The following is an 806,561-nucleotide window of genomic DNA, read 5'->3' on the forward strand; positions in this document are numbered from 1 at the left end:
CTCGCGCTTCGCGCATGCGCTTCGAGCGCTGTTCGCGCGGCCGGGCCGCTGCGCCGCTTCGCGGCGGACCCTCCTCGAGGTCGGGTCGTGCGGGGCTGGGACTGCTGTCATGGCGGACTCGAGTGGTGCCACGTGGGCCGGGAGCGCGGTAGGCGGCCGACTCGGGCCGGTGCCACGTGGGCCGGGAGCGCGGTAGGCGGCCGACTCGGGCCGGTGCCACGTGGGCTGGGAGTGAGGTAGGCGGCCGACTCGGGCGGTGCAACGTGGGCCGGGGAGTGCGGTAGGCGGCAGACTCGGGCGGTGCAGTTTGGGATGGGGTGCGGTAGGTAGGGGCTCGTGTGGTGGTCGGGATTGTGTGTGTGGGTGACCGACTGAGTGGTGCAGTGTGGCTCGGGATTGTGGCGGGTGAACGGCTCGTATGGAGTCGTGTAGCGGACTGGGAATGTGGGGGCTGGGAATGTGGTTTCGGCGGGTTCGGGGTGGGGTGTTGGCGGTAGGTTGGGGGCAGGCTGACGTCTGGAGGTTGGTGTGCATCTGCGTGGTGTGGTTCTTCCCGGTGATCAGGAGCTCGACCTCTGGGTGGTCGACGGTGCGGTGACGTTCGAGCCGGTGGCGGGGGCCGAAACCCTCTGTCGCACAGGGTGGATCGTGCCGGGTCTGGTAGACGCCCACTGTCACGTCGGTATTCGCTACGGCGGTGGGGACGAGACGCGCGAGGGTGCTATCGAGCAGGCCGAGACCGAGCGTGACGCAGGTGCTCTGCTGCTGCGCGACGCAGGTTCGCCCATCGACACGCGGTTCATCGACGAGCACGCCGAACTGCCGCGAATCATCCGCGCGGGGCGCCACATCGCGCGGCCCAAGCGCTACATCCGTGAACTCGGCATCGAACTAGACGACGAACGCGACCTGCCGGAGATCGTCGCCGAACAGGCGCGCTTCGGCGACGGATGGGTCAAGATCGTCGGCGACTGGATCGACCGGTCGGTGGGGGATCTGCGTCCGCTGTGGAGCGACGACATCCTGAAACAGGCGATCGACGCCGCGCACGCCAACGGCGCCCGCGTCACCGCCCACGTGTTCGGCGAGGACGCCCTGCCCGGCCTCATCAACGCCGGCATCGACTGCCTCGAGCACGGCACCGGCCTCACCGACGACACCATCGAACTGATGCTGGCCAACGGCACCGCTCTGGTCCCCACCCTCATCAACATCGACACCTTCCCCGGCATCGCCGACTCGGCGACCAAATTCCCCGTCTACGCCGCCCACATGCGCGACCTGCACCGCCGCGTCCGCGACACCGTCGGCAAAGCCCACGAGGCGGGCGTCCCGATCTACGCGGGCACCGACGCGGGCGGCTCCATCCGCCACGGCCGCATCGCCGACGAGATCGCCGCCCTCACCGGCGCGGGCCTGTCCCCCCACGACGCCCTCGGCGCCGCCTCCTGGAACGCCCGCACCTGGCTCGGCCGCGAATCCATCACCGAAGGCGCCCCCGCCGACTTCGTCGTCTACGCCCACGACCCCCGCACCACCCCCACCGCCCTCACCGACCCCCTCTGGGTCGTCCTCCGCGGCATGGTCGTCAAAACCCCCAACCCGGTCACCGGCCACCGCTGATCGCGCCGTGCCCTCGTGCGGCCCCGGCAAGGGCTTCGCGATCGCACCGGGCGATTTCAGGCGGGCTCGACCTGTCTGGCACAATGGACCACCGTCCTCCCTGGACAGTGTCAGCCCGTCTCCGGTTACGTACCGCGCGGCGGTCACGCACTTCATGCGCGAAACCGGACCCGCAGACCATGTGGGTCGCCGAATCGCGTGGTGACCAAACTACTGAAAGAGGCAGATCAGCATGGCTGTTCGCATCAAGCTCACCCGTCTGGGCAAGATCCGCAACCCGCAGTACCGCGTCGTCGTCGCCGACGCCCGCACCCGTCGTGACGGCCGGGCCATCGAGTCGGTCGGCAAGTACCACCCGAAGGAAGAGCCCTCGCTGATCGAGATCGATTCCGAGCGCGTGCAGTACTGGCTGTCCGTCGGCGCGCAGCCGACCGAGTCCGTGCAGCGTCTGCTGGAGATCACCGGCGACTGGCAGAAGTTCAAGGGCCTGCCGGGCACCGAGGGCACCCTCAAGGTGAAGGCCGCCAAGCCGTCCAAGCTCGACCTGTTCAACGCCGCGCTGGCCGCCGCCGACAACGAGCCCGTCGCCGAGGCCGTCACCCCGAAGAAGAAGGCCGCCAAGAAGGAAGAGGCTGCCGCCGAGGAGACCCCGGCCACCGAGGCTGCCGAGTAATGACTGCCGTTGTTGCCGACGCCGTCGAACATCTGGTTCGTGGCATCGTCGCCAACCCGGACGACGTCCGCGTCGAGCTGCTCACCGGCCGTCGCGGACGCACCGTCGAGGTGCATGTCCATCCTGAAGATCTGGGCAAGGTGATCGGTCGCGGTGGTCGTACCGCGACCGCGCTGCGCACCCTGGTCGCCGGTATCGGTGGCCGGGGCATCCGGGTCGACGTGGTCGACACCGACGCCTAGATGGAACTCGTCGTAGGTCGGGTCGCCAAGTCGCACGGAGTGCGTGGTGAGCTCGTCGTAGAGGTGCGCACCGATGAGCCGGATGTCCGGTTCGCTCCCGGTGCCACCCTGCACGGCCGCATGCCGAAGTCGTCGGCGACCCGTGAGTTCACCGTGAAGTCGGCTCGAGAGCACTCGGGCCGGCTTCTGGTCTTCGTCGACGACGTCGACGACCGCACCGCCGCCGACGCACTGCGCGGCATGCTGTTCGTCGTCGACAGCGAGACACTGCCGCCGTCCGACGACGAAGACGCCTTCTACGACCACGAGCTCGAAGGTCTGCGCGTCGAACTCGAAGACGGCACCGTCGTCGGCAAGGTCACCGAGGTATTGCATTCCGCCGCAGGCGAATTGCTGTCGGTGCGCGCTGCGGACGACGGCCGCGAAATTCTGATTCCCTTTGTCACCGCCATCGTGCCGACCGTGTCGGTCACCGACGGTCTGGTGGTCATCACCCCGCCCGAGGGCCTGCTCGATCCGGAGTAATTCGTGCAACTCGATGTCGTCACGATCTTCCCGGAATATCTCGAGCCGCTGCGCACAGCGCTGCTCGGCAAGGCCGTCGACAAGGGCCTGATCTCGATCGGTGTGCACGATCTGCGTCGCTGGACCCACGACGTGCACAAGTCGGTCGACGATTCGCCCTACGGTGGCGGCCCCGGCATGGTCATGAAGCCCACCGTCTGGGGCGACGCGCTCGACGAGGTGTGCCCCGACGACGCTCTGCTCGTTGTCCCCACCCCGGCCGGTGTGCCCTTCACCCAGGAAACCGCCCAACGCTGGTCCACCGAAAAACACCTGGTATTCGCCTGCGGCCGCTACGAGGGCATCGACCAGCGCGTCTTCGACGATGCCGCCCGCCGCGTGCGCGTCGAAGAGGTGAGCATCGGTGACTACGTGCTCATCGGCGGCGAAGCGGCAGTACTGGTGATGACCGAGGCCGTGGTCCGCCTGATCCCCGGTGTACTCGGCAATCAGCAGTCACACCAAGAGGATTCGTTCTCCGACGGCCTCCTCGAGGGCCCCAGCTACACCCGCCCGGTGTCCTGGCGCGATCTCGAGGTGCCGCCGATCCTGCTGTCGGGCGACCACGCGAAGATCGCCGCCTGGCGTCGCGAGCAGTCGCTGCGGCGGACCCGCGAGCGCAGGCCCGACCTGCTGCCCGACTAGTTCGCCATCACCCGCGTGGTGATACAGAACGGATGTCCGGCCGGGTCCAGCAGTACCCGCCAGCGCGGATCCTGTTGTACCGGTGCGGGTGTGGCGCCCACCGCCAGCGCGTGCTGTTCACACAGATCCAGGTCGGCGTCGGCCGCGAGGTCCAGGTACACCGCGGGCGTGCCGGGCCATTGCGGCGGGTAGTAGCCCTCCACGTACTGTGCCGCGATCGTCAGTCCCGACGGTATGCGGATACCGACGCTGTGCTCGTCGTTCCACAGGACGCGGCCGCCGAGCAGCCCCAGGTAGAAACGGGCGAGAGACTCGGGGTCGGCGCAGTCGAGGGAGAGGCCGGCCAGCTGAAAAGGCTCCGTCATCGGATCGACGGTACCGGTCGGATTCCGCGCCGAGATTGTTTTGCGCTAAAGACATTTGGGTATCACTTGGGGTTGTTCGTTGTGTGATCGTCCAGAACGAGGATTGCTGGTTCCGTCCGGAAACAGGTGCGTGCCTCAGGGCAGCAGCCCGTACCGCCGCGCCGTCACCACAGCTTCCTGACGGGTGCCGGCGTCGAGCTTGTTCATCGCGTGCCGCAGATAGCTCTTCACCGTCTCCGCCCCGAGTGAGAGCCGAAGCGCCACTTCCTGATTCGTGCAGCCGAGGGCCACCTGGGCGAGCACGTCGATCTCGCGCCGCGACAGCCGAGGTGCTTCGTCGACGGGTGCCCCGGTCATCACGGCGGCCAGTCGTGCCGACACACCCGCCAGCCGATCACGCAGCGCGGCATCGTCGACGGCGGCCGACATGGCACGCAGTTCGGCGTGGATCTCGCGCAGCTCCTCGGTGGCCGGTGTCGCGGCGACCGGTTCCGCGAGCTCGAGCAACCGCACCCGTCGATCCACCTCGTCGCGCACGGCGATCTCGTTCGCCAGCCGCCTGCCCGCCGCCATGATCACGTCGGCGGTGCGATCACCGAGGGGGCTCGCGCCGCGGGTGGCCGCGTACAGCACCGCGCGCGGCCGGTCCCCGACCACGACCGGCACGGCGATCACCGAGCGCAGCCCTTCGCCCGAGACGGCCGCGTCGTAGTCGTGGGTGATGGTGGGCGCGCGGCGGTAGTCGGCCACGGCCGCCGGTCTCCGGTATTCCATCGCCTGCCCGCCGAGGCCGGAGGTGCGCAGCACCGACAGCCCGCGCAAACCGGTGGTGACGGTGCCGACGAACTCGGTGAGCAGCAAGGTGTCCTCGTCGACGGGGCCGCCGAACACCACCGGCACGTTCGCCCGGCGCGACACCCAGCGGATCTCGGCGCGCAGGGCGTCGCCGTCGCGGGGACGCAACAGGGAGCTCATGGATCACCCCTTTTCGGGGGTAGTGGCGAACGTGAGGTGTGCCACATTCTATGCGAGACCGGCACGGTGTTGAGGAGAACTGCGATGAGTACCGACCTGGACGCGCGGGTGCGCGACCTGCTCGACCGATACGACGGCCCCGGCGTGTGCGCGGCCGAGCTGCTGTGTGACGGGCATCCGGGCGATGCGATCGCGTTCACCGTTGTCGAGGCCGATCTGAGCTCCCACGACCTGACCTTCGGCGAGCTGCGCGAGCGTTCGGCCCGGTTCGCCGCCGTGCTGGCGGGCCGCGGTGTCGGCCCGGGCGACCGGGTGGCCACCCTGATGGCCAAGTCCGCCGACCTGGTGGTGGCGCTGCTGGGGATCTGGCGCCGTGGTGCGGTGCACGTGCCGTTGTTCACCGCCTTCGCGCCGCAGGCGATCCAGTTCCGGCTCGCGGCGGCCCAGGCGCGGATGGTGGTCGCCGACGCCGATCAGGTGCCGAAACTGTTTACCGCCGAAGGGGTTGCCTGTCGATCCCTCGTCGTCGTCGGTGACGAGGTGCCCGGCACGTTGTCGTTCCGGGAATTGCTGAAAGCACACGAGCCCGACGACCCGCGCGCCGCCGCGGTGGCGGTCGGTGGCGACGGTCTGCTGGTTCAACTGTTCACCAGCGGCACGACCGGAAATCCCAAGGGGGTGCCCATTCCGGTGCGGGCGCTGGCCTCCTTCCACGCCTATCAGGAGTTCGCGCTGGATGTGCGTGGTGACGACGTCTACTGGAATGCGGCCGATCCCGGCTGGGCTTACGGGCTGTACTACGCGATCCTGGCCCCGCTGGCCACCGGGGTGCGCAGCCTGTTGCTGCACGCGGGGTTCTCGGCGCAGCTGACCGGGGAGGTGCTGCGCCGGTTCGGTGTCACCAACTTCGCCGCCGCACCCACCGTCTACCGGGCGTTGCGTGCCGAGGGTGTGCGGGGGATCGCGCTGCGCCGCGCCTCCTCGGCGGGCGAGCCGCTCACCCCGGAGGTCGTCGCCTGGTCCCGCGAGGCGCTCGGTGTCGCGGTGCGCGATCACTACGGCCAGACCGAGCACGGCATGGTCATCTGCCACGCCTGGCACCCCGACCTCGACGTCGACGCCCCAGCCGGTTCGATGGGTATGCAGTTGCCGGGCTGGGCGTGCGCGGTGCTCGCCGAGGACAGCGACACCGAGGCCGCGCCCGGCGAGGTGGGCCGCGTCGCCATCGACACCGATCACAGTCCGCTGCTGTGGTTCCTGGGCTACCTCGACGATCCCGAACGCACCTCGGCACGGTTCACCACCGACGGCCGCTGGTACCTGACCGGCGACGTCGGTGCCCGCGATGCCGACGGATTCTTCCGTTTCAGCGCCCGCGACGACGATGTGATCATCATGGCCGGGTACCGGATCGGCCCGTTCGAGGTGGAAAGCGTGCTGGTGATGCACGCGCAGGTCGCCGAGGCCGCCGTCGTCGGCATGCCCGACGAGCTGCGTGGCGAGGTGCTCGAGGCGTTCGTGGTGCCGCGTGAGGGCGTCGCGGGCGACGACGAGCTGGTGGCCGAGTTGCAACAGCTGGTGAAGGACGAATTCGCGGCCCACGCCTATCCGCGACGGGTACATTTCGTCGCGAGTCTGCCCAAAACCCCCAGCGGGAAAGTGCAGCGGTTCCTGCTGCGCGGCAAGGAGATCCGGTGATGTCCGAACTCAGTTACGCCTGCGGTCCCGCGAGCACCCCGCTGCTCGGCGACACCATCGGCGCGAATCTCGACCGGACCATCGCGGCCTATCCCGATCACGAAGCCCTCGTCGACCGGACGACGGGCCGGCGCTGGACCTATCGCGAAGTAGGGGTCGCCGTCGACGCTGTCGCGACCGGACTCGCGGCCCGCGGCATCGAACGCGGTGACCGGGTGGGCATCTGGGCACCGAACTGCGCCGAGTGGTACCTGGTGCAGTACGCGACGGCCAGGCTGGGCGCGATCCTGGTGAACATCAACCCCGCTTACCGCAGCAGCGAACTCGAGTACGTCCTCGGGCAGGCCGGGGTGCGGGCACTGATCGCGGCCGCGGAGTTCAAGTCCTCGAACTACGTGGCGATGATCGAGCAGGCACGTCCGAATTGCCCTGCGCTGGAGCAGGTCCTGATCCTCGGCACACCCCAGTGGCAGGAAGTGGCCGAGACGGCACCGGACCCGCAGCGCTTGGCCGCCATCGCGGCGACCTTGTCGGCCGACGACCCGATCAACATCCAATACACCTCGGGCACAACAGGTTTCCCCAAGGGCGCGACCCTGAGCCACCACAACATCCTCAACAACGGCTTCTTCGTCGGCGAACTCTGCGGGTACACCAGCGCCGACCGGATCTGTGTGCCGGTTCCCTACTATCACTGCTTCGGCATGGTCATGGGCAACCTCGCGGCCACCTCACACGGTGCGACGGTGGTGATTCCGGCGCCGTCGTTCGATCCGGCCGCCACGCTGGCCGCTGTCGCCGCCGAACGATGCACCTCGCTCTACGGTGTGCCGACCATGTTCATCGCCATGCTCGCCGAGCTCGACAACGGTGCGTCCCAAGATCTTTCGAGCCTACGCACCGGCATCATGGCCGGTTCACCGTGCCCGGTGGAGGTGATGAAGCGGGTGATCGACCGCATGGGGATGACCGAGGTATCGATTTGTTACGGCATGACCGAGACCAGCCCCGTGTCCACCCAGACCCGCCGCGACGACAGCATCGAACGCCGCACCGCCACCGTCGGCCGCGTCGGACCGCACCTCGAGGTGAAGGTGGTCGACCCCGACACCGGTCGCACGGTGTCGCGCGGCGAACCCGGCGAGCTGTGCACCCGCGGCTACTCGGTGATGCTCGGCTATTGGGACCAGCCCGACAAGACCGCCGAGGCGATCGACGCCGCCCGCTGGATGCACACCGGCGACATCGGCGTGATGGACGACGACGGCTACCTCTCGGTCACCGGCCGCATCAAGGACATGGTGATCCGCGGCGGCGAGAACATCTACCCCCGCGAAATCGAGGAATTCCTCTACACCCACCCCGACATCGTCGACGCCCAGGTGATCGGCGTCCCCGACGAGAAATACGGTGAGGAGCTGATGGTCTGGCTCCGTGTGCGCGAGGGCGCCGCCCCGCTCGACGCCGCCGCGATCCGCGACTTCTGCACTGGTCGCCTCGCCCACTACAAGATCCCGCGCTATGTGCACGTGGTCGACGAGTTCCCGATGACGGTGACCGGCAAGATCCGTAAGGCCGAAATGCGGGAGCTGGCCCTCGATCTCCTCCGCTGAGATCCGTCGCGGGCACGGCCGCCGTTTGCTACCGTGCTCGCGACGGTCGGGTGCTCGATGCCCGCCACCGAATGTGCTGGGGGACAGGATGATCCGTCGCGTATCGACTGTCATGACAGTGATGTGCGCGCTGGTGGCGGCGAGCGGAGCCACGGTCGAGGCAGGGCCGGGAGTCACTGTGCTGCCGCGCCCCACCGGTGAAATGCCGGTGGGAACGACGACGCTGCACCTGGTCGACGCCGCCACACCGGACCCGCTCGAAGCCGGCCGGACACGGGAACTGATGGTTTCGGTCTTCTACCCGGCCACCGACGTCGACCGATACCCGCGGGCACATTACGCGTCGACCGAGTTGATCCCCGGGCTCGAGAAGACGCTGGGTATCGAACTTCCCGGCGTACTGACCCACGCCCATCGTGACGCGCCCGCCCGCGCCGGAACGGCCTACCCGGTGGTGCTGTACACGCCCGGCGCCGGTGTTTCGCGTGTCCTCGGCACCGGATTGGCCGAAGATCTGGCCTCGCGTGGCTACGTGGTTGTGACCGTCGATCACACCTATGAGACGGGACCGGCCGTCGAGTTCCCCGGCGGGCGCCTTGTCTTCCCCACACCCGCACCGAAGGGTTTCGATACGACTATCCGCGAAAAGTACATTGCGGCAAGGCTGCTCGACTTCCGGTTCGTCCTCGACTCGCTGACCCGGCTGTCGCGTGGTGAGAATCCGGATTCCGAGCAGGACGCGCTACCCACCGATCTGGGGCGGGTACTCGATGTGGAACGGGTCGGTGCTGTCGGCCATTCCTCGGGTGGCTACACCGCGGTCGAAGCCATGCACGCCGACCGCCGCATCGACGCGGCGGTCGACATGGACGGCCAGATCGGTGTCGACGAAGCGTTCGGTCGCGCCGTCACCGAGGGCGTCGACAGGCCGACACTCGTGCTGACCAGCTCCCAGATCGAGCAGGTCGGTGACGGGAACCCGTCGTTCGACGCGTTCTGGGGTAAGGCCACCGGCTGGAAACGCCATCTGGCGATTGCGGATTCGGCGCACTACGACTTCACCGACATGCCCGCGTTCGTCCCCGCCGCTGCCAAGCCCGCTGCCGCGCAGTACATCGGCACCATCGATACCGAACGGATGGCGACGCTGGTGCGTTCCTACGTGGCCGCGATGTTCGACAAATTCCTGCGCGAGCGCACCGACACACTCCTGGATCGCCCGATCACCGAACCCGAGCTCACGACGGTGCGCTGACCTGGGATCGAGCCGGGTGTCGGCGGGGAGCTGTAGTCTCTGCGGCTGTGACGACAGCGCCCGAGATCGCCCGTTCGACGTCGAACGGCACTCCGACCGACAGCACGACCATCCTGGCCAGCGTGGGCAGGCGGATCGCCGACGAATTGGGGGTGCGTGAGACGCAGGTCCGCGCCGCCGTCGAACTGCTCGACGGTGGTTCGACGGTCCCGTTCATCGCGCGCTACCGCAAGGAGGTCACCGGCGGCCTCGACGATGCCCAGTTGCGTCAGCTCGAAGAACGGCTCGGCTACCTGCGCGAGCTCGACGAGCGACGCGGCGCCATCATCGAATCCATCCGCGGCCAGGGCAAACTCGACCCCGCCCTGCACGAGCAGATCATGCTCGCCGAGACCAAGGCCCGCCTCGAAGACATCTACCTGCCCTACAAGCCCAAGCGCCGCACCAAGGCCCAGATCGCGCGCGAGGCCGGGCACGAACCCGTGGCCGACGCGCTCATCACCGACCCGACCACCGACCCCGCGAACTACACCGCCGAGCAACTCGACGGCGCCCGCGCGATCCTGGTCGAACGCTTCGCCGAAGACGCCGACCTGGTCGGTGAGCTGCGCGAGATGATGTGGAACCGGGGCCAGGTCACCTCGACGGTGCGTGCGGGCAAGGAAGAGGCGGGCGCCAAGTTCGCCGACTATTTCGAGTTCAGCGAACCGTTCCACAAGCTGCCCTCGCACCGGATCCTCGCGCTGCTGCGCGGGGAGAAGGAAGAGGTGCTCACCCTGCACCTCGAACCCGACACCGAAGAACCCGAACCCGGGACGCGCACCATCTACGAGGGCCGCATCGCCAAGGCCTTCGGCATCGCCGACCAGGGCCGCCCCGCCGACACCTGGCTGCTCGACACCGTGCGCTGGGCCTGGCGAACCAAACTGCAGGTGAGCCTCGGTATCGACACCAGGATGCGGTTGCGTCAGGCCGCCGAGAAAGACGCCGTCGACGTCTTCGCCGCCAACCTGCGCGACCTGCTGCTCGCCGCGCCCGCGGGTACCCGCACCACGATGGGACTGGACCCGGGCTACCGCACCGGCGTGAAGGTCGCCGTCGTCGACGCCACCGGTAAGGCCGTCGCGACCGAGGTCATCTACCCGCACAAGCCGCAGGGGCAGACCGAGAAGTCCCTTGCCGTGCTCGCCGCGCTGGTCGCTCGATTCAACGTCGAGCTCATCGCCATCGGCAATGGCACCGCCTCCCGCGAAACCGATGCCCTTGCCACCGAACTGATTTCGCGTATCCCCGAGAACAAGCCGACCAAGATCGTTGTCTCGGAAGCGGGCGCGTCGGTGTACTCCGCGTCGGCCTACGCCTCCGCGGAACTGCCCGACATGGACGTGTCACTGCGCGGTGCGGTGTCGATCGCGCGCCGCCTCCAGGACCCGCTGGCCGAGCTGGTGAAGATCGATCCGAAGTCGATCGGTGTCGGCCAGTACCAGCACGACGTGTCCGAAACACTGCTGGCGCGCTCGCTGGGCGCCGTCGTCGAAGACGCGGTGAACGCGGTCGGTGTCGACGTGAACACCGCCTCGGTGCCGCTGCTGGCCCGCGTCTCCGGTGTGTCCTCTTCGGTCGCGGAAAGCATTGTGGCCCACCGTGATCAGAACGGCCCGTTCCGCAGCCGCACCGCGCTGCTCGAGGTTCCGAGGCTGGGGCCCAAGGCTTTCGAGCAGTGCGCGGGCTTCCTGCGGATCCGCGGGGGTGAGGACCCGCTCGACACCTCCGCGGTGCACCCCGAGGCCTACCCGGTGGTCCGCCGGATTCTCGAGCGAACCGGTAAGCCGATCGCCGAGGTCATCGGCAACACCTCGGTGCTGCGCTCGCTGCAGCCGGTCGAGTTCACCGACGAGAAGTTCGGTGTGCCGACCGTCAGCGACATCATCGCCGAACTCGAGAAGCCCGGCCGCGACCCGCGCCCGGAGTTCAAGACCGCCGAATTCGCCGCCGGGATCGAGAAAGTCGCCGATCTTAAGCCGGGCATGGTGCTCGAGGGCGTGGTCACCAACGTGGCCGCGTTCGGTGCGTTCGTCGATGTCGGTGTGCACCAGGACGGCCTCGTGCACGTCTCGGCGCTGTCGCACACTTTCGTCAAGGATCCGCGCGAAGTGGTCAAGTCCGGTGACGTGGTGAAGGTGAAGGTCCTCGAGGTCGATGTCGCACGTCAGCGCATCGGGCTCACCCTTCGGCTCGATGACGAACCGGGCAAGCCCGCCACGGGGGACAATCGTGGAGGCGGTGCGCCGCGCGGCCAAGGTCGCCCCCAGGGTGGTCGTGGCCAGGGCGGCGCCCGCGCGCAGGGCCGGGGTCAGGCGCAACCGCGCGGCGGCAATCAGCGCAAGCCTGCTGCCGAACCGACCGGTTCGATGGCCGAGGCACTGCGCCGGGCCGGTTTCGGCAAGTAGGTCGACGACAGGGCGGGCGGCATGCGACGGTGGCTCGAAGACGATGTGATAGCGCACGGCCGCCTGCCCCTGCTCTGTTTCCTGCTGGGGTTCATCCTCGGTTTCGTGGTGATCCGGGTCAGCGTGCGCCTGATCCGCGCGCAGGTGAAGTGGTGGCCGGGCAACCTCAAAGCCGGTGACACCCACATCCACCACATGGTGTTCGGCGTCATCACGGTGCTGCTGTCGGGCATCGGCCTGATCGCCACCGCCGAGGACTCCACCCAGGTCACCTCGAGCGTGCTCGCCGCCTTCTTCGGCATCGGCGCGGCGCTGGTGCTCGACGAGTTCGCGCTGATCTTCTACCTGCGCGACGTGTACTGGGAGGAGCAGGGCCGCACCTCGGTGGACGCGGTGTTCGTCGCGCTGGCCGTGACGGGGCTGCTGCTGCTCGGGGTGCAGCCGGCGACCTTCCTCGACTACGACGATTTCCGGGAGTCGGCCGGTGTGGGGGTGCGCGTCGGCATCGTCGTCACCGTGGCGATCAATCTCGTCCTGGCCGCCGTGGTGATCGCCAAGGGCAAGATCTGGACCGGGTTGTTCGGCATGTTCTTCACCCCGCTGCTGCTGGTGGGTGCGATCCGGCTGAGCCGCCCGGGAGCGCCGTGGGCGCGGTGGCGCTACGGGCACCGACCCAAGACGATGTCGCGCGCGATCGCCCGGGAGCGGCGCTACCGTCGTCCCGTGATCCGGGCCAAGATCTTCATCCAGGATCTGATCGCCGGGAAGCCCGACGTCGAACACGCGCGCACCGCCGCCGAGGTCGAGTTGCGGCGCAAGGTCGTCGCGGCCCCGCCCGCGCCGCCACCGCACCCGCACCTGCTGCCCCGTCGACGGGCCGAAGCCGGTCCCGGCAAGCCCGCCGACAAGTGACCGGCGCCGCCCGATTTCAGTCGTGACCACCCCGTCTGGCACAATGAACCGGTTGCCTTGGGCGAGTCATGTCCGGGAGCACCCCTGTACTGAGCACGAACCGGTCGAGCGCGAGCCGCCAGGTTCCTCTGTTCGCGCGAAGAATCCGAAAAGGTGGAAAATGAACACCCTTGATTTCGTCGACGAGAAGTCGCTGCGTAGCGATGTCCCCGACTTCCGTCCCGGTGACACCCTGAACGTGCACGTGAAGGTCATCGAAGGCTCGAAGGAGCGCATCCAGGTCTTCAAGGGCGTCGTGATCCGGCGTCAGGGCGGCGGCATCGGCGAGACCTTCACGGTCCGCAAGGTGTCCTTCGGTGTGGGTGTCGAGCGCACCTTCCCCGTGCACAGCCCCAACATCGACCACATCGATGTCGTGACCCGTGGTGACGTGCGTCGCGCCAAGCTGTACTACCTGCGCGACCTGCGCGGCAAGGCCGCCAAGATCAAGGAAAAGCGCTGATCTTCCGGTAGCTCTTTCCGGCACAGAATCTTTGACAGTAGCCCGGCACCCGACTCACGTCGGGGCGCCGGGCTACTCTGTTCGGCGTGGCAGACGAAAGTGGGTCGGTGTCGGTGTCCGATTCGGGTGACGAGGGCAAGCGGCGCAGGAAAAAGGCCGACGACAAGAAGCAACGGCCGTTCTGGCAGGAACTGCCGATACTGGTCGTGATCGCGGCGGTGATCGCCGCCCTGATGGTCACTTTCGTCGGGCGGCCCTACGTGATCCCGTCGCAGTCGATGGAGGACACGCTCCAGATCGGCGACCGCATCTACGTGCAGAAGATCAGTTACTACGGTTCCGAGCCGGGTCCGGGCGATGTGGTGGTGTTCGTCGGCCCCGAATCGTGGAACGGGCACTACAAGTCCATCCGCTCCGACAACGCGGCCATCCGCGGTGTGCAGAATTTCCTGTCCTACTTCGGCCTGGTTCCGCCCGACGAGAACGATCTCGTCAAGCGCGTGATCGCCGTCGGCGGGCAGACCGTGCAGTGCTGTGACCCGCAGGGCCGGGTGATGGTCGACGGGAAACCGCTCGACGAGCCCTACATCAAGAAGGACTACCCCTGGTTCACCGACCGTCCGAACGCCGTGTACCCGGCCGGGCGGATGTTCGGGCCGGTGAAGGTGCCCGAGGGGCATCTGTGGGTGATGGGTGACAATCGCAACGAGTCGGCCGATTCGCGCGCTCATGTGAGCGACGATCTGCAAGGCACCGTTCCGGTCGACAACGTGCGCGGCAAGACCGTGTTCAAGATCTGGCCGCCCGGCCGGATGGGCCCGGTGAGCTCGCAGAATCCGCAGGAAAACTAGACACGGGGACAATCGAACTGTGGGGCAGGATCGGACCAGCTGGCCGCCGCGGGTGGTGATGCGCCGGGCGGGTGGCTTACGCACGCTCGAGGCGGCGCTCATCCGCAGTGGCCTCGGCCCGGTGGCCGGTGTCGACGAGGCCGGGCGCGGGCCCTGCGCGGGGCCGCTGGTGGTCGCCGCGTGCCTGCTCGCGCCCAAGGCCTACGACAAGCTGGCGGGGCTCGACGACTCCAAGAAACTCACCGAGGCGGCCCGTGAGGAACTGTTCCCGGTGGTCAAGCGTCTCGCGCTGGCCTGGAGTGTGGTGGTGGTCCCCGCCTGGGAGATCGACGCCATCGGCATCCACGTCGCCAATATCGAGGGGATGCGTCGCGCGGTCGCCCACCTCGGCCGCACCCCCGGCTACATCCTGACCGACGGATTCAAGGTCCCCGGCCTACCCGCGCCCTCGCTGCCCGTGATCGGTGGCGACGCGTCCGCGGCGTGCATCGCGGCGGCCAGCATCCTGGCCAAGGTCACCAGGGACCGCATGATGGTCGAGCTCGACGCCGAGCTGCCCGGCTACGGTTTCGCCGCGCACAAGGGCTACAACACCCCCGAGCACACCGCGGCCCTGCGCGCGCTCGGTCCGAGCACCGAACACCGCCGATCTTGGCGGAATGTGCGCGAACTCGAGGTGCCGGACGGTAGCCGGGTGGCTACCCGCGCGGCTCATGCGCGATGATGTGATCAATGAACGCGGCGCTGCTAGCAGGAGGATGTCCCACCCGATGAGTGCTGAGGACCTCGAGAAGTACGAAACCGAGATGGAACTGTCGTTGTACCGCGAGTACAAGGACATCGTCGGCCAGTTCTCGTACGTGGTGGAGACAGAACGGCGCTTCTACCTGGCCAATTCCGTCGAGCTGCGGCCACAGAACGCCGACGGCGAGGTCTACTTCGAAGTGCGGATGAGCGATGCCTGGGTGTGGGACATGTACCGTCCCGCCCGCTTCGTCAAGCACGTTCGGGTGATCACGTTCAAGGACGTCAATATCGAGGAGCTGGAGAAGCCCGACCTCCGTTTGCCCGAATAAGGGGAGTTGTCCCCAGGGGGTGAGTTGTCCACAGGGTTTGTGTTTCCGCAGGTCGTGCTCCCGGCGTAGTTCAGCGCCGGGAGCACGCTTGCACCCGTGACGGACAAACAGGCGCTCGGCGCATACGGGGAGAAGCTGGCCGCGCAATATCTGTGCGAGGCCGGGATGCAGATCGTCGCCCGCAACTGGCGATGCCGGTACGGGGAGCTGGACCTGATCGTCCAGGACCCGTCGGTGACGGCGTTCGTGGAAGTGAAGACACGGTCCGGCCTCGGCTTCGGCAGCCCGGCCGAGTCGGTCACCTTCGGTAAACAGCAGCGGATCAGGCGATTGGCGTTGCTGTGGCTGGCCGAGCAGGACGGGCCGTGGCGGCGCATCCGGTTCGATGTGGTGTCGGTGCTCGTTCCGCGTGGCCGCAAACCGGTGATCGATCACCTGACGGGGGCCTTCTGATGGCCCTCGGGCGTGCGCTGTCGGTCGCGGTGACCGGTGTCGACGGCCAGCTGGTGGAAATCGAGGCGGATATCGGCCAGGGACTGCCGTCGGTGAATCTTGTCGGCCTGCCCGACACGGCCCTGCAGGAATCGCGCAACCGGGTGCGCTCCGCGGTGGCGAACACGGGGGAGAAGTGGCCCGACGGGCGGGTGATTCTGGCGCTGTCGCCCGCGACGCTACCGAAGGTCGGCTCGGTCTACGATCTGGCGCTCGCCGTGTCGGTGCTCGACGCCTCCGGTGCGGTGCCGGGCGACAAGCTCGTGAAAACCGTGCTGCTGGGCGAGCTAGCCCTCGACGGGCGGGTACGCCGGGTTCGCGGTGTGTTGCCCGCGGTGATCGCGGCACGCAATGCCGGCTGCCCGACCGTCGTGGTGCCCGCCGAGGCGGTGGCCGAAGCCGGTCTGGTCGAGGGCGTCGAGGTGCTCGGTGCGACGAGCCTGCGCGCTGTGGTCGCCTGGTTGCGCGGTGAAGGGACGCTGCTGGAACCCGACGGTGTGGTGCCCGGCATCCAGGTGCCGTGTGGGGACCTCAGCGATGTGGTCGGCCAGGACGAGGCGCGCTGGGCGCTGGAGGTGGCTGCGGCAGGTGGTCATCATCTGCTGCTCACTGGACCACCGGGAATCGGTAAAACTATGCTGGCGCAACGTCTCCCGGGGTTGCTGCCGCCGCTGTCGGAGGCCGAGTCGCTCGAAGTGACGGCAATCCATTCGATGGCGGGCTCGTTGACAGCCGAACAACCGTTGATGACGCTCGCGCCGTTCGTCGCGCCCCATCACTCGACTTCGGTGACCGCCATGATCGGTGGTGGTTCCGGTATGGCCCGGCCCGGTGCGGTCAGCCGGGCGCATCGGGGAGTGCTGTTCCTCGACGAATGCGCCGAGATCGGCACCAAAGTGCTGGAGGCACTGCGCACTCCGTTGGAAGAGGGCGAGGTGCGGATCGCCCGGCGTGACGGTGTGGCTCGCTATCCGGCGCGGTTCCAGCTGGTGCTCGCGGCGAATCCCTGTCCGTGTGCACCCGCCCGTGATGTCGACTGCATCTGCGCACCCCTCGCTCGTCGCCGGTACCTCGGCAAGCTGTCGGGTCCGCTGCTCGATCGCATCGACATCTGGGTGCAGATGCGTGGTCAGGCCGGGGCCGCCTTCGGCGACCAGCAGACCGAGACCAGTGCCGTCGTCGCCGCCCGGGTCGCCGAAGCTCGGGCACGCGCCGCGGAGCGGTGGAGCGCGGACGGTTGGGCGACCAATGCCGAAGTGCCGGGGCACATTCTGCGTCAGCGGTTCCGGTTGCCCGCCGACGCGATCGCGCCGATCGAGACCGCGCTGCGGTTGGGGCGAATGTCGGCGCGCGGTGCCGACCGGGCGGTTCGCGTGGCCTGGACGGTCTGCGATCTGCGCGGTGGGGAGCTGCCCAGCGTGCAGGATGTGCTGTCGTCGTTGAACTTCCGGCAGCGGGGTGGGCAATGACGGGGCAGAGCGCGATAGGCGCCGTCGACCTCGATGTCGATGAACGCAGGCTGGCCTGGGTGTACCTGTCTCGGGTGGTGCAGGGTCCGTGTGCGCCTTTGTCGGCGCTGATCGCCTCGGTCGGGGTCTGCGAGGCGGCGCGGGCGGTGCGCGAGCACGAGTTGCCTGCCGCATTGCGCGGTCCCACCGCCGCGCGACGTGAAATCGACTCGGCTGCCAGAGATCTCGAGGCCATACAGCGAATCGGTGGCCGGGTCATCACGCCCGATGACGACGAGTGGCCGGGCTGGCGAATGCTCGGTCTCGACCAGCTCGACACCGACCGTGACCGGGAAGCTGCCGTGCCGCTCGTGCTGTGGGCGCGCGGACCGCTGTCGTTGCGTGCCGCATCGGAACGCGCTGTCGCAGTAGTCGGCTCGCGATGCAGCAGCGGGTACGGGATGCAGGTGGCCAGCGAGATCGCCTGTGATCTCGCGGGGCGCGGCTGGACCATCGTGTCCGGTGCGGCCTTCGGTATCGACGCGGCCGCCCACCGGGCCGCACTCGCCGTCGGCGGGCCCACCGTCGCCGTCCTGGCCTGCGGCGTCGACCGCCCATACCCCGCACAGCACGACCGGTTGCTCGCCGCCATCGCCGACAGCGGTCTGGTCGTCAGCGAATACCCACCCGGCGTCGCCGCCCAGAAGCATCAGTTCCTGGCCCGCAACCGGCTCATCGCCACCCTGGGAGACGGCGTACTCGTGGTGGAAGCCGGATTGCGCAGCGGTGCAAGGAATACGGTGAAATGGGCGCGCCGCCTCGGTCGCCCGGCCATGGCGGTTCCCGGCCCGGTCGGGTCGGCGTCGTCGGTGGGATGCCATCGCATGATCCGCGAAGGCGAGGCGTTGCTGGTCACCCGCGCCGAAGACGTCGTCGAGGAAGCGGGCCCCCTGCGCCTCCCCGTCGGCGAAGGCGCGCCCACCGACCCCGCCCACCACCTGCGCGGCGCCGAAGCCGAGGTCTACGCCGCCCTCCCCGCCGTCGGCTCCCGCCAACCCCGCGACCTGGCCGACCAGTGCGGCCTCGACCTTGCCACCGTCCGCGCCGTCCTCCCCAGCCTGGAACTCGCCGACCTGGTCGGCTGCGATTCCGAGGGTTGGTTCCGCACCCGGCGCCCGGGTTGACCAGCTCGTCGAGCTCGGTCCGTGACGGCCAGCGAATGGCACTGCCCGCCGGAACAGGTGGGCAGTGTGGTTGCCCTTCCGGTGGCTGGTGCCAGGGGCGGTGTGGCCCTGGAGCGGGGAGTTGCAGGTCTTTTACCTGGATGGGTGGGAGCTCATCGACCCAGTGGTGTGCGGCGTGGTGGGTTGCGTGAAGGAGGGGGAGGGGCGACGGTGGGGGAATGGATGTGTTGCCCGAGGATCTGACTGCTTTGCTCGGGGAGTTCGGGCGGCATCTGCGGCTGGGGCGGAATCGGTCGGCGCATACGGTGCGGGCTTATGTGGGGGATGTGCGGTCTCTGCTCGAGCATCTGTACGCGCGGTCGGCGGATGCGGCTTTGCGGGAACTCGATCTGGGAGTGCTGCGGTCGTGGCTGGCCGAGCTGGCGGCGGGTGGGGCCGCGCGGACGACACTGTCGCGAAGAGCCTCGGCGGCACGGACTTTCACCGCGTGGCTGACCGAGACGGGGCGGCTGGATATCGATCCGGGGCTGCGGTTGCAGGCCCCCAAGGCGCACCGTGTGCTGCCTGCGGTGCTCGGTCGTGAGCAGGCGGCACAGGCGATGGGTGCGGCGGAATCCGGTGCCGCACAGCACGACCCGATGGCCTTGCGCGATCGGTTGATCGTGGAGCTGCTGTATGCCACCGGGATCCGGGTGAGCGAACTGTGCGGGCTGGACCTCGACGACATCGACCGTGAACGCCGACTCGTCCGGGTACTCGGCAAAGGCAACAAGGAGCGCTCGGTGCCCTTCGGTGCCCCGGCCGAGGCAGCTCTCGTCGCCTGGCTGCGTGCCGGCCGCCCCGCCCTGGCCAACGAGCGTTCCGGTCGCGCACTGCTCCTCGGCCAGCGTGGCCGCCGCCTCGACCAACGCCAGGCGCGGACCGTCGTCCACGAGGTTGTCGCAGCCATCCCCGGCGCCCCCGACATGGGCCCCCACGGCCTGCGCCACACCGCCGCCACCCACCTCCTCGAAGGCGGCGCCGACCTGCGCGTCGTCCAGGAACTCCTCGGCCACGCCAGCATGGCAACCACCCAGCTCTACACCCACGTCTCCGTCGAACGCCTCAAACGAGTCCACGACCAAGCCCATCCCCGCGCATGATCGCGACGCCGGCGCCGCATCCGCGCGATACCACGTCGAGGACGTGCAGCCCGTCAGGTCGCACTGATCGGCTTCACCGGGGAGATCTATCTCGACCGCTTGCCCCGCACCACCCGGGCACAGCACACCTCGACCCGCTCCGTCGGCCCCTCGAATACGCGAGGCTGTCGAGGTGACAGCGTGGACAATCCTCGTCGGCGAGTTGTGGGTCGACGCGGCGGTCGTATGAAGTTGATCGGGGATGGGCAGTGGGGGGCGCATGATGGGTGACGGAGGTGATGGGATGACGTTGCCCGAGGTCGGGGCCGAATCCGAGGACGGGGAGGGTGAGGTCGACTATCGGTTCACGCTCGCCAACGAGCGGACATTTCTGGCGTGGATCAGGACCGCACTCGGCCTGCTCGCCGGCGGCGTCGCGGTGCACACCCTTGTTCAGCCACCGCGATTGGCGGGATTCGCCGGTGTGATCACGCTGGCCTGTCTGGTGATGTCACTGGCCGTCGCGGTGGGCGCGTATCGGCACTGGCGTCAGGTGAATCGCGCGATGCGGGCCGGTGGGCCGTTGCCGGGCACGGTGCTGGTGCCGGTGTTGTCGGTCGGCGTCGCGGTGATCGCCGTACTCGTCTGTGTGGCGGTCGTGCTGTCGTGACCGCGCCGACCCTTGCCATGGAACGCACCGCGCTCGCGTGGCGGCGCACCGCCCTGGGCGCTGCTGTCTGTGGGCTGCTCTTCGCGCACGAGGCGACCACTCAGGACGGCATGTGGATCGTTTTTCCCTGCGCTGCCGCCACCGCGGCCGTGCTGCTCGCCGGTATGGGCTGGTATCGCGGTCGGTCGCTCGGCCGGGGCCGCTCGGCGGGCGGACATCGGCTGGTGTCGATCACCACCCTCGTGGTCACGCTGGTCGTCCTCATCGCCGTAGCCGAGGTCTTGCTCGGCAGCCGATTCGCATCATGACGCCGATCGAACAACCGCCGCGTCGGCCGCAGGAACTCGATCGACGGGTGCCGAGCAGGCAATTAGAGTCGACTCCCATGACCGCAGGATCACCGGACCAGCCCCTCACCGCGTTGCGGGATCGCCTGCGCACCGCACTGAAGCCCGCGATGAAAGCCAGGGATCGCAGCGCGGTCTCGGCGCTGCGATCAGCCCTGGCCGCGATCGACAATGCCGAGGCGGTCGACGTCGGCGACGCGAAAGCCGGTGCGCTGGAAGACAGTGCCGTCGGCCTCGGCGCCGCCGAAGCCCGCCGCCGGGAACTCACCGAGGACGACATCGTCGAGATCGTCCGCCACGAGATCAACGAAAGACGCATCACCGCAGGGGAATACGACCGCCTCGGTGCGGTGGACCAGCGCGACCAGGTGACCGCGGAAGCCGACGTTCTGAGCGCCTTCCTCTGACGACCGGCCCGCGTGGGTCAGCTTCCGGTATTGCTCGGCAATGTCCGGAGGTAGCGGTGGGCGAACCAGTGTTGCAGCAGGCGCGCGATCGGCCCGCCCAGGCGGGTGTACCACGCGGCGGGTGTCGAAAACGCGGTGACCAGCCCGTACACCGTGTCGTCGGCTGGGTCGTATTCGACCGCGAACAACTCCTCGCCCCGTTCGGGATGCCCGGGCAACGTGCCGTAGGCGAACCCGCGGCGGTTCGGTTCGTCGAGCACATAGACCACCCGGCACGGCGCATTGATGCCGAGCGGCCCGGCGCCGAGACGAACCGTCAATTCGGTCCCCTCCCTGGCTGTTTCGGAATCGGCGCGCCGAAAGATGCCGACTCCCTTCTGCATCCCGAAGGCGAGGATGTGAGTCCCGGCCCGATCGAACAGCTCGCGACCCCGCCCTATCGGTCGCCGGAGCCGGAACCGGTGGTAACCGGCAGGCAGTGTGGTCGCGCGGGTCGCGCCGACGTCGGGATAGGTGAAGGGCGTTGATTCTGCGGGCACAGTATCGATTGTGGCCGGTATTCCCTGCGGCTCCGTGCCGGGTCGTCGAGGTCACAGTGCCGGGTTCAAAGGTTTGAGGCGCACCGGGACTTCGTGCAGCAGACCCAAGGGGTCGATGTATTCGCGTCGGCTGTGGATGCTGGATTCGCGGCGGACACCCCAGTGCAGGCAGGCCCGTACCGGGCAGCCCTCGTGTCCGGCGACAAGGGCGCCGATCGGGGTGCCGCGACTTATCCGGGCTCCCACTTTGACCTGCGCCTGCACGGGTTCGTAGGTGGTGCGTAGGCCGCCCTCGTGGTCGATCGACACCACAGGTTTCCCGGCGACCGTGCCCGCGAAGACGACGATTCCGTCGCCCGCCGCCAAAACCGATTGACCTTCGGCGCCTGCCAGGTCGACCCCGCGATGACCCGGCAACCAATTGCGCTCCGGTTTGTCGAACCGCCGTTCCACCGTCGGTCGTGGACGCAGCGGCCAGCCGAACGGTCCGGTTTCCACCGCCCCGACCGGCGCCATCCCACCCGCGACCACCGTCAGCACGAGGACAGCACCCGAAATCCAGGCGTACGGACGAACCCGGCTCGCCATCGTCGAGCGCCTCAGCGATGGGGACGTGGCGCGGGCACGCGCTGAGGCACCAGCACGCGCACGAGCTCGCGCAACGCGGCAGGCAGGTCGGCCGCCGAACCGCTCCCGCCGCGCACCCGAATCTCGAGCTCGGGCGCGGAACCCCGATCCTTCTCCGGCCGGGCCCGCTGCTGGGCAGGCGCCGCCGATCCGAGATCGTGCACGGTCACCCGCACCGGAACCGGCGCCGGAACCAGCGACCCCTTCGGCATCTCCCCGGGGCGCAGAATCGGTGCCTTGCCACAGGAACCGGGTCGCCGCACCCGCTCGCCGCCGTCGACCGGACCTCGGTCACCGCCACACCCCGCCGGAACCCCGGCATCAATGCCTCCCTCAGTGCCCGCGGTCGTGCACGGCCTGCCGGCAGCGTCGACCCCGGTAGGCGGTGGCGTGATCGGTCCCGGCACCACGATCACAACGACGGGCCCAGGCGCCGCTCTCTCACTAGGCGGTGGCGGTGCGGCAGGCACCGAGCCCGGTGCCGCCGCCCGAGAGGGTGGGGAAACGACCTCCCCGTCACCTGGTGGCTGCGCGAGGGCCGCGCACACCGGGGCTGTATGACCGGCCGCCGGCGCCGCTACACCCACCGCGCAGAGGAGGGGAAAGGTGGTGATCAGGACACGCGTCAATGTGTTCATGGCACAACTGTCGACCCCGCGATCCCGGAGCGGGACAACGATTTCCCGATTGTGGACAACTTCGGCACATGTGGATATCGCGCACTTCACCACGGAAATGCCCGGTCGGCGAGCAGGGCCGATTTCGGCCCTGGCCCGTCGCCGCGTAGACTGAACGAGCGGTTTGTGCTCAGCAGCAACACGTGTGCTTGGCACGGACCGACTTCGCGCGCCACCCGTGCTCGTCCATCCGGTCGTCGCTCGCAACGCAGACGGTCCGCGAGGGCATGTCAGCGCGAGTTCTCCAGCGGATGAACAGTGAAATCGCCGGCTGGTCCCGATCACGTCGATCGGGTCCGGTGGTTTCGGTGGCGCCAGGGCAGTCGATCGCCGATCGATTGCGTCAACCGGCAACGAAAGAGGGTACGGGAGCTATGGCTGTCGTAACTATGAAGCAGCTGCTCGACAGCGGCGCGCACTTCGGGCACCAGACTCGTCGGTGGAACCCGAAGATGAAGCGGTTCATCTTCACCGACCGCAACGGCATCTACATCATCGACCTGCAGCAGACGCTGACCTACATCGACAAGGCCTACGAGTTCGTCAAGGAGACCGTCGCCCACGGTGGCACCGTTCTCTTCGTCGGCACCAAGAAGCAGGCCCAGGAGTCGATCGCGGCCGAGGCGACTCGCGTCGGTATGCCCTACGTCAACCAGCGCTGGCTGGGTGGCATGCTCACCAACTTCTCGACCGTCCACAAGCGCCTGCAGCGCCTGAAGGAGCTCGAGGCCATGGAGCAGACCGGTGGCTTCGAGGGTCGCACCAAGAAGGAAATCCTCATGCTCACGCGTGAGATGACCAAGCTGGATCGCACCCTCGGTGGTATCCGCGACATGGCCAAGGTGCCCTCGGCCATCTGGGTCGTCGACACCAACAAGGAGCACATCGCCGTCGGTGAGGCTCGCAAGCTGAACATCCCGGTCATCGCGATCCTGGACACCAACTGCGATCCCGACCTGGTCGACTACCCGATCCCGGGTAACGACGACGCGATCCGTTCCGCCGCTCTGCTCACCAAGGTCGTCGCCTCCGCGGTGGCCGAGGGCGTGCAGGCCCGCGCGGGCCGCGCTTCCGGCGATTCGAAGCCCGAAGCCGGCGCCGGTGAGCCCCTCGCCGAGTGGGAGCAGGAGCTGCTGGCTCAGGCGACCCCGGCCGCTGAAGCCCCCGCCGCCGAGGCCCCGGCCGCCGAGACCCCGGCCGAAGCCGCTGCCGAGGTGAAGGCCGACCCGGCCCAGCACACCCCGGCCGACTTCTGAGCTGATCGGTAGCTCTACGTTCACCTTGCCGGCCCTTCTGAGTTCAGAAGCGGTCGGCAAGGTGGTGTTAACACCCAAGCACCCCACACACGAGGAGGCTCGCCCCCGATGGCGAACTACACCGCTGCTGATGTGAAGCGGCTCCGGGAGCTCACCGGCTCCGGCATGATGGACTGCAAGAACGCGCTGGCCGAGTCCGACGGCGACTTCGACAAGGCCGTCGAGGTTCTGCGTATCAAGGGCGCCAAGGATGTCGGCAAGCGTGCCGAGCGCGCCACCGCCGAGGGTCTGGTCATCGCCAAGGACGGCGTCATGATCGAGATCAACTCCGAGACCGACTTCGTCGCCAAGAACGCCGAGTTCCAGGAGCTGGCCGACGCGATCGTCACCGCGGCCGCCGCTGCCAAGCCGGCCGATCTGGACGCCCTCAAGGCGCTGAAGCTGGACAACAGCACCGTCGACGAGGCAGTGCAGGCGCTGGCCGCCAAGATCGGCGAGAAGCTGGAACTGCGTCGCGTCGTGTCCTTCGACGGCCCGGTCGCCACCTACCTGCACAAGCGTGCATCGGACCTGCCGCCCGCCGTCGGCGTGCTGGTCGAGTACGAGGGTGAAGGCGACGCCGCCGCCGAGGCCGCTCGCGCCGCGGGCATGCAGGTCGCCGCGCTCAAGGCCAAGTACCTGACCCGCGACGAGGTGCCCGCCGAGACCGTCGAGAACGAGCGCCGCATCGCCGAGCAGACCGCGCGCGAAGAGGGCAAGCCCGACGCCGCACTGCCGAAGATCGTGGAAGGCCGCGTCAACGGCTTCTTCAAGGATGTCGTCCTGCTCGAGCAGGCCGCCGTCACCGACTCCAAGAAGACCGTCAAGGCCCTTCTGGAGGACGCAGGCGTGACCGTGAAGCGTTTCGCGCGCTTCGAGGTCGGCCAGGCCTGATCAGGCCAACCGACGCCCCCGATGCGCTCAGCATCGGGGGCGTTTTGCCGTGCGCCGCCGACGCGCGGACCGACCCGACGCGGCCCGCGCGCGAGGGGGTCTTGTGTGGTGGCGGTAACCGGATAAGGCAGGATGGATGCCGCTCTGCCTTGCTGTGCGGCCTGCTCCGCGCGCCCGCAGTTCGAACCGATCTCACCTCGCCGAAGGAGACGAACACCCATGACCGACCCGGGTAACGACCGCCCTGGATATCGCCGGGTGCTGCTGAAGCTGGGTGGGGAGATGTTCGGTGGCGGTGGTGTCGGGCTCGATCCCGATGTCGTGCAGACCGTGGCCGAACAGATCGCCGAGATCGTCGAGACCGGCGTCCAGGTGGCCGTGGTGATCGGTGGCGGCAACTTCTTCCGCGGCGCCGAGCTCGAGGAGCGCGGGATGGAACGCGCCCGCTCCGACTACATGGGCATGCTCGGCACCGTGATGAACAGCCTTGCGCTACAAGACTTCCTGCAGCAGCAGGGGGTGGATACGCGCGTGCAGACCGCCATCACGATGGGCCAGGTCGCCGAGCCGTACCTCCCGCTGCGCGCCAAGCGGCACCTGGAGAAGGGTCGCGTGGTGATCTTCGGTGCGGGCATGGGCATGCCCTACTTCTCCACCGACACGACCGCGGCCCAGCGTGCGCTCGAGATCGGCGCCGACGTGGTGCTGATGGCCAAGGCCGTCGACGGCGTGTTCGACGCCGACCCGCGCGTGGACGACAACGCCCAGATGTTCACCGAGATCACGCACAAGGAAGTGATCGAGAAGGACCTGAAGGTGGCCGATGCGACCGCCTTCAGTTTGTGCATGGACAACCAGATGCCGATTCTGGTGTTCAATTTGTTGACCAAGGGCAATATTGCCCGTGCGGTGGCCGGTGAACACATCGGCACCTTGGTTCGGTCCTGACCCCGCACTCGCGGACGATGACGATGACGACGCTGTGGAGGAACCGGTCGTGATTGATGAAGCGCTCTTCGATGCCGAGGAGAAAATGGAGAAGGCCGTCTCGGTAGCGAAGGACGATCTGGGCAGCATCCGCACCGGGCGCGCCAACCCGGGCATGTTCACCCGGGTCCTGGTCGACTACTACGGCACGCCGACGCCGATCACCCAGATGTCCAGCATCTCCGTGCCGGAGCCGCGCATGGTGGTGATCAAGCCCTACGAGCAGAGCCAGCTCGGTCCGATCGAGAACGCCATCCGCAACTCCGATCTCGGCGTGAACCCCACCAACAACGGTGACATCCTGCGCATCACGATCCCGCAGCTCACCGAGGAGCGGCGCCGCGAGATGGTCAAGATGGCCAAGGGCAAGGGCGAGGACGCCAAGGTCTCGATCCGCAACGTCCGTCGCAAGGCGATGGAAGAACTCGGCCGGATCCAGAAAGATGGTGAAGCGGGCGAGGACGAGGTCGGGCGCGCCGAGAAGGAGCTCGACAAGACCACCGCCAAGTACGTGGGCCAGATCGACGAGCTGGTCAAGCACAAGGAAGCCGAACTGCTCGAGGTCTGAGCGCAGATCTCGCCAGTCCCGCTCGTGCGGGGGATGAACGGAACGACGAGTTGAGCGACGGGACAATCGTGGCCGAAGACGCCGCCGCCACAGGTGCGGCACCGGAACCGGAATCGCCGCCGGGCACGGTCGAGCCGACCGGCGCGGCCGCGGCAGGGGACGAACCCGGCGCGGCCGTGCCGCAGGAACAGCCGAAGGCTCCGGCATCGCGGGCGGGCCGCAACCTGCCCGCGGCGCTGGCGGTCGGCTTGGGCCTCGGGTTGTCGCTGATCGCGATCCTGTTGTTCGTCCCAAAGGTGTTCATCGGTGTCGCCGGTGTCGGTGTCGGCGTGGCGATGTGGGAGGTCACCAAGCGGCTGCGCGAGGCCGACGTCCTGGTACCGCGCATCCCGTTGCTCGTCGGCGGGCAGGCGGTGTTCTGGCTCGGCTGGCCGTGGGGTGCGAGCGGGGTGCTCGGCGCGTTCGCCGCGACCGCGCTGACCTGCATGGTCTGGCGCCTGTTCGATCACGGCCTGAGTACCGCGCCACGGAACTTCCTGCGCGACACCGCGATCGCGATCTTCACGCTGTCCTGGATCCCGCTGCTCGCGGCGTTCTCGACGCTGCTGCTGCTCGAACCCGACGGCAACCTGCGGGTGCTCACGTTCATGATCCTCGTCGTCTGCTCCGATGTCGGCGGTTACGTCGCAGGCGTGCTGTTCGGCAGGCATCCGATGGTGCCCGCGATCAGCCCGAAGAAGTCGTGGGAAGGGTTCTGCGGTTCGCTGGTGTTCAGCGTGATCGGTGGTCTGCTCACCGTCACCCTGCTGCTCGAGGCCAACTCGATGATCGGCGTGGTGCTCGGCGTCGGCCTGGTGGTCGTGGCGACCCTGGGCGACCTGATCGAATCGCAGATCAAGCGCGAACTCGGCATCAAGGACATGGGCACGTTGCTGCCCGGGCACGGCGGGATCATGGACCGGCTCGACTCGATGCTGCCCTCGGCGTTCGTGTCGTGGCTGGTGCTCAGCGCGTTGGTCTGAGGTTCTCAGGGTTGCCGGGCGGCGTGGCGCAACTGCAGGATGCGGATGCCGCCGACCAGCCCCATCACCAGTGCGCCGAGGATCACCGACAGCAGCACCATGATTCCCAGCGGTAGCGAGAAGCTCCAGAACAGCAGCGTCACCTGCACCTTGTCGAGGTTCTGCAGGATGAAGATCAGCAGAATGATCCCGAAGATCGCGGCAGCGAGCAGCGCCATCCACGTGTAGCCGGTGCGAGACCGCACCAGCGCGTCCGGCTTCGGTCGCTTGACGGGTGCGTGCTTCGCAGGCGCGTGCTCGGGTTCTCGGCCGGCGGTGGGCTCGGCCTCAGGCTCGCGCGCCGGTGGCGTGCCTGATTCTGCGTTCGTGGACATACCTCGATCATGGCCGACCGCTATCACCGCTGCACGCATCTTCTCGATAACGGCGCCCGGCGTGGCGGCCCGGTCGCGGCGTTTGGGACAATGGAGGAATTATGGCCACCTCCCTGCCCCTCGTGTTCGATGCCCCGCGTCGCGGTATGCCGCCGCGCCACCTCGCCGACCTCGACGCGGACGAGCGCAAGGCCGCGGTGCAGGAGCTGGGCCTGCCGAAGTTCCGCGCCGATCAGCTGGCGCGCCAGTACTACGGCCGCCTGCAGTCCGATCCGGCGCAGATGACCGATCTGCCCGCCGACGTGCGCGAAAAGGTCGGCGAGACGCTGTTCCCGCCGCTGCTCGACGTGGTGCGCCACCTGGCCTGCGACGAGGGCGACACCCGCAAGACGCTCTGGCGAGCACACGACGGAACGCTGCTCGAGAGCGTGCTCATGCGCTACCCCGACCGCAATACGCTGTGCATCTCCAGCCAGGCGGGCTGCGGCATGGCGTGCCCGTTCTGTGCGACCGGGCAGGCGGGGCTCACCCGCAATCTGTCGACCGCCGAGATCGTCGACCAGGTGCGGGCCGCGGCCGCCGCCCTGCGCGACGGCGAGGTACACGGCGGGCCGGGCCGGTTGTCCAACATCGTGTTCATGGGTATGGGTGAGCCACTGGCCAACTACAAGCGGGTGGTGAACGCCGTACGCCGCATCACCTCGCCCGCACCCGACGGCCTCGGTATCTCGCAACGTTCGGTGACGGTGTCGACCGTCGGGCTGGCGCCCGCCATCCGCAAGCTGGCCGACGAGGACATGTCGGTGAGGCTCGCCGTCTCGCTGCACACCCCCGACGACGAACTGCGCGACACCCTGGTCCCGGTGAACAACCGCTGGCCCATCTCCGAGGTCCTCGACGCCGCCCGCTACTACGCCGACAAGTCGGGCCGCCGTGTCTCCATCGAATACGCCCTGATCCGCGACGTGAACGACCAGCCGTGGCGCGCCGACATGCTCGGCAAGAAACTGCACAAGGCCCTCGGCCCCCTGGTCCACGTGAACCTCATCCCGCTCAACCCGACCCCGGGCAGCGAGTGGGACGCCAGCCCGAAGCCGGTCGAGAAGGAGTTCGTGCGCCGCGTGATCGCCCAGGGCGTGTCCTGCACGGTGCGCGACACCCGCGGCCAGGAGATCGCCGCCGCCTGCGGTCAGCTCGCCGCCGAAGGCTGATCCTGAAACTGTTGCGGCCCAGGCGTTATCGTCGCGGGACCGCAATGATGCGCCGGTCCGAGATCGTTGACTATGGCGCGCGAAACAGCCTCTGTCACAGTCACTGTCGAGCTCGAGGCGGGTAATGCCTCGCTGATGACGCTCGGGAAGATGCTCGGGCCGACCGGTATCCCACCGTTCGAGGTCAAACGGAAATACGATGCGGCGACGGCGGATCGGGGCGGGGAGATCATCCCTGCCGTCATCACCATCGATGCCCGCAAACGGTGGACCATGCGGCTCAAGACGCCGCCGACCGCCTCTCTCATCCGGGCCGCGCTCCGGCGGGCGGGTTCGCCGCAACCGGGGCACAAGGCGGTCGGGGCGCTCAGTCGCGATCAGCTGCGCCGCATCGCGATTCGCAAGCTGCCGGACCTCAACACCACCGATGTCGAGGCGGCGATGCGCATCGTGGCGGGTACGGCTCGGTCGATGGGGGTGCGGGTCGAAGAGTGACCCGGACCCTGATGGTGTGGTGTGGCCTGCACTAAGTTGGACCGGTAATCGATCGGTTCGACAACGGGGGATCATGCTTGCGACGGGGGACGTTTTCGCCGGGTACGCGATCGAACGACAGCTCGGTCGTGGCGGGATGGGTTCGGTGTACCTGGCCAGGCATCCTCGGCTGCCGCGCCAGACCGCGCTCAAATTGCTGAATCCGGAATTGTTCTCGGACAACGAGATCCGGGCCAGGTTCGAGCGGGAGGCCGATCTGGCCGCGCAGCTCGAACATCCGAATATCGTTACCGTGTACGACCGGGGCGTCGACGACGGGCGGTTGTGGATCAGCATGCAATTCGTCGACGGTGTCGATGCCGCCGCCATCGAGCATCCTGTTCCCTCCGGCCGAGCCCTGCACATCATCGAGGGCACCGCCGCCGCACTCGACCACGCGCACGGCAACGGCGTGCTGCATCGCGACGTGAAACCGGCCAATATCCTGCTGGCCGCCGCGAACGGCCCGGAGCGCGTGCTGCTCACCGATTTCGGTATCGCCCGTCCCCGCGACGACGTCCATCACCTCACCCAGACCGGAACCTTCACCGCCACCTTGGCTTTCGCGTCTCCCGAACAGCTCACCGGCGCGCCGCTCGACCATCGCGCCGACCAGTACTCCCTCGCCTGCACGCTGTACTCGTTGCTCACAGGACAGGCTCCGTACGAGGCGGCGAATCCGGTGCTGGTCATTCAAGGTCATCTGCAATCCCCACCGCCCTCGGTACGCAGGTACCGCCCTGACCTCCCCGCCGCGTTGGACGCGGTCCTGGCGCGGGCGCTGGCCAAGCGCCCGGCAGACCGCTTCGATTCGTGTGCGGAATTCGCAGCCGCCGCCCGCCGTGCTCTCACCGGGACGGGCGGGCAGCCGACGGTATTCGCATCCCCTGTGCACCAGCAGTATTCACGCCCGTCGATGCCCGCGCCGCTGCCCCCGCGACCGGCGCCGGTTCATTCCGCTCGCCCCGTTCCGGCCCGGCGCGGGCGTGGCGTCGTTCCGCTGATTCTGCTGACGGTGTTCGCCACGATCGCAGGTGCGTCGTACTGGGTGTGGCAGGACGACAGCACCTGGGTGTCGCAGATTCTCAATCGTTCCCGTGCCCATCGCGACATCGCCGCGATGTCTGCGGCGTTCCCGCAGATGCTGCCGCCCGGTGAAGCCGATGGAACATCGCTGTCGAACCCCTACCTCACCGGAGTCGGTGCTGGTGGCCGCTCCTGTGAGGCCTATGTCAATACGACCACACGCGGCGAACTCCAGTGGGAACTGACATTTCAAGAGGCGCATGCCAAATGGTCCTGCAAACCCGCCGACATCAACGCGACCAGATTCGCCTTCTACGCATTCCCCTCCGAGGAGTCGGCGAAGACGGCGGTCGCCCGATTCGAGCGCGAGACCAAAGATGTGGGCAGCGGATCGTCCGGCACACGCACCGACGATCACCGGGCGCTCTTCTTCAAGGACCAGTACGGCAGAGACAGCTACAACATGACCGTGGTCGTCTCCACATTCAGTGACCCCGGCCGAGAACGCTGGGTATTCCTGTTCTCCCGGGATTCGGACGTGCTGGCCGAGGACCTGCCCGAACTGCTGAAAGAACTGACCACCTTCCCGATGAGCTAGCGGATGCCCGCGACGGCACGAACACCGTTTTGGTAGGGTCCAGCGCGTCGGACGACGAGCGAGATTCGGGGGTCAGAGTGGTTTCTGACGGGACGGTATTCGCCGGATACACGATCGACCGGCAGCTGGGTCGCGGCGGGATGGGTTCGGTGTACCTGGCCAGGCATCCTCGGCTGCCGAGGTGGACCGCGCTGAAACTGCTGAATCAGGAGCTGTTCTCCGACGCCGAGATCCGGGCCAGGTTCGAGCGGGAAGCCGATCTGGTCGCCCAGCTCGACCACCCCAATATCGTGACGGTGTTCGACCGCGGTGTGGAGAACGACCAGCTGTGGATCAGCATGCAATACGTCGACGGCATCGACGCGTCCATGCTCGATCCGGCGACGCTGCCACCGGATCGGGCGTTGCAGATCATCCGGGAGACCGCCGCCGCCCTGGACTTCGCGCACCGCGCGGGCGTGCTGCACCGCGACGTGAAACCGGCCAATATCCTGCTGGCCAGGTCCAACAGCCAGGAGCGGGTGTATCTCACCGACTTCGGCATCGCGCGCCTGCGCGACGACTCCGGTCACCTCACCGAGACCGGCTCGTTCACCGCGACCCTCGCCTACGCCGCACCCGAGCAGCTCACCGGTGTCCCGCTCGACCATCGCGCCGACCAGTACTCGCTGGCCTGCACGCTCTACACCCTGCTCACCGGCACCGCACCGTTCGAGGCGCCGAGCCCGGCCGCCGTCATCACCGGGCACCTGCAGTCGCCGCCACCGCCGGTGAGCCCGCGCCGGGCCGGGCTGCCGCCGAATCTGGACGCCGTGATGGCGCGGGCGCTGGCCAAGCGACCAGCCGACCGGTTCACCTCCTGCGAGGAGTTCGTCGAGGCCGCCCAGCGGGCCATGCGCACGGGGACCACCGGTGCCCGCCCGATCGCACGACCGCCGTCCGGGGCACACGCTCAGCCGTTCCTGGGGATGCAGCCGATGCGGCCGGTGAACACCTCCGGTGCCGCGATCCCGGTCGCACCGGTTCCGCCGATGGCGCCGCGACCGGCGACCCCCGCCGCCTGGGCCCAGCCCGCGATGCGCGCGCCCATGCCGCCACCACCGCCCGCGCGGGGCGGTTGGGGGTCGATGATCGGGGTGCTGCTGGTGGTGTTCGCCATCGTGATCGGCATCGCGGTGCTCATCGCCGTGCTGACGAACCTGTGATCGGCGCGCCGACCTGTTCGGCGCGTGCCATATTCTGATCCGAATGAGCGACTTCGACGTCACCGCCGCCGACTCCATCGACCTCGTCCGGCTGCGTCGGTTCGTCGCCGTGGCCGAGGAACTGCATTTCGCGCGCGCCGCGAAAGCGTTGCGGATTCCGCGTCAAGCATTGAGCGCCACCGTGATCGAGCTCGAGGGCGAACTCGGCACGCGGCTGTTCGTGCCCGGTGCGTCCCCGACCCAGCTGTCCGAGGACGGCGCGACCCTGCTCGAACACGCGCGCGAGCTGATCCGTGCCGACGAGCAGGCACAGCGGGAGCAGAAGCCGGACGGGCCCGCGAGCCTGCGCGTCGGTTTCGTGCCGGGGGTGACGGTGTCGAAGTGGGCGCGCGTGTGGGGCGAGCGGCTGCCCGACCATCCCCTCGAGGTGCTCGGTGTCCCGCAAGGCGAGCAGGAGAGCGCGCTGCGCGAGGGCCGGGTGGACCTGTGCTTCGTGCGCTTGCCGATGGACCGGTCCGGAATGAACGCGATCCCGCTGTGGGAGGAGACGCCGGTCGCGGTCGTCCAGAAGGACGACGCGCTGTCGCTGCTCGATGCGGTGAGCCCGGCCGATCTGGCCGATGAACAGCACCACGACAGCGGCGATCTGGATCAGGCAGCGGACGCCCTGGCGATGGTCGCCGCCGTCGGGGGAGTGACGATCGTGCCGCAGTCGATCGCCCGACTGCACCATCGGCGCGACCTGGTGTACCGCCCGATCAGCGACACCGAGTTCACCCGGATAGCGCTGGCCTGGCCCGCCGACGGTGATTCGGAACTGGTCGAGGAATTCGTCGGCATCGTGCGCGGCCGTTCGGCCAACAGTTCACGCGGCGCGGAACCGGCCAGGCCCGCGCCCGAGCGTGCGCCGAAGAAGCAGGCGCCGAAGAAGCAGGCCGCGCAACGCAAACCTGCCAAGACCGGCCGCAAGCCCGGCGCACGACGCGGCCGCTGACACGACGATGCCTGCGGCGCGATCGAATCGCGGCCGCAGGCATCGATGCGGGTGTCTACCTCGGGATGCGCTTGGTGAGCGAATCGACGACGAGGATCGCCGCGAGCAGACCGGCGAACCCGATGAGGAAAATGTCCTCGACGTGGCCCTGGTGGTTACCGATGGTCATGCCGAGCAGCGCGATCACGACGAACCAGCCGGCGATGCGGAAGGTCTTGGGCGACTCGCCGCTCCAGCCCCACGCTGCCGAGGGCACCTCGGCGGGGTCGACGCTGGTGGCGACGGCGCGCTCGGTGCTGGCTTTTTCGAGGTCCGTGGCGGCCACGATCGCTCCTTAGGGCTCGAGTTCTGGTTGGGCGAGTGTGCATATCGTGGCATACGACCGTTCGTCGTAGCCAGCAGCCCTGCCACAATGGGCCCGTGTCCCACCACGCACCCCGTGCCGCGCACGGCAATACGACGTCGACCGACCGGGTGAAGGTGCTGCTCCTGGGCAGTACCGGTTCGATCGGCACCCAGGCGCTCGAGGTGATCGCCGCCAACCCGGACCGCTTCGAGGTGGTCGGGTTGGCCGCGCGCGGCGGCAATCCCGCGCTGCTCGCCGAGCAGATGGCCGCCACCGGCACCCGCAATGTCGCCGTGGCCGATCCCGCCGCCGCCCGGCAACTCGATCTCGACCTCGGCGGGCCGGGCGCGGTGACCGAACTCGTGCGCCGCACCGAGGCCGACGTGGTGCTCAACGCCCTGGTCGGTTCGCTCGGCCTGGAACCGACGCTGGCCACCCTCGAGGCGGGCACCCGGTTGGCGCTGGCCAACAAGGAGTCCCTCGTCGCGGGCGGTTCGCTGGTGACCCGGGCGGCCGCACCCGGCCAGATCGTCCCCGTCGACTCCGAACACTCCGCCCTCGCCCAATGCCTGCGCGGCGGTCGCGCCGAGGAAGTCGACCGGTTGGTGCTCACCGCCTCCGGCGGCCCGTTCCGCGGCTGGACCACCGAGATGCTCGAATCGGTAAACCCCGACGAGGCGAAAACGCATCCCACCTGGTCGATGGGTCCGATGAACACACTGAACTCGGCTTCGCTGGTGAACAAGGGCCTGGAACTGATCGAGACCCACCTGCTGTTCGGGGTGCCCTACGACCGCATCGATGTCACCGTGCACCCGCAGTCGATCGTGCATTCGCTCGTCACGTTCACCGACGGTTCCACCCTGGCCCAGGCGAGCCCACCGGATATGAAGCTGCCCATCGCCTTGGCTCTCGGCTGGCCCGACCGTCTTCCCGGCGCGGCCACGCCCTGCGATTTCGGTACGGCGTCGACCTGGACGTTCGAGCCCGTCGACGACGCGGTCTTCCCCGCTGTTCGTCTGGCCAGACAAGCCGGGGAGGCGGGCGGCAGCGTCACCGCCGTCTACAACGCCGCCAACGAAGTCGCGGTCTCGGCCTTCCTGGACGGCGCGATCAGCTTCCCGGCCATCGTGCGCACCGTCACCCGCGCGGTCGAGGCCGCGGACCGCTGGCGTGCCGAACCCGATACCCTGGACGACGTCCTCGCGGCCGACCGCTGGGCCAGGGAGTTCGCCGCCGAGGTTATCGCCGAAGTGCCGACGCCCTGACCTGACCGACTCGACAGGACCCCCACCGCGGCGCCAGCCGCCGAGAACAGAGAAAGGGCCAGATGGTATTCGCGTTCGGGTTTGCCCTGTTCGCCGTCGGTATCACGATCTCGATCGCGTTGCACGAATGCGGGCACATGTGGGCCGCGCAGGCGACCGGCATGAAGGTGCGCCGCTACTTCATCGGTTTCGGGCCCCGTATCTTCTCGTTCCGTCGTGGTGAGACCGAATACGGCCTCAAGGCGCTGCCGCTCGGCGGTTTCTGCGATATCGCGGGCATGACGGCCCTGGACGAGCTGGAGCCCGAAGAGGTGGACCGGGCGATGTACCGCCAGTCCACCTGGAAGCGGCTGGTGGTGATGTTCGGTGGCATCGCCATGAACTTCCTGCTCGGCTTCATTCTTCTGGTCGTGCTCGCGGTGGGCTGGGGTCTGCCGCAGCTCGAGCAGCCGCCTGCCACCGCGCTCGGCACCATGAGCTGTGTCGCCCAGGAGACGCCGGACAAGAAGCTCGCTCCGTGCACGGGTGACGGTCCGGCTCAGCGCGCCGGTCTACAGCGTGGCGACGTGGTGAAGGCGGTCAACGGCGTCGAGGTGACCACCTGGGCGCAGTTCCAGGCCGAAACCCAGAAGCAGACCGGCACGTTCACCTACACCATCGAACGCGACGGCGACACCCTCACCGTGCCCGTGACCCCCGAGCGGGTGATGCGCTCGCCCAAGGAGGGTCCCGCCCGCGAGGTGTCCGCGGTCGGCGTGGGCCCCGATTACGCCGAACCGCAGCAGTACGGCGTGGTCGAGGCGATTCCGGCGACCATCGTGTTCACCGGCGACTTCTTCGTCGAGACGGTGAAGTCGCTGGCGAAGATGCCGCAGAAGGTGTCGGCGCTGTGGGAGGCCGTCACCGGTGGTGAGCGCGACCCGGAGACCCCGGTCAGCGTCTACGGCGCAAGCCGGATCGGTGGCGAGACCGCGGAGCGTGGTCTGTGGGGCATGTTCATCCTGGTACTGGCCAGCCTGAACTTCTTTCTCGGCGCGTTCAACCTGCTGCCGTTGCTCCCGCTCGACGGCGGGCACATCGCGGTGGTGCTCTACGAGAAGGTGCGCGATGTGGTGCGTTCCTGGCGTGGCAAGGCCCCCGCGGGCCCGGTCGACTATCTGAAACTGCTCCCCGTGACGTATGTGGCGGTTGTGATCGGCGGTGCGTTCATGCTGCTCACCCTCGCCGCCGACATCGTCAACCCGATCCGCCTACCGTAATATCGGCGGCTGGCGCCGCGGGTGTGCGGCCTGTTTCCTCGATCTTCCCTCCCGCCGGGCACTCCTTCGTCGCACCCTCTGGTCAGTCCAGATCGAGGCGGCCGCACACCGGCTCGTGTTATGCCCCTCACACGGCCGTGTCGAGGTGCGCGACTAAGCTCGGAAGCAATCAGCCCAGGTCGATTCGAGATCCGTAGGAAAGAAGGCAGCCGACCGTGACCAGCACTATCGGATTGGGGATGCCCGCCGCTCCCGCTGCTGTTCTCGCACCACGGCGCAAGACCCGTCAGCTCATGGTCGGCAATGTCGGCGTGGGCAGTGACCATCCCATCTCGGTGCAGTCGATGACGACCACCAAGACCCACGACGTGAACGCCACCCTCCAACAGATCGCCGAACTCACCGCCTCGGGCTGCGACATCGTGCGCGTGGCGTGTCCGAGGCAGGAAGACGCCGACGCCCTGGCGACCATCGCCAAGAAGTCGCAGATCCCGGTGATCGCTGACATACACTTCCAGCCCCGCTACATCTTCGCCGCCATCGACGCGGGCTGCGCCGCGGTGCGGGTGAACCCGGGCAACATCAAGGAATTCGACGGCCGCGTCGGCGAGGTCGCCAAAGCCGCTGGCGCGGCGGGCATCCCGATCCGCATCGGCGTGAACGCCGGATCGCTGGACAAGCGGATGATGGAGAAGTACGGCAAGGCCACCCCCGAGGCGCTGGTCGAGTCGGCGCTGTGGGAGGCGAGCCTGTTCGAGGACCACGGCTTCGGTGACATCAAGATCTCCGTCAAGCACAACGACCCGGTCGTGATGGTCGAGGCCTACCGTCAGCTCGCCGCGCGCAGCGACTACCCGCTGCACCTCGGCGTCACCGAGGCGGGCCCGGCGTTCCAGGGCACCATCAAGTCGGCGGTCGCGTTCGGCGCCCTGCTCAGCGAGGGCATCGGTGACACGATCCGCGTCTCGCTGTCGGCGCCGCCCGCCGAAGAGGTGAAGGTCGGCGGCCAGATCCTGCAGTCGCTGAACCTGCGTCCGCGCAAGCTCGAGATCGTGTCGTGCCCGTCGTGTGGACGCGCCCAGGTGGACGTGTACACGCTGGCCGACGCCGTCGCGGCCGGCCTCGACGGCCTCGAGGTGCCGCTGCGCGTGGCCGTGATGGGCTGCGTGGTGAACGGGCCGGGCGAGGCGCGCGAAGCCGATCTCGGAGTGGCCTCCGGCAACGGCAAGGGACAGATCTTCGTCAAGGGCGAGGTCATCAAGACCGTGCCGGAAGCGCAGATCGTGGAGACCCTGATCGAAGAGGCGATGCGGATCGCCGAGGAGATGGGCACCGAGCCGGGCGCGCAGCCGGTGGTCACCGCGGGCTGATCCCTCACGGTCCGGCGACGGATTCACCTCGACCCGTACCACTGCGCCCGCTTTCGTGGCAGGCTGGTGCCGTGCGGAGTCTGCTGGAGCCGACGCGACGGTCCAAGGCCACCCCCGCGCGTCCGGTGACCGTGCGGGACCTGGCCGAGGTGCTACGGGTCCTCGACGCCGATCCGGTCGCCTCGTGCATGATCGCGGCTCGAGTCCAGGAATTCGGGCTCGACACCCGCTCCGGCGTGGGGGAGTTGTGGAGTCGCGGCGGTCCGGCCGACTCCCTGTGCTTCTCCGGTGCGAACCTGGTTCCGCTGCGCGGCGATCAGCAGGCCCTTCGCGCGTTCGCCGATCGGGCGACCAGGTGGCCGCGCGTGTGTTCCTCAGTGGTCGGCAGGCAGGAGCTGGCGCTGCCGCTGTGGGAGATGCTGGCGCCGAGCTGGGGACCGGCCCGGGAGTTACGCGCCGACCAGCCGCTGCTCGCCCTGGCCCAACCTGCCCTCGCCCGCCCGGACAGCGCGGTGCGACGAGTGCGGCCCGACGAGATCGACCGCTACCTCACCGCCGCGATCTCCATGTTCATCGAGGAGGTCGGCGTCGACCCGCGCGCGGGCGACGGTGGTCGCGGTTACCGCCGCCGCATCAAGAGCCTCATCGAATCCGGCCGGGCCTGGGCACGTTTCGACGACGGCGAAGTGGTGTACAAGGCCGAGATCGGGTCGTTGTCCCGGCGCACCGGCCAGATCCAGGGCGTGTGGGTGCATCCCGAGCACCGTGGTGCCGGGGTGGGGACGGCGGGAACGGCCGCTGTAGCGAATGCCGTTGTGTCGACCGGCCGTACGGCCAGCCTGTACGTGAACGACTACAACCAGATCGCCCGACGTGCTTACAGCCGTGTGGGTTTCCGTCAGATCGCCACCTTCGCGACCGTCCTCGTCGATTAGTTTTCCGCCGCTGACCCGGCGTTGTTGCGTCGTCGGCGCTCGGTTCGCCGTTACCATCTGTGCCGATGAGGACTCGGATGTTCACCACCTGTGCGGTGCTCGCGCTCGCGCTCTCCTCGGGCGCGTGTTCGACGGGTCCGCAGGGACCGGTGCCCGCCGCCCAGGATTTCGCCGAGGCCCTCGCCGACCGCGATCTGGTCACCGCGGGTGGTCTCACGACCGCGCCCGAGAAGGCCACGGCCGCACTCACTTCCACCTGGGACGCCCTGCAGGCCGAGAAGCTCACCGTCCGCACCGGCGACGCGCGCGTGCAGGGCGACACCGCCACCGTCGACTACACCTACGAGTGGACATTGCCCAAGGGTCGGCAGTGGACCTATTCGGGTGAACTGCAGATGGGCCGCAGCGACGGCCGCTGGCTGGTGCGCTGGACCGCCACCGACATCCACCCCAAACTCGGCGACACCCAAAGCCTGGAGTTACGAACCCAACCCGCGCCGCGCGCGCGGGTCAACGAGTCGGCGGGCAGCGATGTGCTCGTGCCGGGCAAGGTGTCACGGGTGCAATTCACGGTCGCCGACGCGCCGGACCCCGACCGGGTCGCGGGTGCCCTGGCCGCTGCGCTGAGCCGCATCGATCCGGTGGCCTACACCCCGCAGGCCATTCTGTCGGCCGCGCGCAAAGTCGATGGGGCGTACACGGTCGTCCTGCTCAGCGAGTACGAGGCCGAGACGCTCGGTGGTCACCTGATCGGTCTGCCCGGGGTGACGCTCACCCAGGAGTGGGACATGGTGCCCACCGATCGCAAGTTCGCCCCCGACCTGCTCACCCAGGTGCGCAAGACCGTGATCGCCGAGGTCGACGGCAAGGCGGGCTGGAGCGTGGTCACCCGCAACGCCAACGGCGCGGATCTCGATGTGCTGCACGAGGTCCCGGCCCAGCCCGCACCGTCGTTCGCGCTCAGTATCGACCGTTTCGTGCAGAATTCGGCGCAGCACGCGGTCGACCTGCGCACCGAGCAGACGATGATGGTGGTGATCCGGCCCTCCACCGGCGCGATTCTCGCGGTGGCCCAGAACAAGGCCGCCGACCGCGACGGCCCCGTGGCCACGAGCGGTCAGTACCCGCCCGGCTCGATCTTCAAGACGGTCACGGCGTCGGCGGCGATGGCGGCGGGGATCGCGACGCCCGAGACGGTGCTGCCCTGCCCGAGCCGGACAACCATCGGCGAGCGGACAATTCCCAACTACAACCTTTTCACGGTGGGTGACGTGCCGATGGCCACCGCCTACGAACGCTCCTGCAACACCACCTTCGCGCGGCTGGCCAGCCGGCTCGAACCCGACGCGCTCACCGAGGCCGCCGCCCGCCTCGGCATCGGCCAGGACTACCGGGTGGCCGGGCTGCCGACGCTGTCGGGGTCGGTGCCGCCCGCCGACGGGCTGGTCCAGCGCGCCGAGGACGGCATCGGCCAGGGCCGGGTGGTGACGAGCCCGTTCGGGATGGCACTGATGGCCGCGGCGGTGGCGCACGGGTCGGCGCCGGTGCCGTATCTGATCGCGGGCAGGCCCACCGAGATCGTCGGTGAGCGGCCCGAACTCGCGCCCGAGGTGGTCGACGGGCTGCGAGCGATGATGCGGATGGTCGTCACCGGCGGCACCGCCGAACGCATCCGCGATCAGGGCGAGGTGTACGGCAAGACCGGTGAGGCGGAGGTCGACGGCGGATCGCACTCGTGGTTCGTCGGCTACCGCGGCGACATGGCCTTCGCGACATTGCTGGTCAAGGGTGGCAGTTCCGACAACGCGGTCGCCGTCACCCGTGACATGTTCGCGGCGCTGCCGCCCGGTTACTGAGCGCGATACGGCGGGACGACGTAGGCGTCTTTGTCGGTGTGCTCCACCGCGTCGCGATGGACCACTTCATAGCCGGGAGCCGGTTTGGGCGGCGCGGATTGGACTCGGGCGTCGAGCAGATCGATGGCCATGGCACCGCCGAGAATCATTCCGGCGGTGGTCAAAATCAGGGTGGAACGGCTCATATTCGTCTCCCTCGTCCAGGGTTTCGACGTGTTCCGAATGGGAGAACCGTAGAACGCGGAAGCGCTCGGCAACAGGCGGCGGCAGTAAGCGACACACAATTGTTGCCATATGTGCGGGCGTGTTCGAACGTAATCGCTATGCGACCGTGACGATCCGCCGTCGCGATCGAACGCGCTGCTCAGCGGGTACGTGCAAATGAAATTGCATTGTCACGCACGTTGCAGGGTCGCGCTCAGATGATGTTGCAGGGATTCGCCGACGGCGGCCATCCGCAGCGTGTACTCGATGGTGTCGCCGGTCACATGGAAGGAACGGCCTACCGCCGTCACCGATTTCGCCGACCCGCTCAACCCGATATTCGTCGAATTCAATTCGAGCCGAATTCCGTCGACGGTTTCGGTGAGTGTTCCCTCGCAGATCTCGGTGATTCCGGTGGGGTGGGCGAGCACCAGTTCGACCTTGCCGGGTGCGGGGGCGCGCAGATAGCCCGTCTCCGCGTGCAGCGGGCGGCCGTCGTCGGCGGCCTTGGTCCGCTGCCGGTAGGTGAGGAACGGGCGGCCCAGATGACCGAAGGTGATCTCCTCGACGTAGTCGAAGGGTTCGATGGTCGGGTACTCACCGTGACCTCGCCCGCGCCAGGTACCGAGCAGCGGTGCGAGGACGGAGACGGCGGGATGCGGGGCGATGGGCGCGCTTGGTTCGACCACGCGCGACAGCCTAGACCTGCCACCACAGCCATGTTCACGGCACACCGTCACACGGGTCGGGATAAGGTCAGCGTCGCCTGAACGCCGTCCGGCGGAGGTCGAAAGGAATGAACGTTGAACGGACATGTGAGGGGCACCCGCCGGGTGCTGTCCGGGCCGGTGCGCGGTGCGGTTCTCGGCGCGGTGCTCTTGGTCGCTGCCGCGTGCTCGGGCACCGATCCGGCGGGCGACGGTGTCGCCGCCCTCGACGGCAACCGGTACAGCCAAACCGATCTGGCCGCCAGCTCCGACTCCTATCACGCCCAATTCACCATCGCCGAGATGGTCGACGCCTGGGGTCTGGCGAATCGGCCCAAGGGCGCGGGCGGACATTTCTGGGTGGGCGCGGGTGGTAAGTCGTTCCAGTTCCTCGGTGATGTCAGCGAGTCGACGGATCCGGCCTTGCAGAAACTCACCAGGGACCAGTTCGAATCCGTCGCGATTCCCGGCACCGATGCCGATCCGTCCGACAAGTCGGTGGGCAAGACGACCGGTGTGGTGTTCAACCCGGCCCCGATCAATTCCGATCTGTTCGCGGTGCGCGACCAGTGGGTCGATCTGAACGGAATGCCGGTCCCGCTCGGTGGTTCGGCACGGTTCATCGTCGGTACCGATTCCGGCAGGATCAACGCGTGGACCGAGCAGGCGCCCGACGGAGCCGTCATCCGCCGCAACGGCGGTGCCAACCAGGTTTTCGACGGCTCGGCCCAGGGCATGTCTTTCCTCGGACTCGCGCTCGCGCCCTCCGGTGACAAACTGCTGGCCGCCGACTTCGGCGCCGACCCGCAGATCCGCACCTTCGACAAGTTCTGGCAGCCGGTGGCGACCACCGGCTTCGCCAACCCGTTCGCCACGGGCAAGCCCATCGACCCCGCCAGCCCGGAGAAGGGCAACAAGGCCGTTCCCGGCGACCCGGCACCGTTCAACATCACCACGGTCGGCAGCCGGGTGTTCGTCTCCTACGCCGTGACCAAGGCCGACAAGAAGGACCCCGAGGCCTTCGACAAGGGCGAGGAGGTCTCGCTCGACGCCAAGGCCGACGAAGCCGCCGACGGTACCCCGGACAAGGGCAAGGTCGCCGAATTCGACGCCGCGGGCAAGCTGGTGCGCATCATCGACGACGGCGGGCGCCTCAACGCACCGTGGGCGGTGACGATCGCGCCGTCGAATTTCGGTGCACTCTCGGGCAAGTTGCTGATCGGCAACTCCGGTGGCCTCGGCCGGGTCCTCGCCTTCGACGACACCACCGGGACCTTTGTCGACTACCTGCGTGACAGCGACGGCGAGCCGGTGCAGATCGAGGGGTTGTGGGCGTTGACGTTCGGCAACGGTGAGAGCGCGGGCGACGCCGACGCGCTGTACTTCACCGCGGGCCCACGTGAGGAGAAGGACGGCCTGTTCGGCAGTCTGCGCGCGCTGTAGCGCGGCGGGCACACGCCAGGCGAACAGGACAACCTGAATGTCCGCAGGCCTGTTCGCTTCCGTCTGGCATCGTGGTAGGGGACAGTGGTGGCGGAGTGTTTGCCGGGGTGGCCGAGCCGGAGGTGCCAGATGACGGTGATGCGCTGTGAGACGCGGTTTTCGGTCGACCGGACCAGGTTGCCCGGGCGTGAGCTGATGCTCGCCGCGTTCCGTGGACCGGCCGAGGACTACCACCCGGTGCTGCACGCGGCGGCCGAGCTCGCCGTGCTGCACCAGGTGCGCGACCGCACGCCTGCCTTCGAGGCGCCCGGCCTCGACCGTCGCCGGGCGCAGCTGATGCGCGCGATCGACCGCTGGGTGATCCTGGCCGCCCCGCTGCCCTCGGCTACCGCGGCCGAGCACTGCGAAACCCTCGGCATGCTCGTCGACCGGCTCGCCGCGCACAGCGCGCGGCTGTTCGTCACCATGGCCGACGCCACCGACGCGCAGTTCTACGACGAGTGGGCCCGGCTCGACGACCTCGCCGAGAGCTACCAGCGCCTGATCGACGATCTGTGGGCAGGTTCCCGCTGTCTTCCCTCGGTCGTCCACTGACCGATGCCCCCGGAATTGTTGGCTCGGTAGAACTTTCGTACGACGTACCATTTGTTGTGCGCACAGACGAGGAGCAGGCGCAGACCTGCGAGTGGTCCCGCGAGGTGTTCGCCGAACCGCGACCCGCTGCCGCGGTGTCGACCGTGCTGCCGATCCGTCCGCGCTCGGATTCGGTCGACGGCACACCGCTGTTCTGTCTCGCCGGTGAGGCGGGCCTGGCTTGGCCGTTCGCCTGCCTGCTCGCCCACCTCGAGCCGGAGGTACCCGTCTACGGGCTGCAGACGCTTGTCGACCTGCCGACGATCGGCGACTACGCGCAGCACTTCCTGACCGAGATCCGCCGGATCGCTTCGCAGGGTCCGTATCGGTTGCTCGGATGGTCGGCGGGCGGCCTCGTCGCTCAGGAGATGGCGGTGCGGCTGGGGGAGGACAACCAGGTTGTCCGGGTTGTCCTCCTTGGCACGGATGCAGGTGCCGCACTGCCCTCGCCGACGACGCCGGGCAGATTCGTCGAGCGGCTCATCGGCGTCGCGGACAACGAATCCCGTCCGCCCAACCCGGAAACGGGCATTGATACGTCAGCGGCCGAATTGACCGACAGGCTGGCGGGCACGATCGCCATAACGGGCGACGAATTGTTGCACCTGATCGATCACTCCGACGCGCTCGCACGCGCTGCGTCGACCCACCGCCCACAAAGCCTGCCCGGCGAACTCGTCCTGGTCGTCCCCGAGCGCGATCGACCCGATGCGGCTGCCGCGGTGGAGAACTGGCGACGCCTGATGACGGGCAACGTGACGGCCCATGCCGTCGACGCGACCCTGGACGACCTCCTCGCACCAGAGGTCCTCGCCCGGATCGCCGGCCTGTTCACCCCATGAGGCGCGGTTACCGCGCCCGATCCACCCCGGCCGCGATCTCGTCGCGTGCCCGCTGAATCAGCGCGGCGGAATCACGTGGGCTCAGCGCCATGGCCCGCAACTGGTCGAAGATCACGCCGAATCGGCGGATCTCCGAATGACCTTCGACCAGGTCGTGCACGGACATGCTCTCCACGTACACCAGTTCGGGGTCGACCGGATTGCGGAAGTCGAGCAGTGTGAACGACCCGGCCATGCCGGGATGCGCGCCCGCCTCGAACGGCAGGACCTGCAGGATCACGTTCTTGCGCTTGGTCTCCTCCAGCAGCCGGTCGAGCTGGCCGACCATGGTCACCGGTCCACCGACCACCCGGCGGATGGCGGCCTCGTCCATCACCACCCACAGCTCGAGCGGATCGTCCTTCGTCAGGTTGACCGCGCGGTCCATGCGCGCCTTGGCCCGGCTCTCCATCACGGCGGCATCGAGGCGCGGCATCGACGTATCGATCACCGCCGCCGCGTATTCGAAGGTCTGTAAAAGGCCGGGCACAGTGGAGGTCTGGTACTGGCGTGCCGAAAGTGCTTCCGCCTCGAAGTTGATGTAGGTGGCGTAGACATCGGACAACGCGCCTTCGTACGCATGTGACATACCCGGTTTGAGCGCGTCGCTGAGCAGGCTCATGGCCTCCTCGCGCATTTTCTCGCTCACCTGGTACAGGTCGAGCATCGCGCTGAGCGTGCGCCGCTGCGGGCGTGCCTGCGCCATTTCGATGCGGTACAGCGTCGTCACGTTGATGCCGGTGCGCGCGCTCACGTCCTCTTTGCTGAGCCCGGCGGATTCGCGCAGCTCACGGAGCATCGCGGCGAGCCTGCGAAGCCGGACGGTGAGTGTGGTTCGCTTGCCTGCCATGGGTGCCCCTTCGCCTGTGGCGCGTCACGTGAATCGCATTATTGCGCTGCTCGTCCATGCTGTCACGGGTTCGGGAAAGAATGCCGGTCGGCCTGTTCGTTGGTGGTCAAGTGACCCGCGGTTCTGTCAGGGCGGCTTTACTGCAGGAGTGACAACGCAATCTTGCGTTTCCCGTTGTGAGCGAGCATGATCCAGTTAGCCTGGTTGCGAGCAAGCCGAACAGAAGACCGGGATAACCGAATCGAGAGCCAATCATGTTGGTATACAAATCTTGGGTGTCGGGTGAATTCGGGGCGTTGCGATGAGCGCGCCGGTGATGAGTGGGGTACTGCCGACGGCGCCACAATTGTTGTGCGCCTTCCAGGGGCGGCGTTTCCAGGATCGCGAATTGCTGCGATCGGCACACGCGCTCGCTGAGCTGCACGAACGGCGGGCACAGGTGCGTGACGCCGCATTGATCGCCGAAATAGATTGCCGTCGAGGAGAACTCGTCGACGACATCAACGACTGGATTGTCGCCGAGATTCCGGTGAATCGGACGGGTGCCTCGCTGCACACCGAAAGTCTCGGCGCCGTCGTCGACCGGATGGCGCGAAGCTGGGTGGATGCCAACCAGGCCATCGATCTGGACGGCGCGCGAAGCGACAGCACGCACAAACATTGGTATCACCTGGCCGAACTGGTCGACGGCTACACCGACCTCGTCACCGATGTGATCGGTGGCAGGCGAAGGCTGCCCGAGCAGTAGGGGCTACGCGGGTTCAGGTGACAGCCTCGCCTCGAAGGCGACGCGGTCACCACGATAGAGCGAGCGCACCCGTTCGATGGGTGCGCCGTCCGCATCGACACTTCGCCTGTGCAGCAGCAACATCGGTAGTGCGGTCGTGCTTTCGAGCAGGCCCGCTTCCCGTGGCGAGGCGAGAACGGTCTCGATGCGTTCCCGCGCACCGGCAAAGCTCACGCCGGTGGCGCGGATCGCGGCGTAGAGCGACGTGGTCGGGTCGTAACTGCCACGAAGCCCGCCGAAGCGATGCAGTGGCAGATAGGTGCTTTCCAGGCCGATGCGTTCACCGTCGGCGAGCAGGACGCGTTCGAGGTGCATCACCGGCGTGCCGGGTTCCACCTCGAGATCGGTCGCGGTCTGCGCGTCGGCGGGAACGTCTTCCCAGGCCACGACTATGCGGCCGGGTACGCGGCCGAGGCTGATCGCGCCCTCGGTGTAGGAGCGCAGCGACAGCGGCTGGGTGAGCTTGGGCCGCGACACGACAGTTCCGCGTCCGCGCCGGCGAATCCTGCCCTCCACCAGCAGTTCCCGCAGCGCGTGGCGCACCGTCTCGCGCGCCACTCCGAAGCGGGTGGCGAGATCGCGTTCCGACGGCACCGGGTCGCCCTCGTCGAGTTCGGCGAGGATCGCGTCGATCTCGGTGCGGACGCGGAACACCTTCGGGACGCGCGTGGTGTGCGGTGAATCCATGCCGCTCAGCGTACCCGGATTGGTCTATACCAAAAGTTAACGCGGTGTTCGCCCTGGCCACACCTATCGGTCTAGACCATTTGCCACTATCGGTGCCATGCGATTGGTCATCATCGGTGGTGGGATTCTCGGCACGGCGCACGCCTGGGCCGCGATAGCCCGCGGCCACGAGGTCGTCCACCTGGAACGCGAGCGCGAGGCGCGTGGCGCGACGGTCCGCAACTTCGGCCTGGTCTGGGTATCCGGGCGGTCGGCGGGCGAACTGGAACTCACGCTGCGCTCGCGCGAGCTGTGGGAGGAGATCGGCGGTCGGGTCGCGGGCGTCGGTTTCCGGCCCGCCGGGTCCATCACCCTGGTCCGCACCCCCGCGGAGCTGGCCGTCGCCGAGGCCGCCGCGGCGGGGCCGACCGCGGCCGACCGCGGTTTCACCCTGCTCGAACCCGAGCAGGTGTTGGCGCGCAATCCGGCGCTGCGCGGCAAATACCTTGCCGGACTGCACTGTTCGACCGACGCGGCGGTGGAGTCGCGGCAGGCGTTGCCCGCGTTGCGCGCCCACATGGCCGCCAGTCGTCGCTACACCTTCCACGAGTCGACCGAGGCCCGGTCGGTCACCGATACGGGCGCCGGTGCGGTGGTGCTCGACGATCAGGGCCGCCGTCACGAGGCCGACCTGGTCGTGCACTGCCCCGGCGCGGCGCATTCCGGGCTAACCCGGGAACTGGCCGGTGTGCTGCCGGTGCGCCGGGTGCGGTTGCAGATGATGCAGACCGAGCCGCTCGGCGAAGAACTCACCACGGCGATCGCCGACGGCGACAGCTTCCGCTACTACCCGGGTTACGCGGGCCCACAAGTGGATTCGCTCGCACGCGAACAGTCGCAGACCGCCACCGCCGCCGAGCACAAGATGCAACTGCTGTGTGTGCAGCGGTTGCACGGCGGGCTGACCATCGGCGATACACACGAATACACCGAACCGTTCGCCTTCGACGTCGACGAAGCGCCCTACGACCACCTCACCGAGGTGACCGAGGAGCTGCTCGGCCGCAAGCTGCCGCGGGTGGTGCGCCGCTGGGCGGGTGTCTACAGCCAGAGCGTCGATCCGGACGCCATCGTCACCCGGGTGCGGGCCGACACCAACGTGTGGGTGGTGACCGGCCCCGGTGGTCGCGGAATGACGCTCGGCCCCGCGCTCGGCGAACAAACCGCAGACGAGATCGGACTGTGAGGATCACCATGCACCACAACAACATTCAGCTCGCCGTGCTCGACATGGCCGGTACAACCGTCGCCGACGGCGGATTGGTGCTTCGCGCCTTCGAGGAGGCGGCTACCGCGGTCGGGATCGAGTCCGACGGCCCACGTCGCGAGGCGGCCCGCCGATACGTGCTCGACACCATGGGGCAGTCCAAGATCGAGGTCTTCCGTGCGCTGCTCGGCGACGAGGACGCGGCCCAGGCAGGTAATCGCGCCTTCGAGGCGGTTTACGACGCGCTCGTCGGCGAGGCCGACATCGCGCCCGTACCCGGTGCGGTAGAGGCGATCACGGCCCTGCGCGACGCGGGTGTCCGGGTCGCGCTCACCACCGGGTTCAGCCGCGGCACCCAGGACAAGCTGCTGTCCGCGCTCGGTTGGGCCGAGCTGGCCGACCTCACCCTCGCCCCGTCCGACGCCGGTCGTGGGCGTCCCTACCCGGACATGGTGCTCACCGCGGCTCTGCGCCTGCGGGTCGACGCGGTCGACCGGATCGCCGTCCTCGGCGACACCACCAGCGATATCGCGACCGGTCTGGCGGCCGGGGCGCGCATCGTCGCGGGCACGCTGACCGGCGCGCACAGCGCGGCACAGCTGCGAGAGGCGGGCGCCACCCACGTCATCGACTCCGTCGCCGACTTCCCCGCCCTGCTCCTGGCCTGAACTTCCGTCGCGGCGACCGCCGCGACGAATGCACCTCCGTGAAACGAAAGTTGTTGTCATCGTGCGTACTTCCCTCACCAGACGCCGCCTCGCGCGCACCGCGTTGCTGCTGGCAGGCGTCACCGCCGTCGCGTTCTCCTCGGCGTGTGGCGGCACCGGAACCGAGTCGGCCGACGGCCGCACCGTCACCGTGTACTCCGCCGACGGCGTCGGTGGCTGGTACAAGAACCGCTTCGACGAGTTCACGAAGCAGACCGGGATCGCGGTGAACCTGGTCGAGGCCGGGTCGGGCGAGGTGGTCAACCGGGTCGACAAGGAACAGTCCAACCCACAGGCCGACATCGTGGTCACCCTGCCGCCGTTCATCCAGAAGGCCGAGCAGTCGGGTCTGCTGCAGCCCAGCGGTATCGACACCGCCGCGATCCCCGCCGCCGACAAGGATCCTGACGGCAACTACGTGACGATGGCCAACAACTTCCTGTGCTTCATCGCCAACCCGTCGGTCGATGCCGCCGCGCTCACCTGGGACGACCTGCTGAAGCCGGACTTCAAGGGCAAGCTGCAGTATTCGACGCCCGGCCAAGCCGGTGACGGCACGGCGGTGCTCGTGCTGCTGCAGCAGTTGCGCGGCAAGCAGGGTGCGCTGGACTACCTGGCGGCGTTGCAGGCCAACAATGTCGGCCCGTCGTCGTCGACCGGCAAGCTGCAGGCCAAGGTCGACAAGGGTGAGCTGCTCATCGCCAACGGCGACGTGCAGATGAACCTGACCACGGTGAAGGAGAAGGGTTCGAAGTTCAACGTCTTCTTTCCCGCTGCCGACGGTAAGCGCTCCACCGTGGCGGTGCCGTACATGATGGGTCTTGCCAAGGGCGCGCCGCACAAGGACGACGCCACCGAGCTGATGCGGTTCCTGATGGCGCCCGAGGCGCAGGCAGCGCTCGGACCCGAGGCGTTCGCGGTGTCGCCGCGTACCGATGTGCCCGCGCCCGCCGAGGGCGGTCCCGCCGCGGCGATGCGTGGTGTCGACGTGGTCCCGGTCGACTGGAACAAGGTGCTCACCGAGCTGGATGCCGATCTCGCGGCATACCAGAAGGCAACCGGCAGCTGAAATCCCCTGTAAAAGGAGTCGACAATGTCCGATGGTGACGTGCGCACGGGGTCCGTCGTTTCGGCCGGTGCAACCACGACCGAACCGGCGATCGTGTTCGACCGGGTCGGTGTCAGCTACGGCCGGGGCCGCAAGGCCGCTGTCGCGCTGGCCGACTTCAGCCTGCGCGTCGCCGTCGGTGAGACGGTGGCACTGCTCGGCCCGAGTGGGTCGGGCAAGTCGACAGCGCTCAAGGCGCTGGCCGGATTCGTCCGTCCCACTTCGGGTTCGGTGCGGTTGGCCGGACGCGATGTCACCGCGTTGTCGCCCGCCAAGCGGGGGATCGGCGTGGTCGTGCAGTCGTATGCGCTGTTCCCGCACATGAGCGTGCACAGCAATGTGGCGTTCGGGTTGAAGTCGCAGCGGGTGCCGCGCGCCGAGATCGGTCCGCGCGTCACCGAGGCCTTGGAGATGGTCGGCATGGGTGGCTATGCCGAGCGTCTGCCGCGGGAACTGTCGGGTGGTCAGCAGCAGCGGGTGGCGATCGCCCGGGCGCTGGCCATCCGGCCGAGGGTGCTGCTGCTCGACGAACCACTCACCGCCCTCGATGCGCAGTTGCGGCACTCGATGCTCGGTGAACTGCAGGAATTGCGGAAGGCATTGCCCGACACGGCGATGCTGTACGTCACCCACGATCAGGCCGAGGCGCTCGCCCTGGCCGACCGGATCGCGGTGATGCGTGACTCCCGCCTCGTCGACATCGACACCGCCGAAAACCTCTGGCAGCGACCGCCTTCCGATTTCACCGCCGGGTTCCTCGGCGGAGCGAACCTGGTGCCGTGCACGGTGAAGCACGTCACCGGCACCGCGGCACTGGTCACCGCGGGAACCTCGACACTGCGTGCCCAGGCGCCGGTGCCCGGTGTCGGGCAGGACGAGTGGAAGCCGGACGACGCCGCGCTGCTGTGCGTGCGCCCGCACACCATCACACTCGGCAAGACCTCGGATCGTGACGCGTTGCGCGCCACGGTGCGTAGCGCGGTGTGGCGTGGGGCGTCGACCCGGGTCGAGTTGGATGTCGACGGGTTGCCGTCCGTGCTCGCCGCCGACGTGCCCGGACATTTCACCGCTGCGGTGGGTTCGGTGGTCGGGGTCGTCTTGCCCGATCCCGCCGGTGTCCTGATCGCGAACACGATCGGCGCGAGTTCTCGCGGTGAGGGATCGGCATCATGATGTCAGTTGGATTCTCTGCGGTGATCGGACACGACTTCGGTCTGTGCAACGACGGCGAGGTGCGGTGATGAGTGCGCCGGTGCTGGATCCGCCTGGAGCCGTCGAGCCGGAAGCCGTTGGTACGCAGCGCTCATGGGTGCCCGTGCTCTGGGTTCTGCCGCCCGTGCTCATCGTGCTCGGCATCGCCGGCTATCCGATTCTCCGGGTCCTCACGGAGTCGACGCGCACGCCCACCGGACGCGGCACCGAGATGTGGTCGACGGTCCTCGGCTCGGCGGCGTTCCGGGATGCGTTGTGGCGCACCATCTCCATCGCCGTGTGCTCGACGCTCGGCTGCCTGGTGCTCGGCACGTTCCTGGCGGTCGTGCTCGCGTTCGTGCCGTTTGCCGGTTCGGGGGTGGTCGGCCGACTCATCGACACCATCCTCACGCTGCCGTCGTTCCTCATCACCCTGGCCTTCACCTTCCTCTACGGAACGGCGGGGGCGGTGAACGCGGTGATCGCCGAATTGACCGGAGCGACAACGCCGGTGATCGATTTCCTCACCACGCCGCTGGGTGTGATCCTCGCCGAGATCACCTTCTTCACCCCGTTCGTGGTGCGCCCCGTGCTCGCCGCGTTCGCGCAACTGCCACGCGAACAGCTCGATGTGGCGGCCAGTCTCGGTGCCTCGCCGTGGCGGGTGCTGCGCCAGGTGGTGCTGCCCGAAGCGTGGCCCGCGCTGGCGGCAGGCGGCAGCCTCGTGTTGCTGCTGACGCTCAACGAGTTCGGCATCGTGCTGTTCACCGGCGCCAAGGGTGTCATCACCCTGCCCGCGCTGATCTACACCCGCGGCATCGTCACCTTCGACCTGCCCGGCGCCGCCGTCCTCGCCACCGTGCAGGTGGTGTTGTCACTCACCCTGTACCTCACCTACCGGCTCGTGTTCGCCCGGTTCATCGCCCGTCCGAAGGAGGACTGATCGTGCTCGTCTGGACTCCGCGCGGGAAACTGTTGGTCCTCACCATCTTCGGGCTCGTGGTGACGGTGGTCTTCGTCGCCCCGATCGCGACGGTCGTCCTCGCCGCGCTCGCGGGCAGCTGGACCGGCCCGCTCCCGGCGGACCTCGGTTTCACCAATCTCGGCACCGCTGTGAGCGGTGAACAGGCCGCGAGCCTGTCGGTGAGCCTGCAGACCGCGCTGATCTCGGGCGCGGTCGCCCTGATCGTCGGCACCTGGGCCGCCCTCGCGGCCCGGGAAGCGCCCACCTGGTTGCGTCGCCTTACCGACGCCGTCTTCCACCTGCCGGTCGCGGTGCCCTCGGTGGCCATCGGTCTCGGCGTCCTCATCGCCTTCAATGAACGTCCGTTGCTGCTGGGCGGCACCAAGTGGATCGTCATCCTGGCCCATACCGTGCTGGTCCTCGCCTACGCCTTCAGCGCCATCTCCGCTGCCCTCGACCGCCTCGACCCCGCTTACCGCCAAGCCGCCGAATCCCTCGGTGCGGGCCCGGTCCGCGTCCTGACCCAGATCACCCTCCCCCTCCTGCTTCCCGCCCTCGGCGCCGCAGCGGGCCTCTCGATCGCCCTGTCCATGGGTGAACTCGGCGCCACCATCATGGTGTACCCCGCCACCTGGAAAACCCTGCCGGTCAGCATCTTCGCCCAAACCGACCGAGGAGAGGTCTTCGACGCCGCTGCCGCGACAACGATCCTCGTCACGGTGACCCTCGTGGTCTTGGTCGTCCTCGGCCGGTTGCGCGGCCGCGCCGCCGTGCGCTGAGGAATGCGTCGACGGCGCTGCTTCGGTCCCCGAAGCTAGAGCAGTGCGGCGGCGTCTACCGCAGTGAGGCCTCCGTCGATGCGCAGGTCGTGGCCGTTGATGTAGGAGGCCTCGGCCGAGGCCAGGAATGCGACGGCGGCGGCGATATCGTCCACGGTGCCGACGCGGCCGGCGGGGGAGAGGGCCGCGACCCCCGCCTGTGCCGACTCGGAGAGTTCGGCGCGGAAGGCCGGCGTGTCGATGTAGCCCGGGCTCACCGAATTGACCCGAATACGGCGTGGCGCCAATTCCGCCGCGAGCGTGCGCGTCAGATTGTGCACCGCCGCCTTGCTCGCCGAATACAACGCCGCGCCCGGCACGCCACGGTGCAGTCCGAACGACGCGTTGATGACGATGGCACCGTGGTCGACCAGCACCGGCAGCGCCTTCTGAATCGTGAAGAACGCCCCCTTGAAATTGCTGTCGATCACCTGCCCGAACAGCTCGTCGCTCACCTGCTCGATCGACTGGAACGACCCGATCCCCGCATTGGCGAACACCACATCGAGCCGCCCGAACCGCTCGGAGATCGCCGCCATCACAGCATCGAGATCGTCGAGATCAGCCATGTCGCCGGCGATCCCGACCGCCCCTTCCCCCAACACCTCGACCGCCGCATCCAGCCGCCCCTTGTCCCGGCCGGTCACCACAACCTGCCCACCTTCCTCGATCAATCGCCGAGCAGCAGCCAGCCCCATCCCACTGCTACCCCCGGTAACCAGAGCGATCTTGCCGTCGAACCGAAACCTGTTGTGCGTCATGCACTCACCTTGCGCCGCAGCCGAACAGACAAACAGTGCGCATTTATCAGGGGTGTGCCACCACCACCCTGACGGCACAGAACGGCGGATGCTCAGCGCGACAGGCGACGTCACCGCTGGTCTGGCTCAGGCGGATTCGGTGAGGTGGAGGTGGGGGAGGGTGGTCAGGCGGGCGTGGGTGGCTGTGCCTGGTCTCGGGTTGTAGAGGACCACGGACCAATTGGAGTTGTCGGCGACGGTGAGGGTTGTCGCGTCGAAGAACAGTTCGCCGGCTTCGGGGTGGAGTAGGGCGTTGACCGCTTGCGCTGGGACACCCACCTCGTGCCGGTCCCACAGTTCGGCGAATTCGGATGACGATGCCACGAGTTCTTTTGCCACACGGTCGAATTCCTCGTCGTGCGGGGCGAGCGCCGCGTCGGCACGGTAGGCCGCGACAACACCCGGCGCCGCAGCAGCCCAGATCTCGGGCAGACCACGATAGCGGGGACTGGTGAAGAAGGTGACGAGGCAGTTGTGCGGTTCCCCGTCGTCGCACCCGAAGATCCGACCGGCAAGAGTGTTGAACGCCAGGATGTTCCAGTAGCGGTCACGCACCACGGCGGGCCCACGCTCCCACCCGTCGAGAAGCGCCCGGATTTCCGCGGTCACCTCCGCCCCCGATCCATTCGCAGGCGGCGGGTTGAGTCCAGCGAGCAAATACAGGTGCGCGCGTTCGGACTCGTTCATTCGCAGAACCCCCGCGACGGCATCGAGAACATCACCGGAAACCGAAATGTCACGTCCTTGCTCGAGCCACGTATACCAAGACACCCCCACCCCCGCCAGCATCGCGACCTCCTCGCGCCGCAACCCGGGCGTCCGCCGCCGCCCACCCACGGGCAACCCCACCTCACCGGGAGAAATCCGCTCCCGACGGGCCCGCAGAAACTCGCGCAATTGTTCACGCCGCCGAACCGATGCCGCACCGCCCATCACTCCAACGTAGTCACCTGCGCCGGTGCCGCGGAGTGCGCCGCATCGACCGTGACTTCGCGGGTCGATGCGGTGCGGCACGCTCGGCAGGGGTCAATCGACGATTGCCGTTGCCTCGAGTTCCACCATCATGTCCGCTTCGAACAGGGCGTCCACGCCGATGAGTGAGGCGGGCGGCATCGGGTTCGGCAGGCCGATTTCCGTGGCGACGGATTCCACGCCGGACATGAAGGCGCCTGCCTGGTCGGGGGTCCAGCCCGTGACGTAGAAGGTCAGGCGGAGTACGTCGGCGAAGGTGGCGCCTGCTCCGGCCAGGCCGACGGCGGTGTTGCGGAGGGCTTGGGCGACCTGTCCGGCGAGGTCGCCCGGTGCGACGGGCGTTCCGTCGGCGAGGCGGGCGACCTGCCCGCTGATGTGCACGTGCCGCGATCCGGTGCCCACAGCCACGTGGTGGTAGGGCGCGGGCCGCAGCATTCCGGCGGGGGAGAAGTGCTCGACAGTCATGGTTCTTGCTCCGTTCGTTGTAAGTATCGCTAAGCTACCTAGTGCACAAAGGACACTTCAACGAAACCAGGTTTCAGCATGGATACCGCCGACGAGCTCCGCATCGACGCCGCGCACCGCGAGCTACTGGATCAGGTGCTCGACAAGTGGTCGCTCAGCGTTCTCAACGAACTCTGTGAGCGACCGACCCGGTTCAACGAACTGCGTCGCGCCATCCCCGCGGTGACGCAGAAGTCGCTCACCGCGACGCTGCGCAGACTCGAGCGCAACGGGGTGATCGAACGGCACGTGGTCGGCACCCGCCCGGTCGCGGTCGAGTACCGGATCACCCCGCTCGGCAAAACCCTGCGCCATCCGGTCGATGTCCTGCTGGCCTGGGCAGCTGAACAGATGCCCGCGATCCACCGCGCCCGGGATGCCTTCGACGAGCGCGAGGAAGCAGAACTGGATGCGCGGTGAATCCGGTGGGCCTCCGCTCATCCGGGAGAGCACGATGTCGACCGCTACGCCGTTGCCTGCGGGTCTGTGTCGGTGCCCGGGCTTAGGCTGACCACGTGTCGGTGCTGCCTCTGATCTTCACCGCTGGCTGGGCCAGTGGCATCAATGCGTACGCGGTGGTGTTCCTGCTCGGCCTGTTCGGGCGGATCGGCTGGACCGACGACGTGCCCGCCGGTTTGGAACGCACCGATGTGCTCGTCGCGGCGGGCGTGCTGTTCCTCATCGAAGCTGTCGCCGACAAGATCCCGTACCTGGATTCCTTCTGGGATGCGGTGCACACGGTCGTGCGTCCGGCCTCCGGTGCGGTGGTGTCGGCTCTGATTGCCGGACAAGACGATTCGCTGCCCACGCTGTTCGCCGCCGCCGTGGGCGGCACGACCGCGCTGGCCAGTCACATCGTCAAAGCCGGTACCCGGATGGCCATCAACACCTCACCGGAACCGGTCACCAATATCGCGATGAGTACCGCCGAGGACTTGAGCGTCGGCGGCATCATCACGCTCGCGGTGTTCTTCCCGGTCCTGGCGGCCGTCATCGCCGCGATCCTGCTGGCGATCGGGTTGTGGGTCGTGTACCTGTGCGCCAGCCGGATCCGCCGCTACCTGCGCCGAAGAAGAGAACGGCGCGAGACGCGGGCGGTCGACGCACTCGAGTAGATCACCGCACCTGCGGCGCCACCTTGGATCCGAGCAGATCGATGGTGTGCAGCACCTTCTCCGGCGGCAGTGTGCCCACGCTGGTGTGCAGCATGAACCGGTCCAGGCCGAGGGTGTCGCGGACGTCGGCGATCTTGGCGGCCACGTAGTCGGGGGTGCCGACGAACAACGACCCACTCTGGGAACGCAGCGCGTCGAACTGCTGGCGCGTCATCGGACCCCAACCACGCTCGCGTCCGATCACCGACATCGCCATCGCGTACGGCTCGTAGAAATCGGCGACCGCCTGCTCGTCGGTGTCGGCGATGTAGCCGTGCGCGTGCACCGCCACCGGCTGCTTCTCGTGCCCACCTTCGGCCAGCGCCCGGTGATACAGCTCCACCAGCGGCTTGAACCGCGCGGGCTGCCCGCCGATGATCGCGATCGCCAACGGCAGACCGAGCAGTCCGGCGCGGATGACCGATTCGGGGCTGCCGCCGACCGCGATCCACACCGGCAGCGGCCGGTCGTCGGTGCGCGGATAGACGGTGGCCTCGTGCAGCGGTGCGCGGAATCGGCCGGACCAGGTGACCGGCTCCTCCTCACGCAGCCGAAGCAGCAGGCCGAGTTTCTCCTCGAAGAGCGCGTCGTAGTCGCCCAGGTCGTAACCGAACAGCGGGAACGATTCGGTGAAAGACCCACGCCCGGCCATCAATTCGGCCCGCCCGTTCGACAGGCCGTCCAGGGTCGCGAAGTCCTGATACACGCGCACCGGGTCGTCGGAGCTGAGCACGGTCACCGCGCTGGTCAGCTGGATCCGTTCGGTGCGGGCCGCGGCCGCGGCCAGGACGACGGCGGGTGCGGAGGCGGCGAAATCCTGGCGGTGGTGCTCGCCGACGCCGTACACATCCAGGCCGGCGGCCTCGGTGGCCACGGCCTCGTCGACCACCTGACGCAGCCGCTCGGCCGCCGTCGGCGCGGGCCGATCGCTCGTGGGGTACCGCTCGGCGAAGGTGGTGAGCCCCAGTTCCATGTGAACCTCGTTTCCAGGTCGCGTTCTGTTCCCCAGTCTAAACGGACCGTGGTCCGATATCATTCCCGTTATGCTGGCCTCATGATCGAGGACCCCGCCGACGACCTGACGGTCACGCCACCGAAGCAGTGGGCGGTCGGTGTCCCCGCCGTGGTCAACGCGCTGAAGTACTCCCTGTCGCAGAGCACGCTGCCGCGCACCGCGCTCACCTTGCTGAACATCAATCAGACCGATGGTTTCGACTGTCCCGGTTGCGCGTGGCCGGAGCCGAAGCACCGGACCACCAACGAGTACTGCGAGAACGGCGCACGCCACATCGCCGACGAGTCGACCACGCGTCGCGTCACCGCCGATTTCTTCCGCGAGCATCCGATCGCCGAACTCGACACGATGTCGGACTACTGGCTCAACCAACAGGGCCGCCTCACCGAACCCATGGTCAAACGACCCGGCGCCACCCACTACGAACCCATCGGCTGGGACGACGCCCTCGACCTCGTCGCCACCACCCTGCGCGGCCTCGACTCGCCGGACGAAGCCGTGTTCTACACCTCGGGCAGACTCAGCAACGAGGCCGCGTTCCTGCTGCAACTGTTCGTGCGCGCCTACGGCACCAACAACCTGCCCGACTGCTCGAACATGTGCCACGAATCCAGCGGGTCGGCGCTCACCGAAACCCTCGGCGTGGGCAAGGGCAGCGTGTCGCTGGACGACATCTACCAGGCCGACCTGATCTTCGTCGTCGGCCAGAACCCCGGCACCAACCATCCGCGTATGCTCTCGGCGCTGGAGCAGACCAAACGCAACGGCGGCACCATCATCGCGGTCAACCCGCTGCCCGAGGCCGGGCTCATCCGGTTCAAGAATCCGCAGAAGCCGCGCGGCGTGCTCGGTCGCGGCACCGCCATCGCCGACCAGTTCCTCAAGATCCGCCCCGGCGGCGACCTCGCCCTGTTCCGCATGCTGAACCGGCTGCTGCTCGACGCCGAGGACGCCGCCCCCGGCACCGTGCTCGACCACGACTTCATCGCCGAGAACACCAGCGGTTTCGCCGAATTCGCGGAGCAGGCACGTGAAATCAGCTGGGACACCGCGCTCGCGGCCACCGGCCTCACGCGCGCGGAGATCGAGCAGGCGCACCAGCGCGTGCTGGCGAGCAAGAAGATCATCGTGTGCTGGGCGATGGGGCTTACCCAGCACAAACACGGCGTGCCGACCATCCGCGAGATCGTCGACTTCCTGTTGCTGCGCGGAAATATTGGCCGCCCCGGTGCGGGCGTATGCCCGGTGCGCGGGCACAGCAATGTCCAGGGCGACCGCACGATGGGCATCTGGGAACGGCCGCCGCAGGCGTTCCTCGACGCGCTGGAAAAGGAGTTCGCGTTCACTCCGCCCGCCGCGCACGGCCTGGATTCGGTCGACGCCATCCGCGCCATGCGCGACGGTAAGGCGAAGGTGTTCGTCGGTGTCGCAGGCAATTTCGTGCGCGCCACCCCCGACAGCGAGGTCACCGAGGCGGCATTGCGCCGCTGCGCGCTCACGGTGCAGATCTCCACCAAGCTCAATCGCTCGCACACGGTGTGCGGTGATACCGCGCTGATCCTGCCGACACTCGGCCGCAGCGACCGCGACATCCAGGCAGGCGGCGAACAGTTCGTCACCGTCGAGGACTCGATGAGTGAAGTGCACGCCTCGCGCGGGCGCCTCGACCCGGCCTCCCCGCACCTGCTCAGCGAGGTGGCCATCATCTCCCGGCTCGCGCGCCGCACGCTGGCAACCTCGGCGATTCCGTGGGAGGAGTTCGTTGCCGACTACGGGACCATCCGCGACCGCATCGCCCGGGTCGTGCCCGGTTTCGAGAACTTCAACGAGCGGGTGGCGCAGCCGGGTGGGTTGCGGTTGGTCAATCCGGTCAACGAGGGCGTCTTCCGAACCGCCACCGGCAAAGCGCGGTTCACCTGCAACGAGGTGACCTCGCTCGACGTGCCACCGGGTTACCTTGTGCTGCAATCACTTCGGTCCCACGACCAGTGGAACACCATTCCCTACGGCAGCGACGACCGCTATCGCGGCATCCACCACGCGCGCCGGGTGGTGCTGGTCAACCCCGACGACCTCGCCGAACGCGGACTGGCCGACGGCGACGCCGTCGACATCGTCAGCGTGTGGCACGACGGCAGTGAACGCCGCGCCGAGAAATTCGTCGTCGTCGCCTACCCGGCGAGCCGGGGTTCGGCGGCGGCCTACTACCCGGAGACCAATGTGCTGGTCCCGCTCGACAGCGTCGCCGACATCAGCAACACCCCGACCTCGAAGGGGATCGTCGTCCGCCTCGAACCCGTCACGACCGATCCCCAGGTCTGCTGAGAGGTCGCCAGGGAGCTCGTGTGGCAGCTCGGCTTTGCGCAATCAGGCACGTATGGGCCGCCAGCGGCTACAGCACCCTGATGGACCCGGTTGTTTGCTGTAGATGTGCTGTGCCACAATCGTTCGATCATGGTCCGCCACACCAGCTTCCGGTACCGACTCGACCCCACCGTCGAGCAGTCGGTAGTGCTCGCCCGCCACGCCGGAGCGGCCAGGTTTGCGTTCAATCGCAGCCTCGCCGCGGTGAAAGAAGCGCTCGCCCTCCGCAAGACCGATCCTGAACACCGGGTGCCCTGGTCGGGGTTCGACCTGATCAACGACTTCAACGCTTGGAAGAAGACCGAAGATGCGGGACGGGTCGTTGCCGTCGACTCGGGTGGGACCGCTCAGATAGTGGTGACCGGGTTGGTATGGCGAAACCAGTTGTGTCAGCAAGTATTCGAAGAAGCTGCTGTCGACTGCGGACGCGCGCTGGCGGCGTTCACCGATTCCCGCAGAGGCAAACGAGCGGGTCGGCGGGTCGGGTTTCCCCGGTTCAAGAAGAAGCACAAGACCACTCCCTCATTCCGGATCCGAAACAAGCACTCCAAGAATGGGCGGGCCGCGATCCGGGTCGGCGACAATGAGACTTCGTTCGGTGACGTTGCCGGGGATCGGTGCGATCAAGGTCCGGGCCGATATCCGACGCTTGCGGTGCATGCTCGCGAAGGGGCGGGCAAAGATCCTGTATGCCTCGGTCATCTTTCGGGCCCAGCGGTGGTAGATCAGCTTGACGTGCGAAGCGAGTGATCTGCACCACAAACACCACCACAAGCCGCGCAATCCCGGCGATCGGGGTGGCTGGGTAGGGATCGACCGCGGCTTGACCGTGCTTGCGGTGACAGCGACCGCCGAGGGTGCCGAGCTCGCACGGGTCGCCGTGCCTAAACCGCTGACAGCAGCCACCGGTACCCAACGTCGACTCGCGAAAGCGGTGTCACGCAAACTGCGCGGGTCGACCAAACACCGCCGAGCCGCCATGCGATTGGCGCGACATCATCACCGCGTCGGAAACATCCGTCGTCATTTCGCTCATGAGCTCACCAACGAGCTGGTCAAAAACCACGACCGGCTCGTCATCGAAGGCTTGAATGTGGCGGGAATGCTGGGCAACCACCATCTGGCTCGCGCGATCAGCGATGCTGGGTGGGCCGACCTCGCTCGGCTGTTGACGTACAAGCAACGATGGCGGGGCGGCGAGATCGCGGTCGCGGATCGATGGTTTCCGTCGAGTAAACGCTGCTGCGTCTGCACGAGGATCAACCCAGGTCTGCGGTTGGCTGATCGAGTTTTCGTGTGCGAATGCGGGCATCGTGGTGACCGGGACTACAACGCTGCGGTCAACCTCGCGCAATGGCCCACGATCGAGAAAGTCTTCTCACAATCCCCGGACCCCTGAGCAGGAGGCCGGGTTACCAAAGCTCGCTGACAGGTGGGCGCTGGCCGACACCCTCGCGGTGTTGGTGAAACCGACCTGGTCGACGCGAGAACCATCGCTCACTCCGCGGTTGTGGCGTGAAGTGACGGACGCCCGAGAAGGGCGGTGTCTGGATGCTGCAGAGTGTCGAGACACGCTGTAAGTACACTTCCGGTATGTCCGTGCGCACCCGTCAGCCACTCGTCCCCGGCACCCAGTCGCCGATCCGGGATGTCCCGCGTTCCATCGAGCGCCCCGAATACGTGTGGAAACCGACGGTCAACGAGGGCAAAGAGCCCTGGGTGCAGACGGCCGAGACCATCGAGAAGATGCGCATCGCGGGCAAGATCGCCGCCCAGGCACTCGAGGAGGCGGGTAAGGCGGTGGCGCCCGGCGTCACCACCGACGAACTCGACCGCATCGCCCACGAATACATGTGCGACCACGGCGCCTACCCCTCCACGCTGGGCTACAAGGGTTTCCCCAAGTCGTGCTGCACCTCGCTCAACGAGGTGATCTGCCACGGCATCCCCGACTCCACCGTGATCGAGGACGGTGACATCGTCAATATCGACGTCACCGCCTACATCCACGGCGTGCACGGCGACACCAACAAGACCTACCTCGCCGGCGATGTCGACGAGGAGGTGCGCCTGCTGGTCGAGCGCACCGAGGAGGCGACCAACCGGGCCATCAAGGCGGTCAAGCCGGGCCGCGCGCTCAATGTCATCGGCCGCGTCATCGAGGCCTACGCCAACCGCTTCGGCTACGGCGTTGTCCGCGACTTCACCGGTCACGGGGTCGGCCCCACCTTCCACAGCGGCCTGGTGATCCTGCATTACGACCAGCCCGACATCGACTCGGTCATCGAACCGGGCATGACCTTCACCATCGAGCCGATGATCAACCTCGGCGGCATCGACTACGACATCTGGGACGACGGCTGGACCGTGGTCACCAAGGACCGCAAGTGGACCGCGCAGTTCGAGCACACCCTGGTGGTCACCGAGACGGGCGCGGAAATCCTGACCCTGCCGTGAGCGGTGTGCTGCGCGGGGCACTGCTGATCGCCGGGACCACCTCCGACGCGGGCAAAAGCGTTGTGGTGGCGGGGATCTGCCGGATGCTGGCGCGGCGCGGGGTGCGGGTCGCGCCGTTCAAGGCGCAGAACATGTCGAACAATTCCGTCGTCACGCTCGACGGTGGGGAGATCGGGCGCGCCCAGGCTCTGCAGGCGCGCGCCTGTGGGCTCGAGCCGAGCGTGCGGTTCAACCCGGTGCTGTTGAAGCCCGGAAGTGATCGCCGTTCCCAATTGGTGGTGCGTGGGAAGGCGATCGGAACCGTCGGCGCGCGAGACTATTTCACGCGTCGTCAGCAGTTGCGTGAAGTGGTGGCGGACGAACTCGCCTCGCTGCGTGCGGAATTCGATGTGGTGATCTGTGAGGGCGCCGGGTCTCCTGCCGAGATCAACCTGCGCGCGACCGATCTGGCGAACATGGGGCTGGCGCGCGCGGCGGACCTCCCGGTTCTCGTCGTCGGCGATATCGACCGGGGTGGGGTGCTCGCCCATTTGTTCGGCACCGTCGCCGTCCTGGAACCCGAAGACCAGCAGCTCGTTTCGGGGTTCATCGTCAACAAGTTCCGCGGTGATGTGTCCCTGCTCCAACCCGGCCTCGACCAGCTCACGGCCCTCACCGGCCGCCCCACCCTCGGCGTCCTGCCCTTCGCCGAGGACCTCTGGCTCGACGCCGAAGACTCCCTCGGCACCATCGCGGGCACCCCCGTCGGCCGCCCCGCCCCGCCCCACGGCACCGACTGGCTCACCGTCGCCGCCATCCGCCTGCCCCGCATCTCCAACTCCACCGACATCGAAGCCCTGGCCTGCGAACCCGGCGTCTCGGTCCACTGGGCCGACAGTCCTCACCAACTGACCAACGCCGACCTCGTGGTGGTCCCCGGTTCCAAATCCACCGTCTCTGATCTGGAGTGGTTGCGAGCCAAGGGAATCGACGCGGCACTGCGCACACGTGCCGCCACCGGACGCCCCATCCTCGGCATCTGCGGCGGCTACCAAATGCTCGGCCGTCGCATCGTCGACGGGGTGGAATACGCGGGCGGAGACCGCCTCCTGTCGCCCACGGCTGCTGTTCCCGAGCGCGGCGCCGCCCCGGGAGGTGCGTCTGCAGGCGAGGGGATCCCGTCCGGGAGTCCATGGGTGGGCGACGGCCTCGGGCTGTTCGACTTGGACATCGAGTTCGCGGAGCCGAAGATCGCACAGCAGGTAGCCGGGACTGCCGTAGGCATCCCTGTCCACGGCTACGAGATCCACCACGGCCGGGTGCGACGCAGCGGCGATCCCACCTGGCTCACTATCGACGGCGCTCCGGAAGGCAGTGCGCGAGAATCGATCTGGGGCACGCATGTGCACGGCGTGCTCGAGTCCGACGAGTTCCGCCGCGCCTGGCTGACCGAAGTCGCCACTCGAGCGGGACGTACCGGCTTCACCGTCGCCCCCGACACGTCCGTCGCCGCCGTGCGGGAAGCCCAGCTCGACCTACTCGCCGACCTGATCGAGAAGCATGTCGACATCCCCGCCCTGGAAGAACTGATAGCGCGCGGCGCGAACGACCTCCCGATCATCCGAAGTGGAATCCTCGACGTACCCGGCGAGTAAAAGCGTTCACGCCGTGGGCTCGGCGGTGGTGCTGCCCGGTTTCGGTCGGCCACGGCTGAGCACGTACGCGGCGAAGCCGAACACGAGGGCCGGGGCGCCGAGTACGACGACGCCGAAGATCCAGATGTAGTCCTTGGCGGCGGCGGCGGCCGTGGTGTAGGCCTGGGTGTCTTTGCCGATGTCGATGAGAACCATTCGGGCGTCGACTGTTTCCCCTGCGGTGACGTCGAAGAGGCGGACCGTTCGCCCGTCCTCGAGGGTCGTTCCGATGCCCGCGTGGCCGCTGCTCATGCCCGAGGTGGAGCTTTCCTCGATCCGGACGGTGACCTTTTCACCGAAGCCGGCGAGGTAGGCGGTGGCGTTGAACAAATACACGACCCCCGTCAGCGCCCCCGCTCCGAAGACGACGGCGCCGACCGCGCACAGCACAGCCTGAATGATCCTTTTCACATGCCCCCCATTGTCGATAGAACTCGATGGCCATCCTATGGCGAGTGGCACGGCTGTGCCTCAGGTCGCGAGGCCGCGCGGGTGTGGGACCGCTCTCGTCCTCACCGGAAGGGGACTCCTCTTGTGACAGGTTTGGCAATTCGGCGGTTCCCGGCAGTGAAAGCCCAGTACACGGGCATCGGCCGGTCGGAGCACCGGGGCCGAACGACAGGTGGTGTTCAGGGTGGGCGTGTACCGTAAACCGGCATGAAATCTCGGCAGATCACGGTCGGTGACCAGGCCTGGACAGTGCGGGTCGACGGGCCCTCCTCGCGGCACAATGTGCTGCTGCTTCCTGATGCGGACGACCCTGCTGACGTGTTCGACAAGGTGTGCGCGCGGCTGCACGAATCCGATCTGCAGACCGTCGTCGTGGAATCTGTCGAAGGCCTCGAGCCGGCGGGGGTGCACGCCATTCTCGACGAACTCGAACTGCCCTATGTGAACGTGGCCGGACGCGGTGCGGGGGCGGCGCTCGCGTGGCGGGTGTGCGCGGGCCGCTTCGGCCGGTTCATGAGTCTCGTCGTCGCCGACCACGGCCACCCCGCCGTGCCGGGAGCCGACGGCACGATCCCCGACCCGGCCTGTCCGCCACTCGAACTCCCGGTGACGATGATGGTCACCAAGGGCCTCCCGCGCGCCACCGCGGACGCCTCCGGCCGCTTCGTCTACGGCGAATTCCGTGTCGTCCCTTTGGAAGTCGACAACATCGCCACCGAAGCGGGCCACGAACTCGCCACCGAGATCGTCCTGCGCACCAGCCTCTGGTGAATCGAGATCACCACGCTCCGGTGGCGTTCGGCTCTCGGGCGTTACTTACCCGAGAGCGTGGTGATCAAACGTCCAGGATCAGGACTTGCGGTAGGCGGCGAGCCAGTCGAGCCAGCTGTCGGTCTCGGCGAAGGCGACGGCGCGGACGGCCTCCGAGGACAGGAACACGTCGTGGCGGGCGCCGTCGATGGGCACGATGGTGGTGCGTTCGCCCAGGCAGCCGGCCCAGCGCTGGATCTGCTTGACGTCGAGCACGGCATCGGCCACGTCGACGGCGGCACTGTGCTGTCGCGCGAACTTGGTGACCCGCGAACGCAGGATCAGCGCGGGCACCCCGATGGTGAGCCCCTGCTGCAGCCGCGCCTGGCCCTGCCGGATCGCCCGCAACCAGCCCAGACGCACCGGTTCGCCGGTCAACGGCTTCCAGTCCAGGTTGTAGTCCCATTCACCCGAGCGGGTGTGGTGCAGGCTGTCGCCGTAGGCGGTGCTCACACCCATGCCCGGGATCTGCGCGAACGCCCGGAACCGGCCGACGGCGTTGATGATGGGCGTGCCGACGGTGCGGTAGTACGACGGTCCCTGCAGGTCGAACCAGGGGCTGTTGAGCACTACACCGGCCACACCCGCCGCCGCGCTGCCACCGGCGGCTTCGAGCCGGTCGAGCCACAGCGGCACGATGAGGCCACCGGTCGAATGCGCCACGACCAGCACGTCGTTGCCGGTCTCCTCGCGGGCGATCCGCAGCGCCTCGCTGAGTTCCGCGTCGTAGAGCGCCAGGTCGCTGACGTAGTGCGCGCTCTGCCCTTCGCGCCGCGAGCGTCCGCATTTGCGCAGGTCGAGCGCGTAGAAGCGGTGGCCGCGCGCGGCGAAATGCTCGGCCAGGTGCTCCTGGAAGAAGTAGTCGGTGAAGCCGTGCACGTAGAGCACGGTCGGCTCGTGTGCCGGGGCGGCGGCGTCGGGCAGGTAGCGAACCAGGGTGGCGACGATCTCGCCCTCGCCGTCGGGGTCGGTCCCGAGCGGCAGGGTTCGCTGCTGGTACGCCGTGCCGAGGATGTCGGCCTGCCACTGCTCGTCGGTCCGGTCGGCGATCCCTTGCGTTTCGTTCGTCACACCCGCCAATCTATCGCGGGGTCACGGCGACGTGCAGGGTTGGTTTACATCACATTCGGCAGGTCGGGTGCAGTGAGGCGATCTGCTGAGGTGCACAATTGAGTTCAGGTGAACGACGGGTAACCTACCCCCGGCGATTCACTGCGAGTCGCATCAACACTGCCAAGCGCCCGCGCCAAGCGAACTCACCCGCCGGTGGTTAGCTGAGAAGGACAAGGAAGTCGATCTACCCGTGCCGAACGCTGCGAAGATTGAAAAGACCGATGTAGTTCTCATCGGCGCAGGCATCATGAGTGCCACGCTGGGCGCGCTGCTGCGGCAGCTGCAGCCGGACTGGACGGTTTCGGTGTTCGAACGGCTCGACGCCGCCGCCGCCGAGAGCAGCGACCCGTGGAACAACGCGGGTACCGGTCACTCGGCGCTGTGCGAGCTGAACTACAGCCCGCAGAACGCCGACGGCTCGGTCGATGTCAGCAAGGCGATCGACATCAACGAACGCTTCCAGGTCTCGCGTCAGTTCTGGGCTTCCGCGGTCGACGCGGGCGTCCTCGGCGACCCGTCGCGCTTCATCAACCCCATCCCGCACGTCAGCTTCGTGCACGGTGCCGACAACGTCGAGTACCTGCGTAAGCGCTACGAGGCGCTGGCGCCGCACCCGCTGTTCCGCGGCATGGAGTTCATCGACAGCCCCGACGAGTTCGCCAAGCGGCTGCCGCTGATGGCCAAGGGCCGTGACTTCTCCGACCCCATCGCGCTGAACTGGACCGACGGCGGCACCGATATCGACTTCGGCGCGCTCACCAAGCAACTGCTGGCCTACGTCGGCTACTCCGGCGGCGAGATCGCCTTCGGTACCGAGGTCCGCGACCTCGACAAGCAGTCCGACGGCTCCTGGAACGTCACCGTGCGCAACCTGCGCACCTACCGGTCGCGCACGATCAACGCGAAGTTCGTGTTCGTCGGCGCCGGTGGTGGCGCGCTGCCGCTGCTGCAGAAGTCGGGTATCAAGGAGGCCAAGGGCTTCGGCGGGTTCCCGATCAGCGGCCAGTTCCTGCGCTCGACCAACCCTGATCTGATCGCCGCGCACGAGGCCAAGGTGTACGGCAAGGCCGCCGTCGGCGCGCCGCCGATGTCGGTGCCGCACTTGGACACTCGCGTCATCAACGGTAAGAAGGGCCTGCTGTTCGGCCCCTACGCCGGCTGGACCCCCAAGTTCCTCAAGGACGGCTCCAACGCCGACCTGTTCAAGTCGATCAAGCCGAACAACATCGGTTCGCTCGTCGGCGTGGGCCTCACCGAGATGGGTCTCACCAAGTACCTGATCAGCGAGCTGCTGAAGTCGCAGAACGGCAAGGTCGGTGTGCTCGAGGAGTTCCTGCCGCGGGCCGACGGCCGCGACTGGGAGCTCATCACCGCCGGTCAGCGCGTGCAGGTGATCCGGCGCAAGGGTGCCGGTGGCGTGCTCGAGTTCGGCACCGCGGTCATCTCCGCTCAGGACGGCAGCATCGCCGGTCTGCTCGGTGCCTCGCCCGGCGCGTCGACCTGTGTCACCGCGATGCTCGATGTGATGCAGCGTTGCTTCCCGCGTGAATACGCCGACTGGACCCCGCAGCTGCAGCAGATGATCCCCTCGCTCGGCCAGAAGCTGTCGGAGAACCAGGCCCTGTTCCAGGAAGTGTGGGACTGGACCAACAAGACGCTCAAGCTCGACGAGGTCAGCGCCACCACCCAGGAAGACGCGCTCGGCTTCGCCCAGGTGCGATAGCCCGCCGTGCCGGTCGTGCTGAAACGGTCGTGGGCGGCGGACCTCGACTCCGCCACCCTGTACCGGCTGCTGACATTGCGCGTCGACGTGTTCGTGGTGGAGCAGGAATGCGCCTACCCCGAACTGGACGGGCGTGACCTGCTTCCCGGTACGCGGCATCTGTGGATCGATGACGACGGCGAGATCGCCGCGACCCTGCGCCTGCTCGAGGAACCGGACGGGTTCCGTATCGGCCGCGTCTGCGTCGCGGCGGATGCTCGCAAGCGCGGCTACACGACCCGGCTGATGCAGGCCGCGCTGGCCGAAACCGGTTCGGCGACAGTGCGATTGGATGCCCAATCACATCTGGTCGACATGTACGCCAAGTTCGGCTTCACCGTCGACGGACCGGAATACGACGACGACGGCATCATGCACGTCCCGATGCGTCGCGGCTGACGTCGCGGCGCCGCCGACCCGGTCCCACCGGATCGCCGAGGCCGCGCATGCCGAGTTGCGCTGCCCGGTCTCGCCGCACCGCTGTGGGCGGACCAGTTAGCGCATTGTCGGCCCCTAGCCCCCGCCATCTCCTCCCGGTCCCCGTTGCGGGAGGTTGGCCGTTGCGGCGAGTCGTCGGCCGGTGACGCCCGGGGGTCGGGGGCGAACGGGGCGCGCATACAGTGGGGGCGTGCCTGGTTTTGCTGATGTTGCCGCTGGTCCGCACACCGCTGCGCGGGGAGTGGGTGAGGCGGGGTTCCCGTTCTCCGCTGTGGTGGGGCAGGAGCGGTTGCAGCTGGCGTTGATCTTGTCCGCGGTGCACCCGGGAATCGGCGGGGTGCTGGTGCGTGGCGAGAAGGGCACCGCGAAGTCGACCGTGGTGCGCGCGCTCGCGCAGTTGCTGCCGCCGGTGGTCGACGAGACCGGTGCGCGGCCGGCCCGGCTGGTCGAGTTGCCCGTCGGCGCCACCGAGGACCGCGTGGTCGGTTCGCTGGATCTCGAGCGGGTGCTGCGCGACGGGGAGCAGGCGTTCCGTCCCGGCCTGCTGGCCGCGGCCCATCACGGCGTGCTCTACGTCGACGAAGTCAACCTGCTGCACGACCACCTGGTCGACGTGCTGCTCGATGCCGCCGCCATGGGCCGCGTGCACGTGGAACGCGACGGGGTGTCGCATTCGCATCCGGCGCGGTTCGTGCTCGTCGGCACCATGAATCCCGAAGAGGGAGAACTGCGCCCGCAGTTGCTCGACCGGTTCGGCCTCACCGTCGACGTGGCGGCCTCGCGTGACGTGTCGACCCGGATGGCCGTCGTGCGCCGCCGCCTCGACTACGAAGCCGACCCCGCCGCCTTCGCCGCCCGCTACGCCGGCGCGGATCAGATTGTCGCCGAACGCATTCTGACCGCGCGCGACCGGTTGCCCGATGTCGTGCTCGACAATGCCGAGCTGCGCCGGATCGCGGCGCTGTGTGCGGCGTTCGATGTCGACGGGATGCGCGCGGACCTGGTCGTCGCCCGGACCGCGACCGCGCACGCGGCTTGGCGTGGCCGCGACCGGGTCACCGAGGACGATGTGCGGATCGCCGCCGAACTGGCCCTGCCGCATCGGCGGCGGCGCGATCCGTTCGACGAGCCGGGGATCAGTGAGGAACAGCTCGACGAGGCGATGCGGGCGGCGGCCGATGAGGTCGAAAACGCTTCCGGCGACGACGAATTCGACGGGTCGAGTGACCAGGCACTCGACGGGGAGAGTCCGGACGGCCGCAGCGACGAGCAGGCCGACGATGGTCGCGCGAGTGGCGAGTCGGATGCCTATCCGGGCAGCGCCGTCGGCGACGATTCCGAGGATCGGCTAGGGAGTGACAACGACCCGCGCGAGGGCGGCCTTGACGACAGCGACGGCCCGGATGACGACGGCCCGGACGGTGGGCCGAGCGGCCCGAACGACAGCGGTCCGGACGGTGGACCCGGTGGTGGCCCGAACGGCAACCGCCCCAACGGTGCCGGTTCGAACAGCAATGGCTCCGATGACAAGGGTTCTCGGCCGTCCGCCGAAAGCCTTTCCGGCACACCCGGTTCCACTTCCAAGCCTGCCCCCCGCTGGGAAGTCCCCGGTGTCGGTGAAGGCGCCCCCGGCCGCCGCTCCCGTGCCCAGACCCGCACCGGTCGCATGGTTCGCCCACACACCGACACCTCCACCGGTCTGCACCTGCTCGGCACCGTCTTCGCCGCCGCACCGAAACAGGTCGAGCGCGGCCGGTTCGCCGGACCGCTCGCCCTGGCGATCGAAGACCTGCGTGGCGCGTATCGCGAAGGGCGCGAAGGCAATCTGGTGGTCTTCGTCGTCGACACCTCCGGGTCGATGGCCGCCCGCGACCGGCTCACCGCCGTCACCGGCGCCGTCGTCACCCTGCTGCGCGACGCCTACCAGCGCCGCGACAAGGTGGCGGTGATCAGCGTGCGCGGCAGCGAGGCCGAGCTGGTCCTGCCGCCGACCTCCTCGGTCGACATCGCCGTACGCCGCCTGGCCGGCCTGCGCACCGGCGGGAAGACACCTCTCGCGGCCGGTTTGCTGAAGGCCCGCGAGGTTATCGCCCGCGAACACGTGCGCGACCCTCGCCGCCGCCCGATGCTCGTCCTGCTCACCGACGGCCGCGCCACCGGCGGCACCGACCCCCTCCCGCGCGCCCGCACCGCCGCCCGCATCCTCGCGGGCGAAGGCCACACCACGATGGTCATCGACTGCGAACGCGGCATGATCCGCCTCGGCCTGGCCGCCGAACTGGCCCGCGACCTGCGTGCCCGCTACCTGCGCCTCGACGAACTGACCGGCGAATCCGTCGCGGATGTGGTTCGTGCGTCCGGCTACCCGACGAACCGCGCGGCCTGAGCCTCAACCGAGCGTGAAGAGAAGGAGATTGCTGTGCCCAAGGGTGTTCCCGAGGTCGTCCCCGCGGACGGGCTGACCACGCGGCAGCGACGTAATCAACCCGTGCTCGCCGTGCACACCGGGCCGGGCAAGGGAAAGTCGACGGCGGCGTTCGGGATGGCGTTGCGGGCCTGGAATCAGGGTTTCGACGTGGCCGTGTTCCAGTTCGTGAAGAGCGCGAAGTGGAAGGTCGGCGAGGAAGCGGCGTTTCGGACCCTCGGCACCCTGCACGAGGAGACCGGCGCGGGCGGCGCGGTGGAGTGGCACAAGATGGGGGAGGGGTGGTCGTGGACCCGCAAACACGGGACCGAGGAAGACCACGCCGCCGCCGCACTCGCGGGCTGGCAGGAGATCGCACGGCGGCTCGCCGCCGAGCAGCACCGCTTCTACGTGCTCGACGAGTTCACCTACCCCTTGAAGTGGGGCTGGGTCGATATCGACGAGGTCGTCGAGACACTCACCAACCGGCCGGGTAACCAGCACGTCGTCATCACCGGACGCGACGCACCGCAGGCGCTCATCGATGTCGCCGACCTGGTCACCGAGATGACCAAGGTGAAGCACCCGATGGACGCGGGCCGCAAGGGTCAGCGCGGTATCGAATGGTGACTGGCTCCACAGCCGTGCGGAATCCAATGGTGACCGACCCGGCAGCTCTGGTAGATCGAACGGTGGCCGGGCCGCCAGCCGTGGCGGATCGAACAGCGGGCGGCATGGCGGCTGTGGTGGATCGAATGGTGGCTGGCTCGGTGGCTGTGGTGGATCGAATGGCAGCTGGCCCGGCGGCTGTGGGGGAACGAATGGTCGTTGGCTCGGCAGCCGTTGTGGAACGAACGGGGAGTGGAACGACGGTCGTGTGGGAGCGGCGACCGTGAGCGCGCCGGCGATCGTTATCGCGGCCCCGGCGTCGGGTAGCGGCAAGACGACGCTGGCCACCGGGCTCATCGGCGCGTTGCGGCGGGCTGGGCACCAGGTGGCGCCGTTCAAGGTCGGCCCGGACTACATCGACCCCGGGTATCACGGGCTCGCCGCGGGGCGCCCCGGCCGGAACCTCGATCCTGTTCTGGTAGGCGAGGATCGGGTGGTCCCGCTGTACCGCCACGGGGCGCAGGGGTGCGATATCGCGGTGGTCGAGGGCGTGATGGGCCTGTTCGACGGTCGTATCGACGAGCATCGGACGGAGGCGGTGGCCGAGGGTTCCACCGCGCAGGTGGCGAGCCTGCTCGGCGCACCGGTCGTACTGGTCGTCGACGCGCGCGGGCATTCGCAGAGTCTGGCCGCCCTGCTCCACGGATTCGCCACCTTCGACTCCTCGGTCCGTCTCGGTGGAGTGATCCTCAACCGCGTCGGCAGCGAACGCCACGAACAGGTCCTGCGCTCGGCGTGTGACCGCGTGGGCATCCCCGTCCTCGGCGTGCTACCCCGGATGACCGAATTGGAAGTCCCCTCACGCCATCTCGGCCTCATCCCCGCCGTCGAACACGGGACCGCCGCCACCCGCGCGGTCGACGCGATGACCACCCTGGTCGCCGCCCACGTCGACCTCCCGGCGATCGTCACCCTGGCCGGTGGATCAGTACAGGGCCCCGCCTGGGATCCGCTGACCGAACTGGCCGCCGACCGAGCCATACTGCCCGATCGAGAGCAGTCGTCGGGCGAGCTCGGCCGGTCGGCCGCTACCGCGCGAACTCCACACGATCCCGCCCCGGCGACATCGTCCGAGCGATCCCTACTGCCGACCACCACGATCACGGACGCGACCGCCGGCCACCGCCGCACCCGGATCGGGGGGCCGGTGATCGCGATAGCCGGCGGCGCTGCCTTCACCTTCGGCTACGCCGAGCACCGAGAGTTGCTCCTGGCAGCGGGTGCGCAGGTCGTGGTCTTCGATCCACTGACCGACGAATTGCCCGAGGACACAGCCGGTTTGGTGCTTCCGGGTGGCTTTCCCGAGGAGCACGCCGCGCAACTCTCGGCGAACGTACGCCTACGCAGCGCGATCGCCGACGGCGCCACCCACGGCCTCCCGATCCACGCGGAATGCGCCGGACTCCTCTACCTCACCCGCGCCCTCGACGGGCATCCCATGGCAGGCGTGATCGACGCCGACGCCGAATTCGGCCCTCGCCTCACCCTCGGTTACCGCGACGCCGTCGCCCTGCACGATTCGGTGCTGTGGCAGGCGGGTTCCCGAGTACGCGGCCACGAATTCCACCGCACCCGCCTGACCAAGGCGGGCACGGCGAACTCCGCATGGGGCTGGCGCACAACACAGTCCGTCTCCGAAGGTGCGGTGGTGGGCCAGGTCCATGCCTCCTACCTGCACACCCACCCTGCCGGTAATCCTGACGCCATCCGCCGATTCGTCGCCGCCGCAACGGGATTCGAATCTCGATGACGGGTCGTCGGTGACGGACGGTAGGGGGTCGCCGGACCGAGTCACGGTCGGCATCGGTCTGCGCCCCGGCACCACATCGGATCGCATCGTGCGAGCCGTCGAAGAGGTTGTCGGGCAGTACCGCATCGCCTGCCTGGCGACGCTCGACACCCGAGCCGCCGAGCCGGAAGTGCGGGCGGCCGCCGCGATACTCGGAGTCGCGCTGTTCGGATTCACCGCCGAGGAATTGTCCGCGGTCGAGGTTGCGCACAGCTCGCCACGCACCGAATCCGCGGTCGGTACTCCCAGCGTCGCGGAGGCCGCCGCACTACTCGCGGGGAATGGCGAATCAGTGTGCGGTCGAACAATTGTCGACGGAATCGTCGTGGCAGTGGCGTACGCCGACCCGATTTAATTCGCTGGGCAAGATCGGCCGCGCACAGTAACGTCTGTTCCAGCAGTCGTACGGCGGGCCGGCACTGATCGGTTACCTTTCATCCAAGCGGTCGCAGGTTCGAATCCTGTCCGCCACCGCGCGGTGGCGGTAGCTCAGCCTGGTAGAGCACTCGGCGCGTCCGGTCGGGACACACACGCCCGCCGTGCGATTGCGACGGAGTAGGGCGGGCCGGATTCGGTCGGTTATCTGGTGACCTCTCAAGTCGGGCGGGTTCGAACCCCGCGTCGGAAAGCAATTTCCGTCTCCGGCCGAAACACCACGCCTGCCCCACTCCGCATACATGCCCCGTCGGGTCCGGGGCCGAATATCGACGCCCACGGGCGTATCGGAGGGGAACAATGAATATTCTGTCGCGGTTCAACCGCCGCAGCACACCGCAGTCCGCACCGGCCGACAATCGTCAGGTCGTGAACAACGCCGGTGGCTACGTTTTCGAGATCACGCCGCAGGCGCGGGTGCGCCGCTTCCTCACGCTCGGCACCGAATCGGGAACGTACTACGTGAGCCCCGCCGCGCTGACCGCCGACAACGCCGAGTTCCTCGTCGAGTACGCGGCCGAGCACACCGCCGACCTGGTGCGCGAGATCGTGGAGATCTCCACCTCCGGTCGTGCGCCGCGGCAGAATCCCGCGCTCTTCGCGCTGGCCGCCGCCGCATCGGTCGGCGATGTCGACGGCCGTCGTGCCGCGCTGGCCGCGTTGCCGCAGGTCGCGCGGACCGGTACTCACCTGTTTCTGTTCGCCGGGTACATCGAGCAGTTCCGCGGCTGGGGTCGCGGGCTGCGCCGGGCAGTCGCGAACTGGTACCTGGACAAGCCGGTCGACGCGCTCGCCTTCCAGGCGGTCAAGTACCGGCAGCGTGAAGGCTGGACGCACCGCGACCTGCTTCGCCTGTCACACCCGGCGGCCACCGACGACGAACGACGCAGGCTGTTCGACTGGATCTGCGGTCGCGCAACGGAACTCGACGGCTTGGCCGTGGTCGAGGGCTTCCAGCGTGCGCAGACCGCCCCGGCCGATCGGGTGCCCGCGCTGGTTCGTGAGTACCGGCTCGGCTGGGAGATGCTGCCCGATGCCGCGCTGAACACACCCGAGGTGTGGGAGGCGCTGCTGGACAACGGTATTCCGCAGACGGCACTGCTGCGTCAGCTCCCGCGTCTCACCCGGCTCGGCCTGCTGGACCCGCTCGGATCGCGGACGGCCGCGATCTGCGCCCAGCTCACCGAGCCGGCGCGGTTGCGCGCGGCCCGGGTGCACCCCGTCTCGGTGCTGATCGCTCTGCGTACCTACGCTTCCGGGCGTTCGGCACGCGGTTCGGGCAGCTGGACGCCGACGGCTCCGGTGGTCGACGCACTCGATGCCGCGTTCTACGCGGCGTTCGAGTTGGTGAACCCGACCGGTCTGCGGCACCTGCTCGCGCTCGACGTGTCCGGCTCGATGACCGCCCGGATCGGTGGTCTGCCGCTGTCGGCACGCGAGGCTTCGGCCGCGCTCGCCCTGGTCACCGCCCGCACCGAACCCCGGCACCAGATCGTCGGGTTCACCAGTGGCGGTAAGGGGTGGTCGCAGTCGAACGCGCTGTCGGAGCTGGCGATCTCACCGCGTCAGCGCCTGGACGACGCCGTTCGCGCGGTGTCGGGACTGCCGTTCGGCGGAACCGACTGCGCGCTGCCGATCCTGCACGCGCTGGACAAGGGCATCGAGGTCGACGTGTTCTCGGTTTACACCGACAACGAGACATGGGCGGGTTCGATGCACCCGCACCAGGCGCTGGCCCGGTACCGCCGCGAGGTGAACCCGCGAGCCAAGCTGGTGGTGGTCGGTATGACCGCGACGAACTTCAGCATCGCCGATCCCGACGACGCGGGCATGCTCGATGTCGCCGGTTTCGACGCGGCCGTGCCGTCGCTGCTGGCCGACTTCGCCACGGCCGCATAGAAGTTCACACAGCACAGAAAACGGAGCCGCCGCGACCTCGTTGTCGCGGCGGCACCTTTTCTTCTCGCGCGGAAGTTCCTCACCCTCAGGGGGCGACCGAGGACCAATCGGCGAAACCGGTGGGGTCGTGGCGGCCCATGGAGGCGTGTTCGAACAGGCCCCAGCCCTCGGCGTCGCCACAGCGGGCGTGGCCGATGTGGTCGATCACGCCGTAGGGGACGCGAGCTCGGATGGCGGGATCGGTGAGGTCGTAGGTGCTCGACAGCGACCAGTCCTCACCCATCCAGCGGCCGTGGGTCCAGTCGGGGTCGGCGCCGTAGCCGCAGCCCACGTGCAGGGCGATGCCGGGGCGGGACTCGATCTCGACCTCGAGGGGCTTGCCGTCGGGGGTCGTCATGTCGAGGCGGACCGAGCGCGGGTGGCGGGTGCCGGGCTCGTAGACCCAGGTCATGCGCGGCCAGCCGAGTTGTTCCTTGCGGCCGTCGTTCCAGATGCGCACCGCGTTGTTGAGGGTGCGGGTGCCGTCGGGTTCCTCCTGCACGATCACCACGATGGCGAAATCGGGGAACCGCAGCGGCGCGTACAACCACCAGAAACCACCCATGCCCGTCGGCCTGCCCGCCGGGTCGGGTTCGCCGGAGGGACGGATGCCCCAGGAGCGGTCGCGGCTGCCGGTCCACACCGCCGGGTCGACGGAGTAGTCGCGCCCGTGCACCGCGAGAGTGCCCTCCCACGAACCCAATTGGGCGAAACGCGAGGCCTCGATGATGGGCCGCGTGCCGGACAGGATCAGGTGCGGTTGTTCCTGCACGGCCGGCTGCGCCCCGGTCCAGGTGAGGTCGAAACCGAGATCGTCGTGTTCGCACACCACGCGCAACTTCTGCAGCGGCTCGATCACCTCGATGCGGTAACCGCCGACGCGGGTGTCGAGATCACGCGAGGTGAGCGCGTCGGAGAACCGCACACTGTGCTGGGTGTCGCCCTGGCGTGCGCACGCGAACGCGTCGACCACACCCAGGTTCGGGTACACGCCGAACCCGGTGATGAGCATGGTGTCACCGGCGGGGTCGAAGGCGTTGAAGTAGTAGCGGTCGTAGAAATTCCGGTCGCTGGTCGCCACCCGGGCCAGCGACAGCGGCGTCTGATGGACCGGGTATTCGTCCAGGGGGACGGGCATGATCGCGTTCATCGTCAGTCCCATTCGTAGGTGCCGTCGAGCAGCGCTTCGAGTCCGCGCCGGTGCATGATGTAGTCGTCGCGTTCGTCGGGCACGGTGTCCTCGCCGAAATGGATCATCCGCCGCTTGATCCGCGCCATCACGATGGCGTGGCGCAGCGCCGCGTACACGATGTAGAAGTCCAGGTCGGTGACGGTGTGGCCGGTGAGCTTCTCGTACTCGGCGACCACGTCGTCGCGGCGCAGGAAGTCGGCGAGGCCGGGCTGGTCGAACCGGGTGGCGATGTCCTGGAAGAACCGGTGGATGAAGATCAGCCACCCCAGGTCGAGCTCGCGGGGGCCAAGAGTGGCCATCTCCCAGTCCAGCACCGCGGCCGGGGTGAAGCCGTCGAACAGGATGTTGCCGGGGCGCGCGTCACCCCAGTTGAGCACCTCGGCGCCGGTCTCGGCGGGCCAGTTCGCCTCCAGCCAGTCGAAGGCACGCTCGATGAGCGGGATCTCGACACCGTCGTCGGCCAGCGCCCACCGGTACCAGGCGCGCTGAGCCTCGAAATGCCTGCGCAGCGCGGACCCTTCGCCGTCGAGCGCCGGAAAGCACTGTGCGGCATCGTCGATCGCGTGCACCTGGGCGATCACCTTGACGGTCTCGGCGGTGATACCGGCGCGTTCGGCGGGGGTGGCGTCGAAAACCCAGCCGAAGAACACGTACGGCGGATTGTCGGCGACCACCTGGCCATCGATCTTGTCCATGACGAAAAACGGAGTACCGAACAGTGATTCGTCGGTCTCGAGCCAGCGCAGGGCGGGCACGGGAACCTCCGACGCCGCCGCGACACCCGACATCACCTGGTACTGCAACGGCAGGTCATAGGACTGGAACACCGGAAACGACGAGTCCTCGGGCGCCATCCGCGCGACGAACGAACCGCTCTCGGCGACCCCGTTCACCGACCATTCGGCATCGAACAGAACCGTGGTGCTCGACATGCCGCCGGTGGCGGGCTTGCTGAGGTTGCCGATCGTCGGCGGGGCGTCGGCGCCGACCTTGCCCGACAGCCACCCCGAGAGCCGCTCGCCGAATGCGTCGAGATCGAGCTCGGTGACGGTCAGCGACTGCTGCGCGGTGTGGTCCGTGTCCTCGGACATACGTGGGGTCCCCTGTCGGCGTGGTGAAACGTGTTCCGTACCGGCGTACCGGAAGACCGGCCGGAATGTAAGGCGGGCGTCGGTGAGCGGGATTCAGGGTTGACACCTCCAAGATCGGGGTTTCCCCCGATGCGCGCGCGAGTCGTCGTCGGTAAAGCTTGCCGGACAGCCGTTTTCGATAGGGAGGTACGTAGTGACCGCAGTCGCCGCGGAGCGCGCAGTGGAGGAGCCGGTGCGTGCACCGGAGCCCAGGTGGCACCCGCTCACCCTGATCGCGTTCCGGTTCTGCGTCGCGTACTTCGGCTTGTTCTGCCTGTGGATGGCTCAGATCACTTTCGTCTTCCTCGGCGTGATCGCGCTGAAGATGCCCGAGGACGCCGTCGCCTGGCAGCTGCTCACGCTGGCCCCGGTGAGCAGCTGGATCGGGGAGCACGTGTTCGGCGTGTACGCCGAGCTGGAGATGAACGGCAGCGGCGACCAGGCCGCCATCTGGATCCAGTGCGGGCTGGTGCTGATCGTCGCGATCCTGGTCACCGTGGTGTGGTCGATTCTCGACCGGCGCCGCCGCGCCTATCCGCGGGCGTCGAGCTGGTTCCTCGTCGCGCTACGACTGGCCGTGGGCGGGCAGATGCTGTTCTACGGCTTCGCGAAACTGGTCCCGACCCAGATGCCGGAACCGGCCCTGACCACGCTTCTCACCCGCGTTGGCGACCTGAGCCCGATGTCGATGCTGTGGACCCAGGTCGGCTCCGCGCCCGCCTACGAGATGGCGCTCGGTGCGGCCGAGGTGCTCGCCGGGCTGCTGCTGTTCTGGCCGCGCACCGCGACCCTCGGTGCCATGCTCAGCGTGATCAGCATGGCCCAGGTGTTCCTGCTGAACCTCACCTTCGACGTGCCGGTGAAGATGCTGTCGGGGCATCTGCTGCTGATGAGCCTGGTGCTGCTCGCCCCGCAGGCACGGCGGCTGCTGGATGTGCTTGTGCTGGAACGTGCGTCAGGTCCGATGGTGCAGCCCGCGTTGTTCCGGTCCGCGCGGGCGAACCGGTGGGCCACCGTGGCGCAGGTCGCGGCGGCGTTGTGGATCGTGGCCGGAATGATCGTGGTGACCACGGACTCGTGGCGCGAATACGGCGGGGGCGTACCGGAACCGGAGCTGTACGGCATCTGGGAGGTGTCGGAGTTCTCGATCGACCAGGTGCCGGTGGCACCGCTGACCACCGATCCCGTGCGCTGGCAGCGCCTCATCGTGGACAAGGGCTCGGCGGGCTATCAGCGCATGGACGACACGATCGTCCCGGTCATGGCCACCGTCGACCCCGCGGCCGCGAACCTCACGCTCGCAACCGCGCCGACCGCACCCGATCAGGCGCCGTCACCGTACGCGACCCTGGCCGTGGACCGCGCCGACGACCGGCTCACCCTGCGCGGAGAGATCGCGGGCAAGCAGGCCACCGTCGTCCTTACCCGCGTCGACCTCGACAGTTTCCCCTTGCGCGGCACCGGGTTCCGGTGGGTGCAGAACAATCCCTACCTGGGCTGAGCCGTGCACGGTGCGGCGGGGCGCGCGCGGAGCGGCGTCCATCGGGCCGACCGGCACGAGGCAGCGGGCCGATACCGCAACGGCCGGGTGGGTGCGGGGATCAGCACGTCAGGAACTAGGCTCGGACATTGTGCCGAACACGTCTGACACCGCATCGACCCAGCCCGCCGGGGACCCGAACTACCTGGTCGGGCTCGATCTGCGTGGACGCAGAGTCGTGGTCGTCGGCGGCGGCACCGTCGCCCAGCGTCGGCTCGGGCTGCTCGTGGCCGCCGGTGCGGACGTGCACGTGGTCAGCCGGGCCGTGACCCCGGCCGTGGAGGGCATGGCAACGGCCGGACAACTCACCGTCGAACTGCGCGACTATCGCGACGGCGACCTCGACGAGGCCTGGTACGCCATGGCCTGCACCGACGAACCAGAGACCAATGCCGCCGTGGTCGCCGAGGCCACCGCGAAACGGATCTTCTGCGTGCGGGCCGACATCGCCCGCGACGGCACCGCCGTCACCCCGGCGACCGCCCGCTACGACGGTCTCACCCTCGGCGTCCTCGCAGGCGGTGCGCACCGCCGCTCGGCCGCCGTCCGCAACGGTCTGCTCGAAGCACTGCAATCCGGTGTGGTGACCGATGATTCGGAACCCGTGACGCCCGGCGTCGCGCTCGTGGGTGGTGGCCCGGGAGACCCGGACCTCATCACCGTGCGCGGTCGTCGCCTGCTCGCCCGCGCCGACTTGGTTGTCGCCGACCGGCTCGCCCCGCCGGAACTGCTCGCCGAACTCGGCCCGCACGTCGAGGTCATCGACGCGGCGAAGATCCCCTACGGCCGGTCCATGGCGCAGGAGGCGATCAACCTCGCCCTCGTCGAGGGCGTGAAGGCGGGCAAGTTCGTCGTCCGGCTCAAGGGCGGCGACCCGTATGTCTTCGGGCGCGGGTACGAGGAGCTCGAGGCGTGCGCCGAGGCGGGCATCCCGGTGACGGTGGTGCCCGGCATCACCAGTCCCATCTCGGTGCCCGGTGCGGCGGGCATCCCGGTGACCCATCGCGGGGTGACCCACGAGTTCGTGGTCGTGAGCGGACACGTCGCCCCGGATCACCCGGACTCGCTGGTCGACTGGTCGGCGCTGGCCAAGCTGCGCGGCACCCTCGTGCTGATGATGGCCGTGGAACGAATCGACAAGTTCGCCGCCGCCCTGCTCGACGGCGGCAAGCCCGCCGACACCCCGGCCACCGTCATCCAGGAGGGCACCCTGCGCACCCAGCGGGTGGTGCGCGCCGACCTGGCCACCGTCGCCGAACGGGTCAAGCAGGAGGGCATCCGGCCGCCCGCGATCATCGTCATCGGGCCCACGGCGGCCTTCGGTGCCGAGGCCGCCGATCCCGCCTGAGGTCACGATCACGGCGGGTGGCGCCGACGGTGTCGTTTACAGTGGTCGACTGTGCTCGAAAACCCCGCTGCCTCGAAGCAGTCCCCGGTGAAGCAGTCGGCCTTCGGGCTCGCGATCATCGTTCTCAGCGGCCTGCAGTTCATGGTCGTGCTCGACGGCACCGTCGTGATCTTCGCGCTGCCCCGCCTGCAGGACGAACTCGGGCTGTCCAGCTCGGGCGGCGCGTGGACCGTCACCGCCTACGGCCTCACCTTCGCGGGCATGATGCTGCTCGGCGGCCGCCTCGGTGACGTCTTCGGCCGCAAACGCATGCTCATCACCGGTGTCGGCCTGTTCACCGCCGCCTCGCTGGCCTGCGGTCTCGCCCAGGGCGAGCTGGCCCTGCTGATCGCGCGCGCCTTCCAGGGTGCGGGCGCGGCGATCGCGGCACCGACCGCGTTCGCGCTGGTCGCCACCACGTTCGCGCCGGGTAAGGCGCGCAACCAGGCGGTGGCCGTCGTCGGATCGATGGCCGGGATCGGGTCGGTGAGCGGCCTGGTGATCGGTGGTCTGCTCACCGAGATGTCGTGGCGGATGATCTTCCTCATCAATGTGCCGATCGGCGCGCTGATCGTGGTCGGCGCGATGTACACGCTCTCCGACACCGCCCACCACCGCGCGCCCCTCGATGTGAAGGGCGCGGTGCTGGGCACTCTCGCCTGCGCACTGGTCGTGTTCGGCGCCACCGAGGGACCGTCGTGGGGGTGGGGCAGCCCGGTCATCCTCACCTCGCTGATCGTCGGTGTCGTGCTGCTCGTGGCGTTCGTGCTCATCGAACGCAACGAGGCCGACCCGCTGCTGCCGTGGTCGCTGTTCGACAGCCGCGACCGCAACTCGACCTTCCTGCTGATCTTCCTGGCGGGCGCGGTGCTCGGCGCGATGACCTTCTTCGTCGCCCAGATGCTGCAGAACTCGCTCGGCTACAGTCCGCTGCACGCCGGAATCGCCTGTATCCCGTTCACCATCGGCATCGGTGTCGGCGGCGCGCTGGCCTCCAAGGCGGCGTTGCTCGTGCCGCCGCGCTGGCTGCTGACCGGCGCTGCGCTCGTGCTGTCGGGGGCGCTGCTGTTCGGGTCGACACTGGACCGCCACATCGGCTACTTCACCACCCTGCTGCCGTTGCTCGTCGTCATCGGGTTCGGGGTGGGTGTGGCGATGGTGCTCGCACCGCTGTGCGTGCTGGTCGACGTGCCGCCGTCCGATATCGGTCCGCTCTCGGCGGTGGGGCAGATGTTCATGAACCTGGCGACGCCGATCGCGATCGGACTGCTCAGCCCGATCGCGGCCTCGCGCACCCTGTCGCTCGGCGGCAGCCCCGACACCAAGGTGTCGGCCATGACCGGACCCCAGCTCGACGCGCTCACCAGCGGCTACACCACGGTCCTGCTCGTCTGCTCGGGTCTGGCGCTGCTGGCCGCCGTGGTGGCGGTGACCTTGCGCTTCACGCCTGCTCAGCTGGCCCAGGCACAGCACGCCCAGGAGGAAGCCCAAAAGGCCTGAGGTCAGAGGCGGCCGGTCACTTTGTACGGCGTGATCCGTACCGTCACCCGTTCGGCGTCGTCCACCGAGGCCGGGTTGAACTCGGCGTAGGGCCGACCTGTGTACTTCAGGGACAACTCGTCGGGCAGCAGGCGATCAGGATCCGGGACGAGGGTGGCGGTGCCGCGGATGGCGGCGTAGACGAACGGGCGCTCGGGCGGGTTGACCATCACGGTGACGCGGGGGTCGCGGGCCAGGTTCTTGGCCTGCTGGCGGGCGACGGTGGTGGAGAAGAGCAGGTCGTCGCCGTCGCGTTTGATCCAGACAACAGTCAGGTGCGGATGCCCGTCGGGGCCGAGGGTGGCGACGGTGGCATACGCCTTCTCGTTGTCGATATAGGTGGACAACTCTTCCGACAGCGCGATGGTTCGGGTCATACCGGTACGAACGCGGCGGTCATGCCCGGCATTCCGGCCCGTTGTGGCAGAACGGTATTCGGGTTCTCGTGGCGAAGACGGGGTTGCCCGACAGTTGACGCGGCATGAGACTGGAGGGATGTCTGTGCTCGCGGAGAACCTGCTCGACCGGTGGATCGCCTTGGCCGGGACCGACTCCGAAGCCATCGGAATCGGCATCATCGGTCGCTACGCCGAACCACACCGCCACTATCACACCCTCACCCACCTGTCGGTGATGCTCGCCGCCGTCGACGAATTGGCCGACGCCGCAACCGATATCGACGCCGTGCGCTACGCGGCCTTCTTCCACGACGCGATCTACGCCGTCGACCGCGCCGACAACGAGGAACGCAGCGCCGACCTGGCTCGCGACGTGCTCGAATCACTCGGCGCCACACCCGAACTGGTGCACGAGGTGATGCGCCTGGTGATCCTCACCCGCGGTCACAACCCGGAAGCCGGCGACGCCAACGGCGCGGTGCTCTGCGACGCCGACCTGGTCGTGCTCGGTGGGACAGCGCAGGAGTACGCCGCCTACGCGGCCGCGATCCGCGAGGAATACCGCCACGTCCCCGACGACCTGTTCCGTGCCGGCCGTGCCTCGGTACTGCGCAATCTCGCCGAGCAACCGCGCCTGTTCCGCACGCCGCGGGCCTATCAGCGTTACGAGGGGCCCGCTCGCGCCAACCTGGCGGCCGAGCTCATCGGGTTGTCCGGCTAGTCCTTGCGTCCGGTCAGCGCGAGCGACGCGCCGAGGCCGATCATCACCAACCCGCCGGTCCCGCCGACCGCGGCCAGGCGTCGCGGTGACTGTGCGAACCAGGTTCTTGCCGACCCGGCCGCCAGCGCCCACAGTGAATCGAACACGAGGCCGAACACGGGGATGCACAGGCCGAGGATCAACATCTGCTGCGGTACGCCGCCGCGTGCGGGGTCGACGAACTGGGGGAGCAGGGCCGCGAAGAAGACGATGGTCTTCGGGTTCGCCAGGCCCACGATGAACCCGTCGCGCAATGCCGCGACCGCGTTGCCGTCGCGACCGTCGGGCCCGATCCGCATGGCATCGTGCAGTTGGGTGCGGTGCCGGAAGGCCTGAATGCCCAGGTACACAAGGTAACCCGCGCCGACGAGCTTGATCGCGGTGAACACCGTCGCCGACGCCATCACCACCGCCCCCACGCCACACGCGACGGCGACGACCTGGAGGTATACCCCGGCAGCGTTGCCGACCACGTTCAGCAACGCGGTCCGCCGACCGGCGGTGAGCGCCCGTCCGATGGTGAACAGCACGCTCGGACCCGGCACGAGCACGATCAGCAACGCCAGTCCGGCGAACGACGCCAGCGCACCCCAGGAGACCATGACCGCCACGGTATCCGGGCCGCGCTCAGCGCGCGAGCGCGTTGTTCGATTCGATCGCGGTCACGATGAGGTCGGCCACGCCGCGCTGTCCGGCCAGGGTCGGGTGATAGGGCAGCAGCGTGCGGTCGGCCAGGATCGGGTCGAACCAGCGCACCGACGGGTCGGCACACATCCCGAACTCGCGGGACGCGGCGACAGTGTCGACATAGATCGCACCGTGCGCGGCGGCCTCGCGCGCGACCACCGCGTTGAGCCGTTCGAACTTGGACTGGATGTGGGCGGCGTCGGCGTCGCGCAGTCCGGCCATCGCCGGGCAGCTGTGGTCGGTGAGGTAGGTCGGCCAGCCGTCGACGACGACGACGGCGTTCGGGGCGCGCCGGCTGATGTCGTCCAGTGCTGCCGCGTAACTCGGGGCGATCGCGTCGATCTTCTCGTCCCAGCCGTGGTCCGTCCCGCAACCGCCCAGGTGGCACCGCCCGAGGATGTACTGGGTCATGTCGGCGTCGTTGGCGCCGATGTGCAGTGTGACCAGCCGTGTCGCGGGCCCGAGCGCGTCCAGCTGCGGGGCGACACCCGGCCCCTGCTGCTGGGTCAGGTGCGGGATCTTCGCCGAACTGCAGGTGCGGTCGTCCAGGGTGAGGGCGAGCCGTCGCGCCACCAGTTTCGGTGCGTTGGCCGTCGAGCGAGCGCACTGCAGCGGAGCGGTGAGGTCGAGGTTCGCGGCACCGGTGGTCGCGGCACCGGAATCGCCGAGGGCCACATAGGCTGCTCCGCTCGCCGGTTCGGCGTGCGCTCCGGCCGAGAGCAGTGCGGACGCCGAAACGGTCAGCGCCGCAACGAGAGCGCGCATGCGGTTGGTCATCGAACATCCCTGGGGGTCGAGCGGTCGTCGGCGTCGGGTCGGTCGGCCGAGTTCAGGCTAGGCGGCGGCGCCCCCCGTTGTCTTTGTGCTGCGTCACGGTATCTGTTGGGCGATGCGATTGACAGGCAAGTAGCTACTTGCCTATGGTGGTTGCGGAAGAGACAAGGAGTGCTCGCCGTGAGCGATATCTTCACCGCCCTGGCGGACTCGACACGACGCGCGCTGCTCGACGAACTGGCCGATCGTGACGGTCAGACCCTGTTCGAACTGTGCGGCAGGCTCGTGACCAAGCACGGCATCAGCTCCTCGCGGCAGGCGATCACCCAGCATCTCGGGGTGCTCGAGGCAGCGGGCCTCGTCCGCACGAGGCGCGTCGGCCGCTACAAATTCCACTACCGCGACTTCACCCCGCTGCGCGAGCTGACGGCGCGGTGGCCCATTCCCCAGGAGGACACATGATCCGCATCGGCGTCACCAGCGTCTTCGTCGACGACCAGGACAAGGCCGAGAAGTTCTACACAGAGGTGCTCGGTTTCCAGGTGAAACACAAAGTGCCCCTCGGTGAGTACTCGTGGCTGACCGTGGTCTCGCCCGCCGACCCCGACGGCATCGAGTTGCTGCTCGAGCCCGACCAGCACCCTGCCGCGAAGGCCTACAAGACGGCCTTGAGCGCCGACGGTATTCCGATGATGATCTTCACCGTCGACGACATCGACGCCGAATACCGCCGCCTGACCGACCTGGGTGTCTTCTTCACCCAGCCGCCCCAGCCCATGGGCCAGGTGACCTCCGCCGTCTTCGACGACACCTGCGGCAATCTCATCTCCCTGAACTCGCCTGTCGGCGAATAGCGCACCGGGGCGTCGCCGGGTTTCCGCGGGGAACAATCGTGGCGCCCCATCGGTTGACCCGGCACATGACGACACTCGGATTGATCGGTAGCGGATTCATCGGTTCCACCCTGGCCCGGCTCGCGGTCGACGCGGGTCACGACGTGGTCCTCAGCAATTCGCGTGGCCCGGAAACCCTGGCGGACCTGGTGGCCGAACTCGGCCCTCGCGCCCGCGCGGCCACCCCCGCCGAAGCGGCCGAGGCGGGTGACTACGTGGTGGTCACCGTCCCGCTGAAGGCCTACCGCGAGATCCCCGTCGAGCCGCTGGCGGGCAAGGTGGTTTTCGACACCAACAACTACTATCCCGAGCGTGACGGCGCGTTCCCCGAACTCGACGCCGACGAGACCACCACCAGCGAACTCCTGCAAGCGCACCTGCCCGAGTCGAAGGTGGTCAAGGCGTTCAACAACATCGCCTACGCCAACCTCGCCGAACTCGCCCGTCCCGCGGGCGCCGCCGACCGCTCCGCGCTGCCCATCTTCGGCAACGACCCCGACGCCAAGAAGCTGGCCGCGGAGTTCATCGACAGCCTCGGCTACGACGTCGTCGACGGTGGTGACCTCCCGGAAAGCCGCCGCTCCCAACGGGATACGCCGGTCTACGTGCATCCGTACGCCGCCGACAGCAACTGGCCGCCCGCGTCGAAGCCCGCGAGTGCCGACGAGGTGCGCGCGGCCCTCGTGGCGGCGCGGATCTAACCCGTTCCCCACCTCCCCGCGGCCCGCAACCTGGCCAGCGTCGCCTGATCGGGGTGATGTTCGACCAGGAAGCGGGGCGGGAACAGGCCGGGCACGGCCCGCAATCCGACTTCGCGATCCAGCACCTCCCACGAAACACCGAACAGGGACGCGGTCGTCAGGTCGACCATGCTGACGACGTGGGCGCGCGGAAGCAGCGTGGCCACGGTGTCGGTCCACGCGGCCACCGTTTCCTCGATGCCGTTCTCGGCCCGTACGTGCAGCAGTTCGGCGACGAACAGATCCAGGCGGCCGGCTTCGGTATCGGCTTGCAAGCCCTGATACTGGGCGGCATGGACCGGTGCGGCGAGGGCGGCCTCGGCGGAACGGATCGCGGCCCAGGCGGGGTGGCCGAGAGGCACCGTGAACGGCGCGAGCCGACCCTGTTCGTCGACCGTGTAGGGAGCCGGTGAAACGGGCCGAACGGCATTGTCGAACATCTCCCGAGCGGCGGCGACCAGCTCGCAGACCCGCTCGGGAGAACTGGCCACGCCGGCGAGCACTCCGTAGCTGCCCGGCACGAAGAACAGCGGCTGCGCACCCGCCTTGTTGCCGAGCCCGGCCAGCCAGCCGTCGACCAGCGGCAGCGACCCCGCGTAGAGATCACCGTCGTCGTCCGGCAGGAACAGCACACCGTCCTCGGTGTCGAACAGCGACACGGTCTCCACCGCGAAGTCGATCATATTGGCGCGGGCGGTGGCGAAGACCGTATCGGCATCCACACCCCACTCGACCAGATCGTCCGGGGACACTGTGCGCATCGAGGTCGGCAGATCGATCACCACGCGTTCGGTGAGACAGGGCAGCAGCGGCCGCCACAGCATGTGGTCGCCGATCCGTTTCCCCTGGAACTCGAGGGTGAGGTCACCGGCCGGCCGCAGCACCGAGCGCAACGTCGGCGCCGCCGACACCCAGCCCGCTACGGGTTCGGTCATCACCGTTCGCGACGTCACCGCACGGCGCAGGTACTCGACGAGCAGCTGCACCGCTTCCTCACCGTCGAGGCCCTCGGCCAGCCGGAACGGCGTCTGCAGGCCGTACTGCTGAATCGCGCCGTCGGCGTAGACGACATCGACGTGGAACTCGGACGCATCGAACTCCGCCGAGACCACCTCGGGAAACGCCCGCAGGATGTCGACCGCCCACTTGCCGAAAATCGCGTCCCGCGAAGCAGATTCGCGACGCCGGAACAAACCCCTACCGAAACCCATTGAGCACTCTCTCGATCACGCATGTCCGGCCGGACGCGACCGAACCGCGGAACGTTACCGGTAACCGGACCGGCGCGCACCCCGAGTTCAGGTGATGATGAGAAGTTCTGTGGGCGAGGCGATTTCCGCGCGCAGACCGGCTTTGGTCGCGACACGGGCCACGCCGCGGATATCGGTGGGGTCGGCGCGGGTGAGGACGAGGGCGCGGGCGAGCAGCCCCTTGTGGTGTTTGTTGAAATGGCTCACCACGGTGCGGGAACCGTCGGGGTGCTCGGTGAGGACGTTGGCGGTGATCGCGTCGGGGACACGGCCGAGCTGCTGGTAGGTGCCCGAACGCAGGTCGATGACGAGCTCGCCCGCGGCCTCGGCGTAGAGGGCGTCGGGCAGGACGTCGCGCCACAGGGCCGACAGGGTGGGCAGGCCGGGGAGCTTCGTGCCGCCGGAGAGGCGGTAGGCGGGGATCGGGTCGCCGGCGCGGACGGCACCGAACAGGGCCGAACCGATGCCGAGCCGGGCATACGCCTTGGCCCGCTGCACTTTGGTGAACGATTTCGCGTCCAGCGCGTCGTAGAGCACGCCGGTGTAGCGCTCGAGCGCGGGCCGGGTGGGGGAGGTGCGCAGGGTCGCGTTGCGGGCGATCTCGGTGTCGGCGCCCTTGCCGAGCCCGAGCACGGCAGCCGAGGTTGCTGGATCGGCCGCCAACTGGACCACCTCGGTGATCAACTTGTCGCGCACCGCGCTCAGCTGCGGCATCGCCAGATCGTCGAGGTTCAGGGGCGCGCCCGAACCGCCGTCGGACTTGGTCTCGGAGGGAGGCAGCAGCACCAGCACGAGCGTCAACGGTAATCGCCGAGCTGATCACCGCAGCGCCCCACCCCGCCGCTCCCGGCAAAGCCGCGTCTTCGTGCTCGCCGACTACGGCATCCGAAGTCCAGGGTGCTCAGCGCACCGCTTCCAAGAACTTGCGCGTCCGCTCGTTGGTCGGCGCCTCGAAGATCTGCTCCGGCGGACCCTGCTCGACGATGCGCCCGGCATCGAACATCAGCACCCGGTCCGACACCTCGCGGGCGAAACGCATTTCGTGGGTGACGATCAGCATGGTGATGTCGGTGGTCTCGGCGATGGTGCGCAGCACGTCGAGCACGTCGCCGACCAGTTCCGGGTCGAGCGCGGAGGTCACCTCGTCGAGCAGCATCACCTTCGGGTCCATCGCGCAGCACCGCGCGATCGCCACCCGCTGCTGCTGACCACCCGAGAGCTGGGAGGGGTGCGCGTTCTCCTTGTCGGCCAGGCCGACCACATCCAGCAGATGCCGTGCCCGCTCGCGCGCTTCGTCTTTCGACTTGCCGAGCACGTGGATCGGCGCCTCGGTGATGTTCTCGAGCACCGTCATGTTCGGGAACAGATTGAACTGCTGGAACACCATGCCGATCTTGGTGCGCACCGCCCGCAGGTGCTTCTCCTTGGCGGGCATCAGTTTTCCGTTGCGTTCGGTGTGGGTGAGGGGTTCACCGTCGACCCAGATGACGCCCTCGCTCACGGTTTCCAGCGTCATCAACAGGCGCAGGATCGTGGTCTTGCCCGACCCCGACGGGCCGATCAACGTGACCTTCTCCCCACGCCCGACCGTGAAATCGAGGTGGTCGAGCACGGTGAGGTCGCCGAAGCGTTTGACCACCTGATCGAATCGAATCATCTCGTCAGTAGTAGGCAAGTCGCTTCTCCAGTCTTCTGATCAGCACGGAGGTCGGGTAGCTGGCGACGAGGAAGAACACGCCCGCCAGGGTGATGGCCTCCAGGTAGGCGAAGTTGCGGGCCCCGAATTGCTGTGCCGCGGTGACCAGTTCGACCACCGAGATGGCGAACAGGAACGGGGTGTCCTTGAACATCGACACCGCGTTGGTGCCGAGTGCGGGCAGCGACGCACGGATCGCCTGTGGGAGCACCACCGCCCGCCAGGTGCGTGTCGGCGGCAGCGACAACGCGCGCGCCGCCTCCCACTGTCCCTTCGGTACCGCCTCGATCCCGGCCCGGTACACCTCGGCGAGATAGCTCGAGTAATGGATACCGAGCACGGTGATGCCGATCTGCAGCGCCGAGAACTGGGTGAGCAGGGTGTAGGCGAACAGCAACTGCACGACCAGCGGAGTGAGCCGCACGAACTCGCTCACCGCGTGGACGGGTGCGGCGAGCGGGCGCGGCATCGACTGGCGGATGATCGCGATCACCAGCCCCAGCACGGCGGCGAGCGCGAAGCCGAGCGCGGTGGCGAGCAGGGTGATCTGGAAGCCGTCCCACAGCACCGGCAGGGCGTCGCGGGCGCGCTCCCAGCTCCATTGGGCGTTCATGCGGTCACCTTCGCGTCGTCAGGGGCGAGTCGCAGCACTTCCTTCAGCGACGCACCTCGGCCGAGCTTGGTCTTGGCGCGGGTTTCCAGGAGGTTCATGCCGAGGGTCAGCAGGTAGGCGAGGACGAAATAGATCACCAGGCCGACGCCGAAGGAGAACAGGGTGTCGCTGGTGGTCTTGCGGAGCTGGCCGATCTCGTAGGTCAGATCGTGCAGGGTGATGTACGACGCCAGCGCCGTGGCCTTGAGCAGGTGGACGAGCAGATTGGTCAGCGAGGGCAGCATGAGCGCCCACGCTTGCGGGAACAGCACCCGCCGCATCCGCTGCCACGGACTGAAATTCAGCGCCACCGCCGCCTCGAACTGGGCGCGCGGCACCGCGTTCAGCGCGCCGCGCACCACCTCGGCACCGTAGGCGCCGTAGTTGAGGCCGAGCGCGAGAATGCCGCAGAACACCGGGTCGAGCTTGTAGCCGAGCAACGGCAGCACATAGAACAGCCAGAAGATCTGCACCAACAGCGAAGTGCCACGGAAGAATTCGATGAGCACACGGGCACTGCCACGGATCGCGAGCGAGCGGAAACGTGCGGCGGTACCGAGCGCCAGGGCGAGGACGAACGCGAGCAGCGCACCGCCGATGGTCAGTTCCAGCGTGACGACGATGCCGTCCCACAGCGCGGGGAGGGCATCGCGTACCGCGTCGAGCTTGCTCACCGGCCGATCAGATCTCACCCTTGCAGAGTTTGGCCGTCGTGTACTTCGGGTCGGGCAGTTCGCGTTCGGTGAAGCCGAACTTGCCGACGATGGACAGGTACTTGTCCTTGTCGCCGGTGATCTTGGCGAGCTCGGTGTTGTAGGCGGCGAGCAGGTCCGGATCGGTGGTGCGGAAGACCGTGCCGCCCGCGCCGACCTGCGGCTTGCCGTCGATGACCGCCACGAACGACGGCGTCACATCGACCGGCGCGTCGGGAGTGTGGCTCTTCAGCCAGTTCAGCGAGATCGCGGTGAGCGCGAACACGTCGGCGCGGCCCGAGGTGACCGCGTCCATGCCGTCCTGCGGGGTGGCCACCTGGGTGGCGTCGATGCCGAGCGACGCGGCGTAATCGGATTCGATGGCACCCGTCATCGCGGCCATCTTCGCTCCGCTGGATTTGATCGACTGCATATCGCTGAGGTTCATCGGATTTCCCTTTTTCACCATCAGCGCGGTGGTGTACATGAATTCCGGCTCGCTGAACGCCGCCTGTTCGCAGCGTTTCGGCAAGATCGACATTCCGGCGCTCACCGCGTCGAATCGGTCGGCCTGCAACCCGGGGATGAGGGCGCCGAACTCGGTCTGCACACCGTCGACGGTCTTGATACCGAGGTTGGCGAAGATCTCCTTGTGCAGGGCCACGGTCGCGCCGGTGAGCTGACCGCCCTCCTCGAACGAATATGGCGCCTCACCGGCGAAACCCACGGTGATCGTGCCCTTGTCCTTCAGCGACTGCAGGAGTTGGCCGCTCTCGGTGGTCTCGGTCTTCGTGCACCCGGCGAGCACCGCCGCCGCGAGCGCGGCACCGGCGAACACTGCTGTACAGCGCTTAGGCAGGGAAATCGTGTCCGGCATGGTCGGCCTCTCGCAGGGGTAGCGCCGCAGAATGTGCAGGTTACCGAATCTTCTTTTGTCGTCGGGAAATTCACGTCTGTGAAAAACCTAATGCTTCGATATTTGCCGATCCGGGTTCCGTTATCGTTTTGTTATCTGCTGATTGGCACGCGACTTCGATGGGTAACCTGATATGCGATTTCCGGCGCGGACCGGCGACGAGACCTTCCCGCGCGCCCAGGTGGTAATCGGCTGTCGGCCCCACCGGACCAGGGACTACCCTGTGCATCCGTGATCACCCGCCTCTCCCGCCTGTTCCTGCGCACCCTGCGAGACGATCCCGCCGACGCCGAGGTGCCGAGCCACAAACTGCTGGTGCGTGCCGGCTACGTCCGCCGCGTCGCCCCGGGCGTGTACTCGTGGTTGCCGCTGGGTCTGCGCACGCTGCGCAAGATCGAGGACGTCGTGCGCCAGGAGATGGACGCCACCGGCGCCCAGGAGATCTCCCTGCCCGCGCTGCTGCCGCGCGAGCCCTACGAGACCACCAACCGGTGGACCGAATACGGCGACGCGCTGTTCCGCCTGCAGGACCGCAAGGGCGGCGACTACCTGCTCGGCCCCACCCACGAAGAGCTGTTCGCGCTCACCGTGAAGGGTGAGTACAACTCCTACAAGGACCTGCCGGTCACGCTGTACCAGATCCAGGCCAAGTACCGCGACGAGGAACGTCCCCGCGCCGGCATCCTGCGCGGCCGCGAGTTCATCATGAAGGACTCCTACTCCTTCGACCTCGACGACGACGGTCTCGCCGCCAGCTACGCCACCCACCGCGCCGCCTACCAGCGCATCTTCGACCGGCTCGGCGTGAAGTACGTGATCGTGGCCGCTACCTCCGGTGCCATGGGCGGTAGCGCGTCGGAGGAATTCCTCGCCGAGAGCCCCGTGGGTGAGGACACCTACGTGCGCTGCGTGGAGTCCGGGTACGCCGCCAACGTGGAAGCCGTGGTCACCCCCGCGCCCGCGCCGCTGCCGATCGACGGACTGCCCGCCGCCGTCGAGCACGACACCCCGAACACGCCGACCATCGCCACCCTGGTCGACTGGGCCAACGAGGCGAAGGTGCTCGATCGCGAAGTCACCGCGGCCGACACGTTGAAGAATGTGATGGTGAAGCTGCGTCACCCCGACGGCAAGTCCGAGATCGTCGGCATCGGCATCCCCGGGGACCGCGAGGTCGACGACAAGCGCCTCGAGGCCGCTGTCGAACCCGCGACGGTGGAACTGCTCACCGAGGCGGACTTCACCGCCAACCCATTCCTGGTGAAGGGCTACATCGGCCCGAAGGGTCTGCAGGCCAACGGTGTCCGCTACCTGGTCGATCCCCGCGTCGTCGACGGCACCTCCTGGATCACCGGTGCCGACCAGCAGGGCAGGCACGTCGTCGGCCTGGTCGCCGGACGTGACTTCACTCCCGACGGCACCATCGAGGCCGCCGAGGTCCGCGACGGCGACCCCTCGCCCGACGGCGCCGGTCCGCTGGTGTCTGCGCGTGGCATCGAGATCGGCCACATCTTCCAGCTCGGCCGCAAATACACCGACGCCTTCGACGTGGACGTGCTCGGTGAGAACGGCAAGCCCGTGCGCCTCACCATGGGCTCCTACGGCATCGGCATCTCCCGCATGGTCGCGGTGATCGCCGAACAGCAGCACGACGAGAAGGGCCTGCGCTGGCCCGCCGAGGTCGCCCCCTTCGACGTGCACGTGGTGATCGCCAACAAGGACGCCGCCGCCCGCGACGGCGCCGAACACGTGGTCGCCGGACTGAACGCCGAAGGCCTCGAGGTCCTCTTCGACGACCGCACCGCCTCACCCGGCGTGAAGTTCAAGGACGCCGAACTGCTCGGCATGCCCTGGATTCTGGTCATCGGCCGCGGCTGGGCCGAAGGCAAGGTGGAACTTCGCAACCGGTCGACCGGCGAAGCCGAGGAGATCCCGGCCGAAGACGCCGTCAGCGCGGTCACCGCGCGCGTGCGCGGCTGATCTGTCCGCAACGATCGCGCTGTCCCGCCGACCGGTGGGGCAGCGCGATCGGCGTATCCGGCGAACTTACGCCTACGTAGGGGAAACCTGCAGGTAGACGGCGTAGTTCGGGGTGGGGCGCTGATAAGTTGACGGGTATGACGAGTTCGCCCAGCCTGTTGTTCAACCCCGCCACCTACGACCCGCAGCATTTCGATGCGGAGACGCGGCGGCTGCTGAAAGCCACCATCGAGTGGTTCGAGTCCAAGGGCAAGGCGCAGTTGCTGGCCGACGACCGGGACGCGCTGTGGGTGCAGGACTTCCTGGACTTCGTGGCGAAGGAGAAGCTGTTCGCCACCTTCCTGACCCCCGCCGCCTACGCCGACGGTGACCCGAACAAGCGCTGGGACGCCGCGCGCAATGCGGCGCTGTCGGAGATCTTCGGCTTCTACGGGCTGGCCTACTGGTACGCCGAGCAGGTGACGATCCTCGGCCTCGGCCCGATCTGGCAGAGCGACAACGAGATCGCCAAGCGCAAGGCCGCCGCCGACCTCGCCGACGGGCAGGTCATGGCGTTCGCGCTGTCGGAGCGTGACCACGGCGCCGACATCTACAACACCGACCTCGTCCTGACCCCCACCGAGCCGGGCAGCGCCGACGCCGAAGCGGGCATCCTGTTCCGCGCCAACGGCGAGAAGTACTACATCGGCAACGGCAATGTCGCCTCGATGGTTTCGGTGTTCTCCCGCCGCGCCGACATCGAGGGCGCCGACGGCTACGTCTGGTTCGCCGCCGACTCCCGCCACGACAACTACCACCTGGTCGACAGTGTCATCCACGGTCAGATGTATGTGAGCCACTTCCGGCTGGAGAACTACCCGGTGACCGCCGCCGACGTGCTGCACGAAGGCCCCGAAGGGTTCTCGGCCGCGCTCAACACCGTCAACGTCGGCAAGTTCAACCTGTGCCACGGCAGCATCGGCATGGTGGAGCACTCGTTCTTCGAGGCCATCACCCACTCCAACAACCGCATCCTCTACGGCAAGCCGGTCACCGACTTCGCCCACGTGCGTGGCAATTTCGTCGACGCCTATGCCCGCCTGATCGCGATGAAGCTGTTCAGCGACCGGGCCGTCGACTACTTCCGCAGCGCCTCCCTCGAGGATCGCCGCTACCTGCTGTTCAACCCGATGACCAAGTCCAAGGTCACCTCCGAGGGCGAGGTCGCGATGACCCTGCTGCTGGATGTGCTGGCGGCCAAGGGTTTCGAGAAGAACACCTACTTCCACGAGGCCTCGCGCTACATCAACCACCTGCCCCGGCTCGAGGGCACGGTGCATGTGAACGTGGGCCAGATCCTCAAGTTCATGCCGAACTACCTGCTCAACCCGGCCGAGTACCCGGCGGTTCCCACCCGGCTCGAGGCGGGCGACGAGGAGTTCTTCTGGAAGCAGGGCCCGGCGCGCGGCGCGGGCAAGGTGCGCTTCGCCGACTGGACCCCGCCCTACGAGGCGGCCGCCGACGTGCCGAACGTGGGCCGCTTCTACGAGCAGGCCAAGGCGCTGCGTGAGCTGCTGCTCACCGCCGCACCGGACGAGGCGCAGCAGAAGGACCTGGACTTCATGCTCACCATCGGCCACCTGTTCTCCACGGTGGTCTACGGTCAGCTGATCCTTGAGCAGGCCGAACTCACCGGCCTCGACCGCGACGTGCTCGACCAGATCTTCGACTTCCAGATCCGCGACTTCAACACCCAGGCCACCGCGCTGCTCGGCAAGCCGTCGGTCACCGACGCGCAGCGGAACTGGGCCGTCGCCGCCCTGCGCACGCCGATCGCCGACGCCGAACGGTTCGACCGGGTGTGGCAGCAGGTGGAGTCCTACGACGGCGCCTACGCGATGCGCCCGTAGTCGACAGCGACGGTCCGGCCTGTTCCGTGGGCCGGACCGTCGCTGTGTCACACGGGGCGGCCATCGAGGCTCCCTCGACGGCTCGTCGCCCGCCGGCACTGCCAACGGGCGGGCATGGCGTTGCCGGGCGGGCGGCCTTCGGGCTATGTCCGTCCCGGGAAGCTGACGGTGACCGGGTTCGTGCCCAGGATCGCCTGCCACCGGGCTCGGCGCGCCGCCGCTTCGGTGAGCGCTTCGACGGCGCCGGCCCTGACGGCCTCCTCGGTGGCCTGTTCGACCACGGCGTACCACGCTGCGGCGCAATCGGATTCGACCGCTACGGCCAGATGTGCGGCCGGGATCGGGTCGTCGACCGGGAACGGCGGATTGTAGGCGGCATCGGGTGCCTCCGGCGCGGAGCCACCGGCTTCGAGCAGTTCGATCGTCGCGTCCCGGCGGGCGCGGTGCGCGGCACTGAACTCCGCGACCAGGCGCGACCGATCGCTGTTGGCGTAGGCGGCGATCAGGCCGTAGGAGTACACGGCCGCGTACTCGGTGTCGAGGGCGCGTTGCAGCGCTTCACGTTGACCGGTCATGACAGCAGAACTCCCGCCTCGGTGGCACAGGCCGCGCTGATCGAGGCCAGAAGCCCTGCGCGGTAACCGGATTCGGTGCGGGCCAGGGTCGCTGCGGCCTGCTGGGAATGCTGCAACCGAGCACGCAACTGTTCGACGCTGATCGGCTGCTGCGCCGCCGAGACCAGATCGGCGGCCGGCACCGGCGCACCGTCGGACCCCGGCACGGTGACGACGCCGGTGCGGTGCACAGGGGTGGTTCCGTCGCCGTAGACCCCGATCACCCGGTCGATCTCGGCGCGCAGTGCGTCGGCGTGGGCGGTGCGTTCGGTGGCGACGGTCGTCAGCGCGGCCTGCGCCTGCGGTGCCAGCGCGATCGCGGCCGTCGCGGCGGCGGCATCTGCTCGGGCCAGAACCTCGTGTGCGGCAAGGGAATCCGGCGCGTGCACGGTGTCGTCCTCGGCGCACGACGCCAGGACGGCGACCGCGGGCACCGTGACAGCGCCTGCTCCGACCAGCCTCAGCACCGTCCGCCGACGCCAGGTGCGCGCGGCACTTCCGGCGGCCGGTGCGGGTGAGAACTCCGTCGACTTCGCGTGCCTGGCACCCGGCGCGGCAACACACTCCGTCGACTTCGAGTGCGGTATAGCGGTGTTGGCGGTCGGCGACTTCGGGTGTTGGATAGCGTGCTCTGTCGACTTCGCGTGCGGCACGGCGACGTTGGCAGTCGGCGTGGCAGCGTGCTGTGCCGACTTCGCGTGCGGCACGGCGTCGGTGGTCGGCGACTGCGGGTGCTTGGCAGTCTGCGCGGCAGTGTGGGTGCTCGGCGCGACGGCGAATTCGGCAGTCGTCGCGACGGCCGAGGCGGTGGCCGACCGCACGACTTCACGCGCGAACCCGCTGGTCGGCGGGAGGGAATCGCGGTGGTCGTGGCGCATGCCGGAAGGTCGCCCGGCACTCGGCGGGACGGTATGGCGGTGATGCACGTGGACCATCGTGCCAGATCTCGCGGCGACGGTTCGCCACGCGGCGATCGCGCCTGGCACGCCGACACGGACCGGTGCGCGCCGCCCGGTGGCTGGTCCTTTACACTCTCGTGGCGCGTTACGCTAGACCTTCGGCGTAGAAATTTCCGATCGCGTCACAACTGAACCAGGAGCCGCCCATATGCCGATGCCCACCGAGGAAAGGGTGAGCCAGCTCGTCGCTGAGCTCGTCGCACGCCGGGGTTTCGACCTCGAGGGCGTCGCGATCGCGGCCGCGGGCAAGGACGAACTGGCTCCGGTTCGGGTGAAGGTCACCGTGGACAGCGACGGTCCCGCCGACCTCGACGCCATCGCCGACCTGAGCCGCGAGATGTCCGAGTCGCTCGACGCGGCAGGTGATTTCGGCGAATCCGCCTACCTGCTCGAAGTGACCACCCCCGGCGTCGACCGGCCGTTGACCACCGACCGGCACTGGCGCCGCGCCCAGGGCCGCAAGGTGAAGGTCGGCCTGACCGACGGCGCCGAACCCGTCGAGGGCAAGAAGAAGTTCGAGGCGCGCGTCGGTCGGCTCGCCGACGACGGCACCATCGCGCTCGTGCTCGGCGGCAGGAACAAGCCGCACCGGGTGCACGTGCCCCTCGCCGACATCGCCACCGCGGTCGTCCAGGTCGAATTCAACGCACCCGGCGCCGCCGAACTCGAACTCGCCGGTGGAATCGCCGCGGGCCGCCCCGTCCCGGGCGACGAACCCGCCGACCTCGCCGCAGCAGGCCAACACAGTGACACTCCCACCGAAGGGGTTGCGGAATGAACATCGAAATCGAAGCCTTGCGCGCGATCGTCGCCGACAAGGGCATCCCGATCGAGACCGTGATCTCGGCGATCGAGTCGGCGCTGCTCACCGCCTACCGGCACACCGAGGGGCACCAGCCCAACGCCTACATCGACATCAACCAGAAGACCGGCGTGGTCCGGGTGATGGCGCGCGAACTCGACGCCGACGGCAACCTCGTCTCCGAATGGGACGACACCCCTGAGGGTTTCGGCCGCATCGCCGCGACCACCGCCCGCCAGGTGGTGCTGCAGCGGCTGCGTGACGCCGAGAACGAGAAGTCCTTCGGCGAGTTCTCCACCCACGAGGGCGACATCGTCGGCGGCGTCGTCCAGCGCGACGCCAGGGCCAACGCGCGCGGCATCGTCGTGGTTCGCATCGGCAGCGAGGCCAACGGCGCCGAGGGCCTGATCCCGCCCGCCGAGCAGGTGCCCGGCGAGACCTACGAGCACGGCGACCGCATCAAGTGCTACGTCTACGGTGTGTCGCGTGGCCCGCGTGGTCCGCAGATCCAGCTCTCGCGCACCCACCCCAACCTGGTGCGGCGGCTGTTCTCGCTGGAGGTGCCCGAGATCGCCGACGGTTCCGTCGAGATCGTCGCGGTGGCCCGCGAGTCGGGACACCGCTCCAAGATCGCGGTCCGCTCGACCGTGCCCGGCGTGAACGCCAAGGGCGCCTGTATCGGCCCGATGGGGCAGCGCGTGCGCAACGTGATGAGCGAACTGGCGGGCGAGAAGATCGACATCATCGATTACGCCGAGGATCCGGCGACCTTCGTCGGTAATGCGCTCTCGCCGTCGAAAGTGGTATCGGTCACTGTCGTCGACCCCGAGGCGCGCGCCGCGCGGGTGATCGTGCCTGATTTCCAGCTCTCCCTCGCCATCGGCAAGGAGGGGCAGAATGCCCGCCTGGCTGCCCGCCTGACGGGCTGGCGCATCGATATCCGCAGCGACGCCGCGCCGGAGACCGACGACTCGGCACGGCCGCAGGCGCACCGTAGTTGACGCGGACACGTCGGAATATCGGCCGGCGGATGACAGGTTGATAACTTCGGAAGGGGAGGGGTTCGTCGTTATGACCGGGTCACCGGTAGAGTGGGTGAAGGACCGGCCCGCGCAATCCGTTCGAACCTGTATCGGATGCCGTCAGCGCGAGCCGTCTGCCGACCTGTTGCGGATCGTGACGCAGCCAAGGGAGGCGGGCAGTGCTACTGCCGCCGCCCCCGTGGTCATCGTTCCCGACCCGCGGCGCAGACTTCCCGGACGGGGTGCCTGGTTGCACCCCGTCTCAGCTTGTCTGCGTTCCGCAGAGCGGCGCCGAGCATTCGGCAGAGCCCTACGAGTGTCCGGAAATCTGGATATCTCAGCCCTGGAGCAGTACCTCGAGAACAGGCACGAGCACTCATGAGCACACCGTGAAGCACCAACGATGAACGTCCATCGGAGATAACCCGAGGTCGTGCGGGCCCGCCTTACCTAGGCGGCGTCACTGCTCGACCTCTCAGTGAGGAGAGCAGTGGCAGGCAAGGCCCGCGTGCACGAGTTGGCTAAGGAACTCGGTGTCACAAGCAAGGAACTACTCGCGAAGCTCAAGGAGCAAGGCGAGTTCGTGAAGTCGGCGTCCTCGACGGTGGAAGCACCCGTCGCACGTCGTCTGCGCGAATCACTCGCGTCGAAGTCCGCTCCGGCGGCCGACGCGAAGCCGGCGGCCCGTCCGGGTCCGTCGTCGGCGGCCCGTCCGGCCGCCAAGCCCACCCCCGGTGGTCCCCGTCCGGGCCCGCGTCCGGCTCCGGCGCCCGCCGCCGCCGCGACTCCCGCACCCGCTCCGGCTCCGGCGCCCGAGGTGAAGCCGGCTCCGGCCGCCAAGCCGACGCCCGCCGCCACGCAGAGCGCACCGGCCAAGCCGGCCAACGCACCGGCTCCCGGCCCGCGTCCGACCCCCGGCGCCCCGCGCCCGGGTCAGGCCGGTCAGGCGCCGCAGCAGCCGCGTCCCGGTACCCCCGCACCGGGTGCTCAGGCCCCGCGTCCGGCCGGTCCCGGCCCGAAGCCCGGCCCGAAGACCCCCCGGGTCGGCAACAACCCGTTCAGCTCCGCTCCCGATCGTGAGCGTCCGGCGCCGCGTCCCGCCCCGCAGGGCGGTCCTCGCCCGACGCCGGGTCAGGGCGGTCCCCGTCCGGCTCCCGGTCAGGGTGGCCCGCGTCCGGCTCCCGGTCAGGGTGGTCCCCGCCCCGGTCAGGGTCAGGGTGGTCCGCGTCCGGCCGCCGCGCAGGGCGGTGCCCCGCGTCCCGGTGGTCCGCGCCCCAACCCGGGCTCGATGCCGCCGCGTCCGAACCCCGGCGCCATGCCCGCTCGTTCCGCACGTCCCGGCCCCGCGGCCGGTGGCCGTCCGGGTCGTCCCGGCGGCGCCCCCGGTGGCGGCGCAGGCCGTCCCGGTGGTGGCGGCGGTGGCGGCTACCGCGGTGGCGGTGGCGGTGCCCCCGGCGCTCCCGGTGCCGGTGCACCCGCGGCCGGTGGTTTCCGTGGTCGCCCCGGTGGCGGCGGCGGTCGTCCCGGTGGTCCCGGTGGCCGTGGTGGTGCCGCAGGCGCCTTCGGTCGTCCCGGTGGCGCGGTTCGCCGTGGCCGCAAGTCGAAGCGGGCGAAGCGCGCCGAGTACGAGAACATGCAGGCTCCCGCCGTCGGCGGCGTGCGTCTGCCCCGTGGCAACGGCGAAATCATCCGTCTCGCTCGTGGCGCCTCGCTGTCGGACTTCGCCGAGAAGATCGACGCGAACCCGGCCGCTCTCGTGCAGGCCCTGTTCAACCTCGGCGAGATGGTCACCGCGACCCAGTCGGTGAACGACGAGACCCTCGAGCTGCTCGGCAGCGAGATGAACTACGTCGTCCACGTCGTCAGCCCCGAGGACGAGGATCGCGAGCTCCTCGAGTCGTTCGACCTCACCTACGGCGAGGACGCGGGCACCGAGGAAGACCTCGAGCAGCGTCCGCCGGTGGTGACCGTGATGGGTCACGTCGACCACGGTAAGACCCGACTGCTGGACACGATCCGTAAGGCCAACGTCCGTGAGGGCGAGGCCGGTGGCATCACCCAGCACATCGGTGCCTACCAGGTGCTGACGAACCTGAACGAGGAAGAGCGCCTCATCACCTTCATCGACACCCCGGGTCACGAGGCGTTCACCGCCATGCGTGCCCGTGGTGCGAAGGCCACCGACATCGCGATCCTCGTGGTCGCGGCCGACGACGGCGTCATGCCGCAGACGGTGGAAGCGATCAACCACGCCCAGGCGGCCGACGTGCCGATCGTCGTGGCGGTCAACAAGATCGACAAGGAAGGCGCGAACCCGGACAAGATCCGGCAGCAGCTGACCGAATACGGCCTGGTGACCGAGGAATACGGTGGCGACACCATGTTCGTCGACATCTCGGCCAAGCAGGGCACCAACATCGACGCGCTGCTCGAAGCGGTGCTGCTGACCGCGGATGCCTCGCTCGACCTGCGGGCCAACCCGGACATGGACGCTCAGGGTGTCGCCATCGAGGCGCACCTCGACCGCGGCCGTGGCCCGGTGGCCACCGTGCTCATCCAGCGCGGCACCCTGCGTGTCGGCGACTCGATCGTGGCGGGCGACGCCTACGGTCGCGTACGCCGCATGGTCGACGAGCACGGCGAGGACGTCCACGCGGCGCTCCCGTCGCGCCCGGTGCAGGTCATCGGTTTCACCTCGGTGCCCGGCGCCGGTGACAACCTGATCGTGGTCGAGGAAGACCGCATCGCCCGCCAGATCGCCGACCGCCGCAACGCACGCAAGCGCAACGCGCTCGCCGCACGCAGCCGCAAGCGGATCAGCCTGGAAGATCTGGATGCCGCCCTGAAGGAGACTTCGGAGCTCAACCTGATCCTCAAGGGCGACAACTCCGGTACCGTCGAGGCCCTCGAAGAGGCCCTGCTCGGTATCGAGATCGACGACGAGGTGCGCCTGCGCGTCATCGACCGCGGTGTCGGTGGCGTCACCGAGACCAACGTCAACCTGGCGTCGGCCTCGAACGCGATCATCATCGGCTTCAACGTCCGTGCGGAAGGCAAGGCCACCGAGCTGGCCAACCGCGAGGGCGTCGACATCCGGTACTACTCGGTGATCTACCAGGCCATCGACGAGATCGAGAAGGCCCTCAAGGGCATGCTCAAGCCGATCTACGAAGAGGTCGAGCTGGGCCGGGCGGAGATCCGCGCGATCTTCCGTTCGTCGAAGGTCGGCAACATCGCCGGCTGCATGGTCACCAGCGGTTCGGTCAAGCGCAACGCCAAGGCGCGCCTGATCCGTGACGGCCGGGTGATCGCCGAGACGATGACCATCTCCTCGCTCAAGCGGGAGAAGGACGACGCCACCGAGGTGCGCGAAGGTTTCGAGTGCGGTATGACCGTGACCTACAGCGACATCAAGGACGGCGACATCATCGAGGCGTACGAGCTGCGCGAGAAGCCGCGCGACTGATAACGCACACCGTTCCACACGCCGCATCCGAATCCTCGGGTGCGGCGTGTGGTCATGCGTGCAAACCATCTACCAGGAGGTGAGCACCGCTGTACATCGGTGCGCTCGAATTCGATCTACTGCTCGGTGACGTGCATTCGCTCAAGGAGAAGCGGTCGGTCATCCGGCCGATCCTCGCCGAGCTGCAGAAACGCTTCGCCGTGAATGCCGCCGAGGCCGGTGATCAGGACCTGCACCGCCGTGCGCTGCTCGGGGTGGCCATGGTCAGTGCGGAAACGGGACATCTCAACGAGGTGCTCGACAAATGTGAGCGGCACGTTGCCGCGCGTCCGGAGATAGAGTTGCTGGCAGTACGCCGCCGGATCTTCGGACCCGAAGACTGACAGGCGGGGCTCGGGTGTCACAGCCCGGTGCCTGCCTAGGAGAGGAGTGTCCCCATGGTGGATCAAGCCAGGGCTCGCCGACTCGCCAAGCGGATTTCCGCGATCGTGGCCACCGCGATCGAGTACGAGATCAAGGATCCGCGGCTGCGGTTCGTCACCGTCACCGACGCCAAGGTGACCGGCGACCTGCGCGAGGCGACGATTTACTACACGGTGATGGGCGAGACGCTCGACGCCGAACCCGATTACGCGGCGGCCGCCGCAGGTCTCGACGCGGCCAAGGGGGTACTGCGGTCCAAGGTCGGCGCGGGGACGGGCGTGAAGTTCACCCCGATCCTGGCGTTCAGCCTGGACAAGGTGCCCGACGCGGCGCGCGAGATGGAAGAGCTGCTGGCCAGGGCTCGCGCCATCGACGACGAGGTGGCCAAGGTGGCCGCCAACGCCAAGCACGCCGGTGACGCAGACCCGTACAAGTCCGAACGCGACGACGAGGACGAGTAGGGCACCCGCGTGACCAGTGTCCGGGACGGGACCGAACTGGGTGCCGCCGTCGCGTTGCTGGCGGCCGCCCGTTCGGTGACCGTCCTGTGCCATGTGCAGCCCGATGCCGACACGGTCGGCAGCGGGCTGGCCTTGGCGCTGGCTCTCGACCGCCGCGGCGTGCCGGTGTGCGTCTCGTTCGCCGAACCGGCCGAACTGCCCGCCTCGCTGCGTACCCTGCCCGGCGGGCAGCATCTCGTCGCGCCCGCGCAGGTTCCGCACGAGGTGGACCTGCTTGTAGTCGTCGACTGCGGTGCCCGCAGCCGCCTCGGTGCGCTCGCCGACCGATTATCCGGTGCGGCAAGGACTCTGGTGATCGACCATCACCGCGCCAACGACGGTTTCGGCACGGTGGATCTGATCGACGAGACGGCGGCCTCGACCACCGAGCTGGTCACCCGCCTGCTCGACGCGTGGGGCGTGCCGATCGACGCCGCCATCGCGCACTGCCTGTTCGCGGGCCTGGTCACCGACACCGGTTCGTTCCGCTGGGCCAGGCCGGGCAGCCACGCGTTGGCCGAGCGGCTGCTCGCCACCGGCATCGACGGTTCCGAAATCACCCGTTCCCTGCTCGATACCCACCCCTTCACGTGGTTACCGATGCTGTCGAAGGTGTTGTCCTCGGCGGTGGTCGTGCCCGGTGCGGCGGGCGTCGGGCTGGTGTACGCGCTGGTCCGGGCCGCCGACACGCACGAGGTGGGGCCCGAGGAAGTGGAGAGCGTCATCGACGTCATCCGCACGACCGCCGAAGCGGGGATCGCCGTGGTCTTCAAGGAGGCGCGCGGGCAGAACGATCGCTGGACGGTCTCGCTGCGCTCCCGCGACTCGGCCCCCGGTGTTTCCGACGGTGTCGACGTGGCCGCGATCGCGAGCCGGTTCGGCGGCGGGGGACATCGGTTCGCGGCCGGGTATACGACTTATGGGAGCGCCGAGTCCGTGGTGCGCGCGTTGGTGGACGAGCTCTCCTGACGCACTGGTGTTGTGGTCGACGGCGTCGAGGCTGTCGATTTCATGACGGGATCAGGCGGCCAGTCGCCGCGAGGGGCGGCCGGGATGGACGCACGAGCGGCCGGGTGCGCTGACGGGCGTTTCAGGACTCAGCCTCTGCGCGGCGGGCGGCTGCGCGCTCATCCGATTCGGTGATGGCGCCGATGAAAGGCGTGGGGATTCCGCCGGGCACAGCTCTGCGGTCGGGCTCGGCTGTTGTCCTGCCTGGCGGCTGCCGCCTCCAGCGGTCTCGACAGGCTCTCGGTGTCGCGCCGACTTGTCGGTGGTCTGTGCCAGTATCGGCGGATCGGATGCGGGTGGTGGGAGGTTGGTGTGGGGTCGATGGTGTCCAACGATGACGACGCGATGATCGAGAACGCCGGGCCCCGGCGGATTCTCGGCATAGCGGTGCCGACGCTCGGTGTGCTGGTCGCGGAACCCCTGTATCTGCTGTTCGATATCGCGGTGGTCGGGCGGCTCGGTGCACTGGCGTTGGCCGGGCTCGCCGTCGGCGGGGTGATCCTGGGGACGGTGAGCACGCAGTTGACGTTCCTGTCCTACGGGACGACGGCGCGGGCGGCTCGGCGCAACGGTGCAGGCGACCGCGCGGGGGCGGTCGAAGAGGGTGTGCAGGCCAGTTGGGTCGGCCTCGGGATCGGCATCGTGATCCTCGCGGTGATCCAGCTGTTCGCGGGCCCACTGTGTTCGGTGCTCGCCGGCGGTGGGGCAATCGCCGACGAAGCGCTCACCTGGGTGCGGATCGCGCTCTTCGGAGTGCCGTTGATCCTGCTGTCCATGGCGGGCAACGGGTGGATGCGTGGGGTGCAGGACGTTCGGCGTCCACTGCTGTATGTCGTTGCCGGCCTGGCTCTTTCAGCTGTGCTGTGTCCGGTTCTGGTGTACGGATTACTCGGCGCGCCACGGATGGAGCTGGCCGGATCGGCGGTGGCCAACCTCGTCGGCCAAACGGTCTCGGGTGCACTGTTCGGTTACGCCCTGCTGCGGGAACGGGTTTCGTTGCGACCACGCCCGTCGGTGATGCGCGCCCAACTGGTCCTCGGCCGCGACCTCATCGTGCGCAGTCTGTCGTTCCAGGTGTGTTTCGTCTCGGCCGCCGCCGTCGCGGCCCGCTTCGGCGCCGCCTCGGTCGCCGCCCACCAACTGGTGCTGCAACTGTGGAATTTCCTCGCACTGACGCTGGATTCGCTGGCCATCGCCGCCCAGACCCTGGTCGGTGCGGCGCTCGGCGCGGGCAACGCGCGGGGTGCGAAGGGCATCGCCCGGCGCGTCACCACCTGGTCGGGGATATTCGGACTGGTCCTCGCCGGAATCTTCGCCGCCGGTGCCGGCGTGCTGCCCCTGCTGTTCACCGACGACGCGGCAGTGCTCGACCGGACCCATGTGATCTGGTGGTTCTTCGTCGCCATGATCCCGGTCGCGGGCGTCGTCTTCGGCCTCGACGGTGTCCTCCTCGGCGCGGGCGACGCGGCCTTCCTGCGCACTGCCACCCTGGCGGCGGCCCTCGGCGGATTCCTGCCCCTGATCTGGTTGTCCCTGGTCTTCGACTGGGGCGTCGCGGGAATCTGGACCGGCTTGGTCGTCTTCATGCTCGCCCGGCTCCTCGCAGTCGTCGCCCGTGCCCGATCCGGACGCTGGGCCAAGGTCGGCGCCGAACTCCCACGCGAAGCCGCCTAGCTGTCCCATCAGTCGAGCCGGGTCGGGCGTTTCGAGCGGAATTCGGTTCGTCGGCGGAAATGTGGGTAGTGCCGGTTCGTCGCCGATGACCTACCGTCGGGTGGACGACCTGGACCAGACATGGAAGGCGAAACCGGAGTGCACGAGTGGATTTCGAAGACCGGGCGGGTGATCCTCGCGGTGGTCTTCGTACTGGTCGCGGTGGTCGTTGGGCTGCCCGCGACGGCACAGGCGGCACCCGAGACACCGGGTCGGCTGGTATCGCACACCGCTCAGCCCGCCGGGTGGGGCGAATGGTCGCGGGCCTCGATCGTCGAATACAGCACCGAGGCTGTCACCGGCGGCACCACGAATTCGGCAGGGCTGCTGTTGCTTCCGGACACACCCGCCCCGGATGGCGGATATCCGGTCGTCGCCTGGGACCACGGCACGAGTGGCCTCGCGCCGCACTGTGGGCTCACCACTTCCAAGGCGGCGCACGAGCATTCGCTGCTGCAGTCGTTCCTCGACCGTGGCTGGGCCGTGGTCGCTCCCGACTATCTGGGGCTTTCGGCCGGGGCCGACACCGTGCACCCCTACCTGCACACTCGCACCGAGGCGACCGCGACCATCGACCTGGTGCGCGCAGCCCAGGCAGCCGAGCCCGACCTGTCGCGCAGCTGGGCTGTGGTCGGTGGTTCCCAGGGCGGGCACGCCGCGCTGGCCACCGGCAACCTCGCCGCCGATTACGCCCCCGAACTCGACTTCCGGGGGACCGTGGCCTTGGCACCGGAATCCCATTTCGAAGAAATCCTGTCCCGGCTGGGCCCCGGCGTCCCGAACCTTCCGGTCGTCGACCGGCTGGTCGGCCCGTTCGCGGGCATGCTCGCCGGGTTGCGCGCCGCCCGCCCGGACCTCGACGTGAACGGCGCGCTCACCGAGCGAGGCCGCCAGGTGGTCGACGCGATCTCGACCAGCTGTGTGCGCGAGTTCGACCGTGCGGCGGGCACCGCCTCGCTCGGGTCGCTGCTGGCCCGGCCGATCACCGAGGGCGGCATCGGCGCGGCCCTGCGCGACTACATGGTGGTGCCGACCGTCGGTTACCGGCAGCCGATCCTCATCGCGCACGGTGCCACCGACACGGTCGTCCCGCTGCCGATGACCCTCGCACTGCTGTCGCGCATGCGGGCGGCGGGTACCGACGTGGAGTTCGCCCAGTACCCGGGCGGCCACGAGGAGATCGTCGTGGAATCGCGTGATCGTGTGCTCGACTTCGTCGACGAATTGCTGGCCTGACCGGTCCCGCCGGGTGAACCGGCGGGCCGCGAGAGCTAGTCGGGGTCTTTCATCAGTGAGCCCACGGCGATGGCGCCTCCGACCAGCGCGAGCGGGACCAAGCAGAGGAAGCCGAATATGTCGCCTCGCTCGTTGATGTCTTCCTGTTCGTCGCGGTTGTGGCGGGCCGAGTTGTTGGTGACGCAGATGTCGTCGGCGTCCATGACCTCGGTGCCGCAGCGGACGCCGGAATCGTCCTCGCTCATGCCCATGAAGGCGATACCGCCGAAGAACACCATGATCGCGATACCGATCACGAAACCCATCACCCGCATCGCCGGAGTCGATTTCTCGGCGGCGGCCGATGCACGAGCGGCCGGGACGGGCGGCATCGGGGGCATCGGCTCGGCCTGCGGTCTCGGCGGCATCGGCTCTGCCCGCGGCGTCGGCGTCAACGGATTCGCCTGCGGCGTCGGTGGTAGCTCGAGCCCGATGTCGCGCGCGAGACCGGTGATCCCGTCTGCGTAGCCGTCACCGAGGTGGCGAAGTTTCCACCGGCCCTGATGACGGTAGAGCTCCACCGTCCTGACCAGTGTCTCGGCCGTGAAGCCGCTGCTCACCGCGACGAACTCCTCGCCCTCGCCGCGCACGACGCTGCGCACCTGGCTGCCCGCGAACCCTTGCCTGCCCGTGGCCGCGGCGACGACGACCCGCGCGATACCGGCGTCGACCAAGGCGGGATCGATTCGCACCGACCCCTCCGTGACTTCGACGGCACCGTCAGCAGAAGGGTCCGCGCCAGGAACCACCAGGTCGCGGCCGTCGCGCAGGCGACCGTTGGCGTCGAGACCTACCGCCAGCACGCGCGGCGGCGGGCCGTCGACCACACCGACCCGGACCTCGACACGCCCGCCGGACAGCACACAGTTGCCCCCTTTTGCCAACAACACCAGATCCCCCGAAGCTCTTGTGGCACAACGCCATGTGCGAAAAGCCTAACCCTTGTGCGCGGCGTCGGCAGGCTGTGTTCCGAAGAACCCGGACGCCCGTGACCGACGGGGATGGGCCGGTCGAGGGCCGATGTGTCACTGTGGACAGGTGAATCCGAAGTTGTGGGCGGTCAGCGATGTGCACGTGGGGCACCAGGGCAACAAGCCGATCGTCGAGCAGATCCGGCCCGACTCGCCGGAGGACTGGCTGATCGTCGCCGGTGACGTGGGGGAGAAGGCCGAGGAGGTGCGGTGGGCGCTGGAGCTGCTGCGCGGCCGCTTCGCCAAGGTGATCTGGGTGCCGGGCAACCACGAACTGTGGACCACGCCCAAGGACCCGGTGCAGATGCACGGCGCCGCCCGCTACGACTACCTGGTGGCGATGTGCCGTGACCTCGATGTCCTCACCCCGGAGGACCCGTTCCCGGTGTGGAACGGGCCGGGTGCGGAGAAGTTCGGCGGCAGCGTCACGCTCGCCCCGATGTTCCTGCTCTACGACTACTCGTGGCGGCCCGCCGGAACCGGCACCAAGGCCGAGGCGCTCGCGGTGGCACGGGAACGCAATGTGGTCGCCACCGACGAATTCCTGCTCCACCCGGACCCGTACCTCACCCGCGACGCCTGGTGCCACGCCCGCGTGCAGTACACCCAGCGCCGCCTCGACGCCCTGGCGCCGGACACCCCGCTGGTGATGATCAACCACTTCCCGCTGGTCCGTCAGCCCACCGACATCCTCTTCTACCCCGAGTTCTCCCTGTGGTGCGGCACCGACCTCACCGCCGACTGGCACACCAGCTACAACGTGGTCTGCTCGGTGTACGGCCACCTCCACATCCCGCGCACCACCCATTACGACGGTGTCCGCTTCGAAGAGGTGTCGCTCGGCTACCCGCGCGAATGGAAGCGTCGCGGCATGCCCGACCCCCTGCTGCGCCAGATCCTGCCCGAACCGGTCTACGCCGAGGGCGACCTCAACGCGTGGGGTGGCCACTTCACCGTCACCCCGGAGATGGAAGCGGCGGCAGAGGAGATGCGTGCGAAGGCCGACCGCCGTCGGGGCATCTGAACCGGGGAGTTCGGATTTGCTTAGAAGGTCCGCCACTGATTTGGTGATGCACATGGGTAACTCATCGGGTACGGGCGCACTCGCCGCCTCCGTCCCGCCAGCCGCCGAACATGCCGGTCCACCACCCCGGTCTGGCCGTGAGACTCGGGGAGGCGGGCGTGCTTGAGAAACTGTTGCCGTGGGGGGTTGCTACCTCGGAACTGCTGGCGTACCCGGAGGACCTGAAGGCGCATCCCGCCGAAGAGCACCTCATCGCGAAGTCGGTGGAGAAGCGTCGTCGCGATTTCATCGGTGCCCGGCATTGCGCGCGAGTGGCGCTCGAGGAACTCGGTGAGCCGCCGGTCGCGATCGGCAAGGGTGAGCGCGGTATGCCGCTGTTCCCGCGCGGTGTCGTCGGCAGCCTCACCCATTGCGACGGGTACCGTGCCGCCGCGCTCGCGCATGCGCTGCGGTTCCGTTCGGTCGGTATCGACGCCGAGCCGCACGGTCCGCTGCCCGAGGGTGTGCTCGACTCGGTGAGCCTGCCCGCCGAACGCGAGTGGCTCGCGGGCACCCCCGATGACGGGCTGCACCTGGACCGGTTGCTGTTCTGTGCCAAGGAGGCGACCTACAAGGCCTGGTTCCCGCTGACCCTGCGCTGGCTCGGTTTCGAGGACGCCCACATCACCTTCGAGATCGATTCCCGCACAGCCGATTCCGCCACCGGGACGTTCCACACCAAGCTGCTCGTCCCCGGTCTCACCACCGACGGCGGAATCCCGCTGACCACGTTCGACGGACGTTGGATGATCGCCGACGGGCTGATCCTGACCGCGATCGCGCACGGCTGATGGCAGCGCGTACTCCGGCCGTCGACCCGCTCGGCGGGTTGGTGATCGTGGACAAGGACGGCGGCTGGACCAGTCACGACGTGGTGGCGCGCAGCCGGAAACTGTTGCGCACCAAGAAGGTCGGCCATGCCGGCACCCTCGATCCGATGGCGACCGGGGTGCTGGTGCTCGGCGTCGAGCGGGCGACGAAACTGCTCGGTCAGTTGATCCTCACCTCCAAGGCGTACACCGCGACGATCCGCCTCGGTCAGTCGACGATCACCGACGACGCCGAAGGCGAGGTGGCCTCGACGACACCCGCACTGCACGTCACCGACGCCGGCATCGCCGCCGGGGTCGCCGCGCTCACCGGCGACATCCAGCAGGTGCCGGCGACCGTCAGCGCCATCAAGATCGACGGCGAACGCGCCTACGCCCGCGCCCGTGCGGGCGAAGACGTACAACTGGCCGCCCGCCCGGTGACCGTCTCCCGCTTCGACGTCCTCGCCCGTCGTGAATCCGGCGACTTCGTCGACCTCGACGTGGAGGTCGACTGCTCCTCGGGCACCTACATCCGCGCCCTCGCCCGCGACCTCGGCGCCGCCCTCGGCGTCGGCGGCCACCTCACCGCGCTGCGCCGCACCAGGGTCGGCCCCTTCACCCTCGAACACGCCCGCACCCTGGACGAACTGGCCGCCGCGGCCGAAGCCGAGCAACCGCTGCTCAGCCTCGACATCGACACCGCCGTCCGCACCGCCTTCCCGCACCGCGACATCGACGAAGCCCAGGCGATCGACCTGCGCAACGGGCGCTGGCTCGAACCTGTCGGCATCAAGGGCGTCTACGCGGCCATCGACCCGACCGGCCGGGCCATCGCCCTCCTCGAGGAGAGCGGTAAACGCGCCGCCTCGGTCATGGTCGTCCGCCCCCAGGGCATCGGCGACTGATTTCGGCGCTGTTCGCGGAGAAGGGTCAGCGAACGGTCTCGCCGGTGGAGTCCAGGTCGATCCGGATGGTGAGCAGATTCGTACCGAGCAGGCGAACCATCGCACTGTTGATCCGGGGCAACTGCCGCAGCCGGGCGCGCGCGTCGTCGTCGGGGAGCGGTCGAGCTGTCCCGGTGTACCAGCGGGAACGTAGCTGGAGGCGTACACGGGGGTCGGCATCGATATTGCGGACGTAGGCCGAGTCGCGGCCGTGATCGCTGACCATCCAGAACGTCGAGCCGACGAGACGTCCACCGATCGGCGTGCGCCTGGCCAGTCCTGAGCGACGGCCGGTTGTCTCCAGTAGTGCGTTGCCCGGAATGCGGCCGACCAGTGGTTTCGCCAACGGGTTGGCGAGGTAGCGGTGAACCCATGTGACGATGCGTCGCTTGACCTGCGAATACGTCATGTTTGCCTACTTTGTCGAGACGGAATGTCTAGACAAGAGTGTTGTCGAGACTGTGCGTTCCGTCAACGGTAGAATCCTCGATGTGGTCTCGAAACCCTGTCGCGTGCACACCGGTCGCAAGCGCAATGACGCGGCGCGGCAGGCGATTCTGGATGCCGTGCCTGCTCTGCTTGCCGCCGCCGACGGCACCGACATCACGATGACCGAGATCGCCGCGGCGGCGGGTGTGGGCAAGCAGACGATCTACCGTTGGTGGCCCTCTCGCGGGGTGTTGCTGCTCGACGCACTGAGCGCGTGGGCGGGTGCCGAAGTTCCCGAACCGTCCGGTGCAACGCTCTCGGAGGACCTCGACACGTTTCTGCGCGCGACCTTCGCCGCCGCGTCGACGCCACCCGCTCACCATCTACTGTGTGCGATTCTTGCTGACGCACAACGTGATCCGGAGACGTCCCGGCTGCTCACCGACTTCGCCGAGACCCGCCGCGCCGCCTTGCGCCGCATCTTCGACCGTGCCCGCGTTCGCGGCGAACTCGCCGACGGTACCGATACGGAACTTCTGATCGATCAGGCATTCGGGGTGCTCTGGTATCGGTTGGGTGTGCGCCGCGCACCGCTGACCGCTGAACTGGCAGCCCAACTCGCTGCCACCTTGGCCGAATGCGCCGCTGATTAGTCACGCGTGCGCGGGATCGCACGGTCGTTCGACGCCCCGACCGGGTCACGGTCTTGCGCCGCAGGGCCCGGTGACTGATTTCGGCTGTGTCATGGCCTCTGGACGAGGGCTAACGGGTCGACGACCTTGCTCGATAGCCTCGGTATATAGCCGACGGCGTCGTAGAGGTGGACCATGGGTGCGGTACGGAAAGCCTTGATCGGCGTTGTCGCAGGGGCGGTGGTCCTGCTTGCCGGATGTGCGTCCGACGAGCCTCGGGTGGTGAACCCTTCGCGCGTGCCGTCCACTCTGGCTCAGCCTCCGGTGGCGACACCGCCCGATGCGGCGATCACTGTGGGTCCGGTCGAGGCGACCACGGGAGGGCCTGCCACGCGTACGACGGCGGCTCGGCCGAGTCCGCCGCCGACACCGGCGACGGGAACCATCGTGCTGCGCACCGAAACAGTGTCGGGTGTCGCGGTTCCTGATGTGCCGGTGCATCTTTCGCGTCAGGAACCGTGTGATCCGGCAGCCCACGACATCCCGGTGGGCGAGACCACCGAGACCCAGCGGCTCGACGCCGTGACCGACGGCGACGGCCGCGCCGTCTTCACCGTGCCGGTGGGCTGCTACTACTTCGGCATGACCGCCCCCGCCGGGACGAATCCTGTTCCGGAGGGCATGCATTCGGCCTTCCTCACCACCGCCGGATCAACCGTCGACGGCCTGCTGCGCTTCCAGGACACCGCGGGCCCCTGCCACCCCGACGGCATCTCCGCCGACCTCGGCATGCTCGACAACGCCGCCGTCATCGACTGCGACGGAACCTGGGCCGTCATCCGCTTCGCCACCCCGGGCGACAACCAGCGCATCATCCGCCGCGTCGACGGCACCTGGACCACCTACGTCCTGTTCCCCCACGAAACCTGCTGGGCCACCGCCGAATCCGACGGCGTCCCGGCCCGGCTCCGTCCCTACTTCACCTGCTGATCAGGCGGTCAGCCAGATGGCTTCGGCCGCGAGGGTGCCCAGTTCGGTGGGGGAGTCGGCGGTGGCGATGCGGACGGCGATGGTGCCGGCGAAGTCGCGGCGTTCGGCTACCTCGATGGGGGTGTCGAGGGCGATGCCGACGGAGTCGAAGTAGCGCAGCATCTCGGGGTCGGAGTCGGAGATGCGGGCGACGCGACCGGATTCGCCCGCGGCGAAGTCGCTGAGGCGGCGGGCCGGGGGTGTGGGGACGGCGCCGTCGACCGAGGGGATGGGGTCGCCGTGTGGATCACGGTCGGGGTGGCCGAGTTTCGCGTCGATGCGCGACACCAGCAGTTCCGACACCGCGTGCTCGAGGACCTCGGCCTCGTCGTGCACCTCGTCCCAGCCGTAGCCGAGTTCGTTCACCAGGAAGGTCTCGATGAGGCGGTGGCGGCGCACCATGGCCACGGCGGCGCGACGGCCGTGGTCGGTCAACGTGATCGCGCCGTAGCGGGCGTGCTCGACCAGGCCCTGGTCGGCGAGCTTGCGCACCGCCTCCGACACCGTCGAGGCCGACACGCCGATGCGCTCGGCGAGCAGCTTGGTGGACACCTTCTCCTGCGACCACTCCTGCGCGGTCCAGATGACCTTCAGATAGTCCTGTGCCACCGCCGACAGCTCGGGCGCGATCGTAGCGGTGACCTCGAGTCCGGCCTCTCGTTTACCTGGCACGTTGTCAATGTTAGGCATCCCTGGCCCGAATCACACATCGGCGAACCGGCCACGATCGCATCACACCGGAATTCTGTTCGCGCACCGCTTTGCGTAGGCTTCGCTCTGTGCAGAGATGGCGAAGTCTCGACGACGTGCCCGCGGACTGGGGACGTTGCGTCCTCACGATCGGCGTGTTCGACGGGGTACATCGTGGACACGCGCAGCTCATCAGCCGTGCGGTGGCCGCGGCGAAAAAGCGTGGCGTGCCCGCGGTCCTGATGACGTTCGACCCGCACCCGATGGAAGTGGTGCGCCCTGGTTCGCATCCGGCCCAGCTCACCACCCTCACCCGGCGGGCCGAACTGGCCGAGGAACTCGGCATCGACGTGTTCTGCGTGATGCCGTTCACCCAGGAATTCATGAAGCTCACCCCCGCCGGTTACGTGCACGACCTGCTCGTGGAGCGGTTGCACGTCACCGAGGTGGTGGTCGGCGACAACTTCACCTTCGGCAAGAAGGCCGCGGGCACCGTCGACACCATGCGTGAACTCGGTGCGCGTTTCGGTTTCGAGGTCGACGGGGTGACACTGCTCGGTGAGCACGCCGTCACCTTCTCGTCCACCTACATCCGCGCTTGCGTCGACGCGGGCGATATGGCCGCGGCCGCCGAGGCCCTCGGCCGCCCGCACCGCGTGGAGGGCGTGGTCGTGCACGGCGACGGTCGTGGACGTGGACTCGGTTTCCCGACCGCCAACGTCGCCCCGCCGATGCACGCCGCGATCCCCGCCGACGGCGTGTACGCGGGCTGGTTCACCGTGCTCGGCGCCGGTCCGACGATCGGCACGGTCGAGGCGGGCGAGCGGGCGATGGCGGCGATCTCGGTGGGCACCAACCCCACCTTCTCGGGACGGTCGCGCACGGTCGAGGCCTATGTCCTCGACGGTGAGGCCGATCTGTACGGCCAGCACGTGGCGGTCGACTTCGTCGAACAGTTGCGCGGGATGCGCAAGTTCGAGTCCATCGACGAGCTGGTCGAGGCCATGGGCCGCGACGTCGAGGCCGCCCGCAAGGTGCTCACCGCCGCCGAGGTCTGAGGCGGATTCAACCGCTCACCAGCGGCGGTGTAAGGTGGCTCCTCGGGTTTGCTGCGGTCCGCGGTGGCGCCCATCCCGGGTGACCGGACATTCGAGCGCGGAACTGAAAAATAGGAGTCGAGCCACATGGCGCTGACCACTGAGCAGAAGTCGGCCATCCTGGCCGAGTACGGCCTGCACGAGAAGGACACCGGTTCGCCGGAGGCGCAGATCGCGCTGCTGTCGAAGCGGATCTCGGACCTGACCGAGCACCTCAAGCAGCACAAGCACGATCACCACACCCGCCACGGCCTGCTGGCCCTGATCGGTCGTCGTCGTCGCCTGTCGAAGTACCTGCAGGCCAAGGACATCAACCGCTACCGTTCGCTCATCGAGCGTCTCGGCCTGCGCCGCTGATCTGCTACGACACGCCTCCACGCTGAGGCGGTCGGCGAGTAGCCAACAGGAAGAAGTACACTTCTTTCTGTTGGCTATTCGTGTATTCGGAGACCATGGGGTTTCCGGGTGCACTACAACATGTGACAGCCGTGTGCATCCGTCCACGTGGCGTCGGTCTTCGGTAGTGGCCTTTCGGCAGGCGATGTTCTACCGCCGTCGGGCTTCGATCGATGACCGCCACCGCGTCGCCGCTTCCAAGGGGATACGGCCGGGTGCTGCGCGTGACAGCCAGGAGGGTTGTCGCGTGTCCGTGTCCGGTACGGCTGACGAAAAGCTGGTTCGCGCCCATCAGGCGAGTACGCCTGGCATCGGCCGCGCGAATCGGCGAGACGAGAGGTCGAGAGAGAAATATGACGCAGACAACTGAACGTGCATCGACTGCGGTCGAGGTAGAGCCCGGTGTTTTCGAATCGGTCGCGCTGATCGACAACGGTAGCTTCGGCACCCGCACCATCCGCTTCGAGACCGGCCGTCTGGCCAAGCAGGCCGCCGGCTCCGTCGTCGCCTACCTGGACGACGAGACCATGCTGCTGTCGGCGACCACCGCCGGTAAGCACCCCAAGGACCAGTTCGACTTCTTCCCGCTGACGGTCGACGTCGAAGAGCGCATGTACGCCGCGGGCCGCATCCCCGGCTCGTTCTTCCGTCGCGAGGGCCGTCCCTCCACCGACGCGATCCTGACCTGCCGCCTGATCGACCGTCCGCTGCGCCCGACCTTCATCGACGGTCTGCGCAACGAGATCCAGGTCGTGGTCACCGTGCTGAGCCTCGACCCCCAGGATCTCTACGACGTGCTGGCCATCAACGGCGCCTCGGCGTCCACCCAGCTGTCGGGCATCCCGTTCTCGGGTCCGATCGGTGGCGTGCGTGTGGCCCTGATCAGCGGCCAGTGGGTCGCGTTCCCGACCGTCGAGCAGCTCGAGGGCGCCGTGTTCGACATGGTCGTCGCCGGTCGTGTCACCGAGACCGGTGACGTCGCCATCATGATGGTCGAGGCCGAGGCCACCGACAAGGTGATCGACCTGATCGCCGACGGTGCGCAGGCGCCGACCGAGGCCGTGGTCGCCGAGGGTCTGGAAGCCGCCAAGCCGTTCATCGCGCGCCTGGTCCGCGCCCAGGCCGACCTGGCCGCGCTGGCCGCCAAGCCCACCCAGGAGTTCCCGCTCTTCCCGCCGTACGGCCCCGACGTGTTCGAGGCTGTCGAGGGCACCTCGAAGATCGAGCTGAACCAGGCGCTGAGCATCGCCGACAAGCAGGCCCGCGAAGCCAAGATCGATGAGATCAAGGTCGAGGTGCTGTCGCGTCTGGGTGAGGACTTCGCCGGTCGTGAGAAGGAGCTGGGTGCCGCGTTCCGCTCGGTCACCAAGAAGCTGGTCCGCCAGCGCATCCTGACCGACGGCTTCCGCATCGACGGTCGCGGTCTGGCCGACATCCGTGAGCTGTCCGCCGAGGTCGACGTGATCCCGCGCGCCCACGGTTCGGCGCTGTTCGAGCGTGGCGAGACCCAGATCATGGGCGTCACCACCCTCGACATGGTGAAGATGGCCCAGCAGGTCGACTCGCTCGGCCCGGAGACCTCCAAGCGCTACATGCACCACTACAACTTCCCGCCGTTCTCCACCGGTGAGACCGGTCGCGTCGGTTCGCCGAAGCGTCGCGAGATCGGCCACGGCGCCCTGGCCGAGCGCGCGCTGATGCCGGTGCTGCCCTCGCAGGAGGAGTTCCCCTACGCCATCCGTCAGGTCTCGGAGGCGCTCGGCTCCAACGGCTCCACCTCGATGGGTTCGGTGTGTGCCTCGACCCTGTCGCTGCTCAACGCCGGTGTGCCGCTGAAGGCGCCCGTCGCGGGTATCGCCATGGGCCTGGTGTCGGACACCATCACCAACGACCAGGGTGTCGACGAGGTCCGCTACGTGGCCCTCACCGACATCCTCGGCGCCGAGGATGCCTTCGGCGACATGGACTTCAAGGTTGCCGGTACCCGTGACTTCGTCACCGCCCTGCAGCTGGACACCAAGCTCGACGGCATCCCCTCGCAGGTGCTGGCCGGTGCGCTGAACCAGGCGCACGACGCCCGCACCACCATCCTGGACGTGATGGCCGAGGCCATCGCCACCCCGGACGAGATGAGCCCGTACGCCCCGCGCGTCACCGCGATCAAGATCCCGGTCGACAAGATCGGTGAGGTCATCGGCCCCAAGGGCAAGATGATCAACCAGATCACCGAGGAAACCGGCGCCAACATCTCCATCGAGGACGACGGCACCGTGTTCGTCGGTGCGACCGACGGTCCGTCGGCCCAGGCCGCGATCGACATGATCAACGCCATCGCCAACCCGCAGCTGCCCAAGGTGGGCGAGCGCTTCCTCGGCACGGTCGTGAAGACCACCGCCTTCGGCGCGTTCGTCTCGCTGCTGCCGGGCCGCGACGGTCTGGTGCACATCTCCAAGCTGGGCAACGGCAAGCGCGTGGCCAAGGTCGAGGACGTGGTCAACGTCGGCGACAAGCTGCGTGTGGAGATCGCCGATATCGACAACCGCGGCAAGATCTCGCTGGTCCCGGTCGAGGACGAGGCCGCCGCGCCCGCCGAGTCGGCCGACTCCGAGGACTCCGCCGCCGAGTAACTCCACTCACCGCGTAAGCCCCCCGCCGAGCACGATGGCGGGGGGCTTCGTCGTGTTCGGGGTGTAGTGGCGTGAATCACTCGGATGCAACGGTGATGCAACGTTGGCTCACCTAGTGTGTCTTGACACAGTACGAATCTGTGGCGGCAGCAGTGACGTAGCCCGTGGGTGCACCGGGCAGTCGGCTGCCCGTTCGGCGTGTGCGGCCGGGTTGCCCGTCGCCGTCGCGTTCTGGTGAATTACTCCCGAGTACGAGATTTTGACGGAATCTGGTCCGGTTTATTATCGAAACGAATACGCTTCAGTCGTCTACGGGCGCGTGTGTCGGGTGTCGGGGTTGACGATGGAGGTCGGGAGATAACCGAGTCATTGCTGGTTGTGTGGCGACGAGCTGGAATGTCGCGATCGTGTCATAGCCGATCGCACTGAATTCCGGTGTGAGCGGGCGGATTTCGGGCAGGGTGCCCGGGGTTGGCCGTCCGCGCGCCGATCCCCGACCCGGTGTGAGCCGGGGGAGTTCCGAGAGTTTTTTCGCGGCTGCGTGGCGTTACCCGCGGCCGGTAGATGGAAGGCAGTGTTGCGATGACCAACCCCACTCCGGCGTGCGCGCAGATCGATCAGCTGGCGGCGCTGGTGGCGACGGTCGCGGCGATGGAACCGGCACGGACCGCCGTCGGATTCGACGGCACGTCGGTGTCCTACGCGGAGCTGGATACCCAGCTCACACTGATGGCGGAGCTCACCGGCGGGGCGCTCGATCCCGAGACGCTCGTCCAGGTCGTGCTCGCCGAGCTGTTCCCGGGAGTTGTCGACGCGGCCGAGGGCACCTTCGGACGGTTGCTGAACACGCTGGCCGCCGATGCGATGACCGTGCTCGGGATCGAGACGCCCGCCGCCGGGGCGACGCTGGTCGACCGGTTCGCCGAGCAACTGGCGCGCACTCCGGACCGGGTGGCGGTGCAGTTCGGTGACCAGACGCTGACCTATGCCGAATTCGATGCCAGGGTCCGGGTGCTGGCAGGTCGGTTGGCCGGGCTCGGCGTCGGCCCGGAGTCGCTGGTCGGGTTGGCGATGCGGCGCAGTGTCGAGTTGATCGTCGCCGTGCACGCGATCGTGCGGGCGGGCGGGGCGTACGTGCCGCTGGACCCGGATCATCCGGTGGACCGGCTGCACTATGTGCTCGAGGTGGCACGGCCCGTGGTGGTGGTGACGCGGGTGTGCGACGAACCGGATCTGGGTGGGGCGACGGTGTTGCGCACCGACGACATCGACTGGTCCGCGGTACCGGCCGAGCTCGCGGTGCATGCGCAGGCCGGAAACACGGCGTATGTCATCTTCACCTCCGGGTCGACCGGTCGGCCCAAGGGCGTCGCGGTGACCCACGGTGCGATCGTGGCGAACCTGGACTGGCGTCAGCGCAGCTATGCGATGACCGAAGACGACGTCGTGTTGCAGAAGACCCCGTACACCTTCGATGTGTCGGTGTGGGAGCTGTTCTGGCCCTTGCAGATCGGTGCCCGGCTGGTGGTCGCCGAGCCGGGCCGCCACGGTGACCCCGCCTACCTGGCCGACCTGATCGCCCGGCACAGCGTGACGGTGACCCACTTCGTGCCGTCCATGCTGGCCGCCTTCGTCGGTGAGCTCGCCGAGGCCGCGACGGTCGCGGATCTGTCGTCGTTGCGGATGGTGTTCGCCTCCGGTGAGGCATTGCCCGCCGCGACCGCCGCGCGCCTGCGCAAGCTCTCGGCGACGGCCCTGCACAACCTGTACGGGCCCACCGAGGCGGCGGTCGACGTCACCGCGCACGAGGTGACCGAGGCCGACGAGGTGTCGGTGCCGATCGGTGGGCCCGCGGACGATACCGGGTTGCTCGTGCTCGACGAGAACCTCGACCAGGTGCCCGCCGGGGTGGTCGGCGAGCTGTATCTGTCCGGTGTGCAGCTGGCCCGTGGCTACGTGGCCCGGCCCGGCCTGACTGCCGACCGGTTCGTCGCCAACCCCTACGGCGAGCCCGGTGAACGCATGTATCGCACGGGTGACCTCGTACGGCAGCTGCCCGGCGGTGCCGAGCTGGAATACCTGGGGCGCACGGACTTCCAGGTGAAGTTGCGTGGGTTGCGGATCGAACTCGGTGAGATCGAGGCCGTGCTCGCGGCGCACCCGCGCGTCGGCAATGCCGCGGTGGTGCTGCACCGGCACGCGGCCGGTGAGGCGCTGGTCGGGTATGTGGTGAGTGTCGACGGGGAGCCGCTCGACGAGGCCGAGCTGGTGGCGCATGCGAAGGCGTCGATGCCGGAATACATGGTGCCCTCGCTGCTGGTGCGGTTGCCCGCGATGCCGATCAATGCGAGCGGCAAGCTGGACCGGAAAGCATTGCCCGAGCCCGACTTCCGTGTGGCCGCTGCCGAGTTCCGTGCGCCTGTGACCGCGACCGAGCGGGCGGTGGCGGCGCTGTTCGCCGAACTGCTCGACGTGGAGTCCGTCGGGCTGGACGACGACTTCTTCCGGCTCGGTGGCAACTCACTGATCGCCACCCGCGCTATCGCCCGCCTGCACGCGAACCTCGGTGTGCGCGTGGATGTTCGCGACTTCTTCGACAGTCCCACTGTCGCGGTTCTCGCGTCGTTGATCGATGCGGGCTCTGCCGACGAGAGGCCGGCTCTAGTCGCGGGCCCTCGCCCCTCCGTGCTGCCCCTGTCGCCCGCGCAACAGCGCATGTGGTTCCTGAACCGCTTCGACCCGGCCACCGGCGCCTACAACATCCCGATCGCGGTCCGCCTCTCCGGTGCGCTCGACCATGTGGCCTTGCGTGCGGCCGTCCGCGACCTGATCGCCCGCCACGAAGTGCTGCGGACCGTCTACCCCGAGGTGGACGGGGTCGGGACGCAGCTGGTGCTCGATCCCGCCGAGGCTTACAAGCTGCTCGTCGCCGGGGACAGCGGGGGTGTCGGTGGCGAAGGTGTTGGTGCGGCGCTGTTGGAACCGATTGTTGTTGCGACGGACGAGCTGCGGGAGGTTATCGCCGGGGAAATCCTGCGCGGTTTCGATGTGACGGTGGCGCCGCCGGTTCGAGTGCGGTTGTTCGAGGTCGACGGGGATCACGTGCTGGTGCTCGTGGTGCACCACATCGCCGCCGACGGGTGGTCGGCGGGACCGCTCGTGCGAGACACGATGGCCGCGTATCACGCGCGGACCGGCGGGGCGGCGCCCGCGTGGGAACCGCTGGCGGTGCAGTACGCGGACTACACGCTGTGGCAGCGGGCGGTGCTGGGTGAGGAGGGCGATCCGGCTTCGCAGGCCGGGCGGGAGATCGCGTTCTGGCGGGCGGCGCTGGCCGGTCTGCCGGACGAGTCGGGGTTGCCGACGGATCGGCCGCGCCCGGCGACCGCCTCGATGCGTGGGCAGCGGGTCGAGTTCAGCCTCGACCCCGAGTTGGTCACGGCACTGAATTCTGTTGCCGCCGAACGCGGTGCGACGCTGTTCATGGTGCTGCACGCCGCGCTGTCGGTGCTCGTCGCCCGCCTGTCGGGTAACGCGGATGTGGCGATCGGCAGCCCGGTCGCCGGGCGCGGTGCCGCCGAACTCGACGATGTGATCGGCATGTTCGTCAACACCGCTGTGCTGCGCACCCAGGTGCGCGCCGGGGAACCGTTCACCGACCTGCTCGTCCGCGTCCGGGCCCACGACCTGGCTGCCTTCGAGCACACCACGCTTCCCTTCGAGCGGCTTGTCGAAGTGCTGGCGCCCGCTCGTTCGGCCGGTCGGCACCCTCTGTTCCAGGTGGCGTTGTCGCTGCAGAACCTGCCGGTGACCACCTTCGAACTGCCCGGCCTGCGGGCGAGCGCGGTCGACCTGCCCTACGACATCGAGAAGTTCGACCTGTCGGTGACATTGCGCGGCGCCGCAACCGATGGTCTGTCCGGCGAATTCTCCTACGCCACAGATCTGTTCGACGCGTCGACGGTCACCGCGATGGTGCGCCGTTTCATCGGTCTGCTCGCTGCGATCGCCGCCGCACCGCATACCTCGGTAGCAGATCTGCCGCTGCTGATCGATACCGAGCTCGCCGAACTCACCACCCGCAGCGGCGGTGTCGCCGAGCCCGCGCCCCTGTTGCCCGAAGTGCTGGCACGTGCCGCCGCCGACCCGGCCGCCGTCGCCATCCGTGACGGCGACCGCACTCTCACCTACGGCGAACTCGACGCCGCCTCCACCCGCATGGCCACCCGGCTGGCCGGCAACGGTGTTGGACCGGGTGATGTTGTCGCCGTGAGCATTCCGCGCTCGGCCGCGTCGGTGACCGCAGTGTGGGCCGTCATCAAGTCGGGCGCCGGCTTCCTCCCGGTCGACCCGAACTACCCGGCCGACCGCATCACCCACATGCTCGCCGACTCCGGCGCCGCCGCGGGCATCACCACCGACGAGCTCCGCGCCGACCTACCCGCCGCCGTGGACTGGCTGGTTGTCGACGTCGACGCCGTGCACACGGACACGCACACCGTTCCCGATGTCGCCGCGCCGGCCATCGACGGGCTCGGAGCGTCGGGTGATGCTCGTAGGCCGCATCCGCTCGACCCGGCCTATGTCATCTACACCTCCGGCACCACCGGTCTGCCCAAGGGCGTGGTGATTCCGCACGCGGCCGTCGCGGCCTACCTGCCGGTGCAGGCGGGACGGTATCGGGCTGCGGCGGACGCACGGGTCCTGCATGTGGCCTCGCCGTCGTTCGACATCTCGGTGGCCGAGCTGCTGCTCACCGTCAGCGCGGGGGCGACCATGGTCGTCGCGCCGAACGGGGTCTTCGGTGGGGCGGAGCTGGGTGAACTGTTGCGGATCGAGCGGGTGACCCATGTGGTCATCACGCCGTCGGCGCTCGCGACGGTCGATCCGGTGGGGCTCGACGATCTGCGGGTCGTCGTGGTGGGTGGAGAAGCATGTCCGGCGGAGCTGGTGGCACGGTGGACGGCGGCGATTCCGGGGCTGGAGTTCCGCAACGGGTACGGGCCGACCGAAACCACGATCGTCACCAATATCAGCGAACCACTCGGCGCCGCAACGCCGATCACCCTCGGCGAGCCCGTGGAGGGGACCACCGAATTGGTCCTCGACGAGCGGTTGCGCCCGGTGCCTGCCGGTGTCGTCGGTGAGCTCTACATCGCGGGCGCGCAGTTGGCGCGCGGCTACCATCGTCGACCCGCGTTGACGGCGAGCCGGTTCGTCACCAATCCGTACGGCGCGCCGGGGGAGCGGATGTACCGCACCGGTGACACCGTCCGCTGGGTGCGTCGCGGTGACTCCTACGATCTGGAATACCTGGGGCGCAACGACTTCCAGGTGAAGGTGCGTGGGTTCCGGATCGAACTCGGTGAGATCGACGCCGTCCTCGCCAAGCATCCGGCGGTGCGTTTCGCGGTCACGATCGGGCACCGCACCGAGGCTGGCGCGACCCTGCTGGTGTCCTATGTGGTGCCCGTCCCCGAGGCCGCCGTCGACACCTCGGAGTTGCTCGCGCATTCCGCCGCCCACCTGCCCGCGCACATGGTGCCCGCCACCATCATGACTCTGGACGAGGTGCCGCTGACCCCGGTCGGCAAACTGGATCGTTCGGCGCTGCCCGTCCCGGTATTCGAGGCCGCTGCCTACCGCGCGCCGACCACCCAGGCCGAACGGGTGGTCGCGGACGCGTTCGCCGAGGTCCTCGGCCTGGAACAGGTCGGTCGCGACGACGACTTCTTCGAGCTCGGCGGCAACTCGCTGCTCGCCACCCGCGTGATGGCCCGCATCGGCACCGACCTCGATATCCGCATCCCGGTGCGACAACTGTTCGACACCGCCTCCGTCCGCACCCTGGCCGACGCCGCCGACCGCCTGCGCGGCACCGGCGCAGGCCCGGCCCTCGTCGCGGGTGTGCGCCCCGACCCGCTGCCGCTGTCCCCGGCCCAGCAGCGCATGTGGTTCCTGAACCGCTTCGACCCCGGTTCCTCCGCCGACAACATCCCGATGGCCGTGCGCCTCACCGGCGAACTCGACGTGCCCGCCCTCCGCGCGGCCCTCATCGACGTTCTCGACCGACACGAGGTTCTGCGCACCCGCTACCCCGAACGCGACGGCCACGCGATCGCCGAAATCCTCCCCACCCCTGGCCTTCTCCCCGACATCCATCCTGAGGTCCTCCCCACCGACGACCTCCCCGACGCGATCCGCACCTTCGCCACGACCGGCTTCGACCTCACCACCGACGCCCCCCTCCGCATCGCCCTGTTCCGCGTGCGCGACACCGGGGAAGCACCGACCACCGGGCACGGTCCGATCGATACGTCAGCGCGCTCGGGCGAGGAACCGCTGCTTGTCGATCCCGCGAGTACCGGTGCGGCACTGCGAGTTACGGGTGTATCGACGGGCGTGCCTACGATGCTCGACGGGGACGCGCCCACCGACGACGGCGTGAGGTCCGGTGCGGCGCAGGGCGGTACGGTGGAGTTCACCGCGCAGGCGCTGCTTACTGCGCAGGAGCAGTTCGGCGGAGACGCATCGGCCGGTGTCGGTCGGATCCGCGGAGAAGCACGGGAAGCTGCTGTGTCGGTTGACGGTGCAGCGGAGTATGTGCTGGCTATCGTGCTGCATCACATTGCAGCGGACGGGTTCTCGTTCGGGCCGTTGATCCGCGATGTGCTCACCGCGTACGGGGCGCAGGCTGCAGGGGAGGCACCCGCGTGGGAGCCGCTGAGTGTGCAGTACGCCGACTACGCGGTGTGGCAGCATGCGGTGCTCGGCACCGCCGCCGACCCCGGATCGGTGGCTGCTCAGCAGCTTTCGTTCTGGCGTAAGACGCTGGACGGGCTGCCGGAGCAGTTGGAGTTGCCTGCCGACCGGCCGCGGCCTGCGGTCGCCTCGCGCAGGGGAGCGGTGCACACGGTCGAGTTCGAGGCCGAAACGCACCGTGCGTTGGCTGAATTCGCGCGGGCGCACGGGGTGACGGTGTTCATGGCCGTGCACGCGGTCTTCGCCGTGTTGTTGGCACGCTTGTCGGCGACCACCGATATCGCCATCGGTACGCCGGTGTCGGGACGTGGGCACCGCGCACTCGATGACCTGGTCGGCATGTTCGTCAACACCCTGGTGCTGCGCACCGAAGTGACCCCCGCGACGCCGTTCGCCGAGCTGGTCGCGCGGGTCCGTGACACCGATCTGGCGGCGTTCGGGCACGCCGATGTGCCGTTCGAGCGGCTCGTCGAGGCGCTCGATCCCGTGCGTTCCACGGCCCGCAACCCCCTGTTCCAGGTGATGCTGTCGCTGAACGAGGACACCACGCGCGAACTCGTCCTGCCCGGCCTGACGGTCGGTGGCGTCGACCTGCCGACCACCGTCGCCAAGTTCGACCTGGAACTCACCCTCACCGAACACCGCGACGAGAAGGGCGCTCCCACAGGACTTTCCGGTGCGTTCCTCTACGCCACCGATCTGTTCGACGCGGCAACCGTCGCCGGTTTCGCCACCCGCCTGCGTCGCGCTCTCACCAGCGCACTGACGGACCCCACGCGCCCGGTCGGCGACATCGACCTCCTCGACGACGCGGAACGCATGCAACTGCTCGCCACCGGGAACTGGGCTGCTGCGACCGGTTCGGCCCTGGTCACGCAGTCGACCGACCCGGCCGCGTGGGGCCCTGCCGCGGCCGACCCTGCCGCCCTGGCGGATTCCGATGCTGCTTCAGCCCTGGTAACGAATTTCGGCAACCACGCCGCCACCGGCCATGCCACCCCCGCGCCCGCCGCTACCGCCACCCTGGCATCGCTGTTCGCCGACCGGGTCGCCGCCTGTCCCGGCGCGACAGCTGTCATCGTCGATACCGAGCCAGTGGGAGTAGCACGTGGTGCGGATCATGCGGAGACAGCGGTGGCTCTCGATGAGCAGCCCGTCGCGCCGCGCAGCGTGAATCGCACTGCGACACCGAATGTTTCCGATGTCGGGCCCAGCCGGGTGGGCGGTGTGGAGACGTCGGACTTCCGCCACGTCGAGCGAGGTGGGGCAGAGTATGGCAGTGCTGGAACCGACAACGCTGTAGCGGTGAGCGGTCCGGTGTCGGTGCGGCTCACGTACGCCGAGTTCGGTGTGAGGGTCGCTCGGATGGCCCGGCACTTGATCGGCCTCGGTGCGGGGCCGGGTTCGCTGGTGGCGGTGGCGATGCGGCGTGGTGTCGATCAACTGGTCGCGGTGCACGCCGTGCTGGCGGCCGGGGCGGCGTATGTGCCGGTGGACCCGGATCATCCGGCTGACCGAACCGCGTATGTGCTCGCTCGGACGGCACCGGTGTGTGTGCTCACCGTCGCCGGAAGTGGTTTCGGCGTGGGTGATTCGGTGATCGAGGTGGACACTCTCGATCTGTCGGCACTGTCTGGCGATCCGATCGCCGACGAAGAGCGCTGTGCCCCACTGCGTCCCGAGAACCTCGCCTATGTGCTGTTCACCTCCGGCTCGACCGGTCGGCCCAAGGGTGTGGCGGTTCCGCACCGTGCGGTGGTCAACCAGCTGCGGTGGTTGCAGAGCGCCTATCCGCTCGGTGCCGACGACGTGGTGCTGCAGAAGACGCCGTTCACCTTCGACGCCTCCGTGTGGGAACTGTTGTGGCCCTTGCAAGTCGGTGCCCGACTGGTACTTGCCTCGCCCGACGGTCATCGCGATCCGGCGTACCTGGCCGCCGCAACTGCCCGGCACCGGGTGAGCGTGGTGCAGTACGTGCCGTCGGTGCTGACAGCTGTGATGGCGGAAACGGCCGGATCGGCAGGCGAACGGACAGCCCGCGCGCGCTCGGCGGTTTCCGGGTCGGCCGATCGGAGCAGCCATGTCACCGATGGGCAGCAGTCGCTGCGGTTGGTGTTCGCCGGTGGTGAGGCGCTGACCACCGAACTGGCGCGCACCGTCCGCGAACGCACCGGTGCCACTGTGGTGAACCTGTACGGGCCGACCGAAACCGCAATCCAGGTGACCACCCACCGGTTCGCCGACGATCAGGGTGCGACCGTGCCGATCGGTTCGCCTGTCGCCGAAACCTGCGTGTACGTGCTCGATTCACGCCTGCACCCGGTCCCGGCCGGTGTGCCCGGCGAACTGTACGTGGCCGGCGCCCAGCTCGCCGACGGCTACCACAGCCGCGCCGACCTCACCGCCGAGCGTTTCGTCGCGAACCCGTTCGGCACCGGCGAGCGCCTCTACCGCACCGGTGACCTCGTCACCTGGCGCACCACCTCCACCGGCCCTGCCCTGCACTACCTGGGCCGCACCGATTTCCAGGTGAAGCTGCGTGGCCTGCGTATCGAACCCGCCGAGATCGAAGCCGCCCTCACCACGGTCCCCGGCGTTCGCCGCGCGGTGGTCGTCGTCCGCTCGGACGACGGCAAGCCCGACCAGCTCGTCGCCTACATCGTCCGCGACAACACCGAAGCCGAACCCGTCGCGAATGCCCGACCAACCTCTGCGTCAGTCGGTGTCATCCCAGCCGGTGGTGCGCAATCGGCTTCCACCGCAGCCGGTGTCGTACCGGCCGGTGGTGCGCAATCGGCTTCGGCCGCAGGCGGCGCCGTGCCGACTGGCGGTGCGCAACCAGCCTCGACCGAGGCCGGTGTCGGTGGCACAGTCTCGGGCGCACCCAACCGTGACGCCTGCACTCCGGCGGATCTCGACGCCGCGGTCACCGCCACCCTGCCCGCCTACATGGTGCCCGGCGCCTACGTGTTCCTCGACGAATTGCCGCTCACCGCCTCCGGCAAGCTGGACCGCCGCGCACTGCCCGCCCCACAGGCGCGCCGCACCGGCTACCGGGAGCCCGCGACCACGACCGAACGCATCGTCGCCGCCACCTTCGCCGGCGTGCTCGAACTGGACCGGGTGGGCGCCGACGACGACTTCTTCCCGCTCGGCGGCAACTCCCTGCTGGCCACGCAGGTGGCGGCACGCCTCGGAGCCGCGCTCGACGCGCGTGTCGCGGTCCGTGAACTGTTCGAGGCGAGCACCGTCAGTGGCCTGGCGCAGCGGCTGGACACTCTGCGTGGCACCGGGACCAGGCGCGGACCGGTGGGTGGTACACGCCCGCAACGGATTCCGTTGTCACCCGCGCAGCAGCGGATGTGGTTCCTGCACCGCTTCGACCCGCACTCCGCCGCCTATCACATCCCCGTGGCCATCCGCCTCAGCGGCGAACTCGACGTCGCCGCCCTGCGCGGCGCCCTGGGCGACCTGGTCGCCCGCCACGAGACCCTGCGCACCACCTACCCCGAATTCGACGGTCAGGCAACGCAACTCGTGGGCGAACCGTTCGTTCCCGAGCTCACGGTCACCGACGTCACCGCCACCGACGTGCCCGGCGCCGTCGCGGAGGTGCTGTCGGGCGGTTTCGACATCACCGCCGAGGTGCCGGTGCGCGTCGCCCTGCTGCGCGCGGCGCCGACCGAGCACGTGCTGGTGCTCGTCGTGCACCACATCGCCGCCGACGGCTGGTCGATGGGCCCGCTCACCCGTGACCTGGTGGCCGCCTACGCCGCCCGCGCCACGGGCAGCGCACCGCAACTGCCGCCGCTCACCGTGCACTACGCCGATTACGCGCTGTGGCAGACCGAGGGGCTCGGCAGCGTCGACGACCCGGACGCACCGCTGGCCCGCCAGCTCGGCTACTGGCGGAACCGCCTGGCCGCGCTGCCCGATGTCCTCACCCTGCCGACGGACCGCCGCAGGCCGCTGATCGCGTCGAATCGCGGGGCCACCTTCGTCACCGCCTTCGACGCGCACCTGCACCGGGGGATCGAGGAATTGGCTCGGGCGCGCCGGGCGACCACGTTCATGGTGCTGCACGCGGGCCTCGCGGTGCTGTTGGCCAGGCTGTCGGCGGGGTCCGACATCGTGGTCGGCACCCCGGTGGCCGGGCGTGGTCATCGCGAACTCGACGACATCGTCGGCATGTTCGTCAACACGCTCGTCCTGCGCGCCGAGGTGCGCGGCGAAACCGGATTCGCCGACCTGCTCGACCAGATCCGCGCCGGTGACCTCGACGCCTTCGACAACGCCGACGTCCCGTTCGAAACCCTCGTCGACGCGGTGAACCCCGCACGCTCACAGGGCTATTCGCCGCTGTATCAGGTGTCGCTCGCCCTGCAGAATCAGCGGCGCGCCGCGTTCGAACTGCCCGGGCTCACCCTCTCGGGTCTCGAACTGCCGGACGCGCCGATCGAAGTCGACCTGGACTTCACCTTCGTCGACCGATTCGGCACCGACGGCGAGCCCGACGGTCTCGATCTCGAACTGCGCTATGCGACGGACCTTTTCGACGCCGACACCGTCGCGGCGATGGCCACCATGCTCGAGCTCGTGCTCCGCGCGGCCGTGCGGGCTCCGGCGACACCTGTCGGAGATCTGGAACTGCTCGCCGAACCCGCCCGCGCCGAGCTGGTGGCCGGCCCGCACGGTGAAGTGATTCCGCTCGACGAGAAACTGGCCGAGCTGGGCATCGGCGCGCCGCTGGCCGCCCGTCTGCTCGATGCGGCGGCCGCGCGCGATCCGCAGGCGATCGCCGCCGTTTTCGAGGGCACCGAGATCACCTACGGTGCGCTCGCGGCCAGAGCCAATCGGCTGGCGCGCAGACTGATCGGGTGCGGTGTCGGGCCGGAAACCCCGGTCGCCGTCGCTGTTCCGCGCGGGATCGAGCTGCTGGTCGTGCTGCACGGTGTGCTCGCCGCCGGCGGCGTGTACGTGCCGATCGACCCGGCCCAGCCCGCCGATCGCATCGGCCACGTACTGGCCACGGCGGCACCGCGATTGGTCGTCGCGGCCGAGGCGCGCGACCTCGATCACGTGGACGCGGGCATCCGGTCCGCCACCGCCTCGGTGCATTTCGCGGCCGCCTCGCGGTCCGGGTTCCCGGTGCTCACCGTCGCCCAGCTCGAGGACCCCGCACAGGTCCCGGTGCCCGACACCCCGGTCACCGATGCCGAACGCCTCGCACCGCTGCTGCCGGACCATCCGGCGTATGCCCTGTTCACCTCCGGTTCCACCGGTCTGCCCAAGGGTGTGCTCATCACCCACCGGGCAGTGGTGAACGAATTGTGCTGGCTGCGTGGCGAATACGCCTTGACCGCCGAGGATCGCCTGCTGCAGCGCGCCCCGCTCACCTTCGACGTGTCGCTGTGGGAACTGCTGGCCCCGGCGTTGCTCGGCGCCACCCTGGTGCTGCTGCGCCCCGGCGGTCACCTCGACCTCGCCTACCAGGCGCGGGTACTGCGCGAACAGCGCGTCACCGTGGTCGAGTTGGTGCCGTCGGTGCTGTCGGCGATGCTCGCCGAAGGGCTGGGCGATGCCCTGCGCGGCCTGCGCATGCTGCATGTGGGTGGTGAGGAACTGCCCGCCCCGCTCGCGGCGACGGTGCTGGCCACGCTGCCCGTCGAGCTGCACAACACCTACGGGCCGACCGAGGTGGCGATCACCAGCACCTTCCAGCAGATCACGGCACCGGTCGAACAGACCGAAATGCCCATCGGCAGGCCCACCTGGAATGTGCGCGCCTATGTCCTCGACGAGCGGCTGCACCCGGTGCCGACCGGTGTGACGGGTGAGCTGTACCTGGCGGGTGCCCAGCTGGCCCGTGGCTACCTGGGGCGGCCGGATCTGACCGCCGACCGTTTCGTCGCCGACCCGTTCGGCGCGCACGGTACCCGCATGTACCGCACCGGAGACCTGGTCCGCCGCGATCGCGACGGTGCCCTGATCTATCTGGGCCGCAACGACTTCCAGGTGAAGATCCGTGGTCTGCGGATCGAGCTGGGTGAGATCGAGGCGGCCCTCGGCGACGCACCCGGTGTCACGCATGCGACGGTTCTGCCCGCCACCGACGACGCGGGCCGTCAGTGCCTGGTCGGTTATGTGGCCGGTGCGGTCGACGCCGCGAATGTGCGCGATCATGTGGCGAGCCGGGTGCCCGCCTACATGGTTCCCACGCATTTCGTCGTGCTGGACACGGTGCCGCTGAACCCGGCGGGCAAGCTCGACCGTGCCGCGCTGCCCGCCGCCGATCTGTCGGTCACCACCGCCTACGTGGCGCCACGGCCCGGCACCCAGACCACGCTCGCCGAGGTGATCGCCGACCTGCTCGGAGTGGCCCGCATCGGTGCCGACGACGACTTCTTCGCCGTCGGCGGCAACTCGCTGCTGGCCATGCGGCTGGTCGCCCGCGCCAACGCGGCGCTCGGCAGCGCCCTCGACGTGCGCGACGTGTTCGAAGCACCGACCGTAGCCCGGCTGGCCGAACGCGCCACTACCGGCGAACAGCTGCCCCCGCTGGTTGCCGTGCACCCGCGCCCCGACCGAATCCCGTTGTCGCTGGCCCAGACTCGCCTCTGGCTGCTGAACCGCATCGACCCCGACTCGGCCGTCTACACCCTGCCCATCGCGCTGCGCCTCACCGGTGACCTCGACATCGCCGCCCTGTGGGCCGCCCTCGCCGACGTCCTCGCCCGCCACGAGTCCCTGCGCACCGTCTTCCCCGAAGACGCGGACGGCCCCACCCAGGTGGTCCTTCCGGTCGACCAGGCCCTGCCCGACGCGGTACTCGAAGAGGTCCCCGAGCCGGCCCTGACCGCCGCGGTCCGCGCCGTCGTCGGCGCAGGCTTCGACCTCACCACCCAGCCGCCTCTGCGCGCGGCACTCGTGCGCGTAGTCCACACACCGGCGAACGAACCGCCCGACCACGACCGTCTCGCCGGGCGGCCCGCTGATCGCTCTGGTGTCAGCCGCGGCGATGCCCTGCCGTATGGCGTCACCGATCATGGGGTCGCCGGGCAACCCGTTGGGGCGACCTCGACAGACGGTTCCGCGCGGGACCACGAGTATGTCTTCGTGCTGGCCGTGCACCACATCGCCGCCGACGGTGTGTCCATCACGCCGCTGGCGCGGGATCTGATCGCCGCGTATGCCGCGCGGACGGCGGGGGTCGCGCCGCGGTGGGAGCCGTTGCCGGTGCAGTACCCGGACTTCACGCTGTGGCAGCGTGAAGTCCTCGGTGAAGCCGAGGATCCGCAGTCGCGCCTGGCACGGCAGCTGGCGCACTGGCGTGACGAATTGGCCGGGCTGGCACCGGCTCTGGAGTTGGCGACGGATCGGCCGCGTCCCGCTGTGCGCGCCGGGGAGGGTGCCGCCGTCGGGTTCGATGTGCCCAGCGAGGTCGTCGCCGGGATCGAGGCACTGGCCCGCAGGCACAGGGTGTCTACGTTCATGGTGGTGCACGCGGCGTTCGCGGTGCTGCTGGCCCGGCACGGTGCGGGCGGCGATATCGCGATCGGCACTCCGGTCGCGGGACGGGCCGATGCGGCGCTCGACGACCTCGTCGGCATGTTCGTCAACACCCTGGTCCTGCGCACCCAGGTGGACGCGGGAGCGGCGTTCGCCGACCTGCTCGCCACCGTGCGTGCGACCGATCTGAGGGCCTTCGCGCACGCGGACCTGCCGTTCGAACGGCTCGTCGACGAACTCAACCCGGTGCGCTCCACCTCGTACGCCCCGATCGTGCAGGTGATGCTCGCCTTCGAGCACCGCGACGACACCACCGTCGAACTCCCGGGCCTGCGGATCGACGAATTCGCGCTGCCCGCCGCGACCACGCAGTTCGACCTGTCGCTCGCCGTCAACGAAATCGCCGGTGCCAGTGGTGAACCGGGGATGCGCGGGTGGCTGCGGTACGCCACCGACCTGTTCGACGCCGAGACCGTCGCCGCCTTCGGCGCGCGGTTCGTCCGGGTGCTGCGCGCCGTGGTCGCGGACGACACGGCGATCGTCGGTGAGATCGACCTGCTCGACGACACCGACCGGGCCCAGCTCGCGGCCTGGAACTCCACCCACGCACCTCTGGACACCGACGCCACGCTTGTATCGCTGTTCGCCGAACAGGCCCTTCGCACCCCGAATGCCATCGCCCTCGAATTCGAGGGGCAGCGAATCACCTACGGCGAGTTCGCTGGTCGTGTGGCCCGTCTCGCGCGCCGGCTGATCGCAGAGCGGGTGGGACCCGGCGCCATCGTGGGTGTGGGACTGCGGCGCGGAATCGATCTGCTCGTCGCGCTCTACGCGGTGCAGGCGGCGGGTGCGGCGTACCTGCCGCTCGACCCCGACCACCCGGCCGACCGGATCGCCGATGTGCTCGCCACCGCGGCACCGGTCTGCGTTCTGGCCGCATCCGGCTTCCCCGAAACCGGTACGCGCACCATCGATCCCGGCGGACTCGACCTCGACGGTTTCGACGCACATCCGGTGACCGATGCCGAGCGTCTCCGCCCGTTGCGCGGCGCCGATCTGGCGTACGTGCTGTTCACGTCCGGATCGACCGGGAAGCCGAAGGGTGTGGCGGTGAGCCACACCGCCATCGTCAACCGTCTGGTCTGGATGCAGAACACCTACGGGCTCACACCGGCCGACACCGTGTTGCAGAAGACGCCGATCACCTTCGACGTGTCGGTGTGGGAACTGTTCTGGCCCTTGCAGATCGGCGCCACCCTGGTGATCGCCCGCCCCGACGGGCACCGCGACCCCGTCTACCTGGCCGAGGTCATCACCCGCACCGGAGTGGGTGTGGCGCACTTCGTTCCGTCGATGCTGGCCGCGTTCCTCGCCGAACGCCGCTCCGCCGACTGCGCGTCGCTGCGCCAGGTCTTCGCCTCCGGTGAGGCACTGCCCGCCGCCGATGCGCAGCGCCTGCGCGCCCTGATTCCCGGTGTGGCCGTGCACAACCTGTACGGCCCGACCGAAGCCGCCGTCGACGTCACCTTCCACGAGGTCACCGACGCCGACACCGTGACCGTGCCGATCGGGGCACCTGTCGCCAACACCGCCCTGCACGTCCTCGACGCCCGCCTGCGCCCCGTGCCCGTCGGCACACCCGGCGAGCTCTACCTCGCCGGTGTGCAACTGGCCCGTGGCTACCTCGGCCGCCCGGACCTGTCGGCCGATCGCTTCGTCGCCAACCCCTACGGCGCACCCGGCGAACGCATGTACCGCACCGGCGACCTCGTCGTACGCACTCGCACGGGCGAACTGGAATACCTGGGCCGCACCGACTTCCAGGTGAAGCTGCGCGGTCTGCGCATCGAACTCGGCGAGATCGAGGCCGTGCTCGGCGGCATCGACACTGTCGACCGCGCTGTGGTGACCGTCCGGGACGACGGCACCGGCCCCTACCTCACCGCCTACCTGGTCCCGTCGCGCGAACAGCACCCGACGGCCTCGGCTGCAGCGCGCGGCCAGGAGGCGCCCGGACGGACGCCCCGCGCCGGCCTCGCCTACGCCGGTGCGGATAGGTCAGGGGACGCGAGTGGTGAGAGCGCAGGCATCGTCGCTGCGACCCGTGCCGGAAATTCGCCGGCAGGGGTGGGTGCGCAGGTTGGTTCGCGCCCTGCCGGTTCGTCCGGGAACACGTCGGCCGACGACGACATCGCTCCCGACATCGACCTCGCGGGCGTGAAAGCCCGGCTGCGGGAGTCGCTTCCGGCCTATATGGTGCCGAGCGCGTTCGTGATCCTTGAGTCACTGCCGGTGAACGCCTCAGGCAAGCTCGATCGCCGGGCGCTGCCCGCCCCCGAGCTGGCCGCGCGCGAGTTCCGTGCTCCCGCAACGGCAACGGAGGTGCTGGTGGCCGGGATCGTCCGGGAGGTACTCGGGATCGACAAGGTCGGTGCCGACGACGACTTCTTCGATCTCGGTGGCAACTCACTGATCGCCACCCGGGTCGCGGCGCGGCTCGGGGCAGCGCTGGACCGGCAGGTGCCGGTGGCCCGCATCTTCGAGGCGCCGGTCGTGGCCGCGCTGGCCACCGCGCTCGATACCGAGGCGGGCGCGGCCCGGCTCGCACTGACGGCGGGGGAGCGGCCCGCCGTGGTCCCGCTTTCGCCTGCCCAGCAGCGCATGTGGTTCCTCAACCGGTTCGACCCGGACTCGGTGGGCTACAACGTGCCCATCGCTGTCCGGCTGCGCGGCGTACTCGACACCGACGCGCTCGCGGCCGCCGTCGACGACCTTGTCGACCGGCACGAAGTGCTGCGCACCTACTACCCGGAGACCGCCGACGGCCCGGTGCAGCGCATCCTGTCGGCAGCCGAGGCCGGTGTCGCGCTGGAGATCCGCGACATCACCCCGGACGAGGTGGCCGGTGCGGTGACGATGCTGGCCGCGACCACCTTCGACGTGACCGCCGGGGTGCCGTGGCGGGTCGTGCTGTACCGCCTCGATGCCGACGACGCGGTGCTGGCCCTGGTCGTGCACCATATCAGCGCCGACGGGTCGTCGGTGCCGCCGCTGGTGCGCGACCTGATGACCGCTTACCTCGCCCGCCGCGACGGCACCGCCCCCGCGTGGGCGCCACTGCCGGTGCAGTACGCGGACTACGCGCTGTGGCAGCGGGCGGTGCTCGGCGACGAGACCGACCCCACCTCGGTGGCCGCCCGCCAGCTCGACTTCTGGCGCACCGAACTCGCCGGTGTGCTCGACGAACTCGCGCTGCCCCTCGACCGGCCACGCCCGGCCGTGCGAACCCTGACCGGTGGCACCGTGCCGGTCACCCTCGACGCCGCCACCCACGCCAGGCTCGCCGAACTGGCTCGCGAGTGCGGTGCGACGCTGTTCATGGTGGTGCACACCGCCTTCGCCGCTCTCCTCGGACGGCTGTCGAACAGCACCGACGTGACCGTCGGGACCCCGGTCGCCGGACGCGGTGAGGCCGCGCTCGAAGATCTCGTCGGCATGTTCGTGAACACACTGGTGTTCCGCACCCGGCTGCGGTCGGGAGAATCGTTCCGCCAGTTGCTGATCCGACAGCGCGCCACCGATCTAGCCGTATTCGCCAATGCCGATGTGCCGTTCGAACGGCTCGTGGAGGTGCTCGACCCGGCGCGTTCCACCGCCCGGCATCCCCTGTTCCAGGTGGGCTTCTCCTTCCAGAACTTCGAGCGCGCCGAACTCGAACTGCCCGGCATCACCGTGTCGGGCCTGGACACCGACGGGGAGCTGTCGCAGTTCGATCTGCACCTGATCGTCAGCGACGACTACACGAACGACGGCGCCGCAGCGGGTGTTTCGGGCGTACTCACCTACGCCACCGACGTGTTCGATGCCGAGACCGCCGCCGCCGTCGTCACCCGCCTGGAACGGCTGCTCACCGCCGTCGCTGCGGCACCGCAGACACCCGTGGACACCATCGACGTGCTCGATGCCGAGGAGCGCACCCGCATCCTCGACCACTGGAACGACACCGACCACGAGATCGACCGCACGGCAACCCTTCTCGCGCCGTACCGTCGCCGGGTCGCCGTGCGCCCCGACGCGACGGCCCTGATCTTCGAGGGCGAACACCTCACCTACGGCGAGCTCGACGCCCGCGTCAACCGCCTGGCCCGCCACCTCATCACCGACGGCGTCGGCCCCGACGCCCTGGTCGCCCTGGCCATGCGCCGCTCGGTCGACCTGGTCGTCGCCATGTACGCGGTCCTCACCGCAGGCGCCGCCTACGTCCCGATCGACCCCGACCACCCCACCGACCGCATCACCCAGATCCTCACCACCGCCCGTCCCCACATGGTCCTCACGACCAGCCGCGACCGCTTCGACATCGGCGCCATCGCCTCGGCGACGGAGCCGGCCTCGTCCGCGTCGCCCAGTTCGGGTGCCGTCGGTGCCGAGGCGAATTCGTCCGCCTCGGTGCAGGCGGGCGCTGCGCCGGCGAGGTCGTCGGATTCAGCGACGGTCGCGCCCTCGGGCGCAAACGCAGCCGAGACCGCCGCGCCTCTGGACGTGGCTATGGCGAGGGGAGCGATGTCGTCGGCAGGTGCGGCGGGGATTCCCATCGTTCGCATCGACCGGCTCAGCCTGGATCATTACCCGGCAAACACCGTCGGTGACGCGGAACGGCGTGCGCCGCTGCGGGATTCGAACCTGGCCTATGTCCTGTTCACCTCCGGCTCGACCGGTCGGCCCAAGGGTGTGGCGATGAGTCATGCCGGCGTACGCAATCAGGTGGCGTGGATGATCGAGCAGTACCGGCTCGGGGCAGGGGATGTGTACCTGCAGAAGTCGGCCGCGACCTTCGATCTGTCGGTGTGGGGCTACTTCGTGCCGCTCGCGGCGGGGGCAACGCTCGTGCTGGCCGCGCCCGACGGGCATCGTGACCCGCTGTATCTCGCGGAACTGGTCGCGCGGCAGCGCATCACGGTGGCGGACTTCGTGCCGTCGATGCTGAGTATGTTCGCCGCGCACGCGGAAGCCGAGCAGCTCAGGAGCTTGCGCCTGGTGCTCGCCATCGGTGAGGCGCTCACCCCGGATACGGTCGCCGCCTTCCGGGCGAAATCCGGTGCGGCACTGCACAACCTGTACGGACCGACCGAAGCGGCCGTTTCGGTGACCGCCTGGCCCGCCGACGACGCGACCGGGCCGACCGTGCCGATCGGGGTGCCCGAATGGAACACCCGCGTCTACGTGCTCGACGACCGGCTGCGCCCCGTCGCACCGGGTGTGGCGGGCGAGCTGTACCTCGCGGGCGACCAGCTGGCCCGCGGCTACCTCGGCCGCCCGGACCTGACCGCCGACCGGTTCGTCGCCGACCCGTTCACCGCGCCCGGCGAGCGCATGTACCGCACGGGCGACCTCGTGCGCTGGACCCGCGACGGTGTGCTCGTCTACCTCGACCGGCGCGACTTCCAGGTGAAATTCCGTGGTCAGCGCATCGAGCTCGGTGACATCGAAGCGGCGCTGCGGGCCGTGCCCGGCGTGCGTCAGGCCGCGGCCGTCGTGTCGCCGAGCCCGACGGGCGACCGCCTCGTCGGTTACGCGGTGCCGCAGCCGGGCGCCGAGCTGGACCCGGCGTTCCTGCGCACAGCCGTCGGGGGTGCCCTGCCGTCGTACATGGTTCCGTCGGTCGTCGTGGTGCTGGATGCCTTCCCGCTCAACACCTCCGGCAAGCTCGACCGGGCCGCCCTGCCGACACCGGAGTTCGTGGCCCGCCCGTTCCGCGCCCCGATCGCCCCGGTGCAGCGGGCCGTGGCCCAGGTGTTCGCCGAAGTGCTCGGCCGCGAGCAGGTTGGTCTCGACGACGACTTCTTCGAACTCGGCGGCAACTCGCTCGTCGCCACCCGCGTCGCCGCCCGCCTCGGCGCGGCACTGTCCACCCGGGTGCCGGTGCGCACCCTGTTCGAGGCGACCACCGTCGCCGCACTGGCCGAGCTGCTCGCCGGCCACGTGGGCAGCGGCGCGGGCACCGCACTGGTGGCCGCTCCACGCCCGCAACGGATCCCGCTGTCGGCCGCACAGCAACGCATGTGGCTGCTCAACCGCCTCGATCCGGAATCGGCCGCCTACAACATCCCGATCGCGGTGCGGCTCACCGGCAGCGTCGACGCCGACGCCCTGGCCGCCGCCGTCACCGATGTGCTCGAGCGGCACGAGGTGCTGCGCACCGCCTACCCGGCTGTCGACGGCATCGGCCATCAGGCGGTGTGGGAGTTCGTACCCGCCCCGGTGGTGGAAACCGTCGATCCGATCGCGGTGCCGTCGATCGTGGCCGCCGAGATCGGCAGGGGATTCGACGTCACCGTCGCCCCGCCCGTGCGGGTGCGCGTATTGCGCTGCGCCGCCGACGAAGTGGTGCTGGTCGTGGTGATCCACCACATCAGCGCCGACGGCTTCTCCGCCGGACCGCTGCTGCGCGACACCACCACCGCCTACCTGGCACGTCGCGTGGGCACCGCACCGGACTGGACACCGCTGGCGATCCAGTACGCCGACTACACCCTGTGGCAGCGCTCCGTGCTCGGCGACGAGCGCGACCCCGAATCCCTGGCCGCCCGTCAGGTGCGGTTCTGGCGCACCGAACTCGACGGGCTCGCACCGCTGCTCGAACTGCCTACCGACCGGCCCCGTCCCGCCGTTGCCTCCCAGCGCGGCGCCAGCGTGGAAACGGCTGTTCCGAAAGAAGTCTGGCAGCGTGTCACAACAGTGGCGCGGCGGGCGGACGCGAGTGAGTTCATGGTCGCGCACGCGGCCCTGGCCGTACTGCTGGCCAGGCTCAGCGGGTCGGCCGACATCGCCATCGGCACCCCCGTCGCCGGACGCGGTGCTGCCGCGCTCGACGACCTGGTCGGCATGTTCGTCAACACCCTCGTCCTGCGCACCGGTGTCGATCCGGCCGCCTCCTTCACCGCGCTGCTGAAGGACGCCAGGCGGGTCGACCTCGACGCGTTCGACAATGCCGATGTGCCCTTCGAACGCCTGGTCGACGTACTCGACCCGGTTCGTTCGGCCGGACACAGCCCCGTGTTCCAGGTGATGCTCGCCTTCCAGAACCTGGGAGCCACACCCACCGAGGTAGTGCTGCCGGATCTCACCGTCACCACCCTCGACGCCGACGCCGCGGTCGCCAAGTTCGACCTCGACCTCGTCCTGTCGGGCACCGACGACGGCCGCTGCTCGGTGCGGCTCACCTACGCCACCGACCTGTTCGACGCCACCACCGCGCACCGGATGGCCGAGGCGTACGTGCGGATCCTCGACGCTGTCACCACCGACCCGGACATCGCCGTCGGCGATATCGACCTGCTCACCGAGGCCGACCACCGAATGCTCGAAAGCTGGTGCGAAACCGATCATCCGCTCGCACCGGAGACGTTGGTCGACGGCTTCTACCGGCAGGTCGCCGCGACCCCCGCGGCCATCGCATTCGTCGACGACACGACCACCCTCACCTATGGCGAATTCGCGAACCGGGTGAACCGGCTCGCCCGGTACCTCCTCACGCTCGGCGTCAGCCCCGACACCGCCGTGGCGGTGGAGGCGCGCCGTTCGACGGACCTGCTGGTCGGGCTGTACGCGGTGATCGTCGCCGGTGGCACCTATGTGCCGATCGACCCCGACCATCCGGCCGAACGCATCGCCCGCGTCCTCGACATCGCCCGTCCCGCCTGCCTTCTCACCACCTCGCGCGACCGGGCCGACCTGCCGACCCCGCTGGGCCGGGGAATCGACGTGGTCGTGCTCGACGAGATCGAGACGGCAGAACTCTCCGGGCAACCCGTCGACGACGCCGAACGCACCCACCCGCTGCGCCCCGAACACACCGCGTACGTGATCTTCACCTCCGGATCCACCGGCCTGCCCAAGGGCGTCGGAGTGCCGCACCGCGCGATCGTCAACCAACTCGACTGGATGGCACAGGAATTCGGATTCACCGCCGATGACACGGTGCTGCACAAGACGCCGACCACCTTCGACGCCTCGATCTGGGAACTGTTCCTCGGCCCCCGCGTCGGCGCCCGCACCGTCATCGCCCGCCCCGGCGGCCACGGCGACCCGGCCTACCTGGCGGACCTCATCACCGAACACCGCATCGACACAGCGCAATTCGCGCCGACCCTGTTGGCCGCCTACCTCGCGCAGATCGACGGCGGAGTAGAGGTCGGCTCGCTGCGGCGGATCTTCGCCGGTGGTGAAGCGCTGCCCGCCGCACTCGCCCAGCAGGTGCGAGCGGTGACCGGGGCCGAGGTAGTGAACCTCTACGGGCCCACCGAGACCGCCGTGCAGGTGAGCACCCATGTCGTCACCGACGACGACACTGTCACGGTGCCGATCGGCACACCGGTGTGGAACACCGGGCTGTACGTACTCGATGCCCGACTGCGTCCGGTGCCGCCGGGGGTGGTCGGTGAGCTGTACGTCGGCGGCGCCCAACTCGCCCACGGCTACGTGGGGGCAGGCGCGCTGACGGCCGAACGGTTCGTTCCCGATCCGTTCGCACCGGCGGGTTCCCGCATGTACCGCACCGGTGACCTCGTTCGCTTGCGCGGCGAAAGGGCCGCATTGGAATACGTGGGTCGCTCCGACCTGCAGGTGAAGCTCAACGGCCAGCGCATCGAGCTCGGTGAGGTCGAAGCCGTGTTGGCACGGCAACCGGGTGTCGCGCAGGCCGCGGCTGCCGTGGTGCCGGGTACGGGCGCCGACCGGCTCGTCGGGTACGTCGTTCCCGCACGGGGGCGAAGCTCCGTCGGCTCGTCCGAGGACGTCACCACTCCCGGAACTATTGTCGTTCAGAGCGTCTCGGTGCTCGACACAGCGGCGCTCCGATCGGTGCTGGCCGACGAACTGCCCGGTTACCTCGTGCCGTCGGTAATCGTCGAACTCGACGAGTTCCCGGTGAACACCTCGGGCAAGCTCGATCGCGGCGCCCTACCGGTCCCGAGCCTGCGCCAGGCCACCTATCGGGCACCCGTGACCGAGACCGAACAGCGGGTCGCCGCCGAATTCGCCAGGGTCCTCGACCTGGACCGAATCGGCATGGACGACAACTTCTTCGACCTCGGCGGCAACTCCCTCACCGCAGTCCAGCTGGCCTCGCGTCTGAGCGAAACCCTCGGCACCCCGGTGCCGGTGGCCTGGTTCTTCACCGACCCGACCCCGGCCGTCGTCGTCGAACGCTTGCGCGGCGACGACGCGCAAGCCGACGCCTTCGCCGTCCTGCTGCCGCTGCGCACCGGCGGCACCGGGGCACCGCTGTTCTGCATCCATCCCGTCGGCGGCCTGTCCTGGTCGTTCGCCGGCCTGACCCGCCACCTCGACCCGCAACGCCCCGTCTACGGTCTGCAATCACCCGCGCTGACCGCCGACGAACCGCTGCCCGACAGCATCGACGCCTGGGCGCGCCGCTACATCGACGCCATCCGGTCGGTGCAGCCCGAAGGGCCGTACCACCTGCTCGGCTGGTCGCTCGGCGGTTTGCTCGCGCACGCGGTCGCCACCGGCCTGCGAGCCGAGGGCGAACAGGTCGCGCGACTGGCCATGATGGACAGCTGGCTCGGCGACGGACCCGAGCAGACCCCGGCCCCGACGGTCGGCGACCTGCTCGGCGGCCTGGCGGGCGAGGACCTCGACTTCGGCATCGACGGCCTCACCGCCGCCGCCGCGAACCTCGGCGGACCGCTCGCCGGACTCGACCGCGCCCGCATCGCCCGCATCATCGACGCCGCACAGGCCTCGATGAGCATGGTCGACGACTACCGTCCCCGCCGCTTCGACGGTGACCTCGTCTACTTCGCGGCCACCGTCGACGACCCGACCGGCACACACGGAGCGGCCACCTGGGCGCCGGTCGTCGACGGCGCCGTGATCTGTCACCGCATCGAGGCCACCCACTGGGCGATGGCGAACGAGCACGCGCTCGCCCGCATCGCGCAGGTCCTCGACGCACCCGGCCGTGGTGAACCGGCGCCGCGGCCACGGGCGACGACGAGGGTCGATGCACGCGCGGGGGCGGGCGGCGCATAGAATCGCTGAGCCGGCCGTCGTGCCTGCAGCCTGCTCCCCGCGGCAGGCATCCGCGCACGTCGCCAGCCCCCTGTTTTCGAGAGGTCGAGAAAAGCATGCCAGTACAGCCGTCCGGTGGGATCGGGTGACCGAGCGACAGTTGAGTGAACCCGGAACCGGCACCCCCCAGGACGTGACCACCGATGGTGGAGTGCGGCGCACCGTGCTGCCCGGTGGGCTGCGCGTGGTCACCGAACACGTGCCCGGCGTGCGCTCGGCCTCGGTCGGCGTGTGGGTCGGCGTCGGCTCGCGCGACGAAGGTCCGACCGTGGCCGGTGCGGCGCACTTCCTCGAACACCTGCTGTTCAAGGCGACCCCCACCCGCACCGCGCTCGACATAGCCCAGACCATGGACGCCGTCGGCGGCGAACTCAACGCCTTCACCGCCAAGGAGCAGACCTGCTACTACGCCCACGTCATCGACGAGGACCTGCCGCTGGCGGTCGAACTCGTCTCCGATGTGGTGCTCAACGGGCTGTGCCGGGCCGTCGACGTCGATGTGGAACGTCAGGTGGTGCTCGAGGAGATCGCCATGCGCGACGACGATCCCGAGGACCTCGTCGCCGACTGCTTCCTCACCGCCCTGTTCGGTGACCACCCCATCGGGCGTCCCGTGATCGGCACCGTCGAATCCATCGAAGGCATGCAGGCCGCCCAGCTGCGCGGCTTCCACCAGCGCCGCTACCGGCCCGAACGCATGGTCGTCGCGGTGGCGGGCAATGTCGAACACGAGCGGGTCGTCGAGCTGGTCCGCCACGCCTTCGGCCCGCACCTCGACCCCGCCGCCGAACCGGCGCCCCGTCGTGAGGGCAAGTTCCGCGCCCAGGGCGCACCGGGACTCGTGCGCATCAACCGTGACAGCGAACAGACCCACCTCACCTTCGGTGTGCGCGCGTTCGGCAGGCACGAGGGGCAGCAGCGCTGGCCGCTGTCGGTGCTCAACACCGTGATCGGCGGCGGACTGAGTTCGCGCCTGTTCCAGCGCATCCGGGAGGAACGCGGCCTGGCGTACTCGGTGTACTCGAGCGTCGACACCTTCGCCGACACCGGCGCGTTCTCCGTGTCACTCGGCTGCCAACCCGAAAACCTCGCCCAGGTGGCCACTTTGGCGCGTTCGGTGCTCGACGAGGTCGCCGCCGAGGGCATCACCGACGCCGAATGTGCCCGCGCCAAGGGCTCGTTGCGCGGTGGCCTGGTGCTCGGACTGGAGGACTCCGCATCGCGGATGAACCGCATCGGGCGCAGCGAACTCAGCTACGGCAACCACCGCAGTGTCTCGGCGACCCTGGCCCGCATCGACGCCGTCACCACCGACGAGGTCAACGCCATCGCCCGTACCCTGCTCGCCCGGCCCTACGGCGCCGCCGTCGCGGGCCCCTACCAGCGGACTCGCGATCTACCCGCTTCGGTCCGCAGACTCGTCGAGAACTGAGGGATCGGCTGCCCGCGAACGCGGCGGGCGGCCGGGCTGTCTCTTGCCCGCGTCGCTACGATCGCGGTGACGGTGGTCAGCGCGCGGCGTCGATACGCCCGTTGTGCAAGGGAAGTGACGCGGCGACAACGTACTTCGCGTCCCCTGCGCCTGCGCTGAATGTTCCGCCGAGCATCGTCGCGCGTTCGCGCATGCCGAGCAGTCCGTGGCCCGCACCGGCGGCAGGCACCGTCGCACACGGATTGGCGACACGGATGTCGATCGCCTTCTCGGCCACCACAACGGTGACCTCGACCGGTGCGCCCGGTGCGTGGCGGATCGCATTGCTCAGTGCTTCCTGCACGATCCGATAGGACGATAGACCAACGGCGTCAGGCACTTTCGACGTATCACCGGTCAGTGTCATCGTGATGTGCGTACCGCCCCCGCGCACCGTCTCCACCAGTGCGGTGAGGTCTCGCAGAGTGGGCTGCGGCAGGAGCGTGGCGTCACCACTGCGCAGCACTCCGAGGATGTGGCGCATCTCGGACAAGGCGACCGTCGCACTGTTGCGGATGGTGTCGAGCCGGGCGCTGGTGGCGGGCGCGAGATTCCGGTCGCTGTGCTGGGCAGCCTCGGCCTGGATCGCGATCACCGTCATGTGGTGGGCGACCACATCGTGCAGCTCACGGGCGATGCGGGCGCGTTCCTCCCACAGCGAGGTGAGCTGGCGTTGCCGCTCGGTGCTGTCGCGTTCGCGGCGCAGGCTGTTGCTGGTGACGCCGACCGTGCGCACCGCGATCACGGTCGAGAGCACCAGCCCCGACACCGCGCTCGCCCCGAGAATCCCGACCAGCCATTCGGCGGGCCGCAACCACAGCGCCAGACCGATCCCGGTCGCCACCGTCGCCGCCCAGGCCCCCGCCGCGGCGCGCGCGCCCGCCCGCACCGCCCCCACGCCCAGGACGATGAAGTAGCTGGTCAGCATCGGATCGACCCACAACTCCGCCTGCGGTCCGGTGAGCACGGACGCGGCGGCCAGCGCCGCGAGGCCCAGCGCCCACCCCGCCACCGGAGCCCACATGGCCAGCGAGACAGCGGTACCGATGCCGAGCGCGAGCGCGACGACCTGGACCACCGCAAGCTCGGTATCGGCCACCATGGTCGCCAGCACGGCGACGAACCCCACCACGCCCGCCGCGATGCTCAACGACACCTGTTGCCACCGGCCCAGCCGCGGCGGCCAGGACTCCAGCACGCGGGCGGCGATTGTCTCCATGCGCTCATCCTTGTCGATCGCGGGTGCGGACACCGTCAGACCAGGTCGCGGCGCCGGACGACGACAACCGCGCAGGCGAGGAAGACCACCGGGTACACCGCCAGCGCGACAACGGCTTGCGGCCAGTCGAGGAGGTCGAGCACCCCCGGCGTCGCCTCGCCCTGCAGTGTCCGTAGATCACCCGCCAGCGAACCCGCCACCGACCCGGGCAGGTAGTCCGTCACCGCACCGGCACTGCCGAGCATGTCGCCGAAGAAGCGAAGCACGTTCTCCAGCACCAGTACCCACACCAGGCCGAGCCCGACCGCGAGGGACGGCCCGCGCGCCAACAGGCCGATCAGCGCGCCGAGCAACGTCCACATGGTCAGAATCGCGATGCCACTGCCGATTCCGGCCAGCATCCGGCCCACCGACGGGAGCACGAGCGGCTGGGATTCGGCCGCGGCGATGACGCACGCGACACCCAGATCGAGCCCGAACGCCACGAGTACGGCCACAACCGCCACCGCGAGCAGCGCGAACACCGTGCCCAGCAGGGCCGTGACGCGCCCCGGTCCCTGGGTGAACACCGTCTTCCAGGTGCCCCAGCCGTACCCGCTGCCGGTGGCGAGCGCACCGAGGATCAACATCAGAGCACCACCGAAAAGCACGGTGCCGCCGACGAATTCCTCCGGCACGGCCGTGGGCATCATCTGCGCGAGCACGTACTCGCGCGGCTGCCCCTCGGTGGCATCGGCGGCGCTGCCCGAGCTGTAGCCGATGTAGTTGAGCAGGTACATGAAGGTGAGGTTCAACGTCAGCCAGACCGCGAGCAGGCTCCACAACACGGGCCAGCGGCGCAGCCGAAGCACTTCCGCGCGAATGCTGTCGATCATGCGACGTTCTCCACATCCGGTGCGGTCATCTCGAAGTACGCTTCTTCCAGGGAACGTTCCGTCGAACGCAATTCGTGTAGTTCGGCGCCCGCGTCGAGCACCGCGCGGGCGATGAGCGGTGCCGCGTCGGGGCCCGCTTCGACCCGGATGCCGGTCTGGGTCCGGGTGGCATCGCCGACAGCGACCCGGATCGCGTCGACGGCGGTCTGCACCGGTTGGGCCCGTACGAAAAGCGTGCTGCGTCCGCGCATTTCGGCGACGGTCGATTCGGCGATCAGTTTCCCGCCGTTGATCACCCCGACCCGGTCACAGATTTCCTGCACCTCGGCCAGCAGATGGCTCGACAGCAGAATCGTGTGCCCGTCGGCGGCGAGATCGGTGATGAGCGTGCGCATCTCGGCCATGCCGCCGGGGTCGAAACCGTTGGTGGGTTCGTCGAGAATCAGGAGTTCGGGGTTGCCGAGCAGGGCACAGCCGACGCCGAGCCGTTGTTTCATGCCCTGGGAGTAGGTGCGGAATCGGTCGTCACCCCGACCGGCGAGGCCGACGCGGGCCAGTGCCTCGTCGACAGCCGAATCCGGGATGCGCCGATAGCGTGCCATGACGCGCAGATTGTCGCGTCCGGACAGATACGGATAGAAGCCGGGACTTTCGATCAGGACCCCGATGTGCGCCAGCGCCTCCGGATCACCGGGTGCTTTTCCGAGTACCCGTGCGGTTCCGCTGGTCGGTTCTATGAGGCCGACCAGCATTCGCAGTGTCGTAGTTTTTCCCGCGCCGTTCGGGCCGAGGAAACCATAGATCTCCCCGGCCCGAACGGTGAGGCCGACCTTGTCGACAGCGACTTTGTCGTCGTATCTCTTGGTCAAATTCTCCGTGACCACAATCATGATCCAACCCTAGATTTCAGCTGGTCCCGGCACATCCCGCCGCAGAGTGATCACCGGTGGTAGCTCTCAGGAGTGACGGTCATTCCACCAGGTGGCCGAGCCGTGGCACGGCGACCTCGAATTCGGCGTGCATTTTGGCCACCTGCGTTTTGCCGACCACCGTCTTCATCATCAGATCGCGCACCTTGGTCGCCGCGAAACCGTCCCAGGACGAAATCGTGCCGATTTTCCAGGATGCTTTCTGCAATGCCTCCGCTTCGGGCCTGCGTGCCTTTTCGTACGACGACAGCGCCCGCGCCACCGCCGCGCCGTCACCGACATCGATGGAGCCGAGATGATTCGCCAGGGTGATCGCGTCGACGATGCCTTCGCTGGCGCCGCGGCCGAGATTGGGGGTCACCGCATGCGCCGCGTCGCCGAGGAAGACGATGCGGCCCGAACTCCACGCGGGCATCGGGCCGAGCGCGCGCACATTGTGGTGCAGCATGACCTCCGGTGGCGTGGCAGCGATCAGGTCGCGCACCGCGGCGGGGAACACCTCGAATCGGCGCAGCAGGTCGTCTTTGACCGTGCCGGTCGGTGTGTCGAGTTCCAGGGTCGGCCTGGCCAGACCCGCCACCCAGAAGACATTGTTGTTGCCGCAGTCCTTGATGGCGATGCGGTTGCCTCGCCCGAAGAGCAGCGTGAACATATTGCGCCCGAGCGGCGGTACGTGATCGGCCACCGCGTGGACTAAACGGTAACTGGCGGTGCGCAGTTCGACTTCGGGGAAGATCTGCTGCCGGGTCGCCGAGTTGATGCCGTCGGCGGCGACGAGCAGATCGGCCCGCTCCCGATGACCGTTGTCGAATGTCACGGTGACACCCGAATCGTCCTGCGTGATGTCGATCGCCTTGTGGTTGAAGTTGATCGCGCCGAGATCCGGTGAGCCGGCGAGCGTGTCGATCACCTCCGCGCGCCGGATCATCACCGGCATCGGCGCGTCGTAGCGCTGCGCCATCGCTGCCAGCGGCGCGTGGTAGAGCGGGGTGCCGTCCTGGTTGAAGAACTGCTGGCGGTGCACATCGGCCCCGCGCGCCCGGATCTGTTCGGCCAGACCGAGTTCGGCGAAGGCCTTCATGCCCTTCACCCAGATCTGCAACGACGCGCCGACGGTGCCGAACGCGGGCGCCTGCTCGAACAGGGGCGCGTCGATCCCTACCCGGCGTAACGCGATGCTGGTGCTGAGACCACCGATCCCGCCGCCGAGAATGATCACACGACCGTTCGCTGTACTCATGGGTGCTCCAACCGGGTGCGCTGGGTGGTGGCGACGAGATCGAGATCGAAATCGCCGGAACGGAATTCGGGTCGCGACAGGATGTCGGTGTGGAAGCTCGCGCTGGTGGTGAGGCCGTGGCCCTCCAGCACGAGCTCGTCGAGAGCGCGGATCATCCGGTCGATCGCGGCGGGTCGATCCGCGGCCCAGACGATGACCTTCGCCAGTAGTGCGTCGTAATACGGCGACACCGTCACCCCCGGCTCGAGGTGGCTGTCGACCCGCACCCAGGGCCCGGCAGGCGGGCGATAACGGGTGACCCGCCCGGTCGTCGGTGCGAAATCGCGCGCCGGATCCTCGGCGTTGATCCGGCATTCGATCGCGTGCCCACGTACGACGACGTCGGATTGCCCGAAGCTCAGGGGTTGTCCCTGGGCGATCTGCAGTTGCTCGGCGACCAGGTCGATCCCGCACACCATTTCGGTGACCGGATGCTCCACCTGCAGGCGCGCGTTCATTTCCATGAACCAGAAGCCACCGTCACGGTCGAGCAGGAACTCCATCGTCCCGGCCCCTTCGTACCCGACCGAGCGAGCGCCCGCGACGGCGGCGGCGCCGATCGCCGCCCGGGTGGCGTCGTCGAGTGCGGGCGACGGTGATTCCTCGAGCAACTTCTGATGCCGGCGCTGCACCGAGCAGTCCCGTTCCCCGAGATGCACGATATTGCCGTGGCGGTCGCCGAGGATCTGCACCTCGATATGGCGGGCGCCCTCGAGATAGCGCTCGATGTAGAGGCTGCCGTCACCGAAGGCGAGGGCGGCCTCGGTCTGGGTGCGGCGGTAGGCGTCCTCGATCTCGGCGCGCTCGCGGACCACCCGCATACCGCGGCCACCGCCACCGGCCGCCGCCTTGAGGATCACCGGGTAGCCGATCTCCTCGGCGACCCGTTCGGCCTCTTCGGCACCGGTCAGCACCGACGTGGTCCCCGGCAGCAGGGGCAGACCGGCCGCGCTCATCAACGCCCGCGTCACCGCCTTGTCGGCCAGCGCGGTCATCGTCTCCGGCGACGGCCCGACGAAGATCAGGTTCTCCTCGGCGCACACCGAGGCGAAATCCGCGTTCTCCGAGAGGAATCCGTAGCCGGGGTGGACCGCGTCGGCACCTGTGCGCAGAGCCGCGCCGATGACATTCGGGATGTTGAGGTAGCTGCGACCCGGCTCCGGCGGGCCGATGCACACCGCGTCGTCGGCCAGTTGCATGGCGATCGAATCGGCGTCGGCGGTCGAATACACCACCACGCTGCGCAATCCGAGTTCCCGGCAGGCCCGCACCACGCGCAGCGCGATCTCACCCCGGTTGGCGACCAGAACCGTCTTGATCGGCCGTTCGGGATCGGTCACCGGACTCATGACGCGATCTCCATCGGGGCCGACTCGTCGGGCTCGAGCAGGATCAGCTGCTGGCCGTACTCGACGACGTCACCGTCTTCGGGCAGGATCCGCACCACCCGTCCCGGACCGGGCGCGGTGATGCGGTTCATCAGCTTCATCGCCTCGACGATCGCGACCACCTGCCCCTCCGCCACGAAGTCGCCGGGGGAGACGAACGGGTCGGCTCCGGGCTCAGGGCTGCGGAAGAAGTGCCCGACCAGGGGCGACTCGATCGCCACGGCGCCGGATTCCGGCGCCGGGCTCACCGCTTCGACGGTGACGACCGGGACCGGCGCCGCGGTCACGCTCGCCGGACCGTCCGGCCATTCCATCTCCAGGTCGAATTCGCCCGCCCGCACGCGCAGCCGGCGCGGCCGGGGGTTCAGGTCGGCGACCAGGCCCCGCACCTCATCGATCATGTGGCTCAACGATTTGTCTGTGGTCATCGGTATGTCTCCCAGGTGTGTCACGAGCCGAACTTCCGGAACTTGCGGTACCTGGCCTCGATCAGGTCGGGGCCGGGCACGGTGGACAGCGCGGTGAGCGCGTTCGACAGGGCCGCGCGTAGATCGCTCGCCATCCGCACGATGTCGGGTCCGCCCTCGGCGTCCTCGGGGATGACCCCGTCGACCACGCCGAGCGACAGCAGATCCGCCGCCGTGAGTTTCAGCGCTTCGGCGGCCGTGCTCGCCGCCGCGCGGTCGCCCCAGAGGATCGCGGCACACCCCTCCGGGCTGATGACGGAGTAGTAGGAGTTCTCGAACATCAGCACGGTGTCGGCGACGCCGAGCGCCAGCGCCCCACCGCTGCCGCCCTCGCCGGTGACCACGGTGACGATCGGCACCGGGAGCCTGCTCGATTCCATGATGGCGCGCGCGATGGCGCCCGCCTGCCCGCGTTCCTCCGCACCGACGCCGGGATAGGCGCCCGGTGTATCGATCAGGGTGACGATCGGCATCCCGAATTTCGCCGCGTGACGCATCAGCCGCAACGCCTTGCGGTATCCCTCGGGTTCGGGCATACCGAAGTTCCTGGCGATGGATTCCCTGGTGTCGCTGCCCTTTTCGTGGCCGATCAGCATGACCGCGCGACCACCGAGGGTGGCGAGTCCGCCGACGAGAGCCGAGCTGTCGGCGAACATGCGATCACCGCGCAATTCGACGAAGGTGTCGAAGGCGACCGCCGCGAAACTCAGCGTGGTCGGGCGGGCCTGATCCCGCGCAACCTTCACCACTTTCGCCGCCGGGCGCGGGGACACCTGCGCGGGGTCGGTGACGGTGACCGGTGGGAGCAGCGGGCTCAGCGGAGTGTCGGGTGCGTGCGCGGCGAGGACCTTCGCCAGATACGCGCGCAGCTGCGCGCGCGGGACCACCGCGTCGATCAGCCCGTGTGCCAGGAGGAATTCGGCGGTCTGGAAGCCGGGCGGCAGATCCTCGCCGATGGTCTGGCTGATCACGCCCGGCCCGGCGAACCCGATCAGCGCGCCGGGCTCGGCGACGAGCACATCACCGAGCATGGCGAACGAGGCGGTGACACCGCCGAAGGTGGGGTCGGTGAGCAGGCACACCACGAGCAGCCCGGCCTCGTGCAGACGGCCGATCGCCTGGCTCGTCTTGGCCATCTGCATCAGCGACAGGCTGCCCTCCTGCATCCGCGCGCCACCCGAGGCGCAGCACAGCAGTAGCGGAAGCCGTTGGGCGAGTGCGAGTTCGGCGGCGCGGGTGATGACCTCGCCGACGGCCGAACCCATCGAGCCGCCCATGAAGCCGAACTCCATCGCCGCGACGACCAGCCGCCTGCCGTCGAGGGTGCCGATACCGAACACGGCGGCGTCGTATTCGCCGGTCTTGGCCCGGGCGTGGGCGAGCCGTTGCCGGTAGGACTTGTGGTCCCGGAAGTCGAGCACGTCGCGCGTTTCGATGTCGTCGTAACTGCCCGGGGTCCAGGAGTTCCCGTCGAGCAGCAGGGCCAGCCGCCGGTGCGCGCCGATGCGCAGATGGTGGCCGCAGCGGGTGCAGACCCGCAGGTTGCGTTCCAGCTGTGGTTTGTACTGGTATTCGGCGCAGGACGGGCATTTGGTCCAGGTGGTGTCCTGGTCGGTGCCCTGCCTGCCGATGGTGTCGATCACTTCGGTCATCGGAACTCTCCGTTCGGCTCTGACTTGTCGATCTGTTCGGCCAGGAACGCCCGCAGCGCGTCGGCGACGGTGCCGGGCGCTTCCGCGTGCACGGCATGGCCGGTACCGGGCACGAACACGTGCGAGCCGTCGGCAAGCAGCCCCAGCGCGCGCCGCACGTGTTCGTCGGTCATGAGCGCGCCGGTGCGCTCGTCGCCCTGGACGAGCAACACCGGACACCGCAGTCGCGACATCAGCTCGTCGGGGTCTTGTTCGCGCTGGTTGCGCCCCTCCACCCAGCGTTGATTCAGCTCCGGATCGGCCATGCGCAGCGACACCGCGATCGAACGCATCGCCTGGTTGGGGACCGCGTAGCCGAGCATCGCCGCGCGCTGGGACTCGGTGAGCCGGTACAGCGCCGAGTCGACGATCACCACCGCCCGCACCAGATCGGGGCGGGCGGCGGCGACCATGGCGGCGATCCAGCCGCCCATCGAATGCCCGAACAGCACCATCGGCGCGCCGATGCGCTCGGTGACGAACTGCTCGACATCGGCGGCGAAGTCGGCCAGCGCGTAATGACCTGCCACCCAGTCGGATCGGCCGTGTCCGCGCAGATCCGGTGCGTAGACGTCCCAACCGGGGCCGAGCGAGCGGACGAGCGGCCGGAAGGTCTGCCACCGTGCGCCCAACCCGTGCAGCATGCACAGCGACGGCCTGATGTCACCACTGACGTGGGCGTATTCGAGCGTCGCCGCACTCGTGCGAAACCGGCCCGTCTCGATCGGGCCCACGGCAGGGCGCATCCCTCAGCCCGCCCAGACCAGGGTCATCCCGGCGTACTTCCACTTGCTCGTCTCGATGGCAAGCAGCAAGACGTTGTCGCCCGTCCGCAACCGGCCCGCGCGCGCTGCCTCGTCCAGGGCGAGGGGAACAGCGGCCGAACCGGTGGCGCCGACCCGTTCGATGTTCTCGTAGATCTTGTCGCGCAGGGCCAGCCACTCGTCGGTGAGCAGACCGGCCGCCTCCAGCTCACTGGTCATGTAGCCGGCATTGCCCTCGGGGACGACCCACAGGGCGATGTCCTCGGCCTTCACTCCGCTGATCTCGAGCATCTCGCGCAGCGAGCGGGTGATCATGTGCGGGATGAACTTTCCCGACTCCACGACGTCGACCTTCAGCTCCATCAGGCGCTTGGCCAGCACCTGCTTGTGCAGTGGGGCGTGCGTCGACCCGCCGATCACCTGCATGCCCGGCTTCTTGGTGCCGCCCATCGTGACGATCGAGGAACCGAGCACCCCGGCCCGGGTCTGCGGGTCGGCCGGTTCGGCGCGCAGCACGAGCGCACCCGCACCGTCGCCGAAGGTGTAGGCCACCAGCCGATCCCGCATGCGGATCCGCTCCGGGTCGATGCCGCGATACATCGGGACGAGCAGGGGCGAGATGGCCTCGCTGCCGATCACCAGGGCGGTCCGGTGCGTGCCGCGCTCGAGATAGCCGCGCGCCACATCGGCGGCCTCGACGAAACCCGCACAGCCGGAACGGACTTCGATGGTGGTGCATTCGGCGATCCCGAGGTGTTCCTGTACGAACGTCACCGCGGGCGGCAGCAGGTATTCGGGGCTCGCCGTCGACATGACGATCAGATCCACCTCACCCGCCTCGATGCCCGCCCGCTCGAGCGCCGCGGTCGCGGCGCCCGCGGCCATCTGGGAGTTGGTCACCAGGTGTTCGCCGGTGTCGGGGTCGATCATCCAGTGCCGCTCCTTGACCTGGATGCCCTCGAGAATGTCTTCGGGTACGGGACCGAGCAGTGCTTCGATCTGCTTGTTGTCGATCGGGTCGCCGTGCAGGTAGCTGCCCGTGCCGACGACCTGGGCCGTGAATTCCGGTGTTGCCATAACGCTTGTCGTCCTTTGTGTTCGGATGCTCAGTCGGTCAGCGGCGCGAGCACGATGCTGATGTGGGTTCCGCCCAGTGAGGAGCTGTTCACCAGGGCCACGCCCCGATCGGGCCGGTCACAGGCGGCCAGTGCGGCGGCGAGCAGTCCGCCGGTGCCGAGTTGTTCGCCGAGCGCTCGTTTGGCGGCGATGCGCTGCGGGGCGTTGTCGCCGAAAAGCCGGTGCAGGGCCTGGTTCTCGGGCTCGTCGAAGGCGGGCAGCCCGACCTCGTTGGTCCACACCTCGGCGATATCGCCCGGTGTCAGACCCGCGGCGTCGAGTGCGGCGCGCATGGCGCGTTCCACTGCGGAGCCGGTCGGATCGGTGCGCCCCACACCGCGCGCGTCCGACGCGGTGGCATGCCCGAGTACCTCGGCGTACACGGTGGCGCCCCGGCGAACGGCGTTGTCGTACCGCTCGAGCATCACCGCGGCACCGCCCTCGGCGAGGGCGAACGTGTCGTGCGGGCCCATGGGCAGGCCGAGCCTGCGGTAGCCACGCACCACGAGCGGGGTGAGGGTGTCGGCGGCGGTGGCCAGGATCGCGGTCGCGCGGCCGAGCGAGACCATGTCGTAGCCGTAGCAGAGCGCGTTCGCGCCCGCCGCGTGTCCGGAAGTCACCGTCGAGGTGGGACCGAGCGCGCCGAGCAGCGTGGCGACACTGCCCGCCGCCGCGTTGTACACGGTGTTGGGGAACACGGCCGGGTTCGCCGCCGCCACCCCCTCCGCGCGCAGCGGCCGGACGAACTGTTCCATCGCCTCCATCGGACCGAGCCCGGTGCCGAAGACCACGCCGACCCGGTCGGGGTCGTCGGCGATCAGATCGGCGCCGGCCTCGGCCAGCGCCCGGCTCGCCGCGAAGGTCGACAGCAGGCCGAGCCGGTCCATCCGCCTGGCCTCCCGCCTGGTCAGATGGTCGCTGGGGTCGGTGTCGATGAGACCCAGCCGCACACCGTCGTCGACCTGGGTGCAGTCACGGCCTTCGGTGACCGCGCGCAAGGCCGCCCGCACATCGAGGCCTGCGGCACCGACGGCGCCCGTCCCCGTCACCACCACCCGCGAGCGCTCGACGCGGGTCGGCTCGGCGGCGCGTTCGGAGAACACCACACTCGCGTTGGCACCCGCGAAAGCGAAGTTGTTCGAGATCGCGTGGTCGATCTTGCCGAGCCGCGGTGACACCGGGATGTGGTCGAGCACGCATTCCGGGTCGGCCCGAACGAGATTGGCGGTCGGCGGCAGCACGCCGTTGCGCATCGCGCCGACGGTGATGATCGCCTCGACCGCACCCGCCGCGCCGAGCAGGTGCCCGATCATCGACTTGGAACTGCTCACCGGCACGGAATCGGCGGCGTCGCCGAGCGCGAGCCGGGTGGCCTTGGCCTCGGCGCTGTCGTTGCGTGGTGTGCCGGTGCCGTGGCTGTTGACGTAGCCGATGTCGCTGTCGCGCAACCCGGCCCATTCGATGGCCGAACGGATGGCCCGCGCGGCACCGGTGCCGTCGGGGCGCGGGGCGGTCGGGTGGTAGCCGTCGGCGGACAGTCCGTAGCCGCGGATCACGCACAGCGGCTCCACCTCGGCCGCGGCCGCCAGCTCGGCGCTGGTCAGGACGAGCATGCCGCTGCCCTCACCGAGCGAGAGCCCGGTTCGCTTGTCCTGGTACGGCGCCGCCGGTGTCGGCGACAGCGAACCGAGCGAGTTGAACCCCGCGTAGGCCACGTCGGACAGGGCGTCGGTGCCGCCGGCCAGCACCATGTCGGCCCGTCCGAGCGCGATCAGATCCGCGGCGTAGCCGATCGCGTTCGCCCCCGCCGCGCAGGCGGTGTTCACCGAGAACACCGGGCCGGCGCACTGGAAATGCGCAGCCAGCGATTCGGCGATGGCCTGCGGCGGCCCGAACATGGCGAGTTCGGGGGTGCCCGCGCCGACACCGTCGTCACCGAGCCACTCGAGGGTGCTGAGCAGACCCGCGTTGCAGGTGCCGAGCACGATGGCCCGGTCGTGCGGCGCCACCTCGGCGACCAGGGCGCCCGCCGCCTCCATCGCCTCGGTGGCGGCGGCGAACGCGAAATCGAAAGCGCGGTCCCGGAATCCGCCCACTTCGTCGGCGATCGGTGAGGGTGCGACGGGGGAGCGGACCTCACCGCCGATCCGGGTGTTGTAGTCCGACATGGGCAGGTGCTCGACCGGGTCGATCGCGACATGACCGGCGCGCACGCCGTCCCACAGCGCCTTGGCCGTATCGCCCTGCGAGGTGACGGCGCCGACAGCGACGACGACCACCGTTCGCAGGGACATGTGCTGGGTTTCTCTCGTCTTCACCGTGCACTCCTGTTCGTGGTTCCAGCGGGCTCTACAGGCGCCGCAGAGCCAGCGCCGCGGCCTGGCCCGACAGTCCCCGGCCCAGCGCGAGGCTGTAGTCCGCGCGCAGTTCGCGTGCCGTACCGGGCACCCAGTCCAGGTCGCACCGCGGCGCCGCGGCGGACAGATTCAAGGTCGGCGTCACGGTGGCCTCGCGCAGCGTCATCGCCGCCAGCGCCACATTCAGAGGACCTGCGGCGGAGAGCAGTTGGCCTAGCGCGGGCTGCACGCTGCTCGCCGCGACGGTGTCGGCCCCGGCGCCGAGCGCGGCTCGCAATGCCCGCGCCTCGGCCAGATCGGCCCGGATCACCGCCGCGCCGTCGGCGGCCACATAGCCGATATCGGTGCCGGCGACACCCGCCTCGCGCATGGCCGAGGCCATGGCGTTGCGCAGACCGGTACCGTCGCCCCAGATCTCGCCGGGTGTCACCGGATCCGAGCCACCGCCGAAACCGACGATCTCCGCGTACGGTTCGATCCCGCGGGCCACGGCGGTGTCGTAGTCCTCCAGCACGAGCATGCACGCACCCTCGCCGAGGACGGTTCCGGAGGCGTCGCGGTCGTACGGGCGCACCGCACCCGCCTCGTTGCGGCCGGTGAGCAGGTCGAGCCGGTCCAGTTTCGACATGCACCACCAGGAGACGCCGTCGTCGAAACCACCGGCGACGGCGACCGTGGTCTCGCCGCGTGCGACGGCCCGGTAGGCATTGCCGATCGCGCTGATGCCGGCGTCGCCCGCCCCGGAGAGGAACGCGCTCGGCCCGGCGAAGCCGAATTCCTCGGAGAGGAAGAACAATTCGGCCGAGGGCAGCCCTTCGACGAAGAACAGTGGGTACATCCGGGCCGCCTCGTGCCCCAACCGGGTCGGGTCGATCCGGCCGTCGGGCCCGCACGCCTCGACCGTCGCGTCGAGAATGTGCAGGGGGTCGGAGATCTGGTTCTCGCTGGCGAGGAAGACACCGACCGAATCGTTGCCCGAGGTGGCCGGGTCGATGCGCGCCTCCTCGGTGGCCAGCCGGACCGCGGCGTGCGCCAGCTGGTTGGCGCGGGTCATCAGCCGCAGCGATTTGCGGTTGCGGACAAAGGGTTTCGCGTCGAAGTCGGTTATCTCGGCGCCGAACCGGGTGCGCAGCGAGGAGGGGTCGTAGGCGGTGATCGGGCGCACCGCGCTGCGCCCGGCCACCAGTTCCTTCCAGGTCTGGGTGAATCCGGTACCCAGGGGCGACACCACACCGATGCCGCTGATGACAACGCGATTCATGAGATTTCCCTCTCTGGACCCGCGTCACGGGTCATGGTGAGCTCCCGCGCGAGGACGACCACCGCGTCGGCCCGGGTGATGCGCCCGCTGAGGCGCGCCACGGTGCCGTCGAGTTGGCGGACCTCGACCGCGACGTGCAGCTGGTCGCCGGGGCGCACATAGTGGCGGAACTGCACCCGCCGCGCGCCGGTGAGCCGCCACCGGCCACCGTCGCGGGCGAGCAACACGTCGGCCAGATTCGCCATGCCGTGCAGCATGAGCACCCCGGGCAGCACCGGGAACCGCTGGAAATGGGTGTCGAACACGGGCAGGGTGTTCGGCACGTTCGCGAGGGCACTGGCACCCGCACCGGGTCGCAACTCGACGACGCGGTCCAGGCGCAGGCCGCCGGCCACGGCCAGGGCGTCGGGCGGCACCGGCGACCGGGCGCCGACATCCGTGCTCGACACGGTCACCGCGGGGGTACTCATGGCGCCTGCACCACGAGTGAGGCGTTCGTGCCACCGAACGCGAACGAATTGACCAGCGCCACCGAGACATCGGCCTGTCTGGCCTGGTTCGGGACGTAGTCCAGGTCGAGCTTCGGGTCCGGGTGCGTGTAGTTGATGGTCGGCGAGACCAGCCCCTCGGTGATCCCTCCGAGCGCCGCGAGCACATTGAGCGCACCCGCCCCGGCGGTGAGGTGCCCGGTCATGGACTTCGGCGAGGTGACGAGCAATTCGTAGGCGTGCGCACCGAAAACCTGCTTGATGGCGGCGGTTTCGGAGACGTCGTTGCCCGGTGTGCTCGTCCCGTGCGCGTACACACAATCGACCTCGGTGCCCGCCACGCCCGCATCGGCCAGCGCGTCGGCCATGGCGGTGATCGACCCGCCACCGTCGGGCGGGGAATCGGTGATCCGGTACGCGTTCATCGTCGAGGCGTAACCGGTGAGCCGCGCCAGGATCCGGGCCCCGCGCGCCTCGGCGATCCGCCGCTCCTCCAGCACGAGCAGCACCGAACCCTCACCGAGCACGAAACCGTCGCGTTCGGCGTCGAACGGTTTCGAGGCCTTGGTCGGATTGTCGTTGTAGCGGGTGGTGAGCGCACCGAGCAGCGAGAAGCCGGCGACGTCGAGCCAGGTGGTGAGCGAGTCCTGGCCCCCGGCGACGGCCATGGTGATCTCGCCCGCCTGGATCCGGCGCATCGCCTCGCCCACGGCATGGGTCGCCGATGTGCACGCGGTGCTGATCCCGCTGATCGGCCCACGGCACCGGCCCACCTCGGCGATGGCCATCAGGTCGACACCCTGATCGCAGCGCCACGTGCTGTCGGTGCTGCGGCGATAGATCACCGCACCGTCGCTGGTGCGCCGGGTGAGCCCGATCTCGGCGAACTCCTGCGGCTCGGGCCTGCCGACGTGGCCACCGACGAAAACGCCACGGGCGGCCTCGTCGTGCGACCCGATATTGCCCGCCTGGGCCAGCGCCTGTGCCGCGGCGACGACACCGAAACCGCCGGACCGACTGAGCAGATCCCAGCGCTGGGTGGTCAAGAGCTCGGGCGCCGGGCTGAATCCACGCACCATCCCGGCGATCTGGACTTCGAAGGTGCTCGGATCGAACGTCTCGATCCGGCCCACTCCGCTGCGCCCGGCGGCCAGCGCCGACCACGTGTCCGGTGCGGTGTTTCCCACGGGGGTGACGGCCCCGATACCGGTGATGACGACCTCGTTGTTCATGATCGGACCCCGCTTCGCAGTAGTTCTTCGCGCATCCGCACCGACGCCGCGTCCTCGAGCATGTCGGCGTCGACCAGGCCGCACATGAGGTCGTCGACCTCGAAGACGACGCTCTGGCCTACGAGCAGCCGGCCCCCGGCCACGATGGTGTCGCCCCTGGACAGGATTTCGACGGAGGCGACGACGTCGTCGCCGGGCACGATGGCGGACCGGGTCGTCATGGCGCCGACCGACAGCAGCACCGCCCGCTGCCGCCGATCGGTGCTGAGATAGATCAGCCAGGCCAGACTCTGGGCGAGCACCTCCAGCTGGATCGACAGCGGCATCAGCGAGCCGAAAGCCGTTGTCGACCAATAACTCTCACTCGAACTCGTCCGCTTGACCGCCTCGACCCGCGCCCAGGGTTCGATGGTGTCGATGCGGTCGACGAGATGGAACCGCACGGGTCAACTCGCCGCGACGGTGTGTTTGGACACCATGTCCGCGAGATTGCGCACGGTGAACAGACCCATCACGTCCTCGGCGCCGAGCTTGCCGCTGAGTTCGGCCGGGTCGATCTGGGGCATCACCTTGTGCAACTGCTCGAGGCCGAGGTCGGAGACCATTCCGTCGTCGGTGCCGAATTGCTCGTCCGGGATGCCGCCCTGGATTCGCTCGCTCAGCTGGGTGGTCGTGATCTTGACGCCGAGGCGGCGTTCGATTCGGAAAAGAATGTCGAGCAGATCGATCGACTCGGCGCCGACCTCACCGAACAGGGTGGCATCGGCTTCGACCTCGTCGATGTCCAAAGCGACTGCCTCGGCGACGATTTCGCGGACGGTATCGATAACGCTGATTTCGGACATGTTGGTTTCCTCCATCTGGAAGTGGTCGGATCGGGGTGGAGCTGAGGTGCCGGTTAGCGGCGCGCGGTCTTCTTGAGCGGTTTGCCGGTCAGTAGCGTCCCGGCGACCATGCCGTCGACCGGGACGAGCGCGCCGGACAGATGCCGGTTGCCGGGCGCGGCGAGGTAGGAGACCAGGTCGGCCACCTCGTCGACGGTGGTCGCACCCGAAATGGGCACTTGCCCGATGACGGAGTCGCCACCGTCACCACTGAGAACGTCGGCGATCATCTCGGTCTCCACGAAGCCGGGCAGCACCGCGTTGACCCGGATGCCGAAGCGGGCGAACTCGAGCGCCGATGCCCGGGTGAAGGAGTTGATCGCCGCCTTGGACGCCGCGTAACTGGACGCGCCGAACCAGGCGCGTTCGCCCATCACCGAGGAGATGTTGACGATGGCCGCGCCGTCGCTCTGGGCGAGCGCGCCGCAGGCCGCCCGCGTGCCGTTGAACACGCCGCCGAAGTTGACCCGCATGACCTCGAGCCAATCGCTCTCCGACATTTTCATGATCAATTCGTTGCGCGTGATACCCGAATTGTTGACGAGGATATCGAGCTTCCCGGCGAATTCCAGCACCTGCTCGACAACCGACTCGGCAGCGCTGTAGGAGGAGATATCTCCCTGAATGGCAACGGCCTTTCCGCCGTTGTTCTCGATTTCGGTAACCACTTCCTGGGCCGCCTGCTCCCCGCGAAAGTAGTTCACGGCGACAATGGCGCCTTCCGCAGCGAGACGATGACAAACCGCGCGGCCTATTCCGCCTGATCCGCCGGTCACCAGTGCGACCCGGCCGGTGTGAATTGCTGACATCAAGTACCTCCCCAGGGGTCAGCATGAAAAGCGTGCGATGGTCCGGTTCGGACGATCTCATCCACACTTTCCGAAACCGATGATCCGGCAGTTAAACCCCAGGTGCAACCGGCATAGATGTGATTTGCACCATAATAGCTGACCGCTATTACTGAGTGGAAGGGCTCTTAGCACGTACTGTTGCAGCGCGCTAGCTAGTAATTCCAGGGGCCGCGAGAGGCTGATCTTCGCGCGGGAAAGAAGGAATAGATGTGGTGTTAACGCTGAATTCATCACGGCGTGCGACGACAACGAAAACCGACCGGTCGGAGATTCGGCCGAGATATGCTTCGCGGTATACCAAACAGGCAAGTCTTGAACTCCGGACCGCCTGCGAGCAGAATCGGGCAACGACGCTCGTCGTCGAGCGGAATTCCGTGTATCCGTACCGGCAGATTGTTTTTGACGCCTGTCCAGGTTGATACCCGTTCTATATTCAGGGGAAGAATCGCATGACATCCACCGCTTTCCTGTTTCCCGGTCAGGGTTCACAACGAGTCGGCATGGGCCACGACCTCGCCCAGGCCTACCCCGACCTCGTCGCACCGCTGTTCCGGACCGCCGACGAGGTGCTCGGCTTCGAGCTGTCCCAGCTGTGCTGGAACGGGCCGGAGGACCGGCTCGCACGCACCGACATCACCCAGCCCGCGATCTTCGTCGCCAGCCTGGCCGCCTACCGCGTGCTGTCCGAACTCGTTCCCGCACCGGTGGTTGTCGCCGGCCACAGCCTCGGCGAGTACACCGCCCTGGTCGCGGCGGGCGTACTCGAGTGGACCGACGCGTTGCGCCTGGTCCGGCGGCGCGGCGAACTCATGGCGCGGGTCAACGAATCGAATCCCGGTGCGATGGCGGCCGCTCTCGGGCTGTCGAGTGACACGGTCGAGCGCCTCTGTGCCGAGGTGCGCGAGCAGACAGGGGCCGTCGTCGAGGTCGCGAACTACAACGCCGAGGACCAGACGGTGGTGTCGGGCAGTGAGGCCGGTGTGACCGAATTCACCACCAGGGCAACGCGACTCGGCGTCGAGGGGGCGAAGGTGAAGCGGCTCGCGGTCGGCGCGCCCTTCCACAGCTCGATGATGGCTCCGGTCGAGGCGGAGTTCGCGGCCGATCTCGCCGGGGTCCGGTTCGCCGATCCGGTGATCCCGCTCGTCGCGAATGTCACCGCGGCGCGGGTGCATACGGGGGAGCAGGCGCGTGCGGGGCTACGGGCACAGCTCGCGGGATCGGTGCGCTGGAGTCAGAGTCTGCGCGCTGTGAGGGAATTCGGTGTCGAGGCGTTCGTCGAGGTCGGCCCGGGACGGGTGCTCACGGGATTGTGCAAACGCGCGTACCCCGAGGTGGCGAGCTATTCCGCGGGAGACCGGCGGCGCATCCGCGCGGTGGCCGACGAGGTGGGCGGTGTGTTCCCGGTCGAAGCCGTGGGCTGAACCGCCGCCCTGCGCTGTTCGATCTCACCCCAGAACTCGACGGACAGGGCTTCGTAGCGGATGCCGAACTCGAGCACGAGCAGCTCGTGGGAATCGCTGGCCGGATCGCCGGAGAGCGAATCATGGGCGGCCAGATAGCGATCGAGCCGTTTCTGATGCGCCTGCTTCTCCCCGGCGGCGACCTCGACCACGTCGTCGGGGGTGGACAGGCTGCCGAAGTACAGCTTGAGCAATCCGCTGTCGCGCAATTCGTGCGTGCGCTTGTCCTGCCCGGTGGTGAGCCAGTCCTCGAGTTCGGCGCGGCCCGCGTCGGTGATGGTGTAGATCCGGCGGCGGCGACCGGTGGTCTCCTGATAGCCGGACAGCAGCCCCTCTTCGACGAGGCGTTCCGGTTCGGCGTAGATCTGGGAATGGGGGAACGACCAGAAGAATCCGATCGAGCGATCGACCTGCTTCTTGATGTCGAACGGAGTGCAGGGTCCGGTGCGGGCGACCAAGCTGAGGACCAGATAGGACGTCGGGCTGAGCTTCCGGTCGGCCAAGCAGCTCACTCCTCTGGTATCGGGTGACAACATCCTGGGTGAGAAACAGGAATGTTTCATTATTGGGGCCGGATATCGCGATCCGCACTATACGTTTCGGACTATGGGCTGTCAAAGGCTGCTCGCAGTCGTCCGCCGTGTGACGACAGCGTCACACGGCGGACGAAGGCTCAGGCGACCAGCGGTTTCAGTGCCTCGCCTGCCATCTCGAGAACACCGGGATGGTGGCCGTTGGCAACCATATTGATGATGAGGCCGTCGACGCCGTGGACGAGCACGCGTTCGGAGATCTGTTCGGCGACCTGCTTCGGCGTTCCGACGAACAACTTGCCCGCCATCGAGGCGCGCACCCGCTCGACCTTCGCCCGTTCGCCCACGCGTGCGGCGAACATGTCGTCGATGAGCTGTTCGGCGCGGTCGGCGTTTTCGTCCATCACGACGAAGGCGAGGTAGCTGACGTCGAGCGTCGACCGGTCGCGCCCGGCCTCGGCGCAGCGCTGGTCGAGGGCGGCCATCTTGCGCGCCAGCTCGTCGGTCTCGCAGCCGATGCTGAGATGGTCGGCGTGCCGCGCCGCCAGGGCGAAGGTCTTCTTCTCGCCCGCACCGCCGAGCATGATCGGCACGTCGTCGCGCATGCGTGGTTCGTTGATGACGTTCGCGACGCGATACCAGGTGCCCTCGAAGCTCGGGCGTTGTCCGCGGAACATCGGTGCGATGATCTGCAGTGCCTCGTCCAGCTTGGTGAACCGGTCGGTGAAGGTGCCGAATTCGTAACCGTAGGCGAGGTGTTCGAGCTCGAACCAGCCCGCGCCGATACCGAGCATCGCCCGGCCCCGGCTGATCACGTCGAGCGTGGTGACGATCTTGGCGAGCAGCGCCGGATTGCGGTAGGTGTTGCCGGTGACCATGGTGGAGAGCCGGATGGTCTCGGTGACGGCGGCGATCGCGCCCAGCGTGGTGTAGGCCTCGAGCGTCGGGCCGTTCGGCGGGCCGAAGCGCTGATAGAAGTGGTCGGTCAGGAACAGGGTGTCGAATCCGGCCTTCTCCGCCGCCTGCGCCTGCGCGACGATGGCGGGGAAGAGTTCGTCGACCGGTGCGCCGAAGTTGAAGTCGGGCATCTGGAAACCGAGGCGGACAATGCCCCGGCCGGTGGGTACGGACATGTCAGACATCCCTTCGGAGCAGGGCGCGGCGGGCGAGGGCCGACACCCCGAGTGTCACGGTTGTCACGATCGCCAGCCGGGGCCAGCCGCCGAGCGCGCCGATGAGTTCGGCCGAGGCGTCGGCACTTTGGGAGAGCTTGCCGACCACGGCACTGGGTGCCTGAAGGGTCGCCAGCTTGTGCAGCTCGCCGAACGCTGTCGCCGACGCCGCCTCGGGCAGCACCACGTGCGCGGCGGCAGCGGCGACCGCCCCGGCAGAGCTGCGCATCAGGATGCCGAGCGCCGCCCCGAACAGGGCCACCGCCGGGAACACGCAGACGATGCCGAGCAAGCCCGGGAACGCGTCACCCGCGGCGTATTTCGAGCTGTCGATGGCGAAGACGCCGACCAGATAGGTGAGCGTGGTGGCCGCGATGCCAAGGGTCGTGCTCACCGCGGCGGCGGTGAGCATCTTCGCCCCGAACACGACATCGCGTTGCGGTGTCGCCGCCAGGACCGAGCGGATGGTCCCCGAGGTGTACTCGGTGGAGGTGACCAGCGCGCCCCAGGCGCCGATGAGCGCGATGGGCAGGGTCATGGCGGTGAAGGCGCCGCCGATCACGGTGTCGGTGGTCTCCAGGCTGTCGGACAGGCCGACCAGTGCCGCCGACACCGGGCCGATCAGCAGTGCCAGGATGGGCAGCAGGAACAGCGCCCTCGACGACCGGATCTTGATCAGCTCCGAGATCACCTGGTACCGCATCACCTCCCAGGGCGGCGCCGAGCGGTTCGGGGTGGCGGTGGTGCTGGTCACGATCGTGGTACTCATGCCGACTCCTGCAGTGTTTCGCTGTCCTGGAAGGTGTGCCGGCCGGAGACCAGCCGGGTGAAGACCTCTTCGACCGACGCGGTGACCGGCGTCAGCTCGTCGAGGACGATGTCGTGGGTCGCCGCGAGGCGCCAGATCTCGCGTGCGGTCACCCCGCGCACGGTGCCGGTGTCGCCCCGGATCTCGATGCGGTCGCCGAGCACGGCGGCCAGCCGGGTCAGCTCGTCCCCCCGCACCCGGACCCGGGGTTCGGCATTGGCGACGAAGTCGGCGGTCGGCTCGTCGGCGACGATCTTGCCCCGGCTGATCACCAGCAGGTGATCGGCGACCAGTTCGGTCTCGCTCATCATGTGGCTCGACAGCAGCACCGTGCGGCCCTCGTCGGCCATGGCCCGCAGGGTCTGGCGGATCCAGCGGATGCCCTCGGTGTCCAAACCGTTGACGGGTTCGTCGAGGATCAGCACGGCGGGGTCGCCGAGCAGGGCGGCCGCCACGCCGAGGCGCTGGCGCATGCCGAGCGAAAAGCCTTTCACCCGCATCCCGGCCACGTCGGCGAGCCCGACCCGCTCGAGCACCTCGTCGACCCGCGTGCGTGGGATGCCGTTGCTCGCCGCGAGAAAGGCCAGATGATAAGCGGCGGTGCGTGATCCGAGCACATCGCTCGCATCGAGCAGGGCGCCGACGGTGTGCAGCGGGAATCGTAGGTCGCGGTAGTCCTGGCCGAGCACCGTCGCCGTACCGGAGGTGGGCGTGTCGAGTCCGAGTATGCAGCGCATCGCGGTCGACTTGCCCGAACCGTTGGGGCCGAGGAACCCCGTGACCCGACCTGGTTCGACGGTGAAGCTCAGGTTGTCGATGGCGCGAGTCCTGCCGTAGAACTTGGTCAAGTTACGTGCTTGGATCATGCTTTCGAGCGTATTGAGCAGGCATTTCGGCCACATCCATCCCGGGAGCCAACTGCGCGGGTAGTCCTCGAGAGGGATGCGGCGCTGCTCGGTGCGTTCGCGCGGTGGCTATTACGCTGATGTCGCAGGGTGGTTCGGATCGGTTCGGCGCCTCCCGCGCCGTCCGCACAGAGGGGCGAATTCCGTTGTCGGACAATCACTATCAGGCGCACGATGCGGCGAAGGCGAACATCCGGGTGCTGATCGCCGACGACCAGGAGCTGGTGCGCGAGGGCTTGAGCGTGCTGCTGGACTCCCAGCCGGATATCGACGTCGTCGGCCAGGTCGCCGACGGCGAGCAGGCGGTGCGCGAGACCGAGCGGCTGGCCCCCGATGTGGTGCTGATGGACGTGCGGATGCCGGTGTGCGACGGGATCGAGGCCACCCGCCGCATCACCGCCGCCGGGCCTGCCAAGGTGATCGTGCTGACCACCTTCGACCTCGACGCCTACGTGTACTCGGCGCTGCGCGCGGGCGCCTCGGGGTTCCTGCTGAAGGAATCCTCGGCCCGTTCGCTCGGTGAGGCGGTACGCGTGGTCGCCACCGGTGAGGCGCTGCTCGCTCCTTCGGTCACCCGGCGCCTGCTGTCCGAGTTCGCCCGGCAGGGGCAGTCGGTGCGGTCGGCGGAGAAGGCGGCCGGGCTCACCGCGCGGGAGACCGAGGTGCTGGTACTCATCGCGCGGGGCTTGTCGAATGCCGAAATCGCCGGGGAGATGGTCATTTCCGAGCAGACGGTGAAAACGCATGTCGGCCGGATACTGGACAAACTGCAATTGCGCGACCGGACCCAGGCGGCGATCTACGCCTATGAGACCCGACTGGTGAGCCCGTTGTAACGCCGGTGGCGATGCGGGAGCGAACTGTCGTGGTCGCACCGTAACGTTGTGCGCGGTGGACGCCGGTCGCCGAGCGGTTCGCCGGCGACGTACCGATCACCGACAGCGTCGGCAGCACGCGGAGATTGGGCCACCGCCTTCGCGCACGGCGACATCGTCGTGCGGCTTTTCCCCGACGACGCGTCCTCATGGCTGCTGGTGGCCTGGTTGCGCGCGTTCGGGTCGCCCTGTGATGCGGGCCGGGCGCGCGCCGCGCTGTCCGAAGCCATCGCGCTGTCGCCGGAGGACGTCGAGGTGCATCGGTCCGCTGCCGCGATCTACGCGCGCCTGCTCGACCACGACGCGGCGCGGCGACACCGCGCGGCGGGCCTGGAGATCGACCCGACACAGCCGGAACTGCTGTACCTGCAAGCTCGCTCGGAATTCACCGGGCTCGGCGGAAGAACGGCCGCCGTCGCCACGCTACGGAGCCTGCTGGCGCAGACGCCGACCTACGACCTCGCGCGGCTGATGCTCGCCGAAATATGCTGGCGGGCCCTCATGCGATTGGCCGCATGGGTGTGGGTCTTCGCAGGATGTGTTGCGGCGATGGGTATCTGGGGAAGACCCTGGCTGCTGCGGTTGCTGACCGTCATATTCATCGCCGTCCTGGTCCGTGCGTGGACCGGGGTGTTCGGCGCGCTGCGTGACCAGCTTCCCCCGGACTATCTACGCGCCAGGACCAGCCGTCGTCCGGCGGTACTGCTCGCGCTGGTTCTGGCCGTCGCCGCCGGTGCGACCGTGGTCGTCGGAGCCGGGGCGATGTGGTCCGCCGACGCCGCCGTGGTCCGGTTCGGCTGCCGCCTGCTCGTGCTCGGCGCACTCGGGGCCGCGCTCGCCCATCTCCTGATCTTCGCGGCCTGGTTCCGGCGCGGACAGGGCGACGTTCCCCCGGAAGGCGGGTCCGGGTTCGCGGGCAGGCAACTGGTCGTGTCCACGATGGTCTTGGTTCCGGTAGCGGTGATCGTGTGGTTCGTGCGGGGCTGGACACGTCAGCCCGCAGTAGCGGGGGCGTTGTCGGCTGTGCTCGGCATCGCCTTGCTCACGTTCCTGATCGAATGGATTCGTGAGTTTCGGCCGCACGGGCCCGTACTGCGAAAGCCTCGGGTGTTCGTGCTGGTGCTGGTCCTCGTATCAGTGGCGGCCGCGACGACGGCGGCGGTGTGGTCGGGTGGTCGCGAAATCGACGACGGTGTACTGCGGAGCCGTGAGGTCGTGCGTGCACCTGCCCCGTTGCCGAGCACGGTCCCGGTGACACCCACACCGACCCTCGTCCGGCTGCCGACCGTGGCGCCTGTACCAGCGATGAGGACCCCACGCGTGTTACCGATGCCGACACTGTATGTGCCGAGCTACTTCCGGTTACCTGACGTCGGCCGGGCGCCGATTGTGACGCCTGATCGCTGATCACTCCGATGTTCTCGGCGTCCCGACCTGAGTCTTGATCGGCAGGCAGGGCGGCCTGAATACCGCGACGGCGGTAGTGTGCGCCGGAGGAATCCAGGGGAGGGGGCAGAGAGTCGTGCCGGTACAGGCGGCGCTCGAGCGGGCGCGGGTGGCTTTGGAGATCGGGCGGGCCGAGGAGGCTCGGGGGATTCTGGGGGCTGTGTTGGTGCAGGCGCCGGACGACCCGGAAGTGCTTGTGGCGCTGGGGAACACGGCCTTCGCGCTGGACGATCCACAAGAGGCGTTGCGGTGGGCGGGGCGCGCCATCGGTGCCGACCCGGAACTGCCCGAAGCGCAGATGCTGGCCGCCATGTGCGCGGCGATGCTGGGGGAGTGGGGGCGGGCACGCGAGCACAGCGAGACCGTCCTGCGGTTGCTGCCCCACGAACCCGCGTCGCTGTTGCTCGCGGCGTGGACGATCGCCTTCGGACCGGCAGGCGACAGCGACCGGGCCGCCGTGCTCGTCGGCAAGGCCGTCGAACTCGCGCCCGACGACGCCGGTGTGCACTGCTCCGCCGCCGAGATCTACGAGCGCCTCGGCGACTTCGACGGGACCCGGCGCCATGTCGGCGCGGGACTCCTGCTCGACCCGACCCACACAGACCTGCTCCGCATGCAGGCGCAGCTCGAGTTCGGCGGCGTCGAAGGCGGCAGGCAATCGGCAGTGGCGACGCTGCGCGGTGTCCTCGCCCAGGCGCCGACGGACAGCAAAGCGAAACGGCTGCTCGCCGAAGTGCACTGGCGAGCGCTGATGCGACTCGCCGCGTGGGTGTGGTTCTTCGCGGGTTGCTATGCGGCCGTGGCGATGTGGGCGCCGGCGATGCTGCTCCGAATCGTGTCGCCGGTGCTGCTGGCAGCGATTCCGCTCGCCTGGTTCGGGGTGTTCCACAAGCTGCGCAAGCTACTGCCCGACGGGTATCTGCGGGCTCGCGTACTGCGCCCGCGCGTGGTGTTCGCGCTGCTCGTGGTGGCCGGTTCGGCGTTCGGTGTGGTACTCGGCGCGGTGGCGATGCGGTCGGAGTACGTGGCGTTCATCCGGATCGGGAGCTGGCTGCTCGTGCTCGGCACGCTCGGGGCCGCGCTCGCGCATCTGCTGCTGTACACGGCGTGGTTGCGGCCGGGCCGCGACGACCCCGATCCCGAAGACGGCTTCGACTTCGCGGCCCTGCAGATCATGGTGCTCGGCATCTGCGTGGTGCCGCTGGTCGTCGTCGCCGGTCTCGCACGAGGATTCGCGCGTCAGCCTGCCGTATTCGGTGCGTTTCTCGCCGTGGTCGGTGCGGTGTTGTTCACCCTCGTCCTGGAAGCCGGAATCGGGATCTGGCGCGATCGAGCGGGATACCGCAGGCTGCCCGTGATCGCGGCGATCGTGTGTGCCTTGCTGGCCGGGGCGGGTGCGGCTGTGTGGTGGGGTGGCGGCGAGATCGTCGACGGTGAGATGCGCGGCCGCGAGTTCATGAATGTGCCCGCACCACCGACGATCTCACCGCGCGAGTTCCCGACGATCCCGACCCTGCGGGTTCCAACTCTCGTCGTACCGCCGACTGTCACGGGGGTACCGGCCATGACCCCGACCCGGTGACAGCGGCAGCCGGTCCGCAGGGCCACGTGGTCGCGCGAGCAACTGTCGGTTCCGGTGCCTGGCGACCGTAGGCTGCGGAGGGGTGGTGACATCGGCAACCGGTTCGCAGGGCCGCGGGCAGCAGGTGTCGACTCCAGAGCGTCGTGACCGTAGGCGCGAGGGCAGGACCGACGCTCGTCAGTCGTCGGCAGCGCTGTTGGCGGCGGCGACGACCGCGGGGAGCAATCCAGGGACCGCCGATTCGACGTCTTCGGTGCGCAGGCGCTGATAGGTCTGCCCGTCGAGGGTGAGGCGCTCGATGAGACCCGCTTCGCGCAGGATCTTGAAGTGGTGGGTCGCGGTGGACTTGTTGATCGCGTCGTAGAGCGCCGAGCAGCGCAGCGGGCCGCCCGCGTTGCTCAGGCGGCGCACCATTTCCAGGCGCACGGGATCGTGCAGCGCGCCGAGTACGGCGGGCAGTTCCGCCACGGGCAGGGTGGGCGCCGCGGGGAGATCTTTAGCCTGCGTCATGATCTACCTCACTCCCGGGTTTGATAGTCATCATACCCGGCGTAGGGTCGGGATCGTTCGATGGTTATCAAACTCACCTGATGGGGGCTGCGATGGCAGCGACAACGATGGTGCCGACCGAAACCGGTCAACGGTGGGCCTACGGGCTGGTGCTCGCCGCCACCGGCGTGGCACTCGGTGTCTCCGGGGCACCCGCCCCGCTGTACGGAATCTACGAAACCGAATGGCACCTGTCGCCGTTCACCACGACGATGGTCTTCGCCGTGTACGCCGTGGCCGCGCTCGGCGCGGTGCTGGTGTCGGGTCGCGTGTCCGACGTGGTCGGGCGCAAGCCGGTGATCGTCGGCGCGTTCGCCACCATGATCCTCGGGCTGGTGGCCTTCCTGCTCGCCGACTCGGTGCCGATGCTGCTGCTGGCGCGGGCTCTGCACGGCGCGGCGGTCGGGGCGACCGTGGTGGCTGGTGCCGCCGCGCTGCTGGATCTGCGACCCGAGCGGGGCGCGCGGTCCGGTCAGCTCAGCGGGGTGGCGTTCAATGTGGGCATCGCGATCGCGGTGCTCGGTACCGCTGTGCTCGCCCAGTACGCGCCGTCGCCGCTGCGCACGCCGTACGTGGTGATCGCGGTGATCTGTCTGGCCGCCGCGGCCGGGATCCTCGCGTTGCGCGAACCGCACGTCGCGCGTGTGAAGGGTCGCATCACGATCGCCAAACCCGCTGTCCCCCAGGAGATCAGGGCAGATTTCTGGTTCTCCGCGATCGGGGTGATGGCCGCCTGGTCGGTGCTCGGTGTGTTGCTGTCGCTGTATCCGTCGCTGGCTGCCGCGAAAACCGGCGTGCACAACCTGGTGTTCGGTGGGGCCGTGGTGGCCTCGACCGCCCTGGCCGGCGCGCTCGCGCAATTGTTCGCCACCCGCATTCCGGCGCGCAAGGCCGCGATCATCGGTGACCTCGGGATGGCCGCCGCGTTGCTTGCCACGATTCCGGCGCTGGCCACCAGGCAACCGGCGGCCGTGCTGATCGCGGGGCTGGTGCTCGGCGCGACGTTCGGGCTCGGCTTCGGTGGTTCGCTGCGCCATCTGTCGGAAGTGGTGCCGCCGCATCGGCGCGGAGAAACGATGTCGGCCTATTACCTGCTCGCCTATTCGGCAATGGCTTTGCCGACGCTCGCGGCGGGCTGGGCGGCGACCACCTGGGGAATCGCGACGGTATTCCCGTGGTTCATCGCGATCGTCGCCGTGGCCTGTGTGCTCGCCGCCCTGCTCGGACTGCGCGGCAGCCGGGCGAAAGGCTGAGGACGCACCCCGTCCGGCCGGGGTGAAACGGCCGGACGGGGTCGGGCAATTACGTGGGCCAACCGCCGTAGGGCACGGTGATCAGTTCTAGGAAATGGCCGTTGGGGTCGAGGAAATACACGCCTCGGCCCCCGTCGTTGTGATTGATCTCGTTGACGCCGTGCTGCTGCGGATCGGCCCAATGGTCCAGCTTGTAGCGCTGGATCTTGGCGTAGGCCGCGTCGAACTCGGCTTCGGAGACCAGGAACGCGTAGTGCTGCGGCTGGATCTCGGAAACGAACGGCGGCACCTTCGCGAAATCGAACGTGACACCGTTGTCGAGCGGGATGGGAATGAACGGACCCCACTCTTTTCCTATGTCCAACCCGAGGATGTCCGCCCAGAATTCGGCGGTTTCCCTATTGTCCCGACATCCGACAATGGTGTGATTGAACTGTACTGACAGGGGATTTCTCCTTGGTTCGTGACGGCGCCGACCCTGGGCTCGGTACAAGGCGGCCGACAGGAGCACCGTCACCGGAAACGAGATTAACGCCGAATCCCGGGTCCGGCAATGCCGATGGCGCGGTAGGTTCGCGCCATGAGGATTCGTGGAGCCGTTCTCGAACGTGTCGCCGATCCGGCACCGTTCGCGCAGTCGCGGCCGATCACCGTGTGCGAACTGGAGCTGGCCGAGCCGGGTGACGGCGAGTTGCTGGTGCGGATCGAGGCGGCCGGGTTGTGTCATTCGGACCTGTCGGTGGTCGACGGCAACCGGGTGCGCCCGGTGCCGATGCTGCTCGGCCACGAGGCGGCGGGCATCGTCGAAGCGATCGGCGCCGGTGTCGACGATGTGGCGGTGGGGCAGCGCGTGGTGATGACGTTCCTGCCGCGCTGCGGCGACTGCGCGGGCTGTGCCAGCAACGGCCGCACACCCTGCGGGCCCGGCAGTGTGGCCAACAATGCGGGCGAGCTGCTCGGTGGTGGGCGGCGGCTGCGTCGCGACGGCGAGGACGTGCACCATCACCTCGGGGTTTCCGGATTCGCCACGCACGCGGTGGTGGATCGGCGCTCGGTGGTCCCGGTGGAGGACGACGTGCCACCGGAGGTCGCCGCGGTCCTGGGCTGCGCGGTACTCACCGGCGGCGGCGCGCTGCTCAACGCCGCGAAACCCGGTGCGGGAGAACGGATCATGGTGGTCGGTCTCGGTGGCGTCGGGATGGCGGCGGTGCTGGTCGCGGTGTCGCTCGGGCTCGGCGAGGTGATCGCGGTCGACACCGTGTCCGAAAAGCTGGCGCTGGCACGGGAATTCGGTGCTACCGCCGCCTTCACGCCCGCCGAGATCGTCGACAAGGGGGTGAACGCCGACGTGGTGATCGAGGCGGCGGGCAATGTCCGTGCCTTCGAAACCGCCGTGGCCGCGACGGCTCCCGGTGGTGTCACCGTGACGGTCGGCCTGCCCGCACCCGAGGCCACCGCCACCATCTCCCCGCTCACCCTGGTCGCCCAGGGCCGGACCATCATCGGCAGCTATCTCGGCTCGGCCGTGCCCGCCCGCGACATCCCCGAATACGTGCGGATGTGGCGCGCCGGGAAACTGCCGCTGGAACGACTCGTGTCGGCGCGCATCGGGCTCGACGCGGTGAACGAGGCCATGGACGAACTCGCCGCGGGCGCCGCGCTGCGGCAGGTGATCGTTTTCGGCTGACCTCGGCGTCCCCGGCCGGTGCATGCTCGATAGGCTTGCGGACAAGCGGAAACGACGACGAGGAGATGCGGTGACCATTCGGGTCGGAGTGCTCGGAGCACGCGGCAAGGTCGGGCAGGCCATCTGCGCGGCGGCGGAGGCGGCTGCCGATCTGGAGCTGGTGGCCCAGGTCGACAAGGGTGACGCGCTGGAGGCGTTCACCGAGACCGGCACCCAGGTCGTCGTCGACTTCACCCACCCCGATGTGGTGATGGGCAACCTGAAGTTCCTGATCGAGAACGGCATCCACGCCGTGGTCGGCACCACCGGTTTCGACGAGTCGCGGCTGGCCGAGGTGCGCGGGTGGTTGGCGCAGCGTCCCGAGGTCGGGGTGCTGATCGCGCCGAACTTCGCCATCGGCGCGGTGCTGTCGATGCGGTTCGCCGAGCAGGCGGCCCGGTTCTTCGAGTCGGTCGAGGTCATCGAACTACACCACCCGAACAAGGCCGACGCGCCCTCGGGCACCGCCTACCGCACCGCCGCGCTCATCGCCGCCGCCCGCGACGAGGCGGGGGTCGGGCGCAGCCCCGACGCGACGACGGCGGAACTCGAGGGTGCGCGCGGCGCCGATGTCGACGGTGTACGCGTGCACTCGGTACGCCTGGCCGGGCTCGTCGCCCACCAGGAGGTGCTCTTCGGCACGCAGGGCGAAACGCTGACCATCCGTCACGACTCCATCGACCGCAGCTCCTTCGCCCCCGGCGTGCTGCTCGGGGTTCGAGAGATCGCCGGACGGCCGGGCCTGACCGTCGGGCTCGACCCGTTCCTCGACTTGTGAGCGCCGATCCGGTGACCCAGGCCGAGCCGAACCGTCAGGTCGTGAAAACCGTTGCGCTCGTTGCCTTCCTGGTGCTGGCGCTGGTGTTCTACTTCGTCCGCCTCGGTGGCCTTGCCATCGCCTACATCGCCGACGGCAAGCCGGCGGGCATCGCCATCGGCATCGGCATGCTCTTGCTGCCGATCGTCGGCGTGTGGATCGTGTGGACCACCCTGCAGGCCGCCCTCGATCATCAGCGCCTCGCCCGACGCATTCACGAGGAGGGCCGCGAGGTCGACACCTCGCACCTGGCGCGCCGCCCGTCGGGCCGCATCGAACGCGACGCGGCCGACGCCCTGTTCGCCGAGATCAAGGCCGAATGGGAAGCCGACCCTGACAACTGGCGAAGCTCCTACCGCCTGGCCCGCGCCTACGACTACGCCGGTGACCGCACCCGCGCTCGCGAGACCATGCGCCGCGCGGTGGCACTGGAGAAACTGGAACGCGACGGAAAGTAGCTCATGGCCCGGTTGCTCATCGTCCACCACACCCCCTCGCCGCACACGCAGGCGATGTTCGAAGCGGTCCTAGCCGGTGCGACCGACCCGGAGATCGAGGGCGTGGAAGTGGTGCGCCGAGCCGCGCTGGCCGTCACCGCCGTCGACGTGCTGGAGGCCGACGGCTACCTGCTCGGAACCCCGGCCAATCTCGGCTACATGAGCGGCGCCCTCAAGCACGCCTTCGACACCATCTACTACCCGTGCCTCGACTCCACCCGCGGCCGTCCCTACGGGCTGTACTTGCACGGCAACGAGGGCACCGAGGGCGCCGAGGCGAGCGTCGAGCGGATCACCACCGGGCTCGGGTGGACGCGGGCGGCCGCGCCGGTGGTGGTGTCGGGGCCGCCGGGCAAGGCCGAACTGGAGCGTTGCTGGGAGCTCGGCGCCACCATCGCCGCAGGTCTGATGGGGTAAAGGGGTCTCGCCCCGAATTCTGGTGGCTGACATCACGGCTGCCGATACGGTAGAACTCGACTCCGACGTGTTGCGGGCTGGCCGCGGATGGGTGTTCGAGATGGGGAGTGGTCGGTGACCGAGGTGCAGACGGTGCGACGGATCGGGTTGGTCGAGGACCACGAATCGGTGGCGATCGGGTTGGCCGCCATGCTCGGCCCCGAACCCGACCTGGAACTTGTCGCCACCGCCGAGACCGTCGCGGGCTTGCTCGCCGACGCCGACGACCTGGACCTGGTGGTGCTCGACCTGCGCCTGCCCGACGGATCGAGCCCCGAGGACAACGTCACCGCCCTGCGCGAGCGCGGCATCGAGGTGCTGGTGTTCACCGGCGCCGACAACGCCTTCCTCGTCCGCTCGGCCGCCAAGGCCGGCGTGCTGGGCGTGCTGCGCAAGTCCGAGGGCGCGGCCACCGTGGTCGATGCCGTCCGCCGCGCCGCCTCCGGCGAACAGGTGGTCACCACCGACTGGGCCGCCGCCATCGACGGTGATCCGCAACTGTCCGACGTGGGCCTGAGCCCGCGCCAAGAGGAAGTACTCATGCTCTACGCCTCGGGCGAGAAGGCCTCGCGCGTGGCACGCCTGACGGGGCTGTCGGAACAGACCGTCAACGACTACCTCGGCCGCATCCGGCAGAAATACGCCGACGCGGGCAGGCCCGCGCCCACCAAGACCGACCTGTACAAACGGGCCGTCGAGGACGGGTGGCTGCCCGTGCCGGAGAGGCAGCAGCGCACGTGAGCACCGCGGTCGCCGCCGCGCCCGCACCTGTCGCCGAGATCGACCTGTCGCACGCGGCGACCGATCAGATCCTGCGCAGGCTCGGAGTGGTCATCGGGATCGGTGCGCTGATCGTGATGATGCTCGAATTGCCCGCGGTGCTGGTGCAACCGGTCTACCTCGCCCGCTGGCCCGAGATCCACCTCGTGTCGGCCTATGTGCTGTTCGCGGTGCTGGCGATCGTGTCGGCGCGCGGCCCGGTGCGCGCCATCCGGCGTGCGGCCGGAGCCGCCGCGGTGGTCTATCTCGCGGCGGCGGCGGTGACGCCGCTGCTGTACTCGGTGACCTACATCGGCTCGTTCGCGTCATGGCCCTACCGGGGACTGGCTGTCGGTGCGCTGGCGGCCGGTCTGGCATGGCCACGTCGGGTGGCTGCGGTCTTCGTCGCGCTGCTGGCGACGGTGGCCGCGATATCGAATGTGCTGGTGATACCGGGCAGTTCGATGTGGACGCTGGTCGGGGACATCACCCGGGCGCTCGGTGTGGCCGCGCTGTTCCTGTGGTGTGTGGTGTACGCGCGGGCCGCCGCCGAACGAGTCGACCGGGAGGCCATCCGGCAGCGGGTGCGCGCCGCGACAGTCGCGGCGACCACCGCCCGCGAACGTGAAGGCGCCCGCTTCGCCGCACTCATCCACGACGCGGTGCTGTCGACCCTGCTCGAGGCCTCGCGCAGTGCCGGGTCGACGCCGGTGCTGCGCCGCCAGGCCGCGCGCACCCTCGAACAGCTCGAACAGTCACGCAACGCCCCCGAGATCGACCACTTCGACGCCGCCGCCACGGTCGAGTTCCTGCGCGACGCGGTGCGTGAAGTGGATCCCGAACTGCCCGTTCAGGTTTCCTCGCGCGGTGCCGACCTGCGGCTGCCGGTGGAATCGGCGCGGGTGCTCGGCGCGGCTCTCATGGAGGCGGTGCGCAACAGCCTGCGCCATGCGGGTACACCCGGTCGCACCGTCCGGCGCGGCTTGTCGGTGACGATCGCGACCGGCGGCATCCGGGTGGTGCTCACCGACGACGGCGTCGGCTTCGACCCGGCCCGCGTTCCGGCCGACCGGATGGGTATCACCGGCAGCATCCTCGGCCGCATGCGCACCCTCGCGGGCGGCGCGGCGTTCGTCGAGTCCTCGCCCGGGGCGGGCACCGTGGTCACCCTGGTGTGGGCCAGCGATGGCTGAGCGCGACCTGCCCTTCGGGATGCGCGACCTGTTCGGCCTCAGCGACGGAACCGCCTGGCTGTTCGTCGTCATCTTCGAAGCGACCATCGTGATGCACCTGCGGGTGAACTTCGGCATCGCCCCACTACTGCCCGCCACGGGCGCGCTGCTGCTGATGGCGGCGGCCGCGCTGGTGGTGCTGGTGTTCCCGATGGATCCGCTGCCCTGGCCGCCCACGGTGTTCGTCGCGGCCGCCGGGCCGATGGCGATGGCGCTGACCGTGCCGTGGGTGCAGAACCCCTCGGGCTTCTCCAACCAGTTGTGGACGGCCTATCCCACCTCGTACCTGCTGGCCATGCTCGTCCTGCGCGGGCGGGTCGGTGCGGCCTGGCTCGGTGTGGCCGCGGCCGCGTCGGTGCTCATGACACTCGGGGTGTTCACCGACTGGCACGCGGAAACCGTGGTGCGCGCGCTGACCCCGATCGCGACCGTCGGCGCGGTGACGGTGTTCATGGCCATCGTGCGGCCCACCCAGCGCTCGCTGCGTGAGCTGGGATCGCAGGCGAATCTGCGCGCCGCCACCGAGGCGGCCCTGCACGCGGCGACCGCCGAGCGGGACCGTCAGCTGGTCCGGCTCGACCAGGTGGCGGGCCCGATCCTGACCCGCATCGCCGAGGGCCGCGAACTCACCGACGACGAACGCGAACAGTGCAGATTGCTGGAAGCCGAACTGCGCGACGGGTTGCGCGCCCCCGAACTGGTCACCGAACGCCTCAGCGCCGCCGCCCGAGGGGCGCGGGCGCGCGGCGTTGAGGTGACACTGCTCGACGACGGCGGCTTCCGCGGCGTCCCGGAATGGGTGCGGCGCAATGTGATCGAGGCCGCCGTCGAAGCACTCGACACGGCCCGGGCGGGCACCGTCACCGTGCGGGTGCTGCCCATCGGCAGGCGCTGGGTGGCGACGGTGCTGGCCACCGGACCCGACGGTGACCGGCGCACCGAGATCGATACCGCCGGAGACGTGCGGGTTTCCACCTGACCCGAACCTGTCGTACCCCTGTGCCAGGGTGGTGGCATGCAGCGGATGAATGCGGCGGCGGCCCGGCGGATCGCGCTGGCCGCCCAGGGTTTCGGCAAACGCCGCCCGGCCAACCCCAAACGGCGGGCGATTCTCGATGTGGTGGCCAGAACCCGTCTGCTGCAACTGGATTCGGTCTCGGCGGTGGTACGCGCCCACTACGCGCCGGTGTTCAGCCGGATCGGCCCCTACGACCGCACCCTGCTCGACGGCGCCGCCTGGAGCGACAGCCCACGCGCCAGGCGCGGTCTCGTCGAGTACTGGGCACACGAGGCCGCGCTCATCCCCGTCGCCGACTGGCCGTTGATGCGGTGGCGCATGGCCGAATACGAACACGGCCGGTGGGCGGGCATGCGCAAGGCGGCCGAACGCAACCCGACGCTCGGCAAGGACATCCTCGACGTGGTCACCGAGGTCGGGGCCGCCAGCGCCCGCGAGATCGAACGGCACCTCGAACTCGACAAGCCACGCCCCAAGGGCACCTGGTGGAACCTGAGCGACACCAAACTGATCTGCGAACAGCTCTTCGCCGCGGGCGAGTTGTCCACCGCGCGCCGGGTCGGGTTCACCCGCCACTACGACCTCACCGAGCGCGTCGTCCCCGCCGACATCCGTGAGCGCGAGATCGCCGAAGCCGACGCGGTGCGGGAACTGGTGCGCCGCGCGAGCCGGGCGCTCGGCATCGCCACCGAACCCGACCTGCGCGACTACTACCGGCTGCACCGGCGCCAGAGTGCCCCGGCCATCGCCGAACTCGTCGACGCCGGCGAACTCGTGCCCGTCGATGTCGACGGCTGGGACGCACCGGCCTACCTGCACCCGGAGGCGAGTATCCCGCGCCGGATCACGGGTGCGGCCCTGCTGTGCCCGTTCGACCCGCTCATCTTCTTCCGACCGCGCACGCAGCGGATCTTCGACTTCCACTACCGCATCGAGATCTACACACCCGAACCCCAACGGGTGCACGGGTATTACGTCTTCCCGTTCCTGCTCGACGGCAAGCTCGTCGGCCGGGTCGACCTGCGCGCCGAACGTGCCTCCGGGCGATTGCTCGCGCCCGCCGCGTTCGCCGAGCCCGGCCACGCCACCGCGGAGACCGCGCACGCCCTTCGCGGCGCGCTGCGGGAGATGGCGGACTGGCTCGAACTCGACGAAGTGGTGATCGGCGAACGCGGCGATCTGGCCCCGCTGTTATGACCGGGTGCGCGTCACCACTTCTGTCCGCGCATCTGATCGCGCAACGCGCCGGTGACCGCACCCGAGAGCCACGAGTTCAGTGACTGACCGTTCTGCTGCGCGGCTTCCTCGGCGCGGGACTTGAGCTGTTCGACCAGACGCAGGGTGACACGGCTGATGTCACCGGTCATCTCCTCGAAGGTCGGGGGTTCGGCATCGTCGCCGGACGTGTTCTTGCGCACGTCGGCCACGACGTCGGTGCCGTCGAGACGCACGTGCACGGTGCGGTCACCGAGCTCGGTACTGATCTCGGCGGCCAGTTCCGACAGCGCCGACAGCAGCACCAGCCGGTGCGAGCTCTCCACCGCTGCGGCCAGTGCGGCGGCGGTGGCCTGCGTTTTCTCGTCGCCGAGAGCCGCGGCGGCGAGCAGTTCCTCGCGCAGCCGCGCGGTGTGAGCGTTCAGATCCATGACATCAGCATGACGTCACATATGACATCACGCAAGGAAGGCGACCCCTACCGGCCGCGACTTCGGCCGCTAGGGTGTCGAGGCTCTCGAGCCGACCGGGTAGCCTTTCTGACCATGACGAACGGTGAATCGACGCCCACGGAGCTGCACGCATCCGGCACGGTAGGTGTCGCGATGGTGACCCCCTTCAGCGCTGCGGGCAAGCTCGACGTGGACGCCGGGGTGGCACTGGCCGCTCGCCTGGTCGATCGCGGCGTCGATCTGCTCGTCGTCTCGGGCACCACCGGCGAGTCGCCGACCACCACCGAGTCGGAGAAGGTCGACCTGCTGCGTGCCGTCGTCGACGCCGTCGGCGACCGCGCCACCATCGTGGCCGGTGCCGGAACCTACGACACCGCGCATTCGATCGAGCTCTCGCGTGCCGCCGAGAACGCGGGCGCGCACGGTCTGCTCGTGGTGACCCCCTACTACTCCCGGCCGACGCAGGAGGGGCTGATCGCGCACTTCACCGCGGTCGCCGACGCCACATCGCTGCCGGTGACGCTCTACGACATTCCACCGCGGTCGGTGGTGCCGATCGCCATCGACACGATCCGATATCTGTCCGAGCATCCGAACATCGTCGCCGTGAAGGACGCCAAGGGCGACCTCGTCTCCGGTGCCGATCTCATCTCGAGCACCGGACTGGCGTTCTACTCCGGTGACGACGGGCTCAATCTGCCCTGGCTCTCGGTGGGTGCTGTCGGATTCATCAGTGTGATCGGGCATCTGGTGCCCGAACGCCTGCGCGAGATCCACCAGGCCTACGCGGCCGGTGAGGTGGCTCGGGCCAGGGAGCTCAACGCGACACTGCTGCCGCTGTACGCGGCCATGACCCGCCTGGGAGGTGTGGCGATGTGTAAGGGAGGACTTCAATTGCTTGGGATCGACGTGGGTGAACCACGGTTGCCCCAGCTGATGCCGACGCCGGCTCAGCTCGACGAGCTGGCGCTGGATCTGCAAGCCGCGGGGGTGACCGCATGACCGAACCCACTGGTCGTAAGCCCCGTCGCCGTGCGGCATCGCGCCCCGCCGGCGCGCCGGAACCCACCCCGGCCGAAACCGTGCGGGAGACCCAGCCGGTCGCCGCGCCGCCCGTGGCCGAGCAGCCCGTGGCCGCACCCGCCGCGGTCGAGCCGGTCGCCGAGATCGTCGCCGAGGCGGAACTGACGGCCGAGGCCGAGTCGGTACCCGAGGCGCTCGAGATCGCTCAGGAGCGCAGCCCCGCGAAGAAGACGACGTCGCGTCGCGCCAAGGCCAAGCCCGCCGAACAGGCCGCCGCCCAGCAGCCGAACCGTCGCGGTGGCGGCGGTGGCCGGGGTAGGCAGGGTGGCCGAGGTCGCGGTGACGCGCAGGCCGAGCCGCGCGAGAAGGCCGCACAGGACAAACTGGGTCTGCCACCCAAGCTGCCCAAGAACGGGCTGCGCGTGTTCGCGCTCGGCGGTATCGGCGAAATCGGCCGCAACATGACCGTTTTCGAATACAACGGCAAGCTGCTGATCGTCGACTGCGGTGTGCTGTTCCCCGAGGACCAGCAGCCGGGCGTCGACCTGATCCTGCCCGACTTCCGGCCCATCGAGGACCGGATGGACGACATCGAGGCGATCGTGCTCACGCACGGTCACGAGGACCACATCGGCGCGGTGCCGTTCCTGCTGCGCATGCGTCCCGACATCCCGGTGATCGGCGCCAAGTTCACCCTCGCCCTGGTCGCGGCCAAGGCCCGTGAGCACCGCCAGCAGCCCCGGCTGCGTGAGGTCGCCGAGGGCGAGACCACCGTGCACGGGCCGTTCGAGCTCGAGTACTTCGCGGTCAACCACTCCATCCCCGACGCGCTGGCGGTGGCCATCCGCACCCCGGCGGGCGTGGTGCTGCACACCGGCGACATCAAGCTCGACCAGCTGCCCCTGGACGGCCGCCTCACCGACCTGGCCGGGTTCTCCCGCCTGGGCGACGAGGGCGTCGACCTGTTCCTGGTCGACTCGACCAACGCCGAGGTCCCCGGCTTCGTCACTCCCGAACGCGAGATCGGCGGAGTGCTCGACAATGTGATCGGCAAGGCCCGCAACCGGGTGATCGTGGCGTCGTTCGCCAGTCACGTGCACCGCATCCAGCAGGTGGTCGACGTGGCCCAGAAGCACAACCGCAAGGTGTGTTTCGTCGGTCGTTCGATGGTGCGCAACATGCAGATCGCCCAGGACCTCGGTTACCTGTCGGTGCCCGACAACGTCGTGGTCGAAATGGATCAGGCGGCGACCCTGCCCGGCAACCGCCTGGTGCTGATCTCCACCGGTTCCCAGGGCGAACCGCTCTCGGCGCTGGCCCGGATGGCCCGCGGTGACCACCGCCAGATCAACATCCGCGCCGACGACCTGATCGTGCTGGCGTCCTCGCTGATCCCCGGCAACGAGAACTCGGTGTTCGCCGTGGTCAACGGCCTGGCCCGGCTCGGCGCCACGGTCATCACCCAGCAGAGCGCCAAGGTGCACGTCTCCGGGCACGCCTCGGCCGGTGAGCTGCTGTACCTGTACAACGCGGTGCGGCCGACCAACGCCATGCCCGTGCACGGCGAATGGCGGCACCTGCGCGCCAACGCCGCGCTCGCGGTGGCCACCGGTGTGCCGGAGGAGCGGGTCGTGCTCGCCGAGGACGGCGTCGTGGTCGACCTGGTCGACGGCATCGCCTCCATCGTCGGCCGGGTCCCGGTCGGGCACGTCTACGTCGACGGCCTCTCCGTCGGTGACGTCGGCGAGTCGACGCTGTCGGACCGCCTGGTCCTCGGTGAGGGTGGTTTCATCTCGATCGCCATCGTCATCGACGCCACCACCGGCAAGGCGGTGAGCACCCCCGAGATCAACGGGCGTGGCTTCTCCGACGACCCCACCGCCCTCGACGGTGCGAACGAGCTGGTCGAGGCGGAGCTGCTCCGCCTGGCGGGCGAGGGCATCACCGACACCCACCGCATCGCCCAGGGCGTGCGCCGGGTCGTCGGCCGCTGGGTCGCCGACACCTACCGTCGCCGCCCGATGATCGTGCCGACGGTCATCGGCGTCTGATCCACGAGATACGAAAACCGCCGGGTGACGTTGTCGCCCGGCGGTTTTCGCCGTTTCTCAGGCCTGGCAGGCCGCGGAGTCGAGCTTGGCCGACTTCACGATGTTGCAGGCGAAGGTGTGCGACACCTTCCACGACTCGTCCTCGGCGACGAAGTCGATGAAGGCGTCCTGCACGGGCTGGCCGTCGATGGTGACATCGGCGTCGGCCTTGAGCTTGCCGTCGGCGGGCTCGCCGACGTTGGTGATGGAGACCTTCACATTGTTCTTTTTCGCGGCGTCGACGAACTTGTCGACCAGCATCGGGTCCTGATCGGCGTCCTCGATGTAGGTCTTCTTCTCGTCGGCGGTGAGCTGGCCGCTCATCGCCTTGGTGAGCCGCGCGTTGAGTTCCTCGACGGTCGGCTTGGGCAGGTTCGGCGGAGTGGTCTCGGCGACGTCGCCGCCTTCTTCCTTGTCCTGCTTGGCCGTACCGGACTCGAAGGCGGCCGCGGTGGTGGTGGCGCCCGCGCCGCTCGTCTCGGTGTCCGAAGAACCGCACGCGCTCAGCCCCAGCGACGCGACGAGCGCGACGAGGACGGCGGCGGTCTTGATCGGTCGGTTGTTCACTACAACTCCCATGATGGTGGTCGAAACGGTCGGGCTAGAGCTGGTAACCGCTGGTGCAGTTCCAGTGCTTGATCGAGGCATTGCCCGGATTGCGGTTCAGCGCTTCGCGTTTGGCGCCACCGATGGTCGAGGCCGAGCCGTAGCTCCACCACCCACGGGAGATCGCGATGGCCCCGCACCCGTTGCGGTAGGAGACCTTCACGTCGCAACCGCCGCCGCCACCGCCGCGCCGGCAGGCGGCCATGGCGCCCGCTTCGGCGTCGGCGTAGCTGCCGTAATCGGTCGCGTACCCGTACACCCCCGAATTGACCGACGCCGCGATGGCGCCGTAGTAGCCCGACTGCGCCTGCGCCGGTGCGATGTGCCCCGCGAACATGGTCGCGACGGTGGCACCAAGCACGGCCGCGCTGGTGAGCATTCTCTTCACTTGTTCCCCTTCATACGCATGGGTCGACGACCCGATAGAGCGCAGTCAAAGTACCGAGCGGTGTGCTGCCCGCGCCACCGCTGGCAGCCCAGATCGGCCGAAATGCTGGAAATCGGCAAGGATTCGGTAAGCGACGGGCCGCGAAACGCCCTCGATCCGGGATTTCCGCGCGTTGACCGGCGGGCCCGCGACCTGCGAGTCCGGCGCGTATCGGCGGTCACATCACCCGTGGGACCAGTGTTGCGGATGGTCTCGATGGTGTGCGAGCGGCTAGCCTGATCGTCATGGCAGGTAAGTCCCGCAGCACCACGACCTCTCGTGCGCGGGCGGGATCGAGCAGGGGGCAGACGCCGTCGGCGCGGTCTCGTTCGACGACACCGCGAGCGTCGTCGGCCGCGCGTGGGCGAACCACCCCCGCCCGCAGACCCGTCAAACGCGCCTCGAACACCGCACCGCTGGCCGTCATCGGCCGGGGCGTCACCAGTGGCTGGACGATGCTCGCGCGCGGCCTCGGCGCCACCACCCGCACGCTGAGCCGCGCGGGCGAACTCGAGCACGGGCATCGTCGCGACGGGATCGGCTTGGCGCTCATCGCGTTGAGCGTGATCATCGCCGCCGCGGTGTGGTTGTCGGCCGGTGGTCCGGTGGGGCGTTTCCTCGAGGACATCGTGCGCGCGATCGCCGGGTCGGCGGCGGCGGTGGCGCCGCTGCTTTTCGTGGCGATCGCGGTGGTGCTGATGCGCACCGAACCGCATCCGGAGATCCGGCCACGGCTGGTCCTCGGCGGGCTGCTGGTGATCCTGCCGGCGCTCGGCATCTGGCATCTGGCGGCCGGGTCGCCCACCGACGCGCACGGACGTTCGCGTGCCGCGGGCGCGCTCGGCTACGCCATCGGCGGCCCGCTCGGCCAGGGGCTCACCCCGTGGCTGGCGATGCCGATCCTGTTGCTGGCCATGGTGTTCGGTGTGCTGTTGCTCACGGGGACCACGGTGCGTGAGGTGCCGTCGCGGCTGCGCGAATACTTCGGCCTCGGCGAATACGCCGACGACAGCGACCCTTACGACCCGGCCAACTACGACGCCGACGGATTCCCGGTGCACCGCAACCGGTCCCGTCGTGGCGCGGCTTCGGCGGCCGACGATTTCGCCGGGTCCGACGCGGTCACCGAGTCGCTGGGCGAGCCGCCGCTGCGCGATGCCAAACCCATCGTCGAGGAGCCGCCCGCCCCCGCGCCGAAACCGGCCCGCAAGCGCCCGGCTCCCGCACCCGTCGACCAGACACCGCCGCCACCACCGGAACCGGAGTTCGTCACCGACCGTGTGGTCGACGGCGACTACTCGCTGCCGCCGCTGAGCCTGCTGCTCGACGGCGACCCGCCCAAGAAGCGTTCGGCCGCCAACGAATCGATGATCGAGGCGATCACCGAGGTCCTGGTGCAGTTCAAGATCGACGCCGCGGTCACCGGATTCGTGCGCGGACCGACCGTCACCCGGTACGAGGTGGAGCTCGGTCCCGGCGTGAAGGTCGAGAAGATCACCGCCTTGGCCCGCAACCTCGCCTACGCCGTGGCGACGGAGAACGTGCGCCTGCTCGCACCCATCCCGGGCAAGTCGGCGGTGGGCATCGAGGTGCCCAATGCCGACCGCGAACTGGTCCGCCTGGCCGACGTGCTCAAGTCGCCGCACACCCGCAACGACCACCATCCGCTGGTGATCGGCCTCGGCAAGAACATCGAGGGCGAGTTCGTCTCGGCGAACCTGGCCAAGATGCCGCACCTGCTGGTTGCGGGTTCCACCGGTTCGGGTAAGTCCAGCTTCGTCAACTCGATGCTGATCTCCTTGCTGCACCGGGCCACCCCCGAGGAGGTCAGGATGATCCTGATCGACCCGAAGATGGTGGAACTCACGCCCTACGAGGGCATTCCGCACCTGATCACGCCCATCATCACCCAGCCCAAGAAGGCCGCCGCCGCGCTGGCCTGGCTGGTGGAGGAGATGGAACAGCGCTACCAGGACATGCAGGCCAACAAGGTCCGCCACATCGACGACTTCAACAAGAACGTGCGCTCGGGCAAGATCACCGCCCCGCTCGGCAGCGAACGCGTCTACCGGCCCTACCCGTACATCCTCGCAATCGTCGACGAGCTCGCCGACCTGATGATGACCGCCCCGCGTGACGTCGAGGACGCGATCGTGCGGATCACCCAGAAGGCGCGTGCGGCGGGCATCCACCTGGTGCTTGCCACCCAGCGGCCCTCGGTCGACGTGGTGACCGGCCTGATCAAGACCAACGTGCCCTCACGGCTGGCGTTCGCGACCTCCTCGCTCACCGACTCGCGCGTCATCCTCGATCAGCCGGGCGCGGAGAAGCTGATCGGCATGGGCGACGGCCTGTTCCTGCCGATGGGCGCCGGTAAGCCGACCCGTCTGCAGGGTGCCTTCATCTCCGACGAGGAGATCCAGGCGGTCGTCGAGTACAGCAAGACCCAGGCCGAACCGGAGTACCAGGAGGGCGTCACCGCCGCCAAGGCGGGCGAGACCAAAGACGTCGATCCCGACATCGGCGACGACATGGACGTGTTGCTGCAGGCGGTGGAACTGGTCGTCACCTCACAGTTCGGCTCCACCTCCATGCTGCAGCGCAAACTGCGTGTCGGTTTCGCCAAGGCCGGCCGGCTGATGGACCTCATGGAGACCCGAGGTGTCGTCGGTCCGAGCGAGGGCTCCAAGGCACGCGATGTGCTGGTGAAGCCCGACGAACTCGATGGTCTGCTGTGGTCGATCCGTGGCGGTGATCCGGCGGATTCCGGGGACGGCGAATAGCGCACTGCTGGTTTGCTCTGACCGTGCCGTCAGCGAGCGGCGACGAACGAGGAGGGACCGGGGCGCGGGGTGCCGATCGCGGTGAGCGGCCGGAGGCGGGCTCGGGTCAGCTGCCGATGCCCGCGCGCGACACGCGCTGCGGTCGCGCGGCATCCTCGGACAGCCGTGACATCGCGGCGAAATGGGCGTACTCGGCGGTCACGGCTGACTCCTCTCGCGGTGCCGGTGGTGGTCGATGTGTCGACGGTAGCAGCGGCCGTGACGAGGCGAAACGGGTTTTCGGCTCGGCTACCGGCCTGGGCGGGTTCGGACGGCTGTGTGTGGAATCATGGCGGGCAATCGCTCCGCAAAGTTGGCTGAAACGGACATATTGGACATGATGGACGGCATGAACCTCATCGATCGGACCACTTCATGGATGTGACCACGCTCGAATGGGTGATCACCGGCTTGGTGATCCTCGGACTGTTCGTCTTCGACTTCTTCGCCCACGTGCGCACGCCGCACGAACCGACCTTCAAGGAATCGGGCATCTGGTCGGCTGTCTACATCGGCCTCGCCCTGCTGTTCGGCGGGTACGTCGCCTGGAAGTGGGGCGGCACCTTCGCCGGGGAGTACTACGCCGGTTTCGTCACCGAGAAGGCGCTCTCGGTGGACAACCTGTTCATCTTCCTCATCATCATGACCACCTTCGCGGTGCCACGGATGTACCAGCAGAAGGTGCTGCTCATCGGCATCGTGCTCGCCCTGGTGATGCGCGGTGTGTTCATCGCGGTCGGCGCGGCCGCGATCAGCGCGTTCAGCTGGGTGTTCTACCTGTTCGGTGCGTTCCTGATCTACACCGCGATCAAACTGCTGCGCGAGAGCGGGCACGAGGCCGAGCACGAGGAGCAGCGCGACAGCCGCATCGTCGCGCTGGCCAAGCGGGTCCTGCCGACCACCGACCAGTACGACGGCGACAAGCTGATCACCAAGATCGACGGCAAACGAGTGGTCACCCCGCTGCTGCTGGCGCTGCTCGCCATCGGTTTCGCCGACCTGCTCTTCGCCCTCGACTCGATTCCGGCCATCTACGGCCTCACCGAGCAGCCGTACCTGGTGTTCACCGCCAACGCCTTCGCCCTGATGGGTCTGCGTCAGCTGTACTTCCTCATCGGTGGGCTGCTGGATCGGCTGGTGTACCTGTCCTACGGTCTGGCCGCCATCCTGGCGTTCATCGGTGTGAAGCTGGTGCTGCACGCGCTGCACGAGAACACTCTCGGCTTCATCAACGGCGGCGAGCACGTGAGCGTGCCGGAGATCTCCACGCCGGTGTCGCTGAGCGTGATCCTCGGGATCCTCGTGATCGCGACGGTGGCGAGCCTGCTGAAGACCCGCCGCACGTCTGTCTGACCGACGACGAACAGCCCGGAACCCGTGGGGGTTCCGGGCTGTTCGCGTGTGCGGGCTATTCGGAAAAGGCGCCCATCACGGGCAGCCACTCGACCACGCGAACGTCCTCGATCAGGCCGAGCTTCGCGAACGGGTCCTCGGTGAGCAGTTGCTCGAGCGAGTCCTTGTCCTCGGCCCGGAACAGCAGCAGAGCGCCCGATCCGTCCGCGTACGGGCCGCTGGTGAGCACGGTGCCCACGTCGACCAGGGCGTTGAGCCAGCCCCGGTGCTCGGGCCGATTGGTGGTCCGGTCGGCGGCGGTGGCCTCGGTGTAGGTGTAGTGGACGGCGAAGATCGGCACGTCGATCAACTTTCTCGCGGTGGGTATCTACAGGGTGAGCAGCATGCGGGTGTTGCCGAGGGTGTTCGGCTTCACGAAACTCAGGTCGAGGAACTCGGCGACACCGGTGTCGTAGGAACGGCACATCTCCGCGTACACCTCGGCGGTCACCGGCGTGCCGTCGATCTCGACGAAACCGTGCCTGCCGAAGAAGTCGACCTCGAAGGTGAGCACGAACACCCGCTGCAACTGCAGCTCCCGTGCCACCTCGACCAGCTGACGCACCACCGCGCCGCCCACCCCGCGACCCTTGACCACCGGATCGACCGCGACCGTGCGCACCTCGCCCAGATCGGCCCACAACACATGCAGCGCGCCGCACCCCACGACCCGGGCCTCGACCTCGGCAACCCAGAACTCCTGCACCGACTCGTACAGGGTGACCAGGTTCTTCTCCAGCAGGATCCGGCCGGCGTACTCGTCGACCAAACGTTTGATCTCGGGGACATCCGAGGTTCGCGCTCGTCGCACGGTGACGTCTCGAACTGGCGCCACGGTAGGCGCGGACGGGTGCGCGTCGCTGGTCGGACCACCTGCTGGTCCCCGTGAAGTCATGGGGTGCACAGTAGTCGGCCCGGTTACCGATAGTCTGAACATGTGCCGCACATCCTGTCGTTCCGCTCATCGCACCGCGCCGGGCTCGGCGACCGGGGAATACGGCACTGCACGCGTGAGCAAACATCGCGCGACACACCCGATATTCGGCGCAGTGCCGGTGAGTGCCGAGAGGGCGGGGGCATGAGAGGTCAGCGCCTGGCGGCGGAAGCGTGCGTGACCACGGAGGGCGCCCGACCATGCCGAGAAGACGCAGCATGAGCGTGCGACCCGAGGAGATCGAACGCGGGGCGGCTCGGCTACCGGGGGTGCCGGAACATCAGGTCCCGGTGGTCAATATCGCGAATGTGCTGACGGTGGCGCGCATCGTCCTGGTGCCGCTGTTCGTGCTCGCGCTGTTCGCCGACGGCGGGCACGACACCCGCTGGCGGGTGATCGCGGCGGCCGTCTTCGGCCTCGCCGCCATCACCGACCGGTTCGACGGGCAACTGGCCCGCAAATACGGTCTCGTCACCGATTTCGGCAAGCTCGCCGACCCCATCGCCGACAAGGCGCTGATCGGCGCCGCCCTGATCGGGCTCTCGATCCTCGGTGATCTGCCCTGGTGGATCACCCTGGTCATCTGCGGCCGCGAACTCGGCATCACCCTGCTGCGGCTGGTCGTGGTGCGGCGCGGGGTGATCCCGGCCGGGCGCGGCGGCAAACTCAAGACACTCGTGCAATCGGTGGCCATCGCCCTGCTGGTGCTGCCGCTGTCCGGTGCGTTCGCCACCGCGGGCATGGTGCTGATGTACCTGGCCGTGGCGCTCACCGTGATCACGGGCCTCGACTACGTCGGCCAGGCCGTGCGGCTATGGGTGGCGGGTGGTCGCGCGCGCAACGAGTCGCGCGGGTGAGCGACCCCCTGGTCGCCGATGCGCCGGTCGCCGAACTGGTCGCGGCGCTCACGGCGGCGGGCCAGACCGTCGCCACCGCCGAATCGCTCACCGCGGGACTGCTCGCCGCGACGATCGCCGGGGTGCCCGGCGCGAGTGTGGTGCTGCGCGGCGGGCTCATCGTGTACGCCACCGACCTGAAGCACCGGCTCGCGGGCGTGGACGAGGAGGTGCTGCGCGTGGAGGGCGCGGTCGCGGCGTCCACCGCCGAACAGCTCGCTGTGGGCGCGCGCGAACGCTGCGCGGCGGACTGGGGAATCGGCCTCACCGGGGTCGCTGGACCCGATTCCCAGGACGGGCATCCGGTCGGCACGGTATACCTCGGAGTAGCCGGACCCGATCACAGCGCGGTGAGCCGGTTGAAACTGCACGGTGACCGGTGGAACATCAGGATCGGTGCGGTGCACAACGCGATCGGGGAGTTATTGCGCTGTGTCGGTGGGTACGGCGATGTGACGACGGACTAGCCGCGTCCGGGAACCCTCGGTCGCTGCTCGACGTTGTGCCAGAAAGAGGTGAGCACCGCCCGAGGCGGTGACCCGAGGTGGAGGAGAACGAGATGACGCTGCTGCGGGAGGCAATCGGGGACAGTCTGCGGCGTGCGCGTCTGGCCCAGCATCGGACGCTGCGCGAGGTGTCGACCTCGGCGCGCGTGAGCCTCGGCTATCTGTCGGAAGTGGAGCGCGGCCGCAAGGAAGCCTCCAGTGAACTGCTCGCCGCCATCTGCGAGGCACTCGACGTGCCGTTGTCGCGGGTGCTGTGGGACGTGAGCACCATCATGGCCGGAGCCGACGGCTCCGCGCCCCGCGAACCCGCGCTCACCGAGCCCGTGGCCGAACCCGTCGCCGAACCGGTGCCCGCCGAGCCGTCGGCCACCGCGAGCGCGCAGGCCGACGTGGACGCGCGCATCGGGATCGCCGAGGACACCCGCATCGTCATCCCGGCCCCGCGGGCCGAGATGCTGGTATTGGTGAAAGGGATGTGACGCGGCGAACCCGCGTGACGCTGCGCACTACTGGTGAGAGCGGATAGATTCTCATCAGGCGTCGAGTGGGCCGGTCATATCGGTCCGGGTGCCGCATGGTGAAGGATAAGCACATATCTGGTGCGTGACGGTCGCGCACCACCAGTCGCACGAGCGACGCACAGATGGAGGCGGGATCAATCGATGGCTAATCCGTTCGTGAAGGCCTGGAAGTACATGATGGCCCTTTTCGACTCCAAGATCGAAGAGCATGCGGATCCGAAGGTCCAGATCCAGCAGGCGATCGAGGAGGCGCAGCGTCAGCATCAGGCGCTGTCGCAGCAGGCGGCGTCGGTGATCGGCAACCAGCGTCAGCTGGAGATGAAGCTGAACCGCCAGCTCGACGAGGTCGAAAAGCTCAACGCCAATGCCCGCCAGGCCGTCACCTTGGCCGATCAGGCACAGGCCGCGGGCGACACCGAGAAGGCGATCCAGTACACCAACGCCGCCGAGGCGTTCGCCGCCCAGCTGGTCACCGCCGAGCAGTCGGTGGAAGACCTCAAGGTTTTGCACGACCAGTCCCTGCAGGCCGCCGCACAGGCCAAGAAGGCGGTCGAGCAGAACGCGATGATGCTGCAGCAGAAGGTCGCCGAGCGCACCAAGCTGCTCAGCCAGCTCGAGCAGGCCAAGATGCAGGAGCAGGTCTCGGCCTCGCTGCAGCAGATGGACTCCACCCTGTCCGCGCCCGGTTCCACCCCCAGCCTCGACGCCGTGCGCGACAAGATCGAACGCCGCTACGCCAACGCCCTCGGCTCGGCTGAGCTGGCCCAGAACACGGTGCAGGGCCGGATGATGGAGGTGCAGCAGGCCAGCATCCAGATGGCCGGGCACAGCAAGCTCGAGCAGATCCGTGCCTCCATGCGCGGCGATGCCCTGCCCACCGGGAACAACGCGGCCATCGACCCGGCCAAGCAGCAGCCCGCGGCGCCGCAGATCAACAAGGGTGGCCAGGCGGCTCAGCAGTAACAGCCACGCCACCACGGGCCGCCGGTCCACGTTCGATCCTCGCGCTCGGCGCGGGTTTCGAACGCCGACCGGCGGCCCTTGCCCTGTTCTCAGGTGAGGTTGTCGGACCGGCGTGGCACTCTGGGGAGGTGGAAGGATCACGATGAGCGGGAGAATGCGGCGCGACCGGATCGAGGTCGCCGACCCGATGGCCGTTGTGCAGTCGACGATGAGCGGTGGCATGCCCGCGACTCTGCGCGGCGTGGGGGAGCAGGCGCTGGTCGCGGTGCGCCGCTGGGCCGATCCGCGCGAGCGGGAGTTGCGGCGCAGGCGACGCATGCGCAGGCGCAGCTTTCAGCTGGGCACAGCGTCGGGGATCACCACCGTCGGGGCTGTCGGCCTGGCCGTGGTGTCGGCGCCGGCGTGGGCGGTGGTCGTCATCGGCGGCGGCGCAGTGGCTTTCGTGACCGGCGCCGCGGTGAACGCGCGCCGCTATCTGCAGACCCGCCATCAGCCGTTGCCGCAGGCGACGTTCGTGCCGCGCAAGTCGCCGGGACTGCGCTCGGCGGCCCGCGCGCCGATTCAGCGATTGATCCGGGCCGAACGCGCGTTGCACGGGCTGGGCGCCCAGATCGCGCGCACCCGGCGGTTACCCGAGGACGAATTGCGTGACCTGCTCGCTACCGCGAGCTCCGGGGCGGCCGCGCTGCACGCCCTGGCCGCCGACGTGGTCGCCATGGAGCAGGCCGTCGACACGGTCGGCCGGGCGAACCCGGAAACGGTGTCGGCATTGAAGACCACGGTCACCGCCGTGCTCGCGCGCCTGGAAACCGGTGTCGTCGAATACGAACAGCTCGTCGCGGCCGCTGCTCGCATCCTGGCCGTCCCGGAGGACACCGTGCTGGCCTACCAGTTCAACGGCATCGTGGCCGATCTGCGTGAAGCCGCCGACCGTCTCGACGGCTGGGCTCAGGCCCTCACCGAGATGGCCGACGGACCCGGCTTGTCGTCGCCCGATCTTCCCCGCTGAAATCTCGCCCGCACGGATCCCATACGCGCAGCGGGTATCCCGGGTCGGGCGGCCCGACTCGACAGACCTGCTGAGCAGTCCGGTTCTCAGGAACGAATCGCCTGACGGAGGGCGGCTAACTCCTCGGCGCGCGGATTGTCGACCGTTGACGACGCGGGGTGGTCGAAGATGCGGACGTTCTTCGCTGCCGGAGTGAACGCCGGCCAGCCCGTGCTGCCATGTGTGGCGAAAGAGACCCAGGCTGCGTGGATTTCGTCGGCCAGCGGCTGCGGCGGGGTCGGCCCGGTGAGGGTGTGGGCGCTGTCCACGGCGTCGAAGACGAACGGGACTTCCAGCACATGGCAGGCGCCGAGGCCGGGCAGTGCTGTGGGCCAAGCGAACTCGTAGACGTAGGTCGCCGCGGTGGCGGCATTGGTTTCGGCGAGGTCCATGGTGCCCGCGCGGAAACACCAGTCGGTGAGGATCGCGTTGAAGATCTCGGCCGGTGTGGCGTCGGGGCGTTGCCGCGAATAGGTGTGTGCCACCGACGGATCGATGCCGTAGCGGGCCAGCACGAACGGCAAGCTGTCGGCATCGACGCCCGCGGTGATCCCGGTGGGCACCGTGAAGAAGCGGAATTCGTCGGCGGTGGTGCCCGCGACGAGCGGAACCCGGCGTTGCGGGTTGGCCGCGAGTACCTCGGTGGGGGTGCCCTCGACGACATCGCCGTCGACCACCGGGAACAGGCTCATGATGCCGAGGCCGCGCTCGACCACCGAGGTGCCCCACCGCTGGGGGTCGGGGTCGGTCATCAGCGCGAGCGCGACGGCGTTCTGCGCCGAGCACAGGTCGGCCGGACCGAGTGCACCGAAATCCGCCGCCGTGGGTGTGATTCCGAGGTGTTCGGCCAGTGCGGCCGTGACCAGACGTGCGTCGTCGGTCTCGGCGGCGACCGATCCGTTGCCGCTCTGCACGATCGCCCGGCGGAACAGTCCCGCCGACTGCGGCGCCGCCATCAGCGCGGCCACGCTCATACCGCCCGCGGACTCGCCGAAGATCGTCACATTGTCCGGGTCGCCACCGAACGCGGCGATGTTCTCCCGCACCCAGCGCAGCGCGCAGAGCTGGTCGTGCAGACCACGATTCGAGGGTGCGCCGTCGAGCACCGCGAACCCGGAGATCCCCAAGCGGTAGTTGATCGACACCATGACCACACCGTCGCGCGCGAACGCGGTGCCGTCGTAGATCCGGCGCGCGTTGGACCCGCGCACGAACGCCCCGCCATGAATCCACACCAGCACCGGCAGGCCCGCACCGCCCACATCGGGTGTCCAGACGTTCACATTGAGGTAGTCGTCGCCCGGGATGCCGTCGCTGCCGATCAGGGCGTGGATCGGCGCGGGATACGGCGACTGCGCGCACGTCGGGCCCATACTCGTCGCCTCGCGCACCCCCGCCCAGCGCTGCACCGGTTCGGGCAACCGGAACCGTCGCGCCCCCACCGGCGCCGCCGCGTACGGCACACCGAGGAACCGGGTGACGCCGCCTTCGGTCGTGCCCCGAATCGCGCCGCCGGTGATCGTGACGATCGGTTCCATCGGTCCTCCTCGCAGTCGAACCCGATTATGGACGCTTGTCCGGTTCGGTGGGGTGCTTATGGAACCAAGGGCCCGGCCAGGACGCGCAGCCCGGCGGCGCGATCGCCGTCCCAGCGCAGACCCTGGTCCTCGGGCGGGATGCGGGCCCACAGCGCGAGCAGCAGATCCGACGCCGTACCCGCCAGCTCGGCCACCGGTTCGCCGGGACCGTAGGTCCAGATGCGATCGGTGTCGGTGGTGCGAATACGCAGCGCCACCTCCGGTTCGGTCGCCAGGCCGCGGTGGATCATCCGGGGCGCGAACAGCTCGAAGACCTCATCGATGCCGTCGCAGGCGATCGCGCGCTCGAACGGCTCGGCCTTCCCGAGCGCGTGCTGACCGTCCCACCGGTGCATCAGCGTCTCGTGGGCGCGGCGACGCCGCCAGAAGCCGACCGTGCGCGGCATGGCACGGGTGAAGGTCCACGCTTCCTTTTCGGGATCGGCCGACAAAGTCGCGGCGAGGGCGTCGGCGGACTCGTCGTACCACTTGCGCAGCGTCGCGGGATCTTTCGGCGCGGGCCGGCCGTCGTCGTCGCCACGGAGCTCGGTGACGGCGGTGACCACCCACTGATTGCCCCGGCCCAGGTGATCGACCAGATCGTAGAAGGTCCAGTCGCCGCAGGTGGTGACGGGTGCGGCGAGATCGACGTCGTCGGTGATCAGCTCGCCGAACGTGGTGAGTTCGGTACGCAGCAGAGCCAGGTAGTTCATGGATTCACGGTAGATGCAGACGGCGCGAGTCTCGGGGTGAACCCTGATCTCTACCCGGATATCCGTGCTGACCTGGTGATTTACGCCCACGGCGGTGGCAGCATCGAAGGTGTCGATCGCGGCTGTGCGGTCGCTGACACCGAGGAGTCACATCATGGTTTTCAAGGTCATCGGCATCGTCGTCGTAGCGGTCATCGCGTTCTGGATCATCGGGGCGATCCTCGAGGCGGTGCTGCCGATTCTGGTGCTCGCCGCGATCGGCACCGGGCTGTACCTGCTGTACAAGGCGGTGACGGGGTCGGGCGACAAGACGCCGGTCAGCAAGATCTAGCCCTAGCATGGTCGGGGTGGAACAGCTACCCGAGGATTGGCAGCGCGGACTCGTGATCGTCGCGCATCCGGACGACATCGAATACGGTGCGGCGGCGGCCGTCGCGCGATGGACGAAGCAGGGCAAGGACATTCGCTATCTGCTCGTCACCCGAGGGGAGGCCGGGATCGCGGGCGTTCCCCCCGCGCAGGCCGCGCCGTTGCGGGAGGCCGAGGAGATCGCGGGCGCACGTGAAGTGGGCGTGCACACCGTCGAATTCCTCGACTACCCCGACGGGCGCATCGAGGAGGGCCTGCCGCTGCGGCGCGACCTGGCCGCCGCGATCCGCAGGCACCGCCCCGAGATGGTCGTGCTGTTCAATTTCGGCGACACCTGGGCGCCCGGCTTCGTGAACAGTGCCGATCACCGGGCCGTCGGCCGCTCGGCGATGGACGCGATCTCCGACGCGGGCAACGAATGGATCTTCCCCGAGCTCGCCGATCTGGCACCGTGGTCCGCGCGCTGGGCCGCCGTCGTCGGCCCGGTCGCCACCCACGCGGTGGACGTGAGTGACCAGCTGGACAAGGCACGGGCCAGCCTTGCCGCGCATCGGCGCTATCTGCAGGTGCTGAGCACCGTCCCCGTGGAAGAGCAGGTGGACGAGATCGTGGCGATGGCAACAGGTCCCAAAGACGGGTTCCCCGCCGCGCACGCGGTCGGTTTCGAGCTGTTCACCTTCGCAGGCTGAGCGCGCCGGAATCGGTGACGCGGCCCGAATGTCTTGGGCGCGTGGGCGGGTCGGCCCGGCTTCGGCCGATTCGGGCCGTGTCGACGGGGTCGCGACCGTACGTCCTGCGGATATGGCATGGTGAGGCGCATGCGAGTAGCTGTGGTAGCCGGGCCCGACCCAGGGCATGCGTTTCCCGCGATCGCGTTGTGTCTGCGGTTGCTGGACGCCGGAGACGAGCCGGTGCTGTTCACCGGTCCCCGGTGGCTCGACGCGGCGCGGGCCGCGGGCATCGGTGTGCGCAAACTCAAAGGGCTCGCGCCACGCCCGGCCGACGACGATACCGACGCCGGCGCCCGGATCCACGAACGCGCGGCCTACATCGCCACGGAGAACCTGCCCGAACTCGGTGCCATGCTGCCCGACCTGGTCGTCTCCGATGTGCTCACCGCCGGTGGCGGTCTCGCGGCCGAACGCCTCGGCGTGCCATGGGTGGAATTGTCACCGCACCCGCTGTACCTACCGTCGAAAGGGTTGCCCCCGATCGGGAGCGGCCTGGCAGCGGGGGAAGGGGTGCGCGGCCGGTTGCGCGACACCGTGTTGCGCACCATGACCGACCGCGCGGTGCGGGCCGGTGAGCGGCAGCGTTCGGCGGCACGGGTGAGCATCGGGCTGCCCGCCGAGGACCCCGGCCCCGCCGCCCGCCTCATCGCCACCCTGCCCGCCCTCGAGCTTCCTCGACCCGATTGGCCCGCCGACACCTACGTCGTCGGCCCGCTGCTCTGGGAACCCACCGATGCCGTGCTCGAACTGCCACCCGGCGACGAACCACTGGTGATGGTCGCCCCGTCCACCGCCCACACCGGGGTGGCGGGCATGGCCGAGACCGTGCTCGACGGCCTGTCCGGACTCGGTGTGCGCGCGGCGGTTTCGATGCTCGACACCCCACCGGCAGACCTACCCGCCTGGGCGACGGCAGGTCTGGGCCGCCAGGACGAACTGCTCACCCACGCCGCGGTGGTCGTCGGCGGGGGAGGGCACGGGTTGCTCGCGAAATCCCTCTCCGCCGGCGTCCCGGTGGTGACCGTGCCCGGCGGCGGCGACCAGTGGGAATTGGCCAATCGTGCGGTGCGCCAGGGCAGTTCGCTGCTGATCCGGCCGCTCACCCCGGACGCCGTCGCCGCGGCCGTGCGGCAGGTCCTCGACGACAAGGCGTTCGCCGCCGCCGCGCGCCGGGCCGCGGACGGCCTCGACGAGGTCACCGACCCGGTCGAGATCTGTCATCGCGTGGGGGCCACAGTCTGAGGTTGCCGGTCGGGCTCGCAACGGCCGCATCTTCGGTTGGCGTCGAAAGCAGCCGCACTGGACCGGCGTCCTGACGGGTGCGCGAGAGCGCGAGTATCTTGGGCAAGGTGCGGTTGACCGAATTCCAGGAGCTGATGCACACCGAGTTCGGCGTTGCGCGCGCCGACGCCATGCTGGCCGATCACGTCATTCCGGCCTTCGGGATGACCGGTGCGGCCGCGATCGACGCGGGAGTCGACCCGCGTGAGGTATGGCGGGCGTTGTGTGCCGACTTCGACGTCCCCAGAAACCGGTGGTGACCAGACTATGTCCGTGACAGCGCAGAACTCGTCGGCACGTCCCTACCGGTTCGACGAACGATTGCGGATGATCCCGGTCGACGCCGAATCCCTCGCCGCCCGTGTCGCCGCCGCCGACCCGCACGACTTCGGTGGGCTGCGCAGGCTCGGCATCGCGCTGATGCTGCTCGGGCGCCATGACGAGGCGCTCGACCGCCTGGACCAGGCCCTCGAACTGGCCGATACCGAGCGCCGCCGCATCACCGTGTGGATCAATCTGGCCGATGTGTACCGCTATCAGGGTGAGCCCGGCCGCGCCGAGATCCTGTACCGCCGCGCGCTGGACGCCAGCCGCGCCCTCGACCCCGAACTGGTCTCCTTCGCCGCCCACCACCTGGGCAAATCGCTGGCCGAACAGCATCGACCCGCCGAGGCGCGCGAGCTGCTCAACGAGGCGATGCGGTTGCGGGTGGCCGACGGTGACTCCGAGCTGATCGAGTCGACCAGGGCGGCGCTCGACCACCTCGACGAGCTGGCTCTGCCCTTGCCGCCCGAGGTGATCGCCTTGGTCGGACCGCTGGCCGATTGGTCCGATGAGCACGAGGGCCGCGGCGGCAATGTGCTGCGGGCGGGGGAGTACTGGATCAAGCGCGGCCCGCGCGCCGTCGCCGAACACGAGCGCCTGATCTGGTTGCGCGACAAGGGCATCGCCGTTCCCGAGGTGGCGGCGTTCGCCGAGGACGTGCTGGTTCTCGCGGACGTGGGCGGTGGTTCGGTGTCGTCGCAGGCACCCGAGCCGGCCGCCGCCGGCACGCTGCTCGGTTCGCGGTTGCGTGCCCTGCACGACTTGCCGGTGGCGGACTGCCCGTTCGGCGCCGGACTCGACGTCACCCTCGCACGGGCGCACCGCAACGTCGTCCAGGGATTCGTCGACGTCGAGGATTTCGACCCCGATCACCGCGATCGGACACCGGCCGAGCTGCTCGCGGAGTTGGTCCGCCGTCGTCCGGCGAGCGAGGACCTCGTCGTCGCGCACGGCGATTTGACCCCGGCCAATGTGCTGGCCGGTGGCGTGCTGATCGACGTCGCCGAGCTCGGCCGTGCCGATCGCTACCGCGACCTCGCCCTGGCCGAACGCGACCTCGGCGAGGATTTTGGTGCCGAAGCGGTGACGGCGTTCCGCGCGGCCTACGGCCTGACCGAACCCGATGCGGACAAACTCGACTACTACCGCCTGCTCGACGAATTGTTCTGAACGCTCACCCGCTCTTGGCGTAGTGGCGGGCGGCCTTGGCGCGGTTGCCACAGGTCGCCATGGAATGCCAGCGGCGGGTGCCGTTCTTGGACGTGTCGTAGAAGAAGAGCACGCAGTCGGGGTGGGCGCACTGGCGGATCCGTTGCGGCGCTTCGGCGATCAGCCGCAGCAGGTTGTCGGCGGCCAGCCAGCCGGGTAGCCAGGCGGGGTCGGCCACCTCCGGGATGTCGCGTGGGCCGTCGTCGGTGAGTTCGCGGCGGATGCGTCCCTGGTCGAGCACCCGGTTGAGTGCGGTGTGGTCGGCGCGGGTGACCGCGTCGTATACGGCGTCACGTGCGGTGTGCAGCGCGGTGAGGGTGTGCTCGTCGGCGGGCACCCGGTCGGTCAGGTCGAGCAGCGCCAGCCAGGTGCGCAACCCGTCGAGATCGCCCAGCAGATCGCCGGGTTCGGCGCCTGCCCATCGGGTGTTGAGCAGGTCGAGAGCAGGTGGTTCGCCGGTGTGCGGACGGGGATCGCGCATGTCTGAGGCTATCAACTCGCGCTCCTAACCATCAAAAAGTATTTCAAGGGTTGACGGCAGTGCTTCGTCGTCTTATGTTCTAACCATCAAAACAATCATCGATAGTTACACATTCCTGGAGGACTCATGACCGCCGTCACCGCTCCCGTGCTCACCACCGGCCACGTCGGGCTCAATGTCACCGACCTGGACCGCTCCGCGGAGTTCTATCGCCGTGGTCTCGGCTTCGAGGAACTCGGCAGCGGCGCCGACGGTGCGCGCCGCTGGGCCTTCCTCGGTATCGACGGGGTGCTGATGCTCACGCTGTGGCAGCAGAGCACCGGCGCATTCGCCACCGGCGCACCGGGGCTGCATCACCTCGCCTTCCAGGTCGCCGACCTCGACTCGGTGCGCGCCGTCGAGTCGGCGCTGCGGGAACTGGCCACCGAGTTCTTCCACGAAGGAGTGGTCGCCCACGGCGAGGGCGCGTCCTCGGGCGGGATCTTCTTCGCCGACCCCGACGGCATCCGGCTCGAGGTGTACGCCCCGGCCGGCGCCGAATCCGCGCCCGCCCCCGCTGGTAGCGCACCGACCTGTGGATTCTTCTGAGGAGTCGTCATGTTCCATCCGGGTGAGCTGGCCGTGCAGCAACGCCTCGGCCAGGCCGGGGTCGCCGATCGGGTCGGGCGTTCGATCCGCACCGGGATCCCGGCCGTCGCCGCGGACTTCCTCGCCGAACAGCCGATGGTCGTCCTCGCGGCGGCCGACGCGGCGGGACGGTTGTGGGCGAGCCCGCTCACCGGACCCGCCGGATTCGTCCACGCGGTCGACGACACCACCATCGACCTCGCCGCGCTACCCGGTGACGACGACCCCCTGTCCGACGCGCTGACCGGCGATATCGCGGTCGGGATGATCGCCGTGCAGGCGCAGCGGCGGCGCCGGATGCGCGTCAACGGGACCGCGCGGCCGCGGCCCGGTGGAGTGCGGATCACCACCGAACAGGTGTACGCGAACTGCCCGAAATACATCTCACGCCGAGAGATCCGCGCTGTGTCGACCGGACAGGCCGGTCCGGCGCGGCGCGGCACGGAACTCACCGCCGAGCAGGGCGCGATGATCGCCGCCGCCGACACCTTCTTCGTCGCGACCGCCGACGCCGACGGGCACGCCGACGCCTCCCATCGCGGCGGCAACCCCGGCTTCCTCGAGCAGCTGTCGCCGACCCGGCTGCGCTGGCCGGACTATCGCGGCAACTCGATGTTCATGACCCTCGGCAACCTCGCCGTGCACCCGCGGTGCGGATTGCTGATCGCCGACTGGTCGACCGGTACGCTGCTGCAGCTCACCGGTCGGGCCGAAATCATCTGGGAAACCGCCGATCTCACCACCGGTGCGCAATGCGCCGTCGACTACACCGTCGAGCGGGTGATCGAACGCCCCGGCGCGCTCCCGCTGCGCTTCGGCGCACCCGAACTGTCACCGCACAACCCATGAAAGGCGACACCGTGCGACCACCGCTTCCTCCCTTCGACCTCGACTCCGCCCGCGCCAAGGTACGAGCCGCCGAAAACGCCTGGAACACCCGGGATCCCGAGCGGGTCGCCGCCGCCTACACCGAGGATTCGGTGTGGCGCAACCGCGACGAGTTCTTCACCGGCCACGCCGCGATCGTCGAGTTCCTCACCCGCAAATGGGCCACCGAGAACGGCTACGCACTGCGCAAGGATCTGTGGGCCTTCCACGACAACCGCATCGCCGTGCGCTTCCAGTACGAATGGCACGACGACACCGGGCAGTGGTGGCGCAGCTACGGCAACGAACAGTGGGAGTTCGCGCCCGACGGGCGGATGGCCCGGCGTGAGGCGAGCATCAACGATGTGCGCATCGAACAGTCGCAACGGCGGATCCTCGGGCCGCGTGCCGAGGGCGACGAATCGGTGCTGCCACAGCACTGACGACGGTCGTGGCGTGTTTGCGGGCGCGTCGCTTGACTCGAAAGAGTGTTCGACTAATCTTGGCGACAGAACTTGTCGGTGCCGCCCTCTACTGTGGGCGCCAACCAGAGAGACACTCACCTCGAGAAGGGGACCACATCATGGCACCGCAGGCCTACGATCGCGACAAAGCGCTGGAACTGGCGCTGGCTCAGGTGGAGAAGAGCTTCGGCAAGGGCGCGGTCATGCGCCTGGGCGAAGAGGCCCGCCAGCCCATCTCCGTCATCCCGACCGGCTCCATCGCCCTCGACGTCGCGCTCGGCATCGGCGGGTTGCCGCGCGGTCGCGTCGTCGAGATCTACGGCCCGGAATCCTCGGGTAAGACCACCGTCGCGCTGCACGCGGTGGCCAATGCCCAGGCCGCGGGCGGTGTCGCTGCCTTCATCGACGCCGAGCACGCGCTCGATCCCGACTACGCCCGCAAGCTGGGCGTCGACACCGACGCACTGCTCGTCTCCCAGCCCGACACCGGTGAGCAGGCCCTCGAGATCGCCGACATGCTCGTGCGCTCGGGTGCCATCGACATCATCGTCATCGACTCGGTCGCGGCCCTGGTGCCGCGCGCCGAGATCGAGGGCGAGATGGGCGACAGCCACGTCGGTCTGCAGGCCCGCCTGATGAGCCAGGCGCTGCGCAAGATGACCGGCGCGCTGAGCACGTCGGGCACCACCGCCATCTTCATCAACCAGCTGCGCGAGAAGATCGGCGTGATGTTCGGTTCCCCCGAGACCACCACCGGTGGTAAGGCGCTCAAGTTCTACGCCTCGGTGCGCCTGGACGTGCGCCGCATCGAAACCCTCAAGGACGGCAGCGACGCGGTCGGTAACCGCACCCGCGTGAAGGTCGTCAAGAACAAGGTGAGCCCGCCGTTCAAGCAGGCCGAGTTCGACATCCTCTATGGGCACGGCATCTCCAAGGAGGGCTCGCTCATCGACATGGGTGTCGAGCACGGCTTCATCCGCAAGTCCGGCTCCTGGTACACCTACGAGGGCGACCAGCTGGGGCAGGGCAAGGAGAACGCCCGCAAGTTCCTGCTGGAGAACACCGATGTGCGCGACGAGATCGAGAAGAAGATCAAGGAAAAGCTCGGCATCGGCGCGGATCTGACCGCCGAGGCCGACGCACCCGCCGACTTCTGAGCCGATGCGCACGCCGAACCCCGGCCGCGCGCGCCGCGACCCGGCCGATCCGGTCGAGGACATGCGACGTCAGCTGGCTCGCCTCGGTATCGAGGTGCAACCGCAGTCGCTGACGTCCGAGGTGGCGCGCGAACCGGGGTCGGCAACCGAACTCGCCCCGGCGGCTCGTGCCGAACGAGCCGCCTCGGGCGCGAAGGGAATTCGGTCGGGTGCGGGCGATCCGCAGCGCGCGCACCCGACCGGATTCACCGATGAACACAATCGGACCGATTCCGCCCCACGAACCGGTGTTGATCATGAAGAGTGGGGGAGCGGGGCGGCGACGCCCCGCCGCGCCCGGCGTTCTCGCCGATCCACGCGGCGCGACACAGACTCCCTGTCGACCGTCGTCGGTGGTGACGACGGGCGGCAGGTGGATCCGGTGGCGGCCGGATCCCCACCGGGAGAGCCCGAGAGGCGAGCCGGCACACGCCGGCTCGCCCCGGGTGACCGGCCCGGAGCCACCGTGGAACAAGCCAAGGACGCCTGCCTGCGGTTGCTGGCCGTGCGGGCCCGCAGCCGCGCCGAACTGGAGAAACGGCTCGGCGAGAAGGGCTTCCGGCTCGAGGTCACCGCAGCGGCCATCGACCGGCTCACCGAAGTGGGCCTCGTCGACGACAGTTCCTTCGCCGAACAGTGGGTACACGCCCGTCACACCTATTCGGGCAAAGGGAAGAAAGCCCTGCAGCGCGAACTGCGCGACAAAGGAGTAGCCCCTATCGACGCCGAACAGGCACTCTCGATGGTCTCCGACGACGCCGAACGCGACCGCGCCACCGACCTGGTCCGCCGCAAACTGCGCACCCTGCCCCCAGATTTGGACCGAGACAAGGCGGTTCGCCGCCTCGTCGGCATGCTGGCCCGCCGAGGCTATGACCAGTCCACCGCCTTCGCTGTGGTCACCACGGAACTCGACGCCGCAGGTTTCGTCCGAACCTCGGCCACCGGTCCCGGTGCCGGCGCGGACCACGACGGCGCCGAGCAGCGCGACACCACCGCACCCGCACGCCGCACCCGCCCGGAGCCCGGCGACGACGAAGCAGCCGCCGACCTGGTCCGCCGCAAACTCCGCACCACACCACCCGACCTCGACCGAACCAAACTCACCCGCCGCCTCGTCGACATGCTCGCCCGCCGCGGCTACAACCCCTCCACCGCCTACGCCGTGGTGAAAGCGGAACTGGCCGAAGCGGGTCGGTGATTCGGTCGTCCTCATGATCCGGCGCCGGGGAGCCGGAACGGCCACGGGTGTCGGGGTGGGGCGTTAGCATGAGGCGCAAGTGAAACGCGGGTCCGCGCAGGTGGATTCGGGTGCTCGGTGGGCCGAGGGTGTGGGACGGGTTGTTTCGCCCGGGTTGTGGGTGGGCATCTTGGGGCAGGGCCCGTTGGGCCGCCGGACGATGGGGAGGTGGGGATCCTGGACGCACTGTGGTCGTTCGTGGTGAACCGGCGTGAGCAGTTGCTGGTCGATTCGTATCTGCATGTGTCGGCGGTGGTGCAATCCCTGCTGCTGGCGACGGTGATCGCTGTGCTCGTGGGCATCCTGGTCTACCGGAGTCCGCTCGGATCGGCGGCGGCGACCGCGACGGCGGGCGCGATTCTCACCGTGCCGTCGTTCGCGCTGCTCGGGCTGCTGATCCCGTTCCTCGGGCTCGGCGTGGCACCGACCATCGTCGCGTTGGTCCTCTACGCGCTGCTGCCGATTCTGCGCAACACCGTGCTCGGGTTGTCCACCGTTGACCCGGCCGCCATCGATGCCGCACGCGGCGTCGGAATGGGCCGGTGGCAGTTGCTCACCAGGATCGAACTGCCGTTGGCGTGGCCGTCGATCCTCACCGGCACGCGAGTGAGCGCCCAGATGATCATGGGCATCCTCGCGCTCGCGGCCTACGCGAAGGGTCCGGGGCTCGGCAACCTGATCTTCTCCGGGCTCGCGCGCCTCGGCAGTCCCAACGCGGTGCCGCAGGCGCTCACCGGCACCATCCTCATCGTCGTGCTCGCACTCGCGCTCGACGGCGTCCTGGTTCTGCTCGGACGGTTCACCATCTCGAGGGGTATTCGTGACTGACACCAGCACCGCCGAAACCGGCGCCGCCACCGCCGTTTCCGGGGTGGAGATCGTCCTGGACCGGGTGACCAAACGGTATCCGGAGCAGCCGGACCCCGCGGTCGAAGAGGTGAGCATGACGATTCCCGCCGGGGAGATCGTCGTCCTCGTCGGCCCGTCCGGCTGTGGCAAGACCACGACCATGCGGATGATCAACCGCCTCATCGAACCGACCTCGGGCACCATCACCATCGGCGGCCGCGACGCGCTCGCCATCGACACCGACGAATTGCGCCGTGGCATCGGCTATTCCATCCAGCAGGCCGGGCTGTTCCCGCACATGACGGTCGCCAAGAACATCGCCACGGTGCCGGGCCTGCTCGGCTGGGACCGGCGCCGCGTCGCCGCCCGCACCGACGAAATGCTCGATCTCGTAGGCCTCGATCCCGACACCTATCGCCATCGCTACCCGCGCCAGCTCTCCGGCGGCCAGCAGCAGCGCGTCGGAGTCGCACGGGCGTTGGCGGCCGACCCACCGGTACTGCTGATGGACGAACCGTTCGGCGCCGTCGACCCCATCACCCGCGCCCTGCTTCAAGACGAATTGCTGCGCCTGCAGGGCGAACTCGGCAAGACCATCGTGTTCGTCACCCACGATTTCGGTGAAGCGGTGAAACTGGGCGACCGCATCGCGGTCCTCGGCGACCGCTCCCGCATCCTGCAATACGACACCCCCGCCGCCATCCTGGCCGCCCCCGCCGACGACACCGTCGCCGGCTTCGTCGGCGCCACCGCGACCATCGACCGCCTCGGTCTCGCGGTCCTCGCCGACCTCGACCTCGACCAGGGCGTCGCCGTCACCGAGGACACCGACCCCGCGGCACTGGCCGCCGCGCTGCACGACGCGGATCGCACCTGGGGAATCGTCCTCGACCCTCAGCGTCGCCCACTGCGCCGGGTATCCAGAGACGAATCGGCACAAGCGGATTCGCTGACCACCGCGGGCACACCCATCGGCGCGACCCTGCCTGCCGACGCCACTCTCCAAGACGCCCTCGCCGCCCTGCTCACCGAACGCACCGCCTCGGCGATCGTCCTCGACGCGAACGGCGGGTACGCCGGGGTCGTCACCGTCGACACCCTCATCGACCACTTGGCCACCTCGGGGAAGGCGTCGTCATAATGCCTCTACCTCGGAATCACCGATCGCACTGGCGCACCCGAACTCTCGCCGCAGATCGGGTGGGCTCATGGTGACCACGACTTCCCCCACTCGTCCGGTCGTCGACCTGCCCGCCGCCGCCTCCGCACCCGCCACCCAGCGTCGCGCCGAAGTCCTGCGGTTGCTCGCCCAACCGGTGATCGTGCTGATCCTCACCGTCGGTGTGCTGGTGTGGGCGTTCCGGCGTGAGCTCACCACCATTCAGCAGGCCAGTATCAGTGCGGGCAATATCGCCGAGGTCACCTGGCAGCACGTGCTCATCACGGCGGCCGTGGTCGCGATCGTCGTCGTGATCGCGGTGCCGTTGGGCACGCTGCTCACCCGTCGCCGGTTCCGGCGTCTCGCACCGTTTTTCGTCGGGATCGCCAATATCGGGGCGGCGGCGCCCGCGATCGGGTTGATCGTGCTGTGCTATCTGCTCACCCGGACCACCGGGTTCTGGGTGGGTGTCGCGCCGATCGCGTTCTGTTCGCTGCTGCCGGTGTTGCGCAACACCATCCTCGGCTATCAGCAGGTGGACCCGGCTGTCATCGACGCCGGTCGCGGCCAGGGGATGTCGGCCGTACAGGTGTTGCGGCGCATCGAGTTCCCGCTCGCGATTCCCTACATCCTCGCCGGGTTGCGCACCTCGCTGGTGCTCGCCGTCGGTACCGCGACGCTGTCGTTCATGGTGAGTGCGGGCGGTCTCGGCATCCTCATCGACACCGGCTACAAACTGCGCGACACCGTCACCCTGACGGTCGGCGCGGTGCTCGCGGTGGCACTGGCCCTGTTAGTCGACTGGCTCGGCGCGCTGGCCGAACAGTTTCTCGGGCCGAGGGGGCTGCGGTGAGAAAGAGCCGATGGTTGATCCCGCTTGTCGCGGTGGTGCTCGCCGGGTGCGGTCTGCAATCGGGCGGTTCGGTGCCGCTGCCGGTGGGGCCGGGCAGTATCACCCCGGTCCCGGAACTCGACGGTGTCGCGGTGACGGTGGGGTCCAAGGACTTCACCGAGGCCAATATCCTCGGCTACCTCATCGAATTCGCCCTCACCGCCGCAGGCGCGAACGTGCGTGACCTGACCAATATCCAGGGTTCCAACAGTCTGCGCGACGCGCAACTCAACGGCCAGATCGATATCGCCTACGACTACACCGGCACCGGCTGGATCAATTACCTCGGCAACGAGACCCCCGAACCCGACGAACGCAAACAGTTCGACCTCGTCCGCGACGCCGACCGTGCCCAGCACGACATGGTGTGGGCGGCCATGGCACCGATGAACAACACCTACGCCCTGGTCACCAGCAGGCGCACCGCCGAGGAGACCGGGGTGCGCACCCTGTCGGACTACGCGAAGCTGCTCGCCGCCGACCCGGCCGCGGCAGCCACCTGCGTCGGCACCGAGTTCAATGTCCGCCCCGACGGCTACCCGGGCCTGGCGCAGAAATACGGCATCGACGCGGGCAGAGCGCAGAAGCAGATCGTGCAGGACGCCCTGGTCTACCAGGCCACCGCCGACGCGAAACAGTGCCGCTTCGGTTCCGTCGCCGCCACCGACGGTCGCATCCCGGCCCTCGACCTGGTGTTGCTCGAAGACGACAAGGGCTTCTTCCCGAAGTACAACGCGGCCCTGGTGATGCACGGTCCGTTCGCCGACGCCAACCCCCGCGTGGTCGACATCATGGCGCCGATCTCGGCCCGACTCACCAACGAGGTCATCACCGAACTCAACCGCCAGGTCGACATCGACGGTCGCGAACCCGCCGACGTCGCCCGAGACTGGATGATCGCCGAAGGCCTCGTCACAGCCGGCTGACCCGCCCCGGACCGCCTCCCCACGATGTCGACCAGCCGGGCCATGATGGATGGTGGCTACACACCGGCACACCGACATCGCTGGGAGGAACACGCATGACCATCGCATTCCGCAAGGTGACAGTTCTCGGAACCGGCGTCCTCGGTTCCCAGATCGCGTTCCAGACCGCGTTCCACGGCTTCGACGTGACGTCCTACGACATCGACGACAAGGCGATCGCCGCCGCCCGCACCCGGTTCGACGAACTCGCGAAGACCTACCAGGCCGAAGTGAACGGAGCCGACACCGCCAAGACCGAGGCGACGGCCGCGGGCATCACGCTGACCACCGACCTGGCCGCCGCGGTCGCCGACGCCGACCTCGTCGTCGAGGCGGTGCCGGAGGTGCTGTCCATCAAACGCGACCTGTACACGAAGCTGGGCACCCTCGCCCCGGAACGCACGGTCTTCGCGACGAACTCCTCGACGCTGTTGCCCAGCGACATGGCCGGTTTCACCGGGCGCGCCGACCGTTTCCTCGCCCTGCATTTCGCCAACCACGTGTGGAAGTTCAACACCGCCGAGGTGATGGGCACACCGGAGACCGACCCGGAGGTATTCGCCTCGGTCGTGAAGTTCGCCGCCGACATCGGCATGGTGCCCATCGAATTGCACAAGGAGAAGGCGGGTTACGTGCTCAACTCGCTGCTCGTCCCGTTCCTCAACGCCGGCATGGGGCTGGTCGCGGGCGGCTATGCCGAACCGAAGGCCGTCGACGAGACCTGGCGCATCGGGACCGGCGCACCGATGGGACCGATGCAGATCCTCGACATCGTCGGGCTCACCACGCCCTACAACATCCTCACCAACGGCGGCCCGGAGGAACAGAAGCTCGCCGACTGGCTGAAACAGAACTACATCGACAAGGGCAAGCTCGGCCTGTCGACCGGAGAGGGCTTCTACCGCTACGACAACTGACACGAACGGGGCCCGGTCCGACGTACGGACCGGGCCCCGACGGTCGGAACCTACTTCTTGGTGATGTCCACACCTGGTGCGGCATCGGTGACGATCGAGTCGGCGGCCAGCACCGCACCGCCGCCCTTCTTGCGCCGCGACCGCAGCCGCTTCTCCAACCGCGTCGCCAGGAACGACAGCGCGATATTGAGCGAGATCATGATGACCGCGATCACCATCAGGGCGGGAATCGTGTTCTGCTCCGCCGCACCGACCTGCTGACCCGAGCGCACCAGCTCCACATAGGTGATCTGGTAGCCGAGCGCGGTGTCCTTGAGCACCACCACCATCTGCGAGACCAGCGCGGGCAGCATCGCGGTGATCGCCTGCGGCAACAGCACCAGCCGCATGAGCTGGGTCTTGCGCATGCCGAGCGCGACGGCGGCCTCGCTCTGGCCCTTGGGCAGCGACCGGATACCCGCCCGCACGATCTCGGCGATGACGGAGGCGTTGTAGACGATCAGGGCGATGACCACCGCGGCCAGCGCGAGCTGATCGGACGGGAACACCTTGTAGTCGCCGAACACGGCGAACAGGAAGATCATCAGGATCAGAACCGGGATGGCCCGGGCCAGCTCGACGATCGCGCCCGCCACCCAGCGCACCCAGGTGTGATCCGAGAGGCGCAGGATGCCGAAGATCATGCCGAAGATCAGCGCACCGATGATCGAGAGCACCGCGGCCGTGAGCGTGCCTTCGAGACCGGGCAGCAGGTAGGTCTCCCAGACCTCGGCCTCGAGGAACGGCTTCCACTTCTCGGCGGTGAACTGGCCTTCGCGCTGGAAGGCCAGGAACATCCACACCGCGATCGCGACGAGCACCGCCGCTACCAGGACCGAGTAGATCCAGTGCCGCACCCGGGCCTTGGGGCCGGGAGCGTCGAACAGAACCGAAGCGCCTGAACTCACCGGATCACCTCGAATCGCTTGGCCAGCCAGCCGAAGAACAAGCCGGTCGGCAGGGTGAGCACGACGAAGCCGAGCGCGAAGATCGCACCGATGGCGAGCACCGCGGCCTCGTTCTCGTTCATCTCGCTCATCAGGAACGCGGCCTCACCGACGCCGATCACCGAGGCGATCGTCGAGTTCTTGGTCAGCGCGATCAGCACGCTGCCCAGCGGGGCGATGACGGCCCGGAAAGCCTGTGGCAGCACGATCAGGCGCAGATTCTGGGCGAACCCGAAGCCCAGCGAGCGGCCCGCCTCGGACTGCCCGATGTGGACGGTGTTGATGCCCGACCGCAGCGATTCGCACACGAAAGCCGCGGTGTAGACGCTCAATCCGATGATCGCCCACCAGTAGTTGTTGTCCTTGATCGAATCACCGGCCAGCTCCCACCGCAGCGTGCTGTAGAGGCCGAGCGAGCAGAACACGATGATCAGCGTGAGGGGGGTGTTGCGGAAGATCGACACGTAGGCGGTGCCGACCCAGCGCGCGACGGGGATGGGAGACACACGCATTCCGGCGACGATGGTGCCGAGGATCAGGGCGCCGATCGCCGAGAAGAACGTCAGCTTGATGGTCACCCAGAAGGCAGCGAGGATTCGGGAGTCATACTCCGAGATCAGGTCGAACACGGACGCGCGTCCTCCGATCGATGAGAAAGGCCAGCAGGACAAAGACCGTCGCGGTGGCACACGGCCACCGCGACGGTGTTCGGGATCAGTAGCGGTCGACCTTCGGCGGCTCCGGGACCTTGAAACCGGTGCCGGGGAAGGACTTCTCCAGCGCGGCCTTCCACGAACCGTCGGCGATCATCGCCTCGATCGCGTCGTTGATCTTGGTGCGCGCCTCGGTGTCGTCCTTCTTCACGCCGATGCCGTAGTTCTCGGTGGTGAAGGTCTTGCCCACCAGCTTGTAGGTGCCAGGCGCCTGCGCGGCGTAACCGGCCAGGATCACGTCGTCGGTGGTCATCGCGTCGATGGCACCGCCACGCAGGCCCTCGAGGCACAGCGAGTACGTGTCGTAGGTCTGCAGCTGGGCCTGCGGGTAGTTCTTCTCGATGTTCTGGGCCGGGGTGGAGCCCTTCACCGAGCAGACCTTCTTGCCCGCGAGCGAATCGGGGCCGGTGATGTCGGTGTTGTCGGCACGCACCAGCAGGTCCTGGCCCGCCACGTAGTACGGGCCGGCGAAATCGACCTTCTCCTTGCGCTTGTCGTTGATCGAGTAGGTGGCGACGATGAAGTCGACCTGACCGTTCTCGATCATCGTCTCGCGCTGCGCCGACGGGGTTTCCTTGAACGTGATGGCCTCGGGCTTCACCCCGAGCTTGTCGGCGACGTACTTGGCGACCTCGACATCGAAGCCGCTGTAGGTGCCGTCGGTGTTGCGCAGGCCGAGACCCGGCTGGTCGAACTTGATGCCGACGGTCAGCTTGCCTTCCTTGGCGTGGTCGAGCGCGCTGCCCTCGTCACCGCCGCCGCAGGCCGCCGTCACGGTGGCGGCCAGAGCCAGAGCCACAGCGCCGACGCCGACGCGCACCGCACGATTGATCCTCATCGAGTTTCCTTCTCCCTCTTGTGGTGTCGCTACAAGTCAGTGGCTGAGAATTTTGCCGAGGAAGTCCTTGGCACGGTCGGATCGCGGTGCGGTGAAGAACGTTTCGGGCTCCGCGTCCTCGACGACCTCGCCGTCGGCCATGAACAGCACCCGGTCGCCGGCACGGCGGGCGAAGCCCATCTCATGGGTGACCACGAGCATCGTCATGCCCTCCTTGGCGAGGGAGACCATCACCTCGAGCACCTCGTTGACCATCTCCGGGTCGAGCGCGGAGGTGGGCTCGTCGAACAGCATGACCTTCGGGTCCATCGCCAGCGACCGCGCGATCGCCACGCGCTGCTGCTGGCCGCCCGACAGCTGGGCGGGGTACTTGTCGGCCTGGTTGGCGATGCCGACCCGGTCGAGCAGGGCGAGCGCGTGCTTGCGGGCCTCGTCCTTCTTGATGCCGCGCACCTTCATCGGCGCGAGCATCACGTTCTCGAGAATTGTCTTGTGCGCGAACAAATTGAACGATTGGAAGACCATGCCCACCTCGGCGCGCAGCGCGGCGAGGGCCTTGCCTTCGGCGGGCAGATCCACCCCGTCGATGGCGATGCGGCCCGAGTCGATCGGCTCGAGCCGGTTGATGGTGCGGCACAGGGTGGACTTCCCCGAGCCCGAGGGGCCGAGGACGATCACGACCTGCCCGCGGGGCACTTCCAGGTTGATATTGCGCAGAACATGGAGCTCACCGAAGTGTTTGTCCACGTTGTGCATCGAGATCATCGGCGGCGCGCCTGCAGTGGCAGCGGCGTCGGCTTTCCCGGTCGCGGGTGCGGCGTCGTCGGTCATGCTCAGAAACCTTAGGCGTTCTTCGGAGATTTGCCCTGCTTTCCGTGACTCGCCGTCTCGGCTCGCCGAGAAGACACCTGCCGGTAACCGGGCGGCAGCCTCCTCGTCGCGGTCGGCCTGCCCGACCGCGACGCAGGTCACCGGGGCGGTGGCCGTACCCTGGACGGGTGGATTCGAACGGACAGAATGCGACGCACGGCTCGGTCACCGAGGCGCGCACCTACGAGGTCCGCACCTTCGGTTGCCAGATGAACGTCCATGATTCCGAACGCTTGTCCGGCCTGCTCGAAGACGCGGGTTATGTGAAGGCCGCGCCGAGCGACACCCCGGACCTGGTGGTGTTCAACACCTGCGCGGTGCGGGAGAACGCCGACAACAAGCTCTACGGCACCCTCGGACATCTCGCACCGGTGAAGCAGGGCAGGCCCGGCATGCAGATCGCCGTCGGCGGCTGCCTGGCGCAGAAGGACCGCGACACCGTGGTGCGCAAGGCGCCGTGGGTGGATGTGGTGTTCGGCACGCACAACATCGGTTCGCTGCCGGTGCTGCTCGAACGGGCACGGCACAACGAGCAGGCCCAGGTGGAGATCCTCGAATCACTCGAGGCCTTCCCGTCCACCCTGCCCGCCAAGCGTGAGTCGGCCTACGCGGGCTGGGTGTCGATCTCGGTGGGCTGCAACAACACCTGCACCTTCTGCATCGTGCCCGCGCTGCGCGGCAAAGAGGTGGATCGCCGCCCCGGTGACGTGCTCGCCGAGGTGCAGGCCCTGGTCGACCAGGGTGTGCTCGAGGTGACCCTGCTCGGCCAGAACGTGAACTCCTACGGCGTGAACTTCGTCGACCCCGAACAGCCGCGCGACCGCGGCGCCTTCGCCCAGTTGCTGCGCGCGACCGGGCGGATCGAGGGGCTCGAGCGGGTGCGGTTCACCTCGCCGCATCCGGCGGAGTTCACCGACGACGTCATCGAGGCGATGGCCGAGACACCCAATGTCTGCCCGCAGCTGCACATGCCGTTGCAGTCGGGTTCGGACCGGGTGCTCAAGGCGATGCGCCGCTCCTACCGCAAGGAACGCTTCCTCGGCATCATCGACAAGGTGCGCGCTGCGATGCCGCACGCCTCGATCACCACCGACATCATCGTCGGCTTCCCCGGCGAGACCGAGGAGGACTTCCAGGAGACCCTGGACGTGGTGCGCCGGGCCCGCTTCACCAGCGCCTACACCTTCCAGTACTCCAAGCGGCCAGGCACCCCGGCGGCCGAACTGGCCGACCAGGTGCCCAAGGCCGTGGTGCAGGAACGCTACGACCGCCTCATCGCCCTGCAGGAGCAGGTGTCGCTCGAGGAGAACCAGGCGCTGATCGGCACCGAGGTGGAATTGCTCGTCGCCGAGGGCGCGGGCAAGAAGAACGCCGCGACCGCGCGGATGAGCGGTCGCGCCCGCGACGGCAGACTGGTGCACTTCCGGCCCGGCGCCGACGCGGGGATCCGGCCCGGTGACCTCGTCGTCGTCGACATCACCGCCGCCGCACCGCACCACCTGATCGCCGACGGTGTCGTGAAATCGCATCGCCGCACGCGAGCGGGTGACGCGCACGAGCGAGGGGTCACGCCCAAGACCGCGCCGATCGGTGTCGGTCTCGGCCTGCCGCGCATCGGCGCCCCCGTGGTCGAGCCGGTGGACAGCGGTTGTTCGACCGGGTGCCCGGCGTGAACGCCGAGGATCCGGACTCTACTACCGGGCGTAGTGGGTCGGGTGCCGAGGACGGCGCGGGGGATGGCAGAGTGGAGCCCGGCGCACACGAGCCGAGTAACCCTGCGGACAGGAGCGACGTGAACCGGGTGGGCAACGATCAGGAATTCGAGCAGTTCCGCGGCGAGATCGACGCCGTCGAACGGCGGATCGCCGGTGAGATCGATCCCGGCGCACGGGCGATGGTGGTGGCGGGCGCGGTGTTCGCCCTGCTCGTCTCGCTGATCCTGCCGCATGCAGGTGCCGCGCGCGGCTTCGATGTGCTGCTGAGCACCGATGCGGCCCGGCTCGAACACATCGGGCTGCCCTCCCGCGTCTTCGTGTGGCTGGTCATCGTGTTCGGTGTCGGCTTCTCCCTGCTGGCCCTGACCACCCGGCGCTGGGTGCTGGCCTGGCTGGCCTGTGCCGGTTCGGCCGTGGCGAGTGTGTTCGGCGTGCTGTCGATCTGGCATCGCCAGACCCCCGGCCTGGGCAACTACGAGGGTGCCGGACCCGGCATCGGCCTGATCCTCGGCACCTTGGCCATCATGGTGCTCACCTTCCACTGGATCCGGGTGGTCTGGAGTCGCACCGCCGTGCAGCTTGCCGCGGAGGAACAGCGGCGCAATGCCGCCCGCGAAGCCGAGGAACGAGACCGCAAACGCCTGCTGGGCGAGGAGTAGATCCCGAAACGAAGAAAACCCCGACCGAAGGAGGTCGGGGTTTTCTTGTTCTCGTCAGAGATTGCTGACGGCGCCTTCGGCCGCTTCCGCCCATTCACGCCACTGCTTGGCCTGCTCGAGCGCCTTCTCCGCGTCCCGCTTCTTGCCCGCGGCCGCGGCCTTGGCGGCCTGCTCCTCGAACTGGGCGACGCGCTCGCGGAACTGCGCGGCCCGGGCCACAGCCTCCGGGTCGGAGCGGCGCCACTGCTGGTCGGCCGCGTCGCGCACCCGCTTCTCGATCGCGCGCAACCTACCTTCCAGCTCCTGCATCCGCTCGCGCGGGACCTTGCCGACGGCGTCCCACTTGTCCTGCAGTTCGCGCAGGGCGGCACGGGCGGCTTCGAGGCCGTTGGCCGGGTCGATGTGCTCGTAGGCGTCGAGCAGTTCCTGCTTGGCGACGGCGTTGTGCTCGAACTCCGCGTCACGTTCGGAGACCGCCGCGTTGCGGGCGGCGAAGAACACGTCCTGCGCGCTCTTGAACCGGCGCCACAGCGCCTCGTCGGCCTCGCGGGGCGCCCGGCCTGCCGCCTTCCACTCGGTGAGCAGATCGCGGAACACCGCGGCGGTGCCGGTCCAGTCGGTGGAGCCGGACAGCTCCTCGGCGCGCACGCACAGCTCTTCCTTGCGCGTCTTGGCCGTGGCGCGTTCGCGATCGAGCTCGGCGAAATGGGCGCCGCGACGGCGGTTGAACGCCTCACGCGCCTTGGAGTAGCGCTTCCACAGCGCGTCGTCGACCTTGCGATCGACACCGCGGATCGACTTCCACTCGTCGAGGATCTCGCGCAACCGGTCGCCCGCGGCCTTCCACTGGGTGGATTCGGCGGCGATCTGCTCGGCCTCGGCCGCCAGGGCTTCCTTGCGCTCGGTGTGCTCGTGGCGGGCGCGTTCCTTCTCCTCCTTGGCGTGCGCGGCGGCTTCCTCGGAGTGCTCGGTGATGGCCTGCAGGCGGGCGGCCAGACCGTCGATGTCACCGATGACGGCGGCGGTCGGCAGCGTCTCGGCAAGGGCGAGCGCGGCGGCCTTGGTCTTGCGGGCATCGGCGCCCGCGGCCAGGCGTGCCTCGAGCAACGCCACCTCGGTGGCCAGGTCGTCGAAGCGGCGGCCGAAGTGGGCAAGGCCCTCGGCGGCGTCACCGGCCTGCCAGGAGCCCACGACGCGTTCGCCGTCGGCGGTCTTCACCCAGGCGGTGCCGTCCTCGTCGACGCGACCCCATTTGCTCGGGTCGGTGGACGCGGGCACCACCACCGCGTGCGGGTGGGCCTGGTCGGGGCCGGGAGCGGGTTTCACGGCGTGCGGTTTGGGCGGACGCGCAGCCTTGCCGCCGGGCTTGGGGGTGCCGGAGGGTCGCGGGCCCGGACCTGGGGTGGGCTTCGCGGTTCCGTTGCTGTCGGTCATTGCTCTCCGTCCCTGCCGCGCGTCACGGCTGCCTGGTTACGCTCTAGCACATCCCATTGAACCCGCTTCGAGCCGAGGAAACCATCGATCCCGGGGATCGGATGCCGCGTTTCCTGGGATTTCGTCCCGGACGACGGGGGTGGTCGCATCAGAAAACACTAGCAATCTCGCGGGGCGTCACGGCGCCGGACACTCGCTGACCACGGTGCGCTCCTCCTGCGCCGGATGCGGGTGCGAGCCACCGGTGCGGCTACGGTTACGTCGTGTTCTCGATAGCGGCCCTGGTCCCGTCGCCGCCGATGCTGGTGCCACAACTGTGCGGACACCAGGTGGCCTCCGGCGATGCTCCCGACGAGCCGGCGGTGGTGTTGCGCGCCGCCGCGCTCGAGGCCGCCGCCACCCTCGCCGCCTATGCCGATCGCTGGGTGGTCGTCGGCGCAGGCGCGCGTGCCGAAACGTTCCATCCCGGTGTGCGGGGGACTTTCCGCGGCTTCGGCGCCGATGTCGTCGTCGGTCTCGGCCCGGGCGCGAACGCCGACGCACCGGCAGACCCCCAGCTTCCGCTGCCCGTCCTGATCGCCGCGTGGTTGCGGGAGCAGGCCGCGCCCGGCGTCTCCGTACGGGCGCGAGTGATCGCCGCCGACACAACACCGGGGGAGTGCGCCCGCTTCGGTGCCGAGCTGCGCGCCGAACTCGATGCCGATCCGGCGCCGTGGGCGGTGCTCGTCGTCGCCGACGGAGCCGCAACCCTCACCCTCAAATCCCCGGGCTACCTCGACGAGCGCGCCGAGCCGTTCCAAACGGACCTGGACGCTGCCCTGCGCGAGGGCTCCCGAGCCGGGCTCGCCGCACTCGATCCCGACCTGTGCGCACAACTGCGGGTCGACGGTCGCGCCGCCTACCAGGTGCTCGGCGGCCTGTTCGCCACCGATCCGGCCGACCCGTCGGTTCGCACCCTCTACCAGGGCGCACCATACGGCGTGGGCTACGACGTGAGCGTGTGGGAGGTCGGCCGATGACGAAGCGCCCCGTCGCGGTCGTCGGACCCACCGCGACCGGGAAGTCCGATCTGGCCCTCGACCTGGCCGAACGGCTCGACGGCGAGATCGTCAACATCGACGCGATGCAGCTGTACCGCGGCATGGACGTCGGTACCGCGAAACTGCCGCCCGCGCAGCGGCGCGGCATCCCACACCACCTCCTCGACGTTCTCGACGTCACCGAGACCGCCACGGTCGCCGCCTACCAGAGCGCGGCCGGCGACATCGTCGAGGACATCATGGCGCGCGGGCGTACTCCGGTGGTCGTCGGCGGCTCGATGATGTACGTGCAGGCGTTGCTCGACCAGTGGGACTTCCCGGCCACCGATCCCGAGGTGCGGGCCCGGTGGGAAGCGGTGCTGGCCGACGGCGGTGTCGCGGCCGTGCACGCGGCGCTGCGGGCGGCCGACCCGGTCGCGGCCGACACCATCCTGCCCACCGACGGGCGACGGATGGTCCGCGCACTGGAAGTCGTCGAACTCACCGGCAAACCGTTCGCCGCCTCGGCTCCGACCATCGGCGCGCCGCGCTGGGACACCGTCATCGTCGGTGTCGACCGGGAGACCGCCGCCCTCGACGCCCGCATCGAGGCCCGCACCGCGCACATGTTCGACTCGGGCCTGGTCGAGGAGGTCCGCACCCTGCTCGACGCCGGACTGCGCGAAGGCCAGACCGCGCGCCGCGCGATCGGGTACGCCCAGGTGCTGGCCTACCTCGACGGCGAATACGATCTCGCGCACGCCCGCGAACGCACCCTCATCGGCACCCGCCGCTATGTGCGACGGCAACGCTCGTGGTTCCGCCGCGACCCGAGGGTGACCTGGGTCGACGGCGCGGACCCCGACCTCGCCGCCACCACGCTCACCCTGCTCGACGAACAGACAGGACGGACCGCGCAGTGACCCGACGAGTGAGTACCCGCAACGCCTCGGTGCAGGTGTGGCAGGCCTACCTCAACAACCGGACCAAGCGTCATCGCGACGGCCGCTTCCTCGTGCAGGGCGTGCGCCCGATCACCCAGGCCCTGGCCAACGACTGGCCGCTGGAAACGCTGCTCTACCGGCTCGGCACGCCCGATCTGTCGAGCTGGGCGCGGGAACTGCTCGACACCACCGACATTCCGCAGGTGGGTCTGGTTCCCGAACTGATGGCCGAACTGGGGGAGAAGTCGGGCACGATTCCCGAGATCGTCGCGGTGGCCGAATCACGGCAGCCCGCTCTGGACCAGTACGAACCTGGTGAACCCGGCGAGGACTTCCCGGTCGTCGTCGTGTTCGACCGGCCCAACTCGCCGGGCAACCTCGGCACCCTCATCCGGTCTGCCGACGCCTTCGGCGCATCGGGCGTGATCGTCACCGGCCACGGTGCCGACCAGTTCGACCCGCAGGCCGTGCGCGCCTCCACCGGTTCGCTGTTCGCCGTGCCCGTCCTGCGCGCGTCGGGCCCCGCCCAGGTCGTGGAGTTCCGCGACCGCCAGGTGGCACGCGGAATCCCCACCCGCATCGTCGGCACCGACGAACACGCACCCTCGACCATCTACGACTACGACTTCTCCGAAGCCACCATCCTGGTGGTCGGCAACGAGACCACCGGCATGAGTTCGGCCTGGTCGCAGGCCTGCGACGACCTCGTGACCATCCCGATGGGCGGCACCGCGAGCTCGCTCGGCGCCCCCTCGGCCGGCGCGATCGGCCTGTACGAGATCGCCCGGCAGCGCCGCACCTTCGCCCGATGACGGGATCGCCACCGACACAGGGGACAATGGCGGACGTGTCCGACATCGAATTCAGCAAGGGCCACGGCACCCAGAACGACTTCGTGGTGCTGCCCGACCTCGAGGTGCGTCTCGACCTGAACGCCGACCGCGTCGCCGCCCTGTGCGACCGCCGCCGCGGCCTCGGCGCCGACGGTGTGCTGCGCGTCGCCAAGGCGGGCGCCCTGCGCGAGGCGGGTGTGCTCGACACCCTGCCCGACGGTGTCGCCGACGACGACTGGTTCATGGACTACCGCAACGCCGACGGGTCGATCGCCGAGATGTGCGGCAACGGCACCCGCGTGTTCGCCCACTACCTCAACGCCACCGGCCTGGAAACCCGCACCGAGTACGTCGTCGGCAGCCGCGCCGGTGGGCGACCGGTCGAGGTGCACGCCGCGGGCCCGGTCGACGGTGAGGTCACCGTCGACATGGGTGCCGTGCGAGAACTCGGCAGCTCCACCGCGACCCTGGCCGGCTGGGCACTGTCCGGAATCGGCATCGATGTGGGCAATCCCCACCTGGCCTGCGTCGACGAGAGCCTGACCGCCGACGCGCTGGCCAAGATCGATCTCAGCGTGTCGCCCGGCTTCGATCCCGACTTGTTCCCGCACGGCGTCAATGTCGAGATCCTCACCGCGCTCGGCCCCGACAACGCCGTCGACATGCGCGTCTACGAGCGCGGTGTCGGCGAGACCCGTTCCTGCGGAACCGGAACCGTCGCCGCCGCGGCCGCCGCGCTGACCGCCGCCGGTGTGCCGGTCGGGTCGGGACGGGGCGAGGTCACCGTGCGCGTACCGGGCGGGCAGGTGCGCGTCACCATCGACAACGGCCGCGCCTGGATGCGCGGACCCTCGGTGCTGCTCGCCGCTGGCACACTGTCGCGCGACTGGTGGAACGCGCAAGCCCAGGGATAACCGGATGCGCCGTGTCACTGTGACGTGGCAGCATGGAAGGCGTATGACGAAACCAGAAGTACCCTCAGACACCACATCGGACCGCGACACCACCGCGGCCGATGCCGACGTGGCCGCCGACCGCGGCGACGTCGACGACGCGCTGGCCCGCCACGCGGCGCGGATGCAGCGCCCGGGCTGGTCACCCGAACCGACCGTCGGTGAGATGCAGCTCGACGAACGCACCTCGCTGCGTCGCGTCGCGGGGCTGTCCACCGAGCTCACCGACATCACCGAGGTCGAATACCGCCAGCTGCGCCTGGAACGGGTCGTCCTCGTCGGCGTGTGGACCACCGGCAGCGCCGCGCAGGCCGAGGCGAGCATGGTCGAGCTGGCCGCTTTGGCCGAGACCGCGGGCTCGGAGGTCCTCGAAGGCCTCATCCAGCGCCGCGACAAGCCCGACCCGGCCACCTACATCGGCTCCGGCAAGGCCGAGGAACTGCGCACCGTCGTCCTCGACACCGGCGCCGACACCGTGATCTGCGACGGTGAACTCACCCCTGCCCAGCTCACCGCGCTGGAGAAGGTCGTGAAGGTGAAGGTCATCGACCGCACCGCGCTGATCCTCGACATCTTCGCCCAGCACGCCACCTCCCGCGAGGGCAAGGCCCAGGTCGCGCTCGCCCAGATGGAATACATGCTGCCGCGGCTGCGCGGTTGGGGTGAGTCGATGTCGCGGCAGGCCGGTGGTCGTGCCGGTTCCAACGGCGGTGTCGGTCTGCGTGGTCCCGGTGAGACCAAGATCGAAACCGACCGCCGCCGCATCCGTGAGCGAATGGCCAAGTTGCGCCGCGAGATTCGCGAGATGAAGACCGCACGCGACACCATGCGCGCGCGCCGCAGTGCCAGCGGGGTGCCGTCGGTGGCGATCGTCGGCTACACCAACGCGGGCAAGTCCAGCCTGATGAACTCCCTGACCGGCGCGGGTCTGCTGGTGCAGGACGCGCTGTTCGCCACCCTCGACCCGACCACCCGCCGGGCCGCGCTCGACGACGGTCGCGAGATGGTGTTCACCGACACCGTCGGCTTCGTGCGTCACCTGCCCACCCAGCTGGTCGAGGCGTTCCGGTCCACCCTGGAAGAGGTCACCGGCGCCGACCTGCTGCTGCACGTGGTCGACGGGTCCGACCCGTTGCCGCTCGAGCAGATCCGCGCGGTGCGCGAGGTCATCACCGACGTGATCAAGGAGCAGGGCACGGCGGCTCCGCCGGAACTGCTGGTGGTCAACAAGATCGACGCCGCCGACCCCGACGAGCTCACCCGCCTGCGCGGGCTGCTGCCGGGCGCCGCGTTCGTGTCGGCCCGCACCGGGGCAGGCATCGAGGAGCTGCGCGAACGCCTCTCCGAGGTGCTCGGCGGGCTCGATGTCGACATCAGTGTGCTGCTGCCCTACAGCAGGGGTGACCTGCTCGCCCGCATCCACGCCGACGGCCGGATCATCTCCTCCGATCACGAGGAGGGCGGCACCCGCGTGCGCGCTCGGGTGCCACACGCGCTGGCGGCGGCCCTGTCGGAATTCGCCCATTCCGGGCCTGCGGAGTCGGCTGGTCGATAGCCGGGTTGCCGCCCGTTTGCGGCCGACACCGATGCGACACAACCATATTCGCCGCGCTATGGTCGATTGTCGACAGCAGGAGGGTGTTATGTCGAACGACCAGAAGAACGAAGTCGAGCAGGGCGACCACGTTCTCAGCGATGGCGCGCCGTTGAATCCGGCGCCGAGTGAGTGGGAGATCCGGGCCTTCGAGGCGGTGTTCGCACCGGTGCGTGCCTGGGCCAGTCCGCGCTTCTACGGTTTGGAGAACATTCCGGCCGAGGGCCCGGTGCTGATCGTGGCCAACCACAACCTGCTCGGCGGGATCGATGCGCCGCTGCTGATGCCCGCCATCCTGCGGGAACGTGGGCGGTTGGTGCGTGGCCTGGCCGAGCATGTGCTGATGGTGCCGGGGGTGCGGGAGATCCTGCACCGTTTCGGTGCCGTGCGCGGTACCAGGTCGAACTGTCTCGCGCTGCTCGAGCGCGGCGAGGCGGTGGTGGTGTTTCCCGGCGGCGGTCGTGAGGCGATCCGCCGCAAGGGTGAGAAGTATGTGCTCAAGTGGGAGGGCCGCACCGGCTTCGCGCGGATGGCCATTCAGGCCGGCGTTCCCATCGTGCCGTTGGCGATGATCGGTATCGATGATGCCTTCGACATCGTCTTCGACGGCCAGCATCCGGTGATGTCGCCGCTGCGGTGGACGTGTGAACTGCTCGGCATCAATCCCGAGCTGAACCCGCCGCTGGTGAAGGGCATCGGACCGACCCCGATTCCGCGCCCGGAACGGTTCTACTATTCGGCGGGCGCCCCGATCGATCCCACCCCGTGGATCGGCACCGACGACATCGACAGCGCCGCCGCCGACCTGCGTGACGTGGTGCAGAAAAGCCTGGAGGAGGAACTGCAGTTCCTGTTCTCCGAACGCGAGCGCGATACCGGCCGCGGCCTTATCGGCCGATTGCGGAGCGCGCTGCCCTTCTGACCCGGCCGAGCGGTGGGTGTTCGCGGAATACCAGCCGCTCACCTCGCGTTACGCGCTATACGGACCAAGGTCCGAATAGTGAGAGGCGAGGTCGATGGCGGCACAGGTGCAGGTGATTCCGGGCGCGGACCGCAGGTACTGGCGCACCGAGTGGCTCGACTCGCGTCAGTCGTTCCCCGTGACCGGCAATTTCGTGCTCGAGGACTACGCGCACGGGCTGCTGCTGGTGCACAACGAGGACATCGTCGATCCCGGCGAGGGCTTCGACACGCATCAGCACCGTGACACCGAGATCTTGACCTGGGTGCTGGAAGGCACAGTGGTGCACCAGGATTCGGCGGGCAACTCGGGGCTGATCCGGCCCGGTCTCGCGCAACGGATGAGTGCGGGTACCGGCATCCTGCACTCCGAACGCAACGGTGCAGGCTGGGCCGAACGCGAACGGCTGCACGTGGTGCAGATGTGGATCCCACCGGACACCCTGGGTACTCCGCCGAGCTATCAGGAACTCGACGTCGACGGTGCGTTGCGACGCAACTCGCTGGTGCCGGTGGCCTCCGGCATGCCGAGATACCGAGACGACGCCGCGATCGGAATCGGCAACCGCCACGCAACGTTCCATGTCGCGCGGCTGGATCCGGGCCACAGCATCACCGTTCCCGACGCACCGTACGGTCACGTGTTCATCGCCCGGGGCAGCGTCGACTACGAGAACCACGGCGCACTCGGGCAGGGCGACGCCGTGCGGCTCACCGCGACGGGCGGCCACCGTGTGACAGCGACGACCCCCGCCGAGGTGCTGATCTGGGAGATGGACGCGGCGGCGAGCCGCTGACCTCACACCTTGCGGATGACGGTGACGACTTTCCCCAGAATTTGCGCGTCGTTTCCTGGGATCGGTTCGAAATGCGGGTTGTGTGGCATCAGCCACACGTCCTTGCCGGTGCGCTTGAAGGTCTTCACGGTCGCCTCGCCGTCGATCATGGCCGCGACGATGTCGCCGCCCTCGGCGACGTTCTGCTGACGCACGACCACCCAGTCGCCGTCGCAGATCGCGGCATCGACCATCGACTGGCCGACCACCTTGAGCAGGAACAGCGACCCGTCGCCGACGAGTTCGCGCGGCAGCGGGAACACTTCCTCCACCGCCTGCTCGGCCAGGATCGGCCCACCGGCGGCGATCCGGCCGAGGACCGGAACGAAGGTGGGGGTGGGGCGGCTCGGATCGGCCACGTCGTCCACGGGTTCGGCGGGCAGGGTGGTGACCGCGCGCACCGCTTCGTCGAGTCCGCGCACATTCACCGCGCGCGGCCGGTTCGGGTCGCGGCGCAGGTAGCCCTTGCGTTCCAGGGCGCGCAGCTGATGGGCCACCGAGGAGGTGGACGTGAGCCCGACCGCGTCGCCGATCTCGCGGATGCTCGGCGGGTAGCCGCGTTCGGTCACCGAGGAGCGGATGACCTCGAGGACCGTGCGCTGACGCACGGTGAGATCCGCGCCGGATCCCGATGTGACGGTGCCGGTAGCGCTTTCGTCACCCGTGTCGTCTGTGTGGGTCACCTGTCCCGCCCTTCCGCTTGTCGAATTCGCCTCTCTCACGCTAGTCGGGCCACGCCGAAGTATCAAACATCTGTTCGAGCATGTCGGGCGTTTCGTGCTGACATGTGCGCCGCCGCGTGGTAGAAATCGAACATCAGTTCGTCGCACAGGTGTTCGAACAGGTTCGGTCATCGTCGCCTCACCTGCCCTTTCATCCAGCGGAGCACACCACCCCGGAGGTTCTTCCGATGAGCACAGCGATCAGCGCCCTGCGTTCCTACGATCCCGCCGAAGTCCCCGAACCGGTGCTGCGTCGCCGCCGAACCGCCCGCGCTCCACGTCCTTTCGCGCTCGTGCGCGGACAGGGCCGCAACAGTGCGGCGCGGCGGGAAGTCGCCGCCCGCTTCATCCCGCATCCGCCGCAACCCTCGGCCGTGCCGGTCCGGCGCTCGCGCGAGGCCGAGGTGGTTCGTGGTGCCGAGCTCCGGGCCAGGGGTGCGCGAACCTTCGACATCACCGAGGCCGAGGTGGATCTCGCGTTCGCGACCGTGCCCCGCTGGGAGTCGACGCGATCGCGATCCGTGACCCGGGCGCTCGTCGGAGACCCGTCGCCGATCGAAGCGCCGACCCGGCGGGTGGCTGCGGGCGTTCGGGCGTCCGATCGTGGGCCGGAATTACGTGGGCCGCGGTCGGAGCAGGTGCTCTACGCGCGAGTGGTCGGTTCCGGTGCGCGCGGTGCCCATCCGATGGTGCGGGTGCGTCAGGCGCAGGCGGGCTTGGCGGCGCTGGCCCTCACGGCGCTGGTGACCGCATTGATCGTGGTGACATTCTTAGGGTTGGCGCATCTGCGGGCGGGCAGCTTCGGGGGGTGGACCGAGTCCTCGCCCGGAATCTCCCAGCCCGGTGACCACCCGCAGGTCGGCTTGTTCGAAACGCGACCCCAAAACTAGAACACGTTGCTACCGTGACGATTGTCCCTGCCGGGCGGGCCGGTCGGGGCACGGATGCGAGGTCACGTGCGCAGCTTTTGGATCGTTCTGCTCCTTTGTGTGCTGCCGGCCGTGGCGCCCGCGCCGCTCGTCCGAGCCGAACCCACCTACACGGCCTATCTGGACCTGCCCGCCATCAACGACGACGGTGAATTCGCCGGCGGTATCCATCCGGCGCTGCCCCTGAGCGCCGAGCCCCTGCGTGCGGCGCTCGACCAGGTCAGAGCCGACGGGATCGCACCGAGCCGGTATTCCACGCTGCTGCATCAGTATTGGCTCGTCGTCGCCACCGACAACGCGGGCATCGACCTCGCCGGCTGGGCGCCGGAGCGTGGCGTGGCAGCCAACACGGACACCTTCACCCGCGTGTACGTGAACTACTTCCGCATCGCCGCGGCCCACCCGGACTTCTACTGGGCCGGGTTGGCGGGCATCGCGGGCGGCTCGTTCGCATCGGGATTCTTCGACGTGGGCGATATCGGCGCTCTGCTGTCGGTGCGCGGAATCCACGAACTCGGTACGGCCGTCGCCGACCTGTTGCGCGCCACCCCACCGGAGCTTGTCGCCGCCGTACCGCCCGATATCGCCGCGCTCGCCCTGCTCGGCCCGCGCCTGACCGCCGATGACCTGGCGTGGTACCAGACCAGGCTGATCATCATGCAGCGCCACATCTTCACGGATCTGGTGCCGATGCACGAGGCCTACCTCGCCGACGGGATGGCCGCGATCGACGAGATGCACGCGGCGGGGCTGCTCGACGACGCCATGCGCGCGGCCTGGGCCGGAATCGACAACGGCACCGGCCTCGCCGCGGCGCTGGTGACCATGGCCGACCGCGAACAGAACCACATCGTCCCCGAACAATGGGACGCCACCGCCGCCGGACGCGCCGGCCTGGGCCGGGTGCTCACCTACGTCACCACGGTCGCGGGCAAACCCGCCCTGGCGGGCGCCCGGGCACCCGGTGTGTACGCGCCCGCCACCGTGCGCTCGCCGATCCCCGGCAGCGGGCTCGGCCTGCGGATGCCGCTGCCCGCGTTCAACTGGGCCGACCGCGACGACCGCTGGGCCTACCTCGCCGCCGACCTGGTGCCCCGCCACCTCGACCTGGCCACCGACCCCGCGCGGGCCGTGGCCGTGTACCGCGAGCCGTTTCCGGGCAAGCTCGACCGGGGCCGGTTGATCGCCCGGCTGCCGGACGCGATCGCGGACCTGACCACGCAGTGGCAGGTGACCCATACCTGAGCGGTATCCTGTCAAGAGTCATGGAGTAGCGAAGTGAACTGCGCACCGACGAAGGAACCCCTCGGATGCATTGCCCGTATTGCCGTCACCCCGACTCGCGTGTCGTCGACTCGCGGGAAGTCGAGGAGGGCACGGCGATTCGCCGCCGACGTTCCTGCCCGTCGTGCGGGCGCCGGTTCACCACCGTCGAGACGGCGGTGCTGTCGGTGGTCAAGCGCAGCGGCGTCACCGAACCGTTCAGCCGCGAGAAGGTGATCGTCGGCGTGCGACGCGCCTGCCAGGGCCGCGAGGTCGACGACGACGCCCTGAACCTGCTCGCCCAGCAGGTCGAGGACGCGGTGCGCGCCAAGGGATCTCCGGAAGTCCCCAGTCACGAGGTGGGTCTCGCCATTCTCGGCCCCCTGCGCGATCTCGACGAAGTGGCCTACCTGCGCTTCGCCTCGGTCTACCGATCCTTCACCAGCGCAGAAGATTTCGAACGCGAGATCACCGAGATGCGCGCCGCCCGCGCCGCTACCGCAGCCACCGACTGAGCCGCGTCGCCGCGCCCGTGCCGCCCCCGTGGGTCGGTTCGCCCACTTCTTCGCCGAACCTCTCCCGTCAACGCCGGATGGAGGCGATCGCCTTTTCGATGCGTTTGGTCGACACCGGGTACGGGGTCCCCAACTTCTGGGCGAACAAGCTGACGCGCAATTCCTCGATCATCCACCAGATCTCGGTGACATCGCGGGCGTTGCGGCGGTTGTCGGGAAGGCCGCGGACGAGTTTGTCGTAGGCGGCGAGCATCCGGTCGACCTCGATCATTCCCTGACGGTCGCGCACCGCCGAACCGGGTAACGATTCGAGGCGCTGGGCGGCGGCGAGCAGGTAGCGGGGCAGTTCGCGCAGGCGGGTGCGTCCCCATTCGGCGACGAAACCCGGGAACAGCAGGTCGTCGAGTTGGTGGCGCACGTCGTCGGCGATGTCGGTCTCGGCGGTGTCGGCCAGAGCCGCGCGGGCCTGATGCGCGGCCGACAGCACCGGCGCGACGAGGCGGATCAGTTCGCTGACCGTGCCCGCCAGTTTCGGGCGAACGGCGGCGACGAGCTTGTCGAATTCCTCCGGTGTGCGCACCGGACCACCGGCGCGGGCGATGAGTTCGTCGGCCGCGGCGACCCGGCAGTCGTCCACGAGCTTGTCCAGGGAACCGTCGGGGTTCTGGCTCAACGCCAACCGGTCGGCGGACGACAGTCCGGCGGTGACGGCACGGGTGGATGTCGGGACGGCGGCGAGCAGCAGGGTACGCACCCCCGCGCGCATGGCGGCGGCCTGTTCGGCGGGCGAACTCAGCACGCGCACGGCGACGCCTTCACCCTCGGGGACCAGGGCGGGGTAGCCGGTGACGGTCTGCCCGGCCACCTCGCGTCGCACCGTCGGCGCGACGGAACCGAGCGACTCGGAGGTCCACACGGTGGCGGGCGCGCGTTCGGCACCGGCGGTGGCACGCGCGACGGACGCCGAAACCTGTTCGGCCAGCTGGGTTTTCAGCTGTGCGAGGTTCTTGCTCTTGGCGAGCACCTGCCCGCTCTGATCGACGGCGGCGAAGGTCATCCGCAGGTGGTCCGGCAGGGCGGCGGGGGAGAGGTCGTCTGCGCTGATGGTCACCGACCCGAGCCGTGACAGCTCGCGCGCCAACCCGATCCGCAACGGTTCCGCGCGTGGCGTGAGCCCACGCAGGGCCGCCGACGCGAAGTCGGGCGCGGGAACCACCGCGCGGCGCAACGCCTTCGGCAGCGTCTTGATATAGGCGGACGCGAGTTCCTCCCGCATGCCGGGAACCAGCCAATCGAAGCCCACCGCGCGCACGTGCGCGAGCTGCTCGACGGGGATGCGGACGGTGACGCCGTCGTCGTCCTTGCCCGGTTCGAACTGATAAGTCAGCGGGAAGGAGAGCTCCCCCTGACGCCAGGCATCGGGGAAATCGGTGGGGTCGAGGGCGGCGGCACCGGCGTTGACCACGGTGTCGGTCGAGAAGTCCAGCAGCCCTGGGTCTTTGCGTTCGGCCTTGCGCCACCAGGAGTCGAAGTGACGCACCGACACGATGTCGGCGGGGATGCGCTGGTCGTAGAACTCGAACAGCACCTCGTCATCGACCAGGATGTCGCGTCGGCGCGCGCGGTGCTCGAGGTCGGCGACATCGTCGACGAGCCCGCGGTTGCGGGCGAAGAACCCGTGCCGGGTCTGCCATTCGCCCTGCACGAGGGCATGGCGGATGAACAGTTCACGCGACAGTTCCGGGTCGATGCGCCCGTAGTCGACGGGGCGGCCGGTCACCAGCGGCACACCGTAGAGTGTGGCCCGCTCGTAGGCGCGAGCCGCACCGCGCTTGGCCGACCAATGCGGTTCCGAATAGGTGCGTTTCACCAGGTCACCGGCGAGCCGCTCGGCCCACTCCGGTTCGATCCGCGCCGCGATGCGCCCCCACAGCCGCGAGGTCTCCACCAGTTCGGCCGCCATCACCCAGCGCGGCGGCTTCTTGGCCAGCGATGAGCCGGGGAAGATCATGAACTTGGCATTGCGTGCTCCGAGGAACTCCCGCGACTCCGCTTCCCGCACGCCGAGATGTGACAGCATCCCCGCCAGCAACGACTGGTGGATCTGCGCGCTCGGCCACGGCATCGCCGCCTCGGCCGCATCCGAATCGGTCGAGGCGGCTGCGCCTTTCGCGCCGGACCGATCCGAACGGCCGTCGGCTGACGGCTGTCCGGCGCCACGGCCACGCGCCTTCCGGCCGCCCCGCCGTGCTCGGTCGGCGGTGTCGGAACCCTCTCCGCCGCGGTTGCTCGCGGCGGTGGTGGAACCACTGCCTCGGCGACCGGCGTCGGTCCGCTCGGAATCCGTTGCGCGGGAACCGGGCCCGTCCGGTACGGATGACGCGTCCGGGACTCTGTTCTCGGCCGTTCCGGAACCGCCTGCGGGGTCGGTCGTCAAAGCATCGTCGGCACCCGTCGAAACCGGCTGGGCGCGCTGCGGTCTGCCACGTCCACGACGACCTCGGCCACCCTCCGACGCCGACTCGCCGTCCCCCGACGGCAGGTGACCCGTGCTGTCCCACCCGAGTCCACGGGTGATGGTGCGCAACTGGCCGTGCAGATCCTGCCACTCGCGGATCCGCAGGTAGTGCAGGAACTCGTCGCGGCACATGCGGCGGAACTGGTTGGACGACAACGACTTGCGCTGCTCGGTCAGGTAATCCCACAGGCGTAGGTAGGCCAGGAAGTCCGAACCCTCGACGGTGAAGCGGGCATGCTGGGTGTCGGCGGCCTGCTGATGCTCCACGGGCCGTTCCCGCACGTCCTGGATCGACAGCGCCGCGACGATCACCAGCACCTCGTCGAGGCAGCCGTTGCGGTTGGCCTCCACCAGCATGCGGGCCATGCGCGGGTCGACCGGCAGTTGCGCCATCTCTCGGCCGACCGGCGTCAGCGTGAGATGCCCACCCGACTCGTCTTCGCTACCAACAGTTTTGGAACTGCCGTGCGCCAGCGCGCCGAGTTCCTCGAGCAGGGCGATGCCGTCACGGATGGCGCGGCGGTCGGGGGCCTCCACGAACGGGAAGCTCTCGATGTCGCCGAGGCCGAGCGCGGACATCTGCAGGATGACCGCCGCCAGATTGGTGCGCAGGATCTCCGGTTCGGTGAACACGGGCCGCGACTCGAAATCGTCCTCGGAGTACAGACGGATGCAGATGCCGTCGGCGACACGACCACATCGACCCGAACGCTGCCGCGCCGAAGCCTGCGACACCGGTTCGATCGGCAGCCGCTGCACCTTGGTCCGCATCGAATAGCGGGAGATGCGCGCGGTACCCGGGTCGATGACGTACCGGATGCCCGGCACGGTCAGCGACGTCTCGGCCACGTTCGTGGCGAGCACCACCCGGCGACCCGTGTGCGGGGCGAACACCTTGTGCTGTTCGGCCGCCGACAGACGCGCGTAGAGGGGGACGATCTCGGTCCGCGGCAGTCTGAGGTCGCGCAGCGAGTCGGCGGTGTCGCGGATCTCGCGTTCGCCGGACAGGAACACCAGCACGTCACCGTCGCCCTCGGCGAACAGTTCGGTGACCGCGTCGCCGATGGCATCGGTGGGATCGCGGTCGACGACGCGGGTGTCGTCCTCGTCGTCGGTGCCAGGCAGTTCCAAAGACAAGGGGCGATAACGAAGTTCGACCGGATAGGACCGGCCCGACACCTCGACGATCGGGGCCGGGGTGCCGTCGGCGGCGGCGAAATGGCGGGCGAACAGGTCGGGATCGATGGTCGCCGAGGTGATGATCACCTTGAGATCGGGCCGCTTCGGCAGCAACTGCTTCAGGTAGCCGAGCAGGAAGTCGATATTGAGGCTGCGCTCGTGTGCCTCGTCGATGATGATCGTGTCGTAGCGGCGCAGCAACCGGTCGCGCTGGATCTCGGCGAGCAGGATGCCGTCGGTCATGAGCTTGACCAGCGTGCGATCCGAGGCCTGATCGGTGAAGCGCACCGTGTACCCGACCACGTCGCCGAGCTCGGTACCCAGCTCCTCGGCGATGCGTTCGGCGACCGTGCGCGCGGCCAGCCTGCGCGGCTGGGTGTGCCCGATGGTGCCGCGGATGCCGCGACCGAGTTCCAGGCAGATCTTGGGGATCTGAGTGGTCTTGCCCGAGCCGGTCTCACCGGCGACGATGACGACCTGATTGGCGGCGATGGCGGCGGCGATGTCGTCGCGGCGCGCCGAGACCGGCAGCTGTTCGGGGTAGGTGATCGACGGAACCGCCGCGCGGCGATTCGCCACGCGGGTCTCGGCGGTGGCGATCTCGGCTTCCAGCGCGGGCAGGTCGTCGGGGCGCGCCCGGTCCAGTTTGCGCCGGAGCCGATATTCGTCGCGCAGCGAGACCTCCGCCAGGCGGGTGCGCAGCGCGCGGGTTCCGGTGCTAGCTGTCCTGGTCATTGCGTCTACCAGCCTAGCGAAGCACGCCACCGGTTTTCCCGGCGCGCCCGTCGACGGCGGCGTGCTGCACCCGGATCACCGACATCTCATGCGAAGATGCGGCATGACCAAGCACCGGTCTCGGCGCGTCCCCGCCTCTGGACTGACCGGAGGGTGCGACGAAGGAGTGCCCGGAGGGAGGAGGGACTCGGTGCGTACGGCGTGGTGGATCAGGGCATACCGGATCGGCTTCGGAGTGCTCGGTCTCGTCGCCCTGCTGTGGATTCCCCTGCGCAACCTGGACTCGCCGACGTTCTCGATCGCGAACTACTTCAGTTACTTCACCATCGAGTCGAACATCCTGGCCGTGCTCGTGCTGCTCGTCGGTGGCCTGCTCGCGCCGCAGGGACCCGGCTGGCAGGTGGTGCGCGGCGCGGTGACGCTGTACATGCTCATCACGATGGTGGTCTACGCGGTCCTGCTCGCCAATATCGACGTGATGCTCACCGACAAGTGGATCAACGACATCATGCACCGGTACCTGCCGCTGGTCCTCGTCGCGGACTGGCTGCTGGTGGCCATGGCGCGCCGGCCGGCGGTGACACCGGAGCTGGTGGGGAAGTGGCTGATCTTCCCGCTGCTCTACGGTGCCTACACACTGATCCGGGGCCCGATCGTCGACTGGTACCCGTATCCGTTCATCGACCCACGCCACCAGGGCTACCTGTCGATGACGCTCGGCCTGATCGTGTTGAGCATCGTGTTCGCGGTGCTCGCGGTTGCCATGGCGTCGCTGGGTGACATGCCCGCGTGGTGGAGGGCCCGACGAGCGCGCGAGGGCGAGCCGGTGTAAGTGTGGAGCCATGAATGCGCTCTGGCATGGATTCGCCGATATGGGTGCCGTCACTCGTGACGGTGCGTTCGTCGTCGCTCGAGGCGACGGCGCCTACGTCTACGACACCGAGGGCAACCGGTACCTCGACGCCACCGCGGGTCTGTGGTTCGCCAATGTGGGACACGGTCGCGGGGAGATCGCCGACGCGGTCGCCGAGCAGTTGCGCACCATCGCCCACTACTCGAACTTCGGTGACCTCACCGAGCCCGCCACCCAGGAGCTCGCCGAGAAGCTGTCGGCCATCGCGCCTGTGCCCGGTAGCAAGATCTTCTTCACCTCCGGTGGTTCGGACTCGGTGGAGACCGCCGCGAAGCTGGCGCGGCGCTACTGGCACGAACAGGGCCGCGCCGACAAGAAGATCCTGGTCGGACGACGCCTGGCCTACCACGGCATGCACTATGCCTCCACCTCGCTCGGCGGTCTCACCCCGAACAAGGAGGGCTACGGCGTCCTGGTCGAGGACACCCGCACCGTCGAATGGAACGACGCCAAGGCGTTGCTCGCGCTGATCGAGGACGTCGGCGCGGAACGGATCGCGGCGTTCTTCTGCGAGCCGATCATCGGTGCCGGTGGGGTGTACCTGCCGCCCGAGGGATACCTGGCCGAGGTGCGCCAGATCTGCCGCGACCACGACATCCTGTTCGTCGCCGACGAGGTGGTCACCGGTTTCGGCCGGATCGGCGGCTCCTGGTTCGCCTCCACCCGCTTCGACCTGCGACCCGATCTGATGACCACCGCCAAGGGCCTCACCTCCGGCTACCTGCCGATGGGTGCGGTGTTCATCGCCCCGCACCTGGCCGAGCCGTTCTACGCGGGCGGTGTGTGGTTCCGGCACGGGTACACCTACGGCGGGCACGCCGGTGCGGCCGCGGCGGCGCTGGCCAACCTCGCCATCGTCGAACGTGAGGGTCTGCTCGAGGAAGCGGCCCGGCTCGAGACCACCCTGCACACCGCCCTGGCCCCGTTGGCCGATCACCCGCGCGTGGCGGAGGTCCGCAGCGGTCTCGGTGCGGTGGCGGCCGTCCAGCTGGCCGACCCTTCCGAAGGCCCAGGCTTGGTGAAAGCCCTTCGTGCCCAGGGGATCTCGGGTCGTGCTGCCGGTGCGGGCGCTATGCAGATCTCCCCGTCCTTCGTGATGACCGACGCCCAGGTGGCCGAACTGGCCGAAGGGTTTTCGCGCGCCCTGGGCTGATGCGCCGCACCGGTCCGTCGGCGAAACTCGCTGGCGGGCTGGGCGATCCGCCGGATACTCTCCTGCTCCGACGAAGACAGGGGAGGGAACCACGTTGCAGGCATCCGTCACGGTGACACCGGACCAGCTACCGGAGCTACTGTTGCATGTCGCCGTGGTGCGTCCCGTATTCCTCTGGGGCGCACCGGGAATCGGGAAGAGTTCGCTGGTGCGCACCTTCGCCGACTCGCTCGGCCTCGACTGTGTCACCCTGCTCGGTACCCAGCTCGCGCCCGAGGACCTCATCGGGGTGCCCCAGATCGTGGACGGCCGCAGCCGGTTCGCGCCGCCGGAGCTGATCGCCCGCGCCCAGCCCTACTGCCTGTTCCTCGACGAACTCAACGCCGCCTCGCCGGAGGTGCAGAAGTCGTTCTACACCCTGATCCTGGATCGGCGCATCGGCAGCTACGAACCGCCCGAGGGGTCGGTGGTGATCGGGGCGGGCAACCGGGCCACCGACAACGCGCTGGCCCGCCCGATGGCCTCGGCGCTGGTCAACCGCATGGTGCACCTGCATCTGCGCGCCGATGTGGACGACTGGCTGAAATGGGCGGCCGTCAACGACATCCATCCGTGGGTGATCCGCTACCTCACCCAGCGCCCGGACCACCTGTGGTCGGCACCGCCCAAAACCGAGGCGCCCTTCTCCACCCCACGTGGGTGGCACATGCTCTCCGACGCGCTGTACTCCTGCGGCGACGACATCGACGACACCACGCTGAATGTGCTGGCCACCGGCACCCTCACCCTCGGCCACGCCTCCGGCTTCCGCGCCTTCGTCAAGACCGTGCGCCACGCCTTCGACCTGGACGCCGTCTTCAAGGGCGATGCCGCCTGGCCGCGCGATCCGGCCGACCGCGACCTGCTGTACTTCCTGGCCGAGACGATGCGGGCCCGCCTCGTGAAGGAACTGCCCGGCGACCGCGAGCACACCTCCGCCTCGGTGCGCCGGTTCGTACTGCGCGCCAAGTCGCTGCTGGTGGAGCTGGCCGAGATCTCCGTGGAATGCGCGCAGTTGGTGATCGCCTCCGATGCCGAGGGCGTGCCGGTGCTGCCGTCGTGGTTCCTCATCGAGGTGTCGCGCGACCTGCCGCGACTGGCCGCGCGGCGCTGAGCATGGGTGCGCGAAAGAATCGCCGGATCGACCCGTGGTACCAGGCTGTTCAGGACGGGTGGGCGATCGTGCGCGCCCACCCGGCGTTGCGCCCGCTGGCCGGTCAGCTCTACCAGTCGGACAAGCGCGCACCGCGCGAGATGTGGGCACGGCTGGCGGGCGGCCGTCTCGAGTACCACCCGAATCGGCGTGCCACGGCGCAGGAATGGGCGTGGACCTTCGCGCATTGCCTGCTGCACGCCGGATTCGGGCACCTCGATCCGCGCAATACCGTGCCTACCAACATCATCGGGCTGACCAGCGACGACGCGTGGTTGTCCTCGCGGGTGCGCGCACCGCATCCGGTGTACCGCGCCGCGTGCTGCGCCGCTGTCGACACCTATCTGGCGACGATGAAGATCGGCACCCCACCCGATCCTGTGCCGCCCGCCTTGGCCGACGAGCACGCCGCCGCGGCGCGCTGGCACGACACCGCGGTGCCGGACGCGTTCGCGCGCACCGGACCTCCCGACTTCCTGCTCATCGACGCCGAGACGGCGGCCCGCGTCGACGCGCCCGCCCGGTTCGCGGCGGGGGTGTCCGACGCCGCCCGTGCCGCCCTGGCCACGGCCGGTGGCGACCACACACCCGACGGGAAGCGGCCACGCACCCAGTGGGACGCGGCCCTCGGCTGGTTCGTCTCGTCGTTCCCGCTACTCGGTGCGCTCGCCGCCGGGATGACCGTGGTCGCCGATGTGGAAGTCGTTCGGGCCGCGGATATCTCGATCGCCGCGGTGAACGCCGACGCCGCCGAGATCTATGTGAATCCCTATGCCGGGCTGAGTGAGGAGGAATGGCGGTTCGTGCTCGCGCACGAGATGCTGCACGCGGCCCTGCGCCACGGCGAACGGGCGGACTGGCGCGACCACTATCTGTTCAATGTCGCCTGCGATTACGTCGTCAACGGCTGGCTGGTGGAGATGAATGTCGGGCAGATGCCCGAAGGACTGCTCTATGACCCGGAACTGAAAGGGTGTTCGGCCGAGGAGATCTACGACCGCATCGCCGGCGATCTGCGCCGGTTACGCAAGCTCGCCACCCTGCGCGGTCGCGGACGCGGCGATGTACTCGGCGAACCCCTGCCGCATCCCGGCAGCGCGGGCCGCTATGTCGACCTCGACGAGTACTACCGCAACGCGTTGGTCACCGGACTGGCCTACCACACGAACAGCGGTCGCGGACACGTCCCGGCCGCGTTGGAGCAGGCCATTCGCGCGCTCGATCAGCCACCGCTGCCATGGGACGCGCGGCTGGCCCAGTGGTTCGACGAGCACATACCCACCGTCGACAAACGCCGCAGCTACGCTCGCGCCTCCCGCAGGCAGGCCGCCACCCCCGACATCCCGCGCCCGGCCTGGGTGCGGCCGGAGGAGAACGTGCGCCTGCCGACCTTCGGTGTGGTCCTCGACACCTCGCTGTCGATGAACGTCACCCTGCTCGGCAAGGGACTCGGCGCCATCGCCTCGTACGCGCTGGCCAGGGACGTGCCACGCGCCCGTGTCGTCTACTGCGACGCCGCACCCTACGACGCGGGATACGTCGCGGTGGAAGACATCGCCGCCGGAATGCGCGTGCGCGGCCGGGGCGGCACCGTGCTGCAACCCGCCGTCCGGCTCCTCGAACGCGCCGACGACTTTCCGGCCGACGGCCCGATTCTCGTCATCACCGACGGCGACTGCGACGCGTTACGCATCCGCGGCGAACACGCCTTCCTCATCCCCGCGGGCGCGTCCCTACCCTTCACCCCGAAAGGCCCGGTGTTCAGGATCCGGTGACGGGCAGTTCGAGGGTGAAGAACTGGCTGTACGGGTCGAGGGTGTAGTCGGCGAACGGCTCGCATTCGACGAAGCCGTGCCGCAGATACAGGCGCCGGGCCGGGGCGAAGAACTCGCTCGTCCCGGTCTCCAAGCTCAGGCGCCGGTATCCGCGCCGCTCGGCCTCCGCGATCAGATGGGCGAGCACTGCGGCGGCGACACCGCGACCGGTGAATCCGGCGGCGGTCCGCATGGACTTGATCTCGCCGTGCTCGGGATCCAGTTCCTTCAGGGCGCCGCAGCCGACAAGCACCGGCCCCGACCACGCGCTCCACACGGTGACCGCCGGATCGCGCAACCCGGTCAGGTCGAGGGCGTGCATGCTGCACGCGGGGGAGTTGCCCGCCATTTCGGTGTGGTGCTCGGTGAGCAGGGTGGTGATCTGCTCGCCGGTGAGGTCGTCGACGGCGAGGGTGAGCTGCTCCGCCCGGGTGGTGTCGTGCATCGGTCCATTGTGCCCGGGGCGGATGTGACGCGGGAAAACGGCACACGGCCGGGGCGGGCGATGCGACTATGAGGACGAGGGGCGAGCCGAAGGTGGTGGGGCGTGGCCGAATTCGTGGAGGACTATGCGGTTTTGCGGTGGGCCGTGGTGTCGGCGTTCGTGCTGGCGGCCGGGATCGTGGTCGTGCGGTTGAGCAGGCGCGCGGTCCGGGCCGACGCGGCGGCCGACGGTGCGCACCTGCTGATGTGCCTGGTGATGCTGGCCATGCTGGTGTTCCCGGCCGCCACCGACCCGCACGCGATGCGCGGTTTGCTGACCGCGCTCACGGTGGCCTTCGCGCTGCTGCTCACCGAGCGGGTCGTGCAGTGGCGCAACGGGGTGGTGCCGACGGCCGACGGGGTGCTCGCGCTGGGATATCACACGGTGGCGGCGGCGGTGATGCTCTACGCCATGGCCGGGCACGGATCCGGTCACACCGGAATCCCGCCGGGGCCCGCGCTGGTGCTGGCGGCGCTGTTCGTGCTCGACGCGCTCGTCGCGCTCGGCACCGTCGGTCACCGGCCGCGCTGGCACCGCTTCGCCCATCCGGCAGGCACACACCCTCTGACCTCGGCCTTGGTACCCCATGTGGTGATGGATATCGGGACGGCATTCATGTTGATCGCCGCTGTCGGCGGGTGAATACCGATCCACAACCGTCCGGGCTGCGAATCGCCTTTGTGCGGACAGGAATTCGACTATGAGTGGACAACGCGTTTCAGGCATGTCACCCGGGCGTCGGGGATTCGGTACGCCCCCACCGGAAATCCGGCCGGCCGCCGCCGACCGCGAGGTAGTGCGCGCGCTCTACCGCGACGCGGGCCCCGCCGCCTACGGACTCGCCCTGCGGATCCTGCGCAGGCGAGGATCGGCGGAAGAGGTTGTCCGCGAAGGCTTCCAGCGCATCGCCGCGAGTCCGTGGATCATCGAGGGCAACGGTCATGTCCCGGCCGGTGATTCGCGCCATGACCTCGCCACGCCGTGGGGCCGTTCGGCATTCGTCGCGAACGAACCACGCACCGACCTCGGGGGCCACCCCGATCGAGCCGGCGGCTTCGACCACGTGGACCACCCGGGTAACGCTGACCGCCGCGATGATGTCGGCCGGTGGGATCGCTCGACCGGACGAGATCATGCGGGAGGCTTGGACCGTTCGGGCGGATTCGGCAATTCGAACGGGTTCGACCGTTCGGATCTTCTCGGGCACTCGGAGGGGACGTCTCGTTCGGGCCGGCGCGACCACGAGGGCCGCGACGGCTGTTCAGGTCACCTCGGGGACATCGGCGGCCTCGGCCACGAGCCGGGGTTCGAGGGGCCGCACGACCGGGTGGGTCGGTTCGACGACGAAGGCCGACCGGATCGAGCGGGCCGCCGCGACCACGTCGGCCGATTCGACCACCCGGAGCGATTCGACCGCAGGGGTCGCCTCGATGACTCCGGTCGCCCCGACTACGCGGCGCTGCACGACCCACGGCTCGGTTTCGCACGCCGAGACGGCGAGGTAGACCCGCACAGCCGGGCAGGCCGAATGGAACGAGCCGGCCACGGAGACCACGCGGGCCGGCTGGAGGACCAAGGTCTGTCGGGCGACGCGGTCATGTTCGACGGTGTGGGTTCGATGGACGGTGTTGGCCTCCTCGATCGTTCCGGGCGTCTCGATTTCGCGGGTCACCCCGACGGCGCCGCGCCCTTCGAGGTCACCGACCCCCTCGCCGACCCGGCCCACTTCGACACACCCGACGCGACCGGCACCAGGTACACGCCGACCCTGCACACCAGACTCCTGGCCCAGGTGCACCGCCTCGCCATCCAGCGCCTGCGCCTGGACCGCAACGACCGCATCGACATCCCCTGGCTGGCCGCCTCGGCCCGACTCGGTTTCGACCCGCTCGACAGCCGCTGCGAAGTCTTCGTTCTCGCCTACTACGGTGGCCGCACCTACCGTTCGATAGCCCGCGAACTCGGCATGCGCGTCCCGGCCGTCACCCGTCTGCTGGCCGAGGGCATCGAACGCCTCGCCCACCAGCGCCTCGTCCGCGTCGCCGCGCGCCGCCCCTGGACCCCGCCCGGTTCGGTCCTCGCCCTCGCCGACGCCTACGCCCTCGACGCCGTCGCCGAACTCGAGCATCACCACATCGAGAACAAGCTGGCCACCACGACCACTACCGGCCTCGCCCAGTTCGACGCCAGAGTCGGCGGAGTGCACGAACTGCTGGCCCAACTGGCCGCCGACGATCGACAGCCCCCACCCCGCAATCTGGAACAGCGCATCCTGGCCGCGATCGACAGCCCGGGCAAACGCGGTGCCCGGACCGGGAGGCCGCCGTGGTTGCCCCGCTTCGGAAGTTAGCGGCGAACCGGGATCAGAGCACCACCACGTGGTCTTCGACGACCCGCCCGCCCAGGCGAACCCAACCGTCGGAATCCCACTCGGTGTAGAGCTGGGAACCCTGCCCCTGGGTGATGACGAGCCCGCGCCGCAGCTTGGCGGTGAGGGCGACGGCGGCCGCGCCGGTCGCCTCGTCCTCGGCGATGCCCATGGCGGGTGCGAACATCCGGGAGCGCACGGCACCGCGCGATTCGTCGGTCCACGTCCACACGTAGTGCTGGCCCTCGGTGTAGTCCGAGGAGCGGAGCATGGCCAGTTCGTCGAGTGAACCGGCCTGGTGGAAGGTGAAATCCGGTGCCCATTCGGCGCGGGCGGTGATCCAGGTGAGCCCGTCGGTCTCGGTCACCCGAACCGGGCCGGCCGGCACGTTCAGGGTGTGCACGGGGGTGCCGCGCGCGGCCATCCACCATCCGGTGCCCACGGTGGGGTGCCCGGCGAAGGGCAGCTCGACGGCCGGGGTGTAGATCCGGACGTCGGCGACACCGTCGACAGGTTCCCCGACCACCGTGGTCTCGCTGAAGCCCAGCCGCGCGGCGAGTTCCTGTTTGTCGAGCGCGACGACATCGCCCGCGCGGGCGATACCGAGCGCATTGCCGAGCCTGCCCGTCGGATCGGTGAACACGCGGACGACCTCGACCTGGACGTCAGGGGCTTCCGGCACATCGTGTGCGTTCATGCTCGCGAGCCTACCGCGCAAGATCAACACCGCCGTCCGGGCGGTTCTCGCGCCGCGTCACGCGCGCGAACGCGAACGACCCCGACCCGGCACGCGGATCGGGGTCGTGCGACGAGCGGATCAGACGGCGGCCGCGGCCAGCGCCTCGGTGGACGCGACGGCCTGGCCGACACCGGCCACGATCGCCGCCGCACGCAGCGACTCGAAGATCACCTCACGCGAGACACCGGCCTCACGCAGCGTCTTCTCGTGCGAATCGAGGCAGTGCGCGCAACCGTTGATGGAGGAGACCGCGAACGACCACAGTTCGAAATCGGCCTTCTCGACGCCCGGGTTGCCGATGATGTTCATCCGCAGGCCCGCGCGCAGATCGTCGTACTTGCCGTCCAGGAACGCCCTGCCCCGGTAGAACACATTGTTCATGCCCATGATCGACGCGGCACCCAGCGCGGCCTCGTAGGCCTCGGCGGACAGCACGTCGGCGGCTTCCTCGGCGATCTCGCGCAGCGTGGTGGCCGAACGGGTGGCGGCCGCGGACGCGAGCAGAGTGCCCCACAGCTGCTGTTCGTTCAGCACGGTGGTGCGCGAAATCGAGGACAAGTTGAGCTTGAGGTCCTTGGCGTACTCGGGAAGAGAGTTCTTCAGGTTCTCGATGCTCATGGAAAAGGCGCTCCTGTCAGGGGGATCGGGTGGAGAAGGGTGGATCAGACGCTGGCGGAGAGCAACTCGCCCGCGTTGATGGTCGGGTCGCCCTTCTTCCAGTTGCAGGCGCACAGCTCGTCGGACTGCAGGGCGTCGAGCACGCGCAGCACCTCGTCGACATTGCGGCCGACGGAACCGGCGGTCACCGAGACGAACTGGATCTCGTTGTTCGGGTCGACGATGAAGGTGGCGCGGTCGGCGACACCGTCGGCGTTGAGCACGCCGGTGGCGGTGGCCAGTTCACGCTTGAGGTCCGACAGCATCGGGAAGGGGAGGGTCTTGAGATCCTCGTGCTGCGCACGCCACTGGAAGTGCACGAACTCGTTGTCCACCGAGGCGCCGAGGACCTGGGTGTCGCGGTCGGCGAACTCGTCGTTCAGCTTGCCGAACGCCGCGATCTCGGTGGGGCAGACGAAGGTGAAGTCCTTGGGCCAGAAGAACACGACCCGCCACTTGCCCGCGTGGTCGTCGCTGGTGATCTGGGTGAAGTAATCGTCGGGCTGCTGCGCGTCGACCTTCGACAGGTCACCTCCGATGACGGCCTTGAGGTTGTATGCCGGGAACTGGTCGCCAATGGTCAGCAGAGCCATGCTCATCTCCTCGTTGATGGTGTGGTCGTGCTCGTCGTGTGAGCCCGCAAAGATCTTGCCCAAAGCCTACTGAAAGGTAAAGCCGATCGCTCGTTCTACACTGATAGGCGTGACTGATCAGACTTATCAGCCAACCCTCTCGCAGCTGCGTGCGTTCGTCGCCGTCGCCGAATACCGGCATTTCGGCACTGCCGCAGCGCGTTTGGCTGTGAGCCAACCCACGTTATCGCAGGCACTGGCATCACTGGAAAACGGCCTCGGCCTGCAGCTGATCGAGCGCAGCACGCGCCGGGTGCTGGTCACCGCGGCCGGGATGCGGCTGCTGCCGCAGGCGATGGCCACGCTCGAGGCGGCCGACCGTTTCGTCGCCTCGGCGACCGGCGACAGCCTCGGTGGCGTGCTGCGATTGGGCATCATCCCGACCGTCGCCCCGTATGTGCTGCCGGGTCTGCTGCCCGAGCTGCGCCGCAAACTGCCCAACCTGGTGCCCCAGGTCGTGGAGGACCAGACGGCCCGCCTGCTCGACGGTCTGCGCACCGGTGTGCTCGACGTGGCGGTGCTCGCCTTGCCGAGCGAGGCGCCCGGCCTGGTCGAAATCCCGCTCTACTCCGAGGAATTCGTGCTCGTGACGCCGCGCGGGCACGAGCTGGCCGGGCGCACCGATCTGGCCGCGCCGGTCCTGGCCGACCTGCCGCTGTTGTTGCTCGACGAGGGTCACTGTCTGCGCGACCAGACCCTCGAACTGTGCCGCACCGCCGAGGTGCATCCCGGTTCGGTCGGTGACACCCGCGCCGCCTCGCTGACCACCGTGGTGCAGTGCGTGGCGGGCGGGCTCGGGGTGACGCTCATTCCGGAGATGGCGGTACCGGCCGAAACCGCGCGCGGCACCCTCGAGACCGCACGGTTCGCCGATCCCGCGCCGGGCCGCACGATCGGCCTCGCCTACCGCGCGTCCTCGGCCCGGGCCGACGACTACGAGTACCTCGCGGCGGTGATCCGCTCGAAGCGGCCCTTCTGAGCCGCCCAGCTCGACTGCTATTTTGAACGTCGTTCAATTGCTTGTGCAAAGGAAGTCCGAACAGTGCCCGACCCTCAGAACGCCCCCACGCGCACCGGCCGCTTCGCCGCCCGGGACCTGGCGCAGATCGCGGTGTTCGCCGCGCTGATCGCCGCCCTCGGGCTGCCGGGCGCGATCACCGTCGGATTCAGCGGCGTTCCCATCACCTTGCAAACCCTCGGCGTCATCCTCACCGGCGCGATCCTCGGCGCGCGCAAAGGCGCCGCGGCGGTCGCCGTGTTCATCGCACTCACGCTGATCGGTCTGCCGCTGCTCTCGGGTGGGCGCACCGGCCTGACCGCGCTGGCCTCGCCGACCGCGGGCTATCTGATCGGGTGGATCCCGGCGACCCTGCTGATCGGCTGGCTCACCGCGCGCATCCTGCCGAAATATCCGCTCGTGCTCGGTCTGCTGATCAACGCACTCGGCGGCATCGTGGTCATCTACCTGTTCGGCACCGCGGGCCTGCTGGTCCGCACCGAACTGGGTCTGTGGGCCGTGATCTCGAGCAACTTCGCGTTCCTGCCCGGCGACCTGGCCAAGGTCGTCATCGCCACGGTGGTCGCCAAGGGTGTGCACCGGGCGTATCCGGGGCTGATCCGCGCGTGAGCCGATGAGTGAGATCGTCGTCGATTCGGTCGGCCACCGGTTCGGTGACCGCGTGGTGCTGCGCGATATCGACCTGACCATCACCGAACGCCGGGTCGGCTTCATCGGCGCCAACGGTTCCGGGAAGTCGACGCTGGCCCGCATGCTCAACGGCCTGTTGAAGCCGGCCACCGGCACCGTCACCGTCGACGGGATCGACGCCGCCCGCAAAGGCGCCCAGGTACGGCGCAAGGTCGGGTTCGTGTTCACCGATCCCGACACCCAGATCGTGATGCCGACGGTCGGTGAGGACCTGGCCTTCTCGTTGCGGCGCAGCGGGCTGAGCAGAACCGAGATCTCCGAACGGGTGCGGCGCATGCTCGACCGGTTCGGGCTCGCCGGGCACGCCGACCATCCCGCGCACCTGCTCTCCGGTGGGCAGAAGCAGTTGCTGGCGCTGGGCTCCGCGCTGATCCGCGAGCCCGAGGTGATCGTCGCCGACGAACCGACCACCCTGCTCGACCTGCGCAACGCCCGCCTCGTGTCCGAAGCCCTGAATTCCCTCGACCAGCAGGTGATCGTGGTGACCCACCAGCTCGCCCTGCTCGACGGTTTCGATCGAGTCGTAGTGCTGGACAACGGTTCTGTCGCCTTCGACGGTTCCCCGGCCGACGCCGTCGGCGCATACCGGCGCCTGGTCGAATGATCGGCCTGTACTGCCCCGGTGACTCGCTGGTGCACCGCCTGCCCGCGGGTCTCAAACTCCTCCTGCTGGTTCTCGCCATCGTCGCGATGACGATCTTCGCCCGCACGCCATTCACCGTGGCACTCGCCGCGGTGACGGTCGCCCTGCTGTTCGCCGTGGCGCGCATCTCCTGGCGAGTGGCCGTGGCCCAGATCCGCCCCGTGCTCTGGATGACGGTGATCATCGGCGTCTTCCAACTGCTCACCACCACTCCAGCCCGCGCGATCGCCGTCTGCGGCGTCCTGCTCGTCTCGGTAGCGCTCGCCGCCTTGGTCACCGTCACCACCCGCGTCACCGCGATGCTCGACGCGCTCGTCCGCGCCCTCGGCCCGCTGCGCCGGGTCGGCGTCGACCCCGAGCGCGTGAGTTTGCTGCTGGCCCTGGCGATCCGGTGCGTCCCGCTGCTGGCCGGCATCGTTCACGACGTCGCCCAGGCCCGGCGAGCGCGCGGCGTCTCCTGGTCGGCCACCGCCCTCGTGACACCGGTCGTGGTGCGTGCCCTGCGTACGGCAGACGCGATGGGCGACGCGCTGGCCGCTCGTGGGGTCGACGACTGAGAACGGTTGTGCTGCTGTGGGACAGGCGGCCGCCCGCGTGTGAGGCGGACGCTCGGTTGCATTAGTAGACGACCGGTCGTATATTCGTCGCATGGCACGACCCAGGCGCAGCGACGACACGCGAGCCCTCCTCATCGAGGAGGGTGCGGCCGATCTGCTGTCCAACGGCTACCACGGCACCGGCATCAAGCAGGTGCTCGACAAGGTCGGGGTCCCCAAGGGCTCGTTCTACAACTACTTCGACAGCAAGGAGAGCTTCGCGCACGCGGTGATCGAGCATCACTCGCTGTGCGTGCAGCGCAACCTGGCAGCCGCGTTCGCGGGCGCGCCCGACGCGCTCTCCGGTCTACGCCGGTTCTTCGCCACCCTCATCGACGATTTCGTCGCCGCCGAGTACACCGGTGGCTGCCTCATCGGCAATCTCGGCGGCGAGCTGGAAGGCAGTGAGGTGCTCCGCACGGCACTGTCTGCCGCCTGGGGGTCCTGGCGGGACGGGGTGGCCGACGCATTGCGGACGGCGCAGGCCGAGGGCACGGTCCGGGCCGATATCGACGCCGTCGACCTCGCCGACCTCCTGCTGGAATCCTGGGAGGGTGCGGTGATCCGGATGAAGATCGACCGCACGATCGAGCCGCTCGAGAAGTGCCTGCGGCGGCTGCTCGACGACTATTTCCGGCCGTGACCTCCTGAGTCGACCCCATTTCCGCAAGGCTTCTTCCGGTCGACCATTTAAAGACGACCGGTCGTATATCGAAAGGATCAGTAGATGACAGCCAAGACGGTCATTGTCACCGGCGCATCAAGTGGAATCGGGCGCGATGTCGCCCGCGCCTTCGTCGAACGCGGGGACGCGGTCGTGCTCGGCGGACGCGACGCGGCCAAGCTCGCCGACGTAGCCGCCGCCCTGGCCGCCCCCGACCGGGTCGCCACCGTGGTCGGCGATATCGGTTCGCCCGCAACGGGTGCGGCGTATGTGCGGACCGCGCTGGACCGCTTCGGCCGCGTCGATACGCTGATCAACAGCGCGGGCGTCTTCGGGACGACACCGTTCGTCGACGTCACCGAGGCCGACCTCGATCGCTATCTCGACGGCAACCTCAAAGGCACCTACCTCACCACGCAAGCCGTTGTGCGCCAACTGCTCGCCCAAGGCGGAGGCGGCAGCATCGTCAATATCGGCACGGTGCTCATCGACCACGCGATGACCGGACTACCGGCCTCGGCCGCACTGGTCAGCAAGGGCGGTGTACACGCGCTGACCACCAGCCTGGCCGCCGAACTCGCGCCCGCGGGCATCCGGGTGAACGCGGTGGCTCCCGGCATCATCCGCACGCCGCTCTTCGGTGACGGCGACGAGCGGGCCGCGGCCTCACTGGCGCTGCTCGACCGCATCGGTGAGGTCGCCGACACCACCGCGGCGGTGCTGTATCTGGCCGACGCCGAGTTCGTCACCGGTCATATCCTGCCGGTCGACGGCGGCTTCGTGGCCGGTCGGTCGGCCTGATCTCGCGGGATCGGCTCCACGGTCAGGCCGGACCGGCGAACGGCACCGAGGCGTCGAGTGCGAACCACCCCATCGGGATTCGCCGCGACCGAGTCGAGAAGTAGCTGGGGCCGAGCCACAGATCCGGCTCGATCTCGCGCAGTTCGTCGTAGATCCGCCGGGCGGGCCTGCGCGAACCCACGCGCGGGTCGTCGTAGTCGAACAGCACCGCCGACCGGCCGTCGAGCACGGAATCGCCCAGCGTCGCCACGAAATTCAGGGCCCGCAAGCCACCGAGCAGGCGAAAGACATTGTGTCCCAAGGCAACCCCGTCACCGACGTGCCGCAACGACTTGCCCACCCAGAAGTACGACGGCCGGGCCATCAGCGGAGCGAGCACCCGCTCACCGGACCCGGGAAACGACCGCATCGACACATCACCGTCGAGCCGTGCGAAATCCGCGGCCGTCGGCTCCGGCGCCTCGGCGAACCGCGCGCCGAACGTCGCGAGCCCCGCCGCGGACAACCGGTCGAGCCGGGGCCGGTGGTCGGCGGGCCTGCCCACCGGCATCAGACCGTTGGCGGACAGTGGTGTCGGTGTCATGGGCGGACTCGCTTCTCCCTCGGCGCTTCGCTCTTCGCATAGTGCCGACAACGGGCGCCCACCCGCACCGGAATCGCGGTATTCGCCGCGGTGGACAACGACGAAGGCGGTGACCCGGACGAACCGGATCACCGCCTGCGGTGTCTCGAGCCAGCTCAGCGACGCAAGGCGTACGGCTCGATCGCACCGCGCTCGAGGGCGCGGGCGTCGATGGTCTCGGCCTTGTAGGGGAGCAGGGCCAGGCGATCGGTCATGCCGCGCACCGGGTCCTCGATCTTCTCGTTCAGGCCGAACAGGAAGGTCCATTCGTGCTCGTCGCTACCGTAGGGCACCACGGTGGCGAACTGCTCGTGGAACCGTCCCCACGACCGCTTGAGGGTCTCGTTGCGCCACATGGTCGCGCAGCCGGCCTGGGCCGACAGCACACCGCCGGGTGCGAGCAGTGCCTTACATCGCGACAGGAACTCCGACTCGTAGAGGCGGTTGTGCTGGGCGTCCTCGACGCGCTCGTCGGGCAGGTCGATCACGATCACGTCGTAACGGGTTCCCGCCTCCTGCGCCTTGGCCAGGAAGTCCCAGCCGTCGGCGTAGTGCACGTGCACCGGGCCCTCGCCACGCACCGCGGCGGCCAGCTCCTCGGGGGTGTACCCGTAGGGCAGGTGGCGGGCGCACAGCTCGACCTCGCGCTGGTCGATGTCGACGTGGTCGACGAGGGTCGCCCCGGCCGCCACCGACATCTGCGAGGCCACACCCTCACCGGAACCGATGATGAGCACCCGGTCCAGCTTCTCGGCCAGCACGAACGCCGGGACCATCATGGCCTCGTGGTAGGTGACCTGGGAGAACTCGGTGGACTGGCGGTCGTCGTCGGAGAACAGGGAGATGCCCTGGTCGGTCCGCGCGATCACCATGTGCTGGTACGGGGTGTTGGTGTCGACGATCACCTCGTGCAGATCCCAGATCCGGGTCAGGCCGTCGCCCACCGGTTCGTAGATCTTCTCGGCACCGTGGCCACGCTGGACAACCTTCATCCGAACTTCCTTGGGAGACAACTTGTCTCGCAGAAGTTCCACGGCCTTCGTCGCGCCGGCACCGATGCTGCCGCAGGTGAAGACGTCGACGAAGATCTCGCCGGACTCCGGATAGGTGTGAATCGAGGCGTGGGACTCCGACAACAGCGCGAGGACGGTCACCCCCTGCGGTTCGAACTTTTTGTGAACGACATCGCAGATGGTGACGCCCGCCGCGATCAGAGACTCACGCAACGCCGATTCGAGTCGTTCGAGATCGTCACACAGGTCTGTGTCGACACCACCGAACTCGGCCAGCACATGCCAGCCGGTGAATTCCGCCGTCATGGGCAAACTCACTCTCGCTCAGCGCCCGAGACATGAACGGTCAAGGGCGGAAAACCATTGAAGGACACCGACGAATAACTCGCGGTATAGGCGCCGGTGTCGAGGATCTGGATCTGATCACCGGCTCGCAACGTGGTCGGCAGAAGGACCTTCGTGCGTTGATACAGTACATCGTCGCCGTCGCAGGTCGGACCCGCGACCACCGCCTCGCCCACCGGATCGCCGTCGCGATCGGTGACGAAACGGTAGGCGATGTACTCGTTCTCCGTCTCGGCCATACCGTTGTATCGGCCGATGTCGAGATACACCCAGCGCCGCCCGTCCGGCGCGAAACGCACGCCGACGACCTCGGCGTGGATGGTGCCCGCGTTGCCGACCAGGGCACGCCCCGGTTCCACGATCAGCTCGACCGACGCGGGCAGGAATTCGGCCGCGGCCTGCGCCGCGGCGGCCGCGATCGCGCCCGGTTCGGGCGCGGACTCGGCGTAGGAGATGGGCAGGCCGCCGCCGATGTTCACCGCGGCGACGTGAATGTCCTTGTCCGCCAAGGCCTTCACGATCTCACCTGCCTGCTCGATACCGATCCGCCAGGCGGCGGGATCGAGCTGCTGGGAGCCCACATGGAAGTACGGGCCACCGACACGCAGGCCCAGATCGCGCGCCCGCACCAGCAATCGCAGGGCCTCACCGGGCGCGCACCCGAACTTGGTGCCGAACGGGGTGCGCGACTCCGGTGCCGAGGACAGGAACCGGCACTCCACCTCCGCGCCGGGCGCGTGCTCGGCGATGCGCTCGAGATCGTCCTCGGTGTCGAAGGCGAACCGGCGCACACCGGCGGCGTGGGCGTAGGCGATGTGGGCGGCCTTCTTGATCGGATTGCCGTAGCAGAGCTTGTCCGCCGCGATACCGAGGCGCACGCACTGATCGATCTCACCGACACTGGCGACGTCGAACTCGGCGCCCTCGGCGTCGAGCAGGCTCAGCACCTCGTCGACGGGAGCCGCTTTCACCGCGTACCTGATCCGGGTGCCCTGCTCGCGCTGCGCCGAGACGGCGGCGGCGAGGGTTCGGTAGTTGGCACGTACCCGCTCGGGGTAGATGACAAGGTACGGGGATTCGGGCATAGTTGAACTTTCGGTCGGCGGCCGGGAGAGACTATCAGCGGCCACTACCCAACAACGAATCCGTCAAACATTCGTCACATACGTCATATCGATCGGGTATGACTCAGCCGGGCGCGACCGTGACCTCGTCGAACACCACCTCGCCCGCGGCATCGGACTCCTCGAGATCCACGATCGCCGTCAGCGCCCACCCGTGGTCGCCCGCCGGGTCGTCGATCACCTGGCGCACGTGCCAGAAACCGGGCCGCTGCTCCACCCTGAACAGCTGCGGGCCGCGCGCGTCGGGGCCCGTGCCGATGGACTCGTACTCCTCGAAATAGGGTGCGAACTCCTCGGCCCAGTCGGGGCCCGTCCCGAGCTGATCCAGCTCGTACCAGCGCTGTCGCGAGGCCAGCTCCATCCGGCGGAACATGGCGTTGCGCACCATGATCCGGAAGGCGCGTTCGTTGGCCGTGATCGGGCGCACCTGTTCGGCACCGAAGGCCACCTGATCGGTGTCGATCTCGGCGCCGGGGTTGGTGAGCTGTTCCCATTCGTCGAGCAGGCTCGAATCGACCTGGCGGATCAGTTCGCCGAGCCATTCGGTGAGGTCGTCGAGTTCCTCGGTGCGCGCCGCGTCGGGCACGGTGCGGCGCAGCGCACGGTAGGCGTCGGCCAGGTAGCGCAGCACCACGCCCTCGGAGCGGGTCAGCTCGTAGAAGGAGATGAGTTCGGCGAAGGTCATCGCGCGCTCGATCATGTCGCGCACCACCGACTTCGGCGACGGCGCGAACTCCGACACCCACGGGTGCCCGGCTTGGTAGGTCTCGAACGCGGGCTCGATCAGCTCGGCGAGCGGCTTGGGCCAGGTCACTTCCTCGAGCAGCTCCATGCGCTCCTCGTATTCGATGCCCTCGGCCTTCATCTCGGCCACGGCGGCGCCGCGCGCCTTGTGCTGCTGGGCCATCAGCAGCTGCCGCGGATCCTCGAGCGTCGCCTCGATCAGGGACACGACATCGAGTGTGTAGGTGGGGCTTTCGCGGTCGAGGAGCTCGAACGCGGCGAGCGCGAACGGCGACAGCGGCTGATCGAGCGCGAAGTCGCGTTGCAGGTCGACGGTGAGCCGCGCCATCCGGCCCTTGGCGTCGGGCTCGGAGAGTTGTTGCACCACACCGGCATCGCGCAGTGAACGGTAGAGGCGGATGGCGCGCAGGATGTGTTTGCGCTGGGCCGGGCGCGGTTCGTGATTGTCCTCGAGCAGGTGCCGCATGGCGTAGAAACAGTTGCCCGGCCGGGCGATGACATTGAGCAGCATCGAGTTGGTGACCGCGAAACGCGACACCATCGGTTCGGGTTGCGCGGCGACCAACCGGTCGAAGGTCTCCTCGCTCCACGACACGAACCCCTCGGGGGGCTTGCGGCGCTGCACCTTTCGCTGCTTCTTCGGGTCGTCGCCCGCCTTGGCGATCAGGCGGGCGTTCTCCACCTCGTGCTCGGGGGCCTGCACGACAACGGTGCCCATGGTGTCGAATCCGGCGCGTCCGGCGCGTCCGGCGATCTGATGGAACTCGCGGGCCTTGAGCCTGCGGGTGCGCACGCCGTCGTATTTGGTCAGTCCGGTCAGCAGCACGGTGCGGATCGGCACGTTGATCCCGACGCCGAGGGTGTCGGTGCCGCACACCACCTTCAGCAGGCCCTCCTGGGCGAGTTTCTCCACCAGCCTGCGGTATTTGGGCAGCATGCCCGCGTGGTGCACCCCGATACCGTGGCGGATCAGCCGCGAGAGGGTCTTGCCGAAACCGGACGCGAACCGGAACTCGCCGATCGCGGCGGCGATGGCGTCCTTCTCGGCGCGGGAGGCGAAGTTCACACTGGTCAGTGCCTGCGCGCGTTCCAGGGCGGCGGCCTGGGTGAAGTGCACTACGTACACCGGGGCCTGGTGGGTGGTGACCAGTTCCTCGAGGGTTTCGGTGATGGGGGTGCGCACGTAGGAGAACGTCAGCGGCACCGGGCGTTCGGTGCCCGCCACCACGGCCGTCAGCCTGCCGGTGCGCTGTTCGAGGTCGGTGGCGAAGAAGTCGACCTCGCCCAACGTGGCCGACATCAACAGGAATTGGGCGCGCGGCAGTTCGATGATCGGTACCTGCCAGGCCCAGCCACGGTCCGGGTCGGCGTAGAAATGGAACTCGTCCATCACCACCTGGCCCACCTCGGCGTCAGCGCCCTCGCGCAGCGCCAGATTCGCCAGGATCTCGGCGGTGGCGCAGATGATCGGCGCGTCGGCGTTCACAGCCGCGTCACCGGTGACCATGCCGACGTTCTCGGCGCCGAACACCTCGCACAGCGCGAAGAACTTCTCGCTCACCAGCGCCTTGATGGGTGCGGTGTAGTAGCTGCGCTGCCCGTTGGCCATGGCGAACAGGTGCGCGCCGACCGCGACCAGGGACTTACCGGAGCCGGTCGGGGTCGCCAGAATGACATTGCACCCCGACGCCAGCTCCATCAGCGCCTCGTCTTGCGCCGGATACAGGGTGGTGCCCTGCTCGGCGGCCCACAGCGCGAACGACTCGTAAAGCGCGTCGGCGTCGGTACCGGGAATTTCGAGCAGGTCGGTCAGATCCACTCCGACCACCCTAGTGGTCGGGTGCGGTGCGACCGTGCGTCAGTCCCGTCCGGTGTCGTCGTAGCCGCCCTGTTCGGCCAGGAAACGCTCGAACTCGGCGCCGAGCTCCTCGCCGCTCGGCAGCTCGCCGTCGCCGGCCAGCAGACTGGACTGGCCTTCCTGGGCGGTGACGAAGCTGTCGTACTGGCGTTCCAGCGCCGCGACGACCGTCTCGACCTCTTCGTTGCCCGCGATGTGCTCGGCGACCTGTTCGCGCACCCGCGCGGCCGCCTCGCCGAGTGCGGCGAGCGGCAGCTCGAGACCGGTGTTGTCGGCGACGCTCTCGAGCAGGGTCTGGGCGGCCTCGGGGTAGTCGGTCTGGGCGAGGTAGTGCGGCACGTGCACGGAGAACCCGAGCGATTCGTGGCCGTGCTGGGCCATCCGGAACTCGAGCAGCGACGACGCGCTGCCGGGCACCTGCAGCTCACCCGGCCAGCGCTGATGCTCACCGAGCAGCGACCGGTCCGAGGAATGCGCGGTGACACCGAGCGGGCGGGTGTGCGGGATCGCCATCGGGATCGCCGACAGGCCGATCGTGCGGCGCACACCGAGCTGTTCGGCCAGCAGCCGCACGGCGGTGGTGAACTTCTCCCAGCGCAGATCCGGCTCGAGACCGGCCAGCAGCAGGAACGGGGTACCCGCCGTGTCGCGCAACGCCCACAGGTTCAGTTCGGGCTCGGCGTAATCGGCGAAATGATCGGTCTTGAACGTCATCAGGGGACGGCGCGACCGGTAGTCGAGCAGCTCGTCCACGTCGAACGACGCGACCAGTTCCGATTCCAGGCTCTCGCGCAGGTGCGTCGTGGCCAGGCGCACCGCGTGGCCGGCGTCGGTGAAACCTTCCAGCCCGTGCACCAGCACGGGACCGGCGCCGTCGTCCGCGGACAACTGCGGTGCCGGAAACTCCAGTTCGTACATATGCGACTGGTCATCCATCGCGTTTCTCCTTCCTGCGCGGTCCACCAACGCTCGCGGCGGGGGAGGCTCGTCCATTGTCCCCCATGCGAGCACGACCGACGCACACGGCCGGAGGACGGCTCGTCCTGCTTCCAACAGCCGCACGCGCCCCGGCATTCCCTCCGGCGTGGCGCGCGGCGACCGCTCGGTCCGGTGGGGCACAGTGAAGGGTGTGAACGTGGCGCGCACCTCGCTCAACAGGGCCGTTCCGACGACGGCGGGTCGTCGGCGAGTCGCGGCCTGTGCCGTGCTGATGACGGGGGCGCTGACCGGGTGCGCCGAGGCGGTGAGCGGCATCCCGGTCGCCGAGAGCGCCACCTCCATGCACCATGTCGAGGCCGCGCCCGCCGATCTGCTGCCCGACCCGCACGAGTTCCCGGCTGCCTATCCGGCTGTCGTGCTCACGCCGCAGGCCGCCTCGGCCGCCGCGGAGGATCTGGACGGCGTCGGGATGGGTGCGACCGTGAGCCCGGTCGAATGCACACCGCCGGAGTCCGAGCCCGGTGCAGAGCCGCCGGCGGTGGCGGTGGGGACCGACGAGGTGAGCCGGGCCAGTCTCACCGTCGAACTGTCGCGGACCACCGAACTGCTCGCGCGGGTGCGTGACCGGTTGCGGGCCTGCGAACAGATCCGGGTGAGCCGGGCGGGGGCGGGGTCGACCGTCACCACCGAGGTCTCCGCGCATGTACCGGCCGGTGCCGACGAGGCGATGACCTTGCGGCGCAGCGTGATTCCGGATGTCGGTGGGGCCGGGTTGACGCAGACCATGTACACCTCGGTCGGGCGCGTCGGTGACATTCGGATCACCGTGACCTCGATGACCTTCGGTGCGGGCGAACCGGACAAAGCCGCCGTCGACGAGCTGTTCGCCACGGCCGTGCGCTCCGTGCGTACGCGCTGATCGGCCGCTACCACGCGGCACCGACATTTCCGGTGCGCCCGGACCCGCGCCCGCGGTGGTTGTGCACAGATTCGCCGCTGTGCACAGGGCGGCGATAAGCCCAGGTCGCGCCGGCGGTGCCGGGACGGCGGGCGAGGACGCTCGAGCCATGACATCTTCGACCAACCCGACCCGCCGGGCCAATCGCACCGCTCCCTTTCGCCGGGCGCTCACCTGTGCCGAGACAGGGCCCGGTTACCGGGATCTGCCTACCCCCGCTGTCCGCGTCGACGAGCCCGGCGATCTCATCGCCGCACTCCCGGCGATGCTCGGTTTCGTACCCGAACGCTCCCTCGTCGTCGCCGTCCTGCACCCGCATCCCACGGCCGCCGCCGCGATCGACGCGGTGGTGCGTTTCGACCTCGACGCCGTCACCGATCCCGACCACTACGAGCATTTCCTCGGGTGTCTCGGGTCGATCTGCCTGCGTGAACAGGCGAGTGGGGTATTCGCCGTCTTCATCGACGACCGCCGACGATCCTCCTCGGCCACCGCAGCGCGCGACCACGCGCTGCTCGCCGCGATCGGGACGCAGGGAATCGAGGTGCGTGGGGCCTGGGCGGTGCGTGCCGTCGCCGCGGGCGCGCGATACCGCAGTCTGCTCGGGACCGGTGGCGGGCTGGTCGCCGACCCGGACTCCTCGATGGTCTCGCTGTCACATGTGCTCGACGGCAGGCAGATCCGGCGCTCCCGCGGCGAACTCACCGCGCTCGTGGAACCCGACGAACAGTTGTGCGCGCGGGTTCGGCGCAAGCTCGGACCGGCCGTGGCCCGCTACCGTGGCGGGCTCGCGACGGCCGAACGCGTGGGGGAGGGCGCGGTGTTTCAGCGTCGCGCGCTCGAGTGGGTGCTGTGGCAGATCGCCGACGCCGCCTCCGGCTCTCCCCGCGCCGATCGCGAATTCGCCCGGCTGGCCGCCACTTTGCGTGATCGTGCGGTTCGGGACGCCCTCTACGGGCTGGCCGTCACCGACCACGCCGAAGCCGCCGAAGGGTTGTGGGCACAGCTGGCCAGGGCGACCCCGGCGGGCGATCGCGCCGAGGCCGCCGCACTGCTCGGCTTCAGTGCCTATGTGCGCGGCGACGGGCCGTTCGCGGGCATCGCGCTGGCCGCCGCCGTGGATGCCGACGGTGACCATCCGATGGCGGTACTGCTGGAAACGTCGCTGCAGTCGGGTCTTCGGCCCGAACGGTTGCGCACGCTGGCCGACTGCGGGCGCCAGATCGCCGCCGATCTCGGGGTCGACCTGGGGCCGGTGCGGCCGTGAGCGGGCCGCACCGGTCGGCCGGATCAGCGGGCGCTGTGCGCCTTGTCGCCGAGCGAACGCAGGAATTCCCAGGCGTCGGTGACGATCTCGTCGATGTCGTTGTGCTCGGGTGTCCAACCCAGTTCGGCGATCGCTTTCTCGCTCGAGGCGATCAGGACGGCCGGGTCGCCCGCGCGGCGGGGCGCGTCGATGGCTTCGATGGGCAGACCGGTCACCCGCTCGCACGCCGAGATCACCTCGCGCACCGAGAAACCGGTGCCGGAACCGAGGTTGAGAACGCGGTGACTGCCCGGCTGCGAGGACGACAGGGCGAGCAGATGCGCCTGCGCCAGATCACGGATGTGGATGTAGTCGCGCACACAGGTGCCGTCGGGGGTGGGCCAATCGGTGCCGTACACCGAGATCGCCTTGCGGTGACCGAGCGCCACCTGCAGCACGAGGGGGATCAGATGGGTTTCCACCACACGGTTTTCGCCGAGCCCGGCGTAGGCGCCCGCCACATTGAAGTAGCGCAGGCTCGTCGCGGCCAGCCCGTAGGCCACCGCGTAGGAGGTGATGGCGTGGTCGATCGCCAGTTTGCTCGCGCCGTAGGGGTTGGTCGGGCGGGTGGGCGAGTCCTCGGTGATCGGCACCTGTTCGGGCTCGCCGTAGACCGCGGCCGTCGAGGAGAACACCAGGCGCCCGGTGCCGGTCTCGCGCATCGCGTCGAGCAAAGTCAGCGTCTTGGCCACGTTGCCGTGCCAGTACTTGGCGGGCTGCTCCACCGACTCGCCCACCAGCGACTGCGCCGCGAAATGCAGGACACCGTCGAAGGATTCGGCGCGCAGCAGGGCCGGGGCGGCTTCGGCGATATCGCCTTCGACGAATCGCGCGCCCGCCGGGACACCGTCGGCGTTACCGGTCGACAGGTCGTCGACGACGACCACCTCGTTGCCCTGCTCGAGCAACACAGCGGCACACACGCCGCCCACATAGCCGGCGCCGCCGGTGACCAGAAGTTTCACGAATCAGACCAGCCTCACCTGGACGGCGTGCGCCATCTCCTCGGACAATTCGAAACCGTGGTGCCCCGGCACCGTGATCAGCACCGCACCCGGCTTGGTCTCCACGGTGACGCGCGCGTCGGGAACGACACCGGCCTCCCGCAACCGGCCGATGACCTCGGGGTCGGTCTGGATGTGCTCGGCCAGCCTGCGCACGACCACCGCGTGCAGCGCGCCGTTGGGCAGATCCGAGAGGCGGATGAGCTTCTCCTCCACCGGCGGCGGATCGGCGAGGCCGAGTTCGTCGAGGCCGGGGATGGGGTTGCCGTAGGGCGAGGTGGTCGGGTGGTTGAGCACCTCGATCAGGCGCCGCTCCACCTCCTCGCTCATCACGTGCTCCCAGCGACACGCCTCGGCGTGCACGTTCTGCCAGTCCAGCCCGATGATGTCGACCAGCAACCGCTCGGCGAGCCGGTGCTTACGCATCACCGCGACCGCCATCGAGCGACCCTTGTCGGTCAGCTCGAGATGGCGGTCACCCGCGACGAGCAGCAGGCCGTCGCGTTCCATCCGCGCGACAGTCTGGCTCACCGTCGGACCACTCTGCTCGAGCCGCTCGGCGATTCGTGCCCGCAAGGGCACCACGCCCTCTTCCTCGAGGTCGTAGATGGTACGGAGGTACATCTCCGTGGTGTCGACCAGATCTTTCACCTGATAACCCCTTCGTCGGCACGATTCTACCCACGGGCGAACGCCGGTCCGTGCGCTGGACCGGCGGCCCTATTTCTACTGCATGTCAACGTCTCACGGGGCCCGCTGCTTCCGGCTAGCGTGGCGAGCATGGTCACTGTGCCACCGAGCCGAGCGCCGGGAACCCTCGTATGGACCGAGCGATTCCTCGGCTACACCTGGAGCCCCGAGCATCCGATGAAACCGGCGCGCCTGCGGTTCACCATGTCGCTGGCCGAAAGTCTCGGCCTGCTCGACGGTATCGAACCACTCGCGCCTGCCGAGGCTACCCAGGGCGAGTTGATGCGGGTGCACAGCAATGCCTATATCCAGGCGGTTCGCCGAGCCGGTGCGGGACCTGCCACCCCGGAGGGCACCCTCTACGGCCTGGGCACCGCCGACAATCCGGTCTTCCCGCACATGCACGAGGCGGCGTCGGTGATCGTCGGCGGCACGCTGGCCGCGGCGCGGGAGATCGCGGCCGGGCGTACGCGGCGCGCGGTGAGCATCGGCGGGGGCATGCACCACGCCATGCCGGATTCGGCGGCGGGGTTCTGCATCTACAACGACGCCGCGATCGCGATCTCCTGGTTGCTGGACAACGGATTCGACCGGATCGCGTATGTGGATGTCGATGTCCATCACGGCGACGGCGTGCAGCGCGCCTTCTATGCCGATCCACGGGTCCTCACGGTGTCGCTGCACCAGCATCCGGCCACGCTGTGGCCCAATACCGGGTGGCCGGAGGAGACCGGGCTCGGTAGCGCCGAGGGCACCTCGATCAACCTGCCGTTGCTGCCCGGCACCCGGGACGCGCAGTGGCTGCGCGGTTTTCACGCGGTGGTGCCCGGTGCGATCGCCGCGTTCCGGCCGCAGATCATCGTGAGCCAGTGCGGGGTGGACACCCACCGCGAAGATCCGCTCGCTGATCTGGAACTGACCGTCGACGGTCAGCGCGCGGCCTTCCTCGCCATGCGTGAGCTGGCCGACCGCCACGCCGAGGGCAGATGGCTCGCGCTCGGTGGCGGCGGCTACGGGGTGGTGCGGGTGGTGCCACGGGCGTGGACGCACCTGCTCGCGGCCGCGCTGGATCGTCCCTTGGTGCCGGACACCCCGATTCCCGAGAGCTGGCGCGAGCAGGTACGCGCGTCGGCGCCGCGGATCACCCCGCCGACGACGATGAGCGACGGTGGCGACCCGACCTACCGTCCGTGGGACGGGCCGGGCGGCACCCCCGAGATCGGTGACGCCGACGAGGTCCGCGCCCAGCGCGCGGTCGACACCGCCATCTCGGCCACCCGACGGGCCAGTTTCTCGCTGCTCGGTCTCGACCCGGAGGATCCCCGTGACTGAACCACTGCTGCCCGACACCCCCGATACGCCCGCGAACCCGCCCGAGCCGCCGCCGCAGCTGTTCGGCGATGTGCTGGCGGCCGACGGCGGCGTGGTGCGGATCCGTCCGATCGTGCCCGCCGATGCCGACGCGCTGGCGGATTTCCACGCCCGGCTCTCGGACCGCACCCGCTACCTGCGCTATTTCGGTCCCTACCCGAGAATCTCGCCGAAGGACATGTACCGCACCACCCATGTCGACTATCACGACCGGGTGGGGTTGGTCGCGGTGCTCGGTACCGCGATCATCGCGGTGGCCCGCTACGAACTGCTCGACCGGCCGGGGCCGCGCGCGGCCGAGGTGGCGTTCGTCGTCGCCGACGAACACCAGGGGCGTGGACTCGGGTCGATCCTGCTCGAGCACCTCGCGGGTGCCGCCGCCGAGAACGAGGTGGAGACTTTCACCGCCGAGGTGCTGGCCGAGAACGAGGCCATGATCACGGTGTTCCGTGACGCCGGCTACCAGTTGCAGCGCAGCCGCGACGGCTCCGAGGTGCACCTGGAGTTCGCGATCGACCCCACCGAGGCCCTGCGCACCGTCCGGGACGCCAGGGAGGCGGCGTCGGAGGCACGCAGCGTGGGCAATCTGCTGGCACCCGGTTCGGTGGCGGTGATCGGCGCGTCGCCGGAGAGCACGCGGGTCGGCGGCGCCGTGCTGGCCAACCTGCTCGCCGGGGGATTCGCCGGGCCGGTGTTCCCGGTGAATCCGCATCGCCGGTCGGTGCGCGGGGTGCGCGCGTATGCCACCGTCCGTGAGATTCCCGACGAGGTGGACCTCGCCGTCGTCGCGGTGCCGCCCGCCGCGATCGGATCGGTGCTCGACGACTGCATGGCCAAGGGCGTCAAAGGCTTGATCGTGCTCACGGCCGGTTTCGGGGAGACCGGGCCCGCGGGGTTGGCCGCCGAACAGGACCTGGTCGCCGCCGCCCGGGGGCACGGGATGCGGGTTATCGGACCGAGCGCGCTCGGCATCGCCAACACCGACCCGGCCGTAGGGCTCAATGCCACCCTTGCCCCGGTCCTGCCGCAGCGTGGGCGGATCGGGTTCTTCTGCCAATCGGGCCCGCTCGGCGCCGCCATTCTCGCCGAGGCCGCCACCCGCAATCTCGGGGTGTCGACGTTCGTGTCGGCGGGCAACCGCGCCGATGTGTCGGGCAACGACCTGCTGCAGTACTGGGACACCGCCGCCGACACCGAGGTGATCCTGCTCTACCTGGAGAGTTTCGGTAATCCGCGCAAGTTCTCCCGGCTCGCGCGGCGGGTGGCGCGCGGCAAACCGATCGTGGCCGTGAGCAGCGGCAGGCTGGCCGCCGGCGCCGACATGGATCGCACTGTGGTGCGTGACCTGTTCGCCCAGGCCGGAATCATCCAGGTGGACTCCATCTCCGAACTGTTCGACTGCGCCGCACTGCTGGCGTGTCAGCCGTTGCCGCGCGGACCACGGGTTGCGGTGGTCGGCAACAGCGCTGCCCTGAACTGGCTGGCCATCGACGCGGCCACCAGCGAGGGCCTGCGGATCCATCGCCCGCCCACCGCCGTCGACCGCGGACCCGGAGCCCGGCCGACCGAACGCGGCCCGGGCGCTCCAGAAGGCGACGTCGGAGGAGTGGCGGCTGACGGGCCGGTGGATCTCGGGCCCGAGGCGACCCCTGCCGACTACCGGGAGGCCGTGCTGGCGGCTCTGCGCAGTGCGGAAGTCGATGCGGTGATCGTGGTTGTCGCGCCGCCGGTGCCGGTGCATATGGGCGGCTTCGCCGATGCCTTGCGCGCGGCTGCGGCCGCCGCACCCGACCGGGACAAACCGGTACTCACCACCTTTGTGGCGGAATCCGGAATTCCTGATCTGCTCGCTGTGCGGTCGACCGGTGGCGCGCCTGGGCGCGGGTCCATCCCGTCGTATCCCGATCCGGAACGTGCCGCCCGTGCGCTGGCCAGGGTCGATCGCTACGCGCGCTGGCGGGACAGGCCCGTCTCACCGGTGGTTCGTCCTCCCGGCATCGACACCGCCGCGGCGACAACGCTGGTGGAGCAGTGGTCGGAGGGGTCGACGGGGCGGTGGCTCACGGATGAGGAGGCGGTGCGGTTGCTCGAGTGCTACGGCATCGACATCGTCGACTTCCGGGCGGTGCGTGACGCGGAGCAGGCGGTGGCCGCAGCCGAGGAACTGGGTTATCCGGTCGCCGCGAAGGCCACCGGTGAGCTGTGGCGGCGCAGGCCGGACCTGATCGGGGTCCGGTTGGATCTGTGGGGGCCCGACGCGGTCCGTCAGGCGTACACCGATCTCGTCACGATCTGCGGTGATCCCCTGCTGCACGTGCAGAAGATGGCGACCAAGGGTGTCGGGTGCGTGTTGAGCGTCACCGACGACCCGTCGTTCGGCTCGGTCATCGAGTTCGGCCTGTCCGGGATGATCATGGACCTGCTCGGCGACCGTGCCTACCGCGCACTACCGCTGACCGCCGACGAGGCCGCCGCCCTGATCGACGCACCTCGCGCCGCACCACTGCTCTCGCCCGGCCCGGCGGGCCCGGGCGTGGACAAGGCGGCGCTCATCGAACTGGCTCAACGCATTTCGGCCCTCTTCGACGACATCCCCCAGATGCGCGAACTGTCCTGCGACCCCGTCCTGGCTTCCCCCGGCTCGGCCGAGATCATCTACGCCCGCGCCCGCATCGGCCCCCAACCCACCCGCTTCGACACCGGCCCCCGACGCCTGGCATGAACGACCACACGGCCGCGTCGGCGCACCTGGCACCCGCTCGGTGGCGGTCCATGCCACAGGCGGGGCGGTAGTGAACGGACAACGCCGACCGGTTCGCGACCCCGGAGGGGGATGGAGTCACGGACACCGGTCGGCGTTTCGGAAGACGACCCCTGAGGGCCGTCGAGTCTGGGTCAGCGCCGGCAAGTCACCGTCGACACGATGGCGGCGGATCAGCGCGGCGCTGACAAGGGATCAGCTCGCGTAGGCACGCAGACGGTCGGCGCGCTCACCCTTGCGCAGCTTCGACATGACCTCGCGCTCGATCTGGCGCACCCGCTCGCGGGACAGGCCGAACAGCTTGCCGATCTGGTCGAGGGTGCGGGGTTGCCCGTCGTCGAGGCCGAAGCGCAGGCGGATGACCTGCTGTTCGCGTTCGTCGAGGGTGGCCAGGACACTGCGGACGTCGTGGTGGAGCAGGCCCGCGATCACGGCGCTCTCGGCCGAGGTGGCCTCGGAGTCCTCGATGAAGTCGCCGAGCGGCGCTTCCTCGTCGTTACCGACGGGCATGTCGAGGCTCACCGGGTCGCGGCTGTGGTCGAGCAGGTCGGCGATCTTCTCCACCGGGATGCCCGACTCGTTGGCCAGTTCGGCATCGGTGGCCTCGCGACCGAGCTGCTGATGCAGTTCGCGCTTGATCCTGGCGAGCTTGTTCACCTGTTCGACCAGGTGCACGGGCAGCCGGATGGTGCGGCTCTGATCGGCCATACCCCTGGTGATGGCCTGGCGGATCCACCAGGTGGCGTAGGTGGAGAACTTGAAGCCCTTGGCGTAGTCGAACTTCTCCATCGCGCGGATGAGGCCGAGGTTGCCCTCCTGGATGAGATCGAGCAGCGGCATGCCGCGGCCGGTGTAGCGCTTGGCCAGCGAAACCACCAGACGCAGGTTGGCCTCGAGCAGGTGCGAGCGGGCGGCTTGCCCCTCGCGGACCAGAACGGCCAGGTCACGCTTGCGGGCCGCCGATAACCGCTTGCCGGTCTCGAGCAGGTGCTGGGCATACAGGCCCGCCTCGATACGCTTGGCCAGCTCGACCTCGTCGGCCGCCGTGAGCAGTGCCGTGCGACCGATCCCGTTCAGGTACACGCGTACCAGGTCGGCGGCGGGGCTCTGGGCGTCGATATCGGACTCGCTGGGGCGCACTCGAGTAGTGGCGGGGCTTGTCATGACTTGCCTCCTGTCGGTGGTGTCTCACTCCGATCAACGGACCCGACTTAGAGAAAGTTCCCGATCCCGTGCGTGATAAACCGCTCTGAGCTGCGGATTTATCCGTGCACGGCTGAGAAGTTCCTGAGAAGGACGCCGTCGTGGAACGCGTGCCCCGTCCGGCCCGGTCTACACCGGCCGTATCAATCCGTGGCGGACGAGACCGGCGACCACGCCGAGGGCCTGGGCCGCGAACTCGGGGGTCACCTGCTCGGCTCCGTCGGCGAGCGCGAGCAGTTCGATCAGTTCGTACAACGGCAGACCGTCGGCCCGCATTCCCGCGACGAGCGCGACGGTCGTCTCGTCGACCTCGTGCTGCCAGCGCGGACCGTCGCCGCGGTGCAACCGCGCCACCTGCTCGGCCCAGCCGTCCTCGCCGGGCAGGTACACCCGTTCCAGGGCAGTGGCCGGGCTCGGCGCGAAACGTGAACGCCACGCGAGGTTTTCGTCGGCGGCCACCGCTCGCAACCAGGCCGAACGGGCGAAATAGTCGCCCACTTCGGCCCCGAGCGGGTCGTCGAAGCCGTGTGTGAGGTCCTCGGCAAGCAGTTCGGTCGGCCCGTCGACGGCCCGCAGGTAGACGAAGCCGAAGCCGATGCCCGCCACGTCGGCGGCCTCGAAGGCATCGAGCCAGCGTGCCGCGCGTTCCTGCGCCTCCGGGTCGCGCGGGTCCAGGCCCGCGTCACGCAACCAGGTGCCCACATACAGTCCTGGATCGGCGACATCGCGCTGCACCACCCAGGCGTCGACGCCGTGCTCCGGCAACCACGACGACACCCGCTGCCGCCAGTCCTGCCCCTCGACATGCACCCAGGCGGCGAGCATGGCCGCGGTACCGCCGGGTGCCAGCAGCCCGGCGGCCTGCCCGATCACCAGCTCGCTGGCCCCGTCGAGCGCGAGCCCGGAGTCCCGGTAGGTGTGTTCGATGCGTGCGGGCCCCACGACGAAGGGCGGATTGGCGACGATCTGATCGAACCGCCTGCCCGCCACCGGCTCGAACCACGACCCTTCGAGCAGCTCGATCTCGAGTTCATTGAGCGCGGCGGTGGCCTGTGCCAGCCAGAGCGCGCGCGGATTCACATCGGTGGCGGTGATCTTGTCCGCGTAGGCGGCCGCGTGCACGGCCTGCACACCACAGCCGGTGCCGAGGTCGAGCACGGTGCCGACCGGTTCGGTCGGGGTGGCCCGCAGCAGCGAGAGCGAAGCATGGCCGACACCGAGGACGTGCTCCTCGGTGAGGGTTCGCCTGCGCATCGAGTCGTCGAGATCGGACAGGATCCAGCGATTCCCGTGGCCGGCATCGAGCGGGCGCAGGTCGAGTGCGGCGCTCACCTCGTCGCCGTCTCTGGTGAGCAGCCCGGCGGCCACGGCGTCGTCGACGCGGACCGGCGCCAGCGCGGTGGCGACCGCGGGCTCGGGCAGTGCGTCGCCGAGCAGCAGCAACCGGATGAGCGTGCCGAGCTCACCGGCGTCGCGCGCGGCACGACGCACCGGCACGGGCTCCGAACGACCGAGTGCCGCATGCACATCCGGGCCGAGTGCGTCGACCAGCCCGTCGGCGGTGTAGTCCACCCTGGTCAGCGCCGCGCGCAGATCCGGGCACAGTGCGGTGAGCAGGGAACCGGTGGTGGTGGGGTTCGTAGGCACCCGACCACTCTGCCAGCCTCGGTGAACCGCGCCTCGGCCAGCTCAGGAAGGCTTGCGGGAGGTCACGCAGTACGGGGTGCCACTGGGATCGGCGAGGACGATCCAGAACTCCTCGTCCACGAGACGGGTGGCGCCGAGGGATTCGTGCCAGCCGGCGACGGCGGACATGTCGGTGGCCGCGAAGTCGATGTGGGCGCCGGGGTGCCGGGGCTCGTCGAGGCGTTGCAGCAGGAACTGCAGTGGTTGCCCGGGATCGCGCAGGCGTCCGAACTCCGGGCGCCGGGTCGATTCGGGGGACCACCCGGTGAGCGCCTGCCAGAAGGAGGTGTCGGAGTCGAGGTCGGTCGGTGCGAGGTCGAGGCAGATCTGGTCGAGTACCGCGACATTTCCATCGGGCGCCGTGACCCGTGCCATCGCACCGGTAGCGGGGGACGGGCCCGCGTGAGTGAAGCAGAAGGTCTGTCCCGCAGGTGATTCCATCACTGTGTAATCGGGATCGACCAGGACGACCTGGGCCCCGAGTGCCGTCGCCTCGGCTACCGCGGCGGGGATGTCGTCGACATCCAGGTCGAGGTGTGTCCCGCCTGCGCCGCCCACTCGCTGCATCTTCAGCCACGCGGGCCCGGTCGACGGCAGCAACGTGACGAACTCACCGTGCGCTCCACGCGGCGGCGACACCGTCGACCCGGTCGCTTCTGCCCAGAACCGTACGCACGTGTCGAAAGTGGCCGCGGGCCGGTCGATGAACGCCCAGGTCCAACGAATCATAGTGTCTCCCTGGTAGATCGGAGGTTCGAGACACCGCCACGAAGAGCAAGGCCCGACCGTCACGAAACCGGCAGAGGCCGTGCGGCACGGGCATCGGCGGCTCCTTTCGCACGGTATGCCGCGCAAGCCGCGCTGTCGACCGAAATGCTCCCTCCGGTGCGGGCTCCGGTCGCCGCGACCCGGCAGGCCGATCGATTTGGCCGGATATCGACGAAACGTGTCACTCCGGCCACTCGTTCGAAACGGCAACATCCATCATGATCACCAGGGTGACCGACCTGCGCCCACTCACCCCGCCCGCCGGTGAAGTCCCGATCGAACCCGAACCAGCGGTAGCCGGCAGGCTCGTCGACGAGCCCCGCCGCGCCCTGCACCCCGCCTGGATCGTCGCGGGCGTCGGCTTCGTCGCGCTCCTCGGCGCGGCGGCGTTCCGTTCGGTCCCCAGCGTCCTGATCGAACCGTTGCACGACGAGTTCGGGTGGTCACACGCGACGATCTCGGCCGCCGTCTCCCTGAACATGCTGCTCTACGGCCTGATCTCGCCGTTCGCCGCGGCGCTGATGGACCGGTTCGGTATCCGCCGGGTGGTGTGCGCGGCGCTGGTGCTGATCGCCGCGGGCGCCGGGCTGACGGTGTTCATGAGCGAGTCCTGGCAGCTCCTGATGACCTGGGGTCTGCTGGTCGGTATCGGCGTCGGTTCGATGTCCATGCCGTTCGTCGCCACCATCACCGGTCGCTGGTTCGTCCGCAGCCGGGGCTTGGTGACGGGCATCCTGACGGCGGCGGGCGCGACGGGGCAACTGGTGTTCCTGCCGCTGGTCTCGATGCTCGCCCACGACCACGGCTGGCGCCTGCCGTCGGTAATCGTCGCGGCCGTTGCCCTGGCGGTAGTGCCGCTGGTGTGGTTGTTCGTGCGCGACTATCCGAGCGATGCGGGCGTGCGCGCCTACGGTGCCGAACCTGGTTCGGACGTCGGGGTGCGGCAGCCGGTCGCCGGGGGAGCGGGCCGGGCGTTGCGGGTGCTCGCCACCGCCGCTCGCAGGCCCGGATTCTGGTTGCTCGCAGGCGGTTTCGCGGTGTGCGGCGCATCGACCAACGGCCTGGTCGGTACCCATTTCGTCACCGCTGCGCACGACCACGGCATGCCACCGACCACGGCGGCCGGACTGCTGGCACTGATCGGGGTCTTCGATGTGGCGGGCACCATCGCCTCGGGATGGCTGTCGGACCGGGTGGACCCGCGCTATCTGCTGCTGGGCTACTACTCGCTGCGCGGACTGTCGCTGCTGATCCTGCCGTCGCTGCTCGGCCCGCACACCCAGCCGAGCATGTGGGTGTTCGTCATCTTCTACGGCCTGGACTGGATCGCGACGGTCCCGCCGACTGTGCTGCTGTGCCGGGAACTGTTCGGCGCCGACGGTCCGATCGCGTTCGGCTGGGTGTTCGCCGCCCACCAGGTGGGTGCGGCGATAGCGGCCACCGGCGCGGGCTTCATCCGCGACCTCAACGGTTCCTACGATCTGGCCTGGTACCTCGCGGGCGGGTTGTGCGGCGCGGCGGCGCTGATGTCGATCCTGATCAGGCGGCCGCGGCGCTCACTCGAGGGCTTTGCGTGAGCGCGCCTCGAGAGCGATCTCCTCGCGGCGCCCGTCCCAGCGGCTCGGTTCGTCCTTGGTGCGAGGCGGCCGGTCGTTGGCGATCAGCACCGCGATCCACGGCAGCGGTACCGACGCGGCGATGATGAGGATGGAGATGAGCGGGTTCTCGAACACGCTGTAGGCGATGGCCGCGAGGATCAGGCACGGGATACGGAAACCCATGATGATCATGTAGCGGCGTACCCGGGCGCGGTGCTGCTCGTCGAGCGAGGTCGCGGCCTCGGTGATGAGCACGGGATGCTCACCGGAGTCGCGGAAGAACCCCCGCGAGGCACCTTTGCCCGGCAGGTGCACTTCGGGTTCCGGGGTCGGATCGCCGGCGCCGGGGGACTCGCCGTTGGACTGCATGCTCCCGAGTCTTCCACTTGCCGCCGCCGGGCGCACACGCGGCTGGTCAGCGAGCCACCGCCCGGATGCGGCATCATGGAAGGCATGAGTACGGACACTCTGGTACGCCCGGAAACCACGACCGACGAGACGACCGGTGACGACGTCCCCAAGTTCTTCCACTACGTGAAGAAGGACCGGATCGCCGAAAGTGCCGTGATGGGCACCATGGTCGTCGCGCTGTGCGGTGAGGTGTTCCCGGTGACCCGGTCGCCCAAGCCCGGCTCACCGGTCTGCCCGGACTGCAAGAAGGTCTACGAGCGCTTGCGCAAGGGCGGCGACTGAGCCGGTTCCGCCGTCGGTGACGACGCCGGCGCCTCCGTCGAGGCGTCGGCGCTTTTGTCGTGTTCGCTGTCGGTTTCGTCGTCACCGAGCACCTGACTGGTGATCCATTCCTTCACCTGCTCGATGCGGGTCGCGCGTGCGGGCCAGAACTCCTGCACCGCCGCGTTGAACTCGGCGCCGAGGATCACCGCGAAGCCGAGGAAATAGGTGAACAGCAGGAACGCGATCGGGGTGGCGAGCGCGCCGTAGCTCACCCCGGTCTCGGTGATCCAGGACAGGTAGCGGCGCAGCAGGTCGCTGGCGGCCATGAAGAACACCCCCGCGACCAGTGCCCCGGCGAACAACCGGTGCCACGGCAGCGATTTGTGCAGCGCGAGCTTGTAGAGCGTGGTGAGTCCGACGATGAGCAACAACCCGACGATCGGGTAGTAGAACGTGTCGATCACCCGCAGCCCCGGTTCGCGCCAGGCGTCGGGCAGAACGCGCCCGATCCGGGTCGGCCCCAGCGCGATCATCGGCAGCAACAGCACCGCCGCGACCAGGAACTGCACGTACAGCAGCAACGCGAAGATCCGCTGCCACACCGGGTGGCGGGCGTCCTGCTGACCGTGTGCCTCGACGATCGCGTCGACGAAGGTCGCCATGGCCGAGGATCCGGCCCACAGCGACAGCACGAAACCGAACGACACCACCGCGCCACGGCCGCGGCCGAGCACATCGTCGACGGTGGGTTCGATCAGGTCCGACACCACCGACGGGCTGAAGAAGTCCCGGCTGAACGCGATGATCTTGGCTTCCACGATCTGCACGGTGTCGGGCCCGAACAGCCCACCCACGTAGCCGAGGCTGCCGAGCAGGCCGAGCAGCAGCGGCGCCAGCGACAGTGTCTGCCAGAACGCCGCCGCCGCCGACTTGGCGAAAATCGAGTTGTCCCAGCACTTGTGCGAGACCCGCACGATCAGCCGCCACGCCGTCCGCAACCAGGACAGCCACCGCGCGTGTTCGCGCGGATGTTGCCCGGCGGGCACGGGTACGGCCACCGCACCGCCGGGCCCAGGGGTGGGCGGCGGATACGCGGCATCGGTCGCGTGGGCCTCGTTGTTGCTCATGTCGTTGTCCAGCATCTCGCACCGATGGCGACCGTGGGGTGCGGGACGAGCATCGTGTCGGTGGGTAACAGGTAAATGGCCGGTGACCTCGGCCGGGATGTGACGCCCGTCGCGCACGCCGCGTCGGTGTTGGCGACACGCCGTATCGGGCGGCTAGGGTCGTCTGCGTGACTGGGTCGGGTGGCGTCGCTGCGGCGAGAGAAGCGGGTACACCGGTCGATTCGGCGGCAGGTGGTGCGTCGGGCGGTTCCCTGCGCGCCTGGCAGCGCCGCGCCCTGACGAAATACCTGGCCACCAAGCCACGTGACTTCCTCGCGGTCGCCACGCCCGGCGCCGGTAAGACCACCTTCGCGCTGCGGGTTGCCGCCGAGTTGCTGGCGGATCGGACGGTGGATCAGATCACCGTCGTCGCGCCGACCGAGCACCTCAAGCACCAGTGGGCCGCCTCCGCGGCACGCTCGGGTATCCAGCTCGACTCCCGCTTCTCCAACTCCACCGGCGGCACCTCCGGCGACTACCACGGTGTGGTCGTCACCTACGCCCAGGTCGCCGCACACCCCACCCGGCACCGGGTGCGCACCGAGAACCGCCGTACCCTGGTGATTCTCGACGAGATCCACCACGCGGGTGACGCGAAATCGTGGGGTGAGGCCACCGAGGAGGCCTTCGGTGACGCCACCCGCCGCCTCGCCCTCACCGGAACGCCGTTCCGCAGCGACGATTCCAAGATCCCGTTCGTCACCTACGAACCCGACGAGTCCGGTTTCCCGCGTTCGCGCGCCGACCACTCCTACGGGTACGCCGACGCCCTCGCCGACGGCGTCGTCCGTCCCGTGGTGTTCCTGGCCTACTCCGGCGACGCGCACTGGCGCGACAGCGCGGGCGAGGAACACACCGCCCGCCTCGGTGAACCCCTCAGCGCCGAACAGACCGCCCGCGCCTGGCGCACCGCGCTCGACCCCGCGGGCGACTGGATCTCGGCGGTGCTGCGCGCGGCCGACACCCGGCTGCGGCAGTTGCGGTCCTCCGGCATCCCGGACGCCGGTGGCCTGGTCATCGCCACCGATCAGGAACGCGCCCGCGACTACGCCGAACTGCTGGAACACATCTCGGGGGAGCGGCCCGCGCTGGTGCTCTCCGACGACCCGCAGTCCTCGCAGCGCATCGGCGAGTTCGCGAGCAGCACCCAGCCGTGGATGGTCGCGGTGCGCATGGTGTCCGAAGGTGTCGACGTGCCGCGCCTCGCGGTCGGCGTGTACGCCACCAGCGCGTCGACACCGCTGTACTTCGCCCAGGCCATCGGGCGTTTCGTGCGTGCCCGCAAGCCGGGGGAGACCGCGAGCGTGTTCCTGCCGTCGGTGCCGGTGCTGCTGGATCTGGCCGCACAGCTCGAGTTGCAACGCGACCACGTGATCGGCAAACCGCACCGCGAGAAGAACGCCCTCGACGACGAACTGCTCACCGAGGCGAACAAGACCAAGGACGAGCCGGGCGAGGAAGAGAAGTCCTTCGTCGCCCTGGCCGCCGACGCCGAGCTCGACCAGGTGATCTACGACGGATCCTCCTTCGGCACCGCCACGTTCGCGGGCAGCGACGAGGAAGCCGACTACCTCGGCATCCCCGGCCTGCTCGACGCCGATCAGATGCGGGCGCTGCTGCGCGACCGTCAGTCGCGTCAGCTGTCGGAGCGCAGCGCCGCCGTCGCCACACCCCAGCCCGCCGCCGTGGCCGAACGGGTCGCGACCTCGGACAAGCTGGGCGAACTGCGTCGCGAACTCAACAGCCTCGTCGCCATGCACCACCACCGCACCGGGAAACCACACGGTGTCATCCACGGCGAACTCCGCCGCGAATGCGGTGGTCCGCCAACCGCTTTGGCGACCGCCGATCAACTCACCGAACGAATTGCGGCGCTGCGCCGGCGATAGCTCGTGCGGACATGAGCGGGTAGTTGTCGCGGCGGCCGGGTGTTTGTGGATCGGCGGTAGCGATCTGCGCGGGCAGGTGATGCGCGCGCGAGGCATACACGGTTCGTCGATACGCGCGCGAACGCAGCTGTCGGCGAGGGGGTATGCGCGGTCCGGGCACGTCGGCAGGCGTGCGAGTGGCCTGCGGTGTGGCCGGTGCCGGCAGCTGCGTGCGCTGGGTCCGGGCTCGGTGAATCTAAGCGGTTCGGGCTCCGGCGAGAATCTGGAGCGCGGAGTCGGCGGCGGCGGTGAGTTCGGAGCGGCCCACGCAGTCTCGTGCCTGGACGGACAGCCCGTAGAGGACAGTGCTGAAGAAGGCGGCGAGCGCGGCGGTGTCGGTGCCGGGTTGCAGGTCGCCTTCGACGACGCCGCGCTCCAGCCGGGCCTGGATGTCGGCCGTGGTGCGGCGGCGTGCCTCGGTGAGGAACTCGCGCACCGAGGCGTTGCGGGTGGTGTACGTGGCGCCCGCGAGGACCACCATGCAGCCCTGGGGCAGGCCGGGGTCGGTGTACATGGCGATGTTGTCGTGCAGCATGGCCGCGATCGCGGCGTAGGCGGTGGGTTGCTCGCTCAGCGCTCGCGCGGTGCGTGATCCTTCGGCGCGGCCGTAGAGCGTCACGGCTTCCCGGAACAGGGATTCCTTGTCGCCGAAGGCCGCGTACAGGCTGGGTGAGTTGATGCCCATGGCGGTGGTGAGGTCGCTCATCGACGCGCCCTCGTAGCCGCGTTCCCAGAACACCTCCATGGCCCGGCGCAGGGCGACATCCCGGTCGAAGGCGCGGGGGCGACCACGTTCTGCCATGGGAAACCTTTCTGTGCCGATCGGTAAATATAGCGCGATCGCCGCAGCCCGGTATTTCTGTATCGAATGATAAGAAAAACCTTGACGCGAGCCGGTCGCATGCGCTTCTCTCTTTATGTATCGATCACTACAGAATCGGAGCAGCCTTTATGTCGCACAGCACCACCGTCGCCCTGGTGACCGGCGCCAGCCGGGGAATCGGCGCCGCCATCGCCCGGAAACTCGCTTCCACCGGCGCCGATGTGGCGTTCACCTATCAGCGCGACGAGGTCGCCGCGAAGTCCGTCGCCGCCGACATCGAGGCGCTCGGCAGGCGTGCGCTGCCGATACAGGCCGACAGCGCCGATGCCGCCGCCGTGGTCGCGGCCGTCGACCGGACCGCGCTCGAACTCGGCGGCCTCCACGTGCTGGTGAACAACGCGGGCATCTTCCCGGCCAAGCCCTACGAAGAGTTCACCCTCGCCGAGATCGATCGCGCGCTCGACATCCACGCCAGGGCACCGTTCGTCGCGGGCCAGGCCGCGCTGGCCCACCTCGGCGAAGGTGGACGCATCATCTCCATCGGCTCGAACCTCACCGACCGCGCCCTGTTCGGCGGCCTGGCCCTCTACAACCTGAGCAAGTCGGCCCTCAACGGCTACACCAAGGCGCTGGCCAGGGAACTCGGCCCACGGGGCATCACGGTCAACCTCGTGCAGCCCGGCCCCACCGACACGGACATGAACCCGGCGGCGGGCGAGCACGCACCCACTCAACGAGAGTTCAACGCGCTCGGCCGTTTCGGCACCCCCGACGACATCGCCGACCTGGTCGCCTTCCTCGCGGGCCCGTCGGCCCGCACGATCACCGGCGCAGTCGTCACCGTCGACGGCGGCACCAACGCCTGACCCAGCCGGTTCGAAATGCCGCCGACTATCAGGCGCCCATTCGGCACACGCCACGCGCAGCTGCCTGACACGCAGCTGACGCCACGCGGCACGGCCGACGTGGAGTCGAGTCGGACGGGTTCAGCCGGTGACGGAGAAGAAGCGGGCAGGGTCGAGGGTGTGGATGGGGGTCCAGGGTGACTCGGCGACGGGCGCTTCCGGGTCGTGGGCGGTGTCGAAGTAGCCCTGCAATTCCAGTGTGAGGCGGGGGTTTTCGTCCACCTGACGGGCGATCGCGTAGAGCACCGCGAGCACGTGGAGGCAGCGGGGTGTGCGGGCGGAGCAGGAGCAGTCCGTGCTCACCAGGGTCGGGGCGGGGGAGTGGCCCGCGTCGAGCAGGGCTCGGTGCATGTCGTCGGTGACGACGGTGGCGTCGGGAATCACCTGCTCGATCGCGGTCACCGCCGCGCGCGAGAGCGGCGCCACCTCCACGTGCGCGATCGAGGCCTGCCCGCCCCGGTGCAGGTGCGCGCGCACCGTGCGGCCCTCGATCTCGGTGCGCACCCCGTTGTTGCGGGCGACGCTGCGGGCGCGCGGCAGCAGCGGTTCGGGGCGGGTCTGGCGCAGCGGTTCGGCCAGCCGCACCCAGTCCTTACCCCACGGCGTGTACCCGAACTCGTTGTCTGCCATCAGTTCTCTCGCTTCCGTCGCAGGATGTCGACCAGGGCGTCGTCGTCGAGCCGGGCCAGTTCGGCGATGCCCGCGGCATCGGACAGGTCGGTGAGGGCCGACTTGCGGGTGTGCATGCCCGCGATGTGTTCCTCCACCGTGGTGGCGCTGGTGAGCGTGGTCACGGTGACCGTGCGCGTCTGCCCGATGCGGTGCGCCCGGTCCGAGGCCTGGGCCTCCACCGCCGGATTCCACCAGCGGTCGAAGTGGATCACGTCGGCGGCGCGGGTGAGGGTGAGACCGGTGCCCGCGGCCCGCAGGCTCAGGATGAGAACCGGTGGGCCGTCGGGCGATTGGAAGTCCCGAACGATGGCCGCGCGCTGGTCGGCGTCGAGCCCGCCGTGGAAGAACGGCGCCCGCACCCCGAACTGTTCGGCGAGGTGGCGCACGAGCAGTTCACCGGTCTGCCGGTACTGGGTGAAGATCAGCGTGGGATCACCGGTGTCGAGGTTGGTCGCCACGATGTCGGTGCACAGCTCGAGTTTGCCCGAACGCCCGGACAATTCGCCGAGGTCGCCGGTGACCAGTCCGGGGTGGTTGCACACCTGTTTGAGGTGCGTGAGCGCCGCGAGCACCCGGCCTTGTCGTTGCAGACCCGACCCGAAACCCTCGTCCAGGGCTGCGGCGAGCACCGTGTCGTAGGCCTTCTCCTGCTCGGGGGTGAGGTCGCACAGCAGGTCGCTGTGGATCTTGGCCGGCAGCGACGCCGCCACTTGGATCTTCTTGCGGCCGAGCAGCACCGGTTCCACCGCGTCACGCAACCGGGCGGCCGCATCGGCCGAACCGTCCTCGATCGGCCGCACGAATCGGCGCCGGAACTGCGTGCGGTGCGCGAACAACCGGGGCACGGTGAGGTTCAGCAGGGCGAACAGTTCGTCGAGATGGTTCTCCACCGGGGTGCCGGTGAGCGCGACCTTGGCGTCGGCGGGCACCGCACGAGCGGCCCGCGACACCTGGGTGCGCGGATTCTTCAACGCCTGCGCTTCATCGAAGACGACGGTGGCCCACTGCGTCTCGGTCAGGGCCGACCCGTGTAGACGCAGCGTCGGGTACCCGGTGACCACGACGGTCCCCGGGTCTGCGAGCACCGCACCGCCACGCCATGGCACCACCGTCAGCCCGGGGGCGAACCGGGCGATCTCGTGCACCCAGTTCCCGACCAACGAGGTCGGACACACCACCAGCTGCGGCCCCTCGGCCCGGCCCTGGAGGAACCCGATCGTCTGCACGGTCTTGCCGAGGCCCATCTCGTCGGCGAGCACCGCCCCGCCGTACGCGGCGACGGTCTCCCGCAACCACCCGACCCCACGCACCTGATACGGGCGAAGGGTCGCCTCGAGCGCCCCGGCGAGCTCCGCCGCCGCGGCTTCGGTCTCCCGCACCACCCGCACCGCCCGCTCGGCCGACACGACCGCCGTCCCCACAGCGTTGGGCACCGCGTGCGCCGCGATCGGCAGCTCGACCGGCGCATCGGCGGCCGCCCGTGCATTCGCGGTGGGCCGTGCCTTCGTGGCGGGCCGCTCGCCCGCGCCGAGGCCGGTCGAGGGCCGCCCGTCGCCCGCGTCCGCACGAGCTTCACCGGCGGTGGGCGCCTCCCGATGCCGACGGTCGACGTCCGTGCGGGCGTCCTCGAGGAGCATGCGCCAGGCCAGGGCCGACGGGCCCAGCTCGGCGACGGGCAACTCGAGCAACTCCGAACCGGTCACGACGGCAGCGGGTACCTCGACCGGCTCGAGCGCCCTGCGCTCACCGACCGGCAGCGCCAGCGTCAACGTCTCGGGGTCTCCGACGTCGCGTGGTGGGCGCCCGGCACCGAGTCCGCTCCAGGTCCACAGGGCGAACAGGTGACGATCGGGAAGATAGGTGGCCTGGATGGCGGGCAGAACATTCTCCTCTGATCGGGCAGCGCGAACAGCCTAATAACGTACACTGTACTGAATTTGTTCCCGACCGACCGGAAAGGGTTCCGCGCATGCCGACCGACGGCAGACCCACCGACCAGGCCGCCCAGCTCGTGCAACTGCTGTGGCGTCACGCTCTGCCGGCCAAGCCCGGCGCGCGCGGCCCCAAACCCGGCCTCACGGTCGACGCGGTCGTGGCGGCGGGCATCACCCTGGCCGATCGCGACGGCATCGGCAAGCTGACCATCCGCGCGGTGGCCGCCGCCCTCGACGTGCGTGCCATGAGTCTCTACACCTATGTGCCGAGCAAGGAGGCGCTGCTGGTGCTGATGGTCGACGCCGTGGCCGCCGAGGACGAGCCGATCCCCGCCGAGCTGCCGCTGCGCGAGCGCATGATCGCCGTCGCGGACCGGGTCCGCACCGAGCTCCTCGCCCACCCGTGGCTGCTCGAGGTGTCGCCGTGGCGCCAGGTCCTCGGCCCGGCGAGAATGCGCCGCTACGAGAACCAGCTGCGCGCCATCGACGGCGCGGGGCTGTCGGATCTGGCGATGGACCGCGCCATCGCGGTGCTCACCGATTTCGCCACCGGCAATGCCCGCCTCGCCGTCGCGGCGGCGGGCGCGGCCGACCAGCTCAGCGATGCCGATTGGTGGCGGGTACACGGCCCGCTGCTGGCCGAAGTGATGCCCGCCGACCAGTTCCCCCTCGCCGCGCGTGTGGGCGCCACGGTGGGCGAGCACTATCAGGCCCCCGCCGATCCGGACGGCGCCTACGCCTACGGTGTCGCGACCCTGGTCGACGGCATCCTCGCCGACACCGCCTGACCCCGGACACCACAACAGCGGGCGCCGGAATCCGGTCGCCCGCTGTCGGGGGTTTTCTATTGTCGGATGTTGTTGTGTTCGGACGCGAGAGGAGTGGTCAGAGAGCTGGAGCCGATTCCGTGTCGATCACGGCTTCGAGCTCGCGCAAACGGTCCATGTGTTCATTCGCGTGGTGCTGGCAGAAGAGCAACTCGCCACCCGCGGGAAGAACGGCACGCACTCGGGCAGCCGCCCCGCAACGATCGCAACGATCGACCGCGGTCAGTGGGGTGCTGGTCAGGGTTCCTGGCATGACTCCTCCGTCCCGGCTCCCGGCGCTGCGTGGCCGTTCGCCTAGGTGTGGGCCCCGTGGTCACTCCACGTGGCTCGCGTCCGCTACTTCCCAGCAGTGGTACGACTACTCTGTCAGACGTTCGGGGTTCAGGCTTTGTTCCCGGAAGTGAATCTTTGTGTTTTCGATAACACGACCTGCGGTTTCGCTGAAAGCGAACATGCGCTGGTCGTCGGTCTCGAGCACCCGCCGATCACCCGTGGCGCCGTTTCCCACCTCCTGTTCGATCCTGACACTCATCGACTGTGTCGCTCGCTGTGGTGTTGCTCGTTACGCCACGAGCTCGATCACCACCGTGCGGCCCCACCGCCCACCGTGTGACAGGGTCTTCACCGTCCGAACCTGTTGTCTACCCGGAGATTACCCGTGATATCCGACACTCACACGCTTGTTCACCTGTGTTCTTCCCAAGAGTGGCAACAATTTGCGCACGACGGGCAGCGCCGCCCGCCGTCGCTGGCCGAGAGCGGCTTCGTGCACCTGTCCACCCCCGAGCAGGTGCGGCTGCCCGCGAATCGCCTCTTCGCCGGTCGCACGGATCTGGTGCTGCTGTGGCTGGACCCGGCCCGGCTCGCGTCGCCGCTGAAGTGGGAACCGGGCGTGCCGGGCGACCCGGAGTCGATGCTGTTCCCGCACCTGTACGGGCCGCTGCCTGCCGCCGCGGTGCTCGATGTTTCGCCCTATCGACCGGGCTCGGACGGCGTGTTCCATGCCCCACGCCGACCGGGAGTGGCGCCGGACACAACCGGGCCCTGACGGGTCTATCGTGGATATGTGAATGTCGATGTCACAGCGCTACCGGGGATCGGAGTGCGCAAGGATTTCGAGGTCAGGTCGGGGCGCCGCGTCGGGGTGGTCGCCCATCGCGACGGTGACATCGATCTGATCGTGTCCAAGCCCGACGACGCTGACGCCATCGCCGCGCAGGTGCCGCTGTCGGTGGACGAGGCCTCGGTGCTCGCCAACCTCCTCGGCGCACCACAACTGGTGGCCAAGCTCAACGACGACCACCGCGATCTGCCCGGCATCACCACCCGTCAGCTCGTGCTGCTCGCCGAGTCACCGTACGCGGGACGCACACTCGGCGAGACCGGGATGCGGACCCGCACCAAGACCTCCATCGTGGCCGTGATGCGTGCCGGCCAGCTCCACCCCTCACCAGGTCCGGACTTCACCTTCACCGAGGGCGACCAGCTCGTGGTCGTCGGCACGCCGGAAGGCCTGGACGCAGCCGCGAAAATTCTCACGCACGGCTGACGGCCGTGACCGCGCAGGCCCTGGCGCTGCTCGAACTAGGCATGATCTTGTTCGCGCTGGGGATCTGCGGCCGGATCGCGGGCCGGTTCGGAATGTCACCGATCCCGCTGTACCTGCTGGGTGGGCTGGCGTTCGGGCGTGGCGGTTTCGTGGAACTGGAAGGCGCGACCGAATTCGGTCACGTCGCCAGCGAGATCGGCGTGGTACTGCTGCTGTTGCTGCTCGGGCTCGAATACACCGCACCCGAACTGATGACCGGGCTGCGCCGCTCCTGGACCGCCGGTGTGCTCGACCTGCTCGCCAACGCGCTGCCCGGCGCCGCCGTCGCCCTGATCCTGGGCTGGGGCATTCTCGGCGCCGTGGTGCTCGGCGGCGTCACCTACATCTCGTCCTCGGGGATCGTGGCCAAACTCCTCGACGACCTCGGCCGCCTCGGTAACCGCGAAACCCCGGTGGTGCTCTCGATCCTCGTGTTCGAGGACCTCGCGATGGCGGTGTATCTGCCCATCCTCACCATGATGCTGGCGGGCCTGAGCCTGCTCAGCGGGCTGGTGTCGCTGGCCGTCGCGCTGGCGACGATCACCGTGGTGCTCGTGGTGGCGTTGCGGTTCGGGCGGGTGGTCTCGGCGGTGCTCGACAGCACCGATCGCGAGGTGTTCCTGCTGCAGCTGATCGGCGCGGCGCTGCTGGTCGCCGGTGCCGCCTCGGCGCTGAACGTATCGGCGGCGGTCGGCGCCTTCCTGCTCGGCATCGCGATCTCGGGGTCGACCGCGCAGGAGGCGGCCAAGCTGCTCGAACCGCTGCGCGATCTGTTCGCGGCCATCTTCTTCGTGGCCTTCGGCCTGTCCATCGACCCGGCTGCCATTCCGCCGGTGCTCGCCTGGGCGGCGGGGCTCGCGGTGGTCACCACGGGCACCAAGATGGTCGTCGGCTGGTGGGCGGCGAGCAGGCAGGGCATCGCGCGGGCGGGCCGGGCGCGAGCGGGCGCGGCGCTCGTCGCCCGCGGCGAATTCTCCATCGTCATCGCCGGTTTGGCGGTGAGCTACGGCACCGCCGACCACCGCCTCGTCGCTCTCGCGTCGGCCTATGTGCTGTTGATGGCGGTGCTCGGTCCGGTCATCGCGCGCGTGATCGAACCCGTCGTCACTCGCGGTGGGCGCCGGAGCCTTTCGGCGACGTGACTAGTCGATGACCCGGCGCGGCCAGGCACCCGCCACGTCGTAGGCCAGTTCCTCCGTGCGGTATTCGATCGGCTCCTGCATCCGCACCGGCGCGGGCATCGCCGGCGGCGGTACGGCGCGCTTGCGCGGCTGGTGCCGGGAGGTGAGCCACATGCGCGGCAGCGCCTCCTCGTTCTCGATCTCGGTGAGGCTCACACTGATCAGCACCAGCATGGTGACGATGCTGCTCACCCCGATCAGCGGCGCGAGCAGTTCCATCGCCCCCGCACCCGCGGGTGGCCCGCCATGGTGGCCGGGGTGGGCCTGCATGGCCGCCATGCCGGTGTAGTGCATGCCGGTGACGGCCACACCCATGATCAGCGAGGCGCCGATGGTGGCCAGAAATCCCTTGACGCGCAAGGTGAACCACAGCGCGACGATCGAGGCGACCACCGCGATCACCAGCGACAGCGTGACGATCATCGCGTCGTAGGACACCGTTGCCGTCGACTTCATCGCATACATGCCCGCGTAGTGCATGGTGCCCACTCCGAGCCCGGCGATGGTGCCACCGCCCACGAGCGAGCGCAGCGTCGGCTGCGGTTTGTTCACCATGAACAGCCCGATCCCGACGACGACCATCGCCGTGACCGCGCTGAGCAGAGTCAGGGGGACGTCGTAGCGGATCTCCGCGCCCCGGATGCTGAAGCCGAGCATGGCGATGAAATGCATGACCCAGATACCGGTTCCGCCGATCGCGATGGCGGCGCCGACGAGCCAGCTCACCCGTCCCTCGGTGGCGTTGCGTCCACGCGCGGCGCACTGCAGTCCGAGCAGGCAACCGGTGACGGACATGAAATAGGCGAGAACAGGGGTGATCCAGCCGTAGCTGAAGTGATAGATGTCGAGCACGCCGCGCAAACCCTCAATGCCGGTACCGCTGACCGGTCGGCGGTAGAACGAAAAGCTGGACGTGACGATACGGCGAAAAATCCGAATTCGGTGCCATCACAGCGCAATCGGGGAGTGTGGGTTTGATCACGAAACGATTACCGCGAGTCTTTTGTGGTAAACAGACCGTTCGGAATTCGGCGAGGGACACAAGAAAAGGCCCGGACCCCTTGTCATAAGGTCCGGGCCTCGTCTCGCGAATGCCTAGTCGAGGTAGTCGCGCAGCACCTGCGAACGGCTCGGGTGACGCAGCTTGCTCATCGTCTTGGACTCGATCTGCCGGATGCGCTCACGCGTGACGCCGTAGACCTGACCGATCTCGTCGAGGGTGCGCGGCTGACCGTCGGTGAGGCCGAAGCGCAACCGCACCACGCCCGCCTCACGCTCGGACAGCGTCTCGAGCACCGACTGCAGCTGATCCTGCAGCAGGGTGAAGCTCACCGCGTCGACCGCGACGACCGCCTCGGAGTCCTCGATGAAATCGCCGAGCTGGCTGTCGCCTTCGTCGCCGATGGTCTGGTCGAGCGAGATGGGTTCACGCGCGTACTGCTGGATCTCGAGGACCTTCTCCGGCGTGATGTCCATTTCCTTGGCCAGCTCCTCCGGGGTGGGCTCACGGCCCAGATCCTGGAGCAGCTCGCGCTGGATGCGCCCGAGCTTGTTGATGACCTCGACCATGTGCACCGGAATACGGATGGTGCGTGCCTGGTCGGCCATGGCACGGGTGATGGCCTGACGGATCCACCACGTGGCGTACGTCGAGAACTTGTAACCCTTGGTGTAGTCGAACTTCTCGACCGCGCGGATCAGACCCAGGTTGCCCTCCTGGATCAGGTCCAGGAACGCCATGCCGCGACCGGTGTAGCGCTTGGCCAGCGACACCACCAGACGCAGGTTGGCCTCGAGCAGGTGGTTCTTGGCCCGGTTGCCGTCGCGCACGATCCAGTTGAAATCGCGGCGGGTGGTCACCGACAGCTTCTCGCCCGCCTCGGCGAACTCGCGCATCTTCTCCGCCGCGAACAGGCCGGCCTCGATCCGCTTGGCGAGTTCGACCTCCTCCTCGGCGTTGAGCAGCGCGACCTTGCCGATCTGCTTGAGGTAGGCGCGGACCGAGTCGGCGGAGGCGGTGAGTTCGGCATCCTTGCGCGCCTGACGCAGCGCCTCGGATTCCTCCTCGTCCCAGACGAAATCGCCGGAGGCCTTGTCCTTCTCGGTCGGCTCGGTGGTGTCGGCGGCATCGGCGGTGTCGTCGGCGACCTCCTCGACGATGACATCACCGTCGGTGAGTTCGTCCTCGGCGACCTCGAGATCACCGAGATCGTCGAGTTCGATCGACTCGTCGTCGAGTTGCTCCTCGCCCCCCTCGGCCGCGGTCGCCTTCTTGGCCGCGGTTTTCTTCGCCGGGGCCTTCTTGGCGGCAGCCTTCTTCGCCGGGGCCTTCTTGGCAGCGGCCTTCTTCGCCGGGGCCTTCTTGGCAGCGGCCTTCTTCGCCGGAGCCTTCTTGGCGGGAGTTACGGCGTCGTCGGCATCGGCGTCGGCCGAGTCGGCGGTCTGACGGGTATTCGTGGCTACCACGTACGCCCTTTCGTGACGGTCTCGTGCGGCGTCACGCCAGAGTGGTTTCCGGCGGAGCGGTCGGTCGGGTTGCACCGGCGGTGCGTCGGTCGGGTGCTCACCGGTTCGTTCACCGGCTTGCTCGCGACCGGCTGTGGCCGGAAGGTTTCACCGGCTCACCGCCGGACGTGTTCCATTGTAACGATCCAACCAGGGTACTCAGTGCCACGATGCCCTCCAGGCGTTGCGGCGTCGTCCTCGTGCGTTACGGCGCGATGCCCCCGGCGATAGCCATCGCCGCGCCGACGATACCCGCGGTGTTCTTCAACACGGCCGGAATCACCGGAGTTCGGTTGGTGAGCAACGGTATCCACTGCTCGTGATCGCGGCTGATGCCGCCGCCCGCCACGATCACCTTCGGCCAGAAGAGGTTCTCGATGTGGATCAGGGCCGTGCTCACCCGCTGCGCCCACTCCGGGTAGGTGAGGCCGTCGCGGTCCTTGATCGAGGCGGCGGCCATGTGCTCGGCCTCCACCCCCTCGACGACGAGGTGGCCGAGCTCGGAGTTGGGCACGAGGGTGCCGTTGTAGAGCAGCGCCGAGCCGATCCCGGTGCCGAAGGTGAGCAGCAGGGTGAGGCCGTTGAGGTCGCGGGCGGTGCCGTAGCTGTCCTCGGCGAGGCCCGCCGCGTCGGCATCGTTGAGCACCGTCACCGTCCGCCCGCCGAGCGCGGCCGAGAACAGGGCGCGCGCGTCGGTACCGATCCAGGCGGGGTCGATATTGGCGGCCGTGCGGGCGTGTCCGTCGAGCACCACGCACGGCAGCGTGATCCCCACCGGTCCCTCCCAGCCGGCCAGCGCGACGAGTTCGGCCACCGCCGCCGCCACCGCCTCGGGCGTGGCGGGTCGTGGGGTGGCGATCTTGAGCCGCTCGTGGGTGAGCAGACCGGTGTCGAGATCGACCACGGCCCCCTTCACGCCACTTCCCCCGATATCGATGCCGAATGCGTGCCCCCGAGCGGACATGGATGAACCCCTTGCCTGACGCGGTCGATGTGCCGGACAAAGAGTAGCGGTAGTCACCGCTCGCTCGGGCTCCCGCATATGATCCGATGGCGTGGTGCCTCAACACAGTTCCGTTGCCCCCGCCACGACCGCCGCCGACGAACGACTGCGCGAGCTCGCCGTCGAGCTCGCCGAAACCGCCGCCGCGCACGTGCGCGCCCGCCGACCCGAGGTGTTCGCCGACGGGGGACCCGTCGACGGTGCCGTGGCGACCAAGGGCCACGTCACCGACCCGGTCACCGTGGTCGACACCGAATCCGAACAGCTGATCCGCGACCTGCTCGCCCAGCGCCGCCCCGACGACGCGATCCTGGGCGAGGAGGGCGGCGGCGATGTCGGTGCCACCGCGCCGGGCGCCGTCACCTGGGTGGTCGACCCGATCGACGGGACCGTCAACTTCCTCTACGGCCTGCCCGGGTACGCGGTCTCGGTGGCAGCGGTGATCGACGGCGCCCCGGTGGCGGGCGCGGTGGCCGACGTGGCGACCGCGACCACCTACAGCGCCGTGCGCGGCGGCGGGGCGTTCGCCGTCACCGCCGACGGCACCCGCACGAAACTGTCCTGTACCCAAGAGGATTCGCTGTCGGTGGCACTGGTCGCCACCGGTTTCGCCTACGGCACCCGACGTCGCGCCGACCAGGCGAGGCTGCTCACCGAGATCCTGCCGCAGGTCCGCGACATCCGCCGCCTCGGCGCCGCGGCCATGGACCTGTGTCACGTCGCCTCGGGCCACCTCGACGCCTACTACGAGCACGGGCTCAACGCCTGGGACTGGGCGGCGGGCGCCCTCATCGCCGCCGAAGCGGGCGCGGTGGTGCACGTCCCGCCGGTCACCGTCGGCGGTGCCGCGGGCGAACTGACCTTTGTCGCCGCCCCCGGTATCGCCGAAGACTTCGCCGCCCTCCTCACCGAGACCGGCGCGACAACACCCCTACCCGACTGAGAAGCCTGACCCGCGGCGCCAGCCGCCGATGTCTCAGCACTTGACGGTGCGGGCGGCGTCGAGGAGGTCGGGGTCGATCGAGGACGAGCTGGCGCCGGGGGCCAGGTTCTTCAGTGCGCGCAGGACCGCTTCGGCGTCGGCGCTCGGGCGGAGCGACTCGCCGAAGGCCAGGCCGAGCACCAGGTCGACCGAGTCGTCGGTGCGCGGGTCCTCGATCAGTTCGGCACAGGGCGCGACCAGCTGCACCGAGGCGGCGGCGGGCCTGCCGTTCACGCCGTAGCGGATCTGGCCGGTGCAGTTGAGGTCACCGCTGACATAGACCGGATCGTTACCGACCTGTGTCCCCGGTGCGCTGGCGAAGCCGAGGTCACCGAGCGCGGAGGCGATGTTGCCCGCCTGTCCGCTCTTGCCGTTGGCGTTGAACACCCGCACCTTGGACTCCGACAGCGCCGCCGGGTCCACCTCGTCCAGGCGCGATGGCCCGACTCGGGTGCCGAGCGGTGCGGGCTTGGGCGCGTTGGTCGCGGTCGGTGTGCTCGGCGCGTTGCACGCCATCGGCTCGTTGTTGTCCTCGCGGGTGCGGAACGCCGCCACCCACACGAACAGGGCCACAAGAGCCAGCACGAGGACCATCGCGAGCCACAGCTCGGGGCGCCGTCGCGGAAAGGGTTTGCCGTCGCGATCGGTCGCGCTGCCTTCGGTGATCAGTGAAACCACGCGCTCACTCTACGAGTCCGCCGCCGATGCGCGAGTGCGGGAGGTCTCGGCGAGTTTCCCGGCAGGTGAAGATTCGTCGTCGGTTTCGTCGCGGCGGGGTTTTGATTGCGACATTTGTCGGTAGGTCCGCTATTGTCTGCCCGCCCAGATCGAATAATCACCCGTGAAACGGTGGTCGGTCGCGGGAACAACAAGGGCATGTCCTGCGTTAACCGAACGCTGTCGGAGTAGATCGAGCAACGATCCACCTGATAGTCGAGCGGTGTACGTGTGAGGTGCACCACCGGCGGGGCGGTCGAACGCCGTCTCCCTGCGGGGACTTGGCAATCGAACTGATCCGGTATTTACGGAGTAAGGACTGAGGGGAAGACGACATGGCAACCGACTATGACGCACCGCGGCGCACCGAATCCGACGAAGTGTCGGAGGATTCGCTCGAGGAGCTGAAGGCCCGCCGCAACGAGGCGCAGTCCGCCGTCGTGGACATCGACGAGACCGACACTGCGGAATCGTTCGAGCTTCCCGGCGCGGACCTGTCCGACGAGGTGCTCAGCGTTCGGGTGGTCCCGAAGCAGGCGGACGAGTTCACCTGCTCGAGCTGTTTCCTGGTGCACCACCGAAGCAGGCTGGCCAGCGAGAAGGGCGGCGAGATGATCTGCATGGACTGCGCCCTCTGACGCGTTCCACGGCGAGGTAGACGGGTCAGCCCGCGCTCGGGAGTCCGAGCGCGGCCAAGACCCGGTCGGGCCTGCGCGTGCTGATCAACCAGTACGGCGTCGGGTCGTCCGGGTCGTCGAGGACGAGCAATGCCATCGGCCCGATCCAGGGCCGGTGCTGGACATAGGCGGCGGGGTCGAGCTGACGACCCAGCGCCGCACTCTTGGCCGTCGGTGCGACGGCCGCGGCCCGCGCGACGAAGCTCACCGGCAGGTGGGCGCGGTCGACGCGCAATTCCGCCGTTCCCTCGGGGGTGACGGCCACTTCCAGCCGGTGACGGCTCATCCACAACAGAATCCACACGGGCACCGGTGCCATCAGCACATACGGCAACCAGGCCCGCAGCCCGGGCGCGCCCATGTGGAACTCGGCGGCGATCAGCCCGGCGATCGCGAAGCCCACCGGCCACCACCACAGTGGCACCCACAGGCGCTCCCGGTAGGGCGACGCGGTGGGCGCGGCGGCCGCGCGAGCGTCGGTGTCTGCGGCGTCGGTGGTCGGAGAATGGGACTGGTCGGGCACGGTTCAAGACTAGGCGATCGTGGCAGGGTCGTGACGCGCTGGTCCGGCTCCGAGCGCGTAGTCTCGACCGATGTGAACGCACTTGCACCGATTCCGCTGCGGCGGCTCGATCCCGGCATCCCTGTGCCGAAGCGTGCCCATCCGGGTGACGCGGGCGTCGACCTCTGTACCACCGAGGATGTGATCATCGAACCGGGTGAGCGGGTGCTTGTCGGCACCGGGATCGCGCTCGCGCTGCCGGTCGGCACGGTCGGCCTGATCCACCCCCGCTCGGGTCTGGCCGCGAAGGCGGGCCTGTCGGTGGTGAACACGCCGGGCACGATCGATGCGGGCTATCGGGGCGAGATCAAAGTGTGCCTGATCAATCACGACCCGCGCACCGCCGTCGAGCTGCGCCGCGGCGACCGCATCGCCCAGCTGCTCGTGCAGCGGGTGGAGCTGGTCGAGTTCGCCGAGGTCGACGACCTGGACGAAACCGTGCGTGGCGCGGGTGGTTACGGGTCGAGCGGCGGGCACGCGAGCCTGACCGGCAAGGAGGCGTAATGGGTCTGTTCGGTAAGAAGAAGCGCGCACCGCGCGAGGACGACGCGGTCTACGACGACGAGTACGGCGACGACTACGCCGCGGACGAGTACGACGATTTCGCCGATACCGACGACTACGACACCGACGAGTTCCGCCGCCCCGACTTCGCCCACCTCGATTTCGACGACGCCCCCACCGACGAGCGCATCTACGGCAACTTCGACCACGCCCCCGACGCCGCCGCCGGCCCGTACGACATCACCGAAGTGACCGACGACATGATCGCGCGCAGGCTCGATCTGGGGTCGGTGGTCATCCCGGTGCCCGAGGGTGGGCAGCTGCAGGTGGAGATGAGCCCCGACGGCACCCCGCAGGCGGTGCACCTGGCCACCCAGCACGGCAGGCTCACCGTTGCCGCGTACGCCGCGCCGAAGTCGGCCGGGCAGTGGCGGCTCGTCGCGGCCGATCTGGCCGAGTCGCTGCGCGGTGACGGTGCGAGCGTCGCCATCGAGAAGGGCCCGTGGGGTCGTGAGGTGAAGGCGGTCACCGAGGGCGCCGATCTGCGCTTCATCGGTGTCGACGGGCCGCGCTGGATGATCCGGCTGGTCGCGGCGGGACCCTCGGGCGCGGTCGACGATCGCAGTCCGCTCATCACCGCCGCGCGGGCCGTCCTGGCCGACGCGGTGGTGCGGCGCGGCTCCGAGCCGCTGCCGGTGCGTGACCCGCTGCCCGTGGTGCTGCCCCAGGAGCTGGCCGAACAGCTCGCCGCCGCCCATCAGCAGCAGGTGCTCGCCCAGCAGCAGGCCATGGCCGCGCAGGCCGCCGCCGCGCAGACCCCGCCCTCGGCGGTACCGCCGAAGCTGCCCGACGAACCGCGGCGCGGCGCCGACGGTTCGGCGATGCAGCAACTCGGCCTGAACTAGGTTGCGGCCGAGACCTTTTCGGTCGAGAGGCGGTCGAGTTCGGTGAACCCGGTGTGTCCGAGGACCGCCGGGTTCGCGCCGAGTTCGTCGAGGGTGATCCGGCGCAATCCGGCCGTCGGCAGCGTCGCGGCCCATTCTTCGGCGACGGCGATCGGATGCACCGGGTCGTCGCCCGCGCCGATCACCGCGACCGGGACGGGGCAGGCGGCCAGTTCCTCGACGGTCGGCCAGGAGTAGGCGGCCGCCTCGTCCAAAGCCTGCGGCAGGTCGGGCCACTGGCCGCGCCAGGACTGGGTGAGAGCCTCGGCCAGCCAGGCCGGGCTCGAGGCGCGCATACGGGCGATCACGGCGTCGAGACCGTCGGCGCGAAGTTGCCCGGCGGTTGCCGAGGCGCTCAGAGCCGCGGGGCACGTGGTGGTTTCCGGGCCCGTCCAGGCGGGTAATGCTGTGATGACACCGACAACCGCGTCGCGATGTCCGGTGGCCCACCGTAAGGCGATCGCGGCACCCAGCGAGATCCCGGCCGCCAGGACCGGTCCGCGCGCGGCGGCGGTGTGCAAAGCCGCGGTACAGCTCGCGATCACGGCCTTCGGGTCGGGTTCGACGGCAAGGAATTCCAGGCCGTGAGCGGCCGCGGCCGGTCCGAATGCACGGGCTGCGAAATCGGCGTCGGAGCCGGTTCCGGGCAGGGCGACCACGGTGACCTGGGGTGGGGTGCGCAACACGGACCGAGCGTAGCGGCCCGGCGTTTGCCCATCTACAGTGGCGTTGAAGGCCAACTAGCGGGAGAAGCGTGCCATGTCGTCATCCACGGGCTCACACAAGTCGGGATCGGGCCCGGACTCGGGATATTTTCGTCGACTCGGACGCCGCCTGACGGCCGATATCGATCAGCTCGACGCCGAGGAACTGGCCGAGACCGCCGACGCCTCGGGCGCCCGGCGAGCCAAGGACTGTTGCCGCGGCGAGGAAGCCACCATCGTCGGCAGGCTGCGCAGCGTGGAGGCCTGTCCGAAGGCGGCCGGTGCCACGGTGCAGGCCGAGTTCTTCGACGGCACCGACGCCATCACCCTGGTGTGGATCGGGCGCAGGCGCATCCCCGGCATCGAACCGGGCAGGCGCATCCTGGTGCGCGGCCGCGTCGGCGACCGCGACGGCCGCAAAGTGATCTTCAACCCCTACTACGAATTGCGCGGGAACAGCTGACGTATGCCCTCCAGCGACGAGTACCGCCCCATCGCGGACCCTGAAGCCACGGTCGCCCTGCCGGTGGTCACCGACCACCCCGTCGACCCCGACGTCGACAAGGAGACGGCCGAGGTCGAGCAGACCCTGCTCGAGCAGCTCGGCGGCATCAGCGGCCTGATCTACTCCACCCTGCCCGTGCTCGTGTTCGTTCCGGTGAACACCTTCGCCGGGCTCACCGCCGCCATCTGGGCCGCCCTCGGCGTGGCCGCGGGCGTGCTGATCTGGCGGCTCGTGCAACGCAGCCCCGTCCAGCCGGCCATCTCCGGCTTCCTCGGCGTCGGGCTGTGCGCGTTCATCGCCCACCGGGTGGGAGAGGCCAAGGGCTTCTTCCTGTTCGGCATCTACACCAGCCTCGTGTACGCGGGCGTGTTCGCCCTGTCGATCCTGTTCCGGTGGCCGCTGGTCGGGGTGATCTGGGGCGCGCTCAACGGCCACGGCACCGCATGGCGCAGCGATCCACGGGTGCGCAAGCTCTACGACCTGGCCACCGTCGTGTGGGTCGTCGTCTTCGGCGCCCGCTACCTGGTGCAGTCCCAGCTCTACGACACCGACCACACCACCTGGCTCGCCATCGCCCGTATCGCGATGGGCTGGCCGCTGACCGCTGTCGCCCTGGTGGTCACCGTGTGGGCGGTGCGTCGCGCGGGCCACCTGCCCGCCGACAAGTCCGCTGTCGGAAGGGATTCCGCTTCCGCCTGAGGGTGGGCAGGGGTACCGCCGGAGGTGGGGAACTACCCACCCTGGGGTACCTGGTTGCCGCCGCCTGTTCGTCGCACGATCAATGCATACCGAATTACGCAGTGATCGTGAGAGGACCGGCGACCATGATGGCAACCGAGCACCGTGCAAGCGCAGCTTCCAAGCCCGGCTCAGCCCAGTCGGAGAGCAGGCGCATCGGCGCCGAACTCGACGCCCTGATCGGTCCCGCCGCCCGCAACGACCGCGACGCGATCGCCGAGATCCTGCGTCTGGTCCACCCCCTCGTGCGCCGCTACTGCTCGGCGCGGATGGGTGCCACCGGCCACCTCACGGTCACCGCCGACGATGTCACCCAGGAAGTCCTGATCGCCACCGTCGCCGCGATCCCGCGCTACCGCGACCAGGGCAAGTCCTTCCTGGCCTTCGTGTACGGCATCGCCGCCAACAAGGTGTCCGACGCCTTCCGCCGGGGCAAGCACACCGCGTATCCGATGGCCGAGATGCCCGACACCGCCAGCGCCGAAGCGGGTCCGGAGGAGTGGGCGCTCGCCTTCGAACGGCGTGCCGCGACCCGCGAACTGATGCAGGTGCTGGCTCCGAATCACCGTGAGGTGCTGATGATGCGGATCGTGCTCGGCTGGAGCGCCGCGCAGACCGCCGAGGCCATCGGCACCAGCCCCGGCGTGGTCCGGGTGATGCAGCACCGCGCGCTCAACAAGCTGCGCGCCCAGCTCGCCGCCGCCTGAGGGCGGCTCAGGGCCGGATGCCGTGCCCGGCCAGGGTGAGCCGCAGGTCCTCCTCGGCCTCCACCGAGGTGACGAACAGCAGCTCGTCGTCGCCTTCGAAGGGGTCGTCGGCCTGGGGCACGATCACCCGGCCGCCCCGCAGGATCGTCACCAGAGCGGTGTCGCGCGGCAGGACCAGGCTGCGCACCGGCTTACCGGCCAGCTGGGTGTCGGCGGGCAGGGTGATCTCGACCAGGTTGGCTTGGCCCTGACGCAATGTCATGAGCCGAACCAGATCACCCACCGACACCGCCTCCTCGACCAGCGAGGCGAGCAGGCGCGGTGTCGACACCGCCACATCGACACCCCACGATTCGTCGAAGAGCCATTCGTTGCGCGGATCGTTCACCCGCGCCACCACCCGGCGCACCCCGAACTCGGTCTTGGCGAGCAGACTGTGGACCAGGTTGGTCTTGTCGTCGCCGGTGGCCGCGATCACCACCTCGTAGGTTTCCAGCCCGGCGTTCTCGAGCAGCGACAGCTCGCAGGCGTCGGCGTGCACCCAGACCGCGTCGGGGATGGCGGGCGGGTCGATGTGGTCGAGCTGACGTTCCAGCAGCATCACCCGATGCCCGCCGCGCAGCAGTTCCCTGGCGATCGAGCGCCCGACGGCGCCCGCCCCGGCAATGGCCACCTTCATGTTCAGTCCTCGCTCACGGGGGCCTTGGCCGCCAGCGCGACCACCTCACCGACACTGCCGGAGGTCGCCGCGACGTACACCACGTCGTCGGCCTGGACCACCGTCTTGGATTCGGGCAGCAGGCCCCGGCCGAAGCGCAGGATGAACGCCACCCGCACGCCGAGGTCGCGTTCGAGGTCGCGCACGGTGCGACCGAACCAGTCCTCGTGCAGCGTGAGCTGGGTGACGGCCACCGCGCCGGTGGGTTCGCGCCAGGTGGTCGTGGAGTTGTCACCGATCAGCGTGCGCAGGAAACGGTCGGTCGTCCACGGCACGGTGGCGATGGTCGGGATGCCGAGCCGTTCGTAGACCTCGGCGCGTTTGGCGTCGTAGATCCGGGCGACGACGCGTTCCACGCCGAACATCTCCCTGGCCACGCGCGCGGAGATGATGTTGGAGTTGTCGCCCGAGGACACGGCGGCGAAGGCGTCGGCACGTTCGATTCCCGCGCGGGTCAGCACATCACGGTCGAAGCCGACGCCGATCACTTCCTGCCCGGTGAAGCCCTCACCGAGCCTGCGGAAGGCGCTGGGATCACGGTCGATCACCGTGACCTCGTGACCCACCCGGGTCAAGGCGCGGGCCAGCGACGACCCGACGCGCCCACACCCCATGATCACTACGTACACCGTGCACCCTCGTTCCTTGCCGAACCCGTGGCGTCCGGCTTGGACCGTACCCGCCGGAGCTTCCCCCGCCCAGTTTCCCCCTGGCGAGGCGGTGCAAACAACCTCGACATCCCGGTCGGCGGCCAGGTCACGTGAGCGCGAACACATCGATGATCCCGTCTATGCTCAGCCCGGTGTCCAAGTTGACGACGGCGGCCAAACGCGTGCTGCTGGGCAGGCCCTTCCGCAGTGACTCGCTCGGCCATACCTTGTTGCCCAAACGGATCGCGCTTCCGGTGTTCGCCTCCGACGCGATGTCCTCGGTCGCCTACGCGCCGGAGGAGATCTTCCTGGTGCTGGCGGCGGCGGGCATCTCCGCGTACATGTACGCACCGTGGGTCGGTCTCGCCGTGGCGGTGGTGATGGCGGTGGTCGTCGCCAGTTACCGGCAGAACGTGCGCGCCTACCCGTCCGGCGGTGGCGACTACGAGGTCGCCACGGTGAATCTCGGCCCGACCGCCGGGCTCACGGTCGGTAGCGCCCTGCTCGTCGACTACGTGCTCACGGTGGCGGTGTCGATCTCGTCGGCCGCCTCGAACATCGGCTCGGCCATCCCGTTCGTCAACACACACAAGGTGCTGTTCGCGGTCGTCGCGATCGCGGTGCTCACGGCCATCAACCTGCGTGGTGTGCGCGAATCGGGCACGGCCTTCGCGATTCCCACCTACGCCTTCATCTTCGGCATGGTCGTGATGCTCGGCTGGGGCCTGTTCCGGACCTACGTGCTCGGTGACGACATCCAGGCCGTCTCTGCCGGATTCGGGCTCCAGGCCGAGGACGAACACCTCTACGGCCTGGCCTTCGCCTTCCTGATCGCGCGCGCGTTCTCCTCCGGCTGCGCGGCGCTGACCGGTGTCGAGGCGATCAGCAACGGCGTGCCCGCCTTCCGTAAACCCAAGTCGCGCAATGCCGCGACGACCCTGCTGATGCTGGGCACCATCGCCGTCGTGCTGCTGATGGGCATCATCATCCTGGCGCAGAAGATCGGGGTCGTCTACGCGCACGACACCTCGAACCTGGTCGGCGCGCCCGCCGATTATCACCAGAAGACGCTGATCGCCCAGATCGCCGAGACCGTCTTCCACGGCTTCCCCATCGGCTTCTTCTTCATCACCATCGTCACCGCCCTGATCCTGGTGCTGGCCGCCAACACCGCGTTCAACGGTTTCCCGGTGCTCGGTTCGATCCTCGCCCAGGACCGCTACCTGCCGCGTCAGCTGCACACCCGGGGCGACCGGCTGGCGTTCTCCAACGGCATCCTGTTCCTCTCCGGTGCCGCCATCGCGTTCGTGGTGTTGTTCGACGCCGAGGTCACCAAGCTGATCCAGCTCTACATCGTCGGTGTGTTCGTGTCCTTCGTGCTCAGCCAGACCGGCATGCTGCGGCACTGGACCCGCCTGCTGCGCAAGGAGACCGACCCGCAGGAGCGGTCGCGGATGAAGCGCTCGCGCGTCATCAACGCCATCGGCCTCACCCTCACCGGGACCGTGCTGGTGATCGTGCTCATCACCAAGTTCTTCGCGGGCGCCTACATCGCCATCATCACGATGGTCGCGATCTTCATCGTGATGAAGCTGATCCACAAACACTACGACTCGGTGGCCCGCGAACTCGACGAATCCGATTGGGACGGGGTGCTGCCCAGCCGCACCCACTCCATCGTGCTGGTGTCGAAACTGCATCTGCCGACGCGCCGGGCACTGGCCTACGCGCGGGCCACGCGCCCCGACACGCTCGAGGCGGTGACGGTGAACGTCGACGACGCCGACACCCGCAAGCTCGTGCGCGAATGGGAGAACAGCGAGATCAACGTGCCGCTCAAGGTGGTCGAGTCGCCGTATCGCGAGGTCACCAAACCGGTGCTCGAGTATGTGAAGCGGGTCCGCAAGGACGCGCCGCGCGACGTGGTCACCGTGTTCATCCCCGAGTACGTGGTCGGTCACTGGTGGGAGCAGGTGCTGCACAACCAGTCGGCGTTGCGGTTGAAGGGCCGGTTGCTGTTCGAACCGGGTGTGATGGTGACCAGTGTGCCGTGGCAGTTGTCGTCTTCGACGCGGGCCAAACAGGCGGCCGAGGTGAACGCACCGGGCTCGGTGCGTCGCGGGTTCGACCGGCCGGAGCGGCGCGAGTGAGCGTGCCCGGCCGACAACGGAAGTGGGTGTGGCTGTGAGTGATTGGCGCGGACAGGAATTCGAGGTGCGTCTCGGTGCGCCCGGGCACGGCGGGTTCTGCGTGGGCCGTCACGAGGGCCGGGTGGTCTTCGTGCGGCACGGACTGCCCGGTGAGCTGGTGCGCGCCCGGGTCACCGAGGATCGTGGTGGTTCGTTCTGCCGTGCCGACGCGGTGGAGATCATCGAGGCCTCCGCGGACCGGGTGCCCGCGACCTGTCCGGTCTCGGGGCCGGGCGGGGCCGGGTGCTGCGATTTCTCCTTCGCCACCCCCGCCGCGCAACGCGCGCTCAAGGCGACCGTGGTGGCCGAGCAGTTGCGCAGGCTGGCCGGGGTGGAGCGTGAGGTCGAGGTCGAAACGATCGGTGACGAGGTCGTCGGCGGCTGGCGCACCCGGGTGCGCCTGGTGGTCGACGCGGCCGGTCGCGCGGGCGTGCACCGGTACCGCAGCACCGAGGTGATCCCGGATCTGCGCTGCCCGCAGCCGGTGGCGGGCGCACTCGACGGTGTGGCCGAGCGGTCCTGGACGCCGGGTGCCGATCTGGTGGTCGCCGTGGACGGTGACGGCGTCCGTCATATCGTCGAACTGGCGCCTGCCGCCGAGGCGGACCGGGCGGGCACCCGGCCCGCCACCCCGCGAGGCGGCACCCGGGGGCGTGGGCAGCGACCCGCGCGGCACCGCGAATCGGGTCGCCCCGCCGCCGACGAACGCGGTGCGGTGCGCGACCGGGCCGCCGCCCGCAAGTCGGCGACCAACGCGCCGCGCGAGGAATGGGTGATGGCGGGCAGCGGCCGGGCCGTCGAGTATGTCGCGGGCCGTCGCTGGGAGCTGTCGGCCACCGGTTTCTGGCAGGCGCATCACGGTGCGGCGCAACGCTATTCGGATCTCGTCGCCGAATGGTCGGGGCTGGAACCTGGCGGTTCGGGCTGGGATCTCTACAGCGGTGTCGGTGTCTTCGCCGCGCGGCTGGGGGAGCAGACCGGGCAGACGGGTGCGGTGTCGGCCGTGGAATCGGCTCGGTCCGCCGTCGCCGACGGGACGGCCGCGCTGCGCGACCTGCCGTGGGTGCAATTGCACGCGGGCCGGGTCGAACGCTGGGCTCGCGAGGCCACGACCACCCCCGATGTGGTCGTCCTCGACCCGCCTCGTGCGGGCGCGGGCAAGGAGGTCGTGGCCGCCGTCACCGACGCCGACCCACGCCGGATCATCCACATCGGTTGCGACCCGGCCTCTTTCGCGCGCGACCTCGGTTTGTACCTCGACGCGGGCTACCACCTGGCCGAGTTGCGTGCCTTCGATGCCTTCCCGGTCACCCACCACGTGGAATGCGTCGCGCTGCTCGACCGCTGAGAACCCGGCGATCGCACCGACCCGGGTTCCACCGCGGCTATTCCAGCGCCCAGGTCACCCGCACATTCGCGCCGACCTCGGTCTCGCCGGGGACGACCGGCACCGGGGAACTGCTGCGCGCGAACATGATCGGTGAATCCATCTCGGCGCTCACGTCGTAGGCGCGGGGCGTGGGTGAGGTGTCCTCGGTGATCTGTAGCACCGCACCCAGGCGCACACCCGCGCGCGCCGCGTACTGCTCGGCCTTGGCGAGCGCGTCGTCGTAGGCGGCGTCGCGGGCCTGGACCAGCAGTGGGGCGGGGTCGGCGATGCCGCGGGTGAGTCCGCCGAGGCGCACGTCGTCGCCGCCCGCGTTCACCGCGGCGGCCACGGTCTCGGCGGGTTCGGTGCCGCTGCCCTCGCGCAGCGCGATGCTGAGTCCCGTGGACGCGAGGTAGCCGACGATCTCGTTGCGCCCGTTGTCGGTGTAGACGGTCTCGGTGCGCACACTGAGACCGCTGGTCGCCAGGTCGCTGTCGCGCACCCCGGCCGTGCGCAACGCCGCGACCACGGCGTTCACCCGCTGACCCGCCCGGTCGTAGGCGCCCGCCACCGTGGCGGCGCGCGATTCCACCGTCAGGGTGACGCGGATGAGGTCGGGGATCGCGCGCACCGTGCCGCGTCCGAAGGTGGTGGTGCTCGGCTGAGGGGATCGTTCGCTCACCGCTGCTCCTGTCGGTCGAGGGCTGTTGTGCAGCCCAACGTCTCGCATCGCCGGAGGGTTCCTTGTCCGGTCAGTGACTGCCGGAGATGGTGCGGACCGTGGCTTCCATCTGCGCGTACGCACCGGCCGCGAGTCGTTGCAGCAGGGCGAGTTTGAGTTTCGGATGCACCTCGGTGAGCGAGTCGAACACCGCCGGGCTCAGTACCGCCACCCGCACCTGGGTTTCGGCGATCACCGCGTTGACGAACGGTTTGCCGACCAGCATCGGTATCTCGCCGAACGACATCCCCGCCGACAAGGTCACCAGCCGGTGGGTTCGCCCTTCGGTGCCGGGGAAGGTGAGCCGCACCCGCCCGTCCAGGATCAGATACAGCCCCGAGCGCTGATCACCGCGTTCGGCGATCGTCTCGCCCCTGGCGAAGGTTCGCTCGCCGAAATCGGCGGCCAGTCGGGCGCGGTCGTCGGGATCGAGCTCGGCCAGCAGCGGGTGCTCGTCGAGGGTGATCGAGGTGGTCGGGTGTGTTCCGGGTGGACGGTGCCGGGCGAGCACGATGTCCTCGCACCATTCGGTGGCGGTATCGCGATCGATGAACACCCGCCCGCGCGGGTCGTCGGGCCGCAGGCTCGACACGTCGTGGCCGAGCTTGGCATCGGGATCGACCAGCGCCACCCGCACCCCGGCCGGTACGAGTTCGGCCTGCAGCGCGTCGAGCATCCCGCGTGCCACCACGCTCACCTCACCTACCCGGCGCAGGTCGATCGCCAGCGCGTCGAGCTCACCCGAGGCGGCCTCGATGGCCCGGACCGCCCGTTCGGCGCCGGAGAACAGCAGGTCGCCGTGCAGTTCGTAGACGCGGGCGCGGTCACCGTGCGCGGCGAGCACGGCGGCGTCGTCGGGGGAGCGGCGCATCCGCGACGGCAGCTCCGACACCGAGTGCTCGGCGCGGATGGCGGTGCGCGCGGACCGGGTCACGTGACAGAAGTGCAGTTCGAGCCGCCGCGACAGTTCCCGGCATGCCGCCACCCCGCGCACACTGTTGCCCTGACCGTCCAGGCGCGGCGAGTACACCGAGATGCCGAGCTGCCCCGGCAGCACCGCGATGATCCCGCCGCCCACCCCACTCTTGGCGGGCAGCCCCACCGTGGTCACCCAGTCGCCCGCCGCGTTGTACATGCCGCAGGTGGTCATCACACTCAGCACCCGTTCGGTGAGTGCCGTCGACAACGCCCGCTCGTGGGTGGCCGGGTTCACGCCGTTGTCGGCCAGCGTCGCCGCCATCACCGCCAGGTCGGCACAGGTCACCTCGATCGAGCACTGGCGGAAGTAGCGGTCGACGACGGCGTCGGGGTCCACGTCGATGACCCCCACCGAACGCAGCATGTACCCGATCGCCCGGTTGCGGTATCCGGTGCGCGATTCCGACTGGTACACAGCGTCGTTCACGCGCAGCTCGCGTCCGGCGAAGCGCGAGTAGCACTCCCGCACCCGCTCGAACTCGCCGGGACCCTTGATCAGCGAGGCGGCGGTGATCGCCCCGGAGTTGATCATCGGGTTGCTCGGGCGCTGGGTGTCGGGTTCGAGCGCGATCTCGTTGAACGGCTCACCCGACGGTTCCACATCGATGTGGCGGGCGACTTCGTCGAGCCCCCGCTCGGCCAGGGCGAGCGCGTAGGTGAACGGCTTGGAGATCGACTGGATGGTGAACCCGACATCGGTGTCGCCGACCCGGTAGACCAGCCCGTCGGCGGTGGCGAGGCACAGTCCGAACGAGTCCGGTGCGACGGCGGCGAGTTCGGGGATGTAGTCGGCGGGCGTGCCGGAGGTGTCGTCTCGGCAGGCCGCGTACACCTCGTCGAGAATGCCCGCGACCACCCCGGGATCGATCCTGTTCGGTTCGGCCACAGCGTCACTGTAGGGGGCATTGACAACGGTTCCCCGGCTGACGCGCGGGGAGATTGTGCTCACACGTCGCGCCCGTCAGCCGGGGGTGCGCCCGCTGGTCGGCGGGCCGTCCCGGCTACCGTCGGACAGTGCGCGACACCGGTCGGGGGCTTTCGCCCGCGGCCCGGCCAAATACACTGGGCGGATCAATCGGAAGTCCGGAGGGAGCGAGTTCAGGTGGGAGTGCTGTCGCGGGTGGATTCACCCGAAGATCTGCGCCGGCTGAGCGTGCCGCAGCTGCGGGAACTGGCGGACGAGATCCGCGAGTTCCTCGTGGCGAAGGTCGCCGCCACCGGTGGTCATCTCGGTCCCAACCTCGGTGTGGTCGAGCTGACCATCGCCCTGCACCGGATCTTCGATTCCCCGGCCGACCCGTTGATCTTCGACACCGGCCACCAGGCCTACGTGCACAAGATCCTCACCGGCCGCAAGGACCGCTTCGACACGCTGCGCATGCGCGACGGCCTGTCCGGCTACCCGAGCCGCGCCGAGAGCGAACACGACTGGGTGGAGTCTTCGCACGCCTCGGCCGCCCTGTCCTACGCCGACGGCCTGGCCAAGGCGTTCTCGCTCACCGACCGGAACCGCACCGTGGTCGCCGTCGTCGGCGACGGCGCGCTCACCGGCGGCATGTGCTGGGAGGCGCTCAACAACATCGCCGGTGCCGACCGCCCGGTGGTGGTCGTCGTCAACGACAACGGCCGCTCCTATGCCCCGACCATCGGTGGCCTCGCCGACCGGCTCACCGCCCTGCGCACCCAGCCGGCCTACGAGCATGCCCTCGACACCGGGAAACGTCTGCTGAAAAGCATTCCGGCCGTGGGGGATTCGGCCTACTCGATGGTGCACGCGCTCAAGGCCGGGATCAAAGACGCCGTGAGCCCGCAGGAACTGTTCGGCGACCTCGGCATGAAGTACGTCGGCCCCGTCGACGGCCACGACCTGGTCGCGCTCGAGGCGGCCATGCGCCGCGCCAAGGATTTCGGCGGCCCCGTCGTGGTCCACGCGGTGACTCGCAAGGGCAACGGCTACGAGCACGCCGAAAACCATGTCGCCGACCAGATGCACGCCTGCGACCCCATCGACCCGCTCACCGGCCGCCCCCTGGCGGGCAAGAAGGCCAAGGGTTGGACAGCGGTGTTCTCCGAGGAACTCATCGAGCACGCCGCGCGCCGCGACGACATCGTCGCCATCACCGCCGCCATGCCCGGCCCCACCGGTCTGGCCGCGTTCGGTGAACGCTTCCCCGAGCGCATGTTCGACGTCGGCATCGCCGAACAGCACGCGATGACCTCCGCCGCAGGCCTCGCACTCGGCGGCATGCACCCCGTGGTCGCCATCTACGCCACGTTCCTCAACCGCGCTTTCGACCAGCTGCTGATGGATGTGGCGCTGCTGAAACAGCCCGTCACCGTCGTTCTGGACCGGGCGGGCATCACCGGACCCGACGGCGCCAGCCACAACGGCATGTGGGACTTCTCGCTGCTCGGCATCATCCCCGGCATCCGCGTGGCCGCCCCCCGCGACGGCGCCACCCTGCGTGAGGAACTGGCCGAGGCGCTCGCCGTCACCGACGGCCCCACCGTGCTGCGTTTCCCCAAAGGCACTGTCGCCGAAGACATCACCGCTGTCGAACGCCTCGACGGCCTCGACGTCCTCCGCCTGGCCGTGCCCGGCGCGGGGACGGTGCAGACCCAGCACGGTGACGTCCTGCTCGTCGCCGTCGGCCCCTTCGCCGACACCGCCGTGCACGTCGCCGAACACCTTGCCCCCCAGGGCATCTCGGTGACCGTGGTCGACCCCCGCTGGGTCCTCCCGATCTCCGACACCCTGGTCAAACTCGCCGAGAACTACCGCCTGGTCGTCACTCTGGAAGACGGCGGCCTGCACGGCGGCATCGGCTCCACCCTCTCCGCTCGCCTGCGCGCCGCCGGCCTCGACGTCCCCACCCGCGACCTCGGCGTCCCCCAGCAGTTCCTCGACCATGCCTCCCGCCCCGAAATCCTCGAGGACCTGGGCCTCACCCCCGAAGCCATCACCCAGCGCATCACCGCCTGGCTCGGCGCCCACTAACCTCTCCGCCGGGCGACGACCGCGAAGTTCAACGGAATTCGCGGCCGTCCCGGTGGCAACATCCAACCTTGTTCGCAGGCAACGAGTTCCGGGAAGGCGGGCCAGTCCATATAGGGCAGCTCCCGCACCGCCTCGATCGCCAGTCCCGCGTCGAGCAGTGCTCCCACCACCTCACCGAGATCGTGTCGCCATTCGTGATTGGTGGTGTGGGTGATCTGCCCGGCGGAATCCTCGGTGTAAGTGCCCGAATCCGTGTACGTCCTCGTCCCGCCCCCGCCGAGGTAGTCGTCGGAGATCTCCCACGGCTCGAACCCCATCGCGCCGAGAATCGGATGATCGTCCCGGATCGAGAACACCCCACCCGGCTCCAGCAGATCGTGGATCGACCGCGCCCAACCCGAGAGCTCCGGCAACCACACAATGGTTCCCGCACTCGTCACCACGGTGTCGAAACGCCGCCCGACCAGCTCCGAAGCCCGCCGCGCATCCCCTTCGACCCAGGTGATGTCACACCCCGCGTCCCGCGCGATCCGCTCCGCGTGCCGCAACGAATTCGGCGACAGATCGAGCCCGTGCACATCCACCGCACCGAGCCGCACCCACGACAAGGTGTCGATCCCGATATGACACTGCAGATGCAACAACGACCGCCCCACGATCCCGGACTCCGGCAAGTGCGGCGCAAGCACCCCCAGGTCGTTGCGCACCACCGCCGAGATCCGCCCCGAATCCGCGACATACGCATCCACGTCATACATCCGCGACCGCACATGCACCTCGGCCCGCTCATCCCAATTCGCCCGATTGGCGGCGATCGCCTCTTCGAACACAACGCTTCCTCTCGACAGCCGACACCCGACACTAACCACGAACAAGCGCCCCGTCGATCCATTTTTCGCACAGTGCTTTACTTCTTGTCGAGAAATGAACAGAGAACGCCTACGGAATATTTGGCGCAACCTCGTTAGCAATGTCGGATGTCCGACGAGGAAGCGTCATGAGCAGTAAGAATCTAGGGGGCGAGGGACGTGGAAGAATTGGAATTTCCCGGAGTCGAGAATCGGGAACGGTTTGTGGAATTTGCGCTGAATCTGCGTACGCAGGTGATCAGCGACCCCGATGCTTTCGAGAATGCAACGATGCCGCGATTTCTGGAAGCTCTCGCGGCGTTCGTGGAAAACCGTCAAAGTATTCCTGTCGGAATCGATTGGAACTTCCTCGCGCTACTCTTGTATGCCGGACTGAACTATGAGTGAATCGCGGTCGAAAGACGAGATTCGGTGGATCGGACGCGAGCGCAGCTTGGTGGACTATCCCGTCACCCGAGGCTCGGGCGTTTCACGGCTGCGTCTGACGAATTGAGCTACTCGACCTTCGGCGTCAGCGCTTTGGTCAGCGCCGGGACGGCGAGGGTTCGTTGCCACGGTCGTGCCCCACCCGCACGCAGGAACTCCTCGATCGCGGCGGAGAGCTCTTCGGGGGTGCCGACGTTCTTGTAGTCGGGGAGCCCGTCCCAACACAGGCGACGCACCAGATCGGGGGAGAGGAGGTTCTCTACCGGGATGGAGTGTGCGGTGGAGAGTTCGCCCATGGCGTTGCGGGCGGTGGTGAGGCGGGCGGCGGCGATGGGGTCGCGGCGTTCCCAGCGGTTGACGGGGGGTGGGCCGTCGAAGGGGAGGGTGAGGGGTGGGAGTTGTTTGTCGGGGAGGGCGCGGGCGCGGTCTACGGCGGCGAGCCAGTCGCGGGAGTAGCGGCGTTGGCGGGGGCCGCCGAAGACGGGGAGGGTGCGCAGTTGGGCGATGGTGCGTGGGTCGTTGGTCGCGGCGGCGACGATGGCGGAGTCGGGGAGGATGCGGGAGGGGGCGACGTCGCGGGCGCGGGCCAGTTCGTCGCGGGTGGTCCACAGTTCGCGGACGACGGCGAGCTGGCGGGGGCGGCGCAGGGTGTGGATGCCGGAGGTGCGGCGCCAGCGGTCGGCCTTGGGGGCGGGCGGGTCCATGGTGCGGACGTGTTCGAATTCCTCTGCGGCCCAGTCCATTTTGCCCTGGGCGGCGAGGTCGTCGGCGACGGTGTCGCGCAGTTCCAGGAGGAGCTCCACGTCGAGGGCGGCGTAGTTGAGCCACTCGTCGGGCAGCGGGCGGGTGGACCAGTCGGCGGCGCCGTGGCCTTTGCGCAGGGAACGGCCGAGCAGGTTCTCCACCATGGCGGCCAGGCCGACGCGCTCGTAGCCGGCGAGGCGGCCGCCGAGTTCGGTGTCGAAGAGGCGGGCGGGGCGCAGGCCGAGTTCGGCGAGGCCGGGGAGGTCCTGGTCGGCGGAGTGCAGCACCCATTCGAGGTCGTTGATCGCCTCGGCCAGCGGGGTGAGCGCGTCGGTGACGGGGATCGGGTCGATCAGGAAGGTGCCGGCGCCTTCGCGGCGCAGCTGGATCAGGTAGGCGCGCGCGGAGTAGCGGAAACCGGACGCGCGTTCGGCGTCGACGGCGAGCGGGCCGGTGCCCGCGGCGATGGATTTGGCGGCCGCGGCGACCTCGTCGGGGGAGGCCAGCACGGGTGGAACCCCCTCGGCGGGGGCGAGCAGGGGCTCTGCTGCGGTTGGTTCCTCGGCGACCGACATAAACGTGAACTCTACGTGGCGATCACGGTCTGTCGGTGTGGGTATAGGAGTCCGGCCGTAAATGCGTGATTCCGGCGGGGGGTAATCCGGCGGCGAACGCGAGCACCTCGCAGAACGCCTCCACGTGACGGCGCATCTCGGTGTTCATCGCCGTCCACGAGGCGCGTAGCTCCAGCTGGTGGGCGCGTGGTGGGCCGGCGATGTCGCCGTACCGCACCGAACTGGTGGCGGTGACGGTGCCGCCGAGGGCGGTGAACGGTTCGCCACGTGACTCGAGGGAGTCGACCAGCCAGCTCCACGCGACCTCCGGGAGCAGCGGGTCGGCGGCGAGGGCGGCGTCGATGTCGGCCTGGATGTAGGCGACCAGCCGGAACACGCCGTGCCAGGCCTCGTCCCCGTCGGGGTCGTGGAGCAGGATCAGCCTGCCGAAGGCGTCGCCCTCGGAGTCGGTCGGCACGACCGGGGTGTCGGGGTGCACGACCTCCGCCCCGAGCGCATAGGAGAACGGCGCCAACCGCTGTGGGGGGCGGATAGGCGCCAGCTCGATTCGAGGGTGCACGGTTGCGGTGCCCATCGCATCGACCGCCGCCCGGAAAGAAGCAGGCTCGCGGGGCGTTCCCCCGGTCGGTGCGGCGCCGTCGCGGATGTCGAGCGGTGTCACGAGGGCAACCGTAGACGGTGGGTGTGCGGGGCGTGCGGAGGCGCGCCGCCTACGGCGGGCCGGTCGGGGGTGCGTTGCGGAGGGTGCATTTTCGAGCGCTTCGTGATGCGCGATGTGCGATAAGACGGGCGGTCGGTCGTATCGCGCTCGTCCGATCGAACGTTCCTCGTCGGAATGGCACCTCACCCCCTTCATCGGCGCGAGGCCGTCCGACACGTTGCCGCGTAGGAGCAGGTCGAAATCCGGTCGACGTGGTGGGGGAGCGTCGCCGGCTCGCAGCCGGGGACGGGTGAGCCAGAGGCCGCGCGACTCTACCCCCATGTGGGGGCGGAGTCGCCCACCTCGCCGCCTAGGATCATCGTGGTGAGCACCTACACCCGCCGCCGGTTGACCGATGCCCCTTTCCTGGCCGCCGCCACCGGCGCGACGCCGAGCAGGCGACCGGTCTGGTTCATGCGTCAGGCAGGCCGTTCGCTGCCCGAGTACCGGGAGCTGCGCAAGGGCATCGGCATGCTCGAGTCGTGCTTCGACCCGGAGCTGGTGTGTGAGATCACCATGCAGCCGATCCGCCGGCACGGTGTGGACGCGGCAATCCTGTTCTCCGACATCGTCGTTCCGCTCAAGGCGGCAGGCATCGATCTCGACATCGTGCCCGGTGTCGGCCCGGTGATCGCCTCGCCGGTGCGCACCGAGGCCGATGTGCGCGCCCTGCCGAGGTTGCGTCCGGAAGAGGTCGGCGCGGTCACCGCGGGCGTGCGGCTGCTCACCGACGCGCTCGGTAACACCCCGCTCATCGGTTTCGCCGGTGCCCCGTTCACGCTGGCCTCCTACCTGGTGGAGGGTGGGCCGAGCAAGCAGCACGAGCGAACCAAGGCGATGATGCACGCCGACCCGAAGACCTGGCACGCGCTGCTCGGCACCCTCACCGACATCACCATCGCCTTCCTGCAGGCCCAGCTCGCCGCCGGAGTCGACGCGGTGCAGCTGTTCGATTCCTGGGCGGGCGCGCTGTCGCTTGCCGACTACCGCGAGTTCGTGCTGCCGCACTCTGAGCGCGTATTCGCCGAGATCGCCGACGCGGGCGTGCCGCGCATCCACTTCGGTGTGGGCACCGGCGAGCTGCTCGGCGCGATGGGTGAGGCCGGTGCCGATGTGGTCGGTGTCGACTGGCGGGTGCCGCTCACCGACGCCGTGCGCCGGGTCGGCGCCGGAAAGGGTCTGCAGGGCAACCTCGATCCGGCCATCCTGTTCGCCGGATTCGACGCGGTCGAGGCGGAAGCGCGGCGCATCGTCGCGGAGGCGGACGAGGCCATCACGCTCGGCGCGACCGGTCATATCTTCAACCTGGGGCACGGGGTGCTGCCGGACACCGATCCCGGCGTGCTGACGGCGCTGGTCGAGCTCGTGCATTCGCTCTGAGGCACCAGGCCGAGGCGGCCGTCTGACAATCCCCCCGCCGCCGCGCTCGATGGTCGTCGATCCGCGGGTGGGTAGTGGGCGTTCGCCGCCGATCACGATCCGCGCTCCGGAGCTCGACGTGACACTGCTGACACAGCGTGGGTGCGTCTTATCGGTGCGTCGGCCGCACGGCTACGGTCGGAGCATGCGGATCGCGGTTGTCGGGGGCGGAATCAGCGGGCTCGTCGCGGCGTACCGGCTGCGGCAGCACCTCGGTGAGAGCGCCGACATCGTCGTGCTCGAGCAGCGTGGGCGGGCCGGTGGGGTGCTGCACACCGGTGAATTGGCCGGGGAGCCAGTGGATCTCGGTGCTGAGGCGTTCGTCGGGCGCAGGCCCGAGGTGATCGAGTTGATGGGCGAACTCGGCCTCGACGATCAGCTGGTGCGACCCGCCGGGAAACGGCCACTGGTGTGGGCAGGGGGGAGTGCGCACCCGCTGCCGGGGCGGACCTTGATGGGCATTCCCTCCGATGCCGAATCGCTGCGCGGGCTCGTCGACGACGAAACCCTGCACCGGATGGCGACCGAACCGGAGCGGCCGCTGCGCTGGGAACCCGGTTCGGACGTGGACGTGCAGTCGCTGGTCGCCGAACGGTTCGGTCGGCAGGTCGTCGAGCGCAGTGTCGATCCGCTGCTCGGCGGGGTGTACGCGGGGATCAGCGCGTCGATCGGCATCCGTGCGGCCCTGCCGACGCTGGCCGCTGCCCTCGATCAAGGCGCACCGAGTCTCACCGACGCGGTTCGGAAAGCGATGCCCGCCCCCAGCTCCGCGCCGGTCTTCGGTGGACTCCGCGACGGATACGGTGCCCTGCTCGCCGCGCTGATCGAGGCGTCGCGGGCCCGCTTGGTGACCGATCTGTCCGCGACGCGGCTGGCTCGGTCACCGCAGGGTTGGGTGGTCGACCCGCTGGGCGTTGTCGACGCGGTCGTCCTCGCGACACCCGCGCCGGTCACCGCCCGGCTGTTGCACTACGTCGCCCCCGAAGCTGCCGTCCTGGCCGAGGGCATCGAACTGTCGTCGTCGGCGCTCGTCGCGATGGCACTGCCGAAAGACACCGCCCTGCCGGACAATTCAGGCATCCTCGTCGCCACCGGAGAGCCCTTGCGCGCCAAGGCTTTCACCCTGTCCAGCCGCAAATGGCCGCACCTGGCCGCCCGCGACGTCGCCCTCGTGCGCGCCTCGTTCGGCCGCTTCGGCGACGAGAAACCCCTCACCTGGACCGACGACGAACTCATCGCCGCCGCCGTCGAAGACCTGAGCACCGTCACCGGAGCCACGATCACCCCGCACGCCGCCGTCGTCCAGCGTTGGCCCGGCGGCCTGCCCCAATACGCACCCGGCCACACCGAACGAATCGACGCCATCGAAGCCGCGATCGCCCCGCTCGAAGGACTCGCCGTCGCAGGCGCCTACCTGCGCGGAGTCGGAGTTCCGGCGTGCGTCGCCGCAGGCACCGCCGCCGCGGAACGGGTCGCACACAGCCTTCACCACTGACACGGCTGCGGATTGCGGCGGCACGCGGCGGTCACCACGACCGCACCAGCTTCAGCGAATCAAGATCATCACGCTCTGGTGGCGTTCGCCTCTCGCGTGTTACTTACCTGAGAGCGTGGTGATCAATCGTCCAGGTTCACGACGCCCGCGGCTAGTGGTGTTGGGCGATGTTGATGACGTTCCCGTCGGGTGCGCGGACGAAGAATCGCGTGATTCCCCAGGGTTCGGTGGTGAGGGGGTGGACGATCTCGAAGCCGCGCCGCTGCGCCTCGGCCAGCGCGGCCTCGACATCGTCGACTTTGACCGTGACGACCGGATTCTCCGGTGCGCTCGCGTCGCGCGTGACGACCTGCAGGTGCGCACCCGTCTCGGGCGAGGTGAACCGCGCCACCCAGCCGAGGTTGAACTCCTCGTCGCTGAGACCGAGGTAGTCCGCGTAGAAGCTTCTGGCGGCGTCGATATCGCCGACGGCAAGATCGGCGACCACACTGATGACGCGCATGAGATCCTCCTGTGCAGAGTTGTCGGTGTCAGCGCGACCGTACGCGTCCCGAAGACTCCGGTCGACGCGAACCGCGAACTGCGCCCGCTGCGTCCGGGCCCGCGCTCCACTGGCCCGACGCGAACGCAGGCCGAAGCCGACCCGGGTCGCAGTGCACATACCCGATTGCGGCGTGGCTACCACCATCGGTGATAGCGCTCGTGCATGATCGCCCGCTGTGACCAGTCCCGCTGACCGACCGACCCTGATCCTCGACCCCGATCTCGGTCCCGTCGAACTACACGCGGGGGAGGCGACCACCGTGACCGCCGTCTTCCGCGCCGACGAAAACTCGCCGTGGCGTGCGGTCGAGCACCACCTGGACTGATCCCGGGCGCCGCGCGAAATCCGCGCAGTGGCACCATGGATTCATGGCGCGACTCGACTACCAGGCCCTCAATTCCACCATCCGGTACCTGATGTTCTCGGTGTTCCAGGTACAGCCGGGCGTGCTCGGTGACGACCGGGCGGCGGCGATCAAGGAGGCGCAGACCTTCTTCGACGGGCTGGCCGACAAGGGTGTGGTGTTGCGCGGCATCTACGACGTGGCCGGGTTGCGTGCCGACGCCGATTTCATGCTGTGGACTCACGCCGAACGGGTCGAGGACCTGCAGGCCGCCTACGCCGATTTCCGGCGCACCACCGAGCTGGGCAAGGCCAGCGCCCCGGTGTGGAGCAATGTGGCCGTGCACCGCCCGGCGGAGTTCAACAAGAGCCACATCCCGGCGTTCCTCGCCGGTGAGGACCCGGGCAACTACATCTGCGTGTACCCGTTCGTGCGGTCCTACGAGTGGTACCTGCTGCCCGACGAGGAACGTCGCAAGATGCTCGCCGACCACGGCAAGGCCGCCCGCGGCTACCCGGATGTGCGGGCCAACACGGTGAGCTCGATGGCGCTCGGCGACTACGAGTGGATCCTCGCCTTCGAGGCCCCCGAACTGCACCGCATCGTCGACCTCATGCGCGACCTGCGCGCCACCGAGGCCCGCCTGCACGTCCGCGAGGAGATCCCGTTCTTCACCGGCCCCCGCGTGGAGGTCGAGCAGCTGATCAACGCCCTGCCGTAAGACCTACTCTTTCGGCTCCAATTTGAGCGCGATCGAGTTGATGCAGTAGCGCTGGTCGGTGGGGGTGGGGTAGCCCTCGCCCTCGAAGACGTGGCCGAGGTGGCTGTGGCAGTTCGCGCACAGCACCTCGACCCGGCGCATGCCGAGCGAGTCGTCCGGACGCAGGATCACCGCGTCGGAATCGGCGGGGTCGAAGAACGACGGCCACCCGCAGTGCGAGTCGAATTTCTCTGTGCTGCGGAACAATTCGGCACCGCAGGCGCGGCAGGTGTAGACGCCGTCGGTCTTGGTGTCGGTGTATTCGCCGACGAAAGGTCGCTCGGTGGCGGCCTCACGCAGCACGGCGTATTCCTCGGGGTTCAGTTTGGCCCGCCACTCCTGCGGCGTCAGCTGGATGCGCGGCGCGGGCAACGAGGTATCGGAACTCATCACTCCACGCTAATGGTTTCGCGCCGCGCGCGCCGAAACGCTACTTCAGGGCGGGTTCGCGTTCCTCGACCGGTGCCACCGGATCGTCGCGGTCAGGCGCCGGTGCGGGCGCCGGTTTCTCCTCGACGCCGTCGCGCGAGTCGGGCGCGTTCGCCATCCAGGCCGGGTCGATGCCGAACTCCAGCCTGCCTTCGCGGCGGGCGGCCAGGTAGCGGTCGCCCAGCACACAGAACACCACGATGAGCAGCAGTCCCCAGCCGAAGGTGACGCGCAGGTATTCGAGCGTGCGCCCGATGTCCTGCCAGCGGTCCGACAACCACTTGTCGTAGGTCATGAATCCGAAGATCGCCAGCCAGGCCGGCCAGTTGCGCAGCACGGAATTGCGCAGCACCACCGTCATCAGGAACGGGAACAGCATCATCGAGTAGTACATCTGGCCCAGCGAGGGCAGCAGGAAGTACGCGGTGAGCAGCACACCGGAGAACGTGGTCACGAAGAACAGCTCGTCGTGGCGGTAGTAGCGCCACAGCAACCACAGCGACACCGCGACGACCGCGCCCATCGTCACCTGCACCAGCAGGATCAGCCAGTGCGGCAGCCCGAAGTAGGCACCGTTGCCACCGACCGAACTGTTGAAGTAGTCGCGGGTCTTGGCCAGATACGGCAGCACATGGGTGAAGAACCGTTCGGGGTCCTTCGACAGCGGCCAGGCCAACGCGGTGAGCCCGACGGGCACACCGATGGCGGTGATGAGCACCTTCCATTGGCCGCGCACGACCGCGACCAGCAACAACGGCGCAAGCGTCGGTTTCACCGCGATACTGAGGCCGAGAATGGCACCGGCCCACAGATCACGCCGCCGCAGCAGCAGATGGATGAACGCCAGCTCGGCCAGCAGCAGACACCCGTTGACATTGGTGAACACCAACGTGTTGATGACCGTCTCGGAGGCGAACATCGCCAGCAGCAGCGCGGGCGCGGCCACCGAACCGATGCCGAACTTGAACAACCGCAGCAGCAGGTACCAGGCGAGCAGGATCGCCGCGGCGTTCAAGGCGATGAACAGCCACCGCGACAGCTCGTACTCGATGACCGCGACCGGCGCGATCACCAGGGTTCCGCTGGGCGGGTACAGGTAATGGGGGTCGACCGAGTCGAAGTTGGCCGTGTACACGGGCCTGCCGTTCAAGAACTCGAACGAGGCGTTGTACACCGGGCGATAGTCGTCGGTGACGAAACCGTTGATCGCCTTGATGAAGACACGGTTCAGCACCGTCATGACCGCGAACGGCCACAATGCGAACTTCATCACCTCGGCGGCGGTGCGAGCGGTGCGGGGCTCGAGCTGTCGGAACAACACTGGGGCACGGTACACCGGATCGGGTTGCGATGGTGTCGCCGGACCCGTCCGACGCGCCGCGACGCGCCGGTCGGATGCCGATCAGGCGGGGCAGGCGCCACCGTCGGCGGGCAGTTTCCCATCCGCGAGGTAGGCGTTGACGGCCTGCTGCGCGCACCCCGAATGCGCGACCACGGGATGCCCCCAGCCCTGCCAGGTCATGGTGGCGTGCCGGGCACCCGCGGCGCCGAGCGCGCCGGTGACCGAGGCCGCGGCACCGCCGACGACGGGGTCGGCGGCACCGGCGAACACCAGCACGGGCAGCGACAGGTCATCGGGCAGCGGCGGGGCGGTGGAGACGGGCCAGGCCGAGCACACCATCAGCCCGATCGCGGCGGTGCGACCGAAAACCGGATATTTGCCCGCCCAGGTGTCGGCCAGTTCGCGGGCCCGATCGGGGGTGGGCGGTTGCTGGCTGTCGGTGCACCGGTTCACGAACTCGCCGTCGGACGAGATCGCCGCCGCCTCACGCCCGACCAGTGCGATCAGCGGCCCCCGATCGCCGCGGTCGGCCGCGGCGAGGATGTCGGCCAGGGCGGTGACCCGGGTGTTCTGGTCCCCACGCGGGCTCGACAGGAAACCGGTGAGCGCGGTCGCCAGGTCGGCGGCCGTCACCTCGCCCAGTCCGCCGGACGTCGCCTTGTTCATCAACCCGACGACCGCCGCGCGCGGATCGGGTCCGAGGGCGCAATTGGCCGCCTTGCAGCGCTGTGCGAACGCGGTGAGCGCGGCCTCGGCGCCGGTGACGCGCGCCTCGGCCATGGTCGCGGCGTCGGCGCCGACCGGTTCCGGTGCGTCGAGGACGAGCCGGGCCAGGTGGTCGCCGTAGCGGCGTGCGTAGCTGAGCGCGACCTTGCCGCCGTTGCCCGCGCCGAGCAGGTTGATCTTCTCGACCTGCCACTGCTTGCGCAGCTGTTCGATGTCGTCGGCGGCGTGCGGCGCGTCGAAGGTGCCCTCGTAGGGCTGCAGGAAGTCGCGACAGGCGATGGTCGCATCCTGGCTGAAACCGGCGACGGCACCGACCTGGTCGGCGTTGCCCACCCCGGTCTGCCCCAGATCGGTCAGTACCGCGCGCAATTGGGCAGGGATGCAGTCGATGGGCTGGGAGGCGCCGATGCCGCGCCGATCCACCGCCACGATCGGCTGCGCGGTGAGCAGCGCCCGGTTGGGGCCGATGGCCAGACCGGCGAGGGTGGAGGCCGAGGACCGGTCGGCGCCGGAGGTCAGCACCAGCGGGGCCACATCGGTGGGGGTCTCGGGCAGCCGGGCACGCAGGGCGCCCGCACGGAAGGTGCCGAGCACGGTGCCCGCGGTGTCGATGGGCGTCGAGAAATCGGCGCACTCGAGCACGAGTCCGGCGGGCACGTCACCGAAGGCCAGCGAGCTGATGGTCGACTCGGTGCAGTCACGCCAGGTGAGATCCGATTTGGGGACCTCGGCCGTGCCGAGATCCGCCGTTGTCACCTCCTGGGTCGCCACTCCACCGGCGCCCGGACGTTCCACCGCGACGACGGGCCGATCCGACGGTCCCGCCCCGCAGCCCGCGAGCATGATCGACAGTGTCGCGGCCGTTACCGCGGCCCGAGTCAAGCGCATGGCTACACCCTGCCAGGTTCGGCGCCGGGTTTCATCGACGGGCCCAGCGGGCCAGCACGGTGCCGTCGTCGTCGAGCACCAACTGCTTACGTGTCATCGAGGTACCGAATTGCTTCGCCGACAGCGAGATTCGCCCGCCCGCCCCGCCGACCAGCAGCGGCGCCGTGGTGAGGCACAGTTCGTCGACCAGGTCGGCCTCGGCCAGCTGACCGAACAGGTGCGGTCCGCCCTCGCACAGCACCCGCGGCAATCCGCGCTCGGTGAGCACCCGCAGCAGCGCGGCGGGCGTGATCGCGAACTCCGCCGCGACCACCACCTCGGCGCCCGCGTCCTCGAGCGCCGCGACGCGGTCCTTGTCGGCCTGGGCGGTGGTGAGGATCAGCGGCGGGGTCCGCGCGTCGGTGAACAGCCGCGCCGCCGGATCGAGATTCGCGCTGCCCGACACCACGGCGATCGGCGGTGGGCTGCCGTCCTCGCTGCCGCCGATCCCGTGCCGGAAATGCGCCCGCCGGTGGTCGTCGTCGGTGCGGGCGCCGCCGTAGTTCTCGGTGCGCACGGTGCCCGCGCCGACCAGGATCACGTCGGCGAGCTCACGCAGCAGCTTGAACACCAGCTTGTCGGCCGGGGTGGCCAGTCCCTTCGTCACGCCGTCGACGGCGAGCGCGCCGTCGATGCTGCTGACGAAGTTGGCCCGCACCCAGGGCCGCTCGAGGTGCCTCGGGTACGCATAGCTCCTGGCCAGTGCGTCGGCGTCGAGATCTGCGAGCTGGGTCACATTAGGGATACGCTGCATAGGTACCGATGCAACCACGTCCGTACGATTCGCACATGCAAGAACGCCTCGTCGATCGCCACCCGGAGGTCCCGGCCGACCAGCTCGTCGCCCAGATGGTGCCCCCGCCCATGTTCGACGAGGTCAGCTTCGCTTCCTACATTCCCGACCCCAAGGAACCCAGCCAGGCGGCCGCGGTCCGCAAGGCCGAGGAATTCGCCGGTCAGGTCGCCAAGATCCACAAGGCCGCGTCGAAGAAGAGCCTCTTCGGCAAGAAGAAGGCAGTCACCGGCGCGGGCCTGTACCTCGACGGTGGTTTCGGTGTGGGCAAGACCCACCTGCTCGCCTCGATCTTCCACAGCGCTCCCGCGCCGAAGTCGTTCGGCACCTTCGGCGAGCTGACCAACCTGGTCGGCGCCCTCGGTTTCGTCAACGCGGTGGAACGGCTCTCCGCCAACAGCCTGCTGTGCATCGACGAATTCGAACTCGACGACCCGGGCGACACCACGATGGTCTCGCGCCTGCTCACCGAGCTGTCCGCCGCGGGCGTCTCGATCGCGGCCACGTCCAACACCCTGCCGAGCCAGCTCGGCGAGGGCCGTTTCGCCGCACAGGACTTCCTGCGCGAGATCAAGAAGCTGGGCGCCATCTTCGAGCCGGTGCGCGTCGACGGTCCCGACTACCGCCACCGCGACCTGCCGCCCGCTCCCGAGCCCACCTCGCCCGAGGTGCTGGCCGAACGGGCTGCCGCCACACCGGGTTCCACCCTCGACGACTACGACGCTCTGCTGAAGCACCTGAGCACGCTGCACCCCTCGAAGTACGGCGCCCTCATCAACGGCGTCACCTCGGTGTTCGTTTCCGGTGTGCACCCGGTGACCGATCAGGCCGTCGCGCTGCGCATCGTCGTCCTCGCCGACCGCCTCTACGACGCGAGCATCCCGGTCACCGTGTCCGGCGCCAAGCTCGACGAGATCTTCTCCCAGGAGATGCTCGACGGCGGGTACCGCAAGAAGTACCTGCGCGCCATCTCGCGTCTGCTCGCGCTGTCGCGGTTCGAGGCCGCTACCGCATAGGGATCACAGCTTCCGTTCGAAGACGAAATCGTCGTGCACCTGGTTGCCGACGGTCATCGTCTTGGTGCCCACCCGCACGAACCCGTGCTTGCCGTAGAAACGTTGCGCGCGTTCGTTGTCCTGGTTGACCCCGAGCCACACCGCGTCGGCGCCCGAGTCGCGCGCGGCGTCGACCGCGGCGTCCATGAGCGCGGCGGACACCCCGGTGCCGTGGTGTCCGGGCAGCACGTACATCTTGCTGAGTTCGACCACCGACCCAGGGCTGACCTGTGCGTCGATAGCCGGATCGGTCGGCCTGCCCGCGATCAACATGGCGTAGCCGACGATCTGGTCACCGTCGACGGCCTTGAGGACCGTGCGATCCGGGTCGGACAGGTACTCGCCGAAACGGTCGCCCGAGAGCATCTGGGTCAGGAAGATCTCGATGTCGGCCGGGTCGGCCTGCGGGGGACAGGCCAGCGGGAACGTCGCGGTCGCCACATCGCTGAGGGCTTCGGCGTCCCAGAGTCCGGCCCGGTCGACGACGACGGAGCTGTTGGTCATCGTTCCAGTACAGCACGGGCGTGGCGGTGGTAGACAGCACTGTGGGCATCGCGGCGGTGGCACCGTGACGGCGGTCCCGAGTACTCTCCTGCCCATGACTAGCGGTAGCCGCATCGGGATCGTCGGTGCGGGAGTTGCGGGATTGGCTTGCGCGAAGGTGTTGAGTCAGGCCGGGTTCCCGGTCGAAGTCTTCGATCGAGCCCCTGACGTGGGCGGTGTGTGGAGCGTCACCCGCCGCTACCCGGGCCTGCGTTCACAGAACAGCAAGCACACCAACCACTTCAGCGACCACCCGATGCCGGAGGACTACCCGCGCTGGCCCGATGGTCAGCAGATGCAGGCCTACCTCGCCGGGTACGCGCAGAAGTTCGGTCTCACCGGGAATCTGCGGCTCGGCACCGAGGTGGTCGCTGCCGACCCGGTCGACAGCGGCTGGTTGCTCGAGATCCGCGACGGGATGGGGGTGCACCGCAGCACCTGCGATCACCTGATCGTCGCCAACGGTGTGTACAGCGACCCGGTGCTGCCGGACCTGCCCGGTGCGGCCGCCTTCCGTGCGGCGGGTGGGCTGCTGTGTCATGTCTCGCAGTTCCACGACGCCGAACTGGCGCGCGACCGTTCGGTGGTCGTCGTCGGGTACGGCAAGTCGGCCTGTGATGTGGCCGAGGCGGTGAGTCATCTCGCCGACGAGACCAGCGTGGTCGCCCGCAGGCTCACCTGGAAAATGCCGCGCAAGTTCGGATTCGGCACCGACTACGAACGATTGCTCCTCACCCGCGCGGGCGAGGCGCATTTCCCGTCCCGGTTCGGCCACCGCGCCGAACGCCTGCTCGACCGGCTAGCCCTGCGTGAGGCGAACCTCGACCTGCTGCAGGAACGGGTGACGCGCAAGCTGCGGCTGCGCGAGCTCGGCCTGGTCCCCGACGGTCCACTGGCCGACATGGCGACCAGCAGCGCCGCGCTGGCCACCGACGGGTTCTTCGATCAGATCGAGGCGGGCCGCATCGCCGTGCACCGCGACGCCGAGATCGTCGAACTCATCGGCGGGCAGCACGGGCCCGCGGTCCGGTTGTCCGACGGGACGCTGAAACTGGCCGAGATCGTGGTGTGCGCCACCGGATATCGGCAGGAAGTACCGTTCCTCACCCCGTTCGTGCGCCGCTCGCTCACCGACGAGGCGGGCGACTTCCGGCTCTACCGCCACATCCTGCCCGTCGAGGTGCCCAACCTCAGTTTCGCCGGCTACAACAGCTCCAATGTGAGCGCCCTGAGCGCCGAGGTCGGCGCGCACTGGATCGCGGGGCTGCTCACCGGCGCGTTCGTGCCGCCGGTCGCCGAACTGATGAACAACGACATCGACGAACGCCTCGCCTGGTCGCGGGCCCGCAGCAACGGTGCGCACGCGCACGGTGCGTCGGTGATCCCGTTCTCGCTGGGCAATATCGACGAGATGCTCGACGACCTGGGCACCCCGCTGCCGCTGTCGGCCCGGCTCGGGCAGTGGGTGCGCCCGGTGCGCCCCGCGACCTACCGCAGCGTGCTGCGCAACCGCAACGCCGCCCCGGCGCCGACACCGGTCGCGGTGGTCGAGGGATAACCGACACGCGGTGCGGCCGCTTGGTGGCGAACCGGGCGTTGGTGATAATCCTCGCGTGGAAGCGCTGGATCTCAACCTGTTGCCCGCCTTGGACGCGCTGCTGGACACCAACAGCGTCACCGAGGCGGCCCGGCGTCTGCACACCTCCACCTCGGCGATGAGCCGCACCCTCACCCGGTTGCGTGAGGTGTTCGGTGACCCGCTGCTCGTGCGTTCCGGCAGGCATCTGGTGCCCACCCCGCGCGCCCTGGAACTACGCCAGGACGTGGCGGCGCTGGTCGAGGCGAGCCGGGTGCTGCTCACCTCACACGAGGGCGGCGGTGTTCGCAGGCAGCGGGACTTCGTGGTCCGCGTGGGCGATGCGGTGGCAGCACGGCTCGCGGGACCGCTGCTCGGCGCGGTCGGGGCGCAGTTGCCCGGCGTGACCGTTCGGCTGCTGGCCGCGGACCCCGCCGACAGCGCGGTGGCCCTGCGCGACGGACAGGTCGACATCGAAGTGGGCGTGCTCGGCCGCACCGACCCCGAAACCGTTGTGCAGCGGCTGTTCAGCGACCGCTGGGTCGGTGTCGCGGCCGCCGACCATCCCTTCGCCGCCGACCGCCCCACCGTCGCCGCCTATGCCTCCGCGCGCCACCTCGAGGTGTCACCCACCGGCCGCACCCACAGTCCCATCGACGACCGTCTCGCCCTGCACGGCCGCACCCGCCGCGTCGTCGCGACCGTCGCCGACCTGGCGACCGCGTTGTTCACCGTGGCGACCACCGAGCTGATCTGCCCCGCCCCTGCGGCGTTGTCCCGCCCGGCCTGTCAGGCGCTCGGCCTGGCGACCTTCGAGATCCCCCTGCCGTTGCCCGCCCCCGTCGTCGCCATGGCCTGGCATCCGCGCAATACCGCCGACGCGGGTCATCGCGCCGTGCGCGAACTCGTCGCGACGGTACTGCGCGACGCACCGGAGGCGCCCGATGTGCGCTCGGTGGGAGTCGCCGTCTAGCCGAGGTCCTGGGTCGGTGGGCCGAAGACGTCGCGGCGGCCGGGTGGCAGGCCCGCGGAGCGCTTGAGCTCGTCGAGCATGGCCTGCAATTTGTCCACGTGGGCGGCGGATTCGAGGTCGAAGGCGCGATAGGTGCCGGTCACCGTGATGCCTGCCGGGTCGGTGGCCGTGGGGATGGGGGCAGGGCCGAGGTTGTCGTCGGCGCTCGACGAGGTGTGGGTGGCGGGCAGGTCGACCGCCGGGGCGGGTCGGCCGTGCCGGGTCCCGGTGTCGTTGTCGGAGTTGGTGAATCGCGCGGTGCTGTGAGCCGCCTGGGCCGCGAACGGACCTGTGTTCGCGTCCTGTCCGAACGTGCGGCCGGTCTCCTCGGCGCTGTGACCGGGCGGTCGGCTGGATTGCTCGTATCGGCTGTTCGCCGCTTCGTCGGACGGGCCGGGTCGAACGCCCTGGGTGATGCGGTCGGCCTGCTGGTGCGTCCGGCCGGGATCGCCCGTTGCCTGGGTGGAGTGGCCCTGGTTCGGGTAGTCCGTCGGCAGGGCTGCTCCGCCGGACCGGTCGACGGATTCCGTCGCCGGGCTGGTTCGGTAGTCGGGTGCGCCGGCCGACGGCTCGGACCGAGATGCCTGGTCGAGGTGCTCCGACGGCGCGGTGGCTCGGCCCGCCACGTGCCCGGCTTCGACCTGGTGGGTCGAATCAGCCGGTGGCGGGGCGACCAAACGGGCAGGGGCTGCCGGTTTCTCGGTGTTGGTCGAGTTGCGCGGCGTGAAGTCGGCGAAGACGGACTCGCCGCGGGAGTCCGTGGTGAAGCCGTTGCGGGCGTGCCCGTTTCGCGGCGGGGTGGGAAGGGTCGTCTCCACGTCGTCGTCGAAGGACCACTGGATCCCGTTGACACTGCCGTTCTTCGGCCCGGAACCCGACCGATCGGCGAACCCGTTGAAGGTCGTCCCGTTCGTCACGACCCTGGCTTCGGCCGCGTGAGCATCTTCGGCCGGGATGATTCCGGCACGTTCTTGCTCACCCGGACCCGAGTGCCCACCCGTACCGGCCAACGGTCCGCGCACCGAGCTCGCCTGCTGGTCGTCGACGTGACCCGACGCATGTGCGGCGCGGCGCGCATCGCCGGAATCGCCGACCCGCTCGCCCGCCGTGCCAGCGTCGAACGAGCTGTGCCGCACGTCTTCCGATCCGCCTGCGTGTTCGACGGGGGCGCGTTGGTCGGTTGCCCGGTGGGGGCCGGATCCGTTGCGCTGAGCCTGCGGATCGACTCCGTTGGGCGACCAGGTCACATTGCCGGAAGTGGTGTGGCGTTCGGTGCCACGGGTCTCGGTGGGAACCTTGCCGACCGGCCGGGCGCGTTCGACGTTCGCGGACCCGCCCGAAACGGCAGCGGCCTCCTCATCGTGGCGGCCGAGCTCATCGGTCGAATCCGGCAGCGGAACAGCACGATTCGCGGCGAGACCGACCCCTTGCGCCGCGATGTCGTCGGCCACTCCACGCGCCGGTGCCTCCCGATCCGGCTGCGCGGGCAGCCGGCCGTTCACACGCTGCGCATTCGGGACGGCTTCCCGCACAGGCGCTTCCGGCACATGCGCACCGTTCACCTTCGGTCGCTGTGCGGAGTTACCGCGCGCACCGCGGGCCGCCTGGGGTTCAGGATCGCCGAGTCCCGACGACTGGACGGCGTACGCGGCGGTACGAGGCTCACCCTCCTCGTGCGACGCGGCCCGACCACGTTCGCCCGCAACGACACCGCTCTGCGGTTCGGTCGTCGCGCGGGGAACCGGGGGAGCGGTGATGGGCCAGGTGGGATCCCCGAGGTGGTCGGGGACCGAGCGGCTCGACTGACGGCGCTCCAGCGGCGGCTTGGTGGCTTCCTCGTGGGCGGCGGCCCGCTCGGCGGCCTCGCGGACTTCTCGTCTGCTGCGCCCACGGGCGGGTGGTGGGGCCGGATCGTCGCCGCCGTCGAGCGCGTCGAGCCGGGCACTGAGCCGGGAAATGTCCTGTGACGCATGGAAAGCCCAGGCTTCGAGGCGGCGGATGCGAAGCTGGTCGGGCACGTCCTCGTCGTCACCGGGGAAGCCGGGGACCTCCTGGGCGACGCGCGCGGCGACGACATCGAGCTTCTCGCTGACCTCACGCAGCGCCGCGGCGATATTCGCCAGCATCGACCCGATGGTTTCGTCGTGCTCAGCGTGGTTCATGCACACCCTACTTCCGGTGGACGGCGAGCGTGCCCGCCTCGGCCGCCTGCGATCATATCCACCGGTGCCCGCCGACGCGTTGTAGTGATCCTCGGCCGGTGCGCCAGGCGACGCGCCGAACCTTTTCGTAATCGGGACGAAAAGGACCGGCAACCCGGGTGGTCTGTGTATCGAAATGATCAAGATCTTCGCCGGTCCGTGCGACGTTGGCACAATGAAAGGGCTTGATATACAAGCAATGTCGTCGTTGTGATCTCGATCACCACGCGGCGACGCACCCGAGTGCGGGTCAAGGGGGCTGGCGGCGTGTCGGCGGCTGCGGGAACCTGAGTGCAGGTCGTGGGCGCGGCGCGTACGGCAGGCCCTGGTGAGGGAGTGATGGTGTGAGGACGAAGCGGCGAAGCGACACCCAGGTGGTGTGCGGACGGCGGGCGCTGCTCGACGAACTCGGGATCTCCGAGGGCGGTCGTCGCGCGGCGCCCGAACGCACCGGATACGGCTGTGGTTGCCCCGATTGCGTTGCGAAGCAATGGAATACCCAGCGGCTCGAACATTGGATCTGTGGCAGGCTGACGGCGGCGGGCGCCGACGAGGCGCAGGTGGACGCCCGGGTGGGCGATATCCCCGTCGACATCTACTGGCGCCGTGGCGAGCGGCGCGGCGTGGTCGAGGTGCGCAGCGGCCCCCTCGACATCACCGCCGCCCGCGCGCACCGCGAACGCCTGCGCGAAGCGGGCATCGACGACGTGCTGTGGGTGGTCCCGCGCGGGTACTGGGTGCCGCTGGTGCCCGCGGTCGGTATCGCCGACTTCGCGCCCGCCGGTGCCGAATACCGTATCGATCAGGGCATGCTCACCGCCGGTGAGTCGGGTTTCGCCGCACCGGTGCGGGCGGGCTGGGCGCTGCGGGAGTTCCTCGAGGGCTGGGTGGCGGACGACATCGCCTGGGGTCATGTGGATGTGATGAACGGAGGGTGGGCCGAGATGGGCACCTGGGAAAAGCACACGGCGGCGCAGGCCGCGATGATCGAACGTCAGCGCAATCAATTGCGCGACCAGCGAGTGGAACTGGCGGTGTCGCGGCAGGCCGTGCGCGACAAGCAGCGGTTGGTGACCAGGCTGCATCACCGCATCGAACGCGCGGCCGCAGCCGCCGACGCCCATGCCATCACCCTGGCCGGCTTGCGCAGCGAGCTGGTCGCCCAGCAGCGGACCGCGGCGGGCCTGCGCGCCACCATCACCCGGATGGATCGCACCCTCGATCAGTGGCAGTGGCTCACCTGCTGCGCGATGCTGCTGGTTGTCGCGGTGCTCGCCGGGGCGATGGTGATGCGCTGAGCCGCATCGGCAACCGGTCGAACTGCCAGTCGTTGCGCAGTACGAGGGTGGCCAGGTCGAGTAGGTCGAGGCCCGTCTCGGTGAGCACGGCGGCGAGGGCGACCCGGTCGTAGGGGCCGGTGGCCAGATCGGCGGCGATGCGCTGTTCGGCGGCCGCGTCGACCGGGCGGGTGCGTAGTTGTGCGGTGCCGATCGCGCTGCCGGTCCAGGTGAGCGCACCCCAGCCGCGTTCGTGGGCGTGGGCGCGCACCAGTTCGGCCTGAAGCCTGTTGTGGTGGAACATGGTCCGGCCCAGCGGTACCACATCGATCAGCACCGTTCGGCCGTCGCTGAGCCGGGCGGCGACCGAGGGGTAGTGCACGTGGTTCTCACCCGCGAACGTGTAGGTGAGGGCGGCGGGTTCCTCCTGGAATGCCGCGACGGCCGGGCTGGCGTCGAGCGTGCGCAGCAGGCGGGCGACCAGCGCCGAGTCGTAGGCGACATCGCGTCCGGCCTTGGCCAGGTAGAACCGGCCGCGCCCGTCGTCGTCGGCATCGGCCACCCGCGCCGAGACGGTGGGTAACGGGGCAGGGGAGCCGTCCGGCCAGTCGGTACCCGCCAGCACGGCGTCCAGGTCGTCGATGTCGTCGTCCGGGGCGTGCAGTTTGGCGAGGATGCTCGCGGTCTTCTTCTGCCAGCCCAGGATTCGCTGCATGACATAACCGGCGACCCGCCGCGCGTCGGTCTGGTCGTGTCCGGCCAGGCGCAACTTCAGATACGACCACTCCATGGCGACCAGGTCGGTGTCGGTCGCGTAGGTCTCGGTGAGCAGGGTGCGCACCAGGCGCAGATCGCCCGCCTCACGCGGATATCGGTGGGCGAACACCTCGGCGGAGCGGTGTCCGGATCGGGTGGCCTCGCGCAGGATGCGCCCGATCGCCTTGGTGTAGAGCTGACGGGCCCGGTCGCGGGCGAGGTCGTAGCGGGCGCCGACGCGGGTAAGGGTTTCCGGGCGCTGCCCGCCGATGCCCAGGCGCAGCCCGACCACCCGCGCCTCGCGTGCCGCGCGTTCGGCGTGGTCGACGAGCAGTTCGCCGACCAGCTCGTCGAGCTCCTCGAGCTCGAACGAGACGTCGGCGGCGATGTCGTGGCCCGGTTCTCTCATGATCGCGTCAGCGTAGCGGCGAACACCGACAATGTTGTGTCACAGCGACGTCAGGTACTCGCTGTAGAACAGGCACAGCCCCGTCGCCGAGGCGATGCCCGCCAGCACCCAGAACCGGATGATGACCGTCGTCTCCGGCCAGTTGTCGAGTTCGAAATGGTGGTGGAACGGTGCCATCCGGAACAGCCGGGTGTGGGTGGTGCGGAAGACGACGATCTGCAGCACCACCGACATGATCTCGGCGACGAACAGTCCACCGAGCACCACCGCGAGCAGTTCGGTGTGGCTGGTGATCGACAGCCCGGCCAGCAGACCGCCGAGGCCGAGGGATCCCGTGTCGCCCATGAAGATCTTGGCGGGCGCGGCGTTCCACCACAGGAACCCGACACAGGCCGCGGCTCCGGCCGCGCTCACCATCGCCAGGTCCAGCGGGTCGCGGACGGTGTAGCAGGCGCGGCCGGGGGTGATCTCGCAGGAGTGGTCGTACTGCCACAGCGTGATCACCACGTAGGCGCCGAGGGTCAGGGTCATCGACCCGGCGGCCAGGCCGTCGAGCCCGTCGGTGATGTTCACCGCGTTCGACCAGGCGACCACCAGCAGCACCACGAACAGCACGAAGAACAGCGACGCGAAGGTGATGGTCGGGATGTCACGCACATACGACAGGTTGCGGCCCGCCGGAGTGAGTCCGGTGGCGCCGGGGAATCGCAGCACCAGCACCGCGAACACGACCGCCGCCGAGATCTGCCCCAGATATTTGCCCGCCGCGGTGAGCCCGAGATTGCGGTGTTTGCGCAGTTTGATCGAGTCGTCGAGAAAACCGACCACGCCGAGCGCCGAGGCGAGCAGCAGCACCAGAACGCCCGACGCGCTGGGACCCGGTGCGACCCACAGTGTTCCGATCAGGTGCGAGCCCAGGTAGCCGCCCCACACGCCAGCACCGATGGCGAGACCACCCATCGTCGGTGTGCCGCGTTTGGTGTGGTGGCTGGCGGGCCCGTCGATCCGGATCTCCTGCCCGAAACCGCGCCGCGCGAACACCCGGATGAGCACCGGGGTGAGCGTGATGGTGATGAACAGGGCGATGCCCGCCGACAACAGGATCTGTCTCACATTGCCCCTCCGTCCCGCCTGTCCCGCCATCCGCTGCGGCCCCGGCGGCGCCGTGCCGATCCTAGGGGAGGCCGCCGGGTTGCGGCGCGGGAGTGATCGGGGTTACAGGCTCTTCGGTCGCACGGTCATGGTCAGCACCTCCGGGACCGCATCGAGGGCGCGGCGTACTTCGGTGGCCAATCCTTCGGCGGTGCGGTCGTCGTGGGCGGTCCACGCGCCGAGCGCGCAATGGAACGCGGCGACCAGGATGTCGACGGCGAGGCGTAGATGCAGGGTGCGGTCCTCGCCCACTTCCAGTTGGCGGTGCAGCAGGGTGACTGCCGCGCCGCTCGTCCGATCGCAGAATTGCAGATTGTGCCCGGCCATCGACGGGGTGACGCCCACGAGGCGATGGCTCAGCGCCGCGCGCCGTGGCCAGTCGCCGACGGCGACGCGGTCGACGGCGGCCAGTAGCGCGTCCCGGAGCACGCGCAGGAGCTCGGTTTCGCGTGGCTCGCCGCGTTCCAGCTCTTCCAGGAAGGCGAGCCAGATGTCCTGCAGTGGCGCCATCGCCACGTCTTCCTTGCCTGCAAAGGTGCGGAAGAACGTGCGCTTGGAAATCTCGACGGACTCGCACAGCTCGTCCAGGGTGACGGCATCGAACCCGCGCTCGGTGAACAGCCGGAGAGCGGAGTCGATCAACGCGTGCCGGGTTCGCAGCTTTTTCCGTTCGCGCAGCGGCAACTCGTCTATCGCTACGTCCATCGTCTCAGCGTAGCGATGACCGACAGCGAATGCCACTTGACAGCAATTGCCACTCAGTGGCATTTTTGCTGCGCGGCTGATCTGCCGTGTTGTCACAAGAGAAGGCCTTGGATATGCGAGCACTGCTGGTCGACCGTTCCGCGCCCGCCGGACTCCGCCTCGGATCGGTCCCGGACCCCGATCCGGCCCCGAATCAGGTGTTGGTGCGGGTTGCCGCGACTTCGTTGAACCACGGCGAGGTGACCCATCTCGTTCCCGGCGCCGACGCGGGCACGGTTCTGGGTTGGGATGCGTCGGGGGTGGTCGAGCGTGCGGCTGCCGACGGTTCCGGACCGGCTGTGGGCACGCCGGTGGTCACGCTCGGACCGGCCGGTGCTTGGGCCGAATTGCGGACTGTGGATACCGAATTCGTCGGAGTAGCACCGGTAGGTGCCGACCTCTCAGCCCTCAGTACAGTGCCGGTGGCGGGCGCGTCGGCGTTGCGCGCATTGCACCGGCTCGGCCCGTTGCTGGGGCGCAGGATTCTCGTCACCGGTTCGTCCGGTGCGGTCGGCCGTTACGCGGTGCAGCTGGCACGCCTGGGTGGTGCGGAGGTCGTCGCGGTGACCTCGAATCCGGATGTGTATGGCGACAGCATGCGGGAGCTCGGTGCCGGACAGGTGATAGCGGACCCGACGGAACTCGATGGCCGCGTCGACGGTGTGATCGACCTCGTCGGGGGATCGCAGATGGTTGCCGCCTTCGAGTCGCTCGCGGAGGGCGGGACGCTCGTCTCGGTCGGGCATGCTTCGGGTGCGCCGGAGCAGTTCCCGTTCGGCACCTTCTTCGGCGATGCGGGCAGGCACGACCGATCGATCGTCACGTTCTTCCTGCTCGGCTGCCGCGATCTCGGCCGTGATCTCACCTGGCTCGCCGACCGGGTCGCCGCGGGCGTTCTCGACCCGCAGGTGGTCTGGCGAGGCGACTGGTCCGCCGCGGATGAGGCGGTCACGGCGTTGCGGGACCGCCGGCTGCACGGCAAGGCCGTCCTCGAGCTGGGCTGACCGGTCCGCGACGCAAACAAGTCAGGCCCCCTCGAAAGGGGGCCTGACTTGTGGTGCGCGATACTGGGATTGAACCAGTGACCTCTTCCGTGTCAGGGAAGCGCTCTCCCGCTGAGCTAATCGCGCGAGGTGGAGACGGGAATCGAACCCGTGTGCACGGCTTTGCAGGCCGTTGCCTCACCACTCGGCCACTCCACCGCGCAAAGGAGGATGGCATATTGCTAGTGCCTAACCTACCTCTCGAGCGGATGACGGGATTCGAACCCGCGACCCTCACCTTGGCAAGGTGATGCGCTACCACTGCGCTACATCCGCATTCACACTTCCAGAGGAGCTCGTCCCGGGGGCTTTGCTGCTCTCCGTGGTGCGATGAGAACATTAGCCGACGCGCGGCGAAGACTACAAATCGCCTGGTTAAACGGCATAAATGTGAATTACATGCGTGTTGTCCGGTGGCGCGGCGATGACGGGTGGCCGAACTTCGGGTACTGCGCCGCGCCCGCACGTTCCGGTCCCTCCCGTCTACCGGTCCCGTCGCCCCGAACTTCCCGTTCACAAGGCGATTTGGTGTCTCCCGGGTACCCCGTGCTAATGTTTCGTCTCGTTCGAGAGGCCGCACAAACAGCCCCTCGCAACCATCCCGGTCCTATAGCTCAGCGGGAGAGCGTCCGCCTCACACGCGGAAGGTCGCTGGTTCGAAACCAGCTAGGACCACAAAAGAAGCAGGTCAACACCTTTTCGGTGCGGGCCTGCTTTTTCGTATCCTGCGGGTGGCGGCTTACGATCGCAGCCCCGTCGCGATACGGACGAGGTCGGCGACAGCCTTGGATCTGCTGTGCGGCGGCCAGCAGATGACCGTCGTGACAGGCGGCGCATCCGACACCGGCACGACCGCGAGCGTGTCGCTCAGCTGAGCCCGAAGCGACTCGGGTACGACCGCGCAAGCCCGCCCGAGCGCGATCAGCTGCATCAGCTGGCTGTAATTGCGAACCTCAGGGCCGGGGCCGTCCGGGAAACTTCCATCGCGCCGAAGCCAGCGCGGTATGGGCAGATCCGACAGGGCACCGATCTCAGTCATCGACAGGTGGGATCGGCCGGCCGCAGAGTGCCCCGCGGGCAGCACAACGACCTGCGGCTCGGTATGCAGATCCTCGGTGTCGAACCCAGCCGTCGAGTCGTACGGCCGATGCAGCAGAGCGACATCGGCAGACCCGTTGCGCAACAGGGCTTCCGGTTCACCGGGCCCGCACAGCACCACCTCGACAGGCACAGCGCCGACCTCGGCGGCGTAAACGTCCAACAGCCTCGACAACAGTTCGCTCGACGCACCCGCCTTGGCGGCCAGCACCACACCCGGGCGGTCGGCAGCGGCCCGGCGAGTACGGCGCTCAGCGGCTTCGACCGCCTCGAGCGCGACCCTGGCCTCCCGTAGCAGCACCGATCCGGCCTCGGTCAACGCGACCGCGCGAGCGGAGCGCCGCAGCAGAACCGTTCCCAGTCGCCGTTCGAGCCGCTGGATCGCCCGCGACAGCGGTGGTTGCGCGATCGCGAGCCGCCGCGCCGCCCGCCCGAAGTGCAACTCCTCCGCGACGGCGACGAAGTAGCGCAACTCCCGGGTCTCCACCAGCGCATCGTAACCAGCCGCCACCACCGTCGATACCGCTGCGGTATCGCCGCCGACCCAGTCGGTATTGGTCACGCCGCCCGGCCGCGCCGCAGCATCGAGAGGCCGTCACTACCCATGACAGCCCTCGCTCGAACACAGGAGTACCGATGATCAACGTCGCAGTGATCTACTACAGCCGCACCGGGAGCATCAAGGAGCTGGCAGAAGCCGCGGCCGAGGGCGCCGCCGGTGCGGGCGCCCAGGTGCGCTTGCTCCCGGCGGACGCGGCAGGCAACGCCGACCTGGAATGGGCCGATGTCGTCCTGTTCGGGACACCCAGTCACTACGGCACGATCGCCGCCGGGCTCAAGACGTTCATCGACGGCACCGGCGACCTCTGGCGGACCGGCCGACTGGCCGACAAGGTGTACGGAGCCTTCGTCTCCAGCGCGAGCACGCACGGCGGCCAGGAGACCACTCTTGCCTCCTTCACGACGATCTTCACTCACTGGGGCGGGATCATCGTGCCGCCCGGCTTCACCGCGCCGGTGCCTGCCGCCGAACAGATGCGGTCCGGCAACCCCCACGGCGCCGGACACGTCGCCGGCTTCGGCGACCCGCCGACGGAGTTCGCACTGGCCGCAGCCCGCCATCAGGCGGGACGTGCGGTCGGGGTGGCTGCCCAACTGGCATCGGCCACCGCATCGGCTCGGTAGTGAACTCGCGGGTAGCCATCTCGATGCTGCCTCCTGGGCCGTGAACGTGCGTTACCCGGATTCGGACGTTCCACATTCTGGACCGCTATGTTTTCCGATGGGCGCGCGATGGGGGTCGGGTGACTGTGTGGGTCGGCGGTGAGGGCGGCGCGGTGCGATCAATGGGGCCGGTGGGCGCCGGATCACCCGCCTCACCAGGCGTCGCGGCGATCATGGGGAGCCCATGCCAGTTCGGTACGGAATGCCCGAATTCGGCCGAGGCGTGATCGCGCCATGCCGAGGGATCCGAGATGCGTTTGCTGAAAGTGTGCTGTAGGTATCCTTTGCGCGTCCTGATAGCCAGGGCCGATCGATATCCGTTCGGCCTCATGAGAATCGGAGGTCTGCGCGCACATGGTTCCGCAACGCTCGGTCCCGCGTCCGGCGGTACTCACGCCCGGCGCTGCGACATCGCAATTCCGTCCCGTACTGCTCGACGCGTCGAGCCGGGAAGGACTGCGTGACCTGGAAGCGCTGGCGGCATCGAGTGCTGTCGGCGCGGTGCACGACACGATCGAAGATCAGCTCGACGAACTGATTCGCAGCGAGGACCCCGCTGTCGCCCACTCGGCGGACTCGCTGGCGGCGGCGCGTCACCGGATCAGTGGCGAGACGCCGCTGTGGCGGTGGGGGACATGGGTGTTCTATCCGTGGAACGGCCGACTGGTGCATGTGTTGCCACGCGAGGATTTCCAGCGGCTGCGCACGGATCGCAACCGCGACAAGATCGACCGGGCACAGCAGCACGACCTGCGTGGACGGCGGATCGGTGTGGTCGGCCTTTCGGTGGGCAACAGCGCGGCCGTCACGCTGGCCATGGAAGGAGTCGGCGGGTCCTTCCGGCTGGCCGACTTCGACAGTCTCGGGCTGTCGAACCTGAACCGGCTGCGGGCCGGGGTGGGTGATCTCGGTGTTTCCAAAGCCGTGCTGGCGGCGCGCCAGATGTTCGAGATCGACCCCTATCTCGACATCGAGCTGTTCACCACCGGGCTGACCGAGGAATCGATCGGGCCGTTCTTCGACGGCGTCGACGGCACCGCTGCGCTGGATCTGCTGGTCGAGGAATGCGACACGGTGTGGGCGAAAGTCGCCGCTCGCGAATACGCGCGGCGCCGAGGGATTCCGGTCCTGATGGACGCCAACGATCGCGGACTGCTCGACGTGGAACGGTTCGATCTCGAACCCCACCGCCCGCTGTTCCACGGCCGGATCGGTGATTCCACCTCGTCCGATGTCGCGCGGATGGATCGCGGCGAACTGCTGTCGTTCCTGCTCACGGTGGTCGACGAAGCTCGGCTGAGCCCGGCGATGCGCGACGCCATCGGTGAGATCGGCCGCGGCCTGTCCAGCTGGCCCCAACTCGCCTCCGGCGTGATGCTCGGCGGTGCCCTGGTCGCCGACACGGCTCGACGCATCCTGCTCGGCGAGCTGATCCCCTCGGGGCGAACCTATATCGACCTCGACGAACTCATACCCGCGTTAGGACAGGGGATCTCGCCGGAATTCGTGCGGACGATGGAGGAAGTCCGATGACCATCGACCTGCGCAACGTGGAACTGATCGGCGCGCGGCTGCGACTGCGTGATCTGCGAGCCGACGACCTCGACGTCTACCAACGGATCTTCACCGACCCACAGCTGACCCGATACATGGGCACCGACAGCCTGAGCGTCCAGGCGGCCGCCGCGTCGTTCGACGCCGCCCTGCGCTCCCGGGGCGAAACTCCGCGGCGCAAGTACACATTGGCGATCACCGCGCCGGACGACGACACCATGGTCGGCACCATCGGCCTGCTGGTGGAGGACTTCGGCAGCAACGCGATGATCGGCGGTCTGGTCGTCGTTCCGGAAGGTTCGCTGCGCGCGGGCGGTATCGAGGCCGGACGGCTCATGGCGGCATTCGCCTTCGGGCCGCTCGGCATCCACCGGGTCTGGGCGGGCCATCGGCACGATCATCCCGTGATGGACACGGTGATGGCGGGAGTGGGCTTGACACCGGAGGCGCGGCTGCGGCAGCTGTATCGCACCCAGGGCCAGTGGCGCGATGTGTGCACCTATGCGGCGTTGCGACCGGAATGGGCTGCGACGGCGACCGCCGCCGAACGTCGAATCCTCGCATCGCGGCCCGCCGAGACAAGGGAACACGCCGCCGCCGGGCGCTGAAATCCCTTGCGCGACCCTGCCGAATCGGGCTCCGGACTCGCGTCGGCGCGATAACATCGCCGACTACAGGCCCCCGTGCAATCACCTTTGCCCGAATTGCCACCACCCGATGCGCGCAGCGGCCGGCGACGGGAGGGTCTCCACCGCCGGCGAGGATCCGAAGTGGAGATCACCGATGGCAGTGCTGATCGATTCCGACTACTTCACGCCGGCGGACCGGCGAGAGGCGGTCACCGCCATCCTGCAGGAAGCCGATATCGGGGCGAACCTGCGGATGTGGGATTCGCCCGCCGAAGTGGTCAGCAGGCACCAGGCCTGGATGCTCGGCCCGATCGCGCTCACCCGTTCGGAGGTATCCGGTCACCAGGTCTGGCGGACCAGGCGGCATGAGCGGACAACGCCGAGCGACACATTGACGGTCACCGTCCAGAACGGGCAGGTCCGCAGGCACGAACAATTCGGCGCGCAAACGCTGATCGAACCCGGCGCGTGCGAAGTGATCGACCTGGCGACCACCTTCGCCTCCGGCTGGCACGGCCTCGGCGGAACGCTGTGCCTGCAGCTGTCGAGAGAACGCCTCGGCATCTCCCCGGAAACGGTCGTCGCGGCCCACGGGCGGCTGGCGGCATCGCCGCTGTATCCCATGGTCACGGCACAGATCCAGCATCTCGTCCGGATCGCCGACCAGCTCGAAACCGATCCGGCCGCCGCCTCGGTGGGCGAGTCGTGCCTGGAAATGGTTCGGGCGCTGCTGATCTCGGCGGCCGGTCGCGGGCCGGGCGACGGTGCCGCCATCCCGGAGCAACTGCTGATCGAGCAGATCCTCGGGTATGTGCGGACACACCTGTCCGATTCGACCTTGAAGATCCCCGCGATCGCCGCCGCCAACAACATCTCCGTGCGGCATCTGTACAAGGTGTGCGCCCAGTCCGGGATCAGCCTCGAGCAGTGGATCATCGAGCAACGCCTGGTCCGGGCTCGTGACATGCTGGTCGACAGGGGCTACGCGCACCGGTCCATCGGTGCGGTGGCCGGGGCCGTCGGCTTCCGCGACGCCGCGCATTTCGCCCGGCGATTCCGCGAGGCGTTCGGCATGACACCACGAGACTGGCGCCGCAGCGCCACCGATCCGGACAACCCTCCGAAATAGCCGGATTCGGCGTCCGAATGCACGTACGTTTGTGCGTGCACAGTCAGTGGCCGTGCAGTCACAGACTCCTTCACAGGCCGATTCCCCGATACCTTTCGAATGTGGCTGCGCGAGACCGCATTAGGAGTTCGAGTGTTCGCCGATGGACACCCGTGCCGATGCGGTCCGTGCCGAGGGCATCGAGAGAGAGGGGAGACCATGTCGGCGATCGGCAAAGCGATTCGGGCGGCAAGGATGGCCTCCGGATTCACCCAGGCGGAGTTGGCCGACTGGATCGGAATTGCGGACGGAAACCAGATCAGCCGCTGGGAACGCGGTGTGGTGACACCCAGTGCCGACAATGTCTGCGAGTTGTCGAGGGTGCTCGGGGTGCGTCTCGACAGGTCTGTCGGAGACGCGGTGTCGTGCTGATCTGAATGCCGTTGCGCCGGCTCGAGGCAGGTCGGGTCGGCGCAACGGTCGGTGTTCGCCCCAGGCTACGAAACGACCTGTGAGCTCAGGTAGCTCAGGAGGACAGGGACGTCGTCGGCGTAGTCGATGTGGGCGCGGGAGGCGTAGAAGTTGGCCATGTCCACACCTTGGCGAGCCAGTTGGGCGAGTTCCTCGGTGGTGGCAGGGTCGGTGAGGCTCAGCAGGGTTCGGGTGGTCGCGTGCAGGTCGGCGCGGATGCCCGCGGCGACCGGGCCGAACACGGAGCCGGTGAGGTCGGCGCCGTCGGCGATCAAGGACGCCAGTTCGGCAGCGGCCCCGAGGTGGTCGTTGCGGTCGAGGGATTCGACCGCACGCCAGAGAGATTCTTGAGTTCGGCCCGCTCTGTCGGCAATACCGAGCAGGTCGATGTGCGCGAGGGCGTCGGCGATGACACCGACAGCCGCCGTCCGTCCGGTGGGGTCGACGGCGGCAGCCGCGCGGACCACCTCGGCGACCAGCACACGATCCACACCCGCGGCGGCCTGGACCAAGGGCGACAGGGCGGCGTTCAGGGCATCCGCGGCCCGGCGCGCGCTGCGGATATCGCCCGCCGCGATGAACTCCGGGAGGCGGGTCAGGTTGTCGGTGATGGTCGGCAGGTTCGCCGCGGTGGCAGTCCATCCGGCCCCCATCGTGACCGCTTGCGCGATCAGATTGTTCGGATCGACCGTAGGGGGAACGAGGTTCGCGATCGGCCCGGGATCGCCACTGAGTACGCGGCCGACCACGGCGAGGAACGGGGAGGTGGCCGAATCGAGGGCACAGTACAGATCGCCGTCCGCGCACAGAGTGCGAACCCGGTCTGTCAACGCGCCGAAATCGCGGTCCCGGGCCCCGGCGATACCGTAGCCGGGCTGCGGATCACCCAGGGAGAGCGTGGTATCCGGATCGCGATGTGGATCGGCGAGCAGCCCCACACCGACCACTCGATCGGCATCGATGGGACCGTCACCATGGCCGATCGCGGTCGCGAGATCACCGACACCGTCCGCGCCCTGGCTGTAACCGGCCAAGACGACCCTCGTCGAGTCGCACAGGCCGCGCAGCATACGGTCCAAACGGGATTCCAGGGTGCTCAGCGACTCCGCGTAGCTCAACCCCAGATCGAAAGCGCTTGCGGCATAAGGGACGTAGAGCACCGTGATGTCACGCCCGAACCGCTGTCGCAGGCCCTCGCCGACCGGCCGCAGCATCCCGACGGGCACCTCGGGATCGGCGTCCGGCGTCGTCTCCCAGGTCCCCGGCGCCAGAATCGCCGTATACGGGGTACAGGGCTGCGCGCCAGGCGTTTCCGCCCGCGCGACACCGACCGCCGCGGTCCCGACCGCGACAACCGCGACGGCCAGCACAACCACACTGAATCTCGACAACTTGTTCATCGACCAATTCCTCTGTTGCCGAAGGATATTCGCGACGCTGCCGAACCGTGCCGACCCGTCGTGACCAATTCTCGCCACCCGCCGCCGGTTACGTCGACACTTTCAGGCACAGTTTCATTTCAGATTTGATCCTGACAGCGGGCACGGTGCGACTGGTGTCGTCCATCAGAGGTCGAGTCGTGCACCGTCGGCACAGGTAGCGCGTACGGATCTCGCTGTGCGGCTCAGCCGATCGTGGAGAGTGCGGCGACGAGTTCGACCCGGCTGGCGATCCCCAGCCGTGGATAGATGCGGTAGAGATGCGAGCCCACCGTGCGGTGGGACAGGTAGAGTCGTTCCGCGATCTGACGGTTGGTGAGTCCCTCGGCCGCCAAGGTGGCGATCTGAAGTTCCTGGGCGGTGAGTTGATCGCGGGCGGAAGGGGAGCGGCGGGCGCTGGCCTCGCCCGCGGCGCGGAGTTCGGTGCGGGCTGCTTGTGCCCACGGGTCGGCGCCGAGGGCGTCGAAGGTGTCGCGTGCCTCGCGTAGCGGTTCACGGGCTTCGGCGGTGCGGCGTAGCCGGCGCAATCGGCGACCGTGATGGAGTTGCAGCCGGGCGCGGTACAGCGGCCACGTGCCCGCATGACCGTGGACAGCGGCGGTGTAGGCGGTGTCGGCATCGGCGTCGTCGGCGAGTACGGCGCGGCAGTACTCGTCGACGACAAGGAGCATCGAGGCGGGTACCCGCTGCGCGAGCCGCGGCAGATCGGCCAGTACCTCCCTCGCGAGACTGATGTTCCCGGAGGATACGGCGGCGTCGGCGAGTTCTGGGGCCACCCACCAACATTGCATGGGGTGACTCACCGGGTCGTTCGGATCGAAGACCCGGATCAGCGCCACGAACGCGTCCTCGGCTCGCCCGGACAACAGCAGCAGCACCGCGCGGGTCTGCTGCGCGACGATCTGGATACACCGCATTCCGGTGGACAACGGACTGGCGCCGACCGCGCGTAGATGCTCGGTGGCCAGTTCGGTTTCACCGCGCAACGCGGCGACCATGGCCAGATTGGCGCGACCGGTGGCGGCATAGAACTCCTGGCCGTTCTCCTCGGCGAACGTGCATGCCTCCTCGGATTCGGCACGGACCCTGTCCCATTCGCCGAGCCAGATACGAGTCCAATTCCCCGCGCCGAGAATGCCCGAGAGCAGCCCGAGTCGGCCCTGGTTGCGGCTGACCATAGCCGCATCATCGATGTAGGCCATGCCGCGGCGGAAATCGCCGAGGAACAGCGCGGTGAAGCCGAGCGAACGCAGAGCGTCCGCATCGGTGCGATCGGGGTCGAGCTGATCGAGGTGCGCGAGGATCCCCGCGCCGCGCTCCCACGGCATGCTGAGCGCGCCTACCGCGAGGACGCGGGGATCGTGTGCGGGCAAGCCGAGGGAATCCAATCGGTCGGCAATCCTTTTACGCGATACCTCGTCGGCGTCCTGGGACGAGCAGCGCGCGGCGGCACACCACAGGACCCCCGCTGCCAGATCGGTGTTTCCCGCCGCGTGCACGTCGGCGGCGATGCCGACGAGCTCCCGGATGCGGCGGTCGGAGTCGCCGTAGCGCTGGAATCTGACGACTTCCTCGACCGCCGCCAAGCGCCCCCTTTCGATCGGCCCGAGTGCGCTGAGGTCGGCCCGATCCAGCAGGTCTACGGCCTCGCGTCGGGCGCCGGTCTCGCTCGCGAGTTCCGCGGCCTGCAGGAGCAGGGCAGTCGTGCGTTCGGGGCGCTCGGCCATCTCCGCCGCACGGTCCAGGGCGGCGACCGCGGCCATGATCGCGCCGCGAGCTCGCGAACGCTGCGCATAGTCTTCGAGCTGCGCGGCGATAACGTCGTCGGTACCGAGGGTGGCGGCGGCACGATGCCAGAGCTGTCTGTCGGGGAAGTCCGAGAGCACCTCCGCCAGGATCGAGTGTGCGCCGAGCCGCTGCGTCAGCGGTGCCCGGACATAGGTCGCCGAACGCATCAGCGGATGCCGGAAACGCAGGAGCGGACCCGCCAGCTCGACCAGGCCGGCGTCGATGGTTTCTTGCAGGTGTCCCGGACCGACCGGGGCACCGAGGAGAGCGGTGGCCGCCCGCAACAGCCTGCCCGCGTCGCAGCCGACATCGGCGGCCAGGACGACGAGCAGGACCCGGGCAGGCTCGCTGAGTTCGGCCGACCGCGTGGCGAAGGCGGCTTCGAGGCGGGCGGTCAACGGGAAATCCTCGGTCAGCCGATCGGTGGTCTGACGCATCGCGCGGGGTAATTCGATGAGCGCCAACGGATTTCCGGCGGCTTGGCTGAGCAGCCGGTGGCGCACGGTGCTCGACAGCGTGGGCGCTTGCGCCTCGAGTAGAGCGGCGGCGGCCGGTTCGTCGAGCGGTTCGACCGTGATCTCCGGTAACCCTGCCAGGCGGACGGAATCCTCCGACCCGGTGCGGGCGGCGCCGAGTACGAGGACCGCGTCGCTGCCGATGCGGCGCGCGAGGAAGCTGAGTACATCGGCGCTGCAGCTGTCGAGCCACTGCAGGTCGTCGAGGATCAGGATCGTCGGATGAACCGCGGCGGCCTCACCGACCAGTTGCAGCGCGGCCAGCGCCACGGCATACAGGTCGGGGGATCCGTCTTCCAGGCCGAACGCCGCGCGCAGCGAGCGTTGATGAGACACGGGAAGCTTGGCCATCTGCGAGTGGAGGGGACGCAGCAGCTGGTGCAACGCCGCGAACGGCAGTCCCGCTTCGTTCTCGACACCGACCGCGGCGACGACAGTCAGGTGCTGGTCGGTAGCCACCTCCCGGATCCTGTTCAGCAGCGCCGACTTTCCGATACCGGCGGGCCCACGAAGGATCAGCGCCGAGCCTTTTCCGGCGACAGCTCGAGCCAGCAGATCTCCCAATACTGCCGAGTACCGGTCGCGGCCGATCAAAACCGACTGGGACATCTCACCGATCACTGCGAGATTCTGACAGAAACCGTACGGTTTCACAATGCGACGTCGCAGGCAGATGCAGTAATGCGGAGGACGACTGAGTCGTCGACCAGCTTCGAGACTCAGTCGTCGGTGCAGTCGTTCGACTGATTCGCCCAGGGTGGGTCTGCTCGTAATTTTTCTCCCATGACGAACACTTTCACCACTTCCGACGGCGCCGAGATCTTCTTCAAGGACTGGGGGACCGGCCGCCCGGTCGTCTTCAGCCACGGTTGGCCACTGAGTGCCGACGCCTGGGACGACCAGGCGCGATTGGTGGCCGAGCACGGCTACCGTGCCATCGCCCACGACCGCCGCGGCCACGGTCGATCGAGTCAGACCTGGGACGGCAACACCATGGACCGCTACGCCGACGATCTGGGCGAGCTGATGGAGCACCTGGACCTGAACGACGCGGTGCTGGTCGGCCACTCCACCGGTGGCGGCGAAGTCGTGCGGTATCTGGGCCGTCACGGTAGCGGCCGGGTTGCCAAGGCGGTGTTGCTCGGCGCCGTGCCCCCGGTGATGATCAAGTCCGAAACCAATCCCGACGGTATCGACCGGGGAGTCTTCGACGGTATCCGTGCCGGCGTCGCCGCCGATCGTTCGCAGTTCTACTGGGATCTGAGCGAAACCTTCTACGGCTTCGACCGGCCCGAGGCGATCGGTTCCGACGGTGCCCGCCATGCGTTCTGGCGGCTCGGCATGCAGGTGGGGGTCCGCGCCGCCTACGAGTGCGTCGCCCAGTTCTCCGAGACCGACTTCACCGACGATCTGCGGGGGATCGACGTGCCGGTGCTGGTGGCGCACGGGGACGACGACCAGATCGTCCCGCTGCACGCCTCGGCGATGCGATCTGCCGAACTGATCAAGAACGCGACGCTGCGCGTGTATCCGAATGCGCCGCATGGGCTTTACGGCGAATTTCGCACCGCGTTCGAAGCCGACCTGCTCGCTTTCCTCGCGCACTGAACCATCCGAGGGTTCGTCATCGACCGACCGCTCGCAGACAACATCCGCTCGTCCCGCACTGCTCTCCTCGAGGAATCGTTATGCGAATCACCACCGTCTTCAAACTCACCGCGGTCGCCTTGGGTCTCACCGTCGCCGGCGCCGGTTGCGCCGCCGCGGAGCCTGCCCCCGTCAAGCCGACCGTCGTCCTCGTCCATGGCGCCTTCGCCGAGTCCAGCAGCTGGAACGGCGTGATCGACACGCTCGATCAGCAGGGGCTCACCAGCATCGCCGCCGGTAACCCGCTACGCAGCGTTTCCGGTGACGCCGACACCGTTCGCAGTGTGGTGGCCTCGATCGACGGGCCGGTCGTGCTGGTCGGGCACTCCTACGGCGGCCAGGTCATCTCCCAGGTTCACGATCCCAAGATCAAGAGTCTGGTCTACGTCGCGGCTTTCGCTCCCGAGGAAGGAGAGACCATTGCGGAGTTGTCGGGCAGGTTTCCCGGCAGCACGCTCGGGGAAACGCTGAACAAGGTGGCGCTGCCCGACGGCAGCACGGACCTCTACATTCAGCCCGGCAAGTTCCATCACCAGTTCGCCGCCGATGTGCCCGCGGCCCAGGCCGCCCGTGACGCCGCCACCCAGCGGCCGCTCAACGACCGCGCGCTCAACGGGAAGTCCGGTTCGCCGAGTTGGAAGTCCGTGCCGTCCTGGTTCGTGTTCCCGGACGCCGACTACAACATCCCGGTCGCGGCGCACCGATTCATGGCCGAGCGCGCGAACGCCCGTGCGGTAGTCGAGATCCAGGGCGCCTCGCACGCGCTCGCCGTTTCTCAGCCCGCTGCGGTAGCGAAGGTCATCGTCGAGGCCGCGACCGCGGGCAACTGACCACTGGACTGCTGACTGCGCTGTGTGAACCGTTCACACGGCACGGTCAGCGCTCGGCCAATCCGAGCAGTGCCGCGCGCAGGTCGGGGCGGGGGGCGGTGGCGTCGAGTTCCAGGAGGGCGGTTTCGGCGATCGCGGCGATGAGGAGGACGGCGACGGGGTGGGGGTCGGGCCAGCCGATCGCGGTCAGGTCCTGGGTGGCGATGTCGGCGGCCAGGGCGTTGCGGTGGGCGACTTCGCTGCCCAGGCCCGCATCGGTACGCGCCTGGACCAGCAGGGCTTTGGTGGCCGGGTCGGCCAGGCAACCGTCCAGGTAGACATCGATGCCGGTGCGCAGGCGTTCGGCGCCGGGCGGGAGGTCGGCGATGGCGGCCCGGACACGGGCGAAGAGGGTGTCGTGGAACTCGCGGTGCAGGGCGAGGAGGTACTCCTCGCGGCTGGGCCAGTGCTGGTAGAAGCTGCCTTTGGCCATGCCTGCCCCGGCCGTGATGGCACTGACCGACACCTTGCTCAGGTTCTCGCTGCCGAGCAGGGCACGGCCCGCATCGAGCAGGGCGCGACGCCCGGGCTCCGGAGATCTCATCGGTTCACCTCGCTGTGCGCACACAGAAACGGTGTCACCGTATCGAGGAACAGCTGTGGCGCCTCACAGAAGGGTTCGTGCCGGGTGGGAAGGACCGCGACCTCGGCGTGCGGCAGAGCTGTCGCGAGACCGCGCCGGTTGAGCACCCACGGATTGATCGGATCATTGCGGCCCCACACCACCTGGACCGGGACCTGGATCGGCAGCGGTCCGTTCGCGGCCAGATCGAGATCGGGGTCGGCGATGGTCGCCCAGAGCCTGCGGTACACCGTCAGCCGCTGCGGGTCGTCGCGCACCCGGCGTGCGCGTTCGAGGACCGGGCGCACGGCGCCGCGACCGGGCGGCCCGAGGTAGAGGCGTGCGGCGGGCCCCACCGTGCGCGCGGCGACAGCGTGCGCCGACATGAACCGCGACGTCGCCCGCACAGCAAGGCCATGGGGCACGAATCCGGCCGGTTGCACGAGCACAGCGGCACGCACATGCTCGGGTTCGCGTTCGGCCAGCCGTGCGGCGGCGTACCCGCCGACACTGTTACCGAGCACGACCACGGACCCGAAACCGTGCTCGGCCCGCAGTACTTCGAGAACGCGGCTCGCGATCATCGGCAGCACCGGCGTTCGCAGTGCCGCAGGGTCGGACACCGTCGAATCACCGAATCCGGGCCAATCGAGCGCGGCCACCGGCCACTGCTCACCCAACGCAGGCACGACGGCGGCGAAATCACGATGACCACCCGGATTGGCATGCAGGAGAAGCAATCCCGTCCGCTCACCCGGCTCGCGCCCACTCAGATGCACGGCCACCGCGCCATATCTGGTCTCGACGGATACCCGCATGATCCCCTCCGATCGCTCGACACCAGCATAGGAATGACCGACCGGTCGGTCAAGGCCGATGTGTCAGTCGTGCAGGTATTTGTGGACCAGCATCACGGCCATGGAACCCTCGCCGACAGCGGCGGCTACCCGGTGGCCGGTGAAGGCGCGGACATCGCCTGCGGCGAAGACACCGGGGACGGTGGTTTCCAGGTGCAGGGGTGGGCGGGGGAGCGGCCAGGGGGAGGAATCGCCGACGACGGTGGCGATGTCGGGGCCGGTGAGGAGGTAGCCCTTGGCGTCGCGGGCGAAAGCCGGGCCGAGCCACTTGGTGGCGGGGTCGGCGCCGATGAAGGCGAACAGCCAGGTGGCGGGGACTTCTTCCAGTGCGCCGGTGCTGCGAGTGCGCAGAGTGAGGCGTTCGAGGTGGGTGTTGCCTGCGGCGGCCGCGATCTCGGTGTCGAGGCGGACCTCGATGCGTGGGTTCGCCTCGATCTGCTCGATGAGATAGGCCGACATCTCGGCGGCCGGCGACGAGCCGCGGATCAGCATGATCACCCGGGCCGCACTCTCGGCGAAGTAGATCGCCGCCTGCCCGGCCGAGTTCGCGCCGCCGACGATGTACACCACGGACCCCGCGCACAGCGGCGCCTCGGTGAGTGCCGAGAAGTAGTACACGCCGCGCCCGGCGAACCGGTCTATGCCGGGTGCGTCGAGGGTGCGGAAGGTGGCGCCGGTCGCGATGATCACCGATTTCGCCGACACCTCGAGGCCGCCCGTGCACCGCACGGTGAAGCCGTTCGGAGTGACGTCGAGTCGCTCGGCGCGGGAACTGATCACCAGCTCGGCGCCGAACTTGCCCGCCTGACGCCGTGCGCGGTCGGTGAGCTGGGCGCCGGAGATGCCGTCCGGGAAACCGAGATAGTTCTCGATCCGGGAGCTCAGCCCGGCCTGCCCACCGATCGCCCACTGCTCGAGCGCGACGGTGTGCAACCCTTCCGACGCGCCGTAGACGGCGGCCGCCATACCCGCCGGGCCGCCGCCGACGATCATCAGGTCGTAGTCGCCGGAGCTGGGTTCGGTGTGTAATCCGACCCATCGCGCCAGCTGTGCCTCGTCCGTCGGTCGCAGGGCCCGTCCGGCGGAGTCGATCAAGACGGGCGTGTCCTCGGCACCGAACCCGTGGTCGGCCAGCAGTCGCCGCGCCTCCGGGTCGGCGGGTTGTATCCAACGGCAAGCGATTTCGTTGCGGCTGAGGAATGTCCGGACCGCCGCACACGCTGGTGACCACAGGTCGCCGACGACGGTGAGCGTCGTGGATCCGTGCTCGTCGTGCGAGGTAGAGGCCATTTTTCGAGGGTAGTCCCGGCCGCTGCGACGTCCGGGGAAGCATGACGTCGAGCATGTCGGCGTGGGTGGTGCCGTCCCGGCCGATCACGGCGGTCGCCGAGAACTGGGATCGTCGCTGCCGCTTGTCGAGTGGCGGCCGATTGTGCATACTCGGCTGATGACGACAAGTGGAAAGGGCGTCCTCCGCCCGGGCCGTTGAGCCCCTCGCCGGTCCTGCAACCGGCTTCCTGTTCGCTCGATTCCCGCCTCGCCCTCTGGTCACGTGTGCGCGAGTTCGCCGTCCCACCGACGATGATCGATGCGGCCACCGCTCGGCGCGGTGTCGGTGATTGGGTGGGTGCCTGCGCCGCGGCGCACGTCGACGCCGATATCGATCTGCGTGCGCTGGCCCGGAAACACGGCCGCGAACTCGCCGCACGGGTGCGTACCGACCTGCGGTATCTTGCCCCGGATCTGCTGCGCTGGCACCTGCCGAGAGTCGCACCCGACGGATTGCTCCGGCCGGGCCTGACGCTGACATTGGCTCGATACGCGATCGAAACATCCAGTGGCCGAGACGGATTCGTGCACCTGGTGGTGCGGACGGCACCGGCGTGGGCCGATGCCGGACAGCGCATCAGCCTGGCCGTGTGGGACGGCTCGGACACCGCGCCGAGCCTGCACCCGCACCCGCGACCGAACCGGCGCTACCGACTCGACCTGCACCGCCACCTCTGGGACGCCCGCCGAGCCGGGGAACTGGCGATGCGGTGCGGGGCATCACCGGGTGATCCGGGTTTCGCGGCGAGATTCGTCGCCGGCGCGACCTCGCCCGCCGATCGAGGGCTGATCGAAACCGTGCCGACGAATTGCGCGGTCGAGCAGTGGGCCGCCGAGGCAGTCCGGCTGCTTCGCGCCGAGCAGTCGCCGATGGCATCGCACACCGAGAAGGCTTCGGCGCAGCCGGTTTCCGCGGGCGCGGCACGAGCGTCGTCCCAGCGGGTACTGGTCCGATTCGGTGCTCGACGGCATGTGGTGCTGGAGGTGGAACCCGCACCGGCAGCATCGGGAGAACCGGCGCCGGGGTGGGGTCCGGTCGTGCGAATCGTGACGGACCACCCGCGCGGCCGCCTGACTGCCTTGCCGATCCTGCCCGATGCCGCCACCTGGACACTTCCCGACCTGGACCTCCTGCGCGCCGGCGCCATCACAGCCGACCGGCTCCACCCGCTGGTCGCCGAGGCGCTCGTCCCGATGGCGGATAGATCCCCTACCCGAACGAGGACCTCGCCACCACGAACACACCTCGTCGAATGCCGAGGTGAGACGCATCGGATCGGCTTGGTGAACGGGGCGCTCAGCGCGCTCGACCACGACCCGGCCGAGGTCGAGCGGGAGGAACTCCTGGTGGCTTTGACCGGTGTCGCCCTGCCGTGCCTGCGCGTGATCGATGCGGCGCATCGCCGACCCGACTGGATCGACGGTGTCCGTGAACGTCTCGACCACGGTGACACCGCCGGAGCCCTGACCGTCGTCGAAGACCTGCTCGGCGCGGGTGCCGTGCTGCGGGACGGACCGTTGCGCGACGCCCTCGACCGGGCGGCACGCCGCCGGATCACCTACGGCCTGTATCGATCCGAGGTCTTTGCGGGTCTCGGCAAGGACGCCCCGCGCACCCTCGCCGACCGCCTGCAGCGAGCAGGGCTGCGCCACGGACGTGACCGCAAGCTCCTCCAGCGCCTGGCCCGCCACGACAACCGCCACGTCCTTTCCTGACCGTGCCGCCGGTCTCACCGCCGCGCGGTGAACCCATCAGGCACCCGAACTCTCAGACCCCCAAGGTGATTCATGACTGTGCACTTTTCCGATCTGCCCACGCAGTACGCCGCCACCTTCCCGGCCCCGATGCCTGCTCCGGCATCACCCGACCGCCGAGGTGAATCGACCGCACCCCGACCGCACACCGCCCAACTCGATGTCGCCGACGAACTCCTGAACCTGCTCGGCCGCACCACCATCGAACCACGCCGCAATCCGCAACTCGAGGCGCTCACCCTGGCCGTCGCCGCCGATCTGCCGGTGCTGCTGTGGGGTGAACCCGGGATCGGTAAGACCGCCGCGCTCACCCAGCTCGCCGAATCCCTCGACCTGCCACTCACCACCGTCATCGCGAGTGTGCACGAGCCTTCGGACTTCTCGGGTCTGCCGATCCCCGGCGCCGACCCGGCCGTCGACGGTGTCCCCATGGCACCGCCGGACTGGGCGGTGCAGCTGGCCCAGGCCGGTCGCGGGCTGCTGTTCCTGGACGAATTGTCCACCGCCCCACCGGCCGTGCAAGCGGCGCTGCTGCGGCTGGTGCTCGAACGGCGGGTCGGTGCGTTGCGGCTGCCTCCGGGAGTGCGCATCGTCGCGGCGGCGAACCCCCGGTCGTCCGCCGCCGACGGCTGGGAACTCAGCCCGCCACTGGCCAACCGTTTCGTACATCTGCACTGGACCCACGACCCGGAGGTGGTCGTACGCGGTCTCGGCGGCACCTGGCCGAAGGCGACGCTGCCGCGACTGGACTCCGAAAAGCTGCCGGAGGCAGTCGCTTTCGCGCGCCGATCGGTGTGTTCGCTCCTCACCGCACGCCCCGCGCTCACACATCAGCTGCCGACGACCGAAACGCGGCGGGGCGGGGCGTGGGCCTCACCGCGCAGCTGGGAGATGACGATGCGGCTCATAGCCTTCGCCACCGCATCGGGCGCCGACCGCGAGGTCCTCGCACAGCTGATCCGCGGCACCGTCGGTGACGGACCCGGATTCGAGCTGCTCACCAGCATGGACCGGATGGACCTGCCCGACCCGGAAACCCTGCTCGCCGACCCGGCGGCCGCCGACCTGCCCGAGCGAGGCGATCTGCGCCAGGTAGTCCTGGACGGCGTCGTCGCCGCCGTCCGCAACCACCCGAACCGGGCGCGATGGGACGCGGCCTGGGCACTGCTGGTGCGGGCCGTCCGGACGGGCGCCCCGGACCTGGTTGTCGTGCCCGCCACCACCTTGGCCACCCTGCGTCGCGACGACTGGGTGGTGCCCGCCGCGATCGAGGAACTCGCGGGTGTGGTGTCGATCTCGCAACGCGCGGACCGGGCGGCTGCCCGCGTCGCGGCGAAGGTGAGCCGATGAGCTTCGACATCGACAAGCTCTACGCCGCCCGCCTGCACGCGGTCCGGGCACGGCCCTACCTGGCGACCGCGCTGTTCGCCCTGCACCTCGTCGAATCGCGGCAGGTGCCGACGATGGGCGTCGACCGGTACTGGCGGTGTTATGTCGCACCGGGTTTCGTCGACCGCACACCGGTCGAGGAACTGGCCTCGGTGCTGGTTCACGAGGTCTCGCACCTGTTGCGCGAACACCACGAGCGCGGCGAGCGCTTCGCCCGAGCACACAATCTGGACGGACCGGCCGAGCAACTGCGCCGCAATATCGCCGCCGACGTCGAGATCAACGACGACGCCTTCGGTGACGGCCTCGTCGTGCCCGAGGGCGCGGTCACGCCCGCACGGTTGGGGTTGGCGCAGGGCGAACTGATGGAGGAATATCTGCGGCAGTTCCGCCTCGGTCGCCTTACCGAGGACATGGCCTGGCTCGACTGCGGCAGCGGTGCCGACGGAGCGGACCGCCCCTGGGATCTCGGCCCCGACGGCGCCGACGGGCTCGACACCCAGGAACGCGACGCGGTGCGCTTCCGCGTCGCCCAGGCCATCATCGGCCGACCAGGCGACGCACCCGCGGGCTGGCGGCGCTGGGCGAAGGACGCGCTGCACCCACCGCAGCCGTGGCGTGATCTGCTCGGCGCGGCCCTGCGCTCGGCGGCGACCGCGGCGGGCGCGGGTGCCGACTACCGGTACGGGCGACCAGCCAGGCGCGCGGCGAGCCTGCCCGGAGTGGTACTGCCGAGTCTGCGCCGGACACCACCACGGGTGGGGGTGATCATCGATACGTCGGGGTCGGTCAGTGACGACGAATTGGGCAGTGCCCTACTGGAAGTCGCCGCGATCACCCGCACCCTCGGCGGCCGCCACGACCTGCTCACCGTGTGGTCGTGCGACGCGGCCGCCCGCATCGCCGACCCGGTGTGCCGCGCCGAGGGAATCACCCTGATCGGAGGCGGCGGCACCGACCTGCGGACCGGATTCACCCGCGCCCTGCGCACCCGACCGGACGTCCTCGTCGCACTGACCGACGGCCAGACACCGTGGCCGTCGGCGCGCCCGTCCTGCCGAACCGTCGTCGGCCTGTTCCGCCGGGAACGCGCTGTGTCGGAGAACGATCCGTATTACGTGCCCGACCGCCCGCCCGCTTGGGCCAGAGTGGTCCAGATCGGCTGAGGTCATCGCTCGGTATCGCCGCCCGCCCGTCCATGACGAGTCCTCGATCAGGCGGTGCGGCGAGCCCGGATCGGCGAGACCAGCATGAACAGCCCGGTGAACAACAGGGTCGCGAGCGGTATCAGCGGGAGGTAGGAGACCCACACGATCGGATCGGGCAGTGACAGCGCCACGATCGTGGCGACCACGGCGAGCGTGAACACCACCCCCGACCAGCGATGCACCTGCCGCGCCCGCCCGATGACCGGGCGTCGCCGCCCGCGCACGTACATCCACGCACCGGAAACGAAGAGCCCGGCGAGCGGGACCAGCGGCAGGTAGGACACCCACTGCGGACCGCGCAAGGCAAGCACAAGCACGGTGACGACCAGCGTGGCGAGAAAAGTGACGGCGATCAGCCGGTGCGCCCGGCGAACCCTGGCGGTTGTGTTCATGGGGACGACATTTCCACGCCTGGATCACCTGAGCTTCTCGATTCCTGATCGCTTCGACACCCAGTGTCAGCTGTGGCGCACATCACAGTTGCGTAGCAATTCGGGTCAGAACCTTTTCGCGAGCTTGGGTAAGTCTTTACTATTGATCCCGGCCCGTTTCCGAGGGCTCTTCTCGCAGCTCAGTGTCTGTTGCCAGTGCATGTTCGACCGATGAACCGGACGCCTCACCGCTCCGGCGAAGGAGAATGATGGCTACCGTCAATGGTTCGGATGTTGTGAATTCTGCGCTGCCGCACACTGTTACGGCCATTCGGCGCGTCACGGCGGCGGGGCGGTGTGTCCCGGCTCACCGATAGCGAATTGCTGTGGGCCACAACACGATGGCGGCAAGATTATGGCCACTCCCACTGTTGTTGCGGCACACTGGTTTTGCCAAATCTTTACCAATAGATTGATCACCTATGCCATTCCTTCCCGGTTCGCCGTCGCACCGGGGTTCCCTGCGCGAAGGAGAGACATGTCCGTAGATCAAGATCTCGCTCCGCCCGAGCCCGAGGTCGCGCCGCTACCCGAAAACCCGTCCCGCCCACCGCGGTTGCAGAACATAGTGCGTCACGATCTGCCCGCCTCCATTGTCGTCTTCCTGGTCGCATTGCCGTTGTCGCTCGGCATCGCGGTCGCCTCCGGCGCGCCGGTCGCCGCCGGACTCGTTGCCGCCGTGATCGGCGGTATCGTCGCCGGTTCGCTCGGCGGTTCGGTCCTGCAGGTCAGTGGTCCCGCCGCCGGACTCACCGTCGTCGTTGCCGAATCTATTACCCAGTTCGGCTGGCGGACAACCTGTTTCATCGTCGCCGCCGCCGGTGTGCTGCAGATCCTGTTCGGGCTGAGCCGGATCGCGCGCGCCGCCCTCGCCGTGGCGCCCGTCGTGGTACACGCGATGCTCGCGGGCATCGGAATCACCATCGCGCTACAGCAGATCCACGTGCTGCTCGGCGGTTCCTCGCACAGCAGCGCATGGCGCAATCTCGTCGAACTGCCCGGTCAGCTGCTGTCCGTGCACGGCGGCGGCGCCCTCGTCGGCGCCGTGGTGATCGCGGTGATGCTCGGCTGGAAGTACGTCCCACCGGCCTTGCGCGCGGTGCCCGGCCCGCTCGTCGCGGTGGTCGTCGGCACACTGATCTCGTTCCTGTTCACCGACATCGACCGCATCGTCCTCGACGGCTCGATCTTCGACGCCCTGCAACTGCCGCAGCTGCCCTCGGGTAACTGGGCTGCCGTGGCCATGATGGTGCTCACCATCGCGCTCATCGCCAGCGTGGAGAGCCTGCTCTCGGCGGTCGCCGTCGACAAGATGCACACCGGTCCGCGCACCGATTTCGACCGTGAACTCGTCGGCCAGGGTTCGGCGAACGTGCTCTCGGGCCTGGTCGGCGGCCTGCCGATCACCGGTGTGATCGTGCGCAGTTCGGCCAATGTGGCCGCGGGCGCGCGCTCGCGTGCCTCGGCGATCATGCACGGTGTCTGGGTGCTGGTGTTCTCCGTGGCGCTGGTCGGGCTGGTCGAGCAGATCCCGATGGCCGCGCTGGCCGGTCTGCTCATCGTCATCGGCATCCAGCTGGTGAAGATCGCTCACATCCGGTCCGCCAAACGTACCGGCGACCTGCTGATCTACCTCGTCACGGTGCTCGGCGTCGTATTCCTGAACCTGCTGGAGGGCGTGCTGCTCGGGCTCGGGCTCGCCTTCGCACTGCTGCTGTGGCGGGTGGTGCGTGTGCAGGTGAGCGCGGTGCCGGTGGGGGCGCGCTGGCTGGTCCGCATCGACGGATCGTGCACCTTCCTCGCGCTGCCCAAGCTGTCCTCCGAACTGGCCAAGGTGCCCGCCGGTGCCGAGGTGACGGTGGAGATGACCGTCGACTTCCTCGACCACGCCGCCTTCGAGGCCATCGAGGACTGGCAGCGTCAGCTGGAAAGTTCCGGCGGCCGTGTCGATTTCGTGGAGATCGGCAGTGCGCGGATGGCCGGTGCCGACGCGGCGCCGCCCGCCCGCGGCTTCGGGCGGCAGGTGTGGGACGAGTTCCTCGGACCGTGGCGCCACCGCGCCTCCGGCGGCGACGCGCTGCGGGCCGGTGTGTCGGCCTTCCATCGCAGCCACGCCCACGTGGTGCGGCCGCACCTGGACGGGCTGCGCGACCGGCAGGACCCCGACTCGTTCTTCCTCACCTGCGCCGATTCACGGATCGTGCCCAACGTGATCACCTCGAGCGGTCCCGGTGACCTGTTCACCGTGCGCAATGTGGGCAATCTGGTGCCGATCACCGGCGATCACTCCGTCGAGGCGGCACTGGCGTTCGCGCTGGACGAACTCGCGGTGCGCTCGGTGGTGGTGTGCGGGCACTCCGCCTGCGGGGCGATGAAGGCGGTCTACACCGGCGCCGACGCCGAGGGTGGGCTCAGTTCCTGGCTCGCGCACGCCGAGGCCAGCCTGGAGCGGTTCCGTGCCGGTCACCCGGTGGTCCGGGCGGCCAGGGCGGCGGGCTTCGACGAGATCGACCAGCTCAGCATGGTGAACGTGGCCGTACAGGTCGAAACGCTGGGTCGACATCCCGCGGTGCGGCGTGCCGTCGAGGAGCGTGGGCTGGTCGTGTCGGGGCTGTTCTTCGACATCGCCGGTGCCCGGGTGCTCGAGGTGACCGCCGACGGCGTCCGAACCATCGACGGTGACCTCGGCGTCGGACTGTGACCGGCCGGCGGTCGGCTCGTTAGGCTGAGACAATGACCAGCGAGCCGACCGCCGACCGCGCCGAACCCGACACCGTGGCCACCGCCTCCGGCTCGCCCGGACGATGGGACGCGATCAAGGATCGCGGGCGCGCCTTCCGGGAAGGCATTGCCGCCCGCCCTATCCTGAACGCCGGCTACCGCGTCGCCGTCGGCGTGATCGGTGGGTTGGTGCTGATCGTCGGGATCATCACGATCCCGTACCCGGGACCTGGCTGGGCGCTCGTGTTCGCGGGCTTCGGCATCCTGGCCACCGAGTTCATGTGGGCGCACCACACCCTCACCTGGGTGCGTGGCAAGTACCGGATCGTCATGGACTGGTACACCTCACGCGGCTGGGTGATCAAGACACTCGGCGCGGTCGCCACCTTCGCCCTCGTCGTCGTGACGTTGTGGCTGCTCGGCACATACTCGATGGTCGGCGGGTGGATCGGAGTCGATTGGCCATGGTTGCGCAGTCCCCTGATGTCGTGAGCACGGCCCCCGGCCGGGCGCTCACCGACCCCGCCTGGCTATCGGCCAGGATCACCGAGATGAGCCGCTCGTGGGGCACCGAGACCCGGCGCGTCGGCGGCACCCTGTGGTGGTGCATGGTCGCCTCGGCGCTGGTCGCGCCCATCACCTCCGCCTACGCGAAGGGCTATCCCGCCCCGCTGGCCGCCCTCGACGAATTCGAGTGCGAGATCCGCCCGGACGGGGGAGTGGAGCGAGTGCGGTTCCGCGCCTTCGCTCCCGCCGCGTCGGGCGTGGCCTGCGAGGCCGTGCAACCTACATCCTCTGGCGACGCTGTTGTCGGTGCCGCCTTGCGCGAGACGCTGACAGTCGTGATCCCGCAGGTAGCGGCGGTTTCCGGGGCGGCGGTGCCTGCCCTGTGGGCGATCGTCACCGACGCCATCGGCAACCGGGCCCTCGACGCGGGCGCCCGGGCCGCGGGCGAACAGCTCGCGGCCGAGATCGGTTCCCGGCTACCCGCCCCACGCTTCGTCACCCTCGCCGACCGCACTTTCGTCAAGCGGATCTCGTGCTGCCTGGTCTACGAGGTCCCCACCTGCACCATGTGCACCAGTTGCCCCAAACGCCCACCCGCCGAGCGCACGGCCTTGCTGTCGCAAGCCTGATCCCCGGGATCCATCCCACCCCCAGTAGAGTTGGGCGCGGTGCGGGGATGGCCCGCACCGCTGTGGGGTCCGCCCCACAGAACGCGACGTCAAGGAGAGCATTCCCGTGACCACCTCTGCACCGATCAGCCCAGTCGCGCTCGTCACCGTGCCGGCCGGGACTACCGCGGGCGCGGCGGTGCGGGAAGCGGGTCTGCCGACCAAGGGCCCCGACACCGTCGTCGTCGTGCGCGACGCCGAGGGCGCCCTCAAGGACCTGTCCTGGGTTCCCGAGGAAGACGCCGAGGTCGAGCCCGTCGCCGCGAACACCGAGGACGGGCGCAGCGTGATCCGGCACTCGGCCGCGCATGTGCTCGCCCAGGCGGTGCAGCAGGAGTTCCCCGAGGCCAAGCTGGGCATCGGCCCGCCGATCAAGGACGGCTTCTACTACGACTTCCGCGTCGAGCGGCCGTTCACCCCCGAGGATCTGGCCAAGCTGGAATCCCGGATGAAGAAGATCATCAAAGGCGCGCAACGGTTTTCGCGCCGGGTGGTCGAGGTCGACGAGGCCCGCGTCGAGCTGGCCGGTGAGCCGTTCAAGCTCGAACTCATCAGCGACAAGTCCGGCATCGACGACCCGGAGATCATGGAGGTCGGCGGCAACGAGCTGACCATCTACGACAACCTCGACCCGCGCACCGGCGAGAAGCTGTGGGGCGACCTGTGCCGCGGCCCGCACATCCCCACCACCAAGTTCATCCCCGCCTTCAAGCTCACCCGCTCCTCGGCCGCGTACTGGCGCGGCGACCAGGACCGAGAGGACCTGCAGCGCATCTACGGCACCGCCTGGGAATCGACCGAGGCGATGGACGAGTACCTGCACCTGCTGGCCGAGGCCGAGCGCCGCGACCACCGCAAGCTGGGCCTGGAACTCGACCTGTTCTCCTTCCCCGACGAGCTCGGCTCGGGCCTGCCGGTGTTCCACCCCAAGGGCGGCATCATCCGCAAGGAGATGGAGGAGTACTCGCGGCAGCGCCACATCGACGCGGGCTACGAGTTCGTCAACACCCCGCACATCACCAAGGGCGCGCTGTTCGAGACCTCCGGCCACCTGGACTGGTACCGCGACGGCATGTTCCCGGCCATGCACCTGGACGCCGAACTCAACGACGACGGCACCGTGCGCAAGCCCGGCCAGGACTACTACGTCAAGCCGATGAACTGCCCGATGCACAACCTGATCTTCCGCGCGCGTGGCCGTTCCTACCGTGAACTGCCGTTGCGGATGTTCGAGTTCGGGTCGGTGTACCGCTACGAGAAGTCCGGCGTGATCCACGGCCTGACCCGCGTGCGCGGCATGACCCAGGACGACGCCCACATCTACTGCACCAAAGAGCAGATGCACGGCGAGCTCACCACCACCTTGAACTTCGTGCTGTCGCTGCTCAAGGACTACGGCCTCGACGACTTCTACCTGGAGCTGTCGACCAAGGACCCGAAGAAGTTCGTCGGCTCCGACGAGCTGTGGGAAGAGGCCACCGAAACCCTGTCGAAGGTGGCGTCGGCCTCGGGTCTCGAGCTGATCCCCGACCCGGGCGGCGCCGCGTTCTACGGCCCGAAGATCTCCGTGCAGGCCAAGGACGCGCTGGGCCGTACCTGGCAGATGTCGACCATCCAGCTCGACTTCAACCTGCCCGAACGGTTCAACCTCGAATACACCGCCTCCGACGGCACCAAGCAGCGTCCGGTGATGATCCACCGTGCCCTCTTCGGTTCCATCGAGCGGTTCTTCGGTGTGCTCACCGAGCACTACGCCGGTGCGTTCCCCGCGTGGCTGTCGCCCGTGCAGGTGGTCGGCATTCCCGTGGCGGAAAACTTTGTGCCCCACCTGGATTCGGTGATCGAGCGGCTGGCCGACGCCGGTGTGCGTGCGCAGGTCGACCGCAGCGACGACCGCATGCAGAAGAAGATCTTCAACCAGACCGCACAGAAGGTGCCGTTCATGCTGCTGGCCGGCGCCCGCGACGTGGAGTCCGGCGCGGTGAGCTTCCGGTTCCGCGACGGCACCCAGGTCAACGGCGTGCCTGTCGACGATGCGGTGGCCACCATCGTGGCCTGGGTCGGCAACCGGGAGAACGCCTCGCCGACCGCGGAGGGCTTCGAGATCGTCGAGGCGAGCTCATGAGCGAGCAGGCCGAGGCGTCGGCGGGCTCCATCGTCGACGCCGGGGCGGGCAGGCCCGACCGGTTGCAGCGGATCTGGACGCCGTATCGGATGTCCTACATCACCGGCGAGGTGAAGCCCAAGGACGCCACCGGGCACCCGTTCACCGACATCCCCAAGATGTCGGACGAGGACGGGCTCATCATCGCCCGCGGCGAGCAGGTGTACGCCGTGCTCAACTTGTACCCGTACAACCCAGGGCACATGATGGTGGTGCCGTACCGCCGGGTAGCCGACCTGGAGGACCTCACATCCGCCGAGAGCGCGGAACTGATGTCGTTCACCCAGCAGGCCATCCGCGTGATGAAACGGGTCTCCCGGCCCGCCGGATTCAACGTGGGCCTCAACCTGGGCGGAGTGGCCGGTGGTTCGCTCGCCGACCACTTGCACCAGCACATCGTTCCGCGCTGGGGCGGGGATGCGAACTTCATCACCGTGGTCGGCGGGGTGAAGGTGATGCCTCAGTTGTTGCGTGAGACGCGGCAATTGCTGGCGGAGGCATGGGAGGCGTAGATGTGTGATCATCGCGGAGCCGCGCACATCGCAGCCGATCGGGTGCGGGTGCCCCGCATGGCACAGGAGGAATAGGACACCGTGCTCAGCTTCTTCGGGCGGCAGACGTTTGCCAAAGCGACTGCGCCGCTGGGCAAAGCGCTCGTCAAGACCGGGCTCACCCCCGACACGATGACCCTCATCGGCACCGCCGCGACAATCGTCGCGGCGGTGACGCTGTTTCCCAGCGGTCACCTCTTCTGGGGAACGATGGTCATCTGGTTGTTCGTCATGTTCGACATGCTCGACGGTGCGATGGCGCGCGCCCGCGGCGGCGGCACGAAGTACGGCGCGGTCCTCGACGCCACCTGTGATCGGCTGGCCGACGGCGCGATCTTCGCCGGTCTGGCATGGTGGGCGGTCTACCACGAGCACAGCAAGCAGCTGTTCGTCGCCACGCTGATCGTGCTGGTCACCTCGCAGGTGATCTCGTACGCCAAGGCGCGGGCCGAGGCCAGTGGTCTGTCGGCCGACGGCGGGATCATCGAACGGCCCGACCGGCTGGTGATCGTGCTCGTCGGCGCCGGGCTCACCGGAATCGGCGGGCACTGGGGCATCGGCTGGCTCACCTGGGCGGTGTATGTGGCCATGTGGGTGCTGGCGGTGCTCAGCACCGTCACCGTGTTCCAGCGGGTGCTCGCGGTGCGCAACTCGCCGGGCGCGCGCACGGTGATCCCGCCCGCGCCGCGACAACAGGCAGGGGAGACGGCGTCGTGACCATCAGCGAACGGCTCAGCGACTGGGGCTACGCGGCGGGGTGGCGGCTGGTCCGTTCGGCGCCGGAACCCTTGGTGCGCAAGGCTTTCGACTTCGGTGCCGACCGGGCGACCAAGGACGGCGGACCGCGGCAGCTGCGCCGCAACCTGGCCCGCGTGCTCGGCGTAGCACCGGCCGAGGTTCCCGACGACCTGATGCGGGCGAGCATGCGTTCCTACGCCCGGTACTGGCGTGAGGCGTTCCGGCTGCCGAGCATGGACCACAGCACCATCGACTACTACGTCCACGGCCTGGAAAACGTCGACGCCGGCCTCGAAGCCGGGCGCGGCGTCATCTTCGTCCTGCCGCATTCCGGCAACTGGGACATGGCCGGGGTATGGCTGGTCCAGCACTACGACACCTTCACCACCGTCGCCGAACGGCTGAAGCCCGAATCGCTGTTCGAACGGTTCGTGGCCTACCGCGAGAGCCTCGGCTTCGAGGTGTTCCCGCTGACCGGCGGAGAACAGCCACCCTTCGTGCCGCTGACCGAACGGTTGCGGCAGAACCGGATCGTGTGCCTGATGGGGGAACGTGACCTCACCGGCCGCGGTGTGCCGGTGAACTTCTTCGGCGAACGCACCTGGATGCCCGCGGGTGCGGCCAAACTCGCCATCGAGACCGGCGCCGCGCTGATGCCGGTGCACGCCTGGTTCACCACCGAGGCCGACGGCACCGAGGGTTGGGGCTTGAAAGCCGGTGCGCCGCTGGATGTCTCGGGTGGTGTGGCCGCGACGACCCAGCTGCTCGCCGACGAATTCGCGGCGAACATCGCCCGCCACCCGGCCGACTGGCACATGCTCCAGCCCCTGTGGGAAGCCGATCTGTCGCCGGAACGACTGGCCCGGATCGCCGCGGCCAAGGCAGGTGACGTGCTGTGAAGATCGGCATGGTCTGCCCGTACTCCTTCGACGTGCCAGGCGGCGTGCAGGCGCACGTGGTCGAGCTGGCACGGGTGTTCATCGAGCGTGGGCACCGGGTGAGCGTGCTCGCGCCCGCATCCGACGACACGCCGTTGCCCGACTTCGTCGTCTCGGCCGGTCGTGCCGTCGCCATTCCCTACAACGGGTCGGTGGCGCGACTGTCGTTCGGGCCGATGGCCTACACGCGCATCCGCCGCTGGATCGACAGCAACGACTTCGACGTGCTGCACATCCACGAACCCAACGCGCCGAGCCTGTCGATGCTCGCGCTCAAGATCGCCGAGGGCCCCATCGTGGCGACCTTCCACACCTCGACCACGAAGTCGTTGGTGCTCAGCACTTTTCAGGGTGTGCTCCGCCCGTACCACGAGAAGATCAGCGGGCGGATCGCCGTGTCGGAGCTGGCCAGGCGCTGGCAGGTGGAGGCGCTCGGGTCGGATGCGGTGGAGATCCCCAACGGGGTCGATGTGTCGGCGTTCGCGCGCGGCCCACTGCTCGACGGCTACCCGCGCGCGGGCAAGACGGTGCTGTTCCTCGGCCGCTACGACGAACCGCGCAAGGGCATGGACGTGCTGCTCGCCGCCCTGCCCGCGCTCGTCGAACGACATCCCGACGTGGAGATCCTGATCGTCGGGCGCGGCGACGAGGACAGGCTGCGCCGCGAGGCGGGCCCCCACGCCGGGCACCTGCGCTTCCTCGGCCAGGTCTCCGACGCGGAGAAGGCCGCCGCGCTGCGCAGCGCCGACGTGTACGTGGCGCCGAACCTGGGCGGGGAGAGCTTCGGCATCATCCTCATCGAGGCCATGGCGGCGGGCACGCCGGTCGTGGCCAGCGAACTCGACGCCTTCCGCCGTGTACTGCGCGACGGCAGCGCCGGTCTGCTCACCCCCGTGGGTGACGCGGTGGCGCTGGCCGAGGCCATCGACACCCTGCTCACCGACGACGACACCCGCGACCGGTTGGTGCGCACCGCCACCCAGGTGGTCGCCGCCTACGACTGGCCGGTGGTCGCCGAACAGATCCTGCGCGTGTACGAGACCGTCACCGTCGGCGACAACGGGGTGCGGGCCGCCGGATGATCACCTTCTCAGCGACCGCGATTCTCGTTCTCGGCCTGGTCGCCCTGTTCGTGCTCGCGCTCGGTGTGTGGGCGGCGTCCACCGCCAACCGGCTCGACCGGCTGCACGTGCGCTCGGACCGGTCCTGGCAGGCCCTCGACGCGGCACTTGCCCGGCGCGCGGTGGTCGCGCGCGCGGTCGCCATGGCCATCGCGGGCCCGGCGAGTACCGACCCGCTGCGATCCGAGCGGGCCGGACAGCTCGCCGCCCTGGCCGACTGGGCCGAACGCGCCGATCGGGGCGATCGCGAGACCATCGAGAACCAGCTCTCGGCCGCGCTGTCGACGATCGACATCGGTCAGCTACGACCCCAGCTCGTCGCCGAACTCGCCGACGCCGAGGCGCGGGTGCTCATCGCGCGCCGATTCCACAACGACGCCGTACGCGACACCCTCGCCCTGCGCACCCGTCGGCCCGTGCGCTGGCTGCACCTCGGCGGTACCGCGCCGCTGCCGACCTATTTCGAGATCACCGAACGCGCGACACCGGCCGCGTCCACCGGGCTCGAGGTGCACACCACCCGCACCTCGGCGCGCGTGGTGCTGCTCGACGAACAGGACCGGGTGCTGCTGCTGCGCGGGCACGACCCGATGGTTCCCGAGGTGGCGTTCTGGTTCACCGTCGGCGGCGGCGTAGAGCCGGGGGAGACCCTGCGCGAAACGGCGGTGCGCGAGGTGTACGAGGAGACCGGGCAGCGGATCGACCCGGCCGCGTTGCGTGGTCCGCTGTGGCGGCGGGTCGCGGTGTTCCCGTTCAACGGTGAACTCATCCGCTCCGAAGAACTGTTCTTCGTCCTGCGCGCCCCCAGTTTCGCCTGGCGGCCCGCCGACCTCACCGCGCTGGAACGGCGCACCATCACCGACCACCGCTGGTGCACGCCCGCCGACATCCGCGCCCTCGACGCCACCGGCGAGGCGGTGTACCCGTACCACCTCGACGAGTTGCTCGCCGAGGCGATCGGCGCCGCCGCCGACGACACCGAACCGGTGGTCCGGTCCATTCGCTGATCCGGACCGTGTGTGTCGCCTCACGCCGCGCGGTCCGCAGCCGGTCCAGATGCGGCGGTCGACGGCATCGGCCCAGGTCGCGACCAGTCCAGTGGGCTCCGACTGGCTATGAACCCTGATTCGGCGGCCACCTAGAATCGCAGGAGACCACACAGTCTGCCCGTTAGGTGCACATGACCCAGGAGAATGCCGTGACTACGCCCGAGACCACATCAACCGTCGGCACCGCCCGCGTGAAGCGCGGCATGGCCGAGATGCTCAAGGGCGGTGTGATCATGGACGTGGTCACCCCGGAGCAGGCCAAGATCGCCGAGGACGCGGGCGCCGTCGCGGTCATGGCGCTCGAGCGGGTGCCCGCCGACATCCGCGCCCAGGGTGGCGTGTCGCGGATGAGCGACCCGGACATGATCGACGGCATCATCTCCGCGGTCTCCATCCCCGTGATGGCCAAGGCCCGCATCGGCCACTTCGTCGAGGCGCAGATCCTGCAGAGCCTGGGCGTGGACTACATCGACGAGTCCGAGGTCCTCACCCCCGCCGACTACGCCAACCACATCGACAAGTGGAACTTCACCGTCCCCTTCGTCTGTGGCGCCACCAACCTCGGTGAGGCCCTGCGCCGCATCACCGAGGGCGCGGCCATGATCCGCTCCAAGGGCGAGGCGGGCACCGGTGACGTCTCCAACGCCACCACCCACATGCGCACCATCCGCGCCGAGATCCGCCGCCTGACCTCCCTGTCCGAAGACGAGCTCTTCGTCGCGGCCAAGGAACTCCAGGCCCCCTACGAGCTGGTCCGCGAGGTCGCCAAGACCGGCAAGCTGCCCGTCGTCATGTTCACCGCGGGCGGCATCGCCACCCCCGCCGACGCCGCCATGATGATGCAGCTCGGCGCCGAGGGCGTCTTCGTCGGCTCCGGCATCTTCAAGTCCGGCAACCCCGAACAGCGCGCCGCCGCCATCGTCAAGGCCACCACCTTCTACGACGACCCCGACGTCCTGGCCAAGGTCTCCCGCGGCCTCGGCGAAGCCATGGTCGGCATCAACGTCGAAGAAATCCCCCAGCCCCACCGCCTCGCCGAGCGCGGCTGGTAATCCCTTCGGGACTCGCAGATTGCCACGGCGGGCGTCGCATCACGCGACGCCCGCCGTCCTGTAGTCATGACACCGCGTGAGCGTCGACCGTCCAATCGGGGCTGAGCGCCCGAAGTCGCCGGCTGTAACGACAGTTAGGATCGACGTGGGTCGGGCGTAAGAGATTCTGGCTCTGATGAATTCGGTCGGGAGGGGACCTTCGTGAGCCTGAAGGCCGGCAAGTCGCTGTTGCTGATCACCGATACGCTGTTGCTGCTCTATTGGGTTGCCGTCGCCGTGGAGGCGATCCCCGAGGAGTCGGCATTCCGCGACTACTCCGAGCCGATGATGCAGGCCTGGAACTGGTCCTTCCTTCCTCTCGACCTCGCCGCCGTGCTGTTCGGGTTCGCGGGTGTGTATCTGATGCGGGTCGGCCATCGCCACGGCTCGCTGGTGCTCACGATCGGGCTGACGCTCACATTCTGTGCCGGCTTCATGGCGCTCTCGTTCTGGGCGTTCTACGGAGATTTCAACCCAGGGTGGTGGATTTCCAACGCTGTGTTGATGGTCGTGCCCGTGATCGTCTTCGTGGCACTCGTCCTGGATCGCCCCGCTGGTGAGGGAACGGGCGCCTGACCCCGCTGCCCCTGAGGCACTGCCGAATGGGCGTACCGTACAGTCGGTCTGTGACCGTGCTCGACTTCTTCTTGCTGGTCGTCGCGGGATTCTTCACCGGGTTGATCGGGTTCGTCACCGGGATGGCGTCGATCGTTTCTTATCCGGCGTTGCTGGCTGTGGGGTTGCCGCCGGTGACGGCGAATGTGACCAATACCGTGGCGATGGTGGCCGTCGGGGTGGGGGCCACCGCCAATTCGGGGCGCGAACTCACGGGGCGGGGGCGCACGCTCGTGTGGTGGGCGGGGTTGTCGGCGCTGGGTGGGTTGCTCGGTGCGCTGGCGTTGCTGGTGGCGCCCGAGGGGACCTTCGAGGTGGTGGTGCCGTTCCTGGTGGCGGCGGCGTCGATCGCGTTGCTGGTGCAGCCGGTGGTTCGCAAGCATGTGGGGGAGCTCAGCGCGCCGTGGATCGTGCCGTTGGGGATCCTGCTGATCTCGGTGTACGGCGGGTACTTCGGGGCCGGTGCGGGTGTGATCTATCTGTCGATGATGCTGCTGTGCACCTCCGAATCCGTATGGAGCGCATCGGTTCTCAAGAGCTTCCTGCTCGGCATCGCCAATCTGGTCGCGGCTCTCGGCTTCGCGATGTTCGGGCCGGTGCACTGGTTCGCGGCGCTCGGGCTGGCGATGGGGGCGCTCGTCGGTGGGTGGTGCGGGCCGCCGGTGGTGAAGGTGATCCCGCCGAACCTGCTGCGGGTGACCGTCGGCGTACTCGGACTCGGGCTCGCGGTGTACCTGGCGCGCTGAACCCGCTCCGGGCGACACCGGACTCCGTAGCCTGAGAACGGTGCACCACTCCGATGTCGAAATCGCAATTCACGCAATAGAACTCGCGTCACAGGTGATCCGGTCGTCGTTCCACGCACCCGTCACCCGCTACGCCAAAGAGGGCGACGACTTCGCCACCCAGACCGACCTGGCCGCCGAACGCGCGATCCTCGAGGTCCTCACCGCAGCCCGTCCGCACGACCGGTTCGTCGCCGAGGAGTCCGGCACCACGGGGTCGCCGGGCGGCGACCGCACCTGGTTCGTCGACCCGCTCTGCGGCACAAGGAACTTCGCGGTCGGCACACAGCTCGTCGCGGTGAACGTCGCCTTGCGCATCAGGGACACCGTCCGCGCCGCCGCAGTCGGCGCCCCGTTCACCGGTGAGGTGTTCTGGACCTCGTGCGAGAACGCGTACCGCCGCCACGACGGCCACGACACCGTCCTGATCCCCGACGCGGGCAGCCGCCTGATCGACATCGACCTCGACAACCCGCTGCCCTGGTCCAGGCCCACCCGTCTGCTCGACAGCGTCGCCGCCGACTTCCACCCGCGCGTGCTGTCCACCTCGCTCGCCCTGGTCTGGGTCGCCGCGGGCAGGCGCGCCGCCTATGTCACCGGCGGCGACCTCCGCGACAATGTCCACTTCACCAGCGCGGTGGAAATCTGCCGCGCGGCGGGCTGCGTCGTCACTGGAATCGCAGGTCAACCACTATATTCCGCCCCGCACGGGCTCATCGCCGCCGCCGATGCCGACACCCACTCCCGCCTCGTCGACGCGATGCTCGCCCTACGCTGAAAGGGGCCTTCACAGGCGCGGTACCGGCACGTCTCAGACTTTCCTCAAAAACGCTGGGTAGCGTCCTGGCCGAGGCACCGTGGCCTGCGTCGTGTGGCGCCGGTACCGTGCCGTTGGCGCCCACAGGGCGAAAACCGTTGACCCGACGCAAAGGACGAGTGGATGAAGCTTCGTAGGACCGGACGTGTGGCGATCGCAGGCCTGGCCGTGGTCGCCGCACTGGGAATGAGTGCGTGCAGTGACGACAAGGGCGACAAGCCCGCCGCCAAGTCCACGACCAGTGCTCCGGCCACGACCACGGCCGCTGCCGCGGACCTGCCCCCCGTGCCGACGGTGGAGGAGCTCAACGCCCAGCTCAACACCGCGCTGGACCCCGAGGTGCCCAACGAGCAGAAGCTGGACTTCGTGCAGGGCGGCGAGGCCGATCCCGAGCTGCCGAACCGCCTGGCCGTCGCCGCCCGCGACGCCGGTGCGCAGGTGCAGGTCACCGAGGTGACCTCCTTCGGTGACAGCGTGAACGCCAAGGCGAACTTCACCGTCAACGGCCAGACCAATGTGGTCGACGTGCCGTTCGTCGCCGAGGACGGCAAGTGGAAGGTCCAGAAGTCGTGGGCCTGCACCATGCTCACAAACCTGGGCCAGCAGTCGGTCGCCTGCGCCTGATAGCGCCACGTGAAGCCCCGGTCGCGTTTGCGGCCGGGGCTTTCGCGTGTTTCAGTCGGTGCGCAGGGCCGCGCGATCCGGATGATCCCAGCGCACCGTCCAGGTAGCGGTCTCGGGATGTTCGGCGTCGTGGTCGCGCTGCGCGGGCAGGGTCCACTGGTGCTCGGGTGGGGTGCGGCGCAGTGCCGCCTGCGCGCTGAGCTCGAGCCGTACGGACAGGTCGACGTCGAGTCCGCGACCGAGCAGCATCGGCCCGGCCACGAACAGCACGAGATCGGCCGGAGCTGCCCGGATGCCCGCCCGCGCCGACCGGTCGCCTGCCTCGTCCCAGAGCGCGGGCAGCCAGCGCCCTGCGGTCCGCAGCGGAACCAGAATCTCCCGGCGTAGCGCGTCGTAGTCGAACCAGGCTGTGCGATAAGACCATTCGTCGGTTCGGCCGTACTCCATCCGCAGCGATGCGGGCCGGACGAAGGCGTGCAGTGACACCACCTCGGCAGACCGGCCCCGCCCGTTCAGGGTGTCGGCGACCAACTGGGCGAAGGCGACCGGTTCGGCGGCATCGGCCGCGTCGACCGCAACCACCCGGCGACCGGGCAGCTCGGAGACCCGCTCGGCGACCAGGCGGGCCAGGGTGGTGGGGGAGACGGGGGTGAACGACGGCACCACCCCATTTCAGCAAATTCCCGCTTCGCGCCGCCGAGCCGGACAAACCGCGCGGTCCGCCTAGCGATAATCTCGTCCGCATGGCGACAATCGAAGAGGCGCTCGAGGTCGAGCGGCTGGAACGCGACATCTTCCGTGGGGCGGCCACGGAATCCCAGCTGACGCGGACCTTCGGCGGTCAGGTCGCGGGCCGCGCGCTGGTCTCGGCGGTGCGCACGGTCGACCCCGCCTACCAGGTGCATTCGCTACACGGCTATTTCCTGCGCCCGGGCAACCCGGAAGCTCCCACCATCTACCAGGTGGAACGCATCCGCGACGGGCGCTCGTTCTGCACCCGCCGAGTCACCGGTGTGCAGGACGGCGAGGCGATCTTCACCATGGCCGCCTCCTTCCACCGCGGCGACGTCGGCCCGGAGCACCAGGACGTGATGCCGGTCATCGAGGGCCCGGAGAACCTGCCCGACGCCAAGACCACGCTGAGCCCGGAACGGTTGTGGGCCATGCGCGAATGGGAGCACTGGGACATCCGCACGGTCCCGCAGGATCAGGTCGCCCGCCGGGAAGGCACCGTCTCCCCGCAACAGGTGTGGTTCCGCTACCGGCACCCGTTGCCCGACGACCCGATGTTCCACGTCTGCACCCTCGCCTACATGAGCGATATGACGCTGCTCGGCTCGTCGAAGGTGACCCACCCCGGCGTGCCGACCCAGGACGCGTCCCTCGACCACGCCATGTGGTTCCTGCGCCCGTTCCGCGCCGACGAATGGCTGCTCTACGACCAGTCCTCGCCCTCGGCGGGCTTCGGCCGCGCCCTCACCGGCGGCCGGATCTGGGATCGCGAGGGCAACCTGGTCGCCGCCGTCGTGCAGGAAGGCCTCATCCGCACGCCGCGTGAGGCGTGAGCGCGCCCACACCGGCCGGGCTCGTAAGCTCAGCGGCTGTGAACGCAACATCCACGCCGACGATCGGTGTCCTCGCACTCCAGGGCGACGTGCGCGAACACGTTGCCGCGCTGCGCCACTGCGGCGCCGCACCGGTGCTGGTGCGCCGCGAGTCCGAGCTGGCCGCCGTCGACGGGCTGGTGCTGCCCGGTGGTGAGTCGACCGCCATCTCCAAGCTGCTGCAGGCCTTCGACCTGCTCGAACCGTTGCGTGCGCGGCTGCGCGAGGGGTTGCCCGCGTTCGGTTCGTGCGCGGGCATGATCCTGCTCGCCTCCGAGGTGCTCGACACCCGCCCCGACGCCCAGCACCTGTCCGGCATCGATATGACGGTGCGCCGCAACGCTTTCGGTCGCCAGGTCGACTCGTTCGAGACCGACCTCGACTTCAGCGGCCTCGACACGCCCGTGCGCGCGGTGTTCATCCGCGCGCCGTGGGTGGAACGGGTCGGTGACGGCGTCGAGGTGCTGGCGCGGGTGCCGCACGGCCCGGCGCAGGGCCGGATCGTGGCCGCCAGGCAGGGCAATGTCGTGGCGACCTCGTTCCATCCCGAGGTCACGGGTGATCTTCGGGTGCACGAGCTGTTCGTCGACCTCGTGCGCAAGGCAGGGTGAACCTCCGCGTCCACCGGCGTGGCGGGCACGAGTAGGCTGGTTCGAGCTTGTCCGCCCGGGCAGACGCGCAACCGACCTGAAGGAAGTAGGGCATGAGCGGCCACTCCAAATGGGCCACCACCAAGCACAAGAAGGCGGGAATCGACGCCAAGCGCGGCAAACTCTTCGCCAAGCTGATCAAGAACATCGAGGTGGCGGCTCGCACGGGTGGCAGTGACCCGGCGGGCAACCCGACGCTGTACGACGCCATCCAGAAGGCCAAGAAGTCGTCGGTCCCCAACGACAACATCGAGCGCGCCCGCAAGCGTGGCGGCGGCGAGGAAGCCGGCGGCGCCGACTGGCAGACCATCATGTACGAGGGCTACGGGCCCAACGGTGTCGCCGTGCTGATCGAGTGCCTCACCGACAACCGCAACCGCGCCGCCGGTGAGGTGCGCGTCGCGATGACCCGCAACGGCGGCAACATGGCCGACCCGGGTTCGGTGGCCTACCTGTTCGCCCGCAAGGGTGTGGTGACCCTCGAGAAGAACGGCCTCACCGAGGACGACGTCCTCGACGCGGTCCTCGACGCCGGCGCCGAAGAGGTCAACGACCACGGCGACGCCTTCGAGATCATCAGCGAGCCCGGCGATCTGATCGCGGTGCGAACCGCGCTGCAGGCCAAGGGCATCGACTACGACTCGGCCGAGTCCGGTTTCCAGGCTTCGGTGTCGGTGGCGGTCGACGCCGAGGGTGCCCGCAAGGTGCTCAAGCTGATCGACGCCCTCGAAGACAGCGACGACGTGCAGAACGTGTACACCAACGTCGACATCTCCGACGAGGTCGCCGCCGAGCTCGACGACGAGTAGACCTTCCCCCGTGCCGCCCCGGCCGTGAATTCGGCTGGGGCGGTTCGTGTCTCTACTCCCGGTAGTGGTCGGCCAGCGCCGGGTAGTAGTCGGCGAAGTCGGGTCGTTCGGTGTTGGTGCAGGCGGCGACGAACATGTCCGCGTAGTACTCCCAGCCCGGGCCGATCTGCGAGGTCTCGGCCAGCTGGTACTCCGAGGTGAGGTGGTGGACCAGCCGCACCTGGGTAGCGGTGCCGGTGTCGAGCAGGGTCACCTCCATGCGCCACAGCCCGATCTGATCGGCCGAGGACACGGCAAGACGCACCGGCGGGGTGCAGTCGTCGATGCGCATCTCGGTCCAGGGCTGCCCGTCCTCGAACCGCAACTGCACCTGGATCATGTTCCCGGCGCCGGGTTCCCCCTCCCAGGTGCCGTACCAGCCCGCGGTCAGGTCGGGATCGGTCAACCGTCCCCACACCTGTTCGATCGGTAAGGCCAGTGACCGGGTGATCACCAGGTCGCGCCCGTTTTCGGTCGGTACGATCTCGCCGGTCGGCATCGGCATGACGCGGTTCTCCCTCGCTCGAACGCCTCGGACAACAGGTCGACATCGACGGTACGCCGCCGGTAATCTCCGAGCGGGGATATTCGCGTGACCAGCACAATGTCGGTATGACTCGGATCGAGGCGGTACGCGCAGACATCACCGAACAGCACGTGGATGCGGTCGTGAACGCCGCGAACTCCTCACTGCTCGGCGGTGGGGGAGTCGATGGCGCCATCCACCGCAAAGGTGGCCCCCAGATCCTGTCCGAATGCCGCGACCTACGCGCCGCGAAATACGGGCGAGGGCTGCCGACCGGCCAGGCTGTCGCCACCACCGCGGGCAACCTTCCCGCCCGCTGGGTGATCCACACCGTCGGCCCGGTGTGGTCGGCGACCGAGGACCGCTCGGCCCTGCTGGCTTCCTGCTACCGCGAATCCTTACGGGTAGCAGACGAATTGGGCGCTCGCACGGTGGCGTTCCCGGCGATCTCCACCGGCATCTACGGCTGGCCGATGGACGACGGCGCCCGCATCGCCGTGGAAACGGTGCGCGCCACCGACACGGCCGTCGACGAGGTGCGGTTCGTGCTGTTCGACGACCGCGCCCTCACCGAATTCACCGCGGCCCTGTCGACCAGCTGAGTGCGGGCAGTTGAGCGGCTGCTACGGACGGCATCGGTGGGTACCGCCCGGGCTGTATCTGCGCCTGTCCGTGAAAACCTCTGTGCCGCAGGCAGGCTGGGCCTACTGCGTGACTCGACGTGATTCGAGGCCGTCGAGGATCAGGTCGAGGCCGAAATCGAACTCGGCGGTGTGGTCGTAGCCGGGTCGCAGGGCGTGGTCGACGATCATCTCGGTGAGGTAGGGCAGTTCCGCGGTCGGCAACTGGTCGAGGATGCCGCCCGCCACCTCCTCCAGGTCGTCGGGGGTGGTGATCGGCAGATTCGCCTCCTGCAGCACATACCCGTCGACGTAGCTGTCGATGAGCGAGATCGCGTGGGCCGCCATCGAGAGCGAGAAGCCCGCTCGCCGCAGGACACCGAGGACGGCGTCGTGGTGCCGCAGGGTCGCCGGGCCCGGGTTGCGCCGCGAATCCATGAGACCGAGTGCCCAGCTGTGCCGGGACAGCACCGCGCGAGCGGAATGCGCGCGCGAACGGATCGCCGCTCGCCAATCCTCGAAGTCCCCGGTCGGTAGTTCGATCTCGGCGAAGACGGCGTCGACCACGCCGTCGAGAACAGCGTCCTTGTTCGGCAGGTGGTGATACAGCGACATCGCCTCCACCCCGAGTTCCTGCGCGATCCGGCGCATGGTGATCGCCTCGACGCCGCCGCGATCGGCCACCCGGATCGCGCCTTCCAGTATCCGTTCGCGGCTCAGCGGTCGACGTGTCGAGGGAGTCGGCATATTGACAATCTTACAGTCGTAAGTCAGCCTTACATATGTAAGAACGAGCGAAGGAGGCCGCTGATGCCGATGCCGAGATGGTGGGGTCAGGTGAACAAGCGGGTGTTCAACCCGCGAGCCCTCGCGAGCGGCAAATGGCCGGTGCTCATCCACACCGGTCGCGTCTCCGGAGTCACCCACCACACCCCGCTGGACGCCCATCCGATCGAGGGCGGGTACCTGTTCGTCCTGGTCTACGGCTCCCGTTCGGACTGGGTCCGCAATGTCCTCGCCGCGGGCAGCGCTCGCCTGCGCGTCGACGGCACCGAAGTGGATCTCACCTCCCCACGCGTGATCGGCCGCGAGGAAGCCGCCCGCGTCCTGCCGACGGAGGTCACCCGACCGCCCGCCGTCCTGCGCATCACCGAATTCCTGCGGATGGACCGCGCGGGCTGACGACCGTGTCGGACCCCGCTGCCACACTGGCGCGCATGACGGAAAATGCGCTGCCGTTTCGGGTACGGATCCCGGTGCGAGTGTCCGATCTCGATCTGCAACAACACGTGACGGGAGCGGCCTATCAGCAGTTCGCCGACCACGCACGATTCGCGTGCGTGGGCGCGGCCGGTGTGTCGGTTGCCGACATGCTGGCCGACGGCATCGGGCCGGTGAACCTCGAACTCACCGTGCGCTACCTGCGCGAGCTGCGCGCCGGCGACACCGTCGAGGTCGACTGCCGCTGGGAGTGGGGGACCGGCAAGACCTACCGGGTCGAACACGAACTGCGCCGCGACGACGGCGAACTCGCCGCCACCGTGTCGTACCTGAGCGGCATGCTCGACCTGACCGAGCGCAAACTCCTGCACGAACCGAGACGCATCTGGGCCGAACGGGCGATCGAGCCCGCATTACTCGGTCTGCCCTGAGTGCGACGACCGCCTCGTGTCGCTGGTCGGGCGGTGTGCCGCAATGCTTTAGACTTTCGAACAACTGTTCGTGTCTTCGAAGGGGCTGCCGGTGCGGGTGATGGGCGTCGATCCCGGGCTCACCCGGTGCGGGCTCAGCATGGTGGACAGCGGTCCCGGCCGTAAGGTCGTCGCCCTCGACGTGGGCGTGGTGCGGACACCGCCGGAGGCCGAGCTGGCCCTGCGGTTGATGGCGGTGGCCGACGCCGCCGAGGAGTGGATGGACACCCATCGACCGGAGGCGGTGGCGATCGAGCGGGTGTTCGCGCAGCACAATGTGCGCACCGCGATGGGAACCGCGCAGGCCGGTGGGGTGATCGCGCTGGCGGCGGCCCGGCGGGGCATCCGGGTGGCGTTCCATACCCCCAGCGAAGTGAAAGCGGCTGTCACGGGCAATGGTTCGGCCGACAAGGCGCAGGTCACCGCCATGGTGACCAGAATCCTCGGCCTGCAGGTCGCACCGAAACCGGCCGATGCCGCCGATGCGCTCGCCCTGGCGATCTGTCATTGTTGGCGGGCGCCGCTGCTCGACCGGATGGCGGCCGCACAGGCGAAGGCCGACGAGGTGCGTCGCCGCTACGAACAACGGCTCGCCGAACAACGGAAGGTGGTACGCGGGTGATCGCGTCGGTACGCGGTGAGGTCCTCGAGATCGCGCTCGACCATGTGGTGATCGAGGCCGCGGGCGTCGGCTACCGCCTCAACGTCACCCCGGCCACCCTGGCCGGGCTCACCCGCGGCGAGGAAGCCCGCCTCTTCACGGCCATGATCGTGCGCGAGGACTCGATGACCCTGTTCGGGTTCGCCGACACCGAAGCCCGCGACCTGTTCGGCCTCCTACAAACCGTGTCCGGCGTCGGCCCGCGCCTCGCCATGGCGGTCCTGGCCGTCCTCGAACCCGAAGCACTGCGAAAAGCGTTGGCGGAGAGCAATGTCGCCGCCCTCACCCGGGTACCGGGCATCGGCAAACGCGGTGCCGAACGCATGGTCGTCGAACTGCGCGACAAGGTGAACCTGGTGCCCGTCCCGGCCGGACCGCCCGGCGCCGAAACCCCGGTCACCCCGGTACGCGAGCAGGTCGTCGAAGCGCTCATCGGCCTCGGCTTCCCGGCAAAGCAGGCCGAACAGGCCGTCGACACCGTCCTGGCCGACCAGCCCGCCGCCACCACCTCCGTGGCCCTGCGCGCCGCCCTCGGTCTGCTCGGCAAGAACAGGTAACCCATGGACGACGAGTTCGACACCGACGAATCCGCCCTCGCCGCCCGGTATCTCAGCACCGACGGCGACACCGAGACCGGCCTGCGCCCCACTTCGCTCGACGACTTCATCGGCCAGCCACGCGTGCGCGAACAGCTCGCCCTCGTCCTGCGCGGCGCCCGGCAACGCGGCGCCACCCCCGACCACGTCCTGCTGTCCGGCCCACCCGGTCTCGGCAAGACCAGCATGGCGATGATCATCGCAGGCGAACTCGGCACCGCCCTTCGCATCACCTCCGGGCCCGCCCTGGAGCGCGCGGGCGACCTGGCCGCCATGCTGTCGAACCTGGTCGAAGGCGATGTGCTGTTCATCGACGAGATCCACCGCATGGCGCGCCCCGCCGAGGAAATGCTGTACCTGGCCATGGAGGACTTCCGGGTCGACGTGGTGGTCGGCAAAGGCCCCGGCGCCACCTCCATCCCGCTCGACATCGCACCGTTCACCCTGGTCGGGGCGACCACCCGGTCGGGCGCGCTCACCGGCCCGCTGCGCGACCGGTTCGGCTTCACCGGCCACATGGACTTCTACGACACCGACGAACTGCTGCAGATCCTGCTGCGCTCGGCCCGCATCCTCGGCGTCCACATCGAACACGACGCCGCCGCCGAGGTCGCGGGCCGCTCCCGGGGCACGCCGCGCATCGCCAACCGGCTGCTGCGCCGAGTGCGCGACTTCGCCGAGGTCCGCGCCGACGGCCTCATCACCCGCGAGATCGCCCAGTCCGCGCTCGAGGTCTACGACGTCGACGTACTCGGCCTCGACCGGCTCGACCGGGCCGTGCTCGGCGCGCTGGTCCGCGGCTTCGGCGGCGGACCGGTCGGGGTGTCGACGCTGGCGGTCGCCGTCGGCGAGGAAGCCGCGACGGTGGAAGAGGTGTGCGAACCGTTCCTGGTGCGCGCCGGACTCGTCGCGCGCACCCCGCGCGGACGGGTCGCCACCGCCGCCGCGTGGGAGCATCTCGGCCTGGTGCCACCACCGGATCTGGTGTTCGGCGCCATCGAAGTGCGTGGGCGCGAACCACAGCCGAGCCTCGACCTGTTCGACCGGTAGCGGCGCCTGCCGGACGGGCGCGTCGTCGATACGTCGTCTAATGTCGGCTGGGTGGCAGTCCATGCGGTGGTCCAACGCGTCCCCGAACCGTTACGCTCCCTGTTGCTCCAGCACCGGGAGCTGCTGAAGTTCGCCATGGTCGGCGCCGTCACCTGGTTCATCGACACCGGCGTGGTCTACGCGGTGAAACTCACCGTGCTCGGCGACAAGCCGCTCACCGCGCGTCTGCTCGGCGCGTTGATCGCGACCATCGCCTCCTACATCCTCAACCGCGAATGGTCCTTCCGCACCCGTGGCGGCAGGCAGCGCAGCCACGAGGCGGCCCTGTTCTTCACGGTCAGCGCGCTGGGCATCGTGGTCACCATGATCCCGCAGGCGCTGTCGCTGTACGTGCTGAATCTGCGTGTGCCGCACGTGGATCCGATGGTGCAGATGGTCGCGAACTTCATCTCCGGCCAGATCCTCGGCGTGCTGCTGGCCATGGCGTTCCGCTTCTGGGCCTTCCGCCGCTACGTCTTCCCGGACGATCTGCGCGAAGCGGAACTGCACAGTATCCAGGGTTAATGTGACCGTTCGAGGTTTTCCAGGGCGGCGATGACGAGGTCGACGAAGGCGTCGACCTCTTCGCGGGAGTAACCACGCGTGCCGAGACGGCTGTCCGTGAAACGGACACCGCGCACGTCGGCGGCGGTGAGGCTGCCCGGGCCGTTGTGGGCCAGGGTGGCCGCGACCAGATCGAGGAAGGCGTCGACCTCCTCCTCGTGATAGCCGCGACGGCCGACCGCGGACTGGCTGAACCGCATGCGGTGCACGTCGTCGGGGGTGAGCATCGCGGCGATCTCCTCCCCGGGGCGGGGCGCGGGCACGGGGGAGGCGCCCTTCTGGCGGTGTTCCAGCTCGGTCCTGACCCGGTCGAGGAAATCGTCGACCTGGTCGGCCTGGTAACCGCGACCACCGAAACGGGGCGCGCCGAAGTGGACATGGCGGACGTCGTCGGCGGTGAGACCACCGTGTCCGTGCAGGGTCGCCGACACCTTCTCCAGGAAAGCGTCGACCTCGTCGGCGTGGTAGCCACGATGGCCGAGGGTGGGCATGGCGAAGTGGGTGCGGCTCACATCGTCGGGCGTCACAGCGGTCATTGTGTCAGGAGTGCCCTTCTATCCCAGAGGTTTTCGACGGCAGCGCATCGCGACTGTACACCGGCGCAGCGGCCGGTCGCGGGCCACAGAATTATGTGTCATGATGTAACACATACATCGGTGTGTGGAGGTTCGACGTGGCGCCTCAGCGGGATGCGGTCATCATCGGGGCGGGTTTCGGCGGCATGGGTGCCGCCATCGAACTCGACCGGCTCGGGCTGCGCGATTTCGTCGTTCTCGAACGCGAGGACGACCTCGGCGGCACCTGGCATGTGAACCGGTATCCGGGCCTCGCGGTGGACATCGCCTCGGTGACCTACTCCTATTCGTTCGAACCCAATCCGTACTGGAGCAGGTTGTTCGCGCCCGGCGCCGAGCTGAAGAAGTACGCCGAACACGTCGCCGACAAATACGGGCTGCGCGGGCGGATGCGGTTCGGCACCGAGGTGCGGAGCGCGCGCTGGGACGACGACAACGAACAATGGGTGGTGAGCATCGCGGGCGGCGAACCCCTCACCGCGCGGTACCTGATCACCGCCACCGGCTTCCTGTCCCAGCCCTACACGCCGCCGTTCCCCGGCATCGAGTCCTTCGCGGGCAAGATCATCCACTCCACCGACTGGGACGACGGCTACGATCTCACCGACCGCCGCGCCGCCGTGATCGGCACCGGTGCCACGGCGGTGCAGCTGGTCCCCGAGCTGGCCGCGAAGGTGGCGTCACTGACGGTTTTCCAGCGCACTCCCATCTGGGTAGTTCCCAAGATCGACGGCCCGATTCCCGCCGTGGTCCAGCGTGCGTTCGCGGCGGTCCCGCTCACCCAGAAGGCGGCGCGGCTGGCCAACACCGCCCTGCTCGAGGCGATCATGCTGGTGGGGGTGCTGCACTACAAGCAGGCCAAACCGCTCAACACCGCCGCCGCCCTGCTGGCCAAGGCGCACCTGTTCGCCCAGGTACGCGACGCGGACACCCGGGCCAAGCTCACCCCGCACTACGACTTCGGCTGCAAGCGGCCGACCTTCTCCAATGCCTACTTCGCGACCTTCAACCAGCCACACGTGCGCCTGGAAACCGAGTCGATCGACCACGTCGAACCCGACGGCATCGTCACCGCCGACGGGCACAAGACGGTTGTCGACACCTTGGTCCTGGCGACCGGCTTCAACCTGTGGGACGCGAACTTCCCCGCCATCGAGGTGATCGGGCGCGACGGGCGAAATCTCGGAAAGTTCTGGCGCGACAATCGCTTTCAGGCCTACGAGGGCATCACGGTGCCGAAGTTCCCGAACTTCCTTTCGCTGAACAGCCCCTATTCCTACAGTGGGCTGTCGTACTTCACCACCATCGAGACCCAGATGAAGCACATGGGCAGGCTGTTCACCGAGCTGTTCCGGCGCGGGGAACACACCTTCGAGGTCACCGAGGCGGCCAACGCCCGCTTCCTCGACCGGGTGACCGCCGACCTCGATTCGTCGGTGTTCTACGGCGGCGACTGCTCCGGTGCGCGCAGCTACTACTTCAACCAGCACGGTGAGGCCGCGCTGCTGCGCCCCACCAGCACGCTGTCGGCGCACCGCGAGGCGGTCGGTTTCCCGCTGGACGACTACACCTACGGGTGCGGTGCGTGACCGTGGTTTCGCCGCGCGCGGCGGTGTCCGGTGTGTCGGCGCGGCGGGGAACTGGCAGACTGTCAGGCGTACCTGCACCGTCCACCACTGACTAGGGACTGACTTCGACGATGGACTTCCTGTTTCCGCTGCTGATCCTGGCCCTGCTCGTGCCGATGTTCTTCGGTATCCGTAAACAGAAGCGGGAGGCCGAGAAGGTCGCGAGCATGCAGGAGAGCCTGAAGGTCGGTGACCAGGTGGTCACCACGTCGGGCCTGTACGGCACCGTCGTCGATATCGACGATTCGACGGTCGACCTGGAGATCGCCGAGGACGTCGTCACCACGTGGCTGCGTCAGGCCATCCGTGAGGTGCGCATCGAGGAGCCGGTGGCCGCCGAGGCCGCCGACGCGACCGACGCCCCCGTCGAAGAGGCCGTCGATCAGACCGAGACCCGGCTGACCAAGGACTCCTGAGCAGTTCCCTTCCCCCGCCGGGCGACGTACGAGCGCGCCCGGCCGGGCACTGTTGTGCCCACCGATTCGGCCTCGACTTCCGCCTAGGAGATGACCTGCTGTGCCACCTTCCCAAGGATCGGCGCATCCGTTCCGGTTGCTCGGCGTCTACGCCGCGCTGCTGGCCGTGATCTACGCGCTGGTGTTCTTCACCGGTGACCATTCGCCCAAGCCCAAGCTCGGTATCGACCTGCAGGGCGGCACCCGCGTCACGCTGACCGCGCGTACCCCCGACGGCAACGAACCGAGCCGCGAGAGCCTGCAGAAGGCGCAGGAGATCATCGAGAACCGTGTGAACGGTCTCGGCGTCTCGGGCTCCGAGGTGGTCATCGACGGCACCAACCTCGTGATCACGGTGCCGGGTGAGGAAAGCCAGCAGGCACGCGCCCTGGCCACCACCGCCAAGCTCTACATCCGTCCGGTGCTCGGTGCGACCCAGCCGCAGACCGGTGGAGCCGCACCGCAGCAGCCGGTGCCCGGTGCGCCGTCCGCCGACCCGAACGCGCCCGCACCTGGTCAGGCTCCCACGACCGGCGACCCGAACGCGCCCGCGACCGGCGATCCCGCGACCCCCGCGCCCGAGGCGACCACCCCGGCGCCGCAGTCGCGTGTGTTCCCGGCCCAGGCCCCGCCGACGCCGACCCCGCCGCCCGCCGATCTCACGCCCGCCCAGCAGCAGGCCAAGGAGATCGCCGACGCCAAGGCGCTGCGGCAGAGCACCGACCAGAACATGCAGCAGGTCGCGGTCATGAGCATGGACTGCACCAAGCCCGACCCGCTCGCGGGCAACGACGACCCGGCCCTGCCGCTGGTCACCTGCTCGCAGGACGGCACCGAGGTGTTCCTGCTCGGCCCGAGCCGCATCGACGGCCAGGAGATCGCCGACGCCACCTCGGGCTTCAACGCCCAGCAGGCCCGCCACGAGGTGAACCTCGAGTTCCGTTCCACCGGTACGGACGCCTGGGCCGCGCTCACCGGCGAGTACGTCAACAAGCGGGTCGCGTTCGTGCTCGACTCGAAGGTCGTGAGCGCCCCGCAGGTGCAGCAGGGCCCGCAGCTCGGCGGCAGCACCTCCATCTCGGGCAGCTTCACCGCCGACAGCGCGAGCGAGCTGGCCAACACTCTCAAGTACGGTTCGCTGCCGCTGTCGTTCACCACCTCCGAGGCGGAGACGGTGTCGGCCACGCTCGGCCTGGCCGCACTCAAGGCCGGTCTGCTCGCCGGTGCGGTCGGTCTGCTCGCGGTGCTGCTGTACTGCCTGTTCGTGTACCGGATGCTCGGCTTCCTCGCCGGGTTCTCGCTGATCGCCGCCGGTTTCGCCGTGTACGGCATCATCGTGCTGCTCGGGCGCTGGATCGGGTTCACCCTCGACCTGGCCGGTATCGCCGGTCTGATCATCGGTATCGGTCTGACGGCCGACTCGTTCGTCGTGTTCTTCGAACGCATCAAGGACGAGATGCGTGAGGGCCGCAGCTTCCGTTCGGCCGTGCCGCGCGGCTGGGCCCGCGCGCAGCGGACCAACCTCTCGGGTAAGACGGTCAGCCTGATCGCCTCGGTCGTGCTGTACCTGCTCGCCGCCGGTCAGGTGAAGGGCTTCGCGTTCACCCTCGGTGTCACCACCGTGCTCGACGTGATCGTGCTCTACCTGGTCACCGCCCCGCTGCTGATGCTCGCCGCGCGCTCGCCGTTCTGGGCGAAGCCGTCGGTGAACGGCTTGGGTTCGGTGCAGCAGATCGCCAGGGAACGTGGCGCGGGCCAGGTCCGGCCGAAGGAGATGTCACGATGAGAAATGCCGATCCGACGACTGAATCGCTGAACCTGGACAAGGCCGAGCCCACCGCGTCCCCGCAGCACGGGTTCTTCGAACGGCTCTACACCGGTACCGGTGGCTTCCCGATCGTCAGCAGGCGCAAGTTCTTCTACACGATGTCGGCGGTGCTGCTGCTGATCTCGCTGCTGAGCATCGCGGTGCGCGGGTTCACCCTCGGTATCGACTTCGAGGGCGGCTCGCGCATCCAGGTGCCGGCGCTCGCGAATGTCACCACCCAGGAGGTGGAGGACGTCTACGCCGAGACCCTCGGCCACGGCCCGGTGACGGTGCAGGAGGTCGGTTCCGGTTCCGCCGCGACCATCCAGGTGCGCTCGGAGACCCTCGACAAGGACCAGACCGACCAGCTGCAGGGCGCGTTGCGCGCGATGCTCGAGCAGGAGTCGGGCACCTCGGTCGGCCTGGAAGCCATCAGCATCGCCGAGATCAGCGAGACCTGGGGTGGCCAGATCACCCAGAAGGCGCTGATCGCGCTCGCGGTGTTCGTGGCGCTGACGATGATCTACATCGCGATCCGCTTCGAACGCGACATGTCGATCGCGGCGATCGTGTCGCTGTTCTTCAACCTCATCGTCACGGCGGGCATCTATTCGCTGGTCGGGTTCGAGGTGACCCCGGCCGCGGTGATCGGTCTGCTCACGATCCTCGGTTACGTGCTCTACGACAACGTGGTCGTCTTCGACAAGGTCGAGGAGAACACCCGCGGCGTCCTGCACCTGCACAAGCGCACCTACGCCGAACAGGCCAACCTGGCCGCCAACCAGACCCTGATGCGCTCGATCAGCACCACCGTCATCGGCATCCTGCCGATCATCGGCATGCTGGTGATCGCGGTGTGGATGCTCGGTGTCGGCACGCTGAAGGACCTCGCGCTGGTACAGCTGGTCGGCATGATCGTCGGCGCCTACTCCTCGATCTTCCTCGCCGTTCCGGTGCTGGTGTCGATCAAGGAACGCTGGGGCCCGATCGCCGCGCACACCAGGAAGGTGCTCGACAAGCGTGCCGGTGGCGGCACCACGCGTGTGCCGGTGACGGCGGGAGCCCGCGCGGCGCGCGGTCCCCGGCCCACCGACGCGGGTGCGCCCAGGCCCGGCGCGCGGCCGAGCGGAAAGCGGCACAAGGGCAGGCACTGACGGCACGAGCAGGGGTCTCATCATGCGACGCAGCACGATTCGGCTGATCACCGTCCTCGCCGCGGCAGGCGTCGGCGCCGGTCTGGTGACCGGGTGTTCGACCAAGAACCAGGTGCCCTCGATCGGTTACGCCGTCGACGCGGCGGTCGCCAGCTACAACGGCGGCAGCACCCTCGGCGCGAGCAGCGGCGCGGCGGCGGTGTTCGGCCGCGTGCTCACCGGGTTCTTCTACACCGGACCCGATGGTCAGCAGGTCGCCGACACCGACGCGGGCACCGCCAAGGAGGTGCCGGGCGAGACCCAGACCGTGCAGTACCGGCTCAATCCCGACGGGGTGTACTCCGACGGGGTCGCGACCTCCTGTGACGATCTGGTGCTCGCCTGGTCGGCCCGGTCGGGCCGGTTCACCCGGCCGGGTGATCGCGGCCAGGCACCGATGTTCGACGCCGCGAGCACCGACGGCTACGACGACATCGAGCGGGTGGACTGCCAGCCGGGGTCCAAGGACGCCACCGTGGTGTTCCGTCCCGGCAGGCACTACCTGCCGTGGCGCACCCTGTTCACCGCAGCCGAGCTGATGCCTGCCCACGTGGTGGCCCAGGCGGTCGGTGTACCGAACGTGGTCGACGCGTTGCAGTCCGGTGACGGCGCGGTGATCGGCCGGATCGCCGACTTCTGGAACTCGGGCTGGACCATGGCACCGGGCGAACTGGATCTCACCAAGTTCCCGTCGTCGGGTCCGTACCGCATCGAATCCTTCACCGCCGAAGACGGTTTGGTGCTCGTCGCCAACGAGAAGTGGTGGGGATCGCCGCCCGAGACCAGCCGCATCGTGGTCTGGCCCAGGGGCACCGACTACGCGGCCAAGGCCGCGGAGAACGCGCTCGGCGTGGTCGACCTCGGCGCGGGCTCGGTGACCGACCTGGCCCTGGAGGGATTCGACGAGCAGACCGTCCCCGGCCGCGGCGCCGAACAGCTCGTGCTCGGCACGGACGGGGTGTTCGCGCGGGTGGAGACGCGGCGTGCCTTCGCCCAGTGCGTCCCGCGCCAGGCCCTGTTCGACACCCTCGGCAAAGCCGGTGAGGTGCCCCCGAGCGGCCTCGGCTCGGGGACGTTGAATTCGCGGGTGGTGCAACAGGATTCGCTGTACTACGGCGCCGTGTCCGGGTCCGGCGACCGCTATCGCGGCACCGATATCCCCGGTGCCACAGCGACACTCGCCTCGGCGGGTACCGCCCAGCCGACCATCCGGATCGGCTACCTGACCCCCGATGCCCGCCGGGCGAAGACCGTGGCGATGATCGCGGAATCCTGCCGTGGGGCGGGCATCACCGTCGTCGACGCGGGCGCACCGGATTTCACGCCGGCCAAGCTCGGCGAGGGCGCGGTGGACGCGGTGCTCGGCAGTACGGCGGCGGTGCCGGGACCGGCCGGATCGGCGACCGGTGTCGCCGCGTTCGCCGCTTTGCGGGCGGGTAACGGGCTCGATGCGGGAGGTTTCGGGAACGCTCGCTACGATGCCATCACCGATCAGCTTGCGGGCGAGACCGATTCGACCGCGACGCTGAATCTGCTGACCGAGGCCGAGAACCTGCTGTGGGCGCAGCTGCCGAGCATCCCGTTGTTCGCCACTCCGCGCACCATCGCGTTCGGTAACGGCATGCAGAACGGGATCCCCGGGCCGACGCAGGCGGGCACCGGGTGGAATATGGACCGCTGGGTGTTGCAGCGGTGAGTCGTGGACGTGAGACAGAGGTGGCGATGAGTAAGCACGCGGTGGTCGAATCCGCCGATCAGGTCGGCGAGCGGACCGCCAAGGCCGCCGACGCGGTCGCCCGGCTCACCCGCTGGCACGACGACTTCCCCACTCCCGGCGTGCGTTTCGCCGATCTCACCCCCGTCTTCGCCGATGCCGAGGGCTTCCGCGCGGTCATCGACTGCTTCGCCGCCGTCGCCACCGACGTGGACCTGGTCGCCGGGGTGGACGCGCGCGGCTTCCTGCTCGGCGCCGGGGTGGCCGCCACCCTCGGCACCGGGGTGCTGGCCATCCGCAAGGGCGGCAAGCTGCCCCCGCCGGTCGTCTCGCGCGAGTACCAGCTCGAATACGGCAGTGCCGCACTGGAGATTCCCGCCGACGGGGTGGAGCTCGCGGGCAAGCGCATCCTGCTGCTCGACGACGTCCTCGCCACCGGCGGCACCCTCGCCGCGGCGGCGGGCCTGTTCACCGAGGTCGGTGCCGAGGTGGTCGCGGCGGCCGTCGTGCTGGAACTCGAATTCCTGAAGGGCCGCGAGCACCAGGGTGACTACCCGGTGACCTCGATCGTCAAGCTCTAGGTTCGCGCCACATCGGCCACACCGACGGCCCGTCGGGCAGGTGCAGTTCGCCGGTGACGACGAAGCCGAAACGTTCGTAGTAGGCGATGTTGTCGGCGTTGCTCGATTCGAGGTAGGCGGCGCTGCCCTCGGTGTCGCAGCGGTCCAGGCGTGAGCGCAGCAGCGCCCCGCCGTAGCCGCCGCCACGCACGTCGGGGGCGGTGCCGATCACCGACAGGTACCAGTGCGGTCGGCTCGGATGGTGCTTCTTCAGCAGGTCACCGACCGTTTTGCCCGCCAGGATCCGGCGGCCGAACGCCCGCCACAGCCCGGGCATGGCACGCAGGTCGGCGCCGAAGGAACCGTATGGTCCCGGCGGTGCCCACAGGGTCGCACCGCCGATGGTGCCGTCGGGTCGGGTCGCGAGTTCGCAGGCGCCGAGCGGAACGAAGTAGTGCCTGGCCATCGCACCGAAGAACCAGGGCAGGCCGGCGGCCCGGCGCTGCGGGTCCGGCAGGATCCAGCTCATCACCGGGTCGTGCTGGAACGCCGAGGCCAAGGTTTCGGCCAGCGCCCCCACGTCGGCCTGTTTCGCCGCGCGCACTGTGGTCAACACATCTGTCACCTTCCACTGACGGTGGGCGCTGCTCGCCCGCCGGTTGTCGATCGCCCGTCCGTGTTCACCATGTCCAGCTCGTCCGCAGCGGCCCGAGCTGCCCACCGCGCAGCGTCGCACGGCAGACCTGTTCCTTCAGCAGTGCGGCCGTGCGGCCGGTGAGGACCGCGGGGAGCGGGCGGTCGGTGAGGTCGGAGAACTGGATGAGCGCGTCGCGGCGCCCCAGGCTCACGGACTGGCCGATGTACTTGCGGCGCAAGGGTTTCGGCTCACGACCTGCGAGAACTCGCAGGACGGTCTCGGCGGCGTGCACGCCGCAGGGCACCGCGGCCTGACAGCTCATCCGCAGCGGGTTCGTGCCGAGGGCGACCGCGTCACCGGCGCCGACGATGTTCGGACTCGTTGTGCTGACCAGGGTGTCGTCGACGAGCATGGCCCCGGCCGCGTCCACTTCCAGCCCGCTCGACCTGGCCAGGTCCGAGGGCGCGAAGGCGGTGGTGGTGATCGCGAGGTCGGTGTCGAGGACCGTGCCGTCGACGAGGGTGATCTTGTCCTGGGCGATCGCCGTGACGGCCACCTGGTCGACCACTGTCACTCCTAGTGCCGTCAATGCGGTGCGCGCGCGGACACGCCCTCGCGCGGACAGGCTGTGGCCGAGTTCGCCGGTCACCAATCGCACTCGCACAGCACCGGTTTCGGCGAGTTCGGCGGCGGTTTCGATGCCGGTGAGGCCACCACCGATCACCGTCACCGTGGCGCCGGCGGGCAGGTCGGCCAGCCGCAGGCGGGCGCGGTCGGCTTCGGCGCGGGTGCCGACCGAGACGGCATGCTCGGCCGCACCCGCGATACCGGTGTCGTCGGTGTGGCTGCCCGGGGCGTAGACGAGGTGGTCGTAGCCGATCTCGTCGCCGGAATCGGTCCGCACGTGGTGGTGCCGGGCGTCGATGACCTGCGCGGTGGCGGTGACGATGCATACGGCGTCGGGCAGGACACTGCACAGCGGCCGATGGGCTCGGTGCGTGCCCGCGATGTACTGGTGCAACCGGATGCGTTCCACGAAGTCGGTGCCCGGATTCAGCAGCGTCACCTGGACGCCGGGATGGCGGGCCAGGCGCTTGGCGGCGCTGATCCCGGCGTACCCGCCACCGAGGACAACCACGTCGGCCTTCATCTACGACCCCCTCTGTCCACGTTCGTCTTTCACGATAGTGACCTGTCGCGCACCGAGGGTGTGCAGGTGAGCGGGCTCACGCGCGAAAAATAGGGTGGCGTGGTCCGGGGGACCGGTGTTATCAATGAAGGGTCTTGTTCCCGGCGATCGGAGTCATGCGTTGATTTCTTGAGGTAGCGCTTTCGGGCGGTCCGCACTGTGCGCACCGCGTATCCGTCGCACCTCGAGGTGGTCCGCATGTCTACGCTGTCTTTTTCCGATCTCACTTTCCACTGGCCCGACGGCACCGTCGTCTTCGACGGCCTCGATGCCACCATGGGGCCCGGCCAGATCGGTCTGGTCGGTGCCAACGGCGCCGGGAAGTCCACGCTGCTGCGGCTTATCGCCGGTGAACTGCGCCCGACGCGCGGATCGATCACCGTGCCGGGTGATCTCGGGTATCTGCGTCAGGATCTCGGCATGCGCACCGGTCAGCGCGTCGATGCCGTGCTCGGGATCGACACGCTCCGGGCGGCACTGCACCGTATCGAGAACGGCTCGGCCGATGCCGCCGACTTCGACACCGTCGGCAATCAGTGGCAGGTGGAGGACGAGGCTGTCGCGCTGCTCGGCAAACTCGGCCTCGACTACGTGGCCGGATCCGTCGCCGACCTCGACCGCACCCTCGACACCCTCTCCGGCGGGGAGACGGTGCTGCTCGGCCTGGTCGCCGAACTGCTGCGCGAACCGGATGTGCTGCTGCTCGACGAACCGACCAACAACCTCGACTCGGTCGCGCGGGCACGGCTCTACACGGTGATCCGCCAGTTCACCGGCACGGTGATCGTGGTCAGCCACGACCGCGAACTGCTCGACCGGATGGACGGTATCGCCGAACTCCGGGCGGGTGAAATCCGGTTGTTCGGCGGCAATTTCACCGACTACGAACGCGTCGTCGAGGCCGAACAGCAGGCCGCGCTCGCCGCCGTGCGCGACGCGCGCAGCGACGTCCGCAAACAGGCACGTGAACTGGAAGCGGCCAGGATCAAACTCGACCGCCGAAAGCGCTACGGGCAGAAGATGTTCGACACCAAGCGTGAGCCGAAGATCGTGATGGGCAACCGCAAGCGCAGTGCCGAGGTGTCGGCGGGCAAGCTGCGCAACTCCCACATCGACAAACTCGACACCGCTCGCGAAACCCTCGACCAGGCCGAGGAGTCGGTGCGCGCCGACCGGGAGATCCGGATCGAACTGCCCGGCACCCGGCTGTACCCGGGACAGGACGTGATCGCCCTCGACCAGGTGCGACTGGCCAACGGCCCCGTCGTCGACCTGCGGGTGAGCGGGCCGGAACGGATCGCGCTCACCGGACGCAACGGCGCGGGCAAGACCACCCTGCTGCGGCGGATCGTCGCGGAGGGCCCGAAGGTGGCGTGGCGGTTGCTGCCCCAGCGGCTCGACGTGTTCGACGACGCGCGATCGGTATTCGAGAACGTGGCCGATGCCGCACCGCACGCCTCGGCCGAGCAGATCCGGGGACAGCTGGCGCGCTTCCTGTTCCGCGGTGCCGACGCCGACATCCCGGCGTCGGCGCTGTCGGGCGGGGAACGGCTGCGGGCCGCGCTGGCGACGCTGCTGCTCGCCGAACCCGCGCCCAAGCTGCTGATGCTCGACGAACCGACCAACAATCTGGATCTGCCGAGCCTGGCGCATCTCACCCAGGCCCTGGCAAGCTTCGAGGGTGCGCTGATCGTGGTGAGCCACGATCAGCGGTTCCTGGACGACATCGGCGTCACCCGGACCCTCGAACTCACCCCCGACGGGCTGGTCGAGTAGGCAGGGGCATGATCGGGGACGACCGATACCCGCGGCGTTCGCCCGGGGACGACGAACAGATGGGGTGACGTGGAGCAGTCCGTTGTGTCGATCGACGTGGTGACGTTGCGATGCTGGGAGGGCGACACCGGCGTGCGCGTGGGCATCGCGGCCCGCGAATTCGAACCCTTCACCGGGCAGCTGGCCCTGCCGGGTGTCCTGCTGGGGCGGGGCGAGCGCCTGGTCGAGGCCGCCCGCCGCGCGGTCCTGGGCAAACTCGGCGTGCCCGACACCGCGATCGTCGCGGTCGGCCAGCTGCGCACCTTCGACGAACCACACCGCGACCCCCGTGGCCCCACCCTCGCGATCGCCATGTGGGCGGTTGTCGCCGAACACGAGGGCCCCGCCGAATGGGTCGATTTCGACGAGGTGCCCCCGCTGGCCTTCGACCACAACCACATCATCGACACCACCCGGCCCGCGCTCGCCGCCCTCCTCTGGAAAGACCCAGCCTTCACCCGCGCCCTGGCAGGCGCCGAATTCCCCGCCACCCGCGCCGTCGACCTCACCACCGCCCTGCACGGCACGCGCCCCGACCCCGCCAACCTCAACCGCACCCTCGCCACCATCCCCGGCCTGCACCGCACCGGCGAACGCCGCCGGGTCCGGGCCACCGGTCGCCCGGCTGTTGTCTGGGCCTTCGACGACTGATCCGCGTCATGGCGCCGAGCACGCGCGTATTCAGCCGGAAGATCGATTGCCGCCGGGCGCATACGTGCGTTCAGTCTCGGAGGGCAATGGCAGCCTGGTCGCAGAGCGCATGCTCGACGTTCGGTCGGATACGGCCGTCGCCGCCGACGCATGCGTGTGTTCAGCCGGAAGCGGCGGTGGTCGCCAAGTCGTAGAGCGCGTACGTGCGGCGCAGCACCGGATACGAAACGTTGTGCACCGCAATGTTTCCCGTGGTCCGGCCGTCTTCGGTGCCCGCGTGTGCGTGTCCGTGCAGCGCGAGCGTGGCGCCCGCGGCGTCGATCGCGTCGCCCAGCGCCTGACAACCGAGACCGGGATAGATCGAGACCGGTTCGCCTGCCAGGGTCTCGACGGTCGGGGAGAAGTGGGTGAGGGCGATCCGCGTCGGTGTGTCCAGCGCTTCGAGCGCCGACCGGAGCCGCCGCGCGTCGACGGCCCCACGTCGCATCAGGGTCCGGTGCTCCTCGCTGCCGGAGTCCGGGTCGCCGGGATACGCCGGGAAGCCGCCGGAGCCACCCATCACCCCGGCGATACCGATTCGGTGCCCGCGCACAGTGCGGACAATCGCCTCGCCGTCGAGCACCCGCACCCCGATGCCGGTGAGCATGCCAGCGATCACGTCGCCCGCGCCTGCGTCGTGATCGTGATTGCCGAGCACCGCCACGACCGGCACCGACAGCCCCGCGAGTTCGGCGCAGAGCAGCTCGGCCTCGGCCACGGTGCCACCGTCGGTGAGGTCACCGGCCAGCAACAGCAGATCGGCCTTGTTCCCCAGCTCGAGGAGGTCGGATCGGAACTTTCCCGCGACGGCCGGACGCATGTGCAGATCGGCGGTGGCGGCGATACGGACCGGTGCATTGTTCCCCACCCACCGAGATGGCCACAGCGGATCGCCGCTGTCAACAGCGCGGCGGATCACCCGTGGGAGGGCGCGTGGTGGGTGCTCGGATCGGTTCGTGTCGGAGCGTCGTACTACCGTCGCGTGTCTGTGACCCCGGGGAATCGAACACCAGGTCGGTGTGGGGACTAAAGTTGGTGGTCCGGGCGGTTGCAGCAGTCGGCTGAGAAGGTCGAATGCGGCGTGAGAGGTGGTGGCATGACTCGACAACTCGGCGAGGCGAAGGTTGGGCAGGGGTCCACCGACGCCGCGCCAACCGGTGGTGCCCAGGGCAAGCCCGAACCCGCGAAGCAGTCGCCCACCGCCTCGGTGCCCAGTTCGGCATCACGGCGCGTGCGTGCCCGGCTGGCCAGGCGGATGACCGGTCAGCGCGGGATCGCGGCGGTCAAGCCCGTGCTCGAACCCCTCGCGACGGTGCACCGGGAGCTGTACCCGAAGGCCAACCTCGCGCTGTTGCAGCGCGCCTTCGACGTGGCCGACGAACGCCATGCCAAGCAGTTCCGCAAGTCGGGCGACCCGTACATCACCCATCCGCTCGCGGTCGCCAACATCCTCGCCGAGCTCGGCATGGACACCACGACCCTGGTCGCGGCCCTGCTGCACGACACCGTCGAGGACACCGGCTATTCGCTGGACCAGCTCAAAGAGGAATTCGGCCAGGAAGTCGCCCATCTCGTCGACGGCGTGACCAAGCTCGACAAGGTCAACCTCGGCGCGGCCGCCGAGGCCGAGACCATCCGCAAGATGATCATCGCGATGGCCCGCGACCCGCGCGTGCTGGTGATCAAGGTGGCCGACCGCCTGCACAACATGCGGACCATGCGTTTCCTGCCGCCGGAGAAGCAGGCCAAGAAGGCCAAGGAAACCCTCGAAGTCATTGCGCCGCTGGCGCATCGGCTCGGGATGGCCACGGTCAAGTGGGAGCTCGAGGACCTCGCGTTCGCGATCCTGCACCCCAAGAAGTACGACGAGATCGTCCGCCTGGTCGCTGACCGTGCCCCGTCGCGCGACACCTACCTGGCGAAGGTGCGCGCCGAGATCGTCAACACTCTCGCCGCGTCGCGGATCAACGCCGTCGTCGAGGGACGGCCCAAGCACTACTGGTCGATCTATCAGAAGATGATCGTCAAGGGCAAAGACTTCGACGACATCCACGACCTGGTCGGCATGCGCATCCTGTGCGAGGAGGTCCGCGACTGCTACGCCGCCGTCGGCGTGGTGCACTCGCTGTGGCAGCCGATGGCGGGCCGGTTCAAGGACTACATCGCCCAACCGCGCTACGGCGTCTACCAGTCGCTGCACACCACCGTCGTCGGCCCCGACGGCAAGCCGCTCGAGGTGCAGATCCGCACCCACGACATGCACCGGACCGCCGAGTTCGGCATCGCCGCGCACTGGCGCTACAAGGAGACCAAGGGCAAGCACTCCGGTGACGCCGCCGAGGTCGACGACATGGCGTGGATGCGTCAGCTGCTCGACTGGCAGCGTGAGGCCGCCGACCCGGCCGAGTTCCTCGAGTCGTTGCGCTTCGACCTGAAGTCGCCGGAGATCTTCGTGTTCACCCCCAAGGGTGACGTGATCACGCTCCCGCAGAAGTCGACGCCGGTCGACTTCGCCTACGCGGTGCACACCGAGGTGGGCCACAAGTGCATCGGCGCACGCGTGAACGGCAGGCTCGTCGCGCTGGAACGTCAGCTCGAGAACGGCGAGGTCGTGGAGGTCTTCACCTCCAAGGCGCAGAACGCCGGCCCCAGCCGCGACTGGCAGAACTTCGTGGTCTCGCCCCGCGCGAAGGCGAAGATTCGCCAGTGGTTTGCCAAGGAACGGCGCGAGGAGGCGCTCGAGAGCGGCAAGGAGCAGATCTCCAAGGAGGTCCGCCGCGTCGGACTGCCGCTGCAACGGCTGATGAGCGTCGACGCGATGACCGCGGTGGCGCACGAACTGCACTACACCGACATCTCCACCCTCTACACCGCCGTCGGCGAACACCAGGTGTCGGCGCACCACGTGGTGCAGCGGCTCATGGCCCAGCTCGGTGGCATCGGCGATGTGGAGAACGAGCTGGCCGAACGGTCAACGCCGTCGACCACGCCGAGCAGACAGCGGGTCACCGGCGACGCGGGCGTACTCATCCCCGGCGCCCCCGGCACCGTCGCCAAGCTCGCGAAATGCTGCACGCCCGTACCAGGTGACGAGATCATGGGCTTCGTGACCCGTGGTGGTGCGGTGAGCGTGCACCGCACCGACTGCACCAACGCGGGCTCGCTGCAGTCGCAGTCCGAGCGGATCATCGACGTGGAGTGGGCGCCGTCGCCGTCGTCGGTGTTCCTCGTGGCGATCCAGATCGAGGCGCTGGATCGCACCCGGTTGCTCTCCGACGTCACCAAGGTGCTCGCCGACGAGAAGGTCAACATCCTGTCGGCGTCGGTGGCCACCCACGGCGACCGGGTGGCGATCAGCAAATTCACCTTCGAGATGGGTGACCCCAAGCACTTGGGTCATCTGCTCAATGTGGTGCGCAATGTCGAAGGGGTGTACGACGTCTACCGGGTAACCTCAGCCGCCTGACGCTGTCCCGCCTCCCCGCGACTTCTGGCCGGACTCAGGTGCGCCTGGCGTCGCGTCGGCGGCCAGACTCGGGTGCGTGAGGAATTGGCCCGTACCCGGTGAGTTACCCATGTGCTCGCGAGGTCACGGGTTACCGACATGGCCTGACCAGCTCATCGGCGGGGTCTCGCAGGCCGGATGGCTGAAGATTAGCTGGCGGGCGAGGGTTTGCTGGGGCAGCGGAAGGGCCTGTTTGGGCAGGGGTTCGGATACCCGGAATCTGTTACGGTTTACTGCGTTTCAACGTTCCACTGGTCAGCCGAAACGGACTGTGATGCGGATCGATATGGCTCGGTGCACGACACGACTCACGGTGACGATGATCGCGATCACCGTTGCCTCGGCGTCGGTGTCGGCGGGGGTGGCCGCCGCGGAAGAGGTCACCCCCGTCGCACCGTCGACACGCGTGGCCATCGATGCCTGTCCTGCGTTGTACGCCTTGGGAATTCAGGGCACGGGGGAGTCCTCGCCCGATGCCGCGCCGAGCACCGACACCGGCATGCTGAGCACCGTCTTCCGGCCGTTGTTCGCCGCGGCCGCCGAACCGGGACTCGTCGACCGCGCCTACGTCCCCTACGAGGCGGGCTTCGGCGGTGCCGTTCCCGGCGGAGCCGTGCCCTACACCGAATCGGTCGACGGCGGCCTCGAACGCTTGCGGTCGATGGCCACCCAGGTAGCTCAGCGGTGCCCGGACTCGCGCATCGCCGTGGTGGGGTATTCGCAAGGCGCCCATGTGGCTTCGCTGTTCGCGCAGGAGGTCGGTTCCGGCACCGGTGTGCTGCCCGCCGACAAGGTCGCCGCGGTCGCGCTGTTCGCCGATCCGACCCGGGGCGAGAACGCGCCGCTGTTCCCGGGCGCACCCGACCGCGCCACCCCGCTCGCCGCACCCGGTACTGAGGGCACCGCTGTCGCCGACCTCGGCGAGGTTCGTCAGGCCCCGGCCCCCGGCGGCGGGCTCGGTTCCCGCCACGACCGGGCGGGCGACTACGGCAAACTCACGGGTCGCGTCGCAAGCTTCTGTGCCACAGGCGATCTCGCGTGCGACGCACCGCAGAACGCGCCACTCATGCGGGCGGTCACCAGCCTGGTGAGTCAGGTGAAGCTGTCCGGCGGTGACCCCATCGGTTCGCTGGTCTCGATCGCGCAGGCGCTGGCCTTCACCTCGATAAAAACCGCCTCGACCGTGGTGAACGAGGACATCGCGGGCAGCACGCCGGCCGATGTCTCGCTCTCGCCGAAGAAGTCGATCTCCCAGCGTCTCGCCGACGCCGCCGACCCGCGCGCCGCCCTCGACGTGAACGCCGCGTTCCAGGCGCTGCTGAAGGTGGGCATGATCGGCCTCAACTCCGTCGCGACCGTGGTGAAGACCGTGCTCACGCCGGCGAGCATCGCCGAACTGGCCACGGCGGCATTGTCCAACCCGCTGGCCGGGCTCACGCTGCTCGGGACGAAGCTCGTCGGCGCCGTCGCGCAACTGATCCCGCCGACCACCGGTGTACGCCTGGTGAACGAGGCCTTCACGGCGGTGGCGCAGAACATCACCGACAACCGGGAACTGCTGGACGTGACCACCTGGGTGCGCTACTGGGACTCCATGCAGCGTCACGTCGCCTACTCCCAGATCGGGGTCGGTGCCCAGGGCGCGACGCCCACCCAGTACGTGGCCGACTGGTTCGCCGCGATCGCCCGCGACGCCGCGGCAACCTCCGGGCGCGGCGCGACACCGCTCGGTGGGCCCGACACGCCCGACCCCGGCCTGTTCACCAGCCGAACCGGCGAGCCTACGCCATCGAAACCCGGTCATGGGGGACAATTTCCGTTCGGGACAGGAGCCGATGGCGCCTCATCCGGCGGCGCGACGACTCCGCCTGCCGCGACACCCGAACCATCACCTACCAGCCTGTTCTCAGTGAACTGAGTACCGAGAGGTATCGATGCGAATCCATGTGCCCGGCGTAGCGGAAAGGGGGGAATGTTGAAGTCGTACAACGAACTGTCGCGCTGGTACTCGGCGCTGGAGCCGGAAACCGACACGGCCGACCCTGCGCGCCAGGACACCACCGAGCAGGTGGCGGGCGACGACGAGGCCCCCGCCCGATATTCGCAGCGCCCCGAGCGCATCCCGACGGCCGACCACCCGGCCACGCCCGTCGAGCGCTCCGGACAGCCCTGGACCAAGCCTGCCCCCGAAGTCGACGAAGCCTCCGCCGAGGACTTCGCCGACCGCGACTTCACCAAACCGGACCCGGGTGCCGATCCGGCGCCGCGCTCGGCAGAGCAGGAAACACCGGTGCGTGCCGAGGACCGCCGAGCCGGGTTCGACCCCACGCTCCGTACCGAGGACCGGCAGCAGGGGCACGATCCCGCTCCGGATCGGCACGCTGAGCACCATCCCGCCCCGATCGCCGAATTCCGGACGCGCGAGCGCGACTCGTTCGTCGTCGCCGATCGGGACCAGGCGCGCTTCGCCGAGGACGATTCCGAATCGCCCGTGGACGAAAGGACACCTCGCAGCGAACCGGCCGTCGACTACTACGCGGACGAGCGCGAGCCGGCGCCGATCATGGAAGCGCGGCCCTACATTCCCGAACCCGTGCCGCTGGCCGAACACGCCGCGCGGCGCAGCGAATTCACCGGCGGCTGGTCGGACTGGGTGGAACACGCACCGGGTCCCGACGACGACTACGACGCCGAACTCGTCCAGTTCCCGTGGGCCGACACCGCCGACGACTACGACGAAGCGCATGTGCTCGAACCCTCCGGCGCCCTGCGTGAACGCCGGGCCCGGCAGCGCAACCGCTCGTGGGTCGTGCTCGCGATCGCCGTGCTGGTGCTGGTGGTCGCCGCGACCGGTGTGATGTTCCTGCTGTTCGGACGCGGCAGCACCCACGCCGCGCAACCGGCCACCCCGCTGCACTTCACGGCGGGCAACCTCACCGCCGACGCCGGCGGCGCCTGCCCGACCGAGCGCACCGAACTCGTGGTCCGCAGCGCCGAACCCGGTGGCACGGGTTCCGGCCCCGACGCGGTGCTCGCCTTCCAGCACGCCTACTACGTGACCCGATCGGGTGCCGAGGCGCGCGCGGTGGTCACCCCCGACGCCGAGGTGTCCTCGGCCGCGGTGATCCAGCGCGGCATCGATTCCATTCCGGTCGGCACGACGCACTGCGTGCGGATCACCACCGTCGCCCCCGACCGGTACACCGTTGAGGTCACCGAATTCCGGCCCGCGGGGGCGCCGGCCACCTACACCAAGCAGTTGGTGCGAACGACGCGCGTCGGCGATCGCACGCTCATCGCGGGCATCGCGGCAGGGTAAGGAGCAAGGCGATGACAGACGACTGGAGCCGATGGCTCGACGAGGCCCCCGAGGGGGACCCGTCGGACGACCTCGCGCGTGATCCGGCTCCGGTGGTGCGATTGCGGCGCAGGGGCGGCGCACGTTCCGGCGGGGCACGCAGGCCGATCCTCGTCGTCGGCGGCTGCGGCGGCGCGGGCACCACGACAACCACTCTCGGCCTGGCCGCCGCCTCGGCGATCGACGGTGCGGTGACCGTCGCCGTCGACGCCACCGCCGCGGGCAGCGACCTCGCCCTGCGCGGCGCCGACAAACACCTGCACCCGGTGAACCTGCAGTCGTGGGTCTACGGGCGCGGCGACGACGAACCGGCCCCGATCGAGGACTGCCTGTCGCGGTCCACCTCCGGATTCGGGCTGCTCTGGCGCGACGCGACCCCGCTGCGGCGGCGCGCGACATATCTCACTGTCGCCAGGGCATTGGACGCCGGTGGCTACACCGCCGTCTACGACGGCGGCAACCCGATTGCCGGACGGCAACTGCGCCCCCTGCTCGACGACGCCGATATCGCGCTCGTCCTGACGATTCCGGCCCGGGTCGACGCCGCCAACCGGCTGCGGGTGACCCTGGAATGGCTCGACGACCACTACGGCGACGACGGCGCGGGCGTCGTGGCCGACACCACCATCGTTGTCTCCCACCAGTATTCGCAGGACGATTCGCGCGTTGCGGAGCATTTGCGCGAACACCTGTCGGGGTGGGTGCGTGAGGTCGTCGAGATCCCGTACGACCCGCATCTGGCGCGCGGCGAACTGGTTCGCCACAGCGAGCTCGCCGAGGCGACGCGTGCGGCATATGGGAGCTTGCTCGCGGGAGTGGCATCATGACGGCAGCTATGAATCTACGTCGTCGTCGTGAACCGGACGCGCCCGCCGGTGTCGTCGCGCCGCCTGAATCGTTGCGCGCCAAGATCTGGGAGCGCCCGGTCCCCGGGGTGGGACGGGCGCCGCTGGTCTGGCTGCTCGGCGTGCACGGCGGGGCAGGCGCCACCACGCTCGCGCATGTCCTCGCGCCCGCCGCGGACGCCCGAGGCCGCTGGCCGGGTGTCTTCGACCGGGAATCGCCCTATGTGGTGCTCGTTGCGCGCGAGACCATCTCGGGACTCACCCGTGCCCACGATCTGCTGCGCCAGCATCACGCGGGGCTGGCCGGACCGTCGCTGGTGCTCGGCTTGATCACCGTCGCCGCGCGGCCCGGGCGGATGCCCGCCGAGATCCGCCGCTACCGCGATGTGGTCGGTTCGCTGGCCGGGCACGTCTGGCAGGTGCCGTGGTTCGAGGAATGGACTCTCGTCGAATCCGAGGCGCTGCCGGTGTGGTCCCCGGGCGACGAGGTGGTGGCCCGCAAGCGCAGGCCGGACCCGCTCGAAGAGGTCCCGGTCGAGATCGGTGAGCTGGGAACCGATCTGGTCGCCGCCATCAGGACGAGCCTCGGTTCGCCGATCTCCTCGGCGGCGCAGCGGGGTCGATCATGACGGCCGGGCGCGTCGGCCGTCTGTGGTGTACAAACGTGTGTCGGCGTCGAAGTGTTTGTGGCACAACACCTTTACAGTGGGAGAAAGGCACCCGATGAGCATGCTCCTCCTCGCCGTGCAGGACACGTACGGCACCGTGCTTGCCCAGGTCGGTAACCCGACCCCGGAAGCTCCCCCCGGCTCGGAGAAAATCCTGCAGCTGGTGCGATACCTCACCTGGTTCGTGCTGCTGTCGGGTATCTGCGGCATCACCTACGCGGGCGGCAAGTTCGCGTGGGAGCGCTGGACCGGTGGCGGCCTCGAGTCGCCGAAGATGGTCGCGGGCGCGATGATCGGCGGTGTCGTCGCCACCAGCGCGGGCACGATCATGAATGCGGTCATCGGTTAGTGATCGCCGTGCTCGCCTACAAACAGATCCCGGCCGACGTGCTCGCGCCGCTGATGCAGTTGCTCAACTGGCTGCTGTGGTTCGTGCTGCTGTCGTGCCTGGCCTGGATGATCCTGTCGGCGGGTCGGCTGTGGATCGCGTTCCGCAGCGACCTCGCCGTCAACGACGCCTCACACGGTGTGCTCATGAGCCTGATCGGCGCCGCGGTCGCCAGCACCGCGTCGGCGATCGCGCTGGCATTCCTGCCGGCGTGAGGCAGCGGACGACGAAGGCACGACCATGAATTCCACAGTGACACGACCGGTGCTGGTCGGTATCGCCCTGCTCACCGCCGCAGCGGGTTGCGGTGAGCAGGACGCGGGCCCCGACCTGTCCTCGGCACCGACCGGCGTGCGCTGGCAGCACTACCAGGGCATCGCCCTGCCCCACGCCGATCAGGGGCCCGCCCGGCTACAGCAGGGCGCCGCAACCGGATTCGAGCACTCGCCGCGCGGGGCGGGGCTGGCCGCACTCACCCACACAATCCGGCTGTCGGTGGCACCCGACGACGACTGGGCCACCGTCGTCAACCAAGGCCTCGTCCCCGGACCGGCACGCGACGAGTGGGCGATCAACCGGGTGCAGCTGTCGATCACCGGGCCCGCCGCGCCCGAGTACGCGCCGAAATTGTTGGGTTACAAAATCACCGAATACCGTGACGAGCAAGCCCGTGTGGACGTCTACACCGAGTACTCGGACAGTTCCCGCGCGGTGAACCACACCGCGGTGAGCTGGTACGGACAAGACTGGCGACTGCGCTTACCCGACCCGGAGTCCACCACCCGACCCGTCGACGCGATCGACGAATTACCACCCGACATCGTGACATTGGAGGCACCGCAGTGAGCGAGAAGGAGGCGTCGACGCGCGACCGCGCGTCGTTCGGCATGATCGCCTCCGGTGCCCTGCTCGCCCTCATCCTGGTCGTCGGCGCGGTCGTGTACTTCACCAGCAGCGGCGAGGGGGAGATCGACGCCGGACCGCCGCCACCGCAGGCGGCGGGCGGCACGGGCTTCGCCGAACCGGAGGTCGACCTGTTCGGCAGGCGCGTCGACGTCCCCAACAACCCGGCCGGGCAACCGCTGGCCCAGGACCCGAGCACGCGGCGCACACCCGACGACCCGGACTGGCTCACCGCCGCCCCGGCGGGCACCACGAAACCGCACGGGTGGCAGCGGGTCTACGGCGCGTCGGTGCCGTTCTCCACCTCCGACGGACCGTCACGGATCGAGGCCGGACTTGCCGTCGGTTACGCGCACACCCCGCAGGGCGCCGCGCTGGCCGCCGCGCAGATCACCTACCGGCTCAACGCCAGGCCCGCCGATCGCGACCTGTACGTGACGCAGCTGCGGGTGAGCTCCACCCAGCTGGCCGCCTACGACTCGGCACTGGCCGCCGACAAACTGCCCGAGCAGCAGCCGGAGAAGGTGACGCGCTACTTCGTCGCCTCCGACGCCTTCCGCATCGATGACTACGCCGACGACATGGCGATCGTGCGACTGGCCTCGCGCGGTCCGGTGGTCGACGGTAAACAGCTGTACGCGGCCATGCGGCTGATCGTGGTGTGGGACGACGGTGATTGGCGGCTGAAACCGTCGACCACCACCAACAACCGGACCGAATACGTGGAATCGCTGGCGGGGTGGACGACATGGTGACCAACCATCGAGGGGTGCCGACAATGCTGAGGCGGATAGTCACAATATTCGCGGTGATCTTCACCGTGATGATCGCGACCCCGACCGTGGCCTACGGTCAGACCTACGGCTTCGACGAGGCGTGCAACGAGCTGCACGACACGCTCGACAGCGTTGCCATTCCCGGTGTCTCGCTGGGTGATGCCGCGTCGGCGGTCTGCAAGGCGGGCAATGCCGCCACGCACCCGGGCGATGCCGCGACGGCGGTCAAGGACAAGGCGTGGGACTCCACCTTCGGCAAGGTGGTCGACTCGCTGATGAAGGGTCTCGGTGAGGCGCTGATCCTGGCCCTGACCTTCTGGATGAAGGTGCCCAACGAGGCGGTGAGCGACTCGGGCGCGTTGTTCACCAAGATCAACGACTACACGTATCAGATCCAGATATTGCTGTTGATCGCCTCGGTCATCATCACCGGTGGCAGATTGGCCGAGGCCAGACGCGGGGCGGCCGTGAGCGAGGCCGCCGAGTCGTTCCGGCTGTTCGCCCGCGTGGTGTTCAGTTCGTGGATGCTCGGCGCGGTGATCGTGGCCGGTACGCGCGCCTCGGACAAGTTCTCCGAGTGGATCATCGCCGACGCCACCGGCGGCAACGCCAAGAACATGGCCGAGCTGATGGTGAAAACCTCGAAGCTGCAAGCGTTTTCGCCGGGTCTGGTGCTGATCATCGCGATCGTCGGCCTGCTCGGCGCGCTCGCCCAGATCGTGCTCGCCATCGTGCGTCAAGGTCTGCTCGTGGTCGCGGCGGGTGTGCTGCCGCTGGCCGCGGCGGCGTCGGCGACCAGTACCGGCAAGCAGTCGTATCAGAAACTGGTCGGCTGGATCATCGCGTTCATGCTGTTCAAACCGGTGGCGGCGATCGTGTACATGATCGCGTTCACCACGGCGGGGCATGCCGACGAGACCACCGCCTCGGGCGGGCTGCCCAGCGGTGAGGACGCCCAGCGGATGCTGGTCGCGCTGGTGCTGCTGTGCAGCGTGGCGTTCGTGCTGCCCGCGCTGATGCGTCTGGTCGCGCCCGCCGTGGCCACCGTCGGTACCGGCGGCTCGGGTCTGATCGCCACCGGCGGTGTGGCCCTCGGTGCGATGGCGCTCGGGGCCGTTGGCACCAAGGCCGTCGCCGCGCGGCCCGTCGCGGCGCCCGGCACGGCGGGCTATTTCGGCAACCAGGCGGGCGGCACCGGTGGCGCGGCGGCTCAGCGCGGCGGCGCGCCACGACCGACGCCACCGCCACGCGGCGGCGGTTCCGCACCGCCACCGGCCAGTTCGGGCTCGGTACCCTCGGGCGCGGCCCGCAACATGGCCGCCGCCCGGGCTGCGGCGGCCTCCACCGCCCGCGCCGACGAACGGGCGGGCGACGTGGCCGGTGACCGCTGGGCCAACCGTTCACCCGACCTCGGCAGGAGCACGATTCCGCGATGAGCACCTCCGCGACCGACACCTACGAGCGCCGCTCCTACGGCCTGTGGCAGAAACCGCGCAGCGCCGGTCTTTTCGGCCTGCGCTGGGAAGAGACCGTCATCGGTTTCGTCGTGGTGATCACGGCACTGGTCTGTGCGATGGTCGGCGGATTCAAATGGGGTTTCATCGTCGGCGGCCTCGGCGCGCTGGTGATGGTGCCGCTGGTGTGGCGGACGGGGGGCCGTTCGGGCTATGAGACGGGACTGATGATGTTCAACTGGATGCGCTCGCGCCGCAACGGCGAGCACGTGTACCGCGGTGGCCGGTTCTCCCGGATCCCCGGCGGCGTCACGAAATTACCGGGGCTGCTCGCCCCGTCGAAGCTCTACGAGGGCATCGACGCGGGCGGCTATCACTTCGGGATGATCCACCTGCCCGCGTTCGCGCAGTACACGGTGGTGCTGCGTGCCTGGCCGCAGGGCCACGAGGCCGTCGACCAGCCGGTGATCGACCGCTGGGTCGCCGCCTGGGGCACATTCCTGGCGTCGGTGGGCCAGACCAGCGACATCGTCGCGGTGGTCCCGGTGATCGACACCGTGCCCGAGACCGGTAACCGCCTGCTCAACGAGGTCTCCACGATCACTCGCCCCGAAGCGCCGGATCTTGCCCAGCAGGTGATGTACGAGCTGGCCACCGAATTGCCGCAGGAGCGTGTGCAATTGCTGCCGCGCGTGGCGATCACGTTCAAGGCGACCACGGCCGAACGCCGCAAGAACCCGGCCGAGGAGGCCGTGGAGATCGGGCGACGGCTACCCGGTATCTGCGCCGCGCTGGCCGAGGCGGGCGTGCGGGCACAGCCGATGTCGGCCGAGGAGGTCATCTCCTTCATCCGACGCAGCTACGACCCGGCATCCCAGGCCGACCTCGAGGTGGCCGCCGCCGATCCCGGCGGGCACGGCCTCGGCTGGGACGACGCGGGCCCGGTGTCCTACGACGAGAAGTGGGACCACTTCATCCACGACGGCGGCCGCTCGGTGACCTGGGAGATGGACGCCGCCCCGGAAGGCGCGGTGGACGAAAGGGTGCTGCAGCGGCTGCTCGCCCCGAATCCCGAAGTGCCACGCAAACGCATCGCGATCGTCTACCGGCCGCATTCGGCCGCCGACGCCGCCGAGATCGTCGACGACGACTTCAAGAACGCGCTCGTCGCCCAGCAGAGCGAACGCGGTGTGGTGTCGGCGGCGGCCACGCTGCGCGTCGGCGCGACTCAGCAGGCGCGCGAGGAACAGGCGCGCGGTCACGGTGTCACCCGTTTCGGCGCCCTGGTGACCATCACCGAACCGCTGCGCGGTGACCTGCCGCGCATCGAGGCCATCACGCGTGACCTGTCGACGCAGGCCCGCCTCAAGATCCGCCGGTGCTACCGGTACCAGTCCGCGGCGTTCGCGGCCTCTCTCGGTTGCGGTGTGATCCTGCCCGAACACGCGACCATTCCGAAGGCATTGGCGGGGTGAGGCGATCATGGGACGCGACTACGAACCCCCGGTGCGCGACCGCGACGACATCGCGTTGCGCCCGGTCCACCGGCCACCACGCATCCGCGGCGAACGCGAGCCACGCCCCGCGGGGAGCACGTCGCGCGTGAGCGACGACGTGCTCGGCCTCGACGAGCGCACCGACCGCGACGACCCGTCGCGGGGTTCCCGTACGGGTGAGGAACGTTCGGCGGGGGAGCGCAGGTCGCGCGAGGATCCGACACGATCGGACCGCGAACGAGCCCGTGGCGCGGATCAGCGCCGACAGCGCCCCGACGATGGGCGCGGGCGGCGCGATGACGAGATCCGTGGCCGCGGCGACGATGCCCGTGGGCGCGGGGACGACCCGCGTGGGCACGGTGCGGATCCGCGTGTGCGCGGTGACGAGGTGCGTATGCGTGAGGGCACGCGCGGCGGCGACCGGGATCGCGGCGAGCGGCGGCGCGGAGCGGGGGAACGGCGGGGCCGTGACCCGCGTCGCGACGCCGAGCGGCGTCGGATCAGCGGTCTGCGCGACGAGGACCACGGGCCTCGACTGGAACACGAACGCCCACAACCGGATTCGCCGCGAAAGGCGAAGCAGCCCCCGAAGCTGAAGAAACAGCGGCCTGCCAAGGTCGCGCGCCCCACCAAGGCAGCGCGCCCGATCCGCCCCGACGAGGCCGCCGACCGGGCTATGGGCGCGGGGCGTTCGGCGCGGTCGAAGGCCAAACCCGAACGCCGCCAAGGCCCCCCGCTGCTAGACGACGCCACCCGCGCCCGCTACGAGATGATCGCGCGCGAACAGTCCGGTCTGCGCGCGGCTTGGGCCACCTTCCGCATCCACACCGACGACCTGCGCCGCAACAATGCCCAGGCTCGCAACGAGGCCGTCGTCAAGGACGGATTCGATCGTACAACCGCCGAATTGACCGACCGGGGCTACTCGGGCGCGGGCGGCGGCAAGATGAACGTGGTCGGCCGCCCCGTGGAGTACCGGGCGACCACCGCGCAGGTCGCGGGTCTGTGGCCGTGGTCCGTCGGCGCGGGCGCACCGCTGATCGGCACCCCGCTCGGTTCGCATCTGCACACCGGCGCGCCGGTGTGCTTCGACCCGATGAACTGGTTCATGCGCGGCAGTTTCATCACCGCGCCGAGCCTTTTCGTCTTGGGACTCAACGGTTTCGGTAAGTCCTCGCTGGTGCGCCGGATCGTGCTCGGCGGCATCGCCCAGGGCATCACCCCGCTGATCCTGGCCGACGTGAAACCCGACTATCGCAAGATGGTCGAACTCGTCGGCGGTCAGGTCATCGACCTCGGCTACGGGCACGGCAAGCTCAACCCGCTCGCCGCCGGTGTGCTCGGCTCGGTGGTGCCACGGCTCGAGGAGTTCCCGGCGCTGCAACTGCAGGTGCTCCAGGATCTGCGCGCCCGGCAGGTCACCCTGATCGCGGGTCTCGTGGAACTGGTCCGCGGCGCCCGGGTGGCGGACTTCGAGGAAACGCTCATCGCCACCGCCCTGCGCATCCTGTACCAGCCGGGCAGCGGCTACGCCCCCGACAAACCGCCGATCATGGAGAACCTGCTCGAGGTGATCGTCGCGGGCGGACCGGAACTCATGCTCGACGCGGGCGCCGACGACGCGGACGAATACGCCCACGCCATCAAGCATCTGCGCCGCTCGCTGCGCGCGCTCACCCAGGGGCCCTTCGGCGCCATCTTCAACGGCCAGACCAGCGTGCCCATCGACACCGGCGCCGTCGCGGTGTGTATCGACGTGTCCCACATCCCGACCGGCGACAAGAAGCTCAAAGCCGCCGTGATGCTGGCCTGCTGGGCCGACGGATTCGCCTCGGTGGAGGCGGCGCACGTGCTCGCCGACGCGAAACTCGGCCCGCAGCGCTACTTCCAGGTGGTGATGGACGAGCTGTGGCAGGTGCTCGGGCTCGGCGACTTCATGGTCGACCGCGTCGACGAGCTGACCCGTCTGCAGCGTGGTCTGGCCACCGCGCTGATCATGATCAGCCACACCATCAAGGACCTGCAGGCGCTGGGTTCGGATGCCGCCATCGCCAAGGCCATCGGCTTCCTGGAACGCGCCCGCGCCAAGATCTTCGGCGCCCTGCCCGCCGAGGAGATCTCGCGACTGGATTCGACGGTGCCGTTCACGGCCGCCGAACAGGAGATGGTCACCGGATGGTCGGCGCCGCAGGCGCTCACCGGTGAGGCGCTCAAACCGGGCCAGCAGCGGCCGTCGCCGCCGGGTACCGGCAAGTTTCTGCTGAAGATCGGTGAGGATCGCCGTCCCGGCATCCCCTTCCACATGGAGTTCACGGTGTCGGAGAAAGAAAGCGGAATCCACGACACGAACCAGCGGTTCAGCGAGTTCGGCGACCACCCGAGAGGCCAGGCACCGGAGGAGGACCAGCCATGATGCCGCACCGGTCCTACCGCCGCGTCTCGCCCGAGGTGCGCAACGCCGCCGTCGAACAGGTCATCGCGCTCACCGACAAGCTGCGCAGCGAGTCCGAGGCGTGCCGGGTGGTCGCCGAACAGATCGGCGTGCACGCGAACTCGGTGCGCAACTGGGTGCGGGCGGCCGAGGGACCGAGCCTGGACCGGATGGACGCCACCGCGTTGCGCCGCAAAGTGGTGCTGCTGCAACAACAGCTGGCCGCGGCCGCCGAGATGAACCGCACCCTCGCCGACACGCTCAACGAAACCCGGCGCCGCACGTGAACACCGCCGCGGCGGACGAGCCTGTCCTCGCCGCCCGGCGCGCAACCCGGGGCGGTGGCCGATGAACGCCCGCTCGATGATCATCGGTGTCTTCGGCGCGGTCATCGGACTGGTGGCCATGGTGCTGGTGATCGTGTTGCCGTCCTCGGACGAGACCTGCGAGACCGGTGACGTGCTGGTCGGCTCCTCGGCGCCGACGCTGCCCGAACTCGGCGCCGACACCCGCGCGGGTGCCACCACCACGGCGACGACCACGAACGCGGCCGTCACCGGCACACCGTCGCTGGCCGCCGGGGTCGGACCGTTGCGGCGCACGCTGCCGATGGAGGTCGGCACCTTCACGATCTCCGATGTGTTCGGTTCGCGCGGCGGCGGGCACAAGGGCATCGACATGGCCGCCACCGACGGGACAACGATCTACTCGGTGTCCGACGGCCGCGTCGTCGCCGCCGGTCCCGCGTCGGGATTCGGCAACTGGATCGTCGTCGACTCGGTCGACTACAACGGGCGCGCCTACTCCGCGGTCTACGGCCACATGTGGGATCACGGCGTGAAGGTGCGCACCGGCGACACCGTCACCGCCGGTCAGCCCATCGGCATGGTCGGTTCGGCGGGCGAGTCGAGCGGTCCCCACCTGCATTTCGAGATCGTGCCCGGTGGTCGCTTCACCGGTGGCCGCCAGATCGACCCGATGCCGTGGCTCGACGGCGCGCCGACCCCCGATGTCGGTGGGGCACGCGCCTTTTCGAACGACCCGAGCTGTGTGCGTGGATTCGGCAGCGCGGGCGGTCTGCTCGCCGACGGGAAAGTTCCCGCCGAGCTGGAGATCTGGTACCGGCGCGCGGGCACCGTCTGCCCGGAGATCTCCTCCTCGCTGCTGGCCGCGCAGGCCAAGCAGGAGTCGGGCTTCCGGCGCGGGCTCACCTCACCGGCAGGCGCGCAGGGCCTGGCCCAGTTCCTGCCCGGCACGGCGGTGAGTATCAACCCCGACGACGGGCAGCCCTACATCATCGACGCCGACGGCAACGGCACCGCCAGCGTGTGGGACGACGGCGACGCCATCATCGGCCAGGCCCGCTACATGTGCGCCATCGCCCACAAGATCGCGGGCTGGATCGCGCAGGGCAAGGTCTCCGGCGACCTGGCCGCCCTCACCCTCGCCGGCTACAACGCCGGTGAGGGCGCGGTGCTGGCCTCGGGCGGCATGCCGAATCGGTACGCGGCGCATTACTCCGAGACCCGGCCGTACGTCACCAACATCCTGGCCATGGAACCGCAATACCGGGCACCGGGCGCGCAGGGCCGGTTCACCCGCGAACCCGGCGCCGAGGGACCGCAGATCGCCGAGGCCGCCCACGACTGGCTCGGAGTGCCGTACGTGTGGGGCGGTGGCGGTCCGCAGGGACCCAGCGGTGGTGGATTCGACGGTCCCGGTCTGACGGCCGCGGCGGTGTTCGCGGCGACGGCGGGCGAGGTGGATCTGCCGCGCACCGCCGAACAGCAGTGGGAGGCGGGCACGGAGGTACCGCTCGGGCGAATCTCGGTGGGCGACCTGGTGTTCAGTGATTTCGGCCCGCAGGGACCGGCGCAGGTGGGGATCTACGCCGGCAACGGCCAGGTGATCCAGGCGGTCGCTCCGAGCGGACGCAGTGGCGGCGGCGTCGTCGAGGTGGCGATGCCCGGTGACGCGCGGGCGAGGAGGGTTGTGTGACCACACGGGCGGCCCGACCAGGGATAACCTGGTGGAAGACAACACGAATCCGCACGACCCCGGCGGTGATGCTCGTGGCGTTTCTGAGTACGGCGCTCGTCGCCTGCGGTGGCGACGCCGATCCCGCGCGCCCGCAGGCGAGTTCGACCACCCGGCTGCTCGAGGCCGCGGCCACCGTCGACCCGACCACTCCCGACGGGGTAGCGGTGGTGGCGTTGCGCGAGGTGTACACCTGGCACCCGGTCACCGAGGAACCCGGTGATTCGCTGGCGCGCGCGCGAAAATGGCTGGGGCCGAGCATGTTACGTATGCTTGACGCGCCGACCGGCACGGCGGCTCCGAAACCGTCGCTGCAATGGGCCGATTGGGCGAAGGCGAAAGCGGAGGTGACGGCCTTCACCTTCGCCTCGGGGGAGAAGGCACCGCCGAGCGCCGACCCGGCCGTGACGCAGTTCAAGATCGGCATCGAGCAGACCGTCGTCTACCCGGACGGGCGCACCGAAGACCTACCGCCGAGCACGGTCATCGCGACCGTGGTGCAGACGCCGCAAGGCTGGCGCCTCGACGGGTTCCGCTGAGATCCATATCCGACAAGGTCCTCGAGGAGGCACACGTGGCGAAGAAAAAGGTGAAGGACCCGGCCGCGGTCGGGCCCGACACGACGCTCATCCTGATCGTGTTCGGCTTCGCGACGCTCGGCGTTCTCGCCGCCGCCCTGCACCTGGGCAACGCCCTGTCGGTGCAGCCGCAGAACGTGCCCGCCAACCCGATCGCGGTGGTGGCCGACCTCGCCCGGGGCAAACTGCACTGGCCGCGCGCGTCGACGGTGATCGTACTGCTGGTGATCGCGGCGATCTTCGCCTACTTCTACATCCGCAAGCAGATGAAGAAGCGGGCGGGCGCGGGACGGCTGGCGATCGACGACAAGGCCGACTACATGGGTAGTGGGAGTGCGATCGCCTCGATCACCGAGGAGGGGGTGCGGCAGAAGGCCAAGGACCTCGGTATGCGACTCGGCACCGAAGACGCGCCCGGTGTTCCGATCGGGATCGCCGTCGCCGACGGCACCCCGCTGTACGGCTCCTACGAGGATCTGCACCTCGACATCTGGGGACCGCGGCAGGGCAAGTCCACCTCCCGGGTGATCCCGGCGATCCTGTCCGCGATCGGGCCGGTGCTCGCCACCTCGAACAAACGAGACGTGGTCGACGCGACCCGCGATGTGCAGGAAGCCAAGGGCAGCAAGACCTTCGTCTTCGACCCGCAGGGTGTCGCGGGCGAACGGGCGACCTGGTACTGGGACCCGCTTTCGTGGGTCAACCCACGCACCGAAGGCTGCGAGATGCGTGCCGCGCGCCTGGCGGGCCATTTCGCCGACGCCGAGACCAGCTCCAGCTCCGACGACGGCGACAGCTACTTCGGCCCGGAGGCCGAAGATCTGCTCGCGGCGCTGTTTCTCGCCGCCGCGATCGCCGGGAAGCCGATCACGCAGGTGTGGGAATGGGTGACCAATCCCCAGGATCCCGAACCGATTCAGCATCTGCGCGATGTCGGCCAACACTTCATCGCCTCCGGCCTGGCGATGCAGTACAACGCCGAACAGCGAACCAAAGCAGGCATCTTCGGGTACGCCAAGAAGATGATCCGCTGCCTGCAGCTGTCCAACGTGCACGCCTGGGTTACGCCGGGCAGCGAGGCACGGCCGCAATTCGACGAGCTCGAGTTCATCGAACGCAACGGCACGCTGTACTGCCTGTCTCTGGAGGGACGCGGCTCGGCGGCCCCGCTGGTCAGTGCCCTCACCGAGGCGGTCGTCGATGTGGCGATGCGCAAGGCGTCGATGTCGTCCGGCGGCCGCTTGCCGATCCCGCTGCTCGCGGTGCTCGACGAGGCCGCCAACGTGGTGCGGTGGAAGGATCTGCCCAAGCAGTACAGCCACTTCGGTTCGCGCGGGATCGTCGTGATGACGGTGCTGCAGTCGTGGGCCCAGGGCGCGCGCTGCTGGGGTGAGGACGGGATGAACGCCCTGTGGTCGGCGGCCAACATCAAGGTGCTCGGCAGTGGCGTCGACGACATGGCCTTCCTGCGGGACCGTTCCGAGGCGATCGGTGAGTACGACTCGATCTCGGCGTCGGTGTCGCAGTCGGGAAACAGCAAGAGCTATTCCCGCTCACTCAGTTCGTCGGTGACGTTCACCCCGCAGGGGCTGGCGACCTTGCCGCGCGGTCGCGCCGTGGTGTTCACCTCGGGCCAGCCCGCCGTGCTCGTGCGCACGGTCCCGTGGTGGGAGTCCAAATACGCCGACGCGGTGAAGAGGTCGATCGAGAACAACGACCCCACCCGCAAGACGCGCATCGACGATCTGTTCGGGTCGCCTGCGCTGGCGAAGTCAGTTCCGCCGGATGAGATCGGTGAAGTCGAGGAGGTCAAGCCGCTGTGAGCGAAGATATTTCGAACGTGCAGGCGCAGGGAAGGGTCTACGCCGGGGTGACGGAATTCGTCGGCGAGTACCTGAGCAAGCTCTACCAACGTCAGGTCACCGATATCAGCGACACGGTGTGGTGCCCGGAATGGTGGCGCCACCCGGAGGCCGCGGTGCGTCTCGACGCGGTGTGGCAGGCGTGGGAGCACTTCCGGATGAAGGGCGGCCCCGGCATCAGCGTGTGGTTCCTCGAGCACGCCGACCCGCACATGACCAAGCTGTTCGACCCGCGTGGTCCGTTCAAATACTGCAGCGTCCGTAACGGGCACAAGGAAATGCTCTCCTCGTTGCCGCTGAAGAAGCCGGAAGAGGATCAGTGGTCCGAGCCCAACAACGGGCTCTGGAACAAGGGCAGCAACTACCCGGCCTGAGGGTGTCGCGGTGCCATGGTGCTCGATGGCACCGTGGCACCGTCCGGCTCAGCGTCCGCGTTCGATGCCGCGTTCGATGCCCAGCTCGAGCCCGCGTTCCAGGCCCCGTGCGCGCACCTGCGGTGTCCGTGCGGCCGCGTCGCGCAGCCGGATCGCCTCGTCCGGGGAGATACCGTGCCCCATTTCGACCAGCATGCGCACCTGACTCAATTCCGGTGCGACACCGGCACGTTGCAGATGCGCGGCGATCGCCGCTCGCCGTTCCGTCGAGTCGTAGTTCGGGGTGGCGCCCGCGAACGGTGAGGTGGCGTCCTTGACGAGGCTGACGCCGCGTGACTCCGTGGTCCGTGATTCGAGTCCGCGCGATTCGAGACCGCGGGTCTCCACCGAGCGCGCGCCGACCGTCATCATCTGCTTGAGCTCGATATTGCGCGGGTCCTTGGCCTTGAGATCGCGCGCCTCGCGAATCTGCAGTTCGCGCGCTTCCTTCATCTTCGCCTCGATCGCCTTGGCGCGGGACTCGGCCTCTTTCTGACCGTGTTCGCGCGACTTGAGGGCGACCAGGGTTGCCATCTGCAGCATGGTGCGCATCATCGCCGCCGTTTCGCTGCCGATGTCGTCGAGTTCCGCCATGACTGCTCCCCGATGCCGCTGTGGAAGTGGACATCTGAGCCTACCCTGAAAACGACGAACGGGCCGGACACGCGAGGCGTCCGGCCCGTGTCGTGGTAGCTGGGGTGTCAGCCCACCTTGACGGTGTTGAACGAGATCGGCATCGCCGGGCCGCCGTCCTGGGCGCCGCCCTCGACGCCCGCGCCAGCGACCTTGTCCAAGGTGGCCAGGCCCGCCTCGTCGATGGTGCCGAGAATGGTGTACTTCGGTGGCAGTTCGGTGTCGCCGAAGACGAGGAAGAACTGGCTGCCGTTGGTGCCCTTGCCCTCGGGGGAGATACCCGCGTTGGCCATGGCGATCACGCCGCGCTTGTAGTTCACCGGCTGGCTCAGCGCCGGGTCGCCGTTCGGGTACAGATCGGTGGGGTACTCGTTGTCGAAGCTGTAGCCGGGGCCGCCCGAGCCGGTGGCCGTCGGGTCACCGCACTGCAGGATGCCGAAACCGGGGCTGGCCACGATGCGGTGGCAGCTGGTCTTGTCGAAGTAGCCCTGCTGGGCCAGGCTCACGAGCGAGTTCACCGAGCACGGCGCCTGTGCGCTGTTCAGTGACAGGCCGATCGGGCCCTGGGTGGAGTCGATCGACAGTTTCACCTCGGGACCATCGGTGGCCACCGAGGTGACCGCGGGCGCCGTCACCGGCTTGGCGGGCGGCTCGGCGTCGGCCGGGTACGAGCAGTCGACCGTCGCCGGCTTGGGGGCGGGCGGCGGCGGTGCGGGTAGGTCGAGCGGCGTGTTGACGAACGTGGTCGTCGGCACCGCCGACGACGACTCGGCGTTCGCCGAGGGAGAGTCGTCGCCCTTGGTGAGGAAGTACACCCCGACGCCCGCGGCCGCGACCACGATCACGCCGAGCACCGACCCGGCGATCGTCAGGCGCTTACGCTTCTTCTCCTGCTCGGCCCGTCGTGCCAGCTGGCGCTCCAGCTTGCGCTTGGCCGCCGCCCGTCGCTGTTCGTTACTCGGCACTACCGCGTTCCTCCCGTGTCGTCAGGTTCGCCTAGAGGGTAACCGGTTGGACGTGGAGGGCGCCCGTGGGGAAAACTGGGTGATCGTGACCAAGACCAGCAGCTTCAGTGCCCCGAAGGGGGTTCCGGATTACGTGCCGCCCGGTTCGGCCGAGTTCGTCGCCGTGCGCGACGGGTTGGTCCATGCCGCCCGACTGGCCGGGTACGGGCACATCGAGCTGCCGATATTCGAGCTGACCGCCCTGTTCGCGCGGGGTGTCGGCGAGTCGACCGACGTGGTCAGCAAGGAGATGTGGACCTTCGCCGACCGCAAGGGGGAGAGCTTCACCCTGCGGCCCGAGGGCACCGCGGGCGTGATGCGGGCGGTGATCGAGCACGGGCTCGACAAGAGCGGTCAGCTGCCGATCAAGCTGTGCTACGCGGGACCGTTCTTCCGGTACGAGCGGCCGCAGGCCGGTCGGTACCGGCAGCTGCAGCAGGTGGGTATCGAGGCGATCGGCGTCGACGATCCGGCGCTCGACGCCGAGGTGATCGCCGTCGCCGACGCCGGTTTCCGGGCGCTCGGCCTGGACGGGTTCCGCCTGGAGATCACCTCCCTCGGCGACGAGACCTGCCGCCCGCAGTACCGGGAGTTGTTGCAGCAGTTCCTGTTCAACCTGCCGTTGGACGAGGAGACCCGCCGCCGCGCCGAGATCAACCCGCTGCGCGTGCTCGACGACAAGCGCCCGGAGGTCCGCGAACTCACCGCCGACGCGCCGCTGATGATCGACCACCTGTCGGAGTCGGCCAAGGCGCACTTCGAGCAGGTGCTCGCCCACCTCGACGCCCTCGGCGTGCCCTACGTGGTGAACCCGCGCATGGTCCGCGGCCTGGACTACTACACCAAGACCACCTTCGAGTTCGTGCACGACCAGCTCGGCGCCCAGTCGGGCATCGGTGGTGGCGGGCGCTACGACGGGCTGATGGCCGAGCTCGGCGGGCAGCCCCTGTCGGGTATCGGCTTCGGTATCGGTGTCGACCGGACCGTGCTCGCGCTGGCGGCCGAGGGCAAGTCGGCCGCCGATCCGGCGCGCTGCCAGGTCTACGGCGTCGCCCTCGGTGACGCGGCCAAGGCGCGGATGGTCACGCTGGCCGGTGAGCTGCGTGGCGCGGGCATCAGCGTCGACCTGGCCTACGGTGGGCGCGGCATGAAGGGCGCGATGAAGGGTGCCGACCGGTCCGGCGCGAAGTTCACGCTGGTCCTGGGCGACCGCGATCTCGAGAACAACGAGATCGGCGTCAAGGAGATGGCCACCGGCGACCAACGCCAGGTGCCGCTCGGCGAGGTCGTCGGGGTTCTGCGAGCGGGCCTCGGCCGCTAGCAGACGACGTGCACGGGGCGCGGTAATCTGACCGCGCCCCACGCCGGGCGGGCCGGCGGCGGTGAGAGGGACTGTGGTGAGCGGGGATTCCGGGCGACCGGCGACGGAACCGATCGGCATCGACCTGGTCGCACCCGAGGTTTTCGCCCCGATGTTGCGCAAACTCTCGCTCGGCGCGTTCGCCGTCGGCGTCGTGGTCATGCTGGTGACCTCGATCTGGTTGAGCTGGGCCTACGCCGTCCTGCTCGGCCTGATCGTCGCGGTCCCCACACTCGCGTACGCGATGGCGTTCAAGCGCAGGCGGATGTGGTTGGACGGCACCATGATCCACGCTCATCGCCTCGTCGGTGAGCGTCGGATCGACCTCGCCGACACCTCGGGTGCGCAACTGCTGGTGTTCCCCGGTCGGCTCAGCCGCATCGTGCTGCGCGTGACGGCGGGCCAGGAAACCCAGCTGGTGCCGCTGGCCATGTACACCGATGCGGGCAGCGGCCGCGAGCTGCACCTGCTCGGCCTGCGCAAACTGGCGGACGCGCTGGCCGCGGCGCCACTGGTGGCCGCGGTCGCCATCTCCGAAGTGCTGGTCGCCCAGTTGCGGGCCGAGGCACGCGACGCCGGGCTCGACGAACGACCGCTGTACCGCGGCGTCCGCCTGGTCCGCGCTCAGGATGCCGTGTCGCCGGTGGTGTTGTCGGATTCGCAAGTGGCCGAACTGGTCTGAGCCCTACGGCTCGAGCAGCGGGGCGACCCGCTCCCAGTAGGTGTGCATGTCCTGTTCCCAGTAACCCCAGGAATGCGTGCCCGCCGGACGGAAGTCGAAGTCGGCGGGGATGCCGAGCGCGGCGAGCCGGTCACGCAGCAGCTTGGTGCACACCACGGTGATCCCGTCGAGCACGCCGCCGATCACCAGCTGATCGATCAGTTTGAGCGGACTGTTCCCGATGCCAGGGCCGTCGAGGGTGTCCAGCGGGCCGGGCATGCCGTTGCCCGTGCTCACATACACCCCCACCCCGCGCAGCCGCTCGGCATTGAGTGCCACGTCGTTGGCGACCCAGGCCGGGTCGGTGGGCGGTCCCCACATGTTCAGCGGATTGCCGCGGCGCGCGGTGACGATCGAGGCGACCATCGCCTGACCTGCCGGATTGCTGGTCTGCACGCACCCGCTGAAGGAGCCGACCATCCGGAAACGTCGCGGGGCTTCCTGTGCCATCCGGAACACCGCCGAGCTGGCCATCGACAGCCCCGCGACGGCGTCGCGGCCGGTGCCGTGGAAGGCGGAGTCGATGATCGGTGGCAGTTCGGTGGTGAGGAAGGTGAGCCATCGGTTGCGTCCGGTGCCGGGGTCGTCGGACTGCCAGTCGGTGTAGAAGGTGCCCGCGCCGCCGATCGGCATCACGACGGTGGCCTGCTTGCCGACGAAGAAGTCCAGGGCATCGGTTTTGGTGAACCAGTTGCTGCCCTCGCGCCAGTCCGGGGTGTCGGTGCCGCCGTCGACACCGTTGATCAGATACAGCGCACCGGCGGGCGCTTCGGGATCGGTCGCCGGAATCACCGCGACGGTGACCGGGCGGTTCATGGCCGCCGAGTGCACCGTCAGGTCGATCACCCGGCCCGGGCCGTTCGCCGCGGCGGCCACCGCGAACGACCCGTTCGGGGCGGGGCGGGCCGCGTCCATGGCCCGGGCGGCCACGAGGTCCGGGGCCGCCTGCGCGGCCACGGCGACGGGGAGACCCGCGGCGGCCAGCACCACCGACAGGACGAGCCTTCGCAGCATCGAATGCAGCACTGTCATCGCTCCGTTCATCGCGCGTGTCTTGTCGTTCCGTCGACGAGGCGCAGCTCTTTGGCGTCTGGCCACAGCGCCGACCAGGCCCGGCTCGGTCCGGTGCACAACCACACCGCTACACCGCGGTTCACACCGGGAAAGCCCAGCGGTTCGTCGAGTCGGGCGAGTGGGACGGTGTGCGCGAAACCGGTGCGCAGACCCGCCTCCGGGCCGTCCACCCCGACGTACAGCACCGTGGTCGCGCTGTCCGGTGGTGCGCCGAAGTAGCCGTAGCCCCGATTGGGGCTGTACACCTCGGGCAGACCGGCCGCGGGGCCGTAGTGCTCGAGTGCCGCTGCCTGCCAATAGTTCTGGGTCACGATCACCAGCCCGGCGCGCTGCTGTGGCGTCAGTTGCTCATAGGTCCGCCGCACCGAGCCGACCAGGTCGTCCCACCCGCTCGGCCCGAACAGCACACTGCGCGAATGGATCTGGGCGTAGTCCTCGGTGGCCGTCCGCAGCGCCGATTCCGGTCGGGGCAGGGCGAGCACGAGTGCGACACAGATGGTCGTCGCCAGCCCGGCGACCGCACCGCCGAACACCAGTTCCCGGCGTGACAGCCCCCGGTCCGCCAGATATACCGCGCCCGCGGCGAAGAGACCGGGAAAGGCCCCGGCCACGAAGTAGGGCCGCAGACCCGCGAGCACCACCCCGCTCAGCCCGATCACGATCATCGGGATCAGAAACCGATACGGCCGGAATCGTGGCGAGCGCAGCCCCGTCCACATCCCCGCGAGCAGCAGCAACCCACCCGCCCCGGTGACCTGGATCATCGTCCAGGGCGCCGCGAGCACGTCGGCGGTGGCGAGCTGTTCGTCGCGCACGACCGCGCCCATGGCCAGCTGCGGCCAGCCGTTGCCGTACTGCCACCACAGAATCGGCACCGCCGAGCCGACCAACAGCGCCGAGCCGACCCAGTACGCGGGCCGCCGCAACATCTCGCGCGGACCGAACATCGCGACACCGAACGCGAGCACCGCCCAGATGATCGGAATCAGCCACTTCACCTGGAAGTCGAGCGCGGCCACGGCCCCCGCCGCGATCAACAGCCCGTCCGCGCGCGTGCGCACCCACCGGATCAGCAGCCACGCGAGCACCGCCGTGAGCGTGATGTCGAGGGCGAAGGTGCTCAGCATCGCCGACTGCATCACCGCCATCGGGGTGGTCGCGTAGGCCAGCGCGGCAACGGTCTGGGGGAGCCGTCCGCCACCGAACTCCCGGACCATCACCGCACTGAGGACGACGGCGGCCACCGTGAACAGCAACGCGGGCAAGCGCAATGCCACGACCGAACCCGGCGCCAGCTGATCCGACAGTGCGGCCAGCAACGGAACCAGCGGCCCCTGATCGGCATAACTCACCGACGGATGCCGCCCGGCCGCAAGGAAATACAGCTCGTCACCGCCGATGCCGTAGCGGTCGAGACGGATCAGGAACAGGGTCCCCGCCACGGCCGCGACCACCGACACCTCCCGCCAGGCGAAGGCAGGCAGTGCGCCGACGGTCGGCGCGGGTGCGTCGAGGCTGCGGAGGTTCATGTCAGTCCCGTTCGCGGACGACAACCGGTGCGGGAACGGATGTGGCGGAATCGGATTCGGGTAGGGGTCGGTGCCGGGTCAACCAGCGCGGCGCCCACCAACAGGCGTCACCGAGCAACCGCATGGACGCGGGTACCAGCACCAACCGCAGCACGGTCGCGTCGATCAGCAGCGCGGTGACCATCCCGAAGGCGATGTACTGCATCATCAGCAGTTCCGACAGCGCGAACGCGCCGGTCACCACCAGCAGGATCAGCGCGGCGGCGGTGATGATCCGCCCGGTTCCGGCGACCCCGGCCCGCACCGCCTCGGTGGTGGACGCGCCCGCCGCCCTGGCCTCGACGATGCGCGAGAGCAGGAACACCTCGTAATCGGTGGACAGGCCGTAGATCACCGACACGATGATCACCAGAACCAGCGCCATGACGGGTTGTGGCGTGAAACCGAACACCCCCGCACCGTGACCCTCGATGAACACCCAGGTGAGGACACCGAGGGTGGCACCGAGCCCGAGCAGGTTCAGCGCCGCGGCCTTCAACGGCAACACCACCGAGCCGAAAGTCAGCGCCAGCAGCAGCGTGCTGGCCAGGAAGACGAACGCGATCATCAGCGGCATCCGCGTCACCAGCGCGTCGATGCTGTCTTTCTCGACGGCGGGCTGACCACCGACCAGCAGCGTGGTGCCCGGCGGCAGCGGCATCGACCGCAGGTACTCGATCGTCGCCTCGGCGTCGGCGGCTTCGGCCAGCACGGTGCCGGTGGTGAGCACCTGGGGCTGGAACGGTGACCGCATCGGTTCGGCGAACGGCGCGGCCAGGCCGGGGGCCCGGTTCGCGTCGGCGCGCACGACATCGGCGGTTCCGGGATCGAAGGTGACGATGACCAGGTCGATCGGGTCGATCTGGCGCAGTGGGAACGATTCGTCGAAATGCTGCTGGGCCAGCCGGGTGGGATGGGTCGGTGGCAGGAACTTCTCGTTGATGGATCCGAAGGCCAGGTGCTGGATCGGGAAGATCAGCACCAGCAGGCCGAGACAGACCGGAACCGCCACCGCGAGCGGGCGCCTCATCACCGCGGCGGCCAGCCTGCCCCAGGCGTTGCCGGGGTCGCGGGCGACCGGCTTGCGGAACCAGTCGACACCGAACCGGTCGACCCGCCTGCCGAGCACGGCGAGCATCGCGGGCAGCAGCGAGATGGAGGTCAGCGCGGCCAGCGTGATGGTGATCATCGCGCCGTAGGCGAACGAGCGGAGCAGGCCCTGGGGGAACACCAGAATGCCCGCCGCCGCGACCACCACGATCAGCGCCGAGAACAGCACCGTGCGTCCCGCGGTGGACACACTGTTGCGCACCGCGTCCTCCACCGACCGGCCCTCGGCCAGTTCCTCCCGGAACCGGCTGAGCACGAACAGCCCGTAGTCGATGGCCAGTCCGAGCCCGATCATCGAGACCACCGGCGACACAAAGGAATTCACCTCGGTCACCGTGGTGAGCAGGCGCAGCAGACCCCAGGCGCCGAGCATGGTCAGCCCGCCGACGATCAGCGGCAGCGCGGCGGCGACCACACCACCGAACACGAAGAACAGCAGCACCGCCACGACGGGCACGGCGAACAGCTCCACCCGCCGCTGGTCTTCGACCATCGTGTCGTTCAACGCCGCGGCGACCGGCTGCCCGCCCGCCACCTCCATCCGGACCCCGGGAATCGTGAGCTCGTCGGCGATCTCCCGATAGTTGCGGCCCTGCTCGGTGGGGTTCAGGCCCTTGATCGCGATCGAGGCGAAGGCCTTGTCGCGCGCCGGCGAGCCGAACACCTCGGGCAACGCCATCCCGGTATCGGTCGGCCAGTACGCGCCGTTGACCCGGTCGATCCGGTCGGGGAACCGCTGCGGCAGGTCGTTGAGCCCCGCCACGACGGTGGCGGCGAAGGCGGGGTCGTCGATGGTCGTGCCGTCCGGTGCGCGGAACACCAGCAGCAGATCCGAGCTGTGATCGCGCCCGAAGGCGTTGTCGCGCACGTGCGCCGCGCGCACCGCCTCCGACGAAGGATCGTCGAAGCCGCTCGAGCTCAGGTCGGCGCCGAGGCCGAGACCGTAGGCTCCCAGCGCCAGCAATCCCGCGACCACCGTCACGATGACGGCGTACCTGCGCCGCACGACGGTATCGCCCCACTGCCTCAATTCGGCGTACACATCCGGCTCCCAACGACATTTCTCGATGGCGTCGAACTTGTCATTGTCGAGCGACTTTTCGGTCGTGAAACATCGATATTGCGGTCGGTCACAATCGATCCCGGAATTTCGCTGTGAGCCGTGACCTCGCCTGCTGGGGCAGATCACAGGAGTACGCGCGAGTGTCAGTCAGAAATGTCAGACGTCGGTTATCGAACGATCGGCGCGGTGCCGGGCTTCTACGTTGACATCAAACGGTCAGTTGCCACAGACCGGTCGAAACCGGAGGAAATTGCGTGTCGGATATTGCCATTGTCGGAATCGGTTGCCGGTTCGCGGGCGGAATCGATTCGCCGGAATCGTTCTGGGACTTCGTCGTCGACAAGCGTGACGGTGTGGTGGAGATGCCTGCCGATCGCTGGGACTGGCGCCGCTACTACGACCCCGAGCCACGCACGCCGGGGCGCAGCTACACCAAGCACGGCGCCTTCATGACCATCGATCCCTGGCAGTTCGATCCCGACTTCTTCGGGATCTCCCCGCGCGAGGCCACCGTGCTCGACCCGCAGCAGCGGTTGATGCTCGAGGTGACCTGGGAGGCGCTCGACGACGCGGGCATCGCCGGGCAGGTCGCCGGCGAGCGGGTCGGCGTGTACGTCGGCGGCTTCGTGGTCGACCAGTCGGTGATCGGCGTGGTCGGACCGGCGCTGTTCCACACCGACATGCACACCCCGGCCAGTGCCTCCTACACGATGCTGTCCAACCGCATCGCCTACGCGCTGAACCTGGTCGGCCCGGCGATCACGGTCGACACCGCGTGCTCGTCGTCGCTGGTCGCGCTGCACCTGGCCTGCCAGGCGCTCGACAACGACGACTGCCGGGTCGCCGTGGCGGGCGGGGTCAACGTGATGTTGCAGCCCGAGACCTTCGTCCTGATGTGCAAGGGCGGCTTCCTGGCCGCCGACGGCCGGTGCAAGTCCTTCGACGCCACCGCCGACGGCTACGGCCGAGGGGAGGGCGCGGGCATGGTGGTGCTCAAGAAGCTCGACGACGCCGTGCGCGACGGTGACCGCGTGTACGCGGTCATCAAGGCGACGGGCTCGAATCAGGACGGGCGGACCACCGCGATCACCGTGCCCAATGTCGACTCCCAGGAGGCGCTGGCGCGCACCGTGTGCGAGCGCTCGGGCATCGCCCCCGACCGGATCACCTATCTGGAGGCGCACGGCACCGGAACCCTCGTCGGCGACCCGGTCGAATTGCGTGCGCTGGGAAGGGTTTTCGGCGCACCTTCGGGCCGCTCGGGCACCATCGGTGTCGGTTCGGTGAAGGCGACGATCGGCCACACCGAGGCCGCCGCGGGCGTGGCCAGCGTGATCAAAGCGGCGCTGGCCCTTCGCCATCGCACGCTGCCGCCGCAGGGCTGGCTCGAGAACCCCAACCCCGACATCCCCTTCGACGAACTCGGCCTGCACGTACAGACCGAGGCACAGCCCCTGCCCGCCGACGGGGAACCGATGTCCGTGGCGGTCAACGGTTTCGGTTACGGCGGCACCAACGCGCACGCCATCCTGCAGGAGTTCCGCGCCCCGGCGCAGGCGCAGGCCGAACCGCCACGGCACCTCGGCATTCTGCCCATCTCGGCGCGCAGCACCGGCGCGGCGCGAGCCTTGGCCGGCCGGTTCGCCGACCTCATCACCTCGGGTGCCGACCCGCAGCGGCTGGCCGAGGCGGCCTGGACCCGCATGGCACAGCACCCCTTCCGCACCGGAGTGCTGCTCGACGGCGACACCGGCGAGCTGGTTCGCGAACTGCACGAATACGCCGCGGGCGGCGGCCGCGACGCGACCCGCACGGTGTCCTCGGCCGCCGCCGAACCGGTGTTCGTGTTCTCCGGCATGGGACCGCAGCACTGGAAGATGGCCCGCGAACTGCTCGCCGCCGGTGGTGTGTTCGCCGAAACCGCCCGCGAGATCGACGCCGAGTTCCGGGCACTGTCCGGATGGTCGATCATCGAGGAGCTGAACCGGCCCGAGGACGAGTCGCGCGTCACCCGCACCGAGGTCGCCCAGCCCGCGAACTTCCTCGTGCAGGTCGGTCTGGTGCGTGAGCTGGCCGAATACGGCATCACCCCGGCCGCCATCGTCGGACACAGTGTGGGCGAGGTGTCGGCGGCCTACGTCAGCGGCATGCTCTCGCTGAAAGACGCGGTGCGGGTGGCCTATCACCGCGCCCGTCTGCAGGCCACCACCGCGGGCACCGGCGGCATGCTGGCGGTCGGGATGAGCACCGACCAGGTGACCGCGCTGATCGGCGACGACCCGAGCGTCGACATCGCCGCGATCAACAGCCCCACCTCGCTCACCCTGTCCGGCGATGTCGACCGCCTCGACGAGATCGCCGAGAAACTCACCGAGGACGGGATCTTCGCCCGCAGGCTGCGGGTGGAGGTGCCCTACCACAGCCGCCTGATGGACTCGATCCACGACGAACTGTGCGAGGTACTCGCCGACCTGGCCCCGCAGGCGCCCACCGTGCCGCTGTACTCGTCGGTGACCGGCGAACTCGTCACCGAGGGCGCCTGGGACGCCGAGTACTGGTGGTCCAATGTCCGTGAGCCCGTGCGGTTCCACGCCGCGATCGGCACACTGCTCGCCGCGGGCAACCGGGTGTTCCTCGAGGTGGGCCCGCACCCGGTGCTGTCGGGCAATATCCGCGAGGCCATGGTCGACGCGGACGTCAACGGCACCACGGTACCGACCCTCGACCGCGAACAGTCCGACTCGCACAGCCTCCGGCGCACCCTCATCGGCCTGCACGCGGCCGGTGTCCTCGACCGCGAACGGCTGTTCCCGGCTGTTCCGACCGCGCACGTGCCGCTGCCGCGCTACCCGTGGCAGCGCACCCGCCTGCACTCGGCGCTGCCGCTGTTCGAACAGGCCCGCCTCGGCACGCCCGGCACGTACGCCATGCTCGGCGATCCCGACGTGGAGGGCCGCCCCGAATGGCTGCTCCAGGTCGGCACCCAGTTGCTGCCCTGGCTGGCCGACCACGTGGTCAACGGCGTCAAGATCATGCCGGGCGCGGCCTATCTCGATGCCGCGCTCAGTGCCACCGCGCAGCGGATCGGCAGCAAGCAGGTCGCGCTCGAAGGGGTCCGGTTCGTCGCGCCGCTCGTCATGGGCGCCCCCGATGTGCCGCTGGTCGCGATGAGTGTGGAGGAGGCCAGCGGCCGGTTCCTGATCCGCTCCCGCAGCGCCACCGGAACGGCCTGGACGGTGCACTCGACCGGGCGCACCCTGACCGGCGCGCACGAACAGACCGAGGTCGAACTGCCTTCGATCGACGTCGGCGTCGATGTCGACCCGGCCATGTTCTACGCGGGACTCGCCTCGGCGGGGCTGCAGTACGGTCCGTCCTTCCAGCGGGTGACCTCGGTGCGCGTCGGCCGCGATATCGTGCTGGCCACCGTCGACGGCAGCATCGCCGCCGACTCGGGGCACCTGGCGCATCCGGCCGTGGTCGATGCCGCCATGCAGTGTGCGGCCATGCTGTTCACCGACGAACGGATCAACGAGGGCGTCATGGTGCCCGTCGGAGTGACGGCGGTACGCCTGCTCGCGGACCTGCCCGCGCGGATCACCGTCATCGCCCGCCGCGACCCGAAGGCCCGGCTGCGTGCCGATGTCGACCTGCTCGATCAGGACCGGAAGCTGGTGGCGCGCTTGACCGGACTGCAGATCGGCGCGCTCAAACCCGGCGACGACCCACTGCACCGGATGGCCGACTTCTACTACACCGAGACCCTCGAGGAACGCGAGGCGCTCGACCCGGCGGCGCTGGCCGAAGCCGGATCGGTGTCGACGGTGATCGTCGGCCTCGGCGAGAGCCCGCGCACCGCGCGACTCGCCGCGGCCATCCCCGATTCGCACGTGTATGTCGTCGATCCGGCGAGCGAGCAGCTCGAAGCGGATCTGGTCGCGCTCCTGACCGCCGCCAAGGCCGAGGACAAGCAGCGCGTGCACGTCTGCGTCGTGGCCGGTGCGGGCACCGACGATGTCGCCGACCTGTGGACGCTCAAGCGCATCGCGGTCGCGATCTCGGAATACGTCACCCCCACCGTCGAAGGCGCCGCACCGCAGATCCATTTCGGCGACGGCACCGTCCACGCCACCTTGGTCACCGAATCCGCCTTCGCCACGCCCGGTAGCGACGTCGCGCCCGACCCGAGACAGGCCGCGTTCGCCGGTGCGCGACGCGTGCTGCTCAATGAGCAGACCCCGCTGCGCTGGCGCCTGATCGACACCGAACCGGGCACGCCGATCGCCGATCTGGTCACCGAACTCGGTGTGCCGGGGGCGTTCTCGCTCGACAACAGCGACGAGGTACTGCTGCGTGGCGGAGTCCGTCTCGCCCCGGTGGTGACCAAACCGCTGCCCGAGCGCATCGAGGAACTCGAGACAGCGCACCCGCTCACCGACCCGGAGGCCAACTTCGAACTGGACATGCCGCGCACCCGCCTGCTGTCGCAGGTGGCCTGGCGGCAGTGCCCACGCGTGGCTCCGGGTACCGGGGAGATCGAGGTCGCGATGGCGGTGATCGGGTTGAACTACAAGGACCCGCTCAAGATCATCGGTCTGCTCGGTGAGCGTGAACTCGCCCCGACCTATTTCGGCACCGTGCCCGGTATGGAGGGCATGGGTACCGTCGTGCGCGTCGGTGCGGGTGTCACCGATGTGGCGGTGGGCGACAAGGTCGCGGTGGCCTCCAAGGGCATGATGCGCCGGTTCGCCACGGTCGACCGGGAACTGGCCGTGGTGGTTCCCCCCGACACCGATCCCGCCTACTGCACCAGCACCATCGCCTTCGGCACGGCCGAATACGCCCTGCACGACCTGGCCAGGCTGGAGCCGGGGGAGACGGTGCTCATCCACGGCGCCGCGGGCGGTGTCGGCACCGCGGCCATCCAGGTGGCCAAGTCGATCGGCGCCCGCATCATCGGCACGGCGAGCTCGCCCGAGCGCCGTGAGCACGTGCTGGCGATGGGTGCCGACTTCGCGGTGAACTCGCGCTCGCTCAACTTCGTCGACGACGTGCTCGCCTTGACCGGCGGCGCGGGCGCCGACGTGATCATCAGCAGTGCCCCCGGCGAGATCCTGCGCCAGAACTTCAACGCCGCCGCCGAATTCGGCCGCATCGTCGAGGTCGGCAAGGCCGACATCTACACCGGTGGGCTGCTGGAACTGGCCAACTTCGACAAGAACCTCGCCTACTACTCGATGGACCTGGACCGCCTGGTCGCGGTGCGCCCGCAACGCCTGTCGCGGCTGCTGCAGCGGGTGTTCGAGAAGGTCACCGAGGGCGTGTACACCCCGCTGCCGTACCAGCTGTTCGAGACGCACGAAGTGAGCCAGGCCTTCGAGGAGACGCTGCGATCCTCGCGAGTCGGTCGCGTCGCGCTGCGCATGGACGACCCGCAACCACCTGTGCGCCCCTACCTGCCGCCCCTCGAAATCGACGGGGACGCCGGCTATCTCATCACCGGCGGGTTCGGTGGGTTCGGGATGGCGATCGGCCGGTGGCTGGCCATGCGCGGCGCGCGCCGCCTCGTGCTGGTCGGGCGTAGTGGTGCGAGCACCGACACCGCCAAGCGTCAGCTCGAGGTGTGGCGTTCGATCGGCATCGAGGTGGTGGAGGAACTCGCCGACGTCACCGACGCGGCCGCCGTCGCGGCGATCATCGCCCGCGCGCACAGCGACGAGCACCCGTTGCGCGGGGTGTTCCACGCGGCGGGAGCGGTGGCCGACAACCGGTTGGCCAAGATGGAACTGGCCGAACTCGACCGCGTCTACCGGCCCAAAGTCCAAGGCGCGCAGGTGATCCACCAGGCGGTCGCCGACGCGGGCATCACCCTGGACATGTTCGTGCTGTGCTCCTCGGGCGGTTCCATGTACGGGATCTACGGCCAGTACAACTACTGCGCCGCCAATGTGGCGGTGGAAACCCTGGCCCGGCGCTGGGCGGCGGCGGGGGAGCGGGCCCTGTGCATCGGCTGGGGCCACCTGTCCGGCGCCTCGGGCGGCATGGCGTCGGACGAGACCGCCGAAAAGTACCTGGACCTGGTCGGTTTCGGCCCGATCGACATGGCCGACGCCACCGCCTACCTCGAACAGACCTTGCGTCTGGGCGCGACCAACGCCGCGATCATCCCCACCGACTGGGTGAAGCTGACCGGCACCTTCCCCCAGCTCATCCGCACCGGCCGCACCGCCGGACTCGCGAAGTCCTCCGCCAAGGACACCTCCGAATTGGCCAGGCTGCGAGCCGAACTGGCCGCGATGGAGGAGGCCAAGCGTGGGCCCGCGATCGCCAGGAAGATGGCCGAGGAACTCGCGGTCGTCATGGGCGTGCCCGTGGAGTCGATCGACATGACCGTGCCGGTGCCCGAACTCGGGCTGGACTCGCTGATGGCGGTCGAGCTGGGCGCGCGCGTCACCAAGACGCTCGGCATCGACCTGATGTCGATGCAGATGGGCCGCTCGTTCAGCCTGGAACAGGCCGGACCGAAGGTCGCCGAGTTGATCCTGGCCTCGGAACCCGCCGCCACACCGCCACTTCCGGAGGTCGTGCCGGTACCAGGGGAGGACACCGCACCGACCGAGGTGCCGGAGCAGTGGACCGTCGACCGCGCCTCCGAGGTCTCGATGGCGGGATCGCACTGATGGTCGAGTTCGGTCTGATCGATGAGTGGCGGCCCGCGCCGGGACGGCTCGTGACCTGGTTCGCCTCGGCGGACTCGGTCGCGCGCGCGGCGCGGGCCCCGGCCCACCCGGCGCCGCCGTCGCTGCAACAGGAACAGTATCTGCGCCTGGCCGCCCGGCACGCGGGCGCGGACTTCCGTTTCTCGGGCCTGTGCCTGGTGACCGCGCGAATTCCCACCACCGAACTGGATCGCGACGCCATCACCCGGGCCATCCACAAGTTCCTGCTGCGCCACGACACGTTCCGCACCTGGTTCGCCGTCGAACCGGGTGGCACGGTGCGCCGCCACCTCGTTCCCGAGGCCGATGTGGAGTTCCTCCCGGTCGACTACGGCTACATCGACGACGCCGAGGCGATCTGCCGGCACGTCGAGAAGACCACACCCGGTCCGTTCCAATGGGATTGCTTCACCTTCGGCGCCATCGAGCACGAGGACTCGACCACCGTCTACCTGGCCGTGGACCACCTGCACACCGACGGTCTCGGCCAGTACCTCTCGGCCGCCGACTTCGCCCAGCTCTACGCCGCCGAACTGTGGCCCGACGCCGAACCGCTCGCCCGCGCGGCGAGCTACCTGGACTACTGCCGCAACGAACGGTTCCTCAGCGATCAGCAGACATTGGCCTCGGCCGGGGTGAAGAAGTGGCTGGCGTTGTTGCGCGGCAACGACAACCGGCTGCCGAGCTTCCCGCTCGACCTCGGCGAGAAGACCGACGGATACCACCGCAGCGCCCACCGCAGCATCGTGCTGCTCGACGAGGACCAGGGTGAGCGCTTCGAGGAGGTCTGCCGGGCCAACAGCGCCGATTTCGCCGGCGGCGTGTTCGCCGCGGCCGCGCTGGCCGAACGCGAACTGGTCGGGTCGGACTACTACTTCGGCATGACCCCGGTGAGCACCAGAACCTCGGCGGCGGAGAACAATTCGGTCGGCTGGTATGTGACGCTGGTTCCGGTCGCCTTCCCGCTCCCACAACGGCTGACGATCGGGCGCGCGATCAGGACCGCCCAGCGCGCCTACGACAGCGGACTCCTGTTGGCGCCCACGTCGTTTCATCGCGTCCTCGAACTGCTGCCCGCCGATTCGGAGATCAAGGCCGAACCCGGCTGGGTGACCCCGATGATCTCCTTCATCGACGCCAGGGACTTCCTCGGCAACGAGCTGTTCGACAGCCTGCACGCCGGTGTGTTCGCCAACCGCGCCGCATCGGAGGAAGCGCTGATCTGGATCAACCGGTTGCCGGGACAGACCTCGCTGAGCGTCATCTTCCCCGACACCGCGATCGCCCAGGAGAACGTGAGCCGCTACCTCGACACCATGAAGTCCGTGTTCGGAGCCATCATCGACAGCGCCGCGGAGATCCCGTGATCCGAGAAGAATTCGTCCCCTCCATCTTCCGTGACCCGTTCATCCCCGACGGCGAGAAGTCGACCTATCACGTCGGCATCACCGGTCAGCCCGGCGGGATGGAGGTATCCCAGGTGGTCGTGCACAACCGGGGCGGCTACCACACGACGCTGGAGGTCGGCCCCGCTCAGCGGCATCGTGACGGGCGCGAGCCGGTGATGACGATCGAGCAGCGCATCGGCCGCATCGATGGGCGCCTGCACGCGGAAACCTATCGCGCGCAGACCTTCTCGGGATCGACGCTGGTGTCGCGGGAGGAGGCGAACTTCGTCGACACCGTGCATCTGCAACCCGGTGGCCTGCCCGCGCCCTACCCGGCGAACGTGATGCCGATCGCCGCCGGGCTCACCCTGCTGCGCGGTCTGGAATTCGCCGAAGGGCTGATGGAGACCGTCGATGTGTGGCTGGCGTTCTCGGTGCACTGGCCACTGCTCGTGCGGGTGGAGAAACAGGTGGTGCTCACCGGGCCCGCCGGGGTGTTCTCCTGCTGGCAGGTGCGGTTGCGGCCGGGCTTCGAGCACGTGAACGGGATGCTCGACAAGATGGTCGGGTCCGTGGTGCCGCCGTTCCTCGCCCATTTCGAGGTGGCGGCGCCACACCGGCTGGTGCAGCTGAGTTTCCCGACGCAGATGTCGATGTCGGCTCCGCGCGCGACGATGGAGTTGGTGTCGTGACCGTCACCGAACAGTCGCGAACGCCGGAGCTCGGTGCCTGGCTGGCGTTCGGTGCCTGTCTGATCGCGGTGTTCATGCAGATGATCGACGTGACGATCGTGAACACCGCGCTGCCGAACCTGACCGCCGACCTCGGCGCGTCGCGTTCGGCGCAGCTGCTGGTGATCTCCGGGTACGCGCTGGCCTTCGCCTGCACCCTGCTCACCGCCGCCCGGATCGGTGCGATGGTCGGGCGGCGCACGATGTTCCTGGTGTCGGTCGCGGCCTTCACCGCGGCATCGGTCTGGTGCGGGTCGGCCGACGGTGCGACGGAATTGGTGATCGCACGAGTGGTGCAAGGCGCGGCCGGGGCGGGGATGGCCGCGCAGACCATCGCGATTCTCACCGCTGGATTCCCGCGCGAACGCCACCCGCTGGTCTTCGCGCTGTACGGGGGCGTCGCGGGATTCGCCGGGATGCTCGGTCCGATCGTCGGCGGTGTCCTGCTCACCCTCGACATCGGTGGCTGGGGCTGGCGGTCGGTGTTTCTGATCAACCTGCCGATCGGGCTGTTCGCGTTCGCGCTGGCCTGGAAGTTCCTGGACCGCAACAGACCCGAAGGGCGACACCGCCTCGACCTGGTCGGTGCCGGATTGTCCGGGCTCGGGCTGTTCGCCCTGATCGCGGGCATGGCGCAGATCCAGCAGCACGGCTGGCGCCTCGACCTGGTCGCGGTCGTCGGTGCCGGCCTGGCCCTCACGGCGGTGTTCCTCGCCCAGCAACGTCGACGGACCGCACGCGGTGCGTCACCACTCGTGCACCTGGAACTGTTCGGCAACAACGGTTTTCGGGTCGGCTCGGTGTTGGTCGGCGCCTTCTTCGGGCTGTTCACGGCGTTCGTGTTCGCCGCATCGATCACGATGCAGGACGTGCTCGGTTACTCGCCGCTGCTCACCGGCATGGTGATGACCCTGTTCGCCCTCGGTGCCGGTGCGGGTGCCATCGGTTCGCTGATCCTGGTGCCGCGCTTCGACATCTGGGCGCTCGCGGGTGGGATAGCGCTGTTCGGTGGATGCATCGGCGCGGGTGGGGTGTACCTGTACCTGGTCGACGGCGTGGCCAGTGCGCTGCTGTGCGCGGGACCGGTGTTCGCGGCCGGTTTCGGTGTGGGGGTGTTCGGCGTGCAGCTGCAACCGATGATGCTGTCGGGGTTGGACGCCGACCGGATGGCCGAGGCGTCCGGGGTGCTGCCGACCATCGAACAGGTCGGCAACGCGGTCGGATTGGCGGTGTTGACCACGGTGTTCTTCAGCTCACACAGCCTCGGCGGCGCCGTCATGATGATGGGTGCCATCTGCGGTGTCGCTTTGCTTCTCGCCGCGCTGACCTTGGCGATGCCGGGGCGAGAGCAGCGCGAGGCAGCCGCTGCCAGTGTTTCTCGCGAGGAGGTGCTCGACGGCGCCTGAACTCACGCCGCACGCTCAGCCGAACAAGGCGAGTTGCGGGTTCGTCGGCGCGGGCGCGACGGTCGGCGGAGTCGTCGGGCCCTGCTCGCGGCGGAGACCGTGAGCGGTGAGCAGGGGATTCACTCGGTCGCGCAACCAGTCGCGGTAGGTGGGGGTGACATTGGCGCCCCGGTTGTAGAGCTGGCGGTAGCGACGCATCAGGGCGGGGTGTTCGGTGTCGAGCCAGGCCAGGAACCAATCGCGGGTGGGGCCACGCAGGTGCATGGGGAAGGCCATGGCGCTGGTGGCGCCCGCGTCGGCGATCGCGGCGAACAGGGCGTCGAGGTGGGCGCGGCTGTCGGTGAGGCACGGAATGATCGGGGCCGCCATCACATGCACGGAGAAGCCCGCGTCGGCCAGCGCGCGCACCAGGTCCAGGCGGGCACGGGGCTCCGGGGTGCCCGGTTCGAGATTGTGATGCAGGTCGGGATCGAGAATCGCGATCGACACCGCCACACTCACCTCCACCCGCCGCGCCGCCTCGGTGAGCAGCGGCAGATCCCGGCGCAGCAGCGGACCCTTGGTGAGAATCGAGAACGGCGTCCCGGAATCGGTGAGCGCGCGAATGATCCCCGGCATCAACCGGTATCGCCCCTCGGCCCGCTGATACGGATCGGTATTGGTACCGAGCGCCACCGCCTCGCGCTGCCACGACCGGCGACCCAATTCCCGCCGCAACACCGCCGCCACATTGGTTTTCACCACGATCTCGGAATCGAAATCACGCCCGGCGTCCAACCCGAGATATTCGTGACTGCCGCGCGCGAAACAGTACCGGCACGCATGCGAACACCCGCGCATCGGATTGATAGTCCACCGGAACGGCAACGCGCTGCTCTCGGGCATCTTGTTCAGCGCGCTCTTGCACAACACCTCGTGAAAGGTGATGCCGTCGAACTCGGGCGTGCGGACGGTGCGAACGAGCCCCGCCCGGCTCAAACCGGGCAGGGCACCGTCATCGGCATCGAGGGTTTGGGACTGCCACCGCACCCTTTGAGTCGAACATGCGTTCGATCAGGTGTCAAGCGTGCTGCGGGGCGAGCGCGAAGTCGACGAGGTCGTGGATGCTCTGCTGGATCGGGCGCGGGTGGTAGCCCAGTTCGCGTTCGGCTTTGCCGTGGTCGACGACGGGGGCCGAGATGATCGCGCCGAGAGCGGCTTTGGAGAGCACGTCCGAACCGAGGCGCTTGCCGATCGGCTCGAGTACCGGCATGAGGGCGCCGATGAGACCCGCCGGGATGGCGAAACGCGGTCCGGTGGCACCCGCGTGCCGGGCGGCGATCCGGCACAACTCGAGCAGGGTGATCATGTGCCCGCCCAGCAGGTAGTTCTCGCCGGTGCGGCCCTTCTCGCCTGCCAGGATCAGGCCGTGCGCCACATCGCGGACATCGACCATGTCGAAGCCGCCGCCGATCATCACCGGGACGCGACCGCGCGCGCAGTCCACCGTGGTGCGGTTGACACGGGAGAGCTGGCGCAGGTTGTCGATCGGGCCGAAGACGCCGGTCGGGTTGACGATCACCGCGTCGAGACCCCGTTCGATGGCGGGCCGCAGCGAGAGCTCGCCGGTCCATTTGGAACGGTCGTACACGGGCAGTTCGGGATTGTCGGAGCGTTGGGAGTTCTCGTCGATGTGCCCACCCGCGCGGTACTGGTCGAAGGCGTGGATGGAACTGGTGTGCACGAACCGGCGCGCGCCTACCTCGAGCGCGGCCTCGGCCGTGACCCGCACGCCCTCGGTGTTCACCCGCCAGGCCAGATCGTTGTTCTTGGCCAGCGTGATGAGGGCGACCAGGTGGTACACCACCTCGGCGCCGTCCAGCGCCGTGCGCATCGACGCCGCGTCGAGCACGTCACCCTCGACCCAGGTGACGGCCGGGTCGGTGGTGGCGGGGACGACGCGGTCGATGGCAACCACCTCGTGTCCGCGCTCCACGAGCTGAGGGATCAGGTTGGAACCGAGGTAGCCGGCTGCGCCGGTCACTGCGACCTTCATGGGGCCGAGGATATAGAACATGTTCTAGTTTTGCCATCGAATGCCGCAGATCGGGTCCGTCGCGAGTCGAAACCGGTCGGGGTATTCGGCTATATTTGGCGCACTGCGCAATCGGGCGGTCGCGTCGGGAGTTGCGCGGCTACCCGATCGTGGTCTCCAGACCGACTTTTCACGACGAGTGGGGGATTCGCATGACCGATCTCTCGGTGCAAACCGAAGGTGTCAACGCGTTCGCGACGACCAATGCCGGGGTGGCGGGGCAGATCGCGGCGGCGGGCAATTTCGACCTGGTCGCCAATGTCTCCGCGATGACACCCGTGTTCGGGCTCATCGGCGCCGACTACCTGGCGATGTTCGCGGCCGCGCAGGTGTTGCAGGCCAAGGACATCAATGAGCTGTCCGCCAAGTTCGGGTCGCTGTCGGACGCGGCGTTCCGCTCGTCGGTGACCTTCGACGCCACCGACATCGACAACGCGGCGCAGATCGCGCGCCAGGCCGCCGGGATCGGGGGCGCGGCATGAAGCCGCTGAGCGCGGACACCGGCGTGATCAGCCCGGAAGCGTCGCTGGCCACCGCCGAGACCGAGACGCAGTCCGCGCTCGGCGCCGTGCCGCAGGAGCTGGCCGGTCAGGCCATTCTCGACGTGCCGCTGGTGCAGCTGCCCGAGGACGTCGAGGAACCGGTCTTCACCCTCGCCCAGAAGATCACCGAGGAAACCCAGCAGGTCGGCATGCCGACCGGACTGCCCGGCCTGTCCGGGCTCGGTGCGGGCACGGACGCCCAGGACATCCTGACCGGTATCTCGGACGACGCGTCCTCGGCGCTCACCGACGTGCAGGGCGCGCTGAGCCAGGCCACGATCGATCCGTTCGGCACCGCCGAGACCCTGATGAACCAGGCGAAGAGCGCCGTCACCGGGGCGACGGGCGGCGCGGGTGGTGCGGGCGGTGCCTCGAACACCGGGGCCGGTGGCAACTCGGCCGCCGCGACCACCCTCACCGAAGACCCGGTCGCGGCCTTGATGAACGGCCTGTCGCTGCCCGCGCTGCCCGGGATCGAGACGCTGTTCCAGCCGTTCCTCGACCTGCTCAGCAGCTTCGGTACCGGCGTGTTCGGCTCGCTCGACCCCACCTCCATCCTGAGCAACTCCTCGGCCGTCATCGAACAGGCCATGACCCTGGCTCAGGGCGGCGTGAAAACCGTGCAGCAACTGTGGGAGGGCCAGGCCGCCGACGCCGCGACCACCGCGAGCCAGCAGGCGCAGGCCCAGGGGCAGGAGACCAGTCAGCGCGGCATCGACATCTCCGCGCTCACCCAGCAGGCGGCCGCGGTCGTGCAGACGGGCAACGCCCAGCTCACCTCTATCGCCACCACCTTCGCCGCGCAGGCGACGGCGCTCGCCCCGACCATCATGCTGCCGCCCACCCAGGCCACACTCATCGGCCTGGCGACGACCCACCTGGGCGAGGCGGTCACGGTCGTCAACGCTACGCGCGGCCAATTGGCCGGGTACACCGGCGAACTCAGCGGTGTGGTCGGTCAGCTCGCGAGCCAGAGCGGACTGCCCTCGCCGGAAGAGGTGCTCTCCGCCGCGTCGGAGAACATCGGCGAACCGCTGCTCACCCAGGCCGAAGACGCGCTGAGCAGCGCCACCGAGACCAGTGCGGCCAGCACCGGCGGCACCGGCGGAACCACCACGTCCCCGGCGGGCACCAGCCCGGCGGGCACCGGTGGCACGGGCGGCGGCGGTGGCTCGAGTGCCGCGCTCGGCGCCCTCGGTACCGCGCGCGGTGGCGGCGGTGGCGGAGGCGGTGGCGGCAGCTCGAGCGGCACTCCGAGCACCGGCTCGCCGAAGTCGACGGCACTGCCCGGCTCCGCGATGCCCGCTGCCGGTCGCGTGATGGCGACGGGACTCGGCACCGGCATGGGTGGTGCGAGCACCACGCCCGCGAGCGCGGGGTCCGGGTTCATGGGCGGCAGCCCGGGTGCGGCGGGCGCGGGCCAGCGCGCCAACGACGAGGAACACGGCCGCACGGTGCAGCCCTACCAGAGCCGCACCGGCAACGAAGACCTCACCGGTCTCCTCGGCGAAGCCACGCCCGAGGTCATCGGCGCCGTCCACGAGGACGAACGCACCGCCGACGAAGACCGGTTCTGATCGAGGTTCGCCCGCGGCCCGGTGCCGCGGGCGAACCGTCGACTCACTTCTCGAAGGCGTCGACCAGCTTCTTGGTGAGGTCGGTGAAACGCTTACGCGCGGCCTGCTGCTCAGGGTTGAGGCCGTCGGCCGCGTCGGGGGAGTAGACCACCAGGTGGGCGTCCTCGGCCGGATCCTCGGTGAGCAGGTCGACGATCTGGGCGCCCTTGCCCTCACCGGCGGGGATGCCGAAGTCGATCTCCTGCAGCGCCTCGATCTCCTCGCGCGCGGCCGAGATCACGTCGGCGGCAACCTTTCCCCGCTCTTCCTTCGGCGCGGTTTCGGCCTTGCGGTCCTTGCTCACCGCGTCGGGCCGGTAGACGGCTGTACCGTCGTCGAACACCTGCAGCACCGGCCGCAGGTCCGTGCGCGTCGACCACCCGGCGGGGATGGTGGTGACACTGATCAGGGGTAGCGGCCCCGGTTCGGCATGGGCGAGCGCGCCCGCACCGGGCAGAGCGAGCGCGCAGACGAGCAGACCGATGATGGGCAGGCGCATGGTTTCCCCTCGATGAAAAACGCTGTGTCGGATCGGGTTCGAGGGTCAGCGTAACCCGGGGGGATTGTTCAGGTCGGTGGCGGAATAGGTATCGCAGGACTGCACCGAACCGCTGCGGTAACCGGCGAGGAACCACTTCTGCCGCTGATCCGATGACCCGTGCGTCCACGATTCCGGATTCACGCCACGGCCCGCGGCACGCTGGATGCGGTCGTCGCCCACGGCGTTGGCGGCCGACAGCGCGTCACGGATGTCGTTGTCCGACAGCGGCTTCAGGAACGGCTGCGTGCTGCCCGGCGCATTCTGCTTGTCGGCGAAATGCGCCCACATGCCCGCATAGCAGTCGGCCTGCAGTTCGGTACGCACCGCACCGGATTCGGGTCCGCGCGGATCCTGCTGCGCGCGGCCGATGTCGCCGAGCTGGTTCTGGATGTGATGGCCGACCTCGTGGGCGACCACGTACTCCTGGGCCAGCGGCCCGGCGCTCGCGCCGAACCGGTCGACGAGTTCCTGGAAGAAGCTGGTGTCGAAGTAGGCGGTGCGATCGGCGGGGCAGTAGAACGGGCCGACATCGCTGGTCGCGTTACCGCACCCGGTGTTCACCGCCCCCGTGAACAGGACGAGTTCGGGCCGCACGTACCGCTGACCGGTCTGCTTGGGCAGCTCCGCACCCCACACCGCGTCCAGGCTCTGCGCGGTGAGCACCACCCGGCAGTCGACGTACTTGTTCGCATCGGCACCGGTCTTGCAGTGTTCAGGCGTCCCGGCGGTGACATCGCCGCCCTGATACTGACCGCCGGACAGGCCGGTTCCGTTGCCGGACCCGGTCAGGTCGACGCCGAACAGCAGGCCGACCACCAGCAGGATCAGCCCACCCGCGCCACCACCGACGGCCAGCTTGCCGCCCATCCCCGGTCCGCCGCCCGAGGATGCCCGGCCCGGATCGATCTGCATACCCTCGTTGAAGGTCATCGCGGTACTCGCCTTCGCTCGGTTGTCCACTGCCCTGCAGCACCATTGGCCACCGCGCGCGCAGCCGTCGCGCAGGGCGCGCGACAAGCTTGACACGGCGCGGAAGATATCGGTTTTCCCTCGCCCATCGTGTCTCACTACGATGGGCGTGCGCCGGGTGTTCTCCACGGTGCGAAAAATCGTCGAAAGGAATACCGTGCTGCGCACCCACTTGGCTGGTTCGCTGCGAAGCGAGCACGCCGGTCAGACCGTCACCCTCACCGGCTGGGTGGCCCGGCGGCGTGACCACGGTGGCGTGATCTTCATCGATCTGCGTGACGCCTCGGGAGTCGCGCAGGCGGTGTTCCGCGAAGGCGAGGCGGCCGAGCAGGCCCACAAGCTGCGCGCGGAGTACTGCGTGCAGATCACCGGTGTGGTGGAGCAGCGTCCCGACGGCAACGAGAACCCCGAACTGCCGACCGGCCAGATCGAGGTCGACGTCCGCGAACTGGTCGTGCTCAACGAGAGCGCGCCGCTGCCGTTCCAGCTCGACGAGACCCCCGGCGACGAGGCCCGCCTCAAGTACCGCTACCTCGACCTGCGCCGCGAGGGCCCCGGCCGCGCCATCCGCCTGCGGTCCAAGGTCAACGCTGCCGCCCGCGAGGTGCTCGGCGCCCACGAGTTCATCGAGGTCGAGACCCCGACGCTCACCCGCTCCACCCCCGAAGGCGCCCGCGACTTCCTGGTCCCGGCCCGCCTGCAGCCGGGCAGTTTCTACGCACTGCCGCAGAGCCCGCAGCTGTTCAAGCAGCTGCTGATGGTCGGCGGTATCGAGCGCTACTACCAGATCGCGCGCTGCTACCGCGACGAGGACTTCCGCGCCGACCGTCAGCCGGAGTTCACCCAGCTCGACATCGAGATGAGCTTCGTGCGCCAGGAGGACGTGATCCTGCTGGCCGAGGACATCCTCACCGCGCTGTGGAAGCTGGTCGGCCACGACATCGTCACCCCGATCCCGCACATGACCTACGCGGAGGCGATGCGCCGCTTCGGTTCCGACAAGCCCGACCTGCGCTTCGGTGTGGAGATCACCGAGCTCACCGACTACTTCAAGGACACCCCGTTCCGGGTGTTCCAGTCCGAATACGTCGGTGCGGTCGTGATGCCCGGTGGCGCGAGCCAGCCGCGCCGTCAGCTCGACGCCTGGCAGGAGTGGGCCAAGCAGCGCGGCGCCAAGGGTCTCGCGTACATCCTGATCAACGAGGACGGCACCCTCGGCGGCCCGGTCGCCAAGAACCTGTCGGACGCCGAGCGCGAGGGGCTGGCCAAGCAGGTCGGCGCCGAGCCGGGCGACTGCGTGTTCTTCGCGGCGGGCGCGACCAAGTCCAGCCGTGCCCTGCTCGGTGCCGCGCGTGGCGAGATCGCCCGCAAGTGCGACCTCATCGACCCGAACGCCTGGGCTTTCGTGTGGATCGTCGACGCACCGATGTTCGAACCGGCCGCCGAGGCCACCGCGAGCGGCGACGTGGCCCTGGGCCACTCGTCCTGGACCGCGGTGCACCACGCCTTCACCTCGCCCAAGCCGGAGTCGATGGACACCTTCGACACCGACCCGGGTTCGGCGCTGGCCTACGCCTACGACATCGTCTGCAACGGCAACGAGATCGGTGGCGGTTCCATCCGTATCCACCGCCGTGACGTGCAGGAACGGGTGTTCGCGGTGATGGGCATCGACAACGAGGAAGCCCAGGAGAAGTTCGGCTTCCTGCTCGACGCCTTCTCCTACGGCGCCCCGCCCATGGGCGGAATCGCCTTCGGCTGGGACCGCATCACCGCCCTGCTGGCCGGCGAGGACTCGATCCGCGAGGTGATCGCGTTCCCGAAGACCGGTGGTGGCGTCGACCCGCTCACCGACGCGCCGGCGCCGATCACCGCCCAGCAGCGTAAGGAAGCGGGCATCGACGCCAAGCCCGAGGTCAAGGGCGGCGACGCGCCGAAAGCTGTTGCCGCGCAGAAGTAGCGACCGGATAGCAGCACCGGTAGCTTCTGGTGTGGTCCCGTGGGGGACCGGTGACCAGGAGGCTATCGGTGCTGCATCTGCGCATAATCAGTCCACCCGAGCAGACCGCTGAACTGGTCCGCCTCCTCGAAGCCGACGCGGGCGTCACCCATCTGACGGTGGCGCCCGGCATCGCGGTCGACCCCGGCGGCGACCTCGTCCAGGCCGACATCGCCCGCGAGGCGGCCAACAAGATCCTCGACGACGTGAAGTCGCTCGGACTGGTCCACACCGGTGGCATCACGCTGGGACCGGTGGAGGCGGTGCTCTCCGATGCCGCCGATCGTGCGGTGCGGGCGGCACCCGGCGATCCGAGCGACGCCGTGGTCTGGGAGCAACTGCTCGTGGAAACCCACGAGGAGTCCTCGCTCAACTCCACCTTCCTCGCGTTCTTGACCATCGCGTGCCTGCTCGCCTCGATCGGGGTGGCGACGAATTCGCCCGTCACCATCGTCGGCGCGATGGTGGTCGGCCCGGAGTTCGGGCCGCTGGCCGCGCTGTCGGTCGCGCTCGTTCGCCGCAATTGGCGGCTGGCCCGGCGGTCGATGATCGCGCTGGCCGTGGCGTTCCCCGTCGCGATGACGATCACGTTGTTCGCCACCATGCTGTGGGAGCGGATGGGCTGGATCACCGTCGAGGGCGTGATGGACGCGCACAATGTCGACTTCATCTACCAGGTCGGACCGTTCTCCCTGGTCGTGGCTCTGCTGGCCGGGGCGGCAGGCATGCTGTCGCTGGTCACCGCGAAATCGGCGGCCCTGATCGGGGTGTTCATCTCGGTGACCACCGTGCCCGCGGCAGGCTACGCGGTGGTGGCCGCGACGCTCGGTCAGTGGCATCGGGCGTTCGAATCGGCGGGGCAGCTCGCGGTGAACCTGATCGGCATCGTGGTGGCCGGTGTGCTCGTGCTGGAACTGCGGCCGCGCGCGGGCGACGAATCAGGCCCGATCGGCCGCTTCAAGCGGGCGATCGGCATGCGCACCCCGCTCGAGCACTAGACGCGGGCGACCGGTCCCGCGGTGAGCATCCGGTAGGCGTAGGTGACCGCGATGGCACACACCGGCCCCGCGACGAACAAGCCGATCCCGCAGGCGAGTACACCGACGAAGGTGACGAGCATGATGGTGAGGAACAGCAGTACGCAAGCCCACAGATTGGCCAGCACCAGCATGCCGCTCGCCTTGATCGCCTCGACCGGGCCGTAGTCCTGGTCGATCACGAAGTGCAGCGAGAACATGCACAGGAACCCGACGATCACCCCGGGCGCCAGGCACAGCGCGGACGCGAGCAGGGTCGCGCTGAACGCCAGCAGTGCGGTGAGCAACACGTTGCCCGCGTTCACGAAACGGAAGAACGACCCGAAAGCCGGTGGGTACCCGTCTGTTTCGTACAGCGCACCACGCACCATCGCCGCCTGCAGCAACCACAGCGCAACCAGCACGACCAGGAACAGGAACAGCACGCTCAACGGCGAGGTGGGGTTCACGATCTGGACGATCGCGAGCGCGCCGAGATAGATGAGCACACCCACGCCGATGATGCCGAGCCACGGTCCGGGATTGGTGCGGAAGCGTTCCACGCCGTAGCTCAGGGACTGCCCGATATCGAGCGCCTGTGCTCCCGAATGGAGGTAACCCGACGGCTGCCCGGGCTGTCCCGGCGACACGCCACCGGCGGGGGTCGTGGCGAAACCCGAAGTTTCCGGTTTCTCCTGTGGCACCGCATAACCCGGGCCGGTGCCCGGCTGACCGTAGTGCGGCGCGCCCGTTCCCGATCCGGCAACCGACGGCGGGGGCTCGACCGGCTCGCTGCCGTACTGGGCGGCCCCCGGCCCTTCGAACTGCGGATAGCCTGCGCCACCGGCCATTCCGTGCCTGCCCGTTCCGGAGCTCGGGGCGGCCGGGTGGCCGGGTCCTTCGTGGCGTCCGGTGCCGTGGGCGAATTGCCCGCTACCGCCGGGCGCAGGCGACCCACCCGGTGAATCGCTCGATGCGGCGGACGGTGTGTCGGTCACTGTGGTAGACCTTTCGACTCAACCGGTTTGCGGTGTGGCGCACTGCAGTTGACGTCGAGAAAACCCGACGAGCGACAGATGTGTCAAGCGAACAGGCACACTCGCGCAACCGCGGTGCCAACACGCCGGGCGACGCGGAAAGGTTGCGTAACCGCTCGCTAGAAGTGACCAGGTACGAGTAGCTTGAGAGGCGATGACCGCACTATTGGCCGAACGCGCCGCCGACGTCGTGTCCGCAGCACAACAGTTGCTCACAAAGCGAATGGGTGCTGCGGTGAAGCTGAGTGATCCAGTGGAGCTCAGTGGTAGTGGCAGGACCACTGTCCTGCGGGTGCGTGTCGCGGAGAACGCGTTCTCGCTTCCGCGCACGCTGATCGTGAAGCAGGTGCGTGGCTCCGCGCAGGACCGCGTCACCGGCGGCATGGCACCGGGTGTCGCCAGCATCGACGCGGCATTCCTGCGCGAGGCGGTGTCCTACCAGTTCACCACCGCCCTGAGCCGCGAACAGCGCCCCGGCGCCTACCTCATCGCGCACAGCGTGCCCGACCGCATCCTCGTGCTCTCGGACCTCGGCGACAACGCGCTGCTCACCTCGGTGCTCGCCGCGCGCGCCGAACCGGGCACCCGCAACGCGCTGATGGCGTTCGCGCAGGCACTCGGCCGCATGCACGCCGCGACCGTCGGCCGCGAACCCGACTTCATCGCGCTGATGCGCCGGGTCGACTCCGCACATCGCGTCGACGGCATCGCCCAGCAGGCGCAGGCCGCGATCGCGGAGGTGCCCGGTCTGCTCGAGGCGGAGCTCGGCATCGAGGTCCCGGGTGAGATCGCCGAACGCATCGTGCACGGCAACCGGTTGTTCACCGCGGGCCGCTACCGCGCGTTCAGCCCCTCGGACCTGTGCCCGGACAACGTCATCATGAACGACGAGGGCGCCCGGTTCCTCGACTACGAGTGGGGCGGTTTCCGCGACGCGACCCTCGACATCGCGTACGCGCTGGTGTCGTTCCCCGGGTGCCTGTGCGACTTCGAACTGTCGCGCGGCCGGGCCAAGGAGATGGTCGAGGCGTGGCGTTCGGCCGTGGTCGGCGTGTGGCCCTCGCTGGCCGACGACAGGGTGCTCGCCGAACGGATCCTCGAGGCCCGCCTGATCTGGGTGTGGCTGTCGACCTACTGGTTCCTGCCCGCCGACCACACCCGCATCGCCACGGCCCGCGAGCACGGTCTGTCCGTGCCGCGATCGGAAGCACTGATCAACCGCTGGTCGGCGCTGGCCGAGGACGCGCGCGTCACCGGCGACGACGCGGTCGGCGACTTCGCCGAACAGGTGTCGGCGATGCTCGAGGAACGCTGGTCGGAGTGAGAACGTAGCTCCCCACATGGTCCCCGACGCGGAGTAGCGTCGGCGGGGATCCGAGAGTTGGGAGCAGACGTGCCGCAGTCGATCACCGTCACCGTCGTCGGCAAACAGTGGCTGACACCGCACCTGGTGCGGGTCGTCGGCACTGTCGCCGACGGTGCGTTCACCCCGAACGCCTTCACCGACGCCTACGTGAAATTGATCTTCCCCGTGCCCGGCGTCGACTACCCCGAGCCGTTCGATCTGGACACGGTGCGCGAGACGATGGACGCCGCGAGCCAGCCCGTACTGCGCACCTACACCGTGCGCTCCTACGACGCGTCGCGCCGCGAGATCAGCATCGACTTCGTCGTGCACGGTGACGAGGGCATCGCGGGCCCCTGGGCGGCCGCGGTCGAACCGGGCGAGGAATTCCGCCTGTTCGGCCCCGGTGGTGCCTTCGCCCCCGACCCGGCCGCCGACTGGTATCTCCTGGTCGGCGACGAATCTGCGCTGCCCGCCATCGCCGCCGCCGTCGAGGCCTTGCCCGCGGGCGCACCGGCCCAGGTGTTCGTCGAGGTCGGCGGCGCCGAGGACGAGATCTCGCTGGCCTCGGCCGCCGACGTCCAGGTGCACTGGGTGCATCGCGGCGTGTCCTCGGACGCAGTGCCAGACGAGCTCGCCGGCGCGAACGCGCCGCTGGTCGCCGCGGTGCGCGCGGCCGACTGGCTACCCGGCCAGGTCCAGGCATTCGTGCACGGAGAGGCCGACGCCGTCATGCGCAACCTGCGCCCCTACCTGCGCAAGGAACGCGGCGTCGCACCGAAATGGTTGTCCGTCTCGGGCTACTGGCGACGCGGCCGCACCGAGGAGGGCTTCCGCGAATGGAAGCGCGAGCTCGCCGCCGAGAACGCCTGAGCGCGACCGCGCCTGCCGGAACCGAGACGGCGGTCGTCGCCTGACCAGCCGGTCCGTCACCCGGACAGAGCGGTCAGCTTGCCTCGAAGATGTGCGCGTTCCACCGCGTTGTCGGTGAGCAGCAGCGCGTCCTCGTAGGCGGCGACCGCCTCCTCGACCCGACCGAGCTCGGTGAGGAAGGCCGCCCGGGCGGCGTGCAGATAGCCGTATGTGGCCAGGGCCGGTTCCGCGCCGAGCGGACGCAGCAATTCCAGCGCCCGTGCCGGATCACCCGCCAAACCGACCGCGACGGCGTGATTGAGCTGGGCGACCGGTGACGGCCAGACCCGCAGCAACAACCGGTACAGGCCGATGATCTCGGGCCAATCGGTGTCGGCCCAGCTGGGCGCCTCGTCGTGGACGGCGGCGATCGCCGCCTGCAGGGTGTACCGATCGGTGTGTGGCAGAGCCTGTTTCACCAGGCTGATGCCCTCGGTGATCGCCGCGTGATCCCAGTGGGTGCGGTCCTGGTGTTCGAGCGTGCACAGCTCGCCCGCCGCGTCCACGCGGGCGGCTCGCCGTGCGTCGGTGAGCACGATGAGTGCCAGCAGGCCGGTCACCGACGGATCACCGGGTACCAGCGCGTGCATCATCCTGGCGAGCTGGAGCGCGCGGTCGACCAGATCCGCGCGGACGAGATCGTCACCGGCGGGTGCGGTGTGACCGGTGGTGAACAGCAGATGGATCACCGCGCAGATCGCGTCGAGCCGCTGCGGCAGCTCACGAATCGACGGCACCCGATACGGGATGCCCGCCACGGCGATCTTCTTCTTCGCCCGGGTGATGCGCGCCGCCATGGTCGACTCGCTCACCAGGAACGCCCGCGCCACCTCGGCGGTGGTGACTCCGCAGACCAACCGCAGGGTGAGGGCGACCTGTGCCTGCGGGGACAGCGCCGGATGGCAGCAGGTGCTGATCAGCCGGAGCCGGTCGTCCGGGATCACCGGATCGTCGCACTCGGCCAGGGCCAGGTCGGCGGTGTCGGGCACAGGTTCGTCGACGACCAACTCGGGCAGCGACCTGCGGAAAATGGTGTCGCGGCGCATCAGGTCGAGGCCGCGCCGCCTGGCGACGGTCGTCAGCCAGGCGCCCTGCCGCGCCGGGACACCATCGGCCGCCCACACGGTCAGCGCGGTCGCGTAGGCGTCCTGCACGCATTCCTCGGCCAGATCGAAATCCCGGACCAGCCGCACCGTCGCGGCGAGCACGAAAGCCCACTCGCGACGGTGCGCCTGCTCGACGGCCGCGGCCGCCGTCGTCACGGCTGCGGGAAGACCTTGATCGGGCGCACTTCCACCCCACCCGTCGGGGCAGGCACCTGCGCGGCGATCGCGATCGCGGCGTCGAGATCGGGCGCCTCGATCAGGTAGTAGCCGCCGAGCGCCTCCTTCGCCTCGGCGAACGGGCCGTCCGTCACCACCACCTCACCCGACGCGTCGTGGCGGATCGAGGTGGCGGTCGCGGTGGGCTGCAACGCGTGACCGCCGAGGTTGGCCGCGCCGGTGAGCTGCTGGAAGGTGCGATGCGCGGTGAGCATGTCGTCGAGTTCGGCGGGGGACATGGCGGCATAGGTCGCCTCGTCGCCGTAGATCAGGACCAGGTACTGGCTCATGGGGGGGCTCCTTCGGATCGTGGTCGCCCGTTCGTCGGGTGGCCGTACTGATCCGACGAACGACCGCGGTGGTGATCGACAGCCGCTGGTGAGAATTCTGCGCCGATTCCCGAGAAGCCGCGCCCGATCTAGTGCACCGGTGTGGTTCGGGGTTCGAGGCGGCCGCCGGAGCGCACGGCGAACGAGGTGCCGTGGCGGATTCCGGTGGCCGGGTCGGTGACGTCGAAGGCGTAGAACCAGTCCATCTGGGTTGCCTCGGGGGTCACGTCGAGGACGCCGAAACCGTGTGAGTCCAGTTCCACGTATCGCAGGTGGTGGTTGGCCGCCTTGATGGCTTCCTCGGCGGCGATCGAGGTGGTGCGCGGTGGGGTTTTCGTCATGTCGGTGACGCTGGCCGAGGTGACCGACGGGATGACGAACTCCGCGCCGACCGTCGGTCCGCCCGGGTAGTTCGCGGCGTTCAGTGGCAGGTCGGCGGCCCAGGAGGTGTGGATGTCGCCGGTCAGGAACACGACATCGCCGACCTGATCGCCCGCGATGGTCTCGAACAGGGTGTGGCGGTCGGCGGTGTAGCCGTCCCACTGGTCGCCGTTGACGGTGATGCCGCCCTGCGGGATGCCGAGGGCGGCGGTGATGGCCTCGGTGGTCGCCGGTTCCAGCGGCGGGAACACCACCGGCGCGATCATCACCGAATTGCCGACGAGCTTCCACTGGGTCGGCGACGAGACCAATCCCGCTGTGAGCCAATCCATCTGGGCCCGGCCGGTGATGGTGCGCGCCGGGTCGTCGGCGTGCCGCCAGCCCGCGACCGGTCCCGCCTCCTCGTCGCGGTAGCTGCGCAGGTCGAGCATCGACAGCTCGGCCAGGGTGCCGAACCGCAGCCGCCGGTAGATCTGTACCGCCCCGTCGGTCCGGGTGGCACGCACCGGCATCCACTCGAGGTAGGCCTTGGCCGAGGCCGCCCGACGGTCGGCCCAGGCGCCCTGGGTGGCTGGGTCGTGGTCCTCGGAGCCCTCGCGCCAGGAATTGTCGGCCGACTCGTGGTCGTCCCAGGTGCAGATGAAGGGCAGCACGGCGTGCAACGCCATCAGGTCCGGATCGGTCTTGTACTGGCCGTGACGGATCCGGTAGTCGGCGAGGGTGACGATCTCGTGCGCCGGATCGTGCGCGCGCACCGCTCCGGCGCGGCCGACGTACTCCCCGCGACCGTATTCGTAGATGTAGTCGCCGAGGTGGACGATGGCGTCGAGGTCGCCGCGCGCGGCCAGGTGCCGGTAGGCGCCGAACCAGCCCGCTTCCCAGTTCGAGCACGACACCAGGCCCAGGCGCAGCCGGTCGAGGGAGCTGTCGGCGGCCGGTGCGGTGCTGGTGCGTCCGATCGGGGAGGTCTGGCCGAGCGCGTGGAAGCGGTAGCAGTAGCCGGTGCCCGCCGACAGGCCTTTCGCGTCGATCTTGACGGTGTGGTCGGTGTCGGCGGTCGCTGTCACGGTGCCGGAGGCGGCCACCTGGGTGAAGGTCTCGTCGGTGGCGATCTCCCAGCGCACCGAGGTCGCGTCGCCGAGACCCGAGCCGGGGGTCGCGTCGTCGTCGACGCTCACGCGCGTCCACAGGATCACCGCGTCGGGCAGCGGATCGCCCGAGGCCACGCCGTGCCGGAACACCGCTCCGGTCGCGTGTGCCTGCGCCGAACCGATCAGCACCGCCGCCGCGGCCGCTGTGCTGCCTTTGAACAGGGTGCGGCGGGCGAACAGCCCCGCGGGCACGACCTCGGTGTTTTCGACCACGATCAGCGATCTCATCCCAGCGCGGCCCGGCGCGCAAGTCGGACACGCAGAATTTGGTCATCTGTTCAGGTTCGCGGCTCGGACCGGCCGATCGAGCGGATGTGTCCGAGGGTCTCGGTACCCTGCACGACGTGAGTGATCAGCTGTTCGACGTGCCGGGCGAACCCGCCGAGCCCGAGCGTGGACTCGACGCCGTGGTGCGGCGCGATCCCGGGGCGCCGCTGGCGGTCCGGATGCGGCCGCGCTCGCTGGACGAAGTGATCGGCCAGCAGCATCTACTCGGTCCAGGTTCGCCGCTGCGCAGGCTCGTCGAGGGGTCCGGCGCCGCATCGGTGCTGCTCTACGGCCCGCCCGGCACCGGCAAGACCACCCTCGCATCGTTGTTGTCGCAGGCCACCGGGCGCCGGTTCGAGGCGTTGTCGGCACTGTCGGCGGGTGTCAAGGAGGTGCGCGCGGTCATCGACCTCGCGCGCAAACGGCTGGCCGTGGGCGAACAGACCGTGCTCTTCATCGACGAGGTGCACCGGTTCTCCAAGACCCAGCAGGACGCGCTGCTCGCGGCCGTGGAGAACCGGATCGTGCTGCTCGTCGGCGCGACCACCGAGAATCCGTCGTTCTCGGTGGTGTCGCCCTTGCTGTCGCGCTCGCTGGTGCTGCAGTTGCAGTCGCTCACCACCGACGACATCCGGGCGGTGCTGGAACGCGCGATCGTCGACGAGCGGGGACTGGCGGGGGAGTACACCGTCACCGAGGAGGCGCTCGACCACATCGTGCGGGTCGCAGGCGGGGATGCGCGCCGGGCGCTCACCGCGCTCGAGGCCTCGGCCGAATCCTCGCTCGACGGCACCGTCGACCTCGAACTGGTCGAGGCGAGCGTCGACAAGGCCGCCGTGCGCTACGACCGCGCGGGCGACCAGCACTACGACGTCATCAGCGCCTTCATCAAATCCATCCGCGGCTCCGATGTGGACGCGGCCCTGCACTATCTGGCCCGCATGCTCACCGCGGGCGAGGACCCGCGCTTCATCGCCCGGCGCCTGATGATCCACGCCAGTGAGGATGTCGGCATGGCCGACCCGATGGCGCTGCAGACCGCGACCGCCGCCGCCCAGGTCGTGCAGCTCGTCGGCCTGCCCGAAGCGAAACTGGCGCTGGCGCAGGCGACCATCCACCTGGCCACCGCGCCGAAATCCGGTGCGGTCACGTCGGCGCTGGCCGCGGCCATGTCCGACATCACCGCGGGCAAGGCGGGCGCGGTGCCACCGCACCTACGCGACGGGCACTACGCGGGCGCCAAGGCCCTGGGCCATGCCAAGGGCTACAAATTTCCGCACAACCACCGCGGCGGTGTGGTCGCCCAGCAATACCCGCCCGACGAGATCGTCGGCACCGACTACTACGAACCGACCGACCACGGCTTCGAACGCGAGGTCGGTTCCCGGGTGAGCAAGTTGCGCCGCATCATCCGGGGCAACTGAGCAAGCCACGTCCGGATTGTCGCCGAGACCACCGACTCCGGCGGAAAACCGGTGGATCGCAGACGGTAGGCTGGTCAGCTGTGCAGACCCACGAGATTAGACGGCGTTTCCTGGACCATTTCGTCCGTGCCGGACACACCGAGGTACCCAGTGCCTCGCTGATCCTGGCCGACCCCAACCTGCTGTTCGTCAATGCGGGCATGGTCCAGTTCAAGCCGTATTTCCTGGGTCAGGAAGCGGCGCCGTACGCGCGAGCTACCAGCGTGCAGAAGTGCGTGCGCACCGGTGACATCGACGAGGTCGGCGTCACCACCCGGCACAACACCTTCTTCCAGATGGCGGGCAACTTCTCCTTCGGCGACTACTTCAAGGAAGGCGCCATCACCCTGGCCTGGGAGCTCATCTCCAAGTCCCAGGAGGACGGCGGTTTCGGTTTCGACCCCGAACGCATCTGGGTCACCGCCTACGAATCCGACCCGGAAGCCGCCGAGATCTGGCACCGCGTCGCCGGAATTCCCTACGAGCGCATCCAGTTCCGTGACGGCAAGGACAACTACTGGGACATGGGCGTGCCCGGCCCGGGTGGCCCCTGCTCGGAGATCTACTACGACCGCGGCCCCGCCTACGGCAAGGAAGGCGGCCCGGTCGCCGACGAGGACCGCTACCTCGAGATCTGGAACCTGGTGTTCATGCAGGACATCCGCGGTGAGGACAGCCCGAAGCTGGGCTTCCCGCCGGTCGGATCGTTGCCGCGCAAGAACATCGATACCGGCATGGGCGTCGAGCGCGTCGCCATGCTGCTCCAAGGCGTGGAGAACGTCTACGAGACCGACCTGCTGCGCCCCATCATCGACAAGGCCGAGCAGCTGACCGGCCGCTCCTACGGTGTCGAGCACGCCGACGACGTGCGCTTCCGCGTGATCGCCGATCACGTGCGCAGCTCGGCCATGCTCATCGCCGACGGGGTGAACCCCGGCAACGACGGCCGCGGCTACGTGCTGCGCCGCCTGCTGCGCCGCATTGTGCGCTCGGCCCGCCTGCTCGGCGCCGAGAAGCCGGTGATGGCCGAGCTGATGAAGGTCGTCTCCGACCTGATGTCGCCGTCCTACCCCGAGCTGGCCACCGACTTCTCCCGCATCGAGACCGTCGCGGTCGGCGAGGAAACGGCCTTCCTGAAGACCCTGAACACCGGCGAGACCCTGTTCGAGAACGCCGCGTCGGCGGTGAAGTCCAAGGGCGGCAAGCAGATCGCCGGTTCGGACGCCTTCGCCCTGCACGACACTTACGGTTTCCCGATCGACCTCACCCTCGAAATGGCCGCCGAGGCGGGCCTTTCCGTGGACGAGGCGGGGTTCCGTTCGCTGATGGCCGAGCAGCGTCAGCGCGCCAAGGACGACGCTCAGGCCCGCAAGCACGCCCACGCCGACCTGACCGTCTACAAGGAACTGGTCGACCGCGGCGCCACCGAGTTCACCGGTTTCGACGAACTCACCTCCGAGGCCAACGTGCTCGCCCTGATCTCCGGCGGTGTGCGGGTGCCCGCCGCCCAGGCCGGTGAGGACGTCGAGGTGATCCTCGATCGCAGCCCGATGTACGCCGAGTCGGGTGGTCAGATCGCCGACCGCGGCGCGATCACCGCCTCGGGGTTGAAGCTGCGCGTCAACGACGTGCAGAAGATCGCCAAGAAGCTGTGGGTGCACAAGGCCACCGTGAAGCAGGGCCAGATCACCGAGGGCGATGTGGTTCTCGCCCAGGCCGATCCGTCCTGGCGTCGCGGCGCCACCCAGGGCCACTCCGGCACGCACATGGTGCACGCCGCGCTGCGCCAGGTGCTCGGCCCCAACGCCGTGCAGGCCGGTTCGCTGAACAAGCCCGGCTACCTGCGCTTCGACTTCAACTGGCAGGGCGCGCTGTCCGAGCAGCAGAAGGCCGACATCGAGGCCGTGTCCAACGACGCGGTCGGTGCCGACTTCCCGGTGAACACCTTCGTCACCGACCTGCCCAAGGCCAAGGCCATGGGGGCGATGGCACTGTTCGGCGAGAACTACGGCGACGAGGTGCGTGTCGTCGAGATCGGCGGCCCGTTCTCGATGGAGCTGTGCGGTGGCACCCATGTGGAGCACTCCTCGCAGATCGGCCCGATCACCGTCCTCGGTGAGTCGTCGGTCGGTTCGGGTGTGCGGCGCGTCGAGGCGTTCGTCGGCCTGGATTCCTACAAGTACCTGGCCAAGGAACGTGCCCTGCTCGCCGGTGTCGCGTCGTCGCTGAAGGTGCCGTCGGAAGAGGTGCCCGGTCGCGTCGAGCAGCTCGTGGAGCGGCTCAAGGTGGCCGAGAAGGAACTCGAGCGCACCAAGATCGCCGCCGTGCTCGCCTCGGCGGGCACGTTCGCCGAGCAGGCCGAGCGCGTGGGTTCCGTGCGCCTGGTCGCCGCCGCCGCGCCCGAGGGTGCCTCGGCCGGTGACCTGCGCACCCTGGCCACCGATATCCGTGGCCGCCTCGGCACCGATCCGGCGATCGTCGTGCTGCTCGGCAACGTCGACGGCAAGGCGCCGTTCGTGGTGACCGTCAACAAGGCCGCCCAGGACCTCGGCTTCAAGGCGGGCGATCTCGTCGCCAGCTTCGGGCCGAGCATCGCCGGACGCGGCGGCGGCAAGCCGGAGATGGCGCAGGGCTCCGGCTCGGACCCGTCGGGTATCCCGAACGGTTTGACCTCGGTCCGCGCCCGGGTGGCCGAACTCGCCGGCTGATGAGCACCCCCGCCTCGGACGAGGCCCCGGCCGATCGACCCGATCCGGCGACCGACCCCGGTCGCGGCCGCCGGATCGCGGTCGATGTCGGCAGCGTCCGCATCGGTGTGGCGTCGTGTGACCCCGATGGGGTGCTCGCCACGCCGGTGGAGACCGTCGCGCGCGCCAAATCCAGCCGTCAGGGCGGTCCACCCGCCGACATCGCAAGAATTGCCGAGATTGTGCGGGAGTACGAGGCCGTCGAGGTGATCGTCGGCCTGCCCCGGACGCTGCGCGGCGAAAACGGCACCGCCGCGGGCATCGCCCGCAAGTTTGCCAAGCAGTTGCGCCGGGTGATCGACCCGATTCCGGTGCGCCTTTCCGACGAACGTTTGACTACGGTGTCTGCTGCACGTGCGTTGCGCGAGAGTGGAGTTCGCGCACGTGGCCAGCGGCAGATGATCGACCAGGCGGCAGCAGTGTCGATTCTGCAAGGATGGTTGGACGAGCGGAGTTCGATGGTGAAGGACGCAGCAGACACAGCGGTCGGAGATGATGCATGACCGACCGATGGACCAGGGCAGAGGAGCGGTACCGGGCGCGTGAGGCGGACCGGCGTTACCCGCGCCGCGACGACTGGGGTCTCGACCCCCGTGCGTCGCGCGAGGAGCCCGAGGTCCCCGAATGGGACGACTTCGACGACGACACGAACGTCATCCCGCGCTACGAGGACGAGTTCCCCGAACCGGAACCCGAACCGCCGCGCCGGGTGGGTCAGCGCCCACCGCGCGCCACACCCGCCGGACGCGGCCGCGCCAGATCCGGTGCGGGACGCGGTAAACGGTCGCGGATCGCCTCCCGCAAGGCGGCCGAACGCAAGCGCCGGCGCCGCAACATGTGGGTGGTGGCCGCCGTCTTCGCGCTGCTGTTCGTCTCGGCGGCGGGCTTCGCGGGCTACAAACTGATGGGAAGCCTCGCTCCCGCCGAGGATTTCGCGGGGCCCGCAGGCAAACCCGTTGTCGTCCAGGTGCATCCGGGCGACACCGCCACCCAGATCGCCGAAGCGATGCACGAGCGTGGCATCGTCGCCAGTTCCGAGGCCTTCTACGAGGCGGCCGTGCAGAACGCCGGGATGAACAGCGTGCAGCCCGGCTTCTACGCGATCGGTGAACGCAGCCCCGCCGCCGACGCCGTTGCCGCGCTGGTCGGTGGTAAGTCCCGCGTGGGCAATGTGGTCGTGTCCGAGGGCAGGCTGCTGCACGACAAGCACGACGTGAGCACCGGTGGCCGCTACGACGGCATCTACCGCAAGATCGCCGACGCCAGCTGCGTTGGTCCCGAACGCAAGTGCGTGACCTACGAGCAGCTCGACGCGGCGGGTGCGAGCCTCGACCTGGCCGCCCTCGGTGTCCCGCAGTGGGCGATGCAGGCGGTCAAGGACTGCCCCGACCGGGCCAGGCAGCTCGAAGGACTCATCGCGGCGGGCACCTGGGACTTCGATCCCAGCGGCACACCGCAGCAGATCTTGAAGCAACTGATCACCGCGAGCGTGCAGGCCTACGAGGCCACCGGACTGCTGCAGTCCGGGGCCGACACGAAACTGTCGCCCTACGAGATGTTGATCGCCGCGTCGCTGGTGGAACGCGAGGCCAAGCCCGAGGACATGGGCAAGGTAGCCCGGGTGATCGTGAACCGTCTCGAGGTCGGCCAGATGCTGCAGTTCGACTCCACGGTGAACTACACCCTCGAGACCACCGAGGTCGCCACGACCGACGCCGACCGCGCCGCCGTGACCGCCTGGAACACCTACGCGATGGAAGGCCTGCCCAAGACCCCGATCGCCGCACCGTCGGTGGCCGCGTTGCGAGCCGTCGAGAAGCCCGAGCCGGGACCGTGGCTGTACTTCGTGACCGTCGACAAGCAGGGCACCACGAAGTTCACCGACTCCTACCAGGAGCACCTGCGGCTGGTCACCCAGGCACAGCGCAGCGGCATTCTCGACAGCTCGCGGACCGGTGGCTGAGCCGCGCAAGGCGGCGGTGCTCGGGCAGCCGATCGGGCACTCACGATCGCCGCAACTGCACACGGCCGCCTACCGCGCGCTCGGCCTGCCCTGGACCTACGAACGCATCGAATGCTCCGCCGAGCAACTGCCCGGTCTGGTCGACGGACTCGGCCCCGAGTGGGTGGGACTGTCGGTGACGATGCCGGGCAAGGAAGCGGCGCTCGCGTACGCGGACCGGCGCACCGACCGGGCGGAACTGGTCGGCTCGGCCAACACCCTGCTCCGCACCGACGACGGCTGGCTGGCCGACTGCACCGACGTCGACGGCGTGTTCGGCGCGCTGCGCGACGGCGGTGTGGAACGGGTCGAGGAGGCGGTGGTGCTCGGCGCGGGCGGTACCGCGCGGCCCGCTCTGCTCGCGCTGTCGCAGCTCGGCGCTCGATCGGTGACGATCGTCGTCCGCGACGCGAGCCGGGCGCGTGGTGCGCTCGACCTGGCCGAGCGGCTCGGGATGTCGGCTGCCACCGCGTCGTTCGATGCCGAATCCCTCGCCGCGATCTGCGCGCGGGCCTCCGCGGTGGTCAGCACGGTGCCCGCGGAGGCGGCGGGCGCGGTCGCGGAATCGGTGGCGACGGCGCCGGTGGTGCTCGACGCGATCTACAACCCGTGGCCGACACCGCTGGCGACCGCCGTCGGCGCGGCCGGGCACACGGTGGTCAGCGGGCTGCGGATGCTGCTGAACCAGGCCTACGGTCAGGTCGAGCTGTTCACCGGGCAGCCCGCGCCCCGCGTGGCGATGGCGGCGGCGCTCGACCTCTGATCGATCCGTTGCCGCGCTGATCCTCGAATTGGTACCGGTTCTAGTTTTGTCCGATTAGGGTGATGCCCATGACCACTTGGCTGTTGCGTGCCATCGCACTCGGGGCGACAGTGGTCGCCCTGCGGGTTCTGCTCGGATTCGCCATGGCGGCCCTGCCGACCTACGGCATCCTCTGGCGGGCCGCCTGCCTGATCGTGATCGTCGGCGCCGCCATCGCCTGGGGCGCGCGCGACGCCCGTTCCGCCGACGGCACCGACCTCACCGTCCGCTGGCTGCTGGCGGGCATGGTCGCCGGGCTCGGCAGCGGCGCGGTGTGCTGGATCCTCGACCAGGTGCCCGGAATCGAACTCGGCGACGCGGGCGCGCTGTTCGAACTCACCTCCGCGGCGTCGTTCATCATGCTGCTGGTGTTCCTGCCCGCGATGATCGGCGTGGGCTACGGCCGTGCCCGGGCGCGCAGATCAGCCGCGAAGCCCCAAGCCGCCCCGGAGCCGGTCCCCGCTTACGCGGGATAGGCGGACGGCGAAGAGCTGGAGGTGTGGTCCAGCGGTCGACGCCGCCTGTGCGCTCTGGGCGGCTGCGTCGACTCGCCGCGTGGCGTGCCGCCTGCCTACGCGGGGTAGGCAGGCGGCGTCTCCGAGCGCGTCGCTCGTCCACACGTGGTGGAGGTGCGGCCCGTGCTCAGAGCAGGATCGCGCCGCTCGTCGGGGTTTCGCGAGCGATGGCCGAGTAGGCCGCCGCGAGCAGGCTCGGGTCCGGGCCTTCGAGGCGGCCGGGCTTGGCCAGGCCGTCGAGCACCACGAAGCGGAGCACGCCGGAGCGGGTCTTCTTGTCGGTCTGCATCGCGTCCATCAGCTGCGGCAGCGCGTCGGCGTCGTAGCTCACCGGCAGGCCGACGCTTTCCAGGATCGTGCGGTGACGGTCGGCGGTCGCGTCGTCCAGGCGGCCGGCGAGGCGGCCCAGCTCGGCGGCGAACACCAGGCCGACCGACACGGCCGCGCCGTGACGCCAGCGGTACCGCTCGCGCCGCTCCACCGCGTGGCCGAGGGTGTGGCCGTAGTTGAGGATCTCGCGCAGGCTCGATTCCTTGAGGTCGGCGGCGACCACGTCGGCCTTCACCTGGATGGCGCGGCGGACCAGTTCGGGCAGCACCTCACCGGTGGGGTCGAGCGCGGCCTCCGGATCGGCCTCGATGAGGTCGAGGATCACCGGGTCGGCGATGAAACCGGCCTTGATGATCTCGGCCATGCCCGCGACGATCTCGTTGCGCGGCACCGTTTCCAGGGTCACCAGGTCGACGAGGACGGCGCTCGGCTCGTGGAAACTGCCGACCAGGTTCTTGCCCGCCTCGGTGTTGATGCCGGTCTTGCCGCCGACCGCGGCGTCGACCATGGCCAGCAGCGTGGTCGGCACGTGCACGATGCGCACCCCGCGCATCCAGGTGGCCGCCACGAAGCCCGCGAGATCGGTGGCCGCGCCGCCGCCGAGGCTCACCACGGCGTCGTTGCGGGTGAGGCCGATGCGGCCGAGCACCTCCCAGCAGAACCCGGCCACGGCCAGGTCCTTGCCGTCCTCGGCATCGGGGATCTCGATGCGGTGCGCGTCGATCCCGGTGTCGGCCAGTGCCTTTCGCACCGCCTCGGCGGTCTCGGCCAGCGGCGGCTGGTGGAAGATCGCCACGGTCCGCACCGCATTGCCCGCGGTCACCGCCTCGACGAGGTCGCCGAGCAACCCGCGACCGATGATCACCGGGTAGGGATCGGCGGTACGGACCTGGATGGTGGTCGGCTCTGTCACGTGCGCTGCTCCGATTCTCTCGGGTCGTTGGTCATACGTCTTGTCGCTCGCCGTCGCGGCCGCGCCCGCCAGGAACCCGGCGCCGGTTCCCCCGGCCCTCGATCAGCGGGTTGCTGAGCCCCGCGCTGGTCGGTGGGGCCTGCGGGTGTTTCGGCACCGGGATCGGTGGCCGAACTCCGGCGTCCGCCCGCTGCTTGTTTCGCGCCACCACGCCTACCGCGGCTGCCACGTCTGCTGCGGTTGCCGGACGATTCCGTGCCGGATCTGCGACCGGTGGCCGTCGGGGAGTCGTCGGCGCTGTCGGCAGGGGAACCTTGGGCGGTGTCGGAACGGGTGCTCGGCTGGGACTTGCGGCCGCGTCGGTTCGGGCGGGTGGTCCTGGCGTTGTCGGTGGGTCCGGCCGGAGTTTCGGCGCGTGCTTCGTCGGCAGGTGAGGCCGCGGCGGCGGTGGGCTCGCCGGTCCGGGTGGAGTCGGTCGCGCGGCCGGCACGGGACCGGCTGCCGCGGCGGCGCAAGCGGTTGCGGCGCGAGCGCCTGCCCTCACCGGGCGGTGTTTCACCGGACGCGGATCGTCCCGGCGCGGGTCGTGCCGCGGCGGAAGTGGTTCCGTCGTTGTCGGCCTTGGCGGTGGGTGCGGGAAGGATCTCGCCGCGCCGGGCGGCTGCTGCCCTCGCGCGGGACCGTCTGCGCGCTTTGGAACGGTTGCTGCCGGAGCCCGGTGTGGAAGGTGAAGGGGGAGTGGGCTTCGTGGTGTCGGTGGTACGCACGATGTCGGTGCGCACCGATTCGAGTCCCAACCGTGCCAGGATCATCCGCACCACCCGGCCCGGACTGCGACCGTCGGTGCGCACGCGCACCGTGGCCACTTCTCGGTAGAGAGGGCGGCGCTGCTTCATCAGCTCGCGGTACTTCGCGGCGGGGTCGGCACCGTTCAGCAGGGGACGGGCATTGCTCGACCCGGTGCGCCGAAGTCCTTCGCCCACACTGATTTCCAGGTACACCACGGTGGCGCCGCGCAGCACCTCGCGCGTGCGCGCCGACAGCACCGATCCGCCGCCGAGCGACACCACGCCCTCGTGCTCGAGCACGGCCCGCCGCACCACCTGCTCCTCGATACGGCGAAACTCCGGCTCACCGTCTGCGGCGAAGATCTCGGGAATGCTCCGCCCGGTTTCCGCCTCGATCCCCGCATCGGTGTCGAACAGCTCGACACCCAGTTCCCTGGCCAGCTTGCGGCCGATCGTCGACTTCCCGGAACCGGGCGGACCGACCAGCACCACCTGAGCACGCGCGACGATCCCGTCCTCGCCGCCGTCCTCCGCACTCGGTGCCGTGCGCACATTGTCGCCGACCGTGTCCGCACCCGCTGCTGCGGGCGCGTTTTCGCCACCGGAGGGCGTACCCGGAGCAGGATGCGCAATGTTCCCCCCGGCCTTCGCGCTGGGGGGAGGGGCGAAGGCGTCGTCCCCGGCCTCCGGATCGGCTGCCGTGGTCGAGTCGGTGTCCCCCGTCCCTGCACCGTGGCCGGGTGCCGTGGCCGGATTGTCGTCCTCGGCCGCTGCGGCGAAAGCCGTGGCGTGGTCGGCTTCGATGTCCGCAGCGGGAGGCGTGGTCAGGGGCGCGTCCCCGGCGTCTGCTGTGGTCGGGTCATCCCCGCCTGCTGCGGTGGGGGCCGTGCTCGGGTTGTCGCCGCTGGTCTCCGTGCCGGGTGCGGCGGTCGTCGATGAGGGGCCCGCGTCGGTATGGCGCGCGGTCCCCTCCTGGCCCGGCGTGGTCACGACGTGCGGCTGTCCGCGGGCACGTGGGGACGGCTGCTGATCCGCTTGATGTAGCTGGTGATGTTGTCGACGGTCTCGGCCAGCGAATCGCCACCGAACTTCTCCAGCGCGGCCTGCGCCACTACCAGCGCCACCATCGATTCGGCGACGACGGCGGCGGCGGGCACCGCACACACATCGGAGCGCTGGTGGATGGCGACTGCCTCCTCGCCGGTGGACATGTCGACGGTCGACAGCGCACGCGGCACCGTCGAGATCGGCTTCATCGCCGCACGCACGCGCAGCGCCTCACCGTTGGTCATGCCGCCTTCCAGACCGCCCGCGCGATTGGTCGAGCGCAGCACACCGTCGGGACCGGGACGCATCTCGTCGTGGGCCTGGCTGCCGCGCCGGCGCGCGGTCTCGAAACCGTCGCCGACCTCGACACCCTTGATCGCCTGAATACCCATGAGCGCGGCGGCGAGTCGCGAGTCGAGCCGCTGCTCACCACTGGTGAACGAGCCGAGTCCGATGGGCAGCCCGTCGATGATCACCTCGACGACCCCACCGAGGGTGTCGCCGTCCTTCTTGGCCGCCTCGATCTCGGCGATCATCGCCGCCTCGGCTGCGGCGTCGAACGCGCGCACCGGGCTGGCGTCGACGGCATCGAGATCCTGGGGGCCGGGCACGACGCCGGTGGTGTTCGCGGCGGCACCGATCGACACGACGTGCGAGATCACCTCGACGCCGAAGGCCTGGCGCAGGAAGTTACGGGCAACGGTGCCCGCCGCCACGCGAGCGGCGGTCTCCCGGGCGCTGGCCCGCTCGAGCACCGGGCGCGCGTCGTCGAAGCCGTACTTGAGCATGCCGGAGTAGTCGGCGTGCCCGGGGCGCGGACGGGTGAGGGGGGCGTTGCGCGCCATGCCTTCCAGCGCTGCCGCGTCGACGGGATCGGCCGACATCACCTCGGTCCACTTGGGCCACTCGGAATTGGCGACCTCGATCGCGACCGGACCACCCATGGTCCGCCCGTGGCGCACGCCACCGACCAGGGTGACCTTGTCGGCCTCGAACTTCATCCGGGCGCCGCGCCCGTAGCCGAGCCGACGGCGCGCGAGCTGTGCGGAGACATCGTCCGATGTCACCTCGACTCCGGCGACCATCCCTTCCAGGAGGGCGACGAGAGCGGGACCATGGGATTCTCCGGCAGTTATCCAGCGCAACACGCCGACCATCTTCCCATGTCGGCGCCCGTGGTCGGGCACGTGGTCCGCAGTGACGAGCGGCACGTCGGCGGTGTGCCTGCTCGCACGCTCACCGGACCGTCGTGCCGGTGGCGCGCGGACGGTGCCGCGATTCGGCGCGTCGGCGTCGTTGTCATGCCAGTGCCATCGCCGTCACCGTGGCCAGACACATCGCCGGACCGTGGGGTATCACCCTGCGTGAAGTCACCTGCCGCGCGCTGTCGACGGCGCGTCCCGATACCGACCGCAACCAGTGCCTACCCAGCACAACAGCCGCCGCCACTGCCGTGAGCAGTGGCGCCGCGACGGCCGCCCACGTCCACGCGGGTGGGCCGGCCAGCGCGGCCGCCGCGCCGAGCGCGATCGCCAGCTTCACATCACCGGCGCCGAGCGCGGCGGGCGCGATCAGATGGGTGACCAGGTAAGGCATGGTCAGCAGGGCGGCGCCGATCAGTGCCGTGGTCAATTGCCCGGTGTACCAGGCGAATCCGAAGACGGCGACCGCACCCGCGCCGGTGAGCGCGTTGGGCAGGCGGCGGGCATGGACGTCGATCACGGCGAGGAGCAGACACCAGGCGATGAGCAGGCAGAACGCGGCAGTAGTCATGTGTCGATCGTGCTGGCCCGAGCGGCGGCGATCGAGGCCTCTGCACCGAATGTGGACAACTTTCGCACATGTGGACAGCCCGATCTCCAGAACTGCTGTCGCACACGGACTACGCCGAGGTCGGCGCAGGAAAATCCGGTGCCACGCCCGGAACCGAACATGGCGCACTCGATGCCCACGTGTCCGTGGTTCGGCGGTAGCGTTGACTCATGTGTGCTGACTACACGGGTCCCGACCACGCGGCACGGCGTGGCGCCCTGCGGAGCCTGCTGGTGGAGAACGGCGTCGACGCGCTGCTCGTGACCGATCTGGTCAATATCCGCTATCTCACCGGCTTCACCGGCTCCAACGCCGTCCTGCTCGTGCACTCGTGGGACATGCGTGGCGCCGAGGACCGCACCGTCATCGGCACCGACGGCCGCTACGCCGCCCAGGTGACCGAGCAGACCCCCGATCTCCGTGCCGAGATCTCACGCGCCACCACCCGGCGCATCCTCGAGCTGGCGGGCGAGTGGCAACTCGGCCGCGTCGGCTTCGAAAGCCACGTGGTGACCGTCGCCGAGCACGAGTCGTACGGGGAGCTGCGCACCGGGCTGCAGCTCGTGCCGACCTCCGGCCTGGTCGAGCAGCTGCGCATGGTCAAGGACGACTACGAGGTCGAGCAGTTGCGGGCCGCGTGCGCCGCCGCCGATGCCGGCCTTGCGTCCCTGCTCGAGCGTGGCCTGCTGCGACCCGGCCGCACCGAGCGTCAGGTGGCGAGAGATCTCGAATGGGCGATGTTCGAGCACGGCGCCGATGCCGTCTCGTTCGAGACCATCGTGGCCGCGGGCGTCAATTCGGCCGTGCCGCACCACCGGCCCACCGGCGCGGTCCTCGCCACGGGCGACTTCGTGAAACTCGACTTCGGCGCGGTCGTCGACGGCTACCACTCCGACATGACGCGCACGCTCGTCCTCGGTGAACCGGCCGGCTGGCAGCGCGAGATCTACGAGCTGGTCGCCCGCTCCCAGCAGGCGGGACGGGAAGCACTGAAACCCGGTGCCAAGACCGCCGAGGTCGATGCCGCCGCCCGCGTGGTCATCGAGGACGCGGGCTACGGCCCGCAGTTCGTACACGGCCTCGGACACGGCGTCGGGCTGCAGATCCACGAAGCGCCCGGAGTGGCCAAAACGAGTACCGGTACACTTCTGGCAGGCGTGGCGGTGACCGTCGAACCAGGTGTGTACCTTCCCGGCCGCGGCGGGGTCCGGATCGAGGACACGCTCGTGGTGCGCGAAGGGGGCCCGGAACTGCTCACCCTCACCAGCAAGAACCTGACCGTCGTCGAGTGACGACGGCGCCCCCAGAGACACGCAGTAACGAACGAGGAGATCCGAAGACAGTGGCGGACACCAGCGACTTCAAGAACGGCCTTGTGCTGAAGATCGACGGTCAGCTTCAGCAGATCGTCGAATTCCAGCACGTGAAGCCGGGTAAGGGCCCCGCCTTCGTGCGGACCAAGCTGAAGAACGTCGTGTCCGGCAAGGTCGTCGACAAGACCTTCAACGCGGGTGTCAAGGTCGAGACCGCCACCGTCGACCGTCGCGACATGACCTACCTGTACCACGACGGCTCCGACTACATCTTCATGGACGGCGAGACCTACGACCAGATCTCCATCCCGGAGGCCACCATCGGTCAGGGTGCGCGCTTCCTGCTGGAGAACATGGGCGTGCAGGTCGCCGTGCACGAGGACGCGCCGCTGTTCGTGGAGCTCCCGGTGACCATCGAGCTGCTGGTGCAGCACACCGACATCGGCCTGCAGGGTGACCGCTCCACCGGCGGCACCAAGCCCGCCACCCTGGAAACCGGCGCCGAGGTGCAGGTCCCGCTGTTCATCAACACCGGTGACAAGCTGAAAATCGACTCGCGCGACGGCAGCTACCTCGGCCGCGTCAACGCCTGATCGTGGCGGACTCCCCGGCAGACAAGAAGGGCTCGTACAAGAAGCTCGGTGCGCGCCACAAGGCGCGTCGCCGTGCCGTGGACATGCTGTTCGAGGCGGAGGCGCGTGACGTCGACGTCTCCGATCTGCTGGCCGAGCGAGCCGAGCTCGCGACCCGCGATCAGAGCGTGGCCCCTGTACACCCGTACACCAACACCCTCGTCGAGGGCGTCGCCGACGACCTCGACCGGGTGGACGGCACCATCGAGTCCTACCTGCAGGACTGGACCCTGACGCGGCTGCCCGCCGTGGACCGGGCCATCCTGCGGATCGCGGTGTGGGAGCTGTTCCACGCCACCGACGTGCCCCCGGTCGTCGCGGTCGACGAGGCGGTGGAGCTGGCCAAGGAGCTGTCCACCGACGATTCCCCGTCGTTCGTGAACGGTGTGCTCGGCCAGGTCGTGCAGGTGGCGCCGCAGGTGCGGGCCGCCGCGGCCGCGACACGGGCACCTCGGCAGGAACCGGAGGCCTGAGCGTGGCCAAGTACCTGGTGATGGCCCGGCGCACACCCGGGTTCGACGCCTCGGTCATCGAACCGCACCGCGAATTCCTGCGTGATCTGCTCGCGAAAGGGCAGCTGCAGGAGAGCGGTGGATTCAGCGACGGCACCGGCGGCGCCTATGTGGTGCTGGCCGAAAACCTCGACGCCGCAACAACAATCGTGCACTCCGATCCACTGCACACCATGGGTGCTTCGGAACTGACCGTTCACGAATGGACGATCACCGTCTCCGCGTGATCCCGTTCCGCCCACAGCCGCGCGCTCGAACGAGCGTGCGGCTGTTCGCCGTTCGGGCCGTGGTCCGACGGCCTCCGCCGGTGGGTGTACGAGGAAACCGGCGGAGGCGCGGCCGCGCCGGGTAGCGCGGTGTCGGGTGTGCGTGGGCACCCGATGATCCTGCAACCTCGAGTGGGCTCGAGGTCAAGAGGGTCAGCGGCGGGCGTGGACGAGGGGGGCGAGGAAGCTTTCGATCTGTGCGCCCGACGGTTGACCGAGACGCCTGCCCAGATAGTCCGGTGCGTCGCCTGCGGCACGGCAGCGGTCGGGGTCGGTGTTGGCCGGGTCGTTGGAGTAGCGCTCGCCGAGCATGGTCGCCTTGGCGACTTCGCGTCCGGTGCGCAGCTCGTAGACGGTCACCTCGTAGGTGGCGCGGAACAGGTTGACCGTGCGGCCCACCGGTGCGCCGGGCGAGGGCGCGTACTGGCAGGTCTGGACGAGGTCGCGCAGTTCCAGCTGCTTCATACAGGCGATGAGCTGTACCGATGACGGGTCGGTCGGGCGCCACGCGCTCGAATCCTCCGGTCGGACCATGCTGGTGAGATGGCCCGAGAGATAGATCGGCGCCACATCGCCGCGCTGGTAGGGGGCGGCGTTCGGGAACGGCTTCTTGTCCGGCCCGCACATGCGGTCGTAGTCCGACATCTCGAAGCGGCTCGCCTGTACCGCCGTGATGGCGAAGAAACCGGCCCCGAACAAGAAGATGAACAGGATCAAGCCGAGCCCCGCCCCGATCTTCGGCAGACTCCTGCCGCGTTCCGCACGCTCGCGGACAGGGCGGTTCTGCCAGCGCTCACGCAGCGACGGTCCGCTCGGCCCGGTGCGCTGGCGCGATCCGGTGCGCCGGAAGTCGCGCCGGCGACGGCGCAGCGACGGACGCCGCCCGGGTTGCTCGTGGCCGACCCAATCGGTCCAGCTACCTGAACTCGACGAGTGGCTATCAGTGCTCGACGGAGTGCTCCAAGAAGCGGCGGCCGCACCGGACGACAACCTTTCGCCGCGCGGCAGGTGGGAGTCGGCCGTGCGGGAATCATCGTGTCGCTCATCAGGTTCCACGGCCGTGCTCGAATCGTGCATCGGCTCGGGCGCGGGAGGAAGGCGCTCCGGTTCACCGCTGTCGCTCTTGCTCAGCGAGATGACGTCGCCGGACTCGCGATCGTCGACATCGTCTTCCCGCCGCCCGTCGGCAGGTTCCTCGGTTTCGCCGTGGAGTGGCGGTGCACTGGAGCGTGCCGTGGTGTGGTCCGGGGACACCGGATCAGCTGCTACCTCAGTCGAATTCGGCACCTGAGCGCTCGTCACCACGTCATCGGGTGGCCCCGCACCGACCGGTGCCGATTCCTTTTCGGCAGGGGTGGTCTCGGTCGCGGCGGAGGTCGATGCGGGCGCCGACCGATGCGGCCGGTTCGCCAGCCGGTCGATCGCCGCCAAGAACGCGGGCGTAGGCGACTGACCCGCCCCCACCGGATCATGACGAGTCGGCTCGGCCCTCTCGTCCTCGGAACGCGTTGCCGCCGAGGCGGACAGTGAACCGAGCTCCGCCGGAGACGCGGGCGCCGCGGGCCTGCTGGTGGCTGCCGCTTCGAGTTCGTCCGGGAACCCCTGCGCCGTCAGGTCGTCGGTCGAGGGCAGCAGGTGGCCGAGATTGAGGGCCGTGAAAACCCGCGCGACGTCCTCGACGCTGAGCCGAACGGTTCGCCCGATCTCGGCTTCGAAATAGTCGTGCAACGCGGTGAAGTCGTCGCGGTCGACGATCACCGCGCGGTACCCGTCGGCGATGCGTGTCTCTTCGATGGTGATCTGGGCGCCCGGCTGGGGGACCAGTGCGATGACCGCGTTCACCCAGCCGAAGATCCCGGACTGCTGCAGCAGGCTTTTCGCCGCGAAGACCTGCCTGCGCACCTGCACGAACGGATTCGGCACGCGCGCGGCGTGATACAGCGCCGCCGGGGCGCCGTCGATGGTCCACGGTCCGTTCGGTGGGGTGGCGAGGGTGCCTTCCTGGCGGGTGGTGAAACCCTTGACCTCCAGGATGGTCACGGTCTGCGGGGTGCACACCAGCGCGTCGACCTCGACCGATCCGCCCCGGTTCTCCGGCACATGGCAACGGAAGACCGCGACGCCACCGGCCCGGAATGCCTCGTCGCGGATCGCCGCACCGACTATCTGTTCCGCGCCTTCGAGTTCGGTCTCGTCCGCGACAACGACGATCACCACGACCCCCTGAGCACCCGACTGCGGACCCCTACCAGAATACGGCCTCCCCGTGCCGTTCCGAATCCTGTTGCCGAGCAACGAGTTCGGTAAGAATGATTACCCATTTCACCACGGCGCGCTTCCGGGTGGCCGTGGGTCGTCGCCCGCCGGACGTTCCCAGGTGAGTGGGGGTGTGGTGACCTGACCCGCGACGAGCACCAGCCCGGTCGGCCGATCGACGGCGAGGAATCCGAAGGGCCGATCGATATTCACCGAGGTGATGGTCGCCCAGTCCATCTGCGGCATCCAGCCGAGGGTCACGGCGGCAGCGGTGACCGCGGCCGCCTCGAAACCCGCGGCGTCGAACCGTGCGATCACATTCTGCGCCGCGGCTTCGACGGCGAGCGGGAACGAGCTGATGCCCGGGAAATGCCCTTGCGACGAGTCACGGGCGGCGGAGAGGCCGAACAGGGCGGCGTGGTCGAGAAGATTGTGGTGTGCGGCGATGTCGAAGGGCGGGAGCGTCAGGACGACGGAGTCGCCGTCGACGGTCTCACGCCGCTCGACGGTCAGACAGGGGGCAATCGTGCCCAGAGGTAGGTCGGACGTGACGGACAGGGTTCCGTCGAGTGCCGCGATTCCCGCCGCCACGGCACTGCGCGGGTCGCTACCGATCAGCAGGTGGACATCGAGCTCGCCACGACCGGCGACGATCACCCTGGTGACATCCGAACCGAGGACGGACACGCTTCCGTCGGGATAGGCGGTCCGGTACAAGCCGGTGCCGCGATGCCCCTGCCACGGCCCCGTTTCGGGCGTCCACCGGATCTCGTCGAACGGCATGACCCACTTCGTGCGCGCTAACAGCGCTGTGGCCAGGGCGAATACGGTCATCGGCGAGATCGGCACCGGAAATTTCTCGATCAGCCCGCCGGTCTGCTCCCGTGCCCAAGCATCCAGTGCCGCAGGATCACCCAGTTCGCCGACGGTTCCGGCGGGCATACTCGCGATCCATTCCGGGCGCAACGGCAGGCCTGCCTTCGCCCATGCGCCGATCGCGGTCGACACCTCCCGGGAATCGTCGAGGGATTTCAGCATCGCCAGCCCGGCCGCATGCGCCTCGTCGGCCGGAATTCCCAGGGCAGCGGCCAATTCGGTCCTGGCCGGTCCCTGCGCCGCACCCGCGAGTACGGCGAGCAACGGCCACAGCCCGGCCGCCGACACCGCCGTGTTCGCGCCCCCGAAGGTGGTGCACCACCGCGCCGTGAGCTCGTTGGCCGAGCGGACGTGTGGCATCAGCAAACTCCCCATGGGCGCCGATCTTACGACCAACCACCGACATCTCGCCGTCTTCCCACGGCGGCACAGCCGATCAGTCGCGCACGATCCCCAGCCAGACATAGTCCCTGGCCCGGGTCACCGCGACGAACTGCTGACGCATCAGCAGGTCGTAGCGTTCCTGCTCGGCATCGGTACGCGGTGGTGGGGTGGGTTGGGTGAACGGGTGGATCACCGCCTGGAAGTCCAGGCCCTTCGCCCGATACACGGTGCCCACCTTGACGCCGCTGTCGGTATCGGCGCAGCGGTAGTCGACGAGCTCCTGTGCCGCGATGCCCCATGCGCGCAGCGTCCGCAGGACGGCGTCGGCCTCTGCGTTGGTGATCGTGATGACGGCGGTGTCCGACAGCGAGATCCCCTCGGCAACAATGCGATCGAGCTGGCGCCGAAGGTGGACGGGCAGTTCGGCGCTGGTGCAGGTGATCTGTTCGGCGTATCCGTCGGGCAGGGCGGCATCGGTGAGGTCGAGGCTGTGCCGGTCCGGGGTATCGATATCGTCGACCGGGCAGGCACCGTCCAGGCTCGCGGCCAGTTTCAGAATCGCGTGCCGGTTGCGGTAGTTCTTGGTGAGCTTCTCGCTGCGACCGACGATATTGATGTCGGCATCGATGAAACGCCAGCCGCCCGCGTAGATCTGCTGCTGGCGGTCCCCGACGAACAGCAGCGAATTCGGTTCGTCGCCGGTGAGCGCGTGCACCAGGCGCACTCCCTGCAGGGTCATGTCCTGCATTTCGTCGACGACGACCATCGCGTACGGCCGCGGCAACGGGTTGGTGCGCAGTTCGTCGAGCGCGGCGGTGATGACGTCGTTGCCGTCGTAGCACTGGCGTTCGGTGCGGATCCGCTCGTATTCCACGTACAGATTCCACACGTGTACGCGCTGGCTGGTGCGCAACGCGACGCGCCTGCCCCGGCGGTCCAGCCCGTCGTAGGCGTCGAAACCCGCCTCGGTGGGTGGTAGGCCACGGCCTTTGATCACCCGATCGATCTCCTCGCGCCAGTAGCGGGGATCTGGAGCGGCGTTCGTGAGCGGGCTCGAGCGGCCGACCTTGGCCCACGCGCGATTGAACGCGGTCTCGGTGCGGCGCAGTTCCATCTTGCGGTGGATACCGCGTTCGGCGAGGAAGTCCTGCGCCCAGGAGTGCAGGTTGGTGAATTCCGCGCGGCCAACCGTCGGCAGCAGGCGGGCGAAGGCGGATTCCTGGCACGGCGGCAGGTTCTTGACCAGCGTGGTGAACAGCAGCGGTCCCGTGCTGCGGCGCGCCCGGTGCGCCATGCGGTGCAGCGCCAGCACTGTTTTGCCGGATCCGGCCGGGCCGACGATGCGGGCAGGCCCGTTGTGGTTGCGGGTCACCAGGGCGAGTTGGGCGGGATCGAGGAACGACAACCAGGTCGGGAACGGTTTGCGCAGCGCGCCGGTCAGATGGTCGGTGCGCAGCGACTCCACGTCGAGCAGGCCGTCGGACTCGGTGAGTGCCTGCTCCGGTTCCACGCGGGGCACCGCACGGTAGTCGGAGTTGCGTCGCGCGGTGTGTTCGGCGAGCGCACCGGCCAGCTGGGCGGGCATCACGGGCTTGCGACTCAGCAACGCTCGAACGGTGGCATCGGTGCACACCACGAACCGTCCGTCCGCGCCGGTGTGCCTGCCCGGTGGCAGCACGAACACCAATTCGACGGTCTCGCGCACGAATTCGTTGCCGTTCGGCCCGATCTTCACACCGGTGAACATCTGCTCGGCTTGTGCGCGCAACCGCCGGATCTGCGCCTCACCGGGCAGTTCGTCCACCACGTTGACCGCGAAAACCCCACCGGGACCGACGATCACCGCATCACAGCGCCCCGCGGGCGCGGGCTGCCGACGATGCAGCAGCAGCCGCCACCGCTGCCGTCCCGCCAGCAGCACCGACGTGTAGACGCCACGCGACCGCCCCGGCATTTCCTCGACGGTCTCGGCCAGCGCCTCCTCGGCCCGTACCCGCAGAACCTCATGATCATTACTGGAAACCATCACGCCACCCCACTGTTCCGCGCACTCCAACGCCCCTCCAGTATCGTCCGATACCCAAGCAACAGAACGCATTTCGGATCAACAGGGGACCGTGGGCCCACACCCGACCGGTCGGATTGCCGAGCGCTGATTCACGGACGCAACAACACACTGCCCATCGCGACACGATCCTCGAGCATCCGATGCGCCTTCGCGGCGTCGGCCATCGGGAGTACCGCGTCCACCACCGGAACCAGCCGCCCCTGCGCCGCGGCGTCCAGTGCCGCCGCGCCGTGTGCGGCCACCGTGCCCAACCACGCCGGACCCGCGCACCCGGTGAGCGTGAGCCCACGCAGTATCAGCTCCGCGGCCGTGACCTGCGCCGGGGCTCCGGCGAGCCACCCGTAGCTGAGGATTCGGCCGCGCAGCGGGGTGACGAAGTCGAGCACGGGTGTCAGCGAATCGCCGCCGATCGAATCGAAGACGACGCCGAGGGTGTCGTCGCCGAGCAGTGCCGGTAGTTGCCGCGCCCAGTCGGGTGCGTTGTGGTCGACGACCTCGTGCGCACCGTTGGCGCGGGCCAGTTCGGCTTTCGCGGGGCCGCCCGCGGTGGCGATCACCCGCAGTCGGGCCGCGGCGCACAATCGGGTGAGGCTCGCACCGACTCCGGTCGCCGCTGCCTCGACGAGCACGGTCTCACCTGCGCTCGGCGCCGCGGTGTCGAACAGCGCGGTCGCCACCGACCCGGCCATCAGGATCGCCGCGGCGGCGTCCGGATCGAGACCGGTCGGGACGGTGGTGACCGAATCCGCCGACACCGCGACAAATTCGGCATACGACCCGTATCCCGGTGTGGACAAGACGACCCGTGAGCCGAGGAGCCCTTGATCTACGTCGGCACCGACCTCGACCACGGTGCCCGCTGCTTGGAACCCGAACACCGCGGGAAGTCGCGCGGGAAACGGGAAGGCTCCCGACCGCATCAGGGTCTCCGGGTAGAGCACCGGGATGGCCTCGATCCGGACGAGTACCTCACCCGCCGCTGCTCGTGGGGTGTCGACTTCCTCGACGACCAGGACTTCGGGTGCGCCGACGGTGGTCATTACGATTGCTTGCAACGGAACTCCATAAGTTGACTGACGGTCCAGTTCTCTCGATGGGAGACGATATGGACCGTCGGTCAACTTTGTCAACGGATCGGCAGTGTGCCGAGGAAATGAGTGCGATGGGCGAGGGTCGTCGGGTCGAACGAGCCGATGCCGCGCGCAACCGGCGGGCAATTCTCGAGGCGACCATGGCGCTGCTCGACGAACACGGGGCCGCCGGGGTGACCATGGACCGGGTCGCGGCGGCGGCGGGGGTCGGGAAGGGCACCATCTTCCATCGCTTCGGCAGCCGCTCGGGCCTGCTCTACGAACTCATCGCGGAGGGGGCGACCGAGCTCATGACGCGAGTGCTCGACGGCCCGCCGCCGCTGGGACCCGGCGCACCCGCCGGTGACCGGTTGCTCGCGTTCTTCGATGCGATGACCTGCCTGGTCACCGACCATGTCGAGCTGATCGCCGCGTACCGCGCGATGCCGCCGCATCCGCGCACCGAGGAGTTCCACACCTTCTGGGCCGAGCACATCAGCACGCTCCTCCGGGAGGTAAGGCCTGATCTCGACGCCGAAACCGTTGGTGCACTGCTGCTTTCGTCGATCGGTGGCGATCTCGCCCAGCAGATGGCCAGGGCAGGGGAGGTCGCGCGGCTCCGGGCGGCCGTTCAGGACATGGCCCGCTCGGTGCTGAACACGCCACGGTGACGAGCCGTCGGCGGCGGTTCAGCGGACGCCGCGGGGGCGGAACTGGATGCTGATGCGTGGACCGACCGGACGTGCGGTCTTGGGGACGGCGTGTTCCCAGGTGCGCTGACAGGCGCCGCCCATGACGAGCAGATCGCCGTGACCTGCGGTGAAGCGGACGCTGGCGCCGCCACCTCGGGGCCGTAGGAGCAGGGCGCGCGGGGCGCCGACGGAGACGATCGCCACTATGGTGTCGTGGGTGGCGCCACGGCCGATGGTGTCGCCGTGCCAGGCGACACTGTCGCGACCGTCGCGGTAGAAGCACAGCCCCGCGGTCCGGAAGGGTTCGCCCAGTTCGGGCAGGTAGTGCTCGGTAAGGGCGTCGCGCGCCTCGACCAGCACCCGATCCGGCAGGGGATCGTGCTCCCCGAAGAAGGAGATCAGGCGCGGCACGTCGACCACCCGGTCGTACATCGGCCTGCGTTCGGCGTGCCAGGGCACCCGCTCGGCGAGTCGATCGAACACCTCGCTCGCCCCGCTCAGCCATCCGGGCGCGACATCGACCCAGGCGGTGGCGTCGAGCTGGGTCCGCCGGAGAGCGTCCAGCGAACCCAGCGCAATCGCCTCACCGTCGAACAGTGAACCTTGCAGGGGCATCGACATGACCGCCATTCTAGCGCGCATTCGAACGTATGTTCGTATTCCTGTGCTTATGTCCCGGCGAGCGCGGTGACCACCGGGGCGAACCGTTCGGCGACGTCGGCGCCGACGACGATGTAGGAGAAGCCGGCTTCCTCGCGGCGGCGCTGGATTTCGTCGATGGCGGCGGCGGGGTCGTCGGGGAGGACGCTGAGGGCGTCGGCGGCGCGGAGTGCGGCGGGATCGGTCGCGGGGTGGGCCATGTGCGGTGCGACGGTGTCGCCGATCACCGGGACGGCCAGGGCCAGCTCGGGGCCGTTGGCGGTGCGGAATTCGCGGGTCAGCTGCTCGACCTGGTTCCGGGGTCGATCGTCGAGCGGGAAGGTGACCGTGTCGGCGATCTCGGCCGCCAGGGCCCGCGCCTTGGGGCCGTACACCGCCATCGCCACCGGGGTGCGCCGGTCCGGGCCGTCGAGTTCGCGTAGCCGGTCGACGGTTTCCCGGATGTGGGCCAGTCGTTCGCCCGGCGGAACGATCGGCAGGCCCTTGTCCCGCAACTCGTCCTCGATACCGCCGCGTCCGGTGCCGATTCCCATCTCGAACCGCCCGTCCGTCAGGAGCGACAGCGAATGCGCTTCCCAGGCGGTCATCCACGGCGGGCGCAGGGGAGAGGCATACACCCAGGTCCCCACGCGCAGGTCCGTCAGTGCGGCAGCGGTGGCGAGCATGGGCGCCGGCGCCGGTTGCGTGAGCGGGAAATCCGGCACCAACAGGGTCGAATACCCGAGTCCGGCGATCCTCCGAACTCGCTCCCGCCAGACCTGCGCCTCACTCCTGAGTGGAGCGACAACCCCGAACCGAAACTTCCTGACCATCGGCGAACACCCTTCTGTCGACATGTGACGATGTTCCGACGACAACCCCGCCCGAAATTCATCGCCGACTCGCTCGTGCGACTGTCCGACCGGAGGCTTCGGTGCGCTCGCCGCGGCGGACTTGACCCTCACGTAACGTCAGGCTCGACGATCACTCGTATGAACTTTCCAGCTTTCGAGATGAGCCCGGTGCCCGTTCCCGGTCCCGATGCCGTGGCGCCGCAACTGTTCCGGGGTATCTACGGGATGCCGATGTTCGTGATCGTGCCGTGTGCCGATATCGCGAAGTCGGTGGAATTCTGGGTGGAGGGGCTCGGGTTCTTCGACTTCTTCACCGCGCCGGGGCAGGTGACGCACCTGCGGCGGTGGGCGTTTCAGGATGTGCTTCTCGTGCCGGGGGCGCGGGCGGAAGGACCGGGTGGGCTCACGGTGAGTTTCTCCTGCGTGCTCGATGAGATCGACGGCATCGCCGAAGCGTGCGAGCGGGCGGTGCCGGGGTGCACGGTCGGCCCACGGGTGATGCCGTGGAATTCGATGGAACTCGAGGTGGTGACTCCGGAGCACATGCGTGTGGTGATGACCGCCGCCCGCCCGTACGACCCGGACAGCCCGGCGGCCGAGCACCTGCGGTCGATGGGGATCGAGGGGCCATGACGGCACAATGGTGGTCGTGACCACCTCGCCACGCACCGTCGGCGCCACGGCGCGGCTGCTCGGTGTCACCACGCGCACCCTGCATCACTGGGATGCGATCGGGCTGGTCTGCCCGTCGGAGCGCAGCCCCGGCGGGTACCGGCTCTACAGCGCGGCCGAGGTGGCGCGCGCCCACCGTGTGCTGGTCTACCGCGAACTCGGCGTACCCCTCGACGACATCGCGGGCCTGCTGGACGCACCGACCGCCGACGCTCTCACCACCCTGCGCGAGCAGCGCGCCGAACTCGAGGCCCGCATCCATCGGCTACGCGGGATGGCCGACGCGGTGGATCGGCTGATCGAGGCACGGGAGTCGGGCATCCTGCTCCCCGCCGAGGATCAGGTCGCGATCTTCGGCGACGGATGGGAACCGGCGTGGGTCGAGCAGGCCCGCGAACGCTGGGGCGAGACCCCGCAGTGGGCGCAGTACGCCGAACGCGTCGCCAACCGTACGCCGGAGGACTGGCGAAAGACCTCCGACGACCTGTCCGCCCTGCACACCGACCTCGCCGCGGCCCTGCGCCACGGTGTCACACCGGGCAGTCCGGAAGCCGACACCCTCGCCGAACGCCACCGCGCCTCCCTCGGGGTCTATTTCGACTGCACCCACGCCATGCACGTCTGCCTGGCCCGCACCTACCGCACCGATCCCGGCTACACCGCCTTCTACGACTCCCTCGCGCCTGGCCTGACCCGCTGGCTGTGCGCCGTCATCGACGCCAACGCCCGAGCCAACGGCATCGACCCAGCCACTGCGACCTTGAGTTGACCGCCATCTTCACAGGGTGGGGCGTTCAACTCGCGAGGACGACCAGACCGGCGCCTATCAGCGCCACGAGTGCGATCACGTCGGCACGGGCCACCCGAAGGGTTCGAGCGTTGAGTTTGCCCGGCCCGATCACCGCGGTGAGTACGAGAAACGATGCGGTGCTGACGATTCCGGCCGTGAGCGTGACAGTTCTTGCGGCAGGAACCACCGCGCCGACGACCAACCCGAACCCCACCGTCGCGAGCAACACCGCGCGATGACGCAGGAGAAGTTCCAGATCCCTGTCCGTGACGTCGGTGCCATAGGCGGTGCTCGCCCGTCGCGGCGACAACGCGACCACACCGGGCACGATGTGCAGAATTCCGACGCCGATCAGCAGCGTCGCGACGATGCCTGCTCCCACCTTGCACTCCTCCGTTTTTCGTACCTGAAGTCGTGCAAGCATGTCCGGTGCAGGCGGGCGACCACTTCCGTAAACGTGTCGTATTCCGGCGGACGGCTTCGGCCTTGGCGCGCAGTTTCATCGAGAACGCGCGTCACGAGCCCTATGCGGTGGTCGCCCAGACCTGATAGCGACCGGAATCCCCGGGAGCCTCGGCCGCGCGCAGACCGGTCTCGACCAGGCGATAACCGAGCCTGCGAGGCACTGCCGCGCTGCGGACATTGGCAGCGTCGCAACGGATTTCGACGCGCTCGATGTGGGTGAGCGCTAGGGCGGCGGCGGTGAGCGCGCGCACCGCCCGGGTGATCACGCCGCGACCGGTATGGGCCACGTGACACCAATACCCGATTTCCAGCGCTCCGGCCGCCACGCGGTCGTGCAGCCCGGCCCCACCGGCGACTTCGCCTGCCGCAGTGAAGATTCCGTACAGGTACCCGCCGCCCGGAGTCGGCCACCGCGTGCTCGAGATCTCGATGGAAAGCCGCTGATCCTCGCGCGTGGGTGGTTCGGCCGCCCACGCCATCCACCGGTGCAGGTGCTCGTGCGAATCGACGAGCGCGGCCAACCGGCTGTCCACGTCCTCCAGGCGCCACCGGCGCACGACCAGGTCACCCAGGTCGATACGCTCCGGCGGCGTCGCCACGAAATCGATTCCCATAGTCGATGGTCACCGGCCCCGGAGCGCCACGTCAAAGCGTTTTCGCCGAGCGGTCAGGAGAGGCGGTCGAGAATTCCGAGAGCGATATCGGTTGCGGCATCGGCCATCTGGTCGTCGGGCAGTGCCAGATCACCCATCATCGACACACTCCAGCTGATCGCCAGGAGCGCCTGTCGGGCGTAGTAGACATCCAACGGTTCGCGATCGGGGTCGGTCATCAGGTCGGCGAGCACGCGGAATTGGTAGCGCAGGCCCGCGCCGAATCCGAGATCGCGGAACGCGGGCTGATTCTCGTGCCAGAACCGCACCATATCGCGCCCGAGGCTGTGCAGCAGGGCGCTGTAGCGGCGCAGAATCTGCTCGGCCCGGTCCTGGCCGGCCGGGGCTTGTTCAGCCCAGGTCACGATGTCGTCGATGCCGCGGCGCAAGTCGTCGGAGAGGCTGACGACGATGTCTTCCTTCGTCCGGAAGTGGTAATACAGTGCGGCTTTCGTGACACCGAGCCGCTCGGCGATCTCCCGCAGCGAGGTCTTCTCGTAGCCGCGCTCGGCGAACAACTCCATCGCCACAGCGCGGATGCGGTCCTTGGTGTCGCTACGACGTCCGTCCACGGAATTCCTTTGCTTGACGACCGGCTAGAAGGAGCCTACCGTCGCCACATATCGGCAATTACTAGCCGGGCGGCAAGTTAGTTCGAGGAGTAGTGCGATGAGTGAAGTGAACGCCCCCGTTGTCGGCGTGGCATTGAGTGCCCTCGGCGTAGCACTGATCCGGGAAATGGAGTCGCGCCGACCGGACCGGCTCTACGACGACCCGCTGGCCTCGGCTTTCGTAGCGGCAGCACGTGACGACTTCCGCGGCACCGATGGGGGTGCCGCGCGCTGGTCGCGGGTCGAGGCGCTGGCCGAGCAGTTCTTCCCGGGCCGCTCGGTAGGCGTGCGTCTCGTCGACGATCAGGTCGCCGACGCGGTCGCCGCCGGATGCCGCCAGCTCGTCCTGCTCGGCGCCGGTCTGGACACCCGGGCCTTTCGCCTGGGGCTGCCCGCCGATGTCACCGTGTACGAACTCGACCTTCCCGCGCTGTTCTCCTTCAAGGAACCTGTGTTGCGCGCGACGGGCGCCATACCGACGACCCGCCGTCGGATCCTCCCGATCGATCTACGCGAAGAGTGGGCATCACGGTTGCGGGACACCGGCTTTCGGCCCGACCAGCCGACAGTGTGGATCGATGAAGGCGCGCTTCCCTATCTTCCCGCGGCCGATCATCGGCGAGCCGTCGCCACGCTCACGGACCTCTCGGCACCGGGCAGCAGGTTCGGTCTCAGCCGATTCACCGTCGACGCCGACGCACCGCACTACGTCGAACTGCGCAGACTCGTTTCCGGTGACGAGGAAGCCGCAGCTCCGCTGTCCGACGGCGAGCGGCCCGGCCGGCAATGGCTCGTCGACCACGGATGGCGAACCGAGTTCCGTGCCTGGGACGACATGATCGCTCCGCTCGGGCGAGAGGTCGCGGTGCACGACCCACACGTCGGCGTCGTCCACGCCGTGCGTGAGTAGCGCTCCCGCGTGACACGGATAACGGGACCGGCACGCGCCCCGGCCGAACACCGCGAAACGCCCTCGCTCGCAGGGCTTTCGGCGCCGCTGTGATCGCCGGCGCAGCAGTGCGCCGCGGTGGCCGGTCGTGGCCGTGCTCACAGGCGGCCCTACCTGGTCAAAGGGCGCGGCGGGCGCTGATAAGCTGACGGGCGAGTGAGACATCCTTTAACGGACCGTCCGGTGAGGCGGGGAAGGAGGTCGGCATGGCTGTGCCCGAACGGGCGGCCAAAACCGGCGCGGGCGAAACATCCCAGCGGCACACCCCGGAGTGGGTGGCGGCCGGGCGGGAGCTGTTGTCGCCGTCGGATGTGCAACGCACCGTCGCGCGCATCGCGCACCAGATCATCGAGAAGACCGCCCTGGATTCCGGCGACGCCGACGCACCGCGGGTGGTTCTCATGGGAATCCCCACGCGCGGCACCACCCTGGCCAACCGGCTGGCGGACAAGATCGAGGAGTTCTCCGGCGTCCGGCCCGCGCTCGGCTCGCTCGACATCACCCTCTATCGCGACGACCTGCGCAGCCGTCCGCACCGTCCGCTGGAACGCACCTCGGTGCCCGACGGCGGCATCGAGAACTCCCTTGTCGTCCTTGTCGACGACGTGCTGTTCTCCGGACGCACCGTCCGCAGCGCCCTCGACGGCCTGCGCGACCTCGGCCGCCCCCGCGCCGTGCAACTGGCGGTCCTCGTCGACCGAGGCCACCGCGAACTGCCGATCCGCGCCGACTACGTGGGCAAGAACGTGCCGACCTCGCGCGCCGAGGACATCTCGGTACTGCTCACCGAACACGACGGCCACGACGGCGTCTACCTGCATCAGGAGGCGAAATGAAGCACCTGCTGACCGTCGCCGACCTGGATCGGGCCGCCGCAACCGAACTGCTCGACGAAGCCGAACGCTTTGAACAGGCCCTGCTCGGCCGCGAAGTGAAGAAGCTGCCGACCCTGCGCGGGCGCACCGTGATGACGGTGTTCTACGAGAACTCCACCCGCACCCGCGTCTCCTTCGAGGTCGCCGGTAAGTGGATGAGCGCCGACGTGATCAATGTGAGCGCGTCGAGTTCGTCGGTCTCCAAGGGCGAATCGCTGCGCGACACCGCGCTCACCCTGCACGCCGCGGGCGCCGACGCGCTGATCGTGCGCCACCCCGCCTCGGGCGCGGCGCACCAGATCGCGCGCTGGATGGAACAGTGGGCCCGCGAGGAGAACCGGCAGGCCCCGTCGATCATCAACGCGGGCGACGGCACCCACCAGCACCCCACCCAGGCCCTGCTCGACGCGCTGACCCTGCGTCAGCGCCTCGGCGACATCGAGGGCAAGCGGGTGGTGCTGGTCGGCGACATCCTGCACAGCCGGGTCGCCCGGTCCAACGTCGTGCTGCTCAACACCCTCGGCGCCGAAGTGGTGCTGGTCGCGCCGCGCACACTGCTGCCGGTCGGGGTCGACGCCTGGCCCTGCCGGGTCGCGACCTCCCTCGATGCCGAACTGCCCGGCGCCGACGCGGTGATGATGCTGCGCGTGCAGGCGGAGCGGATGAACGGCGGGTTCTTCCCGTCGGCCCGCGAATACTCGATCAACTACGGATTGTCCGAGCGCAGGCTCGCGCTGCTCGACGACGACGCGGTGGTGCTGCACCCCGGTCCGATGCTGCGCGGCATGGAAATCGCCTCGGCCGTCGCGGACTCACCGAAAGCCGCTGTGCTGCAGCAGGTTTCCAACGGTGTGCACATGCGGATGGCCGTGCTGTTCCGGCTGCTCGTCGGTCAGGAGGAAACGGTATGACAGAGCTGCTCATCAAGAACGTCAAGCCCTACGGTGAGGGCGAGCCGGTCGACGTGCTCGTGCGCGGCACCGTCATCGCCGAGATCGGTTCCGGTCTCACGGCCGCCGACGACGCCGAGATCATCGAGGGCAACGGCCAGATCCTGCTGCCCGGCTTCGTCGACCTGCACACCCACCTGCGCGAACCCGGCCGCGAAGACACCGAGACCATCGAAACCGGTTCCGCCGCGGCCGCTCTCGGCGGGTACACCGCTGTGTTCGCGATGGCCAACACCAGCCCGGTCGCCGACTCGCACGTCATCACCGATCATGTGTGGCGGCGCGGCCAGGAGGTCGGCCTGGTCGACGTGTTCCCCGTCGGCGCGGTGACGGTCGGCCTGGAAGGCAAGCAGCTCGCGGAGATGGGCACCATGGCCGCCGGTGTCGGCCAGGTCCGGATGTTCTCCGACGACGGGCACTGCGTCTACGACCCGCTCATCATGCGGCGCGCGCTCGAGTACGCGAACTCGCTCGGTGTCCTGATCGCCCAGCACGCGGAGGAGCCGCGCCTGACCAAGGGCGCCGTCGCGCACGAGGGTCCGAACGCCGCTCGGCTCGGTCTGGCCGGCTGGCCGCGGGCCGCCGAGGAGTCGATCGTCGCGCGCGACGCCCTGCTCGCCCGCGACGCCGGTGCCCGCGTGCACATCTGCCACGCGTCCACCGCGGGCACCGTCGAGCTGGTGAAATGGGCCAAGTCCCAGGGGATTTCGATCACCGCCGAGGTCACCCCGCACCACCTGCTGCTCGACGACTCGCGCCTCGAGACCTACGACGCGGTCAACAAGGTGAACCCGCCGCTGCGCGAGGCCTCCGACGCCGCCGCGCTGCGTCAGGCCCTGGCCGACGGGATCATCGACTGCGTCGCCACCGACCACGCTCCGCACGCCGAACAGGACAAGTGCTGCGAGTTCGCGGTGGCGCGCCCCGGCATGCTCGGCCTCGAGACGGCCCTGTCGATCATCGTGCAGACGATGGTGCAGCCGGGTCTGCTCGACTGGCGCGGTGTCGCGAAGGTGATGAGCGAGAAGCCCGCCGCGATCGTCGGACTCGACGACCACGGCCGCCCGATCGCCGTCGGCGAACCCGCCAACCTCACCCTCGTCGACCCCGACGCCGAGTGGACGGTGCGCGGCGCCGAACTGGCGAGCATCTCGAACAACACGCCGTTCGAGGACATGACGTTCCCGGCCGAGGTCACAGCCACCGTGCTGCGCGGCCGGGTAACTGCCCGCGAGGGCAAGGCGGTCGGGATCTAGGGAGGCCAGGACGTGGAGAGAACGCTGTGGGTAGTCGGGCTGCTGGCGGTATTCGTACTGTGCCTGTGGCTGATGTACCGGGCCTGGCAGAAGAAAGCCGCGAGCCAGCAGTCGCGGATCGGTGACCTGCCGACCGTGCCCGCCGAACTGGGTGCGCAACTGCTGGAGCCGACCACCGGTCTGTACCTGGGCAGCACCTTCGCACCCAGCTGGCAGAACCGGATCGCGGTCGGTGACCTGGGGTTCCGTGCGACCGCCGAACTGACGCGGTTCGAACGCGGGATCCTGCTCGAACGCGACGGGGCGACGCCGATCTGGATTCCCCAGGAATCCGTGACGGCCGTGCGCACCGAGCGCGGACACGCGGGCAAAGTGATGACGGACAATGGTGTGCTGGTAATTCGCTGGACACTGCCGACCGGAACCGAGATCGATACCGGATTCCGGGGCGACGACAAGACGGTGTACCCGGCATGGACCGCGGATGCGACCAGGGTGACGACGGGAGACGAGACGAATGACGAAAGTTAAGGCAGCCCTTGTGCTGGAGGACGGCCGCGTGTTCCGCGGTACCGCCTTCGGCGCCGAGGGGCAGACCCTGGGTGAAGCGGTGTTCTGCACCGCGATGACCGGGTACCAGGAGACCCTCACCGATCCCAGCTACGACCGCCAGATCGTGGTGGCCACCGCCCCGCAGATCGGCAACACCGGCTGGAACGACGAGGACGACGAGTCCGGCAAGATCTGGGTCGCCGGCTACGCCGTGCGCGACCCTTCGACGATCTCGTCGAACTGGCGCGCCACCGGCACGCTGCAGGATCAGCTCGACAAGCAGAACGTGGTCGGCATCGCCGGTATCGACACCCGCGCGGTCGTGCGCCACCTGCGCACCCGCGGGTCGATGAAGGCGGGCATCTTCTCCGGTGCCGCCCTCGCCGGCGACGAGGAACTGCTCGCCCGCGTGAACGGTCAGCCGTCCATGCTCGGCGCGGACCTGGCCGAAGAGGTCAGCACCGACGGCATGTACACCATCGAGCCGGTGGGCGATCACCGCTTCACCGTCGTCGCGGTCGACCTCGGCATCAAGACCAACACCCCGCGCATGTTCGCCGAACGCGGTGTGCGCACCCACGTGGTGCCGTCGAACACCTCCCTCGACGACATCCTGGCGCTGAACCCCAACGGTGTGTTCCTCTCGAACGGCCCCGGCGACCCGGCCACCCAGACCGGCGCGATCGCGCTCACCCAGGGTGTGCTCGAGCGCGGGATCCCGCTGTTCGGCATCTGCTTCGGCAACCAGATCCTGGGCCGGGCACTGGGCCGCGAGACCTACAAGATGAAGTTCGGCCACCGGGGGATCAACATCCCGGTCGTCGAAGCGGGCACCGGCCGCATCTCCATCACCGCGCAGAACCACGGCTTCGCCCTGGAGGGCGAGAAGGGCGAGCAATTCGACACGCCCTTCGGCAAGGCCGAGGTCTCCCACGTCTGCGCCAACGACGGCACCGTCGAGGGTGTGCGACTGATCGACGGTCGCGCCTTCTCGGTGCAGTACCACCCCGAGGCCGCCGCAGGCCCGCACGACGCCGCATATCTGTTCGACCGTTTCGCCGGTCTCATGGAAGGAGCCTGATGCCTCGCCGCGAGGATCTGAAGCACATCCTGGTGATCGGCTCTGGCCCGATCGTGATCGGCCAGGCGTGCGAATTCGACTACTCCGGTACCCAGGCGTGCCGGGTGCTGCGGTCGGAGGGACTGCGCGTGTCGCTGGTGAACTCCAACCCGGCGACCATCATGACCGACCCCGAGTTCGCCGACTCCACCTACGTGGAGCCGATCACCCCGGAATTCGTCGAGAAGGTCATCGAGAAGGAACGCCCCGATGCGATCCTGGCGACCCTCGGCGGGCAGACCGCGCTCAACACCGCGGTCGCGCTGCACGAGAACGGGGTGCTGGCCAAGTACAACGTCGAGCTGATCGGCGCCGACTTCGACGCCATCCAGCGCGGCGAGGACCGGCAGAAGTTCAAGGACATCGTCGCCAAGGTCGGCGGTGAGAGTGCCCGCAGCGCCGTCTGTTACACGATGGACGAGGTGCGCGCCACCGTCGCCGAACTCGGCTACCCCGTGGTCGTTCGCCCCTCCTTCACCATGGGTGGCCTCGGCTCGGGCATGGCCTACAACGAGGAAGACCTCGACCGCATCGCCGGTGGCGGCCTGTCGGCCTCGCCCACCGCGAACGTCCTGATCGAGGAGTCCATCCTCGGCTGGAAGGAATTCGAGCTCGAGCTCATGCGCGACGGCCGCGACAACGTGGTCATCGTCTGCTCCATCGAGAACGTCGACCCGATGGGCGTGCACACCGGCGACTCGATGACCGTCGCCCCCGCGATGACGCTCACCGACCGCGAGTACCAGAAGATGCGCGACCTGGGCATCGCCATCCTGCGCGAGGTCGGCGTCGACACCGGCGGCTGCAACATCCAGTTCGCGGTGGACCCGAAGGACGGTCGCCTGATCGTCATCGAGATGAACCCGCGCGTCTCGCGTTCCTCGGCGCTGGCGTCGAAGGCCACCGGCTTCCCGATCGCCAAGATCGCCGCCAAGCTTGCCATCGGCTACACCCTCGACGAGATCGTCAACGACATCACCGGCGAGACCCCGGCCTGCTTCGAGCCGACCCTGGACTACGTCGTCGTGAAGGCGCCGCGGTTCGCGTTCGAGAAGTTCCCCGGCGCCGACGCCACGCTGACCACCACCATGAAGTCGGTGGGTGAGGCGATGTCGATGGGCCGCAACTTCTCCGAGGCGCTCGGCAAGGTGCTGCGCTCGCTCGAGACCAAGGCGGCCAGCTTCTGGACGGCCGAGGACGGGCAGTGGGCGCCCAAGGATCCCAGCGATCCGGCCTCGGTGCGCGAGGCGATCGAGGCGATCCTCGCCGACCTGCGCGTGCCTACCGAAGGTCGCATCTACCAGGTGGAACGGGCCTTGCGCTACGGCGCCTCGATCGAGGAAGTCGCCGCCGCCTCCGGTGTGGACCCCTGGTTCGTCGCCGAGGTCGCCGCCCTGGTCGAGTTGCGCCAGGAGGTGCTCGACGCGCCTGTTCTCGACGAAGACCTGCTGCGTCAGGCCAAGCACTACGGCCTGTCGGACCGTCAGCTCGCCGCCCTGCGGCCCGAGCTCGCCGGTGAGGCGGGCGTGCGCTCGCTGCGTCACCGCCTGGGTGTGCGCCCGGTGTACAAGACCGTCGACACCTGCGCCGCCGAGTTCGAGGCCAAGACCCCGTACCACTACAGCTCCTACGAGCTGGATCCCGGCGCGGAGTCCGAGGTCGCGCCGCAGCGTGAGCGCGACAAGGTGATCATCCTCGGCTCCGGCCCGAACCGCATCGGTCAGGGCATCGAGTTCGACTACTCCTGTGTCCATGCGGCGCAGACGCTGTCGGACGCCGGGTACGAGACGGTGATGGTCAACTGCAACCCCGAGACCGTCTCCACCGACTACGACACCGCCGACCGCCTCTACTTCGAGCCGCTGACCTTCGAGGACGTGCTCGAGGTGTACCACGCGGAGTCGGAATCGGGCACCGTCGCCGGTGTCATCGTGCAGCTCGGCGGCCAGACCCCCCTCGGTCTGGCGCAGCGGCTCACCGACGCCGGTGTCCCGGTGGTCGGCACCTCCGCGGCCGCGATCGACCTGGCCGAGGACCGCGGCGAATTCGGTGACGTGCTCGTCGCCGCCGGACTGCCCGCCCCCAAGTACGGCACCGCCACCACGGTCGAGCAGGCCAAGAAGATCGCCGCCGAGATCGGCTACCCGGTGCTGGTCCGCCCGTCCTACGTGCTCGGCGGGCGCGGCATGGAGATCGTCTACGACGAGAAGTCGCTCGAGGGCTACATCTCCCGCGCCACCGAACTCAACCCGGACCACCCGGTGCTCGTCGACCGGTTCCTGGAAGACGCCATCGAGATCGACGTCGACGCCCTGTGCGACGGCGAGGAGGTCTACCTCGGCGGCGTGATGGAACACATCGAGGAGGCGGGCATCCACTCCGGTGACTCCGCCTGTGCGCTGCCCCCGATCACCTTGGGCCGCAGCGACATCGAGGCCGTGCGCCGCTCCACCATCGCGCTGGCCAAGGGCATCGGCGTGAAGGGCCTGCTCAACGTGCAGTACGCCCTCAAGGACGACGTGCTCTACGTCCTCGAGGCCAACCCGCGCGCCAGCCGGACGGTGCCGTTCGTGTCCAAGGCCACCGCGGTGCCGCTGGCCAAGGCGTGCGCTCGGGTGATGCTGGGCGCCACCATCGCCGAGCTGCGCAAGGAAGGCATGCTGCCGCCCGAGGGCGACGGCGGCCACGTGCCGCTCGACGCGCCGGTCGCGGTCAAGGAAGCCGTGCTGCCCTTCCACCGGTTCCGTCGTGCCGACGGCTCCGGTGTGGACTCGCTGCTCTCCCCGGAGATGAAGTCCACCGGCGAGGTCATGGGCATCGACGCCGACTTCGGCACCGCCTTCGCCAAGAGCCAGGCCGCCGCCTACGGCTCGCTGCCCACCCAGGGCACGGTGTTCGTGTCGGTCGCCAACCGCGACAAGCGCGCCATGGTGTTCCCGATCAAGCGCCTGCACGACCTCGGCTTCCGCATCCTCGCCACGGCGGGCACCGCTGAAACCCTGCGCCGCAACGGCATTCCGTGCGAACAGGTGCGCAAGCACTCCGACCCGGCGACCACCGATCCGGCCACCGGCATGCCGGAGGCCTCCATCGTGGAGCAGATCCGCGACGGCGAGATCGACATCGTGTTCAACACCCCCTACGGCAACTCGGGCCCCCGCGTGGACGGCTACGAGATCCGCACCGCCGCGGTGGGCGCGAACATCCCGTGCATCACCACCGTGCAGGGCGCGGCGGCCGCGGTGCAGGGCATCGAGGCGAGCATCAACGGTGGTCTCGGGGTGCGTTCGCTGCAGGAACTGCACTCGAAACTGCGTGGCTGACATGACATTCGGTCACCGGTTGCAGCACGCCATGCGGCAGTTCGGTCCGGTGTGCGTCGGCATCGACCCCCACCCCGCCCTGCTGCGGGCGTGGGGGCTCGGCGAAGACGTCGACGGGCTGGAGGCGTTCGCCGAGATCTGTGTCGAGGCCTTCGACGGTCGCGTCGCCCTGGTGAAGCCGCAGGTCGCGTTCTTCGAGACCTACGGCTCCGGCGGCATCGCGGTCCTGGAACGCACCATCTCGGTGCTGCGTGCCTCGGGCACCCTGGTGCTCGCCGACGCCAAGCGCGGCGACATCGGCTCGACCATGGACGCCTACGCGCACGCCTGGCTCGGTGACGGGCCGCTCGGTTCCGACGCCGTGACGGTCTCGCCGTACCTCGGTTTCGGGTCGCTCGACCCGGCACTGAGCCTGGCCGAGGCCAACAACCGTGGCGTGTTCGTCCTGGCGGCGACCTCCAATCCCGAAGGGGCGCAGCTCCAGCGGATCACGGCGGCCGACGGGCGAACGATCGCGCAGACGATGGTCGACGAGGCCGCCGCACGCAACACGGGCGACGGATTCGGCTCCGTCGGGGTGGTCGTCGGCGCGACGCTCACCGAGGCGCCCGACCTGTCGAAGCTCAACGGGCCCATCCTCATGCCGGGAGTGGGCGCCCAGGGCGGGGGAGCGGACTCGATCCGCGCGCTCGTCCCCGAGGCGAACCTGTCGGCGGTCGTCCCCAACGTGTCGCGCGAGGTGCTCAACGCGGGCCCGTCGGTGACGGCGCTGTGCGACAAGACCGCTCAGCTGCAGGAGGAGTTCGCCTTCCTGCGGGCCTGATATCTGATGTGACGGAGCCGGAGTGGCGTGCGAGCCGCTCCGGCTCCGTTGTCGTACCCCCGTAAGGGTGCTGAAATGGCCTCTGGCGCAATTGTTTTCGCGTTCCGGGCGGTCCGGGTGGATCGACGCGTTCAGGCGGCGACGAGGGCGTTCCTGGCCCGCCACCAACCGAACGCGCCTGCCCCCACCGGGACGAGCAAGGTGACGAACCCCGACAGCGGTTGGTAGATCAGCCCGCACGCAGTCACCAGCGCCAGCGTGCCGAGCACCGGCGCGGGCACGAACCCGCGCGCCCGTTCCAGGTCGATCATGGCCAACCCCAGGCCGACGCCGACCACGCCGAACAGGGTGAACCAGAACGACAGCTCCGTGTCCTGATCGCCTGCCGCCAGCAGTGCGATGCCCATGACCGTGTGCACGCTCGCGATGAAGATCAACGACGCCCCGGCGAGCGGAAAACGAGTTTTTGAATTCATATTCATAAACTGTGCCACTAGGCTGACGCGGTGGCAAGACCCCGTCTCTTCACCGACGATCAGGTGCTCGACGCCGCCCGTGACCTGCTCGCCGACCCGGCCGTCGCCAGGCCGTCGATCGCCGCCATCGGCAAAGCCGCGAGCGTGCACTCCGGCTCCATCTACGTGCGTTTCGCCTCACGTGACGAACTCCTCGCCCGGTTGTGGCTGCGTTCGATCCGGCGCTTCCACGAGGGTTTCGTCGCCGCGCTGCGCGGGCCGGAGCCGCTGCTGTCGGCGGCCGTCTTCCTGCCTCGCTACTGCCGTGAGCACCCCACCGAGGCCAGGGCGATGAAGATGTTCCATCGGGAACAATTGCTCGACGTCGGGCCCGAGGAGCTGCGCACCGCGATCGCGGGCGTCAACGACGAGATGCAGGCCGCGCTGCTGGCCGCCGTGTCGACCGAATTCGGGGTCGTGGACGACGAGTTTCTGGCGATCGCCGAGGCGGCGGTGAAGGCGATTCCGTACGGATTGGTTCGCGACTACATCGCCCGCGCCGCCCCGATTCCGGGCTGGATCGACGAGGTGACCGCGACCGCCGCGGGGGCCGTGCTCGACCGATTTCGGGCCCGCAAGTGACGACACGCGGTACGAAAACGTGCGACACGCGCATAAATTCGGGAAAGTCGCTGGTCGCGCCGCACCGGGTTTGCCGGACCGGCCGACCGTGCTCACGCTACCCGGTGGCTAACATCGCCCAAAACGGTATAACCGCAGGTCCAGGCATGTTTCCGAAATTCGGCGGTACGATCGGATGGCGGGAATCCGACCTCGCCGCATCATGCCCGCGCGCGCCATACGGCATCCGTAATCCGCCCCTGACCTGGGGGTCGGGTTCGCAATCGGCGGGCACCGTGGGTACGGTCGCACAGACCGTCCGGGTAACCGGCGGTAGATCTAGCAATGAACGATGAGACGGAGGAACCCGTGGCCCTTCCCCAGCTGACTGACGAGCAGCGCGCCGCTGCTCTGGAGAAGGCGGCTGCCGCTCGCCGCGCTCGGGCAGAGCTCAAGGAGCGCCTGAAGCGAGGCGGCACCAACCTGAAGCAGGTCCTCACCGACGCCGAATCCGACGAGATCCTCGGCAAGATGAAGGTGTCGGCGCTGCTCGAGGCTCTGCCGAAGGTGGGCAAGGTCAAGGCCGCCGAGATCATGACCGAGCTGGAGATCGCCCCCACCCGGCGTCTCCGTGGCCTGGGCGACCGTCAGCGCAAGGCGCTGCTGGCTCGCTTCGACTTCGACTCCTGATCCAGGTGGTCGAACAACACACGCGGAAGGGCCGACTGGTTGTACTGGTCGGCCCCTCGGCCGTCGGCAAGTCCACGGTCGTGCGGTGCGTGCGGGAACGTCTGCCCGAGCTGGTTTTCAGCGTCTCGGCCACCACCAGGGCCCCGCGCCCCGGCGAGGTCGACGGACGCGACTACCGCTTCGTTTCCCGAGCCGATTTCGACGCCATGATCGAGGCGGACGAACTGCTCGAATGGGCGGACATCCATGGGGGGTTGCAGCGATCGGGCACCCCCGCGGCGCCGGTGCGTGCGGCACTGGACGCCGGACGATCGGTACTGCTCGAAGTCGACCTGGCCGGTGCGCGGTCGGTCCGGCAGGCGATGCCGGAAGCGCTGCTGGTGTTTCTCGCCCCGCCGAGCTGGGAAGAACTGGTCTCGCGGCTGCGTTCACGCGGTACCGAGACCCCCGAGGTGATCGAGCGCAGGCTCGAGACCGCCCGGGTCGAATTGGCCGCACGTGACGAGTTCGACACGGTCATTGTGAACGCCGAGGTGACGACCGCCTGCGAGCAGTTGGTATCCTTGTTCGTTAGCACAAATTCGAGTTCTTGACCCACTAAACCGCAGGAGCCTCCCCTAGTGAGCACGGACATCACCGCTGCACCCGCGTACGACACTCCCATCGGCCTGACCAACCCGCCGATCGATGAGCTGCTCGAGCGCACCTCGTCCAAGTACGCCCTCGTGATCTACGCGGCCAAGCGCGCCCGGCAGATCAACGACTACTACAACCAGCTCGGTGACGGCATCCTCGAGTACGTCGGCCCGCTCGTCGAGCCGGGTCTGCAGGAGAAGCCGCTGTCGGTCGCCATGCGCGAAATCCACTCCGACCTGCTCGAACACACCGAGGGCGAGTGACAATCCCCAGCCGGGAGGCGTAAAGACCATGCGGATCGTCGTCGGGGTCGGCGGGGGCATCGCCGCTTACAAGGCGTGTGCCCTCGTTCGCCGTTTCACCGAGACCGGGCACCAGGTGAAGGTCATCCCCACCGAGGCCGCGCTGCAGTTCGTCGGCAAGGCGACCTTCGAGGCGCTGTCCGGTCAGCCGGTGCACACGGACGTGTTCACCGACGTGCCCGAGGTGCCGCATGTGCGGATCGGCCAAGAGGCCGATCTCGTCGTCATCGCCCCCGCCACCGCGGATCTGATGGCCCGCGCCGCCCAGGGGCGCGCCGACGATCTGCTCACCGCCACCTTGCTGACGGCCCGATGTCCGGTGTTGTTCGCGCCCGCGATGCACACCGAGATGTGGGAGCATCCGGCGACGGTGGCCAATGTCGCGACGCTGCGCGCGCACGGCGCCAACGTCATGGAACCCGCGTCGGGCCGGCTCACCGGTACCGACACGGGTCCGGGACGGCTGCCGGAACCGGAGGAGATCTTCGGTCTGGCCTCGCTGCTGCTCGAGCGCGCCGACGCACTGCCCCGCGACCTGACCGGTCGCCGCGTGGTGATCACCGCAGGTGGGACGAGGGAACCTCTCGACCCGGTGCGTTTCCTCGGCAACCGCAGCTCCGGTAAACAGGGTTACGCCCTGGCCAGGGTCGCCGCCCAGCGTGGCGCCCAGGTGACGCTGATCGCGGGCAACACCATCGAGCTCGCCCCGCCCGCCGCGGTCGAACTGGTCCACATCACCACCGCCGAACAGCTCAAGACGGCCGTCGACAAGCACGCCGTGGGCGCCGATGCGGTCGTCATGGCCGCCGCGGTCGCCGATTTCCGTCCGACCCACGTGGCGGCAGCGAAGATCAAGAAGGGCGCCGACGAACCCGACGTGATCCCGTTGACCAAGAACGCCGACATCCTCGCCGGTCTGGTCGACGCCCGCACCGAGGGCAGGCTCGACGGCACCGCGATCGTCGGTTTCGCCGCCGAGACCGGGGACGACAACGGTGACGTGCTCACCCACGCCCGCGCGAAACTGGCCCGCAAGGGCTGCGACCTGCTCGTGGTCAACGCGGTGGGTGAGGGCAAGGCGTTCGAGGTCGACACCAACGACGGGTGGCTGCTCGGGGCCGACGGCACCGAGGTGGCACTCGATCACGGCTCCAAGGCGCTGCTGGCGAGCAGGGTGCTCGACGCGCTCGTCCCGCTGCTGCGCTGACCGGGTAAAACCGCCGTTCGTGCGCGAAAACCGTTGCGCCGCAACGATCTCGCGCAGTGTACCGCGCACGGGTGTGTTCGTGGTGTGGCTTGTCCTAACCCGCCACCTTGTCGGTGGTTTGGAATAGTCTGAAGAGAAGTAACCCGTTGAGGGAGAGGGAATAACTGTGCGTACGACAGGTAGTCGGCTATTCACCAGTGAGTCTGTGACCGAGGGCCATCCGGACAAGATCTGTGACGCGATCAGCGATTCCATCCTCGACGCATTGCTCGCCGAGGATCCGGGCAGCCGCGTCGCGGTGGAAACCCTGGTCACCACCGGCCAGGTCCATGTCGCGGGCGAGGTGACCACGTCGGCCTACGCCGATATCCCGCGGATCGTGCGCGAGAAGGTCCTCGAGATCGGGTACGACTCCTCCGCAAAGGGTTTCGACGGCAACTCCTGCGGTGTCAACATCGCGATCGGCGCGCAGTCGCCCGATATCGCCCAGGGTGTCGACACCTCGCACGAGGCGCGCGTCGGCGGGTCCGACGACGAGATCGAACGCCAGGGCGCGGGCGACCAGGGCCTGATGTTCGGCTACGCCACCACCGACACCCCCGAGCTGATGCCGCTGCCGATCGCGCTCGCGCACCGGCTCTCGCGCAAGCTCACCGAGGTCCGCAAGTCCGGCGTGCTGCCCTACCTGCGTCCCGACGGCAAGACCCAGGTCACCATCGAATACGACGGTGACCGCCCGGTCCGCCTCGACACGGTTGTCATCTCCACCCAGCACGCCGCCGATATCGACCTGGACAACCTCCTGGCCCCCGATATCCGCGAGAAGGTCGTCGAGGCGGTCATCGCCGATCTGGAGATCCCGTCGCTCGACACCTCCGACATCCGCCTGCTGGTGAACCCGACCGGCAAGTTCGTGCTCGGTGGCCCGATGGGTGACGCCGGTCTGACCGGTCGCAAGATCATCGTCGACACCTACGGCGGCATGGCCCGCCACGGTGGTGGCGCGTTCTCCGGCAAGGACCCGTCGAAGGTCGACCGTTCGGCCGCCTACGCCATGCGCTGGGTCGCCAAGAACGTGGTGGCCGCCGGTCTGGCCGACCGCGTCGAGGTCCAGGTCGCCTACGCCATCGGCAAGGCGGCGCCGGTCGGTCTGTTCGTCGAGACCTTCGGCACCGAGAAGGTCGACCCCACCCGCATCTCGACCGCCATCTCCGAGGTGTTCGACCTGCGTCCGGGCGCGATTATCCGCGATCTGGATCTGCTGCGCCCGATCTACGCGCCGACCGCGGCCTACGGTCACTTCGGCCGCACCGATGTCGACCTGCCCTGGGAGCACACGGACCGCGCCGACAAGCTGCGCGCGGCCGTCGGCCTGTAGTACCCACGGCCCGCGTGACCGCGGACGAACCATCGACAGCATCGGGACACCCGATCGCCCGGGTGCTCCCGCTGCTGTCGCCCGCGCACCTCGACCGCGACTTCGACTACCTCGTCCCGCCCGAGCTGGACGAGATCGCCCAGCCCGGTGTGCGCGTGCGCGTCCGCTTCGCCGGCCGCCTCGTCGACGGCTATCTCCTGCAACGCCTTTCGTCCACCGAGCACACCGGAAAAATGGTGAAGCTCGAGCGCGTGGTCTCCCCGGAACGCGTCCTCACCCCGGAAATCCTGCGCCTGGCCACCACCGTCGCCGCCCGCTACGCGGGCACCCGCGCCGACGTCCTTCGCCTGGCCATCCCACCCCGCCACGCCCGCACCGAAGCGAGCGGTTCGACCACCACCCCGAAGAAGTCCGCCGCCCGCGTGGGAGAGACGCGCACTGAGGACGCGGACTCTTCTACAGCGTCCACGCGGTCTTCCCGCGTCACGGCCACATCACCCGACGAGACCGCCGCACCGCTGAGAGTCGATGGCACCGCGACCGGACTTTCCGAACCGGTAGCTGAATCTGGCACTACCGCAACGAAATCCAGCGCTGCGTCCGCTCGCCGGCCGGCTGCATCCAGCGCTACCGACCGCACCGGCGACTCGATCGGATCTGTCGACGGCCGACCCAGTTCTGCTGGTAGGGCTGACCGTACTGCTGAAACAGAGGCTTCCACCGGCGGCGTAGCTGATGCGGCCGCTGACCGCACCGGTCAGGCGGTGGTAGCTGTCCGCGGCGCTCCCGATTCCGCTGATGCGATCGGTACCGAGGCAGGTTTCGGCGGCGGGACGACTGGAGCTACGGCCAACGTGGCCGAATCCGATTCAGCCACAACGGAATCGGCACCGGATGTCGATGTGTCGGCCTGGGAGCGGTATCTGCACGGCGGGGCGTTCGTGGCGGCGTTGCGGCAGGGGAAGGGGCCGCGGGCGGCGTGGCAGGCGATGCCGGGGGAGGACTGGGCGGCTCGGTTGGCCGAGTTGGCGGCGACGGTGGTCGCGGCTGGGCGCGGGGTGGTGTTGATGGTGCCGGATCAGCGGGATCTGGATCGGCTGCTCGCGGAATGTGTTCGGCTGGTGGGGGATTCGGCGGTCGGGTTGTCCGCGGGGTTGGGCCCTGCGGCGCGGTACCGGCGATGGCTGTCGGTGTTGCGGGGGCAGGCGCGGATCGTGGTCGGCACGCGAGCCGCGGTGTTCGCGCCGGTGCGTGACCTCGGGTTGATCGCCATCTGGGACGACGGTGACGACACCTACGCCGAACCGCGCGCACCGTATCCGCACGCCCGTGAGGTCGCGATGCTGCGCGCCCACGAGACCGGCGCCGCCTTCGTGGCCGCCGGTTTCGCGCGCACCGCCGAGATCCAGGCGGTTGTCGAAACCGGTTGGGCCCACGACCTTCTCGCCGAACGCGCGACCCTGCGCGCGGTGATGCCCCGGATCAGCGCGCCCGGCGACAGCGATTTCGCCCTGGAACGCGACGCGCTGGCCAGAGCCGTGCGCATCCCCGGCGTGGCCTTCACCGCCGCCCGGGCCGCGATCAAGGAGAACGTCGCGGTTCTGGTTCAGGTGCCGCGGCGTGGATACGTGCCGTCGCTGGCGTGTGCCAAGTGTCGAACCCCCGCCCGGTGCCGGCATTGCAACGGCCCCTTGGCCTTACCGCATTCGAGCAATGGTGAAGCAGCCAGCCCGCACTGCAAATGGTGCGGCATCACGGAGGCGGCGTTCCGCTGCCAGGCGTGCGGGGCGCGCGCGCTACGGGCGATGGTGATCGGCGCGGCCCGCACCGCGGAGGAGCTGGGCCGGGCCTTCCCCGGTGTGCCGATCCGGACATCCGGGGGCGGCGACATGCTCGACACCGTGGAGCCGGGCGCCCAGGTCGTGGTCGCCACCGTCGGCGCCGAGCCCGTGGTGCGCGGCGGATACGGCGTGGCCCTGCTCCTCGACGGCTGGGCCCTGCTCGGTCGCGCCGACCTGCGTGCCGCCGAGGACACCCTGCGCCGCTGGATGGGCGCCGCCGCCATGGTCCGCCCCCGTGGCCAGGTGATCGTGATGGCCGAACCGTCCCTGCCCACCGTGCAGGCCCTGGTCCGCTGGGACCCGGTCAACCACGCCGCCGCCGAACTCGAGGCCCGCGCCGAGGTGGGCTTCCCCCCGGCCGTCCGCATGGCCGCCGTCGACGGAACCACCGAGTCGATCGCCGAACTGCTCGAGGCCGCCCAACTGCCCGACCAGGTGGAGATCCTCGGCCCCGTCCCCCTCCCACCCACGGCCCGCAAGCCGTTCTCCGGCGCCGACGAACCCGCCGAAGTGGAACGCATGCTCCTGCGCGCCCCCCGCTCCGTCGGAACCCCCCTGTCGCGCGCGCTCACCGCCGCCCAGGGCGTCCGCAGCTCCCACCGCTCCGACGCCCCACTCCGAGTCCAGATCGACCCGGTCGACATCGGCTGATCCGCCAGGCCCACTCCGGGTCCTCTCCCCGTCGGCCGAGTCGATGTGGTCCGCGGCCGCCGCGTCGAAATCGACACGCCCTCGGCGCCCCCGACAGGAAGTCAACTGGTTCCGCCCCGGCCGATTTCGGGCGTCGATCGCGTCGGCCGGGTCGACGTCTGCTGCGGTCAGGGCCGATTCCAGTGCCTTTCCATCTCGACGCGGAGGGGATCAGCTGGTCAGGTCCTGCTCCCTGCGCGCGGGGTTCAGCGGAACATCGCGGCGTGCCGCTGCGCCCACTGGGCGTAAGACGTGGCCGGGCGGCCGAGGACCCGTTCGATATCGGTGCTGACCTGCTGCTCCGCGGGGGTCGGTGTGCCGAGGATGGTGAGGGTGTGGTCGGCGACTGGTTCGGGCATGAAGTGCAGCATGTTCTGTTTCGCCTGGTCGGGTGTCAGTTCGACGAAGGTGATCGGCTCTTCGACCGCCGCGGCGAGGGCGGCCGCCTGTTCCCGTGGACTCACCACGGCGGGGCCGGTGAGCATGTAGGCGTGTCCGGCGTGGCCGTCCTCGCGCAGGGCCGCGGCCGCGACGGCGGCGATATCGGCGGGGTCGACCGAGGGCAGGCCGACATCGCCGAAGGGAGCCGCGACCGTGCGGGCGGTGCGGACGGATTCGAGCCAGGCGAAGGTGTTGGAGTTGAACGCGCCCGGTCGCAGCGCGGTCCATTCGAGGTCGGAGGCCGCGAGGGCCCGCTCGAAGGCGATCGTTCGCGCGTACCCGGCGGACTCGGGCCGGGTGACCGCGCCCTGGGAGGACACGAAAACCACCCGGCGCACACCGGCCGCCGACGCTGTTTTCAGCACCTGTTCCGGTTCGGGTCCGCCCATCAGCTGCGCGCCCGTGATGAGCAGGAACAGCGCGTCCGCGCCGGCGAGTGCAGGGGAGAGGCTGTCGAGGTCGCCCAGATCGGCGACGACGTGCTCGACGCCCGTGGGCAGGTCGACGGGCGAGGTGCCACGCGAGACCGCACGAACCGGCTCTCCCGCCTGGTGCAGTACCTCGACCAGCTGACGTCCGATATTGCCGGTCGCACCGGTGACAACGATCATGCTCACTCCTGAGTTAGTTGACTGACTAAACAGAACGTAGCACCAGAATCCGCACCCTGTCTATAGTTAGTTGCATGACTGACTCACAAACGCGGGTTGCGCCGAAAGCGGGGAAGCGGGAACGCCTCGTCGAGGCGGCCGCGCGGGTGTTCTACGAGCAGGGCATCGAGAAGACGACCATCGCCGATATCGCCACCGCGGCCGACGTCCCGGTCGGCAACGTCTACTACTACTTCAAGACGAAGGACCAGTTCGTCCACGCCGTCATCGAGACCCATGCGAGCACGCTGGCCGAGGTCGTCGCGAAGCTCGCGCCGTTGCCCGGACCGGCCGAGCGGTTGAAGGCGATGGTCGACTCGTGGGTGGACCAGCGTGACCTCGCCGCCCGTTTCGGTTGCCCGACCGGCTCACTCGCCGCCGAACTCGACAAGCGACCCGACGGTTTCGGGGGTGAACCGGCGCGGCTGATGAGCCTCCTGATCGACTGGGCGCGCGATCAATTCACCGAACTCGGCAGGCCCGACGCGGCGGAACTCGCGGTGGCCTTCGTCGCGGCCTATCAAGGAATTTCCTTGATCACCAACACATTTCGCGATCCTGACCTCATGGCTACCGAGGGCGACCGGCTCAAGCGGTGGATCGATGAGGTCGCCGGTCGGGACTGATCAGGCCCGGGCGCGGACCGGTCGTTTCTGTCCGGTTCGTGGCCACCGAGGTCGGGGGCGGCGACGGCGCTGTGGTATGACCGGATGACCCTGCCCGATGACGTGCGGCGGGCCTGCGGAGAGGACCGTGGTGGAGTTCTTCAGGATGTCCGACGGTGAGTTCGTGCCGACGGAAGTGGCGATCAGCCGCTGGTCGCCCAATCAGCTGCACGGTGTCGCGGTGTGCGGCCTGCTCGCGGTGGAGGCCGAGAAACACAGTCCTGGCGAAGGTTTCGTGCCGGCCAGGTTCACTGTCGACCTGTTCCAGCAGGTGACGACCGACCCGATCTCGCTGCACAGCGAAGTGGTGCGCGACGGCAACCGCATCAAGGTCGCCGATGTCCGGCTCGTGCAGCAGGGGCAGACGCGCTCGCGCGCCACCGTCACCTTCCTCGCGGCCACCGACGACCCGCCCGGCACCGTCTGGCAGCCCGATCTGGAACTACCCGTCCCCGAGCAGCGCATCGACGAGCCGGGCGGCGCCGCACCGCTGTTCAAATCCGGTGCGGGCGACTGGCTCACCGATTTCCGCACCACCCGCGACGCGGAACGCAAGGTCACCTGGAACAACCTGCCGACCCTCGTCGCGGGTCAGCCCTTCTCGCCCTTCCAGCGCGCCGCCGCCAGCGGCGACCTCACCAACCTCGTCTGCCACTGGGGTTCGCACGGTGTCGGCTACATCAACGCCGACATGACCCTCAGTCTCTCGCGCCTCCCCGAGGGGGTGGAGCTCGGTCTGCAAGCCCTCGATCACACCTCTCGGGCAGGCGTCGCGGTGAGCAGCGCCGTCCTCTACGACCGCCGGGGCAAACTCGGCACCGCCACGATCACCGCCATCAGCAACGACCGCCGACGCTCACCCTCGACCACGGAGAGCAAGCCGGTCGCGGTGGCCGCCGAGTAGCTCGCTCACCTTTCCGCAACCCCACCGCACTCGCGGGCAGGGGTGATCCGGTGCTGCCGTGAGGCGGCGCACAGCAAGAACACCCTTGCGCTAGATGCATTGCCGATATATCGTCGATAACGTCAACATGAAACGAACACGCCGAGGAGGCTGTTATGCACGACGATCGACAAAGAGAATTCGGACACTTCGAACGAGGACGCGGTCAGGGGCACCCGGAATTCGGGCCCGACCGCAGGCACTTCCGGCGCGGTGGCCGCCACGGTCACGGCCCGGAATTCGGACCCGGCTTCGGCCCGGGATTCGGTCCCGGTTTCGGCCCGGGCTTCGGCCGGGGGCGCGGTCGCGGCGGCCGTGGCAGGCGCGGTGACGTCCGCGCCGCGGTCCTGTTGCTGCTCGCCGAACGACCCATGCACGGCTACGAACTGATCCAGCAGATCCGCGAGCGCAGCGACGACATCTGGCGTCCGAGCCCGGGTTCCATCTACCCGGCATTGGCCCAGCTCGAGGACGAGGGACTGGTCCTCATCGAGAAGGTGGCCGGGCGCAAAACCGCGCAACTCACCGAGGCGGGCAAGGCCTATGTCGAGACCGAGCGTGACGAGCTCGGCGACCCCTGGGCCGAGGTCCGGCAGGACGTCGGCGCCCAGGCGCTCGATCTGCGTGGCCTCGTCGGCCAGGTGATGGGTGCGGTCGGTCAGGTCGCCCAGGTCGGTACCCCGGAACAAGCCGCGCGAGCGGCCGAGGTGCTCACCGAGACCCGCCGGGCGCTGTACCGGATCCTCGCCGAGGACGACATCGCCGCGACCGGTGACGCAACCCCCGATAAATGAGGGCGGCGTGAACCCCCCTTTCGAGGTGCGTTTGCCCAGGCAATGGAGTAAATCATTGGGGTATGGAACAACCGCGAGGTCTGTGGGGTTGGGGATCATCACAATGGGGAAGGGCGGTGTCGCGGACGGCGCTCGCCTGCGCGGCGGTGATCGGGGCGGCACTCGCCCCGGTCGCCACCGCGGAACCGCCGGGCTACCGTCCGGCAATCGTTCCAAGCCAGCCGGGTCCGGCACAGTCCGACCACCTGGCTGCCGCCCGCTACATCAGCGACCATCCCGACGCGGTTCCCCTGGGCGTCAACAACTTCGGCTGTGAGCCGAGTGCCGAGCGCCCGCGCCCGGTCGTGCTCGTCCACGGTACCGATTCGAGTGCCTACTCGGACTGGTCGGGTATCGGCCCGCAACTCGTGGCGGCAGGCTTCTGTGTGTTCGCGCTGAACTACGGTGGTGCGCCCGGCGCCGACACCTACGGCACCGAGGACATGCGCGTCAGCTTCGCCCAGCTCGCCGCCTTCGTCGAGCAGGTGCGCGCCGCTACCGGGGCGGCCGAGGTCGACCTCGTCGGCTTCTCGCAGGGGGCCAATGTCAGCCGGTACTACGTCAACAAGCTCGGCGGCGCCGAGGTGGTGAACACCTGGGTGGGGCTCGCCTCCCCGAGCTACGGCGGCGTCATGTACGGCCTCGTTCCGGTCGGTCAGGCGGTGCCGGGCATGATGGACGTGTACGCGAAGGTGACCTCCACCGCCGCCGTCCAACAGGCGCAGGGCGAGCCGATCATGGTCGAACTGAACGCGGGCGGCGACACCGTGCCCGGTGTCCGTTACGTCACTGTCGGCAGCCGAGTCGACGAGATGATCCAGCCGTTCGAGAACATCGCCCTGCGCGGGCCGGGCGCGGAGAACCTCGTCCTCCAGGACCTGTGCCCCGACGACCTGACCGGGCATTTCAACCTCGTCTACGACCCGTTCGTGCAGCAACTGCTGCTGCGGGTGCTCGACCCGACCCGGCCCGCGCCGGTCTGCACGCCGGTGCCGCTGGGGACGGGCATCCCGCAGGTCATCATCGCAGGCAACTCCTGACGGCCGCGCCGGTCGGAACCACCCCGGCGGGTCTCTAGAATGGGACGACCGCACATCGTCCAGCCGGGAGCCGCCGTGACCATTCAGCCTGTTCGCCTGTTCGGCGATCCCATCCTGCGCTCGCGTGCCGACGAGGTCACCGAGTTCGGCGCCGAGCTCGCACAGCTCGTCACCGATCTCACCGAGACCATGCACGACGACGGCGGCGTCGGGATGGCGGCGCCGCAGATCGGCGTGGGGCTGCGGGTCTTCGTCTACGACACCGGCGACGCCGCCGGGCACGTGGTGAACCCGGAGTGGACCGCGATCGGTGAGGACGAGCAGGTCGGGCCGGAGGGCTGCCTGTCGATCCCCGGCGTGCGCTACGACGTGCGCCGGGCGCTGCGGGTGCGCGTCACCGGGGTCGACAAGACCGGTGCGCCGGTCGAATTCGACGCCGACGGGCTGCTCGCGCGGTGCGTGCAGCACGAGCACGACCACCTCGACGGTGTGCTGTTCGTGAACCGGCTCGAGCCGGCCGACCGCAAGGAAGCGATGCGGACCATCCGCGAATCCGACTGGTTCCGTGCCGGTGTCACCGTGCGTGAATCCAGCGGTGTCGGCGGTGGCCGCTGATGCGTCTCGTCTTCGCGGGCACCCCCGAACCGGCTGTTCCCTCGCTGCGGCGGCTGCTCGACAGCGAGCGCCACGAGGTGGTCGCGGTGGTCACCCGGCCCGACGCGGTCGCCGGTCGCGGGCGCAAGATCATGCGCTCACCGGTCGGTCGGCTGGCCGACGAACACGGCATCCCGGTGCTCACTCCGGGCAAACCGTCGGAACCGGAGTTCGTCGAGGCGCTCACCGCGCTCGCCCCGGACTGCTGTCCGGTGGTGGCCTACGGTGCCCTGCTGCCCCAGCAGATCCTCGACATTCCCGCGCACGGCTGGATCAACCTGCACTTCTCGCTGCTGCCCGCGTGGCGTGGCGCGGCGCCGGTGCAGGCCGCCATCCTCGCCGGTGACGAGATCACCGGTGCCAGCACCTTCCAGATCGAGGCAGGGCTCGACACCGGGCCCGTCTACGGCGTGATGACCGAGAAGATCGGCCACACCGACACCTCGGGTGAGCTGCTCGCGCGGCTCGCCGAGGCAGGCGCGGTACTGCTCGAGAAGACCATGGACGGTGTGGAAGACGGGACGCTGCAAGCGATTCCGCAATCCAACGACGGCGTGTCCTACGCCCCGAAGGTGACCGTCGAAGCGAGCCGCATCCGGTTCGACGAGCCCGCCCTGGCGATCCACCGCCACATCCGCGCCGTCACCCCGGCGCCCGGCGCGTGGACCGAGGTGAACGGGCTGCGCCTCAAACTCGGCCCGGTGGAGCTGGTGGAGGAAACCTTGCCCGAAAGCGAGATCGAGGTGCGCAAATCCGGCGTCTTCGTCGGCACGTCGACCACCGCGGTCCGCCTCGGCCAGGTCCAACCACCCGGCAAGAAGATGATGAACGCCCTCGACTGGGCGCGCGGCGCCCGTCTCGCACCGGGCACGGTGATCGGATGAGCGAGCGCAGCGAGCGAACGATGAGCACAGCTGCCCAGGCAATCATGCCGGAGCCGAGCGTCAGCGAGGTGCGGCCATGAGTGCCTCCGACCGCAGGCGTCGGCGCGAAGCCGACCAGCGCAGCGGCGCCGCACCACGCGACGACCGCAAGATCACCGGCAAGAACGTCGACGGCGGCTGGGCCGCCCGCGCCGCCAAGGGCCGCGACAACAAGGCCCCCCGTGCCGAGGACGACCGTCGCCCGCGTCGTGGCGACAGCGACGCCCGAGGGTGGGACTACAACCGCCGCGGCCCCGAGCGCGGCGACGACACCCGCCGCCCGGCTGCCGGGCGCCGCCGGGACTCCGGCGCTGCCCGCGACGACCGTGGGCCGCATGATGCGGGTCCACGTGGTGTGGATGATCGCCCGCGGGGCCGCGACAAGGACTTCGGTCGCTCCGACGCCGCCGACCGATCCGGGCGGCGGGGAGACGGCGGTGCGGAACGGCGTGGTTCGGTCGCCGGAGCGGAGCGCTTCGGCGATGCGAGCCGTTCCGGTAGTGGGCGCGAAGGGGATTCGCGTGGAGCTCGGGGTGGGCAGGCAGCCGAGCGGGGCGGCGACGGCGGCCGTTTCAGCGATTCGCGCGCACCACAGGGTGGGAAGCGAAGCGACCGGACCGGTGGCGCACGGCAGGGTCAGGGTGGTGGCAAGCCGGCCGGGCAGCGGAGTGAGCGGCAGCGGGCCGATCGGCCGGATCCGAGTGTGCCGAGTCCGCGCAAGCGGCGCGGTGAGCCGGTGGACGTGGCGCGGGAGGTGGCCCTCGACGTGTTGCGGGCGGTGCGCGAACGCGACGCCTACGCCAACCTCGTGCTGCCGAAGTTGTTGCGGGAGCGCAGGATCAGCGGGCGTGATGCCGCGTTCGCGACCGAACTCACCTATGGTGCGTGCCGGTCGCAGGGGCAGCTCGATGCCGTGATCGCGGCGTGCGCGGGTCGTCCGGTCGGTGAGATCGACGGGCCGATCCTCGACATCCTCCGCCTCGGCGTCTACCAGCTGCTGCGCACGCGGACCAGCGCGCATGCCGCCGTCGACACCTCCGTCGATCTGGCCCGTGCCGAATTCGGCCAGGGCCGTGCCGGTTTCGTGAACGCGGTGCTGCGCCGGGCGGGGGAGAAGACCGCCGAGCAGTGGATCGCGGAGCTGGCACCGGCCGATCCGGTCGGCAAGCTCGCCTTCGAATACGCGCACCCCACCTGGATCGCCCAGTCCTTCGCCGACGCGCTCGGTGCGCAGGCGGGCGAACTGTCCGACCTGCTGGCCGCCGACGACGAACGTCCGGTGGTGCACCTGGTTGCGCGTCCCGGTGAGATCACGTCCGAGGAATTGGCGCTGGTCACCGGCGGCGAGGAAGGTCGCTGGTCGCCGTACGCGGTGTACCTCGACGGCGGCGATCCCGGTCAGCTCGAACCGGTGCGCGAGGGAATCGCCGCGGTACAGGACGAAGGTTCTCAGCTCGTCGCGCTGGCCTTGAGCCGGGCACCGCTGGAGGGTCCCGATCAGGGTCGCTGGCTCGACCTGTGCGCCGGACCCGGCGGTAAGGCGGCGCTGCTCGGCGCGCTCGCCGCGATCGACCTGTTCACCGTCGATGCGGTTGAGCCGTCGGAGCACCGCGCCGAACTGGTCCGCAAGTCCACCCGCGACCTGCCCGTCACGGTGCACGTGAAGGACGGCCGCGACACCGGTCTGGAACCCGGCTACGACCGCATCCTGGTCGACGCCCCGTGCACGGGCCTCGGCGCGCTGCGCCGCCGCCCCGAGTCCCGCTGGCGCCGCACCCCCGCCGACGTCCCGGAACTGGTCACCCTGCAGCGCGAACTCCTCACCGCCGCATGGGATCTCCTGCGCCCCGGCGGCGTGGTCGTGTACTCCACCTGCTCCCCGCACCTGTCCGAAACCGTCGCGGTGGTCGCCGATTTCGTCCGCCGCACCGGCGCCGAACAACTCGACACCCGCGAACTCCTTCCCGGCGTCACCGACCTCGGCGAAGGCCCCTCGGCCCAACTCTGGCCCCACCGCCACGGCACCGACGCGATGTTCCTGTCGGCCTTGCGCAAGAAGTAGACCCGAAACCACCGCATGCTGTGGCGGTGCGATCCGTCCTTGCTCGCACCTCCACAGCATCGGGCAGATCTCCGCACGAAGTAGCAGCGGGCACCGGCCACGTGATGCGGCGGTGCGATCCGAACCGGCTCGCACGGCCACAGCGTCGATCGGAATCCTCGGTGGTTCCCACAACTCGGCCGCGGCGGTGACATTCGTCCAAGGCGTGGTGTGTCTCGCCGGGGGAGAATTCGCGTATGGCGATGACATGGGAACAGGTGGTGGAGATCGCGACCGCGCTGCCGGGGGTGGCGGAGGGGACGTGGTGGCGCAGTCCGGGGCTGTCGGTCGGCGGGAAGAGCTTCGCGCGGCTGCGGTCGGAGGCCGAGGGCGGGCTGGTGCTCTTGTGCGAGCCGTCGGAGAAGGAGGCGCTACTCGCCTCGGGGGATCCGGCGTTCTATACGACGCCGCACTACGACGGGCACCCGTATGTGCTCATCGATCTGGAAGTGGTCGACCGGCGACAGCTCGCCGAGCTGATCGACAGCGCGTGGTGGTTGCGCGCACCTGCGAAACTGCGGCGCGAACGCGCGTAGGGGGACACCGTTGTCCCCGCGGTGGACTCAGTCCCGCTCGGACAGATCACGCAGGCGCGCAAGGGTTTTCGCGAGGATGCGCGAGACGTGCATCTGCGAGATGCCGAGCTGATTCGCGATCTGGGTCTGGGTCATCGACTCGAAGAAGCGCATCGTGAGGATCCGCCGCTCCCGTTCGGGCAGACCCGCCAGCAGCGGGCGAACCGCGATGTACTCCTCGACCCGGTCGAACTGCGACTCCTCCTCGCCGAGGGTGTCGAGCAGCGAGGCGTCGCTGTCGCGACCGACCGAGGCGGCATCGATCGAGGTGGGCTGGTAGGCGTTGCCCGCGATGACCGCCTGGGTCACCTCGTCGGGGTCGACATCGAGTTCGGCCGCGATCTCCTTGGCCGTCGGCGAACGACCCAACCGCTGGGAGAGCTGGTCCACGGCCGCACCGATACGCAGATGGGTTTCCTTCACCCGCCGCGGCACCCGCATGGCCCAGGTGTTGTCGCGGAAGTACCGCCGCACCTCGCCCATGATCGTCGGCACCGCGAACGACAGGAAGTTCGAGCCACGGCTCAGATCGAACCGGTCCACCGCGTGCACCAGGCCGACCCGCGCCACCTGCGACAGATCGTCGAACGGCTCACCGCGACCGCTGAACTTGCGGGCGATGTGGTCGGCCAGCGGGATGCAGCGGTTGATCAGCGCGTCCCTGGCCACGGCGTGCGCGGCGCTGCCGGGTTCGGTCGCCGCGAGCCGTTCGAACAGCGCGCTCACATCGTCGTACCCGGAGGGGGCGGCGGGCGCGGGCTCGGTCAGCTGCTCCTCGACGACCTGCTCCTCGATGACCGGCTCGTCGAGCACGGCTTCGGCGGGCTGTTCGAGAATTTCCGGATCGGGCTTGTGCTCTTCGTTGGTTTCGCCGTGCACTACGCCTTCCCCCGGACCCGACGGATACGGACACTCGTCGGATACCCGGACCTGGCGGCGTCGAATCCTTGCTGGTCGGCGTTCACCTCGTCGCTCAGCGTGCGCAGGACATGCCAGCCGAAGCTGCGCTGGTCGGGCAGGCCCTCCGCGGCCGCGACACCCTCCACCCGCACGACGAGTTCGGTGTCACCGACGACGAACTCGCAGGTGAGCTGCGAGCCGGGCGCGGCGATCGCGATAAGCGTGGAGCACACCTCGTCGACCGCCAGGCGCACGTCGGCCACCTCGTCGAGGGTGAAATCGCTGAGCAGGACCAGTGTTTCGGCCAATCCACGCAGGATCGGCAGCTGGGTCACCGACGCTGCCACGCGAATCTGCACCGGATCGCTGAACAGCTCTTGTTCCGCCGAAATGTTGGTCACGCTCTGTAGGCTACCCACAACCGGCCGCCGATCACCACGCGGTCGCTACACTTGCGCGCTGTGTCCACACCGACGTTCCACCGCCCGGCCGAGCCGATGATCGCCCCGTCCATCCTGTCCGCGGACTTCGCGAACCTGGCCGCCGAGGCCGCCGCTGTCGAAGGTTCCGACTGGCTGCATGTGGACGTGATGGACGCCCACTTCGTGCCGAACCTCACACTCGGCCTGCCGGTGGTGCAGAGCCTGCTGAAAGCCACCGACATCCCGTTCGACTGCCACCTGATGATCGAGGACCCGGGCCGCTGGGCGCCCGGCTACGCCGAGGCGGGCGCCTACAACGTCACCTTCCACGCCGAAGCCACCGACGACCCGATCGCCGTGGCGCGCGATATCCGCGCCGCGGGTGCCAAGGCCGGGCTGTCGGTGAAGCCGAACACGCCGATCGAGCCGTACCTGGAAATTCTGCGCGAATTCGACACCCTGCTGGTGATGAGCGTGGAACCCGGCTTCGGCGGACAGTCGTTCATTCCGGAGGTCCTGGAGAAGGCCCGGATCGTGCGCAATCTCGTGGACGCGGGCGAATTGCAGCTGCTCGTCGAAATCGACGGTGGCATCAATACCGACACCATCGAGCAGGCCGCCGCGGCGGGCATCGATTGTTTCGTTGCCGGGTCGGCGGTCTACAACACCGCCGACCCCGGCGCGGCCGTACAGAATCTGCGCAGTCTGGCGACCGCCGCCTGGTTGCCGTAACCCGGTTCGGTCAGTGCGGGTGCAGGGCGTGGCTGCCCAGCGCCCGCGCTGTCTCGATCACGGCCTCGAGCGGCGGCCGATTGTCGGCCGCCTCCGGTGCACGCACCCAGGTGCGGTAGCCGGTGCGTTCGTCGTCGGGGGAGGGCAGCACGATGTGGCTGCCCGCGCACGCGACGCTCGCGTACAGGCGGAACAGTTCGGCTTCGGCTGTCGGCGTGAGGGTGTCGAGGTGGCAGGGGCCGGTGAGGAAGGTCCAGCAATGGGCGCGCGGATGGTCGACGACCGGTCCGGCGATACCGTCGGCACGCAACTGCGCCTGTACCCGCTCGCCCAGGTCACCCGGCATGGTCACCGCACCGTAGTGGGTGCCGATCTGCAGGAGGATGCGCCGGGAGTCGGGGTCGACCGTCGCGGGCAGGTGTAGCTCCCGCCGGTAATGGACGCAGCGACTTTCCAGCGTGGAATCGAGCAGTGGGTAGCTCACAGTGTTGTCTCCCGGTATCGCATCGTTGAACGTCGGGAATCGTTGACGTAACAATATTGCGTCAGTGGCCAGGGCGTGGCAAGTCCGTGGATCTCCGTGTTTCTTCTTTCGGTGCTCGGGGTACAAAGCGGCGTGGTCGTGGCCGGAAAATTTATTGCACCGGCACACGGAGAAAATCGAACGAAGGATTGCCGCCGCATTCTCTTTCGGCGGTGATTCTTTATGTCCGGATTCTTTTCCCGCGATTTTCCGGCGCGGTTGCGGGTTTTGCGGTCTCCCGCTCAGCGCGCGGTCGGATTCCGCCCTCACCTGTGCCGCCACTAGGCTGTGCGTCGAGCGGGAATAGCGGTCGTCTACCCGCTGTTGGGCCCAACGGGTACGGATGACGCGACAAGGGAGTCAGACATGTTCACAGGGATCGTCGAGGAACTCGGCGAGGTCGTGGCCACCGAGCAGCTGGCCGACGCCGCCCGGTTGACGATCCGCGGCAAGCTGGTGACTTCCGATGCCGGACACGGCGATTCGATCGCGGTGAACGGCGTGTGTCTCACCGTCGTCGATGTGATCGACGGCGACAGCTTCACCGTCGACGTGATGGCCGAAACCCTCGACCGGTCGAGCATCGGTGCCCTCGTGCCCGGCTCCCGGGTGAACCTCGAACGCGCCGCCGCGATCAACAGCCGCCTCGGTGGGCATCTCGTCCAGGGCCACGTCGACGGAACCGGCACCGTGCTGGCCCGCACCCCGTCCGAGAACTGGGAGGTTGTCCGCATCTCCCTGCCCGACGCCATCGCCCGCTACGTCGTCCAGAAAGGCTCGATCACCGTCGACGGCGTCTCGCTCACCGTGTCGAACCTCGGCATCGAGGACGAACCCGCCGCCGACGGCAACCGCGACTGGTTCGAGGTCTCGCTGATCCCCACCACCCTCGCACTGACCGTACTCGGCACCGCGCCGGTCGGCACGACCGTGAACCTCGAGGTCGACGTCATCGCGAAGTACGTGGAGCGCCTGGCACAGCGAGGCTGACACACCCGGCGCGGGCACCCCGGAACCCTCTCGAAGCACGCCGTACTGTAGTAGTCATTGTCAGTTTCTCGGCCGCCTCGATCTGGACTGACCAGAGGGTGCGACGAAGGAGTGCCCGCCGGGAGGGAAGATCGAGGCCCCCAGGGCCGAGAAACACCGCGGCCCCGGCCGCCAAAATTACGGAGCAAGCAGACGTGACCAGGTTGGACAGCATCGAGCGCGCGATCGCCGATATCGCGGCCGGCAAGGCTGTTGTCGTCATCGACGACGAGGACCGTGAGAACGAGGGCGATCTCATCTTCGCGGCCGAGAAGGCCACCCCGGAGCTGGTCGCGTTCATGATCCGCTACACCTCCGGCTACATCTGTGTGCCGTTGACCGCCGACGACTGCGACCGCCTCGGTCTGCCGCCCGCGTACGCGATGAATCAGGACAAGCACGGCACCGCCTACACCGTGTCGGTCGACGCGCGCGAGGGCATCACCACCGGTATCTCCGGCGCCGACCGGGCCGTCACCATGCGGCTGCTGGCCAGCGCCGAGGCCAAGGCCGACGATTTCACCCGTCCGGGTCATGTGGTGCCGTTGCGCGCCAAGGACGGCGGGGTGTTGCGCAGGCCCGGTCATACCGAGGCCGCGGTGGATCTGGCCCGCATGGCCGGGTTGCGGCCGGCGGGCGTGATCTGCGAGATCGTCAGCCAGAAGGACGACGGGCACATGGCCCGCACCGACGAGCTGCGGGTGTTCGCCGACGAGCACGACCTGGCGATGATCTCGATCGCCGACATGATCGCCTGGCGGCGCAAGCACGAGAAGCACGTCGTCCGGGTCGCCGAGGCGCGCATCCCGACGGCGCACGGCGATTTCAAGGCCGTCGGCTACCAGAGCATCTTCGACGAGGCCGAGCACGTGGCGCTGGTGCGCGGCGACATCGGCGACGGCGAGGACGTGCTGGTCCGGGTGCACTCGGAGTGCCTGACCGGTGACGTGTTCGGTTCGCTGCGCTGCGATTGCGGCCCACAGCTCGACGCGGCACTGGAAATGGTCGACACAGAGGGTCGCGGCGTGGTGCTGTACATGCGCGGGCACGAGGGTCGTGGCATCGGCCTGATGCACAAGCTGCAGGCCTACCAGTTGCAGGACACCGGGCGCGACACCGTCGACGCCAACCTCGACCTCGGCCTGCCCGCCGACGCCCGCGACTACGGCACGGGCGCGCAGATCCTGGTGGATCTCGGCATCCGGTCGATGCGGCTGCTGACGAACAACCCGGCCAAGCGGGTGGGTCTCGACGGGTACGGGCTGCGGATCACCGAGCGGGTGCCGATGCCGTTGCGCGCCAACGCCGAGAACCTGCACTATCTGCGGACCAAGCGCGATCGCATGGGCCACGACCTGGTCGGTCTCGACGACCTGGATCTCGGCGAAACCGCGCAGTAACTCTCCCGAAAGGCAGCATCAGACGATGAGCGGCACCGGCGTACCGGAATTCGCGCTGGCCAAGGCCACCGACCTCAAGCTCGCCATTGTGGCGTCGCGCTGGCACACCGAGATCTGCGACACCCTGGTCGCGAACGCGGAGCGCGTCGCGAAGGAGGCCGGGGTCGAGCACGTCACCGTCGTGCGCTGCGCCGGGGCGATGGAATTGCCCGTCGTCGCACAGGAATTGGCACGCAGTCATGACGCCGTTGTCGCGCTCGGTGTCGTGATCCGTGGTGGCACACCGCATTTCGAGTACGTGTGTGATGCGGTGACGGCCGGGCTCACCCGGGTGTCGCTGGACGAGTCGACCCCGGTCACCAACGGCGTACTCACCACCAACACCGAGGAGCAGGCGCGTGACCGTGCGGGCCTGCCCGGTTCGGCCGAGGACAAGGGCGAGCAGGCCTGCGCCGCCGCGCTGGACGCCGCGCTCACCCTGCGCGCGCTGCGATCGGCGTGACCGTGCCCGTGGAACAGCACGCGGAGTGGGAGCTCGAGGTGCGCCCTCGGCGCGCGACCCGGACCGCCGTCGTGGCCGCGGTACTCGTGCTCGCGTTCTTCACCGCGGGCGGGTTGCTGCTGCGCACCGGGTCGACCGGGGTGAACTTCCGGGTCGCCGACCAGGTCGCGATGATCCTGATCGGCGTCCTCGGCGCGGGAGCGGTGCTGCTGCTCACCCGGCCACGGGTACGTGCCGGTGCGCGCGGGGTGGCCGTGCGCAATATCCTCGGCTACCGCGAATACCCGTGGGACGTCATCCGCGGCGCCGCCTTCCCCGATCGCAAGGCGTGGGCGCGGCTCGAACTCGTCGACGACGACTACGTGCCGATGCTGGCCATCCGGTCCAACGACAAGACCTACGCCGCCGACGCCATCGAGCGGCTGCGCGAACTCGGCGCCCGCTACACCGCCTGAATTCGCACCACCGGAGCTCGCGGGGACCGAGCTGGACACCTGATCACCACGCTGTGGTGGCGTTCGGCTCTCGCCCGATGCCGCCACCCCAGCGTGGTCGCTGCGGTCAGCGGGTGTCGCCGAGTACCGCACCTTCGCGGCGGGGGTCGGCCCCACCGATCCAGCCGTCCTTCCCGTCGCGCTGCAATGCGCTGAGGCCGCTGGACTGCGGTGCCACCGTCACCTGATGACCCATCTCGCGCAGCTTGCGCACGAGGGGGTCGTTGTCACCGTTGGCGGTGGCGTCGATCGCCGGATGCTCACCGCCGATACCCGTGCTCGGCGAATTGCCCGCCCCGAAGGACACCCCGGACACCGCCTGCTGCGGATCCAGACCCCAATCGAGCGCTCCGACAAGGGTTTTCACCACGAACTGGATGATCACCGAGCCGCCGGGAGAGCCGGTGACCAGGGCGAGCTCGCCACGGTTGCCCTTGTCGTCGCGATCGAACACCAGGGTCGGGCTCATCGAGCTGCGCGGCCGCTTACCCGGCTGCAGGCGGTTGGCGACGGGGATGCCGTCGGGGTCGAGCGGGTCGGCGGCGAAGTCGGTGAGCTGGTTGTTCAGCAGGAACCCGTCGACGAAATGGAACGAACCGAAGGCTGATTCGACCGTGGTCGTCATCGCGGCCGCGTTGCCGTACTTGTCGACCACCGAGATGTGGCTGGTGCCGTGCTCGGGCGGCTGCGGGCCGTTGCCCAGCGGCACCGGGCCGAGATTGCCCGGCTGGGCAGTACCCATGCTGCGGTCCGGATCGATGAGCGTGGAGCGTTCCTTCAGGTACTGCGGGTGGACCAGCGACAGCGCCGAATTACCCGGCAGCGGAATGAAATCCGGGTCGGCGACGTACTTGTTGCGGTCGGCGTAGGCCAGGCGCTCGGCCTCGGAGATCAGGTGCACGGCGCGGGCATCGGGCTTGCCGCCGTTGCGGTTCACGTCCTGTGGGCCGAGGGTGGCCAGATCGAAATTGGCGAGGATGCCCATCGTTGCCGCCACGGTGCTGCCGCCCGAGGACGGCGCGGGCATGCCGCACAACTCGTACTTGCGGTACCCGGTGCACAGCGCGGTGCGCTTCTTCGGTTCGTAGTTCGCGAGGTCGGTGGTGGTGAGCAGGCTCGGTGTGCGCCCACCCGCCGTGCTGCCGGCCGCCTCGACGATGTCCTGGGCGATGGGGCCGCTGTAGAGGGCTTCGGCGCCGTCGGTGGCCAGGGCCGACAGGGTTTTCGAATAGGCCGGGTTGGTGAGCACGGTGCCGCTGCGTTTCGGCGAGCCGTCCGGTTCCAGGAAGTAGGCGCGCGCGCCCTCGTCGGTCGCGAGGTCCTTGGCTGATTCGGCGATCTGGCCCGCCAGCCGCGGGCTGATCTCGAAACCGCTGTCGGCCAGTTCGATCGCGGGATCGAACAGTTCCTTCCAAGCGGTCATGCCGTGCTCGCGGTGCGCGAGCTCCAGCATCCGCACCACACCGGGCACCCCGATCGAGCGGCCGCTGGCGCGGGTGTTCGGCGCCGGTTCGGTGCGGTCGGTGTCGCTCACCCAGCGCAGGTAGTTCTCGGTGGCGGCGGCGGGTGCGGTCTCGCGGCCGTCGTAGGCCTCGACCGTGCGGGACTTCGCGTCGTAGTGCACGAGGAACGCGCCGCCGCCGATGCCGGAGGCCTGCGGTTCCACCAGGCCGAGCACCGCCTGTGCGGTGACCAGGGCATCCGTGGCGGTGCCGCCCGCGCGCAGCACCCGGCAGGCGGCCTCGGTGGCGATGGGGTTCGCCGTCGACACCGCGTAGGTGCTGGTGCGGACCGGTGACATGTCGCCGCGGTAGCCCGAGGCGATCTCGGGGTTGGTGCTCAGATTCTGGGTGGTCGGGCCCGTCGCGGTCGCGGGCGCCGCCGTGATCGGGGTGCCGTTGGGCGGGCTGGTGCACTCCGCCGCCTCGGTGTCGTCTGTCGAACAACCGGCCAGCAGCCCCACCGTGAGCACTGCGGCCGTCGTGGCCCCGATCCACGTCCGTCGCCTTGGCGTCATCGTGGCAGCGTAACCCCGAACCGTCGTCGCGCACAGGGATTTCCGGCCGGGCGCGGCAGCGTTACCCTGGCTGACATGGCGATCGATGCGGTGCTGTTCGATTTCTCCGGCACGGTGTTCCGGTTGGAGGACGACCCGAGCTGGGCCGACGTCCTCGTCGGCGACGACGGCACCCCGTTCGACGTGGCGGCCAAGGCCGAGGTCCTGCGGCGCATGACGGCACCGGTCGAACAGTTCATGACCTTCGACCCGCCCGGCCAGCACGCCTGGGACAACCGCGACCTCGATCCCGCCCTGCACCGCCAGGCCTATCTCGAGGTGCTACGCGGTTCGGGCGTACCCGAGGCGCAGGCAGCCGACCTGTACGGACGGCTCATCGACCCGCTGGCCTGGACGCCGTACCCCGACACCGGAACCGTGCTGAAAGCCCTTGCCGCCCAGGGCATCCCCGTGGGTGTGGTGAGCAATATCGCCTTCGACATCCGGCCCGCGTTCGCCACCCGGGGCTGGGACACACTGGTCGGCGCGATGACCCTGTCCTACGAGGTCGGCGCCATCAAACCCGACGCACGGATATTCCAGGACGCGATCGACCGCCTCGGCGTCGACCCGAACCGTGTCCTGATGGTCGGTGACAGCGCCGAGGCAGACGGCGGGGCCACCGCCCTCGGCGCCCGGTTCGCCCTCGTCGACCCGCTCCCGATCGCAGATCGTCCACGCGCGCTCATCGACGCCCTGGCACTCCACGGGATCGCCACCCAGTAGAGGTCCGGTACGGTCGCGCTGCCGATCAGCGGCCTGCCTTCAGCGCTGGCGGGTGAACCAGGTCTTGGCCGACGGGCGCATCAGCAGGACGGCGACCGCGCCCGAGGCGACGATGCCCACCGCGCCCGGCGGAAGGCCGGTGAGGATGCCGGTGCAGGAGGTGAGTGCGCCGACGGCCGCCAGGGTCACCGCGGCGACGCGCACGCGGTCGCCCGCCCGGCCGAAGAGCACGACCAGTGGAACCAGGGCGAAGGTCGGGAGGTAGCCGACCACCACGCCGAGTGGGCTCTGCTTGCCCAGTGCGGCGCCGATCACGATCAGCACCACGCCGACCGCCGCGGAGACCAGGGCGATCAAGCGCGCGCCGCGCACCGTGGCGGGCATCAGCCACGACGGGGTCGCCTCGTCGTCCAGGTCGTCGTAGGGGTGCAGGGCGGGGGCGTCGGTCATCGGGGGTCCTTTCCGGCGGCAAGCCGAACATCAACGCTACACACCGGCCTCCGGCGCCGGACCCGACGGTTCGCCCGTGCGTCCCACCCAGCACGGGCGGCGGGATTGTCGGTACGCCTCGCTACCCTGGATACGTGGCAGATCCCGCGACATACCGGCCGGCGCCGGGCACGATTCCCGTCGAACCCGGTGTGTACAAATTCCGGGACGCCTACGGGCGGGTGATCTATGTCGGTAAGGCCAAGAGCCTGCGCAGCCGGTTGAACTCCTACTTCGCCGACGTGGCGTCACTGCATCCGCGCACCAGGCAGATGGTGACTACGGCCGCGAGCGTGGAGTGGACGGTGGTGTCCACCGAGGTCGAGGCGCTACAGCTCGAATACAACTGGATCAAGGAATTCGATCCGCGCTTCAATGTGCGCTACCGCGACGACAAGTCCTACCCGGTGCTCGCGGTGACCCTCAACGAGGAATATCCGCGGCTTTTCGTCTACCGGGGCGCCCGCAAGAAGGGTGTGCGCTACTTCGGCCCGTACGCCCACGCCTGGGCCATCCGCGAAACTCTCGACCTGCTGCTGCGGGTGTTTCCCGCGCGCACCTGTTCCAACGGAGTCTTCAAGCGGCACAACCAGATCGGGCGCCCCTGCCTGCTCGGCTACATCGACAAGTGCTCGGCGCCGTGCGTCGGCCGGGTCAGCGCCGACGAGCACCGCCACATCGTCGACGACTTCTGCGACTTCCTGTCCGGCAAGACCGACAAGATGGTCCGTGCCATCGAACGCCGCATGCACGAGGCCGCCGACGACCTCGACTTCGAGACCGCCGCCCGCCTGCGCGACGACGTGCAGGCCCTGCGTCGAGCACTCGAGAAGCAGGCGGTGGTGCTCGGCACCGGTACCGACGCCGATGTGATCGCCTTCGCCACCGACGAACTCGAGGCCGCTGTGCAAATCTTCCACGTGCGCGACGGGCGCGTGCGTGGTCAGCGCGGCTGGGTGGTCGACAAATCCGGCGACGCGCTCGACATCGCCGAATCCGGCACCGAACTGGCCGCCCTCGTCGAACAGTTCCTCACCCAGTTCTACGGCGAACAGGCCGCCATGGCCGACCAGACTGTGGAACCCGAAGCGGCGAACGTCGTCCCGCGCGAGGTGCTCGTGCCCGTGCTGCCCGCCGACGCACCCGAGATCCAGGCGTGGTTGAGCAAACTGCGCGGTTCGGCGGTGTCGCTGCGCATCCCGCAGCGCGGTGACAAGAAGGCGCTCGCCGAAACCGTGCAGCGCAACGCGGGTGAGGCGCTGGCCCAGCACAAGCTCAAGCGCGCGGGCGACCTCACGTCGAGATCGCAAGCGCTGCAAGACATTCAGGACGCACTCGAACTCGACAGTGCCCCGCTGCGCATCGAATGCGTCGATATCAGCCATGTGCAGGGCACCGACGTGGTCGCCTCGCTGGTGGTGTTCGAGGACGGCCTGGCCCGCAAATCCGAGTACCGCCACTTCGCGATCAAGGAGGCCGCGGGCGGCGGCCGCTCCGACGACGTCGCCAGCATCGCCGAGGTCACCCGTCGCCGCTTCGCCCGGCTGGCGCGGGAACGCCAGCAGCCCGTCGACCTGCCGGCGGAACTCGCCGCCGACGACACCGACGAGCCCGGCTCACGCCCCGGCATCGATCCCACGACCGGCAAACCGCGCCGCTTCGCCTACCCGCCCAACCTCTACGTCGTCGACGGCGGCGCACCGCAGGTCGCCGCCGCCGCGGAGGTGCTCGACGAACTCGGCATCACCGATGTGGCGGTGATCGGCCTGGCCAAACGCCTGGAAGAGGTCTGGGTCCCCGGCGAACCGGATCCGGTCATCATGCCGAGGACGAGCGAGGCGCTCTTCCTGCTGCAGCGTGTGCGCGACGAGGCGCACCGCTTCGCCATCAACTTCCACCGCAGCAAGCGCTCCCGCCGGATGACGGCGTCGGCGCTCGACTCGGTGCGCGGGCTCGGCGAGACGCGACGCGCCGCGCTGGTCACTCATTTCGGTTCGGTCGCGCGGATCAAGGACGCGACGGTCGACGAGATCACCGCAGTGCCCGGTATCGGCGTTTCCACGGCCAAAGCGGTACTCGAGGCACTCAACAGCACGTAGCGATCAGCGAGACGCAACATTGCGAGTGCCGTACGTTGTGTCTGCGCCCGATACCCGAACCGGTGCGGGATGATCGAAAGGCACCCAGAAACGGATCCGGTAGGACATGACAAGCGTCGAATCGAACAACAAGGCGGGGGCGGAACCGGACAACGCCGGGACAGTCACCGACACACAGCAGCCAGTAGAAGTGGTCATCGTTACCGGCTTGTCCGGCGCGGGCCGCGGCACTGCCGCGCGCGTCCTGGAGGATCTGGGCTGGTACGTCACCGACAATCTGCCACCGGAACTGATCGGCCGCATGGTCGAACTCGGTGCCGCCGCCGACCCGCCGATCCGGCGGCTCGCGCTGGTCATGGACGTGCGGAGCCGGTTCTTCACCGGTGACCTCTCCGGTGTGACCGAACAGTTGCGCGCGGCGGGCATCCGCACGCGGGTGCTGTTCCTCGAGGCCTCCGACGACGTGCTCATCCGGCGTTTCGGGTTCGCCAGGCGCAGGCATCCGCTGCAGAGCGACAGCCCCGACGGCACCCTCTCGGCGGGCATCACCGCCGAACGGGTGCGGCTGTCGGCCGTGAAGGCCGCCGCCGATGTCGTCATCGACACCACCGAGCTGTCGATCCACCAGCTGCACCGCAAGCTGGAAGAGGTGTACGGCGCGGGCGTGCCCGCCGCGCTGCAGCTCACTGTGCAGTCCTTCGGTTTCAAGTACGGTGTTCCACTCGACGCCGACACGGTGTTGGATGTGCGTTTCCTGCCGAATCCGCATTGGATTCCCGAATTGCGGGAACACACGGGCCAGGAGTCGGTGGTCAGCGACTATGTGTTGTCGCAGCCGGGTGCGCAGGACTACCTGCGCACCTGCCACCACCTGGTCGACCTGACCACGACCGGATACCGGCAAGAGGGGAAGCGATACATGACGGTGGCAGTGGGGTGCACCGGCGGGAAACACCGCAGCGTCGCGATCGCCGAGGCGCTCGGCGAACGCATCGGTGCCGACACCGGCCCCGCGGCGGTCGACGTCGTGCGCGTGGTGCATCGGGACCTGGGGCGCGAATGAGTGGATGGGAAGCCGACCCAGCCGTCGTCGCGCTGGGCGGTGGTCACGGCCTGTACGCGACACTCACCGCGGTGCGCAGGCTGACCAGACGGATCACCGCGGTGGTGACGGTCGCCGACGACGGCGGGTCGTCCGGACGCCTGCGTGCCGAACTCGGCATGCTCCCGCCCGGTGACCTGCGGATGGCGCTCGCCGCGCTGGCCGAGGACGCCGACGGAATCTGGGCAACCACCGTGCAGCACCGCTTCGGCGGTTCCGGCGCGCTCGCCGGGCACTCGCTCGGCAACCTGCTGCTCGCCGGGCTCACCGACATCCTCGGCGACCCGGTCGCGGCGCTCGACGAGGTGGGCAGGCTGCTGCGCATCACGGGCCGGGTGCTGCCGATGTCGCCGATCCCGCTCGACATCGAGGCGGAAGTATCGGGGCTGGAAGCGGATCCGCGAGTGGGCCGATGTGTACGCGGTCAGGTCGCGGTGGCGACCACACCGGGTAAGGTCCGCCGGGTGCGGCTGATTCCCTCGGATCCGCCTGCCGGCCCGGCGGCCGTCTCGGCGATCGAACACGCGGATGTCGTTGTGCTCGGGCCGGGTTCGTGGTTCACCAGTGTGATCCCGCACGTGCTCGTCCCCGGTCTGCGCGACGCGCTGGTCCGCACCAGGGCGCGTAAGGTACTGGTGCTGAATCTGGCTGCGGAGCCGGGGGAGACGGCCGGCTTTTCCGCCGAGCGCCATCTCCATGTATTGTCCCAGCACGCACCGGGTTTCGCGGTCGACGATGTGCTCGTCGACTCGGCGTCGGTGCCCGAGGGGCGGCAGCGGGAACATGTGTCAAGAGCCGCCGAACAGTTGCGCGCACGGGTAACGTTCTGCGATGTGGCCGAGCCGGGAACGGATCGGCATCATCCCGGAAAACTAGCCGCCGCACTGGATCAGCTGATTCGGTCGCCGCGGTCGCAACTGGCTGGGCTTCGAGTCGAGAGACAGCACAGTGCCACGGATGTGCACAGTGTTGCAGATGAGCGTTCGGGGTCGGTGGGAAAGGAGCGCGTCTCGTGGCGATGACAGCCGAGGTGAAGGACGAGCTGAGCAGGCTCGTGGTGTCGCAGGTCAGCTCACGCAAGGCGGAATTGTCGGCATTGCTGCGGTTCGCGGGCGGTCTGCACATCGTCGGGGGTCGGGTGATCGTGGAAGCCGAGGTGGACATGGGGTCCATCGCCCGCAGGCTGCGCCGCGAGATCTTCGAGTTGTACGGCTACGGCTCCGATGTGCACGTGCTCGGCGCGGGTGGCTTACGCAAGACCTCCCGCTACGTGGTCCGGGTGTCCAAGGAGGGTGAGGCGCTGGCCCGCCAGACCGGGCTGCTCGACGTGCGCGGCAGGCCGGTGCGCGGATTGCCCGCCCAGGTGGTCGGCGGCAGCATCGGTGACGCCGAAGCCGCCTGGCGTGGTGCTTTTCTCGCGCACGGTTCGCTCACCGAGCCGGGGCGCTCCTCCGCGCTCGAGGTGAGCTGCCCCGGCCCGGAGGCGGCGCTGGCGCTGGTCGGCGCGGCCCGTCGGCTCGGGATCACCGCCAAGGCCCGTGAGGTGCGCGGCACCGACCGGGTGGTGGTGCGCGACGGCGAGGCGATCGGCGCGCTGCTCACCCGCATGGGCGCCCAAGACACCAGGCTCACCTGGGAGGAGCGCCGCATGCGCCGCGAGGTGCGCGCGACGGCCAACCGGCTGGCCAACTTCGACGACGCCAACCTGCGCCGTTCGGCCCGCGCGGCCGTCGCGGCGGCGGCCAGGGTGGAGCGCGCGCTCGAGATCCTCGCCGACGACGTGCCCGACCACTTGGCCGCCGCGGGCAAGCTGCGCGTGCAGCACCGGCAGGCCTCGCTCGAGGAACTGGGTCAGCTCGCCGAGCCGCCGATGACGAAAGACGCTGTCGCGGGCCGTATCCGGCGCCTGCTGTCGATGGCCGACCGGCGCGCCAAGGACCTCGGTATCCCCGATACCGAGTCGGCGGTGACGGCCGAACTTCTCGACGACGCCTGAGGATTCGCGCCACCCGGTTGTGGCGTATCCGACGTTTAGGGCATAGCGGTCATGTGCGATCGCTATGCCCTTTAGTCTGTGCATTCCGGGTGCTCAGGGGCGCGCGACTCACAAACCGCAGGTGGCTGTCGGTGGGGTTGGGTCGGCTACTACTGTGGTCATCGTCGGAATGAATCCGCTTGAAAGCTGAGGAGCGATAACGTGACTGTCCGGGTAGGTATCAACGGCTTCGGTCGTATCGGACGTAACTTCTTCCGTGCGGTGGAGGCGCTGAAGGCTGTCGGCAAGACCGATATCGAGATCGTCGCGGTCAACGACCTCACCGACATCAACACTCTTGCGACGCTCCTGAAGTACGACTCGATCCTGGGTCGCCTGCCGCAGGACGTGTCCGTCGACGGTGACACCATCGTCGTCGGCGAGCAGCGCATCAAGGCGCTCGCCATCAAGGAAGGCCCGTCGGCGCTGCCGTGGGGCGACCTGGGCGTCGACATCGTCGTCGAGTCGACCGGTATCTTCACCGACGCCGCCAAGGCCAAGGGTCACCTGTCCGCGGGTGCGAAGAAGGTCATCATCTCCGCGCCGGCCTCCGGCGAGGACATCACCATCGTGATGGGCGTCAACGACGACAAGTACGACGGCAGCCAGAACATCATCTCCAACGCCTCGTGCACCACGAACTGCCTCGGCCCCATCGCCAAGGTGCTCAACGACGAGTTCGGCATCGTCCAGGGCCTGATGACCACCATCCACGCGTACACCCAGGACCAGAACCTGCAGGACGCGCCGCACAAGGACCTGCGTCGCGCCCGCGCCGCGGCCCTGAACATCGTGCCCACCGGCACCGGTGCGGCCAAGGCCATCGGCCTGGTGCTGCCCGAGCTGCAGGGCAAGCTCGACGGCTACGCGCTGCGCGTTCCGGTCCCGACCGGCTCGGTCACCGACCTGACCGCCACGCTGGCCAAGTCCGCCACCATCGACGAGATCAACGCCGCGATGAAGGCCGCCGCCGAGGGCCCGCTGAAGGGCATCCTCAAGTACAACGTGGACCCGATCGTGTCGAGCGACATCGTCACCGACCCGCACTCCTCGATCTACGACGCCCCGCTGACCAAGGTCATCGGCAACGAGGTCAAGGTCGTGTCCTGGTACGACAACGAGTGGGGCTACTCCAACCGCCTCGCCGACCTCATCGGTCTCGTCGGCAAGTCGCTCTGAACGCGATGACGGTCAAGACACTCCAGGATCTCCTGGCCGAGGGTGTCGAGGGTCGGGGCGTGCTCGTGCGCTCCGACCTGAACGTCCCCCTCGACGACAACGGCCGGATCACCGACCCGGGCCGCATCATCGCCTCGGTGCCGACGATCCAGGCGCTGGTCGAAGCGGGCGCCAAGGTCGTCGTGATGGCGCACCTCGGCCGCCCGAAGGGCGAGCCGGACCCGAAGTTCTCGCTGGCCCCCGTGGCCGCGAAGCTGGCCGAGCTGCTGGGCCGCAATGTCCAGCTGGCCGGTGACGTGGTCGGCTACGACGCGCTCTCGCGCTCGGAGGGCCTCACCGACGGCGACGTGCTGCTGCTCGAGAACGTGCGTTTCGACGCGCGCGAGACCAGCAAGGACGACGCCGAGCGGGCCAAGCTGGCGGCGGCGTACGTGGAGCTGGTCGGCGACGACGGCGCGTTCGTGTCCGACGGTTTCGGTGTGGTGCACCGCAAGCAGGCCTCGGTCTACGACGTGGCCCAGGTGCTCCCGCACTACGCGGGCACGCTGGTCGCCGCCGAGGTCGAGGTGCTGCAGAAGCTCACCCAGGACCCGGCCCGCCCGTACGCGGTGGTGCTCGGTGGTTCCAAGGTCTCCGACAAGCTCGCGGTGATCGAGGCGCTGGCCCCCAAGGTCGACACCCTGGTGATCGGCGGCGGCATGTGCTTCACCTTCCTTGCCGCACAGGGCATTTCGGTCGGCAGTTCGCTGCTGCAGGAAGAGATGATCGACACCTGCAAGAGCCTGCTCGAGCGCTTCGGCGACGTGCTGCACCTGCCGGTCGACATCGTGGCGGCCGACAAGTTCGCCGCCGACGCCGACAGCAAGACCGTCGCGTCGACCGAGATCCCCGACGGGTGGATGGGCCTGGACATCGGCCCGGAGTCGGTGTCGCGGTTCGCCGCGTTGCTCACCGAGGCCGAGACGGTGTTCTGGAACGGCCCGATGGGCGTGTTCGAGTTCGAGAAGTTCGCCGCGGGCACCCGTGGTGTCGCCGAAGCCATCGTGACCGCCACCGGCAAGGGTGCGTTCACGGTCGTCGGCGGCGGTGACTCGGCCGCGGCCGTGCGCACCCTCGGCCTGCCCGACGACGGCTTCTCGCACATCTCCACCGGTGGTGGCGCGTCCCTGGAGTACCTGGAAGGCAAAGAGCTGCCCGGTATTTCGGTGCTGGAGGGCTGAGCGATGGCAGCACGTAAGCCGCTCATCGCGGGCAACTGGAAGATGAACCTCAACCACCTCGAGGCCATCGCACTGGTGCAGAAGGTGGCGTTCGCGCTGCCGGAGAAGTACTTCGCGAAGGTCGACGTGGCGGTCATCCCGCCGTTCACCGACATCCGCAGCGTGCAGTCGATCGTCGACGGCGACAAGCTGCTGCTCACCTATGGTGCTCAGGACGTGTCGGTGCACGATTCGGGTGCCTACACCGGTGAGATCAGCGGGTCCATGCTGGCCAAGCTGGGCTGCACCTTCGTGGTGGTCGGGCATTCGGAGCGGCGCCAGTACCACACCGAGGACGACGCCACTGTGCTGGCCAAGGCCAAGCAGGCGCTGAAGAACGACCTCACCCCGATCGTCTGCATCGGCGAGGGGCTCGGTGTTCGCGAGGCGGGCACGCACGTCGAGTTCAACCTCGAACAGCTGCGTGGTTCGCTGAAAGGCCTGACGGCCGAGGAGATCTCGAAGGTCGTCATCGCCTACGAACCGGTGTGGGCCATCGGCACCGGCAAGGTGGCCTCGGCGGCCGACGCGCAGGAAGTGTGCGGTGCGATCCGCGGCGAGCTGGAGAAGCTGGCCTCCCCGGAGGTCGCCGCCGGTGTCCGTGTGCTCTACGGCGGGTCGGTGAACGCCAAGAACATCGGCGAACTGATCGGTCAGCCGGATATCGACGGCGCGCTCGTCGGCGGTGCCTCGCTCAAGGGTGACGAGTTCGCCACCCTGTCCGCGATCGCCGCCGGTGGTCCGCTGCCCTGACCTGTTCTGCTGTGCCGAAGGGCCGGAATCCGTGCAAACGGGTTCCGGCCCTTTCGTCTACTGCTGGGCGCGCAGTTCCAGGCCCGTGCCGTTGGCGTTGCGCAGGGTGAGAATGTCGGCATCGATGGTGGCCTCGGTGTGACCGTCGAGGACGCCGAGGACGTGCCGTTCGACCTCCATCACCTCCGGCGGGCACATCATCTTCGTGGTGGCGACCTCGAAGCTCACCTCGTCGCCGGGGCTGAGCTGCGCGGTGCCGGTCAGGCGATTGCATCCGGCGGTGCCGCTGACCTGGCCGTCGGCGGTGATCACGAGGGTGGGTCGGGCCTCGTCGAGCGCGGCCGAACGGATCTTGGCATCCGGGGTGAGCAGGGTGGTCGCGATCCAGGTGGTCCCGGTCAGCGGTTTGTCCGGGGTGACGATCTTCTTGTCGGTGAGGTGGACGGTGACGTCCTTGCCGGTGAGGGTCAGATCGTCGCCGTCGAGTCGCCAGGTGGGGCTCGCCTCGAGGAACGAGTTCTGCCAGGCGTCGGCCTGGCCGCGTTCGCCGGGACAGCCCATCAGGGTGCCGGCGAGCCGGGAGGTGCGCAGCACGTTGTCGCTCAGGTCGACGGTGCCGCTGCTGGTATTGCACCCGGAGTTCGCGGTGATCCGCCCGTTGTCGAAGGTGAGCGTCATCGGACCGCCGCCGGGGATCGCCCCGCCCTCCACCCGCGTCGACAGGTAGGTGTGTCCCATCGGCGTCGGCTTCGGTGGCGCGTCACCGGAGTCACCGGACGAACAGGCGCCTGCCGCGACGGCGAGCGCACAGAGAGCGGCGAGGCGGAGCGGGAATCCCGGCATCGGCCCATCGTACGTCCGCCCGGCGACAGCCGATCAAGATCACCACGCGCTGGTGGGGCCGATGCCGCCACCACAGCGTGGTGAGCGTGCGTCCGGCTGGGGGACCGGGGATATGCTCGGGAATGTGACGGGTGTGGCGGGTGAGCGGGTGTCGACCTGGGCTCCGCTGCGGTCGCCGGTGTTCCGGGCGTTGTGGATCGCGCAGCTCGTGTCGAATCTGGGCACCTGGATGCAGACCGTCGGCGCACAGTGGATTCTCGTCGACCAACCCAATGCCGCGGTGCTTGTCTCGTTCGTGCAGACCGCGATCACGCTGCCGGTGATGTTGCTGTCCATTCCGTCCGGGGTGCTGGCCGATCTGCTCGATCGGCGCCGGTTGCTGATCGGTGCGCAGGCAGGCATGGCGGTGGCCTCGCTGACACTGACCGTCTTCACCGCGACCGGCCACACCACGCCCGCGGTGCTGCTCACGCTGTTGTTCCTGCTCGGCTGCGGGCAGGCGCTCACCGCACCCGCGTGGCAGGCGATCCAGCCCGAACTCGTGCCGCGCGACCAGATCACCTCGGTGGCGGCGCTGGGCAGTATGAGCGTGAACATCGGTCGCGCGGTCGGCCCCGCGGTGGCGGGTGTGCTGGTTTCGGTGGCCGGGCCGACGGTGGTGTTCGGGTTCAACACGCTCTCGTTCGTCGGCATCGTGGCGGTGTTGCTGGTGTCGAAATGGCCGGTCCGGGTTCGCTCGCTGCCGAGCGAACGCCCGCTGGCCGCGTTGCAGGCGGGCACCCGGTTCATCCGGGCCGCGCCCGCCATTCGGCGGGTGTTGTTCCGCTCCATTCTGTTCATCGCGCCCGCCAGCGCGGTGTGGTCGTTGCTCCCGGTGATAGCGCACGACCGGCTCGGGCTGGCCTCCGACGGGTACGGCTTGCTGCTCGGTGCGCTCGGGCTCGGTGCGGTGTGCGGCGCGCTCGGGTTGTCACGCCTGCGGCTGCTGTTCACCCCGACCCAGCGGTTGGCGCTGGCCGCGGTGCTGTTCGGGATCGGCGCGGTGGCGACCGCGCTGGTGCACAGTGTCGTGCTGGTGCTCGTGCTGCTCGTCGGCGCCGGGCTGGCCTGGCTGCTCGCCATGTCGACACTGAACTCGACCATGCAGCTGCTGCTGCCCGCCTGGGTGCGGGCGCGCGGGCTGTCGGTGTACATGCTGGTGTTCATGGGCGGGCAGGCCATCGGCTCGCTGCTGTGGGGTCTGGTCGCCGGGGCCTACGGCGCCGTCACCGCGTTGCTGATCGCGGCGGTGCTGCTCGGGGCGTGCGCGGTGAGCACGGTGTGGTGGCCGATCCGGCACAACGTCGAGGAGATCGACCTCTCGCCGGCCGCGTACTGGCCCGAACCGCAGCTCGTCGTCGAGCCAGACCCGGCCGACGGGCCAGTACTCGTGCTGCGCGGTTACGACGTGCCGCCGGAGGACGTGGCGGCCTTCACCGACGCGATGGCGCTGGTCGGACGGTCGCGGCAGCGCACGGGGGCGATGGAGTGGCGGCTGTATCGCGACGTCGGGACCGTCGACCGGTTCGTCGAGGCGTTCGTCGTCCGCTCGTGGGCCGAGCACATGCATCAGCATCAGGTGCGGCTCACCGCGCGTGATCGGGAGATCGAACAGGCCGTGGCGCACTACGCGGCGGGGCCCGAGACCGTCTCGCATCTGGTCGCGGTCGAGCCTGGTTAGACCGGGCGCCCGCCCAGCACCTAGGATGGTCGCCATGTCGCTGTTCCTCGATATCCTCCTTGTGATCACCAGCGTGCTGTTGGTGCTGCTGGTGCTGCTGCACCGCGCCAAGGGCGGCGGCCTGTCCAGCCTCTTCGGTGGCGGCGTGCAGTCGAGCCTGTCGGGTTCCACCGTCGTCGAGAAGAACCTCGACCGCGTCACCATCTTCGTCGGCATCGTCTGGTTGATCGCCATCCTCGGCATCGGCCTGGAGATCAAGTTCTCCTGATTCCCCTGCGTGGACCCGTCACGTACGGTGACGGACATGAACTCTGGGGGAGTCGTGCGGTCACGTCGGTCGACGCCGACCTGGTGGACCGTCGTCATGTGCTGCATCGCGGTCGCGACCGCACTGAGCTGTTGTGCCCTGCTCTGGCAGAACACGATCGATGGGCCGATCGAACGCCTGCTGGTCGCCTTCGTGGCACTCGGTGCGGTCGGTGTGCTGTGGCTAGCCTTCGGGATCGTCGGGCTGGTGGCGTTCCGTGGGACCTGGCTCACCGTGGTCGCACCGTTGATCGTGGTGCTCACCGCGGTGCTGGGCGGGACAGGCACCGCGCAGCGATTCGGTTGGTCGCTGTCCAAACCCGACTTCGAACGAGCCGCGCAGACATGTGAGCCGTCCACCGCCGACCAGCGCATCGGATTGTTCACCGTCACCGAGGTTCACCAGGAAGACGGCGGATGCCTCTTCCGAACACCCGGCGGCTTCATCGGCAGTGTCGGCTACGCCTATCTGCCCGGCGGCGCACCCGAGCCGACGGGGGAGTACGACGAGACCTACCGGCCGTATGACGGTGTGTGGTACCGGTTTTCGGGGTGGTGATCACCACGGTTCCTCGGCTGCGGTAGTCGCGAGCACCGGTTCGGAAGGTTCTTCCACCCGGTCGAGGTGACGAGCGAGCAATGGACCGATGTGGGCGAAGACCGAGGTGTTGGTGAGCTGGGCGTGGGTGGCCTCGACCGGATGTTCGATGACCTCGCCGGTGACGAACGGTTGCCACATGTCGCCGTCGAACATCGCCGTGATGCCGCGCGTCGCCGAGAAATACAGCAGGTCACCGTCGAAGCGGGCGGGGCGGTAGGTGTGCGACAACCGCACGCCCGCGATGTAGCCCCGGTGCAGGCGTTCGAGCTGGCTGGCCGAAAGCCCGGTGCCGAACGAGGTTTTCGTGCTCGCGAGGATCGCGGCCGCCTCGGCGGCGGTGACATCCGGGGCGGCGTCGGCGTCTTCGGGTTCGTCACCGAGCAGATGGGTCAGCAGGTCGCGCATGCGCGGTGTCGGTGGTTCCTCCGGGGTGTAGACGACGCTGTCGAGCATGGTCAGCACACCGACCCGGGCGCCGGTGTCGCGCAGGCGGACGGCGAGGGCGTGGGCGATCTGGCCGCCGAGCGACCAGCCGAGCAGGTGGTACGGGCCGTGGGGTTGCAGTTCGAGGACGGCGGCGAGGTAGTGCTCGACCAGGTCGTCGATTGTCGGGGTGCCCGTGAGTTCGGTGGCTTGCAGGCCGTACACGGGGCGGCCGGGGAGGTAACCGGTCAGGCCGGCATAGCACCAGGCCAGCGGAACCGCCGAGTGCACGCAGAACAGGGGTGGGCGAGAACCCTTGTGGCGCAGGACGAGAACTGTGCCGAGTGCGTCGTCGTCGCCGCTGTGGCCGTCGAAGCCGGCGATGCGTTCGGCCAGCGCCGCCACCGTCGGTGTGGTGTAGAGCCAGCGCACGGTGACGGGGACGCCGGTCGCGGCGGCGATGTCGGACGAAACCAGCACGCCGAGAAGGGAATTGCCGCCGAGTTCGAAGAAGTCGTCGTCGAGGCCGACGGGGGTGCCGAGCGTCGCGGTGATGCGGTCGGCGATGAGGCGTTGGAGCTCGGTGGCCGGTGGGCGGGCGGGGTTCGCGGTGATCGTCGGTGCGGGGAGGGCCGAGCGGACGACTTTCCCGTTGCCGCCCAAGGGAAGTCGGTCGAGTTCGATCAGGGTGGTCGGGACGAGGGCTTGCGGCAGTGTGGCACGCAACCGGGCCAGGACGGCGGCGGTGTCGACGTGCCTTCGCGGTACGGGAACCACGTAGCCGATCAGACGCGCGCCCGGTGTGCCCGCATCGGCGGCGGTGACCACGGCGTAGGCGATCTCGGGCTCGGTGAGCAGCGCCGCCTCGATCTCCGCGGGTTCGATACGCCTGCCGTGGACCTCGAGCTGGGCGTCGAGCCTGCCGAAGAATTCGAACTCCCCGTCGGGGCGGGCACAGACCAGATCGCCGGTGCGGTACAGGCGGGTACCGTCACCGAACGGGTCCGCGACGAAACGTGACGCGGTGGTGGCCGGGTCGTTCAGATAGCCGTCGGCAACGCACGCGCCACCCACGTAGAGCTCACCCCGCGCGGTGACCGGCGCCTGCCGCAGGCGCGTATCGAGGACCCACGCGGACACGCCCGGCAGGGGATGGCCGACCGTCACCGCACCGTCGGGGTGCATGGCATCCGTCTCGGTCACCATGATGGTGGTCTCGGTCGGCCCGTACCCGTTGAACAACCGCACCCGGGGCGCCCACTCGGCCATCAGTGCCGCCGGGCACGCCTCGCCGCCGATCGCGACGACCTCGACGGTCGGAAGCTGCTGGGGTGACAGTGTGGCGAGCACGGCGGGCGCGGTCTGGAAAACGGTGCAGCCGGTGGTGCGGATCAGCTCGGCCATCTCCTGACCGGCCACGACCGTCGGCGGGGCGACCACCACCCGCGCGCCTGCCGCGAAACCGGCGAGCAGCTCGAGCAGGTGCGCATCGTAGGTGGCGCTGTGCGAGTGCAGAAGAACCGAATCACGGTTCAGCTCATATTGTTTCAACAGGTAGTCGGTAAGTTTGCCCAGTGCGTGGTGGGCGACGACGACACCTTTGGGCGTGCCGGTGGTGCCCGAGGTGTGGATCACGTATGCCGGATCTCCCGGCAGCAGCGGGCGAGGGCGATCGTGGTCATCGACCGGGGTACCCGGATAGCGGTTCGCCTCGGCCGGATCGTCGATGGCGAGCCAGGTGATCGCATCGCAGCCGACGCTCAGCCGCGAAACCGTCACCCCGAGCGGCGCCCCACAGCGCGCGATGATGGTGGACAACCGGTTCGCGGGTTCGTCCGGATCGACGGGGACGACGCAGGCCCCCGTCTTCGCCACCGCCCACAACGCCACCACCGATTCCAGCGAACGCGGAATCACGACGACGACGAAGGTCCCGGGCCCGGCGCCGCGCGCGAGGAGTGCCCGAGCCCAGCGCGACGAGATCTCGTCCAGCTCCGAGTAGGTGAGGGTACGGTCCCGGTCTTGCAGTGCCACTGAGGAATACGTCGCCTCGCAGGTTGCGTCGGCGCCCGCCGTGTCCTGCCGGGTCGGCTGAGTCGGTGGTGAAGCGACGGCCTGCGGTGCTGGTAGCAGTGTGTCGACACTGGGTGGGGTGACCTGGGTCGTCAGTGGCGGGCAGTCGGGCTGGGGCGTCGACGGCTTGCTACCGATCAGAGGGTTTGGTGGGCTGAGTGGCACGCAGTCGGGTGTCGAGAGGGCTGAGCGCAAGAGCTCGGACAGAGTTCGCGTAGGTGCCTTAGGTCGTATTGGATCGGGGGACAACGGGTTCCGTGACTGGAGGGAATTGGCGGCCGCGGCGTGCATGGTGATGGGGTCGTGCGGATGGGCGGTGAGGAAGTGGGTGAAGTAGGTGAGGAACGTGCGGTGGTGGGTGAGGACGGCGTCGTGGGAGTAGCGGGCGGGGTTGGCCTGGAAGTCGATGGAGACCTCGTCCGGGCCGATCTGGTAGCCGTTGACATGCAGATCCGTGACCGGACCCAGGGCGAGCAAACGCACCTGACCCGACAGCGGGCCCAGATGTAAGGGTTCGGTGAAGGCGAGGGTGTTGACCACCGGACCGAACCCCTCCCGCAGGGCGGGGTGGTCGCCGCGGATGTCCTCGTGCCGGTGCCGTTGATGACGCAACGCCCCGATCACCGCCGCCCGCACCTGCGCGATGACAGCGCCGGCCGTGATGTCGTCCAACCCGGACAGCCGCAGCGGAACCACATTCGACATCGAACCCGCCGAACGACGCAGCACAGCGGTCGGTCGCGCGGTGACCGGAATGGTCAGGGTCACCTCCGCGCTCCCGGTCATCCGCGCCAGATACGACCCGAATGCGGCGATGATCAGCTCCGGGAATGTCGCGCCGTGCCGGGCTTTGGCGTCCGCGAGCTGCCGCACGGTTCCGGCATCGAGGGTGGTGCTCACCTGATGCGGGCGGGGCGCGGGTGCCGCCGCCCGCCTGGCCAAGCTCACCGGCTCACCGACCTGGGTCAACTGCTGCCACCAGTAGGCGCGGTCGGCTTCGGCGCGAGAGGATGCCCGATAGGCGCGGTCCTCGTCCAGCAGTTGCGCGACCGACAACGGTCTCCGGTCGGACCTGGCCGCCCTGCTCGTCGATCCGACGACGGCGCTCGTCTCGCGAAGGGCGGTGCGGTAGAGGTCGCCCGTTCGCGTGAGGAGGGCGGCGGCGCCCATACCGTCGAGGACGATGTGGTGGCTGCGCAGGTACAGCAGGTGGCGGGTGGGGGTGATGGTGAAGATCGAGGCGACGGTCAGGTCGGGGGCGAGCGGGTCGAGAGGGGCGCTGTGGTCGCGTTCCATATGGTCGAGGGCCACCGCGACGGCGTCTGGGGCTGCCGTCAGATCGACGATGTCGAAGGCCATCGGAGCCGCGGAGTCGACGAATTGGTTCGGGATGCCGTCCACGAGAATGAGCCGCACCTGCGGGGATTCGAATTCGGCGGCGGCCTGCCGGGTGCAGCGGGCGAGCAGGTCGAGGTCGGCCTCGCCCGCCAGATCCAGGTACATCGCCACGGTGGCGGGGACGTCGGGGTGCAATTGCTGGGCGAGCCACCAGCTCCATTGCGCTTGGGACAGTGGGCAGGTGACCCCGACATCCGACCGCACCGTGAACACGCCTCCATGGGTTGACACCGCACCGCTGAAATGTTCCCGGCAAACCTACGGCACATCGCGTGCCCGCGGCCCGTTTTCGGCGGCGGGTGTGTCCCCGGCGGGGAGCCGAGGCGGCGGACGCACGCCCCGGCGAGAGGGGTCGGGTCAGCTGATGTCGATCGTTCCGTTGAACATCAGCGGCGTCGGGCCGGGCAGACAGTCGGTGAACGAGCTGGTCGGCATCGGCACCCCGTAGCCGATCATGTTGGGCGCACCGTTCTCGCCCTTGGCCACCGTGATCTGGATGGCCATCGAATCCGGGGCGAACACCATCACCGGTTCGGCGGTGGTGATCGGATACACCAGCGACACCTTGTTGCCCTGAACTCGCAGGCAGGTGACCGGCCCGGTGACCTTCACCGGCAACGGCATGTTCCCGAACTGCCCGGTGGCGACGTAGGTTCCCGTGGCGGGCCCGTCACCCTGCCCTTGCGCGTCGACGTGCAGGATGTTCAACCCGAGTACCTGCATACTGCCGTCGATCGACACCGTCGCCGGCGCCGCCGCGGCCTGCCCCGCACCCGCGGCGACCGCCGCTGCCGCCACCGTCGCGATGCCGAAACGTGTAAGCCCTGTCCTCATGACGAAATCCTCCGAGTAGACGAGTGTGTGCGGCGTGTACCCGGCGCGCGGTCACCAAACCGCGCCGATCACATACTTCTCGACAGGATTCGGCGAATTCTTCGCAAAGCGGACCGAATTCAGGGCAGGAGGGCCAGCGCCGCCTTCTCGATGTCCGTTTCGCTCAGCAGTACGGTGTCCGCGGCGGGGCCGAGCGGCACGAAACTGTCGATGCTGGTGACGCGGGCGAGCGCGCCACGATATCCCGCGTCGAGGAGCACGGCGAAGACCGATTCGGACACACCGCCGCTGTGGCGGGTCTCGTCGGCCACCAGCACCCGGCCTGTCGCGACGGCCTGCTCGAGCAGATCCGCGCCCGGCAACGGGTTCAGCCACCGCAGATCGAGGACGCGGGCATGCACGCCTCTGTCGGCGAGGCGATCGGCGACGCGCAGACTCATCGGAACACCGTTGCCGAAGGTGACGATGGTGAGATCGGTGCCGTCGCCGTAGACGCGGGCGCTCCCGATCGGGACGTGTTCGGTGGCGGGCGAGGCGAGCCATCCATCGTCGCCGGGATGCAGGTCGCGCGTGTGATACAGGGCGATCGGTTCGACGAACACGCAGACCCGGCCGTCCACCCGCGCCGCCGAAACACACGTGCGCAACAGCGCGGCGGCATCGTCGGCGCGGGCCGGGACGGCCACCACCACACCGGGGATATCCCGCAGTGCCGCAAGGGAATTGTCGTTGTGGAAGTGCCCGCCGAAACCCTTCTGGTAGGCCAGTCCCGCGACGCGGACCACCATCGGGTTGCGGTACTGGCCGGCGGAGAAGAACTGCAGCGTCGCCGCTTCGCCCCGGATCTGGTCGGCGGCATTGTGCACATACGCCAGGTACTGGATCTCCGGAATCGGCACGAACCCGGCCAATGCGGTGCCGAGCGCGGTACCGAGCACGGCCTGCTCGTCGAGCAGGGTGTCGAACACCCGCCGCGCCCCGAATCGCTTCCGCAGACCCTTCGTCACCCCGTACACCCCGCCCTTGCGGCCCACGTCCTCACCGAAGACCAGCACGTCGGGGTCGCGGGTGAGGAGTTCGTCGAGGGTGTGGTTGATCGCCTGGGCGAGGGTCATCCTGGGGCCGACAGACAGGCCCTTGCTCGGGGAGTCGGTGGTGGTCGCGGAGCGGAGGACGTCTGCGCGGACGGTCGACGGATGGGAGGGGGCGAGGGGAGCGATGACGGCCGACGCGGAATCCAGCCTCGCCTCGCGCACCACCTCGTCGCTGACCTCGCGCACCCGGTCGGCGATGCGGTCGTAGCGGGCGAGCAGGTCGGACGTGTCGGTGACGCCGGTGGCGAGCAGGTAGCGGGCGGTGCCGAGGAGGGGATCGCGGGCCAGGTCGGCGGCGATATCGGCCGGGCCACGGTAGCCCGCTTCCACATCCGAACCCGCATGGCCGCCGAGGCGGACCGTGCGCATGTGCAGGAAGACCGGGACCCGCCAGGTGCGGGCCAGATACACCGCGTCCTCGGCGGCACCGAGGACATCGGGCAGGTCGCATCCGTCGGCGGCGAGATAGGTCAGGCCGGGGCGTGGACCGTAGGCGCGCTCGATCCAGTCGGCCGGTGTCGGGACGCTGATCCCGATTCCGTTGTCCTCGCAGACGAACACGATGGGCATCGGCACACCCTGGTGGGAGGCGTGGACGGCGGCATTGATCGCACCGGTCGCGGTGGAGTGGTTGGCCGAGGCGTCACCGAAACTGCACACCACCACCGCGTCTCGTGGCCACGGGCACGAAATGCCTTGGCGGGCAGCCCTTTCGATCGCGAACGCGAGGCCGACGGCACGGGGTAGATGCGAGGCGATGGTCGAGGTCTGCGGAATGATCGACGCGGCAGCGCTACCGAACACCTTGTGCCGCCCACCGGAGATCGGATCGCTCGCCGCCGCGACCACCCCGAGCAGCACGTCCCGGATCGGATCCAGGGCGGGCACCCGTTTGCACCGCTGCACGAAGAACGCCCCGGACCGATAGTGCAGCAAGGCCGGATCATCCACCCGCAAGGCCGCCGCCACCGCCGCATTCCCCTCGTGCCCCGACGACCCGATGCTGTAGAACCCCCGCCGAGCAGCCCCCAGCCGCCGCGCCGCCAGATCGAGATGCCTACTCGCCACCTGCGATTCGAACAACTCCAACCCGAACGCCGCATCGATCCCCGCCCTGCCATCGACCGCCCCCGCCGCGAGCCCCACCACAGCAGTCCGGAAAGCCGCATCCAGATCAACCGACCCTCTGCCCACCTCGCCCATTGCCCACTCCTCGCCCGCAGCCGAGCCGACGCCGATCGCCATGCCGAGAGCCCCGATGCTAACGCCGCGACCACCGGTCCACGGCCGACTCGGCTACCGCTGAATCGCGACCGGGCCGAATGAAGTGCCTACGAGAGCATTAATGTATGCGATTCGCATATAATTCTGGATATGGATTCGAGCCTGCGAGCAGCGATAGAGGAGTGGCACGCGAGCGTCGACTCCGGCGACCTCGAGCGGTCTGCGAGGGCCGTCGGAGATCCGGTCGTGGTCCTGGGTCCGAAGGGCGCGGGCTCGATCACGCCCGCGCAGTTCGCGGAGTGGGTCCAGCGCTCGGGAATCACCCTGGTCCCTCGGTCCTGGCACGCGGTCAGCGAGCATCTGGCGGTGGTGGAGCAGGACGCGACTTGGCCGGAGAGCACGGAGCCCATGCGAGTGGCCACGGTCTTCCGCGCCGCAGGCGGTAAGGTCACCGCCGCGTTGCGGATGCCGGACCTCGATGCCGCCCTCGAACTGGCGCACATCTGCCGCGAGATGGCGGCATCCGAGTGAGCGAACAGGGACCGGGGCAGGTTCTGTTCCACTTCGTCCGGCACTGGGCACGTCGGCCGGTTTCGGCGGACATCGAGGGTGATCAGGGGCGCATCGTGGTGGTGTGCGAGGCGGTCCATGCGCTCGGGCAGCGGGGAACCCGGGCGACGGTCACGGCGATCGCGGACGAGATAGGGATCGATCAGAGCGGCGCTTCTCGGTTGATCAAGAGCGCCGCATCAGCGGGCTACCTTGATATGACTACGTCCGCCGGCGATGGTCGACGACGCGAAGCATCGCTCACTCCTGCGGGCCGGTCCCTGCTGGAGCAGGCACATCGCTGGCAGGAAGCCGTCTTCGCTCAGCTGACGACAGGCTGGAGTGAGAAGAAGCGCCGCGACTTCCAGCACGCGATGACCGACCTGATGGACAGCTCGTACGCGGTGGAGGTCCGAGCCGTCGAGCAAGGCTGACGGTGCCGATCATGTCGAACCTGTCGGCACCGTCAGCCGCGCGTCACTCTTCTTCGTCGTCGATATCGACCAGCAGGTCCGTCGCGGCGGCTTCGTCGATGACCCAGGTGGTGGATTCGATGCCGACCGCGCCCGCGGAGGGGACGTCGTCGGGGGAGGCGCCGTTGACGGCGGCGGCTACCGCGGCGGCCTTGCCTTCACCGCTGACCACCAGCATCACGTGGCGGGAGCGGTGCACGGCGGGGAGGGTGAGGGAGACGCGGGTGGGTGGGGGCTTGGGGCAATCGTGGACCGCCACAACGTAATCCGTCTGCTCGCGGACGGCGGGGGAGTGCGGGAAGATCGAGTCGATGTGTCCTTCGGGGCCCATGCCGAGCACCGTCAGGTCGATGTCGCCGCGCTCGTCGAGTTCGGTGTGCAGCAGCTGGGCGTAGGCGGCCGCGGCTTCCTCGGGCGAACCGTACGGGCCGTCGGAGGCGGCGATCGGGAACACCTTCGCCGGATCGAGCGGGACGAAGTCGAGCAGCGCCTCGCGCGCCTGCAGTTCGTTGCGGTCCGGATCGCCCGACGGGACGAAACGCTCGTCGCCCCAGTAGACGTACAGGTTCGACCAGTCGATGTCGCCGGGCGCCTGGCGCACCTTCTCGAGCAGGCGGATGCCGTCGCTGCCACCGGTGAGCGACACCGACGCGTTGCCGCGCTCGGCCTGAGCCGCGACGATCACGGCGACGAAACGTTCGGCGGCGGCGTCGGCGAGCAGTTCCTTGTCGTCGTGCACCTCGACGGTGTTGGCGGGGAATTCCTCGCCGAGCTCGTCGTGCAGTTCGATACGGTCACTCATAGGTCACCTTTTCGATTCCGGCGAGCGCCTCGGCGTAGATCTCGTCGGCGTCGAGCCGGCGCAGTTCCTCGGCGAGACAATCGCGAGTTTCCCGGCGCGCCAGCGCGATTCGCTGGTCGGGGGCACCGGTGCGGGTCAGCGTTGCCGTCCTGCCCAATTGCGGTCGAGCGATGGCGATCGAATCGGTGGCCCGGCGGATCTCCACCCGCAGCTCACCGGTCCGGCGGACGACCGGGCAGTCCAGCCGCGCGGCCAACCACCCCGCCAGCGTATCCAGCGCGGGCTCACTGGCCAGCCCGGACACGCTCACCGACAGCACCGGTTCGAACGGCGGCTCGTCCAGTGCGGCGGCGAGCAGCGCCCGCCAGTAGGTGATGCGGCTCCACGACAGGTCGGTGTCGCCGGGCGCGTAGGAGGCGCAGCGTTTGCCGAGCGCGGCCTGCGGGTCGGGCGCGAACGTGGCGTCGGTGATGCGCCGCTTGGCCAGCTTGCCCACCGAGTCCTGGGACGGAAAGTCCGGCGCCCCACGCGGCCACCACGCCACCACCGGGGTGTCGGGCAGCAGGAACGGCGTCACCACGCTGCTCTCGTGGTTCACCAGCGGACCCTGCAACCGCAGCACGATCACCTCGGCCGCCCCGGCGTCACCGCCCACCCGGATCTGGGCGTCGAGCCGGGTCTCGGCGTCGCGGTCGCCACGGGCGAGCACGATCACGCGACAGGGGTGTTCGCGGCTGGCGTCGTTGGCGGCGTCGATGGCGTCCTCGGCCTCGGACGAATCGAGGGTGCACACGACAAGCGTGAGCACCCGGCCCTGGGTGATGACACCGTTGGACTCGCGCAGCTGCACCATCCGCTTGGCGACCTCGACGGTGTTGGTGTCGGGCATGTCGACGATCACGGGCGCCGCCATTCGCGCCCGCTGCGCGCGAGCATCTCGTCGGCCGAGGTCGGCCCCCAGGTGCCTGCCTCGTAGGGTTCGGGTTTGCCCTCGGCGGCCCAGTGCGCGATCACCGGATCGAGGATGCGCCAGGACAATTCGACCTCCGCGTTGACAGGGAACAGGGACGGCACGCCGAGCAGCACGTCGAGGATCAGGCGTTCGTAGGCCTCGGGGGAGGACTCGGTGAACGCCTCGCCGTAGCTGAAGTCCATGTTCACATCGCGCACCTCCATTCCCGAGCCGGGCACCTTGGAACCGAAACGCAGGGTGATGCCCTCGTCCGGCTGCACCCGGATGACCAGGGCGTTCTGGCCGAGCTCCTCGGTCATGGTCTGGTCGAAGGGCAGGTGCGGCGCGCGTTTGAACACCACCGCGATCTCGGTCACCCTGCGGCCCAGGCGTTTTCCGGTGCGCAGGTAGAACGGCACCCCGGCCCAGCGCCGGTTCTCCACGTGCAGGGTGATCGCGGCGTAGGTCTCGGTGCGCGACTGCGGGTCGAACCCCTCCTCCTGGTGCAGGCCGACCACGTGTTCGCTGCCCTGCCAGCCCTCGGTGTACTGGCCGCGGGCGGTGGTCTCGTCGAGTGGTTCGACGAGTTTGGTCGCCGAGAGCGCCTTGATCTTCTCGGTGGTGAGCTGCATCGGTTCGAAGGAGGTCGGTTCCTCCATGGCGGTCAGCGCCAGCAGTTGCAGCAGGTGGTTCTGGATGACGTCGCGCGCGGCGCCGATGCCGTCGTAATAGCCCGCGCGCCCGCCCAAGCCGATGTCCTCGGCCATGGTGATCTGCACGCTGTCGACGAAATTGGCGTTCCAGATCGGTTCGTAGAGTTCGTTGGCGAAGCGCAACGCCAGGATGTTCTGCACCGTCTCCTTACCGAGATAGTGGTCGATGCGGAACACCTGCTCCTCCGGGAACACCCGGTTGACCAGGGCGTTGAGTTCCTGGGCGCTGGCCAGGTCGTGCCCGAAGGGCTTCTCGATCACCACCCGCCGCCACGGGGTGTAGCCCTCGGGGCGCGGGGCAGCCTTGGCCAGTTCGTGTTCGGAGAGCTGGTCGAGGACCACCGGGAACATATTCGGTGGAATCGACAGGTAGAAGGCGTAATTGCCGCCGGTGCCGCGGGTGGCGTCGAGGTCTTTCAAGGTGGTGGCGAGGGTGGCGAATGCGGTGTCGTCGTCGAAACTGCCCTGCACGAAACGCAGCCCTTCGGCCAGGTGGTCCCAGACCTCCTGGCGAAACGGGGTGCGCGCGTGCTGCTTCACCGCGCTCAGCACCACCGCGGCGAAATCCTCGTCGGCGTAATTGCGCCGGGCGAAACCGACCAGGGCGAAACCAGGGGGCAACAGCCCCTGGTTCGCCAGGTCGTAGATGGCCGGCATCAGCTTCTTACGGGACAGATCCCCGGTGACACCGAAGATCACCATGCAGCAGGGCCCCGCGATGAAAGGCACCCGTTTGTCGCGTTCGTCGCGCAGCGGGTTGTGCCACAGCCCCGCCTTGTCCGTCGTTGCTGCGCCGGCCATCAGATCAGTTGCCCCCTGCCGCCGCGGTGCGCAGTTCCTCGGTGGTGGCGTCGATCAGCTCGCCCCAGGAGGCCTCGAACTTGTCGACACCCTCGCGCTCGAGCACCTCGAACACGTCGGCCAGGTCGACGCCCGCGGCCTCGAGATCGCCGAACACCTGCGCGGCTTCGACGGCCTTCCCGCTGAGCGTGTCGCCCCGCACCTCGCCGTGATCGGCGAAAGCCTGCAGCGTCTTCTCCGGCAGCGTGTTGACCGTGTTCGGGCCGACCAGCTCGGTGACGTACAGGGTGTCGGGGTAGTCCGGGTTCTTCACACCGGTGGAGGCCCACAGCGGCCGCTGCCGGTTGGCGCCCTGGGAGGCCAGGTGGTTGTAGGTGGAGGTGTGCGCCCCACCGTCGAACACGTCCTGGTACTCGGCGTAGGCCAGCCGGGCGTTGGCCACGCCCGCCTTGCCGCGCAGCGCGAGCGCTTCGGGGGTGCCGATCGCCTCGAGCCGCTTGTCGATCTCGGTGTCCACACGGGAGACGAAGAACGACGCGACCGAGTGGATCTTGGCCAGATCGTGGCCCGCGACCTTGGCCTGCCGCAGACCGTCGAGGTAGGCGCCCATCACCGCGCGGTAGCGCGGCACGGAGAAGATCAGCGTGACGTTCACGCTGATGCCCTCGGCGATCACCGAGGTGATCGCGGGCAGGCCAGCCTCGGTGGCCGGGATCTTGATGAAGAGATTCTTGCGGTCGACGATCTTCCACAGCTCGATCGCCTGGGCGACCGTCTTGTCGGCGTCGAAGGCGAAACGCGGGTCGACCTCGATCGACACCCGGCCGTCGACACCGCCCGTCGACTCGAACACCGGGGCGAGCACGTCGCAGGCGGCGCGCACATCGTCGGTGGTGATGGTGCGGATCGCCGCATCGGCGTCGGCGCCTTGGGCCGCAAGGTCTTTCACCTGCGCGTCGTAGGCGTGACCGACACTGAGCGCGGCCTGGAAGATGGACGGGTTCGTGGTGACACCGACGACGCCCCTGGTCGCGATCAGGTCGGCGAGGTTGCCGGACTTGATGCGGTCACGGGACAGATCGTCGAGCCACACCGAGACCCCCGCTGCCGCGAGTGCGGCGAGATTCTCGTTCTGTGCCATGGTTTTACCCCTTCACCTTGTCGAGCGTGCGCTGCGCGGCGGCGACGACGGCATCGGCGGTGATACCGAATTCGCTGTAGAGCTTCTTGAAGTTCGCGGACGCGCCGAAGTGCTCGATCGACACGATCTCGCCCGCGTCACCGACGAGCCGGTACCACGGCATCGCGATGCCGGCCTCGACGACGACCCTGGCGCGGACCGCGGGCGGGAACACCTCGTCGCGGTAGGCCTGGTCCTGTGCGTCGAACCATTCCACACACGGCATCGAGACCACGCGGGTCGGAATGCCCTGTGCCTCCAGGGTAGTGCGTGCCTCGACGGCCAGCTGCAGCTCCGAACCGGTGCCGACGAGGATCAGCTCCGGGGTGCCGGTGGACGCCTCGGCCAGCACGTAGCCGCCCTTGCGCACGCCCTCGTAGCTGGTGCCCTCGAGGGTCGGCACGTCCTGGCGGGTGAGCGCCAGCGCGGACGGGCCGTCTTGGTGGGGAGCGTCGTAGGTGTGGAAGTGCGAGGCGTGCTCGTCGGAGTCGCGCTCGAGGATGGTCCGCCAGGCGTAGGCGGTCTCGTTGGCGTCGCCGGGGCGGACCACGTTGAGGCCGGGGATGGCGCGCAGCGCGGCCAGGTGCTCGATCGGCTGGTGCGTCGGGCCGTCCTCGCCGAGGCCGATGGAGTCGTGGGTCCACACGTAGATCGCGGGCACCCGCATCAGCGCGGCCAGGCGAACCGCCGGGCGCATGTAGTCGGAGAACACCAGGAAGGTGCCACCGTAGGGGCGGGTCGGGCCGTGCAGGGCGATGCCGTTGAGGATCGAGCCCATGGCGTGCTCACGGATACCGAAGTGCAGGGTGCGGCCGTAGGGCTGCGCCTTCCACATGCCGGTGGAGATCGCCTCGGGACCGAAGCTCGGCTGACCGGGCATGGTGGTGTTGTTCGACTCGGCCAGGTCGGCCGAACCGCCCCACAGCTCGGGCAGCACGTCGGCGAGCGAGGCCAGCACCTTGCCGGAGGCCTTGCGGGTGGCCATGCCCTTCGGGTCGGGCTCGAAGGTGGGCAGGTGCTCGGTCCAGCCCTTGGGCAGCGAGCGGGTGAGCAGGCGGTCGAACAGTTCCTTGTTCGACGGGTTCGCCGCGGCCCAGGCGTCGTAGTCGGCCTGCCAGGCCTGCTGGGCCGCCGCGCCGCGCTCGAGCGCCTTGCGGGTGTGCTCGATGACGGCCGGGTCGACGTCGAAGGACTTGTCCGGGTCGAAGCCGAGCGCCTTCTTCACCGCGGCGACCTCGTCGGGGCCGAGCGCCGCGCCGTGCACGCCACCGGTGTTCATCTTGGAGGGGGCCGGGAAGCCGATGATGGTGCGCAGGATGATGATCGACGGCTTGTCGGTCACCGCCTTGGCCGCCTCGATGGCCGCCTCGATCGCCACCACGTCCTCGCCGCCCATGACGGTCTGCACGTGCCAGCCGTAGGCCTCGTAGCGCGCGGCCACGTCCTCGGTGAAGGCGATGTCGGTGTTGTCCTCGATGGAGATCTCGTTGTCGTCGTAGATCAGCACGAGGTTGCCCAGCTGCTGGGTACCCGCGATCGAGGACGCCTCGGCCGTGACACCTTCCTGCATGTCACCGTCGGAGGCGATGACAAAGATGTGGTGGTCGAACGGGCTGGCGCCTTCCGGGGCGTCGGGGTCGAACAGGCCGCGCTCGCGGCGGGCCGCCATCGCCATGCCGACCGCGGAGGCCAGACCCTGGCCGAGCGGGCCGGTGGTGATCTCGACACCGTCGGTGTGGCGGAACTCGGGGTGGCCCGGGGTCAGCGAATCCCACTGGCGCAGCTGCTCGAGGTCGGACAGCTCGAGGCCGAAACCGGCCAGGTACAGCTGGATGTAGAGGGTGAGGCTGGAATGCCCACACGAGAGCACGAAGCGGTCGCGGCCGGACCAGCTCGGGTCGGCCGGGTTGTGGCGCATGACGCGCTGGAAGAGGCTGTAGGCGACGGGGGCGAGGCTCATCGCGGTGCCCGGGTGACCGTTGCCCGCCTTCTGCACCGCATCGGCGGCGAGAACACGGGCGGTATCGACGGCCTTGGTGTCCAGGTCCGTCCAGTCGCTGGGATAGTTCCGCTGAGTGAGGGCGCGAATGTCGTCTGTGACTGACACGACCGTGGTTCTCCTGACCTAGGTTTCGTCGACGGCGAGTAGATGGCAGCGGCGATGGTGTCGTACTGGACCGCACGCGGCCGGGGGTGCGTACCGATGTACAGGAATACCCTAGAGGTGCTGTTCCACCTGATCGGCGCGAACCCTGAGTGTGAGTCTAGTTGCCCATCCCGCGATCACGCCCGGGGTCGCCCCCGGGAATCGGCGCGGCGCGCGGCACGTCGTTCACCTGCGCGTCGGGGTCGGTTCACCGCCGGACGGGCCGCGCGACCCGGGTGACGGCGCCCACGGTGACAGGGGCCTGGCGTGGAGCGGCACCGTCACCCGTCTACCATCGTCTGTAGTAGTGGCCGCGCCGCAGCCGCGCGCTGCTCGTTCCAATGCCGGATGCGAAGCACAGCGTGCGAGGAGAAACAGTGCGGATCGGTAACCAGCCGGGTAGTAGCGGTGCGCACGATTCCTCGACGGCTCTCGCCGATCGTCTGGCGGGCGACAGCGTGTTCGCCCGGGTCGTGCGTAAGCCGCTGGCCTACATCGCGCTCACCAAACCGCGAGTCATCGAGCTCCTGCTCGTCGCGACCATCCCGACCATGCTCCTGGCCGATCGTGGCAATGTCGACATCCGGCTGATCCTGGTCACTCTGTTCGGTGGCTGGATGGGCGCGGCCAGCGCCAACACCCTCAACTGTGTGGTCGACGCCGACATCGACAAGGTGATGAAGCGGACCGCGCGCCGTCCGCTGGCCCGCGACGCGGTGCCCACCTCGCACGCGCTGGTCTTCGGCCTGGCGCTCGGCGCGATCTCCTTCGCCTGGCTGTGGTGGCAGGCCAACCTGCTCAGCGGCGTGCTCGTGGTCGCGACCATCCTGTTCTACGTTTTCGTCTACACCAAGGGCCTCAAGCGCCGGACCTCACAGAACGTGGTGTGGGGCGGCGCGGCCGGCTGTATGCCCGCCCTCGTCGGCTGGTCGGCGGTCACCGGGAACGTCGGCTGGCCCGCGATCGTGCTGTTCGCGGTCATCTTCTTCTGGACGCCGCCGCACACCTGGGCGCTGGCCATGCGCTACAAGGAGGACTACCGGGCGGCGGGCGTGCCGATGCTGCCGGTGGTCGCCACCGAGCAGGTCGTCACCAAGCAGATCGTCATCTACACCTGGCTGACCGTGCTGGCTACCCTCGCCCTCGTCCCGGCGACCGGTGTGATCTACGCGGCCGTCGCGTTGGTCGCGGGTGCCTGGTTCCTGCTCATGGCGCACCAGCTGTACGCGGGTGTGCGCCGGGGTGAATCGGTGAAGCCGCTGCGACTGTTCCTGCAGTCCAACAACTATCTGGCCGTGGTGTTCTGCGGTCTGGCCGTCGACTCGGTGCTCGGCTGGACCACGCTGGGCAGCATCGTCGGTCTGTAATTCTCGCGCACTCGAACCGGCGGCCGGGCAGTGATTGCCCGGCCGCCGGTTTCGCGTCTACGGCAGCAGGACGATCGAACCGGTGGTCTTGCGGGCGGCGAGGTCGCGGTGGGCCTCGGTGGCGTCGGCGAGCGGATAGGTGGCGCCGATGCGCAGTTTCAGCGTGCCCGCCGCGATCGCGTCGAAGATATCCGTTGCGCGCCAGAGGAATTCGGCACGATCGCGGGTGTAGGCACCCAGCGACGGGCGCGTCAGCCACAGCGAACCTGCCGGATTGAGGCGCTGCGGATCGAACGGCGGTACCGGACCGCTGGCCGCACCGAACAGGGCGAGGGTGCCGCGCACTCGCAATGAGGCGAGGCTCGCTTCGAAGGTGCTCGCGCCGACGCCGTCGTAGACGGCAGCGACGCCCTGGCCGTCGGTGAGTTCGCGGACCCGGGCGGCAAGGTCGTCGTCGTAGCGCAGGACCTCGGCGGCACCCGCTTCGCGGGAGAGCTTCTCCTTGGCATCGGTCGAGACCGTGGTGATGACGCGCGCGCCCTTGGCGGCGGCCAGCTGAGTGAGCAGCAGACCGACCCCGCCCGCGCCCGCGTGGACGAGGACCGGGTCGCCGGGTTCGGGGGTGAAGACCGATTCGACCAGGTAGTGCGCGGTCATGCCCTGCAGCAGGGCCGCCGCGGCGACGGCCGGTTCCACGCCCTCGGGCACCTTCACGGCCACCGCCTCGTCGACGGCCACCTTCTCGGCGTAGCTGCCCGGCGCGGCCGCCCACGCCACCCGGTCGCCGACGGCGAACTCGGTGACCTCGGCGCCGACCTCGGCGACCACGCCGGTGCCCTCGGAGCCGGGGATATAGGGCGTGGCCTGCGGATACAGGCCGGTGCGGAAGTAGATGTCGATGTAGTTGACACCCACACCCTTGGTGTCGACCAGCAGTTGTTTCGGGCCGATCCGCGGGTCGTCCACCTCCACCGACCGCAGAACCTCGGGACCACCGTGCTCGGAAACCTGAATCGCGCGCATGAGTCCCCTTTGTACACCCCGTGTTCGGTGTCACTCGGGGGTGGACGCGAAACTACCGACCGGTAAACTCTCGCCCATGAGTACAACCGCCGCGCCCGAGGCCGTGAAGGTGCCCGCCGAGGTCGAGAAGTCCATCGCGAAGTTCGTCGCCGAGCACGGCGGTTCGGGCACGGCCGTGCTGCAGTACCTGGGCGAGCAGGGGGTGCGCATCACCCTCGTCGGCGAGGACGGCGTCCTCGGCGACCGTGTGGTGGCCGATCTGGCGACCGCCAAGGCCGTCGTCGAGCGCGTCGACGGGCTCACCGAGACGGAAGAGTGGGACCGCGAGCTGGTCTCCAAGGTCACCCCGGCCAAGGGGCACTGGGCGAAGATGGCGGGCTGGGTCGCTCGCTCGACCAAGTTCCCCAAGGCCCGCAACGCGAACGTCTTCCCCGGAGCCTGATCCTGGACCGCCGCGATCCAAGCTTTCAGCCGGTCGCCGCAGCACTCACGATGTGAGGCTGCGGCGACCGCGTGCTTTTCGTACCCGGAAGTCGGGAGCCGGTGGTCAGTGCGTCGCCGCGGCGGACACAGCGGGGGCGTCGACGGTCTCTCTGGTGCGCAGGGATGCCCACAGCGCAGCGGTGGCAGCGGTGCAAGCCGCGGCGCCGCCGACGTGGATGGCGACCAGGGCGGCGGGGACGTCGGTGAAGTACTGGACGACACCGACCAGTGCCTGGGACAGGACGATCCCGAGCAGCACGAACAGCCGCTTGCGGATGGCGGGGGTGATGCCGACGGCGTAGAGGCCGAAGGCCAGGCCGATGAGCAGGGCGAGATAGCCGATGAGCAGCTGCGAGTGCAGGTGCACCAGGGTGACGATCTCGACCTCGAGGCGTGCCACCGGGCGGTCGATGCTCTTGTCACCGGCGTGCGGTCCGGCGGCGGTGACCAGCGTGCCCGCGATCAGCACACCAGCCAGCGCCACGCCGCTCAGCGCGGTGAGCCAGCGCAGGGGAGCGGGTACCTGCACGGTGTCGATACCGTCGTCGGGCTGACCGATCTTCGCGTACAGCACCACCGCCAGCCACACCATCACCATCGAGGCGAGCAGGTGCACGGCCACGGTCCACCACAGCAGGCCGGTGCGCACGGTGATGCCGCCGATGATCGCCTGCACGACGGTGCCGCCGGGCATCAGCCAGGCGTAGACGAGGACTTCCTTGCGACGGCGAGCCCGGACGACGGCCAGCACGATCAGCGCCGCGCACAGCGTCACCACGAAGGCGAGCAGCCGGTTGCCGAATTCGACGGTCTGGTGCAGCACCGGCACCTCCGACACCCCGACGGGGGTGAAGCTGCCGGGGAAGCACTGCGGCCAGGTGGGGCAGCCGAGACCGGACGCGGTGACGCGCACGATCGCGCCGGTCACCGAGATCCCGGCCTGGCTCAGAATCACCGCGAGGGCGATGAGCCGCTGGGTCCGCAGCGAGGGGAGTGGCAGCCGGTCGACGAGGCCGATGAAGGCGCGATACAGCACGTCACGATGGTACTGGCAGCCGACTCCCGCTCGATACCCGGGCTACTACAGTGCGTCGTTGGTCACGTCAGTTGAAGCGGAACAGCCGGGTGGCCAGTGCCCCGCACACCACGCCCCATATCGCGAGTACCGCGACGCCGAACCAGTCGATCGACCCGGCCAGCGCCGCTTCCAGGGCGTAGGCCAGCGCGCCGGAGGGAACCAGGCGCGCGATCACCGTCAGCGCGGCGGGCACCGTGTCGACCAGGACGAGACTGGCGATACCGAGCATGACGAACCACAGGATATTGGCCAGGGCGAGCACGATCTCGGCCTTGAGCGTGCCGCCGAGCAGCAGACCCATCGCCGCGAAGGTCGCCGTGCCGAGTGCGATCACCAGCGCGCCGAGGGCCAGCCCGCCCGCACCGGGACGCCACCCGAGCGCCATCCCGATCGCCCCGAGCAGCACCGCCTGCAGCACCACCACGATCAGCACGGCGGCACACTTGCCCGCGATCACACCCCAGCGCGGCAGCGGGGTGGCGCCGAGCCGTTTGAGGGCGCCGTAGCGGCGGTCGAAGCCCACCGCGATGGCCTGACCGGTGAACGCGGTCGACATCACCGCCGTCATCATCACCATCGGCACGACCCGGTTCACGCGGTCGGCACCCAGATCGCCGAACGGCAGCAGGGTGAGCCCGATCAGCAGGGTGATCGGGATGAACATGGTGAGCAGCAGCTGTTCGCCGTTGCGCAGCAACAGTTTCAGCTCGAGCGTGGTCTGCGCGACGAGCATCGCGGCGCGCGAGGCGGGGCGTGGGTCGGGGGTGAAGGTGCCGGGCTGGAACCGGCTCACGGTCTCGGTCATCCGCGCAGGTCCCGTCCGGTGAGTTCGAGGAAGACGTCCTCGAGGCGTCGCTGATCGATGCGGATGTCGGTGGCGAGCACGTCCATCCGCGCGCACCAGGCGGTGACCGTCGCCAGGACCTGCGGGGTGATCTCGCCTTCGACCAGGTAGGTGCCCGGCGTGGTCTCGTGCGGCGAGAACCCCTCGGGCAGAGCCGATTTCAGCAGTTCGATGTCGAGTTTCGGTGGCGCGCAGAACCGCAGCTGGCCGGCGGCGCCGTGCGCGGTGACCTCGGCGGGGGTGCCCTGGGCGACGATCTCACCGTGGTCGATGATGACGAGCTGGTCGGCGAGCTGTTCGGCCTCGTCCATCATGTGCGTGGTGAGCACGACGCTCACCCCGTCGCGGCGCAGGGCATCGATCAGTTCCCACACGATCAGCCGGGCCTGGGCGTCCAGGCCGGCCGTCGGTTCGTCGAGGAACACGATCTCCGGCCTGCCGACCAGGGCGCAGGCGAGGGCGAGGCGCTGCTGCTGACCGCCCGAGAGGCGCCGGTAGGGGGTGCGCCGGTTGTCCTGCAGGCCGAGGGTGCGCAGCAGCCAGTCGGGGTCGATGGGGTCGGCGGAATAGGCCGCGACCAGGTCGAGCATCTCGCCCGCGCGGGCGCCGGGGTAGGCGCCGCCGCCCTGCAACATCACCCCGATGCGTGGCCGCAGCTGTTCGGAGTCGGCGATCGGGTCGAGACCGAGCACGCGGACCGTGCCCGCGTCGGGGCGCACGAAGCCCTCGCACATCTCGACGGTGGTGGTCTTGCCCGCGCCGTTGGGGCCGAGCAGCGCGAAAACCTGCGCCTGCTCCACGTCGAAACGCAGGCCGTCGACCGCGGTGGTGTCGCCGTAGCGCTTGACCACGCCGTCGACGCTAACGGCGGGTCCCGGGCTTCTCGTCACGATGTGACACGGTAAGCCGTGGCCTCCTGTGACGGAGCCGACACCCCCGCCTGGGCCCGCCACGGCAGGGTGTGCCGGGTGAGGACGTAGAACAGCGCGAAGCACACCGCGGCGGCCAGGGCGGCGCCGATGATCTGGAAGACCTGGAATTCGGCACCACGCGGCATGACGAGCATCGACACCACCGCCGAGAACGCCACGGCGGGCACGCGGAACACCGGTTGTGTGGCCCAGGCGGCGAGCGGGACGATCGCCCACAGCAAGTACCACGGCTGGACCACCGGGAACAGCAGCACGATCGCGCCGAGCGACACACCGAGCGCGCCCACCGGATGCAGACGGCCGGTGCCGGTGGCCACCAGCATCCGCACCGTCACATAGCCCGCGACGAGCCCCGCGATGGGCCGGGTGATCGACAGCAGTGCCGTGGTGTGGTCGCCGAGCCCGAGCAGCACGCCGCCGAAACCGGTGATGACACCGATCACCGTCGGCAACGACATCCAGCTGCGCACCGCGTTGGCGACGCTGAGGGTGAACACCCACCCGAAGCCGAGCCCGCTGGCCCAGCTCACGAAAAGCGTTGTCGCCCCGGCGATCACCCCGAGCAGAGCGGCGGCCTTGACGACGGCGAGCAGGCTGCCGCCCCAGCGCCGGGCCAGCGCCATCCCGACGAAGCCGAGCGCGATGATGGAGGTGAACTTGATCGACGACGACAGCGTGATCACCACCGCGCCGCCGATCAGCAGGGCGTAGCCGCGGGCGTCCAGTGGTGGCATGGCGCCGTTGAGGCTGTCGCGCCGTCCCCCGTCGCCGTAGATGGCACGCAGCGTGAGCTCCATGCCCGCCAGCATCAGACCGATCATCAGCGCGTCGTTGTGCACGCCGCCGACCAGGTGGAACAGCACGAGCGGGTTGGCCGCGCCGAGCCACAGCGCGCTCACCGGCGCCACCCCGCAGCGCACCGAGAGCCGGGGCAGTGCCCACACGATCAAGGCGACGCCCGCGAGCGCGAGCAACCGGTGCACCCAGACGCCCGCGATGATGTTGTCGCCGGTCAGCTCGGCGATACCGCGCCCGATCCACAGGAAGAGCGGGCCGTAGGGCGCCGGTGTGTCACGCCAGATGGTGGGCACGTTGTTGGTGAGGACGTTGTCGATCCCGAGCCCGGCGACGGGCCCCTCCGCGTACGGGTCGATGCCGCGCGCGGCGATCTCGCTCTGGGCCAGGTAGGAGTAGACGTCGTTGCTGAACATCGGCGGCGCCACCGACAGCGGGATGATCCACAGCAGCAGTGTCCGGTCGAGCTGGGACCGGGTGAGCCGGTGCAGTGGCGATCCGGCCAGGCCGCCGATCGCGAAGCGCCCCAACAGCAACCAGGCCCCGATCACCAGCACGGTGCCGAACATGCACATCGCCAGCGACCCCGTGTGCGCGCGAGCGAAGATGCCGAGCACCCGTACACCGGAGACCGGATTCTGGTGCACGGGCTGTGCGCCGATGCCGAGCGCGGCGATGGCCATCAGCACTGCGCCGGTGGCACCCATCAAGCGGATGCGGTCCAGCTGGGCGCGTTCGCGTTTGTCGAGGCCGGGGACCTCGGTCTCGTCGCGGTGCAGGGCCGCGACGGTGTGATCGGGCGCGGGCACGTCGAACCCGAGGGCTCGCCGCCCGAACGCCAGTGTCTTGCGCGCCGCGCCCTCCAGTACCGCCACGGGGTCGAAGCCTAGTGCGCCCGGCCGCGATCGTTGTGGCACCGGTCGGCGTCGCCGCCCCGACCTGCGCGAATCAGGCGGGACCGACGAACACCGGGTCGGTGCGTACCCAGAGCGCGGCCGCGACGATGACGACCAGACAGATCACCGCGACCAGGCCCATCGCCACCCAGCCGATGCGCTGCGCCGACCGCAGATCCCGCGCCGACAGCCAGCCGGGGACGAACAGGATGCCCAGCGCGCTGAGCGTGCCCGCCGCCAGTCCACCGAGGTGCCCCCACAGCGAGATCCCCGGCAGCGAGAAACTGATCAGCACGTTGACGCCGATGACGACCAGCATCGGGGTCGGGCTCTGCCGCAACCGGATCAGCGTCACCGTCACGGCGCCGAACAGGCCGTAGACGGCGCCTGAAGCACCGGCGGTCATGGTGTACGGATCCGACAGCGCCATCACCGCCGCCGAACCGCCGAGCAGCGAGACCAGATAGAGGCATCCGTAGGTGACCCGGCCGAGCACCTGCTCGAGATCGCGGCCGACGACGTAGAGCGCGAACATGTTGACCAGCAGATGGATCGCGCCGTAGTGCAGGAACCCGGAACCGAGCACCCGCCACCACTCACCGTCGGCGACCAGCAGCGGCACCAGCACGAACTCGCCGAACACCGACGAACCCCGATGGTTCTGCATCGGGTTGCCCGCCTGCGCGGCGGTCACCAGGTAGACCAGGACATTGATCGCGATCAGCCCGTAGGTCACCATCGGCACCGGCGACGCGCCTGCCCGCGCGCCCGCGACGGTGCGCACCGGCCGCACGTCGCGCTGTCCCTGCCGGACGCAGTCCACACAGTGCTGGCCGACGGCGGCCGGCCGCAGGCATTCGGGGCAGGCGGGGCGGCCGCAGCGAGTACACGCGAGGCCGGTCGGCCGGTCGGGGTGGCGGACGCACGTCTGTGCGGGCGGGTGTGACACATGGTCATCGTGCCATGAGTCACCGACACGAGTCGGTGTCCGGCCACCCGGTTTCGACCGTCCCCGCCGGGCTATGCGCCACCCATGACGTCTCTGTGGTTGAACAACGCCGAAGTCCCCGCCCGATTACGGCTGACCCCCGGTTCGCACTTCGACACCGTCGTCCTCGGCGCGGGCATCGTCGGGTTGACGACCGCGCTGCTGCTGGCCCAGCGTGGCCGCGAGGTGGCGGTGATCGAGGCGAAACGGGTCGGTGCGGGCACCACGGCCGCGTCGACAGCGAAAGTCTCGCTCCTGCAAGGCACCCGGGCCCAGACCATCGCCCGCAGGCACGGCATCGCGACCCTCTCGCGCTACGTCGCCGCCAATCTCGACGGGTTCGACTGGTTGCTGGATTTCTGTGCCGGACGCGACCTCGCCGTCGAGCGCGTGGCCGCCTACACCTACGCCCAGAACGAATCCGAGATGTCGGCTGTGCGAGCGGAATTCGAGGCCACCCGGTCGGCCGGACTGCCCACCGACCTCGTCGACGACGTCGACGTTCCGTTCCCGCTCCACGGTGCCGTGCGGCTGCGCGAGCAGGCCCAGCTCAACCCGATGGCCTTCCTGGCCGCCCTCGCCGCCGAAGTCGAAACCCAGGGCGGGTCGATCTTCGAATCGACGCGCGCACAACGGCTTCGCCATCACGACGGCCGGGTGGTGATCGGTACCGAACACGGCGAGGTGGATGCGAACAACGTCGTCGTCGCGACCGGGACACCGATCTTCGACCGGGGCGGCTACTTCGCTCGCGTCACCGCCCAGCGCTCCTATCTGGCCGCGTTCAAGGTGCCAGGGCCGATGCCGGAGGAGATGTATATCAGTGCGGGACAACCGATCCGGTCGCTGCGCCGCTACCCGGCCGACGACGTGCTCCTGGTCGGTGGCAGCGGCCACGAGGTGGGCCGCGAGGATTCCGCGGAGGCCCACGTGCGAGACCTGCTCGACTGGACCGGCCGCTGGTTCCCCGGCGCGGAGCTGCGGCACCGGTGGTCGGCGCAGGACTACCACCCCGTCGGCGAACTTCCCTACGTCGGCCCGCTCGTGCCCGGTCGCGAGGAAGTCCTCGTCGCCACCGGTTTCGCCAAGTGGGGTTTCACCAACGGTGCCGCCGCCGCCCTCGCCCTCGCGGGCCGCATCACCGGCGACGCTCCGAAATGGGCCGACACCCTCTCCGCCTGGCGGCTCGGCGAAGTCGCCTCCCTCCCGGCGGGCGCCCGCGCCAACGCGACCGTCGCCCGCTATCTGTCCACCGGCTGGCTGCACCTGCTCGGCGCCGACGAGCACAGCATTCCCCCGGAAGGCTGCGGCCGCGTCGAACGCCACGGGCTGCATCCCACCGCCGTCTCCACCGTCGACGGCGTCACCACCGAGATCTCCGCGATCTGCCCCCACCTGGGCGGCATCCTCCACTGGAACGACGCCGAACGTACCTGGGACTGCCCCCTGCACGGCTCCCGCTTCGAACCCGACGGCGCCGTCATCGAAGGCCCGGCCACCCACCCACTCTCTCCCCGCTGAGCTGGACTGGTCTCGGGATTGCTCGCCGGGGCGTGCGGAGATCTGCCGGGTGTGCGATGAGTCACCTCGCGGTCTGTGGACGGGTCGGCGGGTATGGGCCGCACCTGGGGTTTTACGAAGTCCGCGTGGTGGTGTGACGTCTTCGTCGCAGGTCAGGGTGCCCTTGGCAAGGTGACCCTTATTAGATTTAGGGAAGTAATTCCGCCACACTGGTGTTGTGAAAACCGTGGGTTTGCGGACAGGCGTGGAAGGGACCGGTCGTAAGACGACCGGCACCCGGTCGTCTGCTGTGCCCGCGCACGAGGGGCAGACCCGGGCGGCCATCGTCCAGTTGCTGCTCGAGCAGGGTCCGATCACCGCCACCGCCATCAGTGCCGAACTCGGGCTCGCGCCCGCGGGGGTGCGCAGGCACCTCGACGCGCTGATCGACGCAGGTCAGGCACGCGCGAGCCGATCGGCGCCGTGGCAGCAGAAGGGGCGCGGCAGGCCCGCCAAGCAATACCAGCTCACCGCCGCCGGACGTGGCAACCTCGGCCACGCCTACGACGACCTGGCAGGCGCCGCCATCCGTCAGCTCGGTGAGATCGGCGGCGACGAGGCGATCAGCGAGTTCGCCCGCAAACGGGTACGCACGATCGTCGACGGCATCGAGCCGGTCGCCGAGCACAGTGCCCCCGTGATCGAGGCCAAGGTCGAGGAGATCGCCGAGGCGTTCGCCGACGCCGGTTTCGCCGCGACCACCCGCCAGGTGGGTGCCGGTGTGCAGATCTGCCAGCATCATTGCCCGGTGGCCCACGTGGCCGAGGAGTTCCCGCAGCTGTGCGCCGCCGAACTGGACGCTTTCCGCGACCTGCTCGGCACCCACGTGCAGCGACTTGCGACGATCGCCAACGGCGATTGCGCCTGCACCACCCATGTGCCGCTGGTCGCGGTGCCGAAAATCCCATCCGCCGCACAGCCCGCGGCGGAACGAAGCAACGACTCCGGAAGGAGTGCCGAATGACGACAACCACCGACCAGGTGCAACCGCTGACCCAGGACGAAACCATTGCCTCACTGGGCAACTACGGTTACGGCTGGTCCGATTCGGATGTCGCGGGCGCCAGTGCGCAACGCGGCCTGTCGGAGGCTGTCGTTCGCGACATCTCGGCCAAGAAGAGCGAGCCGGAGTGGATGCTCGACATCCGCCTCAAGGCGCTGCGCATCTTCGACCGCAAGCCCATGCCGAACTGGGGTTCCAACCTCGACGGCATCGACTTCGACAACATCAAGTACTTCGTTCGCTCCTCGGAGAAGCAGGCCGAGAGCTGGGAAGACCTGCCCGAGGACATCAAGAACACCTACGACAAGCTGGGCATCCCCGAGGCCGAGAAGCAGCGTCTCGTGTCCGGTGTCGCCGCGCAGTACGAGTCCGAGGTCGTCTACCACTCCATCCGCGAGGACCTGGAGAAGCAGGGCGTCATCTTCCTCGACACCGACACCGCGCTCAAGGAGCACCCGGAGATCTTCCAGGAGTACTTCGGTTCGGTGATCCCCGCCGGTGACAACAAGTTCTCCGCGCTCAACACCGCCGTGTGGTCGGGTGGCTCGTTCATCTACGTGCCGCCGGGCGTGCACGTCGACATCCCGCTGCAGGCCTACTTCCGGATCAACACCGAGAACATGGGCCAGTTCGAGCGGACGCTGATCATCGTCGACGAGGACGCCTACGTCCACTACGTCGAGGGCTGCACCGCGCCGATCTACAAGTCCGACTCGCTGCACTCCGCGGTCGTCGAGATCATCGTGAAGAAGGGCGGCCGCTGCCGCTACACGACCATCCAGAACTGGTCCAACAACGTCTACAACCTGGTCACCAAGCGGGCCAAGGCCGAGGCGGGCGCCACCATGGAGTGGGTCGACGGCAACATCGGCTCCAAGGTCACCATGAAGTACCCGGCGGTCTGGATGACCGGTGAGCACGCGCACGGCGAGGTCCTGTCCGTCGCGTTCGCCGGCCCCGGCCAGCACCAGGACACCGGCGCCAAGATGCTGCACCTGGCCCCGCACACCTCCTCGACCATCGTGTCGAAGTCGGTGGCGCGTGGCGGTGGTCGCGCGTCGTACCGCGGTCTGGTCCAGGTGAACAAGGGCGCCTACGGCTCTAAGTCGACGGTGAAGTGTGACGCGCTGCTGGTCGACACGATCAGCCGCTCCGACACCTACCCCTACGTCGACATCCGCGAGGACGACGTGACCATGGGCCACGAGGCGACGGTCTCGAAGGTGTCCGAGGATCAGCTGTTCTACCTGATGAGCCGCGGTCTCACCGAGGACGAGGCGATGGCCATGGTGGTGCGCGGCTTCGTGGAGCCCATCGCCAAGGAACTGCCGATGGAATACGCACTGGAACTGAACCGGCTCATCGAGCTGCAGATGGAAGGGGCCGTGGGCTGATGTCGACGCTCGAGACGCCGACCCAGAATCCGGGCGCGGGCGCCGCGGTCAACAAGGGCGAGGTCTTCACCTCGTTCGACGTGGACGCATTCGAGATCCCGTCGGGTCGTGACGAGGCGTGGCGGTTCACCCCGCTGCGTCGGCTGCGCGGCCTGCACGACGGTACGGCCGTGCGTGACGGTCAGGCCACTGTCGAGGTGAGCGAAGTCGCCGGTGTCACCGTGGAAACGGTCGACCGCACCGACGCCCGGCTCGGTCAGGCCGGTACCCCGGCCGATCGCGTTGCCGCCCAGGCCTATTCGGGCTTCGAGACCGCGACCGTCATCACCGTCGGCAAGGAGACCGAGGTTTCCGACCCCGTCACCGTGACCGTCACCGGTCCCGGCGAGGGCAAGACCGCCTACGGCCACCTGCAGATCCGGCTGGACAACTTCGCCGTCGCCACGATCGTGCTCGATCAGCGCGGCAGCGGAACCTACGCCGAGAACGTCGAATTCGTGCTCGGTGACAGCGCCAAGCTCACCGTCGTCGCCGTCCAGGAATGGGCCGACGACGCCGTGCACGTCACCGCGCATCACCTGAAGCTGGGTCGCGACGCGAACCTGCGCCACGTGTCGGCCACCCTCGGCGGCGACCTGGTCCGCCTGTCGGGCACCGTGCGCTACGCCGGTCCCGGCGGCGAGGCCGAGCTGTTCGGCCTGTACTTCGCCGACGCGGGCCAGCACTTCGAGCAGCGGCTGCTGGTCGATCACGCCGAGCCCAACTGCAAGTCCAACGTGCTGTACAAGGGTGCGCTGCAGGGTGACCCGTCCTCGCCGAAGGGTGACGCCCGCACGGTCTGGATCGGCGATGTGCTGATCCGCGCCGCGGCCGAGGGCACCGACACCTACGAAGCGAACCGCAACCTGGTGCTCACCGACGGCGCCCGCGCCGATTCGGTGCCGAACCTGGAGATCGAGACCGGTGAGATCGCCGGTGCCGGACACGCGAGTGCCACCGGCCGCTTCGACGACGAGCAGCTGTTCTACCTGCGCGCGCGTGGCATTCCCGAGGACGTCGCCCGCCGCCTGGTGGTGCGTGGCTTCTTCTTCGAGATCATCCAGAAGGTCACGGTCCCCGAGGTCCGGGAGCGGCTCGAGGCGGCCATCGAGGCCGAGCTCGCCACTGTCGGTATCTGACACCCACTTACTGCAACGAAGGATTCGAATTCGATGACCACCTTGGAAATCAAGGACCTGCACGCGGAGATCACCACGCCGGAGGGTGAGTCCAAGCAGATCCTCAACGGCGTGAACCTGACCGTGAAGTCGGGCGAGACGCACGCCATCATGGGCCCCAACGGCTCGGGCAAGTCCACGCTGTCCTACGTGATCGCGGGTCACCCCAAATACACCGTCACCCAGGGCACCATCACCCTCGACGGTGAGAACGTGCTTGACATGTCGGTCGACGAGCGCGCCCGCGCCGGCCTGTTCCTGGCCATGCAGTACCCGGTCGAGGTCCCCGGTGTCTCGATGTCGAACTTCCTGCGCACCGCCGCCACCGCCGTGCGCGGTGAGGCGCCGAAGCTGCGCACCTGGGTCAAGGAAGTCAAGGAGTCGATGAAGGAGCTCGACATCGACTCGGCTTTCGCCGACCGCTCGGTGAACGAGGGCTTCTCCGGTGGCGAGAAGAAGCGCCACGAGGTCCTGCAGCTCGGCCTGCTCAAGCCGAAGATCGCGATCCTCGACGAGACCGACTCCGGCCTCGACGTCGACGCGCTGCGCATCGTCTCCGACGGCGTGAACCGCTACAAGGAGCGCGAGGACGGTGGCGTCCTGCTGATCACGCACTACACCCGCATCCTGCGCTACATCAAGCCCGACTTCGTGCACGTGTTCGTCAACGGCCGCATCGTGGCCGAGGGTGGCTCCGAGCTGGCCGAGGAACTCGACGCGAACGGGTACGTGCGCTTCACCTCCGCGACCACTGGAGCCTGACAACCATGACCGCTGTGTCCGTCTCGGGGTCGGCCCTCGACGTGGCCCGCATCCGGGCCGACTTCCCCATCCTGCACCGCACGGTGCGGGACGGGAAACCGTTGGTGTACCTGGATTCCGGTGCCACCTCGCAGCGCCCGCTGCAGGTACTCGACGCCGAGCGCGACTTCCTGCTCACCCGCAACTCGGCGGTGCACCGCGGTGCGCACCAGCTCGCCGAGGAGGCCACCGACTCCTATGAGGACGCGCGGGAGGTCATCGCGCGCTTCGTCGGTGCCGACGCGGGCGAGATCGTGTTCACCAAGAACGCGACCGAGTCGCTGAACCTGGTGGCCAACGCCTTCGGTGACGACCGGTTCCCGTACAAGGTCGGACCCGGCGACGAGATCGTGATCACCGAGCTCGAGCACCACGCGAATCTCGTTCCGTGGCAGGAACTCGCGCGTCGCACCGGTGCCACGCTCAAGTGGTACGGGGTCACCGACGACGGACGCATCGACCTGGACTCGCTCGAACTGTCGCCCGCGACGAAGGTTCTGGCGTTCACCCATCAGTCCAATGTCACTGGTGCGGTGGCTCCGGTCGCCGAATTGGTCCGGCGCGCAAAGGAAGTCGGCGCGCTGGTCGTGCTCGACGCCTGCCAGTCGGTGCCGCACCTCGGGGTGGACTTCCGTGAGCTCGGCGTCGATTTCGCCGCGTTCTCCGGTCACAAGATGTTCGGCCCGATGGGTGTGGGTGGCCTGTACGGCCGTCGGGCGCTGCTCGAGGAGACCCCGCCGTACATCACGGGTGGGTCGATGATCGAGACCGTCACCATGGAGAAGACCACCTACGCGCCGCCGCCGCAGCGCTTCGAGGCCGGCACCCCGATGACCTCGCAGGTCGTGGGATTGGCCGCCGCGGTGCGGTATCTCGAGAACCTCGGCATGGACGCCATCGCGGCGCACGAACATTCGCTCACCGCCGCGGCTCTCGACGGCCTGGGGGCGATCGAGGGTGTGCGCATCATCGGACCCACCGAGAACGTGGATCGCGGTGGCGCGGTGTCGTTCGTCGTCGACGGGGTACACGCCCACGACGTGGGCCAGATCCTCGACGACCAGGGTGTCGCCATCCGGGTCGGGCACCACTGCGCGTGGCCGCTGCACCGCCGCTTCGGTGTCGCCGCGACCGCGCGGGCGTCCTTCGCCGCCTACAACACGCTCGACGAGGTCGACGCACTGGTCACGGCCGTGCGGAAGGCTCAGACCTTCTTCGGAGTTGCATAGAACATGCGCATGGAGCAGATGTACCAGGAGGTGATCCTGGACCACTACAAGCACCCGCACCACCGCGGGCTGCGGGAACCGTTCGGTGCCCAGGTGCACCACGTGAACCCGACCTGCGGTGACGAGGTGACCCTGCGCGTGCACATCGACGACGCGGGCGAGGTCGCCGATGTCTCCTACGACGGTCAGGGCTGCTCGATCAGCCAGGCCGCCACCTCGATCCTCACCGACCAGGTGATCGGCCTGCCGGTGCAGCAGGCTTTGAAGGTGGTCGACTCCTACAGCGAGATGATCTCGAGCCGAGGCACCGTCGAGGGCGACGAGGACATGATCGGCGACGGCATCGCCCTCGCCGGTGTCGCCAAGTACCCCGCGCGCGTGAAGTGCGCACTGCTGGGGTGGATGGCGTTCAAGGACGCCGTCGTGCAGATCGCCTCGGCCGAAGAGACCAAGCCTGCCATGGGAAATGGGGAAGCGTGATGAGCGAGACCAAGGCTGCCGAAGCCACGACCGAAACCGCCGCGCCCACTCCCGAAGCGGAGTTGACGCCCGAACAGATCCAGCACATCGCCGACCTCGAAGAGGCGATGCGCGACGTGGTCGACCCCGAACTCGGGATCAACGTCGTCGACCTCGGCCTCGTCTACGGCATGTCCGTCGACGACGCCAACATCTGCACCCTCGATATGACGCTCACCTCGGCGGCCTGCCCGCTGACCGACGTCATCGAGGACCAGTCCCGCAACGCCCTGGTGCGCAGCGGCCTGGTCGAGGACCTGAAGATCAACTGGGTCTGGATGCCCCCGTGGGGTCCGGACAAGATCACCGACGACGGCCGCGAACAGCTGCGCGCCCTCGGCTTCACGGTCTAGACAACACTTTTCGCCGCAGGCCCGGGCCCCGCGTGGGTGCCGGGCCTGCGGCGTTTTCGCGTCCGTGTTCAAACGTGAAGTGCGTCACTCCGATTGGCGGCCGCTGGTCCGAAGTGGTCCACTTGTCGGTTCCGCGATCGCGGAACTGTTTGTCAGAGGAGAACTTTCGGATGAGTTTCATGGGTAAGGCCGGCTTCGCCGTCGCGGCGCTCGGTCTTGCGGCCGGGTCGGTTTTCGGCGCCGGTGCCGCGAACGCGCAGAGCATGTTCGGCGCGATCGCTTTCAGTACGACCGATTGGACCTACGGGTCGAGCAGTAGCTGGCCGAGTGAGCAAGAGGCGCGCGAGCAGGCGATCGCGAGCTGCGGCACCAACGGCGCCGCCGACTGCAAGGTCATGATCTCGTGGGCGAACGGCTGCGGCACGCTGGTCGTCAGCGACGACGGCGTCGCGGCCGCCTCCGGGCGCACCGCGGCCGAGGCGACGCGCGCGGCGTTCGAGCGGCTCTCCGAGCTCACCCCGACCGCGCAGCTCGCGAACTTCGGGTCCTCGGACCTGAGTGGCGCCAAGGTCGCCCGGGTGGTCTGCACCGCCAACGCGCGCTGATCGACCCTACGACGCGGGCCCGGATCCTCTCTCGTGATCCGGGCCCGTCGTTTTCTCCCGTCGGTGATACACCGAAGCCGGTGATGTGAGATTTCGCGTTTCGGTTGGCCTTTCACGCGAATTGCATGATGATCTGGAAAGTTCCGGACTTCCGGAACAGTTTCCAGAGGAGAACATTCGAATGAGTTTCAAGAGTAAGGCCGGCTTCGCCGTTGTGGCACTCGGCCTTGCGGCCGGGTCGGTGCTCGGTGCCGGTTCGGCGAGTGCGGCCGGTGACCAGTGGGGCGCCATGGCCGTGGACGCAGACTGGTCGAACTACGGCCGTTCGGTCGACTACCCCACCCGCGCCGAGGCCGAGGCCGCCGCACTGGATCAGTGCGGCGCGGACGGCTGCGCCATCGAGGTGTCCTGGGTGAACGGTTGCCTGGCCCTGGTGGAGAACGAGCAGTACATCGCCTGGGGCAAGGGCTCGAACCGCGCCGAGGCCGAGCGGGAGGCCTACCTCGCGCTCACCGAAGGCACCCCGCAGAACCTGCTCGTCAACCTCGGCTCGTCGCAGATGGCAGGCGGCACCGTGATCGAAACGGTCTGCACCACCAACGCGAGCTGAACGCCGTAGCGATCGAGCCCGGATCTCCGAGTGGATCCGGGCTCTTTTGCGTCGGTACCTTTACCCCAGGAGTTGGCTATTACCGAACTTTCGATGATGATCTGAAAGGTTCCGGACTTCCGGAACAGTTTCCAGAGGAGAACATTCGAATGAGTTTCATGAGTAAGGCCGGCTTCGCCGTTGTGGCACTCGGCCTTGCGGCCGGGTCGGTGCTGGGTGCCGGTTCGGCGAGCGCTGCGGGTGACCAGTGGGCGTCGGTCGCGCTGAGCGACAACGAGGCCATCTACGGCATCAGCGTGAACGAGGGCAGCGCCGAGGCCGCCATCGCCGCGGCGATCGCCGACTGCCACCTGGCCGACTGCAACGAGGTGATGACCTGGGCCAACGGCTGCGGCGTTCTGGTCCAGAGCAACGACGGCCTCGCGTGGGCGTCCGGTCCGACCCGGGCCGATGCCGAGCGCACGGCCTACGAGAGCCTGACCGAGCTGACCCCGACCGCCATGCTGGCCAACACCGGTTCGGCCAATCTGAGCGGCGCCCACGTCGTCGACGCGATCTGCACCGCCAACGCGCGCTGATCGACACGCAACACCGGGCCCGGATCCTCTCGCGGGATCCGGGCCCGTCGCGTTATCGGGCCGGTTCGGCCTCGAGCGCCGAGGCGATCCAGGCGCCGATCATGTCGGCGGTCTGGTCGATCACCACATCGCGGTCCAGACCCTCGTCTTCCATTTCCACCGACCGCAGCGCCGTGGCGAAACCGGCGTTGAGCACCACGAACGCCATGGTGTCGATATCGATGGTCTTGGTCGGGCCGAGCAGGTGGATCAGATACAGCTTGATGATCATGCGCAGCCGCGGCTCGAATTCGGGGATACCGCTGCCGTAGAAGTGCAGATCGGCGACCAGTGCCCGGACCAGGGGCCCGTTGGCGACGAGAATCTGCACGGCGGTGCGGATCACCTCGGCCACCGAATCGCGCGGTGTCTTGTCGGCGGCGACGGTGAGGAACTTGCTGTATCGGTCCTCCACCTGCAGAAAGAGGCTGTCGGTCAGTTCTTTCACGATCTCGTCGCGGTCGTTGAAATACCGGTAGAGCGTGCCGATGCTGATGCCCGCCTCGCTGGCGATCCGGTTGGTGGAGGTGTTGCCGATGCCGCGGGTGCCGAAAAGGTGAGCGGATACCTCCAGAATGCGTGCCCGCGTTTCCCGTGCCCGATCCTGTTTCGGACGTTTGCGCTGCTTATCGGCTTGTGGGGGCATCGGTGCACCTCGCGGGAAAGAGGAGTAGAAGGTGAGCGGTTACTCACCCTACAGTCATGTCACGAAGAAGACCTCGGTGTCGGCCATCACGTTGGGACAGGTACCGGGGAAGCAGCACCGAACGGTGTGAACGAGGAGGAGTCGACGATGACGATCCCAGTGGACAGGGGGCTGACATCCACGCTGGTAACCCATTTCGTGAACAACGTGGCGACCTGCCGGACGTTGCCCGGTGACGCGATCTCCGGCGAGGTGACCTCGGTGACGAGGATGTGCCTCGAGATCTGCGCCGGGTTGCTCGACGGGCGCGACGAGGAGGCCAAGCTGCATCGGCTCGCGGTAGCGGCGTCGGGGTGGGCCCGCGAGGGCGTGCCCATCGACACGATCCTGCACGCGCTGCACGAGGGTTTCCGGATCGGTTTCGACGCGGCCTGCGCCGGGATGAGCCTGCCCGACGAGTTCCGCCGGCTGATCGCGATCTCGGATGTCCTGTGCACCACCGTGACTCGCGCCTACATTCGCGAGCACCGCGAGATCGCCGGTGAGCACCACACCGCCGTGCACACGCTCACCTCCGCCCTGCTCGCCGGGCAGCCGACCATCACGATGGCCCGCGAGTGCGGGATCTCGGTGGCCGAATCGTATGCGGTACTTGCCCTTTCGATCGGGGAGCATCCCGACGAGCACGATGCCCGGCTGAACTCCTCGGTGGTCGCGCGGCGCAAGTTGCGCCGAGTACAGGCCGCGCTGGCGCACCGGTGCGGAGAGCAGGCGCTGTCGCTGCTGTCCGTCGACGGTGGCACGCTGCTCATTCCGGCCGACCTGCTCGCCGACGACCAGCTCGACGGCCTCGTCGAGGCCCTGTCGCGGGCCGCCCGCGTGGATGTGACGGCGGCGCTGGTGACTTCGCCCGCGGCCGAGATCCCCGATGCCGCGCAGCGCGCTCACGAACTGCTCGACATGGTGGAGCGGCTCGATTGCGAACCCGGTCTGTACCGCTTCGGCGATCTGGCGCTGGAATACCAGCTCACCCGCCCCGGTCCCGGCCGCGCCCGGCTCGGTGAACTGCTCGCCCCGCTGGACAAGCACCCCGAGCTGTACGAAACGCTGCGCGTGCACATCGCCAACAACATGAACCGGCAGCGCACGGCCCGCCTGCTGCACATCCACACCAACACCGTCGACTACCGGCTGCGGCGCGTCGCCCAGCTCACCGGGCTCGACCCGGCGCAGGCCTCGGGGCTGTGGCAGTTGCGGTCGGCGATGATCGCCCGCAGCTTCCACACCGGTCCGCGAGTGCCCACCGAGCAGGTGGCCTCGACCGGCCTCGGCGGCCCGGTGGGTACCAGCGGCCCGCGCCGGGCCCGGCCGGACGCCGAGGTCTGTCCCGGACCGGGACTCGGCGGCGTGCGCTCGGCCTAGCTCCGCGCACCGGGTCATTCAGCGGCGCAACACCTTCCGGGCCAGCCAGTTGCCGAGGAACTGGACGGCCTGGACGCCGGCGATGATGATCAGGACGGCGACGAGGGTGACCTCCCATCGGAACTGCTGGTAGCCGTAGACGATGGCGAAGTCGCCCAGTCCGCCGCCGCCGACGGTGCCCGCCATGGCGGAGATGTCGACGATCGCGATCACCACGAAGGTGTAGCCGAGGATCAGCGGGCCGAGCGCCTCCGGGATCAGCAGCGTGAGGATGATGCGCAGCGGACCCGCACCCGCCGCGCGGGCCGCTTCGATCACCCCGGGGTCGACGGTGACGAGGTTCTGTTCCACGATGCGGGCGATGCCGAACGAGGCGGCCACGATCATCACGAACAGCGCCGCCTCGGAGCCGATGGTCGTGCCGACCACCTCGAGGGTGACCGGGCCGAGCGCGGCCAGCAGGATGATGAACGGAATCGGGCGCACCACGTTCACGATCACATTGAGCACCAGATGGATCGGACTGTTGGCGAGCAGGCCGCCCTTGCGGGTGGTGTAGAGCGCGGTGCCGAGTACCAGGCCGATCAGGCCCGCGACGACGAACGTGACGCCGACCAGGTAGACGGTGGTCCCGATGGACTCGAACAGGATGGGGCGCAGTTTCTCCCAGTCGGTGTCCATCTCAGCCCTTCCGTTCCAGATCGGCGACGACGCGATCCACCGCGTCGTCGGGTCCGTGCAAGGCCAGGGTGAGGCTGCCGAAGGTCTTGTCCTGCAGCGTGCTCACGCCGCCGTAGACGATCTCGAAGCGCACATCGGCGGCGGTCGCGGCGGCCAGCGCCGCACCGATGCCACTGTGGTCGTCGACGTCGACGGTGACCAGCCTGCCGCCGTGCAACTCCCGCAGCCGGTCGAGTTCGCGGGCATCGGGCCGGTTGTGCAGCACGGTGCCGACAAACGAACGCGTCGACTCGGCCCGCGGTGCCGCGAAAACATCGAAGGTAGGCGCCAATTCGACGATCCGGCCCTCGGCGAGCACCGCGACCCGGTCGGCGACCGCGCGGATCACATCCATCTCGTGGGTGATCACCACGATGGTCACCCCGAGTTCGGCGTTGACCTTCTTCAGCAGTCGCAGCACCTCACCGGTGGTTTCCGGGTCGAGCGCGGAGGTCGCCTCGTCGGCGAGCAGCAGCGACGGGGACGTGGCCAGCGCCCTGGCGATTCCCACGCGCTGCTTCTGCCCACCCGAGAGCTGATCGGGATAGGCACGGGCCTTGTCGGTGAGACCGACGAATTCCAGCAGTTCGGCTACCCGCGCCCTGCGTTCGGCGCGCTTCCAGCCCGCCACTTTCAGCGGGTACTCCACATTGCCCGCGGCCGTGCGCGATCGGAAGAGGTTGAACTGCTGGAACACCATGCCGATATCGCGGCGCAGCGTGCGCACGGCCGACTCGGGCACCCCGGTGATCGGGGTGCCCGAGATCGTGACGGTGCCCGACGTCGGCTTCTCCAGAGCATTGATCAACCGCACCAGAGTGGACTTGCCCGCACCGGAATAGCCGATCACCCCGAAGATCTCACCGTGCTCGATGCGCAGATCGATACCGTCGAGCGCGACGTGCTCGTCCGCGCCGCTGCCGAATACCTTGGTGACCGAACGGAATTCGACAGCGGCGGCGGAACTCACCGGTTCGCCCGGATGCCCTGCTGCACCCGGTCGAGGATCTGTTCGAGCTCGGCGCTCGGTCGCGTCACGGCGACCGCGGTGTTCTTGGTGACCTCGGCATGGGCGGCGGCCACGGCCGGGTCCTTCCAGATCTCGACCAGCTTCAGATAGGTCGGGTTGGTCTTGTCCTCCGCACGGGTGACGATCACATTGATGTACGGCTCGGCGGCCGGATTCTTCGGATCGTCCTTGTACAGCGCCGAATGCGGGTCGATGCCGGAGCGCTCGAGGAAGGTGTTGTTGATCACCGAACCGTCGACCGAGGCCAGCGAGAGCGCGGTCTGCGCGGCGTCGACCGGGGTCACCTTCACCTTGGACGCGCCCTTGTCGATGTCGGCCGGTGTGGGTTGGGCCGAGGTTCCGGTGAGTTTCAGCAGACCGGCGGCCTGCAGTACGAACAGGGCGCGGGCCTGGTTGGTCGGGTCGTTGGGGATCGCGATCTCGCCGCCCTGCGGGAGGTCGGCCACTGCCTTGTGCTTCTTGGAGTACAGGCCGAGCGGCACGATGTAGGTCGAACCGATCGGGGTCAGCGTGTCCGAGCTCGCCACGTTGTACTGGCCGAGGAACTGCAGGTGCTGGAAGAGATTGACGTCGATCTGCTTCTGCGACAGCGCCGCGTTGGGCTGCTGGTAGTCGGAGAAGTTGGTGATCTTCAGCGTGATGCCCTGCTCCGCGGCCTTCTGCTCGAACACATCCCAAGCCTTGTCCTTGTCGGTGGTGCCGATCCGGACGACAGTGCCCGATTCCGCGTCGCCCGAGCCGCATGCCGTGAGGGTCAGGGCAGCGGTTGCCATGAGGACCGGGATCGCCAGTACCCGACGGAATTTCACTTGTACTCCCGAATTGCTCGCCATTGATGAACTCGGTCATCCAAGCCGCGCCCACCCCTCCCCGACAACGGTTCGAATTGCCTCGAGCCAAACCCTCACCAATAGTTGGACGCCCGTCTAACTTGCGGGCCTTGCAAGGCATGGGTCTCCTGCTCGGCGCGCTCGGTGCCGCCACGAAAAGCCCTTGGCACGTAGCTCGAGCGGCATATATAGTTCACCTGACCAAAACTACGGATGGAGTGGGCCGTGCGATCGGTCGAAGAATTGTGTGCGCCTGTCGAGCAGGGAATCGTGCCGAAATATCTACTGTTCTGGGGACATCGGCCGCGTGTGGACGGGACGCTCGGCTCGGGCTGCCTGAGTCAATGGTGGCCCGCGCCCTTCTCGGTCGACGGGGAGCGGTTCGCCACCGCCGAGCACTACATGATGTGGCGTAAGGCGCTGCTGTTCGGCGATTCCGAGGCAGCCGGGCGAGTACTCGAGGTGGCCCATCCCGCCGAGGCGAAGAAGATGGGCAGGCTCGTCCGCGGGTTCGATCAAAGTATTTGGGAAGAAGCGCGATTCGACATCGTCGTGGCGGGCAGTGTGGCCAAGTTCGGATCGGATGCGGGGTTGCGGTCGTATCTGGCGGGCACGGCGGGCCGGGTGCTCGTGGAGGCGAGTCCGCTGGACCGGGTGTGGGGGATCGGGCTGTCGGCGACGGACGAGCGGGCGGGTGATCCCGCGCGATGGCGAGGGCTGAATCTGCTGGGGTTCGCGTTGATGCGGGCGCGCGAGGAACTCGCTGGGTAGAGCTATTCGGGAAAGGTATTTCTCGGTGGGGCTGTGGGCGTTCATGATTGAGGGTGGTCCCGGATGGGACCGAACTTTCGATGGGGAGAATTCTGATGTCTGTTGTGGGCAAGTACGCCCTCGGTGTGGCCGCCGTGTCCGCGGTGGCCGCCTTCACGGTGGTCGCCGCGGGTCCGGCCTCCGCCGGTGCCAGCGGTGTGGCGATCGCCGAAGCGCCCGGTTACACCGCAGTGTCACGTGATGGCGGTTTCCAGGCCGCCGCCGGTGACCTCTACGGCGCGCTCGCGCTGTCGTCGGAGGAGGCCGTGGTCGCGTCGGCGGTGAACTACGGCAGCTGGGCCGACGCCCAGCACGCCGCCCTCGCCGAATGCGGCGTGTGGGACTGCCAGGTGGTCGTCTCGTTCCGCAATGCCTGCGGTGCGGTGGCCCAGGGCGCCGACTACCGGTTCGGCTGGTCGTGGGACCACTCGCTGGCCGCCGCCGAGCGTTCGGCGGTGGATGTGCTCGGTCTGAGCGCCCCGCCGTTCCCCGACCTGGGCTCGGCGTCGCCGCGTCCGGCGCGGGTCATCCTGTCCGCCTGCACGGCGAACGTCTGACGGATTGCTCGAGAAGGGGCGCGAACCGAAGGGTTCGCGCCCTTTTTCATCGTCGCGGGTGGTCGAGCGACAGACGGCCGCGCCGGACGAGATCGTGTTTGGCGATCGGCGGCAGCGGGTCGTCGGCCGGTGTCTCGGGGTTGGTGCGAACCAGCAGGGTGACGGTCGCGGCGGGCACGAAACCGCTGCGCCGCATCAGCGCCGCCGAGGCGCCGTTGCGCTCCTCCACGTCGGTGACGATGTGCTGGGCACCGCGCGCGAACAACGCCTCCGAGCAGACGTCGACCAACCGCCGGGCGATGCCGCGCCCCTGCATATCCGGCGCCACCGCGATCCACTCGAGGTAGGCCCAGTCGTCACGGTGCTCGAACTCCATCGAACCGAGCACGAAACCGACCACCCGATCGGAGTCCAGGGCCACCCAGCAGGCATTGTCGGGGCTGTCCAGATGCTCGGCGACGGCCGTCAGCGACCAGGACGTATACGGCTTGGTCGTCGTGTCGAAAACCTGATGCCCGAGGTCGAGGACCTGACGCAGGTGCCCAAGACCCATCGGTACGACGGCGATCGCTCGGTCCATGGGGCCAGTGTGCCTTAGGCCCCCTTGCGGGCCGTGGACTTGCTCGCCGTGGATTTGCTCGCCGCCTTGCGCGGTGCCGCTTTCTTGGCCGCGGCCTTCTTCGCCGGCTTCTTCTTCGGGGCGGCCGACTCGCCGTCCCGCCGCCCGCTCGCCTCGAGGCTGCGCTGCAAGGCGGCCACCAGATCGACCACCTCGGCATCGGGCTGTTCGGCCGGTTCGGCGGCGGTCGATTCGACCTTGCCGGTGCCGCTGGCGATCGCCTCGTCCAGCAATTTCTGCAATTCGATCTGGTATTCGTCGGTGTATTCGCCCGGATCGAAATCACCCGACATCGACTCGACCAGTGTTTCGGCCATCTTCAATTCCTGCGGCCGCGGAGTCGGCGCGTCCTCGAGCGACGGGAAGTCGACCGCGCGCACCTCGTCGGGCCACAGCAATGTCTGCAGCACCAGCACGCCCTCACGCACGCGCAGCGCCGCCAACCGGGTCTTCTGCCGCAACGTGAAATGCACGAGTGCCGTCTTGTCGATCCGTTCGAGTGTCGCGGCCAGCAGCTGATACGCCTTCGGTGTCGCCGAATCGGGTTCCAGGTAATAACTCTTGTCGAACAGCACGGGGTCGATCTGATCCGACGGCACGAATTCCAGCACCGGGATCTCGTGTTTCTCCGCCGCGGGCAACTTGGCGAAGTCCTCGTCGGTGAGCACGACCTGATCGCCGTCGGGTGACACATATGCCTTGTCGATATCGGAATACTGCACCGATTTGCCGCACACCTGGCAGACCCGGTCGTATTTGATCCGGCCCCCGTCCTTGGCGTGGACCTGATGAAACCGGATGTCATGGTCCTCGGTCGCGGTATAGACCTTGACCGGGACATTGACCAGCCCGAAAGCGATCGAGCCCTTCCAGATCGACCTCATAGACCCCATCATGATCGATTCGTGCTCCCGGGGCGAGCGGGCGATGCACAACCGGTGCCCCGTCGTAATGCGCGAGCGCTTGATTCCATGAACGGTCTGGTCAAATTGTGGGCGTGCGCGCTGAGTTGATCGTTTGTGGGTTGGGGCCCGCGGGCAGGGCCGTGGCCCACCGGGCGGCCGTGCGGGGTTTGTCGGTGGTGGCGATCGATCCGCGTCCGGAACGGACATGGACGGCGACCTACGCGGCGTGGGCGGACGAGCTTCCGCAGTGGGTGGGGGACGAGACTTTCGCCGGGGACGGAGTGGACCCGACGGTGTGGGCGATGGGGGAGCACCGGATCGGGCGGGCGTACCGGGTGTTCGATACGCCGCGGTTGCAGAACGCCCTGGCGGTGGACGGGGTGCGGGTGATCGCGGACCGGGTCACCCAGGTGGACGCGCGGGCGGGCTCGGTGCGGACGGCGGGCGGGCAAGTGTTCCACGGCCGAGTGGTCGACGCGCGGGGAGTCGGGCGCGCGCCGGAGCTGGCCGAGCAGACCGCCTACGGGGTGATTATCGAAGCGGACGAGCCCTGCGTGTTCATGGACTGGCGGCTCGATAACGGTGCCGGACCCGACGAACCCCGGTCGTTTCTCTACACGGTGCCGGTGGCCAAGGGCCGGATGCTGTTCGAGGAGACATGCCTTGCCGGGCGCCCGGCACTGACACCCGAGCTGTTGCGCACGCGACTGGAACACCGGCTCCGGCAACGCGGCATCGAACTCGACGGCACGGAACCGGTTGAGCGGGTGCGGTTCCCGGTGGAAGGCGGCAAGCCCGGCGGCGGCCGGTTCGGAGCCGCGGGCGGCCTGATCCACCCCGCCACCGGATACAGCGTCGCCGCCTCGCTCGCCGCCGCCGACACCGTCGTCGCGGGCAACCGGTTGTGGACCGCACGCGCACGCGCGGTCGCGGCCCTGCGCCGGGCCGGGCTACGGTCGCTGCTGGCTCTCCCGCCCCGCGACGTACCGGTCTTCTTCGAGGCGTTCTTCGATCTCCCCGCGGCCAGGCAGCGCTCGTACCTGTCCGGTTACGACGATCTGACCGGCACCCTCGCCGCGATGGCAACCCTGTTCGCAGGCCTTCCGCCTCGGGTCCGGCGCACCCTGGCGACCTCCTCGCTCGGACTCGGCTGAGCGACAGCGGTAACGGGGATATCGGAGCGACGGCGCGAACGTCGCGGTGTTGCTAACATCGCCGGGCGAACGCGCCGACCCGCCAGCAGGATCGGGCCGACGAGGCGGGCCGACCGGGTGACACCGAATACCGCACGTCGAGATGCGTGCCGCAGTGTTGCTCGACGAGACAGGGGTATACCGGTGTTCGAATTCACCAAGCGGCGTGGCCGCTGGGTGCTCGGTGTTTTCGCGGTGCTCGCGCTGGTGCTCGGAGCACTCGGCGCGACGCTGTTCGACCGGGTGGAGGGCGGCGGTTACACCGACAGCGGCAGCGAGTCCAGCCGGGCGCTCGACGTGCTGCGCGACGAATTCGGCCAGGGCCCACCGAATCTGGTGCTGCTGGTGGAAACCGAGGACTCGGTCGACGACCCCGAGTCCACCGCCGCCGCGACAGCGCTCGTCGCCAACCTGCAGGAACGCGCCGGCATCACCGACGTGTTGTCCTACTGGACGACCCACCAGCCCGCGCTGCGCAGCATCGACAACAAACAGGGCCTGATCGTGGCCACGGTCCTCGGCAGCGAACGCGAGATCGACGAACGGGTCGCCGCCGTCGCCGCCGATCTCGCGGGCACCCAGGGCGAACTGCGGGTCCGCGTGGGCGGTTTCGCGATGCTCATGCACGAGACCGTCGAACAGAGCAAGACCGACATCGTCAAGGGCGAGGCCATCGCGTTCCCGCTCACGCTGCTGGCGCTGCTGTTCGTGTTCGGTGGGCTGGTCGCGGCGAGCCTGCCGCTGCTGGTCGCCGTGGTCACCGTGCTGATGACGATGGGCACGCTGTGGTTGCTCGCGGTGTTCACCCCGCTCGCGGTCACCGCGACCAATGTGGCGACCCTGCTCGGGCTCGGCCTGGCCATCGACTACAGCCTGCTGATCGTCAACCGCTACCGCGACGAACTCACCGAGGGCCGCAACCCGGCCGACGCGGTGCGCGCCACCCTGCGCACGGCGGGCCGCACCGTCGCGTTCTCCGCGCTCACCGTCGCGGTGGCGCTGGCGGGTCTGGTGTTCTTCCCGCTGCTGGCCATCCGGTCGATGGGGTACGCGGGCGTGATCGTCGCGGGCCTGGCCGCCGTGGTCTCGCTGACCGTGCTGCCCGCGATCCTGCTGCTGCTCGGCACCAATATCGACCGTGGTCAGCTCGGTTGGTGGTTCCTGCGCGCGCCTCGGCCCGCTCCGGGCGAGGGCGCCTGGCACAAACTGGCCACCGCCGTCATGGGCAAACCGATCCCGATCGGGCTCGCCGTCGCCGCGGTGCTGTTGCTGCTGGGCACCCCGTTCCTCGGGGTGAAACTCGGCTTCCCGGACGAACGGGTGCTTCCTCCGTCGATGAATTCGCGGCAGGTCGCCGAGACCGTGCAGCGCGACTTCGGCGACCGCGACCAGGACACCCTGGTCGCGGTCCTGCCCGACAGTGCCTACAGCGCCGAGGGATTGGACGCCATCGCGCGCACGATGTCGGACCTGGACAACGTGCGCCGCGTCGACACCGCGACCGGCAGCTACGCGCAGGGCGGGCGGCTGGCCGAACCGACCGCGCTCAATGCCCGCTTCCGGGCCGAGCGAGCCGCCTACCTGTCGATCGTCCCGTCCACCGGTGACAGCCACGAACTCGGCACTCTGGTGGAACAGCTTCGCGCTGAGGACGTTCCGAGCGAGATCCTGATCGGCGGGGTCGCGGCGGCCAATGTCGACTCGGTCAACGCCATCGAAGACGCCCTGCCATGGGCGCTCGCCTTCGTGGTGATCCTGATGCTGATCGTGCTGTTCCTGCTCACCGGCAGCGTGGTGCTCCCGGTGCTCGCGGTGATCCTCAGCGCGCTCAGCCTCACCGCCACCTTCGGCGCGCTGGTCTGGATCTTCCAGGACGGGCACCTGTCGGGAGTGCTCGGCTTCACCGTCACCGGTGACCTCTCGGCCACCGTTCCGGTGATGCTGTTCGCCGCCGCGTTCGGCCTGGCGATGGACTACCAGGTGTTCCTGCTCTCGCGCATCCGCGAGGAGTACGACCGCACCGGCAAGAACGAGGCGGCCGTCGCGCTCGGCCTGGAACGGATCGGGCGCATCGTCACCGCGGCCGCCATCCTGATCTCGCTGGTGTTCCTCGGTTTCCTGGCCTCCGACATCACCTTCATGAAGGCATTCGGCATCGGTTTGCCGCTGGCGGTGATCGTGGACGCCACCCTCGTCCGCGGGTTCCTGCTGCCCGCCGCGATGAAGGTGCTCGGCCAGGCCAACTGGTACGCACCGGACTTCCTGCGCAGGCTGCACGACCGGTGGGGTCTCGACGAGGGTGGCTCGCGCGCGAATCACCCGGTGCCGGTGCGTGATCCGCTCGGCGTCACCGGAAAGCCGACCGTCGAGGTGATCGACCCGCTCGCCCGCGCCGAGGCCGAACGCGCCGCCGCCAAGGGCGACGATCCGCTCGCGCGCGCCGAGGCCGAGCGTGCCGCCGCCAAGGGTGACGAGGCGCTGGCGGGCGCCCGCGAAGACTGAGCGGGGTGGGGGCGAGCCTGCCCCCACCCCCGGTTTCAGATGCCGCCGGTGGCCAGCAGCCCGCCGTCGACGCGAACACAGTCGCCGGTGATCCAGGACGCCTCGTCCGACACCAGGAAGGTGATCAGGCGCGCCACGTCCTCGGGGGAGCCCAGGCGCTTCATCGGATACACGCTCGCCGCCCGTTCCTCGTCGGCGGAGAACAGGGCATCGGCGAACTTGGTCTTCACCACACCGGGCGCCACCGCGTTCACCCGGATGTTCGGGCCGAGCTGCCACGCCAGTTCCTCGGTGAGCCGGATCAGCGCCGCCTTGGAGGCACCGTAGGCCGAGATCACCCCCGAGGAGCGGATACCGGCCACGCTCGCCACGTTCACCACCGCACCGCCGTGCTCAGCCATCCACGCCTTGTAGGCCTGCTGGACATAGCCGAGCGCGGCCACGACGTTCACGTCGAAGATCTTGCTCACGGCACCGAGATCGGCGTCCATCAGCGCACCGAACACCGGGTTGATGCCGGTGTTGTTGATCAGGATGTCGAGCGAACCGAACTCGGTGACCGCCCGGGACACGGCCTCCGCCCGCGCGTCGGCATCACCGGAGTTGCCCGCGACGGTGCTCACCTGGCCCTTGTGCCCGAGGGCGCGCAACTCCTGCGCGGCGGCTTCCAGCGGTTCGGGTTTGCGGGCGGTGATCAGCACATTCGCGCCCGCGCGCAGCAGTTCGGCGGCCGTCGCCAAGCCGATGCCCCGGCTGGCGCCGGTGACGAGAGCGGTACGGCCAACTAGATCGGTAGTCATGCGACGAGAGTAACCACGCTCACATCCGTCGGCGCCAGGTTCGAGGCGCCGGCGGCGGGGCGGTAAAATAAGTGGTTCTTGCCGGAACCGTCGGTGCACCATGGAGGCGGTTCGGCGACCATCTGCTTTCGACATCGAGGAGAAGCTCTGTGATCACGGCGACCGACCTGGAGGTCCGGGCCGGAGTCCGCACCCTGCTCTCGGCCCCCGGGCCGGCGCTGCGGGTGCAGTCCGGCGACCGGATCGGACTGGTCGGGCGCAACGGCGCGGGCAAGACCACCACCCTGCGCATCCTCGCGGGTGAGGGCGAGCCCTACGCCGGGAAGATCACGCGCTCCAGCGAGATCGGTTACCTGCCGCAGGATCCCAAGGAGGGCGATCTCGACGTGATCGCCCGCGACCGGGTGCTGTCGGCCCGCGGTCTCGACGCGCTGATCCGCGACATGGAAAAGCAGCAGCTGCGCATGGCCGAGGTCGCCGACGACGCCGAACGCGAGAAGGCCATCCGCAAGTACGGGCGCCTGGAAGACCAGTTCTCCTCCCTCGGCGGCTACGTCGCCGAGAGCGAGGCGGCGCGCATCTGCAACAGCCTCGGCCTGCCCGACCGGATCCTCGACCAGCAGCTGCGCACCCTGTCCGGTGGTCAGCGCCGCCGCATCGAGCTGGCCCGCATCCTGTTCTCCGCCTCCGACGGCAGCGGCGGGCGCTCCGACCGCATCCTGCTGCTCGACGAGCCGACCAACCACCTCGACGCCGACTCCATCACCTGGCTGCGCGGGTTCCTGCAGAACCACGACGGCGGCCTCATCGTCATCAGCCACGACGTGGACCTGCTCGACGCCGTGGTCAACAAGGTGTGGTTCCTCGACGCCGTGCGTGGTGAGCCCGACGTGTACAACATGGGCTGGAAGAAGTACCTCGACGCCCGCGCCACCGACGAGCAGCGCCGCGTCCGCGAGCGCGCCAACGCGGAGAAGAAGGCGAGCGCGCTGCGTCAGCAGGCCGCCAAGCTCGGCGCCAAGGCCACCAAAGCCGCTGCGGCACACCAGATGGTGCGTCGTGCCGAACGGTTGATCTCCGAACTCGACGACGTGCGCGTGGCCGACAAGGTGGCCCGCATCCGGTTCCCCGAACCCGCGCCGTGCAGCAAGACTCCGCTCATGGTCAAGGACCTGACCAAGCTCTACGGTTCGCTCGAGATCTTCACCGGCGTGAACTTCGCCGTGGACAAGGGATCTCGCGTGGTGGTGCTCGGCCTCAACGGCGCCGGTAAGACGACCATGCTGAAACTGCTCGCCGGGGTGGAGACGCCGACCGCCGGTGGTGTCGAACAGGGCCGTGGTCTCAAGGTCGGCTACTTCGCCCAGGAACACGACACCCTCGACGACCAGGCGACGGTGTGGGAGAACATCCGCCACGCCTCCCCGGACGCGGGCGAACAGGAACTGCGAAGTCTGCTGGGCGCCTTCATGTTCAGCGGCCCGCAGCTCGAGCAGCCTGCGGGCACCCTGTCCGGTGGTGAGAAGACCCGTCTCGCCCTGGCCGGTCTCGTCTCCTCGGCGGCCAATGTGCTGCTGCTCGACGAGCCGACCAACAACCTCGACCCGGTCTCGCGCGAACAGGTCCTCGACGCGCTGCGCACCTACGCGGGCGCGGTGGTGCTGGTGACCCACGACCCGGGCGCGGCCGAGGCGCTGAACCCGGAACGGGTGATCCTGCTGCCCGACGGCACCGAGGACCACTGGTCGGCCGAGTACGCCGAACTCATCGATCTCGCCTGAGCAGAACCCGCCTTCGGCACGGAGATCGGTGTGTCGCGAGGGAACTCGCGGGGTTTTCGTGAGGTTCGTCACTGTTTTTCGTTGATCACCGGGTGCGGAGTGTCTAGCCTGGAATGAGCTGCTCGGCGACTCGGAGGAAGCCATGAGCGACAGTGCGAGACAGGCCGCTCGATCGGCCAAGGCAACATCGACAGGCAAGACCGCGCTGGGGAAGGGCACCCGGGTCACGGGTAAGTCCCGTGACAGGTTGCAGTCCCAGCTGAAGAAGCAGTACGAGGCGGGTGCCAGCATCCGCTCCCTGGCCAGGGCGACCGGCCGCTCGTACGGCTTCATTCACAATGTGCTGGTCGAATCGCATGTCGAGCTGCGCGGGCGCGGCGGCGCCAACCGCAGGAAGAATCCTGCCGATTGATCACCAGCCGGGTACCGCTCCGTCACCCTGCACCAGCAGATTCGCCAGGCTGGTGAACAGGGGCAGTCCCGTCTTGATCTCCAGGTAGGCGAACTGGCCCTGCGGATTCACCTCGAGGAAGTAGTACTCGCCGTCGACGCCCAAGCGCAGGTCTACCACGCCGAAACTCAGGCCGAGCGCGCCCATCAGCGTGGCCAGCGACTTGCTCACCGAGGCGGGCAGCCGGTCGGGTGCGAACGCCACCGAGGTGTCGAGCCGCGAATCGACGCGGCCGACACCTGCCTGAGAATCGATGCGCACCGCCCATTCGACGCCGTCGACCCACACCACCCGCAGATCGCAGGTGGCGTCCACGTAATCCTGGAAGGTCGTCGGCGTCGAACGGATCGAGGTGAGCCGGCCCAGCTCGGGGCGGGTGATGATGCGTGTCTCGGAGAACTCGCCACGGCCCGTGCCGGTGCGTTTGTAAACCACGGGCACCGAACGGGATTCGACGAAACTGCGGGCCTCGTCCGGGTCGTTGGTGACGAGTGTTTCCGGGACGGCGAAACCGGCCCGGTGTGCCGTTTCGAGTTGCACGATCTTGCGGCTCGCGGTGCGTTCGGCGGCCGGGTCGTTCACCCAGTAGGCCGGGATCGACCAGAGCATCCCCTGGAGGAAACCGTCGCATTCCGCTTGGCGGAATTCGTCGTCGGCGGCGCGCACGCCGTGTGGGACGCGGCACGGGTGCGGCCTGCGCCACCACACCGCGCGCACGTCGTCCAGGCCGTGCACATGCGATAACGCCCGATTCGTTCCGGCCTTGTCGAGACGGAAACTACCTGTCTCGGAAGGGAAGTCGCGCAGGTCGAGCCGGATGGGATCGAGGCGGTGGTGCTCGCGCAACGTGACGGCGAGTGCGTCGGCGTGCAGGTCGTCGGTTTCGGAGACGATGAGCACCGCGTCGGTCGCGCGTTCCATGACTGTGTCGGCCGTTTCAGTCGAGACTGTCGCAGTTGATGCCGTCGTGGAAGGTGAACGTCGCCCCTGAGGTGCCGCCACGCTCGGCGATCCGCAGTTTCGCCGCCCAGCTGCGGGTGGCTTCGGCGAGCTGCTCGTCGCCTAGGGCCTCCGACGGCGCCTGGGCCAGCGTGATGGGTCGTTCGACGAGCTCCACGCGCATCCGACGGGTGAAATCCGCGGTGGCGCCGGGCCGGATGTCGACCTGCACCTGCCGCCCCTCCGCCGCGCGCTCCTCGGTGAGCCGCAGGATGTCGCGGCGATCGAAGGTCCAGGTCCCGCCGTCGACGCGGACCGAGACATCGCGCTCGGACTCGGCCACCAGCTGTCCGCGCAAGGCGGGGCCCCGGCTTCGGGACGACGCGGTAGCGGGGAGGTGGATGGCGTCGGTCATGGGCACTCACTCCGATCATCTCGTCTGCTCGCGATTTGCCAGAACCCCTCTAGGCGCTTCGGATCATAACGTGAGCGAACCTTTCACCGAGGCCGTTCGCGAGATTTACGGAGCGCCGGGCAAACCGCCGAGCGGCGCGTGATCGCCTAGCAGGACGAGAATTTCGGGCAACCGCAGCGCGCGCAGGTCCCTGACACGGGCAATCGATCAGCAAACGAAAACAGCAACGGCGCGTCAGGCACCCCGGCGAAGTTGCCGACCGATACCTGCCGCGCCGTCCGCTGCTGATCACGCAGTCCCGCGGCGCCAGCCGCTATGTCACAGCCCGAGGATTTCGGGGTTCTCGGCGAGGGAGCGGAAGTGGCCTGCGGGGTCGGCGACGAGTCGGCGGGTGGTCAGGTCCATCGCGCCCGCGGTGACGGTGATCTCGGCGGCGACTGTGCCGTCGAGTTTGATGATCTGGTGGTGGAAGCGGAACACCTTCTCGCCGTCGCGCCAGTCGAAGGCGCAGGTCACGGTGACTTCGTCGCCGCCGCGCAGTTCGCGCTTGTACTTGATCGTCGACTCGAGCACCACCGCGCCGATGCCGCTGGCGATGAACTTGTCCTGCGGGATGCCTGCCGCGCGCAGGAGTTCCCAGCGCGCGTGCTCACCGTACTGGTGGTAGACGGCGTGGTTCAGGTGGCCTTGGGTGTCGAGCTCGTAGCCGCGGACGAGGACCGGTACCGAGAACGTCATACAGCGTACAACCGGCGCCTTCGCGCGGAATGTTCCCGATTCCGATGCAACCTCGCCCACATTCGCGTCACCCGCGTATAGGTCAGCGGCGCTGGGCGTTGCGTTCGGCTGTCCAGGCGGGCGCGTCGATGAAGTAGTTGTCGAATTCCGCTTGGGCGGCGAGGAATTCGGTGTGGTCCGCCGTGCCCTTCGCGAGCCGGTCGAGCAGGCGGAAGTAGTCGAATCGCTGCACGCCCGGCATGAGCGCGATGAGGATGCGGGCCCCGCTGTCGGGGGTGGCGCCGAAGGCGTGTGGCATGTGCCGGGGGACGACGAGCGATCCGCCCGCGCCGACGGTGAGGATGCGGTCGCCCGCCATCACCTGCAGTTCGCCGTCGGCGATGTAGAACAGCTCGTCGGAGCGGGTGTGATAGTGCGGTGCGGCCCCGTCGGCGCCCTGGTCGAGGGTTACTTCCACCGTGCTCACCGTGCCGTCGCTGGCCTCGGAATCGGTGAGCAGTCGTACGCGGACGCGGTCGTTGCCCAGTGTCTCGGCGTCCTCGGGTAGGCAGAGGGCGATATCACGGGTGTCCATGACGGTTCCGTTCGTCGGTTGATAATTCGCTATCGAACTATATCGTGTCGAATAGAATCCTGTCCATGGATGAATCGACCGCCGATGCCGTAGACGCGATCGCCGCACAGTGGCGCCGCGAACGGCCCGACCTCGACCTGGCCGCGATGGCGGTGTTCGGCAGGCTCGGTCGACTGCTGAACGTCGCCACAGCCCGTATCGAATCCGTGTTCACCGCGCACGGACTGCAGCGCGGGGAGTTCGATGTGCTTGCCGCGCTTCGCCGTTCGGGTGCGCCGTTCGAACTCAATCCCTCGGTGCTCGCGGACACCCTGATGTTGTCGCGCGCGGGCATGACCGGACGGATCGACCGGTTGGAGGCGGCGGGGCTGGTGCGGCGCATCGCGGATCGAGTGGATCGGCGGGCCGTGCGGGTGGCACTCACCGAGGAAGGTCGAGAACTGGTCGACCGGGTCGTCGTCGCGCACACCGAGAACGAGACGGCCATGCTGTCGGTGCTGGACCGCGACGATCAGGTAGCGCTCGACAGGATCGCGCGAAAGTTGTTGGGAGAGTGGGAGAGCGAGCCCGATCCCACTCCGGGGGATGAAGGTACGCGGTCTTCCCGCTGAGCGCTCGGGTGGCCATGGAGGCGGGAATCGAACCCGCGGCATCCGTCCTGCGGAAGTCGGCGCTCTACCGACTGAGCTACTCCATGGCCGGGACGAGCGTATCTCAGTCCTCTTTGCGGCGTACCGACGCCTCGACGAGATCCAGTACGGCGGAAAGGTTTTCGTCGGTGTGGCCCGAGGCGATGCGGGCGATGAGGCCGTCGAGGACCAGATCGAGGTAGCCGAGCAGGACGTCGGTGGGGACGTCGTCGCGCAGGGCGCCCGCGGCTTTGCGGCGCTCGAGGCGGGCCAGCGTCGCGGCGGTGAGCTCAGCGGAGCGCTGGGTCCAGCCCGCGCGGAAGTCGGGATCGGTACGCACACGGCGGGCGATCTCGAGGCGGGTGCCCAGCCAGTTGAATTCCTCGGGGCGGGCGAGCATATCGCGCATCACCTGCACGATGCCCTGATTCGCGGCGACCTCGGCCATCCGTTCGGCATCGTCCTTGGCCAGCGCGAAGAACAGGGCGTCCTTGTCCCGGAAGTGGTGGAAGATGGCGCCGCGGGACATGCCGATGGCCTCCTCCAGACGGCGCACCGTGGCGCCCTCGTAGCCGAATTCGGCGAAGCAGCGCCGGGCACCGTCGAGGATCTGGCTGCGGCGGGCGGCGAGGTGGTCGTCGCTGACCTTGGGCATGATTCCTCCAGTGACGCCATATGCGGACCCCCGCCCCGGAACACCGAGGCGGGGGACTCACAGCACGAAGAGCATCCGAGCGGATGCCCTTGCGGCGCGGCGTCGTTCGACACCGCGCCACCGATCGGGCAACTACCCGCGGATCATGTTGCGCAGCACGTACTGCAGGATGCCGCCGTTGCGGTAGTAGTCGGCCTCACCGGGGGTATCGATGCGGACGACCGCGTCGAAGGTGGTGACCTTGCCGTCTTCGGCGGTGGCGGTGACCTTGACGGTCTTGGGGGTGACACCCTCGTTGAGGGCGGTGATGCCCTCGATGTCGAAGGTCTCGGTGCCGGTCAGGCCCAGCGACTGAGCCGACTCGCCCTGCGGGAACTGCAGCGGCACAACGCCCATACCGATGAGGTTGGAGCGGTGGATGCGCTCGAACGACTCGGTGATGACGGCCTTCACGCCCAGCAGGCTGGTGCCCTTGGCGGCCCAGTCACGCGAGGAGCCCGAACCGTATTCCTTGCCACCGAGCACGACCAGCGGGATGCCGGCGGCCTGGTAGTTCTGCGAGGCGTCGTAGATGAACGCCTGCGGGCCACCTTCCTGGGTGAAGTCGCGGGTGTAACCACCCGAGACATCGTCGAGCAGCTGGTTGCGCAGCCGGATGTTGGCGAAGGTGCCACGGATCATGACCTCGTGGTTACCGCGCCGCGAGCCGAGCGAGTTGTAGTCCTTGCGGGCCACACCGTGCGAGTCCAGGTACTGCGCGGCCGGGGTGCCCGGCTTGATCGGACCGGCCGGGGAGATGTGGTCGGTGGTGACCGAGTCGCCCAGCAGCGCAAGGACGCGGGCGCCCTTGATGTCGGTGACCGGGTCGGGATCCATCTTCATGCCCTCGAAGTACGGTGCCTTGCGGACGTAGGTCGAGTTCTCGTCCCACGCGAAGGTGTCGCCCTCCGGGGTGGACAGGTTCTGCCAGCGCTGGTCGCCGTCGAAGATGGTGGCGTAGGAGTCGCGGAACATCTGCTGGTTGATCGAGGACTTGATGGTGTCGTCGATCTCCTGGGCCGAGGGCCAGATGTCCTTCAGGAAGACATCGTTGCCGTCGGAGTCCTTGCCGAGCGGGTCGGTCTCGAAGTCGAAGTCCATGGTGCCCGCGAGCGCGTAGGCGATGACCAGCGGCGGGGAGGCCAGGTAGTTCATCTTCACGTCGGGGGAGATGCGGCCCTCGAAGTTGCGGTTACCCGACAGCACGGCGGTGACCGAGAGGTCGTTGTCGTTGATCGCGGCCGAGATCTCCTCGGGCAGCGGGCCGGTGTTACCGATGCAGGTGGTGCAGCCGTAGCCACCCACGTAGAAGCCGAGCTTCTCGAGGTAGGGCCACAGGCCGGCCTTCTCGTAGTAGTCGGAGACGACCTGCGAACCCGGCGCCATGTTGGTCTTCACCCACGGCTTGGTCGACAGGCCCTTCTCGACGGCGTTGCGGGCGAGCAGCGCGGCGCCGAGCATGACCGACGGGTTCGAGGTGTTGGTGCAGGAGGTGATGCCCGCGACGACGACGGCGCCGTGGTCGAGGACGAAATCACCGTGCTCGGCGGAGCGCACCGCGACCGGCTTGGACGGGCGGCCCTTGGCGCCGTTGGCGGCCGAGTGGGCGGGCGAGGAGTCGCCGGCGTGGTCGGCCGAAACGGCGACCGGGTCGGAGGCCGGGAAGGTCTCGTCGACACCCTCGTCCAGCGCGGTGTAGTCGCCGCTGACGTAGTCGGCGATGTCGGCGCGGAAGGCCGACTTCGACTCGCTGAGCAGGATGCGGTCCTGCGGGCGCTTCGGGCCGGCGATGGACGGCACGACGGTGCTCAGGTCCAGCTCCAGGTACTCCGAGTACGCCGGCTCCTTGTCGGCGTCGTGCCACATGCCCTGTTCCTTGGCGTAGGCCTCGACGAGCGCGAGCTGCTCGTCGGACCGGCCTGTCAGGCGCAGGTAGTTGATGGTCTCCTCGTCGATCGGGAAGATCGCCGCGGTGGAACCGAACTCGGGGCTCATATTGCCGAGGGTGGCGCGGTTGGCCAGCGGGACCTCGGAGACGCCCTTGCCGTAGAACTCGACGAACTTGCCGACCACACCGTGCTTGCGCAGCATGTCGGTGACGGTGAGCACCACGTCGGTGGCGGTGACGCCCGGCTTGATCTCACCGCTGAGCTTGAAGCCGACGACGCGCGGGATGAGCATGGAGACCGGCTGACCGAGCATCGCGGCCTCGGCCTCGATGCCGCCGACGCCCCAGCCCAGCACACCGAGGCCGTTGACCATGGTGGTGTGCGAGTCGGTGCCCACACAGGTGTCGGGGTAGGCCTGGCCGTTGCGGACCATGACGGTGGGCGCCAGGTACTCGATGTTGACCTGGTGCACGATGCCCATGCCCGGGGGGACGACCTTGAAGTCGTCGAAGGCGCCCTGGCCCCAGCGCAGGAACTGGTAACGCTCGCTGTTGCGCTCGTACTCGAGGTCGACGTTGCGCTCGAGGGCGTCGGCGCGGCCGAAGACGTCGAGGATCACCGAGTGGTCGATGACCATGTCGGCGGGGGAGAGCGGGTTGACCTTGCTCGGGTCGCCACCGAGGACGGTGACGGCCTCACGCATGGTGGCCAGGTCGACGATGCAGGGCACGCCGGTGAAGTCCTGCATGATCACGCGCGCGGGGGTGAACTGGATCTCGACGCTCGGCTGCGCCGAGGGGTCCCAGTTCGCGATCGCGCGGATGTGATCGGCGGTGATGTTGGCGCCGTCTTCGGTGCGCAGCAGGTTCTCCGCCAGCACCTTCAGGGCGTAGGGCAGCTTCTCGGTGCCGGGAACAGCCGAGAGACGGAAGATCTCGTAGGAGTTGCTTCCGACCTCGAGCGTGCCTTTGGCGCCGAAGGTATCGATACTCTTCGTCACGTCAGCTCCACTCATTGGTGAGGGTGTGCCGCCGGCGGGGCTGTGCCGGCGGCTCGCGTCTTCGGAGGGGGATCCGGCGCCGTGAGATGCCGGTTTCCTCGCCGTACGAGCCTAACAGTACGCTTGTCCTATGAAATAATCGGGGCGCCGCGTCAGCTCATGGCGTGCCGTGGCGACCGGTTCCCGCGCGCCGTCGCGTACTGTGCCTGTCGAGCGAGTCGGGGACAGACGCAGTGACGCTCACCTTGGCAGTGTTGGATGCCCGTCGCATCGCGACCGGGGCTCGACAGACCGGATGGAAAATGACCGTCTTGCACACCTTTGCGCCGATGGCCGTCGAACTGCCGCCGAACACGGATCTGGGCAGTCTCCGCTCCGACCTCGCCGACAACCACGTGGCCGCGCCCAAGGGCAAGGATCAGCAGGAACTGGCCGCGATCGTCGCCGAGGCGCGTGCGGACGGCATTCCGCTCAGTGTTGTCGTCGTTCCCGGTAATCCCGGCCACGATTCGAGCCTACGTGACCTGGCCACCGAGCTGGGCAAGAACGCCGAGGGCACGGTCGCGGTGCTCAGTGACGACTGGATCGGCACCTACAGCGACGACATCAGTCGTGTCCGGCTCGAGTGGGCCGAGGACGTGGCCAAGTACCGGGGCAACCACCCGGAGGAGGCCGTGTCGGCGTTCGTCGGCCGCCTCGAGCAGCCCGAGGGTGTGTCGTGGGGCGCCGTCACCGGCGTGATGCTGGCGCTGACCGTCCTGGTGATCGCGGGGCTCTACTTCGTGAAGGCCCGGCGTGGCCCGGACGACGATGCGGTCGTCGCCGCGGGCGACGATGCGGGTTCTCTCCGTTAACTGGTTTCTCTCCAGTCACATTTCCAAACCTTCGGTCTGTTTCTGTGGGCCGAAACATGGCGCACCTCAGGCTAACGCCGGGCAATCTCCGAATTGGTGTCCCGTCATGCCGTGGCAGTTGTTTCCTTTGTGAAATATGTGTCGTACGGTAGCGATGATCGCGATCGGGAAAGCAGTGGTACAGGGGGCATTGGTCGACCCTTGGGGTCGCTGAGTCGGCTGATGCGCCAGTGGCGTATGTCGAGTCGAGTCACTCGGAGGTGCCGTGCGCGGTGCGAGCGGGCAGGATCAACCAGGGCGGTTACGGGTAGCGATAGGATTGCTGGCGGTGCTGGCTGTCGTCGTGACCGCGGGTCCGACGGCGGCCGTACCGCCGCCACCGCCGAACCCGTCCGACAGCGAGATCGCGGGCGCGGGCGCCGAGGTCGACGCGCGCGTCGGCGAGATCGGCGCCCTCATCAACCGGGTAGCCGCCGCCGATCAGCAATTGCGTGCCCTCGACGACGCCCTCGCGGGCAAGCGTGAGGCCGTCAACCAGGCGCTCGTCGATCTGCAGACGGCTCGCGACGCCGCAGGCGCGGCGGCCGCCGCCGTGGCCGACACGCAGACCCAGCTCGCCGACGTCGGCGCGAAAGTCGTCGCCGCCCGAGGCGATTTCGATCAGCTGGCCACCCAGGCCTATGTGCGTCCGTCGTCCAGTTCGGTGGTCACCTATTTCGCGTCGTCCACGCCGGACGCGGCGATGGATCGCGCGCAGGTGCTGAGCATGGTGTCGAAGAATCAGCGCCAGGTGCTCGACGATCTGCGACGCGCCCAGATCGCCCAGGCCAACCAGAACGCCGCGGCCCGCCAGGCCAAGGCCGACGCCGATGCCGCCGCGAGTGCGGCCGAACAGAAGAAGCACGCCGCCCAGGCCGCCGTCGACGTCGCCGAGGCCGAGTTCGCCAACCAGGCCGCCGCCCGTGACACCCTCCAGCGCGACCGCGCCGCCGCCCAGATCGCCCTCGACACCGCCCGCTCGACGGTGGCAGGCCTGCAGAGTCAGCGCGAGATCTTCCTCGACTGGGACGATCAGCAGAAGGCCCAGCTCTCCGCCCTGCTCGCCGCCGCCAACGCGGCCGCCGCCCGCGCCGCCGCCGACCAGGCCGCCCGCGACCGTGCCGCCCGCCTCGGCGAGGACCAGCGCCCGCACACCGACCTGGAATCGACACCGACCGCACCGCGAAAATCCAAACCCCGATCGACGACACCGCAGGTCACCGGCTCGGCCGCGATCGAGACCGTGATCGACCGCGCCATGTCCCAGCTCGGCGTGAGCTACGCCTGGGGCGGTGGCGACGAGGAAGGACCCACCCTCGGCATCCGCGACGGCGGCGTCGGCGACTCGCACGGCGACTACAACAAGGTCGGCTTCGACTGCTCCGGCCTGATGCTCTACGCCTTCGCGGGCATCGGTGTCTTGCTGCCGCACTACAGCGGCTACCAGTACAACGCGGGCACCCGGGTCCCCGTCGAGGAACGCGAACGCGGCGACATGCTGTTCTGGGGCCCCGGCGGCAGCCAGCACGTCGCGCTCTACCTCGGCGACGGGACGATGATCGAGGCGCCCGAATCCGGTGACGTGGTGAAGATTTCGCCCGTGCGCGAAGGCGGCATCATGCCGTACGCGGTGCGCATCGTCACCGAGTGAGCGGCAGCGGGCTCGGCGCGCGTGGTCGCGGCCGAGCCCGCCGTATTCAGTGACCGATCGCGGCGGGAGGGCGCACGACTTCGGTCATCGTCGCGGAGACGATCACGTTCGACAGGTACCGCCGTTCGTCTCGGTCGAACGACCCGCCACAGGTGATGAGTCGCAGGTGTGCGGCATCGTCGGCGGCGAACACACGATCGGTGGGGAATCGGTCCTTCGCCACGACTTCCGTGCGGTCGACGACGAAACGGGTGACGCTGCCGTCCTGTCTGGTCACCAGGATTTCGGCACCTGCGGTCAGCTCACCGAGGTGGAAGAAGACCGCGGGACCGTCCGCCGAGTCGACGTGGCCGAGGATCACCGCGGCACCGGCCTCACCGGGACTGGCACCGGGCGAGAACCATGACGCGTGGTCGAAATATGCCGGTGCCGCGAGAGCTCCTGTCGCGGTGGTGCCGCTGGTGCCAAGTGTCGTGTCCAATCCGAGCTCGGGGATGCGTAGTCGCACCGGTGCCGATCTGCCCAGCGGCTGCGCGGCGGGGACGGCGACGGCGGCTGTCGTCGCCGTGCCCGCCGGAGGCGATGCTGCCTGTCGCGGCTCGCTGGTCGCGGCGAGGACGAACAGCCCCGCCGCCACCGCGACCAGGGTGGCCCCGACCAGCGCGGCCACCGAGGATCTGGACCACGTCGAGGTCGGTGGATGGGCCGTCATGCCAAGCTGTTTCGTTGTCCGGAACGTCGGCTCCACACAGCCGCCAGGGCCGCGCCGAGCAGTGCGAGCAGCCCGAGTCCCGCCAGCGGCAACCGCTCGTCGAGCAGCCGTCCACCCGAGCCGGTCTCCGGAGCGCCCGACGCCGACGCGTACCCGTTCCGCGCCTGCGAGTCGCCGGCTGCGGTCGGCAGGTTTCGCGGCGATCCGTCCGCACCGCTGCTCGCCTGGGGTCCCGCGCCACCGTCGCCCGACGCGTGCCCGGGCAGCGCGGGCACGGCTGCGGTTCCGGGGCCACCCGGAGCCGCGGGCTCACCCGCTTCCGGCGCCCTCTGCGTCGCACCACCGGAGCCCGCCCCCAGTAGCGCACCCCCAGCTCCCAGGCTCCCGAGCGCCGCGCTGCCGACTGCCGCACTGCCCGCCGCCAGCGCGCTCCCTGTCGCCGCGCTGCCCGCCCCGAGTGCGCTGCCTGTGCCGAGTGCTGCGCTGCCGGTGGCCGCACTGCCTGCGCCGAGTGCAGCGCTGCCGGTGGCCGCACTGCCCGCCCCGAGTGCGCTGCCTGTGCCGAGCGCTTCGCTGCCGACTCCCGCGCTGCCGGTGGCCGCGCTGCCGACGCCTGCGCTGCCGATTCCGAGGATCAGGGCGAGCGTTTCCGAGCTGCTGCCGAGTCCGAGGGCACCGGCCGCGCTTCCCGTGCCCAACAGGGTGCCGAGGGCGACCCCAGCGCTGCCGGTCGCCGCCGCGCTGCCGCCGTCGAGCAGAGCAAGCAGGACCCCGAGGCCGGATGCCGCGCTACTGCCTGTGGCGGCACTGCCCGAGGCGAGCAGGCTCGCCGCGGACCCCGCGCCGAGCGCGCTTCCCGCACCCAGTGCTTCAGCGCTGCCTGCGGCCAGACCGCTACCGGCCCCGAGTGTTTCGGCGCTGCCTGCGCCGAGTGCGCTACCGGTGCCCAACGCTCCGGCGCTGCCTGCACCGACTGCGCTACCGGTGTCGAGGGCTTCGGCGCTGCCCGCACCGATCGCGCTGCCGGTGCCGAGGGCTTCGGCGCTGCCGGTGGCCAAGGCGCCACCGGCATCCAGAGCGGAGCTGCCCGCTCCGAGAGTGCTGCCGGTGGTCGGCGCGTCAGCTGCTCCTCCGGCGCTGCCCACACCGAGACCGAGAGGTTCGGAACTGCCCGTGGCCGAGCCGAGTTGGGCGCCCGCGCCCGGGTTTACGCTGCCGAGCGCGGAGCCGAGACCAGCCGAGCCGGTGTCGAGCCCGATGATGCCGGGCAAGTTCAGGGGGTCGGCGCCTGCGGGAGGTGCCGCGGCGAGCGCGAAGGTGGTGGCAGTGGCCAGAACCGCCAACGACAGCAAACTTCTGGGGAACTTGAAGGGGGAGTACGGCTGCATGAGGTCACCTTCTTGGAAAGAACAATCCGCCAGACCGGAACTGGTCCGATATCCGAAACCAGCTCCGGATACACGCCATAAAACTCGTCACGAGCGCGGTGAAATACCAGGTAGGGGTGTGTTTGAGAACACTGCCTACCGGGACGGCGGCGCGACCTGCGGTTTGCATGGCAACCGAACGCAAACCGTTACCTGGGTTAACGAATGCGAGCCGAATCATGTTGCCGACTATTTGCGGCTGTGATCCGTTGCTCTTCCTCACAGCGGGTCCCCCTCGCGTCGGACGGGCGAGCGGTGACCCCTGTGCGTAGGGTGGCGGGCATATCGAGCCGGGCCGGGTAGTACGACGAATTCGCGTTCACTCCTGGCCGGTTGCGGCGCACCGGGCGATTCAATGGAATAGTTGGGGCCGCACGCACAGGACCAAAGCGAAAGCGGGGATGTTGGTGACTTCGACGGAAGGTGTGAGCGGGCCGAAGCTGGCGAAGGACGCCGGTACGGCAACGCCGAGCACCCTGGAGCGTGACGTCCAGACTCTCGAGAAGGCGATCTACGAGGTCAAGCGGGTTATCGTCGGCCAGGATCGGCTCGTCGAGCGTTTGCTCGTCGGTGTGCTCGCCCGTGGCCACGTCCTGCTCGAGGGTGTGCCCGGCGTCGCGAAGACCCTTGCCGTGGAAACGTTCGCCAAGGTCGTCGGTGGTTCGTTCTCGCGGGTGCAGTTCACCCCCGACCTCGTGCCGACCGACCTGATCGGTACCCGCATCTACCGGCAGGGCCGCGAAGAGTTCGACACCGAGCTCGGCCCGGTGGTCGCCAACTTCGTGCTCGCCGACGAGATCAACCGCGCGCCCGCCAAGGTGCAGTCGGCCCTGCTCGAGGTGATGGCCGAGCGCAAGCTGTCGATCGGCGGCAAGACCTACCCGATGCCCGATCCGTTCCTGGTCATGGCGACCCAGAACCCGATCGAGAGCGAAGGCGTGTACCCGCTGCCCGAGGCGCAGCGCGACCGCTTCCTGTTCAAGGTCGTCGTGGACTACCCCTCCGTGGAGGAGGAGCGCGAGATCATCTACCGGATGGGTGTGAGCGCGCCGGAACCCAAGCAGATCCTCGAGCCCGAGGACATCATCCGCCTGCAGAAGGTGGCCGCCAACGTCTTCGTGCACCACGCGCTCGTCGACTACGTGGTCCGCGTCATCAGCGCCACCCGCACCCCGGCCGAGTTCGGCATGCCCGACGTGGCGAGCTGGATCTCCTACGGCGCCTCCCCGCGTGCCAGCCTGGGCATCATCGCCGCCGCCCGCTCGGTCGCGCTGATCCGTGGCCGCGACTACGTGGTGCCCCAGGACGTGGTCGAGGTGATCCCGGACGTGCTGCGTCACCGTCTGGTGCTGTCCTACGACGCACTGGCCGACGAGGTTTCGCCCGAGGACGTCATCAAGCGGGTGCTGCAGACCGTCGGTCTGCCGCAGGTCGCACCGCAGGCCGTCGGCGGCCCGCAGAACTCGCAGCCGCCGGTGCCCCAGCCGCCCGCTCCCCAGTCCCAGCCTGCGCCGCAGCCGGTGAACGGGCAGCAGTCCCAGCCCGCCGGCCACGTCGCACCCCAGTGAGTGCGCCGGAACCCGTTGCCCGCGTGCCCGAGCCGTCTCACGTACCGCCGTCGTTCCGGGCGGGTGAGCTGACCGATCCGAAACTGTCGGCCGCGCTGAAAACGCTCGAGCTGACGGTGCGCCGCCGTCTCGACGGTGTGCTGCACGGCGACCACCAGGGCCTCATCCCCGGCCCGGGTTCGGAGCCGGGGGAGGCGCGGCTGTACCAGCCGGGCGACGATGTGCGCCAGATGGATTGGTCGGTCACCGCCCGCACCACCCATCCGCACGTGCGGCAGATGATCGCCGACCGCGAGCTCGAGACCTGGCTCGTGGTCGACCTGTCGTCGAGTCTGGACTTCGGCACGGGGCGCGTGCAGAAACGCGACCTGGCGATCGCGGCGGCCGCGGCCATCACCCACCTCACCTCCGGCGGTGGCAACCGCATCGGTGCCGTCGTCGCGACCGGTCAGGATCTGATCCGGATTCCCGCGCGCGCCGGGCGCCTGCACGCCCAGACGATGCTGCGCGGCATCGCGACCACCCCGCACGCGCGCGACGGTGTGCGCGGCGACCTGAAGGCGGGCATCGAATCGTTGCGCCGCCCGCAGCGCAAACGTGGTCTGGCCGTGGTGATCAGCGACTTCCTCGGCGACGTGGACTGGCAGCGTTCGCTGCGCGCGATCTCGGCCCGCCACGACCTGCTCGCGGTGGAGGTGCTCGACCCGCTCGACATCGCCCTGCCCGACGGCGGTGATGTCGTGCTCCACGACCCCGAGACCGGGCACACCCGCGAATTCAGCGTCACCCCCACGCTGCGCGCGGATTTCGCCGCCGCGGCCAACGCGCAGCGCGAACAGGTGCATCAGGCGCTGCGCAGTTGTGGTGCGCCGGTGCTGACCCTGCAGACCGATCGGGACTGGATCGCCGACGTGGTCCGGTTCGTGTCCACCCGGCGCCACAATCTCGGCGCCCCGAGCGGGCGGGTGCCTCGCCAGTGAGTATTTCGCATTTCACCGCCGCCGCCTGGCTCGGTTTCCTCCTCGTCGTCGCGCTGCTCGTCCTCGGTTATGTGCTCGTGCAGCGCGCCCGCCACAAGCGGATGCTGCAGTTCGGCAACATGACCGTGCTCGAGCGGGTCGCGCCGTCGCGGCCGAGCCCGGTGCGGCACGTGCCGATCGCGCTGATCCTGGTCGGGCTGATCCTGCTCACCATCGCCGCCGCCGGGCCGACCGCCGTGCAGAAGGTGCCGCGCAACCGCGCGACGGTGGTGCTGGTGATGGACGTGTCGCTGTCGATGGAGGCCACCGATGTGCCGCCGAACCGGCTGCAGGTCGCGCAGGAAGCTGGCAAGGACTTCGTCGAGGGGCTGACCCCGGGTATCAACCTCGGTTTCGTCACGTTCGCCGGTACCGCGTCGGTGATGGTGTCGCCCACGACCAATCGTGAGGCGGTCAAGCACTCGATCGACAACATCAAGCTGGCCGAACGCACCGCCACCGGTGAGGGCATCCTGACGGCCCTGCAGTCCATCGACACCCTCGCCGCTGTCCTCGGTGGTGCGGAAACGCCGCCGCCCGCGCGCGTGGTGCTCATGTCGGACGGCAAGCAGACGGTGCCCGACGACAAGGACATCGACAACCCGCGCCACGGTTTCACTGCCGCCCGCCTCGCCAAGAACAAGGGCATCCCGGTGTCGACCATCTCCTTCGGCACGGAGTGGGGCACCGTCGAGATCCCCGATTCCGACGGCGGCGGCTCGCAGCGGGTGAAGGTTCCCGTGGACAACGACTCGCTGCGCGAGATCGCCGAGCTGTCCGGCGGCGACTTCTACACCGCCTCCTCCCTCGCCGAGCTCACCGCCGTCTACGACACTCTCGAAGAGCAGATCGGCTACGAGACCACCAGGGGCGATGCCAGCAGGCCGTGGCTGCTCGGCGGCATGTTGTTCGTCGCGGCGGGCGTGCTCGTCAGCTTGCTCTATCGTCAACGCCTGCCCTAGCTCCCCGTGCCCGGCGTTGTGAGCAGTCGCAACGGTGCGACCCTGACGCCGGGCCCACGAACCAGAACAGATAGGTTGGACCCTATGTCGAACGTCACATCCCGGTCGGTGCTGGTCACCGGCGGTAATCGCGGAATCGGTCTCGCGGTGGCCCAGCGCCTGCTCGCCGACGGGCACAAGGTCGCCGTCACCCATCGCGGGTCGGGCGTGCCCGAGGGACTGTTCGGGGTGAAATGCGATGTCACCGACAGCGAGTCGGTCGACCGGGCGTTCACCGAGGTCGAGGAACACCAGGGTCCGGTGGAGGTGCTGGTCGCCAATGCGGGCATCACCGACGACACGCTGCTCATGCGCATGACCGACGAGCAGTTCGAGCGCGTGATCGACGCGAACCTCACCGGTGCCTTCCGCTGTGCCAAGCGCGCCAACCGTGCCATGCTGCGGGCACGCTGGGGCCGGATGATCTTCCTCGGTTCCGTCGTCGGCCTCGGCGGTGGTCCCGGCCAGATCAACTACGCTTCCTCCAAGGCGGGCGTCATCGGTATGGCTCGCTCGATCACTCGCGAGCTGGGTTCGCGCTCGATCACCGCCAACGTCGTGGCGCCCGGTTTCATCGAGACCGATATGACCGCCGAGCTGCCCGACGACCTGAAGGAAACGGCGAAGAAGTTCATCCCGCTGCAGCGGCTCGGCCAGGCCGAAGAGGTGGCCGCCGTGGTCAGCTTCCTCGCTTCCGAGGACGCCCGCTATGTCTCCGGTGCGATCATCCCGGTCGACGGCGGCATGGGCATGGGCCACTGACCCGCTGACCGACTCCCCGTGGCGGGCGATCAGCCCGCCGCATCCCCGAATCGCAGGAGAACCGAAAACCCATGGGCGGACTGCTCGAAGGCAAGACCATCCTGATCACCGGCATCATCACCGATTCCTCGATCGCGTTCAGCGCGGCGGCGGTCGCGCAGGAGCAGGGCGCGAAGGTGATCATCACCGGCATCCCCGAGCGGCTGCGTCTCATCGACCGCATCGCCAAGCGGCTGCCGCAGGAGGTGCCTCCGGCCATTCCGCTGGACGTCACCAACGAGGAGAACCTCGGCGCGCTGGCCGACGCCATCCGTGAACTGGCGCCCGAGGGCGTCGACGGTGTGCTGCATTCGATCGCGTTCGCGCCCAAGACCCTGATGGGTCCCGACGCGGTGCCGTTCCTCGAGGGCCCCGGCCCCGATGTGGCCAAGTCCTTCGAGATCTCCGCCTGGAGCTACGCCTCTCTCGCCCGCGCCGTGCTGCCGGTGATGAACGAGGGCGGCTCGATCGTCGGCATGGACTTCGATCCGCGCGTGGCGATGCCGTACTACAACTGGATGGGCGTGTCCAAGGCCGCGCTCGAGTCGGTGAACCGGTACGTGGCCCGAGAAGTGGGCTACGCCAAGAAGATCCGCTCCAACCTGATCGCCGCGGGCCCGGTGAAGACCCTGGCCGCCAAGGCCATCGCCGGTACCGCCACCGACGACGCCAAGCAGCTGCGTCAGCTCGACGAGTACTGGGACGGCGCGTCGCCGATCGGCTGGGACGGCGCCGATGCGCGCGCCGTCGGCAAGTCGATCGTGGCGCTGCTCTCGGATTGGCTGCCCGCCACCACCGGCTCGATCATCTACGTCGACGGCGGCGCGAGCCACAACATGTGGTTCCCGGAGAACTTCACCTCCAACTGATGGCCGACGCGCTGCTGCTGCTGTCGTTCGGCGGCCCCGAGGGTCCCGAGGACGTGCTCCCGTTCCTGGAGAACGTCACCCGGGGCCGCGGGGTGCCGCCGGAACGGCTGGCCGAGGTCGCCGAGCACTACCTGCATTTCGGCGGGGTCTCGCCGATCAACGCCCTCAACCGGCAGATCATCACCGCGCTCGAGGCCGATCTGGCCGACGCGGGACTCGACCTGCCGGTGTATTTCGGCAACCGGAACTGGCATCCGATGGTGGAGGACACCGTCGCCACGATGACGGCCGACGGTGTGCGCTCGGCCCTTGTCTTCCCCACGTCCGCGTGGGGTGGGTACTCGGGCTGCCGTCAGTACGACGAGGACATCGCCCGTGCCCGCGCCGCCGTGGGTGACGGCGCGCCGGAACTGGTGAAGCTTCGCCAGTATTTCGACCATCCGCTGCTGATCGCCTCCTTCGCCGACGCCATCACCGCTGCGGTGCAACAGCTTCCGGCCGACCACCGCGAGGGCGCCCGTCTGGTGTTCACCGCGCACTCCATCCCCGTCGCCGCCGACAATGTCGCGGGACCGCCCGCCGACGGCGGCCGCCTCTACAGCAGGCAGGTGGCCGAAGCGGCCCGATTGTGTGCCGCCGCAGCCGGTTTCGCCGAGTACGACGTGGTGTGGCAGTCGCGCTCCGGTCCGCCGCAGGTGCCGTGGCTCGAACCCGACATCGTCGATCATCTGGATGTGTTGCACGGCAAGGGAATCGAGTCTGTCGTCGTGTGCCCGGTGGGATTCGTCTCTGATCATCTCGAGGTGATCTGGGATCTCGACAACGAGGCGGCCACCAGGGCCGGTGAACTCGGGATGGCCTTCGCGCGTGCCGCCACACCCGGTACCGATCCCCGTTTTCCCCGGATGATCGTGGAGCTGATCCAGGAGCGTCTCAGCGCGGGCGAGGTGCGTGAGCTGGGCGAAGTCCCCGGTTACGGCTGCACCGTCGACGGCGCGCTGTGCGCGGTCGGCTGCTGCGAGATGCCGAAGCGGCCCGCGCGGCCGTGAGCACAACCGCATAACCATTCACCGTCTGCCCGTCGAACGCGGGTAGGCTGGGCGGTTGTTGTGATCGACAGATCGGAGGCATCCGATGCGCTCGACAAAGCGCCGTCACGCGGCCGCGCTGCTCCTGCTGCCCGTCGCCGGGACGTTCGCCCTGGCCGGCTGCGGCGGCGATTCCGGGTACGAGACCGGCCCCGAACCGACCGAGCCGACCATTTCCCAACCGACCGTCGACAGCCTGTGCAGCATCCTCGACTCGCAGCAGGGCACCTGGAAGGCGCTCGGCCCGGAGGTCGGTCGGGTGGCGTTCAACGGAGCCATGCGCCTGTGGGCGCTGCGCGACACCACCGCCAATGCCGCCGTCTCCTACGACCGCTACGTGGTCGACGCGGTCACCAACCGCAGCTGCCCCGAGGTCCGCGCCGACACCCTCACCGTCCTCGACTACCCGGACATGAAGACCGCGCTGAACGGATTCTGAAGCGGCGGTTCCCCGTTCGCGCGGCAGGTGCGTTAGCATCGCCGGTGTTCATCGGCCGGGAGGGTCGAACATTCGTGACGGGGAGGTCCGATGATCAGTGCCGATATCGCCGAGATAATCCTTGCCAAGCCGGGCCGGGGTGGTCGTGGTGGCGGCGGCGCGCTCATTCCCGGCTGGTTGTGGCTGGTCCTACTCGTGATCGTGCTCATCGTGGCGCTCCTGATATTCCGTGCCTACCGGAGTAGCCAGAACCGCACCGCGCCATTCTTCCCGCCGCAACAGCCGCCGCCGCAACAGCTCCCACCCGGGCACCAGCAGCCCTACCCGCAGCAGACGCCGAACTACGGTCATCCGCAGGGCGGATACGCGCCACCGCAGGCGCCGTACCCGCCGCAGTATCCGCAGGGTCAGTACCCGCCCCAGCAGCCGATGCCCTACCCGCCCCAGCAGGCTCCGTACCCGAATCAGCCCCAGTATCAGCAGCCGTACCGCTGACCTGACACCGCCGGGAATCGCCTACAGCACAGGGCTTTCGGCGCCGACAACCGGATTCTGCTCGTCGACGACCCCGTGATCGGGCACGCATCGGGTGCCGCCCACCGCATCAGGCCGGTGGGCGAGCTGCGGCGTGGATGGCGACCAACCGCGCCTGACGAATCGTGTTCCACAGCGGACGCAGCAGTGATTCGTGGGCGCCGATGGCGGTGGCCGAGGTCGGTGACGATGCCGGTTCGTGTTCGGCGACAGTGAGAATCGCCGCGACGTGGTCGGCTGTGTCGAGAATGCGCTTGGCGCGCAACGGGATCGAGTCGGGGTACGCGTGCTTGGCGTAGGCGGCGAGTTGGGCTTCGATCTGCTCGCGCGGGTCGGCGTCGGACGGGCCGATCGAGGTGGTGTGCAGTTGCATGAGCGCGTCGGCGGCGTCGCGGACCGCTTCGCGCATCGTGTACTCGGCGGCGCCGAGGGTCATGTCCGGGTCGCCGACCGGCGGGACGATCACGCTGTAGACGGTCCACTGGAGGGTGTCGTCGTCGTCCCAGTGCGGGATCAGGCCGGTGCCCTCCTGGCCGGGAACGCCGATCAGGATGCCTTCCTCCGCGTCGATCGCGTCCGCGGCGAAGGCGCTGCCGACCGGCAGGCCGCGCACGTCGCCGGGTGCGGGCAGGACCAGGCGCAGGTGTGCGCCCGCAGGGGCCATCGCCTCACGGATCACCTTGAGCAGCGGCATGGCGCCGGTGCCGGGAAGGTCGCCGCGGGAGGTCCACGGTAGGTCGGTGCGGCCACCGGTGGCCGGGTCGCCTGCGGCGATGGTGTGGCGTGGCGCCCAGGCGTGCAGCGACTCCAGCACGTCGTCGGGCGCGCTGGTACCGGCCAGCCAGGAGCCGGCCCAGACCGTCAGCGTGGCACTGGGAGAGCACATAATCATCGAGCATAAAGGTTCGCCCGGATCCGTGTGCCGGGTCTGACCTGCGGTCGAGCTACTCGGGCTCGGTGACGAAGTCGATGAGCCGTTCCACCGCGCCGATCAGCGGTGCCTCGAGATCGCGGAACGAGTCGACCGCGTTGTACACCCGGCGCCACCCCTCCTGCGGGGTGCCCCAGCCGAGCCTGCGGCAGATGCCGGTCTTCCAGTCCTCACCGCGCGGCACCGTCGGCCAGGCGTCGATCCCGACGGCGGCCGGGCGCACCGCCTGCCACACATCGATGAAGGGGTGCCCGGTGACCAGGACGTGCGGGCCGAGCCCGGTGGTGAGCTGGGACTCCTTGGAACCGGTCACCAGGTGGTCGACGAGCACCCCGACCCGCGCCCCTGGCCCGGGTCCGAACTCGGTGAGCCGGGCGCCGAGATTGTCGAGCCCCTCGAGATGTTCGACGACCACGCCCTCGACCCGCAGATCATGGCCCCACACCCGCTCGACGAGCGCGGCGTCGTGCACGCCCTCCACCCAGATGCGGCTGCCGCGGGCCACCCGCGCGCGCAACCCCTCGACCCGCGTCGAGCCGGACGCGGAGCGGGTCGGCTGCTCGGGTGCGGTGACCTTCGGCCGGACCAGCGTCACCGGTTTGCCGTCGATCAGGAACGCCGCCTCGCGCAGCGCGAACAGGCGCACCGCCCCACGCCCGTCCTCGAGTTTCACGAACTCGCCGTCGTAGCTGCGGTCGAAACCGACTACGGCGCCGCAGAATCCGCTCGCCGCGTCCTCGACCACCAGATCCCGTTCGGCCGCCACCTGCGGTACCGGCGTCTTCTTCGTCCGGTTGTGGCCTGCGTAGATATCGCCGCCGTACATGTCACGCGCACTCACCCGCCCGAGCTTAGAGCCGCCGGCGCCGGGGTAGCGGGAGCGGCGCGCGAAAACCGTTGGACCACAAGATCGGCTTCGGGGGCGGCGACCCTGCCCGCGACGGCCCGATCGGGGCTAGGCTTGGGTGGTGGCCGCAATAATCTGGCTGATCGCGGGCCTCGTGCTGGCGGCGGCCGAAATGCTCACCGGGGATCTCACGCTGCTCATGCTCGGAGTGGCGGCATTGGCCACCGCGGGTGTCAGCGCCACCGCTGGACTGCCGCTGTGGGGTGACGCGCTCGTCTTCGGCGCGATGGCCGGGGTGTTGTTCCTCGGGGTTCGCCCGGTGCTGCGCCGCAGGTTCGGTACCCCACCGCCCACACCGACGAATGTCGATGCGCTGACCGGAAAGTCGGCGCTCGTTCTCGAGGACGTCGCCGAATATTCGGGCCGGGTCAAACTCGGTGGCGAAGTGTGGACGGCGCGTCCGCTCGATCCGAGCGAAGTCTACGAAGCCGGTGTGACCGTCTATGTGATGAAGATCGACGGCGCCACCGCCGTCGTCTGGAAGGGTCCTTAGAGTCCATGGTTGCCTTGATCGTGGCCGCCGTCCTCGTCCTGCTGGTCGTGGTGGTGGTTTTCAAATCTATTGCGCTCGTTCCGCAGGCCGAGGCGGCGGTGATCGAACGGCTCGGCCGGTACTCGCGCACGGTGTCGGGACAGCTCACGTTCCTCGTCCCGTTCGCCGACCGCGTGCGCGCCAAAGTCGACCTGCGTGAACGGGTCGTGTCGTTCCCGCCGCAGCCGGTGATCACCCAGGACAACCTCACCCTGCAGATCGACTCGGTGGTGTATTTCCAGGTCACCAGCCCGCAGGCCGCGGTGTACGAGATCAGCAACTACATCGCCGCCGTCGAGCAGCTCACCGTCACCACCTTGCGCAACGTGGTCGGTGGCATGACGCTCGAGGAGACGCTGACCTCGCGCGACCAGATCAACAACCAGCTGCGCGGTGTGCTCGACGAAGCCACCGGCCGCTGGGGTCTTCGGGTGGCCCGGGTGGAGTTGAAGTCCATCGATCCGCCGCCGTCGATCCAGGAGTCGATGGAAAAGCAGATGAAGGCCGACCGCGAGAAGCGGGCCATGATCCTCACCGCCGAGGGCACCCGCGAGTCGCAGATCAAGACCGCCGAGGGCGCCAAGCAGGCCCAGATCCTGTCCGCCGAGGGTGCCAAGCAGTCGGCGATCCTGTCGGCCGAGGGTGAGCGGCAGAGCCGCATCCTGCGCGCCCAGGGTGAGCGGGCCGCGTCGTACCTGCAGGCCCAGGGGCAGGCCAAGGCCATCGAGAAGGTGTTCGCCGCCATCAAGAACGGCAAGCCGACACCGGAACTGCTTGCCTACCAGTACATGCAGACGTTGCCGATGGTGGCGAAGGGCGATGCCAACAAGGTGTGGCTGGTCCCCAGCGATTTCGGCAAGGCACTCGAGGGGTTCGCCCAGAACTTCGCCACCAAGGGCGACGACGGGGTGTTCCGGTACGAACCGAACACCGAGGACACGCCCCCGGTGAAGATCGAGGACGACTCCGACGTAGCCGACTGGTTCGAGACCGCCTCGGACCCGAAGATCGAGCAGGCCGTGCGTGCCGCCGAGGCCACCGCCCGTCAGCCGGTCGAGGGTTTCGAACCGACGCTGCCGAAAAACCTTGCGCCCAAACCGGAACGCAACCTCCCAGAACCGCCGCCGGTGGGTCCGGCCCAGTCCCAGCCCGGCGACCCGTACGGCCGCCCCTGGCAGCCGCCGCAGCAGACGTAACCCGCGGGCCGAGCGCTGGAATCGGTGGCGCGTCGCCTCAGGTGATCGGTGGGCTCGGACCGGTGTCGGCAGACGACACCGATCCGAGCCTTTCGGTCAGCGGGGGAGGGGGAGCAGTTCGACGAGAGTGCCTCGGCCGGTGCCGGGTGGGAGGACCGCCAGGGCTTGGCAGCCGATGAGGCCGGCCAGGTGGGGGGTGTGGGCGGGGCCGGTGCTGCGCCAGACGCCGCCGGTCTGTTGCTGGACGGGGACGATACGGGTGGCATCGCCCGCCATCACGCCTGCGTCCGAGAGCCTGCCCCACATGGTCGGGCCGGGGGTGCGCAGGGTGAGTGCGTCGATGACTGCGGGGCCGACGGCCAGCAGGGCGGCGACGGCGGCGAGCGGATTGCCGGGCAGGCCGAGCAGGACACGGCCGTCGGGAAGTTGGGCGACGAGGGTCGAGCCGCCGGGGCGGATCGCGACCCGGTCCACGACGATGCGGGCACCGAGGTCGGCGAGCAGGGTGCGCAGGTGGTCGGCGGCGCCCCGGCCGGTTGCACCGACCATCACCACCAGGTCGGCGTGCGACTTCAAGGCGAGCCAGGAACGCAGCAGGTCGCGTTCGTCGGCCAGATGCCACAGCCCGGTGCTCTCGATGTCGCAGCAGCGCAGGAACTCCGGTAGCACCGGGCCGAGCGAATCGCGGGTCTCGCCCGGACCGAGCGGGCCGACCGCACGGATCTCGTCACCGGTCATCACCACATCCGCGCGCAACGGCCCACGCACCGTGACGGTTTCGGCCTCGGCACTGAGCGCGGCCGAGACCAGCGCGGCCGACACCCGTGTGCCCGCGGGCGCCAATTGGGTTCCGGTGGACCAATTCTCGCCTTGCCGTCGGGTGTCGTCGCGTACCGGGGCATCGGGCGCGCGCAATACCACCGGTTTGCCCGACACCACGGTGGTGACGATGTGTTCGTCGCGCAGAGTGGCCGTGGTGCCCAACGGGGTGGCGGCGCCGGTCGCGATCCGCACCGCCTCACCGGGGGCGAGCACCACCGAACAGGGACGCCCCGCGTACCCGACCTGCTCGTGCACCCGCCACCACGGCCCCGGCCCCGCGACCGCGTAACCGTCCATGGCCGCCGTATCCACCCGCGGCAGCGGCGTGGCCGCACGCAACGCCACCGCCAGCGTTCCTCCGAGCGCCTCGGTCACCGGTAGCTCACGCACCCCCACCGGCTCCAGACCCGCCGCGATCCGCGCACGCACCTGTTCCAGCCCGCACCGCGTCACCGCGACGATCTCCGCCCGCGCGCTCACCACCACGTCCAACCTTCCGCCCGCCGATACTTCGCCCATCGTCCGCACCCCCCATTGCCTGCGATTTTCTCCCCAGTTGCCGCCCGATAACGTTGTCCTCACCCCCGCCGGTCACCGCCGGTGCGATGCGGTCCGGCGTGGTCTTGGTGCGCGGACCGGATTCGCGTGGCTGAATGGAGGGGTGGATACGGGACAGCGGAAGCGGGCGCAGGCGTTTGTCGAGCTGCATCGGTCGGGGTGTTTTCTGTTGCCGAATGCGTGGGATGCGGGGAGTGCGCGGGTACTGGAAGCGGCCGGGTTTCCGGCGATCGCCACGACGAGTGCGGGGATCGCGTTCTCCTACGGCAGGCCCGACCACGACTTCCACGCCTCGGAAGAGGACGGGCGGGTCGACAAGGGGACGATGATGCGCCGGATCGGGGAGATCGCCGGTGCGGTGGGGATACCCGTGAGCGCCGATCTCGAGGAGGGGTACGGGCCGGACGCGCAGGCCGTGGCCACCACTATCGCGGAGGCCATCGCGGCCGGGGCGGCGGGTGGCAATATCGAGGACTTCACCGGTGAGCGCGCGGCCCCGCTGTTCGAGGAGGTGCACGCCGTCGACCGGGTGCGTGCCGCCCGCGCGGCGGTCGCGGCCAGCGGTGCGCCGTTCGTGCTCGTCGGCCGCACCGACGTCCTGCTCGTCGGTGGTGGGCTGGACGAGGCGATCCGCCGGGGCAACGCCTATCTCGCGGCGGGCGCCGACTGCGTCTTCGTTCCCGGTGCCGCCGACACCGAAACCATCGCCACCCTCGTCCGCGAGCTCGACGGCCCCCTCAATGTCGTCATGGGACTCACCGCCAGCCTCACCATGGCCGAACTCGCCGACCTCGGTGTCCGACGGGTCACCGTCGGCGGCAGCATCGCCCGCATGCTCTACCGCCACCTGTTCGACGCCGCCCGCGAACTGGCCGACCACGGCACCTTCACCTACGCCGAGAACCAGCTCGGTCAGGACGCGCTGAACGACATGTTCACCCGCCGCGGCCTCCCGGGCCGATAGGTCACGGCCGCGCACCGCGCAACTCGAGAAGCACACCGAGCGAGCCCATTTCGCGGCTCTGCGATTGCGCCATGGACCGGGCAGCCTGCTTGATCGGTCCCTCGGTGAGCAGGGCATCCGCGGCGCGGGCCATCGTGATTCCGCCCGCGTGGTGGTGGTACATCAGCCGAAGGAACATGATCTCGGCCTCGGCACCCCGTGCCGTGGTGAGGGCGTCGAGGTCGGCCTGTGTCGCCAGACCCGGCATGGTCGTGGGACCGGTCGAATGGTGGTGCGTCGTCAGCCAGCTCATCGGTGTGGTCGCGGTCGGTGCGGCTCCGGCGAGCTGTGTCCAGCCGAGCAGGGTGCCGATCTCGACCCGCTGGGTGTCGGCGATCTGCTCGGCGAGCGCACGAACCCCCGCGTCGGCGGCGGGGTCGAGCCGCTGCACGAGGATCATGGCCTGCTGGTGATGAGCCGTCATGTCCTGCACGAAACCCAGCTCGGTCGTGTTCAGCACCGGTGCGGGCGTGGATCTTTCGGACGCGAGCAGCGGGCGCGACGCCGCACCGAGGACGAAGAAGAACACGGCCGCCGCCAGTGCGGCCGCCACCCCGAGAGCCCTCGGGCGAGCAGCGGACATGCTCATGACCCGAGCGTCGAAACCTGGTCGGCGGGCGCCCGATACACCGACTTGTCCAGATTCAGCACCATGAACCCGTTGTCGGAACAGGTGACGTACAGCTGATTTCCCCGCCACTCGGGCGGTGACATGCACCAGTCCGCCGACAGGTCACCGAACGCGACCCGCCCCGCCCGCGCCGACAGCACCTGCGCCGGATCGAACAAGCCGTCCGCCATGGCGCGCAGGGCGGCGGGCGCACTCATCGCGGGGATGCCGATGATCGAGGCCAGCGCGTGCGGGGAGTTCCAGATCTCGAGGTTGCGTCCGGTGCGGGCGGGCGGGTTGAAGTACGCGATCTCACGGACCGCGGCGGGGTCACGCACGTCGAACACCCGGATGCCCGAGGAGGTCCAGCCACAGGCGAGCGCGGTCGGGTTCGCCGGGCGGTCCGCCGTGCAGTAGTGCGGATCGTAGGAGAACAACGAATTGCCCATGGCCGAACCGATCTGGGCGTCGACGTGCTGGCCGAGATTGATCTCGAGTTTGATCTTGTTCACGATGCGCGGCGCGGTGTCGTCGGAGACATCGATGAGTTTCACCCCGCCGGAACCGCCTTCATCGACGGTGAACAGATGCGGCACACCGTCATAGGTCACCGGCACGCTGTGCTGGGTGGCCCAGCCGTCGGTCCAGAAGGTGCGCCCGAGGTGGGGGACCTGCGGGTTCGGATCGCGACGTTGCACCGCGCTCACGTCGAGCACGGTGAACCCGCCGAGCGCGGAGATGTAGAGCCGGTTCCCGTCGGGGCTCACCCCGAAGCCGTGCGCCTCGATCCCGGTGAGCCCCTGCCAGATCACGTGCGGATTCGCCGGATCGGTCAGGTCGATCGCGCTGAGCAAGCCGGGCGCGATGCCCGAGGCCCAGTAGGTGCGGCCGTCGGGGGAGAAGCCGCCTTCGTGCGTCGTGATCGGCAGCGGCATGGCCGGGTTCGTGCCCGGCCCCGGATTCAGCAACCGCGGATGCGCGCAGTCGGAGATGTCGTACACCGACAGGAAGCCCGCGCCGATGGCGAGCGGAACCCCCGTGCCGACGAGCAATTTGCGAGTCGTGTTGACCTTCAACGTCTCCCAGGTGCCGGCCAGCATCGCGGGCTCGGCCAGAGTCGCGGTGTGCCGTGGATTCGCCGGATCGGACACGTCGAGCACCTGCACGCCGGGATGTTCGCCGAGCAGGGTGCCGGGAAAGAACGACCCGACATAGGCGCAGTGTTCGAAACTGGTGGAGGTGATTCCGGCTCCGCGCCCGGTGTATCCGCCTGCCATCGACATATTGCAGTGGTAGCCCCGCGCGCTGCGACCACTGTCCCGGTCGGCGGCGGGCACGTCGCCCTGTAGCCCCGTCTCCGGCGCGGACCCCGGCCCGCACTCCGCGCGTGGCACCGATGTCCGCCCGATGTCGAAGAATTCGTGCACCAGCTGGTCGAAGGGCTGATCGGCGGCCGCGCCCGACGGTAATCCGATCGCGATCAGCGCGGCCACCGCCGCCGGTGCCGTCGCGCGCACGACCCGAGTCCACAGGTGCATCGTTGCCTCCTCGATCCGCCCCCCCCGACGACTACTGACTCAGACAGTCGTCTGTGCGAATCGTAAAGCAACCGAAAGATTGCCGGAGGTGATTCCGGGGAACCAAGTCAAGGCTGGGTCGTGCCTTACCCGAGGTCCGCATCGATGCGCTGTACGGTTGCTGCAACCGGCCGGTTCGTCTGGGCGGGCCGGGGTGCGTGCGGCCGGAAAGGATTACGGACTTCATGTCTTACAACGCTGTCGACAGATCCGGTGACGCCGACGCGACACCGGGAGCGGTACCCCCGGGAACTTCGCGTAAACCGGGACTCGATCGATTCGTCTTCGCCGCCACCGCGATCGGTGCGCTGGCCTTCGTCGCCTGGGGTGCACTCGACGACGAAAGCCTCGCCGCCGCGGCGAGTTCGGCCCAGAAGTGGGTCATCACCAACACCGGCTGGTTGTTCGTGCTGGTCGCCACCGCGTTCGTGGTGTTCGTGATCTGGCTGGCGGCGAGCCGCTACGGTCGTATCCCGCTCGGCGCCGACGACGAGAAGCCCGAGTTCCGCACGGTCTCCTGGATCGCCATGATGTTCAGCGCGGGCATGGGCATCGGGTTGATGTTCTGGGGTGTGGCCGAACCGTTGTCGCACTTCGTGAATCCGCCGCCGCACACCGCCGAGCCGGGCTCACCGGCCGCCGCCGAGGTCGCGATGGCGACCACGCTGTTCCACTGGACGTTGCACCCGTGGGCGATCTACGCCGTCGCCGGCCTCGCCATCGCCTACGGCACGTTCCGGAAAGGCCGCTCGCAGTTGATCTCCTCGGTGTTCCGGCCGCTGCTCGGCCGCCACGCCGACGGGCTCGGCGGCCGCGCGATCGACATGATGGCGATCTTCGCGACGCTGTTCGGCTCGGCCGCCTCCCTCGGCCTCGGCGCCCTGCAGATCGGTGCGGGCATGGAGTTCAACGGCTGGGTCGACGGTGTCGGCAAGATCGGTCTCGTCGCCGTCATCTCGGGCCTCACCGTGGCGTTCGTGTTCTCGGCCGTCTCGGGTATCGAACGCGGCATCCAGTGGCTGTCCAACATCAATATGGTGCTGGCCCTTGCCATCGCGGCGTTCGTGTTCATCGCCGGGCCGACGCTGTTCGTGCTGAACCTGCTGCCGATCGCCCTCGGCGACTACATCGAGATGCTGCCGACCATGGCCTCACGCACCGGCGCCGGCGACGAGGCGATGAAGGCCTGGCTGTCGAGCTGGACGATCTTCTACTGGGCGTGGTGGATCTCGTGGACCCCGTTCGTCGGCATGTTCATCGCCCGCATCAGCCGTGGCCGCACCATCCGCCAGTTCGTCACGGGTGTGTTGCTGGTGCCGAGCGTGGTGAGCCTGCTGTGGTTCGCCGTCTTCGGCGGCGCGGGCATCGCCGAGCAGACCAAGGACCGCGCGCTCACCGAAGCCGACGGTTCGGTTGACTCGAACTTCGCTCTGTTCCACCTGCTCGACCAGTACCCGCTCACCTCGATCACCACCGTGGTGGTGATGATCCTCGTGGCGATCTTCTTCGTATCCGGTGCCGACGCCGCCTCCATCGTGATGGGCACGCTGTCCGAACGCGGCAGCATCGAACCGTCGCGGTGGATCGTCATCTTCTGGGGCGCGGCGACCGGTGCGGTCGCGGCGATCATGCTGGTCATCGCCGATTCCGACAATCTCGGTGGCGCGCTGACCGGCTTGCAGGCGCTGACGACGGTCGTCTCGCTGCCGTTCCTCGTGGTGATGATCGCGATGTGCTTCTCGCTCTACAAGGATCTGCGCGACGACCCGCTGATCGTGCGGGCCGACCGGGGCGCGGAACTCATCGAGATCGCCGTCGACAAGGGCACCGAGATGCACGAGGGCGACTTCGCTCTGGTCACCGAGCCTGCCACCGACGAGATCGTCATCGATCTGAAAAAGAAGGACGCCAGCGACTGACCAGTTACTTTAGGTTAGGCTGCCTTTCGTGAAATTGTCTGTGGGTCGGATCGGTCTGGTTTGTGTCACCGCCGCGGTGGCGAGCGTGCTCGTCGCCTGCGGCGAATCCGAGCAGGTCGCGGGTCCCGGCGCGGCGGCAGGCGGCGAGGGCCGCACCAGCTATCCGCTCACGCTGGACAACTGCGGGACCAGCGTCACCCTCGACGCGCCGCCGCAGCGGGTGGTGTCGCTGGATCAGGGATCCACCGAGATCCTGCTGTCGCTCGGACTCGGCGACCGGGTCGTCGGCACCGCGTCCTGGACCGATCCGGTGCGCGACAACCTGGCCGAGGCGAACAAGTCGGTGCCGCGCCTGGCCGACAACGCCCCCACCTACGAGGTCGTCCTCGACACCGACCCAGACTTCGTCACCGCGTCGTTCGGCAGGCATTTCAAGCAGGGCGGCGTCGCCGATCGCGCCCGGTTCGCCGAAACCGGCATCGACACCTACCTGTCGCCCACCGATTGCGACAACGGGGTGAGCATCAACGGCGGTGGCAAGCGAACCAACCCGCTGACCATGGACTCGCTGTACCAGGAGATCCGCGAGCTGGCGACCGTGTTCGACGTGTCCGACCGCGGCGACCGGCTCATCGACGAGCTGCGCAGCCGGGCGGACGCGGCCGTATCGGGGATCACGAAGACGGACGTCTCGATGGCGTTCTGGTTCGCCGACACCAAGAGCCCCTATGTCGCGGGCGGTCTCGGCTCGGCGAACCTGCTCGCCACCACGGTCGGCGCGACCAACGTCTTCGCCGACCTCTCCGACGACTGGCCCGCCGTCGGCTGGGAGACCCTCGTCGACCGCAACCCCGACGTACTCGTCCTCGGTGACCTGCTGCGCAACCGTTTCCCCGGTGACCGGTTGGCCGACAAGACCGCCTTCCTCGAATCCGATCCCGTCACCCGCGACCTCGAGGCCGTCCGCGCCAAGCGCTACATCGCGTTGCACGGCGCCGAGATGAATCCGTCCATCCGTGCCGTCGACGGCCTGGAGAAGGTGTCCGCGGGCCTGCGCGAACTGAAGGTGCCCAACTGAGTACCGTGCGCGAGCAGGCACGCACCACCCTCGGTCCGGTTCGGGAGCGTCCCCTGGTGCTCTGGACGCTGATCGTCGTCGGTGGGTTCGCCGCGCTCGCGGTGTCGATTCTGATCGCCGTCACCCTCGGCCCGGCCGACATCTCGCCGGTGAACGTGCGCGACGTGCTGCTGAACCACCTCGGGCTCACCGATGTCCCCGTTCGGGTGTCGAAGAACGCGATCGTGTGGGAGGAACGCCTGCCGCGTGCCCTGGTCGCCGCCGCGTGCGGTGCCGGGCTCGGCATCTGCGGTGTGATCATGCAGTCGCTGCTGCGCAACCCGCTGGCCGACCCGTTCGTCCTCGGTATCTCCTCCGGTGCGTCGACCGGCGCGGTGATCGTCGGTGTGCTCGGGGTGGGCGGGGCGGCGCTCGGGTTGTCGGGCGGGGCGTTCCTCGGTTCGCTCGTCGCGTTCGGGCTGGTGCTGCTGCTGGCCCGCATGTCCGGCGGCAGCAACGACCGGGTGATCCTGGCGGGCGTCGCGAGCACCCAATTGTTCTCCGCGCTCACCTCGTTCGTCATCTTCGCGTTCGCCGACTCCGACGAGACACGCGGCGTGATGTTCTGGCTGCTCGGCTCGTTGGAAGGGGTGCGCTGGGACGATGTGACGCTGTGCGCGATCGTCGTGCTTGCGGGCGCGGCGGTGTGCCTGTACTTCGCCTACGTGCTCGACGCCTTCTCCTTCGGTGACGATGTGGCCGCCTCGCTCGGCATCGCCGTCGCCAAGGTGCGCATGCTGTTGCTCATCGTGACTGCGCTCATCACCGCGACCCTGGTCAGCGTCGCGGGCGCGATCGGGTTCGTCGGGCTCGTCCTGCCGCATGCGGCGCGGTTCCTCGTCGGTCCCCGCCACAGCCGGTTGGTTCCGGCTACCGCGCTGCTCGGCGCGGTGTTCATGGTGTGGGTGGACGCGATCTCACGGGTGGCGTTCGCGCCGACCCCGCTGCCCGTCGGGGTGGGGACGGCGCTGATCGGTGTGCCCGCGTTCATCGTCATTCTGTCGCGGCGAAGGAGTGTGCGATGACGCTGCACGCGCGGAACGTCACCTGGGACCGGGGTGGGTCGCTCGTCGTCGACGGGGTGAGTCTCACGCCGTCGCCGGGGGAGACCGTCGGTCTGCTCGGGCCCAACGGGTCCGGGAAGTCCTCGTTGTTGCGGCTGCTCAACGGGGTGGTGCGACCGACCTCGGGCGTCGTGACCCTCGACGGTGACGACCTCGCCACCGTCAAACGCAGGCAGATCGCGCGGGCGGTCGCCGTGGTGAGTCAGCACGCCGACACCGACGTCGACATCACCGTCGCCGACGTGGTTCGCCTCGGCCGCATCCCGCATCGCGGCGCCTTCGGCGGCAACACCGCCGCCGACGAAGCCGCGGTGGCCGCTGCGCTCGAGCACACCGGGCTCACGGCGAAGGCGGACCGCCTGTGGCACCGGCTCTCCGGTGGTGAGAAGCAGCGCGTGCAGATCGCGCGGGCGCTGGCGCAGGAACCGCGTGAGTTGCTGCTGGACGAGCCGACCAATCACCTCGACATCCACCATCAGCTCGAATTGCTCGCCCTGGTCACCCGGCTGCCGGTGACCAGCGTGATCGCCCTGCACGATCTGAACCTGGCCGCGATGTTCTGCGATGCGGTGGTCGTGTTGAAGGAAGGCCGGGTCGTGGCGGGTGGTCCGCCGGTCGACGTGCTGACCGCCGATCTGATCGCCGAGGTGTACAACGTGCGCGCCGAGGTGATCACCGACGCGGCGAAGGGCCGGCTGTCCATCCTGTTCGAACCGGGGCCGGTCCCGGTCCCCGCACCCTGATCCGCGGTGCCGGGTTCGGGTCGGCCACTGCTCGACCGGTGGTCGCTGTCGCGTGATCTGGTCGCCGCGACTCCGGCGGTGCGATTGCTCGTGCTCACCCAGCTGGCGTTCAACGTCGGCTTCTTCATGGTGCTGCCGTACCTGTCGGTGTACCTGACCGAGGATCTCGGGCTGCGCGCGGCGTTCGTCGGGGCGGTGCTCGGATTGCGCACCTTCTCGCAGCAGGGGATGTTCTTCGTCGGTGGTTCGCTGGCCGACCGGTGGGGTGTGCGACCCGTGGTCGTCGCCGGATGCCTCTGCCGCATAACAGGATTCGTCGGTCTGGCGGCGGTCACCTCGGTGCCGGGGATCGTGGTGGCGACCGTGCTGATCGGGTTCGCCGGCGCGTTGTTCTCGCCCGCCGTCGAAAGCGCGCTCGCCACCGCGGCCGGGAGCGCGGGGCGGGCACGCACCGAGGCGTTCGCGTTGTTCTCCGCATTCGGTCAGGTGGGGGCGTTCACCGGCCCGCTGCTCGGGGCCTTGCTGCTCGCCGCCGACTTCGCGGTGGCATGCCTGGTCGCGGCCGGAGTCTTCGCGGTGATCCTGCTCGCGCATCTGCGGTGGTTGCCCCGCACACCCGGTGCGCACAGCGCCTGGCGCGAGGGCTGGCGGGAAGTGCTCGCCAACAAGCGGTTTCTCGTGTTCGCGGTGGCGATGAGCACGCAGTTGGTCGCCTACAACCAGCTGTATCTGCTGCTGCCGCTCGAGGTTGAGCGGGCGTGGGGTTCGCAGGCGCCGCTCGGCTGGTTCTTCGCGTTGTCGTCGCTGTTCGTGGTGGTTGCGCAGTTGCCGGTGACCCGGCGGGCGCGTTCGGCCGCAGCCCTGCCGGTCGGGCTGCTGGTGATGGCGACCGCGTTCCTGGTGATGGCGGTGTGCGCGCCCGCCCGGTGGCACGGCGTGGCGGGGCTGATTCCGGCGGCGGTGTTCGTGCTGCTACTGGCGCTCGGGCAGATGATCGTGCTGCCGGTGTCGCGGGACATGGTGGGGCGCATCGCCGGTGAGCGGCGGCTCGGGTCGTACTACGGGTTGCTCGCGTCCATCGGCGGGGTGGGTGTGCTGATCGGCTCCGTGGTCACCGGTGTGCTGATCGATCTGGTGCCCGGGGGGAGTGCGCCGTGGGTCGCGGTGGCGGTCGCGCTATGCGCGAGTGCTGTCGTGCTGCGACGCGGCGGTTAGGTGGCGAGCTGCTCGAGGGCGGCCGACAATTCGGTGCAGGCGTCGCGTAATCGGGTGCGGAGCGAGTCGGCGGACTCGGCGACGGCGGCTTGGGCGCGCACGTATTCCGCACGGCCGTTAGGGGTTTCGACGCGGACCGGTTCGTAGCCGAATTCGCGCAAATCGTATGGGCTGGCGCGCATATCGAGTTCCCGTGCGGTGCAGGCGAGTTCGAAACAATCCAGCAGCAGGTCCGAGGGAATCAGCGGGGCCAGCTTGAAACCCCATTTGTACAAATCCATGTTCGCGTGCAGACAGCCCGGCTGCTCCCGGTGCACCTGATCGGCCCGCGTCAGCGGTTCCGAATTGCGCCCCACCGCATCCGGGGTGAAGAACCGGAACGCGTCGAAGTGCGTGCACCGCAACGACATCGACTCCACCACCGCATCGGTCCCGGCATGCCCCAACCGCAACGGCACCTGCTGATGGCGCACCTCGTCGGTGCGGTACACCATCGCCCACTCGTGCAACCCGAAGCACGACAGCTGCGCGGGCCGCGTCGCGGTAGCGGTCAGCAAGCGCCCGACGAACTCCACCGTTTCCCGCCGCTTCACCAGATACGCCGGGTCGGCCGTGAACACATCGTCGCCCACCCGGTGATACCCGCGGGCCCCCGCGTACCCCCGCGCTCCCCGCAAACCGATCCCGAACCCCGGATGCCACCGCCGCAGCTGCGCGGGCTTGTTCCCGTAGTAGGTGAACAGGAAATCGATGACCGGATGCGCGGTGCCCGCCGCCCGCCGCTCCAGATACGGACCGACCAGCCGATCGAGTCGCTCCCGGTGTGCGGACGCGGCGGCCTGCCACTCGACCTCGGGCAATACCCGCAGATCGAGCGCGTAGTCCAGCTCGACGTGCTCGCTCACCCGACCATTCTCTCGCACCGATTCCGCGCCCCGAATCCAGACTCCGGGCCGTCAGCCTCCTAGCGGCCGGTGTGGGAGCGACTTGTTATTTAGTTGCATAGTACAAACAAGAAAATATATAGTTGCGTTCTGCAAGTAACTATCCTCGTGCTGGGAGTGACTATGGCGGTGTCCCCGGATGCGGCGCAGGGCCTGATCAGGGAGCTGTTCTTGATGGGCCGGGCGATCCGCGCCGCGTTGTCGCACCCTGAGGAAGGGGACCTGCTTCCCGGCGGCGTGGGCGTGCTGGGTTCGCTCGATGCCCGGGGGCCGTGCCGTCAGGTCGATCTGGCCGCGGACTTGTGCATCAGTCAATCGACGCTGAGCAGGCACGTCGCCGAGCTGGTGAACTCCGGCAATATCGCTCGCCGCGCCGACCCACTCGACGGTCGGGCCACGCTCATTCACATCACCGACAAGGGCCGCGATCTGCTGTGGCGCGTTCGGGAGTCACGGGCACGGGGGTTGCGTGACGCACTCGCCGATTGGACCGAAGGCGAAGCCGAGCAGGCCACCGCGGTTGTCCACAAGCTCAGGGATTCCTTGGCGTCCGCCGCGCACCACACCGGGGAACGCCGAACGGTTTCGTCAGAAAGTCAGGAAGTGGATGTCTAATTCAGTCGCGGCCCAGACCGGGCCCGCGCCCGCCCCGATGACGCATCGTCAGGTCCTGGAAGCCATGACGGGCCTGCTGGCAGCGCTGTTCACGGCGCTGCTCAGCACCACGATCGTGTCGACCGCGCTGCCGACGATCATCGGGGACCTCGAGGGATCGCAGACCGCGTACGCCTGGGTCATCACCACGGCGCTGCTGGCCAATGCCGCGTCGACCCCGATCTGGGGCAAGTTCGCCGATCTGTTCAACAAGAAGCTGCTGGTCCAGTCGGCCATCGTCATCTTCGTCATCGGTTCGGTGATCGCGGGCTTCGCGAGCAACGTGCCGATCCTCTTGGCGGCACGCGTCGTCCAGGGCATCGGCATGGGCGGCTTGACCGCGCTCGTGGTCGCGATCATCGGCTCCATCGTCTCGCCGCGCGAACGCGGACGGTATTCCGGTTACATGGGCGCCGTGATGGCGGTGTCGATGTCCGGCGGCCCGATTCTCGGCGGTGTCATCGTCGACAGTCCGCTCGGCTGGCGCTGGTGCTTCTTCGTTTGTGTGCCCCTGGCGGTCATCGCGCTCGTTCTGTTGCAGCGGACGCTGCGGTTGCCGACCGAACGCAAGGAGGGCGTCTCGATCGACTGGTTGGGCGCCGCCCTGCTGACAGCGGGTGTGTCGGTGCTGCTCATCTGGGTGTCGTTCGCCGGAAAGGCGAACTACTACGAGTGGTTCTCCCGCGAATCCGCCTGGTATGTCGGTTCGGGTGTGCTGTTGCTGCTCGCGACCGTGCTGGTCGAATCGCGAGCGAAATCGCCGATCATTCCGTTGTCGATCGTCACCGAGCGCACCACCGGTCTGGCCATCATCGCCTCGATCGCGGTCGGTGTCGGCATGTTCGGGTCGACCACCTTCCTCGGGCAGTACTTCCAGACCTCGCGCGGCTACTCGCCGACGATGGCAGGCGTCCTGACCATCCCCCTGGTCCTCGGCATGCTCGTCGCCTCGACCGGTTCGGGACAGCTGATCACCCGGTTCGGGAAATGGAAGTCGTTCGTCGTCATCGGCGGCGGGTTGCTGGTGGTCGGGTTCGGGCTGCTCTCGACGATCGATCACGCCACCGATCTGTGGCTGGTCGGCACCTACATCGCCATCGTCGGGCTCGGCGTCGGCATGATGATGCAGAACCTGGTGCTGGCCGTCCAGAACACGGTGAGCGTGCACAGTATCGGCGCCGCGTCCAGCAGCGTCGCGTTCTTCCGCACGTTCGGCGGCGCGATCGGCGTCTCGGTGCTGGGTTCGGTGCTGGCCACCCGGGTGAGCGAGCTGTCGGCGAAGGGTTTCGCCGAGCTCGGCGTGCCTGCCGGTTCCTCCGGTGGTGGCAGCCTGAATCTTCACGGGCTGCCCGCCCCGATCGTCACTGTCGTGCGCGCCGCCTACGGTGACGCGACCGGGCGGATCTTCCTCATTGCCGCGGGTGCGGCGGTCGTCGCACTGCTGGCAGTCGCCGTACTGCCGAACCGCCCGCTGCGTACCACGATCGACCTCGATCCCGAGCCCGAGACGAAAGATTCTGCGTCGCAGGGTGATCCGACCGATCCGCTGGACGCCGAACTAGCGGCCTTCGCGGAGGCGGGCTGGGACCGAGAGCAGATGGGGGAAGGCGCCGAACCGGTACTGTCCGAAGCGAAAAGTGGCGGACTGGTGGCCGGTAGCGTCCGCCGCGAGGACGGTCAGGAGCTGGCGGGTGCGGTGCTGACCTTGATCGATCGGGGTGGTCGTCAGGTCGCGCGGGCGAGCAGTGACGCCGACGGCGGCTATGCGATCAACGCACCGACGGCCGGTGGCTATGTGCTGATCGTGTCGGCGTCCGGGCATCAGCCGACAGCGGTCGAAGTGTCTGTCGGCCGGCGCCCTCGGCGCGTGGATCTGACCCTCGTCGGCTCCGGTGAGGTGTCGGGTGTCGTCCGGACCGACCACGGTTCGCCTCTGCCGGGTGCGACCGTCACGGTGACCGACCTGCGTGGTGAGGTGATCGGGGCCGCCGTCACAGGCGGCGACGGTACCTACGCGTGCCACGGCGTCGTGTCGGGTGTCTATACCTTGGTCGCCGCTGCCGAACACATGCGTCCCAGCGCGATCACCCTGAGCGTGCCCGCCAGTGGCGTGCTCCGCCAGGATATCGAGCTGTCCGCGACGGCGGTACTCACCGGATCCGCGCATGCCGACGACGGCAACCCCGTGCCGAATGCGCTGGTCAGCGTGCTCGACGCCGCGGGTGCAGTCACCGCGACCGCGCGCACCGACGAGAACGGCCGCTATGTCGTGGCCGATCTCCACGAAGGGAAGTACACCGTGATCGCCCGCGGCTATCCGCCCGTGCGGGATCAGGTGACAGTCTCCGGGCCCGAGGTCGTCCATGACGTGCGGCTCGCCTACGAGCACGCAGCGGAGACTGTCCGATCCCGTTCGTAGGCCATCTCGGAGTAGGCGCTGGATCAGTGAGCTGATTCGAGGCGGTGGAGGCGGTCGGGGTCGGTGAGGATGATTCTCGGGTCGTCGAGAGTGATCAAACCGTCCCGGTCGAACTCCTTCAGAGTCTTGTTCAGAGCGGGAACCGACGTGCCGAGCATGGCGGCGAGGGTGCGGTGCGGGAGGTCGATGGTGTTGTCGACCGCCTCGTCCAGGAGGAGTTGGGCGAGTTGGGTGGGTAGCGGACGCCCCAACATATTGATGAGGCGGCCCTGACCTGCGGCGAGGCGCTTCGACACGCTGGTGAGCCAGCGGCGGCAGATGGTGGGATCGCCCAGGAGCGCTTCCAATTCGGGCGCGGGCAGGAACAGGCAGTGGGCGTCCGTGCGGGCGCGCGCGGTGTAGGGCGGTGGGGTTTCGAGCAGGATCGCCAGGTCGCCGGCGAGGTCGCCGGGGCGGAGCACGTCGACCACGGTGTGCTCACGCTCCGTGCCCACCGACAATTCGATCAGCCCCTCCCGGATGAACCACACACCCTCCGACGGCGCACCGGTGGAGAACAGCAGCGACCCCGCGGCCACGGATTCTGCCTCGAAACGATCAGCGAGCCGTTCGAAATCCTGTGCGCGCAGCGGACCGGTGCGATCGCGGCCGACGCACCGCGCCACCCAGGCCGCCTGCCGCAACCGATCGTCGCCGAAACCTTCTTCGCCCACCGCATGAACAAGGTGGGAAAAAGCCCGATGACTGTGGATCATTGCTCGCTCCTGTGCTGGTGCCGCAGCTGCCGTCCCACCCACGATTATCCTCGCGCACCGGTGCGAATTCCTACGCCCGCAACGTTGCATTCCGTGACATACCAGCCGGGCCGACCACCCGCGGGCGCGCCGACGCGGGATTGCTCATCCTGCGGCGGTGCCGGAACGCATGCCAGACTAGCGGCGTGGGCGCGATGGGGAACGAGAACGCTACGGCGAAACCGGACGCACAGCAAGGCCGCGACCGAGGCGAGGTGATCGGTGGCGGACTGCTGTGGCTGGCCAAATGGGCACTGTGCGTCGTCGCGATCGCGGCGGGCGCGTGGGTGCTCGGCACGATCGCGGGACGACTGTGGGTGGTGCTGTTGCCGGTCGCGCTCGCGGTCGTGGTGACCACGATCCTGTGGCCCGCGACCCGATGGCTCACCGCCCACCGGATGCGGCCCGCGCTGGCCGCCACGATCACCCTGGTGGGTTTCCTCGCGCTGGTGGCGGGCGTGATCGCGCTGATCGTGCCGTCGGTCGCCGATCAGGCGCCGCAACTGGCGGACAAGGCGACCGCCGGTGTGAACAAGGTGCGTGACTGGGTTCAAGGTCCGCCGCTGAACATTCGCGACGAGCAGCTCGACTCCGCCGTCGACGCGATCGTGTCGCGACTGCAGTCCAGCGGCACCCAGATCGCCAACGGTGTCTTCACCGGCGTATCGACCGCGACGTCGGTCTTGATCACGATTTTCCTGGTGCTGGTCCTGGTGTTCTTCTTCCTGAAGGACGGTCCGCGCCTGCTGCCCTGGATGCATGTCGTGTGCGGCAACCGCAGCGGCCGGCACCTCGAGGCCGTGCTCGAACGGGTCTGGGGGACCCTCGGCGGGTTCATCCGCACGCAGGCGATCGTCAGCTTCGTCGATGCCGTCCTCATCGGCGCGGCCCTGTTCATCCTCGACGTGCCGTTGGCGCTGGTGCTGTCGGTGATCACCTTCGTCGGCGGTTTCATCCCGATGGTCGGCGCGTTCGTGGCGGGCGCGCTCGCCGTCCTCGTCGCGTTGGTCGGCAACGGTTTCACCACCGCGCTGATCGTGCTCGGTGTCGTGATCGCGGTGCAGCAGCTGGAAGGCAATGTGCTGCAACCGGTCCTGCAGAGCCGCAGCATGGAGTTGCACCCCGTGATCGTGCTGCTTGCGGTGACCGCGGGCGGCTCCCTCTACGGCATCACCGGCGCCTTCCTCGCGGTCCCGGTGGTCGCGATGATCGCGGTGGTCCTGCGCTATCTCGGCGAACAGATCGACGCGAAGACCACCCCACCGCAATCGGCGGAATGCGAAACCGCGGCGAAGGCGGCCGCGGCGCCTGCGGCACAGCCACCAGGCGATCCCGCCTGACCGACCACAGCGAAATACCTGCGTGCGCGCCGAAGCCTTCGTCATCGACCGAGTCGAATCGACCGGCGTGACGTCCGGGGGCGATGGCGTTATTCGTCGCCGAAGACGTCCGACACCAATGCGCGCAGGGCAGGGAGATCCACTTCCCGCAGTCCGGACAGTGGGATCGCCCACCTGCCGCTGAGCCAGGCGAGTGCCAGCAATCGTTTGGCGCGTGCGGGGGAGCGCGCGGCGATCTCCTCGGCGATGCGGGTGAAGGTGTGGGCCTGACGTTCCGGATCGGTGATCGTGCGCGCGAGGGCCTCGGCGCGCTGGGCATCGGACGTGGCGACGGCCCCGGCGGCCAGGGCGAGCGCGTACCCCCGCCAGAACGAGTCGTCGAGCCGGTGGGCAAGAGCTTCCGCGGCGTCCGGGTCGACCCGGGCCAGTGACCCGACGATCCGGGCCATCTGACTTCCCCGGACAGCGAGGTAGCCGAGCACAGCGCCATGGGAAACGGGCGGCAGGTCCACGGCACGCTGCCCGAGCGCCACCGCGCGGCTGTCGTCGAGATCGACCATCACCGCGGCTGCGGCGGCGTGAACGAGGGCTTGTTCCATGGGATCGGGCCATCGCTCAACTCGGCGCACCGCATCGTCGACCAGTCGGACCGCGTCTTCGGGGTGGGTGTCCGCGAGCGCACCGGCGACGCGAACCAGGGCCGAGGGCTGTGCGGTCGGCGGCAACGATGCCACGACGGTTTCGGCCCGCTCCGGGTCTCGGTTCGCGATCGTGACGGCGAGCGCGGTCACTGCGCCCGGCCGCCAGTCGTCGTCGAACGACCGAAGGGCGAGGCCGACCGCGCGGTCCGGGTCGATCCGCGCGATGGCCGGAATCAGGTGCGTCAGCATGGCGCGGCGCCGCTCGTCGTCGGGCATCGCGGCAACCAGTTCCGAGGCACTTTCGACCAGACGTGCGTCATGCGCCGGTTCGGTACCGGCGCTCCTGACCAGGTGGATGAGCGCATCCGCACGCAGTTTCGGGTCGAGAACGGTTCGCGCCAGGGTTTCGGCCCGCTCCGGCCAGAATCGGGAGATGGCTGCGGCGACAAGGGAAATCGTCTCCGCGTGCTGTTCCTGATCGATGGTCGCCCCGGCGAGGGCTCGCGCGCGCACGGTCAACTCGGCGGCATGCGCGCTCCGGGTTTCGGCAATCGCCCAGGCGATGGAGGTGAGCGCGCTCGCCTGCCACTCCAGGTCGAGGATCCTTCCTGCGATTGCTTCCGCTCGATCGGGGTCGGCGTCGGCGGCCGCGCGGACCACGCCGACCAGCGCCTCGGCCCGACCCCCGGGATCGGTGATCGCGAAGGTGAGACGTTCGGCGTGTTCGGGATCCGTGCGGGCGATCAGCTCGGCCAGCTCGCCGATGCCGATGTCGCCGACATCGTGATCGCCGATCATGCTTTCGGCGCGCAGCGCCACACGCTGCGACCACTGCGGGGAAAAGGCGGCGACGACCCAGGCCAGCCGGACCAGGAGGCTGAACCGCTGGTCGGGCTCGGTAAGCGCCGATGCGAGCGCCTCCACCTCCTGTCCGAGGCGTGTCGCCATGGCCGAGTCGGCGGCATGCACGGCCGATGCCACGTCGGCGAAGGCGTAGGCGCGAGTGACCGGCTCCCGAAAGTCGACGGCCATCGCTTCGGCCTGTTCGGCGAACCGGACGGCGCGATCCCGATCGGTGGCCGCGAGCGCTCGGCAGGTACGGGTCAGCGCCTCCCACCGCGCTCCCGGTTCGATCAACTCGCCGATGATCGCTTCGGCGCGTTCGGGGTCGGCGGCCACCACGATCGGGGCGATACGCGCCAGCACCTCTTCGCGGCCCGCGGAATCGGTGGCGGTGCGGGCGAGAGCGTGCGCACGGTCCACGTCGGACTTCGCGATCACCTGCGCAACCTGCTTGATCGCGTAATCGCGACTGACGTCGTCGCAGACCCGGGCGAGGAGTCGTTCGGCGTAAGCCGGATCGGCAACCGTGGTGGCGAGGCGCATCAGCAGGTGCGTGCGTACATTCAGGCCGAGCTCGGGCGGCGTAGGGTCGACGTCGTCGACGATCAGCTTCTCCGTACGGTCGACGATCCGCCTCGCACGTCGCGGTTCGCGTTCGGCGATTTCCTCGACCAGATCCAGGAGCGCGTCGGCTTGTCGAGCCGGGTTCGGCAGACTCAGCGCCAGCGACTCACCCCGGTCGAGATGACCGAGTCGGGCCCAGAGCGCGGGGATCGAGGTGGGGACCCCGGCGTTGTAATCGCGATGCTGATCGCGCAGCCGGGCCAGGTGCGCTGTCGTATACAGATCGGGATCGGGTTGCGCACAGATCCGCTGCTGGACGGTGCGGATTTCGGTGAGCGCGACAGCGTCACCGCCGGTGTGCGCGCGCAAACGATCGTGTCGAGCAGTATCGAGCGCCAGCTTCGCCATCCGCGCGTGATCATCGGCCCGGTCGAGGATCGAAAAGTACCGGCGCAGCAGGAAATCGGGGGTTTCGGGTGGCCACCCTGCTTGGCGGTATTCGTCGGCCCAGGCGTGCAGTCGGTCCCGACTCTCCCGCAACAGCCGCGCACCGAGGCGCTGTTCGGCTGTGCGCTGTAGGGTTTCGTGGGCGAGGGCGTGGATGGGGTCGAGGGAGCCGTCGAGTTCGGGGGAGCGGGATTTGGCACGGAAGCTGCGTCCGGAGACTCCGCGCACCAGGTCGTCGATTTCGTAGGGGGCGAGGTCGGTGAGTTCGACGAGTTCGGTGGTGGAGAGACCGTTGGCGGCGGTGATGAGGGCCAGCAGGCTGCGGAATCTTTCAGGGCCGCTCAGTAATTGGTCGAGTTCCTCGATCGCGCGGTCGCGGATTCCGGCCGCGTAGTCCGATCGGGCGAGGCGATGGATCGCAGCGTCGCGCAGTGGGTGTCCCGCGACGATCCGCAGGTGTGGACCGTGCCTGCTGGCGACGATCACCCGGAGGTTCGGCACGGGCAGGCGCGGCAAGAGGTTGACGATCGGTGGCTTGCCGATGTCTTCGTCGAGGCCGTCGACGACGAGGACCAGCCGCCTGTCTTCGGCGGCGAGTTCGCGAGCGGCGATGGCCAGCAACTCGTTTCGCAGGCCGTCGCGGTTGATCATGGCTGCGGCGATCAGGGCCCGTTGCTCGGGGAGAAGGACCGCGAGCTGGTCGAGGACGGCGTCGGTGAAAGCGGTGTGACTATTCTGATCGGCCAGGCGGTCGGTGACGAAGAAGCTGATCACCGTGACGTCATCGGGTGGGTTCAGCGCGAACCACGCCAACAGTGCGGACTTGCCCGCCCACGGATTCGCGCGAATCCACAGGTACGGCTCGTCACCGCGACAGAATTCGGCGAGCATCCGTAACTCGTCGTCGCGCTCGAGCAAACCGCTTGTCGGCGCGAGGAATTCGCGCACCTGGGTGACATACAGCGACGCGCCGGTCAGCAGGGCGGCATTGGAGGCGACCTCGAACCGCTGGGTGATCCGCAAATCACGCCCGACCGAGACACCGTCGAAATCGAAGACGGGCCCGCTCCCCGGGGCGACCGACGCGCTCGAGGCGGGGACTACTCGGGCGCCGTCGAAGGGTCCGGCCTGTCCCCGGCGTGAATTCCGGTGATCTTGATGGACCGGCCCGCCCTCACCTCGGTGAGATGCGCGGCGGCGCCGGAACTCGTGGTGATATCACTGATCTCGATGTCGCCACCGGCTTCGACCCCATCCAGCCGCACCCCGACCGTCTCCGCGACGGCCGGTGCCTGCTCGGCGATCACCCGCCACAACCGCTGGACCGCCTCGATCAGCTCCGGATCCTCGTCGGCACCGGCGGCACCGAGTTCCTCGGCGAGCACCACCTGTCGCGACGGCGCCGCCGGCCGCTGCTCGACGATCTCGACGTCGACCGACCCGTACTTGCGGGTGAGGAGATCCTTGAATCCCCGGTAGGCATCGGCGATCGCCGCCTTCGACGTGTCGGTGATGCCGGCGACGAGCCCCGCGGAAACCGCCGATGCGGCCGCCGTCGCCGCCGCCATGATCGCTGGGTCCATCCGTGCGCCCTCCCAGTCCGCGGATCGGAACCCGCCCAACATACCCGACCTGTGTGCACCACGATCGTCGTGCGAACGAAAGCGGCTGGCGCCCGGTTGGATCGGTTGTTTGCGTAGTCAGCGGGTTGGTGATCGGCCGCTCCCGCGCAGTAGTCCCCGGACGAACCCGCGCACAGCCATCACCACCAGCCATACCGCCGATCCCAGCCCGGCGAGGATGATCGTGCCCCAGAGGATGATGAACGGCCCGTATTCGGCGACGCGGCCCCAATAGTCGCAGGGGCCGACGTCGCCGGGGATGACGGCGCATTCCGGGTGCGCGTCGGCGGCGAAGGCCACGGTGGCGAGGACCGAAAGCAGTACGGCCCCAGCGAAGATGAGCGTCAGATGAGTGAGAGGTCGGGCGGGTGGCATACCGCCCGACCTTAGCGACTCGGGCCTGCGCTCGTGGATGTCGTTCGATCCGAGGGGCACGGATGCGGCAAGCCACACGCGGCGGATATGCGCGGGGTGGTCGCGTCCACCCCGCGCACGGAGACCGCGCTCACTCAGGCTTGCGGTGAGTCCCGTCGCGCACGGTACCGACGAACTCCTCCACCAGGTCCTCGAGCGCGACGACGCCGACGGTGTTTCCGCGGGCATCGACCACCCGGCCCAGGTGACTGCTGGTGCGGCGCAACCGGGCCAGGGCCTCGTAGAGCGCGGTGGTCGTGGTGACCGTCGGCAGCGGGCGGATGTCGGTGCGGGGGATCTTGGTGTCGGGGCCCGCGTTGTCGTCGGCGACCTCGTCGAGCACGTCCTTGATGTGGAGGTAGCCGACGAGCGAACCGTCGGCCGCGCGGACGGGGTACCGGGAGAACCCGGTCTCGGCCACGGCGGCTTCCACATCGCCGAGGGTGGTTCCGTCGCCGCGCAACGGCACCGAACGCGCGTCGGCCAGCGGTACCATCACATCACCGACGATCCGCTCGGAGGTGCCGAGTGCCTGGGTGAGCCTGCGGTGTTCCTCCTCGTCGAGCAGACCCTCCGACCGCGACTCGCCGATCATCTCGGCCAGTTCCACCGTGGACACCGTCGCGTCGAGCTCGTCCTTGGGCTCGATACGCAGCATCCGCAGGGTGAGGTTCGCGGCGTAGTTGTAGAGCGCGATGAGGGGACGCGCGATCCGCAACCACATCAGGTGGATCGGTACCAGCAGCAACGCCGAGCGTTCCGGACCGGCCAGCGCGATGTTCTTCGGGACCATCTCGCCGAGCAGGATGTGCAGGATCACCACCAGGGTCAGCGCCAGCGCGAACCCGACCGGATGCAGTAGCTGCTCGGGCAACCCGAGCAGTTCGAACGGGCGCTCGATCAGGTGCGCGATGGCCGGTTCGCCGACCCGGCCGAGCAGGATCGAGCAGATGGTGATGCCGAGCTGGGCGGCGGCCAGCATCATCGACAGGTTCTCGCCTGCCTCGATCACCGTCGCGGCCTTCTTCTTCCCCTGTGCGACAAGGGCTTCCAGGCGATCGCGACGGGCCGAGATGAGCGCGAACTCGGCCGCGACGAAGAAGGCGTTGCCCGCGAGCAGCACCGCGGTGAGGACGAGTCCGAACAGGTCACCCATGGTTGTGCTCCCGTGCCGCGAGGTTCGCGTCGTCGACGGGCACCAGGCGCACCCGGTCGATCCGACGTCCGTCCATCCGTTCCACCCTGGCCACCCAGCCACCGGCACCGCCACGCGATTCGGGCAGGACGACCTCGTCGCCGCCCATCGGAATGCGGCCCAGCTGGGTGAGGACGAGACCGCCGAGGGTTTCGTATTCGCCTTCGGGCGCGTCGTAGCCGGTCGCGCGGGACACCTCGTCGATGCGCAGCAGACCCGAACAGTCCCAGCCGTCGCTCACCCGGCGCACGTCGCGTTCCTCCTCGTCGTGCTCGTCGCGCACGTCGCCGAGGATCTCCTCGATCAGGTCCTCCATGGTGACCATGCCCGCGGTGCCGCCGTACTCGTCGACGACGAGCGCCACCTGCATACCGTCGGCGCGGACCCGTTCGAGCACCTCGTCGCCGTCGAGACTGGCCGGCACGATCGGTACCGCGACGGCGAGTTTCCCGAGCGGGATCTGCTTGCGCAGGTGCGCCGGATGGGTGAAGGCGTGTTTGACGTGGACGACGCCGAGGGTGTTGTCGAGGTCGCCGTCGATCACCGGGAAACGGGAGTACCCGGTGCGTGCCGAGGCGGCGATGAGGTCGGCGATGGTGTCGTCGCGGTCGAGCGACTCCACCTTCACGCGCGGGGTCATCAGGTCCTCGGCGCTGCGTTCACCGAACTCCAGCGAGCGGTCCATCAGCTGCGCGGTGCGCTGATCCATCGCGCCGCGCTGGGCCGAGGTACGAACCAGCGACCCGAGTTCCTGGGGCGACCTGGCCGAACGCAGTTCCTCGGCCGGTTCGATGCCGAGCCTGCGGACCAGCCAGTTGGCGGCGTTGTTCAGGAATCGGATCAGCCATTTGAAGAACACGGAGAACCCGATCATCGGGCCCGCGGTGAGCCGGGCCGTCGCCATCGGCTTGGCGATGGCGATGTTCTTGGGTACCAGTTCGCCGTAGATCATCGACAGCGAGGTCGCCAGGATCAGTGCCAGCGCGAGCGCGACACCGGTCGCGGCGGTCTCGCTCAGGCCGATGCCGTCGAGCAGCGGCGCGAGCAGCCGTGCCAGCACGGGCTCGGCGATGAAGCCGGTGATCAGGGTGGTGATGGTGATGCCGAGCTGGGCGCCCGAGAGCTGGAACGACAGGGTGTTGTGCGCCTGTTTGACCAGTCGTGACCGGGTGTCACCGGAGCGCGCGGCCGATTCGACGGCGCTGCGTTCCAGGGCGGTGAGGGAGAACTCGGCGGCCACGAACAGGGCGGTACCGAGGGTCAATGCGGCGAAACCGAGCAGGCTGAGCACTGTCAGCACGGTGGACATCCTCAGCACCACCCATGCGGTGCGGGGGCGAGACCAGAGGATCGGACGGACGCTGCGGAAAGGAGGACGCCGGGTTTGTCACCCGGCTCCGTAGAGGAGCCCTCCTGTGTGGCGCCCTTGGACGCGGGTGACAACTGGATCCTTTCGAGGTGGGAAAACGAGCTGTGCCGAGATCGGCAACTCCATAGTAATCCGTCGCCTCGGTTGATGTGTCAGCGGCGCGGCCGACCGGCGCCCGCGCGGGGTCCGGTCGGCCGGTCGGTCACCAGCCGCTGGGCAGCGGCCTGCCCTCGGCGAACCCGGCGGCGGACTGCACACCGAGCACCGCGCGTTCGTGGAACTCCGGCAGGGTGCGGGCGCCCGCGTAGGTGCAGGAGCTGCGCACACCCGAGCAGATGTGGTCGATCAGGTCCTCCACGCCCGGCCGCTCGGGGTCGAGGCGCATCCGCGAACTCGAGATGCCCTCCTCGAACAGTGCCTTGCGGGCGCGGTCGAAACCGCTGTCGGCGGCGGTGCGGGCGGCGACGGCGCGCTTGGACGCCATGCCGAAGCTTTCCTTGTAGGCGTTGCCGTCGCGGTCGACGCGCAGGTCGCCGGGAGATTCGTAGGTGCCGGCGAACCAGGAGCCGATCATCACGTTCGACGCGCCCGCGGCCAGCGCGAGAGCCACGTCGCGGGGGTGCCGGACACCACCGTCGGCCCACACGTGCACACCGAGTTCCTGTGCGGCGGCGGCACATTCGGCCACCGCGGAGAACTGGGGGCGGCCGACGCCGGTCATCATGCGGGTGGTGCACATCGCGCCGGGCCCGACACCGACCTTGATGATGGTTGCGCCCGCCTCGGCCAGGTCGCGGGTGCCCTCGGCGGAGACCACGTTGCCCGCGACCAGCGGCAGTCCGAGGCCGAGATCGGCGACGGTGCGCAGGGATTCGAGCATCTTGGTCTGGTGCCCGTGGGCGGTGTCGAGGACGAGGACGTCGGCGCCCGCGTCGGCCAGTGCCTTCGCCTTGGCGGCCACGTCACCGTTGATGCCGACGGCGGCGGCGACGCGCAGTTTGCCCTCGGCGTCGACGGCCGGGGTGTAGATGCCCGCGCGGATGGCGCCGGTGCGGGTCATCACGCCCGCCAGGGTGCCGTCGGGGTGGGTGAGCACGGCGAGTTGGGTGTGAGAACCGGCGAGCCGGTCGAAGATGTCGCGGGGCGAGGCGTCGACGGGGGCCTGGACGAAATCGGTCTGGGCGATCTCGCGCAAGCGCGCGAACCGGTCGACATCGGCGCAGGCGGCCTCGGTGACCACACCGACGGGTTTGCCGTCCTCGACGACGACCACCGCGCCGTGCGCGCGCTTGTGCATCAGCGCCAGCGCGTCGGACACCGCCGCGTCGGGGTCGAGGGTGACCGGGGTGTCGGCGGTGAGCGAGCGGCTCTTGACGAACGCGATGGTGTCGGCGGCCGCCGGGATCGGGAGATCCTGGGGCAGGACGACCAATCCGCCGCGCCGGGCGACGGTCTCGGCCATCCGCTTACCGGCCACCGCGGTCATGTTCGCGACGACGAGGGGGATGGTGGTACCCGAGCCGTCGACGCTGGCCAGGTCCACATCGAAGCGGGACGCGACATCCGTCCGGTTCGGGACGAGGAACAGATCGTCGTAGGTCAGGTCGTACGGCGGCGGTGGGCCAAGAAGAAATCGCACTGTGCCGATGATAGCCGTGTGAGCGGTCCGGCGGGCGGATGCGCGTGGCGCGCTGGGAACGTGGAGCCGGAAACGCCGCGTGGCCGAACCGTAATCGGTTCGGCCACGCGGTGATTCAGGGTTGATCAGTTTGCGGAACGGTTGCGGTTGCCCGCCGGAGCCGCCGGACGACCGGCGCGCCGCCGCGAATTCGTCGGCGTGTCGCCGCTCCGGGCGTGTCCGCCGGCGCCCGCGGGCTTGCGGGAACGCGACTCGCCGGTCGGACGGTCCCGGCGCGGTGCGCCCGAACCCCGGCTGTGCCCGCCCTCGGAAGCCGTTGCGCCACCGGGCCTTGCGCGGCGCGGACGACCCGCACCGGTCGAGTTCCGCGTCGGCTGTGCCGGTGCGGCGGGGGTGGCGAGCGCGATGCCGCTCGGCTTGCGGGCACCGGTGATGTCCACCAGCTTCCGGTCGCCGGGGCGGACATCGATGCCGTCGGTCCGCACGCCCGCCTTACGGGTCATCGCGGCCACGTCCTTGCGCTCCTCGTCGGTGACGAGGGTGACGACCACGCCGTCCTCCCCGGCCCGCGCGGTGCGACCGGCGCGGTGCAGGTAGGCCTTGTGCTCGGCGGGCGGGTCGAAGTGCACGACCAGCGACACACCGTCGATGTGGATGCCGCGCGCGGCCACGTCGGTGGTGACCAGCACCGGCACCGACCCGTCGGCGAAGGCCGCGAGCGTGCGCACGCGATTGTTCTGTGCCTTGCCGCCGTGCAGCGAGCCCGCGTCGACACCGGCGCCGCGCAGCTGCTTGGCCAGGCGGTCGGCGCCGTGCTTGGTGCGCACGAACATGATGGTCAGGCCGTCGCGGGCGGCGATCTCGGTGGCGACGGTGCGCTTGATGTTCTTGTCGCGCACGAAGAACAGGTGGTGGGTCATGGTGCTCACCGACGCCTCGGCGGGCGCGGTGGAGTGGGTCACCGGGTTGCTCAGGTAGCGCTTCACGAGCTTGTCGACGTCACCGTCGAGGGTGGCCGAGAACAGCAGGCGCTGACCCTGTTTCGGGGTGCGGTCGAGCAGGCGGGTGACCTGGGGCAGGAAGCCCATGTCGGCCATGTGGTCGGCCTCGTCCAGGGCGGTGATCGCCACGTCGGACAGATCGGCGTTGCGCTGCTTGATGAGGTCGTCGAGACGGCCGGGGGTGGCGATCAGCAGGTCGACACCGCGCGCGAGCCGGTCGGCCTGACGCTTGATCGGGGCACCACCGACGACGGAGGCCACGCGCAGACCCAGCGAGCGAGCGGCGTCTTCGAGCGCCTTCTCGATCTGGGTGGCGAGCTCACGGGTCGGCACGAGCACCAGGCCACGCGGGCGGCCCGGCTTGGACGGCGGGCCCTCGGCCAGGCGGGTGAGGATCGGCAGGCCGAAGGCGAGGGTCTTGCCCGAGCCGGTGGGGCCGCGACCCAGCACGTCACGCCCGGCGAGCGCGTCACCGATGGTGGCGGCCTGGATGGGGAAGGGCTTGTCGATGCCCGCGTTGCGCAGCGACTGCACCAGGGCCACGGGCAGGCCTAGTTCGGTGAAGGTCGGTTCGGTTGCGTCGGAGACAGCAGAGGTGGACAAAATGGCCTTTCGTTGGGCTGCGAATCGCGCTGGAAGATCACCGGCGCCGATTACCCGAAACACGCGAACGGCGTACGGGGTGCGGCCCAGCAGGAAGGACCGATCTCCCAGGATAGGCGTGATTGCGTTCGCGTGGGTAAACAACCTGGTCAGCCGGGACGGCGAGCGTCGGTTCGGCCGGGAGCGAAAAGCAGGGTTCGGGGTGCGTGCGTCGCGTCCGGCTCGGAGTCGGGTGATCGCCAGGTCAGCCGTGGAACAAGCGGCTCAGTTCCTGCAGCCACGGCACCGCGACGGCGAGGGTGGGAACCACCAGAATCGCGGCGGATCCGAGGTAGGCGGCGGTGGCGATTCTCACGTCGCCGTTGGCGCCCGCGAGGCGCTGGATGCGGATGAGGGTGCTGGGACCGCCCGCGGCCAGCGCACCTTGCGGTGCGGTCGATTTCGCGCACGCCACCAGGGCGCGGGCGAGCGGTTTGGGGCCGGTGACCTTCACCGCGGAGTCGTCGGCGAGCAGTTCGATGAGCAGTTTCACCGAGCCGAGCGCGGCCTTGCTTCGGACCACCCGGGGGAACGCCTCGTGGACGGCGGTGAACGCCTCGAGCACCAGGTCGTGGCGGGCCCGCAGATGCGAGCGCTCATGGCTCACGATCGCGGTGACCTCGGCGTCGTCGAGGCTGGTCAGGGTGCCTTCGCTGAGTACAACGCGCTGGCGGAGCCCGGGCAGGCAGTAGGCGATGGGTTCGGTGGCGGCGAGCACCCGGATGTCGGCGGCGCGGCGCACGGGACCGCTCTGATCGAGCAGATCGACCAGCATGCGGTGCCGGGACCGGCGGCGCCGGGTGTGCACGCCGACGCGCACGATGGAGAACATCAGGCGCGCGCCGATCATCAGCGTCAGCGCGAACACGGTGACGTAGACGAGCCACAGCGGCAGTCCGAGCGCGTCGATCTCCTTGGTGGGAGAGGTGGTCGGCCTACCGTCGGGGCCGGGAACGAGCAGCATGCTGGCGATGGCCAGCCCGGAACCGAAGGCGCTGAGCACGGCGGCCAGCGCGATGGCCTGCCACAACACGACCGCCGCCCGCGGGCTGCGGTGCGGCCAAGTAGCACGGCTGAGCAGCGCGGGAACCAGCCCTGCGAGTAGCAAGGCGAGACCTGCGAAGACTGCCGCGGTTGCGTTCATCGACTCTGCTCACTGCGTTGTGGGGCCAGGGGCGCTCACGTCGTTGTGAGAGCCGCCAGGGAGTCTAGCCGCTGTTTTCGTCGGATTCGAGCTTGGCCAGCGCCTCGCGCAAGGCGTCGGCTTCGTCCTTGCCGACCTGTTCCACGAAGTGCACCAGCGCCGCGGCGCGGCTGCCCGCCGCGTCGGCCTGCTGCAACGCGTCGACCATCAGGCTCGCGACCAGTTCGTCGCGGCTGTGTACCGGGGCGTACCGATGCGCGCGATCGTCGCGACGCTGCACAACCAAATCCTTTTTCGCCAGCCGCTGCAGCACGGTCATCACCGTGGTGTACGCGAGCTCGCGACGAGCCGCCAGTGCTTCGTGTACCTGCCGCACCGTGAGCGGTTCGTCGGCGGACCACAACTGGTCCATCACCGCTTTTTCGAGTTCGCCGAGACCTGCCATCCCTCCGATTTTACGGACTCAACGACAAAGATGCGTACTACAGATTGTCGTAACGGGGTGTTTGCTGGTGTGTCATTCGTCATACCCGGCCGCGCCGTGCACGTGGCGCGTGCCGATCGGCACGACCATCGGCCGCCCCGAGACCGGATCGGTGAGCACCCTCGCGTCGAGTCCGAACACCTCGGCGAGCAGTTCCGCTGTGATGATGTCGGCCGGTTTTCCCTGCGCGACGATGCGGCCCGCCGCCATCACCACCAGTTCGTCGCTGTAGCGGATGGCGAGGTTGAGATCGTGCAGCACCATCACCACGGTGCGCCCGAATTCGGCGTGCAAGCGGTCGACCAGGTCGAGTACTTCCAGCGAGTGCGCGAGGTCGAGGTAGGTGGTCGGCTCGTCGAGCAGCAGGATGTCGGTGCCCTGGGCCAGCGCCATCGAGATCCAGGCGCGCTGCCGCTGACCGCCCGACAGTTCGTCGAGCGTGCGGTCGGCCAGGTCGGCGATGCCGGTCTGGGCCAGGGCGGCGGCGACCTCGGTCTCGTCGTCGGCCGACCACTGCCGCAGCCAGGACTGATGCGGGTGACGGCCGCGCGCGACGAGATCGGCGACGGTGAGCCCTTCCGGCGCGACGGGGGTCTGCGGCAACATGCCGATCACCCGCGCGACGTCCTTGGTCTTCATCGTCGAGATCGCCTTGCCGTCGAGCACCACCTGGCCTTCGCGCGGACGAAGCAACCGGCCGAGCGACTTGAGCAGTGTCGACTTGCCGCACCCGTTCGGTCCGATCACCGTGGTGACCACGCCGGGGGCGATGTCGAGACTGAGCCCGTCGACGATCACCCGCTCGCCGTAGCCGAGGGAAACGGTGTCGGCGGCGAGGCGATGGGCGGGGCTGGTCATGAGAGCGTGGCCTTCCGGTTCATGCGGACGAGCAGGTAGAGCAGGAACGGCCCGCCGAGCGCGGCGGTGACGATACCGACCGGCAGGTCGACGGGCAGCAGTGCGCGCGAGATGATATCGGCCCCCGCCACCAGCGCGGCGCCGGTGAGCGCCGAGGCGATCAGCGGTTCGCCGGGCGTGCGGAATGCCATCCTGGCGATCTGCGGTGCGGCCAGCGCGACGAACCCGACGGGCCCGACGGCCGCGGTCGCCACCGAGGCGGCGACGACCGACGCGCCGATCAGCAGCGCCTGCTGGGACTGGATGCGCACACCGAGCACCCGGGTCGACTCCTCGCCGAGACGCAGCGCGGCCAGCGTGCGCGCCGAGACGAGCGCGACGACGGTGACCACGGTGAGCGCGATTGCGGCGGGCACCACACTCGACATGTCGGCCGCGTCGAGCGAGCCGTTGAGCCAGACCTGGGCGCGCGCGGCGTCGGTGAGGCTGGCGCGGGTGAGCAGCCAGCTGATCGCCGACATGAGCACCGCGTTCACGCCGATACCGATGAGCACGAGCCGGAAACCGGTGACACCGCGTTCCCCGCCACCACCCCGGCCCCAGGCCAGCAGGTAGATCACCACGGCGGTGAGCAGCCCACCCGCGAGCGCCGCCAGGGGAGCACCGACTGTCGCGACGAGACCCGTTGTCGCCCCGCCACTTCCGATGAGCACGGCGACGGCGCCCACACTCGCACCGGTGGTGATACCGAGCACGTCCGGGCCCGCCAGGGGGTTGTGCAGGATGGACTGCATCAGCGCGCCCGCAAGACCTAAGGCGGCACCGACGACCACGGCAGTGAGTGCCCGGGGGAGTCGCGATTCGAGCACGATGAACCGCTGCGATCGGGAGCCACCCCCGCCGAGGACATCGAGCACCCGGCTCAGCGGGACATAGGTGTCGCCGACGGCGATATCGACGCAGAACAGCACGAACACAGTCAAGGCCAACGCGATGACGAAACCGAACATCACCGGCCGCAGCACCAGCGACAGCGGACCCACTCGAAAGGCCGGACGCACCTTGCGCAGATCGGCGGTCGTGTCGATGCCGGCGCTCACAGCGTCACCAGCTTCTTGCGGCGCACGAGGGCGATGAAGAACGGTGCGCCAAGCGCCGCCAGCATCACGCCGACCTGGAGCTCACCGGGCCGGGCGACGACGCGGCCGGTGATATCGGCCGCCAGCAGCAACAGTCCGCCCAGCAGGGCCGAGTAGGGGATCAGCCACCGGTTGTCGGGTCCGGTGACGATGCGAGCGATATGCGGGACCACCAGCCCGAGGAACGCGATCGGCCCGACCGCCGCGGTGGCCGCACCGCTGAGCAGCACCACCGCAACCAGTCCGAACGCGCGCGCCCGGCCGATGTCGACACCGAGGCCGCGGGCCACCTCGTCGCCGAGACCGAGCAGGTTCAGGGCCGGGGCGGCGGCCAGGGCCATGCCGAGGCCGATCACGAGGAACGGCAGTACCTGCCAGAACACGTCGGCCTCGCGGCCGTTGACCGTGCCGACCACCCAGAACCGATAGGTGTCGAGCGCCGCGTTGTCGAGCACGACGACGGCGTTGGTCATCGCCTGCAGGAACGCGGTGACCGCCGCACCGGCGAGCACCAGGCTCAACGGGCTGGCCTTGCCGCCGCCGATAGAGGAGACGCCGAACACGATCAGTCCCGCGATCGCCGACCCGGCGAAGGCGAACCAGATGTATTGACCCGGCGCGGTGAAGCCGAACAGATAGATGCTGAGCGCCGCCAGGAAGCCGGCGCCCGCATTCAGTCCTAACAATCCGGCATCAGCTAGCGGATTCCGGGTATACCCCTGGATGAGCGCGCCCGCGACCCCCAGCGCCATTCCGGCGATGAGGGCCAACGCGGTGCGCGGGAGACGCAGCTCACGCACGATTTCCTCGGCGGTGGAGCGGGCCGGGCATCGGAACGGGCCGCCGTCGCAGCCGAGAGCGTGGGTGACGGCGTCGAACACCGTGGACGGTGCGAGCGAGCGGGTGCCGATGGCGATGCTGGCGACCACTGCCACGGTGAGCAGTACAGCGAGCAGGGCAAGCCCGGTCAGACGACGGCGTCTGACGGTGCCAGGGTGGATCACGGCGACGAACTTCTCCTGCCTCGAAACCGGACACGACTTGTGAAGTCTGGTAAGCCTAACCTATGTTCCGAGACATCATCGTCACGGGAACCAACCGTTCGAGGAGGTTCGATGCCCGAGCCCGTCACCACCACCACGACCAGCACCACTCTCGCGTTCGATCGCGCCTGTGCGCGGTTGCAAGCCCTGCAACCGGAGCATCCGCGGGTCTATGCCGTGGCGGCGATGGCCGGACAGGGGAAACGGCGATGGTGGCATGTCCCGAACGGGTTGTCCGAGGGCCGCGTCGAACTGATGTACCGCAGGCACGCCGCGGAGATGATCAACGACGAGATCGCCGCCGAGGTGGTGGCGACCGCGCTCATCCACGCCGTCGTCGGCCGGGTCACCGCGCTGTTCGTGATGTCGGCGCAGGCCTGGGATCCGGGGCGCGACAACCTCTGGATCCACCACGACAACGACGGCGGTATCGACTGGGCGGGCTTGTCCGACACCACGATTCGCGTCGTCGACGGTGATCCGCAGGCCGCCGAGCCCGGCACCGTCGCACTGCCCTGCGAGGCGGCGATGGCGGTGTGGCTGGTGCAGCGCAGCGCGTCGTCGCTGATCCCGTTGCAGTCGGTGCTCACCCGCTGCTCGGGTCTGCCCGCGCGCCGGTTCTGGCCGCTGGTCGGTGAATCCGTCGTCGGTGCGGCCACCTACGTGCCCGATCTGGCACGCACCGATCCCGCCGCCGCGGCGCGTCGTGGCCAGCTGCTGCTCACCGCCTTCGAGGAGCGTGGTTTGCCCGTGCGGCGCAGCAGCGTGCTGCAACGCTGAGCGCGTCGCGCGCTTCACCGGCGCGGTCGCGGGTATAGGTTCCGCATGACCGTTGTCCTGAAGCGGGCTGTCACCACGCCGCTGCTGTACTTCTTCATCCTCGGCGACATTCTGGGCGCCGGGGTGTACGTGCTGGTCGGTTCGGTGGCCCGGGAGTCCGGTGGCGCCGTGTGGTTGCCGCTCGTCATCGCGCTGGTGCTGGCCACGCTCACCGCCGGTTCGTATGCGGAACTCGCGACGAAGTTCCCGAGGGCGGGTGGGTCGGCGCACTATGTCACCCGGGCGTTCGGGCCCGCGGCCGGGTCGTTCGTCGGTTTCTGCATGCTCGCCGCCGGTGTGGTGTCGGTGGGTGCGCTGGCCAGGGCGTTCGCGGGGGACTATCTGCAGGCGCTGGTCTCGGTGCCCGTCGTGGTGGTGGTCGTGGTGTTCCTCGTGCTGCTCGCGGCACTCAACATTCGCGGCATCCGGGAGTCGTTGGGCGCCAACGTGGCAGCCACGCTGGTCGAGGTCGGCGGGTTGCTGCTCATCATCGGACTCGGCCTGTGGGTGATGCTGCGCGGTGACGCCGACCTGAGCCGCCTCACCCAGGTGGGCACCGCCGAACAGGGTGCGGTCGGTGCGGTGCTGGCGGGCTCGGTGCTGGCGTTCTATTCGTTCGTCGGGTTCGAGACCTCGGTGAATCTGGCCGAGGAGGTGAAGGATCCACGCCGGTCCTACCCCACGGCGCTGTTCGGTGCGCTGCTCACCGCCGGGGTGGTGTACGCGCTGATCGGTGTGGTCGCCAGTGCGGCGGTGCCCACCGAGAAGCTGGCGGAGTCGAGCGGCCCACTGCTCGAGGTGGTGCGGGTGGCGGGGGAGGTGCCCGACTGGTTGTTCAGCGTGATCGCGCTGGTCGCGGTCGCCAACGGAGCCCTGCTCACCGGCATCATGTCCTCGCGGCTGGCGTACGGCATGGCCCGCGACGGTCTTCTACCGTCCGCGCTCGCCCGGGTCCTGCCCGGCAGACGCACACCCTGGGTCGCGATCCTGGCGACCTCGTCGGTGTCGTTGCTGCTGGCACTGACCGGCGAAGTCGATTCGCTGGCAGCGACATTGGTGCTGTTGCTGCTGTTCGTCTTCGGTGCCGTCGACGCGGCGGTGCTGGTGTTGCGCCGCGAACCGGGCGAACCGGGACACTTCCGGATTCCGACCGTCGTGCCCCTGCTCGGCCTGGCGTCGTGCCTGTTCCTGTTCACCCGCATCGACGGTGAGGTCTGGGCGCGCGGGCTGATCCTCGTCGGTCTGGGCGCGGTGCTGGCCGTGGTGAACGCGATTCGTGCCCGCGGTGGTGTGGATGCGGAAAAACGGGTAGAGCCAGCCGAGGACCCGCAGAGGAGGAAGCTCATGACCACACCACGCGACCGCGACGACGACACCGCCGAACCGAAAGGTGGACGACCTGGCCCCCGTGACGAGGGCAAGGACGGTGGCATGGCCACCCGCGAAGTCGCCCCCGATGTCGCCGAGACCGACGAGGGTGCGCAGGAACCGCCGGACTAGCCGACGGCATCCCGCGCGGTCACGGCGTCGGCGAGCCTGCGGAACGAGCTCAGCAGCAGATCGCCGTAGTGCTCGGGGTCCGGCATCATCACGGCATTAGTGGTGACGGTGATGGCCAGTTCCGCGCCCTGCGAGGTGATGAGATGACGCAGGCCGTCGCCGTCGTGGATCGGCAGCGCACCGAGCACGCGCGCCAGCGGCCGTCCGGCGAACCGTAGGTCGTCGCGGACCGGTGGCACATTGCTGATCGTGGTGTTGCTCAACGGCACTGAGGTCACCGCGTCGAACCGGCGCAGGGTGCGCGCCCAGCCCGCGGCTCGCAGCAGCAGTGCGGGCGCGGTCTCCACGCGCGACTCGGTGCGCAGGGTGGCCGGGTCGGTGGCGGTGGCCTTGGCCCGCTTCGCCGATTCCCCGATCGCGAGCAGCCGCCGCACCGGGTCGTCGATGTCGGTGTGCAGATCGACGAACATCTGGGTGAGCTGGTTCACCGAATCCCACTGCGCCACACCGCGCATCGACATCGGAACCATGGCCGCGAGGGAGGCCTCGGGTGTCTCGTCGTGCTCGGCCAGATACGCCGCGAGCGCGCCCGACACGGTGGTCAGCATCAGGTCGTTGATGGTGACACGGGCGGGGCACGCGGCCTGCACCACGCGGACCTCGGTCATCGGCAGGGTGACGACATCCATGGTCAGTGGTGCGTGGATATCGCGGTTGAAGCGGGTCACGGGTTGCTGGGTCACCGCGCCGGCGTCGCCGGGCGCCCGGGTCCGGACCATGCCGAGGGCGAATCGTGCGGGGGCGGTGAGCACAGTGGTGGCGGTCCGCACGGCTGCGCCGATCAGGTCGTCGCCCCCGAGTTCGACCTCGGGGGCGGGCGCGTCGCCGAACAGCTTCGCCTCGAGTTCGCGGGTCGCGACCCCGTCGCAGACGCTGTGGTGGAGTTTGAGCACCACCACCGTCGCCGTCCCGATCCCCGGCACCTCACGTACCCGGTCCAGGACATGGATCTCCCACGGCGGCTTGACGAGATCCATTCTCGCCGAGGCGAGTTCGGCGATTCGCGCCTGTGCGGCGGGCCAGCTACCCGGCGCGTCGAGGAAGACATGATCGGCCATATTCGCCACCGGAGCGGGCACCCAATACGGCAGATCGAGGTCGAAGGGGGTGCGGCGCAGGCGGCGATGGAACAAGGGGGAATGGCCGAGGCGAGCCCGCGCCCACTCGCGAACCTCGCGCGTGTTCAGGGGCACGGTGCCGTCGTCGGCGAAGCAGTAGACCGCGACGATGTGGGAGAGGTGCCGGTCGGTCTCGTCGTAGACGAACACAGCGTCGCGCGGAGCCAACCGCCCGGGGCGTACCCGCAAGGTGCTCACAGGCCGAGCGCCGTCGCCATCATCGGCCAGGAAGCGTGCAAGTCGTCTTCCCAATAACCCCATGAATGAGTTCCGGTCGCGCGCATATTGTAGGTGATATTCGTACGCCCGAGTTCGCGTGTCCGCTGGGCCATTTGCGCGGTGCAATACATGGTCGCCGCTTCGATTCCGCCGCCGACGAGCATTTGATTCTGCAGAATGGACGCGGGGTTTTTTCCTTCGACATGTACCCGCGGATTCGCGAGGGTGTCGTGCACGCCCGGCAATCCACTTCCGGCGGCGATATAGATCGGGATATCGGGCAACCGATGCGCTTGCACATACGGGTCGTGCTCGCGCCAGGCGGCATCGCCTGCCTGCCCCCACATGTTCTCCACCTTGCCGCCGCCGAGGCGGACCACCAGCGAGACGAACTCACGGCCCACCGGGTCGCTCGTCATCGCGCAGCCGCTGTAGGAGGCGACGCTCCGGTAGAGCTGCGGGGCCTGGATGGCCAGGTCGAGCACCGAACTGCCCGCCATCGAGATGCCCGCGAGCGAGTTCACGCCCGTGGTGCCGAAGGCCGCGTCGATCACCGGCGGCAACTCCTGGGTGAGGAAGGTCGTCCACTTGTTGACGCCGTTGTTCTTCAGGTTCTTCGCCAGTCCGGGATCGGGCTGCTGCCAGTCGGTGTAGTAGCTGAACGCCCCTTCCATCGGCATCACGACATTGACGTGCTTACCGGCGAAGAACTCGGCCGCATTCGTCTGACCTGCCCAGTTGGCCGAATCCTCGCCGCCGCCCGCACCGTTGAGCAGGTACAGCGTCGGGGCGGGAGTCGCGGTGTCGGCGGGGCGGAGCACGCGCAGCGCGATGGTGCGATCCATCGACGGCGAATAGACGCTGATCTCGGCGGTCTGGCCGGTCTGACCACGGCTCACCAGGTGGGCACCGGGCGCGGCGGTCGCCCGCGGGCCGTCGGCGAGCACGGGAGCGGTGGCCAGGGCGGCGGCACAGGCCGCGGCGAGGAGGGTGCGGAATGCGGGTGTGTTCATCGGTGGTACGAGCCTGCTGACTTCTCGAAGAGCGACCGGGGGCCGGCCGGTGGGCCGGCCCCCGTGACAGAGCTGAGGGCTACTTGCCGGGCGTCGGCGTGCCGCCGCTCGCCGAGATGAGCGCCTGCACGAAGGGCAACGCGGCATTGCTGAGGCTGCCTGCGCCGGTCTCCAGCAGTTCGTAGAGGGATCCCATGTGTTTCTCCTGGTGGTGATGGGTGAATCAGGCTCGCGTCAACGGGCGAGCCGGGTGACCGGACGGCCGGATTACGGGAAGAAGGCCTCCACCGAACCGAGGAAGACGGCCAGCAGACCGTCGCCTTCGGCAGCCGAACCGAGTCCCGCGATGGCCGCGGTCAGAAGCTCACTCAACGAGCCCATGTATCTCTCCTTGCGTTGTGGCCACACCAGGCTTCGATGTGACGCCGGTAACGTAACCCGCCACTCAAGGTGTGGCAACCCGATGTTTCACTCCGCTCGAACTGTTCATATTTTTCTTCCGTGCGGAATCAACTTGTGGATTGCCGACGGGGTGCGCCGACACTAGGTGTGACCTGTGGTTACTGCCACTGTCTGGCACAGTTATCGGCCGTTTGGCAGTGAACACTGATGTACGCGGAAAGGGTGTCAAGGGGGCTTTTTTCTGCTGTGAACTGCGGTGGTGCGGTGAGCTTCGGTGTGGCGCCTGTGAGCGTTGCCGGTTGGAGTGTGCGGTGCTGGATGCCCTGTCGGGCCCGGGGGAAGTGCGGTGCGGGTGCGTCGAACGGGTGTTGCCAGGTGGACGCGCAAGCCCCTGCTTTCAGGGTTATGCCTCGGCGCGATCGTTCCCGGCGGCGTTCTCCGGCCGTTGGGCAGTGATGCATTTCAGCTATTGCAAGGTAACTCGCGCTGGTGTTGTGAACGGGCCGGAGGGGACTCGTCGGCCCGCTCCCGACCCGCTCGCCTGATCGCTACTTACCCGGTGACGGCGTGCCGCCGCTGGCCGTGATCAGTGCCTGGACGAAGGGCAGCGCGCCCTCGCTGAGACTGGCCGCGCCGGTCTGCAGCAGTTCGTAGAGAGATCCCATGGTGTTCTCCTTTCAGGAATAGGTGATCGATTACGGGAAGAAGGCTTCGACGGAGCCGAGGAACACGGCGAGCAAACCGTCTCCTTCGGCGGCGGAACCCAGTCCCGCAATTCCTGCCATCATCAATTCGGTGAGTGAACCCATATCAGTTCTCCTTGCGGCATTTTCGGATCTGCATCAGCGGCGGTCGCCCGCCGTGATGCCGGTAACGTAGCCGCTGCCCATTTCTCGTCATCCGATTATTGGCGGATCCGGACAATTCATCCCGAATTCTTTCCGACGGAAAGTATCTCGCCGGGTTGGCGAACGTCACTACCGCTGATGCTGTGACCTGTGGCGACACACAAGGCTTGTCACGCGTCGCCCTTCCGTCGGCGAGCCACGTCAATCCCCCTGTCCGCCACCGGTGGTGGGCAGCAGCACCCGTCCGCCGGTGGCCGGGCATTCGGCGCGGCCGGTGACGAGCATCAGCAACTCCGCAGCAGTGCCCGTGACCACCGCCCCCGATCCTGCTGTCCATCCGGTGTCGGTCGCGCACAGCTGGTATCCGGCGAGCCGCTCGGGCGCGTGGAACGGCGCTCCCATCGCCCATACCCGCTCCAGCGACCACTGCGCGGGCTCCGGCGGCATGACCCGCTCGATGTCGAGCGGCACGGCGATGTCCTGGCCGTGTACGAGCAGGTCCATCAACCGGTCGAGCGGCGTCGTGCCGATCGGCGTCGCGCGCGACCCGATCGTTTCCCGCAGCTGCGCGAGCAGTTCCGTGGTGGTCGTCCGGTCGGCGTACCGAACGGCACTGTCGTGGATGAGCCGATCGATGTTTCCCCGCGCCCGCACCAGCTCCACCACAATCGTCGCGAGCGTGAACCGGGTCGCGAGCACCAGATGGGCAATCACGTCGCGAATGCGCCATCCCGCGCACAGCGACGCTGTGTCCCACTCGGATTCGTCGAGCCCGGCCAGCAGGTCGACCAGTGTGGTGCGCTCCTCGGCCACGCGCCGCCAGACGGTGTCCGCGCCAGGTCGTTCGATTGTCATCATGTCTCCTTCGGTCGATGTCGTCGGTACCGTAGGAGCTCCACCGAGGTGGAGGTGCCAGGAGATGTGACGCACAACACACGTCTGACGATCGGTGAACTCGCGGCGAGAACCGGCATCGCAGTGCGCACCGTCCGCTACTACTGCGACGAAGGGTTGCTGGCTGCCGAGCGCACGTCGACCGGGCATCGGACATTCGGCCCGGATGCGGTCGACCGGTTGAACCTGCTGCGCCGCCTGCGCGCCCTGGGAATCGGCTTGGCCGCTGTCGCCGAGGTCCTCGCCGGCACGCGCGCCTTGTCGGACGTGATCGCCGCCGAACGCGAAGCCCTCGCCGGCGAACTCGCCGCGCTGCGTCGCCGCGAGGCGCTGCTGACAGCGGTGTCCCGAACTTCCGGCGAGGTCGGCGTCGCGGTGGATCTGGTTTCCGCCGTTGCCGATCCGCGTGCCGCGCACGACGTGCTGGTCGGCTTCTGGCGGCGTCAGCTCGCCCCACTGCCCTCACCCGTACTGCACGACTTCATCGACATGAATGTGCCGCGCCCGCCGACCGATGCCGACCCGCAGTATCTGCTGACCTACGCCGAACTGGTTGCCGCCGTGCGAGATCCGCGGCTGAAGGCAGCGATGTTCGAGACCGTCCGGCACAGCGCGGTTCCGGGAGTGCGTGACGAAAAGGCCCTGTTGCTGTCCGTCGCCCAGGCCTGTCTCACGGCTGCCCCGCTGGTCGCTGTCGGCGAACCACCGCGTCCCGGCGCCGAACTCGACCACTACGTACATGCCCACGCCACCGTCCGCGCCGAACGGGACACCCCCGAATTCCGCGCCCGACTGCTCCGCGCCGCCCCCACCGCCGCCCACCGCGTCCGCCGCTACTGGCGCCTCACCACCGCCCTCACCGGCGAACCGGTCACTTCCGGCGCCGCCCACCTGTGGCTGTTCGACGCCCTGGCCGTGTCGGTCGCGCGGGCGGACGAGAGCTGACGCTCGGCACGGCGGAAGGGTGTGTGCCCGTGAGCACACACCCTTCCGCAGTGTGGAAACCTACTTCTCGCCGTGGGCGCCCGGTGCGGCGCTACCGCTGTATTCGTCCAGGTCGGAGACGAGTTTCGTCAGTTCCGGGTCGCTGTCGTAGCGGCGCTGGTGGAGTTCGGCGATCTTGGCCGCCATCTCCGGGTCGGCGTCGTCGGTGATGTCGAAGGACGCGAACTTCTCCACGAGGGGCAGTCCCACCCGGTCGGTCTCGCGGTGCGCGGGGTGGATCAAGTACTCCCAGTAGCCGGCCAGATCCTCGATGGCGAAGACGGCGCCCCACTCGTATTCACCACCGAAGTCGCGGCCGACGACGAAGGACTGCACGGAGGGGATGACCCGGCCCTGGTTGCGCAGGCTCTCGAGGGCCGCTTCGACGGCTTCGGGGCTCGCGTCGGCGCGGAGGGTGAAACGGTTGCCGTGGTAGATCATGGTCGTACTCCTTGTCGGTTGAGCGGGACGGCGAGTGCCGCGCCCGCGGTCATGGTGATGCCGGTCCAGAGGAACGCGCCGCCGATACCGGCGACGTCGATCAGGGGTTGCAGGACCAGCGGTGAGAGGAACTGGCCGAGGAAGATCCCGGTGACGAGCCCGCTGAGGACACGTCCACGGTCTGCCGGGGAGGTGAGGTCGCCGAGGCGCAGGTTCAAGTTGGGTACGGCGACGCCGAGACCGAAGCCGCCGACCAGCAGTCCGGCGAGGACTTGCGCCACCGTCGTCGTGGTACCGACGAGCACCCAGCCCGTACCGAGGAGGCCGATGCTGCCTGCGGTGAGAACGCCTGTGCTCCAGCGGTTTCGCAGCGTCGGGAAGAGAAGTGCGCCGACGACGCTGCTGAGTGTGGTCGCGGCGACGACAGCACCGACGACGGCCGGTCCGCTGCCCAGCTCGGTCAACAGGAACGGCAGCTGAGTGGGTGCCATGTAGAACGCCAGGGTCACCAGGAACGCGAGCAGGTAGATCCCGATGATCGGCTTGCTCACCCGTCCCCGCGGCCTGTCGTGGGCACCGGACGTGGTGTGGCGCGGCGTTTCTCGCAGCATCAGGACCGCGAACGGCAGGATGGCGGCCGACGCGGCGTAGATCCAGAACGGTGCTCGCCAACCGGTGGCGGCGAGCGCTCCGGCCAGCGGCAGGAAGACCACTCCACCGATACCGGCGAACGCCTGCTGCAATCCGAGGAACGACGCCCGTTTCGGGCCCTCGAACCAATCGGTGACGGTGGCGCCGACCGCCGTCATGACACCGCCGACGGCGATCCCGAGAACCGCACGGGTCACCAGCAGCACGCCGAGGGAGTCCACGAAGTAGCCCGCCACCCCGGCGACGGCGTACAGCGCCAGGCTCCCCACCAGTACCGGTTTGCGTCCGGCACGGTCGGCGATGATCCCGGCCAGCGGTGCGCTGAGGCCGATCGCCAGCGAGGTGATGGTGAGCACCAGTCGTACCAGCACGTCCGACCCCGGCACATCCGCGAACACCTCGCGCATGGCGGGCAGACTGGGTGCGATCACCGCCGGGGCCATGATGGTGAGCATCGCGGCGGCGAGCACTGTCGCGCGGGCGGCGCGGGAAGGGGCGTCCACGATCGGTGGGGCGCTCATGGTGGTCTCCTCGTGTTCGGTGCGTGGCGTCAGATCTGTTCGGCGGTGCGCTTGAGGTGGCTCAGCCACGAGATCAGTGCGCCGTCGAGGGCCGCGCGCATGCCCTCGACATCCGCGCGGATGGGTTCGCCGTCCCAGGACTCCTCGGTGCGCACCCGTACGCCGCCGTCCTGCTCGGTGAAGGTCCACACGTGCACGCCGGTGATCCCCTGCGCCGGACCGCCCCACACGATGCGGTGCGTCTCGTCCACCGAGTAGACGGTCGACTCGATGTCGAGACCGAAAGTGCTCCAGCGGAACACGGTTCCGGGCCGGAGGGGACCGTCGACGGCGGCCGCGGTGATGTCGGGTTGCCAGGTGGTCCAGCCCGCGATGTCGGTGTGCAGGTCCCACACCCGCCGCAGGGGCGCGTCGATGATGATGGCGTGGTCGGCGACGACGGGTGCCGTGGTGTCGATCGTGGTGATCATGGGGTTTCCCTCCGGTCGGTTTCGGTGTCGAGACGAGCTTCTCCCGGCGCCCCGGTGCTTCGCGTCGGCAGAAATCACCTATTCGGACCGCCTCGGTAACCGTGGCCACCCGCGTCCGGAAACGGACATCTCGATACACTGCCCGCCATGGCGGCGGATACCGGACTGATCGGTCGGAACGAGTACATCCGCCGGATCGCCGACCTGCTCTCGGCAGCTCGCTCGGGGTCGGGCACCGCACTGGTGCTGCGCGGGGGACCGGGCGCGGGCAAGTCGGCATTGCTCGCGGAGGGTGTGCGGTCGGCCACCGGCTTCCGGGTACTGCAGGCGAACGGCGCCGAGTTCGAGCGGGAACTGCCGTTCGCGGTCCTGCATCAGCTGTGTCGCCCCGTCCTCGAACAGGTGCGCGACCTCGCCGAGCCACGTCGTCAGGCGCTCGAAGGTGCCTTCGGTCTCACCGCCGCCGCGCCCGATCTGTTCGGCATCGGTGTGGCGACGCTCGACCTGCTGGTCGCGGTGGCAACCGACCAACCACTGCTGTGCGTGATCGACGATGCCCAATGGGTCGACGAGGCCTCGGCGCAAGTTCTGTCGTTCGTGTGCCGCCGGATCGGCGCGGAGCCGATCGCGGTGCTGATCGGATCCCGATCGTCCACCAGGGCAACCCCCTTCGATGTTCTGCCGAATTCGGACCTCGTTCCGCTCGCCGACGCCGAGGCACGCGCGCTGCTGGCACGCGCCGTTCGCGGCCCGCTGGATTCGGCTGTGCGCGAGCGGATTCTGACCGAAGCGCGGGGAAACCCGCTGGCCCTGGTCGAATTGCCGCGCAGCGCGCACGTGGCCGGTGGCTACGCGCGCCCCGACGAATACCCGGTCACCGCTGTCATCGAGGCCGGCTTCCGGGCGAGGTTGGCGCAATTGCCCGCGCCCGAGCGGTTGTTGCTCACCATCGCCAGTGCCGACCCGACCGGCGATCCGGCCCTGCTGTGGTCGGCGGCCGAGCGGTCCGGCACCGACCTGTCCACCGCCGTCGATGTCGGCGGGATAGCGGAATTCGGTGCTCGCGTGCGGTTCTCGCATCCACTGGCTCGGTCGGTGGTCTACCGCGCGGCCGACCCCGAGCTGCGCCGCTCGGTCCACCGCCTGTTGGCCGGTGCGACCGACCAGGCCACCGATCCCGATCGGCGAGCCTGGCATCGCGCGATGGCGTGTATCGGTCCCGACGACGAGGTCGCCGCCGAACTGGTCGAGTCCGCGGCACGGGCCCGAGCCCGGGGTGGGGTAGCGGCATCGGCGGCGTTCCTGGCACAGGCGGCGGCGTTGACCCGCGACCCGGTTCACCGCCTGGAACGGACCTTCGCCGCCGTGGCGGCTCAGATGGTGGCAGGCGACATCGACGCGGCGGGCGAACTGCTGGCGACTCTCGACAACGAGTCCCTCGACGACGCGCACCGCGCGCGCCTGGACCAATTCCGCGGCAGGCTCGCCGTCCTGCGGCACCCGGACGGCGACGGACCACGCCTGATGCTGCGCGCCGCGCGTCGCCTGGCCGACGCCGACCCGCGCCGGTCACGTGACTGTCTGCTCGACGCACTCGAGATGGCGCTGAACGCGGGGCGGTCCAGTGGTGTCATGGACATGGTCGTCGAGGCCGCCCGCACCGCGCCACCCGCACCCGCTCCCGCCGATGCGGCGGACGCGGTGCTCGACGGCGTGCTCAAGCTGGCCGTGGACGATCACCGGGGAGCTGCCGCGCTGCTGCGGCCGGTCCTCGCGCACGATCACGACGCGGTGTGGGACCGTCATCCGGCGCTGGGTGTCATCCTCGCCGGTGAGCTGTGGGACCTGGACGCGCATGCCCGCATCACCTCCTGGCTCCTGCGAGAAGGCCGGGATTCGGGATCGCCCTTCCTGCTGCGGCTGGGGTTGACCCAGCTCGCGACGGCCGGGGTGCACGCGGGAGATTTCGCCGCGGCCGAAGCCGCTATCGCCGAAGAAGCGGCGGTGGCCGACGCGTTCGGCGCCGAAGCGCAGTTGTATCCGCGTCTGCAACTGGCCGCTCTTCGCGGTCGCCGCGCCGAGGTGGACGAGCTCGGCACGGCGGCGCTGGACGCCGCGCGGACCAGGGGTGAGGAGCATCTGCTCGCCAATGTCTACTGGGCGCGAGCGGTGTCGAACAACGCCGAAGGCGATTACGCCGCCGCGCTGGCTGCCGCCCGCCGGGTCACCGATCACCGCGCCCTGTTCCTGACTGCCGTCACCTTGCCCGAACTGGTGGAGGCGGCGGTGCGCACCGGCGAGCGCGACCTGGCCGAAACCGCCCTGGCCGAACTCACCGAACGGGCCGAGGCAGCAGGCACCCTGTGGAGCTCGGGCGTGGCGGCCTACGCGGCGGCCCTGGTCTCCGATCGCGAAGAGGACTACCGGCGATCCCTCGACCATCTCGACGCCGCCGCCGTGCGCCCCAGCCGGGCCAGGGCCCACCTGCTCTACGGCGAATGGTTACGCCGAGAGGGCCGCCGACGCGAGTCGCGGGAACACCTGCGCATCGCCCACGACGCACTGTCCACGCTCGGCATGTCCGCCTTCGCCCGCCGAGCCGCCGACGAATTGCGCGCCACCGGCGAACAAGCCCGCAGCCGCACCGCCCCCACCTACGAACAGCTCACCATGCAGGAACTGCACATCGCCCGCCTCGTGGCCACGGGCGCCACCTCCAAGGAAGTCGCGACCCAGCTCTTCCTGAGCCCACGCACGGTCGACGCCCACCTTCGCAACATCTTCCGCAAACTGGGCGTCACCTCACGCAGACAATTGCGCACCCTCCCGAATATCGGCACCGCCGAGACGGGTGCGTCTCGCCCGGGCTGATGGCGTTCCCCCGAACGAGGGGAGGCCACGACTGGCCTCCCCTCAGCGGACGATCAGGGAACCACTTCGACGATGTCGCCGGGCTCGAGCCACTCGTAGTGCGCCTTGGCGCCGTCGGGGGTCAGGCGGATGCAGCCGTGGGACTGCTCCTCGGTGGGTCCGATGTGGTAGGCGATGTCGCCGTTGAAGAAGATCGCGTATTCCATGGGCGCGTTGTGCAGGGTGCTCCAGTGGAACGGCTTCTTGAACGCCACCTTGAACGTGCCCGGCGGGGTTTCGTAACCGGGGCGGCCGTGCGACATCGGGGTGGGACCGTAGGTCACCTTGCCGTTGTCCATCAGCCACGCGTTGTTGGTGGACAGCTGCAGGCACGCGCGGGCCTTCTCGCTGCACGGCGCCACCACCGGTTCCGGTTCGGGCGCGGGAACGATGGCGGGCACGCCGGGGATATCGGGCCCACCGGGCCACAGTGGTTCGGCCTGCACGGGTGCGGCGAGCGCGGTACCGGCCACCGCCGCACACATCGCCGCGCACGCGGCCCACCGGGGAATACGACTACTACTCACGAAATCTTGCCTCTCTCGCCGCGCCCACCCCCTGGTCGTCGTACGCCCAGAACATGAGCTTTCACCATCGACACAAGCCTCGGAACATAGAGGTGTGAACGATCATGGAGTATTGCGATTGTGTTGAGCAAGCCCTGGATATCGCTACCGGCGCGTCGCATTCGGGCAGCCACTTGACCACTTAGGTAAGCCTGACCTATGCTCATCGTGGCGTATGGATGAGCCGGTGGTCCCGAGGGCTGCGGTCGACCCCCTCGTTCCTGCCGCGGCGGGCTCCGTTCTCGTAACGGGGTCCGCCGCTTCGTTTTCCCGGTGGCGACGCCGGATTTCTGATGGTGTAAACCGGACGGTATGAGCGAAAATCCCCTGTCGTGGGCTGATATCACCCCCGAGCTGATGACCAAGATGAGCGAAGGCACCTTCACCGACCTCATCGGCATGCGCTTCACCGAGGTCTCCGCCGACCGCGTGCGCGGCGAATGGGAGGTGCGCCCCCAGTTGCACCAGCCCGCGGGCATTCAGAACGGCGGCGTCTACTGCACGGTGATCGAAACCCTCGCCAGCGTCGGCGCCAGTGTCTGGTTCGGTGAGCGCGGTCAGGTGGTCGGCGTCAACAACAACACCGACTTCCTGCGCGCCGTGCGCGAGGGCACCCTCACCGGCGAGGCCACCCCGATCCACCGCGGCCGCAGCCAGCAGTTGTGGGTCGTGGTGATCACCGACGCCGAGGGCCGCCTGGTCGCTCGCGGACAAGTGCGCCTGCAGAACCTGGCGGCCTGATCTCCATTCCCTGCGATGATCCGCTGCCGGGTCGAGCGCGTCGGCGGCGAGAGTGCCGATGCCGGCGCTTCGTTAACTTCTCGTTAATCGAGCCGGGTTCGTCCCAGGTCACGGCGTCGGTGGGCGACCCGCGGGGGCACGCACGTGCCAGAATGTCGCTCACCGACCACGATCCGCCGAGGAGAACCCCGATGCGACTGTCGCCGCACGAGCAGGAACGGCTGCTGCTGAGTTACGCGGCCGAGCTGGCGCGGCGCAGGCAGGCCAGGGGGCTCAAGCTCAATCATCCCGAGGCGGTCGCGCTCATCACCGACCACGTGCTCGAGGGCGCGCGGGACGGGCGGACCGTCGCGGAACTGATGTCCTCGGGGCGCCAGGTGCTCACCAGGGACGACGTGATGGTCGGCGTGCCGGAGATGATCCACGACGTTCAGGTCGAAGCGACCTTCCCGGACGGGACCAAACTCGTCACCGTGCACCACCCGATCGGATGAGACCATGATTCCCGGTGAATACCTGTGTGCCGAGGGCACGATCGAACTGAACGCGGGCGCGACGCGCGTGGAACTGGACGTGGTCAATACCGGTGACCGTCCCGTGCAGGTGGGCAGTCACGTCCATTTCCCGCAAGCCAACGCCGCGCTCGACTTCGACCGATCCGCCGCCTACGGACACCGCCTCGATATTCCGGCGGGCACGGCTGTCCGGTTCGAACCGGGTCTGCCGCAAAGGGTTTCGCTCGTTCCGCTCGGTGGCACCCGCGAGGTCTACGGGATCAACGCCGACGCACCCGGCCGTCTCGATGGCTGAGCGCAACCGAACACCGCACGCCGTTTCGCCGCAGCTTCCGGGAGAGAGCCGATGACCGAACTCAGCCGCGCCCGCTACGCCGAACTGTTCGGCCCGACCACCGGCGACCGGATCCGCCTGGCCGACACCGACCTGCTCATCGAGATCACCGAAGACCGGTGCGGCGGACCGGGACTGGCGGGTGAGGAAGCGGTCTTCGGCGGCGGCAAGGTGCTGCGTGAGTCGATGGGGCAGTCGCGCGCCACCCGCGCCGACGGCGCACCCGACACGGTCATCACCGGGGTGGTGATCGTCGACCACTGGGGCATCATCAAGGCCGACGTCGGCATCCGCGACGGCCGTATCTGCGGAATCGGCAAGGCGGGCAACCCCGACACCATGTCGGGCGTGCACCCCGACCTCGTCGTCGGTCCGGCGACGGAGATCATCGCGGGCAACGGCCGCATCCTCACCGCGGGCGCCATCGACTGCCATGTGCACTTCATCTGCCCGCAGCTGATGGAGGAGGCCCTCGGCGGCGGCATCACCACCCTCATCGGCGGCGGCACCGGCCCGGCCGAGGGTTCCAAGGCCACCACCGTCACCCCCGGTTCCTGGCACCTTGCCCGGATGCTGGAATCGCTCGACCACTGGCCGTTGAACATCGTGCTGCTGGGCAAGGGCAACACGGTGAGCCAGGAATCCATGTGGGAGCAATTGCGTGGCGGCGCATCGGGTTTCAAACTGCACGAGGACTGGGGTTCCACCCCGGCCGCCATCGACGCCTGCCTCTCCGTCGCCGACGCGGCGGGCGTGCAGGTGGCGCTGCACTCCGACACCCTGAACGAGGCGGGCTTCGTCGAGGACACCCTCGCCGCCATCGCGGGCCGTGGCATCCACGCCTATCACACCGAAGGCGCGGGCGGCGGCCACGCACCCGACATCATCACGGTCGCTTCGCATCTCAACGTGCTGCCCAGTTCGACCAACCCCACCCGCCCGCACACCGTCAACACCCTCGACGAACACCTCGACATGCTGATGGTGTGCCACCACCTGAGCCCGTCGATCCCCGAGGACCTGGCCTTCGCCGAATCCCGCATCCGGCCCTCGACGATCGCCGCCGAAGACCTGCTGCACGACCTGGGTGCCATCTCCATGATCGGCTCGGATTCCCAGGCCATGGGCCGCATCGGTGAGGTGGTGCTGCGCACCTGGCAGACGGCACACGTGATGAAGGGCCGTCGCGGTGCGCTGCCGGGCGACGGCGCCGCCGACAATGCCCGCGTCCAGCGCTACATCGCGAAATACACGATCTGCCCGGCTGTTGCGCACGGACTCGACGACGAGATCGGTTCGGTGGAAGTCGGCAAACTGGCCGATCTGGTGCTGTGGGAACCGGCGTTCTTCGGCGTCCGACCGCACGCGGTCCTCAAGGGCGGCATGATCGCCTGGGCCGCGATGGGCGACGCCAACGCCTCCATCCCCACCCCCCAACCCGTCCTGCCGCGCCCGATGTTCGGTGCCGCCGCCCCCGCCGCGGCCGCCACCTCCCTGCATTTCGTCTCCGAGCAGGCCATCGACGACCGTCTGGCCGACCGGCTCGACGTCCGCCGAAAACTGGTGCCCGTCAAAAACGTTCGCCGCGTCACCAAGACCGACATGCCCCACAACGACGCCATGCCACGCATCGAAGTCGACCCCGACACCTTCACCGTCCGCGTCGACGGCGAGGTCTGGACCGAGGCCCCCGCCACCGAACTCCCCATGGCCCAGCGCTACTTCCTGTTCTGAGGGCCCGCCGCCGGGCGTCGGCGGCCTGGGGTAATCTCGGCGCGATCCGAGCGGGGCGGGTATCGGTCGCCTCGCGTCACGTGCCGGGCGAACCGGCGGGAGGGGGCCGTTGCCGTGGACGATCTGACCGGTGCCGCCGATGATCTGGCGCGCTGGGCGCAGGATCTCGAGCGCAAGTCGCAGCGGTATCAGGAACTGCACACCAAGATGGCCGACGTGAGTGTCACCGACACCTCGGCCGACGGGCGGATCGCGGTGACGGTCGATGCGAACGGGTGCACCACCGCCGTCACCCTGGCCGCCGGCGTGCGTGGCATGGACCCCTCGGCCGTCGCCACCGAACTGATGGCCTGCACACGTCGTGCCCAGGCCCGGCTGCGCGACCGCGTCTCCGGACTGGTGCACGACGTCGTCGGCGCCGACGAGGCCGGGGCCGCGATCGTCGGCCAGTACACCGAACGGTTCCCCGATCCGCTCGATTCCGAGCATGCGCCCGTCGCCGCCACGCCGCCTCCGCCGCCGGTCGCCGCGTGGCCGCCCGTCGAACCCGAGGTGCCCGCCGCCCGCAAACCTGACCGCGACCGGGTCGTCGCGCCCGTGGAACCCGACGAGGAAGATCTCTTCTACCAGCGCAAATCCTGGCTGCAATAGCGCGATCTCGGCTGCGGCGAATATTCGGGGGAACCGAATGGGGTGGTGCCGCGTCCAATCAGTTCGAGACAGGTGCGCGCCCTCGATCGGGTTCGCCTTCAGGAGGGAGTCAGCGTGACCGGTGTGGTGAATGTCGACCCGAATGCGATCAGAACGCACGCCGGATCGGTGGACGGCGTCGCGAGCGGGGTGGCCTCCGCCCTCGAAGCGGCGAGCTACCTGGCCCACGCCGACGACGGCTACGGCCTGCTGGTGAAGCCGTACGCGGTGATCACCCTCAACACGCTGCACGACGAGATCGTCGACGGGCTCACCGAACTCGATGCCCTGGTGGCGGCGATGCCGGGCAAGTTGCGCACCGCCGCCGACACCTTCGAAACGTGCGACACCACCCGGGCCGGACAGCTGAAAGCCACCACCGCCGAGATCGAGGGGACCGTCTGAGCATGGCCGACCAACCGACCGCCCTCGGCACCTTCCTCAACGAGAACTCGGTGCTGCCCGGCACCGTCGACACCTTCGACGACGCGCCCGCACCCGACAACGACCTGCTGGCCGACGGAACCAACTACCGCGACACCTACTACCAGGAAACCAATTTCCTGTTCAGCAACGTGGGCGTACCGCGGATCGAGGAGAAGAGCGGTGGGCCGGAGGCCGACGCGGGCATCCTCAAAGGCACCCTGCAGGGCGACACCATCGAGAACGGGTACGGCCTCTACAACGCCTTCGCGGGCGGCGGGTCGACCACCGACAAGATCGACGCCATCGCCAAGGCCGGATCGACAGCGGCCGACTGGTCCTCCGCTGTCCAGACATTCGGCAAGGCCATCAAAGGCACCTCGGCCCTGGCGAAGTTCGACCCGTTCAACTTCATCGGCTCACAGCTGATGAGCTGGATGCTCGAACATGTGGAACCGATGCGCAAGTCGCTCGACTCCATCACCGGCAATCCCGATATGGTCCAGGCGTATTCGGATTCGTGGAAGAAGATCGCCGACCATCTCACCACCACCGCCGGGCAGCTGGCCGCCGCCGTCGACACCGGCATCGGCGAGTGGACGGGCTGTGCCGCCGAGGCTTATCGCACCAAAGCGACCGAACTGGCGAGCACGATCGCCGAGAAGGCCGCCGTGTCGCAGATCCTCGCCGACTGCGACAAGGCGATGAAGTCGATCGTGGAAACGGTGCGCGGCATCGTCGTCGAGATCCTCAGCAGTCTGGCGGGCATGCTGCTCGAGATGACCGCGATCCTCATCGCCTCGGCCGGAACCGCGTCGCCCGCGCTCATCGCTCGCGCGCTGGCCGATATCTCGCTGGCCACCATGAAGGTGTGGCAGATGCTGATCAAGCTGGCCGAGGCGCTGGTGTCGACGAAGACCATGGCGCAGAGCGCGGTGCAGTTGGTGCGCGGGGTCGCCGAGGTGGAATCCGCGAAATAGGTGCCGGTGTCCGGTGGGGGATGGTGGCAGACTGCGGGTATGACCAGTGCTGAGTGGGCCGATGTCGACAGTTATCTCGTTAGTGCGCTTGTCGGGGAGGAGGGGGTGCCCGCGCTGCAGGCGAACGCCACCGCGGGGCTGCCCGCGATCGATGTGTCGCCGCCGCAGGGGAAGCTGCTGAACCTGTTGGCGCGCACCGCACGTGCGCGTCGGGTGCTCGAGATCGGCACGCTCGGCGGGTACAGCACCGAATGGCTCGCGCGGGCGGTCGGTGAGGGTGGCACCGTGGTGACCTTGGAATTCGAGCCTCGTCATGCCAAGGTCGCGCGGGAGAATTTGGACCGGGCCGGAGTGGGGGAGCGCGTCGATATCCGGGTGGGGGCAGCCCTCGATACGCTGCCCGAGGTGGCTGAGGACAGCAGCGAACCGTTCGATCTGGTGTTCATCGATGCGGACAAGGTGAACAACTCGAACTATGTGCAGTGGGCGTTGCGGCTGACCCGCCCGGGCTCGGTGATCATCGTCGACAATGTGGTGCGGGGCGGGGCTGTCGCCGACGAGCATTCCGACGACCCGAACGTGCGGGCCAGCCGCGAACTCATCGACCTGCTCGCCGCCGAACCCAGCCTGGACGCCACGGTGATCCAGACCGTCGGCGCCAAAGGCTGGGACGGTTTCGCGTACGCGGTGGTCAACGGTCCGGAGGCCTAGCGGTACCGCCTCGACGCGGCGTCGATCAGCCGGGCCGCGCTCGCGCGGGTCAGCGTGCGGGTGACAGCGCCCGCGGCGACAGCGGCTGCGCACCGGTCGCGATATCGATGGCTTCGGCCAGGTCGAGCCGCAGTTCGTGATCCGATGCGGGTGCGGGTCCGTCGTGATGGGTGATGCCCTCGGTGGTGCGCACGTAGTGCAGCACGGTGTCGCCGATGTGCACGGTGACGGTGCCTGCGTCGACGACCTCGGCGAGGGCACGGCCCAGGGGCAGCGCCAGCCAATGCGCGCGCACCGCGTCGGTGGGATTGCGCTGCCCGAGCAGCGGCGCACCCCACCCGGCCAGCGCGTCGAGCACCGGTCGCAGCCCCCGGCCGAGTTCGGTGAGCTCATAGCTCGAGCGCATTCCGTTGCGGTGGTGGGTGAGCACACCGTCGCGCTCGAGCCCTTTGAGCCGGGTCGCGAGCATATCGGTGCTTATCCCGGGCAGGTCGGCGAACAGATCACTGTAACGGCGTGGGCCGGAACACAATTCGCGGACAACGAGCAGGCTCCACCGGTCCCCGACGAGGTCGAGCGCGCGGCTCACGGCGCAGTAGTGGTCGTAGCTTCGGCGTGACACGGCTATCACTCTAACCTGATACTTGGAAAATCCAAGTGAGATCTTGGAAAAACCAAGTAGTGTGTGCGGCAACCACATCGCGGAGGGAAGTCCATGCAGTTCAAGCAGTCGAGCAAGCTGTCGGGAGTGTCGTACGAGATTCGCGGTCCGGTGGCCGAGGAAGCCGCCCGGCTCGAGGCCGAGGGGCATCACGTCGTGAAGCTCAACACCGGCAATCCGCTGATCTTCGGGTTCGACGCGCCGCCGGACCTCTTGCAGGACATGGTGCGAACCCTGCCCGCCTCCACCGGTTACACCTCGTCGAAGGGCCTGCTCTCGGCCCGGCGCGCGGTGGTGCAGTACTACCAGACGCTCGGCGTGCCCGATGTCGACGTGGAGCAGGTGTTCCTCGGCAACGGTGTCTCCGAGCTCATCATGATGGCGATGACTGCGCTGCTCGAGAACGGCGACGAGGTCCTCGTGCCCGCCCCCGACTTCCCGCTGTGGACGGCCGCGACCGCGCTCAACGGCGGCACCCCGGTGCACTATCTGTGCGACGAGGGCGCCGACTGGTATCCCGACCTGGCCGACATCACCGCCAAGATCACCGACCGCACCCGCGCCATCGTCCTCATCAACCCCAACAACCCGACCGGTGCGGTGTACCCGCCGGAGGTGTTGCGGGAGATCCTCGAGATCGCCCGCAGGCACAACCTCGTCGTGTTCGCCGACGAGATCTACGACAAGATCTACTACGACGACCTGGAGCACACCGCCGTCGCCTCGCTCGCCCCCGATCTGCTGTGCCTGACCTTCTCCGGCCTGTCGAAGAACTACCGCGCCGCCGGTCTGCGTTCCGGCTGGCTCGTGGTGTCGGGCCCCGTTCAGCACGCGGCGAGCTATCTCGAGGGTCTGACCATGCTGGCCGGTCTGCGCTTGTGCGCGAATGTCCCCGCGCAGCAAGCCATTCAGGCCGCGCTCGGCGGGTACCAGAGCATCAACGATCTGGTTCTGCCGGGTGGCCGACTGCGCGAACAGCGCGACCGGGCGTGGGAAGCGCTCAACTCCATTCCCGGTGTCTCGTGCATGAAACCCAAGGGCGCGCTCTACGCCTTCCCGCGCATCGACCTGGACATGTACCCCATCCACGACGACGAGAAGTTCGTGCTCGACCTGCTGCTGCAGGAGAAGCTGCACATCGTGCAGGGCACCGGCTTCAACTGGCCGCGTCCCGACCATTTCCGCATCGTCACCCTGCCGCACGCCGACGAACTCGAGGCCATCATCGAACGCATCGGCCGCTTCCTGGCCACCTACCGGCAGTAGGTCAGGTCGGGCAGCCCTGCCCGGAGTCGCCGGACGCCGAGGGCGGCAGCTGGATGAGGCAGAGGACGAGCCCGGCCATGGCGTCGGCCAGCTCGCCGGACCCCGTGTGGACCGTCGTGCGGTTCGGCCCGGGGATCTCGGCCGAGGCGGCCGGTGCGGCGAGTACCGGCACCGCCGCAGCACAGACGATCAGCGCCGCGGCGGCGAACTTCTTCGGCATGATCGGCCCCTGTCTCCCGGATGACGTCTCGGTCCCGATGCTACGCCCGGTGTGTGCCCGCGGACTTCGGCGCAGCGACGAGGGCTGAGCGCAGCCACGAGACAGAAGGACTCACCGCAGCCGGACCGGTAGGTCGAGCAGACCGCGGATGAGCGTGCTCGTCTGCCAGTGCATGGTGGCGGCGGGGTCCGCCAGACGTAGGTCGGGAAAGCGCCGGAGCAACGCGGTGAAGGCGATCTCGGCCTCGAGGCGGGCGAGCGGTGCGCCGACGCAGAAGTGGATGCCGTGACCGAAGGCGAGATGACCCGAGGTCGGCCCGTCGACGGTGAGCGTATCGGGGTCGGTGAATCGGGCGGGGTCGCGGTTGGCGGCCGCCAGGGCGACGTTCACGATCTCACCCGCCGGAATCTCGACACCGCCGAGGGTGACGGGCTCGGCGGTGAACCGCAGCGTCGCCATGTCGACCGGCCCGTCGAAGCGCAGGAACTCCTCGATGGCCTCGGGCACACCCGCCGGGTCGGCGCACAGTGCCGCCCACTGGGTGGGCTCACGCAGCAGGGCGTGCACACCGTTGCCGATCAGGTTCACGGTGGTCTCGTGCCCGGCGACCAGCAGCAGGAACGCCATCGACACCAGTTCACGGTCGGTGAGCCGGTCGCCGTCCTCGTCGGCGAGCACCAGCTGCGACAGCAGATCCTCGGCGGGCCGGGACTGCTTGGCGCGCACCAGACTCGACAGGTACGCCGCCATCGCGGCGGCGGCGGCGGGCCGCCCCTCTTCCTCGCCGACCACCCCGACCAGCGACCGGGTCCACGCCTGGAAGTCGTCGCGGTCGTCGAAAGGAACACCGAGCAGTTCGCAGATCACCGTCACCGGAAGGGGATTGGCGAATACCTGCATGAGGTCGACCTCGTCGTGGCCGTCCATCGCTGCCAGGAGGTTCTCGGTGATCTCCTCGATGCGGGGACGCAGAGCCGCCACTTGCCGGGTGGTGAACGCCTTGTTCACCAGTTTGCGCAGGCGGGTGTGCTCGGGCGGGTCGGTGCTGAGCATGTGCTGCAGCAGCACCATGGTGTTGGCGTCGGTGGGGGTGCCGTCGCGTTTGGCGCGCAGGATCTCGTCGGCACGCACCGTGTCCTTGCGCAGCCGAGGGTCGGCGAGTGCGGCGCGCGCCTCGGCATGACCGATGACGATCCAGCGGATCACATTGTCGGGGAACAGCACCCGATGCACCGGCCCGGTGGTGCGCCAGCGGCGGTAGTGGGCGTGCGGGTCGTCGAAGAAGTCGGCGCCGATGGTCTCGACAGGGGCGGCGGCGGTGGTGGTGTCGGCCATTTCGTCACGGTACCGGGGTGGCCGCGGCGACGCGCCGGAAGCGACCACCCCGATTACCGAATTCCCTTGTGACAGGCGGTGTCCGGATCAGCGGGCGGACCCGTGCAGGGCGATCTTGCCGTTGCGTCCCGGCGTTTCCGAGGCGACGGCCGCGTCACCGGCCTTGTCGAGGGGGAACTCACCGTCGAGTTCCAGGCGCAGTGTGCCGTCGGCGGCCAGCCCGACCAGTTCGGTGATGAGCCGCACGTAATCGGCCCGGTCGATCTCGGCGCTGCGCTGCTGGCCCCAGAAGCCCTTCACGACAGCCTGTTTGAAGATCACCGCACCGGTGTCGATGACCATCGGCTTGCCCGACAGCGCGCCGAAGGAGATGAGTTCACCACGCGGGGCGAGCAGCGACATCAGCGTGGCCGCGGCCGGACCGCTGACCTGGTCGACGGCCCGCACGATCGGTTCGCCGCCGGTCACCTCGCTCACGCGGTCGGTCCATCCTTCGCTCTCGGTGTCGAGGACCGGGCCGTAGCCGAGGTCCTCGAGTGCCCGCACCGAACCAGGTCCGCGCACCAGGCTCAGCACCCGCACGCCACGCTGCTTCGCGAACAGGTTGACCTGCCGGCCGACGGCGCCGTTGGCGGCGTTCACCACGATCCACTGACCCGGCTGCACGGCGAGGTCGTCGAGCAGCATCAGCGCGCTCAACGGCATGGCCAGCAACTGGCAGGCGGTCTCGTCGGGCACCGTCGGCGGCATGGGAACCACCTGGTCGGCGCGCGCGACGAAGTAATCGGCCCACGCGGCCCGCGCCCCGGCCACCGCGACCCGCTGCCCGACCTGCACCCGGTCGGCGCCCGGGCCCACCGCGTCGACGACGCCGACGGCCTCGGTGCCCGGAATCGCGGGCAGTGAGGGTTTGTAGCCGTATACCCCACGCACGATCGCGAGGTCGTGGTTGTGGATGGGTGAGAGCGTCATCGACAGCCGCACCTCACCTGGTCCCGGTTCGGGCACGGGCACGGTCTGTGCCGCGAGTACGTCCTTCGGCTCCCCGAATCGTTCGATCACCACTGCCTGCATGTCCGCCTCCGAAGCTGGTTGCGAGTCGTGCACGATGCGCCCATTCTTCCACCGCGCCGCACTTCCCCCGACTCCGCACGGCCCGGTCGCGCGTCTCGCGTACTCGGCACAGAGGCCGACGGCAGCCCGCCTCGGGCCACCTCGGCGCAGGATGCGAGGCTTTGCCGATCGGCCCGTATGCGACATTTTCGCCATCGCGTCCGCACACGATTCGCCCGTGTCAATACGCCGCAAGGGTGACCGATGCCCCCTGCGGTAGCCCCACCGAATCGGTCTTTCGGGGGACGACCGGCGAGACACTCCGGCCTACTCTCGGTCCATGACAGCCGGAACCCCTTCACCTGCGGCATCTTCCGGCCGCCGCATCGGCGAGGTCGACATCCTGCGCGGATTCGCCCTGTTCGGCATTCTGATCACCAATGTGATCATCGCGACCACGCTGTGGTCCGCCGTCGGCACGCGAGAGGACCCGCGTTCACTGTTCGACGGCACCGCCGACCAGCTGGTCCGCGCGGGCGTCGACGCGCTGTTCACCGGACGTTTCTACCTGCTGTTCGCGTTCCTGTTCGGATACTCGTTCACCCTGCAGATCGCGGCGGCCCAGCGTGCCGGGGCGCCACCGGTGCGGCGGCTGCTGCGGCGGTGCGCGGCGCTGATGGGAATCGGCCTGCTGCACGTGTACTTCCTGTGGGTCGGCGACATCCTCACCCTGTACGCGGCGCTGTGCCTGCTGCTGATCGCCCTGCGCAAACTCTCCCCCCGCACCGCCGTCATCACCGCGATCGTGCTGTATTCGCTGTGGTCGGTCTTCGCCTTCCTACCCGGGAGCGGCACGGGCACGCTCGGCCTCGGCCTGTTCTTGGACCTGCCGAAGATGTCGGCGGACTTCACCGGCAGCTTCGCCGACACCTTCGCCGCCCAGACCTCCGTCGCCCCGGTGTTCGCGATCCTCATCTGGATAGGCCAGGGCGTGCCGAGCCTGGCGATGTTCCTGCTCGGCATGGTGGCGGGTAAACGCAATCTGTTCGAGGACGCCGCGACCATCGCGCGTTGGACGCCCCGGGTGCTGTGGATCGGGTTCGGGCTCGGGTTCCCGATCTCGGCCATGACCTTCGCCCAGCTGATGGACTGGTGGCATCCGCCGGTCCTGGTCCACGGACTCCAGTACCTCATCGCGCCCGCCATGACGTTCGCCTATGTCGCGCTGGTCCTGCGGCTGGCGGGCTCGCCGCGCACCGGCCGGTATCTCGCCGCGCTCGCGCCCGCCGGGCGAATGGCGGCCACCAACTACATCGGTCAGTCGGTGGTGCTGATGGTGGTCTACACCGGATACGGTTTCGCCCTCGCCGATACCGTCGCGCCGCCGGTGGTCGTGCTCGTCGCGCTGGTCACCTTCGCCGCCCAGCTCGCGCTCAGTGCCTGGTGGTTGCGTCACCACCCCTACGGTCCGGTGGAATGGGTGTTGCGCGCCGCCACCTATCTGACAGTGCCCGCTTGGAGGAAACCGAAAGCGGCTGCGGCGCAGCCAGTTCGATGACCTAGCCGGACCGGTCGGCGCGCGCGGCGAAACCATCGCAGAGCGCGTCGAGGCCCAGGTAGAGCAGATCCTGCGAGGTCAGCTCGCTCACGCCGGCGCCCTCCAGGTCCGCCAAGGCGGGCGGCACCGGGAACTGTGGTGTGCCTTCCAGCAGATCGCGCAGACCGTTGGGGTCGTCGGTCGCGGTGCGCTTGTCGGCGAGCAGGGCGCCACCGACCACCGGCAGGCTCGCGCCCGAGATGTAGTTCCACACCGTGAACGCCATGGTCGTGGCCTCGCGCGTCGACACCTCGAGCTCGCGCAGGCCGGCCACCAGCCACGCCAGGCTCGCCAGACCCTGGGGGCCGAAGCTGTAGCGGGGGACCGCGAAGGTCAACAGCACCCACGGATGCTGCTGGTAGAGCTGCCAATCGATCTCGGCGGCGATGCGCACCCGGTCGCGCCAGGTCCAGTTCTGCCCGGTCGGGTCGGGGTAAGGATGCCGGGCGGCGATCTCGTCGGTCATGGCCGCGATCAGTTCGTCCTTGCTGTCCACGTGCCGATACAGCGACATGGTCCCCACCGCGAGGCGATCGGCGATGCGCCGCATCGACACCGCGTCGAGGCCGTCGGCGTCGGCGAGGGCGATCGCGGCGTCGACGATCGCCGCCCTGGTGAGCTTGGCCTCAGTCATCCCATGACTCACTTTCGTCATCCGGTCTTAATGCGTACACTGTACCGGTGCCTCGCGTACGCCGTACGCATACCCTGGGAAGGAACTCGGAATGACGAAGCTGGAACCGGCGGTGCCCACCGCAGTCGCCGGTGGACGCCGCGCATGGCTCGGATTGGGCGTGCTGCTGCTGCCGGTGCTGCTGGTGTCGATGGACATCTCGGTGCTGTTCCTCGCCATGCCGACCCTGACGAGCGACCTCGACCCCACCGCCTCCCAGCAGCTCTGGATTCTCGACATCTACGGGTTCATGCTGGCCGGCCTGCTCATCACGATGGGCAATCTCGGTGACCGGATCGGCAGGCGCAACATCCTGCTCGCCGGCGCGGCCGTGTTCGGTGTGGCATCGGTGCTCGCCGCGTTCGCGCCGAGCGCCCCCGTCCTCATCGCCGCGCGCGTGCTGATGGGCATCGGCGGTGCGACCCTGCTGCCGTCGAGCCTGGCGCTGATCTCCACGCTCTTCCCCGACGCCCGCAGGCGCGCGACCGCGATCGGCATCTGGACGGCGTTCTTCGCGGGCGGTTCGGCCGTCGGCCCGATCATCGGCGGTCTGCTGCTGCACCACTTCTGGTGGGGTTCGGTGTTCCTCATCAATATCCCGGTGCTCGCGATCCTGCTGCTGTTCGGCCCGTTCCTGCTGCCCGAGCACCGCTCGACGACCCTCGGCCCGATCGATCTGCCGAGCGTGGCGCTGTCGATCGGCGGCATCCTGCCGGTGGTCTACGGCATCAAGCACATCGCCGCCGACGGGTTCGATCTCGTCTCGCTGGTGATCGCGGCCATCGGCGCGGTGATGCTCGTGCTGTTCGTGCGCAGGCAGCGTCATCTCAGCGAACCGCTGCTCGACCTGTCGCTGTTCACCCGGCCGCTGTTCCGGGTCGCGATCGGCGCCAGCATGGCGGGCATGATGTCGCTGGCCGCGATGAGCTACCTGACCAGCGTGTATCTGCAGTCGGTCACCGGGCGTGACCCGTTGCAGGCCGCGCTGCTCGGCATTCCGATGGCGGTGGCCGTGTTCGTCTGCTCGATGAGCGGGGCGAATCTCGGGCTGCGGATCGGGGTGCGGGCCGCGTTCACCCTGGCGCTCGTCGCGTCGGCGGTGGGCAATCTGATGCTGCTCGGCGTCGGTGTCGACGGCGGGTTGGCCTGGTACGTGGCCGGTTCGGTGATCGCCGGTGTCGGATACGGCATCTCCTTCACCCTGGTGTCGGATGTGGCGGTGTCGGCGGTGCCTGCCGAGCGCGCGGGTTCGGCGGTCGGAATCTCGGAGACCAGCTTCGAACTCGGCAACGCGCTCGGGCTCGCGCTGCTCGGTTCGCTGGCGGCGCTGGTGTTCCGCTCCGGCGGTGACTTCGACGAAACGCTGGGGGAGACCCTCGCGCACTCCGGCGACAATGCGGGTCTGGCGCACGCCGCTCGCGAATCGTTCGTCAGCGGCATGCATGTCGCCACCACGTGCGGTGCGTTGCTGCTGCTGGCGATGGCCGCGCTGGCGTGGCGTTCGGCCCGGTCGACGCGCTGACAACCGGTAGCGGCGTCACCGCCGCTACCGGTTGTCCGGTGCCGCACAGCACTCGCTCGATGTGAGGAGTGCCACCTGGCCTGCGGTTGGGTCCGGCTCGCCGAGCGTTGCGGCGACGGCGTTGCATAGGATCATCGGATGCGAAACGAGGGTGCGACGGGCCTGGCGACATTGCTCGCCCTGGCCGATTCGCGCCTGCCCATCGGCGGGCACGTGCACTCCGGCGGTGTCGAGGAGGCCGTGGCCTCGGGTCTGTTGCGCGACAACGCGAGCGTCGAGCTGTACCTGCGCCGCCGCATCGCGACCACCGGTCTGGTGACGGCCTCGCTGGCCGCCGCGGTCTGCGCCGGCACGCTCACTCCCGAGCGGGCCGACCTCGAAACCGATGCCCGCACACCGTCTCCCGCCGCGCGCGCCGCTTCCCGTGCCCAGGGTCGCGGTCTGCTGCGACTCGCCAAACAACTCTGGCCCGATCCGGTCCACGTGCACGCGACCGACGCGCGGTCGACGATGCCCCCCGCCGAGGCCGAATATCCGAAGTGGTCGGCGGTCGGCACACGCCCGCATTTGTCGACGGTGTTCGGCATGGTCGGACTGGCCTGCGGTGCGAGTGCCGAGGAACTCGCGGGCGTCGTCGTCTACACCACGCTGACCGGTGCCGCGACGGCCGCCCAGCGCCTCCTCGCCCTCGACCCCGCCGCCATCGCGGCGAGCACGCTGCGCCTGGCACCCCTGTGCGACCGGGTCGCCGCCGAGGCCGTCACGGGGTTGGCCGCGCTGTCGGACCCGTTGCAGGACGCGCTCGCCGAACGTCACCTCCACCGCGATATGCCACTGTTCGCGTCCTGACCCCGAGATGAAGGAGTTCCCATGCCGCCGCACCTGATCGATGGTGAACCGCACGATCACAGCCACGACCGGCCCAAGCGCGATCGGGTTCCTGGTGAGGCGCTGCGCGTCGGCATCGGCGGCCCGGTCGGCTCTGGCAAGACCGCGCTGGTCGCGGCGCTGTGCAGGCAGCTGCGCGACGAGCTCTCGCTCGCGGTGCTCACCAACGACATCTACACCACCGAGGACGCCGACTTCCTGCGCCGCCACGCGGTGCTGCCCGACGAGCGGATCACCGCCGTGCAGACCGGCGGCTGCCCGCACACCGCCATCCGCGACGACATCACCGCCAACCTCGACGCCATCGACGACCTGGTCGCGGCCAACCCGCCGCTGGACCTGATCCTCGTCGAGTCCGGCGGCGACAACCTCACCGCCACGTTCTCCTCCGGCCTGATCGACGTGCAGATCTTCGTGATCGACGTGGCGGGCGGCGACAAGGTGCCGCGCAAGGGCGGCCCCGGTGTCACCTTCTCCGACCTGCTGGTGGTGAACAAGACCGACCTCGCCCCGCTGGTCGGCGCCGACCTCGGCGTGATGGACCGCGACGCCGCCAAGGTGCGTGAGGGCAGGCCGACCGCCCTGATCTCGCTCACCGAGGATCCGGCCGCCACCCCTGTGCTCGCCTGGGTGCGTGAACAATTGCGCGTGGTCGCCGAGCAGGACGCGGCCGCGGGCGTTGCGCACTGAACTGAGCATCGTCGCCGCACCGGGCCGCCTGCCGCGCATCGAGGCGATCGGCGGCCTGGCCGGGCGTCACACCGGCGCCGACACCGTGCACCTGATCGGCACCGCCGCCACCCCGCTCGGCGGCGACGAACTCGACATCCGGGTGGTCGTGCTGCCCGGCGCGCGACTGGTTGTCCGCTCGGTCGCGGCGACGATCGCCCTGCCCAGCGCCGCGAACCCACGGTCGTCGGCGTGTTGGCACTTCGAGGTCGGTGCGGAGGCGGAGCTGGACTTCGACCCGGAGCCGACAATCGTCGCGGGTGGGGCACATCATCACGCGGTGACCACAGTCGTGCTCGGCCCCGGAGCGCGGTTGCGGTTGCGGGAACGGATCCAGCTGGGCCGCAGCGGGGAGGACGGCGGCGGCTGGCGTGGTGATCTGATCGCCGACGTGGGGGAGCTGCCGCTGCTGCGGCACCGGCTGGAACTCGGGGCGGGCACGTCTGCCGACGACCGGCTGAGCGCAGCGCGAGCGCTCGACAGCGAATTGCGCTATCCCGACGATCGACCCGCCTGGTCGGGCGGCCTGGACGCGGTCCGGCTGCCGCTGGCCGCGGGCGGCTCCCTGGCGACCCGCACGAGTGCGCGCCTGCACGCACCGGTTGCGGTCGGTTAACCGAGAAGTGGTGGGAGCCGGACGTATCCGGCTCCCACCACCCGGCACACCGACGATCAGGCGATGGCCGGCTCGCTGTCCTCGGCCTCGATCGTCTCGGGCGCGTCCTCGCCGTCGACGGCGTCGGGCGACATTCCGCGCGGCGGCGCGAGGAAACCGTTCGTCGCACCGACCACGGCGCCCACACCGGCACCGACGATCGTGGCGGGCACCGACACCGCCATGTATCCGGCCACGCCGCCCAGGATCGGGCCCGCGACCAGGCCGACCGGGAAGAAGACGAGCCCGGTGACGAGCCCGGCCACCGCGCCGACCGTGCTGCCCATCATCGCGGCCGGAATCGCCACCGTCGACCCGACTGCGGCACCGCGCGCGGCGGTGCCGAGGGTCTCCTGGGCGATCCGGTCGGAGCGACTGCGCTCGAGCCCGATCGAGTCGAGGAACGTCGCGAGGTTCGCCTCGGTGTTGGCCGAGGCGTCGTTGATCTGGATCGACGTCTCCACCGGAACGAAGTCGGGCACCGGAACCTGCTGGTCACCGAAGCGGAACTGGCCCGGCGGCGGCAGGATCGGCGGTACCGGTGCCACCGCGGTCGGCAGATGCAGCGGGCCGACCGGAGACAGGTAGTCGGTCTCCGGGCCCGTGCGTGCCCACGGCAGCGAGCTGCGCGTGTTCGCGGGTTTCGGCGCGGTCACGTAAGGGGCGGCATTGGGCGCGACCGCGTCGTACTCCGGTGCGATCGGCTGCTGTTCGGGCTGCGTCACCGCCGCCTGTGCGGGATCGGCATTCGCGGTGCCCGTGCCGATCAGGGCCATGACCAGGGGTACCGCTCCCGCCGCGACGACCGAACCGACCTTCTGTCGCTGCGGGCTCGGCGCCCTGTGTTTCCCCGTCGCCATAGATCACCTTTCATCCGGGGGATTTGGTCACACATATGACCTCCGACATTCGGACCGGTGCCGTGGGCGGATGGGTCCGAAACGTCGGCAGCCCGCAATATCGGTGTGCCGGAAGGTAACCGGAGACGACAAAAGCCGGATGGTTCGACGGAACCATCCGGCTTTTCGGGCAGGTGTACTACCCGGACTTGCGCTCGTCGATCTGTTTGCGCCCCGACGGCGGGGCGCCGAGGTGGGCGGCGAGTTCATCGGCTTCGGAGACGTCGGAGTTGACCTCCTCGATCGCCAGGCGCGCGAACACCCACTGCTCGGTCGCCGCCATCTGACCGCGGTTGCGGCCGAGGAAGGACACGAACCAGCCGATCACGGTGACGATCCGGCTGCGGTAGCCGACCAGGTAGTACAGGTGCAGGGCCAGCCACGCGAGCCAGGCGAGGAACCCGCTGAACTCGAGCTTGCCGATCTGGCAGACCGCGTCGAAACGCGAGATCGTCGCCATCGAGCCCTTGTTGAAGTACTTGAACGGCTTCCGTTCGGCCGGGGTCTGCCCCTTCAGCCCGGCCTTGATGGCCTTGGCCGCGTAGGTGGAACCCTGGATCGCGCCCTGGGCCTGGCCGGGCACACCGGGCACCGACATCAGGTCGCCGACCACGAAGACGTTCGGGTGACCCTTGACCGTGAGATCAGGCTCGACGATGACGCGACCGGCCCGGTCCACCTCGGTGCCGTCGGAACGCTCGGCGATCATCTTGCCCAGCGGGCTGGCCTGCACGCCCGCCGACCACACCTTGCACATCGCCTCGATGCGGCGGGTGCTGCCGTCCTTGTCCTTGACGACGACGCCGTGCGCGTCGACATCGGTCACCATGGCGTTGAGCTGGATCTCCACGCCCATCTTCTCGAGCCGCTTGGCGGCCTTGGCGCCCAGCTTCGGACCCATCGGGCCCAGCACCGCGCCCGCGCCCTCGAGCAGGATGACGCGCGCGTCGCGCGGGTCGATGGTGCGGAAGGTGCCGTCGAGGGTGCGGTCGGCGAGTTCGGCGATCTGCCCGGCCAACTCGACACCCGTCGGGCCCGCGCCGACGACGATGAAGGTGAGCAGCCGGTCTCGTTCCTCCTGGGTTTCGGCCAGCTCGGCCTGCTCGAAGGCGCCGAGAATGCGGGCACGCAGTTCCAGGGCGTCGTCGATGGTCTTCATGCCGGGCGCGTAGGTGGCGAAGTGGTCGTTACCGAAGTAGGACTGCTGCGCGCCGGTGGCGACGATGAGGCTGTCGTAGGGGGTGACGGTATCGCGGTTGAGTAAGCGCGAGGTGACCGTCTGGTTCGCCAGGTCGACGTCGACGACGTCGCCCATCAGAACCTGCGCGTTCTTCTGCTTGCGCAGCACGAGCCGGGTGGCCGGGGCGATCTCGCCCGTCGACAGGATGCCCGTGGCTACCTGGTACAGCAGCGGCTGGAACAGGTGGGTCGACGTCTTGGAGATCAGCGTGACATCGACATCGGCCCTGCGCAGGTGCCGGGTGCCGAACAACCCGCCGAACCCGGAACCGATCACCACCACGCGGTGCCGCTGGTTCCCGACAGACTGAGTGCTCATCGTCCTGACTCCTCGGCTGACTGGGGTGATTACAGAACCGACCTTACGGGACGTGGCGCCTCAGCGACCCGCAAGGAGCAGCTGGGCCACCTTGGTGTCGGTCTCGGCGCCCTCGGTGTAGCCGCCGTCGGCGCCGAGCGCGTTCATGATGGCCAGGGTATAGCGCTCGCCCTCGCCCGCGACGCCGACCGAGTTGACCACCCAGCCGTCGGCCTCGGCCGACCAGCCGTTCTTCAGACCGGGACGCATCGCCGCGCCGGCGCCCCACACACCCCAGTGCTGGTTCGAGTCGACCGAGCGCATCCGGTCGAGCAGGTAGGCCAGGTCGTCGGGGTGCATGGTGTCGAGGATGGTGTTCATCAGCCGGTCCAGGTCGGCGGCGGTGCACTTCTGGAACGACCAGTCCGGGAACAGCGCGGTGTTGGTCGGCTGCGGGATCAGGCTGACCATGCCGTACGCGCGGAAGGCGTTGTTGTAGGCCATCCGGTCGAAGCCGATGTACTTGTGCCACAGCACATCCGTCGCCTGGTCGTTGGACGTGGCGAGCATCGCCTCGATATTGCCCCGGTCCTCCGGCGACAGCGCGATGGCGCCGACGCGGGCCCGGTTGAGCAGGTCGGCGGCGATGGCCAGCTTGATCGTCGAGGCGGTCCACACCTGGTTCTCGGCGTGTTCGTTGGCGTAGATGCCGCCGGTGACACGGTCGCGCAGCACGTAGCCGACGACGCCGGGGCGGCCGGCCAGGTAGCTGTTCACCCGCGCGATCCGCGAACTCATGTCGCAGTCGAAGCCGGACAGGCACGCCTGGGTCAGGACCGGCGCGGCCTGCGCGGTGGCGGTGAGTACGGGGACGCCCGGGGTGAGGGCGGCCGCGGCGGCGAGGAGACAAGCTGTTGCTGCGACCCGGGAAACGACGCGGGTGGCGGGGGAACGGTCACGCACGAGGCACCACACTGGCACATCGACGGCCCGGGCGCACCCTTCGCTGCCGAATCGTCACAAATCGGCCTTGTGGCACAGCGGGATTGCGATCAGTGATGCGCGGCGTGCGGGGTGGCGATGGGGCAGCCGTTGAGCCGGTGGCAGTGCTCGAACGCCTCGCCGTGACGATCGAGGGGCCACGAGTGCAGCACCTGGTCGGGGCCGTAGCGCCGGGAATTGATGAGTTCCCAGCGGGCGCCTGCGCGGCGGACGACGAATCCGCCGTCGGGAACCAGGGCAATCACCTGCGCGATCATGAACCGAACCCGCCTTTCGTACTGCGGCCGAACCGTCCCACCCGAGCCAGCAGAGTCCCACGCCCCGGTTTCGTCCCGGCGCAGGCGTGGCCGGTAACGCGTTGCAGTGTGGTCTATTTCACTAGCTCTTGCGGGGGGTGTGGGCGGGGTCGCATGATTGCGGGTCGGTCGCTGGGCGTATAAACGACGGATGCCGTTGCACCTCCATCGCGCCGAACGCGCCGACGCGCTGGCCGACGGTCTCGGGCAGGTGCTCGCGGTTGCGCCCGGTGATCCTTTCGCCACCGAGGTGGTCGCCGTTCCCGCGAAAGGTGTCGAGCGCTGGCTGGCGCAACGGTTGTCCGGGGTGCTCGGCGTGGGCGGGGCAGGTGACGGGGTAGCTGCCAACATCTCCTTCCCCTCACCTGCCGCGTTGGTCGCCGACGTGCTGGCCGCCGCGAACGGGATCACCGCCGAGGACGACCCGTGGTCCGGGCAGCGGGTGGTGTGGTCGGTGCTGCGGGTGATCGACGAGGTGGCCGCCGAACCGTGGGCAGCGGTCCTGGCCCGCCATCTCGGGCTGCCCGGCGGCGATCACCGGCTCGGCAGGCGCTATTCGACCGCCGCCCACCTGGCCGCCCTGTTCGACTCCTACGCCGCCCAGCGCCCGCGCGTGCTGCTCGACTGGGTCGCGGGCAACGACGGCGACGGCGCGGGCGGCCGGGTGCCCGACGACCTGGCATGGCAGCCGAAGCTGTGGCGCGCGCTGCGCACGGCCATCGGCTCCCCGAGCCCCGCCGAACGCCTCGCCGACGCCTGTGCCCGGCTGCGCACCGACCCCGCGTCCGTCGACCTGCCCGAGCGCCTGTCGCTGTTCGGCCTCACCCGCCTGCCCGCCGACCAGCTCGCCGTCTTCACCGCCCTCGCCGCCCATCGCGATGTGCACCTGTGGCTGGCACATCCGAGTCCGGTGCTGTGGACGGCACTCGCCGATGCCGCCGGGCACGGTGGCATCGGCAACGCATCGTCGCCGCGGTCCGGTGCGGCTTCGCCGAGCACGGCTGCGGCTGCGGCTGCGCGATTCGATCTCGAGTCTCCCGGTGGTCCACCGGTCGGGGACGGCTCGGATCCGGTCGCTGATCGGGACGGGCCGGCGCGGGCGAATCGAGCCGGGGTTCAGCAGTTCTCGGCGGCGCCCCGGTCTGCCGATCGGACCGCGGATCGCGTTTCGCACCCCTTGCTCGCCGGCCTCGGCCGTGATGTCCGGGAGCTGGAGCAGCGGCTGAAACCGTTGCTGGACAGCGATAGTCATCTCCCGGCGCGACTCGATTCGACGACCCTGCTCGGCCGGGTGCAGTGCGCGATCCGCGACGACCGTGCCCCGGAGTCGGGGGCGGCGCCGGACGGCAGCATCGAGGTGCACGCCTGTCACGGTGCGGCCCGGCAGGTGGAGGTGCTGCGGGATCTGTTGCTGCGCACGTTCACCGCCGATCCGACGCTGGAACCACGCGACGTGCTCATCATGTGCCCGGACGTGGAGGCCTATGCCCCGCTGGTGCGGGCGGCCTTCGGGCAGCGCGGGTCGGGCACGGGAGACCAGCCCGTAGCCGGGGAACATCCGGCCCATCAGCTGCGGGTGCGGTTGGCGGACCGGGGCCGGGCGGTGACCAACCCGATGCTCGCGGTGGTGATCGATCTGCTCGAACTGGCCGACGGGCGTGTCACCGTGACGCAGGTCCTCGATCTGGCCGCCGCCGAAAGCGTGCGCCGCCGTTGTGGTTTCGACGACGACGACATCGAACGGCTGCGCGGCTGGGCCGCCGAGTCGGGTGCGCGCTGGGGTATCGGGCAGCGTCAGCGGGAGGCGTTCGGCCTGGCCGATTTCGCCCAGAACACCCTCAACGCCGCCGTGGACCGCATCCTGCTCGGCGTCACCGCCGACGAGTCCGGTGACGACTGGCTCGATCTCGCCCTGCCCCTCGACGATGTCGACTCCAACGACGTCGACCTGGCGGGGCGCTTCGCCGAGTTCGTCGACCGGGTCGCGGTCTGCCTGCGCGACCTGCGCGGTCCCCGGCCCGCCGCCCAGTGGACGGCGGTGCTGCTGCGCGCGCTCGAACTGCTCACCGATGTGCCGGACTCCTACGCCTGGATCCGGGCCGAAGCGCGCCGCGAGATCGTCGCCGCCACCGAGCACGCGGGTGACGCACCGCTGCGGCTGGCCGATGTCGCGGTGCTGCTGACCTCCCGGCTCGCGGGCGCACCCGGGCGCGCCAACTTCCGCACCGGCGAACTCACGGTGTGCTCGCTGGTTCCCATGCGATCGGTGCCGCACCGGGTGGTGGTGCTGCTCGGCCTCGACGACGACATCTTCCCGCGTACCGGCAGCGTCGACGGCGACGACCTGCTGGCCCGCGACCCGCTGATCGGTGAACGCGACGCCCGCAGCGAGGACCGGCAGCTGCTGCTCGACGCGATCATGGCCGCCACCGAACAGCTGCTCGTGCTGCACACCGGCGCCGACCCCGTCACCGGCGCCGCCCGCCCGCCCGCCGTCCCGGTGGCCGAACTGCTCGACGTGCTCGCCACCCACGTCGGCTCGGCCGCGATGTCCGACGTGCACATCCGGCACCCGCTCCAGGCCTTCGACCGGCGCAATTTCGCGCCGGAGCGCCCACGCAGCTTCGACACCGTCGCCCTCGCGGGCGCCCGGGCTGCCGCGCGTCCGTCCCGCCCGCGCCCACCACTGCTCGCCGAACCGCTCCCGCCCGCCCCGCCTACGGACGTGGCGCTGGCCGAACTGATCGCGTTCGCCGAACACCCGGTGCGCGCGTTCCTGTGGCAGCGCCTCGGCCTGCGGGTCCCCGAGGAATCCGAGGACATCGCCGACCAGTTGCCCATCGAACTCGACGGCCTGGCCAAGTGGGACCTGGGGGAGCGGATGCTCACCGCCCGCCTCACCGGTGCCGACCCGGCGGGCCTGCGCGCGGCCGAATGGCGACGGGGGACGTTGCCGCCCTTCGGTTTCGGTACCCGCGTGCTCGACGAGGTGGAAGGCACGGTCGACACCATCGTGCGGACGGCGCTGCCCGATTACGAGGCGAGTCCGCGAGCGGTGGACATCGCCGTCGACCTGGGCAACGGTCGCACCCTCGCCGGTACCGTTCCGGAGGTGCGCGGCGAAACCCTCGTCCGCACCACGTACTCCCGTCTGGCGCCCAAACATCGTCTGGCAGCGTGGGTTTCGCTGCTCGCGCTGGCCGCCACCGAGGATCGGTCGTGGCGGGCGATCAGCACCGGCCGCGGCCAGTTCCGCAGCCGCCCGGTCGCCCGGTCGATCATCACCGCACCCGAACCACCTGCGGCCCTTGCGATCCTGCGCGACCTGGTCCGCCTGCGTGACGAGGGCCTGTGCGAACCCTTGCCCGTCGCGCCCACCGCCACCGCCGCCTACGCCGAACGCCGCTTCCGGGGCGACAGCGTCGCCGACGCCCTGCTCGCCGCCGAACACGCCTTCGACGGCGGCCCCAACGGCCCCGACAAATTCGGCGACCACACCGACCGCTACCTGCGCTACATCTGGGGCCGCGCACCACGTTTCGAGCAGCTGATCGCCGAACCCGCCCGCCCCGGCGAACCGGAAACCACCCGCTTCGGTGCCGTCGCCCGCCGCTGGTGGGGCCCGTTGCTCGCCGCCGAAAGCCAGGGGCAACCGTGAAGACATCGCTGCCCGTGGGGGCGCTGTGGTCCGAGGCGGGCTGGGCGCGAGCCGGTTGCTACGAGGGGCCGAAGCGGTGACCGGGATGATGTCGGCCCCGCCGACCGAGGCATTCGATGCGGCTGGTCCGTTGCCGCAGGGCACCACCGTGCTCGAAGCGAGCGCGGGCACCGGCAAAACCCATGCGATCGTCGGGCTGGCGGTGCGGTACGTGGCCGAGCAGGGGATCTCGATCACCGAACTGCTGCTGGTGACGTTCAGCCGCGCCGCAACCCAGGAACTGCGCGAACGCACCAGGGACCGGTTCGTCACCGTTGCCACCGCACTGGCCGAACCCGCTGCGGCACAGGAGCATCCGGACGAACTCGTGCGCGCCCTCGCCGCCGCCGACCCGGCGACGGTGCGGCTGCGTCGCCGTAGGCTGCTCTCCGCTCTCGCCGATTTCGACGCGGGCACCATCGCCACCACCCACTCGTTCTGCCAGCGCATGCTCGACGAACTCGGCCTGGCGGGCGAACACGACCCCGGCGCGCGGTTGGTCGAATCGGTCGACGACCTCGTCGCCACCGTCACCGACGACCTGTACCTGGCCCGCTACGCCCGCGACCGCGCCCCCTTCACCCTGCGCGACGCGCACATCCTCGCGCTGGCCGCCGTCCACGACCGGCATGCCGAACTCGCGCCACGCACCGAGGGCGCCGCGGGCGAACGGGTGGCGTTCGCGACCGCGGTGCGCGCCGAAACCGACCGCCGCAAACGCCGTGCGGGGCTGCGTGACTTCGACGATCTGCTCGTGCTGCTGCACGACGTGCTCGCCGACCCGGTGCACGGTCCCGCGGCCTGTGCCCGCATCCGCGAGCGCTACCGGGTGGCGCTCGTCGACGAATTCCAGGACACCGACCCGCTGCAGTGGGACATCCTGCGCCGCGCCTTCCACGAACACGCCACCATGGTGCTGGTCGGCGACCCGAAACAGGCCATCTACGCCTTCCGCGGCGCGGAGGTGCTCAGCTACCTCGACGCGGTGGCGCACGCGCGGCAGCGCAGCGAACTCACCCGCAACTGGCGCAGCGACGCCGGACTGCTGCGCGCGATCGATCACCTCTGTGGCGGCGCGGAACTCGGTCATCCGGAGATCAGTGTGTACCCGGTCGCCGCGACCCGCGCCGACACCCGGCTACACGGCGACCCGGAGGTCGTCACCCCGTTGCGGCTGCGGGTACTGCCGCGCACCGGTGCCGGGCCGCGGAACAAGTCGGGATTCCCGTCGGTCGGCAGGCAGCGCGCGAAGGTTGCCGCCGATCTCGCCGCCGACATCGTCACGTTGCTCGAATCCGGAACCAGCATCGAGGCCAAACCCGAACGCGGCGCGGATTATTCGCTCACCGAGGTCGGCGACGGCCGGGTGCGCAGACCGATCGGTCCCGGCGACATCGCGGTCCTGGTGCGCACCCGCACTCAGATCGACGTGGTGCGCGCCGCCCTGGACCGGGTCGGTGTGGCCTCCGTACTCGCCGGTGGCACAAGTGTTTTCGCGACCCCGGCGGCCACCGACTGGCTGTGGGTTCTGCGCGCGCTCGAACAACCCCATCGCGGTGACCGGGTGCGGTTGGCGGCCTGCACACCGATCCTCGGCGTCACGCTCGCCGAGATCGATGCCGGTGGTGCCGATCTCGTCGGCCGGATCTCCACACAGCTACGTGAGGCGGCCCGCCTCTTCGCCCGCGCCGGATTCGCCGCCGTCTTCGACAAACTCGCGACCGAAACCGAACTCGCACCCCGACTGCTCGCCGTCGACAACGGCGAGCGCGAACTCACCGACCTGCGCCACCTGGCCGGCCTCCTCGACGAAGTGGCCCACACCGAAGGGCTCGGCCTGACCGCCCTCACCCGCTGGCTGGCCGACCGGGTCCGCGACCCGGAGGCGGGTTCGGTGAGCGGGCGCAGCCGCCGCCTCGACCGCGACGCCGCCGCCGTGCAGATCGCCACGGTACACGCCAGCAAGGGACTCGAATTCCCCATCGTGTACCTGCCTTTCGCGTGGGACAGTGCCAAGAACCCCTACCCGGCGACCTTGCTGTTCCACGACGACAACGGCACCCGGGTGCTCGACATCGGCGGCAAGGACGCCCCCGGTTACGGCGAACGCCAATTGCGCTGCGAGGCCGAGGAATCCGGCGAAGAGCTGCGGCTGCTGTACGTGGCGGCGACCAGGGCGATGTGCCAGGTGGTCAGCTGGTGGGCGCCCGCCGTCACCACGGGTGCCGCGCCACTGCACCGGATGATCCTCGGTCGCCGACCCGGCGCGTCGCAGGTACCCCGACGCGCCGAAATACCCGCAGATGCGGCTGCCCTGCAACGCCTTTCGGAATGGGCCGCCCCGGCCGCCGACGTGATCTCGGTGACGGCGGTCGACCGCCCCGAGAACGTGGCCCCGCGCCGGGTACGCACCGAACTACCCACCGGTGAGCTGGCAGCCGCCGCGTTCGACCGGCCCCTCGACCAGCTGTGGCGGCGCACCTCCTACTCGGCCCTCACCGCGGGCGCACACGACCTGGCCTCGGTCAACGACAGCGAACCCGAGGACGGGCCCGGTCCCGACGACGAACCGGACACCCCGCCGCTCGACGTGCCGACAGTGGTCGCGGCGGCGCCGTCGCTGATGAACGCCCTGCCCTACGGTGCCGAATTCGGCACCCTCGTGCACGGCGTGCTCGAAACGGTCGACACCTCCGTCACCGACCTCGCCGCCGAGGTACGCGCGCGGTGCGCCGAAGCAGTCGAGCACACCATGGCCGAACTCGATGTCGAACTGCTGTCGGACGCGTTGTTCCAAGTCCTCTGCACGCCGACCGATTTCGGCTCGCTGGCCCGGATCCCGACCAGGGACCGGCTCAACGAGCTCGAGTTCGAACTACCCCTCGGCGGCGGGGACGACCCGCGCGGCCGGGCCGCCACCCTGCGCGATATCGCCGCCCTGCTGCGCACCCACCTTCCGCCGGACGACGACCTGGCAGGCTATGCCGATCACCTCGCCGCCCTACCCGAGACGGTGCTGCGTGGTTACCTGACCGGCAGCATCGACGCCGTGCTTCGGGTACCCGGCGACGGTGATCTCCGGTACGTGATCGTCGACTACAAAACCAACCGGCTCGGCACCGGCGACCTCACTGTCGAGCACTACCGCCGCGAACACATGCTCGTGGAGATGATCCGCTCCCACTACCCGTTGCAGGCACTGCTGTATGCCGTTGCCCTGCACCGCTATCTGCGCTGGCGCCTGCCGAACTACGACCCGACCCGCCACCTCGGCGGCGCCCGCTACCTGTTCGTCCGAGGCATGATCGGCGCCGACACCCCACCCGGCCACGGCGTCTTCGACTGGTACCCACCCGCCGAACTCGTTGTGGCACTGTCGGATCTGCTCGCCGGGGAGAGCCGTCGATGACCGGCGCAACTGTTTCCGCCGGGTGCGTCCGGTCGACCGACGCCCGAGGATCCGCACCGACGGCTCCGGGCACACATCGGGGAGTGCACCCGCACCTTCGACCCGACACGGCCGTGCGGCAGGCCCTCGGCATGCGGGGACATTCCAGGACAGCGATGTCGGCGGATGATCGCACCCGCGACGAAGACGAGCGTCCCGCCGATGGGCGGCGGATCGGTGGGAGAGCGAGAAGGTGACATCGATTCAGGTGGCGCAGCGAGGGACCGGCCTGCTGCGGGTCTTCAACGAGGCAGGTGTGCTGTCGGCTGCCGACGTGCATGTGGCCGTGCGGCTGGGACGGCTCGGGCGCGAGGACAGCGAGGACGTGTTGTTCGCGGCGGCGCTTGCTGTGCGCGCGGTGCGGTCGGGGTCGGTGTGTCTCGAGCTGGCGCGGATGCGTGAGATCGGTGTCGACGCCGACGAAAGTCGTGATGGCGTAACCGGAATCGACCCCGCGACACTGCCGTGGCCCGAGACGGACCGGGTGCTCACGGCACTGCGGGCCAGCCCGCTCGTGCAGGGTGGTCGGGCCGGACCGTTGCGTCCGCTTCGAGTGGTCGAGGCCGATGCCGACGGTGGGGCGCTGCTCTACCTCGACCGCTACTACCAGCAGGAACAGACGCTGCGTCGGGCACTCGTCGAACGCAGCGCCGACCACCCCGTCGTCGACACCGCCCTCGTGCGCGCCGAACTCGACCGCCTGTTCGCCGACCCCCTCGGCGAAGGCCCCGATCGGCAACGCCTCGCCGCCGCGCTGGCCGCCACCCACTGGACCACCGTCGTCGCAGGCGGTCCCGGCACCGGCAAGACGCACACGATCGCCCGTATCCTCGCCCTGCTCACGGCCCACCGCCGGGCCACCCCCAAACTGCCCGCCCTGCGCATCGCCCTGGCCGCTCCCACCGGCAAAGCGGCCGCCCGCCTGCAGGAAGCCGTGCGTGACCAAGCCGCCGAACTCGGCCTGCCCGAGCTCACCGCGTCCACCCTGCACCGCCTGCTCGGCTGGCAGCGCGGCCGCACCACCCGTTTCCGCCATCACGCCCACAACCGGCTGCCCTACGACGTGGTGGTCGTCGACGAAACCTCCATGGTCTCGCTCACTATGATGAGCCACCTGTTCTCCGCCCTGCGCCCCGACACCCGCCTCATCCTCGTCGGCGACCCCGACCAGCTCGCCTCCGTCGACGCGGGCGCCGTCCTGGCCGACCTCGTTGCCGGACCGGTCGTCGGCGTCCCGAACCCGGCCCTGCGCGAACTCCTGATATCCGGCACCGGGTCAGCATCCGCTGCGGCTCGTGCGGGGGAAGAGACCGCCTCCGGCGTTGACGCTGCCGTTGTGACCGATGCGGCGGCCGGAACCTCAGCCGCTGACGGCGAAGGTATGCCCGCGAATTCGCCTGCGCAGGATGTCGATTCGCTCAGTGCGCTGGAGATGCGGCGTCTGCAGGGCGGCATCGTGCGACTGACCCGTGGGCGGCGCTTCGGTGGGCGGATCGCGGATCTGGCTGTCGCCGTGCGTGCCGGGGATGCCGATGCGGCGTTGGCGATTCTGCGCGCCGGGGGCGACGACGTATCACTGTGTGGCCCCGACGATATCCGTGCGGTGCGCGCCGACGTGACCACCGCCGCGCTCGCTGTCACGGAGGCGGCGGAAGCCGGTGACGCGGTCGGTGCGCTCGGCGCGCTGGAATCACATCGTCTGCTCTGCGCGCACCGGCAGGGCCCGTTCGGTGTGGAGCGGTGGGATCGGATGGCGGCGGAATGGGCGGCTGCCGGCGGCGCGGGACCCGAAGGGCCGCAAGCGGTGTGGTATCCCGGCCAGCCCCTGCTCGTCACCGCCAACGACCACGAGGCGCGCATCTACAACGGCGACACCGGTGTCATCATCCGCCGCGCCGACGGTTCCCTGCGGGCCGCCCTGCAACGCGGCAGCGAGCCCTACTTCGTCCACCCCACCCAATTCCCCTCGGTCGTCACGGTTTTCGCGATGACCATCCACCGCAGCCAGGGCAGCCAGTACGACACCGTCTCGGTGGTCCTGCCCGAACCCGAATCCACGCTCCTCACCAGGGAACTCCTCTACACCGCGATCACCCGCGCCCGCACCCACGTGCGCATCATCGGTACCGAGGACGCCGTCCGCGCCGCCATCGCCCGCCGCGTCCTGCGCGCCAGCGGCCTCACCCGCACCACCCTCGCCACCTGAGCTCCCGATCGAGATCACCACGCTCTGATGGCGGGATTCGGGCGGAAACCCGCCGCCAGAGCGTGGTGATCGAGTGTCCTTGTCAGCGGGCGGAGCTGCGGGAGAGGTTCCAGGCCCACCAGGGGTCGTCGTCGAGGCCGCTGCGGATGCTCGGCTCGATCTGGGCGCGCAGGGGGTCGGGCAGCCCGTCCAGCGCCGGGAGGATGTCGGGGGACAGGGACGTCAGGTAGTCGGTGTCGAGTCGTCCGTTCTGTTCCCAGCGGGCGATATTACGTTCGGCGACAAGGTGTTCGGGGTTGATCGCCGCGAGCGCGACGAGCGTGGCGAGGGCGGTGCCGACGGCCGCGCGCGGCACCCAGCTCCAGCGCAGCCGCGCGATCGCGACCAGCATCAGCACGTACAGCAACCCGACCCACAGCTCGCACATCGACACCAGCAGGCGCAGCACCGTGAACCCGTAGGCCTGCTGGTAGGTCCACATGCGGCCGAGCGCGGAGACGACGATGATCAGCGTCAGCAGGCTCACCGCACCGAGCAGCACCCGCACCCACAGCCGGTCGGCGGCGGTGTCCTTGGCCGAGAAGTGCAGGACCGCGGCGATCACCGCCAGGGCGAGGATGCTCACCGCCGACAGCTGCCAGAACCCGCTGCGCGCGTATTCGGCGTAGGTGAGTCCGGCGGTGCGCTGCACGTAATCGTCACCGCCGAACAGGGCGACGAACTGGCCGCCGAGGAACACCCCGAACAACACCGCAAGCACCGCGACCGGCAACGCCCACTCACTGCGCGTCCACAACCGGCTCGGCCGTCCGGCATCGCCCGCGGCGGGCAGCGGTCCGGCCAGCAGATACAGCGCGCCCAACGCACCCATCCCCAGCACGGCGAACATGAACAGCCACTCCCACGCGGCGGCCGAGTCCACCTTGGGCACCAGCCCGCTCAACAGCGTCGCGAACGTCGCGTCGGCCCCACCGAGCAACGGCACGAACACCACGAGCAGCACCGCCGTCGCGGCTACCGAAACCCCGTACCGCCGCACCCGCGACAACTCGCTCGTCCCGGCCTGCCGCACCCCCGAAAACGCCCACGGCACAGCGACGAACGACTCGACCGGCACCGCGATCATGTCGAACCACACACCCCGCGTACTCCGCCGCCCCAACACCGCGAACGACCCAGCCACACAGGCCCCGACCACACACCACGCGAACAACCACCCCGCCGCCCGAACAGCCCCGACCCCCAACAGGACCAGCGCCAACCCGACCCACCAACCACGCCCCCACCGCAACGCCACCCCCACAACCGAACTCCCACCAGCTGCCCGACTCGGAGCGGCCGCCGGTTCCGGTGTGGGCTTCACGCTCGGACCGACACTTTCGCGCGGACTCGCACCGGATTCCGCACTCGCGATTGGGCCGCCGTCACCCGGGCTCGTGTCCGCATTCGCACCGGCACCCGCAGGAATCTCGGTGCTCGCACTCGCGGCGGTGTTGGTGTCGGCATCTGATTCAGCGGCTGCGCTCGTAGCGGTATCCGAGCGTGCGGCGGGCATCGAGGGCGTGATGCCCTTCGTCCGCTCGGTCGTGGAGTCGTGGGCGACTCGGGTGCCGGGCACACTCGGTGCCGTCGTCGTGTCGGCGGCTGCCACCGGCTTTTCGCGGAGATTCGCTGAATCGCCCTCGGACGCACCAGGAATTCGCTCCGGCTTCTGCGCCGAACTTCTGCGCGCCCGCTGGTCGACGGCGCAGAGGGCGGCGGTGATGGCGGTGCCGGTGAGGAGCCAGCCGATGCCGGGGCGGTCGGTGGGGATCACCGTGGCGCCGACGACGCCGACGAACGCTGCGGCCGGAAGGACACCGGAGGGGCGGGCGACTCGGCGCCAGCGAGGTGGGGCCGGGGGACGCGGTGGCGCTGACGTGTGCCGAATGGGTGACATCGGTTCCACGGCGGCTGCCTGCCAGCCGGATGTCCAGGACGGGGGAGTGGAGCTGCCCGATGCTGACCGGTCGGCGGGGGAGGTAGTCGGCTCGACCACGGAACCTGGTGATCCGTTGGGCGCGGCCCTATCAGGTGTGGGGGTCGAATCGGACTGGACAGGTTCGCGCGCCCGGGCGGTGGTGTCAGCGCCGGAATCGGCAGTTGCAATGTCCGAGTCACCGGACTGCGCGGTATTGGACGGCTGATTGCCCTTCTTGGAGAGCAGCGCCGTGATGGCGGTGGCCTGTGCGATGATCGCGGGGCCAACAGAATTCGCCGTCGAATCGCCGGAATCGGCGCCGTGGTGCGTCGCTCCGAGCCCGCTCTGTTCCTTCGCGCCGGGTGGGGCGGCATCGGGTGTCGCCTCGGACCGGCCGGTGCCCGGCCCGGCGAGAGCGACGGGGCCGGCTTCTGGGCTCGGCTCGATTCGGCCCTCGGGAGCGGCGGGTGCGGGAGAGTCTCCGCGATCCGCATCTGCCCCAGCAGCGTCCGCCGGGTTCGGTGTGGCAGCGGGCAGTTCGTTGTCCTCGCCGGACCGCTCCGTGGTCGATTTCGTCATGTTTCCCCTCGAAATAGGTGTGCTCGTCCACCCCCGGGACCAGTGGTCGGGGGTAGTGATGTGTGTGAGTCAGGAAGTGGGCAGGACTACCCGGATGCGCGAACCGGGGTCGGCCACCGCGATCGTGCCGCCGTGCAGGTCCACCACCCAGCGGGCGATGGCGAGGCCGAGCCCGGTACCGCCGCCGTCGGTGCGCCCGCCCCGGGTGAAGCGGTCGAAGACGGTGGCGCGGTCGGCTTCCGGGATGCCGGGGCCGTCGTCCTTGATCTCGAGGACCACCGTGTCGACACCTGCGCGGGCGGTCACGCGTACCTCACCGCCGGCGGGCCCGTGCCGGGCGGCGTTGTCGAGGAGGTTGAACAGCACCTGGTGCAGGCGGGCGCGGTCGCCGAGGACCACTGCGTCGGCCGGTTCGACCGTCGTGGTGAACCGCACCCCGCGACCGAGCGCGGCCGTCATCACCTCGGCCTCGGCAATGGCCTCGGTCAGAAGTGTTGTCAGCGGCAGGGGTTCACGATCCAGGGGACTGGCCCCCGCCTCGATGCTCGACAGGTCGAGGAGTTCGGCGACGAGCAATCCGAGCCGTTCGGTCTGTGCCAGCGCGGTGCGCAGCGTGGCCGGGTCGGGGTCGCTCACCCCGTCGACGATGTTCTCCAGAACGGCGTGCAGCGCGGTGACCGGTGTGCGCAATTCGTGCGACACATTCGCGATGAGATCGCGGCGCTGCCGATCGGCGGCGGCCAGATCGGCGGCCATCTGATTGAACGCGGTCGCCAGCTGGCCCACCTCGTCCCGCGACGACGCCCGCACCCGGAAACTGTAGTCGCCGTGGGCCATTCGCCGGGCCGCCGCCGTCATCTCGCGCAGCGGCCGGGTGATGCCGTGCGCGAGGATCTGCGAGGTGACCAACGCGATGACCATGGCGGTGAGGGTGGTGAACGTCGGCAACCAGCCGATGCGGAACCAGAAGTAGGCGAACGCCACCGCACCCGAACACACCATCAGCACAGCGAGTTTCAGCTTGATCGAGCGCAGCGGGTCGAGCGGGCGAGGCAACCGGTCCGCGATCCGGTCCAGCGCGGTCGGCACGCTCATCGTGCGTCCAGGGCGTAGCCGACACCGTGCACGGTGCGGATGAGGTCGGCACCGAGCTTGCGCCGCAACGCTTTCACGTGCGAATCCACCGCCCGGGTGCCCGCCGCGTCCGACCAGTCCCAGATGTCCTCCAGCAACCGCTCCCTGGCCAGCACCGCACGCGGCCGCTGCGCCAACCGGGTGAGCAGATCGAATTCCAGCGGGGTGAGCCGTGCTTCGGTCTCGCCCCGCCACACCCGGCGCTCGGCGAGGTCGATCCGCAGATCACCGACGACGATGCTGCTGTCCCCCCGGTCCGCGGCCCGCTCCACCCGCCGCAACAGCGCGTGCACCCGGGCGGCCAGCACCCGCATGGAGAACGGTTTGGTCAGATAGTCGTCGGCGCCGACGCCGAGCCCGATCAGCTGGTCGGTCTCATCGGTACGTGCGGTGAGCATCAGCACCGGAACCGAACGCTCGGCCTGGATCCGCCGACACACCTCGAGACCGTCGAAGCCGGGCAGCATCACATCGAGCACCACCAGATCCGGTTCCCCCGCCGCCGCGGCGGCCACGGCCGCCGGACCGTCGTGCGCCAGATCCACGGTGAATCCCTCGGCGCGCAAACGCGCCGCCACCGACTCGGCGATCGTCACCTCGTCGTCGACGACGAGGACCCGCCGCGCCGTACCCCCACTGAGTTCCATGCTGCGACCCTAGCGACCGGGTGTGGAGGGTTCCGTCGCCAAATGTGGAGATTGTGTGTGGAGTATCCTCGGCCGGGTGAACCCGCGTTTCCGCTGCACCCCGCCGCCCACCTCCTGAGCGAGGTGCCCCCGCGCGCCGCGCGGGTCGGCAGGCCCCCGCCGTCGGGTCGACGGCACAGCGGTTGCGCATGTCCGCACCTCGCTTCTCGCGACCACTCATTCCTTCTGTCGCAGGAGCTTTCATGTCTTCTCTTCTTGCCGGGCGAGCGTCCCGGCCCACCGCACTCCGCCGGGCAGGCATCACCGAACTCGTTCTCGCGGGCCTCCTGTGGGGGACCGGCGGACTGCTCGGCACTGTGGTCCAGCGCGGGACGGGACTGTCACCGGTTGCGGTCGCCACGGTGCGGCTGGCGGTCGGCGGCCTGCTGCTGCTCGGGCTGTGCGTGCTCACCCGGCGCGCGATACCGCGCGGTGGACCAGCCTGGCGTCGCATCGCCGCGATCGCCCTGCTCGCACCGATTTTCCAGGGCTGCTATTTCGGTGCCGTGGCGCTGTCATCGGTGAGCCTGGCGACGCTGCTCACCATCGGCATGTCCCCGGTGATCGTCGCCGGGCTCGAATACGTCACCGGCCGACAACGCCTCGATACAGGCCGCGCGGCAGGCATCGCCCTCGCACTCCTCGGCCTCGTCCTGCTCGTCGGAACTCCGGGTGCGGGCGGTTCCGGGGTGCTGTTCGGTGCGGCGCTCGCCGTCGCCGCGGCGTCGGCGTTCGCGCTGCTCACACTGGTCTCGGCGACCGAGGTGCCGAGCCTGGACCCGGTGACCGCCACCGGAGTCGGATTCACCATCGGCGCGATCGTGCTCGCCGTCCCGGCCGTTCTCACCACCCGAGCCGTCGATCTCGCCCCCGGCTCGGTGGTGACGATTCTCGCGCTCGGACTGTTCCCCACCGCGATCGCATACACGCTGTACTTCCGCGGTCTCACCGGTGTCGGCGCGGGAACAGGCGCCCTGCTCGCCCTGCTCGAGCCACTCACCGGCACCCTGCTGGCGGTGCTGGTGCTCGCCGAACGCCTGTCGCCGATGGGCTGGCTCGGTGCGGCATTGCTGTCGGTCGCGCTCGTCGCGGCGAGCCGCCCGCAGCGTACTCAGGAATCCGGGAACAGACCGGGCAGTTCCATCGCGTAGGCGAGGTCGTCGCGGGTGCCGAGGGTGACCAGCAGGATGCGGATCATGGTCACCCTCGCCTCCGACACGAGGATCGGGTCAGGATCGCTGCCCGGCTCGGCATCGGCCGTGAGCCGGTACACCACGTACTCGCACACGTGCAGCGCCGCGTCCAGATCGAGCGGGGTGGGCACCGTGCGGCCGAGCTCGCCGAACGTCTTGCGCACCAGATCCCGGATGTCGTCGAGCGCGCGTTCGCGATAGGCCGACACCGGCGAACCCGGATCGTGCAACTCGGCGAACAACGGCCGCAGCATCGCACCGTGCCCGCGCGCCCAGTCCACATAGGCGTCGATGAGCCGGATGCCCAACTGCACCGGCTCGTCGGTCCCGGCCAGCGCCGCGCTGATTCCACCGACCAGCCCGTCGTTGCTCGCGTCGAGCACCGCGCGCAACGGTTCGGCGGCATTGCTGAAGTATCGGTAGAAGGTCGGCCGCGCCAGACCCGCCTGCTCGATGATCTGGGCGACGCTCAACCCGCGCGAACCGTTGCGCGCGAACACCGCCGCGGTCGCCTCGACGATCCGGGCACGCACTTCCTCGGCCTGCTCCTGGGTCTGCGGTGGCCTACCGCGACGCACCGACGTCGCCTCCTCGGTCATCGCACCTCCACTCCGTCGGCGAACTCGCTGCCGAAAGCTTGACACGAACCCGGGCCCACGCATTAATCTAACACTAGTGTTCAGCAAATAGCCGAATATCCGCGCCTGCACCGCGCGACCACCTGGTGAGGAGAAGGGCCGACAATGACGACCGCCCCTGAATTGACCGCCGAACCGACCGCGCTGCCGAAAACGCTGGTCAAGCCTCTGTTCGACCGGGCCGTCGCCGGTGGCGCACCGTCGGTCGAGGTCTTCGCTCCCGCCACCGGCCACAAGATCGGTGACCTGCCCCAGTCCTCGATCGCCGATATCGACCGCGCGTTCGCCGTCGCCAGGCACGCGCAGCGCGACTGGGCCAAGGTGCCGGTCAAGCAGCGCGTCGAGATCGTCCGCCGCTTCCACGACATCGTGCTCGCCGAGCAGGAGACCGTGCTCGACATCGTGCAGACCGAGACGGGCAAGTCGCGCCCGCATGCCTTCGACGAGGTCGCCGACGTCGCGCTGAACTCGCGCTACTACGCCGCCGTCGCCCCGAAGCTGCTGGCCGACCGCAAGCCGCGCGGTGTGCTCCCGGTGCTCACCGCCGTCGACGTGCACAACCGCCCCAAGGGCGTCGTCGCGGTCATCTCGCCGTGGAACTACCCCCTCGCCTTGTCGGCCTCCGACGCCCTGCCCGCCCTGATCGCGGGCAACGCCGTGATCGCGCGCCCCGACAACCAGACCGCGCTGTCGGCCCTGTGGGCCATCGACGCCGCCGAGCGCGCGGGTCTGCCGCGCGGGCTGTGGCAGGCGGTGCTCGGGCGCGGCCGCGAGATCGGTGGCGACGTGATCGCCCGCGCCGACTACGTCGACTACACCGGTTCCAGCGCCACCGGGCGCACCATCGCCCAGCAGGCGGGCGAACGCCTGATCGGCTACTCGCTCGAGCTCGGCGGCAAGAACCCGCTGCTCGTCCTCGCCGACGCCGACGTGTCCAAGGCCGCGAAAGTGGCTGTGCGCGCGTGCTTCTCCTCGGCAGGCCAGCTGTGCGAATCGATGGAACGCATCTACGTCGACGCCTCGGTCTACGACCAGTTCGTCGCCGAATTCGTCGGTAACGTCAAGAACATGTCGCTCGGCGGCGAACTCGACTACAGCCGCGACATGGGTTCGCTGACCTTCCAGCGCCAGCTCGACACCGTCACCGCCCACGTGGACGACGCGGTCGCCAAGGGCGCCAAGGTGCTCGCCGGTGGCCGTCCCCGCCCCGACCTCGGCCCCTACTTCTACGAGCCGACCGTGCTGGTGGATGTGGCTGCCGGCATGACGGTCTACCGCGAGGAGACCTTCGGCCCGGTCGTCTCGGTCTACAAGGTGAACTCCGACGAAGACGCCATCGAGGCGGCCAACGACACCGCCTACGGTCTCAACGCCAGCGTGTGGAGCCGCGACGTGGACCGCGCCCGCGAGGTCGCGGCACGGATCAACGCCGGATCGGTGAATGTCAACGACGGCTTCGCCGCCGCCTGGGGCAGCATCGACGCACCCTCGGGTGGTCTCGGGATCTCGGGTCAGGGCCGTCGCCACGGCCCCGAGGGCCTGCTCAAGTACGTCGACACCCAGACCGTCGCGGTGCAGCGCGTGTTGCCGATCGGGCCGCTGCCCGGTATGTCCGAGCAGCTGTGGGCCAAGACGATGACGCTGGTTCTCGGCGCCATGAAGACGCTGCGCCAGAAGTAGCGCGCACGAACGAGCAGGGGTAGGTAGCGCATGAAGATGGAATCGGTCGCGGGCAAGCGGGTGCTGGTCACCGGTGCCGCCATGGGTCTTGGCAAGCTGTTCGCCGAGCACGCGGTGCGTGAGGGCGCCGACGCGGTGGTGCTGTGGGACATCAACGAGATCGCCTTGCGCGAGACCGCCGCGCAGCTGTCCGCGCAGGGCGGCAAGGTGCATCAGTACGTGGTCGACGTGTCGTCGCAGGACTCCATCCGAGAGAACGCCGAGGCGGTCCGCAAGGAGATCGGCGGCATCGACATCCTGGTCAACAATGCCGGGATCGTGCGCGGCAACACCTACTTCTGGGAAACCGAGAACCGCGCCGACATCGACAAGACCATGGCGATCAACTCGCTGGCCCCGATGTACGTCACCCTCGAGTTCCTGCCCGGCATGGTGGCCGGTGCCGGTCAGGCGCGCATCCTCAACATCGCGTCCTCGGCCGGTCTGGTCGCCAACCCGCGCATGGCGGTCTACGCGGCGTCGAAGTGGGCGGCGCTCGGCTGGTCGGATTCGGTGCGGCTCGAGCTCGAGCAGGCCGGCCACGATCACGTGAAGGTGACCACGGTCTGTCCCACCTACATCAACACCGGCATGTTCGACGGTGCCAAGGGCATCCTGTTCACCCCCATGCTCGAGCAGAACGACGTCGTCGACACCTCGTGGCGGGAGATGAAGAACGGTGGTGCCCTGGTGGTGCTGCCGTGGACCTCGCGGATGAACCGCGCGCTCACCGGCCTGCTGCCGATCAAGATCCGCGATCTGTACCTCAACGCGGTCGGTGTGTACCACTCGATGGATCAGTTCACCGGGCGTAAGTAGCCGTCGCGATGCCCTCGTCGGCCTGATGGTCGGCGGGGGCATCGTTGTGTCTGCTCAGTCCCGACGGGTGCCGATCACCACGGTGGCGTAGTACTCCTCGGAATGCTCGACCCGGGGTGTCAGTCCGTGTTCGCGAAGCACGGTCAGCGCCGAATCCACCTGCCCCTTCCCGGTTTCCACGTATACGGCGCCGCCAGGTGCCAGCCACTCCGCCGCCCCCTCGGCGACCCGGCGGAATATCGCGAGGCCGTCGTCGCCACCGTCCAGGGCGACGAGTGGTTCGTGCTCGCGCGCTTCGGCCGGCAGATCGGCGATGTGGGCGCTCGGCACATACGGGGTGTTCGCGAGGAGTACGTCGACGTGCCCGCGCAACTCGGTGGGGAGCGCGTCGAAGAGGTCACCCTCGTAGACGGGTGCGTCCAGCGCAGCCAGATTCTCGCGCGCACACGCCACCGCCACCGGATCGATATCCGCGGCAACCAACTCGACCGAACATCCACGCCCGGTCAGTTCCGTGGCGGCCGTGAGCCCGAGCGCCCCACAACCACAACACAAATCGACGACACGAACCGACTTCGCCGTCACATCCCGCAGCGCCTGCTCGACCAGAAACGCCGTCCGCTGACGCGGCACGAACACCCCCGCCCGCACCCCGACCCGCACCCCACGAAACTCCACCCAGCCCAACAGATATTCGAGCGGCACCCCCGAAACCCGCTGCGCCACAAGCTCATCGAGCCGCGCCGAATCAGCACCCGCCGCCTCGATCAGCAACGCCCCCTCGTCTTCGGCGAACACACACCCCGCCCGCCGCAAAGCAGCAACCACATCGGCAGACCCGGTAATACCCATCCGCCGATTGTGCCTGGGCGTATTGGTAGGAGGGCCGGGGGCCGGATCTCAGCGCGAAATGTCGAGCTCGAAAGTACGAGTTGCATCCAGGTAGATCCCCCGCTGAGCACTGCGATCAGGCGGCGGCAACTGGGAAACCAACTGCTCCAACGACGTCATAGCCCCCACCACATTCGTCCCCGCCACAATGAAATCCGCAACAGCACGCCGAATGTGATTGGGCGAGGTCACCACCACCGCACTGTTCGCGCCGAGATCGCGCAGCAGCTTCGTGCTGAACAGCGCGTTCTGCACCGTCGACCCGGCCCGGTCCTCGACATGGATCCGCTCACCCGGCAACCCACGCCCGACCAACCACCGCCGCATCGCTTCGGCCTCGGAGATCCCGTTCTGCGGGTTGCCGCCGGTGACGACGACCGGGGAGAACGGCGCCGCGATGGCCTGCAACCAGGCGGCCGTGAGCCGGTTCTCCAGTTCCGGCCGCAGCGCACCGTCGGGCAGCAGACCGTACCCGAGCACGACGATGCCGGTCTGTGGTCCGATGAGGGAGGGGAGCGGATTGGGCAGCGTCGACACCGCGGCGGTCACCGCGTGCAGCACCCGCTGCGTCCCCGCCGCCATCGCCGGATCGAGACTGCCCAACCGCTGCATCGCCTCGTTCACCGCCGCCGCGTCACCGGCGTGATGTGACCAGATGGCATGCAGGGCAAGAGCTTCGGCATCACCGGGGTCGGCGCTGATGAGGGCGCGCAGATCGGCGCGCCCGGCATCGAGATTGCCGTCGGTGAAATGCCGCTGCGCCGAGTTGTAGAGGGCTGTCACGTCCGCTTCGGCGGCGGCGGGGCCGACCGTGGCACTCGTGACCGCCGCGACCGCGGCGAACGCCGCGGCGAGCTGTTTCCATTGCCTCGAGATCTTCACGACAGTCGCGACCTTCCGGGTGGCGTACATGCGGGCAGAGCTGATGGCAGAGCTGCCGGACACCCTACGACCCGTTATGGTCCGGTTCGGGTAACCCGCCGTCGGCAGGCGCGTCGCGGCCCGGCGCTTCGGGGTGCACCCGGTGGCCGATAGGCTGACCAACCGTGGATACCGCTTCGCTGACCGGCAAGGAACTCGCCGCCGCCATCAACGCCGACTCGAAACAGCGCGCCGCCGCGCTCACCGACGCGGGCACCGCGCCCACGTTGGCGCTGGTCGTCGCCAACGACGACCCGGCCAGTGCCTGGTACGTGAACTCCCTGCGCAAGGCCGCCGAACGGCTCGGCATCGCCTGCGAGAAGATCGATCTGGGCGCCGACGCGACCGCCGAGCGGATCCGCGCGGAACTCGATGCCCGCAGCGCCGACCCGGCCACCGACGCGATCATGCTGCAGACCCCGCTGCCCGCGGGCGTCAGCCTCGACGACGTGAGCTCCGCGATCGCCGCGAGCAAGGACGTCGACGGTGTGAGCCCGCTGTCACTCGGCCTGCTCGCCTCCGGCCTCGACGGATTCGTCCCCGCCACCTCCGAGGCGGTCGTGGAGCTGCTGAAGCATCACTCGATCGCGTTGCAGGGCAAGCTCGTCACCGTGGTCGGCCGCTCCAATATCGTCGGCAAGCCGCTGGCGCAGCTGCTGCTCGCCGAGAACGCCACCGTCACGGTCGCGCACTCGCGTACCACCGACCTGGCGGCCGTCACCACCGCCGCCGACATCGTGGTCGCGGCCGCGGGACGGATCGGTCTGGTCACCGGCAAGCACATCCGTGAGGGCGCGGTGGTGATCGACGTGGGCACCAACGAGGCCGCCGACGGTGGCATCGTCGGTGACGTCGACGCCGCCTCGGTCGACGGCAAGGCCGCCGCCCTGAGCCCCGTGCCCGGCGGCGTCGGCCCGGTGACCACCGCGCTGCTCATGCGGCACGTCGTGGTCGCGGCCGAGAAAGCAAGGGCCTGAACACTTTCCGGAGCTAGCGGACCGGCCCGATCGAGGTGATCAGCGTTTTGGCGCCCACCTTGGTCGTGCCGACCAGCTGCGGGTTGTAGACGATCGGCACCTCGTCGGGCCGGTACTCGGTGATCGTCACGAAGTACTGTCCGGCGAACGCGCCCGGCGTGATGTCGAGGCAGTGGGTGGTACCGACCGGAATGGTGTCGATGCCCGACTGGATCTGCGCGCCAGTGGGCAGCGCGGCGTCACCGGCCACCAGCGTGCGCGCCTGATCGCCGGACCGTGCGACGTAGTAGGCGTGCTGGAAGGCCATGATGGCCGAGACCCCGCTGTCGGTTCCGCCGGGACCGTTGCCACGCACGAGGCTGCCGATCTGTTCGGACGGGCAGTGCCCGACGCCGGGTGCGGGCGCGGCGACGGTCGACAGCGTGGTGCTCGCCGACGTGGAAGCCGGTGCGGGACCACCGAATTGGAAATATCCGACGCCGATCAGGACCGCCCCGGCCACCGACGCGGCGAGCGGAGCCACCCACCGAGGTGTGCGCCGGCGCTTGGACCGGTCGATCATCCGCGCGAAAACCTCGTCGTCACCGTTGTAGTCGGGTGCCGGTCGCGGTTCCCACTCCGCCGTATACCGATCCGACCAGCTGTCACCAGCACCAGCTGGGGCAGCGGGCGATTCGGTCGGTGTCGTCGCCGCCTCCTGCCGGGCCGGCACGGGCGCCACCGATTCGGTCCAGCCCGATTCCGGCTCGGGCCGAGCAGATTCGGACCACGTCGGTCCCTGTGGGGCCGATCCCGGTCGAGCCGATCGGTGTCGCCCGGTTTCAGCGGCCGATTCGGGTCGCTCGGATTCCGGCCGAGCGGTTTCCGGTCGAGCCGAGTCGAACCACGAGGGCGCGGGCCACGTCGATGCCGATCGTGCCGAGGTGGACGACTCCCATTCACCCTGCGCGTCAGCCGGTTCGGGTGCGGGGAAGTCGGCGCCGACGATGGGCAGCTTGTCGGTGTCGGGCCCGTTGTTCGGCAAGATGAACGGCGTATCGACTTGGCCCGCACCGGGATCCATCGGCCCACCCACGATCGGGAGCCTATCGGTGGCGAAGGCGTCGCGCACGGGTACCGGAGCCGACAGCGAGACGACCGGAATACCCGCGGGCGTGGTCGGCCCGCCCTCTATCCGGTGCCGGGCACCGGTTCCCGAGGTGCCTGCCTCGCGGCTGCGGCGCCGTGGCAGGGCACCTCGGAGCGGAACACCAGCCGATCCCGGGTCCTGCTGTCGAGCCCCGATCGGTCTGCGCGCTTCCGGTCGATCCATCGCCCCACCTTCATCAGGCATCCGCCGTCAGGGAATGTCCCGCAACGATTTCATTACGGGCACGATACTGCCCTGACGCCGTGTTCGCCGAATGCGCGGGCGACGAGCGCGTCACCAGTGGATATAGACCTGGTCGCCGACACCGACGTTCTCGAAGTACCAGGCGGCGTTCTCGGGCGAGAGGTTGATGCAGCCGTGGCTCACGTTGGCATAACCCTGCGAGTCCACCGACCACGGCGCGGAGTGGACGTACACGCCACCCCACGTCAGGCGAACGGCGTACTCACCGTCGATGATGTAGCCCTCCGGATCCTCGAGCGGGATGCCGATGGTGCGCGAATCGAACACCACCGCGCGGTCCTTCTCCAGCACGGTGAAGGTGCCGGTGGGCGTCTCGAAACCGGGTTTGCCCATGGAGGCGGGCATCACGCGTGTCTCGCCGTTGGCGGTCACCGTGAAGGTGTGGTTCGACAGGTCCGCTTCGGCATAGGTTCCGCCACCGTACTGGGTGCGCTGGTCCCCGATCAGATCCGCGGACGCGGCTCCCGACCAGGACGCGGCCAGTAGTGCCGCCATGATCGCGACGAACAGAAAACGAAGTGCGTTTCTCATAAACGCCACCCCTTCGGTCACTCGTAGGCGTCTCCCGAGTCTAGGCGTCCATGATCAACTGGACCTCTCGAAGTGGTAACGGCCTACGAGTCGATCGGAGTGTCGGCTTGTGCTCAGCCGCGCACGACGTGCAGGACCTGGGCGTGCAGCGCGTCGGCGCGTGCGGCGATGGTCTCCACCCGCACCAGTGCCGCTGCGAAATCGTCACCCAGTGCGGCGGGCAGCGAGGCCACATTGATCTCGATATTGAGCTGCGAACTCTGCGCGGCGGCGCGGGCGGCGTCGGCGGCGGCACCGATGTCGGTGACCACGTTCGGGTTGCCGATCGGCAGCAGTTCCCCTGCGAGGGAGAGGATTTCGTCGGCCTCGTCGACCACGGCGGCGGGTACCCGGGCGGCCTCGACGAGGGCGGCGTTGATCGCGGCGGTGCGCTCGGCGACCTGGTCGTCGGTGTCCTTGGGCAGCTTGTAGGCGGCGCCGACGGCGGTGAACGCGGCCGCGTCGGCATCGGCCAGCGCCAGCGAGCGGGCGCTGGCGGCGTCGGCGGCCTCGATGATCCGGTCGATCACCGGCCGGTTCTCGGCGTCCTTGGCCCGGGTGGTGTAGCGCGCGACCATCGCGACCAGCGCCGCGGCCTGGGCGACGTGCAGTGCGGCCACCGCGCCACCGCCGGGTGCGGGCACCTTGGCGGCCAGCTCCGACAGATAGTGCTCCAGGGTCACCGCACCGAAGGAGGGTGCGGTCTGCTGCGGTGACACGGTGGGCTGCGACACGACGGGGTGGCCTTTCGACGGGGAGTGCTTCACTCTCAACGCTACCGCGCACCCTGCCCGACCAGCGAATGTAGGCACGGACCGACCGGTCGGGGTGCCCGGGTGGGCCGGGTCTATGTTGGGTGTCATGCGGATCGGATTGAGCATCAACTACTCGGGCGGTTTCAAGGAGGTGGCGGCCGAGGTCGCCGACCTGGAACGGGCCGGTCTCGACGTCGTCTTCGTGCCGGAGGCGTACTCGTTCGACGCGGTGAGCGCGCTGGGCTTCCTGGCCGCGCGCACCGAGCGGGTGCAGCTGGCCTCGGGCATCCTGCAGCTCTACACCCGTACCCCCAGCCTCACCGCGATGACGGCGGCGGGCCTGGACTTCGTCTCCGACGGCCGGTTCATTCTCGGCATCGGCGCGTCCGGCCCGCAGGTGATCGAGGGCTTCCACGGTGTGCCCTACGACGCCCCGATCGGGCGCACCCGCGAGCTGATCGAGATCTGCCGCAAGGTGTGGCGCCGCGAGAAGCTCAACTACCAGGGCAAGTACTACCAGATCCCGCTGCCCGCCGACCGGGGCACCGGCCTGGGCAAAGAGCTCAAGCTCATCAATCATCCGGTGCGCGAGAACATTCCGGTGCTGTTGGCCGCGCTCGGCCCCAAGAACGTGGAGCTGGCCGCCGAACTCGCCGAGGGCTGGCAGCCGATCTTCTTCCTGCCGGAGAAGGCGAACGATGTCTGGGGTGACGCGCTGGCCGCGGGCAAGGCCAAGCGCGATCCGTCGCTGGGCGACCTCGAGGTGTACGCGGGTCCCGCGCTGGCGATCGGCGAGAACGTCACGCCGCTGCTGGAGTTCGTGAAGCCGCACCTGGCGCTCTACATCGGCGGCATGGGCGCCAAGGGCAAGAACTTCTACCACACCCTGGCCACCAAGTACGGCTACGGCGAAGCCGCCGACCGTATCCAGGAGCTGTACCTGGCCGGCGACAAGCAGGCCGCGGCGGCGGCGGTGCCCGACGATCTGGTGCGCGATGTGTCGCTGATCGGGTCCGAGGGCTTCGTCAAGGACCGCATCGCCGCCTTCGCCGAGGCAGGGGTCACCACGCTCAACGTCACCCCGATCGCCGAGAACGCGGCGGGGCGGATCAAGCTGATCGAGCAGCTGCGCGGCCTCTGCTGACCCACCACAACGCGACGCGCCGCATCACGGATGACTCCGGGATGCGGCGCGTCCGCGTCGGTGGACTACGCGGTCACGACCGCAGCGACGCCAGGGCGTCGGCGAGGGTGGTGTGCATGGCGAACACCTGGTCGAGGCTGGTCATCTTCAGCTGACGGCTGGTAGCCGGCCCGTCGGCGACCACCGCGATGGCGGTGTCGTCGCCCGCGCGTTGATGCGCGGCGACCAGCGTGGCCATGCCCGCCGAGGCGAGGAACCCGACCGCGGTCAGGTCGATCACCAGGGTCGCGGGCTTGTCGGCGAGGATGGCCTCGATGGCGGCGTCGAGGGCGGGCGCGGTCGCCAGGTCGACCTCACCGGTCACCGTCAGGACCGTGACGCCGTCGTGTACCGCCGTCGTGGTGGTCATCGTGTCCGTGAGTGGATAAGCGTCTCCGGGTGTGTTGGTCACCGATCAACAACACACAACTTCGCCCGAATACGCAAGCCGTTGCCCCGATCGTGGTCGCCGCACCGGTGCGCCACCGGGTGCCCGCGCCCGGTCGTGACCGCCATCGATCCGGCGGAAACGGCGGCGTGCGGTGCGTCACGATCGACGGCGGATGGGCATCGTCGCGGCCCCCGCGCGGGGGTGGCCGCACGGACGGGCGCGGTCGTCGTACTGTGTGGGCGTGAACATCGATGTGACGCCGTTACCGGGAATCGGCGTGTGCAAGGACTTTCCGCTGGCGGAGGCCCGCCGTCGGATCGGCGTGATCGAACACCGTGACGGCACTGTCGATCTGGTCGTGTCCCGTGCCGGTGACGCCGAGACCAAGACCTCGATTCCGTTGTCCAGCACCGAGATCGGTGTCCTGGCGGGGTTGCTCGGTGCGCCGCAGGTGGTGCAGAAGAAGGCCGACTCCCTCGGTGTCGACGATCTGTCGACCAGGCAGTTCGCCATCGATCGCGGCAGCCCGTTCGACGGGCGCCCGCTGCGCGACACCGCCATGCGCACCCGCACCAAGGCCTCGGTGGTCGCGGTGGTCCGGGCGGGGGAGGTGACCCCTTCGCCGGGAACCGATTTCATCTTCGTCGCCGGTGACCTGGTGGTGGTCGTCGGCACCGGCAAGGGCCTCGAGGCTGCCGGAAAATTGCTCGACGCGGGCTGACGGGCCGTGGCGATAGTAAAGAGAAGGTAAGGTATCGCCTAGCTGAGGTTAGGTGATCCCATGAATGTTGAAGTCACATCCCTGCCCGGAATCGGTGTCAGGAAAGAGTTCTCGCTGACCAAGGTGGCTCGGCGCATCGGCGTCGTCGACCACCGCGACGGTGGCACCGATCTGATCTTCACCAAGATCGACGACCCCGACACCACCGTGCAGGTCCCGCTCTCCGACGGCGAAGCGCGCACGCTCGCCAGCTTGCTCGGTGCCCCGCGACTCGTCGCGCAACTGCAGGAGGAACACCGCGATCTCGACGGTGTGAGCACCCGTTCGCTGCCGGTGCTGCCCGATTCGCCCTACGCCGGCCGCCGCCTCGGCGAGACGGAGATGCGGACCCGGACACTGGCCTCCATCGTCGCGGTGCTGCGCGCCGGTCAGGTCCACCCCTCGCCCGGACCGGAGTTCGGTTTCCTCGGGGGCGACATGGTCGTCATCGTCGGTACGACCGCCGGGCTCGACGCTGCCGCTTCGATCCTGTCCGACGGCTGAGCCCGTGCAGATCAGTGGAACAACGCTGGCGCTGATCCAGCTGGGGGCTGTGTTCTTCGGATTGGGTGTGCTCGGGCGCATCGCGGGCCGCATCGGCCTGTCACCCATTCCGCTCTATCTGCTCGGGGGCCTGCTCTTCGGCACCGGCGGCCTGATCGAGCTGCACGAGGTGGAGGAGTTCATCCACATCGCCAGCGAGATCGGTGTGGTGCTGCTGCTGTTGCTGCTCGGTTTGGAGTACACCGCGGGTGAATTGGTCACCGGCATGCGTAAGTCGTGGATCGCCGGTCTGCTCGACCTGGTCCTCAATGCCACGCCGGGCGTGATCGTCGCGCTGTGGCTCGGGCTCGGACCGACCGGTGCCATCGCGATGGCGGGCGTCACCTACATCTCCTCCTCGGGGATCGTCGCCAAGGTGCTCAACGACCTGGGCAGGCTCGGTAACCGCGAGACACCGGTGGTGCTGTCGATCCTGGTGTTCGAGGACCTGGCGATGGCGATCTACCTGCCGGTGCTCACCGCCGTGCTGGCGGGCGTCGGCTTCATGGCCGGGCTCACCACCGTCGGTATCGCGCTGGTCGCGGTGACGTTGGTGCTCATCGTCGCGCTGAAGTACGGCCGGTACGTGTCGGCGATCGTGGCCAGTGAGGACCGCGAGATCTTCCTGCTCAAACTGCTCGGTTCGGCGCTGCTGGTGGCCGGTGTCGCCTCGGCGGTGCAGGTGTCGGCGGCGGTCGGCGCGTTCCTGCTCGGCATCGCGATCTCGGGGGCGACCGCGCACGAGGCGACCAAGATCCTCGAACCCCTGCGCGACCTGTTCGCCGCCATGTTCTTCGTACTGTTCGGCTTGAGCACCGATCCCGCGACCATTCCGCCGGTCCTCGGCTGGGCGGTCCTACTGGTCGTGGTCACCACCGTGACGAAGCTGTACACCGGCTGGTGGGCGGCCAAGCGCGCGGGCGCCTCCCAACTGGGCCGGGCTCGCGCGGGTGCTGCTCTGGTCGCGCGCGGCGAGTTCTCCATCGTCATCGCGGGCCTCGCCGTCGCCGCGGGCGCGGTACCCGACAGCTTCGCCGCCCTGGCCACCACGTACGTGCTGCTGATGGCGGTGATGGGACCGATCGCGGCACGCGTGGTCGAACCGGTGGTCCGGGCGACGGTCGGGCGCAAGTCGAAGGTGCGCATCGACCCGAACGCGGAATGACTCACGGCTCGATCAGACCTGATCGGATCGCGTAGCGGGTCAGGTCGAGCCGGTCACGCAGGCCGAGCTTCTGCAGGATATTGGCGCGGTGGCGGTCGACGGTCTTCACACTGATGACCAGTTCGGCCGCCACCTCTCGCGCCGAATACCCTTCGGCGATCAGCTTGAGCACCTCCTCTTCGCGGGCGGTCAGAATGGTCTCGGGCAGCCGTCCGCCCTGGCGGGCCAGGTGCAGATAGTCGCGGACCAGGGCGGTCACCGCACCCGGGTACAGGAACGACTCGCCACGCATCGTCGCCCGGCAGGCCTCGATCAGGTCGCGGTCGGCGACCGATTTGAGCACGTACCCGGAGGCGCCCGCCTTGAGCGACTCGAAGAAGTACTGCTCGTTGTCGTACATCGACAGCATCAGCATGCGGACGCCCGGATGCGCGCGGGTGATCTCGCGCGCCGCCTGGATGCCGGTCATCCTCGGCATCGCGATATCGAGGATCACCAGGTCGACGGCTTCGCCGGCCAGGGCGGTCACCGCGTCGTAGCCGTTGGCCGCCTCGGCGACCACGGTGAGGTCGGGTTCGTTGTCGAGGATGAGCCGTAGTCCGCTGCGTACCAGGGCGTGGTCGTCGGCGAGCAGGATCCGGGTGGGGGCGCTCATACCGGTTCTCCGACGTGTGCCTCGCGGTGAACCGGGACGACCAGTTCCACTGTGGTGCCGGCGTCCTCGGATGTGGTGATCGTGAGCGTCGCGTCGACGAGCATGGCGCGTTCGCGCATCCCCCGGATTCCGGCGCCCTCGGTGACCACCCCGCCACACCCGTTGTCGTGCACGCGAAGCACCACGGAGTCGTCGTGGCCGGCGAGTCGCAGGCTCACCTGGTCGGCACCCGAGTGGCGCAGCACGTTGGTCAGGCTCTCCTGGGCGATGCGGTAGCAGACGAGTTCGACCGCCGGGTCGAGCCTGCTGATCGACGGGTCGACCTCGCGGTGCACGGAAATGCCCGCACTGCGGGTGAATTCGTGGCACAGCGCGGTGACGGCACTGTGCAGCCCGAGGTCGTCGAGCACGTCGGGCCGCAATCGTGACGCGATACCGCGCACCTCGTCGAGACATCCGCGCACCGTTTCCTGCGCGTCGGTCACCTCCTCCCGCAATCCCTCCGGCGCGCGGTCCACGACCCGTTTCAGCCGCAACAACGCCACTGTCAGGCTCTGGCCGATCTCGTCGTGCAGTTCGCGCGCGATCCGCTGACGTTCACCTTCCTGCGCGGCGAGCGCCGTGGCTCCGGCCGCCGATCGCTCGGCCTCGAGCCGGTCGAGCATCGCGTTGAAGGTCTCGATCAGCCGGTGGAAGTCCCCACTGGCGCGCCGGTCGAAACGCACCGCGCGTCGTGGCGGGTCGACGCGGCGCATGGCCGTGACCAGTTCGTCGAGGGGCGCCAGGCTGGTGCGCAACGCCAGCGCGTTGGCGGTGAGGATCACCGCGAGACCGATCACCAGCACCGGCACCTCGGTCAACCGCAGCCGGGCCGACACGGTGGCCGGGGAGAGCGCGAGGATCAGCGTGCCGAGCGTGAACACCACACCGTTGAGCAGGCAGATCCGCCAGAACAGCGCCGTCACTGGCGTGCGCTGATCCCGTCCTGCTCGCACCCTCGCGAGACGCTTCATAGCTCCCAGCATGCTGACCCGGCCGGCCGCTGTCCATCGGGTGCGACACCCATCCGCGCGTGCGCACGACCGCCGGACGGGTGCCGGAAATGGGTGCCGGCGCCGATGGTCGCCGCCCCGAGCGCGCACCAGACTCGAATCCACACGCACTCGACCGTGTCAGGGGAAGGACCGCCCGGGATGGATACCGACAGGACGACGATCCCCGGAACCGGGGTGCTGCACCATTTCCGCACCGGTCGCGGCATCCACTTCGCGCTGCTCACCGAGTCGGCCGGCGGGCGAAGGCTGCTCGTGTACGCCCCCGGCAGTGACGAGCCGAGCGTCGACCTCGCGCTCGAGCCCGAGGAAGCCGACCACGTGGCCGAACTGATGCACACCATCCCCCTCGCCGATCGGCTGAGCAGGCTCGAGCAGCGGGTCGAGCGGCTCGCCGGACAGCGGGCCGAGTCGTGAGCACCGTCGAATCACCCCGGAGCCGAGCCATGCGCGCACGCGATATCGCGATGAACCTGCCGACCGTCCGCACCACCGACCCGGTGGCCCGCGCGGTGCGGGTGATGGTCGTCAACCGTTTGCCCGGCCTCGTGGTGGTCGACGCCGAGGACCGGCCGGTGGCCGTGTTGCCCGGCACCCAGGTGCTTCGCCTGGCCATCCCGGCGTCGTATCAGGACGACACCACCCTGGTCCGCACGATCGACGAGGTGCACGCCGACCTGTTCTGGCAGGAACCTGGCAGCCTCACCGTCGGCGACTGCCTGGCCGACGGCGCGCCACGACCGGCCACCGTCACCCCGGACGCCACCCTGCTCGAGATCGCGATCCTGATGGCGCGCAAGCACAGTCCGCTCATCGCGGTCGTCGACCGGGCGCGCACCCTGTGCGGGGCGATCACCCTCGAACGGTTGCTGACCAGCCTCGCCCTCGCCGGCCCCGGCGACTGATCGGCGCCGACGATGGCCGCCGTCCTCGCCGTGACCATCTTCGTGGTGGCGTTCTTCTTCATCGCCACGGAGCGTGTCGACAAGGTGAAGACCGTGCTGATCGCCGCCGGCCTGATGGCGGTGCTCGGGCTGATCCCCGGCGAGCAGGTGTTCTTCTCGCCGCACGCGGGCATCGACTGGAATGTCATCTTCCTGCTGCTCGGCATGATGATCATCGTCGGCGTCGTCAAGCAGACGGGCCTGTTCGACTACCTGGCGATCTGGTCGGCGAAGCGCTCGCGCGGCAATCCCTACCGGCTGATGGTGATGCTCATGCTGATCACCGCCGTGGCCTCACCGTTCCTCGACAACGTCACCATCATCATGCTGATCGCCCCGGTGACGCTGGTGGTGTGCCGCAGGCTCGGCCTCGGCGCGCAGCCCTTCCTGATCGCGGAGGTGCTCGCCGCGAACATCGGTGGCGCGGCGACGCTGATCGGCGACCCACCCAACATCATCATCGCCAGCCGGGCGGGGCTGAGCTTCAACGACTTCCTGGTGCACATGGCCCCGATCGTGGTGCTGGTCTTCGCGCTGTTCGTGCTGTTCACGCGGGTGTTGTTCCGGTCGGCGCTGCGCACCGACCCCGACTCGGTCGAGGCCGTGCTCGCCCTGCGGGAGCGGCGCGCGATCCGCGACCCGAGGCTGCTCGTGCGGTCGCTGATCGTGCTGGCCGCGGTGGTGGCCGGGTTCTGCCTGCACAGCGTGGTGCACGTGGCGCCGTCGGTGATCGCACTGGTCGGTGCGGGGGTGATGGTGCTGGTGTCCGGGCTCGATATCGGGGATGTCCTGCACGAAGTGGAATGGCCGACGCTGGTGTTCTTCATGGGCCTGTTCGTGATGGTCGCAGGTCTGGTGCACACCGGGGTGATCGCCGCGGTCGGCGCTGCGGCGAGCACCTGGGTGGGTGACGACTATTTCCTTGCCGCCACCGCACTCGTCTTCGGCTCCGCGCTGCTCGGTGCCTTCGTGGACAACATCCCCTACACGGCGACCATGGCACCGGTCGTGGAGGGCATCGTGGCGGACGCCCCCGACCCCGAGACCGCCCGGTCCCTGTGGTGGGCGTTCGCGCTCGGCGCCGACTTCGGCGGCAACGGCACGGCGGTCGCGGCCAGCGCCAATGTCGTCGCGCTCGGCATCGCCGCGCGGGCAGGCCAGCGAATCAGCTTCTGGCAGTTCACGAAATACGGCGCGGTCGTCACTGTGTTCAGCTGCGTCATCGCCTGGGCCTACGTCGGTGTGCGCTACTTCTGAGGGACGCGCCGGGTGACGAGGCGGTGCAGGAGTCGGGCGGCGGTGCGGGCGGTGCGGTTGTCGATATCGAGCGCCGGGTTGAGTTCGGCGACGTCGGCGACGACGAGTTTGCCGCTCGCGGCGATCTGGTCGCAGACGGCCTGCACGATGGGCAGCGCGACACCGAACGCGGCGGGCGCGCTGACGCCCGGCGCTACCGCGGCGGGCAGGACGTCGAGGTCGATGGTGAGGTACAGCAGGTCGATGCCGTCGAGGAAGTCCGCGACGAAGGCTCGCGCTCGCTCGGCGGTGCAGTCGTCGTCGAGCAGATAACGCACGCCGAACCGTTCGGCGGTGTCGAACAGGATCGTCGTGTTGGCCGGCTGGCTGATCCCGAGCACCGCGTACCGTACGTCGTCACCGGATTCGAGGATCTGCCGGAACGGGGTTCCCGAGCTGGGTACCGGGTCCGGCCGTAGATCGAAATGCGCGTCCAGATTCAGGATTCCGATGACGGCGCCTCCGGCGCGCTCGGCGCCCGCGAGGCCGAGGTAGGTGCCGAAGGCGACCTCATGGCCGCCCCCGAGCACGATCGGGAAGGCACCCGCGTTCAGCAGTGCGGTCACGGTGTCGCCGAGCCTGCGCTGGCCGTCCTCGAGCCGCTGATCGGTGACCGCGATCGTGCCCGCGTCGAAGGCGCGCAGCGGGGCAGGCAGTGCCATCGGCGAGAGCGCGCGGCGCAGGGCGTCGGGCCCGTCGGCGGCGCCCGGCCGACCCTTGTTGCGGCGCACGCCTTCGTCACTGGCGAAGCCGACGAACACGCACGCGCCGGGGTCGGCGCCGGGTTCATACGGTGCGACGGCCTGATGCCAGCGCAGATGCTCGGGTGCCGTGCCGTCGACGCGGCCGGTCCAGGAAGTCATGGGGGACACCTCAATTCGATGCGAGCACGCCGCCGCACCACACCTGGCGCACGAGCGGAACGCCGGGACGGTAGGCCAGATGCAGATGTGACGGCGCGTCCAACGCGACGGCGTCGGCCCGCATGCCGGGGGAGAGGGCGCCGATATCGCCGCGCCGCAACGCTTTCGCCCCACCCGCGGTCGCTGCCCAGACCGCCTCGTCCGGTGTCATGTGCAGCTCACGCACGGCCAGGGCGATACAGAACGGCAGGCTGGTGGTGTAGCTCGTGCCCGGGTTGCAGTCGGCGCCGAGGGCAACGGTGACCCCGGCGTCGAGCAGCGCGCGCGCATCGGGATAGCTGTTGCGCGTGCAGAAGTCGGCGCCGGGCAGCAGCGTCGCCACGGTGTCGCTGTTCGCGAGCGCGTCGATATCGGCGGCGCCGACATGGGCGACGTGATCGACCGACGCGGCCCCGAGTTCGACGGCGAGCTGCACGCCCGGCCCCTGGTGCAGCTGATTGCCGTGCACGCGCGGCACCAGCCCGTGCGCGATGCCGGCGCTGAGGACGGCATGCGACTGGTCCCGGTCGAAGGCGCCCTGCTCGCAGAACACGTCGATCCACCGGGCCTCGGGCGCGCAGCGCGGAATCATCTCCGCACACACCATGGTCACGTAATCGTCCGCGCGCCCGGCGTATTCGGGCGGCGGAACGTGCGCGGCCAACAAGGTCACCTCGTCGGTGTGGCGGCCCGCGATGCGCACGCTGCGCCATTCGTCGTCCACGGTCTGGCCGTAGCCGCTCTTGATCTCGACCGTGGTGCTGCCGGCCCGCAGGGACTCGGCGAGCAGCCGCCGCACGGTCGCGTCGAGTTGCTCGTCGGTCGCCGCGCGCGTCGCCGCGATCGTCGTGCGGATGCCGCCCGCGCCGTAGGGACGGCCGGACATGCGCGCGGCGAATTCCTCGGCGCGGTCACCGGCGAAGACCAGATGCGAATGCGACTCGACGAAACCGGGCAGCACCGCGCGACCGTCGAGGTCGACCGCCTGATCGGCGGCGGGGGCGTCGGCGCTGTCGCCCACCCACACCACCTGCGCGTCGTCGAAGACCACGGCCGCGTCACGGCGCAACCCGAGCGGGCCGTCCCCGAGGGCCGGGTCGTTGGTGACGAGGGTGCCGATATCGCGCAGCACGGTGGTTGGCACGGTTTGTCCTCCTGGCGGCGGGCTGTGCGGTGGATCACGCCCGCTATGTATATGCCTGTCTATACAGGATAGTCAAGCGCTACGGTGCCAGACGATAACTGGCCATTGACACAGCTGTATAGACAGGCATATACATGTAGGGGTCGTTGTGACCGGCCCCACAGGCGAAGAGACCGGGCATCACCGGCGACCCTGCGCCCTTTCCGATCCCGGGAGAATGGTTGAACAAGCCCGCCGCCGCGCTCACCCGCGGCCTCACCGCCCGCCATATCCGATTCATCGCACTCGGTTCGGCCATCGGCACCGGCCTGTTCTACGGGTCCGCGGAGGCGATCCACCGCGCGGGCCCGTCGGTGCTGCTGGCCTATCTGATCGGCGGCGCGGCCGTGTTCCTGGTCCTGCGGGCGCTGGGCGAGATGGCGGTGAGCAACCCGGTCGCGGGCTCGTTCGGCGAATACGCCAGCCAGCACCTCGGCCCGCTCGCGGGCTTCTTCACCGGCTGGACCTACACCTTCGAAATGCTCATCGTCTGCCTGGCCGACGTCACCGCGTTCGGTGTGTACATGGGGTTCTGGTACCCGGACGTGCCACGCTGGATCTGGGTGCTCTCGGTCATCTTCTTCATCGGCGCGATCAACCTGCTCAGCGTGAAGGTCTTCGGTGAGGTGGAGTTCTGGTTCAGCCTGGTCAAGATCGTGGCCATCGTGGCGATGATCGCCGGCGGAATCGCCGTGCTGATCTTCGGCTTCGGCCTCCACGACACCAGCGCGGGCGTGCAGAACCTGTGGGCCGACGGCGGCTTCTTCGCCACCGGAATCGGCGGCTTCATCGCCTGCTTCGCCATCGTGATGTTCGCCTTCGGCGGTACCGAGATCATCGGCATCACCGCGGGCGAGGCCGAGAACCCGCAGCGCACCATCCCGCGCGCGATCAACACCGTGCCCGTGCGCATCATCGTGTTCTACGTGCTCACCCTCGCGGTGATCATGGCGATCGACTCCTGGCGCACCATCGGCGACGAGGGCAGTCCGTTCGTGCAGATCTTCCAGAGCCTCGGCCTCGGGCCCGCCGCGGCGGTGCTCAACGTCGTGGTCATCACGGCCGCGCTGTCGGCGGTCAACAGCGACATCTTCGGCGCGGGCCGGATGATGTACGGCATGGCCCAGCGCGGCCAGGCGCCCGCGGCGATGAAGCGGGTCTCGCGCAACGGGGTGCCGTGGATGACGGTGGTCATCATGACCGTCACCCTGCTGGTCGGGGTACTGCTGAACTACCTGATCCCCGACAAGGTGTTCCTGGTGATCGCCTCGATCGCCACCTTCGCCACCATCTTCGTCTGGCTGATGATCCTGCTCGCGCACCTGCGCTCGCGGCGCGGCATGAGCCCCGAACAGGTCGCCGCACTGAAGTTCCCGGTGCCGCTGTGGCCCTACGGCCAGCTGATCACCATCGCGTTCCTGGTGTTCGTGATCGGGGTGATCGCCTTCGACGCCGACAGCCGGGTGGCCCTGGTGGTGGGTCTGGTGTGGCTCGCGCTGCTCGGTATCGCCTACCGCCTGTGGGTGCGGCCCGTCACCGCCGAACCCGAACCGGTCGCCGTAGCGGCCGACGTCGCCTGAACTTGCCTGTCCTGCACGCTTATTCGGAATGGAGAAATATCGTGGGTATCGACTCGAACCGGTCGGTCACGCTGGAACCGGTCGTCGTCGGCACCGGTCCGGTGTCACCCGCCGACGTGGTGCGGGTGGCACGGGAGGGTGCCGCGGTGCGGCTGGCCGAAGAGGCGCTGGCCGCCATGGGAGAAAGCCGGGAGCGCATCGAGGCGCTGGCCGCCGACCCGCGACCGGTGTACGGGGTGTCGACCGGGTTCGGCGCGCTCGCCGTGCGCCACATCCCGCAGGAGTCGCGTAAGCAATTGCAGCGCAGCCTCATCCGCTCGCATGCCGCCGGATCGGGGGCCGAAGTGGAGCGGGAGGTGGTGCGCGCGCTCATGCTGCTCCGCCTCTCGACGCTGGCCACCGGCCGCACCGGCGTGCGACCGGTGGTCGCCGAGACCTACGCCGCGCTGCTGTCGGCGGGCATCACCCCGGTGGTCCACGAATACGGCAGCCTCGGCTGCTCCGGCGATCTCGCACCGCTGGCCCACGTGGCCCTCGCCGTCATCGGGGAGGGCACGGTCCGCGACGCGAGCGGCACCGCGATGCCCGCCGCCCAGGCACTCGCCGCCGCCGGGATCGCACCGGTGGAGCTGGCGGAGAAGGAGGGGCTCGCCCTCATCAACGGCACCGACGGCATGCTCGGCATGCTGCTGCTCGCCTGTCACGATCTGCGCGCGCTGCTGCGGCTGGCCGATGTCACCGCCGCCATGAGCGTGGAGGGCCTGCTCGGTACCGACAAGGTGTTCGCCGCCGACCTGCAGGCGCTGCGCCCGCAACCGGGCCAGGCGGTCGCCGCCGCGAACATGACCCGCCTGCTTTCCGATTCGGCGATCGTGGCCAGTCATGCCACCCCCGACTGCACCGTGGTGCAGGATGCCTACTCGCTGCGCTGCGCACCGCAGGTGGCCGGTGGCGCCCGCGACACCCTCGCCCACGCCGAGCGGGTCGCGGGGTACGAACTGGCCAGCGCCGTCGACAATCCGGTGGTCACCCTGGACGGCCGCGTCGAGTCCAACGGCAACTTCCACGGCGCCCCGGTGGCGTATGTGCTGGATTTTCTCGCCATCGTCGTCGCCGACGTGGCCAGCATCAGCGAGCGTCGCACCGACCGTTTCCTCGACAAGGCGCGCAACCACGGGCTGCCGCCGTTCCTCGCCGACGACCCCGGTGTCGACAGCGGCCATATGATCGCCCAGTACACCCAGGCCGCGCTCGTCTCCGAGCTCAAGCGCCTCGCCGCGCCCGCGTCGGTGGACTCGATCCCGTCCTCGGCCATGCAGGAGGACCACGTGTCCATGGGCTGGTCGGCCGCCCGCAAACTGCGCCGCGCCATCGACGGCCTCACCCGTGTGCTGGCCATCGAGGCGCTCACCGCGGCCCGCGCCCTCGACCTGCGGGCGCCGCTCACACCGTCGCCCGCCACGGCAGCGGTGCGCGATGCCCTGCGGACCCTCGTCCCTGGTCCCGGTCCGGACCGTCACCTCGCGCCCGAAATCGAGGCGGCGGTGAATCTGGCCGCGTCCGGCGCACTGTTGGAGGCCGCGGAATCCGTTGTCGGCCCGCTGGATTGACCCGGCTGTACTGACCGCGCCGCGGTAACCGACTCGGCCCCAGGTGGTTCCCGCCACCTGGGGCCGTCATCGATCCCCTGACTCCGCGTTGGGAAGCCGCCGACCCAGGCCGTCGCGCCTTGCGAGAGGCCGTAGGGGCCGCGACTCACCCAGGTGAAACCGGCATCCGCCGCGTAGATGCCCGTGACACGATTCGGCGCCGGGTGCATTTCGCACCCGGCGCCGAAGTATGCGATATCAGCTCTCCCGCATCGGGATTCGCACGCCGCGTTCCCGCGCGACCTCGGCCGCATGCTCGTAGCCCGCGTCCACGTGACGGATCACGCCCGTGCCGGGATCGTTGGTGAGCACCCGCTCCAGCTTCTGCGCAGCCAGGGGCGTGCCGTCGGCGATACACACCTGGCCCGCGTGGATGGATCGGCCCATGCCGACACCGCCGCCGTGGTGGATCGACACCCACGAGGCGCCCGATGCCGTATTGAGCAGGGCGTTGAGCAGCGGCCAGTCGGCGACGGCGTCCGAGCCGTCGGCCATGGATTCGGTCTCGCGGTAGGGCGAGGCGACGGAACCGGAGTCGAGGTGGTCGCGCCCGATGGCCAGCGGTGCCGACAGCTCGCCCGAGGCCACCATCTCGTTGAAACGCAGTCCGGCGCGGTGCCGTTCGCCGTACCCGAGCCAGCAGATACGGGCAGGCAGACCCTCGAACTTCACCTTCTCACCGGCCATGGTGATCCAGCGCTTCAGATGCTCGTTGTCGGGGAACAGCTCGAGAATCGCGCGGTCGGTGGCGGCGATATCGGCCGGGTCACCCGAGAGGGCCGCCCAGCGGAACGGGCCGAGGCCCTCCTCGAACAGCGGCCGGATATAGGCGGGCACGAAACCGGGGAACGCGAAGGCGCGGTCGTAGCCGCCCTTGCGGGCCTCGTCACGGATCGAGTTGCCGTAGTCGAACACCTCGGCCCCCTTGTCCATGAACCCGACCATGGCCTCGACATGCTTGGCCATCGATGCCTGCGCCTCGGTGGTGAACCACACGGGGTCCTTCTCGGCCATGGTGTGCCAGTCCTCGAGCGCGACCCCGATCGGCAGGTAGGACAGCGGGTCGTGGGCGGAGGTCTGGTCGGTCACCACATCGATCGGCGCGTCCATGGCAAGCAGCGCCGGGAACACCTCGGCGGCATTGCCGACCAGTCCGATCGACAGCGGCCTGCGCTCGTCGCGCGCGGTGACGGCCAGCTCCAGCGCCTGCTGGAGCGAGTCGGCCTTGGTGTCGAGATAGCCGTGCGCGATGCGGCGATCGATGCGGGCCGGATCGACATCGACACACAGGGCCACGCCGTCGTTCATCGTCACCGCGAGCGGCTGCGCGCCGCCCATCCCGCCGACACCCGCGGTGAGCGTGATCGTGCCGGCCAGCGACCCGCCGAAACGTTTGCGCGCCACCGCACCGAAAGTCTCGTAGGTACCCTGCAGAATGCCCTGGCTGCCGATATAGATCCACGAGCCGGCGGTCATCTGTCCGTACATCATCAGGCCGGCCTGTTCGAGTTCGCGGAACTTCTCCCAATTGGCCCAGTCGCCGACGAGATTGGAATTGGCCAGCAACACCCGCGGCGACCATTCGTTGGTGCGGAATACGCCGACCGGTTTCCCCGATTGCACGAGCAGTGTTTCGTCGGACTCGAGGGTTTCCAGGGTCCGCACGATGGCGTCGTAAGCCGCCCAGCTGCGGGCCGCGCGCCCGGTACCGCCGTAGACGACCAGATCGTCGGGGCGTTCGGCGACCTCGGGGTCGAGATTGTTCATCAACATCCGCAGGGCGCCCTCCTGCTGCCATCCCTTGGTGTGCAGCTGGGGACCGCGCGGGGCACGGACGGGGCGCGGACCTGCGGCGGGCGCGGTGTCGTCGGTCATGTGTTCACTCCTCGAAAGACGGGTGTGTCCGGGGTCACTGAACATCAGATTAGTGGTATAGTCCTGTCTATACAAGTAGCTGCCGAAATCGGCCGCGACGTATCCTCTTGGTCGAGCGGAGGGAAATACCGGTGGTGGCGATCGAAGTGGCCGATGCGGAGCTGGCCGCGCTCTACGGCGAGCTCGGTACCGAGTTCGCGGCGTACGAGCGGGTCAAGCAGCTGATCATGGCGCAGATCAAGGGCGGCCGATGGAGCGCGGGGGAGCAGATCCCCTCGGAGAATCAGCTGGTCGCCGCGCTCGGGCTGTCGAGAATGACGATCAACCGCGCCCTGCGCGATCTCACCGCCGACGGTGCCCTCACCCGGGTGATGGGCGTCGGCACGTTCGTCGCCGCGGGCAAGGCCACCTCGCCGCTGTTCGAGGTCAGGAACATCGCCGACGAGATCGCGCGGCGTGGGCACCGGCACCGCACCGAGGTCGTCTTCGTGCGCGCCGAGCAGATCGACGAGGGCCATCCGGTCCTCGGAAACGACCTGAGCGGCACGGTGTTCCACTCGCTGCTGGTGCATCGCGAGGACGAGGTGCCGATCCAGCTCGAGGACCGCTACGTCAACCCGGCCCAGGCGCCCGACTACCTCGCCCAGGATTTCACCACCGTCACCCCCAACACCTATCTGAGCGAGGTCGCCCCGCTGCTGCGCGGTGAGCACGTCGTCGAAGCCGTGCGGGCGAGCCAGGACGAGTGCGCGCTGCTCGGCATCGCCCGCGACGAACCGTGTCTGCTGATCCGGCGCCGCACCTGGTCCTCCGGCGGCCTGGTGAGTGCGGCGCGGCTGATTCATCCGGGATCACGTAACCGTCTCGAAGGCACTTTCGGTACCGAACCGGGCTGAGGGCGACTCGCGCGTTCCGGTGACCGCGTTCATCGGCGTCGCTGAATTAACATGACCCATGAGCAAATATTTCGCAAACCGAGTTATCACCATTTCGTGACAATCGGGCGAATGGCGTTCACCGGGCTGTAGCTTTGTTTATGGATCGCTGAGTTCGACGTTCGCTGAGTTCCATCCATGGAGAGGGCGGAAATGGCTACGATCACGCGACGCTCCGGGGCGACGATGGCGCCCTCGACTCTGGTAACTCTCGGTTTGATCCTCTTGATCCCGGTACTGCTCACCGCGGGCCCGATCGCCGCCTCGGCGATGATCGCGCACTACGCCGGTGTCGGCTGGTCCGGGGGACTCGTGCTGTCCGCGATCGCGGTGGTGGTCGTCGGGTCGATCCTCGCCGCCGTGTGGTCGTTCCGGCTGGCGTGGCAGCGCGGTCACCGTCCCTTCGGTTCGCGCCCCCGCTGACAACCGCCGCGCCGCGCCGCGGGCTCCTCGCCCGTGGCGTGTCGTCGTTCGGAATCCCCCTGAACCGGGGTTTCGCTGCCGCACAGCCCATTTCGGGTCCGTGCGGCTGTGGTTTTCGATTCGCGCGACCGCGCCACCGATTGTAGAGTCGCGAACGTAACACTTCTCGGCCGTCGAAGTCGCCGGCCACGGACGTCCCCGCTGACCTCTCGGCGCGGATGCGCAAGCCTACAGTGTCGTGGCACCCCTCCGTGAAACCTGTACACGCGATGAACAGTCGCGCGCTGACCGCACCCCTCCGGCCTGCTTGCCGCACGTGCGTAATCGCTTGTGCCGCAGCGTGTTTCATGTCACTACGTCGATGACACCCAGACGCCGGCTGTAACTCTGTCATCGGTTACTTCTGCTCAAAAACATTGTGCTCCAGTGCTATTCGTGCACGTCAGAGCGAAACCTTCACCAGTGCTTGACAATTGGGACAACCGTCTACAAAACTACCCGTCGGTAGCCAGTGATCGGGACAACACGGCCCCGACGCCCGCCGGTGGCGACACCCCTCCGACTCCTCCGAGGCGATTCCTCGAAAAACCTTGTCCACCAGGCGCAATGAGCCTTCCCGCCATCGTGACCACACCAAAGGAGTTCAGCGCTATGGACAACTCCGCGCTAGCCTCAGCCCATCGCCCCGAGGTTCCCCAGGCGGTGCACGTGGAGCACCCCGGTGACCAGGTGAGGGTCCTGCCGCGACCGGCCGGGCCGGTCGAGCAGCTCCCGCTCGTCGCCGCGCGCCTGCCCGAAATCCTGCTCACCGGTGAGGATTTCGACGACATCTATCGCCATGTGCTCGCCGCGCCCGGCAAGCGGGTGCGGGCCAGGCTCGTGCTGGCCTGCGCCACCCTGCTCCCCGAGGCGCCGGGCGACGCGGTGTCGCCCGCCGACGCGGTCGACCTGGCCTGCGCGATGGAGATGCTGCACGAATCCTCGCTGATCCACGACGACATCTGCGACGGCTCCCTGCTGCGCCGCGCCGCGCCGTCGGTCCCGGCCGCCTTCGGTGTCCGCCAGGCCGCCCGCGCCGGTTTCCACATGGCGGGCGCCGCGATGAAGGTCGTGGCCCGGGTGCTCGCCGACAACCCGGCGATGGCCGATCGCATCACCGACGCTCCCGGTATCACCTTCGCCGACCGGCTCTCGGAGCTGTCGTTCGGCCAGCTCATCGAAACTCTGCCGCCCGCCGTCGACGTGCCCGCGTTGCGCAGGCACTACGAACTGGTCGCCATCGCCAAGACCGGCACCCTGTTCCGGCTGTCGTGCGCCTACGGCGGCACCGCGGGCGGCGTCGACCTGGACCGGCTGCACGCGCTGATGGTGTACGCCGACCAGCTCGCCATGGCCTTCCAGATCATGGACGACGTCCGCGACATCGAGGGCGGCCCCGGTCTCGGCAAGGACGCAGGCGGCGATCTCGAACGTCGCGTGCCGACCTGGCCGGTCATCGAGTGGCTCGACCTGCGCGAGGGTGCCCGCGACCTGTGGCTCGACCCGGTAACACCGAGCGAGACCCTGCGCATCGACCTCGTCGACAGCGGCGCGACCAAGGCCGCCCGCGTGGTCGCGGTGACCGCCACCGAAACCGCGGCCGACGCGCTCGACGTGTTCGGCCCCTCTCCGGCGCGGGACGACCTGCGCGAACTTCTGCGGCAGGTGATCTCCCGATGAGCGATGTCCGACTCCTCCAGCTGGTCCGCGGCCTGCGTGTGCTGCGCCGCGCCCCCGACCTGGCCGCCATGCGCGCCGCGCGCACGCCCGAGGAACTGGCCCGCCTCGCCCTCGTTCCGGCCGGACGCAACCTCGGTATCGCGGTGAGTTTCCTGCCCGCCCACCAGCGGGCCGAAGCCGCCGCGGCCCTGCTCGCGTGCCGGGTGCTCGACGCCTACGAAGACCTCGCCGACCGCGACCACGCGGGTGCGGCTGTGCTGGCCGCAGCCGAATACCTCAACGGCACAAGCGATTCCGCCCCGCCTGCGCTGCCGCCGACCACCGGCGTCGTGCGCGACAGCGAGGCGCTGGATCTGTTGCTCGCCGAGCGCATCGCCGACATCCGCGCGCTGGTCACCGGATTGTCCCCGCAGGCGCGCGAACGGGTGGCGAGCGTGCTCACCGACATGGCCGCGGTGATGGCCCGCAACCTCGACAAGCCGCTGCCGCGCGTCACCTACAGCGAGGGCGTGCTCGGCCGCGTCACCCATTACGCGTGCACCCTGGTCGCCGACGGGGTACTGCCCGAGGACGACCTGCGCGAGCTCACCGGCTGTATCGCGGTGATCGCCCAGTCGGCCAACGACCTGCGCGACGGCGAACTCGAACTCTACGGCGCCGCCGACCGCGAGGAACTCACCCGCATGGTGATGCTGCGTCAGCTCGCCCCCACCCTCGGCGGATTCGCGCTGCTCGCCAAGCTCGGCCCCGGCACGCCGGGGTTCGGCGCCCGCGCGGCCATGGCCTACATGACCATCACCACCTCGGCATTCCTGTGCGGCGCGGTCGGTGCGCCCAAGCCGTACCGGCGTCCGCTCACGGCGTCCGTGCTGGCCGCGGGTTCGCCGAAGTACTGGACCCGGATGCTCGAGCGGGTGCGCGCGGGCGCCGACGGCGCCATCCACACCATGCTCGATGCCGCGCCGGACTTCGCGGCCGAGCGCCACGTCCCCAAGACCGATGTGCTGCGCGCCGGTGGTGAGAACTCATCCGCGACCTCGCTGGTCCCGCTGATCGTCGACACCACCTTCGCCCTCGTGCGGGCCCTGCCCGAGGAACCGATGACCGGCGAACCGACCGGCTCGACGGTGCGCACCATGATGATCGCCGACCACCTCGCCTTCGGGGCCATGGAGCGGGTGCCGGGCAACCGGCCCGACGCCCTGCGCGACCTCGCCGAGCGCCTGCAACAGGCAGCGCTCGCCACCGACGCAATTCGTTCATGAGCATCGTCACTACTAGCGAAGGAGCTCGCCCATGAGCACCCCAACGCCCGTCGCGCCTACCGAGAAACCGCCGTTCAGCCGGCGGGTCCTCAAACTCGAGCACGCCTCCAATGTCGGTCCGCTCGTGCACATCGCACTGTGGATGGGGATGACCGCGGCCGCCCTGTTCGTCCCCGCCGCGGGCAACTGGTACATCGCGATCCCGCTTATCATCGTGCTGTCGCTGCTCAACCTCTCACTCACCATCGGTGTGATGCACATGCACACCCATCGGCCGCTGTTCGTGTCGAAGCTGCCCAACCGGGTGGTCGACATCCTGTGCTGCCTGCCGGGCAACCTGACCGCCGCCGAGATGCGCGAGGTGCACGTCCTCAACCATCACCGGTTCAACGACGGCCCGGGTGACGTCACCGCCACCACCGGCATGGAAAAGGGTCTCGGTGCCATCTGGTACTGGATCCGCTACGGAACCATCGTCAAGATCCACACCGTGCGCACGGTGTTCGCCGCGAACCCGGCGCCGCGCCGCCGTCGCACCCGCCACCAGTTCATGTTCGACCTGGCGGTGTACTTCGTGGTCATGGCCGCGGTCTGGTACGCCGCGGGCACCGAACGGTTCGTGCTGTTCTACTGGGTGCCGTTCCTCATCACCCAGGTCAACGCCGGCTACTTCGCCTGGCTGAGCCACGCCCCGGCGCGGCAGTTCGAGGACGAGCCGAGCACCTCGCTCAACAACGCGGGCAACATCCTCAACTTCCTCATCTTCAACCAGGGCTACCACAGCGTGCACCACCGTTACCCCGGTATCCACTGGAGCCAGATCCCCGACAAGCTCGACTACATGCGTGATGTCAACCCCGGCGTCATCGTGCCGTACTGGATGGTCGCGCAGTCGGGCTGGCGTCTGGTCGTGCCCGGTGGCTTCCTCAACGAGCGCTACGGCACCAAGTGGAAGGCGCGCCTCGAGCAGCGCCTGGAATCGGGCACCGTCCGCAACCGATACCTGCCGTGGTTCGCATGGATCTGATGACACCCCAGCAGGCGCGGGGCGTGCTGAGCACGCCCGGTCGGCTCGTCCCGTTCCTGTTCTCCTTCGCCGTGTACGCCTTCGCGGGCATCACGGTGCCGCTGATGCTGTTGTTCGCGGGCGGCTGGTTCCTGCCCAAGACCGTCGACAAGGGACCGCACCTGTCCGCGGTGCCCGCCGTCGCGATCGACCTGGTGCTGCTGGCCTTGTTCGCCCTGCAGCACTCGGGCATGGCCCGGCCGGCGTTCAAGGCCTTCATCACCCGCTGGGTGCCCGAAGCGCTCGAGCGGACGGTCTACATCATCGGCGTGTGCCTGGTGATGTGGGTCATCATGCTGGCCTGGCAGCCCATACCACACGTACTCTGGTCTGCTGAAGGTGCGGTGGGTATCGCGCTCGATATCGGGTTCTGGATCGGGTTCGTGCTGGTCTACGCGGCGACTCTGCTGCTGAACCATTTCCATCTGCTCGGTATCAGCCAGGCCTACCGGCAGTACGTGATCCAGGTGCCGGACGCCACCGTCGACCGGTTGCAGGTCAACGGTGTGTACCGGCTGGTGCGGCATCCGCTGATGACCGGGCTGCTCGTGTCGTTCTGGTTCGCCAGGGAGTTCACGGTCGGCCACCTGGTGTGGGCGCTGGGTCTGACCGGGTACATCCTGCTCGGTACCTACCTGGAGGAGCGTGACCTGATCGCCCGCTTCGGTGCGTCGTATCGCGCCTATGCCGCACAGGTGCCCGCGTTCTTCCCGTCCGTGCGCAGTATTCTCGGCCGATCGACTCGGTAAGCGCGAGGCCGACCGCCCGGCGTCGTTCCGGTAGGAAGGATGTCGGGCGGTGAACCTGCCCGAGTTGGGAGAGGAATCGATGTGACCACGAAAACGGGCATGGTCGTAGGGATCGGGCGCGCCCACGCCAAAGCGATCCTGCTGGGTGAACACACGGTCGTGCACGGCACGCCCGCGATCGCGTTCCCCCTGCCCGCCCTGCCGGTGCGCGCCCTCGCGCGCCCGGCCGAACCCGGCACCGGGTCGCAGGTTCCGGCCGACGGGCACTTCCGTTTCACCGTCGGTGGAACCGACACCGCCCTGTCTGGTCCGCGGGTCGCGGCCGAGGAAGCGTTGCGGCGGTGGGGAATCACCGATACTACCGTCGAAGTCGTTGTGGAGTGCGGGATTCCGCTGGCTCGTGGGCTCGGTTCCAGCGCCGCGTGCGCGGGGGCCGCGGTGCGCGCGGTCGCGGATCTGCACGGGCTCGTCGTCGAACCCGGCGAACTGTACGACCTCGTGCAATGTGGCGAGCAGGTCGCGCACGGGCGGGCCAGCGGCATCGACGCCAGTGCCGTCCTTGCGAACGGTCCGATCCGGTTCCATCAGGGCCGCGCCGAGCCGATGCCGATCGGGCTCGACGCCGCGCTCGTCATCGCCGACACCGGCGTGCCCGGCTCCACCCAGCACGCGGTGGCAGGCGTGCGGCGCAGGCTCGCCGAGGACCCGGTGCGGGCCGGGTCGCTGCTCGAGCGCGCCTCGGGCCTGATCGAGGCCGCGGGCGACGAGCTGTCGGCCGGTGCCGCCGAGTCGCTCGGCAAGACCATGCTCGATTTCCAGGAACTGCTCGCCGAGCTGGGCGTGAGCACGCCGCACATCGACGCCCTCGTCACCGCCGCGCTCGGTGCGGGCGCCCACGGCGCCAAGCTCACCGGCGCCGGTCTCGGCGGCTGTGTGCTCGCCCTCACCGAGCCCGCCTCGGCGCCCGGGGTGAGTGCCGCGCTGCGCCGTGCGGGTGCCGTGCGAACCTGGACGGTGCCGACTCGCGCCCTGCACGCCGGCGCCACGCCCCTGTCCGCCACGACTTCGGAACCCGGTACCCACCAATGACTTCGACCTCCGCCACCGGCGAGGCCACCGCGCTCGCCTACCCGAACATCGCCCTCGTGAAGTACTGGGGCAAGCGCGACGAAACGATGTTCCTGCCTGTCACGAGCAGCCTGTCGATGACGCTCGACATCTTCGCGACCACCACCACCGTGCGCGTCACCGACGGCCCGGCCGACGAGATCGAGTTCAACGGCACCGCCGCCACCGGTTCCGCGCACACCCGCATCGAACGTTTCCTCGACCTCGTGCGGGCCGAGGCTGGTCGTACCGAACGCGCCACCGTCGTCACCGTCAACGACGGCCCGACCGGGGCCGGGCTGGCCTCCTCGGCGAGTGGTTTCGCCGCGCTGGCCACGGCCGCGGCCACCGCCTACGGTCTGGACCTGGACGGGCGCGCGCTGTCGCGGCTGGCCCGGCGCGGGTCCGGGTCGGCGTCGCGCTCGATCTTCGGCGGTTTCGTGGTGTGGCACGCGGGCGCGGGCGACGGCGAGGCGGGCGATCTGAGTTCCTATGCCGAGCCGATCGGCGGCGACGAACTCGACCCCGCCCTGGTGGTCGCGGTCGTGAACCAGACCGCCAAAACGGTGTCGAGCCGCGACGCCATGCGCGCCACCACCCAGACCTCCCCGTTCTACCGGCCGTGGGCCGAGTCGTCGATGCTCGACTTCGACGAGATGCGCCGCGCCGTCGCCCGCGGTGACCTGGCCGCCATCGGTGAGATCGCCGAACGCAACGCGCTCGGCATGCACGCCACCATGCTCACGGCCCGCCCCGGCATCCGCTACCTCTCGCCGCACTCGCTCGCGGTGCTCGACGCCGTGCAGGCCCTGCGCGCCGACGGTGTGCTCGCCTACGCGACCATCGACGCGGGCCCGAATGTGAAGGTGCTGTGCACCCGCGCCGACGCCGCCCGAGTGGCCGCGACCGTGGAGAGCCTCGGCGATTTCGTCACCACCCGCACCGCGCACATCGGTCCCGGCGCCACGCTGCTCCCGGACACCGCGCAGGTCGGAGCCTCATGATTTCCTGTCGCGCCCCGGGCAAGCTGTTCGTCGCGGGGGAGTACGCCGTCGTCGAACCGGGTCACCGGGCCGTGCTGGTCGCCGTCGACCGCTACGCCACCGCAACGGTCACGGCGACCGACGGCGACACCGTCCTCGCGTCGGATCTGGAGGGCGGAAGCTCCCTCCGGTGTCGCCGCGCGACGGGCGACCAGGCTGGTGTCGCTGCCTCGGCGGAATCGGCCACCACGAACTCGGCGCCGCCCGCCCTCGCAGGTCACCCCGGCTCCTTCGTGTCGGCGACCGGGTCGGTTCCGGCCACCTTCTCCTATCTGTTCGCCGCCGCATCAGTGCTCGACCGACTGGTGCTGGAACGCGGAATCACCCCGCGCCCTTACTATTTGGACGTCACCGCTGATCTCGGTGACGCCGACGGCCGCAAGTTCGGCCTGGGTTCCAGCGCGGCGGTGACGGTCGCGGCGGTGACCGCGCTCGGCGAGTTCTACGAGCTCGGTCTGAGTTCGATGGACCGCTACCGCCTCGCCATGCTCGCCACGGTCACGGTCCATCCCCGTGCTTCCGGCGGGGATGTCGCGGCGAGCACCTGGGGCGGCTGGCTCGCCTACAGCTCCCCGAACCGCGCCCGGGTGGCGGAGGCGGCCGAGGCCGACGGCGTCGACGCGGCACTTCGCCTGCCCTGGCCGGGTCTGTCCGTGCGCCCGCTGCCCACTCCCACCACGCTCGACCTGCACATCGGCTGGACCGGCACCCCCGCCTCCACCCCCACCTTGGTCGCGGGCCTCGGCGCACCCCTCGACCGCGCGGAGTTCCTGGTGCGCAGCGATGCCTGCGTCGAACGCCTCGCCGCGGCCGTCGACGCCGACGACCCCACCGCCATCCGCACCGAAATCGACTGTGCGCGTGAGCTTCTCCTCGGCCTCGACGCGGCCGAGCGGCTCGGCGTCATGACCGAACGCCTCGCCGCGTTGTGTCACGTGGCGGCCGAGGTCGGCGCCGCCGCGAAGCCTTCGGGTGCCGGTGGCGGCGACTGCGGTATCGCCGTGCTCGAGAACGGCCGCGCCGACGCTGTCGCCGCACTGACCGACGGCTGGGAAGCCGCCGGAATCCGCAAGCTGCCCTTGCGGATCCACCCGTCCGAAGGAGTTCGCGCATGATCGCCGATCGCAAGGACGACCACGTTCGCCACGCGGTGAACCATCGCCGCAACCACAGCGGTGGCAACGATTTCGACTCCGTCGCCTTCGTGCACCACGCCCTGGCAGGCATCGACTCGGCCGACGTGCGGCTCGGCGTCGATTTCGCCGGAAAGCACTGGAACTCACCGCTGTACGTGAACGCGATGACCGGTGGCAGCACCAACACCGGCGAGATCAACCGACAGCTGGCCGTCGCGGCCCGCGAGACCGGAGTCCCCATCGCCTCGGGCTCGATGAGCGCCTACTTCCGTGACCCCGCCGTCGCGGGCACCTTCCGTGTACTGCGCGAAGAGAACCCGCACGGGTTCGTCCTGGCCAATGTGAACGCCAACGCCACCCTCGACCAGGTGCACAGCGCGATCGACCTGCTCGAGGCCGACGCGCTGCAGATCCACGTGAACTCGGTGCAGGAAGTCGTGATGCCCGAGGGCGACCGCGCCTTCGCCGGGTGGCCCCGCCGCATCGAGGAGATCGTCGCGGGCGTGCCGGTGCCGGTGATCGTCAAGGAGGTCGGGTTCGGCCTCAGCAGGCAGACCGTCACGTGGCTGCGCGAGGCCGGGGTAGCCGTTGCCGACGTGGGCGGACGCGGCGGAACCAATTTCGCGCGCATCGAGAACGACCGGCGCGCGGGCGCCGACTTCGCCTTCATCGAACAGTGGGGTCAGTCGACGGCCGCGTGCCTGCTCGACTGCACCGGCATCACCGGCATCGACATCTCCGCCTCCGGCGGCATCCGCTCGCCGCTGGACATGGCCCGCGCCCTGGCGCTGGGCGCCAAGGCGACCGGTGTGGCGGGAGCGTTCCTGGAAACGCTCGTCGACCACGGCACCGAGGCCCTCGTCGCCAAGATCACCACCTGGCTCGATCAGCTGCGCAACATCATGACCGTCCTCGGCGCGACCACTCCCGCCGAGCTCACCGGTCGCGATGTGCTCGTCACCGGCGACCTGGCCGGCTTCTGCGCGCTGCGCGGCATCGATGTGGCCTGTCTCGCCCACCGGAGTCCCTGGTGGCGCGAATCGAACCTCCGAGAAGGAGTCATCCATGAATGACATGTCGTACGCGGCTGTCCCGATGCAGTGGGTCGGTCCGCTGCGGATCACCGGCAATGTCGTCGACGACTCCGTCGATGTGCCGCTGGCCACCTACGAGACCCCGCTGTGGCCCTCGGTCGGGCGCGGTGCGCGGATCAGCACCCTCACCGAGAAGGGCATCGTCGCCACCCTCATCGACGAGCGGATGACCCGGTCGATCCTGCTCGAAGCCGACGACGCCTACACCGCCTACACCACCGTGCAGCAGCTCCAGGCCCGCATGCCCGAGCTGCAGGAGGTCGTCTCGGGCAGCAGCCGCTTCGCCCGGCTCATCGACCTGAACCACCAGATCGCAGGCAACCTGCTGTTCCTGCGGTTCGAGTTCACCACCGGCGACGCCTCCGGCCACAACATGGCCACGCTGGCCAGCGACCACCTGATGGACCACATCCTGTCGACCATGCCCGGTGTGCGCTACGGCTCCATCTCGGGTAACTACTGCACCGACAAGAAGGCCACCGCCGTCAACGGCATCCTCGGTCGCGGTAAGAACGTCGTCACCGAGCTGCTGATCCCGCGCGAGGTCGTCGAGGCGCGGCTGCACACCACCGCCGCCAAGGTCGTCGAGCTCAACATCCGCAAGAACCTGATCGGGACCCTGCTCGCGGGCGGAATCCGTTCCGCCAACGCCCATTACGCGAACATGCTGCTGGCCTACTACCTGGCCACCGGTCAGGACGCCGCCAATATCGTCGAGGGCTCCCAGGGCGTCACCCACGCCGAGGACCGCGACGGTGATCTGTATTTCTCGTGCACCCTGCCCAACCTGATCGTCGGTACGGTCGGTAACGGCAAGCACGCCAGTTTCGTCGAGGACAACCTGGTGCGCCTCGGCTGCCGGGCCGAACGCGAGCCCGGCGAGAACGCGCGCCGCCTCGCCGTGATCGGTGCGGCCACCGTGCTGTGCGGTGAGCTGTCGCTGATGGCCGCGCAGACCAATCGCGGTGAATTGATGCGTGCCCATACCCAATTCGAGCGGTCAACCACGAGCAACGGGACACAACGATGACCACAACGCCGGTCGGAATCCACGACCTTTCGTTCGCCACCACCCACTACGCCCTCGATCACGCCGTCCTCGCCGAGCGACTCGGGGTGGATCGCGACAAGTTCTACCTCGGCATCGGCCAGGAACGCATGAGCGTGGCCGCCGCCGACGAGGACATCGTCACCATCGCCGCCGCGGCCGCCCAGCCGATCCTGGAACGGCACGGCACCGACAACATCCGCACCGTGCTGCTGGCCACCGAGACCGGTGTCGACCAGTCCAAAGCCGCTGCCCTGTATCTGCATTCGCTGATCGGGCTGCCCAACGCGGCGCGCGTGGTCGAGCTCAAGCAGGCCTGCTACGGCGGCACCGCCGGGCTGGCGTTCGCCGCGGGCCTGATCGCGCGTGACCCCTCGCAGCGGGTGCTGGTGATCGCCGCCGACATCGCCAAGTACGAACTCGACACCCCGGGCGAGCCGACCCAGGGCGCCGCGGCGGTCGCGATGCTGGTCACCGCGAACCCGGCCATCCTCGCGCTCGACCCGATCTCGGGGCTCTACAGCGCCGACATCATGGACTTCTGGCGCCCGAACTACCGTTCCGAGGCCATCGTCGACGGCAAGACCTCGGTGAACGCCTACCAGAAGGCCGCCCAGGAGGCGTGGAGCGACTACCGCCGCCAGGGTGGGCGCGAGCTCGGCGAGTTCGCCGCGTTCTGCTACCACCAGCCCTTCACCAAGATGGCCTACAAGGCGCACCGGCACCTGCTCGAGAGCCAGGGCCACACCGCCGAGGCCGCCGACCTCGAGGCCGCCATCGGCGCCACCACCACCTACAACCGCACCGTCGGCAACAGCTACACCGCCTCGCTGTACCTCGGCCTGGCCTCGCTGCTCGACCACGCGGACGACCTCACCGGCAAGGCCCTTGCCATGATCAGCTACGGCTCCGGCAGTGTGGCCGAGTTCTTCAGCGGCACAGTGCAACCCGGCTACCGCGCGCACCTGCGCACCGAGGCCAACCAGGCCGCGATCAGCTCGCGCGAGATGCTCGACTACGACCACTACCGTGCCCTGCACGAAGCGGTGCTGCCCACCGACGGCGCCTACCACGCCATGGCCGAGGAAACCCGGCGCCCGTTCCGGCTGGCCGCGATGTCGGGCCACAAACGCATCTACGAAGCTCGGTGACCGTGGCCGATCCGGATATACGGCACGTCAGGATCATCATCGTCGGAAGCGGGCTGTCGGGCGTCGGCGCGGCGGTCCGGTTGAGTCAGCAGGGGCACACCGATTTCCTCGTGCTCGAACGTGGACCCGATGTCGGTGGCACGTGGCGGGTGAACACCTACCCGGGTGCCGGGTGCGATGTGCCCTCGCAGTTGTATTCGTATTCGTTCGCGCTGAACCCGAATTGGACCAGGTCGTTCTCCCCGCAGGCCGAGATCGAACGCTACATCCGGGACGTGTCGGAGCGTTTCGGGGTGCGTGACAAGCACATCTTCGATTGCGAGATGACGGCGGCGCGCTGGAACGATACCGATGGCCGATGGGAGATCCACACAAGCCGTGGGCAATTCACCGCCGATGTGGTCGTGTCGGCGGCCGGTGTGCTCGCGGAGCCGAATCTTCCCGATATCAAGGGGATGTCGAGCTTCGAGGGCGAGATCTTCCATTCGGCGCGGTGGAATCACGAGTCGACCCTCGCGGGCAAGCGGGTGGCGGTGATCGGCACGGGATCGTCTGCGGTGCAGATCATTCCGTCGATCGCGCCGGAGGTGGCGAGCCTCGATGTGTATCAGCGCACCGCCACCTGGGTGATGCCGCATCTGGGCCGTCGCTATACGGCGGTCGAGCGGTTCGCGTTCCGGCGGATTCCCGGCTTCCAGCGGCTGGTCCGGGCGATGATCTACCTGCTGCGCGAGATCTTCGTCGTCTTCCAGGCCAAGTACCCGCGTGCTGCGGTGCTGCTTGAGTTGGTCGGCCGGGTCAAGATGTTCCTCGAGATCCGTGATCCGCAGGTGCGCCGGAAGGTGTTGCCGGCGCATCGTCTCGGCTGTAAACGGATGCTGGTGTCCAACCGTTTCTATCCGGCGCTCGACCGCGACAATGTGGATCTGGTGACGGATTCGATCGCGGAGGTCCGGACGAATTCGATCGTCACCGAGGACGGCACCGAACGCGAAGTCGATGCGATCGTGTGGTGCACGGGATTCCAGGTATCGGATTCCCCGACCTACAACCTGTACGTCGGCCGCGACGGGCGCACGCTGTCGGAAATCGGTGAGGCGGAAGGGTATCGCAACTACAAGGGCACAACGGTCGCGAACTTTCCCAACCTGTTCTTCATGCTCGGTGCCAATTCCGGCTTGAATTACACCTCGCTGATCTACATCATGGAATCCCAGTTCCGGTACCTGATCTCGGCACTGGAAACCATGGAGCAGCGCGGTCTGCGCACCGTCGAAGTCCGTAAGGACGCCGAGGAAGAATACAACCGGGGAATCCAGCGCAAGATGGCGAAAACGGTGTGGGCCACCGGTGGGTGCCGCAGCTGGTTCCTCGACAGCACGGGGAACAACGCGGTGCTGTGGCCGGACTTCAGTTTCCGTTACCGCAGGCAGATGCGCGTTTTCGACCTCGAGGCGTATCAGACGACCACGAACTGAACCCGTCGATTCCGGAGCTGTCGTCGGCTCCGGAATCGACGGTTTACTCACGGATCGTTGTTCAGATGATCGACCCGATGATCTTCAAAATACTGTCGATCAGATCGCCGACTGCTGCAGACATCAGTTTCTCCTTCGAGATGGGGATCGTCTCGCAAAATTGCACGGCGATGGCACCGACAGCGTCGGTGTCATCAGGGTTGTGCAGCTCAACGAATTCGCGAGATGATCGCTGGATATCCGGATGCACACCTGGCTCGGTGTGGGACTGCGGTATCACCGTAGCAATGGAGTTTGGCTCCGACAAGCAACGGGTAGACGTGTCAGCACGGAATTTCTCTGTGCCCTTCCGCATTTGCTGACAGTTGTCAGGACGAGCTCAGCGACGACATTCCCGGCGGGCGCGTCGAGGCGCGCAGTGGGTTCGCGGTCGGGAAGGTGATCGAGGGCAGCGTCACCCACATGCGCACCCGGGTGCCCTTTTCGTCGTGGGTGAATTCGAGGTCCTCGGTGAGTACCCGCATCATCTCCACACCCCGGCCGCGGTAGCCGGGGTCGGTGGGGGTCGGCACCCAGCGGCCGGTGTCGGTGACCTCGATGACCACCCGGTCACCCTCGCAGGTGGCGGTGAGGACGACTCGGCCGGGTTCGGTGTCACGGTAGGCGTGTTCGACGCTGTTGCTGCAGGCCTCGTTGGCGGCGGCGACGAGGTCGGCCGCCAGGTCGTGCGGCACGGCGGCCGTGGCGAACCAGCGGTAGAGCGTGCGACGCAGGCCGGTCAATTCGACTGCGGCGGCGGGAATGTCGACGTGCAGCGGTTCCGGTGGCTGACGGTAGACGACCATCGCCACGTCGTCGTCGTAGCCCGCGGGCGGGCACAGTCGCGACAGCACGGCGTCGGCCACATCGCGGGGAAGCGCGCCACCGGTTTCGCTGAGGACGTCCGCGATCTTCACGAAGCCCTCCTCGATGTCGTAGCCGCGCTGTTCCACCAGTCCGTCGGTGAACAGCACCAGCGAGGAGCCCGCGGGCAGCGCGGTGGTCGCCTCGGGGCGACGCGGAGTGTCGAAGGTGGCCAGCGGGACCGCCCGACCGCCCTCGAGGATCCGGCCCGGCCCACCGGGTGCGGCCAGGATCGGCGGCATGTGGCCGGCGTTGGAGTAGCGAACCACACCGCGCTCGGGGTCGAGCACGGCGGCGCACACGGTGGTGCACATGGCGCCGGGAATCCGCGCGGCGACCGCGTCGAGCTCGGCGAGCAGCTGGGCGGGTCCGGCGCCGCGCAGCAGCAGAGCCCGTGCGGCAGTGCGCAATTGACCCATCACCACCGCCGCGGACAGGCCTCGGCCGACGCAGTCGCCGACGACCACACCGATGGTGCCGTCGCGCAGCGGGACCACGTCGTACCAGTCGCCACCGATCTCGAGCGGCGGCAGGGCGGGTTCGTAGTGCACCGAGAATCGCGGCGGCAGTTCGATCGGGCCGAGCATGGCACGCTGCAGAGTGAGCGAGGTGGCACGGGCCTGGTCGAAGTTGCGCGCACGCTGCAACGCGACACTGAGATGGCCGACCAGCAGCGAATACAGCGCCCAGTCGGCGGCACTCACCGCGCGTGGGGCGCCGAAGCGCACCCACAGCGCCGCGTCGCCGGTCTCACCGAGCGGCGCGACGACGGCGTCCACGCCGCCCTCGTCGCCGGTGATGGCCGACAGGCCGCGCGCGGACTGCCTGCGCGCCCGGTCGAGCAATTCGTTGGTCTGCTCGTCGAGCACCACCGGAGCCTCACCGCGCGAGCTCGGCTGCTGCACCGGCGTCGCGACGAATCTGCTGTTGGCAGAGACGAATTCGGGTTCCGGTGGCGCTTGGGCTGGGCTGGGAGACTCACCGCAGGAGTAGAGGTCGGGGCGGCCGGTGCGGCTCGGCCACACCGCCACGAGTGCCGTGCGCGCACCCATGGTCCGCCGCAGTTCGTCGAGTCCGACGGCGAGAACCTCCACCATGCTGGTGGCCGCGCCGACCGCGGTCGCCAGCCGCGAGGCCGCCTGATCGCGGGCCTGCGCGTCGTGCTCGGCGGTGACGTCACGCACGGTGCCGACGAAGATCCGCTCGTTGTTCTCCTGCTTCACCAGTGAACTCGCGCTCACCGCGAGCCAGCGTTCGCGGCCGTCGCGGTGACACACCGGCATCACGAAACGTGAAGCCTCCGTACCGATCTGGGGATAGCCCTTGCGATCGTCGAGTGCCCACGGATGCGGCAGCGCGAACGGCACCTCCTCGGGCCCGTACCCGGTGAGCACCCCGAACGCCGAGTTCACCTCGACGATCGTCCCGTGCTCGTCGGCGACGAAGAACCCGTCCTGCAGCGACTCGACCAGCGCGGTGCGGAACGCGTCGCGACCCGCGAGATCCTCGGCGCGCGAACGCTGTTGCTCGTAGCGCTTGGTGCCGTCGAGGTAGCCGCGGGTGGCGATGTCGAGCGCGGCCATCGTCTGCAGCAGGAATTCCAGCGCCACCTCCGCCCCTCGCGAATACGCCTCGCTGCCCGCGAGTTCGGCGACGGTGCGGAAGTGGTGCTCGGTGAGATCGAGCAGGCTGATGCCCTCGACGAGGGCGCGCCTGCCGAGGTCGTAGCCTTCGCTCAGGCCTGTCTGGCCCGGCGCGGCGACATGGCGGCGCAGGGCAGCCGAATAGTCGTCGAGGAACGCGGCCAGGACAGCACTCATCGGCACCCTCTCATGATCCTGCTCCCCGGAATCGGGCCGCCAGGACCAGCGCGTCGTCGGTGTCCTTGGCGTCGCGGGCGAGCAGGTCGCCCGCGATGGCGGCCGCGGGCCTGGCCAGGTCGATCTTGTCGGCGTCGGCGGTGACGAGACCGTCGGTGGCCATCAGCAGCAGGTCGCCCTGTTTGATCGGCAGGGTCTGCGGTTGGAGATGCGCGGGCAGCCGGTAGCCGACGATGCCACCGGTGAGCAGCATGGTCGCCCGCAGCTCCGGGCCCGCCGGACCGAGCGTGAGCAGCCGCGACTCCACATTGCCCACGCCGATCCACTGCAGGGTGTCGCCCGGCCCGATCAGCGCCAACGACATTGCGGCGCCGCGGGTTTCGGACATCGCCCGATGGCACAGCACCATCAGCACATCCAGTGGTTCGCCGCGGTTCTCCGACAGCACGAGGGTCGCGCGATCGGCCGCGTCCGCGGCCGCGGCGCCGTGGCCGAGACCGTCGAGTACGCCGAAGAGCACGCCGCCGTCGCCGGTGTCGAGGACGACGCCACGGTCACCGGAGACGTCCTGGCCGGGTAGTGCCCGGCCGGCCGTCGACCATTCCGTGCGGCCGGTGATCCCGTCTTCATGCACCGTCGGGTACCCACTTCCACATTTCGATCAACGTCCCCCGACCGGGGGCGGAATCGATGGTGATGCCGTCCATCAGCCTGCGTGCGCCCGGCAGGCCGAGGCCGAGGCCGCGGCCGGTGGAGTACCCGTCCTCGAGCGCGCGCGGGATGTCACGGATGCCGGGACCCTGGTCCTCGGCTTGGACCACGAGGCTCTGGCGGCCGTCGCGGATGTCGACGAGCAGGCGGATCTCGCCACTGCCCGCGTAACTGGTGATGTTGCGGGCGATTTCGGAGATGGCGGTGGAGATCATGGTGCGGTCGGTGAGGGTGAAGCCGAGGTGAGCCGCCAGCTCGTGCCCGGCCTGGCGTGCGGTCACGATGTCCTCGGACACCTTGACTGCGATCGCGACCTGCTCAGCGGCCACTGTCACGACCATCTCGTCGGCTGCGCGGGTGACGGTTCAGCCAGGCGAGACCTTCTTCGAGGTCGAGGGCCGTCTGCATGTCCTCGAAGGTGAGGCCGAGCTGCACCATCGCGAACGCGACCTCGGGCTGTAAACCGACGATCACCGTTTCCGCGCCGCGCAGCTGGGTCATGTGGGCGATGGTGCGCAGCGAACGGGCGGCGAAGGAATCCATCACGTCGATGGCCGTGACGTCGACGATGATGCCGGTCGCGCGATAGCGGCTGACCTGCGTCATGAGATCGTCCTGCAGCCGCTCGGTGTCGGCGTCGGTCAGCGCCGACTGGACCGAGGCGATCAGGAATGTGCCCTGTTTCAGGATGGGTACCGGCATGGCGGACTGCTAGCGCCCGTCCCGCTCGCTCAGCCGCTCGGTGACCCGGGTGACCTCGTACCCGAGCAGCCGCTCGGCCTCTTCGATTCCACCCTGCAGGTCGCCGACCGCGTTCATCTTGGACAGGTCGAGGCCGATGGTCACCAGGGTGAGCGCGATCTCGGAGGACAGACCGGTGATGATGACGCTCGCGCCCATCAGGCCCGAGGCGTCGACGGTCTGCACGAGGTGGTTGGCGACCACGGAGTCGATGGCGGGCACACCGGTGATGTCGATGACGACCACCTTGGCGCGATTGGCCCGGATGGCGCGCAGCAGCTGCTCGGTGAGCTGACGGGCGCGCTGGGAGTCGAGCACACCGATGATGGGCAGGATGAGCAGCTGTTCGCGCACCTGCAGCACCGGGGTCGACAGCTCGCGGATGGCTTCCTGCTGGCGGCTGATGACGCGCTCGCGCTCCTGCACGAACGACACGCCCACGGTGTTGGCGATGCGGTTGGCGGCGGGCTCGTAGGCGTCGAGCACCTGGTTGAGCATCTCGAAGTTGGACTGGTACTTCGAGAACAGCGAGCGGGCGAGCACGTCGCGCAGCAGCAGCACGATCCCGAGGACCTCGTCGGTCTCGACGCCTCGGGGAATGATGCGCTCGGACAGGTCGCGGGCGTAGGCCTGCAGGGCCTCGACGCTACCGGTGACCAGTACCTCGACGTAGTTGTCGTACATGGAGGTGGCCTCGGAGAAGATCTCCTCCGGGGTCATCGCGGTGAGCAGTTCGGCCTCGGTGATGCGCCGTGCCCATTCCTCACGCAGGCCGGTGCGGTTCTGCCGGAGGTGCTCGACCAACTGGGGGAGCAGGTTGTTGTCCACCGGGCGCGCCGGTGGCGCATCCGCGGAAAGACTCGTTGACACCTCGGACATGGAAGCTCCTGCCCCTTTCGACGTTTTCACCAGGTGCGCACCGCACACGTTGACCGAAGCCTACTCATACCCCATCCATGGTGCTGTCCAAACCTGCCGGTAACCGGCTATCCGGGGGTGAAGCCGCGGGACAGCGCCGCCAGGGCCCGATCCAGGTACACGGTGAGATCGGCGTCACCGCGTTCGAGCCAGGCGTCGAAGGCCGCACGGGCGGCGGCCAGGGTGGTGCGGCCGACGGCCAGGGGGATCAGGTCGTCGGCGCTGGTGCCGAGCCTGCGCGCGGCGAATTCGCCGACCGCGCGTTCCCAGGCGTCGTAGTGCGCGCCCGCGCCCGCCGACAGGGCGGGGATTCCCGAGATCAGGCGCATCCTGGTGCGCAGTTCGGGGATGTCCTCGGCGCGATACCTGTTGGCCGCCACCACGATCCTCCGCACCGCCGTCATCATCGGCTCATCGTCGGCGACGGCGGCGAAGGCCGCGCGCAGGTCGGCCACCTCGTCGTCGAACTGGTGCCACAGCACCTCGCCCTTGCTCGGGAAGTAGCGGAAGAAGGTGCGTTCGCTGACGCCCGCCTCGGCCGCGATCTGCCCGACCGTCACCTCCTCGAAGCCGTGCTCGGTGAACAGGCGCATCGCGATGAGTTCCAGGGCGCGGCGCGTGGTGCGCGGTGGGCGGCCGCGCTGGGTCGGGGCTGACATGGATACAGCGTAGGGAGTGGGCCGCCGGGTGGAGTCCGGTCTTGATTATGTCAGTGACTGACGTTAATGTTCGGTCATGTTCGTGGCCCAGCTCACATCGCCGGAGATCGACGCCTGTCGCGCGTCGATCCTGCTGGTGCCGCTGGGCGCCATCGAGCAGCACGGACCGCACCTGCCGCTGTCCACCGATCTCGACATCGCCTCGGCGCTGTGCGCGCGGGCCGCCGCCGCTCGCCACGACGTACTCGTCGCGCCCGCCGTGCCCTACGGCGCCAGCGGTGAGCACGCCGGATTCGCGGGCACGCTGTCGATCGGGCAGGCGGCGCTCGAGCTGCTCGTGGTGGAGCTGTGTCGTTCGGCCACCGCTACTTTCGAGCGGATCGTGCTGGTCAACGCCCACGGCGGCAATGTCGAGGCGTTGCGCCGGGCGGTCACCCTGCTGCGCTCGGAATCGCGCGACGTGCGCCTGTTCTGCCCCGGCTACGGCGGCGACGCGCACGCGGGCCACACCGAAACCTCCCTCCAGCTCGCCCTCGCGCCCGACCGGGTGCGCACCGAGCTGGCCGAACCGGGGGACACCCGCCCGCTCGCCGAGGTGCTGCCGCTGCTGCGCACGGGCGGGGTGGCCGCGGTGAGCCACAACGGAATTCTCGGCGACCCGACCGGGGCGAATGCCGCCGCGGGCACCGAACTGCTGAGTGCGGCGACCGCCGCGCTCCTGCACGACCTGGGCCATTGGTGGCCGGGTGACAACGAGGAAGGACCACGTCGATGAACCCCTGGTTCGAGACCGTCGCCGAGGCGCAGCGTCGCGCCCGCAAGCGGCTGCCGAAGTCGGTGTACGGCGCGCTGATCGCCGGTTCCGAACGGGGCCAGACCATCGAGGACAACCAGACCGCGTTCACCGAACTCGGTTTCGCACCGCACTGCGCGGGCCCCATCGGGGACCGCGACCAGTCGACAACCGTGCTGGGGCAACAGGTTTCGATGCCGGTGCTGATCTCGCCGACCGGCGTGCAGGCGGTGCACCCCGACGGTGAGGTCGCCGTGGCACGGGCCGCGGCCGCCCGCGGCATCGCCATGGGCCTCAGCTCGTTCGCGAGCAAGCCGGTCGAAGAGGTGGTCGCGGCCAACCCCGCCACCTTCTTCCAGCTGTACTGGTGCGGCAGCAAGGACCAGATCCTGGAACGGATGGAACGGGCGAAGACCGCCGGTGCGGTCGGGCTGATCCTCACCCTCGACTGGTCCTTCTCGCACGGTCGCGACTGGGGCAGCCCGCAGATCCCCGAATCGCTGAACCTGCGCACCATGATGAAATTCGCACCGCAGACCCTCGCCCGCCCGCGTTGGCTGGCCACCTACCTGCGCTCGGGTTCCATCCCCGATCTCACGGCACCCAACATGTCCGTCGGCGGCGGCGCCGCGCCCGGCTTCTTCGGCGCCTACGGCGAATGGATGCAGACACCCGCCCCCGACTGGGACGACGTGGCCTGGATCTGCGCGCAGTGGGACGGCCCGGTGCTGCTCAAGGGCGTGATGCGAGTCGACGACGCGCTGCGCGCGGTGGACGCCGGCGTCGCGGGCATCTCGGTGTCCAACCACGGCGGCAACAACCTCGACGGCACCCCCGCCGCCATCCGCGCCCTGCCGGTGCTGGCCGATGCTGTGGGCGACCAGATCGAGGTCCTGCTCGACGGTGGTATCCGGCGCGGCAGCGATGTCGTCAAGGCAGTCGCCCTCGGCGCCCGCGCGGTTCTCATCGGCCGCGCCTACCTGTGGGGTCTGGCCGCCAACGGTCAGGCCGGTGTGGAGAACGTCCTCGACATCCTGCGCGGCGGCATCGACTCCGCCCTGCTCGGCCTGCGCAAAACCTCGGTCACCGACCTGACCCGCGACGACATCGTGGTCCCGGAAGGTTTCGAACGCGCCCTCGGTATCCCCGACACGGCCCGCACCGCGAACACCGCCGAGAAAGTATTGCGGTAAGCCGTATTTCACCAAGGGGCGAACGGGTTGTCCGGGCGGGAACCGGTCGCTATGGTCGAGCGTTGACCTGTCGGTCGCCGGAGGGGGAGATCATGGACGTTCGGGTAATGCGTTCGCGCAGTGTGACTTTCACCCTGCCCGCCTTGGTCGCGGTGGCGCTGGTGTCGGCCGGGTGCAGTGCGCCGGGTTCGGCCCAGCGCCCGACGACCACCACCCGCCCGCCGGTGACCACCCCGCGCGCCACCACCTCCGCGCCCGCCACCACCAGCGCCGCCGCCCGCCCGGCCTCGGTGGGGGTCTGCGTGGAGACGGCGACGAACAAACGGGTGGCCGACGACCGGTGTGACACGTCCGACGCGAGCTATAAACGGTTCTGGTACAAGCACACCGACACGCTCGTGTACCCGGCGGTCGGCGCCACGATCGCCCTGGCGGCGGGCAGTTTCCTGCGGCCGAGCACCGGCGACGTCTACGACCGTGGAGCACCGGTCGCGGGCGGAACGGTCCTGCGCGGCGGGCTCGGGCAGCGTCCCGACTCGAGCGGCGGCGGCGGAAGTTCGGGGTCCTGACTCACGCCATGTCCGCGGCCGGTGTCGCCTCCTTCGCTGCTACGTGAGTGCCGAGTTCCCTTGCCGCGCTGCGGTGGTGGTCGATCAGCACGTCGTAGATCTCGGCGAGCGCCGCCAGTTGCGAGCGGTCGAGCACATCGATCATGTGCCGTCGCACGCTGCGCACATGGGCGGGGGCCGCCGTGGTGAGCAACTGGCCGCCCGCGCTCGTCAGTCGCGCGACGGTGCGGCGCTGATCGTGCGGCATCGTCTCGCGCACCACCAGCCCACGCTTCTGCATGCGGGTGATCTGGTGTGAGAGTCGGCTCTGCGACCACTCCAGCGCACCCGCCAGGTCAGCGAAGGTCAAACGCTGGCCTGGTGCGTCCGCTAGGTACACCAGCACGGAATATTCGACATAACTGAGATTGGCCGCCCGGCCGGCGTCACGCCCGATCGCCGCGGCGATCAGGTCGCGGGTACGGACATAGCCCAGCCAGGCGCGCATTTCGACATCATCGAGCCACTGTGGATCGGTCACGATCGAGCTCCAGATTCGCCGGTGCAAGCTACGGATTGAACGGCGCACGCCCGCCACCGCCCGGGAGAATGGGTAGCACCGTTTGTGTTGAACGTGCAACCTCGACCATACTTTATGTTGAGTAAGGGTTGCCTAATCCGCAGGTCGGCGGCCGGTGGTGGATAGGCTCTGCGATGCTCTGCCCACCTGCCTGAAGGAGTGCGATCCGTGACCGCGCCGGAGTTCCGCTATTCCGATCTGCTGCCGATCGGCGCGGACGACACGCCGTACCGTCTGCTGACCACCGAGGGGGTCAGCACCTTCGAGCACAACGGCCGCACCTTCCTGCAGGTAGAGCCCGAAGCCCTGCGCCTGCTCACCGAGACGGCGATCCACGACATCAGCCACTACCTGCGCCCCGCGCACCTGCGGCAGCTGCGCAAGATCATCGACGACCCGGAGTCCTCGGGCAACGACCGTTTCGTGGCGCTCGACCTGCTCAAGAACCTCAACATCTCCGCGGGTGGCGTGCTGCCGATGTGCCAGGACACCGGCACCGCGATCGTGATGGGCAAGAAGAGCGAGGGCGTACTCACCGGCGCCGACGACGCCGAGTGGATCAGCCGCGGCGTGTTCGACGCCTACTCCCGGCTCAACCTGCGCTACTCCCAGCTCGCGCCGATCACCATGTGGGAGGAGAAGAACACCGGTTCCAACCTGCCCGCCCAGATCGAGCTGTACTCCACCGAGGGTGACGCCGACAACCCGGTCTACAAGTTCCTGTTCATGGCCAAGGGTGGCGGTTCGGCCAACAAGTCGTTCCTGTACCAGGAGACCAAGGCCGTCCTGAACCCCGAGCGCATGCTCGAGTTCCTCGACGAGAAGATCCGCTCCCTCGGCACCGCGGCCTGCCCGCCCTACCACCTGGCCGTGGTCATCGGTGGCACCAGCGCCGAATTCGCTTTGAAGACAGCGAAATACGCCTCCGCGCACTACCTGGACAACCTGCCGACCGAGGGTTCCATCACCGGTCACGCCTTCCGCGACCTCGAACTGGAGGAAGAGGTCTTCCAGCTCACCCGTGAGTTCGGCATCGGCGCCCAGTTCGGTGGCAAGTACTTCTGCCACGACGTGCGCGTGGTCCGCCTGCCCCGCCACGGCGCCTCCTGCCCGGTCGCCATCGCGGTGTCGTGCTCGGCCGACCGCCAGGCCCTTGCCAAGATCACCAAGGACGGCATCTTCCTCGAGCAGCTGGAAACCGAACCGGCGCAGTACCTTCCGGAGCAGACCGAGGACATCCTCGGCGGCGACGTGGTGCAGATCGACCTGAACCGCCCGATGGACGAGATCCGCGCCGAGCTGTCGAAATACCCGGTGAAGACCCGGCTTTCGCTCACCGGCCCGCTGGTCGTTGCCCGCGATATCGCGCACGCCAAGATCAAGGAACGCCTCGACGCGGGCGAGCCGATGCCGCAGTACCTGCGCGACATGGCCGTCTACTACGCGGGCCCGGCCAAGACCCCCGAGGGTTACGCCTCCGGCTCGTTCGGTCCGACCACCGCCGGTCGCATGGACTCCTACGTCGACCAGTTCCAGGCGGCGGGCGGTTCGATGATCATGCTGGCCAAGGGCAACCGCTCCGCCCAGGTCACCAAGGCGTGCAAGGAACACGGCGGCTTCTACCTCGGTTCCATCGGCGGCCCGGCCGCGCGCCTGGCCCTCGACTGCATCAAGAACGTCGAGGTGCTCGAGTACCCCGAACTCGGCATGGAGGCGGTCTGGAAGATCGACGTCGAGGACTTCCCGGCCTTCATCGTCGTCGACGACAAGGGCAACGACTTCTTCGCCGAGACCTCCAAGCCGATCGCCCTGCGCGTGCGTACCCGTTCCAAGGAACGCGTGTAGAGACCCGCTGCCGAGGACCCCGGCGGCTGCGTGATCGCGGGCGCCGGGGTCTTCTGGTCGTGCGTCCAGCCGTCGCGGTGTAACGTGACCGGCGACATACGGTGAACGGGGTGGCTATGCCCGCTGGAATTCCTGGGGGCCGAGTGGCGCGCGGCGCCAAGCTCGGACAGTTCGCCGCGGGCCAGGCGGTGCGCGGGGTCGGCAGACGACTGTCGATGATCGGTCGCACCGAGGAGGCCAGGCAGGTCCTGGCCGAGCGCTCGGCGATGACGACCGCGCAGCAGATCGTCACGGTCCTCGGCAGCATGAAGGGGTCGGCGATGAAGCTGGGGCAGATGGCCTCGGTGCTCGACCTCGACTTCGTTCCCGAATCACATCGCGAACATTTCCGCGCCCAGTTGGCCGCACTGCAGGACAAGGCGCCCGCGGTCGCGTTCCCCACCATGCGTGCGGTGATCGAGGAGGATCTCGGACCGCTCGGCGGCGTCTTCGCCGACTTCGACGAGACCGCCATCGCGGCCGCGTCGATCGGTCAGGTGCACCGGGCCACCCTGCGCGACGGGCGCGTGGTCGCGGTGAAGGTGAAGTATCCCGGGGTGGAGCGCGCCGTCCACGCCGATATCGGCAACCTCGAATTTCTCAGCAAGATGGGCAGATCCGTGCTGCCGAGCATGGCCGACACGGGTGTGCTCGAGGAGATCGCCGACAATCTGCGCAGCGAGCTGGACTACGAACGCGAGGCCAGTACCCAGCACCGGGTGGCGCGGCGGTATCGCGGACACCCGTTCATCACCGTGCCCGACGCGATCGTCGAACACTGCTCGCACAATGTGCTCGTCACCGAATACGTCGATTCACAACCCTTTTCGCACATGCGCACGCTGCCCGACGCCGACCGCGACCACCTGGGCGAACTGATCTACCGGTTCTACATCTCCAGCCTGTTCGTCGACAACGAGTTCTGCGGCGACCCGCATCCGGGCAACATGCTGCTGGCCGCGGACGGAAAGCTCGCCTTCGTCGACTTCGGCCTGTACAAGCAGATGGACCCGGCGCATGTCGATTTCGAGCGCGACGTGCTGCGTGCGGCCGCCGAGGGGCGCGGTGAGGACCTGTACACCGCGTGGGTCGACCGGGGGATCATCGACCCGAGCGCCGGGGTGTCGGTCGAGGAGAGCCTGGCCTACGTGTGGGCCGCCACGGGCTGGCACCTGCTGGACGAGGACGTCACCATCACCCCCGAATTGGCCACCGGCGCACTGCTGCTCGCGGTCGACCCGCGTTCGTCGCAGTTCCACGGCATGCACCGGCAGTTGCTGCCGCCGGAGCACGTGTTCTCCCGCCGGGCCGACCTGTTCACCTTCGCCACCCTCGGCCAGTTGCGGGCCACCGCGAACTGGCACCTGCTGGCCCGCGAATGGCTCTACCGCGAGCCGCCCGTCACCGAGGTCGGTCGCGAGATCGACCGGTGGCGCCGATCCGGGTGAGCCGAACCGCGCCGAACCGGGGTCGATAGGATTCCGGCATGCACTCTGTTCTCCGCATCCTGGTCGGCGTGAGCGCGGTCGCCGCGATGACGGCTACCGGCACCGCAACGGCCGACCCCGATCAGCGCGAACAGGTCCAGTCCGCCGCGGGCACCGAGGGCCTCGACCCACCGCTCGCCCTGGCCTACACCCTGGCCGAGCAGCAGGCCCACGCCGAGGGCGTGCCGCTGTCGGTCACCTCCGGCTACCGCACCCCCGAACAGCAGGAAGCGCTGTGGCAGGACGGCCTGGCCACCCACGGCACCCCCGAGGAGGCCCGCCGCTGGGTCCTCCCGCCCGCCGAATCGACCCACGTCTCCGGCCACGCGGTCGATGTCGGCCCGCAGATCGGCGCCCAGTGGCTCGAGGCCAACGGCAATGGCTGGGGGCTGTGCCGGACTTTCGACAACGAGTGGTGGCACTTCGAGTTGGTGACGGTACCGGGGGCGCCGTGCCCGCCGACCGTGCCCGACGCGAGCATGCGGTAGGTCGACCGGCGGGTTTTGCCTGTCAGTGCAGGGCGGCGAAGAACGCCCGGATGTCTGCGACATGCGCCGTGGGTTCCTCCATCGCCACGAAGTGGTTGCCTGGGTTGCCCGACGGCCAGTGGGTGATCTTGTTGTCACGTTCGGCGAGCTTGCGCATGAGCGGCGAGCCGCCACCGTAGACGCCCGTCGGCACCAGGTTCTGGCCGGTCGGCCAGCCGAAACCACCATCACGCAGCCCGTTGTACATGGGCCACGAGGACGTGCCGGTGGTCTGGGTGAACCAGTACAGCGACACCGTGGTGAGCAGGTGATCCCGGTCGATCACGTCCTCGGCGAGCTCGGCCATCGGCGTGAACTCCTGGAACTTCTGCATCATCCACGCCAGCAGCGCGACCGGGGAATCGTTCCAGCCCAGCGCGAAGGTCTGCGGTGCGGCGCGCAGCAGGGTGTGGTGGTCGACGCCGCCGGTCATCCACAGTTGCATCTGATCCCACTCGGCGCGGTCCTCGGCCGACATCGCGGGGACGTCGGCTTCGGTCGGCATGCCGATTCCACCGTCGAGATGGACCCCGATCACGTGCTCCGGGGCGGCGAGCGCCATCTCCGGTGCGATGTAGGCGCCCAGGTCACCGCCCTGCGTGCCGTAGCGCTGGTAGCCGAGCCGGTCCATGAGCTGCGTCCACATCCCGGCCACTCGTGCGGTGGTCATCCCGGCCTCGCGCGGCGCCTGGGAGAAGGCGAAGCCGGGCACCGACGGGACGACCGCGTCGAAAGCGAGGGCGGGATCGAGACCGTGCGCGCGGGGATCGGTCAGCGGACCGATGACCCGGGTGAATTCGGCGAAGGTGTTGGGCCACCCGTGAGTGAGCAGCAGGGGCACCGCATCGGGCTCGGGGGAGCGCACGTGGACGAAGTGCACGTCGAGGTCGTCGATGGTCGTGTGGAACTGCGGGTAGGCGTTGAGCGCGGTTTCCTGTGCCCGCCAATCGAATTCGTCGGCCCAGTAGGTGGCGAGCTCACGCAGGTACGCGGCAGGCACGCCACGTTCCCAGCCGTCGCCCGGCAGTTCGGGGGTCCATCGGGCTCGGGCCAGCCGGTCGCGCAGGTCGTCGAGATCGGTCTGCGGGATGTCGATGTGGAAGGGGCGGGCAGTCATTCGGAACTCCTCGTGATCGGTGTGAATCCGACGCTACGAGGCGTCTAGGACAGGATCGGTCCTAGATGTGCGCGAGAATCGACATCGTGACCGACACCGCCGCCCGACTGCTCCGATTGCTCTCGCTGCTGCAGATGCCACGCGAATGGCCGGGCAGCGAACTCGCCGACCGCCTCGGCGTCACCGATCGGACCGTGCGCCGCGATATCGACCGGTTGCGCGAGCTCGGCTACCCGGTGCTCGCCGCGCTGGGCGCGAGCGGCGGCTACCGCCTCACCGCCGGGTCGGCGCTGCCGCCGCTGGTACTCGACGAGGACGAAGCGGTCGCGGTCGCCGTCGGGCTGCGGGTGGCGACCGGGCAGGCGGTCGGTGGGATCGCGGACGCGTCGGTGCGGGCGCTGACCAAACTCGAGCAGGTGCTGCCCGCGAAGCTGCGCCGACGGGTGCGGGTGGTCGGTGCCGCGGTCGGGGTGCGGGTGGGTGACGGGCCGACCGTCGACCCAGAGGTCCTCACCACGCTCGCCGCGGCCGTCGCCAACCGGGAACGGCTGCGCTTCGGCTACTTCGACGCGGACGGCGCCGAGTCCCGCCGCCACGCCGAACCGGTCGGCGTCGTCGCGTCCGGTCGGCGCTGGTATCTCGTCGCCTACGACCTCGACCGAGACGCCTGGCGCACCTACCGCGCCGACCGGATCGCCCACCCGCACCCGACCGGTGCCCGGATCACCGCGCGCGAGCTACCCGCGGCCGACGCCGCCGACTATGTGGCGGGACGCCGAACCGACTGGGCCACCGCCCCGTACCGGGCCGACGTCACCATCGACGCCCCGCTCGCCCGGGTCACCGGCCGACTCGGCGAGGACCCCGCCACACTGCACGCCACCGGTGCCTCCACCTGCCGCCTCACCGGCGTCCGCGACGACGACGCCGATTGGCTTGCCCGGCAATTGGTTTCGCTCGGAGTCGCGTTCCGGGTACACGACTCGCCCGAGCTGTCCGCGCGACTGCGCGCGATGGCGGAGCGCATCGGGCACGCGGTGGGGTGAGGACCGCGTCAGGGCCGGGCCGCGACCGCTTCCACCTCGAACAGCACATCGGGGGTGGCGAGCGCCACGACACCGATGAGTGTCTGGGTGGGTGGGGTGGTGCCCCAGTGCTCGGCGACGGCACCTGCGATCGGGCCGAGTTTCGTGACATCGTGGTTCACCACGTAGGTACGCAGCGCGACGACGTGGCTGAGATCCAAGTCGTGGGCTGCCAGGGCGGTGGCGATGTTGTCGAAGGTCCGCTTCACCTGGTCGGCGAAGTCACCGGAGACGACCGCGCCGTCGGCGTCGGAACCGTACTGGCCGGAGACGAAGACCAGCTCGGTGCCCGCCGGGACGGCGGCGGTGTGGCTGTAGCCGAACGGAACCGGATTGTGCAGGCCGTCGGGGTTGACGATGGTGTGCGCCATGCGAGGCACCTCTCGTGTGATGGGTCGTTGTGACGCAGCTGAGCCTGTCAGCAATACACGACATCCTCTGTCGTGTATTCCCGGTAATCTTTCGCGAGTGCGCGCCGACCGGCTTGTCTCCCTCGTGCTGCTGCTGCGCAGACACGGCCGGCTGACCGCGGACGTGCTGGCCCGCGAGTTGGAGGTTTCCACTCGCACCGTGCTGCGCGATATCGAGGCCCTCTCCGCGGCAGGCGTGCCGGTGTACGCCGAACGTGGCAGGCACGGTGGGTTCGCCCTGCTCCCCGGTTTTCAAACCGAACTCACCGGGCTGAATCACGACGAGGCGCTGGCGCTGCTCGTCGCCGGATCACGGCGCGGGGCACAAGCTTTCGGCCTCGGCGGCGCGCTGGCGTCGGCCATGCGCAAGGTCGTCGACGCACTGCCCGAGAGCTATCGCGACACCGCGACCGGCGCCGCCCGGCGACTGCTGGTCGACCCCGAGACCGACCTCCTGTCGCGTCGCGTCGTACCCGAGGACCTGCCCGACGCCGTGGTGGCCGAGGTCCGCCGCGCGGTGCTGACCGGGCACCGATTGCGCATCAACTACGCCGCCGTCGACCAGTCCGCGCAGTGGCGAACCGTGGACCCGATCGGCTTGGTCACCGTCGCCGACCAGAGCTATCTGCTTGCCACCAGGTCAGGGGAGGACCGCACATACCGCCTGTCGCGCATCCTCGACGCGGAGGAACTGCCCGAACCCGCGCAGCGGCCGGAGGACATCGACCTGGATCAGGCCTGGCGGGAACGCAGCACCCGGTTCCGGGCCGGCAGCGACCAGGTCGCCGTCGACGTCCGGGTGAACCCCACCCGCCGTGCGGAACTCATCGGCACGGCGGTGACACTCAGCTCCGAAACGGTCGAGGCCGACGGCCGACTCCGCCTCGAGCTGACCTTCCAAGACCCGCGTCATGCCGAATGGGCACTCTGGCAACTCGGCACCCACGCGGAAATCCTTGCACCGCAATGGCTGCGCACCACCCTGCACGACCGCGCGACCACCCTCGCCACCCACTACCGGTCGCCCTGAGACAGTGATCTCAGCCGACCGACGCCGGTTCTCCTGGCATCCCTTCCAACGTGAGGCCGCCTTCGATCGTGTTGGGGAGACGGCGGCGGTTGGGGGAGCCGAGGGCGGTGGTGAGGTCGCCGCCGTCGTGTTCGGCGAGGAGTTCGCCGCTGTCCCACACCAGAAGGGTCGCGCTCACGGTGTTCTCGGCGGTGGAGTGGGCCAGGTCGTAGTGAGCGCAGCCGGGGACGTGTGGGTAGGTGATCCACAGGTCGTAGCCGGTCATGAACAGGTCGAGGTCGAATTGCACACTGAGGCCGAGCAATTCGCTGCGGCCGTTGTCGTCGACGCCGGCGAAGGCCTCGTCCAGCGCCAGCAGGCGCGGTGCCTGCGGGTCGGCGGAATCGAGCATCACGTGGGCGGCGGCGAACAACGGCAGGTGCAGTGACACCGACTGCTCACCACCGGAGAGCGCGCTGTGGCGGGCGACGGTGAGCTTGTCCTCGGAGCCGTCGCCGGAGATCAGCGTGAACGAGAACACCCGCCACGACCGGTAATCCAGGGTGGCGGCGAGGATTTCGGGGTAGGAGCGTTCCGGGTGGGCGGCGCGGGCGGCCCGGATCTCGGCCGCGAAATGTGCGCGGACCGCACCCAGATCGTCCGGGCTCAGTGCCGAGGTGTCGCGGTCGAGCAGCTTGCACATGGCGCGCGCCGCCTCCGACAGACCGTCGGCCAGTACCCAGTGCACGCCGATGGTGTTGCCCGACGACATCCGCCGCTGCTTCATCTCCGTGCCCATGCGGGAGATGAGTTCCCTTGCATCCGTCGTTCTTTCGTGGATCTGCTGGGCCAAGCCGGTGAGTAGCGCGTCCTCGAGGATGCGGCGTTCGGCGTCGGTGAGCAACAGTTCCTGGTCGCGGCGTGCGGCGTCGATGCGCGCCGCGAAATCGGCGAGCGCGGTCTGGCCGTTCTCGTCGTGCACGGCCACCACGGTGAGCCCGTCGGCGGCGTCCCAGTGCAGGCGATAGTCGCGGCCGGAGGCGGTGAGCGCGGCGTCGAACTCCTGTAGTGCGCTGGTCACCGCCGATCGGGTGGACTTGCGCCCGGCCTCGGTGGCGCGAACCTGTGCGGTGACGGCATCCAGGTCGGCGAACATGGCCGCCACCTCGTCCGGCAAGACCACCGGATCGGTTTCCGGGCCCGCGGCGACGATGCGGTACTGCAGCTGCTCGGGTGTCGACCAGGCGGCCTCGCTGCTCGGCCACCGGTGTTCGACCGACGCGCCGAGCAGGCTCAGCAGGTCGGGCCGCGCGTACGGAGCCAGCGACCGCACCTCGGCGAGCACCTCGGTGAGCGCCGTGGCGAGCGCCTCGTGCGCCGTGCGATACGCCGCTTCCGCATCACCCACCGCCTCGATCGCCGCATTGGCCGCCTTGCGCGCGGCCCGCTGCTCGGCTTTGGCGGCTTCGATGGCCGCGCGTGCCGCATCCAGCTCACGGTCGATGTCGGCAGCACTGGCGCCCAACGCTTCTCGCAGCGTCTCGAGCTTGCGCTGCTGCTCGGTATATCCGGCGCGGGCCGCCTCGGCCTCCTCGGCGAACGCCTCCGCGAGGGCACGGGCCTCGTCGTGCCGATCGGCGCCCTCCCGTTCGCGCTCACGTTCCCGCTCGTGCTCGGCACGCAACCGCAACAGCCCGGTGCCGGTGTTCTCGAAATGCCGGATCGCCGCGGCCAGCGCGTCGAGTTCCCGTGCCTCACGCGGCGTGCGATGCGCCTGCGCCGCCGCCCGCACCTTCTTGTCCTGGGCGGCCACCTCGGCCACCGCCAGATCGAGCTCCCGCTCGGCCTGCGCGGCCGCCTCCACCCGCGACCGCATCAGCCCTGCGGTCTCCGCGACCGCCCGAAGTGCGGCGATCACCGCCGAAGGTCGTGGCAACGACTTCACCGCAGCGGTGAGCTCAGCCAATTGCGCTGCCGCCGAAGACTCTTCGGCCCGAGCCGCCTCGTATTCCGCGCCGGCCGCCTCGATCGCCGCCTCGATCTCGGCAAGCCGCAACGCGCGCCTGCGCGCCCGCGCGGTCGCACCGATGAACTCGGCCTCGATCTTGTGATGCCTGCCGACCAGGACACCCAGTCGAAAGTGGCCCGTTGTTCCGATCACCACGTGGCCGGCCTCGGCGGTCAGCGCACTCAGCGTGGCGCCTGGCATGGTCCGTCCCATGCCTTCGCCGTCCGCAACACCGGCGCGATGCGCACCCGTCGCCGCGACTGTCGTCGATTTCGCTCCGCCTGCGCCTGGTGCGGAGTCTGCTCGGGCCGGCGTGGTCGGCGCCGGGTGCGTCTCGGCGGCTTCGTAGCCTGAGTGGTCGTCGGCTGCCGTAGGGGCGGAGCTGTCCGATTCAGGGAGGAGTTCGTCGAGGGCGATGGAGGCGAGCACGGCAGCGACCGTGTCCCTCGGGACCTCGACCTCCGCCGTATTCTCCTCCACCACAAGAACATCGGCGAGGGTGCGACCGGTCGGGCGCTGGTCGAGGGGCAGTGGGAGCAGGAAGTGGTCCGACTCGACCTCGTCGGGCAGGTTCGGCCCGCAGATCCAGCTGTCGAGCAGACCTCCGGCCTGAAGCGCGGCCTCGATTCCCGCCGCCTCCTGCGCGGACACCCCATCGCCGAACCGCACCAGCTTCCACAGCGGAGCGCCCGGAAGTCCCTCGCGCATACCGGTTCTTGCCGGCGACGACGGAGGGGCGTCATCGTTTTCAGCAGCGATCTGCTTGCGTTCGGCCGTAAGTGCGTCGCGGCGCGCGGCGGCGGCATCAGCGCGCGCCCGCACCTCCTGCCGACGGGTGCGGAGCTGCTCACGTAGCGGCTCGATTCGCTCCGTCAAAACCTCTGCGGCAGAGGGAATATCTTCTACTCCGGCACCGGCGAAGGCGGTTTCCAGCGCCTCGAACAGTCCGGCGTCATCAGCGAGGCCGGCGAGGACACCGGAGTTGGTTTTCCACCAGGCCCGTAGGTTCGCGGCAGACTCCTTGCGCGCCAGGGCAACCGCGGCTTCCGCGTGGGCGACTTCGGCGGCTGCGGCGTCACGCAGCTCGACCGCGCGTTCGGCGAGGCGTTCGGCGCGGGTCCGGTCGGCGGCGGCGGATTCCCACTTGCTCACCGCCTTGCGGACCGCGCGCACGTCGGCGTCGCGTTCCTCGGCGTGGCCGCGGACAGCGGCGGTGAACTGGTCGCCTCGGCCGTCGGTGCCGGGCGTGGTCCATTCGATGCCCGCTTCCTCGGCGGCCGATCGGAGGGCTTCTTCGCCGCGTACCAGCGCGGCGGCGGCCGTGCGTACCGCTTCGGCCGCCTTCTCGGCTTCTTCGGCGCGGCGCTGCAAGGTCTGGGCGGCTTCGGCGGCCTTGTCGCGGTGGACGGCGGCGGAGGTTTCGAGTCGGCGGACGGCGTCGGCGAGGTCGTCGAGTTGCTGTTTGCCCTCGTAGGCGCTGGAGCGCTGCAGGTTCTCGCGGTCGGCGATGGCCTGTTCGTAGGCGCGGTCGGCCTCTTCGGCACGAGCCTCGGCGGCGGCGCGGTCGGCGTCGCGGCGGGTGCGTAAGGCGGTCGCGGCGAACAGGGCGGTCGAGGCATTGGTGACGGCGTCGAGCCGGGTGCGCACCTGATCGACATCCGATTTCGCTTGCACCGCGAGGTATTTGCGATACACATCGACGAAGCGCCGGGTGGCGGTGTCGGCCTGCACCAGCCCGTCGAGAGTGCGGCCCACTTCCTCCATATCGCTGAACGAACGCGCCGCGTCGAGGATGAGCTGTTCGTCGAGGGGCCGCAGACCGTCGGTGAGGGCCTGGGACAACCCGCGCGGGTCGAGGTTCTTGGCGAGCTGCGGGCGGCGCAGCGTGAGGATCAGGTTGATGAGCTGGTCGTAGCGCTGCATGCCGAGCCCGAACATGCGGGCGTCGATCGCGGCCCGGTATTCGACCGGGCGGTCGACGATGGCGTCGCTGCCGATCTGTTCGGCGAGCTGTTTGCGGGTGAGCGGGCGGTCGTCGGGGCCGATGAGCGAGAAGTCGACCCCCGCACGGCCGTCGGCGACGAAATACCAGCGCGTCACCTTGTCCGAGGACCGGGTGGCACGCATCCCGATACCGACCGTGACGACCTCGGGATCTTCCCAGCTGCCGCGCGCGAATTCCATCCACACGTACGAGTACGCCGATTCCTGCTTGCGGTAGAGCAGATTCGACTTCATGGTCCGTTCCTCACCGGCGAACGGATTGAGCCTGCGCGGCTCGATCCGCCCGTCGAGCACGAACGGGAACAGCACCTCGAGGGCCTTGGTCTTGCCGGAACCGTTGGGTCCGCGCAGTACCAGGCGTCCGTCGGCGAAACAGAACTCCTGGTCGCGGTAGTCCCACAGGTTGACGATGCCCGCGCGGGTCGGGACGAATCGCACTCCGCCGTGAATGAGCGTCATCTGCTCAGCTCCCTCCCACTCCGGTGCCGACATCAGCGGCGGTGACGAACAATTCCTCGGTCTTGCGCACCCGTACCGTGACGACCGCACCCCGGTATCTGGCCAGCGCGGGCAGTACGAGCAGACCGTCCTCGACGGGCCGGATAAGCCGCAACTTGGTCAGCAAGGCCAGTACCTCGGCGGTGAGGCCGGCGGCGTCGGCCTGCCATTGCGCGGCGAAGGTGGCACCGTAGCGATCGGTGAGCGCGGTGACGGTGGTGCGCACCCACGCATCGTCGAGGAATGGATAGGTGTCGGGTTCCTCGGCGATCTCGTCGTCGGAACCCGTTGCCGGGTCGGGTGTTTCGTCGGCCAGCGGGACGAACACCCCGGCCTCGGGGATCGCGGTGTCGAGCTGGTCGAGGAGTTCCTCGGCCGGATCGAGGTCGGGCAGTGGGCGATGTGGCAGCGGGTTGTCCAGATCCAGCACCGCGTCGGCGATCTCGCCGATCAGCAGCAACCCCACCTGGGCAAGGGTGCCCGTGCCGGGGAACCGGGTATCCGACAGGCGACCCGACGTGTCGATGAGCGCGACGCCCTCGGCCCGACGTTCGGCCCGCAGCCCGGTGCAGTACTCCACCTCACCGATCAGGCGCTCCTGGCCGAGCAGCGCCCGTTCACCGGGCGTCAGATCCGCGAGATACACGACCGGCCGCTCCACCAGCGCGCGCCGCACCCGGCGAGCGACGTCGGCCGCCACGTCGGTGTCCTCGGCCAGCAGACCGCGCACGCTGTGCAGGTGCTGCAATGCCCGCGGTGGCCGGAACAGCGCGAAAACCACCGGGCGGTCGATGTCGTAGAGCGCTTCACCCGCGTCGGGGTCACTGGCCCACCCGCTCGCGTCACCGTCGGCCAGGGTCAACGCGCCGCGCGCGCCGAGCCAACTGACGGCGTCGACAAAGGCGTCACGATCGGCCGCCCGCTCGGTGGACAGTTCGAGCCCATCGATGCGGCTCGCGTAATCGGCGACATGCTCTGCCAGTTCCGACAGGGTGATCTGATCCCCGGCCCGCCCCAACGCGGCCAACGCCAGCGACAGATAGGCATAGCGCCGCCGATCGAACACCCGATCGTTGACACTGCGCGCGGGCCGGGCATCCTCGAGCCGATCATGCACCGGATACAGCCGCGCGGTGGTCTCGGTGATCTCCACCCGATACCCGAACAGCTCGGCCATGTCCTCGCGCAGTTCGGTCGCCCACCGCCGGATCAGCGGCAAGGCGATCCGATCCGGATACACCCGCGTGACAAGGTGATTGGCCAGCATCACCCGGACCGCCCGCTGATAGCTGTCGAGCGCGAGCGCATCGATCCGCTGCCGCTTCACCGCTTGGCCCTCCGCCCCGTCGAACCCTGTACTTCGAGGCGGCGGTTGTTCAAGTGGAGCAATCCCGCCGCCGTGCGGATGACCGTCGACCCGTCGCACGGGCGAACCGTCAGGGTGACGCCGTTGTCGGAACCCGTTGTGCCCTCGACCCGTCCGCTCACCGGCACCCAGGCTGTGGAGGCCGCGTCGAGCAGGCGCAGCAGCACCTCGGTCTCGCGCTGGTCGAGTACTCGTTCGTGCACGTTGCCGGTGGCCAGGGACGCGGCGGCTGCCGCGCGTTCGCGCTGGGCGGCGAGTTGCGCCTCACGCAGGCGGCGCACCCCGGCGTCGTTGCGTGAGATCCGGGCGGGCGCGCCGGCGGCGGGGGCTCGGCCGGTTTCGGCGAGGGTACGGGAGATCTCCAAAGGTGGTGCGTCCCACCAGGATCGGTCGGCCGGGACCAGGTCGGCGTCGGGGTGTTCCAGCGACAGGTGCCGTGGTTTGCCGAGGCCGAACACCGCGTCGTAGAGGGCGTGCGCACTGCCCGAGGTGGGGGTGGCGACGAACCACGCCGCCAGGTGGCGCAGCGCCGATTCCCGGCTGATCCCGCCCCGGCGGGTCTCGGTGACCCGGCGCAACAGCGACAACACGGCCGCGATGGCGCTCATCGTCGCCTCCCGCAGCCGGTCGGCCTCGCACGACTCGCCCGGCTCGGTGCCCGCGACGAACCAGGTGCGCAACCCGTCCCAGCGGGCCCGCCAATCCGTCTCCCTTTCGACGGAACTCAGCAGCACCCGCTCGTCGCACCCGGCCGCCCGACCGATCAACGCCTCGACCCCGGTGTCCTCCACCTCGCCGATCGCGGCGGCCAGGCGAGGCGCGAACCGGGCCAGATCCATGCTGAATTCGCGCATGTGCGCGAGCAGCGCATCCTTGTGCGCCAGAAACGACTCGGGGGTGATCTCGGTGGTCCGCACCAGGTCGCCCAGCGACAGATAGAAGTGCGCGGCGCGTGCCGCCATGTCGGTGAGTGCGGCGTCCAGCCTGCGCAGGGTGGTGTAGACCCGCTCGGCGTCGCCCTCGCGATTGGCGGTCGCCAGGGTGCGCAGGTCCGCGAGGAGCTCGGGGAGCACCAACCGCGACAGCGACGCGTCCTCCATCCGGGCGGACAGCACCCCGGTCACCGCCTGATACGCCTGGAAACCGGCCTGCGCGAACTGGTACACGTAGTGCCGGTTGCGGTACTCGGCCAGGGTGGCCGCCCGGGTGCCGTCGTAGCTGCGCTCGAGCACACCCCAGCGGTGCAGTTGCTCGAGCAGCGGACCGATCTCGGCCGCCGACAGCGGCACCCCCGCCGGAGCGGGACCCTGCGTGCCCGCCTCGGCCTTGGCGATCCACTCGGCGACATCGTCGGCGTGCAGCAACACCACGTACGCCGCGCGCGCACTGTCGAAGGCGCGCAGAACCCGCAGGTAGTCGGCGCGTTTCTCGGCGGTGGCGAACGAGAACAACCGCAGCCGCTCGTCCCACAGGGCAGGGACGGCGCTGGGCAGGCCGTCGGCGCGGTGGTCGGTCACCGTAGACAGATTAGTGGTGACCGAGCACTGCTCCGACCGACCCGCCCCGGATCGGCGTGGCATCGCCGCCGCGCTCACCCGACGTTGAGCGAGCGCAACTGCTCGAGGAACGACTGGGTGCGCGGATCACCGGGGAAGCGTTCGATGATCTCGCGCGCCGCCTCGCCCGCGATCCAGGCCAGCGACGGCAGCGACTTGCGGCCCGCCGTGAACGCCGCGACACCTTCCTCCACCGCGCGCTCCAGATCGCGATCACGCACCGCGACCACCGCGAGCGTGAGCCGGGCTTCGGACACGCGCATCGGATTGCGCACACTGCCGTCGGGTCGCGTCGAATCCTTGATCACCTGCTGGGCATAGCGTTCCGCCAACCGGTCCTGCCCGGCCACCCGGCAGCAGTCCATGGCGTAGAAGTCGAATTTCGTTGCGTCGACGACGAAGTGGTTGTCCAGATCGGCCGGATGGCCCATCCGCGCCAGAATCGCCCGGCCCTCGTCGAGCGCGGTCTGCACCGCCCGGCGATCGCCCAGGCGCGCCCAGCCCTTGGCGCGTTGCGCGGCCAGCTGCACCCCGACACCCATCGACGTGGTCCCCGCCATCGCCTTCTCGGAGACGTCGATGGCGCCGCGAAAGTTGCCCTGGGTCAACGCGAACCACGCCGACATCTCCGCCGCCCAGCCCACGATTTCGGGGTTGCCCGCCTCGCGGCCGAGCGAATCCGCCGCCCGCCGAGTGGCTTCCGCGCCCGCCCGGTGGCCGAGGTCGTAATCGACGCAACCCACCAGCAACGCCACCCAGCCGGCCAGTACGAGTATTTCCCGATGCTGGCTCAGGGTGAGGCGGCCGTCGAGCAGCGAGGTGATCCGGCGCAACCACGCGGTTCCCTCGGCGTGCAGCTCGTGCGGGTCGGCGTAGGCGTACTCGCAGCACAACCGTTCGGCGGTGATCCGCACCGCGTCGAGGGTGGCGCTGTTGACATCGGACATGCGTAGCCTGCCGATGAATTCGAGTGTGTCCATACCGGTTGCGGATAACAGCTCGTCATCGCGGTTGGGACGGGACTTGGGGAAGAACGCGGCGGGGACGGTGTCGAACGCGGCCGCGATGATCGGCGCGTAGAACTCGTCGGGTCGTGATTCACCGGACTCCCAGCGGCGCCAATTGCGCAGCAGAGTACTGTCCGTCGGCAGGTTGTGTGAGGACTTGGCACGCATCGCGCGGACGGCGTCGGCTTGCGACCATCCCCTCGCGTCACGTTCCGAGCGCATCCGGACAGCCCAGACGGGTCGATCATCAGTTGCGGTCACGGCCGTAGTATTCCACCAGTTAACGTTCGGCGTCCCGGATAGGGCACGTAGATGTCATCGGTTTGACATCTGCTACAACGGAGGACGAATGCGCATGCTGTAAGTAGGTGCTCGGCCGGACCGATCACCCGCCCCGCAGGAGAGCTTGCGAGGCAACGCAGTACCCCCGCGCGGCGGCTGGCGCCGCGCGGGGGGATCCGACAACAGAACAGCGATCCCAATCCAACGGAGGTTCGGGTGGAAGCGTTGATCTATGGATACTTGCGTGACGATCTGGCCGAGGGCCAGGGCGATCAATTGGAGGATGCGCTACGCAGCCTCGCGGCTACGGCGGGGATGTGTTTCGCCGCGACGTTCCATGAATCGACCGCGGGTGACGGTGCGGCCTTCGCCGAACTCACCCAGGAATTGAAGCGGGCCGACGCGCACCACGTGGTGGTCCCGTCGCTCGATCACCTTGCCGGGCAGACGATTCCGCGTGACATGCTGATCGCCAAGCTGGCGCACGAGGCCGCCGCCCAAGTCCTCACCCTGGAGCGCTGAGATGACGGCCTCCGACACCGAACCACCATCCTGACGGCGGCGGCCCGAGCGGGCCGGTGCGTCGGGTCTACAGCCCGAAGCTTCCCGGCCCGCGCCTGCGCAGGTACTTCTCGAACTCCGCGGCGATCGCGTCACCGTCGATCTTCGACATCGTCTCGTTGAGATCGAGTGCCGCGTCGCCCCGTTCCTCGAGCGAGCGCACGTATTCGCTGATCTCCTCGTCGCCGACGGTCATCTCGTTCACCGCGGCCTCCCACTCCTCGGCTTGAGCAGGCAGCTCGCCGAGCGGCACCTCGATGTCGAGGACTTCCTCCACCCGGTGCAGCAGCGCGATCGTCGCCTTCGGATTCGGCGGTTGCGACACGTAGTGCGGCACCGCGGCCCAGAACGACACGGCGGGCACGCCTGCCTTCACGCACTGGTCCTGCAGCACACCGGTGATCCCGGTCGGACCCTCGTAGCGGGTCTGTTCCAGGTTGAATCGCTCGGCGGCCTCCGGGCTGTAGGCCGAACCGGTGACCGGCACCGGCCGGGTGTGTGGCGTGTCGGCCAGCAACGCGCCGAGGATCACCACCGTCTCCACACCCAGCTGTTCGATGAACTCGAGCAGGTCGTTGCAGAAGCTGCGCCAGCGCATATTGGGTTCGATACCGCGCAGCAGCACCACGTCGCGGTCGCTGCCGGGCGGCGAGCACACCGACAGCATGGTCGATGGCCACTGGATCTCCCTGGTCACCCCGTCGACCTGACGCACGGTCGGCCGGTTCACCTGGTAGTCGTAATAGTCCTCGGAGTCGAGTTCGGCCAGCGGCTCGGAGTCCCAGAGCAACTCCAGATGTTCGACCGCGCCACTGGCGGCGTCTCCGGCGTCGTTCCAGCCCTCGAAGGCCGCGACCAGCACGGGATTGCGCAACGTCGGCAGTTCCGTCTCGGGGGTCTCACTGGCATCCACCAGGTCAGCCTAGTGTCTTGTGCCAATTGTTTTGTGGCGACCGGCAGGGTTGCGTGTTGTGTGGCCCGGGCCACTGGATCACCGACAGTGGTCTCGTGTGTCGGAGGCGCCCACTAGTCTTGAACCATGCCTGCGTCCTTGCCCACCACTTTCGATACCACGCTCCTCGACACGCTGCGACGCCGTGTCGTCATCGGCGACGGTGCGATGGGCACGATGTTGCAGGCCGCGGACCTCACGCTCGACGACTTCCGCGGCCTCGAGGGATGCAACGAGATCCTCAACGACACCCGCCCCGATGTCCTCGCCGACATCCACCGCGCGTACTTCGCGGCGGGCGCGGACGCGGTGGAGACCAACACCTTCGGGTGCAACCTGCCCAACCTCGCCGACTACGACATCGCCGACCGGATCCGCGACCTGTCCGAGCGCGGCACCCGTATCGCCCGCGAGGTGGCCGACGAGATGGGTCCGTCAGCCGACGGCACCCCGCGCTACGTCCTCGGGTCGATGGGTCCGGGTACCAAGCTGCCGACGCTGGGCCATGCACCGTTCGCCGCGCTGCGCGACGCCTACACCGAGGCCGCGCTCGGCATGCTCGACGGCGGCGCCGACGCCATCCTCATCGAAACCTGCCAAGACCTGTTGCAGGTGAAGGCCGCGATCACCGGCAGCCGCCGGGCGATGCTCGCCGCCGGTCGCCGGATCCCGATCATCACCCATGTGACGGTGGAAACCACCGGCACCATGCTCGTCGGCAGCGAGATCGGTGCGGCGCTCACCGCGCTGGAACCGCTCGGTATCGACATGATCGGCCTGAACTGCGCCACCGGGCCCGACGAGATGAGCGAGCACCTGCGGCACCTGTCGCGCCACGCCACCATTCCGGTGTCGGTGATGCCGAACGCCGGTCTGCCGGTACTCGGTGCCAAGGGCGCGGAGTACCCGCTCACCGCCGAGGAACTGGCCGTCGCGATGAGCGGTTTCGTCTCCGAGTTCGGGCTGTCGATGGTCGGTGGTTGCTGTGGCACCACGCCCGAGCACATCCGTCAGGTCGCCGAGGCGGTGCGCGAGGTCGAGAAGACGCTGCCGCCGATCGGCGATCGCCGTCACCCCGAGCACGAACCCGCCGTGTCGAGCATGTACACCGCCGTGCCGTTCGAGCAGGACGCCTCGATCCTGATGATCGGTGAGCGCACGAATGCCAACGGCTCCAAGGCTTTCCGCGACGCGATGCTGGACGCCGACTGGCAGCGTTGCCTCGAGATCGCCAAGGACCAGACCCGCGACGGCGCCCACATGCTCGACCTGTGCGTCGACTACGTGGGCCGCGACGGCGCCGCCGACATGAACGAGCTGGCTTCGCGCCTGGCTACCTCGTCCACCCTGCCGATCATGCTCGACTCCACCGAGGTCGCGGTCCTGCAGGCCGGGCTCGAGCACCTGGGCGGCCGGTGCGCGGTGAACTCGGTGAACTACGAGGACGGTGCCGGTCCCGAGTCGCGGTTCCAGCAGATCATGGCGCTGGTCGCCGAGCACGGTGCCGCCGTGGTCGCGCTGACCATCGACGAGGAGGGCCAGGCCCGCACCGCGGACCACAAGGTCGCCATCGCCGAGCGGTTGATCGCCGACATCACCGGCAACTGGGGGCTGGCCGAGTCCGACATCATCATCGACACGCTGACCTTCACCCTCGGCACCGGCCAGGAGGAGTCGCGCAAGGACGGTCTCGAGACCATCAACGCGATCCGCGAACTCAAGCGCCGCCACCCGCAGGTGCAGACCACCCTCGGTCTGTCCAACATCTCCTTCGGCCTGAACCCGGCCGCCCGGCAGGTGCTGAACTCGGTGTTCATGCACGAGTGCGTGGAGGCCGGGCTCGACTCGGCCATCGTGCACGCCTCGAAGATCCTGCCGATGAGCCGGATCCCCGACGAGCAGCGCGAGACCGCCCTCGACCTGATCTACGACCGCCGCGGCGAGGACTACGACCCGCTGCAGAAGCTGATGGCCATGTTCGAAGGCGTGTCGACCGCGTCGTCGAAGGCCTCGCGCGCCGAGGAGCTGGCCGCGCTGCCGCTGTTCGAGCGCCTGGAACGCCGCATCGTCGACGGTGAACGCAACGGTCTCGGCGAGGATCTGGACGAGGCGATGAAGTCGGTGCCGCCGTTGCAGATCATCAACGAGACGCTGCTGTCGGGCATGAAGACCGTCGGTGAGCTGTTCGGTTCGGGCCAGATGCAGCTGCCGTTCGTGCTGCAATCGGCCGAGGTGATGAAAACCGCTGTGGCGCACCTGGAACCGCACATGGAGGCCACCGACGACTCGGGCAAGGGCCGTATCGTGCTGGCCACGGTGAAGGGCGATGTGCACGACATCGGCAAGAACCTGGTCGACATCATCCTGTCCAACAACGGCTACGAAGTGGTGAACCTGGGCATCAAGCAGCCCATCGCCACCATCCTCGACGCCGCCCAGGACAAGAAGGCCGACGTGATCGGCATGTCCGGCCTGCTGGTGAAGTCCACCGTGGTGATGAAGGAGAACCTGGCCGAGCTCAACGCCAAGGGCGTGGCCGAGCAGTTCCCGGTGCTCCTCGGCGGTGCCGCGCTCACCCGCTCCTACGTCGAGAACGACCTCACCGAGGTCTACGACGGTGAGGTGCACTATGCGCGTGACGCTTTCGAGGGTCTGCGGTTGATGGACGAGATCATGACCGTCAAGCGCGGCGGTGGCCTCGACCCCGACAGCCCCGAGGCGATCGAGGCGAAGAAGAAGGCCGCCGAGCGCAAGGCCCGCCACGAACGGTCCAAGCGGATCGCCGCCGAGCGCAAGGCCGCCGAGGCGCCCATCGTGGTGCCCGAGCGTTCCGACGTGGCCGCCGATCAGCCGGTGCCGACCCCGCCGTTCTGGGGCACGCGTGTGGTGAAAGGCCTTCCGCTGGCGGAGTATTCGGGTCTGCTCGACGAGCGGGCCCTGTTCCTCGGGCAGTGGGGTCTGCGCGGGCAGCGTGCTGGTGACGGCCCGAGCTACGAGGAACTGGTCGAGACCGAGGGCCGCCCCCGGCTGCGGTACTGGCTCGACCGGCTGGCCACCGAGGGCGTGTTGCAGCACGCCGCCGTGGTGTACGGGTACTTCCCGGCGGTGTCGGAGGGCGACGAGGTCATCGTGCTGACCGAGCCGGAACCCGATGCACCCGAACGGTATCGGTTCACCTTCCCGCGTCAGCAGCGTGACCGGTTCCTGTGCATCGCCGACTTCATCCGCTCGCGGGACAAGGCCCGCGAGACCGGTCAGGTCGACGTGCTGCCCTTCCAGCTGGTCACCATGGGCCAGCCCATCGCCGACTTCGCCAACGCCCTGTTCGCGGGCGACAGCTACCGCGACTACCTCGAGGTGCACGGTATCGGCGTGCAGCTCACCGAGGCGCTGGCCGAGTACTGGCACCGCCGGGTGCGTGAGGAACTGAGCATCGACGGGCAGCCGGTCGCCGACAGCGACCCGGCCGATGTGCAGGACTACTTCAAGCTCGGCTACCGGGGTGCGCGGTACTCCTTCGGCTACGGTGCCTGCCCGGACCTCGAGGACCGCGCCAAGCTCGTCGACCTGCTCGACGCGGGCCGGGTCGGGGTGACGCTGTCGGAAGAACTGCAGCTGCATCCCGAGCAGTCCACCGACGCCTTCGTCCTGCTGCATCCCGAGGCGAAGTACTTCAACGCCTGACATCGGTGTTCGGTGATCGGGCCGGTCCACCTCGGACCGGCCCGATTCGTACTGTGCCCGTTGTGAATCTGATCACGAACCAGGCGGGTCGACCATGGTGGTCGATGGTCGGCAACGGAATCGAAGCACTGAGGCACGTAGGATTTTCGGAAGTTTCATCCCGCTGTGGCGCGGAGGGCTGGACGACTCGGCGGTAAGCAGGAGGGGCACACGTTATGACATCGGATCGGTTGATCGCGGGACGCTATCGACTCACCGACCCGATCGGCACGGGTGCGATGGGCGTGGTGTGGCGCGCCACCGACGTCCGGTTGCGGCGCACCGTCGCGGTCAAGCAGGTGCTGCTCGCGCCGGGTCTCACCGGAACCCAAGCGCTGGAAGCGAAATTGCGGGCCATGCGTGAGGGCCGCATCGCCGCCCGCTTGCACCACCCCAACGCCATCACCGTCTTCGATGTCGCCGAAGAGGACGGCCAGCCCTGGCTGGTCATGGAATACATGAACGCGCCGAGCCTCGCGGTGAAGATCTCCGGCGGGGCGACGCTGTCACCGATCGAGGTGGCCGGAATCGGCGCGCAGGCCGCGGCGGCGTTGTCCGCCGCGCACGACGCCGGGATCATGCACCGCGATGTGAAACCGGCCAACCTGCTCGTCGGTGACGACGGCACCGTCAAGCTCACCGACTTCGGCATCTCGCACGCCACCGGCGATGTCACCGTCACCGCGACGGGTTTCCTCGCGGGCACCCCCGCCTATCTGGCGCCCGAGATCGCCCGCGGTGACAACCCGAAGCCGGCCGCCGACGTGTTCGCCCTCGGTTCCACGCTCTACGCCGCCGTCGAGGGCGCGCCGCCGTTCGGTGAGGGCGACAATCCCCTCGCTGTCCTGCACGCCGTCGCGCGCGGGGTGGTGTCCGAGCCGAAGAAGGCGGGCCCGCTCGGACCGGTGCTGATGTGGTTGCTCACCGCCGACGACACCGAGCGCCCGACCATGGCACAGGCGCGGCGTGCGCTGGAAGACGTTGCGGCAGGGCGTGTTCCGGCGCTGCCCGCCACCGCGACCAAGGTGCTCGCGCTCGGTGAGACGCCTGCCGAATCGCCCGCACCCGAGAGCGGGGGAGTGAAGGCGGCCGGATTGCTCGGCAGCGGTCTGGCTCTCGCCAAGGCGGCCCGCTCCGCGATCACCGGCGGCTCGTCGGGCCCCGCGGGCCTGGTCGGACCACCGCCCCCGGCCGAACCGCGGGTCCAGGACGCCGCGGCATCGGCGAACGACATCGACTCCGCCGCCGCGACCGAATTCATCGGTGGTGTAGGTGATATCGGCGGGCATTCGTCGGGCAGGCCGCCCGCCTTCCCTGTCGCGCCGCCGCGGACCGATTCGTCGAACAACCGCGCCGTGCTGTTGCTCGCCGCCGCCGTCGCCGCGTTCACGGTGATGCTGGTCGTCCTTGTCGTCACCCGTGACCGTGGCGGTGACGCCGGGCAGCAGGCGCAGGACCCGCCCTCACCCGTCACGGTCACCACCATGGTCGACGGCAAGGTGAGCACCGTGGTGATCGTGCCCGAGCAGGAGACGATCACCGTCTCGGCGCCGCCGCCGTCCGGGGTCACCACCGCACCCACCTCCACCCCGGCCACGAGCAGCGCGACCTCCACCCCGCGCCCCACCACGACCACCATCACCACGACACCGTTCGGCCCACCGACGCCCGAACGCATCAACCAGTTCATCGCGAGCTACTACGGGATGCTGCCCGGCAACACCAGCGGCGCCTGGTCGCGCCTTGCCCCCGGCTACCAGGCCCAGACCGGCGGCTTCGGCCAGTACTCGTCGTTCTGGTCGACGGTGCGCTCGGTGACTGTCGGATCGATCACCCCCAGCGGCCCCGATCGCGCGGTCGTCTCGCTCACCTATCACCTCACCAACGGGTCGGTGAGCTCGGAGAACCGCTGGATCCAGGTCACCGGCGACGCGGGCAACCTCCAGATCGCCGGATCAGGGGTATGAGCCGAACCCGTTAGGCTTGACCGGGCCCCGCGAGCGCTGGTGCCGGCGAGACGACGAGAACGAGGCGAGTGAACACGTGAGCGCGCGACCGGCCGCGGTGCTGTGGGACATGGACGGCACGCTGCTCGATTCGGAGAAGCTGTGGGACATCGCGGTGCGCGAGCTGGCCCGCGAACACGGCCACGAGATGAGCGACGAGTTGCGCCACTCCCTCATCGGCGCTTCGGGACCCAATGCGCTGCGCATGCTCTTCGACGGCATCGGCGTCACCGCGACCCCGCAGGTGATCGCGGCGGCGGGGGAGTTCCTCGAACAGCGCGTCACCGAACTGATGCTCGGCCCCATCCCGTGGCGCCCCGGCGCGCTCGACGCGCTGAACATGGTGCGCGCGGCGGGTCTGCGCTGCGCGCTGGTGACCAACACCAAACGCTCGCTCACCGAGTACGGCCTCGACACCCTCGGCAGGCACTTCTTCGACCTGTCGGTCTGCGGTGACGAGGTGGCCCACGGCAAGCCCGCACCCGACATCTACCTGCGCGCGGCCGAACTGCTCGGTGTCGATCCGGCCGACTGTGTCGCGCTGGAGGACTCGCCGACCGGTGCGCTGGCCGCGCAGGGTGCCGGCTGCGCGGTGATCGTGATTCCCTGCGAAATCGAGGTTCCCGAGGTCGCCGGGCGGGTATTCAGGGAATCACTGAACGGATTGTCGGTGGCCGACCTGCGCGCCGCCTTCGCCGCACGGGACGAACGGGCCACTGCCACCGCGTGATAGGGCGTAATAGCCTACCGTGATAATTCCGTCATCGGAGTGGAATTTGCGAAAACTGTTGTGGCACAGATGAATTCACCTCCCTGTGATCTGTTCGGGATTGGCTGATTCGACCGAATCCCGGGCGTGTCACAGAATTTTCGCGCAAACTGTTTCCATGACAGGCACGCGGGGGCTTGACGAAATCGTCGACATCGCACGGTATCCACTCACCGATCCGGGTGATCCGGGTAGACAGGCCGCGATCGACGCGGCCCGTGCCGAACTCGCCGAGGACGGCTGTACCGTGCTGCGGGAATTCATCCGCCCGCAGCTGCTCGACACCCTGCGCGCCGAGGGCGAGGCCATCGCCCCGCACGCCCACTACAAGGTGGAGCGGGTCAATGCCTACAACATCCCGCTCGACGCCGACCTGCCCGCCGATCACCCGGCGCGCATCGTGCTCGACCGGGGCAACGCCTTCGTCGCCCGCGACCACATCCCCACCGATGCGCTGATCCAGCGCCTCTACACCGACCCCGTGTTCCAGCGCTTCGTCGCCGACTGCTTCGAACTCGACGAGCTGCACGAATTCGCCGACCCGCTGGCCGGGCTGTGCCTGAACGTGGTCGAGCCGGGCATGTCGCACCCCTGGCATTTCGACACCAACGAATTCACCGTCAGCATGCTCACCCGCCGCCCCGACTCGGGCGGTGTCTTCGAGTACTGCCCCAACATCCGCGACCCGCACGCCGAGAATCTCGACGACGTGCGGGCCGTGCTCACCGGCGAGGGCGGGCGCTTCATCCGGGCGCTCGAGCTGCGCCCGGGCGACCTGCAACTGTTCAAGGGCCGCTTCTCCCTGCACCGCGTCACCGAGGTGACCGGTGCCGGACAACGACATTCGGCGATCTTCGCCTACACGGACCGGCCAGGGGTGATCGGCACTGTCGAACGCACCAGGCAGCTGTTCGGCCGTGTGCTACCCGATCACGTGGCCGCCGCGGCCGCCGCCGTCCGAGGTGACCGACTGCTCGACTGAGAGGAACCCATGTCCGTTCCGTTGCACACCACCGGTAAAGCATCCTTCGACGACATCTACGAGAGTCCGGACCCGCGTGCGTATTTCGCGCGCATGAACGAGCTGGACTACCGGATCCCGGAACTGGCGAAGCCGCATTTCGCCGAGCAGTTGCGCCAGCTGCGCGCCGCGCGCCCGGACCGCATCCCGACGGTGCTCGACCTGGGCTGCTCCTATGGAGTGAACGCGGCGCTGCTGCGGACCGACACCACCGTCGACGAGCTGGCCACGCACTACCGCGACCACGCCGACACCGACCGCGTCGGCCTCATCGCGGCGGACCGGGAGCGGTTACGCACCGACCTGATGCCCGACGTACGCTTCATCGGGATGGACGCCGCACGCCCGGCGCTGACCTACGCCCACGCCGCCGGACTCCTGCACGACTATGTGCACGCCGACCTCGAGGCCACCGAGCCCACCGAGGCACAGCGACGTGTGCTCGCCTCCGCCGATCTGGTGATCTCCACCGGATGCGTCGGCTACATCACCGAGAAAACCCTGTCCAGGGTCGCGCAAGCCGATCCACACAAGCGACCGTGGATGGCGCACTTCGTGTTGCGTATGTTCGACTTCGATCCCATCGCCGCCGAACTCGCCGCGCTCGGCTATCGCAGTGAGCAGCGGCCCGGTATGTTCCAGCAGCGTCGCTTCGCCTCGGCGCAGGAACGTCAGCAGGTACTCGATGCGTTGGCGGCCAAGGGAATCGACACCACCGATCACGAAGCCGAAGGCTGGCTCTACGCCAACCTGTTCCTGTCCCGCCCGCATCCCATCGAGACCTGAGGATCTGGATTGAACCAACCCACGTTCGCCGCCGAAGACACCCTGCCCCGGGTTCCGCTGCCGACACTGGAAGACAGTTGCGCGCGGTTCCTGCAGTGGTGCGCTCCGCTGCTCGGCGCCGAGGAATACGCCACCACCGAGGGCGCGGTAGCCGAGCTGCTGCGCCCCGGTGGGGCCGGGCGCACCCTGCACGCCGCGCTGGCCGAATACGACGCCACACCTGGCGTCGGCAGCTGGCTCGACGAGTTCTGGCCCTCCCGCTACCTGGGCCGCCGCGACCGGATCGCGCTCAACGCCAACTTCGTGTTCCTGTTCCGCGACGACACGCCGCTGGCGTCGTCGACGCCGGCGGGGCAGGCCGAGCGGGCCGCCGCGCTCATCGGCGCCGCTGTCGACTACAAGCTGGCCCTGGACGCGGAGAAGATCCCGCCGGTCACCCAGCGTGGACAGCAGTTGTCGATGTGGCAGAACAAATACCTGTTCTCTGAGACCCGGATTCCCGGAGAGGTGCAGGACAGCGTTCGCAAGCCCTACAGCGACGAATGGCCGGGGCCATCGGACGCCCGCCACATCGCGGTCTTCTACCGCGGCAACATCTTCCGGATGGACGTGGTCGGGGCCGACGGTGCGCCGTACGCGTTCTCCGACCTCGTCGACGGGCTGCGTGCGGTGATCAAGGCGGGCACCAAGCCGGCCGCCACCGATACCTCGGTCGGTCATCTCACCACCAAGGCGCGCGCCGAATGGGCCCGCAGCCGGGCCGCCCTGCGCACCGTGCCCGCCAATGTGGAGGCGTTCGACGCCATCGAGACCGCACTGTTCTCGGTGTGCCTCGAGGACTTCGCGCCCCGCGACGAACTGCACGCCTGCGATCAGCTCCTGCACGGCGACAGCGGCAACCGCTACTTCGACAAGTCGGTGTCGTTCATCGTCTTCGCCGACGGCCAGGCAGGCATCAATATCGAGCACTGCGGGCTCGACGGCACAACGGTGCTGTCGTTCGTCGACGCGCTGCTCGAACGCGGCGCCGACGACCACGCCGCCACCAGCGGCGCCAAGGCGCAGGGACTGCCCGCCGTCGAGCCGGTCGAGTTCGAGCTCGACTCGGCGGCGCGGGCCGATATCGCCGCCGCCGGAGCGGATTTCGCGAAGTTCGCCGCCGACACCGCCACCTCGCTGGTGTCGTTCGACGACTTCGGCACCGCCGACGCCAAGAAGCTCGGCATCTCACCGGACGCGTTCGCGCAGTTGAGTTATCAGCTCGCGCACCGGCGCAGCAAGGGCATCACCGGGGCGACCTACGAGTCCATCGCGACCCGTCAGTTTCGCAACGGCCGCACCGAGGCCATGCGGGTGGTGACACCGGAGATGGTGGCCTTCGTCGACGCCATGGTCGATCCGGGGGCCGACCAGGAGACGAAGCTCGCCGCCGCGCGCACCGCCGCCGCCGCGCACGTGAACCGCGCCAAGGAATGCCAGGCCGGCCAGGCACCCGAGCAGCACCTGTGGGAGCTCGAGTGGATCCAGCGCCGCCGCGGTGCCGAGCTCGGTGTGGACGGTGAGCGGATCGCGTTGTTCGACAGCCCCGGCTGGACCGTCATGCGTGACGACTACCTGTCGACCAGCTCGGCTCCCTCGCAGTACATCCGCTACTTCGGTTTCGGGTCCACCAGCCCGCGCTGTATCGGCATCGCCTACGTGCTGCTGCCGGACCGCTGGAACATCTACCTGGCCACGCCGAAGTCGGTGGCCGATCAGATGTACGCGTTCGCCGACCACCTGCGTACGGCGGTAGCCGAACTGCGGGAGTTGCTCGCGGCGTAATCGCCCGTCCCGCGCACCCCGGCCCCGCCCGGGCCGTGGTGCGCGGGAAAACCGCTGTGCATCGTGTGAAACAATCGTTGATCGTGAAGAACTTCGAGTCCCTGTTCGCCGAGCTGACCGAGCGTGCCAAGACCCGTCCCGAGGGGTCGGGCACCGTGGCCGCGCTGGACGCGGGCGTGCATTTCCAGGGGAAGAAGGTGCTCGAGGAAGCCGGTGAGATCTGGCTGGCCGCCGAGCACGAGAGCGACGAGGCCCTCGCCGAGGAGATCTCCCAGTTGCTGTACTGGGTCCAGGTGATGATGGTGGGTCGCGGGCTGACGCTCGAGGACGTGTACCGACATCTGTGACGGCTGATCCGTCCGGTTCGACACTCCTCCCGTCATCCCCGAAAGGACCACCTTCCATGTTGCGCGTCGCAGTTCCCAACAAGGGCTCGCTGTCGGAATCCGCCGTCTCCATCCTCAGCGAGGCCGGCTACCGCAAACGCACCGACTCCCGTGACCTCACCGTCCTCGACCTCGCCAACCAGGTCGAATTCTTCTTCCTCCGGCCCAAGGACATCGCCATCTACGTCGGCTCCGGCGAGCTCGACCTCGGCATCACCGGCCGCGACCTGGCCCTGGACTCCGGTTCCCCGGTCACCGAACGCCTCTCCCTCGGCTTCGGTCGCTCCACCTTCCGCTACGCCGCCCCCGCCGGGGAGGACTGGAAGGTCGAAGACCTCGCGGGCAAGCGCATCGCCACCTCCTACCCGAACCTGGTGCGCGCCGACCTGGCCCGCTTCGGCATCGACGCCGAGGTGATCCGCCTCGACGGCGCCGTCGAGATCTCCATCCAGCTCGGCGTGGCCGACGCCATCGCCGACGTGGTCGGTTCCGGACGCACCCTGCGTCAGCACAACCTCGTCGCCTTCGGCGAGTCCCTGTGCGACTCGGAGGGCGTGCTCATCGAGCGCACAGGTGCCGACCGCGACGACCGCGCCCGCAACCAGCTCATCAACCGCATCCAGGGCGTGGTGTTCGCCCAGCAGTACCTGATGCTCGACTACGACTGCCCCAAGTCGCTGCTCGACCAAGCCGCCGCCATCACCCCCGGCCTGGAATCACCGACCGTCTCGCCCATGCGCGATCCCGACTGGGTCGCCGTCCGCGCGTTGGTCCCCCGTAAGCAGGGCAACGAGCTGATGGACCGTCTCGCCGAACTGGGTGCCAAGGCCATCCTCGCCACCGACATCCGCTCCTGCCGAGCTTTCTGAGCTGATTTGTTGTCCAGGCCCTCACCTGTTCGTGCAGGTGAGGGCCTCTTTAGATTCCTGGCATCGGTACGCCCCCACTCACGGGCTCGGCCACGGCGGGCCCGTCAGCGATGTTCGCCGGTAGAGTCGATAGAAGGATTCGGCCCGGGGGAGTCGGCGCGGGCTGTGGGCGGAGGGGTTGTTCGATGTCGCGCTGGATCAGGTGGATCACTGCCGGTGCGGTGGGCGTGGTTCCCATTGCCGACTGGGTCGTCCGGGGGTACGGGCCCGCCGGGTGGATGTTCGCCTTCTTCATCTTCTTCGGGGCACCGGTGTGGTTGGGGTGTCTCGGTGCAGGGTTGTGGATCGCCAAGGGACTCGTCGTCGACGCGCGATTCCTGTCCGCCTCCCGCGTTCGGCAGGGATTTGTGGTGCTCGCGCTCTGGGTGCATCTGCTGAGTCTGACGTTGTTCTGCTGGTTCCTGGCAGACGGCGGCGACAACGCCGCGTGGCAGTCCCCGGTGTCGAAGATGCTCGGAGTCGACAGCGAAGGCAGCGCGGCGCCCGAGTGGCTGAAGCAGATGAGCGAGATCGGTCTGATATCGATGCCTGCCGCGGCGTTGTCCATGCTCGCTGCATGGGCCGCGTACATGGGCAGACCGCTCCTGCACACATCGCCACGACAGCCGCCGCCGACCACCCCCAGGCGTAGGCCGGACGACAATTTTGTCCGGCCATTCCATGATCGGGGCGAACACGTCGAACAAGAACGAGCACGAAGAGAAGATTGAGAAGGAGTAGGTCGAGCGCGAAGAAAAGCGCCGCCTGCAGGAAGAAGAGGAACGTCGCCTCCGCTTTGGTATTTGCGTCGCGTTTGGGTTAATTCGAAGGCCGCCTAACCGAAATGTGTCTTCCCTTGTGTGGCAACGGCTTCAGGGTCCCATTCGTCATCTTCGCGACGTCGGGAACTGGAATGTTGCGCAATCTATGGGGTCGAGCTCATCCTAATCGAGACCAGGTCCCCATAGGCATGGCCACATCGGGATCCCAGATCAGGCCTATACCCGTGCTATCACCGGCTATCGCCCCTGCCGATCTGATCGAGTGATCGGGATGACAACCTCGACGAGGGAAGAAATCTCTCCGAGAGAAACTTCCCAAGGGTCGTTTCGGCAATATCGGAGTACCGGACAAACCTATGCAACCCGGTGCGGTCGTACAGTTCCGACAGTTCTGCTTCGAGACCTGCCCACTCGGCGGGTGACACATACCAAATGTTCCCGAATTCGGGAAATATCGCCCTCCATTCTGATGGCGGGGTTAGGGAACTTTCCATTACCGGTGGGGGAGGGAGTGAATGCCGAGGTCGTGAGCCCGGTGGTCGATCGGTCGAGATCGGTTCAGGGTGAGTGTAATCGGTGTGTGTCGGCGGGTGGCGCGGTTAGTTTGCGGTTCTCGATGAGGAACGCAAGGAGTCACAGTGTCGCAAGCAGAGACCGAGCCGAGGCCGGGTAGTGCTTTCAGGTGGAACGAGGATTGGGCGGCGACCGTTGTCGGTCTCGTGCTGATCGGTCTCGTGCTGGTGGGAGCTGTTCCCGATTGGCTGGTGCCGTGATGGCCGAGGTGAAGACGACGTCCGAAACCGCGGCGGTGCAGGGTAATACGCGGACGACGGGTGCCGATATCGCCGCCGGAATACTCCTTGTACTCGTCCTCGGCGCGCTGACACGATTCTTCGACACGCAGGTGCCGCAGTGGGCGGCCGACACGCCGTTGAAGCGGGTCGCGAAGACCATCGAGTACCCGGTGTACGCGATTGCGATCGGCTTGATCGGCAACGTGGTGCTCTCCAAACTCGGTCTGCGGGATCGGCTTTCGGCCGGATTCCGGACGGAGTTCTTCATCAAGACCGGCGTGGTGTTGCTCGGTGCGTCTGTCAATCTGAAGATTCTGGTGACGGCGGCGGCGCCCGCGATCGTGCAGGCACTGGCCTTGATCACCATCGTTTTCGGATTCACCTGGTGGTTCGGTGGGGTGCTCGGGCTCGATGACAAACTGCGCGCCCTGCTGTCGTCCGCGGTGTCGATCTGCGGGGTGAGCGCGGCCATCGCGGCGGCCGGAGCGGTGCAGGCGCGGCGTGAACAGATCGCGTACGCGGCCTCGCTGGTGATCATCTTCGCGCTGCCGTCGATCTTCCTGCTGCCCTGGCTCGCCGACCTTCTCGGGCTTTCGGATGCGGTCGCGGGTGCGTGGATCGGTGGCAATATCGACACCACAGCCGCGGTGGCCGCCGCCGGTGCGCTCGCGGGTGAGGAATCGTTGCAGATCGCGACGATCGTCAAGACTACGCAGAACGCGCTGATCGGACTCGTCGCGATCGCGCTCACGGCGTGGTTCGCGTTCCGGGTGGACCGCACGCCGGGTGCCGCGCGCCCGAGCCTCGGTGAATTCTGGGCCAGGTTCCCGAAATTCGTGCTCGGGTTCGTCGCCGCGTCGATCATCGGCACCCTGTACCTGCAATCGGTCGACAAGAAGACCGGTGCCGCGCACATCGCGATCGTCAACGACCTGCGGACCTGGTTCCTGATCCTGGCCTTCGTGTCCATCGGCCTGGAATTCTCGCTGCGCGGATTGCGCGAGGCGGGGTGGCGGCCGATCGCGGTGTTCGGTTCGGCGGTGCTGGTGAACCTCGCTGCCGGACTCGGCCTTTCGGTGCTGCTGTTCCGTGACTTCGCGGCGTGACCTGGTCGAACGCCCTCAGTGGGTACCGGATGGGGCTGCACCTACCGGCCGCGCCGAGTCTGTCGGCGGCTGAGTAGGAAGCGCCCCGGGGTGCTCTGAGCGGTCAGGTCGCGACGCCGAGCTTCTGGGCGCAGGCGAGGAGTTCTGTGCGGTACAACTCGCGGTCACCAGGGGAGACGGCAGGATGCAGGGGCCCGATCTGCAGCTCCCAGCGCGGAACCTCGTCGCGGTCGAACACCGGCGCCGCGAGGTAGGCGATGGGTAACGGTGCCGCGGCGGCGAGGTCGGCGGCGGTGTGGGGGTAGCCGCTGAGGTCGCCGAGCAAGCCGAGGACACGACGGCGCAGTGGTCCGGAAGCCGGTGAATGTGCCAGGTGGCCCGCTACTTCGGCGAGGACATCAAGGGTGGCGAGGTCGGCGGGGTCGATGCCCCAGACCACGAGGCCGGCGGTGCGGATCTCGGTGAGCGCGGTGGTCAGTTCGTGGCGTCGGCCGGGGTCGGCGGTAGCCAGCCACGCGTGCTGCCGTTCCGGCGGGCAGAACGCGATGACACTCGCGCCCGCGGGAGCGCGCAGCGGCACGCGGGCTCCGACCTCGATCCCGGCGGGCACCCGGCCGTGATGGGCTGCCAGGCCGACGAAAGTCATCGAGGTCGACGAGACCACCGACAGCGCGGCGCCACACCCGACCCGGCGGGCCAGTTCGCGCAATGCGGCGTCCGCGCCCGCGGGTGCGGCTGCCCGGTGTGCGGTGGGGAACGTGGGCCCGAGCCGGTAGGTCAGGTCGCGAGAACGCTGCGCCCAGCCACGCGACTCCAATGTGGTGAGGATTGCGGCGACCGTCGACCGGCTCAGCGCGAGCCGGTCGGCGACGCTCGCGGCGGTGAGCGGCGCCTCGGCGGCGAGCAGTTCGACGACGGAGACGACCCGATCGGTCGGTGGTGACGCGCTCACGCATTCCCTCTTGTTCTTCCCGACGCGGTCGTCTACCGTCCGCGTGCCGAAAATCCGATTCGACGACACGAATATTCGTGTCCGGAGGAATGTTATGCCGAACTCGTCGCTCCTGGACCACCTCGACATCACCGACATCGACTTCGCCTTCCAGGACACGCCCGACCTGCACCGTGTGCTGGCCGACCTGCGCGCCCGCCGGCCGTACGCGATCGTCCCCTTCGCCGGGACGCGTGCGGTGCTGCTGCTCACCCATGACCTGGTGTCGGCGGCCTTCAAGGACGAGGAGACCTTCCCGGCGCAGGCGGTGTACTCGCTCACCACCGAGCCGGTGCTCGGCCGCACGCTGCAGTGCATGACCGGCGACGAACACCGGGTGAACCGGGCCATCGTCGCCCCACCGTTCCGTCGCAGTCTGGTGAGCGGCTGGATCGAACCGCTTCTCGCGCCGGTCGCCCACGAGGTGATCGATCGTTTCGCTCATCTCGGTGCCGCCGACCTGGTGGTCGAATTCACCACGCGCTACCCGGTTCTCGTGATCAGCAGGTTGCTCGGTCTGCCCGTCGGCGACGAGGCGACGGTGTTGCGCTGGGCACACGACCTGTTCTACTTCCCACTGGATCCCGCTGCCGCACACCGGGCTTCGCGCGAGTTCGCCGACCATGTGCTGCCGATCATCGCCGCACGGCGCGAGGAGCCCGGTGAGGACCTGATCTCGAAGCTGGTCACCGAGAGCGTCGAGGGAACCACCCTTTCCGACGATCAGATACTCGCCTTCCTACGGCTGCTGTTCCCGGCGGGCGCCGACACCACCATGCTGGCTCTGGGAAATACGTTGTCCGCCTTGCTCACTCACCCGGACCAGCTCGCCCTGGTGACGGCCGATCCGGAGGAACAGGCCGAGTGGGCGATCTGGGAGGGGTTGCGTTGGGAACCACCGGTCGGTCTCCTGCCACGAGCTTGCCCTAGGGACACCCACTGGCAAGGTCTCGACATTCCCGCGCTGACCCCGATGTTGTTCGCCGTCAATGCCGCTCACCGCGACCCGGCGAAATACCCGGCGCCACACGAATTCGACATCACCCGCCGCGCCACCACCATGCTCTCCTTCGGGCAGGGCCCCCACAGTTGCCTGGGCAGCTGGCTGGCGCTGGCCGAACTCCGCACCGCCCTCACCGCTCTGCTCACCCGCCTCCCCGATTTGCGGCTGGCTGATGCGGCGGCGGCCGAGGACGCCACCGTGACCAGCCAGGTGGGCACCGCGCTCCGCGGCCCCACCGCCCTGCGCGTCCGCTGGAACCGAGCGGCTTCCTGACCGGCAACATCCTGGCGCGTAGGCTGAACTGGTGCTTTGTCCGGACAACAACGGATCGGGGCGAAAACAATGTCGAACAAGAACGAACACGAAGAGAAGATCGAAAAGGAGCAGGCCGAGCGCGAGGAAGAACGCCGCAGACTGGAAGAAGAAGAGGAACGCCGCCTGCGTTGAATTCAGCCGAACCGTGTACTGAGCCAACCAACTGTGCCGTCGGGCCTGAGATGACAGCGGGCTCGAGGACCTCTGGCGGCGCGACGAGCGGGCTCAGACGTCTTCGGGGGTGCGGACCAGGGGAAGGCCGAGGTCGATGTCGGTGGTGGCGGCGTCTCGGGTGGGCCAGCCGGGGTAGGGGGGTGGGGTGCCGCCGAATTCGGGGCACAGGGCGTGGAAGTCGCAGTAGCGGCACATCGAATTGCGTTGGGGTGGGAAGTCGCCCGTGCGGCCCGCGTCGAGGATGGCTTGCCACAGGGCGGTGAGGATGCGGGCGAAGCGGTCGAGTTCTTCGCGGTCGGGGGTGTAGGTGAGCAGCACCTTGTCGGCCAGGTAGATCAGGCGCAGCTGTGCGGGGAGGATGCCGCGGGTGCGCAGGATGACCAGGGCGTAGAACTTGAGCTGGAACAGGGCACGGGCCTCGTGCTGGGGGCCGGGCGCGCGGCCGGTTTTGTAGTCGACCACGCGCAGCAGACCGTTGGGCGCCACGTCGATGCGGTCGACGAACCCACGCAACGGGATCTCACCGTCGAGGTCGACCTCGACTCGCTCCTCCAGACCGTCCGGGTCGAAACGGGTGGGGTCCTCGAGCTCGTAGTATCCGGCGACCAGGCGGCGCACCTCTTCGAACAGCGCCTCCGTACCGCCCGCCGCCACCAGCTCGTCGAGCCCCTCCCGGCCCGCCCGCACCCGCTCCCACGCGCCGGGAACCAGCTCGGCCGCCCGGTCGGGCACACGCTCGGCCGCGGGTAACCCGAACAGGTCCTCGAGCACCGCGTGCACCACCGTGCCGCGAACGGCCGCGCGCGTGGGTGGTTCCGGCACCCGATCGATCGCCCGTAACCGGTACTTCAACGGGCACTGCTTGAAATCGGCTGCGCGCGAAGGAGACAACGCCGGACGCGACCGGACAGCCGGTTCGGCGGAAGGCTCGTCGGCGATCGACGCGGACAGGGGCACTGACATGTTCGCCACGGTAACGGCACCTACCGACAGGTTCACGATTCGTCCATCTGGGCGGTGTCTGTCAAGATCGCCGAATGCGAACGATCCGGGTGGGGGCGGCCGTGGCCGCGATGATCATGCTCAGTGCTTGCGAGGAACAACTGCCGCCCGTGGCCACGAGCACATCGGCCAGCGCACCGACGACCACCGCGACCAGCCCCGAACAGGATTTGCGGACCGGCAAACTCGCCGAGGGCTTCCGGATGGCCGACGCGCTGACTCTCGGCTCCGATATCGACCCGGCCTTCGTGCGCCGGGGACCACTCGGTGTCCTCACCGAGCCGATGCTCACGATCATGGCGGGCCACAACAACGCGGTGAGCGCCGCCGCCGCGGCCGAGGGCCTCATCACGGGCTTCGCCGTCCAGCGGTCCAACGGTGGCGAGACGAGCGCCGATACCCAGTGGCTCACCCACGGCATCATGCGTTTCCCCGACAGCGCGTCCGCGACAAGGGCGGCCGACGCCCTCGCCACCGCCGCGACCACACAGAGTGGTCTGCTCGAATCCGGTGACTGGGTGGTCACCGACCTGCCGGAAGCACCGGACAGCCGGGTCGTCACCATGACGAACCGCGGCAGGCTGGACGGCATGGCCTTCACCCCGCACCGGGAATACGTGGTGTTCACCCGGATGAGCAACGGCGCGCTCCCCGAAATCGGGAAGATCATCCGCGCCGCGTTCGAACGTCAACGCCTCGAACTGGATTCGTTCGCGGCCACTCCGGTTGCCGAGCTGGCGAACGTCCCCTACGACCCGACCGGGATCCATGCACTCGCCGTCGGCAAGGGCGGTGCGAGCCGGGGAGCCTTCGGCAGGCGCGCCGCAGCGCATTACGCCGACGACCAGCAGGCGGCCCGCGCACTGTTCGACAGGGCTGGGGTGAGCGCGTTCGGCGTCGAAGGCAGCATCGTCTACCGTGCCGCCGACGCCGCAGGCGCGGAGACCTTGCTCGCTTCCGACACCGCCGAGTTCGGTTCCGATCGGGAATGGAAGTCGACGGCGGCCCCGACGGCTGTCCCCGGGTCGGTCTGCTGGGCAGAGACCGACGAGAGCAGCTGGGCATGCCTGGTGTCGGTCGGTCGCTACGTCGCGCAGGTCCCCGCCGACACCGAAGCCGAAGCGCACTCCCTCCTCGCCGAACAGCACCGTGTGCTCACTGCCGCGAAATAGCTGACCCGTCGATCGCGCGAATCGCCCCGCCTGGCAGGCTTGAGACTTCCATTCGAAGAACGGGAGATACATGACGGCCAGACGGACCGGTCCATTCGCGATCGGGGACCGGGTGCAGCTGACCGATGCCAAGGGGCGCCTCTACACGGTGGTGCTCGAGGAGGGCAAGGAGTTCCACACCCACCGCGGCGGCATCAAGCACGACGACCTCATCGGCGCCGACGAGGGCTCCGTGGTGAAGTCGATCAACGGCACCCCGTACCTGGCCCTGCGCCCGCTGCTCACCGACTACGTGCTGTCGATGCCGCGCGGCGCCACCGTCATCTACCCCAAGGACGCCGCCCAGATCGTGCACGAGGGCGACGTGTTCCCCGGTGCGCGGGTGCTCGAGGCAGGCGCCGGTTCCGGTGCGCTCACCTGCTCGCTGCTGCGCGCGGTCGGCTCCGAGGGGCAGGTGATCTCCTATGAGATCCGCGACGACCACGCCGAGCACGCCGTGCGCAATGTGGAGACGTTCTTCGGAGAGCGCCCGCCGAACTGGTCGCTCACCGTCGCCGACGTGGCGGACTACGACGGCGAGCAGGTCGACCGGGTGGTGCTCGACATGCTCGCGCCCTGGGACGCGCTGCCCGCGGTGTCGAAGGCGCTGGTGCCCGGTGGCGTGCTCATCGTCTATGTCGCCACGGTCACCCAGCTGTCCAAGGTCGTCGAGGCGATGCGTGAGCAGGAGTGCTGGACCGAGCCGCGCTCCTGGGAGTCGATGGTTCGCGGGTGGCATGTGGTGGGGCTCGCGGTGCGTCCCGAACACCGGATGCAGGGGCACACCGCGTTCCTGGTGAGCGCGCGTCGCCTCGCCGAAGGCACGGTGACCCCTAAACCGCAGCGCCGTCCGTCGAAGGGCTGAGTTCGGTCGCGGTCTGCCCCGCCACGGGTGCTCGGCTGGGCGCTTCGGCGGCCGATGATCAGCTGGCACAAGGTCGACACGGCATGGCGGAGCGGCGCGTCGAGCGAGGACGCACCGCCGTTGGTCTCGACGCGCTCGGCGATCTCGCGCTGTCGTGAGCCAGCTCTCTCACCGCCCCGGAGCCGCGGGCCGTTCATGCTCTGGTTAGCAGCCGTGCGCCGCACAGTGCCGTGGCGGCGACCGCGAACCAGGGCAGCCCTTCCGAGGTGAGGCCGCCTCGAGTGGCCTGCAGAATCGCGAGCCCGGCCGCCGCCACAGCGAACAGCACGGCGGCGGAACGGGCGCCGCGCACCGTCGCGACCGAGCCGTCCCACCAGCGCATCGGCGTGTTCTCCAGCCCGCGCAAGGCGAGGAACGCTAGCGCGGTGAGGACCAGCGTCGCGCCGAGCTGCACGGCGGTGAGCAGCCAGAACCCTTGGTGGGTCGGGCCGACCCGATCGCCACCGGCCAGGTGACTCGCGACGAGCACCGTGAGCAATGCGGGCATGTGCCACAGGTAGAGCGTCATCGCGCCGGTGTTGCCGATGACCGTGAGCCACCACACGCGTGGCCGCGCCGCCAGCCGCCGGATCCACGGGGCCACCGCGACCGCCGCGCAGCACAGCGCTACCGCGTGCCCCGCGAGCAGGAGCGACGGCGGCGCGAGATTCGACAACCGCTGTCCGGGAACGGTCACCATGCTCGTCTCGTACGGTCCGACGAGAACCAGTGCCACGTCGATGAGCAGCACTACGAAGGCCAGCGCAGCCGCGGTCCGCCGTGGCAGCAGACCGCGCAGGTAACCGATCCCGAGCACGGCCGGGATCAACCACACCGCCACATTCAGCATGCCCACCTCGGCAGGACCGCCACCGAGCCGCACCGCGTCGACGGTCCCCGCCGCGACCACGATCACCGCGACAGCCGCGAACATCCGGCCCGTGCTGGTGACCCGAGCTGCCAACGGCGGCGTACAGGCCAGCACCGCCAGATACATGCCGAGAAACCACAGCAGCTGCACACTGGTGATCGAGAGCGGCCGCTGCCAGCCCGGTCCGAGCACCGAGCCGGCGGCGAACACCAGCGCCGCCGAGGCTGCCAGGAAGTACCCGACCGGGCGGATCAGCCGCTGCGTGCGCCGGAAAAGCCAAGCGCCCCAGGAAGTTCCGGGGGCAATACCGCGCGCACCCGCCGCGACACCCGCGAAGAAGAACAGCGGGAGCACCTGCAGCAGCCAGGTCAGCGGCTGGAGGGCAGGCAGATCGGCGAGCACATTGCCGAAGCGGACGTCGTCGCCCGACACCGACACCGACACCGTCAGCATCAGGCAGTGACCGACCACCACGACCACCAGCGACGAGATCCGCAGCAGATCGAGGAACCGATCGCGATCGGCGGGCGTATTCGCCGCCACCACAGCCACACTCGGCACAACACTCATGCCGCAACCATCGCAGAAACCTGGCCGCGACCACAGCGCGGAACTACCCCACCCCGTGCGTGGAATTACTCGGATACGATCCGCCGAACCGATTTCCGCGCGCCGGAGGCGGATCGCCGCCCGGCGGCACACGAGGGGGAGAACGTATGACCGATCAGTCCGAAAATCCGGTGCGCGACCCGTCGGCGGGAACGTTGTACCCGGGCACCTCGACCCGGTTCTACCGCGCCGCGTTCAACGTGTTCCCGCCGTACCTGTTCGGCGGCGTGCGCGTGAAAAGCATTGCCCCCGACTGGACTTCGGCACACATCACCTACACGATCCGGTGGTGGAACCGCAACAGCCCCAACCGGGCGGCCTTCGGCGGCACGCTGTACTCGATGACCGACCCGTTCTTCGCGATCCTCGCCTACGGCCAGCTCGGGCGCGGGTACCGGATCTGGAACACCACCGGGTCGATCGAGTTCCTCACACCGGGCCGCGGCACGGTCGCCACCGACATCTCCCTGTCGACCGAGGAGGTGGCGGCGATCAGGGAGGCCACCGCCGACGGGGCGAAGTCGCTCACCCAGCACACCGCGCAGATCTTCGACCGGGACGGGACGCTCGTCGCGCGCGCCGGGCAGACGCTCTACGTGCGCCGCTTACGGGACTGAGCGCGCCGCTACGGCGCCTATCGGCCCGGGGTGACCATCGGGGGTCCCCGGGCCGGAGCGGAACGTCAGGCGGGCGTGCAGGGCGCCTGCGCGAAGCCGAGGAGCAGGCAGCCGCTGGCGTCGGAGAGCTTCCAGGCGCCGTCGACGCGCTCCCAGGTCACCGGGAACGCGGGCGCGGTGCCGTGCGGCGAGGTGATGGTGACATCGGCGGTGGCCTTGTCGCCGCTGGTCGCGACGTTGTCGACCGCGAAGGTCAGGGTGTAGCCGGCCAGCATCCCGTTCATCTGGTCGATATTGGCCTTGCGCGCCTCACCGTTGACGATCAGTTTCGCCTTCTCGTCGCTGGACAATCCCGGGTCGGCGAACTGGACGAGCGTGGCCTTCAGGGAATCGGCGGACGGTGCTCCCGCGTTGTCTCCGGTGGGTGCCGGAGTTGCCGAAACGCTGGACGGAGCGGCCGAGATGCTGGTACTGCTGCTGGTGGCGTTCGTCGAGGAATCGTCGGAACCGCAAGCGGTGAGGCCGACAGCGAGGGCCGCGGCGGCGGCAGCGACGGTGACACGGATCGTGCGGGTAGGAAGGAGCATGTTCGGCAACAACCTTTCGGCTCGATGGGCGAGTAGCCCGCCCTGTGCCCCGTACGGGCTTAGGGGAGCCTAACAGGATGGATTCGGTGGTTTGATGTCGTACCGACCGTACAAGATGTGATCACGACGAAACCATGTCGGAAAGCGAGAACGGACCGCGCCCGGTAGCGTTGATAGACCGGGACTGGGAGGAGCAGCATCATGAGCCCCAACGAGAATTCGGATTCGGCGGCCTGGCGAGAGCTCGAGGCGGTACGCGCCGAGGCGGCTGCTCTCCGCAGGCAACTCGCCGACTCGCCGGATCGCGCACGCGAATTGGAAGCACGAATCGATTCGTTGACCATCCGCAACGGCAAACTGATGGACACGCTCAAGGAAGCGCGCCAGCAGTTGATCGCCCTGCGTGAGGAAGTCGATCGCCTCGGTCAGCCGCCCAGCGGCTACGGCATCGTCATCCACACCTACGACGATCAAACGGTCGACGTGTTCACCTCCGGTCGCAAGATGCGCCTCACCTGCTCACCCAATATCGAGGCCGAGACCCTCGAGTACGGCCAGACGGTGCGCCTGAACGAGGCACTCACCGTCGTCGAGGCGGGCAAGTTCGACGCGATCGGCGAAATCGGCACCCTGCGTGAGATTCTCGACGACGGCCGCCGCGCCCTCGTGGTGGGTCACGCCGACGAGGAGCGCGTGGTCTGGCTGTCGGGCCCGCTGTCGAAGATCGCCGAGTACGACGACATCGACGACCCCGATTCGCCCATTCGCAAACTGCGCCCGGGTGATTCGCTGCTCGTGGACACCAAGGCGGGCTTCGCCTTCGAACGGGTGCCCAAGGCCGAGGTGGAAGACCTTGTGCTGGAAGAGGTTCCCGACGTCGACTACACCGACATCGGTGGTCTCGGCCGGCAGATCGAGCAGATCCGCGACGCGGTGGAGCTGCCGTTCCTGCACAAGGACCTGTTCCGCGAGTACGCGCTGCGCCCGCCCAAGGGCGTGCTGCTCTACGGTCCGCCCGGCTGCGGTAAGACGCTGATCGCCAAGGCCGTCGCCAATTCGCTGGCCAAGAAGATCGCCGAAGCCCGCGGTGAGGACGCCAAGGAGGCCAAGTCCTTCTTCCTCAACATCAAGGGCCCCGAGCTGCTCAACAAGTTCGTCGGTGAGACCGAGCGCCACATCCGCATCATCTTCCAGCGGGCGCGCGAGAAGGCCTCCGAGGGCACCCCGGTGATCGTGTTCTTCGACGAGATGGACTCGATCTTCCGGACCCGTGGTTCGGGTGTGTCCTCCGATGTGGAGACCACCGTTGTGCCGCAGCTGCTTTCGGAGATCGACGGTGTGGAGGGCCTCGAGAACGTCATCGTGATCGGTGCGTCCAACCGCGAGGACATGATCGACCCCGCGATCCTGCGGCCCGGCCGCCTGGACGTGAAGATCAAGATCGAGCGGCCCGACGCGGAATCGGCGCAGGACATCTTCTCCAAGTACCTCACCGAGACGCTGCCGCTGCACGAGGACGATCTGCGCGAGTTCGACGGCGACAAGCAGGCCTGCGTCGAGGCGATGATCGAGAAGGTCGTCGACCGGATGTACGCCGAGAGCGACGACAACCGGTTCCTGGAGGTCACCTACGCCAACGGTGACAAGGAGGTCCTGTACTTCAAGGACTTCAACTCCGGCGCGATGATCCAGAACATCGTCGACCGGGCCAAGAAGTACGCGATCAAGTCGGTGCTCGACACCGGCAACCCCGGTCTGCGTATCCAGCACCTGTTCGACTCGATCGTCGACGAGTTCGCCGAGAACGAGGACCTGCCCAACACCACCAACCCCGACGACTGGGCGCGGATCTCGGGCAAGAAGGGCGAGCGGATCGTCTACATCCGCACGCTCGTCACGGGCAAGAACGCCTCGGCCAGCCGGGCGATCGATACCGAGTCCAACACCGGTCAGTACCTGTGACCATCGGCTGACGTCAGGCCGTGTTCCCGCTGCGGGAGCACGGCCTCCTCAGTGTTTTGTTCGGATTTTTTTCACCGAAACGCTGCGCGCGGATAAGTGAATAGGGCACGCTTCACTTGTCTCTCCCAGTGAGGGAGACCAGTAACGAGGGAGTGTTGCCATGACCGGTTCGGCCGCCGATTTCCTGACCGAAGTAATCCTGCAGACGATCGCCAATCTGTTCAGCTCGATCAGCGCGGGCTGATCCAGCCCGGTTGCGCCGAAGGGCCGCGTCTCCGTTCCCGGAGACGCGGCCCTCGTGCGTTGTGGCTCAGTTCGCGGCGGTGGTCACCCGGTCGAGGGCGACCTCGGCCAGCGGGGTGCCGTCCGAGCCGCCGCCCGCCACGCCGCCGTTCGCGATCGTGGTCAGCGCGTCCATGCCGGAGACCACCCGTCCGAACGGGGTGTAGTTGGGTGGCAGCGTGCTGTCGCGGTAGACCAGGAAGAACTGACTGCCGTTGGTGCCCGGTCCCGCGTTGGCCATGGCGACGGTGCCTGCCGGGTACACCGCGCCCGCGAGGTTCTCGTCGCCGAACTTGTAGCCCGGTCCGCCGAGGCCGGTGGCCGTCGGATCACCGCACTGCAGGACGAAGATGCCCTCGGTGGTGAGCCGGTGACACCGGGTGTGGTCGAAGTAGCCCTCGCCTGCGAGGAAGGCGAACGAGTTCACCGTGCGCGGCGCCGCGGCGGCGTCGAGTTCCAGTTCGACCGTGCCGCAGGTGGTTTCGAGAGTCGCCGTGTAGGCGGCGGCCGGGTCGATGGTGAGCGCGGGCTCGGCAGGCCACTGCTTGCCGTTGGGTTGGCCCGGTGCGGCCGGGTTGCAACCGGGCAGTACCTGCTGCTGCGGCGCGGTCTGCGCGACAGGCGCGAGGGCGACGAGTGCGGCCGCGGCAACGCCGACGCCGAGCATCGCGCGCCGGAGAGTGCCGATGGATCGAACCTGCGAATGACTGCTCACCTGGGCGGTGTCTCCTCGAAACGGGGTGCTGCCGGACGATGTACCGCGCATCCTGCCAGTCGCGCCCGCCTGGGGCCAGGCTTTGGGATAGGAATCAGCGCGGAGTCAGCTGGACGACCACACCACCCTGTTGCCACGTCTGATAGATGTCGGCTTTGGACGGCTCGCCGTCGGCGGTGTAGCCGATTCCGTTGAACTTGGCGTTCTGTTTGTTGTCCCTGGCGATCACGGTGTACAGGTCGAGCACGGCGGCTTCGTCGGAATGCACGGTGGCGGTGAAGGTCTCGGGTGCCCCGCCGCGAGTGAGCCGCACCTCGGCCCCGCCGCGCAGGTTCTTCACCCAGGGGCGCAGCGCGGTACCGATGAGCAGGGTGCCCTCGTGGACCGTGTAGGCCACGGGAATGTCGTAGACCTTGCCGGATTTGCGTCCGGTGACATGCAGGGTCGCCAGACGCTTACCGACGATGCGCGACAGCAGGGGCACCTTCAGCAGTCCGCGCACGAAGGTGTTGACCCGGTTCTGATACGGCCGCAGCGGCTCGGGACCGGTGGTTGTCGGTGTTCCGTAAGGGTTTTCGGAGGGGACGCTCATGGTCCCAGTATCGCCGCATGCGCCGATCAGCGCGCCCGCAGGCGCCACAGCGTGGTCGTCTCGGCGGTGCGGGCGGCGGCCAGCGGGTCGTCTCGATCGCTCGCCCGGGGGTGGCGTGGGCGGGTGGTGAGCTTGCCCATCACGTGCAGGCCCGCGTCGTCGAGCAGGCGGGCGATCTCCTCGGGCGGGCGCAGGCCGAGCAGTTCGGCCAGGTCGGACAGCACCAGCCAGCCCTCGCCGTGCGGGGTGAGATGGGCGCGCAGGCCGTGCGCGAATTCCCGCAGCATCGACTGATCGTGGTCGTAGACACCACGTTCCAGGTCGGAGGTTGGGTCGCCGGGTAGCCAGGGCGGGTTGCACACCACCAGGTCGGCGCGGCCGGGCGGATACAGGGCGGGGCCGGTGACGGCGATCCGATCCGACCAGCCGAGGCGCTGGGCATTGTCGGCCGCGCACCGCAGCGCGCGGGGATTGATGTCGGTGGCGACGATCTCGGAGACACCGCGCTGGGCCAGCAGGACCGCGAGCACGCCGGTGCCGGTGCCGAGATCGAAGGCGGTGCGGACTTCGGGGTCGAGGGGAGCGTCGGCGACCAGGTCGACGTATTCGCTACGGGTCGGCGCGAAAACCCCGTAGCCGGGGTGGATGCGGGCACCGAGCGCGGGCACCTCGATGCCCTGTTCGTGCCAGCGCTGGGCGCCGAGGACGCCGAGCAGCTCGGCGAAGGTGACGACCCGGGCACTGTCGGCGCGACCGTAGGCAGCGGTGCACGCGGCCCGCACATCGGGGGCGCGGCGCAGGTCCAGTTCGTTGCCCGCCTCGAGGCAGACCAGTACGTTGCCGAGAATGCCTGCGCGCGTGCGCTTGCGAGCCCGCTCGCGCTGGTAGAGGGAACCGAGATCGGTCGGCGCCTGCTTGGCGGGCCTGCGGTCGGCGCGGCGACCGAGCGCCTGCAGCAGCTGACGTCCATTGTGGTAGTCGCCGCGCCACAGCAGCGACTCACCCGCGCGGATACGGCGGAAGGCGTGATCGGCCGAGAGGGTGTCGTCGGCGACGGTGACGGTGTTCGGTGCGGGCGTGCCGTTCTCCGAATGCCAGTCGGCGTGGAAGCGGTTGTTGTCTTCGGTCCAGGCGATGGTGGACACGGGGATCTCCCGGTGATCGATGTGCTGTGAGACGCGACGAGCACTTCGACGGGAGACGACAGGGGAAACCGCGGTCGCTACCGCGTCGAAATGCGCGGGTCGGCGTCGCCGAGGACCATGCCGAGCGTCACCACTGCTGCCTTTCGAGGGGAGGAAGGTTCCATTCTGCCGTACAGGCCGGGTGGGCCGCCCACCGGCCGCGATTAGGCTGCGGTCATGACATCTGGACAGACCGAGATCTGGCACAACCCGCGGTGCACCAAGAGCCGGAACGCCACCGCCCACCTCGACGCGAACGGCGTGGAGTACACCGTGCGGCGCTACCTCGACGACCCGCCGACCGTCGAGGAGCTGCGTGCCGTGCTCGCCCGCCTCGGCAAGGAGCCGTGGGACATCACCCGCACCGGCGAGCAGATCGCCAAGGACCTCGGCATGGCGAGCTGGGGCCGCACCGCCGCCGACCGGGACCGGTGGCTCAGCGCGCTGGCCGAGCACCCGAAACTCATCCAGCGCCCGATCGTGCTCACCGCCGACGGCGGCGCCGTCGTCGCCCGTGACGAGGAATCCCTGCGCGCGCTCGACTGAACACCCGCGATTGCCCGGCGATAACTATTCGGGCACGGACGTAACGTGTCGACCGGATCCGATGATGTAGCTCACATCAGCGCGACACCGTGTCCGCTGCACATCTATTCGGACCGAGCGTGGCCAAGCCTGCGGATCACCGAGCAGCCCGACCACGCGCGTGGAGGTTGACATGAAATCGCTTCGCAAGATCGCTGTCGCGACCACCGCCGCCGGGCTCATCGGCGCGTCGACCATGCTCGCCGCGCCGGCGCAAGCCACCCCACCGGGGCGCTGTTCGGCGAATCCCGTGGCGGCCACCGGCGCCTTCTCGCAGTGCGGGGACCCGGTCTGGCACCAGGTGCGCGTGACCTGCTGGGCGTGGTGGAACTGGTTCAGCAGCTACGAACGCTACGGCCAGCCCGCGTTCCACGGATTCCACTCGCAGACCGCCTGTGACCTGCCCTTCAGCATGCAGACCTGGTCGGTCGTCGTCCACCCCTGACCCTCAGTCTCGGGGGCCTTCGTCCCCGGTGAGCAGGTCGTCGAGCACGGCCCGCGTATCGGGGACGAAGGGCCACGTCGGGTCGCTCAGCGCGGCCCGCAGTTCGGCCTCGGTCCACCACCAGCCGTCCGCGATCTCGGACGGCTGGTGGCGGATCGGACCGTCGTGGCGGTACTCGAAACCGAACAGATGACAACGCAGGTGCCTGCCCGCCCACACACCGTCCCAGGAGGCCGTGGCGCGCAGCGGTAGGCGCGTGCCCGGCGTGACGGTGATGCCCAGTTCCTCACGCAATTCGCGGACCGCCGTGTCGGCCGGGTCCTCGCCCGCGTCGACCACGCCGCCCGCCAGACAGTCGTGCATGCCCGCGAAGACGAGTTTGCTGTCGGTGCGCCGATGCACATAGATCCGCGTGCCGTCGATCGACCGGACGAGGACGCCCGCGCTGGCGTGCCAGAGCCCGTCGCGATAGACGACGCCCCGCTCGGCCGTGCCGGTCACCCGGCCCTCGGCGTCGTACACGGCGAGCAGTTCGGACTCCGGATGCGGCGACACGGCCCGAGACTAACCGGCCTTTCGTTGTCGCGGTGCCGCGTCGGGTGCCGCGACCATCGGTCCGAAACCCGCGAACAGGCGCACGCCGTGCTCGCGGTGCAGTTGGCGGATCTCGGTCATCTGGGCGAGCGGATCGTCCTTGTGGGTGCCGCGGATGCGGTCGATGCGAGGTTGCAGCGTGCGCAGAACCGCTTGCGACCTGGCTTGGCGCACTGCGGTACGGACCAGCAGCGCGCGCACAGTGGCAACGAGTGCGACAACGGCGAGCATCCAGGTGAAGCCGGTAGCCGGGCCGAAGGCGAGGGCGAGGAGGTGGTGCCAGCACCACAGGAGTGCGGACACGGGGAAGTACACGAAATCGAGCATGACGGAACGACCTGTCCGAAAGGCGTGCGAGGGCACGGCGGGGGAGTGGGATCACGGAATCCGACAGGCGCGCGGCCCGTCAGCGGTGATCGATTCCCGGTGCTCGCGGACGTGGACGACCGGCGCCGTCCGGATTGCTCTGCGGCAGGAACGCGCCACGCAGCCTGCGCTGCGCCGAACGGGGCGGACCGGCACACGCGACTCGGACGGGCACGTGCCTGCCGCTGGTGACGGCGACCAGCGCGCACACCATGGCGGCCGCCAGCGCGCCGAAGGCGAGCATGCGCGCGCTCTCGCCGCCGGGGGTCGTCATGAGCGCGAAGGCGGGCAGCACGCACGCGAGAACCGCGTACGCCAGAATCATCGCCCGTGCCTGCACGCCGCCGAGCATACCGGCGCCGCGGCACTGTGCCGAAGGATCGAGGCCCGGGATCCGGGCGGCACCTGGTCGCGCTACGCTGGCGAGGAACCGGACCGTGGTCATCGGTTGCTGGAACGTGATGTCACGGTCAGTTTTGTGCCGCGTATCGTTGGCACTGTGATCGCATCATCCGCGCAGGCCGAGCAGACCGCAGGCGACGGGCGCGCCACCCGCTGGCAAGGCCACAAGGCCCGGCGCCGCACGGAGATGATCGATGCCGCCATCGAGGTCATCGAGGAACACGGCAACGAGATCTCGGTGCAGCTGATCGCCGAACACCTCGGACTGCCGAGACCGGTTGTCTACCGCCACGTCGGCGGCCGCTCCGAACTCGACGCCCTGGCCCGCAGGCGCATCCTCGATCTGCTGCTCGCCGAACTGCTGCCGACCCTGCGCCCCGACGGCACGCTCAAAGAGGTGGTGCGCGCGGTGATCCGCACCTACCTCGGCTGGATCGAACGCCATCCGAACCTGCACCGCTTCCTCAGCGACGCCGCACCGCAGGTGGAGGGCGCCCCCACGCTGTCGCCCGCGGGCCGGGAGATGGGCGGTCAGCTGGCCGACATGTTCTCCGCGACCCTGGCCCGCTTCGGCATCGATCCGGCACGCGCCCGGCCGATGGCGCTGGCCGTTGTCGGCCTGGTCGACGCAGTGATCGCCGGCTGGCGGGCCGAACCGGAACCGGTGCTCGGCGCCGAGCAGATCCAGGGCATCCTCACCGAATCGGTGCTGTCGTTGCTGGAGGGCAACGCGCGCAGTCTCGGTGTTCCGCTGCAACGGGATTCGCTCGTCGCCGACCTGCTCGTCGCCCCCGAGGCGGCCCCGCCGCCCGAGGACCGGCTGCGCTGAGCGTCAGCCGCGGGCCAGCGCGGTGTAGGTGCGCTGCCACAGCCATTCCACCGGCCCGCGCTCGAACCGCCGCAACCACAGGTGGGCGAAGCAGGCGATGAGTGCGACCACCAGCAGGTAGATCCCGATCGTGAACGGCACGCGCGCGCCGTCGGACACCCGGGCCGCCAGCCCGAAACCCCATCCGTAGCACAGGATTCCGGCGATCAGGTTCTGCAGGATGTAGCAGCTCAGCGCGGTCCGGCCGACCTCGCTCAGGCGTGCCCCGGTGAAGCCGACGCGCGGATCGCGCAGGTAGTAGGCGGCGACGGCGGCGAGGATGCCGAGCGCCACGAACGGCGCGGTGCCGTACCGGGTGAACAGGACCAGGTCACCACCGCCGAACACGCCGACCGCGAAGTCCACCGGCGCGGCGATTCCGAAGCCGATCACCATGAGCCACCGCCGGATTCGTGCGCCCTCGGCCCGGAACACGCCCGCGCGGTACAGGTGGGCGCCGAGCAGGAACAGCGCGATCGACATGGGGAAGACGAAGATCGTCTCGATGCGGAAGGTGAGGGCGTTGTCGATGCGGAAGGCGACCAGCTCTCCGAACGAGCCGTCCGCGTAGGGGTTCGGGTCGAGCGTCGAGGGGGTGGCGCGCGTTTCGTCCGGTTCGAAGGCGAGTGCGGCCGCGAGCAGCGTGAGCATGCTCACGTGCACGGCGCTCGCCACGATCACCCAGCGGCGTTGCGCGCGTTCGCTTGTCGCCAGTAGGTAGGCCACGACGAGACCGGTGACCGCGTACCCCATCAGCACGTCGAATTCCGCGACGAGCAGGAAGTTCAGCAAACCGTCCAGGAACAGCAACGCCGCCCGGATCGGATACTTCCCCGGCCAGCGCCTGCCTGCCCGCCGCGCGGAATCCTGCTGGATCGCCAGCCCGATCCCGAACATCACCGTGAGCAGACCGAGGAACTTGCCCTGCGCGAGTTGCTGCAGCACCCGCTCGGTCCACATCCACCCACCCTCGGCGGCCGCACCGAGCCCGTCGAGATAACCGACGAGGCCCTCGGGATCGGTGAAGATCCAGACATTGGTGCCCAGCGTGCCCAGAATCGCGATGCCACGCAACACATCCAGCGCGGGCAACCGCCGTGGCGCGGCCTGCACCGCGGTCTCGGTCCGTGTCACGATCTCGCTCATGATCCGAGTATCGCGAGTGACGGCGCGGATCGGATCGCCCGCGAGGACCACCGGAGGTCCCCCGTCCGGGGGACCTCGACCCCGATCGACGAGCCGTGCCGGTGCCCGAGGCGACCCCGTGGGGCCGAGATGACGGTGCGGGGGTGGCACGTCGCCTAGGCTCGACAGCATGCAGCGCATCATCGGAATCGAGGTCGAGTACGGCATCTCGACCCCCACGGAGCCGACGGCCAACCCGATCCTCACCTCCACCCAGGCCGTTCTCGCCTACGCGGCCGCCGAAGGGGTGCCGCGCGCCAAGCGCACCCGCTGGGACTACGAGGTGGAATCCCCGCTGCGTGACGCACGCGGTTTCGACCTCAGCCGGATGAGCGGGCCCGCCCCGGTCATCGACGCCGACGAGGTCGGCGCGGCCAACATGATCCTCACCAACGGGGCCCGGCTCTACGTCGACCACGCCCACCCGGAGTACTCCGCGCCCGAGGTCGTCGACCCGCTCGACGCCGTCATCTGGGACAAAGCGGGCGAACGGGTGATGGAGGCCGCCGCGCGCCACGCCTCGAGCGTGCCGGGCGCACCGCGCCTGCAGCTGTACAAGAACAACGTCGACGGCAAGGGCGCCTCCTACGGCACCCACGAGAACTACCTGATGAACCGCGATACGCCGTTCAGCCACATCATCGCCGGTCTCACCCCGTTCTTCGTCTCCCGCCAGGTGATCTGCGGGTCCGGCCGGGTCGGCATCGGCCAGTCCGGTGACCACGCGGGCTTCCAGCTGTCCCAGCGCGCCGACTACATCGAGGTCGAGGTCGGTCTCGAAACCACCCTCAAGCGCGGCATCATCAACACCCGCGACGAACCGCACGCCGACGCCGACAAGTACCGGCGCCTGCACGTCATCATCGGTGACGCCAATCTGGCCGAGATGTCGACCTACCTCAAGGTCGGCACCACCGCGCTGGTGCTCGACCTGATCGAGGCGGGGGAGGATCTCTCGGAGTTCCAGCTGGCCCGTCCCGTCACCGCCGTGCACCAGATCAGCCACGATCCAACGCTGCGCGCCACCGTGGCCCTCGCCGACGGCCGCGAACTGACCGGCCTTGCGCTGCAACGTCTCTACCACGAGCGGGTCGCGAAGTTCATCGACCGCGAAGGCAACGACGACCCGCGCGTGCGCGACATCGTCGAGAACTGGGCCATGGTGCTCGACCTGCTCGAGCGCGACCCGATGGAATGCGCGAATCTGCTCGACTGGCCGGCCAAACTGCGCCTGCTCGAAGGCATGCGCAGCCGTGAGGGCCTCGGCTGGGCCGCCCCGAAACTGCACCTGATGGACCTGCAGTACTCCGATGTGCGCCTGGACAAGGGCCTCTACAACCGCCTGGTCGCGCGCGGGTCGATGAAACGCCTGGTCAACGAGCAGGATGTGCTCGACGCCATGACCAACCCGCCGACCAACACCCGCGCCTACTTCCGCGGCGAGTGCCTGCGCCGGTTCGGTGCCGATATCGCCGCCGCCAGTTGGGATTCGGTGATCTTCGATCTCGGTGGCGATTCGCTGGTCCGCATCCCGACGCTGGAGCCGCGGCGCGGTACGAAAGCCCACGTAGGCAAGCTGCTCGAGGCGGCGGAGTCGGCGGCCGATCTCGTCGAACAGCTCACCCACTGAGGCGATCAGCAGCACGACCGGGCGACAATACGATCGCTAATCGACCATGTTGTCGGATCTGCTCGGTAGGGTTGAAGAACGAGCACGATCATTGAGTGGAAGAGGAGGTCGGCTGCCATGGCACAAGAGCAGACCAAGCGCGCCGGGGGTGGCGACGAGGACGAGGGCCCCGAGGGCGACGGTGCGGCAGGACAGGAGCGGCGCGAGAAGCTCGCGGAGGAAACCGACGACCTGCTCGACGAGATCGATGATGTGCTCGAGGAGAACGCCGAGGACTTCGTGCGGGCATATGTGCAGAAGGGCGGCCAGTGACCTCAGGTGACCCGTTGCGTCTGCACCCAGGTCGGACGCTCTCCTCGTTCACCGAACATCTCCGCATGCACGCGCCGGACCTGTTGCCCGCCAACAGGTTCGGCGGCAGCGAGCTCGTCGGCGCGGATTTCGCGCCGCACGGCACGACCATCGTCGCGGTCAGCTACCGCGGCGGTGTGCTGATCGCGGGCGATCGCCGCGCCACCCAGGGCAACCTGGTGGCCTCGCGCGACATGGAGAAGGTGTACATCACCGACACCTTCTCGGCCGCGGGCATCGCCGGTACGGCCGGGCTCGCCGTGGAGATGGTGCGGTTGTTCGCGGTGGAACTCGAGTACTACGAGAAGATCGAAGGGGTCTCGCTCACCTTCGACGGCAAGGCCAACAAGCTGTCGAAGATGGTGCGTGAGAACTTGCCCGCCGCCATGCAGGGACTCGCGGTGATCCCGCTGCTCGTCGGCTACGACGATCAGGTCACCGACCCCGACAAGGCCGGGCGGATCGTGTCCTACGACGTGGTCGGTTCGCGCAGTGAGGAACGGTTCGGCTACACCGCCGTCGGTTCGGGCTCGAACTTCGCCAAGTCCTCGCTCAAGAAGCTCTACCGGCGCGGACTCGACGCGGACCAGGCGCTGCGGATCGCGGTGGAGTCGCTGGTCGATGCCGCCGACGACGACAGTGCCACCGGCGGGCCCGACGCGTTGCGCGGGATCTACCCGACGGTGGTGACCATCGACGCCGAGGGCGCGGCCGATGTCACCGAGGAACGTCTCGGTGAGGTCGCCGCGGCGATCGCGGCCGACCGGGAAGCCGCAGTGAACGGGGGTGCCAGCGCATGACGCTGCCTTACTACGCGTCCGCCGAGCAGATCATGCGGGACAAGACCGAACTGGCCCGCAAGGGCATCGGTCGGGGCCGCAGCGTGGTCGTGCTGGTGTACGACAAGGGCGTGCTGTTCGTCGCCGAGAACCCGTCGGCGACCCTGCACAAGATCAGCGAGCTCTACGACCGCATCGGGTTCGCCGCGGTCGGTAAGTACAACGAGTTCGAGGCCCTGCGCCGCGGCGGCATCCTGCAGGCCGATCTCAAGGGGTACCAGTACGACCGGCGCGATGTCACCGGTCGTTCGCTGGCCAACCTCTACGCCCAGAGTTTGGGTTCGATCTTCACCGATCAGCTCAAGCCCTACGAGGTGGAGCTGTGTGTGGCCGAGGTCGGGTACCCGGAACAGGCGCCGACCTCGGTGCTGTACCGGATCACCTTCGACGGGTCGATCGTCGACGAACGCGAGTTCGTCGTGATGGGTGGCACCACCGAACCCATCGTCACCGCGCTCAAGGCCGCCTACAAGCCGGGACTCACCCTGGACGAGGCGTTGAAGGTGGCGATCGGCGCGTTGCAGGCCGGTCAGCCCGAAGCCGACAAGGACAAGCGTTCGCTCGGTGTCGCCTCGCTCGAGGTGGCCACCCTCGAACAGGCACGTCCGCGCCGGGCGTTCCGGCGCCTGCAGGGCGCCCCGCTCGAGCAGGCACTGGCCGGGACCACCGGCAAGAAGGTGACCGAGGCGAAGCTGCCCGAACCCGAAGACGGTTCGGACGGCTGACGCCTGGGTGAAGATCGTGATCGGGCCCGTGAACCACCTCGGTTCACGGGCCCGACCTCGTCGTGGGCACACGGTCGTTCGCTGTCCGAATCGTTGTGAACACGTATGCGAATGGGATCTCAGAGCGCCGCGCGGGTACTGGTCATGGCTGTAGTGTCGATAGTGTGCAGCGACGAATCATGGGGATCGAGACCGAGTTCGGTGTGACGTGCACCTTCCACGGTCACCGTCGGCTGTCCCCCGACGAGGTGGCCCGGTACCTGTTCCGCCGGGTGGTGTCCTGGGGCCGTAGCTCTAATGTCTTCCTTCGCAACGGTGCCAGGTTGTACCTCGACGTCGGATCGCATCCCGAGTACGCCACGGCCGAATGCGACAGCCTGGTGCAGCTGGTCACCCACGACCGGGCCGGTGAGCGGGTGCTCGAAGAGCTGCTCATCGACGCCGAACAGCGGTTGGCCGAAGAAGGCATCGGCGGCGACATCTACCTGTTCAAGAACAACACCGACTCCGCGGGCAACTCCTACGGCTGCCACGAGAACTTCCTCGTGGTGCGTGCCGGCGAGTTCTCCCGGATCTCGGATGTGCTGTTGCCGTTCCTGGTGACGCGTCAGCTCATCTGCGGCGCAGGCAAGGTGCTGCAGACGCCGAAGGCTGCCACCTTCTGCCTGTCGCAGCGCGCCGAGCACATCTGGGAGGGTGTGTCCTCGGCGACCACCCGGTCGCGCCCGATCATCAACACCCGCGACGAACCGCACGCCGACGCCGAGAAGTACCGGCGCCTGCACGTGATCGTCGGCGACTCGAACATGGCCGAACCGACGACGATGCTCAAGGTGGGCACCGCCTCGCTGGTGCTGGAGATGATCGAGGCCGGGGTGTCGTTCCGCGACTTCGCCCTCGACAACCCGATCCGCGCCATTCGCGAGGTGAGCCACGACCTCACCGGCCGCAGGCCCGTGCGGCTGGCGGGCGGACGGCAGGCCAGTGCGCTCGAGATCCAGCGTGAGTACTACGCGCGGGCCGTCGACCACCTGCGCAACCGGGACCGCGACCCGCAGATCGATGCGGTGGTCGACCTGTGGGGCCGCACCCTCGACGCGGTCGAGGCGCAGGACTTCGCCAAAGTCGACACCGAGATCGACTGGGTGATCAAGCGCAAGCTGTTCCAGCGCTACCAGGACCGGTACAGCATGGAACTCTCCGATCCCAAGATCGCCCAGCTGGACCTCGCCTACCACGACATCAAGCGTGGACGTGGGGTGTTCGACCTGCTGCAGCGTAAGGGACTGGCGAAGCGGATCACCGAGGACGAGGCGGTGGACGCCGCGGTCGAGACGCCGCCGCAGACCACCCGCGCCAAGTTGCGGGGTGACTTCATCACCGCGGCTCAGGAGGCCGGTCGCGATTTCACTGTCGACTGGGTGCATCTGAAGCTCAACGATCAGGCGCAGCGGACAGTGTTGTGCAAGGACCCGTTCCGGTCGGTCGACGAGCGAGTCGATCGGCTGATCGCCTCGATGTAGGCGAACCCCCACAGACGGGGGGACCGACAAAACCGGTGGCGCATGGGAGCGAACGCGTAGGCGCCACCGGTTTTGTGCTGTCCGGAGGAGCTGATGTTGTCGGCGCCGCTACGCCGCTGTCGGGCAGTGCCGTGGATCAGTCGGCGACAACCGTCGCATAGGTGGTCTGTAGCCCCGCGATGAACGCTGTCAGTGCCAATTCGAAGCTGTCGTCGTCGATTTCGTCGGCGATCGCGCGGAGCAGGTGGGCCTGGTTGAGGTGGGGGTAGCGGTCGCGGTAGACCTGGACGTCGTCGGCGAAACCGCCGGCGAACGAGCCGACCGTCGAGCCCATCACCAGGTAGCGGGTGGCGGCGCCGATCATGGTGGCGTAGCGGGGCGGCCAGCCTGCCCCGACGAGGCCGCCGTGGACGGCATCGGCGGCGCGCAGGTTCTCGGTGCGGCGGCCGGGGCCCGCGGCGAGGTAGGGGACGAAGTTGGGGTGGGCGGCCAGGGCGGCTCGGTAGCTGCGGGCCCAGGCGGCCAGCGCCTCGTCCCAGGTCGCGGTGTCGAAGGCCGAGGTGTCGACGCGGCTCATGATGCGGGCGGCGATGTCGTCGAGCAGCTCGTCCTTGTTGGGGTAGTGGCCGTACAGCGAGGCGGCCTGCACACCGAGTTCGGCGGCCAGCTTGCGCATGGAGACCTCGGCCAAGCCGTCGCGGTCGATCAGGGCCAGCGCGGCCTCGCGGATGCGCTCGCGGCTCAACAGCGGTACGCGCGGCCTGGCCAATGCGCCTTCCTCTCCTGCGGGAACTCCTCGGGACACGAACCGTATCACCGCGGGCGGAGAACACCTCTTGATTAACCGAACGCCGTTAGGATACGGTGCCCGAGTAAACCTAACGCCGTTTGGTTCAGGAGTGTCCCGTGGATTTCCAACTCTCGTCGGCGCACAGTGATCTGCGCGATCTCGCCCGCAGCTGGGTGGACAAGGAGGTCGTACCGCATGCGACGCGGTGGGACCGGGAGGAATCGGTCGACCCGGCGATCGTGGGCAAACTCGGCGCGATGGGGTTCCTCGGCATCGGGATCGACGAGGAACTCGGTGGTTCCGGCGGCGACATGCTCGCCTACTGCGTGCTGCTCGAGGAACTTGGGCGCGGTGACAGCGCGGTGCGCGGCATCGTGTCGGTCTCGCTCGGCCTGGTCGGCAAGTCGATCGCGGCCTACGGCACCGAGGAGCAGAAGCGCCGGTTCCTGCCGTCGCTGTGCGAGGGTGAGCGACTCGGCTGTTTCGCGCTGACCGAGCCGGGCACCGGCTCCGACGCGGCCGGCCTGGTCACCCGCGCGACCCGCGAGGGCGACGACTGGGTCATTTCCGGCACCAAGATCTTCATCACCAACGGCACCTGGGCCGACATCGCCCTGGTGTTCGCCCGCACCGGCGGTCCGGGTCCGAAGGGGATCACCGCGTTCCTCGTGCCCACCGACGCGCCGGGTTTCGGCCGGACCGAGATCAAGGGCAAACTCGGGCTGCGTGGCCAGGCCACCGCCGAACTCGTCCTCGACGGCGTGCGTGTCTCCGACGCGAATCGGCTGGGAGAGCTCGGCCAGGGTTTCCGCATCGCGATGGGCGCGCTGGACAAGGGCCGCATCGGCGTCGCCGCGGGGTGCGTGGGTGTGGCGCGGGCCTGCCTGGAGGCATCGGTGCGTTACGCCGGTGAACGCGAGCAGTTCGGCAAACCGATCGCGGGCTATCAGCTCGTACAGGAACTGCTGGCCGACATCGCCGTGGAAACCGAGGCCGCGCGACTGCTCGCCTGGCGCGCGGCCGACCTCGTCGACCGGGGTGAGCCGTTCGGTACCGCCGCCTCGATGGCGAAGCTGTTCGCCTCCGAAGCCGCGGTGAAAGCCGCGAACAACGCCATCCAGGTGTTCGGCGGGTACGGCTACATCGACGAGTACCCCGTCGCCAAGTATCTGCGCGACGCCCGCGTGCTCACCCTCTACGAGGGCACGACCCAGATCCAGAAACTGCTCATCGGCCGCGCCCTCACCGGCGTGAACGCCATTGTCTGACACAGGAGTACGACTCATGCCCTCGAGAACTGCCTTCGTCACCGGGGCCGCGCGCGGTATCGGCGCGGCGACCGCGGCGCGCCTGGCCGAGGACGGCTGCGCGGTGGCCGTGGTCGACCTCGACCCCGACGCCGCGATGGAGGCCGCCGGAAAGATCAACGCCGCGGGTGGCACCGCGATCGGCATCGGCTGCGATGTGTCCGACGAGACCCAGGTCGCCGACGCGGTGGCCCGCACCGTCGCCGATCTCGGGTCCCTCGATGTGCTGGTGAACAACGCGGGCGTGCTGCGCGACAACCTGCTGTTCAAGATGTCGGTCGACGACTGGGACACCGTCATGGCCGTGCACCTGCGCGGCGCGTTCCTGTGCAGCCGGGCCGCGCAGAAACACATGGTGGACAACAGGAGTGGGGCCATCATCAACACCTCGAGTGTGTCGGCGCTCGGCAATCGCGGCCAGGCCAACTACGCCGCCGCCAAGGCAGGTATCCAGGGACTCACCCGGACGCTGGCGATGGAACTCGGCCCGTTCGGTATCCGGGTCAACGCGGTGGCGCCGGGCTTCATCGCCACCGAGATGACCGCGGCCACCGCCGAACGGATGGGTGTGAGCGCCGAGGACTTGCAGGCGAAGACCGCCGGAATCACCCCGTTGCGGCGCGTCGGCACCCCCGCCGACATCGCGAACGTGGTCGCGTTCCTGGCCTCCGACGACGCCGGATTCGTCACCGGGCAAACCCTGTACGTCGACGGCGGACGCCGTCTCTGAATCGCGGAGATCATCATGCAGCGAACAGTTTTCACCGACGAGCACGAAGCGTTCCGTAAGACGGTGCGCGCGTTCGTCGAGTCGCGGGTCGTGCCCGTGTACGACCAGTGGTACGAGGCGGGCATCGTGCCGCGCGAGTTCTACCGCGAGCTGGCCGAGCTGGGTGTGTTCGGGATCGAAGTGCCCGAGGAATACGGTGGCGCCGGTATCGAATCGTTCAAGTTCCAGGCCGTCCTGCTCGAGGAAACGGCCCGTGCGGGTGTGTCTTTCGGTGGGTCCGGTGTGCACGTGGGGCTGTGCCTGCCCTACCTGAAGAACCTCGCCACCGAGGAACAGAAGCACCGCTGGATGCCGGGGTTCGTGTCGGGCGAGATCATGTTCGCCATCGCCATGACCGAACCGGGCACCGGCTCCGACCTCGCCGGTATGCGCACGACCGCCCAATTGTCCGAGGACGGTACGCATTACGTGCTCAACGGCGCGAAGACGTTCATCACCGGCGGGGTACACGCCGACCGCGTGATCGTCTGCGCGCGCACCGCGCCGCCCTCGGATACCGATCGCAGACACGGGATCTCGCTGTTCGCGGTCGACACGACCTCGCCGGGGTACGCGGTCGGGCGCAAACTGGACAAGCTCGGGCTGAAGGTGTCCGACACGGCGGAACTGTCCTTCACCGATGTGCGGGTGCCGGTGTCGGATCTGCTGGGTGAGCCGCACCAGGGGTTCGGTTATCTGGGGCAGAACCTGCCCCAGGAACGGCTGTCGATCGCGCTCGGTGCCTACGCGCAGGCGAAGGCGGCGATCCGGTTCGCCCTCGAATACACCAGGGACCGCAAGGTTTTCGGTCAGCCGGTGGCGCAGTTCCAGAACACCAAGTTCGAGCTGGCCGCCTGCCAGGCCGAGGTCGACGCTGCCGAGGCGGTGGTGGACCGGGCCCTCGACGCGCTCGACAGCGGCGAGCTCACCCCCGCCGACGCGGCATCGGCCAAACTGTTCTGCACCGAAGTGGCCTCGCGGGTGATCGACCGCTGCCTGCAACTGCACGGCGGCTACGGCTACATCACCGAATACCCGGTCGCGCGCTTGTACGCCGACAACCGGGTGAACCGGATCTACGGCGGCACCAGCGAGGTGATGAAGATGATCATCGCCAAGAACATGGGTCTGTGATGGCCACCGCGTACCTGGTCGACGGTGTGCGAACTCCCTTCGGCCGCTACGGTGGCGCACTGGCCGAGGTGCGGCCCGACGACCTGGCCGCCCACGTGATTTCCGCTCTGGTGCAACGGTTACCGGCTGTGGACTGGGCAGCCGTCGACGATGTGGTGTTCGGCTGCGCCAATCAGGCGGGTGAGGACAACCGCAACGTCGCGCGGATGGCGGCGCTGCTGGCCGGGCTGCCGGTCGGCGTGCCGGGCGTCACCGTGAACCGTCTGTGCGCCTCGGGGCTGGATGCGGTGGGGTACGCGGCCCGCGCGATCCGGGCAGGAGATGCCGACCTCGTGATCGCCGGCGGGGTCGAGTCCATGACGCGGGCACCCTATGTGCTGCCCAAAAGCGCCGCGCCCTGGGATCGCTCGACCCAGCTGGCCGATACCACCCTCGGCTGGCGGCTGGTGAATCCGCGTCTGCACGAGCGGTACGGCACCGACACGATGCCCGAGACGGCCCAGCACGTCGCCGACGAGCACGGCGTTTCCCGCGCCGATCAGGACGCCTTCGCCCTGCGCTCGCAGCAGCGGGCGGCGACCGCGATCGCGCGCGGGCGCCTCGCCCGCGAGATCACGCCGGTCCAGGTCGCGCAGCGGCGGGGCGAACCGGTCGTCGTCGAGCGCGACGAACATCCTCGCGAGACCGGCGCCGACAAACTCGCCGCCCTGCCATCGGTAGTGGCGGGCGGCTCGATCACCGCGGGCAACTCCTCGGGCATCAACGACGGCGCCGCGGCGGTCCTGCTCGCCTCCGAAGCCGCCGTACACCGCTACGGTCTCACCCCGCTCGCCCGCGTAGGTGCGGTCGCGGCGGCGGGCGTGCCGCCGCGCACGATGGGTATCGGTCCGGTTCCGGCGGTCGGCAAGCTACTCGCCCGAACGGGTCTCGGCATCGGTGACGTCGACGTGATCGAGCTGAACGAGGCCTTCGCCGCCCAGGCGCTCGCGGTGGTGCGGGCGCTCGGTCTGCCCGACGACGCCGAGCACATCAACCCGAACGGCGGGGCGATCGCCCTCGGCCATCCGCTCGGGGCAAGCGGCACCCGGCTGGCACTCACCGCGGCGATCGAACTGGCCGAACGCGACGCGCACCACGCGATCGCCACTCTGTGCGTCGGCGTGGGCCAAGGTCTGGCCGTCCACCTGCACCGGTGACCGGCCCGCACAACCGCCGAGCGTGTCGCCATCCGATCGCGCCTGCGGCACGCCCGCACCCGGGCGAAATGTCCCGGCCGCCACGCACAGCTGCCCGACCCGCGTGGCATCGGCCTGAGCGGCCTCGATATCGGCCACCGCCGTGCAACCCGACGGCCCAACCCAGCCACGCCCGCAATCCGTGACGATCCCGACCCGGTCGGAGTCAGTTCTCGCCCTCACCGCAACAACGTCCGCTCGCACCAGCGGGTTCGGACAACACCTCGCCGACGTCGTCGAATTCAGGAGCACCCGTGAACGCCACCCTCTCCCTGGCGAGCATCCTCGCCGAACCCGCCCGCCGCCGCCCCGAGCACCTCGCCCTGATCGAGGGCGAACACCGCATCACCTTCGCCGATCTGTGGCGGCAAGCCCGCGCGCAGGCCGCCGCGCTGATCGCGCGTGGTGTGAAACCCGGTGACCGGGTGGCGCTGCTGTGCCCGAACACCGCCGATTTCCCGCGTGCCTACTTCGCCGTGCTGGCCGCGGGTGCGACGGTGGTGCCGGTGCATCTGCTGCTCACCGCGCCGGAGATGGAATACGTCCTGCGCGACAGCGGCGCCCGCCTGCTGATCTGCCACCCGATGGTCGCGCCGACCGGAGGGGAGGCCGCACGGGCCGCCGGAATCGAGGTGGTGGCGCCGGAAGACCTTGTCGGCGAGCCGATCCCGAACTTCGTCGCGCGTGGGCCGCTCGACACTGCCGTGGTGTTCTACACCAGCGGCACCACCGGCACCCCCAAGGGCGCCGAGCTGAGCCATCTCAACATGGTGATGTGCGCGACGGTGAACACCTTCGACGCCAACGAGATTCATCGCGACGACATCGCCCTCGGCGCCCTGCCGCTGTTCCATGTGTTCGGGCAGACCGTGTCGATGAACTCGCACTGGCGGGTCGGCGGCACCCTGGTGCTGATGCCGAGATTCGACGCGGCGCAGGCGATCGCGTTGATGACGGCCGAACGGGTCAACCTCTTCCACGGGGTGCCGACCATGTACCTGTCGCTGATCGAGGCCGCCGCGACCGCGACCGGGCTCCCCGCGCTGAAGCTCTGTGTCAGCGGTGGTGCCGCACTGCCGGTGTCCGTGCTCGAGGAGTTCGAACGGGTCTTCCGGGCGCCCGTGCTCGAAGGGTACGGCCTGTCGGAGACCTCGCCGACGGCCGCGGTGAATCAGCCGGTGTACGGCACCGAGGCAGGCACCGTCGGGCACCCGGTGTGGGGTGTCGACGTGGAGATCGCCGACCCGGACATCGCCGACCGCATCGAGCTGCTGCCGGTCGGCGAGGTCGGGGAAGTGGTGGTGCGCGGACACAACGTGTTCAGCGGCTACACCGGCAAGCCGGAGGCGACCGCCGCCGCCGTGATCGACGGCTGGTTCCGCACCGGCGACCTCGGCACCCGTGACGAGACCGGCCGCATCCGCATCGTCGACCGGATCAAGGAGATGATCCTGCGCGGTGGTTTCAATGTGTACCCGACGGAGGTCGAGGCAGCGTTGATGCGGCATCCACGCATCGCCCAGGTGGCGGTCATCGGGGTCCCCGACGAGCACTACGGCGAGGAGATCGTGGCCGTGGTCGTGCCCGAGGGTGAAGTGAGCGAGCAGGAGGTGATCGACTTCGCCAGATCCCGGGTCGCCAAGTACAAATACCCGCGTCGCGTCGAGTTCGTCACCGAACTCCCGCTCGGGCCGACGCACAAAGTGCTCAAGCGGGAATTGCGGCAGCGTTTCGGTTCCGGAGAATGACCGATGCCGTGGCGAGAAGCCGCTCGTCGTGCCACGCTCGGAGGACAGGTACTTCTCGCCATCGATGCAGGAGGTATGGATGAAGCTGGCCGCCGTCACGATCGACTGTCCCGACCCGGATGCGCTCGCCGAGTTCTACGCGCGCGCCACCGGCTTCGAGCGCAGCCCCGACTCCGATCCCGAGTACATCGAGCTGACCGGCCCGAACGGAGTGTCACTCGGCTTCGAGCGCGTCGCCGACTACCGCCCACCGCAGTGGCCGGGACAGCAGACACCCCAGCAGTGCCACCTCGACTTCGCGGTCCCGAACCTCGACGAAGGCGAAGCCCGCCTGCTCACGCTCGGCGCCACCAAAGCCGAGGTGCAACCGGAACCGGATCGGTGGCGTGTCCTCATCGATCCGGCGGGGCACCCGTTCTGCTTGGTGATCGACGGCGCCTGAGGCCGGTCGACGGCAATCGTGCGCCGACGCGCGAGCCGACGCCCTCGACCATTACCCTCTAACGGGTGGCGATATCCAAGGTCGAGCGGCTGATGAATCTGGTCATCGCGCTGTTGTCGACCCGGCAGTTCCTGAGCGCGGAACGTATCCGTGACAGCGTGGCAGGTTACGAGGAGTCCGCGACCGACGAGGCGTTCAGCCGGATGTTCGAGCGCGACAAGAACGAACTCCGCGACCTCGGCATCCCGCTGGAAGTGGGTCCGGTGGGTCGCTTCTCGACGCTGGAGGGCTACCGGATCAATCGCGACGCCTACGAACTGCCCGATATCGACCTGTCCAGCGAGGAAGCCGCCGCCGTCGCGGTCGCCGTGCAGATGTGGGCGTCGCCGGAACTGGCCGGTGCCGCCGAAGGCGCATTGCTGAAGTTGCGGGCGGCAGGCGTCACCGTGGAAACCGACAACGTGGGCGTCTCGGTGCCCGCGGTGCCCGCCCGCACCCGTGGTTCCGAACCGGTGCTGCGCGAACTGCTCGCCGCCATCGACGCGGGACAGGCGGTGCGGTTCGGGCACCACAGCGCCGTTACCGACCCGTTCGTCACCCGCGATGTCGAACCGTGGGGTGTCGTCACCCGCCACGGTCGCTGGTACCTGGTCGGCCACGACCGGGAACGCGACGCGGTGCGCACGTTCCGGCTCTCGCGGATCGGCGGCGAGGTGAAGGCGTACGGGCCGGTCAACGCGGTACACAAACCGGCCGACGCCGACCTGCGCGCCATCGTCGACCGGGTCACCGGCGACGCGCCCGTCACCGGGACGGCCACCGTGTGGGTCGCCAAGGGTCGCGGCCGCGAACTGCGCCGCATCGGCACCGAGGTCGACACCCGTGACCTCGGCGGCCGCCCGGGCTCGGTGCTCGAGGTCCCGGTGCGCTCACGCGACTGGGTGGCCCGGCTCATCACCGGCCTCGGCCCCGATGTGCTGGTGCTCGATCCACCGGAATTGCGCGCCGACGTGATGAACCGGCTACGGTCGGTACTGGACCACACGGAGGTGACATCGTGAGTTCGCGCCTGTCCCTACGACTTTCACGCCTGCTGAACATGGTGCCCTACCTGCTCGCGCACCCCGGCATCAGCGCCGCCGAGGCCGCGGCCGAGCTGGGCGTCACCACCAAGCAGCTGATGAGCGACCTCAACCAGCTGTGGATGTGCGGGCTGCCCGGCTACGGCCCCGGCGACCTCATCGACCTGTCGTTCTCCGAGGAGAGCATCGAGGTCACCTTCTCGGCCGGCATCGAACGCCCGCTGCGCCTGACCTCCACCGAGGCCACCGCGCTGCTGGTGGCGCTGCGCTCGATCGTCGAGATGCCGGGCATGGTCGACCCGACCGCCGCGCACGCCGCGATCGCCAAGATCGAATCCGCCATCGCGGGCGGCGATGTCAGTCGCCCGCCCGCGCAGGTGCCCGTCGAACGCCCGGTGGTGGCCACCGTGCGCGCCGCCCTGGCCGACGCGCACGCACTGCGCCTGGTCTACTACTCGGCCAGCCGCGACGAGGTCTCCGAACGCGTCGTCGACCCGATCCGGGTCGTGCTCGTCGACAACAACAGCTACCTGCAGGCCTGGTGCCGCCAGGCCGAAGGTGTTCGGCTGTTCCGGTTCGACCGCATCGAGGACGCCACCGAACTCGACGAACCGGCCCGCCCACCGAGCCACGCCGCCGCCGACGCCGCCGCGCTCGACCTGTTCCAGGACGACCCCGACGTTCCGCTCGCCCGCTTACGCATCCGCGCGGACTACGCCTGGGTGCTCGACCAGTACCCGATGCACCGCATCCGGTCGCGCCCCGACGGCAGCATCGAGGCGGGCATGCGGTTCGCCTCGGCCGACTGGATGGCACGGCTGCTGCTCGGGTTCGGCACCGGCGTGAGTGTGCTCGGACCGCCCGAACTGGTCTCGGCGGTGCGTGAGCGCGCCGATGCCGCCCTGGCCGCCTACGCGGCGGCCGGACTGCTGGGGGAGACCGAACCCGCGTGAGTCAGCGAGTCCTCGTCCTCGGCGCGGGTAGCGTCGGGGTTTTCGTCGGTGGTCAGCTGGCCGCGGCGGGTATGGAAGTCATCTTCGTGGGACGTCAGCGGGTCCTCGACGACATCGCCGAACACGGTCTGCGCCTGACCGACCTCGACGGCGGCGCCACCGAAGTCGGCCCCGACCGGTTCGGGCTCGCGCTCGCCCCCGACGAACCCGAACGAGCCGACCTCGTCCTGGTCACCGTGAAATCCGCCGACACCGCCACTGCGGCGCGCACCGTCGCGGGGCGATTACGCCCAGGCACCCCGGTGGTGAGCCTGCAGAACGGCATCGGCAACGACACCGTCATCCGCGAGATCCTGCCGACCAGCGTGGTCCTGGCGGGCATGGTGATGTTCAACGTCGTGCACCGGGGCGAGGGCCGGTTCCACCGGGCCAGCGACGGTGTCATCGCCATCCAGGACGACCCGGTCGTCGACCGGTTCGCCGACCGGTTCCGCGAGGCGGGCCTGCCGCTGCGCCGCCACCGCGACCTGCGGCCCGTCCAGTGGGCCAAACTCCTGCTCAACCTGAACAACCCGATCAACGCGCTGTCGGGCAGGCCGCTGCGCGAGGAACTGGCCGACCGCGACTACCGGCGCTGCCTCGCCCTCACCCAGTCCGAAGCCCTCGCGGTGATGAACACTGCGCGAATTCGGCCCGCTCAGCTCACCCCGGTGCCACCGGAACTGATGGTGCATCTGCTGCGCGTCCCCGACTCGCTGTTCCGGCGGGTGTTCGGCCGGGTCCTCGCCATCGACCCGGTGGCGCGGTCATCGATGGCCGACGACCTGGCCCGCGGCAAACGCACCGAAATCGCTTGGCTGTGTGGGGAAATCGTGCGCCTCGGCGAGATGGTCGGACGGCCGACACCGGTCAACCGCAGGCTCGTGGAACTGATCCGGGCCGCCGAATCCGGTGACGAACGACGCTTCAGCGGCAGCCGCCTGTTCGCCGAACTGACCGCCGCCGCCCGCGCCGTCGCCCGTTGAACGGGTGGCGAACACCTCCACGGGCGTGGATCCACGAAACTCCGCGCACAGGTAGCATCGGTAATCACCACAGTCTTTGGAGGTAACTCATAATGGGAACGTTCAGCTGGTCGCACCTGCTGATCATCGCGCTGCTGTTCGTCCTGCTCTTCGGTGCGAAGCGGCTGCCGGACGCGGCGCGCGGTCTGGGCCGGTCGCTGCGGATCTTCAAGAGCGAGGTCGGGCAGATGCAGGCCGAGTCCTCGGCCACGACCACCGCGCCCACCGACGCGGCGCCACAGCAGCAGCTGCCCGCCTCGGCTCCGCAGGTCCAGGCCACCCCGGTCGCGCAGCCGCAGCCGCAGCACAAGACGCTCTGACCCACGCATTCACCCCGGGGCGGTAGCGGCCGCTCCGGGGCGCCGTGCTGTTTGCCGAGCATCCGCCGAACCGAGGGTTAGAGGCCACACCAACCATGCGCATCCCGTTCGATCCACGGCGCAGCAAGCGCAGGACGAATCCCGACGGCACCATGTCGTTGGTCGAGCACCTGCAGGAGCTGCGCACCCGGTTGTTGCTCGCCCTCGCCGCGATCGCGGTCACCACCCTGCTCGGCTTCTTCTGGTACGCCACCCCGCTGTTCGGGCTCGACAGCCTCGGCGAGATCCTGCGCGGCCCCTACTGTGAGCTGCCCGCCTCCGCCCGCGCCACCCTGACGCCCGACGGCGCCTGCCGACTGCTCGCGACCGGGCCGTTCGAACAGTTCATGCTCCGCCTGAAGGTCGGTTTCACCGCCGGTGTGGTGCTGGCGGCGCCGTTCTGGCTGTACCAGCTGTGGGCGTTCATCACCCCCGGCCTCTACGCCAAGGAACGCCGGTACGCCTTCGGATTCGTCGGGGCCGGTTCGGTGCTGTTCGTCTCCGGCGCCGTGCTCGCCTACGTCGTCGTGTCGCACGCCCTGTCGTTCCTGCTCACCATCGGTGACAACGTGCAGATCACCGCGCTCAGCGGTACGCAGTACTTCGGGTTCATCATCCAGCTGCTCATCATCTTCGGTGTCAGCTTCGAGACGCCGCTGATCGTCATCGGACTCAACCTCGTGGGTGTGCTGCCGTACGTGAAGCTCAAGGCGTGGCGGCGCGGCATCGTGTTCGGCCTGTTCGTCTTCGCCGCGATCGTCACCCCGCAGGACCCGTTCTCGATGCTCGCGCTCGCGCTGGCACTGACCGTGCTGTTCGAGCTGGCGGTGCAGTTCGCCCGGTTCAACGACGCGCGCCGGGCCAGGCGTGCGGCCGCCGACGGCCTGGCCGGGCTGTCCGACGACGAGGCCTCGCCGCTCGGCACCCCCGATCCGGTCGCGCCGAGCGGACCCGTCGAGGACGCACGGAAAACAGAGCGACCGGTGTCGGACTACTCCGATACGCTCTGAGATGTGACCGATTCTCCCGCGCGGACCAGCGAGTTGGCGCAGTTCGCCAGCGAAATCTCGTTCGACCTCGACCCCTTCCAGCGCACCGCGTGCGAGGCATTGGAAGAGGGGCACAGCGTGCTGGTGTGCGCACCGACCGGTGCGGGTAAGACCATCGTCGGCGAGTTCGCCGTGCATCTGGCGCTCGCCTCCGGCGGCAAGTGCTTCTACACCACACCGATCAAGGCGCTGTCGAACCAGAAGTTCGCCGACCTCACCGCCCGCTACGGTCGCGACAGCGTCGGCCTGCTCACCGGCGACCAGTCCATCAACCCCGACGCGCCCGTGGTCGTGATGACCACCGAGGTGCTGCGCAACATGCTCTACGCCTCCTCCGACGCCCTGCGCGGACTGTCGTACGTCGTCATGGACGAGGTGCACTACCTGGCCGACCGGTTCCGCGGCGCGGTGTGGGAGGAAGTGATCCTGCATCTGTCGCCCGATGTGCGGTTGGTGAGCCTGTCGGCGACGGTGTCGAACGCCGAGGAGTTCGGCGCGTGGATGGAGACCGTGCGCGGCGACACCGCGGTGGTGGTCGACGAGACGCGCCCGGTACCGCTGTGGCAGCACGTGATGGTCGGCAAGCGGATGTTCGACCTGTTCGACACGAAATCCAGCGATCAGAAGGTCCTCGTCGACGAGGACCTGGTCCGGTTCATCCGCCAGCGCGAGGCCAGTGACCGCATGCACGGGTACGGCGGTCCGCGCGGCCGCGGCGCCCGTGGCAATTTCCGGCCGTTGCCGCGCCCGGAGGTGCTGGCCCGCCTCGACGAGGAAGGGCTGCTGCCCGCCATCACCTTCATCTTCAGCCGGGCAGGCTGCGACGGCGCGCTGGCCCAATGCCTGCGTGCCCGGCTCGATCTGAGCAGGCCGGGCGACGCCGAGGTTGTCGACGAGATCATCGAAAAACACACCGGCGACCTGCCCAAGGCCGATCTCGAGGTGCTCGGGTACTGGGAATGGCGCGAGGCGCTGCAGCGCGGGCTCGCCGCCCACCACGCGGGCATGCTGCCCGCCTTCCGGCACACGGTGGAGGAACTGTTCGTCAAGGGCCTCGTGCGGGCCGTGTTCGCCACCGAGACCCTTGCCCTCGGCATCAACATGCCCGCCCGCACGGTGGTGCTCGAGCGCCTGGTGAAGTTCAACGGCGAGACGCACGCCGAACTCACCCCCGGCGAGTACACCCAGCTCACCGGTCGCGCGGGCAGGCGCGGTATCGATGTCGAAGGCCACGCGGTGGTGCTGTGGCAGCCGGAGGTCGACACCAGCGCGGTCGCCGGTCTGGCCTCCACCCGCACCTACCCGCTGCGCAGTTCCTTCCGGCCCGGCTACAACATGTCGATCAACCTGATCGACCGGATGGGCGCCGAAGACGCCCGCAACCTGCTGGAACGGTCCTTCGCCCAGTTCCAGGCCGACCGCTCGGTGGTCGGGCTGGTTCGCGGTATCGAAAAGAACCAGGGCGCGTTGCGCAAGCTGGAGAGCCAGCTCGGCGGCGTCGACGGTGACTTCATGGAGTACCTGTCGCTGCGGGACCGGATCAAGCAGCGCGAGCGCGACATCCAGCAGCAGGGCCGGGCCGATCGGCGCGGCGCCGCCGTGCGCGCGCTGATCGAATTGCGGCGCGGCGATGTGGTCGCGATCCCGTCGGGCAAGCGCGCCGGGCTCGCGGTGATTCTCGAACCCGATCAGACCCCCGGCGACCCGCGACCCCTCGTGTTGACCGAAGACCATTGGGCCGGAAGGGTTTCCGCCGCCGACTTCCCCGTCCCCGCCGAACCCCTCGGGCACATGCGGTTGCCGCGCCGAGTCGACCACCGTACCGCCCGCATCCGCCGCGACCTCGCCTCGGCGCTGCGCGGAACCGGCATCTCGGCGCCCGGCCGTGGCAGCCGCAGGCGCAACGATCACGCCCGCGCGGGCGAGGATCGTCAGCTGGCCACCCTGCGCCGCAGCCTGCGCGCCCACCCCGCGCACAGCAGGCCCGACCGCGAACAGCTCAGCCGTATCGGCGAGCGCTACGCGCGGCTGGCCCGCGAGACCGAGTCGATGCGCCAGAAGGTTGCCGCGACGACGAATTCCCTCGCGCGCACCTTCGACCGCATCGTCGGCCTGCTCGAGGAACGCGGTTTCGTCGAGCACGGTGAGGTGACGCCCGACGGCAGGCGGCTGGCCCGCATCTACGCCGAAAGCGACCTGGTCGTCGCGGAATGCCTGCGGCAGGGGCTGTGGCGCGGACTCGGTCCCGCCGAACTCGCCGGAGTCGTGTCCGCGCTGGTGTACGAATCGCGGCAGGAGTCCGGCTTGCTCACCGCGCACGGCCCGACCGACCCCATCCGGCGCGCGGTCGCCGCGACCATCGAGGTGTGGGGGCAGTTGCGTGCCGACGAGGCGAGGCACAAGCTTCCGCCGACCCGCGAACCCGACCTGGGATTCGTGAACGGGGTGTACAAGTGGGCGCGCGGTGACGCGTTGGCCGAGGCGTTGCTGGCCAGCGGCGATCAGAGCAGCGTGATGTCGGCGGGCGACTTCGTGCGCTGGTGCAGGCAGGTGATCGACCTGCTCGACCAGATCCACAACACCGCCGACGACACCGAGATCGCGGGCACCGCGGCCAAAGCCGTGCGTGCCGTCCGACGGGGTGTCGTCGCGGTGGACGCCGCGTAGATGTTTCGTCTGTGATTTGATTTCCTGGCGTAGCCGGCCTGGCGCGGGGGGCTACCGTGTGTACAACTATGCGAGTGGAGGCGAGTGGATGAGCGGCCCGTACGGACCGAACGGCCCAGGGGAGGGGAGCAACGATCCCACCCAGCACTGGGGGGGTCAGCAGGGGGCCGGTGGCGCCGGTCCCACCCAGCACTGGGGTGGTGCGGCACAGCCGCCGCAGCAGCCGCCACAGGGTGCCCAGCCGACCCAGCAGTGGGGTGACCCCAACGCCGGACAGCAACCGCAGCAGCAGTGGGGCCAGCCCCAGCAGCCGCAGCAGCAGTGGGGCCAGCCGCAGCAACCCCAGCAGCCGCAGCAGTGGGGCCAGCCGCAGCCGCAGCAGCCGACCGGTCCGCAGCAGCAGTGGGGTCAGACCCAGCCGCCGCCGCAGGACTGGAACGCGCAGCAGCCCGCAGGCGCCCAGCAGTGGGGCCAGCAGCCGCAGCAGCAGTGGGGTCAGCAGCCGCAGCAGGGTCCCGGGGGCAAGGGTAAGGGCAAGGGCCTGATCATCGGCCTCGTCGTGGCAGGCGTGCTGGTGATCGCCGCCGTGATCGGCCTGCTGCTCGTCGTGTTCTCGGCCGACGAGCTCGACCAGTCGGCGGTGCAGGACGGTGTCTCCTCGGTGCTCACCGGCTCCTACGGCATCGCGGACGTCTCCGATGTGTCGTGCCCGTCGGGTCAGAAGGTCGAGGTCGACGCGACCTTCACCTGTGACCTGAAGGTCAGCGGTGAGGACAAGAAGGTCACCGTGAAGATCACGAAGGAAGACGGTACCTACGAGGTCGGCCGCCCCAACTAGGCTGTCGTACCGCGGTTTTCAGCCTACCGCCAGGTGGTTTCCGGGCCGCCCGCACTGCATGCGGGCGGCCCGGCGTCGTTCACGCGGTGTGCGCGGCGGCCAGCGCCGTGATCAGCCGGGTGATCGGGCTCTCGGCGTTGTAGGCGGTCGCGAGTTCGCGCAGCCGCTCCGGGTCGGCGGGAACCGCGGGCAGGGTGTCGGGCCCGGACAGCTCGACATCGGCGTCGCAGACCACCCGGACCACCGGTGCGGCTGCCTTCAGATAGTCCTGTGCGGCAACGAGTTTGGCGCGCACGCCCTTGGCGAGATCGGAAGCGGGATCGTCGACGGCCGTCATCAGGGCGTCGAGAGAGCCGAACCGGGAGATGAGCTGGGCGGCGGATTTGTCGCCGATGCCCGCCACACCCGGCAACCCGTCGGAGGCGTCGCCACGCAAGGTGGCCATGTCGGCGTAGGCGGGCCCCGCATTGACCACGGGCACACCGTATTTCGCGGACACCTCGGCGGGCCCGTACAGCTCCGCCTTGGCCAGGCCACGGCCCGCGTAGAGCACCCGCACCGGCGGTGCCGGGTCGTCGCGGACCAGTTGCAGCAGGTCGCGGTCGCCGCTGACGACCACAACGGAATCGCTGCGCTCGCGGTGGGCGAGAGTGCCGAGGACGTCGTCGGCTTCGAGCCCCTCGGCGCCGCCGGTGGCGATCCCGGCCGCCGCGAGCACGTCCAGGATCATCGGCACCTGCGGGGTGAGGGTGTCGGGAACCTCCTCGGCGCCGGGCGCCGCCGTGCTGCTGGTGTCGAGGCGGTGCGCCTTGTACGACGGCACGAGCGCCACCCGGAACGGCGGGCGCCAGTCCAGGTCCAGCCCGACGACGAGCCTGCTCGGCCGGTGTTTGGTGATCAGCGAGGCGACCATGTCGGTGAAGCCGCGCACCGCGTTCACCGAGCGGCCGTCGGCGCCGCGCAGTTTGTCGGGGATCGCGTAATAGGCGCGGAACCAGAGGCTGGCGCCGTCGAGGATCAACAGGGGTCCACGGGTGCTCTCGGCAACGGTCACCCGGTGATTGTGCCTTGTGGCTCCGACAGGTGAGCGCCATCAACACCGCATCGGCCGTCGCACGGCGGCTGTGTGGTGCGTTCGCCCGAGCTCGCACGTCGTCCGGGCGAATCTGTGTGTCACGCGGCGCGGCGGGTAACGTCGGAGACTATGAGCGCGCACACGAATGCCAGGTTCGCGGCGGATGTCTACGGTCAGCGGCTCGAGCGGGCGGTGGAGTTGATGCGCGCGGCGCATCTGGACGCCCTGCTCATCACGCCGGGTCCCGACCTGCGGTATCTCATCGGGTCCGATGCCGAATCGTTCGAACGGCTCACCTGCCTGGTGATCACCGCCGACGGCGCGACCCCGTCGGTCGTCGTGCCGAAGCTCGAGCTGGCCGCGCTGGACGGGTCGGCGGCCGGGGAACTGGGCCTGCGGATTCTCGACTGGGTCGACGGCGTCGATCCGTATCAGCTGGTCCGTTCCATCCTGCACGCCGGTTCGCGTATCGCCGTCGCCGACGCCATGCCCGCCCTGCACTTGATTCCGCTGGCGGAGTCGACCACCGGGCTGCCGTCCTCGGCCACGCCCGTGCTGCGGCAGTCGCGGATGATCAAGGACGAGGCCGAGATCGACGCCTTACGCCGTGCGGGCGCCGCGATCGATCGCGTGCACGCCCGGATGGGTGAGTTCTTGCGGGCGGGCCGCACCGAGGCCGAGGTGCATGCCGATATCGCGGCGGCGATCGTCGAGGAGGGGCACACCGAGGCGGAGTTCGTCATCGTCGGCAGCGGCCCGAACGGTGCCATCCCACACCACCTGTTCTCCGACCGCGTCATCGAACAGGGCGACGTGGTGGTGATCGATATCGGCGGACCGGTGACGCCCGGCTACTACTCCGATTCCACCCGCACCTATGTGCTCGGCGAGCCGCGGAAGCAGATCGCCGAGCGGATGGCGTTGCTCGAGGCGGCGCAGGCGGCGGCGGTGGCCGCCGTGCGACCCGGTGTCACCGCCGAATCCGTCGACGCCGCCGCCCGCACCGTGCTGGCCGACGCGGGCCTCGGCGATGCCTTCGTGCATCGCACCGGACACGGCATCGGCCTGTCGGTGCACGAGGAGCCCTACATCGTGGCGGGCAACGACCTGGTGCTCGAGCCGGGCATGGCGTTCAGCATCGAACCGGGCATCTACTTCCCTGGCCAGTGGGGTGCGCGCATCGAGGACATCGTTGTCGTCACCGAGGACGGTGTGGAGTCCATGAACCAGCGCCCGCACGGCCTGACCGTGTTGTAAACGGTCACAAGCTATTTGAGCGTGCTCGACGACAGCACCCGGCGCACCTGGATCGCGACGACCACGCGCGTCGGGTTCTCGCGCGGCACGCGGTAGCGCTCGGTGTAGCGGCGCACGGCCTCGGCGACGTCGTCGGCGTCGGTCAGCACGGTGGCCGGCCCTTCGAGGGTGAGCCACCGCGCCCCGTCGACCTGGCTGACGGCCGCGTATCCACCCCGCGCGGCATTACGGGCCTTCACCGACGCGCCGTCGGTGATCACCCGAGCGATGCCGCTGTCCGCGTCCCAGGTGAACCCGACGGCTACGACGTGCGGTGTGCCGTCCGCCCGCAGGGTGGTGAGGGTGGCCAGGTGCCGCTCGGCGACGAACGCGAGGGCGGCGGGGGAGAGCTGTGTGGTCGCGGTGGGCATGTGTTCGACGCTAGTCGGTCATCCCGTGCGCTCGGTCGGCGGGCGCGCACCCTCAGCGGCGGTCAACGGCACCCTTTCAGGCAGCGCCGGGCGGTCGGAGGGGTGTTGGCGGGCCTGCCGCTCGAGCGGACCGGCGTGCGACACCCGGCCGTTCGGCCGGCTGTCGGTACCGCGGCCGCGTGTTCGGACGGGGCCCGGCGTCGCTTCGCCGGTCGCGTTCGTAATCGCGGGGAGGCTCGGTGACGGGGGAACCCGGGATGACACACTGTGCGCATGGGAGAGCAGCAGGCGAACCGGGGCCCGGTCCTGGTTCTGGGTGGGCGCAGTGAGATCGGACTGGAAGTGGCGCGCAGGCTGGCGCCGGGCCGGGTGGTGATCCTCGCGGCCCGCCGCTCCGCCGCGCTGGCCGCCGAGGTCGAACAGGTGCGCGCGGCCGGGGCGACCGCGGTGCACACAGTCGAATTCGACGCCGACGACACCGCGACGCACGCCACGCTGCTCGAGAAAATCGCCGCCGAACACGGTGGAATCGGCACGGCTGTCCTGGCTTTCGGCGTTCTCGGCGACCAGACCCGCGCCGAACACGACCCCGACCACGCCGTCGCCGTCGTGCACACGGACTACGTCGCCCAGGTCAGCGTTCTCACCACCCTCGCGAATCTGTTGCGCGCACAGGGCAGTGGCCAGATCGTCGTCTTCAGCTCCATCGCGGGCGTACGGGTCCGGCGGGCGAACTACGTCTACGGTTCGGCGAAAGCGGGCTTGGACGGGTTCGCCAGCGGCCTCGGTGACGCCCTCCACGGCACGGGCGTCCAGTTGCTCTTGGTGCGATCGGGTTTCGTCATCGGCCGCATGACCGAGGGCATGGACCCCGCGCCCATGGCCAGCACCCCCGACCAGGTCGCCGACGCCGTCGTCCGCGCCTTGAACAAAGGCGCCACCCGAGTCGCCGTCCCCGGCCGCCTAGCGCTGGCCTTCTTCGTCATGCGCCTTCTGCCGCAGTCCATCTGGCGCCGGATGCCACGGTGATTGCCGCCCCGATGGTCCGCTGCGCGCATGTCGCTTCGGCGCCGGATGCTGCGATGACCTCGGCTTCGATGCCGCGGCGTGCGCGCCCCGGTCCGGCGCCGTATGTCGCGGTGGCTGCCGGCCCGACGGCTCGGCGTGAGCGCATCGACACTGCTCTGCGTTCGACAACGATAGTCCGCTCGCAGACGGGTGGGGTACCCCGATGACTAGTGCGGCGTGGTCGGGTGTCCCGATCCGCGTGGTGGGTATCGGCGCGGACGGGTGGGGTGGCCTGGGGGAGCGGGCCAAAGCGGCAGTCGAGGACAGCGAAGTGGTGTTCGGGTCGCCGCGACAGCTGGCGCTGGTACCGGACGGGAAGTTCGAGCGAATCCCGTGGCCGACACCCCTGCTGCCCGCTCTCCCGGAACTGCTTGCGCACCACAGCGGTCGGCGGCTCACCGTGCTCGCCAGCGGCGATCCCATGTTCTACGGCATCGGTGCCACCCTGGCCCGCATCGTCGGACCCGGCACGCTCGACGTGTACCCGCAACCGTCGTCGGCGTCGCTGGCGTGCGCCCGGCTCGGCTGGCCGCTGGCCGAGACCCCGGTGGTGAGTGTGGTCGCCCGACCGCTCACCACGGTGCTGCCGGAACTGGCCGACCGTCGTCGAATTCTCGTCCTGAGCGAGAACGAATCGACCCCGGCCGCGCTGGCGAAACTGCTGCGCGACAACGGTTTCGGTGCCTCCACGCTCACCGTGCTCGAACAGCTCGGCGGCGAGAACGAATGCCTGCGTACCGGCACGGCCGACGACTGGCAGCGCCCCCCGGGTGACCCGCTCAACCTCTGTGCCGTCGACTGTGTGGCCGACCCGCATCACTCCCGCCGCACGAGAACCCCCGGCCTGCGCGACGATTCGTTCACCGGTGACGGCCAGCTCACCAAGGCCGAGGTCCGCGCACTCACCGTCAGCGCCCTCGCCCCGGCTCCCGGCGAACTGCTGTGGGATGTCGGCGGCGGTTCGGGCACCATCGCGATCGAATGGTGCCGTACCCACCCGGCGTGCCGCGCGGTCACCTATGAACGCCTGCCCGCCCGTCGCGAGCAGATCGCCACCAACGCGCACGCGCTCGGTGTGCCCGGCATCGCGGTGCGCGGCGCGTTCCCCGACTCCCTCACCGACGCCCCGGCGCCCGACGCGATATTCCTCGGCGGCGGACTCACTCAGGACGGCGTTTTCGACGCCTGCTGGCAACGCCTGCGGCCCGGCGGCCGTCTGGTGGCCAATGCGGTGACCGCCGAGTCGGAAACACTGCTGCTGGCCTGGTACGCGCGCCACGGCGGCACCCTGCGCAAATTTCAGATCTACCGAGGCGAACCGCTCGGCGGATTCACCGCCTGGCGGCCGCAGCTTCCCGTCGCGCAGTGGATCGTCGTCAAACCGCGCGCAAATTCCTGACGGGTCACCCGTCTCTCGCATAACGATATGCCGGGGTGTGCGCCCCGAATTTGCTCCTTTTCGCGTGAGCACCCGATGCGACTGTTCGGTCCGCACGTGGTCTCGCGCACCACCGGCCGAACATCGCTCGCACACGGCGGATGTCTCCGACGGCATCGAGATGCTGGGCAATCGCCCAGCGCCGCTGTCGGACTCGAAACGTTGCCGGGCTCGCCGGTGCGCCCGCACCATCGACCCGGGCATGGACGGCGAACGTGCTGGTCAACCGTCCATGTCGCCGGTGTGCCGATCACGGTCAGATCACGGTCAGATCACGGCCGAACGGTGAGTGCATCTGCAAGCTCACCCAGAAAGTTATGCACTGAAGGTGTAACACTTCCCCAACGGGGGTATGGTCGGGCGCGGCCCGGGCAAAACTCGGAGCCTCGATTTCGATGGACGGAGTTGTATGCGGTGCACCAGGTCGACCACCCCTGACCGGGACGACGTCAGCGGGCAGTCCTGAGAGTTCTGATCCTCGGCGGTACGGGCGAGGCTCGTGAGCTGGCGAACCTGGCGTCCGGTGAGCGTGGAGTCGATATCGTCTCCTCGCTGGCGGGACGTGTCGCCAACCCGCGATTGCCGGTCGGTCCGGTGCGCATCGGCGGATTCGGTGGTGTCGAGGGCCTCCGAACCTGGCTACGCGAGAACCGTATCGATGCCGTCGTGGATGCCACCCACCCCTTCGCGGCCCAGGTCAGTACCCATGCGGCGACCGCGGCCGCCGACCTCGGCCTGCCCGCGCTGCACCTGCGCCGCCCCGAATGGGTGCCGCGCCGGGGCGACCTGTGGACGCGGGTACCCGATCTCGCCGGGGCCGCCTCCGCCCTGGCCGACCGGGGCGAGAACGTACTGCTCACCATCGGCCGCCAAGGTGTCGGCGCCTTCGCGGGTTGTCGCAGGCAGCGTTTCGTCATCCGATCGATCGACGCGCCGACCGGCCCGTTGCCACCGCGCTACGAATTGCTGCTCGCGCGTGGGCCGTTCACCTTCGACGAGGAGCTGGTGCTGATGTCGCGTCATCGCATCGACGTCCTGGTCACCAAGAACAGCGGCGGCGCGCAGACCGAGGCGAAGATCGCCGCTGCGCGCACGGCCGGCGTGCCGGTCGTCATGATCGAACGCCCACCGCTGCCCGCGGGCGCGAACGTCGTCGACGAGGTCGGCGCCGCCCTCGACTGGTTGCGGCTCGCGACCGCGCACAGCGTTTCCTGAGCTCAGCGCGACGGTTGCCCGGCAAAGATGGCGGGCAGCTGGTCGAACCACTCCAGCACCGCGCGCTCGTAGCAGATCCCGAATTCGAGCGTGGCCCGCTGGTGCGGCGCCAGAGCGGTCGCGTCCTCGTCGAGATAGCGGTCGAGCCGGTCCTGGTGGATATTGCGGTTGGCGGTGATGATCCGGTCGCGGTGCGTGGGATCGAGGTGCTCGCCGAACGACAGTGTGAGCAGCAAGGGCACCCGGATCGTCTCGGCACCGGGATCGCGGGCGATCCATTCGGCGAACGCCTCCCGCCCGGCCTCGGTGATCCGGTAGGGAATGCGCTCGCGCGCACCCCGTTCGCCCTTGGTCACCAGGCCCGCGGTGTCCATCGTGGCGAGCTCGCGGTAGACCTGGCTCTGGGTGATGGTCCAGAAGTCGCCGATGCGTTGCTGGGCGAGAGTCGCGAGGTCCCAGCCCGACATCGGACCCTCGTGCAGGAACCCCAGCAGTGAAGCCGCGGTGGAGTTCAGCGGGCGGCGGCGGGTCGCGGTGTCGGTCAACGGTCAACTCCCTTCGAACTACATTCCTATGTGGAATGTTAGGCCAGGGTGGAAATCGCGCCAAGGTTGCCCGTGTCGCGGCGTGTCGCGGGTCTAGGCGTTCTCGTAGCGGCGCGCCGTGAAAACGCGGGTCCCCTCAGGCGTGTCGAAGGCCGTCGTGGTGGATGCGCCGATGATGAGCAACGTGCGCATGTCGACCTCGTCGGGGTTCAAGTCGGCGAGGGTCACCACGCGCACCGATTCCGTCGGCCCGCCGACATCGCGACCGAGCACCACCGGCGTCTCCGGGTCGCGATGGGTCAGCAGGATCTCGCGCATCGCGCCCACCTGCCAACGTCGCTGCGTGGAGGCCGGGTTGTAGATCGCGATCGCCATATCCGCCGCCGCGACAGCCGAAAGCCGTTGCGCCACAACCTCCCACGGCTTGAGCCGATCGGAGAGCGAGATCATCGCGTAGTCGTGGCCCAGCGGTGCGCCCACCCGGCTCGCCACCGCGTTGGCCGCCGTGAGCCCCGGCAGCACCCGTACCGGCACATCCTTGAACTGCGGTTCGGCCGACACCTCGAGCACCGCCGAGGCCATCGCGAACACCCCGGGATCGCCGGAGGACACGACGGCGACCCGCGCACCCCGCTTGGCCAGATCGAGTGCCATCGCGGCGCGCTCCGACTCGACCTTGTTGTCGCTGGCGTGCCTGCGCTGGCCGGCCCGCTCGGGGACCCGGTTGATGTAGGTGGTGTAGCCGACGAGATCGGTCGCCTCGTCCAGGGCGGCGGTGACCTCCGGGGTGGTCCAGTCCGCAGCGCCGGGCCCGAGGCCGACGACCACGACTTCGCCTGCGGCGCTTGCTGATTCGCCCTGCGAACTCACTTCGGTCCGTTCCGGCCTGTCCGTCGGTGCACTGCGGTGCTGTCCGCCGACGAGGGACGCGACCCCGGTGGTCGGGGTTGGCCCGGGAACCAGCGTGATCGAGAAGTAGGGCACATCGGCCTCGTCGACATCCGCGGCCGCGAGTACCCGCTGACGGGTGCTGCTCGCGCGTTCGACGTAATAGGCGTCGTCGAGTCGACCGGCGTCGGCGAGCGCGCGGCGCACACCGGGGAAGGTGCGTCCCAGCTTCATGATCGCCGCGGCGTCGGTCTCGCGCAGCCGCTCGGTGAGTTCGTCGACGGGCATAGTGCCGGGCAGCACCGTGAGCACCTGCTCGCCTTCCACCAGGGGCGTGCCGAGCGCCGCCGAGGCCGCGCTCACCGAGGTGATGCCGGGGACGATCTCGGCATGGAACCGGTCCGCCAGGCGGCGGTGCATGTGCATGTACGAGGAGTAGAACAGCGGGTCACCGGCCGCGAGCAGGGCGACATCGCGTCCGGCGGCGAGGTGGGCGGCCAACCGGGCGGCGGCCTGCTCGTAGAACTCGTCGATCGCGCCCTGATACCCGCCGGGGTGGTCGGTGGTCTCGGTGGTCACCGGGTAGACGAGGTGCTCTTCGATCTGGCCGGGCCGCATGTACGGCTCGGCGATACCTCGGGAGATGCTTCGCCCGTGCCTGGCGCTGTGGAAAGCCACCACGTCGGCTGCGCCGATGAGCCGGGCCGCTTTCACCGTCACCAGTTCGGGATCGCCGGGGCCGAGGCCGATGCCCCAGAGTGTGCCGCTCATTCCTGTTCGCTCGCAATCGCGTTCAGCGCCGACGCGGTGATGGCGCTGCCGCCCCGCCTGCCACGCACGGTCAGATATTCGACGCCACCGAAGTCGATCAGCGCCTGCTTGGATTCGGCCGCCCCGATGAAACCGACGGGGATACCGATGATCGCGGCGGGTCGCGGCGCGCCTGCGTCGAGCATGTCGAGCAGGTGGAACAGCGCGGTCGGGGCGTTGCCGATGGCGACCACCGCGCCGTCGAGTTCGGTGCGCAGCAGGTCGAGCGCGGCGACCGAACGGGTGTTGCCCATGCTCGCGGCCAGCTCGGGCACGCGGGGGTCGGTGAGGTTGCACAGCACCGGGTTGTCGGCGGGCAGCCGCTTGCGGGTGACGCCCGAGGCGACCATGTTGGCATCGCAGATGATCGGTTTGCCTGCCTGCAACGCGGCGCGCGCGGCCGCGACCACACCGGGGGTGTAGGCGATGTCGCCCGCCAGGTCGACCTGTCCGCACCCGTGGATCATCCGCACCACCACGCGCTCGACATCGGCGGGGAAACCGGCGAGGTCGGCTTCGGCGCGGATGGTCGCGAACGAGCGCCGATAGATCTCGGCCCCGTCGGTGAGGTAGCTGGTGCGCACGTCGGACATGCGCACAACCCTAGAACCTGGCCGCGACGTGGTGTTCGGCGCGGTCGGCTCAGGTGCGTGGGCGCTCGAGGATGCGCGACATCACCAGCGAACTCCTGGTGCGCCCGACGCGCGCGTTCTCCCTGATCCGCTCCACGGTCACCTCGATCTCGGCCATGTCGGTGGCCATCACGTGCACCAGCGCGTCGGCCTCGCCCGCGATGGTGCACACTCCGACGACCTGCGGGATCGGTTCCAGTGTCCGGCGCAGTTCGGCGGGGGAGATGTTGTCGCGGTAGTACACCTCCACGTACGCCTCGGTGGTCCAGCCGAGGGCGGCCGGATTGACCAGGGCGGTGAACCCGGTGATCTGCCCACCGGCCACCATCTTGTCCACCCGCCGCTTCACCGCGGGCGCCGACAATCCGACGGTCGAGCCGATCTCGCCGAAGGTGGCGCGCGCGTTCTTCAGCAGGGCGGCGAGAATGCGGCGGTCGATGTCGTCCATGAGGATCCTCTCGCGCAATGGATCGCCATTTTCCCATCGATACACGCAATGAATCGGTGTTCCCTACGCAACGCGACGACATTTACCGTCGAGGCGTCGATTCGCGCCGCGCAGCCACCGGGAGTTCTGATGACCGCCGTCCTTCCCCTTCCCTCCTCGACTCCGGCGCGGGTGGCCACCCCGCGCCGCTTCGTGATGTGCCGACCGGACCACTTCGAGGTCACCTACGCGATCAATCCGTGGATGGATCCGGCGGCGTCGGTGGACCGGGCGCGGGCGCTGTCGCAGTGGGAGATCCTGCGCGCGCTGCTCGAACAGCACGGGCATTCGGTGGAGACCGTGCCGGGTGAGCCGGGCCTGCCCGACATGGTGTTCGCGGCCAACAGCGCGATCGTGATCGGCGGTCGTGCGTTGTCGGCCCGCTTCGCCCATCCCGAGCGGCAGCCGGAGGGCCCGGCGTTCCATCGCTGGTTCGCGGCGCGGGAGTTACGCGAGTTGACGGTGGCGGCCGAAACCAACGAGGGGGAGGGAGATTTCACGTTCGCGGGCGAGCGGATCCTGGCAGGCAGGGGATTCCGCTGCACGGTGACCGCCCACGCCGAGGTAGAACGGTTCTTCGGTCTGCCCGTGCTCTCGCTCGAGCTGATCGACCCCCGCTTCTATCACCTCGACACCGCGCTGATGTGCCTCGACGAGACCACCATCGCCTACTACCCCGGTGCGTTCAGTCCGGCGGCCCGCGAGGCGCTGACCACCCACTACCCGGACGCGATCCTGGCCACCGAGGCCGATGCCCTGTCCTTCGGCCTCAACGGGGTGAGCGACGGCCGCCACGTCTTCCTCGATCCGGGCGCGACCGGGCTGATCGCGGCCCTGCACGAGCGGGGTTTCGCACCGGTCCCGGTCGACATGTCCGAGCTGCGTAAAGGTGGTGGCGGCGTGAAGTGCTGCGTCCTCGAACTGCACACACCCCGTCCCTGAACCGGCCGGGGAGCACTGGGTTCCCCGGCCGATCCGATCATTCGAACTCGGTGCCACCGTCGCGCAGCAGGTACGCGTCGGAGACGATCTTGCCGATGGCACGGCCGCCGAGCACGGGCGAGTGCCGTTCGCGCGCGGCACGCACCACCAGCCCCTCGCGGATATTGCCGCCCGACCCGCTGACGGTCTCGGTGCCCTCGGCCAGCTTCAGCAACAACTCCGCGTCGTAGGGGCCTTCGTAGAGGACCGGTACGCGCGGGACGTCGAGGTCGAGTTCGCCGAGCAGGGAACCGATCTCGCGGTGGTCGAGCCAGCGCACCGGCGCACCCGCCTGCTCGACCGCGAGGTCGAACAGGGCGAAACCCAGCGTGTCGTCGTGCGCGGCCGACGCACCGTAGTGCAGGTCCTGCACACCCGCCCCGAACACCTCACCGAAGAGCCCGACCCGGTCGGCGTCGAGGGCGTCGGCGAGCACGCGGGCGGCCTCGTCGAGCCGATGGCTGTGCACCGCCCGCCAGTACAGGTTGCCCTCGGTGCGGATCAGGGCTTGCGACCGGCCACCGATTCCCTTGGACGACACCAGGATCCGGTCCTCGGCGCGCAGATGGGTGAGCAGAAAGGCGGTGCCGTGGATCTTCTCCGTCGCCACCACCGGCTCGCCCACGGTGAAGATGTCGGGGAACCGCTTGATGTTCTCCACATCGATCCAGCGCAGCAGGTCCGGAGCGGGTTCCACCTGTCCCGACATCGAAACCGGAACCGGCGGAGCCCATTTGGTCACACCGAGCTCGGCGGCGAAGTCGGTGCGCGCCTCGGCCGCCGCCGCGAGATCCGTGCCCGACAGGGCGATCGGTGTGCAGACGATGCCCTGGGACACCTCACCGCGCAACCGCACCGCCTTCACCCGATTGCGCTGTGCCCCAGCCAATTTGCCGGTGAGACCCAGCTCGGCGATCAGCGGGTCCGGCACGATCGCCTGTTCCGGAATGTAGACGGCGTGGTCGCCGGTGACGAACTGCCCCTTGGCAACGACGGCCCGGTACAGCCCGACCTGGGCCAGCTCCAACCGGTCGGCGTTCGGGTGTGGGACGACGACGAGCCGCTCGGCCGTCACTCGCAGTGTGGACATGGAAACCCCCTCGTTTCGAGGAGGTCAGCGTAGGGCCGTGCCGATCACGGAGTCGAGCGGTTTTCGTAGGGATGCATGCCTGCGGACGGCGTTCTAAGCTCGCCCCCATGACCGAATCGAACACTCTCGCAGACACTTCGGCGATCACCGAGACGATCACCCGGATGTTCGTGTACTGCGATCGGAAGCGCTGGGACGACCTGGTTGCCGAGGTCTTCACCGACGAGGTCGACTTCGACGGCGGTTTCGGTGACGGGGTCTCGATCCGTTCGTCGAAGGACATCGCCGCCAACTGGAAGGCTGGCCTGGACGCCCTCGACGCCGTGCACCATCAGGCAGGCAACTACCTGATCGACGTCGACGGTGACGAGGCGACCGCCCACGCCGACTCCATCGCCGTACACGTGAACAACTCCGCGACCAACGGCAAGACCCGCACCTTCATCGGCAGCTACGCCCTCGCCGTCCGCCGCACCCCTGCGGGCTGGCGGATCAGCAAGTTCCACTACCTGCTGAAGGTGATCGAGGGCAACGCCGATCTGACCTAGTCCGCGTCGACGTGGTAGCCGTTACCGGTGGCGACGATGTCGGTGACCGGTCCGGTCGGGCGGCCGCAGCGGCGCTCGCATCCCGACCAGTGCTGACGGCCCGCCACGGCAACCTCCGCAGCGTCGAGGGAGGCCTCGGCGGGGTTCGGCCGTTCCGCCTCGCCGGGGAGCGCCCGGCCGGTCTCGACGGCGTCGGTGAGGTCGGCGCGGACATCGGTGTGGGACTTGGCGCAGCCGGGGCGACCCGCGCAGGCGCTCACCTGCAACCACGGTGAACGGGCATCGAAGATCAAACCCATCGGCGCAAGCACCCGGACTACCGTCTCCGCGGGGCCTTCCTCGAGGTCGGGCAACACCACGCTGCGCCACGGGGTGAGGAAGACGGGGCGTTCGACGGCGGCCAGGAATTCGGCGACCCGCGCGGGCAGGGTGCCGAGACGAACACCGGCCCCGAGGGCGACCAGTCCGTTGTCCTGTTCGAGCCAGCCGATCGGAATGTCGTGTGTCGCACCGAGTTCCAAGGGGGCGCCGGCGGGGGAGCGGTCGAGGGTCTCGATGACCTTCTCGACACCGCCGGGGATCTCGTGCAACCGCCACTGCCCGGATTCCGCCCGCAGATCGAGAAAGCCACGGGCGGCGTCGAGCATGACGGTGACGGCCTCGTCGGGTGTGACGCGGATGCCGGTGTCGGCGCCGGCGAGCAGCACCGCGAATCCGTCACCGACGGCTTGGATCCCGATATCGCCGCGCAGCGTGCTCACGTCACCACGTCCGTCGTCGAGGGTGAACAGGACGCGGCCGGGCAGGTCGGCCAACCGTGCGTCGGCCTGCAAACCGATATCGAGATCGGTGGCCAGCCCGTGCACGTCGGCGAATCCGCCCACCCGCCCCGACAGCGGTGAGGCGACGATATTGCGCACCCGCTCGTGCGTCCGGCTCGGCAGCAGCCCCGCCGTCGCCAGCCGGGCTGCCAGTTCACCGGCGTCACGCACCTGACGCAACTGCACATTGCCCCGCGAGGTCAGTTCCAGATCGCCGTTCCCGAGGTCGTGCGCCGCCTCGGCGAGCACCTGTACCTGTGCGGACTCCAGGCGTCCGCCGGGCACACGGATCCGCGCCAACGGTCCGTCCGCGGCCTCGTGTAGCCGCAGAACCCCTGGGCAAGAGTCGGGAGTGCTCCTGGTCATGATTCCCCAGCCTACGACCAGCGCCGGTGCCCTCCGCGACCGATCCGGCGTCAGGGCCGGGCGTAGTGCACGGACACGGCGCCCGAGTCGGGGAAGGTGGACGCGGCGGCGAGGCGCCAGGTCGACGCGTAGTTGTCGGGCAGCAGGCGCAGGCCGCCGCCGAGCGTCGTGGGAACGATGGTGAGGTAGAGGTCGTCGACCAGATCGGCGCGCAGCAGGCACTGAATGATGCTGGCGCTGTTGGTGACCAGGATGTCGCGCCCCGGCGCCGCTTTGAGCGCACGCACGTCCGCTTCCGGGTCGCGACCGATTCTGGCGTTGCTCCACTCGGCCTTGTCCAGGTCGGATTGTTCGAGGGTCTTGGTGAAGACGACCTTCTCGACGGTCGCGAGCCATGCACCGAGCTCACGGGTGCGGGCGGAACTGCCCGGATCCGCGGTGATGCCCGGCCACACCGCCGTGAAGCCTTCCCAATTGGTACGCCCGAGGACGACGGTGTCGGCGCCGCGCCAGATACCCTCGTAGGTGATCTCGGTCTGCGGGCTGGTGATGTAATCCATGCACCAGCTCATGTCGTCGTCGGGTCCGCTGCCGCTGTATCCGTCCATCGACACGGTGACCTCCGCCACGACTCTGCGGCCGGTGCTCTGCGAGTTGTTCGACATGGGCGACATCCTTCTCCGTTGAGCTGCTGTTTCAGAGGAAGAGACGGGACGTCGCCGCCGAACTCATCGGTGGTACCGCGCGACGTGCTCGTGTTTGCACACCGGAAGGAAACGGTATCCGCCTAGTGTGAGTGGCGGATCGCCGCCGGAGCAGTGCCGACAGGAGAGGTCAACCGCATGCTGCGTGAATTCGTGGACAAGCGTGTAGTTCCCGCGCTCGACAAGGTCGCCCATGCGCAAGCACCGGTGGTGCGGCGTTACGTCGACTGGCTGGGGAGCAGGCACCCCGACGATTCACCGGTGGAACTCGTGCAGCGGCTGTCGCGCCAGTACCTCGTTGTCGTCACCGCCAGCGGCGTGACGGTGGGGCTCACCGCCGCCGTCCCCGGCATCGGCACGTTGATCGGCCTCGCCGCCACCGGTGTGGACACCGCCGTCTTCGTGGAGGCATCCTCGGTGTTCTCGGTGGGCGCCGCCGCGGCGTACGGCATCGCGCCGGAGGATCCGCGCCAGGAGCGATTGGTATCGAAGGTGGTGCTCGGCGAGTCGGGCACCAAAGTCCTCGAACAGACCGCCGGCCACACGAAGGGCCAGTGGCTCGCCGTCGTCACCGACCACATTCCCGGCCTGTCGAGCATGCCCGACGGGCCTGCCAAACGGTTCATCGTCAACTACCTGGTCAAACGCGGACTGCTGCTCTTCGGCACCCTCATCCCCGCCGGGATCGGCGCGGTGATCGGCGGCTACGGCAACAACGCCCTCGGCCAGCTGGTCATCGCCAACGTCTACCGCCACCTGGGCACCGGTTCGCCCGAGATGGTCGCCGCGGGCACCCGCGACGGTTCGTCTTGACCTTCGAGTCGCTGCAACCCCGATCATGAGCCGGTGCCTGACACCGAACTGATCACCATCGGAGCGTTCGCCCGCGTCTGCGGACTGAACGCCAGCGCTCTGCGCTTCTACGCCGACGCCGGAGTCCTCGTTCCCGCCCTGGTGGACGAGGACACCGGCTACCGCTACTACACCTCCGACCAGGCCGGTCCCGCCTGCCTGATCCGCCACCTGCGCGCCGTCGACATGCCGTTGCCGACTGTCGCGGCGGTGCTCGCCGAACCCGACGCAGCGAGGGCCGCCGACCTCCTCGACGCCCATCTCGCCGAAATGCACTGCCGCCGCAGGGAGTTCGACGCCGCGGCCGCCGCCGCTCACCGCGCGCTCGGTGTGGATTCCCCACCGTTGCCGGACCCAAGTGACCACGGCACCGAACCCGACCAGGCCGTGCGGGTCGGCGGACCGGCGCTCGCGGCAGCCATCGACCAGGTCTCCACGGCAACCCTCACCGATCCGGCCCTGCCCGTGCTCGACACCATCCTGTTCGAAGCACGCCCCGACGAACTGATCCTCACCGCCACCGACCGCTACCGACTGGCCTCGCGAACCCTGCGCCCGATGTCCTCGGCGACGGCGGAGTGGTCCGCGACCATCGACGCCGCCGAACTGCGTGCCACCGCCTCCTGGCTGCGCCGCCAGCACACGGTGATCCTGCGTCCCACGCCCGATTCCATCGAATTCCGCACTGCCACCGAGGATTCGGCGGCGAGTCAGCGCTGCCCCCGCTCGCCCGAGGAGTTCCCCGACTACCGCCGCATGCTGGCAGCCCTGCCCTCGACCCCGACCAGAGCCGTCCTCGACCGCGCGCACCTGCTGGAAACGCTGGAACGCGCGGACTCACCGATCGTGACTCTGCGCTTCGATTCCCCGGACACGGCCACGATCTCGGTGCCGAGCCCGGACGCGTCGACCCAGGACGCCCCGCCGAACCCGCCCACCGAGCTGCGTGCGACGGTCTCCGGCCCACCGATCACCGTCCACTTCGCAGTAACCACCCTCTACCCGGCCATCGCGGGCGCGATCGGTCCCGACATCATGCTCGACCTGTCCGCCCCCGACCTCCCCGCCCATATCCGCTCCGCCGACGACGGCGACCTCCGCACCCTCGCCATGCCGTGTAAACCGGCCCCTTGATCGCTCGACCTGCCGGGTTGCGGCCCGGCAGGTTGACTGCTAGGTTAAGTGCATGCACAAGCATGGACTTACGGAACGAGGAACCCCCTCGGTCGGCGACCCGGTCGACGGCTGGTTCCGTGCTTCCGCTCTCGTCGCGACCGTCGATTCGGGCCTCGGTAAATGGCTGACGCTGCACCACGGCATCGGTCTCACCGAGTACCACGCGCTCCGGCAGCTTGCCGCCGCACCGGACAAGGAGATCCGGGTCAGCGAGCTGGCCCATCGGATCGGATTGAATCAGAGTTCGGTGACCCGATTGCTGGGGCGGCTCGAGGCGCGAGGGTTCACGCGGCGGGACTTGTGTTCGGAGGACGGGCGCGGTGTGTACGCCGTGATCACCGAGGAGGGGGAGGCGCTCGTCAGGGACGCGCGCGAACCCTTCCAACTCCAACTGGAACGTCTGCTCGACGACGCCGAAGAGCTGTCGCCGATGTTCGATGCGCTGCTCGCGCGTCGAACGGGGCACCGGAACTCCTGAACTGACCTGACATGCCGTAAGGGTTTCCGCTCGGCACGTATATGTATGTACAACCATAGAAAGGCATTATCGTGAACTGGCTCTACCTCGCCATCGCCGTCGTCTTCGAGGTCACCGTCGCTCTGGCCGCCGGAAAAGCGAAGGGCTTCACCGATATTCGATGGACCGTCGCCACACTGGTCAGCGGCGCGATCGCGACCTACTTCCTGAGCCTGGCGCTGCTCACCTTCGACGTCGGCGCCGGCTACGCGATCTGGACCTCCCTGGCCGGTGTCGGCATCGTCGCTCTCGGAGCGGTGCTGTTCGGCCAACGAGTCGACTGGCGAAAGGCGGTCGGCATCGTGATCGTCATCGGCGGTGTCGTCGGCCTGCAGCTCAGCAGCGGCGCCTGAGCAACCTCGTCCTCACCCACTTCTCACCGAAAGGCCGAACAATGATCACCGAGAACCGCACCCCCGCCACCGCCTGGCTCGTCCTGCTGCTCGCAGGCGCCTTCGAAGTCGGATATGCCCTCGCCGTCGGCGGCAGCCACGGTTTCACCGTGCTCACCTGGTCGCTGGTGGCGATCGTCTTCTTCCTCCTCACCCTCTTCGCCCTCAGCGTCGCGCTGAAAACGATCGACGTAGGCATCGGCTATGCCGTCTGGGCGGGCATCGGCGCCGTCGGCGCCGCACTCCTCGGACCGGTGTTCTTCGAGGAAACGCTCACCCCGCTCAAAGCGTTCTGGCTCGCCGTGGTGATCGCGGGAGTGGTCTGGCTCAAACTCGCGGACCGCGCCGAAGCCGCCTGAGCGACCCCGGACGCGGGCTGGAAAGTTGCGGGCGCGTCCGGGCCAGTACCATCGACTTGCTCGGCGGGCGTCGAGGAAACCGGTGGAAATCCGGTGCGGTCGCGCCACTGTGAACAGCCAGACCCTCTCCGGCGAGCACCGCAACCCGATGGGCGCGTCAACCCGAGGAAGGTCTCACCCTGTGATCCTGCTGCTGTCCACCTCCGACACCGACCTGCTGAGCGCCCGCGCGAGCGGCGCCGAGTACCGGTGGGGCAACCCCGCCCGGCTGCTGGTCGAGGATCTCGGGCAGCTGCTCGACGGCGTCGACCTGGTGATCGTGCGCATCCTCGGCGGCAAACGTGCCTGGGAAGAGGGCCTGGACGCGGTGCGGGCCAGCGGTATTCCGATGGTCGCCCTCGGCGGCGAGATCGCACCCGACGCGGAACTGATGGAATGTTCCACCGTGCCGGTCGGTGTCGCCGCCGACGCCCACAACTATCTCGCCGCGGGTGGCGCCGACAACCTGCGTCAGCTCTACAACTTCCTGTCCGACACCGTGTTGCTCACCGGTCACGGGTTCGAGCCGCCGGTCCAGCTGCCCACGTGGGGTGAGCTCGAGCGCTCGGCGCGCATCCTCGAACCGCACGCCCCCACGGTCGCCGTCGTCTACTACCGCGCCCAGCACCTGGCGGGCAACACCGGCTACGTCGATGCCCTGTGCACGGCCATCGAAGCCAAGGGTGCCCGCGCCCTTCCCGTGTACGCGGCGTCGCTGCGGACCGCCGAGCCAGAACTGCTCACCCTCCTCGGCCGGGCCGACGCCCTGGTGGTCACCGTGCTCGCCGCGGGCGGCAGCAAGCCCGCCACCGCGTCGGCCGGTGGCGACGACGAGGCCTGGGACGTGGCCGCGCTCGCCGCCCTCGACGTGCCGATCCTGCAGGGCCTGTGCCTGACCAGCCCGCGCGCCCAGTGGGAGGCCAACGACGACGGCCTGTCCCCGCTCGATGTCGCCACCCAGGTCGCGGTCCCGGAGTTCGACGGGCGCATCATCACGGTCCCGTTCTCGTTCAAGGAGTTCGACGAGGACGGTCTGTCCACCTATGTCCCCGATCCCGAACGTGCCGCCCGCGTCGCCGGGATCGCGGTGCGCCACGCACGCCTGCGTCATATTCCCAACGGCGACAAGCGGATCGCGCTCATGCTGTCGGCCTACCCGACCAAGCACGCCCGCATCGGCAACGCCGTCGGCCTCGACACCCCGGCCAGCGCCATCCGGCTGCTCACCGAAATGCGTTCCGCCGGTTACGACCTCGGCGACATCGCCGAGATTCCCGGCCTCGCCGAAGGCGACGGTGACGCCCTGATCCACGCCCTGATCGCGGCGGGCGGCCAGGATCCCGACTGGCTCAGCGCCGAACAGCTAGAGGGCAATCCGATCCGCATCGGCGCGACCGTCTACACCCGCTGGTTCGAGTCGCTGCCCGCCGACCTGCGCGAAGCCGTGGTGGAGGCGTGGGGGCCGCCGCCGGGCGAACTGTATGTGGACCGGTCGGCCGACCCGAAGGGCGAGATCGTCATCGCCGCACTGCGTTTCGGCAATGTGGTGCTGATGGTGCAGCCACCGCGCGGTTTCGGGGAGAACCCGGTCGCCATCTATCACGACCCCGATCTGCCGCCGAGCCACCATTACCTGGCGGCCTACCGGTGGCTGTCGTCGGCCGACGGTTTCGGTGCCGACGCGATGGTGCACCTCGGCAAGCACGGCAACCTGGAATGGCTGCCGGGCAAGACCCTCGGTATGTCCGCGTCCTGTGGCACCGACGCCGCCCTCGGCGATCTGCCGCTGATCTACCCGTTCCTGGTGAACGACCCAGGTGAGGGCACCCAGGCCAAGCGCCGCGCCCACGCCACCCTCGTCGACCACCTCATCCCGCCGATGGCTCGCGCCGAAACCTACGGCGACATCTCGCGCCTGGAGCAACTGCTCGACGAGCACGCCAACATCTCGGCCCTCGACCCGGCCAAACTGCCCGCCATCCGCCAGCAGATCTGGACCCTGATGCGCGCGGCCAAGATGGACCACGACCTCGGCCTGGCCGAACGCCCCGACGAGGACGTCTTCGACGACATGCTCCTGCACGTCGACGGCTGGCTCTGCGAGATCAAAGACGTGCAGATCCGCGACGGCCTGCACATCCTGGGTCAGGCCCCCGAGGGCGAGATGGAACTCGACCTGGTGCTGGCCATGCTGCGTGCCCGCCAGCTGTGGGGCGGCGAACAGAACGTGCCCGGCCTGCGAGAAGCGTTGGGGCTCAGCGAAGCCGGTGACGAAGCCCGCACCCGCGTGGATGTAGTGGAAGCCCGCGCCCGTGAGCTGCTCGCAGCCCTGCAGGCGACGGACTGGTCCGTGGCTGCCGTTGACGCGCTGGTCGACGACTACGCCACCGCGATTCTCGCTGGGGGAGTGGAGGATTCGTCCGCGCCCGAGTCGGCGGGCGGCGTCGCGGTGAGCGGGCGTCTTGCGGCGGTGAAGACCGTGTTGCGGTTCGCTGCGACCGAGGTCGTGCCCCGTCTGCGCGAGACCGGCATCGAGATCGCCCGGGTCCTGCACGCCCTCAACGGCGGTTTCATCCCCGCGGGACCGAGTGGTTCACCCCTGCGCGGTCTCATCAACGTGTTGCCGACCGGACGCAACTTCTACTCCGTCGATCCGAAGGCCGTCCCGTCGCGACTGGCGTGGGAGACGGGTCAGGCCATGGCCGAGTCCCTGCTCGCCCGCTACCTGGCCGACCACGGCGAGTACCCGAAGTCGGTCGGCCTGTCGGTGTGGGGCACCTCGGCCATGCGCACCTCCGGCGACGACATCGCCGAAGTCTTCGCGCTGCTCGGCGTGCGGCCGGTGTGGGACGAGGCGAGCCGCCGCGTCACCTCGCTCGAGGTGATCTCCCTGGACGAACTCGGTCGCCCGCGCATCGACGTCACCGTGCGCATCTCCGGCTTCTTCCGCGACGCCTTCCCGCACGTCCTCGCCCTGCTCGACGACGCCGTCCGCCTCGTCGCCGCGCTCGACGAACCGGCCGACGCCAATTACGTTCGCGCCCATGCCGATGCGGACCTGGCCGAGCACGGCGATGCCCGCCGCGCCACCACCCGCATCTTCGGTTCCAAGCCCGGTACCTACGGCGCGGGCCTGCTGCAGCTCATCGACTCCAAGAGCTGGCGCACCGACGACGACCTCGCGCAGGTGTACACCACCTGGGGCGGCTACGCCTACGGCCGCGACCTCGACGGCGCTCCCGCCGCCGACGACATGCGCACCGCGTACAAGCGAATCGCGGTGGCGGCCAAGAACACCGACACCCGCGAGCACGACATCGCCGACTCCGACGACTACTTCCAGTACCACGGCGGCATGGTCGCCACGGTGCGCGCGCTCACCGGGAAGAACCCCGAGGCCTACATCGGCGACTCCACCCGCCCCGACGCGGTGCGCACCCGCACCCTCTCGGAGGAAACCACCCGCGTGTTCCGTGCGCGCGTGGTGAACCCGCGCTGGCTCGAGGCGATGCGCCGCCACGGCTACAAGGGTGCCTTCGAGATGGCCGCGACCGTCGACTACCTGTTCGGTTACGACGCCACCACCAATGTCGTCGCCGACTGGATGTACGAAAAGCTTTCCGAGAGCTACGTTTTCGACGATGTGAACCGCAAGTTCATGGAGCAGTCCAACCCGTGGGCGCTGCACGGCATCGCCGAACGACTGCTCGAGGCGGCCGAGCGCAAGCTCTGGGAACACCCCGAACCGGAAACCCTGGACAAGCTGCGCCAGATCTACCTCGAGACCGAGGGTGAACTCGAATAGTCCGCCTGCGCGGTCTGCAGGAGAATCCGGTCACGGTAGATCCGCAGGGCCGCGATCACGGCGAAGAGCGCGGTGAGCAGGGCGCAGGCGATGCGCACCGCGTGCGCGACCTCGATCTCGGTGACCGTGCGGTGCAATTCGTCGACCGTGTACAGGGCGCGATCCTCGAACAGGATCGGCCAGCGCGGCCACAGGTACAGCATCGACAGCAGAAACATCCCCGAGACGAACGGCACCAGCGACGCGAGCAGCCAGCCGCGGGCGCGCCCCGACCACACACCGGCAGCCACGGCGAGCACAGCGCTCAGGGTCAGGAACATCCCCAGCGGGCGCATCACATCGCCGACCGAGACCACGGCGGTGAATGCCTCGCCCACCTCCAGCGATGCCGGAATGTCGTGGAAGTAGTTCGGGTACAGGAAGACCGTTTCGGCGATCGTGGTGCACACCACCAGGGTCGCCAGCACGGCGTAGACGGTCGTGGCCGTGAGCGCGACAGTGAGTTTTCGCATGGTGTTCTCCTCGCGGGTGTGCCGTCGACGCTAGGCCGACGTCGTATCGGAGACATCCGGTGCCGACCCTGAACTCGGGTCGGGGAACTCACCCAGGTCTCGTGATCGACGGCGAACGCGAGTGGGTTGCCGTAAAACTGCAACGCGTTCTAATCTTGGCGGGTGAGCCCGGGAAACACCCTGGCCGGAAAGGGTCGCCATGACCACCTCACCGGCGTACTTCACCCGCACGGGCGCGGTGTTCGAGCCGACCAGGTTCTCGCTGAGCCTGTGGGGCCCCAAGACGCTGTCGGGGCCGCCGGTGTGCGGGTTGATGGCGCGGGAGGTGGAGGCGCGGTACTGCACCGAGGAGTTCGTGCCCGCCCGGTTCACCGTCGATCTGCACCGCGCGGTGCCCGCCGTGCCGTTGACCGTCGAGAGCGAGCTGGTGCGTGACGGCAAGCGCGTGCGCGCGGTCGCCGTCAGCCTGCGCTCGGGCGACGCGGTGGTGGCCAGGGGTAGCGCGTTGCTGCTGAAACGCTCGGCGCAGCCGCCCGGTGCGGTGTGGCGGCCCGACCGGGAGCGGCCGCTGCCGCCGCCGGACGCGCGCGCGGCGATCGAGGAGGGGCTGCACCTGTTCGGCAGCGACGGCCATGCCGACGGCTGGTCGATCCGGATGACCGAGCACCAGAACGACACCCGTAAACGCAAATGGGTACGCAACATCCCGGTCGTCGCCGGTGAGGAGTCCTCCCCGTTCTGCTACGCCGCGATGACGGGCGAGCAGACGAGTCTGGTCACCAACTGGGGCACCGACGGCATCGGTTTCATCAATACCGACGTGTCGATCACGTTCTCGCGCATGCCGATCGGCGTCGAGATGGGCATCGAGGCGGAAGGTCACCTCAGCGACGACGGGATCGCGGCGGGCGCGGCCGTGCTCTACGACGCCGACGGCGCGTTCGGGATGTGCACCACCACGGCACTGGCCAACGAGAGCCACCAGATCCGCGGCGCCGTCATCGACAAGCTCACCGACACGGTGCTGGCGGAACTGGCGTCGGGGCACTGAGCCCGCCGATCACGGTTCCTGCGAACGCATTTCGAGGGGCAGGTCGCCGGCTTCGATGCCCTGGGCACGCAAGGCGAGCGGAACCTGCCGGGTGAAGCGTCGCGGGGGCCGATAGTGCGTGCTGTGATCCGACACCAGCAACACCCGGCCCTGCCGCGCCACGATCTCACCTGCGGCGGCCACCGGGCCACCGGCCAGGAAACTCGAATGGTGGAACAGGCCGAGCAGGTGCTGGGGCGAGGAGTACAGCGTGCCCGCGGCGTCCATGACGAAGATCGCCCGGCCGCCTTCCGGTGACCACAGGGTACTGGCCGCCGTGGTGTCGAACAGGGCGCCGTCGGCGGTGTGGAGCAGCCCGTCGCGGGTGTGGAGCCGGAACCGCAGGCGCGCTTGCTCATCGAGATAGGTGACGTGAGTGCCGTCCCATACCCGGTTCCCCGGCAGGTGCTCGCCGGCGAACTCCGGCCGCAACGGCGTCGTCTCGAACACGGTCGGTGCGGAATCCGTTCCGGTGCCGAACAATCGGCGCATGCGGTGGGCGAAGCCCGTCATGCGGGCACCAGGGTGACGATCACTTCGTCGGCCACCGTTTCCGCTTTCACCACGGCCTCGCCGAGGTACAGAGTCGCGGCGCGCGGTCGGCCGTCGGGCAGGGGGACGACCGAGACGGCATCGACGCGGCGGCCGGTGAAGGCGCTGTACGGTTCTTCGTCGGTGACATCGAACGCGGTGTATTTGCCCGATTCGGCGACGTATTCGATATTGACCGGGTCGACGAGCGGTTCGAACGGATCACGCCACGGTGCCGACCGGATCCGCAGTTCCGAGCCGTCCACCCCGGAATCGAGCAGCAGGGTGGCACCGTTGTGGAAGGTGAATTCGATCGGGCCCTCGGAGCGGTCGACCTCGTCACCGAGGACATAGAACATGCGGCGGACGGCGACAATGGTCCCGTCGACCGCGCCGTTGAGCGCGCTTCGGCCGTGTTCGTCGTTGTCGGACACCAGTTTCCTCTGACATCGCCGGGCAGATGAGTCATCATGTCGCCGCACCCGCTCGCCACGCAACTCCACCGGCGTGCCGCCCCGCGCCCGCCCACTCGTACCATGACTTCATGGGCGAGCCCACCCGGGACCTGGTGGAGCGTGCGGCCGAGCTGCTGGCCGGACGCCGCGTCGTGGTGGTGTCGGGGGCGGGTTTGAGCACCGACAGCGGCATCCCCGACTACCGCGGCCCCGATTCACCACCCCGCAATCCGATGACCTACCAGCAGTTCGTCGGCGACGCCGCCTTCCGGCAGCGGTACTGGGCCCGCAACCACATCGGCTGGCGGCGGATGGACGCCGCCCGCCCGAATCCGGGCCACCGCGCGCTGGCCCGGCTGGAACACGCGGACGTGGTCTCGGCTGTGATCACCCAGAACGTCGACCTGCTGCACACGAAAGCAGGTGCTCGCCGGGTCATCGACCTGCACGGCACGTACGCCCGCGTGTGCTGCCTGCGCTGTGCGGCGGTGATCTCCCGCATGACGCTGGCCGAACAGCTGGAGGCGGCCAATCCCCATTTCGCCGACGAGGTTTCGCACGGCGGCGGTATCGAGGTCGCGCCCGACGCGGACGCGGTGGTCACCGACACCGACCGCTTCCGGATGCTCGACTGCGCCCGGTGCGGCGGAATGCTCAAGCCCGACATCGTCTACTTCGGCGAAACCGTTCCCGCCGAGCGGGTGGCGGCGGCCTTCGCCCTGGTGGACGAGGCCGAGGCGCTGCTGGTAGCAGGTTCGTCACTCACCGTGATGTCCGGGCTGCGATTCGTTCGCCGCGCCGCGAAGAACGGTGTGCCGGTGGTGATCGTGAACCGCGGCGCAACCCGCGCCGACGACCTGGCCGCCGTGCGCATTCCGGCCGGCTGTTCGGAGACCCTGTCCACCCTCGCCGACCGGCTCACCACCGCGACCCCGTCCGTACCGCGATGAGCGAATCCGTCGAGGCGTACTTTTCGGGCAAACCGCACTCGCGTGAGATCTTCGGAGTACTGCGCGAATTGATCGCGAGCAATGGTCCGGTCGAGGTGTCGGTGGCCTCGCAGATCGTATTCGCCGTCGCGCGGAAGTTCGCGTGGGTGTGGCTCTACAACGTCACCGGAAAGAATCCCGAAGGCACCGTGCAGATCATGCTCGCGCTCGACCGGGAAATGGCGCACGCACCGGTCTACCGGGTGACACAGGTGGGCCGTGCCCGCTGGAATCACCTGGTAGTGGTGCATTCGCTCGACGAAGCTCGCGATCCACGGCTGGCGGAACTGATTGCCGCCGCCTACCGTTTCGGCGCGAAATGAACGGTAACTTGATCCCTCGGTGACGGCCGCGAATCCGGCGTGGGTAAGCTCTGGCCACCAGCGCATGAAGAGTTCCACCCGCGGCGCAAAGTTTTCCTCGCAGCGGGGTTGTCGGCCCTTGCGTGGGCCGAATGATCGACACCCACCAGCCAGCCGATCAGAACCAGGGCTTTTCCATGACCGATACCGTCGTCGCCGAACCACGCCTCACGCACCGCCAGACACTCACCATTCTGTCCGGCCTGCTACTCGGGGTGTTCCTGGCCGCACTCGATCAGAACATCGTCAGCGTCGCGATCGTGCGGATCGCGAACAGCCTCGACGGCTTCGACGAACAGGCCTGGGCGACAACGGCATACCTCATCACCGCGACCGTCACCACGCCCCTCTACGGCAAACTCGCCGACATCTACGGGCGTAAACCGTTCTATCTGCTGGCGATCGCACTGTTCGTCATCGGATCGGCGGCCTGCTGCTTCGCCCAGACCATGTACCAGCTGGCCGGGTGCCGGGCGTTCCAGGGGCTCGGCGCCGGCGGGCTGATGTCGTTGGCGTTCACCATCGTCGGTGACATCGTGCCCGCCCGTGAACGGGTCCGCTACCAGGGCTACTTCCTCATGGTCTTCGGCATCGCGACGGTGCTCGGGCCGGTGGTCGGCGGGTTCCTGTCCGACTACGAGAGCCTCGGCGGTATCGAGGGCTGGCGCTGGGTTTTCCTGGTCAACGTGCCGGTGGGTCTGCTCGCGTTCCTGGTGGTGTGGCGGGTGCTCAACGTCGGCCACACCCGGCAGCGCAGTCGGATCGACTGGTTCGGTGCTTTGGCACTGGTCGTCGGGGTGGTGCCGCTGCTGATCGTCGCCGAGCAGGGCAGGCTGTGGGGTTGGACGTCCCCGAAATCGCTGCTCTGCTACGGCATCTGCGTGGGCGGGCTGCTGGTGTTCGTCATCGTCGAGTTCCTGATGAAGGACGCGGCGCTGATCCCGCTGCGGTTGTTCCGTAGTTCCACCTTCAGCGTCGCTATTCTCGGCGGATTCCTCATCGGTGTCGCCATGTTCGGGGCCATCACGATGGTTCCGCAATACCTGCAGGTGGTGCGCGGGTTCTCGCCCACCGAGGCGGGGCTGCTGATGCTGCCCCTGGTGCTCGGCATCATGGTCGGCGCCCAGCTGTCGGGCCTGATCACCAAGGCCAGCGGGCGCTACAAGGTGCTGCCGGTGCTCGGCGCGCTGATCCTGGCCATCGGCTGCGGATTGTTCGCCCGCATCACCTACGACGGTCCGCTGTGGCAGCCGCTCGCCTACAGCGCGATCATGGGTTTCGGGCTCGGCGGTTGCATGCAGACACTCGTGATCGCCGCGCAGAATGCGGTCGGGCGCACCGAGATGGGTGTGTCGACGGCGGCGGCCACGTTCTTCCGGCAGCTCGGTGGCACCCTCGGCGTCGCGGTGTTCCTCACCGTGCTGTTCGATCGCCTGCCCGGTTCCATCCTGAGCGCGTTCGGCGGCACCCTCCCGCCGGGTTTCGACGCCGCCCGGCTCGAGGCCCTGCAGAGCGACACCAGCGGCATCGCGGCCCTGCCCGACCACCTGCGGATCCCGATCCTCGAGGGTTTCACCGACTCGATGCACACCGTGTTCCTGCTGGCCGCCGATCTGGCGATCGTCGCCTGCCTGGTCCTAGTGTTCATGAAAGAGATTCCGCTGCAAGAGGATCCGGTGCCCGACGAGGCCGACGAAGGTGCCCAGCTACGGGACGTGAGTCTCTACGATGCACACGAGATGGCGGGCAAACTGCGGCCCGGTGCGACGGGTCGGGTGATCGCGGGCCTGCTGCGCCGTGACGATGCCCGCCCGGTCCCGTCGGCGACGCTCACCCTGATCGATCAGCACGGTCACCAGGTGGCGCGCGGCAACGGCGACGCCGACGGCGCCTACATGATCGAGGCACCGCGACCGGGCAACTATGTCCTCATCGCGGCCGCCGCCGGTCATCAGCCCGAGGCGGTGAGCGTATCGATCGGGGAGCGGGCCCAGCACGTCGACCTGATGCTCACCGGGGCGGGTGAGCTCACCGGGGTGGTGCGCTCGGCGCGCCGCGGCGAACCACTGTGGGGTGCGACCGTGACCCTGACCGATCCCGAGGGGGAGGTGGTCGGGGCGGCGATCACCGGTGAGGACGGTACCTACGTCTGCCGTGATGTCGTCAGCGGCACGTACACCTTGGTCGCGGTGGCCGATCACATGCGCCCGACAGCACTCGCCCTGACCGTCCCGGAAACCGGCTCACTGCACCGCGATATCGATCTGGAACCGATGGCCATCCTGACAGGTTCGGCCTGGGTCGACGGCGACCGCCCGGTCGCGGATGTCGAGATCACCGTCCTCGATTCCAGCGGCGACCCCGCCGCCACCACTCGCACCGACGAGAAGGGCCGCTACCTCGTGCCCGACCTGCCGGAGGGTGAGTACACGGTCGTCGCGCGCGGGTACCCACCGGTCGCGAGTCAGGTGGCGGTCACTCGTGGAGAAATCACCCACGACGTCACCCTGGGATACGACAACGAAGAATCGATGCATCGCAGGTAGGGCGTTCCAGCACCTCGCCATCAGCGAGCGCGAACCCGAACGGCTCAGGCAGATTCGGCGATCTTCTCGGCGCGGTAGACCTCGGCCAGCTCGGCGAGCGGGATCGTGAGTGCTTCGGCGAGGCCGACGATGGTGCCGAATGCGGGGGAGGGCATGCGCCCGGACTCGATCTTGCGCAGGGTTTCGGGAGAGATACCTGCCCGCCCGGCGACCTCGTTGAGTTCCCGATCGCCCCGGGCCGTCCGCAACCGCCGACCCAGCCGACGCCCGGCTTCGACCTGGGCGGGACTGAGCGGAAGGCGAACCATGCCCCCGATGGTAAGTGCTCACTCACCGAGCCGCCAAGAAAGTGCCCCCGGCCGCGCTGATCCGACCCAGGTCGTCGCGGCACATCCTGGACGTGCGATCACCACGCTGTGGCGGCCGCCACTCGGGAAACGCCGCCCCCACAGCGTGGTGATCAACTACCCATGAACTAGCGGGTGGGACGCCAGGGGATTCGGCCGTTGCCGTCGCCGGTGGGTGTCCATTGTTCGGCCCAGTCCCAGACCTGCTGGAGGGACTCGGCCAGGAGGGCGCCCTCGGTGGTGAGTTCGTAGGCGCCGCGCGGTCCGTTCTTGCGGGTCAGGCCCGCGGACTGCAGTTGCTGGAGGCGGTCGGACAGCATGCTCGACGAGCAATTGCCCATCCGGCGGCGCAGGTCGAGGAAGCCGAGGGGACCGGGCTCGAGTTCCCAGATCACGCGCAGCATCCACCGCTGTCCGAGCAGGTCGATCGCGGCCACGATCTTCGCGGAGGGTTCTGCGGTCTCGTCACCGCCGGTTGCGCTTCTCATTCAGAAGCACGATAGCTGGTTCTGGATCAGAAGCATTCGGGCGATCGGACGGCGTCCTGAATCCGGAATACCTCGGGGAATTCCCCGATGTGTGCGGGCGGTCGTGACGCCTAGCGTTGTCGAGGTGAAGGCAATCGTGCAGCAGATTTACGGGTCGTCGGCGATGTTGGCGGTGGCCGATGTCGGGCGCCCGGAAGCGGGGGCGGGGGAGGTGCTGGTTCGGGTTCGTGCGGCGTCGGTGAATGCGCGGGATTGGCATGTGATGCGGGGGGATCCGAAGATCGCGCGGTGGATGGATCGGTCGGTGTTCCGTCGCAAGGGGCCGGCGAATCCGGTGCAGGGTGGGGATTTCGCGGGGAGGGTCGAGGCGGTGGGCGACGGGGTCACCGATGTGGCGGTGGGCGACGAGGTGTTCGGGGAGGCGGTCAGCGGTGCGTTCGCGGAGTACCTCGCGGTGCCGCGCGCTCTCCTCGACCGGAAGCCGAAGAATCTGAGCTTCGAGGAAGCCGCGGCCGTGCCACTGGCCGCCAACACCGCGCTGACCTGCCTGCGTCACGTCGACGCCGGAAACCGGGTGTTGATCATCGGTGCCTCCGGAGGGGTCGGCACCTTCGCGGTCCAGATCGCCCGGGCCAGGGGTGCCGAGGTCACCGGGGTGTGCAGCACCCGCAATGTGGAGGCGGCACGGGCACTCGGCGCCGCACATGTCATCGACTACACCCGCGAGACCGTAACCGGCCGCTACGACACCGTTCTCGACCTGGCGGGCACGCGGGGCCTACGCGAACTCCTTCGCCTGGTCGAGCCCACCGGCACCCTCGTTCTGTCCGGCGGTGGCAATTTCGACGGTGGGAGCGTGTTCGGTCCGGTCGGCTTGCTCGCGCTCGGCCAGCTGGCTCGGCCGTTCGTGAAACCGTCGATCCGCGCCCCGCTGGCTCAGCAGGGTCCCGAGTCGCTGACAGAACTCCGCGAACTGATCGAGTCGGGTCAGGTCCGCCCGGCCATCGACCGGACCTACCCACTCGCCGAGATGCCCGCAGCCATCAGCTACATGGAGTCCGAACATGCCAGGGCGAAGATCGTGATCACCGTCGCCGCATAGGTCGAATGGCCTGGCGGAGCAGGGGTTTCTACCGGGCGTCGAGATCGTCCGCCGGTTGCACTTCTGATTCAGAAGCACGATAGTTGCTTCTGAATCAGAAGCATGCGGGCGGAAGGAGCACGATGGTGGAATCGACGGCGCGGCGGGTGGTGCTGGTGACCGGGGCTTCGCGCGGAATCGGTGCGGAGACGGCGAGACAGTTCGGTGCGACCGGTGCGCACGTGCTCGTGAACTTCCGGGAGAAACGCAAGCGGGCCGAGACCGTCGTCGGAGAGATCGTGACGACCGGCGGGAGTGCTTCAGCGATCGGCGCGGATGTGTCGGAGTCCGATGAAGTCGCGGCCATGGCGGCCGAAATCCAGCGCTCTCATGGTCAGCTGGATGTGTTGGTGCTCAATGCTTCCGGCGGTCTCGAGCGTGACGCGGACCCCGGCTACGCGCTGCGCCTCAATCGGGACGCGCAGGTGGATCTCGCGAAGGCGATGCTGCCCTTGATGCCCTCGGGCGGACGCATCGTGTTCGTCACCAGCCATCAGGCGCACTTCATTCACGAGAAGTCCGATGTGCCTGCGGGTTACGCACCGATCGCGCAGAGCAAGCGCGCGGGTGAGGATGCCCTGCGCGCGCTGATTCCCGAATTCCGGTCGCGGGGAGTCGGTTTCACTGTGGTGTCCGGCGACATGATCGACGGCACGATCATCGTCCGGCTGCTGGAACGGCGTGACGCGAGCAGTGTCGCGTCACGCCGTGCGGCGGGCCCGTTGCCGACTGTCGAGGATTTCGCCGCGGCGATCGTGACCGCGGCCGAGTCCGACGACGCCGACGGGCGGACGATATATGTCGGCGGCGCGGACTATCTCACCCCGAGTGCCGTCGGGTGGTGACCGCGGCTAGACCGTGGCTCGGCGTTGCAGTTCGAGGGCGATGTCGATGAGCTGGTCTTCCTGCCCGCCGACGAGTTTGCGTTCACCCGCGCGGACGAGCATTTCGGCGGCGGAGACGTTGTAGCGTTCGGCTTGGCGTTCGGCGTGTTTGAGGAAGCTGGAATAGACGCCCGCGTAACCCATCATGAGGGACTGGCGGTCCAGGAGGCATTCCTGCGGCATGGCCGGGCGCACGACATCTTCGGCGGCGTCGGCGATGGCGAAGAAGTCGATGCCGGTTTTGATCCCGAGTTTGTCGCAGACCCCGACCAGGGCTTCGACGGGGGTATTGCCCGCGCCCGCACCGAAGCGGCGTGCGCTGCCGTCGATTTGAGTGGCGCCCGCGCGAATGGCGTAGATGCTGTTGGCGACGGCGAGGTCGAGGTTTTCGTGACCGTGGAAGCCGACCCGGGCGTCGTTGCCGAGTTCGGCGACCAGGGCGGCCACGCGGTCGGAGACCTGCTCGAGGACCAGAGCGCCCGCGGAGTCGACGATGTAGACGCATTCGCAGCCGGCATCGGCCATGATGCGTGCTTGCTTCGCCAGCGCCTCAGGGGTTTGGGTGTGCGACATCATGAGGAACCCGACGGTTTCCAGACCGAGGTCGCGGGCGTAGCCGAAATGCTGGATGGAGACGTCGGCTTCGGTGCAGTGCGTGGCGATGCGGCAGATGGAGGCGCCGTTGTCCTGGGAGACCTTGATGTCCTCTTTGACCCCCACTCCGGGCAGCATCAGGACCGCGATCTTGGCCTGCTCGGCGGTGTCGGCGGCGATTCGCACCAGTTCCTGTTCAGGGGTTTTGGAGAATCCGTAGTTGAACGAGGAACCGCCGAGTCCGTCGCCATGGGTGACTTCGATGACGGGAACACCGGCACCGTCGAGGGCGGCGACGATATCGCGGACCTCGGTGGTCGTGAATTGGTGACGTTTGTGGTGTGACCCGTCGCGCAGGCAGGTGTCGGTGATGCGGATGTCGAGGTCAGCGGAGTACGGCATGGGAATTCCTAACGAGGCCGGGGCGGAGGGGTGCGCGCTCACACGCGGGCGGCGTGGATCTGATCGGCCATGACTTCGCCGACCTTGGTGGCGGCGGCGGTCATGATGTCGAGGTTGCCCGCGTACGGTGGCAGGAAATCGCCCGCGCCTTCGACTTCCACGAACACCGAAACCTTCGCCAGGCCGCCGGAAATCACGGAGGGTTCGTCGAATTGGGGTTCGTTCAGAAGCCGGTAACCGGGCACGTACTGCTGGATGTCGGCGACCATACGGTGGATCGAGTCGGTGATCGCGGCGTGGTCGGCGTCTTCGGGGATGGCGCAGAAAATTGTGTCGCGCATGATCATCGGCGGTTCGGCCGGATTGAGGATGATGATCGCCTTGCCGCGTTCGGCCCCGCCGATGGTTTCCACACCCCGGCTGGTCGTCTTGGTGAATTCATCGATATTGGCGCGGGTGCCGGGGCCGGCCGACACCGACGACACGGACGCCACGATTTCGGCGTAGGGCACCGGAACCACCCGCGAGACAGCGGCCACGATCGGAATCGTCGCCTGCCCACCACAGGTGATCATGTTGACGTTCGGTGCATCGACCAACGAGGCGAGATTGACCGGCGGCACAACGGCCGGGCCGACCGCGGCCGGAGTCAAATCGACTGCCCGAATGCCGAATTCGGCGTATCGCGGTGCGGCGGCACGATGCACATAGGCCGAGGTCGCTTCGAAAACAAGATCGGGCTTCTCCGGTTGAGAGAGCAGCCAGTCGACACCCTCGGCCGAGGTCTCCAAGCCGAGCCCACGAGCCCGCTTCAGCCCTTCACTGGCCGGGTCGATCCCGATCATCCACCGGGGTTCGATGGATTCCGACCGCAACAGTTTGTAGAGCAGATCGGTGCTGATATTGCCGGATCCGACGATCGCGGCTGTGACTTTCCCGTTGGCCACGGTAAGCCTCCTCGAGTTTGGGCCGGCGAACCGGCGAAGTACTGGATTGCCGCGTCGACTCAGCGGCGGAGGGGCGCCCTAGGCGAAACGCAAACGGACCGAACCGAGTCCGGTGAATTCGGCGTGGAAGTCGTCGCCGGGGCGGGCGTCGATGGCGCGGGTGCAGGAGCCGGGCAGCACGATGTCTCCGGCTTTGAGGCGCACTCCGAAGGTCGCGACCTTGCGTGCCAGCCAGGCCACCGCGATCACCGGATCGCCGAGGACCGCGTCGCTGCGGCCTTCGGCGACGACCTCACCGTTGCGGGTCAGGACCGCGTCGATGGCGGTGATGTCGATATCGGCCGGGGCGACGCGCTGTTTGCCGAGGACGAACCCGGCCGAGGATGCGTTGTCGGAGATGGTGTCGGCCAACCCGATCTTCCAGTCGGTGATCCGTGAGTCGATCAACTCGATCGCGGGTGCGTAGGCGACGGTCGCGGCCAGCACGTCGGCTTC

At 68.9% G+C, this 806,561-nt stretch carries 742 protein-coding genes, 5 tRNA genes and 7 pseudogenes; 462 read left to right on the forward strand and 292 right to left on the reverse strand.

Annotated elements, in window-relative coordinates; all coding sequences use genetic code 11:
• The first annotated feature begins 528 nt into the window (after positions 1–528).
• The 5 genes from AB0I19_RS05990 to trmD all read left to right on the forward strand — a co-directional run bounded on the left by AB0I19_RS05990 (position 529) and on the right by trmD (position 3,747).
• Positions 529–1,623, forward strand: a complete 1,095-nt coding sequence (locus tag AB0I19_RS05990; RefSeq protein ID WP_357145167.1) for an amidohydrolase family protein — start codon at positions 529–531, stop codon at positions 1,621–1,623.
• Between the two features lie 232 nt (positions 1,624–1,855).
• Positions 1,856–2,296: a 30S ribosomal protein S16 gene (rpsP, locus tag AB0I19_RS05995; RefSeq protein WP_181696808.1), complete on the forward strand. Its 441-nt coding sequence runs from the start codon at positions 1,856–1,858 to the stop codon at positions 2,294–2,296.
• On the forward strand, positions 2,296–2,538 hold the full coding sequence (locus tag AB0I19_RS06000; RefSeq protein WP_056811833.1) for an RNA-binding protein: 243 nt from the start codon (positions 2,296–2,298) through the stop codon (positions 2,536–2,538). The genes rpsP and AB0I19_RS06000 overlap by 1 nt, the downstream gene beginning before the upstream one ends.
• Positions 2,539–3,063, forward strand: a complete 525-nt coding sequence (rimM, locus tag AB0I19_RS06005; RefSeq protein WP_357145170.1) for a ribosome maturation factor RimM — start codon at positions 2,539–2,541, stop codon at positions 3,061–3,063.
• Positions 3,064–3,066: 3 nt separating this feature from the next.
• Positions 3,067–3,747 (forward strand): tRNA (guanosine(37)-N1)-methyltransferase TrmD, encoded by a 681-nt coding sequence (gene trmD / locus AB0I19_RS06010; protein WP_357145173.1) that lies wholly within the window; start codon positions 3,067–3,069, stop codon positions 3,745–3,747.
• Here the strand turns inward: trmD and AB0I19_RS06015 are convergent.
• The gene (locus AB0I19_RS06015) at positions 3,744–4,112 is read right to left on the reverse strand and encodes a VOC family protein (RefSeq protein ID WP_067496209.1); all 369 of its coding nucleotides are present in this window, start codon (positions 4,110–4,112) and stop codon (positions 3,744–3,746) included. The two genes, trmD and AB0I19_RS06015, sit on opposite strands and share 4 nt — an antisense overlap.
• Before the next feature lie 135 nt (positions 4,113–4,247).
• The gene (locus AB0I19_RS06020; protein WP_357145176.1) at positions 4,248–5,087 is read right to left on the reverse strand and encodes a LuxR C-terminal-related transcriptional regulator; all 840 of its coding nucleotides are present in this window, start codon (positions 5,085–5,087) and stop codon (positions 4,248–4,250) included.
• Between the two features lie 84 nt (positions 5,088–5,171).
• Here AB0I19_RS06020 and AB0I19_RS06025 point away from each other — a divergent pair, with 84 nt between their 5' ends.
• The 16 genes from AB0I19_RS06025 to AB0I19_RS06100 all read left to right on the forward strand — a co-directional run bounded on the left by AB0I19_RS06025 (position 5,172) and on the right by AB0I19_RS06100 (position 21,113).
• Entirely contained in the window at positions 5,172–6,785 is a 1,614-nt protein-coding gene (locus AB0I19_RS06025; protein WP_357145179.1) for an AMP-binding protein, read from the forward strand.
• Positions 6,785–8,398 (forward strand): AMP-binding protein, encoded by a 1,614-nt coding sequence (locus AB0I19_RS06030; RefSeq protein ID WP_357145182.1) that lies wholly within the window; start codon positions 6,785–6,787, stop codon positions 8,396–8,398. Before AB0I19_RS06025 ends, AB0I19_RS06030 begins: the two co-directional genes overlap by 1 nt.
• Before the next feature lie 112 nt (positions 8,399–8,510).
• Positions 8,511–9,653 carry a hypothetical protein gene (locus AB0I19_RS06035; protein ID WP_357145185.1) on the forward strand — a complete coding sequence of 381 codons (1,143 nt, stop codon included), beginning with the start codon at positions 8,511–8,513 and terminating at the stop codon, positions 9,651–9,653.
• A gap of 65 nt (positions 9,654–9,718) precedes the next feature.
• Entirely contained in the window at positions 9,719–12,103 is a 2,385-nt protein-coding gene (locus AB0I19_RS06040) for a Tex family protein (RefSeq protein WP_357146642.1), read from the forward strand.
• Between the two features lie 21 nt (positions 12,104–12,124).
• Entirely contained in the window at positions 12,125–13,015 is an 891-nt protein-coding gene (locus AB0I19_RS06045) for a hypothetical protein (RefSeq protein WP_357145188.1), read from the forward strand.
• Positions 13,016–13,175: 160 nt separating this feature from the next.
• Positions 13,176–13,517 carry a 50S ribosomal protein L19 gene (gene rplS, locus AB0I19_RS06050; RefSeq protein WP_019048201.1) on the forward strand — a complete coding sequence of 114 codons (342 nt, stop codon included), beginning with the start codon at positions 13,176–13,178 and terminating at the stop codon, positions 13,515–13,517.
• Positions 13,518–13,624: 107 nt separating this feature from the next.
• A complete protein-coding gene (gene lepB / locus AB0I19_RS06055; RefSeq protein ID WP_357146645.1) occupies positions 13,625–14,368 on the forward strand; it encodes a signal peptidase I in 744 nt (247 codons plus the stop codon).
• A gap of 19 nt (positions 14,369–14,387) precedes the next feature.
• Entirely contained in the window at positions 14,388–15,092 is a 705-nt protein-coding gene (locus tag AB0I19_RS06060) for a ribonuclease HII (RefSeq protein ID WP_084476864.1), read from the forward strand.
• 46 nt (positions 15,093–15,138) lie between these two features.
• The gene (locus AB0I19_RS06065; protein ID WP_011210678.1) at positions 15,139–15,444 is read left to right on the forward strand and encodes a DUF2469 domain-containing protein; all 306 of its coding nucleotides are present in this window, start codon (positions 15,139–15,141) and stop codon (positions 15,442–15,444) included.
• Positions 15,445–15,540: 96 nt separating this feature from the next.
• Positions 15,541–15,897: a YraN family protein gene (locus AB0I19_RS06070; RefSeq protein ID WP_067496228.1), complete on the forward strand. Its 357-nt coding sequence runs from the start codon at positions 15,541–15,543 to the stop codon at positions 15,895–15,897.
• On the forward strand, positions 15,897–17,405 hold the full coding sequence (locus AB0I19_RS06075; RefSeq protein ID WP_357145191.1) for a YifB family Mg chelatase-like AAA ATPase: 1,509 nt from the start codon (positions 15,897–15,899) through the stop codon (positions 17,403–17,405). The genes AB0I19_RS06070 and AB0I19_RS06075 overlap by 1 nt, the downstream gene beginning before the upstream one ends.
• Entirely contained in the window at positions 17,402–18,568 is a 1,167-nt protein-coding gene (gene dprA, locus AB0I19_RS06080; protein ID WP_357145193.1) for a DNA-processing protein DprA, read from the forward strand. The genes AB0I19_RS06075 and dprA overlap by 4 nt, the downstream gene beginning before the upstream one ends.
• A gap of 218 nt (positions 18,569–18,786) precedes the next feature.
• Positions 18,787–19,710 (forward strand): tyrosine recombinase XerC, encoded by a 924-nt coding sequence (locus tag AB0I19_RS06085; RefSeq protein WP_357145196.1) that lies wholly within the window; start codon positions 18,787–18,789, stop codon positions 19,708–19,710.
• Positions 19,711–19,993: 283 nt separating this feature from the next.
• Positions 19,994–20,359: a DUF202 domain-containing protein gene (locus tag AB0I19_RS06090; RefSeq protein WP_357145199.1), complete on the forward strand. Its 366-nt coding sequence runs from the start codon at positions 19,994–19,996 to the stop codon at positions 20,357–20,359.
• Complete coding sequence (locus tag AB0I19_RS06095) at positions 20,356–20,667, forward strand: DUF202 domain-containing protein (protein WP_357145202.1); 312 nt, start codon at positions 20,356–20,358, stop codon at positions 20,665–20,667. Before AB0I19_RS06090 ends, AB0I19_RS06095 begins: the two co-directional genes overlap by 4 nt.
• Positions 20,668–20,744: 77 nt before the next feature.
• Positions 20,745–21,113: a hypothetical protein gene (locus tag AB0I19_RS06100; RefSeq protein ID WP_357145204.1), complete on the forward strand. Its 369-nt coding sequence runs from the start codon at positions 20,745–20,747 to the stop codon at positions 21,111–21,113.
• 17 nt (positions 21,114–21,130) lie between these two features.
• On the opposite strand, the gene AB0I19_RS06105 is transcribed toward AB0I19_RS06100, so the two are convergent.
• The 3 genes from AB0I19_RS06105 to AB0I19_RS06115 form a co-directional block, all read right to left on the reverse strand.
• Complete coding sequence (locus AB0I19_RS06105) at positions 21,131–21,652, reverse strand: DUF1990 domain-containing protein (RefSeq protein WP_357145206.1); 522 nt, start codon at positions 21,650–21,652, stop codon at positions 21,131–21,133.
• A gap of 51 nt (positions 21,653–21,703) precedes the next feature.
• Positions 21,704–22,168, reverse strand: coding sequence for a M23 family metallopeptidase (locus AB0I19_RS06110; protein WP_357146648.1), 465 nt, complete (start codon positions 22,166–22,168; stop codon positions 21,704–21,706).
• An 83-nt stretch (positions 22,169–22,251) separates the two neighbouring features.
• Entirely contained in the window at positions 22,252–22,491 is a 240-nt protein-coding gene (locus tag AB0I19_RS06115) for a hypothetical protein (protein ID WP_067636527.1), read from the reverse strand.
• 839 nt (positions 22,492–23,330) lie between these two features.
• Between AB0I19_RS06115 and rpsB the strand changes: the two genes are divergently transcribed.
• The 5 genes from rpsB (at position 23,331) to AB0I19_RS06140 (ending at position 27,722) form a co-directional block, all read left to right on the forward strand.
• Positions 23,331–24,212 (forward strand): 30S ribosomal protein S2, encoded by an 882-nt coding sequence (gene rpsB / locus AB0I19_RS06120; protein WP_067496258.1) that lies wholly within the window; start codon positions 23,331–23,333, stop codon positions 24,210–24,212.
• Positions 24,213–24,320: 108 nt separating this feature from the next.
• Entirely contained in the window at positions 24,321–25,145 is an 825-nt protein-coding gene (gene tsf, locus AB0I19_RS06125; protein ID WP_067496261.1) for a translation elongation factor Ts, read from the forward strand.
• A gap of 219 nt (positions 25,146–25,364) precedes the next feature.
• On the forward strand, positions 25,365–26,093 hold the full coding sequence (gene pyrH / locus AB0I19_RS06130) for a UMP kinase (RefSeq protein WP_357145211.1): 729 nt from the start codon (positions 25,365–25,367) through the stop codon (positions 26,091–26,093).
• 49 nt (positions 26,094–26,142) lie between these two features.
• Positions 26,143–26,700, forward strand: a complete 558-nt coding sequence (gene frr, locus AB0I19_RS06135) for a ribosome recycling factor (RefSeq protein ID WP_181696824.1) — start codon at positions 26,143–26,145, stop codon at positions 26,698–26,700.
• Between the two features lie 176 nt (positions 26,701–26,876).
• A complete protein-coding gene (locus AB0I19_RS06140) occupies positions 26,877–27,722 on the forward strand; it encodes a phosphatidate cytidylyltransferase (protein ID WP_133733906.1) in 846 nt (281 codons plus the stop codon).
• Positions 27,723–27,727: 5 nt separating this feature from the next.
• Here AB0I19_RS06140 and AB0I19_RS06145 read toward each other — a convergent pair whose 3' ends face one another.
• Entirely contained in the window at positions 27,728–28,096 is a 369-nt protein-coding gene (locus tag AB0I19_RS06145) for a lipopolysaccharide assembly protein LapA domain-containing protein (RefSeq protein WP_067636523.1), read from the reverse strand.
• Between the two features lie 101 nt (positions 28,097–28,197).
• Here AB0I19_RS06145 and rlmN point away from each other — a divergent pair, with 101 nt between their 5' ends.
• The 5 genes and pseudogenes from rlmN (at position 28,198) to AB0I19_RS06170 (ending at position 33,664) form a co-directional block, all read left to right on the forward strand.
• Entirely contained in the window at positions 28,198–29,307 is a 1,110-nt protein-coding gene (rlmN, locus tag AB0I19_RS06150) for a 23S rRNA (adenine(2503)-C(2))-methyltransferase RlmN (protein WP_067636521.1), read from the forward strand.
• A gap of 72 nt (positions 29,308–29,379) precedes the next feature.
• A complete protein-coding gene (locus AB0I19_RS06155) occupies positions 29,380–29,802 on the forward strand; it encodes an uL11 family ribosomal protein (RefSeq protein ID WP_357145214.1) in 423 nt (140 codons plus the stop codon).
• Positions 29,803–29,875: 73 nt separating this feature from the next.
• Positions 29,876–31,465, forward strand: coding sequence for a serine/threonine-protein kinase (locus tag AB0I19_RS06160; protein ID WP_357145217.1), 1,590 nt, complete (start codon positions 29,876–29,878; stop codon positions 31,463–31,465).
• A gap of 77 nt (positions 31,466–31,542) precedes the next feature.
• Positions 31,543–32,361, forward strand: a pseudogene (locus tag AB0I19_RS06165) (serine/threonine-protein kinase); the annotation flags it as partial.
• A 352-nt stretch (positions 32,362–32,713) separates the two neighbouring features.
• Positions 32,714–33,664: a LysR substrate-binding domain-containing protein gene (locus AB0I19_RS06170; RefSeq protein WP_357145219.1), complete on the forward strand. Its 951-nt coding sequence runs from the start codon at positions 32,714–32,716 to the stop codon at positions 33,662–33,664.
• 55 nt (positions 33,665–33,719) lie between these two features.
• Here AB0I19_RS06170 and AB0I19_RS06175 read toward each other — a convergent pair whose 3' ends face one another.
• Positions 33,720–33,989 carry a DUF2631 domain-containing protein gene (locus tag AB0I19_RS06175; protein WP_357145222.1) on the reverse strand — a complete coding sequence of 90 codons (270 nt, stop codon included), beginning with the start codon at positions 33,987–33,989 and terminating at the stop codon, positions 33,720–33,722.
• 95 nt (positions 33,990–34,084) lie between these two features.
• Here AB0I19_RS06175 and dxr point away from each other — a divergent pair, with 95 nt between their 5' ends.
• From dxr to AB0I19_RS06200, 5 genes are all read left to right on the forward strand, one after another.
• Entirely contained in the window at positions 34,085–35,278 is a 1,194-nt protein-coding gene (gene dxr / locus AB0I19_RS06180; RefSeq protein ID WP_357145225.1) for a 1-deoxy-D-xylulose-5-phosphate reductoisomerase, read from the forward strand.
• A gap of 62 nt (positions 35,279–35,340) precedes the next feature.
• Entirely contained in the window at positions 35,341–36,537 is a 1,197-nt protein-coding gene (locus AB0I19_RS06185; RefSeq protein ID WP_357145228.1) for a M50 family metallopeptidase, read from the forward strand.
• A 215-nt stretch (positions 36,538–36,752) separates the two neighbouring features.
• Positions 36,753–37,907 carry a flavodoxin-dependent (E)-4-hydroxy-3-methylbut-2-enyl-diphosphate synthase gene (gene ispG, locus AB0I19_RS06190; RefSeq protein ID WP_181696838.1) on the forward strand — a complete coding sequence of 385 codons (1,155 nt, stop codon included), beginning with the start codon at positions 36,753–36,755 and terminating at the stop codon, positions 37,905–37,907.
• Between the two features lie 71 nt (positions 37,908–37,978).
• On the forward strand, positions 37,979–38,842 hold the full coding sequence (locus AB0I19_RS06195; protein ID WP_084456521.1) for a GNAT family N-acetyltransferase: 864 nt from the start codon (positions 37,979–37,981) through the stop codon (positions 38,840–38,842).
• Between the two features lie 65 nt (positions 38,843–38,907).
• Positions 38,908–40,698, forward strand: a complete 1,791-nt coding sequence (locus AB0I19_RS06200; RefSeq protein WP_357145230.1) for a penicillin-binding transpeptidase domain-containing protein — start codon at positions 38,908–38,910, stop codon at positions 40,696–40,698.
• On the opposite strand, the gene AB0I19_RS06205 is transcribed toward AB0I19_RS06200, so the two are convergent.
• Positions 40,692–40,883, reverse strand: coding sequence for a hypothetical protein (locus AB0I19_RS06205; protein ID WP_067496292.1), 192 nt, complete (start codon positions 40,881–40,883; stop codon positions 40,692–40,694). The two genes, AB0I19_RS06200 and AB0I19_RS06205, sit on opposite strands and share 7 nt — an antisense overlap.
• A 210-nt stretch (positions 40,884–41,093) precedes the next feature.
• On the reverse strand, positions 41,094–41,591 hold the full coding sequence (locus AB0I19_RS06210; protein ID WP_357145232.1) for a peroxynitrite isomerase: 498 nt from the start codon (positions 41,589–41,591) through the stop codon (positions 41,094–41,096).
• A gap of 114 nt (positions 41,592–41,705) precedes the next feature.
• On the opposite strand from AB0I19_RS06210, the gene AB0I19_RS06215 reads away from it, so the two are divergent.
• From AB0I19_RS06215 to AB0I19_RS06225, 3 genes are all read left to right on the forward strand, one after another.
• The gene (locus AB0I19_RS06215; RefSeq protein ID WP_357145234.1) at positions 41,706–43,052 is read left to right on the forward strand and encodes a TIGR03118 family protein; all 1,347 of its coding nucleotides are present in this window, start codon (positions 41,706–41,708) and stop codon (positions 43,050–43,052) included.
• A gap of 129 nt (positions 43,053–43,181) precedes the next feature.
• A complete protein-coding gene (locus tag AB0I19_RS06220) occupies positions 43,182–43,646 on the forward strand; it encodes a DUF4254 domain-containing protein (protein WP_357145237.1) in 465 nt (154 codons plus the stop codon).
• Positions 43,647–43,702: 56 nt separating this feature from the next.
• Positions 43,703–44,527: a thioesterase domain-containing protein gene (locus tag AB0I19_RS06225; RefSeq protein ID WP_357145240.1), complete on the forward strand. Its 825-nt coding sequence runs from the start codon at positions 43,703–43,705 to the stop codon at positions 44,525–44,527.
• A 7-nt stretch (positions 44,528–44,534) separates the two neighbouring features.
• On the opposite strand, the gene AB0I19_RS06230 is transcribed toward AB0I19_RS06225, so the two are convergent.
• Positions 44,535–45,416 carry a helix-turn-helix transcriptional regulator gene (locus tag AB0I19_RS06230; RefSeq protein ID WP_357145242.1) on the reverse strand — a complete coding sequence of 294 codons (882 nt, stop codon included), beginning with the start codon at positions 45,414–45,416 and terminating at the stop codon, positions 44,535–44,537.
• A gap of 388 nt (positions 45,417–45,804) precedes the next feature.
• On the opposite strand from AB0I19_RS06230, the gene AB0I19_RS06235 reads away from it, so the two are divergent.
• Complete coding sequence (locus AB0I19_RS06235; protein WP_067496462.1) at positions 45,805–46,164, forward strand: DUF4254 domain-containing protein; 360 nt, start codon at positions 45,805–45,807, stop codon at positions 46,162–46,164.
• Between the two features lie 3 nt (positions 46,165–46,167).
• On the opposite strand, the gene AB0I19_RS06240 is transcribed toward AB0I19_RS06235, so the two are convergent.
• Positions 46,168–46,890: a GntR family transcriptional regulator gene (locus AB0I19_RS06240; protein ID WP_067636502.1), complete on the reverse strand. Its 723-nt coding sequence runs from the start codon at positions 46,888–46,890 to the stop codon at positions 46,168–46,170.
• A 97-nt stretch (positions 46,891–46,987) separates the two neighbouring features.
• Here AB0I19_RS06240 and AB0I19_RS06245 point away from each other — a divergent pair, with 97 nt between their 5' ends.
• From AB0I19_RS06245 to AB0I19_RS06270, 6 genes are all read left to right on the forward strand, one after another.
• On the forward strand, positions 46,988–48,115 hold the full coding sequence (locus tag AB0I19_RS06245) for a TIGR03364 family FAD-dependent oxidoreductase (RefSeq protein WP_357145245.1): 1,128 nt from the start codon (positions 46,988–46,990) through the stop codon (positions 48,113–48,115).
• 8 nt (positions 48,116–48,123) lie between these two features.
• Positions 48,124–48,804, forward strand: coding sequence for a phosphonatase-like hydrolase (locus AB0I19_RS06250; RefSeq protein ID WP_357145248.1), 681 nt, complete (start codon positions 48,124–48,126; stop codon positions 48,802–48,804).
• Between the two features lie 61 nt (positions 48,805–48,865).
• Entirely contained in the window at positions 48,866–49,912 is a 1,047-nt protein-coding gene (locus tag AB0I19_RS06255; RefSeq protein ID WP_357145251.1) for a 2-aminoethylphosphonate ABC transporter substrate-binding protein, read from the forward strand.
• Between the two features lie 24 nt (positions 49,913–49,936).
• Positions 49,937–51,124, forward strand: coding sequence for an ABC transporter ATP-binding protein (locus AB0I19_RS06260; protein ID WP_357145253.1), 1,188 nt, complete (start codon positions 49,937–49,939; stop codon positions 51,122–51,124).
• Between the two features lie 67 nt (positions 51,125–51,191).
• A complete protein-coding gene (locus AB0I19_RS06265) occupies positions 51,192–52,085 on the forward strand; it encodes a 2-aminoethylphosphonate ABC transporter permease subunit (RefSeq protein WP_357145256.1) in 894 nt (297 codons plus the stop codon).
• A gap of 2 nt (positions 52,086–52,087) precedes the next feature.
• Entirely contained in the window at positions 52,088–52,885 is a 798-nt protein-coding gene (locus AB0I19_RS06270) for an ABC transporter permease subunit (RefSeq protein ID WP_357145259.1), read from the forward strand.
• Between the two features lie 35 nt (positions 52,886–52,920).
• Here AB0I19_RS06270 and AB0I19_RS06275 read toward each other — a convergent pair whose 3' ends face one another.
• The 4 genes and pseudogenes from AB0I19_RS06275 to AB0I19_RS06290 form a co-directional block, all read right to left on the reverse strand.
• Positions 52,921–53,685: a glucose 1-dehydrogenase gene (locus AB0I19_RS06275; RefSeq protein WP_357146652.1), complete on the reverse strand. Its 765-nt coding sequence runs from the start codon at positions 53,683–53,685 to the stop codon at positions 52,921–52,923.
• Between the two features lie 126 nt (positions 53,686–53,811).
• Positions 53,812–54,333, reverse strand: coding sequence for a transcriptional regulator (locus AB0I19_RS06280; protein ID WP_357146655.1), 522 nt, complete (start codon positions 54,331–54,333; stop codon positions 53,812–53,814).
• Between the two features lie 63 nt (positions 54,334–54,396).
• Positions 54,397–54,657, reverse strand: a pseudogene (locus AB0I19_RS06285) (helix-turn-helix transcriptional regulator); the annotation flags it as partial.
• Between the two features lie 93 nt (positions 54,658–54,750).
• Positions 54,751–55,161 carry a RidA family protein gene (locus tag AB0I19_RS06290; protein WP_357145261.1) on the reverse strand — a complete coding sequence of 137 codons (411 nt, stop codon included), beginning with the start codon at positions 55,159–55,161 and terminating at the stop codon, positions 54,751–54,753.
• A 78-nt stretch (positions 55,162–55,239) separates the two neighbouring features.
• Here AB0I19_RS06290 and AB0I19_RS06295 point away from each other — a divergent pair, with 78 nt between their 5' ends.
• Both AB0I19_RS06295 and AB0I19_RS06300 read left to right on the forward strand, forming a co-directional pair.
• Positions 55,240–55,620 (forward strand): helix-turn-helix domain-containing protein, encoded by a 381-nt coding sequence (locus AB0I19_RS06295; RefSeq protein WP_357145264.1) that lies wholly within the window; start codon positions 55,240–55,242, stop codon positions 55,618–55,620.
• A 95-nt stretch (positions 55,621–55,715) separates the two neighbouring features.
• A complete protein-coding gene (locus tag AB0I19_RS06300; protein WP_357145267.1) occupies positions 55,716–56,315 on the forward strand; it encodes a DUF4126 domain-containing protein in 600 nt (199 codons plus the stop codon).
• Between the two features lies 1 nt (position 56,316).
• Here the strand turns inward: AB0I19_RS06300 and AB0I19_RS06305 are convergent, their stop codons facing one another.
• Entirely contained in the window at positions 56,317–57,327 is a 1,011-nt protein-coding gene (locus AB0I19_RS06305) for an LLM class flavin-dependent oxidoreductase (protein WP_357145270.1), read from the reverse strand.
• A gap of 81 nt (positions 57,328–57,408) precedes the next feature.
• Between AB0I19_RS06305 and AB0I19_RS06310 the strand changes: the two genes are divergently transcribed.
• From AB0I19_RS06310 to AB0I19_RS06330, 5 genes are all read left to right on the forward strand, one after another.
• Positions 57,409–59,694, forward strand: a complete 2,286-nt coding sequence (locus AB0I19_RS06310) for an FdhF/YdeP family oxidoreductase (RefSeq protein ID WP_357145272.1) — start codon at positions 57,409–57,411, stop codon at positions 59,692–59,694.
• A gap of 129 nt (positions 59,695–59,823) precedes the next feature.
• Positions 59,824–60,483, forward strand: coding sequence for a helix-turn-helix domain-containing protein (locus AB0I19_RS06315; protein WP_357145275.1), 660 nt, complete (start codon positions 59,824–59,826; stop codon positions 60,481–60,483).
• Positions 60,464–61,132, forward strand: a complete 669-nt coding sequence (locus tag AB0I19_RS06320; protein WP_357145278.1) for an RNA-guided endonuclease TnpB family protein — start codon at positions 60,464–60,466, stop codon at positions 61,130–61,132. Before AB0I19_RS06315 ends, AB0I19_RS06320 begins: the two co-directional genes overlap by 20 nt.
• Before the next feature lie 194 nt (positions 61,133–61,326).
• A complete protein-coding gene (gene map, locus AB0I19_RS06325; protein ID WP_067496356.1) occupies positions 61,327–62,190 on the forward strand; it encodes a type I methionyl aminopeptidase in 864 nt (287 codons plus the stop codon).
• The gene (locus AB0I19_RS06330) at positions 62,187–63,824 is read left to right on the forward strand and encodes a cobyric acid synthase (RefSeq protein ID WP_357145281.1); all 1,638 of its coding nucleotides are present in this window, start codon (positions 62,187–62,189) and stop codon (positions 63,822–63,824) included. Before map ends, AB0I19_RS06330 begins: the two co-directional genes overlap by 4 nt.
• Positions 63,825–63,830: 6 nt before the next feature.
• Here the strand turns inward: AB0I19_RS06330 and AB0I19_RS06335 are convergent, their stop codons facing one another.
• On the reverse strand, positions 63,831–64,274 hold the full coding sequence (locus AB0I19_RS06335; protein WP_357145284.1) for a hypothetical protein: 444 nt from the start codon (positions 64,272–64,274) through the stop codon (positions 63,831–63,833).
• Positions 64,275–64,520: 246 nt separating this feature from the next.
• Between AB0I19_RS06335 and AB0I19_RS06340 the strand changes: the two genes are divergently transcribed.
• Positions 64,521–65,084 (forward strand): alpha/beta hydrolase, encoded by a 564-nt coding sequence (locus AB0I19_RS06340; protein ID WP_357145287.1) that lies wholly within the window; start codon positions 64,521–64,523, stop codon positions 65,082–65,084.
• 78 nt (positions 65,085–65,162) lie between these two features.
• Here AB0I19_RS06340 and AB0I19_RS06345 read toward each other — a convergent pair whose 3' ends face one another.
• Positions 65,163–66,194: an alpha/beta hydrolase gene (locus tag AB0I19_RS06345; RefSeq protein ID WP_357145288.1), complete on the reverse strand. Its 1,032-nt coding sequence runs from the start codon at positions 66,192–66,194 to the stop codon at positions 65,163–65,165.
• Between the two features lie 232 nt (positions 66,195–66,426).
• Here AB0I19_RS06345 and mqo point away from each other — a divergent pair, with 232 nt between their 5' ends.
• From mqo to AB0I19_RS06380, 7 genes are all read left to right on the forward strand, one after another.
• Positions 66,427–67,959, forward strand: coding sequence for a malate dehydrogenase (quinone) (gene mqo, locus AB0I19_RS06350; RefSeq protein WP_174550290.1), 1,533 nt, complete (start codon positions 66,427–66,429; stop codon positions 67,957–67,959).
• Between the two features lie 6 nt (positions 67,960–67,965).
• On the forward strand, positions 67,966–68,397 hold the full coding sequence (locus AB0I19_RS06355; protein ID WP_067636470.1) for a GNAT family N-acetyltransferase: 432 nt from the start codon (positions 67,966–67,968) through the stop codon (positions 68,395–68,397).
• Between the two features lie 280 nt (positions 68,398–68,677).
• Positions 68,678–70,822 (forward strand): magnesium chelatase subunit D family protein, encoded by a 2,145-nt coding sequence (locus AB0I19_RS06360; protein WP_357146658.1) that lies wholly within the window; start codon positions 68,678–68,680, stop codon positions 70,820–70,822.
• 33 nt (positions 70,823–70,855) lie between these two features.
• Positions 70,856–71,470, forward strand: coding sequence for a cob(I)yrinic acid a,c-diamide adenosyltransferase (cobO, locus tag AB0I19_RS06365; RefSeq protein ID WP_357145291.1), 615 nt, complete (start codon positions 70,856–70,858; stop codon positions 71,468–71,470).
• Between the two features lie 262 nt (positions 71,471–71,732).
• Positions 71,733–73,259: a cobyrinate a,c-diamide synthase gene (locus tag AB0I19_RS06370; protein WP_357145294.1), complete on the forward strand. Its 1,527-nt coding sequence runs from the start codon at positions 71,733–71,735 to the stop codon at positions 73,257–73,259.
• Complete coding sequence (locus tag AB0I19_RS06375) at positions 73,171–73,653, forward strand: cobalamin biosynthesis protein (RefSeq protein ID WP_357145297.1); 483 nt, start codon at positions 73,171–73,173, stop codon at positions 73,651–73,653. The genes AB0I19_RS06370 and AB0I19_RS06375 overlap by 89 nt, the downstream gene beginning before the upstream one ends.
• Before the next feature lie 380 nt (positions 73,654–74,033).
• Positions 74,034–75,632 (forward strand): TROVE domain-containing protein, encoded by a 1,599-nt coding sequence (locus tag AB0I19_RS06380; protein WP_357145300.1) that lies wholly within the window; start codon positions 74,034–74,036, stop codon positions 75,630–75,632.
• 85 nt (positions 75,633–75,717) lie between these two features.
• On the opposite strand, the gene AB0I19_RS06385 is transcribed toward AB0I19_RS06380, so the two are convergent.
• Both AB0I19_RS06385 and AB0I19_RS06390 read right to left on the reverse strand, forming a co-directional pair.
• Positions 75,718–76,809: a hypothetical protein gene (locus AB0I19_RS06385; RefSeq protein WP_357145303.1), complete on the reverse strand. Its 1,092-nt coding sequence runs from the start codon at positions 76,807–76,809 to the stop codon at positions 75,718–75,720.
• 14 nt (positions 76,810–76,823) lie between these two features.
• The gene (locus tag AB0I19_RS06390; RefSeq protein WP_357145306.1) at positions 76,824–77,954 is read right to left on the reverse strand and encodes a phosphotransferase family protein; all 1,131 of its coding nucleotides are present in this window, start codon (positions 77,952–77,954) and stop codon (positions 76,824–76,826) included.
• Positions 77,955–78,147: 193 nt separating this feature from the next.
• Between AB0I19_RS06390 and AB0I19_RS06395 the strand changes: the two genes are divergently transcribed.
• From AB0I19_RS06395 to AB0I19_RS06405, 3 genes are all read left to right on the forward strand, one after another.
• Entirely contained in the window at positions 78,148–79,494 is a 1,347-nt protein-coding gene (locus AB0I19_RS06395) for a DoxX family protein (RefSeq protein ID WP_357145308.1), read from the forward strand.
• A 130-nt stretch (positions 79,495–79,624) separates the two neighbouring features.
• A complete protein-coding gene (cobA, locus tag AB0I19_RS06400) occupies positions 79,625–80,881 on the forward strand; it encodes a uroporphyrinogen-III C-methyltransferase (protein ID WP_357145311.1) in 1,257 nt (418 codons plus the stop codon).
• A 51-nt stretch (positions 80,882–80,932) separates the two neighbouring features.
• Positions 80,933–82,420, forward strand: coding sequence for an MFS transporter (locus AB0I19_RS06405; protein ID WP_357145313.1), 1,488 nt, complete (start codon positions 80,933–80,935; stop codon positions 82,418–82,420).
• Between the two features lie 2 nt (positions 82,421–82,422).
• On the opposite strand, the gene AB0I19_RS06410 is transcribed toward AB0I19_RS06405, so the two are convergent.
• A complete protein-coding gene (locus AB0I19_RS06410; protein ID WP_357145316.1) occupies positions 82,423–82,836 on the reverse strand; it encodes a PPOX class F420-dependent oxidoreductase in 414 nt (137 codons plus the stop codon).
• 118 nt (positions 82,837–82,954) lie between these two features.
• Between AB0I19_RS06410 and AB0I19_RS06415 the strand changes: the two genes are divergently transcribed.
• Positions 82,955–83,578 carry a metal-dependent phosphohydrolase gene (locus tag AB0I19_RS06415; RefSeq protein ID WP_357145319.1) on the forward strand — a complete coding sequence of 208 codons (624 nt, stop codon included), beginning with the start codon at positions 82,955–82,957 and terminating at the stop codon, positions 83,576–83,578.
• Here the strand turns inward: AB0I19_RS06415 and AB0I19_RS06420 are convergent.
• Positions 83,575–84,219: a LysE family translocator gene (locus AB0I19_RS06420; RefSeq protein ID WP_357145321.1), complete on the reverse strand. Its 645-nt coding sequence runs from the start codon at positions 84,217–84,219 to the stop codon at positions 83,575–83,577. The genes AB0I19_RS06415 and AB0I19_RS06420 overlap by 4 nt on opposite strands.
• A gap of 25 nt (positions 84,220–84,244) precedes the next feature.
• Positions 84,245–85,081, reverse strand: coding sequence for an SGNH/GDSL hydrolase family protein (locus tag AB0I19_RS06425; protein ID WP_357145324.1), 837 nt, complete (start codon positions 85,079–85,081; stop codon positions 84,245–84,247).
• Between the two features lie 177 nt (positions 85,082–85,258).
• On the opposite strand from AB0I19_RS06425, the gene AB0I19_RS06430 reads away from it, so the two are divergent.
• From AB0I19_RS06430 to AB0I19_RS06440, 3 genes are all read left to right on the forward strand, one after another.
• The gene (locus AB0I19_RS06430) at positions 85,259–85,540 is read left to right on the forward strand and encodes a metalloregulator ArsR/SmtB family transcription factor (RefSeq protein WP_357145327.1); all 282 of its coding nucleotides are present in this window, start codon (positions 85,259–85,261) and stop codon (positions 85,538–85,540) included.
• Positions 85,540–85,932, forward strand: coding sequence for a VOC family protein (locus AB0I19_RS06435; protein ID WP_067496485.1), 393 nt, complete (start codon positions 85,540–85,542; stop codon positions 85,930–85,932). The genes AB0I19_RS06430 and AB0I19_RS06435 overlap by 1 nt, the downstream gene beginning before the upstream one ends.
• A gap of 65 nt (positions 85,933–85,997) precedes the next feature.
• Positions 85,998–86,672 carry an NAD(P)-binding domain-containing protein gene (locus AB0I19_RS06440; RefSeq protein WP_357145330.1) on the forward strand — a complete coding sequence of 225 codons (675 nt, stop codon included), beginning with the start codon at positions 85,998–86,000 and terminating at the stop codon, positions 86,670–86,672.
• Here AB0I19_RS06440 and AB0I19_RS06445 read toward each other — a convergent pair.
• The 6 genes from AB0I19_RS06445 to ehuB form a co-directional block, all read right to left on the reverse strand.
• Positions 86,669–87,922: a hypothetical protein gene (locus AB0I19_RS06445; RefSeq protein WP_357145333.1), complete on the reverse strand. Its 1,254-nt coding sequence runs from the start codon at positions 87,920–87,922 to the stop codon at positions 86,669–86,671. The genes AB0I19_RS06440 and AB0I19_RS06445 overlap by 4 nt on opposite strands.
• Before the next feature lie 87 nt (positions 87,923–88,009).
• Positions 88,010–88,753: a peroxide stress protein YaaA gene (gene yaaA / locus AB0I19_RS06450; RefSeq protein ID WP_357145335.1), complete on the reverse strand. Its 744-nt coding sequence runs from the start codon at positions 88,751–88,753 to the stop codon at positions 88,010–88,012.
• 109 nt (positions 88,754–88,862) lie between these two features.
• The gene (ehuA, locus tag AB0I19_RS06455; protein ID WP_357145338.1) at positions 88,863–89,618 is read right to left on the reverse strand and encodes an ectoine/hydroxyectoine ABC transporter ATP-binding protein EhuA; all 756 of its coding nucleotides are present in this window, start codon (positions 89,616–89,618) and stop codon (positions 88,863–88,865) included.
• Between the two features lie 4 nt (positions 89,619–89,622).
• Positions 89,623–90,270, reverse strand: a complete 648-nt coding sequence (gene ehuD, locus AB0I19_RS06460) for an ectoine/hydroxyectoine ABC transporter permease subunit EhuD (RefSeq protein WP_357145341.1) — start codon at positions 90,268–90,270, stop codon at positions 89,623–89,625.
• A complete protein-coding gene (gene ehuC, locus AB0I19_RS06465; protein WP_357145344.1) occupies positions 90,267–91,001 on the reverse strand; it encodes an ectoine/hydroxyectoine ABC transporter permease subunit EhuC in 735 nt (244 codons plus the stop codon). Before ehuC ends, ehuD begins: the two co-directional genes overlap by 4 nt.
• Positions 90,991–91,878, reverse strand: a complete 888-nt coding sequence (ehuB, locus tag AB0I19_RS06470) for an ectoine/hydroxyectoine ABC transporter substrate-binding protein EhuB (RefSeq protein ID WP_357145346.1) — start codon at positions 91,876–91,878, stop codon at positions 90,991–90,993. Before ehuB ends, ehuC begins: the two co-directional genes overlap by 11 nt.
• A gap of 270 nt (positions 91,879–92,148) precedes the next feature.
• Between ehuB and AB0I19_RS06475 the strand changes: the two genes are divergently transcribed.
• Entirely contained in the window at positions 92,149–93,897 is a 1,749-nt protein-coding gene (locus AB0I19_RS06475; protein WP_357145349.1) for a proline--tRNA ligase, read from the forward strand.
• A gap of 137 nt (positions 93,898–94,034) precedes the next feature.
• Entirely contained in the window at positions 94,035–95,786 is a 1,752-nt protein-coding gene (locus AB0I19_RS06480; RefSeq protein WP_067496425.1) for an acyl-CoA dehydrogenase family protein, read from the forward strand.
• Positions 95,787–95,929: 143 nt separating this feature from the next.
• On the opposite strand, the gene AB0I19_RS06485 is transcribed toward AB0I19_RS06480, so the two are convergent.
• The gene (locus AB0I19_RS06485; RefSeq protein WP_357145352.1) at positions 95,930–96,361 is read right to left on the reverse strand and encodes a ferritin-like domain-containing protein; all 432 of its coding nucleotides are present in this window, start codon (positions 96,359–96,361) and stop codon (positions 95,930–95,932) included.
• Positions 96,358–97,326, reverse strand: coding sequence for a hypothetical protein (locus AB0I19_RS06490; protein ID WP_357145355.1), 969 nt, complete (start codon positions 97,324–97,326; stop codon positions 96,358–96,360). Before AB0I19_RS06490 ends, AB0I19_RS06485 begins: the two co-directional genes overlap by 4 nt.
• 181 nt (positions 97,327–97,507) lie before the next feature.
• On the opposite strand from AB0I19_RS06490, the gene rimP reads away from it, so the two are divergent.
• The 9 genes from rimP to AB0I19_RS06535 all read left to right on the forward strand — a co-directional run bounded on the left by rimP (position 97,508) and on the right by AB0I19_RS06535 (position 107,529).
• Positions 97,508–98,137, forward strand: coding sequence for a ribosome maturation factor RimP (gene rimP, locus AB0I19_RS06495; RefSeq protein ID WP_357145358.1), 630 nt, complete (start codon positions 97,508–97,510; stop codon positions 98,135–98,137).
• On the forward strand, positions 98,134–99,162 hold the full coding sequence (gene nusA, locus AB0I19_RS06500; protein ID WP_067636432.1) for a transcription termination factor NusA: 1,029 nt from the start codon (positions 98,134–98,136) through the stop codon (positions 99,160–99,162). Before rimP ends, nusA begins: the two co-directional genes overlap by 4 nt.
• A 70-nt stretch (positions 99,163–99,232) precedes the next feature.
• Positions 99,233–99,565, forward strand: coding sequence for a YlxR family protein (locus tag AB0I19_RS06505; protein WP_084456574.1), 333 nt, complete (start codon positions 99,233–99,235; stop codon positions 99,563–99,565).
• A gap of 108 nt (positions 99,566–99,673) precedes the next feature.
• A complete protein-coding gene (infB, locus tag AB0I19_RS06510; RefSeq protein ID WP_357145361.1) occupies positions 99,674–102,649 on the forward strand; it encodes a translation initiation factor IF-2 in 2,976 nt (991 codons plus the stop codon).
• Between the two features lie 89 nt (positions 102,650–102,738).
• On the forward strand, positions 102,739–103,032 hold the full coding sequence (locus AB0I19_RS06515) for a DUF503 domain-containing protein (protein WP_067492601.1): 294 nt from the start codon (positions 102,739–102,741) through the stop codon (positions 103,030–103,032).
• 54 nt (positions 103,033–103,086) lie between these two features.
• Positions 103,087–103,533, forward strand: a complete 447-nt coding sequence (rbfA, locus tag AB0I19_RS06520; RefSeq protein WP_357145364.1) for a 30S ribosome-binding factor RbfA — start codon at positions 103,087–103,089, stop codon at positions 103,531–103,533.
• A gap of 9 nt (positions 103,534–103,542) precedes the next feature.
• The gene (locus AB0I19_RS06525) at positions 103,543–104,541 is read left to right on the forward strand and encodes a bifunctional oligoribonuclease/PAP phosphatase NrnA (RefSeq protein WP_357145367.1); all 999 of its coding nucleotides are present in this window, start codon (positions 103,543–103,545) and stop codon (positions 104,539–104,541) included.
• 360 nt (positions 104,542–104,901) lie between these two features.
• Entirely contained in the window at positions 104,902–106,254 is a 1,353-nt protein-coding gene (locus AB0I19_RS06530; protein WP_357145370.1) for an MATE family efflux transporter, read from the forward strand.
• Between the two features lie 138 nt (positions 106,255–106,392).
• Complete coding sequence (locus AB0I19_RS06535; protein ID WP_357145372.1) at positions 106,393–107,529, forward strand: lipase family protein; 1,137 nt, start codon at positions 106,393–106,395, stop codon at positions 107,527–107,529.
• 35 nt (positions 107,530–107,564) lie between these two features.
• Here the strand turns inward: AB0I19_RS06535 and AB0I19_RS06540 are convergent, their stop codons facing one another.
• Positions 107,565–108,455: a TerD family protein gene (locus AB0I19_RS06540; RefSeq protein WP_357145375.1), complete on the reverse strand. Its 891-nt coding sequence runs from the start codon at positions 108,453–108,455 to the stop codon at positions 107,565–107,567.
• A gap of 151 nt (positions 108,456–108,606) precedes the next feature.
• Here AB0I19_RS06540 and AB0I19_RS06545 point away from each other — a divergent pair, with 151 nt between their 5' ends.
• The 3 genes from AB0I19_RS06545 (at position 108,607) to truB (ending at position 111,319) form a co-directional block, all read left to right on the forward strand.
• Positions 108,607–109,563 carry a metallophosphoesterase gene (locus AB0I19_RS06545; protein ID WP_357145378.1) on the forward strand — a complete coding sequence of 319 codons (957 nt, stop codon included), beginning with the start codon at positions 108,607–108,609 and terminating at the stop codon, positions 109,561–109,563.
• 158 nt (positions 109,564–109,721) lie between these two features.
• Positions 109,722–110,393, forward strand: coding sequence for a 4'-phosphopantetheinyl transferase Npt (gene npt, locus AB0I19_RS06550; protein ID WP_357145381.1), 672 nt, complete (start codon positions 109,722–109,724; stop codon positions 110,391–110,393).
• Positions 110,393–111,319 carry a tRNA pseudouridine(55) synthase TruB gene (gene truB / locus AB0I19_RS06555; protein ID WP_357145383.1) on the forward strand — a complete coding sequence of 309 codons (927 nt, stop codon included), beginning with the start codon at positions 110,393–110,395 and terminating at the stop codon, positions 111,317–111,319. Before npt ends, truB begins: the two co-directional genes overlap by 1 nt.
• Before the next feature lie 25 nt (positions 111,320–111,344).
• On the opposite strand, the gene AB0I19_RS06560 is transcribed toward truB, so the two are convergent.
• Positions 111,345–111,767, reverse strand: a complete 423-nt coding sequence (locus AB0I19_RS06560) for a nitroreductase/quinone reductase family protein (protein WP_357145386.1) — start codon at positions 111,765–111,767, stop codon at positions 111,345–111,347.
• Here AB0I19_RS06560 and AB0I19_RS06565 point away from each other — a divergent pair.
• A complete protein-coding gene (locus tag AB0I19_RS06565) occupies positions 111,748–112,440 on the forward strand; it encodes a TetR/AcrR family transcriptional regulator C-terminal ligand-binding domain-containing protein (RefSeq protein ID WP_357145389.1) in 693 nt (230 codons plus the stop codon). The two genes, AB0I19_RS06560 and AB0I19_RS06565, sit on opposite strands and share 20 nt — an antisense overlap.
• Positions 112,441–112,716: 276 nt before the next feature.
• Positions 112,717–113,409 (forward strand): hypothetical protein, encoded by a 693-nt coding sequence (locus AB0I19_RS06570; RefSeq protein ID WP_357145392.1) that lies wholly within the window; start codon positions 112,717–112,719, stop codon positions 113,407–113,409.
• Here AB0I19_RS06570 and AB0I19_RS06575 read toward each other — a convergent pair whose 3' ends face one another.
• Positions 113,410–114,138 carry a metal-dependent transcriptional regulator gene (locus tag AB0I19_RS06575; RefSeq protein ID WP_067636417.1) on the reverse strand — a complete coding sequence of 243 codons (729 nt, stop codon included), beginning with the start codon at positions 114,136–114,138 and terminating at the stop codon, positions 113,410–113,412.
• 89 nt (positions 114,139–114,227) lie between these two features.
• Here AB0I19_RS06575 and AB0I19_RS06580 point away from each other — a divergent pair, with 89 nt between their 5' ends.
• From AB0I19_RS06580 to AB0I19_RS06600, 5 genes are all read left to right on the forward strand, one after another.
• Positions 114,228–115,196: a bifunctional riboflavin kinase/FAD synthetase gene (locus AB0I19_RS06580; protein WP_357145395.1), complete on the forward strand. Its 969-nt coding sequence runs from the start codon at positions 114,228–114,230 to the stop codon at positions 115,194–115,196.
• Between the two features lie 126 nt (positions 115,197–115,322).
• Complete coding sequence (gene rpsO, locus AB0I19_RS06585) at positions 115,323–115,592, forward strand: 30S ribosomal protein S15 (RefSeq protein ID WP_067492627.1); 270 nt, start codon at positions 115,323–115,325, stop codon at positions 115,590–115,592.
• 392 nt (positions 115,593–115,984) lie between these two features.
• Positions 115,985–118,258: a polyribonucleotide nucleotidyltransferase gene (locus AB0I19_RS06590; RefSeq protein ID WP_357145398.1), complete on the forward strand. Its 2,274-nt coding sequence runs from the start codon at positions 115,985–115,987 to the stop codon at positions 118,256–118,258.
• A 582-nt stretch (positions 118,259–118,840) separates the two neighbouring features.
• Positions 118,841–142,585, forward strand: coding sequence for a non-ribosomal peptide synthase/polyketide synthase (locus AB0I19_RS06595; protein WP_357145401.1), 23,745 nt, complete (start codon positions 118,841–118,843; stop codon positions 142,583–142,585).
• 139 nt (positions 142,586–142,724) lie between these two features.
• Complete coding sequence (locus AB0I19_RS06600; protein WP_357145404.1) at positions 142,725–144,056, forward strand: pitrilysin family protein; 1,332 nt, start codon at positions 142,725–142,727, stop codon at positions 144,054–144,056.
• A 76-nt stretch (positions 144,057–144,132) separates the two neighbouring features.
• Here the strand turns inward: AB0I19_RS06600 and AB0I19_RS06605 are convergent, their stop codons facing one another.
• The 16 genes from AB0I19_RS06605 to AB0I19_RS06680 form a co-directional block, all read right to left on the reverse strand.
• Positions 144,133–145,314 carry a histidine kinase gene (locus AB0I19_RS06605; protein WP_357145407.1) on the reverse strand — a complete coding sequence of 394 codons (1,182 nt, stop codon included), beginning with the start codon at positions 145,312–145,314 and terminating at the stop codon, positions 144,133–144,135.
• Positions 145,315–145,349: 35 nt separating this feature from the next.
• Positions 145,350–146,189, reverse strand: a complete 840-nt coding sequence (locus AB0I19_RS06610; protein WP_357145410.1) for an ABC transporter permease — start codon at positions 146,187–146,189, stop codon at positions 145,350–145,352.
• Positions 146,186–147,079, reverse strand: a complete 894-nt coding sequence (locus AB0I19_RS06615; protein WP_357145413.1) for an ABC transporter ATP-binding protein — start codon at positions 147,077–147,079, stop codon at positions 146,186–146,188. The genes AB0I19_RS06610 and AB0I19_RS06615 overlap by 4 nt, the downstream gene beginning before the upstream one ends.
• A gap of 79 nt (positions 147,080–147,158) precedes the next feature.
• Complete coding sequence (locus tag AB0I19_RS06620) at positions 147,159–148,358, reverse strand: FAD-dependent monooxygenase (protein ID WP_357145416.1); 1,200 nt, start codon at positions 148,356–148,358, stop codon at positions 147,159–147,161.
• Entirely contained in the window at positions 148,355–149,746 is a 1,392-nt protein-coding gene (gene accC, locus AB0I19_RS06625; RefSeq protein WP_357145419.1) for an acetyl-CoA carboxylase biotin carboxylase subunit, read from the reverse strand. Before accC ends, AB0I19_RS06620 begins: the two co-directional genes overlap by 4 nt.
• Complete coding sequence (locus tag AB0I19_RS06630) at positions 149,743–150,213, reverse strand: biotin/lipoyl-containing protein (protein WP_357145422.1); 471 nt, start codon at positions 150,211–150,213, stop codon at positions 149,743–149,745. The genes accC and AB0I19_RS06630 overlap by 4 nt, the downstream gene beginning before the upstream one ends.
• A gap of 20 nt (positions 150,214–150,233) precedes the next feature.
• Positions 150,234–151,904 (reverse strand): acetyl-CoA carboxylase carboxyltransferase subunit alpha, encoded by a 1,671-nt coding sequence (locus tag AB0I19_RS06635; protein WP_357145425.1) that lies wholly within the window; start codon positions 151,902–151,904, stop codon positions 150,234–150,236.
• The gene (locus AB0I19_RS06640) at positions 151,901–152,677 is read right to left on the reverse strand and encodes an alpha/beta hydrolase (protein WP_357145428.1); all 777 of its coding nucleotides are present in this window, start codon (positions 152,675–152,677) and stop codon (positions 151,901–151,903) included. Before AB0I19_RS06640 ends, AB0I19_RS06635 begins: the two co-directional genes overlap by 4 nt.
• A gap of 15 nt (positions 152,678–152,692) precedes the next feature.
• A complete protein-coding gene (locus tag AB0I19_RS06645; RefSeq protein ID WP_067492654.1) occupies positions 152,693–153,784 on the reverse strand; it encodes a 3-oxoacyl-[acyl-carrier-protein] synthase III C-terminal domain-containing protein in 1,092 nt (363 codons plus the stop codon).
• A gap of 29 nt (positions 153,785–153,813) precedes the next feature.
• On the reverse strand, positions 153,814–156,141 hold the full coding sequence (locus AB0I19_RS06650; RefSeq protein WP_357145431.1) for a beta-ketoacyl-[acyl-carrier-protein] synthase family protein: 2,328 nt from the start codon (positions 156,139–156,141) through the stop codon (positions 153,814–153,816).
• Between the two features lie 31 nt (positions 156,142–156,172).
• The gene (locus AB0I19_RS06655; protein ID WP_357145434.1) at positions 156,173–157,441 is read right to left on the reverse strand and encodes a beta-ketoacyl synthase N-terminal-like domain-containing protein; all 1,269 of its coding nucleotides are present in this window, start codon (positions 157,439–157,441) and stop codon (positions 156,173–156,175) included.
• Positions 157,438–157,911 carry a hypothetical protein gene (locus tag AB0I19_RS06660; protein WP_357145437.1) on the reverse strand — a complete coding sequence of 158 codons (474 nt, stop codon included), beginning with the start codon at positions 157,909–157,911 and terminating at the stop codon, positions 157,438–157,440. The genes AB0I19_RS06655 and AB0I19_RS06660 overlap by 4 nt, the downstream gene beginning before the upstream one ends.
• Positions 157,908–159,161 (reverse strand): beta-ketoacyl-[acyl-carrier-protein] synthase family protein, encoded by a 1,254-nt coding sequence (locus AB0I19_RS06665; protein ID WP_357145440.1) that lies wholly within the window; start codon positions 159,159–159,161, stop codon positions 157,908–157,910. Before AB0I19_RS06665 ends, AB0I19_RS06660 begins: the two co-directional genes overlap by 4 nt.
• Positions 159,158–159,604, reverse strand: coding sequence for a hypothetical protein (locus tag AB0I19_RS06670; RefSeq protein ID WP_357145443.1), 447 nt, complete (start codon positions 159,602–159,604; stop codon positions 159,158–159,160). The genes AB0I19_RS06665 and AB0I19_RS06670 overlap by 4 nt, the downstream gene beginning before the upstream one ends.
• 3 nt (positions 159,605–159,607) lie before the next feature.
• Entirely contained in the window at positions 159,608–160,006 is a 399-nt protein-coding gene (locus AB0I19_RS06675) for an acyl carrier protein (protein WP_157104761.1), read from the reverse strand.
• Positions 160,007–160,059: 53 nt separating this feature from the next.
• Positions 160,060–160,854, reverse strand: coding sequence for an SDR family NAD(P)-dependent oxidoreductase (locus AB0I19_RS06680; protein WP_357145446.1), 795 nt, complete (start codon positions 160,852–160,854; stop codon positions 160,060–160,062).
• Positions 160,855–161,345: 491 nt separating this feature from the next.
• Here AB0I19_RS06680 and fabD point away from each other — a divergent pair, with 491 nt between their 5' ends.
• Positions 161,346–162,320, forward strand: a complete 975-nt coding sequence (gene fabD / locus AB0I19_RS06685; RefSeq protein ID WP_067492670.1) for an ACP S-malonyltransferase — start codon at positions 161,346–161,348, stop codon at positions 162,318–162,320.
• On the opposite strand, the gene AB0I19_RS06690 is transcribed toward fabD, so the two are convergent.
• The 4 genes from AB0I19_RS06690 to AB0I19_RS06705 form a co-directional block, all read right to left on the reverse strand.
• On the reverse strand, positions 162,239–162,862 hold the full coding sequence (locus AB0I19_RS06690) for a PadR family transcriptional regulator (RefSeq protein ID WP_357145449.1): 624 nt from the start codon (positions 162,860–162,862) through the stop codon (positions 162,239–162,241). The genes fabD and AB0I19_RS06690 overlap by 82 nt on opposite strands.
• A gap of 170 nt (positions 162,863–163,032) precedes the next feature.
• Positions 163,033–164,025 carry an LLM class F420-dependent oxidoreductase gene (locus AB0I19_RS06695; RefSeq protein ID WP_357145452.1) on the reverse strand — a complete coding sequence of 331 codons (993 nt, stop codon included), beginning with the start codon at positions 164,023–164,025 and terminating at the stop codon, positions 163,033–163,035.
• A gap of 1 nt (position 164,026) precedes the next feature.
• Complete coding sequence (locus AB0I19_RS06700; RefSeq protein ID WP_067492675.1) at positions 164,027–164,833, reverse strand: ABC transporter permease; 807 nt, start codon at positions 164,831–164,833, stop codon at positions 164,027–164,029.
• A complete protein-coding gene (locus tag AB0I19_RS06705) occupies positions 164,830–165,738 on the reverse strand; it encodes an ATP-binding cassette domain-containing protein (RefSeq protein ID WP_357145455.1) in 909 nt (302 codons plus the stop codon). Before AB0I19_RS06705 ends, AB0I19_RS06700 begins: the two co-directional genes overlap by 4 nt.
• 104 nt (positions 165,739–165,842) lie before the next feature.
• On the opposite strand from AB0I19_RS06705, the gene AB0I19_RS06710 reads away from it, so the two are divergent.
• From AB0I19_RS06710 to AB0I19_RS06720, 3 genes are all read left to right on the forward strand, one after another.
• Complete coding sequence (locus AB0I19_RS06710) at positions 165,843–166,613, forward strand: response regulator transcription factor (RefSeq protein WP_357145458.1); 771 nt, start codon at positions 165,843–165,845, stop codon at positions 166,611–166,613.
• Positions 166,614–166,772: 159 nt separating this feature from the next.
• A complete protein-coding gene (locus tag AB0I19_RS06715) occupies positions 166,773–168,059 on the forward strand; it encodes a hypothetical protein (protein ID WP_357145461.1) in 1,287 nt (428 codons plus the stop codon).
• A 115-nt stretch (positions 168,060–168,174) separates the two neighbouring features.
• Entirely contained in the window at positions 168,175–169,680 is a 1,506-nt protein-coding gene (locus tag AB0I19_RS06720) for a tetratricopeptide repeat protein (protein ID WP_357145463.1), read from the forward strand.
• Positions 169,681–169,857: 177 nt separating this feature from the next.
• Here the strand turns inward: AB0I19_RS06720 and AB0I19_RS06725 are convergent, their stop codons facing one another.
• Positions 169,858–170,190 carry a helix-turn-helix domain-containing protein gene (locus tag AB0I19_RS06725; RefSeq protein ID WP_067492681.1) on the reverse strand — a complete coding sequence of 111 codons (333 nt, stop codon included), beginning with the start codon at positions 170,188–170,190 and terminating at the stop codon, positions 169,858–169,860.
• A gap of 92 nt (positions 170,191–170,282) precedes the next feature.
• On the opposite strand from AB0I19_RS06725, the gene AB0I19_RS06730 reads away from it, so the two are divergent.
• A complete protein-coding gene (locus AB0I19_RS06730; RefSeq protein WP_357145466.1) occupies positions 170,283–171,482 on the forward strand; it encodes an MFS transporter in 1,200 nt (399 codons plus the stop codon).
• Between the two features lie 49 nt (positions 171,483–171,531).
• Here the strand turns inward: AB0I19_RS06730 and AB0I19_RS06735 are convergent, their stop codons facing one another.
• Complete coding sequence (locus tag AB0I19_RS06735) at positions 171,532–171,927, reverse strand: VOC family protein (protein WP_067492972.1); 396 nt, start codon at positions 171,925–171,927, stop codon at positions 171,532–171,534.
• A 135-nt stretch (positions 171,928–172,062) separates the two neighbouring features.
• Between AB0I19_RS06735 and AB0I19_RS06740 the strand changes: the two genes are divergently transcribed.
• The 8 genes from AB0I19_RS06740 to AB0I19_RS06775 all read left to right on the forward strand — a co-directional run bounded on the left by AB0I19_RS06740 (position 172,063) and on the right by AB0I19_RS06775 (position 179,184).
• Positions 172,063–173,169, forward strand: a complete 1,107-nt coding sequence (locus tag AB0I19_RS06740) for a zinc-binding dehydrogenase (RefSeq protein WP_357145469.1) — start codon at positions 172,063–172,065, stop codon at positions 173,167–173,169.
• Between the two features lie 70 nt (positions 173,170–173,239).
• On the forward strand, positions 173,240–173,986 hold the full coding sequence (dapB, locus tag AB0I19_RS06745) for a 4-hydroxy-tetrahydrodipicolinate reductase (RefSeq protein WP_067492687.1): 747 nt from the start codon (positions 173,240–173,242) through the stop codon (positions 173,984–173,986).
• A complete protein-coding gene (locus tag AB0I19_RS06750) occupies positions 173,983–174,483 on the forward strand; it encodes a hypothetical protein (RefSeq protein ID WP_357145472.1) in 501 nt (166 codons plus the stop codon). Before dapB ends, AB0I19_RS06750 begins: the two co-directional genes overlap by 4 nt.
• Before the next feature lie 3 nt (positions 174,484–174,486).
• Positions 174,487–174,939, forward strand: coding sequence for a flavodoxin family protein (locus tag AB0I19_RS06755; protein WP_357145474.1), 453 nt, complete (start codon positions 174,487–174,489; stop codon positions 174,937–174,939).
• Positions 174,940–175,026: 87 nt separating this feature from the next.
• On the forward strand, positions 175,027–175,719 hold the full coding sequence (locus AB0I19_RS06760; protein ID WP_067492691.1) for a response regulator transcription factor: 693 nt from the start codon (positions 175,027–175,029) through the stop codon (positions 175,717–175,719).
• Positions 175,716–176,930: an ATP-binding protein gene (locus AB0I19_RS06765; protein ID WP_357145477.1), complete on the forward strand. Its 1,215-nt coding sequence runs from the start codon at positions 175,716–175,718 to the stop codon at positions 176,928–176,930. Before AB0I19_RS06760 ends, AB0I19_RS06765 begins: the two co-directional genes overlap by 4 nt.
• Entirely contained in the window at positions 176,923–177,948 is a 1,026-nt protein-coding gene (locus AB0I19_RS06770; protein WP_357145480.1) for a hypothetical protein, read from the forward strand. The genes AB0I19_RS06765 and AB0I19_RS06770 overlap by 8 nt, the downstream gene beginning before the upstream one ends.
• A 36-nt stretch (positions 177,949–177,984) precedes the next feature.
• On the forward strand, positions 177,985–179,184 hold the full coding sequence (locus tag AB0I19_RS06775) for a crosslink repair DNA glycosylase YcaQ family protein (protein WP_357145482.1): 1,200 nt from the start codon (positions 177,985–177,987) through the stop codon (positions 179,182–179,184).
• Positions 179,185–179,195: 11 nt separating this feature from the next.
• On the opposite strand, the gene AB0I19_RS06780 is transcribed toward AB0I19_RS06775, so the two are convergent.
• Positions 179,196–179,633: a hypothetical protein gene (locus AB0I19_RS06780; RefSeq protein WP_067492704.1), complete on the reverse strand. Its 438-nt coding sequence runs from the start codon at positions 179,631–179,633 to the stop codon at positions 179,196–179,198.
• A gap of 114 nt (positions 179,634–179,747) precedes the next feature.
• On the opposite strand from AB0I19_RS06780, the gene dapA reads away from it, so the two are divergent.
• Both dapA and AB0I19_RS06790 read left to right on the forward strand, forming a co-directional pair.
• Positions 179,748–180,656 (forward strand): 4-hydroxy-tetrahydrodipicolinate synthase, encoded by a 909-nt coding sequence (dapA, locus tag AB0I19_RS06785; protein WP_357145485.1) that lies wholly within the window; start codon positions 179,748–179,750, stop codon positions 180,654–180,656.
• Complete coding sequence (locus tag AB0I19_RS06790; RefSeq protein WP_357145488.1) at positions 180,653–182,728, forward strand: ribonuclease J; 2,076 nt, start codon at positions 180,653–180,655, stop codon at positions 182,726–182,728. Before dapA ends, AB0I19_RS06790 begins: the two co-directional genes overlap by 4 nt.
• Positions 182,729–182,785: 57 nt before the next feature.
• Here the strand turns inward: AB0I19_RS06790 and AB0I19_RS06795 are convergent, their stop codons facing one another.
• Positions 182,786–183,334, reverse strand: a complete 549-nt coding sequence (locus tag AB0I19_RS06795; RefSeq protein ID WP_357145490.1) for a hypothetical protein — start codon at positions 183,332–183,334, stop codon at positions 182,786–182,788.
• Positions 183,335–183,368: 34 nt separating this feature from the next.
• Positions 183,369–183,752 (reverse strand): DUF4189 domain-containing protein, encoded by a 384-nt coding sequence (locus AB0I19_RS06800; protein WP_357146661.1) that lies wholly within the window; start codon positions 183,750–183,752, stop codon positions 183,369–183,371.
• A 293-nt stretch (positions 183,753–184,045) separates the two neighbouring features.
• Between AB0I19_RS06800 and AB0I19_RS06805 the strand changes: the two genes are divergently transcribed.
• Positions 184,046–186,583 (forward strand): DNA translocase FtsK, encoded by a 2,538-nt coding sequence (locus tag AB0I19_RS06805; protein ID WP_357145492.1) that lies wholly within the window; start codon positions 184,046–184,048, stop codon positions 186,581–186,583.
• A 414-nt stretch (positions 186,584–186,997) separates the two neighbouring features.
• Positions 186,998–187,975, forward strand: coding sequence for a TerC family protein (locus AB0I19_RS06810; protein WP_357145493.1), 978 nt, complete (start codon positions 186,998–187,000; stop codon positions 187,973–187,975).
• Positions 187,976–188,030: 55 nt separating this feature from the next.
• Here the strand turns inward: AB0I19_RS06810 and AB0I19_RS06815 are convergent, their stop codons facing one another.
• A complete protein-coding gene (locus AB0I19_RS06815; protein ID WP_357145496.1) occupies positions 188,031–188,315 on the reverse strand; it encodes a YciI family protein in 285 nt (94 codons plus the stop codon).
• Between the two features lie 27 nt (positions 188,316–188,342).
• Positions 188,343–188,909 (reverse strand): amino-acid N-acetyltransferase, encoded by a 567-nt coding sequence (locus AB0I19_RS06820; protein ID WP_357145498.1) that lies wholly within the window; start codon positions 188,907–188,909, stop codon positions 188,343–188,345.
• A 257-nt stretch (positions 188,910–189,166) separates the two neighbouring features.
• Here AB0I19_RS06820 and pgsA (AB0I19_RS06825) point away from each other — a divergent pair, with 257 nt between their 5' ends.
• From pgsA (AB0I19_RS06825) to AB0I19_RS06845, 5 genes and pseudogenes are all read left to right on the forward strand, one after another.
• The gene (pgsA, locus tag AB0I19_RS06825; protein WP_357145501.1) at positions 189,167–189,805 is read left to right on the forward strand and encodes a CDP-diacylglycerol--glycerol-3-phosphate 3-phosphatidyltransferase; all 639 of its coding nucleotides are present in this window, start codon (positions 189,167–189,169) and stop codon (positions 189,803–189,805) included.
• The gene (locus AB0I19_RS06830; RefSeq protein WP_357145503.1) at positions 189,802–190,311 is read left to right on the forward strand and encodes a CinA family protein; all 510 of its coding nucleotides are present in this window, start codon (positions 189,802–189,804) and stop codon (positions 190,309–190,311) included. Before pgsA (AB0I19_RS06825) ends, AB0I19_RS06830 begins: the two co-directional genes overlap by 4 nt.
• A 92-nt stretch (positions 190,312–190,403) precedes the next feature.
• Complete coding sequence (locus AB0I19_RS06835) at positions 190,404–190,829, forward strand: helix-turn-helix transcriptional regulator (RefSeq protein ID WP_067492978.1); 426 nt, start codon at positions 190,404–190,406, stop codon at positions 190,827–190,829.
• A 183-nt stretch (positions 190,830–191,012) separates the two neighbouring features.
• Positions 191,013–191,747 (forward strand): annotated as a pseudogene (locus AB0I19_RS06840) (PspA/IM30 family protein); the annotation flags it as partial.
• 229 nt (positions 191,748–191,976) lie between these two features.
• The gene (locus AB0I19_RS06845) at positions 191,977–192,843 is read left to right on the forward strand and encodes a hypothetical protein (protein ID WP_357145506.1); all 867 of its coding nucleotides are present in this window, start codon (positions 191,977–191,979) and stop codon (positions 192,841–192,843) included.
• A gap of 86 nt (positions 192,844–192,929) precedes the next feature.
• Here the strand turns inward: AB0I19_RS06845 and AB0I19_RS06850 are convergent, their stop codons facing one another.
• Both AB0I19_RS06850 and AB0I19_RS06855 read right to left on the reverse strand, forming a co-directional pair.
• Positions 192,930–194,420, reverse strand: coding sequence for a carboxylesterase family protein (locus AB0I19_RS06850; protein ID WP_357145508.1), 1,491 nt, complete (start codon positions 194,418–194,420; stop codon positions 192,930–192,932).
• A gap of 56 nt (positions 194,421–194,476) precedes the next feature.
• Entirely contained in the window at positions 194,477–195,172 is a 696-nt protein-coding gene (locus AB0I19_RS06855) for a maleylpyruvate isomerase family mycothiol-dependent enzyme (protein WP_357145510.1), read from the reverse strand.
• 154 nt (positions 195,173–195,326) lie between these two features.
• Between AB0I19_RS06855 and AB0I19_RS06860 the strand changes: the two genes are divergently transcribed.
• The 5 genes from AB0I19_RS06860 (at position 195,327) to AB0I19_RS06880 (ending at position 199,047) form a co-directional block, all read left to right on the forward strand.
• Positions 195,327–195,503 (forward strand): hypothetical protein, encoded by a 177-nt coding sequence (locus tag AB0I19_RS06860; RefSeq protein WP_166655713.1) that lies wholly within the window; start codon positions 195,327–195,329, stop codon positions 195,501–195,503.
• Between the two features lie 16 nt (positions 195,504–195,519).
• On the forward strand, positions 195,520–196,230 hold the full coding sequence (locus AB0I19_RS06865; protein ID WP_357145513.1) for a PIG-L deacetylase family protein: 711 nt from the start codon (positions 195,520–195,522) through the stop codon (positions 196,228–196,230).
• Positions 196,231–196,359: 129 nt separating this feature from the next.
• The gene (locus AB0I19_RS06870; RefSeq protein WP_357145515.1) at positions 196,360–197,514 is read left to right on the forward strand and encodes a nucleotide disphospho-sugar-binding domain-containing protein; all 1,155 of its coding nucleotides are present in this window, start codon (positions 196,360–196,362) and stop codon (positions 197,512–197,514) included.
• Between the two features lie 107 nt (positions 197,515–197,621).
• On the forward strand, positions 197,622–197,813 hold the full coding sequence (locus tag AB0I19_RS06875; RefSeq protein WP_181696938.1) for a DUF3046 domain-containing protein: 192 nt from the start codon (positions 197,622–197,624) through the stop codon (positions 197,811–197,813).
• A 7-nt stretch (positions 197,814–197,820) separates the two neighbouring features.
• On the forward strand, positions 197,821–199,047 hold the full coding sequence (locus tag AB0I19_RS06880) for a tetratricopeptide repeat protein (protein WP_357145518.1): 1,227 nt from the start codon (positions 197,821–197,823) through the stop codon (positions 199,045–199,047).
• Between the two features lie 4 nt (positions 199,048–199,051).
• Here AB0I19_RS06880 and AB0I19_RS06885 read toward each other — a convergent pair whose 3' ends face one another.
• Positions 199,052–199,567, reverse strand: coding sequence for a CGNR zinc finger domain-containing protein (locus AB0I19_RS06885; protein ID WP_357145520.1), 516 nt, complete (start codon positions 199,565–199,567; stop codon positions 199,052–199,054).
• Between the two features lie 126 nt (positions 199,568–199,693).
• Between AB0I19_RS06885 and AB0I19_RS06890 the strand changes: the two genes are divergently transcribed.
• The 10 genes and pseudogenes from AB0I19_RS06890 (at position 199,694) to AB0I19_RS06935 (ending at position 208,743) form a co-directional block, all read left to right on the forward strand.
• Positions 199,694–200,155: a VOC family protein gene (locus AB0I19_RS06890; RefSeq protein WP_357145523.1), complete on the forward strand. Its 462-nt coding sequence runs from the start codon at positions 199,694–199,696 to the stop codon at positions 200,153–200,155.
• Between the two features lie 9 nt (positions 200,156–200,164).
• On the forward strand, positions 200,165–201,043 hold the full coding sequence (locus AB0I19_RS06895; protein ID WP_357145525.1) for a pyridoxamine 5'-phosphate oxidase family protein: 879 nt from the start codon (positions 200,165–200,167) through the stop codon (positions 201,041–201,043).
• Complete coding sequence (locus tag AB0I19_RS06900; RefSeq protein ID WP_181696943.1) at positions 201,040–201,504, forward strand: nuclear transport factor 2 family protein; 465 nt, start codon at positions 201,040–201,042, stop codon at positions 201,502–201,504. The genes AB0I19_RS06895 and AB0I19_RS06900 overlap by 4 nt, the downstream gene beginning before the upstream one ends.
• Positions 201,505–201,644: 140 nt before the next feature.
• Positions 201,645–202,682, forward strand: coding sequence for a recombinase RecA (recA, locus tag AB0I19_RS06905; protein WP_181696944.1), 1,038 nt, complete (start codon positions 201,645–201,647; stop codon positions 202,680–202,682).
• Between the two features lie 505 nt (positions 202,683–203,187).
• Positions 203,188–203,634: pseudogene (locus AB0I19_RS06910) on the forward strand (regulatory protein RecX); the annotation flags it as partial.
• Positions 203,635–204,138: 504 nt separating this feature from the next.
• Positions 204,139–204,789 carry an ABC transporter permease gene (locus AB0I19_RS06915; protein WP_357146664.1) on the forward strand — a complete coding sequence of 217 codons (651 nt, stop codon included), beginning with the start codon at positions 204,139–204,141 and terminating at the stop codon, positions 204,787–204,789.
• Complete coding sequence (locus AB0I19_RS06920) at positions 204,782–205,951, forward strand: ATP-binding cassette domain-containing protein (RefSeq protein ID WP_357145527.1); 1,170 nt, start codon at positions 204,782–204,784, stop codon at positions 205,949–205,951. Before AB0I19_RS06915 ends, AB0I19_RS06920 begins: the two co-directional genes overlap by 8 nt.
• A gap of 67 nt (positions 205,952–206,018) precedes the next feature.
• Positions 206,019–206,822 carry an ABC transporter permease subunit gene (locus AB0I19_RS06925; RefSeq protein ID WP_357145530.1) on the forward strand — a complete coding sequence of 268 codons (804 nt, stop codon included), beginning with the start codon at positions 206,019–206,021 and terminating at the stop codon, positions 206,820–206,822.
• Positions 206,819–207,787, forward strand: coding sequence for a glycine betaine ABC transporter substrate-binding protein (locus tag AB0I19_RS06930; protein WP_357145532.1), 969 nt, complete (start codon positions 206,819–206,821; stop codon positions 207,785–207,787). Before AB0I19_RS06925 ends, AB0I19_RS06930 begins: the two co-directional genes overlap by 4 nt.
• Before the next feature lie 95 nt (positions 207,788–207,882).
• Complete coding sequence (locus AB0I19_RS06935; protein WP_357145535.1) at positions 207,883–208,743, forward strand: 3-hydroxyacyl-CoA dehydrogenase; 861 nt, start codon at positions 207,883–207,885, stop codon at positions 208,741–208,743.
• Between the two features lie 50 nt (positions 208,744–208,793).
• Here AB0I19_RS06935 and AB0I19_RS06940 read toward each other — a convergent pair whose 3' ends face one another.
• From AB0I19_RS06940 to AB0I19_RS06955, 4 genes are all read right to left on the reverse strand, one after another.
• Complete coding sequence (locus AB0I19_RS06940; protein WP_067636327.1) at positions 208,794–209,690, reverse strand: amino acid ABC transporter permease; 897 nt, start codon at positions 209,688–209,690, stop codon at positions 208,794–208,796.
• Positions 209,687–210,358 (reverse strand): amino acid ABC transporter permease, encoded by a 672-nt coding sequence (locus tag AB0I19_RS06945; RefSeq protein ID WP_357145537.1) that lies wholly within the window; start codon positions 210,356–210,358, stop codon positions 209,687–209,689. Before AB0I19_RS06945 ends, AB0I19_RS06940 begins: the two co-directional genes overlap by 4 nt.
• Before the next feature lie 85 nt (positions 210,359–210,443).
• Positions 210,444–211,280, reverse strand: coding sequence for a glutamate ABC transporter substrate-binding protein (locus AB0I19_RS06950; RefSeq protein WP_067492748.1), 837 nt, complete (start codon positions 211,278–211,280; stop codon positions 210,444–210,446).
• A gap of 36 nt (positions 211,281–211,316) precedes the next feature.
• Positions 211,317–212,045 (reverse strand): amino acid ABC transporter ATP-binding protein, encoded by a 729-nt coding sequence (locus AB0I19_RS06955; protein ID WP_166655747.1) that lies wholly within the window; start codon positions 212,043–212,045, stop codon positions 211,317–211,319.
• A 233-nt stretch (positions 212,046–212,278) separates the two neighbouring features.
• Between AB0I19_RS06955 and miaB the strand changes: the two genes are divergently transcribed.
• Together miaB and AB0I19_RS06965 are read left to right on the forward strand one after the other, a co-directional pair.
• On the forward strand, positions 212,279–213,823 hold the full coding sequence (gene miaB, locus AB0I19_RS06960) for a tRNA (N6-isopentenyl adenosine(37)-C2)-methylthiotransferase MiaB (RefSeq protein WP_357145540.1): 1,545 nt from the start codon (positions 212,279–212,281) through the stop codon (positions 213,821–213,823).
• A 119-nt stretch (positions 213,824–213,942) separates the two neighbouring features.
• Positions 213,943–214,524: a hypothetical protein gene (locus AB0I19_RS06965; RefSeq protein WP_357145543.1), complete on the forward strand. Its 582-nt coding sequence runs from the start codon at positions 213,943–213,945 to the stop codon at positions 214,522–214,524.
• Between the two features lie 54 nt (positions 214,525–214,578).
• Here the strand turns inward: AB0I19_RS06965 and AB0I19_RS06970 are convergent, their stop codons facing one another.
• A complete protein-coding gene (locus AB0I19_RS06970; protein ID WP_357145546.1) occupies positions 214,579–215,958 on the reverse strand; it encodes a DUF349 domain-containing protein in 1,380 nt (459 codons plus the stop codon).
• Between the two features lie 263 nt (positions 215,959–216,221).
• On the opposite strand from AB0I19_RS06970, the gene AB0I19_RS06975 reads away from it, so the two are divergent.
• From AB0I19_RS06975 to AB0I19_RS07005, 7 genes are all read left to right on the forward strand, one after another.
• On the forward strand, positions 216,222–216,977 hold the full coding sequence (locus tag AB0I19_RS06975) for a hypothetical protein (protein WP_357145548.1): 756 nt from the start codon (positions 216,222–216,224) through the stop codon (positions 216,975–216,977).
• Positions 216,974–217,900 carry a tRNA (adenosine(37)-N6)-dimethylallyltransferase MiaA gene (gene miaA / locus AB0I19_RS06980; RefSeq protein ID WP_357145551.1) on the forward strand — a complete coding sequence of 309 codons (927 nt, stop codon included), beginning with the start codon at positions 216,974–216,976 and terminating at the stop codon, positions 217,898–217,900. The genes AB0I19_RS06975 and miaA overlap by 4 nt, the downstream gene beginning before the upstream one ends.
• Positions 217,897–218,733: a TrmH family RNA methyltransferase gene (locus AB0I19_RS06985; protein WP_357145554.1), complete on the forward strand. Its 837-nt coding sequence runs from the start codon at positions 217,897–217,899 to the stop codon at positions 218,731–218,733. Before miaA ends, AB0I19_RS06985 begins: the two co-directional genes overlap by 4 nt.
• Positions 218,734–218,777: 44 nt before the next feature.
• On the forward strand, positions 218,778–219,668 hold the full coding sequence (gene dapF, locus AB0I19_RS06990) for a diaminopimelate epimerase (protein ID WP_357146668.1): 891 nt from the start codon (positions 218,778–218,780) through the stop codon (positions 219,666–219,668).
• A gap of 163 nt (positions 219,669–219,831) precedes the next feature.
• Positions 219,832–221,262 (forward strand): GTPase HflX, encoded by a 1,431-nt coding sequence (hflX, locus tag AB0I19_RS06995; RefSeq protein WP_243749802.1) that lies wholly within the window; start codon positions 219,832–219,834, stop codon positions 221,260–221,262.
• An 88-nt stretch (positions 221,263–221,350) separates the two neighbouring features.
• Complete coding sequence (locus AB0I19_RS07000) at positions 221,351–222,223, forward strand: lysophospholipid acyltransferase family protein (RefSeq protein ID WP_357145557.1); 873 nt, start codon at positions 221,351–221,353, stop codon at positions 222,221–222,223.
• Positions 222,224–222,317: 94 nt separating this feature from the next.
• Complete coding sequence (locus AB0I19_RS07005; RefSeq protein WP_357145560.1) at positions 222,318–223,058, forward strand: pirin family protein; 741 nt, start codon at positions 222,318–222,320, stop codon at positions 223,056–223,058.
• Between the two features lie 2 nt (positions 223,059–223,060).
• Here the strand turns inward: AB0I19_RS07005 and lexA are convergent, their stop codons facing one another.
• Positions 223,061–223,780 (reverse strand): transcriptional repressor LexA, encoded by a 720-nt coding sequence (gene lexA, locus AB0I19_RS07010; RefSeq protein ID WP_181696961.1) that lies wholly within the window; start codon positions 223,778–223,780, stop codon positions 223,061–223,063.
• A 227-nt stretch (positions 223,781–224,007) separates the two neighbouring features.
• Here lexA and AB0I19_RS07015 point away from each other — a divergent pair, with 227 nt between their 5' ends.
• The 3 genes from AB0I19_RS07015 to nrdR all read left to right on the forward strand — a co-directional run bounded on the left by AB0I19_RS07015 (position 224,008) and on the right by nrdR (position 226,526).
• Positions 224,008–224,709 carry a hypothetical protein gene (locus AB0I19_RS07015; RefSeq protein WP_357145563.1) on the forward strand — a complete coding sequence of 234 codons (702 nt, stop codon included), beginning with the start codon at positions 224,008–224,010 and terminating at the stop codon, positions 224,707–224,709.
• 99 nt (positions 224,710–224,808) lie between these two features.
• Positions 224,809–225,993 (forward strand): hypothetical protein, encoded by a 1,185-nt coding sequence (locus AB0I19_RS07020; RefSeq protein ID WP_357145566.1) that lies wholly within the window; start codon positions 224,809–224,811, stop codon positions 225,991–225,993.
• 65 nt (positions 225,994–226,058) lie between these two features.
• Entirely contained in the window at positions 226,059–226,526 is a 468-nt protein-coding gene (gene nrdR, locus AB0I19_RS07025; protein WP_357145568.1) for a transcriptional regulator NrdR, read from the forward strand.
• Positions 226,527–226,593: 67 nt separating this feature from the next.
• On the opposite strand, the gene hrpA is transcribed toward nrdR, so the two are convergent.
• Positions 226,594–230,958: an ATP-dependent RNA helicase HrpA gene (hrpA, locus tag AB0I19_RS07030; protein WP_357145571.1), complete on the reverse strand. Its 4,365-nt coding sequence runs from the start codon at positions 230,956–230,958 to the stop codon at positions 226,594–226,596.
• Between the two features lie 190 nt (positions 230,959–231,148).
• On the opposite strand from hrpA, the gene AB0I19_RS07035 reads away from it, so the two are divergent.
• The 4 genes from AB0I19_RS07035 to AB0I19_RS07050 all read left to right on the forward strand — a co-directional run bounded on the left by AB0I19_RS07035 (position 231,149) and on the right by AB0I19_RS07050 (position 235,991).
• On the forward strand, positions 231,149–231,790 hold the full coding sequence (locus tag AB0I19_RS07035; RefSeq protein WP_357145574.1) for a Pr6Pr family membrane protein: 642 nt from the start codon (positions 231,149–231,151) through the stop codon (positions 231,788–231,790).
• A gap of 10 nt (positions 231,791–231,800) precedes the next feature.
• A complete protein-coding gene (locus tag AB0I19_RS07040) occupies positions 231,801–233,024 on the forward strand; it encodes an aminotransferase class III-fold pyridoxal phosphate-dependent enzyme (protein WP_357145577.1) in 1,224 nt (407 codons plus the stop codon).
• A gap of 94 nt (positions 233,025–233,118) precedes the next feature.
• Entirely contained in the window at positions 233,119–234,177 is a 1,059-nt protein-coding gene (locus tag AB0I19_RS07045) for a MoxR family ATPase (RefSeq protein ID WP_357145580.1), read from the forward strand.
• 2 nt (positions 234,178–234,179) lie between these two features.
• Positions 234,180–235,991, forward strand: a complete 1,812-nt coding sequence (locus AB0I19_RS07050) for a hypothetical protein (protein WP_357145582.1) — start codon at positions 234,180–234,182, stop codon at positions 235,989–235,991.
• Here AB0I19_RS07050 and AB0I19_RS07055 read toward each other — a convergent pair.
• Positions 235,978–236,475, reverse strand: a complete 498-nt coding sequence (locus AB0I19_RS07055) for a GNAT family N-acetyltransferase (protein ID WP_067636303.1) — start codon at positions 236,473–236,475, stop codon at positions 235,978–235,980. The two genes, AB0I19_RS07050 and AB0I19_RS07055, sit on opposite strands and share 14 nt — an antisense overlap.
• 102 nt (positions 236,476–236,577) lie before the next feature.
• Between AB0I19_RS07055 and AB0I19_RS07060 the strand changes: the two genes are divergently transcribed.
• Positions 236,578–237,156: a DUF5134 domain-containing protein gene (locus AB0I19_RS07060; protein ID WP_357145585.1), complete on the forward strand. Its 579-nt coding sequence runs from the start codon at positions 236,578–236,580 to the stop codon at positions 237,154–237,156.
• A gap of 85 nt (positions 237,157–237,241) precedes the next feature.
• Here AB0I19_RS07060 and AB0I19_RS07065 read toward each other — a convergent pair whose 3' ends face one another.
• Both AB0I19_RS07065 and AB0I19_RS07070 read right to left on the reverse strand, forming a co-directional pair.
• Complete coding sequence (locus tag AB0I19_RS07065) at positions 237,242–237,649, reverse strand: hypothetical protein (protein WP_357145587.1); 408 nt, start codon at positions 237,647–237,649, stop codon at positions 237,242–237,244.
• Between the two features lie 126 nt (positions 237,650–237,775).
• Positions 237,776–238,069: a hypothetical protein gene (locus AB0I19_RS07070; protein WP_357145590.1), complete on the reverse strand. Its 294-nt coding sequence runs from the start codon at positions 238,067–238,069 to the stop codon at positions 237,776–237,778.
• 63 nt (positions 238,070–238,132) lie between these two features.
• On the opposite strand from AB0I19_RS07070, the gene AB0I19_RS07075 reads away from it, so the two are divergent.
• The gene (locus tag AB0I19_RS07075) at positions 238,133–238,864 is read left to right on the forward strand and encodes a hypothetical protein (RefSeq protein WP_357145593.1); all 732 of its coding nucleotides are present in this window, start codon (positions 238,133–238,135) and stop codon (positions 238,862–238,864) included.
• Positions 238,865–238,877: 13 nt separating this feature from the next.
• On the opposite strand, the gene AB0I19_RS07080 is transcribed toward AB0I19_RS07075, so the two are convergent.
• The 3 genes from AB0I19_RS07080 to AB0I19_RS07090 form a co-directional block, all read right to left on the reverse strand.
• Positions 238,878–239,579, reverse strand: a complete 702-nt coding sequence (locus AB0I19_RS07080) for a PhzF family phenazine biosynthesis protein (RefSeq protein ID WP_357145596.1) — start codon at positions 239,577–239,579, stop codon at positions 238,878–238,880.
• Positions 239,580–239,699: 120 nt separating this feature from the next.
• Entirely contained in the window at positions 239,700–240,239 is a 540-nt protein-coding gene (locus AB0I19_RS07085) for a carboxymuconolactone decarboxylase family protein (protein ID WP_357145599.1), read from the reverse strand.
• A 44-nt stretch (positions 240,240–240,283) separates the two neighbouring features.
• Positions 240,284–240,871, reverse strand: coding sequence for a peroxiredoxin (locus AB0I19_RS07090; protein WP_067493007.1), 588 nt, complete (start codon positions 240,869–240,871; stop codon positions 240,284–240,286).
• A 109-nt stretch (positions 240,872–240,980) separates the two neighbouring features.
• On the opposite strand from AB0I19_RS07090, the gene AB0I19_RS07095 reads away from it, so the two are divergent.
• From AB0I19_RS07095 to AB0I19_RS07120, 6 genes are all read left to right on the forward strand, one after another.
• Positions 240,981–241,889, forward strand: a complete 909-nt coding sequence (locus tag AB0I19_RS07095) for a hydrogen peroxide-inducible genes activator (RefSeq protein ID WP_067636290.1) — start codon at positions 240,981–240,983, stop codon at positions 241,887–241,889.
• Between the two features lie 63 nt (positions 241,890–241,952).
• Positions 241,953–242,537, forward strand: coding sequence for a biotin transporter BioY (locus AB0I19_RS07100; protein ID WP_357145603.1), 585 nt, complete (start codon positions 241,953–241,955; stop codon positions 242,535–242,537).
• 4 nt (positions 242,538–242,541) lie between these two features.
• A complete protein-coding gene (locus AB0I19_RS07105; protein WP_357145605.1) occupies positions 242,542–243,222 on the forward strand; it encodes an ABC transporter ATP-binding protein in 681 nt (226 codons plus the stop codon).
• Positions 243,219–243,818 carry an energy-coupling factor transporter transmembrane protein EcfT gene (locus AB0I19_RS07110; protein WP_357145607.1) on the forward strand — a complete coding sequence of 200 codons (600 nt, stop codon included), beginning with the start codon at positions 243,219–243,221 and terminating at the stop codon, positions 243,816–243,818. Before AB0I19_RS07105 ends, AB0I19_RS07110 begins: the two co-directional genes overlap by 4 nt.
• Positions 243,819–243,909: 91 nt before the next feature.
• A complete protein-coding gene (locus tag AB0I19_RS07115) occupies positions 243,910–244,500 on the forward strand; it encodes a TetR family transcriptional regulator C-terminal domain-containing protein (RefSeq protein WP_357145610.1) in 591 nt (196 codons plus the stop codon).
• 84 nt (positions 244,501–244,584) lie between these two features.
• Complete coding sequence (locus AB0I19_RS07120) at positions 244,585–245,322, forward strand: SDR family oxidoreductase (protein ID WP_357145613.1); 738 nt, start codon at positions 244,585–244,587, stop codon at positions 245,320–245,322.
• A 22-nt stretch (positions 245,323–245,344) separates the two neighbouring features.
• Here AB0I19_RS07120 and AB0I19_RS07125 read toward each other — a convergent pair whose 3' ends face one another.
• The 5 genes from AB0I19_RS07125 to AB0I19_RS07145 form a co-directional block, all read right to left on the reverse strand.
• Positions 245,345–245,905 (reverse strand): hypothetical protein, encoded by a 561-nt coding sequence (locus AB0I19_RS07125; protein WP_357145616.1) that lies wholly within the window; start codon positions 245,903–245,905, stop codon positions 245,345–245,347.
• Between the two features lie 155 nt (positions 245,906–246,060).
• The gene (speD, locus tag AB0I19_RS07130) at positions 246,061–247,263 is read right to left on the reverse strand and encodes an adenosylmethionine decarboxylase (protein WP_181697035.1); all 1,203 of its coding nucleotides are present in this window, start codon (positions 247,261–247,263) and stop codon (positions 246,061–246,063) included.
• Between the two features lie 8 nt (positions 247,264–247,271).
• Entirely contained in the window at positions 247,272–248,387 is a 1,116-nt protein-coding gene (locus AB0I19_RS07135) for a type III PLP-dependent enzyme (RefSeq protein ID WP_357145619.1), read from the reverse strand.
• Positions 248,388–248,490: 103 nt separating this feature from the next.
• Positions 248,491–250,989: a DUF3516 domain-containing protein gene (locus AB0I19_RS07140; protein ID WP_357145622.1), complete on the reverse strand. Its 2,499-nt coding sequence runs from the start codon at positions 250,987–250,989 to the stop codon at positions 248,491–248,493.
• 39 nt (positions 250,990–251,028) lie between these two features.
• Entirely contained in the window at positions 251,029–251,964 is a 936-nt protein-coding gene (locus tag AB0I19_RS07145) for a PAC2 family protein (RefSeq protein WP_357145624.1), read from the reverse strand.
• Positions 251,965–252,157: 193 nt separating this feature from the next.
• Between AB0I19_RS07145 and AB0I19_RS07150 the strand changes: the two genes are divergently transcribed.
• Positions 252,158–252,886 (forward strand): sensor domain-containing protein, encoded by a 729-nt coding sequence (locus AB0I19_RS07150; RefSeq protein WP_357145626.1) that lies wholly within the window; start codon positions 252,158–252,160, stop codon positions 252,884–252,886.
• A gap of 148 nt (positions 252,887–253,034) precedes the next feature.
• Positions 253,035–254,192, forward strand: coding sequence for a DUF4192 domain-containing protein (locus AB0I19_RS07155; protein ID WP_357145629.1), 1,158 nt, complete (start codon positions 253,035–253,037; stop codon positions 254,190–254,192).
• A 23-nt stretch (positions 254,193–254,215) separates the two neighbouring features.
• On the opposite strand, the gene galE is transcribed toward AB0I19_RS07155, so the two are convergent.
• Positions 254,216–255,196 (reverse strand): UDP-glucose 4-epimerase GalE, encoded by a 981-nt coding sequence (gene galE / locus AB0I19_RS07160; RefSeq protein ID WP_067492813.1) that lies wholly within the window; start codon positions 255,194–255,196, stop codon positions 254,216–254,218.
• Positions 255,197–255,199: 3 nt separating this feature from the next.
• On the reverse strand, positions 255,200–255,886 hold the full coding sequence (locus AB0I19_RS07165) for a metal-dependent transcriptional regulator (protein ID WP_067636271.1): 687 nt from the start codon (positions 255,884–255,886) through the stop codon (positions 255,200–255,202).
• A 129-nt stretch (positions 255,887–256,015) separates the two neighbouring features.
• Between AB0I19_RS07165 and AB0I19_RS07170 the strand changes: the two genes are divergently transcribed.
• Together AB0I19_RS07170 and AB0I19_RS07175 are read left to right on the forward strand one after the other, a co-directional pair.
• On the forward strand, positions 256,016–257,257 hold the full coding sequence (locus AB0I19_RS07170) for an acetoin utilization protein AcuC (RefSeq protein ID WP_357145632.1): 1,242 nt from the start codon (positions 256,016–256,018) through the stop codon (positions 257,255–257,257).
• Between the two features lie 7 nt (positions 257,258–257,264).
• Complete coding sequence (locus AB0I19_RS07175) at positions 257,265–260,018, forward strand: GNAT family N-acetyltransferase (RefSeq protein WP_357146671.1); 2,754 nt, start codon at positions 257,265–257,267, stop codon at positions 260,016–260,018.
• Positions 260,019–260,252: 234 nt separating this feature from the next.
• Here AB0I19_RS07175 and AB0I19_RS07180 read toward each other — a convergent pair whose 3' ends face one another.
• From AB0I19_RS07180 to AB0I19_RS07190, 3 genes are all read right to left on the reverse strand, one after another.
• Positions 260,253–261,221: a sigma-70 family RNA polymerase sigma factor gene (locus AB0I19_RS07180; RefSeq protein ID WP_067492821.1), complete on the reverse strand. Its 969-nt coding sequence runs from the start codon at positions 261,219–261,221 to the stop codon at positions 260,253–260,255.
• A gap of 168 nt (positions 261,222–261,389) precedes the next feature.
• Complete coding sequence (locus AB0I19_RS07185) at positions 261,390–262,907, reverse strand: methyltransferase (RefSeq protein ID WP_357145634.1); 1,518 nt, start codon at positions 262,905–262,907, stop codon at positions 261,390–261,392.
• Positions 262,908–262,949: 42 nt separating this feature from the next.
• Positions 262,950–263,675 (reverse strand): VOC family protein, encoded by a 726-nt coding sequence (locus tag AB0I19_RS07190; protein ID WP_357145637.1) that lies wholly within the window; start codon positions 263,673–263,675, stop codon positions 262,950–262,952.
• 257 nt (positions 263,676–263,932) lie between these two features.
• Between AB0I19_RS07190 and AB0I19_RS07195 the strand changes: the two genes are divergently transcribed.
• Positions 263,933–265,291 (forward strand): MFS transporter, encoded by a 1,359-nt coding sequence (locus tag AB0I19_RS07195; RefSeq protein ID WP_357145640.1) that lies wholly within the window; start codon positions 263,933–263,935, stop codon positions 265,289–265,291.
• Here the strand turns inward: AB0I19_RS07195 and AB0I19_RS07200 are convergent.
• Positions 265,271–265,681 (reverse strand): DUF3099 domain-containing protein, encoded by a 411-nt coding sequence (locus tag AB0I19_RS07200; protein WP_084456468.1) that lies wholly within the window; start codon positions 265,679–265,681, stop codon positions 265,271–265,273. The two genes, AB0I19_RS07195 and AB0I19_RS07200, sit on opposite strands and share 21 nt — an antisense overlap.
• An 84-nt stretch (positions 265,682–265,765) precedes the next feature.
• Between AB0I19_RS07200 and AB0I19_RS07205 the strand changes: the two genes are divergently transcribed.
• Positions 265,766–266,005 carry a DUF3039 domain-containing protein gene (locus AB0I19_RS07205; protein ID WP_067493022.1) on the forward strand — a complete coding sequence of 80 codons (240 nt, stop codon included), beginning with the start codon at positions 265,766–265,768 and terminating at the stop codon, positions 266,003–266,005.
• Here the strand turns inward: AB0I19_RS07205 and AB0I19_RS07210 are convergent.
• Positions 265,975–267,114: a YihY/virulence factor BrkB family protein gene (locus AB0I19_RS07210; RefSeq protein WP_357145643.1), complete on the reverse strand. Its 1,140-nt coding sequence runs from the start codon at positions 267,112–267,114 to the stop codon at positions 265,975–265,977. The genes AB0I19_RS07205 and AB0I19_RS07210 overlap by 31 nt on opposite strands.
• A gap of 251 nt (positions 267,115–267,365) precedes the next feature.
• Between AB0I19_RS07210 and AB0I19_RS07215 the strand changes: the two genes are divergently transcribed.
• On the forward strand, positions 267,366–269,042 hold the full coding sequence (locus AB0I19_RS07215; protein ID WP_357146673.1) for a DEAD/DEAH box helicase: 1,677 nt from the start codon (positions 267,366–267,368) through the stop codon (positions 269,040–269,042).
• Between the two features lie 235 nt (positions 269,043–269,277).
• Here the strand turns inward: AB0I19_RS07215 and AB0I19_RS07220 are convergent, their stop codons facing one another.
• Positions 269,278–269,883 carry a TetR/AcrR family transcriptional regulator gene (locus tag AB0I19_RS07220; RefSeq protein ID WP_357145646.1) on the reverse strand — a complete coding sequence of 202 codons (606 nt, stop codon included), beginning with the start codon at positions 269,881–269,883 and terminating at the stop codon, positions 269,278–269,280.
• Between the two features lie 149 nt (positions 269,884–270,032).
• On the opposite strand from AB0I19_RS07220, the gene AB0I19_RS07225 reads away from it, so the two are divergent.
• Positions 270,033–270,770, forward strand: coding sequence for an SDR family oxidoreductase (locus tag AB0I19_RS07225; protein WP_357145649.1), 738 nt, complete (start codon positions 270,033–270,035; stop codon positions 270,768–270,770).
• A gap of 120 nt (positions 270,771–270,890) precedes the next feature.
• Here AB0I19_RS07225 and AB0I19_RS07230 read toward each other — a convergent pair whose 3' ends face one another.
• A complete protein-coding gene (locus tag AB0I19_RS07230; protein WP_357145652.1) occupies positions 270,891–271,439 on the reverse strand; it encodes a hypothetical protein in 549 nt (182 codons plus the stop codon).
• On the reverse strand, positions 271,439–273,322 hold the full coding sequence (locus AB0I19_RS07235) for a DEAD/DEAH box helicase (RefSeq protein ID WP_357146676.1): 1,884 nt from the start codon (positions 273,320–273,322) through the stop codon (positions 271,439–271,441). The genes AB0I19_RS07230 and AB0I19_RS07235 overlap by 1 nt, the downstream gene beginning before the upstream one ends.
• A 128-nt stretch (positions 273,323–273,450) precedes the next feature.
• Between AB0I19_RS07235 and AB0I19_RS07240 the strand changes: the two genes are divergently transcribed.
• A complete protein-coding gene (locus tag AB0I19_RS07240; RefSeq protein WP_357145655.1) occupies positions 273,451–274,203 on the forward strand; it encodes a TetR/AcrR family transcriptional regulator in 753 nt (250 codons plus the stop codon).
• A 97-nt stretch (positions 274,204–274,300) separates the two neighbouring features.
• Here the strand turns inward: AB0I19_RS07240 and AB0I19_RS07245 are convergent, their stop codons facing one another.
• Positions 274,301–274,495, reverse strand: a complete 195-nt coding sequence (locus AB0I19_RS07245; protein ID WP_029903635.1) for a hypothetical protein — start codon at positions 274,493–274,495, stop codon at positions 274,301–274,303.
• Positions 274,496–274,600: 105 nt separating this feature from the next.
• Positions 274,601–274,774 carry a hypothetical protein gene (locus tag AB0I19_RS07250; RefSeq protein ID WP_157104669.1) on the reverse strand — a complete coding sequence of 58 codons (174 nt, stop codon included), beginning with the start codon at positions 274,772–274,774 and terminating at the stop codon, positions 274,601–274,603.
• A 126-nt stretch (positions 274,775–274,900) separates the two neighbouring features.
• On the opposite strand from AB0I19_RS07250, the gene AB0I19_RS07255 reads away from it, so the two are divergent.
• From AB0I19_RS07255 to AB0I19_RS07265, 3 genes are read left to right on the forward strand one after another with little or no spacing between them, the layout of a single operon-like run.
• A complete protein-coding gene (locus tag AB0I19_RS07255) occupies positions 274,901–275,290 on the forward strand; it encodes a DUF952 domain-containing protein (protein ID WP_357145658.1) in 390 nt (129 codons plus the stop codon).
• Between the two features lie 18 nt (positions 275,291–275,308).
• Complete coding sequence (locus AB0I19_RS07260) at positions 275,309–275,791, forward strand: TrkA C-terminal domain-containing protein (protein WP_357145661.1); 483 nt, start codon at positions 275,309–275,311, stop codon at positions 275,789–275,791.
• A gap of 5 nt (positions 275,792–275,796) precedes the next feature.
• Positions 275,797–276,972, forward strand: a complete 1,176-nt coding sequence (locus AB0I19_RS07265; protein ID WP_357145664.1) for a cation:proton antiporter — start codon at positions 275,797–275,799, stop codon at positions 276,970–276,972.
• Here AB0I19_RS07265 and AB0I19_RS07270 read toward each other — a convergent pair whose 3' ends face one another.
• From AB0I19_RS07270 to ppgK, 3 genes are all read right to left on the reverse strand, one after another.
• Complete coding sequence (locus tag AB0I19_RS07270; protein WP_357145666.1) at positions 276,973–277,863, reverse strand: MHYT domain-containing protein; 891 nt, start codon at positions 277,861–277,863, stop codon at positions 276,973–276,975.
• Positions 277,864–278,106: 243 nt separating this feature from the next.
• Positions 278,107–279,552, reverse strand: coding sequence for an RNA polymerase sigma factor (locus AB0I19_RS07275; RefSeq protein WP_357145669.1), 1,446 nt, complete (start codon positions 279,550–279,552; stop codon positions 278,107–278,109).
• A 169-nt stretch (positions 279,553–279,721) separates the two neighbouring features.
• Positions 279,722–280,480 carry a polyphosphate--glucose phosphotransferase gene (ppgK, locus tag AB0I19_RS07280; RefSeq protein WP_357145672.1) on the reverse strand — a complete coding sequence of 253 codons (759 nt, stop codon included), beginning with the start codon at positions 280,478–280,480 and terminating at the stop codon, positions 279,722–279,724.
• Between the two features lie 91 nt (positions 280,481–280,571).
• Here ppgK and AB0I19_RS07285 point away from each other — a divergent pair, with 91 nt between their 5' ends.
• A complete protein-coding gene (locus tag AB0I19_RS07285) occupies positions 280,572–281,462 on the forward strand; it encodes an inositol monophosphatase family protein (RefSeq protein ID WP_357145674.1) in 891 nt (296 codons plus the stop codon).
• Positions 281,463–281,495: 33 nt separating this feature from the next.
• On the opposite strand, the gene cei is transcribed toward AB0I19_RS07285, so the two are convergent.
• On the reverse strand, positions 281,496–282,179 hold the full coding sequence (cei, locus tag AB0I19_RS07290) for an envelope integrity protein Cei (RefSeq protein ID WP_067492845.1): 684 nt from the start codon (positions 282,177–282,179) through the stop codon (positions 281,496–281,498).
• Positions 282,180–282,553: 374 nt separating this feature from the next.
• Here cei and AB0I19_RS07295 point away from each other — a divergent pair, with 374 nt between their 5' ends.
• Entirely contained in the window at positions 282,554–282,856 is a 303-nt protein-coding gene (locus AB0I19_RS07295) for a DUF4193 domain-containing protein (RefSeq protein ID WP_067492847.1), read from the forward strand.
• A 25-nt stretch (positions 282,857–282,881) separates the two neighbouring features.
• Here AB0I19_RS07295 and AB0I19_RS07300 read toward each other — a convergent pair whose 3' ends face one another.
• A complete protein-coding gene (locus AB0I19_RS07300; RefSeq protein ID WP_067636670.1) occupies positions 282,882–283,325 on the reverse strand; it encodes a DUF3093 domain-containing protein in 444 nt (147 codons plus the stop codon).
• Positions 283,326–283,490: 165 nt separating this feature from the next.
• Between AB0I19_RS07300 and dut the strand changes: the two genes are divergently transcribed.
• Both dut and AB0I19_RS07310 read left to right on the forward strand, forming a co-directional pair.
• Entirely contained in the window at positions 283,491–283,961 is a 471-nt protein-coding gene (dut, locus tag AB0I19_RS07305) for a dUTP diphosphatase (RefSeq protein ID WP_357145677.1), read from the forward strand.
• Positions 283,961–284,866 (forward strand): DUF3710 domain-containing protein, encoded by a 906-nt coding sequence (locus AB0I19_RS07310; protein ID WP_357145680.1) that lies wholly within the window; start codon positions 283,961–283,963, stop codon positions 284,864–284,866. Before dut ends, AB0I19_RS07310 begins: the two co-directional genes overlap by 1 nt.
• On the opposite strand, the gene AB0I19_RS07315 is transcribed toward AB0I19_RS07310, so the two are convergent.
• The gene (locus tag AB0I19_RS07315; RefSeq protein WP_357145683.1) at positions 284,863–285,591 is read right to left on the reverse strand and encodes an alpha/beta hydrolase; all 729 of its coding nucleotides are present in this window, start codon (positions 285,589–285,591) and stop codon (positions 284,863–284,865) included. The two genes, AB0I19_RS07310 and AB0I19_RS07315, sit on opposite strands and share 4 nt — an antisense overlap.
• Positions 285,592–285,664: 73 nt before the next feature.
• Between AB0I19_RS07315 and AB0I19_RS07320 the strand changes: the two genes are divergently transcribed.
• From AB0I19_RS07320 to AB0I19_RS07330, 3 genes are all read left to right on the forward strand, one after another.
• The gene (locus AB0I19_RS07320; RefSeq protein WP_067492853.1) at positions 285,665–286,072 is read left to right on the forward strand and encodes an OB-fold nucleic acid binding domain-containing protein; all 408 of its coding nucleotides are present in this window, start codon (positions 285,665–285,667) and stop codon (positions 286,070–286,072) included.
• A 3-nt stretch (positions 286,073–286,075) separates the two neighbouring features.
• Positions 286,076–286,813: a DUF3159 domain-containing protein gene (locus tag AB0I19_RS07325; protein ID WP_357145685.1), complete on the forward strand. Its 738-nt coding sequence runs from the start codon at positions 286,076–286,078 to the stop codon at positions 286,811–286,813.
• A 128-nt stretch (positions 286,814–286,941) separates the two neighbouring features.
• Positions 286,942–287,559 carry a sigma-70 family RNA polymerase sigma factor gene (locus tag AB0I19_RS07330; protein ID WP_357146679.1) on the forward strand — a complete coding sequence of 206 codons (618 nt, stop codon included), beginning with the start codon at positions 286,942–286,944 and terminating at the stop codon, positions 287,557–287,559.
• Positions 287,560–287,566: 7 nt separating this feature from the next.
• Here the strand turns inward: AB0I19_RS07330 and AB0I19_RS07335 are convergent, their stop codons facing one another.
• Positions 287,567–288,238, reverse strand: a complete 672-nt coding sequence (locus tag AB0I19_RS07335) for a TrkA family potassium uptake protein (protein ID WP_067492857.1) — start codon at positions 288,236–288,238, stop codon at positions 287,567–287,569.
• A 2-nt stretch (positions 288,239–288,240) separates the two neighbouring features.
• The gene (locus AB0I19_RS07340; RefSeq protein ID WP_067492859.1) at positions 288,241–288,906 is read right to left on the reverse strand and encodes a TrkA family potassium uptake protein; all 666 of its coding nucleotides are present in this window, start codon (positions 288,904–288,906) and stop codon (positions 288,241–288,243) included.
• Positions 288,907–289,079: 173 nt separating this feature from the next.
• On the opposite strand from AB0I19_RS07340, the gene AB0I19_RS07345 reads away from it, so the two are divergent.
• Together AB0I19_RS07345 and AB0I19_RS07350 are read left to right on the forward strand one after the other, a co-directional pair.
• The gene (locus AB0I19_RS07345) at positions 289,080–291,077 is read left to right on the forward strand and encodes an APC family permease (protein WP_357145688.1); all 1,998 of its coding nucleotides are present in this window, start codon (positions 289,080–289,082) and stop codon (positions 291,075–291,077) included.
• A 34-nt stretch (positions 291,078–291,111) separates the two neighbouring features.
• Positions 291,112–292,464 carry a TRAM domain-containing protein gene (locus AB0I19_RS07350; protein ID WP_357146681.1) on the forward strand — a complete coding sequence of 451 codons (1,353 nt, stop codon included), beginning with the start codon at positions 291,112–291,114 and terminating at the stop codon, positions 292,462–292,464.
• A 37-nt stretch (positions 292,465–292,501) separates the two neighbouring features.
• Here the strand turns inward: AB0I19_RS07350 and AB0I19_RS07355 are convergent, their stop codons facing one another.
• Positions 292,502–293,167: an SIMPL domain-containing protein gene (locus tag AB0I19_RS07355; RefSeq protein ID WP_357145691.1), complete on the reverse strand. Its 666-nt coding sequence runs from the start codon at positions 293,165–293,167 to the stop codon at positions 292,502–292,504.
• A 70-nt stretch (positions 293,168–293,237) separates the two neighbouring features.
• Entirely contained in the window at positions 293,238–295,070 is a 1,833-nt protein-coding gene (glsA, locus tag AB0I19_RS07360) for a glutaminase A (RefSeq protein WP_357145694.1), read from the reverse strand.
• A gap of 216 nt (positions 295,071–295,286) precedes the next feature.
• On the opposite strand from glsA, the gene dxs reads away from it, so the two are divergent.
• Complete coding sequence (gene dxs, locus AB0I19_RS07365; protein ID WP_357145697.1) at positions 295,287–297,182, forward strand: 1-deoxy-D-xylulose-5-phosphate synthase; 1,896 nt, start codon at positions 295,287–295,289, stop codon at positions 297,180–297,182.
• Here the strand turns inward: dxs and AB0I19_RS07370 are convergent.
• Positions 297,179–298,012, reverse strand: coding sequence for a class I SAM-dependent methyltransferase (locus tag AB0I19_RS07370; protein ID WP_357145700.1), 834 nt, complete (start codon positions 298,010–298,012; stop codon positions 297,179–297,181). The two genes, dxs and AB0I19_RS07370, sit on opposite strands and share 4 nt — an antisense overlap.
• 198 nt (positions 298,013–298,210) lie before the next feature.
• Between AB0I19_RS07370 and AB0I19_RS07375 the strand changes: the two genes are divergently transcribed.
• A complete protein-coding gene (locus AB0I19_RS07375) occupies positions 298,211–298,438 on the forward strand; it encodes a hypothetical protein (RefSeq protein WP_357145703.1) in 228 nt (75 codons plus the stop codon).
• A 107-nt stretch (positions 298,439–298,545) separates the two neighbouring features.
• Here the strand turns inward: AB0I19_RS07375 and AB0I19_RS07380 are convergent, their stop codons facing one another.
• Together AB0I19_RS07380 and AB0I19_RS07385 are read right to left on the reverse strand one after the other, a co-directional pair.
• Positions 298,546–299,796 (reverse strand): ribonuclease D, encoded by a 1,251-nt coding sequence (locus tag AB0I19_RS07380; protein WP_357145706.1) that lies wholly within the window; start codon positions 299,794–299,796, stop codon positions 298,546–298,548.
• Positions 299,797–299,818: 22 nt separating this feature from the next.
• Positions 299,819–300,457, reverse strand: a complete 639-nt coding sequence (locus tag AB0I19_RS07385) for a DUF3000 domain-containing protein (RefSeq protein ID WP_357145708.1) — start codon at positions 300,455–300,457, stop codon at positions 299,819–299,821.
• Between the two features lie 354 nt (positions 300,458–300,811).
• Here AB0I19_RS07385 and hemE point away from each other — a divergent pair, with 354 nt between their 5' ends.
• Positions 300,812–301,876: a uroporphyrinogen decarboxylase gene (gene hemE, locus AB0I19_RS07390; protein WP_357146684.1), complete on the forward strand. Its 1,065-nt coding sequence runs from the start codon at positions 300,812–300,814 to the stop codon at positions 301,874–301,876.
• Between the two features lie 184 nt (positions 301,877–302,060).
• Complete coding sequence (locus AB0I19_RS07395; protein WP_357145711.1) at positions 302,061–303,410, forward strand: protoporphyrinogen oxidase; 1,350 nt, start codon at positions 302,061–302,063, stop codon at positions 303,408–303,410.
• A 151-nt stretch (positions 303,411–303,561) separates the two neighbouring features.
• Here AB0I19_RS07395 and AB0I19_RS07400 read toward each other — a convergent pair whose 3' ends face one another.
• The gene (locus AB0I19_RS07400) at positions 303,562–303,912 is read right to left on the reverse strand and encodes a VOC family protein (RefSeq protein ID WP_357145714.1); all 351 of its coding nucleotides are present in this window, start codon (positions 303,910–303,912) and stop codon (positions 303,562–303,564) included.
• Between the two features lie 217 nt (positions 303,913–304,129).
• On the opposite strand from AB0I19_RS07400, the gene AB0I19_RS07405 reads away from it, so the two are divergent.
• A complete protein-coding gene (locus AB0I19_RS07405) occupies positions 304,130–304,279 on the forward strand; it encodes a hypothetical protein (protein WP_357145717.1) in 150 nt (49 codons plus the stop codon).
• A gap of 43 nt (positions 304,280–304,322) precedes the next feature.
• The gene (hemQ, locus tag AB0I19_RS07410) at positions 304,323–305,018 is read left to right on the forward strand and encodes a hydrogen peroxide-dependent heme synthase (RefSeq protein WP_357145720.1); all 696 of its coding nucleotides are present in this window, start codon (positions 304,323–304,325) and stop codon (positions 305,016–305,018) included.
• A gap of 3 nt (positions 305,019–305,021) precedes the next feature.
• On the opposite strand, the gene msrB is transcribed toward hemQ, so the two are convergent.
• The 4 genes from msrB to AB0I19_RS07430 form a co-directional block, all read right to left on the reverse strand.
• Complete coding sequence (gene msrB / locus AB0I19_RS07415) at positions 305,022–305,447, reverse strand: peptide-methionine (R)-S-oxide reductase MsrB (RefSeq protein WP_357145723.1); 426 nt, start codon at positions 305,445–305,447, stop codon at positions 305,022–305,024.
• Positions 305,448–305,487: 40 nt separating this feature from the next.
• Entirely contained in the window at positions 305,488–306,807 is a 1,320-nt protein-coding gene (locus AB0I19_RS07420; RefSeq protein WP_357145726.1) for a glycosyltransferase family 87 protein, read from the reverse strand.
• An 81-nt stretch (positions 306,808–306,888) separates the two neighbouring features.
• Entirely contained in the window at positions 306,889–308,442 is a 1,554-nt protein-coding gene (locus AB0I19_RS07425) for an alpha/beta hydrolase (protein WP_357145728.1), read from the reverse strand.
• Positions 308,443–308,473: 31 nt separating this feature from the next.
• A complete protein-coding gene (locus AB0I19_RS07430; RefSeq protein WP_357145731.1) occupies positions 308,474–309,235 on the reverse strand; it encodes a pyrimidine reductase family protein in 762 nt (253 codons plus the stop codon).
• Positions 309,236–309,270: 35 nt separating this feature from the next.
• On the opposite strand from AB0I19_RS07430, the gene zapE reads away from it, so the two are divergent.
• On the forward strand, positions 309,271–310,290 hold the full coding sequence (zapE, locus tag AB0I19_RS07435) for a cell division protein ZapE (RefSeq protein ID WP_225280533.1): 1,020 nt from the start codon (positions 309,271–309,273) through the stop codon (positions 310,288–310,290).
• A gap of 3 nt (positions 310,291–310,293) precedes the next feature.
• On the opposite strand, the gene AB0I19_RS07440 is transcribed toward zapE, so the two are convergent.
• Positions 310,294–310,833, reverse strand: a complete 540-nt coding sequence (locus AB0I19_RS07440) for a GNAT family N-acetyltransferase (RefSeq protein WP_357145735.1) — start codon at positions 310,831–310,833, stop codon at positions 310,294–310,296.
• Positions 310,834–310,927: 94 nt separating this feature from the next.
• On the opposite strand from AB0I19_RS07440, the gene AB0I19_RS07445 reads away from it, so the two are divergent.
• Together AB0I19_RS07445 and AB0I19_RS07450 are read left to right on the forward strand one after the other, a co-directional pair.
• Complete coding sequence (locus AB0I19_RS07445) at positions 310,928–312,430, forward strand: NAD(P)/FAD-dependent oxidoreductase (RefSeq protein WP_357145738.1); 1,503 nt, start codon at positions 310,928–310,930, stop codon at positions 312,428–312,430.
• A 55-nt stretch (positions 312,431–312,485) separates the two neighbouring features.
• The gene (locus AB0I19_RS07450; protein WP_357145741.1) at positions 312,486–313,421 is read left to right on the forward strand and encodes a LysR family transcriptional regulator; all 936 of its coding nucleotides are present in this window, start codon (positions 312,486–312,488) and stop codon (positions 313,419–313,421) included.
• Here the strand turns inward: AB0I19_RS07450 and AB0I19_RS07455 are convergent.
• Positions 313,418–315,622, reverse strand: a complete 2,205-nt coding sequence (locus tag AB0I19_RS07455; RefSeq protein WP_357145744.1) for a hypothetical protein — start codon at positions 315,620–315,622, stop codon at positions 313,418–313,420. The genes AB0I19_RS07450 and AB0I19_RS07455 overlap by 4 nt on opposite strands.
• 383 nt (positions 315,623–316,005) lie before the next feature.
• On the opposite strand from AB0I19_RS07455, the gene AB0I19_RS07460 reads away from it, so the two are divergent.
• Positions 316,006–316,959, forward strand: coding sequence for a hypothetical protein (locus tag AB0I19_RS07460; protein WP_243749689.1), 954 nt, complete (start codon positions 316,006–316,008; stop codon positions 316,957–316,959).
• Here the strand turns inward: AB0I19_RS07460 and AB0I19_RS07465 are convergent.
• From AB0I19_RS07465 to AB0I19_RS07475, 3 genes are all read right to left on the reverse strand, one after another.
• Complete coding sequence (locus tag AB0I19_RS07465; RefSeq protein WP_357145747.1) at positions 316,898–318,103, reverse strand: hypothetical protein; 1,206 nt, start codon at positions 318,101–318,103, stop codon at positions 316,898–316,900. The genes AB0I19_RS07460 and AB0I19_RS07465 overlap by 62 nt on opposite strands.
• Positions 318,104–318,142: 39 nt before the next feature.
• The gene (gene mraY / locus AB0I19_RS07470) at positions 318,143–319,216 is read right to left on the reverse strand and encodes a phospho-N-acetylmuramoyl-pentapeptide-transferase (RefSeq protein WP_357145750.1); all 1,074 of its coding nucleotides are present in this window, start codon (positions 319,214–319,216) and stop codon (positions 318,143–318,145) included.
• Positions 319,217–319,318: 102 nt separating this feature from the next.
• Positions 319,319–319,960 (reverse strand): TetR family transcriptional regulator, encoded by a 642-nt coding sequence (locus AB0I19_RS07475; protein ID WP_357145753.1) that lies wholly within the window; start codon positions 319,958–319,960, stop codon positions 319,319–319,321.
• Between the two features lie 113 nt (positions 319,961–320,073).
• On the opposite strand from AB0I19_RS07475, the gene AB0I19_RS07480 reads away from it, so the two are divergent.
• Positions 320,074–321,003: a zinc-binding dehydrogenase gene (locus tag AB0I19_RS07480; protein ID WP_357145754.1), complete on the forward strand. Its 930-nt coding sequence runs from the start codon at positions 320,074–320,076 to the stop codon at positions 321,001–321,003.
• 51 nt (positions 321,004–321,054) lie between these two features.
• On the opposite strand, the gene AB0I19_RS07485 is transcribed toward AB0I19_RS07480, so the two are convergent.
• The 3 genes from AB0I19_RS07485 to AB0I19_RS07495 all read right to left on the reverse strand — a co-directional run bounded on the left by AB0I19_RS07485 (position 321,055) and on the right by AB0I19_RS07495 (position 321,318).
• Positions 321,055–321,129, reverse strand: a tRNA-Val gene (locus tag AB0I19_RS07485).
• A 1-nt stretch (position 321,130) separates the two neighbouring features.
• Positions 321,131–321,201 (reverse strand) — tRNA-Cys (locus tag AB0I19_RS07490).
• A gap of 45 nt (positions 321,202–321,246) precedes the next feature.
• A tRNA-Gly gene (locus AB0I19_RS07495) sits at positions 321,247–321,318 on the reverse strand.
• 327 nt (positions 321,319–321,645) lie between these two features.
• Here AB0I19_RS07495 and AB0I19_RS07500 point away from each other — a divergent pair.
• A tRNA-Val gene (locus AB0I19_RS07500) sits at positions 321,646–321,717 on the forward strand.
• Positions 321,718–321,781: 64 nt separating this feature from the next.
• On the opposite strand, the gene AB0I19_RS07505 is transcribed toward AB0I19_RS07500, so the two are convergent.
• Complete coding sequence (locus tag AB0I19_RS07505; protein WP_357145757.1) at positions 321,782–322,702, reverse strand: LysR family transcriptional regulator; 921 nt, start codon at positions 322,700–322,702, stop codon at positions 321,782–321,784.
• A gap of 74 nt (positions 322,703–322,776) precedes the next feature.
• Here AB0I19_RS07505 and AB0I19_RS07510 point away from each other — a divergent pair, with 74 nt between their 5' ends.
• The 5 genes from AB0I19_RS07510 (at position 322,777) to AB0I19_RS07530 (ending at position 327,087) form a co-directional block, all read left to right on the forward strand.
• Positions 322,777–323,325 carry an NAD(P)H-dependent oxidoreductase gene (locus tag AB0I19_RS07510; protein ID WP_357145760.1) on the forward strand — a complete coding sequence of 183 codons (549 nt, stop codon included), beginning with the start codon at positions 322,777–322,779 and terminating at the stop codon, positions 323,323–323,325.
• 393 nt (positions 323,326–323,718) lie between these two features.
• Complete coding sequence (locus tag AB0I19_RS07515) at positions 323,719–324,897, forward strand: ThiF family adenylyltransferase (protein WP_357145763.1); 1,179 nt, start codon at positions 323,719–323,721, stop codon at positions 324,895–324,897.
• Positions 324,894–325,526, forward strand: a complete 633-nt coding sequence (locus AB0I19_RS07520) for a GNAT family protein (protein ID WP_357145766.1) — start codon at positions 324,894–324,896, stop codon at positions 325,524–325,526. The genes AB0I19_RS07515 and AB0I19_RS07520 overlap by 4 nt, the downstream gene beginning before the upstream one ends.
• A 175-nt stretch (positions 325,527–325,701) precedes the next feature.
• Complete coding sequence (locus AB0I19_RS07525) at positions 325,702–326,676, forward strand: helix-turn-helix domain-containing protein (protein WP_357145768.1); 975 nt, start codon at positions 325,702–325,704, stop codon at positions 326,674–326,676.
• Between the two features lie 198 nt (positions 326,677–326,874).
• Positions 326,875–327,087 (forward strand): helix-turn-helix transcriptional regulator, encoded by a 213-nt coding sequence (locus AB0I19_RS07530; RefSeq protein WP_225280548.1) that lies wholly within the window; start codon positions 326,875–326,877, stop codon positions 327,085–327,087.
• Between the two features lie 65 nt (positions 327,088–327,152).
• Here the strand turns inward: AB0I19_RS07530 and AB0I19_RS07535 are convergent, their stop codons facing one another.
• Complete coding sequence (locus AB0I19_RS07535; RefSeq protein ID WP_357145772.1) at positions 327,153–328,526, reverse strand: cutinase family protein; 1,374 nt, start codon at positions 328,524–328,526, stop codon at positions 327,153–327,155.
• A gap of 224 nt (positions 328,527–328,750) precedes the next feature.
• Positions 328,751–331,477: an AAA family ATPase gene (locus AB0I19_RS07540; protein WP_357145775.1), complete on the reverse strand. Its 2,727-nt coding sequence runs from the start codon at positions 331,475–331,477 to the stop codon at positions 328,751–328,753.
• A 174-nt stretch (positions 331,478–331,651) separates the two neighbouring features.
• On the opposite strand from AB0I19_RS07540, the gene AB0I19_RS07545 reads away from it, so the two are divergent.
• Positions 331,652–332,476: an alpha/beta hydrolase gene (locus AB0I19_RS07545; RefSeq protein ID WP_357145778.1), complete on the forward strand. Its 825-nt coding sequence runs from the start codon at positions 331,652–331,654 to the stop codon at positions 332,474–332,476.
• An 80-nt stretch (positions 332,477–332,556) separates the two neighbouring features.
• A complete protein-coding gene (locus tag AB0I19_RS07550; protein ID WP_357145781.1) occupies positions 332,557–333,345 on the forward strand; it encodes an alpha/beta hydrolase in 789 nt (262 codons plus the stop codon).
• Positions 333,346–333,391: 46 nt separating this feature from the next.
• Here AB0I19_RS07550 and AB0I19_RS07555 read toward each other — a convergent pair whose 3' ends face one another.
• The 3 genes from AB0I19_RS07555 to AB0I19_RS07565 all read right to left on the reverse strand — a co-directional run bounded on the left by AB0I19_RS07555 (position 333,392) and on the right by AB0I19_RS07565 (position 336,093).
• On the reverse strand, positions 333,392–333,928 hold the full coding sequence (locus AB0I19_RS07555) for a TetR/AcrR family transcriptional regulator (RefSeq protein ID WP_357145783.1): 537 nt from the start codon (positions 333,926–333,928) through the stop codon (positions 333,392–333,394).
• Positions 333,925–334,764, reverse strand: a complete 840-nt coding sequence (locus tag AB0I19_RS07560; protein WP_357145786.1) for an alpha/beta fold hydrolase — start codon at positions 334,762–334,764, stop codon at positions 333,925–333,927. Before AB0I19_RS07560 ends, AB0I19_RS07555 begins: the two co-directional genes overlap by 4 nt.
• Before the next feature lie 63 nt (positions 334,765–334,827).
• Complete coding sequence (locus AB0I19_RS07565) at positions 334,828–336,093, reverse strand: FAD-dependent oxidoreductase (RefSeq protein WP_357145788.1); 1,266 nt, start codon at positions 336,091–336,093, stop codon at positions 334,828–334,830.
• Positions 336,094–336,357: 264 nt separating this feature from the next.
• On the opposite strand from AB0I19_RS07565, the gene AB0I19_RS07570 reads away from it, so the two are divergent.
• From AB0I19_RS07570 to AB0I19_RS07580, 3 genes are all read left to right on the forward strand, one after another.
• Entirely contained in the window at positions 336,358–337,848 is a 1,491-nt protein-coding gene (locus AB0I19_RS07570) for a hypothetical protein (protein ID WP_357145791.1), read from the forward strand.
• A 129-nt stretch (positions 337,849–337,977) separates the two neighbouring features.
• The gene (locus AB0I19_RS07575) at positions 337,978–339,237 is read left to right on the forward strand and encodes an AAA family ATPase (protein ID WP_357146687.1); all 1,260 of its coding nucleotides are present in this window, start codon (positions 337,978–337,980) and stop codon (positions 339,235–339,237) included.
• The gene (locus AB0I19_RS07580) at positions 339,234–340,442 is read left to right on the forward strand and encodes a VWA-like domain-containing protein (protein ID WP_357145794.1); all 1,209 of its coding nucleotides are present in this window, start codon (positions 339,234–339,236) and stop codon (positions 340,440–340,442) included. The genes AB0I19_RS07575 and AB0I19_RS07580 overlap by 4 nt, the downstream gene beginning before the upstream one ends.
• A gap of 47 nt (positions 340,443–340,489) precedes the next feature.
• Here the strand turns inward: AB0I19_RS07580 and AB0I19_RS07585 are convergent, their stop codons facing one another.
• Complete coding sequence (locus AB0I19_RS07585; protein ID WP_357145796.1) at positions 340,490–340,876, reverse strand: hypothetical protein; 387 nt, start codon at positions 340,874–340,876, stop codon at positions 340,490–340,492.
• A gap of 517 nt (positions 340,877–341,393) precedes the next feature.
• Between AB0I19_RS07585 and AB0I19_RS07590 the strand changes: the two genes are divergently transcribed.
• The 14 genes from AB0I19_RS07590 to AB0I19_RS07655 all read left to right on the forward strand — a co-directional run bounded on the left by AB0I19_RS07590 (position 341,394) and on the right by AB0I19_RS07655 (position 355,304).
• Positions 341,394–343,616 carry a SulP family inorganic anion transporter gene (locus AB0I19_RS07590; protein ID WP_357145799.1) on the forward strand — a complete coding sequence of 741 codons (2,223 nt, stop codon included), beginning with the start codon at positions 341,394–341,396 and terminating at the stop codon, positions 343,614–343,616.
• Between the two features lie 32 nt (positions 343,617–343,648).
• Entirely contained in the window at positions 343,649–344,128 is a 480-nt protein-coding gene (locus AB0I19_RS07595) for a TIGR02611 family protein (RefSeq protein ID WP_357145802.1), read from the forward strand.
• Complete coding sequence (locus AB0I19_RS07600) at positions 344,125–344,772, forward strand: (2Fe-2S)-binding protein (RefSeq protein WP_357145803.1); 648 nt, start codon at positions 344,125–344,127, stop codon at positions 344,770–344,772. The genes AB0I19_RS07595 and AB0I19_RS07600 overlap by 4 nt, the downstream gene beginning before the upstream one ends.
• 106 nt (positions 344,773–344,878) lie before the next feature.
• Positions 344,879–346,936 (forward strand): threonine--tRNA ligase, encoded by a 2,058-nt coding sequence (thrS, locus tag AB0I19_RS07605; RefSeq protein WP_357145805.1) that lies wholly within the window; start codon positions 344,879–344,881, stop codon positions 346,934–346,936.
• Positions 346,933–347,487, forward strand: a complete 555-nt coding sequence (locus tag AB0I19_RS07610) for an HIT domain-containing protein (RefSeq protein ID WP_357145808.1) — start codon at positions 346,933–346,935, stop codon at positions 347,485–347,487. The genes thrS and AB0I19_RS07610 overlap by 4 nt, the downstream gene beginning before the upstream one ends.
• Before the next feature lie 81 nt (positions 347,488–347,568).
• Complete coding sequence (pgsA, locus tag AB0I19_RS07615) at positions 347,569–348,243, forward strand: phosphatidylinositol phosphate synthase (protein WP_357145811.1); 675 nt, start codon at positions 347,569–347,571, stop codon at positions 348,241–348,243.
• Positions 348,240–349,163: a phosphatidylinositol mannoside acyltransferase gene (locus AB0I19_RS07620; RefSeq protein ID WP_357145814.1), complete on the forward strand. Its 924-nt coding sequence runs from the start codon at positions 348,240–348,242 to the stop codon at positions 349,161–349,163. Before pgsA (AB0I19_RS07615) ends, AB0I19_RS07620 begins: the two co-directional genes overlap by 4 nt.
• Positions 349,160–350,284 (forward strand): glycosyltransferase family 4 protein, encoded by a 1,125-nt coding sequence (locus tag AB0I19_RS07625; protein ID WP_067492925.1) that lies wholly within the window; start codon positions 349,160–349,162, stop codon positions 350,282–350,284. The genes AB0I19_RS07620 and AB0I19_RS07625 overlap by 4 nt, the downstream gene beginning before the upstream one ends.
• Positions 350,284–351,330 carry an NUDIX domain-containing protein gene (locus AB0I19_RS07630; protein ID WP_357146690.1) on the forward strand — a complete coding sequence of 349 codons (1,047 nt, stop codon included), beginning with the start codon at positions 350,284–350,286 and terminating at the stop codon, positions 351,328–351,330. The genes AB0I19_RS07625 and AB0I19_RS07630 overlap by 1 nt, the downstream gene beginning before the upstream one ends.
• Before the next feature lie 173 nt (positions 351,331–351,503).
• Positions 351,504–352,424: a pyridoxal 5'-phosphate synthase lyase subunit PdxS gene (gene pdxS, locus AB0I19_RS07635; RefSeq protein WP_357145818.1), complete on the forward strand. Its 921-nt coding sequence runs from the start codon at positions 351,504–351,506 to the stop codon at positions 352,422–352,424.
• A gap of 201 nt (positions 352,425–352,625) precedes the next feature.
• Positions 352,626–353,039: a DUF5360 family protein gene (locus AB0I19_RS07640; RefSeq protein ID WP_357145820.1), complete on the forward strand. Its 414-nt coding sequence runs from the start codon at positions 352,626–352,628 to the stop codon at positions 353,037–353,039.
• Between the two features lie 50 nt (positions 353,040–353,089).
• Complete coding sequence (locus AB0I19_RS07645; RefSeq protein WP_067492931.1) at positions 353,090–353,824, forward strand: sulfite exporter TauE/SafE family protein; 735 nt, start codon at positions 353,090–353,092, stop codon at positions 353,822–353,824.
• 40 nt (positions 353,825–353,864) lie between these two features.
• Positions 353,865–354,641, forward strand: a complete 777-nt coding sequence (locus tag AB0I19_RS07650; protein ID WP_357145823.1) for an inositol monophosphatase family protein — start codon at positions 353,865–353,867, stop codon at positions 354,639–354,641.
• 162 nt (positions 354,642–354,803) lie between these two features.
• The gene (locus AB0I19_RS07655; protein ID WP_357145825.1) at positions 354,804–355,304 is read left to right on the forward strand and encodes a hypothetical protein; all 501 of its coding nucleotides are present in this window, start codon (positions 354,804–354,806) and stop codon (positions 355,302–355,304) included.
• Positions 355,305–355,355: 51 nt separating this feature from the next.
• Here AB0I19_RS07655 and AB0I19_RS07660 read toward each other — a convergent pair whose 3' ends face one another.
• Positions 355,356–355,967, reverse strand: coding sequence for a hypothetical protein (locus tag AB0I19_RS07660; RefSeq protein WP_357145826.1), 612 nt, complete (start codon positions 355,965–355,967; stop codon positions 355,356–355,358).
• 80 nt (positions 355,968–356,047) lie between these two features.
• Between AB0I19_RS07660 and AB0I19_RS07665 the strand changes: the two genes are divergently transcribed.
• From AB0I19_RS07665 to AB0I19_RS07675, 3 genes are all read left to right on the forward strand, one after another.
• The gene (locus tag AB0I19_RS07665) at positions 356,048–356,869 is read left to right on the forward strand and encodes an acyl-CoA thioesterase II (RefSeq protein ID WP_357145829.1); all 822 of its coding nucleotides are present in this window, start codon (positions 356,048–356,050) and stop codon (positions 356,867–356,869) included.
• Between the two features lie 38 nt (positions 356,870–356,907).
• A complete protein-coding gene (gene pdxT / locus AB0I19_RS07670) occupies positions 356,908–357,519 on the forward strand; it encodes a pyridoxal 5'-phosphate synthase glutaminase subunit PdxT (RefSeq protein WP_357145832.1) in 612 nt (203 codons plus the stop codon).
• 92 nt (positions 357,520–357,611) lie between these two features.
• Positions 357,612–358,367, forward strand: coding sequence for a YebC/PmpR family DNA-binding transcriptional regulator (locus tag AB0I19_RS07675; protein WP_357145834.1), 756 nt, complete (start codon positions 357,612–357,614; stop codon positions 358,365–358,367).
• Positions 358,368–358,419: 52 nt separating this feature from the next.
• Here the strand turns inward: AB0I19_RS07675 and AB0I19_RS07680 are convergent, their stop codons facing one another.
• Positions 358,420–358,911 (reverse strand): SRPBCC domain-containing protein, encoded by a 492-nt coding sequence (locus AB0I19_RS07680; RefSeq protein ID WP_067492943.1) that lies wholly within the window; start codon positions 358,909–358,911, stop codon positions 358,420–358,422.
• A 107-nt stretch (positions 358,912–359,018) separates the two neighbouring features.
• Between AB0I19_RS07680 and AB0I19_RS07685 the strand changes: the two genes are divergently transcribed.
• Positions 359,019–359,534, forward strand: coding sequence for an O-acetyl-ADP-ribose deacetylase (locus AB0I19_RS07685; RefSeq protein WP_357145837.1), 516 nt, complete (start codon positions 359,019–359,021; stop codon positions 359,532–359,534).
• 102 nt (positions 359,535–359,636) lie between these two features.
• Here AB0I19_RS07685 and AB0I19_RS07690 read toward each other — a convergent pair whose 3' ends face one another.
• Positions 359,637–360,299 (reverse strand): TetR/AcrR family transcriptional regulator, encoded by a 663-nt coding sequence (locus tag AB0I19_RS07690; protein WP_357145840.1) that lies wholly within the window; start codon positions 360,297–360,299, stop codon positions 359,637–359,639.
• Positions 360,300–360,362: 63 nt separating this feature from the next.
• Here AB0I19_RS07690 and AB0I19_RS07695 point away from each other — a divergent pair, with 63 nt between their 5' ends.
• The 6 genes from AB0I19_RS07695 to AB0I19_RS07720 all read left to right on the forward strand — a co-directional run bounded on the left by AB0I19_RS07695 (position 360,363) and on the right by AB0I19_RS07720 (position 364,114).
• A complete protein-coding gene (locus AB0I19_RS07695) occupies positions 360,363–360,734 on the forward strand; it encodes a nitroreductase/quinone reductase family protein (RefSeq protein WP_357145843.1) in 372 nt (123 codons plus the stop codon).
• A gap of 35 nt (positions 360,735–360,769) precedes the next feature.
• A complete protein-coding gene (locus AB0I19_RS07700; RefSeq protein WP_357145846.1) occupies positions 360,770–361,204 on the forward strand; it encodes an acyl-CoA thioesterase in 435 nt (144 codons plus the stop codon).
• Between the two features lie 91 nt (positions 361,205–361,295).
• Positions 361,296–361,865 carry a crossover junction endodeoxyribonuclease RuvC gene (gene ruvC, locus AB0I19_RS07705; RefSeq protein ID WP_067636642.1) on the forward strand — a complete coding sequence of 190 codons (570 nt, stop codon included), beginning with the start codon at positions 361,296–361,298 and terminating at the stop codon, positions 361,863–361,865.
• Complete coding sequence (gene ruvA, locus AB0I19_RS07710) at positions 361,862–362,461, forward strand: Holliday junction branch migration protein RuvA (protein WP_357145848.1); 600 nt, start codon at positions 361,862–361,864, stop codon at positions 362,459–362,461. Before ruvC ends, ruvA begins: the two co-directional genes overlap by 4 nt.
• A 3-nt stretch (positions 362,462–362,464) precedes the next feature.
• On the forward strand, positions 362,465–363,550 hold the full coding sequence (ruvB, locus tag AB0I19_RS07715) for a Holliday junction branch migration DNA helicase RuvB (protein WP_067636163.1): 1,086 nt from the start codon (positions 362,465–362,467) through the stop codon (positions 363,548–363,550).
• 51 nt (positions 363,551–363,601) lie between these two features.
• On the forward strand, positions 363,602–364,114 hold the full coding sequence (locus AB0I19_RS07720) for a GtrA family protein (protein ID WP_166655711.1): 513 nt from the start codon (positions 363,602–363,604) through the stop codon (positions 364,112–364,114).
• Here AB0I19_RS07720 and AB0I19_RS07725 read toward each other — a convergent pair.
• On the reverse strand, positions 364,111–364,689 hold the full coding sequence (locus AB0I19_RS07725) for a DivIVA domain-containing protein (protein WP_067492959.1): 579 nt from the start codon (positions 364,687–364,689) through the stop codon (positions 364,111–364,113). The genes AB0I19_RS07720 and AB0I19_RS07725 overlap by 4 nt on opposite strands.
• A gap of 137 nt (positions 364,690–364,826) precedes the next feature.
• On the opposite strand from AB0I19_RS07725, the gene AB0I19_RS07730 reads away from it, so the two are divergent.
• The 6 genes from AB0I19_RS07730 to AB0I19_RS07755 all read left to right on the forward strand — a co-directional run bounded on the left by AB0I19_RS07730 (position 364,827) and on the right by AB0I19_RS07755 (position 372,106).
• Positions 364,827–366,317, forward strand: a complete 1,491-nt coding sequence (locus AB0I19_RS07730) for an NAD(P)/FAD-dependent oxidoreductase (protein WP_357145853.1) — start codon at positions 364,827–364,829, stop codon at positions 366,315–366,317.
• Positions 366,318–366,427: 110 nt separating this feature from the next.
• Positions 366,428–366,772 (forward strand): preprotein translocase subunit YajC, encoded by a 345-nt coding sequence (yajC, locus tag AB0I19_RS07735; RefSeq protein WP_225280580.1) that lies wholly within the window; start codon positions 366,428–366,430, stop codon positions 366,770–366,772.
• A 100-nt stretch (positions 366,773–366,872) separates the two neighbouring features.
• Entirely contained in the window at positions 366,873–368,597 is a 1,725-nt protein-coding gene (gene secD, locus AB0I19_RS07740; protein WP_357145854.1) for a protein translocase subunit SecD, read from the forward strand.
• Positions 368,594–369,772 carry a protein translocase subunit SecF gene (gene secF, locus AB0I19_RS07745; protein WP_357145857.1) on the forward strand — a complete coding sequence of 393 codons (1,179 nt, stop codon included), beginning with the start codon at positions 368,594–368,596 and terminating at the stop codon, positions 369,770–369,772. The genes secD and secF overlap by 4 nt, the downstream gene beginning before the upstream one ends.
• A gap of 22 nt (positions 369,773–369,794) precedes the next feature.
• Entirely contained in the window at positions 369,795–371,507 is a 1,713-nt protein-coding gene (locus AB0I19_RS07750) for an ABC transporter substrate-binding protein (RefSeq protein ID WP_357145860.1), read from the forward strand.
• 26 nt (positions 371,508–371,533) lie between these two features.
• Positions 371,534–372,106, forward strand: a complete 573-nt coding sequence (locus AB0I19_RS07755) for an adenine phosphoribosyltransferase (protein ID WP_225280584.1) — start codon at positions 371,534–371,536, stop codon at positions 372,104–372,106.
• On the opposite strand, the gene AB0I19_RS07760 is transcribed toward AB0I19_RS07755, so the two are convergent.
• Entirely contained in the window at positions 372,096–372,701 is a 606-nt protein-coding gene (locus AB0I19_RS07760; protein WP_357145863.1) for a GNAT family N-acetyltransferase, read from the reverse strand. The genes AB0I19_RS07755 and AB0I19_RS07760 overlap by 11 nt on opposite strands.
• Before the next feature lie 64 nt (positions 372,702–372,765).
• On the reverse strand, positions 372,766–373,872 hold the full coding sequence (locus tag AB0I19_RS07765) for an FAD-dependent oxidoreductase (protein ID WP_357145866.1): 1,107 nt from the start codon (positions 373,870–373,872) through the stop codon (positions 372,766–372,768).
• Between the two features lie 237 nt (positions 373,873–374,109).
• On the opposite strand from AB0I19_RS07765, the gene AB0I19_RS07770 reads away from it, so the two are divergent.
• Positions 374,110–375,687, forward strand: coding sequence for an ABC-F family ATP-binding cassette domain-containing protein (locus tag AB0I19_RS07770; RefSeq protein WP_357145869.1), 1,578 nt, complete (start codon positions 374,110–374,112; stop codon positions 375,685–375,687).
• 69 nt (positions 375,688–375,756) lie between these two features.
• The gene (locus tag AB0I19_RS07775) at positions 375,757–376,377 is read left to right on the forward strand and encodes an NUDIX hydrolase (RefSeq protein WP_357145871.1); all 621 of its coding nucleotides are present in this window, start codon (positions 375,757–375,759) and stop codon (positions 376,375–376,377) included.
• A gap of 160 nt (positions 376,378–376,537) precedes the next feature.
• Here AB0I19_RS07775 and AB0I19_RS07780 read toward each other — a convergent pair whose 3' ends face one another.
• Positions 376,538–377,284 carry a metallophosphoesterase gene (locus AB0I19_RS07780; RefSeq protein ID WP_357145874.1) on the reverse strand — a complete coding sequence of 249 codons (747 nt, stop codon included), beginning with the start codon at positions 377,282–377,284 and terminating at the stop codon, positions 376,538–376,540.
• Positions 377,285–377,512: 228 nt separating this feature from the next.
• Here AB0I19_RS07780 and AB0I19_RS07785 point away from each other — a divergent pair, with 228 nt between their 5' ends.
• From AB0I19_RS07785 to AB0I19_RS07865, 17 genes are all read left to right on the forward strand, one after another.
• Positions 377,513–379,882, forward strand: a complete 2,370-nt coding sequence (locus AB0I19_RS07785) for a RelA/SpoT family protein (RefSeq protein ID WP_067636147.1) — start codon at positions 377,513–377,515, stop codon at positions 379,880–379,882.
• A 358-nt stretch (positions 379,883–380,240) separates the two neighbouring features.
• Positions 380,241–381,839 carry a cutinase family protein gene (locus AB0I19_RS07790; RefSeq protein ID WP_357146693.1) on the forward strand — a complete coding sequence of 533 codons (1,599 nt, stop codon included), beginning with the start codon at positions 380,241–380,243 and terminating at the stop codon, positions 381,837–381,839.
• Positions 381,840–381,893: 54 nt separating this feature from the next.
• Positions 381,894–383,240 carry a hypothetical protein gene (locus AB0I19_RS07795; protein WP_357145876.1) on the forward strand — a complete coding sequence of 449 codons (1,347 nt, stop codon included), beginning with the start codon at positions 381,894–381,896 and terminating at the stop codon, positions 383,238–383,240.
• Positions 383,241–383,251: 11 nt separating this feature from the next.
• On the forward strand, positions 383,252–384,106 hold the full coding sequence (locus AB0I19_RS07800) for a hypothetical protein (protein WP_356984133.1): 855 nt from the start codon (positions 383,252–383,254) through the stop codon (positions 384,104–384,106).
• On the forward strand, positions 384,103–384,753 hold the full coding sequence (locus tag AB0I19_RS07805) for a hypothetical protein (RefSeq protein WP_357145879.1): 651 nt from the start codon (positions 384,103–384,105) through the stop codon (positions 384,751–384,753). Before AB0I19_RS07800 ends, AB0I19_RS07805 begins: the two co-directional genes overlap by 4 nt.
• A 94-nt stretch (positions 384,754–384,847) precedes the next feature.
• The gene (locus AB0I19_RS07810) at positions 384,848–385,141 is read left to right on the forward strand and encodes a hypothetical protein (protein ID WP_067493819.1); all 294 of its coding nucleotides are present in this window, start codon (positions 384,848–384,850) and stop codon (positions 385,139–385,141) included.
• Positions 385,141–385,395 carry a hypothetical protein gene (locus AB0I19_RS07815; protein WP_067493516.1) on the forward strand — a complete coding sequence of 85 codons (255 nt, stop codon included), beginning with the start codon at positions 385,141–385,143 and terminating at the stop codon, positions 385,393–385,395. The genes AB0I19_RS07810 and AB0I19_RS07815 overlap by 1 nt, the downstream gene beginning before the upstream one ends.
• A gap of 25 nt (positions 385,396–385,420) precedes the next feature.
• Positions 385,421–386,026 carry a hypothetical protein gene (locus tag AB0I19_RS07820; RefSeq protein WP_357145881.1) on the forward strand — a complete coding sequence of 202 codons (606 nt, stop codon included), beginning with the start codon at positions 385,421–385,423 and terminating at the stop codon, positions 386,024–386,026.
• Positions 386,023–386,838, forward strand: coding sequence for a hypothetical protein (locus tag AB0I19_RS07825; protein ID WP_067493520.1), 816 nt, complete (start codon positions 386,023–386,025; stop codon positions 386,836–386,838). The genes AB0I19_RS07820 and AB0I19_RS07825 overlap by 4 nt, the downstream gene beginning before the upstream one ends.
• Positions 386,839–386,891: 53 nt before the next feature.
• Positions 386,892–388,295, forward strand: coding sequence for a hypothetical protein (locus tag AB0I19_RS07830; RefSeq protein WP_357145884.1), 1,404 nt, complete (start codon positions 386,892–386,894; stop codon positions 388,293–388,295).
• The gene (locus tag AB0I19_RS07835; protein WP_067493522.1) at positions 388,292–389,788 is read left to right on the forward strand and encodes an SCO6880 family protein; all 1,497 of its coding nucleotides are present in this window, start codon (positions 388,292–388,294) and stop codon (positions 389,786–389,788) included. The genes AB0I19_RS07830 and AB0I19_RS07835 overlap by 4 nt, the downstream gene beginning before the upstream one ends.
• Positions 389,789–389,795: 7 nt before the next feature.
• Positions 389,796–392,222, forward strand: a complete 2,427-nt coding sequence (locus AB0I19_RS07840) for a hypothetical protein (RefSeq protein WP_357145887.1) — start codon at positions 389,796–389,798, stop codon at positions 392,220–392,222.
• Entirely contained in the window at positions 392,219–392,527 is a 309-nt protein-coding gene (locus AB0I19_RS07845; RefSeq protein ID WP_067493524.1) for a transposase, read from the forward strand. The genes AB0I19_RS07840 and AB0I19_RS07845 overlap by 4 nt, the downstream gene beginning before the upstream one ends.
• Before the next feature lie 61 nt (positions 392,528–392,588).
• Positions 392,589–394,238, forward strand: a complete 1,650-nt coding sequence (locus tag AB0I19_RS07850; RefSeq protein WP_357145890.1) for a peptidoglycan DD-metalloendopeptidase family protein — start codon at positions 392,589–392,591, stop codon at positions 394,236–394,238.
• Positions 394,235–394,816: a hypothetical protein gene (locus AB0I19_RS07855; protein WP_243749687.1), complete on the forward strand. Its 582-nt coding sequence runs from the start codon at positions 394,235–394,237 to the stop codon at positions 394,814–394,816. Before AB0I19_RS07850 ends, AB0I19_RS07855 begins: the two co-directional genes overlap by 4 nt.
• Before the next feature lie 35 nt (positions 394,817–394,851).
• On the forward strand, positions 394,852–396,678 hold the full coding sequence (locus AB0I19_RS07860; protein WP_357145893.1) for a TraM recognition domain-containing protein: 1,827 nt from the start codon (positions 394,852–394,854) through the stop codon (positions 396,676–396,678).
• On the forward strand, positions 396,675–397,091 hold the full coding sequence (locus AB0I19_RS07865) for a DUF4913 domain-containing protein (RefSeq protein WP_357145896.1): 417 nt from the start codon (positions 396,675–396,677) through the stop codon (positions 397,089–397,091). Before AB0I19_RS07860 ends, AB0I19_RS07865 begins: the two co-directional genes overlap by 4 nt.
• Positions 397,092–397,139: 48 nt before the next feature.
• Here AB0I19_RS07865 and AB0I19_RS07870 read toward each other — a convergent pair whose 3' ends face one another.
• Both AB0I19_RS07870 and AB0I19_RS07875 read right to left on the reverse strand, forming a co-directional pair.
• A complete protein-coding gene (locus AB0I19_RS07870; RefSeq protein ID WP_357145899.1) occupies positions 397,140–397,724 on the reverse strand; it encodes a hypothetical protein in 585 nt (194 codons plus the stop codon).
• Between the two features lie 107 nt (positions 397,725–397,831).
• Complete coding sequence (locus AB0I19_RS07875; protein ID WP_067636132.1) at positions 397,832–398,728, reverse strand: peptidylprolyl isomerase; 897 nt, start codon at positions 398,726–398,728, stop codon at positions 397,832–397,834.
• Between the two features lie 85 nt (positions 398,729–398,813).
• Between AB0I19_RS07875 and hisS the strand changes: the two genes are divergently transcribed.
• Positions 398,814–400,088 (forward strand): histidine--tRNA ligase, encoded by a 1,275-nt coding sequence (gene hisS, locus AB0I19_RS07880; protein ID WP_357145902.1) that lies wholly within the window; start codon positions 398,814–398,816, stop codon positions 400,086–400,088.
• Positions 400,089–400,164: 76 nt separating this feature from the next.
• Positions 400,165–400,809, forward strand: coding sequence for a hypothetical protein (locus tag AB0I19_RS07885; protein ID WP_357145905.1), 645 nt, complete (start codon positions 400,165–400,167; stop codon positions 400,807–400,809).
• Between the two features lie 3 nt (positions 400,810–400,812).
• On the opposite strand, the gene AB0I19_RS07890 is transcribed toward AB0I19_RS07885, so the two are convergent.
• From AB0I19_RS07890 to AB0I19_RS07900, 3 genes are read right to left on the reverse strand one after another with little or no spacing between them, the layout of a single operon-like run.
• Entirely contained in the window at positions 400,813–401,880 is a 1,068-nt protein-coding gene (locus tag AB0I19_RS07890) for an alpha/beta hydrolase family protein (protein WP_357145908.1), read from the reverse strand.
• A gap of 8 nt (positions 401,881–401,888) precedes the next feature.
• Positions 401,889–403,451: a glycosyltransferase family 39 protein gene (locus AB0I19_RS07895; RefSeq protein ID WP_357145911.1), complete on the reverse strand. Its 1,563-nt coding sequence runs from the start codon at positions 403,449–403,451 to the stop codon at positions 401,889–401,891.
• 1 nt (position 403,452) lies between these two features.
• Positions 403,453–405,642, reverse strand: a complete 2,190-nt coding sequence (locus AB0I19_RS07900; protein WP_357145914.1) for an MMPL family transporter — start codon at positions 405,640–405,642, stop codon at positions 403,453–403,455.
• Positions 405,643–405,917: 275 nt separating this feature from the next.
• Here AB0I19_RS07900 and AB0I19_RS07905 point away from each other — a divergent pair, with 275 nt between their 5' ends.
• From AB0I19_RS07905 to AB0I19_RS07920, 4 genes are read left to right on the forward strand one after another with little or no spacing between them, the layout of a single operon-like run.
• Complete coding sequence (locus tag AB0I19_RS07905) at positions 405,918–412,343, forward strand: SDR family NAD(P)-dependent oxidoreductase (RefSeq protein WP_357145917.1); 6,426 nt, start codon at positions 405,918–405,920, stop codon at positions 412,341–412,343.
• Positions 412,343–413,749 (forward strand): condensation domain-containing protein, encoded by a 1,407-nt coding sequence (locus AB0I19_RS07910; RefSeq protein ID WP_357145920.1) that lies wholly within the window; start codon positions 412,343–412,345, stop codon positions 413,747–413,749. Before AB0I19_RS07905 ends, AB0I19_RS07910 begins: the two co-directional genes overlap by 1 nt.
• The gene (locus AB0I19_RS07915; RefSeq protein WP_243749685.1) at positions 413,746–414,462 is read left to right on the forward strand and encodes a hypothetical protein; all 717 of its coding nucleotides are present in this window, start codon (positions 413,746–413,748) and stop codon (positions 414,460–414,462) included. Before AB0I19_RS07910 ends, AB0I19_RS07915 begins: the two co-directional genes overlap by 4 nt.
• Positions 414,459–415,907 carry an MFS transporter gene (locus AB0I19_RS07920; protein ID WP_357145923.1) on the forward strand — a complete coding sequence of 483 codons (1,449 nt, stop codon included), beginning with the start codon at positions 414,459–414,461 and terminating at the stop codon, positions 415,905–415,907. Before AB0I19_RS07915 ends, AB0I19_RS07920 begins: the two co-directional genes overlap by 4 nt.
• Positions 415,908–415,922: 15 nt before the next feature.
• Here the strand turns inward: AB0I19_RS07920 and AB0I19_RS07925 are convergent, their stop codons facing one another.
• Both AB0I19_RS07925 and AB0I19_RS07930 read right to left on the reverse strand, forming a co-directional pair.
• Positions 415,923–416,936 carry an Rv2578c family radical SAM protein gene (locus AB0I19_RS07925; protein WP_357145925.1) on the reverse strand — a complete coding sequence of 338 codons (1,014 nt, stop codon included), beginning with the start codon at positions 416,934–416,936 and terminating at the stop codon, positions 415,923–415,925.
• Positions 416,937–416,967: 31 nt separating this feature from the next.
• A complete protein-coding gene (locus tag AB0I19_RS07930; protein WP_357145928.1) occupies positions 416,968–417,942 on the reverse strand; it encodes an NAD-dependent epimerase/dehydratase family protein in 975 nt (324 codons plus the stop codon).
• 191 nt (positions 417,943–418,133) lie between these two features.
• Here AB0I19_RS07930 and AB0I19_RS07935 point away from each other — a divergent pair, with 191 nt between their 5' ends.
• A complete protein-coding gene (locus AB0I19_RS07935) occupies positions 418,134–418,463 on the forward strand; it encodes a type VII secretion target (protein WP_067493548.1) in 330 nt (109 codons plus the stop codon).
• Entirely contained in the window at positions 418,460–420,100 is a 1,641-nt protein-coding gene (locus AB0I19_RS07940; RefSeq protein ID WP_357145931.1) for a hypothetical protein, read from the forward strand. The genes AB0I19_RS07935 and AB0I19_RS07940 overlap by 4 nt, the downstream gene beginning before the upstream one ends.
• Positions 420,101–420,143: 43 nt before the next feature.
• Here the strand turns inward: AB0I19_RS07940 and AB0I19_RS07945 are convergent, their stop codons facing one another.
• Together AB0I19_RS07945 and AB0I19_RS07950 are read right to left on the reverse strand one after the other, a co-directional pair.
• Entirely contained in the window at positions 420,144–420,638 is a 495-nt protein-coding gene (locus tag AB0I19_RS07945) for a hypothetical protein (protein ID WP_357145933.1), read from the reverse strand.
• A gap of 45 nt (positions 420,639–420,683) precedes the next feature.
• Positions 420,684–421,610, reverse strand: a complete 927-nt coding sequence (locus AB0I19_RS07950; protein WP_067493554.1) for a neutral zinc metallopeptidase — start codon at positions 421,608–421,610, stop codon at positions 420,684–420,686.
• A gap of 196 nt (positions 421,611–421,806) precedes the next feature.
• Here AB0I19_RS07950 and aspS point away from each other — a divergent pair, with 196 nt between their 5' ends.
• Positions 421,807–423,609 carry an aspartate--tRNA ligase gene (gene aspS, locus AB0I19_RS07955; RefSeq protein WP_357145936.1) on the forward strand — a complete coding sequence of 601 codons (1,803 nt, stop codon included), beginning with the start codon at positions 421,807–421,809 and terminating at the stop codon, positions 423,607–423,609.
• A gap of 68 nt (positions 423,610–423,677) precedes the next feature.
• Entirely contained in the window at positions 423,678–424,646 is a 969-nt protein-coding gene (locus AB0I19_RS07960; protein WP_357146696.1) for a DUF389 domain-containing protein, read from the forward strand.
• On the opposite strand, the gene AB0I19_RS07965 is transcribed toward AB0I19_RS07960, so the two are convergent.
• Positions 424,643–425,662, reverse strand: a complete 1,020-nt coding sequence (locus AB0I19_RS07965) for a hypothetical protein (RefSeq protein WP_357145938.1) — start codon at positions 425,660–425,662, stop codon at positions 424,643–424,645. The genes AB0I19_RS07960 and AB0I19_RS07965 overlap by 4 nt on opposite strands.
• Before the next feature lie 193 nt (positions 425,663–425,855).
• Here AB0I19_RS07965 and AB0I19_RS07970 point away from each other — a divergent pair, with 193 nt between their 5' ends.
• Together AB0I19_RS07970 and AB0I19_RS07975 are read left to right on the forward strand one after the other, a co-directional pair.
• On the forward strand, positions 425,856–427,025 hold the full coding sequence (locus AB0I19_RS07970) for a kinase (RefSeq protein WP_357145941.1): 1,170 nt from the start codon (positions 425,856–425,858) through the stop codon (positions 427,023–427,025).
• 69 nt (positions 427,026–427,094) lie between these two features.
• Entirely contained in the window at positions 427,095–427,919 is an 825-nt protein-coding gene (locus AB0I19_RS07975; RefSeq protein ID WP_357145944.1) for a siderophore-interacting protein, read from the forward strand.
• Between the two features lie 56 nt (positions 427,920–427,975).
• Here AB0I19_RS07975 and AB0I19_RS07980 read toward each other — a convergent pair whose 3' ends face one another.
• The 3 genes from AB0I19_RS07980 to AB0I19_RS07990 form a co-directional block, all read right to left on the reverse strand.
• A complete protein-coding gene (locus AB0I19_RS07980) occupies positions 427,976–429,220 on the reverse strand; it encodes a DUF6596 domain-containing protein (protein ID WP_357145947.1) in 1,245 nt (414 codons plus the stop codon).
• Positions 429,217–429,570, reverse strand: coding sequence for a YciI family protein (locus tag AB0I19_RS07985; protein ID WP_067493566.1), 354 nt, complete (start codon positions 429,568–429,570; stop codon positions 429,217–429,219). Before AB0I19_RS07985 ends, AB0I19_RS07980 begins: the two co-directional genes overlap by 4 nt.
• A 128-nt stretch (positions 429,571–429,698) precedes the next feature.
• Positions 429,699–431,369 carry an alkaline phosphatase D family protein gene (locus tag AB0I19_RS07990; RefSeq protein WP_357145950.1) on the reverse strand — a complete coding sequence of 557 codons (1,671 nt, stop codon included), beginning with the start codon at positions 431,367–431,369 and terminating at the stop codon, positions 429,699–429,701.
• 116 nt (positions 431,370–431,485) lie between these two features.
• Between AB0I19_RS07990 and AB0I19_RS07995 the strand changes: the two genes are divergently transcribed.
• The 6 genes from AB0I19_RS07995 (at position 431,486) to AB0I19_RS08020 (ending at position 438,898) form a co-directional block, all read left to right on the forward strand.
• Positions 431,486–432,832, forward strand: coding sequence for a replication-associated recombination protein A (locus AB0I19_RS07995; protein WP_357145953.1), 1,347 nt, complete (start codon positions 431,486–431,488; stop codon positions 432,830–432,832).
• A gap of 80 nt (positions 432,833–432,912) precedes the next feature.
• The gene (alaS, locus tag AB0I19_RS08000; RefSeq protein ID WP_357145956.1) at positions 432,913–435,579 is read left to right on the forward strand and encodes an alanine--tRNA ligase; all 2,667 of its coding nucleotides are present in this window, start codon (positions 432,913–432,915) and stop codon (positions 435,577–435,579) included.
• Positions 435,579–436,121 carry a Holliday junction resolvase RuvX gene (ruvX, locus tag AB0I19_RS08005; RefSeq protein ID WP_225280628.1) on the forward strand — a complete coding sequence of 181 codons (543 nt, stop codon included), beginning with the start codon at positions 435,579–435,581 and terminating at the stop codon, positions 436,119–436,121. Before alaS ends, ruvX begins: the two co-directional genes overlap by 1 nt.
• A complete protein-coding gene (gene mltG, locus AB0I19_RS08010; protein WP_357145959.1) occupies positions 436,118–437,581 on the forward strand; it encodes an endolytic transglycosylase MltG in 1,464 nt (487 codons plus the stop codon). Before ruvX ends, mltG begins: the two co-directional genes overlap by 4 nt.
• The gene (locus tag AB0I19_RS08015) at positions 437,574–438,383 is read left to right on the forward strand and encodes a shikimate dehydrogenase (protein ID WP_357145962.1); all 810 of its coding nucleotides are present in this window, start codon (positions 437,574–437,576) and stop codon (positions 438,381–438,383) included. Before mltG ends, AB0I19_RS08015 begins: the two co-directional genes overlap by 8 nt.
• 68 nt (positions 438,384–438,451) lie before the next feature.
• Positions 438,452–438,898, forward strand: coding sequence for a B-4DMT family transporter (locus tag AB0I19_RS08020; protein WP_357145964.1), 447 nt, complete (start codon positions 438,452–438,454; stop codon positions 438,896–438,898).
• Between the two features lie 166 nt (positions 438,899–439,064).
• Here the strand turns inward: AB0I19_RS08020 and aroB are convergent, their stop codons facing one another.
• The 4 genes and pseudogenes from aroB to AB0I19_RS08040 form a co-directional block, all read right to left on the reverse strand.
• Positions 439,065–440,180 carry a 3-dehydroquinate synthase gene (aroB, locus tag AB0I19_RS08025; RefSeq protein WP_067493579.1) on the reverse strand — a complete coding sequence of 372 codons (1,116 nt, stop codon included), beginning with the start codon at positions 440,178–440,180 and terminating at the stop codon, positions 439,065–439,067.
• A gap of 794 nt (positions 440,181–440,974) precedes the next feature.
• Positions 440,975–441,478: pseudogene (locus tag AB0I19_RS08030) on the reverse strand (shikimate kinase); the annotation flags it as partial.
• 476 nt (positions 441,479–441,954) lie between these two features.
• Positions 441,955–443,163, reverse strand: coding sequence for a chorismate synthase (aroC, locus tag AB0I19_RS08035; RefSeq protein ID WP_357146699.1), 1,209 nt, complete (start codon positions 443,161–443,163; stop codon positions 441,955–441,957).
• A 151-nt stretch (positions 443,164–443,314) separates the two neighbouring features.
• The gene (locus tag AB0I19_RS08040; protein WP_357145967.1) at positions 443,315–443,788 is read right to left on the reverse strand and encodes a prepilin peptidase; all 474 of its coding nucleotides are present in this window, start codon (positions 443,786–443,788) and stop codon (positions 443,315–443,317) included.
• 209 nt (positions 443,789–443,997) lie between these two features.
• On the opposite strand from AB0I19_RS08040, the gene AB0I19_RS08045 reads away from it, so the two are divergent.
• From AB0I19_RS08045 to AB0I19_RS08060, 4 genes are read left to right on the forward strand one after another with little or no spacing between them, the layout of a single operon-like run.
• On the forward strand, positions 443,998–445,119 hold the full coding sequence (locus AB0I19_RS08045; RefSeq protein ID WP_357145970.1) for an aminopeptidase P family protein: 1,122 nt from the start codon (positions 443,998–444,000) through the stop codon (positions 445,117–445,119).
• Between the two features lie 50 nt (positions 445,120–445,169).
• Positions 445,170–445,733, forward strand: a complete 564-nt coding sequence (efp, locus tag AB0I19_RS08050) for an elongation factor P (RefSeq protein WP_067493585.1) — start codon at positions 445,170–445,172, stop codon at positions 445,731–445,733.
• A 2-nt stretch (positions 445,734–445,735) separates the two neighbouring features.
• Positions 445,736–446,245: a transcription antitermination factor NusB gene (nusB, locus tag AB0I19_RS08055; protein ID WP_067636094.1), complete on the forward strand. Its 510-nt coding sequence runs from the start codon at positions 445,736–445,738 to the stop codon at positions 446,243–446,245.
• A gap of 2 nt (positions 446,246–446,247) precedes the next feature.
• Positions 446,248–446,511, forward strand: coding sequence for a YciI family protein (locus tag AB0I19_RS08060; protein WP_357145973.1), 264 nt, complete (start codon positions 446,248–446,250; stop codon positions 446,509–446,511).
• A gap of 192 nt (positions 446,512–446,703) precedes the next feature.
• Here AB0I19_RS08060 and AB0I19_RS08065 read toward each other — a convergent pair whose 3' ends face one another.
• The 4 genes from AB0I19_RS08065 to AB0I19_RS08080 form a co-directional block, all read right to left on the reverse strand.
• The gene (locus AB0I19_RS08065; RefSeq protein ID WP_357145976.1) at positions 446,704–448,764 is read right to left on the reverse strand and encodes an NERD domain-containing protein; all 2,061 of its coding nucleotides are present in this window, start codon (positions 448,762–448,764) and stop codon (positions 446,704–446,706) included.
• A gap of 108 nt (positions 448,765–448,872) precedes the next feature.
• Complete coding sequence (locus AB0I19_RS08070) at positions 448,873–450,057, reverse strand: serpin family protein (RefSeq protein WP_357145979.1); 1,185 nt, start codon at positions 450,055–450,057, stop codon at positions 448,873–448,875.
• Between the two features lie 61 nt (positions 450,058–450,118).
• Positions 450,119–452,092, reverse strand: coding sequence for a UvrD-helicase domain-containing protein (locus AB0I19_RS08075; protein WP_357145982.1), 1,974 nt, complete (start codon positions 452,090–452,092; stop codon positions 450,119–450,121).
• 131 nt (positions 452,093–452,223) lie between these two features.
• Positions 452,224–453,189: a zinc-binding dehydrogenase gene (locus AB0I19_RS08080; RefSeq protein ID WP_357145984.1), complete on the reverse strand. Its 966-nt coding sequence runs from the start codon at positions 453,187–453,189 to the stop codon at positions 452,224–452,226.
• Positions 453,190–453,296: 107 nt separating this feature from the next.
• Between AB0I19_RS08080 and AB0I19_RS08085 the strand changes: the two genes are divergently transcribed.
• Positions 453,297–453,875, forward strand: a complete 579-nt coding sequence (locus tag AB0I19_RS08085; RefSeq protein ID WP_357145987.1) for a helix-turn-helix domain-containing protein — start codon at positions 453,297–453,299, stop codon at positions 453,873–453,875.
• Positions 453,876–453,893: 18 nt separating this feature from the next.
• On the opposite strand, the gene AB0I19_RS08090 is transcribed toward AB0I19_RS08085, so the two are convergent.
• Both AB0I19_RS08090 and AB0I19_RS08095 read right to left on the reverse strand, forming a co-directional pair.
• The gene (locus tag AB0I19_RS08090; protein WP_357145990.1) at positions 453,894–454,517 is read right to left on the reverse strand and encodes an alpha-ketoglutarate-dependent dioxygenase AlkB; all 624 of its coding nucleotides are present in this window, start codon (positions 454,515–454,517) and stop codon (positions 453,894–453,896) included.
• Between the two features lie 47 nt (positions 454,518–454,564).
• Entirely contained in the window at positions 454,565–455,392 is an 828-nt protein-coding gene (locus AB0I19_RS08095; protein WP_357145993.1) for an LLM class flavin-dependent oxidoreductase, read from the reverse strand.
• Between the two features lie 135 nt (positions 455,393–455,527).
• Between AB0I19_RS08095 and AB0I19_RS08100 the strand changes: the two genes are divergently transcribed.
• A complete protein-coding gene (locus AB0I19_RS08100; protein ID WP_357145995.1) occupies positions 455,528–456,022 on the forward strand; it encodes a VOC family protein in 495 nt (164 codons plus the stop codon).
• A 16-nt stretch (positions 456,023–456,038) separates the two neighbouring features.
• The gene (locus AB0I19_RS08105; RefSeq protein WP_357145997.1) at positions 456,039–456,830 is read left to right on the forward strand and encodes a MerR family transcriptional regulator; all 792 of its coding nucleotides are present in this window, start codon (positions 456,039–456,041) and stop codon (positions 456,828–456,830) included.
• A gap of 25 nt (positions 456,831–456,855) precedes the next feature.
• Here AB0I19_RS08105 and AB0I19_RS08110 read toward each other — a convergent pair whose 3' ends face one another.
• From AB0I19_RS08110 to AB0I19_RS08120, 3 genes are all read right to left on the reverse strand, one after another.
• A complete protein-coding gene (locus AB0I19_RS08110) occupies positions 456,856–457,233 on the reverse strand; it encodes a hypothetical protein (RefSeq protein WP_357146000.1) in 378 nt (125 codons plus the stop codon).
• Positions 457,234–457,375: 142 nt separating this feature from the next.
• On the reverse strand, positions 457,376–457,930 hold the full coding sequence (locus tag AB0I19_RS08115; RefSeq protein WP_357146002.1) for a GNAT family N-acetyltransferase: 555 nt from the start codon (positions 457,928–457,930) through the stop codon (positions 457,376–457,378).
• A 53-nt stretch (positions 457,931–457,983) separates the two neighbouring features.
• Positions 457,984–458,541: a helix-turn-helix domain-containing protein gene (locus AB0I19_RS08120; RefSeq protein ID WP_357146005.1), complete on the reverse strand. Its 558-nt coding sequence runs from the start codon at positions 458,539–458,541 to the stop codon at positions 457,984–457,986.
• A 97-nt stretch (positions 458,542–458,638) separates the two neighbouring features.
• On the opposite strand from AB0I19_RS08120, the gene AB0I19_RS08125 reads away from it, so the two are divergent.
• The 8 genes from AB0I19_RS08125 (at position 458,639) to pyrF (ending at position 468,428) form a co-directional block, all read left to right on the forward strand.
• Entirely contained in the window at positions 458,639–459,490 is an 852-nt protein-coding gene (locus tag AB0I19_RS08125) for an SAM-dependent methyltransferase (RefSeq protein WP_357146008.1), read from the forward strand.
• 245 nt (positions 459,491–459,735) lie between these two features.
• Positions 459,736–460,365, forward strand: a complete 630-nt coding sequence (pyrR, locus tag AB0I19_RS08130; RefSeq protein ID WP_357146009.1) for a bifunctional pyr operon transcriptional regulator/uracil phosphoribosyltransferase PyrR — start codon at positions 459,736–459,738, stop codon at positions 460,363–460,365.
• Positions 460,362–461,315 carry an aspartate carbamoyltransferase catalytic subunit gene (locus AB0I19_RS08135; protein ID WP_067493606.1) on the forward strand — a complete coding sequence of 318 codons (954 nt, stop codon included), beginning with the start codon at positions 460,362–460,364 and terminating at the stop codon, positions 461,313–461,315. The genes pyrR and AB0I19_RS08135 overlap by 4 nt, the downstream gene beginning before the upstream one ends.
• Positions 461,312–462,610, forward strand: a complete 1,299-nt coding sequence (locus AB0I19_RS08140; protein WP_357146012.1) for a dihydroorotase — start codon at positions 461,312–461,314, stop codon at positions 462,608–462,610. The genes AB0I19_RS08135 and AB0I19_RS08140 overlap by 4 nt, the downstream gene beginning before the upstream one ends.
• Positions 462,611–462,622: 12 nt before the next feature.
• On the forward strand, positions 462,623–463,141 hold the full coding sequence (locus AB0I19_RS08145; RefSeq protein WP_067636064.1) for a transporter: 519 nt from the start codon (positions 462,623–462,625) through the stop codon (positions 463,139–463,141).
• Positions 463,128–464,243 carry a glutamine-hydrolyzing carbamoyl-phosphate synthase small subunit gene (gene carA, locus AB0I19_RS08150; protein ID WP_067493613.1) on the forward strand — a complete coding sequence of 372 codons (1,116 nt, stop codon included), beginning with the start codon at positions 463,128–463,130 and terminating at the stop codon, positions 464,241–464,243. Before AB0I19_RS08145 ends, carA begins: the two co-directional genes overlap by 14 nt.
• On the forward strand, positions 464,243–467,605 hold the full coding sequence (carB, locus tag AB0I19_RS08155) for a carbamoyl-phosphate synthase large subunit (RefSeq protein WP_357146016.1): 3,363 nt from the start codon (positions 464,243–464,245) through the stop codon (positions 467,603–467,605). Before carA ends, carB begins: the two co-directional genes overlap by 1 nt.
• 1 nt (position 467,606) lies before the next feature.
• Positions 467,607–468,428: an orotidine-5'-phosphate decarboxylase gene (gene pyrF, locus AB0I19_RS08160; protein ID WP_357146702.1), complete on the forward strand. Its 822-nt coding sequence runs from the start codon at positions 467,607–467,609 to the stop codon at positions 468,426–468,428.
• A 131-nt stretch (positions 468,429–468,559) separates the two neighbouring features.
• Here pyrF and AB0I19_RS08165 read toward each other — a convergent pair whose 3' ends face one another.
• The gene (locus tag AB0I19_RS08165) at positions 468,560–468,904 is read right to left on the reverse strand and encodes a DUF6463 family protein (RefSeq protein WP_357146019.1); all 345 of its coding nucleotides are present in this window, start codon (positions 468,902–468,904) and stop codon (positions 468,560–468,562) included.
• A gap of 30 nt (positions 468,905–468,934) precedes the next feature.
• Here AB0I19_RS08165 and AB0I19_RS08170 point away from each other — a divergent pair, with 30 nt between their 5' ends.
• The 7 genes from AB0I19_RS08170 (at position 468,935) to AB0I19_RS08200 (ending at position 476,209) form a co-directional block, all read left to right on the forward strand.
• Positions 468,935–469,525, forward strand: coding sequence for a TetR/AcrR family transcriptional regulator (locus AB0I19_RS08170; RefSeq protein ID WP_357146022.1), 591 nt, complete (start codon positions 468,935–468,937; stop codon positions 469,523–469,525).
• A gap of 348 nt (positions 469,526–469,873) precedes the next feature.
• The gene (mihF, locus tag AB0I19_RS08175; RefSeq protein WP_030203531.1) at positions 469,874–470,194 is read left to right on the forward strand and encodes an integration host factor, actinobacterial type; all 321 of its coding nucleotides are present in this window, start codon (positions 469,874–469,876) and stop codon (positions 470,192–470,194) included.
• A 5-nt stretch (positions 470,195–470,199) separates the two neighbouring features.
• Positions 470,200–470,787 (forward strand): guanylate kinase, encoded by a 588-nt coding sequence (gene gmk / locus AB0I19_RS08180; RefSeq protein WP_357146025.1) that lies wholly within the window; start codon positions 470,200–470,202, stop codon positions 470,785–470,787.
• Between the two features lie 27 nt (positions 470,788–470,814).
• Positions 470,815–471,093 (forward strand): DNA-directed RNA polymerase subunit omega, encoded by a 279-nt coding sequence (rpoZ, locus tag AB0I19_RS08185; RefSeq protein WP_067493623.1) that lies wholly within the window; start codon positions 470,815–470,817, stop codon positions 471,091–471,093.
• Between the two features lie 28 nt (positions 471,094–471,121).
• Positions 471,122–472,339 (forward strand): bifunctional phosphopantothenoylcysteine decarboxylase/phosphopantothenate--cysteine ligase CoaBC, encoded by a 1,218-nt coding sequence (gene coaBC, locus AB0I19_RS08190; protein ID WP_357146027.1) that lies wholly within the window; start codon positions 471,122–471,124, stop codon positions 472,337–472,339.
• A gap of 166 nt (positions 472,340–472,505) precedes the next feature.
• Positions 472,506–473,717: a methionine adenosyltransferase gene (metK, locus tag AB0I19_RS08195; protein WP_084476608.1), complete on the forward strand. Its 1,212-nt coding sequence runs from the start codon at positions 472,506–472,508 to the stop codon at positions 473,715–473,717.
• Between the two features lie 14 nt (positions 473,718–473,731).
• Positions 473,732–476,209, forward strand: a complete 2,478-nt coding sequence (locus AB0I19_RS08200; protein ID WP_357146030.1) for a primosomal protein N' — start codon at positions 473,732–473,734, stop codon at positions 476,207–476,209.
• Positions 476,210–476,454: 245 nt separating this feature from the next.
• On the opposite strand, the gene AB0I19_RS08205 is transcribed toward AB0I19_RS08200, so the two are convergent.
• Positions 476,455–477,300: an NAD(P)H-binding protein gene (locus tag AB0I19_RS08205; RefSeq protein WP_357146033.1), complete on the reverse strand. Its 846-nt coding sequence runs from the start codon at positions 477,298–477,300 to the stop codon at positions 476,455–476,457.
• Between the two features lie 74 nt (positions 477,301–477,374).
• Here AB0I19_RS08205 and AB0I19_RS08210 point away from each other — a divergent pair, with 74 nt between their 5' ends.
• From AB0I19_RS08210 to AB0I19_RS08245, 8 genes are all read left to right on the forward strand, one after another.
• Positions 477,375–477,965: a TetR/AcrR family transcriptional regulator gene (locus tag AB0I19_RS08210; protein ID WP_357146035.1), complete on the forward strand. Its 591-nt coding sequence runs from the start codon at positions 477,375–477,377 to the stop codon at positions 477,963–477,965.
• Between the two features lie 145 nt (positions 477,966–478,110).
• Entirely contained in the window at positions 478,111–478,908 is a 798-nt protein-coding gene (locus AB0I19_RS08215; protein WP_357146038.1) for a thioesterase family protein, read from the forward strand.
• Between the two features lie 155 nt (positions 478,909–479,063).
• Positions 479,064–479,741, forward strand: coding sequence for a PadR family transcriptional regulator (locus tag AB0I19_RS08220; RefSeq protein WP_067493635.1), 678 nt, complete (start codon positions 479,064–479,066; stop codon positions 479,739–479,741).
• Between the two features lie 146 nt (positions 479,742–479,887).
• Positions 479,888–480,820, forward strand: a complete 933-nt coding sequence (locus tag AB0I19_RS08225; protein WP_357146705.1) for an alpha/beta fold hydrolase — start codon at positions 479,888–479,890, stop codon at positions 480,818–480,820.
• 75 nt (positions 480,821–480,895) lie between these two features.
• Positions 480,896–481,435, forward strand: coding sequence for a peptide deformylase (gene def, locus AB0I19_RS08230; RefSeq protein WP_067493859.1), 540 nt, complete (start codon positions 480,896–480,898; stop codon positions 481,433–481,435).
• Positions 481,435–482,358 (forward strand): methionyl-tRNA formyltransferase, encoded by a 924-nt coding sequence (fmt, locus tag AB0I19_RS08235; RefSeq protein ID WP_067636047.1) that lies wholly within the window; start codon positions 481,435–481,437, stop codon positions 482,356–482,358. Before def ends, fmt begins: the two co-directional genes overlap by 1 nt.
• Positions 482,359–483,100: 742 nt before the next feature.
• Positions 483,101–484,459 (forward strand): transcription antitermination factor NusB, encoded by a 1,359-nt coding sequence (locus tag AB0I19_RS08240; RefSeq protein WP_357146707.1) that lies wholly within the window; start codon positions 483,101–483,103, stop codon positions 484,457–484,459.
• Positions 484,460–484,695: 236 nt separating this feature from the next.
• Positions 484,696–485,034 (forward strand): MmcQ/YjbR family DNA-binding protein, encoded by a 339-nt coding sequence (locus AB0I19_RS08245; RefSeq protein WP_357146043.1) that lies wholly within the window; start codon positions 484,696–484,698, stop codon positions 485,032–485,034.
• A 27-nt stretch (positions 485,035–485,061) separates the two neighbouring features.
• Here AB0I19_RS08245 and AB0I19_RS08250 read toward each other — a convergent pair whose 3' ends face one another.
• Both AB0I19_RS08250 and AB0I19_RS08255 read right to left on the reverse strand, forming a co-directional pair.
• Positions 485,062–485,952, reverse strand: coding sequence for an RNA polymerase sigma factor SigF (locus tag AB0I19_RS08250; protein ID WP_084456408.1), 891 nt, complete (start codon positions 485,950–485,952; stop codon positions 485,062–485,064).
• Positions 485,952–486,374: an anti-sigma factor gene (locus tag AB0I19_RS08255; protein WP_067493638.1), complete on the reverse strand. Its 423-nt coding sequence runs from the start codon at positions 486,372–486,374 to the stop codon at positions 485,952–485,954. Before AB0I19_RS08255 ends, AB0I19_RS08250 begins: the two co-directional genes overlap by 1 nt.
• Positions 486,375–486,470: 96 nt before the next feature.
• On the opposite strand from AB0I19_RS08255, the gene rpe reads away from it, so the two are divergent.
• A complete protein-coding gene (gene rpe / locus AB0I19_RS08260; protein WP_357146710.1) occupies positions 486,471–487,127 on the forward strand; it encodes a ribulose-phosphate 3-epimerase in 657 nt (218 codons plus the stop codon).
• A gap of 10 nt (positions 487,128–487,137) precedes the next feature.
• On the opposite strand, the gene AB0I19_RS08265 is transcribed toward rpe, so the two are convergent.
• On the reverse strand, positions 487,138–487,611 hold the full coding sequence (locus AB0I19_RS08265) for a hypothetical protein (RefSeq protein WP_225280667.1): 474 nt from the start codon (positions 487,609–487,611) through the stop codon (positions 487,138–487,140).
• Positions 487,612–488,016: 405 nt separating this feature from the next.
• Here AB0I19_RS08265 and AB0I19_RS08270 point away from each other — a divergent pair, with 405 nt between their 5' ends.
• From AB0I19_RS08270 to AB0I19_RS08285, 4 genes are all read left to right on the forward strand, one after another.
• Positions 488,017–488,640 (forward strand): riboflavin synthase, encoded by a 624-nt coding sequence (locus AB0I19_RS08270; protein WP_357146046.1) that lies wholly within the window; start codon positions 488,017–488,019, stop codon positions 488,638–488,640.
• A gap of 194 nt (positions 488,641–488,834) precedes the next feature.
• Positions 488,835–490,079 (forward strand): bifunctional 3,4-dihydroxy-2-butanone-4-phosphate synthase/GTP cyclohydrolase II, encoded by a 1,245-nt coding sequence (locus tag AB0I19_RS08275; protein WP_067493641.1) that lies wholly within the window; start codon positions 488,835–488,837, stop codon positions 490,077–490,079.
• A 25-nt stretch (positions 490,080–490,104) separates the two neighbouring features.
• Positions 490,105–490,581, forward strand: coding sequence for a 6,7-dimethyl-8-ribityllumazine synthase (ribH, locus tag AB0I19_RS08280; RefSeq protein ID WP_225280669.1), 477 nt, complete (start codon positions 490,105–490,107; stop codon positions 490,579–490,581).
• Positions 490,578–491,036, forward strand: coding sequence for a PH domain-containing protein (locus tag AB0I19_RS08285; RefSeq protein ID WP_357146048.1), 459 nt, complete (start codon positions 490,578–490,580; stop codon positions 491,034–491,036). The genes ribH and AB0I19_RS08285 overlap by 4 nt, the downstream gene beginning before the upstream one ends.
• Before the next feature lie 106 nt (positions 491,037–491,142).
• Here the strand turns inward: AB0I19_RS08285 and AB0I19_RS08290 are convergent, their stop codons facing one another.
• Positions 491,143–493,092, reverse strand: coding sequence for a gamma-glutamyltransferase family protein (locus AB0I19_RS08290; protein WP_357146050.1), 1,950 nt, complete (start codon positions 493,090–493,092; stop codon positions 491,143–491,145).
• A 75-nt stretch (positions 493,093–493,167) separates the two neighbouring features.
• Here AB0I19_RS08290 and AB0I19_RS08295 point away from each other — a divergent pair, with 75 nt between their 5' ends.
• Entirely contained in the window at positions 493,168–493,857 is a 690-nt protein-coding gene (locus AB0I19_RS08295) for an HAD-IA family hydrolase (protein WP_357146052.1), read from the forward strand.
• A 39-nt stretch (positions 493,858–493,896) separates the two neighbouring features.
• Here the strand turns inward: AB0I19_RS08295 and AB0I19_RS08300 are convergent, their stop codons facing one another.
• Positions 493,897–494,307: a hypothetical protein gene (locus tag AB0I19_RS08300; protein WP_067636042.1), complete on the reverse strand. Its 411-nt coding sequence runs from the start codon at positions 494,305–494,307 to the stop codon at positions 493,897–493,899.
• A gap of 134 nt (positions 494,308–494,441) precedes the next feature.
• On the opposite strand from AB0I19_RS08300, the gene uvrC reads away from it, so the two are divergent.
• The 7 genes from uvrC (at position 494,442) to tpiA (ending at position 502,773) form a co-directional block, all read left to right on the forward strand.
• Positions 494,442–496,445, forward strand: coding sequence for an excinuclease ABC subunit UvrC (uvrC, locus tag AB0I19_RS08305; protein ID WP_357146055.1), 2,004 nt, complete (start codon positions 494,442–494,444; stop codon positions 496,443–496,445).
• A gap of 106 nt (positions 496,446–496,551) precedes the next feature.
• A complete protein-coding gene (gene rapZ, locus AB0I19_RS08310; protein WP_357146058.1) occupies positions 496,552–497,508 on the forward strand; it encodes an RNase adapter RapZ in 957 nt (318 codons plus the stop codon).
• The gene (gene yvcK / locus AB0I19_RS08315; RefSeq protein ID WP_357146061.1) at positions 497,505–498,569 is read left to right on the forward strand and encodes a uridine diphosphate-N-acetylglucosamine-binding protein YvcK; all 1,065 of its coding nucleotides are present in this window, start codon (positions 497,505–497,507) and stop codon (positions 498,567–498,569) included. Before rapZ ends, yvcK begins: the two co-directional genes overlap by 4 nt.
• The gene (gene whiA, locus AB0I19_RS08320) at positions 498,560–499,543 is read left to right on the forward strand and encodes a DNA-binding protein WhiA (RefSeq protein WP_067493655.1); all 984 of its coding nucleotides are present in this window, start codon (positions 498,560–498,562) and stop codon (positions 499,541–499,543) included. The genes yvcK and whiA overlap by 10 nt, the downstream gene beginning before the upstream one ends.
• Before the next feature lie 201 nt (positions 499,544–499,744).
• Positions 499,745–500,761: a type I glyceraldehyde-3-phosphate dehydrogenase gene (gene gap, locus AB0I19_RS08325; protein ID WP_357146064.1), complete on the forward strand. Its 1,017-nt coding sequence runs from the start codon at positions 499,745–499,747 to the stop codon at positions 500,759–500,761.
• Positions 500,762–500,766: 5 nt separating this feature from the next.
• Entirely contained in the window at positions 500,767–501,981 is a 1,215-nt protein-coding gene (locus tag AB0I19_RS08330; RefSeq protein ID WP_357146067.1) for a phosphoglycerate kinase, read from the forward strand.
• A gap of 3 nt (positions 501,982–501,984) precedes the next feature.
• The gene (tpiA, locus tag AB0I19_RS08335) at positions 501,985–502,773 is read left to right on the forward strand and encodes a triose-phosphate isomerase (protein ID WP_067493662.1); all 789 of its coding nucleotides are present in this window, start codon (positions 501,985–501,987) and stop codon (positions 502,771–502,773) included.
• A 57-nt stretch (positions 502,774–502,830) separates the two neighbouring features.
• Here tpiA and AB0I19_RS08340 read toward each other — a convergent pair whose 3' ends face one another.
• Positions 502,831–503,616 (reverse strand): META domain-containing protein, encoded by a 786-nt coding sequence (locus AB0I19_RS08340; RefSeq protein ID WP_357146069.1) that lies wholly within the window; start codon positions 503,614–503,616, stop codon positions 502,831–502,833.
• 124 nt (positions 503,617–503,740) lie between these two features.
• Between AB0I19_RS08340 and AB0I19_RS08345 the strand changes: the two genes are divergently transcribed.
• Genes AB0I19_RS08345 through AB0I19_RS08355 form a run of 3 tightly spaced genes read left to right on the forward strand, consistent with a single transcriptional unit; the run spans position 503,741 to position 506,201 of the window.
• Positions 503,741–505,336 carry an MFS transporter gene (locus AB0I19_RS08345; protein WP_357146072.1) on the forward strand — a complete coding sequence of 532 codons (1,596 nt, stop codon included), beginning with the start codon at positions 503,741–503,743 and terminating at the stop codon, positions 505,334–505,336.
• Positions 505,337–505,370: 34 nt separating this feature from the next.
• A complete protein-coding gene (gene secG, locus AB0I19_RS08350; protein ID WP_067493884.1) occupies positions 505,371–505,604 on the forward strand; it encodes a preprotein translocase subunit SecG in 234 nt (77 codons plus the stop codon).
• A gap of 36 nt (positions 505,605–505,640) precedes the next feature.
• A complete protein-coding gene (locus AB0I19_RS08355; RefSeq protein WP_357146075.1) occupies positions 505,641–506,201 on the forward strand; it encodes a hypothetical protein in 561 nt (186 codons plus the stop codon).
• On the opposite strand, the gene AB0I19_RS08360 is transcribed toward AB0I19_RS08355, so the two are convergent.
• From AB0I19_RS08360 to AB0I19_RS08370, 3 genes are all read right to left on the reverse strand, one after another.
• Entirely contained in the window at positions 506,202–510,350 is a 4,149-nt protein-coding gene (locus AB0I19_RS08360) for an amino acid adenylation domain-containing protein (RefSeq protein WP_357146077.1), read from the reverse strand.
• Positions 510,351–510,494: 144 nt separating this feature from the next.
• Positions 510,495–510,971 carry a hypothetical protein gene (locus AB0I19_RS08365; protein WP_167353233.1) on the reverse strand — a complete coding sequence of 159 codons (477 nt, stop codon included), beginning with the start codon at positions 510,969–510,971 and terminating at the stop codon, positions 510,495–510,497.
• A 119-nt stretch (positions 510,972–511,090) separates the two neighbouring features.
• Positions 511,091–513,310: a thiamine pyrophosphate-dependent enzyme gene (locus AB0I19_RS08370; protein WP_357146081.1), complete on the reverse strand. Its 2,220-nt coding sequence runs from the start codon at positions 513,308–513,310 to the stop codon at positions 511,091–511,093.
• Positions 513,311–513,439: 129 nt separating this feature from the next.
• Between AB0I19_RS08370 and AB0I19_RS08375 the strand changes: the two genes are divergently transcribed.
• Positions 513,440–513,820: a hypothetical protein gene (locus AB0I19_RS08375; RefSeq protein ID WP_357146084.1), complete on the forward strand. Its 381-nt coding sequence runs from the start codon at positions 513,440–513,442 to the stop codon at positions 513,818–513,820.
• Positions 513,817–514,272, forward strand: a complete 456-nt coding sequence (locus AB0I19_RS08380; protein WP_357146086.1) for a MarR family winged helix-turn-helix transcriptional regulator — start codon at positions 513,817–513,819, stop codon at positions 514,270–514,272. The genes AB0I19_RS08375 and AB0I19_RS08380 overlap by 4 nt, the downstream gene beginning before the upstream one ends.
• 43 nt (positions 514,273–514,315) lie before the next feature.
• Here the strand turns inward: AB0I19_RS08380 and pgl are convergent, their stop codons facing one another.
• The 5 genes from pgl to tkt are packed head-to-tail and all read right to left on the reverse strand — an operon-like array spanning position 514,316 to position 520,866.
• Positions 514,316–515,113: a 6-phosphogluconolactonase gene (gene pgl / locus AB0I19_RS08385; RefSeq protein WP_084456401.1), complete on the reverse strand. Its 798-nt coding sequence runs from the start codon at positions 515,111–515,113 to the stop codon at positions 514,316–514,318.
• On the reverse strand, positions 515,106–516,014 hold the full coding sequence (gene opcA, locus AB0I19_RS08390) for a glucose-6-phosphate dehydrogenase assembly protein OpcA (protein WP_067636576.1): 909 nt from the start codon (positions 516,012–516,014) through the stop codon (positions 515,106–515,108). Before opcA ends, pgl begins: the two co-directional genes overlap by 8 nt.
• The gene (gene zwf / locus AB0I19_RS08395) at positions 516,011–517,579 is read right to left on the reverse strand and encodes a glucose-6-phosphate dehydrogenase (protein ID WP_357146089.1); all 1,569 of its coding nucleotides are present in this window, start codon (positions 517,577–517,579) and stop codon (positions 516,011–516,013) included. The genes opcA and zwf overlap by 4 nt, the downstream gene beginning before the upstream one ends.
• A 4-nt stretch (positions 517,580–517,583) precedes the next feature.
• The gene (tal, locus tag AB0I19_RS08400) at positions 517,584–518,720 is read right to left on the reverse strand and encodes a transaldolase (protein WP_357146092.1); all 1,137 of its coding nucleotides are present in this window, start codon (positions 518,718–518,720) and stop codon (positions 517,584–517,586) included.
• Between the two features lie 4 nt (positions 518,721–518,724).
• Complete coding sequence (gene tkt, locus AB0I19_RS08405; RefSeq protein WP_356984263.1) at positions 518,725–520,866, reverse strand: transketolase; 2,142 nt, start codon at positions 520,864–520,866, stop codon at positions 518,725–518,727.
• 416 nt (positions 520,867–521,282) lie between these two features.
• Between tkt and AB0I19_RS08410 the strand changes: the two genes are divergently transcribed.
• Positions 521,283–522,272 carry a heme o synthase gene (locus AB0I19_RS08410; protein ID WP_067636019.1) on the forward strand — a complete coding sequence of 330 codons (990 nt, stop codon included), beginning with the start codon at positions 521,283–521,285 and terminating at the stop codon, positions 522,270–522,272.
• Positions 522,273–522,329: 57 nt separating this feature from the next.
• Here AB0I19_RS08410 and AB0I19_RS08415 read toward each other — a convergent pair whose 3' ends face one another.
• On the reverse strand, positions 522,330–523,295 hold the full coding sequence (locus tag AB0I19_RS08415) for a quinone oxidoreductase (protein WP_357146095.1): 966 nt from the start codon (positions 523,293–523,295) through the stop codon (positions 522,330–522,332).
• A gap of 76 nt (positions 523,296–523,371) precedes the next feature.
• Between AB0I19_RS08415 and AB0I19_RS08420 the strand changes: the two genes are divergently transcribed.
• Positions 523,372–523,737, forward strand: coding sequence for a hypothetical protein (locus AB0I19_RS08420; protein WP_067636574.1), 366 nt, complete (start codon positions 523,372–523,374; stop codon positions 523,735–523,737).
• 105 nt (positions 523,738–523,842) lie between these two features.
• On the opposite strand, the gene AB0I19_RS08425 is transcribed toward AB0I19_RS08420, so the two are convergent.
• The 5 genes from AB0I19_RS08425 to AB0I19_RS08445 all read right to left on the reverse strand — a co-directional run bounded on the left by AB0I19_RS08425 (position 523,843) and on the right by AB0I19_RS08445 (position 529,272).
• Positions 523,843–524,814: a heme A synthase gene (locus AB0I19_RS08425; RefSeq protein WP_357146098.1), complete on the reverse strand. Its 972-nt coding sequence runs from the start codon at positions 524,812–524,814 to the stop codon at positions 523,843–523,845.
• A 67-nt stretch (positions 524,815–524,881) separates the two neighbouring features.
• Positions 524,882–525,661, reverse strand: a complete 780-nt coding sequence (locus AB0I19_RS08430; RefSeq protein ID WP_357146101.1) for an ABC transporter permease — start codon at positions 525,659–525,661, stop codon at positions 524,882–524,884.
• Complete coding sequence (locus AB0I19_RS08435; RefSeq protein WP_174550292.1) at positions 525,658–526,593, reverse strand: ABC transporter ATP-binding protein; 936 nt, start codon at positions 526,591–526,593, stop codon at positions 525,658–525,660. The genes AB0I19_RS08430 and AB0I19_RS08435 overlap by 4 nt, the downstream gene beginning before the upstream one ends.
• Positions 526,587–528,302, reverse strand: coding sequence for a polyprenol phosphomannose-dependent alpha 1,6 mannosyltransferase MptB (mptB, locus tag AB0I19_RS08440; protein WP_357146104.1), 1,716 nt, complete (start codon positions 528,300–528,302; stop codon positions 526,587–526,589). The genes AB0I19_RS08435 and mptB overlap by 7 nt, the downstream gene beginning before the upstream one ends.
• 73 nt (positions 528,303–528,375) lie before the next feature.
• Positions 528,376–529,272: a rhomboid family intramembrane serine protease gene (locus AB0I19_RS08445; RefSeq protein WP_357146106.1), complete on the reverse strand. Its 897-nt coding sequence runs from the start codon at positions 529,270–529,272 to the stop codon at positions 528,376–528,378.
• Positions 529,273–529,356: 84 nt separating this feature from the next.
• Here AB0I19_RS08445 and AB0I19_RS08450 point away from each other — a divergent pair, with 84 nt between their 5' ends.
• The 11 genes from AB0I19_RS08450 to AB0I19_RS08500 all read left to right on the forward strand — a co-directional run bounded on the left by AB0I19_RS08450 (position 529,357) and on the right by AB0I19_RS08500 (position 539,180).
• The gene (locus AB0I19_RS08450) at positions 529,357–530,832 is read left to right on the forward strand and encodes an FAD-dependent oxidoreductase (protein ID WP_357146109.1); all 1,476 of its coding nucleotides are present in this window, start codon (positions 529,357–529,359) and stop codon (positions 530,830–530,832) included.
• 244 nt (positions 530,833–531,076) lie between these two features.
• A complete protein-coding gene (locus AB0I19_RS08455; protein ID WP_181698144.1) occupies positions 531,077–531,835 on the forward strand; it encodes a metalloregulator ArsR/SmtB family transcription factor in 759 nt (252 codons plus the stop codon).
• Positions 531,832–533,268, forward strand: coding sequence for a Fe-S cluster assembly protein SufB (sufB, locus tag AB0I19_RS08460; RefSeq protein WP_181698058.1), 1,437 nt, complete (start codon positions 531,832–531,834; stop codon positions 533,266–533,268). The genes AB0I19_RS08455 and sufB overlap by 4 nt, the downstream gene beginning before the upstream one ends.
• A complete protein-coding gene (gene sufD / locus AB0I19_RS08465; RefSeq protein WP_067636004.1) occupies positions 533,268–534,446 on the forward strand; it encodes a Fe-S cluster assembly protein SufD in 1,179 nt (392 codons plus the stop codon). The genes sufB and sufD overlap by 1 nt, the downstream gene beginning before the upstream one ends.
• A gap of 33 nt (positions 534,447–534,479) precedes the next feature.
• Positions 534,480–535,247 carry a Fe-S cluster assembly ATPase SufC gene (sufC, locus tag AB0I19_RS08470; RefSeq protein ID WP_067636002.1) on the forward strand — a complete coding sequence of 256 codons (768 nt, stop codon included), beginning with the start codon at positions 534,480–534,482 and terminating at the stop codon, positions 535,245–535,247.
• A 5-nt stretch (positions 535,248–535,252) separates the two neighbouring features.
• Complete coding sequence (locus AB0I19_RS08475) at positions 535,253–536,515, forward strand: cysteine desulfurase (protein ID WP_357146112.1); 1,263 nt, start codon at positions 535,253–535,255, stop codon at positions 536,513–536,515.
• 3 nt (positions 536,516–536,518) lie between these two features.
• The gene (sufU, locus tag AB0I19_RS08480; RefSeq protein WP_357146115.1) at positions 536,519–536,995 is read left to right on the forward strand and encodes a Fe-S cluster assembly sulfur transfer protein SufU; all 477 of its coding nucleotides are present in this window, start codon (positions 536,519–536,521) and stop codon (positions 536,993–536,995) included.
• On the forward strand, positions 536,995–537,387 hold the full coding sequence (locus tag AB0I19_RS08485) for a metal-sulfur cluster assembly factor (RefSeq protein WP_357146118.1): 393 nt from the start codon (positions 536,995–536,997) through the stop codon (positions 537,385–537,387). Before sufU ends, AB0I19_RS08485 begins: the two co-directional genes overlap by 1 nt.
• 170 nt (positions 537,388–537,557) lie before the next feature.
• Positions 537,558–537,992: a DUF4189 domain-containing protein gene (locus tag AB0I19_RS08490; RefSeq protein WP_181698061.1), complete on the forward strand. Its 435-nt coding sequence runs from the start codon at positions 537,558–537,560 to the stop codon at positions 537,990–537,992.
• A gap of 181 nt (positions 537,993–538,173) precedes the next feature.
• Complete coding sequence (locus AB0I19_RS08495) at positions 538,174–538,602, forward strand: DUF4189 domain-containing protein (protein WP_357146121.1); 429 nt, start codon at positions 538,174–538,176, stop codon at positions 538,600–538,602.
• Positions 538,603–538,751: 149 nt separating this feature from the next.
• Positions 538,752–539,180, forward strand: coding sequence for a DUF4189 domain-containing protein (locus tag AB0I19_RS08500; RefSeq protein ID WP_067635991.1), 429 nt, complete (start codon positions 538,752–538,754; stop codon positions 539,178–539,180).
• 52 nt (positions 539,181–539,232) lie between these two features.
• Here AB0I19_RS08500 and AB0I19_RS08505 read toward each other — a convergent pair whose 3' ends face one another.
• Complete coding sequence (locus AB0I19_RS08505; RefSeq protein ID WP_067493714.1) at positions 539,233–539,865, reverse strand: TetR/AcrR family transcriptional regulator; 633 nt, start codon at positions 539,863–539,865, stop codon at positions 539,233–539,235.
• A 147-nt stretch (positions 539,866–540,012) separates the two neighbouring features.
• Between AB0I19_RS08505 and AB0I19_RS08510 the strand changes: the two genes are divergently transcribed.
• Entirely contained in the window at positions 540,013–541,287 is a 1,275-nt protein-coding gene (locus tag AB0I19_RS08510) for a helix-turn-helix domain-containing protein (RefSeq protein ID WP_357146124.1), read from the forward strand.
• An 18-nt stretch (positions 541,288–541,305) separates the two neighbouring features.
• On the opposite strand, the gene AB0I19_RS08515 is transcribed toward AB0I19_RS08510, so the two are convergent.
• The 3 genes from AB0I19_RS08515 to AB0I19_RS08525 are packed head-to-tail and all read right to left on the reverse strand — an operon-like array spanning position 541,306 to position 543,870.
• Positions 541,306–541,968, reverse strand: a complete 663-nt coding sequence (locus AB0I19_RS08515; protein ID WP_357146126.1) for a methionine ABC transporter permease — start codon at positions 541,966–541,968, stop codon at positions 541,306–541,308.
• Position 541,969: 1 nt separating this feature from the next.
• Positions 541,970–542,977 carry a methionine ABC transporter ATP-binding protein gene (locus tag AB0I19_RS08520; RefSeq protein ID WP_357146129.1) on the reverse strand — a complete coding sequence of 336 codons (1,008 nt, stop codon included), beginning with the start codon at positions 542,975–542,977 and terminating at the stop codon, positions 541,970–541,972.
• A complete protein-coding gene (locus AB0I19_RS08525) occupies positions 542,974–543,870 on the reverse strand; it encodes a MetQ/NlpA family ABC transporter substrate-binding protein (protein WP_357146132.1) in 897 nt (298 codons plus the stop codon). Before AB0I19_RS08525 ends, AB0I19_RS08520 begins: the two co-directional genes overlap by 4 nt.
• A 222-nt stretch (positions 543,871–544,092) precedes the next feature.
• Between AB0I19_RS08525 and AB0I19_RS08530 the strand changes: the two genes are divergently transcribed.
• Entirely contained in the window at positions 544,093–544,638 is a 546-nt protein-coding gene (locus AB0I19_RS08530; RefSeq protein ID WP_357146135.1) for an NADAR family protein, read from the forward strand.
• 95 nt (positions 544,639–544,733) lie between these two features.
• Positions 544,734–545,234: a DUF4189 domain-containing protein gene (locus tag AB0I19_RS08535; protein ID WP_357146138.1), complete on the forward strand. Its 501-nt coding sequence runs from the start codon at positions 544,734–544,736 to the stop codon at positions 545,232–545,234.
• A 46-nt stretch (positions 545,235–545,280) separates the two neighbouring features.
• Here the strand turns inward: AB0I19_RS08535 and AB0I19_RS08540 are convergent, their stop codons facing one another.
• A complete protein-coding gene (locus tag AB0I19_RS08540) occupies positions 545,281–545,814 on the reverse strand; it encodes a GNAT family N-acetyltransferase (RefSeq protein ID WP_357146140.1) in 534 nt (177 codons plus the stop codon).
• Positions 545,815–545,828: 14 nt separating this feature from the next.
• A complete protein-coding gene (locus AB0I19_RS08545) occupies positions 545,829–546,737 on the reverse strand; it encodes a Ku protein (RefSeq protein WP_357146143.1) in 909 nt (302 codons plus the stop codon).
• A 113-nt stretch (positions 546,738–546,850) separates the two neighbouring features.
• Here AB0I19_RS08545 and AB0I19_RS08550 point away from each other — a divergent pair, with 113 nt between their 5' ends.
• Entirely contained in the window at positions 546,851–547,912 is a 1,062-nt protein-coding gene (locus tag AB0I19_RS08550; RefSeq protein WP_357146145.1) for a lycopene cyclase family protein, read from the forward strand.
• Positions 547,913–548,095: 183 nt separating this feature from the next.
• Complete coding sequence (locus AB0I19_RS08555) at positions 548,096–550,453, forward strand: MMPL family transporter (RefSeq protein ID WP_357146148.1); 2,358 nt, start codon at positions 548,096–548,098, stop codon at positions 550,451–550,453.
• A 35-nt stretch (positions 550,454–550,488) separates the two neighbouring features.
• Here AB0I19_RS08555 and AB0I19_RS08560 read toward each other — a convergent pair whose 3' ends face one another.
• A complete protein-coding gene (locus tag AB0I19_RS08560; protein WP_067493730.1) occupies positions 550,489–551,253 on the reverse strand; it encodes an SDR family oxidoreductase in 765 nt (254 codons plus the stop codon).
• Positions 551,254–551,402: 149 nt separating this feature from the next.
• Between AB0I19_RS08560 and AB0I19_RS08565 the strand changes: the two genes are divergently transcribed.
• On the forward strand, positions 551,403–553,034 hold the full coding sequence (locus AB0I19_RS08565; RefSeq protein ID WP_067493732.1) for an ABC-F family ATP-binding cassette domain-containing protein: 1,632 nt from the start codon (positions 551,403–551,405) through the stop codon (positions 553,032–553,034).
• A 142-nt stretch (positions 553,035–553,176) separates the two neighbouring features.
• Positions 553,177–553,446: a helix-turn-helix domain-containing protein gene (locus AB0I19_RS08570; RefSeq protein ID WP_084456389.1), complete on the forward strand. Its 270-nt coding sequence runs from the start codon at positions 553,177–553,179 to the stop codon at positions 553,444–553,446.
• On the opposite strand, the gene AB0I19_RS08575 is transcribed toward AB0I19_RS08570, so the two are convergent.
• From AB0I19_RS08575 to AB0I19_RS08590, 4 genes are all read right to left on the reverse strand, one after another.
• Entirely contained in the window at positions 553,447–554,406 is a 960-nt protein-coding gene (locus tag AB0I19_RS08575) for a hypothetical protein (RefSeq protein WP_357146153.1), read from the reverse strand.
• A 16-nt stretch (positions 554,407–554,422) separates the two neighbouring features.
• On the reverse strand, positions 554,423–554,839 hold the full coding sequence (locus AB0I19_RS08580) for a hypothetical protein (protein ID WP_357146156.1): 417 nt from the start codon (positions 554,837–554,839) through the stop codon (positions 554,423–554,425).
• Between the two features lie 318 nt (positions 554,840–555,157).
• Complete coding sequence (locus AB0I19_RS08585; protein WP_067635978.1) at positions 555,158–555,577, reverse strand: acyl-CoA thioesterase; 420 nt, start codon at positions 555,575–555,577, stop codon at positions 555,158–555,160.
• Between the two features lie 82 nt (positions 555,578–555,659).
• Positions 555,660–556,151: a cupin domain-containing protein gene (locus AB0I19_RS08590; RefSeq protein WP_357146159.1), complete on the reverse strand. Its 492-nt coding sequence runs from the start codon at positions 556,149–556,151 to the stop codon at positions 555,660–555,662.
• Positions 556,152–556,216: 65 nt separating this feature from the next.
• Here AB0I19_RS08590 and AB0I19_RS08595 point away from each other — a divergent pair, with 65 nt between their 5' ends.
• Positions 556,217–556,762 (forward strand): MarR family transcriptional regulator, encoded by a 546-nt coding sequence (locus AB0I19_RS08595; RefSeq protein ID WP_357146161.1) that lies wholly within the window; start codon positions 556,217–556,219, stop codon positions 556,760–556,762.
• Positions 556,763–556,771: 9 nt separating this feature from the next.
• Here AB0I19_RS08595 and AB0I19_RS08600 read toward each other — a convergent pair.
• From AB0I19_RS08600 to acnA, 3 genes are all read right to left on the reverse strand, one after another.
• Positions 556,772–556,848 (reverse strand) — tRNA-OTHER (locus AB0I19_RS08600).
• Between the two features lie 17 nt (positions 556,849–556,865).
• Complete coding sequence (locus AB0I19_RS08605; RefSeq protein WP_357146164.1) at positions 556,866–557,435, reverse strand: helix-turn-helix domain-containing protein; 570 nt, start codon at positions 557,433–557,435, stop codon at positions 556,866–556,868.
• Between the two features lie 132 nt (positions 557,436–557,567).
• The gene (gene acnA / locus AB0I19_RS08610; RefSeq protein ID WP_357146167.1) at positions 557,568–560,363 is read right to left on the reverse strand and encodes an aconitate hydratase AcnA; all 2,796 of its coding nucleotides are present in this window, start codon (positions 560,361–560,363) and stop codon (positions 557,568–557,570) included.
• Positions 560,364–560,665: 302 nt separating this feature from the next.
• Between acnA and AB0I19_RS08615 the strand changes: the two genes are divergently transcribed.
• Entirely contained in the window at positions 560,666–561,217 is a 552-nt protein-coding gene (locus tag AB0I19_RS08615; RefSeq protein WP_357146169.1) for a DUF6676 family protein, read from the forward strand.
• Positions 561,218–561,545: 328 nt separating this feature from the next.
• Positions 561,546–562,907: an NlpC/P60 family protein gene (locus AB0I19_RS08620; RefSeq protein ID WP_357146172.1), complete on the forward strand. Its 1,362-nt coding sequence runs from the start codon at positions 561,546–561,548 to the stop codon at positions 562,905–562,907.
• A gap of 46 nt (positions 562,908–562,953) precedes the next feature.
• On the opposite strand, the gene AB0I19_RS08625 is transcribed toward AB0I19_RS08620, so the two are convergent.
• Together AB0I19_RS08625 and AB0I19_RS08630 are read right to left on the reverse strand one after the other, a co-directional pair.
• Positions 562,954–563,619: a class F sortase gene (locus AB0I19_RS08625; protein ID WP_357146175.1), complete on the reverse strand. Its 666-nt coding sequence runs from the start codon at positions 563,617–563,619 to the stop codon at positions 562,954–562,956.
• Positions 563,616–565,007 carry a hypothetical protein gene (locus AB0I19_RS08630; RefSeq protein WP_357146178.1) on the reverse strand — a complete coding sequence of 464 codons (1,392 nt, stop codon included), beginning with the start codon at positions 565,005–565,007 and terminating at the stop codon, positions 563,616–563,618. The genes AB0I19_RS08625 and AB0I19_RS08630 overlap by 4 nt, the downstream gene beginning before the upstream one ends.
• Before the next feature lie 440 nt (positions 565,008–565,447).
• On the opposite strand from AB0I19_RS08630, the gene AB0I19_RS08635 reads away from it, so the two are divergent.
• From AB0I19_RS08635 to AB0I19_RS08670, 8 genes are all read left to right on the forward strand, one after another.
• Positions 565,448–566,614 carry a MoxR family ATPase gene (locus AB0I19_RS08635; RefSeq protein ID WP_067635964.1) on the forward strand — a complete coding sequence of 389 codons (1,167 nt, stop codon included), beginning with the start codon at positions 565,448–565,450 and terminating at the stop codon, positions 566,612–566,614.
• A 23-nt stretch (positions 566,615–566,637) separates the two neighbouring features.
• The gene (locus AB0I19_RS08640; RefSeq protein WP_357146181.1) at positions 566,638–567,594 is read left to right on the forward strand and encodes a DUF58 domain-containing protein; all 957 of its coding nucleotides are present in this window, start codon (positions 566,638–566,640) and stop codon (positions 567,592–567,594) included.
• Positions 567,591–568,595 carry a VWA domain-containing protein gene (locus tag AB0I19_RS08645; protein ID WP_067493759.1) on the forward strand — a complete coding sequence of 335 codons (1,005 nt, stop codon included), beginning with the start codon at positions 567,591–567,593 and terminating at the stop codon, positions 568,593–568,595. The genes AB0I19_RS08640 and AB0I19_RS08645 overlap by 4 nt, the downstream gene beginning before the upstream one ends.
• A gap of 84 nt (positions 568,596–568,679) precedes the next feature.
• Complete coding sequence (gene fabG1, locus AB0I19_RS08650) at positions 568,680–569,396, forward strand: 3-oxoacyl-ACP reductase FabG1 (RefSeq protein ID WP_181698087.1); 717 nt, start codon at positions 568,680–568,682, stop codon at positions 569,394–569,396.
• Between the two features lie 71 nt (positions 569,397–569,467).
• Complete coding sequence (gene inhA, locus AB0I19_RS08655; RefSeq protein WP_067493763.1) at positions 569,468–570,304, forward strand: NADH-dependent enoyl-ACP reductase InhA; 837 nt, start codon at positions 569,468–569,470, stop codon at positions 570,302–570,304.
• The gene (locus AB0I19_RS08660) at positions 570,304–571,353 is read left to right on the forward strand and encodes a ferrochelatase (protein ID WP_357146185.1); all 1,050 of its coding nucleotides are present in this window, start codon (positions 570,304–570,306) and stop codon (positions 571,351–571,353) included. The genes inhA and AB0I19_RS08660 overlap by 1 nt, the downstream gene beginning before the upstream one ends.
• Before the next feature lie 85 nt (positions 571,354–571,438).
• Positions 571,439–571,831 carry a hypothetical protein gene (locus AB0I19_RS08665; protein ID WP_357146188.1) on the forward strand — a complete coding sequence of 131 codons (393 nt, stop codon included), beginning with the start codon at positions 571,439–571,441 and terminating at the stop codon, positions 571,829–571,831.
• Between the two features lie 90 nt (positions 571,832–571,921).
• A complete protein-coding gene (locus tag AB0I19_RS08670) occupies positions 571,922–572,326 on the forward strand; it encodes a hypothetical protein (protein WP_357146191.1) in 405 nt (134 codons plus the stop codon).
• A 109-nt stretch (positions 572,327–572,435) separates the two neighbouring features.
• Here the strand turns inward: AB0I19_RS08670 and AB0I19_RS08675 are convergent, their stop codons facing one another.
• Both AB0I19_RS08675 and AB0I19_RS08680 read right to left on the reverse strand, forming a co-directional pair.
• Complete coding sequence (locus AB0I19_RS08675; RefSeq protein ID WP_357146194.1) at positions 572,436–573,251, reverse strand: hypothetical protein; 816 nt, start codon at positions 573,249–573,251, stop codon at positions 572,436–572,438.
• A 58-nt stretch (positions 573,252–573,309) separates the two neighbouring features.
• Positions 573,310–574,122 carry a DUF3097 domain-containing protein gene (locus AB0I19_RS08680; RefSeq protein WP_357146713.1) on the reverse strand — a complete coding sequence of 271 codons (813 nt, stop codon included), beginning with the start codon at positions 574,120–574,122 and terminating at the stop codon, positions 573,310–573,312.
• A 142-nt stretch (positions 574,123–574,264) separates the two neighbouring features.
• Here AB0I19_RS08680 and AB0I19_RS08685 point away from each other — a divergent pair, with 142 nt between their 5' ends.
• Both AB0I19_RS08685 and AB0I19_RS08690 read left to right on the forward strand, forming a co-directional pair.
• Positions 574,265–574,696, forward strand: coding sequence for an NfeD family protein (locus AB0I19_RS08685; protein WP_357146197.1), 432 nt, complete (start codon positions 574,265–574,267; stop codon positions 574,694–574,696).
• A gap of 5 nt (positions 574,697–574,701) precedes the next feature.
• On the forward strand, positions 574,702–575,931 hold the full coding sequence (locus AB0I19_RS08690) for an SPFH domain-containing protein (protein ID WP_357146200.1): 1,230 nt from the start codon (positions 574,702–574,704) through the stop codon (positions 575,929–575,931).
• 96 nt (positions 575,932–576,027) lie between these two features.
• On the opposite strand, the gene AB0I19_RS08695 is transcribed toward AB0I19_RS08690, so the two are convergent.
• The gene (locus AB0I19_RS08695) at positions 576,028–577,272 is read right to left on the reverse strand and encodes a molybdopterin-binding protein (RefSeq protein ID WP_357146203.1); all 1,245 of its coding nucleotides are present in this window, start codon (positions 577,270–577,272) and stop codon (positions 576,028–576,030) included.
• 142 nt (positions 577,273–577,414) lie between these two features.
• On the opposite strand from AB0I19_RS08695, the gene AB0I19_RS08700 reads away from it, so the two are divergent.
• A complete protein-coding gene (locus AB0I19_RS08700) occupies positions 577,415–578,275 on the forward strand; it encodes an isocitrate lyase/phosphoenolpyruvate mutase family protein (RefSeq protein WP_357146206.1) in 861 nt (286 codons plus the stop codon).
• Position 578,276: 1 nt separating this feature from the next.
• Here the strand turns inward: AB0I19_RS08700 and AB0I19_RS08705 are convergent, their stop codons facing one another.
• Together AB0I19_RS08705 and AB0I19_RS08710 are read right to left on the reverse strand one after the other, a co-directional pair.
• On the reverse strand, positions 578,277–578,903 hold the full coding sequence (locus tag AB0I19_RS08705) for a DUF305 domain-containing protein (protein WP_357146209.1): 627 nt from the start codon (positions 578,901–578,903) through the stop codon (positions 578,277–578,279).
• Positions 578,900–580,462, reverse strand: a complete 1,563-nt coding sequence (locus AB0I19_RS08710; protein ID WP_357146212.1) for a hypothetical protein — start codon at positions 580,460–580,462, stop codon at positions 578,900–578,902. The genes AB0I19_RS08705 and AB0I19_RS08710 overlap by 4 nt, the downstream gene beginning before the upstream one ends.
• A 224-nt stretch (positions 580,463–580,686) precedes the next feature.
• Between AB0I19_RS08710 and AB0I19_RS08715 the strand changes: the two genes are divergently transcribed.
• Genes AB0I19_RS08715 through AB0I19_RS08735 form a run of 5 tightly spaced genes read left to right on the forward strand, consistent with a single transcriptional unit; the run spans position 580,687 to position 586,559 of the window.
• Entirely contained in the window at positions 580,687–582,420 is a 1,734-nt protein-coding gene (locus AB0I19_RS08715; protein WP_357146215.1) for a BCCT family transporter, read from the forward strand.
• Positions 582,421–582,448: 28 nt separating this feature from the next.
• Positions 582,449–583,498: an ABC transporter substrate-binding protein gene (locus AB0I19_RS08720; RefSeq protein WP_357146217.1), complete on the forward strand. Its 1,050-nt coding sequence runs from the start codon at positions 582,449–582,451 to the stop codon at positions 583,496–583,498.
• Between the two features lie 56 nt (positions 583,499–583,554).
• A complete protein-coding gene (locus AB0I19_RS08725; protein WP_133733892.1) occupies positions 583,555–584,562 on the forward strand; it encodes an iron chelate uptake ABC transporter family permease subunit in 1,008 nt (335 codons plus the stop codon).
• Positions 584,559–585,344 (forward strand): ABC transporter ATP-binding protein, encoded by a 786-nt coding sequence (locus AB0I19_RS08730; protein WP_357146220.1) that lies wholly within the window; start codon positions 584,559–584,561, stop codon positions 585,342–585,344. The genes AB0I19_RS08725 and AB0I19_RS08730 overlap by 4 nt, the downstream gene beginning before the upstream one ends.
• Positions 585,345–585,350: 6 nt before the next feature.
• Positions 585,351–586,559, forward strand: a complete 1,209-nt coding sequence (locus AB0I19_RS08735) for an MFS transporter (protein WP_357146223.1) — start codon at positions 585,351–585,353, stop codon at positions 586,557–586,559.
• Here AB0I19_RS08735 and AB0I19_RS08740 read toward each other — a convergent pair.
• On the reverse strand, positions 586,556–587,428 hold the full coding sequence (locus tag AB0I19_RS08740; protein WP_357146716.1) for a 3-methyladenine DNA glycosylase: 873 nt from the start codon (positions 587,426–587,428) through the stop codon (positions 586,556–586,558). The two genes, AB0I19_RS08735 and AB0I19_RS08740, sit on opposite strands and share 4 nt — an antisense overlap.
• Positions 587,429–587,626: 198 nt before the next feature.
• Between AB0I19_RS08740 and AB0I19_RS08745 the strand changes: the two genes are divergently transcribed.
• From AB0I19_RS08745 to AB0I19_RS08755, 3 genes and pseudogenes are all read left to right on the forward strand, one after another.
• Complete coding sequence (locus AB0I19_RS08745) at positions 587,627–588,118, forward strand: MarR family transcriptional regulator (protein ID WP_357146226.1); 492 nt, start codon at positions 587,627–587,629, stop codon at positions 588,116–588,118.
• A gap of 37 nt (positions 588,119–588,155) precedes the next feature.
• A pseudogene (locus AB0I19_RS08750) lies at positions 588,156–589,649 on the forward strand (MFS transporter); the annotation flags it as partial.
• Positions 589,650–589,754: 105 nt separating this feature from the next.
• Entirely contained in the window at positions 589,755–590,576 is an 822-nt protein-coding gene (locus AB0I19_RS08755) for a carboxypeptidase-like regulatory domain-containing protein (RefSeq protein WP_357146719.1), read from the forward strand.
• A 23-nt stretch (positions 590,577–590,599) separates the two neighbouring features.
• On the opposite strand, the gene AB0I19_RS08760 is transcribed toward AB0I19_RS08755, so the two are convergent.
• A complete protein-coding gene (locus tag AB0I19_RS08760) occupies positions 590,600–591,331 on the reverse strand; it encodes a Crp/Fnr family transcriptional regulator (protein WP_357146229.1) in 732 nt (243 codons plus the stop codon).
• Positions 591,332–591,525: 194 nt separating this feature from the next.
• Here AB0I19_RS08760 and AB0I19_RS08765 point away from each other — a divergent pair, with 194 nt between their 5' ends.
• The gene (locus AB0I19_RS08765) at positions 591,526–592,710 is read left to right on the forward strand and encodes an AI-2E family transporter (RefSeq protein WP_357146722.1); all 1,185 of its coding nucleotides are present in this window, start codon (positions 591,526–591,528) and stop codon (positions 592,708–592,710) included.
• Positions 592,711–592,799: 89 nt separating this feature from the next.
• On the opposite strand, the gene AB0I19_RS08770 is transcribed toward AB0I19_RS08765, so the two are convergent.
• The 12 genes from AB0I19_RS08770 to AB0I19_RS08825 form a co-directional block, all read right to left on the reverse strand.
• Entirely contained in the window at positions 592,800–596,228 is a 3,429-nt protein-coding gene (locus tag AB0I19_RS08770; protein ID WP_357146232.1) for a hypothetical protein, read from the reverse strand.
• Between the two features lie 77 nt (positions 596,229–596,305).
• Positions 596,306–596,788, reverse strand: a complete 483-nt coding sequence (locus AB0I19_RS08775) for a hypothetical protein (protein ID WP_357146235.1) — start codon at positions 596,786–596,788, stop codon at positions 596,306–596,308.
• A 117-nt stretch (positions 596,789–596,905) separates the two neighbouring features.
• Positions 596,906–597,202, reverse strand: a complete 297-nt coding sequence (locus AB0I19_RS08780; protein WP_357146238.1) for a hypothetical protein — start codon at positions 597,200–597,202, stop codon at positions 596,906–596,908.
• Between the two features lie 130 nt (positions 597,203–597,332).
• Entirely contained in the window at positions 597,333–598,397 is a 1,065-nt protein-coding gene (locus tag AB0I19_RS08785; RefSeq protein WP_357146240.1) for a hemolysin family protein, read from the reverse strand.
• Positions 598,390–599,745 (reverse strand): hemolysin family protein, encoded by a 1,356-nt coding sequence (locus AB0I19_RS08790; RefSeq protein WP_181698110.1) that lies wholly within the window; start codon positions 599,743–599,745, stop codon positions 598,390–598,392. Before AB0I19_RS08790 ends, AB0I19_RS08785 begins: the two co-directional genes overlap by 8 nt.
• A 262-nt stretch (positions 599,746–600,007) precedes the next feature.
• Positions 600,008–601,444, reverse strand: coding sequence for a GuaB1 family IMP dehydrogenase-related protein (locus AB0I19_RS08795; protein WP_357146243.1), 1,437 nt, complete (start codon positions 601,442–601,444; stop codon positions 600,008–600,010).
• Positions 601,445–601,569: 125 nt separating this feature from the next.
• Positions 601,570–603,048, reverse strand: a complete 1,479-nt coding sequence (locus tag AB0I19_RS08800) for a DEAD/DEAH box helicase (protein WP_357146246.1) — start codon at positions 603,046–603,048, stop codon at positions 601,570–601,572.
• Positions 603,049–603,292: 244 nt separating this feature from the next.
• On the reverse strand, positions 603,293–604,231 hold the full coding sequence (locus AB0I19_RS08805; RefSeq protein WP_357146248.1) for a M56 family metallopeptidase: 939 nt from the start codon (positions 604,229–604,231) through the stop codon (positions 603,293–603,295).
• 64 nt (positions 604,232–604,295) lie between these two features.
• Positions 604,296–604,685, reverse strand: coding sequence for a BlaI/MecI/CopY family transcriptional regulator (locus AB0I19_RS08810; protein WP_279537543.1), 390 nt, complete (start codon positions 604,683–604,685; stop codon positions 604,296–604,298).
• Between the two features lie 63 nt (positions 604,686–604,748).
• Positions 604,749–605,573: an ABC transporter ATP-binding protein gene (locus AB0I19_RS08815; RefSeq protein ID WP_357146251.1), complete on the reverse strand. Its 825-nt coding sequence runs from the start codon at positions 605,571–605,573 to the stop codon at positions 604,749–604,751.
• Entirely contained in the window at positions 605,570–606,583 is a 1,014-nt protein-coding gene (locus tag AB0I19_RS08820; protein ID WP_357146725.1) for an iron chelate uptake ABC transporter family permease subunit, read from the reverse strand. The genes AB0I19_RS08815 and AB0I19_RS08820 overlap by 4 nt, the downstream gene beginning before the upstream one ends.
• A gap of 86 nt (positions 606,584–606,669) precedes the next feature.
• Entirely contained in the window at positions 606,670–607,716 is a 1,047-nt protein-coding gene (locus AB0I19_RS08825; protein WP_357146254.1) for an iron ABC transporter permease, read from the reverse strand.
• A 111-nt stretch (positions 607,717–607,827) separates the two neighbouring features.
• On the opposite strand from AB0I19_RS08825, the gene AB0I19_RS08830 reads away from it, so the two are divergent.
• Both AB0I19_RS08830 and AB0I19_RS08835 read left to right on the forward strand, forming a co-directional pair.
• Positions 607,828–608,535 carry a hypothetical protein gene (locus AB0I19_RS08830; RefSeq protein ID WP_357146256.1) on the forward strand — a complete coding sequence of 236 codons (708 nt, stop codon included), beginning with the start codon at positions 607,828–607,830 and terminating at the stop codon, positions 608,533–608,535.
• A 45-nt stretch (positions 608,536–608,580) separates the two neighbouring features.
• On the forward strand, positions 608,581–610,074 hold the full coding sequence (locus AB0I19_RS08835; protein ID WP_357146259.1) for an APC family permease: 1,494 nt from the start codon (positions 608,581–608,583) through the stop codon (positions 610,072–610,074).
• Here AB0I19_RS08835 and AB0I19_RS08840 read toward each other — a convergent pair.
• The 3 genes from AB0I19_RS08840 to AB0I19_RS08850 all read right to left on the reverse strand — a co-directional run bounded on the left by AB0I19_RS08840 (position 610,071) and on the right by AB0I19_RS08850 (position 614,589).
• Positions 610,071–611,450: a wax ester/triacylglycerol synthase family O-acyltransferase gene (locus AB0I19_RS08840; protein ID WP_357146262.1), complete on the reverse strand. Its 1,380-nt coding sequence runs from the start codon at positions 611,448–611,450 to the stop codon at positions 610,071–610,073. The genes AB0I19_RS08835 and AB0I19_RS08840 overlap by 4 nt on opposite strands.
• A complete protein-coding gene (locus tag AB0I19_RS08845; RefSeq protein WP_067491912.1) occupies positions 611,447–612,484 on the reverse strand; it encodes an alpha/beta hydrolase family protein in 1,038 nt (345 codons plus the stop codon). Before AB0I19_RS08845 ends, AB0I19_RS08840 begins: the two co-directional genes overlap by 4 nt.
• Before the next feature lie 1,451 nt (positions 612,485–613,935).
• Entirely contained in the window at positions 613,936–614,589 is a 654-nt protein-coding gene (locus tag AB0I19_RS08850) for a maleylpyruvate isomerase family mycothiol-dependent enzyme (RefSeq protein WP_357146266.1), read from the reverse strand.
• A 66-nt stretch (positions 614,590–614,655) separates the two neighbouring features.
• On the opposite strand from AB0I19_RS08850, the gene AB0I19_RS08855 reads away from it, so the two are divergent.
• Complete coding sequence (locus tag AB0I19_RS08855) at positions 614,656–615,573, forward strand: MerR family transcriptional regulator (protein ID WP_357146269.1); 918 nt, start codon at positions 614,656–614,658, stop codon at positions 615,571–615,573.
• 60 nt (positions 615,574–615,633) lie between these two features.
• Here the strand turns inward: AB0I19_RS08855 and AB0I19_RS08860 are convergent, their stop codons facing one another.
• Genes AB0I19_RS08860 through AB0I19_RS08870 form a run of 3 tightly spaced genes read right to left on the reverse strand, consistent with a single transcriptional unit; the run spans position 615,634 to position 617,695 of the window.
• Positions 615,634–616,053, reverse strand: a complete 420-nt coding sequence (locus AB0I19_RS08860) for a Dabb family protein (RefSeq protein WP_357146272.1) — start codon at positions 616,051–616,053, stop codon at positions 615,634–615,636.
• Positions 616,050–617,225 carry an MFS transporter gene (locus AB0I19_RS08865; RefSeq protein ID WP_357146274.1) on the reverse strand — a complete coding sequence of 392 codons (1,176 nt, stop codon included), beginning with the start codon at positions 617,223–617,225 and terminating at the stop codon, positions 616,050–616,052. Before AB0I19_RS08865 ends, AB0I19_RS08860 begins: the two co-directional genes overlap by 4 nt.
• 29 nt (positions 617,226–617,254) lie before the next feature.
• On the reverse strand, positions 617,255–617,695 hold the full coding sequence (locus AB0I19_RS08870) for an SRPBCC family protein (protein ID WP_357146276.1): 441 nt from the start codon (positions 617,693–617,695) through the stop codon (positions 617,255–617,257).
• A gap of 147 nt (positions 617,696–617,842) precedes the next feature.
• On the opposite strand from AB0I19_RS08870, the gene AB0I19_RS08875 reads away from it, so the two are divergent.
• Positions 617,843–620,566 (forward strand): AAA family ATPase, encoded by a 2,724-nt coding sequence (locus tag AB0I19_RS08875; protein ID WP_357146279.1) that lies wholly within the window; start codon positions 617,843–617,845, stop codon positions 620,564–620,566.
• 53 nt (positions 620,567–620,619) lie between these two features.
• Here the strand turns inward: AB0I19_RS08875 and AB0I19_RS08880 are convergent, their stop codons facing one another.
• Positions 620,620–621,132, reverse strand: a complete 513-nt coding sequence (locus AB0I19_RS08880) for a L,D-transpeptidase (protein WP_357146282.1) — start codon at positions 621,130–621,132, stop codon at positions 620,620–620,622.
• A 351-nt stretch (positions 621,133–621,483) separates the two neighbouring features.
• Here AB0I19_RS08880 and AB0I19_RS08885 point away from each other — a divergent pair, with 351 nt between their 5' ends.
• The 8 genes from AB0I19_RS08885 to AB0I19_RS08920 all read left to right on the forward strand — a co-directional run bounded on the left by AB0I19_RS08885 (position 621,484) and on the right by AB0I19_RS08920 (position 627,299).
• Positions 621,484–621,912: a PaaI family thioesterase gene (locus AB0I19_RS08885; protein WP_357146285.1), complete on the forward strand. Its 429-nt coding sequence runs from the start codon at positions 621,484–621,486 to the stop codon at positions 621,910–621,912.
• A gap of 191 nt (positions 621,913–622,103) precedes the next feature.
• Positions 622,104–622,406, forward strand: coding sequence for an urease subunit gamma (locus AB0I19_RS08890; RefSeq protein WP_067491980.1), 303 nt, complete (start codon positions 622,104–622,106; stop codon positions 622,404–622,406).
• Positions 622,407–622,410: 4 nt separating this feature from the next.
• Positions 622,411–622,722: an urease subunit beta gene (locus AB0I19_RS08895; RefSeq protein WP_357146288.1), complete on the forward strand. Its 312-nt coding sequence runs from the start codon at positions 622,411–622,413 to the stop codon at positions 622,720–622,722.
• Between the two features lie 51 nt (positions 622,723–622,773).
• Positions 622,774–624,495, forward strand: a complete 1,722-nt coding sequence (locus AB0I19_RS08900; protein WP_357146291.1) for an urease subunit alpha — start codon at positions 622,774–622,776, stop codon at positions 624,493–624,495.
• Positions 624,496–624,609: 114 nt separating this feature from the next.
• A complete protein-coding gene (locus tag AB0I19_RS08905; protein ID WP_357146294.1) occupies positions 624,610–625,146 on the forward strand; it encodes a YbaB/EbfC family nucleoid-associated protein in 537 nt (178 codons plus the stop codon).
• 114 nt (positions 625,147–625,260) lie between these two features.
• A complete protein-coding gene (locus tag AB0I19_RS08910) occupies positions 625,261–625,590 on the forward strand; it encodes a type VII secretion target (protein ID WP_357146297.1) in 330 nt (109 codons plus the stop codon).
• 2 nt (positions 625,591–625,592) lie between these two features.
• Complete coding sequence (locus AB0I19_RS08915) at positions 625,593–626,588, forward strand: hypothetical protein (RefSeq protein WP_357146300.1); 996 nt, start codon at positions 625,593–625,595, stop codon at positions 626,586–626,588.
• 39 nt (positions 626,589–626,627) lie between these two features.
• A complete protein-coding gene (locus AB0I19_RS08920) occupies positions 626,628–627,299 on the forward strand; it encodes an O-methyltransferase (protein ID WP_357146303.1) in 672 nt (223 codons plus the stop codon).
• A gap of 49 nt (positions 627,300–627,348) precedes the next feature.
• Here AB0I19_RS08920 and AB0I19_RS08925 read toward each other — a convergent pair whose 3' ends face one another.
• Positions 627,349–627,921 (reverse strand): helix-turn-helix domain-containing protein, encoded by a 573-nt coding sequence (locus tag AB0I19_RS08925; protein WP_357146305.1) that lies wholly within the window; start codon positions 627,919–627,921, stop codon positions 627,349–627,351.
• Positions 627,922–628,014: 93 nt separating this feature from the next.
• Between AB0I19_RS08925 and AB0I19_RS08930 the strand changes: the two genes are divergently transcribed.
• Positions 628,015–629,226, forward strand: coding sequence for a pyridoxal phosphate-dependent aminotransferase (locus AB0I19_RS08930; RefSeq protein WP_357146308.1), 1,212 nt, complete (start codon positions 628,015–628,017; stop codon positions 629,224–629,226).
• A 1-nt stretch (position 629,227) separates the two neighbouring features.
• Here AB0I19_RS08930 and AB0I19_RS08935 read toward each other — a convergent pair whose 3' ends face one another.
• The 3 genes from AB0I19_RS08935 to AB0I19_RS08945 form a co-directional block, all read right to left on the reverse strand.
• Complete coding sequence (locus AB0I19_RS08935; protein WP_357146311.1) at positions 629,228–629,446, reverse strand: hypothetical protein; 219 nt, start codon at positions 629,444–629,446, stop codon at positions 629,228–629,230.
• 111 nt (positions 629,447–629,557) lie between these two features.
• Positions 629,558–630,781, reverse strand: coding sequence for a cytochrome P450 (locus AB0I19_RS08940; protein ID WP_067491934.1), 1,224 nt, complete (start codon positions 630,779–630,781; stop codon positions 629,558–629,560).
• An 87-nt stretch (positions 630,782–630,868) separates the two neighbouring features.
• Positions 630,869–631,855 (reverse strand): zinc-binding dehydrogenase, encoded by a 987-nt coding sequence (locus AB0I19_RS08945; RefSeq protein ID WP_357146314.1) that lies wholly within the window; start codon positions 631,853–631,855, stop codon positions 630,869–630,871.
• A 319-nt stretch (positions 631,856–632,174) separates the two neighbouring features.
• On the opposite strand from AB0I19_RS08945, the gene AB0I19_RS08950 reads away from it, so the two are divergent.
• Positions 632,175–633,392: a DUF418 domain-containing protein gene (locus AB0I19_RS08950; protein ID WP_357146317.1), complete on the forward strand. Its 1,218-nt coding sequence runs from the start codon at positions 632,175–632,177 to the stop codon at positions 633,390–633,392.
• A gap of 1 nt (position 633,393) precedes the next feature.
• On the opposite strand, the gene AB0I19_RS08955 is transcribed toward AB0I19_RS08950, so the two are convergent.
• Entirely contained in the window at positions 633,394–634,065 is a 672-nt protein-coding gene (locus tag AB0I19_RS08955) for a helix-turn-helix domain-containing protein (protein ID WP_357146319.1), read from the reverse strand.
• Positions 634,066–634,156: 91 nt separating this feature from the next.
• Between AB0I19_RS08955 and AB0I19_RS08960 the strand changes: the two genes are divergently transcribed.
• The 4 genes from AB0I19_RS08960 (at position 634,157) to AB0I19_RS08975 (ending at position 637,859) form a co-directional block, all read left to right on the forward strand.
• Positions 634,157–635,626 (forward strand): MFS transporter, encoded by a 1,470-nt coding sequence (locus tag AB0I19_RS08960; RefSeq protein WP_357146322.1) that lies wholly within the window; start codon positions 634,157–634,159, stop codon positions 635,624–635,626.
• Between the two features lie 138 nt (positions 635,627–635,764).
• Positions 635,765–636,475, forward strand: a complete 711-nt coding sequence (locus tag AB0I19_RS08965; RefSeq protein WP_357146324.1) for an urease accessory UreF family protein — start codon at positions 635,765–635,767, stop codon at positions 636,473–636,475.
• Positions 636,476–636,496: 21 nt separating this feature from the next.
• Positions 636,497–637,204, forward strand: a complete 708-nt coding sequence (gene ureG, locus AB0I19_RS08970) for an urease accessory protein UreG (protein ID WP_357146326.1) — start codon at positions 636,497–636,499, stop codon at positions 637,202–637,204.
• Positions 637,194–637,859: an urease accessory protein UreD gene (locus tag AB0I19_RS08975; protein ID WP_357146327.1), complete on the forward strand. Its 666-nt coding sequence runs from the start codon at positions 637,194–637,196 to the stop codon at positions 637,857–637,859. Before ureG ends, AB0I19_RS08975 begins: the two co-directional genes overlap by 11 nt.
• 56 nt (positions 637,860–637,915) lie before the next feature.
• On the opposite strand, the gene AB0I19_RS08980 is transcribed toward AB0I19_RS08975, so the two are convergent.
• From AB0I19_RS08980 to AB0I19_RS08995, 4 genes are all read right to left on the reverse strand, one after another.
• Positions 637,916–638,758 (reverse strand): hypothetical protein, encoded by an 843-nt coding sequence (locus AB0I19_RS08980; RefSeq protein WP_357146330.1) that lies wholly within the window; start codon positions 638,756–638,758, stop codon positions 637,916–637,918.
• 178 nt (positions 638,759–638,936) lie between these two features.
• Positions 638,937–640,355, reverse strand: coding sequence for an NAD(P)/FAD-dependent oxidoreductase (locus AB0I19_RS08985; RefSeq protein WP_357146333.1), 1,419 nt, complete (start codon positions 640,353–640,355; stop codon positions 638,937–638,939).
• A 60-nt stretch (positions 640,356–640,415) separates the two neighbouring features.
• Positions 640,416–641,297, reverse strand: coding sequence for a tat pathway signal sequence (locus tag AB0I19_RS08990; protein ID WP_174550283.1), 882 nt, complete (start codon positions 641,295–641,297; stop codon positions 640,416–640,418).
• 89 nt (positions 641,298–641,386) lie between these two features.
• Positions 641,387–641,593 carry a hypothetical protein gene (locus AB0I19_RS08995; protein ID WP_181698142.1) on the reverse strand — a complete coding sequence of 69 codons (207 nt, stop codon included), beginning with the start codon at positions 641,591–641,593 and terminating at the stop codon, positions 641,387–641,389.
• Positions 641,594–641,783: 190 nt separating this feature from the next.
• Here AB0I19_RS08995 and recC point away from each other — a divergent pair, with 190 nt between their 5' ends.
• The 3 genes from recC to recD all read left to right on the forward strand — a co-directional run bounded on the left by recC (position 641,784) and on the right by recD (position 650,983).
• Entirely contained in the window at positions 641,784–645,290 is a 3,507-nt protein-coding gene (recC, locus tag AB0I19_RS09000) for an exodeoxyribonuclease V subunit gamma (RefSeq protein ID WP_357146336.1), read from the forward strand.
• Between the two features lie 85 nt (positions 645,291–645,375).
• Positions 645,376–648,738, forward strand: coding sequence for a UvrD-helicase domain-containing protein (locus AB0I19_RS09005; protein WP_357146727.1), 3,363 nt, complete (start codon positions 645,376–645,378; stop codon positions 648,736–648,738).
• Between the two features lie 232 nt (positions 648,739–648,970).
• Positions 648,971–650,983: an exodeoxyribonuclease V subunit alpha gene (recD, locus tag AB0I19_RS09010; RefSeq protein WP_357146339.1), complete on the forward strand. Its 2,013-nt coding sequence runs from the start codon at positions 648,971–648,973 to the stop codon at positions 650,981–650,983.
• An 82-nt stretch (positions 650,984–651,065) separates the two neighbouring features.
• Here recD and AB0I19_RS09015 read toward each other — a convergent pair whose 3' ends face one another.
• From AB0I19_RS09015 to AB0I19_RS09025, 3 genes are all read right to left on the reverse strand, one after another.
• Positions 651,066–653,522, reverse strand: coding sequence for a DUF4153 domain-containing protein (locus AB0I19_RS09015; RefSeq protein ID WP_357146340.1), 2,457 nt, complete (start codon positions 653,520–653,522; stop codon positions 651,066–651,068).
• Between the two features lie 69 nt (positions 653,523–653,591).
• Positions 653,592–654,599, reverse strand: a complete 1,008-nt coding sequence (locus AB0I19_RS09020) for an ATP-binding protein (RefSeq protein WP_357146730.1) — start codon at positions 654,597–654,599, stop codon at positions 653,592–653,594.
• A 14-nt stretch (positions 654,600–654,613) separates the two neighbouring features.
• Positions 654,614–655,303: a response regulator transcription factor gene (locus tag AB0I19_RS09025; protein ID WP_067635873.1), complete on the reverse strand. Its 690-nt coding sequence runs from the start codon at positions 655,301–655,303 to the stop codon at positions 654,614–654,616.
• Between the two features lie 242 nt (positions 655,304–655,545).
• Here AB0I19_RS09025 and AB0I19_RS09030 point away from each other — a divergent pair, with 242 nt between their 5' ends.
• Positions 655,546–656,493, forward strand: a complete 948-nt coding sequence (locus tag AB0I19_RS09030) for an EamA family transporter (RefSeq protein WP_357146343.1) — start codon at positions 655,546–655,548, stop codon at positions 656,491–656,493.
• Here AB0I19_RS09030 and AB0I19_RS09035 read toward each other — a convergent pair.
• Positions 656,454–657,134, reverse strand: coding sequence for a TetR/AcrR family transcriptional regulator (locus tag AB0I19_RS09035; RefSeq protein ID WP_357146346.1), 681 nt, complete (start codon positions 657,132–657,134; stop codon positions 656,454–656,456). The genes AB0I19_RS09030 and AB0I19_RS09035 overlap by 40 nt on opposite strands.
• Before the next feature lie 144 nt (positions 657,135–657,278).
• On the opposite strand from AB0I19_RS09035, the gene AB0I19_RS09040 reads away from it, so the two are divergent.
• Positions 657,279–658,853: a succinic semialdehyde dehydrogenase gene (locus AB0I19_RS09040; RefSeq protein WP_357146349.1), complete on the forward strand. Its 1,575-nt coding sequence runs from the start codon at positions 657,279–657,281 to the stop codon at positions 658,851–658,853.
• A gap of 30 nt (positions 658,854–658,883) precedes the next feature.
• Positions 658,884–659,711, forward strand: coding sequence for an SDR family NAD(P)-dependent oxidoreductase (locus AB0I19_RS09045; RefSeq protein ID WP_067491971.1), 828 nt, complete (start codon positions 658,884–658,886; stop codon positions 659,709–659,711).
• 54 nt (positions 659,712–659,765) lie between these two features.
• On the opposite strand, the gene AB0I19_RS09050 is transcribed toward AB0I19_RS09045, so the two are convergent.
• Both AB0I19_RS09050 and AB0I19_RS09055 read right to left on the reverse strand, forming a co-directional pair.
• A complete protein-coding gene (locus AB0I19_RS09050; RefSeq protein WP_357146352.1) occupies positions 659,766–660,563 on the reverse strand; it encodes a putative protein N(5)-glutamine methyltransferase in 798 nt (265 codons plus the stop codon).
• A 48-nt stretch (positions 660,564–660,611) separates the two neighbouring features.
• Positions 660,612–661,484 carry a YdcF family protein gene (locus tag AB0I19_RS09055; RefSeq protein ID WP_357146355.1) on the reverse strand — a complete coding sequence of 291 codons (873 nt, stop codon included), beginning with the start codon at positions 661,482–661,484 and terminating at the stop codon, positions 660,612–660,614.
• Between the two features lie 164 nt (positions 661,485–661,648).
• On the opposite strand from AB0I19_RS09055, the gene AB0I19_RS09060 reads away from it, so the two are divergent.
• Complete coding sequence (locus AB0I19_RS09060; RefSeq protein ID WP_067491988.1) at positions 661,649–662,500, forward strand: bifunctional 5,10-methylenetetrahydrofolate dehydrogenase/5,10-methenyltetrahydrofolate cyclohydrolase; 852 nt, start codon at positions 661,649–661,651, stop codon at positions 662,498–662,500.
• 13 nt (positions 662,501–662,513) lie between these two features.
• On the opposite strand, the gene AB0I19_RS09065 is transcribed toward AB0I19_RS09060, so the two are convergent.
• The 3 genes and pseudogenes from AB0I19_RS09065 to AB0I19_RS09075 form a co-directional block, all read right to left on the reverse strand.
• A complete protein-coding gene (locus AB0I19_RS09065) occupies positions 662,514–663,212 on the reverse strand; it encodes a hypothetical protein (protein WP_357146358.1) in 699 nt (232 codons plus the stop codon).
• Positions 663,213–663,923: 711 nt separating this feature from the next.
• Positions 663,924–664,298: pseudogene (locus tag AB0I19_RS09070) on the reverse strand (L,D-transpeptidase); the annotation flags it as partial.
• A gap of 239 nt (positions 664,299–664,537) precedes the next feature.
• Positions 664,538–665,197 (reverse strand): cyclodeaminase/cyclohydrolase family protein, encoded by a 660-nt coding sequence (locus AB0I19_RS09075; protein WP_357146361.1) that lies wholly within the window; start codon positions 665,195–665,197, stop codon positions 664,538–664,540.
• A gap of 127 nt (positions 665,198–665,324) precedes the next feature.
• Here AB0I19_RS09075 and AB0I19_RS09080 point away from each other — a divergent pair, with 127 nt between their 5' ends.
• Complete coding sequence (locus AB0I19_RS09080) at positions 665,325–666,362, forward strand: LLM class F420-dependent oxidoreductase (protein WP_181699137.1); 1,038 nt, start codon at positions 665,325–665,327, stop codon at positions 666,360–666,362.
• A gap of 73 nt (positions 666,363–666,435) precedes the next feature.
• Here AB0I19_RS09080 and AB0I19_RS09085 read toward each other — a convergent pair whose 3' ends face one another.
• Entirely contained in the window at positions 666,436–666,771 is a 336-nt protein-coding gene (locus AB0I19_RS09085) for an STAS domain-containing protein (protein ID WP_067492179.1), read from the reverse strand.
• A 262-nt stretch (positions 666,772–667,033) separates the two neighbouring features.
• Between AB0I19_RS09085 and AB0I19_RS09090 the strand changes: the two genes are divergently transcribed.
• From AB0I19_RS09090 to AB0I19_RS09100, 3 genes are read left to right on the forward strand one after another with little or no spacing between them, the layout of a single operon-like run.
• Entirely contained in the window at positions 667,034–667,513 is a 480-nt protein-coding gene (locus AB0I19_RS09090; RefSeq protein WP_357146365.1) for a TrkA C-terminal domain-containing protein, read from the forward strand.
• 60 nt (positions 667,514–667,573) lie between these two features.
• Positions 667,574–668,056 (forward strand): TrkA C-terminal domain-containing protein, encoded by a 483-nt coding sequence (locus AB0I19_RS09095; protein ID WP_067491996.1) that lies wholly within the window; start codon positions 667,574–667,576, stop codon positions 668,054–668,056.
• Between the two features lie 10 nt (positions 668,057–668,066).
• The gene (locus tag AB0I19_RS09100; protein ID WP_157104744.1) at positions 668,067–669,260 is read left to right on the forward strand and encodes a cation:proton antiporter; all 1,194 of its coding nucleotides are present in this window, start codon (positions 668,067–668,069) and stop codon (positions 669,258–669,260) included.
• A gap of 1 nt (position 669,261) precedes the next feature.
• Here AB0I19_RS09100 and AB0I19_RS09105 read toward each other — a convergent pair whose 3' ends face one another.
• Together AB0I19_RS09105 and AB0I19_RS09110 are read right to left on the reverse strand one after the other, a co-directional pair.
• Entirely contained in the window at positions 669,262–669,915 is a 654-nt protein-coding gene (locus AB0I19_RS09105) for a response regulator transcription factor (protein ID WP_357146368.1), read from the reverse strand.
• Entirely contained in the window at positions 669,912–670,928 is a 1,017-nt protein-coding gene (locus tag AB0I19_RS09110; protein WP_357146371.1) for a histidine kinase, read from the reverse strand. The genes AB0I19_RS09105 and AB0I19_RS09110 overlap by 4 nt, the downstream gene beginning before the upstream one ends.
• A 180-nt stretch (positions 670,929–671,108) precedes the next feature.
• Between AB0I19_RS09110 and AB0I19_RS09115 the strand changes: the two genes are divergently transcribed.
• Genes AB0I19_RS09115 through AB0I19_RS09125 form a run of 3 tightly spaced genes read left to right on the forward strand, consistent with a single transcriptional unit; the run spans position 671,109 to position 673,168 of the window.
• A complete protein-coding gene (locus tag AB0I19_RS09115) occupies positions 671,109–671,384 on the forward strand; it encodes a hypothetical protein (protein WP_357146374.1) in 276 nt (91 codons plus the stop codon).
• A 29-nt stretch (positions 671,385–671,413) separates the two neighbouring features.
• Positions 671,414–671,872, forward strand: a complete 459-nt coding sequence (locus tag AB0I19_RS09120; RefSeq protein ID WP_067981335.1) for a CBS domain-containing protein — start codon at positions 671,414–671,416, stop codon at positions 671,870–671,872.
• Positions 671,873–671,884: 12 nt separating this feature from the next.
• Entirely contained in the window at positions 671,885–673,168 is a 1,284-nt protein-coding gene (locus AB0I19_RS09125; RefSeq protein ID WP_357146377.1) for an ArsB/NhaD family transporter, read from the forward strand.
• Here the strand turns inward: AB0I19_RS09125 and hutG are convergent.
• Both hutG and hutI read right to left on the reverse strand, forming a co-directional pair.
• Entirely contained in the window at positions 673,159–674,070 is a 912-nt protein-coding gene (gene hutG, locus AB0I19_RS09130; protein ID WP_357146380.1) for a formimidoylglutamase, read from the reverse strand. The two genes, AB0I19_RS09125 and hutG, sit on opposite strands and share 10 nt — an antisense overlap.
• Before the next feature lie 10 nt (positions 674,071–674,080).
• Positions 674,081–675,253, reverse strand: a complete 1,173-nt coding sequence (hutI, locus tag AB0I19_RS09135; protein WP_357146381.1) for an imidazolonepropionase — start codon at positions 675,251–675,253, stop codon at positions 674,081–674,083.
• Between the two features lie 221 nt (positions 675,254–675,474).
• Here hutI and AB0I19_RS09140 point away from each other — a divergent pair, with 221 nt between their 5' ends.
• Complete coding sequence (locus AB0I19_RS09140) at positions 675,475–676,872, forward strand: amino acid permease (protein WP_357146384.1); 1,398 nt, start codon at positions 675,475–675,477, stop codon at positions 676,870–676,872.
• Positions 676,873–676,913: 41 nt separating this feature from the next.
• The gene (gene hutH, locus AB0I19_RS09145) at positions 676,914–678,482 is read left to right on the forward strand and encodes a histidine ammonia-lyase (protein WP_357146387.1); all 1,569 of its coding nucleotides are present in this window, start codon (positions 676,914–676,916) and stop codon (positions 678,480–678,482) included.
• Between the two features lie 237 nt (positions 678,483–678,719).
• On the opposite strand, the gene hutU is transcribed toward hutH, so the two are convergent.
• Positions 678,720–680,396 (reverse strand): urocanate hydratase, encoded by a 1,677-nt coding sequence (gene hutU / locus AB0I19_RS09150; protein ID WP_357146390.1) that lies wholly within the window; start codon positions 680,394–680,396, stop codon positions 678,720–678,722.
• A 125-nt stretch (positions 680,397–680,521) separates the two neighbouring features.
• Between hutU and hutC the strand changes: the two genes are divergently transcribed.
• From hutC to AB0I19_RS09215, 13 genes are all read left to right on the forward strand, one after another.
• On the forward strand, positions 680,522–681,292 hold the full coding sequence (gene hutC, locus AB0I19_RS09155) for a histidine utilization repressor (RefSeq protein WP_357146733.1): 771 nt from the start codon (positions 680,522–680,524) through the stop codon (positions 681,290–681,292).
• A gap of 192 nt (positions 681,293–681,484) precedes the next feature.
• Positions 681,485–681,754, forward strand: a complete 270-nt coding sequence (locus AB0I19_RS09160) for a hypothetical protein (protein WP_133733768.1) — start codon at positions 681,485–681,487, stop codon at positions 681,752–681,754.
• A gap of 651 nt (positions 681,755–682,405) precedes the next feature.
• Positions 682,406–683,473: a polyprenyl synthetase family protein gene (locus AB0I19_RS09165; RefSeq protein ID WP_357146393.1), complete on the forward strand. Its 1,068-nt coding sequence runs from the start codon at positions 682,406–682,408 to the stop codon at positions 683,471–683,473.
• Positions 683,470–684,738 carry a hypothetical protein gene (locus AB0I19_RS09170; RefSeq protein ID WP_357146396.1) on the forward strand — a complete coding sequence of 423 codons (1,269 nt, stop codon included), beginning with the start codon at positions 683,470–683,472 and terminating at the stop codon, positions 684,736–684,738. The genes AB0I19_RS09165 and AB0I19_RS09170 overlap by 4 nt, the downstream gene beginning before the upstream one ends.
• A gap of 31 nt (positions 684,739–684,769) precedes the next feature.
• On the forward strand, positions 684,770–685,765 hold the full coding sequence (locus tag AB0I19_RS09175) for a fatty acid desaturase (protein ID WP_357146399.1): 996 nt from the start codon (positions 684,770–684,772) through the stop codon (positions 685,763–685,765).
• Positions 685,756–686,553, forward strand: coding sequence for an NnrU family protein (locus AB0I19_RS09180; protein WP_181699111.1), 798 nt, complete (start codon positions 685,756–685,758; stop codon positions 686,551–686,553). Before AB0I19_RS09175 ends, AB0I19_RS09180 begins: the two co-directional genes overlap by 10 nt.
• A gap of 81 nt (positions 686,554–686,634) precedes the next feature.
• Positions 686,635–687,642, forward strand: coding sequence for a mevalonate kinase (gene mvk / locus AB0I19_RS09185; RefSeq protein WP_357146403.1), 1,008 nt, complete (start codon positions 686,635–686,637; stop codon positions 687,640–687,642).
• On the forward strand, positions 687,639–688,664 hold the full coding sequence (mvaD, locus tag AB0I19_RS09190; RefSeq protein WP_357146405.1) for a diphosphomevalonate decarboxylase: 1,026 nt from the start codon (positions 687,639–687,641) through the stop codon (positions 688,662–688,664). The genes mvk and mvaD overlap by 4 nt, the downstream gene beginning before the upstream one ends.
• A complete protein-coding gene (locus AB0I19_RS09195) occupies positions 688,661–689,818 on the forward strand; it encodes a phosphomevalonate kinase (protein WP_357146408.1) in 1,158 nt (385 codons plus the stop codon). Before mvaD ends, AB0I19_RS09195 begins: the two co-directional genes overlap by 4 nt.
• On the forward strand, positions 689,815–690,912 hold the full coding sequence (gene fni, locus AB0I19_RS09200) for a type 2 isopentenyl-diphosphate Delta-isomerase (RefSeq protein ID WP_067635811.1): 1,098 nt from the start codon (positions 689,815–689,817) through the stop codon (positions 690,910–690,912). The genes AB0I19_RS09195 and fni overlap by 4 nt, the downstream gene beginning before the upstream one ends.
• Complete coding sequence (locus AB0I19_RS09205; protein WP_357146411.1) at positions 690,905–691,963, forward strand: hydroxymethylglutaryl-CoA reductase; 1,059 nt, start codon at positions 690,905–690,907, stop codon at positions 691,961–691,963. Before fni ends, AB0I19_RS09205 begins: the two co-directional genes overlap by 8 nt.
• The gene (locus AB0I19_RS09210; protein ID WP_067492033.1) at positions 691,960–693,132 is read left to right on the forward strand and encodes a hydroxymethylglutaryl-CoA synthase; all 1,173 of its coding nucleotides are present in this window, start codon (positions 691,960–691,962) and stop codon (positions 693,130–693,132) included. The genes AB0I19_RS09205 and AB0I19_RS09210 overlap by 4 nt, the downstream gene beginning before the upstream one ends.
• The gene (locus AB0I19_RS09215; RefSeq protein ID WP_357146414.1) at positions 693,129–694,610 is read left to right on the forward strand and encodes an NAD(P)/FAD-dependent oxidoreductase; all 1,482 of its coding nucleotides are present in this window, start codon (positions 693,129–693,131) and stop codon (positions 694,608–694,610) included. The genes AB0I19_RS09210 and AB0I19_RS09215 overlap by 4 nt, the downstream gene beginning before the upstream one ends.
• A gap of 61 nt (positions 694,611–694,671) precedes the next feature.
• On the opposite strand, the gene AB0I19_RS09220 is transcribed toward AB0I19_RS09215, so the two are convergent.
• The 7 genes from AB0I19_RS09220 to mftR form a co-directional block, all read right to left on the reverse strand.
• Entirely contained in the window at positions 694,672–694,965 is a 294-nt protein-coding gene (locus AB0I19_RS09220; RefSeq protein WP_357146417.1) for a hypothetical protein, read from the reverse strand.
• A 13-nt stretch (positions 694,966–694,978) separates the two neighbouring features.
• Entirely contained in the window at positions 694,979–697,333 is a 2,355-nt protein-coding gene (locus tag AB0I19_RS09225) for a SpoIIE family protein phosphatase (RefSeq protein ID WP_357146420.1), read from the reverse strand.
• Positions 697,334–697,343: 10 nt separating this feature from the next.
• On the reverse strand, positions 697,344–697,967 hold the full coding sequence (locus AB0I19_RS09230) for a SpoIIE family protein phosphatase (protein ID WP_357146423.1): 624 nt from the start codon (positions 697,965–697,967) through the stop codon (positions 697,344–697,346).
• Positions 697,960–698,385 (reverse strand): ATP-binding protein, encoded by a 426-nt coding sequence (locus AB0I19_RS09235; protein ID WP_067492040.1) that lies wholly within the window; start codon positions 698,383–698,385, stop codon positions 697,960–697,962. The genes AB0I19_RS09230 and AB0I19_RS09235 overlap by 8 nt, the downstream gene beginning before the upstream one ends.
• Positions 698,363–698,746, reverse strand: a complete 384-nt coding sequence (locus AB0I19_RS09240) for an STAS domain-containing protein (protein ID WP_067492042.1) — start codon at positions 698,744–698,746, stop codon at positions 698,363–698,365. The genes AB0I19_RS09235 and AB0I19_RS09240 overlap by 23 nt, the downstream gene beginning before the upstream one ends.
• Before the next feature lie 9 nt (positions 698,747–698,755).
• Positions 698,756–699,664 carry an STAS domain-containing protein gene (locus tag AB0I19_RS09245; protein ID WP_067492043.1) on the reverse strand — a complete coding sequence of 303 codons (909 nt, stop codon included), beginning with the start codon at positions 699,662–699,664 and terminating at the stop codon, positions 698,756–698,758.
• Between the two features lie 107 nt (positions 699,665–699,771).
• Complete coding sequence (gene mftR / locus AB0I19_RS09250; RefSeq protein WP_357146425.1) at positions 699,772–700,362, reverse strand: mycofactocin system transcriptional regulator; 591 nt, start codon at positions 700,360–700,362, stop codon at positions 699,772–699,774.
• A 76-nt stretch (positions 700,363–700,438) separates the two neighbouring features.
• On the opposite strand from mftR, the gene mftE reads away from it, so the two are divergent.
• The 3 genes from mftE to AB0I19_RS09265 all read left to right on the forward strand — a co-directional run bounded on the left by mftE (position 700,439) and on the right by AB0I19_RS09265 (position 702,917).
• Complete coding sequence (gene mftE, locus AB0I19_RS09255) at positions 700,439–701,137, forward strand: mycofactocin biosynthesis peptidyl-dipeptidase MftE (protein ID WP_357146427.1); 699 nt, start codon at positions 700,439–700,441, stop codon at positions 701,135–701,137.
• The gene (gene mftD, locus AB0I19_RS09260) at positions 701,134–702,348 is read left to right on the forward strand and encodes a pre-mycofactocin synthase MftD (protein ID WP_357146430.1); all 1,215 of its coding nucleotides are present in this window, start codon (positions 701,134–701,136) and stop codon (positions 702,346–702,348) included. Before mftE ends, mftD begins: the two co-directional genes overlap by 4 nt.
• 92 nt (positions 702,349–702,440) lie before the next feature.
• Positions 702,441–702,917: a hypothetical protein gene (locus AB0I19_RS09265; RefSeq protein ID WP_357146433.1), complete on the forward strand. Its 477-nt coding sequence runs from the start codon at positions 702,441–702,443 to the stop codon at positions 702,915–702,917.
• Between the two features lies 1 nt (position 702,918).
• On the opposite strand, the gene AB0I19_RS09270 is transcribed toward AB0I19_RS09265, so the two are convergent.
• Positions 702,919–703,437, reverse strand: a complete 519-nt coding sequence (locus tag AB0I19_RS09270; RefSeq protein WP_357146436.1) for a MarR family winged helix-turn-helix transcriptional regulator — start codon at positions 703,435–703,437, stop codon at positions 702,919–702,921.
• Positions 703,438–703,644: 207 nt separating this feature from the next.
• Between AB0I19_RS09270 and AB0I19_RS09275 the strand changes: the two genes are divergently transcribed.
• From AB0I19_RS09275 to AB0I19_RS09285, 3 genes are all read left to right on the forward strand, one after another.
• Positions 703,645–705,321, forward strand: coding sequence for a fumarate hydratase (locus tag AB0I19_RS09275; RefSeq protein ID WP_174550282.1), 1,677 nt, complete (start codon positions 703,645–703,647; stop codon positions 705,319–705,321).
• A gap of 116 nt (positions 705,322–705,437) precedes the next feature.
• Positions 705,438–706,808 carry an AarF/ABC1/UbiB kinase family protein gene (locus AB0I19_RS09280; RefSeq protein WP_357146736.1) on the forward strand — a complete coding sequence of 457 codons (1,371 nt, stop codon included), beginning with the start codon at positions 705,438–705,440 and terminating at the stop codon, positions 706,806–706,808.
• A 38-nt stretch (positions 706,809–706,846) separates the two neighbouring features.
• The gene (locus AB0I19_RS09285) at positions 706,847–707,335 is read left to right on the forward strand and encodes a M15 family metallopeptidase (protein ID WP_357146439.1); all 489 of its coding nucleotides are present in this window, start codon (positions 706,847–706,849) and stop codon (positions 707,333–707,335) included.
• A 22-nt stretch (positions 707,336–707,357) separates the two neighbouring features.
• On the opposite strand, the gene AB0I19_RS09290 is transcribed toward AB0I19_RS09285, so the two are convergent.
• Positions 707,358–708,491, reverse strand: coding sequence for an epoxide hydrolase (locus tag AB0I19_RS09290; RefSeq protein WP_357146441.1), 1,134 nt, complete (start codon positions 708,489–708,491; stop codon positions 707,358–707,360).
• Positions 708,492–708,577: 86 nt separating this feature from the next.
• On the opposite strand from AB0I19_RS09290, the gene AB0I19_RS09295 reads away from it, so the two are divergent.
• The gene (locus AB0I19_RS09295; protein WP_357146444.1) at positions 708,578–709,537 is read left to right on the forward strand and encodes a YafY family protein; all 960 of its coding nucleotides are present in this window, start codon (positions 708,578–708,580) and stop codon (positions 709,535–709,537) included.
• A gap of 8 nt (positions 709,538–709,545) precedes the next feature.
• On the opposite strand, the gene AB0I19_RS09300 is transcribed toward AB0I19_RS09295, so the two are convergent.
• The gene (locus AB0I19_RS09300; protein WP_357146447.1) at positions 709,546–709,947 is read right to left on the reverse strand and encodes a RidA family protein; all 402 of its coding nucleotides are present in this window, start codon (positions 709,945–709,947) and stop codon (positions 709,546–709,548) included.
• A gap of 97 nt (positions 709,948–710,044) precedes the next feature.
• Here AB0I19_RS09300 and AB0I19_RS09305 point away from each other — a divergent pair, with 97 nt between their 5' ends.
• Positions 710,045–711,016: a WYL domain-containing protein gene (locus tag AB0I19_RS09305; protein ID WP_357146450.1), complete on the forward strand. Its 972-nt coding sequence runs from the start codon at positions 710,045–710,047 to the stop codon at positions 711,014–711,016.
• 10 nt (positions 711,017–711,026) lie between these two features.
• Here AB0I19_RS09305 and AB0I19_RS09310 read toward each other — a convergent pair whose 3' ends face one another.
• From AB0I19_RS09310 to AB0I19_RS09325, 4 genes are all read right to left on the reverse strand, one after another.
• The gene (locus AB0I19_RS09310) at positions 711,027–715,466 is read right to left on the reverse strand and encodes an SbcC/MukB-like Walker B domain-containing protein (RefSeq protein ID WP_357146453.1); all 4,440 of its coding nucleotides are present in this window, start codon (positions 715,464–715,466) and stop codon (positions 711,027–711,029) included.
• 4 nt (positions 715,467–715,470) lie between these two features.
• Positions 715,471–716,832 carry a DUF2398 family protein gene (locus AB0I19_RS09315; protein ID WP_357146455.1) on the reverse strand — a complete coding sequence of 454 codons (1,362 nt, stop codon included), beginning with the start codon at positions 716,830–716,832 and terminating at the stop codon, positions 715,471–715,473.
• Positions 716,829–718,388, reverse strand: a complete 1,560-nt coding sequence (locus tag AB0I19_RS09320; protein WP_357146458.1) for a TIGR02677 family protein — start codon at positions 718,386–718,388, stop codon at positions 716,829–716,831. The genes AB0I19_RS09315 and AB0I19_RS09320 overlap by 4 nt, the downstream gene beginning before the upstream one ends.
• A gap of 74 nt (positions 718,389–718,462) precedes the next feature.
• Positions 718,463–719,695 (reverse strand): XRE family transcriptional regulator, encoded by a 1,233-nt coding sequence (locus tag AB0I19_RS09325; RefSeq protein WP_357146461.1) that lies wholly within the window; start codon positions 719,693–719,695, stop codon positions 718,463–718,465.
• Positions 719,696–719,932: 237 nt separating this feature from the next.
• Here AB0I19_RS09325 and AB0I19_RS09330 point away from each other — a divergent pair, with 237 nt between their 5' ends.
• Positions 719,933–720,238, forward strand: a complete 306-nt coding sequence (locus AB0I19_RS09330) for a hypothetical protein (RefSeq protein WP_067492061.1) — start codon at positions 719,933–719,935, stop codon at positions 720,236–720,238.
• Between the two features lie 67 nt (positions 720,239–720,305).
• Here AB0I19_RS09330 and AB0I19_RS09335 read toward each other — a convergent pair whose 3' ends face one another.
• On the reverse strand, positions 720,306–721,190 hold the full coding sequence (locus tag AB0I19_RS09335) for a PAC2 family protein (protein WP_067492062.1): 885 nt from the start codon (positions 721,188–721,190) through the stop codon (positions 720,306–720,308).
• Positions 721,191–721,316: 126 nt separating this feature from the next.
• Between AB0I19_RS09335 and metH the strand changes: the two genes are divergently transcribed.
• From metH to AB0I19_RS09390, 11 genes are all read left to right on the forward strand, one after another.
• Positions 721,317–724,913, forward strand: coding sequence for a methionine synthase (gene metH, locus AB0I19_RS09340; protein ID WP_357146464.1), 3,597 nt, complete (start codon positions 721,317–721,319; stop codon positions 724,911–724,913).
• Between the two features lie 215 nt (positions 724,914–725,128).
• Positions 725,129–726,919 carry a protein kinase gene (locus AB0I19_RS09345; RefSeq protein WP_357146467.1) on the forward strand — a complete coding sequence of 597 codons (1,791 nt, stop codon included), beginning with the start codon at positions 725,129–725,131 and terminating at the stop codon, positions 726,917–726,919.
• A 76-nt stretch (positions 726,920–726,995) separates the two neighbouring features.
• Complete coding sequence (locus tag AB0I19_RS09350; protein WP_357146470.1) at positions 726,996–727,688, forward strand: HAD family phosphatase; 693 nt, start codon at positions 726,996–726,998, stop codon at positions 727,686–727,688.
• Positions 727,689–727,845: 157 nt separating this feature from the next.
• Entirely contained in the window at positions 727,846–728,709 is an 864-nt protein-coding gene (locus AB0I19_RS09355) for an arpA protein (RefSeq protein WP_356981920.1), read from the forward strand.
• Between the two features lie 9 nt (positions 728,710–728,718).
• Positions 728,719–729,534 (forward strand): class I SAM-dependent methyltransferase, encoded by an 816-nt coding sequence (locus AB0I19_RS09360; RefSeq protein WP_357146472.1) that lies wholly within the window; start codon positions 728,719–728,721, stop codon positions 729,532–729,534.
• A gap of 9 nt (positions 729,535–729,543) precedes the next feature.
• Positions 729,544–731,358, forward strand: coding sequence for a choline/carnitine O-acyltransferase (locus AB0I19_RS09365; protein ID WP_357146475.1), 1,815 nt, complete (start codon positions 729,544–729,546; stop codon positions 731,356–731,358).
• An 83-nt stretch (positions 731,359–731,441) separates the two neighbouring features.
• Entirely contained in the window at positions 731,442–731,705 is a 264-nt protein-coding gene (locus tag AB0I19_RS09370) for a phosphoribosyl-ATP diphosphatase (RefSeq protein ID WP_067492188.1), read from the forward strand.
• 56 nt (positions 731,706–731,761) lie between these two features.
• Positions 731,762–732,613, forward strand: a complete 852-nt coding sequence (hisG, locus tag AB0I19_RS09375; RefSeq protein WP_181699061.1) for an ATP phosphoribosyltransferase — start codon at positions 731,762–731,764, stop codon at positions 732,611–732,613.
• A 185-nt stretch (positions 732,614–732,798) separates the two neighbouring features.
• On the forward strand, positions 732,799–733,383 hold the full coding sequence (locus AB0I19_RS09380; protein WP_357146479.1) for a hypothetical protein: 585 nt from the start codon (positions 732,799–732,801) through the stop codon (positions 733,381–733,383).
• 689 nt (positions 733,384–734,072) lie between these two features.
• The gene (locus AB0I19_RS09385) at positions 734,073–734,207 is read left to right on the forward strand and encodes a hypothetical protein (protein WP_357146481.1); all 135 of its coding nucleotides are present in this window, start codon (positions 734,073–734,075) and stop codon (positions 734,205–734,207) included.
• Complete coding sequence (locus AB0I19_RS09390) at positions 734,207–735,334, forward strand: putative sulfate exporter family transporter (RefSeq protein ID WP_357146484.1); 1,128 nt, start codon at positions 734,207–734,209, stop codon at positions 735,332–735,334. The genes AB0I19_RS09385 and AB0I19_RS09390 overlap by 1 nt, the downstream gene beginning before the upstream one ends.
• A gap of 103 nt (positions 735,335–735,437) precedes the next feature.
• On the opposite strand, the gene AB0I19_RS09395 is transcribed toward AB0I19_RS09390, so the two are convergent.
• Positions 735,438–736,286, reverse strand: a complete 849-nt coding sequence (locus AB0I19_RS09395) for a helix-turn-helix domain-containing protein (RefSeq protein ID WP_357146486.1) — start codon at positions 736,284–736,286, stop codon at positions 735,438–735,440.
• 94 nt (positions 736,287–736,380) lie between these two features.
• Here AB0I19_RS09395 and AB0I19_RS09400 point away from each other — a divergent pair, with 94 nt between their 5' ends.
• Complete coding sequence (locus tag AB0I19_RS09400; protein ID WP_357146489.1) at positions 736,381–737,601, forward strand: cytochrome P450; 1,221 nt, start codon at positions 736,381–736,383, stop codon at positions 737,599–737,601.
• A 267-nt stretch (positions 737,602–737,868) separates the two neighbouring features.
• Here the strand turns inward: AB0I19_RS09400 and AB0I19_RS09405 are convergent, their stop codons facing one another.
• A complete protein-coding gene (locus AB0I19_RS09405; protein WP_357146492.1) occupies positions 737,869–738,780 on the reverse strand; it encodes a RecB family exonuclease in 912 nt (303 codons plus the stop codon).
• A gap of 74 nt (positions 738,781–738,854) precedes the next feature.
• Here AB0I19_RS09405 and AB0I19_RS09410 point away from each other — a divergent pair, with 74 nt between their 5' ends.
• Positions 738,855–739,991, forward strand: a complete 1,137-nt coding sequence (locus AB0I19_RS09410) for a hypothetical protein (RefSeq protein ID WP_357146495.1) — start codon at positions 738,855–738,857, stop codon at positions 739,989–739,991.
• A gap of 70 nt (positions 739,992–740,061) precedes the next feature.
• On the forward strand, positions 740,062–740,895 hold the full coding sequence (locus AB0I19_RS09415) for a tRNA (adenine-N1)-methyltransferase (protein WP_357146498.1): 834 nt from the start codon (positions 740,062–740,064) through the stop codon (positions 740,893–740,895).
• 193 nt (positions 740,896–741,088) lie between these two features.
• Here AB0I19_RS09415 and AB0I19_RS09420 read toward each other — a convergent pair whose 3' ends face one another.
• Complete coding sequence (locus tag AB0I19_RS09420) at positions 741,089–742,375, reverse strand: acyltransferase family protein (protein WP_357146501.1); 1,287 nt, start codon at positions 742,373–742,375, stop codon at positions 741,089–741,091.
• Between the two features lie 146 nt (positions 742,376–742,521).
• Between AB0I19_RS09420 and AB0I19_RS09425 the strand changes: the two genes are divergently transcribed.
• Positions 742,522–743,031 carry a DUF4442 domain-containing protein gene (locus AB0I19_RS09425; RefSeq protein ID WP_357146503.1) on the forward strand — a complete coding sequence of 170 codons (510 nt, stop codon included), beginning with the start codon at positions 742,522–742,524 and terminating at the stop codon, positions 743,029–743,031.
• Between the two features lie 65 nt (positions 743,032–743,096).
• Here the strand turns inward: AB0I19_RS09425 and AB0I19_RS09430 are convergent, their stop codons facing one another.
• Complete coding sequence (locus AB0I19_RS09430; protein ID WP_357146506.1) at positions 743,097–743,618, reverse strand: hypothetical protein; 522 nt, start codon at positions 743,616–743,618, stop codon at positions 743,097–743,099.
• 201 nt (positions 743,619–743,819) lie between these two features.
• Here AB0I19_RS09430 and arc point away from each other — a divergent pair, with 201 nt between their 5' ends.
• Complete coding sequence (gene arc / locus AB0I19_RS09435; protein WP_067492080.1) at positions 743,820–745,580, forward strand: proteasome ATPase; 1,761 nt, start codon at positions 743,820–743,822, stop codon at positions 745,578–745,580.
• Between the two features lie 310 nt (positions 745,581–745,890).
• On the opposite strand, the gene AB0I19_RS09440 is transcribed toward arc, so the two are convergent.
• The 3 genes from AB0I19_RS09440 to AB0I19_RS09450 all read right to left on the reverse strand — a co-directional run bounded on the left by AB0I19_RS09440 (position 745,891) and on the right by AB0I19_RS09450 (position 748,314).
• Positions 745,891–746,577: a peptidylprolyl isomerase gene (locus AB0I19_RS09440; protein WP_357146509.1), complete on the reverse strand. Its 687-nt coding sequence runs from the start codon at positions 746,575–746,577 to the stop codon at positions 745,891–745,893.
• Between the two features lie 94 nt (positions 746,578–746,671).
• Positions 746,672–747,169 carry a nitroreductase/quinone reductase family protein gene (locus AB0I19_RS09445; RefSeq protein WP_357146512.1) on the reverse strand — a complete coding sequence of 166 codons (498 nt, stop codon included), beginning with the start codon at positions 747,167–747,169 and terminating at the stop codon, positions 746,672–746,674.
• A gap of 26 nt (positions 747,170–747,195) precedes the next feature.
• The gene (locus AB0I19_RS09450) at positions 747,196–748,314 is read right to left on the reverse strand and encodes a class I SAM-dependent methyltransferase (protein ID WP_357146514.1); all 1,119 of its coding nucleotides are present in this window, start codon (positions 748,312–748,314) and stop codon (positions 747,196–747,198) included.
• 216 nt (positions 748,315–748,530) lie between these two features.
• On the opposite strand from AB0I19_RS09450, the gene AB0I19_RS09455 reads away from it, so the two are divergent.
• On the forward strand, positions 748,531–748,899 hold the full coding sequence (locus tag AB0I19_RS09455; RefSeq protein ID WP_067635725.1) for an arsenate reductase family protein: 369 nt from the start codon (positions 748,531–748,533) through the stop codon (positions 748,897–748,899).
• A 172-nt stretch (positions 748,900–749,071) separates the two neighbouring features.
• Complete coding sequence (locus AB0I19_RS09460) at positions 749,072–749,383, forward strand: hypothetical protein (protein WP_067492085.1); 312 nt, start codon at positions 749,072–749,074, stop codon at positions 749,381–749,383.
• Positions 749,384–749,386: 3 nt separating this feature from the next.
• Here the strand turns inward: AB0I19_RS09460 and AB0I19_RS09465 are convergent, their stop codons facing one another.
• The 3 genes from AB0I19_RS09465 to AB0I19_RS09475 all read right to left on the reverse strand — a co-directional run bounded on the left by AB0I19_RS09465 (position 749,387) and on the right by AB0I19_RS09475 (position 750,683).
• Positions 749,387–749,938, reverse strand: a complete 552-nt coding sequence (locus AB0I19_RS09465; protein WP_357146519.1) for an NUDIX domain-containing protein — start codon at positions 749,936–749,938, stop codon at positions 749,387–749,389.
• A 9-nt stretch (positions 749,939–749,947) separates the two neighbouring features.
• Positions 749,948–750,304: a YidC/Oxa1 family membrane protein insertase gene (locus AB0I19_RS09470; RefSeq protein WP_357146521.1), complete on the reverse strand. Its 357-nt coding sequence runs from the start codon at positions 750,302–750,304 to the stop codon at positions 749,948–749,950.
• Positions 750,305–750,383: 79 nt separating this feature from the next.
• Positions 750,384–750,683 carry a DUF6412 domain-containing protein gene (locus AB0I19_RS09475; RefSeq protein ID WP_357146524.1) on the reverse strand — a complete coding sequence of 100 codons (300 nt, stop codon included), beginning with the start codon at positions 750,681–750,683 and terminating at the stop codon, positions 750,384–750,386.
• 159 nt (positions 750,684–750,842) lie between these two features.
• Between AB0I19_RS09475 and AB0I19_RS09480 the strand changes: the two genes are divergently transcribed.
• Entirely contained in the window at positions 750,843–751,574 is a 732-nt protein-coding gene (locus tag AB0I19_RS09480) for a TetR/AcrR family transcriptional regulator (RefSeq protein WP_225282381.1), read from the forward strand.
• A gap of 3 nt (positions 751,575–751,577) precedes the next feature.
• On the opposite strand, the gene AB0I19_RS09485 is transcribed toward AB0I19_RS09480, so the two are convergent.
• Positions 751,578–752,759: a DUF418 domain-containing protein gene (locus AB0I19_RS09485; protein WP_357146527.1), complete on the reverse strand. Its 1,182-nt coding sequence runs from the start codon at positions 752,757–752,759 to the stop codon at positions 751,578–751,580.
• Between the two features lie 169 nt (positions 752,760–752,928).
• Between AB0I19_RS09485 and dop the strand changes: the two genes are divergently transcribed.
• The 5 genes from dop to pafA all read left to right on the forward strand — a co-directional run bounded on the left by dop (position 752,929) and on the right by pafA (position 757,866).
• Positions 752,929–754,428 (forward strand): depupylase/deamidase Dop, encoded by a 1,500-nt coding sequence (dop, locus tag AB0I19_RS09490; protein ID WP_181696427.1) that lies wholly within the window; start codon positions 752,929–752,931, stop codon positions 754,426–754,428.
• A 117-nt stretch (positions 754,429–754,545) separates the two neighbouring features.
• Positions 754,546–754,740, forward strand: a complete 195-nt coding sequence (locus AB0I19_RS09495) for a ubiquitin-like protein Pup (RefSeq protein ID WP_067492090.1) — start codon at positions 754,546–754,548, stop codon at positions 754,738–754,740.
• Between the two features lie 65 nt (positions 754,741–754,805).
• The gene (gene prcB / locus AB0I19_RS09500) at positions 754,806–755,579 is read left to right on the forward strand and encodes a proteasome subunit beta (RefSeq protein ID WP_357146530.1); all 774 of its coding nucleotides are present in this window, start codon (positions 754,806–754,808) and stop codon (positions 755,577–755,579) included.
• Positions 755,576–756,343, forward strand: a complete 768-nt coding sequence (prcA, locus tag AB0I19_RS09505) for a proteasome subunit alpha (RefSeq protein WP_067492092.1) — start codon at positions 755,576–755,578, stop codon at positions 756,341–756,343. The genes prcB and prcA overlap by 4 nt, the downstream gene beginning before the upstream one ends.
• Positions 756,344–756,507: 164 nt before the next feature.
• A complete protein-coding gene (gene pafA / locus AB0I19_RS09510) occupies positions 756,508–757,866 on the forward strand; it encodes a Pup--protein ligase (RefSeq protein ID WP_181696425.1) in 1,359 nt (452 codons plus the stop codon).
• A gap of 136 nt (positions 757,867–758,002) precedes the next feature.
• Here the strand turns inward: pafA and AB0I19_RS09515 are convergent, their stop codons facing one another.
• Complete coding sequence (locus AB0I19_RS09515) at positions 758,003–758,635, reverse strand: TetR family transcriptional regulator (protein ID WP_357146533.1); 633 nt, start codon at positions 758,633–758,635, stop codon at positions 758,003–758,005.
• Positions 758,636–758,772: 137 nt separating this feature from the next.
• Between AB0I19_RS09515 and AB0I19_RS09520 the strand changes: the two genes are divergently transcribed.
• The 13 genes from AB0I19_RS09520 to AB0I19_RS09580 all read left to right on the forward strand — a co-directional run bounded on the left by AB0I19_RS09520 (position 758,773) and on the right by AB0I19_RS09580 (position 773,303).
• On the forward strand, positions 758,773–759,924 hold the full coding sequence (locus tag AB0I19_RS09520) for an acyl-CoA dehydrogenase family protein (protein ID WP_357146536.1): 1,152 nt from the start codon (positions 758,773–758,775) through the stop codon (positions 759,922–759,924).
• 16 nt (positions 759,925–759,940) lie between these two features.
• Positions 759,941–760,693: a 3-oxoacyl-ACP reductase FabG gene (fabG, locus tag AB0I19_RS09525; protein WP_357146538.1), complete on the forward strand. Its 753-nt coding sequence runs from the start codon at positions 759,941–759,943 to the stop codon at positions 760,691–760,693.
• Positions 760,694–760,708: 15 nt separating this feature from the next.
• The gene (locus AB0I19_RS09530; protein WP_357146541.1) at positions 760,709–761,866 is read left to right on the forward strand and encodes an acyl-CoA dehydrogenase family protein; all 1,158 of its coding nucleotides are present in this window, start codon (positions 760,709–760,711) and stop codon (positions 761,864–761,866) included.
• Positions 761,866–763,062, forward strand: a complete 1,197-nt coding sequence (gene pcaF / locus AB0I19_RS09535; RefSeq protein WP_357146738.1) for a 3-oxoadipyl-CoA thiolase — start codon at positions 761,866–761,868, stop codon at positions 763,060–763,062. Before AB0I19_RS09530 ends, pcaF begins: the two co-directional genes overlap by 1 nt.
• A 293-nt stretch (positions 763,063–763,355) precedes the next feature.
• A complete protein-coding gene (locus AB0I19_RS09540) occupies positions 763,356–764,849 on the forward strand; it encodes a long-chain fatty acid--CoA ligase (RefSeq protein ID WP_357146544.1) in 1,494 nt (497 codons plus the stop codon).
• A gap of 79 nt (positions 764,850–764,928) precedes the next feature.
• On the forward strand, positions 764,929–765,291 hold the full coding sequence (locus AB0I19_RS09545) for a VOC family protein (RefSeq protein WP_356981971.1): 363 nt from the start codon (positions 764,929–764,931) through the stop codon (positions 765,289–765,291).
• 65 nt (positions 765,292–765,356) lie between these two features.
• Complete coding sequence (locus AB0I19_RS09550; RefSeq protein ID WP_084456314.1) at positions 765,357–766,352, forward strand: YafY family protein; 996 nt, start codon at positions 765,357–765,359, stop codon at positions 766,350–766,352.
• The gene (locus AB0I19_RS09555; protein WP_067492100.1) at positions 766,349–767,326 is read left to right on the forward strand and encodes a YafY family protein; all 978 of its coding nucleotides are present in this window, start codon (positions 766,349–766,351) and stop codon (positions 767,324–767,326) included. The genes AB0I19_RS09550 and AB0I19_RS09555 overlap by 4 nt, the downstream gene beginning before the upstream one ends.
• Complete coding sequence (locus AB0I19_RS09560) at positions 767,323–768,351, forward strand: 2-dehydropantoate 2-reductase (RefSeq protein WP_357146548.1); 1,029 nt, start codon at positions 767,323–767,325, stop codon at positions 768,349–768,351. Before AB0I19_RS09555 ends, AB0I19_RS09560 begins: the two co-directional genes overlap by 4 nt.
• 92 nt (positions 768,352–768,443) lie before the next feature.
• Entirely contained in the window at positions 768,444–768,710 is a 267-nt protein-coding gene (tatA, locus tag AB0I19_RS09565; protein WP_067492102.1) for a Sec-independent protein translocase subunit TatA, read from the forward strand.
• A gap of 95 nt (positions 768,711–768,805) precedes the next feature.
• A complete protein-coding gene (gene tatC, locus AB0I19_RS09570; RefSeq protein ID WP_357146551.1) occupies positions 768,806–769,759 on the forward strand; it encodes a twin-arginine translocase subunit TatC in 954 nt (317 codons plus the stop codon).
• A 3-nt stretch (positions 769,760–769,762) separates the two neighbouring features.
• Positions 769,763–772,465, forward strand: a complete 2,703-nt coding sequence (locus AB0I19_RS09575) for an RNA helicase (RefSeq protein WP_357146553.1) — start codon at positions 769,763–769,765, stop codon at positions 772,463–772,465.
• Between the two features lie 88 nt (positions 772,466–772,553).
• The gene (locus tag AB0I19_RS09580) at positions 772,554–773,303 is read left to right on the forward strand and encodes a DUF4333 domain-containing protein (protein WP_357146556.1); all 750 of its coding nucleotides are present in this window, start codon (positions 772,554–772,556) and stop codon (positions 773,301–773,303) included.
• 79 nt (positions 773,304–773,382) lie between these two features.
• Here AB0I19_RS09580 and AB0I19_RS09585 read toward each other — a convergent pair whose 3' ends face one another.
• Positions 773,383–774,357: a 5'-3' exonuclease gene (locus tag AB0I19_RS09585; protein WP_357146559.1), complete on the reverse strand. Its 975-nt coding sequence runs from the start codon at positions 774,355–774,357 to the stop codon at positions 773,383–773,385.
• A 150-nt stretch (positions 774,358–774,507) separates the two neighbouring features.
• Here AB0I19_RS09585 and AB0I19_RS09590 point away from each other — a divergent pair, with 150 nt between their 5' ends.
• On the forward strand, positions 774,508–775,635 hold the full coding sequence (locus AB0I19_RS09590) for a Xaa-Pro peptidase family protein (protein WP_357146562.1): 1,128 nt from the start codon (positions 774,508–774,510) through the stop codon (positions 775,633–775,635).
• An 11-nt stretch (positions 775,636–775,646) separates the two neighbouring features.
• On the opposite strand, the gene AB0I19_RS09595 is transcribed toward AB0I19_RS09590, so the two are convergent.
• Positions 775,647–776,045 carry a PPOX class F420-dependent oxidoreductase gene (locus AB0I19_RS09595; protein ID WP_067492107.1) on the reverse strand — a complete coding sequence of 133 codons (399 nt, stop codon included), beginning with the start codon at positions 776,043–776,045 and terminating at the stop codon, positions 775,647–775,649.
• A gap of 273 nt (positions 776,046–776,318) precedes the next feature.
• Here AB0I19_RS09595 and AB0I19_RS09600 point away from each other — a divergent pair, with 273 nt between their 5' ends.
• The 3 genes from AB0I19_RS09600 to AB0I19_RS09610 all read left to right on the forward strand — a co-directional run bounded on the left by AB0I19_RS09600 (position 776,319) and on the right by AB0I19_RS09610 (position 779,766).
• Positions 776,319–777,074 carry an SDR family NAD(P)-dependent oxidoreductase gene (locus tag AB0I19_RS09600; RefSeq protein WP_357146565.1) on the forward strand — a complete coding sequence of 252 codons (756 nt, stop codon included), beginning with the start codon at positions 776,319–776,321 and terminating at the stop codon, positions 777,072–777,074.
• A gap of 202 nt (positions 777,075–777,276) precedes the next feature.
• Positions 777,277–778,512, forward strand: a complete 1,236-nt coding sequence (gene cbiE / locus AB0I19_RS09605; RefSeq protein WP_357146568.1) for a precorrin-6y C5,15-methyltransferase (decarboxylating) subunit CbiE — start codon at positions 777,277–777,279, stop codon at positions 778,510–778,512.
• 501 nt (positions 778,513–779,013) lie between these two features.
• On the forward strand, positions 779,014–779,766 hold the full coding sequence (locus AB0I19_RS09610; protein WP_067635688.1) for a cobalt-precorrin-6A reductase: 753 nt from the start codon (positions 779,014–779,016) through the stop codon (positions 779,764–779,766).
• Between the two features lie 2 nt (positions 779,767–779,768).
• On the opposite strand, the gene AB0I19_RS09615 is transcribed toward AB0I19_RS09610, so the two are convergent.
• The 4 genes from AB0I19_RS09615 to AB0I19_RS09630 all read right to left on the reverse strand — a co-directional run bounded on the left by AB0I19_RS09615 (position 779,769) and on the right by AB0I19_RS09630 (position 783,089).
• Positions 779,769–780,311 carry a PadR family transcriptional regulator gene (locus AB0I19_RS09615; protein ID WP_357146571.1) on the reverse strand — a complete coding sequence of 181 codons (543 nt, stop codon included), beginning with the start codon at positions 780,309–780,311 and terminating at the stop codon, positions 779,769–779,771.
• 93 nt (positions 780,312–780,404) lie between these two features.
• Positions 780,405–781,970, reverse strand: coding sequence for a precorrin-3B C(17)-methyltransferase (gene cobJ, locus AB0I19_RS09620; protein ID WP_357146574.1), 1,566 nt, complete (start codon positions 781,968–781,970; stop codon positions 780,405–780,407).
• Positions 781,967–782,602 (reverse strand): precorrin-8X methylmutase, encoded by a 636-nt coding sequence (locus tag AB0I19_RS09625; RefSeq protein WP_357146577.1) that lies wholly within the window; start codon positions 782,600–782,602, stop codon positions 781,967–781,969. Before AB0I19_RS09625 ends, cobJ begins: the two co-directional genes overlap by 4 nt.
• Positions 782,603–782,651: 49 nt before the next feature.
• A complete protein-coding gene (locus tag AB0I19_RS09630; protein WP_067492196.1) occupies positions 782,652–783,089 on the reverse strand; it encodes an Lrp/AsnC family transcriptional regulator in 438 nt (145 codons plus the stop codon).
• Positions 783,090–783,218: 129 nt separating this feature from the next.
• On the opposite strand from AB0I19_RS09630, the gene ddaH reads away from it, so the two are divergent.
• Positions 783,219–784,070 (forward strand): dimethylargininase, encoded by an 852-nt coding sequence (ddaH, locus tag AB0I19_RS09635; RefSeq protein ID WP_357146580.1) that lies wholly within the window; start codon positions 783,219–783,221, stop codon positions 784,068–784,070.
• 37 nt (positions 784,071–784,107) lie between these two features.
• Here the strand turns inward: ddaH and AB0I19_RS09640 are convergent, their stop codons facing one another.
• Positions 784,108–785,199, reverse strand: coding sequence for an RNA ligase (ATP) (locus AB0I19_RS09640; protein WP_357146583.1), 1,092 nt, complete (start codon positions 785,197–785,199; stop codon positions 784,108–784,110).
• A 107-nt stretch (positions 785,200–785,306) separates the two neighbouring features.
• On the opposite strand from AB0I19_RS09640, the gene AB0I19_RS09645 reads away from it, so the two are divergent.
• Positions 785,307–785,747, forward strand: a complete 441-nt coding sequence (locus AB0I19_RS09645; protein WP_357146586.1) for a nuclear transport factor 2 family protein — start codon at positions 785,307–785,309, stop codon at positions 785,745–785,747.
• Here AB0I19_RS09645 and cobG read toward each other — a convergent pair.
• Positions 785,744–786,934, reverse strand: a complete 1,191-nt coding sequence (gene cobG / locus AB0I19_RS09650) for a precorrin-3B synthase (RefSeq protein ID WP_357146589.1) — start codon at positions 786,932–786,934, stop codon at positions 785,744–785,746. The genes AB0I19_RS09645 and cobG overlap by 4 nt on opposite strands.
• A 50-nt stretch (positions 786,935–786,984) precedes the next feature.
• Positions 786,985–787,599: a dihydrofolate reductase family protein gene (locus AB0I19_RS09655; protein ID WP_357146592.1), complete on the reverse strand. Its 615-nt coding sequence runs from the start codon at positions 787,597–787,599 to the stop codon at positions 786,985–786,987.
• A gap of 177 nt (positions 787,600–787,776) precedes the next feature.
• Here AB0I19_RS09655 and AB0I19_RS09660 point away from each other — a divergent pair, with 177 nt between their 5' ends.
• The 6 genes from AB0I19_RS09660 to cobN all read left to right on the forward strand — a co-directional run bounded on the left by AB0I19_RS09660 (position 787,777) and on the right by cobN (position 794,778).
• Positions 787,777–788,451, forward strand: coding sequence for a hypothetical protein (locus AB0I19_RS09660; protein WP_357146595.1), 675 nt, complete (start codon positions 787,777–787,779; stop codon positions 788,449–788,451).
• Positions 788,452–788,484: 33 nt separating this feature from the next.
• Entirely contained in the window at positions 788,485–789,624 is a 1,140-nt protein-coding gene (locus AB0I19_RS09665; protein ID WP_357146598.1) for a MerR family transcriptional regulator, read from the forward strand.
• A 52-nt stretch (positions 789,625–789,676) separates the two neighbouring features.
• Positions 789,677–790,144 (forward strand): MarR family transcriptional regulator, encoded by a 468-nt coding sequence (locus AB0I19_RS09670; RefSeq protein ID WP_357146601.1) that lies wholly within the window; start codon positions 789,677–789,679, stop codon positions 790,142–790,144.
• A 71-nt stretch (positions 790,145–790,215) separates the two neighbouring features.
• Positions 790,216–790,536 (forward strand): SMR family transporter, encoded by a 321-nt coding sequence (locus tag AB0I19_RS09675; RefSeq protein ID WP_357146603.1) that lies wholly within the window; start codon positions 790,216–790,218, stop codon positions 790,534–790,536.
• A gap of 41 nt (positions 790,537–790,577) precedes the next feature.
• The gene (locus tag AB0I19_RS09680) at positions 790,578–790,934 is read left to right on the forward strand and encodes a multidrug efflux SMR transporter (protein ID WP_357146606.1); all 357 of its coding nucleotides are present in this window, start codon (positions 790,578–790,580) and stop codon (positions 790,932–790,934) included.
• A 181-nt stretch (positions 790,935–791,115) separates the two neighbouring features.
• Positions 791,116–794,778, forward strand: coding sequence for a cobaltochelatase subunit CobN (gene cobN / locus AB0I19_RS09685; protein ID WP_357146608.1), 3,663 nt, complete (start codon positions 791,116–791,118; stop codon positions 794,776–794,778).
• Here cobN and AB0I19_RS09690 read toward each other — a convergent pair.
• On the reverse strand, positions 794,748–795,290 hold the full coding sequence (locus AB0I19_RS09690) for a hypothetical protein (RefSeq protein ID WP_357146611.1): 543 nt from the start codon (positions 795,288–795,290) through the stop codon (positions 794,748–794,750). The two genes, cobN and AB0I19_RS09690, sit on opposite strands and share 31 nt — an antisense overlap.
• A 199-nt stretch (positions 795,291–795,489) precedes the next feature.
• Here AB0I19_RS09690 and AB0I19_RS09695 point away from each other — a divergent pair, with 199 nt between their 5' ends.
• Positions 795,490–796,341, forward strand: coding sequence for an acyl-CoA thioesterase domain-containing protein (locus tag AB0I19_RS09695; RefSeq protein WP_357146614.1), 852 nt, complete (start codon positions 795,490–795,492; stop codon positions 796,339–796,341).
• Positions 796,342–796,350: 9 nt separating this feature from the next.
• Here AB0I19_RS09695 and AB0I19_RS09700 read toward each other — a convergent pair whose 3' ends face one another.
• The gene (locus tag AB0I19_RS09700) at positions 796,351–796,893 is read right to left on the reverse strand and encodes a hypothetical protein (protein WP_357146617.1); all 543 of its coding nucleotides are present in this window, start codon (positions 796,891–796,893) and stop codon (positions 796,351–796,353) included.
• Positions 796,890–797,345, reverse strand: a complete 456-nt coding sequence (locus AB0I19_RS09705; RefSeq protein WP_067492129.1) for a hypothetical protein — start codon at positions 797,343–797,345, stop codon at positions 796,890–796,892. Before AB0I19_RS09705 ends, AB0I19_RS09700 begins: the two co-directional genes overlap by 4 nt.
• Before the next feature lie 110 nt (positions 797,346–797,455).
• On the opposite strand from AB0I19_RS09705, the gene AB0I19_RS09710 reads away from it, so the two are divergent.
• The 3 genes from AB0I19_RS09710 (at position 797,456) to AB0I19_RS09720 (ending at position 801,263) form a co-directional block, all read left to right on the forward strand.
• Positions 797,456–798,316 (forward strand): NAD-dependent protein deacetylase, encoded by an 861-nt coding sequence (locus tag AB0I19_RS09710; protein ID WP_357146620.1) that lies wholly within the window; start codon positions 797,456–797,458, stop codon positions 798,314–798,316.
• A complete protein-coding gene (locus tag AB0I19_RS09715; protein ID WP_357146623.1) occupies positions 798,313–798,678 on the forward strand; it encodes a DUF5655 domain-containing protein in 366 nt (121 codons plus the stop codon). The genes AB0I19_RS09710 and AB0I19_RS09715 overlap by 4 nt, the downstream gene beginning before the upstream one ends.
• Positions 798,679–798,854: 176 nt before the next feature.
• A complete protein-coding gene (locus AB0I19_RS09720) occupies positions 798,855–801,263 on the forward strand; it encodes an MFS transporter (RefSeq protein WP_067635760.1) in 2,409 nt (802 codons plus the stop codon).
• 44 nt (positions 801,264–801,307) lie between these two features.
• Here the strand turns inward: AB0I19_RS09720 and AB0I19_RS09725 are convergent, their stop codons facing one another.
• Together AB0I19_RS09725 and AB0I19_RS09730 are read right to left on the reverse strand one after the other, a co-directional pair.
• Complete coding sequence (locus AB0I19_RS09725; protein WP_357146625.1) at positions 801,308–801,571, reverse strand: helix-turn-helix transcriptional regulator; 264 nt, start codon at positions 801,569–801,571, stop codon at positions 801,308–801,310.
• Between the two features lie 167 nt (positions 801,572–801,738).
• On the reverse strand, positions 801,739–802,098 hold the full coding sequence (locus AB0I19_RS09730; protein ID WP_067635646.1) for a helix-turn-helix domain-containing protein: 360 nt from the start codon (positions 802,096–802,098) through the stop codon (positions 801,739–801,741).
• A gap of 136 nt (positions 802,099–802,234) precedes the next feature.
• Here AB0I19_RS09730 and AB0I19_RS09735 point away from each other — a divergent pair, with 136 nt between their 5' ends.
• Complete coding sequence (locus AB0I19_RS09735; protein ID WP_357146628.1) at positions 802,235–803,200, forward strand: NAD(P)-dependent alcohol dehydrogenase; 966 nt, start codon at positions 802,235–802,237, stop codon at positions 803,198–803,200.
• Positions 803,201–803,322: 122 nt separating this feature from the next.
• A complete protein-coding gene (locus AB0I19_RS09740; RefSeq protein WP_357146631.1) occupies positions 803,323–804,084 on the forward strand; it encodes an SDR family oxidoreductase in 762 nt (253 codons plus the stop codon).
• Between the two features lie 6 nt (positions 804,085–804,090).
• On the opposite strand, the gene dmpG is transcribed toward AB0I19_RS09740, so the two are convergent.
• The 3 genes from dmpG to AB0I19_RS09755 form a co-directional block, all read right to left on the reverse strand.
• Complete coding sequence (dmpG, locus tag AB0I19_RS09745; protein WP_357146634.1) at positions 804,091–805,119, reverse strand: 4-hydroxy-2-oxovalerate aldolase; 1,029 nt, start codon at positions 805,117–805,119, stop codon at positions 804,091–804,093.
• A gap of 38 nt (positions 805,120–805,157) precedes the next feature.
• Entirely contained in the window at positions 805,158–806,066 is a 909-nt protein-coding gene (locus AB0I19_RS09750) for an acetaldehyde dehydrogenase (acetylating) (protein WP_357146636.1), read from the reverse strand.
• Between the two features lie 78 nt (positions 806,067–806,144).
• On the reverse strand, positions 806,145–806,561 hold a 417-nt coding region (locus tag AB0I19_RS09755), incomplete at its 5' end, for a fumarylacetoacetate hydrolase family protein (protein WP_357146639.1).

This window comes from Nocardia sp. NPDC050413 (assembly GCF_040655475.1).
Classification (GTDB): domain Bacteria; phylum Actinomycetota; class Actinomycetes; order Mycobacteriales; family Mycobacteriaceae; genus Nocardia; species Nocardia coubleae.

Coding starts and splice junctions, on each gene's coding strand:
- rpsP (WP_181696808.1), top strand. CDS start 1,856: ATGGCTGTTCGCATCAAGCTCACCCGTCTGGGCAAGATCCGCAACCCG.
- AB0I19_RS06000 (WP_056811833.1), top strand. CDS start 2,296: ATGACTGCCGTTGTTGCCGACGCCGTCGAACATCTGGTTCGTGGCATC.
- rimM (WP_357145170.1), top strand. CDS start 2,539: ATGGAACTCGTCGTAGGTCGGGTCGCCAAGTCGCACGGAGTGCGTGGT.
- AB0I19_RS06015 (WP_067496209.1), bottom strand. CDS start 4,112: ATGACGGAGCCTTTTCAGCTGGCCGGCCTCTCCCTCGACTGCGCCGAC.
- AB0I19_RS06020 (WP_357145176.1), bottom strand. CDS start 5,087: ATGAGCTCCCTGTTGCGTCCCCGCGACGGCGACGCCCTGCGCGCCGAG.
- AB0I19_RS06025 (WP_357145179.1), top strand. CDS start 5,172: ATGAGTACCGACCTGGACGCGCGGGTGCGCGACCTGCTCGACCGATAC.
- AB0I19_RS06030 (WP_357145182.1), top strand. CDS start 6,785: ATGTCCGAACTCAGTTACGCCTGCGGTCCCGCGAGCACCCCGCTGCTC.
- AB0I19_RS06035 (WP_357145185.1), top strand. CDS start 8,511: ATGACAGTGATGTGCGCGCTGGTGGCGGCGAGCGGAGCCACGGTCGAG.
- AB0I19_RS06045 (WP_357145188.1), top strand. CDS start 12,125: ATGCGACGGTGGCTCGAAGACGATGTGATAGCGCACGGCCGCCTGCCC.
- rplS (WP_019048201.1), top strand. CDS start 13,176: ATGAACACCCTTGATTTCGTCGACGAGAAGTCGCTGCGTAGCGATGTC.
- AB0I19_RS06065 (WP_011210678.1), top strand. CDS start 15,139: ATGAGTGCTGAGGACCTCGAGAAGTACGAAACCGAGATGGAACTGTCG.
- AB0I19_RS06075 (WP_357145191.1), top strand. CDS start 15,897: ATGGCCCTCGGGCGTGCGCTGTCGGTCGCGGTGACCGGTGTCGACGGC.
- dprA (WP_357145193.1), top strand. CDS start 17,402: ATGACGGGGCAGAGCGCGATAGGCGCCGTCGACCTCGATGTCGATGAA.
- AB0I19_RS06085 (WP_357145196.1), top strand. CDS start 18,787: ATGGATGTGTTGCCCGAGGATCTGACTGCTTTGCTCGGGGAGTTCGGG.
- AB0I19_RS06090 (WP_357145199.1), top strand. CDS start 19,994: ATGACGTTGCCCGAGGTCGGGGCCGAATCCGAGGACGGGGAGGGTGAG.
- AB0I19_RS06100 (WP_357145204.1), top strand. CDS start 20,745: ATGACCGCAGGATCACCGGACCAGCCCCTCACCGCGTTGCGGGATCGC.
- AB0I19_RS06110 (WP_357146648.1), bottom strand. CDS start 22,168: ATGGCGCCGGTCGGGGCGGTGGAAACCGGACCGTTCGGCTGGCCGCTG.
- AB0I19_RS06115 (WP_067636527.1), bottom strand. CDS start 22,491: ATGCCGAAGGGGTCGCTGGTTCCGGCGCCGGTTCCGGTGCGGGTGACC.
- rpsB (WP_067496258.1), top strand. CDS start 23,331: ATGGCTGTCGTAACTATGAAGCAGCTGCTCGACAGCGGCGCGCACTTC.
- tsf (WP_067496261.1), top strand. CDS start 24,321: ATGGCGAACTACACCGCTGCTGATGTGAAGCGGCTCCGGGAGCTCACC.
- pyrH (WP_357145211.1), top strand. CDS start 25,365: ATGACCGACCCGGGTAACGACCGCCCTGGATATCGCCGGGTGCTGCTG.
- AB0I19_RS06145 (WP_067636523.1), bottom strand. CDS start 28,096: ATGTCCACGAACGCAGAATCAGGCACGCCACCGGCGCGCGAGCCTGAG.
- rlmN (WP_067636521.1), top strand. CDS start 28,198: ATGGCCACCTCCCTGCCCCTCGTGTTCGATGCCCCGCGTCGCGGTATG.
- AB0I19_RS06155 (WP_357145214.1), top strand. CDS start 29,380: ATGGCGCGCGAAACAGCCTCTGTCACAGTCACTGTCGAGCTCGAGGCG.
- AB0I19_RS06160 (WP_357145217.1), top strand. CDS start 29,876: ATGCTTGCGACGGGGGACGTTTTCGCCGGGTACGCGATCGAACGACAG.
- AB0I19_RS06170 (WP_357145219.1), top strand. CDS start 32,714: ATGAGCGACTTCGACGTCACCGCCGCCGACTCCATCGACCTCGTCCGG.
- AB0I19_RS06185 (WP_357145228.1), top strand. CDS start 35,341: ATGGTATTCGCGTTCGGGTTTGCCCTGTTCGCCGTCGGTATCACGATC.
- AB0I19_RS06200 (WP_357145230.1), top strand. CDS start 38,908: ATGAGGACTCGGATGTTCACCACCTGTGCGGTGCTCGCGCTCGCGCTC.
- AB0I19_RS06205 (WP_067496292.1), bottom strand. CDS start 40,883: ATGAGCCGTTCCACCCTGATTTTGACCACCGCCGGAATGATTCTCGGC.
- AB0I19_RS06220 (WP_357145237.1), top strand. CDS start 43,182: ATGACGGTGATGCGCTGTGAGACGCGGTTTTCGGTCGACCGGACCAGG.
- AB0I19_RS06230 (WP_357145242.1), bottom strand. CDS start 45,416: ATGGCAGGCAAGCGAACCACACTCACCGTCCGGCTTCGCAGGCTCGCC.
- AB0I19_RS06240 (WP_067636502.1), bottom strand. CDS start 46,890: ATGGATTCACCGCACACCACGCGCGTCCCGAAGGTGTTCCGCGTCCGC.
- AB0I19_RS06245 (WP_357145245.1), top strand. CDS start 46,988: ATGCGATTGGTCATCATCGGTGGTGGGATTCTCGGCACGGCGCACGCC.
- AB0I19_RS06250 (WP_357145248.1), top strand. CDS start 48,124: ATGCACCACAACAACATTCAGCTCGCCGTGCTCGACATGGCCGGTACA.
- AB0I19_RS06260 (WP_357145253.1), top strand. CDS start 49,937: ATGTCCGATGGTGACGTGCGCACGGGGTCCGTCGTTTCGGCCGGTGCA.
- AB0I19_RS06265 (WP_357145256.1), top strand. CDS start 51,192: ATGAGTGCGCCGGTGCTGGATCCGCCTGGAGCCGTCGAGCCGGAAGCC.
- AB0I19_RS06275 (WP_357146652.1), bottom strand. CDS start 53,685: ATGACGCACAACAGGTTTCGGTTCGACGGCAAGATCGCTCTGGTTACC.
- AB0I19_RS06290 (WP_357145261.1), bottom strand. CDS start 55,161: ATGACTGTCGAGCACTTCTCCCCCGCCGGAATGCTGCGGCCCGCGCCC.
- AB0I19_RS06295 (WP_357145264.1), top strand. CDS start 55,240: ATGGATACCGCCGACGAGCTCCGCATCGACGCCGCGCACCGCGAGCTA.
- AB0I19_RS06305 (WP_357145270.1), bottom strand. CDS start 57,327: ATGGAACTGGGGCTCACCACCTTCGCCGAGCGGTACCCCACGAGCGAT.
- AB0I19_RS06310 (WP_357145272.1), top strand. CDS start 57,409: ATGATCGAGGACCCCGCCGACGACCTGACGGTCACGCCACCGAAGCAG.
- AB0I19_RS06315 (WP_357145275.1), top strand. CDS start 59,824: ATGGTCCGCCACACCAGCTTCCGGTACCGACTCGACCCCACCGTCGAG.
- map (WP_067496356.1), top strand. CDS start 61,327: ATGTCCGTGCGCACCCGTCAGCCACTCGTCCCCGGCACCCAGTCGCCG.
- AB0I19_RS06340 (WP_357145287.1), top strand. CDS start 64,521: ATGAAATCTCGGCAGATCACGGTCGGTGACCAGGCCTGGACAGTGCGG.
- AB0I19_RS06375 (WP_357145297.1), top strand. CDS start 73,171: ATGCCTCCTACCTGCACACCCACCCTGCCGGTAATCCTGACGCCATCC.
- AB0I19_RS06380 (WP_357145300.1), top strand. CDS start 74,034: ATGAATATTCTGTCGCGGTTCAACCGCCGCAGCACACCGCAGTCCGCA.
- AB0I19_RS06385 (WP_357145303.1), bottom strand. CDS start 76,809: ATGCCCGTCCCCCTGGACGAATACCCGGTCCATCAGACGCCGCTGTCG.
- AB0I19_RS06390 (WP_357145306.1), bottom strand. CDS start 77,954: ATGTCCGAGGACACGGACCACACCGCGCAGCAGTCGCTGACCGTCACC.
- AB0I19_RS06410 (WP_357145316.1), bottom strand. CDS start 82,836: ATGACCCGAACCATCGCGCTGTCGGAAGAGTTGTCCACCTATATCGAC.
- AB0I19_RS06415 (WP_357145319.1), top strand. CDS start 82,955: ATGTCTGTGCTCGCGGAGAACCTGCTCGACCGGTGGATCGCCTTGGCC.
- AB0I19_RS06420 (WP_357145321.1), bottom strand. CDS start 84,219: ATGGTCTCCTGGGGTGCGCTGGCGTCGTTCGCCGGACTGGCGTTGCTG.
- AB0I19_RS06425 (WP_357145324.1), bottom strand. CDS start 85,081: ATGACCAACCGCATGCGCGCTCTCGTTGCGGCGCTGACCGTTTCGGCG.
- AB0I19_RS06440 (WP_357145330.1), top strand. CDS start 85,998: ATGACGACACTCGGATTGATCGGTAGCGGATTCATCGGTTCCACCCTG.
- AB0I19_RS06445 (WP_357145333.1), bottom strand. CDS start 87,922: ATGGGTTTCGGTAGGGGTTTGTTCCGGCGTCGCGAATCTGCTTCGCGG.
- ehuA (WP_357145338.1), bottom strand. CDS start 89,618: ATGATTCGATTCGATCAGGTGGTCAAACGCTTCGGCGACCTCACCGTG.
- ehuD (WP_357145341.1), bottom strand. CDS start 90,270: ATGAACGCCCAATGGAGCTGGGAGCGCGCCCGCGACGCCCTGCCGGTG.
- ehuB (WP_357145346.1), bottom strand. CDS start 91,878: ATGCCGGACACGATTTCCCTGCCTAAGCGCTGTACAGCAGTGTTCGCC.
- AB0I19_RS06480 (WP_067496425.1), top strand. CDS start 94,035: ATGACGAGTTCGCCCAGCCTGTTGTTCAACCCCGCCACCTACGACCCG.
- AB0I19_RS06485 (WP_357145352.1), bottom strand. CDS start 96,361: ATGACCGGTCAACGTGAAGCGCTGCAACGCGCCCTCGACACCGAGTAC.
- rimP (WP_357145358.1), top strand. CDS start 97,508: ATGCCGATGCCCACCGAGGAAAGGGTGAGCCAGCTCGTCGCTGAGCTC.
- nusA (WP_067636432.1), top strand. CDS start 98,134: ATGAACATCGAAATCGAAGCCTTGCGCGCGATCGTCGCCGACAAGGGC.
- AB0I19_RS06505 (WP_084456574.1), top strand. CDS start 99,233: ATGACCGGGTCACCGGTAGAGTGGGTGAAGGACCGGCCCGCGCAATCC.
- rbfA (WP_357145364.1), top strand. CDS start 103,087: ATGGTGGATCAAGCCAGGGCTCGCCGACTCGCCAAGCGGATTTCCGCG.
- AB0I19_RS06530 (WP_357145370.1), top strand. CDS start 104,902: ATGGTGTCCAACGATGACGACGCGATGATCGAGAACGCCGGGCCCCGG.
- truB (WP_357145383.1), top strand. CDS start 110,393: ATGGCAGCGCGTACTCCGGCCGTCGACCCGCTCGGCGGGTTGGTGATC.
- AB0I19_RS06560 (WP_357145386.1), bottom strand. CDS start 111,767: ATGACGTATTCGCAGGTCAAGCGACGCATCGTCACATGGGTTCACCGC.
- AB0I19_RS06575 (WP_067636417.1), bottom strand. CDS start 114,138: ATGCCTAACATTGACAACGTGCCAGGTAAACGAGAGGCCGGACTCGAG.
- rpsO (WP_067492627.1), top strand. CDS start 115,323: ATGGCGCTGACCACTGAGCAGAAGTCGGCCATCCTGGCCGAGTACGGC.
- AB0I19_RS06590 (WP_357145398.1), top strand. CDS start 115,985: ATGACGCAGACAACTGAACGTGCATCGACTGCGGTCGAGGTAGAGCCC.
- AB0I19_RS06595 (WP_357145401.1), top strand. CDS start 118,841: ATGACCAACCCCACTCCGGCGTGCGCGCAGATCGATCAGCTGGCGGCG.
- AB0I19_RS06605 (WP_357145407.1), bottom strand. CDS start 145,314: ATGGAGACAATCGCCGCCCGCGTGCTGGAGTCCTGGCCGCCGCGGCTG.
- AB0I19_RS06610 (WP_357145410.1), bottom strand. CDS start 146,189: ATGATCGACAGCATTCGCGCGGAAGTGCTTCGGCTGCGCCGCTGGCCC.
- AB0I19_RS06615 (WP_357145413.1), bottom strand. CDS start 147,079: ATGATTGTGGTCACGGAGAATTTGACCAAGAGATACGACGACAAAGTC.
- AB0I19_RS06620 (WP_357145416.1), bottom strand. CDS start 148,358: ATGAGTACAGCGAACGGTCGTGTGATCATTCTCGGCGGCGGGATCGGT.
- accC (WP_357145419.1), bottom strand. CDS start 149,746: ATGAGTCCGGTGACCGATCCCGAACGGCCGATCAAGACGGTTCTGGTC.
- AB0I19_RS06630 (WP_357145422.1), bottom strand. CDS start 150,213: ATGACCACAGACAAATCGTTGAGCCACATGATCGATGAGGTGCGGGGC.
- AB0I19_RS06635 (WP_357145425.1), bottom strand. CDS start 151,904: ATGACCGAAGTGATCGACACCATCGGCAGGCAGGGCACCGACCAGGAC.
- AB0I19_RS06645 (WP_067492654.1), bottom strand. CDS start 153,784: ATGGCAACACCGGAATTCACGGCCCAGGTCGTCGGCACGGGCAGCTAC.
- AB0I19_RS06655 (WP_357145434.1), bottom strand. CDS start 157,441: ATGAATCGCGTTGTCATCAGCGGCATCGGTGTGGTGTCGCCCCTGGGT.
- AB0I19_RS06660 (WP_357145437.1), bottom strand. CDS start 157,911: ATGAGTACCCCCGCGGTGACCGTGTCGAGCACGGATGTCGGCGCCCGG.
- AB0I19_RS06665 (WP_357145440.1), bottom strand. CDS start 159,161: ATGAACAACGAGGTCGTCATCACCGGTATCGGGGCCGTCACCCCCGTG.
- AB0I19_RS06675 (WP_157104761.1), bottom strand. CDS start 160,006: ATGTCCGAAATCAGCGTTATCGATACCGTCCGCGAAATCGTCGCCGAG.
- AB0I19_RS06680 (WP_357145446.1), bottom strand. CDS start 160,854: ATGTCAGCAATTCACACCGGCCGGGTCGCACTGGTGACCGGCGGATCA.
- fabD (WP_067492670.1), top strand. CDS start 161,346: ATGACATCCACCGCTTTCCTGTTTCCCGGTCAGGGTTCACAACGAGTC.
- AB0I19_RS06695 (WP_357145452.1), bottom strand. CDS start 164,025: ATGTCCGTACCCACCGGCCGGGGCATTGTCCGCCTCGGTTTCCAGATG.
- AB0I19_RS06700 (WP_067492675.1), bottom strand. CDS start 164,833: ATGAGTACCACGATCGTGACCAGCACCACCGCCACCCCGAACCGCTCG.
- AB0I19_RS06705 (WP_357145455.1), bottom strand. CDS start 165,738: ATGATCCAAGCACGTAACTTGACCAAGTTCTACGGCAGGACTCGCGCC.
- AB0I19_RS06725 (WP_067492681.1), bottom strand. CDS start 170,190: ATGACGCAGGCTAAAGATCTCCCCGCGGCGCCCACCCTGCCCGTGGCG.
- AB0I19_RS06730 (WP_357145466.1), top strand. CDS start 170,283: ATGGCAGCGACAACGATGGTGCCGACCGAAACCGGTCAACGGTGGGCC.
- AB0I19_RS06740 (WP_357145469.1), top strand. CDS start 172,063: ATGAGGATTCGTGGAGCCGTTCTCGAACGTGTCGCCGATCCGGCACCG.
- AB0I19_RS06755 (WP_357145474.1), top strand. CDS start 174,487: ATGGCCCGGTTGCTCATCGTCCACCACACCCCCTCGCCGCACACGCAG.
- AB0I19_RS06760 (WP_067492691.1), top strand. CDS start 175,027: ATGGGTGTTCGAGATGGGGAGTGGTCGGTGACCGAGGTGCAGACGGTG.
- AB0I19_RS06770 (WP_357145480.1), top strand. CDS start 176,923: ATGGCTGAGCGCGACCTGCCCTTCGGGATGCGCGACCTGTTCGGCCTC.
- AB0I19_RS06775 (WP_357145482.1), top strand. CDS start 177,985: ATGCAGCGGATGAATGCGGCGGCGGCCCGGCGGATCGCGCTGGCCGCC.
- AB0I19_RS06780 (WP_067492704.1), bottom strand. CDS start 179,633: ATGGATCTGAACGCTCACACCGCGCGGCTGCGCGAGGAACTGCTCGCC.
- dapA (WP_357145485.1), top strand. CDS start 179,748: ATGACGAACGGTGAATCGACGCCCACGGAGCTGCACGCATCCGGCACG.
- AB0I19_RS06790 (WP_357145488.1), top strand. CDS start 180,653: ATGACCGAACCCACTGGTCGTAAGCCCCGTCGCCGTGCGGCATCGCGC.
- AB0I19_RS06800 (WP_357146661.1), bottom strand. CDS start 183,752: ATGCTCACCAGCGCGGCCGTGCTTGGTGCCACCGTCGCGACCATGTTC.
- AB0I19_RS06805 (WP_357145492.1), top strand. CDS start 184,046: ATGGCAGGTAAGTCCCGCAGCACCACGACCTCTCGTGCGCGGGCGGGA.
- AB0I19_RS06810 (WP_357145493.1), top strand. CDS start 186,998: ATGGATGTGACCACGCTCGAATGGGTGATCACCGGCTTGGTGATCCTC.
- AB0I19_RS06820 (WP_357145498.1), bottom strand. CDS start 188,909: ATGACTTCACGGGGACCAGCAGGTGGTCCGACCAGCGACGCGCACCCG.
- pgsA (WP_357145501.1), top strand. CDS start 189,167: ATGAGCGTGCGACCCGAGGAGATCGAACGCGGGGCGGCTCGGCTACCG.
- AB0I19_RS06835 (WP_067492978.1), top strand. CDS start 190,404: ATGACGCTGCTGCGGGAGGCAATCGGGGACAGTCTGCGGCGTGCGCGT.
- AB0I19_RS06845 (WP_357145506.1), top strand. CDS start 191,977: ATGAGCGGGAGAATGCGGCGCGACCGGATCGAGGTCGCCGACCCGATG.
- AB0I19_RS06850 (WP_357145508.1), bottom strand. CDS start 194,420: ATGGAACCGATCGTCACGATCACCGGCGGCGCGATTCGGGGCACGACC.
- AB0I19_RS06855 (WP_357145510.1), bottom strand. CDS start 195,172: ATGAACTACCTGGCTCTGCTGCGTACCGAACTCACCACGTTCGGCGAG.
- AB0I19_RS06860 (WP_166655713.1), top strand. CDS start 195,327: ATGGTTTTCAAGGTCATCGGCATCGTCGTCGTAGCGGTCATCGCGTTC.
- AB0I19_RS06870 (WP_357145515.1), top strand. CDS start 196,360: ATGCGAGTAGCTGTGGTAGCCGGGCCCGACCCAGGGCATGCGTTTCCC.
- AB0I19_RS06880 (WP_357145518.1), top strand. CDS start 197,821: ATGTCCGTGACAGCGCAGAACTCGTCGGCACGTCCCTACCGGTTCGAC.
- AB0I19_RS06885 (WP_357145520.1), bottom strand. CDS start 199,567: ATGCGCGATCCCCGTCCGCACACCGGCGAACCACCTGCTCTCGACCTG.
- AB0I19_RS06890 (WP_357145523.1), top strand. CDS start 199,694: ATGACCGCCGTCACCGCTCCCGTGCTCACCACCGGCCACGTCGGGCTC.
- AB0I19_RS06895 (WP_357145525.1), top strand. CDS start 200,165: ATGTTCCATCCGGGTGAGCTGGCCGTGCAGCAACGCCTCGGCCAGGCC.
- AB0I19_RS06900 (WP_181696943.1), top strand. CDS start 201,040: ATGAAAGGCGACACCGTGCGACCACCGCTTCCTCCCTTCGACCTCGAC.
- recA (WP_181696944.1), top strand. CDS start 201,645: ATGGCACCGCAGGCCTACGATCGCGACAAAGCGCTGGAACTGGCGCTG.
- AB0I19_RS06925 (WP_357145530.1), top strand. CDS start 206,019: ATGGTGACCACGACTTCCCCCACTCGTCCGGTCGTCGACCTGCCCGCC.
- AB0I19_RS06935 (WP_357145535.1), top strand. CDS start 207,883: ATGACCATCGCATTCCGCAAGGTGACAGTTCTCGGAACCGGCGTCCTC.
- AB0I19_RS06950 (WP_067492748.1), bottom strand. CDS start 211,280: ATGAGGATCAATCGTGCGGTGCGCGTCGGCGTCGGCGCTGTGGCTCTG.
- AB0I19_RS06955 (WP_166655747.1), bottom strand. CDS start 212,045: ATGATCTCGATGCACAACGTGGACAAACACTTCGGTGAGCTCCATGTT.
- AB0I19_RS06970 (WP_357145546.1), bottom strand. CDS start 215,958: ATGACCGACAGCAACGGAACCGCGAAGCCCACCCCAGGTCCGGGCCCG.
- miaA (WP_357145551.1), top strand. CDS start 216,974: ATGACGAAGCGCCCCGTCGCGGTCGTCGGACCCACCGCGACCGGGAAG.
- hflX (WP_243749802.1), top strand. CDS start 219,832: ATGCAGCGCCCGGGCTGGTCACCCGAACCGACCGTCGGTGAGATGCAG.
- AB0I19_RS07000 (WP_357145557.1), top strand. CDS start 221,351: ATGTCGAACGACCAGAAGAACGAAGTCGAGCAGGGCGACCACGTTCTC.
- AB0I19_RS07005 (WP_357145560.1), top strand. CDS start 222,318: ATGGCGGCACAGGTGCAGGTGATTCCGGGCGCGGACCGCAGGTACTGG.
- AB0I19_RS07015 (WP_357145563.1), top strand. CDS start 224,008: ATGAGCACAGCGATCAGCGCCCTGCGTTCCTACGATCCCGCCGAAGTC.
- nrdR (WP_357145568.1), top strand. CDS start 226,059: ATGCATTGCCCGTATTGCCGTCACCCCGACTCGCGTGTCGTCGACTCG.
- hrpA (WP_357145571.1), bottom strand. CDS start 230,958: ATGACCAGGACAGCTAGCACCGGAACCCGCGCGCTGCGCACCCGCCTG.
- AB0I19_RS07040 (WP_357145577.1), top strand. CDS start 231,801: ATGAATGCGCTCTGGCATGGATTCGCCGATATGGGTGCCGTCACTCGT.
- AB0I19_RS07050 (WP_357145582.1), top strand. CDS start 234,180: ATGGGTGCGCGAAAGAATCGCCGGATCGACCCGTGGTACCAGGCTGTT.
- AB0I19_RS07055 (WP_067636303.1), bottom strand. CDS start 236,475: ATGCACGACACCACCCGGGCGGAGCAGCTCACCCTCGCCGTCGACGAC.
- AB0I19_RS07065 (WP_357145587.1), bottom strand. CDS start 237,649: ATGATCTCGTCCGGTCGAGCGATCCCACCGGCCGACATCATCGCGGCG.
- AB0I19_RS07075 (WP_357145593.1), top strand. CDS start 238,133: ATGGACGGTGTTGGCCTCCTCGATCGTTCCGGGCGTCTCGATTTCGCG.
- AB0I19_RS07080 (WP_357145596.1), bottom strand. CDS start 239,579: ATGAACGCACACGATGTGCCGGAAGCCCCTGACGTCCAGGTCGAGGTC.
- AB0I19_RS07085 (WP_357145599.1), bottom strand. CDS start 240,239: ATGAGCATCGAGAACCTGAAGAACTCTCTTCCCGAGTACGCCAAGGAC.
- AB0I19_RS07090 (WP_067493007.1), bottom strand. CDS start 240,871: ATGGCTCTGCTGACCATTGGCGACCAGTTCCCGGCATACAACCTCAAG.
- AB0I19_RS07105 (WP_357145605.1), top strand. CDS start 242,542: ATGAGTGAGATCGTCGTCGATTCGGTCGGCCACCGGTTCGGTGACCGC.
- AB0I19_RS07110 (WP_357145607.1), top strand. CDS start 243,219: ATGATCGGCCTGTACTGCCCCGGTGACTCGCTGGTGCACCGCCTGCCC.
- AB0I19_RS07115 (WP_357145610.1), top strand. CDS start 243,910: ATGGCACGACCCAGGCGCAGCGACGACACGCGAGCCCTCCTCATCGAG.
- AB0I19_RS07120 (WP_357145613.1), top strand. CDS start 244,585: ATGACAGCCAAGACGGTCATTGTCACCGGCGCATCAAGTGGAATCGGG.
- AB0I19_RS07125 (WP_357145616.1), bottom strand. CDS start 245,905: ATGACACCGACACCACTGTCCGCCAACGGTCTGATGCCGGTGGGCAGG.
- speD (WP_181697035.1), bottom strand. CDS start 247,263: ATGACGGCGGAATTCACCGGCTGGCATGTGCTGGCCGAGTTCGGTGGT.
- AB0I19_RS07135 (WP_357145619.1), bottom strand. CDS start 248,387: ATGCCCGAATCCCCGTACCTTGTCATCTACCCCGAGCGGGTACGTGCC.
- AB0I19_RS07145 (WP_357145624.1), bottom strand. CDS start 251,964: ATGGATGACCAGTCGCATATGTACGAACTGGAGTTTCCGGCACCGCAG.
- AB0I19_RS07155 (WP_357145629.1), top strand. CDS start 253,035: ATGACATCTTCGACCAACCCGACCCGCCGGGCCAATCGCACCGCTCCC.
- AB0I19_RS07170 (WP_357145632.1), top strand. CDS start 256,016: ATGGTCACTGTGCCACCGAGCCGAGCGCCGGGAACCCTCGTATGGACC.
- AB0I19_RS07180 (WP_067492821.1), bottom strand. CDS start 261,221: ATGACAAGCCCCGCCACTACTCGAGTGCGCCCCAGCGAGTCCGATATC.
- AB0I19_RS07190 (WP_357145637.1), bottom strand. CDS start 263,675: ATGATTCGTTGGACCTGGGCGTTCATCGACCGGCCCGCGGCCACTTTC.
- AB0I19_RS07195 (WP_357145640.1), top strand. CDS start 263,933: ATGATCACCAGGGTGACCGACCTGCGCCCACTCACCCCGCCCGCCGGT.
- AB0I19_RS07200 (WP_084456468.1), bottom strand. CDS start 265,681: ATGCAGTCCAACGGCGAGTCCCCCGGCGCCGGCGATCCGACCCCGGAA.
- AB0I19_RS07205 (WP_067493022.1), top strand. CDS start 265,766: ATGAGTACGGACACTCTGGTACGCCCGGAAACCACGACCGACGAGACG.
- AB0I19_RS07210 (WP_357145643.1), bottom strand. CDS start 267,114: ATGAGCAACAACGAGGCCCACGCGACCGATGCCGCGTATCCGCCGCCC.
- AB0I19_RS07220 (WP_357145646.1), bottom strand. CDS start 269,883: ATGGCAGAACGTGGTCGCCCCCGCGCCTTCGACCGGGATGTCGCCCTG.
- AB0I19_RS07225 (WP_357145649.1), top strand. CDS start 270,033: ATGTCGCACAGCACCACCGTCGCCCTGGTGACCGGCGCCAGCCGGGGA.
- AB0I19_RS07230 (WP_357145652.1), bottom strand. CDS start 271,439: ATGGCAGACAACGAGTTCGGGTACACGCCGTGGGGTAAGGACTGGGTG.
- AB0I19_RS07240 (WP_357145655.1), top strand. CDS start 273,451: ATGCCGACCGACGGCAGACCCACCGACCAGGCCGCCCAGCTCGTGCAA.
- AB0I19_RS07245 (WP_029903635.1), bottom strand. CDS start 274,495: ATGCCAGGAACCCTGACCAGCACCCCACTGACCGCGGTCGATCGTTGC.
- AB0I19_RS07250 (WP_157104669.1), bottom strand. CDS start 274,774: ATGAGTGTCAGGATCGAACAGGAGGTGGGAAACGGCGCCACGGGTGAT.
- ppgK (WP_357145672.1), bottom strand. CDS start 280,480: ATGTCCGCTCGGGGGCACGCATTCGGCATCGATATCGGGGGAAGTGGC.
- AB0I19_RS07295 (WP_067492847.1), top strand. CDS start 282,554: ATGGCAACCGACTATGACGCACCGCGGCGCACCGAATCCGACGAAGTG.
- AB0I19_RS07310 (WP_357145680.1), top strand. CDS start 283,961: ATGGGTCTGTTCGGTAAGAAGAAGCGCGCACCGCGCGAGGACGACGCG.
- AB0I19_RS07320 (WP_067492853.1), top strand. CDS start 285,665: ATGTCGTCATCCACGGGCTCACACAAGTCGGGATCGGGCCCGGACTCG.
- AB0I19_RS07325 (WP_357145685.1), top strand. CDS start 286,076: ATGCCCTCCAGCGACGAGTACCGCCCCATCGCGGACCCTGAAGCCACG.
- AB0I19_RS07330 (WP_357146679.1), top strand. CDS start 286,942: ATGGCAACCGAGCACCGTGCAAGCGCAGCTTCCAAGCCCGGCTCAGCC.
- AB0I19_RS07335 (WP_067492857.1), bottom strand. CDS start 288,238: ATGAAGGTGGCCATTGCCGGGGCGGGCGCCGTCGGGCGCTCGATCGCC.
- AB0I19_RS07380 (WP_357145706.1), bottom strand. CDS start 299,796: ATGTCGGTCGCCGAGGAACCAACCGCAGCAGAGCCCCTGCTCGCCCCC.
- AB0I19_RS07395 (WP_357145711.1), top strand. CDS start 302,061: ATGCGGATCGCGGTTGTCGGGGGCGGAATCAGCGGGCTCGTCGCGGCG.
- AB0I19_RS07400 (WP_357145714.1), bottom strand. CDS start 303,912: ATGCGCGTCATCAGTGTGGTCGCCGATCTTGCCGTCGGCGATATCGAC.
- hemQ (WP_357145720.1), top strand. CDS start 304,323: ATGGCGCGACTCGACTACCAGGCCCTCAATTCCACCATCCGGTACCTG.
- msrB (WP_357145723.1), bottom strand. CDS start 305,447: ATGAGTTCCGATACCTCGTTGCCCGCGCCGCGCATCCAGCTGACGCCG.
- AB0I19_RS07425 (WP_357145728.1), bottom strand. CDS start 308,442: ATGCGCTTGACTCGGGCCGCGGTAACGGCCGCGACACTGTCGATCATG.
- AB0I19_RS07430 (WP_357145731.1), bottom strand. CDS start 309,235: ATGCAGCGTATCCCTAATGTGACCCAGCTCGCAGATCTCGACGCCGAC.
- zapE (WP_225280533.1), top strand. CDS start 309,271: ATGCAAGAACGCCTCGTCGATCGCCACCCGGAGGTCCCGGCCGACCAG.
- AB0I19_RS07440 (WP_357145735.1), bottom strand. CDS start 310,833: ATGACCAACAGCTCCGTCGTCGTCGACCGGGCCGGACTCTGGGACGCC.
- AB0I19_RS07445 (WP_357145738.1), top strand. CDS start 310,928: ATGACTAGCGGTAGCCGCATCGGGATCGTCGGTGCGGGAGTTGCGGGA.
- AB0I19_RS07455 (WP_357145744.1), bottom strand. CDS start 315,622: ATGAACCACGCTGAGCACGACGAAACCATCGGGTCGATGCTGGCGAAT.
- AB0I19_RS07465 (WP_357145747.1), bottom strand. CDS start 318,103: ATGAGAGAACCGGGCCACGACATCGCCGCCGACGTCTCGTTCGAGCTC.
- AB0I19_RS07475 (WP_357145753.1), bottom strand. CDS start 319,960: ATGGACGTAGCGATAGACGAGTTGCCGCTGCGCGAACGGAAAAAGCTG.
- AB0I19_RS07480 (WP_357145754.1), top strand. CDS start 320,074: ATGCGAGCACTGCTGGTCGACCGTTCCGCGCCCGCCGGACTCCGCCTC.
- AB0I19_RS07510 (WP_357145760.1), top strand. CDS start 322,777: ATGATCAACGTCGCAGTGATCTACTACAGCCGCACCGGGAGCATCAAG.
- AB0I19_RS07515 (WP_357145763.1), top strand. CDS start 323,719: ATGGTTCCGCAACGCTCGGTCCCGCGTCCGGCGGTACTCACGCCCGGC.
- AB0I19_RS07520 (WP_357145766.1), top strand. CDS start 324,894: ATGACCATCGACCTGCGCAACGTGGAACTGATCGGCGCGCGGCTGCGA.
- AB0I19_RS07525 (WP_357145768.1), top strand. CDS start 325,702: ATGGCAGTGCTGATCGATTCCGACTACTTCACGCCGGCGGACCGGCGA.
- AB0I19_RS07530 (WP_225280548.1), top strand. CDS start 326,875: ATGTCGGCGATCGGCAAAGCGATTCGGGCGGCAAGGATGGCCTCCGGA.
- AB0I19_RS07535 (WP_357145772.1), bottom strand. CDS start 328,526: ATGAACAAGTTGTCGAGATTCAGTGTGGTTGTGCTGGCCGTCGCGGTT.
- AB0I19_RS07540 (WP_357145775.1), bottom strand. CDS start 331,477: ATGTCCCAGTCGGTTTTGATCGGCCGCGACCGGTACTCGGCAGTATTG.
- AB0I19_RS07545 (WP_357145778.1), top strand. CDS start 331,652: ATGACGAACACTTTCACCACTTCCGACGGCGCCGAGATCTTCTTCAAG.
- AB0I19_RS07550 (WP_357145781.1), top strand. CDS start 332,557: ATGCGAATCACCACCGTCTTCAAACTCACCGCGGTCGCCTTGGGTCTC.
- AB0I19_RS07555 (WP_357145783.1), bottom strand. CDS start 333,928: ATGAGATCTCCGGAGCCCGGGCGTCGCGCCCTGCTCGATGCGGGCCGT.
- AB0I19_RS07560 (WP_357145786.1), bottom strand. CDS start 334,764: ATGCGGGTATCCGTCGAGACCAGATATGGCGCGGTGGCCGTGCATCTG.
- AB0I19_RS07565 (WP_357145788.1), bottom strand. CDS start 336,093: ATGGCCTCTACCTCGCACGACGAGCACGGATCCACGACGCTCACCGTC.
- AB0I19_RS07575 (WP_357146687.1), top strand. CDS start 337,978: ATGCCTGCTCCGGCATCACCCGACCGCCGAGGTGAATCGACCGCACCC.
- AB0I19_RS07580 (WP_357145794.1), top strand. CDS start 339,234: ATGAGCTTCGACATCGACAAGCTCTACGCCGCCCGCCTGCACGCGGTC.
- AB0I19_RS07585 (WP_357145796.1), bottom strand. CDS start 340,876: ATGAACACAACCGCCAGGGTTCGCCGGGCGCACCGGCTGATCGCCGTC.
- AB0I19_RS07590 (WP_357145799.1), top strand. CDS start 341,394: ATGTCCGTAGATCAAGATCTCGCTCCGCCCGAGCCCGAGGTCGCGCCG.
- AB0I19_RS07595 (WP_357145802.1), top strand. CDS start 343,649: ATGACCAGCGAGCCGACCGCCGACCGCGCCGAACCCGACACCGTGGCC.
- AB0I19_RS07610 (WP_357145808.1), top strand. CDS start 346,933: ATGAGCGAGCAGGCCGAGGCGTCGGCGGGCTCCATCGTCGACGCCGGG.
- pdxS (WP_357145818.1), top strand. CDS start 351,504: ATGACCCAGGAGAATGCCGTGACTACGCCCGAGACCACATCAACCGTC.
- AB0I19_RS07655 (WP_357145825.1), top strand. CDS start 354,804: ATGAAGCTTCGTAGGACCGGACGTGTGGCGATCGCAGGCCTGGCCGTG.
- AB0I19_RS07665 (WP_357145829.1), top strand. CDS start 356,048: ATGGCGACAATCGAAGAGGCGCTCGAGGTCGAGCGGCTGGAACGCGAC.
- AB0I19_RS07675 (WP_357145834.1), top strand. CDS start 357,612: ATGAGCGGCCACTCCAAATGGGCCACCACCAAGCACAAGAAGGCGGGA.
- AB0I19_RS07680 (WP_067492943.1), bottom strand. CDS start 358,911: ATGCCGATGCCGACCGGCGAGATCGTACCGACCGAAAACGGGCGCGAC.
- AB0I19_RS07685 (WP_357145837.1), top strand. CDS start 359,019: ATGACTCGGATCGAGGCGGTACGCGCAGACATCACCGAACAGCACGTG.
- AB0I19_RS07690 (WP_357145840.1), bottom strand. CDS start 360,299: ATGCCGACTCCCTCGACACGTCGACCGCTGAGCCGCGAACGGATACTG.
- AB0I19_RS07695 (WP_357145843.1), top strand. CDS start 360,363: ATGCCGATGCCGAGATGGTGGGGTCAGGTGAACAAGCGGGTGTTCAAC.
- AB0I19_RS07700 (WP_357145846.1), top strand. CDS start 360,770: ATGACGGAAAATGCGCTGCCGTTTCGGGTACGGATCCCGGTGCGAGTG.
- ruvB (WP_067636163.1), top strand. CDS start 362,465: ATGGACGACGAGTTCGACACCGACGAATCCGCCCTCGCCGCCCGGTAT.
- AB0I19_RS07725 (WP_067492959.1), bottom strand. CDS start 364,689: ATGACCGCTGTGACGCCCGACGATGTGAGCCGCACCCACTTCGCCATG.
- yajC (WP_225280580.1), top strand. CDS start 366,428: ATGGACTTCCTGTTTCCGCTGCTGATCCTGGCCCTGCTCGTGCCGATG.
- secF (WP_357145857.1), top strand. CDS start 368,594: ATGAGAAATGCCGATCCGACGACTGAATCGCTGAACCTGGACAAGGCC.
- AB0I19_RS07750 (WP_357145860.1), top strand. CDS start 369,795: ATGCGACGCAGCACGATTCGGCTGATCACCGTCCTCGCCGCGGCAGGC.
- AB0I19_RS07755 (WP_225280584.1), top strand. CDS start 371,534: ATGAGTAAGCACGCGGTGGTCGAATCCGCCGATCAGGTCGGCGAGCGG.
- AB0I19_RS07765 (WP_357145866.1), bottom strand. CDS start 373,872: ATGAAGGCCGACGTGGTTGTCCTCGGTGGCGGGTACGCCGGGATCAGC.
- AB0I19_RS07770 (WP_357145869.1), top strand. CDS start 374,110: ATGTCTACGCTGTCTTTTTCCGATCTCACTTTCCACTGGCCCGACGGC.
- AB0I19_RS07785 (WP_067636147.1), top strand. CDS start 377,513: ATGACTCGACAACTCGGCGAGGCGAAGGTTGGGCAGGGGTCCACCGAC.
- AB0I19_RS07790 (WP_357146693.1), top strand. CDS start 380,241: ATGATCGCGATCACCGTTGCCTCGGCGTCGGTGTCGGCGGGGGTGGCC.
- AB0I19_RS07795 (WP_357145876.1), top strand. CDS start 381,894: ATGTTGAAGTCGTACAACGAACTGTCGCGCTGGTACTCGGCGCTGGAG.
- AB0I19_RS07800 (WP_356984133.1), top strand. CDS start 383,252: ATGACAGACGACTGGAGCCGATGGCTCGACGAGGCCCCCGAGGGGGAC.
- AB0I19_RS07805 (WP_357145879.1), top strand. CDS start 384,103: ATGACGGCAGCTATGAATCTACGTCGTCGTCGTGAACCGGACGCGCCC.
- AB0I19_RS07810 (WP_067493819.1), top strand. CDS start 384,848: ATGAGCATGCTCCTCCTCGCCGTGCAGGACACGTACGGCACCGTGCTT.
- AB0I19_RS07820 (WP_357145881.1), top strand. CDS start 385,421: ATGAATTCCACAGTGACACGACCGGTGCTGGTCGGTATCGCCCTGCTC.
- AB0I19_RS07835 (WP_067493522.1), top strand. CDS start 388,292: ATGAGCACCTCCGCGACCGACACCTACGAGCGCCGCTCCTACGGCCTG.
- AB0I19_RS07840 (WP_357145887.1), top strand. CDS start 389,796: ATGGGACGCGACTACGAACCCCCGGTGCGCGACCGCGACGACATCGCG.
- AB0I19_RS07845 (WP_067493524.1), top strand. CDS start 392,219: ATGATGCCGCACCGGTCCTACCGCCGCGTCTCGCCCGAGGTGCGCAAC.
- AB0I19_RS07850 (WP_357145890.1), top strand. CDS start 392,589: ATGAACGCCCGCTCGATGATCATCGGTGTCTTCGGCGCGGTCATCGGA.
- AB0I19_RS07870 (WP_357145899.1), bottom strand. CDS start 397,724: ATGGCGGAACTCGACGACATCGGCAGCGAAACGGCGGCGATGATGCGC.
- AB0I19_RS07890 (WP_357145908.1), bottom strand. CDS start 401,880: ATGACAGTGCTGCATTCGATGCTGCGAAGGCTCGTCCTGTCGGTGGTG.
- AB0I19_RS07895 (WP_357145911.1), bottom strand. CDS start 403,451: ATGAACCTCCGCAGCCTCGACGCACCCGCGCCGACCGTCGGCGCACTG.
- AB0I19_RS07910 (WP_357145920.1), top strand. CDS start 412,343: ATGGTCGAGTTCGGTCTGATCGATGAGTGGCGGCCCGCGCCGGGACGG.
- AB0I19_RS07930 (WP_357145928.1), bottom strand. CDS start 417,942: ATGAAGGTCGCAGTGACCGGCGCAGCCGGCTACCTCGGTTCCAACCTG.
- AB0I19_RS07935 (WP_067493548.1), top strand. CDS start 418,134: ATGACCGATCTCTCGGTGCAAACCGAAGGTGTCAACGCGTTCGCGACG.
- AB0I19_RS07940 (WP_357145931.1), top strand. CDS start 418,460: ATGAAGCCGCTGAGCGCGGACACCGGCGTGATCAGCCCGGAAGCGTCG.
- AB0I19_RS07945 (WP_357145933.1), bottom strand. CDS start 420,638: ATGCGCCTGCCCATCATCGGTCTGCTCGTCTGCGCGCTCGCTCTGCCC.
- AB0I19_RS07950 (WP_067493554.1), bottom strand. CDS start 421,610: ATGACCTTCAACGAGGGTATGCAGATCGATCCGGGCCGGGCATCCTCG.
- AB0I19_RS07970 (WP_357145941.1), top strand. CDS start 425,856: ATGACCGCACTATTGGCCGAACGCGCCGCCGACGTCGTGTCCGCAGCA.
- AB0I19_RS07985 (WP_067493566.1), bottom strand. CDS start 429,570: ATGAGCCAGTACCTGGTCCTGATCTACGGCGACGAGGCGACCTATGCC.
- AB0I19_RS07990 (WP_357145950.1), bottom strand. CDS start 431,369: ATGAGATCGCTGATCGTGGTCGAAAACACCGAGGTCGTGCCCGCGGGG.
- ruvX (WP_225280628.1), top strand. CDS start 435,579: ATGAGCACCCCCGCCTCGGACGAGGCCCCGGCCGATCGACCCGATCCG.
- mltG (WP_357145959.1), top strand. CDS start 436,118: ATGACCGACCGATGGACCAGGGCAGAGGAGCGGTACCGGGCGCGTGAG.
- AB0I19_RS08020 (WP_357145964.1), top strand. CDS start 438,452: ATGACCACTTGGCTGTTGCGTGCCATCGCACTCGGGGCGACAGTGGTC.
- AB0I19_RS08040 (WP_357145967.1), bottom strand. CDS start 443,788: ATGACTACTGCCGCGTTCTGCCTGCTCATCGCCTGGTGTCTGCTCCTC.
- AB0I19_RS08045 (WP_357145970.1), top strand. CDS start 443,998: ATGTGTGCTGACTACACGGGTCCCGACCACGCGGCACGGCGTGGCGCC.
- AB0I19_RS08070 (WP_357145979.1), bottom strand. CDS start 450,057: ATGGGGAGTTTGCTGATGCCACACGTCCGCTCGGCCAACGAGCTCACG.
- AB0I19_RS08075 (WP_357145982.1), bottom strand. CDS start 452,092: ATGGTTTCCAGTAATGATCATGAGGTTCTGCGGGTACGGGCCGAGGAG.
- AB0I19_RS08085 (WP_357145987.1), top strand. CDS start 453,297: ATGGGCGAGGGTCGTCGGGTCGAACGAGCCGATGCCGCGCGCAACCGG.
- AB0I19_RS08090 (WP_357145990.1), bottom strand. CDS start 454,517: ATGTCGATGCCCCTGCAAGGTTCACTGTTCGACGGTGAGGCGATTGCG.
- AB0I19_RS08095 (WP_357145993.1), bottom strand. CDS start 455,392: ATGTCGACAGAAGGGTGTTCGCCGATGGTCAGGAAGTTTCGGTTCGGG.
- AB0I19_RS08100 (WP_357145995.1), top strand. CDS start 455,528: ATGAACTTTCCAGCTTTCGAGATGAGCCCGGTGCCCGTTCCCGGTCCC.
- AB0I19_RS08115 (WP_357146002.1), bottom strand. CDS start 457,930: ATGGGAATCGATTTCGTGGCGACGCCGCCGGAGCGTATCGACCTGGGT.
- AB0I19_RS08125 (WP_357146008.1), top strand. CDS start 458,639: ATGAGTGAAGTGAACGCCCCCGTTGTCGGCGTGGCATTGAGTGCCCTC.
- pyrR (WP_357146009.1), top strand. CDS start 459,736: ATGGCTGTGCCCGAACGGGCGGCCAAAACCGGCGCGGGCGAAACATCC.
- AB0I19_RS08135 (WP_067493606.1), top strand. CDS start 460,362: ATGAAGCACCTGCTGACCGTCGCCGACCTGGATCGGGCCGCCGCAACC.
- AB0I19_RS08140 (WP_357146012.1), top strand. CDS start 461,312: ATGACAGAGCTGCTCATCAAGAACGTCAAGCCCTACGGTGAGGGCGAG.
- carA (WP_067493613.1), top strand. CDS start 463,128: ATGACGAAAGTTAAGGCAGCCCTTGTGCTGGAGGACGGCCGCGTGTTC.
- carB (WP_357146016.1), top strand. CDS start 464,243: ATGCCTCGCCGCGAGGATCTGAAGCACATCCTGGTGATCGGCTCTGGC.
- pyrF (WP_357146702.1), top strand. CDS start 467,607: ATGACATTCGGTCACCGGTTGCAGCACGCCATGCGGCAGTTCGGTCCG.
- AB0I19_RS08165 (WP_357146019.1), bottom strand. CDS start 468,904: ATGAATTCAAAAACTCGTTTTCCGCTCGCCGGGGCGTCGTTGATCTTC.
- coaBC (WP_357146027.1), top strand. CDS start 471,122: ATGCGGATCGTCGTCGGGGTCGGCGGGGGCATCGCCGCTTACAAGGCG.
- AB0I19_RS08205 (WP_357146033.1), bottom strand. CDS start 477,300: ATGATCGTTGTCACCGGTGCGACCGGCAATATCGGACGTCAGCTGGTC.
- AB0I19_RS08210 (WP_357146035.1), top strand. CDS start 477,375: ATGACTGACTCACAAACGCGGGTTGCGCCGAAAGCGGGGAAGCGGGAA.
- AB0I19_RS08215 (WP_357146038.1), top strand. CDS start 478,111: ATGTCCGACGGTGAGTTCGTGCCGACGGAAGTGGCGATCAGCCGCTGG.
- AB0I19_RS08220 (WP_067493635.1), top strand. CDS start 479,064: ATGCACGACGATCGACAAAGAGAATTCGGACACTTCGAACGAGGACGC.
- fmt (WP_067636047.1), top strand. CDS start 481,435: ATGCGTCTCGTCTTCGCGGGCACCCCCGAACCGGCTGTTCCCTCGCTG.
- AB0I19_RS08245 (WP_357146043.1), top strand. CDS start 484,696: ATGGCGATGACATGGGAACAGGTGGTGGAGATCGCGACCGCGCTGCCG.
- rpe (WP_357146710.1), top strand. CDS start 486,471: ATGATCGCCCCGTCCATCCTGTCCGCGGACTTCGCGAACCTGGCCGCC.
- AB0I19_RS08270 (WP_357146046.1), top strand. CDS start 488,017: ATGTTCACAGGGATCGTCGAGGAACTCGGCGAGGTCGTGGCCACCGAG.
- ribH (WP_225280669.1), top strand. CDS start 490,105: ATGAGCGGCACCGGCGTACCGGAATTCGCGCTGGCCAAGGCCACCGAC.
- AB0I19_RS08290 (WP_357146050.1), bottom strand. CDS start 493,092: ATGACGCCAAGGCGACGGACGTGGATCGGGGCCACGACGGCCGCAGTG.
- AB0I19_RS08295 (WP_357146052.1), top strand. CDS start 493,168: ATGGCGATCGATGCGGTGCTGTTCGATTTCTCCGGCACGGTGTTCCGG.
- AB0I19_RS08300 (WP_067636042.1), bottom strand. CDS start 494,307: ATGACCGACGCCCCCGCCCTGCACCCCTACGACGACCTGGACGACGAG.
- rapZ (WP_357146058.1), top strand. CDS start 496,552: ATGACAAGCGTCGAATCGAACAACAAGGCGGGGGCGGAACCGGACAAC.
- yvcK (WP_357146061.1), top strand. CDS start 497,505: ATGAGTGGATGGGAAGCCGACCCAGCCGTCGTCGCGCTGGGCGGTGGT.
- AB0I19_RS08330 (WP_357146067.1), top strand. CDS start 500,767: ATGACGGTCAAGACACTCCAGGATCTCCTGGCCGAGGGTGTCGAGGGT.
- tpiA (WP_067493662.1), top strand. CDS start 501,985: ATGGCAGCACGTAAGCCGCTCATCGCGGGCAACTGGAAGATGAACCTC.
- AB0I19_RS08340 (WP_357146069.1), bottom strand. CDS start 503,616: ATGCCGGGATTCCCGCTCCGCCTCGCCGCTCTCTGTGCGCTCGCCGTC.
- secG (WP_067493884.1), top strand. CDS start 505,371: ATGTCGCTGTTCCTCGATATCCTCCTTGTGATCACCAGCGTGCTGTTG.
- AB0I19_RS08355 (WP_357146075.1), top strand. CDS start 505,641: ATGAACTCTGGGGGAGTCGTGCGGTCACGTCGGTCGACGCCGACCTGG.
- AB0I19_RS08365 (WP_167353233.1), bottom strand. CDS start 510,971: ATGAGGACAGGGCTTACACGTTTCGGCATCGCGACGGTGGCGGCAGCG.
- AB0I19_RS08370 (WP_357146081.1), bottom strand. CDS start 513,310: ATGGCGATCGGCGTCGGCTCGGCTGCGGGCGAGGAGTGGGCAATGGGC.
- AB0I19_RS08375 (WP_357146084.1), top strand. CDS start 513,440: ATGGATTCGAGCCTGCGAGCAGCGATAGAGGAGTGGCACGCGAGCGTC.
- pgl (WP_084456401.1), bottom strand. CDS start 515,113: ATGAGTGACCGTATCGAACTGCACGACGAGCTCGGCGAGGAATTCCCC.
- zwf (WP_357146089.1), bottom strand. CDS start 517,579: ATGGCCGGCGCAGCAACGACGGACAAGGCGGGGCTGTGGCACAACCCG.
- tal (WP_357146092.1), bottom strand. CDS start 518,720: ATGGCACAGAACGAGAATCTCGCCGCACTCGCGGCAGCGGGGGTCTCG.
- AB0I19_RS08415 (WP_357146095.1), bottom strand. CDS start 523,295: ATGCGCGCGATTCAGGTTTCCGAGCACGGTGGTCCCGAGGTTCTGCGG.
- AB0I19_RS08420 (WP_067636574.1), top strand. CDS start 523,372: ATGAGTACAACCGCCGCGCCCGAGGCCGTGAAGGTGCCCGCCGAGGTC.
- AB0I19_RS08430 (WP_357146101.1), bottom strand. CDS start 525,661: ATGACCGAGACCGTGAGCCGGTTCCAGCCCGGCACCTTCACCCCCGAC.
- AB0I19_RS08450 (WP_357146109.1), top strand. CDS start 529,357: ATGACGTCTCTGTGGTTGAACAACGCCGAAGTCCCCGCCCGATTACGG.
- sufB (WP_181698058.1), top strand. CDS start 531,832: ATGACGACAACCACCGACCAGGTGCAACCGCTGACCCAGGACGAAACC.
- sufD (WP_067636004.1), top strand. CDS start 533,268: ATGTCGACGCTCGAGACGCCGACCCAGAATCCGGGCGCGGGCGCCGCG.
- sufC (WP_067636002.1), top strand. CDS start 534,480: ATGACCACCTTGGAAATCAAGGACCTGCACGCGGAGATCACCACGCCG.
- AB0I19_RS08475 (WP_357146112.1), top strand. CDS start 535,253: ATGACCGCTGTGTCCGTCTCGGGGTCGGCCCTCGACGTGGCCCGCATC.
- sufU (WP_357146115.1), top strand. CDS start 536,519: ATGCGCATGGAGCAGATGTACCAGGAGGTGATCCTGGACCACTACAAG.
- AB0I19_RS08485 (WP_357146118.1), top strand. CDS start 536,995: ATGAGCGAGACCAAGGCTGCCGAAGCCACGACCGAAACCGCCGCGCCC.
- AB0I19_RS08490 (WP_181698061.1), top strand. CDS start 537,558: ATGAGTTTCATGGGTAAGGCCGGCTTCGCCGTCGCGGCGCTCGGTCTT.
- AB0I19_RS08495 (WP_357146121.1), top strand. CDS start 538,174: ATGAGTTTCAAGAGTAAGGCCGGCTTCGCCGTTGTGGCACTCGGCCTT.
- AB0I19_RS08500 (WP_067635991.1), top strand. CDS start 538,752: ATGAGTTTCATGAGTAAGGCCGGCTTCGCCGTTGTGGCACTCGGCCTT.
- AB0I19_RS08505 (WP_067493714.1), bottom strand. CDS start 539,865: ATGCCCCCACAAGCCGATAAGCAGCGCAAACGTCCGAAACAGGATCGG.
- AB0I19_RS08510 (WP_357146124.1), top strand. CDS start 540,013: ATGACGATCCCAGTGGACAGGGGGCTGACATCCACGCTGGTAACCCAT.
- AB0I19_RS08515 (WP_357146126.1), bottom strand. CDS start 541,968: ATGGACACCGACTGGGAGAAACTGCGCCCCATCCTGTTCGAGTCCATC.
- AB0I19_RS08525 (WP_357146132.1), bottom strand. CDS start 543,870: ATGGCGAGCAATTCGGGAGTACAAGTGAAATTCCGTCGGGTACTGGCG.
- AB0I19_RS08535 (WP_357146138.1), top strand. CDS start 544,734: ATGTCTGTTGTGGGCAAGTACGCCCTCGGTGTGGCCGCCGTGTCCGCG.
- AB0I19_RS08540 (WP_357146140.1), bottom strand. CDS start 545,814: ATGGACCGAGCGATCGCCGTCGTACCGATGGGTCTTGGGCACCTGCGT.
- AB0I19_RS08545 (WP_357146143.1), bottom strand. CDS start 546,737: ATGAGGTCGATCTGGAAGGGCTCGATCGCTTTCGGGCTGGTCAATGTC.
- AB0I19_RS08560 (WP_067493730.1), bottom strand. CDS start 551,253: ATGACTACCGATCTAGTTGGCCGTACCGCTCTCGTCACCGGCGCCAGC.
- AB0I19_RS08570 (WP_084456389.1), top strand. CDS start 553,177: ATGAGCGACAGTGCGAGACAGGCCGCTCGATCGGCCAAGGCAACATCG.
- AB0I19_RS08575 (WP_357146153.1), bottom strand. CDS start 554,406: ATGGAACGCGCGACCGACGCGGTGCTCATCGTCTCCGAAACCGACGAC.
- AB0I19_RS08580 (WP_357146156.1), bottom strand. CDS start 554,839: ATGACCGACGCCATCCACCTCCCCGCTACCGCGTCGTCCCGAAGCCGG.
- AB0I19_RS08585 (WP_067635978.1), bottom strand. CDS start 555,577: ATGACGTTCTCGGTACCGGTCCTCGTCCGCGGCTACGAGCTCGACACC.
- AB0I19_RS08590 (WP_357146159.1), bottom strand. CDS start 556,151: ATGGACACCCGTGATATCGCCCTCTGCCTACCCGAGGACGCCGAGACA.
- AB0I19_RS08595 (WP_357146161.1), top strand. CDS start 556,217: ATGGATGAATCGACCGCCGATGCCGTAGACGCGATCGCCGCACAGTGG.
- AB0I19_RS08605 (WP_357146164.1), bottom strand. CDS start 557,435: ATGCCCAAGGTCAGCGACGACCACCTCGCCGCCCGCCGCAGCCAGATC.
- AB0I19_RS08615 (WP_357146169.1), top strand. CDS start 560,666: ATGACCGTCTTGCACACCTTTGCGCCGATGGCCGTCGAACTGCCGCCG.
- AB0I19_RS08625 (WP_357146175.1), bottom strand. CDS start 563,619: ATGACGGCCCATCCACCGACCTCGACGTGGTCCAGATCCTCGGTGGCC.
- AB0I19_RS08630 (WP_357146178.1), bottom strand. CDS start 565,007: ATGCAGCCGTACTCCCCCTTCAAGTTCCCCAGAAGTTTGCTGTCGTTG.
- AB0I19_RS08635 (WP_067635964.1), top strand. CDS start 565,448: ATGTTGGTGACTTCGACGGAAGGTGTGAGCGGGCCGAAGCTGGCGAAG.
- fabG1 (WP_181698087.1), top strand. CDS start 568,680: ATGTCGAACGTCACATCCCGGTCGGTGCTGGTCACCGGCGGTAATCGC.
- inhA (WP_067493763.1), top strand. CDS start 569,468: ATGGGCGGACTGCTCGAAGGCAAGACCATCCTGATCACCGGCATCATC.
- AB0I19_RS08660 (WP_357146185.1), top strand. CDS start 570,304: ATGGCCGACGCGCTGCTGCTGCTGTCGTTCGGCGGCCCCGAGGGTCCC.
- AB0I19_RS08665 (WP_357146188.1), top strand. CDS start 571,439: ATGCGCTCGACAAAGCGCCGTCACGCGGCCGCGCTGCTCCTGCTGCCC.
- AB0I19_RS08670 (WP_357146191.1), top strand. CDS start 571,922: ATGATCAGTGCCGATATCGCCGAGATAATCCTTGCCAAGCCGGGCCGG.
- AB0I19_RS08675 (WP_357146194.1), bottom strand. CDS start 573,251: ATGTGCTCTCCCAGTGCCACGCTGACGGTCTGGGCCGGCTCCTGGCTG.
- AB0I19_RS08680 (WP_357146713.1), bottom strand. CDS start 574,122: ATGTACGGCGGCGATATCTACGCAGGCCACAACCGGACGAAGAAGACG.
- AB0I19_RS08690 (WP_357146200.1), top strand. CDS start 574,702: ATGGTTGCCTTGATCGTGGCCGCCGTCCTCGTCCTGCTGGTCGTGGTG.
- AB0I19_RS08695 (WP_357146203.1), bottom strand. CDS start 577,272: ATGGGCGAAGTATCGGCGGGCGGAAGGTTGGACGTGGTGGTGAGCGCG.
- AB0I19_RS08705 (WP_357146209.1), bottom strand. CDS start 578,903: ATGAGCATGTCCGCTGCTCGCCCGAGGGCTCTCGGGGTGGCGGCCGCA.
- AB0I19_RS08710 (WP_357146212.1), bottom strand. CDS start 580,462: ATGCACCTGTGGACTCGGGTCGTGCGCGCGACGGCACCGGCGGCGGTG.
- AB0I19_RS08715 (WP_357146215.1), top strand. CDS start 580,687: ATGTCTTACAACGCTGTCGACAGATCCGGTGACGCCGACGCGACACCG.
- AB0I19_RS08730 (WP_357146220.1), top strand. CDS start 584,559: ATGACGCTGCACGCGCGGAACGTCACCTGGGACCGGGGTGGGTCGCTC.
- AB0I19_RS08745 (WP_357146226.1), top strand. CDS start 587,627: ATGGCGGTGTCCCCGGATGCGGCGCAGGGCCTGATCAGGGAGCTGTTC.
- AB0I19_RS08755 (WP_357146719.1), top strand. CDS start 589,755: ATGGGGGAAGGCGCCGAACCGGTACTGTCCGAAGCGAAAAGTGGCGGA.
- AB0I19_RS08760 (WP_357146229.1), bottom strand. CDS start 591,331: ATGATCCACAGTCATCGGGCTTTTTCCCACCTTGTTCATGCGGTGGGC.
- AB0I19_RS08765 (WP_357146722.1), top strand. CDS start 591,526: ATGGGGAACGAGAACGCTACGGCGAAACCGGACGCACAGCAAGGCCGC.
- AB0I19_RS08775 (WP_357146235.1), bottom strand. CDS start 596,788: ATGGACCCAGCGATCATGGCGGCGGCGACGGCGGCCGCATCGGCGGTT.
- AB0I19_RS08780 (WP_357146238.1), bottom strand. CDS start 597,202: ATGCCACCCGCCCGACCTCTCACTCATCTGACGCTCATCTTCGCTGGG.
- AB0I19_RS08785 (WP_357146240.1), bottom strand. CDS start 598,397: ATGGGTGACCTGTTCGGACTCGTCCTCACCGCGGTGCTGCTCGCGGGC.
- AB0I19_RS08790 (WP_181698110.1), bottom strand. CDS start 599,745: ATGTCCACCGTGCTGACAGTGCTCAGCCTGCTCGGTTTCGCCGCATTG.
- AB0I19_RS08805 (WP_357146248.1), bottom strand. CDS start 604,231: ATGAACGCAACCGCGGCAGTCTTCGCAGGTCTCGCCTTGCTACTCGCA.
- AB0I19_RS08815 (WP_357146251.1), bottom strand. CDS start 605,573: ATGACCAGCCCCGCCCATCGCCTCGCCGCCGACACCGTTTCCCTCGGC.
- AB0I19_RS08820 (WP_357146725.1), bottom strand. CDS start 606,583: ATGTTCGGTTTCGTCATCGCGTTGGCCTTGACTGTGTTCGTGCTGTTC.
- AB0I19_RS08830 (WP_357146256.1), top strand. CDS start 607,828: ATGCCCGAGCCCGTCACCACCACCACGACCAGCACCACTCTCGCGTTC.
- AB0I19_RS08835 (WP_357146259.1), top strand. CDS start 608,581: ATGACCGTTGTCCTGAAGCGGGCTGTCACCACGCCGCTGCTGTACTTC.
- AB0I19_RS08845 (WP_067491912.1), bottom strand. CDS start 612,484: ATGAACACACCCGCATTCCGCACCCTCCTCGCCGCGGCCTGTGCCGCC.
- AB0I19_RS08850 (WP_357146266.1), bottom strand. CDS start 614,589: ATGACAATCGAACGACCTGGCGCGGACACCGTCTGGCGGCGCGTGGCC.
- AB0I19_RS08860 (WP_357146272.1), bottom strand. CDS start 616,053: ATGATCTACCACGGCAACCGTTTCACCCTCCGCGCCGACGCGAGCCCC.
- AB0I19_RS08865 (WP_357146274.1), bottom strand. CDS start 617,225: ATGAGCGCCCCACCGATCGTGGACGCCCCTTCCCGCGCCGCCCGCGCG.
- AB0I19_RS08870 (WP_357146276.1), bottom strand. CDS start 617,695: ATGATCACCACGATCGACACCACGGCACCCGTCGTCGCCGACCACGCC.
- AB0I19_RS08875 (WP_357146279.1), top strand. CDS start 617,843: ATGGCGGCGGATACCGGACTGATCGGTCGGAACGAGTACATCCGCCGG.
- AB0I19_RS08885 (WP_357146285.1), top strand. CDS start 621,484: ATGAGCGAAAATCCCCTGTCGTGGGCTGATATCACCCCCGAGCTGATG.
- AB0I19_RS08890 (WP_067491980.1), top strand. CDS start 622,104: ATGCGACTGTCGCCGCACGAGCAGGAACGGCTGCTGCTGAGTTACGCG.
- AB0I19_RS08895 (WP_357146288.1), top strand. CDS start 622,411: ATGATTCCCGGTGAATACCTGTGTGCCGAGGGCACGATCGAACTGAAC.
- AB0I19_RS08900 (WP_357146291.1), top strand. CDS start 622,774: ATGACCGAACTCAGCCGCGCCCGCTACGCCGAACTGTTCGGCCCGACC.
- AB0I19_RS08915 (WP_357146300.1), top strand. CDS start 625,593: ATGGCCGACCAACCGACCGCCCTCGGCACCTTCCTCAACGAGAACTCG.
- AB0I19_RS08920 (WP_357146303.1), top strand. CDS start 626,628: ATGACCAGTGCTGAGTGGGCCGATGTCGACAGTTATCTCGTTAGTGCG.
- AB0I19_RS08930 (WP_357146308.1), top strand. CDS start 628,015: ATGCAGTTCAAGCAGTCGAGCAAGCTGTCGGGAGTGTCGTACGAGATT.
- AB0I19_RS08935 (WP_357146311.1), bottom strand. CDS start 629,446: ATGCCGAAGAAGTTCGCCGCCGCGGCGCTGATCGTCTGTGCTGCGGCG.
- AB0I19_RS08940 (WP_067491934.1), bottom strand. CDS start 630,781: ATGGCCGACACCACCACCGCCGCCGCCCCTGTCGAGACCATCGGCGCC.
- AB0I19_RS08945 (WP_357146314.1), bottom strand. CDS start 631,855: ATGCAGGCAGTGGTGATCGAACGATTCGGGGAGCCGAAGGACGTACTC.
- AB0I19_RS08950 (WP_357146317.1), top strand. CDS start 632,175: ATGACAGCCGGAACCCCTTCACCTGCGGCATCTTCCGGCCGCCGCATC.
- AB0I19_RS08955 (WP_357146319.1), bottom strand. CDS start 634,065: ATGACTGAGGCCAAGCTCACCAGGGCGGCGATCGTCGACGCCGCGATC.
- AB0I19_RS08960 (WP_357146322.1), top strand. CDS start 634,157: ATGACGAAGCTGGAACCGGCGGTGCCCACCGCAGTCGCCGGTGGACGC.
- AB0I19_RS08965 (WP_357146324.1), top strand. CDS start 635,765: ATGCGAAACGAGGGTGCGACGGGCCTGGCGACATTGCTCGCCCTGGCC.
- ureG (WP_357146326.1), top strand. CDS start 636,497: ATGCCGCCGCACCTGATCGATGGTGAACCGCACGATCACAGCCACGAC.
- AB0I19_RS08980 (WP_357146330.1), bottom strand. CDS start 638,758: ATGGCGACGGGGAAACACAGGGCGCCGAGCCCGCAGCGACAGAAGGTC.
- AB0I19_RS08985 (WP_357146333.1), bottom strand. CDS start 640,355: ATGAGCACTCAGTCTGTCGGGAACCAGCGGCACCGCGTGGTGGTGATC.
- AB0I19_RS08995 (WP_181698142.1), bottom strand. CDS start 641,593: ATGATCGCGCAGGTGATTGCCCTGGTTCCCGACGGCGGATTCGTCGTC.
- recC (WP_357146336.1), top strand. CDS start 641,784: ATGCCGTTGCACCTCCATCGCGCCGAACGCGCCGACGCGCTGGCCGAC.
- AB0I19_RS09005 (WP_357146727.1), top strand. CDS start 645,376: ATGATGTCGGCCCCGCCGACCGAGGCATTCGATGCGGCTGGTCCGTTG.
- AB0I19_RS09015 (WP_357146340.1), bottom strand. CDS start 653,522: ATGACGAAATCGACCACGGAGCGGTCCGGCGAGGACAACGAACTGCCC.
- AB0I19_RS09025 (WP_067635873.1), bottom strand. CDS start 655,303: ATGGAACTCAGTGGGGGTACGGCGCGGCGGGTCCTCGTCGTCGACGAC.
- AB0I19_RS09030 (WP_357146343.1), top strand. CDS start 655,546: ATGTCTTCTCTTCTTGCCGGGCGAGCGTCCCGGCCCACCGCACTCCGC.
- AB0I19_RS09035 (WP_357146346.1), bottom strand. CDS start 657,134: ATGACCGAGGAGGCGACGTCGGTGCGTCGCGGTAGGCCACCGCAGACC.
- AB0I19_RS09040 (WP_357146349.1), top strand. CDS start 657,279: ATGACGACCGCCCCTGAATTGACCGCCGAACCGACCGCGCTGCCGAAA.
- AB0I19_RS09045 (WP_067491971.1), top strand. CDS start 658,884: ATGAAGATGGAATCGGTCGCGGGCAAGCGGGTGCTGGTCACCGGTGCC.
- AB0I19_RS09050 (WP_357146352.1), bottom strand. CDS start 660,563: ATGGGTATTACCGGGTCTGCCGATGTGGTTGCTGCTTTGCGGCGGGCG.
- AB0I19_RS09080 (WP_181699137.1), top strand. CDS start 665,325: ATGCGGATCGGATTGAGCATCAACTACTCGGGCGGTTTCAAGGAGGTG.
- AB0I19_RS09085 (WP_067492179.1), bottom strand. CDS start 666,771: ATGACCACCACGACGGCGGTACACGACGGCGTCACGGTCCTGACGGTG.
- AB0I19_RS09095 (WP_067491996.1), top strand. CDS start 667,574: ATGAATGTTGAAGTCACATCCCTGCCCGGAATCGGTGTCAGGAAAGAG.
- AB0I19_RS09105 (WP_357146368.1), bottom strand. CDS start 669,915: ATGAGCGCCCCCACCCGGATCCTGCTCGCCGACGACCACGCCCTGGTA.
- AB0I19_RS09110 (WP_357146371.1), bottom strand. CDS start 670,928: ATGAAGCGTCTCGCGAGGGTGCGAGCAGGACGGGATCAGCGCACGCCA.
- AB0I19_RS09115 (WP_357146374.1), top strand. CDS start 671,109: ATGGATACCGACAGGACGACGATCCCCGGAACCGGGGTGCTGCACCAT.
- AB0I19_RS09120 (WP_067981335.1), top strand. CDS start 671,414: ATGCGCGCACGCGATATCGCGATGAACCTGCCGACCGTCCGCACCACC.
- AB0I19_RS09125 (WP_357146377.1), top strand. CDS start 671,885: ATGGCCGCCGTCCTCGCCGTGACCATCTTCGTGGTGGCGTTCTTCTTC.
- hutG (WP_357146380.1), bottom strand. CDS start 674,070: ATGACTTCCTGGACCGGCCGCGTCGACGGCACGGCACCCGAGCATCTG.
- hutU (WP_357146390.1), bottom strand. CDS start 680,396: ATGACCGACGACACCGCGCCCGCCGCAGGTCCGCGCCCCGTCCGTGCC.
- AB0I19_RS09160 (WP_133733768.1), top strand. CDS start 681,485: ATGGCTACGATCACGCGACGCTCCGGGGCGACGATGGCGCCCTCGACT.
- AB0I19_RS09165 (WP_357146393.1), top strand. CDS start 682,406: ATGGACAACTCCGCGCTAGCCTCAGCCCATCGCCCCGAGGTTCCCCAG.
- AB0I19_RS09170 (WP_357146396.1), top strand. CDS start 683,470: ATGAGCGATGTCCGACTCCTCCAGCTGGTCCGCGGCCTGCGTGTGCTG.
- AB0I19_RS09175 (WP_357146399.1), top strand. CDS start 684,770: ATGAGCACCCCAACGCCCGTCGCGCCTACCGAGAAACCGCCGTTCAGC.
- AB0I19_RS09180 (WP_181699111.1), top strand. CDS start 685,756: ATGGATCTGATGACACCCCAGCAGGCGCGGGGCGTGCTGAGCACGCCC.
- mvaD (WP_357146405.1), top strand. CDS start 687,639: ATGACTTCGACCTCCGCCACCGGCGAGGCCACCGCGCTCGCCTACCCG.
- AB0I19_RS09195 (WP_357146408.1), top strand. CDS start 688,661: ATGATTTCCTGTCGCGCCCCGGGCAAGCTGTTCGTCGCGGGGGAGTAC.
- fni (WP_067635811.1), top strand. CDS start 689,815: ATGATCGCCGATCGCAAGGACGACCACGTTCGCCACGCGGTGAACCAT.
- AB0I19_RS09205 (WP_357146411.1), top strand. CDS start 690,905: ATGAATGACATGTCGTACGCGGCTGTCCCGATGCAGTGGGTCGGTCCG.
- AB0I19_RS09210 (WP_067492033.1), top strand. CDS start 691,960: ATGACCACAACGCCGGTCGGAATCCACGACCTTTCGTTCGCCACCACC.
- AB0I19_RS09220 (WP_357146417.1), bottom strand. CDS start 694,965: ATGCGGAAGGGCACAGAGAAATTCCGTGCTGACACGTCTACCCGTTGC.
- AB0I19_RS09225 (WP_357146420.1), bottom strand. CDS start 697,333: ATGAGTGCTGTCCTGGCCGCGTTCCTCGACGACTATTCGGCTGCCCTG.
- AB0I19_RS09235 (WP_067492040.1), bottom strand. CDS start 698,385: ATGGTCGTGACAGTGGCCGCTGAGCAGGTCGCGATCGCAGTCAAGGTG.
- AB0I19_RS09240 (WP_067492042.1), bottom strand. CDS start 698,746: ATGCCGGTACCCATCCTGAAACAGGGCACATTCCTGATCGCCTCGGTC.
- AB0I19_RS09245 (WP_067492043.1), bottom strand. CDS start 699,664: ATGTCCGAGGTGTCAACGAGTCTTTCCGCGGATGCGCCACCGGCGCGC.
- mftR (WP_357146425.1), bottom strand. CDS start 700,362: ATGTCAGCCCCGACCCAGCGCGGCCGCCCACCGCGCACCACGCGCCGC.
- mftE (WP_357146427.1), top strand. CDS start 700,439: ATGTTCGTGGCCCAGCTCACATCGCCGGAGATCGACGCCTGTCGCGCG.
- mftD (WP_357146430.1), top strand. CDS start 701,134: ATGAACCCCTGGTTCGAGACCGTCGCCGAGGCGCAGCGTCGCGCCCGC.
- AB0I19_RS09265 (WP_357146433.1), top strand. CDS start 702,441: ATGGACGTTCGGGTAATGCGTTCGCGCAGTGTGACTTTCACCCTGCCC.
- AB0I19_RS09280 (WP_357146736.1), top strand. CDS start 705,438: ATGCCCGCTGGAATTCCTGGGGGCCGAGTGGCGCGCGGCGCCAAGCTC.
- AB0I19_RS09285 (WP_357146439.1), top strand. CDS start 706,847: ATGCACTCTGTTCTCCGCATCCTGGTCGGCGTGAGCGCGGTCGCCGCG.
- AB0I19_RS09290 (WP_357146441.1), bottom strand. CDS start 708,491: ATGACTGCCCGCCCCTTCCACATCGACATCCCGCAGACCGATCTCGAC.
- AB0I19_RS09300 (WP_357146447.1), bottom strand. CDS start 709,947: ATGGCGCACACCATCGTCAACCCCGACGGCCTGCACAATCCGGTTCCG.
- AB0I19_RS09310 (WP_357146453.1), bottom strand. CDS start 715,466: ATGACGCTCATTCACGGCGGAGTGCGATTCGTCCCGACCCGCGCGGGC.
- metH (WP_357146464.1), top strand. CDS start 721,317: ATGCCTGCGTCCTTGCCCACCACTTTCGATACCACGCTCCTCGACACG.
- AB0I19_RS09345 (WP_357146467.1), top strand. CDS start 725,129: ATGACATCGGATCGGTTGATCGCGGGACGCTATCGACTCACCGACCCG.
- AB0I19_RS09355 (WP_356981920.1), top strand. CDS start 727,846: ATGACAGGCACGCGGGGGCTTGACGAAATCGTCGACATCGCACGGTAT.
- AB0I19_RS09360 (WP_357146472.1), top strand. CDS start 728,719: ATGTCCGTTCCGTTGCACACCACCGGTAAAGCATCCTTCGACGACATC.
- hisG (WP_181699061.1), top strand. CDS start 731,762: ATGTTGCGCGTCGCAGTTCCCAACAAGGGCTCGCTGTCGGAATCCGCC.
- AB0I19_RS09380 (WP_357146479.1), top strand. CDS start 732,799: ATGTCGCGCTGGATCAGGTGGATCACTGCCGGTGCGGTGGGCGTGGTT.
- AB0I19_RS09390 (WP_357146484.1), top strand. CDS start 734,207: ATGGCCGAGGTGAAGACGACGTCCGAAACCGCGGCGGTGCAGGGTAAT.
- AB0I19_RS09400 (WP_357146489.1), top strand. CDS start 736,381: ATGCCGAACTCGTCGCTCCTGGACCACCTCGACATCACCGACATCGAC.
- AB0I19_RS09405 (WP_357146492.1), bottom strand. CDS start 738,780: ATGTCAGTGCCCCTGTCCGCGTCGATCGCCGACGAGCCTTCCGCCGAA.
- AB0I19_RS09410 (WP_357146495.1), top strand. CDS start 738,855: ATGCGAACGATCCGGGTGGGGGCGGCCGTGGCCGCGATGATCATGCTC.
- AB0I19_RS09415 (WP_357146498.1), top strand. CDS start 740,062: ATGACGGCCAGACGGACCGGTCCATTCGCGATCGGGGACCGGGTGCAG.
- AB0I19_RS09420 (WP_357146501.1), bottom strand. CDS start 742,375: ATGAGTGTTGTGCCGAGTGTGGCTGTGGTGGCGGCGAATACGCCCGCC.
- AB0I19_RS09425 (WP_357146503.1), top strand. CDS start 742,522: ATGACCGATCAGTCCGAAAATCCGGTGCGCGACCCGTCGGCGGGAACG.
- AB0I19_RS09430 (WP_357146506.1), bottom strand. CDS start 743,618: ATGCTCCTTCCTACCCGCACGATCCGTGTCACCGTCGCTGCCGCCGCC.
- arc (WP_067492080.1), top strand. CDS start 743,820: ATGAGCCCCAACGAGAATTCGGATTCGGCGGCCTGGCGAGAGCTCGAG.
- AB0I19_RS09445 (WP_357146512.1), bottom strand. CDS start 747,169: ATGAGCGTCCCCTCCGAAAACCCTTACGGAACACCGACAACCACCGGT.
- AB0I19_RS09455 (WP_067635725.1), top strand. CDS start 748,531: ATGACATCTGGACAGACCGAGATCTGGCACAACCCGCGGTGCACCAAG.
- AB0I19_RS09460 (WP_067492085.1), top strand. CDS start 749,072: ATGAAATCGCTTCGCAAGATCGCTGTCGCGACCACCGCCGCCGGGCTC.
- AB0I19_RS09470 (WP_357146521.1), bottom strand. CDS start 750,304: ATGCTCGATTTCGTGTACTTCCCCGTGTCCGCACTCCTGTGGTGCTGG.
- AB0I19_RS09485 (WP_357146527.1), bottom strand. CDS start 752,759: ATGAGCGAGATCGTGACACGGACCGAGACCGCGGTGCAGGCCGCGCCA.
- dop (WP_181696427.1), top strand. CDS start 752,929: ATGCAGCGCATCATCGGAATCGAGGTCGAGTACGGCATCTCGACCCCC.
- AB0I19_RS09495 (WP_067492090.1), top strand. CDS start 754,546: ATGGCACAAGAGCAGACCAAGCGCGCCGGGGGTGGCGACGAGGACGAG.
- prcB (WP_357146530.1), top strand. CDS start 754,806: ATGCACGCGCCGGACCTGTTGCCCGCCAACAGGTTCGGCGGCAGCGAG.
- prcA (WP_067492092.1), top strand. CDS start 755,576: ATGACGCTGCCTTACTACGCGTCCGCCGAGCAGATCATGCGGGACAAG.
- fabG (WP_357146538.1), top strand. CDS start 759,941: ATGCCCTCGAGAACTGCCTTCGTCACCGGGGCCGCGCGCGGTATCGGC.
- AB0I19_RS09530 (WP_357146541.1), top strand. CDS start 760,709: ATGCAGCGAACAGTTTTCACCGACGAGCACGAAGCGTTCCGTAAGACG.
- pcaF (WP_357146738.1), top strand. CDS start 761,866: ATGGCCACCGCGTACCTGGTCGACGGTGTGCGAACTCCCTTCGGCCGC.
- AB0I19_RS09545 (WP_356981971.1), top strand. CDS start 764,929: ATGAAGCTGGCCGCCGTCACGATCGACTGTCCCGACCCGGATGCGCTC.
- tatA (WP_067492102.1), top strand. CDS start 768,444: ATGGGAACGTTCAGCTGGTCGCACCTGCTGATCATCGCGCTGCTGTTC.
- tatC (WP_357146551.1), top strand. CDS start 768,806: ATGCGCATCCCGTTCGATCCACGGCGCAGCAAGCGCAGGACGAATCCC.
- AB0I19_RS09580 (WP_357146556.1), top strand. CDS start 772,554: ATGAGCGGCCCGTACGGACCGAACGGCCCAGGGGAGGGGAGCAACGAT.
- AB0I19_RS09590 (WP_357146562.1), top strand. CDS start 774,508: ATGAGCGCGCACACGAATGCCAGGTTCGCGGCGGATGTCTACGGTCAG.
- AB0I19_RS09595 (WP_067492107.1), bottom strand. CDS start 776,045: ATGCCCACCGCGACCACACAGCTCTCCCCCGCCGCCCTCGCGTTCGTC.
- AB0I19_RS09600 (WP_357146565.1), top strand. CDS start 776,319: ATGGGAGAGCAGCAGGCGAACCGGGGCCCGGTCCTGGTTCTGGGTGGG.
- cbiE (WP_357146568.1), top strand. CDS start 777,277: ATGACTAGTGCGGCGTGGTCGGGTGTCCCGATCCGCGTGGTGGGTATC.
- cobJ (WP_357146574.1), bottom strand. CDS start 781,970: ATGAGCGGCACACTCTGGGGCATCGGCCTCGGCCCCGGCGATCCCGAA.
- AB0I19_RS09625 (WP_357146577.1), bottom strand. CDS start 782,602: ATGTCCGACGTGCGCACCAGCTACCTCACCGACGGGGCCGAGATCTAT.
- AB0I19_RS09630 (WP_067492196.1), bottom strand. CDS start 783,089: ATGGACGACATCGACCGCCGCATTCTCGCCGCCCTGCTGAAGAACGCG.
- ddaH (WP_357146580.1), top strand. CDS start 783,219: ATGACCGCCGTCCTTCCCCTTCCCTCCTCGACTCCGGCGCGGGTGGCC.
- AB0I19_RS09640 (WP_357146583.1), bottom strand. CDS start 785,199: ATGTCCACACTGCGAGTGACGGCCGAGCGGCTCGTCGTCGTCCCACAC.
- AB0I19_RS09645 (WP_357146586.1), top strand. CDS start 785,307: ATGACCGAATCGAACACTCTCGCAGACACTTCGGCGATCACCGAGACG.
- cobG (WP_357146589.1), bottom strand. CDS start 786,934: ATGACCAGGAGCACTCCCGACTCTTGCCCAGGGGTTCTGCGGCTACAC.
- AB0I19_RS09655 (WP_357146592.1), bottom strand. CDS start 787,599: ATGTCGAACAACTCGCAGAGCACCGGCCGCAGAGTCGTGGCGGAGGTC.
- AB0I19_RS09660 (WP_357146595.1), top strand. CDS start 787,777: ATGCTGCGTGAATTCGTGGACAAGCGTGTAGTTCCCGCGCTCGACAAG.
- AB0I19_RS09670 (WP_357146601.1), top strand. CDS start 789,677: ATGCACAAGCATGGACTTACGGAACGAGGAACCCCCTCGGTCGGCGAC.
- AB0I19_RS09680 (WP_357146606.1), top strand. CDS start 790,578: ATGATCACCGAGAACCGCACCCCCGCCACCGCCTGGCTCGTCCTGCTG.
- AB0I19_RS09690 (WP_357146611.1), bottom strand. CDS start 795,290: ATGCGAAAACTCACTGTCGCGCTCACGGCCACGACCGTCTACGCCGTG.
- AB0I19_RS09695 (WP_357146614.1), top strand. CDS start 795,490: ATGACCACCTCACCGGCGTACTTCACCCGCACGGGCGCGGTGTTCGAG.
- AB0I19_RS09700 (WP_357146617.1), bottom strand. CDS start 796,893: ATGACGGGCTTCGCCCACCGCATGCGCCGATTGTTCGGCACCGGAACG.
- AB0I19_RS09710 (WP_357146620.1), top strand. CDS start 797,456: ATGGGCGAGCCCACCCGGGACCTGGTGGAGCGTGCGGCCGAGCTGCTG.
- AB0I19_RS09715 (WP_357146623.1), top strand. CDS start 798,313: ATGAGCGAATCCGTCGAGGCGTACTTTTCGGGCAAACCGCACTCGCGT.
- AB0I19_RS09720 (WP_067635760.1), top strand. CDS start 798,855: ATGACCGATACCGTCGTCGCCGAACCACGCCTCACGCACCGCCAGACA.
- AB0I19_RS09725 (WP_357146625.1), bottom strand. CDS start 801,571: ATGGTTCGCCTTCCGCTCAGTCCCGCCCAGGTCGAAGCCGGGCGTCGG.
- AB0I19_RS09730 (WP_067635646.1), bottom strand. CDS start 802,098: ATGAGAAGCGCAACCGGCGGTGACGAGACCGCAGAACCCTCCGCGAAG.
- AB0I19_RS09740 (WP_357146631.1), top strand. CDS start 803,323: ATGGTGGAATCGACGGCGCGGCGGGTGGTGCTGGTGACCGGGGCTTCG.
- dmpG (WP_357146634.1), bottom strand. CDS start 805,119: ATGCCGTACTCCGCTGACCTCGACATCCGCATCACCGACACCTGCCTG.